This is a genomic window from Pseudomonas taeanensis MS-3, assembly GCF_000498575.2.
Taxonomy (GTDB): Bacteria; Pseudomonadota; Gammaproteobacteria; order Pseudomonadales; family Pseudomonadaceae; genus Aquipseudomonas; species Aquipseudomonas taeanensis.
In genome coordinates this window covers 110,955-842,521 of record NZ_AWSQ01000004.1, presented here as the reverse complement: position 1 = coordinate 842,521, position 731,567 = coordinate 110,955, and the positions used below count along the sequence as shown (strand labels likewise).

Sequence of the window (731,567 nt, the reverse complement as noted above, 5' to 3'; positions counted from 1 at the left end):
GCCTTCGCTCGCTACATTTTTCAACGGCCTGCTATTGCAACGATTACCAGCGGGTGTGGGTTGCACCGAGCCAGCCGACTGCTGCATCCACCGGTACGCGCTCGCCAAGCGGGCCGCGCAGTACACCGTGGAAATGGCCGAACAACTGCCGGGTGTCGGCGTAGAACGGCCCCATACGTCGGCAGGCATGATGCTGCTGGCGCGGGGTGAAGGTCAGGGCGACGCGTTCATCGTCGGTGCTCAGCTGCCAGGGGGCCAGCGGGTTGTCTGGGGTCGGCTGGATATGCACCGGTGTGTTCAGGTGCAGCAGTTCGCCGCCAAACCACAGGGCATTCTCCGAGAGACCACTGTGATCGGTCCAACCCGAACCGAAGTTGCCGGCAATGCCACCCGATGCGGCAAACGCCGCGCGCGTCCAGTGGCTGCGCAACGGCCAGACGCCGCGACCAAAATCCATGGCGGCAAAGCTATGTCCGGGCACGCACTCATAGTGCTGGCTTCCCAGCTGCAGGCTGCCGCTGGTGGGCAGGCCTAGCTGTCGGCAGGTGGCGTGAAAGCTGTGCTTGCCGAGTGGAGCGACCAGATTGACCGAGTCGAGATGGGCGGGACGCTGGATATCCAGCGCCACGTGCAGTGGTTGCCCGCCGATATCCGGCGCGGCCACTGTCACGCGCAGGCGTCCCGGGTATTCGGCAAAACGCAGTTGCAGGCGTGGATGCTCGAATTCGTGGCTGTGCTGCGGTTGATCCGGCAGTTGTTTGCCGAATGCAATCGGTCGTGCCTGGCTATGCGCGACCGATTGGCCACTTTGCAGATCGAGAAAGTAGGCGGAGCCGTAGCTGAGGTAGTCGAAGTCCGCCTGGGTCAGCGACAGCATCCATCGCGGAGTGGTGATGCACCAATGGTTCCAGCGCTTGCGCCTGCCTAAGTGACCGGAAATGGCGCAGCTGACGCGAGGGCGTGGCGACCAACCGATGGCCTGCGGGTTGAGACGACCATGGGCATCACACAGCGCGATCAAGGCGGAGGGGGGCTGCTGATTGAGGCTGTTCATCTGACACGTCCATGTGTGTACTGCTGGCGGCGCAACTGGGCGCCGGCAAAAGAGCATAAAAGCGAATGATGACGCAGAGCATGCACGGGCATTCATTGCCAGGGCAAGTACTGGCATTTTGGCCTGGCTACAGGCCGTGCGCCAGTCAAGGGTTCTGCGGTGATGGTGAGTGTTGCGGGGAATACTTGAGTGGTAGAGGGCCTAGGGCACAAAATGGCGGCCTTCAGGGTCTAACCAGGCTCGTGCCATTCGCTTAGGAGTACCCGATGCCTCGTTTATCTGCCCTCTGTGCCAGCGTACTGTTGGTTTGCAGCAGCGCCCAGGCGTTGGCCGACGCCAGTAGCCATGCGGCCGATGCAGAGCGCTTCCTGCAGTTGGCGCGTGCCGACAAACTGGCCGTGCCAGTGTATGCCCAGGTGCAGCAGATGTTTGCTCAGCGTTTTGCTGAGAGTAACGCGCCTGACAGTCAGAAGGCGCTGTTGGAGACCTATCAGGCCAAGGCCAATGCGGCGCTGGATCAGGCCGTCGGCTGGGACAAACTCAAGCCGGACATGGTCAAGCTCTATACCAGTAATTTCAATGAGCAGGAGCTCAAGGAACTGATCGACTTCTATCAGTCGCCACTGGGCCAGAAAGTGCTGCAGAAAATGCCGACCTTGACTGCGCAAGCCGCGCAACTGACCCAGGGCAAACTGCAAGCGGCCGTGCCTAAAGTGAACAAGATGCTGGCGGACATGACTGCCGAGCTGGAACCGAAAAAGCCGTAAACGGAGCAATGAATGTCGAAACTCGCACAACTCCAGACGGCTTTCGCCGCTCTGGAACCCCAGCACCTCGAGGTGCTGGACGAAAGCCACATGCACAGCCGCGGCCTGGAAACCCACTACAAGGCGGTCATCGTCAGCCCGCAGTTCAGTGGGCTGAATGCCGTTAAGCGGCATCAGAAGGTGTATGCCGCGCTGGGTGAACTGATGAGCCAGTTACATGCCTTGGCTTTGCACACCTACACGCCCGAAGAATGGCTGGCGCAGGGCGCAGCACCGGATTCGCCGACCTGCCGTGGCGGCAGTAAGGACTGAGGTGAGCGCGTCTGCCAACTGACGGATGCGGCAATCCAGCGCTACACCTTGGCCGCCAACAAACGTAAACTGTGCGCCGCGCCGGCCCTCGCCGGCGCCTTGGTTTATGTATCCAGTCCGCCCTTTACGTGGGCGACTACTGAAGGACAATCCCCATGACCGACAAAATCGTCGTAGCGGCGCTGTACAAATTCGTCTCCTTGCCCGACTTCGAAGCGCTGCGTGAGCCCCTGCTCAACGCGATGCTGAAACATGGCATCAAGGGCACGCTGCTGATCGCCGAAGAAGGTATCAATGGTACCGTCTCCGGTAGCCGCGACGGCATCGATGGCCTGCTGGACTGGTTCAGGCTCGACCCGCGCCTGGCCGATGTCGATCACAAGGAGTCCTATTGTGACGAACAGCCGTTCTACCGCACCAAGGTCAAGCTGAAGAAAGAGATCGTCACCCTGGGCGTTCCCGGCGTAGACCCGAATCAGCAGGTGGGCCGCTATGTCGAGGCGAAGGACTGGAACGCGCTGATCAGCGACCCAGAGGTGTTGTTGATCGACACGCGCAACGATTATGAAGTGTCGATCGGCACCTTCGAAGGTGCGCTCGACCCGAAGACCAAGTCGTTTCGCGAATTTCCCGAATACATTCAGGCCAACTTCGACCCGAGCAAGCACAAGAAGGTGGCGATGTTCTGCACTGGTGGTATCCGTTGCGAGAAGGCTTCCAGCTATATGCTCGGCCAGGGCTTCGAAGAGGTGTTCCACCTCAAGGGCGGCATTCTCAAGTACCTGGAAGAAGTCCCGCAGGAGCACAGTAAGTGGCAGGGCGACTGCTTTGTCTTCGACAACCGGGTCACCGTGCGCCATGACCTGTCCGAGGGCGATTACGACCAGTGTCACGCCTGTCGCACGCCGATCTCCGTAGAGGATCGTCAGTCCGAGCATTACGCGCCCGGCATCAGTTGTGCGCATTGCTGGGATTCGCTGCCAGAGAAGACCCGCGCCGGTGCACGTGAACGGCAGAAGCAGATCGAGCTGGCGCTGGCACGCAAACAGCCCCATCCGCTCGGTTATAACCCACGTCAAGCCAACGAGGATTAAGCCATGCAGGCCCGCTTGCTCTATGTGATGGACCCGATGTGTTCCTGGTGCTGGGGCTTCGCTCCGGTCATCGAGTCTCTCGCTGAGCAGGCGGCCACCGCCGGTGTGCCCCTGCAGTTGGTGGTCGGTGGCCTGCGCCGTGATCGCATCGCCATCGACGCGGCCGCGCGAGTGCGTTACCTGGGTTACTGGCAGGCGGTGAATGCCAGTACCGGCCAGTTGTTCAACTTCGCCGATGGCCTGCCCGAAGGCCTGGTCTATGACACCGAGCCGGCCTGTCGCGCACTGGTCACCGCCCGTGAGCTCGCCCCGGATCTCGCCTGGCCATTGACTCGGCTGATCCAGCAGGCGTTCTACACCGAAGGTGTCGATGTGACCCAGGCCGGTGTGTTGCTACGGCTGGCCGAGCAAGCGGGAATTCCTCGTATCGAGTTCGCCGAGGCGTTCGACAGCCCGGCCATGCATGCGGCTACGGCGGCCGATTTCACCTGGGTGCAGGACCTCGGCATCGCCGGCTTCCCAACCCTGCTGGCCGAGCGCGAGGGGCAACTAGCCCTGCTGACCAATGGCTACCAGCCACTAGAGACCCTGGCACCCCTGCTGGGGCGCTGGCTGGAGCGGGCCACGCATGACTGACAGGCTGAGCTGGGCGGAGATTCGCCGCCTGGCCTTGCATCACAAGAAAGCCTTGCTGCTGGCCAACGGCGTGGCGGTACTGGCCACCCTGAGCAGCGTGCCGATTCCGTTGTTGCTGCCGCTGCTGGTCGATGAAGTGTTGCTGGGGGATGGCAACGCGGCGTTGCAGGTGATGGACCGCTTCCTCCCTGCCGGCTGGGAAACGGCCGCCGGGTATATCGGCCTGATGCTGTTGCTGACCTTGTTGCTGCGCGGCTCGGCGTTGATCTTCAACGTGCTGCAGGCACGTCAGTTTGCGCGCCTGTCCAAGGACATCGTCTACCGCATCCGCATCCGCCTGATCGAACGCCTCAAGCGCATTTCCCTCGGCGAGTATGAAAGCCTCGGGGGCGGCGCAGTGACCACGCATTTGGTCACCGACCTGGACACCTTGGACAAGTTTGTCGGTGAGACCCTCAGTCGCTTTCTGGTGGCGGTGCTGACTCTGGCCGGTACGTCGGCGATCCTGCTGTGGATGCATTGGCAGCTGGCCCTGTTGATTCTGTTATTCAACCCCTTGGTGATCTACGCCTCGGTGCAATTGGGCAAGCGGGTCAAGCACCTGAAGAAGCTGGAGAACGACAGTACCTCGCGTTTCACCCAGACCTTGACCGAAACCCTGGAGGCCATCCAGGAGATCCGCGCCAGTAATCGCCAGGGTTATTTCCTCGGCCGCCTCGGCGGGCGGGCCCGGGAAGTGCGCGACAACGCGGTGGCCTCGCAGTGGAAGAGCGATGCTGCGAACCGCGCCAGTGGCCTGTTGTTTCAGTTCGGTATCGACGTGTTTCGCGCCGCGGCCATGCTCACCGTGCTGTTCTCCGACCTGTCGATCGGCCAGATGCTCGCGGTGTTCAGCTACCTGTGGTTCATGATCGGCCCGGTGGAACAGTTGCTCAGCCTGCAATACGCCTTCTATGCGGCTGGTGGGGCGCTGCAGCGGATCAACGAACTGTTGGCGCGCGCCGACGAACCGCAGTACCCGGGCCGTGCCGATCCCTTCAGTGGGCGTGAGACCGTCGGCATCGAGGTGCAGGGGCTGACCTTCGCCTATAACGACGAACCGGTGCTGGACCAGCTCAACCTGAGCATTGGACCGGGGGAGAAGGTGGCCATCGTCGGCGCCAGTGGCGGCGGCAAGAGCACGCTGGTGCAACTGCTGCTCGGTCTTTATACGCCGCAGGCAGGCAGTATCCGTTTCGGTGGTTACAGCCAGCAGGAGATTGGTCTGGAGACAGTGCGCGAGCAGGTTGCGGTGGTGCTGCAACATCCGGCGCTGTTCAACGATACGGTGCGCGCCAATCTGTGCATGGGCCGTGAGCGGAGCGATGAGGCCTGTTGGCGCGCCCTGGAAATCGCCCAGCTGGTCGAGACCATCCGCCTGCTGCCGCAAGGGTTGGACAGTGTCGTCGGGCGTTCCGGCGTGCGCTTGTCCGGCGGTCAGCGCCAGCGTCTGGCCATCGCGCGCATGGTTCTGGCCGAACCGAAAGTGGTGATCCTCGACGAGGCCACCTCGGCCCTGGATGCCGCCACCGAATATGCCCTGCACCAGGCCCTGGCCCGTTTCCTCAATGGTCGTACTACCCTGATCATTGCCCATCGCTTGAGTGCGGTGAAGCAAGCCGACCGGGTGCTGGTATTCGACGGCGGCAGCATCGCCGAGGACGGCGATCACCAGCAGCTGATCGCAGTTGGCGGGCTATATGCCAAGCTGTATGGGCATTTACAGCATTGAATCGTGGGCACAGGAATAACGCTGATTTAGCGCTATTCCTGTGTCACTCCATAACGTTTTCAGGCACCTGCGGTGTTACTCGCTAGGTGCCAGATTGCCCTGCTGCCAGCGTGTTTCACTGTCGGCAAATGCCTGGGTGATGACATTCAACTCGGTCGATGGCAATTCGCGTGGCAGCGGGTCCAGACCTGCGCTGGAGTACAACTGGCCATAAGCATTGCGCATTTCGGCGTAGGAGAGGTCGCGACGCAGGTCGGCTTGCAGGGCATTTAGCTCGCCCTGTATCAGCTCCAGCTCACCAATTCCCTGCGCCTGGTAGCGGTTGCGCAACTGCTCGACGATCTGCGTGTCCAGGCCCGCCAGTTCCTGGCTGGTCTGGAACTGGCGTTGCGCCTCGTTGAAGTTGGCATTGGCCACGTAGAGCTGGGCGAGCACCGCGATGGACAACGCCTGACGCCGTGCCGTCGCTACATCCTGCCCCGCCTTGGCGGCATCAATGGCTGCTGGGGCAGAGAGCACGTTGAACAGATTCCAGGTCACTTTCACGCCATAGTCGGCCCAGCTCTGGTTGACCAGAAAAGAGTTGCTGTCGTAGTGGCCGCCCGCGGAGAACTCGAGGCCTGGCAACAAGCGCAACATCGCCTTACGCGTTTCCGCCGCGCTGATGCGTGTCTGGTAATCCTGTTCGCGCAATTCCGGGCGGTTGGCCAGCGCTTGCTGCTCGAGGCTGGCGAGTTCTACCTTGAGTTCCGGTATCTGATAATCGTCCGGAGAGACGAGAGTGAACGGGGTGCCCAGCGGCAAGTTGATCAGGGTTGCCAGTTCGGTCTTGGCCAGCGAAAGCGCGCGGCGCTGCTGTTCCAGTTGGCGGGTCGCCTCGATCAGGGCGCGCTGATAGCTGAGCGCCTGGATCGGGTCGCCGATACGCTGCTCGCTCATGCTTCGGCTGTTGTCACGGGCTTGGCCGACTCGGGTCATTAGGGTGTCGATTTTACCCAGCAGCCGGTCGGCAGCCACTGCACGCCAGTAAGCGGAGCGCACATCCTGAGTGATAGTGTGGATTACCTTGCGTCGGCGCTCTTGCACGATCAGGCGCTGGTCGGCCTGCTGTTTGGCGCTGACGTAACTGACCCCGAAGTCGAGGACGTTCCACACCATGGTCAGGTCCGCCACGCCGCGGTCGCGGTCCTGGGAAGTAGAGGGTTCTAACGACTGAGTACCGGTGTCGACGCTCTGGCTGCTGGAGGCACTGACGTTATTACGCCCGGCGTAGCCGGCCGAAGCTGCCATGCGCGGCAGCATGTCGAAGCTGGCCAGGTCGACCTGGCGCTCGGCCAGGGCCTCTTCCATGACCTTGAGACGCGCCTCAAGGTTGTATTTGACTGCGCGTGCCATGGTTTCGTGCAGTGTCAGTGCGCCGCTGAGAGGCTCCTGGTCCTTGAACATATTTATCAGGTCACTCTGGGCGCGTTGCTCGCTCACGCTTCGATCAATCGGCTGACTGGTCACAGCACAGCCGCTGACGGCCAGTGCTAACAGACTGACGCCAAACAGTTTATGGCTCTTTTTCATCCTTGGGCCGCCCCCTTGTCGCGGCACAATCCTTCTTTAATTTATTAGTAGTGTGTTGATCAGGTGTGCGGCCCAGCGGTCTCGAACTGGCCCAGTGCTAATGCCAGCTCCCGCAAATGGCGTTGTTCGGTATTGCGCAATTCATCGAGTTGCTGGCCCAGTGTGGGTGCCCCAAGCACACCATGCGGCGTTTGGCGGCCGTCCTTGTCCCATTGCTGGTCATTGAAAATATTCCGCGATGTCGATTCGGGTAATGAGTCGCTGCCGAAAATATTCGCCAGAGTGCTGGCGCCGAACACGCCACCATCACCACCGCCGAAACCAAGGAAGCCGCCTGAGGCATTGCCAGCGACATCATTGGAGCTGCTGGCAAAAACCTGAGCGATGAAGCTCGACGCCAGCGTTCCGTTGTTGATGAAGATGTTGCCCAGCGTAGGAATACCACTGCCCAGGGTTGGTTGTTCGAACAGCGGCGTAGGCAGCAAAGGCGAACTTGTCGGGGCAGGTGGCAGGGGCGGCGGCGTTGGGGGGAGCGCTGGGCTCGGCGGCAGCACGTTAATTACGGGGGGGCTGGACTTGAATTCTGGATCGCCACTAGTAGCGGCAATCACATAATCTTCCCCGACAATGCTAGCGGCCAAAGCGTTTCCGGCAGTATCGGCGATACCGCTACCGGCGGCATTCAAACTGATGCCCAGAGAACCATTGCCGGCAACATTGCTGACAGTGATCCGGTAAGTTCGGCTATCGATTTGCATCACGGATTGTATCGTCCCGACAGCGCCACCCGTGCTGATCACCGAGAAGTCGCTGGCGTCCACGCCGGAAACGGCTTCGCTCAAGGTCAAGGTGAACTGCACGGAACTCGCCGTGGTGGGGGATGTGTCCACGCGGACAAGGCCCTGTGCAAGCGGCGCCAGTGCATCTACCCGCACGCCGCCAGTAGCCCCGACACCGTTCAAAGTGGTGGTGGCGTTGTTGCCCACGGCATCACGCAAGGTGGCACCGTGGAGATTGATGCTGTTGCCGACGCTGATGCCGTTGCTGTCCAGTTGGCCATTGGCGACGGTCAGGCGGAATACCAGGGCAGATGTGCCTGAGCCGGACACGTAGTTGGCGAAGGCAGTACCACCGGTGTCGAGGGTGATGGCGATGCGCGGGATGCCGCCTACGGTATCGACCACCACGGCTTCGCTGAGGTTGACGGTGAAGTCGAGGTTCTGTCCGGCGACATAGGTGCCGTTGGCTGGCACGGTGACCGAGGTGATGGTAGGGGTCTGGGTGTCGATGATGATATTGGCAGAGTATGTAGTTGCCGTGCCCGCATTGCCTGCGGCGTCGACATACCCTGTGTTGTTTATTGCGATTACATTGGCTGCGCTTTCAATATCGGTATCGGGAGTGAAAATCGCTGTCCAAGTGGTTCCTCCATCGGTGGAACTCACCGCACTCAGGGTGCCATTGGTAATAGTCAGGTCGGCGTTGCTGAAACCACTGACCTGCTCCGAGAAAGTAAAGATAACGGTGGTGGTTTCGCCAGCGGTAAGGGTCTCATCCGAGAGTGTAATAACGACCGTTGGACGTTTGGTGTCGATAGCGTAGTTGTTGGAGTCCGTCGTGCCGCTGCCAGTGTTGTCAGCGGCATCCTGCACGCCAGTGTTGTCCAGCGTAATGAGGTTGCTTGTGTCAGTGATACCTGTTGTGGGCGTGAGCCTCGCCGTCCAGGTGATACCGCCGTCAGCCGAGCTCACGCTGCTTAGCGTGCCGTTGGCAACCGTAAGGTCGGCATTAGTGAAGCCGCTCACGGCTTCGCTGAAGGTGATGGTGACCAACGAGGTCTCACCAATTGCCAATGTAGTGTCTGCCACCACAATACTGACCGTCGGACGAGCGGTGTCGATGGCGTAGTTATTGGAGTCGGTGTTGCTGGTGCCGGTGTTGCCCGCCGCATCCATTACGCCAGTGTTATCCAGGCTGATGAGGTTGGTCGTGTCTTCGGTATCAATACTGGGCGTCAGTGTGGCGGTCCAGGTGATGCCGCCATCCGCCGAACTCAGGCTGGAGAGGGCGCCGTTGGCGACGGTGAAGTCGGCGGTGGTCAGCCCGCTGACGGCTTCGTTGAAGGTGATGGTGACGCTGCTGGTTTCACCAACGGCCAAGGCGGTATCGGCCNNCGGTATCGGCCACCACGATGCCAGCCGTGGGGCGCACACCATCAATCACGATGGCTTTGTTGGCGCCGAGCGAACCGGCTGCACCCGGCGTCGCTAGGCTGAGGTTCGCATTGATGAAGGAGCCACTCTGAATGGTATCGCCATTAGCAACTAATCCAGCGCTGCTGATGTAGTCGAGATCCGATGAAATGTCGCCTTCCTGCACCGTGTAGGTGAAATACAGGGTCGAGCTGCCGCTGCCGGAGACGTAGCTGAGCGCGCGGTCAGTCGTGCCGGTTTCCAGTACCAGTTGAATAGTGCCGGTACTCAGGAATACGGCTTCACTGAAGTTCACCGCCATGGTAAGCGTGCTACCTATGCCATAAGTACCATTGGTCGAGATGGAGGACACTGAGGTAACCGTCGGGTTGAGCGGCGTGGTCAGGGTGAAGTCGTTGCCCGAAGTCCCGATGTAGCTGGCGGTGAGTTGGGTTGAATTGCCGCCTGCAAGGAAGCTGCTGCCTTGCGCTATACCAGCGAAGTTGCCGATGACAGCATCGGCCGCATCGTTGACGATGATGGTGTAGCTGTCGCCACTGCCCGGCGTGTAGCCATGGGTGGCCGACAGGGTGGCGCCGCTGACATCGACCGTGCCGTTGACGACCACCTGATCGTACTGGGTACCGGCGGCGGTGCCATTGATCTCCACAGCCAGAGTACTGCCTGAGGTCATCGTGAGGTTGCCGTTGACGGTCATGGTGCCCGGGCTGTTGCCGGGCGACAGGGTACCGCCGCTCTGCACGGTCAGCGTGTTGGTGGAACTGGCGGCGAAAATGCTGCCGCTGCCGCCCAGGGTGGCACCAGACGCCACAGTCGCACTCGAGGTGGCGGACAAGGCGCCATTGATGAGCAAGCTACCGGCATTGACGCTGGTGGCGCCGCTATAACTGTCGGTACCACTGAGGGTCAGCGTGGCAGCGCCGGTCTTGGTCAGCCCACCTGCGCCGGTGAGGTTGCCGGACAGGGTGGCATTGGCTGTGGTATTGACGCTGGCGCTGCCGCCACTGAGGGTGACGGCGTTGTCGATGGTGGTGGCACCGGTCACGGCCAGCGTGCTGCCGCTGGCCAGTGTCAGCGCGCCGCTGCCGAGGTTGCTGTCGCTGGCGACACTCAGGGTGCCCGCGCTAACTGTGGTGGTGCCCGAGTAGGTGTTACTGGCGGACAGGGTGAGCGTCGATGCGCCCGCCTTGCTCAGATTATTGGCGCCGCTGATGACACCGGACAGGGTGGCGTTGGCCGAGTTACTGACGGTGGCATTGCCAGCCAGAGTGATGGCGTTGTCGATATTGGTGGCACCGGTCACGGCCAGCGTGCTGCCACTGGCCAGTGTGATCCCACCGCTGCTCAGGTTGTTATCGCTGGCCACCGACAGGGTACCGTCGGAGATGGAGATGCCGCCGGACAGGGTGCCGGAGTTGCCTGTATTGGAGAGCGTCAGAGTGCCCGCATCGGTTTTATTCAGATTGAATGCACCATCCAGCGCACCGCTGAGAGTGAAGGTACTGCCAGTGGCGGCGCTGACGTTGGCATCGCCAGCCAAGGTAATAGCACCATTCAAGCTGCTGGTACCGCTGATCAGGTGCAGCGCACCGTAATCCACACTGACATTCTTGCCGGTGCCGCTGATGGTAAAGGCTTCGCCGATGGTCAGCCCGCCTGCCACGCGCACGGTGGCACCGGAGTTCACCGTAGTGGCGCCCGCCGTGGTTCCCAAGGCGTTGTTGTGATTGGCAATCAGGGTGCCGGCCGACACATTGGTGGCGCCGGTATAAGTGTTGTTGCCATTGAGCTGCAGAATGGACGCCGTCGTTTTAGTCAGGCTGCCGCTGCCCGAAATGATGCCGGACAATGTGAGGGTGGCAGCGCCACCGCCCCCAGCGACACTGAAGGTGCCGCCGCTGGCGCCAAGCGTGATAGCGTTGTCGATGGTGAAGCTGGTCAAGCTGTTGTTCAGGGTGCCGCCATCGAGCGTCACCGTGCCGGACGAAAGGTGGTCGTCGTTACTGACACTCAGCGTGCCCCCTGTAACGGCGATGCCGCCAGACATACCGCTTTCATTGCTAGTGTTGCTCAGCGCCAAGGTCCCCGCGCCCGCCTTGGACAGCGAACCGGTGCCCGCCAGCGCACTGGCGATGGTAACCGTGCCGCTGGCATTGGTGAAGTTCAGGGTGGTACCGCCACCCAAGGTGATGGTGCTGCCCGAAAAGGTCAGACCGCTGGCGGAATCGCCGTTGATGGTCAGACTCTCGTTGATCGCCAGCGCACCGGCCAGGGTCATCGAACTGTTGAAACTGCTGCTGAAGATCAGCGTCTGGCTACCGGTGGTATCGGCGGCAGCAATCGCCACCGCCTCGCTGAAGCTCACCCCGTTGCTTACGTTGATGGTGGCAGTGTCGGTGGTATTGGTGATGTAGATAGTGTCGCTGGACACCGTCACATCGGCAGTCGTGCTGGCCGTGCCGTCGCTCAGCGTAAATCGCAGCGTGGCATCACCTGCGGGAGTGTCACTGCGGTAGGTAATGCGCTGTGCAATATCATTGACCAGGGCTGTCGTCGCCGTGGTGGCGCCGCTGGTGAAGCTGATGGTCAGCACGCCGCCGGTATTGGTGAAGGTGGCAAAGGTTTGTCCGCCGGATTGCAGGTTGCCGCCACTGACGGTAAAGAGCGCGCCCGAGATATTAAAGCCGAGGGTGTCTATGCTCACTGCCGTGCCGGGGCGTTGCACCGTCAGGGTTGCGCCGCTCCAATCGCCAGCCCCGCCGTTCAATGCTTCAAGTTCGGTATCACCCAGGTCGGCATTGCCGCCGGAGTCCAGGATTACGGTACTGCCAACGCCTGCCCAGGCTACGCTGTCGCCATTGAGGCTGCCTATGGTGGGGGCTGCGTTGGGGTTGTAGTTGGTGTTAGTAGTACCGCCACCTGTTGTGCTTATCTGCGAGGTAGCTGTGCCTGCAGCACCACTTGAGCTGCCGGGTTTAGTCGCAGTTCCTCCTATTCCTCCGGCGCCAACATTGCCGGTAGCTAGGGTGGAGTTAGTGGAGGAATCAACCAACACAGTCCCACCAGCGTTCCAGATGCCTCCGGTACCAGATCCCCCCGCGCCACCATTACCAACAATCGAACTACCTGGGGCACTACCACCGCCGCCGCCGCCGCCAGCACTTATATTGTTCGTAATTGAACTCGTCAGTATGGTAAGTGTGCCTGTGTTGTAAATACCGCCCACCGCATTACCACCACGGCCACCGCCGTAGCTATATCCAACGCCGCCGCCGCCGCCGCCGATGCCAATACTGCCATTGTTGGCCGTGCTTCCGGCACCTCCGGACATGTAGGAAGAATAGCTGCCACCAGCGCCACCACTAGTAGTGCCACCCGCCCCCCCCATTGTGCCGCCTCCCGCGGAAAACCCGGCACCAGTACCCCCTGTGCCTGCTGAAGTGGAACCAGCTGATGCTGGAAGATTGGTACCGCCCGCACCACCGTGCGTTGTGCCAAAGCCGCCGCCGCCGCCGCCGGCACCACCCCCCCCGCCGGCACCACCCCCCGCGCCACCACCACCAGCCGCCTTGCCTCCAGTGATTGTGCTACCTGTAATAGTTAGGGTTCCGGCGTTGCGAATATTAGCGCCCAGTGCATCGCCGCCGGCGAGTCCCACGCTGTTGCCTGGTGTATTGCCGCCTGCACCACTCAAGAAACCATTGCTAATTGTCAGGTTGCTGATGGCTACCTCAGAGCCCGCACCAGAGGTGGACACATCAAGCACGCGCGCAAGATTGTTGCCACTCAGGGTGAAACCACCGCCGACGATACTCATGGTCTGGCCGTCGGTGACGTTGATTGAAATGGCATCAGCCGTTGAGGCGAAGGTGATATTGCCGGTCAGGGTGATCACGTCGGCGACGCCATCGGTGTTGCCCGTAGCAATCGCGGTCTTGAGTCCGGCGAGGCTGTTGACGCTGGTGGTTACCAGGACGTGATCGTAACTGCTGAGTTGGGAGAGGTTCAGTGCGTAGCTAGCTGCTACGTCGCCGGTGGTGATTTCCAGATCCCAATCTCCGCCCTTGGCGCTGCCGCCAGTGTCATCGCTGGATGCTGCGATATCGGCACCGGTGATGCTCGCCAGCTGCGACAGGAAGGCCTGCCCCTCGCTACCAGCCCCCACTTCACAGCCGTAGAGCAGAATGTCGCCGTCCGTGGTCAGGGCCTCGCCGATGCTCTGCAGTTGGCTGCTGTAATCGCTGAGATTGCCTTCGAACAGTGGTGCATTGCCCAGCAGCAGCAGCCCGGCATCGCCGTGGGAAATGATATGGATGGCATCGATACCGCTGCGAGCTTTCAAGGCATCGGCGATCTGCTGTACGCCATTCTGATCCGTGCTCAGCAATACCACTTCGGCATCCGGCGAGACGGACTCCAGCAGAGCTTGGTAGTCCGGCACGCGCGTATCGACGAAGACGATTTCCTTGCGGCCGCCATTCTGGGCGTCCGCCACCGGGCTGGCCTGGGAGCTGTCGCTGACGGCCTGGTTCGATTCTGCGGTGGCGGCGTCGCCGTGAAGGTTGCCGGCGGCCTCATCAGCGGTCGGAACATCGCTGGCCACGGTGGCGGCCACCGCGCCGTCGAACATCATGCGGGGTTCGAGCGCACTGATCAGCGGCTGCGGGCGCGGCAGCTGACTGGCGTGCGCCGACTCGGGCAACTGAGCGTTCTTGCTTGCATCCGCCTGCTTGGATTTTCCCCACCACATGACTCTATCCCTCGAAATTATGGTGCCGTGACCGCGACCCTTAGCTGGTCAAGCGTTCTCGCTATTAATGCTTTGGGCTTCCTGGGAAGTCCTGATCACGTGAGCCTCGCTGCTGCGCGATTCCCTCCAGAAGCTGAGCCCGGCGTATTGTTCAAACAGGTCGGGCGGCAGGATGGTGCGACGCGTCTCGACTTCCACCTTGGGCCGCACCTTGTGCAGGCCTTTCAAACCGAGCGCCTGGTCGAATTCGGGCGCGTCATACTCGATATGCTCGAAATCATGCTCGAACCAGGGTTCTCCAAGGAAATCGTAGATCAGACGCAGCACCTTCTCGGGCGTCGCCGCCAGCAGGTCGTACTCCACCAGCAGCAGCGACTTAGCGTGTTCGCCGTAATAGGCGTCCTTCAGCGCCGCCCAGGCGAACCCGACCAGCCGGTTGCGCTGGGCCAGGGTATCGACCCGGCTGTAGACGGTGTTGCGTTCGACATCGTCGCCGAACAGCTTGGTGTTCTCGTAGGGGTTGGCGCGATAAAGCCGCTCAAGACTGTCCATCACCCAGGCAACATTTCGCACACAGGCGATCACCTTGGCCTGCGGGAACAGATCCATGAGCGCAGGCAGGTTGGCGCACCATTGCCGGTTGGTGTCGAAGACGATGTCTTTACCGGCCTGTTCGGCGTAGTAGTTGGTGAACAATCCAGTCAGCAGCCGCTTGCGCTGCTCCTGGGTGATCACAGGGCCGAACTCGCTGCCGGCACTAAACTGACCAAGCATCGCGCTGAACAGGCCCCCCACGGGGCTAGTCATGCCGGCGTGAAAGCGCGGGTTTTGCAGCAGTAGTGCAGAGAGCAGCGTGGAACCTGAGCGGGGTAAACCCGAGATGAAATGAAACGTCGGCACTACCTGCCCTCTTTTTAGATTCCATTAATCGGCCAATCCTAACCGCGGTGTTTGATTCTTACCAGCGCACAGAGATAAGTTCCGTCTCTGGATCAGTCCACGACCTGCGAGTTACCCTCTCCCCGGTTGCAGTCAGCCAATTGCCCCTCCCTGCACGAGACCTTTTGCTATGCCATTGGATGGATCGCTTACGCCTCCCGACCGTCAACAACGCGAAGCACGCCATGGTCATCGCGGGGTTGCCATCCTGTTGACCGGGTTGCCCGCCGCCGGCAAGTCGACGCTGGCCCGCTCCTTGGAAGCGCGGCTTTTCGCCCTCGGCGGACAGTGCCTGGTACTCGATGGCGACCGGCTGCGCGCAGGGCTCAATCGCGACCTGGGCTTCGCCGAGAACGAACGCGAAGAGAACCTGCGCCGCGCTGCAGAATTAGCCGCTCTACTGGTGGACGCCGGAGTCGTTGTAGCAATGGCAATGATCGCCCCCCTTGACCCGACATCGACATCTGCTGGCCGAACGATTGGGTGCCGATTACCGCGAGGTCTGGTGTCGAGCCGCGCTGCATAACTGCGAGCGCCGTGATCCCAAGGGCCACTATGCGCTGGCCCGGGCCGGAAAACTCGTCAATTTCACCGGTGTTTCCGCCCCTTACGAGCCGCCGCAGGCCCCGGCACTGATACTCGATTGCGACACCTGCAGCGTGGCGGATAACGTCGAGAGGCTGCTGCAGTGGATGAGCACCGAAGGGCTGCTTGGCTCGCTTGTGCAGAACACCCGATAGCGTCCCCCGACGCGCTTTCTCAGGTACCGAGCGTCTGCATAGGGCGGGCTGAAGAGGGCAGCTGCGAAGCCCGACGATGATCTTGCACTGGCCAGTCTGCGGCACCAGCGGTTTTGCCTGGCAACAAACAGTTTAGATATAACTGAGCATTTACTTCCGGGACTTTTCGACTACAACTTTCCGGGCAGCTCTTCAGTGTGTTTATAAAACCTTCTGCTGAAGAAGCCGCATCCCTGATGCGGGTCGATTATCCAAGAACCAGGAGTAGCATGCATGGAAGTATTTATCGGCACTATCCAACCCTTCGCCTTCAGCTTCGCCCCACGTAACTGGGCGCTGTGCAACGGCCAAATCATGTCCATCGCCCAGAACACTGCAATGTTCTCGCTGCTGGGCACTACCTATGGCGGCAACGGTCAAAGTACCTTTGGCTTGCCCGACCTGCAGGGGCGGATGCCAATCGGCATGGGCCAAGGTCCGGGCCTACCGGACTACACCATCGGCGAGGCATCAGGCTCCCCGTCGACGGTACTTACCAGCAATCAGATGCCTTCGCACACCCACGCAGTGCAGGTACAAGTGGGCGGTGCGTCATCCAATCCCGCCGTGGCACCCAGCGCAACCAATCAATTTCTCGGCGCCTCCAACTCAAGCGGTCCGCTCGCAGCAGCGATCTGGTCGGATGAATTGTCCTCCCCCATCAACATGGGTGGCGCACAGGCTGGACTGGCTGGTGGTGGTCAGCCCATGGATATCATGAACCCCTATCTGGCACTGAATTTCAGCATCGCCATTCTTGGCCTGTTCCCTTCGCGCAACTAAATCGACTCGCCTCCATGTTATACGGGCGGCTCTTTGCGTCGCCCACTACCATGCATGAAGGAACACAAAAGATGCTGAATCTCATCAACGCGGACCATTTTCGCCAACTGCAAGGCCAGGTCTGTGAGTTCGCCATGGATACGGGTGAAAAATTATTGCTACGGGTGGACTCGGTCAACCTGAAACCCAGCGCCCGCATGCCCAGCGCCGCAGCGCAAATGCGCATGCCGTTCTCGGTCGGGCTGACTGCCGTGCAACCGACCGGCTTCATGGACGGCAGCTGTACGGTGGAACTACCGCAACTCGGCCAAGTCTCGCACTTGATGGTGTTGCGTGAAGCAGCGCTGGATCGCGACCCCAAGCAGCACTACTTCCAGATCCTGTTCAACTGAACGCAACCGAGGGGTACCACACCAGGCGGTCGGCTACCGGTTGGGCTTCCTCGACGCGGAAGCCCAACTCCATGTACAGCCGCCTGGCCTGCAAATTATTGCGCCAAACCACTACCGCAACCGGGCTGGCGACTTGTTGCGCTGCGCGCTGCACACCCTGCAGAACGACCTTGCTGTAACCCCGCCCGCGTGCGGCGGGAATCAGTGCGAGGTAGATCAGACGCACCTCGTTATGGCCGAAATCGACCGTCACGGCGCCAATCGCTGAGCTGGTTTTCTCAACAATCAAATGCATGGCATTGGGGTATTGGTTACCCATTCCCGCTTGTTGTACCTGGTATTGGTTGGCGACCACCGTGTCGATCAGTTCTGTTTCGCCATCGATCCATTGCAGATCCCTTCGGCTCGATTGATACAACCCCTGCAGAAAAGGCTCGTCGCTCGGTTTGGCCGGACGTAGGGTGATACCGTCCGCCAGGGATGAAAAATCGCTCATGCAACACTCCTTATTATGAGTAGGTCCGGTTAACCCTGCTGCTGCAAACGCAGCGCCTCCAGATCCCGATAGGGCGCCTCTGCCCAGCGGCTGACCGCCTCGCGCAGCAGTGTAGAAGCCCCGTCACGTTTACGCTGGGTATCCGCGGCAAAGGCCTGCTCCGGGCGCTTGGCGTTTAGCCCACTGCCTTCCAGGGCCGCTGCAATCTGCCCGGCTTCGAGCCCGAACATCGTGCGCAACCTGCCACCTAGAGCCATGGGCAGCTCGCTGTAGTTGAGCAATAGGCCACCGTGTTGCCGGTGCAGGTCGGCAGCGGCCTGCAGCAGCCGGCCGAGGCGGCGGGCGATGAATTCCTCGCGCGGTGTCGGCGCCTCGTCCGCCTGGTGCAGTGGCGACTCGCCAATCAAGCCCGGCACCATATGCATGCCGGGCTGCTGCAGATGCGAGGCGGCTATTTCCAGGGGATCGCGGTAGAGGGACAACCAAGGTGTATCGGGAAAGCAACGGTGCAACAACGGCAACTCATAGAGATTCCAGGCATCCAGCTTGACCACCAGACGGGACGCCTGGCTGTCCCGGCGCTGGCCCAGCGCCGACAGCATGGCGCCAATGGCGGCGTTCTGCTCGGCACCACCCAGCCGGCTGGCATAATGCGCGCGCAACAACTGGTCCAGCGGCGGTGGTTCGGACAGCACGATATGACTGTCGAGCCGCGCCAGCATCTGCGCCAGCAACGTCGAGCCGCAGCGCGAGGCGTGAAAGATAAACACGGTGGGGGGCAGGCCAGGGCTGGCGGCCGTCCAGCCGAGCAGCGCCGCCAGCGGCGTATCACGGCGAAACGCCTGGTTGAACGGCAGCCTGAGCGCCAGATCCACCTCGTCGCGATAGAACGGCTGGATCAAACGCTGCTCGCCGAACCAGCACCAGTCGACGCGCCACTCGCCGTCATTTAACCAGGCCCTAATTGGCAGCCAGCCGTGCATATCTTCCTGCGCCATCTTTTCATGGACCATCAGGCTCGCCATTGTGCACTCCAGTCGTTCTTGCCCTGGCGCATGGCCGCGCGAACTTCCGCCGCGGAAAATTCCAGCCCCAGCTCCTCGCCCATACGCAGCGTCGCCTCGATAAATTTCCCGCTGTCGGTCAGTGTACGCAAGCGTTGCGCCAGGTCGGCATCCTCCGCGACGCAATGGCGCAAACGCGCGAAAGCCTGCACCGCGGCACTGGGCTGCAGCGCCGGCGTCGTCGCCCGGCCCTGTGCAATAGCCTGCAGCAGCCACGCCTGGGGTAGACAGTCGAGCACCAGATGAATACGTGGCAGGCTGCTGGAGTTGCTCACCCGATGCGGCCAGGAAAGATCGAGAAACCAGCATTCACCCGGCTGCATCGGCACCTGCAGGCCGTTCAGCAGAAACGCCACGCCCGGCGGACTGAGCAGTGGGATATGCAGGCGTAGGTCGCTGCCGGGCTGGCCCAGATCGTGATCGCAATGCTCATGGATAGTCGATCCCGGCCCCAGACGCAGCAGGCGCACGCTGCGCAGGGAGGTCTGGAAGCCGGCGAGCAGCTCGTGCCAAGCGGGCTCGTCCTGCCACCAGGCACTGCGGCGAGGGGCGCCAAGTCCTGGGGCAAGCGGCAGCGGGGCATCTTCTGCCGAAATCAACGCCAACCCGCTCCAGTCCCCTTGGTAGTAAGCGCTGTTGAAATGCCCCTGCCAGGCGTCAGTCGGTATCCGCTGCAGCGCTTCGAGCAGCAGCGGCAGATTGCAGCACAGGGGCAAGCGCGAACAGACAGGTAGTGGGCTGGTTTGCATGTAAGCGTCCTCTGCTCCGAGTTGTGCAGCGGCAGCAGCGCGGCCAATATCTTAAAAACCGCTTTCCCTCACCCCCAGCGCCGCCACCCGACGCCAGATGGCGCCCAGGATGGACTCGCCCTTGCCCTGTAGTACCACCACGCCCGCCTGCGGCTGCCGCGGCGCCTGCAGTTCATGTTGCGGCACCAGGCGTACGCCGTACTGCCCCTGCTCTGGCTCGGGCCTCTGCTGCGCATCGCGGCGCACGGCGATGGGGCCGCCCTGATCCGAGGCCAGCGCCGGTTGCTCGAGATAGGTGGCCCCGGTTACATCCACCTCGGTCAGCTGCACCGGTACGTTGGGAAGCCGGGGGTCGGCACTGGCGATAAACAGTCCCTGCGCGCCGACCTCGGTGCGCCATAGCGACTCTTCGGCCAGGTAACCGCGCAAGCGCGCTTGCTGTGCGATCACCCGTAGCAGCGGCTGTTGCGGAGCCAACCAACGGCCCGCGGCCAGATCTGCCGACAGGTCACGCACCACGCCGTCATGGGGTGCGCGCAGCTGCAGGCGCTCACGTTGCGCGGCCAGGCCGCGATACTCGGCCACGGCTTCGGCCAGGTTCTGTTCGAGGATGCTGCTGTCCGCTACCGTCTCGCTGCGCCCAGCCTGACGCCGCAGCTGCAACTGGAGGATTTCGATCTCGTTACGCACGATAAGCTGGCGTGAATCCAGGTCAGGCGACTCCAGTTCCAGTAGCAGGTCGCCGCTGCGCACCGTCTGGCCATTGCTCGCGTGCAACTGTTTAAGCCGCGCCGCCAGTGGCGCATGCAGCGCGCTGACCCGGCTTGCCTCCAGCATCGCCGGCACTTCCACGGCGCTACGCCAGGGCACCAGCAGCACGGCCAGCAAGCCCAGCAGTGCGCCGCCAACCAGCAAGGCGCGCGTCGGTTGTGCCTGCTCGCGCCGCTGCCACCATTCCTTCATCTCGCGCCAGATCGGCAGGCCGATAAACCAGGCCAGCTCCACCAGCATCAGGAAGATTCCCAGCAGCTTGAAGAACAGGTGATAGACCATCAGAGCGATGGCGAAGAACAGTGCCGCCCGCCATAGCCAGGCGCTATAGCCCCAGGTCAGCAGGCGCCGGTAGAGGGCTGGCGACCAGGGTTCGGGCATCGGTTCGCCGTAGCCGAACAAGGCCTCGCGCAGGCGCCAGCGGCACAGGGCGAAAGCGCGCTGCTGGAGGTTTTCCACTCGCCACAGGTCGCTGAGCAGGTAGTAGCCGTCGAAACGCAGGAAGGGGTTGAGGTTGATAACCAGGGTGGTCAGCCAGGTGGCGCTGGCGAGCATAAAGGCCGCCGTGCGCCAAGGGCCGTCCGGTAGTAGCGACCAGGCGAGTAGCGCAATGGCCGCCAGCAGCAGTTCGGCGAGCATGCCTCCGGCGCCGATCAGCAGGCGCGAGCGGCGGTCATTGACCCGCCAGGCGTCGCTGACGTCGGTATAGAACAGCGGGAACAGCACCATAAAGGCCAGGCCCATGCTTTGCACCCGGCAGCCGGCGCGCTTAGCCATATAGGCATGGCCGAACTCATGACAGAGCTTGGCGAACACCAGGGCGACGCCGAAGGCCAGCGCACCGCCGAGGCTGAACAGGTGCGGGAAGGTGGCAAGGAAGCGCTGCCAGTCGCGGGCCACCAGAAACAGGCCGAGGCCCAGCACCAGCGGCAGGCCGATGCGTAGAAGGCGCGGGCCGTGGCGCTCGAGCCAGGGCCAGGTGCGTTCGAGAAAGGCATCCGGTCGCCACAGCGGAATGCGGAAGAACAGGTATTGATGCAGCGCACGCTTCCACAGGCTCTGGCGCTGGGCAGCGGCCTTGGTCGCATAGCTGGCACGTTGCTCGGCATCCGCTGCGGCGATCAGGTCGTGGCCACGCAGGAAACGCAGTAGTTCCTGCAGTTGCGCCTCGTCCAGCAGCGTGCCGGGTTCCGCATTGGCGGCGGCCAGCACCCGCTGTGCATCGCCCAGTGCCCAGTGCCGCAGCAGGCGCAGTGCCGCGCTGCCGAGCTTGAAATAGCGCCCACGGAGCGGGTCGGCCAGGGTCCATTGTGGCGAGCCATCCAACGCCGCTGCTGCGGGTGATAGCTGCAAGTCGCAGCGTAGTGCCGGTAGGCGCATCTACAAGCCCACACTCTGGCGAAACGCGGCCAGTGGCCGGCGTAGCAGGTACAAGACCAGTGGCACGCGCTGGCCGAACAGCTTGGCGGTGCCGCGCAGGCCGATGCGCGGCGGCGCCTCGGCGAATCTGGCGTCCACGCGATAGGCCAGTTGCCCTGCAGCACCGGTTTGTGCCTCGTAGGCGAGACGTTCGAGGCTGGCTGCATGGCGGTTGAGTGGATCGCTGTCGAGAAAAAGCGCCACCTCGGCGCCCGTTTCCAGTTCGATGGCATCACCCACTGCCAGTTCGACACGCAACTCGGCCTGGTTTGGGTCAGCGATCTCCATCAGCCGCTCGCCAGTCTGTACCGGCTTGCCGGTCCAGCGCTCGGCATCGGCAAATACCGCGATTCCATCGCGTTCGGCGTGCACCTCGCTGCGCGCCAGCAGGTTTAGCGCGTAATCGCGTTCGGCACGCTTCTGCTCGACCCGTGCCGCTAACAGATCCAGTCGTGCCTTAGCTTCTGCATCGGCAAAGGCGCGCTGAGAATTACTCCTCAGTTCAGCCTCGGCTACATCCAGGCTGCGCCCGGCGACATCCGCCTGGGCCTTGAGCGAGGTGGCGTCGAAGCGCAGCAGCAGGTCGCCGTTACTGACCGCCTGATTGGGCTTGACCAGGAACTCGACGATCACCCCATCCAGCGGCGCCGCTACCACCTGGCCGTTTAGCGGCACCACTTCGGCCGGTGCCAATACCGATTGGCGCACCGGCAGTATCAGCAGCAGCGAGGCGGCAAGCGCAACAGCGAGGATTTTCTTGCGTGGCCAGCGCAGGCGCCAGGGTTTGCGTGGCTGCAGTGCCAGCCAGGCATGGCTGTAGCAGTCACCGAGTTGGCTCAGCAGAGCCTGTTCAGCTCCGCTCCAGGGTTGCTCGCGGGCGATCCACAAACCGCCGAAGAGTTCTTGTCGGCGATCGAGCAAAGGTATCCAGAAAACCGATCCGGTGGACAGGCTTTGCCAGTCGGCGCGAGTCTGCTCGGTCAATGCGCTGGCATCCACTACATGGGGTTTGACCGAAGCGCCCTGGTTCAGCAACTGGTTGGCCGAGCGCTCGACAAAGGCGACGAAGGGCGCGTGTGGCTCGACCTGGCTGATACCGGTCACCGCCTGCACACGGCCGGCGATCAGCAGGGCGGCGTGGCGATAGCCAAACAGCGGTTGCGCGTCGTTGACCAGCACGTAGGCCAGGTTGTCGATATCCGCCGCGGCCCGCGCCTGGTGCTGCAGTGCGAGAAACTGGGCGAACACACGTTCGGCAGGGCCTGGCACCTGAGCCGTCATGGCGCCTCCAGGAAGCGCGCGCTGCCGCTCATGCCGGCCAATAGACCGGGAGCGTCCTGGGGCAGGGCGCCGATCAGCAGCAGGGTCTGGCTGCCTTCATCGATGCGCGCCCCCAAACGTTTGATTTCCACTTGCAAGGGTTGGCCGGTTTCGTCCGGGATGAACTCGAAACGATCGCCTTGCTTCAGCGAGCCCAACCAGCTCGAAGGCACCAGCAAGTGAACTTCCAGTGTGCGGTTATCGACTATTTCCAGCAGTGCAGTGCCGCCGGCAACGCTCTCGAATGGTTGCACACGGCGTGCGACCACGCGGCCATCGAAGGGTGCAGTCACCATGCAGCGTTTGACCTGTACCTGATAGACCTGGGCTTGGGCCTGGGCTTCGGCCTGGCGGGCCTGGGCCAGGGCGACCTGAAAGCGTCCGACGGAATTTAGCGAGGCCAGTTGCTTGTTGTGTGCGAGTTCTTCGCGTGCGGCTCGCACGGCTGCCTGCGCCGCGTTCAACTGGGCCTGGTAGGCACTGCAGTCGAAGCGTACCAGCACCGCGTCCTTCTTGAAGTCTTGCCCATCGGCATAGGGCATCTCAGTGATACGGCCGGCCAGTTCGCTGGACAGCGTGGCCTGGTTGCGGGCTCGCAGAACGCCGCGTGCCTTGCGTTCAGCGGAAGGCGCTGCGCCAGGACTGTCGAGTAGAGGGTCGTTTCCCAGCGAACTCGCCTGGGTGGCGCTCATCCAAAACAGCCCCAGGGCAAGGCCTGTCCAACGGATCGTTCGCCGCATGGTTGCTCTCCCTGCAAAGTTGAATCGGGCGAGTGTACGGGAGAACCTCTACAGCGCAAAACGCTGCGCGGGGATTGGGTAGATTGACCTGTATCGGTAAGCCACTTGCGGGTGGTGCCCAGTGCGCTGCGGCTGCGCCGGCTTCTAACAAGGCTCGACGAGCTGGCAAAGTTTAAGTGTCAGGGCGCAGTTTTAACCGGCTTGTCGATCTTGGGTGTGTCTGCTGCGCTTTCGCCGGCTTACCACTGCTGCAACTCCTTGACCCGAGCGTTGCTGCCGGCCAGGGGCTGGTCCAGCGCCTCCTGGTAGAAACTCAGCCAACTGCGCGAGCCAGCGATCATCCCGGCCAGGTCACGCATACCTGTCTTGAGGGCGACCAGGCTCTGCTGAAAACCCTGCTCCTGGCCGATCAGGGTCTTGGCCAGCTGTCGTCGCAACTGACGGTCGTCGTAGCGCTGGACAGTGGGCGTTGTGGCGCCGGGGGGGCTGGCTGGCAATGTACTGAGCTTTGCGTTTTGCGTGTCCACTTGTTGCTGCAGGGTGGCCAGTTTTTTCTCCAGCAGGGTTAACTGTTCCTGCAGCGCGATAACGCTGTCGGCGCTGTCGTTGGGCTCTTTTTCATGCAGCAGGTTGAACACGCTAGCCGTCAGCCAGCTGGCGAGAATCATGGTGAGTACGGCGGTAAGCGTAAAAAACAGAATGCGATCGAGCTTGCGTCCCTTTTCCAATTGCAAGAGCCGTTGCTCATCGCTCGGCGCCTCGGTGCTATCGACTTCGCTCTCGCTACTCATACCGGCTCGCTTCTTATCGTTATTGTTGAGTGGGTTGATGCTTCCTATATCGGCCCATATCCGCACCTCTGAACAGCTCTGTCGGGCATTTTCTGTGGCCTCGATTCAGCCGCAACCCTAACACCAAAGATATTCGGCGCGGAACCGCTGGGTGCGGCCACGGCCCTGGGCGCCGCTCGGTTGGTGTTGGTGCTGCTCGACTCTTATATCGGCCTTAGATGTCGACACTTATAACCGCTTGTATGAGGACTAAATCGGTTGCGTGGGCAAATTACAGGAGTCGTCATTCTTTATGATTTTCAGTGAAGCGGAGGGGTGGGCTTGAAGTTCGGCTTTGGACTTATTTACGAGCACTAGCTGAGTTCGCTCAAGAGTCTCGACTGCCTGACTGGGTTGTCATTGAAGTCTCCTCGCCACTTCGGACAAAAGGCTATGTATTTCATTCAAATAGATGATGGCCGGGGATTAGCCGCAAACTAAAGTCAAAATACCATCGACGCCAGAGACCGTTCTTGTGACCGGATTCATGGCTCTTGGATTAGGCCGATCTGGCGATTTGAATGGTTGAAGTTTTCGATCTTGAGGGTGAGTAGAGGCGGGATATCTCATGGATACGGATCTTACCTGTAGCGCGTTAACAGCTCAGCTCAAAGCAGTAACGCTACTGACCAAAAACGAGTTGCTGGGCCGGCTCTTCCATCACTTTCTTGGGCACGGCGCAGAGGTGCGGCTGCAGTTGTGCCGTCCGGATGAAATCGACAAGGCTGAAACCGAGTTATGGATACTGGATGTCGGCAGCGTCGAACTGCAACAGCTCTCGCCGTTGCTCGAGCGGCTGTTGACGCAGGCTCCGCTGGCCTTGGTCAATGTCTCCGAGACTCAGGCGCAGCAGCTGGTGGAGAAGCACCCCTGGATCGGCGGCATCTTCTCCAGCCATGCCACCCGTGAGCAGTTGCTGGCCGGTATTGGCGTACTCCTCAAGGGCGGCACCTGGATGCCGCGAGCCTTAATGGAGCATTTGCTCTGTCAGTTGCGTCGGCTGCGCGAATCGGCCGACGCCCTCAGCGAGTTGACCCAGCGCGAGCAGCAGATTCTCAGTCTGGTTGGCAAGGGTTTTTCCAACGCGCAAATCGCCGAACAGCTGTATGTCAGCCCGCACACCGTCAAGAGCCATATCCACAACCTGCTCGGCAAACTGGGGGCGACCAATCGTGCCGAGGCGGTGTTTCGACTGCGCGCGGCCCTGGCTTAGGGGGACGTGGCCATGCGCCCCATGCTTGGGTTGTCGTTGTGCCTGTTGCTGGCGTCGACGTTCGCGGCTGAAGAGGATATTCAGGGTTTTATCGTCGATAGCACCATTTCGCGGATCGGCCATGAATTTTATCGGCACTTCAGCGAGCGGCTGATCGACACCAGTCGACTGGACTTCAACCTGGTGGTTCGCGAGCGGCCTTCAGTGGGCTGGGGCAGTCTGGTGTGGGTCGAGTACCAGCGGCGCACGCTGTACCGCAGTTTTCTTCAGCCGAACACCGCACAACTGAAAGACATTGCCTATCAGGCGGCCGATCAGGTGCTTGAGCAAATCGCCCAGCAGAAGCTGGAAAGCCTCATGTACGACTCCTTCGACATGGAGAGGGATGAGCTATGAACAGACACATTGCATTGTTACCCGCCTGTATCTGGCTGGCGAGTGCCAACCTCGGCGGCGTCCAGGCGACCGAACTGGTCTATGCCCCGGTCAATCCATCCTTCGGTGGTAATCCGCTGAATGGCACCTGGCTGCTGAACAATGCCCAGGCGCAGAACGACAAGAAGGACCCGGACGCGCTGTCGCGTTCGTCCTTCCCCAGACCTTCGGCGCTGGACCGTTTCAGCGACCAGCTGCAGTCGCGTCTGTTGTCACAGTTCCTCAGCGAGGTCGGCAATGGCAATACCGGCAGCCTGACCACCGACGACTTTATCGTCGAAATTGTCGACGACTCTGGCAGTCTGAGCATCCAGATCACCGACCGCCTGACCGGCGAGATCTCGGAAATTCAGGTCAACGGTCTGAATCTCAACAACTGATAACGGTTGTCAGCGCAGGAAACCTCAAGCATGAACAGAATGAAGATGAGTGCTGCAGTGCTGCTGGCCTTTCTGTTGCCTGGCTGTGCGGTGCGCGAGCCGATGCCAGCAGAGCTGGAAAGTGGCACGCCGACCCTGACCCCGCGCGCCTCGACCTACTACGAGCTGCTGGCCCTACCCAGGCCCAAGGGGCGATTGGTGGCTGCCGTGTACGGCTTTCGTGATCAGACCGGGCAGTACAAGCCGGTGCCCGCCAGTTCGTTTTCCACCGCTGTCACCCAGGGCGCGGCGAGCATGCTGGTCGACGCGTTGCAGGCCAGCGGCTGGTTTATGGTGCTGGAACGCGAGGGGCTGCAGAACGTGCTGACCGAGCGCAAGATCATCCGTGCCTCGCAGAACAAGCCAGATATTCCCAGCAATATCCAAGAGCAATTGCCTTCGTTGCAGGCCGCCAACATGCTGCTGGAGGGTGGGGTGGTGGCCTACGACACCAATATACGCAGCGGCGGTGATGGTGCGCGCTATCTAGGCATAGGTGTGTCGCAGGAGTACCGGGTCGATCAGGTGACGGTCAACCTGCGCGCCGTGGATGTGCGCAGCGGCGTGGTGCTGGCCAATGTGATGACCTCCAAGACCATCTACTCGGTGGCGCGCAGTGCCGGGGTGTTCAAGTTCATCGAGTTCAAGGAGCTGCTCGAGCTGGAGGCTGGCTACACCAGCAACGAACCGGCACAACTCTGTGTACTCTCGGCGATCGAGGCGGCAGTGGCCCATATGATCAACCAGGGAGTCGAACGCCGGTTGTGGTTCGTCGCCGACCAGCGCGCGACGCAGCAGGATTCGCTGATCCAATAACGCCTATGCCAGGCGCCACGCGCTGGAGCGCGCGGCGGCTTAATCACTCCGGCGCGCCGTGCGCCTGTCTTCGCTCGCCGGCCAGAGGCCTTAGCACCCTGGCGGGCGGCATCCTCAGCGGGGATACCGCAGCGCCCTGCGGCATTCGCTGTGCCTGTTAGTAACCCTTCTATTTCCTGAGATTTTCCCCGCCGTCGAGGCGCGCGGGGCGGTCGCGGGCTGGGTTCTCGGCGTTTGTCGCAGACGCCCGGAAAATGCCCGACTGCTGCGTGCGACACGGCACCCAGGCTTAATCCTTTGGCCTAGTAAAAGCCACGAATTTTCCATCCAACGGCCGATACCGGCCGCGCTCGCCCGCTACTAAAAGTAAAGCCAGGAAACCACCAGCAGGAATTCGCCATGAGGCTCTCGCATTGCATTCGCACCGGCATCGCCACGGCACTGTTGGCCCTTTGCGAGTTGGCCGCGCCGCTGTCGGCGGCAGACCTCGCCGATAACTTCGACCTGGCCGTGGGCGGTGGATGGAGCGCGCTGGCGCAGGCCTGGCAGGGTGGTCAGCGCGCTTATGTGATCCAGCACGGCAGCGCCCAGCAGGCGCAACTGAGCCAGCAGGGCCGGGGCTCGTTGGCTCTGATCGTCCAGGCTGGCGCCGAGCAGGAGGCCGCGATCCTGCAGCAGGGCGAACAGCAGATGGCCGCGATCAGTCAGTTTGGCTATGGCAACGCGGCCAGCATCTCGCAGGTCGGCGCCGACAATCGGGCGCTGATCGTGCAGTCGGGCACCGCCAACGGCGCCCGTATCGAACAGGCCGGCGACGGTCTGAGCAGTGGCATCCGCCAATTCGGCAATGGTCAGAACGTGCTGGTGCGCCAGTACCGCTGAGGTCGACCGAGCCGCTGTACACCCAAGCAAAGAAGGAGAAACACCATGTTCAAACTCAACCCCCTAGTTGTAGCAGTAGTCGCCGTCGCCAGTGCCCAGGCCTGGGCGGATGGCAACAGCTCACAGCAGTACCAATCGGTCGGCAGCAGCAACACAGCCACCGTGCAGCAGCTGGCCACGGCCAGTGGCAACAGCGCTTATCAGAATCAAGTGGGCGGCTACAACATGGCCACTATCTATCAGAAAGAGGCCACTGCAAACTCGGCAGTGCAAACTCAGCTCGGTGACGGTAACGGCGCGAGCACTAGCCAGACCTATGCGAATGACAACCTCGCTCATCAGTACCAAGAGGGTGACGACCTCAAGGCCTACGCCACGCAAAACAACGGGCAACTCAACCAGTCTTATCAGACTCAGTATGGTAGCGGCAGCAAGGCCACCACCAACCAGTTCGATGGCGACTCCAACACATCATATCTGCTGCAAAGCGGCGACGACCACGACGCGACAGTCAACCAGTTCGATGGGAACTCCAACTATACGCAGCTGAGCCAATACGGCGCTGACCACATGGCGACGGTTAACCAGAGCGGTGGCAACGGCAACGAGCTGTACTTCAGTCAATATGACAGCGGCAACACGTTAACCGCCGATCAGGTCGGTGACAGCCACTATATCGGTGGTTATAGCGCGGGTACCGGCAACGAAGTCGATATCGATCAGACGGGTTCCGACCACAACGCCTATGTGTATCAATACGCCGGTAGCGTCGACAACCTGGCCAGTATCGGCCAGCTCGGCATCGGCAATGACGCTTGGGTCCATCAAAGCGGCTCGCTGAACCAGGCCTTCGTCAATCAAAGCAATTCGGGCAACGACGCAACTATTGTGCAATCGGGCACCTCCAGCACTGCGACTGTTACTCAGAACTAAGCTTGCCCTCGCTGTCGGCTTCTTGGCCGGCAGCTTTTTTTCGGGTTCCCCAATGTTGACGTTATTGCTCTATGCCGCGCTGTTGACCGGCACGCCGACTGCCGAGGCGCTGCTCAGTCTGCAGCCGCGTGCGGCCAACCAGCTGGCGCTGAGTCTGTGCTTTAGCGGTGCCGGCCAGCCCATCCGGTTCGAGCTGACGCTCGACAGCGTCGGCGCGGCCGGGCGCAGTCGCGCGCGGCAAAGCGGCGAGGTGCGGGCCAGTGAGCCGGCCAGTTGCCCGCTGCACAATAGCCTGGGCTTGGCCCCCGACACGCGAGTGCGGGCGCAGCTGCGTTGGTGGCTGGACGGCGCGGAGCAGCCGGCCATTCAGCGTTGCTATAGACCAGCCGTCGGCGAGCAATGTGGCGCGCTTAGCGGCAGCCGCCGCTTAGACATGCAGGCGACCGAGCAGACCGAGCAGTTCGCTCTGGCGGCTGGTATCGGTCTTGCGGAACAGGGCGCGCAACTGGCTGCGCACGGTGTTGATCGACACATTCAGGCGTGCGGCGCAGGCTTCCGGACTGAGCCGCTGAGCCAGCAGTTCGGCCAGGCGCTGCTCGGCCGGGCTGAACTGGAAGAGCTCGGTCAGCAGGCCCAGTTGCGGCTGGTTCTCCAGCAGCGCCAGGAGCACCAGCGGTTTCTGTAGGCTCTGATTGAAGCGGGCCTCGGCCGGCACCGGGGTGACCAACAGCTCCTGTTGTTGCGGGGCGTTGAGTCGCAGCCAGCCGGCGCGGCGCTTGCCGTCCTTGCCAGACGCGTGGCGGATCAGCGTCTGCAGGCAGGCGTCCTGGTTACTGCTGTGCAGTCGGGCGAAGCGCTCATACAGGGCGAAACCCGGCTGGCGCAAGCGCCGCGCCGCGGCCTGATTGCTATGCAGCACGCGGCCATCGGCGTCGAGCAACCACAGCGGGGTCGGCTGGTTATCCAGAATCAGGTCGCGATTGGCCAGCTCAAGCTCCAGGCGGTTGATCTTGTTGGACAGCTTGGCGACTTTCAGCAGGTGCGGGCTAACTCGCTTCAGCAGGGCATCCTGGCGGGCGTCGGGTGGAGGCGCGCCGGTTTCGTTGAGCACCGTCAAGTAGATGCCTGAATCATCCTGCTCGTCCAATTTGAGACAGGAGAGATTGTGCATGCCGTGGGGGATATGGAACTCCTGATAGTAGGGATCGCGGCGGATGCGCTCGGCGCCCAGATCGGTGAGGTCGTGGTACCAATGGCCTACGGCGCGGGAGAGGACCACGTTAAAGCCCGGATCCAGTTGGCAGTAGTGCTTGTTGTAGGTGTCGATGGTGGCAGGGTCGCACAGGTGCAAGGCAGTGGACGCGCGAATGCCTCCCTTGCGCTGATTGGCGAACAGTAACAAGCCTTGCTGACGCCCACTGGCGACTATCAGTCGATCCAGCATCGGCAGCCAAGCGCTTTCGTCCAGCACGCATTCGTAAGAGAGACCGACCAGCTCGTCGTAGACCTTCTGTTCATCCATGCGGGGCATGGCAAATCACTCCCTGGGTGCTCGGCGCAAGATGGCGCTATGCCTTCGTATAGTCCATGGCCACGTCTTTTGATCTGCCGGTGGTCGGGCACAGGGGCACCGTATTGGTTCCTCCTCGATCGGAAGCGGCCGCGGCGGGACTTACGTCATCCCCCGGCCTTTACCGTTCATCGGCTATAAGGCGTGACGTCGCTATATGGCGAGCCTGCTGGAGCCTCGTTGGCTCTTACTCCGCTCGATACCTCGGCGTTCAAGGGGAGTCGTCTGGCAGCTGTTTGATCCGCTTTGTAAATATATCGTTACACCCTGGTGGCGGCGGCTTGGAGGCTTTCGACGCTTTTAGGGGGTGTAAGGAAAAATTGCCGAATGCTCAGCTAGGCTCATGCTTGATGCTCGGCCAAGGCGCTTGTTCAGGCGTCCTGCGCGGGTTGTTATGAGGTTATCCGAGTCGCCGCAAAAGAGCGTCGCGGCGAGGCCCACAACAACAACGAGGAGGCTGAATGAACGCCGTGACTAAAATCGAACAGCACAACCCTATTGGTACCGACGGCTTCGAGTTCGTCGAATACACCGCGCCGACGCCCGAGGGCATTCAGCAGCTGCGTGAACTGTTCACCGCCATGGGCTTCACCGAAACGGCCAAGCACCGTTCCAAGGAAGTCTTCCTGTTCCAGCAGAACGACATCAACTTTGTGCTCAATGGCAGCCCCACCGGTCACGTGCGCGAGTTCGGTCTGAAGCACGGCCCGAGCGCCTGCGCCATGGCCTTTCGGGTGAAGAATGCGGCCCAGGCCGCCGCTTACGTCGAAGCCCAGGGTGCCAAGCTGGTCGGCAGTCACGCCAACTTCGGCGAACTGAACATCCCCTGCGTCGAGGGCATCGGCGGCTCCTTGCTGTATCTGGTCGACCGCTACGGCGACAAGAGCATCTACGATGTCGACTTCGAGTACTACCCAGGGCGTACGCCGCAGGACAATGCGGTCGGCCTGATGGAGCTTGATCACCTGACCCACAACGTCAAGCGTGGGCAGATGGATGTCTGGTCGGGCTTCTACGAGCGCATCGCCAACTTCCGCGAAATCCGCTACTTCGACATCGAAGGCAAGCTCACCGGCCTCTTGTCTCGTGCCATGACCGCGCCGTGCGGCAAGATCCGCATCCCGATCAACGAGTCGTCCGACGACAAGTCGCAGATCGAGGAATTCATTCGCGAGTACCACGGCGAAGGCATCCAGCACATCGCCCTGAGCAGCGAAGACATCTACGACACGGTGCGCAAGCTGCGCGCCAACGGCGTGGACTTCATGAAAACCCCGGACACCTACTATGCCAAGGTCGACACCCGCGTCGCCGGTCACGGCGAGCCGACCGATGTGCTGCGCGAGCTGAACATCCTGATCGATGGTGCGCCAGGTGACGACGGCATCCTGTTGCAGATATTCACCAATACGGTGATCGGCCCGATCTTCTTCGAGATCATCCAGCGCAAGGGCAATGAGGGTTTCGGCGAGGGCAACTTCAAGGCGCTGTTCGAGTCCATCGAGGAAGACCAGATCAAGCGCGGTGTTATCAAGGCCGAATGAGCCGAAACCGTAGGGTGGTTAGCGGCGCAATATACGCAGCTTATGGCCGGCACGGTGCACGGGCGGCGCTTAACCCACCCAGCCGAATCCCGGCCTACATCGTGGTGGGTTACGGCGCGTAAGAGTCAGTCGTGTGATTGCGCACGGTGGAGGCGCCTAACCCACCCTACGGAATATCGTCGTATCGAGGAGACACCGGCATGAGCCGCAAATGGATCAGCTTCCCCCTGCGTGAAGGCGAGTGCTCGCGGCAGGCGCACTGCGACTTTCCCCAGGACACCTATGAGCGCGAGATGGGCCGCGAAGGCTTCTTCGGGCCCACCGCGCACCTGCATCACAAGCATCCACCCACCGGCTGGATCGACTGGCAGGGGCCGTTGCGCCCGCACGCCTTCAACTTCAACGATATTTCCAGCGAGCGCGATTGTCCGCTGGAGGCGCCGCTGACGTTGCACAACAGTGATATGCAGCTGCGCGTGTGGCGTACCCATGGCGCCATGCGCCACCTGGTGCGCAACGCCGATGGCGACGACCTGCTGTTTATCCATGAGGGGGCGGGGCACTTCTATTGTGACTTCGGTCATCTGGAGTATCGCGACGGCGATTATCTGGTGATCCCGCGTGGTACGGCCTGGCGCATCGAAACCCGCGAACCGACCTTCATGCTGCTGATCGAGAGCAGCGATGGCGCCTATCAGCTACCCGACAAAGGCTTGCTGGGCCCGCAGGCGATCTTCGACCCGGCGGTGCTCGATCATCCGAAACTGGACGATGCCTTCAAGGCGCAGCAGGACGAGAACACCTGGCAGCTACGGATCAAGCGGCGCAACCAGGTCAGCACCGTGACTTACCCCTACAACCCGCTGGACGTGGTCGGCTGGCATGGCGACAACACCGTGGTGCGCCTCAACTGGCGCGACATCCGCCCACTGATGAGCCATCGCTACCACCTGCCGCCGTCGGCGCACACCACCTTTGTCGCCAATGGCTTCGTGGTCTGCACCTTCACTCCACGGCCGGTGGAGAGTGACCCGGGTGCGCTGAAGGTGCCGTTCTACCACAACAACGACGACTACGACGAAGTGCTGTTCTATCACCGTGGCAACTTCTTCAGCCGCGACAATATCGAGGCCGGAATGGTCACGCTGCACCCCTGCGGCTTCCCCCATGGCCCGCACCCCAAGGCGCTAAAGAAGAGCCAGGAAAGCCCGGCGACCTTCGTCGAGGAAGTGGCAGTGATGATCGACAGCCGACGCGCCCTGGAGATCGATCCCTCCGCCGCGCAAGTCGATGTCCCCGAATACGTGAACTCCTGGCGCGCGCCGGGTAAACCAGGCTGAACACCTCCGTGTAGCAGGCGGCTGACTGGCGATTGCGGGATGTAACTGCACGCGCATCGCCAGCAAGCTGGCTCCTACACCCTGTGCTGACTTACGGAACTCTGTCTATGAAACTCGCATCGTTGAATCAAGGCCGTGATGGCGTGCTGGTCGTGGTCTCCCGCGACTTGAGCCACGCGGTGAAAGTCCCGCAGATCGCCGCCACCCTGCAGATCGCCCTAGACGACTGGGCGGTCAAACGTCCCCATCTGGAGGCCACCTACCAGCGTCTGAATGACGGGCTCTGTGAAGACTCCTTCCTCTTCGATCAGGCCGATTGCCACAGCCCGTTGCCGCGCGCCTTCCACTGGGCCGATGGCAGCGCCTACGTCAACCACGTCGAACTGGTGCGCAAGGCGCGTGGCGCCGAGATGCCGGAAAGCTTCTGGCACGACCCGCTGATGTACCAGGGCGGCTCCGACTGCTTTATTCCGCCGCACAGCCCGATCCGCATGGCCGACGAGGCCTGGGGCATCGACCTGGAAGCCGAGCTGGCGGTGATCACCGATGATGTGCCGATGGGCGCCACCCCGGCCGAGGCGGCGCAGCACATCCAGTTGCTGATGCTGGTCAACGACGTGTCGCTGCGCAACCTGATCCCCGGTGAGCTGGCCAAGGGCTTCGGTTTCTACCAGAGCAAGCCGTCGTCGAGCTTCTCGCCGGTGGCGGTCACCCCGGACGAGCTGGGCGACTGCTGGACAGGCGGCAAGGTGCACCGGCCGCTGGTGTCGCACATCAATGGCCAGTTGTTCGGCCAGCCGGATGCCGGCACCGACATGACCTTCAACTTCCCCACGCTGGTGGCCCATGCCGCCAAAAGCCGACCTCTGGGCAGCGGCACCATCATCGGTTCGGGCACAGTGTCCAACTACGACCGCAGTGCCGGGTCTTCCTGCCTGGCCGAGAAACGCATGCTGGAGATGGTCGAGCACGGCGAGGCGCAGACGCCGTTCCTCAAGTTTGGCGACCGGGTGCGTATCGAGATGTTCGATGCGCACGACAAGAGCATCTTCGGCGCCATCGATCAGGTCGTGGAAAAGTATGAGCCGTAGGCTGGATTGAGGCGCATTGAGCGCAGTGATGGGTATCGCTGCGCTCAACCCATCCTATCGCCAGCCACAGGAGGTCATGTGCTGACTCTTTATTCTTATTGGCGCTCCAGCGCCGCCTATCGGGTGCGCATTGCGCTGAACCTCAAGGCGCTGGCTTACCGGCAGGTGCCGGTGCACTTGGTCAAGGATGGCGGCCAGCAGCACGCGCCTGAATACCAGGCACTGAATCCTCAGCAGCTGGTGCCGCTGTTGGTCGACGGTGAGGCGAACATCGCCCAGTCGCTGGCGATTCTCGAATACCTCGAAGAAGTCTTCCCGGTACCGACCTTGTTGCCGGCCGAACCGGCGCTGCGCGCTCAGGTGCGTTCGCTGGCGCTGCATATTGCCTGCGAGGTGCACCCGCTGAACAACCTGCGCGTGCTGCAGTATTTGTCCGGCGAGTTGGGCGTGGACGACGAGGCGAAGAACGCCTGGTATCAGCATTGGCTGCACTGTGGCTTGGCGGCGGTGGAGCAGGGGCTGGCGATGTTCGCCGGGCGTCTGTCGCTCGGCGAGCAGCCCGGTTATCTGGAGGCCTGTTTGGTTCCCCAGGTGTACAATGCGCGCCGTTTTAACTGTGACCTCTCTGCGTATCCACGCATTCTCGCTATGACGGCGCGTTGTGAAGCCCTGGAAGCCTTTAAACAGGCGGCTCCTGAAGTGCAACTCGACGCCCAATAAGGTTTATCCGCCTTGCTCACTCCGCTGCACCACAAGTGCGGCGGGTTCGATCCCGTCACAGATAAAAACAAACAGGTGACGCATGACCCGTGAAAAACCCAAGAACCTCTGGCTCTCGCGCTGGGGCTTCATTCTTGCTGCAACCGGCTCCGCAGTGGGGCTGGGTAATATCTGGAAATTTCCCTACATCACCGGTGAGTACGGCGGCGGCGCCTTCGTGCTGATGTACCTGGCCTGCATCCTGGCCATCGGCATTCCGGTGATGATGACCGAGATCGCCCTCGGGCGCCGTGGCCGTGGCAGTCCAATTGATGCGATTGGCCGGGTGGTCAAGGAGAACAACGGCAACCCGCTGTGGAAGGCGGTTGGCGGTATGGCAATGCTCGCCGGCTTCATGATCCTGTGCTTCTACGTGGTAGTGGCGGGTTGGGCCTTTGCTTATACCTGGAAAATGCTCGACGGCTCCCTGGCTGCGACCAGCGTCGATGCGCTGGGCCAGGTGTTCGGCGAGCACAATGCCAACCCTTGGCAGCTCGGCGGTTGGAGCGTGCTGGTGGCGCTGCTGACCCTGTGGATCGTGGCCAAGGGCGTGCAGCAGGGTATCGAGCGCGCAGTGCGCTGGATGATGCCGGGCCTGGCGCTGATGCTGTTGGTGCTGGTCGGCTACGCCTTCACCAGTGGCAGCTTCGGCGCCGGTTTCGATTTCCTGTTCAGCTTCGACGCCTCGAAGATCACCGGTGAGGCGCTGCTGGCGGCCCTGGGCCATGCCTTCTTCACCCTCAGTCTGGCCTCTGGGGCGATTCTGACTTACGGCTCCTATATTCCCGATGGTCAGTCGATTACCCGCACCACCTTCATGGTCGCCTTCGCCGACACCGCCGTGGCGCTGCTCGCCGGCCTGGCGATCTTCCCGATCATCTTCGCCAACGGCATGAGTCCAAGCGCAGGGCCGGGGTTGATCTTCATGAGCCTGCCGCTGGCCTTCCAGCAGATGCCGTTCGGCACCCTGTTCGGCGTGCTGTTCTTCGCCATGGTGTCGATTGCCGCATTGACCTCGGCGATCTCGATGATCGAGGCGACTGTCGCCTACCTCAACGAGAAGCACGGCATCAGTCGGCTCAAGGCGGCGATGGGCGCGGGCGCGGTGCTGCTGATTATCAGCCTGTTGGCGATGCTCTCGTTCAACCTGTTGGCGGGCTGGACGCCGGGTGGGCAGAACTTCTTCGACTGGTTGGATTACCTGACCTCGCGCTGGATGATGCCGCTCGGCGGGATATTCCTGGTGCTGCTGGCCGGTTACGCCTTGCGCGGCGAGATCATGCGCGACGAGTTGAACCTGCCGCCGCTGGGCTATGCCCTGTGGTTGTTCATGGTGCGTTACGTCTGCCCGGTGCTGATCACCATGGTGTTCCTGCATGCCCTCGGCTGGTTGGGCTTTGATCCCATCGCCAAGTGGTACTGGATCGCTGGCGCCATCGGTGCGCTCGCCGTTCTCGGTGAGGTGCTGCGGCCACGGGTGGTGTCGGCGCTGGTCGACCGCTGACCTGGCGGGGAACGAGCGACTCCCATACCGAGGCGCACGTCCGCAAGGACGTGCGCCTTTTTTGTTTTGGTCGAATAGTTGGCGGCACATTAACGGCGAAAACCCGCCGTGCGGATGAAGGTTTTAGGCGGAAATATGCCGACTGGCGGGCTTCGTCGCCCCTTGTTGTGGCGCAGGACACAAGGCAGGGCGTTACCCGCCAAAGGCTCTGGGAGTGATCTGCATAGCTGGCACGGGGTTTGCCAATGTCTGTGGTTCAGATCTCGATGCCGTTCCCGGCATGCCAGCCGATCCGTCTGCCACAGAGCAGCGGCGGCATATAACAACAATGGAGTCGTCTTTATGTTGCAGTCTGCTGCCCGCCTGTTTAGCGATCTGGCCGTGGCCAAGAAACTGTCTCTTGGTTTTGCCCTGGTGCTGTTGCTCACCGCCGCCATGACCGGCGCTGGCGCGATCGCGGTCCAGGGCGTATTGGGCGGCCATGAGCGGGTTGGTCAGCTGGTGGCGGTGAACATGGAGATTCTCCAAGCGCGTCGATTGGAGCGTAGTTTCGCCATCGAGCCCACCGCAGAGAGTGCCGCGCGGGTACGTGACAGCCTGGCAAAGGTGCAGGCGCTGCAAGACTTGCTGGGGCAGAGCGCCACGCAGACTGAGCTTAAGCGGTTGCAGACCATGAACCAGGCAGTGGCTGACTACCTGAGTCAGTTCGACAGCTATGTCGATCTGCAGGACAAGGCCCGCGAGGCCCGCACGGACATGGGCAATGCCGCCAGCGAGGCGCGGGATCAGTTCGAAGTGATCGAGTTGGACATGTACGACGCGGTTCGCGAGCTGCGTTTGCAGGGTGACCGCCTGAGCGGTAGCGACCCGCTGACCCTTGCGGAGACCGCGTCTGGCTTGAGCAAGCGCATGCTTGATCTGCGTAGCCAGGAGAGCCTGTACATTATCGACGGTTCGAGCAAGGCCCTGGAGGAGTGGAATTACGTCGCCGAGGACCTGCAGGGTGTGGCGCGCAGCCTGACTGTGTGGCTCAACGAGCAGCAGAAGGGCTCGATCGAGAAGGCCTTGCAGTCGCTGGATCTGTACCAGCGCTCTTTCGTCTATTACCAGCAGATCAGCGCGCAGAAGCGCACCACGGAGGGTGCGATGATCGAGCGTGCGCAGGCTGTGTTCGACCTGGCCGAGACGGCGCAGCGCAGTGCTGAGCAGAGCATGCAGGAGACCAGTGATCGCGGCTTGGTCACCCTCGCTGTCATGGGCGGGGCGGCGGTGGTGTTGGGGCTGCTGGCGGCGTTGCTGATTTCCCGCTCGATCGTCACCCCCTTGCGCCAGGCCGTGGCCTTCGCCCAACGCATCGCCGAGGGCGATCTGAGTCAGGACCTGCCGCAGGATCGCCGCGATGAGCCGGGTCAGTTGATGGCCGCCATGCAGCGCATGACCCTGAGCCTGCGCTCTTTGATCGGACGCATCGGCGTTGGTGTCAGCCAGATAGCTGCGGCTGCCGAGCAGCTGTCGGCGATCACCGCGCAAACCAGCGCCGGGGTACAGACGCAGAAGCTGGAGACCGAGCAGACGGCCACCGCTATGCATCAGATGGCCGTTACGGTGCAGGAGGTGGCACAAAGCGCCGAGCAAGCCTCCCTAGCGGCACGTAACGCTGATCAGCAAGCCCAGCAGGGCAACCAGTTGGTGCAGCAGGCGGTCAGCCAGATCGGTGACTTGGCCGTGGAGGTGGAGCAGTCGGCAGCCGCGATCCAGACCCTGAACCAGGAGAGTACGCGCATTGGCAGTGTGCTGGAGGTGATTCGTAGCGTCGCCGAACAGACCAATCTATTAGCACTCAACGCCGCCATTGAAGCGGCCAGGGCCGGCGAGCAAGGGCGGGGTTTTGCCGTAGTCGCCGATGAAGTCCGCGCCCTGGCGCGGCGTGCGCATGATTCGACCGAAGAAATTGAAAGCCTGATCGCCAGCTTGCAGTGCATGGCGCAGGGGGCGGTGAAGCAGATGGACAGCAGCCGCGAGTTGACCCGGCGCACCGTCGCCCTGGCCGATCAGGCGGGCGATGCCTTGGGGCGTATCACCCAGGCGGTGAGTACCATCGAGCAGATGAATCAACAGATCGCCGCTGCCGCCGAAGAGCAGAGCTTGGTGGCGGACGGCATCAGCGAAAGCGTCACGCGGGTGCGTGACATCGGCGAGCAGAGCGCCAGTGCCAGTGAACAGACTGCAAGTTCCAGCGCCGAACTGGCGCGTTTGGGTGTCGAGCTGCAAGGTTTGGTGGCGGAATTCAGGACCTGAGCTCGTCACGTTGGGGTAAGGGCGGACACCGTCCCATAAACTGGTTTCAGCCCGCCCAGCTGCGTTTGAACGGCGTCGCTCGATCAGTGGGCTTTCCCCAGTACGGGTTTGCTCAGCTCGCCGGCCCAAGCCACCAATGGAACGTCCAGTTCGGGGTGCCAAATGCGCTGCCACAGCAGCCATAAGCGAGCTAAATCACCGCGCTCCACCGGCCAGCGTTCAACTTCCTGCTGCACCTGCCACTCGCCGTTTTCCCAGTGAGCAAAGTCGAAGCGGAACGGATGAAAGCCGGTCATGCCCAGGCGCAGGTCGGTGGCCACCAGGTGATCCCCGATCTGGTCGTAGCGCAGCACTCCATCGGTAAACCAGACTAGGCGATGATGCGCTGGCGAATGGTCGAGTGCCTGCGCCAGCCGGGTGCCGCGCGGGATGCGGCCGAGTTGCGGAGGTTGCCGGTCGAACCAGCCAACCAGCGCCTCATGATAGGACTCGCCATCTAGCACTATCACCCGCCAAAGCAAACTATTGAGCGGTGTCGGCGTGCTGAACAGCGTCTCGGCCTGGATGCCCTGGCGGGATAGTTCGGCCTCCACGCGCTGCTCGGCCATGTATTTGCCCGCCAGGGTAGAGGCCAGGTACAGGGTCGAAAGTGCCAGGGCGATAGCGGGCGCTTTCGAGGTTTTATCCGCCAGGCCAAACAGCAGTCCGAATAGCACTGCGGTGAGCAAGGGCAGGGTATAGAGCGGGTCGATGATGAAGATGCTCGACCAGGCGGTCGGTGTTGGCGTCAGCGGCCAGAACAGTTGGGTGCCGTAGCTGGTGAAGCTGTCCAGCAGCGGGTGGGTCAGCAGCACCAGGGCGATGGTGGCCAGCAATCGACGCGCCGAATAAGCGGGATGAGGATACAGTCGTCGGACCAGCCAGGTCAGGAGCAGGGCGACTGCACTGAGCACCAGCAACGAATGGCTGAACCCGCGGTGATAGGTCATATCCGCTACCGCATCACCGTAATCGATTACTACATCCATGTCGGGCAGGGTGCCGAGCAGGGCGCCGTACAGCAGTGCCTTGCGCCCTTGCCAGCGGCCGAGCAGGGCGCCCTGAATAGTGGCGCCAAGCACCGCCTGGGTTATCGAGTCCATGAACAAACCTATCGAGCTAATAGACGTTCAAGTTACGCCAGCTGTTGAGCGAATACAGCTACGAAATTTCGAGTAGAAATTTCAATATCCAAGCCAGGCAAGTGCGTCGGGTCCTGAGTGCTCAGGTGTCGGGTAGGGCTGCCGGTTTCTGTGGTCAAGCTCCATTCGAGCAGTGGACCTGTCGGTAAGCATGTAGCAGACCATGTTCGCTCCTTGCTCATGCCCGGATCTATCGGCTGGCCTAGATGTGAGCAGGAGGCTAAGGTCAACAGGTGTTAAACCTTGGGCTGCCGACACATTGCTCGAATGTTTCGATGAAATACATGCCCACTTGTGCCACGTTTTCCGGGGTGCCTTGTTCAGTGTCTGTAAGTAATTGGAAGCGTATATGGCGAAAGGCATGACTGCGCGAGTGCTACTGTTTGTAGGCATGCTCGCACTTTGTGAGCCAGCAAGTGCCGCTCAGGCATTGGTTTTTTCAACCAGTAAGGATGGAATGATCCAGGAAGTCTCCGAGCGAGTATTAGCTGAGGCGTATGCGCACATCGGATATGACATCAAAGTGCTGGGGATGCCCGTCGCACGGGCGTTGATGACGTCCAATAGTGGCAAGGTGGATGGCGAATTATCTCGGGTTAAGGCAGTCGCCAAGACGTATAAAAATCTACTGCGAGTACCAGTGGCTATTAACTCTTTGCAAGGCTTCGCCTTTGCCAAGCGGACTGATTTGCTCGTCACGGATTGGCTGAGTCTGAGACCGTATCGCCTGGTTTGTGTGAGGGGGGTGAAGTTTATTGAGATGAACCTGGCTAAGTTCAAGGTGGATTGCCAGTACGTTTCAACATTCATCCAAGCCATAAATGTTGTGCAGTCCGGACGGGCTGATATTGCAGTGCTTCCGAAAATTACCGGCATGCATGCAATAAGAGAACTCAAGGGCACGCAAGTCAGGGCCATTGGTGAGCCGCTCGCGACTCTGGATTTGTATCATTATTTGCACTTCAAGAATGCTGCTATTGCCCCCAGGTTGCTACTGGTCTTAACGGAAATGCAAAAGACTGGAAGGATCGCAAGGATTCGAGACGAGTTCATTCACCAGAGTGATTTTTAGCCTGGTACCAGGGCTGTTGGGTTGTCCTGTGGTCTGACCTCTACTTTTGGTGAGTACTAAAACGGGGGATTACCAAGTGGCTCGGGTTATCCTGAGCATCCGTTTTTGCCGAAGACTTTTGCCATGCTGGTGATTTCCAACAGCGTCCATCTGCCGGACGCTGAAATTGAGCTGACCGCCATCCGCGCCCAGGGCGCCGGTGGGCAGAACGTCAACAAGGTCTCCAGTGCGGTGCATCTACGCTTCGACAGTCAAGCTTCGTCCTTGCCGCCGTTCTACAAGGAGCGCCTGCTGGCGCTGCGCGACAGCCGCATCACCGCCGATGGCGTGGTGATTATCAAGGCCCAGCAGTACCGCACCCAGGAGCAGAACCGCGCCGACGCCCTGGAGCGGTTGGCTGAGCTGATCCGCAATGCCGGCAAGACTGAAAAAGCCCGGCGCCCGACCAAACCGACCCTGGGCTCGAAGAAGCGTCGCCTGGAGGGCAAGAGCAAGCGCGGGACGATCAAGGCAGGTAGGGGCAAGGTGGACTTTTGAGGGGCAGCCCGATAACGCGTGTGGCGCTATCGGGTGCGGCCGGCTAGGACGGCGGCTTTCAATCCCAATGCGGGGCGAAGTCCGGGTTTGCCAACCGTTCGTTGCGTTCCAGTTCGCCGATGGCAGCCATCTCTGCAATCGTCAATCGCAGCTCGCGAGCCGCCAGATTACTCTCCAGGTGGGCGCGCTTGGTCGAGGACGGAATCACTGCAAAGCCCTGTTGCAGCAGCCAGGCCAGGGTCACTTGAGCGGCGCTGGCCTGGTGGGCGGTAGCAATGCGCTGGATCACCGGGTCGTCCATTACCTTGCCGTAGGCCAGTGGCATATAAGCCGTGAGGTGAATGCCTTGCTGCCGAGTGAACTGCACCAGCTTGCGGTTCTGCAGGTAGGGGTGGATTTCCACTTGGTTGGTGGCGATCTGGTCGGCACTCACTACTTCCAGGGCCTGTTGCAAATGACCGATGGTGAAGTTAGAGGCGCCGAGGTGTCGAGTCAGGCCCAGGGCTTTGGCTTCGAGCAGGGCGGCCATGTACTCGGCAACGGTGATGGCATCGTCAGGTGAGGGCCAGTGAATCAGAGTCAGGTCGACCTGCTGCATGCCCAGCTTGGCGAGGCTGTCGCCAAGGCTGGGGATCAGCTTGTGGGCCGCCAGGTTCTCGGTCCAGATCTTGGTAGTGATGAACAGTTCGTCACGCGGCACGCCGCTGTCGGCGATGGCCTGACCGACTTCGGCTTCGTTGCCGTAGATTTGCGCGGTGTCGATATGCCGGTAGCCGAGCTCGAGGGCGCTGCGAACCGAATCGATGACCTGCTGACCCTTGAGGCGGAAGGTGCCGAGACCGAGTGCGGGGACATGGCTCATTGAAATGCTCCTTGCTTGATAAGTGATCAATTAGCGCTAGCCAGTGGCGCGCTCCCCTCAGCAGACACTGCCATGGCCGGATTGTTGCGATCCAGTCGGCCGCTCCAGTAAGTCAGGGCCAGGGCTACCAGTACCACCAGCGCGCCGATCCAGGCGGTATGGATCAAGCCCAGGTGCTCGACGATCAGGCCACCGCCCCAGGCGCCACCGGCGATGCCGAGGTTGAAGGCGGCGATGTTCAGACCCGAGGCCACATCCACTGCCTGAGGCGTGTAATGTTCGGCCTGACGCACCACGTATACCTGCAGGCCGGGCACGTTGCCGAAAGCCACGGCGCCCCACAGCAGCACGGTCAGCAGGGCCAGCCAGGTGTTGCTGGCGGTGACGCTGAGCAGCAACAGCACGGCGGCCAGTAGGGCAAAGATGAGCTTCAGTGCGCCGATCGGCCCTCGCTGGTCGGCCAGCTTGCCACCCCAGATATTACCGACTGCAACCGACACGCCATAGACCAGTAGAACCAGGCTAACCGCACCGGCGCTGAAGCCGCTGATGTCCTGCAGGATCGGCGCGAGGAAGGTAAAGGCGATGAACGAGCCGCCGTAACCAACTGCCGTCATCGCATACACCAGTAGCAGGCGCGGCTGCTTGAGCACCGCCAGTTGCTGCAACAGAGAGGCCGGCTTGCTGTGGGCGATGTTGCGCGGCACGAAGATCAGGCTGCCGATGAAGGCAATCACGCCCAGTACGGAGACGGCGAGGAAGGTCTCGCGCCAGCCGAAATGTTGGCCGATAAAGGTGCCCAACGGCACGCCGGTGACCAGTGCAACGGTCAGGCCGGTGAACATGATGGCGATGGCGCTGGCGGCTTTTTCCTTCGATACCAGGCTGGTGGCGATGGTCGAGCCGATGGAGAAAAACACCCCGTGGGCCAGGCCGGTGACGATGCGTGCTGCGATCAGCGACTCGTAGCCGGGCGCCTGCCAGGCCAGCAGGTTGCCGGCGGTAAACAGCACCATCAATGACAACAGCAGGATTTTGCGCGGCAGCTTGCCCGTCAGTGCGGTGAGTAAGGGCGCGCCAATGGCTACCCCGAGGGCGTAGAGGCTGACCAGCAGGCCGGCGGAGGGCAGGCTGACGCCGAGGTCGCTGGCGATGGTGGGGATCAGGCCAACGATGACGAACTCAGTCGTGCCGATGGCGAAGGCGCTGAGGGTCAGCGCCAGGAGAGCAAGAGGCATGGGGGAAACTCCGGTTGTCAGGCCGCGTGAAAGCGACTGCGCTGGTCTGCGCTAGTCAGGTTCACAAAGGGTCTGTGTGGATGAGAGGCGTGTAGTCTCCACTGCTGACTCATGCGGAAAAACCGGGTTTCAGGCACAAGATATTTGATTAATATTCAATAATGAAAACGACCCTAGATGAATTGCTGGCCTTTATCCGTGTGGTGGACAGCGGCTCAATCACCGCCGCCGCCGAGCATCTGGCGCAGACCACCTCCGCTATCAGTCGCAGTCTCAGTCGGCTCGAGGCGAAGCTGGAGGTCACCCTGTTGCGCAGAACCACGCGGCGACTGGAATTGACCGAAGAAGGCCGGGCCTTTCTCACTCAGGCACGCAAGATTGTCGATGCCGTCGATGAGGCCGAAGAGCAGATGGCGCTGCGCCGGCAAAAGCCCGCCGGCCGCTTGCGGGTGAATGCCGCCGCGCCCTTCATGCTGCATGTGGTGGCGCCACTGATCAGCGGCTTCCGCGAGCGTTACCCGGATATCCAGTTGGAGCTGCACAGCAGCGACCAGATTATCGACTTGCTGGAGCAGCGCACCGATGTGGCCATTCGCATCGGCGCGTTACGCGACTCGACCCTGCATGCCCGACCGCTGGGCAGCAATCGCCTGCGTATCCTCGCCAGCCCGGCTTACCTCAAGGCCCATGGCACGCCGAGAACGGTCGATGAACTAAGCCATCACAGCCTGCTCGGCTTCACCCAGCCGACCAGCCTCAATCAGTGGCCGTTGCGCCATCCGCTGGGCGATTCGTGGGCGATCAGTGCCGATCTTTCGGCCTCCAGTGGGGAAACCTTGCGCCACCTGGCATTGGCCGGTGTCGGTATTGTTTGCCTGGCCGACTTCATGACCCAGGGCGACCGTGCCAGGGGTGATCTGGTGCAGCTGCTGATGCGCGACACGGTCGAGGTGCGTCAACCGATTCATGCGGTGTACTACCGCAATACCGCCCTGGCGTCGCGGATCACCTGTTTCCTGGACTACCTGAGTAGCCAGCTTGGCCAGCTCGAATAGTCCAGGCAGACCCAGGGCACTCGCGCCTTAGCGGCGGCCGTCGAGGTAGGCGGTGTAATCGGGAATGCGGTAGTCGTGGGCCTGGTCCAATAGGGCGCTGCTGAGCATGTAGTCGGCGCTGCTTTCGTTGCAGGCCACCGGAATATTCCATACGGCTGCGACTCGCAGCAGCGCCTTGATGTCCGGATCGTGGGGTTGCGGCTCAAAGGGGTCCCAGAAGAACACCAACATGTCGACCCGGCGCTCGGCGATCCGTGCGCCGATTTGCTGGTCGCCGCCAAGCGGGCCGCTGATCATGCTTTCCACCGGCAGTTCGAGACGCCGGCTCAGCAGCAGGCCGGTTGTGCCGGTGGCGAGCAGGTGGTGCCTGGCCAGCTTGTCACGCTGACGCTCGCTCCAGTCCAGGAGAAACTCCTTGCAGTGATCATGGGCAACCAGAGCAATGCGCTTGCGCGCCTGCAGGGTGGCGCGGGTAAAGCTGATACGGCTCATGTGGGTTTCCTGGTCTGTTCGCGGGGTATCGCGTCGCTCGATGCCCGTCTACGAATGATCAAATGGCTCCGTAGCCCGGATGAAATCCGCGGGGGGTGGTCGTACGGATTACATTCGGGTTACGTCCCCGGCCTGTTTGCTGGGTATCGCTTCGCTCTACGCCAGCCTACGGCTGATCTGTCAGGCTTCAGGGGCATTGCACAGGGCCAGGCAGCTATCAAGCATGCGGTTGGAGAAGCCCCATTCGTTGTCGTACCAGGCCATGACCTTGACCAGCTTGCCGCTGACCTTGGTGTGATTGGCATCGAAGATCGACGACAACGGGTTGTGGTTGAAGTCGCAGGACACCAGCGGCAGGGTGTTGTAACCCAGCACCGGCGAAGTCTGGCTGGCTGCCTTGAGTAAGGCGTTGACCTGTTCGGCGCTGGTCTCGCGGCTCACCTGCAGGGTCAGGTCGACCAGCGAGACATTGATCACTGGCACCCGCACGGCCATGCCGGTGAGCTTGCCGGCCAGCTCTGGCAGCACCAGGCCGACCGCCTCGGCGGCGCCGGTCTTGGTGGGAATCATCGACTGGGTGGCCGAGCGCGCCCGATAGGGGTCGCTGTGGTAGACGTCGGACAGGTTCTGGTCGTTGGTATAGGCGTGAATGGTGGTCATCAGGCCGTGTTCGATGCCCAGTTCGCGCTGCAGCACCTGGGCCACCGGGGCCAGGCAGTTGGTGGTGCAGGAGGCGTTGGAGATAATCTCGTGGGACTGGCGCAGAATAGAGTGGTTGACGCCGTAGACCACGGTGGCGTCGGCGCCCTTGGCCGGCGCCGAGATGATCACCTTGCGCGCGCCGGCGCTCAGGTGGGCCGCGGCTTTGTCGCGCTCGGTGAACAGTCCGGTGCATTCGAAGACCACATCGACCTGGTGGGCTTTCCAGGGCAGTTCGGCGGGGTTGCGGATGGCGCTGACGGCGATGCGGTCACCGTTGACCGTCAGGCTTTCGCGGTCGGCTTCGACCGTGCCGTCGAAGGCGCCGTGCACGCTGTCGTACTGGAGGAGGTGGGCGTTCATCGCGCTATCGCCGAGGTCATTGATCGCCACGACCTGCAAATGCTGGCGATAGTCGAGGGTGTAGAGTGCACGAAGCACGTTGCGGCCTATCCGGCCGAAGCCGTTGATTGCAATTCGCAGAGTCATAGGTGAGATCCGATCTAGTTTTGTTGTTGGAATTACAAGATTATTACCATAAATGTAGAAATCAAGCCTTTTTGGTGGCAATATTTTGTTAAAAGCACAAACTGCTGCTGCCCGCTAGCCTGGAGTCGACAACATGCATCCCCGCGTTCTTGAGGTAACCGACCGTCTGATCGCCCGTAGCCGCGCTACGCGTGAGCGCTACCTGACTATGATTCACGCAGCCGCCAGCGACGGCCCGCAGCGCGGCAAGCTGCAATGTGCCAATTTCGCCCACGGTGTGGCGGGCTGTGGCAGCGAAGACAAGCAAACGCTGCGGCTGATGAATGCGGCCAATGTGGCGATAGTTTCTGCTTATAACGACATGCTCTCGGCCCACCAGCCCTATCAGGATTACCCCGAGCAGATCAAACAGGCGCTGCGTGAGATCGGCTCGGTCGGCCAGTTTGCCGGTGGTGTGCCGGCCATGTGCGATGGCGTGACCCAAGGCGAGCCGGGCATGGAGCTGGGCATCGCCAGTCGCGAGGTGATTGCCATGTCCACGGCGGTGGCGCTGTCGCACAACATGTTCGATGCCGCGCTGTTCCTGGGCATCTGCGACAAGATCGTCCCCGGTCTGTTGATGGGCGCCTTGCGCTTCGGTCACTTGCCGACGCTGTTCGTGCCAGCTGGGCCGATGCCGTCCGGGCTGTCGAACAAGGAGAAGGCCGACGTACGCCAGCGCTATGCCGAAGGCAAGGCGACCCGCGACGAGCTGCTCGAGGCAGAGATGAGTGCCTACCACAGCCCCGGCACTTGCACCTTCTATGGCACGGCCAACACCAACCAGTTGTTGATGGAGGTAATGGGCCTGCACTTGCCCGGCGCCTCATTCATCAACCCCAACACGCCATTGCGCGACGCCCTGACCCGCGAAGCGGCGCAGCAGGTCACCCGGTTGACCAAGCAGAGTGGCCAGTTCATGCCGCTTGGGTTGATCGTTGACGAGCGTTGCCTGGTCAACGCCGTCGTCGCCTTGAGTGCGACCGGCGGCTCGACCAATCACACCTTGCACATGCCTGCCATCGCTCAGGCGGCGGGGATTCAGCTGACCTGGCAGGACATGGCCGACCTCTCCGAGGTGGTGCCGACCCTGGCCCACGTCTATCCCAACGGCAGCGCCGACATCAACCATTTCCAGGCTGCAGGCGGTATGTCGTTGTTGATCCGCGAGCTGCTCAAGGCCGGGCTGTTGCACGAGGACGTCAACACCGTGGCCGGCCATGGTCTGAGCCGTTACACCCGCGAGCCTTTCCTCGAAGAGGGCAAGTTGGTGTGGCGCGACGGGCCGACCAAGAGTCATGACGAAAGCGTGTTGCGCCCGGTGGCGCGCCCCTATTCCCCTGAGGGTGGCTTACGCCTGATGCAGGGCAATCTCGGGCGCGGGGTGATGAAGGTCTCGGCGGTGGCGCTCGAACATCAGGTGGTCGAGGCGCCGGCGCGGGTGTTCGAGGATCAGCAGGAGTTGGCTGACGCCTTCAAGGCTGGTGAGCTGGAGTGTGACTTCGTTGCGGTAATGCGCTTCCAGGGCCCGCGCAGCAACGGCATGCCGGAGCTGCACAAGATGACCCCGTTCCTCGGCGTACTGCAGGATCGCGGCTTCAAGGTGGCGCTGGTCACCGATGGGCGCATGTCCGGTGCCTCGGGCAAGATCCCGGCGGCCATCCATGTCTGCCCCGAAGCCTTCGACGGCGGCCCGCTGGCGCGGGTGCGCGATGGCGACGTGATCCGGGTCGACGGCCAGACCGGCGAGCTGCGGGTGCTGGTCGAGGATGCCGAGCTGGCGGCGCGTGAGCCGGCGGTCGACACCCTGAACAATGCAGTGGGCTGCGGTCGTGAGCTGTTTTCCTTCATGCGCCTGGCCTTCAGCTCTGCCGAGCAGGGCGCCAGTGCCTTTACCGGCAGCCTGGAGTCGCTGAAGTGAAACTGGCACTGGTCGGTGATATCGGCGGCACCAATGCGCGCTTCGCCCTGTGGCGTGACGAGCAGCTGGAGTCGGTGCGGGTCCTGGCCACCGCCGACTATCCGGGGCCGGAGGCGGCGATTCGCGCCTATCTGGCCGAGCTGGGGTTGCCGCTCGGCGCGGTGGATTCAGTGTGCCTGGCCTGCGCCGGACCGGTCAGTGGGGATGAGTTCCGCTTTACCAATAACCACTGGCGCCTCAGTCGCGCGGGGTTCTGCCGCGAACTGCAGGTTCGCGAACTGCTGCTGATCAATGATTTTTCCGCCATGGCCCTGGGCATGACCCGTCTGCGTGAGGATGAACGCGTGCTGGTCTGTCCGGGCGAGCCTGAGGCCAATCGGCCCTGTGTGGTGATCGGCCCCGGCACCGGCCTGGGTGTCGGTACCTTGCTGGCGCTGGATGACGGCAGCTGGTTGGCCTTGCCGGGCGAGGGTGGGCATGTCGACCTGCCGATAGGCAGCCCGCGTGAGGCCGAACTGTGGCAGCAGTTGTACCTTATGCTCGGTCATGTGCGCGCCGAGGACGTGCTCAGTGGTAACGGTCTGCTGCTGCTCTATCGGGCGATATGCGCGCTGGATGGGCATGAAGCGCGGCTGAGCTCGCCCGCCGAGGTCACGGCGGCGGCGCTGAACGGCGATGAGGTTGCGCTGGGTGTGCTGGAGCAGTTCTGCTGCTGGCTGGGTCGCGCCGCCGGTAACAATGTGCTGAGCCTGGGTGGGCGTGGTGGGGTGTACATCGTCGGCGGTGTGGTGCCGCGCTTTGCCGAACTGTTCCTGGCCAGCGGTTTTGCCCGCAGTTTTCGCGACAAGGGCGTGATGAGTGCGTATTTCGAGGGTATTCCGGTGTGGCTGGTGACCGCCGAATATCCGGGCTTGATGGGCGCGGGCGTGGCGCTGCAGCAGGCGCTTGGGTCGCGCTGAGCGAGGTGCGATGATGTCGCGGATATTTCGCGACTGAGGCCGCTCCCACAAGGCGTGTGCCTACCTGTAGGAGCGGCCTTGGCGGCGATAGGCTGTGGTAAGACACGCGACAGGCGTGAACACATAACAATAAGGACGGCGGATCATGAGCCAGCCCGGAAAATCGATTCTGCTGGTCGATGACGATCAGGAGATCCGCGAACTGCTACACACTTACCTCAGTCGCGCCGGCTTTCAGGTGCGCACCGTCGGCGACGGTGCGGGGTTTCGCCAGGGCATGTGCACCGAACCGGCCGACCTGGTGATTCTCGATGTGATGCTGCCCGACGAGGATGGCTTCAGCCTGTGTCGCTGGGTGCGCGAGCATCAGCGTCTGGCCCAGGTGCCGATCATCATGCTCACCGCCAGCTCCGACGAGACCGACCGGGTGATCGGCCTGGAACTGGGCGCCGACGACTACCTGGGCAAGCCCTTCAGTCCGCGCGAGTTGCTGGCGCGGATCAAGGCCTTGCTGCGCCGCGCGCAGTTCAGCCAGGAGCGCGGCAGTGAGGTAGTGGCCTTCGATGAGTGGCGCCTGGATATGGTCAGCCACCGGCTGTTCCACCTGGATGGAGAGGAGGTGATCCTGTCTGGTGCCGACTTCATCCTGCTCAAGCTGTTTCTCGATCATCCGCAGCAGATCCTCGATCGCGACACCATCGGCAATGCCACCCGCGGCCGTGAGGTCATGCCGCTGGAGCGCATCGTCGACATGGCGGTCAGCCGGCTGCGCCAGCGCCTGCGCGACACCGACAAACCGCCGCGCTTGATCCGTACGGTGCGCGGTAGCGGTTATCTGCTGGCGGCCAATGTCGTGCCGTACAGCCATGGTTAGCACTGCAGCTCTGGGTGTGAGCCAGCTTGCTGGCGATGCTTTTCCTTGCGATGGATCGCCAGCAAGCTGGCTCCTACAGGGGCGGCATGGGCATGTTTAGCTGGCGCCGACTGCTGCCAGTGCCGCGCTCGCTGCTCGGGCGCATGCTGCTGCTGACGTTGCTGGTGGTGCTGCTGGCGCAGGCCTTGTCCAGCGTGATCTGGGTGTCGCAGTTGCGCGCCAGCCAGATGGAGGGGCTGCTGATCAGCGCTCGCAGCCTGGGCCAGTCGATGGCCGCCAGTGTCAGCTATTTCCGCTCGTTGCCCCTCGGTTATCGGCCGCTGGTACTCGACCAGTTGCGCAACATGGGGGGCACGCGCTTTTTCGTCTCGCTCAACGACAAGCCCCTGAGCATGCAGGTGTTGCCGGAAACGCCGCGCAAGCGCGCGGTGCTGAATGCGGTCGATGCGACCCTGCGAGAACGGCTGGGCGGCAAGCTGGATCTCTCCGTGCAGTTCGTCAGCCCGGATGATCTGCGCATCTTCAATAGCGCCTTGAAACTCGATGAGTTGCCCCGTTCCTGGGCCCATTACGCCCTGAGCCTGGAGCCGCTCAACCCGCCGGTGCTGGTCACTCAGATCCAGATCGCGCCGAACGAATGGCTGTACCTCGCCTCCCTGATGCCCGAACCCTATGTCGGCCTGGAGCAGCAGGGGCTGCCGGCCCAACAGCTGTGGTTCATCATTCTCACCAGCAGTTTTCTGCTGCTGTTCATCGGCATCCTGGTGCATTGGCAGAGCCGGCCTCTCAAGCGTCTGGCGGTGGCGGCGCGGGAAATGTCGTTGGGCAGCGAGGTCGAACCGCTGGCGGAGGCGGGCGGCAGCGAAGTGGTCGAGGTCAGTCGCGCCTTCAACAGCATGCGCGAGCGCATCAGTCGATATTTGAATGAGCGCAGTCAGTTGTTCAGTGCCATTTCCCATGATCTGCGCACGCCGATCACTCGCTTGCGCCTGCGTGTCGAGTTGCTCGAAGACGAAGTGGTGCAGGCCAAGTTCAGTCGCGACCTGGATGAGCTCGAATTGCTGGTCAAAGGCGCCTTGCAGTGCGTCAAGGACACCGATATTCACGAGAATATCGAGCCGGTCGATCTCAACCTGTTGCTCCACGGCGTGGTCGAGCCCTACCTGGCGCCTGCCGGCAATGGTCGGGTGACGCTCGACGGTCAGGCACTCGCCGCCTATCCGGGCAAGTCGCTGGCACTCAAGCGCTGCATCGGCAACCTGGTCGACAACGCCCTGAAATATGGGCAGAAGGCCCATCTGCATATCGAGGACGATGAGCGCGCCTTTATCCTGCACGTGGATGACGAGGGGCCTGGAGTGCCCGAGCAACGCCTGGAGCAGGTGTTCGAGCCGCATGTACGGCTGGCCGGGCAGCAGCAGGGCTACGGCCTGGGCTTGGGCATCGCACGCAATATCGCCCACAGCCATGGCGGCGAGGTGAGTCTGCGTAACCTGCGCGAGGGTGGTTTGCGGGTCACCCTGTGGCTGCCGCGTTATATCGACTCGGGGCAGGAACTGTAGGGCGGCTGCAGTCCTCAGTCATGCCCGGCCTCGCTCGCTCTGGATTTCCCCTTCTGTTATTTCCTGCTGAAGTAATCCGCCAGTCCGTAGCCCGGATGCAATCCGGGGTTTTCTGTTGGCGGCCGGGAAATCTCCCGGATTGCATCCGGGCTACCGCTATACGGATGAGCAGAGCGTTATGTAACCAGCCTGTGACCTTTATGCATCCCTTCGTTACCCGCCGCGTGACTGGCCGTGGTTAGAATTCGATGCAGCGCAAGCACCAGACTTGCTCACGTATAACAACAAGAAGGTACCCGTCTAATGAATGCTATGACTCGCCTGGCCACTGCCGTTTCTCTTGTCTCCCTGATGCCGCTGGCGGCCCTCGCCGGTGAGGTCGAAGTGCTGCACTGGTGGACCTCCGGTGGTGAGAAGCGCGCCGCCGACACCCTGCAGAAACTGGTCGAAGACAAAGGCCATACCTGGAAAGACTTCGCCGTGGCAGGCGGTGGTGGCGAGGCAGCCATGACTGTGCTGAAGACCCGCGCCGTGTCCGGCAACCCGCCGGCTGCCGCACAGATCAAGGGGCCGGATATTCAGGAGTGGGGCGCGCTGGGTTTGCTCGCCAACCTGGATTCGGTGGCCGAGCAGAATCAGTGGGACACCCTGCTGCCCAAGCAGGTGGCCGAAATCATGACGTATGAGGGTCACTATGTGGCGGTGCCGGTCAACGTGCACCGGGTCAACTGGCTGTGGATCAACCCAGAGGTCTTCGCCAAGGCCGGCGCCACGCCACCGACCACCCTCGATGAGTTCTTCGCCGCCGCCGATAAGCTTAAAGCTGCTGGCTTTATCCCTCTGGCCCACGGTGGCCAGCCTTGGCAAGACGGCACCGTGTTCGAGGACCTGGCGTTGAGCATCCTCGGCGCCGATGCCTTCCGCAAAGCCTTCGTCGATCTGGACGAAGCGACGCTGACCGGCGACCAGATGGTCGAGGTGTTCGCTGCGCTGAATAAGCTGCGCGGTTACGTGGATGCCGACGCCGCCGGGCGCGACTGGAACATCGCCACCGGCCTGGTGATCAATGGCAAGGCCGGCATGCAGTTGATGGGCGACTGGGCCAAGAGCGAGTGGACTGCGGCTGGCAAGGTCGCCGGCAAGGATTATCAGTGCCTGGCATTCCCCGGTACCCAGGGCAGCTTCGCCTTCAATATCGATTCGCTGGCCATGTTCAAGCTGGGCGATGCGGAAAACCGCAAGGCCCAGGAAGACCTGGCGCGCACCGTGCTCGAGCCTGAGTTCCAGCAGTTCTTCAATCAGAACAAGGGTTCCATTCCGGTACGCCTGGATCAGGACATGAGCAGCTTCGACGCCTGTGCGCAGAAGTCCATGGCCGACTTCAAGGAAGCCGCCGGCAATGGTGGTCTGCAGCCGAGCATGGCCCACGGCATGGCCGCTTCCAGCTATGTGCAGGGCGCGGTGTTCGATGTGGTGACCAACTTCTTCAACGACCCGCAAGCCGACCCGAAACGCGCCGCGCAGCAACTGGCTGCGGCCATTCAGGCGGTGCAGTAACACCCCAGGGTCGCCGGTCCGCCGGCGGCTGTCATAGGGTGGGTGCGGCCCACCAACTTTAAGCCTCTGATCCCAGGCGCATGCCCTCAGGCACGCGCCACGGGATCGGCCGTTCCGGATTTCTGTAGGAGCCAGCGTGCTGGCGGTCATTCCGGGGCGGCAAACGGATCGCCAGCACGAACTTGGCGTCTCCCTGGTTCCTACGAGTGGCGTTTCAAGAAACGGAGTTACTCATGAGCTCAATCGCAGTTGTTACCAAGGCCTCGCCACTGGATGCATTGCAACGCTGGCTGCCCAAGCTGGTGTTGGCGCCGAGCATGCTGATCGTGCTGGTCGGCTTCTACGGCTACATCCTCTGGACCTTCCTGCTGTCGTTCACCAACTCGCGCTTCATGCCCAGCTACAAGTGGGTGGGCCTGCAGCAATACCAGCGTCTGCTGGACAACGACCGCTGGTGGGTGGCGAGCAAGAACCTGATGGTCTTCGGTGGCCTGTTCATCACCATCAGCCTGGTGGTCGGTGTGCTGCTGGCGGTGCTGCTGGATCAGCGCATCCGCCGCGAAGGCGTTATCCGCACCATCTTTCTCTACCCCATGGCCTTGTCGATGATCGTCACCGGCACCGCCTGGAAATGGCTGCTCAATCCCGGCCTGGGCCTGGACAAGCTGCTGCGCGACTGGGGCTGGGAGGGCTTTCGTTTCGACTGGCTGGTCGATCCGCAGTACGTCGTCTACTGCCTGGTGATCGCCGCGGTGTGGCAGGCCTCGGGCTTCGTCATGGCGCTGTTTCTCGCCGGCCTGCGCAGTGTCGATCAGTCGATCATTCGCGCCGCCCAGGTGGATGGCGCCAGCCTGCCGAATATCTACCTGCGCATCGTCCTGCCGAGCCTCGGGCCGGTGTTCTTCAGTGCGCTGATGATCCTCGCGCACATCGCGATCAAGAGTTTCGACCTGGTCGCCTCGATGACCGCAGGCGGCCCCGGTTACTCCTCCGACCTGCCAGCGATGTTCATGTATGCCCACACCTTCACCCGCGGCCAGATGGGCCTCGGCGCCGCCAGCGCGATCCTGATGCTCGGCGCCGTGCTGGCGATCCTGGTGCCGTACCTGTACTCCGAACTGAGGGCCAAGCGCCATGACTAGCCTGTCTGCAAAATCCCCCTTCAGCCTCAGCCGCCTGGCGATCTACGCAACCCTGTTGACGGCCTGTGCGGTCTATCTGATTCCGCTGATCGTGATGCTGCTGACCAGCTTCAAGACTCCGGAAGATGTGCTCACTGGCAACCTGCTGTCCTGGCCTGAACTGTTCACCGGTATCGGTTGGTCGAAGGCCTGGGACAGTGTCGGTGGCTTCTTCTGGAACTCGGTGAAGATCACCATTCCGGCGGTGACCATCTCCACCCTGCTCGGCGCCTTGAACGGCTATGTGCTGGCCATGTGGCGCTTTCGCGGCTCGCAGCTGTTCTTCGGCCTGCTGCTGTTCGGCTGCTTCCTGCCGTTCCAGGTGGTGCTGTTGCCGGCTTCGTTCACTCTCGGCCAGCTAGGTCTGGCCAACACCACCAGCGGCCTGGTGCTGATCCATGTGGTTTACGGCCTGGCCTTCACCACGCTGTTCTTCCGTAACTACTACGTGAGCATTCCGGATGCCCTGGTGCGGGCGGCACGGCTGGATGGCGCAGGCTTCTTCACCATCTTCGGGCGAATCATGCTGCCGATGTCGGTGCCGATCATCATGGTCTGCCTGATCTGGCAGTTCACCCAGATCTGGAACGACTTCCTGTTCGGCGTGGTGTTCGCCAGCGGCGATACCCAGCCGATCACCGTGGCCCTGAACAACCTGGTCAACACCAGCACTGGGGCCAAGGAATACAACGTCGACATGGCCGCGGCGATGATCGCCGGGCTGCCCACGCTGGTCGTCTACATCCTGGCTGGCAAGTACTTCCTGCGTGGGCTGACAGCCGGCGCCGTCAAAGGTTGAGGAAAGAAAAATGGCAACGCTGGAACTGCGCAACGTCAACAAGTCCTACGGCAGCGGCCTGCCGGACACCCTGAAAAACATCGAAATCCAGATCGATTCCGGCGAGTTCCTGATCCTGGTCGGACCGTCCGGTTGCGGCAAGTCGACCCTGATGAACTGCATCGCCGGCCTGGAAGACATCAGTGGTGGCGCGATCCTGGTGGATGACGCCGACATCAGCGGCATGAGTCCCAAGGATCGTGACATCGCCATGGTCTTTCAGTCCTACGCGCTGTACCCGACCATGACGGTGCGCGGCAACATCGCCTTCGGTCTGAAGATGCGCAAGCTGGCGCCAGCGGCGATCGAGGAGGAGGTGGCGCGGGTCGCCAAGCTGCTGCAGATCGAGCATCTGCTCGAGCGCAAGCCTGGCCAGCTCTCTGGCGGTCAGCAGCAGCGCGTGGCCATGGGCCGGGCGCTGGCGCGGCGGCCGAAGATCTACCTATTCGACGAGCCGCTGTCCAACCTCGACGCCAAGTTGCGGGTGGAGATGCGCACCGAGATCAAGCTGATGCACCAGCGCCTGAAGACCACCACGGTGTACGTCACCCACGACCAGATCGAGGCCATGACCCTCGGCGACAAGGTGGCGGTGATGAAGGACGGCATCATCCAGCAGTTCGGCAGCCCGCGTGAGATCTACAACGACCCGGCCAACCTGTTCGTCGCCAGCTTCATCGGTTCGCCGCCAATGAATTTCATTCCCCTGCGCCTGCAGCGTCGCGCCGGTCAGTTGCTCGCCGTGCTGGAAAGTGCGGCCGGCGCTTCGGGTCAGGCGCGTTGCGAGCTGCCGCTGGATGCGCTGCAGGGCGATCTGGAAGGGCGCGAGGTGATTCTCGGGATTCGCCCGGAGCAGATTCTCCTGGCGCAGGCCGATGCCAATGGCCAGTCGTCGATTCGCGCCGAGGTGGACGTCATCGAGCCGACCGGTCCGGACACCCTGGTGTTCGTCACGCTGAACCAGACCAAGGTCTGCTGCCGTATGGCGCCGGATGCGGCGCCGCGGGTGGGTGAGACCCTGGAGCTGCAGTTCGACCCGGCCAAGGTGCTGCTGTTCGATGCGCAGAGCGGCGAGCGCCTGGGTGTGCTGGGGCAGGCTCAGAGCCAAGTCCAGGCGACCGAGCCAGCGCGCAAGGTGGCGCAACTCAAGGGGCGCTGAGCGGGCCTCGACCAGTATCGATGGCTCATGGCTGCGCCTGCCTGATGCGCTGCCATGAGCCAGTGCGGTGAGCGGTAAAACAATAAAAACAAGAGGAGTGGATATGCGAGCAGCAACGAGCTTGAGTCTGGCATTGGCCGTGGGTTATTTAGCGTTACCCGCGGCGGCGCATGCCTTGGAGTTCACCGGTTACCTGCGCAGTGGCGCCGGCACTTCCGATGGTAAGCGGCAGTCGTGTTTTCAGTTGCCGGGGGCGCAATCGAAGTTCCGCCTGGGTAATGAGTGTGAGCAATATGCCGAGCTGGATCTGCGTCAGGATCTGTTGACCCTGGACGATGGCTCGGTGGTCAGTGTCGAGGGCATGGCGCAACTGTTCAACGAGTACGGCCACACCCCGGAGTTCACCGGCGAGCACGGCTTCTCACGGATGTCGCAGCTGTATGCCGAATGGAGCAAGCTGCCGGCCCTCAATGGCGGTTCGCTGTGGGCGGGGCGGCGTTACTACAAGCGAAACGACATCCACATTTCCGACTTCTACTACTGGAACCAGAGCGCTACCGGCGCGGGCATCGAGGACTACGAGCTGGGCGGGCTTAAGTACAGCTATGCCTTCTCGCGCAAGGACAGTGTATTCCAGAAGGAATACATCAACCGTCACGACTTCAACGTCGCCGGCTTCGATACCAACCCCAATGGCGAGCTGGAATTCGGCCTGAGCTTCATCGACAAGCCGCGGCATATCGAGGGTGCGCACAGCGGCTGGTCGATCACCGCGCAGCATAAGCAGCAGGATTTCCTCGGCATCGGCGGCAAGAACACCTTCGCCCTGCAGTACGGTCCGGGGCCCGGCACCGCGCTGGGCTCGACCGGGGATGTGATGCTGGATGACAGTGCCAAGCGCTACCGCATGGTGGAGTTCTTCGACTGGCAGATCACCCCGCGTCTGGGTGGTCAGTTCCAGGTGGTCTATCAGAAGGACAAGCGCGCCAATCGGGACGACGAAAACTGGCTGTCGGTCGGCGGTCGTACCAGCTATGCCTTCACCGAGCAGTTCAAGCTGGTCGGCGAAATAGGCCACGATCAGGTCGATGCCGAGGGCGGCACGCGCAAGCTGACCAAGTTCACCGTGGCGCCGACCTGGTCGCCGGCCGGACCCGGTTTCTGGGCGCGTCCCGAGTTCCGCCTGTATTACACCTATGCCAGCTGGAACCAGGCGGCGCAGAACGCTGCCAGCCAGATGGCGGCGGGCTCGGCGTTGTCCGACAGCGGCGCTTTCGGCAGTGCGCGGCACGGCTCCAACTTCGGCGCGCAGGTCGAATACTGGTGGTGACGGCGAAGCGCGAGCGGCTGTCGTGACGAGGCGCGGCAATGCCGTTAGCTAAGCCACGGCGCTTGGCCGATTGCTTCGCGGGGCAACCGGCAACCCAGCCAGGGCGTGCGCTTGAGCACCCCCTGGCTGAGTTGTTTCTGCAGCCTGCGCGGGAGCCCTTGTGCTGGGTGACGCATCAGGGGCGCGAGTTGCTGTTGGTCGAGCATCCGCGTTGCCAGGCGGTGTTCAGCCGCCAGGGTGGCCAGCTGCTGCATTTCCAGCCGCGCGGTGAACGGCCCTGGCTGTGGTGCGCCAGTCACTGGCAACCGCACGGACCGATTCGCGGGGGTGTGCCGATCTGCTGGCCCTGGTTCGGTCGCCATCCCAGTGAGAGTGGCTGGCCCTCCCATGGCTGGGCGCGACTCAGCGACTGGCAGTTGCTGCACAGCGAGGTGCACGAGCAGGGCATCTCCCTGCGCTGGCAGCTGGAGCTGTGCGACTGGCAAGTGACCCTGGAGGCTGAGTTGGGCGCCGGGATGAGTTTGACTCTGAGTACGCGCCATCAGGACAGTCAGCCCTGTCAGCTCAGCCATGCCTTGCACGCCTATTGGCGGGTCAGCGAGGTGTCGGATGTGGCGTTGCGGGGGCTGGAGGGTGCGCAGGGCTATGACCTGTTGACCCGCAGCGACTGCCAGCAGCATGGCGAGCTGCGTATCGAGGATGGCTGTCACCGCGTCTTTCGCCGCGGCGGTCTGCTGCACTTGCAGGATCCGGGCTGGCAGCGACGCTTGTCGATCGACACCACTGGTGGTGCTAACAGCGTGATCTGGCATCCCGGTAGCCGACCATTGACCGATGTCGGCTGGAATGAGGCGCTGGGCTTCCTGTGTGTCGAGGCGGCCAGCTGTGGCGCCGACAGCCTGAGCCTGCAGTCGGGCGAGGTGGGCGTCCTGCAGCTGCAGGCGCGTCTGGCCTGACACGGTCGCCCAGGCACGCCGATCGCTGAGGTCGGGGTGCTCATTTTTCTGCGGTTGGTCTGGCCTGCGCATGGCAGTGCCGCGGCATTTCTAATCTGCTGAGTTGGCGGTTCTGTGCGGCGGACGCTGTGCTGTGCGCGGTTATTTCTATGTCCTTTATCGTAATGTTGTTTTATTACAACAAATACTCTTGATTGATTGGGTTTGCCGGGGTATTTATATGTTGTTTTGGCAAAGCAACCATTTATCGCCATTCAATCCAGTCTTCAGCGGTTCGTCTCGGCAGTCATTCGCTGTGCCTCGTGCGCGGCTGTCGGGAAGCTCTGGTTCTGGCGATTGAAAGTCGCGTTCCTGCTTTGTCGGCGAGCCCATGGCTTGCCTTATCCGCAACACTAGCCATTGAGGGAATTCAGCTATGCAGCGCAGAACAAAAATTGTCGCCACCCTGGGGCCGGCCACAGAAAGCCCCGAGGCCATCGAGGGGCTGGTCATGGCTGGAGTGGATGTGGTGCGCCTGAATTTTTCCCATGGCAGCGCGCAAGAGCACATGGCTCGCGCCGATCTGGTGCGCGAGATGGCCCGCAAGCACGGGCGCTTCGTCGCGGTGCTGGCTGACCTGCAGGGGCCGAAGATCCGCATCGCCCGCTTCGCCGCAGGCAAGGTGCAACTGGACAAGGGTCAGGGGTTCATCCTCGATGCCACGCTGGACAAGCAGGCCGGCGACGCGCAGGCCGTTGGCATCGATTACGAGGCGCTGATCAACGACAGCCGCCCGGACGACATCCTGCTGCTGGATGACGGGCGCATCGAACTCAAGGTGCTGCGGGTCGAGAGCAGCAAGCTGCATTGCGAGGTGCTGGTCGGCGGCCCGCTGTCCAATAACAAGGGCATCAATCGCAAAGGCGGTGGTCTGTCCGCTGCCGCGCTGACAGAGAAGGATTGCATCGACATCAAGACCGCCGCTGCCATGCAGGTCGATTACCTGGCGGTGTCCTTTCCCCGTGATGCCGCCGACATCCAGCTGGCGCGCAGGCTGCTGCATGAGGCAGGCGGCGAGGCCGGGCTGATCGCCAAGATCGAGCGCGCCGAAACGGTGAATGACCTCGACGTGCTGGATGCCATCATCGAGACCTCCGACGGGGTGATGGTGGCGCGCGGCGATCTGGGGGTGGAGATCGGCGACGCCGAGCTGGTCGCGGTGCAGAAGTTGATTATTGATCGCGCGCGCACCCTCAATCGCGTGGTAATCACCGCGACGCAGATGATGGAATCGATGATCACGCAGTCGATGCCGACCCGCGCCGAAGTGTTCGACGTGGCCAATGCGGTACTCGATGGCACCGATGCGGTGATGCTCTCGGCCGAAACCGCGGCTGGCGCTTATCCGATCGAAACCGTGCAGGCCATGCGTCGGGTGATCATCGGCGCGGAAAAGCATCCCCTGGCGCATCGCTCCAAGCACCGCATGGATGAGGTGTTCCACCGGATCGATGAGTCGGTTGCCATGTCGGCCATGTATGCGGCCAATCACCTGCATGGCGTCAAGGCGATCATCTGCATGACCGAGAGCGGCGACACGCCGCGGTTGATGTCGCGGATCCGCTCGCACCTGCCGATCTACGCCTTCTCGCGCAACGCGCGCACGCAGAATCGCGTCGCACTGTTTCGCGGCGTGCAGACCATCCCCTTCGACAGTGATGCCGTGCCCTTGGCTGAGGTCAACAGCCGCGCCGTCGACGAGCTGGTGCGCCGTGGCGTGGTGGTGGAGGGCGATCACGTGTTGATCACCCGCGGCGATCACGCCAGCGCGCAGGGCGGCACCAACTGCCTGCGGGTAATCCGGGTGGGCGACAGTATTTGCTAATGCGAGAGGACGATATGAACAAGCCAAGCATGCAGGACAACTGCTCAGCAGTGGTCGCGGAGACCGGGCAGCAGTGGCCGCGCGATTTCGATTTTCGCGAAGCCTATGCCGAGCAGCGCGAACTGCTCGATGCGCAGACTGATCGCACAGTGACTCCAATGACTTCAAAGGGTGCCGAGTGCCATGAATAAAAAAACGCTTATCCAGCAGGTCGCGGCGCGGGAAATTCTCGACTCGCGTGGTAATCCGACCGTAGAGGCGGTAGTGACCTTGAGCGGTGGTGCCGAGGGTGTCGCCAGCGTGCCCTCCGGGGCTTCCACCGGTACACGTGAGGCGCTGGAGTTGCGCGACGGATCGCGGCGCTACAAGGGCAAGGGGGTGATGCGCGCCGTGGCCAACGTCAATGGCGCCATCCGCGACTGCGTCCTGGGCCTGGATGCGCTGGACCAAGGTGCTATCGATGCGGCGATGATTGCCCTGGACGGCACCGAGAGCAAGGCTGAGCTGGGCGCCAATGCAATTCTCGCGGTGTCCCTGGCGACTGCCCGGGCGGCAGCCGCGGCGCAGGGCGTGCCGCTGTACGAACACCTGGCGGCACTCTACGGTCAGCCGGGGCAATTCAGCATGCCGGTGCCGATGATGAACATCATCAACGGCGGCGAGCATGCCGACAACAACGTCGACATCCAGGAGTTCATGATTCAGCCGGTCGGCGCCAGCTCGTTCAAAGAGGCGTTGCGCATGGGTGCCGAGGTATTCCACACGCTCAAGCAAGTGCTGAGCGAGCGCGGCCTGAGCACCGCCGTCGGCGACGAAGGCGGTTTCGCTCCTTCGCTGGCTTCCAACGAGGAGGCGCTGGTGGTGATCCAGCAGGCGGTCGAGCGTGCAGGTTACGTGCTGGGCAAGGACATCACCCTGGCCCTGGATTGCGCGGCCTCGGAGTTCTACCGCGATGGTCACTACGTGCTCGCAGGTGAGGGCAAGGCCTATGACGCCAAGGGCTTTGCCGATTACCTGGCCGGGTTGTGCGAGCGCTACCCGATCGTCTCGATCGAAGACGGCATGGACGAAAGCGACTGGGATGGCTGGGCCTACCTGACCGAGAAACTTGGCCGGCGCGTGCAGCTGGTGGGCGATGACCTGTTCGTCACCAATACCCGGATCCTCAAGGAAGGCATTGTGCGCAGCATCGGCAACTCGATCCTGATCAAGTACAACCAGATCGGCAGCCTCAGCGAGACCTTCGCGGCCATTCGCATGGCCCAGGAGGCTGGCTATGCGGCGGTGATCTCGCACCGCTCCGGCGAGACTGAGGACACCACCATTGCCGACCTGGCGGTGGCCACTTGCGCCGGGCAGATCAAGACCGGTTCGCTGTGCCGCTCCGATCGGGTCGGCAAGTACAACCAGTTGTTGCGCATCGAAGAGGCGCTGCAGGGGCGCGCGGCCTACAGCGCCGAGGCGTTGCTGGCGCGGCGCCAGGCCGGCTAGCACTGAGTTGCGGGACGGGCGTCGGCGGCTGGCCGCTGCCGTGAATGTTGTTCACACCGGGCATGGGTCGTCTGTCTGCTGACGGCCCGGGCCACTTGTTATCAGATGAGGTAATGCCATGACCACCGCTAGCCGTCTCGACACGCTATTCCCGACCCTGGCCGAGATCCCCGAGCAGTACCGCCTGGGCGAGCCCATCGAGCAGCGCGACTACCTGGTCGATGGCCGACTACTGACCTGGAACGGCCCCCTGGCAACCGTGCGCAGCCCAGTGTTCCTCGCCACCGAGGAGGGCGATCAACAGGTGATTCTCGGCAGCACGCCGCAGCTGGATGCCGAGGCGGCGCTGGTTGCCCTGGATGCTGCAGTGCGCGCCTATGACAATGGTCAGGGCGCCTGGCCGACCATGCGCGTGGTCGAGCGCATCCAGCATGTGGAGGCGTTCCTGGCGCGTATGCGCGAGCAGCGTGAGGTGGTGGTCAAGCTGCTGATGTGGGAGATAGGCAAGAACCTCAAGGACTCGGAGAAGGAGTTCGATCGCACCTGCGACTACATCGTCGACACCATCGATGCGTTGAAGGAGCTGGATCGTCGCTCCAGTCGCTTCGAACTGGAGCAGGACACCCTCGGCCAGATTCGCCGCGTGCCGCTGGGCGTGACCCTGTGCATGGGGCCCTACAACTACCCGTTGAACGAGACCTTCACCACGCTGATCCCGGCGCTGATCATGGGCAATACCGTGGTGTTCAAGCCGGCCAAGTTCGGTGTGCTGCTGATTCGTCCGCTGCTCGAAGCGTTTCGCGACAGCTTCCCGGCCGGGGTGATCAACGTGATCTATGGCGGCGGGCGCGAGACCGTCAGCGCGCTGATGGCCAGCGGCAAGATCGACGTGTTCGCCTTTATCGGGACGCACAAGGGCGCCAGTGCGTTGAAGAAGCTGCATCCGCGCCCGCACCGTCTGCGCGCCGCCCTGGGTCTGGATGCGAAGAATCCGGGCATAGTGCTGCCCGAGGTCGACCTGGACAATGCGGTGAATGAGGCCGTCACCGGTGCGCTGTCGTTCAACGGCCAGCGTTGCACCGCGCTGAAGATCCTCTTCGTGCATGAGGATGTGGTCGACAGCTTCCTCGACAAATTCAACAGCAAACTGGCTGCACTCAAGCCGGGCATGCCCTGGGAGTCCGGCGTCGCCCTGACTCCGCTGCCCGAGGAGGGTAAGACCGATTACCTCAAGGACCTGGTAGCCGATGCCGTGGCCAAGGGGGCGCGGGTGGTCAATCCGGGTGGCGGCCAGAGCCGTGGTTCGTTCTTCTACCCGGCCGTGCTGTATCCGGTGAGCGCGGACATGCGCGTGTATCAGGAGGAGCAATTCGGCCCGGTGGTGCCGGTGGTGGCATACCGCGATCTGCAGAAGGTGATCGACTACGTGCTGGATTCCGACTTCGGTCAGCAGCTGAGCATCTTCGGCAGCAATTCGGCCCAGGTCGGCCGGCTGGTCGATGCCTTCGCCAATCAGGTGGGGCGGATCAACATCAATGCCCAGTGCCAGCGCGGCCCGGACAGCTACCCGTTCAACGGTCGCAAGAACTCGGCCGAAGGCACCCTGTCGGTGCATGACGCGCTACGGGTGTTCTCCATCCGTACCCTGGTGGCGACCAAGTTCCAGGAGAGCAACAAGGCACTGGTCAGCGAGATCATCCGCAACCGCGAGTCGACTTTCCTGACCACCGATTACATTTTCTGAAGGCGGCCGCATGAGCACTCGTACCCTGATCATTCTGGATGGCATCGGCTTGCGTCAGGAGGCTGACTCCAACGCCTTTGCTGCGGCGCGCACGCCGACCCTGGATAGCTTGTTTGAGCAGTATCCGCACAGTCGCATCGCCACCTCGGGGTTGGCCGTCGGTCTGCCCGAAGGGCAGATGGGCAACTCGGAAGTCGGTCACATGAACCTCGGTGCCGGCCGCGTGGTGTACCAGAACTTCACCCGCATCAACAAGGCGATCGCCGATGGCGAGTTCGCCGCCAACCCGGCGCTGGTGACGCTGGTGGATGGCGCGCGCCGCCGCGGTGGTGCGGTGCACCTGCTCGGCCTGCTGTCGCCGGGCGGGGTGCACAGCCACAGTCAGCAGATCATCGCGGCCTGCCGGGTACTGGCCGAGCGCGGCATCGAGCGCTTCTACGTGCATGCCTTTCTCGATGGGCGTGACACGCCGCCGAAAAGTGCGCAGGCCGATATTGCCGATCTGGAGGCCGAGCTGACGCGCCTGGGCAAGGGCCGCATCGCCTCGCTGATCGGACGCTACTACGCGATGGACCGCGACAATCGCTGGGAGCGGATCGAGGCGGCTCATGGTCTGATCGTCGATGGCCACGCCGAGTTCCATGCCGGCAGCGCCGAGCAAGGGCTGGCGGCTGCCTATGCGCGCGGCGAGTCGGACGAGTTCGTCAAGGCCACGGCGGTGGGGCAGCCGGTCAGGGTGGCGGCGGAGGATGCGCTGATCTTCATGAACTTCCGCCCCGATCGCGCCCGTGAGTTGTGCCAGGCCCTGGTCGAGCCCGGGTTCGACGCCTTCGAGCGCTCGCAGCTGATTGCCAAGGAGCGCCTGCTGACCCTGACTCGCTATTCGGACAGGCTGGATGGACCCTGTGCCTTTGCGCCGGAGTCGCTGACCAACAGCCTCGGCGAGTATCTGGCGGCGCTGGGCAAGACCCAATTGCGCATCGCCGAGACGGAGAAGTATGCCCATGTCACCTTCTTCTTCAATGGCGGTCGCGAGCAGCCGTTTGCCGGCGAGGAGCGAATTCTGATTGCCTCACCCAATGTGGCGTCCTACGACCTGCAGCCTGAGATGAGTGCGCCCGAGCTGACCGAGTGCCTGGTCGAGGCGATCCAGAGCCGGGCCTTCGACCTGATCGTGTGCAACTACGCCAATGGCGACATGGTCGGGCACAGCGGCTCATTCGCTGCCGCCGTCAAGGCGGTCGAAGTGCTGGATCAGTGTCTGGCTCAGGTGGTCGAGGCGAGCCTGGCGACCGGTGGCGAGTGCCTGATCACTGCCGATCACGGCAACGTCGAGCAGATGCGCGATGCCGAATCGGGGCAGGCGCACACCGCGCATACTCTCAATCCGGTGCCGTTGATTCTGGTCAGCGAACGAGCGGGGCAGTTCAAGCTCGCGGACGGGCGGCTGTGCGACATCGCCCCGACGCTGCTGCAGCTGATGGGCCTGCCGCTGCCGCAGGAGATGGATGGCAGGTCGCTGTTGCGCGATTGATGGAGTCAAAGACTGCCGCTGCCTCGCTGGGTTAGGCGCGCGCACGGTACACCGCTCAAGTAACCAAATTTGGCGCGACGTAACCCAGCATTGATGGCGCCAATGGCGCCGCCGTGCTGGGTTACGCGTCGCTCGGAGAGGTGTGTCGCCTGTGCCTAGAAGGCATGCGCCGCTAATCCAGCCTACGAAACTGTTGGATATTTCTGATGCATCACGCTAGGTCGGTTGGTGGGGGCGGCAGTGCGTCAGATCGGCTCTTCGTCAGTCGGGTAGCGGCTGGCGTTGAGGCTTTCCTTGATCTTGCGCAGGTGCGGCTGAAAGTCCACGCCGCGGCGCAGGGTCACCCCGGTGGCGAGCACGTCGAGCACGGTGAGCTGGATGATCCGCGAGGTCATCGGCATGTAGATGTCGGTGTCTTCCGGTAGCGGGATGTCCAGGCTCAGGGTGCTGGCCTGGGCCAGGGGTGAGCCGGCGGCGGTCAGGCCGAGCACCGAGGCGCCATTTTCCCGCGCCAGGTGCGCTACCTCCACCAGCTCGCGGGTGCGTCCAGTGTAGGAGATGATCACGAACAGATCACCGGTGTGTGCCACCGAAGCCAGCATGCGTTGCATCAGCACGTCGGCGTGGGCGGTCACCGCCAGGTTGAAGCGAAAGAACTTGTGCTGCGCATCCAGGGCGACCGGCGCCGAGGCGCCGAGGCCGAAGAAGTGGATCTGCCGGGCCTGGATCAGCAGGTCGACGGCGCGGCTGATGATCTGCGGGTCGAGCGACTGGCAGGCGCTATCCAGCGAGGTAATGGCGCTACCGAAGATCTTGCGGGTGTAGGCCTCTGGGCCGTCGTCGGCTTCCACCGCGCGGCTGACATAGGCGGCGCCGCTGGCCAGGCTCTGTGCCAGCTGCATCTTCAGCTCGGGGTAGCCGTTAACGCCAAACGAACGGCAGAAGCGGTTGACCGTCGGCTCGCTGACCAGCGCGGCTTGCGCCAGGGCGGCAATACTCAGGCGGGTGGCTTGCTGCGGGTTCTGCAGAATGACCTCGGCGACTTTGCGTTCGGCCTTGTTCAGGCTGTCGAGGCGGCTCTGGATCTGTTCCAGAAGGTTGCGCACGCGATCCATCTTTGTTCCTTATGAGGGCGGTGAAACTGCTGGCCTATCGTACTGATGGCTCCAGGTGGCGACCACTGGAATGTGGATTTTGTAAGAATGTTGTTTTTATTACTACATTTAGCCTTGATAAATTCCCTGTGACAGGGTATTTCTAGTTTAACTTGATAAAAGAACACATATCATGCCTTCGATAACCGTTGAATCTTGTACGTTAGCTCTGTTCGGCGCGCTGGGCGATCTGGCCCTGCGCAAACTCTATCCGGCGCTGTATCAGCTCGATCGAGCGGGTTTGTTGCACGCCGATACGCAGATTCTTGCCCTGGCGCGCGAAACCGGCGAAGCGCAGCAGCACTTGGCCAGCATTGATGAGCACCTGCGCCGCTACGTGCCGGGTAGCGAGGTCGATGAGGCGGTGATGCAGCGTTTTCAGGCGCGCTTGCATTACCTGACCATGGATTTTACTCAGGCGGATGACTACGCCGCGCTGGTCGAGCAGGTTGGCAATAGTGAGCGGCTGATCGCCTACTTCGCCACACCGGCTTCGGTCTATGGGTCGATTTGCGCCAACCTGGCGTGGGTAGGTCTGGCCGAGCGTGCGCGGGTGGTGCTGGAAAAGCCCATCGGCCACGACCTGGAATCCTCGCGAGCGGTAAACGATGCAGTCGCCGAGTTCTTCCCAGAAACCCGTATCTACCGGATCGACCACTACCTGGGCAAAGAGACGGTGCAGAACCTGATTGCCCTGCGTTTTGCCAACAGCCTGTTCGAGACCCAGTGGAACCAGAATTACATCTCTCACGTCGAGATCACCGTGGCGGAGAAGGTCGGTATTGAGGGTCGTTGGGGCTATTTCGATCAAGCTGGGCAACTGCGCGACATGATTCAGAATCACCTGCTGCAGCTGCTCTGCCTGATCGCCATGGACCCGCCCAGCGACCTGTCCGCCGACAGCATCCGCGACGAGAAGGTCAAGGTGCTCAAGGCGCTGTCGCCGATTACCGCCTCGCAGCTCTCCAATCAGGTGGTGCGTGGCCAATATGTGGCCGGCAGCAGTGGCGGCCAGTCGGTGCCCGGTTATCTGCAGGAAGAAAACTCCAACAACCAGAGCGACACCGAGACCTTCGTCGCCCTGCGTGCGGACATCTGCAACTGGCGCTGGTCTGGCGTGCCCTTCTATCTGCGCACCGGCAAACGCATGCCGGAGAAGCTGTCGCAGATCGTCATTCACTTCAAGGCGCCGCCGCACTACATCTTCGCCCCCGAGCAGCGCCAGTTGATCGGCAACAAACTGATCATCCGTCTGCAGCCGGACGAGGGCATCGCCTTGCAGGTGATGACCAAAGAGCAAGGCCTGGATAAAGGCATGCAGCTGCGCAGCGGGCCGTTGCAGCTGAGCTTCTCCGACACCTACAAAAGCGCACGTATTCCCGATGCCTACGAACGCCTGTTGCTGGAGGTGATGCGTGGCAACCAGAACCTGTTCGTGCGCAAGGACGAGATCGAGTGCGCCTGGCAGTGGTGCGATCAGTTGATTGCCGGCTGGAAAAAACTTGGTGACTCGCCGAAGCCTTATGCCGCGGGTACCTGGGGGCCGATGGGCTCGATTGCCCTGATTACCCGCGATGGGAGGTCCTGGTATGGCGATCTCTGATCTCGATTTACCGGTTGGCGTGGTCGCGCGCAGCCTGAGTGATCCGGCGCATCTGGCCGATGCCCTGGCCACTGCGGTGGCCGAGGCGCTGCGCATGGCGATTGCTACTCAGGGTACGGCCACCTTGGTGGTATCCGGCGGGCGCAGTCCGGTGGCGTTTTTTCAGCGCCTGGCGCAGCAGCAACTGCCCTGGTCGCAGGTGGTAATCAGCCTGGCGGACGAACGCTGTGTCGGGGTCGAGCATGCCGACAGCAATGAGGCGCTGGTGCGTCGGCACTTGCTTCAGGGGCCGGCGGCGGCCGCGCGTCTGCTTGGCCTGTATCGGCCAGCCGCCAGCATGGAAGAGGCGGCGCTGGCTGCCGACCAGGCGCTAGCCGAGTTGCCGCCCATCGATGTTCTGGTGCTGGGCATGGGCGATGACGGGCATACCGCGTCGCTGTTCCCGAATAGCCCGAACCTGGCCCAGGCACTGCGGCCGGCCGGCACGCGCCGCTGCCTGCCGATGCTGGCCCCCAGCGAGCCGCGGCAGCGCCTGAGTATGACCCTGGCGTTGTTGGCGTCAGCGCGTTTACCGCTGCTGGCCATCCAGGGTCCGAGCAAGCTGACGACCCTCAGTTCAGCCCTAGGCGCAGGCGAAGTGGCACAGATGCCGATTCGCGCCTTGTTACGTTCCCCTCTTGAGATTTACTGGTGCCCATAGGCCCGAAGGACCTGATGCTATGACGACACTCGACAACAACCAGCAACAGCGCATGGCCGATAAAATCGCCCAGATTGACCGCCTCTGTGCCCGTGCCCGGATCATGCCGGTGATCACCATCATGCGCGAAGAGGACATCCTGCCGCTGGCCGACGCCCTGGCCGCCGGTGGCCTGACGGTGTTGGAAATCACCTTGCGCTCGGTGCACGGCTTGACCGCCATTCGCCGCCTGCGTGAAGAGCGTCCGGAGCTGTGCGTGGGCGCCGGTACCGTGCTGGATCGGCAGATGCTGGCGGCGGCCGAGGAGGCCGGTGCGCAGTTCATCGTCACCCCTGGCTCCACGGCCGAACTGCTGCAAGCCGGCCTGGAGAGTGATGTGCCGATGCTGCCAGGCACCAGCAGCGCCTCGGACATCATGCTCGGTTATGCCCTGGGCTACCGGCGCTTCAAGCTGTTTCCCGCGGAAGTCTGCGGCGGCACTGCAGCGCTCAAGGCTCTCGGCGGGCCATTCAATGGTGTGCGTTTCTGCCCGACTGGTGGCGTCAATCCCGACAACCTGCAGCGTTACATGGCTCAGCCCAATGTGATGTGCGTGGGCGGTACCTGGATGTTCGACAGTGAGTGGGTCAAGAACGGCGACTGGGCGCGGATCCAGCAGTGCAGCGCCAAAGCCCTGGAACTACTGGCCTGAGGGGCAGCGCCTGACGCCAGCCGGTGTCAGGCAGTCATCCTGCAGCTGGATGCGCCGACCTGGTTCTATCTGGCCGAAGCGGCGCGCGGGGTCAAAGCCCCCTGAGCGGCAGGCGTTTGCTGCGCCCTGCAAGGCCTGTCGACGCGCCCGGGTTCAGGGGCTGCGACGCCGGTGCCGCAGCAGGCCGAATAGCAGCGCCGTGGCGATGATAAGCAACAGTGCGGCCTCCTCATAACGTTTGATATCGGCAAACAGCCATTGCAGTGTCTGCCCGAACAGATAGCCGGCTCCGGCGATCAGCGGCGCCCAGAGCGCGGCACCGATCACGTTGAACAGGATGAAGCGCCAGGCGGGTACTTCGCTCATGCCAATCGCCAGCGGGCCGACGATGCGCAGGCCGTACATGAAGCGCACGCCGACTATCACGCTCACTTGATGCTGCAGCAGCATGCGATTGACTCGCTGAGCGCCGGGTTGCCAGCGAGGAAAGCGCCTGATCAGTTGCTCGCCATACCGGCGGCCGAGAAAGAAGAAAAACTGATCACCCAGCACGCCGCCGCATAAGGCGATCAGCACCACCAGCGGGAATGACAGATAGCCCTGATGTCCGGCAAAGCCCGCGAGCACCAGCATGCTTTCACCCTCAAGCAGCGAGCCGGCGAATACCGCGAGGTAGCCATAATCGGCGAGCAACTGAGTCAGGGTCATTGATCATCCTTTGCGCGAGTTGGCGAAGAGTTGAGCGGATTTATTCCCGCACCCAGCCTTTGGCTATCGGTAGAGCAAACAGCAGCCGGTAGAGCGACTCGAGCGCGGTCAATAGACGTGAGCCGAGCACCGAATTGTTCTGCAGGGGGACTGCAACCCTGCATGCAGCGTATGCCACCAACAGTGCCCCGAGGATATCGAAGGGAAAGTGCACACCCAGGTAGACGCGCGCCCAGCCTACGACTATCCCCGACAGCAGAAGCGCAGCAGCGGTCTTGCGCAGTGCGCTGACGAGCAAGGCAAAGCCCAGGCTGAACAGTACGGTGGCGTGATCGCTGGGAAAGGAGGCCTCCGGCGCATGCGCCAGAAAGGTCTGTCCCAATCCGAGCATAAAGGGCCGCGGATGTGGCCAGAGCGTGCTGATCAACTGGCTACAGATCAATGCCAGGGCAACGCTCAATACGCCAGTCAATGCTGCCGTTCGCTGTTCGCGACGGCCCCATAACCACAGCCCCGCCAGTAGCAGCGGCACTGCATAGATCAGCCACTCGGCTAGAAGCGTCGCAAGCGTGATCATCGCAGTCGAGGGGGTGTTGGCATTAAGCAGCAGGAACAGCGACTGGTTCAGTTCTTCCATCGGGCACTCTCATGTAAGGACGAGGTAATAGTTGGGCTTTGTTCGCGAGCACAGGCTACCGACTGCTAGCTGAAATTTTAGTGAAGGTGGGGCTTTACTCACTCACCAACCGTTCGACGAATGCGGGCGGCCGTTAGTGCTTAAGCGATTTGCCCAGGTGCTGCCGGCATATCGTCTAGATCGGGGATGTCACCGTCGAGCGTTTGCGGCGCGACTCAGCGCTCGAGGATGGCTCGTTGGCGCGAGTTTCCAGTACCAGGTAAGAGGGCCGAATGCGGGTTTCGCCTGGTATCGCTGGTGGTTTCGGCCTAACGTTTTTTTGACACGGGCTCGGCTATGGTCGGCGCTCACTCGAACTGAGGTACTCACCTGATGAACCGTTTGGCCAGCTTGATGCTCCCGCTGCTGCTGATCTTCGCCGCGCCTGTGACCTTCGCTGCAGCAGCGTCCACGAAAGCACCACAAGTGTTCGGCTGGATCGAGGAAGGTTTGGTCCAGCCGGAAAACATCGCGGTCAAAATCAAGCTCGACACTGGCGCGCTGACCTCGTCCATGGATGCCAAGGACCTGCAGCCATTTCATAAGAACGGGGAAAAGTGGGTGCGCTTCAATGTCGAACTCAAAGACAGCAACACCGGCAAAGTGGTCAGTGCCCCGTTCGAGCGTCGGGTCGAGCGCACCGTGAAGGTTCGCGGTGCGGGCGGGGCAGAGCGGCGTCCAGTGGTGCTGATGAACATCTGCATCGGTAAGCAGATCTACTCCGAACAGTTTTCCCTGAAGAACCGCGGCAAGATGAATTACCCGGTGTTGATTGGCCGCCGAACGCTTGAGCACCTGGGTATGGTGGATGTTTCCAAGACCTTCACCCTCGAGCCGCACTGCGCTAAAAGTCTGGCGGCGCGATAAAGTCCAAGCAGTCCCTGCTGACCGGCGGCAGCCGCAGCCATCCAGTGAGCCCGAGCGGAAAAACAGGGGCGCCTCTATCCGTCTGAGCGCATACAGGTTCTACCCTTGAACTCAGGCGCATACGCAATAAAGCCGCCGTAACCACGTCGAGGCAATTGATATGCAAGAGCTCGCGGCCACCTCGGTCCGCGCCATCCCGCGTACGGTTTGGGCGCTGGGCTTGGTCAGTTTGTTCATGGACCTGTCCTCGGAACTGGTGCACAGCCTGCTGCCGGTATTTCTGGTGGGCACCCTGGGCGTTAGCGTGCTGACCGTCGGCCTGATCGAGGGCGTGGCCGAGGCGACCGCGTTGATCGTCAAGGTGTTCTCCGGGGCGCTCAGCGATTTCATTGGCAGGCGCAAAGGTTTGCTGCTGCTTGGTTATGGCTTGGCCGCCTTGACCAAGCCGCTGTTTCCCCTGGCGGCCTCAGCAGACACGGTGTTTACCGCGCGTATCCTCGACCGGGTCGGCAAGGGGATTCGCGGTGCTCCGCGCGATGCGCTGGTCGCTGATGTGGCCACGGCGGAAATTCGCGGCGCCTGCTTCGGGTTGCGCCAGTCACTGGACACGGTGGGGGCCTTTCTCGGGCCGATCCTGGCGATTCTGCTGATGCTGTGGTTTGCCGGGGAGATCACCTGGGTGTTGTGGTTCGCGGTGATACCCGCAGCCGTGGCGGTCGGTCTGCTGCTGTTCGGGGTCAGTGAGCCTAGCCAGGAAGGCTCCGGTCAGCAGTTTCGCTCGCCGATTAACCCCCGCTCTTTGCGCCAGTTTTCCCGGGCCTACTGGTGGGTAGTCGGGATCGGTGCGGTGTTCACTCTGGCGCGGTTCAGTGAGGCGTTTCTGGTGTTGCGGGCACTGCAGTCAGGATTTTCCGCCACCTGGGTGCCGCTGGTCATGGTGGTGATGGCAGCGTTCTACATGCTCTCGGCCTACCCTGTGGGGAAGTGGTCGGATCGCGTCAGCCGTACGGCCTTACTGGGCGCCGGCTTGCTGTTGTTGATTGTGGCCGACCTGGTTCTGGCCTACGCCGATTCGAGCGCGATGGCGCTGCTCGGCGTTGCCTTGTGGGGGCTGCACATGGGCTTTAGTCAGGGCATTTTGGCGTCACTGGTGGCGGACACCACGCCAGCTGACCTCAAGGGCACCGCCTTTGGCCTCTTCAACCTGGCCAGCGGGCTTGCGTTGCTGTTGGCCAGCGTCATTGCAGGGTGGCTCTGGCAGGAGTTCGGTGCTGCAGTGACCTTCTATGCTGGGGCCGGCTTTTCAGTCGTGGCGCTGCTTCTGCTGTTGACACGTCGGCGCCTGATTGAGACCTGAAAGGCCGGTGATTACCCCGGTAATCGTCTGTGTTCATGTCTCGCCAGCCATTGAAGGCGCGGTAGTCGGCTGCGGCAGGTTGGCTGGGCAGGGACGTCGGGCTCAGCAAAAACGCTGTACTGCCTCGGCCAGGTCTTTGGCCAACAAGGCCCCCGGCGCTTTGCCTTCGTCGCCCGAGCGGTACTTGCCCGTTTGCACCAGGCAGCCCAGCAATCCGGCTTGCTGGGCCCCAAACACATCGCTCTCGACATCGTCGCCGATCATCAAGGCATCGCTTGCGGCCACCCCGAGTTCCTCAAGGGCGCCGGCGAAGAACTCCTTCGAGGGCTTGCCAAGGATCAGTGCCTGAACCCCGGCGGCATACTCCAGCGCCCGTACGAAAGGGCCGGCGTCCAGGCGCAGGGCGCCGCGGCTGTGGAAGTAGCGGTTGTCGCCCATGGCCAGCAGGGGCGCGCCAGCGAGCAGCAGGTGGAAGGCGCGCTCCAGGTGGGCGTAATCGAAACGCTCCTCGGCATCGCCGAGCACCACCGCATTGGGCTCGGCTTGCTCGAGCAGGTCGGCGAACTCCTCCTGCAGATTCCGGTGGATCAGCCAATAGGGGCGCAAGCCCTGGGCCTGCACATAGCTGCGCATGGCTTTCGGCGCACTGTAGATCTGCTCGGGTGTGATGGCGTAGCCCATGCCCGTGAGTTGCCGGTGAATCTCGACGGCGGTAAGGCGCGAGGTGTTGGTTACCAGGCGCAGGGGATGGCCCTTGCTTTGCAGCGCCTCGACCGCCGCAACCGAGCCTGGCAAGGGCAAGGCGTCTTGATACAACACACCACTGATATCGAGTAATACCGCCTGGGGCATGGCCTGATCCTCCACTCTGCGCTCACTGTACAGCGCGTCTGCGCTGCCAACAGCCATAGCATAGGCTGACCGCTTCGGTGCAAGACCGTCGTGAGTAACTGGCGCTTCCACTGCGACCACGAGAAAACTGCTTGCCGAGTACTTTTCCTCCGACCGGCACGACTTGGCCGTAGCCGACAGTGAGGAAAGCGATTGGGGATCAGCCGATCGGGTTTGCAGATGACGAAACCCCGCCGTCCAGCAACGACAGGGCAACTATGTTTTGGCGGGGCAACTATGTTTTCGGCCTTGATCAGGGGCGGGCTAACAGGTGTCTGCTTTTCCTGCGCCTATCCTGCCAGTACCGCGCGTTGGTCATACCAGGGGCGTTGCAGGCTCTGCACCAGGCGATCGATCTGCGGTACCAGCAGGTTGGCGGCCAGTACAGCGAAGCAGAGACCATCGGCGTACAGCCCGAACTCGCGGATCAATTCGGTCAACGCGCCGATGGTAGCGCCGAACAGGATGCGGCCGGCACGCGTATCGGGACTGGTGACCGGATCGGTGGCGATGAAGAAGGCGGTGAACAAAAGGCCGCCGAGGCTGAGGCTGTACAGGCTTTCCTGTGGGGTGTGGCCGGCTGCCAGGCACAGCAATGCCGTGCTGCCGAGCATCGCCAGCGGAATCTCGATGCGAATCACCCGCAAGACAGCCAGTATTAAGCCGCCGGCTATGTAGCCGTATCCCGAAAGATTGGGGGTGGTCGGGGTGAATTCCCCCAGGGCCAGCTGTGTGGCGCCGGCGAACGCATCGAGGCTGAGGCGCGGTGCCAGTTGCAACTGCTGCAGAAGAACCTCTTTAGCGTCCAGGGTAAGGGTCCAGGGAGCCAGGTTCGATGGCGCTGGGTACAACTGTTGGTAGAAGCAGATGGCGATGATCCCCAGGCCAACCATGGCAGGGTTTAGGCGGTTGCGGCCAAGGCCGCCACTGCCGTGTTTACACAGTGCGAGGGCGGCAAAGCTGGCCAGCGCGATCATCCATAGCGGCACCAGCAGCGGCAGTGCCCGAGCCAGAATCAGGCCAAGCACCAACCAGCTCAGGTCGCTCAAACCCTCGCGTACATTACGTCTGCGCAGGCGCAGCAGGCCGGCTTCGAAGCCCAGGGCCAGCAGTACGCACCAGAAGGTCTGCAACCAGACCACGCTGCCAAATTGCCAGGCATACAGGGCGGTGCCCGGCAGCAGGCACAGGCTGACCAGCAGCATCAGTGTTTGGAGTCGGTGCGGGGCAGGGCGGTGGACCAGGCTCATTGACGCATCTCCATCTTGCTCTGGCGAAAGCTGTCGCGCAGCGGCAGATTGCTGGGGCAGCTACTGGTGCAGCTGCCACATTCGATACAGGCATCCAGCTGCAGCGCCTGCAAGCTGGCCTGGTCCTGGCTTTGGGCGGCGGAGTAGAGGTCCAGCGGCCGCAGCGACATCGGGCAGACGTCCACGCAGCGGTTGCAGCGGATGCAACTGCCCGCGGGTTCTGCTGCCGGCAGGTAGCGCTCGGCGCCGAAAATCAGGCAACTACTGGTCTTGCTGATGACAGCGCTGGGGTCTGGCAGGGGCTGTCCCATCATCGGACCGCCGACCTGGGTCAGCTGGCTCTCGGCAAAGGCACCAGCAACCGCGCGCAGTGCAATGACCGGATAGCCAATCGGCACTTCGACGTTGCCGGGGCGCTCACAGCCCCCGGTCAGCGTCAGCACGCGCGTGATCAGTGGCTCGGCGTGGAACACGGCGCGGCCCAGTGCATGAAGCGTCGCGACATTCAGCGCCAGCACGCCGATCTCGGCGGGCCGGGCACCTGGCGCCAGGTTGCGACCGCTCAGGCTCTTGATCATCAGCGGTTGGCCACCTGCCGGGTAGCGCGTCGGCAGCGGACAAATCTCGACCGAGGTACGCGCCTGGCGGGAGGCGGTACGCAACGCCGCCATCGCCTCGGGTTTGTTGGTTTCGACGCCGAAACGGGTCTGCTCGATACCCAGCAGGGTGGCCAGGTAGTCGGCGGTCTCGATCAGCGTCTCGGCGCGCTCGCGCATCAGGCGGTCGTCGCAGGTCAGGAAGGGTTCACACTCGGCGCCGTTGATCAGCAGCAGGTCGGGTTGCTGGGCACCTGCCAGCTTCAGGCCCGTGGGGAAGCCCGCCCCACCCAGGCCAACGATGCCCATCTGCAGCGCTCGCTCGACCAGCGCTTCGGGCGTTTGCGGTGGTACCAGCACGGGGCGCGTGAGCCACTGATCCAGACCGTCGGCGCGCAGAGTAACCGCCAAAACCGGTTCGGCTGAGTCGGCCGCGAAGGTGGGGCCAATCTGTTGCACGGTGCCGGAGGTGCTGGCGTGCACCCAGGGGGTGTTGCCATCGCCCATACCGATCACCTCGCCCTTGCGCACGTACTGCCCCGGCTGCACGCAGGGCTCGGCGCATCGGCGCCCCCGCTCGAGCGGGATCGCTAGCAACATGTGTCCGGCCGGCAGCGGAGCAATCGGCGTGCTGTTGGATAAATGCTTGTAGCCCTTGAGCTTGAGCCCACCGCGCCAGTGGTGCGGTGCCGGCGTGGCGATGGAGATCAGCCTGCGCCAGAAGGGGGTCGCTGGCGATTGGCGTTGGCCGAGGAGCGCTGGCTGCATGCGCTCGGCGATCGGAAAGGAATGACTGGACATTTTCCATCCTTCAATTTTTGGACACAAAAAATCCCTGTGCGGTTATGCACATAGGAGAGTTTTGCTCCGGGGGTTGAGGGAAAAACGAGGCGGGACACTCGATCACTCACTAGGAGAGTCAGAGCGCTAAATGGGAAAGTTGTTCATTTATTGATCAGTTCTGCCGACAAGTGGTAGGTCAGCAGTCATCCAGTGTGACGATCTGCATGAGTACTTCTAGGCGCTGTGGACGATGTCGGCGGGGTGTCCAGGCTGTGCTCGGGTTAGTCGCTGTTGGTGTTTCGGCAGCCTGCCTCGAGCTGCAGGCGGTACGACTCGACTGTCTATAGCGCGCGATCACAAACAGATCGCGATACCCATTGCCATTGCAGGGGGTGGGCAGAAAAAAGGCTGTTTTATAGTTGTTCTAGATACATCCCTGGAGACTCTCCAAATTCAGTCATAGGCGGGACTCGTGCCCCAGGCACATACCACCCATACCGAGCAGAAATGCTAGCCTGCTACGGTGTGGTTAACGGCAGCCTTTCAGGTGCTGCCGAGGGCCATCAGTTCAGAGGGGGTAAGGGATGCAGGCAGTAATCGAGGGCGGGTGTTTGTGCGGGACAGTCAGATTCTCGCTGAACAACGAGTTTGCGAAGTTTTATCTGTGTCACTGCAGTCAGTGCCGGAAGATCACCGGCAGCTCGAATGCCGCCAACCTGTTCACCGCACCGCAGAACATCGAGTGGCTGTCGGGCCAGGCGAGCATGAAGCGATTTGACTATCCGGGTAGGGGGTTCACGAGCGTGTTCTGTACCGAGTGTGGTTCGGGCTTGCCCTACCTCAGCAAGAGCGGCAAGGCCTTGATTGTGCCGGCCGGCTGCTTGAACGATGAGCCGAATATCGCCCCGCAAGCCAACATATTTTGGCTGGAAAGAGCAGGGTGGTTTGAGTCTGGGGTCAGTGCCGAGCATTTCGATGGCTTTCCAACCTGAAAACTTAACCGGACGTTTATGGGGCCTCCTCGCAAACGTTCGAATCTGCAAGGAGCTCCCCATGAAGCTAGTACGCTCGCTCGTCGCCCTGACGATTTTCACCTTTGCATCGATCGTCGTGGCCGCCGATGGTTTGATTGTGGTCAATAGTCCGCACAGCGCTGACGGCACCATGAGCCGCCTTGAGGATGTCGTGAAGCAGCGGGGCCTCAAGGTATTTGCACGCATCGACCATGCTGCCGGCGCCGCCAAGATCGGCAAGACCTTGCGACCCACCGAAGTGCTGATCTTTGGTAATCCTCAAGGTGGCACGCCACTGATGCAGTGCGCGCAGTCCATGGGCATCGACCTGCCGCTCAAGGCGCTGGTCTGGGAAGACGATACCGGCCAGGTCTGGCTGGGTTACAACGATCCGGCCTATTTGGCTCAGCGACACGGCGTCGCCCAGTGTCCGGCCATCGATAACCTGCAAAAGGCGCTGGCCAGCATTGCCAAGGCCGCGGTCGCGCGCTAGCGGCCTGGCTCAGGCCGTGGGCGAATGTCAGGCGGTATATCTGCTGTCAGTCTTGTAGCTACAGACCCGCCGGGTAGGGCCGCAGGCGCTTGCCGCTCTGTGGACGGGCACAACGCAGATTTGCACTGGCTATTCGCTAACCAGGCCATCGCGCTTTCTTACTCCGCAGCATGCCTCTGCTGCCCTGAACTGTCATACGTTGCGGGACACAGCCTGACTGTTTTGTGGTGATCGGTTGTGAGTGCTCTGCGTAGAAGAGGCGTTTGTCGGCCGTAAACAAAAAAGAAAAAATCCACGTCCTGTCTATTTTGCTGTTGTCGGTTCGACTAGTAAGCAGAGTCAGTGGGCAACGGCCCTGGCTCGCTATCCATTACGAGGAGGTAAGACGATGCGATTTATGGTGATGATCAAGGCCAGCCAGGAGTCTGAAGCAGGGATGATGCCCAGTGAGGAGTTGCTCACGGCGATGGGGCGGTACAACGAGGAGCTGGTGCAGGCCGGAGTACTGCAGGCCGGCGAGGGTTTGCAGCCGAGTGCCAAGGGCGCGCGGGTGAAGTTCTCAGGCAGCCAGCGCACGGTGATTGACGGCCCCTTTAGTGAAACCAAGGAGCTGATCGCCGGCTTCTGGATATTCCAGGTGAAGTCACTGCAAGAGGCAATCGAATGGGTGAAGCGTTGTCCAAATCCTATGCCGGGCGAGTCCGAGATCGAGATACGCCAGGTATTCGAGGCCGAAGACTTCGGCGCCGAGTTCACCCCCGAGTTGCGCCAGCAGGAAGAGTCAGTTCGCGCACAACTCAGCAACAAGGCGTGAACCGCTGACAGCCAAGGGAGTACGACATGAAAATCAATGCTTATCTGACGTTCGACGGCCAATGCGAGGCCGCTTTCAAGTTCTACGCACAATGCCTGGGTGGCACCCTCGAGGCGATGTTCACCTTCGGCGATACCCCTGCCGCTGGCGATGTGCCTGAGGGCTTGCGCGACAAGATCATGCATGCCCGCCTGGTGGTGGGCGATCAGGTGCTGATGGCCTCCGACAACCACCCGGAACGTCCTTATGAGGGCATCAAGGGCTGTTCTGTCTCACTCAACGTCGACAGCATTGCAGAGGCCGAGCGCATCTTCAGTGCTCTGGGGGAGCAGGGACGGGTTGAGATGCCGCTGCAGCAAACCTTCTGGGCTGCGCGCTTCGGCATGCTGGTCGATCGCTTCGGCGTGCCCTGGATGATCAACTGCGAAACGGATCAGTGAATAAAGGCACATACGACGCTGACGCACGCATTGCCCTCAGCAACGCCTGGCCCCAAGCGAATCGTACTTGAGGCCAGGCCGTTCGGCTTGGTTCAGGATGCCAGGATAAGCGGCTCTTCCACCTCGGGCTCCGCCACGCCGGCGAGGAACTCATCGCCCCAGCGGCGGATGTCGTTGTAGCTGACGATGTCGAACAGCTCACGCAAGCGGGCTTCGGCTTCGACTTTGGGCAGGTTCAAGGCCATGTAGCAGGTTTGCACCATGTCCATCGGGTCGTGGGGGTTGGTCAGCAGGGCGCCTTTGAGTTCGGCGGCGGCGCCGGCAAACTCGGAGAGCACCAATACGCCACGGCCACCGAGCAAACCCTGGGCGGCGACGAATTCCTTGGCCACCAGATTGAGTCCGTCACGCAGCGGGGTGATCCACATCACGTCGGCCATGGCGTACCAGGCGCTGACTTCCTCGAACGGCAAGCTGCGGAAGAAGAATTGCAGCGGCGTCCAGCCGATCCGCGCGAAGCGTCCGTTGATCCGTCCGACCGCTTGCTCGATTTGCGCCTGCAGTTCGTCATAAATAGTCATTTCCTTGGCCGCCGGCACGCAGACGGTGACCAGGGTGACCTTGCCCAGCAGTTCCGGGTTTTCCGCCAGCAGGCGTTCGTAAGCGTTGAGCTTTTCCAGGATGCCTTTGGTGTAGTCGAGGCGCTCGACCGAGAGGATCAGCTTAACCCCGGCCAGCTCTTCGCGCAGGCGAGTCATCATCTCGCGGATCTTCGGGGCGGCCAGGGCGTTGCGCACCCGATCGATATCCAGGCCAACCGGATGAGCGCCGAGCTTGACCACCCGGCTGCCGGTATCGACCGCAGTGGTCATGCGCTCCAGGCCCACCGCACAGCCATAGGTTATAAAGCGCGGCGCGCAGTTCTGCCGGCTGACGGTTTGCAGCGGGGTGACGCCACGGGCAGCATCGACGAAGTTTTCAACCTGACGCGGGATATGGAAACCGATGTAATCACACTGCATCAGGCTGCCGATAATCTGTCGACGCCACGGCAGTACGTTGAACACGTCTGCCGAAGGGAAGTAGGTGTGGTGGAAGAAGGCGATGCGCACGTCGGGGCGCAGTTCGCGCAGGTAGCCGGGAACCATCCACAGGTTGTAGTCATGCAGCCACACGGTCGCACCCTCGGCAGCTTCCAGGGCAGTGCGCTCGGCGAAGGCGCGGTTGACCTTGAGGAACACCTGCCAGTCCTCTTCGCGAAACTGTGCACGCTCCCAGAAGGTGTGCAGCGTCGGCCAGAAGGCTTCCTTGGAGAAACGCTTGTAGAAGATATCGACCTCTTCCTTGGTCAACGCCACGCGCGCCGCGGTGAGCAGCGGGTAACGTTCGGCATCCACAGTGGTGTGGGTGTCGAAGGGCTCATCGGCGTCTTCGTGCACGGCCCAGGCGACCCAGGAGCCCTTGCGGCCATCGCCGAAGAAGCTCAGCAGGGTGGGGATAATACCGTTCGGCGAAGTCGGCCGGCGGCGTTGCAATTTGCCATCGACGCGATGCTCTTCATAAGGCAGGCGGTGGTAAACCATGACCAGATCGGCTTTGCCCGGTTGCGCAGCCTGGCGCGTCTCGGCGGCGATTCCGCGTTCTCCGAGGAAACCGAAATGGGCAATGGCCTGGAGGATGCCACCACAACCCGAGCGGCTGGCGTGCAACACCTGTGGGCACTGGCGGGTCTGCTCCAGCAGTTCCGCCTCGGAGTCACCCACGCAGACGCCCATCAGGCCGCTGGTGAGCATGCTCAGGTCATTCAGGGTATCGCCGGCGACCAGCACCTGATCGCGCTCGAGGCCGAGCAAGTCGACCAGCGCTAGCAGGCTGCTGCCTTTGTTCACGCCGCGCGGCAGAAAGTCCAGATAACGCTCGGCGGAGTACAGCAGGTCGCAGTCGAGCTGCTCGGCGATGGCCTTGAGGGCTGGGTCGGCGCTGCGCTCGGGGCTGCAGAAGTACGAGCAGCGGCGAGTCTGCGGCACGTCTTGGCGCTGCATGTCGGGATAGTCGATCAGGGCAGAAGCCACCTGAGACTCACCCGGCCAGCGTGCGTCAATGTCGTTTTGCAACGGCTGGATCGGCTGCAGGGTGTCGCCGTGATAGAGGCTGGCGCCGACGTCGGCGATGATGTAGTCCGGCTGCGGCAAAGTCGGGTCGTCAAGCAGCGGCAACACCGTCTCCAGGCTGCGCCCGGTGACGTAGGCCAGTTGGATGTCCGGGTGCGAAGTGATGGCTTGATAGAGGCTGAGGCGATCCTTGGAGTCGCCGGTGAGAAAAGTTCCATCGAGATCGGTGGCAAGTAGCATGCGCTGTCTCCCTGTCCAAAAGTGGTTAAGTTGACGCGCCGACCTGGGCCGACGTGCTCAGTAGTGGGCTGGCTCACTGCAGGGCGGCCGCCGCTGTGCTCATGTAGCTGCACGTACTGTGCTTGTACTGCTGCAGCTACAGTGAAGAGGGTGGTGCTTGCTCGTGGTTGTCGCTGTGCTCAATGGGCGGCGCATCGGGCATCAACTCCAGCACGGTATGGCTGGTGCGCAGCATCGGCATGAAGTGCCCGTGAGGCTCGCTGACCAGGTCGCTGACGTGGCGCAGACGATAGAAGGTATAAGCCGCGAGCAACCCCAGAACGGCGGCGAAATACAGTGGTAGCGCCTGAGCGCCGAGCTGTTGCATCAATATGCCTGCAAGCATCGGGCCGCATACCGAGCCGATCCCGTTGACCATCAACAAGCCGCTGGAGCCGGCGAGAATCTCATCGCTGTGCAGCTGGTCGATCAGCTGCGCGACGGCAATCGGGTAGATGGCGAAGGCCAGACCGCCCCAGACGAAGATCAGCCCGAGTAGCAGGTTACCCGCGGGCAGCAGGCTCATCAGCGCGGCGACCAGTACCGCCAGCATCACCACCCAAAGCAGTACCAGGCGTCGATCGTGACTGTCTGAGTAATGACCGATTGGCCACTGCAGCAAGGCGCCGCCAAGAATCGTGCTACTCATCAGCAGACCGACGCCCGAGGCATCGAAACCAAGCAGGTTGGCATACACCGGCGCCATGCCCCAGAAGGCCCCGAGGGCCAGGCCGGACAGACCTGCGGCGACCAGCGCCAGGGGCGCCACGCCGGCCAGCTGGCGCAGATTGGTGTGCAGCGTCTCCGGTAAGCTGGGCTGCGCCTGTCGGGTCAAGGTGATGGGCATCAGCGCGGCGCTGATCAGCATCGCCGCGAGTACGAACAATATAAAATCCGTCGGTTGCGCCAGGCCAAGCAACTGCTGCGCAGCCGCCAGGGCACCGAGGTTGACCGCCATGTAGACGGCGAAAATCTGACCGCGCTTGTCGTTGGGCGCCTGCGCGTTGAGCCAGCTCTCGATCACCATATACAGGCTGACCAGCGCCAGACCGTAGAGCACCCGCAGTCCCAGCCATACCCAGGGATTGACGATCAGCACGTGGAGCAGGGCGGTGATGGCAGCCAGCGCGGCACAGAAGGCGAAGGCGCGGATGTGCCCAACGCGACGCACCAGCGGAATCGCCAGCCAGGTGCCGAGGAGAAAGCCGACAAAATACCCGGACATAATCAGTCCGAGCATCCCGGTGGAATAGCCTTCGGCTACGCCACGCAGAGTCAGTAAGGTATTGAGAAGGCCATTGCCGAGCAGGAGTAAAGCAACCCCGCCCAGCAGTGAGCTGATCGGGACAATATGAGACCACATGGCGAGCTACCCTAGGGGAGTATTGCCTCAATGGCAAGCAGGAAACGCGCCAGGGTGATGCGGGTGTATGGCATAAGTATTTGTTTTTAAAAGAATATTTTATGGTATTTGAAATGTTTGGATTATTCCGAGCTGAATAGTGCACTTATTTGGTGCGCAGTGACTTAGTCCTGCGGGATATTGATCGGTTTTAATGCAGGCGCATGCTTGCCAGATACCCGGTTAATCCGTGTGACCAGCGCATTGATTTCTTCTCGATCGCGGCGAATGGCCAACTGCTGGTCGGCACTGTCCAGCACGCTCTGTGCGTGCCTGATCAGGTCGCTTCGCTGGTTTTCTCGAGTGGTTTGATACAACAAGTTTTTGAACGCTTGCAGTAGGCAGACCAACACGCTGACGTCGTTGCTGCCATAGGAGCGGATCGGCCCGAGTATCTGCAGCAGCATCTGATCCAGTGTCAGTTCGCGGTAGAACAAGCGCGGCGACTCTTTAGTCAGCGGCGCAATATCCAGGTCGGGAAGCGTCAGGCGCTGACTAAACAGCACGCTGAGCATGTCGATGGCTTTTATCGCCGTGCCTGGGTCATTGATCCCTGGACTTAGTGCCTTTACTGCGATTTCCGAAATTTGCTTGCAGCCGAAGTAGTAGTGCGAACTGGCGTACTCCTCGATGAAAAAGCCAAAGCAGTCGAGCAGTTGCTCGCACACTTCCTCCTCGACTTCACGATCAAGCTTGAACAGGGGGTAGCCCTTGGTGACAAAGAAGCCTCGGTGAGCCAGCACGGTCATACGCAGCTTGTGCTGGCACAACAGGGCGTTGACTGCTGAGACATTCACCGCCTTGAAGTAGCCGTTGCATGTCGAGTGGACTAGCGGCCAGTCTTGGGTGTCGGGCCAGCAGGGCGGCTCTTCGCACTCCGAGAGTTTACGTTCGCGCCCCGCGAGTTTCTCCAGGGTAGTGCGATAGAGGCTGCTGAGAATGTATTCGACCTGAATCGACTGGGAAATGGAGCGAATGAAATGCACGAATAAGCCCAGGCAGGCGATACCCAGACCTAAGGTAATCAGCACGCCCAGGCTGGGGACTTTATCGATGCCAGCCTGTTCTATGGTGGTGATCAGCAGCAGTGCATAGAGGATGGTGCCGAGGTAGAAGCCCAGGGTTTTCTGGTGGCTTTTACTGCTGATAAGGCCTGGGATCACTCGAGGCGACAGTGCCGCGGAGGCGTTGTTGAGTACCACCATGACCATCGAAAAGCTGAACACCATCAGTGTCAGGATGCCACCGACCAGAGTGCCGAGGATGAGTCGGGCATTTTCGGCATTACGTACCAGGCCCACGTCGACGCGTTCCTTGATGGCCAGCAGCCAGGGTTGATATTCGATGGAGATATTCAGCAGACACAGCAAAAAGAAACCCAAGGCGATCAGCGTCGGGTAGAACGCCAGGCTGTGGATGACGTGCTGGTAACCGCGGAATACGATATTGGAAAGCTTGCCCACTGGAGGTTCTACTTCGGCGAATGACGGTGCTAAGACTATAGCGATAGCGCAGCCCGTGTCGCGAGCAGAACACAGCCGGCGCAAGGCCGGCTATGGGAGGAGAGCTGCAATGCTCAGGGCTGACACACTTGCGCGATGACCCCCGCCAGCTGGTCGAGACGGCTGGCATCCAGGCCGGCGACGTTGGCGCGGCCGGAGCCGACCAGGTACACGCTGTGTTCATCGCGCAGTCGTTGCACCTGCTGCGGCGACAGGCCGGTGTAGGAGAACATTCCGCGCTGCACGCCGATATGCGCGAAGCGCTCTGCCAGGCCATGTGGCTGCAAGGCCTCGACCAGGCCTAGGCGCAGGCCTGCCACGCGCTGGCGCATGCTCTCCAACTCGCTCATCCACAGCGCTTTGAGTTCGCTGTCATTAAGGATGCTGGCGACTATGGCGGCGCCATGGGCCGGCGGTGTCGACCACAGGTTGCGGGCTATCGAAGCCAGCTGGCTGCGGATATTCAGCAGTTGTTCGCTGTTGCTGGCGCACACCAACAAGGCGCCGATGCGTTCGCGGTAGAGGCCGAAGTTTTTTGAGCATGAGCTGGTAATCAGCAGCTCGGGCAGTTGCTTGGCGAACAGACGCACGGCCCAGGCATCCTGTTCCAGGCCATCGCCGAAGCCCTGATAGGCGAAGTCGATCAATGGCAGCAACTCGCGCGCCTTGACCACTTCGAGCACGCGATACCAGTCATCCTGGCTCAGGTCGAAACCGGTCGGGTTATGGCAACAGGCGTGCAGCAGCACCACGTCGCCCCGAGGCAGCTGGGCCAAGGCTGTCAGCATCGCCTCGACGTCGAGCCTGTTGTCTGCATTGACATAGGGGTAATGACCGACCTTGAGGCCGGCTGCGGCAAACAGGGTCTCGTGGATCGGCCAGGTCGGGTCGCTCAGCCAGATGCCGCGCCCCGGTAGGCTGTGGGCGATAAAGTCGGCAGCCAGGCGCAGTGCGCCGGTGCCGCCAGGGGTCTGAGTGGCTGCTGCACGTTGTTCGCCGAGCGCAGGAGAGTCCTCGCCCAGCACCAGTTCGGCCAGGCGTGCGGTAAACAACGGATCGCCATGGCCGCCGACATAGCTCTTCGTTGTCTGCTGGTCGACCAGGCGCTGTTCGGCCAGTTTGACCGCCTGGGGGATAGGTGTCAGGCCCTGGGCGTCCTTGTAAACCCCCACGCCCAGATCGAGCTTGTCCGGGTTAGTGTCGGCACGATAGGCCTCCATCAGGCCGAGAATCGGATCGCCGGGCACCCGTACGATCTGGGCGAAATGGCTCACTTGCGACCCTCTGCGTTGCTCGCGACCACGTCAGTGCGCGCGGCCATGATGAAGTCGTTACGGTGCAGGCCCTTCATCTCATGGCTCCACCAGGTGACGGTGACCTTGCCCCACTCGGTGAGCAGCGCAGGGTGGTGGCCGACTTCCTCGGCGATGGCGCCGACGGCGTTGCTGAAGGCCAGGGCGTGCTTGAAGGTGCGGAACAGGAAGACTCTTTCCAGTTCCATGTGCCCGTCACGGACTTCGATGTTCCAGTCGGGGATTTCCTTGATCAGTTCGGCCAGTTCTTCATCCGAGACTTTCGGGGCATCGGCGCGGCAGGCTTCGCATTGGGCTTGGCTAAGGGCGGTCATTTAGGGGCTCCAGAATAGGTCGTTAAACACAAGTTAGGTTAGGCACCTGCACAGCCTTTTCCACCTTGCACATACTGGATGGAAAGGCCTGTCGTGGTTCCAGCTTACGCCGCTTTCGGTGGGAATTTCGGTGCGCGTAGGCCCAGCTGCATGGCCTGATGCGCCAGCGTCATGATGTCTTCATGGGCCAGGTCGAACAGGCGCTTGAGTTCCGGCAGGACGAAATACAGCGGTTGCAGGATGTCGATACGATACGGCGTACGCATGGTTTCCAGGGCATCGAAGGGTTGATGCTCGGGCTCGCCAGACAGGCAGTAAACGGTTTCTTTCGGCGAAGAGAGGATGCCGCCGCCGTAGATCTTGCGACCCTGCGGGGTGTCGACCAGACCAAACTCGATGGTCATCCAGTACAGCCGAGCGAGGTAGACGCGCTCCTCTTTGCTGGCCTTGAGACCGAGCTTGCCATAGGTGTGGGTGAACTCTGCGAACCAGGGGTTGGTCAGCAGCGGGCAGTGGCCGAAGATTTCGTGGAAGATGTCCGGTTCCTGCAGGTAGTCCAGTTCTTCCGGGGTGCGGATAAAGGTCGCCACGGGGAATTGCTGGCTGGCCAGCAGCTCGAAAAAGGTCTGGAACGGAATCAGTGCGGGCACGCGAGCCACACGCCAGCCCGTACTGGCCTGCAGCACCTTGTTCACCTCTGCGAGTTGCGGGATGCGCTCATGCGGCAGGCCCAACTGCTCGATGCCGTCCAGGTACTCCTGGCAGGCACGGCCTTCAATCACCTTCAGTTGGCGGGTGATCAAGGTGTTCCACACCTGATCCTCGGCTTCGGAATAGCGGATAAAGCCATTGTCGTCCGGTTGCCGAGCCACGTACTGCGTGCTCTTCATCATTGCCTCCTGCGGGGGCTTTTGTTGTTGTGTTGGACTATGGATACCGCAGGTGGTGCTGCTTTTCAGCCAGGGATGCAGCTGGATGGGGTCGCAGATGGGCATTATTTCGTAAAGAAATAGTTACGTTGTCGCCGCCGCAGCCAAGCATCGCCTTGCCGTCCGGCTAGGCTGTCACATATTCTTGACGGAAAATACGGCTCAGCGAGCGATAGATTGCTCCGTAGCCCATTAAAACCCCGTGTTCAGGGCCCGCCATGCGTATCAAAGTTCATTGTCAAAACCGGATTGGCATTCTGCGTGACATCCTCAATCTGCTGGTCGAGTACGGCATCAACGTCGCGCGCGGTGAGGTCGGGGGCGAGCAGGGCAATGCCATCTATCTGCACTGTCCCAATCTGATCAATCTGCAATTCCAGTCATTGCGCGCCAAGTTCGAGGCGATACCCGGGGTGTTCGGGGTCAAGCGCGTCGGCCTGATGCCCAGCGAGCGGCGTCACCTGGAGCTGAATGCCTTGCTTGGCGCGCTGGACTTTCCGGTGCTGTCGATCGACATGGGCGGCAGCATAGTCGCCGCCAACCGCGCCGCCGCGCAGCTACTGGGGGTGCGCGTGGATGAGGTGCCGGGCATTCCACTGGCGCGCTATGCCGAGGATTTCGACCTGCCGGAACTGGTGCGCGCCAACAAATCGCGGATCAATGGCCTGCGGGTCAAGGTCAAGGGCGATGTGTTCCTCGCCGACATCGCACCGTTGCAAACCGAGCATGACGAGAGTGATGCGTTGGCCGGCGCGGTGCTCACCTTGCACCGTGCCGACCGGGTCGGCGAGCGGATTTACCACGTGCGCAAGCAGGAGCTGCGCGGCTTCGACAGCATCTTCCAGAGCTCCAAGGTGATGGCCGCAGTGGTGCGTGAGGCGCGGCGCATGGCGCCGCTGGACGCCCCGCTGCTGATCGAAGGCGAGACCGGCACCGGCAAGGAGCTGCTGGCGCGTGCCTGCCACCTGGCCAGCCCACGTGGGCAGTCGCCGTTTATGGCGCTGAACTGCGCCGGCCTGCCGGAATCCATGGCCGAGACCGAGCTGTTCGGCTACGGCCCGGGCGCCTTCGAAGGGGCTCGGCCGGAAGGCAAGCTGGGTCTGCTGGAACTGACCGCTGGCGGCACGCTGTTCCTCGATGGCGTCGGCGAGATGAGCCCGCGCCTGCAGGCCAAACTGTTGCGCTTTCTGCAGGATGGTTGTTTCCGCCGGGTCGGCAGCGACGAGGAGGTCTACCTGGATGTGCGGGTGATCTGCGCGACTCAGGTGGATCTCTCCGAACTGTGCGCCAAGGGGGAGTTCAGGCAGGACCTCTATCACCGCCTCAATGTACTCAGCCTGCACATTCCGCCGCTGCGCGAATGTCTGGATGGCCTGGCGCCTTTGGTCGAACACTTCCTCGACCAGGCCAGCCGGCAGATCGGATGTCCGTTGCCCAAGTTGGCGCCCCAGGCGCTGGAGCGACTCGGTCACTATCACTGGCCCGGCAACGTGCGCCAGCTGGAAAACACACTGTTCCAGGCCGTGTCGCTGTGCGAGGGCGGTACGGTCAAGGCCGAGCATATCCGCCTGCCGGACTATGGCGCGCCGCAACCCTTGGGTGAGTTCTCGGTGGAAGGGGGCTTGGACGCTATCCTCGGGCGCTTTGAAAAGGCAGTGCTGGAGCGTCTGTACAGCGACTACCCGAGTAGCCGGCAATTGGGCAAGCGCCTCGGCGTATCGCACACCACCATTGCCAATAAACTGCGACAGCATGGGTTAGGCAAGGAGTAGGACGAGGCAGTTAAGTTACTTGTTGATACAAATGATAAGCCGTATCATTCGTCTTCAATGATGGCCGCAGGGAGTGCACGCCTGGATAACAATGAAGGTGAACCCCATGCTCAAACTTCTCCTGGTCTATGGCCACTTGCTCGCTGCCTGCATCGCCCTCGGCACCCTGCTGCAGGCGGATCACAAGCTCTGGCGCTGGCGCAAGGAGTTGTTGGACCCTGCGCAGCGTGAGCAGCTGACCGAGATTCAGACGATCGTTAGCCTGGCGCTGCTGTGTCTGTGGGGCTCAGGTTTGTTGCTGGTGATGCTGGGGTACCGCGAAGAGGGGGTGGACTATCTGCTCAATCAGAAGCTCTGGGCCAAGGCCAGTGTAGTGACGCTGCTGACTCTGAACGGCATGCTGCTGCACAAAATAGGTTTTCCTTTGTTGCATCGGGCGCCTTTCGTCTCCCTGTCCAGTTCTGCCCGGACTCGGCTTGGGCTCTTGGGTGCCCTGTCGATGAGCAGCTGGCTGTTTGCCGCTTTTCTCGGTGTGGCGCGGCCGTGGAACCATGCCATGCCTTACCTGCATATGATGGGTGCCTTTGCCGCGCTGCTGCTGGTGGCCTGCGCCGTAGCGATTGTAGTGGTACGGGCGGCGGGTACCGAGCAGGGCGATGCGACTGCGGAGGCGTGTTAGACCGCGCAGCACCCACGTGACAGGGGCTGGCGGGTGAGGTCCTAGTTCCCTGCGTTCGGCAGCAAAGGTTCTTCATCCGCTTCGGTTAAGCCACAACAGGTGCTCTCTCTCGGATGCCTGTTGCGCGCGTAAGGTTCAGTGGCTGACGTGCTGCGAATCGCCCAGTTGGTGCTCTTCGCCGGCATAGTAAGCGCGTACCCGTGGGTCCATCACCGCGCGCCAGAGTGGCGGAATCAAGGCCAGCACGATCATGCCGGCATAGCCATTCGGCAGTTGCGGGCTGTCGTCGAAGTGGCGCAATACCTGGTAGCGTCGCTTGGCGAAGGCGTGGTGGTCGGAGTGACGCTGCAGGTGGAACAGAAATAGGTTGGTCAGCAGGTAGTTGCTGTTCCAGGAGTGCTTTGGGTTGGTGCGCTCGTAGCGGCCGTCATCCAGTTTGCGCCGGTGCAGGCCATAGTGTTCGACGTAGTTGACGATCTCCAGCAGGGTCAAGGCAACGAAGGATTGACCGAGGAAGAACAGCACGCCGAGCCAGCCAAAGGCCAGGCTGAAGCCGAGCAGAAATGCCGCGCTGATCGCATACCAGCCGATCAACTCGTTGCGCCAATGCAGGGCCGGCAAGCCTTTGCGCTTGAGACGTTGGGCCTCAAGCGCCCAGGCATTGAGGAAATTGTGCTTGTAGGCGCGAGGTAGGAAGGCATACAGACTCTGACCATAGCGCGCAGAGGAGGCATCTTCCGGGGTGCAGACATGTACATGGTGGCCACGCAGGTGTTCGATCTTGAACCCCGCATAACACACCGCCGCCAGCAGCAGACCGCCGGCGTTTTGCTCAAGCGGCGGGTCCTTATGAATCAGTTCGTGCGCCACTGTGATGCCAATAGCGCCGGTTACCGTGCCCACTGAAAGCAGCCAGCCAAGTTGGCCAATCCAGTTCCAGGCGTCATATGAGGCAAACACCCAGCCGGCCCAGATCAGCATGCCAAGCAGCAAAGGCACGGTGCTTAGGCTCAGCAAGCGGTAATAGCCTTGGCGCTCCATGGCAGGCACTTCGGTATCCTCGCTGGGGTTCGCCGGATCGCGGCCGATCAGTCCATCGAACAGCGGAATCACCCCGAACACCGTGCCGACCACCAGCCAGGCCCAGGCATTGGCGTATGCGCTGTCCAGTGACTCGCGATAACTGAGCGGAATGCCGAGGACCGGGATCAGCCAGATCCAGTAGCCGACTTTTTTAACGGAAAGTATCCAGTGTGATGGCAGACGCTCAAACATGGGGACACCATTGCGACTTGGCACGCGATTGTATTGTAGGATTGTAGGACAATTGTTGGTGATTGCCTTCCTGTAAAACCCCACCTTTCGGGCAGTTAGCCCGCGCTCCGCCATCTTGGTCAGGTAACACCCTGTGTTACACTCGCCGCCCTCCGCGGTCTCTACGATTTCAAGGAACACCATGACGTTCAAGGCACCGGACAGCCTCGCTGAGCAGATTGCTCATTACCTTGCTGAACGCATCATCCGCGGTGAATTGAAGGAACGTGAGCGCATTCAGGAACAGAAAGTCACCCAGGCGCTTAACGTCAGTCGCGGCTCGGTACGCGAGGCGCTGCTGATCCTCGAGCGCCGCCACTTGATCGTCATCCTGCCGCGCCGCGGTGCCCAGGTCGCTGAACTGACACCCGACAATGTGAAGAGCCTCTACGCCCTGGTTATGGAGCTGTACATCCTGCTCGCCCGGGCGGTAGCCGATGGCTGGCGCGAGGAGGCTGACCTGGCGCCGTTTCTGGCGATCCAGCAACGCTTGCAGGAGAGTTCTCAGCGCGAGGACATCAACACCTTCGTGCAAGGCAGCTTCGATATCATGCGGGCGGCATTTCCGTTCTCGAACAACCCCTATTTGCAGGAAACCGTCGAGAACCTGTTGCCGGCGATCAGCCGTACTTACCATTTGGCATTGGAGCGGCGTAAAGGCGAGATGGGCCAGTTCCTCGAGACCTTCGCGACCTTGCTGCAGGCGATCATTGCCCGCGATCATGGGCAAGCGCGCGACGTGCTGCTCGGCTACGGTGAACACAATTGCCAGCTGGTGCTGGCTGCACTGGCCGAGCGCTAAGGACTTTCATCCATGCGCCTCAAGTGCATCAAGCTGGCGGGCTTCAAATCCTTCGTCGACCCGACCACCGTGACCTTCCCCAGCAACATGGCGGCGGTGGTAGGACCTAACGGCTGCGGCAAGTCCAACATCATCGACGCCGTGCGCTGGGTGATGGGCGAGAGTTCGGCGAAGAACCTCCGTGGCGAGTCGATGACCGACGTCATCTTCAACGGCTCCAATACCCGCAAGCCGGTGACCCAGGCCAGCATCGAGCTGATTTTCGATAACTCCGACGGCACCCTGGTCGGCGAGTACGCCAGCTATAACGAGATATCCATTCGTCGCCGCGTGACGCGCGATGCGCAGAACACCTATTTCCTCAACGGTACCAAGTGCCGCCGCCGCGACATCACCGACATCTTCCTCGGTACCGGTCTGGGCCCGCGCAGCTACTCGATCATCGAGCAGGGCATGATCTCCAAGCTGATCGAGGCCAAGCCGGAGGAGTTGCGCAATTTCATCGAGGAAGCCGCCGGCATCTCCAAGTACAAGGAGCGCCGCCGCGAAACCGAGAATCGCATTCGTCGCACCCACGAGAACCTGGCGCGTCTGAGCGACCTGCGTGAAGAGTTGGAGCGTCAGCTGGAACGCCTGCACCGTCAGGCCCAGGCGGCGGAGAAGTATCAGGAATACAAGGCCGAAGAGCGGCAGCTTAAGGCTCAGCTCACCGCTCTGCGCTGGCAGGCGTTGAATGAACAGGTCGGCCAACGCGAGGCGGTGATCGGCAACCAGGAAGTTGGCTTCGAGGCACTGGTCGCCGAGCAACGCAATGCGGACGCGAGCATCGAGCGCCTGCGTGATGGTCACCACGAACTGTCCGAGCGCTTCAATCTGGTGCAGGGGCGTTTCTATTCGGTCGGCGGCGATATCGCCCGGGTCGAGCAGAGCATCCAGCATGGTCAGCAGCGTCTGCGTCAGTTGCAGGATGACTTGCAGGAAGCCGAGCGAACCCGCCTGGAGACCGAATCGCACCTGGGCCACGACAGCACCTTGCTGGCCACCCTTGGCGAAGAACTGGCCATGCTCGAGCCCGAGCAGCAACTGACCGCCGCTGCGGCGGAAGAGGCGGCGGCCGCGCTGGAAGAGTCCGAGAGCGCGATGCATGGCTGGCAGGAGCAGTGGGACGGCTTCAATCTGCGTTCGGCCGAGCCACGTCGCCAGGCCGAAGTGCAGCAGGCGCGCAGCCAGCAACTGGAACAGAGCCTGGAGCGCTTGGCCGAACGTCAGCGTCGGCTCAACGACGAATTGCAGCAACTGGCAGCCGACCCGGAAGACGCGGCGATTGTCGAGCTGAGCGAACAGATTGCCGCCAGCGAGCTGAGCCAGGAAGACCTGCAGATCGCGGAAGAGCAGCAAGCCGAACGCTTGCAGCAGTTGCGCACGGAGTTGCAGCAAGCTGGCCAGGCGCAGCAGCAGGCCCAGGGCGAGTTGCAGCGGCTGAACGGTCGACTGGCCTCGCTGGAGGCGTTGCAACAGGCGGCGCTCGATCCGGGCAAAGGTGCTGGCGAGTGGCTGCGCGAGCATCAGCTGAATCAGCGCCCGCGTCTTGCCGAGGGGCTGCGGGTCGAGTCGGGCTGGGAGCTGGCGGTGGAAACCGTACTCGGCGCCGATCTGCAAGCGGTGCTCCTGGATGACAGTGCCGGCGCGGCGCTCGACGGACTGGACTTCAGCGGCTTTGAGCAGGGCGATCTGCGCCTGGTCTGTCCGAGTAAAGGCAGCGTGCGGGTGGTTGGCAGTCTGCTGGACAAGGTTGAGGCCAGCGTCGATCTGGCACCCTGGTTGGCCGAGGTCAAGCCGGTGGAATCCCTCGATCAGGCGCTGGCGGCGCGGGCTTCGCTGGCTGAGGATGAGAGCCTGATCAGTCGTGATGGCTACTGGGTCGGTCGGCACTTCTTGCGTATTCGCCGCGCCAGCGAAGCGGAAAGTGGTGTGCTGGCGCGGGGCCAGGAGTTGGAGCGCCTGAGCCTGGAGCGCGACGAACGTGATGCCGCGCTGGCAGTATTGGACGAGCGCCTGGTGCTGCTGCGCGACACGCAACGCCAGCAGGAGGAACTGCGTGAGCAGCAACGTCGCCAGCTGCAGGACCAGGCCCGTCGTCTGGGTGAGCTGAAGGCGCAGCTGTCGGCCGGTCAGGCCAAGGCCGAACAGTTGACCTTGCGCCGTCGTCGCCTCGACAGCGAATTGAGCGAGCTGGCCGAGCAGCGCGAACTTGAAATCGAACAATTAGGTGAGGGGCGTCTGCAACTGCAGGATGCCCTGGATGCCATGGCCGAGGATAACCAGCAACGCGAAAGCCTGCTGGCCCGACGCGATGAGCTGCGTGAACGGCTCGATCGGATGCGTCAGGAGGCCCGCCAACACAAGGATCATGCGCATCAGTTGGCCGTGCGCCTGGGCTCGCTGAAAGCCCAGCATGACTCCACGCGTCAGGCTCTGGAGCGCCTGCAGCTGCAGGCCGAGCGTCTGCACGAGAAGCGTGAACAGCTCAGCCTCAACCTTGAAGAAGGTGAGGCGCCGATGGATGAGTTGCGCATGAAGCTGGAAGAGTTGCTCGACCGGCGTATGGGCGTGGAAGAGGAGCTCAAGCTGGCCCGCCTGGCCTTGGAGGACGCCGATCGCGAATTGCGCGACGCGGAAAAACGTCGCAGTCAGGCCGAGCAGCAATCGCAACTGTTGCGTGGACAGCTGGAGCAGCAACGCATGGAGTGGCAGTCGCTGAGCGTGCGACGCAAGGCGTTGCAGGACCAGTTGCTGGAAGACAACTACGACCTGCATGGCGTGCTCGCGACCTTGCCCGCCGAGGCCAGCGAGAACGACTGGGCCGAGCAGTTGGAGCGGCTCGCTGCGCGGATTCAACGGCTGGGGCCGATCAACCTGGCGGCCATCGACGAATATCAACAGCAGTCCGAGCGTAAGCGCTACCTCGATGCGCAGGATGCTGACCTGGTGGAGGCACTGGATACCCTGGAAAACGTCATCCGCAAGATCGACAAGGAAACCCGCAATCGCTTCAAAGAAACCTTCGATCAGATCAACGGCGGCCTACAGGCGTTGTTCCCCAAGGTGTTCGGTGGTGGTAATGCCTATCTGGAACTCACCGGCGAAGATCTACTCGATACCGGGGTGACTATCATGGCGCGGCCGCCGGGCAAGAAGAACAGCACCATCCACCTGCTCTCGGGCGGCGAGAAGGCGCTGACTGCTCTGGCCCTGGTGTTCGCCATCTTTCAGCTCAATCCGGCGCCGTTTTGCATGCTCGATGAGGTGGATGCGCCGCTGGATGATGCCAACGTCGGTCGCTATGCGCGCCTGGTCAAGGAAATGTCGGAAAAGGTGCAGTTCATCTATATCACCCACAACAAGATCGCCATGGAAATGGCCGATCAGTTGATGGGCGTAACCATGCACGAGCCGGGCTGCTCGCGTTTGGTGGCGGTGGATGTGGAGGAAGCACTGGCAATGGTGGATGCATGATGTGTCTGGCGGTGTAAAGTTGCCTTTCGTCGTGCTAGCTTAATGGCCACTTTTGTTGCCCGTGGAAAACGCCTGTCAGAACATGGAGTTGGCGCCACGTTTTAGAGTTACCGAGGCATGGGCTGGATGCTCTTTTTTATATCAATTTTCATTTAGGGGTCAGGGTATTTCATGGAATTCGGTCTACGCGAGTGGCTGATCGTCATCGGCATCATTGTGATTGCTGGCATCTTGTTCGATGGCTGGCGACGTATGCGTGGTGGCAAGGGTAAGTTGAAGTTCAAACTCGACCGCAGTGTGGCCGACTTACCGGATGATGACAGCGATCCCAACCTGTTGAGTCCGGCGCGCGTGGTCGGTCGGCATAAGGAACCCTCGCTGGACGATGAAAATCTGCCCTCCATGAGCGCCCGCGAGCTGAATCGTAGTCGCGTTGGTGAGCCAGAACAGGGTGATTTGAACCTGGATCTGGATGAGCCGGTACCGACCTTGCTCAACCCGGTCGATGACGAGGCGTCAGGCACGCACAGCAGCGCTGCCAAAGACGCTGGCAAAGAGTTGCCACCGGTTGAGGAAGTCCTGGTGATCAACGTGATCGCCCGCGAAGGAGACGGTTTCAAGGGGCCGGCGTTGTTGCAGAACATCCTCGAGAGCGGTCTGCGTTTCGGCGAGATGGACATCTTCCATCGCCACGAAAGCATGGCTGGCAACGGTGAAGTGCTGTTCTCCATGGCTAACGCGTTGAAGCCGGGCACCTTCGACCTGGACGACATCGATGGTTTCAGCACCCGTGCGGTGAGTTTCTTCCTTGGTTTGCCAGGGCCGCGTCATCCCAAGCAGGCGTTCGACGTGATGGTCGCCGCCGCGCGCAAGTTGGCCCATGAGCTGAATGGTGAGCTCAAGGATGATCAGCGCAGCGTGATGACCGCGCAAACCATCGAGCACTATCGCCAGCGTATTGTCGAGTTTGAGCGCCGGCAGTTGACCAACAAGCGTTAAGCGCCGCCGTTTTAATAGAAAGAGCAGCTCAGGCTGCTCTTTCTCGTTTGAGAGATAAGCAAGATGACCGACGCCGCTACAACCCCGCAGATTGCCGCCGAGCGCGTTGCACAGCTACGCGCCGAGCTGGATGAGCACAATTATCGCTATCACGTGCTGGATGAGCCGAGCATTCCGGATGCGGAATATGATCGTCTGTTCCACCAGTTGAAAGCTCTGGAGGCCGAGTATCCGCAGTTGATCACGCCAGACTCGCCGACTCAGCGGGTCGGAAGCCTGGCACTGTCGGCCTTCGGCGAGGTCAAGCACGAAGTGCCGATGCTCAGCCTCGGCAACGCCTTCGAAGAAGACGATCTGCGGGATTTCGATCGTCGGGTACGCGAAGGCCTGGATCTGCCGGTCGGCGACCTGTTCGGAGGCGGCGCCGAAGTCGAATACAGCTGTGAGCCTAAACTCGACGGCCTGGCGGTCAGCCTGCTGTACGAGAATGGTCTGCTGGTGCGCGGCGCCACCCGTGGCGATGGCAGCACAGGCGAAGACATCAGCGTCAACGTGCGCACCATCCGCAATATTCCTCTCAAACTGCACGGTAGCGGCTGGCCAAGCGTGCTGGAAGTGCGTGGCGAGGTATTTATGTCCAGGGCCGGTTTCGCCGCGTTGAACGCCCGCCAGCTGGAAAGCGGCGGCAAGACCTTCGCCAACCCGCGCAACGCCGCGGCCGGCAGCTTGCGGCAGCTGGACTCGCGGATCACCGCCAGCCGCCCGCTGGAATTGTGTGCCTATGGCATCGGCCAGGTGCAGGGTGAGCTGCCGGATAACCATATCGGCATCCTGACGGCCCTGAAAGGCTGGGGGCTACCGATCAGTCGTGAGCTGCAGCTGGCCAAGGGCGCCGAAGAATGCCTGGCCTACTACCGGGCCATCGGCGCGAAGCGCGACGCCCTGCCTTATGAAATCGACGGTGTGGTGTTCAAGGTCAATAACCTGGCCTACCAGCGCGAGCTGGGCTTTCGCGCGCGCGAGCCGCGCTGGGCGATTGCCCATAAGTTCCCGGCGATGGAGGAGCTGACCGAGCTGCTGGACGTCGAGTTCCAGGTCGGGCGTACCGGCGCAGTGACGCCGGTGGCGCGTTTGCAGCCGGTGAGAGTGGCCGGGGTCACGGTGTCCAACGCAACTCTGCACAACATGGACGAAGTCATGCGTCTGGGCGTGATGATCGGCGATACGGTGATCATCCGCCGTGCCGGCGATGTAATTCCGCAAGTGGTGCAAGTGGTGGCCGAGCGCCGTCCGGCGGATGCGCGTCCGGTGCATATCCCGGAAAGCTGCCCGGTGTGTGGCTCGCGGGTCGAGCGCACCCAGTTGATCAAGCGCAGCAAGGGCAAGGAGTCGGTCAGTGAAGGTTCGATCTACCGTTGTGTCGGCCGCCTGGCCTGCGCGGCCCAGCTCAAGCAGGCGATCATCCACTATGTGTCGCGCCGCGCCATGGACATTGAGGGCCTAGGCGAAAAGAGCGTCGAGCAACTGGTCGACGAAGGCCTGGTACGTTCACCTGCGGACCTGTACACCCTCAAGTTCGAGCAGCTTGTCGGTCTGGAAGGCTTTGCCGAGCTGTCGGCCAACAACCTGCTGGCGGCTATCGCCGATAGCCGCCAGCCGAGCCTGGCTCGCTTCATCTACGCGCTGGGTATTCCCGATGTCGGCGAGGAGACCGCCAAGCTGCTGGCCCGTGCCCTCGGTTCGTTGCAGCGCATCCAGCAGGCACTGCCCGACGTATTGACCTACCTGCCGGATGTCGGTCTTGAAGTGGCCTACGAGATCCGCAACTTCTTCGATGATGCGCATAACCAACAAGTGATTCATGACCTGCTGGCCCGTGGCCTGGAACTGCAGGAGGAGGGGGAGCTCAGCCCCGAATTCGCAGCCTGCGCCACCCTGGCGGGTTTCATCGACAAGTTGAACATCTCCGGTATCGCTGCCACCGGTGCGAAGAACCTGGCCGAGAAGGCCGCTAGCCTGGATGGGGTAATTGCTCTCAGCCAGGACTGGCTGGAGCTGAGCGTCACCAAGGGCCTGAGCGAGAAGGCCAAGCAGTCGCTGCGCGAGTTCTTTGCTGTAGAGGCGAATATCCAGCGTGCCCGGGCCATCGAAGCCCAACTGCGCGAGTTCGGTATGCATTGGCAAAGCGAGAAGAGGGTCGTTGCCGGCTTGCCGTTGGCCGGCCAGACCTGGGTGCTGACCGGCGCGCTGGAAGTGATGAGTCGCGACCTGGCCAAGGACAAGCTGGAAAGCTTGGGCGCCAAGGTGGCCGGCTCGGTATCGGCCAAGACCACCTGCGTGGTGGCGGGACCAGGCGCGGGCTCGAAACTGGCCAAGGCCAGCGAGCTGGGGCTCAAGGTGCTGGACGAGGAGGCCTTCCTGGCCGAGTTGGCTGCTTATGGCGTGGTGGCCTGATTCAGTAGGTAATCACCCTGGGTGGGAGGGATCTTAGTCGCGATGCGTTTGCACGACTCTCGGCCGCCATCGCGGCCAAGGCCCCTCCTACGGGCCGCTGATGTAGTCAAGCTCATCACTAGCGAGTCAGCCGATCAACCTGCCGCCAAGCTCTCGACGACCTCGACCAGTGCATCATCCATTGTTGGCTCGACAGTATCAGATGCCGCTGTGGGGCCAGATGTCTGGCGGTATTCACTGGGGGTGCAGCCGACGCACTGTTTGAAGGCGCGGGCGAAATAGGAGGGGTCCTTGAAGCCGACCTCGTAGCCGATGCTGGTGATGGGCATCTGACTGTTGTCGAGCATGTCCTTGGCGCATTCCATGCGTTTGCTGAGAATGTAGTCCATAAAGCCAGTACCGTTCACCTCCTTGAACAGGCGACTGAAGCGGAACGGCGTCATGCCGCAGCGCTGTGCCAGAGCCTTCTGGTCGATGCTTTCGCGAAAATGCTGGTCGATGTACAGCAGAGCCTTTTCCAGCGCCTGGTGTTTTTGATGGTCTGCAGTATGTCGAATGCTGTCCGGCAGAGCCGGGAAGTGTTCGATTAGTGGCTTCTGGCTCTGTCCGTTGGCGGTGCGGCGCAGTTGGCAGAGTTGCTCCAGAGATTTCATATAACGGCTCTGCTCGGCCCCCGAGAGAGGCAGCACCATATATTCCCAGACTCGCGAGCGCATGGCCCAGACCGCCAGCTCTTCGGAGTGTTGCACTGTGAACATGGTAAGAGGAATCGAGGGGAAGCTGCGCTTGACCTCCAGCAGCCAGTTAAGGCCCAGCAGGTCGGGCCTATCGAAGTGCATGCAGATCATGTCCGGCTGCTGGCCCCAGTCGCCGTTGGTAAGTTCCGAGTCCTGAACCAGCCGGCAGTTGCAGGATGAGCGAAACTGCGCGATCAACTCCTCGGTTGATCGGTCATGGGTCAAATCGAGCCACAACAGCAATGGCTTGCTGGCCGATATAGACGTCATCGCTGAACTTTGCGCCCCTCTGTTTTTATGCCCCGCCCCTAGCTGACAAGTAAAGTCACAATGCCACCTCTGTAAAGGTCAAATCCTGCTGAAGGTGGCCTGCTGGCCGGACGTGAATCGCTATAAGCAGCCGCAAGCCCAGCCTCGGAGGGGTTCATGTCGATTAGTAGCGACGAGCCGCTGGTCGTCTGCTGTTGGCTCGCTATTCGTACTGCTGCTCTCTGTCTCGCTTGCCACAGGCCTCACCGATGGTGCACTGGCCGCGCGGATAGAGTCCGGCAAAAAAGTCCTAACGATCCGCAAAAAACTCCTAACGCCTATTTTTATCGCTAACTAGGGTGCAAGTAGGCAGGCAACAAGCGCTGCCGGGCTCTTGGAATAATCATTCGAGTGAGGTGGGCGAAATGACTTTTGCAGATATCAAAACTTCGGTGATGAAGTTTGTCGAGGACGAGGATGGCCTGACTATCGTGGAGTATGCGGTGGCGGGTGGGCTCATCAGCCTTGCAGTTGTTGGTGCGTTCACTACGTTGGGCACTGCTGTTAAAGATGCACTCCTCAGGCTTTCTGCTTGTATTGGCGGTGGTGGTGGTGGTACCTGCACATAATTTGGTTTTTCCTTGCAGGGGGATGCAGCGATGTCCGGGGAGCAAATGTTTAACGCTGTTGTGCTGCTAGGGCTGCTGGGCATAGTGGTGGTGAGCGATCTTCGCCGCCACCGCATCCCCAACCTGCTGGTTCTGATTGGGTTAGCGTTGGGGTTGACCAGCCATATGCAAGCTACCGGTCTTCCCGGGCTAAGCGATGGCACGCTGGGGCTGTTGATCGGTTTCGGTCTATTCCTGCCGATGTATGCACTGGGCGGCATGGCGGCCGGCGATGTCAAGTTAATGGCCATGGTCGGCGCCTTTCTGACCCCACAAGGTGCGCTCTGGGCTGCTCTCTTCAGCCTGATTGCCGGTGGGCTGTGCGGTTTCCTGATCGTGCTGGTTCGCGGCCAGTTGTCGATGACCTTTTCTCGGTATTGGCTGATGTTAAGGGCACGCGCCTACTTTGCCCCAGCGACGGATGAAGTCGCGGGCAAGCCTTTCCCCTATTCGGTCGCGATTCTGCTTGGCACTCTGGCCAGTGGCTACTGGTTGCACTTCATCCAATAGCCGGGAGGTTCGTTATGTATGCAATAAGCGACAGCGATGCCTTCCCCAGCGAAAGAGAAGCGGTGCAACGCCTGGCGCCGCAGCCGCGCAGCATTCGCGATACCGGTTTGGCCGATAACTTCCTCGGCGATCTGCTATGCAAACATCTGCATGACGCCGGGGTGCTGGATTTGCCGCGGCTGGTCGAGCGCCTGGCGCTGGCCGGCACGGTGGTCGAAGAGATTCTCGTATTTCTGCGTAAGGATGGTCGCGTAGAGGTGCTTGGTCAGGGCGGTGGCCAGGCGCTGCGCTACGGCCTGACCGAACGCGGCCGCAGCGCCGCTCGCGATGCCCTGGCGCGTAGCGGCTATATCGGCGCCGCGCCCTATCCGGTGAGTGCCTACCGCTCGCTGCTCAAGGTGCAGACCATTCACCACGGGCGTATCACCGCTCGCGACATGGGGGCGGCCTTCAGTGGCGTGGTGCTGACCAAGGGCATGCTCGATCAGTTGGGCGTGGCCCTGAACTCAGGGCGCGCCATGATGATTTACGGCCCGGCGGGCACCGGCAAGACTTATATCAGCAGCCGACTGATCCGTCTGTTCGCCGAGGCCATCTGGGTGCCGCATGCCATCGCCATCAATGAGGCGGTGATCGAGATCTATGACCCGCAGACCCACCAACGCCTCGACCAGGACGGGCAGGAGAACAAGCTGCTACTCAACGAGGGTATCGATCGGCGATTACTCTGCTGTAAGCGGCCGATAGTCATCACCGGCGGTGAGTTGAGCATGGAGCAGCTGGACATCCGCTACGACCCCTTCACCCGCCTGTACCAGGCGCCGTTGCAGCTCAAGGCCAGCAATGGCCTGTTTATCATCGACGACATGGGCCGCCAGCGCATGGCGCCGGCCGAGCTGCTCAATCGCTGGATAGTGCCGATGGAGGAGAAACGTGACTTCCTCAACCTCGGCGGTGGTCGCCATTGCGAGCTGCCATTCGACCTGATCCTGGTGTTCTCCACCAACCTCAACCCGCTGGAGTTGGCCGATGAGGCCTTTCTGCGGCGCATCGGCTACAAGCTGCACTTCGATTACCTCAAGCCCGATGAGTACGGGTGCATCTGGCGCCAGGAGTGCGAGCGCTTGGGCATCGTCTATGACCCGGTGCTACTGCGCTACGTACTGCAAGGCTTGTATGAAACCGAGGGTATGCCGCTGGTGCCTTGCCATCCACGGGACTTGCTTGGCATGGCGCTTGATCGCCAGCGCTACCTGGATGGCTCCGGGCCACTGTCGCCCAGCGAGCTGGAGTGGGCCTGGCACAACTACTTCGTCCAGCTCGACTTTCTTGGCTAAGGAGATACCGACATGAGCGCTCGTACTCTTACCCTGATTGCCCTTTCCCTGACCCTGGGTCTGGGCGCCGCCTGGATGGCCAACAACTGGCTCAGCGCGCGATTGAATGCCAGCCCGGATGACAATTTGCAGAATGTGGTGGTCGCCACGCTGGAAATTCCGTTCGGGCAGATGGTCGAGGCTCAGCAGGTTACCGTGGTGCGTATGCCCAAGGACACGGTGCCGGACGACTCGTTCGAGGCTGCTGACCAGGTGGTGGGCAAGATTGCCACCTTCTCCATGCTGCGTGGCGACATCGTTCGCGGTGCACGTTTGGCCGAGCACCTTGGCGGCAGCACTCTGGCTTCACTGATCGCGGCGGACAAGCGCGCGATCACGGTACGGGTGGACGATGTGGTCGGCGTCGGTGGCTTCCTGTTGCCGGGCAACCGGGTCGATGTACTGGCCACCAAGCGGGTGGGTAATAACAACGAATCCGAGTCGAAGACCATCCTCGAAGATCTGCGGGTACTGGCCGTCGACCAGACCGCCAGCACCGACAAGACCCAGCCGGTGGTGGTGCGCGCGGTGACCCTGGAAATGACCCCCGAAGAAGCTGAAGTGCTGGTCAACGCCATGAGCGAAGGCAAGCTGCAACTGGCCCTGCGCAACCCCTTGGATAACCAGAAAAAGCCGGCCGAGCAACTGGCCGTGGTCGAGCAACCAGCACCAGTCGCTGAGCCAGTGAAGCAGGTGGTTCGCCGCCGCATCGGTAGCGGTGGCGGCGGCGTCACCATCATTAGGGGCACCGAGGTGAAGGTGGCCAAGGTACAGATCTAGGTTCGACCAGCCGTTAGCTGGATTCCCAGGTGACGGCTGGTCAGGCAAACGCCCTGTCGCACAAGGAGAAGAGTATGCAAAGCATTCGGAAAGTTGCCGCTGTGGCAGTGCTGTTGCTGGGCAGTTGGTCGATGCTGCCAGCTGTGCTGCAGGCGGCCGAAACGCAATCTGGGGTCGCTGCGATGCCGGCAGCCAATGTCAGTACTGTCCAGGTGCCAATCTACAAGTCGCGGGTGCTCAGCACCCGCGCGCCGGTGAAGAAGGTCTCCGTGGGCAACCCGGAGATCGCCGACATCCTGGTCACCAGCCCGACCCAGCTGTACCTGCTCGGCCGCTCCCTGGGCAGCACCAATGTGCTGCTCTGGGATAGCCGCAATCGCCTGATCGACAGCCTCGATCTCGAGGTGGTGCATGACCTCGGCGGGCTGAAGAGCAAGCTGCACCAACTGTTGCCCAATGAGCCGATCGAGGTGTTCAGCGCCCAAGGGGCCTTGGTGCTACGCGGCCAGGTCAGCAGCGCCGCGGCCATGGACACCGCGGTCAAGCTGGCCAAGACCTACACCGCACAGACTGCCAGCGTGGTGCAGGGTGAGGGCGAGGCGGCCGCTGCGGCGCCGACCCAGTCGCTGGAGGTGATCAACCTGCTCAGCGTCGGCGGCAGTCAGCAGGTGATGCTTGAGGTCAAAGTAGCGGAGATGCAGCGCAGCCTGGTCAAGCGCCTCGGGGTGCGTTTTCTTGCGATTGGTGATTCTGGGAACTGGAGCCTGGGCGGCTTCAATAACAGCGCCTCACTGGTTGATGGCTTGCTGAGTGCGGACAAGGGCTTTCTGGCTCAGTTCACCTCTGCGAGCTTCCTCTTGGATGCGGTGCTGGAGGCAGCCAAGGAGAACGGCTCGGCCAAGGTGCTGGCCGAGCCGACTCTGACCACCCTGACCGGGCAGCAGGCCGAGTTCATTTCCGGTGGTGAGTTCCCTATTCCGGTATCTGACGACGATGGCATCACCATCGAGTTCAAGGAATTTGGTGTGGGCGTGAAGTTTCTCCCGGTGGTACTCGACTCCGGGCGCATCAACCTTAACTTGAATGTATCGGTCAGCGAGTTGGTGGCAGCCAATAGCTTGGTGGTGGATACGCAGGCCGCCGCAGGAGCTTCTTTACTGGTGCCCGCGCTGACCAAGCGCAGCGCTCAGTCCACGGTCGAGTTGGGTAACGGCCAGACCATCGCCATTGCCGGTTTGATCAGTGAAAACACTCGTGATTTCGTCAGCCGCTTCCCAGGTTTGGGCGACGTACCGGTGATCGGTCATCTGTTTCGCAGTCAGGAGTTCATTAACGGTGAAACAGAACTGGTGATTCTGGTCACTCCGCACCTGGCCAAGCCAGTGGACGCCAGGAGCGTACGCCTGCCCACCGATAACTTTGTCGAACCCAGTGACATGGACTTCTACCTGCTCGGTAAGACCAAAGGTCGTCAACTTGGCCGGCAGGTTCCCGTCAGCCTCGGCGTGAGTGAAGGTAGTTTTGGCCATGATCTCAACTAGTCGCAACAAGGTGGAGGCAACGACCATGAAAACCATGATTTCCCTTTGTCTGCTGGTGTCCGCATTGCCCGGCTGCATGACCTATGAGGAAGGTCGGGTCGGCAGCCTGGGTTATAGCGTTTATGACACCCACTACCAGCAAATAGCCGACAAGTCGCTGGCGGCCAATCCTGGCACTGAGCTTTCTCCCGCCGGCACAGATGGCCCTTTGACCGAGAAGGTCATGGATGGTTACCGCGGTGTGACCGGCGATGCACGGCAGGTGGGGCAACCGATCCAGATCAATATCAACAACTGAGGACTCGATGATGAAGCCCCGTATGCAGAGGCCGTTCACCGCACAGCCGAAACGCCAGCGGGGGGCGGTGATCGTGCTGGTAGTGGTGGCCTTGCTGGCTATTCTGGCCATGGCTGCCCTGGCCCTGGATGGTGGGCATATGCTGGTGAACAAGACGCGGTTGCAGAATGCGGTGGATGCGGCGGCGTTGAGTGGCGCCAAGACCCTCAACCAGGTGCAGGGCACCGGCAATGCCTCAAGCCTGGCGCGAGATGCCGCATTGAATACGCTGACGCAAAATGCCAACGCCAATGGCAACAGTGAGCTGGCGGTGGCTATCGGAGGTAATGCTGGCGGCTTCGCGGTGGTGGAATTGGCCAATAGCGTCTATGGACCTTTTTCCTTTCCCGGGCCGGCCGATGCCAGCTATGTACGCGTATCTGTGCCCGATTACCCCTTGGCCGGTTTTTTCTGGGGAATCTTGCAGGCAATAGGCGGCGGCAACCCCGCCAAGGCCGTAGCCGCCATAGCCACAGCGGGGCCCAGCCCGACAGCTCCCTGTAATGTCGCGCCCTTGCTGGTCTGTGGCAATTCCACCCAGTACGACCCGGCGAACGGCATGTTCTGGGGTTACCAATTCGGCGATTTGGAGGTGCTGAAAATCGCCGCCGGCAATACCTCGGCCATAGGTCCCGGCAACTTCCAGTTGATCCGCCTGCCGGGCAACAACGGGGCTGCGGATATTCGCAACGCCCTGGCCGGTGGTATCGAACAATGCAATAGCCCGGGTAGCACCGTGGAGACCGAGCCGGGTAATACAGTGGGGCCGGTGGTCCAGGGGCTCAATACGCGCTTCGGTCAGTACTCCGGGCCGGTCAACTCCGGGGACTATCCGCCGGATCTGGTGATCAGTTTCAGCACACCGAAAATGACCTATAACGCCAACACCTCGCCGCCGCGGGTTGAATACCAGGGCCAGCCGGTGACTTCCAATATGGGCAATCTTTCCACTGCCACCGCGGCGCTGCTCGACTACAACGACTGGAAGCAGAGCGTCGCCAATTGCCCAGGTGGTTGTGAGCCCAATGGGGTCTTCGAGCGGCGCATGCTGAAGATTGTAGTGGGCCAGTGTGATGGCCATACCAATGGCAATAACACTTTACCGGTGCTGGGCTTCGGTTGTTTCTTCATCCTGCAGACGGCTGCGCAGCAGGGTCAGCAAGCGCAGATCTTCGGTCAGTTCGTCAAAGAGTGTGAAGGGGACAATGTGCCCGGCCCCAACCCTGCGGCGGATGCGGGGCCGCAGATCATCCAACTGTACAAGACCTATATCGGCAGCGGTGTCGGAGTACCGAGCAGCGACTCGTAGGAGGGTTGTCATGCAGCGTCGCGCATTAAAACAGCCCAGGTTCGAGCGGGGCGTGGCCATGGTGGAGTTCGCTATCGCCTTGCCGTTGTTGCTCCTGCTGCTGTTCGCCATCGGCGAGTTCGGCCGCATGCTGTTCCAGTACAACAGCCTGCTGCAGGCCAATCGTGACGCAGTTCGCTATGTGGCTGGCAAGGCCTGGAATCGTACCCTTGGCCGAGTCGAGCTGAGCGCCGCTTTGCAGACGGAAACCAAGAACCTGGCCGTGTACGGCGTGCCAACTGCGCAGCCGGGTAGCCAGCCGCTGGTATCGGGCCTGACGACTGCAGATGTACAGGTCTCCGCAGTCGGCGTGGATCATGTTCAGGTCAACATCAGTTACAGGTTCAGGCCATTGTTTGGCAGCGGCATTCCAGCCTTTATCGGTGGTCAGACCGCGCTGGACTTCCCGCTGGTCGCCACCACTGTCATGAGGGCGCTGTAATGAACCGCAAGCGCATGCAGGGAGTGTATGTCGTGGAGTTCGCCGTCATCGGCCTGTTGCTGTTCACCCTGCTGTTCGGCGTGCTGGAGATGGGGCGTCTGTACTTCACGGCCAACGCACTGAATGAAGTCGTGCGTCGTGGCGCACGACTGGCGGCGGTGTGTGACATAAACCAGCCACGAATATTGCAGCGGGCAATCTTCAATGCGGCCGATAACAGTGGCGCGAGCAGCTTGATCGCGAATTTGGATCCTGCTGACCTGAGCCTGACTTATCTGGACCAGAACGGTGCAGTGGTGAGCAACCCTGGAGACCTGACCGGCGCCAATGGTTTCCGCGCCATACGCTACGTTCAACTGCAGGTGCGCAACTTTGCCTTTGATCTACTTATCCCAGGGCTCGGCCAAGCAATCACCTTACCGGTATTTACATCGATCATGCCCCGCGAAAGCCTGGGGCGGAGTGTCGAAGGAGATACGGAATGTTAAATCTCAGGGAAACTCCCACAGTATCCAGGACACCTGGGATGCAGGCTTTTCGCTTGTTGATCAGCAGTCGCGACCCAGAGGCACTGCACCGTCTGCAAGCCAGCAGTCAGCGCCTGCCCGGACTGCAGGTGACTACCCGTCTGGTGAGCAATGGGCACACCGATCCGTTGTACGGGCTGGAGCAGATGCCCGACTTTTTGTTGCTGCGCGTCAGCCACCTGTGGCGCGAGGAACTGGCGGCCCTGTTACTGCGTCCAGCGCATGAGCGCCCGCCACTGTTGGTGTGTGGCCCGCTGGATGAGCGCGAAGGCATGCGCTTGGCGATGCAGGCTGGAGCCCGTGATTTTCTGCCCGAGCCGGTGGTGGCGGAGGAGCTGCTGGCGGCGCTGGGACGAATGCTGATGGACGTCCGTGGCAGTAGCGGTAGTAGTGGCAAACTGATCGCCGTGATGAACGCCAAGGGCGGCTCCGGTGCTACCTTGCTGGCCTGTAATCTGGCTCAGCAACTCAGTAGCCAGGGCGGCAGTACCCTGTTGCTCGACCTGGATCTGCAGTTCGGCAGTGTGGCTCACTACCTCGATGTGCATCCGTCGCACAGTCATCTGGACGTGCTGCAGCAAATCGACGAGTTGGACAGTGTGGCATTGCGAGGTTTTTGCAGCCACTTCAGTCCGACCCTGCATGTGCTGGGTGGACGCTCCAATGAGCTGTGCCTGTCGCAGGACGTGCGCCTGGAGCAGTTAGAGGCTCTGTTGCGCTTGGCGCGCAGTACCTATGACTTTGTGGTGGTGGATTTGCCGCGGCAGATCGACCATCTCACCGGTACTACCTTGGAGCAGGCCGACCGGGTTTACATTCTGTTGCAGCAGAGCCTCAGCCATCTGAAAGACGCCACCCGTCTGGTGCGCATCCTGCGCGATGACCTGGGGGTGCAGGGCAACCGCCTGCAAGTGGTGGTCAATCGTTACAACAAGTCCGCACCGGTCAGCCTCCGGGATATTACCGAGGCGTTGCGCGGTGCGGGATTGCAGAAACTGCCCAACGACTATGCGGTGGTCAGTGAAAGCCAGAACACCGGGGTGCCGCTGGAATTACATGCGCCACGGGCCCCGGTAACCCTTGCCATGCGTGAGCTGTGTCAGGAGTTGCTCGGCACCGAGGCTGCCACGAAGGGTTTGTTGAAACGTACCTTTGGCCGATTGTTCGGGGGATAGATCATGCTCAGCGAATTTCGTAATCGTCTGCGTCAGCAACCCGTTAAGACTAAGCCTGCAGACCTGCTGGACGCTCAAGCCAAGGGCGAGGATTCTGCCAGTGTGCCCATGGCCTGGGAGGCCAGTGCGGCGGACATACTCTACGAGACCCGAACCCATCTCAATCCGGTGGAGACCGAGTGGCGGGAGAAGATCTACCAGCAACTGCTCAAGGTCATGGATCTGTCGCTACTGGACTCTCTGGAGCCTGCCGAGGCGGGGCGGCAGATCCGCGAGATCTGCCAGCGCCTGCTGGACGAACATTCGGCACCGGTGAGTGCCAGCAGCCGGCAACTGATCATCAAGCAGATCACCGACGAAGTGCTCGGCCTCGGGCCGCTGGAGCCGCTGCTGGCCGATCACAGCGTATCGGACATCCTGGTCAATGGGCACGCCTCGGTGTATGTCGAGCGGCACGGCAAATTACAGCGAACCGATGTGCGTTTTCGCGACGATCAGCATCTGCTGAACATCATCGATCGCATCGTCTCCAGCCTGGGGCGGCGTATCGATGAGTCCTCGCCTCTGGTGGATGCGCGATTGAAGGACGGTTCGCGGGTCAATGCGATCATTCCGCCCCTGGCCATCGATGGGCCCAGCATGTCGATCCGGCGATTCGCGGTGGATCTGTTGAATACCGAAAGCCTGGTGCAGATGGGCACCCTGACGCCAGCCATCGCCCTGGTGCTCAAGGCTATCGTCCGTGGGCGTTTGAATGTGTTGATCTCCGGTGGTACCGGCAGCGGCAAGACCACCATGCTCAACGTGCTGTCCAGTTTCATTCCGCATAACGAACGCATCGTCACCATCGAGGACTCGGCCGAGCTGCAGCTGCAGCAACCGCATGTGGTACGCCTGGAAACCCGACCGCCAAACATTGAGGGTCGCGGCGAGGTGAGCCAGCGCGAGCTGGTGCGCAACAGCCTGCGCATGCGCCCGGACCGTATCGTCATCGGCGAGGTGCGTGGCGCCGAGGCGCTGGACATGCTGACAGCGATGAATACCGGCCACGACGGTTCGCTGACCACCATTCATGCCAATACGGCGCGCGATGCCCTGGGGCGAATCGAGAACATGGTGTCGATGACCGGGGCGACCTTCCCGATCAAAGCCATGCGTCAGCAGATCGCATCGGCTATCGATGTGGTGATCCAGCTGGAGCGGCAGGAGGATGGCAAGCGGCGCCTGATCAGCGTGCAGGAAATCAACGGCATGGAGGGTGAGATCATCACCATGACCGAGATCTTCTCTTTCGTCCGTCAGGGCATGGGCGAGCATGGCGAGGTGCTCGGCGAGTTCCGTCCGACGGGTATGGTGCCGGCCTTCCGCGACGTGATAGCCAAGCGCGGCATCGAGTTGCCACTCAACCTGTTCCGCCCGGAATGGATGGAGGGCCAGTCATGAATCAGATTCCCTCAGAGTTCATCCTGGCCTTTCTTGGCATGGTCTTCGTTGCGGTGTTTCTTCTCAGCCAGGGACTGGTAGTGCCGGTATTCGGCGAGGCAGGCAAGGTGCGCAAGCGCATCCGCAGCCGCCTGCATGTGCTGGAGCGGGCCAGTAATCTGCCGAATATGCAGACCGTGTTGCGCCAGAAGTACCTCAGGCGCTTGTCGCCGCTGGAGGCGAGGTTGGAGCAGTTACCGGCCATGGAGACTATGGCGCAGATGATCGAGCAGGCGGGGCATGACTACCGCGCCTACCGGGTGCTGCTGCTGGGGCTGATTTTGGCGGTAGCTGCCGGTATTGCGCTTTGGCTGTTCACGCAACTCTGGTGGCTGGCGCTGCCTGTGGCCTTAGCCGTGTTCTGGTTGCCACTGTTGAAGATTGCCAGCGACCGCGGCAAGCGCTTCGCTCAGTTCGAGGAGGGACTGCCGGATGCCCTGGATGCCATGTGCCGCGCGCTACGTGCCGGACACCCGTTCAACGAGACCTTGCAGCTGGTGGCAGAGGAGCATAAGGGCCCGGTGGCCCATGAGTTCGGCCTGACCTTCGCCGATATCAACTACGGCAACGATGTGCGCCGGGCCATGCTCGGCCTCCTGGAGCGCATGCCGAGCATGACCGTGATGATGCTGGTTACCTCGGTGCTGATTCACCGCGAGTCTGGTGGCAATCTGACCGAAGTGTTGGAGCGCTTGAGCAGCCTGATTCGTGGGCGTTTCCGCTTTCAGCGCAAGGTCAAGACGCTCTCGGCCGAAGGACGCATGTCGGGCTGGATACTGGTGTCGGTGCCTTTTGTGTTGGCGGCGGCGATCGTGCTCTCTACTCCAGCCTATTTGCCCATGCTGATCAATGAGCCCTTGGGGCAAAAACTGGTTATGGGGGCTTTTGTGGCCATGCTGATCGGCATTCTCTGGATACGTAAAATCATCCGGATTCAGGTGTGACAAGCTGCTGAGAAAGGTAGCGAGCGTCGGCCAGCCTGGTGAGTGCATTTCACCGGTTGTTAAGCGCCGGCAGTCCTAGAGGAGGTACTAGTCATGGACTATCTGCTAAGTCTGCTCAATCGTGCAGTAGGCAACGAAGAATTGGCCCGCCTGTTGTTCGTTGGGGCAATCGGTCTGAGTGTGGTGCTGGCCGTGGTGACCCTGGCATTGCTGGTGTTGGGAGTACGAGACCCGGTGCAGCGCAGGCTTAGTCTGATCAAGCGTGGCCATGCTGGCGGCAACTATGGGCAGGATGCGCCAAGCAACCTGCAACTGATGTTGGAGCAGGTGGGCCAGCGCTTTACCTCCGCTGAGCAGGAGAAGGCTTCGACCACTCGTATCCTGCTGACGCACGCCGGTTATCGTTCGTCCGGGGCGGTGCAGACTTACTGGGCGGTACGCTTGCTGGCGCCGCTGATACTGCTGGGTCTCACTCTGCTGGCACTGCCGTTTATCCCGAAGTTGTCCCTGAGCATGGGTATCGCGCTGGTGGCTGCGGCAGTTGGCGTGGGTTGGCTGGCGCCGGCAATCTATGTCGACAAGCGTAAGCAGGCCCGGATGACGCGGTTGCTGGTTGCCTTTCCCGATGCCCTGGACCTGATGGTGGTTTGCGTAGAGTCGGGCCTGGCTTTGCCCCAGGCTATCGAGCGGGTGGCCGATGAGATGGCGGTCAGCCAGCCGGAATTGGCCCTGGAGCTGGCTCTGGTCAATGCGGAAGTCCGCGCAGGCATTCCCAGTACCGAGGCCCTCAAACATTTGGCTGAGCGTACTGGGTTGGAGGATATACGCGGCTTGGTCAGCCTGCTGGCGCAGAGTATCCGCTTCGGTACCAGCGTTGCCGATACCCTGCGTATCTATGCCGAGGAGTTTCGTGATCGGCGTACCCAGCTTGCCGAGGAGACAGCGGCGAAAATCGGCACCAAGCTGATATTCCCACTAGTCTTGTGCCTGTGGCCGAGCTTTTTCCTGGTGGCCATCGGTCCCGCAATTATTGGGGTACTCAAAGCGTTCGGGAAGCTATGACATGAACAGGATCAGTCTGCTGTTGGCCATGATGGCCGTGTTGTCAGGATGTCAGACCATGGGGCCGGAGCAGGCGAGTACGGGGCGCTCGATTTACTCTGGCAATAACTCGTTGCTCTACCAGGTGCAAAAGCAGGCCAGCTCTCCTGATCAAGCTATGCAAATAGCCGCGATGGCTTACCAGGCTGGCGATCTGGATCAGTCTTTGTTCCAGTACCTGCGTGCCATCGAGTTGGATCCGAAACGCTATGCCGCACTGGTTTGGGTGGGTCGCATCCATCGCGAGAGGGGTAATATCCCGCTGGCCGAGATGGCCTTTAGCGATGTACTGAAGAATGAACCGGAAAATATTGAGGCCTTGGCAGAGATGGGGCTGTTGCACTTGGCCAAGCGCAACCATGAGGGCGCGCAGGAGCTGCTGGTCAAAGCACTATCACTGGATCAGCGGCGTCTTGGTAATGGCAAATCTGAGAGCTTGCCTGGGGTTTCTGAACTCAAAGTAGACAGCCAGTCACCATTGAAGGTTTATAACGGACTCGGCGTGCTTGCGGATTTACGCAATGACTTTCCTCTGTCCGAGGCCTATTACCGTTTGGCCATGCTGATTGAGCCACGCTCGGGCCTGGTGCAGAACAGCTTGGGTTATTCCTACTACCTGGCAGGGCAATGGTCTGAAGCCGAGCGCACCTACCAGCGCGGTATAGGCTATGACGCTTCCTATCAGCCGTTGTGGCGCAACTATGGGTTGCTGCTAACGCGGATGGAGCGCTACGAAGAGGCGCTTTCCGCCTTCGAACAGATCGAGAATCGCGCGCATGCCAGCAACGATGTTGGCTACATATGCCTGGTAGAGGGCAAGCTGGATGTGGCAGAGCAGTTCTTTCGCAGCGCGATTGAACAGTCGCCAGCACACTACGCCGTGGCCTGGGAGAACTTGAATCGTATTCAGCAAATCAGGCGGATTCGTCAGCTAGGCGCCAGCCAGGCTGCTGTTGATGCCGTTGCCTCAGTCCCAGAAGTAGAAGTGACTGCGGTCGCTGCTCCCTGACGGCTGCGAGTATCCAGACGATAAGCAACAGCGCAGGCTGAGGGGGCCTGCGCGAAATCTGGTCTCAGTTGATCGCGTCGGTCAGGGCTTTGGCTGGAACGTACTTGACCACTTTCTTTGCTGCGATCTGGATTGCCTGGCCGGTTTGCGGGTTGCGGCCGGTACGGGCAGGGCGCTCACTGATCTTCAGCTTGCCGATGCCCGGCAGGGTGATTTCCTCGGCATTTTCCAGGGCGTCGCTGACAATCTCGCTGAGTTGTTCGAGCGCTGCGCGGACAGTGGCCTTCGGGGTGTCGATGGCTTCTGCGATGTCGCTGATCAGCTGGTCTTTGGTCATGGCCATATTTGTTGCTCCTTGCTTGAGTGAGGGGAAGGCGCTAGTAGTAGCCCCGCGCAGGGTACTGCGATTTTGCGGCGAAGGCATTGCTCGAGGTGAATGTCGAGCTGTTGAGACCTGTATGTGACTCGCCTTGCCTCGGTAAATTCCGTTTAAGTAGCAGTGTTGATTACTCAGATGCACTGGCCCTAGGTGGGAAACATATGCCGCGTGCGGTTGGCGATCGCGCAGAGCGAGAGCATTACCGGTACCTCCACCAGAACGCCGACCACGGTAGCCAGCGCCGCCCCGGAGTGTAGGCCGAACAGGGCAATCGCTACAGCTACCGCCAGTTCGAAGAAGTTCGATGTGCCAATCAGACAGGCCGGTGCGGCAATGCGGTGCGGCAGTTTCCAATACAGCGCCCAGATAAAGGCGATGGCGAAGATGCCGTAGGTTTGCAGGGTGAGTGGAATGGCGATCAGCAGGATGATCAAAGGCTGAGCGAGGATGGTCTGAGCCTGGAAGGCGAACAGGATCACCACGGTAGCAAGCAGCCCAAGAATCGAGAATGGCTTGATTCTGTGCAGGAAGCCGTCGTAGCTGTTCTGGCTTTTACTCAGCAGAATATGGCGCACCAGTACCCCTGCGAGCAGTGGCATCACCACATACAGCAGGGTGGAAAGCAACAGGGTTTCCCAGGGAACGCTGATGTCGGTGACACCAAGCAGGAAGGCGGCGATGGGCGCGAAGGCGAATACCATCACCAGGTCGTTCACCGACACTTGGACCAAGGTGTAGGCTGCATCGCCCTTGGTCAGCTGGCTCCAGACAAACACCATGGCAGTGCAGGGCGCGACGCCCAGCAGAATCATCCCGGCGATATATTCCTGGGCGCTGTGTGGATCGACGAAAGGCGCGAACAGGTACTCGAAGAACAATACGCCGAGCGCGGCCATGCTGAACGGCTTGATCAGCCAGTTGATCACCAGGGTCATCACCAGCCCTCTCGGCTCGCGGCTGACCGCTTTGATCGAGGCGAAGTCGATCTGCACCATCATCGGAAAGATCATCACCCAGATCAGCAGGGCGACCGGCAAGTTGACGCTGGCCAGTTGCAGGGCCGCCAGGGCTTCGAATAGGCCTGGCAGTGCACTGCCGAGTGCCACGCCGGTGACGATACACAGCCCGACCCAGAGACTCAGATAACGCTCGAACGAGCCCAGTGGACTGCTGTGAGTTAGGGTGGCGGCGGTCATGGGGTGTTGGCTCCGATCTGATTGAGGGCGGCTCGCAAACTGTCGTCGTCCATGTCGTCCAGAGGCAGGTTCAGCAGCTGCTGAATCCGCGCCTCCAGTTGCGTGTACGCCTTGGCGAAAGCGGCATGGATGTCCGCTTCGCTACCTGTCACATGGGCCGGGTCGGGAATGCCCCAGTGGGCTTTCAATGCCTTGCCGCTGAATAGTGGACAGGCTTCACCGGCGGCGTTATCACACACGGTGATCACCATATCGAAAGTCACGTCGCCGAGGCTGTCCCAGGACTTGCTGCTATAGCCCTCGCTGGCCACTCCGTGTTCGCGGAGTATTGCCAGGGCGCCGGGATTGACCTGGCCGGTCGGTTGGCTGCCTGCGCTCCAGGCATGCAGGCGGTCGGCACCCAGGTGGTTGATCAGCGCTTCGCCGATGATCGAGCGGCAGGAGTTGCCGGTACAGAGAACAAGGATATTGAGCATGTCTAGTCCCATTGACTTAGGTGCGGATGATGGGCAGTGGTTTAGCAGCAGTCGGAGCCAGGTGTGCAACTGGTTTGCTTACGACTCGCGGTCACCCGTGGTTTTTCTACCTTGGGTGCGCAACAGGCGTTATCGGAAGCGCTGGCTTCGCTGTGGTTGAAGGTAGGGATGGCGTTCAGTGAGTGGAACTGCTCCCAGGGAATGCCGGCCGGGTCGACGGTCCAATATTTGTCCGATTCCATGTAGCAGCACGCGCCGCTTTCCTCGATCACCGGTGCGCCGGCAGCCTTGGCCCGGCTTTCCAGGTCCGCCAGTTCAAGGGCGTCTTCCGCCTGGATACCGAGGTGATCCAGACCTACCTTGCCCGATCGGGTGGAGATGGCGAAGTTGACGCGTGGATCGTCCAGCATCCACTTGGCATAGTCAGCGTGTAACACGCTTGGCTCAGCGCTGAACAGGCTGGAATAGAAGGTCACCGATTGTTCGAGGTGGGTAACGCCGAGATGGATATGCATGCGTTTCATGGGCTCTCCTTATACGTTTATACGGATAGGCAGATATATTGGTTCCGAAAAATATGTCAGGCACAGCAGGGCGCATCTTCCTGGGCGTCGCTTGATACGGGATCAATGTTAAAGCGCGGATCGCGCGCGCAGGCAGTCAGGGTTTCGCGCAGGATGGTGCCGGCCCATTCAGGCAGGTAAGGATTGATCTGGTAATACACCCACTGGCCCTGGCGACGATCCAGCAAAATGCCAGCGCTGCGCAGTTGCGCCAAGTGACGTGAAATCTTCGGTTGCGACAGCTGCAGGGCGCTGGTGAGTTCGCAGACGCAGCGTTCGCCTTGTTGGTCAATGAGCGCCAGGCAACGCAGTCGAGTTTCATCGGAAAGCGCTTTGAACAGGCGAACGGGCGTGAGCATGGCGGTGTCTCGATTAAATATATGGATAAGCGTATGTGTTGATGTCGCGTAAGGCAAGCGATGCCGAGCGCGAAATTATGCGAGGGCTTGGTCGTGTCACAGAATTTAACGTTTTCGGGACAGGCAAGGCGGTTGGGGAGTCGCAGTGACTATAGCGCTGCGCGATGATCAGGTACTGCGACGGCGGGCAAAGCCCTTCAGGCCAGAAAGCGTGACCGGCTGGGTCACGGGAAGGAGAGTTGCCGTGAGAGTGTGGGAGAGATTGGCCGGTGTGTTGGAGCGCGTGGCGCTCGCTATTTGATCAGGACAGGAGCGTTTTACGCTGCTAAGTGCTTGAGGCTGTTGTAAGTTCAAAGCAAGCCGGTACAATGGCGCGGCTCGCCACTGGCGGGCAGCGTTATGGTGGTCCTGCCGGTCCCCTCGCAACGATCAGCCGTGAACCCGGTCAGGCCTGGAAGGGAGCAGCCGCAGCGGTGACATTGTGTGCCGGGGTGTGGCTGGCAGGGCCGCCTCCATCTCTCAAGCCTATTCGGGCTTGGCTCGCGTAACCCCTACTTGAGTTTCTCGAAGCGCTCAATGCCGAGCTTTGCTGTGTCTTATCAATTTGGACGCAGAAAAAAGCCCCGCTGTTTGGCGAGGCTTTGATCCGTCACTATCAGGCGTTGTGATAGCTGAGCACGCTGGCGTGTTCCTTCAGCGCTTTGCGCATCTCCGTGGGAATGTTGCCGGAGCGTACGGCGAGTTCCTGGCGAATCTCTTCGAGGCACTGTGCAAAGGCTAGCGAATCCTGCAATTGGACGTTGCTGAGTACGCGGCTGTAAGCGGCCGCATCGGCTTCGTCAAGCAAGGATAGAACGGTGCTGCCATCTGGGCGGGGGGCACCGAAAGAAACGCGTAAGGGGGCGAATAATTGCTCGGCTAGCTGGCGGTTAGTGCTGTCCATGACCGTACTCCATCCTGAGGTTGACAGAGGTAGACCATGAACTTGTTTTTGAGTTCAGTCTACCTGTCCGAGCTTTGGGTGATCAGGCTAGCAGTAATTGGCGAGTACGCTCGATTACCAGCGGCAATGATTCGCGGCTGTACTGGTCGGGGTACAGGCGCTGGGTATGCTGGGCTATGCCGGCATGATTGACGATGGTGAAACTGAAGTTGCCTTTACGGGCAGCCAGAATGCGGCAATCGAGTGGCGCAAATGCGCTGGATAGGGTGCGAATGGCATCCTGAATTTGGTGTTGAGTATTCATTTTTTGGGTGTTTCCTAAAACAGCTTGCGCGTCATTGCGCTGAATAAAGCTCCAAACGGTCGACTTTGTTGTCGACGGTAAGTGTCTGATCGGAGCGGGACTGCACGAGAAAGTTCCGTTTTGACGGTGCTTTAACGGGGTCGGTACTTCGGAGGCAGGCTTGAGTCAGCGCTTGAGCGAGACGGCCTGATCAGTCAGCGGGGTGGGTCAGGGAGAGTGCTGTGCGACATCGCTTGGCGGGGTCGGAGCGCTCATTACCAAGAAACCATCGAGGAGGCGGGAACGCCTGATTGACTTACAGCGTGGTACGAACGGGGCGGATAGTAACCTGTTGATTAAATTTTAGCCAGTGCAATTTTTGTCGTGTGATGCATCATAATGGCCGGCGCTGCGCATCGGATGCAATTTGGCCGATGCTCCGCTAGGATTAGCCCACTTTTGCTTCCTCTCGCGACGGTTTTCGATGAGTTATCAGGTTCTTGCACGTAAATGGCGTCCGCGCTCGTTCCGCGAAATGGTCGGCCAGACCCATGTGCTCAAGGCCCTGATCAACGCGCTGGACAGTCAGCGCCTGCACCACGCCTACTTGTTTACCGGTACTCGGGGGGTGGGCAAAACCACCATCGCGCGGATTATCGCCAAGTGCCTGAACTGCGAAGCCGGGATCAGCTCGACCCCCTGTGGCGTATGTTCGATCTGCAAGGAGATCGATGAAGGGCGTTTCGTCGACCTGATCGAGGTCGATGCCGCCAGTCGCACCAAGGTGGAAGACACCCGTGAGCTGCTGGATAACGTGCAGTACTCGCCCAGCCGCGGCCGCTTCAAGGTCTACTTGATCGACGAAGTGCACATGCTGTCTTCGCACTCGTTCAACGCGCTACTCAAGACCCTGGAAGAGCCGCCACCACACGTTAAATTTTTGCTGGCCACCACCGACCCGCAAAAACTACCGGTGACCGTGCTCTCGCGCTGCTTGCAGTTTTCCCTGAAGAATATGCCGCCTGAACGCGTGGTCGAGCACCTGATCCATGTGCTGGGCGCAGAGAACATTCCTTTCGAGGAAGACGCCCTGTGGCTGCTTGGTCGTGCGGCCGATGGTTCGATGCGTGATGCCATGAGCCTGGCCGACCAGGCGATTGCCTTTGGTGAAGGCAAGGTGCTGGCTGCCGATGTGCGCGCGATGCTCGGCACCCTGGACCATGGACAAGTGTATGGCGTGCTGCATGCTCTGCTGGAGGGCGATGCGCGCGGCCTGATCGATGCGGTTCGGCATCTGGCCGAGCAGGGGCCGGATTGGAACGGGGTGCTGGCGGAAATTCTCAATGTACTGCACCGCGTGGCCATCGCCCAGGCGCTGCCGGATGCGGTGGATAATGGGCAGGGCGATCGCGAACGGGTGCTGGCCTTGGCTCAGGTCTTACCGGCCGAAGATGTGCAGTTTTATTACCAGATGGGCCTGATCGGGCGACGCGATTTGCCGCTGGCACCGGATCCGCGCAGCGGTTTCGAAATGGTGCTGTTGCGCATGCTGGCGTTCAGGCCCGCCGATACGGACGATGCGCCGAGGGTGGCATTAAAGCCGCTAGGGATTAGCCAGGCCACTGCTGATCCCCGTACCAACCCAGTGGCCGGCACTACTATGGCGGTGCCGGTCACTGATGCTCCAGCGTCTGAGCGTGCACCTGTTTCTGTCGCACCTGCACCTGTACCTGCGGTTGAGGCAGTGGTGGAGTCCGCCCCTGCGCTGACGTCTGCAGTCCCCGAAACGGTCGCTGCGCCAGCTCCAGCAGAGTTAGAGCGTAGCGAAACTCCTGCCGCACAGGCTGCTGCACCTGGGGCCGCTGAAACGACTGCTGCGATCCCCGCGCCCCCAGTCGCTGTGGTTGATTTGCCTTGGGAAGAACAGCGCACTCAGGACGAGCTAAATACACCTGCGGCCGAGAGTCCTGGCGAAACACCCGTTCAGCCAGTGCCCGTGTCTGAGCCTGTGCAATCGCAGACCGAGGCTACAGCTACGGAGACTATCGACAAGGCGTTGCTGGTTGATGCCGATAGCGATGATGAGCCGCCTTTAGGTGATTACGATTATGTGGAGATGGATGCCGAGTCGTTTGACTACGATTTCGCGGGAGTAGAGCCGACTCTCCCGGCTGAACCGGAGCCGCTGCCCGCCGCGCAAGCGGCCACCGGTCTGGCTGCCGACTGGTTGGAGCTGTTTCCCAAACTCGGCCTGTCCGGCATGACCGGCAGCATCGGCGCCAACTGCAGCTTGATTGCGGTCGAAGGTGATAGCTGGTTGTTGCATCTGGATCCAGGACACAGTGCACTGTTCAATGCGACCCAGCAACGCCGGTTGAATGACGCGTTAAACCAGTACCATGGACGTGAGTTGAGCCTGCAGGTCGAGTTGTGCAAGCCTGAACAGGAAACGCCGGCGCAGGCGGCCGCGCGCAAACGCGCCAATCGTCAGCGCGAGGCCGAAGCGTCGATTCATAACGATCCGTTGGTGCAGCAGATGATTCAGCAGTTTGCCGCCGTCGTGCGTGCGGACAGCATCGAACCCATTGAAACCGCAGTTAACCCCTGATTACCGAGGACTAGCACCATGATGAAAGGTGGCATGGCCGGCCTGATGAAGCAGGCTCAGCAGATGCAAGAAAAAATGCAGAAAATGCAGGAAGAACTGGCGAACGCCGAGGTCACCGGTCAGTCCGGTGCCGGTCTGGTCAGCGTGGTGATGACCGGTCGTCACGACGTCAAGCGCGTCAGCCTGGATGACAGCCTGATGCAGGAGGACAAGGACATCCTCGAAGACCTGATCGCGGCCGCGGTGAATGACGCAGTGCGCAAGATCGAGCAGAACAGCCAGGACAAGATGTCGGGTATGACTGCGGGTATGCAGCTCCCCCCAGGCTTCAAAATGCCTTTCTGATCGGTCTCGTGCGCCCAGTCGGCGCACATGGCTGCGTTGCCGCCGGGCTCGGAATCCTCATGTGCACCAGCACACTGCGGTTCCTCGCCCGACGGCGCCTTGCCCTGCACGCCGCCTGAACACACTGCTCTGCTGGTCAGCCAGTAGGGCGGAAGGGTAACGCAGGCGTTTCCATCACTCTGCTGTCATCGAGTATCCCCCATGAGTTTCAGCCCACTGATCCGTCAACTGATCGATTCTTTGCGTATCCTGCCGGGTGTCGGGCAGAAGACGGCCCAGCGCATGGCGTTGCAGATGCTTGAACGTGATCGCAGTGGCGCTTTGCGTTTGGCCCAGGCCTTGACCCAGGCGATGGAGGGGGTTGGCCACTGCAAACAATGTCGCAGTCTGAGTGAAGACGAGGTCTGTCAGTTGTGCCTCGACCCACGCCGGGATGACAGCCTGATGTGTGTGGTAGAGGGGCCTATGGATGTATATGCGGTGGAGCAGACGGGCTATCGCGGCCGTTATTTTGTACTCAAGGGCCACCTCTCGCCCCTCGATGGTCTGGGCCCGGAAGCGATCGGTATTCCCGAACTGTTGGCGCGCATCAAGCAGGGCGGCTTCAGTGAAGTGATACTCGCGACCAATCCGACGGTAGAGGGCGAGGCAACCGCGCACTACATCGCCCAGTTATTGGCCAACAAGGGGCTGATCGCCTCGCGTATCGCCCACGGCATGCCGCTCGGTGGCGAACTGGAGTTGGTCGACGGCGGCACCTTGGCACATGCGTTGGCCGGGCGTCGGCCAATCGGTCTCTGACTCTGGCGAAGACCTGTTAGCGAAACTTCATTGTTAGTGATGTTTCAGGTGCTCAGTGGGGTGCTTCCTCTCTTTGGCTGGAAACGAGTGGGTGTCGTTCACTGCCTGTGAGTGCACAGGGTTATCAGCATCACTTCAGGGTGGAATATCCGCCAATCCTGGGCGGTAGAACCAGGTAGTGGCTGATATGTTGCGTATCGTCCGCTGTTATGGCCGATGTATCGTCTTGAAAACCAAGCAAGCGCTCGGTAAGTTCGTCTGACTTGCTCAGGAGTCTTGCCATGTCCGCCTTCCAGGAATACTTCGACGAATCCCATCAATTGGTGCGCGATTCGGTGCGGCGCTTTGTTGAGCGGGAGATCCTCCCGCAGATCAACGAGTGGGAGGAGGCCGAGGAATTCCCTCGCGATCTGTACCTCAAGGCCGGTGCCGCCGGGATACTCGGCATTGGTTACCCGGAGCGTTTTGGCGGCAGTCATGAGGGCGATTTGTTCGCCAAGGTCGCTGCTAGTGAGGAATTGATGCGCTCCGGCTCAGGAGGCCTGGTGGCAGGGCTGGGCTCTCTGGATATCGGCTTGCCGCCGGTGCTCAAGTGGGGCAAGCCGGCGTTGCGTGATCGCATCGTGCCGCAAGTACTGGCTGGTGAGAAGATCATGGCCCTGGCGGTGACCGAACCGTCCGGCGGCTCTGATGTGGCCCATTTGCAGACTCGCGCGGTGCGCGACGGCAACTGTTATCGGGTGACCGGTAGCAAGACCTTTATCACCAGCGGCGTACGCGCCGACTACTTTACCGTTGCAGTGCGTACTGGCGGCGATGGCTTTGGCGGTATAAGTCTGCTGCTGATCGAGAAGGGCACGCCTGGCTTCAGCGTCGGGCGCAAGTTGAAGAAGATGGGCTGGTGGGCCTCGGACACTGCCGAGTTGTTCTTTGATGACTGCAGCGTACCGCTGGAAAACCTGATCGGTATGGAGAACGCTGGCTTCGCCTGCATCATGGCCAACTTCCAGAGCGAGCGGCTGTCGCTGGCCATCATGGCCAACATGACCGCCCAGTTGGCGCTGGAAGAGTCGCTGAACTGGGCCAAGGAGCGCGAGGCGTTCGGCAAACCCATCGGCAAGTTTCAGGTGCTCAAGCACCGGCTGGCAGAAATGGCCACGCAACTGGAAGTCTCTCGCGAGTTCACCTATCGCCAGGCCGCGAAAATGGCTGCAGGCAAGAGCGTGATCAAGGAAATCTCCATGGCCAAGAATTTCGCCACCGATATAGCCGATCGCCTGACCTATGACGCGGTGCAGATCATGGGTGGCATGGGGTATATGCGTGAAAGCCTGGTCGAACGGCTGTACCGCGACAATCGCATCCTGTCGATCGGCGGCGGCTCGCGCGAGATCATGAACGAGATCATCNNAGGCGCTCCAGCGCGCTCCGGCATTTGGGCCCTTATGGCGCGAAAGCCTTGTCGAACGGCTCTATCGCGACAACCGCATCCTGTCGATCGGCGGCGGCTCGCGGGAGATCATGAACGAGATCATCAGCAAGCAGATGGGCTTATAGGCGCAGAGCGAATGGTTTCGCGGCTACACATTGGGGCGTACTCGCAGGCCTGAATCCTGATGGTAGGTGCTCGTGCGGACTGTCTGCTGAAATCGGACTTGCGCGCATGAACATAATCATATAATTTTTCATGAAATTATTAATAAATAAGTTCATGTATCTATGTTCCAGCAATCAACTGAGCATCTCCGTACGTATTATTCCGCTAGCTGCCGAGAACTGCTGTGCGAACGCCAACCGTTGCGGGGCGCACAGAACACCGAAGTGCTGGTTATTGGTGCCGGCTTTAGCGGCCTGCACACCGCGTTACGTCTGGCGTTGGCTGGCAAACGGGTAATCCTGCTCGAGGCCAGTCGAGTTGCCTGGGCGGCCTCCGGGCGGAATGGCGGACAGGCGATTCTCGGCTGGTCGTGCGATATGCCACCTCTCGAGAAAGCACTGGGTCTGGAGCGCGCGCGCAGGCTATGGGACAGCATGCGCTGGGCCGCCGATGAGATACGCGCTCTGCCTGAGCGGCATGGCTTCGATTGCGATTATCGACCGGGTCATTTATGGACCTCGGTGATGCCGCGCCGGGTGGCACTTCTACATGAATGGCAGAAGGAGGCCGGTCATAAGTGGGGGCATGACCAGTTGCGTTTCGTGCCCCGCCAGGAGCTACCCGAGTGGGTGGCCAGCGAGCGTTATCAGGCTGGACTTTTCGATCCTTTGGGTGGCCACCTCAACCCGTTGAAACTGGCCCTGGGTCTAGCCGAGGCCATTGAGCGCGCGGGCGGGTCTATCCATGAGCAGAGCCGGGCGCTGCGTTATGAACAGAATGACGCTGGCTACCGGGTAGAAACCGGCAGCGGTAGCGTACAGGCAGAGGTATTGGTGCTGGCCTGTAACGCTTATATCGACCGACTGGACCGAGACCTGGCGCGGCGTATCTTGCCGGTGGGCAACTATCAGGTCGCCACTGCGCCTTTGGGGGTTCAGCAGGCCGAGGCGCTGCTGCCGCGCAATGTCTGCGTGACCGATAACCAGTTCGTGCTCGACTACTTTCGCCGGACTCCGGACAACCGCCTGTTGTTTGGCGGCGGTTGCAGCTATCTGGGCGGTTTACCCAAGGATATGGCTGCCGCTACCCGGCCCTTCCTCGAACGGGTGTTCCCGCAGTTGTCCGGGGTCGAGTTGGAGTTCGCCTGGGGCGGGCACCTCGACATCAGTCTGCAGCGTACCCCGGATATCGGCTGCGACGCCGATCGCTACTGGCTACAGGGTTACTCCGGGCACGGCGTGCTGCCGACCTTGGCCGGCGCACGGGCGGTGGCCGATGCGATTCTGGGGAACGACGACGACCTCAAGCTTTATCAAAGTCTGCGCAATCCAGTGTTCCCGGGGGGCGAGCGCTTGGCCGCTCCACTGGAAGCGCTGGGCAAGGCCTGGTACCGGCTGCGTGACTTCATCTGACAAGGGCAATGACCATGGATAAGCAAGAAGAAATAGCGGCGCTGGCGATCCTCATTCATGACCTGCGCAAGCATAAGAAAATGACCCTCCGCGATCTGGCCGAACGTATCGGGCGCTCGGTGGGCTTCTTGTCACAGGTCGAGCGTGGCTTGTCGTGGCCCACCGTGGCCGACCTCACCGCCATCAGTGAGGCGCTGGATGTACCCACCACCTATTTTTACAGCCTGCCAAAACCCAAGGCGCTGCCCTGGGTCACTCGCCCCGAGGAGCGGCGCACCCTGTACTTCGCCAACGGCATTACCGACATTCTCGCCTCGCCGAAAATGTCGGCCGCCTTTTCCATGCTCGAAAGCCTGCTCGAACCAGGTGCCAGCAGTGGCGAGCGGCAGATGAGTGACCGTTCGCAGCAGGGCGGCTATGTCCTGGAGGGGGAGTTGACCCTCTGGGTCGGCGCGGATGAGGAGTGCGCGACCTTGCGCGTGGGCGATGCCTTCCAGGTGCCCAGCTATGCCCAATGTCGCTACGCCAATCAGAGCGACAAACCTACCCGCGTGCTCTGGGTTTACACCTGATCAACCTATCCATTCCTGCAAGGAAACTATTCATGAACGCCGTCTTTCCCGACGTGCTGGCTGAGGTTCGCGCCTTTCGCAAGAACCATCCCGAGGTACGTTTCGTTGACTTGATCTGTCTGGACATTCCGGGGCACTTCTACGGCAAGCGCTACCCGGTGGAGATGCTGGAAAAGGTCGCCGCCGGCAGCGCTCTTAAACTGCCGCAAAACTGTGTGCTGCTCGGCGCCCAGGGTGGCCTCTACGAAATCGGCGAGTACTGTTTTCACGATGGCGACCCGGATGCGCCACGTCGACTGATTCCCGGCACCTTGAAGCCGGTGACCTGGGAAGCGCAGCCGCTGGGACAGATGCTGATCAGTTCCGACGGTACCGAGGCGCCAATCGAATTCGATCCGCGCGAAGTGCTGGCACGGGTGGTCAAGCGCCTGCGCGAAAAGGGTATTTGTCCGGTGGTGGCCTTCGAGCTGGAGTTCTATTTGTTCGATAAGGCGCTGGAAAAAGGACTGCCGCAGTTTCCGCGTGATGAGCTGAGTGGCGATCTCGACGACCAGCCCAATATGCATATTGAGCGCCTGTCGCGCTTCGCCCCGATGCTGGACGATATGGTTGAAACGGCTCGGCTGCAGGGCATAGACGCCACGGTGATCACCGCCGAGTTAGGCCCCGGACAGTTCGAGATCAACTTCGGTCACTGTGAAGACCCGATGCAGGCCGCCGATTGGTCGGCACTGTTCTGTCGCAGCACGCGCGGCGTAGCGCTCAAGCATGGCCAACGTGCCAGCTTCATGGCCAAACCTTATCTGCAATATCCTGGCAGCGGCATGCACGTACACATCAGCCTGTACGATCCAGCAGGACGCAACTTGCTGGCGCAGGATGAGCAGCGCCCCCTACGGCATGCCGTGGCCGGCTGCCTGGAGCTGTTACCGCACCTGATGCCCATCTATGCGCCGAATCACAACGCCTATCGTCGCTTCGGTGCCATGGTCAACTCGGCCAGCCGCGCCAGTTGGGGCTATGAAGACCGTGACGCCAGCGTGCGCATCCCGGAGTCGGACGTGGACAACCTGCGCATCGAGTTTCGTCTACCAGGTGCCGACGCCAACCCCTATCTGGTGCTGGCAGCCTTGTTGTGCAGTCTTGAGTACGGTCTGCAAGCGGGGGGCGAGCCGATTGCGCCGTTAAATGAGGACCGCAACAGCGGTATCGACTTTCCCAAGGATATGCTGGAGGCTGTGCGCCAGATGGCCGACCACCCGGTGGTCAGCCAGGGTCTGGGGGCGGAGTTCGTCATGGTCTATTGTGAGAACAAACGACAAGATCACCAGGCCTTCATGCACGCCATCAGCCCGCGCGAATACCGCTGGTATCTCTGAGCTAGCTGTCCATCGATTTTCCTCACAAGGAGGCGAGATGAGTAATGCCGTACTTAACAACAAGACCCGTGAATGGCAGGCCATGAGTCGCGAGCATCATCTCGCCCCCTTTAGTGACTACAAACAGCTGGCGGAGAACGGGCCGCGAATTATCACCAAAGCCGAAGGTGTGTACCTGTGGGACAGCGAAGGGCACAAGATACTCGACGGCATGGCCGGTCTGTGGTGCGTGGCCGTCGGCTACGGTCGCGAAGAGCTGGTCGAGGCGGCCAGCCGGCAGATGCGCGAGCTGGCGTTCTCCAGCACCTTCTTCCAGACCGCCACACCAGCGGCTCTGGAACTGGCCAAGGCGATTGCCGAGATCGCCCCGCCGGGCATGAACCATGTGTTCTTCACCGGCTCCGGCTCGGAAGGCAATGACACCGTGTTGCGCATGGTTCGCCACTACTGGACAACCAAGGGCCAGCCGCACAAGAAAGTCGTCATCAGCCGCCACAACGCGTATCACGGCTCCACCATGGGCAGCGCCAGCCTGGGCGGCATGAAGGAGATGCACGAGCAGGGCGACCTGCCGATTCCGGGCATCGTACACATCCCCCAGCCGTACTGGTTCGGCGAGGGCGGCGACATGAGCCCCGAGGCGTTCGGTATCTGGGCTGCCGACCAGCTGGAAAAGAAAATTCTCGAAGTGGGCGAGGACAACGTCGCGGCCTTTATCGCCGAGCCGATCCAGGGCGCCGGCGGGGTGATCATTCCGCCGGACAGCTACTGGCCGCGTATCCGCGAGATCCTCTCCAGGTACGACATCCTGTTCATCGCCGATGAAGTGATCTGCGGCTTCGGTCGCACCGGCGAGTGGTTCGGCAGTGACTACTACGGCATTGCGCCTGATCTGATGACCATCGCCAAGGGGCTGACCTCCGGTTACGTGCCCATGGGTGGTTTGATCGTTAGCGATAAACTGTTCGAGGTGATCAGCCAGGGCGGTGACTTCAATCACGGCTTCACCTATTCCGGTCATCCGGTGGCCGCCGCCGTGGGGCTGGCGAACCTGCGCATTCTCAAAGAGGAGGGCATCATCGAGCGGGTGCGTGATCAGACTGGGCCTTATCTGCAGAGACGCCTGCGCGAGCTGGCCGACCATCCGTTGGTGGGTGAGGTGCGCGGCCTGGGCATGCTCGGCGCCATCGAACTGGTCAAGGACAAACGCAGTCGTACGCGTTACCCGAGTGCGTTGGGTGCCGGCAAACTCTGTCATGACCATAGCTTCAACAATGGCCTGATTATGCGCGCCGCAGACGACACCATGATCATCGCCCCACCGCTGGTGATCACTGAGGCGCAGATCGACGAACTGCTGAGCAAGGCGCGTCTGAGTCTGGATCTGACTCTTGAGGATCTGCCGCGCTAACCGCGGTGAGGTAAACCGCGCGGTAGCCGATGGCCGTTCGGCAGAGCTGAATAGGGCGGTGCGATATTGTCTTTGCCAGACCCTCACCGGCAGGCCCCTAAGTCTGTTCTTCATCCGCGGGCCGGGCGTTGCCGTCTTTCTCCATAGCCAGGCTGTGATGCTGGAAGGCTTGAGCGATGCTGGTGCGCAGGTGTTCGTCGTCCCAGGGCTTGGTGAGGAACTTGTAGATCGCGCCCTGGTTGATTGCGTCGGTCACCGATTTAAGGTCGGTGTAGCCGGACAGTACGATGCGGATGGTCTCGGGGTGGAGGCTCTTCACCCGGCTGAAGAACTCGGTGCCGTTCATCTCAGGCATCCGCTGATCCGAGAGAATGACCTGCACATCGTGTTTGGCCAGCAGAGCGAAGGCATCTTGAGCGCGGCTGGCAGTGATGATTTGGTAGCCATCGCGCCGCAGCACGCGGGTCAAGGCCCGCAGAATGTTTTCTTCGTCATCGAGTAACAGCAGGGTTTGCGCGTGGCTGTCCGGCGTGCGGCTCTGCTGTTGCGCGTTGAGCTCCTCATGCTGCTGGTGCAGGAAACCCTCCAGCTGGGGCAGCGGCATGGGTTTGGCAAAGTAGTAGCCCTGGAACTCGTCACAGCGGCTTTTTTTCAGGAAGGCGAGTTGTGGCTCGGTCTCCACGCCTTCGGCCAGTACCTTGAGCTTCAGGTGGTGGGCCATGGAGATGATGCCCTGGGTGATTGCGGAGTCGTGGCGGTCGCTGATGACCTCCTGGACAAAGGAGCGATCGATCTTGACCTTATCGATCGGCAGGCGCTTGAGGTAATTCAGACTGGAGAAACCAGTGCCGAAGTCATCAATGGAAATACGTACGCCGAGCTCCTTCAGCGCATGCAGAGTGCAGATGGCTTTTTCTGCGTTATCCAGCAGTACGGTTTCGGTGATTTCCAGCTCCAGCAACTCGGCTGGCAACAGCGTCTGCTCCAGTGTGCTGCGCACCTGTTCAACGAAGTTGGCCCGCTGGAACTGTACGGGCGAGACATTCACCGCCATCACTGCGCCGTTGAATCCCTGATCGGCGAGCGAACGGGCTGCGCGGCAGGCGGTGTTCAGTACCCACTCGCTGAGCGGAATGATCTGCCCGGTATCTTCGGCCACCGGAATAAATTGCGCCGGTGGAATGAAGCCGCGTTCGGCATGGTGCCAGCGCAGTAGGGCCTCGTAACCCACGACGCGGCCACTACGTCCGTCGATCTGCGGTTGGTAATACAGCTGAAAGGCCTCGGTTTCGATTGCCTTCTGCAACTCATTGCGCAAGGTAACGCGCTCGCTGACCTTCTGGTTGAGATCTTCGGTGTACCACTGATAGTTGTTACGGCCTTGCTGCTTGGCCTTGTACATCGCCAGGTCGGCCTGTTGAATCAGTTGCATCGGCTGCTCGATGTTGCCATCGCTCAGGGTGATGCCGATGCTCGCGGTGATGTGCTGCTCGACGTGCGTGAGCTGGTACGGGCGGGCGAGGCTCTCGACTATCCGGTCGGCCACCAGCAAGACATCTTCTTCGCGGGCCAGGTCCGGCAGGATGACAATGAACTCGTCGCCGCCCAGCCGCGCAACCGTGTCACCGGGACGGATCTGCAGGTTCAGGCGTCGCGCCACTTCGACCAGTATCTGGTCGCCGACGATGTGACCCAGGGTGTCATTGATCGGTTTGAAACCATCCAGGTCGATGAACATCACCGCCAGGTTACGTTTGTAGCGATTGCTGATCCGACAGCCTTGGCTCAGGCGGTCTTCCAGCAGTGAGCGGTTGGGTAGACCGGTGAGTACATCATGGCTAGCGTTGTAGGCCAGTTCGGACTCGAAGCGTTTCTGCTCGGAAATATCGTTCTGCACACCAATAAAGTGGGTAACTTCGCCGAGTTCATTAGGTACCGGAGCGATGTACAGAGCATTCCAGAATGGCGTGCCGTCCTTGCGGAAATTGCGCAGCACCACATGCACGTCTTGTTGCAGGGCGAGGCCACGATGGATTTCTCCGATCCCCGGCTGCTCGCGTGCTTCGCCCTGCAGGAAGCGGCAGTTACGTCCCAGTGCCTCTGCGGCGCTGTAGCCGGTGATGCGCTCGAATGCCGGATTTACGTAGATGATCGGCATGTCATCGGCCTGTGCATCGCAGATCAAGGCACCGTTGAAGCTGGCCTCCAGGCTACGCTGGAGCAGGCGTAGCTGCTTGTCCGCCTCCTTGTGTGCGGTGATGTCGCGAAACGCTACCACCCAACCTTGTGGCCCATCGTCGTCGAGCAGGGGCGCGCTGTCATAGGCAATATAGCGCTCGCTTTGTGCGCCTTGTGGCAGTCTCAGCTCGCCGTGATGGCTGCCTCTGCCCTGTGTCTGTTCGAGCGGAAGTGGCAAGTGCTGGACCAGTGGCTGGCCGAGCAGCGTACTGACAGGTTGGCCGAGCAGTGCGGCGGCGGCTGGGTTGATGAAGTTCAGGTGACCCTCGCCGTCAATTGCCAGCAACCCCTCGGCGATGCTGTTGGTGATCGCCGAGGTGAAGTCCAGCTGTGTCTTCAAGCGCTGTTCGCCCGTTATCACCGTGCGCATCAGCCGGTTATTTTCGAGCACCGCCACGGCCATCTGGGCAAACTGCTGGGTGATGGCCAGGTCATCCTGATCAAACTCGCCGGTGTTTTTTTCAGACAGTTGCAGCAGCCCCAGGTTGTTACCGGCATAGTCCTTCATAGGTACGGCCAGCCAGCCGCGCATAGGCGGGAGGTTGACGTTTAGCTCGGCCTGTTCGCGCCAATGAGAGTGACTTTCCAGCTCTGCCTGGCCGAGTAGTACCGGCTGCTCGGTGTTGCGCACCAGGGCACGAATAGTGCTGTCGTCAATTGGCCTATTGCACTCCTGCCAGCCGGCATATTTTTCCGAGAGCGATAGCGCATGGATGATCTGGCTGTCAGTGCCCCAGAGCAGGCTGACGCTGGCCTGGTGACTGCCAATCAGCAGGCGCAGTCGCTCGCTCAGATAGTCCAGTAACGGCTGGCTGTCCACGAGGCTGTTGATGTTCACCGCCGTATCAGTCATGCCACGCAGCAATTCGGCCTGGCGTTCGGAGTGTTGCAGCGCCTCGCGTAGTGCGCGGGTCATTCGATTACGTTCGCTGATGTCTTTGGCGATGCTGAACACCCCGACAATCTGCTCGTTGGTGATGATCGGCAGGGTCGTAAGGTCCAGCTCCAGCAAGTGTCCGTCGCGGTGCTTGCAACGGATGGCGTATCGCTGGGTGCCACCCTCGCGGGCCGCTTTGAGGTGGTTGCGGAACTCCTCCAGCTCATCGTTGTGCAGCAGCAACGACATGGGTTGTCCGAGCAGTTCCTGCTCGCTGTAACCGCAGAGCTGACAGCCGGCCTGGTTCAGGCTCTCGATCTGGCCATCCAGATCGAAGGAGAACACAGGGTCGGGGTTGAAGGTGAACAGCGAACGGTAGCGTTGCTCGCTCACCTGCAAGCGCAGACGGTCATGCTGGCGCTCGATCGCGATGGCCGCCAGCTGGCCGGCTGTACCGATCAGCTGCAGCTGCTCGTCGTCCGGTTGTTTGGGTTCGTGATGGTAGATGGCAAAGGTGCCCAGTACATCGCCTTGATGGGAGATCAGTGGAATCGACCAGCAGGCCTGCAAGCCATGACCGAGGGCTAGGGCACGGTAATCCTGCCAGAGCGGGTCGCCGTCGATGTCGTTACTTATCACCAGCTGGCGGCGTTGAACCGCGGTGCTGCAAGCGCTGGCAGCGGCACCGACTTTCATCCCGTGCAGAGCCTGTGAGTAGCTGTGCGGCAGGTTCGGCGCGGCACCGAGCAACAGGTGTTGCTGCTCCTTGTCCATCAGTAGCACCGAGCAGTAGGTGCCGGGTAACTGGACCTCGGTCACCTGGCAGATGACCTTGAGGGTATCCGCCAGCGGCTGGTCGGTGGAAATCATGCCGAGGATATCGCGCTGGTCCTCGGCGTAGGCCTCGTTCTGCACCAGGCGAGTGATGTCATGTGCTACGGCAAACAGGGTGCGATCATTCTCGGACCAGCCGCCGGACCAGAGCAGCTGCACGATGCTGCCGTCTTTGCGTTGGTAGCTGTTACGAAAGTCTTGGTGCTCCTCGCCTGCCATCATCGCCTGGACGGTCGCTTGAGTAGTCTGCCGGTCTTCAGGCACTACAAAGCTCAGGTAAGGGCGGCCGATCAGCTCGTCTGGCGGGTAGCCGAGTACGCTGACGGACGAGGGGCTGACCTGGGTGAAATGGCCGTTTTCGTCGATGGAGCAGAGTAGGTCCATGGAAAAATCCATGATCCGCTGGTTCAGTGCCTGCAGGTTATCTTGATGATGCAGGCTGGCTTCCAGTGCCCGGTTGACCAGGTGCAGGTGGCGCGAGTGTTCGATGGCCAGCCGTCCGAGACGTTGGCTGAGCATGATGAAAAAACTGAAAGTCAGGCCGAACAGCATCACCAGACTGGGGAGAAGACTTGAGGCCTGTGTGGCGGCATCGAGGTTCTGGTAACTGACCAGGCGCCAAGTTTTGCTGCCCGGAGTATGCAGCAGTTGCTGGCCTACCTGGTTGAGCGAGGCCATGGGTTGTTGAGGGGCCGAGTCGAACAGCAACTGCTGATTTTCGTAGAGCCGCATGCTGAAACCCTGCGGTTGCGCGCCCAGCACGTCCTTCAGTATGCGAGTCAGGTTGAGGCTGGCGACCAGGGTCCAGCCAGGGTTGGCGGGCAAGTTCAGGGGGATGGCAATCAGGCTGTTGTGTCGGGCGTCCAGGTTGAGTGCTGGACTCAGGCGTGATTGCCACGCCGGGGCAGCGCGTCGTAGCCAGTCGCGCTGACGGGGTTGGCTGAGTAGATGCTGCAGCCAGTCTGTTTCGGCAAGATTGCGGCTGAACAACCTCTGGGGGCGGAGTTGCTCGTCCAGTAGGGCGGTCAGGGTGATGTCGGGAAAGTCGCGCAAATAGCCACTGGATTCCTGCTGCCATTTAGCTGGGCTGGGTAGACGGCCGTCCATCCGCCAGCGCTCGGCCATGCGTTGGATGGAGAGCAGATGGGCAGAGAATGTACGCTCGATGGCGCCACTCAGCTCAGACAGCAACAGCGTGCTGTGTCGCTGACTCGCTTCGATGTTTTGCAGGCCCAGCAGGTACCAGCTGCTACAGGTGAGTAGGGTACCCAGGGCTCCCGCGAGCAGGGTCCGGCGATCCAGCAGGTGTTCACGTTCAGCGGGCAGTCCGTTGAGGCAGAACAGGGCAAGCCCCATGCTCAGGCTGAAGAGATTGGCCAGGTTATTCACGTCATGGTTGAACCCCAGGCGCCAAGCGCTGAGGGCCGTTACCGTGGGAGCCAGTTGCGAGAGGCCGGCGAGGCCGATCACCATCAGCCCCAACCCAACGCTCAGGCGCTTACCCCAAGTACCCAATTGGCTGCTGAGCAGGCCAAGAGCCAGTAGGCAGAACAGCAGCGCCGTAGGGCTGCGGATGCGCAGGAAGCCACTGATCAATGAGCGGCCCTGCTGGCTGTCCGTGAGCAGGAGGTTATGGCTCAGGCTGTACAGTCCAATGCCCAGTACCAGACCTGCAAACAGCTGGCAAAGTTGGTTGCGGCGATTGGCGCAGCCCAACAGACCAAGACCCAACAACAGGACTGCTAAAGCGCTGTCGGGCAGCAGCACCAGACTAAAAGCGTTAGGAGTTTCGGCGAGTAGATAACCGCACAGGCTGATACTACCCATGCCCAGCATGGCGAAACCCTGCACGTGCAAGAAGGCTTGATAGCTCAGGTGGCGAGTCTTGATGTCCATCCAATTGTCCTTGTCAGCGCCAGATCAGGGTGAGAAGGAGCGTTGAGCTCAGAACGAGTCGTCAATCTCGTCGATCAGCACCGAGCCGTCGTTGTCGCGATGTACGCGTGTAATGCCCGGATACTCGGCCTCCAGGCGCAGCAGCTCCTGTTCCTGGCGCTCCAGGTCGCTCTGTTGCTGGCGCAGTTGCAGCAATAAGCGCTGGTTCTCATCGCGCAGCAGAAACAGGTCGATGGCAGTACGCAAGGCGGTTTCGACTTCGAAGTCGGCCCAGGGCTTGGAGATGAAGCGGTAGATCTCTGCCTGGTTAATCGCTTGCAACATCGACTGGCGGTCGCCGTGGGCACTGAGCAGTATGCGCAGGGCGTTGGGTTGCCGCTGTCGGGCGAATTGCAAGTAGGTGATGCCATCCACTTCAGGCATTTTCAGGTCCGAGACGATTACCGCGTACTCATGTTCGGTCAGCGCTTGGAGGGCCAACTGGGCATCGCTGAATACATGAACTTCCCAGTCGTAGGGGTGTAATAGCCGTCGTAGGGCACTGAGAACGTGCTGCTCGTCATCCAATAGTTGAATTTTCATCATCCGACGTGCTCCTGTTGGCTGGTGGTGGCGACTTCGGGCTTGTGGATGAAGAGGGTGTAGTGCGAGTCCTCGGCGGCTTCGAAAGCGATCAGTTTGTCGATCAGCAGGCGGGTCAATTGCTTGCCTTCGTTGAGCAGCAGCATGCCGTTGGCTGCATGAAGGTTGCGCGCCAGGATCATTCCGGGTGTCAGGCGGCGGGTATCGAGGGGCACAATACTGGTGTCAGCCATGGCCAGATCTGGTGCCATGTGAGTGCACAGATTGATGAAACGTTCACACAGCTGAGGATCGTAAAGCGTGCCGGCGTATTTCTTGATCAGCAGCAGCGCTTCATCTCGGTTCAGGTGGCGCTCAAGGAACAGGCCGCACTGCAGTTCGATAAAGTCCACGGCCAGTTTGATCAGGCGCGAGCCGAAGGGGATTTCCCGCTCCTTCAGGTGGTCAGGGAAGCCACGACCGTCCCAGCGTTCCTGATGATGGCGAATCAGCAAGGCCGCATCCTGCAATGGTTCGAGGGTCATCAGCAGGTTCTCGCCAACAACCGGGTACAGCTGGTAGCGCTGGCGTTCCTCGCGGTACAGCGCATCTGCCGGGCGGTTGAGCAAACGGTCATCCCAGCTCAACTTGCCGAGGTTGTACAGCGCGGCGGCCATACTCAGATCTCGGCTCAGCCCTTCATCCAGCTTGTGGTAATCGGCATAGGCACGCACCAGCGCGATGACCTGGGCATTGGTCTGCTTGTCTTTGGGCAGGCGTTGGTTGAGTAGCAGCGAAAACACCTCGGTGGCTGTCATATAACTGTGTTTTAGCTCGGCGAAGGCAAGGTCGAGCATGTCGGCCGTCTGTTGCAGTTCACTGGTGCGATCGCGCACCCGTTGTTCGAGGGTCGCGTTGAGTTCCTGCAGGTTCTGGTTCTGCTCATGGGTGAGGCGTTCAAGGCGCTCGCGTTCGCGCTCGGAGTGCTGAAACGCCAGAGCTTGGCGGATCACCAGACGCAACTCATCGTCATCCCAGGGCTTGCCGATATAGCGGTAGATCTGCCCTTGGTTGATCGCCTTGATGGTGGCGCCGATATCGGTGTGGCCGGTTAGCAGGATGCGCAGGCAATCGGGCCAGCGCTGATGAATTCTGGCCAGCAGAGTGGCACCGTCCATGCCCGGCATGCGTGCATCGGAAATCACCAGGTCGATAGGCTGCTGGCTGAGTTGCTGTAACGCCTGATCGCCGTCACTGGCGGTGAGTATCTGGTAGGGCTCATGGCGCAGGATGCGGCGCAGGCTGTTGAGGATGTTTTCCTCATCGTCAACCAGCAGCAAGGTAGCACTGTGTTGTTCGCTCATGAGGCAACACCGCCTAGTTGGACCGCAAGCGGCTGACAGACCGGCAGCCAGATGCGAAAGCGCGTGCCTTTGCCGAGCACGCTGCTCACCTCGATGCGACCATGGTGTTTCTGCACGATGTTGTAGGACAGCGATAAGCCCAGGCCGGTCCCTTTGCCCACCGGTTTGGTGGTGTAGAAGGGCTCGTAGATACGGTTGAGCAGGTGTGGCTCGATGCCTTTGCCGGTGTCTTCCACCTCCAGCCAGACCCAGTCCACCTCGTGTCCACTGCGCAGGGTGATGCGGCCGAATTTGTCCATGGCGTGGGCGGCGTTGACCAGGAGGTTCATCATCACCTGGTTGATCTGCGAAGGGATGCACTCCAGTTCGGGTATCTCGCCATACTCCTTGACGACTTCGGCTTTGTACTTGAGTTCGTTGTTGACCACGTTGAGTGTGGTGTCCAGGCCGCGATGCAGATCGGCGAGGCGAAACTCCTCTTCCTCTATGTGCGAGAAATCCTTGAGGGCGGTGATGATTTTCTTGACCCGGTCAATGCCATCCTCGGACTCGTTGATCAACGCCTCGACATCGCTGCGGATGTAGTCGTATTCCAGGCTGCGTTTTAGTTGGCGCAATTCGTCGAGGCTGGCAGCGGTGTCCACCGTATCGATGATGCGCAACAGGTCTTGGACGTAGCTGGCGAGGGTCTTCAAGTTAGAGAATACATAGCCAATCGGGTTGTTGATCTCATGCGCTACACCTGCGGCGAGTTGGCCGATGGCGGCGAGTTTTTCCGATTGCATGAGTTGAGTATTGGCAGTTTCGAGCTTCTTGATCAGTTGTGCTTGATCGATCTGCTTGCTGCTCAAGGCTTTGAGTGCTGCATCCAACTGCTCGTTGGAACGGGCGAATTCACTGGTGTCGTACAGCAGTAGAGCAAAACATTGCTGACCATTCAGGTCGTTGAAAGGAAACAGAAGACTGCTCTGCAGTACGGAAGGTGCCGGTTGACCTGAGGGCATGTAGGGCAAGTGGATGAGGTGCGAGGATTCCCGCCACTGGGTGATAACGTGCAGGCCATGGTCGCGCGCCTGCGCCAATATTTTGCTCAGGTGAGGCGTATCTGCTTCGGGAAAAATCTGGATCAGCGGCTGTTGTCTGGCATGCTCGAGCGCCTTGCCGGCACACTGGCTGATGAATTCGTTCCAATACTGAATGCGCAGCTCCGCATCCAGAATGATTACGCCGATGTCCAGGTGTTCGATAAGAGCACTGGCCAAATTACTTTGGCTGTCGTCCATGGCTGGCTCCCGAGTAAGGGCGGAGAGGCAACTGGTTGTGTGATGCCTGCCTCATATAGTAGGCGAGATTTAGGCTGTCAGTTAAATGACGCTTAAATTGTGGCGACTCCTGCCGGCTGCAACCATACTCCTTTCCTGCGCTCTCGGAAGTCAGGTTGGACCATGGTTCCAGACACTGTAGATGACTCGTTCATTCGCTACCGATTTCAATTTTCGGGCGGCCGCAGCTGGCAGCATTGTGTGGATATGGAGCCTGACACCGCAGGGGCTACGGATCTGCCAACCTGGACTCGCCTAGCTTTCCATCAATGCGCCCATTGTCCGTTACAGGTCGAGCACTCGGTGCATTGCCCCTTTGCCGTAGCTTTGGTGGCGCCGATTGAGTTACTGGCGCAATCACCGTCCTACGAGCGGGTTGGGGTCGAAGTACATTGGCGCGGGCGTGAGATTCGCCAGCGCACCACCCTGCAGCGCGCCATGGGTTCTTTGCTCGGCGTTGTGAGCGCGACATCCGGCTGCCCGTATACGCGATTATTCAAGGCAATGGCCTGGTTTCATTTGCCCTTCAGCGGTACGGACGAGACCCTCTATCGGGCATTTGGCACTTACTTGCTGGGTCAGTACTTGCGCGAGCAGCGCGGCTTGAGTACGGACTGGTCGATGAGTGAACTGCGCGAGGCCTATCGCAACTTGCGGCTGGTCAATCTGGGCATGACCAATCGTTTGCGGGCTGGGGTCGGTCAGGACTCCGGGCCGAATGGGATGGTCCTGCTCGACTTGTTAGCCGCCGATACGCTGTACTCACTGGACCAGTACGAGGGTGAGCTGGACCGTTACTTTGCGGAGTTTTTTGAGTAAGCGCCGGCCGTGAAGGCCGCGGGCCAGATCATTGAGATTGTTGCAGCGGCTAAATGCGAGGAGCTGCGTTTAACGCTCGTTAAGGCCGAAGGCGGTCAGGGTAAAGGTCGCAATGCCAATGTCTTGCAGCTTCTGCGAGCCGCCCAGTTCCGGCAGGTCGATAATTGCCGCTGCCTCATAAATGCTCGCGCCCATCCGCCGCACCAGTTGTGCGGCGGCCAACAGGGTGCCGCCGGTAGCGATCAGGTCATCGAAGATCAGCACCTGATCGCCTTCGCAGAGGCTATCGGCATGTACTTCAAGGAAGGCTTCACCGTACTCGGTCTGGTAGCCGGCGCTGAGCACCTCTGCTGGCAGCTTGCCCTGCTTGCGGAAAAGGATCAGCGGTTTGTTCAGCTCGTAAGCGATGATCGAGCCGATCAGGAAGCCGCGGGCGTCCATCGCGGCGATATGGCTGAACTCGGCTTCCACGTAGCGCTGGATAAAGCTGTCGGCGACCATGCGCAAGGCGCGTGGCGACTGAAACAGCGGGGTGATATCGCGGAACACCACGCCGGGTTTGGGGAAGTCGATGACCGGGCGGATCAGGGATTTGATGCTGAATTCGTCGAAAATCATAGCAACACTCCTGTGCCTGTCGGGCGAAGGGACAACGGGCCTATTTCAGATTAGTCGGCAGCGGCACTTCAGCCATCGAAGTTGCCGCCAGCGAGGGCGCACAGATCGATGGGATTGAGGATAGTGACTTCCTTACCTTCGGCTTCGAGCAATTTATTCTGTTGAAAACGGGTGAATACCCGCGAGACGGTTTCCACCGCCAGGCCTAGATAGTTACCGATTTCATTGCGCGACATGGCCAAGCGGAACTGATTGGCCGAGAAGCCGCGGGCACGGAAGCGTGCCGACAGATTGACCAGGAAGGTAGCGATGCGCTCATCTGCAGTTTTTTTCGACAGCAGCAACATCATTTGCTGATCGTCGCGTATTTCCCGACTCATCACGCGCATTAACTGGCGGCGCAGTTGTGGCAGCTGTACCGAGAGTTCATCGAGTCGCTCGAAGGGGATCTCACAGACCGAGGTGGTTTCCAGGGCCTGTGCAGAAACCGGGTAGGTTTCGGTGTCCATGCCGGACAGGCCGACCAGTTCGCTTGGCAGGTGGAAACCGGTGATCTGTTCTTCACCGGAGTCGCTCAGGCTGAAGGTTTTCAGTGCGCCTGAGCGCACAGCGAAAACCGAGCCGAAGGCATCGCCCTGGCGAAACAGGAATTCGCCTTTCTTTATCGGCCGGCCGCGTTTGACGATGTCATCCAGTGCGTCCATGTCTTCCATGTTCAGCGAAAGCGGCAGGCACAGGCTGGCCAGGCTGCAATCCTTGCAATGGGCTTGGTGTGGCGTACGCAGCTTGATGCTCTCGGACATCGACCTTGATTCCTGGGTTAAACACACAATAGTCGTAAGGGTACAGCACAGCAGTGGACGCAGCCAGTCGACGAACGTTAGATTGCAAAGCCACTTAGGCCAACCGCTGGCCTAAGTGGCTGCTGCCGAACGGGCTGGTGTGGGGCAGGGCAGTCTGAGTTGGCCCGTCGGTAGCGTCGGGCATAACGGCGATATGACTGCATGCATGACCGCGAGCGTTGAGCAGACCCGCAAGGCGTCCGCTACAGGAGTGCAGGCATCCTTGAGGGTGCCCCAGCCGTGAGTCGTTGCAGTCGACGCCAAGCCTGGCACCAGGGGACACTGCCCGATGATGAAGTAGTGCTAAATCACTCGGGAGAAGCCTTGGCGGCTGCGATCATCCAGATAATGGTCGAACAGCATGCACAGTGAGCGCACCAACAGGCGACCGCTGGGACGCACATCGATACCCCGGTCGCTCAGTACCAGCAGCCCGTCCTCGGCCATTTGTCGTAACTGCGGCCAAATATCGGAAAAATAGTCGCGGAAATTGATCCCGAACGCCTGCTCGATCGGGGCGAAATCCAGCTGGAAGTGGCAGATCAATTGCTGGATCACTGCGCGGCGGATCCGGTCGTCGGCATTGCACTGTAGGCCGCGCTGAATGGTTAGTTGGCCGCTGCTCAGGTTCTGTTGGTAGTCGCTCAGTTCACTGCTGTTCTGGCAGTAGAGATCGCCGACCTGACTGATGGCCGACACGCCCAAGCCGATCAGGTCGCAGTGGCCATGGGTGGTGTAGCCCTGGAAATTGCGCTGCAGGCTGCCATCCTCCTGAGCGCTGGCCAGTTCATCATCGGGCAGGGCGAAGTGATCCAAACCAATGTAGCGATAACCTGCTGAGCTCAGTTGTTCGATGCTGTTGTGCAGCATGGCCAATTTGTTCGCGGCGCTTGGCAGTTCGCTGCTGTCGATACGCCGCTGAGGCATGAAACGCTCGGGCAGATGGGCGTAGTTGAACAGCGACAGGCGATCCGGTTGCAGATCGATGACCGCGTCGACTGTGCGGGCAAAGCGTTCCGGGGTTTGCAGGGGCAGGCCGTAGATCAGGTCGATATTCACCGAGCGAAATTGCAAGGTGCGTGCGGCTTCAACGATGGAGCAGGTTTCTTCCAGACTTTGCAGGCGGTTGATCGCGCGTTGGACTGCCGGATCGAGATCCTGGACGCCAATGCTCACCCGATTGAAACCCAGTTCGCGAAGCAAACCCATGGTCGACCAGTCGGCCTCGCGCGGGTCGATCTCGATGCTGTAGTCACCCGAGTCGTCATCCAGCAGGTTGAAATGCTGATGCAGCTGGCTCATCAGCTGACGTAGTTCATCGTGGCTGAGAAAAGTTGGTGTGCCACCGCCCAGGTGCAACTGTTCAACCGTTTGACGTTCATCGAGATGCCGGCCAATGAGCGTCATTTCCTGTTCTAGCGCCTGTAGATAGGCGTGGGCGCGACCGCGGTCCTTGGTGATCACCTTGTTGCAGGCGCAGTAGTAGCAAATGTTGGCGCAGAACGGCACATGCACATACAGCGACAGGGGGCGCTGGGCTTTGCGACTGTCACGCAGGGCGTGCAGTAGATCGAACGAGCCGACCCCCGCATGCAATTGCATGGCAGTTGGGTAGGAGGTGTAGCGTGGTCCGGTCTGATCATAGCGGCGGATCATCTCGCTATCCCAGTGGATGGCATCGAGCATGCGGGCATTCCCTGGATGGGCTAACAGTCTCAGGGAGTCTAGGGATGCCGGCCTCAGACCATCTTGATCTGTATCAAGAGGGAATGAGCTTGCTGGGCCACGCAGAAGCTGGTGTGTGCTTAATGACCCATCAACCAGTGCTGATGCGGGCCGGGCAGGGTCCACAGGCCGAATAGGATGACCAGTAGGCCACCGGCCATACGAACTCCGCGCTTGCGCAGCAAGGCCGTCAGGCGTTCGGCGGCCATGCCTGTGGCCAGCAGCACCGGCAGGGTGCCGAGACCGAAGGCCAGCATCAGCGCGGCGCTGTCGAGTGCGTCGCCCTGGCTCGCCGCCCAGAGCAGGGTGCTGTATACCAGGCCGCAGGGTAGCCAGCCCCACAAGCCACCCAGCAACAAGGCACGTGGCAGGCTGGTGACCGGCATGAAGCGCCGGGTCAGCGGCTGGATATGCCGCCACACTCCGCGGCCGAGCGCTTCGATGCGAGTCAGGCCACTCCACCAGCCGGCCAGGTACAGGCCCATTGCGATCAGCAGGAGTGCGGCGACCACCCGCAGCAGCATGGCCGCCGGACTGCTGGCCACGGCCCAGCCCGCCAGACCGAGCAGCAGGCCGGCGATGGTGTAACTGAAAATGCGTCCGAGGTTATAGCTCAGCAACAGCTGAAAGCGTTGAGCCCGATGCTCGGTGGGAATGGCCAAGGTCAAGGCGCCCATCAGACCACCGCACATACCCAGGCAATGCCCGCCACCGAGTAGGCCGAGAATCAATGCGGACAACAGCAGAGGTGCCAGCTCAGGCATGTGGTGGATCCTTGGGTTCGTCCTGCTTTTGCGCCTGGTCGACACCGGCCTTGTGCATCGGATCGTCGTCGTCGAACAGAATGCTATGGGCGGGACCGTCCAGGTCATCGTACTGGCCGCTGTCGACCGCCCAGAGGAACAGCCAGATGGCGAAAGCGACCAGCACCAGGGCGACGGGGATCAGAATGTACAGCGCGGGCATGGTGTCTCCGGGCGACTGGTGATAGTCGGGCTAGGCTGGCCTAGAGCACAGCGAAACCCTGCGATTGAGAAGACTGGGTTTCACCCAAAATGGCTCTGCCCAGCCTACTGCTTGGGTACTCGGGTCAAGCGTAAGGCATTGAGCACCACCAGCAACGAACTGAGCGACATACCGAGCGCGGCCCAGATCGGGGTGATCCAGCCAAGGGCGGCGAACGGCAGGACCAGGCCATTGTACAGGCTGGCCCAAGTCAGGTTCTCGATGATGATCCGGCGCGTGCGGCGCGCCAGGTTGAAGGCCTGTATCAGGGAGGTCAATCTGTTGCTCAGCAGCACGGCGTCGGCGCTGGTCTTCGCCAGGTCGGTGGCGCCGCCCATGGCCACGCTGATGTCAGCGCCGGCCAGCACCGGCACGTCATTGACCCCGTCGCCGAGCATCAGCACGCGGCGTCCTTGCTCGTGCAGCTTTTTCAGCTCGGCCAGTTTGGCATCGGGCGTCAGGCCGCCGCGTGCCTGCTCGATGCCCAGTTGACGCGCTACTTCGGCGACCATCGGCGAGCTGTCGCCGGACAACAGCAGCACCTGCCAGCCACGCTCGCGGCAGGCGGCGAGCAGCGCGGGGGCATCGTCGCGCAGGCGGTCGTCGAGGACGAACCAGGCGAGCGGGCCCTGGCAGTCACCGAGCAACAGCCATTGGCCCCGATCGGCGGGAATCTCAGGTGGAGCCTGGCCACTGAGCTCGCTGACAAAGGCGGCCTGACCGATGCGCAGCTGGCGATCCGCAACCCAACCCTGCAGGCCCAGACCGGGGATGTTGTCGACCCGTTCGGCGGCTTGTGTTGCACGGCCGAAGGCGCGGGCGATAGGGTGTTCGGAGCGGATCTCCAAGGCGGCCGCCAGGGCCAGGCAGGCGTCACTGTCCAGCTCGCCGAGGGGATGAATGGCGCTCAGGGTCAGGCGGCCTTCGGTGAGCGTGCCGGTCTTGTCGAAGATCACCGTGTCGATCTGGTTCAGGCCTTCGAGCACATGACCGCGGGTCAGCAGCATGCCGAGTTTGTGCAGGCTGCCGGTCGCGGCGGTCAGTGCGGTCGGGGTCGCCAGCGCCAGTGCGCAGGGGCAGGTTGCGACCAACAGGGCCAACACCACCCAGAAGGCGCGGGACGAGTCGATCTGCCACCACACCAGGCCGACGATGGCCGCAACAAGCAGGACGATCAACAGGAACCATTGCGCGGTCTGTTCGGCTATTTCGGCCAGGCGCGGCTTATCGCTCTGCGCGCGCTCAAGCAGGCGCACGATGGCCGACAGTCGGGTGGCATCGCCAAGCGCTTCGACCTCGACAGTGAGCGGTCCCTCGACGTTCAGGGTGCCGGCGGTGACGCTATCGTCGACGCCGCGTGGCTGCGGCAGGTATTCGCCGGTCAGCAGGGATTCATCGACGCTGGATTGCCCGCTGAGGATGCGTCCGTCGGCAGGCAGCAGGGCGCCGGGCGGTACCAGGACCTGTTCGCCCTTCCGCAACTCGCTTAACAGCACGCGCTGGGTATGGCCGTCGGCGTCGAGGCGTAAGCAGGATGCCGGCAATAGTTGCACAAGCTGCGCGGTGGCGGCCGCCGTGCGCTCGCGGGCGCGGCGTTCCAGGTAACGGCCGGCCAGGAGGAACAAGGCGAACATCCCCACCGCATCGAAGTACAGCTCGCCATCTCCGGTGACCGTCGACCAGATGCCCGCGGCATAGGCGCCGCCAATCGCCAGCGAGACCGACAGGTCCATGCTCAGGTGGCGGGTGCGTAAATCACGCATGGCGCCGCGGAAGAATTGCCCGCAACAGTAGAAGACGATCGGCGTGGTGAGGAACAGGCTGACCCAGCGCAGAATTTTGTCCAGCTCGGGGCTGAGGTCGATGTTGAACTCAGGCCAGGTGGCCATGGTGGCCATCATCACCTGAATCCACAGCAATCCGGCTACCCCCAGTTGGCGCATGGCCCGGCGGTTTTCCCGGGTGAGCTGCTCGGTCGCGGCATCGGCCTGCCAGGGGTGGCCGGCATAACCGATCTTGCGCAGCTCCTTGAACAGTTGGCTGAGCGGCAGCTGGCTGTCTACCCAGCGCACCTGCAGGCGATGGTTGGACAGGTTGAGGTTGGCTTCGGCCACTCCGGGCAGGCCACGCAGGTGCTTTTCGATCAGCCAGGCGCAGGCGGCGCAACTGATGCCTTCAATCAATAGGTTGGTTTCGCTGAGCTCGCCCTGGTGCTCGACGAAAGGCGCCTGCACATCGGCACGGTCAAGCAAAGCCAGCTCGTCAGGCAGCGCTTGAGGTAGCTCCTGCGGGTTGCCGGCGCGCTCGCTGCGGTGCTTGTAGTAGTGCTCGAGGCCGCCGGCGACTATGGCTTCGGCCACCGCCTGGCAGCCGGGGCAGCACAGCAACCGTTTCTCGCCCAGCACCTGGGCGTGAAACTGGCTGCCGGCTGGAACCGGCAAGCCGCAGTGGTAGCAGGGGATAGGGCTCGCCATGGAGGGGCAGTCTTGAGTCTGACGTTGGGATGTAGTGCGTCCGGTAGCGGGCATGATCGCTAGACCGATTGCTTAGGGTGCAACGCCGAGGCGGATGGTCTTGCCGGTTTCCAGGGTTCGCTCCTCGAACAGGCGCCAATCCTTGCCGCCTTCCTGGCCAATCAGTTCGACGAAGCGACGACCGCGTACCACGTCCTGCATCTGTCCGCGGTAGAGGCCCTGACCCTGCTGTTGCAGGACAATGCGCCGATCACGCTCGGGCTGGGTCGGCGACAGCAGGTTCAATACCAGCTGCTGCGGGCCGCTGTAGCCTTGCAGTTGCAGTTCGGCGACGCCGGCCTCTTCATCGAGCTTGAGGCTGGCATGCAGTTTCAGCTGCTCGGCGAGCTTCTCGCGTTCCAGCGACTGGTTGATGCCCTTGCCGACATCGTAATAGTCATCGGAGATCAGCCCCGGGGGATTGCGGGTGGCGATGGTCAGCAAGGTCAGGCCCTGGGCTACGGAATACCCCAGAAGCGCCAGGATGAACCAGGGCCAGAATTGCTTGTACCAAGGCTTGACCGGTGTTTCGTTAGGCATGCGGTGGTTACTCGTCAGCGGACGCTGGGGCCGATAAAGCGGCTGTCGGCGTCGGTGTGGATGCTTGCATCGTCAGCGGAGCGAATGCGGAAGATGATTTCGTTGGCGCTTGAGGGCAGCTTTTCCGGTTCGATCGACAGTTCGACCGGCAGTGACAGCACTTCGCCAGCCAGGGCCTTGATCTCGCGCTTGCCTTCATAGACCAGGCCATCGAGGCCATCGGCTTCGATCAGGAAGGTCACGTCCTGCTGGGCCTTGTTCATGATTTTCAAGGTGTAGACGTTCTCGATACGGCCCTGTTCATTTTCGCGGTAGAGCACGCGATCCTTGAGCACGTCGAGTTCAACCAGTGAGCGGTCGGCCACGGCCCAGGCAAACAGGCCCATCATCGCCAGCAGGGCGAGGGCGTAACCGATCAGGCGCGGGCGCAGCAGTTGAGTGCTGTGTCCGGAGAGGTTGTGCTCGGTGGTATAGCTGATCAGCCCTTTCGGGTAGTTCATCTTGTCCATGATGTTGTCACAGGCGTCGATACAGGCGGCGCAGCCGATGCATTCGACCTGCAGGCCGTCGCGGATGTCGATGCCGGTTGGGCAGACCTGCACGCACATCTTGCAGTCGATGCAGTCGCCGAGGCCTTCGGCCTTGTAATCGGCGTCCTTCTTGCGCGGGCCGCGGTGTTCGCCGCGCCGCGGATCATAGGAGACGATCAGGGTGTCCTGATCGAACATCACGCTCTGAAAACGCGCGTAGGGGCACATATAGATGCACACCTGTTCGCGTAGCCAGCCGGCGTTGCCGTAGGTGGCGAGGGTGAAGAAGCCCACCCAGAATACCGCCCAGCCACTGGCGTCGAAAGTGAACAGCTCGGGGATCAGCTGGCGGATCGGCGCGAAGTAGCCGACGAAAGTCAGCGCGGTGGCCAGGGATACGCCGACCCATATGCCGTGCTTGGCCAGTTTGCGCAGGAACTTCTGCCCGCTCATGGGTTTTTTATCGAGCTTCATGCGCTGGTTGCGGTCGCCTTCGGTCACTTTTTCCGCCCACATGAACACCCAGGTGAACACGCTCTGCGGGCAGGTGTAGCCGCACCAGACGCGTCCGGCGAACACAGTAATGAAGAACAGGCCGAAGGCGGCGATGATCAGCAGGGCAGACAGCAGGACGAAGTCCTGTGGCCAGTAAGTGGCGCCAAAGATATGAAACTTACGCTCGGGTAGATTCCACCAGACCGCCTGGCGGCCATTCCAGGTGAGCCAGACCGTGCCGAAATACAGCAGAAACAGGAAGGCACCACCGAGCATGCGCAAATTGCGGAAGATGCCGGTGAAGGCGCGGGTATAGATTTTTTCGCGGTTGGCGTAGAGGTCGACGGTTTCGACCTTGGCCGGGGCGGGGGTGACGTCTTTAACGGGGATCTGTGCGCTCATCAGTTGCTACCACAGCGGTTGGTTGGCTGCCCCGGCCGATACATGCCAGCCGGGGTCATTTCACTCATACGCTATGGTACGCCTGACAAGGCCCTGTTTGGGTGCGACGGGGGGTCGCGCTTGATGCAGGGCTTGTCTGAAGGGCCTTACTGCTGCGCAGGCTTCTGCGACAGGCTGTACACATAAGCGGCCAGCAGATGCACTTTATCGTTACCGAGAAAGGCTTCCTGTGACGGCATGCGTCCGTTGCGGCCGTAACGCAAGGTCTGCTGAACCTGAGCGAAGCTGGAGCCGTAGAGCCAGGTCTTGTCGGTCAGGTTCGGCGCGCCCATGGCCTGCTGGCCCTTGGCGTCGGGACCGTGACATACCGCGCAGTTGGCGGCGAAAGTCTGCTGGCCAGCGGCCAAATCGACTTCCACGCTTTCCGGGGTCTTCAGGCCGGACAGGCTGCGCACGTAGCCGGCAACGTTCTTGATGCCTTCTTCGCCGAGGCTGTCCTTCCAGGCCGGCATGGCAGCCTGACGGCCACCCATGATGGTGGTCTTGATGGTTTCCGCCGCGCCGCCGTACAACCAGTCGTTGTCGGTCAGGTTAGGGAAGCCGTACGCGCCCTTGGCGTCGGAGCCATGGCACACCGAGCAGTTGGACGCGAACAGGCGGCCACCCATTTTCAGCGCTTGCTCGTCTTGTGCGACCTGCTCGATTGGCATCGCGGCGTATTTGGCGAAGATCGGCCCGTACTGAGCGTCGGCCTTGGCCATTTCCTTTTCCCACTGGTGCACACCGGTCCAGCCGGCGTTGCGCTGTTCACCGTCGGCGATTTGCACGTTGGCGGCGAATGGCGTCTTGGCCTCGTTGTCGAGGTAATCGTACCCCGGCAGCAGACCTTTCCAGTTACCCAGGCCCGGGTAGAGCACCAGGTAGCCAAGGGCGAAGATGATGGTGCCGATGAACAGCATGAACCACCACTTGGGCAGTGGGTTGTCATACTCCTCGATACCGTCGAACACGTGGCCGACGGTTTCCTCAGTGCTTTCCTGACGCTGACCCTTGCGGGTGCCGAAGATCAGCCACGTCAGGGCGAAGATGGTACCTAGGGAGAGGATGGTTACATACCAATTCCAGAATGTGGTCATTGGTTATTGCTCCTGGAAGATTGCTCGTCACGCGCTTTGGGTTTGGGATCATCGGCGAATGGCAGGTTGGCGGCTTCGTCGAAGTTCGATTTGCGCTTGCTGCTATAGGCCCAGAGCACCACGCCAACGAAGGCGATGAACACCACTGCCGTGCCTATGCCGCGAATAGTCCCGATATCCATGTCGCGTTACCGTTTGTTCTTGATGGAGGTGCCGAGAACCTGCAGGTACGCGACCAGCGCGTCCATTTCGGTCTTGCCCTTCACGGCGTCTTTGGCCCCGGCGATGTCTTCATCGGTGTAGGGGATGCCAAAGCCACGCATGACTTCCAGCTTTTTCGCGGTTTCCTTGCCGTCGAGCTTGTGCTCGACCAGCCAGGGATACGCCGGCATCTTCGACTCAGGCACTACGTTGCGCGGGTTGTACAGGTGCGCGCGGTGCCATTCGTCCGAGTAGCGGGCGCCGACTCGGGCCAGGTCCGGACCGGTACGCTTGGAGCCCCACAGGAAGGGGTGGTCGTAGACGCTCTCACCGGCTACCGAGTAGTGGCCGTAGCGTTCGGTCTCGGCGCGGAACGGACGGATCATCTGTGAGTGGCAACCCACGCAACCATTGGCGATGTAAACATCGCGGCCTTCCAGCTGCAGCGCGGTGTAAGGCTTGAGGCCCTCCACCGGCTCGTTGGTGACATCCTGGAAAAACAGCGGAACGATCTGGGTCAGGCCACCGATGCTGACGGCGAGAACCATCAGCAGCGCCATCAGACCGATATTCTTCTCGATGATTTCGTGTTTCATCAGTGAGCCACTCCGACGGGGATCTGCGCAGCCGCATCGTATTCAGCCGGCTTGGCGGCACGCACGGTGCGGAAGGTGTTGTAAGCCATGAACAGCATGCCGGTGGCGAAGAACGCACCGCCGATCATGCGCACCACATAACCCGGGTGGCTGGCTTCCAGCGCTTCGACGAAGGAGTAGGTGAGGGTGCCGTCTTCGTTGACTGCACGCCACATCAGGCCCTGGGTGATGCCGTTGACCCACATCGAGGCGATGTACAGCACGGTGCCGATAGTCGCCAGCCAGAAATGCACGTTGATCAGGGCGATGCTGTGCATCTGCTCGCGGCCATAGACCTTGGGCAGCATGTGATACAGCGCACCGATGGAGATCATCGCGACCCAGCCGAGGGCACCGGCGTGTACGTGGCCGATGGTCCAGTCGGTGTAATGCGACAAGGCGTTGACCGTCTTGATCGCCATCATCGGGCCTTCGAAGGTGGACATGCCGTAGAAGGCCAGCGATACCACCAGAAAGCGCAGGATCGGGTCGGTGCGCAGCTTATGCCAGGCGCCGGACAGGCTCATCATGCCGTTGATCATGCCGCCCCAGCTCGGGGCCAGGAGGATGATCGACATGGCCATGCCGAGGCTCTGCGCCCAGTCCGGCAGAGCGGTGTAATGCAGGTGGTGCGGACCGGCCCAGATGTACAGGGTGATCAGCGCCCAAAAGTGCACGATGGACAGGCGATAGGAGTAGATCGGGCGCTCGGCCTGCTTCGGTACGAAGTAATACATCATGCCGAGGAAGCCGGTGGTCAGGAAGAAGCCCACGGCGTTATGGCCGTACCACCACTGGATCATCGCGTCGGTAGCGCCCGAGTAAGCCGAATAGGACTTGAACAGGCTGACTGGAACCGCGGCGCTGTTGACGATGTGCAGCAGCGCGGTCACCAGGATGAAGGCACCGAAGAACCAGTTGCCGACATAGATGTGCTTGGTCTTGCGCTTGACGATAGTGCCGAAGAACACCACTGCATAAGCGACCCAGACGATACCCAGGAGGATGTCGATCGGCCACTCGAGCTCAGCGTATTCCTTTGTGCTGGTGTAACCCAGGGGCAGGGTAATCACCGCCAGCACGATCACAGCTTGCCAACCCCAGAAGACGAACGCCGCCAAGGAATCGGAAATCAGGCGGACCTGACTGGTGCGCTGCACCACATAGAATGAAGTTGCCATCAGCGCACAACCGCCAAAGGCGAAGATCACCGCGTTGGTGTGCAGCGGACGCAGACGGCCGAAGCTCGTCCACTCCAGGCCAAAGTTGAGTTCTGGCCACACGAGTTGTGAGGCGATGAACACGCCTAGACCCATGCCAATGACTCCCCAGATCACCGTCATAACGGCGAACTGGCGAACCACCTTGTAGTTATAAGCAGTCTGACTGATTGCTGTGCTCATGCTGGGGTTCCACGGTTAATGGAGTTTTAGAGGGGCAAAAAACGGCGGCAAGTATGTAGAAAGCAGGTAGTCATTGCAACGACACACGCCGATACATGCGGGCTTTCAAAGGCTTCAGGCGCGCGTTTTTGCGCAGTTTGGCAACGCTGTGTCGCTTCCCGAAGGTCCCCTGCCGGCACCATGCGAAGAGGGCAATCGCCTTAGGGTTAGGGAGGGCGGTGATTACAGGGCCGCTTAGTCCAAGTCACCCTGGGGCAGGGCTTGGATGTTGAGGTGCGACACTCAGTCGCATCAGTGCGCAAGGCACTTTATTGGCGAGCAGGGTTCTTGCCAGGAGGGGAAAGGAGGCTGGCGGTACTGGTGATACCGCCAGGTTTGGCTTATCGCTCGGTCAGTTGCTCGGTGGGCGGTACTTGTTCTCGCCCGAGGCTCAATATGTATGCCGCCAACAGGTGAACCTTGTCGTTACCCAGGTATTGTTCCTGGGCGGGCATCTGGCCGTTACGCCCGTAGCGGATGGTTTGTTGCAGTTGAGCCAGGCCGGAACCGTAGATCCAGCCACTGGGCTGGGTCAGGTCCGGCGCGCCGAGCATGGCCATGCCCGTTCCCGCGGCTCCATGGCAGGCCGTGCAGTTGCTAGTGAACAGCTGCGCGCCTTGTTCCAGGTCGATTGACTGGTCTTTCGGCAAGGGCAGGCCAGCCAGCTTATGGCGGACATAGCCCGCGACCTGTTTGACGCCTTCTTCGCCGAGTACCTGCCCCCAGGCCGGCATCATGCCGGTGCGACCCTGCAGGATGCTGGTCTTGATGGTTTCGGGCTCGCCGCCCCAGCGCCAATGGCGGTCGGTCAGGTTGGGAAAGCCCACTGTGCCTTTGGCGTCAGAGCCATGGCAGATCGAGCAATAAGTGGCGAACAGGCGGCCACCCATTTTCAACGCCTGTGGGTCGTTGGCCACCTGATCCAGAGGCATCGCCGCATACTTGGCGAAGATCGGTCCATATAGCTGCTCGGCCTGATCCACTTCGCGTTGCCACTGGGCGACCTGGGTCCAGCCGTTGTGATAGCCGGGCAGCAGGCCTTTCCAATTGCCCAGACCCGGGTAGAGCACCAGGTAACCGGCGGCGAACAACAGGGTGCCGAGAAACAGCATGAACCACCACCTGGGTAGCGGGTTGTCGTATTCCTCGATGCCGTCGAAGGAATGTCCCATGGTTTGCTCGGTCTCGCCAGGCTGCTCGCCCTTGCGCGTGGCGAAGATCAACCAGAACAGCGCGAGCAGAGTGCTGATGGTCAACAGCGCGATATACCAGCTCCAGAAAGTGCTCATGGGGTGGTGCTCCTTGATGCGGCAGGCGTGGGTTCGTCGGCAAAGGGTAGGTGTGCGGCTTCGGCAAAAGCCGCTTGGCGTTTACTGGAGTAGGCCCACAGAGTCACGCTGCTGAAAGCCAGCAGAACCAAGGCGGTGCCCAGGCCGCGGAGGGTGCCGATATCCATAAAGTCGAGAGACATGGGCTTACCTCTTGCTCTTCACTGCGATGCCGAGTACTTGCAGGTAGGCAACCAGTGCGTCCATTTCACTCTTGCCCTTGACTGCCGCAGCGGCGCCGGTGATGTCGGTATCGCTGTAGGGCACGCCGAGAGTACGCATGGCCTTGAGCTTGGTATCGGTACCCTTGCCATCGAAAGTGTTCTCGACCAGCCAGGGATAGGCCGGCATCTTCGATTCCGGTACCACGTTGCGCGGGTTGAACAGGTGCGCGCGGTGCCATTCGTCCGAGTAGCGGCCGCCGACTCGGGCCAGATCCGGGCCGGTGCGTTTGGAGCCCCAGAGGAAGGGGTGATCCCAGACGCTCTCGCCGGCCACCGAGTAGTGACCGTAGCGCTCGGTTTCGGCGCGGAACGGACGGATCATCTGCGAGTGACAGCCCACGCAGCCCTCGCGGATATAGACGTCACGCCCTTCCAGTTGCAACGCGGTATAGGGCTTGAGGCCCGCTACCGGCTCGTTGGTGACATCCTGGAAAAACAGCGGAACGATCTGGGTCAGGCCGCCGATGCTGACGGCCAGCACCATCAACAGTGCCATCAGGCCGATATTCTTCTCGATGACTTCGTGTTTCATCAGTGGGCTCCCTCAAGCGAAAACTGTTCGGCAGCTGCTAGCTCGGCAGGTTTCGTGGCGCGTACGGTCTGCCAGGTGTTGTAAGCCATCAACAGCATGCCGAAGAAGAAGATCGCGCCACCGATGACCCGCACCACGAAGCCAGGATGACTGGCCTCCAGGGCTTCGACGAAGGAGTAGGTGAGGGTGCCGTCCTCGTTGACTGCGCGCCACATCAGGCCTTGGGCGATGCCGTTGACCCACATCGAAGCGATGTACAGCACGGTGCCGATGGTGGCTAGCCAGAAGTGCAGGTTGATCAGGGCGATGCTGTGCATCTGCGCGCGACCGTAGAGCTTGGGGATCATGTGATACAGCGAACCGATGGACACCATGGCGACCCAGCCGAGGGCACCGGCGTGTACGTGGCCGATGGTCCAGTCGGTGTAATGCGACAAGGCGTTGACCGTCTTGATCGCCATCATCGGGCCTTCGAAGGTGGACATGCCGTAGAAGGCCAGGGAGACCACCAGAAAACGCAGGATCGGGTCGGTGCGCAACTTATGCCAGGCGCCCGAGAGGGTCATCATGCCGTTGATCATGCCGCCCCAGCTGGGTGCCAGCAGCACCAGGGACATCACCATGCCCAGGCTCTGCGCCCAATCCGGCAGCGCGGTGTAGTGCAGGTGGTGCGGGCCGGCCCAGATATACAGGGTGATCAGGGCCCAGAAATGCACGATCGACAGGCGATAGGAGTAGACCGGGCGCTCGGCCTGTTTGGGCACGAAGTAATACATCATCCCGAGGAAGCCGGCGGTGAGGAAGAAACCCACGGCGTTATGCCCGTACCACCATTGCACCATCGCATCGGTGGCGCCGGAATAGATCGAATAGGATTTGGTCAGCGAGACCGGGATTGCCAGGTTATTGACCAGGTGCAGCAGGGCCACGGTGAGGATGAAGCCGCCGAAGAACCAGTTGCCGACATAGATGTGGCTGACTTTTCGGCGCATCACCGTGCCGAAGAATACGATGGCGTAGCTGACCCAGACGATAGTGATGAGGATGTCGATCGGCCATTCCAGCTCGGCATACTCCTTGGAGCTGGTGTAACCCAGCGGCAAGGTGATGGCGGCCAGCACAATCACCAGTTGCCAGCCCCAAAAGGTGAAGGCGGCCAGCCTGGGCGCGAACAGGGGCGCTTGCGAGGTACGTTGCACCGCGTAATAGCTGGTGGCGAACAAGGCACAGCCGCCGAAGGCGAAGATCACCGCATTGGTGTGCAGCGGGCGCAGGCGACCGAAGCTGGTCCAGGGCAGGTCGAAGTTCAATTCTGGCCAAGCCAGCTGAGAGGCGATCAGTACGCCGAGCCCCATGCCGACGATGCCCCACACCACCGTCATAATGGTGAACTGGCGAACCACCTTGTAGTTATAGGCGGCACTGGTTGTTGTGTTCATGTCTGGGCTTCCATCCTGGGTTGTGGCAGAACGTTCGAAAAGCTCGGAGTCGCGCTGGCAAAGGAGCTGGCGCGGACCGACGGATTTCCAAAGCGAGGCAAGCATGAGCAAAGGACAGGGCGCGGGTATTGACGGGGATCAATACGGGCAAGGGCAGGAACACGATGGCTGGCTGTGGAATCGGCCCACTGGGGAGCGCGGGGCGACCCTGATACTCGCCCACGGCGCCGGCGCTCCGATGGACAGCGGCTTCATGACACAAATGGCTGAACTGCTGGCCGCGCGTGGCGTCGCGGTGCTGCGTTTCGAGTTCGCCTACATGGCGGCGCGGCGACAGGATGGCAAGAAACGCCCCCCCAATCCGCAGGCCAAACTGCTGGAACAGTGGCGTGAGGTCTATGGCCAGGTGCGGCAACAGGTCGCTGGGCCGCTGGCCATCGGCGGTAAGTCAATGGGTGGGCGCATGGCCAGTCTACTGGTCGATGAGCTGGACGCCGATGCGTTGGTCTGCCTGGGTTATCCGTTCTATGCCGTGGGTAAGCCGGACAAACCGCGGGTCGCGCACCTGGCGGAGCTGCACGCGCCGGCTCTGATCGTCCAGGGCGAGCGCGACGCCCTGGGCAATCGACCGGCAGTGGCTGACTACCAATTGTCGGCGTCGATCCATGTGCATTGGCTGGAAGCCGGAGATCACGACCTCAAACCGCTGAAAAGCTCGGGATTCAGCCATGAGCAGCACTTGCAGCGTACGGCCGACGAGGTGGCGGAGTTTTTGCTGCGCAGCTGCAGCTGACGGGGGTGATGGGACGATCTCGGGGAAACTAAAACGCCCGGCTGTGAATATTATTCATTCACAGCCGGGCGTTGGTCACTGCTGCATTTAACTAGCGGTTGAAGCGTTCCACCAGGGAGTACTGGCCTTGCGCGGTGGCAGTCAGTTCGCCGCTGAGTTTGGCACTGCTCTGCGCTTCGACGGCGGTTTGATCAGCCAGTTGGGCGATGTTGGTGATGTTGCGGTTGATCTCGTCGGCCACGGCGCTTTGCTCTTCAGCCGCTGCGGCGATCTGGTCGGCCATGTCGGCGATGTTGGCCACCGAGTCGCTGATCCCAGCCAGAGCATTGTCAGCTTGCAGTACGCGCTCGACGCCATCGTCAGCTTGCTTGCGACCAATCTCCATGGTCATCACCGCTTCTTCGGCGGTGCGCTGCAGTTTGGCAATCAGCTGGTGGATCTGCCCGGTGGATTCGGCGGTGCGCTGCGCCAGTGATCGCACTTCATCGGCGACTACCGCGAAGCCCCGACCCATTTCGCCGGCACGCGCCGCTTCGATGGCAGCGTTTAGCGCGAGCAGGTTGGTCTGGTCGGCGATGCCTTTGATCACATCAACCACGCCACCAATCTCGTTGCTGTCCTTGGCCAGTCGCGTGACGGTTTCGCCGGTTTCGCCGACCGACAACGACAGGCGCTGGATCGCTTCGCGGGTTTCCGCGGCGATGGTGCGGCCTTGGCTGGTCAGGCGGTTGGCTTCCTGCGTGGCGATGGCGGTGCGCGCCACGTTGCTGGCTACTTCGAGCGTGGTGGCGGCCATTTCATTGACTGCGGTGGCGACTTGTTCGGTCTCCTGGCGTTGGCGATCCAGGCCAGCCGAGCTGTTGTGCGCCAGGGTGTCGGCTTGCTTGGCTTGCTGGGACAGGTTCTCGGCGCTGTCCTGCAGGCGGGTCAGGCAGGTTTTCAGTCGTGCTTCCTGGCTGAGCATGGACATTTCCAGGCGACCTTGGGCGCCGCGGCTGTCGGTATACATTTGCGCGATCAGCGGATCGGAAGTGGATTGCTCGGCCAGCTGCAGCAGGCGCTTGAGGCCTCGTTGTTGCCAGTTCAGAGCGGCCAGGCCGAGCGGCACCGAGAGCATCGCGGCGATGGCAAAGCCCCAGTGGGAGTCGAACCAGGCGCCGATCAGGAAGCCGATCTGGCTGATGAGGATAAAGGGCAGCCAGTTTTGCAGGGTGGGTAACCACTGGTCACGGCTGGGCACCGCCGACTTGCCAGCATTGATTCGTCGATACAGTGCTTCGGCGCGGCTCACTTGCTCGGTGGTCGGTTTGACCCGCACCGATTCATAGCCCACCAGCTTGCCGTTCTCCAGCACCGGGGTGGCGTAAGCATTGACCCAGTAGTAATCGCCGTTCTTGCAGCGATTCTTGACGATGCCCATCCAGGGGCGTCCCTGCTTCAGGGTGCTCCACATATGGGCAAAAACAGCGGGGGGAACATCCGGGTGGCGTACCAGATTGTGTGCCGAGCCGAGCAGCTCATCTTGGGTAAAGCCGCTGATCTTGATGAAGGCATCGTTGCAATAGGTAATCACACCCTTGCTGTCGGTGGTCGAGATCAGTCGCTGCTCGGAAGGATAAGTACGTTCGCGCTGAGTGATGGGCTGGTTGTTTTTCATGCTGTTCTTCCGTAAGGCGTACGACGGCTATCGGCGTCAATCCGGCAAAGTTGAGCCGTTTGTTTGCGGCGCAGTGTAACCAGTTTTATCGGGCTGGCGAACCGGCAGGTAGCCATTGCTGCTGTGCTTGCTGAACGATCCGGAACGATCAGGTATGCCGTTGTTAAGCCGATATAGTTACTCGGCTATTTGCAGGCTCGCCGTAGAGTTAATCCACTTGGGCTTCTAGGGGTGAGGGCAGGCAGGCTGGCCCAGTTATAAACGACGCAGTGCACTGCCTAGATCCCGATGAAGAGTCAGGCTTGCGAATGGGGCTGATGAAATGATCCATGCGGTGGGTTGGCTGAATATCCATCCAGATCAATGTCTGATGGGTCGCTCGAGGGCCCACGCCGAAACCTTCTGATGAGCTTATAAGCATGAATGCATTGGCGAAATGTCCTTGCTTGTAAATGTTTAAACCTGGTTTTTTTGCCGCTCTGATGAGGTGGGTTTAAGTACTGATGTTCCACCTTTATGCGATTTAAAGTTATCGGTGGTCGTTGCTGATGCTTGCTGAAGTTGCTTGTGTTGATTATTTGTCGCCTATTATTTGACGAATTTAAATACTTGCGTCATTGAAAATCATGTCCTTAGATTCGTACTGTTGCTCATTATTCAGAGCATTAAAAAAGGACTGATATTTCGGTATTTGGCTTGTCCGTATGTTTGCTGTTGGTCAGCGAATAATGCTGTTCGGCCCAGGTTTCATAAGCCTTTGCGCTGATGTTATGACGCCAAATATTTAGCTGTTTGTTTATTGACGTCAACTGTATTGCTTGTTTGGTGCCTCTTGCTGTGAGCACTTGGTTAGCATATTGGTTGGCACTCAATTTGCTTTCTGTGGTGAGGGGCGATGATAGGACAGTTGTTTTGTTGTCTGGGAACAAAGTGGCATGCCTGCTCTGGGTCGTCATCGTTCTGAATAGATATCCGCTGTTAGCTTGCTGTCCGATTTTATTGGTCTGCTAAAGGAGTCTAGCAATGCGCATCAGTATCTTTGGACTTGGGTATGTGGGGGCTGTTTGTGCGGGATGTTTGTCTGCTCGGGGCCATCAGATTGTCGGGGTTGATGTCACGCCGCTCAAAATAGAGCTGATTAACAAGGGGCAGTCGCCGATTGTCGAGCTAGGACTGGAGGCGCTCCTGCTAAAGGGCGTCAGTAGCGGCAATCTGCGCGGTACTCTCGATGTGCGTGATGCTGTGATGAATTCAGAAGTGTCGTTTGTCGCGACACCTACGCCAAGCAAGCGCAATGGTGACCTGGACGTTTCCTATATTGCTCAGGTGTGTGAACAGATTGGCAGGGTGCTGCCAGAGAAGGCAGGCCGTCACACCATCGTGGTGCGCAGTACGGTACTGCCGGGGACTGTGAAAAGCGTGGTCATTCCGATGTTGGAAAAACATTCGGGAATGAAGGCGGGTACCGACTTCGGTGTCGCGGTAAATCCGGAGTTCCTCCGCGAAAGCACGGCCATTCAAGATTACGATTTCCCTGCTATGACAGTGATTGGCGAGTTGGACAAGGCATCTGGCGATCTACTCGAAGCCATTTATAGTGAGCTGGACGCGCCTATCATCCGCAAGAGCATCGAAGTCGCGGAGATGATCAAGTACACCTGTAATGTCTGGCATGCCACCAAGGTCACCTTTGCCAACGAGATCGGCAACATCGCCAAGGGCGTGGGCGTCGATGGGCGCGAGGTGATGGAAGTCATTTGTCAGGACCACAAACTCAATCTCTCCAAATACTACATGCGCCCAGGCTTTGCTTTTGGAGGGTCCTGCCTGCCGAAGGATGTGCGCGCGCTGACTTATCGCGCCAGTCAACTCGATATTGAGCACCCACTGTTGCACTCGATCATGCGCAGCAATCGGGTGCAGGTGGAAAGAGCCTTCGACATCATCGCCAGCTGCGACAAGCGGCGCATTGCTCTGCTTGGCCTCTCCTTCAAATCCGGGACCGATGATCTGCGCGAAAGCCCGTTGGTCGAGCTTGCCGAGATGTTGATTGGCAAGGGTTATGACCTGCGCATCTACGACAGCAACGTCGAGTACGCCCGGGTTCACGGTGCTAATAAGGAGTACATCGAATCGAAGATTCCGCATGTTTCATTCCTATTGCACGCCGACCTCAGTGAGGTCCTGGAGCAGGCAGATGTAATCGTGCTTGGCAACAACGATCCGCAGTTCGCCAGCGTGGTCAGCAACTTACCTGAGGGAAAGAAAATCGTCGACCTGGTGGGCTTCATGACGGAGACCAGCAGTGCCTCGATGGAAGGCATTTGCTGGTAGGGGCAGCACGCTGTTCGCGGGGATAGGGGAAATCACCCATTACCCTTGCCGCAGCGGTTAGGTACACATGGGAGGGACGCTAGGGTATGGACGGGTTCGGACGATTTTTGCGTGAATGCGCAGGCTGGCTTTTCTATTGCCTGGCGCTGATGCTGCTGGCGCTGGCGCTGCCACAAACGGTGTTCGACGCAGAGTCGAAAGACTTCATCCTACTGCTCGGTGCCGTTGGGATTTGGCGCTACTCCATGGGTGCCATCCATTATGTGCGCGGGCTGATCTTCCTATATCTGGTCTTCCCCCACTACCGTAGGCAAGCGCGCAAGCTCGGTGAGGCAGCGCAGCCCTCCCATGTCTTCTTGCTGGTGACCAGCTTTCGCATCGATGCCTTGACCACCGCGCAGGTATACCGTTCGGTTCTTGAGGAAGCTATCGACTGTGGCTACCCAACCACGGTGGTCTGCTCACTGGTGGAAATGTCCGATGAGCTGTTGATCAAGAGCCTGTGGAGCAAGCTCAACCCTCCGGCACGGGTGAAGCTGGACTTCGTGCGTATCGCCGGTACCGGCAAACGGGATGGACTGGCCTACGGTTTCCGAGCTATTTCCCGGCACCTGCCGGATGACGATGCCGTGGTGGCCGTGGTCGACGGCGATACCGTACTGACGCCAGGGGTGATCAAGGCCACGACGCCATACTTCAAGTTGTTCCCAAAAGTTGGCGGACTGACCACCAACGAGTTCTGTGAGGTGCGCGGCAGTTACGCCATGAGTGAGTGGCACAAGCTGCGCTTCGCTCAGCGTCACATCAGCATGTGCTCCATGGCGCTATCCAAGCGGGTGTTAACGCTTACCGGGCGCATGTCGGTGTTTCGTGCGCGGGTGGTGACCGATCCGGGGTTCATTGCCGATGTGGAAAATGACTCGCTGAATCACTGGCGATTGGGGCGTTTCAAGTTTCTCACCGGTGACGATAAGTCCAGCTGGTACAGCCTGATGCGCCTCGGTTACGACACCTTCTACGTGCCGGACGCGGCGATTCACACCGTGGAACATCCACCGGAGAAAAGCTTCCTCAAGGCCAGCCGCAAACTGATGTTCCGTTGGTACGGCAATAACCTGCGGCAGAACTCCCGTGCCTTGCACCTGGGGCCATGGCGTCTGGGCTGGTTCACCTGTGTAGTGCTGTTCGACCAGCGGGTATCGATGTGGACCAGTCTGCTCGGGCCGGTGGTGGCGATACTGGCCAGCATCAAATACAGCATCGTGTTCATGCTGATCTACCTGCTGTGGATCGGTCTCACCCGGTTGCTGCTGACACTTCTGTTGCTGACGTCCGGGCACCGGGTAGGGCCCGCATTCCCACTGATTCTTTATTACAACCAGATAGTCGGCGCGCTGGTGAAGGTGTACGTCTTCTTTCGCCTCGACCGGCAATCCTGGACACGCCAGGACACCAAGCTGGATCGAGGGCTGCAGAGCTATCAGCGCTGGTTCAACACCTGGTCTTCGCGGGCCATGACGTTTTCCGCAGCCAGCGTTTTTCTGGCCGTGTTGATGAGTGTCGTCTGAGGGTAGGGAACGGGAGAGGTATCGAGACCAGTTCCGCTGGGTTTTTATTGGAGTTCGGGAGGGATTTTCATGAGCGTAGCGACCGTTGTATCCGGTAATACGAACGTCGTCCATGAGTCGGAAGCGCAGCGTCAGTATGCGCGGCTGAAGATGCCGGCGAGGATTCGTTTCCTGGGCCCCGATCGAGAAACGTTTGAGAGCGAGCTACTGGACTTGTCCGCAGGTGGCTTCAGCTTCGTTCAGAGCAACCAGGCAATGAGACTTGGCGGGCATCACAAGGGGGCGCTGGTGTTTCAGATCGATGGGTTGAGCATGACCATCGATGTGGAGTTTCAGGTGCGCTCCATTTATGCCGAAGACCAGCGTGTCGGCTGCGAGTTTCACAAGCTACGGCCGCGTGAAATCGCCGCGTTGCGCTATCTGATTACCTCCTATACCAGCGGTGAAATGGTCACCATGGGCGATATGCTCAGTACCCTGCAGCGCGACAACTTTGCCAAGGCGCGCAAGGGTCAAGAGGGTGGTGGCGGCATGGGCTTCTTCTCACGGCTACGCGCACTCAGCTTCAGTTTGCTGATCTTCCTGGTCGGTGTTGGCGCCTGCGCTTACATCATCAACCAACTCTACAGCCTGTATTTCGTCACCCATGCGGATTCCGCCATGGTCAGCCTGCCAGGCCAGCAGGTCAGCATGCCGCGTGAAGGCGTGCTGCAGGTGGGCCTGGTCAAGGTTGGCAGCGAGGTGGCCAAGGGCGCGCCATTGGCGACGTTCACCGCAACCATGCTGGATGTGCTGAAGAGCAGTCTGCCAGCCGAGCAGATGACCCCGGAAAACATCGAGCGGCTGTTCAGCAAGACCTTGCAGGGTACCCTGACCAGTCCATGCGATTGCCGGGTGGTGGCGCAGTACGTCGGTGACGGCCAGTCGGCGAGCAAGGGGGTTCCGGTATTTGAGCTGGTGCCGCTGAAGGGTGTGGCGACCATCGAAGCACGCTTCCCTTACAAAGCCTTCAGCAAAGTGCAGCCGGGTACTCGCGTGCAGGTGCAGGTCTCTGGCGAGAGCACTCCGCGTAACGGCAAGATCGACTCGGTCTCCTTGCAGCAGGGTGGCCTGGCTTCAGACATCCGCGTCTCGATCGTCACCGATGAACCCTTGAGCCCGCAGGTGGCTGGGCGTCCGGTTGAGGTGACGATTGACGGTCTGCCGGGCAATGTGTTGATTGAAAAAGTCATGGCAGCAGGAAAATGAAGCGCCCCCTGTTCTACGTGACGCTGCTCGCCCTGCTGCAAGGCTGCGCCGGCTTACCGGACCAGCAACTGGCCAAGGAAGCCTTGCAGCGCGGCGATAACGCCAGTGCTCGACAGCAGTATGAAGAGCTGGCGCGGATGGGTTATGTGGATGCGCAGATTGCGCTCGGCGACCTGCAGCTCGACAGTCAGGATCCGCAACAGGCCGAGCAGGCTGAACACCTTTATCGACAGGCCGCACTGCATTCGCCGAGGGCGCAGTCGAGGCTCGGACGGCTGCTATTGCGCCAGGGTGGGGCGAGCGATAGCCAGCTGAAGGAAGCCGAACAGCTGCTGAGCAAGGCCATCGAGCAGGGTGAGTACAGTGCCGTGGAGCCATTGACGCTGCTGTATCTGAGTTACCCGCAGCTATCACCCTCAGTCGATCCGCAGCAGCAGGTCAACGCCTGGCGAGAGCAGGACATCGTCGAGTCCGAACTGGCGCAGATACTCATCTATCGCAGCAACGGCAGCTATGTCGCTCACCTCGATGAGATCGAACAGAAATGTCGGTTGCTCCTGCATCAGCAGAGTGTTTGCTACAACGAGTTGGCTACGGTCAACCGCCTGCGTGATCAGCCCGCGGCGCAAGCCGCTTTGCTCAAGGAGTTGCGTGCGGCGTATGCCAATCGCTGGGTGGCTCCAAGTCGGGTCGAGTCCGTAGCGCGGACTCTGGTTGACTCGAGAATTCCCGCGCCGGTGGACCTGAGTAATGCTCAGGCGCTGCTGCAGGAGGTCGCCCCTGCTTATCCCCCAGCCTGGGCCTCGCTCGCCAAGTTGCTGTTCGACTACCCGGCTCTGGGTGACTCCGAGCAGATGCTTGGCTATCTGCAGCGTGGCCGTGAGGCCGGTGACAGCCGTGCCGAGCTGCTCACCGGACGGTTGTACTACGGTGGTCAGGTGCTGGAGCAGAATCCACAGCTAGCGGAGCAGCATCTGCTGCGGGCGGCTGAAGAACAAGCAACGGCGCACTATTACCTCGGACAGATCTACCGTCGTGGCTACTTTGGCGAAGTGTATCCACAGAAAGCCGTCGATCATCTGCTGCTGGCTGCACGTGGCGGGCACCGGAGCGCCGACTTGGCTCTGGCGCAGTTGTTCAGCGAGTCGCGCGGGGTCAAGGTCAACCCGATCAACGCCTATGTTTTCGCGCAAATGGCGCGGCTTCAGGGGGGCGTTGAAGCCAGCGAATTGATCAGCAGCCTGGAGCAAAGCATGCGCCCGAATGAGCGCCAAAAAGCCATGCAGATTCTTCAAGAAGAACAGCTGACGCGACAAGTCAATCCTGCGAGACTCGGTACTTTTCAATCGCTGGAAAAAGGAATGGACGTGCTATGAAAAAACTGATAGTTCGCTGTGTAGGCGCAGGGGTAGTGCTGAGTACTTCGTTACTTTGGGGCGAAACAGCATTGGCCGCACTCAGTCCGGACAAGAACTTCGGTCTGGACATCAAGTTTACCGGCCAGTCCGAGGATGACCGCGACCTGGGCACTCGTCGGGGTGGCGATGTACTGGGCTTAGGTCTGGACGTACGGCCCTGGTTCTATGGCCAGCGCGGTAACTGGAGCGCTTTCGCCCTAGGGCAGGCAGTGACGGCGACCGATATCATCGAAACCGACACCCTGCAGTCCACCGACCTCGGTACCGAGTCCGGCAGCAGTGGCAACAACGATCGTCAGCCGGACAAGAGCTACCTGGCCTTGCGTGAATTCTGGATCGGCTATTCCGGTTTCACCGCCTACCCGGGCGAAGAGTTGCGCCTCGGTCGCCAGCGCCTGCGCACTGACGATGGGATGTGGCGTGACACTAATATCGAAGCGTTGAACTGGACCTTCGACACCACCTTGCTGCGTGCCCACCTGGGTGCGGCCGAGCGCTTCAGCGAATACCGCACCGACCTCGACGAGCTGGATCCAGAGGATGAGGACCGCCTGCATCTGTATGGCGATATCTCGACCCAGTGGCAACCGGGCCAATGGGTTGGCATCCGCGCGCACCACAGTCGCGATGACGGCAATCTGCCGAGTCCAGGCGAGCGCGTCGACGAACTCGACAAGACCAGCACTGGTGATCTCACCTGGTTGGGTCTGGAAGCCAACAGCGATGCCTACAACTACCGCAACCAGAACCCGCTCAACTACTGGGTCAGCGCCACCTGGCTGACCGGTGACCGAGACACGCTGAATACCAGCACGGTCGGCGGCCAGACAATCGCTACCGGCAAGCAAGGCGGCAACGTCAGTGCCTGGGCCACCGATCTGGGTATTCGGTTGCGCCTGGACCCCAGCTGGCAAGTTGGTGCGGCCTACGCTCGCGGTAGCGGCGGTGGCGGTGACGACGGCTCGGGCAACTATCAACAAACTGGCTTGGAGAGCAATCGCTCCAACTACACCGGGACCCGCTCGCGAGCGCATCGTTTCGGTGAGGCCTTCCGCGGCGAGTTGAGCAACCTCCAGGTAGCGACGCTGTTTGGCTCCTGGCAGCTGCGTGAGGACTACGACGCCAGCCTGATCTACCACAAATTCTGGCGGGTCGATGACAAGCAGCCACTCGGCAGCAGCGGAGTCAATGCGCGGGTCAACGACAACGGTGTCACTCGCTCGCTGCAAAATGGCGAAAAAGATGTGGGCCAGGAAGTCGACTTGATCCTGACCAAGTACTTCAAGGAGGGCCTGTTGCCGGCCTCTATGAGTCAGGCAATCGATGAGCCTTCGGCATTGGTGCGTTTACGCGGTGGTCTGTTCAAACCGGGCGATGCCTACGGCTCAGATGTTGATTCGTACATGCACCGCGTCTTTGTCGACGCTATCTGGCGGTTCTGAACCAGGCGCCTGGAAGGAGGTTTTATGCACGCATTAATCAAGCTGGCGTTACCCCTTGCAGGCGTTTTTGCCTGTGTCCTGGCCCAGGCGGATACTCTCGAGTCGCTGCCTGGAGGCTATAGGGTCAGCGCCGCGTCGGGCATCTCGCTACAACTGGAGCCCCCGGTGCTGCCTGACCTGTCGGGTTACACCGCAGCTGCGGTGCAGGCAAAAATACAGCGTAAACCCGAAGGCAGGGCGGTCATCAAGGGTATGTTGCACGAGAACTCACTGGATGAGTTCATCGGGGGGGAAGAGCGCTTACGCGAGTGGGTGGTGCGACAGAAACGCATGCCCCAGGCGATCTTTATCGAGAAGGGCTATATGAATAGCGCGGCGCTGGCCCGGCAGTTACCGAAATCCGCTTTTGCCGAGACTGCACCGGGTATTTACCTCGCACGTCTGCCGATTATCGTGCGCCAGGGCGCCACTCTGCACATCGACAAGGACACCAAAGAACTTCGCTTGTCCCAGGAGGCGGGCGCTTTCCTGGTCAACGATGGTCGAATGTTCATCACCGACACCAAGGTCACCGCCTGGCGTGAGAAGGAAAATACGCCGGCCTATTGGCGCGACGGCAAGGAGTTTCGTCCTTATTTTCTGGCCTGGGGCGGTACCGAGACCTATGTGGTCGACAGCGTCATCAGCAGTTTCGGTTACGACGCGAGTAAGGCCTACGGTTTCAGCATCTCGCAGTACAGCCCGGGCATGGCGCCGAAGATGAAGCGAGCACGGCCTACCGGCTGGCTGCTTAATTCACGCTTTATCGACATGTGGTATGGCTTCTACTGCTATGAAGCCGATGACGTGGTGATCCGCGGCAATAGCTATGAAAACAACATCGTCTACGGCATTGACCCGCATGACCGTTCGCGGCGGTTGATCATCGCCGAGAACGAAGCGTTCGGCACCCGCAAGAAGCACGGCATCATCGTTTCCCGTGAGGTCAATGACAGCTGGATCTTCAATAACAAGTCCTATGACAACCAGCTCTCCGGCATCGTCCTCGACCGCAGCAGCGTGAACAATCTGGTCGCTTACAACGAGACTTACAAGAATTACTCCGACGGCATCACCCTGTACGAAAGCTCGAACAATCTGCTTTGGCAGAACCGCAGCATGAGCAACCGTCGGCATGGTATCCGGGTGCGCAATAGCCTCGGAGTCAGCCTTTACGAGAACATCCTGGTGGCCAACCACCTGACCGGTATCTATGGCCATATCAAGGACTTGAGTGGCAGTGAGCGCAATTTCGAAGAAGATCCCTACGAGACCAGCGTGTCCATGCGCATAGTCGGCGGACAAATGATTGGTAACGGCTCCAGTCCGATCTCCGTGCATTCGCCGAGCAAGCTCGAACTCTACAAACTGACCATCCTCGCTCCGCAAAAGGCCTCGGGCATATCCTTCTCGGGTTTGCTGGGCGAGCGTCAGGGCGAAATCATGGACATTCTGCTGCGCCAACAACAGGCGGTGCTGATCGAGCCCGTTGGCAGCCTGGCAAGCAAGGAGTGATGAGATGAACAGGGCAAGTATGCTACTCGGCGTCGGTCTGCTTGTCGGCGCCAGCCATCTTCCTGCAGCACCAATCTACCAGGCCGAGGCCTGCTGTCAGCTGTGCCCGGCAGCTGCCGATACCCGTGCTTACCAAGCAGCCGGGCTGCGCGGTTACGGCCGCCTGATCGAAGCACAGGACGGCTGGCTGTTCAGTAGTGCCCAGGATCTGCGCACCGAGTTCGGCCTCAGTCAACAGAGTTACAAGCAACTCAAGCGTCTGCGCAATGCACTCAAGCACAGAGGCGTTGAATTGATGCTGGTGTATCCGCCCAGCCGCGGCCTGTTGCATGCGGACAAACTGACCTCCGCCGAGCGAACGGGCTTCGACCAGGCTCGGGCTCAGGCAAGCTATCGAGCCACTCTGGGACGCATGCGCGATCTGGGTATCTGGGTGCCTGATCTTGCCAGCCTGATGCAGGCCGAAGCAGAAAGTCGCGACTATTTCTTCAAGGCTGACCAGCATTGGACGCCACAAGGTGCGGAGCGTACCGCGCTTCTGGTGGCGCAAACGGCGAAAAAAATTCCGCTGTTTGATCAACTCCCTGTGGGGAAATACCAGAGCAGCCCGGCGGGCTTGATGGCGCGCAGCGGTTCACTGCACAAGGTCGCCCAACGGCTTTGCGGTAACGGATACCCTCGTCAGTATGTGCAAAGCTTTATCACCCAGCCCATCTCGTCCAGTCCGTCACAGCAGGCACAGGTGGTGTTGGTAGGCAGCAGCAATAGTTCGGCCTCTTACAACTTCGCCGGTTTTCTCGAGCAGCATCTGGGAACCCCGGTGCACAACGCCTCACTGCATGGCAGCAGCCACGAAGGTGCTTTGTTGCAGTACCTGTTGAGCGAAGCGTTCCAAAAGCAGCCACCGAAACTACTGATCTGGGAGCTGGGGGATGCCGCGAGCCTTGGTCGGCGCAATCTCTACCGTCAGGTTGTGCCTGCCGTGAGCAATGGTTGCAGCGGACGCCCGGCTTTACTGCAAAGCTCCGGCACACTGCGCGCCGGTGCCAATCAGGTGCTGTTCAATGGTGCCAATGGCGTACTGCCGATTCGTAGCAGCGATTACCGCATTGATCTGCAATTTGACGATCCCGCTGTGCAGCAGCTGAGCGCCACCCTGACCTTTATGAATGGCCGTCAGGAAACTCTGACGTTCAACCGTGCGCCTGGTGATCGGCAGCAGGGGCGTATTCTGCTGGAGTTGCGTGAGGATGGTGACTGGGATGAGTTGACGTTCCTGTCTCTGAACGTGCAGCCGTTGGCGGGCGTGTCGGGTAATAGCCGTTTGACCACCAAATTGTGCCAAGTGCGCAGTGACGAAGACGGTCCAGGCCTGCGCACCGCGCAGACCAGCGTCGAGCGATGAACGCCAGCCGTTGGTGCTTGCTGCTTTTTATCGGGCTGCTGCCGACTGCCGGTATGGCCGCGCAGTTGCTGCCCCCGGCCGGTTATTACCTGGCAGCGACGCTGAAAAAGGGTGAGGCGGCCAAGTGTCCGGCAGTGGCCAAGCCTTATGTTGGTGACCTGAACGTGCCCAGCAAGTATGAGGGCTCTGGCTCGGCGCGCGATCAGCTCAATCCGGAGGCCAACGCTCGCTATCAGAAGCAGGCCGACGAAATCAAAGTGCTGGAGAAAACCGTCAACAAGCAAGTGGCGGCTTATCTGCGTCTTGGCCGTCCGGGGCATGTCGACTGTGCCCTGGAGTGGCTGGGGCAATGGGCCAACGCCCAAGCGCTGCTGAGCCAGCAGTACAGCCACACCGGCAAGTCGCTGCGCAAATGGGCTCTGGGCAGTATCGCCTCGGCCTATCTGCGCCTTAAATACTCGCGTTCACAACCACTGAGTGGGCGCGAGGCTGAGACCCGGCCTATCGAAGAGTGGCTGGCCCGTCTTGGCGACCAGGTGGTGCGTGACTGGCGCGATCAGCCGCTGGAGCGTTTGAACAATCATCAGTATTGGGCCGCCTGGGCGGTGATGGCCAGCGCGGTAGTGGTCGACCGTCGCGACTTTTTTGATTGGGCGGTGTCCCAATTGCGTATTGGTATTTCCCAGGTAAATGACCAGGGTTACCTGCCCAATGAACTGCGTCGGGAAACCCGCGCCTTGGCTTATCACAACTACAGCATGGGGCCGTTGTTGATGCTGATGGCCTTTGCGCAGGCCAATGGCATCGATCTGCGCGAGGAGAACCGTAAGGCCATTCAGCGCTTGGCCATGCGTGTGGAGCAGGGCATACAGGATCCCCAGCTGTTTGAAGACAAGACGGGCTTCGCCCAGGAGCTGGAGGATCTGCAGGAGGACGGTAAGTTCGCCTGGCTGGAGCCTTACTGTGCCCTCTATCGTTGCGCGGCCAGTACCGACAAATGGCGGCGTTCGATCGAACCGCTGAAAACCTATCGTCTGGGAGGTGATATCACTCAGCTATTCGCCGATCAGCAGGGGTCGCGGTCAACGCCTGACTGAGCCTACTCCCTTTGCTGGCACTTGGAGGTGCCTCCTTGCTATCCGGGAAATCCCCGGCAACCGGCCACGCGGTCAGGAAGACGGCTTGGCTCCATCGGCAGGAATGTTCAGCGGTAGTCGGAGCTTGGTCGTCATACGGGCAGCTAAGCGCCAGCGATGAGCGTTCGTATCTGGCAGCGATGTAGCGTTCATAGGAGAGACAAGCATGATTCCGGTGATTTTGTCTGGCGGCAGCGGGTCCCGGCTCTGGCCGTTGTCCCGCAAGCTCTATCCCAAGCAGTTTCTGGCTTTGGCCGGGAAACACACGCTGTTTCAACAGACCTTGCAACGTCTGGGATTCGAGGGAGTAGAGCGGCCGATCATTGTCTGCAATCAGGAACATCGTTTCATCATCAACGAACAGCTCAACGCCATCGGGGTGAGTGCACAGGGCATGTTGATAGAGCCGTTCGGTCGTAATACCGCGCCGGCTGTGGCACTGGCTGCGCTGAAGGTGCTAGCCGAAGACCGCGATGAATTGTTGCTGGTGTTGCCGGCTGATCACCTTATCAGCGATCAAGCTGCTTTACGTCAGGCGCTGGAAGTCGCCCGGGCGGCAGCAGACGAGGGCGAAATGGTGCTGTTCGGCATACCCGCTGAACGTCCGGAAACAGGTTTTGGTTATATCAAGGCTGCGCGTTGCGAGGACCATGATGCGTTGATTCCAGGTGCGTATCGGGTCGAGCAATTCGTCGAGAAGCCCGATATTTCTCGCGCCAGCGAGTTCGTTCGCTCTGGCGGCTATTACTGGAACAGTGGCATGTTTTTGTTCCGCGCCAGCCGTTATCTGGATGAGCTGCGCAACTACGCCCCGGATATCTACGACACCTGTGTGTTGGCCTTGGAGCGTAGCCATGTCGAACATGAGGCGATGGAAATCGATGCCAAGACCTTTGAGTGTTGTCCGGACAACTCCATCGACTATGCCGTGATGGAGCATACTTCGCGGGCCTGCGTGGTTCCGCTCTCCGCCGGTTGGAGTGACGTTGGCTGTTGGTCGTCGCTATGGGATGTCGATGCCAAGGACAGTAACGGCAACGTACTCAAGGGCGATGTGCTGGTGGAGAACAGCCACAATTGCTACGTCCATGGCAACTCGAAACTGGTGACCCTGCTCGGCATGGAAGATGTGGTGGTGGTGGAAACCAAGGACGCGGTGATGATCGCCCGCAAGGATTGCGTGCAGGATGTAAAGAAACTGGTCGCGGCCCTGGACAGCGCAGGTCGCCAGGAAACCCACAGCCATTGTCAGGTGTACCGCCCCTGGGGTGGGTATGACTCGATCGATGCGGGCAGCCGTCATCAGGTCAAGCACCTCACGGTTAAACCGGGCGCGCAGCTATCCTTACAGATGCATCGCCATCGTGCGGAACACTGGGTCGTGGTTTCCGGCACGGCAATGGTGACCTGCGACGATAAAACTTTCCTGCTCACCGAGAATCAGTCCACCTATATCCCCATCGCCTCGGTACACCGGCTGGCCAATCCCGGAAAGATTCCACTGGAGGTCATTGAGGTGCAATCCGGCAGCTATCTGGGTGAGGACGATATCGAGCGATTTGAGGATGTGTACGGGCGCAGCATCCACGCTGAGCCATGAGCACCCATTTGTAACGATAGTCGGAGCAGGGAGGCTCCGCAGAGGCCTGGGAGGGTTGATAAGCAATGGACGCCGATGTAGGTCGGCGCCCATTCAGGCTTATTTGAGCAGCAGTTGCCGCAGCACATAATGCAGGATGCCGCCGGCCTTGAAGTATTCGATCTCGTTGAGGGTATCGATACGACACAACACTTCGAAGCTTGCTCGCGTGCCGTCCTCACGACTGACCTCCACCATCAGCGACATCTGCGGGTGCAGCTCTACGCCATCAAGACCGGCGATGCTGAGCTTTTCCTTGCCGTTTAGCTGCAAGGTTTTGCGGTCCATTCCCGACTTGAATTGCAGCGGCAACACACCCATGCCCACCAGGTTGGAGCGGTGGATACGCTCAAAGCTCTCGGCGATCACCGCTTTTACCCCGAGCAGATTGGTGCCCTTGGCTGCCCAGTCTCGGGATGAGCCGGTGCCATACTCCTTGCCGGCGACCACCACCAGGGGGGTGCCTTGCTCCTGGTAGCGCATGGCTGTGTCATAGATCGACAGCTTCTCGCCACTCGGCACATGCAAGGTATTGCCCCCTTCCTCGCCGCCAAGCATTTCATTGCGGATGCGGATATTGGCGAAGGTGCCGCGCATCATCACTTCATGGTTGCCGCGGCGTGAGCCGTAGGAGTTGAAGTCCACCTGCGCCACCCCTAGTTCGCTCAGATAGCGCCCGGCGGGGCTGTCGGCTTTGATATTGCCGGCCGGGGAGATGTGATCGGTGGTCACCGAGTCGCCGAGCAGAGCGAGAATCCGGGCCTGGTGGATGTCGCCGATATGTGGCGGCGCGTCGGCGATGTTCTCGAAGAACGGTGGGTGCTGGATGTAAGTCGAATCGGCCTGCCAGGCATAGGTGTCTGCCTGTGGCACCTGGATCGCCTGCCATTGGGCATCGCCGGCGAAGACCTCGGCGTATTCCTTGTGGAACATGGCCGTGTCGACCTTCTGGATGGCTTCGGCAATTTCCCGCTGACTCGGCCAGATGTCCTTGAGGTACACCGGCTTGCCGTCCTTGCCGTGGCCTAGCGGTTCTTCGCCGATATGCATGCGCACGCTGCCGGCCAGGGCATAGGCCACCACCAGGGGCGGCGAGGCCAGCCAGTTGGTTTTCACCAGCGGATGCACCCGGCCTTCGAAGTTGCGGTTGCCGGAGAGCACCGAGGCCACACTCAAGTCATTGTCCTGAATGGCCCGCTCGATCGGTTCAAGCAACGGTCCGGAGTTGCCGATGCAGGTGGTGCAGCCGTAGCCGACCAGGTCGAAACCCAGTTCATCCAGGTACTGAGTCAGCCCCGCGGCCTTGAAGTAATCGGTCACCACCTTGGAGCCGGGTGCCAGCGAACTCTTCACCCAGGGCTTGCGCTTCAGGCCTTTTTCCACGGCTTTCTTGGCCAGCAGCCCGGCGGCCATCATCACGCTGGGGTTGGAGGTGTTGGTGCAGGAGGTAATGGCAGCGATCACCACGGCGCCATCCTTGAGGCGATGGGTCTGGCCTTCGTGCTCATAATCGACCTCACTGTGCAGTTCAGCGCTGCCCACTGCGGCGCCGCCGCCACCTTCGTTAAGTAGGCGGTTTTCTTCCTTGGGACTGGGTTTGACCTGCAGGCCCATGAATTCATCGAAGGCCTTACTCACCTGGGACAGCACTACCCGATCCTGCGGGCGCTTGGGGCCGGCCAGGCAGGCTTCGACGTTGCCCATGTCCAGCTCCAGGCTGTCGCTAAACTGCGGCGCGTGGCCGGGTTCGCGCCAAAGGCCCTGCGCTTTGCAATAGGCCTCGACCAGTTTGACGCTCGGTTCGGGGCGACCGGACAGGCGCAGGTAGCCCAGGGTGATCTCGTCAACCGGGAAGAAACCACAGGTGGCGCCGTATTCCGGGGCCATGTTGGCGATGGTCGCACGGTCGGCCAAGGGCAGCTCGGCCAGCCCGTCGCCGTAGAACTCGACGAACTTGCCGACCACGCCTTTGCTGCGCAACATCTGGGTGACGGTCAGCACCAGGTCGGTGGCGGTGATGCCTTCCTTGAGCTTGCCGATGAGTTTGAAGCCGATCACCTCGGGAATCAGCATCGACACCGGCTGGCCAAGCATTGCCGCTTCCGCCTCGATACCGCCGACGCCCCAGCCGAGAATGCCCAGACCATTGATCATGGTGGTGTGCGAGTCGGTGCCGACCAGGGTGTCGGGAAAGGCAAAGGTCTCGCCGTCTTCTTCCTTGGTCCAGACCGTGCGGCCGAGGTATTCCAGGTTGACCTGGTGGCAGATGCCGGTGCCCGGCGGTACCACGCTGAAATTATCGAAGGCGTGCTGACCCCAGCGCAGGAAGGCATAGCGTTCGCCGTTGCGCTGCATCTCGATCTTGACGTTTTGCTCGAAGGCCGCGGCCGTGGCGAACTTGTCGACCATCACCGAGTGGTCGATGACCAGGTCCACGGGGGAGAGTGGGTTGATCTTCTGCGGGTCGCCGCCGGCCTTGGCCATGGCGTCACGCATGGCGGCCAGGTCGACGATCGCCGGCACACCGGTGAAGTCCTGCATCAAGACTCGTGCCGGGCGGTATTGAATCTCACGTTCCGAGCTGCGTGTGTTCAACCAGTCAGCCATGGCCTGCAGGTCGGCGCCGGTGACGGTCTGGCCATCTTCCCAGCGCAGCAGGTTCTCCAGCAGCACCTTAAGTGACATCGGCAGGGCGTCGAGGTTGCCGAGCGTCTTGGCCGCCTCCGGCAGACTGAAATATTGGTAGGTCTGGCCGTCGATCTCGAGGCTGCGACGGCTGTTCAGGCTATCTTGGGACGGCATTGCGTTTCTCCTTGTGGCTCGCACGGTACAAACCAGATGTAGTGCAACAGAGTCTTAAAGTTAGCTCTGTTTGGCATGAGCTGCCCTTTAACTGGACAGAGTGCAGGCACTTGGGGTTCCCAAGTCCGTTATGATGCGCGCCCTGTGGAGAGCCCTGATGAATACGCCCCTATGAATACTTTGTTACTGCACTGCCGCCCCGGTTTCGAGAATGAGGTGTGTGCGGAAATCGCCGAGCATGCCGCTCGCCTGCAGGTGGCTGGTTACGCCAAGGCCAAACCGAGCACGGCCTGCGCCGAATTTATCTGCACCGAGCCAGAGGGTGCCGAACGCCTGATGCGCGGCGTGCGCTTCAGTCAGCTGATTTTTCCACGGCAGTGGGCGCGCGGCGTATTTATCGACCTGCCGGAGTTGGACCGCATCAGCGTGCTGCTGGCCCACCTGGCCGACGCCCCAACCTTTGGCAGCCTGTGGCTGGAAGTACTCGATACCAATGACGGTAAGGAACTGTCGAACTTCTGCAAGAAGTTCGAGGCGCCGCTGCGCAACGCCCTGAGCAAAGCCGGCAAGTTGGTCGAAGACCCGCACAAGCCGCGTCTGCTGCTGACCTTCAAGAGTGGCCGCGCGGTGTTCGTCGGCATGGCCGAGACGAATAACTCGGCGCAGTGGCCGATGGGTATCCCGCGTCTGAAGTTTCCCCGTGAAGCGCCGAGCCGCTCGACCCTCAAGCTGGAAGAGGCCTGGCACACTTTTATTCCGCGTGAGCAATGGGACGAGCGGCTGTCGGACGAAATGACCGGTGTCGACCTTGGCGCCGCGCCGGGTGGCTGGACCTACCAACTGGTCAGGCGCGGCATGCTGGTGACTGCCATCGACAACGGTCCCATGGCCGAAAGCCTGATGGATACAGGGTTGGTTCAGCACCTGATGGTCGATGGCTTCACCTGGAAGCCCAGGCAGCCGGTGGACTGGATGGTCTGCGATATCGTCGAAAAGCCCGCGCGCAGCGCCGCGCTATTGGAAACCTGGATCGGTGAAGGCCTGTGCCGCGAGGCGGTGGTTAACCTCAAACTGCCGATGAAGCAGCGCTATGCCGAGGTGCGCCGGCTACTGCAACGCCTGGAAGAGGGTTTTGCCGAGCGCAAGATAAAGGTGTCGATCGCTTGCAAGCAGCTGTATCACGACCGCGAAGAAGTCACCTGTCACCTGCGCCGCCTGGGCAAGTAACAGCGCCGCCTTGGCAGTGGATCACTTCGCGTCCTGGCTGGTGGCCGGTTGCGGCCTGAGCCAGTAACTCTGCTTGTGCCCGCGCGCCTCGAACTCGCGCTGCAGGGCTTCGGCTGCGGCGCGGGTCAGGTTGTCGCGCACGACGAACTCGTTGCCGTTGTCGTCCAGACGCAGCAGGCACCAGCGCAGCGGGGGTGGCGAGCGGTCCGACATACGATGACCTATGGCGAGTGTAGGTGGGCGCTGCAAGGCGCAATCCCAGAGTAGCAAGCTCATGCTCAGGGGAGTATCCGACCGGCATAGGTGACCTGAGGGGGGCTTTGCGCGAGAATAGCCGTCTGTTTCTGGAGGCTGCCGATGTCTTTGCAACCCGACACCACTCACGACGCCATTCTCGATGCGACCGGGCTGAACTGCCCGGAGCCGGTGATGATGCTGCACAACAAGGTGCGCGACCTGCCGGCCGGTGGCCTGCTCAAGGTGATCGCCACCGACCCCTCGACCCGCCGCGATATCCCCAAGTTCTGCGTGTTCCTCGGCCATGAGCTGCTGGAGCAAGCCGAAGAGGCCGGCACTTACCTGTATTGGATTCGCAAGAAGGCCGATTGATGTGGTATTTCGCTTACGGCTCGAATATGAACCCGGCCCGCATGCAGGCGCGCGGACTGAAGGTCACTGAGGCGCTGTCGGGACGCTTGCCGGGTTATGAGCTGTGTTTCAACAAGCGCGCGGTCGATCGTCCGGGTTGTGCCTACGCCAATATTCGCCATCAGCGTGACGGGGTAGTGGAAGGCGTGCTCTATCGCCTGGCCGGGCTGAATGAAATCGCCAAACTCGACCCGTTCGAGGGTACGCCGATCTATTACAGCCGTGAGCGCCTGCCGATCCTCACTGCACAGGGTGTGCAGCCGGCCTGGGTGTATATCGCCAATCCGCTGTTTCGCCAGGACGGTCTGCTGCCGGCGCGCGACTATCTGGAGCATTTGCTGGCCGGGCGCGAGTTCCTCTCCGAGGCCTATTGGTCGGCGTTGGCGGCCTTGCCATTCCAGCCGGACTGACCCGGCGCCAGGCCGCAGCTTTTCAGGGTCTGCTGCCAGGCACGCACATGAGCTGCATTCGCCGCTACAAAGTCGGCCCATAACGACTGCTCCGGCCCGACCAGACTGAGCAGGTACGCCTGTGTCACCGGTGGAATCTGCGCGACCGTGCTGAGCTGGCGCAGGCTGTCGCTCCAGGCCTGGCCGCGTTGATGTACCTGAGCCAGATAAGGCTGCAAACCGCCCGCGTAATACTTGACGAAGATGTTCTGCAGAATGCGCCCGCGCGCTGTTGGCTGACCCAGTGGGCAGACCGGCCGGCGTTGCTGACGGCTTTCCAGTACTTGGCTGGCCTGCTTCAGCGTATGACTGAGGCTCGCCAGGCTGGTGATCAACTGGCCGCCTTGGGGGCTGGCGTGCAGGGCGAAAAACAGCGGGTCGAGTTGCGCCGCTGGAGGCGGCAAGGCATCGGGTAGTGAATGCCCCAATGTACTCAGTTGCGCCAAGGCATCCAGTGCCGCCTGGTCTTCGGCGGGGGCAGTGGGTAATGCCTGCTCGGCAAAGCGCAGGTAACGCTCCACCTCCGGGCTGGCGTTCAAGGCATTCCAGAACACCGGCAACAGCTGCGCGCGCTTGGCCGTCGCCAGGTTGCTGAGTGTGGCCTGCAGCGCGTGCTCTTCGGCGTTTTGCAGATGGGCCAGACAGGCGTCGATGGCGCGTAGCAGGTCGCCCTCATAGGCCAGGCGGCTACTCGGTACCAGCTGTTTGCCGAGGCTGCTGTTACGCAGGCTGATCTGTTGTTGCAGGTCAGGGCAGCGGCGTACGTCGATCAGCAGATCGAGCAGGCCAATGCGTATCTCGGGAATTTCGCCAACGCGCTCGCGCCTTGGCGGCAGGCGGTAGCGCAGCAGTCGCTTGCGGTCGAAGTCAGCGGCTGCGCTGCTTTCGGCGGCGTTGCTTAGACGCTGCAGGTAATCCGCCTGCAAGGCCAGGCCGTCGTCGGTCGGGCGACACGCGGCGAGCCCTATAACTAATAGTAGGGTGAGAGGCTTGACGCTCATGGCGTCAGTTTAGCCGCCCGAATACGCCGCCGGGCACTACTGGCCAAGCGCATCGCCAACATGATCGCCGCGCAGGTCAGACCCACCACCAAACCTTGCCAGAGCCCGCGCGGGCCGCTGGGTTCGCCGAGCCAGTCGGACAGGCCGAGGCTATAGCCGACCGGCAACCCAATGCCCCAGTAAGCGAACAGGGTCAAGAGCATGGTCACCCGCGTATCCTGATAACCGCGCAGCGCGCCAGCGGCGGTGACCTGGACGGCGTCGGAAAGCTGGAACAGCGCCGAATACACGATCAGCGAGGCGGCCATGGCGATCACCGCTGGATCGGGGCTGTAAATCTGCGCGATCTGTTCGCGCAGCAACAGGATCAGGCTGGCGGATAGGCAGGCGTAACCCAGTGCGGTGACCATGCTCACCGCCGCAGCGAAGCGCGCGCCGCGTGGGTCGCCGCGGCCCAAGGCCTGGCCGACCCGCACGGTAGCCGCCATGCCCAGGGAATAGGGGATCATGAACACCATCGAGCTGAAGTTCAGGGCGATCTGGTGGCCGGCCACCACGGTGGCGCCGAGGCCACCGATCAACAGCGCGATCACCGCAAAGATGCTCGACTCGGCGAACACCGCGATGCCCATCGGCAGGCCGATATTCAGCAAGCGCTTGATCACCGGCCACTGTGGTCGCTCGAAGCGGCTGAATAACTGACTTGGCCGGTAATAGGGCGCCCACTTCACCCACCAGAGCATACCCAGCATCATGAAGCCCATCACCAGCGCAGTGGCCCAGCCACAGCCGACACCGCCCATGGCTGGCAGGCCGAACTTGCCGTAGATGAAGATGTAGTTGGCCGGAATGTTCAGTAGCAAGCCCAGCAGGCCCAGCACCATGCTCGGCCGGGTATGGCCGAGGCCGTCGCTGTAACAGCGCAGTACGTGATACAGCGCCACCGCCGGAAAGCCGCAGGCCACGGCGCGCAGGTAACCCATGGAGGGGGTGATCAGGCTCGGTTCGACATCCATTAGCTGCAGGATGAATTCGGCGTTCCACAGCATGACCGCCGCGCAACCTCCGACCGCCAGCGCCAGCCACAGCGCCTGGCGTACCAGGGGGCCGATGGCCGCTTGCTCGCCGGCGCCGAAGCGCTGCGCGACTTTCGGCGTGGTGGCCAGGAGGATGCCGGTCATCAACAGAAATACCGGCACCCAGATCGAGTTGCCCAGCGCCACTGCCGCCAGGTCGCGCGGGCTGACCTGGCCGGCCATCACCGTGTCGACAAAGCCCATGGCGGTATGCGCCAGTTGGGCGATGATGATTGGCGTGGCGAGGATCAGCAGGCTACGCAGCTCGGTGCGCACACGCCGCAGGCGGGATTCGGCAGGCATTGAAGACGTCCAGTCATGCTCGGGGAAAACCGCGCAGTCTACGCTTTGACGCCTTGGTCAGGAAAGCCTGTTGTCACTGCCTAGACGGTAGCGTGTGCAAGGGCGACTGCGCTTGCAAGCTGGCTTAGAATAGCCGTCTGACTTGCGGAGCCTTGCCATGCGAATTGTCGCGGACGAAAACATCCCCTTGCTCGATGAGTTTTTTGCCGGTTTCGGCGAGATTCAGCGCTTGCCCGGCCGTGCCATCGACCGCGCGGCAGTGGCCGATGCGCAGATACTGCTGGTGCGCTCGGTAACCCGAGTCGACAAGACTCTGCTCGAAGGCAGTGCGGTACGTTTCGTCGGTACCTGCACCATTGGCACTGACCATCTCGAGCTGGATTACTTGCAGCAGGCAGGTATCGGCTGGGCCAACGCACCTGGTTGCAATGCCCGTGGGGTGGTCGACTATGTGCTCGGCAGCCTGCTGGTGCTGGCGGAGCTGCAGGGCGTCTCGTTGTCGACGCGTACTTATGGGGTGATTGGCGCCGGTCAAGTCGGCGCTCGGTTGGTAGAGGTGCTGCGGGGGTTAGGCTGGCGCGTGCTGGTCTGTGATCCACCGCGTCAGGCCGAGGAGGGGGGCGACTTCGTCAGCCTGGAACAGGTGATGACCGAGTGTGATGTGCTCAGCCTGCACGCGCCCCTCGAACGGGAAGGTGAGCACGCAACCCATCATTTGTTCGATGCCGCCCGGCTGGCGCAACTCAAGCCCGGCTGCTGGCTGATCAATGCCAGCCGCGGCGCGGTGTTGGATAACGCTGCATTGCGAGACTTGCTCACGCGGCGCGCCGATTTGCAGGTGGTGCTGGACGTCTGGGAAGGTGAACCACAGGTGGATATAGAGCTGGCCAAGCTGTGCCGCATCGCCACGCCGCATATCGCCGGCTACAGCCTGGACGGCAAACTGCGTGGCACTGCGCAGGTCTATCAGGCGGCCTGCCAGCGCTTGAGCGTGACGCCGACGCTCAGCCTTGATGAGTTGATGCCTGCGCCTTGGTTGAGCGAATTGAGCCTGGATGCCAGTGCCGATCCCGCTTGGGCCTTGGCTATGGTGTGCCGTGCGGTGTACGACCCGCGCCGCGATGATGCGGATTTTCGCCGCAGCCTGCTCGGCTCTGTGGTCGAGCGGCGCGCCCACTTCGACCTGTTGCGCAAACATTACCCCGCGCGACGGGAAATCGACGGCCTCAGCGTGCGCCTGAGTGGCGAGGCGCCGGAGCTGGCGCACATGGTTCGGGCACTTGGGGCGACGCTGGTCTAGCGCCGCCTGTTGGCGCTCCAGTCGCGGTCGATCCAGGTGTCGGCTTGGCTCGCCGCGAATTTACGCCAGGACGGCTCGCGCGGCGCCGGAGCGGATACCGCAATCCATCCATGCGACAGGCTTGCTGGCAGGTCGCAACGGGTAGCACCCGTTGCAAGACTCATGAAGCCCGGCGCGTGCGGATGCAACGGGCGAGGCTTCAGCTCGGCGGGTTTTCCGCTTTCACCTTCTCGTCCAGCTCACGGCAGGCACGTTGGATCATCTGCTCGGTGATTGGAATCTCGCGGCCCTGGGCGTCGATGATCGCGCCAGCAGTCGCTTGTTGCAGGGGGGTATCATGCTGTTTGTGAGTCTGTTGGTTCTGGTTCATTAACTGTCTCCTCATCAGGGGGGCTGCACTCTAGAAGAGCCGGATGACTGCACGGTGACAATCATTGGTGGCAGCCTGACGCCACCCATCCGTTCGGGCGGTGACGGCGCAGTTACTGTGCCAAAAAAAGTAACGAGTTGAAAAGGTCCTCCAACTGATGAGGGTCCCATGAGGTGGTTATGTCGATGTTTCACCTGGGTTTGATCATCAACCCGCTGGCTGGCTTGGGCGGTCCTGCTGGACTCAAGGGTAGCGATGGAGTTGCCGAACAGGCGCTGGCGCTGGGCAGCGAGCCGCGTGCGGCGTTGCGTACACGCACCGCCCTGGAGTGCTTGCGACCGGTGCAGCAGCGCCTGGAGTTTCTGACCTTTCCCGGACCGATGGGCGCGGACTTGCTGAGCGAGATGGGTTTTGCCTACCGCTTGCTGGGTGAGCTGGACGATGGCCCGACCAGCGCCGCCGACACCCGCGGCGCCGTGGCGGCATTGCAGGAGGCCGGGGTGGCGCTGATTCTGTTCGCCGGCGGTGACGGCACCGCGCGGGATGTCTGTGCGGTAGTGCGTGAGGATCAGCCGGTACTGGGCATCCCGGCCGGGGTGAAAATCCACTCCGGGGTTTATGCGATCAGCCCGCGCGCAGCCGGCGAGTTGACCCGACGTTTGGTCGAAGGCGGCCTGGTGCGCCTGGCCAGTGGTGAGGTGCGCGACCTGGACGAAGCCGCGTTGCGCGAGGGCAAGGTTGCCGCGCGCTGGTATGGCGAGCTGTGCGTGCCGGAAGAGGGCGGTTATGTGCAGCAGGTGAAGCAAGCCGGGGTCGAATCCGAAGAGCTGGTGCTGAGCGACCTGGCGGCCTGGCTGGAAGACAGCTGGGAGGCGGATGTGCGCTATATCTTCGGCCCGGGTTCGACGCTGCATGGCCTGGCGCAGAACCTGGGGCTGCAGACCACCCTGCTCGGGGTCGATGTGATCGAGAATGGCCAGGTGATCGCCCATGACGTCAACGAGGCGCAGCTCTACGAACTGGTGGCCGATTACCCCGCACGGCTGCTGGTCACCGCAATAGGCGGTCAGGGCCATATTCTCGGCCGTGGCAATCAACAGATCAGCCCACGGGTGCTGCGCGCCGTGGGTCTCGATCATCTCCGGGTGGTGGCGACCAAGCGCAAACTCGGCACCCTGCAGGGACGTCCCCTGCTGGTCGACAGTGGCGACGTAGAGCTGGATGATACCTTTCCCGACGTGGTGCGGGTGTGGGCCGGTTACAAGGAAGAGCTGTTGTATCCGCTGAGCCGCTAGGACTACTACCTGGCAGTGGTTCGTGCAGGAGCATGGGCAGCGAAGATCGAGATGGTTGGAGGGCTGTGTAGCATGACCAATGACGATCGCCCCGCATTTCTCCGTCCCGGCGAGCGGCTGGTGCTGTTCGATGGGGTGTGCAAGTTGTGCAACGGTTGGGCGAAGTTCCTCATTCGTCATGATCGACAGCAGCTGTTCAAATTGGCCTCGGTGCAGTCGCCCGAGGGCCAGGCGGTGCTGCGCTGGCTGGGTTTGCCCACCGAACAGTTCGACACCATGGCCTATGTTGAGGACGCCGAGCTGTTCGTCCGTTCCGGCGCGGTATTGCGCATCCTCGCTCAGTTGCCGTGGCCGTGGCGCGCGTTCGCGGCTCTGCGCGTCTGTCCCCGGTCGCTACGCGACTGGCTGTATGACCGCATCGCCCTGAATCGCTACTGCTTGTTCGGCCGTTATGCCAGCTGTGTGCTGCCGACGCCTGACCACGCGCGACGTTTCCTGCATGACGACGCCTGAGCACAATCGGCTGCAGCAGATCGGCTGGTTGGCTCGTGTCGCCCTGGCCCTGGTGTTTTTCTGGCACGGTCTGGTGCCGAAGCTGCTCTGGCTGAGCGCCGATGAGGTCGCGATGATTCAGGCCCACGGCATCGTCGAGGTCGAGTGGCTGGCCGCATTGGCCGGTTCCGCCGAAATAGCCCTGGCGGTGCTGATTCTGAGTATCCGCAGGCACTGGCCGTTGCTGTTGGCCGCGCTGTTATTGCTGCTGTTGCTGGTTGATGTGGCGCTGTTTAGTCCCCATCTGTTGCTACAGGCCTTCAATCCGGTTTCGACCAATCTGGCCGCATTGGCGTTATGCCTGGTGGCCTGGTTGGCTGAATCAACTCCGGTCGGCAGGACGAGCCCCGAATAACCTGGGTCTGACGGCCCATCTGTGAGTGCCGCATGCTTTCGATTCTGTCCTCCCGCCAGCGTAATGCCTTACGCATGGCGGCGCGCTTCGTCGCGCCCTACCGCTGGCGGGTGATCGGCGCCTTGCTGGCGCTGATGTTCACTGCCGCGATCACCCTGTCGATGGGCCAAGGCATCAAACTGCTGGTGGACCAGGGCCTGGCGACCCAGTCGCAGCAGGCGTTGAACCACTCGATCCTGTTGTTCTTCGTGTTGGTGCTGGCCCTGGCGCTGGGCACGTTCACCCGCTTCTATCTGGTGTCGTGGATCGGCGAGCGCTTCGTCGCGGATATCCGTAAACGGGTGTTCAATCACCTGATCGCTCTGCATCCGGGCTTCTACGAAAGCAACCGCAGTTCGGAGATCCAGTCGCGCCTGACCGCCGATACCACCTTGTTGCAGTCGGTGATCGGCTCGTCGCTGTCGATGGCGCTGCGCAACGTGATCATGCTGGTCGGCGGCATCGTGCTGCTGATCGTCACCAACCCGAAACTCAGTGGCATTGTGCTGTTGGCGTTGCCCCTGGTGGTCGCGCCGATCCTGATCTTCGGCCGCCGGGTGCGGCAACTGTCGCGCCTGAGTCAGGACCGGGTGGCCGATGTTGGCAGCTATGTCGGCGAGGTGCTCGGACAGATCAAGACGGTGCAGGCCTATAACCACCAGGCCGAGGACAAGCGTCGGTTTGGCGAGTCGGCCGAGGCAGCGTTCGATACCGCACGCAAGCGTATCGCTCAGCGTGCCTGGTTGATCACCGTGGTGATCGTGCTGGTGCTCGGTGCGGTGGGGGTGATGCTCTGGGTCGGCGGCATGGATGTTATCGCCGGCACTATCTCCGGTGGCGAGTTGGCGGCCTTCGTGTTCTACAGCCTGATCGTCGGCGCCTCCTTCGGTACCCTCAGTGAGGTGATCGGTGAATTACAGCGCGCGGCCGGCGCCGCCGAGCGGATCGCCGAGTTGCTGCAGGCGCGCAATGAAATCACGCCGCCAACGAGCGATCCGCTGGTGTTGGCGCAACCGCCACAGGGGCGGCTCGAGCTGCAAGAGGTGCGATTCGCCTATCCATCGCGACCCGAAAGCTATGCCGTCGATGGCATCAGCCTGAGTGTCGAGCCCGGTGAAACCCTGGCCCTGGTCGGCCCGTCCGGTGCGGGCAAGTCGACCCTGTTCGATTTGCTGCTGCGCTTTTTCGATCCGCAGCAGGGGCGGATCCTGATCGATGGCCAGGCGATCGAGCGGCTCGACCCCCTGGAGTTGCGCCGCTGCTTCGCCCTGGTGTCGCAGAACCCGGCGGTGTTTTTCGGTACGGTCGAGGACAACATTCGCTACGGCAAGCTCGGCGCTACACATGCCGAGGTCGAGGCGGCCGCGCGGGCCGCGCATGCCCATGAGTTCATCATGCGGTTGCCGCAGGGCTACCAGACCCACCTGGGTGACGCCGGTTTGGGGCTGTCTGGCGGTCAGCGCCAGCGCTTGGCGATTGCCCGTGCGTTGCTGGTGGATGCGCCGATCCTGTTGCTCGATGAGGCCACCAGCGCCCTGGATGCGGAAAGCGAACACCTGATTCAGCAGGCCTTGCCGCGCCTGATGCAGGGGCGCACCACGCTGGTGATTGCCCACCGCCTGGCCACGGTGAAGAGTGCCGACCGTATCGCGGTGATTGAGCGCGGCCAGTTGGTGGCGGTTGGGCGGCACGCCGAGCTGGTGGCGACTAATCCCTTGTATGCGCGGCTGGCGGCCTTGCAGTTCAATGAGGACAGCATCGAGTCGGCATGAAGCCTCACCGCGTGCTGTCAGCTTGTCGGCCGAGGATCTTTCAAGGCCATGTTCTCGATAGGTTTGGCGTGTGGCTTGATGGTGGCTGCCGCACCTGCCGAAGCAAGAATGATGGCGCCGACGGCCAGCCACTGGGTTACGGTCAGTTGCTCGTTGAGGATCAGCAGTGCGGAAAAGGCGGCGATGGCCGGCTCCATGCTCATCAGCGTGCTGAAAGTACGCACGGGTAGCCGGGTCAGGGCGATCATCTCCAGGCTATAGGGCAGGGCGGATGACAGCACTGCCACGGCAAGGGCCAACGGCAACAGTTGCACAGAGAACAGGCTGCTGCCGGCATGCCACAGCCCTACCGGCATGACCAGCACGGCGGCGATCAGCGTGCCGAGGACCACGGTGTGCGAGCCATGCTCGACGCCGGCTTGCTTGCCGAAGATGATGTACAGCGCCCAGCACAGCCCTGCTGCCAGTGCCAGAGCCATCCCCAATGGGTCTAAGTGCGACTCGCTGTGATGACTGGGCAGGAGTAACCAGAGGCCGAATATCGCCAGGGCGACCCAGACGAAGTCGAGCAGACGCCGCGATGACAGCAGGGCCAGAGCCAGTGGGCCGGTGAACTCCAGCGCCACTGCGACGCCCAGGGGGATGCTGCTTAATGACTTGTAGAACAGCAGGTTCATACAGCCCAGTGATAGCCCGTAGGCCAGCAATGAGCGGCAGGAGCGCAGGGTCAAGCGCGCCCGCCAGGGGCGCATGAACAGACAGAGGATCAGCGCGGCCAGGCCGAGGCGAAGCGCCGTGGTGCCTTCGGCGCCGACCAGGGGAAACAGACTCTTGGCCAGGGATGCGCCGCTCTGAATCGAAGTCATGGCCACCAGCAGCAGAGCGATGGGCAAAAGTACCAACGAGGTGTGAGAGGAGCGGGGCATGAGGGGGCATCCTGCCGGAAACAGTTTGGCAATAAAAAAACCGGCCACCTGGGCCGGTTTTTCATGAGCCGCAGAGCTTAGCGATATTCGCAGAGGTAGGCCGTCTCAATAGCGACCTGCAACTGGAACTTGCTGTCGCCCGGCACGGTGAACTGGCTGCCGGCGGCAAAGGTTTCCCAGTTGTCGCTACCCGGCAGCTTGACTGTCAAGGCGCCGCTGATCACGTGCATGACTTCCAGTTGGTTGGTACCGAATTCGTACTCGCCCGGGGCCATTACGCCAATCGAGGCAGGGCCTTCAGCCATGCCGAAGGCGATGGATTTGACGTTACCGTCGAAGTATTCATTGACCTTGAACATCTGTAACTCCTCGCAAGGGGCGGAAAAAGGTCGCCAGTATGCCCAAGCCTTTTTGGCGCGTCATCCGCTTTGCAGCGAGTTATGTCGTCAGTACCAGTGGCAGCAGCCGAGCGGTATTACGCGCATCGACCAGCGCGCGATGTTGCTGGCCACTGAACTGTAAGCCCGCCAGTTGCAGGGCCGTATTAAGGCCGACAGGGCGTGCCAATTGGCGCACTTCGGCGAAGCGGCGTTTGAGGTTGAGGTGTGGCACCCGGCTCAGGCAGCTGACCAGTTTGTGGCGCTGCCAGTCTTGCTCGAACTGGCGCCGATCGTATTCGCCCCAGCTCGCCCAGCCAATCAGGCGTGGCTTGTGGGTCAGCAGCCAGCGTTCGAACTGTGGCCAGACGCGGGTCAACGGCGCCGCCTTGTCTACATCAGGCTGGCTTATATGCGTGAGTTCGCGGCAGAAACTGGTCAGATAGGGGCGGCGCTGCGGGCGTACGAAACGCTGAAAGTGATCCACTTCATGGCCGTCTGAGTGAACCAGGCTGGCGCCGATCTCGATGATTTCCATCTCTTCCAGTGGCCAGCCACCTTCTTCAGTGGTGGCCTCCAGGTCGATTACTAACCAGTGTCCCATGAGGCTCTCCATTGCGCTGGGGCAGTATGCAAGGGCTTATCTGGCTCGGTAAAGCCCATGTTAGGCTGTGAGGCCATGATTACGGAGGTGTGCTATGGCGAAGGTTGCCTTTATCGGGCTTGGCGTGATGGGTTACCCGATGGCGGGGCATTTGGCCCGCGCCGGACATCAGGTGTGTGTCTTCAACCGCACGGCGGCCAAAGCCGAACAATGGGTCGCGGAGTTTTCCGGAACCAGTGCAGCGACCCCGCGCGAGGCTGCAGATGGCGCCGAGCTGGTGATGGTCTGCGTAGGCAATGACGAGGATCTGCGCAGCGTGGTGCTGGGCGCCGATGGCGCTTTGGCTGGAATGGCGACGGGTGCACTGCTGGTCGATCACACCACCGCCTCGGCGAATGTGGCGCGGGAGCTTGCGGGCCATGCGGCCGAGCGCCAGCTGGGCTTTCTCGATGCCCCGGTGTCCGGTGGCCAGGCCGGCGCGCAGAATGGCGTGCTGACTGTGATGGTCGGTGGTGAGCCTGCGCACTACGCGCGCGCGGAGCCGGTGATCCAGGCCTACGCGCGGATGATCAAGTTGATGGGGCCGGTAGGCAGTGGCCAACTGACCAAAATGGTCAATCAGATCTGTATTGGCGGTTTGGTGCAGGGCCTGTCCGAAGCGCTGCATTTCGCCCAGTGCGCCGGACTCGACGGCGAGGCGGCGATGGAGGTAATCAGCAAGGGCGCGGCACAGTCCTGGCAGTTGGAGAACCGCCACAAGAGCATGCTGGCCGGCGAGTTCGATTTCGGTTTTGCCGTCGATTGGATGCGCAAGGATCTGTCGATTCTGCTCGATGAGGCGCGCCACAATGGCGCGCAATTGCCGGTCACAGCTTTGGTCGATCAATTCTATGCCGAGGTGCAGACCCTGGGAGGCGGCCGTTGGGATACGTCCAGCCTGATCGCCCGTCTGAAGGCACCGAACAAGCCCTGAGCCTTTCGGCGCGCTAGTTGGCGTGAGGGCCATCTGGCTTAAACCGCAGCTGCACTTGGCCAGGCTGGGTATTTAGTGCAGTGGTGACCTCGTGTGCGCCATGCCAGCACGTCTTGAATATAACCAGTGATTTTTAGCCCCAGTGCAGGCGTGTGGGTCGACTGGGCGCGCATTCAAATAGAGCCATGGTGGGCCGTTGGCGGGCTCGCAGAACTGGTCATGGGGGAAGCCAGCTCGTCTATCTGGAGGATTTAGCCGAAGATGTCCCTCTCTGCGGCTGGCTTTGTTACCTCCACTGCACGGCCTTTCGCCCCCAGCCGCTAAGGCAAAACCATTTGTACCGAGTCTCGTGCGGCGCAATATTCCTGCCTATACTTCGCCTGCAACCACCACGGATTGGTTGTGTTCCATTCATCTGGTGATGAAACAGGCGGACGCACTTCATGGACGATCAGCTGGTTTTCCTCGACGAGGCCCCATCTTCTACCTCGGACCGGCTTATTTGGCGGGTGTTGGCGGTCGATGACGATGCCGACTTTCAGCGTGCCACTGCATTTGCTCTGAGCGGTTTGGATGTGCTCGGCGGATGCATCGAACTGCATCAGGCCTTCAGTTATCGCGAGGCCTCCATGCTGCTGGCCAAGCAGCAGGACTTCGCACTGGTTCTGCTCGACGTGGTGATGGAAACCGATGATGCCGGTCTGCGCCTGGTTAAGGCTCTGCGTGAGGTCATCGGCAATGCCGAGACTCGAGTGGTGTTGTTGACTGGCGAGCCAGGCATGGCGCCGGTGCAGGAGGTCATGCGCGACTATGACATCAACGATTATTGGACCAAGAGCGAGCTGACCGCCGAACGCTTGCTCACGGTGCTGACGGTGGGCGTGCGTGGTTATGCCCAGCTGAAGGCCGTTGCGAGGGCGCGGCGGGGCTTGCAGATGATCGTGGAGTCGAGCAATGCGCTGTTCAGCTCAAAGAATACCCGTGAGCTGTCGGCAAAAATTCTCTCGGAAATCGCCTCGCTGCTGGATCTGCAAGCCGAAGGCATCGTCTGTGTACGGGCCGATGGCGGTAATGCAGGGCTGAGCTCCGCGGCACGGATAGTCAGTGCCAGCGGTCGCTTTTTTCATGCCATCGACGGCAGTCTCGATTGCTTGGATGATATTGGCGTTTCGTTCGCGCTGCAGCGTTGTCTGCAAGAGCAGCGAACCTTGATGCTGGACAGCTGCACAGTATTGTTCTTCCCCAGTTTTCAAGCGGGGGCCGATTACGCTTGCTACGTCGCGACCCAGCGGCGGCTGGACGACACTGAACTGGAGCTGCTCAAGGTATTCAGCGCCAGTATCAGTCGAGGTCTGTACAACGTTTCGCTGTTCAGCCGCCTGGAAGAGATGGCCTATCAGGATGATCTGCTAAAAATCCCCAATCACAATGCCTTGAGCCGCATGCTCGACCTGCTCTTGAAAAGTGAAAGCAAGGCGCAGCAGGTGCTGGTGCTGATCGATATAGATGATTTCTCCGGCGCCAACACGGCGTTCGGCACCGGATATGGTGATTTCATCCTCGGCCTGGTGGCTAAGCGATTACGCGAAGCGTTTGATGCCAACGTGCTGGTCGCCCGGATAAAAGATGACCTGTTTGCAGTCATCGGCCCTGTAGCGCAGGTGTGTGCCGAGGACATCGTGGCGCTGTTTCGCCACAGCAACCGCCCCTATGAGCTGGGACAGGTGCATAGCCTGAGTAGTGCGACGCTACGCCTGGCTGACTTTACCGGGAACGCTAATCAGGCGTTAGGCGCCGCCCGCCTGACCCTTAAAGAGGCCAAGCAGAGCGGGCATAACCAGCATGCGCTCTATGCTCCGCAATTGCAGAATGCCCATGCCGATTCTTACCGTACCCTGCTAGCGTTGCGTGATGCGGCCGATGTCGGGCGCATCAGCATTGAGTTGCAGCCACAGATCGACCTGCGTCACCGACAGGTTATCGGTGTCGAAGCCTTGGCTCGCTGGCGTCGGAAGGATGGAACAATGGTGCCGCCGGCCCAGTTCATTCCCCTGGCCGAGGCGACTGGTTATATCTTGCCGTTGGGTGATCTGCTGTTACGCCTGTCGATGGCTGCGGCCAGCCAGCTGGCCGCAGCCGGTTACCCGCAGCTGCGTGTTGCGGTGAATGTCTCCGCTCTGCAACTGTTGCAGCCAGATTTCGTCAAGCGCTTCAGTTGCCTGCTGGCTGCGGCAGGGGTGGTACCGGCGCAGATGGAGGTAGAAATTACCGAGTCGGTGGCGATGCGCTCGTTCGAGACTGTGTGTGAGCAGCTGACCGCGCTACGTGCAATGGGTGTCACCATTGCTATCGACGACTTCGGCACCGGATTCTCGTCGCTTAGCTATCTGCGATGCCTGCCAGCTGATCGCTTGAAGATCGACCGCAGCTTCATCATGGAGATTGGTGAGGTGCCGAGCCAGCAATTGATCGCCGACGCGGTTATCAAAATCGCCTCACGGGTCGGCATGCAGGTCATTGCGGAGGGCGTGGAAACCCAGGAGCAGGTCGGCTGGATACTCGATCAGGGCTGCCACGAGGCGCAGGGCTTTCTGTTTGCCAGGCCTATGCCGATTACAGCCTTGCTCGACTGGCTAGGCAGTTGGTCAGAAAGCCAGGTGTGAGCGCGCTATCGGCTGTGCATCGGTCGCGAGTGCTGTTGCGCAACTTGGCGATGTTGTTCATGCCCTGGGCTTTGCTGATCCTGCTGCTCAGTATTTTGCTCTACGAGCGCTTGCTGGACTCCAGGTTGGCGCCATTGTTACGGGATCAGCAGGCCAGCATTACCGAAGGCCTCGGCGTGCTCAATCGTCGGTTATCCAGCGTGCGTGGGAATTTATTGTTTCTGACCCAGCAGCCATTACTGGCACAGATGCTCGAGCGCGGCGGTGAGGCGCAGCGCCGGCAGTTGGTTGAGTTGTTCACCGAGTTCTCGGCCAGTACCCGCGACTACGATCAGATCCGCTGGCTGGACGAGCTGGGGCAGGAGCGGGTGCGAGTGGACTTGCGAGATCAGACGATTTACCAGGTACCCGCTGGCGAATTACAGAATAAGGCCGACCGTTATTACTTCACGGAAAGCATGCAATTGCCTGCCGGAGGCTTCTACCTGTCGCGATTCGATCTCAATCAGGAGGGGGGAATAATTGAACAGCCCTTCAAGCCCATGTTGCGTGCGGCGATGCCGGTTTTCGACAGCGCGGGACAAGGTCGTGGCGTGGTGGTGCTCAATTATCTGGGGAGCATATTACTGGATCGTCTGAAGCAGGTGGCTAGTGCTTACGGCGATACCCTCAGCCTGGTGGACCATGAGGGGTTCTGGATGCTCACGGATGACTCAGCGGATGCCTGGGGCTTTATGCTGGGTAAGCCCGGTGCCACCTTGTCCAGCCGCTATCCGCAGAGCTGGACGCGAATGAGCGAGGTGTCTTCCGGACATTTTAGTGATGGCGCGGGTATCTGGTCGTTCGCGCATTTCGATCCGGCTCTCAGTGCCGATAATGAAGAGGGCGCCAAGGGCATTGTTGGTGGTTGGTTGCTGGTCTCCCTGTTGCCGCAGGATAGTGTGAGAGGGATGGAGCGCAGGACCCTGTGGCTAGTGCTGCTGTTCGTTGGACTTATGCTGGTGGCGGGCCTCGCAGTGGTGCTACGACTGTCGCAAGCCGAGGGCGCGCGCGATCGTGCGCGGCGCGGGCTGGAGCGACGTGGCGAAGAGTTGGCGTTAAGCAACGGCGAATTACAGAATACTCTGGAGCAATTGCAGCGTACCCAGGGTGCACTGATCCAGGCGGAGAAGCTGTCATCCTTGGGCGTGCTGGTGGCTGGTGTCGCGCATGAGTTGAACACTCCGATAGGTGCCGCCAGTGTCGCGGCCTCGACCTTGCAAAAGAGTGATGAGCAGTTACGTCAGGCTCTTCAGGGCGGGTTGCAGCGTTCGCTCCTGGAGCGCTTCATGCAGCGTAACGCGGAAGGTCTGGAGATCGTTCTCGATAACTTAGCGCGTATGGCGCAGTTGACCCGGGCGTTCAAGCAGTTGGCCAGCGACCGGGCGAGTACCGAGCGGCGGCAGTTCGATCTGGTTGAACTGATGCATGAGGTGATGTTGGTCTTTGCGCCAAGGCTGAAGCAGGTGCCCCATCGCGTCAGTCTGGAACTGCCCGAGAGCCTGATGCTGGACAGCTACCCGGGGCCGGTCGGGCAGATCCTGCAGAATTTGATAGAGAATGCCTTGCTGCATGCTTTCCAGGTCGGCATGCATGGCGTTATCACCGTCCGTGCCGACTTCGATTCGCTGCAGCGCTGGTGTCGTGTCGAGGTGGAGGACAATGGCTGCGGCATGAGCGAAGACGTGCTGGCGAGGATCTTCGATCCGTTTTTTACCACGCGCCGCGGGCAGGGCGGTACAGGGCTTGGATTGCACATCACTCATCAGCTGGCGGTAGACATTCTGGGGGCGAAACTGCAGGTGAATAGCCAGCCGGGGCAGGGTACGCAGTTTCTTCTATGGCTGCCGCTGGCCTGAGTCCGAGTAGCTGCTAATAAGCACCGCTATTGGGTAAACTCGCCGAGTTAATCCGTTACTGCGATTGCTGTGGGGTCATTATCGTCATGAACTGCCGGCCTGGTTGTGGTGCCTGTTGCATCGCGCCTTCGATCAGCTCCCCAATCCCCGGTATGCCGTTGGGTAAGTTGGCGGGCGAACGTTGCGTGCAATTATCCGTTGAGAATCATTGTGCTTTGTTCGGCAAGCCAGAGCGCCCAGCTGTTTGTTCGGCGTTTTCGGCCGAACCGGATACGTGCGGTACCAGTCGCGAGGAGGCGATTCAATTGCTGGGTTGGTTGGAGCAAAGTACCGCGCTGGCATGCTGAGATTCTGCGATGCCGAGCTTGCGTCTCGACTCTAAAAAGGGAGGTGAGGGTATTGGTTGCGAAGTGGCGTTGAAGTTTTATATATGTAAAAAAGGCTGCCATTTGGCAGCCTTTTTTATTGCATTGACGAATCTGGACGTCGCTGGGGGTTTATTTTTCCAGATCGCGTTGCGGGTAGCCGGTATACAGCTGGCGTGGGCGGCCAATCTTGTAAGGGCTGGAGAGCATTTCTTTCCAGTGTGAGATCCAGCCGACGGTCCGTGCCAGGGCAAAGATTACGGTGAACATGCTGGTAGGAATACCGATCGCCTTGAGAATGATACCCGAGTAGAAGTCAACATTCGGATACAGCGAGCGTTCGATGAAGTAAGGGTCGGTCAGGGCGATCTCTTCGAGACGCATGGCCAATTCGAGCTGCGGATCGTTGGTGATACCGAGCTCTTTCAGGACTTCATCGCAAGTCTGCTTCATCACGGTGGCGCGTGGGTCGCGGTTCTTGTAAACGCGATGACCGAAGCCCATCAGCTTGAACGGATCGTCCTTGTCCTTGGCCTTGGCGATAAAGGCGTCGATGTTCGATACATCGCCAATCTCGTCGAGCATGCTTAATACGGCTTCGTTGGCGCCGCCGTGTGCCGGCCCCCAAAGGGCGGCGATGCCGGCAGCAATACAGGCGAACGGGTTGGCACCTGAAGAGCCTGCCAGGCGAACGGTGGAAGTCGAGGCATTCTGCTCATGGTCGGCGTGCAGGATGAAGATCTTGTCCATCGCGTTAGCCAGCACCGGGCTGATCGGTTTGATCTCGCACGGAGTGTTGAACATCATATGCAGGAAGTTTTCCGCGTAATTCAAATCGTTGCGCGGGTACATCATCGGCTGGCCCATGGAGTACTTGTACGTCATGGCCGCGAGGGTCGGCATCTTGGCGATCAGGCGCATGGCCGAGACTTCGCGGTGATGCGGGTTATTGATGTCGAGAGAGTCGTGGTAGAAGGCAGAAAGCGCGCCGACTACGCCGCACATGATCGCCATTGGGTGGGCGTCACGGCGGAAACCGTTGAAGAAGGTCTTCAGCTGCTCATGCACCATGGTGTGGTTCTTGATGGTGCTGACGAACTGAGCCTTCTGCTCTGCATTGGGCATTTCGCCGTTGAGCAGTAAATAACAGGTTTCAAGGTAGTCCGATTTGTCGGCCAGCTGCTCGATGGGGTAGCCGCGGTGCAGAAGAATGCCCTGCTCACCGTCGATATAGGTGATTTTCGACTCGCACGAAGCGGTGGACATAAAGCCAGGATCAAAAGTGAAACGGCCCGTGGCGGTTAGGCCCCGTACGTCAATTACATCGGGACCAACGGTGCCGGTTAAAACGGGCAGCTCGACGGGGGCTGCGCCCTCGATGATCAACTGCGCTTTTTTGTCAGCCATGTGTGGCCTCCTAGTTATGCTTGAAATCATCTGACAGCCCCCCACGCAGGGCCCGCATCACTATAGTGAGATAAATTCGAAAGTCAATTTGCGAAAACCCAGGCAACAGAAGGGTTTAAGTGCGTTTTTAACGGAAGAAGGGCGCTGTTTACGTCATTTATACAGGGTGCGCAATCCGCCATTAGGTCGAGGCCTTCGCATTGTCATTAGTAACCTAACTGTCTATACTCTGCGCCCGACCGCTAAGGGCTTTGAGCCTGTATCTGGCGGTTGTCACTTCTTGGGTGATGGGTACCTGACCAGTGCACTTCCCGACAACTTTGCCCTGATAGTTAGGGGCTCTCAGTGTGATAAAAAGCCGTGAATAGCCAACGACCTGTAAACCTAGACCTTAGGACTATCAAACTCCCAGTCACCGCTTACACGTCCATTCTTCACCGTATCTCCGGTGTCATTCTCTTTGTTGGCATTGCCGTGCTGCTGTTCGGGCTCGACAAATCGCTGGCGTCCGAGGAAGGCTTCGCTCAGGTGAAAGAATGTTTGACCAGCCCTCTGGCCAAATTCGTGATTTGGGGATTGCTGTCCGCTCTGCTGTACCACCTAGTGGCCGGTGTGCGCCACTTGATCATGGACATGGGCATCGGTGAGACGCTGGAAGGCGGCAAGCTGGGCTCGCAAATCGTTCTCGTCGTCGCGGCGATCGTGATCCTGCTACTGGGGGTGTGGATATGGTAACTAATGTCACGAACTTCTCGCGTTCGGGCCTCTATGACTGGATGGCACAGCGGGTTTCTGCAGTCGTTCTCGCGGCTTATGTCCTGTTTCTACTCGGTTTCGTAGTAATTAACCCAGGTATGGGTTACGCCGAGTGGCATGGTCTGTTCTCCAATAGTGCAATGCGTATCTTCAGTCTGCTGACACTGGTGGCACTTAGCGTGCACGCCTGGGTTGGCATGTGGACGATTTCCACCGACTACCTGACGCCGATGGCGCTGGGTAAGTGGGCCACTGTCGTGCGTTTTCTCTTTCAGGCTGCGTGTGGCATTGCCATGTTCGCGTTTTTTGCCTGGGGTGTGCAGATTCTTTGGGGTATCTGATTCATGACTAACATTCGTACTCTTTCTTATGACGCCATCATCATAGGTGGCGGCGGTGCAGGCATGCGTGCCGCGCTGCAACTGGCTCAAGGCGGCCACAAGACCGCAGTAGTCACCAAGGTGTTCCCGACTCGTTCGCACACCGTTTCTGCACAAGGTGGCATCACTTGCGCCATCGCCTCGGCCGATCCGAACGATGATTGGCGCTGGCACATGTACGACACCGTCAAGGGTTCCGATTACATCGGTGACCAGGACGCGATCGAGTACATGTGTTCGGTTGGCCCGGAAGCGGTATTCGAACTGGAGCACATGGGCCTACCGTTCTCCCGCACCGAGCAGGGCCGCATCTATCAGCGTCCGTTCGGTGGTCAGTCCAAGGACTTCGGTCGTGGCGGTCAGGCTGCCCGCACCTGCGCAGCGGCCGACCGCACCGGTCACGCGTTGCTGCACACCCTGTATCAAGCCAACCTCAAAGCCAATACCTCGTTCCTTAACGAGTGGTATGCGGTCGATCTGGTGAAGAATCAGGATGGCGCTATCGTTGGTGTCATCGCTATCTGTCTCGAAAGTGGTGAAACCGTCTACATCCGTGCCAAGGCCACAGTGCTGGCGACCGGCGGTGCGGGTCGTATCTACTCCTCCACAACCAACGCCCTGATTAATACGGGTGATGGTGTGGGCATGGCCCTGCGTGCCGGTGTACCGGTACAAGACATCGAAATGTGGCAATTCCACCCGACTGGTATTGCCGGCGCCGGTGTGCTGGTCACCGAAGGTTGCCGCGGTGAAGGTGGCTACCTGATCAACAAGCATGGCGAACGTTTCATGGAACGTTATGCGCCGAACGCCAAAGACCTGGCTGGGCGCGACGTTGTAGCGCGCTCCATGGTCAAAGAGATCATCGCCGGTAACGGTTGTGGTCCTGACGGCGACCACGTGATGCTCAAACTCGATCACCTCGGTGAGGAAGTTCTGCACAGCCGTCTGCCAGGCATCTGTGAGTTGTCCAAGACATTTGCTCACGTCGATCCGGTAGTCGCACCGGTTCCGGTCGTGCCGACCTGTCATTACATGATGGGCGGCGTTGCCACCAACATCCATGGTCAGGCGATGACTCAGGATGCAAATGGTAACGACAAGATCATTGACGGTCTGTTTGCTGTGGGCGAAGTGGCTTGCGTATCGGTGCACGGTGCTAACCGCCTGGGCGGCAACTCGCTGCTCGATCTGGTGGTGTTCGGTCGTGCGGCAGGCTTGCACCTGGAGAAAGCGCTGAAGGAAGGTGTTGACTACCGTGGTGCCTCCGAGACCGACATCGAGCAATCACTCAAGCGTTTGTCTGGTATCAACGAACGTAGCACCGGCGAAGATGTAGCGCCGTTGCGTAAAGAGCTGCAGAGCTGCATGCAGAATTACTTCGGCGTATTCCGTACCGGCGAGTACATGCAGAAAGGTATCAAGCAGCTGGCTGACCTGCGTGAGCGTATTGCGACTGTCAAGATTTCGGACAAGAGCCAGGCGTTCAACACCGCACGTATCGAAGCGCTTGAGCTGCAAAATCTGCTCGAAGTGGCCGAGGCGACTGCGATTGCAGCAGAAACCCGTACCGAGTCCCGCGGTGCGCATGCCCGTGAAGACTTCGAAGATCGTGATGACGAAAACTGGCTGTGCCACTCCTTGTACTTCCCGGGCGAGAAGCGCGTGACCAAGCGTGCCGTCAACTTCGCACCGAAGACAGTACCAGTGTTTGAACCCAAGATTCGGACTTACTAAGGGTGACGGATATGTTGCAAGTCAGTGTTTATCGTTACAACCCTGACCAGGACGCGGCGCCGTTCATGCAGGAGTTTCAGGTCAATACCGACGGCAAGGACATCATGGTCCTTGACGTACTGGCCTTGATCAAGGAGCAGGACGAGGGTTTCTCTTACCGTCGCTCCTGTCGTGAGGGCGTCTGCGGTTCCGACGGCATGAACATCAATGGCAAGAATGCTCTGGCCTGTGTCACTCCGCTGTCGGCGGTGGTGAAAAACAACAAGCTGATTATTCGTCCTTTGCCAGGTCTGCCTGTTATTCGTGACCTCGTCGTCGATATGAGCATCTTCTACAAGCAGTACGAGAAGGTGCAGCCATTCCTGCAAAACGATACCCCGGCGCCGGCTATTGAACGCCTGCAATCGCCGGAAGAGCGCGAGAAACTGGATGGGTTGTACGAGTGCATTCTGTGCGCCTGTTGCTCGACCAGTTGCCCGTCGTTCTGGTGGAACCCGGACAAGTTCCTCGGTCCAGCGGCACTGCTGCAAGCCTATCGTTTTCTGGCTGACAGTCGTGACACCAAGACCGATGAGCGTCTGGCCGCATTGGACGATCCGTTCAGCGTGTTCCGTTGCCGCGGCATCATGAACTGCGTGAACGTCTGCCCCAAGGGTCTCAACCCGACCAAGGCAATCGGTCACGTACGTAACATGTTGCTGCAGAGCGGTACCTGATTCATTTGCTCTACCCGTGACACCTGCGGCGCTGGAATCGCTTTTGGCGCCGTAGTTTTAGCTCGAACCGCAGCTCACAAAGCCGTGGTTCTTATTTGAAATATATGACGACCAGCAGGGGCATCCGGGCTGGTGCCCGGACTATCTGCGGGATCCGTGGTGGCTTTACCGAAGTCGCTAGACTTCGGAAGCCCGCGCGGTTTCTACGCCGGTGGTGTCCCCTTACCGAGGGTGACCAAGCATGCAAGAAAGCGTGATGCAGCGCATGTGGGACAGTGCCCACCTATCCGGTGGTAACGCTGCCTATGTGGAAGAGCTCTATGAGCTTTACCTGCACGATCCCAACGCTGTGCCAGAAGAGTGGCGCACCTACTTTCAGAAGTTGCCGACTGACGGCAGCGCCGCTACTGATGTATCGCACTCTACGGTTCGCGATCATTTCGTGTTGCTGGCCAAAAACCAGCGTCGTGCCCAGCCGGTCTCTGCCGGCAGCGTGAGCAGTGAGCACGAAAAGAAGCAGGTCGAAGTCTTGCGCATGATCCAGGCCTATCGCATGCGCGGCCACCAGGCTGCCCGGCTTGACCCGCTTGGCCTATGGCAACGTCCGGTTCCTGCTGATCTGTCGATCAACCACTACGGTTTGACCGACGCCGATCTGGATACCACTTTCCGCACTGGTGGCTTGTACATCGGCAAGGAAGAGGCGAGCCTGCGCGAAATTCATCAAGCACTGCAGCATACCTATTGCCACACCATCGGTGCTGAATTCACCCATATCGTCGATTCCGAGCAGCGCAGCTGGTTCCAGCAGCGTTTGGAAAGCGTTCGTGGTCGCCCGCAGTTCTCTGCCGAAGTACAGAGTCATCTGCTCGAGCGTCTGACCGCAGCCGAAGGTCTGGAAAAATACCTGGGTACCAAGTACCCCGGTACCAAGCGCTTCGGTCTGGAAGGTGGCGAGAGTCTGATTCCGTTGCTCGATGAAGTTATCCAGCGTTCTGGCGCCTATGGCACCAAGGAAATCGTCATCGGCATGGCTCACCGCGGCCGCCTCAACGTACTGGTCAACACCTTCGGCAAGAACCCGCGCGACCTGTTCGACGAGTTCGAAGGCAAGAAGACCGAAGGTCTGTCTTCCGGTGACGTGAAGTATCACCAGGGTTTCTCTTCCAACGTGATGACCGCTGGCGGCGAAGTGCACCTGGCGCTGGCGTTCAACCCCTCGCACCTGGAAATCGTCTCTCCGGTGGTCGAGGGCTCTGTACGCGCTCGTCAGGATCGGCGTAGCGATGTCGCGGGCGAAAAAGTCCTGCCGATCTCCATCCACGGTGATGCGGCCTTCGCCGGTCAGGGCGTGGTCATGGAAACCTTCCAGATGTCGCAGACCCGTGGTTACAAGACGGGCGGCACCATCCATATCGTGATCAACAACCAGGTTGGTTTCACCACCAGTCGTGCCGAGGACTCGCGTTCCACCGAGTACTGCACCGACGTGGCGAAAATGATCCAGGCGCCGATCTTCCATGTGAATGGCGATGATCCGGAAGCCGTCTTGTTCGTGACTCAGTTGGCCGTCGATTACCGCATGCAGTACAAGCGTGATGTGGTCATTGATCTGGTTTGCTATCGCCGCCGCGGTCACAACGAAGCCGATGAGCCGAATGGTACTCAGCCGTTGATGTACCAGCAGATCAGCAAACAGCGCACCACCCGAGAGCTGTATGCCGAAGCTTTGACTACGGCCGTTAGTCACTCTACGGACGATGTGCAGTTCAAGATCGACGAATACCGCACCGCGCTGGACAACGGTCAGCACGTGGTCAAGAGTCTGGTCAAGGAGCCGAACAAGGAACTGTTCGTCGACTGGCGTCCGTATCTGGGCCACGCCTGGACCGCGCGTCATGACACACGCTTCGACCTCAAGACTCTGCAGGACCTGTCCAACAAACTGATGGAAGTGCCTGAAGGCTTCGTGGTTCAGCGTCAGGTCGCGAAGATTCTCGAAGATCGCCACAAAATGGCCGCCGGCGCCTTGCCGATCAACTGGGGCTATGCCGAGACTATGGCCTACGCCACCCTGTTGTTCGAGGGCCATCCGATCCGCATGACCGGGCAGGACATTGGCCGTGGCACCTTTTCGCACCGCCATGCCGCGCTGCACAACCAGAAAGATGGCAGCACCTACCTGCCGTTGCAGAACCTGTATGAAGGCCAACCGCGCTTCGACCTGTACGACTCCTTCCTCTCGGAAGAAGCCGTGCTGGCTTTCGAATATGGCTACGCCACCACCAAACCCAATTCCCTGGTGATCTGGGAGGCTCAGTTCGGCGACTTTGCCAACGGTGCGCAGGTGGTGTTCGATCAGTTTATTTCCAGTGGTGAGCACAAGTGGGGCCGGCTCTGTGGCCTGACCATGCTGTTGCCGCATGGTTATGAAGGGCAGGGGCCTGAGCACTCCTCGGCCCGTCTGGAGCGTTACCTGCAACTGTGTGCCGAGCACAACATGCAGGTCTGCGTGCCGACCACGCCGGCGCAGATCTACCACTTGTTGCGTCGCCAGGTGATTCGTCCGCTGCGTAAACCCCTGGTGGTGTTGACGCCCAAGTCGCTGCTGCGCCACAAGCTGGCTATTTCGACCCTGGAAGACCTCGCTGAAGGCTCGTTCCAGACCGTGATTCCTGAAGTCGATGCGATCGACGCGAAGAAGGTTGATCGGCTGATTCTGTGCAGTGGCAAGGTTTACTACGACTTGCTGGAGAAGCGTCGCAACGAAGGCCGTGAAGACATCGCGATCGTGCGTATCGAACAGCTCTATCCGTTCCCGGAAGATGATCTGACCGAAGTCCTGGCGACCTACAAGAGCCTCAAGCACATCGTCTGGTGCCAGGAAGAGCCAATGAACCAGGGCGCCTGGTACTGCAGCCAGCACCATATGCGTCGCGTCGCGACTGCGCACAAGAAGACACTGTTCCTCGAGTACGCCGGTCGTGAAGCATCCGCAGCCCCCGCTTGTGGTTATGCATCGTTGCACGCCGAACAGCAGGCAAAACTGCTGCAAGACGCCTTTACTGTTTAACGCCTTCGCGCAAGAGGCGGCCTGAGCCGCCTCGTAGAAGAAACCGAATTTAAGGAACCTCACACAATGGCTATCGAGATCAAAGCCCCTACTTTCCCGGAATCGGTTGCCGACGGCACCGTTGCAACTTGGCACAAGAAGCCCGGGGATGCGGTTAAACGTGACGAGCTGATCGTCGACATCGAAACCGACAAGGTGGTGATGGAAGTCTTGGCCACCACTGACGGCGTCTTGGGCGCTATCGTCAAGAACGAAGGCGACACTGTTCTGTCCGACGAAGTTCTGGGCTCTATTGAAGAAGGTGGCACCGCAGCCGCTGCTCCAGCTGCTGCTGCACCGGCTGCAGCTCAAGCTGCTGCTCCGGCAGTGGCTGGCGATGACGACCCAGTTGCTGCTCCGGCTGCTCGCAAGCTGGCTGAAGAAAGCGGTATCAGCCTCGCTTCCGTTGCCGGCACCGGCAAAGGCGGTCGCGTGACCAAGGAAGACGTGGTTGCAGCTGTTGCTGCCAAGAAGGCCGCTCCGGCTGCTGCTCCTGCTGCCAAGCCGGCTGCAAGCACCACCGCCGCACCGATGCTCGCCGCTGGCGATCGCGTCGAGAAGCGCGTACCGATGACCCGTCTGCGTGCCAAGGTTGCCGAGCGCCTGGTTGAAGCTCAATCGAACATGGCGATGCTGACCACCTTCAACGAAGTCGACATGACCGAAGTCATGGCACTACGTTCGAAGTACAAGGACCTGTTCGAGAAGTCCAACAACGGCGTGCGCCTGGGCTTCATGTCGTTCTTCGTCAAGGCCACTACCGAAGCGCTGAAGCGTTTTCCCGCAGTCAACGCTTCGATTGACGGCACCGACATCGTTTATCACGGCTATGCCGACATCGGTGTTGCCGTGTCCAGTGATCGTGGCCTGGTAGTTCCTGTTCTGCGTAACGCCGAACTGATGAGCCTGGCTGAAATCGAAGGCGGCATCGCCACCTTCGGCAAGAAAGCCCGCGACGGCAAGTTGTCGATGGACGACATGACTGGCGGTACGTTCACCATCACCAACGGTGGTACATTCGGTTCGATGATGTCGACCCCGATCGTCAACCCGCCACAGGCGGCCATTCTGGGCATGCACAACATTCTGCAGCGTCCAATGGCGATCAACGGTCAGGTGGTTATCCGTCCGATGATGTACCTCGCACTGTCCTACGATCACCGTTTGATCGATGGCAAAGAAGCTGTGACCTTCCTGGTTACCATCAAGAACCTGCTGGAAGACCCGGCTCGTCTGCTGCTGGATATCTGATTTCGTAGGTGAGGCCGATCGCTGATGATCGGCCATTCGCCGAAACCAACAGCTTCGTCCCACGACAGTCTCCACAGGAGGCTGTTCGGTTTGATTCGAGAAGGAATGACACATGACCCAGAAATTCGACGTGGTAGTGATTGGCGCGGGCCCTGGTGGCTACGTAGCTGCCATTAAAGCGGCGCAGCTTGGTCTCAAGACCGCGTGCATCGAGAAATACCAGGACAAGCAGGGCAAGATTGCCCTTGGTGGTACTTGCCTGAACGTCGGTTGCATTCCGTCCAAAGCGTTGCTGGATAGCTCCTGGAAATACCACGAAGCCCAGGAAGGTTTTGCAATCCACGGTATTACCGCCAAAGGCGTGACCATGGATGTGCCGGCAATGGTCGGTCGCAAGGACACTATCGTAAAGAACCTGACCGGCGGCGTAAGCACGCTGTTCAAGGCCAATGGCGTCACACTGCTGGAAGGTCATGGCAAGCTGCTGGCGGGTAAGCAGGTAGAAGTGACTGCCCAGGACGGCACCACTCAGATTGTTGAAGCAGAGAACGTGATCATCGCGTCCGGCTCCAAGCCAATCGATATTCCGCCGGCTCCGGTTGATCAGGATGTGATCGTCGATTCGACTGGCGCCCTGGATTTCCAGAGCGTACCCAAGACCCTCGGCGTAATCGGTGCCGGCGTAATCGGTCTGGAGCTGGGTTCGGTATGGTCGCGTCTGGGCGCTGAAGTCACCGTGATCGAAGCCCAGGACAAGTTCCTTCCGGCTGCCGACGATCAAATCGCCAAAGAAGCCCTGAAAACCCTCACCAAGCAAGGCTTGAAGATCCGTCTGGGTGCACGCCTGACTGGTTCCGAAGTGAAGAAGAAGCAGGTTGTCGTCAGCTTCACCGACGCCGAAGGCGAGCAGAAGATGACCTTCGACAAGCTGATCGTTGCGGTTGGCCGTCGTCCGGTGACCACCGACCTGCTGGCTTCCGACAGCGGCGTGGACATGGATGAGCGCGGTTTCATCTTCGTTAACGACCAGTGCGCTACCAGCGTGCCGGGCGTATACGCCATCGGTGATGTGGTGCGCGGCGCGATGCTCGCCCACAAGGCCTCGGAAGAGGGCGTGATGGTTGCCGAGCGTATCGCCGGTCACAAAGCGCAGATGAACTATGACCTGATCCCATCAGTGATCTACACCCACCCGGAAATCGCGTGGGTCGGTAAGACCGAGCAGCAGCTCAAGGGCGAAGGCGTCGAAGTCAAGGTTGGCACCTTCCCATTCGCTGCCAGCGGTCGTGCCATGGCGGCCAACGACACCGGTGGTATGGTCAAGGTCATCGCCGATGCCAAGACCGACCGCGTACTGGGTGTCCACGTGATTGGCCCAAGCGCGGCAGAGTTGGTGCAGCAAGGTGCAATCGGCATGGAATTCGGCACCAGCGCAGAAGACCTGGGGATGATGGTGTTCTCCCATCCGACCCTGTCCGAAGCACTGCATGAAGCGGCCTTGGCAGTCAATGGCGGCGCCATTCACATCGCCAACCGCAAGAAGCGCTGAGTAACCGGCGGTAGCTCACTGTGTCAGCGGTTTCACTCCGCGGAATGAGACGCTGACTCAGGTGATTTAGGACAACAAGAACCACGGCGATCTGCCCGTGTCGAGCTTCGGCTTAAGCGCGGAACGTACGTCGGACTGCTCTCGAGAGCGGTCACAGGTGGTGCGGCACCATAAGTGCAGCATCGAATGCGCAATACCTAACGAAGACGGTAGACAAGCATGAATCTCCATGAGTATCAGGGTAAGCAGCTGTTCGCTGAATACGGCCTGCCCGTATCCAAGGGCTTCGCGGTAAACACCCCGGAAGAAGCCGCAGAAGCCTGCGACAAGATTGGCGGCACTGAGTGGGTTGTTAAGGCCCAAGTGCACGCCGGTGGCCGCGGTAAAGCGGGTGGCGTAAAGCTGGTCAAGAGCAAAGAAGACGCCAAGGCCTTCGCTGCCAACTGGCTGGGCAAGCGTCTGGTGACTTACCAGACTGATGCCAACGGTCAGCCGGTTAACCAGATCCTGGTTGAGTCCTGCACCGACATCGCCAAGGAACTGTACCTGGGCGCTGTAGTCGATCGTTCGAGCCGCCGCATCGTGTTCATGGCGTCCACCGAAGGTGGCGTGGACATCGAGAAGATCGCTCACGATACCCCTGAGAAAATCCTCAAAGCCACTATCGATCCGCTGGTCGGCGCTCAACCGTTCCAGGGCCGCGAACTGGCGTTCCAGTTGGGCCTGCAAGGCGATCAAATCAAGCAGTTCACCCACATCTTCGTTGGCTTGGCCAAGCTGTTCCAGGACTACGACCTGGCCCTGCTGGAAGTGAACCCACTGGTCATCAAGGCAGACGGCAACCTGCATTGCCTGGATGCCAAGATCAACATCGACAGCAACGCCATGTACCGTCAGCCGAAGCTGCGCGCCATGCACGATCCGTCCCAGGACGATCCGCGCGAAGCTCATGCTGCCAAGTTCGAACTGAACTACGTGGCACTGGAAGGCAACATCGGCTGCATGGTCAACGGTGCTGGCTTGGCCATGGGCACCATGGACATCGTCAACTTGCACGGCGGCAAGCCAGCCAACTTCCTTGATGTAGGTGGCGGCGCGACCAAAGAGCGCGTGACCGAAGCCTTCAAGATCATCCTGTCTGACAGCAACGTCGCTGCCGTACTGGTGAACATCTTCGGTGGCATCGTTCGTTGCGACATGATTGCCGAAGGCATCATCGGTGCAGTGAAAGAAGTCGGCGTGAAGATTCCGGTAGTCGTACGTCTGGAAGGCAACAACGCCGAACTGGGCGCCAAAGTACTGGCTGAAAGTGGCTTGAACATCATCGCGGCAACCAGCCTGACCGACGCTGCTCAGCAAGTCGTCAAAGCTGCGGAGGGCAAGTAATGAGCGTCCTGATCAATAAAGACACCAAAGTAATCTGCCAGGGCTTCACCGGTTCGCAGGGTACTTTCCACTCCGAACAAGCCATCGCTTACGGCACCAAGATGGTTGGCGGCGTGACTCCGGGCAAGGGTGGCACCACCCACCTGAACCTGCCGGTATTCAACACCGTGCGTGAAGCGGTCGAGCAAACTGGCGCTACCGCCAGCGTGATCTACGTGCCGGCTCCGTTCTGCAAGGATTCGATCCTTGAAGCGGCCATGGGCGGCATCAAGCTGATCGTCTGCATCACCGAAGGCATCGCGACCATCGACATGCTCGAAGCCAAGGTCAAGTGCGACGAGCTGGGCGTGGTCCTGATCGGCCCGAACTGCCCAGGCGTGATCACGCCAGGCGAGTGCAAGATCGGCATCATGCCAGGTCACATCCACCTGCCAGGCAAAGTAGGCATCGTGTCGCGTTCCGGCACCCTGACCTATGAAGCCGTGAAGCAGACCACCGACGCCGGTTTCGGCCAGTCCACTTGCGTGGGCATCGGTGGCGACCCGATTCCGGGCTCCAACTTCATCGACATCCTCAAGCTGTTCCAGGAAGACCCGAAGACCGAAGCGATTGTGATGATCGGTGAGATCGGTGGTTCTGCTGAAGAAGAAGCTGCTGCTTACATCAAAGCTAACGTGACCAAGCCAGTGGTGTCCTACATCGCCGGTGTGACTGCCCCTCCAGGCAAGCGCATGGGCCATGCCGGCGCCATCATCTCCGGTGGTAAGGGTACTGCGGACGAGAAGTTCGCTGCTCTGCAGGACGCCGGTGTGAAAACTGTGCGTTCTCTGGCTGACATCGGCAAGGCCCTGGCCGAGCTGACCGGCTGGGAAGTCAAGAACGCCTAAGCGTTGCTGACTATGAAAAGGCCACCTTCGGGTGGCCTTTTTTGTGGGTGAAAATTCCAGCAGCGAAGCGCGGCGTTGCCGCTTTTCCATCACAGCGTCTCGGCAATGACTTAGATACCTGCGAAGTGCAGCACCAGCTTGACCACCGCGAAAAGAATCAACACGAACACCAGGGTAAACAGCAGGCCGAGGATAATGAAATGGCTGGGCTTGCCGCGGCTGAAGTCGCGGCTGCGGTTCTTGCCGCTCTGCACACCCAAGGCGGCGGCCAGCACGCTCTGCAGCATTTCCCAGAGTGTCAGTGGTTTGTTGTCGTTTTTCCGTTCGTCCATAGGCACCTCCTGTGCATCAGCTTAGTGGCTTTGGCTGGTTTTGCCTTTGCCTGCATAGGCAATCTGCCGGAGTTGCCGTGCCAGCAGCGTAGCTTGGTGCGCACTGCGCCACTGACTCGGTGTCGTAGTCGAGAATCTGCCCGCTGTCCTACAACTCGACTGTGGAGCAGTGGCTGACCCATGCGTGCAACCGATGGCGTCCGCCAATGCCCTGGTTCAACTTGCCTGACTGGAGCGATGCCGACCTCACCGCAATCTATCGCTATCTCCGCCATCTGGGCCCACAAGGGGCGCCGGCGCCTGCCTATGTAGCCCCGAATCAGGAGCCGCGCGGGCCCTATGTGCAACTTCCGTTTGCGCTGGAGTAAAAGCCGTATGCCCGGAGTGCATGCTTGCTCTCGACCCACCCGCCGCGTATGGTTGCGCCCGACTCGGCCGGCAGGCCGGGTCGATGGAGACTGAGGTGCCCGAAGCATTCGGGGTAAATGGGAAGTTCAGTGCAAGCTGACGCTGCCCCCGCAACGGTAGGGTCGATAAGCCATCGACCGAGCCCGACACCAGCCCAATCTCCTCAAGGCAAGTCGCGGTGGGCGATTTCCCGGTCGGAAGCTTTGCTGTCCTGATACCCCCAGCCCCGATGCTGCGGCATCGGGACTCCGTCCGTATTACATGCCCACTGGTTTTCTATCCATTGGAGTGGGCATGACACCTCTTATTCGCCGTCTCGGCCTGGCCCTGTTGCTGGGGTGCGTTGTTCCCTGGGCGGGCGCCGGGCAGATCAACGCCGCCAAGCAGATCAACGCCATAGTCTCGCAATACAGCGCGGCCGAGTTCGCCAGCGCCGTGGCGCAGTTCAAGCAACTGAATCCACAGTGGCGGGTCAGTGCGCGCACTCCGCAGCAACTCAGCAACCTCGGCGATCCCGAGTTGCGCCAGTGGCTGGATGAAAGCCAGCTGCTGCTCGGCGTAGGCCTGTTCGGTGCCGAGGCCGAACGCCTGACGCCGCTGCTGGCTCAGTCCAGTCCGGCGGAACTGCTGCTGATGCACAGCGAACATGGCCTGGTGCAGCTCAGTCGCAGCCAGGGTCGTCGGTTGTTCAGCTCGCGCGAGCAGGCCGAGCAGCTGGGCCGCGCCAAACCGGAAGGTGAGCTGGCCGTCTGGGTCGCTCAGCAGCAGGCGAATTACCCGCAGCAGGCGCCGTGGATCGCCGCGCGCAGTTACTGGCAGGCCGGCGGTATCGACAATATCAGCGGCCTGCTCGGCTGGCTGGCGGCGCGTCAGGACGCTTCGGTCGAGGTCCCGTCAGTGCAGCCGCGTCCGGCCTTGCGCTTCTATCAGGATGGCGCGGTGCGTCCGCTCGAGGCTCTGCAACTGGCCGGCGCTGGCCTGGTGGCGCTGATCGACCATGGTCGCGCGGATCGTGCCGGCGACCGTGAGTTGAACGATCAGCTGTGCCAGCGTGTGCAAAGCCGCGGTTTGGCCTGTGTCAGCCTGTTCGCCGACTGGGGCCCGGGCTCGGTTGCGGCGGTGCGCTGGCTGAAAGAGGCGCAGCATCCACCGCTGGTGGCCATAGTCGCGCTGCAGGATTTCGTCATCGGCGGAGGCGAAGGGCGTGAGCAGGTCACCGCACACCTCGAACAACTGAATGTGCCGGTGCTCAAGGGGCTGCGCCTGGATGATCGCGACGATACCGGCTGGCAGCTGTCCAGCGATGGTCTGGCGCGCGACAAGGTGCATTACCAACTGGCCATGCCCGAGCTGCAGGGCAGCAGCCAGGCGACGGTGCTGGCCGCCTGGCAGGATCAGCAGATCGACCCCTTGTCCGGTATTCGCTTCGGCCTGAGCACGCCTCTGGCTGGCCAGCTTGATAGGTTCACCGCGCGTATCGACAAGTGGCACGCCTTGCAGCGCAAGGCCAATGCCGACAAGCGCCTGGCCGTCATCTATTACAACCACCCGCCGGGCCGGCACAACATCGGCGCGGACAACCTGGATGTGCCGCAGTCGTTGTTCGAGATACTCCAGCGGCTCAAGGCCGAGGGCTACGACACTGGCGAGTTGCCCGAGTCGCCGGCGGCGCTGCTCGACCTGCTACAGGCGCGCGGGGTCAACCTGCCGGAGCAGGGCGATGCCTTGGCGGCCATGGCGCAGAAGGTGCAGACCTTGAGCGCCGAGGCCTACCGTCAGTGGTTCAAGACCCTGCCGCAGGCGTTGCAGGCGGAGATGGTCCAGGGCCCGCTGGGCTACTGGCATGCGCAGTTGCGTCGCGCGCTTGAGGGCGACCGGCTGCAGATCGCCGCAGGTATTCTCAAGAATGGCTCCAGCGAATTGCACCATGTGCTGGATGGCGTGGTGCACCCGGCGCGGCAGCGCGCGCTGGACCTGCTGGCCCAGCTCGAAAGCCTGTACCGCGCCGCGCTCGAGGCACCGGCGCAAGCCGACTGGGCGCAGGCCGAACAACTGATTCAGGCACTGGCCGCCACCGGCATCGAGGGCCTGCGCGGCTGGGGCGAGGCGCCGGGTTATGTGATGGTGCAGAACGACCGGTTACTGCTGCCGGGCATCCAGTTCGGCAAGGTGTTCGTCGGCCCGCAACCGCCGCGCGGCTGGGAAATCGATCAGGAACTGCTGCACGCCAACCTGGTATTCCCGCCGCCGCATCAGTACCTGGCGCTCTACCACTGGCTGCGCGACGAGTTCAAGGCCGATGCGCTGATCCACCTCGGCCGTCATTCCACCTACGAGTTCCTGCCGCGCCGACGCGCCGGCTTGAGCGACGAGGATTACTCGATGCAGATAGTCGGTGACCTGCCGAGTATCTACCCCTACATAGTCGACGGTGTGGGCGAGGGCATCCAGGCCAAGCGGCGCGGCCTGGCGGTGATGATTGACCACCTGACCCCGCCGCTGGTGGCCACCCCGCTGTACGATGACCTGCTCAAGCTGCGCCAGCTGGTGGAGAGTTTCGAGGCCGGTGCCGGTCAGGGCGAAGGTCCGGCGCGGCGCGCCACCATTGCCGAGATCAAGCGCCTGGTCAGCAGTTCCGGGCTGGAGGCGGAACTGCGCGAGTCCATGGCCGAGCCGCTGCAGGCGCGTGGCATCGACTTCGAGCAGGCCGACGACGACCTGCTGGTGCACGAGGTCGGCCATTACCTGACCAACATCCAGGAGCGCTTCATGCCCATGGGCCTGCACGTGTTCGGCAAGCCCTGGACGAGCGAGGCGGTGGACACCCTGCTGCAGTCCATGGGCAGTGACAAGGCGGCGTTTCGTCAGGCCCTGGTGGATTCGCCCGCCGCCGAGATGAGTGCGCTGCTCAATGCCCTCAACGGTGGTTTCGTCGCGCCGGGCAAGGGTAACGATCCGATTCGCACCCCCGAGGCGCTGCCCACCGGGCGCAACTTCCATGCGCTGGACAGCAGCCTGCTGCCCAGCCGCATCGGCTATGGCATCGGCCGGCAGATGGCCGAGCAGGCGCGCGCCCGTGAGATGCCCGCCGATGGCCGCGAGGCGCTGATTCTCTGGGCCTCGGACACGGTGCGCGACGAGGGCGCGATGATCGCCTTCGGCCTCGACCTGCTCGGCGTTGAGCCGCAGTGGAACAGTCGCGGCATAGTCGAGGGCATCCAGCTGCGCGCGCTGGCCGAGGGCGAGCAGCGCCGCGATTTGGTCTTCACCACCTCGGGGCTGTTTCGTGATCTGTATGCCGATCAACTGGCGTTACTGGAGCGGGCGGTGCTGCTGACCCTGAATGCCTCCAGCGCGCGCATTCGCCGCGACTACCCGGCTCTGCGTCCGGCCCTGGCGGCGGCCCTGGCGCCGCTGCAGGACCAGGCCGCGGCGGGTGATGAAACGCTGGCGCGCAATCGGGTCGCCGCGCATTGGGTGGAAGATGCCGCGCGGCAACTGAAGGCTGGCCTGAGCGCCAGCGAGGCCGGGCAACTGGCCTCGCTGAGGCTGTTCGGCGTGGCACCGGGGGCCTACGGTGCCGGAATCAACAGCCTGGTCGAGCGCTCCGGTAGCTGGCAGCAGCGCGGGGAACTGGCCGACGCCTACGTGCGGCGTATGGGCCATGCCTATGGCCTTCAACATCAGGGTGAGGCGGCCCAGGCGGTGTTCGCCGACAACCTCAAACAGGTGACGCGGACCTACCTGGGGCGCTCAAGCAACCTCTACGGCTTGCTGGATAACAACGACGCCTTCGACTATTTGGGCGGCCTCAGCCTGGCGGTGGAACAACTGTCCGGCAAGACCCCGGAGAACTTCGTCAGCTGGCACAACGATCCAACCAAGGTACGCCTGGAACCTTTGCAGCAGGCGCTGCTGGCCGAGCTGCGCGGGCGCTTTCTCAACCCTGCGTGGATCAAGGCGTTGATGCAGCACGACTATGCCGGCGCACGCACCATGGGCAGCGAGTTCCTCGAATACCTCTGGGGCTGGCAGGTGACCAATCCGGAAATCATCACCGAGCAAGCCTGGGAAGACGTCAAGGCGGTGTACATCGACGACCGCTATGAGCTGGAGCTGGATCAGTTCCTCGAGCAGGGGCACAACGTGCATGTGAAGAGCAACATGCTCGCGGTGATGCTGGTGGCGATCCACAAAGACTTCTGGCAGGCGGACGCGGCCACCGTGCAGCAACTGGGTGAGCAGTTCGCTCGGCTGGTGATCGAACACGGCTTGCCAGGCAGCGGGCACACCCGTCCCGATCACCCGATGCTGCAGTGGTTGCTGCCCCAGTTACCGGCCGAGTTGCGCGCGGGGCTGGCGCAACGCATGCAGGCCGCGCAGCTGCCGCCGCAGCGCGCCGCCGTGCCGAGTAGCGTCAGCGAGATTCAGACTGCCGAGCAGCCCGCAGCCGCTGAGCAAGACGCCGGGCAGACGGACGAACACAGCGCGCAGGGCGGACAACCAGTGGCCGAACACCTGTGGCTGGGCTTGCTCGCACTGGCCCTGTTGCTCGGTTTGGGGATGTGGCGCGGGCGCGGAGCGCAATTGGCGAAAGGAGCCTGATGATGTTGGATAGCGAGATATTTACCTGGGTCCACCAACTGGTCGGCTGGCTGTTGCAGCCGGTGACTCTGGCCTTGTTGCTGCTGGTGGCCGTGGCCGTGTGGGACATCGGCGTGGCCTGTGGCGAGCGCCTGGGCGGGTTGCGCCGCTGGCGGGCCCTGCCACAGGAGCAGGTCGAACGACGGGCACGCAAGCGCCTGGAACGCTGCGACCTGATCGCCCGGCTGGGGCCGATCCTCGGCCTGATGGGCACCTTGATCCCGCTCGGGCCGGGCTTGGCGGCGCTGGGCGACGGCGACATCCAGGTGCTCAGCGTGGCCATGCGCGTGGCCTTCGATGCCACGGTGCTGGGGCTGCTCGGCGGCATGGGCGGCTTCGTCCTCGGGCGCCTGCGTCGGCGTTGGTACGACGAGCTGCTGGATGGCATGCAGCGCGAGCAGGAGGTCGGCGATGAGTCGTTGGCGGTCTAGTCGTTTCGACGAGGTGGACAGCGATCCCCTCAGCTCGCTGGCCAATCTGGTCGACCTGATGCTGGTGTTCGCCTGCGGCCTGCTGGTGGCGCTGGCGGCGCAGACCGATGTGCTGCAGCAGTTGCAGACGCCAAAACAGCCACAGAGTGTCGAGCGCGGCCGCGAGTTGCCGCGCCTGCCGGACAGCCTGCAAGGGCAGGGCGGTGAGGGCCTGGAGAGCGTCGGCCAGGTTTACCGTGACCCGCAGACCGGCAAGTTGATCCTGATCGGTGATTGATTGGCGATTGAGCGGCGGCCGTCAGGTCAAGTGGTCGAGCACCGCTGTTGGGTTACGCCGCTGCGTGGCTAACGCCAGCCTAAAGCAGGCATCCGTAGCCCGGATGCAATCCGGGGCTGGCTGCCAACTGTCCGACTTCGTCCCTGGATTTCATCCAGGCTACGCTCTGAGCGCTTCGGTTACCTGGTTACAGCTGAATCCGCGTCCAGTCTCTGCGTTGCCACATCACGGCAAAGATGGTCGAGGCCAGGCCGCGCTGGAGTATCTGCAGGCTCCAGATTGCCAGCAGGCCATGACCCAGCACCGGACCGAGCAGGTAGGCCAGGGGCAGGAAGAACAGCCACTGGTTGCCCAGGCTGACGGTCATCACCGTGCGGTTGGCGCCTGCGCCGAGCAGTGCCTGGGTCAGTACCAGCGCGGTGGCGTCGATGACCATGCCCAGGCCGGTCAGGCGCAGCGGCCAGCTGCCCAACTCGATCAGCGCCGGGTCGCTGACGAACAGCCGCAGGATCAGCTCGGGAACCAACCAGAACGGCGCACCCAGCAGCGCCAGGCCGATGGCCGCGACCTTGACTACCTCCCAGCCCCAGCGGTGGGCGCTGTCGAAGTCCTCGGCGCCCAGGCTCTGGCTGACCAGCGTGGTGGCGGCCATACCCAGGCCGATGGCCGGCAGAATCAGGAACAACGCCAGGTTGATCAGCACGTGGGCCACCGCCAGCTCGGCGGTGCCGACCTGGCCGATGATCCAGAACAGCGCGGTGATCCCGGTGGCGAAGAAGAACTGTTGCACCGAGTTGGGCAGCGACAGGCGCAGCATGCGGCTGACTTCGCCACGGCTCGGCCAGCGGCTGAGGAAGCCTTGATGGTTGGCGCTGCGCCAGGTTTGTACGGCATAGATCAGCGAGCCGAGGTACAGCGCCAGGGTGGTGCCCAGTCCCGAGCCGGGCGCGCCCATGCGTGGCAGGCCGAACAGGCCATGGATCAGCGAGTAGCTGATCAGCACGTTAGTCACATGCATGATCACCAGGGTGCGCATATACACCCCTGAGCGATGGCTGCCGTTCCAGTAGCCACGAAAGGCGAAGTTCATCCCCACCGCGAATACCGCCAACACCCGCCACTCGAAATACTCGCCGCCGATCTGCTGCACCGCCGCGTCCGTGGTGAGCAGGGCAATGATCGGTCGAGCGAAGCTCCAGCACAGCAGCATCAGCGGCAGGGCCAGGCAGAGGGCGATCAACAGTCCGGCATTCAGCGGCGCGGCGATTTCATCCGCACGGCCCTCGCCGCGTCGGCGCGCGACCAGCGCCTGGACCCCGGCACCAAGGCCCATGACCAGGGCGATGGCCATGAAATTGGCATAGCTGCCGATGCCCACACCGGCCAGGGAGGTTTCGCCGAGATGACCGACCATGGCGGCGTCGACCAGGTTGAGCAGGCTCTGACTGAGCATGCCACCGATGATCGGCAGGCCGAGACTGAGGATCTGTTTGAGGCGTTGGCGCTCGATCATGCGGGTCCGCTGTGGGTCGAGGAATCCGGGATGCACAGGTCATCCGCAAAGCAGCCGGCATCTTACCCCAGTAGGGCATTTACGCGGGAGGAGGGCATCGGCTGGCCCCATAGATATCGGGCGCTGTGCCACTGGGAAAATGGGCAGAATAACCTCTGCCCAGCAGCTCTATATCAGCGATCGCTGTCGGGGAGAGCGGACTGGCGCACCTTCAGTCCAGCACCGGCTCGCAACGCACCTCGGTCTTCACCGAGTTGGCGATAAAGCACGCCTCATGGGCCTGGTGATGCAGTTCATCTAGCTGCTCGGCGTTGGGTTGCAGCGCGCCGCCGAAGCTTACCCGTGGACGCAGCAGCACTTAGGTCATGGCCACGCGCCCTTCGGCATTTTTGCCCATCACGCCCTGTGCCTGATCCTGATAACGATCAACCTGGAAGCCGTGCTTGGCCGCCACCGAGAGGAACCACAGCATATGGCAGCTGGACAGTGAGGCGACGAAGGCTTCCTCTGGATCGACAGCCTGCTCATCGGACCAAGGCAGTGGCACTACCTGGGGCGAAGAGGAGGCCGGTACTGTCACGCCGCCATCGAAGCTCCAGCGGTGGCCGCGGCTGTAGCGGTTATCCAGAAAGTTCTGATCGCCACGTTGCCAGAGGATTTCAGCGTTGTACTGGGCCATTGCAATGCTCCATGCGAGAGGGGGCTCAGGTTGAGTCGGGCATGACAGTAAACGTAGTATCGCGTCGATTTAACCCGGTTGTGCAGTGTTTGGCGCGTCAGCGCTTCGCGCATTACTGCCGGGCCCTATCGACCTGATAGAGGCGCCGGTCTTGTTCGAGGCGCTGGCTGAGGGGATAGTCGGGCTCACCGTTAACTGTGAAGTGCCAGCATGGATACCACCTACAACCCGCACGCCTCCTTTCGCGCGGCCTGGATTGCCCAAGCTCAGGCCTACCCCTGGGTCACCTTGGGGCTGGGCGTTGCGCTGCTGGTGATTCTTGGTCTGTTGCTCAGCAGCGGAATCAACGCCTTCGATGAACAAAACCCAGAATCGGTTCGCTATGCCCTATTTGGCGGCAGTGCAGGCTTCGCCGCCACGGCCTTCGGTGCAGTACTGGCTATCGGGCTACGCAGCATCTCCACGCGCACCCAGGACAGCATGCTCGGTTTCGCGGCCGGGATGATGCTCGCCGCCAGTTCCTTCTCGCTGATTTTGCCGGGGTTGGAAGCTGCCCAGTCGATAACCGGCAGCAGCCTGCTGGGAGCCGGCACCGTGGTGGTCGGGCTGGGGCTGGGTGTGTTGCTGATGCTTGGCCTGGATCGCTTTACCCCACATGAGCACGCAAGCACCGGTCCCTGTGGGCCTGACTGCGAGCGAATCAATCGCGTCTGGTTGTTCGTCTTCGCCATCACCTTGCACAACCTGCCGGAAGGCATGGCCATTGGCGTAGGCTTTGCTGCTGGTGACCTCAGTGTCGGCATCCCCTTGGCCAGCGCCATTGCCATTCAGGACATTCCCGAAGGTCTGGCTGTGGCGTTGGCGCTGCGCACCACCGGACTGTCAGCCCTGAGTGCGGGCCTGATTGCAGTCGCCACTGGCCTGATGGAACCTGTCGGTGCTCTGGTTGGCGTCGGTATTTCCAGTGGCTTCGCCATTGCCTATCCGGTGAGTCTGGGGCTGGCGGCCGGGGCGATGCTGTTTGTGGTCTCGCACGAAATCATTCCGGAAACCCACCGCAACGGCCATCAAACCCCTGCGACCCTGGGTTTGATGGGCGGTTTTGCGGTGATGATGTTCCTCGATACGGCCCTGGGATGATTCGAACACCTCTAGCCTTCGGCTGATTTCCCATCGTGAAGGCTAAAACGCTCAAATGAACGTATTGTGAATCGAGCCGGTTGGTTATCATCTGCTTAACTACTTTATGCAGGGGCGATCCAGGTTATGAAACCGAACTATCAGTTTGAAAAGCGCCAGAGAGAGCTGGAAAAAAAGAAAAAGAAAGCTGAAAAAGCGGATAAAAAGACCGTGGCTGTTGATGTGCCAGTGGCTGATGAGTCCACCGCGGTGCCTGAGGACAAGTGAGCGTCGAACGCCCTTGTCCGGCCTGAACTGTAGGCTGTCACATCGCACATTGCGCACCCAGAGGGGCTAGGTGATTTTTTAATCATTGAGCCCCTTTTGTTTTCTGCCTTGAGCAGAACTCGAGGCACAACGCTGTCGGGAATCTGCCTGCTGACCTAGACTGATTGCACAGGATGGGAGCAGGCTGGGCGTTGGCTGGCTCAACCGGTTGCTCGACGTGGATGCGGCACTATGGTGAGGAGAGTGCCAATGCAGTCAAGCAAGTGTTTAAGTTTAGGACTGATTCTGAGCGCACTCGCAGGGTGCGATATGGACATGAACGGGATGCATGGTCCCAGTTATGTCGGCAAGCAGTTTTCCAGTAACGGCGAGCGGATCTACTTCACTGGCCGCAGCCAATCCGGGGCAGCGATCTCCTTTAGCGGTGGCAACATGCATGCTCAGGGTCACCAGGGCGGCTGCGTGAGCTGTCATGGCGAGAACCGGCAAGGCGGGCGACGTATGTACCCGATGTTCTGGCTCAAGACACCGCCGCTAACTGTGGATGCGCTGTTCGATGGTCATGATCAAGGGCATGGAGACCACGCCGCCTACACGCTCGAAGCGCTGAAAGTGGCCATCACCCAAGGCAAGGACCCCGCCGGTGAGACGCTGGATACATCGATGCCGCGCTGGTCCATGGCCGATGAGGACTTGGATGATCTTGTAGCGTACCTAGCGCAGGGCTCTGCGAACCTCCTGCAAGCGCCCCACGATGAATAACGGTCATTCCGGCCAACCTGTTGTTCACCGCTCACAGCCTTGTCAAACGCGCTGCAGACATCACTGGGGGCCGTTGCCCGTTGCCTTTAAAATTGGCTGAAACATACGGCGGTATTGGCTGGGAGTAAGGCCAGTGCAGCGCTTGAACCGTCTGCGGAAACTGACGGCCGCGCTGATCTCATCCACGGGCAGCGTGGAGGATTCGAGCAGGCGCTTCGCCTCTTCAATCCACAGATTCTGTAAGTGCTCGATTAATGAAGTGTTGGTAGCGACCTGAAAGCGTCGCTTGAGCGTGCGCTCAGGGACTTTTGCGCGCTCGACCACTGTGCCGATCGGTTATGTGCAAATTCGCATCAAAATGAATATTGCAGACGATTGCAGTGCATGCCCGCCAACCACTGCCTTGTTTAACGCCATGCGTGAATAACCTTTATGTTGCGACAGCCCACTGGTGAGGAGTGCAAGCGAGCATGTCGAGCGACTCAGCAGAGCGTGGCCTTCCCATCGCGCGTGCTGACGATCTGCGCACTCTGAGTGGGCGTCATGGCTCGTGTTCGGCGCTATAAAGGTGCGCGCGTGATGCATCTTGGTGCGAATAAGCTCTGGCGATACACCGGCTGTGCACTGTTGCAGGCCAAGCGTACTGTTCGCGGGGCAGGGTTACGCTGAACTGCTGTAACGCTGAGAGTGGAGATTGGTCAAATTCCACAGGTCATGGTTGGTTGGTTACTGAGCCGGGCGCCCGACTGTTTTCTGTTTTGATTCAGGTCGACTCAGCCTGCAGAAGGTTTGGCGCTGAACAGCGCTGGGTGGCGGTTGTGACGAACGAGAGGGAGCGCGAAGGGTGATCGGGGTGATGAGTGTGCTGCTGGCGCTGCTGCTAGGGTTCGCCATCCAACGCGGTGGTACTTGCACGGTGGCGGCCTTGGAAGAGGTGGTGCAGCACCATCGCTGGACGCGCCTGCGCGCATTATTGGAAGCCTCGATGTGGGTGTTGGCCGGTGTGATACTGCTGCGTGCCTTTGACCGCTTGCCGCAGCTTCCTCTGGGCTACCCACTGCACTGGCAGGCGGCGCTCGGCGGTGTGTTCTTGGGGCTGGGCGCCTTGATCAACGGCGGCTGTGCTTTCGGTGTGGTGGCGCGGATCGGTTCCGGGCAGTGGGCCTGGTTGGCCACGCCACCGGGATTCCTGCTGGGGTATGCGGCGATGCTTCACTGGTTTGCCGCTGTACCCGTTATGCCGTTGGCGGTGCCGGCCTGGTTGCAGGACTTGCCCCTGGGATTGGTGCTGTTGGTCATCACGCTGACGTTGGCGCGCTTGGCCTGGCTGGCGTGGCGCCGGCGTGGTCGACCGTGGGGGCTGAGCACGCGAGTCTGGTCGCCGCATCTGGCGACCATTGTCATTGGTCTGGTATTCCTGCTGCTGTTCGTCTGCGTTGGAGCCTGGGCTTATACCGACGTGCTGGCGGAATGGGCTGCGGGGCGCTTCATGCAGTTGGGATTACGCGGCTGGCTGTTGCCGGCGATGTTCGCCGGCGCGCTGCTGGGCGGGTGGTCGGCGGGCCTCTGGCAGCACCGCTGGCCCAACATGAAAACGCTGGCACGCTGTTTTTTCGGGGGCCTGTTGATGGGGGCGGGCTCCGCGTTAGTGCCTGGCGGCAATGATGGCTTGATCTTGTTTGGCCTGCCGTTGATGTGGCCAAACGCCTGGTTGGCATTTGCAACCATGTGCGCGGTCGTGACTCTGATTCTCTGGGGGGCGGGCCGTCTGATCCTGGCTTTTAACCTGCAGCCTATACATACCAGGCGAGACGGCCGCTGAGTGAGTCCGAGTGACATGGTCGGACTCGCTCAGCTTGCGCTGAACTGCGTTCGCTGAGTTCGACCTACTTGGTCAATGGCAGTGCTGCGCCCATCAGCGCAAACAACCCGCCGCAGCAGCGATTGAAGCCCTTGCCGCTGCGTTGCAGCCAGGGCCGGATGCGGTGGGCGAGACGCGCTAGCAAGTATTCCACCAGGCCTTCGATGATCGCGAAGGTCAGTGCCATCACCATGAATTGCTGCCAGAGGTCGCGCTGCGGGTCGATGAACTGTGGCAGAAAGGCGCCGTAGAACAGGATCACCTTAGGATTGGAAACCGCCGCGAACAGGCCTTGGCGGAAGAGGGTAGGTGCGCTCTTGGCTGGCGCCTGTTCAGGTGTGGTCAGATGCAGAGCAGGGGCACGCCAGAGTTGAATGCCGAGCCAGATCAAATAAGCGCCGCCTAGCCATTTGAGGATGATCAGGGCATGGGCCGAGGCCTGCAGCAGGGCACCGATGCCGAACATCGACAGGGCAATCAGCACGACAAAGCCGATGACGCCGCCAAATACCGTATAGAGGGTCTTGCGGTGCCCATACAGCGCGCCATGGCTAAGTGCCAATAGGCCATTGGGCCCTGGAGTCAGGGACAGGCCGATTACGGCAGTAAGGTAAATCAGCCAGGTGTGCAGGGCCATCATCGAACATCCATTCAAGTGGGTAACAGCGAGACTTGCGAGCCGAATACAGGTAAGCGCGAGGCGCCATGTTTTTCATAGCTGAGCTGGAGGGTCAAGTCTGGCGAGTGTTTTTAGTCGCAAAGGTTAAATTATTGGATAGTTAGCCTGTATGTGCACCCCCACTTTATTCTGACCCGATGCGGCAACGACGTGTTGTATCTGCAGTGCGGGTAATTCGTGACCATAAAAAAACGGGGCTGTATCAACTACAGCCCCGGCAAGGGGAATCAATGAGCATTGCCCAGCATTGAGCGAGGCTTAGAGAACGCTCAAAGGGTATTCGAGGATGACGCGAACCTCGTTGACATCGCCATCGATCTGGTTGGATGAGCCGCGGTGTACCGCGTGGCGGACGCGCAGCGATAGGTCCTTGGCATAACCGTTCTGAACTACGTACTTGGCCTCCAGGTCACGCTCCCAATGCTTCTCGTTATTGGCGGCTGGATCGAAGAAGCCGCTGAGCGGATCGGCTTTAGTGCCGTCAATATTGTCACCCCTGATATAGCGCGCCATCAGCGATAGCCCCGGTACGCCATAGTTGGCCAGATCCAGGTCATAGCGTAACTGCCAAGACTCTTCGCGGGGGGCGTTGAAGTCCGAATACTGAACCGAGTTGGCCAGATAGATGGCGTTGAACCCGATGTAGTCGAAGCCAGTGTCGCTGTTCACTTTCTGGAAAGCCAGGGTCAGCGCGTGTGCGCCGAATGCATACTTAGAGGCTAACGACCAGGTGGTGTTGTTGATGTCGCCGACCAACGCCTTGCCGTCATCCAGGGTGCGGTAGATGTTGAAGTCGAAGTTCAGTGCACGCATATCCCCAAGGGGGATGTTGTAATTGGCGTTGCCGTAATAACGGTGCCAGGTGTCTTCTACTTCTGAGGCAAACAGGCTGAAACTCAAAGCATCCGTGGCGGTATAACTACCCCCGACCCAGTCGACGGTATTGCCCACGTCTCCAGCGTATTGAATCTGCAGTTCGCCGTCGGAGTTGGTACTGCCGAACTCGTTCATCGAGGTGATGTGGCCAGCGTCGATGTTGAGGTTTTCAATTTCGTCACTGTTGAGGAAGATGCCCGTTGCGGTCTGCGGCAAAAGACGCGCATCGCCGGTCGCCACCACCGGGTTCTCGACTTGTTTCTCACCGAACTTGAGGGTGGTGTTGGAGACTCTCAGTTTGAGCACGCCGCCTGACTCGCCGTAGGCATCGCCGGGTTCGCCGTCGTCTTCGACCGGTAGCAGGAAGGTGCCTGTGCGACCGCCGCCACTGTCCAGTTTCAGGCCAAGAAAGCCATAGGCGTCGACCCCGAAGCCTACCGTGCCTTGGGTGAAGCCGGACTCGTAGAAAGTCATGATCCCGTGAGCCAGTTCTTCGCGATAACCTTTGCGCTGACTGGCGGGTTTGAACTGGTTGGTACCCGCGCCATTAGAGCCGCCGTTGCGGAAGTCTCGATTGAAGTAGAAAGTTCGATTGAGAATGTTGAAAGTACTGTCCTCAATAAAACCTTTCGAGTCGGCTTGCTGGCTGGCAGACGCCATCTGCAGGGTTGCTGCCGATACCGCCAGAGCGACGATGCTCCACTTTATAACTTGCATTGGTACGTCTCCTGCACGGATCTAAATCTACTGTTGTTGTGCCAATGCCAGCGTTCTGAGCTGACTTTTTCAGCGTAGCCATGGGTCTCGCTGTTACAAACTTTATTTGTTTATTAGTGGCTTATAAGCGCTATTTGATGTTGATTTCAGATGAGCGGTTGTATTGAATCAGGTTTTTAAATTATTTAAGAATATTTATGTTGGCTTATATAACTATTCATGTACTCGCACTACATTTTCAAGGCGCGAACCCAATCGTCAACCGATATAGGCAGGAAACCGGTTATTTCCAGTTTCCGATCCTCCAGTACGTCTTCGCCGGGATGGCTTTGCTGCCAGGCGCTAATGACCTGGTCACGGTGGTTCAATAACGCTTCAATCTGCGGGCGAAACAACTTGAGCATGGCACTTAGCCAGAGGTTTACCGGCCAGGAGGGGTAGGCATGGTCGATAGAGAATGAGTCGAGCATCTGTATCACCGCCGAAGCCGGGTACCAGGTCTCTCCCGTGACCCAGCGATTGCAGGCAAACAGACCGATTGGGTAGCCCCAGGCGTCCATGGAGACGGCAATCAGATGGGCGATGGCCCGATCGCCGCTTGGCCACTGCTCAGTGGCGAGCGGGTCGGACACAGGTTGCAGGTGAGCGGGAATGCTCGGTGCCCGCAGGAAGGTATGGAAGTGCCCGTGCTCGACGCCGCTCTCTCTGTGCGCGTGGTAGTAATACTGGGAGTGGGTCTCCTGGTCGAAAACATCACCTTCGGGGTAATGGTTCATCTCGAAGAAACCTTCCTGACCCTTGAGTACCTCACCCACGATATTCAAGCCCGCCTTGGACAAGGCCCGATAACTGTTGGCAATTACCGCTGCGGCGTCCAGCATTTCGGCGCGAGCGGTCTGCGCAACGCTTGTGGCCTCTGGGCTTTTGAGGGGCAGCTCAGCGATGGCTGAAGTCAATAGCGGCTGTCGAGCTTCCATCGAATGGTCCTGAAAAGGCGGGATAGCCGGAGGCCATCCCGCGTGCACTGCCATTTCAGTTAGCGGCGCATGGTGCGCCTTTCGCTGCGCATGGATTTTTCCCGGCGCAGGGGTTCTTGGCTGCACAAGGGTTCTTGGCCGCGCAAGGATTGGCCTTGAACTGTGGCTGCAATGTTTCGGTGTAGGCCACCAGTGCAGCCAGTTCCTTGGATTGCCAGCCCAAAGCCTTGGCTGCCATCGGCGCGACCATGCAGATCTGCACCATTTCATCGAGGAAAACTTGTGACATGCCGAACTGATTTTTTGCCATGGCCACTTCATGAGGGTAGGCCTGAGTGAATGTCTGCTGGAACAGCTGCATGCTCTGGTGGCATGACTCACAGGATAATCCATTGCTGCTCAACATCTGGTCCTTGAACAACTTCTCACCCAGGGTAACCAGTTCACTGCGCTCGCCTTGATAGGGTTGGTAGTTGCTCGGCCGCTGGACTGACTTGGCCGCACAGGGGTTGATTTTCGCCGCACAGGGGTTGGCTGCACAGGGATTGCCTGCGCACGGATATTTCGCTGCGCAGGGGTTCTTCGCCGCACATGGATTCTTGGCCGCGCCGGGATTCAGGCTCGCAGGTGCGCACATTGCCGCGCAAGGCGAACAGGGTGTTGCGGCAAGAGAAGGGCCTGCCAAAGCCATGGCCAGCACTGTGGCTGATACCATCGCGCATATCGGCCGGTGCAGTACTCTGGGCGGACTATCCGGACAGGAGTAGCTCATGGCTGCGTTCCTCAATTAGCCGCACAAGGCGCCTTGGCTGCACAAGGGTTTTTCGCTGCGCAGGGATTTTTTGCCGCACAGGGGTTCTTGCTGGCGCATGGGTTTTTCGCTGCGCAGGGGTTCTTGCTGGCGCATGGGTTTTTCGCTGCGCAGGGGTTGGCTGCACAGGGATTTTTCGCGGCGCAAGGGTTGGCCGCACAAGGGTTGGCCGTAGCCGCCGCTGGGGTCTTGGCCGCGCAGGGGCTGCACGGGGTTGCAGCCATTGCCGGACCGGCCAGAGCGACTGCGAGTACTGCGGCAGACACCATGGCAGTCAGAGGTTTCGCTTCTTTTGCAGAGAGTTTGGCGGTAGTAAAGGTTTTCATCTCAAGTCCTCCCGAAGGGTTGATGCTCAGTCGACTTCAATGTGAAACCGCCGCAGCGGGAGCGGGTGCTCTCGATTGAGACCATGTAGCAAAGGGCAAGGCGCACTGCCGACGCAATAGGGGGGCTCACGCATGCCCTCATGGGCTCTGATGAAACGAAGCTATTTTTGTTACAGGGGCGAACTGAGTTCATAGGGCTTCGTTTAGCGCTAATACGGCTAGTGTCCGTCTGCAGGCATAACGGATACCCGCTCTCGCAATACGGGCGGCCGGATGGTTCTTTGGTCGTGTTGCCTCTCCCAATGGTCATTGCGTAATTTGGTGCTTGAAACTTTAAGTTGAGGGCTCTGCTGTCGATTGAGTTGGTACATTAGTTGCTTTTTATCTTGGATATATTCCTTCCCCTGTCTCTGAAACAACAAAGGATGAGCCCATGTCCGTGACCTTGCTTTTCGATCGTCTGCTCCGCACGGTGGGGTTGCGCACACTCAACCAGCAGTTTCTGTTTTCCTATGCGCTGATGTTCCTGTTGGCGGTTAGCGCATCGGTGGCGCTCTACTTGAGCATGTCGGTCTCACCCGAGACCATCAATGTGGCCGGCGCTCAACGCATGCTCAGCCAGAAAATGACCAAGGAGGCGCTGCTGCTGCGTGAGGGTGTGATCCCCAAGACGACCCTGGATGCCACTATCGCGCAGTTCGAGCAGGCGCATCGGGACCTGATTAATGGCAACCCCGGGCGAAATGTCACGGCGATTGAGGCCGACGGAGCAATAGCGGGTCAGGTACGTCTGGTCGGGCAGCTTTGGCAGGCCTTTCGTGGCCAACTGGAGAGGTTGGCACAGGGCGGACAGCAGGTTGACTCGCAAGAACTGGAGAACGCTTCGCTCAATCTGCTGCGCGAGATGAACAAGGCAGTGGGACTGATGGCCACGGATGCGGAGCGCTCTCAGCGCACGCTCATGTGGTTGGCATTCGCTTGCGTGATGGGGATCCTGATCCTGGTGGTCCTGGGTCGGCAGTTTGGTTTGCGCCCGTTGATGAGCAGTCTGCGCGAGGTCGAAGGGGCCCTGACTCAGGTGGGTGATGGCGACTTCACCCACCCCCTGCATTACCACACCCAGGACAATGAAATCGGTCGGATTGTGGCGGGCTACAACCGGATGCAAGAACAGGTGCGCAGCTTGCTCGGTCAGGTGAAGGCAACCGGTCGGAATACCCGTGAGCATGCCGATACGGTCGTTGCGACCGCCCAGGCCGCCGGTGACGGAGTGCGCCAGCAGCACGAGAACCTGGACCAGGTGGCCACGGCGATGAACGAGATGAGCGCGACAGTAGCGGAGGTCGCCCGTCATGCCGCCCAGGCGGCGGAGTCTGCACGTAACGCCGACAGTTGTACCAAGGCCGGTCAGCGTGCGGTACAGCGTAACGCCGAGTTGATTTCCAACCTGTCCTCGCAGATGGAGCGCAGTTCCTCACAGATGACCGTACTGCGTAATGAAACCGAAGGTGTGGGCAAGGTGCTGGAGGTGATCACCGGAATCGCCGAACAGACCAATCTGCTCGCCCTCAACGCGGCCATCGAGGCTGCCCGCGCGGGCGAGGCCGGTCGCGGCTTCGCCGTGGTGGCGGACGAGGTACGCACCCTGGCGAGCCGCACACAGCAGTCCACCGGCGAAATCCAGATGATCATTCAGCGCCTGCGCGATGGCGCCCAGCAGGCGGTGGTGGCGCTGCAGGACAGTGCCAAGCTGGTGAATGACAATCTCAGCCACATCAAGGAGACGACCGAGGTGCTGGACAGCATCGTCGGTGCCGTGGACAGCATCAACGGCCTGAATGCACAGATAGCCACTGCTGCCGAGGAGCAGAGCCAGGTGGCGCATGACATCGACCAACGCGTTACTGAGATATCCGGCCTGGCTGAGCGCAGCCGTGACGATTCACAGAGTGTGATGCACGCCAGTGGGCTGATTCAGGGGGAGGTGCAACAGCTGAACAGCTACTTGGACCGTTTCCGCACCTGAGCATGCCGCGCGTAATCTCAGGCTCTTGCGGCCCTCAGTTCAATCGCTAGCTAAGGGTACGCGCCGCCAGTTCGGGTTCTACCTCATCGGCCCAGGCCAGCCAGGCCTGTTCGCCGATGATGCCGCGGCGCAGGGTCAGGTAGGGCAGACGCTGCTGGACCTGTTCAGTGGGGGGGAGGGCCAGATAGCGCCGCTCTATCTCCAGCAGGCTATCAAGCGTGGCTATATGGGTGGCGCGATGGCGGGCCATTTCCTCGCACAGGTTGTCCGGTTCCGCCAGCGCGCCGGCGTACAGCTTAACCAGCAGGGCATCGTTGAGCTTGTTCGGTGGCACCGGTTCGGCCAGCCAGCGCTTGAGTTCGGCGCGTCCGCCCGGACTGATGCTGTAGATCTTCTTGTCCGGTTTGTCGGCCTGCGCCTGCTCGGCATATTCCAACCAGCCTTCATCGCTCAGGCGGCGCAGTTCCTGATAGACCTGCTGGTGCTTGGCGTTCCAGAAGTAGCCGAGCGACTGCTTGAAGTGACGGACGATGTCGTAACCGCTAGCCGGTTCGGTTGCCAGCAGGGTGAGTATGGCGTGGCGTAGAGACATGCTGAGTCCGTGGTAGAGGGAGGGCGGTCATTCTAAATGGATATGCAAAAAGTTGCATTTCTCGCGCGACTGGCTTATTTATGCAAATACTTGCATAACAAAAATACGCCGGAGACCCCGTATGAAACGCACAGGCAGCCGTTTTCGTCCGCACAAAGCCCTTACCCATTACGACGTAATTGTCGTCGGCTCAGGCATAGGCGGTCTGTGCAACGCTGCGCTGCTGGCCAAGGCCGGTAAAAAGGTCTGCGTGCTGGAACAGCACTACACCGCCGGCGGCTATACCCACGTCTACGAGCGAGGAGGCTATGAGTGGGACGTGGGCGTGCATTACATCGGCGAGGTGCATAAGCCCTGGTCGATGATCCGTCGGGTGTTCGATGTGATCAGCGATGGCCAGCTGCAATGGGCGCCGATGGATGAGCACTACGACCATATCGTCATCGGGGATCAGCCGTTCCGGTATCTGGCCGGACGTGATGCCTTCAAGGCCGAGGTGAAGAAGCATTTTCCCGAGGAGGGCGCGGCCATCGATCGCTATGTCGAGCTGATCTCCGAGGTCAGTCAGAAGATTCCGCGCTACTTTGCCGGTCAGGCGCTGCCGCGCAGCTTGGGCGTGCTGTACAACAAGCTGCGCCAGCGCTTGTTCCCAGCGTATTTCTTCAAGAGCACCCGCGAGGTGCTTGAGGGCCTGACCAGCAACCAGCAGCTGATCGGCGTGCTCACCGCGCAGTGGGGCGACTATGGCCTGCCGCCGGCGCAAGCCGCCTTCATGATGCACGCCATGGTGGCCAAGCATTACATCACCGGCGGCAACTACCCGGTCGGCGGCTCGGTACGCATTGCCGAAACCATTATTCCGGTGATCGAGGCGGCCGGCGGCCATGTCTTCACCTACGCCGGTGTCGAGCAAGTATTGGTCAAGGACAACCGCGCCTATGGCGTACGCCTGGTCAAGGATGGCCATGAGATCAGCGCCGACGCGGTGGTCAGTTGCGCCGGTTTGCTGCCGACCTACCAGCGCCTGCTACCCAAGGAGGTGGTCGAGCAGCATGGTCTGCTCGAGCACCTCAAGCAGGTCGAACCCTCGGCCTCGCATGTGTGCCTGTACGCAGGCTTCAAGGGCGATGCCGCCAGCCTGGGGCTGCCGAAAACCAACTTCTGGTTGTACCCGGAGTTCGATCACGATCTCAGCGTGAAGCGCTTTATGGATTCACCGGGGCTGGAGTTCCCGATGATCTACATCTCCTTCCCCTCGGCCAAGGACCCGGACTGGAACCGTCGCTATCCGGGTAAATCCACGGTAGAGATCGTCGCGCCGAGTTTCCCGCAGTGGTTCGAACAGTGGAAGGGCAGCACCTGGAACAAGCGCGGCGAAGATTACGAGGCCTTCAAGCAAGAGATCACCACGGTGCTGCTGGAAGCGCTGTACACGCATCAGCCGCAGTTGCGCGAGGCGCTGGATTACTGTGAGCTGTCTACGCCGTTGTCCACCGAGTGGTTCCAGTGGAACCAGGTTGGCGAGATTTATGGCATCGAGCACAGCGTTGAGCGCTTCCAGCAACACTGGATTCACCCGCAGACGCCGATCAAGAACTTCTACCTGACCGGCTCCGATGTGGTCACCGCCGGGGTTGGCGGGGCGCTGATGGGCGGGGTACTGACCACTGCGCGCATGCTCGGCTGGCGCGCCTACAAGGTCAAGCAGATGATCGCGGACGTTTACTCGGAGAAACCGGACGACGGCGCCGTCGCCAGCCCCGTCAGCTGATTCAGTTCTACCGGCTGCACCTGGGCAGAGCGTCGTGAGCATTCAAGGCGGCTGTCCGTTCACACGGGGGGCCAGGCGGATGCTCAATAGCCGGTCATTTCCAGGTAGCCACGGCCTTGGTGGCTGCCGCTCAGGCGCACCGGTCCCTCCCAGTAGGGGAAGCGTGTGGTCATCCAGGCTTGCGTTTCGATGGCCTGCACCTCCACGGACAGCTGGTACGTCGGTACTTCCACACGCCACTGGGTGGGTACCTTGCGCCCCGTTTGCTGGTTACTCCAGTGCAATGGAGTCAGGTGGATCTGCTCAGCGGACAGCGCCCGAGTCTGGCCGTCTGCGGCGATCCAGGTGCCGGCCCGGTAAGGCTCACCATCGGCCTGTCTGACCTGGAACAGCATCAGCTTGGCGCCGCCCTGCAGGTGCAGAGAGAACCAGTCCCAGCCCTGTTGCTGCGCTGCCAGCGGCTGGCTGCTCCATTCGCGATCGAGCCAGGCTTGACCGCTGACCCGATAGCGCTGGCCATCGCGTTCGATTTCGCCGCTGACCCGGTAGAACGGCTGGCTGTAGTAATACGAGGCCTGGCCCTGGCCGGATTTCTCGCTGTAGCCCTGTTTCCCATGCAGCACCAACGGCCCCTCGCTGTCGAGTTGCAGGTGGTAGGCGAAGCCTTCGCCGCGGGCCTGCATCTGTAGATGATCGAGGCCTGAGCCGTGGGTGCTGCGCAGCGACCAGTCATCGATCCAGGCGTGAAACGGCTGTGCTTCAACCCCGGCCTGGCCGACGCCGCCGCGCGCCAGGGTTTCCGCGACCTGATGACCGAAGGGACCGCTCAGCCCGGCGTGGCCCATCCACAGGTTGGGACTGTACCAGCCGGCTTGGTCGGCCCCGGGGCGCAGGGCCGAGCGGAACAGGGTCCACTGTGCGCCCCAGTCGCGGCCCTGTTCATCGGTCAGGTTGGCGGTGACGTACCACCACTCGATGCGATAGCCGGAATGGGCGCCATGGTCGGCGGGGAATTGCAGCGTGCGCTGGGGCGTTACGGCCAGGAAGGCGTCGCTGGCCTGGCCCAGGCCGGCAAAGCCCTGAGGTGTTGGTGTGGTCTCCTCGCAGGCGCCGAGCAGTAGCGTCAGGCTTAGCAGCCAGCAGGCTTTAGCGTTCATCGGCAAATTGCCTCAGCAGGTCGGCAGGTGACTGGCGTGCCAGTTGCCAGAGTGGCCCGGCTGCGGCGAGCAGGCTGGTGAGCAGGCCGAGCAGGGCCAGTTGCAACAGTTGTACGGGAAATACATGCAGCGGTAGGCGCCAGCCGAAGGCCTGCACATTGACCACCGCCACCAGACACCAGGCCAGCAACAGGCCCAGTGGCATGGCCAATAGCACCGTCAGGCTGGAGAGCATAAGTGTCTGCGCCAGGCTCAGCCAGGCCAGACGTGGGCGACTCAGGCCGAGGGCCCAGAGTGGCGCCAGCTGACTCAGGCGACTCTGGCCGAGGGTCAGCAGGCTGATGAACAGGGCCACGCCCGCTACACCGAGGGTCAGGCTGTTGAGCGCCGCAGTGGCGGCGAAGGTGCGTTCGAATATCTGCGTCGACCAGCTCTTCAGGCCTTGCTGGTCGATCAGTCGCGCGCCCTCCAGGACGAAGCGTTGTTCCAGGGCACTCTTCAGGCTTGCAACTTGTTCAGGAGCCACACGCAGACTGATGTTGCTGATGGGGGCTTGCGACCAGTGCTGGCGCAGCCAGTCGACGTTGACCAGCATATGGCCCTTGGGATTGCCGTAGTCGGCGTACAGCGCCACCACCGGCAGCTGCTGTACGCCTGTCTCGCTCGGCAGCTGCAGGGTGGCGTCCAAGGTTATCCGCAGATGGCGGGCCAGCTGCTCGCTGAGCATCACACCCTGGCCCGCCGCCAGCTTGTCCCAGGCATTCGCTTGGGCTTCCAGCAAGGGCCAGTGTTGTCGGTAGGTGGGGTGATCGACGATGCCCTGCAACTGCGCCGGCCGTCCCTGCAGCCGCAGCTCGACGCGACGTTGCGGAAGGATTGCCTCGACCCCCGGCTGATCCTCGAGCCAGCCGATCACGGCGTTGGCTTGGTCGCCGTCGCGAGGCGCCAGGTACAACTCCGCGGCCAGGCGCTGATCAAGCCAGCCGCTGAAGGTCTGGCGAAAACCTTCGGTCATGCTGCCGACCCCGACGCTGGCGGCCAGAGCCAGCAGCAGGGCCATCAAGGCCAGCGACAGGGCTGGCAACTGCTGACGACTGTCGGCCACGAACCACTCGCTCAACGGCCCTCGGCACAGGCGCGCGAGCAGTGCCAAGCTGCCGTCGAGCAGGGCGGGCAGGAGTAACGCAGCTGCCAGCAGCAGGCTCGCGAGTAAGGCGAAGCCGGCCAGCAGGCTGTCGCCATAGCGCCAGACGGCCACGGCCACTAGCAACAAGGCGCAGGCGACCAGGGCCTGGCGCTTGAGCCAGATCCCCTGGGCCACACGCCAGGCTTGCGGCTGCGCCAGCGCCAACAAGGGCAGGCGGGCCGCGCGTAGCAGGCTGCTGGCGCCGGCCAGTAAGGCGCCGAGCAGGCTAATGGCCAGGCCGGTCAGCCACCACAGGGGAGACAGGCTGAGCTGTCCGGCTACTTCAGCGCCGTACAGCCCACGCAGGCTGGCGGCGACATCCGGCAACAGCAGGCTGGCCAGCAGATAGCCGCTGGCGACCCCGGCCAAGCCACCGAGCAGGGCCAGCAAGCCGAGCTCTAGGCCCAGCGTGCCAAGCAGCGTAGCCAGGCTGACGCCGCAGGCGCGCAGGGTGCGCAGCAGTCCGCGGCGCTGCTCCAGGGCCAGGCCGATGGCGGCATGGACGATGAACAGACCGACGATGAAGGCCAGCAGGCCCAGCGCAGTGAGGTTGAGGTGGAAGCTGTCGGTCAGGCGCTGCAGATCGTCGCCGTCCGCCGCTGGCTGGAGCTGCAGGCTGTCGAGCAGCGTGGGTGGCAGCGCCGGCGCGCTGAAGTCGCCAGGCAGTAGCAGGCGTGACAGCTGATCGGGTGCGTGCAGTAGTGCTTGCGCGCGGCCGATGTCCACCACTATTACTCCGGGCGCCAGCTGTGCCTGCAGCTGCAAGGGCGGCAGGCGCTGGCCATCCAGCGTGAGCGCCACGTCGCCGGCCTGCAGACCCAGGCGTTGCAGCGTATCCGGGGCAATCCAGGCTTGTCCTGGCTCACCGAGAAAGCTCGCCAGGTCGAGTCGCTCGCTGGATTGCCCGGCTACCTGCAATCCGGCGGGCAGGGTCAAGGGTTCGATACCCAGTAACTGCACACTGATCGGCGGCTCGCCGGCGAAGCGCAGGCGACCCTCGAGCAGCGGCGACACCGGCCAACCGGCGCGGCGCAGACCGATGTAGGCCGACTGGGGGATACGCTCGCCGCGTCGCGGAATGAGTTGGACCTGCGCCGGGCCGGCGAGCACCGCGCTGGCCCGCGCGTAATCACTGCGCGCCTGACTGTTGAGCGCCTGCACGCCGGTCCACAAGGTGGTAGCCAGCCACAGGCCGACCAGGATGCTGAAGAACTGCAGGGGATGGCGGCGCCAATGGCTGAGCAGCGCCAGCAGACAAACGCGCAGGTTGTCCATCAGTCTTCCAGGGCCTGCACCCGTCCCTGGTGCAGGTACAAGCGATGGGCCAGGCGGGCCGCCAGCCGGGCGCTGTGGGTGACCATCAACAGACTGCTGCCAGCCTCGCGCACCAGCTCCAGAAACAGCTCAAGCACCGCTTCGCTGCTGGTCTCATCCAGGCTGCCAGTGGGTTCGTCGGCGAGCACCAATTGCGGTCGGGCGGCCAGGGCACGGCCAATGGCCAGGCGTTGTTGCTGGCCGCCGGAGAGCTGCTCGGGATAGCGCTGGAGCAAGGGGGCAAGTCCCAAACGTTCACTCAGGTGGCTCTGCCACTGGGCATCCTGGCGCCCGGCCAGGCGTGCCTGAAAGGCCAGGTTGGCGGCGACGTTGAGACTGCTGATCAGGTTGTACTGCTGAAACACCAGGCCGATGCCTTCGCGACGCCAGCGCGCCAGCTCGGCTTCGTTGTGTCCATTGAGCGGCTGGCCATGGATCAGGATACGCCCGCTATCGACCCGCTCCAGACCGGCGATCAGGTGCAGCAGGGTGCTCTTGCCGCTGCCGGACTCGCCCATCAGGGCCAGGCTGGTGCCAGCGGCCAACTGCAGCTGCACCCCGCGCAAGACAGGCAGACGGCCCTGAGCGGTGGCGAATGACTTATGCAGGTCTTCGACGATCAACATGCGCAGGCTTAACTCCTTGCTGCCAGTGTGACGTATCAGAAGTATCCATCGGAGTCGCAGGTCGGGTCAGACGTGTGCGCGATGGCCCGCGCCAGTAGGCGAATCTGGCGCTACGGAACCCAGCATGGTTAGCGTGAGAGCCGACGCCGTGCTGGGTTACGCGGCGCTCGGCAGCCTGTTTCGTCTGCGCTCCGACGGCATGCGCCGCTAGGCCAGCCTACAAGGCTGCTGCGCTACCCGGCTATTCAGGCTATCCGTGAAGCGCCTTTATTCAGCGCGCTGTACCGCTTCAGGGTCGGCAAGGCCTTTCGCGGCTCATCAGGCTTGCGCCGCATCGAAGCTGTCCGTGCGCGCCATCTGCCACATGCGCTGATAGAACTCGCCGGTAACCTGTTGGTCGTCCAGCAACTCACCTGGCTTGAGGAACACGTGTTGCTGGGAGAACAGCTTGATCTCGCTGGCCGACATGCGCCGCACCAGATGCTTGGCGTCGAGTTGCGCCGGATGCTCGAGGCCAGCAGCGGCGAGCATCTCCGCCAGTCCTCTGAGGGTGTTGCGGTGGAAGTTGAATACCCGTTGTGCCTTGTCCTCGGGCACCAGGGCGCGCTGGCGCAGCGGGTCCTGGGTGGCGACGCCGGTCGGGCATTTGTTGGTGTGACAGCTGCGACTCTGGATGCAGCCGATGGCGAACATGAACCCGCGCGCCGAGTTGGCCCAGTCGGCGCCGATGGCCAGCACGCAGGCAATGTCGAAGGCGCTGACGATCTTGCCGCTGGCCCCGAGCTTGATCTGTTCGCGCAGGCCGCAACCGACCAGGGTGTTGTGCACGAACAGCAGGCCTTCGCGCATAGGCACGCCAATATGGTCGGTGAATTCCAGTGGCGCGGCGCCGGTGCCGCCTTCCTTTCCGTCGACGACGATGAAGTCCGGCATGATGCCGGTCTCCAACATGGCCTTGGCGATGCCCATGAATTCCCAGGGGTGACCGAGGCATAGCTTGAAACCAACCGGTTTGCCGCCCGACAGTTCGCGTAACTGGGCGATGAACTGCAACAGTTCGGTCGGTGTGGAGAAGGCGCTGTGCCGCGACGGCGAGATACAGTCTTCGCCCAACGGCACACCACGGGTCGCGGAGATCTCCGTGGTGACCTTGTGCTTTGGCAGAATGCCGCCGTGGCCGGGCTTGGCGCCCTGGCTCAGTTTGATTTCGATCATGCGTACTTGTGGCTGTTGCGCCTGAACGGCGAAACGCTGCGGGTCGAATCGTCCATCGCTGGTGCGGCAACCGAAGTAACCACTGCCCAACTCCCAGATCAAGTCACCGCCATGCTCGCGGTGGTAGGCGCTGATGCTGCCCTCGCCGGTGTCATGGGCGAAGTTGCCGAGCTTCGCCCCCTTGTTCAGGGCACGAATGGCGTTGGCACTCAGCGAACCGAAACTCATTGCCGAGATATTCAACAACGAGGCGGAGTAGGGCTGGCTGCACTGCGGCCCGCCGATGAGGACGCGGAAACTTTCAGGGTCGCTCAGGGGGGCGGGACGCATGGAGTGGCTGATGAACTCGAAGCCGTTCTGGTAAACATCCAGCAGCGTGCCGAAGGGTTTGTCGGCGCCCTCATTCTTGGCTCGGGCATAGACCAGGGTGCGTTGCGCGCGGGAGAACGGCAGTCGGTCGCCGTCCGCCTCCAGCAGATACTGGCGAATCTCCGGGCGGATACCTTCGACCAGGTAGCGGATGTTGCCAAGGATCGGGTAGTTGCGCCGCACCGCCTGACGCGTCTGCAGCAGATCGCCGATGCCGATAAGGCTAAGTACGGCGCTGATTAGGGTGAAGGGCCACAGCCACTCATGCTGCAGGAACGCCAGGCTAACCAGGGTGAAAAGCACGCAAAAAACGAAGAAGGCGTATCGGCTGAGCAGCGACAAGGTCATGCGGGCTCCAATGGCAAAGCTGGGTGAGAGGTCAATGTAGACGGCCGGGGGGCGGTCGTCGATCTCTGCGCGCTCGACTGCGTCATCGTCTGATTGCTTCTATTGCTGGGCCGGAAAGCGGGCGTACTCTGACCAGACCGTAAGCCGAAAGAGGCAGGTTCAGGTTTCGGTCAATGGCAGGGTGAAATAGAAGGTGCTGCCTTCACCCAGCACACTGCTATAGCCAATTTGACCGTTCATCCGTTCCACCAGGTTTTTACAGATACTCAGACCGAGCCCGGTGCCGCCTTTACGGCGACTGTCCGAGCCATCGGCCTGGGCGAATTTATGGAAGATACGTTCGCGAAACTCCTCGGCGATGCCAGGGCCGTGGTCCTGTACCTGTATCCTGACGGCTCGCTCGATGATTTCGGCGGATATCTGCACCTGGTTCCGTGGCTCGGAGAATTTCACCGCATTGGATATCAGGTTGCTCAATACCTGCTGCAGACGCTGGCTGTCGATTTCAACTGGTACCTGCTCCGGCAGTGCCCGGTCATCCAGACTGAGATGCACATCGAAACTGTCGGCGTAACCCTGGTTATGCGCCAGCGCTTCATGCAACAGAGGCCGAAGGTCGGTGCGGCTGAGCTGGATGCGGGTTTGGCCGAATTCGAGTTTCTCGATATCCAGAATGTCGTTGACCAGGTTGACCAGACGCTCCGAGTTGCTTTGCGCGATGCAGACCAGCTCTCGCACCTTTTCCGGCAGCTCTCCCACGGCACCCGCCGACAACAAGCCTAACGAACCCTTGATCGAGGTGAGCGGGGTGCGTAACTCGTGGCTGACGGTGGAAATGAATTCACTCTTCAGACGTTCGACCTGCTTGCGCGCACTGATGTCACGGGCCATGCAGATATAGCGCTGACGCCCTGGCAGTTCATAACGGCTCAGATTGACTTCAAGTTCCAGCTGCTGGGCAGTGGCATTAGTTGCTGTGACTTCCAGCGGCTTGCCAAGCATGTCCTCCAAGGTGTCTTCTGCGCGTCGGTGCAGCGCTGGGATCAGGCTGCCGATCTCTCGCCCGAGCAACGCGGTGGAGGCATAGCCGAACAGACGGCTGCTGGCTGGGTTGGTGCGTTCGATCAGTCCTTGCTCATCGAATATGAGAATGCCTTCGGCTGCGTTTTCCAGGATGGCACTCAGTTCCAGAGTGCGTTGCGTGACCTGATGGCGGATCTGATCGGCGCGACCGGTGACAGTCAGCAAATAGCCACCGAGCAGGCTGCATAACAACAGGCCGCCTGCCAGTACCGCCCAAGGCTGCAGGCCATGGTTGCGTTGCAGAAAGGCTTCGGTTGGCGAGATCGACAGCTGCAGCATGCGTCCGGCCACTTGAAACGATTCCTGCCAGAGCAACCCGGCCGCATAGGGCGGCAGCGCAGCGCTGCTTTGGCCATACAGGGGCTGCGGCGTGGCGTCAGTGATATCGAGCAACTGCAACTGGAAGCTGTCTGCCGGGTAGGCCTTGAGTGCATTTTCAATCAGGTCGGCAATCCGGATAACCGCCACCGCATAGCCGCGTAACTCGCGCTTACGCTCGCCTACGCTGAGGGGCAGGTCGCTCCTGTAGACCGGGTACAGCAAGAGCACGCCGGGTTGCGGCGCTTCGTTGTCCTGTATGAGGGTGATCGGTGCAGTCATCACCGCCCTGGCGCTATCGCGAGCCTTTTTCAAGGCCTGACGTCTGTGCCGCTTGGATAGCACGTCGAAACCCAGTGCCTTGGCGTTTGCCGCGAAGGGCTCGACAAAGGTTACCGGTGCATAGACCTCTCGCTGTGCGGCGGAAACCAGCTCGCCAGCGTCGTTGTACTCGCTAATGCGGAACCCGGCAAAGCCTTCGGCAACCATCTGCGCTTCATAACCCGCACGCTGGTCCGCGCTGATCAAAGGGTCCCAGCTCACAGCGGTGATGCCCGGATAGGTGCTCGGCAGATTAGCCACGAAACGGGCGAAGTCTTCCCGAGACACCTGATCCGACGCTGAAAATAAGCGTTCTATGGACTGTGCCGCCTTGCCGTACAGCTCGAAGCGGAACTTCAGGGTAGTGGTCATCATCTTGGTCTGTTCGTGAAAGCGCAGGCGCAGATTGTGCTGCTCGGCTTCACTGGCACGGATGAAGATCAGCACCATAATGCTACAGCTGATCAGCAGCGGCAGGCCCACGCTGCCAGCGCGGCTGCGCCAGAGGGCGCGGGGTTGGGCGAAGAGGATGAACATCAGCGGGGTGGCGATCAACACGCCGATGCTGTCGCCGACCCACCAGGTCCACCAGCTGAAGGGTAATTGCGCGGCCGTGATGACTTGACTCAGATACAGCACGCCAGCGCCGCCACTGGCGCTGATCAGGCAGGCCAGCGGCCCACCAATAAAGAGCAGGAGGAAAATGCTTCGCTCATCGGTAAGCGAGGAGGGGAAGCCGACGAACTGACGAATCAGCCAGCTGCCGATCAGGCTCTGCAGAGAGGTGCCGAGCGCGATGCCCATGGCGATCAATAGGCCCTTGAGGCTCAGTTGCTCGAGGCTGATAAAGCCGATGCTGAGGTTCAGCAAGGTCGAACCGAGAAACACCCCAGCGAGCATGGGGTAGCCCCAAATCAGCACGGCAGCCAGGGCGATCCCTACTGGTGGAAAGATGGCACTGGCGAACCCGGGTGGAATCGCCAGCATCAGCGCCAGGTGGCCTGCCCCGGCATAGGCCAGAGCGAGCAGCAGGATTTTTGCAGGCAGTGGCACTGCGGCAAAGGGTGCAGTCTGCATAGACTGAAGGGCTCCGTTGAACGGGTTGTCCAACTCTTGTGGCGTTTATCGCAGAGTCAGACTCCGCTCTTATTCAAGCAAGGCAGCATTAATCGGAGACAGCGAGCGGGTTTTATCGGGTGAAATATACTTGCATGCTGACAATGAAAAACTAGCGAGGGAGGGGGTCGGCTTCTTGTCCGTGGATGCGTCACTGCATGGCTCGAAAGCTAGCGGAAGATAACCCACACCACAAGTCAGCCGAGTGCAGAGCGGGCGTTTTAGAGGCGGATATGCGGTTTATCCAGGCTCTCCACTCGCGGGATATTCCGTTCCGACACTTCGGCGTATCGCACGTGCGCAGCTAATATTGTGGAACTGCAATGCTGAATCAGGGCTGTAGGCGGCGAAACGGACTAACTGAACTAGTCCCGGCGAGCGCTTGGCGGACGTGCGGACGAACCCTGGCAGGTTGTGGCACACTCTGCGCTTTGGAACGAGTGTGCTACTGCTCGGCGATGATGCCTTGTTAACACTCAACGATATCAGTCTGTGGCCCGCCAGCCAGGGACTTAGGCTTAGATGGCCGCGATGCGCGGCACATAACGAGAGGAATGACCGTGCACAACGTCGTGATCAGTGGTACCGGCCTGTACACGCCGGCGAATAGCATTTCCAACGACGAGCTGGTGGAGTCCTTCAACGCTTACGTACAGCAGTTCAATGCGGACAATGCAGCGGCGATCGCCAGTGGCGAGGTCGAGGCGCTGACCGAGTCGAGCAGCGCCTTTATCGAAAAAGCCTCGGGTATCAAGAGCCGCTTTGTCATCGACAAGGACGGCATCCTCGACCCTAAACGCATGACCCCGCGCATTCCCGAGCGTAGCAATGAGCAGTGGGGCATTCTCTGTGAAATGGCCATCGGCGCTGCGGAGGAAGCCCTGGCCCGTGCAGGTAAGACTGCGGCGGATATCGACGGGGTGATAGTCGCCTGCTCCAACCTGCAACGTGCCTATCCGGCGGTCGCCATCGAAGTGCAGGCGGCCCTGGGTATTCAAGGTTTCGGCTACGACATGAACGTGGCCTGTTCTTCCGCCACATTCGGCATTCAGGCGGCGAGCAACAGTGTGCAGCTCGGTCAGGCGCGGGCGATCCTGATGGTCAACCCGGAAATTTGCACCGGCCACCTGAACTTCCGCGACCGCGACAGCCACTTCATCTTCGGCGATGCCTGCACGGCGGTGATCATCGAGCGTGCCGATTTGGCCACCTCCAAACATCAGTTCGACATTGTTGGCACCAAGCTGCTGACCCAGTTTTCCAATAACATTCGCAATAATTTCGGCTTCCTCAACCGTGCGGCAGAAGAGGGTATCGGCGCGCGCGACAAGCTGTTCGTTCAGGAAGGCCGCAAGGTATTCAAGGAAGTTTGCCCCATGGTTGCCGAGTTGATTGCCGTGCATCTTCAGGAAAACGACCTCAACGTCAGCGACGTAAAGCGCTTCTGGCTGCACCAGGCCAACCTCAACATGAACCTGCTGATCGCCCGTAAGTTGCTCGGTCGCGATGCCGAGCCGAATGAGGCGCCGGTGATCCTCGACAGCTATGCCAACACCAGTTCGGCCGGTTCGGTGATTGCCCTGCACAAGTATCAGGACGATTTGCCCAGCGGCGCTCTGGGCGTGCTCAGCTCCTTCGGGGCGGGCTATTCGATCGGCAGCGTGATCCTGCGCAAGCACTGATGGACTATCCAGACGACAGCGCACTGCTTACCCGCCTACTGGCGGGCGAGCAGAAGGCCTTCCGCGAGCTGGTCGGCACTTACCAGAGCGCGATGCGCGCGGTGGCATTTGCCATCGTCGGCAGCCGCAACGCCGATGAAGTAGTGCAGGATGCCTGGTTGGCCGTGGTGCGGAACCTGGACAGTTTTCAGGGCCGCTCCAGCCTGAAAACCTGGCTGTTGACCATCACCGCCAACACCGCCAAGACTCGCTTGAAACATAACCGACGTGAAGTGCTACTGGACGACCTGCCGGGGCCGCACGGCTCGGTGGGTGATGAGCGTTTCGCGGCAGATGGGCACTGGTTACTGGCACCTCATGCCTGGCATCAGGACACGCCCGAAGCCTTGCTCACCGAGGGTGAGCTGCGTGAGTGCCTGGAGAAAACCTTGGCCAGTTTGTCCGAACTGCAAGGCAGTGTGCTGTTGTTGCGCGAGCGTCAAGGATTGGAATTAGATGAAATTTGTAATCTTTTGCAGGTCTCGCTCTCCAATGTTCGGGTGTTGTTACACCGCGCGCGCCTGAAGGTGTTCGCTACCTTGGAGCACTTTGAGGAGACTGGCCAATGTTGAGTTGTAAGGAACTGGTAGCGCACTCCAGCGATTATCTGGATAGCCAGTTGAACCTGCGTATGCGCTTGGCCGTACGGACCCATCTGGCCATGTGTCGTAATTGCCGACGCTTTATCCGTCAGATGCGCCTGAGCCAATTGGTTTTGCGCAGGCTGCCGCAAGGGCAGAATGCCGAGCTTGATGCCTTGGCCCAACGCTTGGCCGAACTACGGCGTCAATCCTCCTGAGGCGTTCTTGTGCGTGATTTTTCGCGCACCGTTACCCCCCCATGCTCCCTGAAAATGCCACTGCTGAGCGACAGTCTTTTTATAGCTAATCGAAGTAAAAAGTTCCTTTGTAATCAAACTTTTATATACCGGCAACCGTGCTGAAATATCCCCCCGCCAAGCTTCCCCCAGCACAAACGAGCGCAAAAGCTCGGGTGTTTTCAACACTAAAGACCGATAGGGGAATTCTCGATGATCCGTAAGCACTTCGCCGGTTTCGCAGCCAGCGCCCTGGCTCTGGCTGTTACCGCCCAGGCTTTCGCCGGCACCGTCACCACCGACGGCGCTGATATCGTGGTCAAAACCAAGGGCGGCCTCGAGGTTGCCACCGCCGACAAAGAATTCAGCTTCAAGCTGGGCGGTCGTCTGCAGGCCGACTACGGTCGCTTCGACGGCTTTCATACCAAGAACGGCAACACCGGTGACGGCGCCTATTTTCGCCGCGCCTTCCTCGAACTGAGCGGCGTCGCTTACAAAGACTGGAAATATGCGATCAGCTACGACTTCGCCCACAATGCCGGCAACGCCGACGACGGCTACTTCGATGAAGCCTCGATCGCCTACACCGGTTTCGCCCCAGTGACCCTGAAATTCGGTCGCTTCGACCCGGATTTCGGTTTGGAAAAAGCCACCAGCTCCAAGTGGATCACCGCCATTGAGCGTAACGCTTCCTATGAAATCGCCGACTGGGTCAACGGCCATGAGAACGGCCTGGGCGCACAAGCTAGCGCCGTGGTCGGTGGCATGGCCTGGGTCTCCGCCGGCCTGTCAGCCAAGGACTACAACGATGTCGACGGCGACAGCGTCAAGCAGTTCAACGCCCGCGGTGTATTCGCCCCGATGAGCGAGCCGGGCAACGTGCTGCACCTGGGTCTGAACTACGCCAACCGCGACCTAAGCGATGCCGCCGCCGACGGCCGTATCCGCCCACGTCTGACTGTACGTGGCGTGTCCACCGGCGGCGGTAACGACGCCGGCACCAACGGCAACCGCGCCACCTTCGGCGGCTTCCAGGGTATTGCCGGTGACTTCGAAGACGACACCGCCTGGGGTGCCGAACTGGCCTGGGCCGCCGGTCCGTTCTCGGTTCAGGGCGAGTACCTGAACCGCACGCTGAAGGCCGACCGCGCCAGTATCGAAGACGTCGAAGCCAGCGGCTACTACGGCCAGGTGGCCTACACCCTGACCGGCGAATCGCGCGGCTACAAGCTGGACGGCGCCAAGTTCGACAGTATCAAACCGGCCAACAAGCAGATCGGCGCCTGGGAAGTGTTCTACCGCTACGACCACATCAGTGTCGAAGACGACAACATCGTCACCGCCACCGCCACCCGTGAAGTGGGCGACGCCGAGGCCAAGCTGCACACCGTCGGCGTCAACTGGTACGCCAACGAGGCGGTCAAGGTCGCTGCCAACTACGTGATGAGCGAAACCGACAACATCACCAACAGCGTTGGCGATGATGAAGGCGATGCCGTGGTGATGCGCCTGCAGTACGTGTTCTAAGCAATAGGCTATACCACATTGCTCTCTTAAAGCCCTGCCGTGTGCGGGGCTTTTTCGTGCAGCAGTACAAGGCTGCTAACAGGCCTCCCGCTGAGGGCGAGCGCGAACTACTATGAGTCTATTCCTCGGCCGTCCTGTTCAATACAGGTGGTTCAGGTCGCGCCTGGCCACCGTGTTGATCAGTGGAGTGGTGGCTTTGCCCTGCAAGCCCCTGCCGTTCATATGCTCGGCCAGCACCTTGGCGAACGAGGGGGCTGTCGATTCGTCGATATTGTGGTTTCTATCCCTTAACCTCACCAAGTTCGACACTCGCGAGCAGTTGATAGTTGGTCACTTCAAGCGAGACGCCGGCCTGGCGCAGGGTGCGCCTTCCGTCGGCAGTATCGCCAGGTAGCTCTACATGAGCTTCCAGACCCTGCACCGATCGAGGCCTGTGCGTCTTGCAGCAGGTTACGCGCGGCCTCCAGGCGGATACGCTCGATATAGCGCCCCGGCCCCATGCCCAGCTCCTGCACGAACACTCGTGACAGTGTACGGGCTGACATTCGCGCCTGTGCGGCCAGTGCCTCCAGCGACAAGTTGTCGCCCAGATGGGCGGGGATCCATTCGAGCAATTCAGCCAGGCGCGGTACGCGGCTGGTCTCGGGTGCGAGCAAGGGGCTGAACTGTGCTTGTCCGCCTGGCCGGCGCAAGAACATCACCAGTCGGCGCGCAACCGCCAGGGCAATGGCCCGACCGAGATCGGCCTCCACCAGCGCCAGGGCCAGGTCGATGCCGGCGGTCACTCCGGCCGAGGTGAACACATGTGCGTGCCGTTCAGGTTCTGCGCGTCATAGGTGTGCAGCCGATCGCCGAGCACTTCGACGTCTGGGTAACCTTGGCGCAGGGTTTCTACATCGGCCCAATGGGTGGTGGCGAGGTGGCCATCGAGCAAACCGGCCGCGGCCAAGATCAGGGCGCCGGAGCAGATCGAGCCCAAGCGGCACACCTGTGGCTCGACGGTGCGCAGCCAGGCTAACAACTCGGGATTTTGGCACTGGGCCTGCTCCCCCAAACCACCGGGGATCAACAGGGTGTCAATCTGTGCGACGTCGATATCGGCCCACGCCCGCTCGGCTACTAGTTGAAACCCGGCCGAAGTGGGAATGGCAGCCAGGCTGCTGGCCAACTATCAGCAGGCGATAGGCGGGCGGCAAGCCCTGGCGCTGACGTTCGACATTGGTCGAGGCGAACACCCGCAATGGGCCCGTCACATCCAGGCTCATGACATCAGGATAAAGTAGGCACGCAATGGTTTTCGGCGCATCCATGGGGCGGTCTCACTGAGCGATGGATGCAGTCTGCGCTCAGTGAATGTGTGGCAACAAGGACAATAAGCCCACAAATATTGCCACTTCTCCCTCTCAGGGGCAGAGAAGGAGCGGGGATAAAAAAGGGCACTACAGGCTATGCATATAGCAGCGATTAGTGATGCCCTTCAGGCGGAATGCATTATTCCGGCATGCTCCAGGGGGCCAGGTCGAAACCCTGCTGGCTCAGTTCATCGCGAGATTTCTTCAGCACGCAGGCCAGTTGCACCGGATCGCTGTAGGTACTGCTGGATAGTTGAGTACGGCCGAGCAGGCGAGTACTGGTGCGGTCGATGACTGTGAGGCTGAGCTCGCCAGTGCCGTCTTGCGGGGCCCAGGCGACGCATTGGAAAGGTTGGAAGGCACGATCGGCAATCAGCAGTGCTTCGTTGAAACGCAGTGGCGCGTTCATGGGGTCGGTTACTCCGCATTGATCCCAGTTGTCAAAGGGCCAGCAGCGTATAGCGCATCGCCGGCCAGTTATTAGTGTTGATGATTGCAATTGACCAACAAGTCACATGTATGTTCAAAAAATGCGAAAGGCATCGAAAAACAGTGCTGATCGAATCTCGGCGTGTCTGATGCACTGACGCATATCGAGCCTGTGGCCCTGTCTGATGTGTTGCAAAGGCCTATAACTGCTGAGCTGGATGGATAGCGAAGGCTAATGGCCATCAATCGCTGGTGCTGACATGGCCCTACCGTTTGTCGGGCTTTCTGCTCAAAAAATGAACGGATGGAGATTTTGCTGTTCATAAAATAGCGCAAAAGACGGCGAGCACTTCAGCCTCGCTTTCACCCAAACCAGGAGCTGTTCTTCAAACGTGGCTAGGCCATGTGGGGGCAAGCTTTTACTTTGAAAAGAGGTAAACGAATGATTAAACGTTCATTCGCTAGGCTGGATATGCACAAAATTAGTTTCACCTGAGACCATTAGGTGCACTGAAGAATCCATCTTTGGTGCAGGCATAAAAACAAACGAGCATTTAGTGTCCGCTATTTGATTCGTCCATGATTAGAAAATGAGGCACCCATGGAATTGACAGTTATTACTTCGCTTTTTGAACAGAAGGCGGCCATGGAGTTTTTGCGTTTAGGGACAGTTTATGCGCACTTGATCGCCTGTTGCGTGGCAATTGGTATGGTATTAACCAGTGACTTCGCAATGATCAAAGAGTTGATCAAGGGTGACAAGACCCACTTGCAAGATGCCCACCATATGGAAAGCTTACAGAAGACTGTTTCTGGAGCATTGGCGGTACTTTGGATTACTGGCCTTGCAATCATTTGGATCGACATTGCCGATAAAGGTTTGTCTTATCTGCTCAATCCGAAGCTGCAAGCGAAAATTGCAATCGTTACGTTGCTTACGTTCAACGGAGTGCTCCTGCATCAGCTGGTACTGCCAGCGCTGGAGAAGGCAGGCTCGCTGTTGAAACTGCAATTTAGCATGCGCATGTTCGCGCTCTTTGCAGGCGCGCTCTCTGGTGTGTCCTGGTTCTATGCGGCGATGCTGGGGGTTGGTCGTCCGTTGTCCTGGAAATATTCGTTGACTGAGATTTTGGCTGCTTATCCGGTATTGATTGTCGGTGGCTTCGTCATGATGGCAGCGTTGACGTATTGGGCGAAAAAGCGCGAAGAGAATGATGGCGCTGACGCAGCATTCACTTTCATGGCGCGTAATCCAGCTCTGGCTACACAGTGATTTAACGTTATACCAAGCGGTATTGGTACCGCTACTGAGCACTAAACCATAGTGTTGCACTAACTTGGCGCTCTTGGACTCTGACAGCATGTGCATTGTTGTTGGCAGCCAAGGGCGCCAAGTCTTTTATGGGCATTATGCATGCCCTGAATCACTAAGGTCGCAGGCCGTTAACAGTTGCCGTAAATAATCGGCGACGTAAGTCTGGAAGTGTTTGTCCTCCCAGTATTCCAAGTGACTCAACGGCGTGTGGCGCTTGTACCAGGGGCCGACTGGCATCGCACGGTCTTCGGCCACTACCGGGGCATAGCTTGGCAACGGCCGTAACGGGTAGCCCAACAGGTCCGCAGGTGCATAAAGGTTGAGCCAGCGAGCTTGTTCGAGCAGCGGATCGCTCAAGCAATGACCCGGAAAGCGAATCGGCACCACCGGATCGAAGGCGAAGGTGAACAGTGGAATGTTGCAGCCGAAGGTGACCAGCCCGGCCAGGGTTTCTAGGGCGAGAAACGGATCGTGCGGGCAGCTCGGAGTCTGGTTGATGCTCTGTTGGTCCCAGACGAAGTTAGAAAAGATATGCCCGCCTAACGAATGCGCCAGCACCACCAAAGGGGTGTCAGGGCCAACTTTGGCGCGTAGAGCATTGAGGCCGTTGCGCAGGCTTTGATGCACTTGCTCGTAGGTAGTGTCGTAGGCTTGGCTGACCTTGCGGTAGCCACTGGCGTCGCCCAGAAACAAGGTGACCAGACGGCGAAACCAACGCCAGCGGATCGGCTCATCGCGCAGTTGGTCAAGATAGGCGTACTGACGTTTATCCAGCACGTTGGCCCAGTACAGACTCTGGAAGGCTACGTGCTCGGCCTCGACGCCCAGGCGCCGACGCAAACCGGCGATCAGGCCGTGGGCGAATTCATGCTGGCCTTCGTCGTTGCAGGTGTCTGGTTGCGTGCCAATGCCGTGGATGATGGCAATTGCGAGCTTCATGAATATCCTTCCCTGGTTGCGCGCCGCGCAGCCTAACGGCTGACTAGTGCCGCTGCAATCACGGATATGTCAAAGTGCTAGCATTCGCTCGGCCAAGCGCCCGCTCTCCGCCAGTTCCAGGAATTCATCGCCGAGCCTCCGACTTGCGTCCATGGCTGTGCGCCAATATCGCTCACGACCGCTGTCATCTCCGGCAAAACGGGTGAAGTCCTTGCGGTCGGGTAGTTTGCCGTGCGGCAGGCGGCTGAGGTAATCGCGGGAGGGGGCGAGTAGCAGTACGTCCTGCAAACGGCCCGCATCGCTACGGCGCCAGGGCATGCCCTTGTCGAACCAGCCGGGAATGACTCGGTCGGTGAAGTGTGGATAAAGAACGATGTCGCTGCCGCTATAAGGTAGATCGAGGTGGTAGTCGAGCAGTCCGCCATCGCGGTAGGTGCCGGGGCCGGCACCTGGAATATCGCGTACACCTTGCATGATCATCGGGATCGAACCGGAGGCGAGCAGGGCGTGGCGCAAATTGCTGGCGTCCAGCGGCAGGTAGCGTGAGGGAAAGTCGTTCAGTTCGCGTAGTGGCGGCGCCTGTCGCGCGTCGTGCAGGATTATCCGCTCGAAGTGCCTGGCCAGGCGTGGTCGGCCGATCAGGTTGCTGCCAATCACCGAAGACAAGCCCAGGCCGAGGGCTCCACGGTGATCGTGCTGGAGCAGACCATGGCTTTTCACCACCACGATATTCAAGCGGTAATGCGGGTTGTTCAGCACGCGGGCGTCCTGATCTGCTAACAGTTGTTCGAGCATCACTCTGCAGCTGCGTGAGACCTCGGCCATGCTCACGCCTTTGGTGAACCGTTGGGTGGTATACAGCTCACCAAGGCGGCGAATGCCTTCGGCGGCATCCGGTAAGCAGGCGCTGGCGAAACGCCAGGAGCCGATCGAGGCGCCAATCAACGAGCGCTCACGCGGCGCACGTGGCAACCAGTCGCCGAACAGGGCCAGGTCCAAGCCCTGGATGCCCAGTGCCTTTGGACCGCCGGCGGCGCCGGGCAGAATGCCGACGTCCGCCGGCTGCAAACCACGCTCGCGGATACGTGCCAAGGCTCTAGGTCCGGCCTTGATCGTCAGGGCAGGGGACTTGATTTGAATTGCACTCATGTTCGCCTCCGTCACGCAGCTCGCAATTATAGGGGGCTGGCCGAGTGGGCCAAGCGACTTCAGCGCATGAATGATGCGGCTGTGCCCTAAATGAACGAACACCTAGGGCGCAGCTAGCCCTCAGTCAATCCAATGGAAACAGACTGCCACTTGCGAGAAGAGGTGCTTCTCCGCGAACGGCAGGGCTGGATTGGTCTTGTACGAGGGTGTTTTCACATGCCGTTGGCAAACGCCGGGTTGCTCATGTCAATGCTTTCGCGCACCGGCTTCAGGGCCTTGGCGTACTTGACCAGAATATCCAGCTCGTAATCGATACGCGAGTGCAGGCGTTGTTCGTCTTCGCTGACTGCTTGCGGGGTGTTGAGAACCTTTTCGACCTGGCGCACGATCAGGTGCTCAGGCACATAACAGAGGCGGCAGTTCTTATAGCTGGAGGCGCGTAGTTCGCTGATCGGGTAAGCGCCGCCCACCCCGGCAGAGACACCGACCAGCAGGCCCGGCTTATGCGCCAGTTCGACCTTGCTGGCGTAGATAAAGAAGTTCTTGATCGCCGGGCAGGCCATGCCGTTCCACTCCGGGGCGATGATTACTACGGCATCGGCGGCTTTCAGTTGTTGACTGTAGATGCTCCAGGGACCGCCGTCATCGGCTGGCCATAGTGGCAATGGCGCCAGGCCGAGGTCGATCACATTGCTCAGCTCTGCTGTGGTCTGTTCCAGCTGGATCAGGCGTTGGCGCAAAAAACGCGCGACTTTTCCCGATTGGCTATTGTTGCGGCTGGAGCCTGCAACCAAGGCGATATTCAGCATGCGAGTGTTCCCCAATAGAAAACGCGCAGGCTAGCGGTGGCTGGCCTGCGCGGCAAGGAAGCAAGCGCCAGAGCGGTGCTCGAATGGCGCCAGGCTAGTGAGGCATGAATGCTGTCATCAAGCCGAACACTGGGCTTTCGCAGCGAGTCAGACGCGGAACTGATCCATCAAACTCTGCTGGTGGTTGGCCAGGCGGTTGAGGTTCTGGCTGACTTGAGCCGATTCATCGGCTTGGCTGGCGATGGATTCGGTGACGTCACGAATGGACGCGACGTTGCGATTGATCTCCTCGGCCACCGAACTTTGCTCCTCGGCAGCGCTGGCAATCTGCAGGTTCATGTCGCTGATGACGCTGACCGACTGACTGATCCGTTGCAGCGCGGCTACGGCCTGCTCGACTTGCTCGACGCTACCCTGGGCCTGGCGATGGCTGCTGCTCATGGTGCTGACCACCTCGCGGGTGCCACTTTGCAGGCCCTCGATGACCTGGCGGATTTCTTCCACCGAGTCCTGGGTGCGCTTGGCCAGGTTGCGCACTTCATCGGCGACTACCGCGAAACCACGACCGGCTTCACCAGCGCGTGCGGCTTCGATCGCAGCGTTCAGTGCCAGAAGATTGGTTTGCTCGGCAATCGAACGGATCACTTCCAGCACTGAGCCAATCTGCTCGCTGCTGGAGGACAGCCCCTCGACTTCCTGCATGGCCACGTTCATTTCGTTAGCCAGTAACTCGATGGTCGAGGTGGTTTTACCTATCACTTCCAGGCCTTCGCGACTGGCCAGGTCGGCACTGCGCGCGGCATCGGCAGCCTGCGCCGCGTTGTGCGCGACGTCATGGGCGGTGGCGCTCATCTCCTGGAAGGCGGTGGCGACCTGATCCACCTCGCGGAACTGCTGTTGCATGCCGGCGCTGGTCTGGCTGGCGATTGCCGAGGACTGGTCGGCAGTGCTACGAGCATCCTGCACGCTGTGCTTCACGTCGGCGATGATCGGTTGCAACTTGTCGAGAAAACGGTTGAACCAGCTGGCCAGTTCACCCAGCTCATCTTGTTTGGCGTACTCCAGGCGACGGGTCAGGTCGCCTTCGCCACTGGCGATGTCTTTGAGCATGGCCGCTACTCCGAGGATCGGCCTGGTCACGCCCCGGGCGGTCAGCCACATCAACAGCAAGCCGCCTATGATGGCTACCAGGCCGATCAACAGGGCCACAGTGCTGTCGCTGGTACGTTGCTGGTCGAGCTGTTTGCCGAGTCGCAGGGCCGGGCCGAGCATGACGGGCTCGGGTACTTCGAGCAGTACGCTCCAGGGTTTGGCGTCGGGAATCGGTTTGAAGGGCTGCAGCACACGAAGCATGTTGTCGTGATTGAGCACAGCAGCCTGGCCATTACTGATTAACGGACGCAACTCGTCGGCGTGGTTACTGAAGACCTTGTCGACCGAAGCGCTGAGTGAACTGGCGTCGCGGCTGTGACCGGCCAGCAGCGACGCCGGGCTGAAGATACTGACATGGCCCTGGCCGTCATACAGCTCCTGGTTGGCTGCCTGGCTTAGCTGTTGCAGGCTTTCCAGGCTGATATCCACACCCATTACGCCAATTACTTTGCCATCGAGCTCCAGGGGAAAGGCGATGCTGGTCATGAGCACTTGCTTGCCGCCGACCTCGTCGAAGTAGGGCTCCAGCACACAGGCTTTGCGGCTGTCTCGCGGGCAGGTGTACCAGGCGTTATAGGGATCGCCGCTGGGACCGCTCTTGGTGTCGTTGAGCATGTCTTCAGGCAGGGCCTCGGACTCGAGCTTGCCGGGTGTGGGCTGCGACCAGTAAAGCGCAAAGCGGCCCAGGGCATTACTGCCGAGATCGGTCTGGTCGGCGAACAACTCGTCCTTGCCGTCCAGTGCATTGGGTTCGAACACCAGATATAGGCCGAGCAACGACGGGTTGGCCTCCAGGCTGTCGCGCACTTGTCGGGTCAGGTCTTCGCGCAGGTCGAAGGCGTCGAGAAAGCGTTTTTGCGCCTGGTCACGGAGAAACAGAATCTGCCGGGAGAAGCCCTTGCCGTATTGGTAGGCATCCATGAAGTAACGCTGGATGCGGATCGCCTGTAATTCGCCACGTGCTTGCAGACGCAGTTTGGCGCTGTCTTCCAGCATGCTGCTGCTGGAGCCGCGCACCAACTCGGCGCTGCGCGTGGACTGATAGAGCGAGGCCCCGACCAATAGGGTGACGATGGCAAATAGACATAATCCAGCCAGCAGGGTGATTTTCCACTGGATAGACAGGCGACTGGGCGACATTCGGCGTTCCTTTCTTCGTGGGACTACAGGTGCGCTATCGGCACATGAACGACTTTCTTGACCACTCCACGCGCAGTTGGTCGACAGCTGGTAGGGCAGCTTAGTCAGGTTGTGAAGTGATGGTGAGAAATTATGCACACAGTGATCGATATTTAACACGATGCATTTTTGACAGTCCGTGACGCTTGCGGCAGAGTACGCGGCTTTTTTCGGGGCAAGCCGGCCTGCGCTGGTGAATCCCTGGGGTTACTTAACCACGCTTCTTGGGAGCGCCTGATGAATGCAGTAATCGCAGCGGTCGGCATTATGCTGATCCTCAGCCTGTGCCGTGTGCATGTGGTGGTCGCCCTGATCGTCGGCGCCTTGGCCGGTGGTCTGCTTGGCGGCTTGGGTGTCGAGGGCTCGCTGGCCGCCTTCAATAAAGGCCTGGGCGGCGGCGCCACCGTGGCCTTGTCCTATGCCTTGCTCGGCGCCTTCGCGGTGGCCATCGCCAAGTCGGGGCTGGCCCACGCGCTGGCCGACAAGGCGCTGGCCATGGTCGGTAAGCAGCAGGTGCAGGGCGGCGGATTGCTCAAGTGGGTGCTGCTCACGCTGCTATTGGCGGTGGCGATTGCCTCGCAGAACGTGCTGCCGATTCACATCGCCTTTATTCCGCTGCTGGTACCGCCGCTGCTCTATGTACTGAGCACGTTGCAACTGGATCGCCGCTTGATCGCCTGTGTGCTGACCTTCGGCCTGGTCACACCCTATATGTTCCTGCCAGTTGGGTTTGGCGGGATCTTCCTGAATGAGATTCTCATGGCCAGCGTAGCCAATGCCGGTGTGGATATCCGTGGTTTGAGCGTGACCGAAGCCATGTCGATTCCGGCCCTGGGCATGCTGTTCGGTTTATTGGTGGCGGTGCTGTTCAGCTACCGCAAGAGGCGCGTCTACGACTTGGCGAAGATCGAGCAGGTCGAGCGCGTCGATGTGGCCTATAACCCGCTGAGCCTGCTGGTGGCCGGTGTGGCGATTGCTGCCGCCTTCGTCGTGCAACTGTGGTTGGACTCGATGATCATCGGTGCGCTGAGCGGCTTCGTGATTTTCTCGGTGTCCGGCGTGGTGCGCTGGAAAGAGGCAGATGGCCTGTTCACCGAGGGCATGAAGATGATGGCGATGATCGGCTTTATCATGATCGCCGCCGCTGGTTTCGCCGAAGTAATGAAAGCCACCGGCGAGGTCAAGACCCTGGTCGACGGCGCCGCCGAACTGGTCGGACAGGATAAGGCAGTGGGCGCCTTGCTGATGCTGTTGGTCGGCCTGCTGGTGACCATGGGCATCGGCTCCTCGTTCTCCACCATCCCGATCATTGCGGCGATTTTCGTGCCGCTGGGGGTGCAGTTGGGCTTCAGCCCCTTGTCGATTGTCAGCATCGTCGGTACGGCCGGGGCGTTGGGCGATGCCGGCTCGCCCGCTTCGGATTCGACCCTCGGGCCAACCTCGGGGCTGAACGTGGACGGTCAGCACAACCACATCTGGGACAGCGTGGTGCCGACCTTCCTGCACTACAACCTGCCGCTGCTGGTGTTCGGCTGGGTCGCGGCCATGGTGCTGTAAGCCATAGGCTGGGGCGCTGACGGCGAGCGCGACATGTGCGACCGACTACCGGGCGGCCATTAGCATGGCCGCCCGGTTTTTATTCAGCCCAAGGTGATGGTGCTGAGCATCGCCAGCAGCGGCTGTGGGTAAACGCCGAGGACGAACGCCAGCACCGCGACCAGCAGCAACATCATCCCACCGGCTCGTTGGCCCCAGTTGAACGGCGCATCGTGGCGGCGCAGGTTGGGCTCCATGAGGAACAGGGTGACCATCACCCGCAGGTAATAGAACACGCCGATCGCACTGCCGATCACCAGTGCGCCGAGCAGCCACCACAGTTGGGCCTGGACCCCGACGGCGATGATGTAGAACTTGCCGATAAAGCCCGCCGTCAAGGGAATACCCGCCAGCGACAGCATCATCACCGCGAGCACTGCGGTCAGGTAGGGGCGCCGCCAGAACAGGCCACGGTATTCATACAGCGCGTCGCAGTCACGGCCGTTATATGGCGTCGACATCAGGGTGATCACGCCGAAGGCGCCGAGCGTGGTCAGCACATAGGTGGCCAGATAAACGCCTACGGCCTCGACCGCCAGCCCCTGACTGGCGACGAGGGCAACCAGCAGGTAGCCGAAGTGGGCGATCGAGGAGTAGCCGAGCAGGCGTTTGAGATTACTTTGCAGCAGGGCCAGCAGGTTGCCGAATAGGATCGAGGCAACGGCGATGATCGTCAGCAGGTCATGCAGGGCCGGAGTCGCGGCGGCCGGTGAAATCTGAAACAGGCGCAGCAGTACGGCGAATGCCGCGACCTTGCTGGCGGTGGCGAGGAACGCCGCCACTGGTGCGGGCGCGCCTTCGTAGACGTCCGGCGTCCACAAGTGGAAGGGCACCAGCGACAGCTTGAACGCCAGCCCGACCAACATCATGCCCATGCCCAGTTGCACCAGCGGGCCAGGCAGCGCGGCAGGCGCCAGCACCGCGCCGATGCCGGCAAAACTCAAGGTGCCGGCATCGGCATACAGCAGGGCCATGCCGAACAGCAAGAAGGCCGATCCGGCGGCGGACAGCACCATGTACTTGATGCCACCCTCCAGTGAGCGTTTGTCGAAGAAGGCATAGGCGACCAGCCCATAGGTCGGCACCGAGAGCAATTCCAGGCCGATAAACAGCCCGGCCAGATGTTGCGCGCTGACCAGCACCAGCCCACCGGCGGCGGCCAGGAGCATCAGCAGGTACAGCTCTTCACGGTTGCCCGGGTAGCCTTTACCTTGTTTCTCACCGAGGTAGGCATGCGCCAGGGTGACGCAGGCGAGGGTGGCAACCAGAATCAGCGCCATGAAGAAGCAGGCGAAGCGATCCACCGTCAGCAGTGCGGTGACATGCAGCGGGGCGACTTGCAGCGCCGGGATCAATGAGAGCAGTGCCAGGTTGAGACCGACCACCGAGAGCAGGAAACTCTGGGTATGGTTGCGCCGCCAGGCGATCCCAAGCATCACCACCAGGATCGTGGCGCTGGTGATCAGCAATGGCAGTAGGGCGATGAAGTGCTGCTGTGTCAGGTCCATGGGCGCTACCTGGCCGTAATCAGTTGGGAGAAGGCAGCTTCAAGCCACTGCTGCACGCCGTGCATGCTGGCATAGGACGTATCCAGCGCCGGCTGGGGATAGACGCCTAACCAGAGCAGCAGGCCGATCAGGCTGAGGAGCATGGCCAGTTCGCGACCATCCAGCCCCCTGAGCTGTCCCTCTGCCTTGGCCGGCCCATAGAACGCGCGCTGGATCATGATCAGCGAATACACCGAGGCCAGCACCAGGCCGCCGGTGGCGATCACGGTAATCAGCGGCGCGACCTTGAAGGTGCCCAGCAGAATCAGGAACTCGCCGACGAAATTACCGGTGCCGGGCAGGCCCAGCGAGGCGGCCGCGAAGAACAGCATCACCCCTGGCAGGTAATTCAGGCGGCACCACAGGCCACCCATTTCACGCAGGTCGCGGGTGTGCAGGCGCTCGTACAGCTGGCCGCAGAGGATGAACAGCGCGGCGGCGGACAGGCCGTGGGCGAGCATCTGGATCACCACGCCCTGCAACGCCAGTTGGCTGCCGGAATAGATACCGATCAGCACGAAGCCCATGTGCGACACGCTGGTGTAGGCAACCAGGCGCTTGATGTCGGTCTGGGCGAAGGCCAGCAGCGCGCCGTAGATAATCCCGAGCACGCCGAGGCCCATGGCGATAGGCGCGAATTCGGCCGAGGCATTGGGGAACAGCGGCACGCCGAAGCGCAGCAGGCCATAGGCCGCGGTTTTCAGCAGGATACCGGCCAGGTCCACCGAGCCGGCGGTCGGCGCCTGGGCGTGGGCGTCCGGTAGCCAGGAGTGCAGCGGCACCACCGGCAGTTTGACCGCGAAGGCGATAAAGAAGCCGAGCATCAGGATGTATTCGACCCCAGGCGCCAGCTCGGCCTTGAGCAGCAGGGCATAGTCGAAGGTCAGCACGCCGCTGCTGTGGAAGTTGGCCAGCACCAGGCCGAGAATCGCCACCAGCATGATCAGCCCGCTGGCCTGGGTGTAAATGAAAAATTTGGTCGCCGCATTGATCCGCGAGGTTTTGCCGTCGGCCGCGCTATGGCCCCACAGTGCGATGAGGAAATACATCGGCACCAGCATCATTTCCCAGAAGAAGAAGAACAGGAACAGATCCAGAGCCAGGAACACGCCAACCACGCCGCCGAGAATCCACATCAGGTTGAGGTGAAAGAAGCCGACGTGATTCTGGATTTCCCGCCAGGAGCAGAGCACCGAGAGCACCCCGAGCAACCCGGTGAGCAGGATCATCAACAGCGACAGGCCATCGAGTGCCAGGTGGATGCTGATGCCGAACCGCTCGATCCAGCCGTACTTGAACTCCAGCTCCCAGCTCGGCTCGCGACCACCGCCGGGGGCCAGCTGGAAGTCGCCCTGGTGCCACAGCCACAGGCCGAGCAGCAGTTCCAGGCCCATGGTCGCCAGGGCCAGCCAACGCGGCAGGGTGAGGCTACGGCGCTCGGCCAGCCAACAGAGCAGGCCGCCGATAAAGGGGATCAGAATGAGCCAGGGCAGAATCACAGGGTCGCGCTCCTTGAATCCATGATCAGACCACCTGCAACACGCCGAGCAACAGCACGGCGCCGCCGACCAGTGACAGGGCATACCAACGTAACTGACCGGTTTGGCTGCGACTTAGCAGCTGGTGCAGGCCACGGGCAATGCGCGGCAACACGCCGATACTGCGGTCGAACGGATCGCGGCCGAGCAGGCGGCAGAGCAACAGATAGGGTTTGACGAACAGCTTGTCGTAGAGCCAGTCGAAGCCCCAGGCGGCGAACCACCAGGCGACGAAGAAACTGCCTGAGGGGCTGAGGGCGAGACGCCGGACGGCGTCGCGGCGGCCGAGGAACAGCAGGCTGGCGATGCCGATGCCGAGTATGGCGATCACCCCGGACAGCAGTTCCAGGCTGTGTTTGGCTTCGCCGCCGGCATGCCCGACGCCGTCTGGCAGCACCCCTGCCAGGGGCGGGCTGATCAGCGCGCCGACGAAGGTCGAGAGCACCAGCAGCACCGACAGCGGCAGCCAGTGCGCGATGCCATGGCCCGCGTGGGCTTGGCTTTTTGCTTCGCCGTGGAAGACGATGAAAATCAGCCGGAAGGTGTACAGCGAGGTCAGCAGAGCGCCGATCAGCCCGGCCAGTAACAGCACCTGATGACCACTGGCGAATGCCTCCCAGAGGATTTCGTCCTTGGAGTAGAAGCCTGCGGTGATCAGGGGCAAAGCGGCCAAGGCCGAGCCGCCGACCAGAAAGCAGGCGTAGGCCAGTGGCAAGGGTTTGCGCAGGCCGCCCATCTTGAAGATGTTCTGTTCGTGGTGACAGGCGACGATGACCGACCCTGCGGTGAGAAACAGCAAAGCCTTGAAGAAGGCATGGATCATCAGGTGGAAGATCGCCGCCTGCCAGGCGCCGACGCCCAGGGCAAGAAACATGTAGCCGATCTGGCTCATGGTCGAGTAGGCGAGGATGCGCTTGATATCGGTCTGCACCAAGGCGGCGAAGCCGGCTAGCAACAGGGTCACGCCGCCGACGATGCCGACCAGTTCCATGGTCAGGGGCGTCAGGCTGAACAAGCCGTGGCAGCGGGCGATCAGGTAGACGCCGGCGGTGACCATGGTCGCCGCGTGGATCAGCGCCGAGACCGGGGTCGGACCGGCCATGGCGTCGGCCAGCCAGGTTTGCAGCGGCAGTTGCGCCGACTTGCCCACCGCGCCGCCCAGCAGCAGCAGGGTGGCGACGGTCAGTAGCGGGTCGCCGCTGGCGAACTGCTGCGGCGCCAGTACTAACAACTCCTGAATATTCAGGGTACCGAACGCGTGAAACAGCACGAACAGGCCCAAGGCCAGGAACACATCGCCGATGCGGGTGACTATAAACGCCTTGAGCGCGGCGCCGCCATTGGCCGGGTTGCGGTAGTAGAAACCGATCAGCAGGTAGCTGCACAAACCGACGCCTTCCCAACCGAAATACAGCAGCAGCAGGTTATCGCCGAACACCAGCAACAGCATGCTGGCGACGAACAGGTTCATGTAGGCGAAGAACCGCGAATAACCCTCTTCGCCGCGCATGTACCAGGAGGCAAACAGATGGATAAAGAAACCCACGCCACTGACCACCCCAAGCATGGTCAGCGATAGGCCATCCAGGCGCAAGGAGACGCTGGGGGTGAAACCGTCCACCGCCAGCCACTGCCAGAGGGTCTGCACGTAGGCGCCGTCAACAGGCGCTGTCGTGAAGAACTGCCAACCGACCAGCAGCCCAGTCAACGCCGCGAGGCCGACCGAGCCGACCCCAATCAGCGCCGTGAGGTTCTCCGACAAGCGCCCGCGGGAGAAGGCCAGCACACAGAAGCCGAGCAGGGGAAACAATACAGTCAGGTAGAGAAGGTTCATCCGCGCATCTCACTGGCAGCATCGATGTCGAGGGTGTGAAAACGTCGGTACAGCTGCAGCAGAATCGCCAGGCCGATGCTTGCTTCGGCGGCCGCCAGGCTGATCACCAGAATGAACATCACCTGGCCATCGGCCTGACCCCAGCGGCTGCCCGCAACAATAAAGGCCAGACCGGCGGCGTTCATCATGATTTCCAGGCTCATCAGCACGAACAGGATGTTGCGCCGCACCATCAGCCCGACCAGGCCGAGGCAGAACAGTACGCTGGCCAGTGCCAGGCCGTGTTCGAGGGGAATTGAACCGATCATCTGTTCGCCTCCTGTCGGCCAAGGTGAAAGGCCGCGACCAGCGCCGCCAGTAGCAGCATCGAAGCCAACTCGACGACCAGCAGGTAAGGACCGAACAGGCTGATACCGACCGCCTTGGCATCCACGGTTTCAAGCCCCAAAGCAGCGCCACTGCTGGTGCCGAACAGCACATAAAGCAACTCGCCGAGCAGCAACAGCGACAACAGCGCCGGGCCGATCCAGATGCCTGGCGTTAGCCAGTGACGTTCCTGTTCGCTGGCCACTGGGCCGAGGTTGAGCATCATCACCACGAAGACGAACAGCACCATGATCGCGCCCGCATAGACGATGATCTCCAGGGCACCGGCGAAAGGGGCCCCGAGGGCGAAAAAGCACATGGCCACCGCCAGCAAGGAGATGATCAGGTAGAGCAGGGCATGCACCGGGTTGGTGTGGGTGATCACCCGCAAGGTGGCAACCACGGCGACGCCAGCGGCGAAATAGAAGGCGAATTCCATCAGTGGCTCCTTGGGCTCATGGCAGCAATCCCTTGACATTGACGGGCTCGGCCTCGTTCTGCGCGGCGCCTTTCGGTTTGCCGGCGATGGCCAGGCCGGCCACCCGGTAGAAGTTGTAGTCGGGGTACTTGCCGGGGCCGGCGATCAGCAGGTCCTCCTTCTCGTAGACCAGTTCCTGGCGGTTGAACTCGGCCATCTCGAAGTCCGGGGTCAGCTGGATTGCCGTGGTCGGGCAGGCCTCCTCGCACAGGCCGCAGAAAATGCAGCGCGAGAAGTTGATCCGGAAGAACTCCGGGTACCAGCGTCCATCGCTGGTTTCGGCTTTCTGCAGGGAAATGCAGGCCACCGGACAGGCCACGGCGCAGAGGTTGCAGGCCACGCAACGCTCCTCGCCGTCCGGGTCGCGGGTCAGCACGATACGGCCGCGGTAGCGCGGCGGCAGGTACACCTGCTCCTCCGGGTACTGCAGGGTGTCACGCTTGCGAAAGGCATGACTGAAGATCATCAGCAGGCTGCGCAGCTGGGTGTAGGTGCCATGGAGGATGTGGAGAATGTGCTTGAACATGCCGGTTCTCCTCAGTTGGCGGCGACCAGCACCAGGGCGCCGGTCACCAGCAGGTTGATCAGGGTCAATGGCAGGCAGAAGGTCCAGCCGAACGCCATCACCTGGTCATAGCGCGGCCGCGGAATAGACGCGCGCAGCAGGATGAACAGCATGATGAAGAAGCCGGTCTTCAACGCGAACCAGGCGAACGGGGGCAGCAGCGGCCCATGCCAGCCGCCGAAGAACAGGGTGACCAGCAGCGCCGAGATCAGCACGATGCCGATGTATTCGCCGACGAAGAACATGCCCCATTTCATCCCGGCGTATTCGATGTGATAACCGTCGGCCAGTTCCTGTTCGGCTTCGGGCTGGTCGAAGGGGTGGCGGTGGGTCACCGCCACCCCGGCAATGAAGAAGGTACAGAAACCAAGGAACTGCGGAAGGATGAACCACAGGTGCTGGTGCTGGTATTCGACGATCTCGCGCAGGTTGAACGAGCCGGCCTGGGCCACTACGCCCATCAGCGCCAGGCCCATGAAGACTTCGTAGGACACCGTCTGCGCCGAGGCGCGCAGGCTGCCGAGCAGGGCGAACTTGTTGTTGCTCGACCAGCCGGCGAACAGCACCGCGTACACCGTCAGACCGGCCATGCCGAAGAAGAACAGCAGGCCGATATTCAGGTCGGCGACGCCCCAGGTCGGGGTGATTGGCACCACGACGAAGGCGATCAGCAGGGAGCTCATGGCCAGCACCGGGGCCAGGGTGAAGATGAATTTATCGGCAAATGGCGGCGTCCAGTCCTCCTTGAAGAACATCTTGATCATGTCCGCGGCGATCTGAAAGGCGCCAAATGGGCCGACCCGGTTGGGCCCGTAGCGGTCCTGCCAGAGCCCCAGCAGACGCCGTTCGACCCAGCTGAGCAGCGCGCCACACACCACCACCACCAGCAGAATCACGATGGCCTTGAGCACCGCGACTAGGATCTCCACCAGTTCGGGGGTTAGCCAACTCATGCCTTGACCTCCGCTAACGCGTCCACCGTCAGGCCGCTCAACAGCGGCGGCATACCCGGTAGGCCGAGCGGCAGACCGAGCAGGCCTTCGCGCAGTTGTGTACTGATGCGCAGCGCCACCTGCAGCGGCTGACCGGCGACGAGCAGGTTGAGCAGGCAACCTTCGCTGAGGCCCAGATGGCTGGCGTCCGCTTCGCTCAACAGCGCATAGGGCTCGGGCATGCGCGCCTGGATCGGTGCGGCCAGTGCGCTGCTTTCATCGCTGCCGAACAGGTGATGGCAGGGCACCACCTGCCAACGATTGGCGGCCGGGGTGAATGCGCCGGGGATCTGCTCGCACCAGGCGAGGCGATCGCCTTGCGGCTCGATCAAACGCACGCCCGCGTCGCCGGCACGCAGATGGCCGCCGACTTCATCCTGAAACTTGTTCCAGGCCTGCGGTGAGTTCCAGCCCGGCGACCAGGCGAAGGCTACTTGCTGGCGCGCCTCGGCCGAGCCGGAGTAGCCCTCCATGGAGAAGGCGAAGGCGCTGTCCTGATCCTGTGGGGTACGCGGCTCGTGCACGCTGATATTGGCGCGCATGGCGGTGCGGCCGCTGTAACGGTGCGGTTCACGGGCCAGCTTGAGCCCCTTGATGCGAAACCCGGCATTCGGCGCCGCCTCGACAATGGCGGCCAATGCTGCTGTGCTGGCGGCGCAGGCGGCCGTGACCTGATCGAGCTGGGTCCAATCCACGGCCTTGCCTTGCAGGGTGCTGTGCAGGGCATGTAGCCAGCGCCAACTTTCACGCACGCAATTGGTGGCATCCTGGTAACTGGGCTCGAATACCTGGAAGAAACGCTGGGCGCGGCCTTCCTGGCTGACCAGGGTGCCGTCGCCCTCGGCGAAGCTGGCCGCCGAAAGCAGCACGTCGGCACGCTCGGCTGTGGCAGTACGCTGGTGATCGGTGACGATCAGCGTCGCTATGGCGTTCAGCGCGCGGTCGACCGTTGCGCTGCTGGCGCGGCGATACAGGTCGTTCTCCAGCACTATCACGGCATCGGCCTGATCCTCACACATGGCTTGCAGCGCGGCATCGACCGAGTCGCCGCCGAGCAGCGCCAGCCCCAGGCTGTTGGCCTCGGCGACCACCAGGCTCAGCGAGCCTTGTTTGTCGCGTGCATGCAGGGCTTTAGCGATATTCGCCGCCGCCTCGAGCAAGGCCCGGTTACCCAGCGAGGTGCCGCTGATGATCAGCGGACGTTGCGCCTGGAGCAGGCTGGCGGCGATGCGTTCGGCCAGAGCTGCCGCCTGGTCATCCAGTCCATCCACCGCCGGTGCACTGGGATCCAGGGCGTGGGCCACGGCGAAACCCAGGCGGGCCAGGTCGTCCGGGGCGGCGTGCACGCACTCTTCGGCGACATCGTCGAGCCGGGTGGCCTCGACGCTGGCGATAAACAGCGGATACAGGTTGTGCTGGCCGATGTTCTGCACCGCGGCATTCAACCAAGGCTGGATTTTCATCGCTGCGGCCATCGCCACGGCCTTGCCTTTTGCCGTCTGCCGTAGCGCCAGGGCGATGCGTGCCGCGGTCTGGGTCAGGTCCTCGCCGAGCACCAGTACCGCGTCGTGGCTTTCCATCTCGCGTAGCGAGGCAATCGGCAGCGGGCTGCGCTGCAGGATCTCCAGGGCCAGGCGCAAGTGTTGCAGTTCGTCGGCGGCAATGCCGCTGTAGAAATTCTCGGCGCCGACCAGTTCACGCAGGGCAAAGTTGCTTTCCAGGCTGGCGCGCGGTGAGCCGATGCCGAGGATGCGCTTGCCCTTGAGCAAGGCGGCGGCCTGATCCAGCGCGTCATCCAGGCTCAGCGGCTGGCCATCCAGCAGCGGCTGGCGCGGACGATCGGCGCGGTTCACATAGCCGTAGCCGAAGCGCCCGCGGTCGCAGAGGAAGTAGTGGTTGATGGCGCCGTGGTAACGATTTTCGATGCGCCGAATCTCGCCATAGCGTTCGCCGGGGCTGATGTTGCAGCCGACCGAGCAGCCGTGGCAAATGCTCGGGGCGAACTGCATGTCCCACTTGCGATTGTAGCGTTCGGAGTGGGTTTTGTCGGTGAACACCCCGGTCGGGCAGACTTCGGTCAGGTTGCCGGAGAACTCGCTCTCCAGTACGCCGTCTTCCACGCGGCCAAAATAGACGTTCTCGTGGGCACCATAGACGCCCAGGTCGCTGCCGCCCGCGTAGTCCTTGTAGTAGCGCACGCAGCGGTAACAGGCGATGCAGCGGTTCATTTCATGACCGATGAACGGCCCCAGGTCCTGGTTCTGGTGGGTGCGTTTGCTGAAACGATAGCGGCGCTGGTTGTGACCGCTCATCACCGTCATGTCTTGCAGGTGGCAATGTCCCCCTTCCTCGCATACCGGGCAGTCATGCGGGTGGTTGGTCATCAGCCATTCGACCACGCTGGCGCGAAATTGCTTGGCTTCCTCGTCGTCGATGGCGATCCAGCTGTTATCGGTCGCCGGGGTCATGCACGCCATCACCAGGCGTCCGCGGCTGTCGTTGGCGTCGCTGAACTGCTTGACCGCGCACTGCCGGCAGGCGCCCACGCTGCCGAGCGCGGGGTGCCAGCAGAAGTAGGGAATATCCAGGCCCAGCGACAGGCAGGCCTGCAGCAGGTTGTCTGCACCGTCGACCTCGAACGCGTTGCCGTCTACATGGATAGTGGCCATGGCTCAGTTATCTTCCGATCCGCGATGGCGGGAGTGGCTTATGGAGTGCGTGCGCTGTTCTGCCATGTTCATTCACACCTCCAGTGCTGTGGGCTGGTTGTGCTCGGCATGCGCCGGGTGCACGATGCCGGCCTCGAATTCGTTACGGAAATACTTGAGGGCGCTGGCCAGCGGCTCGACGGCCCCAGGGGCATGGGCGCAGAAGGTTCTGCCGGGGCCGAGGAAGTCGCACAGTTGTTCCAGGGTTTCGATATCGCCGGGCTGGCCTTGACCCAGTTCCAAGGCACGCAGCAGCTTGACGCTCCAGGGCAGACCGTCGCGGCAGGGGGTGCAGAAGCCGCAGGACTCGCGGGAGAAGAATTCCTCCATGTTGCGCAGCAGGCCGACCATGTTGACGCTGTCGTCCAGGGCCATGGCCAGGCCGGTGCCCATACGCGTGCCGACCTTGGCGATGGCGGCGGCGTACATCGGTGCATCCAGGTGCTCCGGCAGCAGGAAGCCGGTGCCTGCGCCGCCCGGTTGCCAGGCTTTCAGGCGGCTGCCGGCGCGCATGCCACCGGCATAGTCCTCGAGCAGCTCGCGCGCCGGGATACCGAATGGCAATTCCCACAGCCCAGGTTGCTTCACCTTGCCGGAAAAACCCATCAGCTTGCTGCCGTGGTCCTCGCTGCCGGGGCGGGCCAGGGCTTGGTACCAGGCCACGCCGTTGCCGATGATCGCCGGCACGTTGCACAGCGTCTCGACGTTGTTCACGCAGGTCGGTTTGCCCCACACGCCGACGGCCGCGGGAAAGGGCGGCTTGGAGCGAGGATTGGCGCGGCGCCCTTCGAGGGAGCTGATCAGCGCCGTCTCCTCGCCGCAGATATAGCGTCCGGCGCCGGTGTGCACGAACAGCTCGAAGTCGAAACCGCTGCCGAGGATGTTGCGTCCCAGCAGGCCGGCGGCCTTGGCTTCCTCGACCGCGCGATTGAGGTGACGGGCGCAGTCGACGTATTCGCCACGCAGGAAGATGTAGCCACGGTAGGCCTTGAGCGCGCGGGCGCTGATCAGCATGCCCTCGATCAACAGGTGCGGCAGCTGCTCCATCAGCAGGCGGTCTTTGTAGGTGTTGGGCTCCATCTCGTCGGCGTTGCACAGCAGGTAGCGCTTATCCAGCGACTCGTCCTTGGGCATCAGCCCCCACTTCACCCCGGTGGGAAAGCCGGCACCGCCGCGGCCCTTGAGGCCGCTGTCCTTGACCTGTTGGGTGATCTCCTCCGGGCTGAGTTGGCTCAAGGCATGGCGCGCGGCGCTGTAGCCGTTTTGCCGCTGGTATTCGTCCAGCCACACGGGCTCGCCGTCGTCGCGCAGGCGCCAGGTCAGCGGATGGGTGTCAGCCGGGCGCGGCACCCGGTTGGCGGTGCTCAGGGACACGCAACTCATGGGTAGCGCTCCAGCAGTTGAGTGACGGTGGCGGTGTCCAGGCGGCTGTGGGTGTCGTCGTCGATCATCAGGGTCGGCGCCTTGTCGCAGTTGCCAAGGCAGCACACCGGCAGCAGGGTGAAGCGGCCGTCGCGGCTGGTCCCGCCCAGGCCGATGCCCAGTTCCTGATGCAAGGCCTGCTGGATCGCTTCATGGCCATTGATATAGCAGACCATGCTGTCGCACAGGCGGATGATGTGCCGCCCCACCGGTTGGCGGAAAATCTGGCTGTAGAAGGTCGCTACGCCCTCTACGTCGCTGGCGGGGATGCCGAGCAGCGCGCCTATGGCCTCGGCGGCGCCGTCGGGCACCCAGCCACGGGCCTTCTGCACAATCTTCAGCGCTTCGATGGACGCCGCCCGTGGATCTTCGTAGTGCTGCATCTCATGCTCGATGGCCGCACGTTCGTCGTCGCTGAGGGAAAATCGGTCGGTTTGAATCAGCTTGCTAGTCATATCAGCGGTCCACGTCGGCCATGACGAAATCGATGCTGCCCAGGTAGGCGATCAGGTCGGCGACCATGCTGCCGTTGATCACCGCCGGGATCTGCTGCAGGTGCGGGAAGCTCGGGGTGCGAATCCGCGTGCGGTAGCTCATGGTGCTGCCGTCGCTGGTCAGGTAGTAACTGTTGATGCCCTTGGTCGCCTCGATCATTTGAAACGCTTCGTTGGCCGGCATCACCGGGCCCCAGGACACCTGCAGGAAATGGGTGATTAGGGTTTCGATGTGCTGCAGGGTGCGTTCTTTCGGCGGCGGGGTGGTCAGCGGGTGATCGGCCTTGTAGGGGCCCGCCGGCATATTGTTCAGGCATTGCTCGATGATGCGCAGGCTCTGGCGCATTTCCTCGACGCGGATGATGCAGCGGTCGTAGGCATCGCCATTCACCGCTAGAGGAATCTCGAAATCGAAGTGCTGGTAACCGGAATAGGGACGCGCCTTGCGCAGGTCGAAGTCCAGTCCGGTGGCGCGCAGGCCGGAGCCGGTGACGCCCCACTCCAGCGCCTGTTGGGTGTTGTAGGCGGCGACGCCGATGGTGCGGCCCCGCAGGATGCTGTTCTGCAACGCGGCTTTTTCGTACTCGTCGAGGCGCTTGGGCAGCCAGGCGACGAAGTCCCGCACCAGCTTGTCCCAGCCGCGCGGCAGGTCATGGGCCACACCGCCGATGCGGTACCAGGCCGGGTGCATGCGAAAACCGGTGATCGCCTCGATAACCTGGTAGGCGCGCTGGCGATCGGTGAAGGTGAAGAACACCGGGGTCATGGCGCCGACGTCCTGGATATAGGTACCGAGGAACAGCAGGTGGCTGTTGATGCGGAAGAACTCGGCGAGCATCACCCGGATGAAATCGACCCGGTCCGGCACGGTAATGCCGGCGAGTTTCTCCACCGCCAGCACGTAGGGCAGGTTGTTCATCACCCCGCCGAGGTAATCGATGCGGTCGGTGTAGGGGATGAAACTGTGCCAGGACTGGCGCTCGGCCATCTTCTCGGCGCCACGATGGTGGTAGCCGACTTCGGGTACGCAGTCGACGATTTCCTCGCCGTCCAGTTGCAGGATGATGCGAAAAGCGCCGTGGGCAGAAGGGTGGTTGGGGCCGAGGTTGAGGAACATATAGTCCTCGTTCTCGCTGTGACGTTGCATACCCCAGTCCTCCGGTTGGAAGCGCAGCGCTTCCTGTTCCAGATCCTGCTTGGCGGCGGACAGGCTGTAGGGGTCGAATTCGGTGGCGCGGGCCGGGTAATCCTTGCGCAGCGGATGACCTTGCCAGGTTGGCGGCATCATGATCCGCGTCAGATGCGGATGGCCATCGAAGTGGATGCCGAACATGTCCCAGACTTCCCGCTCGTACCAGTTGGCGTTGGGCCAGATGCGCGTGGCGCTGGGCAGCTTGAGGTCGTTTTCCTGTAGGGCGACCTTGATCATCACGTCGCTGTTCCGCTCGATCGACAGCAGGTGATAGAACACGCTGAAGTCCGCTGCCGGCAGCCCACGGCGCTGGGTGCGCAAGCGCTCGTCCATGCCATGCAAGTCATAGAGCATGACGTAGGACTTGGGCAGGTGACGCAGGTAGCCCAGTACCTCCAGCAGCAACTCACGAGCGACCCAGAGCACCGGCATGCCGGTACGCGTGACTTGCACGGTGAAGGTCTCGGCGCTAAATCGCGCGTGCAATTCGGCGACCACATCGTCAGTGGCGGTGGGTGGCGGCGTTGTGTGTAGGGCACTGGGTGCAGTCATGGTGTCATGGCTATCCGTTAGCGGCAGGCGTTAATCGGAACTCGAGTCAAACTTCATCAGGGCTGCGCAGGTTGGTGACTTGAATCCGCTCGGCACGGCGTTGTTCGCGCTGCGAAGGCATCTCGGCGCGGTACACCCCCTGCTCACCGACCACCCAGGACAAAGGCCTGCGCTCCTGGCCGATGGACTCCTGCAGCAGCATCAAACCTTGCAGGAACGCCTCGGGCCGGGGCGGGCAGCCGGGTACGTAGACATCCACCGGAAGAAACTTGTCGACGCCCTGCACCACGGAATAGATGTCGTACATGCCGCCGGAGTTGGCGCAGGAGCCCATGGAAATCACCCACTTAGGCTCGAGCATTTGTTCGTAGAGGCGTTGGATGATCGGCGCCATCTTGATGAAGCAGGTGCCGGCGATGACCATGAAGTCCGCCTGGCGCGGCGAGGCGCGGATGACTTCGGCGCCGAAACGGGCAATGTCATGCGGCGCGGTGAAGGCCGTGGTCATCTCCACGTAGCAGCAGGAGAGGCCGAAGTTGTACGGCCAGAGTGAATTCTTGCGACCCCAGTTGACCGCGCCGTTGAGCACCTCTTCCAGCTTGCCCATGTAGATATTGCGGTGCACCTGGCCTTCGAGCGGATCGCCGACGGTCTCGCGCTCGCCAATCGGGTATTGCTGATTGGGCGCGTTGGGGTCGATTCGGGTGAGTTTGTATTGCACGCCTGCACCTCAAGATTTGGGTTTGCTGGCGAGGCGCTTGCGGCGCGCCTCCGGAGCCCAGTCGAGGGCGCCGATCCGGGCCAGATAAACCAACCCGGCCAGGAGAATCGCGATGAATATCAAGGCCTCGATAAACCCAGCCCAGCCGCTTTCACGCAGCGAGACGGCCCAGGCGAAGAGAAACAAGGCCTCCACATCGAAGATCACGAACAGCATCGCGACCAGGTAGAACTTGGCGGAAAAGCGCAGGCGGGCCCCCCCAGTGGAGACGATGCCGGACTCGAACGGCTCGTTCTTGCTGCGCCCCCAGGCTTTGCTGCCCAGCAGGCTGGAGACCCCGAGCATAAAGGCGCACAAACCCGCAACGCCTAGAAGAAAAACCGCTAACCCCCAGTTATGGGACAAGCTCACTACCGCATCAGGCATGCCGTACTCCTCGCTAAGGAAGGGTATTGCTCATGCATCGCTCCCTGCGCCTGCGTCTCGGCGCTTAGTTCAATACTAGGCGGGCTTCTGCAAGTCAGTGAATTTATGCCGAAAAAAAATTGCCACGGCTGCCCGTCACCCTGCAGCCAAGCATTGACTGCAGGACACCGGCAGAGGCTGTGGCGAAAAGGGCGGGTGATCGAGGCAGGGAAGTAACTAACCGGCCAGTACGACCGGTTAATTCGGGTGGAGCATTGACCCGGAGGGCTACAGCAGGCGGCGACCGTCATCGCGGGTGATCACCACTGTTGAGGAGCGTGGTCGTTTGCCGGGGCCGTCTGGCCAGGTGCTGAGCAAGTTGCTGGCGGTCGAGCCTTCGCCTGGATGCTGGATATTCACGAACAGCGTGCGGAAGTCTGGGGTGGCAGTGATACCGGTAATTTCCGCACCGAGCGGTCCGACCAGAAAGCGCTTCAACTCGCCACTTTTCGGGTCGGCAACCAGCATCTGGTTGTTGCCGAAGGGGCCGCTGCCGAGTTGACTGCCGCTCATGTCGGTTTGAATCCACAGGCGGCCTTCATCATCGAACCACAGGCCGTCTGGACTGGCCAGGCGGTTGTCGGCGCTCAGCGGCTGGCCGTTGGGCCCGACACTGTCGGTCTCCGGTCCGGCGAGCAGGAACAGATTCCAGCTGAAGTGGCGGCCCGCGGAGTGTTTACTGCCTTCACGCCAGCGGATGATGTGGCCATAGGCGTTGGCTGGCCGTGGGTTGGCGGCGTCGGTCTCGCTGCGTGAGCTGTTGTTGGTAAGCGTGAAGTAGACCTCGCCGTTGTCGGGATTCACCGCGCCCCATTCGGGGCGATCCATCTTGGTCGCGCCGACGACATCGGCGGCCAGGCGAGTATTGATCAGCACCTCACCCTGGTCGGCGAAGCTCACTCCAGCCGTTTGGCAGGCTTGTTGAAAGCTCGCATCCTGAAGGTCCAGGGCCAGCCACTCACCGCTACCGTCGGCATTGAAACGGGCGACGTACAGGGTGCCGTGATCCAGAAGCTGGCCATTGCTGCGCCCGGGGCGGTATTTGTCACGGCTGACATATTTGTAGATGTACTCGTTCTGCGAGTCGTCGCCGGAGTAGCAGACCAGCGGCCGCCCCGGCTTAACCGGGGCGAACACCAGGCCTTCGTGGGCGAAGCGGCCGAGTGCGGTGCGTTTGATCGGCTGAGACTCGGGGGCGAAAGGATCTATTTCGACGATCCAGCCGAAGTGGTTGGGTTCGTTGCGGTAGTCGTCACTGGCGCTTGCGCCCGTGCGGGTGGCATCGAAGCGTTCGAACTCATCGCCGGCCACGCTTTCCCAGCCGTAGCGGCTGCTGCTGCGCAGGCCATAACGGCTAAGTTCGCGGGGCAGGCTGGGGTCGTCGCTGGCGAAATACCCGGCCCAGTTTTCCTCGCAGGTCAGGTAGGTGCCCCAGGGCGTGAAACCGTTGGAGCAGTTGTTCAGCGTGCCGCGGGTGGCCGTGCCGGTCGGGCTGTAGCGGGTTTGCAGGAGTACGTGGCCGCGCGCCGGGCCGCTGATCTGCATGGGTGTTGCACCAGTGACGCGGCGGTTGCGAGCACTGGGCAACACTGTCCACTCGCCGCGCGGCCCACGGCAAACTTCCACCACGGACACCCCGTGGGCATTGATTTCCTTGCGCACTTGTTCGGCACTGGTGCGCTTGCCATCCACAACTGTGGGTCCATTGGCGTGGAGCAACCCGGCATCGATGTATTCATGGTTGAGCACCAGCAGGCCGTGATGGCTGTTGCGGCCGTGACCCTGCTGGGCATCGATAGGGAAGAAGTGCATACCATCGTGGTGCATGCCGAGTTGCTCGGCCTGGTCCTGGGCGCTGTTGCTGCCGTCGTCGAGGTAGGCCGGGTAGCGACCGCTAAGCGGGGTGCCCCAGGGTATGAACGGGCTAGCCCGGTAGCCAGCAGGCACGCTGATGGTATCGGCGCGCGTCACGGCCACTGGGACGAACGGTAACTTGCTGCGGCGCTTGAAAGAGAACCCCGCCGGGCCCTGGCTGGCCGGTTCAGCGGCATTGACCGCAGAGGGCAGGACCGCGCCCAGGAATGCCAAGGTACCCAGCGCGGCGCCACCGGCCAACACCTGTCGGCGGGCGAGGCCGCCGCTGATCACCTGGTTGATGTGAGTGTTTGCGCAGTGGTTGCTGAGTAACTCATCACCACTACCGAACAACACCTCGTTGTCACTCTCATGTTGCATGGTCGGCTCCTTGGGCTGATCGACGGAGCCTCGACGCTAAACAAACAACACGACGGAACGATTACAGGACATGTGCCGCAGTGCACAAATCGGGCAGGCACGCAGGTGCTCTAAGTCGCGTGAAGCGTTTGGCGTGAGCAGTATCAGGCTAGGTCACGGCGAGTGATTTTGGCGGGTTCGATCAGCTGCCGAGGTGTGCGGAGCTGGTCATGCGCGGGAAGGGTTTTGGGGAGAACGAGGAGGTCGTTGGTGGAAACAGTAGGTCGCACACATAAAAAAACCCAGCATCGCTGCTGGGTTTTTTTGTACCGGCGCTCAGCCAGAAGACTCGATCCTGGCTGAGTGAGTCAGTTGCGTTTAACCGAACTGATTCATGGTGTTGTCTTTACCACCGGCCTTCAGCGCGGCTTCACCAGCGAAGTACTCTTTATGGTTGTCACCGATGTCGGAGCCAGCCATGTTCTGGTGTTTCACGCAAGCGATGCCCTGGCGCAGCTCTTCACGCTGAACGCCTTTGACGTAGGCCAGCATGCCCTGGTCTGCGAAGTACCCTTTGGCCAGGTTGTCGGTGGACAGCGCGGCGGTGTGGTAGGTAGGCAGGGTGATCAGGTGGTGGAAGATACCGGCCTGAGCCGAACCATCACGCTGGAAGGTCCGGATCTTCTCGTCTGCAACCTGAGCCAGTTCGGTCTGGTCGTACTCGACGCTCATCAGCTGGGCGCGGTCGTAGGCGGAAACGTCTTTGCCTTCAGCGACGAATGCATCGAACACTTGCTGACGGAAGTTCAGGGTCCAGTTGAAGGACGGGCTGTTGTTGTAAACCAGCTTGGCATTCGGAATCACTTCGCGGATGCGGTTAACCATGGCCGCGATCTGGCCAACGTGTGGCTTCTCGGTTTCGATCCACAGCAGGTCGGCACCGTTCTGCAGCGAGGTGATGCAGTCCAGCACGCAGCGGTCTTCGCCGGTGCCTTTGCGGAACTGGAACAGGTTGCTAGGCAGACGCTTAGGACGCAGCAGCTTGCCGCCACGGTTGATGACCACGTCACCGTTACCCAGTTCGGCAGCGGACACTTCTTCGCAATCGAGGAAGGCGTTGTACTGGTCGCCCAGGTCGCCCGGCTGCTTGGTCACGGCGATTTGCTTGGTCAGGCCAGCACCCAGGGAGTCGGTACGTGCAACGATCACGCCGTCATCGACACCCAGCTCGAGGAACGCGTAGCGAACTGCGTTGATCTTGGCGAGGAAGTCTTCGTGGGGAACGGTTACTTTGCCGTCCTGGTGACCGCACTGCTTCTCGTCGGACACCTGGTTTTCGATCTGGATGCAGCACGCGCCTGCTTCGATCATGCGCTTGGCCAGCAGGTAGGTGGCTTCCGGGTTACCGAAACCGGCGTCGATGTCGGCGATGATCGGTACTACGTGAGTTTCGTAGTTATCGATCTTGCCCTGAATTTCAGCGGCCTTGGCAGCGTCGCCAGCAGCGCGGGCAGCATCCAGGTCGACGAACAGCAGGTCCAGCTCGCGGGCATCAGCCTGGCGCAGGAAGGTGTACAGCTCTTCGATCAGGCCGGATACGGCAGTCTTTTCGTGCATCGACTGATCCGGCAGCGGGCCGAAGTCAGAACGCAGTGCAGCGACCATCCAGCCGGACAGGTAGAGGTAGCGCTTGTTGGTGGTCTTCAGATGTTTCTTGATGGAAATCATCTTCTGCTGACCGATAAAACCATGCCAGCAACCCAGCGACTGGGTGTAGACGGAGCTGTCAGCGTCGTACTCGGCCATGTCGTTACGCATGATGGCGGCAGTGTACTTGGCGATATCAAGACCGGTTTTGAAGCGGTTCTGAGCGCGCATGCGGGCGACGGACTCAGGGTTGATAGCGCTCCAGCTGTTACCGGCTGTCTCTTTAAGAGCCGCTACGGCTTTGATGTCGTTTTGATAAGCTGACATGGTCAATCCTTCAAAGTATGTGTTTGGTTGAGCACCGGCTTTCCCACTCAAAACCTGAGTGAACAAGGCTTTGGTTGCGGGGGCTCACCGCAGAACATCGAGAGAGTGACCAGGACGCATTGAAACTGGGAGGAGGGGGTGACGAGACGAACAGTTCGCTGACTACAGCTGCTGCAAATGACCAGGTCATTTGGCGTTTACCGGCTCGTGGATGCCGTTGGACGACTCAGTAGACTGCGATTGCCATGCTGGCTATACGTTAAAACGCTTCCCCGTCCCTCAGGACAACTTCGTTCCAGTCGCAATCTCGTCGAACTGCCTTGTGGGCTTTACAACACGAGCCGTCCCAACGGTAAGTCGGAGAGCGACCCGGGAGGCCCTTTCCAGGGCCCCTGATTAGCGGGAGCGAGGCCATAATGCCTCCGCAGAAAGGGTTCGTCAAACGTTTTGTAGTGGTTTTTTAGCACTACTACATAAGTTCTAAAGCGACTGATGAGTCATGCCGGCCAAGTATTTATTCAACGATTTCGACCTTCACCCGCAAGCTCATGTCTTCGCGGCCCTGGGTTGAGCGTTGCTGTCCAAAGCCCTGTTGATCGACATGGCTTTGCTCGTTGACGCCGCCGATGCTGATCCATTCGCCAAGCCGGCCGCTGACCCGGGTATCGGTGCTTTGCACGTCAATTACCCCTGGCTGTGATGGATTCAGGCGGTCGCGGTTACTGCTGATGCTGATATGCACGATGTCCCCGGTGAGGCTGGCGGTCACGTAGAAACCACGGGTGACGTCGCGGTACTGGGTGTTGTTGTACACCTGGCCGTAGCCGTCGTGGCTGCTGGTGGTAATGGGCACGCTCTGGCCGATCTGAATCAAGGCGGGATAGCCTTCGTTGGTTTGCACCTGTTGCGTGCCACCACCGCGACTGTCGGTGTTGCGACGGATGATGCGTACCTGGTCACGACCGTTGATCTCGCCCTGGCCGATTATCACTTCGGCATTGCCAGCGCCGATCGACCCATCGGTGCGGTAACCGCGATCGGTCTGGTAGGCCGAGTCGGAGCTGTCGACGCTGATCAACAGGCGGCGAGGCTGGGTGTCCAGCTGGCTCAGTAAGGCGCGGATTTCCTCGATCTTCGCCGGCGTGGCATTGACCACCAACTGGTTGCCATAAGCGTTGATGCGGCCCTCATTGCCCAGCACCGATTGCAGCAGCGGGAGCATTTCGTCGGCGGTGTGGTAATTCAGGGGGATGACTTCGGTGGCGGCACTCAATGCCTGGCTGACACAGAACAGCAGGGCGGCGATTAGGGTGCGAGCATTCATAGCAGGAAACTCCGCAAGTCAGGGTCAAGGATGCTGGTATCCCAAGCCAGGTCGAAGGCTCTTTGTTGCAGGCGAACTCGGCCTGGATTCTGGTACAAGGCATAGCCGGCGAACTGGCCGTGTTCGGGGCGCACGAGCATACCGCTGCTATCGGCGAGCAGGAAGCTGGCGTCTTCAGCGGGATAGTCAGGATGCAGCTTGCGAATAAGCAAGTTGCTGGTCAGGCGGCGTGACAGGCTGAGCAGGCGGTGGCCGTCTTTCACGCTGCGGTTGAGATCTTTGACCAGAATGCGCAGGCGATTCTTCGGATTGGCGAGGAGAAACCGCCTGCAGGCCTCCTCGATGCTGCTGTGATGATAGAGCCAGGGCTCCAGGTCATCAGTGTAGATACACAGGCTGCGACGGGCTTGCTGGAGCAGGGCGAGGGCGTGGGCTCGGGCCTCATCGGTCTGACTGAAACGCTCCAGCGGCTGGTGCTCGCCGAGAACGAAGGGGGCGGGTTCACAGCGCGCGCTATCGGTGACCACAGGCTCTGGGTTGTGGACGGCGAAACGCCCCGAAGACTCGAATTCGATAGCAGGAAGCGGTTCTGCCGCGTTGCTGTCGGTTGCGTCTGGCGGGGCGTTCTTGTCGTTCATCCTGACCTCTTGGAGCCTGTGCTTGATTGCCCGAACCAAGGCAAGGAGCGGCAGCACCCATAGGCCCAAGGCAGTAGGTGCAATGTAGCATCAAGCCCTGCGCGGGTAGCGGATCAGTTCTTCTAGTCGCTGTCGCGCACCATGTCCACGTGGGGGATGCCGGCGTCGAGGTATTCACCGCTGACGATGGCAAAGCCTAGCCGTTCATAGAAAGCCGTGGCATGCACCTGGGCACTGAGCATTTGGCGCTGCAGACCACGTTTTTCAGCTTCGGCGATGACCGCGCGCATCAGCGCATCACCGACTTTCAGCCCGCGCCAGTCCTTGAGTACCGACATCCGGCCGATATGCCCGTCGGGCAGCAGGCGCGCCGTACCAATCGGGTAGTCGCCTTCATAGGCTAGAAAATGCGCGGCATCGGCATCCTCTGCGTCCCATTCGAGCTCCGGTGGCACGGATTGTTCGGCGATAAATACCGCTTCGCGAATGCGTCGAAGCTCGGCATTGTCCTTCTGCCAGTCGGCCAGGCGGACGTGAATGCTATTCATTGGCAAACTCCAGGCTGCCTTGCTTGACCAGTTCCCAGAGCAAATTACGCGCGGTTTCGTCGCCCAGCCACTGACCAAGGTTTTCGCTATGTAACGCTTCCGCCGCGCAGACAAGCTTGAGCAGCTCACGCAGACTGGCCGGCAGCAGGCGACTCTGACCGCTGGCGAACAGCACCAGATCTTCGCCGACTTCGGACCAGGCCAGGCGGGCACTGGGGTTGCGGATTAAGACGGCGCCGTCTTGCAGATTGCCGAGGAAGGCTTCCTCATCCATTTCGATGCCGCCGATCAATTCCGGGTAGCGTGGTTCGGTCATGAATTGGCCGAACCAGGTCATCAGCAGCCGCTCGTCGCCCATGTGTTCGTTGAGCAGGTTCTTCAGGCGATCCAGCGAGTCGCGCTGGATCTGGTGGGGATCGCTGGTCGGCTGCGCATCGGCGTCGCTGTAGCGCTCCTCATCGGGCAGGAACTGGCCCAGGAAGTCGGTGAAATGGGTGAGTACTTCGGCGGCGCTTGGCGCGCGGAAGCCTACGGAATAGGTCATGCAATCATCCTCAGCGGTACCACAGTGGGCCAGGAGTGGCGGCAGATACAGCATGTCGCCGGGTTCCAGTACCCATTCTTCAGTTTTATCGAATTCGGCCAGAATTTTCAGATCCGCATGCTCGAGTAATGGGCTCTCGGAGTTGCAGGTCTGGCCTATTTGCCAGCGGCGCTTGCCGTGGCCTTGCAGCAGGAATACGTCGTAATTATCGAAGTGCGGGCCGACGCCGCCACCCGGTGTGGCGAAGCTGACCATGACATCGTCGATGCGCCACTTGGGCAGGAAGTTGAATGACTCCAGCAGTTCGCCGACTTCCGGGACGAACTGATCGACCGCTTGCACCAGTAGGGTCCAGTCACGTTCGGGCAGATCGGCGAAGGCATCCTCGGCGAATGGACCGCGGCGTAGTTCCCAGGGCCGCTCGCCGTGCTCGAGTACCAGGCGCGATTCAACTTCTTCCTCCAGCGCCAGGCCGGCCAGTTCGTCGGGCGAGATCGGGCTCTCGAAGTCGGGCATCGCCTGGCGCACCAGTAGCGGTTTCTTCTGCCAGTAATCACGCAAGAACTCGCGCGCGGTCAGGCCACCCAGAAGTTGCAGTGGAATATCAGGATTCATCGGTAAGCCTTTGAAATGAGTAATTACCCATAAATAAAAACGCCCGGCACAGCCGGGCGTAGGGAGGGCTGTTGCCGCTTAGATGCGCTTGGCCTGAGCCACGGCGTTGCCGATGTAGTTGGCTGGGGTCAGTTGCTTGAGCTCGGCCTTGGCTTCGGCGGGCATGTCCAGCCCGTCGATAAAGCTCAGGAGTGCCTCTGGACTGATGCCCTTGCCCCGAGTCAGCTCTTTCAGCTTTTCGTAGGGGTTTTCGATGGCGTAGCGGCGCATCACGGTCTGAATAGGCTCTGCCAGTACTTCCCAGCAGGCGTCCAGATCTTGAGCAATGCGTTGAGTATTCAGCTCTAACTTGCTGATCCCTTTCAAGCTGGCTTCGTAAGCAATAACGCTGTGGGCGAAACCGACGCCGAGATTGCGCAGCACCGTGGAATCGGTCAGGTCACGCTGCCAGCGCGAGATCGGCAGCTTGCTGGCCAGGTGCTGGAATAGTGCATTGGCGATGCCGAGGTTGCCTTCGGAGTTTTCGAAATCGATCGGGTTGACCTTGTGCGGCATGGTCGAGGAGCCGATTTCTCCAGCAATGGTGCGCTGTTTGAAATAGCCCAGGGAGATATAGCCCCAGATGTCACGGTCGAAGTCGATCAGGATGGTATTGAAGCGGGCAATCGCATCGAACAGCTCGGCAATGTAGTCGTGCGGTTCGATTTGCGTGGTGTAGGGGTTGAACTGCAGGCCCAGGTCGCCCTCGATGAAGGTGCGAGCGTTGGCTTCCCAGTCAATCTGCGGATAAGCCGACAGGTGCGCGTTGTAGTTACCTACTGCGCCGTTGATCTTGCCCAGCAAAGGCACGGCTGCGACTTGGCCGATCTGCCGCTCCAGGCGATAGACCACGTTGGCCAGCTCTTTGCCGAGGGTGGTCGGCGAGGCCGGTTGACCGTGGGTACGCGAGAGCATAGGTACGTCGGCGAACTTCACTGCCAGTTCACGAATCGCTTCGGCGGTCTGACGCATCAACGGCAGCAGCACGTTGTCGCGACCTTCGCGCAGCATCAGTGCGTGGGACAGGTTGTTGATGTCCTCGGAGGTGCAGGCGAAGTGGATGAATTCGCTGACCTTGTCCAGCTCAGGCAGCTTGGCGGCCTGTTCCTTGAGCAAATACTCCACGGCTTTGACGTCGTGGTTGGTGGTGCGCTCGATTTCTTTCACGCGTTCAGCGTGCTCGATGGCGAAGTTTTCCGCCAGTTCGTTGAGCACGGCCTGGGCTTCGGCCGAGAAGGGCGCGACCTCGGCAATGCCGTCGTGGGCGGCGAGGCGCTGCAGCCAGCGCACTTCAACCAGAACGCGGAAACGGATCAGGCCGTATTCGCTGAAAATGGGGCGCAGTGCGCTGGTTTTGCCGGCGTAGCGGCCATCGACGGGGGAAACCGCAGTGAGCGAAGAAAGCTGCATAGAAGGCGTTCTCGGGCAGTCGGGCAACGAAAAGGGCGCATATCATACATGAAAACAGTGCTCGGGCCGCGTTTGGCCGACGGCCGTTCAGCGAGCGTGACGACGAATCGACAGCAGGCTAGAGGCGAAAATCAAGGCAGCGCCGAACAACGATGTCAGGTCCGGGGTTTCGCCCCAGCGCAGCCAGGCGATCAGGCCGGCAAACACGATGGCCAGGTAGGCGACGGGACCGATCAAACCAGGTGGTGCCAGACTATAGGCTTTGGACATGATGATCTGACTGGCGGTGGCGAGCAGGCCGATGAACAGCAGCAAACTCAACTCATGCTGACTCACCGGTTGCCAGGCCCAGGCGAGCGGGAGCGCCGAGATCAATGCACTGAACAGGGAAAAGTAGAAGACCATGCGAAAGGCGGGCTCGGTGTCACTCATCTCGCGAATCGAGACAAAGGCAAAGGCCGCCAGAATGCTGGCTGCCATGCCGATCAGTGCCTGGCTGTCGAGCAGGGCGGCGGAAGGCTTGGCAACCAGCAGCACGCCGAGCAGGCCGATGATGGTGGTGGCAAGGATGCGCTTGCTCAGCGGTTCTTTCAGCCAACACCAGGCGATCAGTGGGGTGAAGACTGGGGCCGAATAGGTGAACAGCATGGCATCGGCCAGTGGCAAATGGGCGATGGCATAAAAGAAGCAGTACATCGCCGCCAGGCCGAAGAAGGTGCGCCACAGATGCGACTTGAGGCGGCCCGTTCTCAATGGACGCGTGCCTTTGAGCAGAATCAGCGGTAGAAACAACAGCACACCGACAAGGTTGCGAAAGAACACCACCGATTCATTGTTGACGCTGATGGAGACTTCGCGCACGCCAACGCCCATCAGCGCGAATAACAGTGCGGAGAGCGCCAGCAGCGCGGCGCCTCGCATGGGGTTGACCATGCGCGCTGCCATGGGTCAGCTACGCAGCAGCGGGTAGAGTTCTTTGAGTAATTTGCCGCGACTTAACACCAGCTGCCAGCGATGGCCACCGAGCTGACGCCACAAGCGTGCCGCGCGAATACCGGCAAGTAACAGGGCGCGGATTTTCGAGGCATTGCTGGGTTGTTGCAGGTGGCGCATGTCACCTTGCACCTGAATGCGCTGACGGAAGGTGCTGATGGTGTCCTGGTACAGGCTGCCGCAGGAGGCGACCACGTTCTCGTGAATCGGCCCGAAGTGCTCGACCTGTTGTTGAATCTGATCGAGGCGTTTGCCCATGACCTGCAGCATGTCGTCGCGCTTGGACAGTTGTCGCTCCAGCGCGAGTAGGGCCAGGGCATAGCGCAGCGGTTCGCGCTGCAGGCTGGCGGGGTCGCGCTCCAGTGAACTGACCAGGGCGCGATAGCCATCGCGCAGGTTGAGATCATCGCCGCCGTAAACATCCAGGGTGTTCTGCGGGTCGCGGATCAATAGGCTACCGAGCATGCAGGCCAGATCGGCTTCGCTGATCTGGCCGGTGCGCGCGAGCTTATCGACCAGTACGGCCGACTCGAAAACCGCGGCCAGTGCCACCAGCTGCTCCTGTGTCGGGGTCATGAGCGTGGGCCCTTGCTGCTCCAGGGTTCGGCTGTTTCGATCACGCCGCCGCCGAGGCAAACCTCGCCGTCATAGAACACTACGGACTGGCCCGGTGTAACGGCTCGTTGTGGCATGGCAAACGAGGCGCGGTAGCCATTGGCGGTCTGTTCCAATGTGCAGGCCTGGTCACTCTGGCGGTAGCGCACCTTGGCGGTCAGTTGGCGTGGGCTGCTGAGGTCGACTGGGTTGACCCAGTAAATCTGCGAGGCAAGCAGGGCGCTGGAGAATAGCCAAGGGTGTTCGTTACCTTGACCAACCACCAATACATTTCTCACTAAGTCTTTCTCCAGGACGTACCAGGGTTCGTCGCTGGCATCTTTCAAACCGCCAATACCCAGACCTTGGCGCTGGCCGATGGTGTGGTACATCAAGCCATGGTGGCGACCGATGACCTCGCCTTCGGTGGTTTCGATATCACCAGGCTGAGCGGGCAGATACTGCTTGAGGAAGTCGCTGAAGCGGCGCTCGCCGATGAAGCAGATGCCGGTGGAGTCTTTTTTCTTCGCCGTGGCCAGCTGATATTTCTCGGCGATGGCGCGCACCTGGGGCTTCTCCAGTTCGCCGACCGGGAACAGGGTCTTGGCGATCTGCTCGCCGCCGACCGCATGCAGGAAGTAGCTCTGATCCTTGTTCGGGTCCAGGCCCTTGAGCAGTTCGGTACGGCCGTGGCTATCGCGGCGGCGCACATAGTGGCCGGTGGCGATGAGATCGGCACCGAGCATCAGCGCATAGTCGAGAAAGGCTTTGAACTTGATCTCGCGGTTGCACAGGATGTCCGGGTTGGGGGTGCGCCCAGCCTTGTACTCGGCGAGGAAGTGCTCGAACACATTGTCCCAGTACTCCGCCGCGAAATTGGCGGTGTGCAGCTTGATGCCGATCTTGTCGCACACGGCCTGGGCGTCGGCCAGGTCATCCATGGCGGTGCAATATTCGGTGCCGTCGTCCTCGTCCCAGTTCTTCATGAACAGGCCTTCGACCTGATAACCCTGCTCCAGCAGCAGCAGGGCAGAAACAGACGAGTCGACGCCGCCGGACATGCCGACGATTACGCGGGTTGCAGTTGGATCGGGCATGGGTTGAGTGTGCAGAGGCTCAAAAGGACGCGATTCTAACAGGGCCGGCTCGTTGCGGCGACTAGCCAGGCGTTAAGCTGGGTCGCGGATCAGGGTTAACGGGAAGCACGCGCCATCCAGGTAGTCGTCGATGCAGCGCAGTACCAGCTCGCTGCGCCAGCGCTCTGGCTGGGCGGCCAATTCGTCGCGAGTCAGCCAGCGTGGACCGATGATGCCTTCATCCAGTGCGAGTTCAGGATGTCGCTGCAGCGCTTTGGCAGCGAAGCAGACGCGCTGATAGGTCACCCCATTGCTGGGGGCTGTATAGAGATAAATGCCGGTGACGCCGGTCAGCTCGACATCCCAGCCGGTTTCTTCGAGGGTTTCGCGTATGGCGGCCTGCAGGAGGCTTTCGTCTGCCTCCAGGTGGCCGGCAGGCTGGTTGAATACTGCACGGCCCTCGGCCAGTTCTTCGACCAAGAGGAAGCGGCCCTGGTCTTCGATGACCGTGGCCACGGTGATATGAGGCAGCCAATTCATAAAACACTACCTGAGCAGATAAATGGTGAGCATAACAGTCGCGCCTGTGCGCTTCTGTCAGGCCGAAAGCAGAAACCCCGGCGCAGGGGCCGGGGTTTCCATGGTGTGACGCCCGTGGGCGCCGGGTATTAGCGCTTAAGCCAGTGCGGCGAGGGCGGCGTTGAAGGTCGCGCTCGGGCGCATGACCTGGCTGGCCAGTTGCGGGTTGGCGCGGTAGTAGCCGCCGATCTCGACAGGCTTGCCCTGGACAGCGTTCAACTCGGCCACGATGGCGGCCTCGTTGTCGCTCAGGGCCTTCGCCAGCGGGCTGAACTGCGCTTGCAGCTCGAGGTCTTCGGTCTGTGCGGCCAGTTCCTGAGCCCAGTACAGGGTCAGGTAGAAATGGCTGCCGCGATTGTCCAGCTCGCCGGTCTTGCGCGAAGGCGACTTGTTGTTGTCCAGCAGCTTGCCGGTGGCCGCGTCCAGGGTTGTGCCGAGCAACTTGGCTTTCGCGTTGTTGCTCTTGATCCCGGTCTCTTCCAGAGACACCGCCAGGGCCAGGAACTCGCCGAGCGAGTCCCAGCGCAGGTGGTTCTCTTCGATCAGCTGCTGCACGTGCTTGGGCGCCGAACCGCCGGCACCGGTTTCGTACATGCCGCCACCGGCCATAAGCGGCACGATGGAGAGCATCTTGGCCGAGGTGCCCAGCTCCATGATCGGGAACAGGTCGGTCAGGTAGTCGCGCAACACGTTGCCGGTCACCGAGATGGTGTCCTGGCCGCGGATCAGGCGTTCCATGCTCACGCGGATGGCTTCGTTGTAGCCCATCATGCGGATGTCCAGACCGTTCAGATCGTGTTCCTGCAGGTAGGCTTCGACTTTCTTCTGCAGTTGGCGGTCGTGGGCGCGTTCCGGGTCCAGCCAGAAGATGGCCGGGGTGTTGGACTGGCGGGCACGGGTCACGGCCAGCTTGACCCAGTCGCGGATCGGCGCGTCCTTGGTCTGGCAGGCGCGCCAGATGTCGCCAGCTTCGACTTCGTGCTGCATCAGCACGGTGCCGTCGGCCAGGACCACGCGCATGCTGCCGTCGGCGGTCATTTCGAAGGTCTTGTCGTGGGAGCCGTATTCCTCGGCCTTCTGTGCCATCAGGCCGACGTTCGGTACGCTGCCCATGGTGGTCGGGTCGAACGCGCCGTTGGTCTTGCAGAAGTTGATCATCTCCTGATAGATGCGGGCGTAGGTGCTTTCCGGCATGACGGCCTTGGCGTCCTTCAGCTTGCCGTCCTTGCCCCACATCTGCCCGGAGCTGCGGATCATGGCCGGCATCGAGGCGTCGACGATCACGTCGCTCGGGATGTGCAGGTTGGTGATGCCCTTGACCGAGTCGACCATGGCCATTTCCGGGCGGCCGCTGTAGCAGGCGTGGATATCGTGGAGGATCTCTTCCTGCTGCGAGGCAGGCAGGTTCTTGATCTTGTCGTAGACGCTGCTCAGGCCGTTATTTGGGTTGACGCCCAGTTCGTCGAACAGCTCGGCGTACTTATCGAACACCTCTTTGTAGTACACGCTGACGGCGTGGCCGAAGACGATCGGGTGGGACACCTTCATCATCGTCGCCTTGACGTGCAGCGACCACATGACGCCGGTCTCCTTGCAGTCCTGCAGGGTCGCCTCGAAGAATTCACGCAGCTTACGACAGCTCATGAACATGCTGTCGAACACTTCGCCTTCTTGCAGGGCGAGCTGCTTCTTGACTTCGACCTGGCCGTCCTTGCCAATAAATTCGATGCGCACGTCACCGGCCTGGGCCATGGTGATCGATTGTTCGCTGGAGAAGAAGTCGCCGCCGCGCATGTAGTCGGCGTGGGATTGCGACGCCATGCTCCACTTGCCCATGGAGTGTGGGTGCTTGCGGACGAAGGCTTTGACTGCCGCAGGTGCGCGACGATCAGAGTTGCCTTCGCGCAGAACCGGGTTGACCGCGCTGCCGAGTACCTTGCTGTAACGGGCCTGGGCGTCTTTCTCGGCGTCGGTCTGCGGGTCTTCAGGGAAGTCGGGAATGTTGTAGCCCTGAGCCTGCAGTTCGGCGATGGCACCCTTGAGTTGTGGTACCGAGGCGCTGATGTTCGGCAGCTTGATGATATTGGCGTCTGGCGTAGTGGCCAGGACAGCCAGCTTGGCGAGATCGTCCTCGGCTTGCTTGTCGGCATCCAGTCGGTCGGCAAAGCTTGCAAGGATGCGCCCTGCAAGAGAGATGTCGCGTGTTTCGACGGCGATGCCAGCAGAGGCTGCGAAGGCTTCTACAATAGGTAGAAGCGAGTAAGTGGCGAGGGCTGGGGCTTCGTCGGTGAAGGTATAGATGATCTTCGAACGGGTGGACATTTAGGGTTAACTCTCTTCTTCGCTGAGCGTACACAAGCCCTCGACATGCGCAGGTAGGCGCCGTGGTTCGCTGTGTGAGCGAGCCGGAAGTCGAGGACTTGCCGCGGTGATGTTGGATGCACCAGTAGAGTGTCGAGCACTTCGAGCCGTCGAGTCGCGGTAGCAATTCGGCAGATTCAAGAGGCGGACGTCTCGTTCAAGACAGTCAGCCCCTTATGACTCGTTAGTCACCTAAGCAGTATACCACTGCGACTGTGCGTCGCAGAATGCCCTTGTGCATAAGACCAACGAACATATGGTTTCGCTCGATTCAACTGAGTTACTCTCGGGCGATGCGCACTGTTTAACCACAAGACGGAGTCCAGCATGGGATACCAAAAGATCCAGGTGCCAGCAACCGGTGACAAAATCACCGTCAATGCCGATATGTCCCTCAATGTACCGAACAATCCGATCATCCCTTACATCGAGGGTGATGGCATCGGCGTCGACATCAGCCCGGTGATGATCAAGGTCGTTGATGCGGCTGTCGAAAAAGCCTACGGCGGCAAGCGCAAGATTTCCTGGATGGAAGTTTACGCTGGCGAGAAGGCCACCCAGGTTTACGATCAGGACACCTGGTTGCCGCAGGAAACTCTGGACGCTGTCAAAGACTACGTCGTTTCCATCAAAGGCCCGCTGACTACGCCCGTCGGTGGTGGTATCCGCTCCCTAAACGTAGCGCTGCGTCAGCAGTTAGACCTGTACGTCTGCCTGCGCCCCGTGCGCTGGTTCGAAGGCGTGCCTAGCCCGGTGAAAAAACCCGGCGATGTCGACATGACCATCTTCCGCGAAAACTCCGAAGATATTTATGCCGGTATTGAGTGGAAAGCCGGTTCACCGGAAGCAGACAAGGTCATCAAGTTCCTCAAGGAAGAAATGGGGGTAACCAAGATCCGTTTCGATGAAAACTGCGGCATTGGCGTCAAGCCGGTTTCCAAGGAAGGCACCAAGCGTCTGGCGCGCAAGGCGCTGCAGTACGTGGTTGATAACGACCGCGACTCGCTGACCATCGTGCATAAAGGCAACATCATGAAGTTCACCGAAGGTGCCTTCAAAGAGTGGGCCTACGAAATTGCGGCCGAGGAGTTCGGCGCAACCCTGCTCGATGGCGGTCCTTGGATGCAGTTCAAGAACCCGAAAACCGGTAAGAATGTCATCGTTAAAGATGCTATCGCCGACGCCATGCTGCAGCAGATCCTGTTGCGTCCGGCCGAATACGATGTGATTGCCACTCTGAACCTCAACGGTGACTACCTGTCCGACGCTCTGGCGGCCGAGGTGGGTGGCATTGGCATCGCTCCGGGCGCCAACCTGTCCGACACCATCGCCATGTTCGAGGCGACCCACGGTACGGCGCCGAAGTACGCGGGCCAGGACAAGGTCAACCCGGGTTCGCTGATCCTCTCTGCCGAAATGATGTTGCGCCATATGGGCTGGGTAGAAGCTGCCGACCTGATCATCAAAGGTACCAATGGCGCTATCTCGGCCAAGACCGTGACCTACGACTTCGAGCGCCTGATGGAAGGTGCCAAGCTGATGTCGTGCTCGCAGTTCGGCGACGCCATGATCACTCACATGTGAGTGATCAGCGGTGTCTAGTCCTGAAATAGGTTTACACCTGTTTCACTCTCAAAACGCCCGGTGCACCGCATCGGGCGTTTTGTATTTCAAGGCCAGATGTGGCCGCTCTTCGTTATAAATAGCCACCGATTCGCCCACCATCTTCCGAGCCTCTGCCAGGTCTTTTGGCCGACGCAGCAGGAATTCCATCTTCAAAATACCGTTCACTCGCTCGGCCATCGCGTTTTGGTAACAGTCGTACCCGTCGGTCATTGAACAGGTAATGCCATGCTTGATGTGCAACTGCTGATAAAGGTCTGAGCAGTACTGGGCGCCGCGGTCAGAATGATGGATCAGAGGTTGGTCTGTTTCTCTCTCGCTGACAGCGCTCTTCAGAGCCTTGAGCACCGACTCCGTGTGCAACGTCTCATGCACGTGATGCCCTACGATTTTGCGTGAGAAGGCATCGGTCACCAGGCTTAGGTACGCTACATTTTCCTGGGTCGGCAGGTAGGTTATGTCGGCGACCCAAACTTGTTCAGGGCCCGTAGCAACAACCTGTGCTGGGCCGTCTTTTAGCAGATTGGGATGGCGTCGGAAGCGATGATGGCTGTGGGTGGTTTTGTGATAAGCACGTTTGCGTGGCACCAGTTCACGCGCCTCTCGCAGGATTGTGAACAACCGATCTCGCCCGACTTGCAGCGATGTTCTAGCTTCAATATGCAGTAAATGGTGCAGCTTGCGCGTTCCTAGCCGGGGCTGGCGGCGACGCTTTTCCAAGACAAAATCCAGCACGCCTTGATCGTGTTGGGCGCGGGCCTCGTATGCCCGGATTCGCTTGTAATAAGCCTGGCGCGAAATTTCCATAAACAGGCAAGCCCTAGTGATGCTCAGGCCTTCGATTTGCCCTTGCGAGAGGACTTGCCGGGTCGCTTTTTTACGATAGAAACGCCGTAGTCGTTTTTCAGAACGTTCACGACAGCTTCAAAAAATTGAGCCTTCTGGTTGCTCATCGTGAGCTGTTCTTCAAGCTCCTTGATCCGCTGTTCAGGCGTCAGTGGTGTGGATGGCTTGTGCACGGCGCGGGTTCTCTGAACTCGAATGGATGCGCCTTGGCTCCAGTCCTGTCGACCATGTTTGCGTAACCAAACCAGCACTGTCGAGCTACCCTGGATGCCATAGCGGGTTTGAGCGTCTTTATAACTCAACTCGCCTTTTTCAACTTGATCTACAACCGCCAATTTAAAAGCCAAGGTGTAATCGCGCTGACTGCGCCTTTTCCCCGAATCCATTGCGCCCTCCTGAAAATAGGTCAGAAGGTGTAAACCTTATTCAGGGCGGGACACGGTAAGAAAAAAGGCCGGTCATTGACCGGCCTTTTTCATGAGAAGGTGATGCCCTGGTGGTTAGACTTCAACCGTATTTCCGTGAGGTAGGTTGGCCGTAGCCGATGCTTCGGCAGGGATAGAAATCGCACTGATATTCACGGCGTGGAGCCCTTTAGGGCCCTGAATTATATCGAAACTCACCGACTGACCCGCTTTGAGCGTTTTATAGCCCTCCATCTGGATCGCCGAGTAGTGGGCGAACAGGTCCTCATCTCGGCCGTCGGCCAGGATAAATCCATAGCCCTTGGCGTTGTTGAACCACTTGACCTTACCGCTAAGCATGCTCATATCCCTCTGCAAAGGACCCCATCACTGGAGTATCATCCACTTCGATTCCGCGCATTAATCAACCGGGTTGGGCGAGGGCGCGGAATCTCTCATACCCTGAATGGGTATTTATTGTTTGTAACACCGTTTTGCCGATAGTCAAGGCGATGCTGCAACTGGCTGAGAAGCCGTTCAAACTCCTTCTAGTCCCTGTCTTCGTCCAACCACGAACCTTTTCCCCACATGCATGCAAGTAGCCAGATTCGACTAACATTCAATCAGGATCGCCCAGCAACGCATGAGGACGATTCTTTCGGTCTTGCCGTTCAGGAATCTAAACCGGCGTTACAGGCACCACCGCTGTACAAGGTGGTCATATTCAATGACGACTACACACCTATGGATTTCGTAGTCGAGGTGCTCGAGGTGTTTTTCAACCTAAATCGGGAGCTGGCGACCAAGATGATGCTGACCGTCCACACAGAGGGGCGGGCAGTTTGCGGAGTGTTTACCCGCGACATTGCCGAAACAAAGGCGATGCAGGTCAACCAATACGCGAGAGAATGCCAGCATCCATTACTCTGTGAGATCGAGAAGGACGGTTAGCGCCGGCCGCTTGGGCATGAGGTGAAGCTATGTTAAATCGAGAGCTCGAAGTCACCCTCAATCTGGCCTTCAAAGAGGCTCGCACCAAGCGTCATGAGTTCATGACGGTTGAGCACCTCCTGCTGGCTCTACTGGATAACGAAGCCGCCGCCAGCGTATTGCGCGCATGCGGCGCCAGCCTCGACAAGTTGCGGCATGATTTACAGGAGTTCATCGACTCCACTACGCCACTGATTCCTCTGCATGACGAAGAGCGCGAAACTCAGCCGACCCTGGGCTTCCAGCGTGTTTTGCAGCGCGCGGTATTCCATGTGCAAAGCTCTGGCAAGCGCGAGGTTACGGGCGCCAACGTATTGGTGGCGATTTTCAGTGAGCAGGAAAGCCAGGCCGTGTTTTTGCTCAAGCAACAGAGTGTCGCGCGGATCGACGTGGTCAACTTCATCGCTCATGGCATTTCCAAGGTGCCGGGGCATGGCGGCCACTCTGACGCCGATCAGGAGATGCAGGACGAAGAAGGCGGGGAGTCCTCGACCTCGGGTAACCCGCTGGATGCTTACGCCAGCAACCTCAACGAGCTGGCGCGTCAGGGGCGGATTGATCCTCTGGTCGGTCGTGAGCTTGAGGTGGAGCGCGTGGCGCAGATCCTCGCGCGGCGGCGCAAGAACAACCCGCTGCTGGTTGGTGAGGCTGGGGTCGGCAAGACCGCCATTGCCGAGGGCCTGGCCAAGCGTATTGTCGACCAGCAGGTCCCGGATTTGCTGGCGGATAGCGTGGTCTATTCGCTGGACCTGGGGGCCTTGTTGGCTGGCACTAAATACCGTGGCGATTTCGAGAAGCGCTTCAAGGCGCTGCTCAATGAGCTGCGCAGGCGTCCGCATGCGATTCTGTTTATCGACGAAATCCACACCATCATCGGTGCGGGTGCGGCTTCGGGTGGAGTAATGGATGCGTCCAATCTGCTCAAGCCGATGCTTTCTTCGGGTGAGATTCGCTGCATCGGCTCGACTACCTTCCAGGAGTTTCGTGGCATTTTCGAGAAGGATCGTGCCCTGGCGCGGCGCTTCCAGAAAGTCGATGTGGTCGAACCCTCCGTTGAGGACACCGTTGGTATTCTGCGTGGCCTGAAGGCGCGTTTCGAGCAACACCACAGTATCGAGTACAGTGATGAGGCTTTGCGTGCAGCCGCGGAGCTGGCCTCGCGTTACATCAATGATCGTCATATGCCTGACAAGGCCATCGATGTGATTGATGAGGCAGGTGCCTATCAGCGTCTGCAGCCGGTGGATAAGCGCGTCAAGCGCATTGAGGTGGCGCAGGTCGAGGATATCGTGGCTAAGATTGCGCGAATTCCGCCTAAGCATGTCAGTAGTTCGGACAAGGAGTTGCTGCGTAACCTTGAGCGCGACCTCAAGCTCACGGTGTTTGGTCAGGATGCGGCCATTGACTCACTCTCGACGGCGATTAAATTGTCGCGCGCCGGTCTCAAGGCGCCTGATAAGCCTGTCGGTTCTTTCCTGTTTGCCGGTCCTACCGGGGTCGGTAAAACCGAGGCGGCGCGTCAGTTGGCCAAGGCCTTGGGGATTGAGTTGGTGCGCTTCGATATGTCCGAGTACATGGAGCGGCATACTGTTTCTCGCCTTATCGGCGCTCCGCCGGGTTATGTCGGCTTCGATCAGGGTGGTTTGCTGACCGAGGCGATCACCAAGATGCCCCATTGCGTATTGCTACTCGATGAAATCGAGAAGGCTCATCCAGAAGTCTTCAATCTGCTGCTGCAGGTTATGGATCACGGCACGCTGACCGACAACAACGGGCGCAAGGCAGATTTCCGCAACGTCATCCTGATTATGACCACTAACGCGGGCGCGGAGACCGCGTCGCGGGCCTCTATTGGCTTCACTCATCAAGATCACTCGTCCGATGCCATGGAAGTGATCAAGAAGAGCTTTACGCCAGAGTTCCGTAACCGTCTGGATACCACTATCCAGTTCAGCCGCCTGAGCCATGAGGTGATCAAGAGCATCGTCGACAAGTTTCTCACCGAGTTGCAGGCGCAGCTTGAGGACAAGCGCGTCATGCTCGAGGTCAGCGATGCGGCGCGCAACTGGTTGGCGGAAACAGGCTACGACGTGCAGATGGGCGCTCGGCCGATGGCGCGCTTGATTCAAGACAAGATCAAGCGCCCGCTCGCGGAAGAAATTCTGTTCGGTGAGTTGGCCGAGCATGGTGGCGTGGTGCATATCGATATCAGCAATGGCGAACTGACTTTCGACTTTGAAACCACTGCCGAAATGGCTTGAGGGCTATTTTCCACAAACAAAAACGCCCGGCTATGCCGGGCGTTTTTACTGGTGCTTAAACTTAGCGAGCGCGGTAGGTGATACGACCTTTGCTCAAGTCATAAGGTGTCAGCTCAACGCGAACCTTATCGCCAGTCAGAATGCGGATGTAGTTCTTGCGCATTTTTCCGGAGATGTGCGCGGTAACGACGTGCCCGTTTTCCAACTCCACACGAAACATGGTGTTGGGCAGGGTGTCGACGACAGTGCCTTCCATTTCGAAGCTGTCTTCTTTCGACATGCAGTAAAGCCCTCGGTATCCAATGAATGGCCCGGTGCAACTGGCCCCAGGCAAAAGCGGCGTGCATTGTGCCCGAAAATAGAGGTTTCCGCCAAGGAAATCAGGTAAGCGTGACCCAGCGTTGATTGACGAACAGTTCAATCGGGCGGTATTGCGTCTTGTAATTCATTTTTCGGCAGTTTTTGATCCAGTAACCGAGATAGACAGCATGTAGGCCTCGGCGTGCGGTTTCGGAAATTTGCCAAAGTATGGCAAAGCGGCCCAGGCTGCGACGTTCTTCGTTAGGATCATAGAATGTATAAACCGCAGAAAGCCCGTTGGGCAGGGCGTCGGTTACTGCGATTGCCATTAGCCGGCTGTTCTTGCGGAACTCGAAGAAGCGGGAAAATGGCAAATCACGCACTAGAAAGGTAGAGAACTGCTCGCGGCTGGGAGGGTACATATCGCCATCGGCATGTCGCTGCTCGATGTAGCGGGCATACAGGTCGTAGTACTCCTCGGTGAATGCCGGGCGTACAGCGCGCACCTGCACGTCGAGGTTACGTTTGATGATCCGTCGTTGTTGGCGGTTAGGGTTGAACTGGGCGGCGGGGATGCGGGCCGGTACGCAAGCTGTGCAGTGTTGGCAGTGGGGGCGATAAAGGTGATCGCCGCTGCGGCGAAAACCCATTTCCGAGAGCTCGGCGTAAACGTCTGCATCCATCGGCTGGCTGGGGTCCAGGAACAGTGTCGTGGCCTGTTCTTCTGGCAGGTAGCTGCACGGATGAGGCTGGGTGGCGTAAAACTTCAAGCGGGCCAGCTCGGTCATGGTCGAGTCTCGGAGGAAGCCTAAAGTAAGTGTATGCCAGGCCGTCGTGCGCGACTAGAAAAGCCAGTTCGCATTACTGGGCTGGTCGAGATGGCATTTCAGATAGCCACTGAAGTCCGCGCGGGTGATGGCGCGGGCGCCGAAACTATGCAGATGCTCGGTTGGCATCTGGCAGTCGATAAGCACAAAGTTCCAGGTTTTCAGGTGCTCGACCAAGGTGGCAAAGCCGACCTTGGAGGCATTGTCGGCACGACTGAACATCGATTCACCAAAAAACAGTTGGCCCATTGCCAGTCCGTACAGCCCTCCGACCAGCTCGCCGTTGCGCCAGACTTCGACCGAGTGGGCGATGCCTCGCTTGTGCAGCTCAAGATAGGCCTGCTGCATATCCGTGGTAATCCAGGTGCCGTCGGTATATTCGCGCGGCGCGGCACAGGCCTGGATGACGGCAGCAAAGGCTTGGTCGAACGTCACCTGATAGCGTGCTTGGCGCAACACCTTGAGCAGGCTGCGCGAGATATGTAACTCATGTGGGAAAAGCACGGTGCGCGGGTCGGGCGACCACCAGAGGACGGGCTGGCCTTCTTGGTACCAGGGGAAGCAGCCGTGGCGATAGGCCTGAATCAAGCGATCGGCACTCAGATCGCCGCCCGCGGCGAGCAAACCATTGGGTTCGCGCAGGGCCTTGCTCAGGGGTGGGAAACTCAGTGAGTCGCGTTGTAGCCAGGTCAGCATTTAGCGCAGCCGGAAGAGGGTAGGGCGGATGTCAGGAGTCTGTCGAATTTAATCCTGCCCTGCTGCGGGCGCTCAAATCCGACAGGCTCCTAGGCACCCGCCCAGGGGCTATCAGTTGTCGTCGAGGAACTTCTCGACATCCAGTGCTGCCATGCAGCCCGCACCCGCTGAGGTGACCGCTTGACGGTATACGTGGTCGGCGACGTCGCCGGCGGCAAAAACGCCCTCGATACTGGTTGCGGTAGCATTGCCTTCGCTGCCGCCCTTGATCAGCAGGTAGCCGTCGCGCATTTCCAGCTGGCCCTGGAACAGGTCAGTATTGGGCTTGTGACCGATGGCGATGAATACGCCGGTCAGTGGCAATTCTTTGGCTATCCCGCTGGTCGTATCTTTCAGGCGCACTCCGGTCACGCCGCTTGCATCCCCCAGCACTTCATCCAGGGTATGGTTCCAGTGCAGGTGAATGTTGCCGTTGGCAGCTTTGTCGAACAGCTTGTCCTGCAGGATTTTTTCCGAGCGCAGTTTGTCGCGACGGTGGACCAGGTGCACTTCCTTGGCGATATTGGCCAGGTACAGTGCTTCCTCCACGGCAGTGTTGCCGCCACCGATGACGGCAACCACTTGGTTGCGGTAGAAAAAACCGTCACAGGTGGCGCAGGCTGAAACACCCTTGCCGGCAAAGGCTTCTTCCGAGGGCAGTCCTAGGTACTGAGCCGAGGCACCGGTGGCAATGATCAAGGCATCGCAGGTGTAGGTGCCGCTGTCACCAGTAAGGGTGAAAGGGCGAGTCTGCAACTCGGCCGTATGGATGTGGTCATAGATGATCTCGGTATCGAAACGCTCGGCGTGCTTCTGCATGCGTTCCATCAGTACCGGGCCGGTCAAGCCTTCAACGTCACCTGGCCAGTTATCCACTTCGGTGGTTGTGGTGAGTTGGCCGCCAGGCTCGATACCAGTAATGACTACAGGTTTGAGGTTGGCGCGAGCGGCGTACACGGCAGCGCTATAACCGGCAGGGCCGGAGCCTAGGATGATCAGGCGTGAATGCTTGACTTCGCTCATAAAAACACCTCATAAGCCTTTGTCACAAAAGAGAATGCATGCTCCAATTGAGCCGCACGGAAGATGATGCTGGCTATGCTACACCGAAGCAGGGGGCGAACGGGAGTCAGCGACACCAGGCTTCGACCCTGCAGTGATTACCACAGTTGGGCTGCGTGGCAGCAAACGGGCAAACCCGTACAATAGGCCTCATTTTCGCCGTTAACCGATGATTCGGCGCGCCCGCCGGCGCAGGAATAGATGCGTTTTGAAGAATTCTAGCTCTACAGCTCAGGCACCGATCTGGCGCCAGCAACTGCCCTACCGACTGAAAGAGGGTGCCCTGATTGCCCTTGGCGCACTCTGCCTTTATCTGTGGATGGCGTTGCTGACTTACGATGCAGCCGATCCAGGCTGGACCCACACCAGCAATGTTGAGCAGGTGCACAATGCCGCCGGTCGCGCGGGTGCATGGTTCGCCGATATCCTATTCATGGCCCTGGGCTATTTTGCCTATCTGTTCCCGCTATTGCTCGGGCTCAAGACTCTGCAAGTGTTCCGAGATCGCCACAAGCCCTGGCACTGGAGTGGCTGGTTGTTTTCCTGGCGATTGATCGGCTTGGTATTCCTGGTGCTGTCGGGGGCGGCGTTGGCCGATATCCATTTTGACGCCGGTTCGAGCATGCCGGCCTCTGCAGGCGGCGCCTTGGGGGAAAGTATTGGTCAGTTGGCTGAAGATGCTCTGAATGTGCAAGGCAGTACCCTGCTGTTCATTGCGCTATTTCTCTTTGGTTTGACGGTCTTTACCGATTTGTCTTGGTTTAAGGTGATGGACCTGACCGGCAAGATCACCCTGGATTTGTTCGAGCTGATTCATAGTCTAGTCAACCGCTGGTGGAGTGCGCGTGTCGAGCGCAAACAGCTGGCCCTGCAGTTACGAGAAGTCGATGAGCGGGTTAACGACGTAGCGGCCCCGATGGTGCATGACCGTCGTGAACAGGCCAAAGTCAAAGAGCGCATGCTTGCTCGTGAGGAAACCCTGAGTAAGCACATGAGCGAGCGTGAGAACCGTTCCGCGCCAATCATTACCCCACCTGCTGCAGCGAAAACAGCGGAGCCGAGCAAGCGTGTACTGAAAGAAAAGCAAGCGCCATTGTTCGTCGATAGCGCAGTAGAGGGCACGCTTCCGCCAATTGCTATCCTTGATGTGGCGGAAAAGGTACAGAAGAAGTACTCGCCGGAATCTCTCGAGGCCATGTCGCGCCTGCTGGAGATCAAGCTCAAGGAGTTTGGTGTCGAGGTGCTGGTCGAGTCGGTTCATCCAGGTCCGGTGATTACGCGCTTTGAAATACAGCCAGCCGCTGGGGTAAAAGTCAGCCGTATTTCCAACCTGGCTAAAGACTTGGCCCGTTCGCTGGCGGTGATCAGTGTGCGGGTGGTGGAAGTCATTCCGGGTAAAACCACAGTTGGTATCGAAATCCCCAACGAAGACCGGCAGATCGTGCGCTTCTCTGAGGTGCTGTCCTCGACCGAATATGATGAAGCCAAGTCGCCGGTGACTCTGGCCCTCGGGCATGACATCGGCGGCAAGCCGGTGATTACCGACTTGGCGCGCATGCCGCATCTGCTGGTAGCGGGCACCACCGGCTCGGGCAAGTCGGTGGGGGTCAACGCGATGATTCTGTCGATCCTGTTCAAATCCACGCCGGAGGAGGCGCGGATGATCATGATCGACCCGAAAATGCTCGAATTGTCGATCTACGAAGGTATCCCGCACTTACTCTGTCCGGTCGTGACTGACATGAAGGAGGCGGCCAATGCTCTGCGTTGGAGCGTGGCCGAGATGGAACGGCGCTACAAGCTGATGTCGAAGATGGGCGTGCGTAACCTGGCAGGCTTCAATCGCAAGGTCAAAGACGCCATTGATGCCGGCCAGCCGCTAGAAGATCCGCTGTACAAGCGCGAAAGCATGGAGGACGAAGCGCCGCTGCTGAAGCCTCTGCCAACTATCGTGGTGGTGGTCGACGAATTCGCTGACATGATGATGATCGTCGGCAAGAAGGTCGAAGAATTGATCGCGCGCATCGCGCAAAAGGCGCGTGCTGCAGGAATCCACCTGATTCTCGCCACCCAGCGGCCGTCGGTGGATGTGATCACCGGCCTGATCAAGGCCAACATTCCGACTCGTATGGCCTTCCAGGTGTCGAGCAAGATCGATTCGCGTACCATTCTCGATCAGGGTGGCGCCGAACAGCTGCTGGGTCATGGTGACATGCTCTACCTGCCGCCCGGTACCGGCTTGCCGATCCGGGTCCATGGTGCCTTCGTTTCCGACGAAGAGGTGCATCGTGTCGTCGAAGCCTGGAAGCAGCGCGGTTCGCCGGACTATATCGAAGACATACTCGCGGGTGTCGAAGAGGCCGGTAGCGGCTTCGACGGCAGTAGCGAAGGTAGCGGCGAGGGCAGTGAGTCGGACCCGCTATATGACGAGGCCGTACGCTTTGTTACCGAGAGCCGTAGGGCCTCGATTTCCGCGGTACAGCGCAAGCTGAAGATTGGCTACAACCGTGCCGCGCGGATGATCGAAGCCATGGAAATGGCTGGCGTGGTGACGTCAATGAATACCAACGGCTCGCGCGAAGTGATCGCGCCGAGCCCCGTTCGCGACTAACGCCTACACATCGACTTTAAGAGGACTTTCATGCGCCTGATTCGCATGCTGTTGTTGGTTGTTTTAAGCGTTTCCAGCATGTCTGCCCTGGCGGCCGACGAGGCGGCGGTGCAGCGCCTGACTCAATTGCTCAGCCAGGCTCAAACCATCAGTGCGCGCTTCTCACAACTGACCCTGGACGGTAGCGGTACCCAGCTGCAGGAAACCGCGGGCCAGTTGGTATTGAAGCGTCCTGGGCTGTTCCGCTGGCACACCGATGAGCCGATGGAGCAGTTGCTGGTATCCAATGGCAAGAAGGTCTGGCTGTACGATCCCGATTTGCAACAGGTCACGATTCAGACCCTCGACCAGCGCCTGACTCATACGCCTGCATTGCTGCTGTCCGGTGATGTGTCGAAGATTAGCGAGAATTTCGACATCAGCTACAAGGAAGGTGGGAACGTGGTCGATTTCATTCTCAAGCCCAAAGCCAAGGACACCCTGTTCGACAGCTTGCGCCTGTCGTTCCGTAGCGGCGTGTTGAATGACATGCAGTTGATTGACAGCATCGGTCAGCGCACCAACATCCTGTTCCTCAGTGTGAAGATGAACGAGAAGCTGGATGACGGGCAGTTCAGCTTCGACATTCCGGACGGCGTGGACGTCATTCAAGAGTAAGAGGTCTTAGCCCGGTTCCATGGATCTATTCAGCAAGGCTCCTGTCGCGCAACCATTGGCCGCCCGCTTGCGCGCGGCCAATCTGGACGAGTATGTCGGCCAGGAGCACTTGCTCGCCCGTGGTAAGCCGTTGCGTGAGGCGCTGGAGCAGGGCGCGCTGCACTCAATGATCTTCTGGGGGCCGCCGGGCGTCGGCAAGACGACGCTGGCGCGCCTCTTGGCTCAGGTAACCGATGCGCATTTCGAGACGATTTCCGCGGTGCTCTCAGGGGTCAAGGAAATCCGTCAGGCGGTCGAGATCGCCCAACAGCACGCCGCACAGTACGGTCGGCGCACCATTCTGTTCGTCGATGAAGTGCACCGCTTCAACAAGTCGCAACAGGATGCCTTTCTGCCTTACGTCGAGGACGGCACGCTGATCTTTATCGGCGCCACTACCGAAAATCCCTCGTTCGAATTGAATAACGCCTTGCTCTCGCGCGCACGGGTCTATGTGCTGAAAAGCCTCGACGAAGCGGCGTTGCGCAAATTAGTGGCCCGCGCGCTGAGCGATCCCAAAGGTCTGGCTGGGCGCCAACTGAGTCTGCCGGAGGAAAGCTTCAAGATTCTCCTCGCCGCTGCGGACGGCGACGGCCGGCGGCTGCTGAATTTTCTGGAAAACGCTGCGGACTTGGCCGAAGACGGTGGCGAAATCAGCCACGAGCTGTTGCTCGACCTGCTAGGTGACAGCCGCCGGCGCTTCGACAAGGGCGGCGAGGCGTTCTACGACCAGATTTCCGCGCTGCATAAGTCGGTGCGGGGCTCCAGCCCCGATGGCGCCTTGTATTGGTTTGCACGCATGCTCGATGGTGGCTGCGATCCGCTATATATCGCCCGCCGAGTGGTGCGTATGGCCAGCGAAGACATCGGCAATGCCGATCCGCGAGCGCTGACACTGTGCCTGAATGCTTGGGATGTACAGGAACGTCTGGGCAGTCCCGAGGGCGAGTTGGCGGTGGCGCAGGCCATTGTCTACCTGGCCTGCGCGCCGAAGAGCAACGCGGTGTACAACGCCTTCAAGGCGGCCATGCGCGATGCTGCGGAACATGGTTCGCAGGAAGTACCGCTGCACTTGCGCAATGCACCGACCAAATTGATGAAAGAGCTGGGTTATGGCGACGAATATCGCTATGCCCATGATGAGCCAGAGGCTTATGCGGCGGGTGAGGATTATTTCCCCGAGCAGTTGCCGCCGCGTCAGTACTACCAGCCGGTGGCTCGTGGTTTGGAATTGAAGATCCGTGACAAACTGAATCATCTCGCTGCACAGGACTGCGCTAGTCCGCGGCAGCGGAGAAAGCCATGATTGGCGTGTTTGTTGCGGTCGCTGCAGGCGGTACAGCCGGCTGCCTGTTGCGCTTCACCACTGCCAACTGGATCAACAGCCATTGGCCACAGCACTTCAATATCGCCACCTTGCTGGTCAATATTGTCGGCTGTTTACTGATTGGCTACTTCTATGGCCTGTTTCTGCTACGCCCGGATATCCCCCTGGAGTTACGCGCAGGTTTGCTGGTCGGCTTTCTCGGTGGCCTGACGACGTTTTCTTCCTTTTCCCTCGACACGCTGCGCTTGCTGGAAAGCGGGCAATTGCTATTGGCCTTTGGCTATGTGGCACTCAGCGTGTTCGGCGGCCTGCTCGCCACTTGGGCGGGCTTGTCCCTGACCAAACTCTGATGATGAGAGACGAACATGCTTGATGCAAAATTGGTGCGCAGCCAACTCCACGAAATTGCCCAACGCCTGGCTACACGCGGCTTTGTACTGGATGTAGCGCGTTTCGAAGCGCTGGAGGCCCAGCGCAAGACCGTGCAAACCCGCACCGAACAACTGCAAGCCGAGCGCAACAGTCGCTCCAAGGCCATTGGCCAGGCTAAGCAGCGCGGCGAGGACATCGTTCCAATGCTGGCCGACGTCGATCGCATGGGTAGCGAGTTGGAGGCAGGCAAGCGTGAGCTGGACGCCATTCAGCTTGAACTCGATCAGCTGCTGTTGAACATCCCCAACCTGCCACACGAGTCGGTGCCAGTCGGCGAGGATGAAGAGGCCAACGTCGAGGTGCGTCGCTGGGGTACGCCAAAAACCTTCGACTTCGAGATCCAGGATCACGTCAGTCTGGGCGAGCAGCATGGTTGGCTGGACTTCGAAACCGCGGCGAAGCTCTCCGGTGCCCGTTTCGCCCTACTGCGCGGACCTATCGCTCGACTGCACCGTGCCCTCGCACAGTTCATGATCAATCTGCACACCGGTGAACATGGCTACGAAGAGGCCTACACCCCGTATCTGGTTCAAGCGCCTGCCTTGCAAGGCACTGGTCAGTTGCCGAAATTCGAGGAGGATCTGTTCAAGATCAGCCGCGAAAACGAGGCTGACCTGTACCTGATCCCAACTGCCGAAGTGTCGCTGACCAACATCGTCGCCGGCGAGATTGTCGATGCCAAACAACTGCCGTTGAAGTTCGTCGCCCATACGCCGTGCTTCCGTAGCGAAGCTGGTGCTTCCGGGCGCGACACTCGCGGGATGATTCGCCAGCATCAGTTCGACAAGGTCGAGATGGTACAGATCGTCGAACCGAGTACCTCCGAAGCGGCCCTGGAGGAGCTCACCGGCAATGCCGAGAAGGTTCTGCAGCTGCTTGAGTTGCCGTACCGCGTGCTGGCGTTGTGCACCGGCGACATGGGCTTCGGCGCGACCAAGACCTACGACCTGGAAGTCTGGGTGCCGAGCCAGGACAAGTACCGGGAAATCTCCTCCTGCTCCAACTGTGGCGACTTCCAGGCGCGGCGCATGCAAGCACGCTACCGCAATCCGGAAACCGGCAAGCCTGAGTTGCTGCACACCTTGAACGGTTCCGGGTTGGCCGTAGGCCGCACCCTTGTGGCGGTACTGGAGAACTACCAGCAGGCCGATGGCTCGATCCGTGTACCGGACGTGCTCAAGCCCTATATGGCTGGTATCGAGGTGATCGGCTAACACCGCGGAGCTTGGCCATGCGGGCTCAACCACGCCCGTATGGCCACTCTGGCTAGGTTCTCTCGCGACCGCCGTAGGATCGCAGGCTATTTTTCTCTAAGCCGTCCGCCAGGATGGCGCATCGTGGGTATTCGCCATGGACTTCCTTCCCCTGTTCCACAAACTGCAGGATCGCCTGGTGCTGGTGGTCGGTGGTGGTGAAGTGGCGCTGCGTAAAGCCCGCTTGCTGGCGGACGCCGGGGCCACCCTGAGAGTCGTCGCCCCTGAAGTGCGGGGCGATCTGCGCGAGCTCGCTGGACAGGGCGCCAATCAGTTGTTACTGCGTGGCTATCAGGCAGGCGACATGGAGGGTGTGGCGCTGATCATTGCCGCCACCGATGACGAACCCCTGAATGCGCGGATATCAGAACAGGCACAGGCGCTCGGTATCCCGGTCAATGTGGTGGACGCGCCGAAGCTGTGTAGCGTGATTTTTCCGGCCATAGTCGATCGCTCGCCGTTGATCGTCGCCGTCAGTAGCGGTGGCGATGCACCGGTGTTGGCGCGGCTGATCCGCGCCAAGATCGAAACCTGGATTCCGGCGACTTACGGCCAGCTGGCCGGGTTGGCGAAACACTTCCGCGCTCAGGTCAAAGGTCTGCTGCCTGATGTGCAGCAACGACGGGTGTTCTGGGAGGATGTGTTTCAAGGGCAGATCGCCGAGAGCGTGTTTGCCGGCAAGTTGCATGAAGCTGAGCGTTTGCTCACTCAGAAAGTGGCCGGCGCCATACCGCAGGCCTTGGGTGAGGTGTATCTGGTCGGTGCCGGTCCGGGCGATCCCGATCTGTTGACCTTCCGTGCGCTGCGTTTGATGCAGCAGGCCGATGTGGTGCTCTACGACCGGCTGGTCGCGCCGGCAATTATCGAATTGTGTCGCCGCGATGCCGAGCGCATCTATGTCGGCAAGCAACGATCCGCCCATTCGGTGCCGCAGGATCAGATCAATCAGCGCTTGGTCACCTTGGCCAAAGAAGGCAAGCGGGTGCTGCGCTTGAAGGGCGGCGATCCCTTTATCTTCGGCAGGGGGGGCGAAGAGATCGAGGAACTGGCGGCTCAGGGTATTCCCTTCCAGGTCGTACCCGGCATCACCGCGGCCAGCGGCTGCGCGGCTTATGCGGGGATTCCACTGACTCATCGTGATTATGCGCAATCGGTACGCTTCGTCACCGGCCACCTCAAGGACGGTAGCTGTGACCTGCCGTGGGCAGAGTTCACGGCGTCAAGCCAGACCCTGGTGTTCTACATGGGGCTGGTTGGCTTGCCGGTGATTTGCCAGCAACTGATTGCCCACGGACGCGCCGCCAGCACGCCGGCAGCGCTGATCCAGCAGGGCACCACCAGCAATCAGCGAGTGTTTACCGGCACCTTGGCCAATCTTCCGGAGTTGGTCGCGCAGCACAACGTGCACGCACCGACCCTGGTGATAGTCGGTGAAGTGGTGCAATTGCGCGAGAAACTGGCCTGGTTCGAAGGCGCTCAGGCTGAGGTTTAGCCTGGCGGTTACACAGGCACTATGGCTTTTGCCAGATGCCCTTGCCGGTTAAGCGTTGGCGATCGTGACTGCGACCAAGATCCAATGCCGGCCCTTGTGGCACGATGCCGGTTGGATTGATGGTGCGGTGGCTGGCGTAGTAGTGGCTCTTGATATGCTCAAAGTCGACCGTTTCGGCCACCCCGGGCCATTGGTACAGCTCGCGCAGCCAATTGGACAGATTCGGATAATCCTCGATACGGCGCAGGTTGCACTTGAAATGGCCGTAATACACGGCATCGAAACGGATCAGCGTGGTAAACAGTCGCCAGTCCGCTTCGGTGAGGTATTCACCGGCCAGATAGCGGCGCTCGCCCAGCTGTTTTTCCAGCGTGTCCAGCTCGTCGAACAGTTCCGCGAAGGCTTCCTCGTAGGCGGCTTGTGACGTAGCAAAACCAGCGCGATAGACCCCGTTATTGACCGCCGGATAGATGCGCTGATTGAGAGCGTCTACCTCACCTCGCAGCAGCTCGGGATAGAAATCCAGGGGGTTTCCGGTCAAACCATCGAAGGCCGAATTGAACATGCGGATGATTTCCGCCGACTCATTACTGACTATGCACTGGCGCTGCTTGTCCCACAGCAGTGGCACGGTCACCCGTCCGCTGTAGTTGGGGTCATCGGCGGTATAGCGTTGATGCATGTAGCTGAACTGATCCAGTTGGTCGCCACTGGAGCCGTAGTTGCTGTCGAAGGTCCAGCCATCCTCGCCCATCAGCCAGCTGACCACTGAGACATCGATCAGCCCCTGTAAGCCCTTGAGCTGACGCAGTACCAAGGTGCGGTGGGCCCAGGGGCAGGCGAGGGATACGTACAGGTGGTAGCGGTCTGCCTGGGCGGGGAAGCCGCCTACACCGCTCGGGCCCGCGGCACCGTCGGCGGTGATCCAGTTGCGGCGCTGCGCGCTCTCGCGCTTGAAGCGACCGTCCTTGGCAGTGTCATACCACTGATCCTGCCACTGTCCTTCGACCAACAAACCCATTTCCCGACTCCTTTAGCTGTACGGCTTAGGGGTTCAGTCTAACGAGAATAAGTCGATTGAAACCCGCAAAAAACTGCCCGTTAATCGTGATTATTTCGATATGTCACGCGCATCCCAGCATTGCTGCGCTCGGCTGAAGGCCTCGTCTCGCGGTGTACCAAGACCGCGTAACGCCAGTGCCATGCTGCTCAGCACGGCGAGCTGGCCGTAAGCGTCCGCGACTTCGCCGCGCCAGAATGCCTGCAGGTGCTCAGGGTTCAGCGACTCGGGTTTGACGTGGCGTTGCGGCGACAGTGGCGGCCAGTCTTCATCCCAGTTTTCTCCATTCGCCGTGCCATACAAGTGACTGGTGGCATCTGGATTGATTTCGATCTCGCCGCCTTCACCCTTGATCACAATGGCCGTATCGCCTAGCAATTGACTGGCCTCGCGGTGTACCGCCTGGTAGCCCGGGTGAAAAATACTTTGCAGGCCGCAGCGCGCCGCCAAGGGGTTGAGAATCCGGGTTAGCGAGTGGATCGGCGAGCGCAAACCGAGGGTGTTGCGCAGGTCGATCATCCGTTGCAGCTGCGGCATCCAGTCGCCTAGCGGGATAAAGGCCAATTGCTGTTGCTGCAGCGCCTGTTCGACTTCGCTCCAGCTGCGGCACAGCGGAATAGCCAGTTGCCCGAGCACCTGTTCGCTGTACAGACGCCCAGCGGTATGTGCGCCGCCGCCGTGTAGCAAAATACGCACGCCGCTCTGCGCCAGGGCTTTGGCGGCCAAGAGGAACCACGGCAGATGGCGCTTCTTGCCGGCATAGCTGGGCCAGTCGAGATCGACGGCTATCGGCGGCGCCTGCAGGCGCTCGCGCACCGCTTCGGCAAAACCAGCCATCTCCTCGGCGCTTTCCTCCTTGTGCCGCAGCAGCATCAGGAAGGCGCCGAGCTGGGTGTCCTCGACCTTGTCGTCGAGCAACAGGCCCATGGCTTCACGGGCTTCTGCGCGCGTGAGGTTACGCGCGCCGCGCTTGCCTTTGCCGAGGATGCGCACGAACTGAGCGAAAGGGTGTTCCGGGGGCGTGACAAGGTTCATAGGCAATTCGTCGGTTTGGGCAGACCCGCCAGCTTGGCGGCGAGCTTGGCGGGAGTGCCATTGAACAAGCGATTGAGGTGCAGGCTATTGCCTTTTGCCGGGCCGAGCTTGAGGGCCGCGTACTTGATGAGGGGCCGATTGGCCGGTGACAACTGGAACTCGCTGTAGAACGCCCGTAGCAGCCGTAAAATTTCCCAGTGCTCGGCGCTCAGATTCAGGGTTTCCTGCTGCGCCAGGGCGGCGGCTACGGCCTCGTCCCAATCATCGAGATTCACCAGGTAGCCGTCTTTATCCAGCGCAATGCTGCGGTCGTCGACGATCAACTGAGTCATAGCCAGCTGTTGACCTTGTCAAAGCGGCAGCTGAGCTCGACGAATCCTGGGTAGTCGACCACCTGTGCCCGCTGCGCAGCACTGATGCCGCGTGCGGTCAGGTCTTCGTCAAGGGCGAACAGACCAATGCTGTCTGGCATCATTTCCAGGGCCCGGAGCTGCGCGCTACCGGGTTGCAGGGCGTAGACCGCGTCGCCGCTAAGCAGTAGGCCATCGTTGGCGCCCAGCAGGCGCAGGCAACTGCTCAAGCGACTGTCGCTAAAGGGGGAGTGAGAAAGCACATGCAACGTGGCCATCAGAGAGTGATCACCTGATCATATCGGTCGATAAGGGCAGCGAGCGCAGCATCATCCAGGGGCTCTGCGGCAAGCGTCAGGGGGTTCTCAGCCAAACCGCGCTCTTGCAGGCTGCGAGCGGAGGCATACAGCGACTCCACGCCGAACATTGGCAGCGCTTGCAAGTTAGCGCTCAAGTCTTTCTGCTGCAGGGTTTTTGGCTGCTGCGCAGCAGTCAGCTGAAACACCCCATCGTCGAGAAACAGCATGCCGATGGGCAAATCAAAGGCGCCGCCAGCAAGAGCAATGTCTAGCGCTTCGCGTGCGCCAGGGCCTGACCAGGGGGCTTGGCGACTGATGATCAACAATGATTTTCTCATTTCAAGGCCCTCCAAAGCACACCAGGCGATCCGCCACTTGTGCCGCCTCATGCAGTTGGCCTAGGCCTGATAGCGCCCAGGGATCGTCCAGGTTGGCGGCGGGACGGTCGTAACGCTGAGACTCTTCGGCATTCAGCACGCCACGGCGCAGTGCGGCGGCAATGCACACCACGCCGTCCAGTCGCTGCTCACGGACGAAGTCACGCCACTCGCCGGATATATCCAGCTCGTCTTGCGGGGTGACGACATTACTCGAGGCGCTGTGTACACCCTCCTGATAGAAAAACAGCCGCACTATCTCATGGCCGCCAGCCAAAGCTGCCTGGGCGAAGCGCAGGGCGCGACGCGAGGAGGGCGCATGCGGTGCGGAAAAGAGGGCAATGGCAAATTTCATGGAAGGTCCAGCGAAGATATCTGGCGGAATGATAATGCCTCAGCGCGCAAGATGCTCCCCGCAGGCATGAAAAAGCCCGCCGAAGCGGGCTTTCATGCATCGCTGAGGGATCAGTCGTCGCCGCTCATGATGCCGAAAATTTGCAGCAGGCTGACGAACAGGTTGTAGATCGATACATACAGGCTGATGGTGGCCATGATGTAGTTACGTTCGCCGCCGTGGATGATCGCGCTGGTCTGATAGAGGATGCAGGCCGAGGAAAACAGCACGAAACCAGCGCTAATCGCCAATTGCAGGCCGCTGATCTCGAAGAAGAAGCCAGCCAGCATGGCCCCGATCAGAACGAAGAAGCCCGCCGTGATGAAGCCGCTGAGGAAGCTCATGTCCTTACGGGTAGTCAGCACATAGGCGGACAGGCCACAGAATACCAGCGCCGTCATGGTAAAGGCCGAACTCACCACTTCCGCGCCGTTGGACATGCCCATGTAACGGTTGAGGATCGGCCCGAGGGTGTAGCCCATGAAGCCGGTCAGGGCGAGGGTGGAGAGCAGGCCCCATGGCGAGTTGCGCAGCTTCGCGGTGAGGAAGAACAAACCGTAGAAGCCGACCAATACCACGATAAAATTCGGGTAAGGTACGTTGGCGCGTTGCGCCAGATAAGCCACCAGGCCGCTGAAGGCGAGGGTGATGGCTAGCAGGCCGTAGGTATTGCGCAAGACGCGGCTGACTTCCAGCTGCTCAACCTGCGTGTGATTGAGTGCGATATCTTGTTCGCGCATGGCGACACTCCTGTAAAGATTAGTAGATCCGTGATCAGGGTTGTGGGGATCATAACAGAGCAATACGCACTGCCAACCTTTAGAGTTTGACAGTGTGTTGCGTTCCGGTAAGATTGCCGCCCTCAGTCAAGCCAAGGCGTGATTGAATGATGTAAAGCGGCCATGAACGTTGCCGTAAAAATTTTGGAAGCGTGGCCGAGTGGTTTAAGGCAGCGGTCTTGAAAACCGCCGACGGGAAACTGTCCTAGAGTTCGAATCTCTACGCTTCCGCCATATTGATGCATCAAGGCCCCGTATTCGGGGCCTTGTCGTTTCTGTGGTTCGCTGCTCCCCCCAGTTGCTCCCCCACGTTGACGGCGCGTAGAAGGTTGTCCTCGACGGATTTACCTACTGCCTTTAAGTGGCGCACCTCACCGTTTTGGCCCGCCAGTGTCTGCCCATCAAGCCCTGCGTGGTATCAGCCATTTTTTTGATTCATCGATACAACTGGATTCGCCCCCATCAATTCAACGGTCGGTTGGCCCCAGCGCAGGCCGAGAAAAAACTTAACGTCGTGTCCGGGATTAGTTGACCACTAGGCACAGCTACCCATCTGATCTATTGGCGAAAGTCTCCCGGTTTAATGTTCTGCGCACATGGTGGGCTGTTCGGCTTGGAGCACTCAACTGAGTTTTAATCCACTCACAAAAGGCCCGAACAACCGGACGCTCGGCTTTCTGTGGGTCGGCAACCAGGTAGTAGCCCCGGTTGGATTCAATTTCCGTTGCGAAAGGTTTCACCAACAAACCACGCGACAGGGCTTCGCCACTAATCAGGTTGTCGCCTATGGCGATGCCTTGGCCGGCGATGCAGGCTGACTGCACAAAGTGCGCATCAGAAAACACTATGCCGGGGCGTACTTCTACATGTGGTGCATTGGCTGCGGCCAGCCAAACTCGCCAATCTGAGTGGTCGAGCATGTGTAAAAGCGGACAACCACTCAACTCTTGGGGGCTCTTTAGTCCACCCAGGGCATTGGCCAGGCGTGGGCTGCATACCGGAAAAAAACGCAGCGTAACGATTTGCTGGACATGTTGGTTAGGCCAGTCGCCCATGCCATAGGCAATAAACAGATCGGTGTTGCTATCGCTGGTATCGCCTGGTGTGCGAGGCGAAATTAGATGCAGCTCTACCTGCGGATAGAGGTCTTGAAACGCTGCAATATGCAGGCACAACCAATAGGTGGAGAAGCCGGCGGGACTGCTGATACAGAGCCTGCCACTTACTAGTTGGCCATCGAAGCGTTGGCCGGCCTCCAAAATATTGGCCAACAGATGATGGATGTCTCTGGCATAACGCTCCCCTTGAAAGGTGAGGCGGATGCCTCGGCCAATACGCTCGGTTAAGGCGAATCCGAGGGTTTGCTCGAGACTCTTGAGCTGGTGACTAATGGCGCTGGGCGTCAGATTCAGTTCGCTGGCTGCATCGGACACACTGCCTGAGCGGGCAACAGCATCTAGCGCGCGTAAGGCGGTCATTGAAGGCAGGCGCATAGGGATGAAGTTCCTCCCCGACTGGGTCGAAGTAAGAGTGCTTAGTTGGGCGCTGTATGAGGAGGGGGACCAGCCAGCCTAAGTAAAGCGTCCAATGCCGCTCTACCGCAGTCCTTCTGCCGTGGCTTTAAGAGAGCCGGAATCCTCTGGAGGCAACAGCCTGACGTACCATCGGTTGCCGGGCTAATTATTGAATTAAATTTCACTATTTGGCAAAAATAACTCGATTGACCCTGTGTTTTATTTGGCTATTCTCCGAAGCCAATCCAGGTTGTTTATGCACGTCGACATGGCTTCGTCTGCTGGATAGAGCGGTTGATCTCAATGCCTGAAACGATCTGAACACAGCGCGTGACTGTCTCGGCGCGGCGGGACCTAGTGGTCTCCGGGTTAAGTCGGGTGCGGCAATTGAACTGCAGTACGCCGGAAGTTGGTGTGTTCATGTTGCTAGGCGTGCGCCGCACCGGCCTGTCGAATATGGGTTTTGCCTGGCAGCTGTTACGCCAGGCCGGTGTCCCAGTCTCGATGCGCAGGCCTTCTGCGCGAGCACGTAGAGCTGAGCACGGTTGTCCTTTACGGTTGCCGATTGGGTGCTGAAAGATACCTGCCAGCGCATCGCTACAGTTGTCGAGACCCTGTGTGCGGGGCACTAGGCGCCATTTAAACATCCGAGTAGGTGGCCGGTGTCGATGGGTTCATTCCGTGATCCGCCGCTAACCAGACTCGACTATTCACAACATCTACGAGGAGCGCGCTGCGACACCTCGATGTCAGAGCGGCACTCAAGCCTATTCACTGTCTTATAGGAGTATTACCCTCAATGTTGACCTGCGGAGAACTGCTGGTAGAGCTTCTGGAGGCATACGGGGTCGATACCGTATTTGGTATACCTGGCGTACATACGGTCGAGTTGTATCGTGGTTTGCCAGCTACTCAGATCAAGCACATCACTCCACGCCATGAACAGGGTGCGGGCTTCATGGCGGATGGTTATGCGCGCGTTAGTGGCAAGCCGGGTGTGTGTTTCATCATCACCGGGCCTGGCATGACCAATATCGCCACCGCGATGGGTCAGGCTTACGGCGACTCAGTGCCCATGCTGGTGGTTTCCAGCGTCAACAATACCGAGCAACTGGCGATGGGCGGCGGACGTCTGCATGAACTGCCTTCGCAAAGTAATCTGGTTTCGGGTGTCGCTGCGTTCAGCCATACACTGATGCGCCCGGATGAGCTGCCGGTTGTGCTTTCACGTGCTTTCGCGGTGTTCAACAGTGCCCGCCCGCGTCCGGTGCACATCGAGATTCCGATCAATGTGATTACTGCGCCTGCGGATCACGTCAAGCGCAAGCTGGGTGCATTGCCCAGCCGGCCGGCGCCGTGCCCCGAGGCAATTCTGCAGGCGGTGCAAATGCTCAAGGCGGCGCAACGACCCTTGGTATTGCTCGGTGGTGGCACGGCAAACGCCAGCGCCGAGGCGATACGCCTTGTTGAGGCACTGGATGCGCCAACCGCGTACACGATCAATGCCAAGGGTGTGCTGCCAAAGGGGCATCCATTGGCATTGGGTTCGAATCAGTCGCTGGTACCGGTTCGTGAGTTAGTACTGCAGTCTGATGTGGTGCTGGCTATCGGTACTGAGTTGGGTGAGACCGATTACGACGGGGTGTTCGACGGCAACTTCAGGATCGAAAGCCAGTTGATCAGGATCGATATCGACGCAGAGCAGCTAAACCGTAACTTCCCAGCCGATGTCGCGATTCTCAGCGACGCGCGCATGGCCATGCAGGCATTGCTGGTAGCACTGGGTGCCAGGGGTGGTTTCAATCCAGGCAGCCCAGGTGCACAGCGTGCCGGGCAGGTGCGAAGCCAGCTAGAAGAACTGATACCGGATGCCTGGCGTGGCCAGCAGCGGGTGTTGCAGGTCCTTCAACAAACCTTGCCGGAACTGATTATCGCGGGGGACTCCACCCAGCCAGTGTACTCAGGCAATTTCCTATACGAAGCGACCCAGCCGCGCACGTGGTTCAACTCATCTACTGGCTACGGCACCCTGGGTTACGGCCTGCCGGCTGCCATTGGCGCCAAGCTGGCCGCACCGGAGCGACCGGTGGTAGCGCTGATCGGCGATGGCGGTATCCAGTTCACCTTGCCAGAACTGGCGTCAGCCGTTGAAGCCCAGGCGCCAATCATCGTGTTGTTGTGGAACAACAGCGGCTATGGCGAAATCAAGCGTTATATGGAAGACCGCGATATTCCCACCATCGGTGTCGATATCTACACACCAGATTTCCTCGCGCTGGCTAAGGGCTTTGGCTGCCATGCCGCGCGCGCAGAGAGTTTTGTGCATTTACGAGAGTTGTTGCTGAGCGCCGTGCAGGCCGACCGACCTACCCTGATTGAAGTGCAGGAGAGCGCGACGTTCTTGTCAGGCAAGTAAGTCGCGGGTGCTGCTGACGCCGTTGCAGGTCACGCTCGCGTGCCATCTGGATGTGGTGAAATACGAGCTATCGAGCGGGATGAAAGGGAGGGATACAGATTGTCGACATCCCGAGTCGATGTACCTGCGACCAGCAAGACGCTAGAGGAGCAGTGTTGAAGGTGTTCGGCCCGGATATCAGCATGGCGACCAAAGGTCGGTGGCCGGGGGGACTACATGTGCCAGCCGTTGCGGCGTGGCCGTGTTACTTGTAGAGCGGTGCAGCGGATGAATTTTCCTGCCCATCACGCCATTGCAACAGCCAGTCGGCAAAGCGATTGATCTTCGGATCGCGGCTGTGTCTGGGCATCACTACGTAGTACCCACCGCAGATCAGTGGCTCCTGGCAGGCGACCACCAGGCGTCCCTCGGCCACATCCTTGGCCACGAAAAAGTGCGGTAGCACGGTCACGCCCAGGCCGTGGAGGGCGGCATCCAGGACGAACTGGAAGTGTTCCAGGCGTTGACCGGGCAATGCCTCGATTTCCTTTGGCGAAAGCCCAGCCTTATCCAGCCACAGTTGGGTGGATGACCTCATTAGCGACGAGTGGGCGGCATGGTGCAGCAGGGGGTAGCGCAGGATGTCGCGCCGCTTGACGATTGGGCCGTGACGTTCCAGTAACTCTGGCGTGCACACTGCCAGCATTTCGCTGTGCATCAGGAAACGGGACTCAAACTCTGGCCAGTTGCCGTCCCCGTAGAGAATCCCAACGTCGTAGCCTTCATGGCTGTCATACAGGCGTCGCAGGTCATTCATGATCTCGAGGTCGATATCGGGATGTAGTCGCACGTACTCCCTGAGTTTCGGTAGCAGCCAGCGGGTAGTGAAGGACGGCTCCGCCCCCACCCGCAGGTGACCCGTATGGCTGCTGCGCACTCGATGGGTGGCGGCTTCCATCTGGTCCAGCAGCAGGCTGATCTCCTGCACATATTCACGGCCGGTGTCGGTCAGCAGCAGCCGTTGTTTGACCCGCTCGACCAATGCGCAGCCGAGCATGTCCTCCAGATTCTTGATTTGCCGACTCACGGCGCTCTGCGTCAGGTTCAGCTCCTCTGCAGCCTTGGTGACGCTCATATGTCGAGCGAAGGCGGCGAAGCAACTCAGGGAGATCATGCTAGGGAGCTGGCGGCGCATCAGAGTTCATGACGTTTTGGAATGAGTGCCTGAAGAATAAGTCGATATTCGCTCCACAACAAGCGTCTTAATCTCTTGGCAAAGGGAAGGTCGGTGGATAGCCGCACAGAGTTGAGCTTCTTGGCACAAGGCTGTTCTCACTCCTATCCATGGTTGTCGACACCAGTTTGCGAGGACACTCAATGAATAACTCTGCCACCGAGCAGTCGCTACGCACCGATCTAGCGGCGGCCTACCGCCTGCTGGAACGCAACGGCTGGAGCGATCAGGTCTTCACCCATATATCGGTACGCCTGCCTATGGATGAACCGGCTTTTCTGATCAATCAGTATGGCTTGCTGCCCGAGGAAATCAGCGCGTCCAACCTAGTGGCCATCGATGTGAATGGCAACAAACTGGACGACAGCGCCCCCGAGGTAAATCCCGCGGGCTTCACCATCCACAGCGCCATCCATACGCATCGCCACGACGCGGTCTGCGTGATGCACACGCACACCCTGGCTGGCATGGCAGTGGCGGCTCTGGAAGAAGGCTTGCTGCCGCTGAATCAGACCAACATGGCCTTTTATGAGCGGGTGGCCTATTACGACTACGAAGGCATTCCCCTGGATCTGGAAGTGCGCGCACGTATTGTCGCCGCATTGGGCGACAGGCAGTGCGCGATCCTGCGCAACCACGGCCTGCTAACGGTCGGTCGCAGCGTCGCTGAGGCGTACTTCTTCATGTACTACCTGAACCAGGCTTGCGAGATTCAGCTGGAAGCAATGAAAACCGGGCGCCCGCTGGTCATCCCGTCGTCACAGGATTGCGAGTTCACCGCCCGCCAGTTCGAACACGAGCATTACCACAACGAGAGCGTGGAACTGGTCTGGAACGCCGAGTTGCGCAAGCTGGACCGCCTCGATCCTTCCTTCCGCAACTGACCTGCAGCGGCAACTGCGAGAACAAACCTTGCACAGCCCTGACGAGCCTGCGGGTGCTTCTGCTGGCTGACCAATCACAAATACAATAAAAGGTGTGAAAATGCTCGAACAACCCAATACCAAAGCCTCTGTACCCGAAGCAGGTAGCGTGCTCGGTCAATACACCACGCAGCAATTGCTGCGCTTCATCATTCCCACGCTGCTCGGCGTACTGCTCTTCTTAACGCCGATAAGCATCGATGGCCGTATGACGATCATGATCGCGTTCGTTATCGATTATGTGAACGATGTCGTCAAACCCATGATGGTGACCGCCACGGCCGCTGTCGCCATCATTCCTAGCCTGATAACCCTGCTGGTCAGCTTCAGTCCGCTGAAGAATATCCAAAACCGCTTCGTCCAGATGTTCAACCCGGGGCTCGGTTGGACCCTGGTGCGGATCATCGGTGCGGTGCTGATGGCAATGGTCTACTTCGAGGTGGGTCCTGAGTGGGTCTGGCACCGCAATACCGGTGGGGTGATGCTCTACGACGTCGGTCCGGTGGTGCTGGCAATCTATTTCCTCTCCGCCATCCTGCTACCACTGCTGACCGATTATGGCCTGATGGAGTTTATCGGCAGCCTGGTGAGCCGGGTGTTCGAGAAGCTCTTTGGCCTCCCCGGACGCGCAGCAGTGGACTGCCTGGCTTCTTGGTTGTCGGCGTCCAGCGTGGGTATCATTCTGACCACCCAGCAGTATCGTCAGGGCTTCTACAGCAGCCGTGAAGCCTGCACCATCGCTACCAATTTCTCCATCGTATCGATTGCCTACTCCTACCTGCTGCTCAAACTGATCGGCATGGAGCATGTGTTCATCCAGTGGTACATCGCTGTCGCTATCACCGGGGTTATCTGCGCGTTGATTGTCCCCAAGCTGCCGCCGCTGCGTGGTAAGGCCCAGACTTACAACCCGGCCGTAGGCAAGCAGTTGAAGACCGATCGTCGTGAAGGCGAGGGGCTGTTTGCCTTAGGCTTGCGTCGCGCCGTCGAGCGTGCCGATAACGCCAGTTCACCTCTGGAGCAACTCAAGCACGGACTGCATGTCAGCGCCGACATTGCTATCTCCATCTACCCGGCGATGATGCTGGTCGGTTGTGTCGGCCTGGCCCTGATCGAGTTCACCAGCCTGTTCCAGACACTGTCGCTGCCTCTGGTGCCCTATCTTGAACTGCTGCAATTGCCGGAAGCAGACAAGGCGGCCCCCGCGCTGCTGGCCGGCATAGTCGACAGCATCATGCCGTCGATTCTCGGCGCCAGTATCGAGAGCGAAGTAACGCGCTTCGTGATGGCGGGCGTTGCGGTCACCCAGATCATCTTCTTCACCGAGGCGGCGATCATCCTGATCAAGGCCGATATCGGCCTGCGACTTCGCGATCTGGTACTGATCTATTTCTTGCGCGTGTTTATCTCGCTGCCGGTCCTGTCCGTGCTAGGGCATCTAATGCTCGGCTGAGCAATAGCCTCTGCCAAGGCGGGCAGGCTGCCCGCCTTTTCCTTAAGACTTCTGCTTCAGGTTTTCTGCCATGGGTAATCCCGCTGACTTCAGCTCCTCTAACATTCCGGGCAATACCGGCGCCGCCGACTTGGTATTGACCAATGGCCGCATCTACACCGTGGATGCGAGCAATCCATGGGCCGACGCTGTAGCCATTCGTGGCGGGCGTTTCATTGCCGTCGGCAGGGCCGCTGAGGTTGCCTCCTGTATTGGTGCACACACGCGAGTTGTCGATCTCAATGGACGCTTCGCCATGCCGGGGCTCTACGATATGCACACCCACCCAGACCTTGCCTTGGCTCCCGGTTATTCCGGTGACTTGGCCATCGGTTTGGATGATCCTACGCCAGAGCAGGTCAAGCAGGCCGTGCTCGACTATGCCGAAAGTCATCCCGGGGATGGCTGGATATATGGGCAGTACTTCGTGCGCTACACCTTCAAACAGGCCGGCCTGGTAGCAGATCGCGAGTGGTTGGACAGCTTTATGCCGGACCGCCCCGTGGCAATTCTCGACCGCTCATGGGGTTGCATGCTGGTCAACTCCAAAGCGCTGGAGCTGGCGGGTATCAATACGGACACCACAGACCCGCGCCACGGCTATATTGAGCGCGACAGTGTGACTGCAGAACCCACGGGCATATTGGTGGATGGTGCCTATGCGATGATCCACGCGACCATGCCGCCGACCCCGCAGCATGCGCTCAAGCGTGCCTACCGCGAAGGTGTGCAATTCCAGAGCGGCCATGGTGTGGTGGGCACCAAGTACGTGCATGTCTGCGAACACCGGCTTAACGCGCTTAAATCCATCGATCAGGCCGGCGAATTGTCCGTGCGGGTGGAGGCAGCAATCAGCTGGCAGGATGACATCTTCCCGGTCAAGCGCCGCTGGGAGTTGCTGGCTGGCGAACGCCACTTCTACCGCAGTGCCCGACTCAACGCCAACGCGGTTAAGTTCCATTTCGACGGCACCCACGAATCCCGCTCCTCCTACCTGTCTAGCGCTTGGCCGGGCGAAAGCAGCTGGCGCGGCCACCTCAATCTGACCCCCGAGCACATCACCGATATGGTGGTGGACATGGACCGTAAGGGCGTCCGCGTAATTGCCCATTGCACCGGCGACGGCGCTTCCGATCTGTTCCTCGATGCAGTGGCTGAGGCACGGCGGCGCAACGGCGACAGCGGCGTGCGTCACCAATGCGCGCACAGCACGACTCTGCTGGACGCCAACTTGCCGCGCTTCGCTGAGCTGCAGGTTACCGCCGAGTTCTCTCCGGTAGGCTGGTTCCCTTCCTCCTTTGCCAATGCGCGCGCCGTGTTTGGCGAGGAACGCATGCAGCGCGCCTACAACTTCAAGGGCGTGCTCGAAGCCGGTGGTGTCGCGGTAATGGGCACCGATTGGCCGGTGTCCAGCCTCAATCCCTGGATTGGCTTCGAAGCCATGATCACCCGCCAGAACCCGTTTGCTGAGGAAGAAGGCAGCTTCTACGGCAAGCCGATCTCTCTGGAGCAGGCCATCAGCGTGATGACCATCAACGGCGCTTGGTGCATGGGTATTGAGGGGCAAGCTGGCTCCATCACAGTCGGCAAGTCAGCGGACCTGATCGTGCTCGACCGCAACCTGTTCGACATCGCGGCCAAGGGCAATATCCACAACACCCAGGTGCAACTGACCTTGCTCGAAGGCGAAGTGACCTGGGACCGTCTGGGCGAGTTCGATGGCACCGATTACGCCGCGATCTGGCAGGGCGAGTTGCCGAACTTCTGATTCAACCGGTGGGGGGCTAGGCCCCTGCCCATTGCCAAGTAGTAGGAGATTCTATGAACAGACGCAATAGCATCCCGGTGACGATAGTTTCTGGCTTTTTGGGCGCGGGCAAGACCACCCTGCTGAACCGCATTCTCAGCAGCGATCATGGCCTGCGCATGGCGGTGATGGTCAACGATTTCGGCGCTATCAACATCGACAGCCAGCTGATCGTCAGCCAAACCCAGACCACCATCAGTCTGGCCAACGGCTGCATTTGCTGCACTGTCGAAAGTGACTTGATCGAGCAGCTCGGCCGCATGCTCGACAATCGGGAAAACCGCCCCGAATACATCGTCATCGAGGCCAGTGGTGTCTCCAATCCGGTAAAAATCGCCAATACCCTGCGTTACCCGCAGTTCCGCGACGTCTTGAGCATCGACAGCATCCTCACGGTGGTCGACGCGGCACAATTTGAAAATCTTGAAGGCGTGATGGCGCAACTGGCAATGGAGCAGTTGGATGCAGCTGACATCATCGTCCTGAATAAGATTGATCAAGTTCGCCGCGAGCAGGTCGACGCCCTGCGGGCACGCTGGCTTTACCCTAAGGCACGGCTGCTGGAAGCCCGGCACTGCGAAGTGCCGCTGGAGCTGGTGCTCGGGGTGGGACGCTTCAATTCGGACGGCAAACTAAAGCCGGCTGAATCTCGAGTCCCCTCACACTCGCTCGGCATAACGCCCGCCCGCGACCATGGTGCGATCTTCGACACCTGGTGCTGGAGCAGCGATCAGCCTCTCTCACTCAAAGCCCTACGTCAGACATTGGCAGCGCTACCCACCGATATCTACCGCGCCAAAGGGGTTTGCAACATCGCCGAGGTGCCGGGGCAGCGCTGCATCATGCATCTGGTGGGTAATAGATGTGAGATCAACCCAGCCGAGAAATGGCAGGGTACTGCGCCATTTAGCCAAGTGATTGTCATCGGCAAACGCGGAGCTATCGATGCGGCGGCTTTCCAGACAGCATTTGAGCAGTGCATCGCATAGGTAGATGTCTCCGGCGCTAAGTCATTGGAACGGTCGATATGTGCTGCTTGAGTTTGGGCGGGTGCTCACGCTTTAGCGCCGGTGGGGTGACGCAGTATTAAGTGCCCATGGTGAGTGGATGCACTATGGCCATGAACCACTTCTTCCAGCGCATCACAGGGCCGTTGGCCGTGAAGGAGCGCTCCGACCTACTGCTCGCGGTAAACCGATTATCAAATAGGGCCGATTGAAGAATTCCAATTCGAAATGTTTGGAGACTCCTGATTCGCGGCGGTCGAGTACCTGAACATTACAGCCAGATTGGTCGGCACCTGTTGCATCTCGGCCTAACGTTGAGCTGCCGGGGACGAAGGTATTCACACGAGTTTAATATCACTTCGAATGATGCTCTCTGCAGAGCAGGGGTTGTGTATTGCGCCCAGTCGCGGGACGTGCGGAGGAGTTCGTGCATGGCCAGATATTCGCGCCCCATTCGACGTAAGCCCATCAACATGACCACGCTGGAAAAGTGTTTGCCCTGGCGTGGCCTAGGGAAGAGTTAGGGGCTATCCACGATGCGCTGTAGGCTGGTCAGCTCGTCATGCCTGGTCAGCTCAATCATGAAGGCAGGCAGCTCAAACCAGGGAAGGCCGCTATGGTGCCCGATGGCACCTCCACGGCGGCGACTTCGGCCATCCCGATCGGGGCTTACACCATCAAGCAGATTGACGCTCAACTGCAGGGGCTGCCCAGTTTTGCTAAAGCCAAGCTGGCATGAGCCGCACAGCACGGCAGGGCGCTACGCATGGGAGAAAAAGGGAGGGTGTCGACGATCGGAACAGGGGTGATGTCGAGGTGTTGGCTGGGTTGTGGAGTACCGCCCCAGGCCTCCTCAAGCAGCGCATATCAAGGCTGCCGAGCAGTAACTGCTCTTGGGCCAAGCTGAACGCCATAAAGCAGCAGGGAAGGGCTGAACATACCTGCTGCCTTTATGGCGTTTGCTGTGCCTCAGGCGAGTTCGTCGAAGCACTCGGCGATGATCGCCAGGCCCTTGTCCAACAATGCTTCTTCGGCGGTGATCGGTACCAGTACGCGCAACACGTTGCCGTAGGTGCCGCAGGACAGCAGGATCAGACCCTTGTCGCGCGCCTTGGCGACGACCTGGCCGACCAGTGCCGCGTTGGGCTTGTGCAGGTCGCCGCCTTCGAACAACTCGACCGCGATCATCGCGCCCAGGGCGCGCACGTCGCCGATGGCCTTGTGTTTGGCCTGGATGGCCTTGAGGCCAGTGACCAGACGCTCGCCAACCGCCTTGCAGTGCTCCAGCAGCTGTTCTTCCTCGAACACCTCCATCACCGCCAGCGCCGCGGCGCAGGCAATCGGGCTGCCGGCATAGGTGCCGCCCAGGCCACCCGGAGCGATCGCATCCATGTACTCGGCCTTGCCGCACACCCCGGCTAGCGGGAAGCCGCCGGCGATGGACTTGGCGAAGGTGGTCAGGTCGGCGGCCACGCCCATCTGCTCCATGGCGAAGAAGGTGCCGNNCGCGGCGATGTCTTTCGGTTCAGCGTCGTTCTTGAAGATCCGCTCGATGCTGGCCATCGCGTCATCCGTGCTGACGCCGTGTAGGGCACAGGGGTACTGGGCGCGGAAGATACCGCCGGGCATCAGGCCCATGCCGGCCGAATAAGGCACGACCTTGCCGGTCAAGCCCAGGGTCATCATGGTGCGGCCNNGGTGTTGAGCACCGCGATGCCACCGGCGAAGTCGATGAACTCACGGCCTTCGACGTCGGTGACCGTGGCGTTTTCCGCCCGGTCGGCGAAGATCGGATGGATCTGGCCCACACCGCGCGCAACGGCGGCGTTGCGGCGTTGCATCAGGGATTCGTTGGTCTTGCTCATGGTGCTCCTCGTTCGCCGCGCAATAGGCGGGTCGGTGAATCTGACGGGGGTAGGAGCCAGCTTGCTGGCGATAGTGTCCAATGTGTCGCTGGATCGCCAGCAAGCTGGCTCCTACCGGTTATGCGCTGTGCTCTACAGGCCCAGGCAGAGGTACTTGATCTCCAGATACTCATCCAGCCCGTACTTGGAGCCTTCGCGGCCCAGGCCCGAGGCCTTCATGCCGCCGAACGGCGCCACCTCGGTGGAAATCACCCCGGTGTTGATGCCGACCATGCCGTACTCCAGGGCTTCGGCCACGCGGAATACCCGGCCCAGGTCGCGGGCATAGAAGTAGGCGGCCAGGCCGAATTCGGTGTCGTTGGCCTGACGGATCACGTCCGCCTCATCGCTGAAACGGAACAGCGGCGCCAGCGGGCCGAAGGTCTCTTCTTTGGCCACCGCCGCGTGCTTGGGCACATCTAGCAGGATGGTCGGTTCGAAGAAAGTGCCGCCCAGGGCATGCGGTTTACCGCCAGCAATCAGCTTGGCGCCCTTGCTCAGTGCGTCGTCCAGGTGGCGCTGGACCTTGGCCACAGCGTTGCTGTCGATCAGCGGCCCGGTGGTCACGCCTGCGTCCATGCCGTTGCCGACCTGAAGTTTGGCCACTGCGACGGCCAGCTTCTCGGCGAAGGCGTCGTACACGCTGTCCTGCACATACAGGCGATTGGCGCAGACGCAGGTCTGGCCGTTATTGCGGTACTTGGAGATCATCGCGCCCTCGACCGCCGCATCCAGGTCGGCGTCGTCAAAGACGATGAAGGGCGCGTTGCCGCCCAGCTCCAGGGATAGCTTCTTCAGGGTCGGTGCGCACTGTTCCATCAGCTTGATGCCCACGCCAGTCGAGCCGGTGAACGACAGCTTGCGCACGATGGGGTTCTCGCACAATTCGGCGCCGACTTCGCGCGAAGCAACCACGTCGGCGGTGACTACGCTGAGCAGGCCGGCGGGCAGGCCGGCACGCTCGGCCAAGGCGACCAGCGCCAGGGCTGAGAAGGGAGTCTGCGGTGCCGGCTTGAGCACCATGGCGCAGCCCGCCGCCAGCGCCGGACCGGCCTTGCGGGTGATCATCGCGCTGGGGAAATTCCACGGGGTGATGGCTGCCGTGACGCCCACCGGCTCCTTCTGCACCAGGATGCGTTTGTCGCCGGCGTGAGCCGGTATCACGTCGCCGTAGGCACGCTTGCCTTCTTCGGCAAACCACTCGATGAACGATGCGGCATAGGCAATCTCACCGCGGGCTTCAGCTAGCGGCTTGCCCTGTTCGGCGGTCATGATGCGGGCCAGATCCTCCTGGTTCGCCAGGATCAGCTCGAACCAGTTACGCAGGCGGTTGGCCCGTTCCTTGGCGGTCAGTGCGCGCCAGGCCGGTTGCGCGGTTTGGGCTGCCTCAATGGCGCGGCGGGTCTCGGCCCGGCCCATGTTTGGCACGCTGCCCAGCGGCTCCCCTGTCGCTGGATTGAGAATCACAGTGCGCTCACCGCTGTCGGCCTCGCACCACTCACCGTTTACATAGGCCTGTTGCCGCAGCAGGCCGGAGTCTTGCAATTGCAGGGTCATGACAGTCTCTTGTTCTGGGTGGTTCAAGCAGGTTGCTGGGTACGCAGTTTTTCACTGCGGCCACGCAGCCATTCCAGGGTCAACAGCAGCAGGATGGAGAAGCCGATCAGCAAGGTGGCTGCCGCGGCAATGGTCGGGCTGAGGTTTTCGCGGATACCGGCGAACATCTGCCGTGGCAGGGTGACTTGTTCCGGGCCGGCGAGGAACAGGGCCACCACCACTTCGTCGAACGAGGTGGCGAAGGCGAACAGCGCGCCGGAAATCATCCCCGGGGCGATCAGCGGCAGGGTTACCCGGCGGAATGCGGTGAGCGGTGACGCACCGAGACTGGCGGCGGCGCGCACCAGGTTGTAGTTGAAGCCCTGCAGGGTCGCCGACACGGTGATGATCACGAAGGGCACACCGAGTACCGCATGCACCAGGATCAACGACACATAGCTGTTGCCCATGCCCAGCGGCGCCAGGAACAGGTAGCTGGCCACGCCGACAATCACCACGGGCACTACCATGGGCGAAATCAACAGGCTCATCACCAGGGCTTTGCCGCGGAAGTCGCCACGAGTCAAGCCAATCGCTGCCAGGGTGCCCAGCACCATGGCAATCACCGTGGCCGCCGGGGCGATGATCAGGCTGTTTTTCAGCGCGCGCATCCATCCCGCAGAACCGAAGAAGTCCTCATACCATTGCAGGGAAAAGCCTTGCAGTGGGTAGACCAGGAAGCTGCTGGTATTGAACGACAGCGGAATGATCACCAGCACCGGCAGGATCAGAAACAGCAGCACCAGGCCGCAGAGGATGCGCAGTGCGTAATACCAGACGCGTTCGATGGGCGACATATAGGGGCTTAGCATCTCACTCTCTCCTCAACTCAAGCGCAGGCGACTTGCGCCTACCAGCCAGCTGTACACCACATAGAGCAGCAGGGTAGCGAGCAGCAGTAGACCGCCGAGTGCCGTGGCCATGCCCCAGTTGATGCTGACGTTGGTGTAGAAGGCCACGAAGTAGCTGACCATCTGGTCGCTCGGGCTGCCGAGTAACGCCGGGGTGATGTAGTAACCGATGGACAGGATGAACACCAGCAAGCATCCCGCGCTGACGCCGGCCAGGGTCTGTGGGAAATACACCCGCCAGAAGCTGGCGAACGGATGACAACCGAGCGAGATCGCGGCGCGCATATAGGTCGGCGAGATACCTTTCATCACGCTGTAGATCGGCAGGATCATGAACGGCAACATGATATGCACCATGGAGATGTAGACCCCGGCGCGGTTGAACACCAACTGCAGGGGCTTATCGATGATGCCCATGCTGAGCAACGCGCCATTGATCAAGCCGGAGGATTGCAGCAGCACGATCCAGGCGGCCACACGCACCAGAATGGAGGTCCAGAACGGCAACAGCACCAGAATCATCAGCAGGTTGCTCTGCCGGGTTGGCAGGTTGGCCAAAAGATAGGCCAAGGGATAGGCCAGCAGCAGGCAAATAGCCGTGATCACCAAGCCCATCCAGAAGGTGCGGGCAAAGATTTCCAGGTAGATCGCCTGGTCAGGCGAGGCGGGGGCCAGTTCACCGAGATCGTCGATGCGATGATCCAGGGCCGCCAACAGATAATAGGGGCTGATGCTACTGGTATTACGCCGGACCACCTGCCAATAGGCCGGATCGCCCCAGCGTTCATCCAGGTTCTCCAGCGCGTCTTTATAGGACGCGGGCTCGCTCTTGAATGGCAAGGCGCGCGCGGTTTTCATCATCAGGCTGCGATAGCCGGCCTGCTCCATGTTCATGCGTTTGGACAGGTCACCAATGGTCTTGTTCTTGCGTGCCTCGGCCAGGTCAAGGCTGATCGCCCGGTATACCGGCTCAGCGGGCAGCGCCTTGCCATCCCAGTCGGCGATAGCCTCGACGGTGCGCGGCATGCTTTCTACCACCTCGGGGTTGTTCACGCTCTTGTAGAGCAGTGCGGCAATCGGCACCAGAAACACCAGCACCAGAAACAGCAGCAGCGGCGCAATCAGCGCCTGAGCTTTAAGGCGGTTGAACCGTTCGGCACGCGCCAGACGGCTCTTCAGGGAGGGGCCGGCGACCTCGGTCAGGGGCACTGCAATGGCCATAGCGAACTCCGAAATTCAGGGGGAACGCCCCTCTGCGCCACGGGCAGAGGGGCTCAACCGGGACCTTGCTTAGTTGCGCGCGGCCCAGGAGTTGAAGCGCTGCTCCAGCTGCTCGCCGTAATCAGCCCAGAAGGTCACATCGATGGCCACCTGATTGGCGATGTTTTCCGGCGTGGTCGGCATGTCTTTCAGCAGTTTGGGGTCGAGCAGCTTGATCGCCTGCTTGTTGGCCGGGCCGTAGGCGATGTTCGACGAGTAGACTTTCTGCTGCTCGGGCTGCACGCTGAAGGCGGCAAATTTTTGGGCGGCGTCCAGGTCCTTGGCACCCTTTGGGATGGCCCAGCTATCGAAGTCATAGATGCCGCCGTTCCACACCACCTTCAGGTTGCTTTCGTCCTGTACCGCGGCGATACGGCCGTTGTAGGCCGAACTCATCACCACGTCGCCGGAGGCGAGGAACTGCGGTGGCTGGGCGCCGGCTTCCCACCATTGAATGCTCGGCTTGATCTGGTCGAGCTTGGCGAACGCGCGGTCCTGGCCTTCCTTGGTGGCCAGCACGCCATAGACATCCTTCGGCGCAACGCCATCGGCCATCAGGGCGAATTCCAGGGTGTATTTGGCGCCCTTGCGCAGGCCGCGCTTACCCGGGAATTTCTGCGTATCCCAGAAGTCGGCCCAGCCGTTCGGCGCGGAGCTGAGTTTGTCGGCGTTGTAGGCCAGTACCGTGGACCAGACGAAGAAACCGATGCCGCAGGGCTGAATCGCGCCGGGGATAAAGTCTTCGGCATTGCCGAATTGGGCCGGATCGAGCTCCTCGAACATGCCTTCGTCACAGCCGCGCGACAGCTCCGGCGACTCCACCTCCACCAGGTTCCACGACACGCTGTTGGTGTCGACCATGGCTTTCACCTTGGCCATCTCGCCGTTGTAATCGCCTGAGATGATTTTGTCGCCCGAGCTCTTTTCCCAGGGCTGATAGAAGGCCTTGATCTGCGCCTGCTTGTTGGCGCCACCGAAGGCAATCACCGTCAAGTCGGCGGCCATCGCCGGCGCCGTGCAGGCCACGGCCAACGCGAGGGCGGTGAAAGAGAGAATCTTGGTCATTGTTGTTTTCTCCACTGTGCTGGGTTGGTAAAGCGCGTAAGGATCAGTGCCCCTCTAACAACGGATCGAGCGCGCGAACGTGCTCGATCTGCCAACCGATGGGTACGACATCGCCCACTGCCAGGGCAGAGTCGAGTTCGGCAATCGGTTGTTTAACGAAAAAGTCGCTCTTGCCACAGACTTCCAGGCGCACCCGGACGTGGTCGCCGAGGTAAATGAACTCCGCTACGCGTCCAGAAAAGCGGTTGCGACAGGTTTCGCTGGAACCGTTCAAGCGCACGCGCTCAGGGCGAATCGACAGGGTGACCGGCGCACCTTGCTGGCCGACATTGACCGCCAGCGCCTCGACCTGTTCGCCGCGCTCCAGGCTGACTACGCAGCGATCGCCATCCTGGCTGACCAGTCGACCGTTGAGGCGGTTGTTCTCGCCGATGAAGTTGGCGACGAAGGTGTTATGCGGTTCTTCATAGAGGCTACGCGGGTCGGCGATCTGCTGGATCTGGCCCTCATGGAACACCGCGACGCGGTCGGACATGGTCAGCGCCTCGCCCTGGTCGTGGGTCACGTAGACCACGGTCACGCCCAGGCGCTGGTGCAGGTGCTTGATCTCCATCTGCATGTGTTCACGCAGCTGCTTGTCCAGGGCGCCCAAGGGTTCATCCATCAGTACCAACTGCGGCTCGAACACCAGCGCTCGGGCCAAGGCCACGCGCTGTTGCTGGCCACCGGATAGCTGGCCGGGATAGCGATTGCGGAAGTCGTCCAGTTGCACCATGGACAGCGCGCGCTTGACCCGCTCCTTGCTGTCGGTGCGGGACATGCCGCGCACCGACAAGGGGAAGGCCAGGTTCTCGGCCACTGTCATGTGCGGGAACAGGGCATAGTTCTGAAACACCATGCCGATGTCGCGCTTGTGCGGTGGTAGCCGGTTGAGCGAGCGGCCGCCGAGCAGGATGTCACCGGCGGTCGGCGTTTCGAAACCGGCCAGCATCATCAGGCTGGTGGTCTTGCCCGACCCCGAAGGGCCGAGCAGGGTGAGGAACTCACCTTTGCGGATATCCAGATTGAGATCTTTGACGATCAGGTTTTCGCCATCGTAGCTCTTCTGTACGCCACGAAAGCTCACCAGCACATCGTTTGCCTGAGACTCGGTCATCGCCGCACCCTTGTTGTTGTCTGCACGCTGTTGGGCACAGACTAGGGCCGATGCAAGGCGGCGGAAATCGGGCGGGATGACAAGTCGTTATCAGGCCATCGGAGAACTTGCTGTAGGGATTGCCCTACAATCGGCAAGGCGGCTGCCGGCTCAGACCAGTTTGTGCTCCATTGCGTAACGCACCAGGTCGGCCACCGAATGCAAGCCCAGTTTCTGCATCAGGCGGGCCTTGTGGGTGCTGATGGTCTTGTTACTGACGGCCAGGTGCGTGGCGATATCGTTGACGCCCTCGCCACGCACCAGGCGCTCGAATACCGAAAATTCGCGCTCGGACAACTGCGCGTGCGGTGGGCGCGAGTCGGTCAGGCCGACTTCGAAGACCATGCGGTCTGCCAGCGCTGGATCGATGTAGCGTCCGCCGCCAGCCACCTTGCGAATGGCGGTAATCAACAAGGCGGGTTCACTGTCTTTGGTGGCATACCCGGCGGCGCCCACCTTGAGCGCACGGGCAGCCATCTGCGCCTCATCATGCATGGACAGCACCAGGATGGCCGGCGCATTGGCCAGGGCGCGAATCCGCGGAATGGCCTCCAGCCCGCTGACGCCGGGCATGGAGATGTCCAGCAACACCACATCACAGGGGGTCCGCCGCAGGCACTCGAGCAGCTGCTCGCCATTGCTCGCTTCACCCACCACCTCAAGGTCCTGGGCCATACCGATCAGCTGTTTGATGCCTTCACGTACTATGGTGTGGTCTTCTGCCACCAATACTCGGATCACGCCATTTCCTCTTCGCTCAGGGCCACTCGCACGCACAGCGTAGTCCCTTCGCCGGGCAGGCTGTCAATCTGCAAACTGCCGCCGAGCATCAGTACCCGTTCCTGCATGCCGACCAGGCCGAAGGATTGCCCAATCTTACGGGGCCCGGTTATGAAGCCCTTGCCATCATCGCTGACGTGCAGGCACAGCTCGTCGTCTTCCAGGCTCAGATGCACCTGCACGCTGTGCGCATCAGCGTGGCGCATGACGTTGGTCAAGGCCTCCTGAAGAATGCGAAACAGGCCGATGGCCTTGGCATCGGACATTTTAGGCAGGTTATCGGGCACCTCGACCAGGCAGGGGATCTGCGTGCGCGCTTCGAAGCGGCGTACTTGCCACTCGATCGCCGAGGCAATACCGGCATCGAGGATCGGTGGACGCAGGGCGGTGGCCACATCGCGTACCAGCTGGAACAGTTGGGCGATCAGGCGCTTCATGCTTTCCAGGCGCTCGTCCAGTCCCGCCACCTGGTTGGCGAAGGCCAGCTCGCACATGGCTGTCTCCAGTTTGAGCACGGTGAGTACCTGGCCCAGTTCGTCGTGCACCTCACGGGCGATGCGCGCCTTCTCTTCCTCGCGCACGCTCTCCAGATGCGCGGACAACTCACGCAGGCGCCCGCGCGACTCGGCCAGCTCCAGCTCTACCTGCTTGTTTTCGGTGATGTCCCAGACGATGCCGTCCCACAGCATGCGACCCTCGCCCAGGCTGCGCGCGGTTGCTTTGATGTCGGCCCAGCGCACCCGGCCGTCTCGGGTGATGATGCGACCTTGCCAGGACCAGTCGCTGTTGCCGGCAAGTGCGGTGTCCTGACTGAATCGGTAGCTGAGCTGATCGTCCGGGTGAACCAGGCTACGAATGCCTCTGTCGGCCCGCTGCAACTCCTCCGCCGGATAGCCGACAAGCTCTACACTGGCTTCGCTAATGTAGGCGAATACCACCGGTTGCTCGGCGACCGTTCGTTCCAGGCGGAACACCAACCCGGGCACGCTGCCGGCGATGCCCTTGAAGCGCGCCTCGCTCTCTTGCAGCGCGGCACTGGCGCGACGGCGCTCGGTGACGTCGGTGAGAAATACCACCAGGTATTCGGCATCGCGAAAGCGCAGAAAGCTCAGCGAAACATCCACCGGTAGGCGACTGCCATCGGCACACAGACAGTCGATCTCGAAACTCTGCGGGCCTTCATCATGGCTGCGCACCTTGCGCCACAGGTTCAACCAGCTATCCATGTCCAGACTCGGTTCCAGCTCGCGCAACGGCCGGCCCACCAGCGTCCCGGGCGCATAACCGAGCATGGTTTCGGTGGCATGGTTGGCGTAGCGCACATGGCTGTCCCAGTTGACCCAGAGAATACCGACCGTGCTGTGGTCGATGGAGAACTGGCTCAGGTGCAGCGCCTGCTCTGCCACCTCACGCTGGCTCAGTTCATAGCGGCTGTTGAGCAGCTGGCTCTCCAGTTCGCGACGTTGCTGACGCAGGTGCAGAGTAGTCGCGGTAGCGCCAAGCCCGGCTATCAGCAGCAATAGGCTCAGTCCTCGCCAGAAGGCCAGAGAGTCGCTGACCTGCGGGTATTTGAGCGGCATCCAGCGCTCGCGCAACTGCTCCACTTCGCGAGCGGGTAAGGCTTGCAGGGTCAGTTCGACAATCTCCGCCAGCAGTGGCTCGTCACGACGGCTGGCTATGCGTAGCAGTTGCGGTAAGCCAATATCGCCAACGATGCTCAGCCCAGCAAACTGCGGCTCACGTAACAGCAGGCTGAGACGGGCTTCATCCACTACCGCGTAGCGGGTCTGCTGACGCAGCAAACGCTGCAAGGCAGAGCGCTCCGAACCGACCGCCTGCAGTTGCAGATTGGGATAAGTGCTGCTCAGGTAGTCGGCCGCCGGGCTGGGAGTGCGTAGCGCGATTGATTCCGTGCGATCAAGGCGGTCGAGGTCGACTGCGCTGTTGCCGCGCTGCTCACCCACGATCAGGTGCGGCACGCGCATGTAGGGATCGGAGTACAACCATTGGCGTAAGCCCTTGGGGGTCTGTTGCAACCCCGGCGCCAGATCCAGCTCGCCGCGGCGCGCCGCAGCTTCAAGCTTGGCCTGGCTGGGGAAGCGTAGCCAAACCGGCTTTACACCCATTCCCTGGAGCAGGCGAGTCATCAGCTCGATATTGGCGCCGGAGAGTCGCTGCTGACGCAGATCGTACTGAGCCCAGGGCGCGCGCATGAGCAGGCCGACGCGCAGTTCGCGATGCTGTTCGAGCCAAGCCTGTTGCTGCGGATTGAACGCAGGATGCACCAGCAGCGGCGCGCCTTCGGCCCAGGCCAGACCTAGGCACGCCAATAGCGCAAGCGCGATGCGCGGTAACAGACGATGCATTCTGCAGACGGTCCTGAGTAAGCCTGGAGAGAAATCCCCAGTGTTATTCACATAGGGTATGTAGTTCAGCCTGAGGGTTGCTCACCTTCAGCAGCTTTTATCATCACGCATAACGCCGGCTATGGCGATCTGTAGGGCATGGGCTTGTCTGGCAGGGCGTTCGCTTGTCCGTGCTCTGGCCTGTGGCGGCAGAGGTTTTTTTTTGAGTCGTTACAGTGCCCGTCGGTGGCAGCGAGCGTCGTGGGCTTCAGACCGCCAGCAGCGTTCATGCCTGGGAATTGCACTGGCTTCAGGTTTTAGGAGTGACGGCCAAATGCCATTCTATAAAAATAAAACTATAAAAAACAAAGTGATAAATATCATGGTGTCGACTTGATATTGGTCCTGACAATTCCTTGACAATGTAAGGGGTCGATCCTTTAGTTAACCGTGGGAGAGGGACGAATTTGGATGTTTTTACGCAGGGCGGGCAGGGCAGTAAGTGCCCGCACCAACACAACGGGAGTGCGTCATGGATAGGGCCAGACTCATTCGAGTCGTAATGGAGTCTTTGTTCGATATAGTGTTTTCGGCCCACCTGCGTGGGCCGCCTTCCTCTGAGTGGTAGCCCCGGCATAATGCCGCAGTGTTGCCACTAGCTTGACCCCCTCTCCCAGCAGACAACAGAGCACTGACGAGCAGAAGCGATTCAGCGCAGACGCGCATGCCCGTTATTTATTGGCATGAGCGCCACCCGGTTTTATTTCGCCACGTGCGGAACAGATTTTTCCTTGGCCATACCTGAGGCATGGTCGCGTGAGAAAAGCGTTGGGAGGGTAGGGTCATGAAGTCAAAATTTTTGACAGGCGTGGACAAGCTTGAGCCAGGCACCTGGCAAGTCACCATCGGGGCGGGGGGGTGGGAGCCTCGACCAAGCGATACTGAGTCGCTGAGTGGGAGTGAGGGACGGCGCTCCTTCCTCAAGTTCACCGCCGCTGCTATGGCAGCACCGTTGCTTTTCGCTTCACCGGACAGCAGTGCCAGGCGCCGGCGTCGCCCGGATCCAGAGCCGGAACCGGAGCCAGAGCCTGGCCCGGCAGTTTTGCCCCCCAGCCCGCCGACCACGCCTTGGGTGCAGTTTCTGCCTGAGGCCATCACACCGTTGCAACCGGTGACTCTCAATCCTGCGCCCACCGGCGTGCCGAACCCTGCTGGAGGCGAGTGTGGGCGCGATCTGCACCAGCGCTGGGATGAACTGTACGCTACGCCACGGCAATATCCGCCGGAGCACTACGAGCTGAGCGCCAAGGAAAATCCTGCCTGGGTGTTCAATCCGGCCTATCCGCCGCAGCGTATCTGGGGTTTTGCCATAGGTGCAGGCGCGGCGACAACACCGGGGCCGACCATAATGACCCGGTATGGCAAGCCGGTGATCGTACGCTTCAGAAATCTCCTGCCGCAGAATCATGTCGGCTTCGGCTCGCCGGAAATCTCGATGCATTTACACAATGCGCACACCGGCTCGGAAAGTGATGGCTTCCCCGGCGACTATTACAGCCCGCTCAAGGCCGGACCAACGTTGGCTGGGCCGGGACTGTGGAAGGATCACTTCTACCCGAATATCTATGCCGGCTATGACCAGATGCAGAACGGCATTGGTGACCACCGTGAAGCTCTGGCCACCCTCTGGTACCACGACCACACCTTCGATTTCACCTCGCCTAATCTGTACCTCGGCATGGCCGGTTTTTACCTGCTGTATGACCATATCGACTCGGGCGATGAGCGCGACCCTAGCCCTAGCGCCTTGCGCCTACCGAGCCACCCCTACGATTACCCGCTGAGCTTCGGCGACCGGCGCTTCGATGCCAATGGCCGTCTGATCTACGATCAGGTCGAACCGGATGGCACCCTCGGTGACAAGATCGCGGTCAACGGCAAGATCGAACCGGTGCTCAAGGTGGCGGCGCGCAAGTACCGCTTCCGTTTGCTCGACATTGGCCCCAGTCGGTTCTACGAGTTCTCTCTGCAGAAGGCCAACGGGGTTACGCAAACCTTCACCTACATCGGCAATGACGGCAACCTGTTGCCTGCACCGCTGAGGAACCAGGTTAGCGTGCGCATCGCCGTGGCCGAGCGCGCCGACATCGTCATCGACTTTTCCCAATATCCAATCGGTACCGAACTGTATCTGGTCAATCGTCTGATACAGACCAAGAGTCGCATGCCCGATGACTTAGGAGGGGCTACTCGGGTCATGAAGTTCATTGTCGACCGCTATCCACCTGAGCAGGACATGAGCCAGGTACCGGATGTGTTGCGCGAACAGCCGCCGCTTGATCTTGCGGAGATCGCCGCCGCGCCTGTGCGCCGTTGGGTGTTCGAACGCAAGAACGGCATGTGGGCGATCAACAACCAGTTCTTCAACCCCAACAGTGCGCGGGCGGTGATCCCCAAGGGTGGCGCTGAGGTCTGGGAACTGGTGAATATCGATAACGGTTGGAGTCACCCGATTCATATTCACTTCGAGGAGGGACACATCCTCAGCATGACCAAGGATGGCGTTGCTGTGCCGGTGCCATTACATGAGCGTGGCCGCAAGGACGTTTATGTGCTTCGAGGGATGTCAACCATCCGCGTATTCATACGCTTCCGCGATTACGTCGGCAAGTACGTGATGCACTGCCATAACCTGATCCATGAAGACCACGCAATGATGCTGCGCTGGGACATCAAAGACGATGACTAGTCGCTGAGACTGGAGGTATTTCTATGAACACTCGAAGAAAGCTCCTGGCCGGAATAGGCACAGCGGCGCTGGGCGGATTGTTGTGGGGTCGTACCTCGCTGCAGGCGCATGAGGCATTCGAATCGGCCGCTATCGATATGGCCGATGCCAGCGTGGATGGCGCACAGAACAGTTACTTCCCCAATGTTTGGCTCGACAGTCACGAGGGCAAGCGAGTTCGCTTCTACGACGACCTGGTGCGCGGCAAGATAGCCGTCATCAACTTCATGTTCGTGCAGTGTGGTGACATCTGCCCGACCATGACCGCCAACCTGATCAAGGTGCAAAAACTGCTGGGTGAGCGCATGGGACGTGACATTTTCATGTACTCGATCAGCCTGCAACCGTTGATGGATACGCCTGAAGTCCTCAAGGCCTACGCCGAAATGCATCGTGTCCAGCCTGGCTGGCAGTTCCTCACCGGCACGGAGGCCGATATCAAGCGCCTGCGCTATGGCCTGGGTTTCTACGATCCCGAACCTGAAGTCGATAGAAACCTCGGTACTCATACCGGCATGTTGCGCATTGGTAACGACCGCAGCGAGCGCTGGACCATGGCGCCGGCGCTGGCCGAGCCTGAGCGGATATTAGCCACCATCAACCATGTCGATTCCACCATGGTGCACACCGCGTATCGGCCTGTGGCCGCTGCTAGCGGTCTCGGTTAGTGGTAGACCATGAGCTGGCTCAGGGCGCTGTCTATACCCTGAGCCAGCCTGGAAAACAGGAGCGAATTGCTCAGCGGTCGCAAGGTCGCTGGTGCATGACAACAGGAAGTTCGGCTGAACGAATGTCATAGGGCCCACGGTCGGTCAAGCTACTAGCAGGGAGGATTAACAGTTTTAAGGTGGGAGAGTCAGCCCCATGAAATCCCGAACCTTGATAGACACACGGAAAGAACTGCCAGCCAGCAAGCAGGGGGTAGCGTCTATATCAGCCGCTGAGCCTACCCAGACCTGCGATAAGAGTATTCAGGCCATCAGTGCGGGCGACCCGATCCAGGGCGCAGCTCGGCGTAGCTTCCTCAAACTGACCGGTGCGGCGTTGGCTGCCCCCCTGTTATTGAGTGCATTCGACAGTAGCGCCAAGAGTCGTCGGCGCAGAGGTGACGACGAAGATGACGAGGACGATGACGCACCTAATGCTCAGTCATCCAGCCCGCCGACTATTCCCTGGCAGATTGAACTGCCCGTAGCGGTCGGTCAGCTGCAACCCGTGGTGCTCGACCCGCCCCCCATGGAGGTCGCCAATACTGCCGCCGGTGAGGCCGGACGTGACCTGCATCAACGCTGGAACGAGCTGTACGTGAGGCCGCGGCAGTACTCTCCGGCTCATTACGAGTTGAGCGCCAAGGAAAATCCCGCCTGGGTTTTCAATCCCGCTTATCCGCCGCAGCGCGTATGGGGTTTTGCAGGTAACGGGCCAGTGGCGACCATCCCGGGACCGGTCATCTTCGCCTACTATGGCCAGCCGACCATCGTGCGCATGCATAACCGCCTGCCGCCGGACCATGTGGGCTTCGGCACGCCGGAGATATCGATCCACCTGCACAATGCGCACTCCGCCTCGGAGAGTGACGGCTTTCCGGGTGACTATTACAGTGCCAACAAAGCCGGGCCGACGCTGGCTTCGCCAGGCGAGTTCAAGGACAATTTTTACGCCAATATATACGCCGGTTACGACGAGCTGCAGAACGGTATCGGCGACCCGCGTGAGGCCATGGGCACGCTGTTCTACCACGACCACACCCTGGACTTCACCGCGCCGAATCTGGTTCGCGGCCTGTCGGGCTTCTATCTGCTCTTCGATCACATCGACTCGGACAACGAGCGCGACCCGAGTCCTAGCGCACTGCGTTTGCCCAGTTATCCCTATGACTATCCGCTGGAATTCGCCGACCGCCTGTTCGACCGCAACGGCTTGCTGATTTGGGATCAGATCGACCCCGACGGGGTGCTCGGCGACAAGGTAGTGGTCAACGGCTATATCGAGCCGGTCTTGCGCGTGGCAGCTCGCAAGTACCGCTTGCGTCTGCTCAATGGCGGGCCGAGCCGTTTCTACGCCTTCTATCTGATCACTGGCGATAACAAGGAGCAGTCGTTCAGCTATATCGCCAACGACGGCAACCTGCTGCCTGCGCCGTTATATGAGCAATTTTCGGTCCGGTTGGCGGTGGCCGAGCGCGCCGACATCGTTGTGGACTTTTCCCGCTATCCGATTGGCACGGAACTTTATCTGGTCAATCGACTGACTCAGGACAAGACCCGCCTGCCCGACAAGGTAGAAAAACCCGGCGTACGGCTATTGAAGATCATCGTCGATCGTTACCCGCCAGAGCAGGATCTCAGCCAAGTGCCCAGCCTGTTGCGCGAGCTGCGCCCGCTCGATCCACAAGAGATTAAAGATGCCAAGGAACGGCGCTGGGAGTTCGATCGACGCAACGGCATGTGGGCGGTGAATGGCAAGTTCTTCGACCCGCTACGCCCGGTGGAGAAGATCGAGCGTGATGCAGTCGAGGTCTGGGAACTGATCAACGATTCCGGTGGCTGGGCGCACCCGATCCATATCCACTTCGAGGAGGGGCGGATCATCGAGAAGCGCATCGATGATCGGATTGTGCCGATACCGCTGCATGAGCAAGGGCGCAAGGATGTCTTCAATCTTGGGCCGAACACCAGCATGAAGGTACTGCTGCGCTTTCGCGACTTTACCGGCAAATACATCATTCACTGTCACAACCTGATCCACGAGGACCACGCGATGATGGTGCGCTGGGACATCGAAGATGACAGCAGCGACAGCGGCAGCTGAGGCGCGCGGCCCGAATCAATCGCTTCATTCATAAGCTGTCTTGCGTACTAAATTGTGCGCTAGCCCATGCCGAGGCTAGCGGCTTGGTCGCGGGCAGATCTTGGCAGTTCACTCAACTTGTTGATTCTGCCGAAGCACCTGCGCCATGAGGCAAAATCCTTGTGTATACTCGGGCAGCTCGACAACCATGGCGTTAGAAAAATAGAAACTACCGGCTATGGCTGATATTTATAAACAATTGATAACTAACAATTTATTTTAAAATCCTGTTCGGGAAGTGTGTCTCCCGGCTCGTAAGAATTTGTTGTCGAATCAATGTTTTATAGTATTTTTGACGCTTAATTTTTGGCGATGATGCGCCAATTCAGAGCCGGCTGGAGGCTTATTGCTATGACAGCGGCAACCCATCTAGAGCGCTGCATTGAGCGGCTGACGCAGAACGAGGTGTCCGCTTGATTAGGGTGCTGGTGGTTGATGACCACGATCTGGTTCGTACGGGTATCACGCGGATGTTGGCTGATATCGAGGGCCTGCAAGTCGTTGGCCAGGCGCAGTCGGGCGAAGAGTCGTTGCTCAAGACCCGTGAACTCAAGCCGGATGTGGTCCTGATGGACGTCAGGATGCCAGGCATTGGCGGTCTTGAAGCCACCCGCAAACTGATTCGCAGTCATCCTGATTTGAAAGTCGTCGCGGTCACCGCTTGCGAAGAGGATCCGTTCCCTACGCGTTTATTGCAGGCTGGTGCGGCGGGTTATCTGACCAAGGGCGCAGGCCTCGAGGAAATGGTCCAGGCGATTCGTCTGGTATTCGGCGGGCAGCGCTATATCAGCCCGCAAATAGCCCAGCAGCTAGCCTTGAAGTCCTTTCAGCCGCAAACTAATGGCAGCCCCTTCGACCTGTTATCCGAGCGCGAGATTCAGATCGCCTTGATGATCGCCAGCTGTGAGAAGGTGCAGAGCATCTCCGATAAGCTTTGCCTTTCGCCGAAAACGGTGAACACTTACCGCTATCGGATCTTCGAGAAGCTATCGATCTCCAGTGACGTGGAGCTGGCTCTGCTAGCTGTGCGTCATGGCATGGTCGACGCCACCACTTAGCATGAGCGTCCAGTTCGACCCCAGCGCCTTCCTCGCTACCTGTAGTAGCCGCCCAGGTGTGTACCGCATGTTCGATGCGGACGCCAAATTGCTCTATGTCGGCAAGGCCAAGAATCTTAAGAAGCGTCTGTCCAGCTACTTTCGCAAGACGGGTTTGGCGCCGAAAACCGCTGCGTTGGTCGGCAAGATCGCCCAGATCGAAACCACGATTACCGCCAATGAAACCGAGGCACTGCTGCTCGAGCAGACACTGATCAAGGAATCGCGACCGCCCTACAACATCCTGCTGCGTGACGATAAGTCCTACCCCTACGTGTTTCTCTCCGACGGTGAATTTCCACGCCTGGGCATCCACCGCGGGGCGAAGAAACTCAAGGGTCGCTATTTCGGTCCCTACCCGAGCGCTGGGGCGATCCGCGAGAGTCTAGGCCTGCTGCAGAAGGCCTTCCTGGTGCGTCAGTGCGAGGACAGCTACTTCAAGAATCGCACCCGTCCGTGCCTGCAGTACCAGATCAAACGCTGTAAAGGGCCCTGCGTCGGGCTGGTCGACCCGACGGAGTACGCCGAGGACGTGCGTCATTCGGTGATGTTCCTCGAAGGGCGCAGCAATGCCTTGAGTGATGAACTCTCCTCCGGCATGCAAAAAGCCGCCATGGATCTGGACTTCGAGCGCGCTGCCGAACTGCGCGATCAAATCTCTCTACTGCGTCGCGTGCAGGACCAGCAGAGCATGGAGGGTGGCAGCGGTGATGTGGACGTGGTTGCCGCCATGGTCAATCCGGGCGGCGCCTGTGTACACCTGATCAGCGTGCGTGGCGGTCGCGTGCTCGGCAGTAAGAATTTCTTTCCGCAAGTGGCGATCGAGGAGGAGGGTAGTGAAGTCCTGCTTGCCTTCCTGGCCCAGTACTACCTGAGCAATTTGGAGCGCGAACTGCCAAGCGAGCTGATCGTCAATGCCCAGCACGAGGACTACCCCACACTGATAGCAGCCATCCACGAACTGCGTGGGCGTGAGCTGAGTATCAGCCATCGCGTACGTGGGACACGCGCGCGCTGGCAACAGCTGGCGGTGACCAATGCCGAGCAGGCGCTCGGTGCGCGGCTGGCCAATCGGCAGCATGTGGCAGCGCGTTTCGAGGCCTTGGCCGAGGCGCTGGACTTGGATGAAATACCGCAACGCCTGGAGTGTTTCGATATCAGCCACTCCAGCGGCGAGGCCACCGTGGCGTCCTGCGTGGTGTTTGGTCCTGAAGGCCCATTGAAGTCCGACTACCGGCGCTACAACATCGAAGGCGTTACCGGCGGCGATGATTACGCGGCCATGCACCAGGCGCTGACTCGACGCTTCAGCAAGATCAAGGAAGGCGAGGGCAAGCTTCCGGATATTCTGCTGGTCGATGGCGGCAAAGGTCAGCTGGCCATGGCGCGTGAGGTGTTGGAAGAGTTGGCGGTGCCCGAGCTGATCCTGCTTGGCGTGGCCAAGGGCGTGACGCGCAAGCCGGGGTTGGAGACGCTCTATCTCAATGATGCCGCCCACGAGTTCACCCTGCCAGGCCACTCGCCGGCGTTGCACCTGATTCAGCAGATTCGCGATGAATCACACCGATTTGCGATTACCGGTCACCGCGCACGACGCGGCAAGGCCCGCCGTACATCAAGCCTGGAAGAAGTGGCCGGGGTAGGGCCGAAGCGCCGGCGCGAGCTGCTCAACCACTTTGGCGGCCTCCAGGAACTGTCCCGCGCCAGCGTAGAAGAAATCGCCAAAGCACCCACTATCAGTAAAAAGCTTGCCGAGCTGATTTATGCCGCACTGCACAGCGAGTAGAATGCCGGCTCACCTCGCAGCCCAGTTGTGCCGATGAATATCCCCAACCTGCTTACCGTACTCCGTGTACTGCTGATCCCGATCTTCATCTTGCTATTTTATCTACCGTTTTCATGGAGCTATTGGGCCGCCAGCGCGGTTTTTGCCATCGCTGCCGTGACTGACTGGCTGGATGGTTACCTGGCGCGACGTTGGGAGCAGAGCACGCCCTTTGGCGCCTTTCTTGATCCGGTCGCCGATAAGCTGATGGTGGCGGTCGCGCTGGTGTTGCTCGTCGCTGAGCACGCCAACCTGTGGTTGACCTTGCCCGCAGCGATCATTATTGGCCGCGAGATTGTCGTCTCGGCACTCCGAGAGTGGATGGCAGAGTTGGGCGCCCGGGCCCATGTGGCTGTGTCCAACCTGGCCAAATGGAAAACCGCTGCGCAAATGGTTGCGCTGGTCATTCTGCTGGGTAATCCGCCCTTGTTTACCTTTTGGGTTGTATTGGGCTATGTGCTACTGATCGTCGCTGCGGTGCTCACTCTGTGGTCCATGCTGCAGTATCTGGCAGCGGCCTGGCCGCACCTCAGTACTTCAGCCGAAAAGAAATAAACTATTTTGAATCAAGGGCTTGACTGGGCGTTATGAATCTATAGAATGGCGCCCGTCATCACGACAAGCGGGAATAGCTCAGTTGGTAGAGCACGACCTTGCCAAGGTCGGGGTCGCGAGTTCGAGTCTCGTTTCCCGCTCCAGTTTCAATGGGCCGTCTAGCACGGCCCATTTAGTTTAAAGGCTGAGTAGCAGAGTGGTTATGCACCGGATTGCAAATCCGTGAACGCCGGTTCGATTCCGACCTCAGCCTCCAATTTGAAAGCCCCAAGTAGTTGATCTGCTTGGGGTTTTTTATTTGCGTCCGCTTTTTGTTGGGCCATATGCCTAAGCCGCTCTCTCGACACCCATGCAGTTTGGTCGAGCAGTGGTGAAGCAATGGTCGAGCAGCCATCGAGCAGTGGTCGAGCAAAAATCCGTTCCCAGCAGCGCCTGTATCTGAGCGACAGCGCCATCGCGCGCCTTGGGTATCGTCGCGGCCCTCGCATGGTCTGCCATGACAACCAGCTGACTGGCTTTCAGGTCGTCGTCGGGGCGCGCTCAAGGGTCTTCCGCGTCTGCCTGCGGGGAAGCTATCGGACGTTGGGGCATTGGCCCGTAATAAGTGCGGACGAGGCTAGGGCGAAGGCTCTGGAGGTGCTTCGGGCGAGGCTAGGGGTAGGGGAAGTGGCAGCTCCTAAGGTCGAGGTCATCGCGACTGCTGCGCCCAAGAAGACCAAGGCTCGAGTGGTGGCCGCGCCTACCTTGCAGGCGGTCTTCAATGAGTATCGCAAGACCCGCAAGCTTAAACCCAGCACGGCGGACGACTATCAAGCCGTCTTCAATCGCTACGCCTCTGATTGGCTTGAGCGAAGCTGGCAACTCATCACGCCAGATGCCTTTGAAGGGCGCTTTGCCAGCGTCAGTATCAAGTCCAAGGCCCAGGCGAATTATCTGTCGCGCATCCTCTCGGCTGTTTGGTCTTTTGCTTCTGCGAAGTACGGGGTCACGACCACAAATCCCACTCAGCGGCTCAAGGCCATGGGTGGGCTGCACCAGATCAAGCCAAAGGATGGCGTAGTCCCTGACTCGCTGCAGCCGAAGTGGTGGGCTACCGTAGAGGCGATGGACGACAAGGAAGCATCGGCTGCCCTAGTCTTTATTGCGCTAACAGGCTGTAGGCGAGGGGAGGCGCTGCGTCTCCAGGCTACCGACATTGATTGGCAAGCGAAGACCGTTACTTTTCCCGACACCAAGAACGGTACCACTCACCGACTACCGCTATGCAGACGTCTCTATGCGCTCTTGGTTGCTCATTGCGGCCTGCGCCCTGGATTGGTCTTTCGGGTTACCAAGCGAAGTATCGACGCCGCTGCAGAGCGCGTCTCGAATGAGATCAAGTTCAAATGGACGCTACATGACCTGCGGCGGACGTTCGTCACCGTTGCTCAGAGAGTACTGAGGGACCTAGCCACGGTGAAACGACTGGTTAACCACAGTACTGGCGGGGACGTGACCATGAAGCACTACCTCCGCCTGAGTGTGGAGGATTTAAGGGCTCCGCTGCAGCAGGTTGAGGAGGCGATCTACAGCCTTCGATAAGCAATTCGTCGTCAGTTAGCACATGAAGTTATTCGGGCCATCCTGGCGAACCAGGCACAGCCAAGTCCCAGTCGCGCACGCTCTGGGGTTTACCCGTAACCTTTTCACAAAACTGTATAGCTTCAGGGCACTCAACAAATAGCGTGTCTGTCACTACATTATCAAGGCTCCAAATAATCCGGTATTCGCACTGATGTGCAAACTGTCTTCGCTTGCTAAAGTAGGCTTCTGCACCAGCTAAGCCCATTACAATTTCCCCTATTTTTTCCAAGTCGGGGCCCTCATCTGAGCTCACATTGAGGAGTCCAGAAATTGCTGGTGCTAGTTTCTTTTCGATTACATGATGGTCTTTGTATGTGCAAAATCCTTCTAGGCCTTCAATGCAGCCTTGTAACTTACTGGCAATGACTCTTCCGAACCAAGCAGTGTCACGAATTACGAAAGTAACCATCGCAGTCAAACTGGCGCATCAGGTCTTCACTTTCCAGCACGCTTGTACAGAGCACAATGGACTTATTTCCATGGCCAGTTTGTGCGGTAATACTTATATCTCCAGCTGTACCGATGACTAAATTTTCCCCCTCTAGATTATCGCTGCGCTGTTCATCTTGATGCTGTGAGAATCTCGTAAATGAGCTTAGCATCAATTTGCCAGTGGAAAAAAACTCGTCAATGAAGATCTGGTTCATATAGCGATATGTGACTGGGGGGAGCAAAATCCATCTGCTTTCGGGTATGTTCATAAAATCCATTCAGTCCGTTTCGTGCAGAGCGTTGAGCGAATTATTTTGTGCACTTAAACTGTGATTCTGGCCTCCGTTCCCGTGTGCTCTCGCAGAAGGAATAGCAGCCCGCCCCCGTCAATCAGTTCGATGGGCTTATCCTTCGAGAAGTTGTAGGCGTCTGGACCATATCTACTGGTGCAGACGAGGATTCCCTTATTTGCGCCCTCATTCAGCATTGTTCCGTAAAGGTCGCGGACTGCGCTCACGCCGACGGTGTCGCGGTAGCGTTTGGCTTGGATGACCACTTTCCCACCCAGAACGGGCCGCGTGTCGAACGCAATAGCATCGACTCCACCATCTCGGGAGCTACGAGTCAGCTTCGTATCAAGGCCCATTTTCGAGAAGAGGTTGGCAACCAAGACCTCAAATTCGTTTGGCGTTAGCTCTATTAAGTTCGGACGGGACTCAAGGCCGGAAAGAGCATCTCCTTGATCAATGAAGCGCCTGTCGATCATATCGAATTCGACGATGGGCTTAATAGCCTGCAGCTCATCTGGGCGGCTCGATACCTGTGCGCCAAGATTTCGCAAGCACAGTACTTTATCTACTCGTTCCAAGTTCAGAGTAAGGAACTCGTCTTTAGTGGCTCGAACGGATACAACCGGGATTCGGACTTCACGGCCACTCGCTGGATCATGGGTATCCAGCATCCCATTGAATGTCACCAAGCGCAGAGCATTTGCTTGGTCAGCTTCGAACAGTTCGTGCAATGTGCGTAGTGCAATGGAGGCGATTATGTCTTGATAGCGCTGCTTAATTTCGGCAGGTTTTCTGGCCTTCGAATCTATTTCATCTCGAGTTTTAATGTATCGATACTCGGAAACCACAGGGACTACTGAAACATCCGGCATATCGTACTCAACAACAAGTTCCGATGAGTCCGGGGCATAAGCTAGTCGAAAAAGTTGCTGGAAACCTTCCGCAGGGTATTCCGAGCGGGTCAAGACCATCTCGTTGTACGCGATAATCGCGTCTGTGTCCTTGGCGAAGTAGCTCGCCTCGAAGGCATCTATTTCAGAGTTATGGCGTGCAGTTTTATCGTCAAACGCGAGCTTTTCGGCGTCATAATCAGCTCTGACTTTCTGAAACTCCGCACGCTTCTTGGCTTCTTGCGCATTGAACTTCAGGATGGTTGCTTCGTTTTCGCGCTCTGCGTCCTCTATACGGAGAGCATGCCGCTTAGCCGCTCCTGGAATTAATTTTTGGATTCCTTTCGGGGGAGGGACGAGGCGCTTCTGCGGTGTGAGGCCTGGAGCCAGATTCGGCGGGGGTTGGAACGATGGGAAAGGTGTCGTATGACGGAGAGAGTCGAAGCTGATTCGGTCGTCATGACAGAGCGTGTGCGGCAAGATGTCTTGTAGCTCGGAGACTCTGTTGCTGAGCTCTGTATTCAAGTCCGCAACTTCGCTATGCCTGTCCTCAAGATACATAGTCTTTTCCAGTTTATGCGCTTCTTTCTCCTGCGCAGCGGATATTCGCTGCTGGCGCACTGCTTGGCGTTCCAGTTGCCGCATTTGGGTCTGATTCGCTCGAATACTCCGCTGACTCTCCCGTTCAGCAGCAGCTGCTGACCGAGCCGCAGCTCTGACAAACCCTTCGAATCCACTTCGACGTCCCATACCTTCATCCCGAAAGTGAAAACATTGGCCGCCATCATATTGCGACTACTAAGTCATTATCCAGCCCACATCAGCCCCAGTGGGGAAAATGTTTCTGGCGGAAAAATCTGAGCTCTTTTTAATGGGTAAGGAGTCGACAGTTTACCCCCGTAGGGGGGGGCTCTAGGGGCTGAGATGATTTCAATCCTGATTGAATCAGTACCAGAGACCGCGATTGGTTTTTCTGCTGGGTCTAGCGTCAAGTTGTCGTCGTCCTTCATTCAGTCTCCTCGGTCATAAGGATGGCTAACCGGAAATCAACGCTATAAGTGGTGGCTCAGTGAGTACACCTTGTGAGCCAGCCGAGGACGCCTGAAGGGGGTGCGGTAGAATGCAGGCCGCAACTAGCTCCAATCTGTTGAAATTCACGGAGCCACCCTGTAGATTACTGATCCAACTCAGTGAGCCATGCCTACAGGGAGCCGCAGACCATGACCACCACTATCGCCTACACTCGTGTCAGCACCGATGGACAGACCATCGAGGCACAACGCCACGCCATCTGTCAGCGTTACAACGTCAGCGAGGACGGATGGTTTACTGACGCAGCCACCAGCGGCGCCACCAAGGCATTGAAGCGTGACGGCTTCGCTGCCCTGTTCAGCTATGCCCGCAAGGGCGACACCGTCGTTGTTGCTGCCATCGACCGCCTGGGCAGGGACACCGTCGACGTACTGGAGACCGTCGAGGCATTGAAAGCCAAGGGGGTGTCTGTCGTATCCCTGCGAGAAGGCTTCGACCTCTCCAGCCCTGTCGGAAAGATGATGCTGACCATGCTTGCCGCCGTTGCTGAACTGGAGCGCTCCAACATCAAGGCTCGGCAGATGGCAGGCATTGAACGGGTCAAGGCTCAAGGCAAGAGGCTGGGTGCGCCCAAGGTCATTGATGATGAGGCGGTCGCAGCCTGGAGGCAGGAGAACAGCGCCAGCATCGCCGACACGGCCAAGCACTGGAGGATTTCCCCGGCTGCGGTTAAGAGGGCATGCGCAGCAGTGAAAGCCCAAACACACAATAGCTAAGGCCACGTCCTCGGTTTCCATCCTGGCTGCTACGCATCAAGGCCTTCCTCTTTCAGGCGCTGAGGGGGAGGGCGTTCTCGATTTGCAGCCAGTCCTTGGCTAATGCCAACCCGGTAGTTCCGCTCACGGGACTCATCGAGCATCTCTCTTATATTGCGACCGTAATTGGTCATCCTCCCGCTTCACTCCATCCCCTCAGCTTCGCCGCTGTTCTACCTCTCCAGCCCGTTTAGTCCTGCCGTCCTTGTCCGTCCTTGCTTGCCCATGTGGTGGGCGCTGGAGTGCGTTGACGGTGGCGACCATCGACGGCAGCACTAAAAGGAAAACCACGTATGCCCCACCGCAACACCAGCAAACTCGGATCTGAATTGCCATTACCGCCCGATCTTGCTGCGCTGAATGAGAAACTGGAAACCCGCACACGCCAGCTTGAGGAGCGATTCGTCAGGTTGAGCGCTGCAAGCAACAAGACTGCAAAGCGAGGCCGCAAGCCCAGGGCGCTGGACAACCCGATTGTCGGAGTCTTCAGCCACGTTGCCGCAACCACTGACCAGCGTCACGGCTACCCGGCCTGGGCTGATGACGTCTTCCAAGGTGTTGCTCGCCTTGACTGGTATCGAGCCAACGCGAGAAGCATTCCTCTATCAGTGAAGAGGCTTGTCCGCATTATCGACCACCTTCCGGTCATCAGCACAGCCAACATCAGCACTCTCTTACTCCTTGAGGAGCGTCAGGCCAGACGTTACATGACGGCAATCGAGCTAGCCTTGCCGTACCTCCTCAAAGGCATCCCTTCGGCACTCATGCAAGAGTTGCAAGTTGGGGCCGATTGGCTGGACGACGACTTCGACACCCACTTCGGTGACGAACTTCAGCTAGCAGCCTAACCCCACGGTTCCGGCATCCACGTCGCTTGCTAACCCTCTCGCGTACTGCATTCAGCAACGCCGATAACACCCCAGCACCAGCCTTCTCGCTCACTCGACGCAATGTCAGAGCGGTCTCCGGGCGTGTGTTGGTTTCCCCATTCCCGCACATCCTCCTCTACCAACCATGACTTCCATCGCAACAAACTCCCCCCGCAATACTGCCAGCCCAATCGTCTACCGTTTTCCGCTAGATAACACCGAAGCCGTCTTTGAGTTCGACTTTCAGGGCTCCACAGCGCGCACCTTGGCTGACTTCCCAGGCTATGCCTTCACAGCAGACGGTCACGTCCTCAGCTTCAAAGGGAAGGCACCAGCACAGCTCAAGCCAGGGTCTTCTGCCAGCGGCTGTTACTGCTACGTCAACATTGGTAGGCCACCATTCAAAAAATCGCAGCTACTGCACATCCTGGTTGCCCGCGCTTTCGTAACTAACCCTGAAGGAAAGCCGCAGGTGAACCACAAGGATGGCAACCCCGGAAACAATGCAGCCGGCAACCTTGAGTGGGTCACGCCGTCAGAGAACGTCCTCCATGCTAATCAGCTACGCAAAGAACAAGGCCGCAGTCTCTTCAAGACCACTGCTGAACAGCGCTCCCTAGCAAAGGCCTTGCACGCCTCAGGTCTTTCTATTGCTGAGGTAGGACGCCAGCTCAATTTGCCGTATGAAATCGCACGTTATGCCGTTCGTTATGCCAAACCAGCACCAGTATTGGCCATTTAAGCGCGACAGCAACCCACCCCTCCCTTTGACCTACCGATGATGCCCCCATGGGCGTCTGGCCGCTGCCCCTGAGCGAGTCTCGGAGGGGCTTAGGGAGGCCATGGCTCAGTCGTAAGTAGTTTATCTATCAACATCAAGACTGCTTACGGCTGCACCTAGTCGGTCATACGGCTGTTGATGTGTATTGAAGTAGCGGTCCTGCCTTTTGATTTTCTTATCGGGTATCGAGGCGGGCCTACTTTCGTGACCGGCAGCGCCCAATAAGTCACGGACTTGCTTACTCCTGTCGTTTTAATCCTGAGCGGCTTCAACGCCACCATCAAACAGTTGGAAGAGCTGGCCGGCCGCAACCACGCCAAGGTCGCTGAGAACACCGAGAAGGCCCGTCAGTTGGCCGCTGAGAGTGACGCCCTGGAAGGGGAAGCCACCCAGGCAGAACGCACCGCCGACCGCATCAAAGACCTGCTGGGCTGAGGAGGGGATGACCATGACCACCGCCATCATCACCCGCGACTACAACGGCCAGACCTTCAGCTTCCGCGAAGACGGCTACTTCAACATGACCAAGGCCGCGAAGGCTTTCGGGAAGCGGATGGACAACTTCTTCGCCAACGACGGGACCGCTGAGTACGTCAACGAGCTGGAGAAATTAGTCCCTGGGATTCCAGTGATTAACACCAAGACCGGCAACGGTAAGTCTCCTATGGTCGGCACCTGGGGTCACCCCAAGCTGGCCGTCTTCTTCGCCCGCTGGCTCGACGTCAAGTTCGCCGTGTTCTGCGACACGGTCATCGACGACATCCTGAGCAAGAAGGCCAAGGTCGAGTTCGCCCCTGAGGCAGCCGCACCGAAGCTCGCCCCGACCCACCTCGACACCGCCCGTGAGCTGGTAGCCGCCCTGGAGCAAGCCGAGAAGCTGGCCCAGGAGAACCAGAAGCTCACCGCCGAGAACAAGGAGATGGCCCAGGAGCTGAACTTCCTGACCGTCGATGAGTATCGCGCCCTGTCGCACCTGTACCTGAGCCACAGCGACCGCATCAAGCTGTCCAAGTACGCCAAGGGCTACTCCCTGAGCCAAGGCGTCGAGGTCACCAAGCAGTCCCGCTTCCTGCCTGCCATCGGGCGCGAGGTCCAGGTCAACGTCTACACCCGCGAAGCGCTCGACCACGCGGCACTGCTGATGGGGTTGATCTGATGCGTAGCTCCAACGACTACGCCCTCCGAGGCGCCTGCTACGAAATCCAGAAGACCCTCGACGCGATGTGGGGGCCGTGTGAGGTGGGCGTTAGCGTGCAGGTGCTGCGCAGGGAGTGGGTCTTCGAGGGGAGGGTGCCGCCGCGCTTGCCACAGTCCATTGTGGTTGGCACAATGCGCCCCCTGACTGTCGAGCAGCGGTCGAGCAGAAATTAGTTGGAGGCTGGAAGGCCCGAGTTAGACGAGTTGAGCCCTGTGGCGGATCGATTGCAAATCCGTGAACGCCGGTTCGATTCCGACCTCAGCCTCCAATTTAAAAGCCTCGTAGATCAATGATTTACGAGGCTTTTTTATTACAAGCTGGAAGCCTTGCGAGGCACGCAAGGGCTGTATATAGTCCAGGCCTCGCAGTATCGCTCTACCGCCCGAATGGCGAAATCGGTAGACGCAAGGGACTTAAAATCCCTCGAGGGTAACCTCGTGCCGGTTCGATTCCGGCTTCGGGCACCATGTACATGATTTCAGATGTTCCCCAGTGAACCTGAAACCCACTAAAACCGGCCCCTGAAGCCGGTTTTTTTGTGCCCGTATGTTTTCGAATGATCCTGTACTGCTCCTGACTATAAGGATGCGTCTTGGGGTGCGCATGGGCCGACGTAAATCGTATGCATATAGTTCGCATTGTAACGCCACTCGCAGACCCGAAATGCAAGGCTGCAAAGCCTAGAGACAAGGACTGCACGCTGTTTGACGGGCAAGGGTTTTGAGATGCTGCGAGCGGGCTGAGTAGCTCAAGGCTGGACGAAGCTTAACGCCCTATCGGGGGGGCAGAGTGATTGAGCCACAACAATGAGCACCCGGAGCGTAGAGCCGAGCAAGCCTAGGTTCAGAGATGGCCAGGGATGATCAGCCCCTTAATCCGATAGGCCTCGATATCGATATCGAAGGCGCCTGCTTGGTGGACTTCATGGACTCGATAGGGGAGACCGGTTTCGTCGCAAGGGTTTTTCTGCAAATCGATGACCCTGGGAGTGCACGGCTGCTTATTGCAATCGAGTACAAGCAGCAGTCGGGGCTTGAGTTTGTGCTCAGGTGAGCAGGCGGTGATGATCGCCACTTCACCATTGGTCAACTCGACGATCTCCCCAGGTGGAAATATGCCGATCATACGGATGAAGGCGAGAACGATTTCCTCATCGAATTGGCTATTGCTCGCCTCGAAGAGGATACGCAACGACTCCATGGTGGATCGCCCCTTGCTGTAGACACGGTCGCTATTGATCGCATCGTACGCGTCAACCACTGCGATGATCTTGGCAAAATAGGGTATCTGATTCGCCTTCAATCCTCGGGGATAGCCGCCACCATCCATGCGTTCATGATGGCTATAAGCGACATCGACCGCAGCAGGGGGCGTCTGTCCGTTGGCCAGGAGCAGTTTGCGGCCTTCGATCGCGTGCCGCCGCATGATGGTGAATTCGTCCTCGGTCAGCTTGCCAGGCTTGTTGAGGATTTCATCGGGTATCTTGAGCTTTCCGACATCGTGGAGCATGCCACAAATACCCACCTGCTCAAGCTCAAGCGGCATCAGGCCCAGCTCACGCCCCAATGCGATCGCGAGAATCCCCACGCGCAAGCAGTGTTCTGCGGTGTATTCATCGCTGTCCTTGATTCGCGCGAGCCAAAGCATGGCCGAAGGATTTTCCAGGATGTGTTCGACACACTCCTTGACCACCGCCTTGACGGTCGCAACATCGAGTTCATGACCCAGTTTGACGGCATTAAGGATGCGCAGAGATGACTCTTGTGCCGCCTGCCAGATAGGTTGTGCCTGCCGCATCGCAGAGTCGAATTTGACCTTGGCGACTACTGCCTCAAGTTTTGCTGGCGAACGCAGCTGACTCAGTTGTTGTGCACTGTTACTGGTCGACTGCCTGGCGTCGACCCAAACGGACTGGCAATGCTCTTGAAGAAGGCTGAGCTCTTGCTGTTCACGAATGAGGAATCCCTGGAAGAGGAAGGGGGTCTCTGTCCAGGGGCGATCCAGTTCGGCGACGTACATGCCAATGGTCAAATCACCAACCGCAATTTTGATGGTGTTTGGCAGCGAACTTATTTCCATGGTGCTCCCTTCCGAAGCCTGCTCGATGCTGGCTGTTTGCCGTAAGCAATCATAGAGTGTGCTTCTGGAATATGACTATAGTTGGCGCAGAATTTCCTGCAGCCTTGGTCGGCCGTTTAGGCTAGGCAGTGCCTGCGTGCCCGTCGTGCAGAGCGGTAAGCTTGATCCGCCCCTACATTTTGCTTTATGCAATCCACCGTTTCCCAAGCGGACATTGCCTGAATAGGCCGTTCGATGTGCATGCCTTGGTGCTGCGGAAAGTCCCAAATTTCTAGGCCGGCAAACACTCCACCGAACTGGGTTTCCTCTAGGGCTGTATCGGCAGAGCGAGGCCGTAAAGTTGTAAGGTGTGTGACGCCTGATAGACTGCACGGGCATTTTTCCCTGTTAAGGAGTCCCATGATTAAGAAATGCTTGTTCCCCGCTGCCGGTTACGGCACACGTTTTTTGCCAGCAACCAAGGCCATGCCCAAGGAAATGCTGCCGGTGGTGAACAAGCCGTTGATCCAGTACGGCGTCGAAGAAGCGCTGGATGCTGGGCTGACGGAAATCTCCATGGTTACAGGCCGTGGCAAACGCTCGCTGGAAGATCACTTCGATATCAGCTATGAGCTGGAGCACCAGATTCGCGATACCGACAAGGAAAAGTACCTGGTTGGTATCCGTCGTCTGATCGATGAGTGCAGTTTTTCTTACACCCGTCAGGTCGAAATGAAAGGTCTCGGCCATGCGATTCTTTGCGCTCGCCCGCTGATCGGTGACGAAGCTTTTGCCGTAGTGCTGGCTGATGACTTGTGCCTGAATCTGGAGGGTGACGGCGTACTGACCCAGATGGTCAAGCTGTACAAGCAGTTCCGCTGTTCGATCGTCGCCATTCAGGAAGTCCCACCGGAAGAGACACACAAATACGGTGTCATTTCTGGCGAGATGATTCGGGATGACATCTACCGGGTCAACAGCATGGTCGAGAAGCCCAAGCCGGAAGATGCACCGTCCAACCTGGCGATTATCGGTCGCTACATACTGACGCCGGATATCTTCGAGCTGATCGAGCAAACCCCGCCGGGCAAAGGCGGTGAGATCCAGATCACCGATGCCCTGATGAAGCAAGCGCAGGATGGCTGCGTACTGGCCTATAAGTTCAAGGGTCAGCGCTTCGACTGCGGTGGCGCAGAGGGTTATATTGAAGCCACCAACTTCTGCTTCGAGCACCTCTATAAGCCCGGTAAGGCTTACTGAGTCAGGCCGCGACACAGTAAAAGCCACCTTCGGGTGGCTTTTCACATTCAGGGTATTGGCATCGCCTGTGAGCCCGGACCCAGCGGTTGGCCGTAGCTGAATTCGACGTAGTTGCCGGCCGGGTCGCGTAGCCCGCAGTAGTAGCCGACTGGGTAAGGTTCATCGCGAGGTGACCAGACCAAACACCCGTCTAATTGGGCCTTGGCGGCAACTTCATCGACCTGCTCGCGACTGGCCACGGCAAAACCGAAGTGGCTGTAATCGTCCTCGGCCAGGCAGCGATCCTGGCCTCCCGGCATGATCACGAAGATGAACTCATGCTCCTTGCCGGGCTCGGCCATCCAGACGATTCGTGCGCCTTTGCCGGCGCGCTGATGAATCACCTGCATGCCACAAAATTCAGTGTAAAAGGCCACGCAGGCGTCCAGGTCCGGGACATGCAATGCCAAATGGGTGAGGGTAGGGCGCATGGTCACTCTCCTGTTATGCATGGCTCAAGCTTAGGCCCAAAGGCTGAATTTCGGTGTTTCTAGGTTATGCTGACGACCTGCTTAGGAGGCTACCCATGACCTATGATTTCGACCTGTTTGTGATCGGTGCCGGTTCCGGCGGTGTGCGCGCCGCGCGTTTTGCCGCAGGTTACGGTGCCCGCGTGGCCGTGGCCGAGAGCCGCTACCTCGGCGGTACCTGCGTGAATGTCGGCTGCGTGCCGAAAAAACTGCTGGTGTATGGCGCGCACTTCGCCGAAGACTTCGAACAGGCGCAGGGCTTTGGCTGGTCGCTGGGTGAGGCGGGATTCGATTGGCCGACCCTGATCGCCAACAAGAATCGTGAGATCGAGCGGCTCAACGGCGTCTACCGCAATCTGCTGGTCAACAGTGGAGTGACCTTACTTGAGGGGCATGCACGCCTGCTGGACGAGCACAGCGTCGAGCTCGATGGTCAGCGTTACAGCGCCAAGCACATCCTGATAGCCACCGGCGGTTGGCCGTTCATCCCTGATTTCCCAGGCAGCGAGCATGCGATCACCTCGAACGAGGCATTCTTCCTCAAGCAGTTGCCCAAGCGCGTGCTGGTGGTTGGCGGTGGCTACATCGCCGTCGAGTTCGCCTCTATTTTCCATGGCCTGGGTGCCGAAACCTCACTGTTATACCGCAGAGAGTTGTTCCTGCGGGGCTTCGATGGTGCCGTGCGCCAACATCTGCGCGAGGAACTGACTAAGCGCGGGGTGGACTTGCAGTTCAACAGCGATATCGAGCGCATCGACAAACAGGCCGACGGCAGCCTGCAGGCTACCTTGCAGGACGGCCGTGTGATGCATGCCGATTGTATCTTCTACGCCACCGGCCGGCGGCCGATGCTGGATAACCTGGGGCTGGAGAATACCTCCGTCGAGTTGGATGACGACGGCTCTATCCGGGTCGATGAGCATTACCGGACTACGTCGCCATCGATTCTGGCGATTGGCGATGTCATCGGCCGCGTGCAGCTAACCCCGGTTGCGCTGGCCGAGGGCATGGCGGTGGCGCGGCAGTTGTTCAAGCCGGAAGAGTACCGTGCGGTCGACTATCAGACGATCCCGACTGCGGTATTCAGTCTGCCCAATATCGGCACCGTCGGCCTTAGCGAGGAGCAGGCGAAGTCCGCTGGGCACTCGGTCGAGGTGTATGAGAGCCGTTTCCGACCGATGAAGCTGACGCTCACCGAGTGCCAGGAGCGCACTCTGATGAAACTGGTGGTGGATGCCGACAGCGACCGGGTATTGGGTTGCCACCTGGTCGGCCCAGACGCCGGTGAAATCATTCAGGGGCTGGCCGTGGCGCTGAAAGCCGGGGCGACTAAGCAAACCTTCGACGACACCATTGGTGTGCATCCAACCGCCGCAGAGGAGTTTGTTACCATGCGCACCCCTGTCGCATCCTGAAGGCCGCATGGTTCAGCTCTTCTACTTCGCCGACCTGTTCGGCGTTGCGGTCTTCGCCATCACCGGTGCGCTGATGGCCGGGCGCAAATCCATGGACCTGTTCGGGGTTCTGGTGATTGCCGTGATCACCGCGCTGGGTGGTGGCACCCTGCGCGATGTGATCCTCAACAACCATCCGGTCAGCTGGATTCGCGACGATACCTATATTGTCGTGGCATCCTTGGCGGCCGTCGGGACGGTGCTATGGGTGCAATTGACCCAACCCATTCATGAAAAAGGCTTGTTGATTGCCGATGCCTTTGGCCTCGCGGTGTTTACGGTGATCGGCACTGAGGTGGCTTTGCAGCACAACGTGCCCCTCAGCACGGCGGTGATCATGGGGGTAATGACTGGCGTGGCCGGCGGGGTGATGCGCGATGTCATCTGCAACGAAATCCCGCTGATTTTCCGCAAGGAAATCTATGCCACCGCCTGTATTGCCGGCGCCCTGGCGTTTATCGGCCTGCGTGCGTTGGACACGCCGCCCTGGCTGGATACGGGGATCGCCATGCTGGTGGTGTTGTTTATCCGTCTGGCGGCGATTCGCTGGCACTTTTCGCTGCCGCGCTTCCATTTGCTGGATCGCGACTGAAGATGATCGAGCAGTTGAGCCTGTTCGCGTGACGTCTGACTACGCCGTCTCGGAGTCAACCCGGTACTGATAGCTACCCGTAAGGTTTAGCTACCCCTGCGGTGTTGCCCATCCATGAAACGCAGTATCCACTCTTCGGCATCACCCACCTATACCGCGTTCCCCACATCGCTAAACGGCTTCAATCTAGCCCGGCTATGCGCTGACAGTCGGTAGCGCCGCTCGGCCTCCCTCACCAAATCCTCTGTAACAAAGCCTTTGGCTGTTCGTCTTATTTTGGCGAACAGGTGATTTTGGAGGATGACGCTATGAAATCCACATTCTATATGACGGCCTTCAGCGGCCTCTTGGTGATGTTTGCTGCCGCTACACCTGGACTGGCAGCCAACACCTCGGTTCCATCACTGACTCAAGAGCCAGTTTTAATGCTGGCGGAAGGAGGTAGTAATCGTTTACTGCAGTACCAGGTGCAGCGGCTTGAAGCCATGCGAGACAGTCGGGATGCAAGCCAAGGCTTTGCTCAACTAATCGAAGAGCAACCTACTGCGGCAGGTATGCAAACTGAGCGTGAGGAGCGCGATACAGTTAAGCAGCCAGAACGCCAGTACAAGTCTCCGATCCATAGGGATAGAGTTGAGTTCGGACTGCATTAATCGTAACGGCGAGCCCGCAGGCACTCAGTAAATATGATGAGTGCCCGCGGGCTTTGCTTTGTTCGATACGAGATGACAGTGGTGGTCTTAAACGTATTTAGTCGAGCGTTATAACCCGGAATACCTCGCCTGCGACAAGCGCCATCAGCCCGAGAGGATGTATGGGCTGTGAGCCAGTATCGGTACTGGCTGGGCATTAGGCGCGCGAATTTTCCTGAAACTTCCTGAGCAGAGGGCAGTCCACTTAGCCGGTGGCTGAGATTTGATCTCGGTTATTCAAATGGATCAGGAAAAGGGAAACGAAATGGACAATAAAGAGGCAATTTCGGTACTAAACGATCTGATCGAAACCAGTAAGGACGGAGAAAAAGGTTTCCGCGAGTGTGCTGAAGACGTCAAGAGTGCTCAGCTGAAGACATTTTTCAATCAACGTGCGCAGGAGTGTGGTGAGGCAGCCCGTGAGCTTCAGCGGCAAGTAAGTAGCATGGGTGGTGATCCGGAAACCAGTTCCAGCCTCTCCGGCACGGTGCACCGCCGCTGGGTTGACTTGAAGAGCATGATTACCGGCAAGGATGACGAAGCCATTCTCAATGAATGTGAGCGCGGCGAAGACGTGGCGCTGAAAAACTACAAGGCTGCACTGCAGAAGGATCTGCCGCCAGCTGCGCGCAGTCTCGTCGAGAAGCAGTTTCACGGTGTGCAGCGTAACCATGACCAGGTTAAGTCTCTGCGTAATACGGCTCGCGTTAACTGATCAGCAAAGGCTATTGCCTGGCCGCGTAAACAAAAAGAGGGCACGAGCGCGCCCTCTTTTTGTTTCGGCTGACGTCTTAGAGGTAGCTCAGGCCTGCTGCGTGTCGAGTGTCTGGTAGTACAAGCGAAAAGGGGGGCGCTGAAGTGATCCCCTTTTATTTGGCTCTGTTCCAGTTACCTGTTGAGTCGCCGCAAAGCCGTGATTTCACGGGGCTTCATATTATGCGTTGGAGACAGTCATTACGCGGGTATGCGGTTGGCGCCGAGAACCTGCAATACGTTACAGGTACGTAGCCTTTTGTGTGCCCGCTGCCGTCTACCCGACAGCGGTCCAGTTTGTTGTCCTCAGAAGTGATACTTGACCAACGCTTGCACCGCGATCTGATCGAAACCGTCGGTGGAGCCATCGATGGGTTTTATGCCGTACTTGTTGTGCCACATATTCAGTTCGGTGCCGACATAGAGCTTACGCTCTTCGCCGAACAGGGCCTTGCCGGCGTCCCACTTGACCTGGATCGAGGAGCCGACCGAGGTTTGGGTGCCAGCATCCTTGGAAGGTGAGCGCCAGTCGACGTAACCGTCTACCACGAAGCTCTGGTCACCGATGGCAAAAGGGTAAGCGCCGGCCACGGTCAGCTGGGTGGCGTAGCCGTTGCCGACATCGCTGGCCCTGAAGTCATGATCGAAGAGAATGTGGTTATTGATCTTCACTCGGTACAGGTTGGTCTGCAGGAAGGCGAAGCCGGGGACGTCCCAGTCGAAGCCAAGGCCATACAGGTAATTCTCGGTGCCGGGGCCGCCGTTGCCTTTTTCATATGTGAAGGCCGCTTTTACGTCCTTCAATGGGCCGGCGGACAGCTCCTGGCCGCTCAGCCAGCTGAGGCTGACACGTGGCGAAAACTCCATGTAATAGAAGTGGCTCTTTTCCTTGACGGTGAGGTTGCCGAAGTTGCTGCCGCGGAACTGTAGGTTGTCGGCATCGATGTAGTCGTAGAAGGCAAAGATGTCGCCCCACTTCCAGCCGCTAGCGTGCTCGAAGGTGTAGGTGGTTTGCGAGCGCTGTTCTTCACCATTGAAGTTGAGGCGCTGGAAGTTGCTGCCGTTGAGGTAGGTCAGGCTATTGTCTTGCCAGAACAGCATGTCGTCGGCGATGGCCTGCTGGCCTGCGAGCAGGCCGGCGGACAGCACGAAGCAATGAGACAGGTATTTAAGCTTCATCGGATCTTCCTTATTTTTTTGGACTTACTAGGGGCATAACCCTGCAGCGAGCTGCCGGGATACATAGGGGAAATGGCTATGGTCTCTATGGTGCCTGGCTCGGCTTGAGGGCTGGCTTGAGGGTGATCGGCACTGCAGTGTGCACGGCTTCGCGCTGAAGATTTTCTAGCGCGTCCTGCTGGACGGTCGCCGCGCCGAGGCAGAACGAAATGGCCAGGGTCAACAGGCTGAGGTGCTGTAGAACGGTTGCACTGAAGGGCTGGATGCCGACGAAGCAGGCCAATACATCAAGCAAGGTGACGCAAGTGGCGGAGGCCAGGGCCGGCCCATCACCCAGCGGATAGATGCGGTCGCTGCTGCCAGTGAGCGGAGCTGCGTTGTCGGCTGTACTAGTCGTGGTCATGTCAGAGCCTGCCGGTTGTTCTTATACGGTCATGGGCTGGTGTGAGGCGTGCTGTGTTTCTAGCTGATCCGGCTAAAAAGCTGACTCAATGGTCAGGGTTGGCCGACTATACAATGTGTGGACACGATTAAAAACAATTTTTTTGTAGGTTGTGCACAATGATCTGGTCATGCTGCTGCGCGAGTTATTTGACGGCGAGGAGGGGCGTCAGGGTGCGCTCTGCGTGGGGCAGGGCGCGTGCGGTCTGTAGGCGGGAGTACTGCGACAAGAGCCGGCACGTCGCTGCCAGTCGGGGTCGAGCGCGGCGAATGCGGCGAATTAAGCTGCGCATTTGTCTGTCTCGGCGCTACAGCACAGCATCGATACGCTCTGACCGGGCGTTTTCCACAAAAAAGGGACCACGCTAAGCGTGATCCCCTTTTTTGTCGGATGCCGTCTACCCGGCGGCGTCCAGGTTCGCTTGGTTACCGAGCCCTAGAAGTGGTACTTCACCAGGGCTTGGAAGGCGGCTTGGTCGAAGCCGTGGCCCGACCCGTCGATAGGTTTTGCACCGTAGCGGTTATTCCACATGTTCACTTCGGTGCCCACGTAGAGTTTGCGGCCCTCGCTATATAAGGCTTTTCCGGCATCCCATTTGACCTGGATCGAGGAGCCGACCGACGTCCGGGTATTGGAGGTGGAGGTTCCTGCGCGCCAGTCGACGAAGCCGTCGACGACGAAGTCCTGCTCGCCGATAGCGAAGGGGTAGGCGCCGGACACGGTCAGTTGATAAGTGTGGGCGTTGTTTTTGCCGTGTGCACGGTCGAAGTAAACGTTGTTGTTGACCTTCACGCGGTACAGGTTGGCGTTCAGGTAGGCGAAGCCCGGTACGTTCCAGGCCGTGCCAATGCCGTACAGGTAGTTCTCGGTGCCTGCACCGCCATCGCCCTTTTCATAGGTAAAGGCTGCAAACACATCTTTTAGCGGACCGGCGGAGAGTTTGTGTCCGCTCAGCCAGCTGAGACTGACGCGTGGTGAGAGCTCCATGTAGTAGAAGTTCTCCTTCTCATGGCCAAAGTCGCCGCGACGGGATTGCTTGTTGTCGGCGAGGACGTAGTCGGCAAAGCCAAACATGTCGCCCCAGGCCCAGCCGCTGGCGTGCTCGAAGGTGAAGGTGGTTTGGGTCTTATCTTGTTCTGTGTTGAATTGGCCTCTATTGAAGTTTTCGCCGTATAGGTAGGACAGGCTGTTGTTCTGCCACAGCAGCATGTCGCCGGCTATGGCTTGCTGGCAGCCAAACAGAGCGACCGAGAGGGCGAGGCAATGAGACGCGTACTTCAGGTTCATTGGATATCCTTATTTCCAGGAGCAACAAAGCTGCTCCGTCCGCGGCGAACCGCAGGAGAAGATTATCGGCTTTAGTTGAGCTTGGCTGCAGCTTCGAGGTTCGGCGCAAGCGCTTGAGCCTCATCGTCCTGCGGGTTTTGCAGCACGGTGTGCAGGTGTGACTCGGGCTCGTAGTCGTCTTCTTCCTGTTCCAGATCCTCTTCCGGCAGAAACATGTTGAGCAGGATGGCACTCAGGGCTCCGATAGTGATCGGCGAGCCGAAGATGTTTTTCAGGAAGTCGGGCATCTGCGACAGGGCGCCCGGGACTGCGGCCACACCGAGGCCGAGGCCGAGGGAGATGGCTACGATCAGCACGTTGCGGCGATGCAAGCCGGCTTCGGCGAGAATCCGGATACCGGCCACGGCGACGGTGCCAAACATGATCAGGGTTGCGCCGCCTAGTACCGGTTTGGGCATCAACTGCAGCACCGCGCCGAGAGTCGGGAACAGACCGAGAATGATGAAGATCGCGGCAATGTAGTAGCCGACGTGGCGGCTGGCAACACCGGTGAGCTGGATCACCCCGTTGTTCTGGCTGAAGGTGGTCATCGGCAGGCTGTTGAACACCGCCGCCATCGCCGAGTTGCAGCCGTCGGCGAGTACCCCGGACTTGATCCGGCGTAGATACAACGGGCCTTTGACTGGCTGTTTGGAGATGATCGAATTGGCGGTCAGATCGCCAGCGGTCTCCAGCGGAGTGATCAGGAAGATCACCGCGATCGGTACGAAGGCCAGCCAGTCGAAGCTGAAACCGAACTTGAAGGGCACTGGCACGCTGACCAGTGGCACCTCGGCCATGGTGGCGAAGTCTACGCGGCCGGTGAACCAGGCTACGGCGAAGCCCAGGGCCAGGCCAACGATCACCGCCGACAGACGCACCACCTGCGATTGAAAGCGGTTGAGTACGATGATGGTGGTCAATACCAGTGCCGCCAGTCCCAGGTGATGCAGGGCGCCGAGATCCGCTGCGCCGAAGCCGCCAGCGATGTCGGTCATCGCCACTTTGATCAGGGATAAGCCGATCAGGCAGATGATAGTGCCGGTGACTACAGGGGTGACTATCTTGCGCAGCTTGGTCATCACCTGGCTGAAGGCAATCTCGACGAATGCCGCGCAGAAGCACACGCCAAACAGAGTCGAGAGAATCTCCTCGGGACTACCGCCACGGGATTTGACGATCATCCCAGCACTGAGAATTGCGCTCAAGAAGGCGAAGCTGGTGCCTTGCAGGCACAGCAGTCCAGAGCCGATCGGGCCAATGCGTTTGGCCTGGACGAAGGTGCCGAGACCAGAGACGAACAGCGCCATGCTTACCAAGTAAGGCACATAGGCGCCGAGGCCCAGTACGTTACCGACGATCAAGGTGGGAGTGATGATGCCAACGAAGCTTGCCAGTACATGCTGCAGGGCGGCGAAGATGGCTGGGGCGAACGCGGGGCGGTCATCTAGCTGGTAGATCAGGTCGTTGTTGCCCGCGGACGGAACCGCGGTATTCGGGTTGCTAGTCGTGGTCATGTCATAGCCTGCCAGTTTTAATTATTCGGTCGTGGGCTTGAGCGAGGCTTCACGGCGCCTCTATCTGATCGATGCAAGATCTGTCTGATCGGTCAGGTTACCTCGACTATAGCAAGTTGCTTTTGGCTTTGTGAACAACTGATTTTAATATTGTGTACAAAAAACTAATACCCGGTCTGATGCTCCAGCACCTGCCGCTGTTGCCGCGACAATAGCCGTTCAGCACCAGGCTTTATGGCCAGGTGCGTGAGGGCGCAGGGATAGGACGCAGCGTCAGGTTTTCGGTTGCAGATCGCGAGCCACGTGCTCGGCCAAACCTGCACCGGCTTCGCTCATGGTCAGGTAGGTGCGGTCAGCGCCTGCATCCTGAATGCGTTGGGCGATGTCCTCATACAAGGCATGGGAGACGATCAAGCCACGGAAGCCACGTTCACGCAGTTTCTGGGTGGAGATAATTTGCGTTTCGGCGTCATTGAGAGCCAGGATGACTGCCTCTACGGCAGGCATTTCGAGCATCTGCCAAAGCATCTGATCCTCGCCATCGGCAAACAACACCCGGCGGCCGACTTTGGCACTGAACTCGATGACGACTGGATCTGAGTCCAGGCCCACTACCTCAAACCCTTTCTCCTGCAAGTGGTCATAAGCGGCGCGACCGGTACGGCCCATGCCCATTATCAGAATCTGCGAATTGCCCAATGATACGGGTTGCTCATCGGGGTGACGGGTATCCCGCTCTAGCGGTATCAGGCGCTTGGCCAGTTTTTCATAGAGTGGGTGAGCGTGACGGTTAAGGGGGGCTGAAATGACGAAAGACACGGCCAGAGTAATGGCCAGGGGGATTGTCCATTGCGGCAGAACCACACTGGTGACGATCAGGCCGAACTCGCTGTAGTTGGTCAGGCTCACGCTGCTGAGGAATGCACTACGAGCGCGTAGGCGGAACCTGAGGAAGAGGGCAAAAAACAACAGGCCTTTGAGGGGTAGGACGAGCGCCATTACAGCGGCAAAAATCAGCGCGTCGGCGCCCGGTAGGCCGCCGATACCAATTTGCAGGAAAAACCCCACCAGGAAGATTTCCTTGATGCTCCACAGGGAGTTGGACAGTTCGACGGCCCGTTTGTGTTTGGCCAGCATGGCTCCGAAGGCCAGGGCGCCTAGCTCTGAACTGAGACCGATATATTCGAAACCATAACCACCAACCGCCAGGGCCATTAGCAAGCCCAGTAGTACCATCAGTTCTTCGTGGCCGCTGGCATCGAGTAAACGAAACAGCAGTGGACGCAACAGGGGCAAGGCGAACACCAGCAGAGCCCAGGGGGAAGGCACTTCACCGCTGGCCAGGCTCATCACCACCAGGGCGATCAGGTCCTGGATGATCAGCACGCCTATAGCAACTCGACCGTGGAACGCGCGTAGTTCGCGTTTGCTTTCGAGCACCTTGGCCGCCAATACGGTGCTCGAAAAAGATAAGGCGATGGCCAGCAGTGCACCCTGTTGCCAGGGTAAATCCAGAATCAGCAGGATTGCCGGGAGGAGCAGCAGGCTGGAAATGGCAAAGTGCAGCAGGCCGCCGCCAATGACCTCGCGGCGAATCAGGTTACCCAGCTTGAGCTTCAGGCCTACGGTGAACATCAGCAGGAGGACGCCGAGGTGAGCGATATGCTCCAGCACCAGACTGTCGAGCGGACCAATGTCCAAATGGGCGCCAAGTCCCGCTAGCGTGAAGCCTGCGCCCAGGTAGCCGACTAACGGGGGTAACCCTATAGAGCGTGCAGCCAGGCCCATGACGAACGCGACAGCAATCCAGGAGGCTTCGATCATTGGCAGTCCCTGTTGGCTTAAGGCTAGCAACTGTCAAGTGTAGCGGGCGGGCTGGGTGATGGTCTGCGCAATGCCACGATCTGCCTCAAGGCGTCGCGTCTCGACGCCATGAGTCCGTTGCCTGAGCGCAGCCAGCGCCCCATTAAAAGCCAAAGCCCGCCTAATGGCGGGCTGGTAACGCAGCAGGGTTGCCGGGGAGTTAGTCGAGTTTGGCGCCTTGGGCAATCCAGACGCCGATCAGGTTGCGCTCTTCCTGGGTCATCTGGGTGATATTGCCCAGCGGCATGACTTGCGAAGCCACTGCCTGGGCCTGGATCTTCGCGGCTTGCTGCTGGATCTGTTGCGGGGTGTCGAGCATCAGACCTGCTGGCGCAGCACTAAACATCGGGCTGCTGGGCGTGGCCGAGTGGCACACGGAGCAGCGTTCCTGAATCACACTGTTGACCTTGGTGAAGTCCGGGTTGCCTGCGGCAGTTGGCGTTTCGGTCTGCGCTGGCGCTTGAGTCGCTTCACTGGCCTGTTCGACCATTGCCACCGTTGCAGCCGGCTGGCTGGCCTGAGAGGCGACCGGAGTAGCGTTCGTAGTGGGACGCATCGGGGAAGTGACATAAGCCAGACAGATCATGCCCAAAGCCGCAGCCGGCAAGGTCCAGGCAAACTTGTTGCTGTCGTGGCGAGTGTTGAAGTAATGGCGCACCAACACTGCGAAGATCGCGATGCCCGCCAGAATCAGCCAGCTGTACTGGCTACCATAGGTGCTCGGAAAGTGGTTGCTGATCATGATGAACAGCACGGGCAGGGTGAAGTAGTTGTTGTGACGCGAACGCAACAGGCCTTTGGCTGGCAGGCTTGGGTCAGGGATAGTGTTGTCTTCGATGGCCTTAACCAGCGCGCGTTGTGCCGGCATGATGGTGAAGAATACGTTGCCGACCATGATGGTGCCTATGATCGCACCGACATGCAGGTAGGCAGCGCGGCCGCTGAAAATGAGGCTGAAACCATAGGCCGCCGCGATCAGCAGGACGAACAGCACCGCACCGAGAAGCGCCGGACGCTTGCCCAGAACCGAGTCGCAGAGGAAGTGATACGCCACGTAGCCGGCAACCAGCGAGCCGAGGCCAATGGCGATGGCCACGGCGGGTGCCATGTCACTACCGGGGGCGATCAGGTACAGGCTCGGGTTGAGGTAGTACACCACCATCAGCAGGGCGACGCCGGACATCCAGGTCCAATAGGCTTCCCATTTGAACCAATGCAGGTTGTCCGGCATTTTTGGTGGGGCCAGTTTGTATTTCTCCAGATGGTAGATACCGCCACCGTGAATCGCCCACAGGTCGCCGGCCAAGCCGTCACGTGGGTTCTTCCGGTTTAGGTTGTTCTCCAGCCAGACAAAATAGAAGGATGCACCGATCCAGGCGATACCGGTGATCATATGAACCCAGCGAATGCTCAGGTTCAGCCATTCAGTCAAATGTGCTTCCACAGTGTTTACCTCTTTCCAGTGCCGGCACGCCGGCCTCCTGGCCTTCTCTTATTGGTGGGGGTCGAGGAGCAGTTGCTCATCCTCGGTAAAGAAATGCTCATCGCAGTTGTTACCAGAACCACTGCGATCAACCACCAGGAAGTCATCCCGCTTTTCGATCGTCAGCACCGGGTGGTGCCAGACGCCGCGATGGTAATTGATGCCCTGCCGACCGTTGCTGCGGAAGGCTCGGACAAGTCCTGATACAGGTGCATCGCCAACTGGCGCGACCACGATCAGAAAGGGGTTGCCGAGCAGCGGTATGAACGCTTGGCTGCCCAGCGGATGGCGTTCCAACATGCACACGGTCAGTGGCAGCTCCAGGGCTTCGGCACTGAAGATGCTGATGATCGCCTTATCCTCCGGCTGCGCGGTCTCGACCGTGGCCAGTTTGTGATAGCGGCGCGTGGAGCCGTTATTGATCATGAAGAACTCGCTGCCCTCGGTTTCGATGACATCGCCGAAAGGGGCGAAGGCTTCTTTGCTCAAAGGCTCGATGATCAGTTTGCGCATGATGACTCGCTAATATCGTGAGTTTGTAGGAGCCAGCTTGCTGGCGATGCCTTTCGGGCATTGATCGCCTGCAAGCTGGCTCCTACGAGGGTTAGGTTTACTTGCTTACTTTGCCGAACAGGCGCAGGCGGCTGATACCTCCGTCCGGGAACACGTTGACACGTACGTGAGTGATCGGGCCGAGCGCCTGGATCTGCTCGGCAAACTCGTGCTCGGCGTGCATCTGCAGTTTCTGGCTCGGCAGCAGTTCGCGCCAGAACAGGCTTTGGGTCTCGATCTGGCTGTCGGTACCGCCTTTGACGAAAGCGCCCTGGATCGAGCAGCTGTCCGGGTAGTTGCCCTTGAAGTGTAGGGTGTCGACGACGATGCGCTCGATCTCGCCCGGGTGGCCAAGGGCGACGATCACCCAGTCATTGCCCGGCGTACGACGGCGGGCGGTTTCCCAGCCATCGCCCATGTTGATGCCGCGACCCGGGTTGAGGATGTTGCTCATGCGGCCGAAGTGTTCGTCAGAGCAGGCCAGAGCGCGGCCGCCATTCAGAGCGGCTGCCAGGTCTACCTGTTCGTTGTCGGCAACCGACGACCAGTCGCGGAACGGGATGCCGTAAACGCGCAGACGGGCGACGCCGCCGTCAGGGTAGATGTTGAAGCGCAGGTGGGTGAAGGCCTGAGCGTTGTTGATTTCATGGTAATGGTGGTTGTTGCCCTGCAGTTCTACGGCACCCAGCACTTCGCTCCACTCGGTGGCATCCGTTGGATCGCCTTCGGCGACGAAACAGCCTTCCAGGGAAGCCGACGGCGGAAAGTTGCCGGTGAAAAAGCTGGTATCGATGTCCACGCCCTTGATCGAACCCGGCACACCGAGACGGATCACGGCGCTGTCGAAGCCCTCGAAGCGCTTACGGCGCGATTCCCAGCCGTCCATCCACTTGCCGTTATCATCGAACACGCCCTCCTTCCAGACGGCCGGGGTTGGCTGGAACAGACGGTTGACGTCTGCGAACCAATCGTCGGTAACCGAGATGGCCTTGGTGCCAAGGCGCGCGTCGGCGAGGTTGACGTATTTCTCGAAGGGTACGGCGTAAGCTTTCATGGATGTCTGCCTTTAATGAGGGCGTAGAGGACGGATGGCGTTGGTGTTTGCAGAGTGCTCCGGTCGGAGCTAGAGCTGCTGCAAACGGAACAGCGCAATCTTGTTGATTTCGGCCAGGGCGCAGGCGAATTCCTGCTCCGGGGAGTTATGGATGCGCTCCTCGAAGGCCGCCAGGATCTGGTGCCGATTGCTGCCCTTCACCGCCATGATGAAGGGAAAGCCGAACTTGGCTTTGTAGGCGTCGTTCAGTTCGGTGAAACGGGCGAACTCCTCGGCGGTACAGGCGTGGATACCCGCGCCAGCTTGCTCAGACGTGGAGGAGGCCGTCAGCTCGCCGCGTACCGCTGCTTTGCCAGCCAGGTCCGGGTGAGCGTTGATCAGCGCCAGCTGTGCCGTGTGGCTGGCGCTGAGCAACAGGTCGGCCATGCGCTGATGCAGGCCGTCGATGTCGTCGAGGCTGTCGTCCAGGCCCAGGTCGTACGCTTGCTCGGCAACCCAGGGTGAGTGCTCGTAGATATCGGCGAACGTGGCGACGAAAACATCGCGGCTCAGTTGGGACGGGGTCAGGGTCTGAAAGCGGCTCATTTGAAGCTCTCCTGCTGCGAGTTCAGGGAGAAGGGATGGGTGGCGTACCAGTGCTGGGCAATGTCGACACGCCGCGCGCACCAGACCTTGTCGTGCCCTTTGACGTATTCGAGGAAGCGCGCCAGGGCGGCCAGACGCGCCGGGCGTCCGAGCAGGCGGCAATGCATGCCGATGGACAGCATCTTCGGCGCGCCTTCTAAGCCTTCTGCGTAGAGCACGTCGAAGGCGTCTTTGAGGTACTGGTAGAAGTCATCACCGGTGTTGAAGCCCTGCACCTGGGTAAAGCGCATGTCGTTGGTGTCGAGGGTGTAGGGAATCACCAGGTGCGGTTGGTCCGCGCTGCTGGCCGGATCCCAGTAAGGCAGGTCATCGTCGTAGGTATCGGAGTCGTAGAGGAAGCCACCTTCCTCCCTGACAAGACGCCGGGTATTTGGCCCGGTGCGCCCGGTGTACCAGCCCAGCGGGCGTTCGCCAGTAAGTTCGGTGAGGATGCGGATCGCTTCGAGCATATGCTCGCGCTCCTGGGCCTCGTCCATGTACTGATAGTCGATCCAGCGCAGGCCGTGGCTGCAAATTTCGTGACCGGCCGCGACCATGGTCTTAATTACCTCGGGGTGGCGCTGGGCAGCCATGGCCACGGCAAATACCGTCAGGGGTATTTCATGTTTCTGGAACAACTTGAGCAGACGCCACACGCCGGCCCGACTGCCGTACTCGTAGAGCGACTCCATGCTCATGTTGCGGGCGCCTTGCAACGGCTGGGCAGAGACCATCTCGGAAAGAAAGGCCTCGGACTCCTGATCGCCATGCAACAGGTTGCGCTCGCCGCCTTCCTCGTAGTTGAGGACAAACGACAGGGCGATACGTGCATCGCCCGGCCAGTGCGGGTGCGGTGGTGTGTTGGCGTAACCGATCAGGTCGCGAGGGTAATCAGCGCTCACTGCAGTCTTCCTTCTTTAGCGTTGTTGCGGCCATTAGGTAACCCCTGGATTTCAGGGTTGCGACCGTGATGAGTAATTGTATACAAAATGACTTGTGATTTGTAAATCGAAAAATCGTATTTTTTGCTGAGTTGACCTGCGACGAGCAATTGCCATGGTGCTCGGACATCCTCGCAGGTGCGTGTGCTTGACCAAGACAGTGTTTCTGATTGGGCGAAGGAATGGCATGCGCACTAAATAGTGGAGATTGGTATTTTGTGTACAATAATATAAAAAATTGTCTTGCAGTTGCTGCGCCATGTTATTCTGCGGCGACGTCGAGGCTAGCAAAGCCTGCACGACCTGCTGATATCAATAAAAGTAGAGGAGGCGAGGCGTCCGCATAGCCCTTGGCGGTGTGGGTGTCCAGAACCAATGGGACGATTAACGACACATATTCTAGATGCTGCGCACGGTTGCCCTGGCAGCGCGATCAAGGTTGAGTTATTCCGCGTCGAAGGCGGGCAGCATGAGCTGATTGCCACGGTTGTGACCAATGATGATGGCCGATGCGATGCACCCGTTTTACAGGGTGATGACTACCGCAGCGGTGTCTACCAGTTGCATTTCCATGCCGGCGACTACTACCGAGCCCGCGGTGTGGCGCTGCCTGAACCGGCCTTTCTCGATGTAGTGGTGCTGCGTTTCGGTATCGATGCCGGGCAGGATCATTACCATGTGCCGCTGCTGATTTCTCCGTACAGCTATTCCACGTATCGCGGTAGCTGAACCGACTGCTTGTAACCCGCTGACTCATTTATAGAGTCTTTAGCCCGCTCACACTGCGGGCTTTTTTTATTCCGTTGTAACGGGTTCCTGTCAGGTCGTCAGAGAGCTTATGTGCTGTGGGTGTGTGGCGCGGGAAATAAAAGAGAAGTTGGCAGGCAAGCGCAGCAGCCCTGTAGCTTGGCTTAGCGGCGCATACCGCTAAGAGCGCAGACGACGCAGGCTGCCGAATGCCGCGTAACCCAGCGCGACGTCGGCATTCGCGCCAACAATACTGGGTTACGCTGCAGCAAATGGGATACTTGAGCGGACTACCGCACACGAGTCTCTCCCAGCCTCGGATGGATAGTTCTGATCGCCGCGCTCAAGCACAGTCCTGTTGTCAGCGGCTGCCTCTACTTATGTGCGAAAACGATTCACCAGGCCGTTGAGTTCCTCGGACAGGTTGGAGAGGCTGTGCGAATCGCTGCGCGCCGACTCCGCCAGCCCCGCCACCAGTTGTGCATCGCCATGGATCTGACTGATGTGCCGATTGATGTCTTCGGCAACCTGATGCTGTTCCTCGGCTGCAGTGGCGATCTGAGCGTTCATGTCGCGGATCACATCGACTGACTCGCGGATCAGATCGAAGCTCGAACTCGCATGATTGATGCTGGTGACGGTGTGTTGCGAGACCTCCAGGCTGGCATGCATCTGTTTGGCCATCTGTCGGGTGCGTTGTGCAAGGTTACTCAGCAAACCATCGATTTCCGCCGTGGAGTCAGCAGTGCGCTTGGCCAGGGCCCGCACTTCGTCGGCAACCACGGCGAAACCGCGGCCCTGTTCACCAGCACGAGCGGCCTCAATGGCTGCGTTCAAGGCCAGCAGGTTGGTCTGCTCGGCGATGGAGCGAATAGTGCCGAGAATCGATTGGATATTGTTGTTGTCCTGCTCCAGTTGTTGCATGGCAGCGGCAGACTGGGAGATTTCGCGGCTCAACTGTTCGACGCTGCTCACGGCAGTATCGATTTGCTGCTGCCCTTCGCGTGCCTGGCGCTGCCCCTGGTCGGCGGATTCGGCAGCTTGATTGCAGGAGCGTGCCACTTCGTTGGCGGTAGCCACCATCTCGTGAAACGCGGTGGATACCATGTCGACCGATTCACGCTGGCGCCCGGCGACTTCTGCCATATCCCCGGACACTTTGGCTGAGGTGCCTGATGTCTGGTGGATCTGCTGGGCGGCCTGGCCGATATTCAGAATCAGTTGACGAATGCTCGCGAGGAACTGATTGAACCAGCCGGCCAGTTGCGCCGTTTCGTCCTGTCCGCGGATCGTCAGGGAATGGGTCAGATCACCTTCTCCCTGGGCAATCCCTTCCAGGCCGGAGGCCACTGCGCGAATCGGACTGACGATCAAACCGGCAAAGCTTGCGCCGACGAAGGCGAAGAACAAGGCCAGCAGCGCAGCCATGCCAACAATGATCCAGGTCAATTGGGTCACGCGACTCATCACATCGTCCTGGCGGATCAGGCCGATGAAGCGCCAGCCCAGACGCTCCGAAGACCAGACGTTGGCCATATAGCGCACGCCGTCGAGTTCGACTTCGACCAAGCCCTGGTCAACCTTTGCCAGTGCGGCATAACCATCGCCCAGGTCGCCGAGCTTCTTGAAGTTGTTAGCGGGCTGGCTGGGGTCGACCAGTACGGTGCCGTTGTTCTCCATCAGCATCAAGTAACCACTTTCGCCCAGTTTGATGCCCTTAACGATATCGGTCAGCTGATTGAGCGACACATCGATACTAAGTACGCCTCCCGGACTGCCCAGGCCGTTGGCTACGCTGCGCACGCTGGCCACCAGCGTCGCGTTGTCATTCGCCCAGTAATAGGCATCGGTGCGTACGGTCTTGCCCTGACCGTTGACTCCAGCCTGATACCAGGGGCGCGGGCGCGGGTCGTAATTACTCAGGGTGGCGTCATTGGGCCAGCTAACGTAGCCGCCATCGACAGTTGCGGTGGTGATATAAGCATAGGCCGGGTGGCTGGCCGCGACATCGGCGAACAGCGCCAGCAACTTCTCTCCGTAGTCACCCAGAGGTGCCTGAGTGGCATTGGCGTCCATATACTTCTTGAGATTTCCATCGACGCCGGTGACCAGTGGGTGTTTGGCCAGGTAATCGACATTCTGGCTGATGCCGTCGAAGAACAGCTGCATGGCGTTCTCCACCTGGCGAATCTCGCGGGAGCTGCTGTCGATGAACTCGTCGCGGGTATCGCTGCGCAGATTAAGGATGACCAGGCTTGCGACCAGCATGATCGGCACACAGGCGATGATTGCAAATGCCCAAGTCAGTTTTTGTTTTATGTTCACGGAGGTTCCCTGCTCGATAAGCAATGCGGTCGGTTGGAAGCGGCTCCTATTCTGTCGGCTGTGCAAGACGGAGCTTTACCGAATGCGACCGCTGATGTCGCAAGCGCGCGCCGACCGTCGCGTTTAGGCATCTGCGTAGGGGGGCGAGGGGACGGGGGCGGACGGGATCTAATCCGCGATCGCGACTTTAGAGTGTCTGGGCAGGTACGCCGGGCTGCCTGCCCGGCGCAATCAGCGACTCAGCAGGGATGCGCTACCGGCGCTGGCGAACAGGCCAGCGCTGACCCGGTTGAACCAGACCTGCCCCTTGCCGGAGCGCAGGTAGCGGGCGGCTCCGTGCGCGCTGAGGCCATAGAACAGCTTGCAGGCTAGATCGAGAACGGCCCAGGTGAGAATCAGCACCAGTAGCTGCGTCAGCATCGGCTGCTCGGCACTGATGAACTGCGGTAGGAAGGCGGCGAAGAACAGAATGTCTTTGGGGTTGCTGGCGCCCAGGCCGAAGGCTTTCCAGAACATGCTGAGAAAGTTCGGGTTGACTGGTTGCTCCTCACTACTCAGCGGTTTGGCGGCTTGACGCGAGGCTTGCCAGCTCTGCCAGGCCAGGCAGAACAGATACAGCGCACCGATGATTTTCAGCACCCCAAACAACTGTTCCGAGGCCAACAGCAGGGCGCCGAGGCCAAGTGCGGAGGCACTCAGCAGGCAGATCGAGGCGCTGACACCGCCGAGGAACGCGGGCAAGGAGCGGCGCAAACCATAGTTCAAGCTGTTGCTGACCATCAGCAGCGATAGGGGGCCGGGGATCAGAATCACGATCAGCGCGGCGCTGCTGAACAGCAACCAGGTTTCCAGGCTCATTGCAGGTCTCTCCAGATGTGGAAAAGCCCCAGCGCGATACGCTGGGGCCGGATACAGCTATGCCAACCTTACAGGAAGGCGAACTTGGCGATAAAGATGATGCACAGCACGTACAGGCTGACGGAGACCTTGTCGCGTTGGCCGGTAAGCAGCTTCAGCGTGGCATAGGTCAAGAAGCCCAGGGCAATGCCGTTGGCGATGGAGAAGGTCAGCGGCATCATGACCACGGTGACGATGGCCGGGATGGTATCCGTGAGGTCATCCCAGTCGATGTGTGCCATACCGCTCATCATCAGCATCGCCACATAGATCAGCGCTCCAGCGGTAGCGTAGACCGGAATCATCCCGGCCAGTGGGGCGAAGAACATCGCCGCGAGAAACAGCACGCCGACGGTCACTGCGGTCAGTCCGGTACGACCACCGGCGGCTACACCCGAAGCGCTTTCGACATAACTGGTGACCGGCGGGCAACCGACCATGGAGCCAATCACGCTGGAGGTGCTGTCGGCTTTCAGAGCTTTGGACAGGTTCTGGATCTGGCCGTCTTCATCGACCAGTTTGGCGCGGTGGGCAACGCCCATCAGAGTGCCGGCGGTATCGAACATGTTGACGAACAGGAACGACAGGATGACGCTGATCATGGTCACATTGAAGGCACCCGCAATGTCCATGGCCAGAAAGGTCGGCGCCAGGCTCGGTGGCATCGACACCAGGCCAGTGTACTCGACCAGGCCCAGCGACCAGCCGATGGCGGTGACGCCGAGCATGCTGAACAGGATGGCGCCGAATACGTTGCGGTGGCTGAGTACCGCGATCAGCAAGAAGCAGACCGCGGCTAGCAGTGCCGAAGGTTCGCCGAAGGAGCCCATGGTCAACAGGGTCGCAGGGCTGTCCACGACGATACCAGCCGACTTCAGGCCGATCAGGCCGAGGAATAACCCGACCCCCGCACCCATGGCGAAACGCAAGCTCATCGGGATACTGTTGAGCAGCCATTCGCGGATGCGCGACAAGCTCATGATCATAAACAGGATGCCGGAGATGAACACCGCCCCCAGAGCAATCTGCCAGCTATAGCCCATCTCGCCGACCACGGTGTAGGTGAAGAAGGCGTTCAAGCCCATGCCCGGCGCCAGGCCGACTGGCCAGTTGGCGTACAAGCCCATGAGGAAGCAACCGAGTGCGGCACCAATACAGGTGGCGACGAAGGCTGCGCCATGATCGACACCGGCGTTGGCCATGATGCTGGGGTTGACGAAAATGATGTAAGCCATGGTGACGAATGTCGTCAGGCCTGCCAGCATTTCAGTTTTGATGCTGGTGCGGTGTTCGGTCAGTTTGAAGAAGCGGTCGAGTAGACCACGCTTCTCCAGACCTTGGGTGTACGTCGCATCTTGTTCTTGTTTAGCGCTTTCCACGGGGTACTCCTCATATCTCTTGTTGTGTACCACCCAAAGTCAATGCAAGGCGCGTTTGACTCTCTGAGGGAGGTGGTGCGTTTGGGTGTGCTTGCTGGCTAGTTCCTGACTATTGGGTCAGAAAATCTTGCTGGCGCCGATTATGCGTTTGTATACAAAAAAAGCAAATAATGTTTTTACTGTTGCAAATATTGCGCTAATCGAACCGTCGAGCGTGAATGTAGGTGAATACTTGCGATGATTCAGGTCGGCCTATCTAGATAAAAGCTAATAAAAACAATGTAGTACATTCTTTTTCTGCCAAATTGGCAGTGCTGCTTGAGACATTTCTCCCACCGATTCCATCAGGGCTTCTGGGTGCTTTAAGCTGATTTATGAGGAAAAAAATGGATTTATATAAGAAATCAATTTACCTAGCCGACGTTTGAGTGGATGTTTGGGTCTATGTTGGAGGGGCAGTGGATGAAGTGGGCAACGGTCCTGGAGCGCTGAGGCAGGCATAGTGGGTAGTGTGTGAGCTGGTCATATTGTGTACAATGATCGAGAATTTTTCCTGTGGCTTTAGCCTCTGACTGTTGACCCGTTAGGGGGCCGCACGCAGCAGCGTCATAGGCTCAGGCTACGACTCGTGGAACCAGTCTCGGAAGGGAGTTTGTGGTTAACCCACTCTGGTGCGGCCCTAAGGGCGAGCCAATCGTGCTCAGGTGTCGCTGAACACTCCCTTCTATAGTTTGGTTTGGCTGTTTCTAGCCTTTGTCTGCTACCTTTTCTGCGGCTTGAATCCGCCGGATCTTTAACGTGAGCCAGAATGAACGAACAATTGCAGCCTCTGAAAAAGCAGTCGAATACCGGTAAGAGCAGCCGTACTGGCACTCAAGATGATGTCGTTTACGCGCACATCTTCGATGCCATTCTTGAACAACGCTTGGCTCCTGGAACCAAACTGAGCGAAGAGGCACTCGGCGAAATATTCGGCGTCAGCCGCACTATCATTCGTCGTGCATTGTCGCGTTTGGCCCATGAGGGCGTAGTGTTGTTACGACCCAATCGTGGCGCAGTGGTCTCCTGTCCGAGCGTGGACGAAGCACGACAGATTTTCTATGCGCGGCGTATGGTCGAGCGCGCCATTACCGAATTGGCGGTAGAGCACGCTACAGCCGAGCAGTTGAGCGAGTTACGGCAGATGGTCGAGGATGAGCAAGCCAGCTTTTCGCGTGGCGATAGGGGGACTGGTATTCGTTTGTCCGGCGAGTTCCACCTGAAGCTGGCTGAGGCGGCGAAGAATGCACCGCTGATCAGCTTCCAGCGCAGTCTGGTGTCGCAGACCTCGTTGATCATCGCTCAGTATGAAAGTGGTAGTCGCGCGCACTGCTCCTATGACGAGCACAACCAGTTGATCGATGCCATCGAGGCGCGTGATGCGGCCAAGGCCGTGAGCCTGATGATGCATCACATGGATCATATCGACAGTAAGCTCAACCTCGACGAAGAAAGCGCATCGGACGATCTTCACGCGGTGTTCTCGCACGTGCTGCAAACCAAGAAAAAAACCGGGCGCAACGCAGCCAATCGGTAATTTTTACGGTCGAATCCGCTGTCTAGTCCTGAAATAGGTTTACACCTGTTTCACTCTCAAACGCCCGGTGCACCGCATCGGGCGTTTTGTATTTCAAGGCCAGATGTGGCCGCTCTTCGTTATAAATAGCCACCGATTCGCCCACCATCTTCCGAGCCTCTGCCAGGTCTTTTGGCCGACGCAGCAGGAATTCCATCTTCAAAATACCGTTCACTCGCTCGGCCATCGCGTTTTGGTAACAGTCGTACCCGTCGGTCATTGAACAGGTAATGCCATGCTTGATGTGCAACTGCTGATAAAGGTCTGAGCAGTACTGGGCGCCGCGGTCAGAATGATGGATCAGAGGTTGGTCTGTTTCTCTCTCGCTGACAGCGCTCTTCAGAGCCTTGAGCACCGACTCCGTGTGCAACGTCTCATGCACGTGATGCCCTACGATTTTGCGTGAGAAGGCATCGGTCACCAGGCTTAGGTACGCTACATTTTCCTGGGTCGGCAGGTAGGTTATGTCGGCGACCCAAACTTGTTCAGGGCCCGTAGCAACAACCTGTGCTGGGCCGTCTTTTAGCAGATTGGGATGGCGTCGGAAGCGATGATGGCTGTGGGTGGTTTTGTGATAAGCACGTTTGCGTGGCACCAGTTCACGCGCCTCTCGCAGGATTGTGAACAACCGATCTCGCCCGACTTGCAGCGATGTTCTAGCTTCAATATGCAGTAAATGGTGCAGCTTGCGCGTTCCTAGCCGGGGCTGGCGGCGACGCTTTTCCAAGACAAAATCCAGCACGCCTTGATCGTGTTGGGCGAGGGCCTCGTATGCCCGGATTCGCTTGTAATAAGCCTGGCGCGAAATTTCCATAAACAGGCAAGCCCTAGTGATGCTCAGGCCTTCGATTTGCCCTTGCGAGAGGACTTGCTGGGTCGCTTTTTTACGATAGAAACGCCGTAGTCGTTTTTCAGAACGTTCACGACAGCTTCAAAAAATTGAGCCTTCTGGTTGCTCATCGTGAGCTGTTCTTCAAGCTCCTTGATCCGCTGTTCAGGCGTCAGTGGTGTGGATGGCTTGTGCACGGCGCGGGTTCTCTGAACTCGAATGGATGCGCCTTGGCTCCAGTCCTGTCGACCATGTTTGCGTAACCAAACCAGCACTGTCGACCTACCCTGGATGCCATAGCGGGTTTGAGCGTCTTTATAACTCAACTCGCCTTTTTCAACTTGATCTACAACCGCCAATTTAAAAGCCAAGGTGTAATCGCGCTGACTGCGCCTTTTCCCCGAATCCATTGCGCCCTCCTGAAAATAGGTCAGAAGGTGTAAACCTTATTCAGGACGGGACACGCTCAATAAAAAGGCCCTGCAATGCAGGGCCTTTTTAGTTGTGCTCACTTAACGCCGATGTACCGATTGGCCAGCGGCGAAGGTCTCCTTCACTGAGCGGTCATCGCCGAGGATGGTCAGGGCGAATAGCTTCTCCTCCAGAGTCTTGGCCTGCTGCATGCGGTAGGTGATCAATGGCGTAGCCCGGTAATCGAGCACCACGAAGTCGGCGTCTTTGCCACTTTCGAAGTTGCCGATCTTGTCGTCCAGGTACAGCGCGTGAGCGCTACCGAGGGTGGCCAGGTACAGCGACTTGAACGGATCGAGCTTTTTGCCCTGCAATTGCATCACCTTGTAGGCTTCGTTCAGCGACTGCAGTTGGGAGAAGCTGGTACCGGCACCGACGTCGGTACCCAGGCCGACGCGAACGCCATGCTGTTCCAGCTTCTGCAGATCGAACAGGCCGCTACCGAGGAACAGGTTGGAGGTCGGGCAGAAGGCTACCGCCGAACCGGTCTCGGCCAGGCGCTTGCACTCGTCGTCGCACAGGTGCACGCCATGGGCAAACACCGAGCGCGCGCCGATAAGCTGGTAGTGGTCGTAGACATCCAGATAGCCCTTGCGCTCGGGGAACAGCTCCTGCACCCACTCGATCTCCTTGCGGTTCTCGGACAGGTGGGTGTGCATGTACAGGCCCGGGTACTCCTGATACAGCTTGCCGGCCAAGGCCAGCTGTTCCGGCGTGCTGGTCGGGGCGAAGCGCGGGGTAACGGCATAGTGCAGGCGGCCCTTGCCGTGCCAGCGCTCGATCAGCTCCTTGCTGTCGGCATAGCCGGATTCCGCTGTGTCGGTCAGGTAGTCCGGTGCGTTGCGATCCATCAGCACCTTGCCGGCGATCATCCGCAGGTTCAATGCTTCGGCCGCCTCGAAGAAGGCATCGACCGACTGTTTGTGCACGCTGCCGAACACCAGCGCGGTGGTGGTGCCATTGCGCAGCAGTTCCTTGAGGAAGATGCCCGCCACGTCTGCGGCATGGGCCTTGTCGGCGAACTGCTGTTCGGTGGGAAAGGTGTAGGTGTTCAGCCAATCGAGCAGTTGTTCGCCATAGGAGGCGATCATGCCGGTCTGTGGGTAGTGAATATGGGTGTCGATAAAACCGGGCGTGATCAGCGCGTCGTGGTACTCGGTGATGGCAACGCCGTTGAGGTTGGGCAGCAAATCGGCGGCGTGGCCAACTTGGACAACCTGGCCATTTTCGACCAGCAGCAGACCATCCTCGAAGTACTCGTAGGACTGTTCGACGCCGACCACTGCCGGGTCGGCGATGCTGTGCAGGATGGCGGCGCGGTAGGCGTGTGTCGTGGTACTCATGGTTGTCTCTATCAATCGTTGAATGGGGCTATGAAGGAGCGACCTTGGCTGCGATTGAGCCTAATCGCGGCCAAGGCCGCTCCTACAGGAATCTGTGTAAGCGCAGCGCCCTAGGGTCAGGCTTGGGTTCGGCGCGAAGCTGGTAGCAGCTTGGCGACGCTGGTTTCGCCTTTTTTCACGTCCTGGCCAAAGGCGGCGTTGTAGGTGGCGATCACTTCGCCGGCTATGGACACGGCGATCTCGACCGGCAGCTTGCCTTTGACCTCGGCCAAGCCCATCGGACAGCGCATGCGTTGCACCACTTCAGGCGCGAAGCCACGATCGCGTAGACGGTGTTCGAACTTGACGCGCTTGGTCTTCGAGCCGATCAAACCGTAGTAAGCGAAATCGTTACGCTTGAGGATGGCGGCAGTCAGTTCCAGGTCGAGCTGATGGTTGTGGGTCATGACGATGTAGTAGCTGCCGGCCGGCATGGCCTCGACTTCATCGACCACCTCGTCGTTGACCACCTTTTCTACCCCTGCAGGCATCAGCTCGGGAAACTCGCTGTCGCGTGAGTCGATCCAGCGCACCTTGCACGGCAGGCTGGCGAGCAGGGGCACCAGGGCGCGGCCAACGTGACCGGCGCCGAACACGGCGATCTGCGCCTGCGGCTGGCCCATCGGCTCGAACAGCAGCACGGTGGCGCCGCCGCAGCACTGGCCGAGGCTGGCGCCGAGGCTGAAGCGCTCCAGGCGCGTGTCCTGGCTGCGACTTTCGAGCATCTCGCGGGCCAGTTGCATCGCCTTGTATTCCAGGTGGCCACCGCCGATGGTTTCGAAGATGCGTTCGGCCGTCACGACCATTTTCGAACCGGCATTGCGTGGCGTCGAGCCGCGCTCTTCGATGATGGTCACCAACACGCAGGGTTGCCCCTGTTGTTGCAATTCGGCGAGGGCGCTGATCCAGCTCATTTACTCAGCCTCCAGGTACGTAGGGGCTTGGCGGAGCGCGACAGGCGCCAGTCCTCGTCCTTCTTCGGGCGGTCGGGCGTGCGGTTCAGCGGCTCCAGCAACAGCAGCGGCGACAGGCTATCGAAGCCCTGTGGTGCCGCTACCTCCTGTGTATGTTCGGTGTGTGTTGTCATTGTTGTGCACCGTGTTCGTGGTAGGAGCCAGCTTGCTGGCGATTGCCATTAGGCAAGCGGATCGCCAGCAAGCTGGCTCCTACAGGTTCAGGCCGGTTCGACAGTTGCTACAGCAACGGGCTTGGCCGACGCCTGCAGTTTCTTCATCTGCTCCACGCCCCAGAGTACGCGCTCTGGAGTGGCTGGCGCGTCGATTGCGGGCTGTACCCGGTAATCGGCGAGACTGGCGACGGCGTCCTTGATCGCGCACCATACGGCAATGCCGAGCATGAACGGCGGCTCACCAACGGCCTTGGAATGGAACACCGTGTCTTCCGGGTTCTTGCGGTTCTCCACCAGCTTAACGCGCAGATCCATGGGCATGTCGGTGATGGCCGGGATCTTGTAGCTGGCTGGACCGTTGGTCATCAGCTTGCCTTTGTCGTTCCACACCAGCTCTTCCATGGTCAGCCAACCCAAACCTTGGACGAACGCGCCTTCCACCTGACCAATGTCGATGGCCGGGTTTAGCGAGGCGCCGACGTCATGCAGGATGTCGGTACGCAGCATCTTGTACTCGCCGGTCAGCGTATCGACTATTACTTCCGCACAGGCGGCGCCGTAGGCGAAGTAATAGAAGGGACGGCCGCGTGCTTTGTCGCGATCGTAGAAGATCTTCGGTGTGCGGTAGAAACCGGTGCTGGAGAGCGAAACCTGATTGAAGTAGGCCTGCTGAATCAGCGCATCGAAGGAGAGAAACTGCTCGCGAACGCGTACCTGGCCATTGCGGAACTCGACATCTTCCGGGGTCACCTTGTGCTCGCGCACCAGGAAGTCGACCAGGCGTTGCTTGATGATCTGCGCGGCGTTCTGCGCAGCCTTGCCATTGAGGTCGGTGCCGCTGGAGGCTGCGGTCGGCGAGGTGTTGGGCACCTTGTCGGTATTGGTCGCGGTGATCTGGATGCGCGAGATGTCGACCTGGAACACTTCGGCGACGATCTGCGCGACCTTGGTGTTGAGCCCTTGGCCCATCTCGGTACCACCGTGGTTCAGGTGGATGCTGCCGTCGGTATAAATGTGGATCAACGCCCCCGCCTGGTTGAGGAAGGTGGCGGTGAAACTGATGCCGAATTTGACCGGTGTCAGTGCCAGGCCTTTCTTCAGCACCGGGCTTTTATTGTTGAATTCAAGAATTTCACGGCGGCGCTTGGCGTACTCGCTGCTGGCCTCCAGATCGGCGGTCATCTCGGCGAGCATGTTGTGCTCGACCGGCTGATGGTAATGGGTGACGTTGCGCTCTTCCTTGCCGTAGTAGTTGAGCTTGCGCACCTCCAGTGGGTCTTTGCCCAAGCTGCGGGCGACGGCATCCATGACCTCCTCGATGGCAACCATTCCCTGGGGGCCGCCGAAACCGCGGTACGCCGTGTTGGAGGCGATGTTGGTTTTGCAGCGGTGACCGTTGATGGTGGCGTTGCCGAGGAAATAGGCGTTGTCCGCGTGGAACATCGCGCGGTCGACGATGGAGCCGGACAGGTCGGGCGAGTAGCCGCAGTTGCCGGCCAGTTCCAGCTGGATGCCATGCAGCAGGCCGTTGTCGTCGAAGCCGACGTCATACTCGACATAGAAGGGGTGACGCTTGCCGGTAATCAGCATGTCCTCGACGCGCGGCAGGCGCATCTTGGTCGGACGGCCGGTTAGGTGGGCAATCACCGCACACAGGCAGGCGGGGCCGGCTGCTTGGGTTTCCTTACCGCCAAAGCCGCCACCCATGCGGCGCATGTCGATGACTATCTTGTGCATTGGTACGCCGAGGACCTCGGCGACCAGCTTCTGTACCTCGGTGGCGTTTTGCGTCGAGGTATAGACGATCATGCCGCCATCTTCGCTTGGCATCACCGACGACACCTGGGTTTCCAGGTAGAAATGCTCCTGGCCGCCGATATGCAGTTTGCCTTGCAGGCGGTGTGGCGCAGTACTCAGGGCCGCGGCGGAGTCGCCAATCTTGTGCTGGTGGCTGTCGAGCACGAAATGCTTCTTGCGCAGCGCCTCTTCGACGTCCAGTACCGGCGGCAGGTCTTCGTATTCAATCACCGCCGCCATGGCGCCTTTACGGGCGTTTTCCAGGCTATCGGCCGCGACCGCGATGACCACTTGGCCGATATATTCGACCTTGCCGTCGGCCAGCAACGGATCACCGGCGACTACTGGGCCGATGTCCAGTTGCCCGGGAACATCCTTGCTGGTGATGGCGATGGCCACGCCGGGAACTGCATAGCAGGGCGCAGTATCGATCTTGACGATACGCGCATGCGCGCGGTCGCTCATGCGCGCATAGACGTGCAGCTGGTTGGGGAACTCCAGGCGGTCATCGACGTAGACGGCTTCACCGGACACGTGCTTATCAGCGCTCTCGTGCTTGACGCTGCGGCCGACACCGCTGGTGATGCCGGCGCGGAACAGCTCAGCCAGCTCTGCCTGGGTTTTCGGAGTTTCGTGATGGTTAGACATAGGCGGTCACCCGGGTTTCGACTTCGGGAGCTTGCAGCTCGAGGAAGAATTTACGCAGCAGGTTCTGCGCGGTGAGCAGGCGATATTCCTTGCTGGCACGGAAGTCGCTGAGCGGGGTGAAGTCTTCGGCCAGGGCTGCGCAAGCGCGCTCTATCACCCCTGGGTACCAAGCAGCCCCGTTGAGCGCTGCCTCGCAGGCGGCGGCGCGCTTGGGGATCGCTGCCATGCCACCGAAGGCGATGCGTGCGTTCTGTACCACGCCGTCCTTAACCTCGAGGTTGAAGGCGGCGCAGACGGCGGAGATGTCATCGTCCAGGCGCTTGGACACTTTATAGGCGCGGAACGCCTGGTTGCTTTTCGCGCGGGGTACGATGATCTTCTCGATGAATTCGGCTTCCTGGCGGGCGGTGACCTTGTAATCGAGGAAGTACTCTTCGATCGGCAGGGTGCGGGTCTCGCTGCCTTTGCGTAGGACGATCTGCGCGCCAAGGGCGATCAGCAGCGGCGGGGCATCGCCGATGGGCGAGGCGTTGCCAATGTTGCCGCCGAGAGTGCCCTGGTTACGGATCTGCAGCGAGGCGAAGCGGTGCAGCAACTCGCCGAAGTCCGGGTAGTCCTTGGCCAGCGCGGTGTAGCAATCGGACAGTGAAGTGGCGGCGCCGATCTCGATGCTGTCGGCGCTGACCTCGACGCGCTTCATGGCTTCGATATGACCGACGTAGATCATTACCGGCAGTTCACGGTGGAACTGGGTGACTTCCAGAGCCAGGTCGGTACCACCGGCCAGCAGGCGGGCCTGTGGGTTAGCCGCGTAGATGTCGGCCAGGTCGGCGACGGTGAGCGGCAGCAGGCAACGTTTGTCGCCGCTGTTCAATTCGGCTGTTTCGCGCGGGGTGATGGCTTTCAGTTGCGCGACGGTCTCGGCTTCGGCGGCGTCGAACTGGTCGGGCTGCTTCTGGCAGCAGGCCTGCTCGGCGGCGTCGATGATAGGGCGATAGCCGGTGCAACGACACAGATTGCCGGCCAGGGCTTCCAGGGTGTCGGCCTTGTCAAACCCTTCGGTGTTCTTCTGCAGGGCGAACAGCGACATGACGAAGCCCGGTGTGCAGAAGCCGCACTGCGACCCGTGGCAGTCGACCATGGCCTGTTGCACGCTGTGCAGCTTGCCTTGGTGCTTGAGGTCTTCGACGGTGATCAATTGCTTGCCGTGCAGGGACGAAACGAAGGTCAGGCAGGAGTTGAGGGTGCGGTAACGCACACGCTCTCCCTCCAGTTCGCCGACTACAACGGTGCAGGCACCGCAGTCACCCGAGGCACAGCCTTCTTTGGTCCCAGGTTTACCCACGTGTTCACGCAAATAATTGAGTACGGTGACGTTAGGGTCGAGTTGCTGCTCGGTACGCAGCTCTCGGTTGAGTAAAAACTGGATCAAGGAAGACCTCCAGGCACTTTATTGTTTTGAACGGGCGGCTCGTATGGTGCAAATCTAGAGTTTTCTGACTTTTGGGTCAACAAATATTTGACCTTATAGTCAGGTAGTTGTCATGCGATTCGGTTATGAACTCGCTCAGCGCTGAAGGCTAGCTAACAAGGCATTCGCTCGTGCCAAGGGCAGCCCGGCGGGCCGGTCTTAGCAAAGGTTAGCTGGCGACCGGCTGGGTAAGACGCGACACGCGTTAACCGATTGCTGTTCGGGTTTGCTCGATTGCAGGGGGCTCAATGGATTTACGATGCCGGAGCACTGCATCTTCCCGCTAGATGAACAGGCCGTTGAAAATGTAGCGAGCGATGGCTTGTGAGGCGGATTTCAACGCCGCATAGCCGAGTGCAGTAGTTTTTCAACAGCCTGCTAAGGCTTGTGGCTGTCAGTCCGTGTGAGAGGAGGGTAGTTGCTGGGATCGGTTGGTGGCTTCAAGCCTGCAAGGTGGATGCCTGAATAAGGCAGGCTTGACGGGTTTGGCTGCGCGGACGAATGGGTGAATTGTTGATCGATGATCGCCTCTTGCCGGGAGGCGATAAAGCCTCCTCCCGCTTGTACCTTAACGCTGATAACTATCGTGGATGCGACGGTAAATTATGCCTGTTCGACAGCCTGATCTGCGTCTATCCCGCTAAAAGGGTAAATTCGATAGGCTTGCAACTAATCCGTCCACACCTTCACAAGAGGTGAGCGGCTCAACTCTGGCTCCGCTTAACCGGCAGGGCGACGTTTCCCTAATCCTCTAGGAAACCTTCGATTTTTTGACCTCTGCCTGTGGTACTCCCCTCTATGACTCGTTTGCAAGGCTCGGATCTCCTGGCCCTCGGTTTTATGACGTTTGCGCTGTTCCTGGGCGCCGGCAACATCATTTTCCCGCCAAGTGCCGGCATGGCCGCGGGTGAACACATTGGCTTGGCTGCACTGGGCTTTCTGCTCACTGGCGTCGGCCTGCCACTCCTCACCATCGTGGCTCTGGCTCGGGTTGGCGGCGGCATGCCGCTGCTCACCGCGCCACTCGGCAAGCGTGCGGGCATCCTCTTCGCCGTGGCGGTATACCTGGCCATTGGCCCCTTGTTCGCCACGCCACGCACTGCGGTGGTGTCGTTCGAGATGGGCGTGGCCCCCTTTACCGGGAATAGCGGCACGCCGCTATTGATCTACAGCCTGGCGTATTTCGCTGCGGTGATGTTTCTGTCGCTCAATCCGGGACAACTGGTCGACCGTATCGGCAAGTTCATTACCCCGGTCTTGCTCGCGGCGCTACTGGTGCTCGGCGGCGCGGCACTGCTTGTTCCGGCGGGCGAGATCGGCCAGGTGTCAGCCGATTATCAGGCCACACCGTTCGTGCAGGGCTTCCTGCAGGGCTATCTGACCATGGATACCCTGGGTGCGCTGGTGTTTGGCATTGTGATCGCCAGTGCAATCCGTGATCGCGGCGTGACTGACGCTGGACTGATCACCCGCTACTCGGTGATCGCTGGCCTGATTGCGGCTGTCGGGCTGTCATTGGTCTATCTGGCTCTGTTCTACCTCGGCGCCACCAGCCAGGGTATTGCCGGTGAGGCGCAGAATGGCGTGCAGATACTCACCACCTATGTGCAACACACCTTCGGCATCGCAGGTAGTTTGCTGCTGGCAATCGTCATCACGCTGGCCTGTTTGACCACTGCAGTGGGTCTGCTAACGGCGTGTGGCGAGTTCTTCAGCAGTTTGCTGCCGATCTCTTATCGCGTGGTTGTCGTAATATTTGGCTGTTTCAGTTTGTTGGTCGCCAACCAGGGGCTGACGCAGCTGATCAGTGTCTCGGTGCCGGTGTTGGTCGGTCTCTATCCGCTGGCGATCGTGCTGGTGGCGCTTAATTTGCTGGGCGGTCTGTGGTTGTCGCCGCGCCGGGTGTTTGTACCGGTGATGACGGTGACGCTGATATTTGGACTTGTAGATGGTTTCGCCGCCGCGGGGTTCAAGCAACTGGTGCCTAGGCTGTTCAGCGAAATGCCGTTGGCTGCACAAAGCCTGGGCTGGTTGGTGCCCGTACTGGTGACGCTGCTGTTGGCTGCAGCACTCGACCGGGTGTTGGGTCGCCCGAGTCCGCAACTGGCTTAAGCACTGTCTATCAACAAACAAGGCCGCCTCATCAGGCGGCCTTTTTGTGGCCAGTTACAAGCCATGGCTGGCTATAATCGGCGCGGGCTAACAAGGAGTTTCCATGCCGATCAGTGACATTTACCTGCCGCATCTGCTTGCCGTCCTTTGGTTCGTAGTCTGTTGGGCCGGCTATAGCCGGTATGCTCATTACAAGGGCCGCACTACACCTTGCTTGGCCAGTGTGCTGCACCTCTATCGGGAAGACTGGATGCGCCGCATGTTGCTGCGCGACAACCGCATCGCCGATGCCAGCGTGATCGGTAACCTGGAGCGCAACGCCTCGTTCTTCGCTTCCAGCACTCTGATCATTCTCGCGGGTATCCTCACGGTTCTAGGAGCTTCGGATCGCGCGCTGTCATTGTTGGCGGACTTGCCCTTTGTCCAGGCTGCCAGTCGCGAGATGTCCGAGGTCAAGTTACTGGCCCTGGGAGTGGTGTTTGTCTACGCCTTCTTTACCTTCAGCTGGTGTATGCGGCAGTACAACTTTGCTGCAGTGCTGGTCGGCTCTGCGCCAATGATCGGTGAGCGGCATGTGACCGCGCAGGAGCGCAAGGCTTACGCTGAGCGAACTGCGCGGGTGATATCGATGGCCGCCAACGAATTCAACTATGGTTTGCGTGCCTATTATTTCGGCATGTCAACTCTGGCATGGTTTATCAATCCCTGGTTCTTCATGCTGGTGACCGCAGGAGTGGTACTGGTGCTGTACCGCCGTGAGTTTCACTCCGACGTGCTGGAGGTGATGGTCTACACCCAGACCCCGATGCTCGAACCGCTCAAGGAGAAAAGCGAATGAGTCTGCCATTTTGGTGTGTGTTCATCAGTGCACTGCTGATATTCCTGGCCAAGGCGCCGGTTGCCAGAGCCATGCAGCAGGAGAGTGGCACATACGACAACCATCACCCGCGCAGCCAGCAAGCCCGGCTCAGCGGTTTCGGTGCCCGAGCTTTGGCTGCGCACCTGAATAGCTTCGAGGCGTTCCCGTTATTTGCCGTAGGCGTGCTGATGGCTCACGTAACCGGAACCCAAGGGTTGCTGGTGGATGTTCTGGCGGTGAGTTTCGTTGTGTCGCGCGTACTTTATCTGCTGTTCTACTGGGCCGATCTGCACTGGCAGCGCAGCCTGGTTTGGGCGCTGGGGTTGCTCTGCAGCCTGCTGCTGATGCTCAGCCCGGCGCTGTAGTGGTTGCAGAAACAACAAGGCCCGCAGTATGCGGGCCTTGTTGTTCAGCTTGGTCTATTACTGACCGTCGACTGCGTCTTTCACTTCGTCAGCAGCGTCATTCGCGGCGTCTTCAATTTTTTCGCCTGTGGTCGGTTCAGTGCCCATCACTTGATCGGCTTTCTGCTCGATAGCATCGCCCATGGACTCTGTGGCTTCCGAAAGAGACTCCTTAGCAGACTCCATCTTGTCTTCCGGGGTGTCATCGCATGCAGCCAAGGCCAAAGTAGCGGCGAGAAGCAGGGCATAAGTAAATGGTTTTTGCACGGTCAGTACTCCTTGTAAGTGTTCATTATCGCTGGGGGGTCCCAGTCATGGCCTTTTGAACATCGTTAATTCTATGAAGTTCCCTGCGATTTGCAGTGAAGTGCTCACTACTCTAGTTGCTCTGAAGTGCTGCGGTCGTTTCGAGGCGTTATTATGCGCGCCCTTTATGCTGGTGTTATGGGACTGGATCAATGAGCGAAACCCTCATTCTTGAGCGAGCGCAACGTTTTTTGTCGGCGTTGCGCCATTGTCAGGTGTTGGGCATCCAGGTTCATGGTGCCGATCCGCAGGGCCTGACCCTGCGCTTGCCTTACAGCCCACACATAGTCGGTAATCCGCAAACCGGGGTTATCCATGGCGGGGCGATCACCACCCTGATGGACACCACCTGCGGTATCTCCATCGTCTGCGCGTTGCCGGAATTCGAGATGTGCCCGACACTCGATCTGCGCATTGATTACATGCACCCAGCCGAGCCGGATAAGGATGTGTACGGTTTCGCCGAGTGTTACCGGGTTACACCCAACATCATCTTCACCCGCGGTTATGCCTACCAGAGTGATCCCCAGCAACCAATCGCCCACGTGGTCGGCACCTTTATGCGCATGGGTAAGAGTCTTCAGGGCAATAGAGAACTGCAGCGCACTATTCAAGGCGGTGGCGCATGAGCGACCTGAACCTCGATCAACTGCTGAGCCAGGCTCATGCACAGAATGATTACGACCCGCTAATCAACCTGATCCCTTATGCCAAGCTGCTCGGTATCGAGTGTCTGCGCCTGGGGGACGACATGGTCTTTCGCCTGCCGGCGAACAAAGACAACATCGGCAATCCGATCCTACCAGCCATTCATGGTGGAGTGATCGCCGGTCTTATGGAACAGGCTGCCATGTTGCATCTGCTGATGTTCATGGGCACACCACATTTGCCGAAAATCATCGACTTCTCGATAGATTACCTGCGCGCCGGTCATTATCGTGACACCTATGCCCAGTGCCAGGTGTGGCGTCAGGGGCGTCGTGTCGCCAACGTCGCAATTACAGCCTGGCAAGCCAAGCAAACTGAGCCCATCGCCACGGCTCGTGCGCATTTCAAGGTCGATGAACCTTAAATTCGAATGAGCGTGGAACGGGTGCCGTATAGATAAGGAATACTGAATGGCTGCGTTGTTGATCCTGGGCGGCTTGCTGCTAATCCTTTCCGGGCTGGTCTGGTTGGTGATGCGTGCGTTTGCTACCAGCCTATTGTGGGGGTGGACCAGCCTGTTGCCGCCGCTGGCCCTGTTGTATGTATTGCAGCACTGGCGCTCGGCTCGCCAGGCCGTGGGGCTCAGCGCCTTGGGCCTGATTCCTTTGATTGTCGGCCTGACCCTGCTCGCCAGTCAGGACTCGCAACGACTGGAGGCCATCCTTAGTCTGCAATGGCTGAAGACCGAGGCGCAGTCTCCTGCTGATCTGGCCATCGAGTTGCGTGGTGAGCTGCATGGTCAGCCCTTCACGCCGCAGCAGGGCGAGCTGATCGGTGGCGTACTCAGCCTGCGCGAGGGAGGGGATTTCTTTGCTCGACGAGAGATCGTCATCCGTCTTGTCGAGCCGGTAGACGGCGTTGTGCGTCTGGATGTTTTACCTGACGATGTAGGACCCCTGCCGGAAGTCGAGGTCAGCTGGCTGTTGCCGGAGCAGGATCTGCCCGAGGCGCGTCGACTGGCCCGAGGTTATACCCTGCACCTGAACCTCACACCGTTGCCGCCGAACAAACTGGCCGGTGACTTCCATCTGGTACTCCCCGCAAAGTTCAAAACCACGCTGAGCGGCAAGGTTGAGCTGTTTAGCGATGGCCTGCGCTATCACGAGGGCAAGGTCGATCGGCATGTCGACTCTGCCGATACCTTGGCCTTCATCATCAAAGACTATTTGCAACGACGTTTTGTCAGCCGCAGGGTGCAGTTGAATGAGTTGCCGCCGTTCACGCTGCCGGCCAATAGCATTGAACTGCAGATCGAAGCCATGATCGGGGGGCAGCTGCAGAAACTGCCCGTGCTGTTGAACAAGAGCGAGGCCGATGGTTGGATCGTGCAGGGTGATCGGTTCGCCGCACTGCCGGACATTACCGACACGCCCGCGCCGGATCTCAGTCAGGCGCCCAATTCCACGGCCGAAGAGCAAAGTCGCGAGCGGGTCCGCCGTCCATTGGATCGTCGATTACGCTTCAGTCTCGAGGCCTTGTTGCGCAACCCCAGTCGCTACCAGAACCTGGCGATGCGGGTATCGACGGTGCGTGGCAGTAATGCCGAAGGACGTTTTCAGGGCGTCGATCAAGACGGGCGTATTGTCATTCGCCAACGTTTGAGCGGCCAGGGCGCGGCCAGCTACAACCTGATTCCAGAGGAGGTCAGCCGCATCGAGTTGCTCGAGCCCTGATCCGTGAATTGGCTAAGCACTTGAAATCCCAGTCGAAGCCCCCATCTGCATGACATCCGCCGCGCTGCGGCTTACGTCAACCATGTGGAGTTAAACGACCATGAGTGTGGAAACTCAAAAAGAAACCCTGGGCTTCCAGACCGAGGTGAAGCAAATGCTTCATCTGATGATCCATTCGATGTATTCGAATAAGGAAATCTTCCTCCGGGAACTGATTTCCAACGCCTCGGATGCGACGGATAAGCTGCGTTTCGAAGCGCTGGCCAAGCCTGAACTGCTGGAAGGCGGCGCCGAGCTGAAAATCCGCATCAGCTTCGATAAGGAAGCCAAGACCCTCACCCTCGAAGACAACGGCATTGGCATGAGCCGCGAGGAAGCGATTACCCATCTGGGCACCATCGCTAAATCGGGTACTTCCGACTTCCTGAAGAACCTCTCGGGCGATCAGAAGAAGGATTCGCATCTGATCGGCCAGTTTGGCGTGGGCTTCTATTCCGCGTTCATCGTCGCCGACAAGGTCGATGTCTTTACCCGCCGCGCCGGCTTGTCGGCAGGTGAGGGTGTGCATTGGTCGTCGAAAGGCGAGGGTGATTTCGAGGTTGCGACCATCGAAAAGGCCGAACGCGGTAGCCGCATCGTGCTGCACCTGAAGAGCGGCGAAGAGGAGTTCGCCGACGGCTGGCGTCTGCGCAATATCATCAAGAAGTACTCCGACCACATCGCCCTGCCGATCGAGTTGCCAAAAGAACACCACGGTGAGGAGAAGGACAAGCCGGCCGAAGTTGAGTGGGAAACCGTCAATCGCGCCAGCGCGCTGTGGACCCGCTCGCGTAGTGAGGTCAAGGACGAGGAGTATCAGGAGTTCTACAAGCACGTCGCTCACGACTTCGAGAACCCGCTGAGCTGGAGCCACAACAAGGTTGAAGGCAAGCTGGAATACACCTCTCTGCTCTACGTGCCGGGCCGTGCGCCGTTCGACCTGTACCAGCGTGATGCCTCCAAGGGCCTCAAGCTGTACGTGCAGCGTGTGTTCATCATGGATCAGGCCGACGAGTTCCTGCCGTTGTACCTGCGCTTCATCAAGGGTGTGGTGGACTCCAATGACCTGTCGCTGAACATCTCCCGCGAGATTCTGCAGAAAGATCCGATCATCGACTCGATGAAGTCGGCGCTGACCAAGCGCGTGCTGGACATGCTGGAGAAGCTGGCGAAGAACGATGCGGAGCAGTACAAGGCGTTCTGGAAGAACTTCGGTCAGGTGCTCAAGGAAGGTCCGGCGGAAGACTTCGCCAACAAGGAGAAGATTGCCGGTTTGCTGCGCTTCGCCTCCACTCAGGATGCCAATGGCGAGCAGGTCGTCTCGCTAGCCGAGTACCTCGGCCGAATGAAAGAAGGTCAGGACAAGGTCTATTATCTGACCGGTGAATCCTACGCCCAGGTCAAGAACAGCCCGCACCTGGAGGTCTTCCGCAAGAAAGGCATCGAAGTGTTGCTGCTCACCGACCGTATCGATGAGTGGCTGATGAGCTACCTCACCGAGTTCGATGGCAAGCACTTCGTGGATGTCGCCCGTGGTGACCTGGACCTGGGCAAGCTGGACTCGGAAGAGGACAAGCAGGCTCAGGAAGAAGTGGCCAAGAGCAAGGAAGGGTTGGTCGAACGTCTGAAAACGGCTTTGGGCGAGCAGGTTGCCGAGGTGCGCGTGTCGCACCGCCTCACCGATTCGCCGGCGATTTTGGCGATTGGCGAACAGGACCTCGGTTTGCAGATGCGCCAGATTCTCGAAGCCAGCGGGCAGAAAGTGCCGGACTCCAAGCCTATCTTCGAGTTCAACCCAGCTCATCCGCTGATCGAACGTCTGGATGCCGAACCGGACGAGGATCGTTTTGGCGACCTCTCGCACATCCTCTTCGACCAGGCAGCCCTGGCCGCGGGCGATAGCCTGAAAGACCCGGCGGCCTATGTGCAGCGGCTGAACAAGTTGCTGGTCGAACTCTCGGCCTGATAGACCCGATTGTCTAGTCCTGAAATAGGTTTACACCTGTTTCACTCTCAAACGCCCGGTGCACCGCATCGGGCGTTTTGTATTTCAAGGCCAGATGTGGCCGCTCTTCGTTATAAATAGCCACCGATTCGCCCACCATCTTCCGAGCCTCTGCCAGGTCTTTTGGCCGACGCAGCAGGAATTCCATCTTCAAAATACCGTTCACTCGCTCGGCCATCGCGTTTTGGTAACAGTCGTACCCGTCGGTCATTGAACAGGTAATGCCATGCTTGATGTGCAACTGCTGATAAAGGTCTGAGCAGTACTGGGCGCCGCGGTCAGAATGATGGATCAGAGGTTGGTCTGTTTCTCTCTCGCTGACAGCGCTCTTCAGAGCCTTGAGCACCGACTCCGTGTGCAACGTCTCATGCACGTGATGCCCTACGATTTTGCGTGAGAAGGCATCGGTCACCAGGCTTAGGTACGCTACATTTTCCTGGGTCGGCAGGTAGGTTATGTCGGCGACCCAAACTTGTTCAGGGCCCGTAGCAACAACCTGTGCTGGGCCGTCTTTTAGCAGATTGGGATGGCGTCGGAAGCGATGATGGCTGTGGGTGGTTTTGTGATAAGCACGTTTGCGTGGCACCAGTTCACGCGCCTCTCGCAGGATTGTGAACAACCGATCTCGCCCGACTTGCAGCGATGTTCTAGCTTCAATATGCAGTAAATGGTGCAGCTTGCGCGTTCCTAGCCGGGGCTGGCGGCGACGCTTTTCCAAGACAAAATCCAGCACGCCTTGATCGTGTTGGGCGCGGGCCTCGTATGCCCGGATTCGCTTGTAATAAGCCTGGCGCGAAATTTCCATAAACAGGCAAGCCCTAGTGATGCTCAGGCCTTCGATTTGCCCTTGCGAGAGGACTTGCTGGGTCGCTTTTTTACGATAGAAACGCCGTAGTCGTTTTTCAGAACGTTCACGACAGCTTCAAAAAATTGAGCCTTCTGGTTGCTCATCGTGAGCTGTTCTTCAAGCTCCTTGATCCGCTGTTCAGGCGTCAGTGGTGTGGATGGCTTGTGCACGGCGCGGGTTCTCTGAACTCGAATGGATGCGCCTTGGCTCCAGTCCTGTCGACCATGTTTGCGTAACCAAACCAGCACTGTCGACCTACCCTGGATGCCATAGCGGGTTTGAGCGTCTTTATAACTCAACTCGCCTTTTTCAACTTGATCTACAACCGCCAATTTAAAAGCCAAGGTGTAATCGCGCTGACTGCGCCTTTTCCCCGAATCCATTGCGCCCTCCTGAAAATAGGTCAGAAGGTGTAAACCTTATTCAGGACGGGACAGATGCAAGAAAAAAGCCCACTGTGCGGGCTTTTTTCTTGGCTATTGAATAACAAGCGCTACCGTTAAGGGTTAACCCTTAACGGGAGTGCGCTCGATGAACAGATCACTTATACCCCTGGTTCTAGTTGGCCTGACTGGCTTGGCTGAGGCTGCCGTAGTGGTCAAGCCGGTGCCTTACGAGATAGACGGCCAGGCCTTCGAGGGCCGTCTGATCTATGACGACGCCCTGAGCAGCCCGCGGCCAGGATTACTGATGGTGCCGGACTGGCTCGGCGTTACCGATAACTCGGTGAAGCAGGCGGCGCTGGTCGCGGGCGAGAAGTACGTGGTGTTTATGGCCGACATGTACGGTAAGGCGATACGTCCTGCCAACGCGGAGGAGGCCAGTGCGGCAGCCGGTGCCGTGCGCGCCGATAGAGCCTTGATGCGCAAGCGTGCTCAGGCTGCGGTCGAGGTGCTCAAAGAGCAGGCTGATCAAGTTGCCCTGGATACCGACAAGCTAGGGGCTATAGGCTTCTGCTTCGGCGGCGGTGCAGTATTAGAGTTGGCCCGTTCGGGGGCACCGCTGAAAGGCTTCGTGTCCTTCCATGGCAACCTGGATACACCGAACCCGGCTGATGCCCAGAATATCAAGGCACCGGTGCTGGTGCTGCATGGCGCGGATGATCCGTCTGTGCCGCCAGCGCAGGTCGATGGCTTTATCGCCGAAATGAAAGCCGCAAAAACTGACTGGCAGCTGGTCAGCTATGGCGGTGCGGTGCACTCCTTTACCAATCCATTGGCGAATGTGCCGGGCCGCAACGCATACCATCCGCTAGTGGCGGGTCGCGCCTATCAGGCAATGGACGATCTGTTCGATGAGGTGTTTGCCGCTCAATAACCGTACGCAGGAAGGGTGGTTGAGTGAACCCGCATCGACTTATCTGGGTCTATCCTGCTCGGACTGTCAGGAGGACACCCCTTTGCGCTTTCTTTATTTGAGTATTGCCCTATTCATTGGGCTACCGGTCAGCACTGTCGATGCACGCGAATACCGCTACAGCGATGCTCACCTGCATTACGTGGATTTCTTCCAGGAAAGCGCCGGCATGCCTGATTTGCTCAAGCAGATGTCTGCGGCGAATGTCGACCACGTGATGTTCTCTGGTATTCCTGTGGCGAAGAAATGGCATGAAAACGAGCCGAAGCGGCCGCGCTATTACGCCGGTGATGATGCGGACGCCTACTGGTACAGCGCCACCGATGTGCTGATCGCCCATGCCTACAAACAGCTACCGGCGCAACAGCAACAGCGCTTTCATCCGTTTCTTTCTGGTTTCAACCCCAATGACAAAAATGCCGATGCTCATATCCAGCGCATGCTCGAGCTCGACCCGGGTTTATGGCAGGGCATCGGTGAAGTGTTCACTCGGCATGACGATCTCACCGCATTGATTTCAGGCGATGTTCCCCGGGCGAATAATGAGGCTTTGACGCGGGTCTATCATCTGGCTGCCGAGCACGATTTACCAGTGATGCTACATTCCAATATCACGTCAAAACGTGAGCGTAACCCTCTGTATTTACAGGAAATTGAAGAGTCGCTGCGCAACCATCCGAACGTCCGATTTATCTGGGCACATGCTGGTACCAGCATGGAAATTCACCGCCATCAGAAGAAGCTGGATTTTCTCTTGCCGACCTTGCAACGCATGCTTGAGGACTACCCGAATCTGTATATCGATCTGTCCTGGAGCGTGCTCAAGCCATACCTGCTGGATAAGCAGGAAAACCCCGACCCTGAGTGGGTGAAGTTGGTCAGCCGTTACCCAACGCGCTTCATGTTGGGCTCCGATGTGGTCGGGCGTTTCGACAGCTTGGGTGAGTATCTTAGTGGTTTTGCGCCATTCCTTGATGCTTTGCCAGAAAAGGTGGCGCATCAGGTTGCCCGGGACAATTTCCTCGCAGTGTTGCCGCGTAAGGTGCACGGCGGCTTGGCCAAGTAAGGCTGTCATTCGGCTGTCACAAGGGTGTCATAGCCTCGCGCCATCCCAAACAAGGAGCGAGAAATGCATTACACCCGTTTCAGTGCGCTGTTCGCACTCGTGTTCATGACCAGCTTGGTGCATGCCCAGGTGCGAGTCGAGGGGCCTGTGGAGTACGGCATCTTTGCCAGCCCACAGCATGACTTCAAACCGGGCGAGCGAGTCTTGGCCCGCAGCAGCCAGCAGATCGAACGCACCACGGTAATCCCGGCCAAACTCGGCAGCAAGTTTGGTCTGCGCTACACCTTGCTCGGCAAGCGCGCGGACGACACTCCTCTAACATTGCTCTACTTCACCCCTGGCGTGATCAGCCCCGATGGGGTCCGGCATGACAAGTTCGAGGTGATGCAGAAACTGACGCCGGGAGCGGCTCAGGAAGTCATGGCGTTCGAGTTCACCGAGCCCCATGAGGTGGTGTCAGGGGAGTGGCGACTGATGGTGTTTCAAGGGGACCGTAAGCTGCTGGAGCAGCGCTTCAGCGTACGTTGAAGTTTTTTCCCGATGAAAATATCAAGCCACTCAATGGCTTGGGATTTTCTCTTGAGCGCCCCTCAAGAAGGGGCTGCTAAGTGCCGATACTCAAGCTAGAGTGCAGGCCAGTGCTGTACTCACAACGGTACTTGGGCGCACGACTGCTGGCAGTTCCGGTCCACAGCGGCAGCCTTCGAAGGAGCTTCCAGATGACGCTACGAAATCTTAATATCGCCCCCAGGGCGGCGCTTAGTTTTGCTGTGGTTGCTTTGTTGGTGCTCGTTCTGGGCGGCTTTTCCTTGCTGCAGATGTCGGAGATGCGCAAACAGTCAGCCGAGATCGATGAAAACTGGTTGCCCAGTATTGTGGCGCTGGACCATGTTCGGCAGAACTTTCTGCGTCTGCGCACCGTGTCGGTACGTCTGTTGCTGGAGCGTGATACCGCACTGAACCAGAAGGACTACAGCCGGGCGGAAGAGTTGCGAGGCAATCTCAGCAAGGCATTGTCGACCTTCGAACTCACGGCTGATAGTCCCGAAGAAAAGTCACTTCTTGGCAAGTTCAAGCAGGCTAAAGATGCTTACCTGAAAGATCAGGACAAGGTCATCGAACTGAATCGGCGCAATGAATTGGCTGAAGCCCAGGTATTGGTTTCTGGCCCTATGCAGGCCCAAGGCGATGAGATGGCCAGCGCCCTGGATGAGTTGATGGCATTCAATGACAAGGGCGCTGAGGTCGCCGCCGTGCACACTAATGAGGCATTCGAGACGGCTCGTACTGGGGTTATCGTGGCCATAGGTTTGGCGGTGCTGGCGACCGTGGTGCTGGCGCTGCTGTTCACGCGCAGCATTGTCACCCCCTTGAACGAAGCCGTGCGGGTCGCTGAAGTAGTGGCCTCCGGTAATCTGACCCAGGATATCAAGATTGAGGGGCAGGATGAGCCGGCACGTTTGCTCACCGCGCTGAAGAACATGCAGCAGAGCCTGCGCACGACCATTCAGGGCATCTCCGACTCATCCAGCCAATTGGCTTCCGCTTCGGAGGAGCTCAGCGCGGTGACCGAAGACGCCACTCGTGGTCTGCATCAGCAGAGTAATGAAATCGAACAAGCCGCCACGGCGGTGAACGAGATGACTGCCGCAGTGGATGAGGTCGCGCGTAACGCGGTGACCACCTCCGAAGCCTCGCGCGAGTCCGACCTGACGGCGCGCCACGGCCGTGAGCAGGTGATCAAGACCGTCGACTCCATCGGCCACCTGGCGCAGGACGTGACCACAACCGCCGCCGAGGTGGAAGAGCTGGCCAACAAGGTCCGTGACATCAGCAAGGTGCTGGATGTGATCCGCTCGATCGCCGAGCAGACCAACCTGCTGGCGTTGAATGCCGCGATTGAGGCCGCGCGAGCCGGCGATGCCGGACGGGGTTTCGCCGTGGTGGCGGACGAAGTACGGGCGTTGGCCCATCGTACCCAGCAGTCGACCCAGGAAATCGAACAGATGGTCAGCGGTATTCAGCAAGGTACGGACAAGGCGGTCGCGGCCATGCAGAGTAGTAATGGGCGCGCGCGCGATACCCTTGAGGTGGCCCGTGCGGCCGGTAAGGCGCTGGATGAGATCGCGGTAGCTATCGGCCAGATCAGCGAACGTAACCTGGTGATTGCCAGCGCCTCCGAGGAGCAGGCCCAGGTCGCCCGCGAAGTGGATCGCAATCTGGTGAACATTCGTGATCTGTCCCTGCAGACCTCCGCCGGGGCCAACCAGACCAGCGCTTCCAGTCAGGAGTTGTCGCGCCTGGCGGTAGACCTGAATACGCTGGTGGCGCGCTTCTCCGTCTAAGCCTCAACGCTTGAACACTCCCAGTTGCAACGACTAGGGCCACTCGGCGCCCTAGTCGTGTGTGGGCTGTGGTCGCAAGCTATAGTCCCTGAACGTGGATGAAACGGGGAGCTGTGCAATGGCCGAGCCGATCCGGGTTCTGGTGGTGGACGATGACGCCGAGGTGCGTCAGTTGCTACTGGACTATCTCGGCGGCCACGGTTATCAGGTGGACGTTGTAGTGGACAGCGTGCAGCTGCGTGCGGAGCTGGAGCGCCAACTGCCTGATGTGCTGCTGTTGGATGTCGGCCTGCCGGGGGAAGATGGCTTGAGTCTGGCGCGCTTTGTGCGTGAACGTCACGATCTACCGGTCATCATGATTTCGGGTGCGGGTAGCGCCCTGGACCGTATCGTCGGCCTGGAGGTAGGAGCTGACGACTACCTGGCCAAACCCTTCGATCCGCGCGAATTGCTGGCACGCTTGAAAACAGTGCTACGGCGCTATCGCCGCGTCTCTGAGGTGGCCGAAGTTGAACAGGCGTCGTCCGGCATGCAACTGGGGAACTGCCGACTCGACCTCGAACGTCGCCAGTTGTTCGATGGTCAGGGCGCCGAGATCTCCCTGACCGCCATGGAATTTGATCTGTTGAAGGCCTTTGCTCAGCGGCCCAATCGTCCTCTTTCGCGCGATCAGTTGCTCAACCTCACTCAGCACCGTGACTGGAACCCTTTCGATCGATCCATCGATATTCGCATCGCACGCTTGCGTCGCAAGCTGGAGCCGGACTCGGGCAAACCACAGATCATCCGCACGGTACGAGGCGTCGGCTATATGTTCGTGCCAGGTAACTGAGCGGGGCATTGTTTCAATTGTTTCAGCACTGTTGTCGGCTCACCGGAAGCTGTTTAGCCGCCTCTATACTGAGAATTGAGCGCCGTTCCCGGAGGGTACCCACGTGAGCCAGCCAATGCCGATCCTTGCCGCGCCGCAAAGCGCTGCCGAGCATCAACTGCGTCAGATCGTCGATAACAGCAGTGCGGTGATCTACGTAAAGGATCTGGACGGCAGACTGCGCCTGGTCAATCGAACCTTCGAGCAGCTATTCCAGTTGCGTTCTGAGCGGGTGCTTGGACGTACCGATCATGAGCTCTTCCCGCAGGAAATGGCCGATGTGCTGCGGGCCAACGACCAGCGAGTCGCACGCAGTGGCGAAGCCATGGAGTTCGAAGAGTGTGTGCTGCTGGGCAAGGAGTCGCGCACCTACCTGTCGAGCAAGTTTCCGCTATTCGACGACGCGGGCCGAGTTACCGCAGTGTGCGGTATTTCCACGGATATCAGCTCACGAAAGAATCTAGAGGATGCCTTGCGGCATGTCGCATTGGGCGTCTCAGCAGCCACCAGTGGCGAGGTGTTCGAGGCTATCGCGCGCTATATGACGCGCTCGCTGGGGGCTGATTTCGCGTTCGTCAGCCGGATCAATGCCGATGGCCGGAGCCTGACCACACTGGCCTTGTACTACGGCGGCAAACTGCACAGTAATGCGACCTATCAAATAATGGGCACGGCCTGCGAGGAGGTTTTAGGTAAAGCGTTTCACTTTGTTCCCAGTGGCTTGGGTCGGCGCTATCCGAGTGACCAAACCCTGATGGCCTTCGGGGTGGACAGCTATGCGGGCTATCCGTTGTTCTCCAGCGATGGTCGGCCGCTGGGCCTGATCGCCGCCGGTCGTTGTGGGCCGCTGGAGGAGCCCGATCGAATCGAGTCGGTGCTGCGAATCTTCTCGGTACGCGCGGCGGCGGAGATCGAGCGACTGGAGGCCGAGGCCAGTTATCGGGCGATCTTTGACAGTTCCGAAGACGCGATCTTCGTCCACGATCTGGACAGCAGGGCCCTGGTCGACGTCAACCCCAAGGCTTGCCAGTCTTATGGCTACAGCCATGCGGAAATGCTCAAGCTCAACCTCGATGATTTCAGCGCCGGCTATACGCCCTACACCGGCAAGGAGGCCGCGGGCTATCTGGCCCGCGCCAAGGCGGGTGAAACTCAGCGGTTCGAGTGGCACAGGCGTAACCGCGATGGCAGCCTGCATTGGGATGAAGTGCTGCTCAAGCGCGCCACCATCGGCGGGGTAGACCGGATTCTCGCCTTTGCCCGCGAGATCACCCAGCGCAAAGAGGCGGAGCAAGCCTTACGCAATAGTGAGATGCAATATCGGGCGATCACCAATACCGCGCTGGACTGCTTCATCGGCATGGATGAGCGGGGACGGGTGCTGGCCTTCAACCCGGCGGCCGAACAGTGTTTCGGTATGACCCGAGAGGAGGTGTTGGGACGTCTGTTTCTTGAGTTGTTCATCCCCGAGCGCTTTCGCGTGAGCTATGAACGAGGCATCGAGCATTACCTGGAGACCGGGCAAGGTTCATTTCTCGGTAAGCGCATGGAGGTGGTCGCGCAGCGTGCTACTGGCGAGGAGTTCCCAGCCGAGCTGGCCTTGACGGTGGTGCAGGGCGACGAGGGGCCCCGATTCATTTGCTACCTGCGTGACATTACCGAGCGTAAGCAGGCCGAGACCGAGCGCGTTCGTCTGGAGCAGCAACTGCGCCAGGCCCAGCGAATGGAGGCGATAGGCCACCTGACTGGTGGTATCGCCCACGACTTCAACAACCTGCTGACCAGCATGCTCGGATACACGGTAATGGCCCAGGAGCTGGCTGAGCAACTGCACGATGAACGGCTCGACAAGTACCTGGCGCGGGTGCAGCGCTCGGCTGAAAAAGCCCGTGATCTGATCCAGCAGATGCTCACCTTCAGCCGTGGCAGCCGTGGTAAGCCGCAGGCGGTAGCGCTTGATCTGCTGCTGGGTGATTTCATCAAACTGGTTGAGTCGACCCTACCGGCCAGCGTTGAGCTCGAAACCGAGTTGACTCACGGTCTGCCTCAGGTGCTGGTGGACCCTGTGCAGCTGGAACAGGTGCTGATGAACCTCTGCATCAATGCACGCGACGCCATGGGCAGTGCCGGCAGGCTGCGCGTCAGTTTGGGGCTTGAGGATCGCCAGGTGGATGCCTGTGCTTCCTGCCAGCAGCCTGTTCAGGGAAGCTTCGTAGCGCTTACCGTGAGCGATAGTGGGCCAGGAATCGCCGCAGGAGTCCGTGCTCATATGTTTGAACCATTCTTTTCCACAAAACCCAGTGGCCAGGGCAGTGGCATGGGGCTGTCGATGGTGCATGGCATCGTCCATGAGTACGGTGGGCATATTCAGTTGGAAACAGCGCCGGGGTTGGGCACCACTTTCCGTATTTTAATTCCGGCGTTGAGTGGCCTGAGTAGTGGCGAGGCAAAACTACCTGTCAGCAAGCTACAGCCGTTGCCGCGCAGTGCGCTACAAGGGCGAGTAGTGGTGGTCGATGACGATCAGCAGGTCGCCGAGTTCATGGTCGAGCTGCTTGAAGGTTGGGGCTTGTCGGTACAGGCTTTTTGCGATGCCGAGCAGGCCAGCGCGCTACTGGTGGCTGATCCTTATGCCTGGGACTTCGTTATTCTCGACCAGAGCATGCCGCGGCTCAGTGGGCTGCAACTGGCCCGGCGTGTATTGGCTGCCCGCGCTGACTTGCCTATCGTGCTCTATACCGGTTTCAGTGATGCGCTTGTGGAAGCCGAGGTGATGGCGCAGGGGCTCAAGGCGTTACTGAGCAAACCGCTGGATCAGTCTCGCTTGCATGCTTTGCTGTGCAGCCATCTCCTGACAAGCCTAACAGGCTGATACAGCACCGATACAAACTGATCGGCACTTGCCATCGTTCAGATACAGACCAAGTGCAACCTGTCCATGACTGCAGTGTTCTGCAGTACCCCTTCAGTCTCCTTGGGCAGGATAGATCATGAACAGTTATCTCAAACGCATCGGGATCTTTTTCTACGGTCTTCTCAGCTACGCGGTTTTCCTCGCCACCTTCGTTTATGCGATCGGTTTCGTCGGCAACCTGCCGTACGCGATCAATACTCTCGATGGTCCACTACAGATGCCGCTCTGGCATGCCGTGCTCATTGATGTGCTGTTGTTGGGAGTGTTCGCCGTGCAGCACAGCGTGATGGCACGCCCGGCTTTCAAGCGTTGGTGGACGCGCTATATCGCAGTCGAAGCGGAGCGTAGTACTTACGTGCTGTTCTCCAGTCTGGCGTTGATCCTGCTGTTCGTTTTGTGGCAGCCGTTGGGTGGGCAGGTCTGGCAGATCGAAAACCCGTCTGGACGCTTGCTGATGTCGGCAATCTTTGGCTTCGGTTGGGCGCTGGTACTCTATAGCACTTTCCTGATCAATCACTTCGACCTGTTCGGCCTGCGCCAGGTCAGCTTGCAGCTGCTTGGTAAGCCCTACACCGGCCTGGAGTTCAAGATGCCAGCGGTCTACAAGTTGGTTCGTCACCCGTTGTACGCCGGCTGGTTCCTGTGCTTCTGGGCCACGCCGAGCATGACCTGGGCGCACTTTGTGTTCGCTGTATTGACCAGTCTGTATATTCTGATCGCGATTCGGCTGGAGGAGCGCGACTTGATCGAGATGCATCCAGAGTATCGTGACTATCGTCGTCAGGTACCCATGCTGGTGCCGCGTATTTCACGGCGAGAGAAGGCAGGGGCCGACGGAGCAGAAGTGGCTTGATCGCTTCGATAGGTCACTGGAGCAGAAACGACAAGGGCGCCAATCGGCGCCCTTGTCGTGTACGGAGGGAAGCTTACTTACCGCTCCAGCGCTTCAGCACCAGGGTGGCGTTGGTGCCACCGAAGCCGAAGCTGTTGCTCATCACGGTATCGATCTTGGCGTTCTCGAGAGTCTGGCTCTGGATCGGCAGGTCAGCGACTTCAGGGTCGAGTTCTTCGATGTTGGCCGAGCCAGCAATGAAGTTACCTTCCATCATCAGCATGCAGTAGATCGCCTCTTGCACGCCAGCTGCGCCGAGCGAGTGCCCGGACAGGCTCTTGGTCGAGCTGATAGCAGGTGCCTGGTCGGCGAATACTGCGCGTATACCCCGAACTTCCGCGACATCGCCGACTGGCGTGGAGGTGCCGTGGGTATTCAGGTAGTCGATCGGCGTGTCGACCGTGGCAAGCGCCTGCTGCATGCAGCGGATTGCACCTTCACCGCTTGGGGCGACCATGTCGTAGCCGTCGGAAGTGGCGCCGTAACCGACGATTTCCGCATAGATCTTGGCGCCACGCTTGAGTGCGTGCTCCAGTTCCTCGACCACCACCATGCCGCCGCCGCCGGCGATGACGAAACCGTCACGCTTGGCGTCGTAGGCGCGCGAAGCCTTGTCCGGGGTGTCGTTGTATTGGGTGGAGAGGGCGCCCATGGCGTCGAACAGGCAGCTCTGGCTCCAGTGCTCCTCTTCACCACCACCAGCGAAGACGACGTCCTGCTTGCCCAGCTGAATCTGCTCCATGGCTTGGCCGATGCAGTGAGCACTGGTGGCACAGGCGGAGGAAATGGAGAAGTTCACGCCTTTGATTTTGAACGGCGTCGCCAGGCATGCGGATACCGTGCTGCCCATGGTGCGGGTGACGCGGTATGGGCCGATGCGCTTGACACCTTTGTCACGCAGGGTATCGATGGCTTCCATCTGGTTCAGCGTGGAAGCGCCACCGGAGCCGGCGATCAGTCCGGTGCGCGGATTGGAAACTTGCTCATCGCTGAGGCCGGAGTCCTTGATAGCCTGTTCCATGGACAGGTAAGCGAACGCTGCGGCGTCGCCCATGAAGCGGTAGACCTTGCGGTCGATCAGTTCTTCCAGATTCAGGTCGACCGAACCGGATACCTGGCTGCGCAGGCCCTTCTCGGCGTATTCCGGGTTAAAACGGATACCCGACTTGCCTGCGCGAAGGCTGGCGGAGACGGCTTCTTTGTCAGTGCCTAGGCAGGAAACAATGCCCAGACCGGTAATCACGACGCGACGCATGGAGAAAATCCTTTAGAAACTGTCGGTAGAGGTAAACAGGCCGACGCGCAAGCCTTCGGCGCTGTAGATCTCGCGGCCATCGACGCTGACGGTGCCATCGGCGATGGCCAGGATCAGCGAGCGGGTGATGGTGCGTTTGATCTGAATGTTATAGGTGACTTTCTTGGCAGTCGGCAGTATCTGACCGAAGAATTTTACTTCTCCCGAGCCGAGGGCACGGCCGCGGCCGGGGTTGCCCTGCCAGCCGAGGAAGAAACCGACCAACTGCCACATGGCGTCGAGACCGAGGCAGCCCGGCATTACCGGATCACCCTCGAAATGACAGCCAAAGAACCACAGGTCTGGGTTGATATCGAGTTCAGCGACGATCTCGCCCTTACCGTACTTGCCGCCAGTGTCGCTGATGTGGGTGATGCGATCGATCATCAGCATGTTCGGGGCGGGCAGTTGCGCATTACCTGGGCCGAACAGTTCGCCGCGGCTGCAGCGCAACAGGTCTTCCTGGGTGAAGGCGTTTTGTTTGGTCATGCGAGCTCCTAATTAATCCCCATGCGCCAAGGCTGGGCAAATCGTCCTGGCCGGCCGCGCACCTTGTGCGCCTGCCAACAGCTTAGTCATAGACTGTTGCGTTGTGGTGAAAGTCACAGCGCGATAGGACAGTTGTACTCCGCTCGCACCAGCTTGTCATAAATGCCCTGTTTGCGCGCTGCAATCAAGGGTGCAGTACTTTAACCCGTCTGACCAGTCGTCGATGGTCGGGGGGGCAGCCAGCGCTGCAGTATTCGTTGCAGTTCGGCACGTTTGAAGGGTTTCGCCAGGTAATCGTTCATCCCCGCGTCCAGGCAAGCCTCGCGATCACCCTGCAGGGCGTTGGCGGTGAGGGCGATAATCGGTACATCGGCATGCCCTGCGAGCCGGCGAATCTGCCGGGTGGCTTCATAGCCGTCCATGATTGGCAGGCGGCAATCCATCAAAATTGCGGAAAAGTCCTGACGTTCGGCGCTATGCACGGCCTGGGCGCCGTCGCCGACCAAACTCACCCGATAGCCGAGGCTGCGCAACATGGCCTCGATCACCGTCTGATTTACCGGGTTGTCCTCGACCAGCAGTACCTCTTGGCCCTGACCCTGACCACCTTCTGTTGGGATTCCCGGCGCCGTCTGTCTGGGTTGGCGGGAGAAGGGTAGTGGCACTTCCAGGGTGAAAATCGAGCCGCGGCCCTCTTGGCTTTCCGCGCGCAAGGTGCCGCCCATGCGTTCGGCCAGGGTGCGGGCAATCGGCAGGCCAAGGCCGGTGCCACCGTAACGGCGTGATATCGAATTGTCGGCCTGGCGAAAGGCGTCGAACATATGCTCCAGGCGCTCGGGGGAGATGCCGATGCCACTGTCGTGTACCGCACAACTGAACCAGAGAACCTGGTCGTCCAGCTCTTGCCAGTGGGTTTCCACACGCAGGCCGCCTTCTTCAGTGAATTTCAGGGCGTTGCCGACAAGGTTGACCAGAATCTGTCGGATACGCGTCGGATCGCCTTGAGCCTCAAGCTGTTCCAGACCACTTTGCACCTCCAGTTCCAGGGTCAGACCACGCTGCTGGGCACTGTGTTGGAACACCTGAACCGAACCTTGAAGCAATTCCAACAGGTTGAAGGGGATGCTTTCCAACTCCAAGGCGCCGCGCTCGATACGCGAGAAATCGAGAATGTCGTTGATCACCTTCAACAGGTGTTCGGTTGATTCGGTGGCCAGGGCGGCATATTCGTCCTGCTCCTGGGTCATTTCAGTGGTGTCCAGCAGTTGCAACATGCCGAGTACGCCATTCATCGGGGTACGCAGTTCATGGCTCATCATGGCGAGAAAGTCGGATTTGGCACGGTTAGCCTGCTCAGACTCCTCGCGGGCCTTGACCATCAGGGACATCGCTTGCTGTTGCTCATGGCTGGCTCGATCGAGGTTATTGGCCAGGGCGTTGATGTGTCGAGCCAATGCGCCCAGTTCCCCCTCGCCCAGCTCAGGCAGGGCGGTGCGGTAATTGCCAGCCTGAATTGCCGCAACCGCATTGGCCATGGCGCTCAGCGGCTGCGATAAGCGTCGAGCCAAACGGCGAGCGAGCATGAACGTCAGGAATAGGGCAAGCAACGCCAGCACAGTGGCTTTGAGGAGGATTTCCTGTTGGCGGGTGTTGAAGGCGTCGGCGGACATGCCCACCACGACCCGACCAAGGTCGGCATTTGCGGGAGCTTGTTGCAGGACGCCGGGCGCTAGGAAGAAGTCATTGCTCAGTTCGATCTGTTGCAACCGTATAGGCGCCTGGAAGACCTCGACCTGGGCGCTACTTTGCTCTTGACTGCTGGGCTGCTCGACGTAGACCAGAATGTTGTCCGCATGATCGCGCACCTCGAGAAAGCGCACGTGCGAGGTCTTGAGAGTGGCCTGCAATAGATTGTCGAGCACATCCAGGTTGCCGGAAATTACCCCGTACTCGGTTGCCGGTGCCAGCTGGTTCGCAATCAGTTGACCGGTGTGGTTGACCTCCTGGCGCAGGTCCTGCAACCGAGTGAAGGTGAAGAAACCGCTCAGCAACAGGGTTATCAGCAGTGCAGGCCCCAGGCTGATTAGCTGCGTGCGGGTATGGATGTCCCCGCTAAGGCGCAGGTTCATGGCGTCTCTCCTTGAGCAATTTGTCGCGCCAAAATGGTGTCATCGGCCAGGTCGATCGCCAAGGTGCACGTTGGCTTGTACTCGGGTAATGGGTAAACCATGGTTGCCGGGCTTGCATGGCGGGTCAGGCGCCATTCGAGCGCTTTCGCACCGAACCGGATCAAACGTGCTGGGGGCGGGAGCTTGTTCGCTCGCTGCAGTTGCGCTAACGGCTGAAAACGCACCGGGTCTTGCGCGCGACGCTCCGTCAGGGCGACCGAGAGTGCGCGTAAAGCCGGGTCGTTGTCGGCACTGCTAAGAATGCTCTCGGCAGCACGCAGGGGGGCTGCGCAGAGTAAACAGCAGAATAAGAGCCAGTGGCACATCCATGGGCCTCGTGAAGGACTCTTCCGTGAGTGGTGACAACGCATCCTAGAACACTAGCTCCGTACTGAGATACAGCCGTGTCGTTCATCGTAGTTATTTCCAGCCGGGCCAACGGCTCGTCGTCCAGCTCCTTGTGGGCAGCTAACCCAGCTAGCACTACAAGAAAAATGGCGGGTGGCAGGTGTCAGGCAACAGGCTTGTTCGCGCTAAAACGGTGCGCATGTTAACCGAGCTGTGTGGCTTTACCAGTCAACTGCGCACACTGTGGGTTATTTGTCTTGGCCCGCATGGATATGGGCTTGGAACGGGCTAAAGGCTGGCCGCGTTGCTTACGCTCCGTATAATGAGTGCATAACGCCATTGTGAATGGCCCAATTCGGACTCGTTATGACTGAGCAGCAACCCATCGCCGTCCTGGGCGGCGGCAGCTTCGGCACCGCAATTGCAAATCTACTGGCAGAGAACAATCAGCGCGTGATGCTGTGGATGCGTGACCAGCAGCAGGCTGAGGCCATTCGCCTCACCGGTGAGAACCCGCGCTACCTTAAAGGCATCAAAATTCATCCTGGCGTCGAGCCCGTCACTGACCTGCAAGCCACCTTGAGTGCCTGCCAACTGGTGTTTGTTGCCTTGCCTTCCAGTGCCCTGCGTCAGGTATTGCAACCACTGGCCGAGCAACTTAGCGGCAAGCTGTTGATCAGCACCACCAAAGGCATTGAGGCGAAGAGCTTCAAACTGATGAGCCAGATACTCGAGGAAGTCGCCCCGCAGGCGCGGGTCGGGGTTCTGTCCGGACCTAATCTGGCACGGGAAGTCGCCGAACACGCGCTGACTGCCTCGGTGATTGCCAGTGAAGATGAGGAGCTGTGCCTGCGCGTACAAGAGGTGCTGCACGGCCGCACCTTCCGCGTGTATGCCAGCGGCGACCGCTTCGGCGTGGAGCTGGGCGGGGCGCTGAAGAACGTCTATGCAATCATCGCCGGCATGGCCGCGGCGTTGGGTATGGGGGAAAACACCCGCAGTATGCTGATCACCCGTGCGTTGGCGGAGATGACGCGCTTTGCCGTACAGCTGGGCGCCAACCCGATGACCTTTCTGGGGTTGGCCGGGGTTGGCGATTTGATCGTCACCTGTTCGTCAGCCAAGAGTCGCAACTACCAGGTCGGCTATGCCCTGGGCGAAGGCTTGAGTCTGGACGATGCAGTGGAGCGCCTGGGCGAGGTGGCGGAAGGGGTCAACACCATCAAGGTGCTGAAGGCCAAGGCTGAGGAAATAGATGTCTATATGCCATTGGTTGCCGGGCTGCATGCCATTGTGTTTGAAGGCCGCACCCTGGACCAGGTTATCGAAGCGCTGATGCGTGCCGAGCCCAAGACCGATGTCGACTTTATTCCAACTACGGGTTTTTAACCCCGTGCCAACGCGTTATCAGGGAGAGTGTCATGAGCGAACAGAATAAAGAGTTGGAGCGCGAGTCCATCCTGCTGCGGATTCTCTGGATGGTGCTGTTCACCATTGTCTGGCAACTGGCTGAGGTTGTGCTGGGGGCCGTGGTACTGCTGCAACTGGGCTATCGGCTGTTCTACGGTGCGCCGAATGCCGGTTTGCTCGGCTTTGGCGACAGCCTGAGCCAATACTTGGCGCAGATTGGCCGTTTCGGCACGTTCAACAGCGATGAGAAACCGTGGCCGCTTGCCGACTGGCCAACCCCTCAGCCGCCACAAGGCGAGGCGGCGCATGCGGTGCCGCCGGCCGCGCACCCTGTGCGTGACGAAGAACCTAAGTTGTGAGTGCCGTACAGTGAAACTCTGGCTGTTGCGTCACGGCGAAGCACAGGCTCAGGCGCGCAGCGATGCCGAGCGTGAACTGACCGCACATGGCCAGGCGCAGGCTCGCCAGGCGGCGAGCCTGCTGCAAGGTCGCGCGCTCGGCGCGATCATTGCCAGCCCCTATGTGCGAGCCCAGCAAACCGCCACGCTGGTGCGCGAGGTGCTGGGTTTCAGCGGTGCTATACAGACGGCACCCTGGTTGACGCCTGATAGTGATCCGCGTGAGGTGTTGGCCCAGTTGGCTCGTTTCGATAGCGGCGAGCTGCTGCTGGTGAGTCATCAGCCTCTGGTCGGGGCCTTGGCGGGGCTGTTGATCAACGGCCACCGACAACAACCGGTAGCCATGAGCACCGCCAGCCTGGCTGAGCTGGAGGGTGATGATCTGATCGCCGGCCTGATGGATCTGCGCAGTCTGGTCCACCCCCATCACTGAACGAAATAGCGCTACACAGCGAAACATTTCTTAACTTGCGGCTCACCTTTGTGCGTGGAATAGTCAACCAAGCAATTGCTTGGTTGACCCCCATAAGAACTACAAAGGAGGAAGCCCTGTGGCTAATGCGATTCGTTTGCCGCTGGAAGTGTTTTACGAGCGCGAGACCCGTCATCCGAATAAACGCTACATGGTGCAACCTCTGCCGGATGGACGCCTGCAGGAGTTGAGTTGGGCCGAAGTCGGCGAGCAAGCACGCCGCGCCGCCAACTGGTTGCGCAGTCGAGAGCTACCGCAAGGCAGTCGCATCGCGATCATTTCGAAGAACTGTGCCCACTGGATAGTCGCCGATCTGGCGATCTGGATGGCTGGGCACGTATCGGTGCCACTGTATCCGAACCTCACCGCCGAGTCGGTGCGCCAAGTGCTTGAACACTCCGAAGCAGTGCTGGTCTTTGTCGGCAAGCTGGATGACTGGCCAAGCATGGCACCAGGCGTTCCCGACACGCTTCCCAGCGTTGGACTGCCGTTACGCCCGCACGCTGAATTCAGCTACCTGTGGGATGACCTACAGGCCTGCACGCCGATTCAGGATGACCCGAAACCCGCGGGCAATCAGCTCGCCACCCTCATCTATACCTCTGGCACCACCGGCACGCCAAAGGGTGTGATGCATCACTTCAGCAATCTGGGTTTCGCCGCCAGCCACGCCATTGAGTTGTTTGGGGTCAGAGAAGAAGACCGGGTGCTGTCCTATCTGCCGTTGTGTCATGTGGCCGAGCGCATGTTTGTCGAGCTGGCGTCCATCTATGGCGGGCAGACGGTGTTCTTCGCCGACAATCTGGATACATTCCTCGAGGATCTCAAGCGCGCGCGCCCGACGGTGATATTCGGCGTGCCGCGTATCTGGACCAAGTTTCAAATGGGTGTGTACAGCAAAATGCCGGCGGAAAAGCTCGATTTCCTGCTCAAGCTGCCGTTGCTCGGTCGTCGGGTGGGTAAGAAAGTCTTAGCCGGGTTAGGCCTGGATGCCGTGCGCTATGCGTTATCCGGTGCCGCCCCAGTGCCCGAGGCTTTGCTCAACTGGTACAAGCGCCTGGGCTTGAGTGTGCTCGAGGTGTATGGGATGACCGAAAACTGCGGTTATTCGCATGTCTGTCGGCCGGGCAAATACAGGCAAGGCTGGATCGGTCAGAACAGCCCCGGCGTGGAGGTGCGGATCGCCGCAGATGGCGAGGTACAGGTCCGCAGCGGCGCTACCATGCAGGGTTATTACAAGGAACCGGAGAAGACTGCGGAAGCCATCACCGAAGACGGTTTTTTACGCACCGGCGATAAGGGTGAGCAGGACGCCGAGGGTAACCTGCGCCTGACCGGGCGGATCAAGGAAATCTTCAAGACCAGCAAGGGTAAGTATGTGGCTCCGGCACCGATCGAGAACCGTCTGGCGGTGCACCCACGGATTGAGCAGGTCTGTGTGGTCGGCGATGGTCTGGTAAAGCCGATGGCTCTATGTGTGCTCTCGGACATCGGTCGCCAAGAGGCTGCCAACGGCACGCGTGGCGAGTTGGAAAAGAGCCTCAAGGCGCTACTCGCCGAGGTCAATGCGAGCCTCGACAAGCATGAGCAGTTGCATGGGCTGGTGCTGGTCAAGGACGCGTGGTCGGTAGACAACGGCTTCCTGACGCCAACCCTGAAGATCAAGCGTAACGTGGTCGAGGGTGCTTACGGTCCGCGCTTCGCCGAATGGCAAGCGCATCATGACGCGGTGCTTTGGCACTAATGACTTGAGCTTAGGCCCTGAAACGCCGTAAGCGGAAACTCAGCCTGCGGCGGTCTTGTGCTGGCTGCCCCTATTGATCTATTCCAGAAAGGACTTCCCATGAGCCTGTGGCGGCAAATTCCGAATATCGAACAGCTCAATGCAACTTTGAGAAACACCATCGGCGAGCAGCTGGATATTCGCTTCGAGTCCTTCGATGCAGAGTCCATCAGCGCGAGCATGGTGATCGACCCGCGAACTCATCAGCCGTACGGCTTGCTGCACGGCGGCGCCTCTGTGGTGCTGGCGGAAACCCTCGGCTCGACCGCCAGTTTCCTGTGTATCGATACCAGCAAATTCTATTGCGTCGGCCTGGAGGTGAACGCCAATCACCTGCGCGGTCTGCGTAGCGGGCGAGTCACGGCAGTGGCGCGGCCGGTCCACCTGGGCCGCACCACCCATGTCTGGGACATTCGCCTGAGCGGCGACGATGGTAAACCCAGCTGCATCTCGCGCCTGACCATGGCCATTGTGCCACTGGGCGATAAGCCCTTGCCGGCGCATTGAGTCTTCCCCTCGGAGCACATGCCAGCCTGAGGGGAGGGCAGGCTGGCGTGCTACCCATAACCTTTGGCCATAGTGCCTTCATTCACTGGCCGCTCTGTCATTGCCGCATGGGCACCGCTGCCGGACAATCCCCAGGTCTTCTTCTAAAAGTTCGCCTCCATGCCTCAGTCTGTGTTTTTCGCCCACGCCAATGGTTTTCCTTCGGCCACCTACGGCAAATTGTTTTCGGCTTTGGCGCCCGAGTATGGGGTGCAACATTTGCCGCAGCATGGCCACGATCCGCGCTTTCCGGTGAATGATAATTGGGCCAATTTGGTAGATGAGTTGCTGCATCACCTCGAGCAGTGCGACGGCCCGGTATGGGGCGTCGGCCACTCCCTCGGCGGAGTGCTGCATTACCACGCGGCCCTGCTCCGACCCGAGTTGTATCGTGGTGTGGTGATGCTCGATTCGCCGGTGTTGACCCTGGCTGACCGGATCGTCATTCGGGCCGCCAAACGCTTTGGTTTTATCGACCGTATCACCCCGGCCGGCCGCACGCTCGGCCGGCGTGAGGAGTTCAGCGACCTGGTCGAGGCGCGGCGCTATTTCGCCGGCAAGACCCTGTTCAGCCGCTTCGATCCCGAATGCCTCGACGCCTACGTGCAACATGGTCTGCAAGACAGTGGCGAAAACCTGCGCCTGCGTTTCGATGCCGCCACGGAAATCAGCATCTATCGCAACGTGCCGCATACCAGCCCGGGTCGACCGCAACATCTACAAGTGCCGCTGGCCATGGTGCGCGGTCGGCACAGTCGAGTGGTGCTGCCGCACCACAGTCGATTGATTCGGCGCATGCCCAGAGGCGAGTACCTGACCCTGCCGGGCGGGCATATGTTCCCGCTTGAACGCCCACAGGACACCGCCGAGTTACTCAAGTCGCTGTTCAAACGCTGGGCTGGCCAGCAGCCTGCCGAGGAGTCCGCATGAAAATGGCGTTTGAAGAAGTGCGCCTTAGTCTGCCGCATATTGAGCTGGCCGCGCACCTGTATGGCCCAGAGGATGGCCAGCCGGTCATTGCTTTACACGGTTGGCTGGATAACGCCGCCAGCTTTGCCCGCCTTGCGCCCAAGTTGCCGGGGCTGCGCATTGTCGCCCTGGATTTTGCCGGACATGGTCATTCCGATCACCGTCCCGCCGGCGCCAGCTACGCGATCTGGGATTATGTCCACGATGTCCTGCAGGTGGCCGAGCAGTTCGGCTGGCAGCGCTTCTCTTTGTTAGGGCATTCCATGGGGGCCATTGTCTCGGTGCTGTTAGCTGCCGCGCTCCCCGAGCGGGTCGAGCGTCTGGCGCTGATCGACGGGTTGATTCCTTACACCGGTGAGGCGGACAGTGCGCCACAGCGGCTGGCTGAAGCACTCAAGGCGCAAATGGCGTTGGCCGGAAAGCGGAAGCCGGTGTACGCCGAGTTCGAGCGGGCGGTCGAGGCGCGCATGCGCGGCGTTGGCGCGGTCAGTCGCGAGGCGGCCGAGTTGCTCGCGCAGCGCGGTTTGATGCCGACGCGTGGTGGCTACACCTGGCGCACCGACAGCCGTTTAACGCTGCCCTCGCCTATGCGACTGACCTATGCTCATGCCATGGCGTTCGTCGAGCAACTGCAGTGCCCGGTCAACCTGGTGATGGCGGAGCAGGGCATGCTCTTGGCGCAGCCCAGGTTTGATGAGTTGCTGGCTAACCGACCGATCATCCAGAGTCGTTTACCGGGGGGGCACCACCTGCATCTGGACGATGAGGATGGTGCGCAGTTGGTAGCAGACTGTTTCAATAGTTTCTTGCGCCCGTCTTGACTTGCCGGAGGCAACTGCGGAAGGTTGGGCTCAATGGAATGGAGAGCCCTATGATTGATCTTTACACTGCTGCGACCCCCAATGGCCACAAGGTGTCGATCGCCCTGGAAGAGCTCCAGTTTCCGTACAGCGTGCAAGCACTGAGCTTTGACAAACGTGAGCAGAAAGCTGCAGATTTTCTGAGAATCAATCCCAACGGGCGTATTCCCGCCATCGTCGACCGTGACAATGGCGACTTCGCCGTGTTCGAGTCGGGCGCGATCCTCATCTATTTGGCTGAATTGAGTGGGCAACTGATGCCGCACGATAGCAAAGGCCGCTCATTGGTCATGCAGTGGCTGATGTTCCAAATGGGCGGCGTCGGCCCGATGCAAGGGCAGGCCAACGTGTTCTTCCGTTACTTCCCGGAAAAACTGCAAGGTGCCATCGACCGCTACCAGCATGAAACCCGACGGCTTTACGAGGTACTGAATTCACGTCTGGGCGAAGCCGAGTACTTGGCCGGCGACTACAGTATTGCTGATATAGCCACGTTTCCCTGGGTACGCATCCATGACTGGGCGGGCGTTTCCCTCGAGGGCCTCGAGCATGTGCAACGCTGGGTCGCGGCGCTGGAGCAGCGTCCGGCGGTACAGCGCGGCTTGCTGGTGCCGCGTCGGGAAGAGGATGAAGAGCAGCTGGTCAAGGCCGCTCAAACGATGTTGATTCGATGAGGCCGTGCATGCGTTGGTTCAGTCTGTTTAGTGGGGTTTTGCTGAGTGGCGTGGTGCAGGCGGCAGAGCCAGCCGGCAGCCGCGATCTTGAGGTACTGCCGCGGTTTCCCGGAAGCAAGATAGTTGCCTTCAGCGAAGAAGCTGAGCAGGAGAGGCTCTATCCGCAGGGGACTATCCGTCGTATCAGTGGCCGCTTGCGCTACGAGTACGAACTGCCGCTACAGGGGCAGTTCACCTCGGTGACCTATGAGTTACCGAAAACCCACTCGGCCGATGAGGTATTCACCGTCGCCCGCGAGGCCCTGCAAGCGCAGGGTGCCGAGTTACTGTACTGGTGCCAGGGCCGTGAGTGCGGCGCGAGTAGCCTGTGGGCTAACGCGGTATTTGGCAAATCGATCCTCTATGGTTCCGATGATCAACAAGCCTATGTTCTCATGCGCCTGCCTGAGCCTCGGCAGGACAGCGTGCTGGCGCTCTACAGCATCACCCGGGGTAATCGTCGCGCTTACCTGCATGCCGAGTTGTTGGCTGCCAGCGCCCCGCTGCCCGAAGTGTTGCCAACCCCGGCCACCTTGCTGCGTCAGTTAAAGAGCAGTGGCGAATTGCGCTTGCCCAAACAGGTCGAACCGACCCCCCCCTGGGCCACCTTGCTGGCGCGTAGTCTCAACCTCGATAGCACCTTGCGCGTCAGTCTGGCCGGCGTGCAGGCCGAAGCCTGGCGTGAGGCCTTGGTCGAGCAGAGAGTGCGGGCTGCGCGACTTGAATTGGGTGATACAGAGTCTGCGGGCCTGCGCATCAGCGTGCTGCGTTAACCTGGCAGCCTGACTGATAATGTCGATGTAATCCCCAAAGTGCCGGCTTGCCGATAGGTGCGCCGGCCGGTTCGCTTACCGCGTTCTGCCCGTTAGGGCTGTCTGTCTCTTTATCTGCTGGAGCCGTATGAATGTTCAATAACGACCGCTTGCTGGTGCAGATTCTGCTCCTCGGGCTACTCGGCGCTAGCCTGTGGGTGCTCGCGCCGTTCTGGTCGGCATTGTTTTGGGCGGCGGTGCTGTCTTTCGCCAGTTGGCCGCTGATGCGCACCCTGACGCGCTGGCTGAAAGGCCGCCAAGCCGCTGCTGCGGCCTTGTTGACCGCCGGCTGGACCGTGTTGGTCGCGGTGCCTTTGGTGATGCTTGGCTTCAACCTGGCCGATCATGTTCGCGAAGCCACCGCCTTGATCAAGAATTTGCAGGTCGCCGGTTTGCCGCCACCGCCGAGCTGGCTTGAGGGTGTGCCATTCGTGGGTGAGCGTCTGCTGGGGTTGTGGCAGACCATCGATCAGCAGGGCGCTGCGTTCTTCGATACCGTGCGCCCTTATCTCGGCCAGGTCGGCAACTGGCTGTTGGCGCGTAGCGCTCAGGTCGGCGGCGGCATGCTGGAGCTGGCCTTGAGCCTGATTCTGGTGTTTTTCTTCTACCGTGACGGTCCGCGGTTGGCCGCATTTGTGCACAGCCTGCTGGAGCGTTTGATTGGCGGTCGCGCCGAACATTACCTGGAACTGATCGCCGGCACCGTGCAACGAGTGGTCAATGGGGTGATCGGTACGGCTGCGGCCCAGGCTCTGTTGGCCTATATCGGCTTCATGATCGCCGGCGTGCCGGGTGCTCTATTACTGGGGTTGATGACCTTTGCCTGCAGTCTGATCATGGTCCCGCCACTGATCTGGGGCCCCGCTGTGCTGTGGCTGTTCTGGCAGGGTGAAGTGGGCATGGCGGTATTCCTTGCCGTATGGGGCTTCCTGGTGATCAGCGGGGTCGACAATATCCTCAAACCTTATCTGATCAGTCGCGGCGGCAACTTGCCGCTGGTGGTGGTCTTGCTCGGGGTGTTTGGTGGGATTCTGGCTTTCGGCTTCATGGGTTTGTTCCTCGGCCCCACCGTGCTTGCCGTCGCCTACAGCCTGCTGAGTGACTGGGTGGCGGGTAAAGCGCCGCCAGCTGAGCCTGCATCGGAGGAGCAAGTGCGCTGATGCGAAGGACAGTGCCGGGTTCAAACGCGGCTGCTAAACGGTTTATTGTCGCGTCGCTGGGATGTTGAAACTTCCTATATGCGCCGTGATTACCAAACTGACGAGTGCGGCCCCGTCCATTATCACGCTCGTCATGCTTGCGGCGAAACGAGGGCGGGTGGGCACGATCGAGGCCAGCAACTTGGCGATCCTGCAGGGTGAGGGCATCAGTTCCAGCCTGCATTACGCCAGCGGCCAAGTGACAGTCCCAGGCAAATCAATGGCGGTCGAACAGTTCGTTCCCACGCTCATGGCAAGCGGAGATGGCTGGGATGAAAGGTGATGTCGAGGAAATGGCGGGCTAATGGTATTGAGCGAAGAGTGCTCGACTCCTGCTCGGCGTTTATCTGGATATGACGGCCAATCGAACTTTCTAACGCATCGATTGGCCGCTTTGTTTCATGCCGATAGATTGAGCCGGCTGCCAATGCTGGTTTGGTAGCCGGCATTGCTCTGGTATTGCTTGAGCAGTTTGGCTATCAGCCCTGAGTCGTTCTCTTCCTGGTTTGTGCGCCTGCTTGGGGACTGTGCAACGCTATCAAGCAGGCTGCTCAGTTCATCCGTGCTGACACTACTGCTGCTGTCAGTATCCAGTTGGTTGAACAATTCTTCACTGTTGCTGCGGTTTTGTGGAGGCGGTGGCGGCGGAGCTAGAGTGGCCATTTCATCGATATTCAGACCGCCATCACCATCGGCATCCAACGCGCTGAATAGACTGGATATGTCACTATTAGCCTGTCCGGCAAGAGCCGTTAGCTCATCCAGCTCGATGCTACCGTCACTATTAGTGTCCAGCTGAGCGAACATCTCTTCTGGATTTTGGCTGCCAGGGCCACCTGGCGGCGGCGGAGGTGGAGCCATGGCGGCCGTTTCTTTGCTATCCAGGCTACCATCGCCATTGGCATCGAGTTGGCTGAATAGCTCGTCGATATCAATGGTCAGACTGGTGTCGCTTTCCTTGGCCGCTGTGAGAGCGCTGTTGAGTTCATCTTTGGCCACGCTACCGTCGCCATTACCATCGAGAATGCTAAACAGTTTTTCCTGGATTTTCGCCGGGCCTCCAGCATCGCCACCGCCACTGCTGACGGAATTGCTGCGCTGGGTGCTGGCGAGTGTCGAGTTGTAGCTATAGCTCGAGTAACTGCTGACACCACTTATCATTGGAGCCACTCCTACAATTGGAATGCCGGAGAGGGTTCTCCGGTCATGCCAGCTTCAGGTCGCTGTGTGTCAGGAGGATGTGGTCTTTGTATCGAAGTTTATACACGCCTTAGTAGCGGCACTGGTGTCGACATTAGTCGGGGGCTGATTAGTCAGCGTGGTAGGCGGAGAATGGCGGTCAGGCCGCTGCCGGGTGTCGTCTCCAGCGTTATGTCGCCGCCCTGGCGTCGGGCTGCTTCACGGGCGATGGTTAATCCCAAACCGACCCCTCCAGAGCTGCGGTTGCGCGAGCCCTCGATACGAAAAAATGCCTCGAATACCGCTTCGCGCTGTTCCGGAGCAATCCCCTGGCCATGATCGCGCAGCCATATTTCGACGTGCTGGCGATTGTCATGAAGTTCGATTTCGGCATGGCCGGCATAGCGCAGGGCATTTTCCAGCAGATTGCTGACACATGAGCGCACGGCCATTGGTTGTGCATGAAAGGGCAAACAGTTGCCGCTGACTGTCACGTCAGCGCCGCGATCCTGGGCATCCTCTGCCATGGATTCCACCAATGCTTGCAGGTCAAGCCACTGCAGAGCTTCGCTATTACGCTGCTCGTGCAGGTAGCTGAGCGTGGCATCGAGCATGCGGATCATCTCGTCCAGATCCTGGCCCATGCGGGTGCACAGGTGAGGGTCGGAAATTTGTTCAATTCGCAGTTTGAGGCGCGCCAGTGGCGTACGCAGGTCATGGGAAACTGCTGCGAGCATGCGCCCGCGCTGTTGCATCTGCTGGCGTATGCGTTGCTGCATCAGGTTAAAGGCGTAGGCCGCTTGTCGCGTTTCACGCGGTCCGGTTTCCGGTAGAGGGGGGCTGTCCAGATCGTTGCTGAGGCGCTCTGCAGCGTCAGATAGCTGCTGGATCGGGCGGCAGAGTAGTCGCGCGGCAAACCAGGCTGCCACGATCAACGTCAGCAACTGAAAAGCCAGCGGTATCAGGGGGCCGCCAAAGCTCGGAGGTGGTGGCCGCATATGTTCTCGGTGTTCCATGTTGGGTGGCGGCGGTGGAGGACGTGGGTGGCCGTATTGGTTGAACCAGATGAATGCCAGTGCATGTGCCAGCAGGATAGCCAGTAGAAAAACACCAAACAGACGAGCAAATACGCTGTCGGCCCGGCGCATCAAGCAATCTCGCGGGCGTCGAATAAGTAGCCTTCTCCGCGTATTGTTTTGATCAGCTGTGGTGCCTTGTGGTCTTCTCCGAGTTTTTGCCGCAGGCGTGAGACCAGCAGATCAATACTCCTGTCGAAAGCCTCGATGGAGCGCCCCCGGGCTGTGTCTAGCAGTTGTTCACGGCTGAGTACCCGCCTGGGTCGCTCGAGGAAGACCCAAAGCAGGCGAAACTCGGCGTTGGACAGTGGAACCACCAAGCCGTCTGGAGATTGCAGTTGGCGCAACACCCTGTGTAGCTGCCAGTTATCGAAGTGGATGGTGTCCCGTGGCTCCTGGCGAACCGGGTCGCGGTCATCACGCACGCGGCGGAGGATGGTTTGGATACGTGCAACCAGCTCACGCGGTTCGAATGGCTTGGCCATATAGTCATCCGCGCCCAGTTCCAGGCCAATGATACGGTCAGCCGGTTCGCAGCGGGCGGTGAGCATTAGAATCGGGATGTTCGATGCGCTGCGTAGCTCGCGGCACAGGATCAAACCATCTTCGCCGGGGAGCATGAGGTCGAGGATGATGACGTCGAAATGACTCTGTGCCATGGACCGGCGCATGGACTGGCCATCACCGACCGCCTCACTGTCGATATTAAAGCGGGTCAGGTAGTCACCCAGGAGTTCGCGCAGCTCCAAGTTGTCGTCGACGATCAAGGCTCGGGTCGAACGGGGGCGCAGCTCATGCGCATTTAGGGTTTCCAACGAAATAGGGCTCCAAAGGCGTCAGAGTGATGGGCGAGAGGTATGGCGCGCTAGCAGACTGCCCTAGAGCAGGACCAGTCGATGCCATGCTCAAGGCTTAGCGTATCAACAAGGTGTCAGCAGTGTATCCAGACTGATACACACGCTATTGAACCCGTTAATCGACAGTAATTTTCGCGAGTATAAGGCCCCATAAGAGGCCTTTAAACATGACTGGCTGCTTGGCGGGTGGGTACTAAGTTACCTTGCTTAGCGATGCGGGTGCCCTCGTCAGTGATCACCGCGCTCGTACTTGTCCAATGTATCGCGGGCGATCTGGCGGCCGAGCATGATCAGCTCTGGCGCGCGGTAGAACTCGAAGAACCGGCAGGCGCGTTTGGGCACGTTGATCAAGATGTCTGGCGGGTAGCCGGCAATCTTGTACTGAGCCAGCGAGGTCTGCATGACCTCGAAACTCTGGTTGATCAGCTCCAGCAAGGACGCCGGGCCGCTCATGTCTGCGACTCGCGAGCCGCTGGCGGACTTGGTCGCAGCAGCACTTTCCGTTGAGTCGGCAGACTGCCGAGACTCCGCTGCAGCGGCATGCTGTTGCTGGCTATGAGCCTCCACGACCGGGCTGGCGATCTCTGCCTCCTCCATCAGCAACAGCTCATCGTCTTCGCCCTGCTTGCGCCGGAACGAGGGCAGGCGTGAGCCAAGAGAGGTCATCAACAGGTCGAAGCGGCCTTTCAGTGCCGGTGGTCGTTCGATGACCGGCAACTGGTAATGCCGCTGGTTGTTCGAGTTGAGGTTGACCGCGATAATCAGGTCGCAGTGGCTTGATACCACCGGTACGATCGGCAAGGGATTGAGCAGGCTGCCGTCGACCAGCATGCGCTTGCCCTGGATTACCGGGGTGAACAGGCTGGGAATCGCCGCCGAGGCGCGCATGGCCTGGTGCAGGCAACCTTCCTGGAACCAGATCTCCTGTTGGTTGGTCAGGTCGGTGGCCACCGCCGTAAAGGGAATCCGCAGGTCTTCGATATTGATCTCGCCGAGGATCTCGCGAATGTGACCGAAGACTTTCTCGCCGCGAATGGCACCGAGGCGAAAACTCACATCGAGCAGGCGCAGCACATCGAGATAATCCAGGCTTTCGATCCATTCGCGGTATTGTCTGAGCTTGCCGGCCGCGTAGATACCACCGACCACCGCCCCCATGGAACAACCCGCGATGCAGGCGATGTCATAGCCACGCGCTTCCAGCTCTTCAATTACGCCTATGTGCGCATAACCCCGCGCGCCCCCCGAACCCAGGACCAGTGCTACCCGTTGAGCCATTTATTAATCCCCCGTAACGCATTGTTTTATCAACATACGCGCGCCAGTCGCTGGCGCCAAGACGGCATTTGCTAGAATGCCGCCGCCTGTCGACCAGTTAAGTGAGATTTCATGAGCGAGCCCATCCGTTTGACCCAGTACAGCCACGGCGCTGGCTGCGGTTGCAAGATTTCCCCCAAGGTGCTGGATGTGATTCTGGCCGGCAGCGGTGCGCAGAATCTCGACCCCAAGCTGTGGGTCGGCAATGCCTCGCGTGACGATGCGGCGGTGTATGCCATTGATGGCGAACGCGGCGTGGTCTCGACCACCGACTTCTTCATGCCGATTGTCGACGACCCTTATGACTTCGGGCGGATCGCCGCGACCAACGCGATCAGCGATATCTATGCAATGGGCGGCGATCCGCTGATGGCCATCGCCATTCTCGGCTGGCCAGTCAACCTGTTACCCCCGGAAGTAGCCCGGGAAGTGATTCGTGGCGGCCGCGCCGTGTGTGACGAAGCGGGCATCCCGCTGGCCGGCGGGCACTCCATCGATGCCCCTGAGCCGATCTTCGGCCTGGCCGTCACTGGCCTGGTGGAGAAACGCCACATGAAACGCAACGATACCGCGCAAGCGGGCAACAAGCTGTACCTGAGCAAGCCGCTGGGGATCGGCATCCTCACTACCGCCGAGAAAAAGGCCAAGCTGCGCGCCGAAGACGTCGGTCTGGCACGCGACTGGATGTGCACCCTGAACAAACCCGGTAGCCGCTTCGGCAAACTCGCCGGGGTGACCGCGATGACGGATGTGACCGGCTTCGGCCTGCTCGGCCATCTGGTCGAGATGGCCGATGGCAGCGGCCTGACCGCGCAGATCGAATTCGCCAAGGTGCCGCGTCTGGGCGGTGTCGACTATTACCTGGAGCAGGGCTGCGTACCCGGTGGCACTCAGCGTAATTTCGACAGCTACGGCGAAAAGATTGCGCCCCTGTGCGAAGCGCACAAACTCTTGCTCTGCGATCCGCAAACCAGTGGTGGCCTGCTGATCGCGGTGACGGACGACGGCGAGGCGGAGTTTCTCGCGGTCGCCAGCGAACTGGGGCTGGCCTTGCAACCCATCGGCCAGATGCGCCAGCGACAGGGTTTTGCGGTCGAGGTGCTGTGATGCGCGACAACAGCAACGATTACCGCAGCATCTTCCTCCACGACACGCCGATGATGGACGCGCGCGCCCCGGTTGAATTCGCCAAGGGCGCTTTTCCTCACGTGATCAATTTACCGTTGATGGACGACATCGAGCGGCAAAAGGTCGGCACCTGCTACAAGCAGCAGGGCCAGCAGGCAGCCATTGCGCTTGGCCACCAGTTGGTCAGTGGTGAAACCAAGGCCGCGCGCATCGAGGCTTGGGCGACCTTTGCCCAGGCTAATCCTGACGGCTACCTGTACTGCTTTCGCGGCGGCCTGCGCTCGCAGACTGTCCAGCAATGGCTGAAAACCGAGGCGGGTATCGACTATCCGCTGGTACTGGGTGGCTACAAGGCAATGCGCAGCTTCCTCTTGGAGACCACTGAGCAGGCAGTCGCACAATGTGATTTCGTGCTGGTAGGTGGCATGACCGGTACCGGCAAGACCGAGGTGATCGCTCAGCTCGATAACAGCCTGGATCTGGAAGGGCATGCCAACCATCGAGGCTCCAGCTTTGGCAAGCGCGCCACCGCGCAGCCGCAGCAGATCGACTTCGAGAACGCCCTGGCCATCGACTTTCTGAGAAAGCGAGCAACGGGTATCCAGCAATTTGTGCTCGAAGATGAAGGGCGCATTATCGGCAAGTCCTCGTTGCCCTTGGAGCTGTATCAGGGCATGCAGCACTTCCCCATGGTCTGGTTGGAAGACAGCGTGGAAGGGCGTGTCGAGCGGATTCTCAAGGATTACGTGATCGATCTGTGTGCCGAGTTCATCGCCTTGCACGGCGAAGAGTCAGGTTTCAAGGCGTTCGCCGAGCGCCTGCAACAGAGCCTGAAAAATATCCTCAAGCGTCTGGGCGGCGAGCGTTATCAGCGCTTGGCGGCGATCATGGATCAGGCCTTGCTGGAGCAAGAGCGTTGCGGGGAGGTTGACCTGCACCGCGGTTGGATCGAGGCACTGCTGATCGAATACTACGATCCGATGTATGCCTACCAGCGTGAGAGCAAAGCGGGGCGTATCGAGTTTGTTGGCGAACAGGGCGCGGTGGTGGAATTTCTGCGTCAGCGAGCCCTGTTATAACGGGCTGGCACTTTTCCACCTTATACGCGTCATACTGAGTCACAGTACGTGGTCATTTATCCATTCGAAGGGTATGAAATATGAAAGCCTGGATCTGCTTGCCGCTAATCGCTTTGTTGCTGGCCGGCTGTGCCGGTAAAACCGTCTATCGTGACAGCTGTGCCAATCAGCTGGATGCCGCCTGGCAAGAACTGGATCTGGCCAAGGCGGAAGGCTTTGCCGGCACTGTGAGTTACTCGAAGGCCTTGTCGCTGCTCACCGCGGCAAAGACCCAGCAACAGTTCGAAGCCTATAAGGGCTGCACCAGCAAGGCTGAGCGGGCGCGCTTTTATATTCGTGAATCGCGCGCGGGGCGTTGATGCAACTCGATTTCAGTACCCTGACACCACTGGATGCTTACCGTTGGCTCGCGTCCACTGTGACCCCCAGGCCCATCGCCTGGGTGTCCAGCGTGTCTGCAGACGGTATTAGCAATCTCGCGCCCTTCAGCTTCTTTCAGGTGATCAGTGATGAGCCGCCGACGCTGATGGTCAACGTTAATACACGCGCTGACGGTGGCCTCAAGGACACCCTGCGCAATGTGCAAGCGACCGGGGAACTGGTGATCCAACTGGTGTCCTACGCTCAAGCCGAGATGATGAACGCCAGTGCCGCGGCGTTACCGCATGGCGTTAGCGAGTTCGAGCGTTGCGGGATTGCCAGCCTGGCTGGCGAGCGGGTTGCGGTACCGCGTGTGACCGGAGCCGCAGTGGCGTTCGAGTGTCGCTTGGCTGAAGTCCAGCCCTATCCACGTCATGCGCCCAACAGTCACCTGATCTTCGCCGAAGTACTGCTCGCCCATCTGGACGATGCAGTACTCAACGAGAAAGGCCGGATCGACCCATACAGCCTCGATCTGGTCGGGCGTCTGGGCGGAACGTCCTACACCCGCACCCGCGATACCTTCGAGATGAGCCGCCCAGGCTGAATCTACCCTGAATTCCTCATGTGCCTGTTGGCCAGCTCGATTAGACCAAGGTGGAAGAACTGGGCGGCTGCAAGCGTGGTCCCCACCTGCTACTGACCATTGCCTGATTGTCTCCTCGGTTATTCCGTTACAGCAGTAAATATTTCACTTTGCCTGCATTAACTTTTCAGTAACCGAGTCGATAACCCAAAACAGTGAGCTAAAAGCGACGTTCGATTAGTTGAAAACACCATTTCTCTAGTCGGCGAGCTTGTTCTCGGTACAGCTGTGCTCATATGTTGCTGACTGAGATTCGGGCGACATGAGGCCGCTTGGTAGTTATCTTGGCAAAGGGGTGGAAAGTATGTGGAAAGTTCTGCAACGACGCGTCGCCAGTCTGAGCACGGCAAAGAAACTGGCCTGGGGTTTCGGGGTCGTGCTAGCGCTCACGGCGGTGGTTGCTGCCACTGGCTTTTCCGCACTGCGTGATGTAGGTCAGCGTTCGGCACTGCTGGAACGGATGAGTTCGATCAATAGCCAAGTGCTACAGATCCGCCGTAGCGAACAGGACTTTGCCCTGACCGGCGACATGAAACACGCCAAGCTGTTGCACGAACAGGCTCAGGCCATTCTCGAACGCAGTACGGCCTTGCAGGCCGAAATGCCCGCAGACGAGCGCCCGTTACTGGATGAGGTGGCGGCTGCGGTTGCCGAGTATCAGGCGGCGTTCGACCGTTATGTAGAGCAGACCGACAGCATGAGCTTGTCCCTGGATGCGGCCAACTGGTTGGTGGTCAGCTCATCCAACAGTCTGGACTTGCTTAAGGACGGCTTGTCGGAAGACGGTGTCGACCTGCTTAAAAGCAGCCTGGGCGAAGAAGGTGCCGAGTCGGTAGCTCAGGCGGGTCAGATCAGCACCATTCATCAATTACTGCTGGAGGCGCTCGATCAGGCGCGGGTGCTTCTGGAGCAGAGTCGCCGGTCAAGTGAAGCCGCGCAGACTGAGATCAAACAAGCCCGCGATGCGCAGAAGCTGGCCAGTGAACTGCGTGATGCCATGAGTGATCCAGGTTATTCCTCGGTGCTGGGGGACGTCATCATCGGCATCGACTCTTTTAACGAACGTCTGGCCGAGTACACGCGTCATCTGCAACAGCAGAAGCAGGAACATGCCCAGCTGGTTGTGCAAGCCGAGAGGATTGTGGCGCTGGTGGGTGAGGGTTACGCCAAGCAGAGGGCCGGCATGGAGGCCCAGTTACAGACCAGTACCTGGCTGATTCTCCTGGCAGCGGCACTGGCATTGGTGATTGGTCTATTGGCCACCTTGACCATTACGCTGTTGATCGTGCGTCCGCTGAAGCAGGTGATTCAACATGCCCGCAATATCGCCGATGGCGACCTCAGCGTGGATATCGAGGTGCAACGCACCGATGAAGTGGGGCAGCTGCTGGCAGCCATGCAAGCAATGTCGCTCAGCCTGCGTGAAATGGTCGGTCGTCTGCAGGGCGGAGTGACGCAGATTTCCGCCTCGGCGCAGTCGCTGTCAGCAGTGACTGAACAGACCCGTCAGGGAGTCAATGGACAGAAGGCGGAAACCGATCAGGTGGCCACCGCGATGAGCGAGATGACGGCCACCGTGCATGATGTGGCGCGCAACGCCGAGGCTGCCGCCGGCTCTGCTGCAGAGGCAGACAAGCGGGTCATCAGTGGTACCGAGGTGGTGCGGCAGACGTTGGCGCGGATTAACCAGTTAGCCGCCGCGATGGCCACTACAACTCAGAGTATTGAACAGCTTAGCGAAGACGCTCAGCGCATCGACTCGGTGTTGGATGTGATCAAGAGCGTGGCCGAACAGACCAACCTGCTGGCTCTCAACGCTGCGATCGAGGCGGCTCGTGCCGGTGAGCAGGGTCGTGGTTTTGCCGTCGTTGCCGATGAGGTGCGCGCCCTGGCCAAACGCACGCAACAGTCCACCGAGGAAATCGAGGGGCTGATCGCTACCCTGCGTGAAGGTGTGCGCCGCTCGGTCGAGGATATGAGCAAGAGCGGTACGCTGGTAGAGCAGACGGTGCAGGATGCCAATCAAACCGAGGGCGCGTTGACAGGTATTGCCGGTTCGGTGACGCAGATATTCGAGATGAACCAGCAGATTGCGGCGGCTGCTGAACAGCAGAGTGCAGTGGCGGAAGAGATCAGTCGCAGTGTCACCTTGATCCGCGATATCGCCGATCAGTCTTCCACAGCCATGGATGAGTCTGCCGGTTCGAGCATCAGGCTGGCGGAGCTGGGCGTTGAGTTGCAGGGTATGGCAGGGCATTTCCGCCTCTGAGGCGGGTTTTCCTCACAGTTTCATGAGTAAAGGTTACAGGGCGCTTTGCCCGCTTCGCGCTGGCCAGTAGCATCGACCCACTTGCATAAGGAGTGGGCGATGCGTACGAAACTGGAAGCCTGTCAGAGTGCGGTGAACCAGGTGCTGCTGGGTAAGGAGTCACAGGTACGGTTGGCGTTGACCTGTTTGCTGGCACGCGGCCACCTGTTGATTGAAGACCTGCCTGGGATGGGCAAAACCACCCTCAGTCACGCTCTGGCCAAGGTGCTTGGCCTGAGTTTCCAACGTATCCAGTTCACCTCCGACCTGTTGCCAGGGGACATCCTCGGCACCTCGGTGTTCGATAAGGACAGCGGGCAGTTCGTATTTCATCCGGGGCCGATTTTTGCCGAGTTGGTGCTGGCCGACGAGATCAACCGGGCCACGCCGAAGAGCCAGAGCGCCTTGCTCGAAGCCATGGAGGAGGGCCAGGTGACCATCGAGGGCGCGACCCGGCCGCTGCCCGAGCCGTTCTTTGTGATCGCCACGCAGAATCCGGTCAGCCAGGGTGGTACCTTCACCCTGCCAGAGTCCCAGCTCGACCGTTTCCTGATGCGTCTGTCGCTCGGCTATCCAGCCAAAGCCGCAGAGAAGGCCTTGTTACTCGGCGACTCGCGGCGCTCGCTGTTGCCACGGCTGGAACCGATCTTCAATCACAGTGAACTGGCCTCGATCCAGGCCGAAGTGCCGAAAATTCGTGCCAGTGATGCTTTGATCGATTACGTGCTGCGCTTAGTCGAGGCCACGCGCAGTCAGCCGCAATTTGCCTGGGGCCTGTCGCCACGTGCCAGCCTGGCCTTGCTGGCAGCCGCCCGGGCCTGGGCCTTGTTGGCCGAGCGTGACTATGTGATTCCCGAGGATGTGCAGGCGGTATTGCCCTCGGTGGTCGGCCACCGCCTGCGCGAACGGGCTGATCCGAGCGGGCACGGCGGCGGTGCGTTGGTGCAGTGGTTGCTGCGCGAGGTGCCGGCACTTTGACCCGGCTGTTCAGGTCGCGCTGGAATCGCTGGCTGGCGCGGCGCATTCCCGCTGCCGCCAGTGTGCGCCTCACACAACGGCAAATTTTCATCATTCCCAGCCAAGTCGGGGCGGCGTTCGCTCTGGCACTGGCTCTGATGCTGCTGGCAGCGATCAACTACCAGAACAGCCTGGCCTACGGCCTGACCTTTCTGCTCGGCTCGGTGTTCATCGTTGCCATCCTGCACACCTACCGCAATCTGGCGGGACTGGAACTTAAGGCCGGTGGCGCGAGTGCGGTGTTTGTCGGTGAGCAGGGGCGCTTTCGCCTGCGTCTGGAAAGCACACAGCGGGCGCATCAGGCGATAGCCCTGGGTTGGCCGCCGGGTGCCTTGCAGGTGCACGACGTGCCCGCCGAAGGCGTCAGCGAATGCGAGCTGAGCATTGCCACGCAGCGACGTGGCTGGTTGCGCCCCGGGCGGCTGCGCGTCGAGAGCCGCTTCCCCCTGGGGATTCTGCTGGCCTGGAGTTGGATTGACCTGGATCAGGCGCTGCTGGTTTACCCACGGCCGCTGGCCGGCGAGTTGCCGTTGACTGCCGGTTCGGATGACGATCAGCAAGAGCAGGGCGCACATGCACAGGGCCAGGGTACGGACGACTTCCAGGGATTGCGCAGCTACCAGCCCGGAGACTCTAAACGGCGTATGCACTGGAAGGCTTACTCGCGGGGGCAGGGGTTGCTGGTCAAGGACTTCGCCGCGCTCAGCGGGCGTGATCTGTGTCTGGACTTTGACTCACTCTCGGGCGATGTAGAGCGGCGTCTGTCGCTGCTCTGTCATTGGGTGCTGCACCTGAGCGAGCGCCAGCAGCCGTTTGCCTTGCGCTTGCCCGGGTGCCAGCTGGCGCAGGACAGTGGTGAGCAACATCGCGAGGCTTGCCTGCGTGCGCTGGCGTTGTTTGGCAGTCCGCCATGAGTGCTCCAATCAGTATTCCGCGCGTCAGCCTGAGTTGGCTGCTGGTCGCCCAGGTCTTGGTAATCATCCCTCATCTCGCCCATCTGCCGGTGTGGATCATCGCCCTGTGGCTCGGCTGTGCGGGTTGGCGTATTCAGATTTTCCGCATGCGCGCGCGCTATCCGAATGCGTGGGCCAAAGCGGGGCTGATGTTGGGGGCAGCCGTCGGCGTGTTCGTTTCCAGGGGCAGTCTGGTCGGTTTGGACGCCGGCGTGGTGTTATTGATCGCCGCGTTCATCCTGAAAATGCTGGAAATGCACACCCGGCGCGATGCTCTGGTGCTGATCTTTCTCGGCTTTTTCGCGGTGGTCACCGCTTACCTGTTCGACGACAGTATTCAGCTCGCCTTATTCAGCCTGCTGCCGGTGACCACGTTGTTGGCGGCTCTGATCGGCTTGCAGCAAAGTGGTCTGGCCATGCGTCCCTGGCCGACGGCCCGGTTGGCCGCAGGGCTGCTTGTTCAAGCGCTGCCACTGATGTTGCTGCTGTTCGTATTCTTTCCGCGGTTGGGACCCTTGTGGTCGTTACCGGCGCCGCACAGCAAAGGTGTCACAGGCTTATCCGACAGCATGGCGCCGGCGGACATTGCCGAGCTGAGCCGCTCGACGGCCTTGGCCTTTCGTGCCAGTTTCGAGGGCGCGGTGCCACCGCGTGATCAGCTGTATTGGCGTGCCCTGACGCTCGAGCGTTTCGATGGGCGGCGCTGGTCGCAGGCCAGCGCCGCCCAATTACCCCTGGCCCCTGCTTGGGAAAAACGCGGGGAGCCGCTGCGCTACAGCATCGTCATGCAGCCGAGCTCGCAGCGCTGGCTGTTTGGCCTGGACGTGGCCGAAACCACGCTCGATCAAGCGCGGCAGATGAACGACTTCCGCCTGCAACGGCAACAGCCGGTCGAGCGCTCCTTGCTCTATCAGGTGACATCCTGGCCCCAGGCACTACGTGAGCCTGCGGGTACCGCTACGGGTTTGCGCCGTGCACTGCAGCTGCCGGCTACGGGGGATCCGCGCAGCCGGGTCTGGGCCGCTGAACTCAAACGGCGCTATCCGCAGCCCGAAGAGTTGGTGCAGGCGTTGCTCGGTCACTTCAATCGTGAGCCTTATGGCTACACCTTGCGCCCGCCACAGGTCGGGGTGAACAGCATCGATGATTTCCTCTTCGAAACCCGCAATGGTTTCTGCGCGCATTACGCTGGCGCCATGACCTTCGTACTGCGCGCGGCGGGCATTCCGGCACGGGTGGTGGCGGGATATCAGGGCGGGGAATACAACCCGAGCGGCAATTACCTGCAGGTGCGCCAGTTCGATGCCCATGCCTGGGTCGAGTACTGGCAAGCCGGCAGGGGCTGGGTGAGTGTCGATCCAACCTTCCAGGTCGCTCCGGAGCGTATCGAGCAAGGGCTGGAAGAGGCGCTGGCCGATGAGCAGAGCTTTCTTGAGAGTTCGCCCTTTTCGCCACTGCGCTACCGCCAGTTAGGCTGGTTGAATCAGCTGCGCCTGAGCTGGGACAGCCTCAATTACGGCTGGCAGCGCTGGGTGCTGGGCTATCAGGGCGCGCAGCAGCTGGAAACCTTGCAACGCTGGTTTGGGCGTATCGATGCACGCTGGATAGCGCTCAGTTTGGTCGGTGGTGGTGGGCTGCTGTTGAGCCTGCTGGCGCTTTGGCTGTTCAAGCCCTGGCAGCGTGAACGCGACCTGCAACGTCGCCTGTTTCAACGTTTCGAGCAGCTACTGGCCCGTCATGCGGTGCGCCGCGCACCGGGCGAGGGCGCGCGTGCCTATGCCGAACGCGCGATGCAGGCATTACCAGAACAGGCGCAGGCGATCCGTGCGTTCGCTGCGGCCTATGAGGCGCAGCAATATGCCGGTGGCGACGCCTCGGTGGTGGACTTGCGCATGCATCTTCGAGCATTGCGCCGCGCCTTGCCGTGGCGCTTTACGACTGGCAGACGGGAGTAGCTATTCAGCCTGCAAGCCGCTGCTCGAGATGGGTCTTCGGTTAATCCAGCGAAGCACGTTATCGCGGCAGGTTTTCCGTGTGCAGCGCTGCGACTAGCGGGCAGAACACATTGCCTTTGCGCGTGTGACAAGCGCACACAAGCGCTGACAGCGCAGCCTCTATGCGCAGCAGGTCCGCCAGTTTCTCCCGCACGTCCTTGAGTTTGTGCTCAGCCAGGCGGCTGGCTTCTTCGCAGTGGGTACCGTCCTCCAGCCGCAGTAGTTCGGCGATCTCGTCCAGGCTGAAGCCGAGCCGCTGCGCCGACTTGATAAAGCGCACCCGCGTTACATCCGCCTCGTCATAGCGGCGAATGCTGCCATAGGGTTTGTCCGGCTCGGGCAACAAGCCCTTGCGCTGATAGAAGCGAATCGTTTCCACGTTGACTGCTGCGGCCTTGGCGAAGGTGCCAATGGTCAAGCTTTCAGGTTTGCTGGGCATGGCGCTTGATTCCGTACATGACTACGGACTTAACCTTAAGCCATCGATCACACACGCGAAAGGATGAACCTATGGCTGAATCGAAAAGCGGACGGGGCGCGCTCCTCGGCGGAGGTCTGGCGGCGATTCTCGCGTCGACCTGCTGTCTCGGACCGCTGGTACTGCTCGCGTTGGGCTTCAGTGGTGCCTGGATCGGCAATCTCAGCGTGCTGGAACCCTACCGGCCGCTGTTCATCGGCGCGGCTCTGGTTGCGTTGTTTTTTGCCTATCGGCGCATTTTTCGCCCGCTGCCCGCCTGCAAACCGGGTGAGGCCTGCGCGATACCGCAGGTGCGAACAACCTACAGGTTGCTCTTCTGGGGGGTGGTCATGTTGGTCGTGGTCGCGCTCGGCTTTCCTTATGTCCTGCCTTGGTTCTATTGATTGGAGCTCATCATGAAAAAATTCTTTGGAACAAATTTTCGCGGCAACCCCGAAGGGGTAAGGCGCAGGGAGACGCCTTACAGAAAACTGTGGGTTTGCCTGCTACTCGCCGCCTTCGTCTCACCGGTATGGGCGGCCAGTCAGACAGTTACCCTTTCCGTACCTGGGATGACCTGCGCCGCCTGCCCGATCACGGTCAAACACGCACTCTCCAGGGTCGAGGGGGTGAGCGCGATCAAGGTGAATTTCGATGAGCGCGAAGCCATCGTCACCTTCGATGACGTCACAACCAATGTTCAGGCGCTAACCCAGGCAACCGAAAACGCCGGCTATCCGTCTTCGGCGAAGAAGTAGCCATGCGAAATCCGAAGACGCTGATGAAGGTTGGCGTGGTGGGCACTGTGCTGGTGGCGCTGTGCTGCTTCACGCCGATTCTGGTCATTCTGCTGGGGCTGATCGGCTTGTCTGCGCTCACCGGGTATCTCGACTACATGCTATTTCCCGCGCTCGCAGGGTTCATCGGCTTGACCCTCTATGCCACCTGGCGCAAAGGCAAAACCGAAGCGTGTCGTGCACCGACTGCAACAGGAAAAAACCATGATTGAAATCAATGTAGAGGGGATGACCTGTACGGGTTGTGCCGCGCAGATCGAAGCGGCACTGCAGCAGGTTGCCGGAGTACTGCAGGCCTCGGTTTCATATACCGAGCGCAAAGCGAGAGTAGTGGCGCAGGCGGGCGCCGATCCTGAGCGGATGCTTGCTGCCATCGCCGCATTAGGTTATCGAGCCACTGTCAATGAGGTCGCCATAGTAGCCAGTGCAGAGCCAATCGCTAGCCATGATGAGGACGACAGCCGCTTGCACATCGCCGTGATCGGTAGCGGTGGCGCCGCCATGGCGGCTGCCCTCAAGGCGGCAGAGGGTGGAGCCAGGGTCACCCTGATCGAGCGCGGCATCATTGGCGGCACCTGCGTCAATGTCGGCTGCGTGCCGTCGAAGATCATGATTCGCGCCGCGCATGTGGCCCATCTGCGCCGTGAGAGTCCGTTCGACGCAGGATTGTCCGTCACGCCACCGATTGTCCTGCGTGATCGGCTGCTGGCGCAGCAACAGGCGCGTGTGGACGAACTGCGTCAGGCCAAGTACGAAGGCATTCTGCAGAGCACCCCGGCTATCACTGTGCTGCGAGGAGAGGCTCGTTTCCAGGACGAGCAACAGCTCGTGGTAGCGCTGAGTGACGGCGGCGAACGCGTGCTGGGGTTCGACCGCTGTCTGGTTGCCAGCGGGGCGAGTCCGGCCGTTCCGGCGATTCCCGGGCTCAAGGACACGCCGTACTGGACCTCCACCGAGGCCCTGGTCAGCGATGCGATTCCCAACCGCTTGGCCGTTATCGGTTCTTCAGTGGTGGCGTTGGAGCTGGCGCAGGCCTTTGCCCGCCTGGGTAGCCAGGTGACGATCCTGGCGCGCCACACGCTGTTCTACCGCGACGATCCGGCCATCGGCGAAGCGCTGACGGCGGCCTTGCGCATGGAGGGCATCGAGGTGCTGGAGCACACGCAAGCCAGCCAAGTGTCCCACGACAATGGCGAATTCATCCTGAGCACTCACCAAGGCGAGCTGCGCGCCGAGCAGCTGCTCGTCGCGACCGGGCGCACGGCCAATACCCGCGGCATGAACCTGGAAGCTGCCGGGGTGAAGCTGAATCAGCACGGTGCTATCCAGATCGACCAGGGCATGCGCACCAGCGCAGTCAATATTTATGCGGCCGGCGACTGCACCGACCAGCCGCAGTTCGTTTATGTGGCGGCCGCGGCCGGCACCCGTGCGGCGATCAATATGAGCGGCGGTGAGGCGAGTCTCAATCTCGACGCCATGCCCGCCGTGGTCTTCACCGACCCACAGGTGGCCACCGTCGGCTACAGCGAAGTGCAGGCGTACCTGGCCGGGTTTGAAACCGACAGCCGCACCCTGATCCTTGACCATGTGCCGCGCGCGTTGGTCAACTTCGACACCCGCGGATTCATCAAGCTCGTCGCCGAAGCGGGCAGTGGTCGACTGCTGGGCGTGCAGGTGGTGTCTGCCGAGGCGGGAGAGCTGATCCAGACTGCCGCCATTGCCATTCGGGCGCGCATGACGGTGCAGGATCTGGCCGACCAGCTGTTTCCCTACCTGACCATGGTCGAGGGGCTGAAGCTCGCGGCGCAGACCTTCTTCAAGGACGTCAAACAGTTGTCCTGCTGTGCGAGTTAAGCGGTAAAACGCTCGCAGGATGCCGAGCCAGGGACGTTTCCGGTTAGCCAAGGCCGTCCAGCTCGGCATGCACAGGACTGCGCCTGTTAGCGCTTGGCCTGGGAGCATGGTCCAAGGGTTAGGGTAAGGCTGTGTTGAGGCGATGACCTGTATCAGCTCGTCAGTTTCTACACGTACTCAGGCTATTTCTCTTGACGATCACCTCATGAATGCCAAACGCACAGTAGAAGTCTTCAACGCCGGGTGTCCTGCTTGCCAGGCTGCCATTTTCCCCTGTCAATTGACCGAAGCAGCGCCGCGCTGGGCTACCTCCGGGCTGCGTCTATCCCCTAAGATCAGCCTCGCATTCCAGTATTGAGGTAGGTATGACCTTTTCCGAGTTACGCCAGGCCGTTCGCGCCAACCCACAGTCGGTGTCGATTCCCGCTGCCTGGGCTCAGGGGCGGGCCAGTTTCGGTGGTTTGATGGCGGCGCTGGTCTATGAAGCCATGCGCGGCGAGGTGCCGGCAGGACGCCCGGCGCGCTCGCTGGCCATCACCTTTGTCGGCCCGGCCGAACCCGATGTGCCGGTGAGTTTCCAGGTCGAGGTGCTGCGCTCGGGTAAAGCAGTCAGCCAGGTGCTCGGCCGTGCGCTGCAGAACGGCCAGGTCGTTACTTTGGTGCAAGGCAGTTTCGGTGCTGCGCGTGAGTCGAGCATCAATGTGGCGCCCTTGCCGGCGCCGGCGATCAAGGTGGCAGAGGACTGCCAGGAACTGCCATATCTGCCCAATGTGACCCCGGAATTTACCCGGTTTCTAGCCATGCGCTGGGGCATTGGCGGCATGCCATTTACCAACAACCCTTCGCGGGAAATGGGTGGCTGGGTGCGTCTGCGTGATGAAAGCGAAGCACAATCGGTCAACGAAGCGCACCTGCTGGCTCTGGTCGATGCTTGGCCACCTGCGGTGTTGTCGCACTTGCGCACACCAGCTCCGGGCAGCTCGTTGACCTGGACCATCGAGTTCATTCAGCCGCTGGCCGAGTTGAGTACCCTCGATTGGTGTCACTATCACGCGCAGATCGAACATGCTCGCGACGGCTACGGACATATCGCCGCGGCCCTGTGGACAGCGCAAGGGGAGCTGTTGGCAATCAGCCGGCAAACCGTGACGGTATTCGGCTGATCCTTGGCTTGACTATTCACGGCACCCGCTCGGCCTGCGCTTTAAGGGCTGAGTTAGAAGAGAAGGTTAGAGCCAGCTAAAGCTTGAGCTGGCGAATGGCTTGAGTCAGTTGGCCGGCCAGTGCCGCCAGTTCGATGCTGGTAGTGGCGGAGTCGACCGTCTGCTGCACCGTCCGCTCGGTGACATCGCGGATGCTGACCACGGCACGGTTCATTTCTTCGGCCGCCTGACTCTGCTGCTCGGCGGCCACGGCGATCTGCGTATTGCTCTCGCGCATCTGGCTGACGGAGGTCGTGATGGCTGCCAGCGCCTCACCGGCCTCATGAGCTTGTTGCACACAGCCATCGGCCTTGAGCGAACTCTCCTGCATGAATTCCACCGCATCGCGGGTGCCGCCCTGCAACCGGGTGATCATCTGAGTGATTTCGTCGGTCGACTGCTGCACGCGCTTGGCCAAATTGCGCACCTCATCGGCCACCACCGCAAAACCCCGGCCCATTTCTCCGGCACGCGCCGCTTCGATGGCGGCGTTGAGGGCGAGCAGGTTGGTTTGTTCGGCGATGCCATGAATTTCCTGCACCGCACCGCTGATTTTCTGGCTGTCGGCCGCCAGCTGCTGGATCATCTGGGCCGTCTGCTGCACGCCGTTGGACAATCCGGCAATAGACTCACCAACACGACTTACCACTAGCTGACCGGCGCCGGTCAACTGTTCGGCGGATTTTGACTGGTCGCGGGTCGTGGCGGTGTACTGGGCGATATGCTGCACCGTGGCGGACATCTGATTGATGGCCGTGGCGGCCTGCTCGGTCTCGCTCTGCTGTTCAAGCATGCCTTGGCGCACCTCGCGCATGCTGCTTGCTAGTCGGTCGGCGCGGTCGTCCAGGCGAGTCGCCGCTTGCGCCACGCTGCCCACCACCGATTGATAGCTTGCCTGCATGGCATTGAACGCCGTGGCCATTTGCCCGACTTCGTCGCGGCAATCGAGCGGCACCCGCACGGCCAGATCACCGCTTTTCTCTACCTTGAGCAGCACGTCCTTGAGGGTGTTGAGGTGGGTCAGCAGAAAGCGAATCAACAGTTGTGAGGCCGCCAGCAGGGCCAGCATCAGCAATGCGACAACCAGTGCGTAGTGTGGTGCACGTTCACTGAAGACCTTGAGCAGGCTGGGCGCCTGCGCCAGCACGGCAAGGCGTTGGCCCTGGCCGAGGTCGATAACCTCGGCGCCGATCAAGCCATCGTGGGTCGCCAGGGGGGCATGATCCAGTGCGACCCAGCCACGGCCACGGCTCAGGGCGCCGCCCTGGTTATTCGGCAACGCGGGAGTCTCGCCCTCGGCAAAGCGCAGCAGTGTCGGGTCGCTCGGCAGCGCCTGACCTTCAGGCCAGGCGCTGAGCAGTTTAGCTTGGTGCTGGGCCACGCTCTGGGCGGCGTCGACCCGTACTTGCCACTCCAGCTGAAGGGCATACAGCACCAGCAGTATGGTGGTCACGAAGGCCACAGCGTTGACGGCCCAGAACTTGTATTTGAGGGAAAGATTACGAATCCATGTGCCCATTTTGTCTTCTTCTGATCGTGGCAATAACCGCAGTGGCAAGGTGCCGGCATTGTCTTGCGGATCACGCACCGGTGGCTTGATCTATATCAAGGTCGCGAGCCGAGGGCAGAAGACGAGGGGGGGTGAGGCTTTAGACTTGATCGCTGTCAGCCACCACCTCGACGATGGTCGGCAAGTCGAAGAGCTGTCGGGCACAGGCGGTGCTGTGCTCGGCCAGGCTTGCTTCGCTCTCATTACGGTGCAGCGCCACCTCGCGCAGGACTTCACGTAAGAAGGCCGGTTCATTGCGACCACTCTTCGGTTTCGGCCGCAGGCTGCGCGGTAGTAGGAAGGGCGAGTCACTCTCCAGCATCAGCCGCCCAGCGGGGATCTCCCGTACCAATGGATGCAGGTGAGTGCCGCGGCGTTCGTCGCAAATCCAGCCGGTGATGCCGATATGCAGGTCGAGGTCGAGGTAGTTGAACAGCGCGCGTTTCTCCCCGGTAAAACAATGCACCACCGCCGCCGGCAAACGGTCGCGGTAGTCGCGCAGTATCTCCAGCAAGCGCTGATCGGCATCGCGTTCGTGGAGAAACACCGGCATCTGCAGCTCCACCGCCAGGGCCAGTTGTTCTTCCAGCACCTTTTCCTGTTGCGGGCGCGGCGAGAAATCGCGGTTGAAATCGAGGCCGCATTCACCGACAGCACGCACGCTCGGCTCGGCCAGCAACGCCTTGAGATGACCCGCGCTGTCGCTGTTCCAGCTGCTGGCATCGTGTGGGTGGATGCCAGCAGTGCTGAACAGACGTTGGCCGTCTTCGTCCAGTTGGCGGCAAAGCTCCAGCGCCTGTTCACTCTCCGCCAGGCTGGTGCCCGTCAGCAGCAATTGGCAGACACCGGCGGCGAACGCGCGGGTGAGCAGTGCTTCACGCTGTTCTGCAAAGCTGGGGTGAGTCAGATTGACGCCGATGTCGATGAGTTGCATGGTGTCACCTCTGGTCTGGGATAGGTAGCTTAACAGAGCTTTTGTAATACAAATAAAATCAATAAATACAACAAGATGGAGCCTATTGTTAAAGCCTTGTAATAGCCTGGACTGGCATCCAGAGCCCGGCTGTGCGAACCTCCGCGCCCCGCGCTCCTGGAACTTGTTGAGCGTAGCCATACTCTCAGTCGATCAGCTTCGCCCAAGGCGAGCCGACCCTGCCTTGGAGACTCGATGTCGCGATCGCTGCTTGCGCTTTGCCTGCTGCTAGTGGGACTGCTGCCATTGCCGGCCGCTGCCCGCCTGGCCGGGCCGCCGGAAGTCGGGCCACCGGTAACGGTGCGCGACTTGGCGAGCATACGCAGCAGCGGCGAATTACGCGTACTGGTCAACCAGAGCCGTAACAGTTCGGGCGAAGTCAAAGGCCAGAGCATCGGCGTGGAGTACCACCGTCTGCGTGCTTTCGAACAATACCTCAACCGTAAAGCCGGCGATGGTCGTGGGCTGAAACTGAAACTTATTCCCAAAGCCAAGGATCAATTGCTCGGCGCGCTGCAGCGTGGCGAGGGCGACTTGGTTGCACCGGGCGAGCTGCTCACCGTGCGCGCTGGCAGTAAGGTCAGTGCCAGCGCGGCCATTCGCAGCAAGGTGCCGTTGATTATCGTGGCGCGCCAGGGCGACCGCCGCTACCAGAGTCTGGAGCAACTGGCCGGACGAAGCGTGGCGTTACCCGCGGGGAGCGCGGCTGGCGAGGCGCTGCGCCTGGTCAACCAGAAGCTGATCCAACGCAAACTGCAGCCCATCATCGTCGAGTGGGTCGATCCGAGCCTGGCCATCGAGGATGTGCTGGAGATGGTCCAGGCCGGTATCTATAGTGTCACGGCGGTTGAGCAGCCGATTGCCGAGCGCTGGGCTAAGGTGATGCCAAAGCTCCGTCTGGAGCACCACCTGATGCTGGCCAATGACGGCGGTATGCGTTGGTATGTGCGGCGGGATATGCCGATGTTGCGTGCCAGTATCGACCGATTCTTCAGCACGTATCACAGCCCGGCCGATCAGGATGCGGCCTTTCAGCGGGTCTACCGACGTCTGTACAAGGTGCACTATCCACTGGGTCGGGGTGAGCGTCAGCGCCTGGAAAAACTGCGTCCGGTTTTGCAGCGTCATGCCGAGCAGAACAACTTCGATTGGCTGACCCTGGCAGCGCTGGCGTTCAAGGAATCGACCCTTAATCCCGCTGCGCGCGGAGCCGGTGGCGCTACCGGGTTGATGCAAATCACCCCGGCGGCTGCAAACAGTGTCGGGATCGGCAATATCGCGGTGCTGGAGAACAACGTCCAAGCCAGCGCCAAGTACCTGGCGAAGATCCGTCGTGGCTATTTCAACAGTCCTCAGCTCAATGAGCGAGAGCGTATGGCGTTCGTGTTGGCGGGCTACAACATGGGTCCACAGCGCGTGCAAAGCATGCGCGCAGAGGCTCGCCGGCGCGGCCTGAACCCTAACCAGTGGTTTTTTCAGGTTGAACGGATTGCCATGGAGCAAGTCGGCATGGGTGTGGTCAGCTACGTCAACAGCGTCAACAAGTACTATGTGGCGTTTAACCGTGAGCGCTATTTGCTTGAGCCGCAGGAAGCCAAGGCAGGCAAGTGAAATAAATCTAATTTATCGATTATTTACAGCGATATTTTGTGATTTTAATATCAATTAATTGATTTATGCTGTGCGCCATTCTCCTCACATAAACAAGGAACGCCGCATATGAGCACACTGACTAAATCTGTTATGGCTACGCAGGCAGGCTACGGCCTGACCATTTTGCGGATTATCGCGGGCGTAACCTTTGTCGCACACGGCTCGCAGAAACTCTTTGGCTGGTTTGGCGGCTACGGCCTGGCCGGTGTTGGCGAGTGGATGGAAAGCATCGGCTTGGCGCCTGGTTATCTGATGGCGTTGATGGCCGGTAGCGCCGAGTTCTTCGGCGGCTTGGCGTTGATCCTTGGCCTACTGGCACGACCTGCTGCAGCGGTGCTGGCGGTGACCATGCTGGTGGCGATCGCCTCCGTGCACCTGGCCAATGGTTTCTTCATGAGTAATAACGGTTATGAGTTTGCCCTGGCATTGCTGGCCATGAGCCTGGCCGTGCTCAGCGAGGGGGCTGGCAAGTTGTCGTTGGATCAGCGTATCGCCAGCTAACTGCTTGCTCGGCTAAGTGCTGCAGAGAAAGGCCCGCCTCGCGCGGGCCTTGTTCGTTTCAGGAGGCGGGTTGCTTGCGCGAAGCTGCGAGTTGTTCGGCGGCATTCAGACGCATGCGCTCGTGTTCGTCGAAGCGTTGCTCGGCCAGCTGCTCGATGGCCTTGGCTCTGTCGCCGGCACTCAGGCCCTGATTGGCCGCGATTCGGCTTTTCTCCCTGAGGTAGCTGTCCAGACGTTTGGCCCAGAGTTGGCGTTTGTGATCGAGCGCTTCTAGGCGCTGGGTGGCTTCGCCGCCGACCAGCTGCTGACGTAATTGGCGGATTTTCTCCGGACTGGCACCGACTGCCTGTAACTGGGCGGTCTGCTGGCGCAGTTCGTTTTGCAGTTGCGGCAGCAGCAAGTCCTGCATCTCCGAGGGCAGGCTGGCGCGCAGGCGATCAACCGCGGCCGCTTTGCCGTCAGCATCCAGTGCGGCATCTTGCTGAATCGCCAGGCGTTGCAGGGTGAACTGGTTATAGGCCTGCTCTCGGGCGAAGAAAGCCTGCTGAGCCTCTGCGTTGAACAGGCGCGCGCGCAATGCTTGTACCGCGGCCTCGCGTTGGCGTAAGGCGGCTAAATCAGCCACTTGTGGCAGATCTCGTTCCAGCAGCACCAGCTCGCGTTTGTAATCGAGATACTGCGCGAGCAAGGCCTGTGCCTGGTCACGTGCAGGGGCCTGCAACTGGTTGGCGATATAGGCCTGCAGACGCTCGACACTGGCGCTCACGGGTTCTTCGCCGATGCTGGCGAGGAAGTAATCGAAAATCCGTCGGATATCTTCACTGATCAGCAAGTTGCCTGCGGCGTCGATATGAAACGCGCCATCTACCTGGGTGCCGCTAAAGGAGGTGGGCAGCGCCTTGAGCGGCTTGACCGGTGTTTTTACAACAGACGTCAGAGCCACTTCCGTGGCGGTTTCACTGTGCTGTGGGGTGATTCGGGTTGTGGATGAAGCCTGTTTGAGCGGGACGGTAGTGCTTACAGGGTCGAGATAGAGCAGCACCGCAACGCCGCCAACGAAGAAAATGGGTGCCAGCAACAGGAGTTTTTTCACGGTATTTTTCACTGATTGAACGGTTGGCATCTGTTGTACTGCACATGGGCTGAATGGGGCCCAGCCGGGCCCCTGTACCCGGCGTTACAGCCCGTCGTTTTTCAAGCGATTGGCGTGTTGGCGGTAGACGCTCACCGGGTCGGTCTCGAACCAGCTGGTCAGACCGAAGCTTTGATTGACCTCGTCGAGGTGGTTCATCCGGTAGTCGTCGCGGATTACCTTGCCCATGTGTGAGCTGCAACGACTCACCAGGCCATCATTGGCTTCGCCGTTGAAGGTCAGGGCCGTGGCGCCGAGCAGGAGGTCACTCGGGTCGAGGATATTGGTCACCGGGCTGGTGCCACTCCAGGAGTAATAGCGCACGCCGTTGACGCTATAGGCGCCTTCGCCGCAAGCGCTGGTTGGCAGACCTTGTGGGTACTTGGCATTGAACTGCGCAGCGCCAACGCTGTTGAGGGACTCCAGTGCGCCCAAGGCGTTCTGCGGGGTGGTGCTGGAACTACCGGAGAGGAAGTTGATCAGGCTACCGAGACCGTTGACGATGCCCGAGAGCAGGGCTTCGCCGGCAGAGCCAGGCGGTACCTGACGGATAAAATCGGCTGCTGCCGAGCCTTTATGCGGTGCGCCCACGCTGGTGGCCGACGCGACCAGTTGCGGGCTGACTGCGGCGACGTACCGAATGGTCGGGCCGCCATGGCTATGACCGATCAGGTTGACCTTGGGCTTGCCACTGATCGCGACAATTTCTTCGACCTGTTCCAGCAGTTCCTCGCCACGCGCTTCCGAGGTGTTCAGCTGGCTGACCTCGGTGGTGTAGACGCTGGCACCGTCACGGCGCAGGGCCGACGAAATGCCGTACCAGTAGTCAATGCCGAGGATGCTGTCGAACCCCAGCATGCCGTGGGACAGCACAATCGGGTATTTGGTCTGGGTGTAGCTGGAGGAACCGAACCAGCCGGCTTGAGTCTGAGCGGAGGCTAGGAGTCCGGCTCCCAGGCAGAGGGCGAGCAGAGTTTTATTGTTGTTCATTGGCGCTCTCGTAGTGAATTGTGTCGGGCAGTCAGTGCAATCCTTGCGGCCACCACACCCGTCGTGGGGCGCGTGCATCAGCCAGTTGTGGTGCGCAGGAACCGTGCCATTGTTCCTGCTGCCAGCGGGAAACGCTCTGGAATAGGTACTTGAGTACCAAGTGCGCGGAGTGCCAAGCAATCAGAGTCGGGCGTCTTTGTTACGCGGCGAAACGTCAGGGCGCCTCGTTAGGCCGCAATGGCCAGTGCTGCAGTTGCCGATAGTGGCTGCCATGGGCGCTTTGCTCGGAGGCGAACAGGCCAAAATGGCTGACTGGCCAATCGAAAGATGGGGTGGCATCGTCTGGCAATCGCGGGCAGCGACGTAGCAGGCTCAGATGGGCGCGGAAGGGGCGGTCATCCAGTCTGATGCCGGCCTCCTGCAACGCGTCGCGCAAACCCTGAGCCAAGCCCTTCAATGCCTCGGGTGGCCGGCTCGGCGCCAGATAGAGCAGGCCATTGTTGAACCGCCCGAGATGATCCAGGTGTAGATCGAACACGGGCACCTGCACGGATGCCGCAAGACTCAGCAGTGTGGGCAGCTGCGTGAGCGGCTGCTGCCCTAGAAATACCAGGGTGAGGTGCAGGTTAGCCGTCGCGACCGGGCGACCGGGCAAGTGCAGGTCGTCGCGCCAGGTGGTGATTGCCTCGGCCAGTCGAGGGGGGCAGCGCAAGGCAAAGAATAAGCGCAAGGAATCATCTTTCATGACTATCGACTCGGCAATGGACTGCCGTCTTGACAGTATCGCGCAGGCTTCTCTAGGATGCTGCCCCATGCGCCGATTTAAACAGCTACTTGCGGGGCGCCGAGCCATTTGTTCGATACAGGGCTCTGAGAAGACTTCCACGGAGGCTTCGAAATACCGCTAAAGCGCTGGTTCGGTGTCGCCTCTCACCGCTGCCCAGCGGGATTCCTGAGGCGGAGACACGATATGACTTGTCCCCAACCGCTGATTCGCCTGACCCCGATAACCTCCGGGCGAATTCATCGCAACCCGAAAATTCTTCTCGGCGGCAGCCATCAACCGACTCTGCTGCGCTATCTGGACGGCTGGCCCATGCTCCGGGGCGGCCAGCGTGCCTTTCTGATCCAGTTCGTGCGTGACGGCGAGTCGCTGGCACGCTTTGCCAGCGACAGTTTCGATTTCGCCGTGCTGCAAGCCCCTTGCACCGAATGTTTGCACGACAGCGTGCGAGATCTGATCCGGGTGGCCAAGCAGGGGCTGATTACTCGACGCTGAGTTCGACGGTTTCCGCTCAGAGGTACTCGATCGCCACCACATACCAGGCTTTCTCGCCGGTTGGGGTTTGTACGCGCACCTCGGCATCCAGGGCTTTGCCGACCAGGGCGCGGGCCAGTGGCGAGTCGATGCTGATCAGATTCTGTTTCAGGTCCAGCTCGTCGGGGCCGACGATACGGTAGCGTGACTCGCTGCCATCGTCGTCTTCGAGGGTGACCCAGGCGCCGAAATAGACCTTGTTCGCATCGGTCGGGCGCGCGCTGACCACCTTGAGACTCTCCAGACGCTTGGTCAGAAAACGCACGCGACTGTCGATCTCGCGCAGCATCTTCTTGCCATAGGTGTATTCGGCATTTTCCGAACGGTCGCCTTGCGCCGCCGCTTCGCTGACCGACTGCGTGACCTGTGGGCGGCGCACATGCCACAGCTCGTGCAGCTCGGCGCGCAGGCGCGCCTCGCCTTCGGGGGTGATCAGGGGGGTGCCGGCGGTACGGGGAGGGCGATAGCGGCTCATGGGACTGCTGAGTAACCGGGAAAGCGCGAGTCTAGCAAGATCAGCCCTCGCGCAGCACGGTCAACGGACTGCTATTCAAGGCGCGCCGAGTGCCCAGTATGCCGGCGCCGCAGATAAGCAGTGCTCCGATCAATGGCAACAGCAGCAGCCAGGGGTGTGGCTGCCAAGTCAGGTCGAAGGCAAAGCGGTAGAGCAGAAAGCTGATCAGCTCGCAGCCGATTGCGGCCAATACGCCGCTGGCAGCGCCGAGCAAGCCAAATTCAGCCTGCCTGGCCTTGATCAGCAACCTGCGCTCGGCGCCTAGCGCGCGGAGCAGGGCACCCTGTCGAATGCGCTCATCCAGGGTGGCCTGCAGCCCGGCGAACAACACGGCCAGGCCGGCGGCGAGAACGAACAGCAGCACGTATTCGATGGCCAGGGTGACTTGGGCGAGAATGCTGCGCAGCTGGGCCAACACGGCCTCGACTTGCAGCAAGGTGACCGTTGGAAAGGTGCGGGACAGCTCGACCAGTTGCCGTTCCTGCTGTTTAGGCAGGTAAAAGCTGGTGAGGTAGGTCACCGGCAGATCCTGCAGGGTGCCCGGCTCGAAGATCATGTAGAAGTTGGGTTGAAAATTGTTCCAGTCGACTTCGCGCAGGCTGGTGACCCGGGCATCGCGGTTGATCCCGCCGACACTGAAACTCAAGCGGTCGCCCAGCTTGAGTTGCAGGCTCGCGGCCAATCCGGACTCTACCGAGACTCCCGGCATTTCGCTGGCCTGAACACTGTTCCACCAACTGCCGGCGCTCAGTGGGTTGTCGCGCGGCAGTTCGGCGGCCCAGGTCAGGCTGAGGTCGCGTTGGACCGCGCGTTCGCCCTGGGAATCCTTGCTGACGATTTGTCGTACCGGCTCGCCGTTGATCATCACCAGGCGACCCGGCACCACCGGGTAGAGTGGCGCAGGCACCGGCGAAAGCTGCGCGAGGCGGTCGGCGAAAGCGTCTTTATCGGCCGGCAGTATGTTCAGGGCGAAATGATTGGGCGCTTGCTCTGGTAGTTGCGCTTGCCAGCTGTCGAGCAACTCGCCGCGTAGCAGGGCGATCATCGCCATGGCCAGCAGAATCAGGCCAAAGGCCAGGGATTGCCCGGCTGCCGCCAGCGGATGACGCAACAGTTGGCCCAGCCCCAGGCGCCAAGGCAGCGCTGCGCGTGCCAGCAGGCGACGCAAGCCCTGAAGGCTGAACAGCAGCAATGCGCCCAGCAACACAGCAGCCAGAAGGCCACCGCCGAGCAGGGTGATGGTCAGCTGTAGGTCTAGGCTCAGGCGCCACATGATCAGCCCCAGCGCCAGCAGCGCCGTGCCATACACCAGCCATGAGCTAGGCGGCACCGGCAGCAAATCCCGCCGTAGTACGCGCAGCGGCGGCACGCGGCCAAGGGCGGCCAGTGGCGGCAGGGCGAATCCCGCGAGGGCGACCAGGCCGGTGGCGATACCGGCCAGCGCTGGGGTCAAGCTGCCAGGCGGCAGTTCGGCGGGCAGCAAACCCTGTAACAAGTAGAACAACAGGCTTTGCCCGAACCAGCCCAGCAGGGCGCCTGCCAGGCTGGCACTCAGGCCCAGCAACGCCAGTTGCAGGCTGAACAGACTCAGCGCCTGCCGGCGCGACAGACCCAGGCAACGCAACAGGGCGCTGGCATCGAAGCGCTTGGCGGCGAAGCGCGCGGCGCAGAGCGCGACGGCGACACCGGCGAGGAGCACGGCCGCGAGACTGGCGAGGTTCAAGTAGCGTTCGGCGCGGCCCAGGGCGTTGCCGACTTGCCGGTTGCCGTCATGGGCATCCTCGAGGCGCTGATGGGCTTCGAGGCCTGGGCTGACATCCTCTCGATAAGCCGCCAGCGCTTCGGGTGTACCGCGCCAGAGTTCGCGGTACTTGACGCGGCTACCGGGCTGCACCACGCCAGTTGCGGGCAAGTCTTCCAGGCGCATCAGCACTCGCGGGGTAAAGCTGTAGAAGTCCCCAGCACGATCCGGCTCGTAGGTCAGCACGCGGGTCAGCCGCAAGTTCTTTGCACCCACCTCAATGCTGTCGCCCACCTTGAGGTTAAGTGCGGCAAACACCCGCGCCTCGGCCCAGACCTCACCGGGTTGCGGGCCTGGTCCCGGTTGCTCGGCTGCATAAGGCGCCGCGGCACTTTTCAGTTGCCCGCGCAATGGGTAGGCACTGTCGGTCGCTTTGACACTGGCCAATTGGATGCCAGCATCGCTGGCGATCACACTGGAAAATTCGACGGTCTGGGCGTGCTCCAGGCCCAGGCGTTGACCGCTGCCGATCTGCTGTTCGGCGGCGGGCGAGCTGCCACTGAGCAGCAGGTCGGCGGCGAGAAACTCGGAAGCCCGCATCAGCATGCCGTCGCTCAAACGCGCACTGAAGTAACCGATCGAGGTACTGGCCGCGACGGCGATCAGCAGCGCAAAGAACAGCACCCGCAGCTCGCCGGCACGGGCCTCGCGCCACAGTTGCCGGGTCGCCAGCGAGAGCAGGCGAGTGAAGGGCAGGTGGCTCATCAGGGCTCGACCCGGTCGACCAGGCGGCCGCCTTCGAGGCGGATCAGGCGTTGGCAACGATGTGCCAGGCGCTCGTCATGGCTGACCAGCACCAGCGTCGCCCCGCGCTCCTGGTTCAGTTCGAACAACAGGTCGCTGATGCGCTCGCCGGTGTGGCTGTCGAGGTTGCCGGTGGGCTCGTCGGCAAACAGCACATCCGGTTCGGCGGCGAAGGCGCGGGCGATGGCCACGCGCTGCTGTTCGCCACCCGATAGTTGACGCGGGTAATGGGTCAGGCGCTGGCCGAGTCCGACCCGCTCCAGCAGGGTGCGAGCGCGTTCGCGGGCATCGGCATGACCTTCTAGCTCCAGCGGTAACATGACGTTTTCCAAGGCATTGAGGCTGTCGAGCAATTGGAAGGACTGAAAGACGAAGCCCACATGCTCGGCGCGCACCCGGGCACGCTGGTCCTCATCCAGTGTGCACAGGTCGTGCCCGGCCAGTGTAACGTTGCCATCACTCGGCAAGTCGAGGCCGGCGAGCAGGCCGAGCAGGGTGGATTTGCCGGAGCCCGAACTGCCGACGATGGCCAGACTGCCGCCAGGGTTCAGGTCTAGCGAGAGGTCATGCAGTATTGTCAACTCGCCTTCCGCGCTGGGAACCACTTTGCTAAGGTTCCGCGCAGTGAGAATGCTTGATTTCATGGAGAGTCCAATGCGTGCAGGGTTAATCAGCGTCGCCCTCGGCCTGCTGCTATGGGCGCAGGGCGCACTGGCGGGTACCGTGCTGGTAGTCGGCGATAGTATCAGCGCGGCTTTTGGCCTGGATAGCCGCCAGGGTTGGGTCGCTTTGCTGGAAAAACGCCTGGCTGAGCAGGATTTCGAGCACCGCGTGGTGAACGCCTCAATCAGTGGCGATACCAGCGCAGGCGGCGCCGCACGGCTGCCTGGGCTACTTGCCGAGTACCGTCCAGACCTGGTGATTCTCGAGTTGGGCGGTAATGACGGGCTACGTGGACAGCCACCTGTGCAATTGCAACATAATCTTGCCGCGATGATCGACGAGTCGCGTGCCAGCGGTGCTCAGGTGTTGCTATTAGGTATGCGCCTGCCTCCGAATTACGGCGTGCGCTATACAACGGCATTTGCTCAGGTGTTCGCGACCCTGGCCGAAGAAAAACAAGTGCCGCTGGTTCCATTCTTTCTCGAAGGGGTCGGTGGCGTCCCCAGGTTGATGCAGCGTGACGGCATTCACCCCGCCCTGGAGGCTCAGCCGATTCTCCTGGATAACCTTTGGCCGGTGCTACAACCGTTGCTCTGAGGCTTTTCCACGTGCAGTCTTTCGGCTAATGTGGCGCCCCCCCGCCCAGGAGCCCTCGATGCCGCGTCCCGTTTGGTCTTTATATGCCTATCAACTGATCGAACCGGACGAGCAGTTGGATCTGTTTGCCTGCCGTGAGGTGCGCCTGCATTTGGTTGCGCGTCAGCTTGAGCTGGGAGATTGTGCCGATCGGACAATCTGTGGTGGTTTATTGCCTGCAAGACCGCGCTGGCGGGAGCTGAGCAAACCAATGTTGCGTGATAAGCGCTTGTGCTCCAGTTGCCGCACAGCCTTCGACGCCCAACGTCGCGGCGAGCGGCCATTTTGGCCAGGTTGTTGATGCCTCCCGCAGTATCGAACTCGGGTGTACAATTGCATTCTTATTGATTAGCCATTCTCGCCAAGGATTTCCGGATGTTGTCGCGTGTTCCTGCCGTCGCTCGCTGCCTGTCCCTCACCACGCTTGTTTCCATGGGCACCGCCGTTGCCATGGAGCTACCTTTGCCGCCTCCCGGTGAAGACATCGTTGGCCAGGTTCAGGTAATCAAAGCCAAATACGAAGACACCTTTGCCGACCTTGGCGCAGCCAATGATCTGGGTTACCTCGAAATGGTCGCGGCTAATCCGGGGGTCGACCCTTGGTTGCCTGGCGAGGGTACGGAGATCATCCTGCCGACGCGCTTTATCCTGCCGCCAGGGCCGCGTGAAGGGGTGGTGATCAACCTCGCCGAATACCGTCTGTACTACTTCCCGAAAGGGCAAAATGTCGTACACACCTATCCTCTGGGAATTGGTCGCGAGGGTTGGAGTTCGCCAGTTGCCAATGCACAGATTACCGCGAAAACCCCGAATCCTGGCTGGACTCCTCCGCAGTCAATTCGCGATGAGCATGCGGCCGATGGTGATCCATTGCCGGCCTATGTGCCACCTGGGCCGGATAACCCACTGGGGCCTTACAAGCTGACGCTGTCGGTACCGGGATACCTGATCCATGGCTCCAACAAGAAGTTCGGCATCGGCATGCGCGTTAGCCATGGCTGTTTCCGCATGCTTAACAATAATGTCTTGCAACTGGCTGGTATGACGTCTGTGGGCACCTCGGTAAGGATCATGAACGAGCCTTACAAGTTTGGTCTGAGCAATAACAAGGTCTACCTAGAGGCTCATCAACCGCTTGATGACACGGGCGAATCATCGATTGTCGATAAGCACACCGCAGTGATCAATGCCCTGCTTAAACGTGAGGATCTGGGCAATCAAGGTCTGGATTGGGACATGGTGCGCGAAGTGGTCGCCGCCGAAGATGGTTTGCCAGTGGCAATTGCCGAGTCGAATGCAGCACTGGCCAGTCGTGAGGCCGACAGTTTCTGATTTCGCAACAGCCTAGTAAAACCCGCTGCGCGTCAACGCCAGCGGGTTTTTTATTGCTGGTTTATTGCGGAGCAATCATCCAGGCAATAAAAAAGCCGCCCCCTTATGAGGGGCGGCTTTAGTTAGCCTTGAGGGGCTATTACTTGCGGCTGGCTTTTTCCAGCATACGCATAGCACGCTCATTGGCTTCGTCAGCAGTTTGCTGAGCCTTCTGAGCAGCAGCCATAGCTTCATCAGCCTTGCGGTAGGCTTCATCGGCACGGGCTTGAGCGCGAGCAGCAGCGTCTTCGGTAGCAGTCAGACGTGCTTCAGTTTCTTTGGACATGCTGCTGCAACCGGTAGCCAGAACTGCGGCCAAAGCCAGAGCAGAGAATTTCAGAACGTTGTTCATCGTGTTCCCCTAAAAGGTGTAATTTTCCATTAAAGCAGTTCCCAAACGATAGGAAATCAGCCGGCGTACATACTACCCATAAGTTTTAGTAAGTAAACGCAGACGATGCAAGCGCAGCATGTTTTTTTCACTATACGGCAGCGCGTACCAGCTAATAACGATGGGTTGTATAAAAAACATACAGTTTAACTGCTCTGGCGTCTCGGTACTGTCGGTCGCGATGTCCGTTCAATGACAATAACAACGGATCACGTCCGCGCCGCAAAGGCACAATCTGTATCGACCGAATACCGAATTTACTTCTGCTGTGCTTGGCAAGCATGCTCGCCAACACATAGATTTCTGGCCTCTGTCAGAAGCGAAGCTGCAAACCGAGGGGGTGAAATGCGTATTGCCGTGTTGACGTTCGAGGGTTTCAACGAACTGGACTCTTTTGTTGCTACAGGCTTGCTCAACCGTATGCGCAGCCAGGGTTGGCAGGCGCAAATAACCTGCCCGAGCGAGTACGTCACTTCAATGAATGGGGTGCGGGTACAGGCCCAGCAACTATTGGAGTTCGCCAATGAAGCCGATGTAGTGCTGTTCGGCAGTGGAATGCAAACCCGCGCGATTGCCGAGGACCGTGGCATTCTTGAGCGTTTGCAGCTCGATCCGCAGCGTCAATTGATTGGTTCTCAGTGTTCGGGCACCTTGCTGATGGCCAAGCTTGGGTTGTTGGGCGAGCTGCCAGCTTGCACCGACTTGACGACCAAGCCTTGGGTCATCGAGGCCGGCACCCGCGTGCTAGACCAGCCGTTCTATGCCAAGGGTAACCTGGCAACTGCCGGCGGATGCCTGTCGGCTCCCTATCTGGCGGCTTGGGTGATCGCCAAGTTGGCGGGCGAGGGTGCCTGTGCCGAGGTGCTGCATTACGTGGCGCCAGTGGGTGAGAAACAGGCATTCATCGAAAGAGCGATGGCCGTGGTCCGCCCCTACCTGTGAGGAAAGTGCGAGCTATGAACCAATGGATGATGGTGTTAGCCCGGGTTTGTGCCGGGCGTTAGCCCTGAACTCTAATACCCACACCCACGTCTTAGAACTGACCCAGTGTCGCCATCATCCCGAGCAGGCCGATAGCCAAACCAACGCATGAGACGTAAACCGACTCACGCGACTCCTGGTTGCTTGGCTGTCGCGGGTATCTACCCAGGCTTATCAACTTAACTACTGGCCAACCCAGCCAATAGAGCAGCGTGCCGAACACGACATCCAGCAAGACATAGCCGATGCAGCGCACGGTGAGTTCGAGGATGGCATCCATTGTGCGGTGGCTGTACTCAGGGTAGGCGCGCGTGGAAATCCTCGACTTTAATATGTAGCTGTCGAGCTGGGGTCAGGTGCTGGGGTTAAACCAGAATTCAATTTCGTCAGTTTCTTCGTTAAATTCGGCGGCATGCTCGACCCCGGCTGGCACGTGATACCAGTCGCCAACGCGGTAGATGGTGGTGGCACCGTCAATGCTCAGGATCAACGCACCGCGGGTAATAACCCCGTAATTGTCGGTTTCATGAGTGTGAGGGGGAATGGAGGTGCCGGCGGGGTACGAGGCAAACAGAACATCGCTGTCTTTGGCTGCAAGTTTGTACGCGTCAAAGCGACCATCGTACAAAGGCAGCGATCTGATTTTTTCAGGGTACTGTCCGGGCACTGTGTTGCTCCTTTTTTGTGGCATTGTTTGGTTCTTGCGGCAAATCGAACTGAACCAGCGATCAAGGCTTGTTAGCCGTGTTGCTCAAGGCCGCATGCTCGGCCAATTCAGCCTGGATAAAAGCGCTGATCATCGCTCGATATACCTGTTCGGTTACGTTGGGGTTGGCACCTAGCTCACGGGACAGCGCGGTAACTTTAGCGATGACCTGTTCGACCCGCTGGGGTGCCTGGACATCATCAGTCGTTTTTTTGAAGCGTGCGGCCGCAGCAACATAGGTGCCTCGCTCTGAAAGCAGCGTTACTAGCTGGCGGTCGATGCGGTCAATATTCGCGCGCACTTGCTCGAGTGAACTGCAGTCAACTTCCATATTGCGTCTGGCTCCTTAATAAGTCGCCTCAACGGGTGGCCAGTTGAGGGCAAAAGTCTCATTACGCCGTGTTCTACTACCTGTGGGCTGGCCAATTGTCAGGCCAGTTCCCCGTGTGCAGCGCTGCGCTCTTCGGGGGCGGGAAAGGGCTTGGCAAAGGTAAAGGCCTCGGCGCAAGAACCTTGCGTGGTCAATGTTGCCAGTGCGCGCTTCGCCTCTTCAATCGTTGGTAGATGACCCGCCGCTATCCACCATAAAGCCAGTGTCGGTGCGCTGGCTTGCTCGAACCAGTGCTTCTTGTCCTTCAAGACGCTCAGGTGATTGCCTGTATAAACGTAGTTTTTCAGCGATTCAAACGAATCCCATACGGAGACATTGACGATGATCAGTTCGTCATCGAACACCTTAAGCGCCGTGGCATCGCCTTCTTCTGTTTGCAAGCGCCAGACAAACCCATGGCTGGCTTCTGCCAGTCGATTTATATGATCGAGCTGATCGACAAAGCCTTGCATGATTGGTGAGTCGAGCGGGGCTTTGGCTCTGGCGATGTTGACTTGAGCCAAGTGATGGTTACGGGACATCTGCTCATCCTTGAAAGGGTGTGTTCGAGGCTCAAGTTCGCCAAAAGCAATATAGAGGGCCGGGCGATTCAGCTTTCGGCAGGCTTGTAAGTTCGGCTCAGCCAAGCTCAAAGGTGGTTACACCGAACAGCCGATCCAAGGGTAATGTTGGCGGTTGTCCTCGGTACATGCGGGCTGTTTCAAACGAGACGATCATGTTGTGGCGCTGAGCCATCTCTATTGCAGCTGAGTTTACTTGCGGCGTATCCAGGAAAACTGGTGCGCCGACTGACGCCTTTGCCTTTAGGGCTAAAAATAACTGTTCAGCCAGTTCGGGAGTGTCGGCGAACAGCGGACTTATTTTGTAGCCAGAGCGGCATTTGCGCAGGACGCCATAGCCGGCCAGCTGTCGATCTCGCAGGATGCCAAGTGCGGTACTTTCAGGCTGCTTAATCCAGCGCTGGAGAAACTCCCTGCGTGGTTCAGGGAACAGCGCCCGGTCGTAAGCGCATACCTCGTCGAAGGGCAGAGAGGCTAACGGCACGACCTCTGAATCAGCCTGGCAGTAACCGCCTCCAATGCCCTGGTAGCGGACATTGGCATGCGCCCAGACAAATCCGGATTTCATGTAATTGTTCTGTTGGGCGACGACACCATCTAGACCGATAGTGCGACCGGCGAGGTACTCAAGACCGGCAGTCCATATCTGCATGCCGTAGCCCTTGCCGCGATACTCCGGTTTGACGATGTAGAAACCCAGGAAGCCAAAGGCCTCGCCATACTTCACCACTGAAATGACCGAGACCGGCTCATCTCCCACTAGTCCGATCAGAAAGCCACCGGGATCGGCTGCATAAAAGCAATCGGCGTCATACAGTCCAGGATTCCAGCCCTCGATCGCTGCCCAGTCGATGGCGATGTCCAGTTCTTGCCGGGTCATTGTTCGGATTAGGTAGTCAGGCGTCTGCACGATTCATTTCCGATGGCTATGGCTGATTGGCAGCTAAAACAACCAGCAAAGATATTTCAGTCGAAATCTGAAGTTCGACGCTATGCGATCTTTCTTGTGTTGTCTATCTGGACTAAAGGTAAGCAGGCTTGCCCGGGGAGCGGCTCGTTCTGCCTCCTGGAAAGGTCCTGACTTGTTTTCAGCTCCGCAGTTCTGGCAAGTCCCGATACAACTCCAGCGCCTGTGGGTTGGCCAGCGCATCGGTGTTCTTAACCGCTTTGCCGTGCACTACACTGCGCACTGCCAATTCGACGACTTTGCCGCTGATGGTCCGCGGAATATCGGCCACGGCGATGATCTTCGCTGGTACATGGCGTGGCGTGGTGTTGGCGCGAATCACTTGGCGGATGCGGCTTTGCAGTTCGTCGGTGAGCGGCACACCGTCGCGCAGGCGGACGAACAGCACCACGCGTACATCGCCGCACCAGTCCTGGCCGATGGCGATCGACTCCAGCACCTCGTCGACCTTCTCCACCTGGCGGTAGATCTCCGCCGTGCCGATGCGTACCCCGCCGGGATTGAGCACCGCGTCGGAGCGGCCGTGGATCACCAGGCCACCGTGCTCGGTTTCCTCGGCGTAGTCGCCATGGGCCCAGACGCCGGGGAAGGTGTCGAAGTAGGCGGCCTGGAATTTCTCGCTGTTCGGGTCGTTCCAGAAACCTATCGGCATCGAGGGGAAGTGACTGGCGCAGACCAGTTCGCCTTTCTCACCCTTGATCGGTTTGCCGGCCTCGTCCCACACCTGCACGTCCATGCCCAGACCCTTGCACTGCAACTCGCCGCGCCACACCGGCAGCACGGGATTGCCCAGGGCGAAGCAGGAGACGATGTCGGTGCCGCCGGAAATCGACGACAGACACAGGTCGGCTTTGATCTCACGGTAGACGTACTCGAAGCTTTCGTGGGACAGCGGCGAGCCGGTGGAGAGAATGCCTTTGAGGCGCTGCAATGCATGCGTACGGCCCGGTTTGGCGCCGGCTTTTTCCAGTGCTGCGAGGTACTTGGCGCTGCTGCCGAAGATACTGATGTTCTCCGCGTCGATCAGGTCAATCAAACGCTCGCCGCCAGGGTGGAAGGGGGAGCCGTCGAACAGCACCACGGTAGCGCCCAGTGCCAGACCAGAGACCAGCCAGTTCCACATCATCCAGCCGCAGGTGGAGTAGTAGAACAGGCAGTCGTCGGCACTCAGGTCTGTGTGCAGGCCGAGCTCCTTGAGGTGTTGCAGCAGCACGCCGCCGGTGCCGTGGACGATGCACTTGGGTACGCCGGTGGTGCCGCTGGAATAAAGGATGTACAGCGGATGGTCGAAGGGCACCGGGGTGAACACTGGGTCGCCGCCGGCCTGGTAGAAATCCTGCCAGAGCGCGACCTGGGCGCCGGTGATGAAGTCGTCGACCTTGGCTTCTGCTCGGGAGTAGGGCACGACAATCAGCTGTTGCAGCGACGGAAGGCGTTCGAGGATTTCGTTGAGTTTGCCGGTCAGGTCGAGATTCTTGCCCGCGTAGCGGTAGCCGGCGCAGGCGATCAGCACCTTGGGCTCAATCTGGCCGAAGCGGTCGATCACCCCTTGAGTGCCGAAGTCCGGTGAGCAGGACGACCAGGTGGCGCCTAGGCTGGTAGCCGCGAGCATGCCAACCAGGGTTTGCCAGGTGTTGGGCATAAAAGCCACGACCCGGTCACCCAAGCCAACCCCGGCGCTTTTCAGGCTACGCTGCAGGCCGGCGACCTGGGCAGTCAGTTCGGCATAGCTCAGCTGTTCACGGCTACCGTCTTCGCCGATGGCGACCAGCGCAGGGTGAGCGTCACGGCGACGCAGCAGGTGTTCTGCGAAGTTCAGCGTGGCGCCAGGAAACCAGTGAGCACTGGGCATGGCCGGGCCTTCTTGCAGCACGGACCTGGGCTGATCGCTGAAACGGACCTCGAAGAACTCGACGATGGCCTGCCAGAACGCCTCACGCTGCGCCACGCTCCAGGCATGCAGCGCCGGGTAGTCGGGAAGCTGCAGACTGTGACGGCGATTGACGAAGTGGCGGAAGGCGTCCATCCGGGTGGCGGACACGCGTTCCTCTGAGGGGCTCCAAAGTGGTGAGGTCATCTGTCCTCCCATCGCTGCTGAATGATCGGCATCGCACCTTGTGCGCGACTGGAAGCGCATGCTTTACATAATGGCACGCAGTCGCGGGTGTTGCCCGGCTGGCGCCGTCAGCTGCTGCGGGGTGGTGCGCCAGTCTGTGCAAGATCCAGACTGTTCCAGTCTCCGACGTGCAGCAGTACATCGCTCAGGGCTTGGGCCGCGGTTGACAACTCGTGTTCGGCGAGGCGCAGCAGGCCGACCCGGCGCTCAACCCGCGGCGTGTGCAGCGCGACGCAACGGGCGCCGAGTTCCTCCATCTGCTGGATGCACAGACTCGGCACGGCACTGACCCCAAGGCCCTGCGCAACCATGCGGCCGACGGTCACCAGTTGATGGCTCTCGAAGGCCACCGGCAGTCGGCCGTGTTCAGCGGCGACGCTGTCCTCCAGCAGCAGACGGACCGCCGAAGGACGTTGCAGGGTGATAAAGCTTTCCTGTAGCAGTTGTGCCCAGCTCAGCTCGCAGCGTTCGGCCAGTGGCGAGTCGGCGGGTACAACCGCGACGAAGCGGTCGGTATAGAAGGGGGTGAAATCCAGCCCCCCAAGTGAGTCCGGTTCGAAGGCGATACCCAGTTCCACGCGGCGGTTGCGCACCATCTCCAGCACCTGTTCGTTGATCACGTCATGCACCGCCACATTGACCCGTGGGTGACGGCTGCGAAATGCCTTGAGCGCCACCGGCAACAGGTTGCCGGCGAAGGAGGGCATGGCCGCGATGGAAATCTTGCCCAGCTGCAGGGTGAAGTGCTGGCGCAGCAGTTCCTCGGTGTTGTCCCAGTCGGCCAGTAAGCGCCGGGCGATGGGCAGCAGCAGTTCACCTTCCGGGGTGAGACCGACGCTACGGGTGGTGCGCACCAGCAGCGGGCCGCCGAGGGATGTTTCGAGGTTCTTGATTGCCAGACTTAACGCCGGCTGCGACAGGTGCAGGCGTTCGCAGGCCTGGACGAAGCTCAGGCTCTGCGCCACGGCGAGGAAGGCACGCAGTTGTTTGACGGTCATTTATTTGTTTTCACGATTAATTGCTTATAAAAACAAACTTAACAAATCAGTCGCCAGCGGTGAAGCTCTCAAGCGCTTTAGAACCTGTTTCGGAGCTCGCGATCTAGAGCCCGACAAGGCGAAATTGAGCGAGGGCGCGGAGTTTACGAACTGTAAATCAGCAGTTTGAGCTCGATTTCAACGCTGTATGGCCGACGCGCAGCAGATCTGAGGCAGGTTCTCACGGCAGCACGGCTGCCATACCAACAACTACAAGAGGCGCAGCAGCATGAGTGGACTCGACAAGCGTGTAGGCAGTTACGAGGAGGCCCTGGCCGGGCTGACCGACAACATGACCATTCTGGCCGGCGGCTTCGGCCTGTGTGGGATTCCGGAAAATCTGATCGCCGAGATCCGCCGCCTTGGTGTTCGCGGACTGACCGTGGTCTCGAACAACTGTGGGGTCGATGGTTTCGGCCTGGGCGTGCTGCTGGAGGACCGGCAGATCCGCAAGATGATTGCCTCCTACGTGGGCGAGAATGCGCTGTTCGAGCAGCAGTTGCTCAACGGCGAGCTGGAAGTCGAGCTGACCCCGCAAGGCAGCCTGGCCGAGAAAATCCGCGCCGGTGGCGCTGGCATCCCGGCGTTTTTCACCGCCACCGGTTACGGCACCCCGGTCGCCGAGGGCAAGGAAGCACGCGAATTCAATGGCCGCCATTACATCCTTGAACCGGCCATCACCGGCGACTTCGCCATCGTCAAAGGCTGGAAGGCCGACCACTTCGGCAACGTGATCTATCGCCACACCGCGCAGAACTTCAACCCGCTGGTAGCCACCGCGGGACGCATTACCGTGGTTGAGGTGGAGGAAATCGTCGAACCGGGCGAGCTCGATCCGACCCAGATCCACACCCCGGGTATCTACGTCGACCGCATCATCCAGGGGCGCTTCGAGAAGCGCATCGAAAAGCGCACCCTGCGCGCCTGACCACGACGACAAGAAGAATAGGAGGACGCACTCATGGCACTTACTCGTGAACAGATGGCTCAGCGCGTGGCGCGCGAGTTGCAGGATGGTTATTACGTCAACCTGGGCATCGGCATCCCGACCCTGGTGGCCAATTACGTACCCGAAGGCATCGACGTGATGCTGCAGTCGGAAAATGGCCTGCTCGGTATGGGCGCCTTCCCCAGTGAAGCGGAAGTGGACGCCGACATGATCAACGCCGGCAAGCAGACGGTCACCGCCCGCAAGGGCGCCGCGATCTTCTCCTCGGCCGAGTCCTTCGCGATGATCCGTGGCGGTCACGTCGACCTTACCGTGCTCGGTGCATTCGAGGTGGACGCCAGCGGCAACATCGCCTCCTGGATGATCCCCGGCAAGCTGATCAAGGGTATGGGTGGCGCCATGGACCTGGTGGCCGGTGCCGACAACATCATCGTCACCATGACTCACGCCTCCAAGGATGGCGAGTCCAAGTTGCTCAAGCACTGTAGCCTGCCGCTGACCGGCTGCGGTTGTATCCGCAAGGTGCTGACCGACCTGGCCTACCTGGAGATCGAAAATGGTACGTTCATTCTGCGCGAGCGCGCGCCTGGGGTGAGCGTCGAGGAAATCGTGGCCAAGACCGCAGGCCCGTTGATCGTGCCGAACGATGTCATCGAAATGACCTTCTGAGTACCTCCCCGCTGCGCAGGCTGCCACCACGCATGGCTTCCTGCGCAGCGTTTTTTCCACGTTGTAGGATGGGGCTGGCGGCGTTCCGCGAGCGAAGTGACACCCATCGTCATCCGTCCCCGGTTTGTTGGTATCGCTTCGCTCAACGCCAACCTAGGGCCCAGGCGCTACCTCGCTAGGAGTATCAAACATGCAAGAAGTCGTTATCGTCGCCGCCACCCGCACCGCCATCGGCAGCTTCCAGGGCGCGCTGGCGGGCATTCCTGCCACCGAACTGGGCGCTGCGGTGATCCGCCAGCTGCTTGCGCAAACCGATCTGAATGGAGCCGAGGTCGACGAAGTGATCCTCGGCCACGTACTGACCGCTGGCGCAGGGCAGAACACCGCACGTCAGGCTGCGATCAAGGCCGGCCTGCCCCATGCTGTGCCAGCCCTGACCCTCAACAAGGTCTGCGGCTCGGGTCTGAAAGCCCTGCATCTGGGCGCCCAGGCGATCCGCTGCGGCGATGCCGAGGTGATCATCGCCGGCGGCATGGAGAACATGAGCCTGGCTCCCTATGTCATGCCCAAGGCTCGCACCGGTTTGCGCATGGGCCATTCCCAACTGATCGACAGCATGATCACTGATGGACTGTGGGACGCCTTCAACGACTACCACATGGGCATCACCGCCGAGAACCTGGTGGACAAGTACGCCATCACCCGTGAGGCGCAAGACGCCTTCGCCGCGGCCTCGCAACAGAAAGCCTGCGCCGCCATCGAAGCCGGGCGTTTCGTCGAAGAGATCACCCCGCTCCTGATTGCCCAGCGCAAGGGCGAGCCCCTGGCCTTCGCCACCGACGAGCAGCCGCGCGCCGGCACCAGCGCCGAATCCCTGGGCAAACTCAAGCCGGCGTTCAAGAAAGACGGCAGCGTCACCGCCGGCAACGCTTCCAGCCTCAACGACGGCGCCGCCGCGGTGCTGCTGATGAGCGCGAGCAAGGCTCAGGCGCTCGGCCTGCCGGTACTGGCGCGCATCGCCGGTTACGCCAATGCCGGCGTCGACCCGGCGATCATGGGCATCGGCCCTGTGTCCGCAACTCGCCGCTGCCTGGAGAAGGCCGAGTGGAGTCTGGAGCAGCTGGACCTGATCGAAGCCAATGAAGCCTTTGCCGCCCAGGCCCTGGCGGTCGGCCAGGAACTGGGTTGGGATGCCAGCAAGGTCAACGTCAACGGCGGTGCCATCGCCCTCGGCCACCCGATCGGCGCCTCCGGCTGCCGGGTACTGGTGACCCTGCTGCACGAGATGATCAAGCGTGATGCCAAGAAAGGCCTGGCCACCCTGTGCATCGGTGGCGGTCAGGGCGTGGCCATGGCGATCGAACGAGCATAAGGACGTAGCCCGGATGAAATCCGGGAAATTGCCTATCCCGGATTTCATCCGGGCTACCGCCGAACGCCGGCCCTTCAACAACAGAAGGAGCCGGCGTTTTTAGTGGCGGGCGGGGGAGTCGGTCATCAGCCTTGCCTGTGTTCTGCAGGAGAGGCGGGGTGGCGAGGAAAAAGAGCCGCAGTGCAGGCTGACCACTGCTAGGCGGGTGCTTGACTGATGTCAGGCGGATGCCTGAGCCAGGCGGGCGCGGGCGACTCGCGAGCCATTCTGCTTGCCGAGCACCGTGCAGATGCGCTGACCGGCGGCGATCAACTGCTCCATGTCGATGCCGGTTTCGATTCCCAAGCCATTGAGCAAATACAGCACGTCCTCGGTCGCGATATTACCGGTTGCGCCCTTGGCATAGGGACACCCGCCTAGGCCGGCGACCGAGCTGTCGAATACGGCGATACCTTCCAGCAGGCTGGCATAGACATTCGCCAGGGCCTGACCGTAAGTGTCGTGAAAGTGTCCGGCCAGCTTGTCACGTGGGATGTCGCGGCCGACCACTTCGATCAATCTACGCGTAGCGCCGGCGGTGCCGGTGCCGATGGTGTCGCCGAGGGATACCTCGTAACAGCCCATGGCGAACAGCTCCCGGGCCACACTGGCGACTTGTTCAGGCGCAACAGCGCCTTCATAGGGGCAGCCGAGCACGCAGGAGACGTAGCCGCGCACGCGGATGTCGTGCAGCTTGGCGGCGTCCATCAGCGGCACGAAACGCTGCAGGCTCTCGTCGATCGAACAGTTGATATTCTTCTGCGAGAAGGCTTCGCTTGCGGCGGCGAATACCGCGACTTCCCTGACCCCGGCCTGCAGTGCGGCTTCGAAACCTTTCAGGTTGGGGGTCAGCCCGGCGTAGGTGACGCCAGGGCGTTGCTTGATCTGTGCGAACACCAGTTCGCTGCCGGCCATCTGCGGCACCCATTTGGGCGAGACGAAGCTGCCGACTTCGATATAGGAGAGGCCGGCGGCGGACAGGTCATCGACCAGGCGTACCTTGTCGGCCACGCTGATCGGTTGTTGCTCGTTTTGCAGGCCGTCGCGCGGGCCGACTTCGACCAGACGCACCTGTTTGGGGAGGTTCATATGCACTTCTCTGTAGGGGTGGCCCGAATGCAATCCGGGAGCAAACATACCTGGTCAATCCCGGATTGCATCCGGGCGACGTGAGGACTGCTGTAGCGATAGACGGTAGGATGGATTGGGCCCCGCGACACCCATCGCGCGGTTGATCGGTGTCGCTTCGCTCAACCCATCCTACGCAGTCAACTCAGCATTCGACAGCGCCGAGCCGTCAGGCTTCGTCCAGCTCCACCAGCACGCTGCCTTCGCCGACCATCTCGCCTTCGCTGCAATACAGCGCCTTGACGGTGCCGGCATGCGGGGCGCGGATGCTGTGTTCCATCTTCATCGCCTCCAGCACCACCAGGGCGGTGCCGGCTTCGACCTGTTGGCCGGCCTCGACCAGCACGCGCACTATACTGCCGTTCATCGGTGCGGTCAGACCACCGTGCTGCTGATGGCTAGCCTCGACGGCGGCGATCGGGTCGACGCGGCTGACCGCGTGCAGCTCGCCATCCCACTCGAAGTACAGGGTAGTGCCTTGGCGAATAGCAATGTGGCGACGCAGTACCTCTGTAGGAGCCAGCTTGCTGGCGATCAAGCTCACAGTCACACCATCGCCAGCAGGCTGGCTCCTACACAACAGCGTTTCGCCTTGCAGGCGGGCGTCGCCATTGAGTTTCACCGTCTGCTCGCTGCCATTGCACAGCAGGCTGATCGAGCGCTCGTTGGGCAGGCCGGCGCGCCAGCCACTGCTGGTTGCCCAGGGTGAATGGGGGTCTTCGTGTGTATGCCGGGCCGGTTCACTCTGCACGAACGCCTCGCCAGCCAGTTGCCAGAATTGGTCGGGCAGGGGGCTAGCTTCGGGCAGCAGTTGCGCCTGATAGCGCGGGATAAAGCCGGTATCCAGCTCGGCCTCGGCGAAGGCCGGGTGGGCCAGCACACGACGCAGAAACGCCAGGTTGGTCTTCACCCCGCCGACGCAGGTCTCGTCGAGCATGGCCAGCAGGCGCAGGCGTGCCTCTTCGCGATTGTCGCCCCAGGCGATCAGCTTGCCGAGCATCGGGTCGTAGAAGGGCGACACCTCGTCGCCTTCGGCCACGCCCGTGTCCACCCGGCGGCCTGGGCCAGCGCTGGCCTCGCGGTACAAGGCCAGGGTGCCGGTGGACGGCAGGAAGTCGTTGTCCGGGTCCTCGGCATACAAACGTACCTCGATGGCATGGCCGATCAGCGGCACCTGCTGCTGAGTGATCGGCAGTTCCTCGCCACGGGCGACGCGGATCTGCCATGCGACCAGATCCAGGCCGGTGATGGCCTCGGTGACCGGGTGCTCGACCTGCAGGCGGGTGTTCATCTCCATGAAGAAGAAGTCGCCGCGTTCATCCAGCAGAAATTCCACGGTGCCGGCGCCGACATAGCCGATGGCTTGCGCGGCCTTGACCGCCGCCTCACCCATGGCGCGGCGCAGCTCGGGGGTGAGGCCCGGTGCCGGCGCTTCCTCGACCACCTTCTGGTGGCGGCGCTGGATCGAGCAGTCGCGCTCGTTCAGGTACAGGCAGTGGCCGTGCTGGTCGGCGAACACCTGGATCTCCACGTGGCGCGGCTTGAGTACGTATTTCTCCACCAGCATGCGCGAGTCGCCGAACGACGACTTTGCCTCGCGCTGGGCGCTGGCCAGGGCTTCGGCCAGTTCGCTCTCGCGCTCGACCACCTTCATGCCCTTGCCGCCGCCACCGGCGGTGGCCTTGAGCAATACCGGGTAGCCGATGACTTCAGACGCGGCGCGGAAAGTCTCCAGATCCTGCGCCTCGCCGTGGTAGCCGGGCACCAGCGGCACGCCGGCGGCGTCCATCAGTGCTTTGGCCGCGGATTTGCTGCCCATGGCGTCGATGGCGCTGGCGGGCGGGCCGAGAAAGATCAGCCCGGCGGATTCAATGGCGCGGGCAAAACCGGCGTTCTCCGAGAGAAAGCCGTAGCCGGGATGGATGGCCTGGGCGCCGCTGGCCCGGGCCGCTTCGATCAGCGCGTCGATGCGCAGGTAACTGTCCGCTGGCTTGGCGCCGCCCAGGTCGATGGCGATATCGGCCTCGCGCACATGGCGGGCGTTACGGTCGATGGCGCTGTGTACCGCCACGGTCTTGATGCCCATGGCCTTGGCGCTGTGCATCACCCGGCAGGCGATTTCACCGCGGTTTGCCACCAGCAGAGTATCGATGTGCTTGCTCATGCTTATTGCTCCTGCCGGAGGGATTGGCGTTTAGCGAGCCAGCTGCCGCGCTGAACGGTATGGAGCACTAGATCGCAAGGAATAGTCATTGTTGCTCCTGCCAGCTGGGTTTGCGTTTGTCGAGGAAAGCGCGCAGGCCTTCCTGGCCCTCCGGGCTGACGCGGATACGGGCGATGGCGTTCTCGGTGTAACGGCGCAAGGCTGGGGTGAGCACGCCACTGCCAACTTCTCTGAGCAGGTTTTTGCTGGCCTGCATGGCCTGCGGGCTATTGAGCAGCAGGTTGTCGGTCCAGGCAGCGGTCGCCTGGTCGAGTTCCTCGGCCGGGTAGCATTCGGCCAGCAGGCCTAATTGTTGGGCACGCTCGCCGCTGAAACGCTCGGCAGTCAAGGCATAACGCCGCGCCGCGCGTTCGCCGATGGCCTGCACGACGAATGGGCTGATCACCGCCGGGGCCAGACCGATGCGCACCTCGGACAGGCACAGTTGCGCATCGCTGGCGCCGATGGCCATGTCGCAGCAGGCGATCAGGCCCAGCGCGCCGCCGAAGGCCGCACCCTGCACCACAGCCAGGCTGGGAATCTTCAGCTGATACAGGTTGTGCATCAACTCGGCCAGTTCGCGCGAGTCGGCCAGGTTGGCGTTGTAATCCAGCGCGGCGGACTGCTGCATCCAGGCCAAATCGGCGCCAGCCGAGAAATGCTTGCCGCGCCCACGCAGCAGGAGGAAGCGCAGATCCTTGTCGGCCTGTACCTGATCCAGGGCGAGGATCAGCTCACGGATCATCTCGGCGTTGAAGGCGTTGTTCTTGTCCGGGCGGTTTAGCCAGAGGGTGGCGACGCCGCGCGGGTCTTTATCGAGTTGGATGGTCTGGAAAGTGCTCATCGAGATACCTGAAATGTTATCGAGCCTGGGGCCGCTCTTTTGTAGGAGCCAGCTTGCTGGCGATCAGCTGCAGGGAAAGCATCGCCAGCAAGCTGGCTCCTACAGGCTGTATCTGCATCAACGAAGGCCTTACATGCGGAACACACCAAAGCTGGTCGGCTCGATCGGTGCGTTGAGGCTGGCGGACAACGCCAGGCCGAGCACGTCGCGGGTCTGCGCCGGGTCGATGACGCCGTCGTCCCACAGCCGGGCGCTGGAGTAGTAGGGGTGGCCCTGACGCTCGTACTGTTCGAGGATCGGCTGCTTGAGCTTGGCTTCTTCCTCGGCGGAGAAGTCGTGGCCGGCGCGTGCCGCCTGCTCGTGCTTGACCTGCACCAGGACGCCGGCGGCCTGCTCGGCGCCCATCACGCCGATCCGCGCGTTCGGCCACATCCATAGAAAACGCGGGTCGTAGGCGCGGCCGCACATGCCGTAGTTGCCAGCGCCGAAGCTGCCGCCAATGATCACAGTGAACTTCGGCACCTTGGCGCAGGCCACTGCGTTGACCAGTTTGGCGCCGTGCTTGGCAATACCGCCTGCTTCGTACTTCTGTCCGACCATGAAACCAGTGATGTTCTGCAGAAACAGCAGGGGGATGCCGCGCTGGCAGGCTAGTTCGATGAAATGCGCGCCTTTCTGCGCGGATTCGGCGAACAAGATCCCGTTATTGGCAAGGATCGCAACCGGGTAGCCCTGGATATGGGCGAAGCCGCAAACCAGGGTGGCACCGAACAGCGCCTTGAACTCATCGAACACCGAGCCGTCGACGATGCGGGCGATCACCTCGCGCACATCGAAGGGCTGCTTGGCATCGGCCGGAATCACTCCGTACAGCTCCTCGCTGTCATACAGCGGGGCGATCGGCTCGCGGTTGTTGAGCACGCCGAGCTTGCGCCAGTTGAGGTTGGCGATGCTGCGGCGGGCCAGGGCCAGGGCGTGATCGTCGTTCTCAGCGTAGTGGTCGGCCACCCCTGAGGTCTTGCAGTGCACGTCGGCGCCGCCAAGGTCCTCGGCACTGACCACCTCACCGGTGGCGGCCTTCACCAGCGGCGGGCCGGCGAGGAAGATGGTCGCCTGCTGGCGCACCATGATCGCCTCGTCGGCCATGGCCGGCACATAGGCCCCACCGGCGGTGCAGGAACCCATGACCACGGCGATCTGCGGGATGCCCATGGCGCTCATGTTGGCCTGATTGAAGAAGATCCGTCCGAAGTGTTCGCGGTCCGGAAACACCTCGTCCTGGCGCGGCAGGTTGGCGCCGCCGGAATCGACCAGGTAGATGCACGGCAGACGGTTCTGCTGGGCGATGGCCTGGGCGCGCAGGTGCTTCTTCACGGTCAGTGGGTAGTAGCTACCGCCTTTCACCGTGGCGTCGTTGGCCACGATCATGCACTCGACGCCTTCGACCCGACCGATGCCGGCGACCACCCCGGCAGCCGGCACTTCTTCGCCATACACCTCATGGGCGGCCAACTGGCCGATCTCGAGGAACGGCGAGCCGAGGTCGAGCAGGCGGTTGATCCGCTCGCGTGGTAGCAACTTACCGCGTGAAGTATGCCGGTGCTGGGCCTTCTCGCCACCGCCTTCGCGGACGCGGGCGAGGAGGGCGCGCAGGTGATTGACCTGGCTGAGCATGGCCGCGCTGCTAGCGGCGAACTCCGGCGAACGGGTGTTTATCTGGGTATGCAGGATGGCCATCTGGCTCGCTCCGTCTCGTAGCCCGGATGCAATCCGGGGGTGACCTCTATGTCCCGGATTACATCCGGGCTACGGCTTAACGTGTCTCGTTGAACAGCTCGCGGCCGATCAGCATGCGGCGGATCTCACTGGTGCCGGCGCCGATCTCGTAGAGCTTGGCGTCGCGCAACAGGCGGCCGGTGGGGAATTCATTGATGTAGCCATTGCCGCCGAGAATCTGGATCGCGTCCAGGGCCATCTGCGTCGCGAGCTCGGCGCTGTAGAGGATCACCCCGGCAGCGTCCTTGCGCGTGGTCTCGCCGCGGTCGCAGGCCTGGGCCACGGCATACAGATAGGCGCGGCTGGCGTTGAGCTGGGTGTACATGTCGGCGACCTTGCCCTGGATCAACTGGAACTCGCCGATGCTTTGGCCGAACTGCTTACGGTCGTGGATGTAAGGCACGATCACGTCCATGCAGGCCTGCATGATGCCGATCGGACCGCCCGACAGCACCACACGCTCGTAATCCAGGCCGCTCATCAGCACTTTCACGCCGCCGTTAAGCACGCCAAGAATGTTCTCGGCCGGTACTTCGACGTCATCGAAGAACAGCTCGCAGGTGTTCGAGCCGCGCATGCCCAGCTTGTCGAACTTGCTGCCGCGCGAGAAACCCTTCCAGTCGCGCTCGACGATAAATGCGGTGATACCGTGCGCGCCTTTCTCCAGGTCGGTCTTGGCGTAGATCACGTAGGTGTTGGCATCCGGACCGTTGGTGATCCAGGTCTTGCTGCCGTTGAGCACGAAGTGGTCGCCGCGTTGTTCGGCGCGCAGCTTCATCGACACCACGTCGGAGCCGGCATTTGGCTCGCTCATCGCCAGCGCGCCGATGTGCTCGCCGCTGACCAGTTTGGGCAGGTACTTGGCCTTCTGTTCGGCCGTGCCGTTGCGGTTGATCTGGTTGACGCACAGGTTGGAGTGGGCGCCGTAGGACAAGCCGACCGAGGCCGATGCCCGGCTGATTTCTTCGATGGCCACCACATGGGCCAGATAGCCAAGGCCCGAGCCGCCGTACTCCTCGCTGACGGTGATGCCGAGCAGACCCATGTCGCCGAACTTCTTCCACATGTCGACCGGGAACAGATTGTCACTGTCGATGGCGGCGGCGCGCGGCGCCAGTTCGGCGGCGACGAAGGCCTGGACCTGGTCACGCAGCATGTCGATGGTTTCGCCGAGGGCAAAGTTGAGGGACGGATAGCTCATGGTTCCACCTGTCATAATAATTATGAGGTTTAGGCTGTAATGCCTTGTTTTTTATCGGTTTCAGCTAGTGCGCTGAGGCAGCGTTCTTCGGCCGTATCCAGTTCCAGCTGCATCTGTTCGATGTCCAGCAGCTGTTGCTGCAGCTGGCTGCGACGTTCGGCAATCTTGTGCATGAAGGTTTCCAGTTGCTTGCGATTGCCATGCACCGGGTCGTACAGCTCGATCAGCTCCTTGCACTCGGCCAGGGAGAAGCCGATGCGCTTGCCGCGCAAAATCAGCTTCAGGGTGACCTTGTCCTTGCCGCTGTAGATACGCTCCTGACCACGTCGCTCGGGGCTGAGCATGCCTTGCTCCTCATAGAAGCGAATGGCGCGGGTGGTGATGTCCAGCTCGCGGGCCAGGTCGGAGATGCTGTAGGGAGCAGCCATGGAAATCGTCTCGCTCATTTACCTTTACGTTAACGTAAAGCTGGGCGTGCATTAAGTCAACAGGGAGTAAGGTGGTGACTTGGTTGACCAGCTCATTGCTTTTTGAATAGATCTGTATATATAACAATAACCTATGAGATAAACTTAAAGCACAATGTAGTCGCTCACAGTTCAACTCATACATAAAAGGTAAGGCCCGCTTTCGCGGGCCTTACCTTTTATGTAGCGGCTGAGAGCTAAATCAGCTTCTTGGCAGGCCAGCTCCCCGGCCATTCTGCAGGCAGGGGCTTAGCCGTTGCGACGCAGTCCCAACCAAGGAAGTGGAGCCCAGCGCAGCTTAGTGACGCGCCACCAGGCTGGCTCCGGAATAGCTGGAGTAGCCGCGGATCATCACATGGTAGGTACCGGCCTGTGGGGCAGGGAAAGTACAGGTCTCGTTATTGCCGTTGAGGTAGGGACGGCAATCGAAGCTCCCGGTAGTCGGCGCAGAGCCAAAACGCACATAGAGGTCGGCATCGCCGGAACCGCCGGACAGAGTGAACGACAGGCTGCTGACTCCTGACGGTACGGTGATGCTGTAGCGCGTCTCTGAACTCCTGCTGCCTGCCAGGCCGGTAAGTGGCTGCCCATTGAACAAGGTGTCGTCATTGCTTGGTGGGCTACCGGCCTGGACATTGATCGCCGCCCGAGCATCGACGATACCCGTCCCGCATCCTCCGGCACAGCTGCCGGGCAGAGGGCGGGTGGTGCTTTTCAGATTGCTCTCCACCTGTGCCGGGGTCTTCACCGCCGCTGCCTGCATCAGCGCGACCACCCCGGCGATGTGCGGGGCGGCCATGGAGGTGCCGTTGTACGCGGCGTAGCTGGCAGTGCCCGGCGTGGTGGTGCCGCTGTTGAGCGTGGAGAGGATGCCCGAGCCCGGTGCGGCCAGGTCCACTATCGAGCCGTAGTTGGAGAAGCTTGAACGCGACCCGCTGCGCGTGGTGGCGGCCACCACGATGACGTTGTTGCAACTGGCCGGGTTGAAGTTGGCGGCATTGGCGTTTTCGTTGCCAGCTGCCACCACCACGGTGCTGCCACGCCCCACTGCGCTGTTGATCGCGTTCTGCGTGGTGATGCTGCAGGCGCCGCTGCCGCCGAGGCTCATGTTGATCACCTGGGCCGGGGTCTTCGTTAGCGGAACGCCGCTGACGCTGCCACCCGATGCCCAAACGATGCCGTCGGCGATGTCCGAGGTGTAGCCGCCGCACGTGCCGAGCACCCGTACCGGCATGATCTTGGCGCTGTACGCCACACCTGCCACGCCATCGCCGTTGTTGGTGACTGCCGCCACGGTGCCAGCGACATGGGTGCCGTGCCAGCTGGAATCGCTGGGTGCGTCGCACTGGCCGGTGGTCCAGTCACCCGGGTCGGATGGGTCGGCATCGCGGCCGTCACCGTCGTTGGACACCGCCGTGTCGGAGATCAAGTCGTATCCGGCGATCACGTTAGCGTTCAGGTCGGGGTGGTTGGTGATGCCGGTATCCAGTACCGCGACCACCACGCCGCTGCCGGTGGACAGGTCCCAGGCGGCGGGCGCGTTGATCCCGGCGGTGGGCTCGTAGTAATGCCACTGTTCGTTGTAACGCGAGTCGTTCGGAGTAAATACCGGTTTGAGCAGTGCGTCGACTTCGATGTACTCGACATTGGGATTCGCCGCGATCTGTTGCATCAAGGCCTCGGCGCCTGCGCGATCAAGTTTGCGCTCGGACCTAATCACATCGGCGCCGACGGCCATACGCCGTAGATGGCCAACGGCCAAGCCCTGCAGCAGCCCGGCATTGTTCAATGCCTGGGCACGCATACTGCTACTGGCCAACTCGTTGCTGCCTGCGCGGTATTTGACGATGAAACGGTCATAGGTTTGGCCTGCCTTGAGCATGCTGGTGTTGATGCGATCGGTGCCAATGTCTGGTACCGCGAAGGCCGTGGGTACTACCATCGCCAATGTGCAAGCGGTAGCAAGCGCATGGGTACGCAGTGCACGGGTAGTGCTAGTGCGGATAGAAGTCACGTTTGAATATCCCCTGTGTATAGGTGGGTAACGAGGCCACGGGTTGTGGTCTCGTCGATTCCTGACAGTTTTGGGACGTTCTGCCGAGTTGTTCAGGCTCCAGCAGAGGGCTCTGATTCGGCATCTGCCAAACCAGCCTCTCGCGAATGCAAAGACCTAGGTCCTTGTCTGCGGACTGCACATCCCTGTGTTTAGAGAAACGCCTAACGCTGCGAGTCTCTTTGCCATACAGCCCCGCGAAGTGGTGCTGTATGCCTCTAGCGCTTATCCCTCAGGCCTGCGCCGCAGCTGGTCCGCTCAGCGAAACAAGCGAGCCAGCGGATACCAATGAACAGGCCTGACAGCACTATGGTTCCATTTGCGTTGGTCAGCATAGACCCGTTTAACAAGAGTGCTAATGGGTTCACAACCCCAAGGAGCTTGCCCGGCTAAGGGACGGGTATATGCCGAGCGTTATTCGACCTTGGCGGTACTGGGCAGCTAAACAGGAACAGGCATAGGAATTGCCTTGTTTGTTAACCTTTACGTTAACGTAAGCATGTGTCAGCCTGACTGCTATACGAGTGCGGGATCACTGGCTGTACGGATGTCCGCCATCCGACGGGCATAGAAGCCTTTACCCGCATGGGCTAGGGGTGTAGACATTCAAAATAAGTAACTCCACCACCGCATGGTTAGCCTGGAATCGAGCGGGTTGGCGCTGCGGATGCAGGCGCTGGAGCGAGAGATGGCACAAGAGATTCGAACAACAATGGCCACCGACCCTTTGCAAGAATCACGGCTCGCGCGATTGAAACTGATCAACGAGGGCGAGTTGCCTCATGGCGTGTTGCGCGAGGAGATCGACGCCTCCTGGCGGCGCAGCCTCGATTATGGCTTGAGCTGCCTGGAGAACGAGGCGGCGGGACTAGAGCAGGACAACGACCTGCACCTGCTACTGGCGAGCAATCGCCTGCTGATCGATGCCGCCACTCCTGAGCTGGAGTACTTGATCAACCAGCAGGGCAAGGCAGGGCTGGTGATCCTCGGCGATGCCCAGGCCAATATCCTTGCCCTCGACGGACAGACCCACTACCTGAGAGAGTTCGGTCTGCGTGATCTCAAGCCCGGCAGTTGCTGGAGCGAATCGCTAAGGGGTACCAACGCCCTGGGCACCGCGGTTGCGGAAGGGCGACCGACCTTGATCAACTGTGGCGAACACTACCTCGATCGCCTCAGCCGGTTCTCCTGTACCTCGGTGCCGATCAAAGACGCCCAGGGTGCGGTGATCGGTGTGCTCGACCTGACCCGTGACGGTCACATGAGTCACCCCCAGGATAACCTCGCCACCCTGATGCTGGCCGCCAGCAATATCGAGAGTCGTCTGTTTGCCAGCGGCTATCCCGAGCACTTGGTACTGGCCTTTCACAGTCGGCCGCAATACCTGGGTTCTGCCTGGCATGGGTTGTTGGCGTTGAGCCTCGACGGTGAAGTGTTGGCGGCCAACGAACAGGCCTGTGGCCTGCTACAGATGAGCCGCGCGACGCTGGTCGGTCGGCGCAGTAGCGACTTGCTCGGCACTCGCTCCCCGCAACTCATCGGTCGTCTACTGCAGGGTGCAGTCAGCAGCGTGCAGACCGTCAAGGGTGAGTTCTATTTCAAGGCCCTGCAGCTGCCCCGGCATTCCAGCCTGGCTACAGTCCCGGCGCATCCGCCGCGCGGCGCGCAGACCAAGGCCCTGGGCCTGGACGAACTGGCTGCTGGTGACAGCCGCTTAACCCGTGCCTTGCGCCATGCCCGCCAGGGCCTGGCGGGTGACCTGCCGGTGTTGTTGCTGGGCGAGACCGGTACCGGTAAGGAAGTGGTCGCACGGGCGCTGCACCAAGCCAGCGCGCGAGCCGACAAACCCTTTGTCGCAGTCAACTGTGCGGCGATTCCCGAAGGCCTGATCGAGTCCGAGTTGTTCGGCTACCGTGAAGGCGCCTTCACGGGCTCACGTAAGGGCGGCATGGTTGGCCGCTTGATGCAGGCTCATGGCGGCACCTTGTTCCTCGATGAGATCGGCGATATGCCGCTGAGCCTGCAGGCGCGTCTGCTGCGCGTGTTGCAGGAGCGCAAGGTGGCTCCGTTGGGCGCAGGCGAGGAGCAGAGCATAGACATAGCGGTAATTTGCGCCACCCACCGTGATCTCAAACGCCTGGTCCAGGACAAGAGTTTTCGCGAGGATCTCTACTACCGGCTCAACGGTGTAAGCCTACGTCTGCCGGCGCTGCGCGAGCGTGAGGACCTGGCCGGGATGATCGTCAGAGTGCTGCATAAACTCGGCGCCGAGCAGATCAGCCTGGACTCAGATTTGAGCGAAATGCTCGGTGGTTATGACTGGCCGGGCAATATCCGTCAGCTGGAGATGGTCCTGCGCTCGGCCCTGGCCATGCGCGAAGAGGGTGAAACCGTGCTGGGACTCGAGCACCTGACCGACAGCCTGCTGGATGAGCTGACCGCCAGTTGTCGGCAGCCGGGTAGTATTCGCGAGAGTGAGCTGGAGCTGATCCGCAGCTCCCTGGAGCGCCATCAGGGCAATGTATCGGCCGCTGCCGACTCGCTGGGCATCAGCCGCGCTACGTTGTACCGCAAGCTCAAACAGTTGCGGGCCTGAGCCAATGCCACTGTGCCCATCCATTACAGGCGCGCTTAAGATTGCGCTGCCCATCGAGTCACGATGATTGCCTTACTGACCCGCTTGATCGAGACCCGTGATCCAGTGCTGTTCGGCCAGGCCATGACCTGGCTGTACGGCTTCGTGCGCCCCCATCAGCGTGCCATCCTGGCACTGCTCGGGCTGTCATTCTGCGCTTCCATGCTGGTGCTGGCACAGCCCTGGCTGACCAAGACGCTGATCGATGACGGCCTGTTGGCCAAGGATTTCGACAAACTGGTGCAGGTGGCCGTGGCCATGATCGTGGTCGGTATCTTCAGTACCCTGCTTGGTGGGCTGAACCGCTACCTGCACACGCGCCTCTCCGGGCGCATTCTGTTTGCTCTGCGTGACGCGCTATACCGCCATCTGCAAGGCCTGTCGCCGGCCTTCTTCGGCCGACGGCGGATCGGTGACCTGCTATCCCGGCTGGATGGTGATGTGGCCGAGATACAACGCTTTGCCGTTGATGCATTGTTCTCCGCGGTTTCCAGTGTGATCGGTCTGATTGGCGCCATCGCCCTGATGCTGGCGCTGTCCTGGCAACTGTCGCTGCTGGTGGCCGTGCTGATTCCCCTCGAGGTGGTCTGGTTGCGTTGGATGCGCCGAAAGGTCGAGCGCGACGTGCGCAGCCTGCGCGAGCGCTCGGCCGACGTGTCTTCCTTTCTGGTGGAAACTCTGCCGGCGATGAAATTCATCCAGGCTGCCGGCCAGCAACGGCGCGAATCGCAGCGCCTGGAACACCTCGGGCAAGGCTACATGAGCCAGTTGTTGAAGCTGCAGGTCACCGAGTTCTTCACCCACGCGGTGCCCGGCACCCTGACCTCGTTGTCGCGTGCCTGCGCCTTCATCATCGGTGGCTACTGGGTAGTGCAGGGCACCTGGCAACTCGGCGCGCTGATTGCCTTTTCCACCTACCTGGGCATGGCCGTGGGTCCGGTACAGAGTCTGCTCGGCCTGTATGTGGCTCTGCAGCGCATGACTGTCAGCCTCGGCCGGGTGATGGAGCTGCAGCGCGAGCCGGCCCAGGTGAGCCAGCCCGAGCAGCCGGTTGAGCTTCCTGCAGGCAATGGTGAATTGCGTTTTGAAGGCGTCTGGTTCGCCCACGAGCATGGTAGCAATGCCGTGCTGCGGGGGGGCGATACCTTCATTCCGGGTGGGCTCAAAGTCGCCATCAGCGGCGCCTCCGGTGTTGGTAAATCCACACTGATCGACCTGTTGCAGCGCTTCTACGATCCCGATCGCGGCTGTATCCGTCTGCACGGCTGCGACCTGCGCGAGTTGGACCTGTTCGAACTGCGTAAGCGTATCGTCGTGGTCAGCCAGGATATCGTGCTCTTTCGCGGCACCCTGGCCGAAAATATTGCCTACAGCACCCCTGGGGCCAGCCGCGCGGCCATCGCCGCAGTGGCAAGCCAGGCCCGCCTCGATAGTTTGATCGAGGGGCTACCGCTGGGGCTCGACAGCCCGATCGGCGAGCGTGGTCAGCAGCTATCCGGCGGCCAGAAACAGCGCATCGCGATTGCCCGCGCGCTGCTCCAGGATCCGCTGATTCTGGTGCTGGATGAAGCCACCTCGGCGGTCGATGAGAGCACCGAACGTGAAGTGATCGCCGCCATCGACCAGCTATTCGCCGCACGCACACGCATCGTGATCAGCCATCGTGCGTCCACCCTGGCTCAGTCCGATTTGCACCTGCATATGGCGGCCGGGCAGTTGTCGCGGCTGGACAGCGCACCGGTGAGCCATGTCGACTGAACCGCGCGTTGGTGTGATCGACAGTGGTCATGGGCCGCAGCAGGCAGCGCTGGTCTGCGTCGCGCAGCGTTTCTGGCTGGATGCCGAGCAGCTGCGGCAGGGGGCCGTCGAGCCGGACCTGCTCGGCCACGGCACGGCAGTTATTGCCACCCTGAAGGAGCAGGCGGGCTCGCTGCAACTTTGCGTGGCCCAGGTATTCGCCGGGCGCGGGTCCACCACTCCGTTGCAGATCGCCGCTGCCATCCATTGGTTGATCGAGCAGCGGGTGGTCTTGATCAACCTCAGCCTCGGCCTGCGTCAGGATCGCCCGCTGCTGCGCGAGGCCTGCGCCGCCGCAAGCGAGGCCGGCATCCTGATCTGCGCCTCCAGTCCGGCTCAGGGAGCACAGGTATTTCCCGCCGGCTATCCCGGCGTGTTGCGCATTACCGGCGATGCGCGCTGCGCCGCCGGACAATGGTCCTGGCTCGACAGTGCCCAAGCCGACTTTGGCGCGCCGGTCCGCGCCGACAACGGCCTGGCTGGCGCCAGTGTCGCTTGTGCGGCCCTCAGTGGGCAGATCGCCGCTTTTCTGCGGCGTGAGCCCGGAGCAGGGCGTCAGGCCGTCATCGACTACCTGCGTCAGGGGGCTAGCTATATCGGTCCGGAACGCCGCGGGGTGGCAACATGAGTGCGCCGCGCATCCTCGTGCTCGGTGCCGGGCCGGCCGGCGCCGCAGTGGCGCTGGGCCTCAAGCGCCTGGGCTATGGCGTACGGGTAGTCAGCGAATGGCGGCGCTTCGCTGCGGTGGAAGGGGTGTCGCAGCGGGTCCTCGACGGCCTGCGGCAGGCCGGCTTGATAAAGGCTGGGGCTTGCGTCAATGCCGCCTCAGCACGCCGGGTGAACTGGAATGGCATCACACAGGGGTTCAATCAGGAGTTTCTCGTCGATCGGCCAACCTTCGATGCGGCGATCCGCGAGGATCTGCATGCCGCCGGTATCGGGCTGGTCGAGGCACGGGTACGTTCAACGGAGTCCAGTGCCTGCGGGCATCAGCTGCAGATCGAGCCGGGTACGCGGCTGCACGCCGACTTTCTGGTTGAAGCCCGCGGCCGCCAGGCCCCGCTGGGCGGTAGGCGTCAGCGCGGACCGGAAACCCTTAGCCTGCTCAACCAGTGGCAGGCTGAAGAGGGCAGTCCGGCCTCGGCAGTGGAAAGCTTGAGCGACGGCTGGGCCTGGATGGCGCGCCTGAGCGATGGCCGTTGTTATTGGCAGATCACCCTGGATGCAGGGGCCAACGACTTGCCGAGCAAGGAGCAGCTCGCCGACTGGTGTGCGGTGCGCCGTGGCCAGTCGTCCCTGGTGCGTGAACTGTTTGGCGCTCAGGCGCTACACCCGGCCACTGTGCATGCGCGCAGCAGCACCGCCACTCTGTTCCATGAAGTCGCGGGGACTAATTGGTTGCGCGTGGGGGACGCCGCCATGGCCGTGGACCCGCTTTCCGGCAACGGCATCTTCCAGTCGTTATCCTCGGCCCTGCAGGCCCCAGCAGTGATCAACACCCTACTGCAACGACCCGAGCGCGCCGAATTAGCCCGGCGCTTCCACCAACAGCGGGTGGAACAGTTGTTTCTGCGCTTTGCCCGCACCGGGCGGGATTTCTATGCCATGGAACAGAACTGGCCTGAGCAGGCCTTTTGGCAGTCCCGGTGCCGTTGGCCGGACGCCGAGCCGATGCATGCTGCGGCCGACTTCAGCCAGGTGCGGGTGCAACGTGCTCCGGTGATACGTGGCGACTTGATCGAAGAGGTCGAGGTGGTGATCACTCCTGATCAGCCCCTGGGCATCTGGCATATGCAGGGGATCGAGCTAGCGCCGCTGCTGCGCGCCCTGCGGGCCGGGGCGGGAGTGGATGAGGTGCTCGACAGGGTGGCGCCGGAGCGCCGAGCCATGCTCCGCGCCTGGCTGGGCGCCCAGGGCTGTGCCATTTAGCCTCGCTCGCTGCGCGGGGAGCGCGTAAGCAGCGGCCCGGCGCTGCCTAGGGTTGAGCAAATTCAGCAGGTAAAGGTGTTTGCGCACCTCGTTGTCGAGGCTGAGCCGGAACGCAGCAGCACCGCAGGCTAGTGGTCATGCCTAGCCTGCGCTACACGCTCTTGTTTCCTGTAGTGGCGTGGCGGGATCCTCTATTGACTAGACGCGGAACTGCTCGGCCAGTTGCTGCTGCTGACTCGCCTGATGATTCAGGCTCTGGCTGACCTGCTGGGCCTCCCTGGCCTGCTCCGAAAGCGATTCGGTGACGTCGCGGATGACCATTACGTTGTGGCTGATCTCAGCGGCCACCGTGCTTTGCTGTTCGGCGGCGCTGGCGATCTGCAGGTTCATGTCGCCGATAACTGTGACCGCAGCGCCGATCCGGGCCAGGCTGACGGCGGCTTGGCCGACTTGCTGTACGCCTTCTCTGGCCTGGACAGTGCCGCTCTGCATGGCGTCCACCACCTCGCGGGTGCTGTCCTGCAGCTGCTCAATGACCTGGCGGATCTCCTCGATCGAGTCGCGGGTGTTGCGGGCCAGGTTGCGCACCTCGTCGGCGACTACCGCGAAACCGCGCCCGGCGTCCCCGGCCCGGGCGGCCTCGATTGCCGCATTCAAGGCCAGCAGGTTGGTCTGTTCGGCGATCGAGCGGATCACCTCCAGTACCGAACCGATCCTCTCGCTGCTGGCGGCGAGGCCCTCGACCTGGGTCATGGCGGCTGCGTTCGCGCGTGCCAGGCCATCGATGGTACGGGTGGTATGGTCGATCACGGCAAGTCCTTCTCGGGCGGCCTGATCGGCGCCCTGGGTAGCTTCGGCGGCCTGGGCGGCACTGCGGGCGACGTCCTGGGCTGTCGCGCTCATCTGGTGCGAAGCGGTCGCGACCTGATCTATCTCCCGGTATTGCTGCTGCATGGCCGTGCTGATCCGCTCGGCGATAACCGCCGAATGATCGGCACTGCCATGGGCGTCCCGAACCAGGCGCTGGAGATCCGCGATCAGTGGCTGCAGGCGGTCGAGGAAGCGATTGAACCAGCCGCTCAACTCGCCCAGTTCATCGCGGTGGAGGTATTTCAGACGCCCAGTCAGGTCGCCCCCGCCGTCGGCGATGTCCTTGAGCTTGGCCGCAACGTCGAGTATCGGCCGACTGACGCCACGAGCCGTCAGCCAGGCGATCAGCAGGCCAGCCAGCGCCGCCAGCAGGGCGTACTGCAGCGAATATCCGGTATCACGAGCATTGCGGGCGTCCAGTTCACCTTGCAACTGCAGGGCAGGCTGCAAAACCGTCGCCATGGGGACGCTGAGCACCACACCCCAGGGGGCGGCATCGGGTATGGGCTGTAATGGGGTGAGCATGCGCAGGTGTTTGTCGCTTGCCTCGACATGGGCCTTGCCTTGGCGTAGCCATTCAAGCAGTTCGCCATCGTTATCCAGCGGCTGGCCGAGCAAGGCTGCGTCGACGCTGTGCCCGGCGAGCAGGCCGGATGGACTGACAATACTGATCCCACCCGCACCGTCGTAAAGCTTTCGGCTGCCTTGCTGTACCAGTTGCTGCAGGTTCTGCAGGCTGATGTCCATGCCGGCGACGCCGATGACCTTGCCGTCTTCGAGCAGGGGAAACGACAGCGTGGTGATGAGGATGCGCTGTCCGGATGTATCGTCGAAATAGGGCGACAGCAGACAGGGCCTGAGCGTCGTCTTCGGACAGTCGAACCAGGTGCTGAAGGGGCTGCCATCTAACCCTGGGGTGTTGTCTGCGATCAAGGCTTCGCTGACGGCCATGTTGCTTGATTGACCATCGCGCTGCGACCAGTAAGTGGCGAAGCGGCCTGTTTCGTTGCTGCCCAGGACATGCTGTCCGGCAAAGCCGGAATCGTCGCCATCCAGCGCGTCGGGCTCGAAGACCAGATAAAGGCTGAGCAGTTGCGGATTAGTCTGGAGGCCTTCCTTGACCTGCTCGTTCAGGCTGCGCCGCAGTTGCGCCGGCTGCCATTGCTGCTGGCGCGCCAGGCGGAGCAGTTGCTGAGTATGGCGGGAGAAACTCAGGCCTTCCTGGTAGCTGGCAAGCAGGTAGTTCTGGAAGGTCAGGCCCTGCATCTGGCCCTCAGCCAGAAGGCGCAGGTGCGCTGCATCCTTGAGCATCTGTGTATTGCGCTGTTTGACCTGCATGCTGTTGTCGCTCATGCGCTGCAGGGACAGGCCGACCAGTACGGCAACAATGACCAGCAGGCAGATACCAACCAGCCACGTGATCCGCCACTGGATCGAAAGGCGATTGACGGGCATAGCTAAGCTTCCTTGTGCAGATGTGATTGCGAAGGGGGGCTCCGACCCGCCTTGAGCGGGGGAGTGGTGGCCGCGCCAGCTCAGGGGGCCGGTGTGCCTGCGGCCTAGAAGAAGGTTCCAAGCACCAGTTGCAGATAGGTGTTGGTGCTGTTCCCGCCAAGTTGCAGACCACCTTGCTCGCTGCTGCGATCAGGTTTGTAGAATCCGAGCAGCGGGCTGATCAGCAGGTGGTCGTTGACCAGCCACTCCGCGTACAGGTCGAGCTCTCGGCCACCGAGGTTGCCGAGATTCTCCTCCAGGGAGTTGAAGTCGAAGTACAGCGCGCCCAGCGTCAGGTTCTCCCGCGGTGCAGCCTTGAGGCTGACGTGGTGGACCTGAGTGTTGCTATTGAAGGGGCCGGCGTAGTTGGCCGCCACTTCACCCTGGAACCAGGTGCCATAGCCACGACTGAGGCCATAGAAAAGCGGGTCGAAGACCTCCGAGAAACGGCTGTAGCGGTAACTGGCTGTGGGCGACCAGGCCAGGTCGGCGAAGGTCCAGGCACTCTCCAGGAACCAGGCATTCTCGCGGCCGCTGTGCTTGTTCTGGGTGACGTACTCGCCGGCCAGTTCGAGGTTCTCCACCCCCAGGCCGCCGCGGCCACGCAGACTGACGGTATCCATGCCGTCGCGCTCCTGCAGTCCGATGATTTCGGCGAAGCGCTGGTTGACATCTAGGCCGCGGATCCAACTTATGCCCAGGGTGCCGAGTTCGCCGACCTGTTCGAGGTTGGCGACGGCCAGTTCGGTTTCTGCCTGGAAGCGGTTGTCGGATTTCAGCCACATCAGGTCCCCTCGCCAGCCTTGGCTGCCGCCCAGGCGCAGCACGGCGGTCTGGTCGAAGGCCTTGCGCCCGGCCAGGTAGTAGGCGCCGCCACGGTCGAAGTCGGCGCCCAGATCCACATCGCCAACGCTCACCGGATCACCCTGGATGAGGAAGCCGTCACCCAGGGTGACGATTTGGCGGCCACCGGAGATGTCCACCCCGTCTTCGCCTAGCCAAGGTACTAGATTCCCCGACTGCCAGCCGAGGTAGGCGTCCTCCACGGCGGTACGCCGTTCGCTGCCCTCGGTCAGGCCTGCGGCGTCGCCGTCACCCCAGGTGCCTGAGCTGAGTAGGTTGAAGGCGCCGTACAGGGTCCCATTGCCGGCCAGGCCCTGGCCGCCGCTGAGGCCGTACTTGATATAGCCTTCGCGCCAACTGGAACTGCCCTTGCTGCGGTTACCCACCAGGTCATAGTTCTCGCTGCTGCGAATCGCTGTGAAGATGGCTTCAAGGTCGGCGTTGAGGACGCTGTCGCCCTGGTTGGATAACTCGAGGGCCGAGGCTGAGGTGCCGTCCAGGGCGCAACCGATGGCCACGGCAAAGGCGAGGGGCAGGCGGAGTCGATCACGGGTTAAGTGGTTCATACCGTTTCCTATTTTGTTGTTGTTTTTTTAGGGGGAGGGCGGACGGCGGCTACCGTCGCCCGGATGCACGGATTCAGAGTTTGATCAGCACCGACTTCAGCTCGGTGTAGTGCTCGATGGCCGCTGCGCCCATCTCGCGGCCGACGCCGGACATCTTGTAGCCGCCGAACGGCAGGGCCGGGTCGAGGGCGCTGTGGCAGTTGACCCACACCGAGCCGGACTTGATCCGCGGGATCATGCGGTGCACCGCAGCCAGGTCGTTGGACCAGATGCTGGCGCCGAGGCCATAGGGATTGTCGTTGGCCATGCGTACCACTTCGTCGAGGTCATCGAAGGGCATGGCCACCAGCACCGGGCCGAAGATTTCTTCTTGGACCAAGCGGTGTTTTTGGTCGACATCGACCAGCACTGTGGGTTTGACGAAGTAGCCGGGACCAAAAGCCTCGCCGCCGCAGGCCAGGGTGGCGCCCAGCTCACGTCCCAGATCGATGTAGCCAGTCACGCGTTGCTGCTGTTTGGCGGAGATCAGTGGACCCATGGCCACGCTCGGGTCCAGACCGTTGCCCAGTTTCATGCCGTTGGCGATACCGGCGATATCGGCCACCACATTGTCGAAGTGCTTGCGCTGCACATACAGGCGCGAACCGGCGCAGCAAACCTGGCCCTGGTTGAAGAAAATGGCACTGGCGGCGCCGGCGGCGGCGTCCTGCAGGTTGGCGTCGGCCATGACGATGGTTGGCGACTTGCCGCCCAGTTCCAGAGTTACCCGGGTCATGTTCTCCATGGCCGCCTTGCCGATCTGCTTGCCGACTTCGGTTGAGCCGGTGAAGGTCAGCTTGTCCACGTCCGGGTGCTGGGTCAGGGCAACGCCCGCATTGAGGCCGGTGCCGGTGACCACGTTGAACACGCCGGCCGGGTAGCCAGCTTCCAACACCAACTCGGCCAGCTTGAGCGCAGTCAGCGGGGTCTCGTCGGCGGGTTTTAGCACCATTGTGCAACCAGTGGCCAGGGCTGGGCCGAGCTTCCAGCAGGCCAGCAACAGGGGGAAGTTCCAGGCGACTATGGCGCCCACCACGCCCACCGCTTCGCGGCGGACGAAGCCATGGAACTGCTCATTGGGCATCAGCGGCAGGGACGGCTCGACAGTGACGCCCTCGATCTTGGTGGCCCAGCCGGCCATGTAGCGCAGGAAGTCGATGGCTAGCTGAACGTCCATTACCTGGGCCACTGCGGCGCTCTTGCCGTTGTTCAGGCACTCCAGTTCGGCCAGTTCTTGGGCGTCGCGTTGCATAAGCTCGGCCAGACGCCACAGCAGGTTCTGCCGCTCACGTGGGCGCATGCGACTCCAGGGCGAGTCGTCGAAGGCCTGGCGGGCGGCGCGCACCGCCAGATCGACGTCCTGCTTGTCGGCAGACGGCACCTGGCCCAGCACCTCGCCGGTGGCGGGGTTGCGGTAATCCATGGTGGCGCCATTGGCGGCATCCAGCCTGTGCTCGCCGATCAGCATTTGCTGCTTGCGGCCGATGAAGGCAAGGGTTTGCGGGAGGATGGGTAAGTCAGCGGACATGGAGTAGAGCCTCTATTGTTAGATTTGGCAGGGCGCATGCGACACGCCGGTCAAAGGCACAATCGCAACCCCCGTGCCAAGCCCGCTAAACACGGCTAAGTGACTGAACATAAATGGATTTGTCTGATTGATCAGACATCGTGGCGGGGTCTCTCTGTAGCAGTTTGAGACGCCATGAGACAGCGCCTGGGACAGCGCTGGGGTGTGCTTTCCAGGCTGCTTCGCGGAGTTGTCTCAGGCTGCAACAGCCTGTCGCGAAATTAGACGGCAAAACCTGATCTAGGCTCCCCTTTGGCGCCTGCTGTTTATCGATAACTAGCTGTAATAAAAGGACTTTCATACTCATGGCACGCAATGTGTATTTGCCATACCAGATGCCCCGTGGAACGGTGGCACAGCATAAGAACAATTACCGTGGAGGTCCGACCCCGATGACGACTCGACTCCGGCAGCGCGTAAGCACGCTGGCTCTGAGCATGGCGATCTGCGCCGTGCTGCAATCGCAGGCCCAGGCCGCCGAGGATGGCGAGGCCATCCTCAAGGCGAAATGCGTGGGCTGCCATATTCCCGAAGAAGGTCAGGCCCTGAGCCGCATCAGCCACCAGCGCAAGACGCCGGAAGGTTGGTTGATGAGCATCGCGCGTATGCAGGTCATGCATGGTCTGAAGATCGAAGACGATGATCGCCGCACGTTGGTCAAGTACCTGGCGGACAAACAGGGCCTGGCGCCAAACGAAGCCGATGGGGCGCGTTACGCTTTGGAGCGGCGGCTGAATAATGTTGAAGATTTCGACGAGAAATTCACCCAGATGTGCGCGCGCTGCCACTCCGGTGCTCGAGTAGCCTTGCAACGCCGCCCTGCCAAAGAGTGGGAACACCTGGTCAACTTCCATTTGGGGCAGTGGCCGTCGTTGGAGTATCAAGCGCAATCACGCGACCGCGACTGGCTGGATATTGCGCTGAAAGAGATGGTGCCTGAGCTGGCCAACCGATATCCGCTGGATAGCAAGGCCTGGACCGACTGGCAGCAACAGCGCCCAGATGCTGCGAAGTTGGCCGGCGAGTGGAGCTTCAGTGGCCATGTGCCAAGCAAAGGTGATGTCCGCGGCGTAATGACAGCTACGGTCAGCGATAAGGATGCGTTCGACGTTAGCCTCAAAGGCGAGTATGCCGACGGCACACCCTTCAACGGCAGCGGTTCGGCGATCCTGTTCAATGGCTACGAATGGCGCGGCAATCTGGAGGTTGAAGGGGTTGCCATGCGCCAAGTGCTTGCCGCTACTGCCGGAGAAATTCGCGGGCGGATGTTTGAAACCGAGCACGATGAACGCGGCCTGGACTTCGTCGCGGCCAAACAAGGCACTGTGCGCTTGCTTGCAGTCCAGCCGGAGTACCTCAAGGCCGGTAGCGAAGCCGAGTTGACGCTGGTCGGCAGCGGCCTGAGTGGCAAGCCATCGTTCGGTGAGGGGGTCGAAGTACTCACGGTTCTGGAGCAGACCTCCGAGCGCGTGCGCGTCAAGGTCAAAACTGCCAGCGATGCGCCGGTCGGTATTCGGATGGTCAATCTGGGCGCGCTTAAGGGCCCGAACCTGGCGGTCTATCAGCAGATCAGCGAGGTCAAGGTCGTGCCGGAATATTCGGTGGCGCGGGTCGGTGGTAACGGCGGCTCGACGCCCAAGGTGCAGGGCCGGTTCGAGGCCGAAGCGTGGGGCAAGGATCTCGCTGGCAAGGCTTACCGGATAGGTTTGGTGCCGGCGAAATGGTCAGTGGAACCATTCGATGAGCGCGCTGCAGAAGATCAGGACGTGAAGTTCGCTGGCGTGATGAGCGCTGAAGATGGCGTCTTCACACCGGGTGCCGCCGGGCCAAACCCAGAACGCAAAATGTCCACCAATAACGCTGGCAACCTCAAGGTCATCGCCGCCGTGCAGCAGGACGGGCAGACCCTCAAGGGTGAAGGCCAGATGATCGTAACCGTTCAACGCTGGAACAACCCTCCAATCCCTTGATTTCGCTGCACCTGGGTGAGCGCCGCTGACTCGGGCTTGAACGACTGGATTGAGAAGATTTTCGGAGGTTGTAATGGGCGCAATATTGAGTTTGGTTGAACGCAACTTGCACGAAGTGAACGTCGATGCAGAGCGTATGTTGTTCCATATACCCAGCAGCTCATTGTTTCAGACGGATGAGCTGACAGGCGGCATCATCGATGCCTTACGTGAGCACGCTTGTTCTTCGGTTGACCTGGTCCAACGGCTGGCTGGGCGGTTTGCCGATGACGAGGTAAACGAAACGCTGCGTGACCTAATGGCGCTCGAGGTGATCAGCGACGGCTCTCCGTTGACGCCGGATATCACCGCCAAACGTGTCGAACGGATTGCTTTGAATACCGTGGTGCTCAACGTCAACACCGGCTGCAATCTGAGCTGCAGCTACTGCTACAAGGAAGACCTGGACAAGCCTTCTGAAGGCAAGAAAATGCAGTTGGATACCGCCATCGCCTCAGTGGAGATGCTACTCAAGGAATCGCCAGACGAAGAGCGATATACCGTGGTGTTCTTCGGTGGCGAACCGCTGAGCAACCGCAAGCTGATCGAAAGCATGGTCGATTACTGCGAGAAGCGCTTTGCCGAACTGGGCAAGTTTGTCGAGTTCGTCATGACCACCAACGCCACCCTGCTCACCGAAGAGATCGCTGATTACCTGAACCGTCACCGGTTTGGTCTGTCCATCAGCATCGACGGTCCGAAGACCGTGCATGACCGCAACCGCATCACCGTAGGCGGACAGGGCACCTATGACGTGGTCAGGAAAAAAGCCGAGATGCTCCTGTCGCGCTACAACAGTCGGCCGGTAGGTGCGCGGGTGACCCTGACGCGGGGAGTCACCGACGTTGAGCACATCTGGGATCACCTGTTCAATGAGTTGGGTTTTGCCGAAGTTGGCTTCGCCCCCGTGACATCTGGGGACTTGAGCGACTTCAACCTCACCTCCGAAGAGTTGGTCGAAGTCTTCGCCAACATGAAGGCGCTCGGGCGACGCTATCTAGACGCAGCGCTGGAACACCGCAATATCGGTTTTTCCAATCTGCATCAACTGATCACCGACATCCACGAAGGTCACAAGAAGGCGCTGCCGTGCGGTGCCGGGTTGAAGATGCTGGCCGTAGACCATAAAGGCGAGCTGAACCTGTGCCACCGCTTTACCGGCTCGGATTTGCCGACCTTTGGCAACGTGAATGAAGGGGTCAAGCAGGTGGAGCTAGGCGACTTCCTCTCGAAGCGTCTCGACCGCACCGAGACTGGTTGCGAAAGCTGTCGCATCCGTAATCTGTGTTCCGGTGGTTGCTATCACGAGAGTTACGCGCGCTACGGCGACCCTACGCATCCTACCTATCACTACTGCGATCTGTTGCGCGACTGGGTGGACTTCGGTATCGAAGTTTACAGCCGCATCATGGCCGGCAATCCGGCCTTCATCAGCAGCTATATCACTCCGCGGAAGGCGAAATGAGATGAAGCACCTGAAGCCGATCAATAACAAAGCACAAATACTGCAACAGGCCGCCCAGGAAGATCGTATCGAGGAAGTGCTGGCGATGAGCTCAGTGGTCGGATGTACATCGACCACCGATCCGGGCTGGGAAGTCGATGCTTTCGGTGGCGTCACTTCTCTGTGCCAGCCGATGGAGTCTGATCTTTATGGTTGCTCCGACCCTTGCTGGTGGCCAGCCCAGGTGCCGGACATGATGAGCACCTATCCGGACTGGAACAAGGATGCGCTCAGCTCGGATGAGGGCTGGCGCAACCTCAATACCGTATTCCCGAAAGACAAGTAGTCGGCCAACAACAATAAGAGGAATTCAGCATGTTATTTAAGCGTTCCGTTGCGCTGCTGGCCGTGCTTGCAAGCGTCCATTCAATGGCTGCATTGGCGGCCAGCGACAAGCTATTGGACAAAGACCACGAGTACATGGCGGTCACCAACTACCCAAACAACTTGCACATCATTGACACTAGCACCGATACGCTGTTCAAGACCTGCGCCATGCCGGACGACTTTGGCCCAGGAATGTTGCTAATCAGTCCGGACAAGAGCCGTGCCTATGTGCTGAACAATCACTACGCGGATATCTATGGTGTCGAGCTGGATAGTTGCAATGTGGTGTTCCATGCCAAGCTGGCGCAACGTAGCAATGAAAGTGCCCGGGCCATGTTCTCGATGGCCGTCAGCCCCGACGGCAAAGAGCTATACAGCGTGGTGAATCCAACCGAGAAGAATCAGGATCACTATGTCGTCGGCTCACCGCGCTTGCAGGTGTATTCCACCGCTGCCGGGCTGGATGCCAAGCCGCTGCGTAGCTACCCGGCACCACGGCAGACCTACCTTATGCAGATGGCAGATGACGGTACGTTGTTTATAGCCGGCGCGGATATTTACAAGTTCGATGTAAATACGGGCAAATACGACGTGGCGTTGCCGGTGCGTAACTGGAAGCTGCCGAACTACAGTGCTCCGGACGTCTTGTATTTTTGGCCGCACCAGACCAAGAACCGTGACTTCAGCATTCTCTACACCACGGCCAAGTTTCAGGATGAAAAGCAGGATATGGCCACTGCCGAGTACAAGTACGGCTATTTCAATATCAACCTGAAGACCAACAAGATTGAACAGGCGGACTTCGCCTCGCTGACTGAACTGTACTTCACGGGACTGCGCTCACCCAAGGACCCAAACCTGATGTTCGGCGTACTCAATCGCCTGGCCAAATACGACATTCGCGAGCAGAAGTTGTTGCAAGCGGCCGAACTTGACCACACGTATTACTGTGTGGCGTTCAATACGGAAGGCAGCAAGCTGTACCTGGCCGGCACCTTCAATGAAATCGCGATATTCGACCCGGATTCGCTGAAACAAATTGGCAAGATCAAACTGCCAGGGGGCGATATGGCCATCTCTACCACACAGGTATTCATCCGTTGATGGCTGGAGTCCATTCGCTGAGTTGGGCGTGCTGGAGTCGTCTACGATCACAATTTGATCAATGATGGGCTCTAGCGTGTCGGCCTCTGGATGATCTTCTACGCCAATACGGTCCTTCGCCCTCGCAGGGATCACCCGCCATTCGACTAAATGCGAACTGGACAGTTTGAAATAGACTATTTACGTTTACGTAAAGGTAAGTATGCCGGCAACCTGCTGGGAGTCACGCCAGCGGCCTGCTGTCCTTGCCCATCCCATTACAAGTACAACAATGGATAGCCCCATGAGCCATCTCAGCTATACCCGCGGCCCACAAGACAAACCTTTGCTGGCCATGACCATAGGCGCAGCGTTCGACGCCACGGTCGCGCGTTTTGCCGAGCGCGAAGCCCTGGTGGTGCGTCACCAGCAGCTGCGTTACAGCTGGGCGCAGTTGGCCGAGCAGGTCGACAGCTGCGCCCGTGGCTTGCTGGCATTGGGCGTGCAAGTCGGTGACCGGGTCGGCATCTGGGCGCCGAACTGCGCCGAGTGGTGCGTCACTCAGTTTGCCAGCGCCAAGATCGGCGCGATCCTGGTCAACATCAATCCGGCCTATCGCGGCACCGAGCTGGACTACGCGCTGAAGCATTCAGGCTGCCGTTGGCTGGTCAGCGCCGACGCCTTCAAGACCTCCGATTACCACGCCATGCTGGTGCAGCTATTGCCGGAGCTGGCCGCCAGCCAGCCGGGCGAACTGCACAGCGAACGTCTGCCGGAGTTGCGCGGAGTCATCAGCCTGGCCGCGCAGGCGCCGGCCGGGTTCCTCTGCTGGCAGCAATTGCCGGGGCTCGCAGCGGGTGTCAGTCCGGCGCAGCTGGTCGAGCGTCAGGCGCTATTGCAGTTCGATGAGCCGATCAATATCCAGTACACCTCCGGCACCACCGGCTCGCCCAAGGGCGCGACCCTCAGCCATTACAACATCCTCAACAACGGTTACATGGTCGGCGAGAGCCTGGGGCTGACCGAGTACGACCGCTTGGTGATTCCGGTGCCGCTGTATCACTGTTTCGGCATGGTGATGGGCAACCTCGGCTGCCTGACCCACGGCAGCACCATGATCTACCCGGCGCCGAGCTTCGAGCCGGAAGCGACCTTGCTGACCGTGGCCGAGGAGAAGGGCACGGTACTGTATGGCGTGCCGACCATGTTCATCGCCGAACTGGATCATCCACGCCGCGCCGAGTTCGACCTGTCCAGCCTGCGCAGCGGGATAATGGCCGGCGCCACCTGTCCGATCGAGGTGATGAAGCGCGTGATCGACGAGATGCACATGAGCGAGGTGCAGATCGCCTACGGCATGACCGAGACCAGCCCGGTGTCGCTGCAGACGGCCGCCGACGATCCGCTGGAACTGCGGGTAACCAGTGTCGGCCGCACCCAGCCGCAACTGGAGAGCAAGATAGTCGACGCCGAGGGACGCATCCTGCCGCGCGGTGAAACCGGCGAGCTGTGCACCCGGGGTTACAGTGTGATGCTCGGTTACTGGAACAACCCGCAGGCTACGGCGCAAACCATCGATGCGGGGCGCTGGATGCACAGTGGCGACCTGGCGGTAATGGATGAGCAAGGCTATGTATGCATAGTCGGGCGCAGCAAGGACATGATCATTCGCGGCGGCGAGAACATTTATCCGCGGGAGATCGAGGAGTTCCTCTTCAGCCACCCGGCGGTGGCCGACGTGCAGGTGATCGGCGTGCCAGACGCCAAGTACGGCGAAGAGATCGCCGTGTGGGTGATCCTGCACGCCGGCCAGGCCTGTGGCGCCGAGGAACTGCGGGCTTACTGCAAGGCCAACATCGCCCACTTCAAGGTGCCGCGCTACTTCAAGTTCGTCGACCAGTTCCCCATGACCGTGACCGGCAAGGTGCAGAAGTTTCGCATGCGTGAGCTGATGCTGGCGGAGTTGGAACAGGCCGCGTCCTGATGGCCATGAGGACGGCATGACCCGCACTGTGGTCGAGAAAGGCACCATCTCGCTCAGGCTGGTGGATGAGGCCCTGCGCGAATGGCGGGCACGGGGCCTGGACGAAAGCGAGTTGCTGGCTCAGGCGGGCATCGCCGCCGAGCTGTTCGGCAAGGCCCAGGCGCGGGTGCCCGCGCAGGCCTACGCGCGGCTCTGGCGGCTGCTGGCGCAGGCGATGGACGACGAATTCTTCGGTATCAACCCACGGCGAATGAAGGTCGGCAGCTTCGCCTTTATGGCCCGGGTGGCACTGCAGGAACCGACCCTGGGTGCGGCGCTCGACAGTGCCTTGAGGTTTCTCGACCTGGTGTTCGACGGTCTGGCTCCACGCCTGGAGCGCCAGGGCGGCCTGGCGGCCATTGCGCTGGACCAGCCGGCGGGGCAGGTCTGTCGCGCCTTCGGCTGCTTCACCCTGTGGATGATCGTGCACGGCCTGGCCTGCTGGTTGCTGGGCCGACGCATTCCCATCCTCTCGGCTGAGCTGCGTTGCCAGGCGCCGGACTATGTCGAGGATTATCGGGTGATGTTCACCAGCAATCTGCGCTTCGCCCGCGCACAGAGTCGCTTGCTGTTCAATGCCGACTGCCTGGAGCTGCCGATACGCCGCAGCGAGCGCGAGCTCAAGCGCTTTCTCGCCGGTGCACCGGCCAACATCCTGGTCAGGTACCGCGACCCGCAAAGCCATACGGCGCGGATCAAGGCCTACTTGCGCAACCTCAACGCCGAGCGCTGGCCGGACCTGGAGGCACTCTCCAGTCACTACTTCATGGCCTCCTCGACCCTGCGCCGCAAGCTAGCGCTGGAGGGGCAGTCCTACCGGGGGCTCAAGGACCAGGTGCGCCGCGACCTGGCCATTGCCCACCTGGATCGTACCGAGGGGCATTTCGCCGAGCTGGCCCTGGAGCTGGGTTTTGCCGACACCAGTGCTTTCTACAAGGCGTTCAAGAAGTGGACCGGCACCACACCGGGGCAGTACCGCGCGCTGATCCACCCCGAGCTGCCGCCCCCGGAATAAGCCCGGTTGTCCAAAACGCTCAGCGCGATTGACGCCTGTCGACATTGCCGCCAGTGGCTCGTGCCACGACTATTCGGGTTACTCCAGACAACAATAACCGGGAGTCACCCCGATGCGCGATTACCTGACCGCTGCCCGCAAGTTCGATTATTCGAATGTCGCCGCCACCACCCTGACGGGTTCCCTCGAGGCCCTCAATGCCTGCGTCGAATGCTGCGACCGGCATGCCTTGCCGGGGCGCATCGCGTTGTTCTGGGAAGGTCGCGACGGCAGCAGTGCCAGCTACACCTTCTGTGAGCTGCAGGCGCAGGCAGCGCGCTTCGCCAACTTCCTCCACGCTCAGGGCGTACGCCCCGGCGACTGCGTGGCGGGGCTGCTGCCGCGCAACGTCGAGCTGCTGATCACCATTCTCGGCACCTGGCGCCTCGGTGCCGTGTACCAGCCGCTGTTCACCGCCTTCGGCCCCAAGGCCATAGAGCATCGGCTAAGCAGCTCAGGTGCCAAGCTGGTGGTGAGCGACGCGACGAACCGCGCCAAGCTCGATGTGGTCGCTGGCGCACCGCTGGTCGTCACTGTCGCTGGCACCAAGGGCCAGGGCATCCAGCGCGGCGATTTTAGCTTCTGGGCCGAGCTGGAGCGTTACGAGGCCGAGTTCGAGCCGGTCATGCGCGGGATCGATGATCCCTTCCTGATGATGTTCACCTCCGGCACTACTGGCCTGGCCAAGCCTGTGCCGGTGCCGCTCAAGGCGATCCTGGCCTTCGTCGGCTATATGCGCGAGGCGGTGGACCTGCGCCCCGAAGACGCCTTCTGGAACCTGGCCGACCCCGGTTGGGCCTATGGCCTCTATTACGCGGTGACCGGGCCGTTGGCCATGGGCCACCCGACCACCTTCTATGAAGGGCCGTTCACGGTGGAAAGCACCTGTCGGATCATCCGCAAGTACGGCATCAGCAACCTGGCCGGTTCGCCTACGGCCTACCGCCTGCTGCTGGCCGCCAAGAAGCAGGTCGAACCCATGCTCAAGGGCCGTCTGCGCGCAGTCAGCAGCGCCGGCGAGCCGCTGAGCCCGGAGGTGATCCGCTGGTTCGACGACGGCCTGGCCACCACGATCCATGACCACTACGGCCAGACCGAACTGGGCATGGTGCTGTGTAACCACCATGCACTGGCGCACCCGGTACGTATCGGCGCCGCCGGCTTCGCCATACCCGGCCATCGAGTGGTGGTGCTGGACGAGCAGAACCGCGAGTTGCCGCCAGGGCAGCCGGGCATCCTCGCACTGGACCGGCCGCGTTCGCCGCTGTTCTGGTTTCCCGGCTACCAGGACATGCCGACCAAGGCCTTCGTCGGCGACTATTATCTGAGCGGTGACACCGTAGAGCTGAACGAGGACGGCAGCATCAGCTTTGTCGGCCGCAGCGACGACGTGATCACCACCTCCGGCTACCGGGTCGGCCCGTTCGACGTGGAAAGCGCGCTGATCGAGCACCCAGCGGTGATCGAGGCGGCGGTGATCGGCAAGCCGGATCCTGAACGCACCGAGCTGGTCAAGGCCTTCGTGGTCCTGCAGCCGCAATTTCGCGCCGACGCCGCATTGGCCGAGGAGCTCAAGCAGCATGTGCGCAAGCGCTTGTCGGCGCATGCCTACCCGCGCGAGGTCGAGTTCGTCAGTGAGCTGCCGAAGACTCCGAGCGGCAAGATCCAGCGCTTTCTTCTGCGCAATCAGGAAATCGCCAAGGCCCAGGTGGCCGCTAACTGAACAAGGAGCCGCAAACATGCGTATTGAAGATCGGGTATTTCTCGTTACGGGTGGTAGTTCCGGCCTCGGCCTGGCCACTGCCCGCGCGCTGATCGAGCAGGGCGGCAAGGTGCTGCTGGCCGACATCAACTCCGAGGCCGGCGAGGCGCGTGCCGCGCAGTTGGGCGCCCAAGCGCGCTTCGTGCAAACCGACATCACCCGTGAGGAGGACGGTCGCCGTGCGGTGGCCACGGCGCTGCAGGTCTTTGGCGGCCTGCACGGCCTGATCAACTGTGCGGGCATCGCACCGGCGGAGAAAATTCTCGGGCGTAACGGCGCCCATGGCCTGGACAGCTTCAGTCGGGTGATCCAGATCAACCTGGTCGGCAGTTTCAACATGCTGCGTTTGGCCGCCGAGGCCATGGCCCAGGGCGAGGCGAACGAGCAGGGCGAACGCGGGGTGATCGTCAACACCGCCTCGGTTGCCGCCTTCGACGGGCAGATGGGCCAGGCTGCCTATGCCGCCTCCAAGGGCGGCGTGGCTGCCCTGACCCTGCCGGCGGCCCGCGACCTGGCGCGCTCGGGCATCCGCGTGATGTGCATCGCCCCGGGTATCTTCGAGACGCCGATGATGGCCGGCATGCCGCAGGAGGTGCGCGATTCACTGGCGGCCAACGTACCGTTCCCGCCGCGCCTGGGCCGCCCGGACGAGTACGCCGCGCTGGTCCGGCACATCATCGCAAACCCCATGCTCAACGGCGAGGTCATCCGCCTGGACGGCGCCTTGCGCATGGCGGCGAAATAACGCGGTCGAATGTGTAGCCCGGATGAAATCCGGGAGAACAGGGCACCGCACTTACCCGGATTGCATCCGGGCTACAGTGGAATTGGCTATGAGGGTAGTGAAATGAGCATGAATTCCGATCCGGTGGTCATCGTCAGCGCCTTACGCACGCCGATGGGCGGTTTCCTCGGCGACTTCAACAATGTCAGCGCAGCGCAGCTTGGCGCTGCGGCGATCCGTGCCACCCTCGAGCGTGCAGGCCTGGCGCCCGACGCGGTGGACGAGGTGATCATGGGCTGCGTGTTACAGGCCGGTCAGGGCCAGGCACCGGCGCGCCAGGCAGCTCTCGGTGCGGGACTCTCCCAGGGTACGCCGTGCTCGACGCTGAACAAGATGTGCGGCTCGGGCATGAAGGCGGCGATGCTCGGCCACGACTTGCTACTGGCCGGCAGCGCCGAGGTGGTGGTCGCCGGCGGCATGGAGAGCATGTCCAACGCGCCCTATCTGTTGGAGCGGGCGCGCGGCGGTTACCGCATGGGCCACGGCCGGGTGCTCGACCATATGTTCCTCGATGGCCTGGAAGACGCCTACGACAAGGGCCGCCTGATGGGTACCTTCGCCGAGGACTGCGCCGAGACCTACGGCTTCAGCCGTGAGCAGCAGGACGCTTTCGCTATCGCCTCGCTGACCCGTGCGCAGCAGGCCATGAATGAGGGCCGCTTCGGCGCCGAGATCGTCGCGGTCGAGGCCACGCTGGGCCGCGAGCTGCGTCTGATCGACAGCGACGAGCAGCCGCCCAAGGCGCGACCGGACAAGATTGCCACGCTCAAGCCAGCGTTCCGCGAGGGCGGTACGGTGACCGCGGCCAACGCCAGCTCGATCTCCGACGGCGCCGCCGCGCTGCTGCTGATGCGCTTGTCCGAAGCCGAGAAGCGCGGCCTCACGCCCTTGGCGGCGATTCGTGGGCACGCCAGCTTCGCCCATGCGCCGAATCTGTTCGCCACCGCACCGGTCGGCGCCGTGCAGCGCTTGATGAGCCGTACCGGCTGGGCGCTGGCCGAGGTCGACCTGTTCGAGATCAACGAGGCCTTCGCCGTGGTGCCGATGGCGGCCATGCGCGACCTGGATATTCCTCACGACAAAGTCAATGTATATGGCGGCGCCTGCGCCCTCGGTCACCCGATCGGTGCCTCGGGAGCGCGGGTACTGGTGACCCTGCTCAATGCCCTGCGTCAGCGTGACCTCAAGCGCGGCGTCGCCTCGCTGTGCATCGGCGGCGGTGAAGCCACGGCCATGGCCATTGAACTGCTGTAGGTGCCACTTGCCTCTGTAGGAGCCAGCTTGCTGGCGATCGAGGCGCCCAGGTATCGCCAGCAAGCTGGCTCCTACAGGAATGCGACTAGGGCGAAATCATATTGTTTGCTGGGAGATCGACAATGATTCCTTCTGAAGAAGAGCTGCAGATCCGCGACATGGCCCGTCAGTTCGCCCAGGAACGGCTGAAGCCGTTCGCCGCCGAGTGGGATCGCGAGCATCGTTTTCCCGCCGAGGCCTTGGCCGAGATGGCCGAGTTGGGCTTCATGGGTATGCTGGTGCCGGAACAGTGGGGCGGCGCGCAGACCGGCCACCTGGCCTACGCCATGGCCCTGGAGGAGATCGCGGCCGGCGATGGCGCCTGCTCGACCATCATGAGCGTGCACAATTCGGTGGGCTGCATGCCGATCCTCAAGTTCGGCAGCGACGAACAGAAGCAGCGCTTCCTGCGTCCCCTGGCCGAGGGCAAGATGCTCGGCGCCTTCGCCCTCACCGAACCCCAGGCCGGCTCGGACGCCAGCGATCTGCGCACCCGCGCGCGCCGCGACGGCGACCACTATGTGCTGAACGGCAGCAAGCAGTTCATCACCTCCGGTAGTCATGCCGGCATGGTCATCGTCTTCGCCGTGACCGATCCGCAGGCCGGCAAGAAGGGCATCAGCGCCTTTATCGTGCCCACCGACAGCCCCGGTTATTCGGTGGTGCGGGTCGAGGAGAAACTCGGCCAGCACGCCTCGGACACCTGCCAGATCCAGTTCGACGACTTGCGCCTTCCTGCCAGCCTGCGCCTGGGCGAGGAGGGACAGGGCTATCGCATCGCCCTGGGTAACCTGGAAGGCGGACGCATCGGCATCGCCGCGCAGTCCGTCGGCATGGCCCGCGCGGCTTTCGAGGCGGCGCGCGACTACGCCCATGAGCGGCAGACCTTCGGCAAGCCGATCATCGAACACCAGGCGGTGGCCTTTCGCCTGGCCGACATGGCCACCGAGATAGCCGTGGCGCGGCAGATGGTGCATCACGCCGCCAGCCTGCGCGAAGCCGGCTTGCCGTGCCTGACCGAGGCCTCGATGGCCAAGCTGTTCGCCTCGGAGATGGCCGAGCGAGTCTGTTCGGCGGCCATCCAGACCCTCGGCGGCTATGGCTACCTCAAGGACTTCCCGGTCGAGCGCATCTACCGCGACGTGCGTGTGTGCCAGATATACGAGGGCACCAGCGATGTGCAGCGGATGGTGATCGCCCGCAGCCTGTGAGTCGGCAAGGCTGATCGCGGTGTAGTGGCAGCGGCCTTGGCCGCGATCAATCGCAGGTTTGCAAGGGCCTATCGCGGACAAGTCCGCTCCCACGGGGTCGACCGGCGCCTGGTTATCGGTGGTTTACCAAGGGCCAATGAACGGCGCGGCCCTGCAGTGTTCGCACGCGCCGCGACTCCATGCTCGCCGGCAGATACGCGATGTGCCCACCCCCCCCCCTTCGTCGGTTCCTGCAAACAGTCGTAATTGCAGGGTTGTCGGACAGCTTTGTTAGCGCTACCATCCGGCAAAACAAAAATGGCGCAGACCTGATAGCGCCTTGGAGAATCGATGAGTACTCGCCTTTCTGCCCACGCCGTTGTGCCCGCTGACCGTGCCTTGGTGGTGATGGGTGTCAGTGGCTCCGGCAAGAGCGATATCAGCCAGGCCGTGGCCGGCAAACTCGGCTGGCGGCATATCGAGGCCGACCAATTCCATCCCCGCGAGAACGTCGAACGTATGCGCGCCGGCATCCCGCTTAGCGACGACGACCGCGTGCATTGGCTGGATGCACTGATCACCGAGATGCAGGCCGCTCATCTGGCCGGCGAGGGCTTCGTGCTGGCCTGCTCGGCGCTCAAACGCAGCTACCGCGAACAGTTACGCCATGCCGTGCCGGGCCTGCAGTTCGCCCACCTGCATATCGATCACGCCACCGCCTTGCAGCGCGTCGGCGCGCGTCCCGGACATTTCATGCCGACCTCGTTGGTCGACAGCCAGTTCGCCACCCTCGAAGCCCCGGCTGGTGAGTGCGGCGTACTGACCGTAGACGCCGCACAGAGCCGCGCCGCAGTGGTCGAGCAAGTCTGCGTCTGGGTACTTGGCAATGCTGCGGAGGTTGAGATCGCCGAGCAGGTGGATCTTTCTGCGCAGGCATTTGATAGCGCTAACAATGCGGGCGGTGCACATCTCACTGGCGAGCCGATTTACGGCGGCAGTCTGGCGCGCGGGTTCGACCGCCTGACCGACAACCTGATGGCGCTGTTGATGGGTTTCATGGTGCTGGTGGTGTTCGGCAACGTGGTGCTGCGCTACGCCTTCGACTCCGGCTGGGCCGGCGCCGAGGAGTTGTCGCGCTTGGCTTTCGTCTGGCTGGTGTTCGTCGGCGTGGCCTCGAGCATGCGCCGTGGAGAACTGATGCAGTTTTCGCTGATCCGCGACCGCTTTCCGCAGGCCGTGCGATTGCTGGTCGACTCCGCCAGTTGGTTGCTGGTGGCGGCTGCCAGCGGACTGTCTACCTGGGGCGCCTGGCAGCAGGTGCAATTCGGCTGGCACAACTCCAGCCCGGTGGTCGGCTACCCGCTGGCCCTGGCGATGGTGCCGGTGCTGGCCTGCATGGCGGTGCTGGTGCTGCTGGCATTGCTGCAGCTGGTCAAGGTCTGGCGCCGGCCACAGGCGCAGGCTACTGCGCTGGCCAATGTCACCGTCGATTGAGCCGCCGCATGCGTTGCGCACCTTCCAAAAACAATACCGGGCACCGCCCACCGAGGACCCGCTGATGACTGTCGCCGTATTCCTTTCTTCCCTGCTGGGTTTCATGGCCTTCGGCATGCCGATCGCCTTCGCCCTGATCCTCACTGGCGCGGCGCTGATGTGGTACCTAGAGTTCTGGGACGTACAGCTGCTGGCGCAGAACCTGCTGGCCGGTGCCGACAGCTTTCCGCTGTTGGCCGTGCCGTTCTTCATCCTCGCTGGCGAGCTGATGAACGCCGGCGGTATCTCCAAACGCATCATCACCATGGCCCAGGCCTTTGTCGGGCATAAACGCGGTGGCCTTGGCTTCGTCGCCATTGCCGCGGCGGTGCTGCTGGCCAGTATGTCCGGCTCGGCCCTGGCTGACACTGCGGCCTTGGCCACCCTGTTGTTGCCGATGATGCGTCAGCGCGGTTATCCGCTGCATTCCTCGGCCGGCCTGGTGGCGGCCGGCGGCATCATCGCGCCGATCATTCCGCCGTCGATGCCTTTTGTGATCTATGGCGTGGTGACCAACACCTCGATCAGTCAGTTGTTCATGGCCGGGCTGGTGCCGGGGTTGATCATGGGCGGCGGGTTGATCTTCGCCTGGATCCTGATCGCCCGGGGCTTCACCGAGCCGACGCCGCCCAAGGCGAGCAAGGCCGAGCGGCGCGCCGCCTTGGTCGACGGCGCTTCGGCGTTGATGTTGCCGGTGATCATCGTCGGCGGTTTGCGCTTCGGCATCTTTACCCCGACCGAAGCTGCGGTCGTGGCCGCGGTCTACGCCCTGGTGGTGTCGACCCTGCTGTACCGCGAGCTGAACTGGAGCACGCTGGTCGAGTCGATGACCCGCGCCAGCCGCACCACCGCCTCGGTGATGTTCCTCTGCGCCGCGGCCACGGTGTCGGCCTACATGGTCACCCTGGCCCAGTTGCCGGACGAGATCGGCGCCATGCTCGGCCCGCTGGCCAACCACCCGCAACTGTTGGTAGCGGCGATCATGCTGCTGATGATCGCGGTGGGCATGGTCCTCGACCTGACCCCGACCATTCTTATCCTGGCCCCGGTGCTGGCGCCGATTGCGGTCAAGGCCGGGGTCGATCCGGTGTATTTCGGCGTGATGTTCGTGCTGATCGGCTCCATCGGCCTGATCACCCCTCCCGTGGGTACCGTGCTCAATGTGGTCGCCGGCATCGGCCGGCTGCGCATGGAGGTACTGGTGCGTGGGGTGATGCCGTTTTTCCTGATCTACCTGGGCATCGTGCTGCTGTTGATCGCCTTCCCGCAGATCGTCACGCTGCCGCTGGCATGGCTGCGCTGAACCATCTGCCCGAGCATATCGCCCGGCGCGCAGGCGTCGGGGTAAGCCCGCTTTTGCCTGATGGCAAAGTTCGTCCCAACCCCTCATCCAACAACAACAAAGGTACCGCCCCATGAGACGTTTTCTGCTTACCGGCCTGACCGCCGCCATGCTGCTCAGCCCCCTCGCCAGCCTCGGCGCCCACGCCGATGAGGTCCGCTCGCGGATGATTCGCTTCGGTTACGGCCTCAACGAGGACAGCAACCAGGGTCGCGCCGCCAAGCTGTTCGCCGAGGAAGTCGCCAAGGCCTCCGACGGCAAGCTGAAAATGCGCACCTTCGGTGCCGCCAGCCTGGGTGCCGACAACCAGATGCAGAACGCCCTGATCGGTGGCGCCCAGGAAATGATGGTCGGCTCGACCGCCACCCTGGTTGGCATCACCAAGGAAATGGCAGTGTGGGATACGCCGTTCCTGTTCACCAGCGAGCAGCAGGCCGATGCCGTGCTGGACGGCCCTGTCGGTCGTCAGGTCATGGACAAGCTGGAGGAGAAGGGCCTGGTTGGCCTGGTGTACTGGGAAAACGGTTTCCGCAACATGACCAACAACGTGCGGCCGATCACCAAGCTGGAAGAGTTTTCCGGGATCAAGCTGCGCGTGATGCCCAACCCGGTGTTCCTCGAGACCTTCAAGCTGATGGGCGCCAACGCCGTGCCGCTGCCGTTCTCCGAGCTGTTCACCGCGCTGGAAACCAAGGCGGTGGACGGCCAGGAGAACCCTTTCAATACCATCCTCTCGTCGAAATTCTACGAGGTGCAGAAGTACCTCACCGTGACCAATCACGTATACAGCCCCTGGATAGTCACCGCCTCCAAGCGCTGGTGGGACGGCCTGTCGCAGACCGAGCAGGGCATTCTCATGGACGCAGCGATCAAGGCGCGTGACTTCGAGCGTCAGGATACCCGCGCCGAGGCCTCCAAGGCGCTGGCCCAGCTGCAAGCCAACGGCATGCAGGTCAATCAGATCAGCGCCGAGGAGATCCAGCGCATGCGCGACAAGGCGCAACCGGCGCTGCAGCAGGTGGTCGACACGGTTGGCCCCGAGCTGTTCGAGCAGGTGCAGGTCGAAGTGCAAAAAGCCGCGCGGTGACACGTTGGGTACGCTGGCGCCGGGTAACCGGCCAGTGTGCCCTGTTAGAATCGTCAGCCGCCTTTCAGGGAAGTTCTCATGAGCCAACGTCGTCGCCGTTCCGCGGAACGGGTCACCCTGTCCGATGTGGCACGTGCCGCCGGCTGCTCGCTGATGTCCGCCTCGCGCGCGTTGTCGCAGCCGGAGGTGGTCTCCGATGCGCTGCGCGAGCAGGTGATGCAGGCAGTCAAGCAGCTCGGCTATGTGCCGCATTCGGCCGCCCGGGCGTTGGCCAGTTCGCGCTCCAACCTGGTCGCGATAATCATCCCGTCGCTGTCCAACTCGGTGTTCGTCGACACCGCCGAGGCCATCCAGCGGGTGCTGATGCCGGCCGGCTTCGAGACCATGATCGGCGTCAGTCACTATCGGCCAGAGGAGGACGAACGGTTGCTGCGCGCTTATCTCGCGCATCAGCCGGCCGGCCTGCTGCTCACCGGTTTCGAGCGCAGCGATGCGGCGCGGGAAATTCTCGGTGGCTACCGTGGCCCGATCGTCACCATGATGGAGTTGAGCGACGCGGTGGATGACTACTGCGTCGGCTTTTCCCAGCAGGAGGCGGGCGCGGCCATGACCCGTGCACTGATCGAGCGCGGCTACCGGCACATTGCCTTCGCCGCAGCTCAGCTCGACCCGCGCACCCTGCAGCGCGCCGAAGGCTATCGGCAGGTGATGCGCGCGGCGGGGCGTCACAACCCGGCGCTGGAACTGTTGACGCCACAGCTGTCCTCCATCGGCTTGGGCGCCAACCTGCTCGATCGTCTGCTCGAGCAGCACCCGCAGACCGATGCGGTGTTCTTCAACAACGACGACCTGGCATTGGGCGCCTTGTTCCGTGCGCGCCAGCTCGATCTGGCGGTGCCCGAACGCCTGGCCATCGCCGGCTTCAACGACCTGCCGGCCGCCGCCTGGGTGCACCCGGCGCTGACCACGGTGCGCACCACGCGCGGCAAGGTCGGCGAACTGGCGGCCGAAATGCTGATGAGCCTGATGCGTGGCGAGCAACCGCCCAGCCATCGCGTCGATGTCGGTTTCGAAGTGGTGCTACGGGACAGCGCCTGATAGTCGGCTGTATCAATAAAAAACCCCGCAGTGCGGGGTTTTTTATTCGATCCGAATCCTTCAAGCCGAGGCTTTCTCCAGTTTCTTTTCCTGCGTGGTCACCTGCTGGCAGATCTCGATGATCTGCTCGCGCATCCAACGGTTCGCTGGATCCTGATCGGTGCTTTCGTGCCAGTACAGGTGAGTTTCCTGTACGGGTATGTCATTCACCGGCAGCTCTGCGTAGTGCAGTTCGTTACGCCGGGCGAAGCGTTCGGGCACGGTCATCGACATGTCGGTGTTCTGCATTACGGTGGTAGCCATCAGGTAATGCTGCGAACGCAGGGCAATCTTGCGTTGAATGCCCATCTTGCCGAGACCGAGGTCGACATAACCGAGACCACTGCGGCGGCTGGAGATGTGAATATGGGTCAGCGACAGGTATTCCTCCAGGCTGATCTTGTCTTTCGCCAGCGGATGGCCCTGGCGCATGGCGCACACGTAGCGGTCTTCCATCAGCTTGACGTGGCGCACTTGCGGATCGGTGTTGAGCGGCGCATCGACGGCAAAATCCAGGCGCCCTGCGGCCAGCTCCTTGGTGGTCTCGCGGCGGCGGGCGAGCATGCTTTCGATGATCACGTTCGGCGCCAGACGCCGCAGACGCTGGAACAGCGGCGGAAGGATCACCGCCTCGGTGAGATCGGTCATGCTGATGCGGTAGGTCTTGTTTGCCTGGGCCGGGTTGAAGGTGCGGCTTTCCTGCACGGAGATGCGCAATTGCTGCAAGGCACTACGTACCGGGCCGATAATGTTCTGCGACATCGGCGTGGGCACCATGCCCTGGGCGGTGCGTACGAACAATGGGTCGTTGAAGGTTTCGCGCAGACGGGCGAGGGCGTTGGAGACCGCGGGCTGAGTAATGCCCACGATCTGCCCGGCGCGGGTCAGGTTGGCCTCGGTATAGATGGCATCGAAGACGATAAAGAGGTTGAGATCGACCTTGTTCAGATTCATTCCACGCGCACTCCCGGGGTTGTCCGTATCAGTGGATCATATATCGGTGATGAATGTTTATACACGGTGAAAATAGGTTAGATAAATCTTAATCGCTGTTCTAGCATCATTTCCACATTGTCAAAACCTCATCAAACACCCGACAGAAGGTAGCTCCCCATGGATTTCGCCTACTCCCCAAAGGTTCAGGAACTGCGCGAACGTGTCACCGCGTTCATGGAGACCCATGTCTATCCGGCCGAGGCCGTATTCGAACAACAGGTCAACGAGGGCGATCGCTGGCAGCCGACCGCGATCATGGAAGAACTGAAGACCAAGGCTAAGGCCGAGGGGTTGTGGAATCTGTTCCTGCCTGAATCCGAACTTGGCGCCGGCTTGACCAACACCGAGTACGCCCCGCTGGCGGAAATCATGGGCAGCTCGCTGATTGGTCCCGAGCCGTTCAACTGCGCCGCACCGGACACCGGCAATATGGAAGTATTGGTGCGCTACGCCAACGAGGCGCAGAAAGAGCAATGGCTCAAGCCGCTCCTGAGTGGCGAAATTCGCTCCGCCTTTGCCATGACCGAGCCGGGGGTGGCCTCATCCGACGCTACCAATATGGAAGCGAGCGCCGTGCGTGAGGGCGACGAGTGGGTGATCAACGGCCGCAAGTGGTGGACCTCCGGCGCCTGTGACCCACGCTGCAAGATCATGATCTTCATGGGCCTGACCAACCCGGATGCGCCGCGCCACCAGCAGCACTCGATGATCCTGGTGCCAATGGATGCAGCCGGGGTGAAGGTCGTTCGTCCTTTGCCGGTGTTCGGCTACGATGATGCGCCCCATGGTCATGCCGAAGTACTGTTCGAGAACGTACGAGTGCCTTACGAGAACGTGCTGCTAGGTGAGGGCCGTGGTTTCGAGATCGCTCAGGGTCGCCTTGGCCCCGGCCGTATCCACCACTGCATGCGTTCGATCGGCATGGCCGAGCGCGCACTGAAACTGATGTGCGAGCGCTCGATCAACCGCACCGCGTTCGGCAAGCCGTTGGCCCGCCTGGGCGGTAACATCGATCACATCGCCGACTCGCGCATGGAGATCAACATGGCGCGCCTGCTGACCCTGAATGCGGCCTACATGATGGACACTGTCGGCAACAAGATCGCCGCCAGTGAAATCGCCCAGATCAAGGTAGTGGCACCCAACGTCGCGCTCAAGGTGATCGACCGTGCCATCCAGATCCATGGTGGCGCCGGGGTTTCCAACGATTTCCCGCTGGCCTACTGGTACGCCATGCAACGCACCCTGCGCCTGGCCGATGGCCCGGACGAAGTGCATCGCGCGGCGATCGGCAAGTTCGAGATCGGCAAATACATGTCGCGTGAGGCGATGAAAGCCAGCCGCTAAACCGACAGAGCCTTTGGCATAAGGTAGCCTGTGTAGGCGTCAGCTTGCTGGCGATGCATGCGAGCCATCGCAGCGCTAGCGGTTGATTCCTACAGGTTTAACTACAAACGACAAGGCCCGCATTGCGCGGGCCTTGTCGTTTGCACGGCAAACTCAGGACGGCCGGCTGTCCGCATCATCCTGCTGGTTCTGTTGCCGGAGCCAGGTCATGCGCATGTGCAATTGGGCGGCGAATGCGCGCGCCGCCAGCTCCTCCTGGAAGATCAGGGCGCGGCGGCCCATGCGTACCTGCCACAGCTGACGGCCGCCTTGCAGCAGAGGTTCGACCTGTACATTGGCGAGGTTCACTTGCTTGACCGTTCCTTATGCGGGTGATTGCGGGTTTTCAGCAGCGACAACAGCACGCCACCTGCCAGTAGGCCGAAGGTTACGCCAAGCGATAGCAAAGCCGGAATCTTGCCGATAAAACCGTGCAGGAAGATCTTCCCGCCGATAAACACCAACACCAAAGCCAAGGCGTATTTCAGGTAAATAAACCGGTGCATCAGCGCTGCCAGGGCGAAGTACAGCGAGCGTAAACCTAGAATCGCAAAGATGTTCGAGGTGTAGACGATAAACGGATCCTGAGTGATGGCAAAGACCGCTGGCACGCTGTCCACGGCGAACAGCAAATCGGCCAGTTCGATCAGCACCAGGGCCAGCAGCAGGGGCGTCGCATAAAGTAGCGTTTTGCCGCTGACGGGGTCGCGCAGACGCACTAGGAAGCGCCCGTCGTGCAGGTCATCGGTGACGCGAATATGCCGACGGATAAATTTCAATATGAAATTTTGCGCCAGGTCGGGGTGTTGCTCCTCGCGGCTGAAGAGCATTTTAATCCCGGTCAGCAGCAGGAAAGCCCCGAACAGGTAGAGCATCCAGTCGAACCGTTGCACCAGCGCGGTGCCCAGGCCGATCATCAGCGCGCGCAGTACGATCACCCCGAGAATGCCCCAGAACAGCACACGATGCTGGTAACGCCGGGGAATGCCGAAGTAGCCCAGGATCAACGCCATGACGAACACGTTGTCCATCGACAGTGATTGCTCGACCAGAAAACCGGTGTAGAACTCCAGCGCCGCTGTCGCCCCCAGTTGCCACCAGACCCAGCCACCGAAGCCCATGCCCACGCTGAAGTAGCCGCTGTAGAGCAGCAGACTCTCGCGGATTTCGATTTCATGTTGCTCGCGGTGCAGCACGCCGAGGTCGAACACCAGCAGCGCCAGTACGATGCCGATGAACGCCAGCCAGAACCAGCTGGGGGTGCCGAGAAATGGGCTGCTGAGGAACTCCGTTAAAGCGGTCATAGACCCTCTCTGTTGTCCGCCTAAGTTGAGAATCAACTTGGTGACGCCGACATCACGGTGAGCATTCACCGCCAGAGGGGCCCGGTGTCACATAGTGTTAAGGCTAGAGGCGAAAGGCGAGGGCGGCAAATGTCTAGCCGGTACTCTTAGGTACCCGCCACCCTGATTCGGCGCTGTGGGGGACTGCGTACCCTATGCGGCTCACCGGCGACAGCCTATGTGCCGCGCATGGGCTCCTTCCTAGCGAAGGCGAAACCAAGACGATGGCTCAGTACACCCAGACTTCGACGCGACGGTTCTTGATGCGTCCCTCATCGCCATCGTTTGCCGCCACTGGCAGTTCATCGCCCAGCCCGGTGATTTCGCGAAACAGAACCCCCTGTTTGGCCAGCTCACGACGCACCGCCATGGCCCGCAGTTTGGACAACAACTGGGCGCGGGCCGGATCTGACTTGGGGTCGCCGAAGCCCACCAGCACCACTTTGTGCTGCAGCTTGTCCTGGCTTTTCAGGTAATCGAGCAGCCGCTCGAGGTCGCGCTGGGCCTTGTTGTCCAGGCTGGCACTGCCCTGCTGAAAGCGGAAGTTCACCGACAGGCGCTGTGCTTCAGCGGCCAGCACCTGATAGGCCGCGGGCATGGCGCTGCTGGGCGTGACCCTGACCGCCTGCACGGTCTGCGCGATGAAACCGTTCTGCGCGACTATGGCTTGGCCCCGCGGGCTATGGGCAAAGCGCACCAGGGCCTTGGCCCAAGGGTTTTGCAAAGACTCCTGGTTGTACAGATACAGGCGGCGAGACAGCGGGTAGTCCTCGGTGGCAATCAGGGTCACACTCGGCGGCATCGGTTGCGACTCGCCGGCGGCGATGGACACGGCTTTGGCCTGGCGAATAGACGGCAAGCCGATAAATCCGATGCCTTGCGGGTCCTGGCTGACCCGGTCGGAGAGCAGGTCGCTGGACTCGAAGCGCTGGGCGGTCATCGACAAGGTCTTGCCATTCGCGCTCAGCACCAGCTCCTTGAAGGTGTCGTAGGTGCCGGAGTTGTCATCGCGGGCATACAGGTTGATCGTCCCGCTATGACCGCCCAGTTGCGCCCAGTCGGTCACTTCGCCGGCGAAGACCTGGGCCAGTTGCTCGGTGTGCAAGGCGCTGATCGGGTTACTCGGATGGAGGATGATCGCCAGGCCATCGATGGCGATGATCTGTTCCGCGCTGCGACTGCGCAGATTGCCCAAGGCTTGCAGGGCGTTGAGTTCGCTGTCCTTGATCGGGCGCGACGCGGCGGCCAGTTCGGCGCTGCCATCTTTCAGGGCGGCAAACCCGGTACTGGAGCCATGGGCGGCTAGATCGACCGTCACGCTGCGGCCGTCCGCGGTTTTACCGATGATCTTCTGCTCATTCTCTGCCGCGCCGGCTTCTACCCGGATCGCGCTCAGACCTTGTTCCTCAAACAGTCCCTTGACCAGCGCCGGGCCGAGCTTGGCGCCTATGGTGTTGGAACCCTGGATGCGCAGCGCGCTGCTGTCATTGGCGGGAAGCGGCAGGGCAGCGAAGGTCGACCAGGGCAGGGCGCAGCAGAGTAAACCGAGCAGCAGCGAGGCTGCGGAGCGGTTCCAGGCGGTATCACGGGCAGTCATTGTGGCGCGCGGCATGCGGCATACACCTTCTATGGGTGAATGAGGGTGCCGCGACGATAAGACAAAAAAATGACAACGATGTGACAGTGACCGGTGGGCTTGGATCGCTCTGCGGCGGGTGCTGGGTGCTGGGTGCGATGAAAGAACGACTCGAGAGATTGGCGGACACGCACAGTGCCATGCCCGTCGACTCGCGGCGCTTTAGCTGAGCTCCAACCAGATCGGTGCATGGTCCGAGGGTTTCTCCATGCCGCGCAGCTCGTAGTCGATCCCGGTGTGCTTCAGCCGCTCCTGCAGGGCCTGGGAGGCGAGGATCACGTCAATGCGCAGGCCGCGTTTGGGCTCGTCCTCGAAGCCGCGGCTGCGGTAGTCGAACCAGCTGAAACGGTCGTTTACCTCAGGGTTGAGCCGGCGGAAACTATCGACCAGGCCCCAGTTCTTGAGGGTCGCCAGCCACTCACGTTCTTCCGGCAGGAAACTGCACTTGCCGGTTTTCAGCCAGCGCTTGCGGTTCACCTCACCGATACCGATGTCGCAATCCTCCGGCGAGATATTGATATCGCCCATCACCACCAACGGCTGCTCGGGCTGAAACTGGCTGACCAACAACTGCTGCAGGTCGGCATAGAAACGCTGCTTGGCCGGAAACTTGATCGGGTGGTCGCGACTTTCACCTTGCGGGAAGTAACCGTTCATGACCGTCACCGGATTGCCCAGGGCATCGGCAAAGGTGCCATAGATGAAGCGCCGCTGCGCGTCCTCTGTATCGCCCGGAAAGCCCTTGTGCAGCGACAAAGGGGCCTGGCGCGAGAGCAGGGCGACGCCGTAATGCCCCTTCTGGCCGTGATAATGCACGTGGTAACCAAGGGCCCGGATGTCCGCTTCGGGAAATTGCTCGTCGGCAACCTTGGTTTCCTGCAGGCCGATCACATCCGGCTGGTGCTTATCGATCAACGCCGCCAATTGATGTGGGCGCGCACGCAGGCCGTTGATATTGAAGGAGACAATCTTCATGGGCGGCAGGTCCTGTGCTTTCTATCTGGAGAGCCTGCGATGCTAGCCGATCCAGCGGGCAGGGGGCCAGTTATCTGGCAGCTGTGGGAATGCGGTGCTAACGTGGCGGTGGGCCCGATAAATAGAGAACAAGAGGTCACTGCGTATGCCGAACAGTCCTGCTGAAGTTCGTTTGCTCGATGGGGGGTACGCCCGCGAGGCGCGCTCGCTGCTGTACCACGCCTACCGCCATGCGCCGACTTTCTCCTATTTGTTCGAAGCCGAACGACCGGGTTATGACCAGCGCGTGCGCGCCACGGTGCGCGAGTTGGTGCAGCAGCACTTCAGCGAAAACCTGCCGGCGCTCGGTCTGCTGATAGATGATCGACTGATCGGCACGGCACTGATTGCTCCGCCACAGCGGCGCCTGGACATCACCGAAAGCTGGGGCTGGCGCATGCGCATGCTGCTGACCGCCGGTTTCCGCTGTACCAAGCGCTACCTGGCCTACCATGACGCGGTGCTCGCCTGCCTGCCACCCGGTCCTTATCACGTGCTGCCGCTACTGGGTATTCACCCGGAGTTTCAGGGCCAACACCTCGGTGAACAACTGCTCGAAGCGTTACACAACTGGTGCGCCGAAGAGGCCAACTCGCAGGGTGTGGTGCTGGATACCGGCGATGCGCACTACCTGGATTTCTACAAGCGTCAGGGCTACGAGGAGGTCGGCGTCGTGGCGATCGGCCCGGTCATCGAACACGTGTTTTTTCACCCCAATCCGCAGCCCGCAGTTAAAGCCAGCGCTTAATCCAGACGCTACTGTCCGCTTGCCAGATTCAGGCTTGGCAGCTGTCGATGAGTGCCATGAGGCGTACTACAGATTCTTGCTGGCACAAGCGCTATCCGCTCTAGGATGGCGCATGCCGCGTGTTAGCATTCCATCCCATGACCCTGCTCACCAAGTTCTGCGCCGCTTTCGCGCTGTTGCTGCTTAGCTCGTCCATCCTGGCCGAGGCGCGGTTGCTCGTCCGCGTCGAGCCGGCCAACAAGGCCCTGAAAGAGAACGTGGAGGGTTACGTCGGCAGTCTGGGCGAGCGTGATGTCGAGTCATTGCAGCGCCTGCAGCGGGTGGCGGAGGGGCAGGCAGAAAAAGCCGCTCAAGCCTTGGGCTACTACCAGGCGCAGATCAGCACTGAAGTGGATGAGGCCGATCCGCCCGGCTTGATCATCCGCATCATCCCCGGCGAGCCGGTACGGCTGCGCGATGTGACCCTGCGAGTCGAGGGCCCGGCCGGCGAGTTGCAGGCGTTTCGTCTGCCCAAGCGCGTCCGCCTGACATCTGGCGAAGTGCTCAACCACGGTCGATACGAAGACGCCAAACGGCATATCCTCAATCAGGCCGCACGCTACGGTTTCTTCCAGGGGCGCTTCACCCGGCAACGTCTGGACATCGACCCGCGTGCCGGAGTGGCGGATGTCGAGTTGATCTATGCCAGCGGCCCACGCTATCGCCTGGGGACGATCGATTTTGCCGGCGACGTGCCCTTCGATGAGCAACTGCTGCAACGTATGGTGCCGTTTGCCACGGACAGCCCCTACGACTCCGAACTGATCGCCGAGCTGTACCAGGCGCTGCGCTCCAGCGGTTACTTCGAGTCGGTACGGGTCGATGCCAACCCCGCCGAGGCTGAGCAGCAGCGGATTCCAGTGAGGGTGCAACTGCACACGCGCTTGCCGCGCACCATGGGGCTGGGCCTGGGCTTTTCCACCGACGTGGGACCCCGTGGCAAGGCCAACTGGACGCGGCACTGGGCCAACCCGCAAGGGCACAGCTATGGCGCGGAAGCGGAGCTGTCGGCGCCAAGGCAAAACGTCGGCCTGTGGTACGACGTGCCACTGGACCCACCGCTGACCGACAAACTGCGCTATGCCGGCGGCTACCAATATGAAGAACTGGCCGATACCGACAGCCTCAGTCGCCTGCTGACCCTTGGCCCGGAGTGGCACAGCAAGCTGGAGAGTGGCTGGCAACGGGTGATTTCATTGAAGTGGCAACACGAGGAATACCGGCTCGGCGATGACGCGGGCTTGAGTACCCTGTTGATGCCCGGCATCAGTTACGCCTACCTGAAGAGCGACAATCCACTCGACCCGAGCCAGGGCTATCGCCTGCAGTTCGACCTGGCAGCGGCCAAGGAGGGACTGCTCTCGGATGCCAACGTGCTGCACGGCAATGTCGTGCTCAAGGGCCTGACCACGCTGGCGCAGAAACACCGCTTTCTCGGTCGGGTGCAATTTGGGGCCACCGAGTCCAATGGGTTTAGTGGGGTGCCGCCGTCCCTGCGCTTCTTCGCCGGCGGCGATCAGACCGTACGCGGTTATGACTACCAGAGCCTGTCACCGGAAAACTCGGACGGCGACAAGATCGGTGGACACTACCTGTTTGCCGCCAGCGCCGAGTACCAATACAGCGTGGCCGAGCGCTGGCGGGTCGCTAGCTTCATCGACCAGGGCAACGCGTTCAATTCGCTGGACTTCACCGGCTTGAAAAGCGCGGTCGGCTTTGGTTTGCGCTGGGTCTCACCGGTTGGCCCGCTGCGCCTGGACCTGGCTCACCCACTGGATGACCAGGGCGGCGTACGCCTGCACTTTTCCATGGGGCCGGAGCTATGAAACGGGTGCTGAAAAACAGCCTGTTGGGCCTGCTCGGCGGCGTGTTGCTGCTTGTGCTCGGCCTGACGCTGTTACTCGGCACTACTGCTGGCAGCCGCTGGGCTCTGGCGCGCGTGCCAGGCTTGCAGGTGGAGAATTTCGGCGGCCGACTGGCCGGGCAGTGGTCCGCTGAGCGGCTGACCTGGCAGCAGAGCGACAACCGGGTGGAGGTCAGCGCGGCCGAATTTGCCTGGTCGCCGCACTGCTTACTGCGCCTGACCCTGTGCATCGAGCGTCTGCACGTCGGGCAAATCAGCCTCACCCTGGCCCCCGGCAGAGAAGACAACGACGAGCCACTGAGCCTGCCGGAGTTGCAACTGCCGTTGGCCTTGCGCCTGGGCGAAGTGCGTATCGGCAGCTTGCTGCTGGATGGCGACGAGCAGCTGCGCGGCTTGCAATTGGCCGCACAATGGCGTGCGGGTGGCTTGCAAATCGACAGCCTGAGCCTGCAGCGTGGCGATTTGGCGCTGGATCTGCACGGCAGATTAGACCCTCGCGGCGACTGGCCGCTGAGTGCCGAAGGCAGCCTGCACCTGCCCGCGCCCGGCCAGCAACCCTGGCAGCTGGCCGTTCAGGTCAGTGGTGACCTGCTCAAGGGCCTGCAGCTGATTGCCGATAGTACGGGCTACCTGAACGGTCGGCTGACCGCCGAGGTGCAGCCGTTGGCCGACCACCTGCCAGCCCGTGCGCGGTTGTTGGCCGACGGTTTCAAGGGCGGCAGCGAACTGCCGGATACCCTGCGCCTGGATAAGCTCGAACTCAATGCCCAGGGCGACCTGGCCCAGGGTTATCGGGTCAACGGCAGTGCCGAGCTGCCAGGGCAGGGCGGACCGTTGGCCCTGACGCTACAGGGCCTGGTTGACGCAGGCGGCGCCGAGGTCGCGGCGCTGGAGCTGAGCGCCAGTGCCGAGCAACGTGTGCACCTCAGCGCCCAGCTGGACTGGCGCGAGGACTTTAGCGTCGACAGCCGTTTCGACTGGCAGGATTTCCCCTGGCGCCGGCTCTACCCCACGGCTGAAGAGCCGCCGGTGCTGCTGCGCCGACTCAAGGGAGAATTGGCGTACCAGAATGGTAACTACCTGGGCCACTTCAACGCCGACCTGGAGGGCCCGGCTGGCGCCTTCAGCCTGCAGAGCCCGTTGAGTGGTGATCTGCAGCAGGTGCACCTGCCCGAACTGCAACTACGCGCCGGTCAGGGGCAGGCCGATGGTCAGCTGAGCCTGGGCTTCGCCGACGCCTTGGATTGGGATGCACAACTGCAGCTGAGCAACTTCGATCCGGCCTACTGGCTGGCTGAGTTGCCCGGTCACCTGGGTGGCCCGCTGCGCAGTCAGGGCCAGTTCAAGGACCAGCAACTGAGCCTGAGTGCCGATATCGACCTCAAGGGGCGTTTGCGTGGCCAGCCGGCGCAGTTTCAGGCCCAGGGAGCGGGTGCCGGCCAGCAATGGACGTTGAGTCGGCTGGACCTGCGCCTGGGGGATAACCGTATCCAGGGCAGTGCGGCACTGGCACAGCACCTCAGCGGGCAGTTGCGCCTGGCTTTACCGCGTCTGGGGCAGCTCTGGCCGCAGCTGCAGGGGCAACTCGACGGCCAACTCGACCTGGCGGGAACCCTGCAAGCACCGCAAGGCCAGTTGCGCATGCAAGGTCAGCGCTTGGCGTTTGCCGAGCAACGACTGAGGCGTTTGCGTCTAGAGGCCAGTCTCGACAGCAACCAGCGGGCTCGGATCGAGCTGAATGGTGAGGGGATCGCCCTAGGCGAGACCCAACTCGGCCAACTCACGCTCGAGGGGCAAGGTGATCAACGGCAGCAGCAGCTTGACCTCAAGTTGCAAGGCCCCTTGTTGCGCAGCAGCTTGGCCCTGGATGGCAGCCTGAATAAAGGCACCTGGCGTGGCCGCCTGAGTCGCGGCGCGGTGCAGAGCGGCGGACAGGATTGGCGCCTGCAACAGCCGGCCAAGCTGGAACGCCTGGCCAACGGCCAGATCAACCTGGGCGCGCACTGCTGGCGTTCGGGGCCGGCCAGCTTGTGCGGTGGGGAACAACGCCTGCAGCCAGAGCCGAAACTGCGCTATCGGTTGACAGACTTTCCGCTCGACAGCCTGGCGCAGTGGCTGCCGAAAGACTTCGCCTGGCAGGGTCAGCTCAACGCCGAGGTACAGCTGGACCTGCCGGCCAGCGGACCCTCTGGGCGAATCCTGCTGGATGCCGGCCGGGGTGTCTGGCGGATTCGTGAGCAGGGACAATGGCTGGACTTCCCTTACGACAGCCTGCGCCTGAGCAGTCAGTTGCGTCCGCAGCGCATCGACACACAGTTGAACCTGCGCGGGGCGAAAATGGGTGAACTGACGCTACTGGCTCAGCTCGACCCGCGCCCGGCAGATAAGCCGCTGTCCGGCGAGTTCCGCCTGAGCGGTCTGGATCTGGCGTTGGCAAGGCCCTTCGTGCCGAGGGTCGAGCAGCTCAGTGGACAGCTCAACGGTAACGGCACCTTGTCCGGCAGCCTGCTGACGCCGCAGGTCAACGGCCGTGTGCAACTGAGCAACGGTGTGATATCCGGCGGCGATCTGCCAACCCAGATCGAGGACCTGCAACTGCAAGCCCTGATAGCCGGCGAGCGTCTGCAACTCAGCGGCGATTGGCGCAGTGGTGAAAAAGGCCAGGGTAGCCTGAGCGGCGAGCTGGCCTGGAGTAGCGGACTAGCCGGCGAATTGCGCGTTCGTGGCAGCAGCTTGCCGGTTACGGTCGAGCCCTATGCCGACCTTGAGGTCGAGCCGGATCTGCGCCTGCGCATCGCCGATGAGCAGTTGTCGGTGGCCGGCAAGCTGCTGATCCCCAGTGGCAAGATAGTCATCCGCGAACTGCCGCCGTCGACGGTCAAGGTCTCCGAGGATGCGCGGATCATTGGTCGCGAAAGCGCCGAGCGGCAACCCACGGCAATTGCTATGGACATCGACGTCGAGGTCGGCCAGGAGCGTCTGAGCTTCACCGGCTTCGGTCTGAAAGCCGACCTGGCCGGACGCGTGCATATCGGCGATGACCTCGACACGCGCGGTGAACTGAACCTCAATAACGGACGTTTCCGCGCCTATGGCCAGCGCTTGACCATTCGCCGTGCGCGGTTGCTGTTCGCCGGCCCGATCGATCAACCCTATCTGGATGTCGAGGCGATTCGCCGGGTCGATGGAGTCACCGCCGGCTTGCGCCTGAGCGGCAATGCCGAACAGCCGAAATCCGAGGTGTTCTCCGAGCCGGCGATGAGCCAGGAACAGGCCTTGTCATACCTGGTGCTCGGCCGGCCGTTGGGGCAAAGCAGTGGCGAGAGCAATCTGCTGGCCCAGGCCGCGTTGTCCATGGGCTTGGCCGGCAGTTCCTCACTGACAGGGAATGTCGCGACCCGACTCGGCATCCAGGACTTTCAACTGGACACCGAGGGCAGTGGTACAAGTACCAGCGTGGTCGCCAGCGGTAACCTGTCGGAGCGGCTGAGTCTGCGTTATGGCGTGGGCGTGTTCGAACCGGCCAACACCGTCGCGTTGCGTTATGAGCTGAGCAAGCGCCTCTACCTTGAGGCTGCCAGCGGTTTGGCCAGTTCACTCGACATCTTCTATAAGCGTGATTTTTAATCGATCATGAAGCGATGTTATCGGCGGTGCCGGCTGGCGGACAAAGTGGCGTGTTGGTATCACCGCAACCGTGCCTGACGCGCCACTGTATGTCAGGTCAATCGAGGATCGGCACGGATAAACGCCGGAGTCGATTGTCGGTCGCGACGTGACCCATCGTTGCGTCTCGATGTCAGCATAAATAGCGCTGTCATTCCGCGGCGCATCTGATCGAGCCGGGTAAAACGCCCGTGCTTAACAAGAAGAAAAAGGAGCCTCAGATGGAATTCCTCAACAACCTGGTCAATCAGATCAATGGTCTCGTCTGGGGGCCGCCGATGCTGGTGATGATCCTCGGCACCGGCCTGTTCCTCATGCTGCGCCTCAAGTTCATGCCGCTGGCGAAGATCGTCCCGGGCTTTCGCTTGATGTGGCAAGGTCGCAAGAAAGACGATGAGGAAAGTGGTGAAATCAGCCCGTTCCAGGCGCTGATGACCTGTCTGGCGGCCACAGTGGGTACCGGTAATATCGCCGGTGTGGCCACGGCTATTTTCCTCGGTGGTCCCGGCGCGCTGTTCTGGATGTGGTGTACCGCCCTGGTCGGTATGGCCACCAAGTACTGTGAAGTGGTGTTAGCGGTGCATTACCGCGAGAAGGACGAGCGCGGCGAGCACGTCGGCGGGCCTATGTACGCGATCAAGAACGGGCTGGGCAAGAAGTGGGTTTGGCTGGGCACCGCGTTCGCCATCTTCGGCGGTTTTGCCGGCTTCGGTATCGGCAACATGGTCCAGGTCAACAGTATGGCCCATGCCCTGGAAGCGACTTTCGCGATTCCGACCTGGGTCACCGGCGTGGTCACCATGGTCGTGGTTGGCCTGGTAATTCTTGGCGGTATCCGGCGTATCGGTAAGGTCGCCGCCTCGCTGGTGCCTTTCATGTGTGTGGCCTATATCGTGGCTGCCATCGTGGTACTGGTGGTAAATGCCGCCGCCATTCCGGCATCGTTCGAGCTGATCTTCACCCATGCCTTCACCCCCATTGCTGCTACCGGTGGCTTCGCCGGCGCCGCGGTAATGGCAGCCATTCGCTTCGGTGTAGCCCGTGGCATCTTCTCCAACGAGGCCGGCCTCGGCACCGCCGGTATCGCTCAGGCCGCGGGCACCACCACCAGCCCGGTGCGCTCGGGAATGATCGGCATGCTCGGCACCTTTATCGACACCCTGATCATCTGCACCTTGACTGGTCTGGCTATCATTTCCTCCGGCGTATGGAGCACCGGCGTCAGCGGGGCGGCACTTTCGGCTGCGGCCTTCGAGTCGGCCATGCCGGGTATCGGCGGCTCCATCTTGACCATAGCCCTGGTGGTATTCGCCTTTACCACCATCCTCGGTTGGAGTTATTTCAGCGAGAAGTGCTGGGAATTCATGGTCGGCGCCAAGGTGATTCAGCCGTTCCGTATTCTCTGGGTGCTGGTCGTTCCCTTGGGCGCCGTCGCTCAACTGGATTTCGTCTGGCTGGTCGCAGACACCTTGAACGGCCTGATGGCGTTGCCCAACCTGCTGTCCTTGTTGCTGCTCAGCCCGATTGTGGTGAAACTGACCCAGGCCCACTTTGCGAAACAATGATGTATCTTAGGCGCGCCTTGATCTGACCCGTCGGTCAGCTTTATGGCGCGCGCTGTGTTCTACTCTTCAATCCTCCACGTTGCAGAAAGGATCAATCTCATGTCGCAAGTCACCCTCAAAGGCAGCCCGGTACAAGTCGCTGGCCAACTGCCGCAAGCCGGTCAGCAAGCGCCTGCGTTCACCCTGGTCGGCGCCGGCCTGGCCGACGTCAGCCTGAGCAGCTTCTCTGGCAAGCGCAAAGTGCTGAATATTTTCCCCAGCGTCGACACCCCGACCTGCGCGACTTCGGTACGTACCTTCAATGCCGGTGCCAGCAAGCTGGATAACACCGTGGTGCTGTGTATTTCCGCCGACCTGCCATTCGCTCAAGCGCGTTTCTGCGGCGCCGAAGGGCTGGACAACGTGGTCAACCTGTCGACCATGCGCGGCGCCGAGTTCCTCAAGAACTACGGAGTAGCCATTGCCGACGGCCCGTTGGTCGGCGTCGCGGCGCGGGCCGTGGTGGTGCTGGATGAGAACGGCAAGGTATTGCACAGCGAGCTGGTCGCCGAAATCGGCAACGAGCCGAACTACGATGCGGTCATGGCCGTACTCAAGTAAGCGCCACCAGTAACGCAGAACGGCCTACCTCGGTAGGCCGTTCGCATGTCAGGGCCTGGTTAATCTCCAGGTAACCAAACAGTCGTCAGGCACGCGTCAACGTGTCAGTTGGGCCATGGAGGAGGGCGCGTAACGCTCGCCCGCCGCTACTTGTGGTGGAAAGATGGCGCTTAACGCGGCCAGATCCGCCGTCGTCAGCTGAACATCCAGCGCCGCGATATTCTCCTCCAGATAGTGACGGCGCTTGGTGCCGGGGATCGGGATCAGATCGTCGCCCTGGGCAAGCACCCAGGCCAGGGCCAGTTGCGAGGCCTTGATGCCTTTCTCCACCGCCAGCCGCTCGACCTGGGCGACCAATTGCAGGTTCTTGGCGAAGTTCGCTCCCTGAAAGCGCGGACTGCTGCGTCGGTAATCGTCCTCGGCGAAATCCTCGGGGCTTTTCAGGGCGCCGGTGAGAAAGCCCCGACCCAGCGGACTGTAGGGAACGAAGGCGATGCCCAGCTTGCGGCAGGTGGCCAATACGCCATTCTCCTCCGGGTCTCGGGTCCACAACGAGTACTCGGTCTGCACGGCACTGATCGGGTGCACGCGGTGGGCGCGTTCCAGCGTCTCGGGAGCGACTTCGCAGAGCCCCAGGTAGCGCACCTTGCCTTGTTGCACCAGTTCGGCCATGGCGCCGATGGTGTCCTCGATCGGTACATTCGGATCGATACGGTGCTGGTAGTAAAGGTCCAGATAATCGGTATTGAGGCGCTGCAAGCTGCCTTCGACGGCTTGGCGCAGGTAGTCCGGGCTGCCATTCAGACCGCGGCCCTGCGGGTCGTTGGGGTCGCGCACTATGCCGAACTTACTGGCGATCACCGCCTGTTGGCGCTTGCCGGCCAAGGCGCGACCGAGCAGCTGTTCGTTGCTGTGCGGCCCATACATATCGGCGGTATCGAGGAAGTTGAGCCCCAGTTCCAGGGCGCAGTGCAGGGTGGCGATGGACTCCTGGTCATCGCGCCCGCCGCTATAGAAATCGCTCATGCCCATACAGCCAAGACCGATTGCCGAGATTGCCGGGCCCTGGGCCCCTAGACGACGCGTTTTCATGATTGACTCCTGTGCAGAACAGCTTATGACCTGGCCGAGTCTGATCATTGATGCTCAATGTATAAACAGCTCTAATACGTATTAACTATTCGTAAAATCACAACAATAAGGTGAGCCATGGACCGTTTACTTGCCATGCAGGTGTTCACCCGTATTGTCGAATTGGGCGCTTTCGGCAAGGCTGCGGACAGCCTGGGCCTGCCACGGGCTTCGGTGACGCTGCTGATCAAACAGCTGGAGCGGCACCTGGGCGTGCAGTTGCTGCACCGCACCACTCGCCAGGTAAGCCCGACCCTGGATGGTCATGCTTACTACGATCGTTGCCTGCGCTTGCTGAGTGACCTGGAGGAGACCGAGTCGTTCTTCTCGCAGACCCGCAACAACCCACAAGGCCGGTTACGGGTGGACCTGCCGACCTCACTGGCGGCGCGGGTGGTGATTCCCGCATTACCGGAGTTCTGCGCCCGCTACCCGCGCATCCAGCTGGAAGTGGGCGCCAGCGATCGACCGGTGGACCTGATTCGCGAGGGCGTGGATTGCGTCCTGCGCGCAGGCGAGGTGCATGACACCAGTCTGATGGCCCGGCCGCTGGCACAACTGCCGCAAATCACCTGCGCCAGTTCCGCTTATCTGCAGCGGCATGGCACACCACAGAGCATTGCCGAACTGCAGGACCACCTCGCGGTTAACTACCTGTCAGCGCTGACCGGTCGCTGTTTCCCATTGGACTTCATCAACGATGGCGAGCGCATCGAGTTGCAACTGCCCGGTAGTCTCTCGGTCAACAGTGCGGAAAGTTATGTGGCGGCATGCGAGGCCGGCATGGGGATCATTCAGGCGCCGTATTACCACCTCTGTGAGCAACTGGCGGCTGGTACGCTGTGCGAGATACTCGCGCAGTATCGACCCGCGCCCATGCCGCTGACGGCGCTGTACCCCCAGCAGCGCCAACTCTCCCGGCGGGTGCGGGTATTCGTCGACTGGTTGGTTGAGCTGTTTGCCCGCGAGGATCTGGTCAGTTGCCCGCAGCCCTTGGATTGAGCGGCGTCGAAGCCCTTTAACAGGCCGTTCAAAAACTACTGCGCTCGGCGATGCGGCGTTGACATCAGCCCGGGACGCGGCGTCTCAAAATGCTCATGTACAACTCGTACACTGCGCTTTTTCGACTGATCTCGCCTTGCTTAGCCTTCGCTCGCTACATTCTTCAACGGTCTGTTAGCCATAACGGAACATCCTGAAACGGCCTGCATGTGGGTGCTTTTCTGTTGCCGCTCAACCACTTGGTTACTCCGCTAAGGGTAAATGGCCGGTAAAGATTCTATGCAGCGGGGCTGACACTGCTTATCGTTCAGGCTCTCAAGAACAGTGACTGCAGACCATGCCCGATACCCGCTCGACTCCGCGCCTTTCCCGTACCTGGCTGATCATCCCGATCCTGCTCGTCAGCGCGCTGCTGCTGTGGTTGCTGTGGCCGGTCAAACCGGCCGAAGAAGGTGGACGTGCTGGCTTCCGGGGCCGAGATGGCGGCCCGGTGCCGGTCAGGGTCACGACAGTCGGCCAGGGCGATTTCAATATCGAGCTGAAGGCGCTGGGCACGGTGACCGCGCTGAATACCGTGAGTGTGCGCAGCCGGGTCGAGGGTGAACTGCTCAAGCTGCTGTTCGAGGAGGGGCAGCAGGTCAAGGCCGGCGATTCACTGGCGCAGATAGACCCGCGTGCCTATCAGATTGCCCTGCAGCAGGCGCAAGGCGCACTGCAGGAGAACCAGGCCCAATTGAAAAACGCCGAGATAGACCTGGCCCGCTATCGCGGTCTGTTCGACGAGGACTCCATCGCCAAACAGACCCTGGATACCCAGCAGGCGCTGGTCAACCAGTACCGTGGCACGCTGAAGACTAACCAGGCTGCGGTGGCCAACGCGCGCCTGAACCTGGAGTTCACTCGGATAGTCGCACCGATCGACGGCCGCCTCGGCTTGCGCCAGGTGGACGCCGGCAACCTGATCAGCAGCGGCGACACCACGCCCATCGTGGTCATCACCCAGGTCAAACCGATCACAGTCAACTTCACCCTACCGGAAAATGAGCTACCGCCGGTGCTGGCCCGCGTGCGCCAGGGCGAGCAGCTACGCGTGCAGGCCTGGGATCGTAGCGAACAACAGCTGTTGGCCGAAGGCACGCTGCACAGCCTGGATAACCAGATTGATACCGCCACCGGCACCGTCAAGCTCAAGGCGCGCTTCGAGAATGCCGACGAGTTGCTGTTCCCAAACCAGTTCGTCAACGTGCGCCTGCGCGTGGAAACCCGCAAGGCGGCCACCCTGATCCCCTCGGCAGCGCTGCAATACGGCTCGAAAGGCACCTTCGTGTTCCTCCTGGATGGGCAGGACAAGGTACAGATCCGCCCGGTCAGCGTCGGCGCCAGCGATGCCGGCAGTGTGTTGATCAACGACGGACTGGCCGTAGGCGAGCGCCTGGTTCTGGAAGGGACCGACAAGCTGAAACAGGGCAGTGCGGTGCAGGTCATCGCCAAACCAGGCGACAAAGCGCAGGCCAGCAAGCCGCTACGCGCGAAGAAAGACGCATGAACGCCTCGCGCCTGTTCATCCTGCGGCCGGTCGCCACCACGCTGCTGATGCTGGCGATTTTCCTGGTCGGCCTGATCGCCTATCGGTTGCTACCGGTGTCGGCCTTGCCCCAGGTGGATTACCCGACCATTCGCGTGCTGACCCTGTATCCCGGTGCCAGCCCCGATGTGATGACCAGCGCGGTGACCGCGCCGCTGGAGCGTCAGTTCGGGCAGATGCCGGGGCTGCAGCAAATGTCCTCGGCCAGTTCCGGTGGCGCCTCGGTGATCACCCTGCGGTTCGCCCTGGAGGTCGATCTGGATGTGGCCGAGCAACAGGTGCAGGCGGCGATCAATGGTGCCACCAACCTGCTGCCCAACGACCTGCCGGCGCCGCCGGTGTACAACAAGGTCAACCCGGCGGACACCCCGGTGCTGAGCCTGGCGATCAGCTCGGCAACCCTGCCGTTGACCGAGGTGCATGACCTGGTCGACACGCGCATGGCGCAGAAGATCGCGCAGATCAGTGGCGTCGGCCTGGTCAGCCTGGCCGGGGGGCAGCGCCCGGCGGTGCGCATCCGCGTCGACCCACAGGCCCTGGCCAGCCACGGCCTCAACCTGAGTGATGTGCGCAGCCTGATCACTGCGTCCAACGTCAACCAGCCCAAGGGCAACTTCGACGGCCCGACCCGGGTCTCGCAGCTCGATGCCAATGACCAGCTCAAGTCCGCCGACGAGTACCGCGGCCTGATCCTCAAGTATGAAAACGCCGCCGCCCTGCGCCTGCAGGATGTCGCCAGCGTGGTCGACGGCGCCGAGAACCTGCGCCTGGCCGCCTGGGCCGACCGCAACGAGACGGTGTTGCTGAGTATTCAACGCCAGCCGGGCGCCAACGTGATCGAGGTGGTCGACCGCATCCACAGGCTATTGCCGAGCATCACCGCCGGTTTGCCCGCCAGCATCGAGGTCAAGGTGCTCACCGACCGCACCCAGACCATCCGCGCGGCCATCAGCGACGTACAGTTCGAGTTGCTGTTGGCCATCGCCCTGGTGGTGCTGGTGACCTTCCTGTTTCTGCGCAAACTGTCCGCCACCCTGATCCCCTCGATAGTCGTGCCGCTGTCGCTGATCGGCACCTTCGCGGTGATGTACCTGGCCGGTTTCTCGATCAACAACCTGACACTGATGGCGCTGACCATCGCCACCGGTTTCGTGGTGGACGACGCCATCGTCATGCTGGAAAACATCAGCCGTCATCTGGAGGCGGGCGAGACGCCGCTGAATGCCGCGCTCAAGGGCGCCAAGCAGATCGGTTTCACCCTGATCTCGCTGACCCTGTCGCTGATCGCGGTGCTGATTCCGCTGTTGTTCATGGCCGACGTGGTCGGGCGCCTGTTCCGCGAATTCGCCATCACCCTGGCGGTGGCGATCCTGATTTCCCTGCTGGTATCGCTGACCCTGACGCCGATGATGTGTGCACGTCTGCTCAAGCAGGAAAAGGAAGATGAGCAGGGTCGTTTCTACCGCGCCAGCGGCGCTTTTATCGACGGCCTGATCGAGCGCTACGGAGTGGGCCTGCAGTGGGTACTCAAGCGCCAGACCCTGACCCTGCTGGTCGCCCTGGGCACCTTGGGCTTGACCGTGCTGTTGTATCTGGCCGTGCCCAAGGGCTTTTTCCCGGTGCAGGACACCGGGGCGATCCAGGGCATTTCCGAGGCACCGCAGAGCATTTCCTTCGGCGCCATGAGCGAGCGCCAGCAACGCCTGGCCGAGGTGATACTGACGGACCCGGCGGTGGCCAGCCTGTCGTCCTATATCGGCGTGGACGGCGATAACCCGACGCTGAACAGCGGCCGCTTGCTGATCAATCTCAAACCCCATAGTGAGCGCGAGGTCACCGCTAGTCAGGTGATCGAACGCCTGCGGCCCGAGCTGGCCCAGGTACCGGGCATCCAGTTGTACCTGCAACCGGTGCAGGACCTGAGCATCGAGGACCGGGTCAGCCGCACCCAGTTCCAGTTCAGCCTGGAGTCGCCGGATATGGCCCTGCTGGAGAGCTGGACGCCCAAGCTGGTCGAGGCCCTGAGTCAGCAGGCGGCGCTAAGCGACGTGGCCAGTGACCTGCAGAACCGTGGCCTGCAGGTGTATCTGCAGATCGACCGCGACGCCGCCGCGCGGCTGGGTGTGAGTGTCAGTGCCATCGATGACGCGCTGTATGACGCCTTCGGCCAGCGGCAGATCTCGACCATCTTCACCCAGGCCAGCCAGTATCGGGTGGTGCTGGAGAGCCAGGGCGCCGGCAGCCTCGGCCCGGCGGCGCTGGAGCAGATCCATGTGCGCAGCGCCAGTGGCGAACAGGTGCGCTTGTCCGCCCTGGCGAAGATCGAGCAGCGCTCGGCTGCACTGCTGGTCAACCATATCGGCCAGTTTCCGGCCGTTACCGTGTCGTTCAACCTGGGCGAGAATACCTCGCTGGGCGAGGCGGTGGCGGTGATCGAGCAGGTCGAGCAGGCCATCGGCTTGCCGGCCGGCATCCAGAGCCGCTTCCAGGGCGCCGCCGAGGCCTTTCGCAGCTCGCTGTCGAGCACCCTGTTACTGATCCTGGCGGCGGTGGTAACCATGTACATCGTCCTCGGCGTGCTCTACGAGAGCTATATCCACCCGATCACCATTCTCTCCACGCTGCCCTCGGCCGGGGTCGGCGCCTTGCTGGCCTTGCTGTTGAGCGGTAACGACCTGGGCCTGATCGCCATCATCGGCATCATCCTGCTGATCGGCATCGTCAAGAAGAACGCGATCATGATGATCGACTTCGCCCTGGAGGCCGAACGCCAGCAGGGCCTGGCCCCCGAGGCGGCGATCTACCAGGCGGCCTTGCTGCGTTTCCGGCCGATTCTGATGACCACCCTGGCGGCGCTGTTCGGCGCCATTCCATTGATGCTGGCCAGCGGCTCAGGGGCCGAACTGCGCCAGCCCCTGGGCATCGTCATGGTCGGCGGCCTGCTGCTCAGCCAGGTGTTGACGCTGTTCACCACGCCGGTGATCTACCTGTGGTTCGACCGCCTTTCGCGGCGCTTCGGTGGGCGTAGCACGGCGGGTGTCGTGATCCAGCCATGAACCTCTCGGCCCCCTTTATCCGTCGTCCGGTGGCGACCCTGCTGCTGAGCCTGGCGATTCTCCTGCTCGGCGGCCTGACCTTCGGCCTGTTGCCGGTGGCGCCGCTGCCGAAAATGGACTTCCCGGCCATTGTCGTCGATGCCAGCCTGCCGGGGGCCAGCCCGCAGATCATGGCCTCCAGCGTGGCCACGCCGCTGGAGCGCTCGCTCGGCACCATCGCCGGCATCAGCGAGATGACCAGCCGCAGCAGCCAGGGCAGCACGCGGATCATCCTGCTGTTCGATATCGACCGCGATGTCGATGCCGCCGCACGCGAGGTGCAGGCGGCGATCAATGCCGCGCGCAACCTTCTGCCCAGCGGTATGCGCAACATGCCCAGCTACCGCAAGGTCAATCCCTCGCAGGCGCCGATCATGGTGCTGTCGATGACCTCGCCGGTGCTGCAGAAGGGCGAACTGTACGACCTGGCGTCCAGCGTACTGGCGCAGAAGCTGGCCCAGGTGCAGGGCGTCGGTGAGGTGCAGATCGGCGGCAGCTCGCTGCCGGCGGTACGCGTGGCCCTGGAGCCGCGCCTGCTTGATCACTACGGCATAGCCCTGGACGAGGTGCGTGAGGCGATCAGTCAGGCCAACGTCGACCGGCCCAAGGGATCGGTGGAAGACGGCACGCGGCACTGGCAGATACAGGCCAACGACCAGTTGGCGAAGGCCGCGGACTACCGCCCGCTGATCATCCGCTACCAGAACGATGCGGCGGTACGCCTGGGTGATGTCGCCGAGGTCAGCGACGGCGTGCAGGACCGCTACAACAGCGGCTTCTACAACGACAATCCGGCGGTACTGCTGGTGATCAATCGCCAGGCTGGCGCCAACATCATCGAAACCATCGCCGACATTCGCGCCCAACTGCCGGCCTTGCAGGCGGTGATGCCGGCCAACGTCACCCTGGAAGTGGCGATGGACCGCTCGCCGGTGATCCGCGCCACCCTGCATGAAGCCGAACGCACGCTGTTGATCGCCGTAGCCCTGGTGATTCTGGTGGTGTTCGCCTTCCTTGGCCGCTGGCGCGCCGCGCTGATCCCGGCGCTGGCGGTGCCGGTGTCGCTGGTAGGCACCTTCGCGGTCATGTACCTGCTGGATTTCTCGCTGAACAACCTGTCTCTGATGGCGCTGATCATCGCCACCGGCCTGGTGGTGGACGACGCCATCGTGGTGCTGGAGAACATCTCGCGGCATATCGAGGCCGGTGAAACGCCCATGGCGGCGGCGTTCAAGGGCTCGCGGGAGGTCGGCTTCACCCTGTTGTCGATGAACCTGTCGCTGGTCGTGGTGTTTCTCTCGATCCTGTTCATGGGCGGCATCGTCAGCAACCTGTTCCGCGAGTTTTCCATCACCCTGGCGGTGGCCATCCTGATCTCCATGCTGGTGTCGCTGACCCTGACGCCGATGCTCTGTGCCCGCTGGCTCAAACCCGAGCGGGCAGAAGGCGAGCAGGCCGGCTTGCAGCGCTTCGGCGCACGGCTGCAGACGCGCGTGCTGGCGGCCTATGCGCGCAGTCTGGATTGGGCCTTGCGCCATCACCGCCTGACCCTGGTTAGCTTGCTGGCGACCGTGGCCTTCAATGTATTTCTGTTCGTCGAAGTGCCGAAGACCTTCATGCCGCAGCAGGACACCGGCCAACTGATCGGCTTCGTCCGTGGTGACGATGGCCTGTCCTTCCAGGTCATGCAGCCGAAGATGGAAATCTACCGCCGTGCCTTGCTCGCCGACCCGGCAGTGCAGAGCGTGGCCGGCTTTATCGGTGGCTCCGGCGGGATCAACAACGCCTTCCTGGTGATTCGCCTGAAAGCCATGGCCGAACGCGATCTGTCCGCCCAGCAGGTGATCGACCGGCTGCGCGACAGCGTGCCGAAGGTAGCGGGTGGGCGCCTGTTCCTGATGCCGGACCAGGACCTGCAATTCGGCGGTCGCCAGGGGCGCAGCTCGGAAAACGAGTATGTGCTGCTGGCCAGCGAGCTGGATGACCTCAACGCCTGGCTGCCGAAGGTGCGCGACGCCCTGGCGGCCTTACCCGAGCTGACCGACATAGACGCCAACGAAGGCGAGGGCGCGCAGCAGATTCGCCTGGTCGTCGACCGCGACGCCGCACGGCGCCTGGGCGTGGACATGAGCATGGTCACCGCGGTGCTGAACAACGCCTTCAGCCAGCGGCAGATTTCCACCATCTACGACAGTCTCAACCAGTACAGCGTGGTGATGGAAATCAACCCCAAGTACGCCGAATACCCGGAGGCGCTCGAGCAGATCCAGGTGATCGGCGCCGAGGGCCAGCGCGTGCCGCTGGCCAGTTTTGCCCACTGGGAGCGCAGCCTGGAGGAGGACAGGGTCAACCATCAGGGGCAGTTCGCCGCGGACAGCATCGGCTACTCCCTGGCCCCGGAGGTGACGCAGGAGCAGGCCAATGCCGCCATCGCCCGGGCGGTGGCCGAGGTCAACCTGCCGACCGAGGTGCAGGGCAGCCTGGGCGGTACCGGCGGCGCCTTCGCCAGCGCCGCCAAGGGCCAGCCGCTGATGATCCTCGGCGCCTTGCTGGTGGTCTACATCGTGCTGGGCATCCTCTACGAGAGCTACATCCACCCGCTGACTATCCTCTCGACGCTGCCCTCGGCCGGGGTCGGCGCCTTGCTGGCGATCATCCTCACTGGCGGCGAGTTCAGCCTGATCTCTTTGCTCGGCCTGTTTTTGCTGATCGGCGTGGTGAAGAAGAACGCCATCCTGATGATCGACCTGGCCCTGCAGCTGGAACGCCAGGACCGACTCAGCCCCGAGGAGTCGATCCGCCGTGCCTGCCTGCTGCGTTTCCGGCCGATCATCATGACCACCCTGGCCGCCATGCTCGGCGCCTTGCCGTTGCTGCTGGGCATGGCCGAAGGCGCGGAGATGCGCCAGCCGCTGGGCCTGACCATCGTCGGTGGGCTTATCCTCAGTCAGTTGCTGACCCTCTACACCACTCCGGTGGTTTACCTCTATCTCGACCGTCTGCGCCACCGGGTCAACCGCTGGCGCGGCGTGCGCACCGATGCCGCCCTGGATACCCCCGTATGAAGCCTGTAATCCTGCGTTCGCTGTGCCTGAGCCTGGCCGCCTTGGCCCTCAGTGCCTGTGCCATTGGTCCTGACTACCGGCGCCCGGACTCGGCCAGCGCCCTGCACTTCAAGCAGGCCGCCGGCTGGAAAGCCGCCGCTCCGGCCGATGAGGCGCTGCGCGGTGACTGGTGGCGGCTGTATGGCGACAGCGAGCTGAACCAGCTGGTCGAACGTCTGAATGCAAACAACCAGAGCCTGGCCAGCGCCGAAGCCCAATACCGCCAGGCCGTCGCCCTGGCGCGCGGTGCGCGGGCGGCGTTCTTTCCCAGTGTCGGTTTCAACAGCGGCGTGACCCGTGCCGGGCAGGGCGGTGGCGACAGCACCATCAGTACCGGCGGCGGCATCAGCGTCAGCGGTTCCAACGCCTCGCAGGTCTCGAAAACCTATGACGCCAACCTCGGCGTCAGCTGGGAGCTGGACATCTGGGGCAAGCTGCGCCGGCAGCTGCAGGCGGACAACGCCAGCATGCAGGCCAGCGCCGCCGATCTGGCGGCCGTGCGCCTGAGCCAGCAGTCGGAGCTGGTGCAAAGCTACCTGCAACTGCGCGTGCTGGATGAGCAGAAGCGCCTGCTGGATGCCACGGTGGCGGCCTATCAGCGCGCGTTCATGATCGCCGACAATCAGTACCGGGCGGGCATAGTGCCGAAGTCCGACGTGACCCAGGCGCTGACCCAGCTGAAGAGCACCGAGGCCGAGGCGATCGACCTTGAGTTTCAGCGCGCCCAGCTCGAACACGCCCTGGCGGTGCTGGTCGGCGTGGCGCCGGCCGAGTTCGAGCTGGCCAGCCGCGAGCATATCCCCGGACTGCCGGCGGTGCCGCTGAGCCTGCCTTCGGTGCTGCTCGAACGCCGCCCGGACATCGCCGCCGCCGAACGCCGGGTGATCTCGGCCAACGCCGCCATCGGCGTGGCCAAGGCCGCCTACTACCCCGACCTGACGTTGTCCGCCAGCGGGGGCTACCGCAGCGGCAGCCTGAGCGACTGGATCAGCATGCCCAACCGCTTCTGGTCGATCGGCCCGGCGTTCGCCGTCAACCTGTTCGACGGCGGCCTGATCCGCTCCCAGGTCGAGCAAAGCGAGGCGCGCTACGACCAGACCGTGGCCGATTACCGGCAAACCGTGCTGGAGAGCTTCCGTGAAGTGGAAGACTTCCTGGTGCAGTTGGCGGTGTTCGAGCGTGAGGCCGTGGTGCAGCAGCAGGCGCTGGAGGCTGCGCGCGAATCGTTGCGGCTGATCCTCAACCAGTACAAGGCTGGCACCGTGGGCTTCAGCGACGTGGTCAGCGTGCAAACCAGTGCCCTGAGCAACGAGCGCACCCGTCTGACCCTGCAAGGCAACCGCCTGAGCGCCAGCGTACAGCTGATCGCCGCCCTGGGCGGCGGTTGGCAGGCGCAGCAGCAGGAGTAGGTAGGACGACGCTGCAATATTCGAGTTGGCCGGCTCGATAGAGGAAAGCGATATAAACCAGCGGTTGATGTAGGGGGAGGGGCGCCGGACTATTAACCCTGATAGGCCGCGTACATGCTGGCGCCTCTCGCGCCAGCGCGCGAGCGAGGGTGGAGCTATGACCCCAGACGCTTCCCTGCACATTCCCATTCGCGACCGGGTGGCCGCGGGTGAAAGCTTGGCGCAACTGTTGCTGGCCTATCGGCAACGTCCCGATGTGATCGTACTGGCCCTGCCACGCGGCGGGGTTCCTGTGGCTTATGAGGTCGCCAGCGCCTTGGACGTGCGCCTGGACCTGATGCTGGTACGCAAACTCGGCGTGCCTGGGCATGCGGAGCTGGCCATGGGCGCCATCGCCAGTGGCGGGGTGCGAGTGATCAACCACGACGTGCTGCATTACGCACGCATCGACCAGGCCAGCATCGACGCGGTGGCCGCGCGGGAAGCCGAGGAGCTGCAGCGCCGTGACCGGGCCTATCGCGGCGAACGGCCGGTGCCGAAGCTGCGCGACCAGCAGGTGATCCTGGTCGACGATGGCGTCGCCACCGGCGCCACCATGCAGGCGGCGATCCGCGCGGCACGCCAGCAGGGGCCAGCACGCATAGTGGTCGCCGTGCCGGTGGCGGCACCTGAAAGCGTGCAACTGCTGCGCAGCCAGGTCGACGAACTTGTCTGCCCGTTGATGCCCGAGATGCTGATGGCGATCGGTCGCTGGTACCTGGATTTCGACCAGACCTCGGACCGCGAGGTGCTCGATCTGTTGCAGCGTGCCTGGCAGCGCCCCTGTGAGCGAGCGACGTAATTCCCGCAGGAGGCCACGCCATGCAACCCCCCGTTCGACGCTTATTGAACCTGACCCTAAGCGATGTGCAGCTGGCTGCCGACTTGCTGCTGCCCGAAGCCGCGACGGGGTTGGTGGTGTTCGTGCATGGCAGCGGCAGCAGCCGGCTCAGCCCACGCAATCAGCAGGTGGCGCTGTATTTTAACGGGCGCGGACTGGCCACCTTGCTGTTCGACCTGCTGACCGAGTCGGAACAGCGCCTGGATCAGGTCAGCCGGGCGCTACGCTTCGACATCCCCATGCTGACCAGGCGCCTGCTCGGGGTGATTGACTGGCTCGCCGCCGACAGCGAACTGCGCCATTTGCACCTCGGTTTGTTCGGTGCCAGCACCGGAGCGGCTGCCGCGTTACTGGTTGCGGCGCAGCGCACGCAGCGGGTGCAGGCGGTGGTCAGTCGCGGCGGCCGCAGTGACCTCGCCGGTGCCGCGCTGGCCGAGGTTCTGGCGCCAACGCTGCTGATTGTCGGCGGCGAAGATTCCCTGGTGTTGCAACTCAATCGCCAGAGCAGCGAGCAACTGCGCTGTACCCAGCGGCTGGTCGTGATACCCGGGGCCAGCCATCTGTTCGAGGAGACCGGCGCCCTGGAAACCGTGGCTCGGGAGGCCGGCGACTGGTTTGAGGGTTACCTGGGCATTCAGGCGTAACCGTCGCTGTTCGCACCGCGCGTCGAGTGCGTGTCGCTAGGGTCTGTTGCCGTTTCATTGCGAGCCACGTTGCCGCGAGAAATGGCCCNNCTCGTGCCTTGCCTCGCGCAAGAACAGGCTACGGCGCGGCCGCGAATGAAACGGCAACAGACCCTAGGTGGCGTTCTATTCACTCGGCCAAACCAGGCTGAAGCCCTGACCGCTACCAGGCCGCACGCTGCAACCAAAGCCAGCGCACTCGCGTAGCAGGCTGTCGAGCAGCCACTGGCGGTCTACGCCTTCGGCATGCTGAATGCTCAACCGCTGCTGCCGAGTGGGCAGCAATTCCAGGGCCAGCAGGCGGCCATCGGCGGCCAGCTCGGCGAAAAACAAAAGCCCCAGATCCGCGCGGTAGCCTGCGTGGCTTTCGATGCCTTCGTAGTCGTCGAGCAGATCGCCGCAGCCGTAGAGAATCAGGCGTTGGCGGTACACCTCGAGCGCCTTGATGTGGTGCGAGGAGTGGCCGTAGAGCACATCCACCCCTGCCTGATCGATCAAGCCGTGGGCGAAGCGCACCTGTTCCGGCGCAATGACGAAGCCCCAGTTGCCACCCCAGTGCAGTGAAACGACGATCACATCGCCCGGGCGTTTCGTCGCAGCGATGCAGGCTGATACCCGCTGCAGGCTGTGCGCCGAGAGGTCGTCCAGGCGCGCGACGCCCGGCTGGTGCGCGCCGGCCGCCCAGTCTGGCGGCACCCCGCAGTCCGGGGTGGCCCAGGCGAACAGCAGCAGTCGTCGGTGATCGGACAGGGCGAGAGTCGCCGGGGTTTCGGCAGCAGCCAGGTGTAACCCGGCGCCGGCATGTTGCAGGCCATGGCTGTCCAGGCTGTGCAGGGTATCGATCAGGCCCTGTTCGCCCCAGTCCAGCACATGATTGTTGGCCAGCACGCAGCAATCGATGCTGGCTGCTTCGAGCAGGGGCAGGTTGGCCGGGTTCATCCGGTAGTTGATGCCCTTCGCCTGCGGTTGGCCGCGGCGGGCCACGGCGGTCTCCAGATTGACCAGGCGCAGCGCTACGTGGCGGCGCTGCAGTGCCGGTAGTGCCACGCCCCAGCTATAGGCGAAATCCACCGGCCGCGCGATCGGCCCGTTGCGTTGTTCAGCCAGCCGCACATAGTCGCCGGCATCCTTGACCCAGGCTTCATAGAGGCGCGGGTCGCCCGGAAACGGCAGGATCTGATCGACGCCGCGGGCCGTCATCAGGTCGCCGCCGAGAAACACTGTGTAGCTATCGCTATGCATGCTGGCCTCGCGCTCGCACCGGCCGCTACTCGAGCCGGGCGCTGGTCATGGCTGCGGCTCGATGCGCGGCAAGCCATACTCCTCGGCGAGCAGCGTCGCCACCAGGGCGGTGGTATCGAGTATGTGCAGGCGTTGCGCCGCCAGTGCGGGATCGAGACGAAACGGCGGCACGCTGTCGCAGATCGCCAGGCGCTCGAACAGCGGGCTGTCGAGCAGTTCGCTGCCAGCGGTGAACAACCCATGCGCCGCTGCGGCGAACAGGCGCGTGGCACCGGCGGCCTGGCAGGCGTGACCGGCACGCAGCAGCGTGGCGCCGGTGCTGATCAGGTCATCGAAGAGGATCGCGGTCTTCCCCTGCACCTCGCCGCTCAGCCGCGTGCCGCTGAGCGCCTCATTATTGCGGTACTTCTCCATGATGGCGCCGCTCACGGGCCGCTCCAGGCGTCGTTCCAGGGCCTGGCGAAACTGCTCGGCGCGCTTGGCCCCGCCCGTGTCGGGAGAGACTGCCACCACCTCGTCGGTGCCGATCAAGCTGGCGAAATGCTCGGCGAACAACTCGGCGCTATTCAGGTGCTGGGTGGGAATACGGAAGGCATTGTCGAAGGCGGCCAGGTTATGTACCTCCAGGGTCAGCAACCGATCGACGCCACTGGCTTCGAGCAGGGTGGCGACGTAGCGACTGATGACCGGGTCCTGGGGCTCGGTGCGGCGTTCCTTGCGCGCATAGCACAGGTAGGGCGCGATCACCTGCACACGGCGGGCTCCGGCGTCCTTCAGTGCGGCGCAGAAAAACATCAGGCGACAGAGCTTGTCGTGGACGCTGTACTCGGCATCGCCATAAAGCCCAAGGAAGACAACCGCCTGGCGGCCGTTGAGCGGGTCCAGCGCGCGGCACTTGTGCTCGCCATCCTCGAACAAGCGTTCTTCATGTGCGGCCAGACGACAGCCCAGTCGCTGCGCCACGCGGGCGCCGTAGTCCTGATTGCCGCGTAAGGCAAACAGCAGGGGATGCTCTTGGGTCATGGCAGGACTCCTTCGAGGTCGTACTCGGCAGGCCGTCCTACCTGCGGAAAGCTGCACGCTCGGCCTGGGTTTCAATCAGGCGAGAGGCAACGCTGTCGGGCCATCAGGGCTGGTGGCCATAAGCGCAAAAGAAATGCGCCGACCCGAGTGACCACGCAGTTCAACAGGGGGTCATATTCAGCTTAGCCCACGCCATTGATCAGCTGCAGGGCAGCCCCTAGTGACAAGACCTAACGCGAAGCGTCATGGCTCAGCGCAGAGGAGGGGGCATTCGCATGGACGGTGGCTCAGCGAACCTCAATGCCGGTAGCGAGTGATGCAATGACCGCGCGTAGCACAAAGCGTGGCGGGCCAGCGCTGCGGCGTGGCGATGGCGGTGACTAGCCGCTAGAATGCTGGGCTGCCTGTAAAGGGCGTTCATCAGCTCATCAGAGCACTTTAGAGACTTGCAATGCTGACCGGTAGCTACGACCTCGTCCTGGTACTGATTTCCCTGGCTGTGGCTATTCTGGCCTCCTATACGGCGCTTGACCTGGCGGGGCGCGTCACCACCGCCAAAGGCTCGGCGGTGCCACTGTGGATCTGCGGTGGCGCCGTGTCGATGGGCATCGGTATCTGGTCGATGCACTTTATCGGCATGCTGGCGTTCAGCCTGCCCATTCCCTTGGGCTATGACCTGAGCATTACCCTGCTGTCCCTGGCGATTGCCATACTCGCCTCGGGTTTTGCCCTCTGGCTGGTCAGCCAGGCGCAGATGCCGCAGTGGCACTGGCTGCTCGGTGCGCTGGCCATGGGCGCAGGCATCAGTTCGATGCATTACCTCGGCATGCACGCTTTGCTGCTACAGCCAGGTATCGAGTACGACCCGCTACTGTTTGGCCTGTCGTTGTTGATCGCCGTGGCCGCTTCGGCGGCGGCCCTGTGGATCGCCTTCCGCCTGCGCCAGCACTCGCCCTATGTCCGCGTTCTACGGGCAGGCGCGGCCGTGATCATGGGCCTGGCCATTGTCGGCATGCACTACACCGGCATGGCGGCGGCAAACTTCCCCCTCGACAGTTTTTGTGGTGCTGCCAATAGCGGTCTGGACAACACCTGGCTGGCCAGTTTGATCATTATCGTGTCCTTGGCCGTACTGACGATTGCCTTGCTGACCTCGGTGCTGGACGCTCGGCTGGAGACGCGTATGGCCGTACTGAACAGCACACTGGCCGAGGTCAACCTGGAGCTGACCGAGCTGGCGTTGCATGACAACCTGACCAAACTGCCTAATCGCCTGTTGCTGGAAGATCGGATCCAGCAAAGCATTCATAAAGTGTCACGCAATGGTGGCCATTTTGCGTTGATGTTCATGGATCTGGATGGCTTCAAGCCGGTTAATGATGCCTATGGTCACCACGTCGGTGATTTGCTGCTGCATGAAGTCGGACTGCGCCTGCGTGAGCGCCTGCGCGCCCAGGACACCCTGGCACGGGTTGGCGGTGATGAGTTCGTGCTGCTCGCCGAATTGCGTGAGCCAAGCGATGCGGTGAATGTCGCCGAACAGATCGTCAGCCTGGTCAGCCAGTCGTTTCAGGTTGGCGAACATGAGCTGCGCGTGTCGACCAGCGTGGGTATTGCGTTGTACCCAGGCGATGGGGCGAATCAGCAGGAACTGCTGATGAATGCCGATGCTGCGATGTACCACGCCAAAGGCGCTGGCAAAAACGGTTACAGCTTCTTCGAAGCGTCGATGAATACCAATGCGCGCAATCAATTGCAGTTACTCAACGACCTGCGCTCGGGCCTGGAGCGCGAAGAGTTCTGCCTGCATTACCAACCCAAGTTCGACGCGGTTAACGGTCGCCCGGTCGGCGCCGAAGCTCTGCTGCGCTGGCAACACCCAGAGCGCGGACTCGTGCCGCCGAGCGAGTTTATCGGTTTGGCCGAGAAGACCGGACTGATCATTCCTATCGGCGACTGGGTCCTGCAACAAGCCTGCCGGCAGATGCGCCAGTGGTATGAACAGGGGCATCACGACTGGCGGGTGGCGGTCAACCTCTCGGCCTTGCAGTTCTGTCATGCAGGATTGGTCGATAGCGTCGCCCACGCTTTAGCGAAGTATGAGTTACCGGCCAACTGCCTGACCCTGGAAATAACCGAAACCACGGCGATGAGCGACGCCGACGCCAGCCTGCAGGTGCTTAAACAATTGGCGGAGATGGGCGTCGACTTGTCCATCGACGACTTCGGCACCGGCTATTCGAGTCTGCTCTATCTCAAGCGCTTACCAGCCAATGAGTTGAAAATAGACCGTGGTTTCGTACGCGACCTGGTCCACGATGGCGATGACGCCGCGATCGTCTCCGCGATCGTGGCCCTGGGTCAGGCGTTGAACCTGCGCATCGTCGCCGAGGGCGTGGAAACCCGTCAGCAACAGGACTTCCTGACTAAGCTGGGCTGCAACTCATTGCAGGGTTTCCTGCTGGGTCATCCGCTACCGGCAGATCAATTCATGCAGGCCATCATTAGCGCCGCATCGACAGACGTCGTTGTGGGGTGAAATAGCATACCGCCGCGAGGACTGTGCAGTACCCCAGGCGCTAAAACTGATGTCAGCGTAGGCTGGCGTAGAGCGCAGCGAAACCCAGCACGACAGATCAGCAGGCAGCCACGAGAACTTCTTCGAGCCAATACTGCCCTGCACCACTAAGACCGGGTAGCCCGGTTCTTCGCCGCGATCCACTGCGACATGTACTGCGTGCTCTTGTGCTGATGGTGACGCAGCATGGCCCCGACGAAATTCTGCTGGCGATGCACCTCGCGCTCGGCATCGAGCTGCTGCAAACGGGCGATCAGGGCCTCGCCCAGTGCGCCGCGCTGGAAACGTCGCGCCAATATCGCCGAGCCGCGTTGCTGCGCTAGTAGCCAGCGTTCGCGGTCCTGATACAGCCGTACCGACGCGTCGGCAAAAGTCTGCGGGTCTTCGACTACCGCGCCGCCCCAGGGCAGCTCGCCACACATGCCCTCGCTGCCGATCGCCGTCGTCACGCTCGGGGTGCCGCAGGCCATGGCATCGGCCAGCTTGCCTTTGATCCCTGCGCCAAAGCGCAGCGGCGCCAGGCACACCCGCGCCTGACTCATCACCCGATGGGCATCGTCGACCCAGCCGAGCACATGAAAGCCCTGCCTGGTGTTGTGCAGCGCAGTGGCCTTGGGCGGCGGGTAGGCGCCGTAGACATGCAGCTGGGCCTGCGGCAGGCGCTGGCGAATCAGCGGCCATAGCGCATGTTTCAACCACAGCACCGCATCCCAGTTAGGCGCGTGGCGGAAGTTGCCGATGCTGATGAAGTGCGCGCGCTGCTCGAACTCCAGGCACGCCGTGGCCGGTGGAATCAGCATCAGGGCGCAGTGGTGCAACAGCGCGGCGGGTACGCCGAATTGTCCCTGTAACAGCTGCATCTCGAACTCGGAAATCATCAGCGTCAGGTCGCTGCGGTAGATCGCGGCGATCTCGCGCTGGGCGCTGTCGCTGGTCGCCATGGCCGCGAACAGCTGCTCTGGACTGGCTTGCACCGCGGTTAACTGGTGTTTTTCTGCTTCGCTGGCGCACGCCTGCTGCGCGCTCTTCAATAACTGCTGGCGGGCCTCGCGAAGGCTGTGCTGGTCGCTGGTGTCGAGTACGCGCAGCGCCGTCGGGCAGGCGCGCTCGACCCGCCAGGCGAATTGCTCCTCGGTGAAGAAGCGGTCGAACAGCACCAGATCCGGCTGCAGCTCGGCGACGTAGGCATCGAAGCTGTCGCAGTTCAGTGCAATGGATACTTCCGGCACGCCCAACTCGCGCAGGTCGGCACGGTGCTCCGACAGCGCCGCGGCGCAGGCGAAGCTGACCTGCCAGCCCTGGGCGCAGAACAGCTCGAGTAGTTCGATCATGCGGCTGCCGGCAGCCGAAGAGCGGGGCTCGGGCCAGACGTAACCAATAACCAATACTTTCTGCATGGAGGTGTGGGATCGCGGAAGAGGGCGGCGCGCGAGTATAACGCCCTGCGTTCGAATCGGCAGGCTGAGCGCTCAAACACATAGGCGATTGAGCAATCCTGTGCGCAAAAAAGCCCCACGCTCAGGAGCACAGAGCGTGGGGCACAAAGAGGTCGGCAGCGCCGACCCAGGAGCTCGGTATCAGGCGCGCGGCTGCCAACCGCCGCCCAGCGCCTTGTAGATGGCGACTATGCCGCGGTACAGCGCAACTTCGGCCAGGGCCTGGGCATCTTCGGCAGCCAGCCGCTCGCGTTCGGCATCCAGCAGCACCAGAAAGTCCACCGTGCCTTCGCGATAACGCACACCGGCCTGTTGTGCGGCGGCGCGGCTGGCTTCCGATTGACGGACCAGGGCGAGCAGGCGCTGTTGGTATTGGGCGTAGTCGCTGAAAGCGTTTGCCGATTCCTCCAGCGCCAGTAGCACCTGCTGCTCGTAGTTAGCCAGGGCACCCTCGGATTCGGCTTCGGCGCCACGCAGGCGAGCCCGCACGCTGCCCAGATCGAAGGCGGCCCAACTGATGGTCGGCGCTACCGCCCAGGCACGCGCGGCCGAAGAACCCAGCTGCGAGCCGCGCCCGGCGGTAAAACCGAGAAAACCACTGAGGCTGACCCGCGGGAACAGGTCGGCGGTGGCGACCCCGACATTGGCGGTGGCCGCCGCCAGTTGACGCTCGGCGGCGAGGATGTCCGGGCGGCGGCGCAACAGTTCGGCGGGCTCGCCGATAGGCAGGCGTTTGCCGATCACCGGCAGCGGGCGGGCGGATAGATCCACGCTCAGCTGTTCGGGACGCTGGCCGAGGAGGGTGGCGATACGGTGACGCGCCCGCGCTTCTTCGGCCTGCAGTTGCGGCAGGCTGGCTTCGGTGGCCGCCAGGCGTGCGTCGGCGCGCAACACGTCCAGTTCGCTGCCGACCCCGGCCTCGCGCAGCCGCTCGGTGAGATCGCGCGAGGCGTGCTGGTTCTTCAGGTTGTCGCGGGCGATACCCTCGCGCAGCTGAGCGCCACGCAGGCTACCGTAGGCATCGACCAACTCGGCAATCAGGCTGACCTGCAACTGGTACAGCTCGGCTTCGGCCACTTGCGCCTCGGCATCGCTGGCTTCCAGCTGGCGCTGAATACGGCCGAACAGATCCAGTTCCCAGGCCATGTCCAGACCCAGGTCATAGCGCTCGGCATTCACCCGCTGTTCAGTCACCCCAGGCTGCTGGGCCTTGCCGATTTCACTGCTGGCGCGGCTGGTGATGGTCGGCAGGCGATCATTGGCCGCGTCGTCGCGGATGGCGCGAGCCGCACGCAGGCGGGCAAAGGCCACCCGCAGTTCGCGGTTATCGGTAAGAGACTGCTGCACCAGTTGGTCCAGGGTCGGGTCGTCGAACTGCTGCCACCAGACCGACTCGAAACGTGAACGGTCGTAGTCGCCGCTTGTAGCGCTGGCCAGCACGGCAGGTTCAGTCAGCGGTACTCGATAGTCCGGGCCGACGGTGCAGGCCGCCAGGGTGAATGAAGCGGCCAGGCCGAGCAGGCTGGTTCTCAGGGGATTGGTTGCGAAGCTGCTCATGCCTGCACCTCCTGCAGCCGCATGGCTTTTTTCGCTTCACGCCGCTCGACGAAACCGCGGATCAGCACATAGAACAGCGGGGTCAACAGCAGGCCGAAGAAGGTCACCCCAAGCATCCCGCTGAACACCGCGACGCCCATGGCGTGGCGCATTTCGGCACCGGCACCGGAGGAAATCACCAGCGGCACCACACCCATGATGAAGGCGAAGCTGGTCATCAGGATCGGCCGCAGGCGCAGGCGGCAGGCTTGCAGCACCGCGCTGACGCGATCCAGGCCTTCATCCTGTTTCTCTTTGGCAAACTCGACGATCAGGATGGCGTTCTTACAGGCCAAACCGACCAATACGATCAAACCGATCTGGGTGAAGATGTTGTTGTCACCCCCGGTCAGGATCACCCCGGTAATGGCTGACAACAGGGTCATCGGCACGATCAGGATCACCGCCAGCGGCAGGCTCCAGCTTTCGTACTGGGCGGCCAGCACCAGGAAGGCCAGCAGCACGCACAGCGGGAAGACGAAGATCGCGCTGTTGCCGGCGAGGATCTGCTGAAAGGTCAGTTCGGTCCACTCGAAACTCATGCCGTTGGGCAGCTCTGCCTTGAGCAGGCGTTCCATGGCAGCCTCGGCCTGACCGGAACTGTAGCCGGGCGCAGCCGCACCATTGATCTCGGCGGTGAGGAAGCCGTTGTAGTGCATTACTCGGTCGGGGCCGGCACTGTCACTGACCTTGACGAAAGTCGACAGCGGCACCATCTCGCCACGGTTGTTACGCACCTTGAGTTGGCCGATCTGCTCGGGGGCCAGACGGAACTGTTGCTCGGCCTGGACGTTGACCTGGTAGGTTCGGCCGAAGCGGTTGAAGTCGTTGGCATACAATGAACCGAGATAGACCTGCATGGTGTCGAAGATGTCGCTGATCGCCACGCCGTGGGTCTTGGCCTTCTCGCGGTCGATATCGGCATCGACCTGCGGCACGTTGACCTGATAGCTGCTGAACAGGCCAGCCAGCTCCGGTACGTTCTGGCTTTTGGCGATGATGTTCTGCGTCTGCTTGTACAGTTCGTCGTAGCCCAGATTGCCGCGGTCCTGCAGCTGTACGCGGAAGCCGCCAATGGTGCCGAGCCCTTGCACCGGTGGTGGCGGGAAGATGGCGATGTAGGCGTCCTGAATGGCACCGAACTGCTGATTCAGCTCGGCGGCAATGGCGCCGGCGCTCAGCGACGGATCTGTACGCTGATCGAAGGGCTTCAGCGGGGTGAAGACGATGCCGCTGTTCGGGCTGTTGGTGAAGCCGTTGATCGACAGACCAGGGAAGGCCACGGTGTTCTCCACGCCCGGGTGCTGCGCGGCGATCGCCGACATGCGTTTGATCACCTCCTCGGTGCGGTCCAGGGAGGCAGCATCCGGCAGTTGGGCGAAGGCCACCAGGTACTGTTTGTCCTGCGGCGGTACGAACCCGGTCGGCGTGCTGGCAAAACCCAGGTAGGTCAGCCCCATCAGTCCCGCATAAACCACCAGGGCGATACCGCTGCCACGCAGCACCCGCTTGACGGTGCCGACATAGCCATGACTGGCGCGGTCGAACAGGCGGTTGAAGGGTTTGAACAGCCAACCAGCGAACAACTTGTCGAGCCCCTTGGAGAAGCGGTCCTTGGGCGCATCATGGCTGCGCAGCAGCACGGCGGCCAAGGCCGGCGACAGGGTCAGCGAGTTGAACGCGGAGATCACCGTGGAAATCGCGATGGTCAGGGCAAACTGCTGATAAAACTGTCCGGTAAGGCCGGAGATAAAGGCGGTCGGCACGAATACCGCACAGAGCACCAGGGCGGTGGCGACAATCGGCCCGGTGACTTCCTTCATCGCCTGCTTGGTGGCTTCGACCGGAGTTTTGCCCAGGCCGATATTGCGTTCGACGTTCTCCACCACCACGATGGCATCGTCCACCACGATGCCGATGGCCAGTACCAGGCCGAACAAGGACAGTGCGTTGAGCGAGAAGCCGAACATGTGCATCACGGCGAAGGTGCCGATCAGGGACACCGGTACGGCGGCCAGCGGAATGATCGAGGCGCGCCAGGTCTGCAGGAACAGGATCACCACCAGCACCACCAGCACGATGGCTTCGAGCAGGGTGTGCACCACCGCTTCGATGGAGCCGCGAACGAAGATGGTCGGGTCATAGACGATTTCGTAGTCCACACCCTGGGGGAAGCTCTGCTTCAGTTCGGCCATGCGCCCGCGCACCGCGTCGGAAATCTCGATGGCGTTGGAGCCCGGACGCTGGAACACCGGGATGGCCACCGCCGGCTTGTTGTTCAGCAACGAACGCAGGGCGTACTGGCTGGAGCCCAGCTCGATCCGGGCGATATCTTTCAGGCGGGTGATCTCGCCGTCTTCACCGGCCCGCACGATGATGTTCTCGAACTCTTCCTCGTTGACCAGGCGGCCCTGGGTGTTGATCGACAGCTGGAAGCTGTTGTCGCTCGCCGCAGGCGGCGCGCCGAGGGAACCGGCAGCAACCTGACGGTTCTGCTCGCGGATGGCATTGACCACGTCGGTGGCGGTGAGGTTACGCGAGGCCACCTTGTGCGGGTCCAGCCAGACGCGCAGGGAATAGTTACCCAGGCCGAACAGCTGCACATCGCCGACACCATCCAGGCGCGCCAGCTCGTCCTTGACGTTGAGCGCCGCGTAGTTGGACAGATAGAGCATGTCGTAGCGGTCGTCAGGCGAAGTCAGATGCACCACCATGGTCAGGTCGGGCGAGGCCTTGTCGACGGTGACGCCGAGCCGCTGCACTTCGGTGGGCAGGGTCGGCATGGTGCGGGTCACGCGGTTCTGCACCTGTACCTGGGCGGTATCCAGATCGGTGCCCAGGGCGAAGGTGATGGTCAGGGTCAACTTGCCGTCGGCGGTGCCCTGGGACGACATATAAAGCATGCCCTCGACCCCGGTGATCGCCTGTTCCAGCGGCGATGCCACGGTTTCGCCAATCACCTTGGGGTTGGCGCCGGGAAAGCTGGCACGCACCACCACGGTCGGTGGCACCACTTCCGGGTATTCACTGATCGGCAACTGGAACAGCGAGATAGCCCCGCCGATCAGGATCAACAGTGACAACACGGCGGCGAAAATCGGCCGCTGAATGAAAAATTGCGAGAAGTTCATGGTTATCTACCTTTAGCCGCGCGGCGTGCTGATCGGCTTGCGGTTCTGCTCGGCGACGCGTGGTGCGTCGCTGGCGTCCACGGCCCGGCGCTCACGCGCCAGGGCCGCGAGGGTTTCGGCATCGGCCATGGGCACGCTTTGCGGATCGACAGTCGAGCCGGGCAGGGCGCGTTGCAGGCCATTGACCACGATCTGCTCGCCCTTGGCCAAGCCGCTGCGAACGACGCGCAAGCCTTGCAATTTGGGCCCCAGCTCGATGGCCCGGTAGCCCACGCTGTTGCCGTCGCCGAGCACCAGCACGTACTTCTTGCCCAAGTCGGTGCCGACGGCCTCGTCCTTGATCAGGGTGGCGTCGTAGGTGCTGCTGCCGACCAGTTTGAGGCGTGCATAGAGTCCGGGGGTGAACTGGCCGTCGCGGTTGTCGAATACCGCACGACCACGAATCGTCCCGGTCTTCGGGTTGGCCTGGTTATCGAGAAAATCCAGTTGGCCCAGATGGGGATATCCGTCCTCGTTGGACAGGCCTAGATAGACCGGGCTGGCGTCACGGGCATCACCACCGTCCTGGCGCGCAAGCTCGATGTACTTGAGAAACACCCGCTCATCGGCGTCGAAGTAGGCATATACCTTGTCGGTGCTGACTACCGTAGTGAGCAGGCTCTGCCCGGCACCCACCAGGTTACCGGCGGTGACTTCTGCACGACTGATACGACCGTCGATGGGTGCAGTCACTCGGGTGAAACTGAGGTTGAGGCGTGCATTGTCCAGCTCGGCCTGAATACCGCTCACCGCTGCCTTGGCCTCTTGAGCCGCACTGGCGCGGGCATCGGCCAGTTCTGCGGAGATCGCATTGCTCTGGCGCAGGCGTTCGCCACGGCGGGCCTCGCTGATGGCTCGGGTCTGGCCGGCGCGGGCTTGCTGCAACTGGGCTTCGAGGCGCTTGACCTCGGCCTGGAACGGCCGCGGATCGATCTGGAACAGCAGACCACCTTTGCTCACCAGACTGCCTTCGGCGAACGCGACAGCGTCGATAAAGCCCGATACGCGTGGGCGGATTTCCACCGACTCCGGTGCTTCAAGGCGACCGCTGAGCTCATCCCATTCATTGATTGGTTGCTGAATGACTTCCGCGACGCTGACCAGGGCGACCGGGGGTTGCTGGCTGGTTTCTGCTGCCTTGCCGCAAGCGCTCAACACCAGTACTGCCGCTAGGGCCAGTGAAAAACGCCAGGAGAAATGTGTGAACCGTTCCATGTGTGACTCCGCCAGTCGAATATGTGGACGGGCGGAGTTTGGGTCGCAGGCAGCAAGTGCACGAATCGAACGCTACGAAGGTTAATATCAGCCGGAATGATGATAACGCCGCTTCAATCGATCATGACCAATAATGCGGCTTAATCCAGGCTGTCCGGGTCGCCGCAGAACATCTGGATCCGCGAACGCAGCCAGCGCTCGGCCGGGTCGTTGTCCTGCGCGCCGCGCCAGGTCATGTGCAGCTCGAAAGTCTGGGTTTCCAGCGGCAGCTCTTCGGCCCGCAGACCACCGGCTGCGGTCAGCGCTGCAGCAGTGTAGTCGGGCACGGTGGCGAGAATATCGGTACCGCTGAGCAGGGTGCCGAGGCCACTGAACTGTGGCACGGCCAACACCACGCGGCGCTTACGGCCAATTTTTTCCAATGCGGCATCGATGAAGCCACTGAGGTCGCCGGCAAACGACACCAGCGCATGGGGACGGGAACAATAGTCATCCAGGCTCAGCGCGCCTAGAGCGCTATCGGCGCGTAGCAGCTTGGCCCTACTGCGGCGCAGTACCTTGCGCTTGGCATTCGCCGGCAATTCCTCGGTGTAACTCACCCCGACGGAAATTTCGCCCGAGGCCAACAGGCCTGGCATTAACAGGTAGTTGGTTCGCCTGATGACCAACACCACACCCGGTGCCTCGGCACGCAAACGTTTGATCAGCGGTGGCAATAGACCGAACTCGACGTCATCGGACAAGCCAATGCGAAACACCGCATTGCTGGTCGCCGGATTGAAGTCGGCGGCCCGGCTGACGGCCGTGGAGATAGAGTCCAGCGCCGGCGTGAGCAGGGCGAAGATTTCCTGAGCCCTGGCCGTAGGCTCCATGCTGCGGCCAGTGCGTACAAACAGCGGGTCGTCGAACAGACTGCGTAAGCGGGAGAGGGCAGCACTGATGGCTGGTTGGCCAAGAAACAACTTTTCCGCCGCGCGCGTCACACTGCGCTCATGCATCAGCGTTTCAAAAACGATCAATAGGTTGAGATCGACTCTGCGGAGATCGTTGCGGTTCATCCGGTGTCCATTCTGGGTGTGGGGCGCAGGATTCTGCTGGTCTCAGGCTAATGCGGATCACCGCGGATAGGCAATACACAAGTCGAGGTGAGTGATATTTAGCGGCTGTATCATCAGCGACAGACATGGTGATTATCAGTTTCGGCAGGTGGTATTGCTGGTAAAGCCCAGATAAAGTCCACGGCATTGGGGTTAACCGGCGAGGTTTGCAATGTCCCGCATCATTCGTTTCCATCAGTTTGGCGAAGCCGACGTTCTCAAGATTGAAGAGCGTCAAACTCCGAAGCCAGGCGCAGGCGAGGTTCTGTTGCGCGTTGGCGCCATTGGCGTCAGTTGGTATGACGTGCTCTGGCGGCAGAACCTGGCAACCACACCGGCCCATCTGCCGGCAGGACTCGGCCATGAAATGGCCGGTGAAGTACTGGCCGTGGGCGAGGGTATCGATGACCTTGCGGTCGGCGACACAGTCGCCAGTTTCCCCGGTCATAGCATCAACCGTTACCCCAGCTATGCCGAAGAAGTGGTGCTGCCGCGCAGTTCCCTGACCCGTTACCCGGATGGGCTGACCCCGCAGCAAGCCAGCGTGCACTATCTGCCATCGCTAGTCGGCTGGTTCGGCTTCACCGAACTGGCTCGATTGCAGGCGAACGAAACCGTACTGGTTACCCAAGCCAGCCGCTGCTGGGGGCCTTATATCGTACAAATGGCCAAGGCCCTGGGTGCGCGCGTCATCGCTGCCAGCGAAGCGCCTGAAGACAGCGAGTTTCTGCGTGAACTGGGAGCCGATCATGTGATCCTCACCGAGGAGCAGGATCTGGTTAGCCGAGTGAATAAGCTCACCGATGGCCGTGGTGTCGATGTGGTGATGGATGCCCTCGGCGGCCCGCAGATGTGCCTGCTCGGTGACGCCCTGGCGCCACGCGGACGCTTGATACTCTATGGCCTGCAGGGCGGTAACGAGACGCCGTTCCCAGCTTGCGCCGCCTTTCAGAAGAATATTCAGTTCTTCGTCCACTGCATCGGTAACTTCATCGGCAAGGAAGAACTGGACATCCCGCAGGACAAGGACGCCGTGGCCAAGGCGCTCAAAGGCATCAATCAACTCACCGCCGACGGTTTGCTGCGACCACTGATTGACTCGGTGTTCGACTTTGACAAGGTCGTCGAAGCGCATCGCCATATGGAAACCTGCCCAAGCCGGGGCCGAGTGGTGCTGCAGGTTTAAACCAAATCGCTACTACGAGTAGCCACAAAGCACGTGTTCGAGCCTGAAAGACTCGAACACGTGCTGAAATCTAAATGCTCGGCCCTATGTTGTACGTGGCCTCAGGACAATCCAAGTGCACCTGACGCCGCGTAGCATAGGCGTGGCTTTGCGTAACTCCCTAGATGCGCCTTCTTGCCCCGATCGAAATGAATCATGGCTTGAGCCGTCGCTTTGCGTCGCCAGACCGCCAGCAGTCATGTGTGGTTGACTAAGTCTTGATCGACTACTTGGGCTGAGAAACGCTCGAACACAACGGCCAGGTAAGGCCCATCCTCGTACCAGCCCTTGAAGCCGCAAGACTGGAAGATGACCAGGTCATCCGTTGAAAGACGCGGACCAATTGCGATTATCGACCTTGCGTTCGATAATCGCTCGAAAGTCCACCCAACTCTTCATCGGAGGCTGTATGAGCGAAACGCGACCGCCCCTTTCTTCCTTGGCGCCACCGCCCTATGTGTCGCCGGCCAAGCGCATCGCCGAATTCGGCGGCGATGCGAACTTCATGAGTTCCCTGGCGCGCGGCCTGGCGGTTATCAATGCCTTTCAGGAGCGCAAGCGCCACCTGACCATCGCCCAGATCAGCCACCGTACCGAGATCCCTCGCGCTGCGGTACGTCGTTGCCTGTATACCCTGATGCAATTGGGCTACGCGACCACTGACGGGCGTACCTATTCGTTGCTGCCCAAGGTGCTGACCCTCGGCCATGCCTATCTGTCGTCCACTCCCTTGGCGGTGTCGGCGCAGCCTTACCTGGACCGGATCAGTGAGCAGCTGCACGAGGCCTGCAACCTGGCCACCCTGGAGGGCGAGCAGGTGCTCTACATCGCCCGCTCGGCGATTCCCCAGCGGCTGATCTCGGTAGATTTGAGTGTCGGCAGCCGCCTGCCGGCCTATTGCACCTCCATGGGCCGCATCCTGCTGGCCGCGCTGGACGACGACAGCCTGCACGACTATCTGAATAACGCCGAGTTGCAGGCCAAGACCAGCCGTACCCTGTGCACGCCGCAAGCCTTGTGGGAGTGCCTGCAGCAGGTGCGCCAGCAGGGCTGGTGCGTGGTCGATCAGGAGCTGGAGCAGGGCCTGCGCTCGCTGGCGGTGCCGGTGTACGACTCGGCCGGGCATGTACTGGCGGCGATGAATGTCAGTACCCACGCCGGCCGTGTGCCGGCCAGCGAACTGCAGAAGCGCTTCCTGCCGATCATGCTCAACGCCAGTCGGGAGCTGAGTAGCCAGCTGTTTGCACCTCTGTAAGAGCAGGGCGCGCGAGCGATAATCGAACGCTTTTGGCGGCTAGCAATTGACGGGGTTCAAGGCTGTTTCCTATGGTGGAGGTCTGCCAATAATTCGACGAGGCCGCTCGTCCGTTTGCTCAGACGTTTCCCTGCTGTTGGGTAGACTCAGAGAGACACTAGCCGGTGCAACGCACGCAATAGCGGGCGTCAATATAAAAATAAATGGGTACTTCGCGGATGCTGTTACTGAGTGACAAGAGCATGGTGTTCGACCATGCCGACCCCTATGCCGTGTCGGGTTATGTCGACCAGCACGTAGGGCATCATTGCATCCAGTTGCCGAGCAAGGGCAGCGTCTCGGCCAGCCTCAGTCACCGCAAGTTTGCCAGTATGGACCTGTGCCGAATCAGCTATGGCGGCAGTGCACGGGTTACCTCGGAGGCGCTGGAAACCATCTACCACCTGCAGATCCTGCTCAAGGGCCACTGCCTGTGGCGCAGCCGCCACAACGAGCATTACCTGGCTCCCGGCGAACTGCTGCTGATCAACCCGGACGACCCGGTCGACCTGACCTATTCCGAGGACTGCGAGAAGTTCATCCTCAAGCTGCCGGTCAGCCTGTTGCAGGCCACCTGCGACGAGCAGCGCTGGAAAGTGCCGGATAAGGGCATCCACTTCACCCGTAACCTGTATGCCTTGCCGGAGCTGGAGAGCCTGACCCGTCTGCTCGGTCTGGTATGCCTGGAGGCCGAGGCCGACGACAACGCCCTGCAGACCCAGGAACACTACAGCCGCATCGTCGCCAGCAAGCTGTTGACCCAACTCGGCAGCAATGTCTGTCGCGAGCAGCCACTGCCCCAGGCTGCACCCTTCGAGCACCTGATCGAGTACATCGAGGCCAACCTCAAGCAGGACATCAGCGCCGAGCACCTGGCCGCCTGTGCGCAGATCAGTCTGCGTTCTCTCTACGCCCTGTTCGAGCGCCACTCCGGCAGCACCCCCAAGCAGTATGTCCGTGAGCGCAAATTGGCGCGCATCCACAGTTGCCTGAGCGACCCGAACTGCCATGTGCGCAGCGTCACCGAGATCGCTCTGGACTATGGCTTCCTGCACCTCGGGCGCTTCTCCGAGAGCTACAAGAACAGCTTCGGCGAGTTGCCGTCCGATACCCTGCGTCGGCGCGGCTGATTCCTCCTGCGCATGGCGCGCCCGCGACCTGACTGCGCAACCCCACAGTAGCCCTTGGCGGCCCGCGCAAGCGCGGTCGGCGAGGGCGTGCGTCCGCGCGCCGGCGCCGTTATCCGTTTTCTGTCCCTGTGCAGAAAACGGATAACGGTCATGCACAAAGCGGATATTGTCCGACAAGTTTGCCCCGTAGCCTTAATACCGTTGAAACAATAACAACGGAGCCATGGCCATGACCCTGGGACTCGAATACCTCAATAGCCTGCTTGAAGAAGACAAGGACAAGGGCATCTACCGCTGCAAGCGCGAGATGTTCACCGATCCTCGGTTGTTCGACCTGGAGATGAAGCACATCTTCGAGGGCAACTGGTTGTACCTGGCCCACGAGAACCAGCTTCCCGAGATCAACGACTACCTCACCACCACCATGGGCCGCCAGTCGATCTTCATCGCGCGCAACAAGGACGGTGAGCTCAACGCCTTTCTCAACGCCTGCAGCCACCGTGGCGCCATGCTCTGTCGGCACAAGACCGGCAACAAGAGCTCCTATACCTGCCCGTTTCATGGCTGGACCTTCAACAACTCCGGCAAGCTGCTCAAGGTCAAGGATCCCAAGGAGGCCGGCTATCCGTCGAGTTTCAACTGCGATGGCTCCCACGACCTGACCAAGGTCGCGCGCTTCGAGTCCTATCGTGGCTTCCTGTTTGGCAGCCTCAATCCCGACGTGCCGCCGCTGGTCGAGCACCTCGGCGAGTCGGCGAAGATCATCGACATGATCGTCGACCAGTCGGCCGATGGCCTGGAAGTGCTGCGCGGTTCGAGCAGCTATATCTATGAAGGCAACTGGAAGCTGACCGCCGAGAACGGCGCCGACGGTTACCACGTCAGCGCGGTGCACTGGAACTACGCCGCCACCCAGCAGCAGCGCAAGCAGCGCGAGGCCGGCGAAGAGATCAAGACCATGAGCGCCGGCAGCTGGGCCAAGAACGGCGGCGGTTTCTACTCCTTCGACAAAGGCCACCTGCTGCTCTGGACCCGCTGGGCCAATCCCGAGGATCGCCCGCTGTACGAGCGCCGCGACGAGCTGGCCAGCGATTTCGGCCAGGCCCGCGCCGACTGGATGATCGAGAACTCGCGCAACCTGTGCCTGTACCCGAACGTCTATCTGATGGACCAGTTCAGCTCGCAGATCCGCATCGCCCGACCGATCTCCGTGGACAAGACCGAGATCACCATCTACTGCATCGCGCCCAAGGGCGAGAGCGCCGAGGCCCGCACCCGGCGCATCCGCCAATACGAAGACTTCTTCAACGTCAGCGGCATGGCCACCCCGGACGATCTGGAGGAATTCCGTTCCTGCCAGCTCGGCTATCAGGGCAGCCGTGGCTGGAACGACATGTCGCGCGGCGCCGAGCACTGGATCGAGGGCGCCGACCAGGCCGCCGAGGAAATCCAGTTGAAACCGCTGCTCTCCGGCGTGCGCACCGAAGATGAAGGCCTGTTCGTGCTGCAACACCAGTACTGGCAGAAGACCATGATCGAGGCGTTGCACAAGGAACAGGCGCAACTGATTCCCGTGGAGGGCCTGTGATGAGCATTTCCTATGACGCCGTGCGCGACTTCCTCTACCGCGAAGCGCGCTACCTGGACGACAAGGACTGGGACAGCTGGCTGGAGCTCTACGCCGCCGACGCCAGCTTCTGGATGCCGTCCTGGGATGACAACGACGAGCTGACCGAAGACCCGCAGAGCGAAATTTCGCTGATCTGGTACGGCAATCGGGGTGGCCTGGAAGACCGGGTGTTTCGCATCAAGACCGAGCGTTCCAGCGCGAGCATCCCGGACACCCGGACCTCGCACAACATCAGCAACATCGAGATCCTCGAGCAGGCGGACGGGCTGTGCAAGGTGCGCTTCAACTGGCACACCCTGAGCTTCCGCTACAAGACCGTGGACAGTTATTTCGGCAGCAGCTTCTACACCCTCGATGTGCGCGGCGACAGCCCGCTGATCAAGGCCAAGAAGGTGGTGCTGAAGAACGATTACGTGCGTCAGGTCATCGACGTCTACCACATCTAATTACCCGTTCGGAGCCGGCGCAGGCTCGTACTCAAGGCTGGGAGGCCTGCTGGCCTCCCGTCGGGGGCGAGCTCGCGCCAAAAACGCCCGAAACCGTGTGTAACCACTGCCAAGCGAGGTGTGCCATGAGCCATAAAATCGCCCTGAATTTCGAAGACGGGGTCACCCGCTTCATCGATGCCGACGCCAGCGAAACCGTGGCCGATGCCTCCTATCGCCAAGGCATCAATATTCCCCTGGACTGCCGCGACGGCGCCTGCGGCACCTGCAAATGCTTTGCCGAAGCCGGCAGCTACGACCTGGGCGACGAGTACGTTGATGACGCCTTGGGTGCGGAAGAAGCCGAACAGGGCTATGTGCTCACCTGCCAGATGCGCGCACAGAGTGACTGCGTTATCCGCGTACCCGCGTCGTCAGAACTGTGCAAGACCCAGCAGGCCAGCTTCGAGGCGGCGATCAGTGCCGTGCGTCAGCTCTCCGACAGCACCATCGCGCTGTCGATCAAGGGTGAAGCGCTGAGCAAGCTGGCGTTCCTGCCGGGCCAGTACGTCAACCTGCAGGTGCCGGGCAGCGAGCAGACCCGCGCCTACTCCTTCAGCACCCTGCAAAAGGACGGCGAGGTCAGCTTCCTGATCCGCAACGTGCCGGGCGGGCTGATGAGCAGCTTCCTCACTGGCCTGGCCAAGGCCGGCGACAGCATGACCCTGGCCGGCCCCCTGGGCAGCTTCTACCTGCGCGAGATCAAGCGCCCGCTGCTGTTGCTGGCCGGCGGCACCGGCCTGGCGCCGTTCACCGCGATGCTGGAGAAGATCGCCGAGCAGGGCAGCGAGCATCCGCTGCACCTGATCTACGGGGTGACCAACGATTTCGACCTGGTCGAGATGGACAAGCTCGAGGCCCTGGCCGCGCGCATCCCCAACTTCAGCTTCAGCGCCTGCGTGGCCAATCCGGACAGCAGCCACCCGCTCAAGGGTTACGTGACCCAGCACATCGAGCCCAAGCACCTCAACGACGGCGAGGTCGACGTGTACCTGTGCGGCCCGCCGCCGATGGTCGAGGCGGTCAGCCATTACATCCGAGAGCAGGGCATCGCGCCGGCGAACTTCTACTACGAGAAGTTCGCTGCCAGCGCCTAAGAGCTCCTTTGGTTCGCTTACCCGGTAAGCGGGCCTGTTTTATTCGGCTAGGCAGTAGCCCGGAGGTACTCCGGGGAATCCGCTAGAGCAATCCCGGATTACATCCGGGCTACGGGACTTGAAGCATAGCGGGCCAGCCCGCTGCCACAGCTGCTTCGTTGATTGAGGTCGGGACTATGAACAAGCGTTTTCAAGACAAGGTCGCAGTGATCACCGGCGCCGCCCAGGGCATCGGCCGGCGCGTGGCCGAGCGCATGGCCGAGGAGGGCGCGCGCCTGGTGCTGGTCGACCGCTCCGAGCTGGTGCATGAACTGGCCCATGAGCTGGTAGACGTCAGCCCGGTGCTGACTCTGACCGCCGACCTCGAGCAGTTCGCCGATTGCCAGCGGGTGATGAAGGCGGCGGTCGAGCATTTCGGTCGCCTGGACATCCTGGTCAACAACGTCGGCGGCACCATCTGGGCCAAGCCGTTCGAGCACTACCAGGCCGAGGAGATCGAGGCCGAAGTGCGCCGCTCGCTGTTCCCCACCCTGTGGTGCTGCCATGCCGCACTGCCGCAGATGCTCGAGCAGGGCAGTGGCGCCATCGTCAACCTGTCCTCCGTCGCCACCCGCGGGGTCAATCGGGTGCCCTACGGCGCGGCGAAGGGCGGGGTCAACGCACTGACCGCCTGCCTGGCGTTCGAGACCGCCGAGCGCGGTATTCGCGTCAATGCCACCGCACCCGGTGGCACCGAGGCACCGCCGCGGCGCATTCCGCGTAACGCCGCCGAGCAGAGCGAGCAGGACAAGCGCTGGTACCAGCAGATCGTCGACCAGACCGTCAGCAGCAGCCTGATGAAACGCTACGGCAGCATCGACGAGCAGGCCGGGGCGATCCTCTTCCTGGCCTCGGACGATGCCGCCTACATCACCGGCGTGACCCTGCCGGTGGGCGGCGGTGATTTGGGCTAGCGGCACCTGTAGGAGCGAGCTTGCTCGCGATCAGCCCAAGCATCGCCAGCAAGCTGGCTCCTACAAGACGCATCCACGAACGATTCAACAGCGCTTCCACAACAACAAAAGAGTCCCATGCCATGCGCAAGATCGACGTCCACGACATCATCGACAACGCACGCTTCAACGGCTTCCACTGGATGGTGCTGTTCTGGTGTGCCCTGATCATCATCTTCGACGGTTACGACCTGGTCATCTACGGCGTGGTGCTGCCGTTGTTAATGAAGGAATGGGGCCTGAGTCCCCTGGAAGCCGGTGCCCTGGGCAGCTATGCGCTGTTCGGCATGATGTTCGGCGCGCTGTTCTTCGGCCCGCTGGCCGACCGTATCGGGCGCAAGAAGGCCATCACCATTTGCGTCGTGTTGTTCAGCGGTTTCACCGTACTCAACGGCTTCGCGCGCAACCCCATGGAATTCGGCGCCTGCCGCTTCATTGCCGGCCTCGGCATTGGCGGGGTGATGCCCAACGTGGTGGCGCTGATGAACGAATACGCGCCGAAGAAGATCCGCAGCACCCTGGTGGCCATCATGTTCAGCGGCTACTCGGTGGGCGGCATGCTCTCGGCCGGTCTGGGCATGTGGCTGATCCCGCAGTTCGGCTGGCAGGTGATGTTCTTGATTGCCGGTATCCCGCTGTTGCTGCTGCCGCTGGTGGTCTACCTGCTGCCCGAGTCGGTCGGTTTCATGCTGCGCACCGGGCGCCAGGATGAGGCGCGCCAGGTGCTCAAGCGGGTCGATCCGCAGTATCCACTGAGCGCTGGCGACGAGCTGTTGATGGCCGCGCCCAAGAGTGCCGGCACGCCGGTGCTGCAGTTGTTCAGTGAGGGCCGTGCGCTGCGCACCCTGATGCTCTGGCTGGCGTTTTTCTGCTGCCTGCTGATGGTTTACGCGCTGAGTTCCTGGCTGCCCAAGTTGATGGCCAATGCCGGTTACAGCCTGGGTTCGAGCCTGTCCTTCCTGCTGGTGTTGAATGTCGGCGCGATCTTCGGCGCCATTGGTGGTGGGGTGCTGGGCGACCGCCTCAATCTGCCGCGAGTGCTGGCGGTGTTCTTCGTCATCGCCGCGGTGTCGATCAGCCTGCTCGGTTTCAACAGCCCAACCCCGGTGCTCTACGGCCTGATCGCCATCGCCGGCGCCACCACCATCGGTTCGCAGATCCTGCTGTACGCCTGCGCCGCGCAGTTCTACTCGATGAACATCCGCTCCACCGGCCTCGGCTGGGCCTCGGGCATCGGCCGCAATGGCGCCATAGTCGGCCCGCTGCTCGGTGGTGCGCTGCTCGGCATCAACCTGCCGCTGCAACTCAACTTCATGGCCTTCGCCCTGCCGGGCGCGGTGGCTGCCATTGCCATGATCCTGTTCGCCCTCAGCAGCCAGCGCCGCAGCCGTGCCGCGCAGGGCGCTGCGCTGGCGGCTTCCTGATGACAACCCTGCGGAACCTACCGGAACCTGAAATGAGCCCTGTCCTGAATGAAAGCATCCTGATCGAAAGCATCGAGGCGATCATCGTCGATCTGCCGACCATCCGCCCGCACAAGCTGGCGATGCACACCATGCAAAAGCAGACCCTGGTGGTGATCCGCCTGCGCTGCTCGGACGGCATCGAAGGCCTGGGCGAGTCGACCACCATCGGTGGCCTGGCCTACGGCAACGAGAGCCCGGAGAGCATCAAGCAGAACATCGACAGCCACCTGGCCCCGCTGCTGGTCGGCCAGGACGCGGGCAACATCAACGCCGCCATGCAGCGTCTGGACAAGGCGGCCAAGGGCAACACCTTCGCCAAGTCCGGTCTGGAAAGCGCGCTGCTCGATGCCCAGGGCAAGCGCCTCGGTCTGCCGGTCAGCGAACTGCTCGGCGGCCGCGTACGCGACAGCCTGGAAGTGGCCTGGACCCTGGCCTCGGGCGACACCGTCAAGGACATCGCCGAGGCCGAACAGATGCTTGAGGCGCGGCGCCACCGCATCTTCAAGCTGAAGATCGGTGCCAACGAAGTCAGCCACGACCTCAAGCACGTGATTGCCATCAAGCGGGCGCTGGGTGACTCCGCCAGCGTACGGGTCGACGTCAACCAGGCCTGGGACGAGTCGGTGGCCCTGCGTGCCTGCCGCATTCTCGGCGACAACGGTATCGACCTGATCGAGCAGCCCATTTCGCGGATCAATCGCGGCGGGCAGATCCGCCTGAACCAGCGCAGCCCGGCGCCGATCATGGCCGATGAGTCGATCGAGAGCGTCGAGGACGCCTTCAGCCTGGCGGCCGACGGTGCGGCGAGCATCTTCGCCCTGAAGATCGCCAAGAACGGCGGCCCGCGCGCGGTGCTGCGTACCGCACAGATCGCCGAGGCGGCCGGCATCGCCCTGTACGGCGGGACCATGCTCGAAGGCGCGATCGGTACCCTGGCCGCGGCCCATGCCTTCCTCACGCTCAAGCAGCTGACCTGGCACACCGAGCTGTTCGGCCCGCTGCTGCTGACCGAGGAAATCGTCAGCGAAGCGCCGCTGTACCGCGACTTTCACCTGCACGTACCGGCGACTCCCGGCCTCGGCCTGAGCCTGGACGAAGAGCGCCTGGCGTTCTTCCGCCGCCCCTAACGCCCCAACCATTGGCCCACCGGCCGAGGAGAGAAACCCATGCTGTTCCACGTAAAGATGACCGTAAAACTGCCGGTGGATATGGACCCGGCCCGCGCCAGCCAGCTCAAGGCCGACGAGAAGGAGCTGGCCCAGCGCCTGCAGCGCGAGGGCAAGTGGCGCCACCTGTGGCGCATCGCCGGGCACTACGCCAACTACAGCGTGTTCGACCTGGAGAGTGTCGAGGCGCTGCACGACACCCTGATGCAGCTGCCGCTGTTCCCCTACATGGATATCGAGATCGACGGCTTGTGCCGCCATCCCTCGTCGATCCATAGCGACGACCGCTAAGGCGCCAGGCCCTAAGCAGACGCCATAACAACAACGCGAGGTTAACCGTCATGACTGTAAAAATTTCCCAGACTGCCGAGATTCAGAAGTTCTTCGAAGAAGCCGCTGGCTTCGGCAACGACCAGGGCAGCCCGCGGGTCAAGCAGCTGGTGCTGCGCATCGTCCAGGACGCGGCGAAGATCATCGAAGACCTGCAAGTGAGCGACGACGAATTCTGGACCGCCGTGGACTACCTCAACCGCCTGGGCGCGCGCAGCGAGTTCGGCCTGCTGGTACCTGGTCTGGGCCTGGAGCACTTCCTCGACCTGCTGCAGGACGCCAAGGACGCCCAGGCCGGCCTCAGCGGCGGCACGCCGCGGACCATCGAAGGCCCGCTGTACGTAGCCGGCGCGCCGATCAGCGAAGGTCAGGCGCGGATGGACGACGGCAGCGAGCTGACCGAGGCCACCGTGATGTTCCTCGAGGGCGTGGTGCGCGACACCGATGGCCAACCAGTGGCCGGCGCGGTGGTCGACCTGTGGCACGCCAATACCAAGGGCAACTACTCCTTCTTCGACCAGAGCCAGAGCGAATACAACCTGCGTCGGCGCATCGTCACCGACGCCGAGGGCCGCTACCGCGCGCGCAGCATAGTGCCGAGCGGCTACGGCTGCGCCCCGGACGGCCCGACCCAGGAGTGCCTGGACCTGCTCGGCCGCCATGGCCAGCGTCCGGCGCATATCCACTTCTTCGTCGCGGCGCCGGGCCACCGCCATCTGACTACCCAGATCAACCTGGATGGTGACCAGTACCTGTGGGACGACTTCGCATACGCCACCCGCGAAGGCCTGGTCGGTGCGCTGCGCTTCGTCGAGGACGCGGCGGCGGCCGAGGCGCGTGGGGTGCAAGGGCGCTTCGCCGAGCTGGCGTTCGACTTCCAGTTGCAGAAGGCGCCGGCACCGGCCGCCGAGCAGCGCAGCCAACGCCCACGGGCCCTGCAGGACGCCTGACGGCACGGGTGGATGACGCGGCTTTCATCCACCCACACCCTGTGCCAGAGCCCAACGGTGGCTGGATAAAGCGCCAGCCACCCGAGGTCTCCCTGCTGCATCCATAACAACAGCGATCCGGGTTTCTGACCACGGATGGCGAGCTGCGCCTTGCGGCGAGGTCTTATGAAAGCCCTGTTCCACGATTTGTCCCTGTCCGCCCTGGTGGCAGGCTGCATCGCCACGCTGATTTCCTACGCCGGGCCCTTGGTGATCATCTTCCAGGTGGCCGACAGCGCCGGCCTGTCCCATACCGTGTTGTCGTCCTGGGTCTGGGCGATTTCCATCGGCAGCGCCGTGCTCGGCATCGGCCTAAGCCTGCGTTACCGGGTGCCGCTGGTCATCGCCTGGTCGGCGCCGGGCTCGGCGCTGCTGGTTTCGCTGCTGCCGCAGATCAGCCTGAACGAGGCGGTCGGCGCCTACCTGGTGGCCAACCTGATCATCCTGCTGGTCGGCCTGTCCGGCGCCTTCGACCGCATCATCGGTCGCCTGCCGCCGGCGATCTCCGCGGCCATGCTGGCCGGCATCCTGTTCAATTTCGGCACCGGCCTGTTCGTCTCGCTGCAGAGCCAGCCCTTGCTGGTGCTGGCAATGTTCGCCACCTACCTGATTGTCAAACGTCTGTTGCCGCGTTACGCGGTGATGGCGGTGCTGCTGGTCGGCTGCCTGATTGCCCTGGTCAGCGGCGAACTGCACGGCGAGGCGCTGGTGATCGGCCTGGCCATACCGCTGTGGATCACCCCGGAGTTCAGCCTGGCCGCGACTCTGAATATCGCCTTGCCGCTGGTGATGGTCGCGCTGACCGGGCAGTTCGTGCCCGGTATGGCAGTGCTGCGCAACGCCGGCTACCAGACCCCGGCCAGCCCCCTCATCAGTGCCAGTGCCACAGCCAGTCTGCTGCTGGCGCCATTCGGCTGCCACGGCCTCAATCTGGCAGCGATCACCGCGGCCATCTGCACCGGTCGCGAGGCCCATGAGGATCCGCGTAAACGCTATGTGGCCGGCGTCGCCGGCGGCCTCTGCTACCTGTTGCTGGGGCTGTTCGGCGCCACCCTGGTGTCGCTGTTCAGCGCCTTGCCCAAAGAGCTGATCGCGGCACTGGCCGGGCTAGCGTTGTTCGGCGCCATCGGCGGTGCGCTGGCCAGTGCCATGGCGACGCCGGACGACCGCGAGGCGGCGCTGATCACTTTCCTGGTCACGGCCTCGGGCATGTCCTTTCTCGGCCTGTCGGCGGCGTTCTGGGGCCTGATCTTCGGCATCGCCGCCCACCTGCTGCTGAGCGCACGCCGGACTGAGCGCCGCCAGGTCGAGCCACTCGGCGAACGGGAGGTGGCGCGCTAAGCAACCCGTTTTTATCGGTTATTGCCGCTCTGCCTGGGGGAGACCGGGGCAGGGCGGGGGTAAGGCCACCCGCTTGCGTTGCCGCGCCTCGCTGCCGGCAAGGGTGGAAGTCAACACCACTACAACAACTACAAAGAGTGAAACGATGAAGCAATCAAACCCTGTACCTCGTGCAATGCGTGCCCACTTGGCCCTGGCTGTTGCCCTGGCGGTGCCCTCGAGCCTGATGGCGGCCGAAGGTGGTTTTCTCGCAGACAGCAGCGCGACCCTCACCGCGCGCAACTACTACTTCAGCCGCGACTACTCAGGCATTGTCGGGCCGAACCAACAGTCCAAGGCCGAGGAGTGGGCCCAGGGCTTTATCCTCAACTTCAAGTCCGGCTACACCCCGGGCACCCTGGGCTTCGGCGTGGATGCCGTGGGCCTGCTCGGCCTTAAGCTCGACAGCAGCCGTGATCGGGTCAACACCGGCCTGCTGCCAGTAACCGACGCGGGCAAGGCGGCCGATGGCTACAGCCGTCTGGGCGCGGCGCTGAAGGTCAAACTGTCGAAGACCGAGCTGAAGATCGGCGAGCTGCAACCCATGCTGCCGGTGCTGTATTTCGGCGATATACGCCTGCTGCCGCCGACCTACCAGGGCGCCAGCATCGTTTCCAACGAGATCGCCGGGCTGACCCTGCAAGGCGGTCAGTTGCGCTCCACCAGCCTGCGCAACGAGGCTGGCGACGGCGAACTCGGCGCCATGGTCGGCTTCGTCCCGCGGCGCCAGGCCGGCCAGTTGGTCACCACTGACCGTTTCAACTACGCCGGTGCCGACTATGCCTTCAACGACAACCGCACCGCGGTCGGTGCCTGGTACTCCCAGCTGGAAGATATCTACAACCAGCGCTATTTCAGCCTCAAGCACAGCGAACCGGTCGGCGACTGGGTGCTCGGTGCCAGCCTCGGCTACTTCGACTCGGCCGAGGACGGTGAGCAGCTGATCGGCAAGCTGGACAACCAGGCGGCGTTCTCCCTGCTGTCGGCCAAGTACGGCGGCCACACTGTCTACCTCGGCTACCAGGCAATGTTCGGCGACGACGGCCTGCCGCGGGTGTTCGCCAACGTCAGCCCGCTGGGCAACGAGGTGCCGACCTACGCGTTCGACGCAGCCGACGAGCGCTCCTGGCAGGCGCGCTACGACTACGACTTCGCCGCCCTGGGCGCGCCAGGCCTGGTAGCCGGAGTGCGCTACATCAAGGGCGACAACGTCGACACCGGCCGTGGCTTCGAGGGCAAGGAGTGGGAGCGCGACCTGGACATCGGCTACGTGGTGCAGAGCGGCTCGCTCAAGGGCCTGGGCGTGAAAGTGCGCAACGTCACCGCGCGCTCCAACTACCGCACCGACGTCGACGAGAACCGGCTGATTTTCAATTACACCTGGAACCTGCTCTGACCTCCTGCGCCGCTCCGGCCAGCTCGTCGGCGCGGCGCAACGGAGATCCGTTACATCCCGATAACCTTGCGAACCTGGATAACCACGATGAACAACTATAAGAAAATCGCTTCCACCCTCGGCTCCGCCGCCCTCACGCTGGCCCTGTTCGGCAATGTGCAGGCCGCCGACCCAGTCAAGGTCGGCCTGCTCCTGCCCTACACCGGCACCTATGCGGCCCTCGGCGAGGCCATCACCAACGGCATGAAGATGGCCATCGAGCAGCAGGGCGGCCAACTCGGCGGGCGTGCGGTGGAGTACGTCAGCGTCGACAGCGAGGCCAACCCGGGCAAGGCGGTGCCGAACATGCAGAAACTGGTCGACGGCGCCAAGGTCGACGTGGTGGTCGGCCCGGTGCATTCCGGGGTCGGCATGGGCGCGGTCAAGGTCGCCCGGGACAGCGGGGTGCCGCTGATCATCCCGAATGCCGGCTTTAACGCCGCCACCGGCCCGCTGTGTGCACCGAACATCTTCCGCACCTCGTTTACCTCCTGGCAGACCGCCTACCCGATGGGCCAGGTGGCCGCCGACAAGGGCTACAAGAACATCGTCACCGTGGCCTGGCGCTATGGTTTCGGCACCGAATCGGTAGAGGGCTTCAAGGAAGGCTTCGAGAAGGCCGGCGGCACCGTCAGCAAGGAAATCTACGTGCCGTTTCCAGACGTTGAGTTCCAGTCGCAGCTGACCGAGATTGCCGCGCTGAAGCCGGACGCAGTGTTCGTCTTCTTCGCCGGTGGCGGCGCCGCCAAGTTCGTCCAGGACTACGCCGCAGCGGGTCTGCAGGGCAAGATCCCGCTGCTCGGTTCGGGCTTCCTCACCGAGGGCACCCTGGCCGCGCAAGGCCAGGCCGCCGAAGGGGTGCTGACCACACTGCACTACGCCGACAGCCTGGACACCGAGCAGAACCGTAGTTTCCGTGACGCCTATCGCCAGCAGTTCGGCAAGGAGGCGGACATCTACGCGGTGCAGGGCTTCGACACGGGCCTGCTGCTGGCCCAGTCGCTGCAACAGGTAGCCGGCAACACCGAGGACCGCAACGCCTGGATTGCCGCCATGAGCCAGGCACACATCGCCAGCCCACGCGGCGACTGGAGCTTCTCCAAGGCGCATAACCCGGTGCAAAACGTCTACCTGCGCGAGGTGCGTGACGGCGCCAACCAGGTGGCCAGCATCGCGGCCACCGCGCTGGCCGATCCGGCGCCAGGCTGCAAGCTGCAGTAAGCGTTCCGGCCTCCGCCCGCGCCGCGCCATGAGCGCGTGCGCGGGCGGTTCACTCGTCTACGCCAGGTACTCCCGATGGATTTCTCCACTGTTCTCATCCAGACCATGAACGGTCTGCAGTACGGCCTGCTGCTGTTCCTCATCGCCAGCGGCCTGACCCTGATCTTCGGCATCATGCAGATCATCAACCTGGCCCACGGCGCCCTCTACATGGTCGGCGCCTACCTGGCCTTCTGGTTGACCGCGCTGACCGGCAACCTGTTTCTCGCCATTCTCCTTGGCCTGCCGCTGGCAGCGCTGCTCGGGGTGCTGATCGAACGCTTCCTGATGCAGGCGCTGTACCGCCGCGACCACCTCGACCAGGTGCTGATGACCTTCGGCATGATCCTTGTGATCGACTCGCTGCGCAGCATCGCCTGGGGCAACGACGTCCACAGCGTGGCGATTCCGGCGTTGCTGGAGGGCTCGATCCAGCTCACCGAGACCCTCGAATACCCGGTCTACCGGCTGTTCATTTCCGCGGTCTGCGGGCTGATTGCCCTGGCCATGTACGGGGTGCTGCAGCGCACCCGGCTGGGCATCGTCATTCGCGGCGGCGCCAGCAACCGCGAGATGGTCCAGGGTCTGGGCATCAATATCCGGGTCATCTACAGCCTGGTGTTCGCCGCCGGCACGGCGCTCACCGCGTTCGCCGGGATGATCGCTGCGCCGGTGTCCTCGGTGTATCCGGGCATGGGCAACCAGATCCTCATCATCGCCTTCGTAGTGGTGGTGATCGGCGGCCTCGGCTCGATTCGCGGCGCCTTCCTTGCCGCACTGCTGGTGGGCCTGACTGCCACCTGGGGCGCGGTGCTGGTGCCCGAGTACGCGGGCATGGCGATCTACCTGCTGATGGCCGTCGTGCTGCTGTTCAAACCGCGCGGGCTGTTCGCCTGACACCTGCCCTTCGGAGGATATGCACCATGCGTCCCTTACCTCGCACCATCCGCTATCTGTTGCTGGCACTGACCCTGCTGCTGGCCGCTTTTCCGCTGTTCGGCGAGAGCCTCAGCGGCGAGCAGCACAGCTACCACCTGCAGCAACTGACCCACATCATGATCCTCGCCATCGTCGCCCTCAGCCTCGACCTGCTGGTCGGCGTGACCGGCATGGTCAGCCTGGCCCAGGCGGCGTTCTTCGGTATCGCCGGCTACAGCCTGGTGCTGTTCGCCCCGGAGTTCGAGGCGGTGAATTTCTGGCTGGCCCTGGCGCTGTGCCTGGCGGTCAGCGCCGCCGCTGCGCTGCTGATGGGCCTGTTGATCATCCGCACCTCGGGGATCTTCTTCATCATGGCGACCATCGCCTTCTCGCAGATGCTCTATTACCTGTTCCACGACTCGGCCTTCGCCGGCGGCTCGGATGGCATCTACCTGTTCCTTAAACCCGAGGTGGCCATCGCCGGGGTGCAGCTGCTCGACCTGGAAAACCCGCGCAGCCTGTTCTACCTGGTACTCGGCTCGTTGGTGCTGCTCTACCTGCTGCTGCGTACTTGCCTGCGCGCGCCGTTCGGCCGGGTGCTGCTGGGTATCAAGCACAACGAGGAGCGGGTCCGTTCCATGGGCTACAACCCGCTGTTCTACAAACTGGCGGCCTTCGTCATCGCCGGCACCATTGCCGGTTACGCCGGCATGCTCTCGGCCACCCAGTACGGCTTCGTCAGCCCCGGCCAGGTCAGTTGGCAGCTCTCGGCCCACGCCCTGGTGATGGTCATCCTCGGCGGCATGGGCAGCCTGTTCGGCCCCATTCTCGGCGCCTTCGCCTTCGAAGGCCTGCACCAGCTGTTCGCCGGGCTGACCCCGCATTGGGAGCTGCCGATGGGCCTGGTGGTGATTGCCATGGTCCTGCTGTTGCCGCGCGGCATCGCCGGGCTGCTGTTGCAGCTGTGCAGTGCGCGCAAAGCCAAGCCCGCCGACGACGCGGCGCTGTCCACTGCCGTCGCGGTGAACAAGGAGACCAGTGTATGACTGCCTACGTTCTACAAACCCAGGGGCTGAGCAAGGCGTTCGGCGGTCTGCGCGCGGTCAGCGATATCTCATTGTCCGTCGCGCCCTGCGAGGTGCACGCGATCATCGGCCCCAACGGCGCCGGCAAGACCACGCTGATCAGCATCATCTGCGGCATCGTCAATCCCGGTACGGGCAGGGTGCTGGTCGATGGCCAGGACATCATCAAGGACTACCGCGCGGCGCGCTCGAAGATCGGCCTGGTTCCTCAGGAACTGGTCAGCGAGGGTTTCGAGACGGTCTGGGCGACGGTCAAGTTCAGCCGCGGGCTGTTCGGCAAGAAGCCCGACCCGGCCTACCTGGAGCGGGTGCTGCGCGACCTGTCGCTGTGGGACAAGCGCGACGCCAAGATCATCGAACTGTCCGGCGGCATGAAGCGCCGGGTGATGATCGCCAAGGCGCTGTCGCATGAGCCGCAGATACTGTTCCTCGACGAACCCACCGCCGGGGTCGACGTCGAGTTGCGCCGCGACATGTGGAACATGGTCCGTGGTCTGCGCGCACGTGGCGTGACCATCATCCTCACCACCCACTACATCGAGGAGGCCGAGGAAATGGCCGACCGCGTCGGCGTCATCAGCCAGGGTGAGATCATCCTGGTGGAAGACAAGCAGGCGCTGATGCACAAACTCGGCAAGAAGCAGCTGACCCTGCAATTGCAGCAGCCGCTGGCGAGCATTCCTGCCGAACTGGCCGGGCACCCACTGGAACTGGCGGACGATGGCCATGCGCTGGTGTTCACCTTCGACGCCCAGCGCGAGCACACCGGCATCGCCGAGCTGCTCAAGGACTTGGCCCAACGCGGCATAGACTTCAAGGACCTGCAGTCCAGTCAGAGTTCTCTGGAAGAAATCTTCGTCAGCCTGGTGTCAGGTCGATGAGAAGCTACTGCACTCGATTATGCCGCGTTGAAATCGGGCTCGGCCTGCTCATGTACAACTCGTACACTCCGCGGCCTCGCCCGATTTCGCCTTGCCTAGCCTTCGCTCGCGATGCTTCTCAACGACCTGAATCGGAGTCACGGTCATGAATTTCTATGCGATCCGCGCAATCTACCTGTTCGAGCTGGCGCGCACCTGGCGCACCCTGCTGCAGAGCATCGCCACCCCGGTGATTTCCACCTCGCTGTATTTCGTGGTGTTCGGCTCGGCCATCGGTTCGAGCATGACCGAGGTGCATGGCGTCAGTTACGGCGCCTTTATCGTGCCGGGGCTGATTATGCTGGCGCTGCTCACCGAGAGCATCTCCAACGCCTCGTTTGGCATCTATATGCCCAAGTACTCCGGGACCATCTACGAGGTGCTGTCGGCGCCGGTGTCCTACCTGGAAATCCTTATCGGCTACGTCGGCGCGGCGGCGACCAAGTCGATCATCCTCGGATTGGTGATCCTGGTCACCGCGCGCCTGTTCGTCGATTTCGAGATTCTCCATCCGCTGTGGATGCTGGCCTTGCTGGTGCTGACGGCGGTGACCTTCAGCCTGTTCGGCTTCATCATCGGCGTCTGGGCCGACGGTTGGGAGAAGCTGCAGGTGGTGCCGGCGCTGATCGTCACGCCGCTGACCTTCCTCGGCGGCAGCTTCTACTCGATCAGTATGCTACCGCCGCTGTGGCAGACCGTGACCCTGTTCAACCCGGTGGTGTACCTGATCAGCGCCTTTCGCTGGAGCTTCTATGGCGTCTCGGACGTCAACGTAGTGCTCAGCCTGGGGATGATTTTCGGCTTTCTGCTGCTGTGCATCCTCACGGTCGGCTGGATCTTCAAGACTGGCTACCGCCTGAAGAGCTGAGCGATTGCTGTGCCAGGGGGGCAGCAGGGTGCGGCACTGGAAATCGATCCGAGCTAACACGTGCCGCTTCCACTTTGTCTTTTAAAGCAGGCACACTTCTCCCGGCAGCAATCGCTCTATTGAACCAGGGCGAGGAATTAGCGAGCCGTAATGGCCATGCAGTGCTTGGAAGTACTGAACAAAGGAGTTGGGAATGGACGCCAGGGAAAAACAAATGGCTGAGTTGTTGAGCTTGACGGCGCGCAGCCTTACCCATCTGACCGCCTCGATAACGGCGATGTCGTTCGAGCTGATCGCTAGCGAAGACAAGGTCGTGCGGGCAGCCGGCAAACGCATGATTACGCGTATGGCAGCGGTCAACACCGAACTCGATCAGCAGTGGCAGATCATCAGCCAGTTATCAGGCGTGATGGTAGCCCCACCGCACGCCATGGAAGAGGTGCTCTTGCAGCCGCTGGTGCTTGCCGATATTCAGGCAGTCGAGGTTGCGGCGGCCCTCGACAAGTAGCGCTTCAGTCACAACCTACAAGGTTTTCGACGAGGCTCAAATACCAGTTGCCTTGTGATCACGCGTCAGCGCCGGTCACTCGGCTCGCCCAGCAAAGCCTGCGGGAGCCCAAACTCCGCAATGCCAGCCACCAGTCGATGGCGCGGCGTTCTTCCCGCTACCTCGCTGAAGTCATCGCTGTCCAGCCTGAGCCTCGGAATGAGGCTATTCGATTAGGGTCGTTGACTGATTTCCACAGTGTTCACATTGGCAAAAGCCGGAAACGAAAAAGCCCTGTCGGAAAACAGGGCTTTAACTTGAACAATCTGGAGCGGGCGAAGGGAATCGAACCCTCGTTATCAGCTTGGGAAGCTGGAGTAATGCCATTATACGACGCCCGCTTTTGCGGATGCCTTTGTACCAGAAGTCGCGCGCTAAAAGAAGCCCGCACCGAGCGCAATCTTGTTGCGACTCGGTGCTAGAGCAGCAGAATGGCATGTTTCATACGGCCATCGCGTGCTGCAGTTCGACTTGCGGGCGGAAGGTTGTGCTGCGTTGCGGCGTGCTTTGCAGAAAGCCCAGCAATACATCCCGGCTTTGCAGCCAAGCGGCCTTGTGTTCCATGTCGAGGAAGTGTCCGGCATTGTCGATGGTGGCGAAGTGGCAATCACTGAGGTGTTGGGTGAGCACGCGCACGTCCTCGGGCGCGGCGTATTCATCGTGCTCGCCATTGACGAACAGCAGCGGAATCTTGATGCCGGCCAGGCACTCCATCTGGCAGTGATTTTCCATGTGCACCACCTGATCTACGTGGGAGAACATCTGCCGGTATTCGTGTGCGTCCAGGCTGGCGATGTGGCGATGGTTGAAGCGCTTGAACAGCGACGGCAGGTGTTTGCCGATGGTGTTGTTGACCAAGTGGCCGAGATTGCTGCCGTCCGCTGCGTGCAGGTAGCTCAGGCCTTTTTCCAGGTAGTCGAGCATCGGCTCGTTGAGCAGCGGCGAGAAGGAGGTGATCACCGCTTTTTCGATGCGTGCCGGGCGTTGGGCCAGGGCCAGCAGGGCGGCGACACCACCCCAGGAGAAGGACTGCAGGTAGTCGACGCGAAAGTGCTCGATCAGGTCGAGGAGGATGAAGGCCTCGTCTTCCTTGCTGATCGAGTGAGCGTTGCTGTTGTGCGGCTTGGACTGGCCGGCGTAGGGCTGATCGTAGAGCACCACGTTGAATTGCGTCTGCAGGTACTTGACCGTTTGCGCGAAGGCGGCGGTGGTGGACAGCGAGCCATTGACCAGGATGATGGTCTTGCGCGCTGCAGGGCTTGCGTAAAACTCCGTGTGAACCTTGTAAGTCCCGTGAACATCGACGACAGCGATAGCTGGCTTCATGTTGTTTCCTCCTGGCGCAAGTTAGGCTTGGCGAACGGGGCAGCCGTTCGCCGGGCAAGCAAGGTAGGACAGTAGGAAAGCGCCTGGACATGACAAACGAATGTCAGGCTGGGGATTTTTATAAGTTATTTATTTTCAATCGGTTAGGGCCGAAATAGAGCATCCTCTCCAACCTTTTTCAAGGTGTTGGAGGGCGTCTTGTAACCAGGCAGGAACCCATTTCGCGCAGCGCGCAAGCAACCGAAAGAACGCTTAGATGGCTTCTGTGACTCGACGGTCACATCAAGACCTTATGGCTCGATTTAAGCAGTGGGCCCCAGTCGTGGCAAGCGCTAATTTCATTAGTGGCCTACCGTTTATCGGGTAGTGAGCTAATGATTGTGACTTGGGCCGAACTGGTCGTCAGTTGCCTCAGAAACAGGCGATCTCGGCCGCTGTCAGCGCGCGGTACTGACTGGGGGCGAGTCGTTCGTCGAGGACGATTGCGCCCATGCTGATGCGATGTAGGCCGACGACCTTGTTCTGGAAGTGGCCGAACATGCGCTTGACCTGATGGTAGCGGCCTTCGCACAGGGTCAACCGGGCACGGCGCGGCGCTAGAATTTCAAGTTCGGCGGGCTGGGTGATCAGGTCCTCAAAGCGAAAGTAAAGGCCTTGGGCGAAAGTGGCGATACAGGCGGGGTCAATCGGCTCTTCGGTCTCGACCAGGTATACCTTGGGCTGCTTGTGTTGCGGCGAGGTCGCCCGGCGTGACCACTGGCCGTCGTTGGTGATCAGCAGCAGACCGCTGGTGTTGAGGTCGAGACGACCGGCCAGGTGCAGCTCGTGTTTGTCCGGCTCGGCGAGCAGGTCGAGCACGGTGCGGTGTTCGGGATGCTCGGTGGCGCTGACCACGCCGATTGGCTTATGCAGCATGAAGTAGCGCGCGGCTTTGCCGGTTTGCAGCAGCTCATCATCCAGCTCGACCCGGCTGAACACGCTGACCTCGCTGTGCCTGTCGCAGCAGGTCTGGCCGTCCAGGCGGATGCGTCCGCTGGCCAACAGTTGGCGTACTTCCTGACGGTTGAAGCGGGGCAGGTTGCTGAGGAAACGGTCGAGGCGCATGGGCTATCGGGCTGTGGGTTCAGTCTCAGCCGGCGGTAGTGCTTGCGCGCAATTCGGGCACAGGCAGGCGCGATTGCGCAGCTCGGGCGGCAGGCTGTCGAGCACACCGGGCTCGATGCGGGCAGCGAAACACCAGCAGTGCGCCACGGGCGTTTGCGCGTTGGCCTGGGCGCATTGGTTGGGTTGGCCACAGCGTGGGCAGGTGAGGGCCTGAGCACTCATGTGGCGTCCTCGCAGAGGCGGTTGCGCCCGGCTTGCTTGGCTCGATAGAGCGCCTGGTCGGCACGGGCGAGCAAGTGGTCGAGCGCATCGCCCGAGCGCAGCTCGCTCAGACCGATGCTAACGGTGACCTGCAGGGCGGTGCCGTTGAAGAGGAAGGGAGTCTGCTCGGTTTGCTGGCGAATCTTCTCACCCAGCTGGTGCGCTTGTTGCGGGGTAGTGTTCTTGAGCAGCAGGATAAATTCCTCGCCGCCCCAGCGACAGATGATGTCGGACTGGCGCAGGTTGTTCTGTAGCTGCTGGGCGAAGCCACGCAGCACTTCGTCTCCAGCGAGGTGACCCTGACTGTCGTTGAGCTGTTTGAAGTTATCCAGGTCGAGCAGTAGCGCGCACAGTGGACTCTGCTCACGGCGCGACTCCTGAATGGCCTGATTGACCAGCAGATCGAAGCCGCGGCGATTGGGCAAACCGGTGAGCGAGTCGGTGGTGGCCAGGGTGGCGATACGCGCTTGATAGCGGCGCAGGGCGATGCTCACCAGGCCGAGCACCACGCCGATGACCAGCAGGCAGATCAGCAGGTTCACATAGAGTGAGTGACGGATGCCGGCCAGGACGCCGTTTTCCTGTTTGTCGACGAACAAATACCAGTTCAATTCGGGAATGAAACGCACGTTGAGGAAGTGTGCGCGGCCCTGTGCCTGGTACTCGAAATTGCCGCTCTGCGGTTGTGGCAGTTTCGTCTGCAATTCTGCCAGGCCCGGCACTTCGCTGAGCATCTGGCCGGTTTTCGCGCCCTCTGGGCCGCCATTGGCCCCCGTGAGGGCGATACGTCCGCTGGCGTCGACGAAATACACGCTGCGACCGTAGCGCTGCTGGTAGGCGTCGATCAGTTGCACCACCGCATCCACGGTGAGGCCCACGCCGGTGGCGCCGATAAAGCGCTGCTGGTAGTCGAACACCCGGTGATTGATAAAGAACGTCAGGCGATCCTGGTTGGCCAGGTCGACGTCGACATTGATCTCGTAGGGCGCCTGCATATCGCGTACGCGAAAGTACCAGTCGTCCCGTGGCTCGTTGAGTTTGACCTGTTTCAGCACACCTTTGGCCTGGTAGTAGGTGTGGGTGTTTTCCGAGACGAAGAAGCTGGTGACTGCGCCGTAATGTTCCTGCACCTCGCTGAGGTAGCGGGTCATTTGCGCGGTGTCCTGCTCGCCGGCCATCACCCAGTCACGGACGAAGGTGTCGCGCGCCATCATCGAGCCAATCAGCACGGGACGGACCAGATCCTTCTGGATTTCCGAGTAGACGTTATCCGAGGTCAGCGGCAGTTCGGTGTTGACGATGTTGTCGCGCACCGTCTCGAGCGCGGCGTAGTAACTGGCCAATGAAGTGGCGAGAAAACCGCTGCCGAGCAGCAGCAGGAGGAACAGCAGCAGGTAGCGCTGGCGATGGATGGGCGGGGTCTGCTGCATGGGTAAAGCCTGGGAATAGTGGCTGCTATCCTAGCCCGGCCAGGTCTGGGATGCCAGAACGGCTATCCAGAGCTAGGCCGGCTGCGCGATGCGGCGTGGATGGTTGCCGGACCAACCGCCCGGAATCGTCGCCGATCTGCTGCGGCTGCAAGTCGAGCGACAATCTCGAACCGGTGTGGCACCGAGTGGCTTCTAGCGGTTGAGTCGCGCGGGCCGGTGTCAGCCAGGCCCGCGCGGCAATCAGCTGAGGCTGCTGAGGAAGGCGCGCCATCCGCCAAAGTGGCTGATGTTTACCGCGCCTTCGATGCCGCAGGGCTCGCAGATGAAACCGGTTTCCCAGCGGCCGTCGGCCAGTTGCACTTTACCCAGACCGAGGGGTGCGGGGATGCCGGTGAGGAATGAACCGAGCTCGCTACTGGGCAGTTCCCAGACTTCGACCGCGATAGCCCGACCGCCTTGGGTGACCCGCAGCATACCCGGGCGCAATGGTGGGCCGCCGGCCAAGGCATAGAGCTGATAATCGGGCGAGCTGTGGGTGGCTTCGATCAGTCGACCACCGCGTTGCTTCAGTTGCCAGTTCAGCACCAGGCCGTCGAGGTGTGCGCCACAGACCACCAGGCGGGCGCGGTCGTTGCCCGCCAGGTTGGCTGGGGCCGGCAGCTGCAAGGCGCGCTCGCCGGCCAGCGGCAGGTCGCTGTGGCGCTGCAGGGCGTCGGCCAGGCTGAGCAGGTACTGGTCGGTGAAGGCACGGCCGAACAGGGTCACGCCCCAGGGCAGGCCGCCCGCCATGAATCCGGCCGGCACTGCGACGGCGGCGTAGTCGAGCATGTTCATGAAATTGGTGTAGTAGCCCAGGTCGGAGTTGCGGGCGACCGGTTCGGCCTGCAGTTCGGCCAGGGTCACCGGGCGCGGGTAGGCCGGAGTCAGCACGCAGCCGAGCTCGGTCATGATCCGCTCGCACTCGGCCTTGAGCGCCTGCAGGCGGTACTGCGCACGGAAGGCGTCCACTGCGCTGGTACCCGGCGCCTGTTCCAGCACGGCGCGGATCACCGGCAGTACCGCGTCGGGCTGGGCCTCGATCAGCTCGCCGGCGACGCTGTAGCGTTCGGCCACCCAGGGACCTGCATAGAGCAAGCGGGCGGCTTCCAGGAAGGGCGTGAAGTCGATTTCGATGGCTTCGCCGCCGAGTGCCTTGAGGTGCTCGATGGTGCTGGCGAATAGCGCGGGGCTTTCCGGGCAGCCGAGGAACTCCAGTTGCTTGGGCACGCCGAAGCGCCAGCCTGGGCGCGGAACACCGAAGGCGCTGGTGTCATTCCACAGCGGGTTGCCCCGACTGTAGGCATCGCGCGCATCCAGCGTGGCGGTCAGCGCCAGCAACTGGCTGGCCTCGCGGGCGCTGGCACTGAAGTAGCTGACGCAGTCCAGGGTGCGGCAGGCCGGTACCACGCCGGCGGTGGAGAGCAGGCCCTTGGTCGGCTTGAGGCCGACCAGGTTGTTCAGCGCCGCCGGTACTCGGCCGCTGCCTGCGGTGTCGGTGCCGAGGGCGAAGCTGGCCACGCCGAGGGCCACGGCCAGCGCCGATCCAGCGCTGGAACCGCCGGATGGATAATCCGGGTGCAGGCTGTTGCGGCATGCGCCGTAGGGCGAGCGGGTGCCGTTGAGGCCGGTGGCGAACTGGTCGAGGTTGGTCTTGCCCAGGGGCACCGCGCCGAGGGCGATCAGTTGTGCGACCAGGGTGGCACTCTGTTCGGGCAGATAGGCGAAGGCCGGGCAGGCAGCGGTGGTGGGCACGCCGGCCAGGTCGATGTTGTCCTTGATGGCGAAGGGCACGCCGTACAGCGGCAGCTCGGCCGCGGTCCTGCCGTCCAGCGCGGCCAGGTAGGGCTCCAGCTCGGCTTCGCTGAGCAGGTGGATGAATAGGTTGAACTCGGGGTTGAGCGCCATGGCCTTCTCGCGCAGGGCGAGGATCAGCTGGCGCGGGGTCAGGCTGCCATCGCTGTAGGCGGCTTGCAAGGCGCTCAGGCGCAGGTCGAATTCGTGCTGCATAGGTCGCGTCCTCTGTAGGGTGGATGGCGTTGTATCCATCCACCAGCGATGCTGAGGCATCGTCAATGGGCCGGCCGTGCGGCCGGTAGGGCTTCTCTGTCAGGCTTCTTCGAGCACCACCACGCACTGGCCGGCGCGCACCGGCGAGCCTGGCTGCACGCGGACTTCCCGAACCAGGCCGTCACGCGGCGCGGTGAGCGGGATCTCCATCTTCATCGACTCGAGAATCACCAGCGTCTCGCCGGCTTTGACTCGGTCGCCGACCGCCACTTGCACCTGCCAGAGGTTGCCGGCGATATGGCTGTCGATGCCGTGCTGGCCGGTACCGAGGGCAACGTCCTGGCCAATCTCGACTGCCACCTCCTCGCTGTCGAAGTGCGCCTGGCCAGAGTCGATCCAGCGCTGCCGTTCGGCGGCGAAGGCGCCGCGTTGCTGGTGGCGGAAGGCGGCGATGCCCTCGGCCTCTGCAGCGAGGAAGTCCTGGTAGTCGGCCAGGTGCAGTTCGCTGTGCTCGATGCGCAAGTCGTAGCGACCGAGGGGGAAATCGCGGCGGATGCGCAGCAGTTCCTCGGCGCTCACCGGGTAGAAGCGGATCTGATCGAAGAAGCGCAGCAGCCAGGGTTTGCCGTCGAAGGCGGCCACTTCGCGGTAGCGGTTCCACATCTGCAGGGTGCGGCCGACGAACTGGTAGCCGCCCGGGCCTTCCATGCCGTACACGCACATGTAGGCGCCGCCGATGCCCACCGAGTTCTCCGCGGTCCAGGTGCGGGCCGGGTTGTACTTGGTGGTGACCAGGCGATGACGCGGGTCCAGCGGAGTGGCCACCGGCGCGCCGAGGTAGACGTCGCCCAGGCCCATCACCAGGTAGCTGGCCTCGAATACGGTGCGGTAGACCTCGTCGAGATTCGGCAGGTCGTTGATCCGGCGAATGAACTCCAGATTGCTCGGGCACCAGGGGGCGTCCTTGCGCACCGTGGTCATGTACTTGTCGATGGCCAACTGGCAGGCCGGATCGTCCCAGGACAGCGGCAGGTGAACGATACGCGACGGCACCTTGAGATCCTGGGCGGCGCACACCGCGTCCCATTCACCGGCGACTATGCCGAGCAGGTCATTGAGTGCCAGGGTTTCCGGCAGGTAGTGCAGCTGCAGCGAGCGGATGCCCGGAGTGAGATCAATGACACCGTCGAGGCTCTTCGCCTCCAGCGCCTGCATCAGTGCGTGGCCACGAAAGCGCAGCACCAGGTCCAGTTCCGGCTCGCCGATTTCCAGCAGCAGGTGAGTGTCGCCGGACAGGCGGGCGACCAGGCGGCAGTCGCCTTGGCCGATGTCGAGGACGATGGGCGAGGGGAGGCCATTTGCTTGTGTAGGCGCGAGCTTGCTCGCGATCAGGGATACCGCAGGATCGCCAGCAAGCTGGCTCCTACATAGGTTTGCACATTCAAGGTTTTTGGCTTTGGCCAAGGTCCTTGCCGTGGCGATATCCACCGGGGCAAACCTGACCTTATCGCCGGCTTTGAGCTGGCCGAGCTGCCACAGGTCGGCCTCGATGATGCTCACCGGGCAAACGAAGCCGCCCAGACTGGGGCCGTCCGGGCCGAGGATCACCGGCATGTCGCCGGTAAAGTCCACCGCGCCGATGGCGTAGGGGTTGTCGTGAATATTCGAGGGGTGCAGGCCGGCCTCACCGCCGCTGTCGCGTACCCATTCCGGCTTGGGCCCGATCAGGCGCACGCCGGTGCGGCTGGAGTTGAAGTGCACTTCCCAGGCGGTGGCGAAGAAGGTGTCGATGTAGCCCTCGGTGAAATATTCCGGGGCGCCGTGGGGGCCGTAGATCACGCGGATCTCGCGCACGGCCGGTAACGGCTCGCACAGTTCTGTGGGCAGTTGTGCGCCGGCATGCGCCTCGGCGAGAGGTAAAAGGTGCAACACATCGCCGGCGCGCAGGGCGCGGCCGCCGTGGCCGCCGAACTGGCCGAGGGTGAAGGTGCTCTTGCTGCCCAGGTAATCCGGCACCTGCAGGCCGCCGCGCAGGCACAGGTAGCTGCGCGCGCCGCTGCCGGCGATGCTGCCCAGGCTGAGGCTGCTGCCGGCCTTGATCAGCAGCGCGGTGTTCATGGGGCGTGGTTCACCGTCGAGCAGTAGCGGAATCACCGCGCCGGTCACCGCCACCAGTGCATCGGTGTTGAAGCGCAGGTTCGGTCCGCTCATGGTGATTTCCAGGGCGGCGGCGCCTTGTTCATTACCCAGCAGGCGGTTGCCCAGGCGCAGGGCGCGGTCGTCCATCGGCCCCGACGGCGGTACGCCGACGGCCCAGTAGCCAAGGCGGCCGGGGTAGTCCTGCACCGTGGTCTGGGTGCCGGCGGCCAGCACTTCGAAGGTGTTGGCACGGTACACCAGTCCTTCCAGGCAGCGGGTCCAGGGGCTGCCGCTGGCGAAGGGCGCGTCGAGCAGGATCTGCCGCAGGTAGTCGCGGTTGCTTTCCACGCCATACAGCAGGGTATCGGCCAGGGCCTGATCCAGCGCCAGGCTGGCCTGATCGCGGCTCGGCGCCCAGGCGATCAGCTTGGCGAGCATCGGGTCGAAGTAGGGCGGGATCTCGCAGCCGGCCTCGACCCAAGTGTCGATGCGCAGCGCCTGGCCATCGGCTTGGGGGAACTCGACGGCGGTGAGCAGGCCGGGGCTGGGCTGGAAGTCGCGGCCCGGGTCTTCGGCATACAGGCGTGCCTGGATCGCGTGGCCGTTGGGCGTGAGGCCTTTGCCCAGCTCGCTCAGCGGGGCCAGGTCGCCGGCCGCCAGTTCGATCATCCAGCGCACCAGGTCGACGCCCCACACCTGCTCGGTGACGCCGTGCTCGACCTGCAGGCGGGTGTTCACTTCTAAGAAATAGAAGCGCTCGGCCGCGCTGTCGTAGACGAATTCGACGGTGCCGGCGCTGCGGTAGTCGACCGCCTTGGCCAGCGTGATCGCCGCGGCGCACAGTTGTTCGGCCATGCCGGCGGGCAGGTTCGGCGCCGGGGTTTCCTCCAGCACCTTCTGGTTGCGCCGCTGCACCGAGCAGTCGCGTACGCCGAGGGCCAGCACCTCGCCGCGCCCGTCGCCGAATACCTGCACCTCCAGGTGCCGGGCACGCTGGATGTACTTCTCGATAAACACGCCGGCGTCACTGAAGTTGTTCTGTCCCAAGCGTTTGACCGCGTCGAAGGCCTCACTCAGCTCCTCGGCCGAGTGGCACACGCGCATGCCGATGCCGCCGCCGCCGGCGGTACTCTTCAGCATCACTGGGTAGCCGATAGTTTCACCTGCGCTCAGCGCGGCCTCGAGGCTTTCCAGCAGCTCGGTGCCCTCCAGCATCGGCACCCCGTGCTGCTTGGCCAGGGCGCGGGCGGTGTGCTTGAGCCCGAACACCCGCAACTGCTCGGGCGTCGGGCCGACGAAGGCGATGCCGGCCGCTTCGCAAGCTTCGGCGAAGGCAGCGTTCTCCGAGAGGAAGCCGTAGCCGGGGTGGATGGCGGTGGCGCCACTGGCCTTGGCGATGGCGAGAATCTTCTCCACGACCAGGTAGGTGTTGGCGGCCGGGCCTTCGCCGAGGCTGTGGGCCTGGTCGGCCTGCTGGATATGCAGGCTGGCGGCGTCGGCCTCGGCGTACACGGCCACGCTGCCTACGCGCAGTTCATGGAGAGTACGCAGGATGCGGCAGGCGATGGCGCCGCGGTTGGCGATCAGCAGTGTGTCGAACATGGTTGTTTCCCTCGAAAGGGCAGGCGGGCCGTCCCGCGGTATTCGGTCTGCACCCCGGTCGTCCGGGGCTGGAATGCGGTTTTCTTGTAGGAGCCAGCTTGCTGGCGATCAGCGGCGACGCAAAAGCATCGCCAGCAAGCTGGCTCCTACGGGTTCGCGGTGTTATCGGGCTTTTGCTGCAAACACTGCCCGGAGCGGCTCTGGCACAGGCGCAGTAGCCAGCTGCGTAGCCCGGATGCAATCCGGGGCATGGCGGCGCTGGTTTCCCGGATGACATCCGGGCTACGGGGACAACGTCGCTTCAGTCCCATACCAGTACCTCGGCCGGGGTCGGGTTGTAGCCGTTGCACGGGTTGTTCAGCTGCGGGCAGTTGGAGATCAGCACGATCACGTCCATGTGCGCCTGCAGCTCGACGTATTTGCCGGCGGCGGAGATGCCGTCCTCGAAGGTCAGGCCACCCTCGGGGGTCACTGGCACGTTCATGAAGAAGTTGATGTTGGCGCCGATGTCGCGCTTCTCCAGGCGCCCGTCGTGCAGACTGGCACGCAGGAAGTTGTCGCGGCAGCTGTGCATATGGCGCTTGTCCAGCGCGTACCTGACCGTGTTGCTCTCCTGGGCGCAGGCGCCGCCGAGGGTGTCGTGGCGGCCGCAGGTGTCGGCCGTGATAGTGAGCAGCGGGTTGCCCAGGTTGGAATAGAGCACGCTGCCGGTGGTCAGGTAGACGCGCTTTTGCTTGCGCAGGGTGCGCTGCGGGTCATAGCGCTCGCGCGGGTTGCGCGCGCTGTAGAACAGGGTGTCGACCGCCTGGTTGCCTTCCAGGTCGAGCAAGCGCAGGGTCTGCCCGGCCTTGACCTCGCAGAGGAAGGGTTCACCGGCGCCGATGGTGGCGCGGTACACAGCGGCTTCCGGGTGCTTGTCGCTTCGGATAAGAGTCATGGGGCAGCCCTCAGAGATACAGACGTTCGGTGTTGTGGAAGCCGCGCTGGTTTTCCGGGCGCGAGGTGCGACAGAGCACGCTGATACCGTCGCTCTCGATCTGGTGCCAGCTCAGTTGCACCGGCTTGGGCGCATAGGCAGGGTTGGGGTCAAGCGGGTGTTGCAGGGCGCTGAGCACGACCAGTGTGTCCATCGGTGCGTACAGTTCGAGGTAGTCGCCGGCCTGGGAGTTGCCCGGCTGAAAGTGCAGGCCGCCGTCACCATCGACGCTGACCTTGCTGAACAGATTCAGGCACATCAGCAGGTCCTGCAGGTTCAGGTTCCACTTGCCCAGTTCCACCAGCAGGTTGTCCACGCCGTTGCGGAAGAAACCGTTGCGCAGTTCCTGATAACGGCCAGCGCCGTATTTCTCCCGTACTTCCTCGGCATTCAGCACGCCGCCCAAGCTGTCGTGCCAGCCGCAGGTGTCGGCGGTGATGGCGGCGAGCACCCGGCCCATGTCCGAATACAGGCAGTGGCCGGCGGTGAGTTTGGCTGTGTGCTGGCACTTGAGGCTGTCCGGCAGGTTCAGCCGTTCGCTCTTCTCATGGGCGTTGAGCAGCAGCAGGCTGACGTTGGCGCCGCCTTCGAGATCGGTCAGGCGCAGCAATTGGCCGCGTTTGAGCACGAACGAGCTGTGGCCGCCGCCGGGCAGGGTTTCTTGGTAGAGGGTGGGGCGCAGGGTGAGTGAGGCAGTCATGGAGAGAGTCCTTACAGGGCCGGGTGCAGGTTGCCGCTGATGTGCGACGGCAACGCCTCGACGGCGGCGCGGGTGGCGCGGCGGTCGCTGTTCAATGGAATGTCGTAGGTGATGCGCGCGCCGAAGGCGTTCGGTGCATGGGGATCGAGGCGCACCTTGTCGAACACCAGCAAGCGGGTGCCGAGGCTGAAGCCCTCGCTCAGGTCGTGGGTGACCATGAACACGGTCAGCTTGGTCTCGTGCCACAGCTCCAGCAGCAGCGCGTGCATGTCCTTGCGGATGCCCGGGTCGAGCGCGCCGAAGGGCTCGTCGAGCAGCAGTACACGCGGCTGCATGATCAGCGCCTGGGCAATTGCCAGGCGTTGCTGCATGCCGCCGGACAGCGCGCTGGGGTATTTGTCCAGGGCATGGCCGAGGCCGACCTTGGTCAGCATCTGCGCCGCTTCGTCCCGCGCCAGGCGTTTGTCCGCGCCGAACAGCCGGCCGCACAGCGGCGCGCGCGGCAGCTCCAGGCCGAGGGCGACATTATCCAGCACGCTCAGGTGGGGGAACACCGAGTAACGCTGGAACACCACGCCGCGACTGGCATCGGGCTCGTCCGTCAGCGGCTGGCCTTGGATGTGGATCTCGCCGCGGCTGGCGCGTTCCTGGCCGAGCAGCAGGCGCAGGAAGGTCGACTTGCCACAGCCGGACGCGCCGACCAGGGTGCAGAACTCGCCTTCGTTGATCCTCAGGTTCAAGCGTTCGAGCACGACCTGGTCGCCGTACTCCTGCCAGACATTTTTAACCGTGATGAACGCGCTCATGCCTTGGCTCCTGCATACCAGGGGAAGGCCAGGCGGGTGAGCTGGCGCAGGCCGAGGTCCATCAGCCAGGCAAGCAGGGTGATCCAGGCCACGTAGGGCAGAATCACGTCCATTGCCATGTAGCGGCGCACCAGAAAGATCCGGTAGCCGAGGCCGTCGGTACTGGCGATGGCCTCGGCGGCGATCAGGAACAGCCAGGCCGAGCCGAGCACCAGACGCAGGGCAATCAATAGGCGCGGCAGGATCTGCGGCAACACCACGCGCAGGATCAGGGTCCAGGTGCTGGCGCCAAGGGTCTGCGCCTTGATCAGCAGTTCCGGTGGAATCTCGCGGGCACGCTGCTCCAGGTCGCGGGCCAGAACCGGGGTGATGCCGATGACAATCAGCATGACCTTGGCCAGTTCGCCGAGGCCGAAGGTGATGAACAGGATCGGCAGAATCGCCAGCGGTGGCACCATCGATAGCACGGTGAGCAGCGGCGACAGCGGCGCGCTGAACAGCGGCAGAGTTCCGGCGGCGATGCCCAGGCACAGGCCAAGCAACGCAGCGATGCCCAGGCCCATGCCGAGGCGCTTGAGGCTGGCGGCGCTGTCCTGCCAGAACAGGTAGTTGCCGCTGCGCTTGTCTGCCGTGAAGGCCAGGCGATCGACCGCCGCGGCCATCTGTGTAGCGCTGGGCAGCAGCTTGTCGTTGGGATTGTTCGCCAGGCGCTGCGCCGAACCGGTGAAGTAGGCGAACAGCAGCAGGGCGAAGGGCAGCAGTATCAGCAACAGACGGCCGCTGCGGTCGGGATGGCGGTTGATCAGGCGCATGTGACGTATCCTAGGGCGCTCATGGGATAGCAGGTGTGGGAGCGGATTAATCCGCGATGGCGGAGTGCGCAATCGCAAATAAATCCGCTCCGGCGACTCCCGTCAGAGCGCGCCGTCGGCGGCCATCTGCATATAACTCGGGTCGAAGCGCAGCTTGAGGTTGCCCTTATCGCCGGTGACCACGTTCCTGGCGAAGCCCATGCCGATGGCATCGCTGCTCTGCGCACCCTCGCCGAGCAGGCCGTGGTCGAAGGAGAAACTCGCGACCTTGCTCATGGTCGCCGGCAGTTTCGGGCTGTTGGCGAAGGCCACGGCATCCTTGGCCGCATAGAACATCTTGGTCGCCGCCAGTTGTGCCTCGTAGCCGGCCAGATCGGTGCCGGAGGCCTTGGCCATGTGCGCGCGGGCGGCTTTGCCCTCAGCGGTATCGGCGCTCATGATCGCCATGATCTCGTACCAGGCACCGGTCAGGGCCTTGCCGAAGGCCGGGTTGTCCTTGAGGGTGTCGCTGTTGACCACCATCAGGTCGATGATCTCGCCGGGGATCCGGCTGGAGTCGAACACCTGGGTCACCTTCGGGGTGGCGGCGACCTCGGCCAGCAGTGGGTTCCAGGTGGCGACGGCCTGTACATCGGCGGTGCTGAAGGCGGCCACCAGGTCGGCGTCCGAGGTGTTGACCACGCTGAGGTCTTGTTCGGAGAGGCCGACCTTTTCCAGGCCGCGGGCCAGCAGGTAGTGGGACACGGAGAGTTCGACCAGGTTGACCGGCTGACCCTTGAGGTCGCCGAGGGTCTTGTTCTCACCCTTGATGACGATGCCGTCGTTACCGTTGGAAAAGTCGCCGATCAGCAACGCGGTGGAATCGACGCCGCTGGCCGCCGGTATGGTCAGGGCGTCCATGTTGGTCATGGTGCAGCCGTCGAATTGGCCGGCGCTGTATTGGTTGATCGACTCGACGTAGTCGTTGATCTGCACCACATCGATGTTGATGTCGTACTTCTTCGCCCACTTGTCGACGATGCCTTCGGCGGCGCCATATTCCCAGGGCATCCAGCCGGCATAGATGGTCCAGCAGACACTGAAGTTGTCTTTGGCGGCGGCATGGCCGTTGAAGCTGATGGCGGCAGCGAGGCCGGCGGCGAGTACTGCGATCAGGCGGGGCGTACGCATAAGGAACCTCCAGTTCGAGTAGGGACGGCAGGAGTGCGCGGCGGTCTCCCCATGAATGGGGCGCGTTCTCCCGGGCTTTTATCCCGCCGTGTAACCTCGAAGGAGGTCGCCAACTCTCGGACCAGTCACCCGTCGATTCTCTGATCGGCGGGTCGGAACCCTAGTCGGCTATTGCAAATTGTGGTGCCGCGATCCCGGCTAGCCGGGTTATTCCTGCACACTCAGGGGTAAGCGAACATCGTGCCAGTTACGCCGGGCGTTCTAGCTTGAGGTCTGTGGCGGCGATGCCGGTAGAGTGGCTGGGTCGCCTGCGCCGTGATGGTGCGCAATGACCGCCTTGTGCTACTTCGCGGGGCGTCTTCCAGGCTCGCCACCGTCGGCGGCCCGAGGTCGTCCCTTGCTGCTCAGTTGCCGGCAGTGGCTGTCGAGACGCCGCGAGACTCGCCGTCGCGCGCACCTTGAAACAATTGGTCATCGAATAGACCGTGTGGGACTGCACTGCAAGCCGAAACAGAGGGTCTGATTTTGTGAGAGACGATCCCAGGTGCCGACAGCGGTCTGCACCGTTTCAGTGATCGCAGGAGGCCACTATGCCCTACAAAGTCTTACTTGCTGCGCTGCTGGGCCTGAGCCTAACCGGTTGTGCGGTGTACGGCGGCGGTTACGATCATGCTTATCGCGGCCATGACCGCTATTACGCCGGCAGCTCCTATCAGGTGCAGCGCTATCCGGTCTATGTTGCGCCGCGGCATTACGGTTATGACAACCGGCGTTATGACAGGCGCCATTTCGATAATCGACGACATGACCCGCGCCATTTCAACCAACAACGGCATGACCAGCGCCGCTATCTGCCGGCACCACCGGCGCGCTTTTCCAACCATGAGCGGCGCTCGGGCCATCGCATCGACGGGCACCGCGATCAGCGTCGCCACGACTATCGTGATACGCAACAGCGGCGGGGCTGGAACGGCCAGCGCTTCGATCCGCAAGAGCGTACACCGAGGTACCAACGGCACGACCAACGTGGTGACCACCGATCGCGCGGGGATCGGCGGCGCGGTATGGATATACGACACAACTAACAGGTCGTTGAAAAATGTAGCGAGCGACGGTTAGGGCCGTAGCCGTTCCCTACGGGTAACGGCATTTCCCACATCCCTGTGGGTCACAAGGCGAATCGGCCGCAACGCAGCGAGGCGGAGTAACAGCCGGAGGCTGGCCCGCAGGGTGAGCGTAGCGAATCAAAAGCGCACGACGGCATGGATGCAGGAGGTAGGGCGAAGCAGGATGCCCGAGCCGAGTGTACGCGTTGTCATTGAGCATTTTGAGACGCTGCGTCCCGGGCCGATTTCAACGCTGCATAACCTAGCGCAGTAGTTTACAACGGCCTGCTAATGGCCAACGCGTGGTCGGCGTAACCTCCGCACAAGCCCCTGGGGGCGACGGGGTCGGCTGGCGATCTTCCGGCTGGATCTGTTCAGATCAGTGCTGTCGGGCCAGATTGTGTGCGGCGCGGCTGACCCGGTCAGAGGCTAACTGTCTGCCCATCCTCACGCGGTAAGTGGCAGCAAGACCTGATGTCCGCCGCGCACCGCCTTGGCCACTGGATGCCAGGCGGTAAACCTGGATTGTCCTCGATAAATCCTACCTAGACACCCAGATGAGCGGCGGAAGTGTCTGCTCAGAGGAGCGCTGCTGGGCGTCGTCGAGGTCGATGGCAACCTGCTGGATATCATGACCTTCCTTTGGTTGCTTTGACTTCAGCGAGGTGCCGATTGAGCTGACCGGGCGTTGAGTGGCTTGTCTCATGGCTCAGGCGCCATGAGGTTGCCAGCCGGCGCGCATTCGGGCGCTCTCTCAAGTTGTGTCAGTATTCTGGCGATTGTTTTTTTTACATCGCCCCCGCACCATGGCCATCATCCTGATATATGGAAATCTCGGCTTGCTGACGGGTCGTCTCAACGCTTTGCGTGCGTGTCGTCGCTGGCCTGCAGCGTCAGTCTTGCTGCTGTCCGCATTGCTGGGCGTCGGTGCGCTGCAAGCCGACTGGGATTTCACCCTCATCAGTAAAAGAGCCGAGCAGTTATACGGGCCGCTCGGGGCGGGGCGAGGGCGGATCGACGACTGGCAGCGCCTGTTGCAGGAGCAGGTCGGGGCCGATGAAATGGCGCAGCTCAAGGCGGTCAATCTGTTCTTCAACCTGCGCCTGCGGTTTCGCGATGATATCGAACTGTGGCGGGTCAAGGATTACTGGGCCACCCCGGTCGAGGCATTGCTGCTGGGCGGGGGAGACTGTGAGGACTTCGCTATCGCCAAGTACTTCAGCCTGCGCCAACTCGGCGTGCCGAGCGAGAAGCTGCGCATCACTTACGTCAAGGCGCTGCGCCTGAACCAGGCGCACATGGTGGTCACCTACTACGCCCAGCCGAACGCCATGCCGTTGGTGTTGGACAACTTGATCGACGCCATCCAGCCCTCCAGTCAGCGCAGCGATTTGCTGCCGGTTTATGCGTTCAATGCCGAAGGTTTATGGCTCCCTGGCAGTCGCGGCGACAAGTCTGTCGGGGACAGTAAGCGGTTGTCGCGCTGGCAAGATCTATTGAGGAAAATGCGCGCCGAGGGCTTTCCCTGAGGCCGGCCCATAGAAGCCGCTTACGTCACTGTTCAAGTAGTTGTTCATCGCCATCTGTGTACTGATGCTGGTGAACTTTACTGGCAGTTTTCTGGTGAGCGTGGAGAGCTCACGCGAGCAGCAAGTCACCAGTTGCGCGCCTATGCCCAATTGCCGAGCGGGTCGAGAGCGAGGGAGAGTGGCAGGTGTTGCGTTCAATGGGGATCGAAGGTGTGCAGGGCCGTCTGTTCGGCGAACCGGCCCCCTGGCAGTAAGAGCTGGGGTCGATCAGATCAACTCGGACTCATCGTCATTGATCAGCCGGTTCAGCCCGCCTAAGGCATCACGGGCCTTGCTGCGCCCTACCAGCTTGGCCTGGGCCTCTTCGGGCAAATCGGTGATACGCACAACACCCTTGCGGATCAGCACGCTAATCAGGTCTTCCAGCACCCGGATCATGTCCAGGTCGCTCTGCTGCAACTTCAGCAGGCTGTTTTCCACGGCCTGATTGGCAAACCAGTCCTGGGCTTCCTGGCTGTCCGCGGCCAGTTCGCCGTTCATCTCGTCGAACGGCGCCGCCTCGACGCGTTGCAGCTTGCCCCAGGTATCGCGCTTTACATACAACATCGACCTCTCCTTACTCTTGCCGGCTCATGCTCAGCATAACCCCGCCACCCGAGAGTGGTGGGGTTATGGCTGTCAGCCATGGTCGATTTTAATCAGTGGGTCACTGTCAGCGATCATCGCTGCTGTCCGCGGCGATGGTTATTGCGTGCATTACTCGACGAACAACTGCTGCACCACGGAAAAATCCTTCTGGCCTTTGCCCTGCTTGAGTAGCAGGCGATACAGCTGCAAGGCCAGGGCGCCCATCGGTGTGCTGCTGGCGGTGACTTGAGCCGCCTCCTGGGCCAGGCCGAGGTCCTTGGCCATCAACTCGGCCATGAAACCGCCGCTGTAGCCCTTGGAGGCCGGGGCGTTCTCCATCACCCCGGGCCAGGGGTTGTATTTCTCCAGGGTCCAGTTGCCGCCCGAACTCTGGCGCATGATCTCGGCCAGCACGGCCGGATCCAGACCGTTGGCCACGCCCAGGGCCATGGCTTCTGCGGTGGCGATCATCTGCACCGCCAGCACCTGGTTGTTGCAGACCTTGGCCACCTGGCCGGCACCATCGGGGCCGGCATGGAAGATGTTCTTGCCCATGGCCTCGAAGACCGGCCGGGCCTTATCAAGAACTGCTGCTTCGCCACCAATCATGAAAGTCAGGGTGCCGGCAGCTGCGCCCGCGGTGCCGCCGGAAACCGGTGCGTCGAGCAGTTCGATGCCGCGCTCGGCGGCGGCCTTGTGCACCTTGCGTGCGGATTCCGGGGCGATGGTCGAGCACTCCAGCACCAGGGTGCCTGGTTTGAGCGCGGAGAGCAGACCGCTATCGCCGAGATACAGGCCTTCGACGTGGCGGCTGGCCGGCAGCATGGTCACCACGCTGTCGGCGCCGAGTGCCGCATCGGCGGCGCTGCTGGCGGCTTGCGCGCCTTCCTTGGCCAGCTCGTCTACCGAGGCCTGCACCAGGTCGAAGACCTTCAGGTTGAAGCCCGCTTTGAGCAGGTTGCGGGCCATGGGCAGGCCCATGTGGCCAAGGCCGATAAAGGCGATTGTCTGCATTGTTGTGCTCCTTGTCTGGATGACCGGGTTTGCTGGGGCCAGCATGGGTTCTGCGTGGTTGCCGCTATCGCGCTGGGCGGTGCTGCTACTTGCAGGCGCCGCTAACCCAGCCTACTGGTGGTGTGTGGATAAATCCGTAAGCGGATGGGCGCCCTCCCAGACCGCGCTGAAGTGGGATTCGATCACCTCGTCGGGAATGCTCGCGACATCTGGCCAGTGCCAGCGGGGGGCTTGATCTTTGTCGATCAGGCGGGCGCGCACACCTTCGGGAAACTCTGGATGGCGGCAGCAGTTCAGGCTCATGGCGTATTCCATCTGGAATACCTGGGCCAGGGACAGCTGCTTGGCGCGGGCGATCTGCTGCCAGACCAGGTGGGCGGTCAGCGGGCTGCCGCCGGCCAGGGTCTTGGCGGCGCGTGCCATAAGCAGGTCGCTGTCGCTGTGCAGGGCGGTCAGGGCGTGCCAGGCGGCAGGCAGGTCGGCCTGGTCGAGCAACTCGTCGATCCGCGCGCGGCGTGGCAGCCATTGGGCCTCCGGAAGTTCATCGTGGGCTTCGTGCTCCAGTGCCTTGAGCAGGCTGTGCAGTTGTAGTTGGGGTTGTTCCTGCCAGTTCAGCTGCACCAGGCCGTCGATCAATTCATCCTGCTGGCTGTCGAGCAGGAAACGGTCGGCAAGATTCAGGTCCAGGGCATCGCGGGCGTTGATGGCGCTGGCGGTGAGGCCGAGGAACAGGCCGAGCTTGCCGGGCAGACGGGCGAGGAACCAGCTGCCGCCGACATCCGGGTACAGGCCGATGTTGATCTCCGGCATGCCCAGGCGGCTGGACGGGGTGACGATGCGGATGCCGGCACCCTGCATCAGGCCCATGCCGCCACCCAGCACATGGCCGTGGGCCCAGCAGATCAAGGGTTTCGGGTAGCAATGGATGCGGTAGTCGAGGCGGTACTCGTCGGCGAAGAAACGCCGGGCCAGGTCGGGGATTTCCCCTGGGTGCTCGCGGCAGGCGTCGACCAGCTTGCGCACGTCGCCGCCGGCGCAGAAGGCTTTGGCGCCGTTGCCGCGTAGCAGTACGCAGGCAATGCCCGGATCATCCGCCCAGGCCGCGAGTTTGGCGTCCAGCGCCTCGATCATCGGCAGGGATAGCGCATTGAGGCTCTGTGCGGCGTCCAGGCTGGCGATGCCGATGCGAAAGCCGTGCAGGCTGGCGAGTTCTTCAAACTGAATATTCATGCTCGATCTCGTCGGTAGGCAGGATGTGCGTATGCAACATCCCGCACGAACAGGGCGGATGAAAACAGGCTCATCCCTCCCTCGGTCATTTGTTGTGCCACTGTGGGTCGCGTTTTTCCAGGAAGGCATTCACGCCCTCGCGGGTGTCGTCGGCGTCGAACAGGTCGACGAAGCGCTCACGCTCCTCGCTCAGCCAGGCATTCGGGCTGCGCTCGCGGGCACCCTGGATCAGCGGTTTGATGGTGCGCACCGCCACCGGGCTCTGCCGTGCGACTCGCGCCGCCAGCAACAGGGCGTGGCCGCGCGCTTCGCCGCTGTCGACCACTTGCTCGACCAGGCCGATGCGCTGGGCGGTCTCGGCATCGATGCGTTCGCCACACAGAATCATCCGTTTAGCCCAGCCTTCACCGACCAGCCAGGCCAGGTTTTGCGTGCCGCCGGCACAGGGCAACAGGCCTACCGAGGCTTCCGGCAGGGCCATCTGCGCCTGGCGCTCGGCGATACGAATGTCGCAAGCCAGGGCGCACTCCAGGCCGCCGCCCATGGCGTAGCCATTGATCGCGGCGATCGACACGCCGCGAAAATCGCGCAGCGCCTCGAAGGCCTCGCCGAAGCGTCGGGCCATCTCGCGGGCGCGGGCCTTGTCGCCGTCGGCGAACAGCTTGAGGTCGGCGCCGGCGGAGAAGAACTTGCCGCCCTGGCCGGTGATGACCAGGGCGTAGATGTCATCGTCGTGGTTGAGGTGTTCGACCAGTTGCTTGAGGCCGATCAGCGACTCGCGGTCCCAGGTATTGGCCGGCGGGTGGTTGATGGTCAGCAGGGCGGTGTGACCGTGTTTTTCCACGGTGAGCTTGTGGGTCAGGTCGAATACCCCGGGCTTGTAGGGTTCCATGGCGTTGCTCATAAGCGTCCTCGTATGTGCTGGTGTAGGACCAGTGTGCTGGCGATGTCTGGAGGCCTCGATCGCTGGCACCCTGGCTCCTACAGCTTCGGTTGGTTACAGCAGGCGGTCGAGCATGCCGTCTTGTTCCAGTAGGCGGCGGGCGATGATCACCCGCATGATTTCGTTGGTGCCTTCGAGAATCTGATGCACGCGACTGTCGCGTACCCAGCGCTCCAGTGGATAGTCGTTCAGGTAACCGTAGCCGCCATGCAGCTGCAGCGCCTCGTTGCACAGGTTGAAGCAGTGATCGGTGGCGAAGCGTTTGGCCATGGCGCAGTACAGGCTGGCTTCGCTGTGCCGGTGATCCAGCTTGTGCGCGGCCAGACGCACCATCTGCCGGCTGGCGGTGAGGTCGGTGAGCATGTCGGCCAGCTTGAACTGCAGGGCCTGGAACTCGCTCAGCGGCTTGCCGAACTGCTTGCGTTCCTCGACGTAGCGCAGCGACTGTTCCAGCGCCGCCTGGGCCGCGCCGAGTGAACAACTGGCGATGTTGATGCGGCCGCCGTCCAGGCCTTTCATCGCGTAGACGAAGCCCTGGCCCTCGGGGCCGATGCGGTTGCCAGTGGGAATGCGTACGCCCTCGAAGGTGATGGTGCGCGTCGGTTGCGCGCGCCAGCCCATCTTCAGCTCGTTGCGTCCGTATTTGACGCCCTCGGCATCGCCCGGCACCAGGAAGCAGGAGATGCCCTTGGCGCCTTCTTGGCCGGTGCGCGCCATGACGATCAACACTTCGGTGCTGCCTGCGCCGGAGATGAAGCACTTGCTGCCGTCGATCACATAGTGATCGTCCTCGCGTCGGGCGCGGGTGCGCAGGTGGGCAGCGTCGGACCCGGCGTCCGGTTCGGTCAGGCAGTAGGAGGCGAGCAGCTCGCCACCGATCAGGCGCGGCAGCCACTGCTCCTTGAGGGCCGGGTCGGCGAAGCTGGCGAGCATCCAGCAGGCCATGTTGTGAATGGTGATAAAGGCCGTGGTGGCCACGCAACCGGCCGCCAGCTGTTCGAAGATCAGCGCCGCCGACAGCCGTGACAGGCCCAGACCGCCGTCTTCCTCGTTGATGTACAGGGCCAGATAGCCTTGCTCGGCGGCCTGTTTGATTACCTTCACTGGAAAGTGGTGGTCGCGGTCCCAGTCGGCGGCATGCGGCGCCAATTCACGGGTGGCGAAGGCGCGGGCGCTGTCGACCAGCAGGCGTTGCTCTTCGGTGAGGTCAAAATCCATGACAAGTCCTTGCGAGATCGATAATCCCAGGTAAAGGGACCAGGCCGACTCGTGATCGGCCCGGCGACGGCTTATTTCAACTGAATGGTCATGTTCGGTCCAGTCACTGGACTGTCGTCGAACCAGCGGCTGGTGACCGTCTTGGTCTCGGTGTAGAAGCGTACGCCCTGTTTGCCGTAGGCGTGCAGGTCACCGTAGAACGAGCCCTTCCAGCCGGTGAAGGAGAAGAACGGCAGCGGTACCGGCACCGGCACGTTGATGCCCACTTGACCGACTTCCACCGCATGCTGGTAATGCCGGGCGGCGCCGCCGGAGCGGGTGAAGATACTGGTGCCGTTGCCGTAGGGGCTGGCGTTGACCAGCTCGATGGCCTCATCCAGGGTGTCGACCTCCATGCACACCAGCACCGGGCCGAAGATTTCCTCGCGGTACAGGCCCATCTTGGTGGTCACGCCGCGGAACAGGGTCGGGCCGAGCCAGTTGCCGTTGGGATAACCCTCGACCTTGCACTGCGAACCGTCCAGCAGGCACTCGGCGCCTTCGGCCTTGCCCTCGGCGATCAGGCGCAGCACCCGTTGTTTGGCCTGCTGGCTGATCAGCGGGCCGAAGGCCGCATGTTGGTCGGTCCACGGGCCGGGGCGCAGCTCGGCCATCTGCGCGCGCAACTCGTCGATCCACTGTTTCGATTCGCCGACGAACACCGCCACGCTGATCGCCATGCAGCGCTGGCCGGCCGCACCGCAGCTGGCGCCAACCAGATTGCTGAGCACCTGGTCCTTGTTCGCGTCGGGCAGGATCACCATGTGGTTCTTCGCCCCGGCGAAGGCCTGCACGCGCTTCAGGTGGGCGGTGCCGGTGCGGTAGATGTGCTGGCCGACAGGCACCGAACCGACGAAGGAGATCGCGCGGATATCAGGGTGGGTGAGCAGGCTGTCGACTACCTCGCGGCCGCCGTGCAGCACCTGCAACACGCCTGGAGGTGCGCCGGCTTCGATAAACAGCTCGGCCAGGCGATTCGGCGTCATCGGGTCCTGTTCGGAGGGTTTGAGGATGAAGCTGTTGCCGGCGGCGATGGCCAAGGGAAACATCCACAAGGGAATCATCGCCGGGAAGTTGAACGGGGTGATTCCGGTACAGACGCCGAGCGGCTGAATCCAGCTGGCGGTGTCGATATCGCGGGCGACGTTCTCGGTCGTCTCGCCCATCATCAGGCTGGCAATATTCGCCGCCTGCTCGACCACCTCGATGCCGCGCCAGACATCGCCCTTGGCGTCGGCGAAGGTCTTGCCGGTTTCCTTGGCGAGCAATTGCGCCAGCTCGTCGTGGTGCTCCTTGAGCAGGTGCTGGTAGCGCAGCATCAGCCGCGCACGTTCCGGCACCGGCACTTCGCGCCAGCTGAGAAAGGCGGCTTTGGCACTGGCGATGGCCGCTTCGATTTCCTCGGCAGTGGCCTTCGGTGCCAGGGCCAGCACCTCCTGGGTCGCCGGGTCGGTGACTTCGATGAACTCGCGGGCGCGGCTTTCGCGCCATTCACCATTGATCAACTGCGGGATTGCCTTGCTCATCGCGTTCTCCAGTGGGCTCGGGGTGGGCCGGATGTTGTTGTCTTAGTGTTATAGCCGCGGGCAGGGCGCTTGTGGATTGACGATCTTGGTCAGTGGATGGACTATCTTGGGATTGGATAGCTATCCAGGACGCTATTTTTGGCCACTTTCCCGGATTGCATCCGGGCTACCGAGGAGATCAATGAGTACGCGGGTCGAAACTTCCAACTGGCCATTGCCGGCCAACGGTCTGCGCTTCATCACCCCGCCGCGCCTGCGTCGCACGCTGGTCCGCCATCCGCTGACTGCCGGCTGTTACCCGCTGGCCCTGGGTTTTTACCCGGATGCATTGGGCCATCGCATGAGCCGTCCGGCACCGGACGATTACCTGTTGATCTATTGTCGAGCGGGGCAGGGTTGGCTGGAGACCGAGGATGGACGATTAGCTATCGGTGGCGGTGACTTGCTGCTGCTGCCCAAAGGGCGGGCGCATGCCTACGGCGCGGACCCCGAAAAACCCTGGACCCTGTATTGGGTGCACTTCGATGGCGAGCTGGTGGCGGATTTTCTGCGCCCGTTGGGCAAGGGCCCGCTGTGGCGCATCGGCGTGCAGCCGCGTTTGCTGGCCGAGTTCGATGCGCTGCTGAATTTGCGCAAGCAGGGCCTGAGCCTGCCGCACTTCATCTACGCCGCCCATCAGCTGCAGGCTTTGCTGGCTTCACTGGCGGTGCTGCCGGCACGGGCCAAACTGAAGTCCGGGCGAGTGCTCGACGTCGATGCGGTGCAGGCGGTGATGCGCAGCCACCTGCACGATTCGCTCAATCTCGACGCGCTGGCCGCGCAGTTCAAACTGTCGCGCTTTCACTTCGCCAAGACCTACCGCGCCCTCACCGGTCACGCGCCGATCCAGGATTTCATTCAACTGAAGATGGCCCATGCCTGCCGCCTGCTCGACGAGGGCGAGCAGGGTATTCGCGAGGTGGCCGAGCAACTGGGCTATGAGGACGTGTATTACTTCTCGCGCTTGTTTCGCAAGGTAGTGGGCATGGCGCCCAGCCATTATCGGGCGCTGCACCAGGGCTAGGGTCTGGTGGCAGTGGCAATAATTGTGGGGATATTGTCCTTTCCCGCGTTGTCAGGTAGCTCGATCATGGCAGGCAACATTGAATCAGGGGGTCGCCATGCTTGAATCCTGTCACTCGGGACTTGCCGCTCTATCGCGGCAGCGCCCTTTACGCGTCGACATACTGCTGTTTCCCGAGGTCGAAATTCTCGACTTTGCCGGGCCCTATGAGGTGTTTTCGGTGGCGTCCCGTGTCACTAGGCGGGATCGGCTGTTGCCCCACGCAGCCTTTGAAGTCCGTACGGTGGCGGCAAGCGCGTCTCCGCTAACTGCGCGGCACGGGCTGCGGCTGATACCCGATGCGAGCTTTGCCGATGAGTTGCCCTGCGATGTGCTGATCGTGCCGGGGGGCGTGGTCACCCAACCGCTGCAAGACAGGGCCACTCTGAACTGGATCGGCGCGACCGCCGTCCGGGCTCAGCTGATCGCATCGGTGTGTACCGGTGCCTTTGTCCTGGCCGAAGCCGGGCTGCTCGAGGGGCAGATGGTGACCACGCACTGGGAGGATATCGCCGACCTGCAAAGACAGTACCCACACCTCAAGGTGGTCGAGGGCGTGCCCTATGTCGATCTGGGTACGCGGATTACCAGCGCGGGTATCTCGGCCGGAATCGGCATGAGCCTGCACCTGGTCGCGCGGATACTGGGTGATGAGGTCGCGCGAGCCACGGCCCGGCAGATGCAGTACGACTGGGTAGATCACCCCGGGCTGCCTTGACTTGCGCGGGGCGCTTCACTAGCGTGCCGTCTTCGTTCGCCCGCGCAGGAGTCAGGCATGACCGCCGCAGACAAGATCAAGCTCGAAGCCGGCTGGAAACACGCCCTGCGCGAGGAGTTCGACAAGCCCTATATGCAGGAATTGAGCGAGTTCCTGCGTCAGGAGAAAGCTGCCGGCAAGGAGATCTACCCGCCGGGGGCGCTGATCTTCAATGCCCTGGATTCCACTCCGCTGGACCGGGTAAAGGTGGTGATCATCGGCCAGGACCCCTACCACGGTCCGGGCCAGGCCCATGGACTGTGTTTCTCGGTGCAGCCCGGGGAGGCCACGCCGCCGTCCTTGTTGAACATCTACAAGGAACTCAAGCGCGACCTGAATATCGACATCGCCGCGCACGGTTGCCTGCAGCATTGGGCCGAGCAGGGCGTGCTGCTGCTCAACACCTCGCTGACGGTCGAGCGCGGCAATGCCGGGGCACATGCCGGCAAAGGCTGGCAGCACTTCACCGACCGGGTGATCGAAGTGGTCAGCGAGCAGCGTCCGCATCTGGTGTTCCTGCTGTGGGGCAAGCATGCGCAGAGCAAGGAGCGCCTGATCGATCCGACCAAACACCTGATCCTGCGTTCGCCGCACCCTTCGCCGTTGTCGGCCCATCGTGGTTTTATCGGCAACGGTCACTTCAGTCGCAGCAATAAATTCCTCGCCCAGCACGGCCTGACGCCGATCGATTGGGCTCTGCCCCCGTTGTAAGGCGCCGCTCGAGTTAACTCGGTGTGAGTGCGGGCGGGCTTGGCCGGGCGCAGAGCTGTTCGGCGAGGTCTCGACTGAGCGTTCGCAAGCGCTGATTGAGCTGTGCGCGTTGCTGGCTGTCGGCACTGCCGAGCAGGTCGCTGAGCAGCTCGGCCAGGCCCTGGCGCATATCCGCCTGGTGCTTCCGGTAGTCGGCGTCGGCGAAGTGTTCGCGCTGCTGCAGCAGGCGCGTCAGGCGCCTGGGGAAGTCTGCCTGGTGACGCGTGGCCAGGGCGTCGCGCAACGCCTGCTGCCAGCGCAGGCGGTTGCCCAGCCACAGACGATTCTGCTCGCCCGTGCGGTTCGACCAGTGCGCGATCTGCCGTCGTTGCGTTGGGTTCAGTGGGCCGAACCAGGGACGCAGGCGCTCCTGCATGCGCTCGCTGCGCTGGCCTATCTGCTCGGCCAGCGGCGGCTCGAGGAAATCCTCGCGCGCTTCGCGGTTGTCTTCATCCAGGGTGGTAAACAGTCTAGCCACCTGTTCCGCGCTGAGCGTCTGCAGCAAGGCTATGGCCGTGGGGGTGATCTGCACGGCGATGCGCTGCAGCGCGTCGTCGATTTCGGCGAACTGGCTGCGCAGCTGCGCGGGGCTGGGGGCAGGCTGCTCGAGCAGGTGGCGGGTGCGTTGCAGCCAGTCCAGATAACGCGGCAGCTCGACGCTGCAGTGCCAGTCCAGGTGTGCCTGCAGGCGCGGCCTGAGCCAGGCTTGTTGCTGGCGGTCGAGGTCCAGGTAGTGGTCCAGGCGCCAGGGCAGCAACCAGTCGAGGTTGCGGTAGAGCAGTTCTAGGCGGCTGCAGCCGACGAGCAGCAGGCCGAGGCAGAGCAGTACCAGCAGGCTCTTCAGGTGGCTTTGCAGGCGCAGCATCATTCGATCTGCCTCGTGGATGTCGGTCGCTCACTGCAGAATACGCCAGGCATTTGCCTGTTGCCCGGGTGGCTGCTATCGGCAAAAAAGAACCCGCACAAGGCGGGCTAAACGTGGGCGTGCTGTGTGGGTCGTCCCCGCGCTAAGAGCGTTGCCAGAGGCGAAACAGCGGCTCGGCGAGGAACATCACCAGAAACAGCCGCAGCACCTGCAGGGCGGTGACCAGGGCCACCGACAGTTGCAGTGCTTCGGCGGTCAGGCACAGTTCGGTGATGCCGCCGGGCATCATGCCGAGCATCAGCGAGGTTCCATCCTGACTGGCCAGCCAGCTGAGCCCTTGTGCCAGTAACGCGGCGCCGAGCATGGCGAGCAGGCTGAACAGCAGGATTCGCGCGAGAAAGCCCGGTGCGCTGCGAAAGAACGCGCGGTCGAAGTGGCAGCCCAGGGCGCAGCCGATCAACCATTGACCGACCTGGCCAAGGCCTGGCGGCAGACCCAGTTGCAGGTCGAACGTCACGCTGGCGGCGGCGCAGACGGTCAAGGGGCCGAGCATCCAGGGGTTGGGCTGGCGCAGTTTTTTCCACAGCAGGGCCAACAATGCGCCGCCCGGCAGCAGGAGGGCCAGCCAATACCAGTCGACCGGGGCGGGGGCGGGCGCCTGGATCGGCGCCAGGCTCCAGGTGAACAGCGCCGGTATCAATAACACCACCAACAACAGGCGCAGGCTGTGCGCGGCGGCGACCCGGGCTATCTGCGCGTCGTGGCGTTGTGCCAGGTTGACCATCTCGCTGGCCCCGCCGGGCATGCTGGCGAAAAACGCCGTGGCGCGGTCGACCCCGGCCCGCCGCAGCAGGGCAATGCCGATCAGGCTGAGCAGCAGGGTGCCGAGCGCGCCGGCGAGGATCAGCGGGAAATGGCTGAGCACTTGCGCCATCACCGCGCCGGTGAAGTGCAGGCCGATGCCGCTGGCCACCAGCCATTGACCGGTCTGCCGGCCGCCGGGCAGCTCAGTGACCCGCCAACCACTGCAACGGGCGGCGATCACCGCCAGCAGCGAGCCGATGATCCACGGCAGTGGCCAGCCAATCAGGCTGGCCAGGTAGCCCCCGACCAGACCAATCAGGGGCGTGAGCCACCAGCTGCGCCAGTGCTGCAGCGCCGTGGGCAGTTTAGGCATGGGCCAGGCGGGCCTTGTTGCGCGCCCGCCACCAGCGCAGGCCGGGCAGGGCCAGCATCAGCGCCGCCAGCGCCCACAGGCACAGGCTGATCGGGCTTTGCCAGAGGATGCCCAGCTCGCCAGCGGAGATCGACAGGGCGCGGCGCAGGTTGTCTTCCATCAGCTCACCGAGAACGAAACCGAGGATCACCGCCGACAGCGGGAAATCCAGCTTGCGCAGGATATAGCCGAACACCCCGAGGCCGATCATCAGCACCAGGTCGAAGGTGGTGCTGTGTACCGCGTAGACGCCAACCATACTGATCACGCTGATCGCCGGCACCAGTACCCAGTTGGGCACGCTGAGCATGCGCGAGAACAGGCCGACCAGCGGGATGTTCATCACCAGCAGGATCACGTTGCCGATGAACAGCGAGGCGATCAGGCCCCAGACCACATCCGGCTGCTGTTCGAACAGCAGCGGGCCGGGGGTGATGTTGTACAGCGACAGGGCGCCGATCATCACCGCGGTGGTGCCCGAGCCGGGTACGCCCAGGGTCAGCATGGGAATCAGCGAGCCGCAGGCCGAGGCATTGTTGGCCGCTTCTGGGGCGGCCAGGCCGCGCAGGTCGCCTTCGCCGAACTTGCCCCCGCTTCCGGCCAGGCGCTTCTCGGTCATGTAGGTCATGGCGCTGGCGATGGTCGCGCCGGCGCCGGGCAGCGTGCCGATGACGAAGCCGGCCAGCGAGCTGCGGATCATGGTCCAGAAGGTGGCGCAGAATTCCTTGAAGTTGAACAGCAGGCGGCCGCTGGCTTTCACCGCCTTCTGCCCGCTGTGGGTGTTTTCCAGCATGACCAGGATTTCACTGACGCTGAAGAAGCCGATCACCACGATGATGAACTGGATGCCGTCGGACAGGCTGACGCTGCCGAAGGTAAAGCGGTAGACGCCGGTGGTGGAGTCGACGCCGACAGTCGCCAGGGCCAGGCCGATCAGTGCGGCCATCAGGGTTTTCACCGGTTTGTCGCCGACCATGCCGCCGAGGCAGGCGATGGCGAAAATCATCAGTACGAAGTATTCCGCCGGGCCGAAGGCCACCGCCCATTTCGCCAGCAACGGGGCGAACAACACCACGCCGCAGGTGGCGATGATGCTGCCGGTAAAGGAGCTGACTGCCGACAGCGACAGGGCGATACCGGCCTTGCCCTGACGCGCCAGCGGGTAGCCGTCGAGGGTGGTCATCACCGCCGCGGCGTCGCCCGGTACGTTGAGCAGGATGGCGGAGATGCGACCGCCGTACTCGCAACCCAGGTACACCGCGGCCAACAGGATCAGTGCGGTTTCCGGGGGTAAACCGAAGGCGAAGGCCAGCGGTAGCAGCAGGGCCACGCCGTTGATCGGGCCAAGGCCCGGCAGCAGGCCGACGATGGTGCCGACGAAGGCGCCGAACAGCGCCACCAGCAGGTTGTTCGGGCGGGTGGCGACATCGAAGCCTTGTAACAAGAAATGTAAGGTTTCCATCTCAACTCTCCACAAACGCTTCGAACAGGCCGAGCGGCAGCGGCACGTCCAGGACTAAATCAAACAGGCCATAGAGCAGCACGCCCATCAGTACGCCACTGATGGCGCAGGGCAGCAGGCGGCCGGTGAACAACAGACCCATGGCGAAGGTGGCCAGGGCGGTGCTGAGGACAAAACCCAGCGCTTCGAACGTCAGGACATAGGCCAGCAGCGTCAGCACGCACAGCACCGCACGTTTAGCGCTGGGCAGATGCAGTTGTTGCTGCAGCACGCCCGGCTTGAACAGTAGCCACAGCGAGCCTGCACTCATCAGTGCCAGCAACAGCAAGGGGTAGGCGCGAGGGCCGACCGGGTCGTAGGCGAAGGGCGCCTGGAAACCCCAGGCGATAATGGCGAGTCCGGCGCAAAGCAGCAGCCAGACCGCGGAAAACAGGCGGACGTACATAAATGGGATACCTCGACGAGGTCAGGAGATTCGAGGAAGCGTAGCGAGCGACGGGAAGGCAAGGCGGCAAGCGGCGAGAAAGCGCAGTTTACGTCTGTAAATGAGCATTTCGAGCCGCTTGCCAACGCAGCATTATCGAGCGCAGTAGCTTCCTTACTGGACCAGGCCGAACTCGCCGGCCAGCGTCTTGTACTCTTCCACTTGCTTGAGGACGAAGGCATTGAGCTCGTCGCCGGTCATCGACAGCGGCAGCAAGTCACGCTGCTCGCGCAGCTTGGCGAAGTCTTCGCTGGCCAGCAGGCTGTCGAACTGCTGCTTCCACCAGCCGTACTGCTCGTCGCTGACCTCTGGGCCGACATAGAAGCCGCGGATCACCGGCCAGCTGATCGGGTAGCCCTGTTCCTTGGCGGTGGGGATATCGGCCAGTTTGCCCGGCAGGCGATCATCGGCGAGCACTGCGAGGATGCGTACTTTCTTCGCCTCCAGTTGCGGGGTGACCTCGCCCAGGCCGCTGCTGGTCACCTGTACGTGGCCGCCGAGCATCGCGGTGAGGGTCTCGCCGCCGCCTTCGAAGGCCACGTAGCGCAGGTTTTTCGGGTCGATGCCAGCGGCGCGGGCGATCAGTGCGGTCTGCATCCAGTCCTGGCCGCCGATGGTCGCGCCGGCGCCGAAGACGATGCTCGACGGGTCTTTCTTCAGCGCCTCGACCAGATCATTCAGCGTCTGATATGGCGAGTCGGCACGTACGGTGATGGCGCCATAGTCGGTGCCGACCGCGGCCAGCCAGCGCACCGCCGATTCGTCGTAACGACCGAACTTGCCCTGGGCCAGGTTGAGCAGCGAACCACTGGAGAAGGCGATGATGGTGCCAGGATCGTCTGCGCGCTGAGCAACCACCGCGTTGTAGGCCACTGCGCCAACACCGCCGGGCATGTAGGTGACGCGCATCGGCGCCTTGAGCAGGCCGCCGTCTTTCAGGCCGTTCTGGGCTAGCTTGCAGGTCAGGTCGAAGCCGCCGCCGGGCTTGGCCGGGGCGATGCATTCCGGGCGCTTCGGTTCGCCGGCCAGCAGTTGGCCGGCGAAGGCCAGGCAGGCGGTGGTCAGGGCAATACGGGTAAAGGCAGTTTTCATGGTGGATTCCTCTCAATTGTTATTGTGGGTTACCAAATCGGCAGTGTGTAGCCGACGATCACGCGGTTCTCGTCCGCATTGCGGGCGAAGTCGGAGCGGAAGCTGGCGTTGCGCAGGCGCACATAGAGGTTCTTCGCCGGGCCGCTCTGCACCACGTACTTGAACTCGATGTCGCGCTCCCACTCGCTGCCGCGGGCGCTGCTGCCGGTGATGCGTGCGTCATCGCCGCTGACGTAGCGGGTGAGGAAGCTCAGGCCAGGCACCCCGAGGGCGGCGAAGTTGTAGTCGTAGCGGGCCTGCCAGGAGCGTTCGTCGGGGTTGGCGAAGTCGTTGATCTGCACGAAGTTGACCAGGTAGGGGTCGCCGCCGTCGATGTAGGCGTAGCCGGTGTCGCCGCTCATGTCCTGGTAAGCCAGGGTCAGCTTGTGGCCGCCGAGGGCGTAGGCGAGGCTGCCATTCAGCGCGCGGTTGTCGACCTTGCCGGCCTTGGCCGCGCCGCTGTCGTTACTGAGCATCAGGCGCAGGTCGGCGGACAGGGTGCCGGGGCCGATCTTGTGGCTGGAGAGCAGGTTGAAGAAGTGCTGGCGGTAGATGTCGTCCAGCTCGCCGTAGAAGTAGCGGCCACTGAAACCAGCGCCGAACTGGTAGTCGAGACCAGCCAGGTCCAGGTGGTCGGCAGTCACACCGCCCGGGAAGCGCTTGTTCTTGCTGTTGAGCACCAGCTCCTCGGAGTTGGTCGAGGCGCGGTCGATGACCTTGTCCAGACGTCCGCCGGTGAAGGTCAGGCCGTCCAGCTCGCTGGAGGTCAGCAGGCCGCCCTCGAATACCTGAGGCAGCAGGCGGCTGTCGCTGGCCTTGACCACCGGCAGCTCGGGCACGTGCGAGCCGTAGCGAAACTCGCTGGCGGACAGCTTGACCTTGGCGGTCAGGCCCAGGCGGCTGAACTCATCCGGGGTGCCGCCGTCGTCCTGTACGGGTAGCAGGTCGGTGCCGGTGCGGCCGCCGCCGGAGTCGAGCTTGACGCCGAGCAGGCCCAGGGCGTCGAGGCCGAAGCCCACTGTGCCTTCGGTGTAGCCAGACTGGATGTCGAGCAGGAAGCCCTGACCCCATTCTTCACGCTTGCTCTGACCTGTGCCTTCGCGGAAATCACGGTTCAGGTAGATGTTGGTGGTGGTCAGGCTGGCTGTGCTGTCGTCGAGAAACGCGGCCTGGGCGACAGGCGCGAACAGCGCTGCGGTTACGGCTAGGCTAAGCAGGCGGACAGGCGGCATTGCTTGAGGCGATGCGATGGGCATCTGTGGTCTCCACTATTATTTTTGTCGCGGCTGCACACCACTGTGCAAACCGTTCTGGTAGGTGGTTCGAGCCACCTGAAACCGATGCTAGGGGGTCAAGCTTTCGCCAGGCTTTCAGCGCTGAAAGTTTTCTGGCGACTGCTGTGTGCCTGCATTAAGGCCAGTCACGGCGCGCGCAGTGGCGGTAAACTCCTGCTTTCGAATAGTGCGGGCGGCGCGCTCGGTAACGGCTATTGGCGAGTCTTCAGTTGGAGGTGGCGATGCGAATTCTGCTGGTCGAAGACCATCCGCAACTGGCGGCAAGCGTGACCCAGGCCTTGAGAAGTGCCGGTTGGACGGTGGACGTGCTGCACGACGGAGTGGCCGCCGATCTGGCGCTGAGCAGCGAGGACTATGCCCTGGCGATTCTCGATGTCGGCCTGCCGCGGATGGATGGTTTCGAGGTGTTGGCGCGCTTGCGGGGGCGCGGCAAAACCCTGCCGGTGCTGATGTTGACCGCGCGTGGCGAGGTCAAGGACCGCGTACACGGACTCAATTTAGGAGCCGACGATTACCTGGCCAAACCCTTCGAGCTGACTGAGCTGGAGGCTCGGGTCAAGGCGCTGCTGCGGCGCAGCGTGCTCGGCGGTGAACAACAACAGCGCTGCGGCAATCTGCTCTACGACCTGAACACCCGGCGCTTCAGTCTGCTGGAGGCTACCCTCAGCTTGACATCGCGAGAGCACGCGGTGCTGGAAGCGATGATCGCCCGGCCAGGACGGGTGATGAGCAAGGAGCAACTGGCGGCCCAGGTCTTTGGTCTGGACGACGATGCCAACGCCGACTCCATCGAAATCTACGTCCATCGTCTGCGCAAGAAGCTCGACGGTGGTGGTGTGCGCATCGTCACCTTCCGCGGCCTCGGTTATTTGTTGGAGGCTGTCGGTGACTGAGCGCTGGAGGCGGTCGATGGCTGAAACCGGGAGCCTGCGCGGGCGACTGTTAAGGCGCTTGGCCGTGCTGTTGGCGCTGATCCTGTTGCTCAGCAGCCTGAGCGCCTACTGGAGTGCCCGGCGCGCCGCCGACACCGCCTATGACCGCACCCTGCTGGCGTCGGCGCGGGCGATTGCCGACGGGCTGTACAGCGATGCCGGTACGCTCAAGGCCAACGTGCCCTACGTCGCCCTAGACACCTTCGCCTACGACAGTGCCGGGCGCATCTACTACCAGGTGCTGGATCTGCATGGTGCGTTGGTTTCGGGTTACGAGGATTTGCCGGCGACTCCGCGTGGCACTCCGCGCACCGACGACTATCCGGCGCTGGCGCATTTCTACGATGCGGATTACCGCAATCAGGGGGTGCGGGTGGTCAGCCTGTTGCAGCCGGTCAGCGAGCCGCAGCTCAATGGCATCGCCGAAATCCGCGTGGCCGAGACCCTTGGCGCGCGCGAGCGCATGGCTCGCGAGCTGCTGTTCGGGACCCTGTGGCGCATGGGGCTGCTGTCGCTCAGCGCGCTGCTGCTGGTATGGTTGGCGGTGAGCGCCACCCTGCGCCCGCTGGAGCGTTTACGCCGTACGGTGGTCGAGCGCACCAGCGATGACTTGCGGCCCTTGCCCGAGGCCGACTTGCCGCGTGAGTTGCGGCCGTTGGTTAATGCCCTGAACCAGTTCAACGACCGCCTGCGCAGCCTGTTCGAGCGCCAGTCGCAGTTTATCGCCGATGCCGCCCACGAGCTGCGCACGCCCTTGGCGGCGCTCAAGGCGCGAGTCGAGCTGGGCTTGCGCGGCGAACAGCCGGAAGTGTGGCGCGACACGCTGGAGGAGGCCGCAGTCAACACCGATCGACTCACCCAGTTGGCCAATCAGCTGCTCTCGCTGGCCCGCATCGAAAGCGGCGCGCGGGCCATTGCCGAAGGCGGGGCGCAACGGCTCGATCTCAGTCAGTTGGCCCGCGAACAGGGCCTGGCGCTGGCGCCCTTGGCCCATGCGCGCGGCATTGCCCTGGCACTGGAGGCCGAGCGGCCGGTGTGGTTGCGCGGCGAGCCGACCTTACTCAATGAGTTGCTCTGCAACCTGCTGGACAATGCCTTCGCCCACACGCCTGCCGGCGGCAATGTGTTGGTGCGCGTGCTGGAGCCGGGCGTGCTGGAAGTGCAGGACGATGGACCGGGGATCCCCGAGGAAGACCGCGAAAAGGTCTTCGCGCGGTTCTACCGGCGCAGTGCGCACAGTTCGGGTGCTGGCCTGGGGCTGGCCATCGTCGGCGAGATCTGTCGTGCGCACCAGGCGCGTATCAGTCTGCATCAAGGATTGCCGCACGGCCTGTTGGTGCGGGTGGAGTTTGCACTGCAGGGCGCCTGATCAGGGCGTCACGCTCAGCGGTTGCTGGGCTTCCAGCAGGTATTGCGCGATCTTGCCGCTGTCACGCAGCCGCGCCAGGCCCCGGTTGAAGCGCTCGATCAGTGCGGCGTTGCCCGCCACCTGGCGTGACAGCAATAGATGCTGGTTGTGCTGGCTCAGCGCTCTGGGGTGAAAGCTCAGCTGCGCCCGCTCGACTGCAGTGAAGTGATGAGCCAGTAAATCGGCAGCGACAGTTTTGGCGATCGGGAACAGGTCGATGCGTCCCGCCAGCAGTTGGCGGAGCGCCACTTCGTCGCTATTGATCCGCTGGATATTTAAGTGTCCCGCCAACTCGGCTCGATTGAATGCCTTGCCATAGTAGTAGCCGCGGGTGGCGCCAAGACGCATACCGCGCAGGTCATCCACGGTCTGCCAGTCAAAGTCGAATGCTTTGCGGTGAAACAGGTAGTTTTGCGTTTTAAGCACGGGGTCGCTGATAAAAAACTGTCGCTCGCGCTTGGCGTTGCGCCGCCACACCGCGGTGCCGGCACGTTGCCCCTGTTCGGCCAGCTGCAGTGAGCGGGCCCATGGCAGAAGTTCCCAGTGCACCTCGACGCCTTCGAAGGCAAAGGCTTCCGTCACTATGCGCGAGGCAACGCCATAGTGCGGCAGTGCTACGCCATGAAACGGCGGCCACAGCGAGCAACAAGGCATACAACAGGATCACAAAGCGCATGCGGTTCTTCCCTTAACCGAGCCGACGCGGAGTCGGCTGCAATTGACCTGTGCCGCTGTCAACTCACTGCAGCATGCTCATGGCAGCATCCATCGCCGCGGACAGGTCTTCGTCGGCCTGCATGTCGACGTTCGGGTCGAGGCCAAGCTTGCTGAATGCCTGTACCTTGCTCCAGTCCAGCTGGGTGTAGGGATGCTCGCTGCCCAGATAGCTTTGCAGGGTGGCGACTTGAACGATATCGACGTAGTCAACCTTGGCGCTGTCGCGGGTGAAGTCCAGGTATTGACTCGGTACCTGGGTGATCAGCTCGGGGAACTGCCAGGTGTGCAGGATTTTGTCGCCAATGATCGGGTGAATCTGCTCGATCACATGGTTGAGGCTGATCGAGTCGGATAGCAGTTCGTTGTGGTCTTCGGCGTAGGTGAGGATCGGCAATATGCCGATCTGGTGCACCAGGCCGGCGAGGGTCGCCTGATCCGGTAGCAAACGTGTGTAGTGACGGCACAGCACATGGCAGATGCCGGCGATCTCGGTGCTTTTGTTCCACACCTCACGCATCTTGCGGTCGACCACGTCGGACGTGGCCTGAAACATCTGCTCCATCGCCAGGCCAGTGGCCAGGTTGCAGGTGTAATTGATGCCCAGACGACTGACCGCCATCTGCAGGTCGGTAATCTCCCGGTTGGTGCGTAGCAGTGGGCTGTTCACCACCTTGATGATGCGCGCGGTCAGTGCTGCGTCGTTGCCGATGACTTTGCTCAGCTGCGGAATGCCAATGTCCGGGTCCTCCGCTGCTTCGCGCACCCTGAGGGCGACTTCCGGCAGGGTGGGCAGTACCAGGTCATCGTTATCAATGGCCTGGAGCAGTTCCTGTTGGACTTTCTCGGCAAGCTTGCTCATGCACGGTTCTCTTCGTCAGTCGGGCAACGTGTGGAAAGGATTAGCGTTGAATTTCGCGGTCGGTATCCAGGGTGTAGGGCAGATCGAGCACGTCCAGTGGCAGGCCTTCGGGGGCGCCGAGGCGAATGCGTCCGTCGTTGACCGCATCCTGCTGTAACACTGCCAGCAGCTCAACACCTTTGTCGCTCTGCGCGGCCAGCACGACTTCGCCAATCCCGGAGTTGTGAACCGGAGAGAACAGTTCGGTGGCCGGCTCTGGCAGCTGATCGGCGGTCAGGCTCAAGCGATACAGGCGGCGCTTGAGTTTGCCCAGGTACTGCATGCGCGCGACGATTTCCTGACCGGTGTAGCAGCCTTTCTTGAAACTGACGCCGCCCAGCGCCTGCAGGTTGAGCATCTGCGGGATGAACAATTCGCGGGTGCTGCCCACGACTTGGCCGACGCCTGCGCGCACTTGGGCCAGCAGCCAGCGATTCAGTGCGGCCTCCGGCAACTGAGCGGTCAGGCGGCTATGCAGGGTGTCGGCTTCGCTCGCTGGAGCCCAGAGTTCGGCGCGGCCGTCGCTCAGGCGCACCGCCAGCAAATTATTGGCGCGCGCGATGCCGTCGCTGGTTTGGGGCAGGTCCAGGCCAAGGCCGACCAGTGCGCCATCGCCATCACTCAGGCCAAAGCGCACCCAGGCGGCGCTTTCATCGCTGAGCTTGGATTTGGAGAATGCCGCATACTTCTGCAGATCAGCCAGTTGCGGCTCAATCAGCTCTCGGGCCATGGCCAGTAAGTAGCCACCCTCCACACTGACAATGCGGAAGCTCGACAACATGCGGCCCTTCGGTGTGCAGCGCGCGCCGAGGCTGGAGCTGTGGTCGTTGAGGTAACTGAGGTTGCAGGTCAGTTGGCCCTGGAGGAATTTGCTGGCATCAGGGCCGCGAACGGCGAGTACGCCTTCGTGGCTGAGGGGGCTGAAAAACGCGGTATCGGCCATGGGGAATAGGGGGTCGCTGGATAAAGGTTAGGGGCGTCATCATAGAGGGCGCACCTGGGCTTGTCAGCGACTGCCGTCGTAACCCGGCATTACCTCGGCTAACCGGTCGCCCGAACAGGTCAACAGCGCTGGCTTTCGTCGTTATACTGCCGGGCTAATTCAATGCCGGGCTAATTCAAGGACCCCTTTCATGGTCGATTCGACTGAACTCAATCGTCTGTTCTGGCACAGCCGCCGCGGCATGCTGGAACTGGACGTGCTGTTGGTGCCGTTCGTCAAAGAGGTTTACTCGAGCCTCGATGCCGAGGATCAGGCGCGTTACCGAAAACTGCTCGAATGCGAAGACCAGGACATGTTCGGCTGGTTTATGCAGCGCGGTGAACCGGAAGATGCCGACCTGAAACGCATGGTGCGGATGATTCTGGATCGTGTCCAACCCAAGTGACAGCTTCGAGTGCCAGTGGCGGCCATCGCGGCAGCTGCTGGTGTTCTATGCGCTGGCTCAGGGCTTGGCGCTGATCAGCCTGATGCTCGTCGATATTCCACTGTGGGCACTGTTACTTGGCTTTGCGTTCTGCCTGTTGCATGCCATCTGGGTGCTGCCTCGGCACATTCTGCTGAGCTCGCCGCAGGCCTTCAACGCCCTGCGTTGCAATGGCGAAGGGTGGCAGCTGAGGAGTTCTGCGGCTGGTTGGCAGTCGATCCAGCTACGCCAAGACAGCCTGGCGCTGCCACTGGCCGTGGTGCTGCGTTTTCGCCTGGCGGGCGAGTGGCGAGTGCGGGCCCTGTGCATCCCGCGCGACGCCATGGTGCGCGATGCCCATCGACGCCTGCGCGTGCGGCTGAAGTTCAGTCGTCGTAGGTGGGCGGCTGCAGAATAGTGTCCTTCGCTTCGGGCAGCATTTGCGGATAATCCAGGGTGTAATGCAGGCCGCGGCTTTCGTGGCGCAGCATGGCTGAGCGGATCATCAGTTCGGCGACCTGGGCCAGGTTGCGCAGTTCGATCAGGTCGCGGCTGACCTTATAGTTGCTGTAGAACTCGTCGATCTCATTGAGTAGCAAGCGCACCCGGTGTTCGGCGCGTTGCAGGCGCTTGTTGGTGCGTACGATACCGACGTAGTCCCACATGAAACGCCGTAGCTCGTCCCAGTTGTGGGCGATGATCACGTCTTCGTCTGAGTCGGTTACCTGGCTGGCGTCCCAGCCTGGCAGGTTGGCTGGCATCGCGACCTGATCCAGTTGCTGCAGGATGTCGGCGGCCGCCGCCTGGGCATAGACGAAGCATTCCAGCAGCGAGTTGCTGGCCATGCGGTTGGCGCCATGCAGGCCGGTGAAACTGGTTTCGCCAATGGCGTACAAACCGGGCACGTCGGTGTGCCCGTTCTGGTCTACGACCACGCCGCCGCAGGTGTAGTGCGCCGCTGGCACCACCGGGATCGGAGCCTGTGTTATGTCGATGCCGAAGTCCAGGCAGCGCTCATAGACGGTCGGAAAGTGCGATTTGATGAATTCCGCCGGCTTATGGCTGATGTCCAGGTAGACGCAATCCACACCGAGGCGCTTCATCTCATGGTCGATAGCGCGGGCGACGATGTCGCGAGGGGCCAGTTCGGCGCGCGAATCGAAGCGCTGCATGAAGCGTTGGCCGTTGGGCAGTTTGAGCAGGGCGCCTTCGCCGCGCAGTGCTTCGGTGATCAGGAAGCTTTTCGCCTGAGGGTGGTAAAGGCAGGTTGGGTGGAACTGGTTGAACTCCAGATTGCCAACCCGGCAGCCTGCACGCCAGGCCATGGCGATGCCGTCGCCGCAGGCCCCATCCGGGTTGCTGGTATAGAGGTACACCTTGGCCGCTCCGCCTGTGGCGAGGATGACGAAGCGTGCGTGATAGGTGTCGACCTGGCCACTGGCGCGATTGAGTACATAAGCGCCCAGGCAGCGCTGGCCCTTGAGACCGAGTTTTTGCTCGGTGATCAGGTCGACCGCCACGCGTTGTTCCAATAGCTCGATATTGGCCCGCTGTTTAGCGCGCTCAAATAGGGTGTTGAAAATGGCTGCGCCAGTCGCGTCGGCTGCATGAATGATGCGTCGGTGACTGTGGCCGCCTTCACGAGTCAGGTGAAACTCGAAGCCGCCGTCTTCGCGAGCGGTTTCATCGTCGCGGGTAAAGGGTACACCCTGATCGATCAGCCACTGGATCGCTTCACGGCTGTGCTCCACGGTGAAGCGCACGCTGTCCTCTCGGCACAGGCCGCCGCCGGCATTCAGCGTATCTGCGACATGCGATTCGACGGTGTCCAGGTCATCCAGTACCGCCGCCACGCCGCCCTGGGCCCAGTACGTCGAACCATTGGCCAGGTTGCCCTTGCTCAGCACGGCAATGCTCAGGTGCTCCGGCAGGCTCAGTGCCAGGGTCAGGCCGGCTGCGCCGCTGCCTATGACCAGGATGTCGTGTTGATAATGTTGGCTCATGTCTAGATTCCGCAAGTAAGCGGCTCCTAGTATATAGAGGGGGGGCACGGCACAATAGCGGGCTTATGACCGTCTGTGCCTGTGGGGAACTTTCTTAGTCTGTCAGGTTCCATAAACGGTCACCCGTAGAGGGGCACTGTCTGTATGTCGATCTGCTCGAAAGTAATGTGTGAACTTTCCTTCAGCGGCCGATAGACGATCTAAGATTATTGCGCAGCAGGGTCAGGGGCTTGGCTGCGTTATTCCGTGCAGGGCTGAAAGTATTCTGCAGGAAGCTTGTTTTGAAAGGGGGAGAACTTTTGCGCAAAGCCCAGGTCTATCTTGGCAAGCTGATTCGTTGGCAGGTGCTGCACTCCTTTGGTTTCAATGAGGAATGCCCATGCTAAGCCAGGATGAGGATCAGCAGTTGGTCGAGCGCGTACAGCGCGGTGACAAACGAGCATTTGATCTATTGGTGCTGAAATATCAGCACAAGATTCTCGGGTTGATCGTACGTTTCGTACACGATAGCCATGAGGCGCAGGATGTGGCGCAGGAGGCCTTTATCAAGGCGTACCGGGCGCTGGCAAATTTTCGCGGTGATAGTGCTTTTTATACCTGGCTGTACCGCATCGCCATCAACACGGCGAAGAACCATCTGGTGTCGCGGGGACGGCGACCGCCAGACAGTGATGTAAGTGCTGAGAATGCGGAGTTCTATGAAGGTGATCACGCCCTCAAGGACATCGAGTCGCCAGAGCGAGCGTTGCTGCGGGATGAGATCGAAGCCACCGTGCATCGCAGCATCCAGCAATTGCCAGAAGATTTGCGTACGGCCCTAACCTTGCGTGAATTCGATGGTCTCAGTTACGAGGACATTGCGAGTGTTATGCAGTGTCCGGTGGGCACCGTGCGTTCACGTATATTTCGGGCGCGCGAGGCTATTGATAAGTCTCTGCAGCCTTTGCTACAGGAAACCTAAGACAGCGGCGACAGCCAAGAGAGGAACCGCAATGAGTCGTGAAACCCTACAGGAATCGCTGTCCGCGGTGATGGATAACGAAGCGGACGAGTTGGAATTACGGCGTGTACTCGGTGCGAGTGACGATGCCGAGGTGCTCGCCAAATGGTCGCGCTACCAGATCGCTCGTGCGGTGATGCATAAAGAGTTACTGGAGCCGCGCCTGGATATTGCCTCGGCCGTATCCGCTGCGTTGGCCGATGAGGCGATGCCTGTGGCGAGCAAGGCGGTTCGTGGTCCATGGCGTGCCGTCAGTCGTCTGGCTGTGGCAGCCTCAGTAACGGTTGCCGTGTTGGCAGGCGTGCGTTTGTACAATCAGGATGAGGTCACGGGTGCAGAGTTGGCGCAGCAAGCTGCTCAGCCAGCACTGACCACTCCGCAAGTACAGGGGCCGGCGATGCTGGCGGGCTTCAGCATCGATGGCGCGCAGCAGGCAGCTGGTGAAGTTGCTGCTGAGGCCTCGTCGGGCTGGCATGAGCAGCGGTTGCCAGCGTATCTGCGTCAACACGCTCAGCAAGCCGCGATGAACGGCAACGAAAGTGCGCTGCCGTATGCGCGCGCGGCAAGCTTGGAAAGCCGTTAAGGAGACGCATGCGCTTTATCCCGGTTACCTTCCTTCTTCTCGGCAGTTGCCTGGCGTTTCCCGCCTTCGCTGCCGACGCGCAAGATTGGTTGCAGCGTTTGGCTGAGGCTGAGCGCAGTCAGAACTATCAGGGCACTTTCGTATATGAGCGCAATGGCAGCTTTTCTACCCACAGCGTATGGCATCGGGTAGAAGAGGGCGGCGCCGTGCGCGAGCGCCTTTTGCAGTTGGACGGTCCTGCGCAGGAGGCATTGCGCGTCGATGGGCGTGCCGAGTGTGTCAGTGGCACCTTGTCCGACCAGATTATCGATAGTCAGAACTGGCCGGCGCGTGAACTGGACGCCAAGCAGTTGGCGGAATGGTATGACCTGCGGGTCATCGGCGAGTCCCGGGTGGCTGGGCGTGCGGCCGTAGTGCTGGGGTTGCTGCCGCGCGATCAACATCGTTATGGTGTTGAACTGCATTTGGATCGGGAGAGTGGTTTGCCGCTTAAGTCCATGTTGTTGAACGACAAGGGACAATTGCTCGAGCGCTTTCAGTTCACTCGTTTGGACGTTGCCATGGTTCCGTCGGACGAAGAACTGCAACCGAGTGCGAAGTGCCGTCCCGTGCGTGTGACTGAGACGAAAGCGACTGCCGAAGAGACCTGGCGCTCCGATTGGCTGCCGCCAGGTTTTGTTTTAAGCAGGGCAACTCAACGACGCAGTCCGGCCTCGGATGATCAGGTGGTGTACCTGTTGTATGACGATGGCTTGGCGCGTTTTTCGGTGTTCATGGAGCCGTTGCGCGGCGCCTCAGTGGAGGATACGCGTAGCCAGCTTGGGCCGACCGTTGCGGTTTCTCGACGCCTGTCGACCGGGGATGGAGATGTGATGGTGACGGTGGTTGGTGAAATTCCATTGGGTACGGCTGAACGGGTCGCCTTGTCTATGCGTGCGACCGAGGCGCAAGCCGCGCCATGATCGAGGAGCAGGGGCGGGTAGTGGCTGTCGAATCCGGTGCCGTCTGGGTCGAGACCCTGCGCAAGAGTACCTGCTCCAGCTGTTCGGCAAATGCCGGCTGTGGTCAGGGCTTGCTGGACAAGCTGGGTGTAAGTGGCCGGCGTGGGTACGTACGCGCACTGTCTGATTTGCAGTTGGCGGTAGGCGATGCAGTGGTGCTCGGTGTGCGTGAGGATTTGCTGGTGCGAGGTTCGCTGCTGGTTTACCTGTTTCCCCTGTTGGGCTTGTTTGCCTCTGCGTTGCTCGCGGAGCAACTGGGTTTGGCTGAGCCATTGGTTATTCTGGCAAGCTTTCTAGGATTTGCTGCGTCCTGGTTTGGGGTGCGTTGGCGCAGCATTCGCACAGCGAGCGATCCGGCCTTGCAGCCGGTGGTAGTGCGCGCTTTGCTGGTAGGTGCTGCGGGCTTAATTTAAGTCTTTTGCTGGTTCTGTATGGGGAGCTGTATGTCGATGCTTAGCCTGAAACAAGCGTTTTCCGCGTTGCTTGCCGTTCTGCTGTTGGGGCAGGTGGTGACTGCGCAGGCGGATTTGCCGGAGTTCACCGAGCTGGTCGAGCAAGCCTCGCCTGCGGTAGTGAATATCAGTACCAGGCAGAAAATTCCCGAGCGTGTGGCGACTGCCGACGGGCAGATGACCATTCCCGATCTGGAAGGCCTGCCGCCGATGTTTCGCGAGTTCTTCGAGCGCAATATGCCGCAGGTGCCACGTGCGCCTGGTGGTGGGCGTCAGCGAGAGGCTCAGTCGTTGGGCTCGGGCTTCATCATTTCGGCCGATGGCTATGTGCTGACCAATAACCATGTGATCGCCGATGCCGATGAGATCATTGTGCGCTTGTCTGATCGCAGCGAGCTGGAAGCCAAGCTGGTCGGCACCGATCCGCGCAGCGATGTGGCTTTGCTGAAAATCGAAGGCAAAGACTTGCCGACCGTCAAACTGGGCAAGTCCGAAGATCTGAAGGTTGGAGAGTGGGTCTTGGCGATTGGTTCGCCGTTCGGTTTCGATCATTCAGTGACTGCCGGTATCGTCAGTGCCAAGGGGCGCAGCCTGCCAAGTGAAAGTTATGTGCCGTTCATTCAGACCGATGTGGCGATCAACCCGGGTAACTCTGGCGGCCCGTTGTTCAATCTGGCGGGTGAAGTAGTAGGGATCAACTCACAAATTTTTACCCGCTCCGGTGGCTTTATGGGGCTCTCCTTCGCGATTCCGATGAGCGTCGCCATGGATGTGGCTGATCAGCTCAAGGCTAACGGCAAGGTCAGTCGCGGTTGGCTGGGTGTGGTCATCCAGGAAGTGAACAAGGATCTGGCCGAGTCTTTTGGTCTGGATAAGCCCGCTGGCGCATTGGTTGCCCAGGTTTTGGAAGGCGGTCCGGCGGCCAAGGGTGGCCTGCAGGTGGGCGATGTGATTCTCAGCCTGAATGGCAAGCCGATCATTATGTCGGCGGACCTGCCGCACTTGGTCGGACGACTGGCGCCGGGTAGCAAGGCTGAGCTGGACGTAGTGCGCGAGGGGGCTCGGAAGAAATTGCAGGTGGCCATCGGCGCTCTACCCGAGGAAGGTGAGGAGTTGGCGAGCATCGATGGTCCAGGAGTAGAGCGCAGCAGTAACCGTCTGGGGGTCAAGGTCGTTGAGCTGACCGCTGAGCAGAAGAAAGGCCTCGACCTGAAAGGCGGTGTGGTGATCAAGGAAGTGCTGGATGGTCCTGCTGCAATGATTGGTCTGCGTCCGGGTGATGTGATCACCCATCTGAACAATCAGGCGATCGATACGGCGAAAACATTCACCCAGGTAGCGCAGGAATTACCCAGAAATCGTTCGGTTTCGATGCGTGTACTGCGTCAAGGGCGCGCCAGTTTCATTACCTTCAAACTGGCGGAGTAACCCGTTCGGGCACCTACAAGGGCGATATTGGTCGCCCTTTTTCATGCTTGCCAATTGGCGCCTGGGCGTGACGCATGTGGCGCCAATCGGGTACACTTCCCGGCTATTTTCGGCGGGCAGTTGCCTGCGGCCTTTTCGAGTGCTGTCCTGTGAGTGACCTGAGTCATATCCGCAATTTCTCCATCATCGCCCACATCGATCATGGCAAGTCCACCCTGGCTGATCGCTTCATCCAGATGTGTGGTGGCCTGTCCGAGCGTGAAATGGAAGCCCAGGTGCTGGACTCCATGGACTTGGAACGTGAGCGCGGTATCACCATCAAGGCGCATAGCGTCACCTTGTATTACAAGGCGCTGGACGGCAAAACCTACCAGTTGAACTTCATTGACACGCCCGGTCATGTCGACTTCACCTATGAAGTCAGCCGTTCGCTGGCCGCCTGCGAAGGCGCGTTGCTGGTGGTCGATGCCGGTCAGGGGGTCGAGGCGCAGTCGGTCGCCAACTGCTACACCGCCATCGAGCAGGGTCTCGAGGTCATGCCGGTGTTGAACAAGATCGATTTGCCTCAGGCCGAACCGGAACGCGTCAAGGAAGAAATCGAAAAAATCATCGGCATTGACGCCACTGACGCCGTGGCCTGTAGTGCCAAGACTGGCTTGGGCGTTAATGAAGTGCTTGAGCGTCTGGTTCACACCATTCCAGCACCGACCGGAAATATCGAAGATCCGCTGCAGGCGTTGATCATCGACTCCTGGTTCGACAACTACCTGGGGGTTGTCTCCCTGGTTCGCGTGCGTCATGGACGGATCAAGAAGGGCGATAAAGTGCTGGTGAAGTCCACCGGCAAGATCCACCTGGTGGACAGTGTTGGCGTATTCAATCCTAAGCACACTGCCACGGTTGACCTGAAAGCCGGTGAAGTAGGCTTCATTATTGCCGGCATCAAGGATATTCACGGTGCGCCAGTAGGGGACACCCTGACCCTGAGCTCGACGCCGAATGTCGAGGTGCTGCCAGGATTCAAGCGCATCCAGCCGCAGGTATATGCGGGCCTGTTCCCAGTCAGTTCCGACGACTTCGAAGACTTCCGTGAGGCGCTGCAGAAGCTCACGCTGAACGATTCTTCGCTGCAATACACTCCGGAAAGCTCCGACGCACTGGGCTTTGGCTTCCGCTGTGGTTTTCTCGGCATGCTGCACATGGAGATCATCCAGGAGCGGCTGGAGCGCGAGTACGACCTCGACCTGATCACCACTGCGCCGACAGTGATTTTCGAGCTGGTGCTCAAGACCGGCGAAACGATTTATGTCGATAACCCGTCCAAGCTGCCCGATCTGTCGGGCATCGAAGATATGCGTGAGCCTATTGTCCGGGCCAGCATTCTGGTACCGCAGGAACACTTGGGTAACGTCATCACCCTGTGCATCGAAAAGCGTGGCGTCCAGCACGACATGCTGTTTCTGGGTTCCCAGGTGCAGGTGACTTATGACTTGCCGATGAACGAAGTGGTCCTCGATTTCTTCGACCGGTTGAAATCGACCAGTCGTGGATATGCCTCGCTGGACTACCACTTCGATCGCTACCAGTCAGCTAACCTGGTCAAACTGGATGTGCTGATCAACGGCGAAAAAGTCGATGCTCTGGCGCTGATCGTGCACCGCGATAACGCCAGCTATAAAGGGCGAGCGTTGACGGAGAAGATGAAAGAATTGATTCCTCGGCAGATGTTCGATGTGGCAATCCAGGCTGCCATTGGCGGGCAGATTGTTGCGCGAACGACCGTCAAGGCGCTGAGGAAGAACGTATTGGCCAAATGCTACGGTGGTGACGTCAGCCGTAAACGCAAATTGCTGGAAAAGCAGAAAGCCGGTAAAAAACGGATGAAGCAAGTCGGTAATGTGGAAATTCCACAAGAAGCCTTCCTTGCGGTACTCAGGTTGGATAGTTAGGTCCTATGTCACTAAATTTCCCGCTGTTGCTGGTCATCGCTGTCGCCGTGTGTGGTGCGTTAGCGTTGTTCGATCTGATCTTCCTGGCCCCGCGCCGCCGCGCCGCTATTGCCAATTACCACGGTCAGGTCAGCGAGCCTGACGAGGCCGTGGTCGATCAGTTGAACAAAGAACCACTGTTGGTCGAGTACGGTAAGTCGTTCTTCCCGGTGCTGGCGATTGTTCTGGTGCTGCGCTCCTTTCTGGTCGAGCCGTTTCAGATTCCATCCGGCTCGATGAAACCGACTCTGGAGGTGGGCGACTTCATTTTGGTCAACAAGTTTGCCTACGGTATTCGTTTGCCGGTGTTGGACACCAAGGTGATCGAGGTCGACGACCCACAGCGCGGCGATGTCATGGTGTTTCGCTACCCGAGCGACCCGAACATCAACTACATCAAGCGCGTGGTTGGCTTGGCGGGCGATCATCTTCGCTATACCAGCGACAAGCGTCTGTTCATCAACGATCAGCCGGTTGCCCAGCAATTGCTTGGTGAAGAGCCGGGCAGCCTCGGTAGTGCGGTGCTCTATAACGAGCAGCTAGGCGAAGCCGAGCACCTGATTCGCAAGGAAATGAACCGTTACCGTATCGAACCTGGGCGTGAGTGGGTGGTACCGCAGGGTCATTACTTCATGATGGGCGACAATCGCGACAACTCCAACGATAGCCGCTATTGGGATGATCGAAATATTCCCAAGCCTCTGCTGGGCATGGTGCCGGACAAGAATATCGTCGGTAAAGCCTTCGCCATCTGGATGAGCTGGCCGGAGCCGAAATTGCGTAACCTGCCCAACCTCTCGCGCGTCGGCCTGATCCACTGACGCTTCTGGTATTTTGCGGCGCTGTTCAATACAGCGCCGCAGTCTATATATAGTCTTGTCCTGAGTCCTATGGCTCGCACATAACAACGAAACTGGGGTCAACTTATGACACTTGCACGCTCGCAAAAAGGCTTGTCGATACTTGGCTGGTTAATGGCATTGGCGGTCGTAGCGTTCATTGCCAGCGCAGTATTCAAGATGCTGCCGCATTACCTTGATTACATGTCGATGGAAAAGATCATTACCTCGGTCGAGACCGACCAGGCCGCGGATATAAAAAGCGTCGGCGAGTTCTACAGCCATGTCGGCAAGGGCATGCAGGTCAACAGCATTCGCGACTTGAACCTGCAGGAAGTGCTCAAGGTGAAGCTCGAGAACAACGAATTTCGTGCCCATCTGAAGTACGAAGTGCGTGAGCCGCTGATCCAGAATCTCGATCTGGTGGCGCGCTTCGACAAAGAATATCGCGTGCGCATGCCGTGACTGCTTCGTTAGGCCGCCTCGAGCGTCAGCTCGGTTATAGTTTCAAAGATCAGGACCTGATGGTCCTGGCGTTGACCCATCGCAGTTTCGCCGGTCGCAATAATGAGCGTCTGGAGTTCCTCGGTGATGCCATTCTCAACTTCGTTGCCGGTGAAGCGCTGTTCGAGCGCTTTCCGCAGGCGCGCGAAGGCCAGTTGTCGCGTTTGCGCGCCCGCCTGGTCAAAGGCGAAACCCTGGCCATATTGGCGCGCGGTTTCGACTTGGGCGAATACCTGCGGCTGGGTTCTGGCGAGCTGAAAAGCGGTGGGTTTCGCCGCGAGTCGATTCTAGCCGACGCGCTGGAAGCACTGATCGGTGCCATCTATCTGGATGCCGGCATGGAAGTGGCCCGTGATCGGGTGCTGGCCTGGCTGACCAATGAGTTCGACAGCTTGACCCTGGTCGATACCAACAAGGATCCGAAAACCCGCCTGCAGGAGTTTCTGCAATCGCGGGCCAGTGACCTGCCGCGTTATGAAGTGGTGGATATCCAGGGCGAACCGCATTGCAGGACCTTCGTCGTCGAATGCCAAATCGCCCTATTGAATGACAAGACCCTGGGACAGGGCGCCAGCCGTCGGATTGCCGAACAGGTTGCCGCGGCCGCTGCCTTGATTGCCCTGGGTGTGGAGAATAGCCATGACTGATTCACCTGTAACACGCTGTGGCTATGTCGCCATCGTTGGCCGGCCCAACGTGGGCAAGTCGACGCTGCTCAACCACATCCTCGGGCAAAAACTGGCGATCACCTCGCGCAAGCCGCAGACCACTCGGCACAACATGCTCGGCATCAAGACCGAGGCTGAAGTGCAGGCGATCTATGTCGACACCCCCGGCTTGCACAAGAACAACGAGAAAGCCCTCAATCGCTATATGAACAAGAACGCCTCGTCGGCCTTGAAAGATGTCGACGTGGTGATCTTCGTGGTTGATCGCACCCGTTGGACCGACGAAGACCAGATGGTTCTGGAGCGCGTGCAGTACGTGCAGGGGCCGGTGATCCTGGCGATCAACAAGACCGACCGTCTCGAAGACAAAGCCGACCTGATGCCGCATCTGGAATGGCTGGCCGAGCAACTGCCGAAAGCGGAGATCGTACCGATCTCGGCCCAGCATGGGCACAACCTCGATACCCTGGAAAAATTGGTGGGTGAGCGCTTGCCGGAAGGCGTGCACTTCTTCCCGGAAGACCAAGTCACCGACCGCTCCAGCCGCTTCTTTGCCGCCGAACTGGTGCGCGAGAAGGTCATGCGTCAGTTGGGGGCCGAGCTGCCCTACCAGATCACCGTAGAGATCGAAGAATTCAAGCGCGACGGGCGCATCCTGCACATTCATGCGCTGATCCTGGTCGAGCGTGATGGGCAGAAGAAAATCATCATCGGCGACAAGGGCGAGCGGATCAAACGCATCGGTCAAGAGGCGCGCAAGGACATGGAAGTGATGTTCGACTCCAAAGTCATGCTCAATCTCTGGGTCAAGGTCAAAAGCGGTTGGTCGGATGACGAGCGCGCCCTGCGTTCGCTGGGTTACGACAACATTTAAGCTGCGCTCGGGCGCAGTCCATGCGCCCGCCACCCAGGAAACCCGCTCGCCATGCTTGCGCTAAGCCAGCCAGCCTATGTCCTGCACAGTCGTGCCTACCGGGAAAGCAGCGCCTTGGTGGACTTCCTTACCCCGCAAGGTCGCCTGCGTGCGGTGCTGCGCGGCGCGCGCGGTAAAGCCGGCACCTTGGCGCGTCCCTTCGTGCCGCTGGACGTGGAGTTTCGCGGTCGTGGTGAGCTTAAAACCGTAGGCCGCCTCGAGGCTGCGGGCATTCCCAACCTGCTCAGCGGCGACGCGCTGTTCAGTGGCATCTACCTGAACGAATTGCTGATCCGTTTGTTGCCGGCGGAAGACCCGCACCCGGCGATTTTCGAACACTACGCCATGAGCGTGCTGGCGCTGGCCCAGGGGCGTGCACTGGAACCCTTGTTGCGCGCTTTCGAGTGGCGTTTGCTGGATGAGCTGGGCTATGGTTTCGCCCTGGATCTGGACTTCAACGGCCAGCCCGTGGTTGCAGGTGGTTTATACCGACTGCAGACCGATAGCGGCCTGGTGCCGGTCGGGCAGTTGCAGCCTGGGGTATTTCAGGGTGCCGAACTGCTGGCAATGGCCGAAGCCGACTGGAGCGTGCCTGGCGCGCTGGCGGCGGCCAAGCGTTTAATGCGCCAGGCCATGGCCCCGCATTTAGGCGGTCGACCACTGGTCAGCCGTGAACTGTTTATGACCTTTAAGGAACCGACCCATGACTGATGCCAATCGTATTCTGCTGGGTGTGAACATCGACCATGTGGCTACCCTGCGCCAGGCCCGAGGGACTCGCTATCCTGACCCGGTCAAGGCTGCATTGGACGCCGAAGAAGCCGGGGCCGACGGGATTACCGTGCACCTGCGTGAGGACCGCCGGCACATTCAGGAGCGCGACGTGCGCGTGCTGAAAGACGTGCTGCAAACGCGGATGAACTTCGAAATGGGTGTCACCGAGGAGATGCTCGCCTTCGCCGAGAGCATCCGCCCGGAACACATCTGCCTGGTGCCGGAAACCCGTCAGGAACTGACTACCGAAGGCGGTCTGGATGTGGCCGGGCAAGAGGCGCGAATTCGCGCGGCGGTGCAGCGCTTGAGCGCGATCGGCTGCGAAGTCTCGTTGTTTATCGATCCCGACGAGGAGCAGATCGCTGCCTCGAAGCGGGTCGGTGCGCCGGCCATCGAGTTGCATACCGGACGTTATGCCGATGCCCAGACGCCGGCAGAAACCGCCCGCGAGTTAGCGCGGATTCGCGACGGTGTGGCGTGCGGTTTGGCCCATGGCCTGATCGTCAATGCCGGGCACGGCCTGCATTACCACAACGTCGAGCCAGTGGCCGCGATCGCCGGAATCAACGAGCTGAACATCGGCCACGCGCTGGTGGCTCATGCACTGTTCGTCGGCTTCAAACAGGCTGTAGTTGAGATGAAGGCGCTGATAGTTGCAGCGGCCAATCGCGGTTGAAACCCAGAATGGCTTAGTCGCGTAGCAGCGATACCCATCAACGCGCCGATGGGTATCGTTGTGCTCAAGCCATTCTACGGCTTGCGCGCGATCAGTACGGCGCGAGTCGGCGCGGGTAGGCCTTCCAGCGTGCGGCTGTGGTCGGCCGGGTCGAGGAACTCCGGCAACGACTGAAAGCGCATCCAGTCGGTGGCGCGTTGTTCGTCTACCGAGGTCATGCTGACGTCGACGCAGCGCACATCGACGAAGCCGGCACGGCGTAGCCACAGCTCCAGTGCCGGCACCGAGGGCAGGAACCAGACATTGCGCATCTGCGCATAACGGTCTTCCGGCACCAGCACCTGCTGGGCATCGCCTTCCACTACCAAGGTTTCCAGCACCAGTTCACCGCCTTTGACCAGGCAGTCCTTCAGGTCCAGCAGGTGGTCGATCGGTGAGCGCCGGTGGTACAGCACACCCATGGAAAATACCGTGTCGAAGCCCTGCAGCTTGCCGGGTAGTTCTTCGAACGCCAGCGGCAGATGCCACACGGGTTGCTCGGGCAGGTAGTTCTTGATTGCCAGGAACTGGCAGAGGAACAGCCAGTTGGGGTCGATGCCCACCACGCTGTCGGCGCCGGCACCGAGCATGCGCCACATGTAGTAGCCGTTGCCGCAGCCGACATCCAGTACGCGTTTGCCCTTGAGTTCGAGGAAGGGAGCGACGCGTTGCCACTTCCAGTCCGAGCGCCACTCCGTGTCGACATGCACACCGAACAGCTCGAATGGTCCTTTGCGCCAGGGAATCAGCCCTTGCAGTGCAGTCTTCAGCGCGGCGCGAGTCGGCTCATCACAGGGGCCATCGAAGCTGAAGTGTTGCAGCAGTTCCTGCTGCGTGACACTCAGAGACGGCAGGGCTTGCACTGCGCCATACCAGCGCTGCAGGTCGCCGTGACCGACCGCCAGCTTGGCATCGATTTGTCCGGGCAAGTCGGCTGACCAGTCTTGCAGGGGGGTGCCTGCCAGTTGTTGTTGCAGGGCGTCGAGATCGAGACGGTAGATCATGGCAGGGCGATCAACGAGGCGAAATTAAGGCATTGAAACCAGGGCACGACCTTACTGAAGCCGGCGGCCAACAAGCGCTCGCGATGTTGCTCCAGGCTGTCGGGGATCATCACTTTCTCGATGGCGCTGCGCTTCTGGGCGATTTCCAGCTCGCTGTAGCCATTGGCACGCTTGAAGGCGATATGCAGGTCGCTGAGCAGATTGTGTTGCTCGCTATCCTCGAAGCGCAGTTTCTCCGAGAGGATAAGGGCGCCGCCTGGAAGCAGGGCCTGATGGATGCGACTCAGCAGGATCAGGCGTTGTGGCGGCTCGATGAACTGCAGGGTGAAGTTCAGCGCCACCAGGGAGGTTGGCTGGAACTCCAGGTTGAGGATGTCGGCCTCGATCACCTCGACCGGCAGCAGTTCCTGGAACATCGAATCTTGCGCATGCAGGTATTCGCGGCAGCGTTCGACCATGGCACTGGAGTTGTCCACCGCGATCACCCGGCAATCCTCGATCTGCACATGCCGGCGTAGCGCCTGGGTGACCGCCCCGAGGGAGCTGCCGAGGTCATACAGCACGCTGTGCGGCTGGGCGAACTGGCTGGCGAGCACACCGATGTTCTCGACAATGGTCGGGTAACCGGGCACCGAGCGTTTGATCATGTCCGGGAACACCCGCACCACGTCCTCATTGAAGGCGAAGTCCGGGACTTGGGACAGGGGCTGGGCAAAAAGTCGGTCGGGGGGCTGGCGCACGGAAATTCCAAGGCGGGGGCAGGGCGGGCTGCATTTTACCCAAGACTCGGTCTTGACCAAAGCCTAAGGCGGTTACGTGCAGCGAGCAGGGAGACGATGCGGCGGGCTTGCTGTTGGATTGAGTTGAAAATAAGACTTTGGTCTTAATCTTTTTCAGACGAAAGGCCAAGGTTGGAGCGACTAATTTGGAAACGATTAAACCTCTTTGGTAGTCGAATCCCTTGTGCAACATCCCACCAAGGAATTGGCGCATTTAACCCGTAGGCCATCAGCTGATGGTAGGGCATCGTCTGCGCCAAGGTTCACCGTAGTTCAAGCAGATCAACTCTTAGGAGGGTCAGACGGTGAAACACTTAGCCACTCCACTCATAGCCTTTACCCTGCTCGCGGCGGGCAGTGCACCTGCATGGGCCGCCGAACATACCGATCCATCGGCCGAGCCTCCGGCCGGACGCCTGCTGGCGACGCAATGTTTCCAGTGCCACGGTACCAACGGCCAGTCACAAAGCGAAATCGACAGCATCGATGATGAAAGCGCGGAGGATCTGCTCGAGGAGCTGTTGGAGATGAAAGCCTCGCGCAAGGTCACGGTGATGAATCAGCAAGCCAAAGCCTACAGCGACGCCGAGCTGCGCCTGATCGCCGATTACCTCGGTCGAACGGGAGGTAATGACGATGATCATGACGATCGTGATGATGACTGATCCGCAACCAGCGACTGGAGGATAAATCATGAATAGCTTGAATCGTCGTAAGTTTATCCAGGTCTGCGGAGGCGGCCTGGCGCTCGCGACCTTACCCTTAACCTTCTCATTACATGCTGCCAGCGGTGCGCGCGTGGTGGTGATCGGCGGCGGCTTCGCCGGTGCCACTGCGGCCAAGTACCTGCGTCTGTTCGGTCCTGACCTGCAGGTGACCCTGGTCGACCCGGCGACTGCGCATGTTTCCTGTGTCGGCAGCAACCTGGTGCTCACCGGCGAGACACCCATTGGCGAGCTGACCAAACCATTTGCCGCGCTACGTGACAAGTATGGAGTGGAGCTGGTGGCCGAGCCGGCCGTTTCAATCGACGCGGACAACAAACGGGTCAATCTGGCCAGCGGCGCGACGCTGGATTACGAGCATGTGATTCTTGCGCCGGGCATCGACTTCGATCCGGTACCTGGTCACGATTTCAACGTGATGCCGCATGCCTGGATCGCCGGAGCGCAGACCACCCTGCTGCAAGAGCAGTTGATGGCCATGGCAAACGACGGCACTTTCGTCATCGCCATTCCGAAGACCCCGTTTCGTGCGCATACCGCCCCTTATGAGCGGGCTACCGTGGTCGCCGACTATTTCCGGCGCAATAAGCCCGGCGCGAAGATCCTGATCCTCGATGCCAATGCCGCCATTGCGGGTATGAACCGTACCTTCACCGCAGCTTTCACCGGTGTCTACCGCGACATAGTCGAGTATGTGCCGAATGTCACGGTGAACGCGGCGGATGCCCTGAACCGGCGGCTCGATATCACTCGCGACGGGACTGCCAGCTCGGTGACGGCGGAGGTGATCAACCTGATTCCGTCGCAGAAGGCCGGCAAGTTGCTGTTCGACAGCGGTCTGGTGCCAGACGGCAGCAAGTTTGCTCCGGTCAATCCGCTGAACTACGAGAGTACGCTGGCCGGGTTCTCGAAGGTGCACATCATCGGTGACTCGCAATCGACGGGCCAGGCCAAGTCCGGGCACATGGCCAACTCACAGGCCAAGGTCTGCGTGGACGCCATTTTGCGTGATCTCGCCGGCCTGGAGCCGGACCCCGCGCCGAAAACCACCGCGGCAGCGTTCCCGCCGATAACCCGAAGGACGGCAAGTTGGACCACCGTCACCTATTCGTTCGACGCCGCCACCATGAGCATGGTCGCGAGTTCATCGGCCGAAGCACCCGAGCCGACCAAGGATGTTCGTGAGGAGGAAGGACCGGGTTGGCTGATCAACTTGCTCAGCGACAGCTTCGCTTAGCCTGTTGCTTGCTTGTGCAACGGGCCCGAGGTATCTGGGCCCGTTCGCCTGCTGCGGTTTACAGCGTTGCAGGAGCGCCTCGACGCTTATGGCGCTGGTCGGGCACATTTAGCGTCAAGTGCTTCCTGCGAGGCCGCGTCAAGCCTCACTTCAGTTGATCGGAAAAGAACTCGCCGGCGCCCTGCAATGGCCCCAGTGGATTACGTTTGACCTCGAAGTGGCGGATGTTAGGCTCGCCGTTGCTGACCTTGTGCACCAGAGTGTTGTCGACCAGGACGAACACCGCACGAAAAGCCCAGCCCTGCAGTTCACGTTGTTTGCGGAAGTTGAACACGTCGGCCCAGAAATTGCCGACTCGCTGGGTATCGGTCTTGGTGAATTCGAAGGCGTAGCCGACGCAGCGATCCTTGGCTTCCAGGCATTGCACCAGGCCGTCCGGTAGATAGGCGATGGGGATGTTCGGCTGCACGAACATCAGTCGTACGTCGATGAACGAGAGCATCTTGCCGTTGCCCTCGGCCAATGGATCGAAGCCCAGGGAGAACAGTTCTGAGCGGCTGGTTATGCCATTAACCGCCTGGGAGTAACGCATTTCAGCATCCAGGTAATCGCTGAAGGGCGATTGCACTTCGTTTCGTTCGCTGGGTAACAGGCTGCTGCACCCACTCAGCCAGACCAGCGTCATGATCACTACGGCTTCACTCCAGCGTACTGTCATGTTGTCCCCCTAAGAAGTCAGATCCTGTCTATCTCCTATAGTCGATTTGGCCGGGGTCTGCCGTTTCCCGTGTAAACAACTTCCGCCGACAGCCGAGCGCTGAGGCGACGCATGAGCAACTCCTCAGTGACCTTGGCGGTGCTTGAGAGTGATGGCGAAAGCCCCGCTCTAGAGGCGCCCAGCAGGGCTGATGCATGGCACTGTGCGGTGTCAGTTCGGGCTGGTTCGTGCAGGGGATAGCGAGACGAGATTATTTACGCCGATTCACTTCACCTGCAGGTGGCAGTCGAAGGTCTGCGCTGGAGCAACCTCGGGTTCCCAGGGGCGCTGATAGGTCAGTAACAGGTGGCCTTCGCCGGCCCGGATGGTCTGGAAACGCCAGGTCGATTGACCGGCGCTGCCGACCAGACCGGCATCCTCCGGATTGCTGTAGACCTCGGGGCCGAGGCTATGCAACACATCTTTCGCGCTGTCTTGCAGTGTCCAGCGATAACCCGTGGTGGGGTTGCTCGGCAATGTCAGCACCACTTGCTGGCCACTGTACAGACGTAACGGGCACTGACTTTGCTGTTGCACTATCAGACTGCTGGATTGGCGCGCGCAGGCCGTCAACAAGGCGAGGCCGAGCGGCAGCAACAGGCGAGAGGCAGTGATCATGGAGGGCTCCTGTCATCGGCAAACGGCTGCCAGCATAGCGTTTGTGTGTGACAGCGATAACCCGTTGACGGCTGATTTCGCAGTCGACGGGTTTTCGCTGCCATGGGTTTGGCGGGATTTACGCTGTCAGCGTCCTCAGGTGAACAACACCTTGGCCACATCGTTGTAGCGCTTGGCGAAGTGTACGGTCATGCCTTCCTTCAGGTAGTCCGGCAGCTCCGTGTAGTCACCACGGTTGGCATCCGGCAGGATCAGCTCGAAGATCTTCTGCCGCCGTGCGGCGATGACCTTCTCGCGCACGCCACCAATCGGCAGTACCCGGCCGGTGAGGGTCAACTCACCGGTCATGGCCACGCCTTTTTTCGGTGGCTGATTGCGCGCCAGCGACAGCAGCGCACTGGCCATGGTGACGCCGGCGCTGGGGCCGTCCTTCGGCGTGGCGCCCTCGGGTACATGCAGGTGGATCGAGGCCTGGTCGAAGAAGCCCGGTTCGCCGCCGAACTGTTTCAGGTGTGAACTGATGAAGCTGTGGGCGATTTCCGCCGACTCCTTCATCACCTCGCCGAGCTGACCGGTGAGCTTGAAGCCACGGTTCAGCGTGTGGGTGCGTGTTGCCTCTATCGGCAGGGTCGCGCCGCCCATGCTGGTCCAGGCCAGGCCGGTGATCACGCCGACACCCGAGAGCACCTGCTCGCTGCGAAACAGCGGCATGCCCAGGTAGTCTTCCAGATTCTTCGGACCGATCTTGACGGTGATTTCGGGATCATCGAGCAGCTGCACCACGGCCTTGCGCACCAGCTTGCCGAGCTGCTTCTCCAGCTGACGCACGCCGGCTTCGCGGGCATAGCCTTCGATCAGGGCCTTGAGGGCGGCATCGCTGATACTCAGCTTGTGTTTGGGTACCCCGGCCTTTTTCAGTTGCTTGGGCCACAGGTGACGCTTGGCGATCGCCAGTTTCTCCTCGGTGATGTAGCCGGACAGGCGAATCACTTCCATGCGGTCGAGCAGTGGACCAGGGATGGAGTCCAGGGTGTTGGCTGTGCAGACGAACAACACCTTGGACAGATCCAGGCGCAGATCCAGGTAATGATCGAGGAATTCGACGTTCTGTTCCGGGTCGAGGGTTTCCAGTAGCGCCGAGGCCGGGTCGCCCTGATAACTGCTGCTCAGCTTGTCGATTTCGTCGAGCATGATCACTGGATTCATCACCTCGACCTCTTTCAGCGCCTGTACCAGCTTGCCGGGCAGGGCGCCGATATAGGTGCGGCGATGCCCCTTGATCTCTGCTTCGTCGCGCATGCCGCCGACGCTGAAGCGATAGAAGGGCCGCCCCAGGCTTTCTGCGATCGACTTGCCGATGCTGGTCTTGCCGACGCCGGGCGGGCCGACCAGCAGCACTATGCTGCCGGCGATCTCGCCCTTGAAGGCACCCACGGCGAGGAATTCGGTGATCCGCGCCTTGATGTCGTCCATCCCGGCGTGGTGTTGGTCAAGCACCCGGCGCGCGTGCTTGAGGTCGAGTTTGTCTTTGCCAACGATGCCCCAGGGCAGGACGGTGGCCCAATCCAGGTAGTTACGGGTGACCGCGTATTCCGGTGAGCCAGTCTCCAGAATCGACAGTTTGTTGAGTTCTTCATCGATGCGTTTGCGGGCCTGCTCCGGCAGCGTTTTGCCTTCCAGGCGCTGCTGGAACTGCTCGACGTCGGCACTGCGGTCGTCCTTGCTCAGGCCCAGTTCCTGCTGAATGATCTTCAGCTGCTCCTTGAGGAAAAATTCGCGCTGGTGCTTGCCGATCTTGCTGTTGACCTCCGCCGACAACTCCTTCTGCAAGCGGCCTACCTCGACCTCCTTGCGCAGCAGCGGCAGCACCTTTTCCATGCGCTTGAGCATCGGCACGCAGTCCAGCACTTCCTGCAGTTCGATACCTGGGGCGCTGGTCAGGGCGGCGGCGAAGTCGGTCAACGGCGAGGGGTCGTTGGGACTGAAACGATTCAGGTAGTTTTTCAGTTCCTCGCTGTACAGCGGGTTGAGCGGCAGCAGTTCCTTGATCGCATTGATCAGTGCCATGCCATATGCCTTGACCTCGTCGCGCGGCTCGAGGTTGCTCTGCGGGTACTCGACTTCCGCCAGGTACGGCGGTTTGCGGCTCAACCAGCCACGGATGCGCACGCGCTGCAGACCTTGCGCGACGAACTGCAGCTTGCCGCCCTCTTCGGCGATATGGTGCACGCGCACCAGGGTGCCGTGCTTGGGTAGCTCGTCCGGGTCGAAACTGCTGCCATCGGCGGGCGGTCTGTCGATGAAAAACAGCGCCAGGCTTTTGTGCGGGGTGTTGCTGACGCGCTCCAGGGTCTTGGCCCAGGGCTGCTGATTGACGATGACCGGCAGCACTTGTGCGGGGAGGAACGGACGGTTGTGAATGGGGATCACATAGAGCTTGTCCGGCAATTGCTGGTCAGGCAGGACAAGGCTGTTGCCGGTTTGTTCTGCGACGATATCGATATCCTGAGGATTGTTCATGCGGCACCTGTGGTTGCACGTTGAGTGCTACATGGGGCGGCGCACGAGGTTTTTCAATCAGTTCTCCGCGGCACTGGTCAGTGACAGGCGCAAATTCTGCATCCGCGCGTCGATTAACGGGGTGAGCAGGGCGAAGCAGTCGCTCGGTGTCAAAGCCGCTTGTGGCGCGTCGATCAACTCCATTTGCAGGCGTTGTAGCAGGGGCTGTAGTGGCTCTGTGGTCAGCGGGCCAGTGCAACGCCGGTAGAGTTCGCGCATCTGCATCTGCAGGCCGGCCGGGCAGCGCGTGTAGTTAGCGGCGCGTACCGCCAGACCACGCAGCCGCGCCAGGTCTTCGAGGCTGCGACAGGCCTGGCCAAGGCCGCGCAGTGCGGGTTGGTCGGACAGGCACAGGCGGTCTTCGAGCTGTTCGATGACCGTCAGCAGGCCTTCGATCATGCCGCAGTGCGCGGCGAAGTCGGCGGGATTGCGCCGCAGTTGCGGCCAGTCCTGTTGCAAGGGTGCCAATTGCAGGCTTGCACCTGGCCAGTTCAGCCAGAGCTGATCGAGCTCGCGGGCCAGGCCGTTGCGCTGACTGACATTGGCGAGGTCCTGTTGTGCGCCCAGGCCGCGATGCTTCTGCAGGGTTTGCAGCAGTGCCACGGCGCGTTGCAGCGTGCTGTGTTGCAGCTGGCTGAGTGCCTGCCGATGGCGTCGCGTGGCGCGGCGCGTCAACCACTGGCCAAGCAGTAATAGCGCCAAGGCCAACGCCAGGGCGATAGCGAGCTCCATAGGGTGACTCCTCGAGGCAGTGGGATGGGCAGAGTCTGTGAGTTGCAACTCTCCTGCCAGCAGGCTGGAAGCCCGCTGTGGCGTTGCGGATGGCGAGGCTGACGATGATCGACGCCCTGTTGTTGGGCGGGTGCTGCCAGGCTTGGCCGTTATGGTGCAGGGCAGCTGGCGCGTAGCCCACTTGTCGTACAGGGTGCTGTTTTGTACGGCAACCGGTTAAAGTGCCAGCATTTAACCCTTGGGTTGCCGAAGCAATGTTCAAAGCCCGCCTGATTCGCCTGGATGACCAGGCTCACGAACACACTCATGATCATCACCAGTTGGTGCTGTCGCTGGCGGGGCGTGCGGAGTTCGAGGTCAATGGGCGTGGCGGTGAGGTGTGTCGGATGCGCGCCTGTCTGGTACCGGGCGATGCCGATCACCAGTTCGCCGGCATGGGCGACAATCGCATGCTGATTGTCGATCTGGACGAGCAGGGCACCTCGCGCGAAGACCTGGACCTGCTCACTCACCTGTTCGAGACGCCGCGTTACCCGCAACTGGATGCCGATTTCCAGAATCTGCTGAATTATGCCGGCGCCGAGCTGGAGCGTTACGGCAGTGATCCAATGCTCGCGCGCTCGCTCGGTGGCGTCTTGTTGCGCGCGCTGCATTTGCGCCTGTTTGGTGAGCAGTCCAGTCGCAATCACGGCCCGCTCGATCTGGAGCGGCTGGATGCCTATATCTGCGAACACCTGGTGCGCCGTATCAGCGTCGCCGAACTGGCCCAGGTGGCCTGCCTCAGCCCCAGTCATTTCCATGTGCAGTTCAAGGACAGCGTCGGCCTGACGCCACACCAGTATTTGTTGAAAACCCGTCTCGATCGCGCCGCGCGGTTGCTGCGCGAGAGTGACCTGGCGCTGATCCGGATCGCCGAGGAGTGCGGTTTCTCCAGCCAGAGCGCGCTGACCACGGCCATGCGCCGCTACCTGGGGCTGACCCCAAAACGTCTGCGTATCGCGCAATAGCGTATCGCGCGCCACCTTCTGCAAGGCCATGCCACGCTCGCGCCCAATCGGTTGAGCGGCGGGCTATCGCGGGCAAAGGCGTGATCTTCCCCGTATAGCCAGCTAAGCTGATGCCCACTGCAGTACCAGGTTGCCAGGCAGGCATGTATTCCGTCCAAGTGTCGCGCTCTGCGCCGAGCACAAGAGAGCCGCATGACAAAGCATTTCCTCTACCCGCTACGGACCTTGCTGTTCGGCTGTATGTGCGCAGCCAGTCCGACGCTGTGGGCGGCCAACCTGCAAGCTGAGCTGGTCGACACCCAAGGTCAGCCGTTGGCCAACGCGGTAGTGACCTTGCGCGGCCCTTTGGGGGCCGAAGCCGAACGGTCGAATGCGCTGATGGACCAACAGGCTAAGCAGTTCGTGCCCAATGTGCTGGTGGTGCGCACGGGCACCTTGGTGCCCTTCCCGAATAGCGACAACATCCGCCACCACGTCTACTCATTTTCCCCGGCCAAGCGCTTCGAGCTGCGTCTGTATCAGGGCACGCCGAGCGAGCCGGTGCTGTTCGACAAGCCAGGGGTGGTGGTGCTCGGCTGCAATATCCACGACTGGATGATCGGCTACGTCTATGTCACCGATGACCCCTGGTTCGCGGTGAGTGACGAGGCGGGCAAGATCAGCCTCGATCAGCTACCGGCAGGGCGCTATGCGGTGAGTCTGTGGCATCCGCAGATTCCCGAGATGTTGCCGCAGACCGGCGCCGAACTGGTGCTGGGTGAGCCCGGCGCGCAGCAGCGTTTCACCCTGGCCATGCAGGCGCCGAGTAATGTTGCGCCTGCCACCGCGCCACCGAGCGCGTTCGCCGATGCCTTCAGGAAAGCCACGCGTGACTCTGCGCAGTAGTTTTCAGGCGCGGATCGCCAGTGTTCTGATCCTGCTGCTGGCAGTCGTGGTCGGGGCGCTGTATTTCTCCGTGCAGACCGCCACCAATGCCGCCGTCCGCAGCCAGGCCGGTGAGCAGCTGGAAATTGGTACCCGGGTATTCGAGCAGCTGCTGGACGTGCGTGGGCGGCAATTGCACGATGCCGTGCAGGTGCTGGCCGCCGACTTTGGCTTCAAGGCCGCGGTGGCCAGTGGCGATACCGCGACCATCGGTTCGGCTCTGGCCAACCATGGGGCGCGGATCAATGCCGGTGTGGTGATGCTGCTGGGGCTCGATGACCGTCTCCAGGTGAGTACCGACAGCCGCATCACCGAGCAGACCGTCGCGCGTTTGAGTGCGCAGGTCAGGCAACGTCAGCGCGAGGGCGTGCAGGTATTCCTGATGCCGATCGCCGACAAGCTCTACCTACTGGTGGAAGCGACGGTCAGCGCGCCTTTGCCGATTGCCCGGGTGATGATGGGCTTTCAGGTCGACCAGACCTTTGCCCACGAGTTGCGCGAGCTGACCCATCTGGAGTTGACCCTGGTGGCCAGCCAGAACAACTTGCCGGCGATCTGGGTCAGCACCTTGCCCGCCCCGAACCAGCAGCAGTTGCAGCAAGACATGAGCGCCGGTCCACCCACGCGCAGCGGCATGCTGAGGTTGGGCGAGCAGAGTTATCTCGGTCGGCAGTTGGTGCTGGCCAGCGGTGAGGGCTTTCAGGTCCAGGCGCTGCTGCACAAGTCACTGACGCAAGCGCAGCAGGCTTTTGCGCCACTCTACGAAGATATTCTGTTGATCGCCCTGGCCGCGCTGCTGGCTTCACTGGGCGGTGCGCTGCTGTTGGCGCGCAACGTGTCTCAGCCCGTGCGACTGCTGGCCAGGGTCGCCGAGCGGGTCGGTCAGGGCGATTATCAGGTGCCGCTGGAACTCAAGCGCAGCGACGAACTGGGCCGCCTGGCCACAGCGTTCAACGCCATGCAGCAGGGCATCGCCGAACGTGAGCGGCAGCTGGCCCACAATGCCCTGCATGACCCGCTGACCGGGCTGCCCAATCGCACCCTGGCGCTGGAGCGGCTGGGCAGTGCAATTACCGCCGAGCGGCCGATGGCGGTGCTATATCTGGGCGTCGGCAACCTGCGCGCGGTGAATGAAAATTGTGGTCCCGGCGGCGGCGATCTGGCCTTGCAGCAACTCAGCCGACGCTTGCAGGCGACCTTGCGACCCGGTGACAGCCTGGCGCGTCTGGTGGCCGACGAATTCCTCCTGCTGCTGGAAAATACCAACAGTGACAGTGCCGTTGCGACCGCCGACAAACTCCATCAACTGCTGATCAAACCGTTGCGTATCGGTACCGTGGATGTCGCTCTGGATTGTCGCATCGGCATTGTGGCCTATCCGGCCGATGGCTTGACTCCGGACGATCTGCTGCGACGCGCGAGCATCGTCATGCAGGACGCGGCGAAGTTGCCTGGCCGTGTGCAGGTCTATCAGCAGGGCCGTGACGCAGCCCAGCAGCGGCAAATCAGCTTGATTCGCGATCTGCCCCGGGCGCCGGCGCAGGGCGAGTTGCTCCTGCATTACCAACCGAAGCTGGATATTCGCGGCGGCACCGTTCGCCAGGCTGAAGCCCTGTTGCGCTGGCAGCACCCGCAGTTGGGCATGGTCTCACCGGGTGAATTCATTCCCTTGGCCGAGCGCACCGGCAGCATCCAACTGCTGACCAGTTGGGTGATCGAAGAGGTCTTGCGTCAATTGCGCGAGTGGAACGGCCGAGGCCTGAAGGTCCAGGTCTCGCTGAACATTTCCACGGAAGATTTGCTCGACTCCGAGTTGCCGGCTCGAGTCGAGCACTTGTTGAACCAGTACCAGGTGCCGGCGGCGCAACTGATCTTCGAGATCACCGAAAGCGGGGTGATGCTCAATCCGCAAGTCGCCTTGCAAGTGCTGCACAGCCTGCGTGACTGTGGCATCAGTCTGTCGGTCGACGATTTCGGCACCGGCTACTCCTCACTGGCCCAGCTCAAGCGTATGCCGGTGCAGGAACTGAAGATCGACCAGTCCTTTATTCGTGACCTGGACGACGCCAGCGAAGATGCGGTGATCGTCCGCTCGACCATAGAAATGAGCCACAGTCTCGGCCTCAAGGTGGTCGCCGAGGGCGTCGAGTACGAGCGCAGCCTGCGTCTGCTCGAGCGCTGGCAGTGCGACACCGCCCAGGGCTACCTGATCAGTCGACCGCTGGCGGCCAAGGCATTCGAGGCCTGGCTCGCACAGCCATTAACTTCTGCCGTTTCATTGGTGCATTGAGTCTATGCGTTATCCGCAACTGATCGCTGTCGCTCTATTCAGTCTGTTGGCTGGTCTGGCCTCTGCCGGTCAGGGCCGTTTGCTGGCAACGGGTGGGGCGAGCAGTCTAGAGGGCGCAGCCGGTGGCGGTATCACGCCCTGGGCGGTATTGGCCGGTTATGGCGAGCGTGGCGAGTGGGGCGCCGACGTGTTCGCAACCCGTGTCGAAACCGCCGATTACCGCCTGGATGTCGCCGGGCTCGCGGCCTCCTTCGATAACCGCGTGGAGTTTTCCTATGCCCGCCAGCGCTTCGACCTGGGCAATCTGGCGCGCAATCTGAGCCTGCCGGAAAACAGCCTGAGTCAGGATGTGTTCGGGGTGAAAGTCCGCCTGTTCGGCGACCTGATCTACGACCAGTTGCCGCAGGTGTCACTCGGCATTCAGCACAAGAGACAGAAGGATTTCCTCATCCCCAGTCTGGTCGGCGCCAAGCGCAGTGAAGACACCGAGGGTTACCTCAGCGCCAGTCGGCTGATTCTCGGCGGCGCCTTCGGCTACAACTTGTTGCTCAATGGCGGCGTGCGTTACAGTCGGGCCAATGAGCTGGGTCTGCTCGGCTTCGGCGGGGATCGGCGTGACACGCGCTCGGTGCTCAAGGAGGGTTCGGTTGCCGTGCTGTTCGATCGTGACTGGGTGGTGGGTGTGGAATACCGCGAGAAACCGGACAATCTCAGCTTCGCCGGGGAAAGCGACTGGGCCGATCTGTTCGTCGGCTATTTTCCCAACAAGCACCTGGCCGTGGTGCTGGCCTATGCCCGCCTCGGCGAAATCGCCACGCTGGATAAGCAAAACGGCGCCTATCTGTCCGTACAGGGGAGTTTCTAAGCATGCGCTTTCTGCCTCTCGCGCTGGCTCAAGCAGCGCTGTTGAGCTTGATTGCCTGCGCCCAGCAGCCGGCGCAAGACGCTAGTCTGTACCAGGACTTGGGCGAGCAGCCGGGCATCACCCGTATCGTCGAAGGCATGTTGCTGAATATCGCCGGAGACCGGCGCGTCGTCCGCCATTTCGAGGACATCGATATCGTCCGTCTGCGCGACAAACTGGTCGAGCAGATCTGTGTCGAAGCCGGTGGCCCTTGCATCTACACCGGCGACAGCATGGAAGAGAGCCACAAGGGTCAGCAGCTGACCCCGAGCGACTTCAATGCCCTGGTGGAGAACCTGCAGGACGCCATGGACCAGCAGGGCATTGCGGTGACAGCGCAAAACCGCCTGCTGGCGCGACTGGCACCGATGCGTGAGCAGGTGATCGATCGTTAGGGCAGGATCTGTGCTGAGCAGGGGGTGGTAGTCGCTTGCTCCCATGCGCCCCGACCGGTGCGGCGTGCCATTCGCCGCTCAGGCGCTAGACTGAATCAGTGAAAACGGCATTTCCCCCGTGCGCCTGATGGAGGTGCGGCATGGACATCCGTGAAGGTTTTATCGGCAGCATTGGCAACACCCCGTTGATCCGCCTCGAGCGGCTCAGCCGCGAGACCGGTTGCGAGATTCTCGGCAAGGCCGAGTTTCTCAACCCCGGCGGTTCGGTGAAGGACCGCGCCGCCCTGTCCATCGTGCTCGACGCCGAGAAGCGTGGCGTACTCCGTCCCGGCGGCATCGTGGTCGAGGGGACTGCCGGCAATACCGGCATCGGCCTCGCGCACATCTGCGCCACACGCGGTTACCGCTGCATCATCGTGATTCCCGACAACCAATCGCTGGAGAAGCTGGAACTGCTGCGCGTGCTCGGCGCCGAAGTGCGCCCGGTACCGCCGAAACCCTACCGGGACCCGGACAACTATCAGAAGATCGCCGGCCGCCTGGCCCACGAACTGCCTGGGGCGATCTGGGCCAACCAGTTCGACAACCTGGCCAACCGCCAGGCTCACTACGCCAGCACCGGGCCGGAGATCTGGCACGACACCCTGGGTCAGGTGGACGCCTTCGTCTGCGCCACGGGCACCGGTGGCACGCTGGCCGGCGTCGCGCGCTACCTCAAGGAACGTAACCCCAAGGTGCGTATCGTCCTCGCCGACCCCATGGGTAGCGCGCTTTATCACTGGGTGCTGAGCGGTGAGCTGCAGGCTGAGGGCAGCTCCATCACCGAAGGCATAGGCACCACCCGGATAACCGCCAATCTGGAGGGCACGCCGATCGACAGTGCGGTGCAGGTCGATGACCAGAGCTGCGTGAACATGGTCTATCGCCTGTTACGCGAGGAGGGTCTATTCCTCGGCGGCTCCTCCGGCATCAACCTGGTCGCCGCCGTGCGGGTCGCGCGCGAACTGGGCCCCGGACATAGGGTGGTGACCCTGCTGTGCGACCGTGGCGGGCTCTACATGCGCCGTTTGTTCAACCCGGCGTGGCTGAGTGAGCATGGCCTGTCGCCCGGCTAGGCTCATTGCGGCAGTTGTTCGGCTCAAAAACTCAACCGGGTATTAAGCGTCAAGCCCTCTTGGGTGGGCAGTAAAGAGAAGCTGTATGACTCGGGCGCGGGTTGTTCGAGGAACAGGTTATAGCTGAAGTTAGCCAGGAAGTTTCCCAGCGCCATGCCCACCAGTATGTCGGTCGGGTAGTGCTTATCCGCTTCGATGCGCGCAATGCCGGTCAGGCCATCGATGCCATAGAGACCGACCTTGGCCAGTTGGCGCATCCCGGGATTCATGTCGATGTAGTCCAGGTTGCGCCGGGTCAGGGTGGTTTGAGTGGCGGTAGTCGCACTGTGCTTGGAGGGAAATGAATCATCTGCCACGCCGTCCGGTCGGTCACGCCCGGAGCGGGTTTTCCATTCGCCGACTAGGCCATCCACCAGGGCCTTATCGGCCAGCAGGACGCCGACGTTGCTGGCCTTCCACTCCAGGGCCTCGCCCAGGTCCTGGTCGGGCGGAGCGGCCATCAGCATGCTGACGCCATAGAGCAGGGTGCTGGCGCCCAGCAGTGAGTTGCTCATGTCCTCGGCGTCCTGCCCGAAAACGTATTGATGCTTGCCCGCCGAGCGCTGCCACTGCTTATCCCAATGACCACCGGCAATCACCGTGGCGGCCGCCAGGGGCGCCCAGGTACTCGGCTCGCGGGCGGCGCGTACGCTTGCATCGCTGAGGCGTTCCCAGGAAAACAGGGGGGCGGCTTGGGTTTGCCAGGTCAGGCTGCTGCCGCAGAGAAGCGTCAACACGCCGAAGAACTGCCGTTTGTTCATCGTTCAGTTACCTTGGTCGCTCAGGACGAGCGTAGATAGAACCAGAGAGTTAGGCCGCTGCGCGGGTCCCCATTCGTTGTCAGTGGGGACTGTCTGCGGCGCGCACTACCTTGCACGCGTCTGTGTGAAAACTTCGTCAAGGTGATCGGTAGGCGACTGACTCGCTTGGCGAGTGAGGGCTTTGCAGAAACTGCTGGGGTGTGGCGCGTCTGTCATGTGGCGACCTGCGCTAATGACCAAGGGCGAAAGCGGCCAGGAACAGTCATCCGCAACTAGCAGAGGAACCGTTAACGTACCGTTGGCAAGTGCCAAAAACAGCTCTTGTGCCTAATAAACTGCAGCCGGACTCTTTAGTCATTGCCGCCCTTTGACGCAAATCATGTTGGTCGGCGGCGTACGCGATGGTGCAGACCCATTTGGCGATAGCCAGGGTTCCGCCTAGGAGCCTCAGGCCGGAATCACAAGGGTAGGGCTGAACCACAGTTGTGCTACCCAAGACATCATGTCTCTAGGACGAACTGATACGACAGACTCGTCCTATATTGGCCATTTCCTCAGCGGAGCTCAGCACCTTTAATCATGTTAGGTGCTATCGGGTGCGTGTCATGAGACGGGCTTGCAATCGTTTGTTAATAAATGATTGTCAACCATTAACCATGATGGTAGTTTTTGCCCATGCCGCCGAACGCGTGCGGAACCCATGAGCAGTGACAACCAGCGGAGGATGTAACGATGGCAGAGTTTGAAGGGGCCACTTCGGCCAAGCCGCGCTTTACCCAAGACGAGTGGAATGTTCGTGTCGACCTGGCGGCAATGCATCGCCTGGCGAATGTGTACGGTTACGACGATATCGTCTGGAACCATATCACCGCGCGGGTGCCGGGCACCGACCACCACTTCCTGATGAACCATTTCGGTCTGCACAACACCGAGATCACTGCGTCCAATCTGATCAAGATCGACGAGCACGGCAACGTGCTGGACGGCCCGCCCGAGGTGAACACCGCCGGTTTCGTCATTCACCGCGGCATCCACCTGAACATCCCGAATGCCAAATTCGTGTTCCACTCCCATGCCCCGGCCGGCCTGGCCGCCACCGCGATTCGCGACGTGGTGCACCTGGTGCAGGACTCCTCGATGCTCTACGGCAAGATCGGCTACCACGAGTGGGAAGGGCTGTCGGTAGACACCGACGAGAGCCTGCGCATCGCCGAGAACATGGGTAACAACAAGTGCCTGATCATGCGCAATCACGGCTTCCTGACCGTGGGCGAGACCGCCGGCGAAGCCTTCATGAACATGCATTACCTGGTGCGCGCCTGCGCCAACATGTTGCAGGTCTGCGCTACCGGCCTGCCGCTGGCCGAAACCAAGCCGGAGATGTGGGAGAAAGCTGCGCAGCAGTACGCCGCCTTCGTGCCGGGCAAATACGAATGGCCGGCCCTGCTGCGCCAGATCGACCGGATCGATCCGTCCTACAAGTACTGATCAGCCTTGAGTCGACAACAATAAATAGGAGTCTCTAATGCAGGTTTCGTTGAAAGGTAAGCGCGCCTTCATTACCGCTGGTGGCGCTGGCATGGGTCGTGCCACTGCCTTGGCCATGCACAAGCTCGGCGCCCAGGTGTTCACCTGCGACGTCGATGCCGAAGCGCTGTCGACCTTGCCCGATGGCATCACGACTTTCGTTTCCGACGTGTCTAACCCGGATGCGGTGGACGCCATGTTCGATGAGTTCCTGCCTGGCGGTCTCGACATTCTGGTCAACAACGCCGGTATTGGCGGACCGACCAAGCCGGTTGAGGATGTCACCAATGAGGAGTGGCGCGCCTGCATGAGCGTGTGCATCGACTCGCAGTTCTATTGCGCGCGTCGTGCGGTACCGACCTTCCGCAAGCAACAGCACGGGGTGATCATCAACCTGGTGTCGGCGGCGGGTATCCTCGGCTTCCCCAACCGCAGCCCCTATGTAGCGGCGAAATGGGCGGTCACCGGTTTCACCAAGACCCTGGCCATGGAGCTGGGTCAGGACAATATCCGGGTCAACGGCATAGTCCCAGGCAACGTCAACGGCGAGCGCATGGAGCGGGTGATCAAGGCCCATGCCGAAGCCGAAGGCATCGACCCCGAAGAAGTCCGCCGCTTGTATGGCATTGGTGTGTCCATGCAGTGCTACGTCGATCCGGAAGAGATCGCCGACATGATCTGCTTCCTCTGCTCCGACTACGGCCGACATGTCTCGGGACAGATCGTCGGTGTGGACGGTCATACGGAAACCCTCTACCCGCGTCAGTGAAGGACGGGCCGCCCCGGCTCGGCTTCAGGGACGCCTACCGATAGGCGGCCGGTAAACTGCAGGCCGCAAGTCGAGCGCAGCAATCGCGGGAGGGCTCATAGGTGAACGAAGCAGCAGCAAAAGCCCCGCCTGCCGGAGCGGAGGCGACCGTGCGGCGCGGCATCGGCCTGTGCCTGCTGGCGATGCTGGTGTTCGCCAGTCAGGACGCCATCACCAAGGTGCTGGTGCAGGAGTTCGCCGTGGCCCAGTTCCTCATGCTGCGCTACTGGCTGTTCCTGGCCTTTGCCTTGGGCTATGCCCACTGGCGCGGCGGGATCGTAGCGGCGGCCAGAACCCGCCACCCCTGGTTGCAGTTGCTGCGTTCGCTGCTGTCGGTCGGCGAGATCGCCATCTTCGCTCTGGGTCTGCGCTACCTGGGGCTGGCCGAAAGCCACGCGCTGTTCGCGGTGTTTCCGCTGCTGGCCATGGCGTTGGCTGGGGTGGTGCTGGGCGAGTTTATCGGGCTGCGACGCTGGCTGGCGGCGGCGGTGGGCTTTCTCGGCACCTTGATTATCTTGCGCCCGGGCCTGGACTTGTTCGAGTCGGCGGCGCTGATTCCGCTATCGGCGGCATTGGCGTTCGCAGTCTACAACCTGGTTACCCGTCTGGTCAGTCGTGAGGACGGCTTCACCACCAACATGCTGTATATGGCGGCTGTCGGTGCTGTGGCGTCCACAATTTTCGGCCTGCCGGTGTGGCAGGCACCCAGTCCCGGCGAGTGGGGATTGATGGGAGTTCTGTCGGTGAGCGGAGTGTTTGCTCACCTGCTGTTGGTCAAGGCGTTGGAGTATGCCCCGGCAGGGGTTCTGCAGCCCTTTAATTACAGCTTGCTGGTGTTCGCGATGTTCATCGGCTTGCTGGTGTTCGGGGAGTTCCCCGATGCATGGACCCTGGTCGGCGCCGCGTTGGTGGTGACCGGCGGCTTCTATGCCATAGGCGCAAGCACATTTCGCAAACAATCGACTGTCTGATACGGGAGAGAGCACCTGATGAAAATCGCGTTTATTGGTCTGGGTAACATGGGTGCGCCGATGGCCGCCAATCTCGTCAAGGGCGGCTTCGACCTGACCGTTCATGACGTCGACCGCAACAAATCCCTGGCTCTGGTGGAGGCTGGCGCGCACTGGGCCGATAGCATCGAGGCGGCCATTAGCGAGGCCGACGTGGTGATGACCTCGCTGCCTTCGCCGGCCATCATCAAGCAGGTCGCCGGCGCGGCGGACGGGTTGATCGCGCATATGCGTCAGGGCGCGATCTGGATTGAGCTGAGCACCAACAACCTCGAGGTCTGGCGCGAAGTGCGTGCCCTGGCCGCGGAAAAACAGATACGCACCCTCGATGCGCCCATCTCCGGCGGCGCCGAAGGTGCAGCGGCGGGCACCCTGACCGTGCTGGTGGGTGGCGATCAGGCGACCTTCGAACTCTGCCAGCCGATCTTCGCCGCGATCGGCAAACGTATCGACTACCTGGGTGAAGCGGGCGCTGGTTATGTCGCCAAGATCGCCCAGGTGGTGCTCTGCTACCTGCACTCGGTGGCACTGTCGGAGGCCCTGATGCTCGGCGTCAAAGGCGGTGTGCCGGCGGACAAGATGCTGGCAATTATCCAGAACAGCACCGGCCGCAGCTACGTTGCCGACCGCTACGGCCCGAGCATCCTCAACGGTGACTACGACCCGACTTTCGAGTTAGGCCTGGCCCTTAAGGACATGCGCCTGACTCTGGAGTTGGCGGGACAGGTCTCGGCCGAGCTGCCGATGTGCGAGCAGGTCGAGAAGATCTACGAGCAGGCCGTCGACCAGTTCGGCGGCAAGGCGCCGCACCTGATGGCGGTCAAACTGCTGGAGCAGGCTAATGACAAATCGCTGCGGGGCTAGTCCCGCGGCGCTGGCGGGACGGCAGCGGCCCGCGAACTGATGACATAGTGGCACCTCGGTGCTTTTAGCCCTGGATAGACTCCAGGGCTTTTTTTATCCCATGCGGCGGCGAGTCCGGCGAACAGGAGGGGCGATGAATTCAATGTTCAGGACTACGGGCGCACTGCTGCTGAGCATGGGCCTGCTGATGCTGGGGAACGGCCTGCAGGGCTCGTTGATTGGCTTGCGCGCCTCCTTGGAAGGCTTTTCCACGCAGTTCACCGGGATCCTGATGACCGGCTACTTCATCGGCTTCCTCGCAGGTTCGACGTTGACCCCAAGGATAGTGGCGCAGGTCGGGCATATTCGCGTGTTTGCGGCGCTGGCCTCGCTGGCGTCGAGCATGGTGTTGATCCATTCGGTGTTCATCGATCCCTGGCTGTGGTTCGGTATGCGCCTGGTCACTGGCTTCTGTATCGCCGGTTTGTTCATCGTCGCCGAGAGCTGGCTCAATGACAGCGCCAGCAACGCCAACCGCGGGCAACTGTTGTCGCTCTATATGGTCATCACCACCGGAGCCATGGCCTGTGGACAGCTGCTGCTGAACCTGGCCGATCCTGGCAGTTTTGAGCTGTTCATTCTGATTTCAGTGCTGGTCTCCCTGGCGCTGCTGCCGCTACTGCTGAGCGCGACGCCGGCACCGAGCTTTGCCGCGCCCGAGCACATGAGCCTGCTTCAGCTCTATCGCAGTTCGCCCCTGGGCATCCTCGGCTGCATGGGCACCGGCATGTCGATTGGCGCGATGCTGGGTATGGGGGTCATCTATGCCCAGCAGATGGGACTGTCGCTGAGCCGAATCTCCTTATTCATGGGCCTGGTGTTTATCGGTGGGGTGGTGCTGCAGTGGCCAATTGGCAAACTGTCCGACAGACTCGACAGGCGCAAGGTCATCTTCGTCGTAACGGGCCTGGCAGCGCTGACTGCGTTGGTGGGTGTGGCGATCGCAGAGGTTTCGGCAGCGGGCCAGCTGGCCGTGGCGTTTCTCTTCGGAGGTCTGGCGTTTCCCATGTATTCCTTGTGCATCGCTCATACCAACGATGCGCTTGAGCCTCGACAGATGGTCGCGGCCAGCAGCAATCTGGTGCTGGCGTTTGGCATAGGCGCGGCCTTAGGCCCGAGCCTGGCGGCTGCTGTCATGGGTGGCGTGGGGCCCGATGGTTTCTTCTGGTATTTGGCTATGGTACATGCCGCCATCGGCGTCTTCGCCCTGTACCGCATGACTCGGCGCAGCGCCGTGCCGTTGGATGAGCAGGGGCTCTGTGTGCCTATTGGCTCTGGCGCCTCCCAGGTCGTGATGACTATGGTTCAGGAGACCACGGTTGGTCAGGCGAGTGAGGTGCCTGAGCAGCCTACGCTAGCGGAGAGCCTCAGCGAAGCAAACTGCAGTGGCACTCAGCCATAAATTCGCAATAGGCAGACCAGTGTCGGGTCCATCGCAAGTGGCCTGTACGATTAGTTGGTGAACGCCAGTTCGGATGATTGTGGTTCCGAGACCAGGCGCTGCGACGAGTCATAGCGGACAGCAGGCGCTTATTCGGAGAGCAGCTCGGCATCGAGAACTATCAGGTATCAGATCACAGCCACGAGAGTATGGGGAGGGTTGGATTGGCATCGATAGCGGAGGCTGGCCGAGTTGCGAGCAGCTTTGCGGCGCGAATTTGCCCTTGCCCGGCAGTGGAGCAGGAAGGCGCGACCGTGGTCGCGCCTATTGTTCGGTGTTATTCGAGGCGGGAAATGACCTTGTCGGCAACGTCCTGCGGAACCCAGGTCGTCCAGATGTCCTGGTGATTTTTCAAGAAGTGCTCGGCGACTTCCTTGGGCTCGGCCTTGTTGTCCTCGCCCCAGGCCAGCAGCTTGTTCACGGTGTCATTCTCGAAGCTGACCTTGCTGAGGAACTGGTAAAGTTCAGGCGCGCCGTCCTTGATTTTGCTAACGACCAGGGTGTTGACGTCCACCACCGGATAGCCGCCGGCGATCGGCGTCTTGCAGTCGGCTTGGGTGTTGCAGCTGTCGTTGGCCGGGTCATAAGCGTTCATGTCCAGCTTGACCATGTCGTACTTGCCGAGAATGGCCGAGGGCGCCCAGTAGTAGAAGAACACCGGCTTCTTACGCTTGTAGTTGGAGGCGATCGCCGAATCCAGCGCGGCCCCAGAGCCCGCCGAGTAGAGTTCGTACTGCTTGTCCAGGCCATAACCATGGAACAGGTTTGTGCTTCTGGTTTCATTGGACCAGCCGGGCAGGCTGTTGTAGAAACGTCCCTTGTCCGAACCTGTGCTCTTGAACAGATGGCTGTAGCGGGCCATGTCCTGGACGGATTTGATATCGGGGTACTGCTCGACCACGTACTTGGGCACCCACCAGGCGTCCATGCCGCCGCCAGCGAAGACCTTGCCGGCAATGCTCACGGTGCCACTCTGCACGCCTTCGTCCAGCAGCGTGGCGATGTTGCTGCTCCATACTTCAGGGGCGATGTGCGGGCGACCTTTCTTGACCATGGTGGTGGCGGTGGTGACGGTTTCGCCGGGGATCAGCTCGGTCTTGCAGTCGTAGCCTAGCTGGAGAATCTTCGACTCGATCTGGGCGATTGCTGACGCCGATGCCCAGCTCATGTCGGCAATCTGGATAGCACCATCGACCGGGCATTTGGCCTGCGCAGTAACGGAGGCAGCCGAGAGTAGGCCGGCTAGCAGGACTGGGAATTTTGTTGCGAATGTACTCATGTTCACCTCTTGTTGTTGTTGTTTGCAGTTTCATGGGTGGTGTTGCGGGGTTAGCTAGAAAGGGGCGGGCGAATCCTCTGTGGTTAAAGCCAGGCATTGCGATAGGCATGTCCGTGCGCTTCCGGCGAGAGGTCGGGCGCGCACGGCGTTTGTGAGTTGCAGTCGGCGTGGGCTTTCAGTGATAGAGCGCCTTCATGACCTCGGCCTTGTCCAGATGGCCAACCAGCACACCTTCATCGTTGTGCACTGCCAGGCTGCTGTCGGTGCCCATGAGCAGCGGCATCACCTCTTCCAGGGGCTGGTTCACGCGCACCGTACCGGTGGGGGCCGGGCGCGCGTCGGCAAAGGTTTCGCCGCCTTTGACCATGGCCAGTGGCACCTTGCGCAGCAGGTGGCTGACGCGGATCGCCTTGTAGCGATTGACCCCACCGATGAAGTCCTTGACGTAATCGTCGGCCGGGCGCATCAGGATGTCGGACGCAGTGCCCTGCTGGACCAGCTCGCCGTCTTTGAGGATGGCGATGCGGTCGCCGATCTTCAGCGCCTCGTCGAGGTCGTGGGTGATGAACACGATGGTCTTGTTGAGCTTCTTTTGCAGCTGCAGCAGCTGATCCTGCATCTCACTCTTGATCAGCGGATCGAGGGCGCTGAAGGCTTCATCCATCAGCAGGATGTCGGGATCGTTGACCAGCGCTCGGGCCAGGCCGACGCGCTGCTGCATACCGCCGGAGAGCTGGCGCGGGTAGTGCTTTTCGACCCCGGCCAGGCCGACTTGCTCCAGCCAGTAACGGGCCTTTTCCTCACGCTCGGCGCGGGGCACACCCTGTACCTTGAGGCCGAAGGCGGCATTCGCCAGCACGGTTTCATGAGGGCACAGGCCGAAACGTTGGAACACCATGCTGACCTTGTTGCGGCGATAGTGCTCGAGCTCCTTCTTGCTGAACTTAAGCACGTCCTGGCCGTCGACTATGACCTGGCCGCTGGTTGGTTCAATCAGACGGTTGAAGTGGCGGATCAGGGTCGACTTCCCCGAGCCGGACAGGCCCATGATCACATGGATATGCCCGGCCTCGATGGCCATCGAGACGTCATTGAGACCGACCACGTTGCCGGTCTGCTTGAGGATCTCACTCTTGCTGGCGCCGCCCTTGATCTTGGCAATGGCGGCGCTCGGGTCCGCGCCGAACACCTTGTAGATGTTCTTGATTTCGATCTTGTAGTTGCTGCTCATAGTCGTACCCAATCAGCTGTTGGTGTGCAGGTGGGCCTGGGCGCGTTTGCCAAAGGCCTGGGTGATACGGTCGAAGACCACAGCCAGGAGAACGATGGCGAGACCTGCCATCAGGCCGCGTCCGACTTCCAGGCGCGTGATGCCCTGCAAGACTTGGAATCCGAGGCCCTGGGCACCGATCATCGAGGCGATCACCACCATCGACAGTGCCATCATCGTGGCCTGGTTGATGCCGGCCATGATGCTCGGCAGCGCGAGCGGGATTTGCACCCAGAACAACTTCTGCATGCGGTTGGCGCCGAAGGATTGGGCCGCTTCTATGATCTCGTCGTCGACCTGGCGAATGCCCAGATCGGTCAAACGAATCAGCGGCGGCACGGCGTAGACCACGGTGGCCAGCACCGCGGGGATCTTGCCCGGGCCGAACAGCATGATCGCCGGGATCAGATAAACGAAGCTGGGCATGGTCTGCATGATGTCCAGCACCGGCAGCATCACTGCGCGGAAGCGATTGGACCAGGACATCAGGATGCCCAGCGGTACGCCGACGGCGGTGGCTACCAGAGTGCAGACGAGCATCAGTGCCAGGGTGCGCATGCCGTCTTCCCAGAGCCCGAGAAAACCGATGGCGAGCATGGCCACGGCGATCAAGGCCGCCAGCGAGAGTTTGCGGGCGCTGGCGTAGGCGGCGGCGGACACCACGCCCACCACCAGCCACCATGGGCTATTCAGTAACACCGACTCGAAGAAGTTCAGCAGCTGTAGAAAGGGATAGAAGAACTCCTCGAGGGAGGTCGCCCACTGGATGACGAACTGCTCGATGGAATCATCGACGACGCCCCTGAAAACGCGGGGGTCTATCATTTCTGGAAACATGGGGTAAGGACCTCTTTTCAGCCGGGCGCGACTGCGGTCGCGCCTGACATTCGGTGGTTAGTTGAGCTTGGCGATGACTTTGTCGGCGACGTCCTTCGGCACCCAGGTGGTCCAGACGGCCTGATGGTTCTTGAGGAAGTACTCGGCGGTTTGCTCCGGATCGGCGCTGTTGTCCTCACCCCAGGCGAGCAGCTTGTTCACCGTGTCGTTCTCGAACTGCACCTTGCTGAGGAACTGATAGATGGAGGGGGCCTTGTCTTTGATTTTGCTCGCCACCAGGGTATTCACTGCGACTACCGGGAAGCCGCTGGTCACCGGCGTTTTGCAGTTGGGCTCGGCGTTGCAGGAGTCATTGGCCGCGTCATAAGGCTTCATGTCCAGCTTGACCATGTCGTACTTGCCGAGAATGGCCGAGGGGGCCCAGTAGAAGAAGAAAATCGGCTTCTTGCGCTTGTAGTTCGACACGATGGCCGCATCCAGGGCCGCGCCGGAACCGGCCGAGAACACATCGAAATTCTTATCCAGGCCATAAGCGTGCATCAGGTTGGTGCTGCGTGCCTCGCTGGACCAGCCGGGAATGCTGTTGTAGAAGCGCCCCTTGTCCGAGCCTGAGGCCTGGAACAGCTCGCTGTAGCGGGCCAGGTCTTCCACCGATTTGATGTCGGGGTGCTGCTCGATCACGTACTTGGGTACCCACCAGGCATCGATGCCGCCCCCAGTGAACACGCTGCCGGCAACGTAGGCAGTGCCTTTTTCCTCGCCTTCCTCGAGCAGTTTCTTGGCGTTGCTGCTCCACAGCTCCGGCGCGATATGCGGGCGGCCCTTCTTGACCATGGTGGTAGCGGTGGTGACGGTCTCGCCCGGGATGAGTTCGGTCTTGCAGCCGAAACCGTGTTCGAGAATCTTCGACTCCACATGGGCAATCGTCGATGCCGAGGCCCAGCTCATGTCGGCGATCTGGATGGTCTCGCCGAACTCACAGTTGGCGTGAGCCGATAGCGTAGTGGCAGCCAGAATGCAGGCTGCTAGCGTGGTGAGGGTTTTGACGGGCTTGCTCATGGTTCACCTCTTGTACTTATTTAAGGTTTGCAATTAACGATCGATGGGCCGATTTCGTGGGTGCGAAATGAACCCATGGATACTTATGAATAACGTTTATGTGTGAGCGGCGGATCTGCAGCTGATGGGCCAGTGTCTCGTTCGTCGTCGTGTTCTGCGCCACCCTTGCAGTAGCCTGCGAACGGACAATGGCGTGTTAGTGGTCATGCTTGTTGTCCGTACACGGCGACTGGAGCGCCGAGTGAGTCGAGGTCAGCCTCCACGCCCAGGCCTGGGGTGTCGCTGGCATAGAGTTTGCCGTCCGCTACGCGGGGCGCCGGGTAACCGGTGCGCTCATTGTTGTAGCTGTGCAGGTCGGTGGTGTTGAGGAGGAATTCAGCTGGTGTCGAGGCAGCGAAGTGTGCCACTGCTGCGGTGGCGATCTCGCCGCCCCAGGTGTCTTCGCTGACCACCTTGATACGGTGGTCGATCAAGTAGTCGCGCATGCGCCTGGCCTTGGACAGGCCGCCCTGCTTGGACAGTTTCAGACAGACGTATTCGAAGGCGCGGTCGGCCACTACCCGTTCGGCCATGCGCAGGTCGGTGATGCACTCGTCCAACTTCATCGGCTGGTCAAAGTAGCGCCGTACCTGCAGACACTCCTCGTAGCTGTGGCAAGGCTGCTCGATGATGTAGTCCAGACCGCGGGTCGCGCGGGCCACTTGAATGGCTTCGTCCATGAACCAGCCTTGGTTGGCATCGGCGATGGCCTTTTCACTGCCCTGCAGCAGTGGTACTACCGCACGAATGCGCTCTACGTCGGCCTTCCAGTCGTTACCCACCTTGATCTGAAACTGACGGTAACCGCTACCGCGTAGGCGTTCGAGATCGCTTGCCATCTGTTGCGCCTGACCCTGAGGCGCGGAGCGATACATGGGTGCGCCATCGGTCAACTTGCCGCCGAGCAGCATCCACACCGGCTGTCCGGTGGCTTTGCCCAGGAGGTCCCAGCAGGCGCTATCGAAGGCGGCCTTGGCATAACCGTGGCCCAGGATGCAGTGGTCCATCAGGCGTTCGATGCGTGCTACTTGGCGTGGGTCCTCGCCCAACAAACGCGGCGCCAGCAGGCGCGCTGCGGCTTCAGTTCCCTCACTGTGCGCCACCATATAGTTCTCGCCGCAGGGGCAGAACTCACCGACGCCGCTTAGGCCGGCATCGGTGTCGATCACCACCACAGTAGAAGAGCTCGACTCAATCACGTTGCCACGCCCCCAGGCGAAGGCACCGCTCCCATAGCTGAGGTTCTTCCGATAGATCGAGATACGCGTGATCTTCATTGCCCGCTCCGAAGTTAGGAGGTTGTCGGCGCTACACCCGGTGCAGACCAATTAGTGTTGCAGCTGGTTATCTTTGTAAATCGATAATTGATGATTGTCAACCATCATCAAGAGACATATGCTGATCACCGCAAGCAGTGGCCCATGTCGATGAGCGGCGTATTAATCAAGTCCGTTCCCGCTGCGTGGCCTGTGTCGAGCCTCAGCGAGGCGCTCAAATTAAGTGAATCGGGAACAGTGCAAATGAAGATTACGAATCTGCGAACCGTGCAAGTCGAGGTGCCTCTGGAGAAGCCGTTGATCACGGCCATCCATGAGACACGCTCGGTTGGCTGCGTATTGGTCTATCTGGAAACCGATACCGGGCTTACTGGTGAGAACTACATCTTCACCCTGAACACCTCACGCCTGAGTGTCTTCGACGACATGATCAAGAGCCTGGCCCACCACGTGGTAGGCCAGGACCCGCATTACGTGGAGCGGATGTGGGACGGCATGTGGCGCGAGATCAATCCCATCGGCCACGAGGGCATCACCATCGGCGCGATGTCGGCGCTGGACACGGCCTGCTGGGACCTGATCGGCAAGGCGGCGGGGCAGCCGGTGTACAAGCTGTTCGGTGCCTATCGCGACTCGGTCAAGGCCTACGCCAGCAGTGGCCTGTGGTTGTCGCAGACAATCGATGAGTTGGTCGAGGAGGCCAGGGGCTTCATGGCCCAGGGCTTCCGCTCGATGAAGATTCGCCTGGGTAAGCCGCGCATGGAGGAGGACGTGGCGCGTGTGGCCGCGGTGCGCGAAGCCATTGGCCCGGACATCGAGTTGCTGGCCGACGGCAACCAGGCCTTCGCCCCCCATCAGGCGATTCGTCTGGGGCGGATGTTGGAGCCCTTCAATCTGGGCTGGTTCGAGGAGCCGGTGGCCTCCTACGATCATGCGGGTCATGCCGCCGTGGCGGCGGCGCTGGACGTGCCGATCGCTTCGGGCGAAACCGAATACACCCGCCATGGTATACGCGCGATGATTGACGCCAAGGCTGCGGATATCCTCATGCCGGACCTGCAGCGCATCGGCGGGCTTACCGAGTTTCGCCGCACGGCCAGCCTGGCCGCGGCCCACAATATGCCGATCTCCACCCATATCTTCACCGAGCAGAGCCTGAGCATCGCCGGCTCGGCGCCCAACTGCATCTCGGTCGAGCACGTGTCCTGGTTCTCGCCGCTGTACCGGGAAAAAATGGAAATCAAGGACGGTCTGATTGCCATCCCCCAGCGTCCAGGACTGGGCTTCAGCTTCGATGTCGATGCCGTGGATCGTTTCCGCGTGCGCTGACCCACCCCATATTCTTTAGTGGAGGCCACCATGGCATTGCTGTTCAGTTACGCAGGCGCCGACCCCGAGTCCTGGCGCCGCGAATTCGCCAAGCATCTTCCTGACCTGGACTTCCGGGTCTTTCCCGACGTCGGCGATCCGGCCGAGATCGAGTTTGTCGCCCTGTGGATGCACCCCGTAGGTGATTTGCGTCATTACCCGAACCTCAAGGCGATCCTGTCCTTCGGTGCCGGCGTCGAGCACATCATTCGCGATCCTGAGCTGCCTGCCGGAGTGCCTATCGTGCGCTTGGTGGACGACCTGGTGGTCCGGGACATGGCCATGCACGCCGTGCACTGGGTGATTCATTTTCATCGCAACTACCATCTCTACCAGCAGGACCAGCCGAAGAAACTCTGGCGCCGCCATCCCCATCGCGATCCCGCGCAGCGGCGCGTGGGTTTTCTCGGTATGGGGGCTATGGGTGCGGTAGCGGCGAAGTTCGTGCGTGATCTGGGTTTCTCGGTCTCCGGCTGGGGGCGCGATCCGGTCAATGTCGAGGGTGTCGAGTTTTACCAGGGCGACGAGAGCTTGGCTGCATTTCTGCAACAGACCGACATCCTGATCAACGTACTGCCGCTGACCCCGGCCACCGAGAACCTGCTGAATGCCGAGCGTTTCGCCCAGCTGCCGGCGGGCGCCTGCGTGATCAACATCAGCCGCGGGCCTATTCTGGTCGAAAACGATCTGATCGAGGCGCTGGACAGCGGCCACCTCGAAGCTGCTGCCCTAGATGTGTTTCGCAGCGAGCCGCTGGCGGCGGAAAGTCCGCTGTGGGGGCATCCCAAGGTCTTCGTCACCCCGCATATCGCCGGCATCAACTATGCCCACTCGGCGGCAAGGCTGATGGCTGACAACATCAAGCGCGTAGAGGCAGGGGAGCCGCCGTTCCCCATCTACGATCCGGTTCGCGGCTATTGAGCCCGGGAGGCTGAGATGAACGGCAGGCTGGCTGGCAAGGTGGCGATCGTCACAGGCGGTACCCGCGGCATCGGCCGGGCCATCGCCGAACGTTTCCTGGCCGAGGGCGCGCAGGTGGTGGTGGCCGGACGCAGCGAAGCCGATTTGCCGTGGGTCGGCGGCAACCCGCTGTTCTGCCGTACCGATGTGGCCAAGGCCGAGGACGTGCAGGCGCTGGTGGACTTCACTCTCGAGCGTTGCGGGCGCCTGGATGTGCTGGTCAACAGCGCCGGCGTGCAGCTGGAGAAGCCCATCGGCGAGACCAGCGAGGCCGAGTGGGACTGGTTGATGGGCATCAACCTCAAGGGCGTGTTTCTCTGCGCCAAGGCCGCGCTGGCGCCCATGACCCAGGCCGGCGGCGGGGTCATTCTCAATATCGGCTCCTATGACGGCTTCGCCGCCGATCCGGACCTGGCCGCCTACTGCGCCTCCAAGGGCGGCGTGCATGCCCTGAGCAAGGCCATCGCCGTGGACTACGGCGCCGTGGGCATTCGCTGCAACGCCATCTGCCCGGGCTGGATTCGCACCGAAATGATGGATGCCTACCTGAAGAGCCAGGCGGACCCGGCCGCGGCTGAACAGGCGGTGATCGCCCAGCATCCGGTCGGTCGCCTCGGCCAGCCGCAGGACATCGCCAACCTGGCGACCTGGCTGGCCTCGGACGAGGCCTCTTTCGCCAGCGGCCAGCTGTTCGTGCTGGACGGTGGCCTGACCGCCCATGCGCCGTACGTGCAGGGGCGTACACAGTGATTTCAATCAACCCAACAGGAGTAAGCTGAATGCCGACCATTCGAATCCAGGCCATCGCCCCCGCGAGCTGCAATATTGGCCAGTTGTTGACCCGCTGCACCGCGGCGGCGGCCGATGCGCTGGGAATTCCCCAGGATTATTGCTGGGCGATCTTCCAGCCGGTTGCGCCCGGAACCTACGCCGAGGGCGAGTGCATCTGGAGCGCGTCGGAAGCCGGGCGGGCCGCGCCGCTGATCTCGATCACCGCCCTGGAAGGGCGCACGGGTGAACTCAAGGCGGCGGTGCTGCGTGCTACATCCAGCGTGGTCGCGGAGGCCCTGGCGGTGCCGCTCGAACAGGTCTTCGCCGAGTACCGCGACATTCCCAAGGGCCAGGCCTTCAGCGGTGGGCGTATTTGCTGACAGGCTCCAACCGCTAAATCCATAACGTGCGAAGGAGGCTAACCATGAATAACCAGCGAGCCGTTGCCGTGGTCGCCGGGGTCGGTCCCGGCCTGAGTGCTGCCGTCTGCCGCAAACTTGCCGCGCAAGGCTATGCGGTGGCCGGCCTGGCCCGCAGTCGGGAGGTCGGCGAACACCTCGCTCAAGAGATTGGCAATACTGGTGGCGTGATGCAGCTGTTCACCTGCGACCTGAGCGACGAGGTCGCGTTGAGTCAAGCCTACGATGCCATCGAGGCTGATCTCGGCGTGCCCGAGGTGCTGGTCTACACGGCGGGTGCCTTCCTTTGCCAATCCCTAGTGGACACCAAGGCCGCCGACTTCGAGACTCTGTGGCGGGTCAATTGCCTGGGCGCCTTTCTCTGCGCCCAGCAGGCTGTGCCCCGCATGCAACAGCGCGGCGGCGGCACGGTGATCTTCACCGGCGCCACCTCGGCGGTGAAGCCAGGCGCTCGTTTTGCCGCCTTCGGCTCCAGCAAATTTGCCCAGCGCGGCCTGGCTCAGGCCATGGCCCGCGAACTGGGGCCCCAGGGCATTCATGTGGCGCACGTGATTCTCGACGGCGTGATAGGTGTGGCAGGCGAGGATGAGAGTAGTTGTCTAAAGGCCGAGGCCATCGCTGCCAGCTATCTGCATCTGATCCAGCAAGACCGCTCGGCCTGGACATTCGAGTTGGATTTGCGCCCGGATGTGGAGCGTTTTTAATGGCTAAATAGTGAGGCAGCTGGCTGGTCGAACGGTGAGTCAGGGTAGATTCACCGCTCGCTGAGCAATCCTCAGACTAGCAAGTCTTCCTCGAACGGGTAACGCGACAGTACCTCGCAACCGTTGCGGGTGACCAATACCTGCTGCTCCAGTTTGACCCCCTCGTAGCCACCCTCTGCGCCCATGTAGCTCTCCACGCACAGGGTCATGTTCTCCTCGATCACCCCGTCGTAGCCGTACTTCTCGAAATCCTGGGGATAGAAGATGCTCGGGTGCTCGTCGCACATGCCGATGCCGTGGGCGATGCAGGGGTAACGGTTGGCGACGAACTCGGCCGGCGGCCTAAAGGCCTTCTCCGATAGCTCGCGGTAGCTGACGCCGGGGCGGATCAGCTCGAGATTGTGATGGATCTCGTCGTGCGCTAGTTGATAGAGCTTGCGTTGTGACGGGGTAGGTCTGCCCGGACCGCAATGGAAGGTGCGCGACACGTCGGCGCAGTAGCCCAGGGGGCCGATCATGTCGGTGTCGAAGGCCACCAGTTCGCCGGGACGGATGATCCGGTCGCTGGCTTCCTGCAGCCAGGGGTTGGCCCGATCGCCGGAGGACAGCAGGCGGCAATCTATCCACTCACCGCCCATGGAAATATTGGTCTGGTGCAGGATCGACCACAGCTGTACCTCGGTCATGCCGGGCGTCAGCGCCTCGCGCATGCGTGAAATGCCGACCTCGGCCACGGTGATCGCATGGTTCATGCAGAGCACCTCTTCCGGCGACTTGATCAGTCGCGCGGCCTCTACCAGCTCCTGGGCATCGAAGATGTCATGGCCGCAATTGGCCAGTGCCAGGGGAATGCGCGCATCGGTGCGGCCAATCGCCAGACGCCGGTTGCCGCCGCCGTGCTCGTGCATCAAGGAGGCGACCTCATCGACCCACTGGTTGACCCACTCCTGCTCCCGGCTGCCACCGAAGAAATAGTTGAGCTGCAGCGCCGGACGGTATTCGTCGATGGTCTCCAGGCCACGGGCTATGTGGTAGGAAGACTCCGATTCATAGAGGATCACCGGACCCTGGGCCGGTACGAACAGGTAGCTGCAGGGGATATGCATCTGGAACAGGGCATAGTTTCGAAACCCCGTGGCATAGCGGATGCTGATCGGGTCGAAGAGGATGCAGGCGGCGTAGTCGCGCTTGATCAGTTGCTCGCGGATGCGGCCAAGGCGGTAGGCACGCAGGCGACGCATGTCGATCTGCGCTTCGGTATCGGTCAGGCGCATCACCGGCGAGGTGTGGGCCAGGCGGACCATGTCAATGTTGCTCATGCAATAGCACCGGATATGATTTTTTGGAGGACCGTTGTGGCGGTGGCGGGCTCAAAAAAGCGCCGTCGATTGCTCGGACGGCGCTGTAAGGGCGCGCGGGGCTCAGTCGAGCAGGCGGTCCGGGCGCTGCGCTTCACGCTCATAGTGAATCGGCTCGGCGCGACCATAGAACTGCTTGGCCCGCTCGGGACGGTTGACGCTGTGCGGATCGAGCACATAGGTCGGTAGGGCGATGTAGCGCGTGCGGCTGCCTTCGATCTGGGTCACCCGGTGCATGGAGAAGCGGCCCTTGAAGATCTGCAGATCGCCGGGCTGCAGATCCAGTTCGTGAACCGGGCCGCGGTCGCCGCGCAGGACCTTGGTGACAGCCTCGAGGTTCTCGTTCTCCGGGCTGCGCAGGTCCGGGCAGTACTCGAACATGCCACCTTTCTCGGCTCCCTGAACCAGGATGCTGACGGTGAATTCGTTGCCGTCGAAGTGCCAGGCGAACTCGTGGCCAGGCTCCATCACGCTGTAGGGGTTGCGCCCCAGAGGGTCGGCCCATTGGTAGATCGGCGCCACGCCCAGGCAGTCGGAGACGAAACGCAGCATCTCGTCGGAGTCGTAGGCCGCGCGCAGGTCGGAGTCGCCCTCAAGGAGGTCGGAGTTGATGAAGCCGTTGGTGCGTTTGTTGAAGATGCGCTTGGGGTGGTCTTCCGGCAGCGAGGGGTCGTCCTTGGTCATATAGGGGTTGTTGGAGCTCTCGGACCAGTAGGTTTGCGGCTTGAGCCGCTCGGCCTCGGCCAGCATGCGCGCGACCGATTCGGGGCGGATGAAACCGCGCACACAGCAGCAACCGACAGCATCGAGTTCGGCGCGGCATTGCTCGACCAATGCCTGGGTGACCGGGTCGGCAGGGTCATGGATAGGATAGCGATCGAGGTCGATGATCTGCTCCAGCGCGGGGCTCATAACAGGTTCGGCGAGGGCTTGTGAGGCTTGAGGCATTGCAGTGTCTCCGGGCGAGAATCATTTGGGTTGCGGCGCGCTTGGCGCATGGCCGGATCATCTGCAAAATGCTTACATTAGAAAAACGATTTTATTCACTGACAAGTATTTAAAAAGTCGATTCGAATAGGAAAAATCATTGAATATCAATCATATGAAAGCTTTTCTAGAGGTCGCCAAGAGTGGCGGTTTCCAGCTGGCGGCCGATCGCCTGCATATCACCCAGTCGACGGTGAGCGCGCGTATCAAGGTGCTGGAGACGCAGCTGGGTCGTCAGCTGTTCGTGCGCAAGCGCGAGGGCTGCGAGTTGACTGTGGCCGGGCGGCACTTCCATCGCTTCGCCTACGCGGCGGTGCGCGCCTGGGAACAGGCGCGCCAGGAGGTGGCTCTACCTGAGGAACTCAATGCGGTGGTGACCCTGGGCGTGCAAATGAACCACTGGGAGCGAATCGCCCCTGCCTGGGTCGAGACCATGCAAGAGCGCGCAGCGGACGTCGGCACGCGGGTGGTGGCCGACTATTCGGAGAACCTGCTGGCCGACCTCAGTGACGGTCTGATCGACCTGGCGATGACTTATATCCCGCGCCAGCAGGCCGGGCTGGCTTGCGAACTACTAATGGAGGACACCTTGGTGCTGGTCTCGACCACCGCACGCAAGGTGACCAAGCACTGGCAGCCGGACTACGTGTTCGTCGACTGGGGCGCCGAGTTCCGCGCTGCGCACAGCCTTGCCTACCCGGAAACCCGGGCGCCACGCTTGTCAGTGGGGCTGAGCATGATAGGCCTCGACTACATCCTGAAGCATGGCGGGTCGGGCTACTTCTCCGAGCGCACTGTCGAGCCGCTTCTCGAAGCGGGCCGGCTGCACCTGATCGAGAAGGCGCCGACCTTCCAGCGGCCTGTCTATTTACTGCATCCCAAGGAACCCATCGATGCCGAGTTGCTGGATCTGGCCAAAGGTGCGCTGAAGGATGTGGTGGCCATCGATATGCGCCAGGAGCGTAAGCAGACCCAGTGAGGCAGCTCTGTGTGGTTAGCCCGATGGGCGCTGCGTTGTACTTGCAGGAGCATTGCTCGCAGCCGGATTCGAGTTAAATTTGAATATTCGATGGATGGCCTGAATTATATTCGTTTGATTGGTGGATGAGGGGTCGTGATCATGCGGGCCGATGTGTAACCCATTGGCTTATTGGAGGCCCCATGACTTCAGCACCTGTGTCCACTACCGAGCAATCCATCCGGTCGCTTGCCTGCATCATTGACCTGGAACGCTACCCGATTCATCAACCTGACAACCCTAGGACCCAGGCTCTGGTCGCCCAGTGCCGGGCGCAACTGGATGAGACCGGTTGCAGCGTGGTGCCCGACTTCATCCGCCCCGAGGCCGTGGCGCGGATGCGGGCGGAGGCCTACCGCCTGCGGGAGCGGACTTTCTGGTCGAAGCAGAGCCATAATCCCTACATGACCGCAGAAGACCTCTCGCTGCCCGAGACCCATCCGAAGCGTTTTTTCGAGCGGCGAACCAGTGGCTTCATCAACTCGGACATCCTCGAGACTGACTCGGACCTGCGCGCCCTCTATGACTGGGATGCCATGACTCGCTTCGTCGGCGCCTGCGTCGGGGTCTGGCCTATCTACCAATGGGCCGATCCGCTGGCCCGTTGTCCCTACGCGATCATGGAGGATGGGCATTACTTTCCCTGGCACTTCGACGGCAACGAATTCACCATCAGCGTGTCGGTCGAGCAGCCGGAGCAGGGCGGAGAGTTCGAGTACGTGCCGAACATGCGCTCGGTAGAGGATGAGAGTTTCGAGGGGGTCAGACGTGTGCTCGACGGCGACCGCAGTCGGGTGCATCGGCTGATCTGGGAACCGGGTGCCCTGCAGCTGTTCAAGGGGCGCTATTCGCTGCACCGCGTGACCCGGGTAGAAGGTAAGGGCGCGTGGATCACCGCATTGCCGACCTATGTCCTGGACCCCGAAACCGTCAATCGGCCCGAGCGGGCGAAGCAGTTCTATGGATACGCGATGCCCATTCACTATGAGCGCGAGACCACGCGCCCTGACCGCTTAACTGACTGATCTGAGGCGGATTGTCACTCGCCATTGGCTATCGCGTTGGCGAGTGATACGAAAGAGCATACGACTGGATTATTTTGGGGTTTCCGTCTGCCGCAGGCTACTGATTAGCGCATCGCCTTGGGTGGCATTGTGCTCTTTGGCCAGGCGTTCGGCGGCATCAGCGTCACCTGCCAGTATTGCCTGAACCAAGGGCGCATGGCGTTGGCCGATGTTCTTATAGTCCGAGAACTCGGAGTCACAGGAGGCGATAAACACCCGAATCTGTTGCTCGGTCAGTTTGTAGTGTTCTTGCAACCGTCGATGGCCGGACAGCAGCACGATCAGCTTGTGTAGCTCGAAGTCTGCGTTGGCTATGTCTTTGGGGTCGCCGTCTTCGCAGGTTTTGCACAGATGCTGATAAGCCACTTCTAGTCGCTTGGCACCTTCAGGTTCAATGCGTTCTGCTGTCAGACGAGCGGCTAAGCCATCGAGGACGCGACGCAAATTATGTAGCTCCCAGGCGTCCTGGGCGTCAATAGCGATGACATGCCAACCGGTGTAGGGCACCTGAGAAACCAAACCCTCGTTGTGCAGCTTCTGCAAGGCGGCACGGATGGTGCCGCGGGATACATGGAACTGTTCGGTTAACTTTGCTTCCGTCAAACGTGAGCCTGCCTCCAGACTGCCCGTGACGATCATCTCGCGAAGGATGTTGGCTGTTTGCACGTCAAAGCTTTGCTTTGAAATCGTACTAGTTGCAGGCATGTTGTAGCTCCAATCACTAAATACGTTGTTAAGTGGAATCATCCACGAAGACTTATGCTGAATGGCCGGGCAGGCGCTAGGCGGTTGAATAGCACCAAGCAAAAAGGCCTCGCTATCAATGACATCCAAAGCGTCACCGCGGTTGGAGAATGCTCAATAGCATCCATCTCAGAGTATCTGGGGAATTTAGCATATCAATTGACAATTGTTAACAATTGTCAGGTGTGGGTTGGCGCCCTCCGCGTCGGGTTTCCGAGTGCCATCACTCGTGGTGTGCGTTGCCCTTGGCGAGTGTGGTGCTCTCAGGGCAACCTGAGCGTGCTGAATGAACGTGATCGGCTAGCTCAATGACTGGCCGTTAGGGCGTAGTCAGTATCAGTCGTGATAGTCCGCTTTGAGTCGAAAGTGCCAGTCATGGCCGGTTCAATTTGGCCGGCAATGGATGTTTCGATGTATTTGTCCGGACAGGGGGGGCGGGTAAACAGTAGGGCTGAGGGCAACGAATAGCCGTCGCAGCTGTCCAACCGGCGGTTGGACGGCGAGGCCGCAATGCTCAACCTGTCGTCTGCCTGTCACCATCGCCTTTGGGAGATTCAATTGTCAGCGGTTTTTTTGCGTCAGCTTTGCCGTTCAACGGTGCTGTTGGTTGCCTTGGGCGCTTCATCCGCTGTTTTCGCCTGCCCGGTCGGGCAGCATGAAGTCTGCGTGATCACCTGCTTTTGTGCGCCAGGCTCGAAAGAGGACATGGGCTCGATATTCGACAGCGTCAGCCAGGTGGCCGCCTCTGGATTGCAGCGGTGGATAGTGCAATCGCGCAACACCGCGGCAGCCGGCGATGTTCGGCAAATCCCGCTGAATATCCGTGCCCAGCTCGAGCCCTACTATGACCTTCAGGTGCTCGAGTTGGCCCGCTACAAGGTGGGCGATGATGTGGAGCTGAACGCGGCGCATACCATGCTGCAGAACCCCGATGTGAATGCCGTCACCCTGGTGGACATCATCGTCTTCCGCTCTGCCGATGACGCCCTCAACAACGTCGCGCTCTGGGCGCATGAGTTGAAGCATGTGCAGCAGTATCAGCAATGGGGGGTTGGCGAATTTGCCTCGCGCTATACCCGGGATTATCAGGCTGTCGAGGCGCCGGCCTATGCGATTCAGGTGCAGGTGGCCAGAGCGCTGCGAGCCAGCTTGGCCCAGGCCGAGCGGCCTCGTTAACCGCTGCAGGCAAAGGGCGGGCAAGGGCGAGAATGGGGGCTGGTTAGGTTGGCGCTGCGACTGTCGACAGCGGGGCGCTGGAGATCGCGCGGCTGCGCTCGGGTATGTTAGTCCTCTCGTCCAGTGAACACCGCTGATGCTTCTGCCCGGACACACCTATTGAGCCGTTAACCACCACGCTCGCCGCAGCCCCGCAGCCCCGCAGCCCCGCAGCCTCGGGGCCGCGGCGAGCGTTGGCTGATCAGTCGCCGTAGATGTCGAAGTCGAAGTACTTCTTGCGGATCTGCTCGTAGGTACCGTTGGCGCGGATGGCGGCCAGGGCCTTGTTCAGCTCGGCGGCCAGTGGGTCGTTCTTGCGCACCGCGATGCCGGCACCGGTGCCGAAATACTGCTCTTCGCTGAAGTTCGGCCCAACGAACTGAAAGGGGCTGCCTTCCGGCTTCTTCAGCAGGCCTTCTTCGATGGCGATGGAGCCAGCCAGGCTGGCATCCAGACGGCCGGCCAGCAGGTCGAGGAACACCTCGTTCTGGGTGCCATAGCGAACGATCTCGGCACCGGCGGGCTCAAAATACTCGCTGGCGTAACGGTCGAAGTTGGTGGCGCGCTGCACGCCGATGCGCTTGCCCTTGAGGTCGGCCGGGATGCTGTCGATGCCGTTGCCCGTGCGGGCGACCAGCTTGGCCGGGACGCGGTAGTAGCTGTGGCTGAAGTCCACCGACTTCAGGCGTTCCTCGGTGATCGATACCGACGACAGAGCCGCGTCGATCTTGCGCACCTTGAGCGAGGGGATCAGGCCGTCGAACTCGACCTCCTTCCATTCGCAGGTGACCTTCATCTCGGCGCACAGGGCCTGGCCGATGTCGTAATCGAAGCCCTGGATCTGGTTATCCGGGGTCTTGTAGGCGAACGGCGGGTAGGCCGCCTCGATGCCCAGGCGCAGGTGCTTGTCGGCGGCCTGGGCGGTGCAGGCAAAGGCGACCAGGGTCGCCAGGCCGAGGGTCTTGAGAGTGCTGTAGCGATTCATAGGTGGCTCCAATTACGTTGTTGTTGTAATCCGGATGCTCCAGGAAATGAAGTCACCCGTTATCGGCAGCAGCACGTCGAATGACTGCTGTGCATGGCGCTTGGCTGGCCATTCTGGCCATACCTCCGGGCGGGCCCGGTGGGTTCAGGGTGAATGCCGTGCTCAGACCGCAGCGGTGACGATCAGCTCAAGGCGAATGGCCGGATCGTCGAAGGTCACTTGGGCGGTGGCGCGGGCTGGCGTTTCGCCGGGGGCGAACCAGGCGCTCCACTGCTCGTTCATCGCCGTGAAGTCGCCGAGCATGTCCTTCATCCAGATCTGTGCACTGAGCAGGCGGCTCTTGTCGCTGCCGACCTCTGCCAGTAATTCCTCAAGGCGTTGCAGCACCTGGCGGGTTTGCCCGCGCACGTCCTGACTGCAGTCGGCGGCGACTATGCCGCTGAGCCAGGCCACGCCGTTGTGCACCACCACGCGACTGAGGCGGGGATTGCTGTCGATGCGTCGGATGCTGTTCATAAGGACTCCTGGAGGGCGCTGGCTGTGGGCTCACTGGCCAACTGGGCGAGGGTGATGGGTTTCAAGGGCGAGCGGATGCGGTAGTAGCCGACCTGCTCGGGGCAGACGCCACGGCGCTCAGCAATCACTTCAGTCACGCTCAGGCCGCACAGGCGGCCCTGGCAGGGGCCCATGCCGCAGCGGCCGAAGGCCTTGGTCTGGTTGGGGCCGAGGCAGCCAAGGTCGACGTGCTGGCGAACGTCGCCGGCGCTGACTTCTTCGCAGCGGCAGACGATGACCGAATCCGCCGGCACGCGACTTTCCAGTGGCGGGCGGTACAGGGCGTCGAGCAATGGTCGCGCGGCGAGCTGTCGGGCCAAGGCGTGGCGGTAGGGCTTGGCGAGTGCCTCGATGGCAGGCGCAGCGAGGCGTTGCAACTGTCCGACGATGGCCAGGGCAGCGAGTCGGCCCTGTTGTTGTGCCACCAGCGCGCCGCCAATGGCGCCGCTGTCACCGGCGATGAAGATGCCTGCCAGGCTGGTCTCGCCCCAGGCGTCGCGCTCGACGCTCCAGCACAGTTGTTCGCTGCTCCAGTGGTGCTGCAGGCGCAGCGACCAGCTGATCTGGGTGTTCGGCACCACGCCCTGATGCAGCAGGATCAAGCTCGCCGGAATGCGGCGCTCGACGCCGCCACTGCTGAAACGCAGGGCCTGAGCCTGCTCTTCGCCCTCAATCGCCAGATCGCGCGCACCGCGATAATGCTTCACCCCGGCGCGGCGCAAGCTGGCCAGCAGTGACACGCCCTTGAGCAGGTCGCGCCAGCCGCGCAGGGCTTTCGGCAACTGACGCCAGGCGCGCAGGGCATCGGCATGACTGCTGGTGTCGACCAGCGCCGCCAGGGCAATGCCGGCGCGCAGGTACTGCACGGCCAACAGATACAGCAGTGGGCCACAGCCGGCCAGGATCACCGGAGCGGCTGGCAGCAGCGCGGCACTTTTCAGCAGGATCTGCCCGGCACCGGCGGTCATCACCCCGGGCAGGGTCCAGCCGGGAATCGGCATGGGCCGCTCATAGGCGCCGGTGGCGATCAGCAAGCGGCGCGCCTGCAGCACATAGGCGCGGCCGTCGAGCAGGTAGTGCACCTGTTTCTGCGGGGTGACTTGCCATACCGCTGCACCGGCGATGTAGCGCGCGCCGCAGGCCATAAAGGCCTGGCTCAGACGCAAACCGGCCTGGTAATCCGCACCCAGTATCGCCAGGCGCTGCGGGTCGCTGTGGTCGATGTTGCGGTAGATCTGTCCGCCGGGGGAGCGCTGCTCGTCCAGCAGCGCCACGCTCAGGCCATGGCGGCGCGCCTCGAGCGCTGCGCTCAAGCCGGCCGGGCCGGCGCCGATGATCAGCAGGTCGAAGGTTTCAAGCGTCATCGTGGTGCTCCTCCAGCGCGGACGCCGGGCTCAGGCTGCGGGCCCCGTGCTGGCTGCGCACGCGCAGGCCGGGCGCAACCGGCAATAGGCAGGCCTGGCAGTTAGGCACGCCATCCACCTCAACCAGGCATTCGAAGCACACCCCCATCATGCAGTAGGGCGCGCGCGGGCTGCCGTTCACCGGGGTGCTGCGGCTGCGGCGCACGCCGCTGGCGAGCAAGGCGGCCGCCAGCGAGACGCCGGCCGGCACCTGCAAGGTCTGGCCATCGAACTCGATGCTGAGCAGCCCAGCGTCCGTGGGCAATTGACGGAACAGACTGTCAGCTGGCATGACGCACCTCGGCAGGGGTGGTGAAACGTTGCAGGTCGAAGGGGCTGATCTCCGGCAGTGCCTGTTCCCCGGCGATCCAGGGCGCCAGGCGCAGTGCATGGGCGGCGGCCAGGGTCACGCCGCTGTGGCAGGACAGCAGGCTGGCGCCCGGCGCACCGGGCAGGGCCTGATAGATCGGCGCGCCATCTGGGCTCAATACCCGCAACGCGCCCCAGGCACGCACCAGACGCACATTCGCCAGGCGTGGAAAACACCGCACCGCGCGCCCGGCGATATCGGCCATCACCGCGCTGCTGGTGCCGTCGTCGAAGCCCACCGACTCCGCCGAATCGCCCAGCTGCACGGTGCCTTCGTCGGTCTGGCGGACGGTGCTGGTGGGGTAGTGCAGGAAGGGTTCGAGGCGTTCGGTCACCAGAATCTGCCCGCGACTGGGTTGTACTGGTACCGGCTGGCCCAGCAAGGCGCCGAGCTCCCGGTTGCCCAACCCGGCCGCCAGCACCAGGCGCTCGCTGTGCCAGCGCTGGTCGCCGCTGGCAATCTCGAAGCCCTCGCCGCGTTGCGCGATGCCACTGACGCGGCGGCCATTGAGCAACGTCACCCCGCGTGTTTGACAGGCGGCATGCAGAGCGCGCAGCAATTTGAGCGGATTGACGTGGCCATCCAGCGGCGAATAGCAGGCGCCGACTACCTGCGGGCCGACACCGGGCAGGCGTTTGCGCAGTGCGGCCGGGTCGAGCAGTTCGAAGGGATAGTCGCCATCCAGAGCATCTTTGAGCCAGCACAGACGACGGCTTTCTTCGGCCATCTCCGCATCGGACAGGCACAGCTGAAAGCCGCCGGGTTGGCGCAAGTGCACCTCGATGCCGGTGTCGTCCAGCAGCAAGCGCGCCAGCTGCGGCCACAGCGCCACGGACTGCAGAGTCCATCGCGCATAAGCCGGCATGCCGTAGCCCTTGCCCTGTACCCAGAGCAGGCCGAAGTTGCTGCGCGCCGCACGTAAGGCCGTATCGCCCTCGTCCAGCACGCTGACCTGGCGCCCCAGCCGAGCCAGGCCATAGGCGACGGCCATGCCGGCCAAGCCGCCGCCAATGACCATGATCTCAGTTTTTTGCATAGGGTGTGCCTCAGTCAGGATTGCTCCAGCTCTTGTGCTGGAGCTCAGGCAGGCTGCCTTGTCTGTGCAGGTGTGATTGATCCTAGGGGGCTTATTCAACGATGAAAAATGCTTTATTTTGGCAAGGCCATGTCTTTTTGTTATGGGGTTGTGACGAATGAACCTGCGTCAATTGGAAGCCTTTCGCGCGGTCATTCTCGGGCAGACCGTCACCCGTGCCGCGGAGATGCTGCACATCTCCCAGCCGGCGGCGACCCGTCTGATCGGTGCGCTGGAGGAGGACATCGGCTTCGCCCTGTTCGAGCGGAGCAAAGGTCGTCTGCAGCCCACCCCGGAGGCGCTGGTGCTGTACGAAGAAGTGCAGCGCTCGCTGCTCGGCGTGGAACGCATCGCCCGTACCGCGCGGGAGATCGGCAGCCTCACCCGCGGTTCGCTGCATATCGCCTGCGCACCGGCACTGGGGCTGTCCTTTCTGCCGCGGGCGATCAGCGCCTTTCTCAAACAGCACGAGCAGGCGCAGATCACCCTGGTGGTGCAATCCTCGCGCGAAGTGGTGGACCAGGTGGTGGGGCAGCGCTGCGACCTGGGGTTTATCGTGCAGCCCAACACCTACCCCAGTCCGCGCAGCGAGAAGCTGCTGAAGTCGCGGCTGCTCTGTGCGCTACCGGTCGGCCATCGTCTACAGGACAAGGCGCTGATAGTGCCCGAGGACCTGCAGGGTGAGGCCTTCATCTCCTACCCGCAGGCGATCGCCTCGCGCCAGCATATCGACGCGATTTTCGCCGCCCACGACGTCGAGCGAGAACTGCGCCTGGAGACCCAACTGTCGATCCCCATGTGCATGTTCGTCGAGCAGGGCGCCGGGGTCGCCCTGGTGGATGCCATCAGCGCGCTGGAATACCGCGGCACGGGCGTGCTGTTTCGCGCTTTCGAGCCGGCGATCGAGATGGATTTCAGCATGCTGATGCCCACCCAGGCCCGGCTTTCGAAGTTTCACCAGCGGTTCCTCGAGCATATGCGGGCCTTCGTAGCCCATGAGGTGCCGGACAGTTACAGAAGCTGAGCGGCTACCTCACTGCTACCTTGTGGCTTGGTGCTGAGCGGGACACCCCCCAAAGGCTTTGTCCGTGGGGGCTTCTGTACAAAAAACACACAGCGCGCGCCACGCCCCGCAGGTGCTGGCCTGTGTCCAGCAGGGCACAGCTTATCCACAGCTCGGCGCACAGATATTGTGTTTAAGTGGCGGGCTATCTTGTTGATAACGCTTAAAAAATTTTGAGGACGGCGTAGCGCGACGAGCAGGCGCAGGGAGTTGCCAGGAGCTTAGCGAGTTTCCCTGCGCGGTTCTGCCTGGGATATTGCCGCTGTACAAAAAACATACAGTGAGCGCCACGCCCCGCAGGCTGTGGTCTGTGTCCAGCAGGGCACAGCTTATCCACAACTCGGCGCACAGATATTGTGTTTAAGTGGCGGGCTATCTTGTTGATAACGCTTAAAAAATTTTGAGGACGGCGTAGCGCTGCGAGCAGGCGCAGGGAGTTGCCAGGTGCTTAGCGAGTTTTCCTGCGCGGTTCTGTCTGGGATATTGCCGCTGTACAAAAAACATACAGTGAGCGCCAAGCCCCGCAGGCTGTGGTCTGTGTCCAGCAGGGCACAGCTTATCCACAACTAGGCGCACAGATATTGTGTTTAAGTGGAAGCCTATCTTGTTGATAACGCTTAAAAAACTGGGGGGACAGCGCGGCGCGAAGATGAGCTGCGAATTTTGCCAGGTGCTGAGCGAGTTGCCCTGCGCGGTTCTGCCTGGGACATTCACGCTGTACGAAAAACACTCAGCGAGCGCTACGCCCCGCAGGCTGTGGCCTGTGCCCAGCAGGGCACAGCTTATCCACAGCGCGGCGCACAGATATTGTGACTAAATGGCAGGCTAGCTTGTTGATAACGCTTAAAAAATTGGAGGACGGCGCGGCGCGAAGATGGGCTGCGAGTTTTGCCAGGTGCTGAGCGAGTTGGCCTACGTGGATCAGTCTGAGATATTGTCGCTGTACGAAAAACACTCAGCGAGCGCTACGCCCCGCAGGCTGTGGCCTGTGTCCAGCAGGGCACAGCTTATCCACAACTCGGCGCACAGATATTGTGTCTAAGTGGTTAGCTATCTTATTGATATAGCTCAAAAAATAATCAGATCTCTGCAGTCGCTGCGGGACTAGGGCTGTGTGCCAGTCCGTACAGCTTATCCACAGCGCTATCCACGGGCGCTGTGGGTAAGCCGCTAGCCGGCACTAAAACGTCAGGGTGCGGCTGACATGGTTGATGGTCGCCAGGATTTGCCTGGGTTCAGCCAGTGCGGGTGCCATGGTCCAGCGTTGGAAGGCGTCGTTGCCGACGCGGAGCATGCCAGTGTGGGTGGTCTGGTCACTGTCGACCAGCGGATCGGGATCAGAGAACCCGAGGCTGTAGCGCAGTTCCTCGATGTCAGCGGATGCGCCAGTGAGGAACAGCCAGCCTGGATCGACGCGGTGCAGCTCGGCATAGGCCTTGAGCAGCTCAGGCGTATCCAGCTCCGGCTGTAGGGTTAGCGAGTACATGAACACGTCCCGGCCCGCGCGTGCGCCCAGTAGTTGTTGTACCCGGCGCAGGTTCGCCGTTGCGGTCGAGCAAATATCGGCGCAGGCGACGTACATCATATTGATGGCGACCACCTTGCCGCGCACCAGATCGTCGTAAAACCTGACCTCTTTGCCTTCGTGGGTAACCAGTGGCGTATTGGGGATGCGCTGGTTAGTTGACAAGGCGAGCTGGGATTGCGCTTGAGCACCTCGCCAGGCCTGCAGACCGAGTGCGGCGACGCCGAGACTGCCCATGCCCAGCAATAACTCTCTGCGTGTGTTCATTTGATGTTCACCTCATTGGTTCGGGTCGTTGCCGTCTGCGCTTCAGTCATCCTCTCCCTCGATATCAAAGCGCACCATCATCGCGTGGTCCTCGTGGATCACGTTGTGACAGTGCATCACGTACTTGCCGTGGAAGTCGCGAAAGCGCATGAGCACGCGCATGGTCATGGTCTGCTCGAGCACGAACACGTCTTTGCGTCCGCGCTCGTGTAGGGGCACGGGGACTTCGATGCCATCCACACTCTTGCTGAGGATGCGACCTTCCTCCAGATGGATGTGGATGGGGTGGGACCAGCCGCCGGACTTACCGACCAGCTCCCAGACCTCGGCGCTACCTTGCTTGATCTTGGCGCGTGGGTTGTGGGTGTCGAATAGCCTGCCGTTGATCGTCCATAAACCATTCTTGCGATCAAACTCCCAGCGCCGCTTCGGTAGTTTGTCTATTTCTTCTGGCGTGGGCAGGTCCGGCAAGGGGCGCAGTTGGTTGGGTACCTGGCTCAGGTCCTGCTCCGGCGGATTACGGTCGACGATGAACTTCAGTACACGGGTACCTGGCGCCTTGACGTCTTTGGGCTTGCGCGTGCTGTCCTGGCGCAGACGGTTGACCAGGTACAGCTCGGTGCCGATCGGGTACTGAGAGAAATCGACCACGATGTCGGCGCGCTCGGCCACCGCGAGACGCACTTTGCTCTGGTTGAATAGTGGCTGCGGTAGCAGGTTGCCGTCGTTGGCGATATAGGTGAAGCGCTGCACCTTGTCTTTCGCCGTGACCAGATAGAACTCGTAGAAGCGGCTGGGGCCACTGTTGAGCAGGCGGAGGCGGTACTTGCGCGCATCGACGCGCAGAACCGGTTCGATCTTGCCGTTGACCACTATCTTGTCACCGAGCACGCCCTCGACATGCAGGTCGTCGTAGAACAGCTGGCCGTCCGGTAGCGGGGCGAAGCGTCTGTCGCCGAAGGCCAGCGGGTAGTCGTAGGGATGGCTTGGCAGGCGCAGTGCGCCCGGTTTATCGTCGTCCTCTTTGCCCGTGTCGATGTGGTCGAACAACAGGTAAAAGCCTACCAGGCCGCGGTAGACGTTGGTCGCGGTGAAGTCCTCGGTGTGATCGTGATACCAGAGCGTGCCCTGGGCCTCTTTCGGATCGCCGATACCGTCGCCGTAGAGGGCTCGCCATTCGTCGTAACCGGCGTAGATATTGGGATAGAAGTGGTCTTTGAACTCCCCTGCGCCTTGCTTCGTTCCCGATGTGTCCAGGGTTGGGCCCGCCATGCTCTTACTATAGAAATCGCCGGGGTAGCCGTCGCTCTCGGAAGGGGTATGCAGGTTGTGCAGGTGGGTGGAGATCTCCGGGCTACCGAAGCCCACGTGGTTCTCCGGGAGTTTGTTATAGATGCGGCAGAGAGTTGGAGAGCCGTAATGGGCGAAGATGGTAGCGGGCACGGTCGCATCGGGATTGGTGCCGCGATAGGCCCAGACGCGCTGCGTGGGTAGGTCCGGGTGAACCAAATACTCGGCATTCTCCACTACGCTCAACTCATAAAACTCCGGTGTACCCAGCACGCCAGTCAGCTCGGCGTAACGCTGGTGCGGTGCCCGTCCAGCTTCGCCACCGGCGGTATTGGGGGATACGCTGGGCGGCGGGTCCAGGGTGCTGACGCTTTCAATCGGGACTATCTGCCTGGGCAGCTCCTCCAGCCATGGCCGGGTAGGTGGGCTGGGCGGGAAGACCGGCTGTGGGGTCGTCACCCACTCCGCTGCATCGCTGTTGCGCGCGCTTAGCAGTAGCGGAGCGGTCAGGGCGGTAGCGGAGAGTTTGAGGAAGGTGCGTCTGGCGGGGCCGTCGGGTGGGTCGTTCGGAGCGGCCGACGGATTTTTTTTTCCGTTGTTGTTCATGGACTGCCTCCACATTCTTGCCTGCGATTAGCCAAGGAATGTTGATTGCGTGGGTGTGGTTCTCCTCGGAAGACGGCGCGCAATGCGCACTCCAGCACCACGCGTTTCGTCTGCCGCCATACCTGACTAAAGATGTCTTCGCAGGTAGTGTCAAATTGGTGGCGGTTTGTATTTTATAAATATTTGTGTCTTTAATTTATTGATTTATAAGTAAAAATACAAAATATAAAGATCGAGATAATGTGTTTTGTGATGGGCATATAGCGAAATATATGCAGCTCAAGGCAGGTAAGACGAGCTAGGGGCTGAAGGGCTTGTACGGTGCCTGAAGTCAGGCATGACACTTGAGTGTGTGGCGAGGCTGGCCTAACGATCGCGCAACAAGGGTTGCAGTAGTGCGTGCATGGAGCGCCAGTGCGAGCCTTGCCAGAACACGCGGTGGCAGCGCGGGCAGGTGTGGAAGTGCTGCTGATGCGCGCGCACTTTCGGCGGCAGTCGCTCGGCGATCAGCGCCTTGTCGATCGGCTGCAGTGGCGCATTGCAGTGCAGGCACAGACTGAAGGGGCGTGCGCTGCGCGCCAGGTCGAGGCGTTCGAACAATTCGCGCAATTGCTGCGCGGGCTTCAGTGCATGCACATAGCAGCCATGGCTGATGATCCGCCGCTTGAGCAGTTCGCGGTCGCGGGTCAGCACAATACGGCCCTCTTTGGCGGCCAGCTCGGCGATTTGCTCGTCATGAAAATGGTTGTCATACAGGGTGTCGAACCCGGCTATGCGCAGCAGGTGGGCCAGCCCTCCGAGATGGGCGTCGGCGATGAAGCGGGTATTGCGTAGCGGTTGGTCACGCACCTTGAGCAGCGGGCTGATATCCAGGCGCTCGAACCTGGGATAGACCGCCACCCGGTCGCCTTCTGCCAGCAAGCGTTCGAAGCCCACCGACTGGCCATTGACCAGCACCAGCTCGACCTCGGTATGCGGCACGCCGAGAGCCTCGATCATGTGTTTGCAGGTCGCGGCCTGCGCGCAGCCGCAGGTAAACGCCGTGCGACGACGCTCGGCGGGGAGAAAATCATTGAGCTCCTCATAGAAGCGAAAGGTAGCGCTGACCATGATCTCAGTATGGCAGGCGTGGTTACCGCGCTGGCTGCGGCGTTGGGTGCAACGGCTTGCTGTGCGCCGCACGGCCGTGGCGTGACTCGTTTTCTGCCTAGGCGGGGGTGTTACGCGAAACCTGGGGGCATTGAGCAATTGCAGTCGATGGAGGTTGTCCGTGACACTGACGCCCCAGGCGCTGGCGCACCGACTTGGCATGTATGTCGAGCGTTGCAAGGGCAACCCCAATTCATCACCGTGGAGAACCCCCGTGTCCCAACTCGATCAAGAAAAGCGCCTTGCGGCCCGACTGGCGCTGCTGAGCAATCAGGATGCGCAAGACTGCAACCTCTACCGGCCGGACGAAGATGATCCAGAGGCTGAGGAAAAGGACCTGGGCGATGCCAAGATTCTGTTTACCGGCGCCTTCCAGGCTCCCGCAGATTGGGATGCAGCCGAGCGCGAGGACTACTTTGGCGATTCCGCGCCCGAACTGTTCGTTACGGCCCGCATCGAGTGCGAGGCCAAGCCGGCATCGGCCGGCTTCTTTGAACCCGAGATCGGTGATTACGTGGCGACCATGCCGGGGCTGGGCGAGGTGCTGATGTTCTATGTGCACGACTTCCTCGATGAAGAGGACGGCGCAACCTACATTCTGGTTCGCGACGAAGAGCTGCTGGACTAAGTGGCTTTGGATTAAGTGCTTCTGGACTGGCTGAGGTCGCTGAGAGACAGGCCCTAGATAACCGCTGGCGGCGCACGGCGTCGCCAGCGTGTCCCGGTGCAGCGCCACAGTTGCAACCTGACTGGCGCTGAAGGACTGCAGGGATTACCTGGGTGTCAGCATATTAGTAACGCTGCAGGGAGCCATTCTCGATCCGTACGCGGTCACCGACTCTCAGGCCTCCGGTTGTTGGCTGCGTCAGGGTCTGAAATCCCCCATTGTTCATGCGGATGGTGATTGCATAGGCATCCGCCGGCTGGTTGCGTTTCTCCAACTGGTGGCCAATGTAGGCACCGCCTGCAGCTCCGGCGATAGTCGCAGCCGTGTTACCGCTTCCAGAACCCACCTGATGGCCCGCCACGCCGCCGATCACGGCACCGGCCACGGTGCCCAGGCCGTAGCCGGTACCGGCTACGCCCTTGTAGTCTTGTTTCGCAGTGTCGATGGACTCCACCACGCCATATCCAGAGTAGATGGCCCTTGGTTCAGCGCTGCCCTGGTAAGGCTCATCCGGGTAGGAGGTAGGGGCAGACGGACTGGGTGTCGAGCATGCGCTGAGCGTAAAAGCACTGAGCAAAGCGAGCATGGGTCCAAATCTGAGCATCATCGTCATAGCTAGTGTCCTCTTGAACTGCCTGCTGCACAGAGCCGGTTTTATATTGACCGCGGCTGGAGAGAAAAGTCCGGCTGCGCGTCGATTACTCACCCGCGGTCTTGGTGCCTCAACCGAGCATGGATGCGATGCCACACTCACTCAGTCGGTGCGCTAGCGCCCATCTAGCGTTCCAGTCACTCAGCTGCCGTAACACTTGACCCTGCTCCGCGTTGGGAAAGTCAGCGTGGCGGCTGATCTTCGCGCAGCAGGAGTTGCAGCTCATCGCTTATGGGCATCGGGGCGAAGGCACTGACCCGTGCCCGCCCGCTGTTGCCGCTGGGCACCCAGATCCTGGAAAACAGTAGCGCGGCGATGATCCGCGGCACCTGACCCGCCACCTCACGCAGATCGCCGCTGCGCCAGCCTAACCGCAGCATCTGCCAGTGCGTGTGGGCATGTCGAAGCGGCTGGCGCTGGCTGAGGATGTGCGCGCGTTCCAGCCAGCGGAAAGCGTCGGCGTAATCTGCCTGCCGGCTGGCCGTGTCGGCCTGCAGCAAGGCTTCTTCGATAGCGTGGTGCAGTGCTGTTTTCATCACGGTTCTCCTGGGTTCTATTTGCGCAGCAGGCGCAGGCCGTTGAACACCACCAGCAGGCTGACGCCCATGTCGGCGAACACCGCCATCCACATAGTGGCCTGGCCAGTCAGAGTAATGCCGAGGAACAGCAGCTTGATCCCCAATGCCAGGGCGATGTTCTGCTTGAGCAGCGTCGCGGTCTGCCGCGACAGGCGAATGAACGCCGGGATCTTGCGCAGGTCGTCATCCATCAGCGCCACATCGGCGGTCTCGATGGCGGTATCGGTGCCGGCCGCCGCCATGGCGAAACCGATCTGCGACTGAGCTAGGGCAGGCGCATCGTTGATCCCATCACCGACCATGCCGACCACCGCGCCGCGTGCCTGCAGCGCCTCGATGGCTTGTAACTTGTCGCCGGGCAACAGGCTGCCGCGTGCCTCGTCGATGCCGACCTGCGCGGCGATGGCCTCGGCCGTGTGCGGGTTGTCGCCGCTCAGCATCAGGGTTTTCACCCCCAGCTGATGCAGTTCGGCGATGGCCTCGCGGCTGGAGTCCTTGAGCGTATCCGCCACGGCGAACAGGGCCAGCGCGCGGGATCGGTTGCACAGCACCACCACGCTTTTACCCTGGCGTTCCAGGCGATCGAGTTGCGCCTCCAGTTCGGGTGAGCAGAGGCCGAGTTCTTCCACTAGGCGATGGTTGCCCAGGTGATAGTCGATGCCCTCGATCGTTCCGCGCACCCCGAGTCCGAGCAGCGCTGTGAAGTTGTCCACCGCTTGCAGGGGCAGGCCGTTGTCTATGGCGTGCAGAGCGATGGCCAGAGATACCGGGTGGTCGGAATGGCTCGCCAGGCTGGCGGCGAGCAGGCGACTGGCGTCGAGATCAGCCTGGCCCAGCGCCAGGTAGTCGGTTTGCAGTGGTTTGCCGTGGGTCAGGGTGCCAGTTTTGTCCAGCGCCAGGACGCTTAGCTTATGGCCGAGCTCCAGGTAGGCGCCGCCCTTGATCAGGATGCCTTTGCGCGCCGCAGCGGCCAGGCCGCTGACGATGGTCACCGGGGTCGAGATCACCAACGCACAGGGGCACGCCACCACCAGCAGCACCAGGGCGCGGTAGATCCAGTCGAACCAGAGGCCGCCGAGCAGCAGCGGTGGTAATACGGCGATGGCCAGGGCCAGGGCGAAGACCACGGGGGTGTAGACCTTGGCGAACTGGTCGACGAAGCGCTGGGTCGGCGCCCGCGAGCCCTGGGCTTGTTCCACTGCGTGAATGATGCGCGCCAGGGTGCTGTCGTTCGCCGCCGCAGTGACGCGGTATTGCAACGAACCCGCCTGGTTGATGGTGCCGGCGAACAGCGGATCGCCGGGGTTCTTTTCCACCGGCAGGCTTTCCCCGGTAATCGGAGCCTGATCGACGCTGGAGCTGCCAGCGACCACCTCACCATCCAGGCCGATACGCTCGCCCGGCCGCACACGTACCCGCGCACCGAGCGCGACCTGTTTGACTTCGACCTCCAGCCAGCTGCCATCGGCCTGTTGCACGGTCGCTCGTTCCGGTGTCAGCTCCATCAGGCCGCGAATGGCATGGCGTGCGCGGTCCAGCGACTTCGCCTCGATCAGCTCGGCCACTGTGAACAGAAACATCACCATCGCCGCTTCCGGCCACTGGCCGATCAGCACCGCGCCCGTCACCGCAATGCTCATCAGCGCGTTGATGTTGAGGTTGCGGTGCTTCAGGGCGATCCAGCCTTTCTTGTAGGTGCCCAGCCCGCACAGCAGGATCGACGCCAGGGCCACGCCCGCCACCAGCCACTCGGGCGCCAGCGCGGCGAAGTGCATGACTTCTGCCGCCATGGCGGTCAGCCCAGCCAACGCCAGGGGCCACCAGGCCTGCTTGCGTGGCGTCACGCTGGCTTCAGTGTCGGACTGCCCGGCATGTTCGGTCACGGGGCTGAAGCCCAGCTCGCGGATGGCGGCGAGGGCTGGCGCCAGGGCGTGTGGCTCATGGCTCAGGATCAGCACGCGTTGCATCAGGTTGAATTCGATCGCGCTGATGCCCTGCATGCCGGACAGCTTGTCGCGGATCAGTTTTTCTTCAGTCGGGCAATCCATCTGCTCGATGCGCACGCGGGTTTGTCCCTTGCCCGGCGCCGCGTCTGCCGACAGATTCGGCGCGCTGTGCGCCTCCGTAGAGGCGCAGCAAGCAGTCATTGACCGGTCCTCGGGTGTGCTTCCTGCAGCGTGGTAGTGGCTCATGCTGTTGTCCTCGGGTTTTGATGTTGCCGAGTACACACCCTGAAGTCACTATAGGGTCAAGCATTTGCTGGAGACGCTAGATGAAGATCGGAGAACTGGCCAAACTGACTGACTGCCAGGTCGAGACCATTCGCTACTACGAGCGTGAGGGACTGCTATCAGCGCCGGCGCGCAGCGAAGGTAACTACCGGCTGTATGGCAACGAGCATGTCGAGCGGCTGACCTTCATTCGCAACTGCCGCACCCTGGACATGACCCTGGATGAGGTCAGGAGCCTGCTGAGTCTCAAGGACAGACCCGAGGAAAAGTGCGAAGGCGTCAATGCCCTGATTGACGCGCACATCGAGCATGTCCAGGTTCGCCTGGCGAGCTTGCAGGCCTTGCAGGATCAGCTGGTTGAGTTGAGGAAACGCTGCTCGGTAGCGCGGGGCGTCGAGCAATGCAGGATTATTCATCAGCTGACCGAGACTGGTGGAGTCAGTCCGCCAGAAGAGGGCAGCCACTCCCATGTCGGCAAGAGCCATGGGCGCTGAGACCGCCAACGCGCCGTCCACGCCGCAATCATTCGATAAGTGAAAACCCGTAATGAATCCAGATGCAATCGCCACCCTGCACCACCAGTTAATCGCCGCGTTAAGCGCTGTACCCGACGAGACACGCCGCCTGTTTCACGGCAGAGGACAGCGCTGGCCGGGACTGGAGCACGTCACCGCCGACTGGCTGCAAGGCGTGCTGCTGGTGTGCCTGTTCAGGCAGCCGAGTGACGCTGAGTTGGTCGAACTGAAAGCCATGCTCATGGCCCTGAGCGAGACGCCTGCCTGGCGCGACAGCAAGGCGCAAACCCTGCTGCTGCAACATCGTTACTTACCGGACAGCACAACCGAATGCCTGCTGGGGGAGGCCGTTGATCAATGGCTGATCAGCGAGCACGGCCTGCGTTATCAGTTGGACTTGGGCACCAAACAGAATAACGGCTTGTTTCTCGACATGCGCTACGGCCGCCGCTGGGTGCAGGCGCAGGCCCAAGGCAAGCGAGTGCTCAATCTATTTGCCTACACCTGCGGCTTCTCGGTGGCCGCGATTGCCGGTGGCGCCGAACATGTGGTCAATCTGGACATGGCCAAGGCGGCCTTGAGTCGTGGTCGCGACAACCATCGGCTCAATCAGCATGACCTGAGCCGGGTGAGCTTCTTGGGCCACGAGCTGTTCAAGTCCTGGAGCAAGGTCAAGAAATACGGCCCTTATGACCTGATCATCATCGACCCGCCTTCCTTCCAGAAGGGCAGCTTTGCCCTGACCAAGGACTACCAGAAAATACTCCGCCGCCTGCCCGAATTGTTGACTGCGCAAGGCGTCGTGCTGGCCTGCGTCAATGACCCAGGCATCGGCCCGGACTTTCTAATTGAGGGCATGGCCAACGAGGCGCCCAGCCTGCGCTATGTGCAGCGCCTGGAAAACCCGCCGGAGTTTGCCGACATCAGCCCTGACAGTGGGTTGAAGGCGTTGGTGTTTAGCCAAGCCGACGAAAGTGGCGCGCACCAAACGGCCTAGTCTGGCAGCGGCATGCATTACGCCGCTGGCCAGGATGTTGGGGCTATTCGAGTGTCCCTGTGGTCATCCATAGGGAGCATCTCGGCCTGTCACGAGCGGCGGAAGACGAGCCGAAGAGGGTGTTAGCGAGTCATGAGTCTGTCGCCGTTTCTTTGCTGCGCGGCCTGGCGCAGGCAGCGGGCGAGTTTCTCTCGTACCGCTTGGTCTACCTGTTGGGAGGCGATCATATTGATCTTCAGAATCGCATTGCTGCGCAACTGCTCACTCGGCAGTGGCCGCACCTGGTTGGGCTGAATCAGCGATTCCGGTAGCAGTGAGATGGCAAAGCCTGCATGTACGGCGGCGGCTACGTTATCCAGCATGGTGCTGCCAAATACCTGCTGATAGGCCAGGCCAGACTTTTTCAGCTCTTCCAGGCAGATATCGCGCACGATGCAGTTGTCCTTATGCAGTGCCACCGGCAGTTTTTTACCTTTCTCCCTATGGGCACCGATTGATGCTGCCCAGATCAGCCGTTCGCTCCACAGCAGTTCTTCGCCCTCGGAGTCGGGTTCGCCGGCGACTATGGCAATATCCAGCTCACCCTGTTGCAACATCTGGCGCAGGTTGCGGCTGCGGGCACAGGTGATACGGGCATCCAGGCGCGGTAATTCCTGACTGAGCAGCGGCATAAAGTGGTTAAGGAAGTCCTGGGCATAATCGGTGGGAATGCCAAAGCGTAATTTACCGGAGAGCTGGCCTTCGCTGAGGGCGGAGAGGGCGGCGCTGTTCAGCTTTAGAAACTGTTCGCTGTAGCTGAGCAGGGTTTCACCGGCTTCCGTCAGTTTGATACCCCGGTTGTTACGTTCCATCAGCCGGGTGCCGAGCTGATCTTCCAGTCGTTTCAGCTGCATACTCACTGCCGCATGAGAGCGAAACACCGAGGCGGCCGCCTTCTTCAGCTCGCCTTCTTTGACCACCGCGGAAAAGGTTCGCAGCAGTTCCAGATCCAGTAACGGGTCCATCAGGAAATCCTCAGCCTGGTTCCGGCCAGATTATTCAGTTATTCAGGAAAGCTGAATAACAAGTTAACTGATATTCGTTTGCCTGAATCATGTCGCGTTTTTAAGGTGGATAGCAACGGGGCGCTGAGCTCATCAGTGGCTGATCCGTATCCACCGCCAAAAATGATGACCGGAGAAGTGACGATGAGAAGTGCCGATGAACAGTCCTAGCGTTCCGCAAACCATGTCCGGTGTGTTGCTCACCGGGCATGGCGGTCTGGAAAAACTGCAGTACCGTGAGGACCTGAAAGTACCGCAGCCCGCGACAGGCGAGGTGCTGATCCGGGTCGCCGCCGCGGCGGTGAACAATACCGATATCAACACCCGCATCGGCTGGTATTCAAAACAGGTGACCGGGCAGACTAACGCCGGTGCCGCCGATGGCTTTGCCAACATTTCCGATGACGATGCCAGCTGGTCCGGCGAAGCGCTGAGCTTTCCGCGGATTCAGGGCTGCGACTGCTGTGGTTACATAGTGGCAGTGGGCGAAGGCGTCGATGCCGCGCGAATCGGCGAGCGGGTGCTGGTGCGCAACCTGCAGCAGAAGCCGGGCAATAACCGCGAGTTTGACTGTATTACCTACGGCTCCGAGTGCGATGGTAGCTTTGCGCAATACACCAAGTCGCTGGCGAATGAAGCCTATGCGATTGACAGTACTCTGACCGATGCCGAGCTGGCCTCATTTCCCTGTGCCTATTCCACCGCCGAAAATATGTTGCACCGGGCAAACCTGCAGCACGGCGAACGGGTGCTGATTACCGGGGCCTCCGGTGGTGTTGGTTCGGCCGCGGTGCAGCTGGCGAAACGTCGTGGTGCGTATGTGATTGCGGTCTGTGGGGCCGATAAGCATGCGCAGGTTCTGGCGCTGGGGGCCGATCAGGTGATCAGTCGCGGGCAAAACCTGGCGGATGCGCTGACGCCGGAAAGTGTCGATCTGGTGGTCGATCTGGTAGCCGGCCCGCAGTGGCCACAACTGCTGAATACGTTGCGCCGAGGCGGACGTTATACGGTGGCCGGCGCTATTGCCGGGCCGATTGTCGAGTTGGATGTGCGGACCCTGTACCTGCGGGATCTGAGTTTCTTTGGCTGTACCTATCAGCCGCGGGTGGTATTCGAGAACCTGGTTCGCTATATCGAGCAGGGTGAGCTGCAGCCGCTGGTGGCGCAAACCTATCCGCTGCAGGCGATTGCCGAAGCGCAGCAGGACTTCATGGCCAAAGGCTTCATCGGCAAGCTGGTGCTGCTACCGGAAGGCGAATAATCATGAAAATCGTTGAAATCGCGGTCTTTCACCGAGCCTTGCCGATTAACGGCGAGCCCTACCGGATGGCCTTACAGACGCTGACCGAGCTGGATGCAACCCTGGTGCGGATCACCACCGACACTGGTGTGGTGGGTTTTGGCGAAAGCTGTCCGCTGGGGCCGGCCTATCAGCCGGAACATATGCTTGGCGCGCGGGCGGCGCTGCAGGAGATAGCGCCACACCTGATTGGTCTCAATCCGCTGCATATAAACCAACTGTACGGGGTGATGAATCAGGCGCTGTGCGGCAGCCTCTATGCCAAAGCGGCGATCGATATGGCGCTGTGGGATATCGCCGGCAAGACCTACGGTGTGCGGGTGTGCGATCTGCTTGGTGGCGCGTTACGCGAACGGGTGCCCTCCTATTACGCCATCAGCCTGCTGCCCGCCGATGAGGCGGCGCTGGTGGCACAGCAGAAGCAGGCCGCCGGCTTCAAACGGCTGCAGCTGAAAGTGGGTGGGCGGGATATCTCCGAGGATATAGCGGCGGTGCACAAGGTCTCGGAAGTTCTGGCAGCGGACACAGTCCTGGCGGTGGACGCTAACCGTGGCCTCAGTGCCCGTGATGCGATTCAGCTGTCACTGGCCTGCGGCGATCGGCGCTTCGTACTGGAGCAGCCCTGCATGACCTATGAGCAATGCCTCAGCGTGCGCCAGCGCATAGCCCATCCGCTCTACCTGGATGAGGTGATCACCGATCTGAACATGCTGCTGCGGGCGATCGGGGACAATGCCGCCGATGGCTTCGGCATGAAACAGAGTCGGGTCGGCGGCATCAGTCAGATGCGCACCATCCGGGATGTCTGCGCCAGCGTCGGGTTGCCGATGACCTCGGACGATACCTGGGGTGGTGATCTGATCGCCGCTAGCTGTCTGCATGTAGCTGCCACCATGCAGCCGTCACTCTGTGACGGAGTGTGGATCGCCGCGCCTTACATAGACGGTCATTATGATGCCGACAACGGCATAGAGATCGATGGCGGTCAGTTGCAGCTGCCAACGGGACCTGGATTAGGTGTGGTGCCGCATATAGCAGCGCAGGAGCAACCGCTGATGCGGTTTGCCTGAAAAACCGGAGCGGCCTCGGCGGCGGCGTGACGTATTACTAATCACTCTGGCCGCTTTGACCTTGGGCTGTCCCTTGCCCGTCACGCAAGGCAGGGGACAACCCAGGGCAGACCTTTAGGGACAAATACCCCTTTTCTTGACTGCACCTGAATGGTTTTTTACGGCCCGCCGATGTCCGGAGTTCTCTCTTGCCTCCAGTCTAGCCGGACTATCCGTGGCACGTAATCCTGGCCCCTCGCGGGCTTTCGAATTCACCGACAGAAATGTTCCTGATAGATCAATACGCGAAGTTATCCGGTCGATTCGCACGACAGATTTACGCGAAGCGTCGATCTGCGCAGGACATTTCAACACATCCCCTTCGATCTGAAGCAGCGTGTCTCGCGGGGCGTCTTGCCAACCCCGCTCGCCGCTGCCGGCCGGTCAGGCCGTAAATCTTGCCTATAGTTAAGAACATCTGCTCGCCGTCGAGGCGCTGTTTTCGTCCAGGTTAGATGTCTGAGATGAAGCTCAAGGGGCGTCCAATCCGTCATCTGCATGGGCCGGGGCACGTTGAAGTGCCAGCCAGTCCGCAGGGTTCCGGAGCAGATCCGGACTCGTCCGGTTCGCCCGCGCGATCGCGATGCGCAACAACACAAACATGAGGATGCCCCATGGAACATGCACTCAGTTTCGCAACCTGGTTCTGGCTGGTCGTGCCGATGTGCGCCGTCGTGTTGCTGTCGTTGATTACCTACCTGATGGGCAAGTGAGGAGCGACAGCCATGAACATGAGTACCCCCACCCTGGTGACCTTCGTCGTCTACCTGGTCGGTATGCTGATCATCGGCTTCGCGGCCTATCGGCTCACCGATGACCTGTCCGACTACGTGCTCGGCGGACGCCGCCTCGGCCCCGGCGTTGCTGCGCTGAGCGCCGGCGCGTCGGACATGAGCGGCTGGCTGCTGCTCGGGCTGCCCGGCGCCTTCTATGTCTCGGGCATGAACCAGGCGTGGATCGCCGTGGGCCTGACGATAGGCGCCTACCTGAATTGGCAGTTCGTTGCCCGCCGGTTACGCGTTTACACCGAGGTTGCCCGCGACGCGATCACCGTGCCCGACTACCTCGAGAACCGTTTCCATGACAGCAGCAAGGTGCTGAGGATCATTTCGGCGGTAGTGATTCTGGTGTTCTTCACCTTCTACACCTCCTCGGGCATGGTCGCCGGCGCGACCCTGTTCGAGAAGAGCTTCGGCATGGAGTACAGCGTCGCGCTCTGGGTGGGCGCCATCGTGATCATCTCCTACACCTTTCTCGGTGGCTTCCTGGCGGTGTGCTGGACCGACTTCGTGCAGGGCCTGCTGATGTTTGTCGCCCTGCTCATGGTCCCGATCGCGGTAATCAGTGCCGACGGTGGCTGGAGCAACACGGTCGCCAAGGTGGCGGCCATCGATCCTGCGCGCCTCGACATCTTCCACGAGATGACGCTGTTCGGCATCGTCTCGCTGATGGCCTGGGGACTGGGCTATTTCGGCCAGCCGCATATCGTCGTGCGCTTCATGGGTTTGCGCCGCTCGAGCGACATGCCCATGGCCAAACTGATTGGCATGACCTGGATGGTGCTGGCCGTTTACGGCGCGATGTTCACCGGTTTCGCCGGCATCGCCTATTTCGCCGACAATCCGCTGGCGAATGCGGAGACGGTGTTTATTACCCTGTCGCAAGTGCTGTTCAACCCCTGGGTGGCGGGTGTGCTGTTGGCGGCGATCCTGTCGGCGATCATGAGCACCATCGACTCGCAGTTGCTGGTCTCCTCGAGCGCACTCACCGAGGACTTCTACAAGGCCTTGATCCGGCCGAACGCCGGCCAGAAGGAGCTGGTGTGGATCGGCCGCGGCACGGTGATTCTGATCGCATTGATCGCCGTGCTCATGGCGCGCGACCCCGACAGCACGGTACTCGGCCTGGTCTCCTATGCCTGGGGCGGATTCGGCGCAGCGTTCGGGCCGGTGATCATCCTGTCGCTGTTCTGGAAACGCATGACCCGCAATGGTGCCATCGCCGGCATGATCGTCGGCGCGGTCACGGTGATCGTGTGGAAGCAGATCGAAGGCGGCATGTTCGACATGTACGAGATCCTTCCCGGCTTCATCCTCTGTGCGCTCACCGTCGTCGGGGTAAGCCTGATGAGCGAGCCGCCAGCCACGGCGATCCAGGACGAGTTCGACACCTTCGAGAAGACCCTTCACGACTGAGTGCGGTTATACGACTGCCGACGCATCGGTACCCGCGTCGGTATCCGCGCCGGCCTTAGCGAGGCTGGTGCGGAGCATCCGCACCAGGCTTCAGGCGAGGACGAAACCATGAGTTCCGCGACACCCCCACTGCAACCCGATGCGCTGCGGCGCGAGATCGACGCCCACTACCGTGCCGACGAAGCTCAGTGCGTGACAGCGCTGCTTGGCCAACTCGATGTCAAGGCCGAGGCCCAGGCGCGCATCCAGGCCACTGCCAGGCGCCTGGTCGAGGGTGTGCGCGCCAGGTCCAAGGGCGGCATCGACGCCTTTCTGCACCAGTACGGCCTGTCCACCCAGGAGGGGGTGATGTTGATGTGCATCGCCGAAGCGCTGCTGCGCATCCCCGACGACGCCACCCAGGAAGCGCTGATCCGCGACAAGATGTCGGCCGCCAACTGGGACGCACACCTCGGGCGCAGCGACTCGGTGTTCGTCAATGCCTCGACCTGGGCGCTGATGCTCACCGGTCGGGTCGTCGGCCTGCGCGGAGTCAAGGGCCAGACAGCCGGTGCGGTGCTGCGTCGGCTGGTCGCCCGGGTCGGCGAGCCGATGATCCGCGAGGCGGTGAATCAGGCGATGCGCATCATGGGCAAGCAGTTCGTCATGGGCCGCACGATCGACGAGGCGCTCGAGCGGGCCAAGGCATTCGAGCGCAAGGGCTACAGCTATTCCTATGACATGCTGGGGGAGGCCGCACGGACGATGGCCGACGCCGATCGTTTCTTCGAGTCCTACCGCAGTGCGATCGCCGCCATCGGCCGCGTCTCGGGCGGGAAGGGCATCTACGCGGGGCCGGGCATCTCGGTCAAGCTGTCGGCGCTGCACCCGCGCTACGAACTGTGGCAGGAGCAGCGGGTCATGGACGAGCTGGTGCCGCGCATGCACGCGCTCGCAGTCGAGGCCGCCAAGCTCAACATCGGCCTCAACATCGACGCCGAAGAGGCGGCGCGGCTGGACATCTCGCTCGACGTCATCGAGGCGGTTTCCGGCTCCGAGGATCTCAAGGGCTGGGACGGTTTCGGCGTCGTCGTGCAGGCCTATCAAAAGCGCGCGCCCTTCGTTATCGACTGGCTCGCCGACATGGCCCGTCGCCACGGCCGCCGGCTGATGGTGCGCCTGGTCAAGGGCGCCTATTGGGATGCGGAAATCAAGCTGTCGCAGGAGCTGGCGCTGCCCGACTACCCGGTCTACACGCGCAAGATGAACACCGACGTCGCCTACCTCGCCTGCGCGCGCAAACTGCTGGCGAATCGCGACGTGTTCTATCCGCAGTTCGCGACCCACAACGCCCACTCCATTGCTTCCGTGCTCGAGTACGCCGGCGACAAGGGCGGTTTCGAATTCCAGCGCCTGCACGGCATGGGCGAAGAACTGTACGAGGGTGTGGTCGAGGACAAGCGCATCGGCATGCCGTGCCGCATCTATGCGCCGGTCGGGGGGCACGAGGACCTGCTCGCCTACCTGGTGCGTCGGCTGCTGGAAAATGGCGCCAACAGTTCCTTCGTCAACCGCATTCAGGATGAGTCGCAGCCGGTCGATGCGATCATCGCCGATCCGGTCGCCCAGGTGCAGGCCCTGTCCTATATCCCGCATCCGCAGATCCCGCAGCCGCAAGACCTCTATGGCCAAGGGCGGACCAACTTCGCCGGGCGCGATCTGTTCGATCGCTCGACCCTGCGCGAGCTCGCCGAGGCGATGGCGGCGGCCGAGCAGGGCAGCTGGCGCGCCGGGCCGATCATCGAAGGTAAAGAGCCCCAGCGCGACGCGCGCGAGGTGCTGAACCCGGCTGACCGCAGCAGCGTCGTCGGCCATGCGAGCGAGGCCACGGACGAGGACGTCGAGCAGGCGCTGGCCAGCGCCCAGCGCAATGCTGCCGACTGGGCCGCCACCCCGGTCGCCGAGCGCGCCGCGGCCCTGCGTCGGCTCGCCGACCTGATGGAACAAGAGGCGCCGCAGCTGATGGCCATCACGGTACGCGAGGCAGGCAAGACGCTCGCGGATGCCCTTGCCGAGGTGCGCGAGGCAGTCGATTTCTGCCGCTACTACGCGCAGCGCGCCGAGCACGACTTCGGCCCGCCGGTGCGCCTGCGCGTGCCGGCTGCTGCGGGCCACGAGGCGCGCCTGCACGGTGGCGGAGTGTTCTGCTGCATCAGCCCATGGAACTTCCCGCTGGCGATCTTCGCCGGTCAGGTCACCGCGGCGCTGGCTGCGGGCAACGCGGTGGTGGCCAAACCTGCCGAACAGACGCCGCTGATTGCCGCCGCCGCCGTGCGGCTGATGCACCGCGCCGGCATCCCGGCCGGCGTGCTGCACCTGCTGCCCGGTGATGGCGCCCGTGTCGGTGGCGCGCTGGTCGCCGATTCCCGCGTGACCGGGGTGTGCTTCACCGGCTCGACCGAGGTGGCGCAGTTGATCAACCGCACACTGGCGCGACGTGACGGCGTGCTCTGCCCGCTGATTGCCGAGACCGGCGGCCTGAATGCGATGATCGTCGACTCCAGCGCACTGCCCGAGCAGGTCGCCCGCGACGTCGTCATGTCGGCCTTCCAGAGTGCCGGCCAGCGCTGTTCGGCGCTGCGCGTACTGTTCGTGCAAGAGGATGTCGCCGACAAGATGCTGAAGATGATCTGTGGCGCGATGGAGGAGCTCAATGTCGGCGACCCGTCACTGCTGTCGAGCGACATCGGCCCGGTCATCGACGACGAGGCCAAGGGCCTGCTCGACAAGCACATCAAGCGCATGCGCGGCGAGGCGAAGCTGCTCAAGCAGATCAAACCAGGCCCGAGCAGCGGCCGGGGCAGCTTCGTCGGACCGGTTGCCTTCGAACTTGACAGTCTGGCGCGCCTCAAGCGTGAGGTGTTCGGCCCGGTGCTGCACGTCATTCGCTTCCCCGGCGAGCAGATCGGCAAGGTGGTCGATAGCATCAACGCGACGGGCTACGGACTGACCCACGGTATCCACACCCGTGTCGATGAGACGCGCGACCTGATTCTCGAGCGGATGCGTGCGGGCAATGCCTATGTCAATCGCAACCAGATCGGCGCGGTGGTCGGCGTCCAGCCTTTCGGCGGTGAAGGCCTCTCGGGCACTGGGCCGAAGGCCGGCGGTCCGCACTACCTGCTGCGCTTCGCCAGCGAGGTCGTCGATGGCGAAGCGCAGCCGCAGGCCGCCGCTGCCGGTGGCGAGGCGCCCACACTGGCGGGCGTGTCGCGTGAGCAGCTGTTGCGTGCGCTGGAAGAGGCGAGGGCTGCAGCGCCCGCCTGGTCGGCGCGACCGGTCGCTGAACGTAGCGCGATGCTGGAGAAGGCCGCGGCGGCGCTGGAGGCCTCGGCACAAACGCTCGGCGGACTCGACCCGGACGGCGAGCAGGGCATCGGCCGAGCCGCCGAGGCCCTGCGTTTCTACGCCGCGCAGGCGGAGGCCGAACTGGCCGAACCCACTGTGCTGCCCGGGCCCACCGGTGAGCGTAACGAACTGAGGTGTCCGCCGCGTGGTCTCGTAGCTTGCCTCGCGGCCACCGGCAGTGGCTTCGCCGCGCTCGCCGCCGAGAGTGGCGCGGCGCTCGCCGCCGGCAACAGCGTGGTGCTGTGGCACGAGGATGGCCGCGTGGCCAGCGAGCTGCAGCGCCTGCTGCACACCGCCGGGGTGCCGAAGGACGCGCTCGGTGCGCTGGCCTCCGGTGCGGACGCGACCCTGAAGGACGTGATCGAGGACGAACGCGTCGATGCCGTGGCCCTGGCCGGGCCGCACGCGCTGGCGAAGGCGCTCAATCGCGTGCTTGCTGAATGCGACGGGGCGATCCGGCCGCTGATCCCCTTTGCGCTAAAAGCCCATGCGGGCGGCGCGCCGGGTTGTCCGCTCGCCGGCAGCCCGGCCTACCTGCACCGCTTCGTGCTGGAGCGCGCGCTGAGCATTGACACCACCGCGTCGGGCGGCAACGCCTCGCTATTCACGATGGAGTAGCCGCCACGCCGGGGGCTGGCATGTAGCAACGCAGGCAGCGTTTTAAGTCTGCGTTGCTAGGTGAAACCTGTCTGAGCTTTGCTGCATGAGCAGAGCAGGAAGTTGCATGGCCGTGCGCTTTCGTGCCGGCTCAGGTCGCTAAAACTGCCTGAAAACGTTTTTCCACAGCCTCCACCCATAGCTGGCTAGCAAGTTGGAAGTCGGATCGACCGGCTGTTTCCGCCTCATGGCGGACACCGACGGGCAACCTTCGCAGATTGATGGACGCACTCGTCAAACGGCGACACGTGATGCAATGCTGTCCTAGCAAAAAGCGATTTCTTCGAACAGCCAACGTTCAAACTTCACCTGCGCTTGAGGGAGTTCGACGCCTAGCAGGTATCACCACACACAACGGGTCTGGGGATGGCCATGGGGCCGCTATTCGACCTTTCTACCAAGCCCTCCACAACGCAAGGATAAGCAGCTTGTGTCGTAATCGAACCGTGTAAAATCCCGCGCCCGAAAATGTAGGAGACAACACGTTGGCAATTCACTACTCCGCGTCCCCGGATAATGTCGTATGTGGACGCACAGGCTCGAATCTGAACAGTACCCAGGATGTTACTCAGGTTTCATGCAAGCTCTGCCTTCGCAGCGTTGATAAAGGAACTGCTGAGCCTGTCCGTAAGACACCAAGTCTTGCGGAACTTAGAGCCGCAGCAAGAGCTGCGAAGGTTGCTATCGTAACGGCTGAAAAGGTGAAGCCGACCTCTACCCTGACACCCCGAGCCGAATGGCAGCAACGTCTGGAGAAACTGCCGGGTAGAAACCGCATCCCGCGCGGCATAGCTCGACAGGTATTTGTCTAAGCACTGCTGGCCGTATGCAGACGCTTTAAAACGTCTGCTACGCCCCGAAACTGCCTGTGACGACCGGCAGAAATTGGCCATAAGCAGCCATAGAGCACCTACAAAACCAGGAGCACTTAGTCTTGACTAGACTCAAACTCCTCAAGCAGGAACAGGGCAGCTGCTCCGGCAAGATTCACACAGAAACCCGCCTCTCTAGCTGTTGGGGGCATGCTGTTTGAGGTTGCGCCATGCGCGTCACCAAGTCTATTTCTCATTTCGCCTATACCCCAGATGATTGAATTAAGCCCTTCGATCGTTTTCTCAACGGGCTGTCCTTTGACAACAATTCCAAGGGCGTCAATCGCTTTACCAAATAGCTCTCTGTTATTTTCAGTGGGCTTTCCTCCACGCTCCTCAATAATCCATTTGAGCGTTGTTTCAAGAAGGCTTCTTGCCGCCGTAATCGCTCCGCTTGGGTCTGTCACGCGGCGATGAAGAGCTTTTTCCCACTTATCACGTATGTTGTGACTGGGAATTCGAGTTAATAGGTCGCTCAACGCCTCGTCAGCGGGTGTTGGCTGACCGGAAAGCTCATTTAAATGATATTCGCCTTCAAATGTCAGCCCACCATTAACCAGAATAAGGTTGTAAGACAGCTTACCGAGCATAGAGTCCATTTGTGGGATTACTTTGGATATATACCCTTGCTTATGAGCATAAATAATTGTTTTTGCTATGGCTTGGAATTTGTTTAGATCGCCACTTGCATCTTTTTCGGGGTCGAACGATGTCACGCCAGATTTCACCTTTCGCAAAACTTCATGTAGCAGCAAATTTATCGCCATCACCTCTGTGTCTCCCTATTATTTTTCGCGGCCATACCCAAGTGGCATTATCAATCTTCGCGGAAAACTTTTTGCTGCATCCAGCCCTTACGATGATTATCGACTTGAGCAGGGAGAGCAGCGCTTTGCTTTTTATACTTACGCTGACTGCTTTCGGTCGGCTTGTACCAATCGCGATCAGTTGAGAATGGTCGACAACTGATGCCCGCAGATATCTGATTTCGATCATACTAACCCCTCGCATAGAGCTTATAAACTGTCACCCTATGGTTTCTTGTAAACCTGATTAGACGATTATGGCTACGCAGAAAGTAAACTTACTTCGTTAACTACGACTTTAATTTGCAAGCGAAACCCCATAAATCGACCTAACTTTATTCTCATATTGTTGACAGCCCGATAGAGCCAACAATCTTTGGACATGGGGATCATAGAGCCCGCCATCAGGGCTTAGTATTGTTAATGCGCTGGTCGACTTGGGATCTATAGCTGGCCCAACGTGACTAACAAAGCGCTTTACTTGATCAGTTAGGCGACCCAACTTAGCAGCATCTCGATCATTACCCAAAACCATGCGATCTGCCGATTTTATGATCTCCCTAAAGGCGGCAAATTGACCCTGAGATATCTGGTGTGTTTCCAGGAATTTATAATCCATAGGCATGGAAGTTATTTGCTCTAAAGCATCACCCCATGGATAGTTGACAATCCCTTGAGTTCGATGCTGTGCTGGAATCAATTCTCGCCATCTACAACCACTATCGGTAACCAGTGCCGAACCTGTGACTTGTGCCAAGAAAAGTGCCATCTCATAATTTGGCCCCATCTTGAATTGGAAAAACTGACCACCCTCACCAAGGGGCATGTTTTGCAGCATAGTTAGTGGAGACACCTCGGCATGACGTTCTAATTCAGAGAGTACCTCTGCTGCCTTTTCCTCAATCAACCCAAACTGATGTATTAATGCTTGCTTTTTTGCGGCACTAGGCATCATTGCCATAGCGTTCAGCAAGTCCTCAGTGGCCAACCTGTAGTGCAATTCTAGGTCTTTCTTGCAGAACATTTCTTTAGTGCGATGCTGGGATCGATCTCTAGCCATTTCCATCATACCCTTCATTAGGGCGAGGTCGAACTCAGTTGGATCTGGGATAAGGTTTACTAGGCCGCGCCCAATGAATGGCTCTATCTCAAGCATAAAGAGAAAATCCTTTAATGCCTGATATTTGTACTTTCCCGGCGATTTAATTGGGCTAAATTCTGGCTTAACATTATTTGGGTTGACTATTGGCGTCTCTATTAGGAATTCGTCAAATACAGACGCCATGGGCAAGGCGTTCTCACTAATAATCCGAACATCTAATACCCCTGTGTAAAGCCCTCGAAACTTTCCATCAGGCTTAGGCAGCAATGAATAAATATCGGTGTCACGAGGCCACAAAACAGAATAAAAACCATAAATCCTTGATATCTGGCTTTCGGATAGTTCGCGCCTAACATCCACCCAGGTTTTACCGCTATCAAGACCAAGAACATCGCGGATGCAGTTGCAGAACGCTAGATTTCGCTCTCGAATACTTGCCACCTTCCAAGTGGTTCTAAATCCATTTGGAATATCTCGACAGCAATTTTTATACTTTTTGCCACTGCCACAACCGCAAAAATCGTTGCGACCAATTTTGGCTTCATCTATGTTCTTGTTTAGATATTCGTTCTGAGGTGTTGTTCGACCAAACGCATCTTGATAGTGAACAGAGCCGTCATCAAACTTTGCAAACATTTCCCCGCCAAACCTGTAAAGCCCATCGATTGGAGGCAGGAGAACTTTTCGTATATCGGCCCAGTCACAATTTAAGTCGATTTCAGGGTAAAGCCACTCTTCTTTACCAGCAGCTACTGATGATTGGGCTCTGCTTTTGATGATGTGGTTGACTTTGGCAACCTCTCCTGCCGTCAGCTTGCGAGAATTAATAAACTCAATGGTATTAACCATGCTGTTACGAACACGGACGGCATTGGTTCTTTGCTCAAGTGGATTTACATTGTCAGGGTCTCGGGCATATTCAAGATTAGTTAGAATTAAGCAACGATTTTTGTCTAGCGGAAATATTGTCTGCGAACCCTTTAGTGAAATATCGGGGTCATTAGGGAACTCGCATAGCTCTGTTCCAGGAGGGCACGCGTAATTGTAAATCGTGACAGGATGGTCGGAAATTATAAATTTTACTTCGGAGTTTTCAGCGGAGACTAATTCTCTTACGCCCTCAGCCCACAAAACGCAATGCATTGTGCGCAGCGTTTGCATCTCCATCATCAACTGCGGCTGGCTTAGTTTTGGGTACTTACTCTCAATCCAATCTAAGCCTTTGGGGGTTCTTAGTTTTTGGGCGTCGATATATACGAATAAGTTCTGAAAATTGTGATGCCATTGCGATTGGTCATCAGTTAGGAATGCTCGCACAGCTCTTGAACCGTTATCGTCTATCGGCCCAAAAAGCTTTTGTTCAATATCATCATTAATTTCTTCACCTAAGAATGTCGAGTATAAATCGATCTTATAGAGCTGTTGAGCCGGTGTATGCCATTTCTTGGAGTAAATAGTCTTGATTTCACCGTTCTTTAGGTCTATATCTCGGCGAGTTAGATAGCAGAGCTGGCGGTCCCGCTCATGCATGAAACCTTTCTGATACCACTGAGCTACAAAATGATTATCCCTAGTCCTGCTCATTTCTTTGGCCGCCAATAGTTATATGGCTTTATTGATTTGGTTAGAGCACCTAAGAGCTCTAGGTTAGAAGTCTTGAGGTTAGCTACTGGTCGAAAATAACCCTATGGTGCGGACTTACCCGTCAAAAGAGCCCATCGCGCGAGCCTATTTCCGGACACTACCACTGACTTCCATGCCGCGCGAGTCAAATGCACTGGCAGCCGCCTATTAACTACATCGTTAGAGTCCGTTTGGGGTCGGTTGCAGCCAGTCAACAAGGGAAACAACCGACCCAAAGCAGGCACTGCCAGATATCATGTATAGCTAGCATTCAGCGACTTATCTGTCGTTTTGTGGCTAATGCTAGAAATAGTTCTAATTTTTCGGAAGTGTACATTCCAGCGGGTGCAAGTTCTTCCATGCCTACCGTTTCGAAACAAAGCCCTTCTGTTGCATTTCTCACAGTCAGCGTTGAAGCGTGCGCCGAATCATCTTCGCTCCCTAATGAGGCCCTGAAATATGCTGGTACTGACGCTGTTGCAGGATAAAATCTTGTAATCAAGGCTCGACGCCTAAATCGGACATTAACTATCGGCGCATCCGATTCAAGCTCTGCCACCTGCTGTACTAGAGCTTCTGTCGTTTGTGGAGTGCGCTGTGCTTCATCAAACCACTCGCGCCACATTTTTAGTTCCGGATTGCTGTTATGCAGGTTTCTAATTGCATTGAGGAGATCCGAGTGCATCGCCCTAACAAAGGTTGCCGTTGATGCCCGACGTTGCTGGTATTCCACCTCAATTAACGCTTCTGCGCGCAATAATTCGATCGACATATCACTATCCCCCACAATGCTTCCATCATCTATTATCGCGCGCAGTCCTTCAGCAAATTGAGCCATAGATGGGCGATTATTGGGATTGATCGCAGCAGCCCGAGATATAAGTAACATTGCATGATGAATTTGCGGCAGCTCTGGAAACACCTCTCCAAGATCGTATTCCCTTTCGAACCACACCGGCCCAGGAAAAACCACTCCACGCTCGCCGTAGATCATTGCCCAGAGGACTTTCCCGAGGCTAAATACATCGCCTTTTTCATTGACCTCTGCCACGCGTCCGTTTGAGTATTCAGGAGAGCGATAGGCCCAAGCGCCCATTGCACGTCGTTGCGGAGTCAAACGCTCATCCCCAGCAAGATAAGCACATCCGAAATCGGCCAGATAAAGGATGTCCTCGCTTTCTCGGTAGAGCAGATTCGACGGTTTGATATCTCGATGATGGATCGGGCGTTCGCGCTGAGATAGCGCGGCAAGGGTGTTTGCTATTGGGATAAGTGCGCGTGCGGCCTTCTTGGGTTGCCCCGTGAATAGGTGGATGACCTCTTCGAGGTTCCCATCCATCACCTCCATGACGATCTCAACATCGCCGGCTCGTTCTCGAACTTCCTGAACGGCGACTAGGCTAAGCCCTTGGACGTCTTGGAGCGAAGAGACTATTTCTGCCTCGCGCCTGAATCTAGCAATAGCCTCTGTCCCCGCATTGGGCTTTAAACGCTTAATCGCATGAGAGCCATCAGTCCATACGTATGCATTTCCACCAGCCCCTAGCTGCTTCCAACTATCAGGGACTCCTGGGTGTTTTGTCTTCCAGGCGGGAATCTCTTCCGTAACAGTCATCACATGCTTCCCTAGGGTCGATCGCTCAAGCCTATCAGGCTTCTTTGGCTTGGCCGCCCCTATCATTCGTTACTGGCCGCTATTGGCCGACTCCAGCCCTATCTACTTCCTCCCACCTCAGTAGGCGCCTCAGGTGTCGCGAAAGAGGTCGTGGGCATCCAGCAGTCTGTAGGCAATCTCCGGGTGCTTTTCCAGGCCTCGGCGAATCGCCGCCGGAATCGACTGGCGGGTTTTACGGCACAATCCGGGCAGTTCATCGAGGTGAATGGCGATGCCGCGCATGCTGCGCACTTCGTTGAAGCCTGGGGCGATTTTCAGGCGGATACCTAACTGCTCGTACAGCCGACTCTGCATACGTTCGAGGTCGGTCAGGCTCTCAATGTTTTCCAGTCGTTCGAGCAGGCGCTTTTCTTCCGGGCGGGTCAGACGCAGGATGCGCAGGTCAGCTTCGGGTGTGTCCAACAGCCGATCACGTCCGCAGTCGCAGGCACCGGGCGGGCAGGGTTGGCGGATCGGGATAGAGGACGTCATGGGTTGCAATCATAGCGAGCCGCGCTTGTCCTTGCCCACTGAGTTTGTCGAGGGCGCAATCTGCAGTCTGTCTGCCTGAGAAGCCGCTGTGCCCGTCGTGACGTGGCCACCGTGCAGTCGGCTACAGACTACGGCTCAGCAGCGCTGCAGTGCCTTGATTGTTCTTGCCAGTCCAGATCACAGCAGAAGACATGCAGCATGCCGCCGGCATGGACAGTCTGCGACAGGGTGATGCACATGCGTGAATCCGCCACCGATAGATAAGGTCGACTGATCTGAATGACGCCCGGTTGTTTCAAGGCTCGGTAGTGGTAGTGCTTGTGTGACCAGTTGGCATGGTCGCCACACTGCAGCGGCGCAAATCGCCGGTTCAGCTGCTGCTGGTAATGCAGTGGATAGACATTGGGCGATACCTGGTAACCCGCCTCATTGAGTAGATAGCAACGTACCGTGCGTGGATCGCTGAACAGCCGTGTGCTGCTTTGGACAAACTGCTGGTGGGCGGCGAACTCGACCAAGGCCTGCTGGAACAGACCTTCAATGCCGCGCGAGTAGTGTTGCAGGTCGGCATGGCGTTTGACGCTGTGCCACTGCTGGCCACGTCGCAGGCTGGCGAAGATCTCGGCTACGCCCTGAGGGTCGCTGAGGCGCGGCTGCGGTTTGGCAAAATAGAAGCCCTGTACCATGTCGGCATTGGCCGCGATGGCCAGCAGGGCCTCGTGTTCGCTCTCCACGCCTTCGATTACCACCAGGCTGCCTGCCTCATGGAGCAGGCTGACGATGCCGTTGAGAATCCGCCCGACGCGTGGGGAGTTGCTCGCATCCTGAATCAGGCGGCGGTCGATCTTGACGATGTCGGGTTCCAGATCCCAGATCCGGTCGAAATTGGAGTGGCCAGCGCCGAAGTCATCGATGGCGATCAGGCAACCAAGCTCCCGGAAGTAGCGGATGAACTGCTTCAATTGGGCCTGATCACGGACTTCGCTTTCGATGATTTCGATGACCAGCCGATGGGCGGGGATGCCGGTAGCCTGCAGCAGATTCCGGGTAAAGCCGATGTCCGGTCGTTCAGTGACCAGGTACTGTGAGTTCAGATTGAGGAACAGCCAGGCTTGGCCGCTGGCCTGGCGGGCAAAGTTATGCATGTGCAGGGTTCGGCAGGTGCGATCCAGCTCCAGGCATTGCTGGCCGTCGTTCGGCAGGGCCAGCAACGTCGCGGGCGTCTCCGGGCGTCCATCGTCATGTCGTGCTCGAACCAGCCCTTCGTAACCCACCGCGCGACCGTGGGCGATGCTGAAAATAGGCTGGAAGTGACTGGTCAATGTCAGGCCGCGATAGCGGGTGCACTGCATCGGCTCGGCGAGTGGATCGTGCAGGGCCATGCAGGCGTCTGCATTGTCGAGCATTGGCAAGGGCAGGGCGGTATTCAGCATGGGGTATCCACTAGCGCTGCGGCTGCAGTTGTTGCAACGCGGTATCCATCAGGGCGAATAGCTCATCAATGGCCTGGGTGGCGCGTTGAAAGTAGGTCTTGGCGGCGATTGCCGGTTGTTCACTTCCGAGTAATTCCTGCTCGATGCAGAGCAGGAACTCCTCGATTATCCGTTCGCGATGGGGCAGGCGGAACAGCTCGCTCTGCGGCTGCAGAGTGTTAAAGGCGGTGCCGGCCAGCAACTGAATTTTCTGGTAGAGGAAGCGCATCCGTACGCGTTGCTCGGCACTGCTCTTGCCGGCCGCGGCGATCCCGGTGCCTAGGGCGCGAGCCTGGCCGGCCCATTCGGCTGCCTGCACCACCTCGCGCCAGATGCAGGGCAGGTAGCCCAGGGTGGCGCGGCCCTCGCTCAGGTCGACTTCGCTGGCCACATCCTCCATCAGGAAGATGCTGTTACGGATGATCAGGTGATGCTGCACCAGGTTGTTCGCCGGGTCGTTGATGCGGCCTTCGCGCAGGCGTGACCAGTGATCGATCAGGCTGATCCAGGCGTCCTGGTGGGTGCCGCCGAGTAGCTGCGCGTCGCGGATATGCTGGTCCAGCTTCTGCCGGGTCCCGGCAAGCTCCTGGCTCATGCTGGTATCGCCGCAGAGCAAGCCATTGCTCAAGCCACGGTGGCGCTGAAAGCTGGTGATCAGTGCGCGCAGCAAGACCAGTTGGTGAATGTTCGACTGAATATGCAGTCGCTTCTGCCGCTGCAGCCGACGGTGCAGGCCGTAGAAGGCCAGGGCCAGTGCTGCCGCGACGGCTGCTCCGGTAACTAGGTACAGCGCGAGTCCGTGCCATCCATCCATTTCGATTACCCCGTCAGGTGAGCCAGATGATGGGCGATGGTGCGGGCCTGGTCGGCCGCCCTCAGGTTGTCGGCATTGCCCTGGCGGACGAGGTCGGCCAGTTCGGCGATTTCCGCCACGGCTTTGCCTTGCTGTTCGGTACTGACCGCCACCTGATCGACCTGCTCGGTCAATTGCCGGGTGCACTGCTGGACCTGATCGAGCAGCGTGCGCACCGCCTCCGAGCTATGGGCGCTGCGCTGGGCCAGCTCGCTCAAGCCTGCTACTTGCACCGTTGCACCCTTGATGTGCTGTTGCACCGACTCGATGTTGCGGCTGATTTCTGCCGCAGATTCCTGACTGTGCAAAGCCAGACGGCGGACCTCATCGGCGACAACCGCAAAGCCACGCCCGCTCTCGCCCGCACGGGCGGCCTCGATCGCTGCGTTCAGCGCCAGCAGATTGGTTTGGGCGGCAATGCCGCGGATGGTGCCGGACATTTCATTGATGGTGTGCGAGTTGCTGTGCAGTTGTTGAATCAGTTCGTTGGTGGTGTGGGCCTGCTGGGTCATTTCCGCGACCTGTTGCACCAGTTTGGTGAGCAGGTCGATCCCATCGGTCAGTTGCTCGCTGGCCACCACGCTGGTCCTCCGCGACTCATCGGCCAAGGCCGCCACCTGGACAATGCTTACATTCAATTGTTCGACGGCAGCAGCTGCCATGCTGGCCGAGCTGCTTTGGCCTTCGGCGTTGCGGGTCACCAGTACGGCGCTTTGTTCGAGCTCTTGTGACGAGTGGGATATCTCATCCAGGCGCTGTTGCAACAGCTGTTGCTGGCGTTGCTCGCGATGCAGGCACTGCTGCAAACTCCGGCCAATCGGCTGGAGCAACTGCCACTCGCAAGCGCTGGGCGGTTCCTGGCCGGCCTGCTGGGCGGAGTCGTCGCAATAGCGTTGCAGTTGCCTGATGTCCTGCCACAGCAACCATAGGCTGGACATCGCCAGGTAGGCCAGTAAAGCCCAGGCCAGTGTTGCTGGCAGGGACGGAAACAACAGCGCGACGCCGACGCCGACCAGAGTGATACCGAGCAGGGTGCGGAGCATGCCGGCAATGCCCAGTTCGCGCAGTAACAGCAGTGCAGGGTAGGTAAGCCACTTCATGAGTTCGCTTTCTCCATCAGTAGCCAAAAAAAAACGCCTGAAGCCCTGCAGTAAAACCGCAGTGGGTTCAGGCGCCATTGCCTAGCAGGAGCGAATCCTGCGGATGTAGTCTGTTGCTACTGGTTTCACAGCAGAAAGCATGCCATCGCTTGCCGACGTGGCTGTCGCTGCGCCGATAAGGTGCTAGCGGCCTGTGTGGCTAGTTCAATGAGCCAATTTTTCGCGTCTGAGCCCCCCGGTCCACCTCCGCAGGCGGCGCTTACAGTCGCACAGCAGCCCTACCAAAATGGTGCGTTGACTGGTCAGGCAGCGCGAAATTCGCGCACTCGTTCGGGGGGTGTCCATAAGCGTTTGCTCCAGTCTAAGTGGATTGTCCAGGCCAGCGCGGGCCCGGTTGTAGAGCGCTCAGGGCCGGTGTTTACAGCGGTCGGTGGCTGGGTTGTGGGGGGGCGCGTAATTAGGGCTGGCGCTGGGTCAGGCCGATAGCGGACCCAGCGCAGTTCAGCGCGGCGCTGCATCGCCGACGACCGTATTGCCAGGGTAGGTGCAGGGCCTCGCGTTGTTGGCCGGGTGCAATACGCCAGCCGCCACGGGCACTCTGCCGGCCAAGTGGTGCCGGCCCGCCTGCTGGCGTTCGAGGGCATACGCCGCTTCTTGCAGGTGTAGCGCCCTGTAATGGCCACTGCGCTGCTGTTGAACGCTCTAGGTCGGGCATGTCCGTCATGCTCACGCTATCGGCGCTGATGCCGCGGGTTGCTCGGAAGTTCCCTTGCGCGGAGCTTTCTGCAAAAACTCCGTAGGTTTTCGCAAGAAGCTGTCATCACTCTGCCACTAAATTCCCCATCCACTCGCACAGTCCGCCAGGTTCAGTTCCCGATGTTGTTGGGCATGCCGGCGTTACTGGGTTAGCCCCATATAACAGTATCCACAAGAGGATGGGCGTGATGTTCAAAGCCAGTCACGTCTTGCAGGACGAGTTCCTTACCCGGATCTCTGCCGCCAAGGCCGCCGATTTTTTCCCTGTCATCAGCGCCAATTACAGCGTTGACGAGGCAGCCTATCTCACTGAGCTGTTACAGCTCGCCGACTCCGGTGACGCCGGCATCGAGGCTATCCGCCGCAATGCCCGCACTCTGATTGAACAGGTGCGTAGCCGGGACAATGCCGTCGATACCCTCGACGCTCTTCTTCGTCAGTACAGCCTCGACACGCACGAAGGGCTGATGCTCATGTGCCTGGCCGAGGCTTTGCTGCGCGTGCCGGATGCCGCCACCGCCGACGCGCTGATTCGCGACAAGCTGAACTCCGCCGAGTGGGAACGCCACCTCGGCCAGAGCGACAACGTGCTGGTCAATTTCGCGGCCTGGGGCTTGGTGATGACCGGCAAGGTGGTCGATCCGTCCACCGCCGATGGCCGGCCGAAGAACGTGATCGGGCGTCTGGTCAAGCGTTCCGGCGAGCCGGTGATTCGCGCGGCGATGAACCAGGCGATGAAACTGATGGGCAAGCAGTTCGTACTCGGCCGCAACATCGCCGAGGCCCTGAAGAACGGTCGTCCTGAGCGCGAAAAAGGCTACACCTACTCCTTCGACATGCTTGGCGAGGCGGCGTTGACTGCCGACGACGCCGAGAAGTACATGGCCGACTACCGCAAGGCCATCGATACGGTCGGTGCCGAGCCGCAGGTCGGCCCGGGGCCCAAGCCGTCGGTATCGATCAAGTTGTCCGCCCTGCACCCGCGTTACGAAGTGGCGCAGCGCGAGCGCGTGCTGACCGAGCTGTTCGCCAATGTGCGTGAGCTGGCCATCCGTGCGCGCAAGCTCAACGTCGGCATTTCGGTGGACGCCGAAGAAGCCGACCGCCTGGAGCTGTCGCTGGAACTGTATGAAAAGCTGATGCGCGACCCGGCCATCGCCGGTTGGGGCGAGTTCGGCCTGGTCGTGCAGGCGTACTCCAAGCGCTGCCTGCCGGTACTGGTCTGGCTGACCCTGCTGGGCAAGGAGCTCGGTGCGAAAATGCCGCTGCGCCTGGTCAAGGGCGCCTACTGGGACACCGAGATCAAGCAGTGTCAGGTGCAAGGTCTGGACGGCTACCCGGTGTTCACCCGCAAGGAAGGCACCGATACCTCTTATCTGGCCTGTGCACGCTTCCTGCTGTCGGACTTCGCCCGCGACGTGATCTACCCGCAGTTCGCTAGCCACAACGCGCATACCGTCAGCTGCATTCTGTCGATGGCGGCCGAGTACAAAGAACCGCGCGAGTTCGAGTTCCAGCGTCTGCACGGCATGGGTGATGCGCTGTACGACACCGTGCTGGAACAGCACAAGACCACCGTGCGCATCTATGCGCCGGTCGGTGCACACAAGGACCTGCTGCCCTACCTGGTGCGGCGTCTGCTGGAAAACGGCGCGAACTCCTCGTTCGTGCACCAGTTGGTTGACCCGAACACCCCAATCGAGTCACTTCTTGATCATCCGGTGACGCAACTGCGCAAGTTCAAGTCGCTTGGTAATGACAAAATCCCCCTCCCGTCGGCGTTGTTTGGCCGCGCGCGGAAAAACTCCCAAGGCCTCAACATGAACATCCAGCAGTCCTGGGCTGAGCTTGAGCTCGCCTATCAGCCGCACCTCAACCGTCAATGGCAAGCCGCACCGGTGATCAACGGGCAGAAACTGTCCGGCACCGAGCAAGCAGTGCAATGCCCGTATGACCTGAGCAAGAAGGTCGGCAGCGCCCAGTTCGCCACGGCGGCCCACGCTGCCCAGGCGCTGGACGCCCTGCATGCGGCCTGGCCGCGTTGGAACGCCACCGCGATCGACGTCCGCGCCACTGTGCTCGAGCGTTTGGCTGATCTGCTGGAAAGCAACCGCGGCGAGCTGATGGCGCTATGCACCCTGGAAGCCGGCAAGAGCTTGCAGGACGGCATCGACGAAGTGCGCGAAGCCGTGGATTTCTGCCGTTACTACGCGCAGCAGGCGCGCCTGCGTCTCGGTCGTGAAGAGCTGCAAGGCCCGACGGGTGAGCGCAACGAACTGTTCCATGAAGGCCGTGGCATCTTTGTCTGCGTCAGCCCGTGGAACTTCCCGCTGGCCATTTATCTGGGCCAGGTCGTCGCTGCCCTGGTCGCCGGTAATTGCGTGCTGGCCAAGCCGGCCGAGCAGACCAGCCTGGTCGCTGCCCGTGCCCTGGAGCTGATGTTCGAAGCTGGCCTGCCGACGGATGTGATCGCCTTCCTGCCGGGCGACGGCGCTACCCTCGGTGGCGTGTTCTGCAGCGATGCCCGCGTCGCGGGTGTGTGCTTCACCGGCTCGACCGGCACCGCGCGGATCATCAACCGTCAACTGGCCGAGAAAGACGGCCCGATTGCCGCGCTGATCGCCGAGACCGGCGGCCAGAACGCGATGATCGTCGACTCCACCGCGCTGCCTGAGCAGGTGGTCAAGGATGCCGTGCTGTCGGCCTTCACCAGCGCCGGCCAGCGTTGCTCGGCGCTGCGCGTGATGTATGTGCAGGCCGATATCGCCGAGCGCGTACTGGAGCTGCTCAAGGGCGCCATGGCCGAGTTGAAGGTTGGCCCGACCCATCTGCGCGAGAGCGATGTCGGTCCGGTGATCGACGCCGAAGCCAAGGCTGGCCTCGACGCCCATGTCGCTCAGCTCAAAGGCGAGGGCAAGCTGATTGCCGAAACCCTGCTGCCGGAAGGCCTCGAGGGTCACTTCGTGGCACCGGTGGCGTTCGAGATCGGCGGCATTCATGAGCTGAAGAAAGAGAACTTCGGCCCGATCCTGCACATCGTCCGCTATCAGGCAGCCGATCTGGAGAAGGTGGTCGGCGCGATCAACGCAACCGGCTATGGCCTGACCCTCGGCGTGCACAGCCGCAACGAGGAAACTGCCGAGCGCATCGAAGCGCTGGCGCGGGTGGGCAACCTGTACGTCAACCGCAACCAGATCGGTGCCGTGGTCGGTGTGCAGCCGTTCGGCGGCTGCGGCCTGTCCGGCACCGGGCCCAAGGCCGGTGGTCCGAGCTACCTGCTGCGCTTCGTCAATGAGCGCACGGTCTCGGTGAACACCACCGCCGTGGGGGGTAACGCATCCTTGCTGTCGTTGGGCGGCGAGGAGTAACACGCACGTCCGGGAGGGCCCACAAGGTCATTCCCAGCTCCGCGCAGAGCACTTACCGGTGCTCTGTTCGGATGATTTACGCAGTGGCTGCATACCGCGGCCGCTTAAAACTAGAGCCACGGCCCGAGCCGTGCCAACACGAGAACAACAAGATGAACGAGCAGAACCTTTTTGTTGTAGGGGTGACCTTTGTGGTCTACCTGGTGCTGATGCTGGGGTTGGGCATCGTTGCCTACCGCCGCACCCAGAACCTGTCCGACTATATCCTCGGCGGTCGTTCCATTGGTCCAGGCACCGCGGCGTTGTCCGCTGGCGCTTCTGACATGAGCGGCTGGCTGTTGCTGGGTCTGCCGGGCTACGCCCTGGTGGCCGGCTTCGAAGCGACCTGGATCGCCGCCGGCCTGCTGGCCGGTACCTGGCTGAACTGGCTGTTCGTCGCACGTCGCCTGCGCGTCTATTCGCACGTCGCGAAGGACTCGGTGACCATGCCGGCTTACTTCGAGAACCGCTTCAACGATACCTCCCGCGCCTTGCGCGTGGTTTCGGCGTTGATCATCCTGCTGTTCTTCCTCTTCTACACCAGCTCTGGCCTGGTCGCTGCGGGCAAGCTGTTCGAAACCGTGTTCGGCTTCGATTACCAGATCGCGGTCGTGGTCGGTACTCTGGCCGTGGTGTCCTACACCCTGTTCGGTGGCTTCCTCGCAGTGGCCTGGACCGACGTGGTGCAAGGCCTGCTGATGGCTGCCGCGCTGGTGATGGTGCCGGTGTTCGCCCTGAACGCCGTGGGCGGCGTTGACGTCGCACACGCCGCGATCATGGCCAAAAACCCGGAAATGCTGACCTTCTTCAATGATGTGAAGGGTGAGGCCCTGGGCTGGATCGCAATTCTCTCGCTGCTCGGCTGGGGCTTGGGCTACTTCGGTCAGCCGCACATCCTGGCGCGCTTCAAGGCCATCTCCGACGACAAGGACATGCCGACCGCGCGTCGCATCGCCGTCAGCTGGACTGCCGTGACCCTGTTCTCCGCCTTGGCCATCGGCTGGGTGGCCGTGGGTTACCTGGAGACCGATCTGGCCGACGCCGAGACCGTGTTCATGGTGCTGGTCAACAGCCTGTTCAATCCGGTCGTGGCCGGCATCCTGATGGCTGCCGTACTGGCCGCGGTGATGTCCACCGCCGACTCCCAGCTGCTGGTGAGCTCCTCGGCCCTGGCCGAAGACTTCTACAAGGCCATCCTCAAGAAGCACGCCAGCGATGTCGAACTGGTCTGGGTCGGCCGTGGCGCCGTGGTGCTGATCGCAATCATCGCGCTGATCCTGGCGCTGAACCCGGATACCACCGTACTGGGTCTGGTGTCCTACGCCTGGGCCGGCTTCGGTGCCGCCTTCGGTCCGGCCATCCTGCTGTCGTTGTACTGGAAGCGCATGAACCGCAACGGCGCGCTGGCCGGCATCATCCTCGGCGGCGTGACCGTGGTGATCTGGAAGCAACTGTCCGGCGGGATCTTCGACCTGTACGAGATCATCCCCGGCTTTATCCTGGCGACTCTGGCCATCATCGTTGTCAGCCTGCTGACCGAGGAGCCTGAGCAGGCTCTGCAGGCACAGTTCGACGAGGTCGAGCGCAAGCTGGCCTAAGCTGTTTCATCCCCATCTGCAGCCGGTCGTCTGTAGGTGGGGCACCCGAGGTCGGATGCCCATGCTGGTATCGAGTTCGGGTCCCACGACGACCCGATAGTGCTTCGCCGGCCGTCACCCTCGGGTGTCGGTCGGCTTTTTTTTTGCCTGGTTTTTTGCCCAACGCGTGCGTCGGTCGCACCATCGCCAGGCTCTCCAGGCGCGCCTGATTTCCCCAGCTATGCTTGTTAACGACCCCCTTGGCATAACCCTTGGGCGGCTTTGTACTGCCTGCATGGAGGCTGAATATCATGCGCACTGCATTCATAGGTTTGGGTGAGCCTGCCCCCTGGTTCACCTGCCGTACCGAGACCCGCGATCGCTTCGTCTTCGATACCGTCGCCGGCCGCTACCTGGTATTGAGTTTTCTCGGTTCCGCCGCTGACCCGGTCAGTGAGCAACTGCTTACCCAGCTGGCCGCGATCCGCCAGCGTTTCGATGATCAGAGCCTGTCGTTCTTCGGGGTCACGGTCGACCCCGAGGATGAGCGTCAGCAGCGGCTGTGCACCTCGCTGCCGGGGGTGCGTTACTTCTGGGATTTCGAGCGCACGGTGAGTCGGCTGTACGGCGCGCAACAGGAGGACGGCAGTTACCGTGCAGTCACCTACGTGCTCGATCCGATGCTGCGGGTGATCGCGGTGCTGCCCTTGCAGTCCTCGGCCGAGGCGCACATGCCGGCCTTGTTGTCCGTGCTGGATCGCTTGCCGGTGATTGGCCCGGCCTATCGGGCGAACCTGCAGGCGCCGGTGCTGGTCTTGCCGCGGGTGTTCGAGCCGACGCTGTGCCAGGCGCTGATGGACTATTACCGCAGGCAGGGTGGCGAGGCCTCTGGGTTCATGCAGGACATCAATGGCAAGACGGTCATGGTGCTGGGTCGCGATCACAAGGTCCGGCGTGACTGCGTGCTGGAGGACGAGGAACTGCGTCGCGCCTGCATGCGGCGTATTCAGCAGCGGGTGGTGCCGCAACTGGAGCGGGCCTTCCAGTTTCGCGCCACGCGCATGGAGCGCTATCTGGTGGGCTGCTACGACGCCAGTGAGGGCGGGCATTTCCGCGCACACCGCGATAACACCACCAAGGGCACGGCGCATCGACGCTTTGCCATCTCGTTGTTTCTCAACAGCGGCGACTATGAGGGTGGTTTCCTGCGTTTTCCCGAGTTCGGTCCGGGCCTGTATACGGCCCCGCCGGGTGGCGCGGTGGTGTTCTCCTGCGGGCTGCTGCATGAGGCAACAGCGGTCACTCAGGGGCAGCGCTTTATGTTTCTGCCGTTTCTCTACGACGAGGAGGCCCGACGAATCAGGCAGGAGAACCTGCATTTTCTGGATGTCGACACGGCGGGCACTGGCACCGCCGAGCCCGAAGCCCAACCCCGTGCCGAGAGCGAGGCGGGTTAGCCAGCGCTCGCGACACTTTTCAACGGCCGGCTAATCGCTTCTGTCCGCGCTTGGAGTCAGGCACTAAACTGCGGGGATAAAATCAAAATACAGATGTGACCTTGCCTGCATGAAAATCCATCCTCTGCCTCCGCTCAATAGCCTGGTGGCTTTTGAAGCGGCCGCGCGCCACCTGAGTTTTACCTTGGCGGCGCACGAACTGAACGTCACCCAGGGCGCCATCAGTCGTCAGGTGCGCCTGCTCGAGGACTACCTGGGCAAGACCCTGTTCGAGCGCACCACCCGGGCGATAAATCTGAGCCCGACCGGCAGCCAGTACTACGAGACGGTGCGAACCGCGTTGATGCAGCTGGCCCATGCCACCGGCGAAATTCGCCACTGGCAGGGCGCCCAGCAGGTGACCGTGGTCACCAGCACGGCGATGGCCTCGTTGTGGCTGCTGCCCAAGGTGGCCGAGTTTCAGCGCGATAACGAAGAGATCGACCTGCGCATCATCGCCTATGACCAGGTCAAGGATTTCTCCCGCCTGGATTGCGACCTGGCGTTGTACTACTGCCGCACTCCGCCAAAGGACATGCAGGTGACCCCGCTGTTTGCCGAGGAAGTGTTCCCGGTGTGCAGCCCGGGCTATCTGGCCAAGAACCCGACGCTGAGCACCCCGCAGCAGCTGGCTGATTGCACCTGGCTATGGCTGGAAGATCCGCAGCGCGACTGGATCGGCTGGTCCGAATGGTTCCAGCGCCTGGGCCTGAAAAGCCTTGAGCCACGGCGGCGGATCAACATCAACAGCTACTCGATGCTGATTCAGTCGGCGCTCAGTGGTCAGGGCATCGCCCTGGCCTGGTCGAACCTGGTCGATAACCACCTGCAGACCGGCGCCCTGGTTAGGCCGATCGACACCGTGCTGCAGTCGGATGCGCAGTTCTGCCTGCTCGAGCCGCTCGGCCGGGGCGTGATGCGTCAAAGCGTTAAGTGCTTCCGCGCCTGGTTGCTCGAGCAGTTGCCGCCTGCGTTGGACGCCGCCACGCTCGGCAGCGGCGCATAAATACCGGGCCGAAACGAACGCTGCCGCAGGCTTGTGGCCTGCGGCAGCGTTGCATGGAGCAGTCGCGGCGCTAGTTGTCGGACTATGCGCGGCTATTCCTCAGCAGGCCTTGCGCGCGGGTAGCGCGAGGGGAATGGCCCCGCCCAGCGCGACCGTAGGCGCATTGCCTGGCTCGTCCTGGGAGTGTTCCTGCGTTAGCGACTGGCATCCCGGTGGTGGCGTGGGAGGGCCAGCGGAGCTGCCTGACGCAAGCGACGCGTCGTGACAGGACTCAGGTGCAGGATGAATAAGTTGATTAATGGGTGTTGGATGCTTTCCAGCCTGTTGGCATCACCTGCAACACCCAATAAATCCGCTTAAAAACGCTCGAGTTTCGCCTGGGCAGGTAACCCCCCCGGTGGGCGTTTGTCGCGCGCTGCTGGATACCGCAGTCCGGTCGCCTGCCGGTGCCGAATGGCTGGTTTGATGGTGGCTAAAGTGACGTTTTCCCAACCCCTGGAACAAGCCATTTATTGTCATGGATTGATGATCTTTACGCATATGCAAGCCCCCGCTGTGGGGCTGGCAGCGGCCAAGCAAGGCGTTGCGCGTGGCTTTTTGGATTAATGATTAAAAGTCATAAATTCGGCTGTAAAAATCGTTTGTCGAACAATCCCCAGATTCTCGAAACTCGCTGCCAACGGAGCCTGGCCAGTGAGCCTGCCGATCATTACCCACCGTGCCCAGCAGGGGAGAACAACAATGACTTCGACCACTTCTCAACAAATTCCTGTGCATCATCTGGAAACCGTCCTCAACCCGATTCACCAAGCCACCGGGCTGAGTAACGAGTTCTACACCGAGCAGCGTCATTTCGAGCTGGAGCGCGATCAGGTGATGGGCAAGACCTGGGCCTGCGTCGGTTTCGCCAGCGACCTGACCCAGAATGGTTCGGTCAAACCGGTCGACTTCATGGGCCTGCCGCTGCTGCTGATGCGCAATCGCGAAGGCCTGGTGCAGGTGTTCCACAACGTCTGCAGCCACCGCGGCATGAAGCTGGTGCAGGAAGAGGGCACCGTGCAAGGCGTGATCCGTTGCCCCTACCACTCCTGGACCTACGACCTGAATGGCGGCCTGCGCGGCACGCCGCACGTCGGCGGTATCGATGTGCACAAGGACGAGCGCTTCGCCTGCGAAAAGCACGGCTTGAAGGCCATCCGCAGCGCCATCTGGATGGACATGGTGTTCGTCAACCTGTCCGGCGATGCCCAGCCGTTGGAAGACATGCTCGCGCCGTTGACCGCGCGCTGGAGCCAGTTCCTCGGGGATGACGGCATGAGCCTGCTGCGCCGCCGTCCGGGCTTTGATGCCACCACACTGGACATCAACTGCAACTGGAAGCTGGCGGTAGAGAACTACTGCGAGGCCTACCACCTGCCGTGGGTGCACCCGAGCCTGAACACCTATTCGCGCCTGGAAGACCACTACAACATCCTCTTCGACGAGCATTTCGCCGGTCAGGGCAGCTACGCCTACAACCTCTCCGATGTCGCCGGTACGCACCTGCCGAAGTTCCCCAGCTGGCCGCAGGATCGTCTGCGCAACGCCGAATACGTCGCCTTCTTCCCCAACGTGCTGCTCGGTATTCAGGCCGACCACGCCTTCGCCATGCAGCTGGAGCCGGTCGCGCCGGGCCGTACCATCGAGCACCTGCGCCTGTTCTACGTCGGCGACGAGGCCCTGGGTGACGAGTACGCCGCTTGCCGCAACGCCATTCTGGAGTCCTGGAAGGTGGTATTCGCCGAGGACATCGCCTCGGTCGAAGGTATGCAGAAGGGCCGTCACTCGCCCGGCTATGGCGGCGGCGCCTTCTCCCCGGAGATGGACATCCCCACGCATTACTTCCATCAGTGGGCTGCGCGTCAGCTGCTGGCCACCGTACCGTCCGCCTGAGGAGGCCGCCATGTATCCGATTGCATCCCACTGGCTTAACTACATCGACGGCGAATGGCTCGACAGCGAGTCGCGCCTGACGGTGAACAACCCCGGTACTGCCGAGCCAGTGGCGACCATCGCCCAGGCCAGCATCGCCGATGCCGAACGTGCCGTGCAGGCCGCCCGGCGTTGCGCTGACAGTGGCGCGCTGAGCAGCGTGCGCCCGGCGCAGCGGGTCACCTGGCTGCTGCGTATCGCCGCAGAGATCCGTGCGGTGGCCGACGAAGGCGCCTGGGTGCTGTGCCAGGAAAACGGCAAGAGCCTGAACGATGCCCGTGACGAGTTCACCGAGGCGGCGCGCTACTTCGAGTATTACGCCGGCATGGCCGACAAGATCGAGGGCACCTCGATCCCGCTGGGCAACGGTTACATGGATTTCACCCTGTACGATCCGATGGGCGTCTCGGCGCAAATCGTGCCCTGGAACTTCCCGGTATCGATCTGCGCCCGCTCGCTGGCTCCGGCCCTGGCCGCCGGTAATGCGGTGGTGATCAAGTCGCCGGAGCTGTCGCCGCTGGGCATGTGCGTGCTGCTGCGCGCCATTGCCAATGCCGGCTTGCCAAATGGCGCGGTCAACCTGATCTGCGGCCGTGGCCGTGAGGTCGGCAGTCACCTGGTCGGCCATCGCAGCGTCGATCAGATCGTCTTCACCGGCTCGGTACCGACCGGCCAGACCATTCTCCGCGATGCTGCCGAGCACGCCATCCCCAGCGTCATGGAGTTGGGTGGCAAGTCGGCGGCGATTGCCTTCGCCGACGCCGATCGCCAGCAGCTGCTGGCCAGCGTCAAGGGCGGCATCTTCTTCAATGCCGGCCAGGTCTGTTCGGCCATGTCGCGCCTGCTGGTGCAGCGCGAGATCTATGAAGAAATCGTCGAGTCCGTCGTCGAGCTGGCCGAAGGCCTCAGCGTCGGCCTCGGTCAGGACAACCCGGACCTCACTCCGGTGGTCAGCGCCGGGCAACTGGCCAGCATCGAAACCTTGTGTCGGCGCGCAATCGATGAGGGCGCGGTGGCTGCCACCGGTGGTGAGGCTTTCAGCGACAGGGCCGGGCATTTCATGCGCCCGACTGTGTTCCGCGACGTTAGCCCCGAGATGTGCATTGCCCAGGAAGAGGTGTTCGGCCCGGTCCTGGCGATCATCCCCTTCGATACCGAGGAGGAGGCCATCGCCATCGCCAACGGCACCGAATTCGGCCTGGTCGCCGGCGTGTTCACCCAGGACATCAGCCGCGCCATGCGCTGCTCGCGCCGCCTCAAGGCCGGCCAGGTGTTCGTCAACGAGTGGTATGCCGGTGGCATCGAGACGCCGTTCGGCGGTGTCGGTTTGTCCGGTTTCGGCCGGGAAAAGGGCCAGGAAGCCTTGTACAGCTACGTGCGCACCAAGAACGTAGCGATCCGCGTAGCGGGGGAGTAAACGAGATGTTCAAGACCTGGCTCTGTGTAGTGTGCGGTTTGATCTACGACGAAGCGCTCGGCTGGCCGGATGACGGCATCATCGCCGGCACCCGTTGGGACGATGTGCCGGAAGATTGGAAATGCCCCGAGTGTGGCGTCGGCAAGGACGATTTCGAGATGCTCGATATCAGCCCTGTGGTGGCCGCCGCCGCGGTCAGTGCGCCGGTTGCAGCGTCTGTTGCAGCAGCAGTATCGGCGCAGGCGCTGACAGCAACGGCAAAACCGGCCGCCGCCCAGGCGCAGCCGCGCCAGCCAATCGTGATCATCGGCAGCGGCTACGCCGGCTATGGCTTGGCCCAGGCCTTGCGCCGGGCCGATCCGCTGGTCGAGATCCGCGTACTGACCCAGGAGTCGGGTCATCTGTATTCCAAGCCGGCGCTGTCCATCGGCCTGGCCCAGGGCAAGAGCGCCGCAGCGTTGTCCGGTGAGTCGGCCCTGGCCATCGAGAAGCGCCTGAAGATCCGTGTTTATCCGTATTGCACGGTCGAGCGTATTGACGCCGTGGCGCGGCGCCTGCACACCAACATCGGCGAGATGGAGTACGGCCAGTTGGTGCTGGCCAGTGGTGCGGCGCCAATCCGTCTGCCGATCGAAGGCGACAGCGCGGCGCTGCTCAGCGTCAACAATTTGCATGACTACCGCAGCTTCCGTGAGCGCCTGGTCGGCGTGCAGCGGGTGGCCATCCTCGGTGACGGCCTGATCGGTTGCGAGTTCGCCAACGATCTGGCCAGCAGCGGCTTCCAGGTCAGCGTCATCGGCCTCGGTCAGTGGCCGATGGAGCGCCTGCTGCCGGTCGAGGCCGGACAGCAATTGCAGGCCGCCCTGGGCGAGCTGGGCGTGAGCTGGCATTTGCAGAACACCGTGCAGCGCATTGACTCGGCCGAGCAGGGCTATCGCCTGACGCTCGCCGATGGTCAGCGTCTGGAAGCCGATCTGGTGCTGTCCGCCGTCGGTCTGCGGCCCAACCTGGGGCTGGCCGAGACGGCCGGCGCCGCCGTGGGCCGGGGCATCCAGGTGGACGCTCAGTTGCAGACCTCGCAGCCGGGGATATTCGCCCTCGGTGACTGCATCGAGATCGACGGTCAGCTGCTGCCCTACCTGGCGCCGATCAACCAGGGCATCCAGGCGTTGAGCAAGACCCTGCTCGGCCAGCCGACGGCGGTCAGCTACCCGCTGATGCCGGTGACGGTGAAGACCCCGGCTGCGCCGCTGTGCCTGTTGCCGCCTGCTGTTGGCGTAACCGGCGAATGGCGCTGCACCAACACCGACGATGGCCTGAGCGCCGGTTATTACGATGCCGAGGGGGCGCTGCACGGCTTCGTCCTGCTCGGTCGCCAAGCACAATTGCAGCGCAACAGTTGGCTGCAGTCCTGTCAGAACGCTCAACGGGCCGTGGCCTGAGGGCAGTCGCATGAAAAAACCCATCAAGTTGCCCTACGACGACGCCAGCTGCGGCTGGTATGCGGCTCTGCCCGAACAACCGGCCTGCACCCGCCTGCAGGGCGAGCAGCGCGCCGACTACACGGTGATCGGCGCCGGCTTCGCCGGCTTGGCCGCCGCGCGGCGCCTGGCCGAGCACCACCCCGAGGCGCGCATCCTGCTGGTCGACGCCCAGCGCGTGGCCTATGGCGCCTCCGGGCGCAACTCCGGCTTCGTCATCGACCTGCCGCACAAGTTCGCCCTGGAGCATCCGGACCCGGCGCACAAGCAGCGCCTGCTGGCGCTCAATCGCGCCGCTATCGCCCAGTTGCAGGGACTGATCCAGAGTCACAAGATCGACTGCCAGTGGTCCCATGCCGGCAAGTACCAGGGCGCGGTGGGCCCGCGTGGCCTGGCCTACCTCGATCACTTCGAGAAGCTGATGAGCGACCTCGGCGAGCCGTTCCAGCGGGTCGAGCGTGCCGAACTGGCCAAGGTAGTTGGCAGCGATCATTACAGCGGGGCGATCTACACCCCGGGTTGCTACCTGATGCAGCCGGCGGCTCTGGTCACCGGCCTCGGGCGTTCGCTGCCGGGCAACGTCGAGCTGCTGGAAGAGTCGCCGATCCAGCGCCTGGAGCGTGACGGTCAGGGCGGCTGGATTCTGCACGGCAATAACGGCCGTATCCGCACCCCGCAGCTGTTGCTCGGCACCAGCATCTTCACCCAGGAATTCGGTTATCTGCGCAACCGCCTGCTGCCGGTGATGACCTTCGCCAGCTGGACCCGGCCACTGACCGACAGCGAACTGCAGGTGTATGGCGGTCAGCTCGACTGGGGCCTGACCCCGGCCGACCACGCCGGCACCACGGTGCGCATGACTCAGGATCGCCGCCTGATCATTCGCAACACCTACAAGCACGTGCCCAAGTACGGTCAGAGCACCAGCGATGCCATGCGCGCCAGTGTCCGTGAGGATCACCGCAAGGCCTTCCTGGCGCGCTTCCCGCAACTGGCCAACGTGCCATTCAGCCACACCTGGGGCGGCGTTTATGCCATCTCGCGCAACTTCACCAACTTCTTCGGCGAGCTGGAGCAGGGCGTGTACGCCTCGGCCTGCGACAACGGCGTCGGCGCGGCCTGGGGCACCATTTCCGGCACCCTGCTGGCGGATCTGGCGGTGGGCGCGGATTCGGCGCAGCTGCGCGACATCCAGGCGGTTACCGGCATGCCGTCGTTGAACCCGCCGGAACCCTTCCTCGGCCTCGGCGTGCGTTCGCGCATTCGCCTGGCGGCCTGGAACAGTCGGAGCGAGCTATGAGTCAGGTCGTTTCTGGCAAAGGCCCGGTGCTGCTGGTCGATCACCATGACCTGGAATTTATTCCGCGTGGGGGGCCGCCTGGCGCCGCCTTTGTCGCCCGCGCCATCAGCAACGAAGTGTCGCCGAATATCGGTATCGGCTTCGCCCGCTGGGAGGGCGCCGAGGTCAACTGGACCCTGCTGTATGACGAAGTGATCTTCGTCATCGAAGGCTGTTTCGAGCTGCAGGCCAACGGTGAGCTGTACCGGGTCAAACCGGGCCAGCTGCTGTGGATTCCGGAAGGCACCGAGCTGGTCTACGGCGGCCATGCGTTGTTTGGTTACGTGGTGCATCCGGGCGACTGGAAGCAACGTCACGGTTTGGCCTGAGCCTTTGCCCTAGTCATTCTGCCGCCGCATTCCCCTAACCGGAAGCGGCGGTTTTCTTCGTTCTGGCCAAGGAGCCACGCATGCTCGGACTGACACGGACCTTCGGCGCCCTGTACCTGGCCAGCCTGTTGATGCAGCTGGGCTCGACCCTGCTGATGACCTACCTGGCGCTACGCCTGAGTGCCGACGGGGTGGCCGAGTTCTGGGGTGGCGCGCTGATGGCCGCCAACGCCCTGGGCATGGTGGCCGGCGGCAAGGTCGGGCGGGTGCTGATTCAGCGGGTCGGGCATATCCGCACCTATGTTGCCTGTGGCGGGGTGATTTCCGCCGCCGTATTGGCCCACGAATTCAGCAGTGCCTTGCCGCTTTGGCTATTTCTGCGTGCACTGGTCGGCCTGGCGATGATGTGCCAGTTGATGGTGCTGGAAAGCTGGCTCAACGACCGCGCCCGCAGCGACCAGCGCGGCAAGGTGTTGGGCATCTACATGGTGGCGATCTACGTCGGCATGGTGCTCGGCCAACTGGCCCTGAGCTGGAAGGGCGATCTGGGCATCCACGCGCTGCTCGGTGTGGCCATGGCCTTTGCCCTGTGCCTGGTTCCGGTGGCCCTGACTCGCAGCATGCACCCGGCGGCGCTGCAGCCGGCACCCGTGAATATCAAGCTGTTTATCCAGCGGGTGCCGCAGTCGCTGGTCACCGTTCTGATGGCCGGTATTATCTACAGCGCCTTCTTTGGCCTGGCGGCCATCTATGCCAGTCGCCAGGGCCTGGATACCACCGAGGTCGGCCAGTTCATGGCGATGATCATCGGTGCTGGCCTGCTCGCCCAGCTGCCCCTCGGTTGGTTGTCCGACCGCTTGCCGCGGGCCAGCCTGATCCGTGGTGTGGCGGTGCTGCTGGTCCTCGCTTGCCTGCCGCTGGGTTTCTCTCAGCAACCGTCCTTCGGCGTCCTGCTGCTGGTTGGCGCCTGCATCGGTTTTCTGCAGTTCTGCCTGTATCCGCTGGGCGTGGCCCTGGCCAACGACAATATCGAAGCCGAACTGCGTGTGTCCCTGGCTGGCCTGTTGCTGGTGACTTACGGCGTCGGCGCCGCTATCGGCCCGTTGCTGGCCGGCGCGCTGATGGAGCGCTTCGGCGCATCCAGCCTGTATCTGTTCTCTGCCGCCTGCGCCGCACTGCTGGCCCTGGCGGTCGGTCAAGGCAAGGTCAGCGGCGCGCACTTGCAGGAGGATGCGCCGCTGCATCACCAGGCCACCCCCATCGGCCTGGCCAGTGCCACCCTGGCTGCGGCGGTCGAACCGGCCAGCCCAAGCGACAGCGAGGGCGAAACCGAGTCAGCAACGGAAGTGGCTGCGGTAACGTTGGCCGAGCGGCCGGCAAGCTGAGTATTGAATGAGAACCCCTCCTTTAACCTGAGTCAGTTAACTGGAATCCAGCTGATGTTCGACAACAAGAATAAGTACCCGAGCGACGAGTCCGCCAACCAGCCGTTGCGTAACCCGGTCAGCACCCAGACCCTGGAGGCGGCGCGCGCCTACCGCCTGCAGCGGGTGCGCGAGCAACTGCTGGCTGCCGATTGCGCGGCCATTCTGCTGTACGACCCGGTGAATATCCGCTACGCCACCGACACCTCGAACATGCAGGTGTGGACGCTGCATAACTTCGCCCGTTACGCCCTGGTGTTCGCCACGGGCCCGGTGATCCTCTTCGAGTTCCACAACTGCGAGCACCTGCACGAGGGCAACGGCCTGATCGACGAGATTCGTCATGCGGTGAGCTGGAGCTACTTCGGCGCCGGTTCGCGGATCAGTGAGAAGGCCAAGGTCTGGGCCGCGGAAATCGTCGAGCTGCTGCGTCAGCACGCCGGTGAGGGTGCGCGGCTGGCGGTGGACAAGGCCGACTTCGAGGGCCTCGAGTTGCTGCAGGCGCAGGGCCTGACCCTGGTCGAGGGCCACAGCCTGATGGAGGAGGCACGCCGGATTAAATCCGCCGCCGAACTGGAACTGATGCGCTGGACCATCGCCGTGTGCGAGAAAGGCATCCAGCGCATGCACGACGAGCAGCGCCCGGGCATGAGCGAGAACCAGCTGTGGGCCTGGCTGCACTACGAGAACATCCGCCACGGCGGCGAGTGGATCGAGACCCGTCTGCTGGCCTCCGGGCCGCGCACCAACCCGTGGATGCAGGAATCCAGCGAGCGGGTGATGCAGCAAGGCGAGATCGTCTCCTTCGACACCGACCTGATCGGCCCCTACGGCTACTGCGCCGACATTTCCCGGGCCTGGACCGTCGGCCACGTCGCGCCCACGGCCGAGCAGCGCAAGCTGTATGCCCTGGCCTTCGAGCAGGTGCATCACAACATGGACCTGCTGCGCCCCGGCATCAGTCACCGCGAGTTCGTCCAGCGCGCCTGGGACATTCCCCAGCCCTACCAGCACAACCGCTATTGCTGCGTGGTGCACGGCGTCGGCCTGGCCGACGAGTACCCGGCCCTGGCACACAAGGGTGCGGACTGGGACAGCAGCGGTTACGACGGGGTCATCGAGGAAAACATGGTGCTCTGCGTCGAGAGTTATATCGGTGAGCGCGGTGGCAAGGAGGGCATCAAGCTTGAGCAGCAGGTGCTGATCACCCGCGATGGTTGCCAGCCATTGTCGCAATACCCCTGGCAGGATGACTGGTTATAAACAGTCGTGGGTGTAATGACTCTGAGGTAGTGGATATAACGCAATAAAAATAACTCGGTGGTCGGTTCAGTGTGCGGATTAACGGGCGTTAATTGCGGCAGGCATGGTTGTGCCCTTGATTAACAATAAGGTCGTTGTTGTCAGCTTTTATTAATGATCAAAAGTCATTAATAGCGCACATAAAATGATTTGTGGCGAGCGCTTGGCTACCCGACCATCACTTATCTGTTCAATTCGCGGGTCTGTTTTTATTGGCGGTTAACGCCATTGGAATCCTGCCCGGTATTGGCATGACTACAAAAACAATACAGTGAGGACCCTTGCGTGAAAGACATTGCTGCCGATGCTTCAGTGCCCCGGAGTTTCAATATCCAGATATTGGGTTTGAACTTCCATCGGGTTATTTTTCCTGCTTCATTCTCGATTGTGCTGGCCCTGGTGTTGCTGGCCCTGAATGACCCCGCGGCCTTCGGTCAGGCCCTAGAGGGAACCAAGGGCTGGATCCTGAAGAACTGCGACTGGTTCATCATGATCATGGGCAATCTGGCCGTGCTGTTCTGCGCCGGCCTGGCGTTGTCGCCCTTCGGCAAGATCCGCCTGGGCGGTAAAGAGGCCAAGCCCGAGTTCGGTACTCTGTCCTGGTTTTCCATGCTGTTCGCCGCCGGGATGGGCGTCGGCCTGTTGTATTGGGGCGTGGCGGAGCCGGTGGCGCAGTACACCGAATGGTGGAAAACCCCGCTCAACGTGCCCAAGCAGACGCCTGAAGCGCTGCATGCGGCCATGGGTTCGACCATTTTTCACTGGGGTTTTCATCCCTGGGCGATCTACCTGACCAGCGCCCTGGTGGTGGGGTTCTTTGCCTACAACAAGGGCCTGCCGTTTTCCCTCAGTTCCGGCCTGCAGCCGCTGATTGGCAAGGCGCACAAGGGCCTGCCGGGACAGCTGGTGGATACCTTCACCGTGGTGCTGACGGTGTTCGGCCTGGCCACCTCCCTGGGTCTTGGTGCCATGCAGGCGACCGCCGGGATCTCGCATGTTCTGGGCATCCCCAACTCCTTTGGCTTGCAGTTGCTGTTCATCGTGGTGGTGACTGGCGTGGCGGGGTTCTCCCTGTGGCGCGGTATGGATGCCGGGGTCAAGCTACTCAGTAATATCAACATGCTGCTGGCGCTGGGCCTGTTCCTGCTGGTGGTCGCGGGCATTGGTGTGCTGAGCTTCTTCTCGGGGGTGCTGGACACTACTGTCGATTTCGTCGAGTTCTTCCTGCCGCTGGCCAATTGGGTCAACCGCCCGGATCAGGACTGGTTCCAGGGTTGGACGGTGTTCTACTGGGCCTGGTGGTGCACCTGGGGACCGCTGGTCGGGGTGTTCGTCGCCCGTGTTTCCCGGGGCCGCACGCTGCGGCAGATGGTCGGCGTGGTGATGGTGGTGCCGACCATCGTGGCGATTTTCTGGTTCAGCGCCTTCGGCGGTGGCGCCATTGCTCAGGTCATTGATGGCACGGGTGCCCTGGCAGCCGGTCTGGCGGACGTCAACATGGCGATCTTCCAGTTCCTCGAAGTGTTGCCGCTGGCGGCTATCAGCTCGGTGCTGGTGGTGGTCCTGCTGATTATCTTCATGGTCACCTCCATGGACTCCGGCGCCCTGGTGGTCGACAACCTGGCGGCAGGTGGCGATCCGGGGACTTCGCCGGTGCAGCGCGTGCTGTGGCTGGTGATGATTGCCCTGGTCACCATCACGCTGTTCGTGATTGGCGGTGATACCGCGCTCAAAGGCATTCAGGCCGGGGCCGTGGCCATGGGCTTGCCGTTCATGGCGCTGATGCTGTTCTTGATGATCGGCTTTCTCAAGGCGCTGAGCCAGGAACCGCGCGGCTAAGCGGACTCGCCTCGACGCTGGCCGGTGCGCTTGCCGGTCACGCCCGTAGAAATTGTTGCCTGACCTATGCCGGCTCACACCTCAGGGAGTGGGCCGGTTTTTTTTGCGTTACGCCCAACTGGCTACTTGGGCTGCGCCACTGTGCGCAGGTAGGGTTTCAGCGTCTTGAAGCCTTCGGGGTATTTGCGCTGGGCTTCCTCGTCGGACACCGATGTGGGGATGATCACATCCTCGCCTGGCTTCCAGTTCACCGGGGTCGCCACCGTGTGCTTGGCGTTCAACTGCAGGGAGTCCAGCAGGCGCAGCACCTCGTCGAAGTTGCGCCCGGCACTCATTGGATAGACCAGCATGGCCTTGACCTTCTTGTCCGGGCCGATGATGAACACCGAGCGCACCGTGGCGTTGTCCACGGCGGTGCGCGGGCCGCCGCTGGCATTCGGGTGAATCATGTCGTAGAGCTTGGCCACCTTGAGGTCTTCATCGCCGATCATCGGGTAGTTGACCGCATGACCCTGGGTCTCCTGGATGTCGGCGGCCCAGGCCTGGTGGTTGCTGACCGGATCGACGCTGAGTCCGAGGATCTTGGTGTTGCGCTTGTCGAACTCCGGCTTGAGTTTGGCCATGTAGCCGAGCTCGGTGGTGCACACCGGGGTGAAGTCTTTCGGGTGGGAGAACAGAATGGCCCAGCTGTCGCCGATCCAGTCATGAAAGTGCAGGGTGCCTTCGGTGCTTGCGGCGCTGAAGTCCGGTGCTTCGTCGCCAATACGAATGGTCATGTGCAACCTCCTTGCAGGTGATGCCTCGCGGTGTAGGGAATGGCTGTCCGCTGTTGTGGCAATCATTCAGTATAGGCGCTGGAATAGAGGCCACGAGTGGGGCAGGGGACGCCTGGTCGGGAACCTCGGTCAGGTTGCTTCACGCTTCCCCCGTGCGCTGCACTCGGCTAAGGTGCCGGCCATCGACTCCCGCGTTGCGGCAACAGTTAAGGCGCCTATGACTCAACACCCGAACAACCCCCTGCATGGCGTGACCCTGCAAACCATCCTCACCGAACTGGTCGCCCACTACGGTTGGGACGGCCTGGCTCGCTTGATTGATATCCGCTGCTTCAAGAGCGACCCGAGCATCAAGTCGAGCCTGACCTTTCTGCGCAAGACCCCCTGGGCGCGGGAGAAGGTCGAGGCGCTGTACCTGCATATGCTCAAGGGCTAAGCCCTCGTCGCTAGCTAGCAGGGTGTCGGCACATTCGCGGCCAAGGCGGCTTACCTCGCGCTGAACCCTCTGCCTGGATCGACCATCGCGTACGCCTCTCGCCCTGCCTGCACTGCGGAGGTTTTTTACCGATACGGCCCACCCATAAAGTCCGCGGTCATGACGCAGATGGGCTCGTGCATGACGCCCAGAGAACGGTGTGGGGGTGTTTCGCGACCCTATAGTCAGCCGCGCAGAAATAACCTGTTCTGTCCTGGAATGGATTTCCCTTAGTTTGCCTCGCGGTACTTTCGGTTCGACGTTTACGTCGATGCTGGTGACCTCGGCTTATCTAAATAAAAGTGCAAATACATGGGCTGTTAGTGCAGAGCGGAGATTGCCGAGGTAATTGGTGGATTGATGACAATATCTCACTAATCCTGCTCGGATAAATCATTTGTCAAAGGCCCCTCGTTAGAGAATTCTTGGGCCGGAAATATAACCTGGAGATTAATACAAAGTTGCCGGTGACTCGCCGTTGGCTGAGCGTGCAGTAATACATATCGACTATAACAATGGAGAAAAAGGTATGAGCAATTCCAGTGGGTTATGGCGTGGCGTCGACGCCCGGATAACCTTGGTTTCGATGGTGATAATCGTGGCTTTTGTCGCCTTCTGTGGCGTCATGGGCGACAAAGCCGGTGCAATATTCGGCGAACTCTCCACGAGCATTCTGCTGAACTTCAAGTGGTTCTACCTGGCGATGGCTTCGGGCGTCCTGGTGTACTTGCTGTATTTGATGATGAGTCGCTTCGGCAATATCACCCTGGGCCGCGACGGTGAAAAACCGGAGTTCAGCACCACCTCCTGGCTGTCGATGTTGTTCAGTGCCGGCATGGGCATTGGCCTGCTGTTCTGGTCGGTGGCCGAACCGATGTGGCATTACGCCGGCAACCCCTTCAGCGCCACGGCGCTGACCGACGAAGCGGCCGAGTCGGCGATGCGCGTCACCTTCTTCCATTGGGGCATGCACGCCTGGGCCCTGTACCTGATGCCGGCCCTGTGCCTGGCCTATTTCTCCTTCCGTAAAGGCAAGCCGCTGTCCATTCGCTCGACCCTGGTCCCGCTGTTTGGCGAGGCGCGGATGAACGGTTGGTTGGGCGCCATCTTCGACATCCTGATCGTGGTGGTGACGGCTTTCGGTATCGCCACCTCCTTCGGCCTCGGCGTCGAGCAGATGACCACCGGGATCAAGACCTTGACCGGTTATGAGGCCGGCATCGGCGTGAAGATGCTGCTGATCCTGAGCATTTCCCTGGTGGCCATCATGTCGGTGGTGTCCGGTGTGGATCGCGGTATCAAGCTGCTGTCGCTGTGGAACATGGCGCTGTCCCTGTTGATCCTGGCCGCCGTCATGGCGTTCGGTCCGACCCGTTACATCCTCAACACCATCCTCGAGGGCACCTCCGGCTACGCGCAGAGCGTGATCGGCATGAGCCTGTGGAGCGATGCGCAGAAAGACGCGGGCTGGCAGAACTGGTGGACCGCCTTCTACTGGGCCTGGTGGCTGACCTGGGCGCCCTTTGTCGGCACCTTTATCGCGCGCATCTCGCGTGGTCGCACCATCCGCCAACTGGTGATGGGCTCGCTGATCATTCCGGTGCTGTTCAGCTTCGTCTGGATCGGTACCTTCGGTGGCGCCGCGCTGAATTACGAGAAGGCCGATCGGGTCGCCCATCAGGCGCAGGTGGAGAGCCAGGCGTTGCAAGGCGAAGCGGCCGAGTTCAAGGGCGGCGAGGTGCTGCTGGCAACCAAGGCGGACGCGACCAACTCGCTGTTCACCCTGTTCGACAAGATCGAGCAGTCGGCCGGCGTTAGTATCGGCGGGCTGCTCAGTGCACTGGCTTCGCTGCTGATCGTCACCTACTTCGTCACTTCGGCGGACTCCGGCACCCTGGTGGTCAGTACCCTGGCGGCTCGTGGCAGCCTTCATCCGCCGGTGGCTAGTCGGGTCATCTGGGGCCTGATGGTCGGCGCCATCGCTGCGGGATTACTCTGGTCGGGCGGCCTGAAGAGCGTGCAGACCGCAGCTATCTGTGCTGCCCTGCCGATCGCGGTGATCCTGATTCTGATGGCCATGGCCCTGCACCGGACACTGCTGGCCGAGCCAGCGAAGAGTCTGACCTTGACCGATGACTATGAGCCGACGCTTGGCTGATTCCTGCTGAAACACCCGAAAAGCCCGCCACTGATCCTGAAGTGGCGGGCTTTTTTTGCGTGAGTGGCCCCAACCCGCTGCGCGAGTGCAGGCACCTGCACAGGGGTTCAGCCGGTCTCCCGATTCAACCAGTCGAAGAACGCTTTGACCGACGGGTGACGTTCGCGTCCTGGCACGCACAGCACGCTGTAGCCGGCGCCGGGTACGCTGACCTGCGGCCGATAAGGCTGCAGCAGACCGTTGGCCAGGCTTTCTGAAACCAGGATCGAGCTGGCCAGCACCAGGCCCTGACCGGCAATCGCCGCCTGCAACGCATAGTGCTCGTCGTCGTACTCGCGGATGGTTGCCGCGTTCTGCAGCCAGTCTTCGCCGGCCTGCTCACACCACGCCTGCCAACCCAGAGCGTAGAGCTCGGAGTTGTGCCAGTGCACGCTGATCAGTGTCGGCTTCTGTTGTGTGGCTCGCGCCACTTGGGCCGGCGAGCCATAGACCCCGAAGTGTTCCTCGAACAGGCGGATGCCGAAGAGGCTGCCGGCGGGCTCGAAGCCGTAGCGGATGGCCAGATCAACGCTGGCATCCTGGTGCAGGTCGATGACTGCGCAGTTGGTGTCCAGGCGCAGCTTGATGTTTGGTTGCGCGGCATAGAAACGTCCGAGCCGAGGCACCAGCCAGAGCGCCGCGAAGGCCGGCGTGGTGGAGATCGTCAGGTGGCCGGCGCTGCGTTGTGGGCGCAGGGTGTCGACGCTCTGTGCCACTTCCAGCAGGGCGCCATGCAGGCTGCTGAACAGGCGCTCGCCGCCATCAGTCAGGCGCACTCGGCGCGGTAGACGCTCGAACAGGGGAGCACCGAGCCAGGTTTCCAGTGAGCGGATTTGATGCGAGATCGCCGTTGGCGTCACCGCCAGCTCCGCCGCCGCGGCCTTGAAGCTCAGGTGGCGGGCGGCCGACTCGAAGGCGCGCAGGGCGTTGAGGGGCAGGGATGCGAACATGTTGCTCCTATGGATGAATTCAGATCATCTCGAATAACTACTCATCATTTGTTCGGGCGCCTCTGTATGCATAACTTTGCTCCGCAGCAGTAAGCCAGTGAGGCTACCTGATTCCATCTCGGGAAATGACTAACAGATGAACAGAATTCTTGCAGTGCACAGCAGTCCTCGCGGGGAGCGCTCGCATTCGCGGCGCCTGGCAGAGGTGTTTCTCGATGCGTGTCTTGCCGCCCACCCTGGAGCCGAACTGACTCGGCGCGAGGTGGGCCGCGGGTTCATTCCGCATGTCAACGAGGCATTCGTGGCGGCCGCCTTCTACCCTCAGCCAGCGTCACGACCGCTGTCCATGCAGGCCGATCTGGCCTTGAGCGATGTGCTGGTGGATGAGGTGTTGGGTCACGAGCTGCTGGTTATTTCCGCACCGATGTACAACTTCAGCGTGCCCAGCGGGCTCAAGGCCTGGATCGACCAGATAGTACGCATGGGGCGTACCTTCGACATCATTGAGGACAATGGCATCGCGCAGTACCAGCCGCTGGTGTGGGGTAAGCGCGCGGTGATCATCACCAGTCGCGGTGGCCACGGCTTCGGCCCCGAGGGTCCCAACGCCGCGTTCAACCATGCCGATACCCTGTTGCGCACGGCACTCGGTTTCATTGGTATCGAAGATATCAGCGTGGTAGCGGCAGAAGGCGAGGAGTCCGATAACCAGGCTTTTCAGGCGTCCTGTGTGGCCGCCGAGCGGCAACTACGAGTCCTGGCCGAACAGCTGAGGTGAGGCGACGTTGGCTTGAAGCAATTGCCTATAGTCGCCTGCTGGGTTGCCTTGAGAGGGCGCTCGGGATCGCTGTTGCAGATCGAGTTGACGAGTCCGAATGAGCGCGCAGGGCAGTGCCCAGCCGATTACTTCCAGCTGGCCTGTACCGGCGCCAGCGGTGCCTGGCACTGGCTGTTACTGCCCGGCTCCAGGTAAGGCGCGAGGGTCGGGGCCATGCCTTTGAGTACTTGCACCGGCAGCGCCGAGGTGAAGGTGAAGCCTTCCGCCGCCTGGCCGGGAACGAAGGCGGTAAGGGTGCCGTAATGCCGTGGGCCGAGGTAGAAGACGAAGGTGGCGGTGCGGTTGATCGCCCGCGAGCTGAGCACCTGGCCGCCGCGACCGACGGTTTCGACGCGATTGTCGCCGGTACCGGTCTTGCCACCGAGGGTCAGTTGGCGGCCGTCGAGCAGGCTGAAACTGCCTTGCAGGCGCCGCGCGGTGCCGCCTTCGACCACTTGCGAGAGGGCGCCGCGCAGGGCTGCGGCGACTTCCGAGGCCATCACCCGTTTGCCGACGAGGGCCTTGCGCCCAACCAGGGTGTCGTAGGGCGTGTCGGCGGCGAAGTGCAGGCTGTCGATGCGCAGGGTCGGTTGGCGCACGCCGTCATTGAGGATGATGCCCATCAGTTCCGCCAGCGCGGCCGGGCGGTCGCCGGAACTGCCGATGGCGGTGGCCAGCGACGGCACCAGATACTCGAAGGGATAACCGAGGCGCTGCCAGCGACTGTGGATGTCGAGGAAGGCTTCGACCTCCAGCATGATGCGCAACCGACTGTCGCGGGCGCTCTTGTGCCGACTCCTGAACAGCCAGCCGTAGACTTCCTGGCGCTGGTCGCGGCTGGCGGTGACGGCATCGGCGAAGGTGGCCTGCGGATTTTCCAGCAGGTAGCCGAGCAGCCACAGTTCCAGTGGGTGAACGCGGGCGATGTAGCCCTGATCGGGCAGGCTATAGGCGCCAGGCCCGTAGTCCAGGTAGAGCTGGGTGATGCGTTTGTCGGTGAGTTTCGCCTTGGGCAGCTGAGTACGCAGGAAGGCGGCCAGGGTTGCTTCATCGGCTTCCGGCATCAGGTAGCGGTGCACCGCGGCGAGGCGCACCGGGGTGGCGCGCAGGCCGCCGAGAAAGGTCTCGAGGCGCTGCGCTGCCGCCTGGCCACGGTATTTGCGCCAGAAGCGCAGGAGGAAGGTCTTGCCTTCACGGTCGGCAAAACGGCTGAGGTAGACCTGGCGCCGCGGGTCTTTGTCGTCCTTCAGCAGTTCGGCGCTGTTGCCCGGTGCCTGGTAGGTGCTGTAGCGCACCAGATCGCGCATCAGGCGAATGAACGGCAGGTTGATCGACTCGCGCAGCGCTTCGCGCAGGGTCGGGATGCGGCCGTTGTCTTCTTTGCGGAAGTTGGCAAAGCTGTGCAGCCCGCCGCCGGTAAAGAAGCGCTCGAAGGGGCTGGCGGAGTATTTGCGCTCCAGTGCGGCCTCGAGCATGTCGGGCAGGCTGCTCTCGGGGTTGGCGATTAAAAAGGCGATGGCCCAGCGCGTCAGATAGTCCTGGTCGGCGACCTCCACGTTGCGCAGTTCGGCGGCAGGTTGCCTGGCATGGCGCTGATGCAGTTCGGCGATGATTTCCAGGTAGGTGGACAGCACCCGCAATTTGGCGGTGGAGCCGAGCTCCAGTTTGCTGCCTTCGTTGATGTCGAATGGCTGATCGGTGCTGTCGGTCTGCACGCGCACCCGGCTGCCATTCGGCGTGCGCTCGATCAGGGTGAAACTGTAGCGCACGTCGGCGGTCTTCTCCGCAGACAGCAGGCGTTCTCCAAACAGGCCGATCTGTTCGGCAAAAGCGGGGTCGGCGAGTCGTTGCAGATAGTCGGTGACGGTCTGTTGCAGCTGGTTATTCAGGGTGGTGCTGGCACTCAGGTCGAGGCGGTCGAGGTCATACAGCGGCATGTTCAGTAGCCCGGAGAGGCGCGAGCGGGCCACGCTGATGCCTTTGTTGCCATCGACCGTTTGCAGGTTCGGTTGCAGCTGCCAGTTGCGATAACGCAGTTGGCGGGCCAGGGCCGCGTCGCGCAGTGACGTATCGATCAAACCACCGCCCGCCAGCAGGCGGATATGGCTGTCGATCAAGTCGTCCAGTTCATGCCGGCCCTGAGACAGGTAATAGGAGGGTCGCCGCTGGGCGATCATAAATGACAGCACTTGACGCAGAGCCAGGCCACGTTCGGCATTACTGGCCTCGGGCGAGCGGCTGGGGTCGAGCAGGCGGTTGACCTCGGCGAAGTCGGCGCCGTACCAGATGCGCAACCCATCGGCCAGGCCATTCACCTCGCCATGCCCCGGTGCGGCGGAGAGCGGCACACTGTTGAGGTAGTCGCGCACGATGTTTTCCCGCGCCGTCTGCGTGAGGGGGCCGCCCTGATAGGCGCGCACGCTGGCGGAAACCATCTGCCGCAGTTTTTCCGAGGCGGAAGAGGTTAAGCCACCAGGCGAATGACGGTATTTCTCCAGTTGGGTGGCCAGGGTGCTGCCGCCGGCGGACTGATCCTGGACATCCAGTACCTTGCCGATCTGCGACCAGGCGGCCAGGGCGAAGCGCGGCCAGTCCACCGCCGGATTGGCCTGTGCCGGTTCGGGGTCGAGCAGGTGGCGGTTCTCGATGAACAACAAGCTGCCGACGACCAGAGGCGGGATGGCACTGAAGCTTGGGTAGTATTGCTGGGGGTAGCGGAACTGGTAGAAGGGCGTGCCACGGCAGTCGCTGATGCTAAGGCCCGTCTGGATTTTTTCCGGGTAGGGGGGGAAGAAACCGCGCAGGCTGTAGTCGATCAGCGCCGGGGAGAAGCGTGCTTGTTGCAGGATGTTGAAGTCGCGCTGCATCAGGCGGTCGAGCATCGAGGGCAGATAGGCGTAGCCCTGGCGCTTATCGAAGGGGCCGCTTTGGGGGTAGATGATTGCCGGGCTGGGTCCAGGCTCGACGCTGTAGCTCAGGCGACTGGCATAGCGGCTGATTTCCTGAGCCTGAAAATGGGCGCTGCGCATCTCATAGGCGAGTAGCAGGGCGCCTGCCACCAGGATAAACGCCAACAATAGCCAGAATAGCGTCCACAGTTTGCTGCGCGACTTGCCGGATTTCAGGATAACCACTGGCCGGCTGCTCGGTGGGGCGGCAGTTTCATCTGCATCGGTTTGGTGTAATGCACCCATGGTTGCGTTGCCTGGCTAGGTCGTTCCAGCGTTTACACAAGCGTAGTCGTTGGCCAGCTAAATAGACGCAAAGGCTATTAAGCACGGTACAAAAATATCCGTAGAGCCAGTGCCATCCGTCTACCCAGCATGCAGCCGCAGGAGAGTTTCAGTAGACCTTGGCGATGTGATGAATGTCGTTGCCAAACGTCGTACGTGAGACGCCCGTTTTCGCCTCAGGGCACTACAATCGACCCCATCGTTGAACGGCAGCGAGTGGTTTATGCAGCGCGATCACCGGGAACAACTCAATCTCAGCTGGCAGGCCAATGCCGATGCCTGGACTGCCGCGGTGCGCGAGCAGCGTATCGAAAGCCGCCGGCTAGTCACCGATGCGGCGATTATGCAGGCGATCCTGGCCCTGGCGCCCAGGCGGGTACTGGATGTCGGCTGCGGCGAAGGCTGGTTGTGTCGCGGCCTGGCCGAACGCGGTATCGAGTCGGTCGGGGTGGATGCCTCGGTGCCGTTGATCGATAGCGCGCGCGCGGCCGCCGGCACTGGCGGCACCTACCGCGTGTGTGGTTATACCGAGCTACACGGCCAGGCGGCGCAACTCGGTCAGTTCGACCTGCTGGTGTGCAATTTCGCTCTGCTCGAGGAACCATTGGCGCCGACCCTGCAAGCCTTGCAGGGGGTCTTGGCGCCGGGCGGCAGACTGTTGGTCCAGACCCTGCACCCCTGGCGCGCCGGTAACGATGTGGCGTATCGCGATGGTTGGCGAGTGGAAAGCTTCGCCGGATTTGGTGGGGGATTTCAGGAACCGATGCCCTGGTTCTTTCGTACCCTGGAATCCTGGTTGAGCCTGTTCGGTGAAACCGGCTGGCGCTTGCAGTGGTTGCAGGAGCCTTTGCACCCGGAGAGCGAACAGCCGGTGTCGCTGCTGCTGTTGTTGAGTTCGGATGTGTCGCGTTAGTTCAGTTTGCAGGAGATTGCCGAGTGTTTGTTGCGCTGCGGATAGGCTGGCTGCGCGGACGATACGGATAGGCTAGGTACAACGAGGTGGGATGATGCGTACGCTTGAATTGGCTGGCGTGCAGGTGCCGGTGATCGGTCAGGGTACCTGGCGCATGGGTGAGAACTCGAGTGAGCGGCGTCGGGAAGTAGCGGCTCTGCAGCAGGGCATCGAGCTGGGCCTGCGGCTGATCGATACCGCCGAGATGTATGGCGAGGGTGGTGCGGAGGTGGTAGTGGGGCAGGCTATCGCCGGCCGGCGTGAGCAGGTGTTTCTGGTCAGCAAGGTGTATCCGCACAACGCCAGCCGGCAGGGCATGAAGGCGGCCTGCGAGCGCAGCCTGCAACGTCTGAAAACCGAGCAGATCGATCTTTACCTGTTGCATTGGCGAGGTCAGTACCCCTTGGCGGAGAGCGTCGAGGCCTTCGAGCGCTTGCGCGAGCAGGGTAAGATCGGCCGCTGGGGTGTGTCCAATTGCGACCTGGATGACTTGCTGGAGCTGGGTGAGGCCAGCTGCGCGGCAAATCAGGTGCTGTACAACCCCGAGGCGCGCGGGATCGAGTTCGACCTGTTGCCCTGGCAGCTACGCCACGGTATACCGCTGATGGCCTACTGTCCGCTTGGCCAAGCCGGTGATTTGCTGCAGCATCCGGCGTTGCATGAAGTGGCCGAACGGCAGGCATGCACTCCGGCACAGGTCGCCCTGGCTTGGGTGCTGCGTCAGGACGGCTTGATCGCCATCCCCAAGGCGGTCGAGCCGGCGCATGTACACCTGAATGCCGTAGCAGCGACCTTGCATCTGTCGGCCGAGGATTTGGCGCAGATCGACACGGCCTATCCGCCGCCGAGGCGCAAGGCGAATTTACAGCTGGTCTGATGGTCGCCCGCGAGGCGGAGGTCAAAAGATGAAAAAATACTGGATGGTCCTGTGTCTTCTACTGACCGGCTGTGCCGGCTATCGCTACGGCGAGGTCAGTCGTGCCTATGTGGGGCAGGCGCCGAACGCTGCGACCATTGTGCGCGGCACGCAGAGCTGGCTGGAGCTTCCGGGGGCGCGTATTCGCGTCGAGCTGAGCAACGAAGTCCAGCACAGTGAGCATCAGGTGATGCTGTTCATTGTGCCGGTGATGTACGACCCCATGGACAAACCGCTGTACCCGGCCGAGCAGAGCGCCCGACTGCTGCTGGAAATCAGCCCGCAGGTGGGCGCCGCGAGCTTTCGCCCGGAGCAGGTGGTGCTGTCGATAGACGGGCGTGAGCATCGTCCGACCGGGGTGCAGCAGCTGGTAGTTTTCGATTCCGGCCAGTACCCGCTGGCGGGGATGCGCGATGCCGAGGAGCGCAAGCCAGCCGGCGTCGACTATGGCTTGGATCGTCCAGACCGGCATTATCAGTTCTGGCTGCGTTTTGACGCGCCCATGCCGGCACCGACCCAGGACATTCATCTGGATCTTTCCCGTGCCTTGCGCGTGCCAGGTCAGCCAGCGGTGCCGCCGATCCGCTTCCACGCGGTGCCCTGGAAGCAGGGCTACACCTGAGCTTCGAGGGACCCACAGGACAGATCCCAGGGCCCGCACGCCGGACTTCTCAGATATACGGTGATGGTGCAGAATTTCTATCTCTTCCAGTTCGGGCCGGACCTCATGGGCAGCACCACACTGAGCGACGAACAGGTGCGTTTCATCGAAAGCGGCGTGTCGATCAGCGCCGCCTCGCGCGACGTGCGCCGGGTGCCCTCGGTGAGCAAGGTGGTCGCCTGCCGGGTGGCGGCTGACCGGCGCCAGGTGACTATTCTGGTCGACGCGGCGCAGGCTGGCCAGTTGCTGCAGGACGTCGCCGGCAGTGGCAGCATGGCGGTGGTGTTCTGCCTGCCCAGCAGTCACCGCACCTTGCAGCTCAAAGGGCATGATGCCCGCCAAGTACCGCTGGCCGACGGTGATGCCGAACTAGCCGAGCGCCACCGCACGGCTTTTGCCGACGATCTGTTGCCGCTGGGTTATGCACTGCCCTTCGCCCTCGCCACCCATGGTTTTCAGGCCGAACGGCTGCGAGCGCTGAGCTTCACCCTGAGCGACCTGTTCGAGCAGACCCCTGGCCCCAATGCCGGCATGCGGCTGGAGCCCGAGGCATGAGCGGCGGGCCGAGTCTGGATGCCATTCGCCCCTGCCTGGAGGGGGCGGTGCCGGCGGCAATTGCCACCTGCGACGCGGCGGGCACGCCGAACGTTACCCTGGTGTCTCAGGTGCACTATGTCGATCCCAGTCATGTCGCGCTGTCCTTCCAGTTCTTCAACAAGACCCGTGAGAACATCCTGGCCAATCCCCAGGCCACGGTGTTTCTCCTGCACCCGCAGACCAGTGCGCGCTACCGCCTGGCGCTGCTCTATCGGCGCACCGAGACCGAGGGGCCGTTGTTCGAGAGCATGAAGGCCAAGCTCGCCGGGATTGCCTCGCATACCGGCATGAGCGGGGTGTTCCGCCTGCTCGGCGCGGATGTCTACCAGGTGCTGGATATCGAGCATGTAGTTGGCGAGGAGGTGCCGCCGGCGCAGGAAGCACCCTGCCATATCGCCGGCCTGAGCCGCCTGAGCCAGCGCCTTGCCGGCTGCACCGAACTTGCCAGTCTGTTCGAGCAATGCCTGGATGGTCTCGCCGGGTTCTTTGCGATGCCTCAGGCCATGATTCTGCTGCTCGATCCGACCGGGCAGAAACTCTATACAGTGGCCAGCCATGGCTACGCACAGTCCGGTGTGGGCTCGGAGTTTCCCGTAGGGCGAGGGATTATCGGGGTGGCGGCGCAGTTCCGCACGCCGATCCGCATCGCCCACATGGCCTCGGAATACGCCTACAGTCGGGCCATTCACGAGCACCTGGCCGAGACCGGGGTGGGCGACCGCCTGGAGACCGAGATTGCCTTTCCCGGCCTGGCCGAGCCCCATAGCCAGCTGTCGGTCCCGATCCTGGCGGCCGGACGGCTGCTCGGCGTGCTGCACGTGGAACATGCCGAGCCCCATCGCTTCGGCTATGACGAGGAAGACTGCCTGATGGGCCTGGCCAGTCTGCTCGGCGCCTCGATCCTCGCTCTGCAGCAGGCGGCGGATATCCCGCTGGAGGAGGGCGAGGGTGCCCCCGCACCGACGCCGCTGCTGGGCGTACCGCTGGCGGTGCGCTACTACCCGGCCAACAGCAGCGTGTTTCTCGGCGAGGACTACCTGATCAAGGGGGTGGCCGGCGCGATCTTCTGGCGCTTGCTGAGCCTGCATGTCGAGGAACAGCGCAGCGAGTTCAGTAACCGTGAGTTGCGCGTCGATCCGGCGCTGAAATTGCCGGAACTCGACGACAACCTCGAGGCCCGGCTGATCCTGTTGCAGCGCCGGCTGGCCGAGCGCAGCCGCGACATCATTCTGGAGAAGAGCGGTCGCGGGCGCCTACGTTTGCTACTCAAACGCCCGGTGCTGCTGCAGGAAGTCGCCGCTCGCTAGGCGCGCCGCCAGAGCACGTTGCCGGCAAACAACAGTACCGCCAGGAGCATCACCACCGCCGTGCTGCCGAGGATCGGGCCGGCCTGGGGCGTGCCCGTGAGCACCAGGGCCAGAGAGATCATCATCACCGGCAGGAACAGGTTGTGCAGCCAGAATTGCACGCTGGCCAGGCGACTGGCGGCCGCCTTGGGAAAGTAGTGGTAGATCACCCCGACCAGGGTCAGGGTGACCCAGCCGAGCAGGTTCATATGCGCATGCACGGCCATCAGGCGGTGGTCGCCGCTCAGGCCCATGAACACGCCCAGGCCGACGGCCAGGCAGAAATAGACGATGGCGACATAGATCCAGCGACGGGAAAGGGGACTCATCACATAACTCCTCATTAGGCTTGGTTTTGGGCGGCATGCCGGCTCAGGCCGGCAGATCCGCCGGCTCGACCGTGCGGGCAAGGCCCAGCGCGGCATCGAGACGGGCATGGTGCCGCGGCGACAGCTGCGGACCCAGGGTGTCGAGGGTTGCGGTGAACAGCTCGGCGGGAACCTTGGCGCGCAGCTCGAGCAGGAAGCCGGCACGTTCCTCGGGGTTCAGCGCCGGCAGCATCCAGTAGAGGACGTGCTGCATCTCGTCAGGGCTGAGCGAGGCGACTATGCGCTGCTCCAGGGCGATCAGCTCGGCATCGCTGTGGGTTTCCCAGAGCAGGCGATTGTTGTCGCGCTCCTCCTGCTCCATATGCTCGAAGTTTTCCGCGACGAAGCGGGCCACGCGCCGATAGAGGCGGTGGGTGAGGTCGCCGCGGCGCAGCATCGGCAGGTGGATGACCTGTTCGGCCAGGCTGTCCAGCTCGTCCATGGCTTGCCGATGCAGTCGGTGCGCCGCCGAGCTGTAGCGGGTCGCGCCGGGGCGACGCTGTTCCAGGGCAGGATGGACCAGCTCGTCTTCACGGGCGATGTGCGAGCGGCAGAAGACCAGCAGGCCCTGCAGCTCGGCGAGCGCGGCACGGGCCTCGGCGCAGTCCTGCCAGTCGCAACGGCCGAGAGTGCTGAGCGTATGCATCAGGTGGGCGCGCAGACCCTTGTGAATAAACGCATAGATGTCGAAGCGGGGGGCGGGGGAGAGCATCGACTCAATCCTTGGTAGTGGTTCGAGGTGGTCAATGCTAGGGCCGGGCGATTGAGCGGATTGCGAAATAACCCCTANNCGGATGTTTAAGCTTTCCAACGGCGATGCCCGCCGCAGCGGCAAGCTTCGGGACCCAGCGGGTGGGGGGAGGGGAACAGGGGCGGCAGGCTGGCGGAACTCAAGTCGCGGGCTATGGCCATGGCGTTGGCACGTCAGGTTCAACACTGGGCAGAAGGCGTGCCTGGGAACGGCTCGGCACCAGTGCTCTTCCGCCGTTCATCTCTAGGGTTGATGGGGCTGCTGACGCGGGTCGTTTTCAGCCCGGAACAAGGACCGCTATTGCAGTCTGGTCATGGCAAGCCCGCAGAGTTGTGGGTGCAGGACCTTCAACTCTGCGGGCGTGACTCCGTTCATCAATACACAATCTGAACGTCTACAGCCCCTGGCCCATCCCCGGCGGCCATTCGCCGTGTTGGGGCAGCTCGTCGGTGATGGCATGCCAGGCGGCCTTGGAGTTCACGAATATGTGCTCTATGGGCCGAGCGCCTGGATCGCCGTCGACGCTACCGAGCACGACTTCCGAGATTCGGCCGGCATGCCTGCTGGCCAGCGACGAACCGCATTTTCTGCAGAAGCAGCGATAGCGCTCGGCTGAGGATTGGTAGTGTTCGATGCACTCCTGTCCCGCCGTCCAGCGGAACTGCTCGGGGTCGATGATGCCCCAGGTGACATAGGCGGCGCCGTTGGACTTGCGGCAGATGGAGCAATGGCAGTTGCCGATGAAGGCAAAACTCCCGGCAATCTCGTATCGAACGCTGCCGCACTGGCAGCTGCCACGTATGGGCATGGCGTATTCCTCGGTTAGCGCTGCAGAAGCAGCTGGTTAATAGAAGATCGAAGGCAGGTACGCAGCGGCCGGCTCGTTGTACAGGCCGATACTCATCAGCGTCATCGGCTGAACCACGCGCAGGCCGTTATCCAGGCACCAGCGAAACAGCTCCGCATTGCGCGTCGGCACATGGAAGCCCGGTCCCGGATACACTTCGGCCGCGGCAATCAGGGCCTTCACTGCGTCGTTGGTTTCGCCCACGCTGTGGCCGAAGAAGGCAATGATGGTGGTGTAACCGACGATCCGCCCCTCGTGCTCGACGACCCTGGCGGTGCCCTGGCTGATCGCATCGCTCAGCTCGCCGCCGCGATCGTGCCCGTGCACCCGGACGCAGAGCCGGTTGCAGTGGGACAGATCCTCGAGGGTGGCCGGCCTGACCCGATGGCCGGGCGGGCTGACTTTCGGGGGCGTGCCCTGCAGGGTGGACAGCGGTTCGCGCACGACGAAACCGAGCTTGCTGTACAGCGCAAGGGAGCGACCGTGGTACGCCGCCTGCAGCAACCGGGCGCCTGGCAGACGCTTGTCGGCAACCCGCTCGAGGACGTCTTCCATCAGGCGCCGGCCTATGGTCTGGTTCTGAATGTGCGGGTCGACGGTGATCGGCCCTATGCCGGCGATGCTGTTGCGCTCATCGAGGAAGTTGCTGCCGGCGATGCGTCCCGCGGATTCGGCAATCACCGAGTAGAAACCGGGATGGCTGAGGAACCCGGAGAGCAACTCGCTGGCCACCTCTGCTGAGGGGAAGTCAGCTGGAAAGTTGTGCTTGCCGGCGATGGCGCTGAATGCGTCGTAGCAGATCTGACCGCATGCTGCGGCATCCTCTGCAGTGCCGGGCCGGAGCCTGACATCCATCTCGAAGAACTGTGGATTTGCCGCCATGTTCGACCTTCCTCTGTGGGCGTTGAGGAGGTCCATGCTAGGGCGCAGTGAGCCGGCGGATTGCGAAATAACCCCTAGGCAATCCCTAAAACTTTCCTAAATACGGATGCGCGGTGCGGTGCCGTAACCGTTCGGGGGCATGGCAGTCGGATGCGCTTCATTCCAGGCTACGTTGCAGTTGCGCTCGCCTGTGGTCGCTGGGCAGCACGTGTTCCGGTAGATCGAGCAGGTCAGCGTCATAAGTATCCAGCGGCGGAGGGCGGCGTTCGAAGCGCGAACCGAGCACCAGCAGGCAGGGCGTCAGCAGCAGGGTCAGCACGGTGGCGAAGCTCAGGCCGCCGGCGATGGCGCTGGACAGCTGGGTCCACCACTGGGTCGAGGGGGCACCGACGCCCAGGCTCGGGGTCAGCAGGTCGACATTGACCCCGAGCACCATGGGCATCAACCCGAGCACCGTGGTCACCGCGGTGAGCAGCACCGGGCGCAGGCGCAGGCTGCCGGTTTCCAGCGCCGCTTCGCGCGGTGCCAGGCCCTGGTGGCGCAACTGGTTGTAGGTGTCGATGAGGATGATGTTGTTGTTCACCACGATGCCGGCCAGGGCGATCAGGCCCATGCCGACCATGACGATGCCGAACGACTGGCCGTTGACCAGCAAGCCGATCAGCACACCGGCGGTGGACAGCACGATGGCCGAGAGCACCAGCAGGGCCTGGTAGAGGCTGTTGAATTGAGTCACCAGGATGATGGTCATCAGGAAGATCGCTACCAGGAAGGCGGTGGCGAGGAAGTTGGCGGCCTCGCGCTGGTCGGCATCCTCGCCGGCGAATTTCAGCTGCACCCCGGCGGGGACTTCGCCCATGGCCTCGCGCAAGGCCTGCAGGCGTTCGTCCAGGCGTGCGCCGTCGGCCAGCTCGGCTTGCAGGGTGATGGTGCGGGTGCCGTCGACCCGGCGCAGGGTGCCGACCTTGGGAGCGGGCTGCAGGCTGACGAAGTTCGCCAGCGGCACCTGGCCGCTCGGCGTATTCAGGGTCAGGCGGCCGAGCTGGTCGAGGGAGCGCCAGTTACCTGGCAAGCGCACGCGAATATCCACTTCGTCTGTGGCGTCTTCGGGCCTGTAGGTCGCCACCTTGAGGCCGTTGGTCACCAACTGCACGGCATTGCCGACGCTCAGCACGTCGGCGCCGAAGCGCGCCGCTGCCTCGCGGTCGACTTGCAGGCGCCACTCGATGCCGGGCAGGGCGCGATCATCTTCGATGTCCTTGAAACCGCCGAGGCGCTGCATGGTCGCGCGCAACTGCTCGACCCAAAGGTCGGCCTGGTCGCGATCCAGCGAGCTGATTTGCAGCTTGACCGGCTTGCCGGAACTGGGGCCTTCCTCCTGCGCGCGGAACTCCAGCACGACGCCGGGAATATCGGCGCTGCGGCGGCTCATGTCGGCGAGAATCTGCTTGGCCGGGCGCCTCTGGTGCCAGTCGACGAACTGGAACTGTAAGGTGCCGATCACGTCGGCGCCGAGCTGACCGTCCGGCTGCGCCAGGGAGCGGGCGTACAGGGCCTTGACCTCGGGCATGCCGAGCATGCGTTTTTCCACTTGCTGGAGCACGGCGTCCTTTTCCTGTACCGACAGGTCGCCGCGGGCACGCAGCCAGATCTGTGCGCTTTCTGGCTCGACCTCGGGGAAGAACTCCACGCCATGATTGAAACGGCTGTAGCCCGCGTAGATCAGGGCGATCAATGCCAGCATGCCGAGCAGGGTCAGGCCGGGACGTCTGAGTAGCTTGCCGAGCAGCTGGCGATAAGCCTGGCCGCCGCGACTGGCCTGGCTGGGCAACGGTTGTGGTTGGCCGCCGGTCACCGCGCCCAGCACCGGCAGGAATACCAGGGCCATGGCCAGGGAGGCCAGCAGACAGAGGATCACCGTGGCCGGCAGGTATTTCATGAACTGACCGACCACCCCGGGCCAGAACAGCAACGGCAGGAACACCACCAGGGTGGTGGCGGTGGAGGCGATCACCGGCCAGGCCATCCGCGTCGCCGCATTGGCCCAGGCCTGACGTGGGCTCTGGCCTTGATGCAGGTAGCGGTCGGCCAGCTCGGAGACCACGATGGCGCCGTCCACCAGCATGCCGGCGACCAGGATCAGGCTGAACAACACCACGATGTTGAGGGTGAAACCGAGCGACCAGATCAGCAGGATGCCGCTGAGGAACGCTCCGGGAATGGTCAACCCCACCAGCAGCGCCGAGCGCAAGCCCATGCTGGCCACTACCAGGATCAGCACCAGCACGATGGCGGTCATCACATTGTTCAGCAGATCGCTGAGCATGTCTTTGACCTGCTGCGACTGGTCCATGATGTAGCTGACCTGCAGGCCTTCGGGCAGCAGGGGTTGAGCCTGCTGCATCAAGACCTTGACCTGTTCGATGGTGGCAATGATGTTGGCGCCGCTGCGCTTGGACACTTCCAGGACGATGGCCGGCTGGCCGTTGATCCGGGCGAAGCCGGTGGGGTCCTTGAAGGTGCGCTGGATGCTGGCCACATCGCCGAAGGTCACCACACTGTCGCCGACCACCTTGATCGGCAGCGATAACACGTCCTGCAGGTCTTCGATGACCCCGGGCACCTTCATGCTCATGCGCCCGGCGCCGGTGTCCAGGCTGCCGGCGGCGACCAGGCGGTTGTTGCGGGTGACCAGATTGAACAGCTCGTTGTAGTCGATGCCGTAGCTGTCCAGCACCTGCGGATCGACGACAATTTCCAGCAGGTCCTCGCGGTCGCCGCCGATCTCCACCGACAGAACCTCGGCGATACCCTCGATGTTGTCTTTCAGCTGGCGGGCGACGTACACCAGTTCCGGCTCTGAAATCGGCCCGGACAGGCCAATCGACAGCACCGGGAACAGTGCCACGTTGACCTCGTTGACCCTTGGTTCTTCTGCTTCTTCCGGCAGCTTGCTACGTGCGCTGTCGACTTTCTCGCGCACGTCGGCCAGGGCCTGTTTGGCGTTGAAACCGGCATCGAACTCCAGAGTCACCGAGGCGCTGCCCTCGCTGGCCACCGAGCGCATTTCCTTGACTCCTTCGAGGCTGCGCAGCTCCTGCTCCAAGGGCCTGACCAGCAGCCGCTCGGCGTCTTCCGGGCTGATCCCTTCCAGGGTGACCACGACGTAGATGATCGGGATGCTGACATCCGGATTGGATTCCTTGGGAATCGCCACGTAGGCGGCCAGCCCGCCTACGATCAGAAATAGCAGGAGCAGTAGGCTGGTGCGGCTACGATCCAGCGCCGCGGCAATCAGGCTACGCATCTCAGCTGCCCTCTTTGGCCGTCTGGGTGAGGACCTGTTGTCCTGGTTCGACTAAGCCTTGCCCGAGGGTGATCAATGCCACTCGCGATGGTAGGCCGCTGACCCAGGCCCCCTGGTCGTCGACGCTGATCAGTTGCACGGGGCTGAACTCGACCTGTTGCTGCTGGTTGACCCACTTGACCCCGTGTCGGCCGGCTTGATCGAGGCTGAGCAATGCCGGCGACAGGCGGTGGGCCAGGGCTTCGCCGGTCTGGATGTGCAGGGTGGCGCTGGCCCCCGCCAAGCGCAGGCGTTCGGGGTTGGCCACGCGTACCTCGATGCGGAAGCTGCGCGAGCCGGGATCCGCCGCAGCGGCAATGAAGTGCAGCTCACCCTGCAGTTCGCGGCCGTCGAGCACTTGCACCCGCACCGCCTGGCCGAGGCGTAACTGGGCGACCTGCTGCTGGGCGATCTGTGCACTGACCTTGAGCTGACTGATATCGACCAGGGTCAGCAGGCCCTGGCCGGGCTGGACCACGTCGCCCAGCTCGACCTGACGTTGGTCATAGACCCCGGCGAAGGGCGCGAGAATTCGGGTATGGCGTAGCTGCAGGCGGGCGCTGTCGAGTTCGGCGCGAGCCTTGGCCAGCTCGCTTTGCAGGCGCATCAGTTCGTTGGCGGAGATCAGCTTGCGCTCGCGCAGACGCGTGGCCGCCGTCACCTCGCTGTCGCGCTGGCGCACATCGGCCACGCCACGGGCGACCTGCGCCGTGCGGTCATCCGGCGCCAGGCTGAGTAGCAACTGACCCTGTTCCACACGGCTGCCCTTGTCCTGATCCAGACGCATCACGCTGCCGCTGATCTGGGCGCGCAACTCGACCCGGCGCCAGGGTTCGACCTGACCCTGGACCACCAGTTGGCGTTGCATCGGGCTGGCCTCCAGCCACTGGATCTCCACGCGCGCCAGGCTCTGTTCGGCCATCGGCTGGTCGGCATCGGCGGTTTCGCGGGCCTGGAACAGCGAACCGCTGAATAACCACAGCAGCAGCAACAGGCTGATGACGATGGCGATCAACCAGGGACGTTTGCTCAGTTGGCTGAACATGGACAGTTACTCCTGACTGACAGCCAGGCCGCACAGGGCCTCGGCCTGGCCACGCAGGCCGGCGATGATGAAGTCGGTGACGCGGTCGAAGTAGTCGTTCAGGGCGATGGGTTCGGCCCAGTGTTCGAAGCCGCCCGAGGCGATGCGTGCCATCACCCCATTGAAGCAGGCTTCCACCCCCCACAGCAGATGTTGGCAGTCGGCGCTGGAGAGCGTGTGTTCGCCGAGGGTGGCGTTGAGTAACTGACTGAAGAACACGATGTAATCGTGCTCCAGTTGTAGAAACTGCTCGCGATAGGGGGCGTCCAGACGTTCCTGAAAGGCTGGCCGGTCGCAGTGTTGGCAGAGTTGCACCAGCACCGGGTCGGCGAGCATCTGCTCGAAGGCCTGGCGAATCACCAGGCGCATGGACTCTTGCGGCGGGTGGCAGGCGTGCAGGGCCTGCAGCTCGGCGAGGTTATTACGGGACAGGTTCAGCGCCAGCTTGGCGTAGAGCGCCTCCTTGCTGGGGAAGTGCTTGTACACAGTGCCCTTGCCGATCGCCGCCTGGATCGCCACCTCGGCGATGGTCACGCGATCCCAGGAGCGTTCGCGGAACAGCTGGTGGGTGGCGGCGAGGATAGCGCCTTCGCGTTGCTGGAAGAGCTGATCTTGGTAGCGCATGGCGGGAGGACTGAATGACTGTGACCAGTGGTCATACTATGACTGTTGGTCATAATGGGCAACCCGGTAGATGTAACGGGCTTTGCACCGAGCGATGAGGAATATGGCTGGGGGCCTTGAGGCCGATGCGAGCCTGATCCGAGGCAGGCAGGCCTCGTCACTCAGTCAGAATTGGAGATGCTTATGCATCACTGGACTGTGGTCGGGGTGACTGGGTTCAGGGTTGTGGTTCGTAGGTTGAGCCGCGCCACACAGGCCACTAGCCAGGATTTGCGGCGCGCGGGTTGATGATCAGCCTGTCACTGGCCATCCTGCCCCGATTGGTTCTGCAGCATCTGATCCATCATCTGCATCATGTTCTGCATGTTCTCGTGCATATCTCGGATGCATTGCTGCTGCATGGGCGCATCTTTGGCCATAGGGCACTGGCTCTGCTGCATGCGGTTGCGCATCATGCCCAGCTGCGACTGCATGGTCTGGCGATGTTCGGTGCGGATCTTCTGGCGTTCCATGGGGTTACTGGTGTTGTGCATTCTGTCCATCATCTTCTGCATCTGGGACATGTCCATCATGCCCATGCCCATGCCTTGTCCCATGCCCTGGCTCATGCCTTGTCCCATGGGAGCACTTTGGTGGTTCTGGGCCAGTTGTTCGGGGTGGTGCTCCTCGGCGGCGAACGCTGGTGTGGTCAGTAGCGCGCCGGTGAGGGCGAGGATGGTCAGCGACGGGTGCTTGAAAGTACGCATGGTGGTTCTCCTGCTTCGCTTTCGGTAAGTACTGCGGATCACGCTCAGAGCGGAGCCTTGAGTAGTAGGGACTTGAGGGTCACCGATGGCGATGACGCGGACAATCGAGTGCAGCAGGCCGAGGACGCTACGGGCACTGAATGCGGCGATGTCCGGCAGGCGCCTAAGCGGCTGGTTGATCAGGCCGGCGCTTTGCTGCCCGGCAATAGGGGTGGTTGCGATCCCGCTTACGACCTTGCGAGGAGCATGGATCGAGTTCTACATGGACATGCGCGTGCTGCAATAGGCTCGATTAAAGCGCGGGGAGGGGATGGGGCTATTGATCTAGATCATGTCCTTATTCTATAGGGTGAACTGGCATTGAAAGGGCCATGCATGAGTTGTACGCCCGGTGCAACACCAGTGCACTGCGCTTAGTGGTTCTTGGGGGCGACGCTGACGCCTTCCAGGGTGGCGAAGGAAGTGTCCTTGGCGGTCAGCAGGAAGTCGCGCATATAGGGTGCGTCGAGCATATCGGTGCGGATGGCGGCATACAGGGTGGCGAACAGGCCCTTGCTGCCCAGGCGTTTGGCGGTGACATAACCCCGCGAGCTGTATTCGTGCAGGGCCCAGTTGGGCAGACCGCAGACACCACGGCCGCTGGCCACCAGTTGCATCATCATCACCGTCAGCTCGGAGGTGCGCAGCTGCGCCGGCTCGACGTCGGCCGGCTCGAGGAAGCGGGTGAAAATGTCCAGGCGTTCGCGCTCCACCGGGTAGGTGATCAGGGTTTCGCTGGCTAGATCCTCGGGGACTACGTAGGGCTTGCCGGCCAGGGCGTGCTGATTGGCCACGGCGAGCATGGCCTCGTAGGTAAACAGCGGCACATAGGTGATGCCGGCCAGTTCCAGCGGGTCGCTGGTCACCACCAGATCCAGATCGCCACGGGCCAGGGCCGGTAGCGGTGCGAAGGAGAAGCCCGAGGCCAGATCCAGCTCTACCTCCGGCCAGGCGTCGCGGAACTGGTCGATGGTTGGCATCAACCACTGAAAGCAGCTGTGGCATTCGATGGCCATGTGCAACCGGCCTGCGGTGCCGCCGGCCAGGCGTGCCAGGTCGCGCTCGGCACCGCGCAGCAGCGGCAGTACCGCATCGGTCAGTTGCAGTAGGCGCAGCCCGGCGCTGGTGAAGCGCACCGGCTTGGTCTTGCGCACGAACAACTGCATGCCCAGCCGTTCCTCAAGCTCCTTGAACTGGTGTGAGAGGGCCGACTGGGTCAGGTGCAGACGTTCGGCGGCGTCCACCAGGCTGTCGCTCTCGCGCAGGGCATGAAGGGTTTTCAGGTGGCGCAGTTCGAGCATGGCGGGCCTCAAGGTCACATTGTTGTGCTTGCAGTAGGAGCGTGCGTGCTCGCGATGCGTTATAGCGCATCGCGGCGTATCGCGAGCACGCACGCTCCGGCGAACGGGTTGGCAAGCTGAACATGAGGAAAATTATAGTTCAAGACAAATATGTTGAGTTTGTTTCACTGTGAAGGGCTGGCGACAATAGCGCCATCATTTGTATGGAGCGTTTCACATGGCCCTGTCCCATTCCCTCGGTTTCCCCCGCATCGGTCGCGATCGGGAGTTGAAGAAAGCCCTGGAAGCCTACTGGCAAGGTGAGCTGGACGAGAGCGGCCTGCGTGCCGTCGGCCGCGAGTTGCGCGCCGCCCACTGGCAATTGCAGAAAGACGCCGGTCTCGACCTGCTGCCGGTGGGTGACTTTGCCTGGTATGACCAGGTGCTGGGTCACTCGCTGACCTTCGGTGTGATTCCCCAGCGTTTTCGCCCCGACACGGGCACGCCGACCCTGCAGACGCTGTTCGCCATGGCCCGCGGCGGCGCCGACGCCCAGACTCATGAGCAGTGCTGCGGCGCCGCCCATGCGCAGCCGCAAGTGGCCGAGGAACTGACCAAGTGGTTCGACACCAACTACCACTACCTGGTCCCGGAGTTCACCGCCGATCAGCGTTTTCAGTTGAGTTGGGAGCAATTGTTCGAGGAGGTCGACGAGGCCCATGCTTTGGGTCACAAGGTCAAGCCGGTGCTGATCGGCCCGCTGACCTTCCTCTGGCTGGGCAAGGCCAAGGGCGAGGCTTTCGACAAGCTGGAGCTACTCGAGCGCCTGCTGCCGATCTACGGTGAAATCCTCGGGCGTTTGGCCGCTCAAGGGGTGGAGTGGGTGCAGATCGATGAGCCGATTCTCGGTCTGGACCTGCCGCAGGATTGGAAGAACGCCTTCGAACGGGCTTACCACCTGTTGCAGCACGCGCCGCTGAAGAAGCTGGTCGCCAGCTATTTCAGCGGCCTGGAAGACAACCTCGGCCTGGCGGTGTGCCTGCCGGTGGATGGCCTGCATGTCGACCTGGTGCGCGCCCCGGAACAACTGCCGTTGCTGCTCGACCGTCTGCCGAGCTACAAGGTACTGTCGCTCGGCGTGGTCAATGGGCGCAACGTCTGGCGCTGCGATCTGGATCAGGCCCTGGGGCAATTGCAGCAGGCGCAGGTACGCTTCGGCGACAACCTGTGGGTCGCCGGTTCCTGCTCGCTGCTGCACAGCCCGGTCGACCTGGCGCGCGAAGAGCAACTCGACAATGAGTTGAAAGGCTGGCTGGCCTTCGCCGTGCAGAAATGCGCTGAAATCGCCACCCTCAGCATGGCGCTGAACGATCCGCAGTCTGCCCCCGTACAAGCCGCCCTGGCCGAGAGCCGGGCCGTGCAGGCCAGCCGGGCAAGCTCGCCGCGGATTCATAAGGCCGCGGTGCAGGCACGCCTGAATGCGATTATTCCGGCCGACAGCCAGCGCCTCTCGCCGTTCGCCGAGCGCATCGAAAAACAGCGTGCGCGTCTGCAGTTGCCGGCGTTCCCGACCACCACCATCGGCTCCTTCCCGCAGACCCCGGCGATCCGCCAGGCGCGCCAGGCGTTCAGGCAGGGCAGGCTGTCCCAGGCCCAGTACACCGAGGCCATGCAGGCGGAAATCCGCCATGCCGTGACGCTGCAGGAGCAGCTGGGCCTGGACGTGCTGGTGCACGGTGAGGCCGAGCGCAACGACATGGTCGAATACTTCGCCGAACAGCTCGACGGCTATGCCTTCACCCGTTTCGGTTGGGTGCAGAGCTACGGCTCGCGTTGCGTCAAACCGGCGATCATCTATGGTGACCTGAGCCGCCCGCAGCCGATGACGGTGGCCTGGACCCGTTACGCGCAAGGCCTGACCCAGACGGTGATGAAGGGCATGTTGACCGGCCCGGTGACCATGCTGATGTGGTCGTTCCCGCGTGAAGACCTCAGCCGTGAGCTGCAGGCGCGCCAATTGGCGTTGGCCATTCGTGACGAGGTGCAGGACCTGGAGGCGGCCGGCATCCAGATCGTGCAGATCGACGAGGCGGCGTTCCGCGAGGGCTTGCCGCTGCGCCAGGCGCAGTGGGCCGCTTACCTGGACTGGGCCACCGAGGCCTTCCGCCTGTGCGCCTCGGGGGTGCGCGACGAGACGCAGATTCACACCCACATGTGCTACAGCGAGTTCAACGACGTGATCGAATCCATCGCCGCCATGGACGCCGATGTGATCACCATCGAAACCTCGCGGTCGGACATGCAGTTGCTGCAAGCCTTCGAGGCTTTCGACTACCCCAGCGATATCGGCCCGGGCGTCTATGACATCCATTCGCCGCGGGTGCCGGAGACTCAGGAGATGGTCGCGCTGATGCGCAAGGCGGCCCGGCGCATTCCCGCCGAGCGCCTGTGGGTCAACCCGGACTGCGGCCTGAAAACCCGCGCCTGGCGGGAGACCGAAGCGGCGCTGGTCAACATGGTCGCCGCAGCCCGCCAGCTGCGCCGCGAACTGGCCTGAGGAGTCGCGGTCCTGTAGGAGCCAGCTTGCTGGCGATGCGTCCTCTCAGGGACTGATCGCCAGCAAGCTGGCTCCTACGCATTTATCCGATCGTTCCCACGCTCCGCGTGGTAATGCAGCCCGGGACGCTCCGCGTCCTTGTCGCATCACCCGGCGCGACGACCACTCGGCAATATTCATCAAATTGTCATGCTTGTGTGGCAGCGCGCTCGACTGAATGTCAGCAAACTCAGGTCTCAATGGGGTTCTGCGTTCTGGTGTTTTCATGCGTGTTGTAATTCTTCTCGTCGTACTGCTCAGTGGCTGGCCGGCGTTTGCGGCCGAGCGCTGTGCTGTCCGGGTGCCGACCGAGACAATCGTCTTGGGCGATGTGCGACTGGCCTATCAAAGCATCGGTCGCCACAGCGATCCGCTGTTGCTGCTGGTCATGGGCCTCGGCGGGCAGCTGGTCCACTGGCCGGACGAGGTGGTCGCGCGCCTGTGCGGGCAGGGTTTTCGGGTGATCCGCTTCGATAATCGCGACGTCGGGCTGAGCAGTTGGACGCATGCCGCGCCGCCGGTCAATCTCGGCTACGAGGCGCTGCGCCATCGCCTGGGGTTGTCGGTGTCGGCGCCTTATTCACTGCGCGATATGGCCAGCGATGCCCTGGGCTTGATGGATGCTTTAGGGGTTCAGCAGTTCCACGTGCTCGGTGCCAGCATGGGCGGAATGATCGCTCAGCACCTGGCCGACCTGGCGCCGACCCGCGTGCAAAGCCTGACCCTGATCATGACCAGTTCGGGCGCCGCGGGTCTGCCCGCACCGAGTCCGGCACTGCTGCAGCTGCTGGCTCGACGTGAGGCTCCTAGCCGCGATATTGCCCTGGCGCAGCAGGCCGACCTGCTTGCCGCCTTGGGCAGCCCGAGCGTCAGCGACGATCGTGAGCAGCTCCTGCAGCAGGCCGAGGCCGCCTACGACCGCGCCTTCAACCCCGAAGGCGTGCAACGCCAACTGTTGGCGATCCTGGCTGAGCCGAGCCGGGTCGAGTTGCTCAACCGTTTACGGGTGCCAACCCTGGTGGTGCATGGCACGGCCGATCCATTACTGCCGGTGATGCATGGCGTGCACGTGGCGGCTCATATCAAGGGCGCGCAGCTGAAATTGATCCCCGGCTTGGCCCATCGCTTCCAGGAGGCATTCAAGGAGCCGCTGCTGGCGGCGGTGTTGCCCTATCTGCAGGCCCATCGTCAGGAAGGGCGCTGGGCCAGGCTTTGACGCCTGAGGGGGCAGCATTGCCCCTGCCCAAAAAACAGCGACAGACCGGTCGGTGCGCTGAAGGGATTGCTAGTTACTGTTCAGGCGATATGCGCATCGTTCGGGCAGCGGGGTGATTCGACCTGCAGGTAGCGGCTAAGGCCTGCCTGCTGCGCGGGTGTCATGAACAACCCCAGCTTGCTCCGGCGCCAGAGGATATCGGCGGCCTCGATTGCCCACTCCTCCTGGCACAGGTAATCGATCTCCCGCGCATAGAGTCCGGCGCCGAGGTGTTCGCCGAGGTCATCGAGGTTGTTGGCGCCGTCCAGCAGCACCCAGCTGCGGCTGCCGTAGCAGCTGGCCCAGCGGCGGGCCAGTGTGCGGGGGAGCCACTCGAAGCGGCTGCACAAGGCCTCGACCAGCGCGTGTCGACTTTCCATCTGCTCGGCGCCGGGCAGCGGGCTGGCTGCGGTCCAGGTCGGGCCCATCTTCGGGAACGTCGGAGCCAGTTGCGCCAGTGCCGACTCCGCCAGCTTGCGGTAGGTGGTCAGCTTGCCGCCGAATACCGAGAGTAGGGGCGCCTCGCCCGGATGCCCGGAGAGCGACAGGGTGTAGTCGCGGGTGACGGCGGAGGGTTCGTCCGACTCGTCGTCGCACAGTGGGCGTACGCCGGCGTAGGTGTGCAGGATCTCGTCTCGGCTCAGTTGCTGTTTGAAGTGTGCATTGACCACCTTGAGCAAATAGTCGGTTTCTTCTTCGCTGATGCTCACCTTGGCCGGATCGCCCAGGTACTCGCGGTCGGTGGTGCCGATCAGGGTGAACTGCTCCAGGTAGGGGATGGCGAAGACGATGCGGCGGTCTTCGTTTTGCAGGATGTAGGCCTGCTCGCCGTCGAACAGTTTCGGCACGATGATATGGCTGCCCTGGATCAGGCGGATGCCATAAGGCGATTCCTGTTTGAGGTCGTCGCGGATGAAGCGTGCCACCCAGGGACCGGCGGCATTGACCAGGGCGCGGGCGCGAATCGAGTAGAGGCTGCCATCGGCGCGCTCCAGGTGGATATGCCACAGGCCCTTGTTGCGCCGTGCACTCACGCAGCGGGTGCGCGTGTGGATATGCGCGCCTTGCTCGCGGGCGGCCATGGCATTGAGCACGACCAGACGAGCATCATCGACCCAGCAATCGGAGTACTCGAAACCGCGTTGGATTTCGGCGTTGAGTGGGCTGTCGGCAGTGAAGCGCAGGCTGCGCGAGGCGGGCAGTTTTTCGCGCTTGCCGAGGTGGTCGTAGAGAAACAAACCGGCTCGAATCATCCAGGCTGGGCGCAAATGTGGTCTGTGCGGCAGGATGAAACGCATGGGTTTGACGATATGCGGTGCCTTGGCCAGGAGGACTTCGCGCTCGGCCAGCGCTTCGCGTACCAGACGGAACTCATAATGTTCCAGGTAACGCAGGCCGCCATGGATCAGTTTACTGCTGGCCGATGAGGTGTGTTCGGCCAGGTCGTCCTTTTCACAAAGGAACACGGATAGGCCACGACCGGCCGCGTCTGCAGCGATCCCGACACCGTTGATGCCACCGCCTACGACCGCCAGGTCATAAACTTCGGCGAGAGGGATATTGTGCTTGGGGCGAGTAGGCATGGCGGCACCGATATTGTCGAAATCGAACGTAATTATGTTCACTTGCGAACATATGCTAGTCGAATACCCACGGCCTCGCCACCCCGGTGCCTAATTTCGCGCCGAGTGGTGGTACGGATTCGGAGGGGCCGGGGGGGTTAGACCACGTCCAGGTGGACTTTATTCTCGGTGAGCAGGCGGGTGATGGTTGCGGCGGGTGTGGCATCGGTAAATACGCGGTCGACCAGGGTTATCGAGCCCAGGCGTACCACGGCATTGCGACCGAACTTGCTCGAGTCGGCCGCCAGAAAGGCTTGCCGGGCGTTGCCGATGATCGCTTGCGAGACGCGGACTTCCTGGTAGTCGAAGTCGAGCAGGCTGCCGTCATCGTCAATCCCGCTGATACCGACCAGGGCGTAATCGACTTTGAACTGTTGGATAAAATCCACCGCCGCCTGGCCGACGATGCCACCGTCGCCGCGCACCGTGCCGCCAGCCACCAGGACCTCGAAGTCCGCCTTGGCGCTGAGCTGGGCGGCAACGTGCAGGTTGTTGGTGATGATCTTCAGGCCCTTGTGGTTCAGTAGTTCGCGGGCAATGGCTTCGGTGGTGGTGCCAATGCTGATGAACAGCGAGGCGTGATCGGGTATGTGTGCGGCGATGGCCTGGGCGATGCGTTGTTTCTCGTCACGCATCTGTCCGGCACGCATGGCGTAGGCGGTATTCTGGGTACTTGAGGCTTCGCTCGCCGCGCCACCGTGGGTGCGCCGCAACAGACCCTGTTCGGCCAGCTGGTTGATGTCGCGGCGGATGGTTTGCGGTGTGACGCCGAAGGCCTGGACCAGTTCGTCGATGCTGACGTAGCCGCGCTCGCGGGCGAGATCGAGTATGTCGTGTTGACGTGGCGCGAGGGTCATGGGCGGGGTCCTTGTTTTGCGCGGTAGTATACAGGCTGGATGAAATCTACCAGGCACGGTTGGACAGTGTGAGCAGCAGGCCGGACAAGTCTCTTGTGCTCAGTGCACTTTAGCGCAGCACTCGAAGCTCATTTAACTATCCCGCCAGTCAGAGGGGTTCTCGTTGGGTCTGCCTGAACTGTATGCATTACGTTTTCATCCAACCGTTACGGCTGGGTACTGTCTATCACGCCGATTTCGGCTAAGGTACGCGGACTTAAGTCCGAGTATTTTCACAATCGAACATGACGCCTGCCATCGATTTGCTGAAAAAAGCCAAGGCTGTGCATCAGGTGCACAGTTACAGCCATGATCCGAAGGCGGCTTCCTATGGTCTGGAAGCCGCAGAAAAACTCAAGTTGGAGCCTGCGCTGGTGTTCAAGACCTTGCTGGCGAGCAGCGACAAAGGCGAGTTGTTAGTGGCCGTGGTGCCGGTCGTCGGCAGCCTCGACCTGAAAGCGCTGGCCCATGTCGCCGCAGTGAAGAAGGCCGACATGGCCGATCCGCAGGTGGCGCAGCGTGCCACCGGTTACCTACTGGGTGGGATCAGTCCGTTAGGACAGAAGAAGCGCTTACGTACCTTCATTGACGACTCCGCTCTGCGCTATCCGAGTATTTTCGTCAGTGCCGGGCGACGCGGGTTGGAGGTTGAGCTGGCGGCCGAGGTATTGGCGCTGCACACCCAGGCCCGGTTCGCGGCGATCGCTCGGGTTTGACTTTATCGGGGGAAGGCGCCGCCCGGTGACCCACGGCAATGCGCTAAGGCTCCGTACTCTCGCTCTGGTGCGGGCCTGCTGTTCTCTTTAGACCCATAACAACAAGGAAATCTGCATGTCTCACTATCTGCTTGCCATTGATCAAGGTACCACCAGCAGTCGTGCCATCGTCTTCAGTGCTCAGGGCTTGCCGGTGGCGCGTGCGCAGCAGGAGTTCAAGCAGTACTTCCCCCAGGATGGCTGGGTCGAACACGATGGCGAGGAGCTCTGGCTGAGTACCCTCAAGGTCTGCCGTGAAGCGCTCAAGCAGAGTGGTCTGAGCGCCAGTGACGTAGCAGCCATCGGCATCACCAATCAGCGTGAAACCACTCTAGTGTGGGATGCCACTACCGGCGCGCCGATCCATCCGGCTATCGTCTGGCAGGATCGACGTACCGCGGATTACTGCGCAGAACTTAAAAGCGCCGGCCATGAGCAGGCGGTGGCGGCCAAGACGGGACTGTTGATCGACCCGTATTTCTCGGCCACCAAGTTGCGCTGGATTCTCAATCAGGTGCCGGGCGCTCGCGAGCGTGCAGAGCGTGGCGAATTGCGCTTCGGCACAGTGGACAGCTTTTTGCTGTGGCGCCTCACCGGTGGTAAGTCGCACAAGACCGACGCCACCAACGCCTCGCGTACCCTGTTGTTCAACATCCATACCCAACAGTGGGACGAGGAGCTGCTCAAGCTGTTCGAAATCCCTGCTAGCCTGCTCCCAGAGGTGCTGGATTGCGCCGCCGAGTTCGGTATCGCCGAGGCCAGTCTGCTTGGTGCGGCAATTCCGGTATTGGGCATGGCTGGCGACCAGCAGGCCGCCTTGATCGGTCAGGCCTGCTTCCAGCCGGGCATGGTGAAGAGTACCTACGGCACTGGCTGTTTCATGATTCAGAACACCGGCGAGGTGCCGGTGAGTTCGCAAAACCGCCTGCTCACCACCGTCGGTTATCGCCTGAATGGTAAAGTCACCTACGCTGTTGAAGGCAGTATCTTTGTCGCAGGTGCGGCGGTGCAGTGGCTGCGCGATGGGATCAAGTTGATCAGTCATGCTCGGGATACCGAGGCCATGGCCGAGCAAACCGGTGATGCCTGCGGCGTCTATCTGGTGCCGGCGTTTACCGGACTCGGTGCGCCCTATTGGGATCCGAAGGCGCGTGGCGCAATTTTCGGTCTGACCCGTGACACCGGCATCAAGGAAATCGTCACAGCTGGTCTGCAGTCGGTATGTTACCAAACCCGTGATTTGCTTGAAGCTATGCGCCAGGACGGTGCCGCGGCACCGAGTGCCCTGCGTGTCGATGGTGGCATGGTGGAGAATAACTGGGTGATGCAGTTTCTCGCCGACATCCTCGGGGTGACGGTTGAGCGTCCCAAGGTTACCGAGACTACAGCACTCGGCGTTGCCTACCTGGCGGGGTTGCAGGCAGGTCTATATCAAGACCTGGAGACCATCGCCAGCCACTGGCATCGGCAGCAGCGCTTTACCCCGCGGATGGCCGACAGCCATCGAACCAAGTTGTACGAGGGCTGGCTGGATGTGGTGCAACGAGTGCGCAGCGAAGGCTAGAGTAAGTGAATGAACCGTCATCTAGGGTGACGACATATTAGGAGTAGGAACCTTGCAATTCCACTCTCGGCCCTGGTCAGCTGTGTTTGGTCTGGTGTTCTGGGCCTTGTTGGGCGCGACGCCCGCTCGCGCAGAAACCTTGGTGATAGCCGGAGATATCTGGTGCCCAGTGAATTGCGCGGCAGATGCCGCCCAGCGCGGTATTTTTGTCGAATTGGCCGAGCAGATTTTCGCCGAGGCGGGTATTGAGGTCGAATACCGGGTACTCAACTGGGCGCGGGCGGTGCACGACACCCGTCTGGGCAAGCTCAATGCGCTGGTGGGGGCAGGTGTTCAAGATGCCCCGGACTTTCTCTTCAGTGACACGGCGCCCGGTATTTCACGCATGTGTTTTTATGCGCAGCCGTCCCGCTTGTGGCGTTATGAAGGGTTGTCCTCCCTGGCGAACGTTAGCCTGGGCGCGATTAATGGCTACAGCTACGGCAAGGATATCGACAGCTATATTCGCACTCATCGGCGCGATTCGCAGCGTGTGCAGATGGCCTCGGGTGATAATGCGCTGGCGATCAATGTCGAGAAGGTAGAGCTAGGGCGAATTGATGTTGTGTTGGCCAATACCTGGGTGATGGCATTGTTTCTGTCTCGCAACAGAATGCCGGATGCGCTTGAGCAGGTTGGTTGTCGTGTACCTGATGTGCCCATCTATCTGGCTTTTTCGCCGGCTCTGGAGTCCAGCAAACGTTATGTCGAGTTGTTCGAACAGGGCCTGCAGCGCTACCGGACCAATGGTCGGTTGCAGGCCTTGCTGAGAGCCTATGGCGTGTATGAGGCGTTCTGAAGCTCTGACTCAAGCGTCTTGCTGCATGATTTTTTCGTAAGCACTGGTCAGGCCATCCATCTGCCACAACAGGGTTTCGCTGGTGGTAGTGATGATCGTTGGTACATAGCGTGAGTCGCTCGACAGGCGAAAGCCGGCGCGGGCGAAGCGCCACTGGGCCTCGACCTTGTGCAGTGCCTCGCGGGTCTGTGGGGTGTTCTGTCGGGCGGCGAGTAACACCTGCAGCGCCACCTCGAACTCCTCGGTGACTTTCAATAATTCTTCTTCCAGCCCGCTAATCGGCAAGCGCCAGCTTACCGCGAGGTAGAGTTTGGCGATGCGCTGGCTGAGCATGCGCTGGCGGCCACTGAGGTTGACCAGGTGCGCACTGCGACTGCCGGTGTGGCGTTCGATCAGTTGTACAACCTGCTCGCTCTGCGCCAGCAGTTGATCGCTGAGTTGCAGCAGGCGTACAGACTGTTCACGGTTCGGACGGGTCAAGGCCAGTTCGCGGTAGACCTGCCAGGTATCACTGGCGGTCATCAGTGCGGCGCTGATCTGCGGGGTGGGGGCGTATTCGCTGAGGGCGATGAAGTTGCTCTCGAAACGCGCGACACTCTGGTCGAGTTGCTTGATCGCCACTTCACTGCGTACTTCGGCGCCGATCATCAGGTAACTTTTGGCGATACGTTGGCTGAGCATGCGTTGCATGCCGGACAGGTTCATCGCCTCGGCGTCGCTGATGCCTGCCCAGGCGGTAGGGCAGAGCAAGGCGAGGCCGAATAATAGGGTGGGGACAAGACGGCTGAGCATATGAATCTCCATAGGCGCACAGCAACTGAGTACCGCGCACCATCGGCAAAGGCCCCGTTGCGGGGCTAGGAGAATGCCGGACTCGACGGTCCACAGTAGGGCAGCGTTAAGTCCGGCAGGCTTCTCGGGTTGTCAGTAGCTGTATTGCAGTTGCAGCCACAGCTTGTCGGTGTCGACGGCGAACTCATCGGCATCGTAGCTGGCGTATTTGAGCAAACCGACCAGACCTTTCACCCCCGGAATCGGATGGCCATAGGCGACATCGATTTCCTCACCGTACTGGCTGCTGCCCTGTTCGGCGCGGAAGTCGTGGTACCACGCCTGCAGACTGCCGCCGAACAGCGCTAGCGTGGCGCCGACGTAGGCATCTTTGACCCCGTCTGCCGGGGTGGCGAGGAAGATGTCGGCCCAGCCTTGGAACGCGTGCTTGGTGGCCAGCGGCGTCTGGAAGGCGCGGTTGCCGGGCCCCTTGTCGCCACCCAGCACTTCATAGCCACCTTTGAGTGTCACACCCTTGAGGGTGTAACCCAGTTCGGCCAGGTAATAGTCACTGTCCAATTGCAGCGGGTTATCGGCGTAGTCCTGTTGCTGGGCGTATTCCAGGGCATAGCTGACCCCGGCTACGGCGCCGTTCAGGCGCAGGCCAGTGGTCTTGCTCGACTGGCTTCCGCCGGCCAGGTTGTCCAGCCCCAGCAGGTATTGGTAGGCGGTGGCGGTCAGTTCCGGCATGACCTGATACTGGGCGTTCAGCAGATGGCTGTGGCCCTCGATATTGGCCGGGTTGCCGGGCGTGTCGAAGCGGCCATTGCCGGGACCGAAGATGCTGTTGATGTTGTCGATATAGGCATAGCTCAGGGTCAGGCCTTCGAGCGGCTTGAGCTGGCCCAGTGCGCCGTCGTAGGTCTGCTCGTTCTGCCGCCAGGCGACGCCACCGACGAAGCGCTGGTTGTCCAGGTTGATGCGCTGGCGACCGACGACGGCGTTGCCGTAAGCGTGGTCGTAACGCAGTAGGGCCTGGTTGACTTCGCTGCCGTCCGGGTCGGCGACCACCGAGTAGTCGCTCTGACCGTTGCGCGTGCTGTTGTAGGCGGCATCGCCGATACGGCTGACGTTGTCGGCCTCGATCAGGGCGGACAGGCCGTACCACTTACCACTCTGGAAGCCGGCACGGCTGCGCAGGGTCTGAGCGTTGGCATGCTTGAGGGCATTGTCCTGGTCGACATGCTCATAACGGTAGCGTGCATCAAAGATGGCTTTGCCCTGGGTGAACAGATTGCTGAAGTCTTCTGCGGCGAAGGCGGCGTGGCTGAAGGTGACGGTGGCAACGGCCAGCGACATCAGTGTCGGTTTAATCATGCTCATAGCGCTCTTTCCTGTAGGCCAAATAACGCAAAAAAAAACGTCACAGTGCCCGCGACTCCAAGAGGAGCAGGGTTCCGTGACGTCGTTGTCGGTTGAGTGGCAGACACGCCGTTGTGCTGACCGGGACGGGTCCTAGCAGGCGGCGTGCCAGAGTCTGCAAGTTATTGATTTATTATGGATAATTTGTTTTTAAGAGCGTTTTGCTATTGACTCGTGCACCAGGCTCGCTCGTTGCGCATTGAGACAGTGCAGCTGTACCGCGCACTCGCAGGCTGGCTGTATCACCCCACGGCATGCGGCAGGCTGGCAGCCACCAGCATTCATGAGCGCGGCCATGCACCTCGATTTTCATCAGATCGATGCTTTCACTCATCGTCCTTTCAGCGGCAACCCGGCGGTGGTCTATCGTCTCGATGCCTGGCTGCTCGATAGCCTGATGCCCTATTGGGCCGAGCGTCTGGTAGGCGCGAGCTGCGGGCCTACCAGTGTTCGACGCGTGGTGGTGAGCTGTACTGTCGACTGGAGGACGAGCGAGTGAAAATAGCCGGCCAGGCCGTGCTGGTCGCCAGCGGTCGTTTATGGCTGGGGGAGAGCTGAAGCTGAGTTACTGCCGAGAGCAGGTTGCACACCAGTGCATCAGCTCTCTTTGCAGGCACTCACTCAGTTGGCGCTGCTGTAACGCCGCACGCCTGAGTCCTTCAGGTTGACGTGAGCGGCGATGCTGCCGGGCACTGGAAACACCACCAGATGATCGGCGGCAACGCGAATTCCGACTTCTTCGCCCGGCTGGTGATCGGCGTGGCTGGGGAAGATCGACTCGAGCTGGCTACCGGTTGCCAGTTGCAGGCGATACAGGGTGGCGGCTCCGAGGAAGGTCTTGCCGACGATCAGAGCCTTCTGCTCGCTGTCCGGTGCGTAGACGATGTCATCCGGGCGCAGCAGCACGTCCACCGCGCTACCGGTTGGCCAGGTGTAGGCGCGGTTGCCACGAATCAAGCCCAGCTCGGTCTGCACCGAGTCGGGGCTGAGCAGCAGGCCGCGAATGAAGTAGCCCTGGCCGATAAAACTGGCGACGAAAGGCGTCAGGGGCTCGTGATAGAGATTGTAGGGCGTGTCCCATTGCTCGAGTCGGCCCTCATTGAACACGCCGACATGATCGCTGACGGCGAAGGCCTCTTCCTGGTCATGGGTGACCAGGATGGCACTGGTGCCGCGGGCCTTGAGAATGTCGCGCACCTCGTGACTCAAGCGCCTGCGCAACTCGCCATCGAGGTTGGAAAACGGTTCGTCAAGCAGCAGCAAGCGAGGTTCCGGTGCAAGGGCGCGAGCCAGAGCTACGCGCTGTTGTTGCCCGCCGGACAGCTCGTGCGGGTAGCGTTTGCCCAAGTGGCTGAGCTTGACCAGCTCAAGCAGTTCGTCAGTGATGCGCTCGCAATTAGCTTGCTTGCGGATGCCGAAGGCGATGTTCTCGGCCACGCTCAGGTGCGGAAACAGCGCGTAATCCTGGAACACCATGCCGATTCGACGCTTCTCCGGAGCCAGGGTGAAGCCGGCGCGGGAGATGACTGTGTCGGCCAGCTGAATCTCGCCTTCAAGCACCGGCTCGAAGCCGGCGATGGCGCGCAGGGTGGTGGTCTTGCCGCAGCCCGAGGGGCCGAGCAGGCAGCCGATGTCACCGGCATTCAAGTGCAGATTGAGGTTCTGCACGACTCTGTGCTCATGGTAGCCACAGCTCAGGCCATGCAGATTCAGCAGCAGTGGATGGCTCATGCGTGGTGGTACGCCGGCTCGACGAGGAATTCCAGTAGGGCCTTTTGCGCATGCAGGCGGTTTTCCGCTTGATCCCAGGCGGCCGAGCGTGGGTCATCGAGCAGGTCGACACTGATTTCCTCGCCCCGGTGCGCTGGCAGGCAGTGCAGGAAAAGTACGTCCTCGGCTGCGGTATCGAGCAGTGCACGGTTGACCTGATAGGGCTTGAACAGCTTCATGCGCTCGGCACTTTCTTCTTCCTGGCCCATCGAGGCCCAGACGTCGGTGCTGACCAAGTGGGCGCCGGCCACCGCTTCGCGCGGGTCCCGGAAGATCTGCACGCGGTCGCCGGCCTGGGCGAGCAGCGCGGCATTTGGTTCGTAGCCTTCTGGACAGGCCACGCGCAGCTGGAAGTCGAATTGCAGTGCGGCTTCTATATAGGAGTTGCACATGTTGTTGCCGTCGCCGACCCAGACTGCGGTCTTGCCCGCGATGTTGCCACGGTGCTCGAGGTAGGTCTGCATGTCGGCCAGCAGTTGGCAGGGGTGCAGGTCATCGGACAGGCCGTTGATTACCGGCACTCGCGAATGGGCGGCGAATTCGGTCAGGGTGCTGTGGGCGAAGGTGCGGATCATCACCGCGTCGAGCATGCGCGACATGACGATGGCGGAGTCGGCAATCGGCTCGCCGCGGCCCAGTTGCGTGTCACGCGGCGAGAGGAAGATCGCCTGGCCACCCAGCTGGATCATCCCTGCTTCGAAGGACAGGCGGGTGCGAGTCGAGGCCTTCTCGAAGATCATTCCCAGCACGCGGTTTTTCAGCGGTTCGAACAGCACCCCGCGGTTGCGCAAGTCCTTCAGCTCCATGCCGCGTCGGATCAGGCTCACCAGTTCATCAGGTGTGCAGTCCATCAGCGAGAGAAAGTGTCTTGCGCTCATCGTTAACTACCTTTTTCACAACAAAGCGCAGGTTCAACGGCCAGGTTAACAGGGGAATAGGCGGAACCTGCGGCTAGGGGCCGCAAACAGCGACGAAACGGGGAAGGCGCGATCTTATAAGGAAATGACGAGCAGGCGCAAATTGTCCGGTCGGTAATTGCTAACGGCAGGTCGTGTCAGTCTTTTGCTCTTTCCGTGTGCGAGCTGTCACAAAACTGGTAGCGCTGCTTGAACCCTCTAGATTGGGCTTCTAGGATGCCCGCGCCTTATCGAGGCAATGCATTACCCCGCAATGGGGTTTCCATGGAATGTTATGCAAAGGAGTCTTGCATGAAACACGTAGCCTACGCCGCCGCTTTTTCCGCCCTCGCCCTGTTGACTGGCTGTGCCAGCCAGAACGTCAGTCAACCAACCGCGCCGTTGAACGGTGCCGTTGAGACCAACCTCAAGGCCGATGTGAAAGTAGGCGAGACCATCTCCGGGCAATCCTCGGTGAACATCCTGTTCAACGTGATCAAGTTGGGTGGTGACACTCAGTTCGCCGATGGCGTGACTTACGGTGGTGGTGAGGGTGGTTTTGCATTGGGCATTGACCCGGTTGCTTCCGCCAAATCCGCAGCGGCATACAAGGCCGTCATGTCTTCGGGTGCCGATCTGATCGTTGCACCGCGTTACGAAGTGAGCGTTGAAGACTACTTCGTCTACAAAACCGTCAACGTCAAAGTGACCGGTAAAAAAGGCACCGTGACTGCTATCCGCTAAGGATTAGTTGTCTGCACGCCTGAATCGGCTGGCATGATGCCGGCCGATTCATGAAACGAACGCTGCTAGCGCACGTCCTCTCCAGCCTCCATAGTCTTGTCTGCATCGACCCGAGCGGTCGTCTCGAATAAGAATATGAGGCTAGGCCATGACCAAGACCCTCCATCACCGCGCGTGCCATCTCTGCGAAGCTATTTGCGGCTTGACCATCGAAACCGAAACCCAAGCTGATGGCTCGACCCAGATTAACTCGATCAAGGGCGATGCTCAGGACAGCTTCAGTCGTGGTCATATCTGCCCCAAGGCCGTGGCACTGCAGGATATCCAGAATGATCCCGACCGTTTGCGCCAGCCGATGCGCCGAGTCGGCAACGAGTGGCAGGCGATCGACTGGGAGGATGCCTTTTCCCTGGTTGCCGAGCGCCTGAGCGAGATTCAGTCCCGTCATGGGCAAAATGCAGTGGCGGTCTATCAAGGCAACCCGAGCGTGCATAACTATGGGTTGATGACTCACAGCAACTACTTTCTCGGACAGCTGAAAACCCGCAACCGTTACTCCGCCACTTCGGTCGATCAGCTGCCACATCATCTGACCAGTCACCTGATGTACGGCCACGGTTTGCTGATTCCGATTCCAGATATCGACCACACCGACTTCATGTTGATCCTTGGCGGCAATCCGCTGGCCTCCAACGGCAGCATCATGACCGTGCCGGATGTGGAAAAGCGTCTGAAAGCGATTCAGGCGCGTGGCGGTCAGTTGGTGGTGGTCGACCCACGCCGCAGTGAAACGGCGGCGATTGCCGATCAGCATGTATTCGTTCGTCCGGGGCAGGACGCTGCGTTGTTGTTCGGCCTGCTGAATACCCTGTTTGAAGAGAACCTGACCCGTGCCAGTCACTTGCCGGTCGAGGGGCTGGATGAGGTGCGTCAGGCCATCGCCGGTTTCGGCGCCGAAGCCATGAGCGGTCGCTGCGGCGTACCGGCGGAGGTGATCCGCCAGTTGGCGCGGGATTTCGCCGCTGCCGATAAGGCCGTGTGCTACGGCCGCATGGGGGTATCCACCCAGGCGTTCGGCACCCTCTGTCAATGGCTGGTGCAGCTGATCAACCTGGTTACCGGCAACCTCGACCGCCAGGGTGGTGTGCTCTGTACCCAGCCTGCGGTGGATCTGGTTGCATCAACTTCCGGCGGCCACTTCAATCGCTGGCAGAGCCGGGTGTCTGGGCTGCCGGAGTATGGCGGTGAGCTGCCGGTCTCGGCCTTGGCCGAGGAAATGTTGACGGAAGGTGAGGGGCAGATTCGCGCCTTGGTCACCGTGGCCGGTAATCCGGTGCTGTCGACACCCAACGGGCGCCAGTTGGAGCAGGCGCTGGAAGGGCTGGAGTTCATGCTTAGCGTCGATTTTTATATCAACGAAACCACTCGTTACGCCGATCTGATCCTGCCGCCGACCGCGCCGTTGGAGCACGATCACTACGACACTACCTTCAATATGTTCGCCGTGCGTAACGTCACTCGCTTCAACCAGGCAGTATTGGCCAAGCCGGCCGGCGCCTTGCACGATTGGGAGATATTCGTCGGCTTGGCCAAGGCCTTTGCGACAAAGGTTGGCGGTGAGCTTAAACCCATCCTGGCGCCGGATCAGATGATCGACATGGGCCTGCGTGCTGGTGCGTACGGCGACCGTTCTGCGCACAAACTGTCCGTGGCCGCTTTGCGTGAGCATCCCCACGGCCTGGATCTGGGTGAACTTAAGTCGAACCTCGCCGGCCGGTTGAAAACGTCGACGCAGCAGGTGCAGGCCGCGCCGAGCATTCTCATGGCAGATCTGCAACGATTTGCCGAACAGTCGGCGCCTGATGCGGGTGAGCTGCTGTTGATTGGGCGTCGGCATGTGCGCAGCAATAATTCCTGGATGCACAACTACCACCGCCTGGTGAAAGGCAAGCCGCGCCATCAGTTGTTGATGAATCCTGCGGATCTGGCGCTGCGTGGCCTCATCGATGGACAGCGGGTGCGAGTTCGCTCGCGGGTTGGGGTGATCGAGGTGGAAGTGGTCGGCAGCGAGGAGATGATGGCCGGCGTGGTCAGTCTTCCCCACGGCTGGGGGCACACGCGCCGTGGAGTGAAGCTGGAAATTGCCAGCGCGCAACCCGGCGCCAGTGCCAATGACCTGACTGACGAGCGTCAGCTCGATAGCTTGTCCGGTAACGCCGTACTCAACGGGGTACCGGTTCAGGTCGACGCAGCCTGAGGGGTAAGGCCGAGCATTACGCTCGGCTTTTCGCTACAATGCCGCCACCATGCCGATCCGTGAGTCGGCAAGTTGAGTCGGATAGTTAAGCCCTGAGGTGCCCCATGGATATCATTGAAACCATCAAAGAGCAGATCGCCAACAACACCGTTCTGCTGTACATGAAAGGCTCGCCGAATGCCCCGCAGTGTGGCTTCTCGTCGAAAGCCGCGCAGGTGGTTATGGCCTGCGGTGAGAAGTTCGCCTACGTCGACATCCTGCAAAACCCGGAAATTCGTGCCAACCTGCCGAAGTACGCCAATTGGCCGACCTTTCCGCAGCTGTGGGTCGGTGGGGAGTTGCTTGGTGGCAGCGATATCATGGCCGAGATGTTCGAGAAGGGCGAGTTGCAAACCCTGATCAAGAGCGCGGTCGAGAAAGCCGGCGCTTAAGTCGTTCTTTCGTGAAAAACCCGCCTCAGCGCGGGTTTTTTTATGCCCGGATATAGCTGTTCGGTCAGCCTTTGGAGCAGTAGTGATCCTGGCCTAGATCGGGGGCGTAATTAAAACGGGAGCCACTGGCTCCCGTTGAATAGACGATTTGCTCAGGTGAGCTTAGTCATCCATCTGCGATTGCAGGTAGTTCTGCAGGCCGACAGCTTCGATCAGGCTGAGTTGAGTTTCCAGCCAGTCGATGTGGTCTTCTTCCGAGCAGAGGATCTCTTCCAATAGCTCACGGCTGGCGTAGTCGCCGATGCTTTCGCAGTAAGCAATGGCTGCTTTCAAGTCGACGTGGGCTTTGTGCTCGATCTTCAGGTCGCACTCGAGCATTTCCTTGGTGTTTTCACCGATCAGGATCTTGCCGAGGTCTTGCAGGTTGGGCAGGCCTTCGAGGAAGAGGATGCGCTTGATCAGCTTGTCGGCATGCTTCATCTCGTCGATGGACTCGTGGTATTCGTGCTCGCCAAGCTTTTTCAGGCCCCAATCTTCGTACATCCGTGCGTGCAGGAAGTATTGATTGATTGCGACCAGCTCGTTACCGAGGATCTTGTTCAGATGCTGGATTACTTTCTTGTCGCCTTTCATTTCTGGGCCTGCCTTGCGAGGAAGAGGTAACTGCAAATTCTGGCCCGATGTGGTCGAGCTGTCAAACCTAAGTATTTGAAATTAAAGTAAAAATAAATATGAATACGAATGTTTAAGTTCTGCATTTTGAACTTAAGTTATTGAATTTTAGGCATAAAAAAACCGGACTCTAAGTCCGGTTCTTTTTTGCGCTGAAGTCAGGCGGCAACAAAGCTGGCCGTGTGGGTCAAGGCGGCTTGGCTGCTGTGCACCTCACTCAAGGTTTCGCGTACCACTTGCTTGGCCAGGCATGCACATTTACCGCACTGGCTGGCGACACCCAAGGTCGCGCGCACATCACGATAGCTGCAGCAACCTTCATAGATCGCATCGCGGATCTGGTGATCAGTAACACCTTCGCAAAGACAGACGTACATAGGGTAAGGCTCGTCGCAAGGGGTGAGGAGGTTGGATAAGATACTAATGTTAATGAGAATGCGTGTCAAAGATCGATTGAGAATGCTCCACTTAAAACCGCAGGGAGCGGATGAGCGGTCACAAGGGGTGAAGAGGGGGGCGCTGAGGTTCAAAAAAGCGGTGGGCGATGCTCAAAACCGAGGTGTATCATGATTGGCCCTGACGGTGTGGGCCGTGTCGTCGTGTTGTCGTTCGGCAGCTTTAAGGTTAAGTCGGTTCGCACCTCACCCAATACTCAAGGAGATATCGAATGAGTGTACTCGTAGGTAAGCAAGCCCCTGATTTCAACGTCGCAGCCGTGCTGGGCAACGGCGAAATCGTCGACAGCTTCAGCCTGTCCTCGGCGATCAAAGGCAAGTATGGCCTGGTGTTCTTCTACCCGCTGGACTTCACCTTCGTCTGCCCGTCCGAGCTGATTGCACTGGATCACCGCATTCCTGAGTTCCAGGCACGCAACGTCGAAGTGATCGGCGTTTCCATCGATTCCCATTTCACCCACAACGCCTGGCGTAACACCCCGGTAGATAAGGGTGGCATCGGCCAGGTCAAATACACTCTGGCTGCCGACGTGAAACACGAAATCTGCAAGGCCTATGACGTTGAAGCCGAAGACGGCGTGGCCTACCGTGGCGCGTTCCTGATCGACACCAACGGTGTCGTGCGTTCGCAGATCGTTAACGACCTGCCGCTAGGCCGTAACATGGACGAGCTGCTGCGTCTGGTTGACGCCCTGCAGTTCACCGAAGAGCACGGTGAAGTGTGCCCGGCCAACTGGAAGAAAGGCGACAAGGGTATGACTGCTTCGCCGGAAGGCGTGGCCAAGTACCTGGCTGAGAATGCCGCCAGCCTGTAAGGC

General features: G+C 61.1%; 619 protein-coding genes, 5 tRNA genes, 1 other RNA gene, 18 pseudogenes and 2 riboswitches. Of the genes and pseudogenes, 347 read left to right on the top strand and 296 right to left on the bottom strand.

Translation table 11 applies throughout. The features are described from left to right. Positions 1–43: 43 nt before the first annotated feature. A complete protein-coding gene (locus tag TMS3_RS17380) occupies positions 44–1,054 on the bottom strand; it encodes a DUF2804 domain-containing protein (protein WP_025166561.1) in 1,011 nt (336 codons plus the stop codon). A 266-nt stretch (positions 1,055–1,320) separates the two neighbouring features. Between TMS3_RS17380 and TMS3_RS17375 the strand changes: the two genes are divergently transcribed. The 5 genes from TMS3_RS17375 (at position 1,321) to TMS3_RS17355 (ending at position 5,634) form a co-directional block, all read left to right on the top strand. Beyond that, positions 1,321–1,821 carry a DUF2059 domain-containing protein gene (locus TMS3_RS17375; RefSeq protein ID WP_025166560.1) on the top strand — a complete coding sequence of 167 codons (501 nt, stop codon included), beginning with the start codon at positions 1,321–1,323 and terminating at the stop codon, positions 1,819–1,821. Positions 1,822–1,833: 12 nt separating this feature from the next. Then, positions 1,834–2,133, top strand: coding sequence for a BolA family protein (locus tag TMS3_RS17370; protein WP_025166559.1), 300 nt, complete (start codon positions 1,834–1,836; stop codon positions 2,131–2,133). Between the two features lie 155 nt (positions 2,134–2,288). Further along, positions 2,289–3,227 (top strand): oxygen-dependent tRNA uridine(34) hydroxylase TrhO, encoded by a 939-nt coding sequence (trhO, locus tag TMS3_RS17365; protein WP_025166558.1) that lies wholly within the window; start codon positions 2,289–2,291, stop codon positions 3,225–3,227. Positions 3,228–3,230: 3 nt separating this feature from the next. Further along, complete coding sequence (locus TMS3_RS17360; RefSeq protein WP_025166557.1) at positions 3,231–3,863, top strand: DsbA family protein; 633 nt, start codon at positions 3,231–3,233, stop codon at positions 3,861–3,863. Continuing rightward, complete coding sequence (locus TMS3_RS17355) at positions 3,856–5,634, top strand: ABC transporter ATP-binding protein (RefSeq protein WP_025166556.1); 1,779 nt, start codon at positions 3,856–3,858, stop codon at positions 5,632–5,634. Before TMS3_RS17360 ends, TMS3_RS17355 begins: the two co-directional genes overlap by 8 nt. A 75-nt stretch (positions 5,635–5,709) precedes the next feature. Here the strand turns inward: TMS3_RS17355 and TMS3_RS17350 are convergent, their stop codons facing one another. From TMS3_RS17350 to TMS3_RS17335, 4 genes are all read right to left on the bottom strand, one after another. Further along, positions 5,710–7,206, bottom strand: a complete 1,497-nt coding sequence (locus tag TMS3_RS17350; protein ID WP_025166555.1) for a TolC family protein — start codon at positions 7,204–7,206, stop codon at positions 5,710–5,712. A 59-nt stretch (positions 7,207–7,265) separates the two neighbouring features. Then, positions 7,266–9,365, bottom strand: coding sequence for an Ig-like domain-containing protein (locus tag TMS3_RS25650; RefSeq protein ID WP_235576653.1), 2,100 nt, complete (start codon positions 9,363–9,365; stop codon positions 7,266–7,268). Then, positions 9,352–14,049 (bottom strand): DUF4347 domain-containing protein, encoded by a 4,698-nt coding sequence (locus TMS3_RS25765; RefSeq protein WP_456153990.1) that lies wholly within the window; start codon positions 14,047–14,049, stop codon positions 9,352–9,354. The genes TMS3_RS25650 and TMS3_RS25765 overlap by 14 nt, the downstream gene beginning before the upstream one ends. Positions 14,050–14,217: 168 nt before the next feature. Next, a complete protein-coding gene (locus tag TMS3_RS17335; RefSeq protein WP_025166552.1) occupies positions 14,218–15,069 on the bottom strand; it encodes a sulfotransferase family protein in 852 nt (283 codons plus the stop codon). Positions 15,070–15,238: 169 nt separating this feature from the next. Here TMS3_RS17335 and cysC point away from each other — a divergent pair. From cysC to TMS3_RS17320, 3 genes and pseudogenes are all read left to right on the top strand, one after another. Then, positions 15,239–15,848 (top strand): annotated as a pseudogene (gene cysC, locus TMS3_RS17330) (adenylyl-sulfate kinase). A gap of 273 nt (positions 15,849–16,121) precedes the next feature. Further along, complete coding sequence (locus tag TMS3_RS17325) at positions 16,122–16,670, top strand: phage tail protein (RefSeq protein ID WP_025166551.1); 549 nt, start codon at positions 16,122–16,124, stop codon at positions 16,668–16,670. Between the two features lie 71 nt (positions 16,671–16,741). After that, on the top strand, positions 16,742–17,062 hold the full coding sequence (locus TMS3_RS17320; protein ID WP_025166550.1) for a DUF6916 family protein: 321 nt from the start codon (positions 16,742–16,744) through the stop codon (positions 17,060–17,062). Here TMS3_RS17320 and TMS3_RS17315 read toward each other — a convergent pair. The 7 genes from TMS3_RS17315 to TMS3_RS17285 form a co-directional block, all read right to left on the bottom strand. Beyond that, positions 17,055–17,558 carry a GNAT family N-acetyltransferase gene (locus TMS3_RS17315; RefSeq protein WP_025166549.1) on the bottom strand — a complete coding sequence of 168 codons (504 nt, stop codon included), beginning with the start codon at positions 17,556–17,558 and terminating at the stop codon, positions 17,055–17,057. The two genes, TMS3_RS17320 and TMS3_RS17315, sit on opposite strands and share 8 nt — an antisense overlap. 29 nt (positions 17,559–17,587) lie before the next feature. Beyond that, complete coding sequence (locus TMS3_RS17310; RefSeq protein WP_025166548.1) at positions 17,588–18,556, bottom strand: sulfotransferase family protein; 969 nt, start codon at positions 18,554–18,556, stop codon at positions 17,588–17,590. Between the two features lie 14 nt (positions 18,557–18,570). Continuing rightward, the gene (locus tag TMS3_RS17305) at positions 18,571–19,371 is read right to left on the bottom strand and encodes an aspartyl/asparaginyl beta-hydroxylase domain-containing protein (RefSeq protein ID WP_025166547.1); all 801 of its coding nucleotides are present in this window, start codon (positions 19,369–19,371) and stop codon (positions 18,571–18,573) included. 51 nt (positions 19,372–19,422) lie between these two features. After that, entirely contained in the window at positions 19,423–21,522 is a 2,100-nt protein-coding gene (locus TMS3_RS17300; RefSeq protein ID WP_025166546.1) for a site-2 protease family protein, read from the bottom strand. Further along, positions 21,523–22,842, bottom strand: a complete 1,320-nt coding sequence (locus TMS3_RS17295; RefSeq protein WP_025166545.1) for an efflux RND transporter periplasmic adaptor subunit — start codon at positions 22,840–22,842, stop codon at positions 21,523–21,525. After that, positions 22,839–23,621 (bottom strand): efflux RND transporter periplasmic adaptor subunit, encoded by a 783-nt coding sequence (locus TMS3_RS17290; protein WP_025166544.1) that lies wholly within the window; start codon positions 23,619–23,621, stop codon positions 22,839–22,841. The genes TMS3_RS17295 and TMS3_RS17290 overlap by 4 nt, the downstream gene beginning before the upstream one ends. 239 nt (positions 23,622–23,860) lie before the next feature. Next, positions 23,861–24,412, bottom strand: a complete 552-nt coding sequence (locus TMS3_RS17285; protein WP_025166543.1) for a hypothetical protein — start codon at positions 24,410–24,412, stop codon at positions 23,861–23,863. 607 nt (positions 24,413–25,019) lie between these two features. On the opposite strand from TMS3_RS17285, the gene TMS3_RS17280 reads away from it, so the two are divergent. From TMS3_RS17280 to TMS3_RS17255, 6 genes are all read left to right on the top strand, one after another. Beyond that, entirely contained in the window at positions 25,020–25,664 is a 645-nt protein-coding gene (locus TMS3_RS17280; protein ID WP_025166542.1) for a response regulator transcription factor, read from the top strand. Positions 25,665–25,676: 12 nt separating this feature from the next. Continuing rightward, positions 25,677–26,060: a curli production assembly/transport protein CsgE gene (gene csgE, locus TMS3_RS17275; protein WP_025166541.1), complete on the top strand. Its 384-nt coding sequence runs from the start codon at positions 25,677–25,679 to the stop codon at positions 26,058–26,060. Then, positions 26,057–26,479, top strand: coding sequence for a curli assembly protein CsgF (locus TMS3_RS17270; protein WP_025166540.1), 423 nt, complete (start codon positions 26,057–26,059; stop codon positions 26,477–26,479). Before csgE ends, TMS3_RS17270 begins: the two co-directional genes overlap by 4 nt. A 30-nt stretch (positions 26,480–26,509) precedes the next feature. Next, positions 26,510–27,334 (top strand): CsgG/HfaB family protein, encoded by an 825-nt coding sequence (locus TMS3_RS17265; RefSeq protein ID WP_025166539.1) that lies wholly within the window; start codon positions 26,510–26,512, stop codon positions 27,332–27,334. A gap of 399 nt (positions 27,335–27,733) precedes the next feature. Continuing rightward, a complete protein-coding gene (locus TMS3_RS17260) occupies positions 27,734–28,216 on the top strand; it encodes a hypothetical protein (protein ID WP_051394250.1) in 483 nt (160 codons plus the stop codon). A 45-nt stretch (positions 28,217–28,261) separates the two neighbouring features. Continuing rightward, positions 28,262–29,149 (top strand): hypothetical protein, encoded by an 888-nt coding sequence (locus TMS3_RS17255; protein WP_025166537.1) that lies wholly within the window; start codon positions 28,262–28,264, stop codon positions 29,147–29,149. A 427-nt stretch (positions 29,150–29,576) separates the two neighbouring features. On the opposite strand, the gene TMS3_RS17245 is transcribed toward TMS3_RS17255, so the two are convergent. Then, positions 29,577–30,680 carry a helix-turn-helix transcriptional regulator gene (locus TMS3_RS17245; protein WP_025166535.1) on the bottom strand — a complete coding sequence of 368 codons (1,104 nt, stop codon included), beginning with the start codon at positions 30,678–30,680 and terminating at the stop codon, positions 29,577–29,579. A 500-nt stretch (positions 30,681–31,180) separates the two neighbouring features. Here TMS3_RS17245 and hppD point away from each other — a divergent pair, with 500 nt between their 5' ends. The 7 genes and pseudogenes from hppD to TMS3_RS26035 all read left to right on the top strand — a co-directional run bounded on the left by hppD (position 31,181) and on the right by TMS3_RS26035 (position 39,255). Beyond that, on the top strand, positions 31,181–32,263 hold the full coding sequence (hppD, locus tag TMS3_RS17240; RefSeq protein WP_025166534.1) for a 4-hydroxyphenylpyruvate dioxygenase: 1,083 nt from the start codon (positions 31,181–31,183) through the stop codon (positions 32,261–32,263). Positions 32,264–32,463: 200 nt separating this feature from the next. Continuing rightward, entirely contained in the window at positions 32,464–33,603 is a 1,140-nt protein-coding gene (locus TMS3_RS17235) for a homogentisate 1,2-dioxygenase (protein WP_025166533.1), read from the top strand. 107 nt (positions 33,604–33,710) lie between these two features. Next, positions 33,711–34,694: a fumarylacetoacetate hydrolase family protein gene (locus tag TMS3_RS17230; protein ID WP_025166532.1), complete on the top strand. Its 984-nt coding sequence runs from the start codon at positions 33,711–33,713 to the stop codon at positions 34,692–34,694. Between the two features lie 78 nt (positions 34,695–34,772). Next, the gene (gene maiA / locus TMS3_RS17225; protein ID WP_025166531.1) at positions 34,773–35,414 is read left to right on the top strand and encodes a maleylacetoacetate isomerase; all 642 of its coding nucleotides are present in this window, start codon (positions 34,773–34,775) and stop codon (positions 35,412–35,414) included. Positions 35,415–35,496: 82 nt separating this feature from the next. Continuing rightward, entirely contained in the window at positions 35,497–36,957 is a 1,461-nt protein-coding gene (locus tag TMS3_RS17220) for a sodium-dependent transporter (RefSeq protein ID WP_025166530.1), read from the top strand. 114 nt (positions 36,958–37,071) lie between these two features. After that, positions 37,072–38,397: pseudogene (locus TMS3_RS26045) on the top strand (HAMP domain-containing protein); the annotation flags it as partial. Continuing rightward, the gene (locus tag TMS3_RS26035; protein WP_456153989.1) at positions 38,374–39,255 is read left to right on the top strand and encodes a methyl-accepting chemotaxis protein; all 882 of its coding nucleotides are present in this window, start codon (positions 38,374–38,376) and stop codon (positions 39,253–39,255) included. The pseudogene TMS3_RS26045 and the gene TMS3_RS26035, both read left to right, overlap by 24 nt. A gap of 83 nt (positions 39,256–39,338) precedes the next feature. Here TMS3_RS26035 and TMS3_RS17210 read toward each other — a convergent pair whose 3' ends face one another. Then, positions 39,339–40,397, bottom strand: a complete 1,059-nt coding sequence (locus TMS3_RS17210) for a metal-dependent hydrolase (protein ID WP_025166528.1) — start codon at positions 40,395–40,397, stop codon at positions 39,339–39,341. A 388-nt stretch (positions 40,398–40,785) separates the two neighbouring features. Here TMS3_RS17210 and TMS3_RS17205 point away from each other — a divergent pair, with 388 nt between their 5' ends. Continuing rightward, positions 40,786–41,508 (top strand): substrate-binding periplasmic protein, encoded by a 723-nt coding sequence (locus TMS3_RS17205; RefSeq protein ID WP_025166527.1) that lies wholly within the window; start codon positions 40,786–40,788, stop codon positions 41,506–41,508. 123 nt (positions 41,509–41,631) lie between these two features. Then, positions 41,632–42,045 (top strand): alternative ribosome rescue aminoacyl-tRNA hydrolase ArfB, encoded by a 414-nt coding sequence (arfB, locus tag TMS3_RS17200; RefSeq protein ID WP_025166526.1) that lies wholly within the window; start codon positions 41,632–41,634, stop codon positions 42,043–42,045. A 58-nt stretch (positions 42,046–42,103) separates the two neighbouring features. On the opposite strand, the gene dkgB is transcribed toward arfB, so the two are convergent. Both dkgB and TMS3_RS17190 read right to left on the bottom strand, forming a co-directional pair. Beyond that, positions 42,104–42,907: a 2,5-didehydrogluconate reductase DkgB gene (gene dkgB, locus TMS3_RS17195; RefSeq protein WP_025166525.1), complete on the bottom strand. Its 804-nt coding sequence runs from the start codon at positions 42,905–42,907 to the stop codon at positions 42,104–42,106. Positions 42,908–42,933: 26 nt separating this feature from the next. Then, positions 42,934–44,145, bottom strand: coding sequence for an MFS transporter (locus TMS3_RS17190; protein ID WP_025166524.1), 1,212 nt, complete (start codon positions 44,143–44,145; stop codon positions 42,934–42,936). A 161-nt stretch (positions 44,146–44,306) separates the two neighbouring features. Between TMS3_RS17190 and TMS3_RS17185 the strand changes: the two genes are divergently transcribed. Continuing rightward, positions 44,307–45,200, top strand: coding sequence for a LysR substrate-binding domain-containing protein (locus TMS3_RS17185; RefSeq protein WP_025166523.1), 894 nt, complete (start codon positions 44,307–44,309; stop codon positions 45,198–45,200). A 27-nt stretch (positions 45,201–45,227) separates the two neighbouring features. On the opposite strand, the gene TMS3_RS17180 is transcribed toward TMS3_RS17185, so the two are convergent. Together TMS3_RS17180 and gap are read right to left on the bottom strand one after the other, a co-directional pair. Then, complete coding sequence (locus TMS3_RS17180) at positions 45,228–45,692, bottom strand: methylglyoxal synthase (RefSeq protein WP_025166522.1); 465 nt, start codon at positions 45,690–45,692, stop codon at positions 45,228–45,230. Between the two features lie 180 nt (positions 45,693–45,872). Then, positions 45,873–46,880 carry a type I glyceraldehyde-3-phosphate dehydrogenase gene (gap, locus tag TMS3_RS17175; RefSeq protein WP_025166521.1) on the bottom strand — a complete coding sequence of 336 codons (1,008 nt, stop codon included), beginning with the start codon at positions 46,878–46,880 and terminating at the stop codon, positions 45,873–45,875. Positions 46,881–47,013: 133 nt separating this feature from the next. On the opposite strand from gap, the gene edd reads away from it, so the two are divergent. The 15 genes from edd to gpmI all read left to right on the top strand — a co-directional run bounded on the left by edd (position 47,014) and on the right by gpmI (position 65,889). Then, positions 47,014–48,840 carry a phosphogluconate dehydratase gene (gene edd / locus TMS3_RS17170; RefSeq protein ID WP_025166520.1) on the top strand — a complete coding sequence of 609 codons (1,827 nt, stop codon included), beginning with the start codon at positions 47,014–47,016 and terminating at the stop codon, positions 48,838–48,840. Continuing rightward, on the top strand, positions 48,837–49,799 hold the full coding sequence (locus tag TMS3_RS17165; protein ID WP_025166519.1) for a glucokinase: 963 nt from the start codon (positions 48,837–48,839) through the stop codon (positions 49,797–49,799). Before edd ends, TMS3_RS17165 begins: the two co-directional genes overlap by 4 nt. A 145-nt stretch (positions 49,800–49,944) precedes the next feature. After that, complete coding sequence (locus TMS3_RS17160) at positions 49,945–50,673, top strand: response regulator (protein WP_025166518.1); 729 nt, start codon at positions 49,945–49,947, stop codon at positions 50,671–50,673. 92 nt (positions 50,674–50,765) lie between these two features. Then, the gene (locus TMS3_RS17155; protein WP_321163854.1) at positions 50,766–52,235 is read left to right on the top strand and encodes an ATP-binding protein; all 1,470 of its coding nucleotides are present in this window, start codon (positions 50,766–50,768) and stop codon (positions 52,233–52,235) included. Between the two features lie 303 nt (positions 52,236–52,538). Beyond that, on the top strand, positions 52,539–53,792 hold the full coding sequence (locus TMS3_RS17150) for an ABC transporter substrate-binding protein (protein WP_025166516.1): 1,254 nt from the start codon (positions 52,539–52,541) through the stop codon (positions 53,790–53,792). 233 nt (positions 53,793–54,025) lie between these two features. Then, the gene (locus tag TMS3_RS17145; protein WP_025166515.1) at positions 54,026–54,934 is read left to right on the top strand and encodes a carbohydrate ABC transporter permease; all 909 of its coding nucleotides are present in this window, start codon (positions 54,026–54,028) and stop codon (positions 54,932–54,934) included. Further along, a complete protein-coding gene (locus TMS3_RS17140) occupies positions 54,927–55,772 on the top strand; it encodes a carbohydrate ABC transporter permease (protein WP_025166514.1) in 846 nt (281 codons plus the stop codon). The genes TMS3_RS17145 and TMS3_RS17140 overlap by 8 nt, the downstream gene beginning before the upstream one ends. 10 nt (positions 55,773–55,782) lie before the next feature. After that, on the top strand, positions 55,783–56,970 hold the full coding sequence (locus TMS3_RS17135) for an ABC transporter ATP-binding protein (RefSeq protein WP_025166513.1): 1,188 nt from the start codon (positions 55,783–55,785) through the stop codon (positions 56,968–56,970). Positions 56,971–57,073: 103 nt separating this feature from the next. Beyond that, positions 57,074–58,300 (top strand): maltoporin, encoded by a 1,227-nt coding sequence (locus tag TMS3_RS17130; RefSeq protein ID WP_025166512.1) that lies wholly within the window; start codon positions 57,074–57,076, stop codon positions 58,298–58,300. Between the two features lie 38 nt (positions 58,301–58,338). Next, on the top strand, positions 58,339–59,256 hold the full coding sequence (locus tag TMS3_RS17125; RefSeq protein ID WP_025166511.1) for a D-hexose-6-phosphate mutarotase: 918 nt from the start codon (positions 58,339–58,341) through the stop codon (positions 59,254–59,256). A 415-nt stretch (positions 59,257–59,671) separates the two neighbouring features. Further along, on the top strand, positions 59,672–61,120 hold the full coding sequence (gene pyk, locus TMS3_RS17120) for a pyruvate kinase (protein ID WP_025166510.1): 1,449 nt from the start codon (positions 59,672–59,674) through the stop codon (positions 61,118–61,120). A 14-nt stretch (positions 61,121–61,134) separates the two neighbouring features. Then, positions 61,135–61,311: a hypothetical protein gene (locus tag TMS3_RS25355; RefSeq protein WP_160321039.1), complete on the top strand. Its 177-nt coding sequence runs from the start codon at positions 61,135–61,137 to the stop codon at positions 61,309–61,311. Further along, on the top strand, positions 61,304–62,611 hold the full coding sequence (eno, locus tag TMS3_RS17115; RefSeq protein WP_025166509.1) for a phosphopyruvate hydratase: 1,308 nt from the start codon (positions 61,304–61,306) through the stop codon (positions 62,609–62,611). The genes TMS3_RS25355 and eno overlap by 8 nt, the downstream gene beginning before the upstream one ends. 118 nt (positions 62,612–62,729) lie before the next feature. Continuing rightward, a complete protein-coding gene (locus tag TMS3_RS17110; RefSeq protein WP_025166508.1) occupies positions 62,730–64,355 on the top strand; it encodes an NADP-dependent glyceraldehyde-3-phosphate dehydrogenase in 1,626 nt (541 codons plus the stop codon). Between the two features lie 10 nt (positions 64,356–64,365). Further along, on the top strand, positions 64,366–65,889 hold the full coding sequence (gene gpmI, locus TMS3_RS17105; RefSeq protein WP_025166507.1) for a 2,3-bisphosphoglycerate-independent phosphoglycerate mutase: 1,524 nt from the start codon (positions 64,366–64,368) through the stop codon (positions 65,887–65,889). Between the two features lie 245 nt (positions 65,890–66,134). On the opposite strand, the gene TMS3_RS17100 is transcribed toward gpmI, so the two are convergent. Then, positions 66,135–66,995 (bottom strand): MurR/RpiR family transcriptional regulator, encoded by an 861-nt coding sequence (locus TMS3_RS17100; RefSeq protein ID WP_200929701.1) that lies wholly within the window; start codon positions 66,993–66,995, stop codon positions 66,135–66,137. A gap of 181 nt (positions 66,996–67,176) precedes the next feature. On the opposite strand from TMS3_RS17100, the gene zwf reads away from it, so the two are divergent. From zwf to TMS3_RS17085, 3 genes are read left to right on the top strand one after another with little or no spacing between them, the layout of a single operon-like run. Continuing rightward, entirely contained in the window at positions 67,177–68,646 is a 1,470-nt protein-coding gene (gene zwf / locus TMS3_RS17095) for a glucose-6-phosphate dehydrogenase (RefSeq protein WP_025166505.1), read from the top strand. Further along, on the top strand, positions 68,633–69,346 hold the full coding sequence (pgl, locus tag TMS3_RS17090; protein WP_025166504.1) for a 6-phosphogluconolactonase: 714 nt from the start codon (positions 68,633–68,635) through the stop codon (positions 69,344–69,346). The genes zwf and pgl overlap by 14 nt, the downstream gene beginning before the upstream one ends. Positions 69,347–69,365: 19 nt before the next feature. After that, positions 69,366–70,037 (top strand): bifunctional 4-hydroxy-2-oxoglutarate aldolase/2-dehydro-3-deoxy-phosphogluconate aldolase, encoded by a 672-nt coding sequence (locus tag TMS3_RS17085; protein ID WP_025166503.1) that lies wholly within the window; start codon positions 69,366–69,368, stop codon positions 70,035–70,037. A 153-nt stretch (positions 70,038–70,190) separates the two neighbouring features. On the opposite strand, the gene TMS3_RS17080 is transcribed toward TMS3_RS17085, so the two are convergent. Both TMS3_RS17080 and TMS3_RS17075 read right to left on the bottom strand, forming a co-directional pair. Next, positions 70,191–70,745 carry a DedA family protein gene (locus TMS3_RS17080; RefSeq protein ID WP_025166502.1) on the bottom strand — a complete coding sequence of 185 codons (555 nt, stop codon included), beginning with the start codon at positions 70,743–70,745 and terminating at the stop codon, positions 70,191–70,193. Positions 70,746–70,785: 40 nt separating this feature from the next. After that, a complete protein-coding gene (locus tag TMS3_RS17075; protein ID WP_025166501.1) occupies positions 70,786–71,382 on the bottom strand; it encodes a phosphatase PAP2 family protein in 597 nt (198 codons plus the stop codon). Between the two features lie 372 nt (positions 71,383–71,754). On the opposite strand from TMS3_RS17075, the gene rloA3 reads away from it, so the two are divergent. Together rloA3 and TMS3_RS17065 are read left to right on the top strand one after the other, a co-directional pair. Further along, positions 71,755–72,288, top strand: coding sequence for a retropepsin-like aspartic peptidase RloA3 (rloA3, locus tag TMS3_RS17070; RefSeq protein ID WP_025166500.1), 534 nt, complete (start codon positions 71,755–71,757; stop codon positions 72,286–72,288). A 160-nt stretch (positions 72,289–72,448) separates the two neighbouring features. Then, positions 72,449–73,645: an MFS transporter gene (locus TMS3_RS17065; protein ID WP_025166499.1), complete on the top strand. Its 1,197-nt coding sequence runs from the start codon at positions 72,449–72,451 to the stop codon at positions 73,643–73,645. A gap of 102 nt (positions 73,646–73,747) precedes the next feature. On the opposite strand, the gene TMS3_RS17060 is transcribed toward TMS3_RS17065, so the two are convergent. The 3 genes from TMS3_RS17060 to rsxC form a co-directional block, all read right to left on the bottom strand. Continuing rightward, positions 73,748–74,497 carry a TIGR01458 family HAD-type hydrolase gene (locus TMS3_RS17060; RefSeq protein WP_025166498.1) on the bottom strand — a complete coding sequence of 250 codons (750 nt, stop codon included), beginning with the start codon at positions 74,495–74,497 and terminating at the stop codon, positions 73,748–73,750. A 329-nt stretch (positions 74,498–74,826) separates the two neighbouring features. Next, positions 74,827–75,786 (bottom strand): RnfABCDGE type electron transport complex subunit D, encoded by a 960-nt coding sequence (locus TMS3_RS17055; RefSeq protein ID WP_025166497.1) that lies wholly within the window; start codon positions 75,784–75,786, stop codon positions 74,827–74,829. Continuing rightward, positions 75,783–77,183 carry an electron transport complex subunit RsxC gene (rsxC, locus tag TMS3_RS17050; protein WP_025166496.1) on the bottom strand — a complete coding sequence of 467 codons (1,401 nt, stop codon included), beginning with the start codon at positions 77,181–77,183 and terminating at the stop codon, positions 75,783–75,785. The genes TMS3_RS17055 and rsxC overlap by 4 nt, the downstream gene beginning before the upstream one ends. Positions 77,184–77,749: 566 nt before the next feature. Between rsxC and TMS3_RS17045 the strand changes: the two genes are divergently transcribed. The 4 genes from TMS3_RS17045 (at position 77,750) to TMS3_RS17030 (ending at position 79,925) form a co-directional block, all read left to right on the top strand. After that, positions 77,750–78,157: a GFA family protein gene (locus TMS3_RS17045; RefSeq protein ID WP_025166495.1), complete on the top strand. Its 408-nt coding sequence runs from the start codon at positions 77,750–77,752 to the stop codon at positions 78,155–78,157. Positions 78,158–78,218: 61 nt separating this feature from the next. Continuing rightward, positions 78,219–78,671, top strand: a complete 453-nt coding sequence (locus TMS3_RS17040) for a DUF302 domain-containing protein (RefSeq protein WP_025166494.1) — start codon at positions 78,219–78,221, stop codon at positions 78,669–78,671. A gap of 388 nt (positions 78,672–79,059) precedes the next feature. After that, on the top strand, positions 79,060–79,485 hold the full coding sequence (locus TMS3_RS17035; RefSeq protein WP_025166493.1) for a YciI family protein: 426 nt from the start codon (positions 79,060–79,062) through the stop codon (positions 79,483–79,485). 26 nt (positions 79,486–79,511) lie between these two features. Further along, positions 79,512–79,925 (top strand): VOC family protein, encoded by a 414-nt coding sequence (locus TMS3_RS17030; RefSeq protein ID WP_025166492.1) that lies wholly within the window; start codon positions 79,512–79,514, stop codon positions 79,923–79,925. Positions 79,926–80,017: 92 nt separating this feature from the next. Here the strand turns inward: TMS3_RS17030 and ggpS are convergent, their stop codons facing one another. The 6 genes from ggpS to phhA all read right to left on the bottom strand — a co-directional run bounded on the left by ggpS (position 80,018) and on the right by phhA (position 87,736). Next, on the bottom strand, positions 80,018–82,276 hold the full coding sequence (ggpS, locus tag TMS3_RS17025; RefSeq protein ID WP_025166491.1) for a glucosylglycerol-phosphate synthase: 2,259 nt from the start codon (positions 82,274–82,276) through the stop codon (positions 80,018–80,020). Between the two features lie 136 nt (positions 82,277–82,412). Next, entirely contained in the window at positions 82,413–83,678 is a 1,266-nt protein-coding gene (locus tag TMS3_RS17020) for an MFS transporter (RefSeq protein ID WP_025166490.1), read from the bottom strand. Between the two features lie 164 nt (positions 83,679–83,842). After that, entirely contained in the window at positions 83,843–85,180 is a 1,338-nt protein-coding gene (locus TMS3_RS17015; RefSeq protein ID WP_025166489.1) for a DUF2254 domain-containing protein, read from the bottom strand. A gap of 113 nt (positions 85,181–85,293) precedes the next feature. After that, on the bottom strand, positions 85,294–86,493 hold the full coding sequence (locus TMS3_RS17010) for an amino acid aminotransferase (RefSeq protein WP_025166488.1): 1,200 nt from the start codon (positions 86,491–86,493) through the stop codon (positions 85,294–85,296). After that, on the bottom strand, positions 86,490–86,846 hold the full coding sequence (locus TMS3_RS17005) for a 4a-hydroxytetrahydrobiopterin dehydratase (RefSeq protein ID WP_025166487.1): 357 nt from the start codon (positions 86,844–86,846) through the stop codon (positions 86,490–86,492). The genes TMS3_RS17010 and TMS3_RS17005 overlap by 4 nt, the downstream gene beginning before the upstream one ends. 104 nt (positions 86,847–86,950) lie before the next feature. After that, positions 86,951–87,736, bottom strand: coding sequence for a phenylalanine 4-monooxygenase (phhA, locus tag TMS3_RS17000; protein ID WP_025166486.1), 786 nt, complete (start codon positions 87,734–87,736; stop codon positions 86,951–86,953). A gap of 257 nt (positions 87,737–87,993) precedes the next feature. On the opposite strand from phhA, the gene TMS3_RS16995 reads away from it, so the two are divergent. Further along, entirely contained in the window at positions 87,994–89,547 is a 1,554-nt protein-coding gene (locus TMS3_RS16995; RefSeq protein ID WP_025166485.1) for a sigma-54-dependent phenylalanine hydroxylase transcriptional regulator PhhR, read from the top strand. Between the two features lie 106 nt (positions 89,548–89,653). Beyond that, positions 89,654–90,226 carry a hypothetical protein gene (locus TMS3_RS16990; protein WP_025166484.1) on the top strand — a complete coding sequence of 191 codons (573 nt, stop codon included), beginning with the start codon at positions 89,654–89,656 and terminating at the stop codon, positions 90,224–90,226. 135 nt (positions 90,227–90,361) lie between these two features. Here the strand turns inward: TMS3_RS16990 and TMS3_RS16985 are convergent, their stop codons facing one another. After that, a complete protein-coding gene (locus TMS3_RS16985; RefSeq protein WP_025166483.1) occupies positions 90,362–91,501 on the bottom strand; it encodes an alkane 1-monooxygenase in 1,140 nt (379 codons plus the stop codon). A 181-nt stretch (positions 91,502–91,682) separates the two neighbouring features. On the opposite strand from TMS3_RS16985, the gene TMS3_RS16980 reads away from it, so the two are divergent. The 4 genes from TMS3_RS16980 to ligA all read left to right on the top strand — a co-directional run bounded on the left by TMS3_RS16980 (position 91,683) and on the right by ligA (position 99,311). Beyond that, a complete protein-coding gene (locus tag TMS3_RS16980) occupies positions 91,683–92,342 on the top strand; it encodes a GntR family transcriptional regulator (RefSeq protein WP_025166482.1) in 660 nt (219 codons plus the stop codon). A 12-nt stretch (positions 92,343–92,354) separates the two neighbouring features. Then, positions 92,355–95,858, top strand: coding sequence for a chromosome segregation protein SMC (gene smc, locus TMS3_RS16975; RefSeq protein ID WP_025166481.1), 3,504 nt, complete (start codon positions 92,355–92,357; stop codon positions 95,856–95,858). A 171-nt stretch (positions 95,859–96,029) separates the two neighbouring features. After that, positions 96,030–96,857: a cell division protein ZipA gene (gene zipA / locus TMS3_RS16970; protein WP_025166480.1), complete on the top strand. Its 828-nt coding sequence runs from the start codon at positions 96,030–96,032 to the stop codon at positions 96,855–96,857. A gap of 63 nt (positions 96,858–96,920) precedes the next feature. Continuing rightward, positions 96,921–99,311: an NAD-dependent DNA ligase LigA gene (ligA, locus tag TMS3_RS16965; RefSeq protein ID WP_025166479.1), complete on the top strand. Its 2,391-nt coding sequence runs from the start codon at positions 96,921–96,923 to the stop codon at positions 99,309–99,311. Between the two features lie 134 nt (positions 99,312–99,445). On the opposite strand, the gene TMS3_RS16960 is transcribed toward ligA, so the two are convergent. Then, positions 99,446–100,318, bottom strand: a complete 873-nt coding sequence (locus tag TMS3_RS16960; RefSeq protein ID WP_025166478.1) for an AraC family transcriptional regulator — start codon at positions 100,316–100,318, stop codon at positions 99,446–99,448. Between the two features lie 404 nt (positions 100,319–100,722). On the opposite strand from TMS3_RS16960, the gene TMS3_RS16955 reads away from it, so the two are divergent. From TMS3_RS16955 to TMS3_RS16890, 14 genes are all read left to right on the top strand, one after another. After that, positions 100,723–100,926 (top strand): Flp family type IVb pilin, encoded by a 204-nt coding sequence (locus TMS3_RS16955; RefSeq protein WP_025166477.1) that lies wholly within the window; start codon positions 100,723–100,725, stop codon positions 100,924–100,926. Between the two features lie 30 nt (positions 100,927–100,956). Continuing rightward, on the top strand, positions 100,957–101,475 hold the full coding sequence (locus TMS3_RS16950) for an A24 family peptidase (protein WP_025166476.1): 519 nt from the start codon (positions 100,957–100,959) through the stop codon (positions 101,473–101,475). A gap of 14 nt (positions 101,476–101,489) precedes the next feature. Further along, positions 101,490–102,812 carry a hypothetical protein gene (locus TMS3_RS16945; RefSeq protein WP_025166475.1) on the top strand — a complete coding sequence of 441 codons (1,323 nt, stop codon included), beginning with the start codon at positions 101,490–101,492 and terminating at the stop codon, positions 102,810–102,812. A gap of 12 nt (positions 102,813–102,824) precedes the next feature. After that, the gene (cpaB, locus tag TMS3_RS16940) at positions 102,825–103,631 is read left to right on the top strand and encodes a Flp pilus assembly protein CpaB (protein WP_025166474.1); all 807 of its coding nucleotides are present in this window, start codon (positions 102,825–102,827) and stop codon (positions 103,629–103,631) included. Positions 103,632–103,705: 74 nt separating this feature from the next. Further along, positions 103,706–105,172 carry a type II and III secretion system protein family protein gene (locus TMS3_RS16935; protein WP_043301907.1) on the top strand — a complete coding sequence of 489 codons (1,467 nt, stop codon included), beginning with the start codon at positions 103,706–103,708 and terminating at the stop codon, positions 105,170–105,172. Positions 105,173–105,197: 25 nt separating this feature from the next. Continuing rightward, the gene (locus TMS3_RS16930) at positions 105,198–105,470 is read left to right on the top strand and encodes a hypothetical protein (protein WP_025166472.1); all 273 of its coding nucleotides are present in this window, start codon (positions 105,198–105,200) and stop codon (positions 105,468–105,470) included. Between the two features lie 7 nt (positions 105,471–105,477). Further along, positions 105,478–106,818 (top strand): pilus assembly protein TadG-related protein, encoded by a 1,341-nt coding sequence (locus TMS3_RS16925; RefSeq protein ID WP_025166471.1) that lies wholly within the window; start codon positions 105,478–105,480, stop codon positions 106,816–106,818. Positions 106,819–106,828: 10 nt separating this feature from the next. Next, positions 106,829–107,299, top strand: a complete 471-nt coding sequence (locus TMS3_RS16920) for a TadE/TadG family type IV pilus assembly protein (RefSeq protein WP_025166470.1) — start codon at positions 106,829–106,831, stop codon at positions 107,297–107,299. Further along, complete coding sequence (locus tag TMS3_RS16915; RefSeq protein WP_025166469.1) at positions 107,299–107,787, top strand: TadE/TadG family type IV pilus assembly protein; 489 nt, start codon at positions 107,299–107,301, stop codon at positions 107,785–107,787. Before TMS3_RS16920 ends, TMS3_RS16915 begins: the two co-directional genes overlap by 1 nt. Further along, entirely contained in the window at positions 107,781–109,001 is a 1,221-nt protein-coding gene (locus tag TMS3_RS16910; RefSeq protein WP_025166468.1) for an AAA family ATPase, read from the top strand. The genes TMS3_RS16915 and TMS3_RS16910 overlap by 7 nt, the downstream gene beginning before the upstream one ends. Before the next feature lie 3 nt (positions 109,002–109,004). After that, positions 109,005–110,444, top strand: coding sequence for a CpaF family protein (locus TMS3_RS16905; protein ID WP_025166467.1), 1,440 nt, complete (start codon positions 109,005–109,007; stop codon positions 110,442–110,444). Next, positions 110,441–111,427 (top strand): type II secretion system F family protein, encoded by a 987-nt coding sequence (locus TMS3_RS16900; RefSeq protein ID WP_025166466.1) that lies wholly within the window; start codon positions 110,441–110,443, stop codon positions 111,425–111,427. The genes TMS3_RS16905 and TMS3_RS16900 overlap by 4 nt, the downstream gene beginning before the upstream one ends. A gap of 93 nt (positions 111,428–111,520) precedes the next feature. Beyond that, positions 111,521–112,489, top strand: a complete 969-nt coding sequence (locus TMS3_RS16895) for a type II secretion system F family protein (protein WP_025166465.1) — start codon at positions 111,521–111,523, stop codon at positions 112,487–112,489. A 58-nt stretch (positions 112,490–112,547) separates the two neighbouring features. Next, on the top strand, positions 112,548–113,537 hold the full coding sequence (locus TMS3_RS16890; protein WP_235576652.1) for a tetratricopeptide repeat protein: 990 nt from the start codon (positions 112,548–112,550) through the stop codon (positions 113,535–113,537). Between the two features lie 64 nt (positions 113,538–113,601). Here TMS3_RS16890 and TMS3_RS16885 read toward each other — a convergent pair whose 3' ends face one another. The 5 genes from TMS3_RS16885 to TMS3_RS16865 all read right to left on the bottom strand — a co-directional run bounded on the left by TMS3_RS16885 (position 113,602) and on the right by TMS3_RS16865 (position 116,510). Beyond that, a complete protein-coding gene (locus tag TMS3_RS16885; protein WP_025166463.1) occupies positions 113,602–113,880 on the bottom strand; it encodes an HU family DNA-binding protein in 279 nt (92 codons plus the stop codon). Positions 113,881–114,062: 182 nt separating this feature from the next. Next, complete coding sequence (gene arsB, locus TMS3_RS16880) at positions 114,063–115,112, bottom strand: ACR3 family arsenite efflux transporter (RefSeq protein WP_200929691.1); 1,050 nt, start codon at positions 115,110–115,112, stop codon at positions 114,063–114,065. Beyond that, positions 115,109–115,588 (bottom strand): arsenate reductase ArsC, encoded by a 480-nt coding sequence (locus TMS3_RS16875; protein ID WP_025166461.1) that lies wholly within the window; start codon positions 115,586–115,588, stop codon positions 115,109–115,111. The genes arsB and TMS3_RS16875 overlap by 4 nt, the downstream gene beginning before the upstream one ends. 41 nt (positions 115,589–115,629) lie before the next feature. Beyond that, positions 115,630–116,112 (bottom strand): VOC family protein, encoded by a 483-nt coding sequence (locus TMS3_RS16870; RefSeq protein WP_025166460.1) that lies wholly within the window; start codon positions 116,110–116,112, stop codon positions 115,630–115,632. Between the two features lie 56 nt (positions 116,113–116,168). Further along, positions 116,169–116,510: a metalloregulator ArsR/SmtB family transcription factor gene (locus TMS3_RS16865; protein WP_025166459.1), complete on the bottom strand. Its 342-nt coding sequence runs from the start codon at positions 116,508–116,510 to the stop codon at positions 116,169–116,171. A 409-nt stretch (positions 116,511–116,919) separates the two neighbouring features. Between TMS3_RS16865 and ffs the strand changes: the two genes are divergently transcribed. Then, positions 116,920–117,016: signal recognition particle sRNA small type (ffs, locus tag TMS3_RS24710), an RNA gene on the top strand. A 149-nt stretch (positions 117,017–117,165) separates the two neighbouring features. Here the strand turns inward: ffs and TMS3_RS16860 are convergent. Then, positions 117,166–117,453, bottom strand: coding sequence for a DUF3509 domain-containing protein (locus TMS3_RS16860; protein WP_025166458.1), 288 nt, complete (start codon positions 117,451–117,453; stop codon positions 117,166–117,168). An 82-nt stretch (positions 117,454–117,535) separates the two neighbouring features. Continuing rightward, a complete protein-coding gene (locus tag TMS3_RS16855; RefSeq protein ID WP_025166457.1) occupies positions 117,536–117,757 on the bottom strand; it encodes a hypothetical protein in 222 nt (73 codons plus the stop codon). Between the two features lie 463 nt (positions 117,758–118,220). Here TMS3_RS16855 and dnaX point away from each other — a divergent pair, with 463 nt between their 5' ends. The 8 genes and pseudogenes from dnaX (at position 118,221) to TMS3_RS16815 (ending at position 127,861) form a co-directional block, all read left to right on the top strand. Beyond that, the gene (gene dnaX, locus TMS3_RS16850; protein WP_025166456.1) at positions 118,221–120,344 is read left to right on the top strand and encodes a DNA polymerase III subunit gamma/tau; all 2,124 of its coding nucleotides are present in this window, start codon (positions 118,221–118,223) and stop codon (positions 120,342–120,344) included. Between the two features lie 18 nt (positions 120,345–120,362). Next, positions 120,363–120,689, top strand: coding sequence for a YbaB/EbfC family nucleoid-associated protein (locus TMS3_RS16845; protein ID WP_025166455.1), 327 nt, complete (start codon positions 120,363–120,365; stop codon positions 120,687–120,689). Positions 120,690–120,890: 201 nt separating this feature from the next. Next, positions 120,891–121,490 carry a recombination mediator RecR gene (gene recR, locus TMS3_RS16840; RefSeq protein ID WP_025166454.1) on the top strand — a complete coding sequence of 200 codons (600 nt, stop codon included), beginning with the start codon at positions 120,891–120,893 and terminating at the stop codon, positions 121,488–121,490. A 281-nt stretch (positions 121,491–121,771) separates the two neighbouring features. Continuing rightward, positions 121,772–122,899 (top strand): annotated as a pseudogene (locus tag TMS3_RS16835) (acyl-CoA dehydrogenase family protein); the annotation flags it as partial. Between the two features lie 310 nt (positions 122,900–123,209). Then, a complete protein-coding gene (locus TMS3_RS16830) occupies positions 123,210–124,499 on the top strand; it encodes an NAD(P)/FAD-dependent oxidoreductase (protein ID WP_025166452.1) in 1,290 nt (429 codons plus the stop codon). Positions 124,500–124,513: 14 nt separating this feature from the next. Continuing rightward, positions 124,514–125,071, top strand: coding sequence for a helix-turn-helix domain-containing protein (locus TMS3_RS16825; protein ID WP_025166451.1), 558 nt, complete (start codon positions 124,514–124,516; stop codon positions 125,069–125,071). A gap of 32 nt (positions 125,072–125,103) precedes the next feature. Next, positions 125,104–126,450 carry a glutamine synthetase family protein gene (locus TMS3_RS16820; RefSeq protein WP_025166450.1) on the top strand — a complete coding sequence of 449 codons (1,347 nt, stop codon included), beginning with the start codon at positions 125,104–125,106 and terminating at the stop codon, positions 126,448–126,450. A 37-nt stretch (positions 126,451–126,487) separates the two neighbouring features. Further along, complete coding sequence (locus TMS3_RS16815) at positions 126,488–127,861, top strand: aspartate aminotransferase family protein (RefSeq protein ID WP_025166449.1); 1,374 nt, start codon at positions 126,488–126,490, stop codon at positions 127,859–127,861. Positions 127,862–127,958: 97 nt separating this feature from the next. Here TMS3_RS16815 and TMS3_RS16810 read toward each other — a convergent pair whose 3' ends face one another. From TMS3_RS16810 to TMS3_RS16795, 4 genes are read right to left on the bottom strand one after another with little or no spacing between them, the layout of a single operon-like run. Beyond that, the gene (locus TMS3_RS16810; protein ID WP_025166448.1) at positions 127,959–133,706 is read right to left on the bottom strand and encodes an EAL domain-containing protein; all 5,748 of its coding nucleotides are present in this window, start codon (positions 133,704–133,706) and stop codon (positions 127,959–127,961) included. A gap of 48 nt (positions 133,707–133,754) precedes the next feature. Continuing rightward, complete coding sequence (locus tag TMS3_RS16805) at positions 133,755–134,291, bottom strand: response regulator (RefSeq protein WP_025166447.1); 537 nt, start codon at positions 134,289–134,291, stop codon at positions 133,755–133,757. Next, positions 134,288–135,631, bottom strand: coding sequence for an HD domain-containing phosphohydrolase (locus TMS3_RS16800; protein WP_025166446.1), 1,344 nt, complete (start codon positions 135,629–135,631; stop codon positions 134,288–134,290). The genes TMS3_RS16805 and TMS3_RS16800 overlap by 4 nt, the downstream gene beginning before the upstream one ends. Next, entirely contained in the window at positions 135,628–136,914 is a 1,287-nt protein-coding gene (locus tag TMS3_RS16795) for an ATP-binding protein (RefSeq protein WP_025166445.1), read from the bottom strand. Before TMS3_RS16795 ends, TMS3_RS16800 begins: the two co-directional genes overlap by 4 nt. Positions 136,915–137,076: 162 nt before the next feature. Here TMS3_RS16795 and TMS3_RS24700 point away from each other — a divergent pair, with 162 nt between their 5' ends. Next, positions 137,077–137,772: a DUF6901 family protein gene (locus TMS3_RS24700; protein WP_025166444.1), complete on the top strand. Its 696-nt coding sequence runs from the start codon at positions 137,077–137,079 to the stop codon at positions 137,770–137,772. A gap of 69 nt (positions 137,773–137,841) precedes the next feature. Here TMS3_RS24700 and TMS3_RS16785 read toward each other — a convergent pair whose 3' ends face one another. The 16 genes from TMS3_RS16785 to ccoN (TMS3_RS16710) all read right to left on the bottom strand — a co-directional run bounded on the left by TMS3_RS16785 (position 137,842) and on the right by ccoN (TMS3_RS16710) (position 153,379). Next, positions 137,842–138,390, bottom strand: coding sequence for an adenine phosphoribosyltransferase (locus TMS3_RS16785; protein ID WP_025166443.1), 549 nt, complete (start codon positions 138,388–138,390; stop codon positions 137,842–137,844). Positions 138,391–138,458: 68 nt separating this feature from the next. Further along, positions 138,459–139,193 (bottom strand): fumarate/nitrate reduction transcriptional regulator Fnr, encoded by a 735-nt coding sequence (gene fnr, locus TMS3_RS16780; protein WP_025166442.1) that lies wholly within the window; start codon positions 139,191–139,193, stop codon positions 138,459–138,461. Positions 139,194–139,535: 342 nt separating this feature from the next. Continuing rightward, the gene (gene hemN, locus TMS3_RS16775) at positions 139,536–140,918 is read right to left on the bottom strand and encodes an oxygen-independent coproporphyrinogen III oxidase (protein WP_025166441.1); all 1,383 of its coding nucleotides are present in this window, start codon (positions 140,916–140,918) and stop codon (positions 139,536–139,538) included. A gap of 119 nt (positions 140,919–141,037) precedes the next feature. Continuing rightward, positions 141,038–141,721 (bottom strand): sulfite exporter TauE/SafE family protein, encoded by a 684-nt coding sequence (locus TMS3_RS16770; protein WP_025166440.1) that lies wholly within the window; start codon positions 141,719–141,721, stop codon positions 141,038–141,040. Next, positions 141,714–141,923 carry a cbb3-type cytochrome oxidase assembly protein CcoS gene (ccoS, locus tag TMS3_RS16765; RefSeq protein WP_025166439.1) on the bottom strand — a complete coding sequence of 70 codons (210 nt, stop codon included), beginning with the start codon at positions 141,921–141,923 and terminating at the stop codon, positions 141,714–141,716. Before ccoS ends, TMS3_RS16770 begins: the two co-directional genes overlap by 8 nt. Positions 141,924–142,027: 104 nt before the next feature. After that, on the bottom strand, positions 142,028–144,436 hold the full coding sequence (locus tag TMS3_RS16760) for a heavy metal translocating P-type ATPase (RefSeq protein WP_025166438.1): 2,409 nt from the start codon (positions 144,434–144,436) through the stop codon (positions 142,028–142,030). Positions 144,437–144,508: 72 nt separating this feature from the next. After that, complete coding sequence (locus TMS3_RS16755; protein WP_025166437.1) at positions 144,509–145,015, bottom strand: FixH family protein; 507 nt, start codon at positions 145,013–145,015, stop codon at positions 144,509–144,511. Between the two features lie 14 nt (positions 145,016–145,029). Beyond that, the gene (gene ccoG, locus TMS3_RS16750; protein WP_025166436.1) at positions 145,030–146,442 is read right to left on the bottom strand and encodes a cytochrome c oxidase accessory protein CcoG; all 1,413 of its coding nucleotides are present in this window, start codon (positions 146,440–146,442) and stop codon (positions 145,030–145,032) included. Between the two features lie 146 nt (positions 146,443–146,588). Continuing rightward, positions 146,589–147,578: a cytochrome-c oxidase, cbb3-type subunit III gene (gene ccoP / locus TMS3_RS16745; RefSeq protein ID WP_025166435.1), complete on the bottom strand. Its 990-nt coding sequence runs from the start codon at positions 147,576–147,578 to the stop codon at positions 146,589–146,591. Further along, positions 147,575–147,760: a CcoQ/FixQ family Cbb3-type cytochrome c oxidase assembly chaperone gene (locus TMS3_RS16740; protein ID WP_025166434.1), complete on the bottom strand. Its 186-nt coding sequence runs from the start codon at positions 147,758–147,760 to the stop codon at positions 147,575–147,577. Before TMS3_RS16740 ends, ccoP (TMS3_RS16745) begins: the two co-directional genes overlap by 4 nt. Before the next feature lie 6 nt (positions 147,761–147,766). Then, positions 147,767–148,375 (bottom strand): cytochrome-c oxidase, cbb3-type subunit II, encoded by a 609-nt coding sequence (ccoO, locus tag TMS3_RS16735; RefSeq protein WP_025166433.1) that lies wholly within the window; start codon positions 148,373–148,375, stop codon positions 147,767–147,769. Beyond that, positions 148,375–149,817, bottom strand: a complete 1,443-nt coding sequence (gene ccoN / locus TMS3_RS16730) for a cytochrome-c oxidase, cbb3-type subunit I (protein ID WP_025166432.1) — start codon at positions 149,815–149,817, stop codon at positions 148,375–148,377. The genes ccoO (TMS3_RS16735) and ccoN (TMS3_RS16730) overlap by 1 nt, the downstream gene beginning before the upstream one ends. 380 nt (positions 149,818–150,197) lie before the next feature. Then, complete coding sequence (ccoP, locus tag TMS3_RS16725) at positions 150,198–151,145, bottom strand: cytochrome-c oxidase, cbb3-type subunit III (RefSeq protein ID WP_025166431.1); 948 nt, start codon at positions 151,143–151,145, stop codon at positions 150,198–150,200. Next, positions 151,142–151,312, bottom strand: coding sequence for a CcoQ/FixQ family Cbb3-type cytochrome c oxidase assembly chaperone (locus tag TMS3_RS16720; RefSeq protein ID WP_025166430.1), 171 nt, complete (start codon positions 151,310–151,312; stop codon positions 151,142–151,144). Before TMS3_RS16720 ends, ccoP (TMS3_RS16725) begins: the two co-directional genes overlap by 4 nt. 19 nt (positions 151,313–151,331) lie before the next feature. After that, positions 151,332–151,940: a cytochrome-c oxidase, cbb3-type subunit II gene (gene ccoO / locus TMS3_RS16715; protein WP_025166429.1), complete on the bottom strand. Its 609-nt coding sequence runs from the start codon at positions 151,938–151,940 to the stop codon at positions 151,332–151,334. After that, positions 151,940–153,379, bottom strand: a complete 1,440-nt coding sequence (gene ccoN / locus TMS3_RS16710) for a cytochrome-c oxidase, cbb3-type subunit I (RefSeq protein WP_025166428.1) — start codon at positions 153,377–153,379, stop codon at positions 151,940–151,942. Before ccoN (TMS3_RS16710) ends, ccoO (TMS3_RS16715) begins: the two co-directional genes overlap by 1 nt. 103 nt (positions 153,380–153,482) lie before the next feature. Here ccoN (TMS3_RS16710) and TMS3_RS16705 point away from each other — a divergent pair, with 103 nt between their 5' ends. Further along, entirely contained in the window at positions 153,483–154,172 is a 690-nt protein-coding gene (locus tag TMS3_RS16705) for an alpha/beta family hydrolase (RefSeq protein ID WP_025166427.1), read from the top strand. Positions 154,173–154,263: 91 nt separating this feature from the next. Here TMS3_RS16705 and TMS3_RS16700 read toward each other — a convergent pair whose 3' ends face one another. Next, positions 154,264–155,829, bottom strand: a complete 1,566-nt coding sequence (locus tag TMS3_RS16700) for a methyl-accepting chemotaxis protein (protein ID WP_025166426.1) — start codon at positions 155,827–155,829, stop codon at positions 154,264–154,266. Between the two features lie 1,023 nt (positions 155,830–156,852). Here TMS3_RS16700 and TMS3_RS16695 point away from each other — a divergent pair. The 9 genes from TMS3_RS16695 to TMS3_RS16655 all read left to right on the top strand — a co-directional run bounded on the left by TMS3_RS16695 (position 156,853) and on the right by TMS3_RS16655 (position 169,534). Then, a complete protein-coding gene (locus tag TMS3_RS16695; RefSeq protein ID WP_025166425.1) occupies positions 156,853–158,163 on the top strand; it encodes a nucleotide sugar dehydrogenase in 1,311 nt (436 codons plus the stop codon). 86 nt (positions 158,164–158,249) lie between these two features. Then, a complete protein-coding gene (gene alg8, locus TMS3_RS16690) occupies positions 158,250–159,731 on the top strand; it encodes a mannuronan synthase (RefSeq protein ID WP_025166424.1) in 1,482 nt (493 codons plus the stop codon). A 69-nt stretch (positions 159,732–159,800) separates the two neighbouring features. Then, positions 159,801–160,979: an alginate biosynthesis protein Alg44 gene (locus TMS3_RS16685; RefSeq protein WP_025166423.1), complete on the top strand. Its 1,179-nt coding sequence runs from the start codon at positions 159,801–159,803 to the stop codon at positions 160,977–160,979. Continuing rightward, positions 160,976–162,355 carry an SEL1-like repeat protein gene (locus tag TMS3_RS16680; RefSeq protein WP_025166422.1) on the top strand — a complete coding sequence of 460 codons (1,380 nt, stop codon included), beginning with the start codon at positions 160,976–160,978 and terminating at the stop codon, positions 162,353–162,355. The genes TMS3_RS16685 and TMS3_RS16680 overlap by 4 nt, the downstream gene beginning before the upstream one ends. After that, positions 162,352–163,839 carry an alginate export family protein gene (locus TMS3_RS16675; RefSeq protein WP_029866431.1) on the top strand — a complete coding sequence of 496 codons (1,488 nt, stop codon included), beginning with the start codon at positions 162,352–162,354 and terminating at the stop codon, positions 163,837–163,839. Before TMS3_RS16680 ends, TMS3_RS16675 begins: the two co-directional genes overlap by 4 nt. 24 nt (positions 163,840–163,863) lie before the next feature. Then, a complete protein-coding gene (gene algG, locus TMS3_RS16670; RefSeq protein ID WP_025166420.1) occupies positions 163,864–165,393 on the top strand; it encodes a mannuronan 5-epimerase AlgG in 1,530 nt (509 codons plus the stop codon). 4 nt (positions 165,394–165,397) lie between these two features. After that, positions 165,398–166,798, top strand: coding sequence for an alginate O-acetyltransferase AlgX-related protein (locus TMS3_RS16665; protein WP_025166419.1), 1,401 nt, complete (start codon positions 165,398–165,400; stop codon positions 166,796–166,798). Next, on the top strand, positions 166,795–167,895 hold the full coding sequence (locus TMS3_RS16660) for a mannuronate-specific alginate lyase (RefSeq protein ID WP_025166418.1): 1,101 nt from the start codon (positions 166,795–166,797) through the stop codon (positions 167,893–167,895). Before TMS3_RS16665 ends, TMS3_RS16660 begins: the two co-directional genes overlap by 4 nt. 205 nt (positions 167,896–168,100) lie before the next feature. Beyond that, positions 168,101–169,534 carry a mannose-1-phosphate guanylyltransferase/mannose-6-phosphate isomerase gene (locus tag TMS3_RS16655; protein ID WP_025166417.1) on the top strand — a complete coding sequence of 478 codons (1,434 nt, stop codon included), beginning with the start codon at positions 168,101–168,103 and terminating at the stop codon, positions 169,532–169,534. A 99-nt stretch (positions 169,535–169,633) separates the two neighbouring features. Here the strand turns inward: TMS3_RS16655 and acnA are convergent, their stop codons facing one another. Further along, positions 169,634–172,375 carry an aconitate hydratase AcnA gene (acnA, locus tag TMS3_RS16650; protein ID WP_025166416.1) on the bottom strand — a complete coding sequence of 914 codons (2,742 nt, stop codon included), beginning with the start codon at positions 172,373–172,375 and terminating at the stop codon, positions 169,634–169,636. A gap of 171 nt (positions 172,376–172,546) precedes the next feature. Between acnA and rlmM the strand changes: the two genes are divergently transcribed. Continuing rightward, positions 172,547–173,602: a 23S rRNA (cytidine(2498)-2'-O)-methyltransferase RlmM gene (gene rlmM, locus TMS3_RS16645; RefSeq protein ID WP_025166415.1), complete on the top strand. Its 1,056-nt coding sequence runs from the start codon at positions 172,547–172,549 to the stop codon at positions 173,600–173,602. A 21-nt stretch (positions 173,603–173,623) separates the two neighbouring features. Here the strand turns inward: rlmM and TMS3_RS16640 are convergent, their stop codons facing one another. Continuing rightward, the gene (locus TMS3_RS16640; protein WP_407691619.1) at positions 173,624–173,878 is read right to left on the bottom strand and encodes a hypothetical protein; all 255 of its coding nucleotides are present in this window, start codon (positions 173,876–173,878) and stop codon (positions 173,624–173,626) included. A gap of 81 nt (positions 173,879–173,959) precedes the next feature. On the opposite strand from TMS3_RS16640, the gene tusA reads away from it, so the two are divergent. Both tusA and TMS3_RS16630 read left to right on the top strand, forming a co-directional pair. Next, positions 173,960–174,211: a sulfurtransferase TusA gene (gene tusA, locus TMS3_RS16635; RefSeq protein ID WP_025166413.1), complete on the top strand. Its 252-nt coding sequence runs from the start codon at positions 173,960–173,962 to the stop codon at positions 174,209–174,211. After that, positions 174,211–174,660, top strand: a complete 450-nt coding sequence (locus TMS3_RS16630; protein ID WP_043301906.1) for a gamma-glutamylcyclotransferase family protein — start codon at positions 174,211–174,213, stop codon at positions 174,658–174,660. Before tusA ends, TMS3_RS16630 begins: the two co-directional genes overlap by 1 nt. Here TMS3_RS16630 and TMS3_RS16625 read toward each other — a convergent pair. Beyond that, positions 174,618–175,700 (bottom strand): DUF3080 family protein, encoded by a 1,083-nt coding sequence (locus tag TMS3_RS16625; protein WP_025166411.1) that lies wholly within the window; start codon positions 175,698–175,700, stop codon positions 174,618–174,620. The genes TMS3_RS16630 and TMS3_RS16625 overlap by 43 nt on opposite strands. After that, positions 175,697–177,079, bottom strand: coding sequence for an MATE family efflux transporter (locus TMS3_RS16620; protein ID WP_025166410.1), 1,383 nt, complete (start codon positions 177,077–177,079; stop codon positions 175,697–175,699). Before TMS3_RS16620 ends, TMS3_RS16625 begins: the two co-directional genes overlap by 4 nt. Before the next feature lie 157 nt (positions 177,080–177,236). Between TMS3_RS16620 and pdxB the strand changes: the two genes are divergently transcribed. Then, positions 177,237–178,379, top strand: a complete 1,143-nt coding sequence (gene pdxB, locus TMS3_RS16615) for a 4-phosphoerythronate dehydrogenase PdxB (RefSeq protein WP_025166409.1) — start codon at positions 177,237–177,239, stop codon at positions 178,377–178,379. Between the two features lie 199 nt (positions 178,380–178,578). Here the strand turns inward: pdxB and TMS3_RS25485 are convergent, their stop codons facing one another. Next, the gene (locus TMS3_RS25485) at positions 178,579–178,749 is read right to left on the bottom strand and encodes a PA1571 family protein (protein ID WP_200929690.1); all 171 of its coding nucleotides are present in this window, start codon (positions 178,747–178,749) and stop codon (positions 178,579–178,581) included. Between the two features lie 179 nt (positions 178,750–178,928). Between TMS3_RS25485 and TMS3_RS16610 the strand changes: the two genes are divergently transcribed. From TMS3_RS16610 to TMS3_RS16595, 4 genes are all read left to right on the top strand, one after another. Continuing rightward, complete coding sequence (locus TMS3_RS16610) at positions 178,929–180,044, top strand: ATP-NAD kinase family protein (RefSeq protein WP_025166408.1); 1,116 nt, start codon at positions 178,929–178,931, stop codon at positions 180,042–180,044. A 72-nt stretch (positions 180,045–180,116) separates the two neighbouring features. Further along, the gene (locus TMS3_RS16605; RefSeq protein ID WP_025166407.1) at positions 180,117–180,557 is read left to right on the top strand and encodes a thiol-disulfide oxidoreductase DCC family protein; all 441 of its coding nucleotides are present in this window, start codon (positions 180,117–180,119) and stop codon (positions 180,555–180,557) included. Continuing rightward, positions 180,544–180,951 (top strand): DoxX-like family protein, encoded by a 408-nt coding sequence (locus tag TMS3_RS16600; protein WP_025166406.1) that lies wholly within the window; start codon positions 180,544–180,546, stop codon positions 180,949–180,951. The genes TMS3_RS16605 and TMS3_RS16600 overlap by 14 nt, the downstream gene beginning before the upstream one ends. Before the next feature lie 32 nt (positions 180,952–180,983). Beyond that, the gene (locus TMS3_RS16595) at positions 180,984–182,762 is read left to right on the top strand and encodes an ABC transporter transmembrane domain-containing protein (RefSeq protein ID WP_025166405.1); all 1,779 of its coding nucleotides are present in this window, start codon (positions 180,984–180,986) and stop codon (positions 182,760–182,762) included. Positions 182,763–182,779: 17 nt separating this feature from the next. On the opposite strand, the gene rhtA is transcribed toward TMS3_RS16595, so the two are convergent. The 3 genes from rhtA to TMS3_RS16580 all read right to left on the bottom strand — a co-directional run bounded on the left by rhtA (position 182,780) and on the right by TMS3_RS16580 (position 184,669). Then, on the bottom strand, positions 182,780–183,688 hold the full coding sequence (gene rhtA / locus TMS3_RS16590; RefSeq protein WP_025166404.1) for a threonine/homoserine exporter RhtA: 909 nt from the start codon (positions 183,686–183,688) through the stop codon (positions 182,780–182,782). A 77-nt stretch (positions 183,689–183,765) separates the two neighbouring features. After that, positions 183,766–184,047, bottom strand: coding sequence for a pyrimidine/purine nucleoside phosphorylase (ppnP, locus tag TMS3_RS16585; RefSeq protein ID WP_025166403.1), 282 nt, complete (start codon positions 184,045–184,047; stop codon positions 183,766–183,768). 79 nt (positions 184,048–184,126) lie between these two features. Further along, positions 184,127–184,669 carry an exonuclease domain-containing protein gene (locus TMS3_RS16580; RefSeq protein WP_025166402.1) on the bottom strand — a complete coding sequence of 181 codons (543 nt, stop codon included), beginning with the start codon at positions 184,667–184,669 and terminating at the stop codon, positions 184,127–184,129. A 94-nt stretch (positions 184,670–184,763) separates the two neighbouring features. On the opposite strand from TMS3_RS16580, the gene TMS3_RS16575 reads away from it, so the two are divergent. The 4 genes from TMS3_RS16575 to TMS3_RS24695 all read left to right on the top strand — a co-directional run bounded on the left by TMS3_RS16575 (position 184,764) and on the right by TMS3_RS24695 (position 190,550). Beyond that, on the top strand, positions 184,764–185,642 hold the full coding sequence (locus TMS3_RS16575) for an NAD(P)-dependent oxidoreductase (RefSeq protein ID WP_025166401.1): 879 nt from the start codon (positions 184,764–184,766) through the stop codon (positions 185,640–185,642). 443 nt (positions 185,643–186,085) lie between these two features. Then, positions 186,086–188,305, top strand: a complete 2,220-nt coding sequence (locus tag TMS3_RS16570) for a putative bifunctional diguanylate cyclase/phosphodiesterase (protein WP_025166400.1) — start codon at positions 186,086–186,088, stop codon at positions 188,303–188,305. Positions 188,306–188,364: 59 nt separating this feature from the next. Beyond that, positions 188,365–190,203 (top strand): sensor histidine kinase, encoded by a 1,839-nt coding sequence (locus TMS3_RS16565; RefSeq protein ID WP_160321038.1) that lies wholly within the window; start codon positions 188,365–188,367, stop codon positions 190,201–190,203. A gap of 86 nt (positions 190,204–190,289) precedes the next feature. Continuing rightward, entirely contained in the window at positions 190,290–190,550 is a 261-nt protein-coding gene (locus tag TMS3_RS24695) for a YkgJ family cysteine cluster protein (RefSeq protein WP_083491781.1), read from the top strand. A gap of 150 nt (positions 190,551–190,700) precedes the next feature. Here TMS3_RS24695 and gltA read toward each other — a convergent pair whose 3' ends face one another. Further along, complete coding sequence (gene gltA, locus TMS3_RS16560; RefSeq protein ID WP_025166398.1) at positions 190,701–191,975, bottom strand: citrate synthase; 1,275 nt, start codon at positions 191,973–191,975, stop codon at positions 190,701–190,703. Between the two features lie 360 nt (positions 191,976–192,335). On the opposite strand from gltA, the gene sdhC reads away from it, so the two are divergent. From sdhC to sucD, 9 genes are all read left to right on the top strand, one after another. Next, the gene (sdhC, locus tag TMS3_RS16555) at positions 192,336–192,710 is read left to right on the top strand and encodes a succinate dehydrogenase, cytochrome b556 subunit (protein WP_025166397.1); all 375 of its coding nucleotides are present in this window, start codon (positions 192,336–192,338) and stop codon (positions 192,708–192,710) included. Further along, complete coding sequence (sdhD, locus tag TMS3_RS16550) at positions 192,704–193,072, top strand: succinate dehydrogenase, hydrophobic membrane anchor protein (RefSeq protein ID WP_025166396.1); 369 nt, start codon at positions 192,704–192,706, stop codon at positions 193,070–193,072. Before sdhC ends, sdhD begins: the two co-directional genes overlap by 7 nt. A gap of 3 nt (positions 193,073–193,075) precedes the next feature. Beyond that, positions 193,076–194,848: a succinate dehydrogenase flavoprotein subunit gene (gene sdhA / locus TMS3_RS16545; RefSeq protein WP_025166395.1), complete on the top strand. Its 1,773-nt coding sequence runs from the start codon at positions 193,076–193,078 to the stop codon at positions 194,846–194,848. A gap of 11 nt (positions 194,849–194,859) precedes the next feature. Further along, positions 194,860–195,564, top strand: coding sequence for a succinate dehydrogenase iron-sulfur subunit (locus TMS3_RS16540; protein ID WP_025166394.1), 705 nt, complete (start codon positions 194,860–194,862; stop codon positions 195,562–195,564). Positions 195,565–195,805: 241 nt separating this feature from the next. Beyond that, the gene (locus TMS3_RS16535; RefSeq protein WP_025166393.1) at positions 195,806–198,637 is read left to right on the top strand and encodes a 2-oxoglutarate dehydrogenase E1 component; all 2,832 of its coding nucleotides are present in this window, start codon (positions 195,806–195,808) and stop codon (positions 198,635–198,637) included. A 66-nt stretch (positions 198,638–198,703) separates the two neighbouring features. After that, positions 198,704–199,927: a 2-oxoglutarate dehydrogenase complex dihydrolipoyllysine-residue succinyltransferase gene (gene odhB / locus TMS3_RS16530; protein WP_025166392.1), complete on the top strand. Its 1,224-nt coding sequence runs from the start codon at positions 198,704–198,706 to the stop codon at positions 199,925–199,927. A 112-nt stretch (positions 199,928–200,039) separates the two neighbouring features. Further along, positions 200,040–201,476, top strand: a complete 1,437-nt coding sequence (gene lpdA / locus TMS3_RS16525; protein WP_025166391.1) for a dihydrolipoyl dehydrogenase — start codon at positions 200,040–200,042, stop codon at positions 201,474–201,476. A gap of 219 nt (positions 201,477–201,695) precedes the next feature. Continuing rightward, entirely contained in the window at positions 201,696–202,862 is a 1,167-nt protein-coding gene (gene sucC, locus TMS3_RS16520) for an ADP-forming succinate--CoA ligase subunit beta (RefSeq protein ID WP_025166390.1), read from the top strand. Beyond that, positions 202,862–203,749, top strand: coding sequence for a succinate--CoA ligase subunit alpha (gene sucD / locus TMS3_RS16515; RefSeq protein ID WP_025166389.1), 888 nt, complete (start codon positions 202,862–202,864; stop codon positions 203,747–203,749). The genes sucC and sucD overlap by 1 nt, the downstream gene beginning before the upstream one ends. 110 nt (positions 203,750–203,859) lie before the next feature. Here sucD and TMS3_RS16510 read toward each other — a convergent pair whose 3' ends face one another. After that, entirely contained in the window at positions 203,860–204,081 is a 222-nt protein-coding gene (locus tag TMS3_RS16510) for a DUF2970 domain-containing protein (protein WP_025166388.1), read from the bottom strand. 443 nt (positions 204,082–204,524) lie between these two features. After that, positions 204,525–204,661: riboswitch (cobalamin riboswitch) on the top strand. A 122-nt stretch (positions 204,662–204,783) separates the two neighbouring features. Here TMS3_RS16510 and TMS3_RS16505 point away from each other — a divergent pair. From TMS3_RS16505 to TMS3_RS16495, 3 genes are read left to right on the top strand one after another with little or no spacing between them, the layout of a single operon-like run. After that, positions 204,784–209,094 carry a cobaltochelatase subunit CobN gene (locus TMS3_RS16505; RefSeq protein ID WP_083491777.1) on the top strand — a complete coding sequence of 1,437 codons (4,311 nt, stop codon included), beginning with the start codon at positions 204,784–204,786 and terminating at the stop codon, positions 209,092–209,094. After that, positions 209,094–209,564 carry a MotA/TolQ/ExbB proton channel family protein gene (locus TMS3_RS16500; protein WP_235576650.1) on the top strand — a complete coding sequence of 157 codons (471 nt, stop codon included), beginning with the start codon at positions 209,094–209,096 and terminating at the stop codon, positions 209,562–209,564. Before TMS3_RS16505 ends, TMS3_RS16500 begins: the two co-directional genes overlap by 1 nt. Next, positions 209,545–209,841, top strand: a complete 297-nt coding sequence (locus tag TMS3_RS16495) for a DUF2149 domain-containing protein (protein ID WP_025166386.1) — start codon at positions 209,545–209,547, stop codon at positions 209,839–209,841. Before TMS3_RS16500 ends, TMS3_RS16495 begins: the two co-directional genes overlap by 20 nt. A 187-nt stretch (positions 209,842–210,028) precedes the next feature. On the opposite strand, the gene TMS3_RS16490 is transcribed toward TMS3_RS16495, so the two are convergent. The 3 genes from TMS3_RS16490 to TMS3_RS16485 all read right to left on the bottom strand — a co-directional run bounded on the left by TMS3_RS16490 (position 210,029) and on the right by TMS3_RS16485 (position 212,033). Further along, positions 210,029–211,390, bottom strand: coding sequence for an MATE family efflux transporter (locus tag TMS3_RS16490; protein ID WP_235576649.1), 1,362 nt, complete (start codon positions 211,388–211,390; stop codon positions 210,029–210,031). Between the two features lie 175 nt (positions 211,391–211,565). Next, positions 211,566–211,712, bottom strand: a complete 147-nt coding sequence (locus TMS3_RS25480; RefSeq protein WP_200929688.1) for an OsmC family protein — start codon at positions 211,710–211,712, stop codon at positions 211,566–211,568. Continuing rightward, positions 211,713–212,033: an OsmC family protein gene (locus TMS3_RS16485; RefSeq protein WP_200929686.1), complete on the bottom strand. Its 321-nt coding sequence runs from the start codon at positions 212,031–212,033 to the stop codon at positions 211,713–211,715. 210 nt (positions 212,034–212,243) lie between these two features. On the opposite strand from TMS3_RS16485, the gene TMS3_RS16480 reads away from it, so the two are divergent. From TMS3_RS16480 to TMS3_RS16475, 3 genes are all read left to right on the top strand, one after another. Continuing rightward, positions 212,244–213,173: a ZIP family metal transporter gene (locus TMS3_RS16480; RefSeq protein WP_025166384.1), complete on the top strand. Its 930-nt coding sequence runs from the start codon at positions 212,244–212,246 to the stop codon at positions 213,171–213,173. 126 nt (positions 213,174–213,299) lie between these two features. Then, positions 213,300–213,440, top strand: a complete 141-nt coding sequence (locus TMS3_RS25475; RefSeq protein WP_200929684.1) for a hypothetical protein — start codon at positions 213,300–213,302, stop codon at positions 213,438–213,440. Between the two features lie 249 nt (positions 213,441–213,689). Continuing rightward, positions 213,690–214,202, top strand: a complete 513-nt coding sequence (locus tag TMS3_RS16475; protein ID WP_025166383.1) for a c-type cytochrome — start codon at positions 213,690–213,692, stop codon at positions 214,200–214,202. A gap of 60 nt (positions 214,203–214,262) precedes the next feature. Here TMS3_RS16475 and TMS3_RS16470 read toward each other — a convergent pair whose 3' ends face one another. Then, a complete protein-coding gene (locus TMS3_RS16470; protein WP_025166382.1) occupies positions 214,263–214,526 on the bottom strand; it encodes a helix-turn-helix domain-containing protein in 264 nt (87 codons plus the stop codon). A 532-nt stretch (positions 214,527–215,058) separates the two neighbouring features. Here TMS3_RS16470 and TMS3_RS16465 point away from each other — a divergent pair. Further along, positions 215,059–216,024 (top strand): YeeE/YedE thiosulfate transporter family protein, encoded by a 966-nt coding sequence (locus TMS3_RS16465; protein WP_235576648.1) that lies wholly within the window; start codon positions 215,059–215,061, stop codon positions 216,022–216,024. Positions 216,025–216,088: 64 nt separating this feature from the next. Here TMS3_RS16465 and TMS3_RS16460 read toward each other — a convergent pair whose 3' ends face one another. The 5 genes from TMS3_RS16460 to TMS3_RS16440 all read right to left on the bottom strand — a co-directional run bounded on the left by TMS3_RS16460 (position 216,089) and on the right by TMS3_RS16440 (position 220,333). Beyond that, entirely contained in the window at positions 216,089–216,700 is a 612-nt protein-coding gene (locus TMS3_RS16460; protein WP_025166380.1) for a LysE family translocator, read from the bottom strand. A 300-nt stretch (positions 216,701–217,000) separates the two neighbouring features. Further along, on the bottom strand, positions 217,001–218,335 hold the full coding sequence (locus TMS3_RS16455; protein WP_025166379.1) for an OprD family porin: 1,335 nt from the start codon (positions 218,333–218,335) through the stop codon (positions 217,001–217,003). A 230-nt stretch (positions 218,336–218,565) separates the two neighbouring features. Beyond that, positions 218,566–219,312 (bottom strand): DUF6969 family protein, encoded by a 747-nt coding sequence (locus tag TMS3_RS16450; protein WP_025166378.1) that lies wholly within the window; start codon positions 219,310–219,312, stop codon positions 218,566–218,568. Between the two features lie 55 nt (positions 219,313–219,367). Beyond that, complete coding sequence (locus tag TMS3_RS16445; protein ID WP_051394247.1) at positions 219,368–220,084, bottom strand: cytochrome c peroxidase; 717 nt, start codon at positions 220,082–220,084, stop codon at positions 219,368–219,370. 15 nt (positions 220,085–220,099) lie between these two features. Then, on the bottom strand, positions 220,100–220,333 hold the full coding sequence (locus TMS3_RS16440; protein ID WP_029866421.1) for a hypothetical protein: 234 nt from the start codon (positions 220,331–220,333) through the stop codon (positions 220,100–220,102). Positions 220,334–220,882: 549 nt separating this feature from the next. Between TMS3_RS16440 and TMS3_RS26025 the strand changes: the two are divergent. Both TMS3_RS26025 and TMS3_RS26020 read left to right on the top strand, forming a co-directional pair. Next, positions 220,883–221,617: pseudogene (locus TMS3_RS26025) on the top strand (type IV pili methyl-accepting chemotaxis transducer N-terminal domain-containing protein); the annotation flags it as partial. Between the two features lie 342 nt (positions 221,618–221,959). Continuing rightward, positions 221,960–222,475 (top strand): annotated as a pseudogene (locus TMS3_RS26020) (methyl-accepting chemotaxis protein); the annotation flags it as partial. 46 nt (positions 222,476–222,521) lie between these two features. On the opposite strand, the gene TMS3_RS16430 reads toward TMS3_RS26020, so the two are convergent. Beyond that, positions 222,522–223,067, bottom strand: a complete 546-nt coding sequence (locus TMS3_RS16430; RefSeq protein ID WP_025166374.1) for a PadR family transcriptional regulator — start codon at positions 223,065–223,067, stop codon at positions 222,522–222,524. 121 nt (positions 223,068–223,188) lie between these two features. On the opposite strand from TMS3_RS16430, the gene TMS3_RS16425 reads away from it, so the two are divergent. Further along, positions 223,189–224,838, top strand: a complete 1,650-nt coding sequence (locus tag TMS3_RS16425; RefSeq protein ID WP_051394246.1) for a phytoene desaturase family protein — start codon at positions 223,189–223,191, stop codon at positions 224,836–224,838. 83 nt (positions 224,839–224,921) lie between these two features. On the opposite strand, the gene TMS3_RS16420 is transcribed toward TMS3_RS16425, so the two are convergent. The 5 genes from TMS3_RS16420 to TMS3_RS16400 form a co-directional block, all read right to left on the bottom strand. Continuing rightward, positions 224,922–225,995 carry a lipocalin-like domain-containing protein gene (locus tag TMS3_RS16420; protein WP_025166372.1) on the bottom strand — a complete coding sequence of 358 codons (1,074 nt, stop codon included), beginning with the start codon at positions 225,993–225,995 and terminating at the stop codon, positions 224,922–224,924. After that, positions 225,985–228,456 carry an ABC transporter permease gene (locus TMS3_RS16415; protein ID WP_025166371.1) on the bottom strand — a complete coding sequence of 824 codons (2,472 nt, stop codon included), beginning with the start codon at positions 228,454–228,456 and terminating at the stop codon, positions 225,985–225,987. The genes TMS3_RS16420 and TMS3_RS16415 overlap by 11 nt, the downstream gene beginning before the upstream one ends. Then, the gene (locus TMS3_RS16410) at positions 228,456–229,121 is read right to left on the bottom strand and encodes an ABC transporter ATP-binding protein (protein ID WP_025166370.1); all 666 of its coding nucleotides are present in this window, start codon (positions 229,119–229,121) and stop codon (positions 228,456–228,458) included. The genes TMS3_RS16415 and TMS3_RS16410 overlap by 1 nt, the downstream gene beginning before the upstream one ends. A 318-nt stretch (positions 229,122–229,439) precedes the next feature. Then, entirely contained in the window at positions 229,440–231,053 is a 1,614-nt protein-coding gene (locus TMS3_RS16405; protein WP_025166369.1) for an FMN-binding glutamate synthase family protein, read from the bottom strand. A gap of 159 nt (positions 231,054–231,212) precedes the next feature. Next, on the bottom strand, positions 231,213–233,852 hold the full coding sequence (locus TMS3_RS16400; RefSeq protein ID WP_025166368.1) for a CHASE domain-containing protein: 2,640 nt from the start codon (positions 233,850–233,852) through the stop codon (positions 231,213–231,215). Between the two features lie 599 nt (positions 233,853–234,451). Between TMS3_RS16400 and TMS3_RS16395 the strand changes: the two genes are divergently transcribed. The 4 genes from TMS3_RS16395 (at position 234,452) to TMS3_RS16380 (ending at position 237,956) form a co-directional block, all read left to right on the top strand. Beyond that, positions 234,452–235,573 carry a beta-ketoacyl-ACP synthase III gene (locus TMS3_RS16395; RefSeq protein WP_025166367.1) on the top strand — a complete coding sequence of 374 codons (1,122 nt, stop codon included), beginning with the start codon at positions 234,452–234,454 and terminating at the stop codon, positions 235,571–235,573. Then, positions 235,573–236,184, top strand: a complete 612-nt coding sequence (locus TMS3_RS16390) for an RNA polymerase sigma factor (RefSeq protein WP_025166366.1) — start codon at positions 235,573–235,575, stop codon at positions 236,182–236,184. The genes TMS3_RS16395 and TMS3_RS16390 overlap by 1 nt, the downstream gene beginning before the upstream one ends. Further along, positions 236,178–236,411 carry a zf-HC2 domain-containing protein gene (locus TMS3_RS16385; protein ID WP_025166365.1) on the top strand — a complete coding sequence of 78 codons (234 nt, stop codon included), beginning with the start codon at positions 236,178–236,180 and terminating at the stop codon, positions 236,409–236,411. The genes TMS3_RS16390 and TMS3_RS16385 overlap by 7 nt, the downstream gene beginning before the upstream one ends. 231 nt (positions 236,412–236,642) lie before the next feature. Continuing rightward, the gene (locus TMS3_RS16380) at positions 236,643–237,956 is read left to right on the top strand and encodes an OprO/OprP family phosphate-selective porin (RefSeq protein WP_025166364.1); all 1,314 of its coding nucleotides are present in this window, start codon (positions 236,643–236,645) and stop codon (positions 237,954–237,956) included. 410 nt (positions 237,957–238,366) lie between these two features. Here the strand turns inward: TMS3_RS16380 and TMS3_RS16375 are convergent. Together TMS3_RS16375 and TMS3_RS16370 are read right to left on the bottom strand one after the other, a co-directional pair. Next, positions 238,367–239,266, bottom strand: a pseudogene (locus TMS3_RS16375) (GlxA family transcriptional regulator); the annotation flags it as partial. Positions 239,267–239,447: 181 nt separating this feature from the next. Further along, positions 239,448–239,717 carry a hypothetical protein gene (locus TMS3_RS16370; protein WP_025166363.1) on the bottom strand — a complete coding sequence of 90 codons (270 nt, stop codon included), beginning with the start codon at positions 239,715–239,717 and terminating at the stop codon, positions 239,448–239,450. 621 nt (positions 239,718–240,338) lie between these two features. Here TMS3_RS16370 and TMS3_RS16365 point away from each other — a divergent pair. Further along, positions 240,339–241,010 (top strand): hypothetical protein, encoded by a 672-nt coding sequence (locus TMS3_RS16365; RefSeq protein ID WP_025166362.1) that lies wholly within the window; start codon positions 240,339–240,341, stop codon positions 241,008–241,010. A 135-nt stretch (positions 241,011–241,145) separates the two neighbouring features. Here the strand turns inward: TMS3_RS16365 and TMS3_RS16360 are convergent, their stop codons facing one another. The 5 genes and pseudogenes from TMS3_RS16360 to TMS3_RS26010 form a co-directional block, all read right to left on the bottom strand. Continuing rightward, complete coding sequence (locus tag TMS3_RS16360; RefSeq protein ID WP_025166361.1) at positions 241,146–241,991, bottom strand: P-loop NTPase family protein; 846 nt, start codon at positions 241,989–241,991, stop codon at positions 241,146–241,148. A gap of 69 nt (positions 241,992–242,060) precedes the next feature. Then, the gene (locus TMS3_RS16355; protein ID WP_025166360.1) at positions 242,061–243,140 is read right to left on the bottom strand and encodes a hypothetical protein; all 1,080 of its coding nucleotides are present in this window, start codon (positions 243,138–243,140) and stop codon (positions 242,061–242,063) included. Between the two features lie 212 nt (positions 243,141–243,352). Next, positions 243,353–243,949: an NADPH-dependent FMN reductase gene (locus TMS3_RS16350; protein ID WP_025166359.1), complete on the bottom strand. Its 597-nt coding sequence runs from the start codon at positions 243,947–243,949 to the stop codon at positions 243,353–243,355. Positions 243,950–244,096: 147 nt separating this feature from the next. Beyond that, a pseudogene (locus tag TMS3_RS26015) lies at positions 244,097–244,609 on the bottom strand (methyl-accepting chemotaxis protein); the annotation flags it as partial. Positions 244,610–244,954: 345 nt separating this feature from the next. After that, a pseudogene (locus TMS3_RS26010) lies at positions 244,955–246,022 on the bottom strand (PDC sensor domain-containing protein); the annotation flags it as partial. A 495-nt stretch (positions 246,023–246,517) separates the two neighbouring features. Here TMS3_RS26010 and TMS3_RS16340 point away from each other — a divergent pair. After that, positions 246,518–247,837, top strand: coding sequence for a Na+/H+ antiporter family protein (locus TMS3_RS16340; protein ID WP_025166357.1), 1,320 nt, complete (start codon positions 246,518–246,520; stop codon positions 247,835–247,837). A gap of 83 nt (positions 247,838–247,920) precedes the next feature. On the opposite strand, the gene nuoN is transcribed toward TMS3_RS16340, so the two are convergent. From nuoN to TMS3_RS16215, 25 genes are all read right to left on the bottom strand, one after another. Continuing rightward, positions 247,921–249,384: an NADH-quinone oxidoreductase subunit NuoN gene (nuoN, locus tag TMS3_RS16335; RefSeq protein WP_025166356.1), complete on the bottom strand. Its 1,464-nt coding sequence runs from the start codon at positions 249,382–249,384 to the stop codon at positions 247,921–247,923. Between the two features lie 5 nt (positions 249,385–249,389). Further along, on the bottom strand, positions 249,390–250,922 hold the full coding sequence (nuoM, locus tag TMS3_RS16330; RefSeq protein ID WP_025166355.1) for an NADH-quinone oxidoreductase subunit M: 1,533 nt from the start codon (positions 250,920–250,922) through the stop codon (positions 249,390–249,392). Positions 250,923–250,947: 25 nt separating this feature from the next. Beyond that, a complete protein-coding gene (nuoL, locus tag TMS3_RS16325) occupies positions 250,948–252,795 on the bottom strand; it encodes an NADH-quinone oxidoreductase subunit L (RefSeq protein WP_025166354.1) in 1,848 nt (615 codons plus the stop codon). Then, entirely contained in the window at positions 252,792–253,100 is a 309-nt protein-coding gene (gene nuoK, locus TMS3_RS16320) for an NADH-quinone oxidoreductase subunit NuoK (RefSeq protein ID WP_025166353.1), read from the bottom strand. Before nuoK ends, nuoL begins: the two co-directional genes overlap by 4 nt. Next, on the bottom strand, positions 253,100–253,600 hold the full coding sequence (gene nuoJ, locus TMS3_RS16315; RefSeq protein ID WP_025166352.1) for an NADH-quinone oxidoreductase subunit J: 501 nt from the start codon (positions 253,598–253,600) through the stop codon (positions 253,100–253,102). Before nuoJ ends, nuoK begins: the two co-directional genes overlap by 1 nt. A gap of 16 nt (positions 253,601–253,616) precedes the next feature. Further along, a complete protein-coding gene (gene nuoI / locus TMS3_RS16310; protein WP_025166351.1) occupies positions 253,617–254,165 on the bottom strand; it encodes an NADH-quinone oxidoreductase subunit NuoI in 549 nt (182 codons plus the stop codon). Positions 254,166–254,176: 11 nt separating this feature from the next. Then, a complete protein-coding gene (nuoH, locus tag TMS3_RS16305) occupies positions 254,177–255,157 on the bottom strand; it encodes an NADH-quinone oxidoreductase subunit NuoH (RefSeq protein ID WP_025166350.1) in 981 nt (326 codons plus the stop codon). Continuing rightward, positions 255,154–257,865 carry an NADH-quinone oxidoreductase subunit NuoG gene (gene nuoG, locus TMS3_RS16300; RefSeq protein WP_025166349.1) on the bottom strand — a complete coding sequence of 904 codons (2,712 nt, stop codon included), beginning with the start codon at positions 257,863–257,865 and terminating at the stop codon, positions 255,154–255,156. Before nuoG ends, nuoH begins: the two co-directional genes overlap by 4 nt. A gap of 72 nt (positions 257,866–257,937) precedes the next feature. Next, positions 257,938–259,287, bottom strand: a complete 1,350-nt coding sequence (nuoF, locus tag TMS3_RS16295; RefSeq protein ID WP_025166348.1) for an NADH-quinone oxidoreductase subunit NuoF — start codon at positions 259,285–259,287, stop codon at positions 257,938–257,940. Next, entirely contained in the window at positions 259,284–259,781 is a 498-nt protein-coding gene (gene nuoE / locus TMS3_RS16290; RefSeq protein ID WP_025166347.1) for an NADH-quinone oxidoreductase subunit NuoE, read from the bottom strand. The genes nuoF and nuoE overlap by 4 nt, the downstream gene beginning before the upstream one ends. A gap of 1 nt (position 259,782) precedes the next feature. Next, positions 259,783–261,564, bottom strand: a complete 1,782-nt coding sequence (nuoC, locus tag TMS3_RS16285) for an NADH-quinone oxidoreductase subunit C/D (protein WP_025166346.1) — start codon at positions 261,562–261,564, stop codon at positions 259,783–259,785. 46 nt (positions 261,565–261,610) lie between these two features. Beyond that, positions 261,611–262,285, bottom strand: coding sequence for an NADH-quinone oxidoreductase subunit B (locus tag TMS3_RS16280; RefSeq protein ID WP_025166345.1), 675 nt, complete (start codon positions 262,283–262,285; stop codon positions 261,611–261,613). A gap of 9 nt (positions 262,286–262,294) precedes the next feature. Next, a complete protein-coding gene (locus TMS3_RS16275) occupies positions 262,295–262,711 on the bottom strand; it encodes an NADH-quinone oxidoreductase subunit A (RefSeq protein WP_025166344.1) in 417 nt (138 codons plus the stop codon). 267 nt (positions 262,712–262,978) lie between these two features. Continuing rightward, the gene (locus TMS3_RS16270; RefSeq protein WP_025166343.1) at positions 262,979–264,985 is read right to left on the bottom strand and encodes a PhoX family protein; all 2,007 of its coding nucleotides are present in this window, start codon (positions 264,983–264,985) and stop codon (positions 262,979–262,981) included. A gap of 357 nt (positions 264,986–265,342) precedes the next feature. Continuing rightward, positions 265,343–266,938, bottom strand: coding sequence for an isocitrate lyase (locus TMS3_RS16265; protein WP_025166342.1), 1,596 nt, complete (start codon positions 266,936–266,938; stop codon positions 265,343–265,345). Between the two features lie 514 nt (positions 266,939–267,452). After that, positions 267,453–268,262, bottom strand: a complete 810-nt coding sequence (locus TMS3_RS16260; protein WP_025166341.1) for a secretin N-terminal domain-containing protein — start codon at positions 268,260–268,262, stop codon at positions 267,453–267,455. Next, positions 268,259–268,900, bottom strand: coding sequence for a DUF7931 domain-containing protein (locus tag TMS3_RS16255; RefSeq protein ID WP_025166340.1), 642 nt, complete (start codon positions 268,898–268,900; stop codon positions 268,259–268,261). The genes TMS3_RS16260 and TMS3_RS16255 overlap by 4 nt, the downstream gene beginning before the upstream one ends. A gap of 122 nt (positions 268,901–269,022) precedes the next feature. After that, the gene (locus tag TMS3_RS16250) at positions 269,023–269,448 is read right to left on the bottom strand and encodes a GNAT family N-acetyltransferase (RefSeq protein ID WP_025166339.1); all 426 of its coding nucleotides are present in this window, start codon (positions 269,446–269,448) and stop codon (positions 269,023–269,025) included. After that, the gene (locus TMS3_RS16245) at positions 269,441–270,607 is read right to left on the bottom strand and encodes a ribosomal protein uL16 3-hydroxylase (RefSeq protein ID WP_025166338.1); all 1,167 of its coding nucleotides are present in this window, start codon (positions 270,605–270,607) and stop codon (positions 269,441–269,443) included. Before TMS3_RS16245 ends, TMS3_RS16250 begins: the two co-directional genes overlap by 8 nt. 78 nt (positions 270,608–270,685) lie before the next feature. Beyond that, positions 270,686–272,056 carry an adenylosuccinate lyase gene (gene purB / locus TMS3_RS16240; protein WP_025166337.1) on the bottom strand — a complete coding sequence of 457 codons (1,371 nt, stop codon included), beginning with the start codon at positions 272,054–272,056 and terminating at the stop codon, positions 270,686–270,688. A gap of 87 nt (positions 272,057–272,143) precedes the next feature. Further along, entirely contained in the window at positions 272,144–272,989 is an 846-nt protein-coding gene (locus tag TMS3_RS16235; protein WP_235576647.1) for a DMT family transporter, read from the bottom strand. A gap of 15 nt (positions 272,990–273,004) precedes the next feature. Further along, positions 273,005–273,625, bottom strand: a complete 621-nt coding sequence (hflD, locus tag TMS3_RS16230; RefSeq protein WP_025166335.1) for a high frequency lysogenization protein HflD — start codon at positions 273,623–273,625, stop codon at positions 273,005–273,007. Next, positions 273,622–274,740, bottom strand: coding sequence for a tRNA 2-thiouridine(34) synthase MnmA (gene mnmA, locus TMS3_RS16225; RefSeq protein WP_029866419.1), 1,119 nt, complete (start codon positions 274,738–274,740; stop codon positions 273,622–273,624). Before mnmA ends, hflD begins: the two co-directional genes overlap by 4 nt. 72 nt (positions 274,741–274,812) lie before the next feature. After that, on the bottom strand, positions 274,813–275,259 hold the full coding sequence (locus TMS3_RS16220; protein ID WP_025166333.1) for an NUDIX hydrolase: 447 nt from the start codon (positions 275,257–275,259) through the stop codon (positions 274,813–274,815). 135 nt (positions 275,260–275,394) lie between these two features. After that, entirely contained in the window at positions 275,395–277,620 is a 2,226-nt protein-coding gene (locus TMS3_RS16215) for an NADP-dependent isocitrate dehydrogenase (protein WP_025166332.1), read from the bottom strand. Between the two features lie 366 nt (positions 277,621–277,986). On the opposite strand from TMS3_RS16215, the gene icd reads away from it, so the two are divergent. Further along, positions 277,987–279,243, top strand: coding sequence for an NADP-dependent isocitrate dehydrogenase (icd, locus tag TMS3_RS16210; protein WP_025166331.1), 1,257 nt, complete (start codon positions 277,987–277,989; stop codon positions 279,241–279,243). A 48-nt stretch (positions 279,244–279,291) separates the two neighbouring features. Here icd and TMS3_RS16205 read toward each other — a convergent pair. Then, a protein-coding gene (locus tag TMS3_RS16205; protein ID WP_200929682.1) for an IS3 family transposase occupies positions 279,292–280,514 on the bottom strand; the annotation gives its coding sequence in 2 pieces (ribosomal slippage) (positions 279,292–280,163 and positions 280,163–280,514; 1,224 coding nt in all). Positions 280,515–280,628: 114 nt separating this feature from the next. Continuing rightward, positions 280,629–280,892 (bottom strand): cold shock domain-containing protein CspD, encoded by a 264-nt coding sequence (gene cspD / locus TMS3_RS16195; protein ID WP_025166329.1) that lies wholly within the window; start codon positions 280,890–280,892, stop codon positions 280,629–280,631. Between the two features lie 228 nt (positions 280,893–281,120). Between cspD and clpS the strand changes: the two genes are divergently transcribed. Together clpS and clpA are read left to right on the top strand one after the other, a co-directional pair. Next, positions 281,121–281,483 (top strand): ATP-dependent Clp protease adapter ClpS, encoded by a 363-nt coding sequence (clpS, locus tag TMS3_RS16190; RefSeq protein ID WP_025166328.1) that lies wholly within the window; start codon positions 281,121–281,123, stop codon positions 281,481–281,483. A gap of 29 nt (positions 281,484–281,512) precedes the next feature. Beyond that, entirely contained in the window at positions 281,513–283,783 is a 2,271-nt protein-coding gene (gene clpA, locus TMS3_RS16185; protein ID WP_025166327.1) for an ATP-dependent Clp protease ATP-binding subunit ClpA, read from the top strand. A 61-nt stretch (positions 283,784–283,844) separates the two neighbouring features. Here the strand turns inward: clpA and infA are convergent, their stop codons facing one another. The 4 genes from infA to trxB all read right to left on the bottom strand — a co-directional run bounded on the left by infA (position 283,845) and on the right by trxB (position 286,668). Next, a complete protein-coding gene (gene infA, locus TMS3_RS16180; protein ID WP_002553999.1) occupies positions 283,845–284,063 on the bottom strand; it encodes a translation initiation factor IF-1 in 219 nt (72 codons plus the stop codon). Positions 284,064–284,163: 100 nt separating this feature from the next. Further along, positions 284,164–284,871 carry an arginyltransferase gene (locus TMS3_RS16175; RefSeq protein ID WP_025166326.1) on the bottom strand — a complete coding sequence of 236 codons (708 nt, stop codon included), beginning with the start codon at positions 284,869–284,871 and terminating at the stop codon, positions 284,164–284,166. Positions 284,872–284,925: 54 nt separating this feature from the next. Then, positions 284,926–285,606, bottom strand: a complete 681-nt coding sequence (aat, locus tag TMS3_RS16170; RefSeq protein WP_025166325.1) for a leucyl/phenylalanyl-tRNA--protein transferase — start codon at positions 285,604–285,606, stop codon at positions 284,926–284,928. Between the two features lie 111 nt (positions 285,607–285,717). Further along, on the bottom strand, positions 285,718–286,668 hold the full coding sequence (trxB, locus tag TMS3_RS16165; RefSeq protein ID WP_025166324.1) for a thioredoxin-disulfide reductase: 951 nt from the start codon (positions 286,666–286,668) through the stop codon (positions 285,718–285,720). Positions 286,669–286,915: 247 nt separating this feature from the next. Here trxB and ftsK point away from each other — a divergent pair, with 247 nt between their 5' ends. From ftsK to cysG, 6 genes are all read left to right on the top strand, one after another. Continuing rightward, positions 286,916–289,318: a DNA translocase FtsK gene (gene ftsK, locus TMS3_RS16160; protein WP_025166323.1), complete on the top strand. Its 2,403-nt coding sequence runs from the start codon at positions 286,916–286,918 to the stop codon at positions 289,316–289,318. Positions 289,319–289,348: 30 nt separating this feature from the next. After that, positions 289,349–289,975, top strand: coding sequence for an outer membrane lipoprotein chaperone LolA (gene lolA, locus TMS3_RS16155; protein WP_025166322.1), 627 nt, complete (start codon positions 289,349–289,351; stop codon positions 289,973–289,975). A gap of 19 nt (positions 289,976–289,994) precedes the next feature. Continuing rightward, on the top strand, positions 289,995–291,320 hold the full coding sequence (locus TMS3_RS16150) for a replication-associated recombination protein A (protein ID WP_025166321.1): 1,326 nt from the start codon (positions 289,995–289,997) through the stop codon (positions 291,318–291,320). Then, entirely contained in the window at positions 291,317–291,691 is a 375-nt protein-coding gene (gene crcB, locus TMS3_RS16145; protein ID WP_025166320.1) for a fluoride efflux transporter CrcB, read from the top strand. Before TMS3_RS16150 ends, crcB begins: the two co-directional genes overlap by 4 nt. Before the next feature lie 15 nt (positions 291,692–291,706). Next, positions 291,707–292,987, top strand: a complete 1,281-nt coding sequence (serS, locus tag TMS3_RS16140) for a serine--tRNA ligase (RefSeq protein ID WP_025166319.1) — start codon at positions 291,707–291,709, stop codon at positions 292,985–292,987. Between the two features lie 136 nt (positions 292,988–293,123). Further along, positions 293,124–294,518, top strand: a complete 1,395-nt coding sequence (gene cysG / locus TMS3_RS16135) for a siroheme synthase CysG (RefSeq protein ID WP_025166318.1) — start codon at positions 293,124–293,126, stop codon at positions 294,516–294,518. Between the two features lie 19 nt (positions 294,519–294,537). Here cysG and TMS3_RS16130 read toward each other — a convergent pair whose 3' ends face one another. The 7 genes from TMS3_RS16130 to TMS3_RS16100 all read right to left on the bottom strand — a co-directional run bounded on the left by TMS3_RS16130 (position 294,538) and on the right by TMS3_RS16100 (position 298,773). Further along, complete coding sequence (locus tag TMS3_RS16130) at positions 294,538–295,539, bottom strand: glutathione S-transferase family protein (protein ID WP_025166317.1); 1,002 nt, start codon at positions 295,537–295,539, stop codon at positions 294,538–294,540. Positions 295,540–295,629: 90 nt separating this feature from the next. Further along, on the bottom strand, positions 295,630–296,613 hold the full coding sequence (locus tag TMS3_RS16125; protein ID WP_025166316.1) for a glycosyl transferase family protein: 984 nt from the start codon (positions 296,611–296,613) through the stop codon (positions 295,630–295,632). Continuing rightward, positions 296,610–296,945, bottom strand: a complete 336-nt coding sequence (locus tag TMS3_RS16120) for a TusE/DsrC/DsvC family sulfur relay protein (RefSeq protein ID WP_025166315.1) — start codon at positions 296,943–296,945, stop codon at positions 296,610–296,612. The genes TMS3_RS16125 and TMS3_RS16120 overlap by 4 nt, the downstream gene beginning before the upstream one ends. After that, complete coding sequence (gene tusB, locus TMS3_RS16115; RefSeq protein WP_025166314.1) at positions 296,942–297,241, bottom strand: sulfurtransferase complex subunit TusB; 300 nt, start codon at positions 297,239–297,241, stop codon at positions 296,942–296,944. Before tusB ends, TMS3_RS16120 begins: the two co-directional genes overlap by 4 nt. Further along, complete coding sequence (gene tusC / locus TMS3_RS16110) at positions 297,241–297,600, bottom strand: sulfurtransferase complex subunit TusC (protein WP_025166313.1); 360 nt, start codon at positions 297,598–297,600, stop codon at positions 297,241–297,243. The genes tusB and tusC overlap by 1 nt, the downstream gene beginning before the upstream one ends. Before the next feature lies 1 nt (position 297,601). Further along, positions 297,602–297,994, bottom strand: a complete 393-nt coding sequence (gene tusD, locus TMS3_RS16105) for a sulfurtransferase complex subunit TusD (RefSeq protein ID WP_025166312.1) — start codon at positions 297,992–297,994, stop codon at positions 297,602–297,604. Between the two features lie 110 nt (positions 297,995–298,104). Beyond that, a complete protein-coding gene (locus tag TMS3_RS16100; protein WP_025166311.1) occupies positions 298,105–298,773 on the bottom strand; it encodes a Bax inhibitor-1/YccA family protein in 669 nt (222 codons plus the stop codon). Between the two features lie 185 nt (positions 298,774–298,958). Here TMS3_RS16100 and TMS3_RS16095 point away from each other — a divergent pair. Both TMS3_RS16095 and TMS3_RS25080 read left to right on the top strand, forming a co-directional pair. After that, a tRNA-Ser gene (locus tag TMS3_RS16095) sits at positions 298,959–299,046 on the top strand. Between the two features lie 168 nt (positions 299,047–299,214). After that, positions 299,215–299,344, top strand: a pseudogene (locus TMS3_RS25080) (IS3 family transposase); the annotation flags it as partial. Positions 299,345–299,357: 13 nt separating this feature from the next. On the opposite strand, the gene TMS3_RS16090 reads toward TMS3_RS25080, so the two are convergent. Beyond that, the gene (locus tag TMS3_RS16090; protein ID WP_025166310.1) at positions 299,358–300,305 is read right to left on the bottom strand and encodes a LysR substrate-binding domain-containing protein; all 948 of its coding nucleotides are present in this window, start codon (positions 300,303–300,305) and stop codon (positions 299,358–299,360) included. A gap of 820 nt (positions 300,306–301,125) precedes the next feature. On the opposite strand from TMS3_RS16090, the gene TMS3_RS16085 reads away from it, so the two are divergent. Further along, on the top strand, positions 301,126–302,742 hold the full coding sequence (locus tag TMS3_RS16085) for a 5-guanidino-2-oxopentanoate decarboxylase (RefSeq protein ID WP_025166309.1): 1,617 nt from the start codon (positions 301,126–301,128) through the stop codon (positions 302,740–302,742). 244 nt (positions 302,743–302,986) lie between these two features. Here TMS3_RS16085 and TMS3_RS16080 read toward each other — a convergent pair whose 3' ends face one another. Continuing rightward, a complete protein-coding gene (locus tag TMS3_RS16080) occupies positions 302,987–303,916 on the bottom strand; it encodes a LysR substrate-binding domain-containing protein (protein WP_025166308.1) in 930 nt (309 codons plus the stop codon). Positions 303,917–304,098: 182 nt separating this feature from the next. On the opposite strand from TMS3_RS16080, the gene TMS3_RS16075 reads away from it, so the two are divergent. The 5 genes from TMS3_RS16075 (at position 304,099) to TMS3_RS25350 (ending at position 309,923) form a co-directional block, all read left to right on the top strand. Next, positions 304,099–304,839, top strand: coding sequence for a class II aldolase/adducin family protein (locus TMS3_RS16075; protein WP_029866417.1), 741 nt, complete (start codon positions 304,099–304,101; stop codon positions 304,837–304,839). A 100-nt stretch (positions 304,840–304,939) separates the two neighbouring features. After that, positions 304,940–306,331, top strand: coding sequence for a YjiH family protein (locus TMS3_RS16070; protein ID WP_025166306.1), 1,392 nt, complete (start codon positions 304,940–304,942; stop codon positions 306,329–306,331). 70 nt (positions 306,332–306,401) lie between these two features. Further along, positions 306,402–308,138 (top strand): amidohydrolase, encoded by a 1,737-nt coding sequence (locus TMS3_RS16065; RefSeq protein ID WP_025166305.1) that lies wholly within the window; start codon positions 306,402–306,404, stop codon positions 308,136–308,138. Positions 308,139–308,236: 98 nt separating this feature from the next. Further along, positions 308,237–309,166 carry a CobW family GTP-binding protein gene (locus tag TMS3_RS16060; RefSeq protein ID WP_235576646.1) on the top strand — a complete coding sequence of 310 codons (930 nt, stop codon included), beginning with the start codon at positions 308,237–308,239 and terminating at the stop codon, positions 309,164–309,166. Positions 309,167–309,746: 580 nt separating this feature from the next. After that, entirely contained in the window at positions 309,747–309,923 is a 177-nt protein-coding gene (locus TMS3_RS25350) for a hypothetical protein (RefSeq protein ID WP_160321037.1), read from the top strand. Between the two features lie 230 nt (positions 309,924–310,153). Here the strand turns inward: TMS3_RS25350 and TMS3_RS16055 are convergent. The 8 genes and pseudogenes from TMS3_RS16055 to TMS3_RS16020 form a co-directional block, all read right to left on the bottom strand. After that, positions 310,154–311,049 (bottom strand): annotated as a pseudogene (locus TMS3_RS16055) (aminotransferase class III-fold pyridoxal phosphate-dependent enzyme). A gap of 132 nt (positions 311,050–311,181) precedes the next feature. Next, a complete protein-coding gene (gene gabD / locus TMS3_RS16050) occupies positions 311,182–312,639 on the bottom strand; it encodes an NADP-dependent succinate-semialdehyde dehydrogenase (RefSeq protein WP_025166303.1) in 1,458 nt (485 codons plus the stop codon). A 29-nt stretch (positions 312,640–312,668) separates the two neighbouring features. Beyond that, the gene (locus TMS3_RS16045) at positions 312,669–313,496 is read right to left on the bottom strand and encodes an ABC transporter permease (RefSeq protein ID WP_025166302.1); all 828 of its coding nucleotides are present in this window, start codon (positions 313,494–313,496) and stop codon (positions 312,669–312,671) included. A 12-nt stretch (positions 313,497–313,508) separates the two neighbouring features. Continuing rightward, a complete protein-coding gene (locus TMS3_RS16040; protein ID WP_025166301.1) occupies positions 313,509–314,756 on the bottom strand; it encodes an ABC transporter permease in 1,248 nt (415 codons plus the stop codon). 69 nt (positions 314,757–314,825) lie between these two features. Beyond that, a complete protein-coding gene (locus TMS3_RS16035) occupies positions 314,826–315,860 on the bottom strand; it encodes an ABC transporter substrate-binding protein (protein WP_025166300.1) in 1,035 nt (344 codons plus the stop codon). A 43-nt stretch (positions 315,861–315,903) separates the two neighbouring features. Next, complete coding sequence (locus TMS3_RS16030; protein WP_025166299.1) at positions 315,904–317,016, bottom strand: ABC transporter ATP-binding protein; 1,113 nt, start codon at positions 317,014–317,016, stop codon at positions 315,904–315,906. A gap of 150 nt (positions 317,017–317,166) precedes the next feature. Then, on the bottom strand, positions 317,167–317,796 hold the full coding sequence (locus TMS3_RS16025) for a response regulator (RefSeq protein WP_025166298.1): 630 nt from the start codon (positions 317,794–317,796) through the stop codon (positions 317,167–317,169). Next, positions 317,793–320,201 (bottom strand): PAS domain-containing sensor histidine kinase, encoded by a 2,409-nt coding sequence (locus TMS3_RS16020; RefSeq protein ID WP_025166297.1) that lies wholly within the window; start codon positions 320,199–320,201, stop codon positions 317,793–317,795. Before TMS3_RS16020 ends, TMS3_RS16025 begins: the two co-directional genes overlap by 4 nt. 1,081 nt (positions 320,202–321,282) lie before the next feature. Between TMS3_RS16020 and TMS3_RS16015 the strand changes: the two genes are divergently transcribed. From TMS3_RS16015 to TMS3_RS15975, 9 genes are all read left to right on the top strand, one after another. After that, the gene (locus TMS3_RS16015) at positions 321,283–322,929 is read left to right on the top strand and encodes a multicopper oxidase family protein (protein WP_025166296.1); all 1,647 of its coding nucleotides are present in this window, start codon (positions 321,283–321,285) and stop codon (positions 322,927–322,929) included. Between the two features lie 23 nt (positions 322,930–322,952). Next, positions 322,953–323,636, top strand: coding sequence for an SCO family protein (locus TMS3_RS16010; protein ID WP_025166295.1), 684 nt, complete (start codon positions 322,953–322,955; stop codon positions 323,634–323,636). Positions 323,637–323,832: 196 nt separating this feature from the next. Continuing rightward, entirely contained in the window at positions 323,833–325,779 is a 1,947-nt protein-coding gene (locus TMS3_RS16005; RefSeq protein ID WP_025166294.1) for a multicopper oxidase family protein, read from the top strand. Positions 325,780–326,231: 452 nt separating this feature from the next. Further along, the gene (gene gacA / locus TMS3_RS16000) at positions 326,232–326,876 is read left to right on the top strand and encodes a response regulator transcription factor GacA (RefSeq protein WP_025166293.1); all 645 of its coding nucleotides are present in this window, start codon (positions 326,232–326,234) and stop codon (positions 326,874–326,876) included. 1 nt (position 326,877) lies between these two features. Next, a complete protein-coding gene (uvrC, locus tag TMS3_RS15995) occupies positions 326,878–328,701 on the top strand; it encodes an excinuclease ABC subunit UvrC (protein WP_025166292.1) in 1,824 nt (607 codons plus the stop codon). A gap of 33 nt (positions 328,702–328,734) precedes the next feature. Then, positions 328,735–329,295, top strand: a complete 561-nt coding sequence (gene pgsA, locus TMS3_RS15990; RefSeq protein ID WP_025166291.1) for a CDP-diacylglycerol--glycerol-3-phosphate 3-phosphatidyltransferase — start codon at positions 328,735–328,737, stop codon at positions 329,293–329,295. A gap of 67 nt (positions 329,296–329,362) precedes the next feature. After that, positions 329,363–329,438 (top strand) — tRNA-Gly (locus TMS3_RS15985). Positions 329,439–329,477: 39 nt separating this feature from the next. Next, positions 329,478–329,551, top strand: a tRNA-Cys gene (locus TMS3_RS15980). Between the two features lie 122 nt (positions 329,552–329,673). Continuing rightward, entirely contained in the window at positions 329,674–330,876 is a 1,203-nt protein-coding gene (locus tag TMS3_RS15975) for a tyrosine-type recombinase/integrase (RefSeq protein WP_025166290.1), read from the top strand. A 428-nt stretch (positions 330,877–331,304) separates the two neighbouring features. Here TMS3_RS15975 and TMS3_RS15970 read toward each other — a convergent pair whose 3' ends face one another. Then, the gene (locus tag TMS3_RS15970; RefSeq protein ID WP_025166289.1) at positions 331,305–331,628 is read right to left on the bottom strand and encodes a hypothetical protein; all 324 of its coding nucleotides are present in this window, start codon (positions 331,626–331,628) and stop codon (positions 331,305–331,307) included. Positions 331,629–331,672: 44 nt separating this feature from the next. Beyond that, positions 331,673–333,175 carry a restriction endonuclease gene (locus tag TMS3_RS15965; protein ID WP_200929681.1) on the bottom strand — a complete coding sequence of 501 codons (1,503 nt, stop codon included), beginning with the start codon at positions 333,173–333,175 and terminating at the stop codon, positions 331,673–331,675. A gap of 575 nt (positions 333,176–333,750) precedes the next feature. Here TMS3_RS15965 and TMS3_RS15960 point away from each other — a divergent pair. The 6 genes from TMS3_RS15960 (at position 333,751) to TMS3_RS15935 (ending at position 337,692) form a co-directional block, all read left to right on the top strand. Continuing rightward, positions 333,751–334,338, top strand: a complete 588-nt coding sequence (locus TMS3_RS15960; RefSeq protein ID WP_025166287.1) for a recombinase family protein — start codon at positions 333,751–333,753, stop codon at positions 334,336–334,338. Positions 334,339–334,670: 332 nt separating this feature from the next. After that, positions 334,671–335,225, top strand: a complete 555-nt coding sequence (locus tag TMS3_RS25470; protein WP_025166286.1) for a hypothetical protein — start codon at positions 334,671–334,673, stop codon at positions 335,223–335,225. A 166-nt stretch (positions 335,226–335,391) separates the two neighbouring features. Continuing rightward, entirely contained in the window at positions 335,392–335,988 is a 597-nt protein-coding gene (locus TMS3_RS24685; protein ID WP_025166285.1) for an HNH endonuclease, read from the top strand. A 273-nt stretch (positions 335,989–336,261) separates the two neighbouring features. After that, positions 336,262–336,462 carry a hypothetical protein gene (locus TMS3_RS15950; RefSeq protein ID WP_025166284.1) on the top strand — a complete coding sequence of 67 codons (201 nt, stop codon included), beginning with the start codon at positions 336,262–336,264 and terminating at the stop codon, positions 336,460–336,462. Between the two features lie 13 nt (positions 336,463–336,475). Continuing rightward, positions 336,476–337,183 carry a KilA-N domain-containing protein gene (locus TMS3_RS15945; protein WP_051394245.1) on the top strand — a complete coding sequence of 236 codons (708 nt, stop codon included), beginning with the start codon at positions 336,476–336,478 and terminating at the stop codon, positions 337,181–337,183. Positions 337,184–337,605: 422 nt separating this feature from the next. Then, positions 337,606–337,692: transfer RNA gene (locus tag TMS3_RS15935), tRNA-Leu, on the top strand. A 376-nt stretch (positions 337,693–338,068) separates the two neighbouring features. Here TMS3_RS15935 and TMS3_RS15930 read toward each other — a convergent pair. After that, positions 338,069–339,304, bottom strand: coding sequence for an HD-GYP domain-containing protein (locus TMS3_RS15930; RefSeq protein WP_025166281.1), 1,236 nt, complete (start codon positions 339,302–339,304; stop codon positions 338,069–338,071). Positions 339,305–339,703: 399 nt separating this feature from the next. Between TMS3_RS15930 and galU the strand changes: the two genes are divergently transcribed. Beyond that, positions 339,704–340,543 (top strand): UTP--glucose-1-phosphate uridylyltransferase GalU, encoded by an 840-nt coding sequence (galU, locus tag TMS3_RS15925; protein ID WP_025166280.1) that lies wholly within the window; start codon positions 339,704–339,706, stop codon positions 340,541–340,543. A 47-nt stretch (positions 340,544–340,590) separates the two neighbouring features. Here galU and TMS3_RS15920 read toward each other — a convergent pair whose 3' ends face one another. Then, positions 340,591–341,013: a VOC family protein gene (locus TMS3_RS15920; RefSeq protein ID WP_025166279.1), complete on the bottom strand. Its 423-nt coding sequence runs from the start codon at positions 341,011–341,013 to the stop codon at positions 340,591–340,593. Positions 341,014–341,108: 95 nt separating this feature from the next. On the opposite strand from TMS3_RS15920, the gene gorA reads away from it, so the two are divergent. The 4 genes from gorA (at position 341,109) to TMS3_RS15900 (ending at position 344,505) form a co-directional block, all read left to right on the top strand. Continuing rightward, positions 341,109–342,467: a glutathione-disulfide reductase gene (gorA, locus tag TMS3_RS15915; protein WP_025166278.1), complete on the top strand. Its 1,359-nt coding sequence runs from the start codon at positions 341,109–341,111 to the stop codon at positions 342,465–342,467. A gap of 7 nt (positions 342,468–342,474) precedes the next feature. Beyond that, a complete protein-coding gene (locus TMS3_RS15910) occupies positions 342,475–343,098 on the top strand; it encodes a trimeric intracellular cation channel family protein (protein ID WP_025166277.1) in 624 nt (207 codons plus the stop codon). 308 nt (positions 343,099–343,406) lie between these two features. After that, positions 343,407–343,751, top strand: coding sequence for a hypothetical protein (locus TMS3_RS15905; RefSeq protein ID WP_025166276.1), 345 nt, complete (start codon positions 343,407–343,409; stop codon positions 343,749–343,751). A gap of 304 nt (positions 343,752–344,055) precedes the next feature. Then, on the top strand, positions 344,056–344,505 hold the full coding sequence (locus tag TMS3_RS15900) for a ferritin-like domain-containing protein (RefSeq protein ID WP_025166275.1): 450 nt from the start codon (positions 344,056–344,058) through the stop codon (positions 344,503–344,505). A gap of 344 nt (positions 344,506–344,849) precedes the next feature. Here the strand turns inward: TMS3_RS15900 and TMS3_RS15895 are convergent, their stop codons facing one another. The 10 genes from TMS3_RS15895 to puuE all read right to left on the bottom strand — a co-directional run bounded on the left by TMS3_RS15895 (position 344,850) and on the right by puuE (position 355,485). After that, entirely contained in the window at positions 344,850–345,722 is an 873-nt protein-coding gene (locus TMS3_RS15895; protein WP_025166274.1) for an outer membrane protein OmpK, read from the bottom strand. An 85-nt stretch (positions 345,723–345,807) separates the two neighbouring features. Then, positions 345,808–346,125 (bottom strand): hypothetical protein, encoded by a 318-nt coding sequence (locus TMS3_RS15890; RefSeq protein WP_025166273.1) that lies wholly within the window; start codon positions 346,123–346,125, stop codon positions 345,808–345,810. 474 nt (positions 346,126–346,599) lie between these two features. After that, on the bottom strand, positions 346,600–347,451 hold the full coding sequence (locus tag TMS3_RS15885) for an outer membrane protein OmpK (protein WP_025166272.1): 852 nt from the start codon (positions 347,449–347,451) through the stop codon (positions 346,600–346,602). Positions 347,452–347,522: 71 nt separating this feature from the next. Continuing rightward, complete coding sequence (locus TMS3_RS15880; protein WP_029866410.1) at positions 347,523–349,007, bottom strand: nucleobase:cation symporter-2 family protein; 1,485 nt, start codon at positions 349,005–349,007, stop codon at positions 347,523–347,525. Positions 349,008–349,280: 273 nt separating this feature from the next. Continuing rightward, positions 349,281–350,831, bottom strand: a complete 1,551-nt coding sequence (locus tag TMS3_RS15875; protein ID WP_025166270.1) for a cation:proton antiporter family protein — start codon at positions 350,829–350,831, stop codon at positions 349,281–349,283. Between the two features lie 199 nt (positions 350,832–351,030). Beyond that, entirely contained in the window at positions 351,031–352,314 is a 1,284-nt protein-coding gene (locus tag TMS3_RS15870) for a urate hydroxylase PuuD (protein ID WP_025166269.1), read from the bottom strand. A 48-nt stretch (positions 352,315–352,362) separates the two neighbouring features. Continuing rightward, a complete protein-coding gene (locus tag TMS3_RS15865) occupies positions 352,363–352,866 on the bottom strand; it encodes an ureidoglycolate lyase (protein ID WP_025166268.1) in 504 nt (167 codons plus the stop codon). Between the two features lie 97 nt (positions 352,867–352,963). Continuing rightward, entirely contained in the window at positions 352,964–353,959 is a 996-nt protein-coding gene (alc, locus tag TMS3_RS15860; protein WP_025166267.1) for an allantoicase, read from the bottom strand. Between the two features lie 69 nt (positions 353,960–354,028). Continuing rightward, positions 354,029–354,544 (bottom strand): 2-oxo-4-hydroxy-4-carboxy-5-ureidoimidazoline decarboxylase, encoded by a 516-nt coding sequence (gene uraD / locus TMS3_RS15855; RefSeq protein WP_025166266.1) that lies wholly within the window; start codon positions 354,542–354,544, stop codon positions 354,029–354,031. Next, complete coding sequence (puuE, locus tag TMS3_RS15850; protein ID WP_025166265.1) at positions 354,541–355,485, bottom strand: allantoinase PuuE; 945 nt, start codon at positions 355,483–355,485, stop codon at positions 354,541–354,543. Before puuE ends, uraD begins: the two co-directional genes overlap by 4 nt. A 414-nt stretch (positions 355,486–355,899) precedes the next feature. Between puuE and uraH the strand changes: the two genes are divergently transcribed. Beyond that, positions 355,900–356,253 (top strand): hydroxyisourate hydrolase, encoded by a 354-nt coding sequence (uraH, locus tag TMS3_RS24680; protein WP_025166264.1) that lies wholly within the window; start codon positions 355,900–355,902, stop codon positions 356,251–356,253. Positions 356,254–356,649: 396 nt separating this feature from the next. On the opposite strand, the gene TMS3_RS26005 is transcribed toward uraH, so the two are convergent. From TMS3_RS26005 to TMS3_RS15835, 4 genes and pseudogenes are all read right to left on the bottom strand, one after another. Then, the gene (locus TMS3_RS26005) at positions 356,650–357,378 is read right to left on the bottom strand and encodes a methyl-accepting chemotaxis protein (RefSeq protein ID WP_407691623.1); all 729 of its coding nucleotides are present in this window, start codon (positions 357,376–357,378) and stop codon (positions 356,650–356,652) included. A gap of 126 nt (positions 357,379–357,504) precedes the next feature. Beyond that, positions 357,505–358,539: pseudogene (locus TMS3_RS26000) on the bottom strand (HAMP domain-containing protein); the annotation flags it as partial. A gap of 288 nt (positions 358,540–358,827) precedes the next feature. Then, positions 358,828–359,454 (bottom strand): LysE family translocator, encoded by a 627-nt coding sequence (locus tag TMS3_RS15840; RefSeq protein WP_025166262.1) that lies wholly within the window; start codon positions 359,452–359,454, stop codon positions 358,828–358,830. A gap of 68 nt (positions 359,455–359,522) precedes the next feature. Continuing rightward, the gene (locus TMS3_RS15835; RefSeq protein WP_025166261.1) at positions 359,523–360,872 is read right to left on the bottom strand and encodes an NCS2 family permease; all 1,350 of its coding nucleotides are present in this window, start codon (positions 360,870–360,872) and stop codon (positions 359,523–359,525) included. Between the two features lie 808 nt (positions 360,873–361,680). Here TMS3_RS15835 and TMS3_RS15830 point away from each other — a divergent pair. Beyond that, entirely contained in the window at positions 361,681–362,448 is a 768-nt protein-coding gene (locus TMS3_RS15830; protein ID WP_025166260.1) for a GntR family transcriptional regulator, read from the top strand. Between the two features lie 22 nt (positions 362,449–362,470). Here the strand turns inward: TMS3_RS15830 and TMS3_RS15825 are convergent. From TMS3_RS15825 to xdhA, 6 genes are all read right to left on the bottom strand, one after another. Then, positions 362,471–363,726 (bottom strand): IS3 family transposase gene (locus TMS3_RS15825; protein WP_200929678.1). Its coding sequence is split into 2 segments (ribosomal slippage): positions 362,471–363,375 and positions 363,375–363,726, totalling 1,257 coding nucleotides; the frame shifts between segments, so codons are not numbered across the junction. Positions 363,727–363,828: 102 nt separating this feature from the next. Beyond that, on the bottom strand, positions 363,829–365,130 hold the full coding sequence (gene guaD, locus TMS3_RS15815; RefSeq protein WP_025166258.1) for a guanine deaminase: 1,302 nt from the start codon (positions 365,128–365,130) through the stop codon (positions 363,829–363,831). Positions 365,131–365,246: 116 nt separating this feature from the next. After that, a complete protein-coding gene (gene xdhC, locus TMS3_RS15810; RefSeq protein WP_025166257.1) occupies positions 365,247–366,083 on the bottom strand; it encodes a xanthine dehydrogenase accessory protein XdhC in 837 nt (278 codons plus the stop codon). Next, positions 366,080–366,256, bottom strand: coding sequence for a hypothetical protein (locus TMS3_RS25345; protein ID WP_160321036.1), 177 nt, complete (start codon positions 366,254–366,256; stop codon positions 366,080–366,082). The genes xdhC and TMS3_RS25345 overlap by 4 nt, the downstream gene beginning before the upstream one ends. An 87-nt stretch (positions 366,257–366,343) precedes the next feature. Then, the gene (gene xdhB, locus TMS3_RS15805) at positions 366,344–368,743 is read right to left on the bottom strand and encodes a xanthine dehydrogenase molybdopterin binding subunit (protein ID WP_025166256.1); all 2,400 of its coding nucleotides are present in this window, start codon (positions 368,741–368,743) and stop codon (positions 366,344–366,346) included. Continuing rightward, positions 368,736–370,175: a xanthine dehydrogenase small subunit gene (gene xdhA, locus TMS3_RS15800; RefSeq protein WP_025166255.1), complete on the bottom strand. Its 1,440-nt coding sequence runs from the start codon at positions 370,173–370,175 to the stop codon at positions 368,736–368,738. Before xdhA ends, xdhB begins: the two co-directional genes overlap by 8 nt. 837 nt (positions 370,176–371,012) lie before the next feature. On the opposite strand from xdhA, the gene brnQ reads away from it, so the two are divergent. The 3 genes from brnQ (at position 371,013) to TMS3_RS15785 (ending at position 373,550) form a co-directional block, all read left to right on the top strand. Continuing rightward, positions 371,013–372,326, top strand: a complete 1,314-nt coding sequence (gene brnQ, locus TMS3_RS15795; protein ID WP_025166254.1) for a branched-chain amino acid transport system II carrier protein — start codon at positions 371,013–371,015, stop codon at positions 372,324–372,326. 103 nt (positions 372,327–372,429) lie between these two features. Further along, complete coding sequence (locus tag TMS3_RS15790) at positions 372,430–373,164, top strand: DUF599 domain-containing protein (protein WP_025166253.1); 735 nt, start codon at positions 372,430–372,432, stop codon at positions 373,162–373,164. Next, positions 373,161–373,550 carry an MAPEG family protein gene (locus TMS3_RS15785; RefSeq protein WP_025166252.1) on the top strand — a complete coding sequence of 130 codons (390 nt, stop codon included), beginning with the start codon at positions 373,161–373,163 and terminating at the stop codon, positions 373,548–373,550. The genes TMS3_RS15790 and TMS3_RS15785 overlap by 4 nt, the downstream gene beginning before the upstream one ends. Before the next feature lie 57 nt (positions 373,551–373,607). Here the strand turns inward: TMS3_RS15785 and TMS3_RS15780 are convergent, their stop codons facing one another. Further along, entirely contained in the window at positions 373,608–373,856 is a 249-nt protein-coding gene (locus tag TMS3_RS15780; RefSeq protein WP_025166251.1) for a hypothetical protein, read from the bottom strand. 191 nt (positions 373,857–374,047) lie between these two features. On the opposite strand from TMS3_RS15780, the gene TMS3_RS15775 reads away from it, so the two are divergent. The 4 genes from TMS3_RS15775 to htpG all read left to right on the top strand — a co-directional run bounded on the left by TMS3_RS15775 (position 374,048) and on the right by htpG (position 378,281). Beyond that, positions 374,048–374,524: a PaaI family thioesterase gene (locus TMS3_RS15775; RefSeq protein ID WP_025166250.1), complete on the top strand. Its 477-nt coding sequence runs from the start codon at positions 374,048–374,050 to the stop codon at positions 374,522–374,524. Further along, on the top strand, positions 374,521–374,967 hold the full coding sequence (locus TMS3_RS15770; protein WP_025166249.1) for a PaaI family thioesterase: 447 nt from the start codon (positions 374,521–374,523) through the stop codon (positions 374,965–374,967). The genes TMS3_RS15775 and TMS3_RS15770 overlap by 4 nt, the downstream gene beginning before the upstream one ends. 46 nt (positions 374,968–375,013) lie before the next feature. Then, a complete protein-coding gene (locus TMS3_RS15765) occupies positions 375,014–376,276 on the top strand; it encodes a hypothetical protein (protein WP_025166248.1) in 1,263 nt (420 codons plus the stop codon). Between the two features lie 100 nt (positions 376,277–376,376). Beyond that, a complete protein-coding gene (htpG, locus tag TMS3_RS15760) occupies positions 376,377–378,281 on the top strand; it encodes a molecular chaperone HtpG (RefSeq protein WP_025166247.1) in 1,905 nt (634 codons plus the stop codon). A 13-nt stretch (positions 378,282–378,294) separates the two neighbouring features. Here the strand turns inward: htpG and TMS3_RS15755 are convergent. Further along, positions 378,295–379,550 (bottom strand): IS3 family transposase gene (locus TMS3_RS15755; RefSeq protein WP_200929676.1). Its coding sequence is split into 2 segments (ribosomal slippage): positions 378,295–379,199 and positions 379,199–379,550, totalling 1,257 coding nucleotides; the frame shifts between segments, so codons are not numbered across the junction. A 148-nt stretch (positions 379,551–379,698) separates the two neighbouring features. Between TMS3_RS15755 and TMS3_RS15745 the strand changes: the two genes are divergently transcribed. From TMS3_RS15745 to mddA, 7 genes are all read left to right on the top strand, one after another. Next, the gene (locus TMS3_RS15745; RefSeq protein WP_025166244.1) at positions 379,699–380,484 is read left to right on the top strand and encodes a dienelactone hydrolase family protein; all 786 of its coding nucleotides are present in this window, start codon (positions 379,699–379,701) and stop codon (positions 380,482–380,484) included. 82 nt (positions 380,485–380,566) lie between these two features. Then, entirely contained in the window at positions 380,567–381,589 is a 1,023-nt protein-coding gene (locus TMS3_RS15740) for an amidohydrolase family protein (RefSeq protein ID WP_025166243.1), read from the top strand. 63 nt (positions 381,590–381,652) lie between these two features. After that, entirely contained in the window at positions 381,653–382,117 is a 465-nt protein-coding gene (locus TMS3_RS15735) for a DUF3859 domain-containing protein (protein WP_025166242.1), read from the top strand. Between the two features lie 191 nt (positions 382,118–382,308). After that, the gene (locus TMS3_RS15730; RefSeq protein ID WP_025166241.1) at positions 382,309–383,934 is read left to right on the top strand and encodes a methyl-accepting chemotaxis protein; all 1,626 of its coding nucleotides are present in this window, start codon (positions 382,309–382,311) and stop codon (positions 383,932–383,934) included. Between the two features lie 118 nt (positions 383,935–384,052). Continuing rightward, positions 384,053–384,766, top strand: coding sequence for a response regulator (locus TMS3_RS15725; protein WP_025166240.1), 714 nt, complete (start codon positions 384,053–384,055; stop codon positions 384,764–384,766). Positions 384,767–384,869: 103 nt separating this feature from the next. After that, complete coding sequence (locus tag TMS3_RS15720) at positions 384,870–387,677, top strand: PAS domain S-box protein (protein WP_029866407.1); 2,808 nt, start codon at positions 384,870–384,872, stop codon at positions 387,675–387,677. A gap of 118 nt (positions 387,678–387,795) precedes the next feature. Further along, positions 387,796–388,572: a methanethiol S-methyltransferase gene (gene mddA, locus TMS3_RS15715; RefSeq protein WP_025166239.1), complete on the top strand. Its 777-nt coding sequence runs from the start codon at positions 387,796–387,798 to the stop codon at positions 388,570–388,572. Between the two features lie 73 nt (positions 388,573–388,645). Here mddA and fabB read toward each other — a convergent pair whose 3' ends face one another. The 3 genes from fabB to TMS3_RS15700 all read right to left on the bottom strand — a co-directional run bounded on the left by fabB (position 388,646) and on the right by TMS3_RS15700 (position 392,523). Continuing rightward, complete coding sequence (fabB, locus tag TMS3_RS15710) at positions 388,646–389,866, bottom strand: beta-ketoacyl-ACP synthase I (protein WP_025166238.1); 1,221 nt, start codon at positions 389,864–389,866, stop codon at positions 388,646–388,648. A 12-nt stretch (positions 389,867–389,878) separates the two neighbouring features. After that, positions 389,879–390,394 (bottom strand): 3-hydroxyacyl-[acyl-carrier-protein] dehydratase FabA, encoded by a 516-nt coding sequence (gene fabA / locus TMS3_RS15705; RefSeq protein WP_025166237.1) that lies wholly within the window; start codon positions 390,392–390,394, stop codon positions 389,879–389,881. A 200-nt stretch (positions 390,395–390,594) separates the two neighbouring features. Then, a complete protein-coding gene (locus TMS3_RS15700; RefSeq protein ID WP_025166236.1) occupies positions 390,595–392,523 on the bottom strand; it encodes an ATP-binding protein in 1,929 nt (642 codons plus the stop codon). Positions 392,524–393,276: 753 nt separating this feature from the next. Here TMS3_RS15700 and TMS3_RS15690 point away from each other — a divergent pair. The 11 genes from TMS3_RS15690 (at position 393,277) to TMS3_RS15640 (ending at position 402,355) form a co-directional block, all read left to right on the top strand. Next, positions 393,277–394,299, top strand: coding sequence for an NAD(P)H-dependent glycerol-3-phosphate dehydrogenase (locus TMS3_RS15690; RefSeq protein ID WP_025166234.1), 1,023 nt, complete (start codon positions 393,277–393,279; stop codon positions 394,297–394,299). A gap of 32 nt (positions 394,300–394,331) precedes the next feature. Then, a complete protein-coding gene (locus TMS3_RS15685) occupies positions 394,332–394,679 on the top strand; it encodes a DUF4389 domain-containing protein (RefSeq protein WP_025166233.1) in 348 nt (115 codons plus the stop codon). Positions 394,680–394,689: 10 nt separating this feature from the next. Continuing rightward, positions 394,690–395,151 carry a phosphohistidine phosphatase SixA gene (gene sixA / locus TMS3_RS15680; RefSeq protein ID WP_025166232.1) on the top strand — a complete coding sequence of 154 codons (462 nt, stop codon included), beginning with the start codon at positions 394,690–394,692 and terminating at the stop codon, positions 395,149–395,151. A gap of 118 nt (positions 395,152–395,269) precedes the next feature. Then, positions 395,270–396,934, top strand: a complete 1,665-nt coding sequence (locus TMS3_RS15675) for an AMP-binding protein (protein WP_025166231.1) — start codon at positions 395,270–395,272, stop codon at positions 396,932–396,934. Positions 396,935–397,033: 99 nt separating this feature from the next. Further along, positions 397,034–397,480 (top strand): hotdog fold thioesterase, encoded by a 447-nt coding sequence (locus TMS3_RS15670; protein ID WP_025166230.1) that lies wholly within the window; start codon positions 397,034–397,036, stop codon positions 397,478–397,480. Between the two features lie 159 nt (positions 397,481–397,639). Continuing rightward, positions 397,640–398,449, top strand: a complete 810-nt coding sequence (locus TMS3_RS15665; RefSeq protein WP_025166229.1) for an alpha/beta fold hydrolase — start codon at positions 397,640–397,642, stop codon at positions 398,447–398,449. Beyond that, positions 398,446–399,309: an alpha/beta hydrolase gene (locus tag TMS3_RS15660; RefSeq protein WP_025166228.1), complete on the top strand. Its 864-nt coding sequence runs from the start codon at positions 398,446–398,448 to the stop codon at positions 399,307–399,309. The genes TMS3_RS15665 and TMS3_RS15660 overlap by 4 nt, the downstream gene beginning before the upstream one ends. A 50-nt stretch (positions 399,310–399,359) precedes the next feature. Then, a complete protein-coding gene (locus TMS3_RS15655) occupies positions 399,360–400,022 on the top strand; it encodes a glutathione S-transferase family protein (protein WP_025166227.1) in 663 nt (220 codons plus the stop codon). Between the two features lie 8 nt (positions 400,023–400,030). Beyond that, positions 400,031–400,834: a DUF4892 domain-containing protein gene (locus TMS3_RS15650; RefSeq protein WP_025166226.1), complete on the top strand. Its 804-nt coding sequence runs from the start codon at positions 400,031–400,033 to the stop codon at positions 400,832–400,834. Between the two features lie 131 nt (positions 400,835–400,965). Beyond that, the gene (locus tag TMS3_RS15645) at positions 400,966–402,033 is read left to right on the top strand and encodes an AI-2E family transporter (protein ID WP_025166225.1); all 1,068 of its coding nucleotides are present in this window, start codon (positions 400,966–400,968) and stop codon (positions 402,031–402,033) included. Between the two features lie 61 nt (positions 402,034–402,094). Next, on the top strand, positions 402,095–402,355 hold the full coding sequence (locus TMS3_RS15640; RefSeq protein WP_025166224.1) for a hypothetical protein: 261 nt from the start codon (positions 402,095–402,097) through the stop codon (positions 402,353–402,355). A 116-nt stretch (positions 402,356–402,471) separates the two neighbouring features. On the opposite strand, the gene xopAW is transcribed toward TMS3_RS15640, so the two are convergent. The 4 genes from xopAW to TMS3_RS15620 all read right to left on the bottom strand — a co-directional run bounded on the left by xopAW (position 402,472) and on the right by TMS3_RS15620 (position 406,462). Then, on the bottom strand, positions 402,472–403,233 hold the full coding sequence (gene xopAW, locus TMS3_RS15635; RefSeq protein ID WP_025166223.1) for an EF-hand domain-containing protein: 762 nt from the start codon (positions 403,231–403,233) through the stop codon (positions 402,472–402,474). 152 nt (positions 403,234–403,385) lie between these two features. Then, entirely contained in the window at positions 403,386–404,402 is a 1,017-nt protein-coding gene (locus TMS3_RS15630; protein ID WP_152985512.1) for a sensor histidine kinase, read from the bottom strand. Then, complete coding sequence (locus TMS3_RS15625) at positions 404,399–405,142, bottom strand: response regulator (RefSeq protein WP_025166221.1); 744 nt, start codon at positions 405,140–405,142, stop codon at positions 404,399–404,401. Before TMS3_RS15625 ends, TMS3_RS15630 begins: the two co-directional genes overlap by 4 nt. A 270-nt stretch (positions 405,143–405,412) precedes the next feature. After that, positions 405,413–406,462, bottom strand: coding sequence for a patatin-like phospholipase family protein (locus TMS3_RS15620; RefSeq protein ID WP_025166220.1), 1,050 nt, complete (start codon positions 406,460–406,462; stop codon positions 405,413–405,415). 111 nt (positions 406,463–406,573) lie between these two features. Between TMS3_RS15620 and selD the strand changes: the two genes are divergently transcribed. The 9 genes and pseudogenes from selD to TMS3_RS15580 all read left to right on the top strand — a co-directional run bounded on the left by selD (position 406,574) and on the right by TMS3_RS15580 (position 415,947). Continuing rightward, positions 406,574–407,608 carry a selenide, water dikinase SelD gene (gene selD / locus TMS3_RS15615; RefSeq protein WP_025166219.1) on the top strand — a complete coding sequence of 345 codons (1,035 nt, stop codon included), beginning with the start codon at positions 406,574–406,576 and terminating at the stop codon, positions 407,606–407,608. After that, positions 407,608–408,708, top strand: coding sequence for a tRNA 2-selenouridine(34) synthase MnmH (gene mnmH / locus TMS3_RS15610; RefSeq protein ID WP_025166218.1), 1,101 nt, complete (start codon positions 407,608–407,610; stop codon positions 408,706–408,708). Before selD ends, mnmH begins: the two co-directional genes overlap by 1 nt. 80 nt (positions 408,709–408,788) lie before the next feature. Then, positions 408,789–409,067, top strand: a complete 279-nt coding sequence (locus tag TMS3_RS15605) for a hypothetical protein (protein ID WP_025166217.1) — start codon at positions 408,789–408,791, stop codon at positions 409,065–409,067. Further along, positions 409,067–409,675, top strand: a complete 609-nt coding sequence (locus TMS3_RS15600; RefSeq protein WP_025166216.1) for a flavin reductase family protein — start codon at positions 409,067–409,069, stop codon at positions 409,673–409,675. Before TMS3_RS15605 ends, TMS3_RS15600 begins: the two co-directional genes overlap by 1 nt. Positions 409,676–409,976: 301 nt before the next feature. Continuing rightward, positions 409,977–411,128, top strand: a pseudogene (locus TMS3_RS25995) (HAMP domain-containing protein); the annotation flags it as partial. Next, the gene (locus TMS3_RS25990) at positions 411,111–411,983 is read left to right on the top strand and encodes a methyl-accepting chemotaxis protein (RefSeq protein WP_407691622.1); all 873 of its coding nucleotides are present in this window, start codon (positions 411,111–411,113) and stop codon (positions 411,981–411,983) included. The pseudogene TMS3_RS25995 and the gene TMS3_RS25990, both read left to right, overlap by 18 nt. A gap of 99 nt (positions 411,984–412,082) precedes the next feature. Continuing rightward, positions 412,083–413,000, top strand: a complete 918-nt coding sequence (locus TMS3_RS15590; RefSeq protein WP_025166214.1) for an AAA family ATPase — start codon at positions 412,083–412,085, stop codon at positions 412,998–413,000. Next, a complete protein-coding gene (locus TMS3_RS15585; RefSeq protein WP_025166213.1) occupies positions 412,997–413,953 on the top strand; it encodes a DUF58 domain-containing protein in 957 nt (318 codons plus the stop codon). Before TMS3_RS15590 ends, TMS3_RS15585 begins: the two co-directional genes overlap by 4 nt. After that, positions 413,950–415,947, top strand: coding sequence for a transglutaminase TgpA family protein (locus TMS3_RS15580; protein WP_025166212.1), 1,998 nt, complete (start codon positions 413,950–413,952; stop codon positions 415,945–415,947). Before TMS3_RS15585 ends, TMS3_RS15580 begins: the two co-directional genes overlap by 4 nt. Positions 415,948–416,005: 58 nt before the next feature. Here TMS3_RS15580 and merR read toward each other — a convergent pair whose 3' ends face one another. Beyond that, positions 416,006–416,425: an Hg(II)-responsive transcriptional regulator gene (gene merR / locus TMS3_RS15575; protein WP_029866405.1), complete on the bottom strand. Its 420-nt coding sequence runs from the start codon at positions 416,423–416,425 to the stop codon at positions 416,006–416,008. A 71-nt stretch (positions 416,426–416,496) separates the two neighbouring features. On the opposite strand from merR, the gene merT reads away from it, so the two are divergent. The 5 genes from merT (at position 416,497) to TMS3_RS15550 (ending at position 420,260) form a co-directional block, all read left to right on the top strand. Further along, entirely contained in the window at positions 416,497–416,847 is a 351-nt protein-coding gene (gene merT, locus TMS3_RS15570; RefSeq protein WP_025166211.1) for a mercuric ion transporter MerT, read from the top strand. A gap of 12 nt (positions 416,848–416,859) precedes the next feature. Beyond that, on the top strand, positions 416,860–417,201 hold the full coding sequence (merP, locus tag TMS3_RS15565) for a mercury resistance system periplasmic binding protein MerP (RefSeq protein WP_025166210.1): 342 nt from the start codon (positions 416,860–416,862) through the stop codon (positions 417,199–417,201). Between the two features lie 2 nt (positions 417,202–417,203). Then, on the top strand, positions 417,204–417,452 hold the full coding sequence (gene merF, locus TMS3_RS15560) for a mercury resistance system transport protein MerF (protein WP_025166209.1): 249 nt from the start codon (positions 417,204–417,206) through the stop codon (positions 417,450–417,452). Then, positions 417,445–419,097, top strand: a complete 1,653-nt coding sequence (merA, locus tag TMS3_RS15555) for a mercury(II) reductase (RefSeq protein ID WP_025166208.1) — start codon at positions 417,445–417,447, stop codon at positions 419,095–419,097. Before merF ends, merA begins: the two co-directional genes overlap by 8 nt. Positions 419,098–419,462: 365 nt before the next feature. Next, positions 419,463–420,260, top strand: coding sequence for an acyl-CoA thioesterase (locus tag TMS3_RS15550; RefSeq protein WP_025166207.1), 798 nt, complete (start codon positions 419,463–419,465; stop codon positions 420,258–420,260). 76 nt (positions 420,261–420,336) lie between these two features. On the opposite strand, the gene TMS3_RS15545 is transcribed toward TMS3_RS15550, so the two are convergent. Both TMS3_RS15545 and TMS3_RS15540 read right to left on the bottom strand, forming a co-directional pair. Next, complete coding sequence (locus TMS3_RS15545) at positions 420,337–421,818, bottom strand: methyl-accepting chemotaxis protein (protein WP_025166206.1); 1,482 nt, start codon at positions 421,816–421,818, stop codon at positions 420,337–420,339. 130 nt (positions 421,819–421,948) lie between these two features. Further along, on the bottom strand, positions 421,949–422,782 hold the full coding sequence (locus TMS3_RS15540; RefSeq protein ID WP_025166205.1) for a TatD family hydrolase: 834 nt from the start codon (positions 422,780–422,782) through the stop codon (positions 421,949–421,951). Between the two features lie 234 nt (positions 422,783–423,016). Between TMS3_RS15540 and TMS3_RS15535 the strand changes: the two genes are divergently transcribed. Together TMS3_RS15535 and TMS3_RS15530 are read left to right on the top strand one after the other, a co-directional pair. Next, positions 423,017–424,432 (top strand): MltF family protein, encoded by a 1,416-nt coding sequence (locus tag TMS3_RS15535; protein WP_025166204.1) that lies wholly within the window; start codon positions 423,017–423,019, stop codon positions 424,430–424,432. Positions 424,433–424,540: 108 nt separating this feature from the next. Further along, positions 424,541–424,975 carry a DoxX family protein gene (locus TMS3_RS15530; protein WP_025166203.1) on the top strand — a complete coding sequence of 145 codons (435 nt, stop codon included), beginning with the start codon at positions 424,541–424,543 and terminating at the stop codon, positions 424,973–424,975. A 58-nt stretch (positions 424,976–425,033) separates the two neighbouring features. Here TMS3_RS15530 and TMS3_RS15525 read toward each other — a convergent pair whose 3' ends face one another. The 3 genes from TMS3_RS15525 to thpR all read right to left on the bottom strand — a co-directional run bounded on the left by TMS3_RS15525 (position 425,034) and on the right by thpR (position 427,842). Further along, positions 425,034–426,068: a lipase secretion chaperone gene (locus tag TMS3_RS15525; protein WP_025166202.1), complete on the bottom strand. Its 1,035-nt coding sequence runs from the start codon at positions 426,066–426,068 to the stop codon at positions 425,034–425,036. Positions 426,069–426,152: 84 nt separating this feature from the next. Beyond that, positions 426,153–427,097: a triacylglycerol lipase gene (locus tag TMS3_RS15520; RefSeq protein ID WP_025166201.1), complete on the bottom strand. Its 945-nt coding sequence runs from the start codon at positions 427,095–427,097 to the stop codon at positions 426,153–426,155. A gap of 214 nt (positions 427,098–427,311) precedes the next feature. Continuing rightward, on the bottom strand, positions 427,312–427,842 hold the full coding sequence (thpR, locus tag TMS3_RS15515; RefSeq protein ID WP_025166200.1) for an RNA 2',3'-cyclic phosphodiesterase: 531 nt from the start codon (positions 427,840–427,842) through the stop codon (positions 427,312–427,314). Positions 427,843–428,067: 225 nt separating this feature from the next. Between thpR and TMS3_RS15510 the strand changes: the two genes are divergently transcribed. Beyond that, positions 428,068–428,376: a hypothetical protein gene (locus TMS3_RS15510; RefSeq protein WP_025166199.1), complete on the top strand. Its 309-nt coding sequence runs from the start codon at positions 428,068–428,070 to the stop codon at positions 428,374–428,376. A gap of 16 nt (positions 428,377–428,392) precedes the next feature. Here the strand turns inward: TMS3_RS15510 and greB are convergent, their stop codons facing one another. The 3 genes from greB to TMS3_RS15495 are packed head-to-tail and all read right to left on the bottom strand — an operon-like array spanning position 428,393 to position 432,118. Then, positions 428,393–428,890 carry a transcription elongation factor GreB gene (gene greB, locus TMS3_RS15505; RefSeq protein WP_025166198.1) on the bottom strand — a complete coding sequence of 166 codons (498 nt, stop codon included), beginning with the start codon at positions 428,888–428,890 and terminating at the stop codon, positions 428,393–428,395. Between the two features lie 40 nt (positions 428,891–428,930). Beyond that, complete coding sequence (locus TMS3_RS15500) at positions 428,931–431,435, bottom strand: ABC transporter permease (protein WP_025166197.1); 2,505 nt, start codon at positions 431,433–431,435, stop codon at positions 428,931–428,933. Next, the gene (locus TMS3_RS15495; RefSeq protein WP_025166196.1) at positions 431,435–432,118 is read right to left on the bottom strand and encodes an ABC transporter ATP-binding protein; all 684 of its coding nucleotides are present in this window, start codon (positions 432,116–432,118) and stop codon (positions 431,435–431,437) included. Before TMS3_RS15495 ends, TMS3_RS15500 begins: the two co-directional genes overlap by 1 nt. A 10-nt stretch (positions 432,119–432,128) precedes the next feature. Between TMS3_RS15495 and TMS3_RS15490 the strand changes: the two genes are divergently transcribed. The 3 genes from TMS3_RS15490 to TMS3_RS15480 all read left to right on the top strand — a co-directional run bounded on the left by TMS3_RS15490 (position 432,129) and on the right by TMS3_RS15480 (position 434,105). Then, entirely contained in the window at positions 432,129–432,734 is a 606-nt protein-coding gene (locus tag TMS3_RS15490) for an arylesterase (protein WP_025166195.1), read from the top strand. A gap of 58 nt (positions 432,735–432,792) precedes the next feature. Beyond that, on the top strand, positions 432,793–433,074 hold the full coding sequence (locus TMS3_RS15485; protein ID WP_025166194.1) for a hypothetical protein: 282 nt from the start codon (positions 432,793–432,795) through the stop codon (positions 433,072–433,074). A gap of 74 nt (positions 433,075–433,148) precedes the next feature. Further along, positions 433,149–434,105 carry a L,D-transpeptidase family protein gene (locus tag TMS3_RS15480; protein ID WP_025166193.1) on the top strand — a complete coding sequence of 319 codons (957 nt, stop codon included), beginning with the start codon at positions 433,149–433,151 and terminating at the stop codon, positions 434,103–434,105. Between the two features lie 139 nt (positions 434,106–434,244). On the opposite strand, the gene oprI is transcribed toward TMS3_RS15480, so the two are convergent. Further along, complete coding sequence (gene oprI / locus TMS3_RS15475) at positions 434,245–434,496, bottom strand: outer membrane lipoprotei OprI (RefSeq protein ID WP_025166192.1); 252 nt, start codon at positions 434,494–434,496, stop codon at positions 434,245–434,247. 384 nt (positions 434,497–434,880) lie between these two features. Here oprI and TMS3_RS15470 point away from each other — a divergent pair, with 384 nt between their 5' ends. After that, positions 434,881–435,477: a DJ-1/PfpI family protein gene (locus TMS3_RS15470; protein WP_025166191.1), complete on the top strand. Its 597-nt coding sequence runs from the start codon at positions 434,881–434,883 to the stop codon at positions 435,475–435,477. A 91-nt stretch (positions 435,478–435,568) separates the two neighbouring features. Here the strand turns inward: TMS3_RS15470 and TMS3_RS15465 are convergent, their stop codons facing one another. From TMS3_RS15465 to TMS3_RS15435, 7 genes are all read right to left on the bottom strand, one after another. Then, the gene (locus tag TMS3_RS15465) at positions 435,569–435,796 is read right to left on the bottom strand and encodes a hypothetical protein (RefSeq protein ID WP_029866403.1); all 228 of its coding nucleotides are present in this window, start codon (positions 435,794–435,796) and stop codon (positions 435,569–435,571) included. A 72-nt stretch (positions 435,797–435,868) separates the two neighbouring features. Next, on the bottom strand, positions 435,869–436,183 hold the full coding sequence (locus tag TMS3_RS15460; protein ID WP_025166190.1) for a cupin domain-containing protein: 315 nt from the start codon (positions 436,181–436,183) through the stop codon (positions 435,869–435,871). 61 nt (positions 436,184–436,244) lie between these two features. Continuing rightward, positions 436,245–436,553: a chorismate mutase gene (locus TMS3_RS15455; RefSeq protein ID WP_025166189.1), complete on the bottom strand. Its 309-nt coding sequence runs from the start codon at positions 436,551–436,553 to the stop codon at positions 436,245–436,247. Positions 436,554–436,651: 98 nt separating this feature from the next. Then, complete coding sequence (locus tag TMS3_RS15450) at positions 436,652–437,134, bottom strand: DUF3291 domain-containing protein (RefSeq protein WP_025166188.1); 483 nt, start codon at positions 437,132–437,134, stop codon at positions 436,652–436,654. 97 nt (positions 437,135–437,231) lie between these two features. Continuing rightward, the gene (locus tag TMS3_RS15445; protein WP_025166187.1) at positions 437,232–438,083 is read right to left on the bottom strand and encodes a GNAT family N-acetyltransferase; all 852 of its coding nucleotides are present in this window, start codon (positions 438,081–438,083) and stop codon (positions 437,232–437,234) included. 178 nt (positions 438,084–438,261) lie between these two features. Beyond that, a complete protein-coding gene (locus TMS3_RS15440) occupies positions 438,262–440,217 on the bottom strand; it encodes an acetoacetate--CoA ligase (RefSeq protein ID WP_025166186.1) in 1,956 nt (651 codons plus the stop codon). A gap of 107 nt (positions 440,218–440,324) precedes the next feature. Further along, the gene (locus TMS3_RS15435) at positions 440,325–441,254 is read right to left on the bottom strand and encodes a LysR family transcriptional regulator (RefSeq protein ID WP_025166185.1); all 930 of its coding nucleotides are present in this window, start codon (positions 441,252–441,254) and stop codon (positions 440,325–440,327) included. A gap of 268 nt (positions 441,255–441,522) precedes the next feature. On the opposite strand from TMS3_RS15435, the gene TMS3_RS15430 reads away from it, so the two are divergent. The 3 genes from TMS3_RS15430 to TMS3_RS15420 all read left to right on the top strand — a co-directional run bounded on the left by TMS3_RS15430 (position 441,523) and on the right by TMS3_RS15420 (position 444,283). Then, positions 441,523–442,221, top strand: coding sequence for a CoA transferase subunit A (locus TMS3_RS15430; protein ID WP_025166184.1), 699 nt, complete (start codon positions 441,523–441,525; stop codon positions 442,219–442,221). 33 nt (positions 442,222–442,254) lie between these two features. After that, entirely contained in the window at positions 442,255–442,911 is a 657-nt protein-coding gene (locus TMS3_RS15425) for a CoA transferase subunit B (protein ID WP_025166183.1), read from the top strand. Between the two features lie 190 nt (positions 442,912–443,101). Then, entirely contained in the window at positions 443,102–444,283 is a 1,182-nt protein-coding gene (locus tag TMS3_RS15420) for an acetyl-CoA C-acetyltransferase (protein WP_025166182.1), read from the top strand. A gap of 219 nt (positions 444,284–444,502) precedes the next feature. Here the strand turns inward: TMS3_RS15420 and TMS3_RS15415 are convergent, their stop codons facing one another. The 7 genes from TMS3_RS15415 to TMS3_RS15385 form a co-directional block, all read right to left on the bottom strand. Further along, positions 444,503–445,411 carry a hydroxymethylglutaryl-CoA lyase gene (locus TMS3_RS15415; RefSeq protein ID WP_025166181.1) on the bottom strand — a complete coding sequence of 303 codons (909 nt, stop codon included), beginning with the start codon at positions 445,409–445,411 and terminating at the stop codon, positions 444,503–444,505. 208 nt (positions 445,412–445,619) lie between these two features. After that, the gene (locus tag TMS3_RS15410; protein ID WP_029866400.1) at positions 445,620–447,614 is read right to left on the bottom strand and encodes an acetyl/propionyl/methylcrotonyl-CoA carboxylase subunit alpha; all 1,995 of its coding nucleotides are present in this window, start codon (positions 447,612–447,614) and stop codon (positions 445,620–445,622) included. Positions 447,615–447,699: 85 nt separating this feature from the next. Further along, positions 447,700–448,497: a gamma-carboxygeranoyl-CoA hydratase gene (locus TMS3_RS15405; RefSeq protein WP_025166179.1), complete on the bottom strand. Its 798-nt coding sequence runs from the start codon at positions 448,495–448,497 to the stop codon at positions 447,700–447,702. A gap of 129 nt (positions 448,498–448,626) precedes the next feature. Next, positions 448,627–450,234 carry a carboxyl transferase domain-containing protein gene (locus TMS3_RS15400; protein WP_025166178.1) on the bottom strand — a complete coding sequence of 536 codons (1,608 nt, stop codon included), beginning with the start codon at positions 450,232–450,234 and terminating at the stop codon, positions 448,627–448,629. A 76-nt stretch (positions 450,235–450,310) separates the two neighbouring features. Then, positions 450,311–451,474 (bottom strand): isovaleryl-CoA dehydrogenase, encoded by a 1,164-nt coding sequence (locus TMS3_RS15395; RefSeq protein ID WP_025166177.1) that lies wholly within the window; start codon positions 451,472–451,474, stop codon positions 450,311–450,313. Positions 451,475–451,503: 29 nt separating this feature from the next. Then, positions 451,504–451,902, bottom strand: coding sequence for a MerR family transcriptional regulator (locus TMS3_RS15390; RefSeq protein ID WP_025166176.1), 399 nt, complete (start codon positions 451,900–451,902; stop codon positions 451,504–451,506). A 337-nt stretch (positions 451,903–452,239) separates the two neighbouring features. Then, a complete protein-coding gene (locus tag TMS3_RS15385) occupies positions 452,240–453,955 on the bottom strand; it encodes a S8 family peptidase (protein WP_200929674.1) in 1,716 nt (571 codons plus the stop codon). A gap of 727 nt (positions 453,956–454,682) precedes the next feature. Here TMS3_RS15385 and TMS3_RS15380 point away from each other — a divergent pair. The 4 genes from TMS3_RS15380 to qhpG all read left to right on the top strand — a co-directional run bounded on the left by TMS3_RS15380 (position 454,683) and on the right by qhpG (position 460,355). Next, positions 454,683–456,590, top strand: coding sequence for a sigma-54-dependent Fis family transcriptional regulator (locus TMS3_RS15380; protein ID WP_025166174.1), 1,908 nt, complete (start codon positions 454,683–454,685; stop codon positions 456,588–456,590). Between the two features lie 63 nt (positions 456,591–456,653). After that, a complete protein-coding gene (locus TMS3_RS15375) occupies positions 456,654–458,387 on the top strand; it encodes an ABC transporter ATP-binding protein (RefSeq protein ID WP_025166173.1) in 1,734 nt (577 codons plus the stop codon). Further along, positions 458,377–459,054 carry a subtilisin-like serine protease QhpE gene (gene qhpE, locus TMS3_RS15370; RefSeq protein ID WP_025166172.1) on the top strand — a complete coding sequence of 226 codons (678 nt, stop codon included), beginning with the start codon at positions 458,377–458,379 and terminating at the stop codon, positions 459,052–459,054. The genes TMS3_RS15375 and qhpE overlap by 11 nt, the downstream gene beginning before the upstream one ends. Beyond that, positions 459,051–460,355 (top strand): flavin-dependent monooxygenase QhpG, encoded by a 1,305-nt coding sequence (qhpG, locus tag TMS3_RS15365; protein ID WP_025166171.1) that lies wholly within the window; start codon positions 459,051–459,053, stop codon positions 460,353–460,355. Before qhpE ends, qhpG begins: the two co-directional genes overlap by 4 nt. A 198-nt stretch (positions 460,356–460,553) precedes the next feature. Here the strand turns inward: qhpG and TMS3_RS25985 are convergent. From TMS3_RS25985 to TMS3_RS15350, 4 genes and pseudogenes are all read right to left on the bottom strand, one after another. After that, positions 460,554–461,099 (bottom strand): annotated as a pseudogene (locus tag TMS3_RS25985) (methyl-accepting chemotaxis protein); the annotation flags it as partial. 312 nt (positions 461,100–461,411) lie between these two features. Further along, positions 461,412–462,491 (bottom strand): annotated as a pseudogene (locus tag TMS3_RS25980) (PDC sensor domain-containing protein); the annotation flags it as partial. 293 nt (positions 462,492–462,784) lie between these two features. Then, on the bottom strand, positions 462,785–464,128 hold the full coding sequence (locus TMS3_RS15355) for an alginate export family protein (protein WP_025166169.1): 1,344 nt from the start codon (positions 464,126–464,128) through the stop codon (positions 462,785–462,787). A 73-nt stretch (positions 464,129–464,201) separates the two neighbouring features. Then, a complete protein-coding gene (locus TMS3_RS15350; protein ID WP_025166168.1) occupies positions 464,202–465,695 on the bottom strand; it encodes an aldehyde dehydrogenase family protein in 1,494 nt (497 codons plus the stop codon). 431 nt (positions 465,696–466,126) lie between these two features. Between TMS3_RS15350 and peaA the strand changes: the two genes are divergently transcribed. From peaA to gntR, 14 genes are all read left to right on the top strand, one after another. Continuing rightward, positions 466,127–467,704, top strand: a complete 1,578-nt coding sequence (peaA, locus tag TMS3_RS15345) for a quinohemoprotein amine dehydrogenase subunit alpha (RefSeq protein ID WP_025166167.1) — start codon at positions 466,127–466,129, stop codon at positions 467,702–467,704. A gap of 73 nt (positions 467,705–467,777) precedes the next feature. Then, positions 467,778–469,208 carry a quinohemoprotein amine dehydrogenase maturation protein gene (gene peaB / locus TMS3_RS15340; RefSeq protein WP_025166166.1) on the top strand — a complete coding sequence of 477 codons (1,431 nt, stop codon included), beginning with the start codon at positions 467,778–467,780 and terminating at the stop codon, positions 469,206–469,208. 1 nt (position 469,209) lies between these two features. Then, positions 469,210–469,533: a quinohemoprotein amine dehydrogenase subunit gamma gene (gene qhpC / locus TMS3_RS15335; protein WP_025166165.1), complete on the top strand. Its 324-nt coding sequence runs from the start codon at positions 469,210–469,212 to the stop codon at positions 469,531–469,533. Between the two features lie 29 nt (positions 469,534–469,562). Then, positions 469,563–470,678 (top strand): quinohemoprotein amine dehydrogenase subunit beta, encoded by a 1,116-nt coding sequence (gene peaD / locus TMS3_RS15330; protein ID WP_025166164.1) that lies wholly within the window; start codon positions 469,563–469,565, stop codon positions 470,676–470,678. A 283-nt stretch (positions 470,679–470,961) separates the two neighbouring features. Continuing rightward, positions 470,962–472,641, top strand: coding sequence for an AMP-binding protein (locus TMS3_RS15325; protein ID WP_025166163.1), 1,680 nt, complete (start codon positions 470,962–470,964; stop codon positions 472,639–472,641). A gap of 16 nt (positions 472,642–472,657) precedes the next feature. Next, positions 472,658–473,695: an AraC family transcriptional regulator gene (locus TMS3_RS15320; RefSeq protein WP_025166162.1), complete on the top strand. Its 1,038-nt coding sequence runs from the start codon at positions 472,658–472,660 to the stop codon at positions 473,693–473,695. 112 nt (positions 473,696–473,807) lie between these two features. After that, on the top strand, positions 473,808–475,457 hold the full coding sequence (locus TMS3_RS15315) for an acyl-CoA synthetase (RefSeq protein WP_025166161.1): 1,650 nt from the start codon (positions 473,808–473,810) through the stop codon (positions 475,455–475,457). Positions 475,458–475,473: 16 nt separating this feature from the next. Next, on the top strand, positions 475,474–476,241 hold the full coding sequence (locus TMS3_RS15310) for a 3-hydroxyacyl-CoA dehydrogenase (RefSeq protein ID WP_025166160.1): 768 nt from the start codon (positions 475,474–475,476) through the stop codon (positions 476,239–476,241). 108 nt (positions 476,242–476,349) lie between these two features. After that, positions 476,350–477,534 (top strand): acetyl-CoA C-acyltransferase, encoded by a 1,185-nt coding sequence (locus tag TMS3_RS15305; RefSeq protein WP_025166159.1) that lies wholly within the window; start codon positions 476,350–476,352, stop codon positions 477,532–477,534. 122 nt (positions 477,535–477,656) lie between these two features. After that, positions 477,657–478,784 (top strand): acyl-CoA dehydrogenase family protein, encoded by a 1,128-nt coding sequence (locus TMS3_RS15300; RefSeq protein WP_025166158.1) that lies wholly within the window; start codon positions 477,657–477,659, stop codon positions 478,782–478,784. A gap of 330 nt (positions 478,785–479,114) precedes the next feature. Then, positions 479,115–480,257, top strand: a complete 1,143-nt coding sequence (locus tag TMS3_RS15295) for a gluconokinase, GntK/IdnK-type (protein WP_025166157.1) — start codon at positions 479,115–479,117, stop codon at positions 480,255–480,257. Between the two features lie 64 nt (positions 480,258–480,321). Then, a complete protein-coding gene (locus TMS3_RS15290; RefSeq protein ID WP_025166156.1) occupies positions 480,322–481,599 on the top strand; it encodes a TRAP transporter large permease in 1,278 nt (425 codons plus the stop codon). Positions 481,600–481,711: 112 nt separating this feature from the next. Next, entirely contained in the window at positions 481,712–482,725 is a 1,014-nt protein-coding gene (locus TMS3_RS15285; protein WP_025166155.1) for a TRAP transporter substrate-binding protein, read from the top strand. Between the two features lie 78 nt (positions 482,726–482,803). Beyond that, the gene (gene gntR / locus TMS3_RS15280) at positions 482,804–483,823 is read left to right on the top strand and encodes an HTH-type transcriptional regulator GntR (protein WP_025166154.1); all 1,020 of its coding nucleotides are present in this window, start codon (positions 482,804–482,806) and stop codon (positions 483,821–483,823) included. Between the two features lie 60 nt (positions 483,824–483,883). On the opposite strand, the gene TMS3_RS15275 is transcribed toward gntR, so the two are convergent. Then, entirely contained in the window at positions 483,884–484,816 is a 933-nt protein-coding gene (locus TMS3_RS15275; protein ID WP_025166153.1) for a LysR family transcriptional regulator, read from the bottom strand. 159 nt (positions 484,817–484,975) lie between these two features. Here TMS3_RS15275 and TMS3_RS15270 point away from each other — a divergent pair, with 159 nt between their 5' ends. Beyond that, positions 484,976–486,205, top strand: coding sequence for an acyl-CoA dehydrogenase (locus tag TMS3_RS15270; protein WP_025166152.1), 1,230 nt, complete (start codon positions 484,976–484,978; stop codon positions 486,203–486,205). 153 nt (positions 486,206–486,358) lie between these two features. Here the strand turns inward: TMS3_RS15270 and TMS3_RS15265 are convergent, their stop codons facing one another. From TMS3_RS15265 to xthA, 4 genes are all read right to left on the bottom strand, one after another. Next, on the bottom strand, positions 486,359–486,553 hold the full coding sequence (locus TMS3_RS15265) for a hypothetical protein (protein WP_025166151.1): 195 nt from the start codon (positions 486,551–486,553) through the stop codon (positions 486,359–486,361). Continuing rightward, positions 486,550–487,548 (bottom strand): TerC family protein, encoded by a 999-nt coding sequence (locus tag TMS3_RS15260; RefSeq protein ID WP_025166150.1) that lies wholly within the window; start codon positions 487,546–487,548, stop codon positions 486,550–486,552. The genes TMS3_RS15265 and TMS3_RS15260 overlap by 4 nt, the downstream gene beginning before the upstream one ends. A gap of 268 nt (positions 487,549–487,816) precedes the next feature. Continuing rightward, positions 487,817–489,199 carry a substrate-binding domain-containing protein gene (locus TMS3_RS15255; RefSeq protein WP_025166149.1) on the bottom strand — a complete coding sequence of 461 codons (1,383 nt, stop codon included), beginning with the start codon at positions 489,197–489,199 and terminating at the stop codon, positions 487,817–487,819. A 186-nt stretch (positions 489,200–489,385) separates the two neighbouring features. Then, positions 489,386–490,198, bottom strand: coding sequence for an exodeoxyribonuclease III (gene xthA, locus TMS3_RS15250; RefSeq protein ID WP_025166148.1), 813 nt, complete (start codon positions 490,196–490,198; stop codon positions 489,386–489,388). Positions 490,199–490,343: 145 nt separating this feature from the next. Here xthA and TMS3_RS15245 point away from each other — a divergent pair, with 145 nt between their 5' ends. From TMS3_RS15245 to tpx, 5 genes are all read left to right on the top strand, one after another. Next, complete coding sequence (locus TMS3_RS15245; protein ID WP_025166147.1) at positions 490,344–490,985, top strand: GNAT family N-acetyltransferase; 642 nt, start codon at positions 490,344–490,346, stop codon at positions 490,983–490,985. Between the two features lie 137 nt (positions 490,986–491,122). Beyond that, complete coding sequence (locus TMS3_RS15240; RefSeq protein ID WP_025166146.1) at positions 491,123–492,850, top strand: autotransporter assembly complex protein TamA; 1,728 nt, start codon at positions 491,123–491,125, stop codon at positions 492,848–492,850. Further along, the gene (locus TMS3_RS15235) at positions 492,847–496,515 is read left to right on the top strand and encodes a translocation/assembly module TamB domain-containing protein (protein ID WP_025166145.1); all 3,669 of its coding nucleotides are present in this window, start codon (positions 492,847–492,849) and stop codon (positions 496,513–496,515) included. The genes TMS3_RS15240 and TMS3_RS15235 overlap by 4 nt, the downstream gene beginning before the upstream one ends. 260 nt (positions 496,516–496,775) lie before the next feature. Next, on the top strand, positions 496,776–498,119 hold the full coding sequence (locus TMS3_RS15230) for an alanine/glycine:cation symporter family protein (RefSeq protein WP_025166144.1): 1,344 nt from the start codon (positions 496,776–496,778) through the stop codon (positions 498,117–498,119). A gap of 99 nt (positions 498,120–498,218) precedes the next feature. After that, positions 498,219–498,719: a thiol peroxidase gene (gene tpx, locus TMS3_RS15225; RefSeq protein WP_025166143.1), complete on the top strand. Its 501-nt coding sequence runs from the start codon at positions 498,219–498,221 to the stop codon at positions 498,717–498,719. A gap of 96 nt (positions 498,720–498,815) precedes the next feature. Here tpx and TMS3_RS15220 read toward each other — a convergent pair whose 3' ends face one another. Further along, complete coding sequence (locus tag TMS3_RS15220; protein ID WP_025166142.1) at positions 498,816–499,811, bottom strand: aldo/keto reductase; 996 nt, start codon at positions 499,809–499,811, stop codon at positions 498,816–498,818. Between the two features lie 117 nt (positions 499,812–499,928). Here TMS3_RS15220 and TMS3_RS15215 point away from each other — a divergent pair, with 117 nt between their 5' ends. The 7 genes from TMS3_RS15215 to TMS3_RS15185 all read left to right on the top strand — a co-directional run bounded on the left by TMS3_RS15215 (position 499,929) and on the right by TMS3_RS15185 (position 511,569). Then, complete coding sequence (locus tag TMS3_RS15215; RefSeq protein WP_025166141.1) at positions 499,929–500,852, top strand: LysR family transcriptional regulator; 924 nt, start codon at positions 499,929–499,931, stop codon at positions 500,850–500,852. 337 nt (positions 500,853–501,189) lie between these two features. Next, positions 501,190–502,398, top strand: a complete 1,209-nt coding sequence (locus TMS3_RS15210) for an MdtA/MuxA family multidrug efflux RND transporter periplasmic adaptor subunit (protein ID WP_025166140.1) — start codon at positions 501,190–501,192, stop codon at positions 502,396–502,398. Next, the gene (locus TMS3_RS15205) at positions 502,395–505,493 is read left to right on the top strand and encodes an MdtB/MuxB family multidrug efflux RND transporter permease subunit (RefSeq protein WP_025166139.1); all 3,099 of its coding nucleotides are present in this window, start codon (positions 502,395–502,397) and stop codon (positions 505,491–505,493) included. Before TMS3_RS15210 ends, TMS3_RS15205 begins: the two co-directional genes overlap by 4 nt. After that, complete coding sequence (locus TMS3_RS15200; protein ID WP_025166138.1) at positions 505,490–508,597, top strand: efflux RND transporter permease subunit; 3,108 nt, start codon at positions 505,490–505,492, stop codon at positions 508,595–508,597. Before TMS3_RS15205 ends, TMS3_RS15200 begins: the two co-directional genes overlap by 4 nt. After that, complete coding sequence (locus TMS3_RS15195) at positions 508,594–510,045, top strand: efflux transporter outer membrane subunit (protein WP_029866396.1); 1,452 nt, start codon at positions 508,594–508,596, stop codon at positions 510,043–510,045. Before TMS3_RS15200 ends, TMS3_RS15195 begins: the two co-directional genes overlap by 4 nt. 157 nt (positions 510,046–510,202) lie before the next feature. After that, positions 510,203–510,886 carry a phosphoribosyltransferase gene (locus tag TMS3_RS15190; protein ID WP_025166137.1) on the top strand — a complete coding sequence of 228 codons (684 nt, stop codon included), beginning with the start codon at positions 510,203–510,205 and terminating at the stop codon, positions 510,884–510,886. 20 nt (positions 510,887–510,906) lie between these two features. Beyond that, entirely contained in the window at positions 510,907–511,569 is a 663-nt protein-coding gene (locus TMS3_RS15185) for a dienelactone hydrolase family protein (RefSeq protein ID WP_025166136.1), read from the top strand. A gap of 165 nt (positions 511,570–511,734) precedes the next feature. Here TMS3_RS15185 and TMS3_RS15180 read toward each other — a convergent pair whose 3' ends face one another. Together TMS3_RS15180 and TMS3_RS15175 are read right to left on the bottom strand one after the other, a co-directional pair. Next, positions 511,735–512,850: a CapA family protein gene (locus TMS3_RS15180; protein WP_025166135.1), complete on the bottom strand. Its 1,116-nt coding sequence runs from the start codon at positions 512,848–512,850 to the stop codon at positions 511,735–511,737. Positions 512,851–512,895: 45 nt separating this feature from the next. Then, positions 512,896–513,873, bottom strand: a complete 978-nt coding sequence (locus TMS3_RS15175) for a ribose-phosphate diphosphokinase (protein WP_025166134.1) — start codon at positions 513,871–513,873, stop codon at positions 512,896–512,898. Between the two features lie 451 nt (positions 513,874–514,324). Between TMS3_RS15175 and TMS3_RS15170 the strand changes: the two genes are divergently transcribed. Beyond that, positions 514,325–516,412, top strand: coding sequence for a putative bifunctional diguanylate cyclase/phosphodiesterase (locus TMS3_RS15170; RefSeq protein WP_025166133.1), 2,088 nt, complete (start codon positions 514,325–514,327; stop codon positions 516,410–516,412). Between the two features lie 146 nt (positions 516,413–516,558). Here the strand turns inward: TMS3_RS15170 and TMS3_RS15165 are convergent, their stop codons facing one another. From TMS3_RS15165 to TMS3_RS15145, 5 genes are all read right to left on the bottom strand, one after another. Beyond that, positions 516,559–517,848 carry a glycosyltransferase gene (locus TMS3_RS15165; RefSeq protein WP_025166132.1) on the bottom strand — a complete coding sequence of 430 codons (1,290 nt, stop codon included), beginning with the start codon at positions 517,846–517,848 and terminating at the stop codon, positions 516,559–516,561. A 180-nt stretch (positions 517,849–518,028) separates the two neighbouring features. After that, a complete protein-coding gene (locus TMS3_RS15160) occupies positions 518,029–519,444 on the bottom strand; it encodes an efflux transporter outer membrane subunit (protein WP_025166131.1) in 1,416 nt (471 codons plus the stop codon). Beyond that, positions 519,441–522,614: an efflux RND transporter permease subunit gene (locus tag TMS3_RS15155; protein ID WP_025166130.1), complete on the bottom strand. Its 3,174-nt coding sequence runs from the start codon at positions 522,612–522,614 to the stop codon at positions 519,441–519,443. Before TMS3_RS15155 ends, TMS3_RS15160 begins: the two co-directional genes overlap by 4 nt. Before the next feature lie 12 nt (positions 522,615–522,626). After that, a complete protein-coding gene (mexE, locus tag TMS3_RS15150; RefSeq protein ID WP_025166129.1) occupies positions 522,627–523,868 on the bottom strand; it encodes a multidrug efflux RND transporter periplasmic adaptor subunit MexE in 1,242 nt (413 codons plus the stop codon). Between the two features lie 140 nt (positions 523,869–524,008). Continuing rightward, positions 524,009–524,926 carry a LysR family transcriptional regulator gene (locus tag TMS3_RS15145; protein ID WP_025166128.1) on the bottom strand — a complete coding sequence of 306 codons (918 nt, stop codon included), beginning with the start codon at positions 524,924–524,926 and terminating at the stop codon, positions 524,009–524,011. 211 nt (positions 524,927–525,137) lie between these two features. Between TMS3_RS15145 and TMS3_RS15140 the strand changes: the two genes are divergently transcribed. The 19 genes from TMS3_RS15140 to TMS3_RS15050 all read left to right on the top strand — a co-directional run bounded on the left by TMS3_RS15140 (position 525,138) and on the right by TMS3_RS15050 (position 545,143). Then, positions 525,138–526,151: a zinc-dependent alcohol dehydrogenase family protein gene (locus TMS3_RS15140; protein WP_025166127.1), complete on the top strand. Its 1,014-nt coding sequence runs from the start codon at positions 525,138–525,140 to the stop codon at positions 526,149–526,151. A gap of 448 nt (positions 526,152–526,599) precedes the next feature. After that, positions 526,600–527,445, top strand: a complete 846-nt coding sequence (locus TMS3_RS15135) for an IclR family transcriptional regulator (RefSeq protein WP_025166126.1) — start codon at positions 526,600–526,602, stop codon at positions 527,443–527,445. A 218-nt stretch (positions 527,446–527,663) separates the two neighbouring features. Next, positions 527,664–528,614 (top strand): AraC family transcriptional regulator, encoded by a 951-nt coding sequence (locus tag TMS3_RS15130; protein ID WP_025166125.1) that lies wholly within the window; start codon positions 527,664–527,666, stop codon positions 528,612–528,614. A gap of 229 nt (positions 528,615–528,843) precedes the next feature. Beyond that, entirely contained in the window at positions 528,844–530,202 is a 1,359-nt protein-coding gene (gene benA, locus TMS3_RS15125; RefSeq protein ID WP_025166124.1) for a benzoate 1,2-dioxygenase large subunit, read from the top strand. Then, positions 530,202–530,690, top strand: coding sequence for a benzoate 1,2-dioxygenase small subunit (benB, locus tag TMS3_RS15120; RefSeq protein WP_025166123.1), 489 nt, complete (start codon positions 530,202–530,204; stop codon positions 530,688–530,690). Before benA ends, benB begins: the two co-directional genes overlap by 1 nt. A gap of 125 nt (positions 530,691–530,815) precedes the next feature. Next, positions 530,816–531,826 carry a benzoate 1,2-dioxygenase electron transfer component BenC gene (benC, locus tag TMS3_RS15115; RefSeq protein WP_025166122.1) on the top strand — a complete coding sequence of 337 codons (1,011 nt, stop codon included), beginning with the start codon at positions 530,816–530,818 and terminating at the stop codon, positions 531,824–531,826. Positions 531,827–532,002: 176 nt separating this feature from the next. After that, positions 532,003–532,779: a 1,6-dihydroxycyclohexa-2,4-diene-1-carboxylate dehydrogenase gene (locus TMS3_RS15110; protein ID WP_025166121.1), complete on the top strand. Its 777-nt coding sequence runs from the start codon at positions 532,003–532,005 to the stop codon at positions 532,777–532,779. A 122-nt stretch (positions 532,780–532,901) separates the two neighbouring features. After that, entirely contained in the window at positions 532,902–534,242 is a 1,341-nt protein-coding gene (locus TMS3_RS15105; protein WP_025166120.1) for an aromatic acid/H+ symport family MFS transporter, read from the top strand. A gap of 32 nt (positions 534,243–534,274) precedes the next feature. Further along, complete coding sequence (locus TMS3_RS15100; RefSeq protein WP_025166119.1) at positions 534,275–535,411, top strand: muconate cycloisomerase family protein; 1,137 nt, start codon at positions 534,275–534,277, stop codon at positions 535,409–535,411. A gap of 39 nt (positions 535,412–535,450) precedes the next feature. Then, on the top strand, positions 535,451–535,741 hold the full coding sequence (gene catC / locus TMS3_RS15095; RefSeq protein WP_025166118.1) for a muconolactone Delta-isomerase: 291 nt from the start codon (positions 535,451–535,453) through the stop codon (positions 535,739–535,741). Positions 535,742–535,791: 50 nt separating this feature from the next. Next, the gene (gene catA / locus TMS3_RS15090) at positions 535,792–536,730 is read left to right on the top strand and encodes a catechol 1,2-dioxygenase (protein ID WP_025166117.1); all 939 of its coding nucleotides are present in this window, start codon (positions 535,792–535,794) and stop codon (positions 536,728–536,730) included. A gap of 165 nt (positions 536,731–536,895) precedes the next feature. Beyond that, on the top strand, positions 536,896–538,110 hold the full coding sequence (locus TMS3_RS15085; RefSeq protein WP_025166116.1) for a benzoate/H(+) symporter BenE family transporter: 1,215 nt from the start codon (positions 536,896–536,898) through the stop codon (positions 538,108–538,110). A gap of 145 nt (positions 538,111–538,255) precedes the next feature. After that, on the top strand, positions 538,256–539,545 hold the full coding sequence (locus TMS3_RS15080; protein WP_025166115.1) for an OprD family porin: 1,290 nt from the start codon (positions 538,256–538,258) through the stop codon (positions 539,543–539,545). A gap of 87 nt (positions 539,546–539,632) precedes the next feature. Beyond that, a complete protein-coding gene (locus TMS3_RS15075; RefSeq protein ID WP_025166114.1) occupies positions 539,633–540,805 on the top strand; it encodes an ABC transporter substrate-binding protein in 1,173 nt (390 codons plus the stop codon). Positions 540,806–540,880: 75 nt separating this feature from the next. Next, entirely contained in the window at positions 540,881–541,741 is an 861-nt protein-coding gene (locus tag TMS3_RS15070; protein ID WP_025166113.1) for a branched-chain amino acid ABC transporter permease, read from the top strand. A gap of 26 nt (positions 541,742–541,767) precedes the next feature. Then, positions 541,768–542,808, top strand: a complete 1,041-nt coding sequence (locus TMS3_RS15065; protein ID WP_025166112.1) for a branched-chain amino acid ABC transporter permease — start codon at positions 541,768–541,770, stop codon at positions 542,806–542,808. Continuing rightward, positions 542,805–543,728, top strand: coding sequence for an ABC transporter ATP-binding protein (locus TMS3_RS15060; RefSeq protein ID WP_025166111.1), 924 nt, complete (start codon positions 542,805–542,807; stop codon positions 543,726–543,728). The genes TMS3_RS15065 and TMS3_RS15060 overlap by 4 nt, the downstream gene beginning before the upstream one ends. 145 nt (positions 543,729–543,873) lie before the next feature. Next, positions 543,874–544,635 (top strand): ABC transporter permease, encoded by a 762-nt coding sequence (locus tag TMS3_RS15055; protein WP_025166110.1) that lies wholly within the window; start codon positions 543,874–543,876, stop codon positions 544,633–544,635. A 193-nt stretch (positions 544,636–544,828) separates the two neighbouring features. After that, entirely contained in the window at positions 544,829–545,143 is a 315-nt protein-coding gene (locus TMS3_RS15050) for a hypothetical protein (RefSeq protein WP_025166109.1), read from the top strand. 306 nt (positions 545,144–545,449) lie between these two features. Here the strand turns inward: TMS3_RS15050 and TMS3_RS15045 are convergent. The 12 genes from TMS3_RS15045 to TMS3_RS14995 form a co-directional block, all read right to left on the bottom strand. Beyond that, positions 545,450–545,523: transfer RNA gene (locus TMS3_RS15045), tRNA-Gly, on the bottom strand. 100 nt (positions 545,524–545,623) lie between these two features. Further along, positions 545,624–546,508: an alpha/beta fold hydrolase gene (locus tag TMS3_RS15040; protein ID WP_025166108.1), complete on the bottom strand. Its 885-nt coding sequence runs from the start codon at positions 546,506–546,508 to the stop codon at positions 545,624–545,626. Between the two features lie 411 nt (positions 546,509–546,919). Continuing rightward, positions 546,920–547,612, bottom strand: coding sequence for a 16S rRNA pseudouridine(516) synthase (locus TMS3_RS15035; protein WP_025166107.1), 693 nt, complete (start codon positions 547,610–547,612; stop codon positions 546,920–546,922). A gap of 3 nt (positions 547,613–547,615) precedes the next feature. Continuing rightward, positions 547,616–547,834, bottom strand: coding sequence for a cysteine-rich CWC family protein (locus TMS3_RS24675; RefSeq protein WP_025166106.1), 219 nt, complete (start codon positions 547,832–547,834; stop codon positions 547,616–547,618). Continuing rightward, a complete protein-coding gene (locus TMS3_RS15030; protein ID WP_025166105.1) occupies positions 547,831–549,303 on the bottom strand; it encodes a sensor domain-containing diguanylate cyclase in 1,473 nt (490 codons plus the stop codon). Before TMS3_RS15030 ends, TMS3_RS24675 begins: the two co-directional genes overlap by 4 nt. A gap of 240 nt (positions 549,304–549,543) precedes the next feature. Next, complete coding sequence (gene atzF / locus TMS3_RS15025; protein WP_025166104.1) at positions 549,544–551,349, bottom strand: allophanate hydrolase; 1,806 nt, start codon at positions 551,347–551,349, stop codon at positions 549,544–549,546. A 99-nt stretch (positions 551,350–551,448) separates the two neighbouring features. After that, the gene (uca, locus tag TMS3_RS15020) at positions 551,449–555,090 is read right to left on the bottom strand and encodes an urea carboxylase (protein WP_025166103.1); all 3,642 of its coding nucleotides are present in this window, start codon (positions 555,088–555,090) and stop codon (positions 551,449–551,451) included. A gap of 301 nt (positions 555,091–555,391) precedes the next feature. Beyond that, positions 555,392–556,027, bottom strand: coding sequence for an urea amidolyase associated protein UAAP2 (locus tag TMS3_RS15015; protein ID WP_025166102.1), 636 nt, complete (start codon positions 556,025–556,027; stop codon positions 555,392–555,394). Positions 556,028–556,037: 10 nt separating this feature from the next. Continuing rightward, positions 556,038–556,766, bottom strand: coding sequence for an urea amidolyase associated protein UAAP1 (locus tag TMS3_RS15010; protein WP_025166101.1), 729 nt, complete (start codon positions 556,764–556,766; stop codon positions 556,038–556,040). Between the two features lie 11 nt (positions 556,767–556,777). After that, complete coding sequence (locus tag TMS3_RS15005; protein WP_025166100.1) at positions 556,778–557,572, bottom strand: ABC transporter ATP-binding protein; 795 nt, start codon at positions 557,570–557,572, stop codon at positions 556,778–556,780. Next, on the bottom strand, positions 557,569–558,384 hold the full coding sequence (locus TMS3_RS15000; protein WP_025166099.1) for an ABC transporter permease: 816 nt from the start codon (positions 558,382–558,384) through the stop codon (positions 557,569–557,571). The genes TMS3_RS15005 and TMS3_RS15000 overlap by 4 nt, the downstream gene beginning before the upstream one ends. Before the next feature lie 102 nt (positions 558,385–558,486). Continuing rightward, entirely contained in the window at positions 558,487–559,554 is a 1,068-nt protein-coding gene (locus TMS3_RS14995; protein WP_025166098.1) for a putative urea ABC transporter substrate-binding protein, read from the bottom strand. Between the two features lie 65 nt (positions 559,555–559,619). Beyond that, a riboswitch (guanidine-I (ykkC/yxkD leader) is annotated at positions 559,620–559,729 on the bottom strand. A 415-nt stretch (positions 559,730–560,144) separates the two neighbouring features. Between TMS3_RS14995 and TMS3_RS14990 the strand changes: the two genes are divergently transcribed. Further along, positions 560,145–560,639: a hypothetical protein gene (locus tag TMS3_RS14990; RefSeq protein ID WP_025166097.1), complete on the top strand. Its 495-nt coding sequence runs from the start codon at positions 560,145–560,147 to the stop codon at positions 560,637–560,639. A gap of 920 nt (positions 560,640–561,559) precedes the next feature. Beyond that, complete coding sequence (gene lapG / locus TMS3_RS14985) at positions 561,560–562,189, top strand: cysteine protease LapG (RefSeq protein ID WP_235576645.1); 630 nt, start codon at positions 561,560–561,562, stop codon at positions 562,187–562,189. A 267-nt stretch (positions 562,190–562,456) separates the two neighbouring features. On the opposite strand, the gene TMS3_RS14980 is transcribed toward lapG, so the two are convergent. The 6 genes from TMS3_RS14980 to TMS3_RS14955 form a co-directional block, all read right to left on the bottom strand. Beyond that, the gene (locus TMS3_RS14980) at positions 562,457–562,795 is read right to left on the bottom strand and encodes a hypothetical protein (protein ID WP_025166095.1); all 339 of its coding nucleotides are present in this window, start codon (positions 562,793–562,795) and stop codon (positions 562,457–562,459) included. A gap of 150 nt (positions 562,796–562,945) precedes the next feature. After that, entirely contained in the window at positions 562,946–563,830 is an 885-nt protein-coding gene (gene mmsB, locus TMS3_RS14975; protein ID WP_025166094.1) for a 3-hydroxyisobutyrate dehydrogenase, read from the bottom strand. A 111-nt stretch (positions 563,831–563,941) separates the two neighbouring features. After that, positions 563,942–565,060 carry an enoyl-CoA hydratase/isomerase family protein gene (locus TMS3_RS14970; protein WP_025166093.1) on the bottom strand — a complete coding sequence of 373 codons (1,119 nt, stop codon included), beginning with the start codon at positions 565,058–565,060 and terminating at the stop codon, positions 563,942–563,944. An 85-nt stretch (positions 565,061–565,145) separates the two neighbouring features. Beyond that, on the bottom strand, positions 565,146–565,964 hold the full coding sequence (locus TMS3_RS14965) for an enoyl-CoA hydratase (protein ID WP_025166092.1): 819 nt from the start codon (positions 565,962–565,964) through the stop codon (positions 565,146–565,148). Positions 565,965–566,057: 93 nt separating this feature from the next. Next, the gene (locus TMS3_RS14960; RefSeq protein WP_025166091.1) at positions 566,058–567,221 is read right to left on the bottom strand and encodes an isobutyryl-CoA dehydrogenase; all 1,164 of its coding nucleotides are present in this window, start codon (positions 567,219–567,221) and stop codon (positions 566,058–566,060) included. Between the two features lie 71 nt (positions 567,222–567,292). Then, positions 567,293–568,786, bottom strand: a complete 1,494-nt coding sequence (locus TMS3_RS14955; RefSeq protein WP_025166090.1) for a CoA-acylating methylmalonate-semialdehyde dehydrogenase — start codon at positions 568,784–568,786, stop codon at positions 567,293–567,295. A 181-nt stretch (positions 568,787–568,967) separates the two neighbouring features. On the opposite strand from TMS3_RS14955, the gene TMS3_RS14950 reads away from it, so the two are divergent. The 3 genes from TMS3_RS14950 (at position 568,968) to ung (ending at position 571,356) form a co-directional block, all read left to right on the top strand. Further along, the gene (locus TMS3_RS14950) at positions 568,968–569,849 is read left to right on the top strand and encodes an AraC family transcriptional regulator (protein ID WP_025166089.1); all 882 of its coding nucleotides are present in this window, start codon (positions 568,968–568,970) and stop codon (positions 569,847–569,849) included. A gap of 97 nt (positions 569,850–569,946) precedes the next feature. After that, positions 569,947–570,606, top strand: coding sequence for a DJ-1/PfpI family protein (locus tag TMS3_RS14945; RefSeq protein ID WP_025166088.1), 660 nt, complete (start codon positions 569,947–569,949; stop codon positions 570,604–570,606). Between the two features lie 57 nt (positions 570,607–570,663). After that, positions 570,664–571,356, top strand: a complete 693-nt coding sequence (gene ung / locus TMS3_RS14940; RefSeq protein WP_025166087.1) for a uracil-DNA glycosylase — start codon at positions 570,664–570,666, stop codon at positions 571,354–571,356. Positions 571,357–571,369: 13 nt separating this feature from the next. On the opposite strand, the gene TMS3_RS14935 is transcribed toward ung, so the two are convergent. The 6 genes from TMS3_RS14935 to TMS3_RS14910 form a co-directional block, all read right to left on the bottom strand. Then, positions 571,370–572,263 (bottom strand): DUF6279 family lipoprotein, encoded by an 894-nt coding sequence (locus TMS3_RS14935; RefSeq protein ID WP_043301903.1) that lies wholly within the window; start codon positions 572,261–572,263, stop codon positions 571,370–571,372. 139 nt (positions 572,264–572,402) lie between these two features. Beyond that, a complete protein-coding gene (locus TMS3_RS14930) occupies positions 572,403–573,437 on the bottom strand; it encodes an AbrB family transcriptional regulator (protein WP_025166085.1) in 1,035 nt (344 codons plus the stop codon). Next, positions 573,430–574,938, bottom strand: coding sequence for a tripartite tricarboxylate transporter permease (locus TMS3_RS14925; RefSeq protein ID WP_025166084.1), 1,509 nt, complete (start codon positions 574,936–574,938; stop codon positions 573,430–573,432). Before TMS3_RS14925 ends, TMS3_RS14930 begins: the two co-directional genes overlap by 8 nt. 1 nt (position 574,939) lies before the next feature. Next, entirely contained in the window at positions 574,940–575,383 is a 444-nt protein-coding gene (locus TMS3_RS14920) for a tripartite tricarboxylate transporter TctB family protein (protein WP_025166083.1), read from the bottom strand. A gap of 153 nt (positions 575,384–575,536) precedes the next feature. Next, a complete protein-coding gene (locus TMS3_RS14915) occupies positions 575,537–576,514 on the bottom strand; it encodes a Bug family tripartite tricarboxylate transporter substrate binding protein (RefSeq protein ID WP_025166082.1) in 978 nt (325 codons plus the stop codon). Between the two features lie 29 nt (positions 576,515–576,543). Beyond that, a complete protein-coding gene (locus TMS3_RS14910; protein WP_025166081.1) occupies positions 576,544–577,809 on the bottom strand; it encodes an OprD family porin in 1,266 nt (421 codons plus the stop codon). A 260-nt stretch (positions 577,810–578,069) separates the two neighbouring features. On the opposite strand from TMS3_RS14910, the gene TMS3_RS14905 reads away from it, so the two are divergent. Together TMS3_RS14905 and TMS3_RS14900 are read left to right on the top strand one after the other, a co-directional pair. Further along, positions 578,070–578,741, top strand: coding sequence for a response regulator (locus tag TMS3_RS14905; RefSeq protein WP_025166080.1), 672 nt, complete (start codon positions 578,070–578,072; stop codon positions 578,739–578,741). Positions 578,742–578,757: 16 nt separating this feature from the next. Further along, a complete protein-coding gene (locus TMS3_RS14900; RefSeq protein WP_025166079.1) occupies positions 578,758–580,149 on the top strand; it encodes a sensor histidine kinase in 1,392 nt (463 codons plus the stop codon). On the opposite strand, the gene TMS3_RS14895 is transcribed toward TMS3_RS14900, so the two are convergent. The 3 genes from TMS3_RS14895 to ygfZ all read right to left on the bottom strand — a co-directional run bounded on the left by TMS3_RS14895 (position 580,150) and on the right by ygfZ (position 582,746). Then, on the bottom strand, positions 580,150–580,842 hold the full coding sequence (locus TMS3_RS14895) for a substrate-binding periplasmic protein (RefSeq protein WP_025166078.1): 693 nt from the start codon (positions 580,840–580,842) through the stop codon (positions 580,150–580,152). A gap of 85 nt (positions 580,843–580,927) precedes the next feature. Next, entirely contained in the window at positions 580,928–581,764 is an 837-nt protein-coding gene (locus TMS3_RS14890) for an HDOD domain-containing protein (RefSeq protein ID WP_025166077.1), read from the bottom strand. A gap of 40 nt (positions 581,765–581,804) precedes the next feature. After that, complete coding sequence (gene ygfZ / locus TMS3_RS14885; protein WP_025166076.1) at positions 581,805–582,746, bottom strand: CAF17-like 4Fe-4S cluster assembly/insertion protein YgfZ; 942 nt, start codon at positions 582,744–582,746, stop codon at positions 581,805–581,807. A 190-nt stretch (positions 582,747–582,936) separates the two neighbouring features. Between ygfZ and TMS3_RS14880 the strand changes: the two genes are divergently transcribed. Both TMS3_RS14880 and TMS3_RS14875 read left to right on the top strand, forming a co-directional pair. Then, entirely contained in the window at positions 582,937–583,191 is a 255-nt protein-coding gene (locus TMS3_RS14880) for an FAD assembly factor SdhE (RefSeq protein ID WP_025166075.1), read from the top strand. Beyond that, positions 583,175–583,627, top strand: coding sequence for a protein YgfX (locus tag TMS3_RS14875; RefSeq protein ID WP_025166074.1), 453 nt, complete (start codon positions 583,175–583,177; stop codon positions 583,625–583,627). Before TMS3_RS14880 ends, TMS3_RS14875 begins: the two co-directional genes overlap by 17 nt. Here TMS3_RS14875 and nadB read toward each other — a convergent pair. Next, positions 583,596–585,212 carry an L-aspartate oxidase gene (gene nadB, locus TMS3_RS14870; RefSeq protein WP_025166073.1) on the bottom strand — a complete coding sequence of 539 codons (1,617 nt, stop codon included), beginning with the start codon at positions 585,210–585,212 and terminating at the stop codon, positions 583,596–583,598. The genes TMS3_RS14875 and nadB overlap by 32 nt on opposite strands. 379 nt (positions 585,213–585,591) lie before the next feature. Between nadB and rpoE the strand changes: the two genes are divergently transcribed. The 12 genes from rpoE (at position 585,592) to pdxJ (ending at position 596,038) form a co-directional block, all read left to right on the top strand. Further along, positions 585,592–586,173, top strand: coding sequence for an RNA polymerase sigma factor RpoE (gene rpoE / locus TMS3_RS14865; protein ID WP_025166072.1), 582 nt, complete (start codon positions 585,592–585,594; stop codon positions 586,171–586,173). A 31-nt stretch (positions 586,174–586,204) separates the two neighbouring features. Then, positions 586,205–586,795: a sigma-E factor negative regulatory protein gene (locus tag TMS3_RS14860; protein WP_025166071.1), complete on the top strand. Its 591-nt coding sequence runs from the start codon at positions 586,205–586,207 to the stop codon at positions 586,793–586,795. Positions 586,796–586,803: 8 nt separating this feature from the next. After that, positions 586,804–587,757: a MucB/RseB C-terminal domain-containing protein gene (locus TMS3_RS14855; RefSeq protein ID WP_025166070.1), complete on the top strand. Its 954-nt coding sequence runs from the start codon at positions 586,804–586,806 to the stop codon at positions 587,755–587,757. Then, positions 587,754–588,209: a SoxR reducing system RseC family protein gene (locus TMS3_RS14850; RefSeq protein WP_025166069.1), complete on the top strand. Its 456-nt coding sequence runs from the start codon at positions 587,754–587,756 to the stop codon at positions 588,207–588,209. Before TMS3_RS14855 ends, TMS3_RS14850 begins: the two co-directional genes overlap by 4 nt. Before the next feature lie 30 nt (positions 588,210–588,239). Continuing rightward, positions 588,240–589,676 carry a DegQ family serine endoprotease gene (locus tag TMS3_RS14845; RefSeq protein ID WP_407691618.1) on the top strand — a complete coding sequence of 479 codons (1,437 nt, stop codon included), beginning with the start codon at positions 588,240–588,242 and terminating at the stop codon, positions 589,674–589,676. A gap of 149 nt (positions 589,677–589,825) precedes the next feature. Further along, positions 589,826–591,625 (top strand): translation elongation factor 4, encoded by a 1,800-nt coding sequence (gene lepA / locus TMS3_RS14840; RefSeq protein WP_025166067.1) that lies wholly within the window; start codon positions 589,826–589,828, stop codon positions 591,623–591,625. 5 nt (positions 591,626–591,630) lie between these two features. Further along, entirely contained in the window at positions 591,631–592,485 is an 855-nt protein-coding gene (gene lepB / locus TMS3_RS14835) for a signal peptidase I (RefSeq protein ID WP_025166066.1), read from the top strand. Between the two features lie 105 nt (positions 592,486–592,590). After that, complete coding sequence (locus tag TMS3_RS14830) at positions 592,591–592,968, top strand: DUF4845 domain-containing protein (RefSeq protein ID WP_025166065.1); 378 nt, start codon at positions 592,591–592,593, stop codon at positions 592,966–592,968. After that, positions 592,965–593,654: a ribonuclease III gene (gene rnc / locus TMS3_RS14825; protein WP_025166064.1), complete on the top strand. Its 690-nt coding sequence runs from the start codon at positions 592,965–592,967 to the stop codon at positions 593,652–593,654. The genes TMS3_RS14830 and rnc overlap by 4 nt, the downstream gene beginning before the upstream one ends. Continuing rightward, positions 593,647–594,549, top strand: coding sequence for a GTPase Era (gene era, locus TMS3_RS14820; protein WP_025166063.1), 903 nt, complete (start codon positions 593,647–593,649; stop codon positions 594,547–594,549). The genes rnc and era overlap by 8 nt, the downstream gene beginning before the upstream one ends. 51 nt (positions 594,550–594,600) lie before the next feature. Beyond that, complete coding sequence (recO, locus tag TMS3_RS14815; RefSeq protein WP_025166062.1) at positions 594,601–595,299, top strand: DNA repair protein RecO; 699 nt, start codon at positions 594,601–594,603, stop codon at positions 595,297–595,299. Next, positions 595,292–596,038 (top strand): pyridoxine 5'-phosphate synthase, encoded by a 747-nt coding sequence (gene pdxJ, locus TMS3_RS14810; RefSeq protein WP_025166061.1) that lies wholly within the window; start codon positions 595,292–595,294, stop codon positions 596,036–596,038. The genes recO and pdxJ overlap by 8 nt, the downstream gene beginning before the upstream one ends. A gap of 74 nt (positions 596,039–596,112) precedes the next feature. On the opposite strand, the gene cmoB is transcribed toward pdxJ, so the two are convergent. Further along, on the bottom strand, positions 596,113–597,081 hold the full coding sequence (cmoB, locus tag TMS3_RS14805; RefSeq protein ID WP_025166060.1) for a tRNA 5-methoxyuridine(34)/uridine 5-oxyacetic acid(34) synthase CmoB: 969 nt from the start codon (positions 597,079–597,081) through the stop codon (positions 596,113–596,115). Continuing rightward, positions 597,078–597,821, bottom strand: a complete 744-nt coding sequence (cmoA, locus tag TMS3_RS14800) for a carboxy-S-adenosyl-L-methionine synthase CmoA (RefSeq protein WP_025166059.1) — start codon at positions 597,819–597,821, stop codon at positions 597,078–597,080. The genes cmoB and cmoA overlap by 4 nt, the downstream gene beginning before the upstream one ends. A gap of 344 nt (positions 597,822–598,165) precedes the next feature. On the opposite strand from cmoA, the gene TMS3_RS14795 reads away from it, so the two are divergent. After that, positions 598,166–598,525, top strand: coding sequence for a c-type cytochrome (locus tag TMS3_RS14795; protein ID WP_025166058.1), 360 nt, complete (start codon positions 598,166–598,168; stop codon positions 598,523–598,525). A gap of 28 nt (positions 598,526–598,553) precedes the next feature. Continuing rightward, positions 598,554–599,822 (top strand): FAD-dependent oxidoreductase, encoded by a 1,269-nt coding sequence (locus tag TMS3_RS14790; RefSeq protein WP_025166057.1) that lies wholly within the window; start codon positions 598,554–598,556, stop codon positions 599,820–599,822. A 145-nt stretch (positions 599,823–599,967) separates the two neighbouring features. Here TMS3_RS14790 and TMS3_RS14785 read toward each other — a convergent pair whose 3' ends face one another. The 4 genes from TMS3_RS14785 to TMS3_RS14770 form a co-directional block, all read right to left on the bottom strand. Continuing rightward, a complete protein-coding gene (locus tag TMS3_RS14785) occupies positions 599,968–600,540 on the bottom strand; it encodes a hypothetical protein (RefSeq protein WP_025166056.1) in 573 nt (190 codons plus the stop codon). Between the two features lie 264 nt (positions 600,541–600,804). Next, positions 600,805–601,197 carry a protease inhibitor I42 family protein gene (locus TMS3_RS14780; protein ID WP_029866385.1) on the bottom strand — a complete coding sequence of 131 codons (393 nt, stop codon included), beginning with the start codon at positions 601,195–601,197 and terminating at the stop codon, positions 600,805–600,807. A gap of 135 nt (positions 601,198–601,332) precedes the next feature. Then, on the bottom strand, positions 601,333–603,717 hold the full coding sequence (gene lon / locus TMS3_RS14775) for an endopeptidase La (RefSeq protein WP_025166054.1): 2,385 nt from the start codon (positions 603,715–603,717) through the stop codon (positions 601,333–601,335). 57 nt (positions 603,718–603,774) lie between these two features. Further along, positions 603,775–604,488 (bottom strand): hypothetical protein, encoded by a 714-nt coding sequence (locus TMS3_RS14770; protein WP_025166053.1) that lies wholly within the window; start codon positions 604,486–604,488, stop codon positions 603,775–603,777. Between the two features lie 254 nt (positions 604,489–604,742). Between TMS3_RS14770 and TMS3_RS14765 the strand changes: the two genes are divergently transcribed. From TMS3_RS14765 to TMS3_RS14740, 6 genes are all read left to right on the top strand, one after another. After that, a complete protein-coding gene (locus TMS3_RS14765; RefSeq protein ID WP_025166052.1) occupies positions 604,743–605,495 on the top strand; it encodes a helix-turn-helix transcriptional regulator in 753 nt (250 codons plus the stop codon). A gap of 192 nt (positions 605,496–605,687) precedes the next feature. Then, positions 605,688–606,380, top strand: a complete 693-nt coding sequence (locus TMS3_RS14760) for a methylamine utilization protein (protein ID WP_025166051.1) — start codon at positions 605,688–605,690, stop codon at positions 606,378–606,380. Beyond that, positions 606,364–608,709 carry a putative bifunctional diguanylate cyclase/phosphodiesterase gene (locus tag TMS3_RS14755; protein WP_025166050.1) on the top strand — a complete coding sequence of 782 codons (2,346 nt, stop codon included), beginning with the start codon at positions 606,364–606,366 and terminating at the stop codon, positions 608,707–608,709. The genes TMS3_RS14760 and TMS3_RS14755 overlap by 17 nt, the downstream gene beginning before the upstream one ends. Before the next feature lie 4 nt (positions 608,710–608,713). After that, positions 608,714–609,574 (top strand): DUF3034 family protein, encoded by an 861-nt coding sequence (locus TMS3_RS14750; RefSeq protein ID WP_025166049.1) that lies wholly within the window; start codon positions 608,714–608,716, stop codon positions 609,572–609,574. A gap of 2 nt (positions 609,575–609,576) precedes the next feature. Then, on the top strand, positions 609,577–610,008 hold the full coding sequence (locus TMS3_RS14745) for a group I truncated hemoglobin (protein ID WP_025166048.1): 432 nt from the start codon (positions 609,577–609,579) through the stop codon (positions 610,006–610,008). A gap of 140 nt (positions 610,009–610,148) precedes the next feature. Beyond that, positions 610,149–611,123, top strand: a complete 975-nt coding sequence (locus TMS3_RS14740) for a cysteine synthase A (RefSeq protein ID WP_025166047.1) — start codon at positions 610,149–610,151, stop codon at positions 611,121–611,123. 23 nt (positions 611,124–611,146) lie between these two features. Here the strand turns inward: TMS3_RS14740 and TMS3_RS14735 are convergent, their stop codons facing one another. After that, positions 611,147–611,923 (bottom strand): phosphatase PAP2 family protein, encoded by a 777-nt coding sequence (locus TMS3_RS14735; protein WP_025166046.1) that lies wholly within the window; start codon positions 611,921–611,923, stop codon positions 611,147–611,149. A 732-nt stretch (positions 611,924–612,655) separates the two neighbouring features. On the opposite strand from TMS3_RS14735, the gene TMS3_RS14730 reads away from it, so the two are divergent. The 5 genes from TMS3_RS14730 (at position 612,656) to TMS3_RS14710 (ending at position 617,573) form a co-directional block, all read left to right on the top strand. After that, on the top strand, positions 612,656–613,411 hold the full coding sequence (locus TMS3_RS14730; protein ID WP_025166045.1) for a class II aldolase/adducin family protein: 756 nt from the start codon (positions 612,656–612,658) through the stop codon (positions 613,409–613,411). Between the two features lie 37 nt (positions 613,412–613,448). Then, complete coding sequence (locus TMS3_RS14725; RefSeq protein ID WP_025166044.1) at positions 613,449–614,219, top strand: SDR family oxidoreductase; 771 nt, start codon at positions 613,449–613,451, stop codon at positions 614,217–614,219. A gap of 101 nt (positions 614,220–614,320) precedes the next feature. Beyond that, positions 614,321–615,229: a DMT family transporter gene (locus TMS3_RS14720; RefSeq protein WP_235576644.1), complete on the top strand. Its 909-nt coding sequence runs from the start codon at positions 614,321–614,323 to the stop codon at positions 615,227–615,229. Between the two features lie 18 nt (positions 615,230–615,247). After that, positions 615,248–616,132 carry an NAD(P)-dependent oxidoreductase gene (locus TMS3_RS14715; RefSeq protein ID WP_025166042.1) on the top strand — a complete coding sequence of 295 codons (885 nt, stop codon included), beginning with the start codon at positions 615,248–615,250 and terminating at the stop codon, positions 616,130–616,132. Between the two features lie 133 nt (positions 616,133–616,265). Beyond that, positions 616,266–617,573, top strand: coding sequence for an MFS transporter (locus TMS3_RS14710; RefSeq protein WP_025166041.1), 1,308 nt, complete (start codon positions 616,266–616,268; stop codon positions 617,571–617,573). A 316-nt stretch (positions 617,574–617,889) separates the two neighbouring features. Here the strand turns inward: TMS3_RS14710 and TMS3_RS14705 are convergent, their stop codons facing one another. From TMS3_RS14705 to TMS3_RS14685, 5 genes and pseudogenes are all read right to left on the bottom strand, one after another. After that, entirely contained in the window at positions 617,890–618,891 is a 1,002-nt protein-coding gene (locus TMS3_RS14705) for an ABC transporter substrate-binding protein (protein WP_025166040.1), read from the bottom strand. A 175-nt stretch (positions 618,892–619,066) separates the two neighbouring features. Then, the gene (locus TMS3_RS14700) at positions 619,067–620,122 is read right to left on the bottom strand and encodes a quaternary amine ABC transporter ATP-binding protein (RefSeq protein ID WP_025166039.1); all 1,056 of its coding nucleotides are present in this window, start codon (positions 620,120–620,122) and stop codon (positions 619,067–619,069) included. Positions 620,123–620,134: 12 nt separating this feature from the next. After that, a pseudogene (locus TMS3_RS14695) lies at positions 620,135–620,746 on the bottom strand (ABC transporter permease); the annotation flags it as partial. Positions 620,747–621,055: 309 nt separating this feature from the next. Further along, positions 621,056–622,057, bottom strand: a complete 1,002-nt coding sequence (locus TMS3_RS14690) for an ABC transporter substrate-binding protein (RefSeq protein WP_025166037.1) — start codon at positions 622,055–622,057, stop codon at positions 621,056–621,058. 203 nt (positions 622,058–622,260) lie between these two features. Further along, on the bottom strand, positions 622,261–623,373 hold the full coding sequence (locus TMS3_RS14685) for a mandelate racemase/muconate lactonizing enzyme family protein (protein ID WP_025166036.1): 1,113 nt from the start codon (positions 623,371–623,373) through the stop codon (positions 622,261–622,263). Positions 623,374–623,616: 243 nt separating this feature from the next. Between TMS3_RS14685 and TMS3_RS14680 the strand changes: the two genes are divergently transcribed. Genes TMS3_RS14680 through TMS3_RS14660 form a run of 5 tightly spaced genes read left to right on the top strand, consistent with a single transcriptional unit; the run spans position 623,617 to position 627,595 of the window. Further along, a complete protein-coding gene (locus TMS3_RS14680) occupies positions 623,617–624,702 on the top strand; it encodes a mandelate racemase/muconate lactonizing enzyme family protein (protein WP_025166035.1) in 1,086 nt (361 codons plus the stop codon). A 30-nt stretch (positions 624,703–624,732) separates the two neighbouring features. After that, entirely contained in the window at positions 624,733–625,662 is a 930-nt protein-coding gene (locus TMS3_RS14675) for a 2-hydroxyacid dehydrogenase (RefSeq protein WP_025166034.1), read from the top strand. Positions 625,663–625,677: 15 nt separating this feature from the next. After that, positions 625,678–626,451 carry an SDR family NAD(P)-dependent oxidoreductase gene (locus tag TMS3_RS14670; protein WP_029866383.1) on the top strand — a complete coding sequence of 258 codons (774 nt, stop codon included), beginning with the start codon at positions 625,678–625,680 and terminating at the stop codon, positions 626,449–626,451. 29 nt (positions 626,452–626,480) lie between these two features. Beyond that, the gene (locus TMS3_RS14665) at positions 626,481–626,852 is read left to right on the top strand and encodes a tautomerase family protein (RefSeq protein ID WP_025166032.1); all 372 of its coding nucleotides are present in this window, start codon (positions 626,481–626,483) and stop codon (positions 626,850–626,852) included. Between the two features lie 44 nt (positions 626,853–626,896). Then, positions 626,897–627,595: an SDR family NAD(P)-dependent oxidoreductase gene (locus tag TMS3_RS14660; RefSeq protein ID WP_025166031.1), complete on the top strand. Its 699-nt coding sequence runs from the start codon at positions 626,897–626,899 to the stop codon at positions 627,593–627,595. Between the two features lie 71 nt (positions 627,596–627,666). Here the strand turns inward: TMS3_RS14660 and TMS3_RS14655 are convergent, their stop codons facing one another. After that, positions 627,667–628,914 carry a M24 family metallopeptidase gene (locus TMS3_RS14655; RefSeq protein ID WP_083491767.1) on the bottom strand — a complete coding sequence of 416 codons (1,248 nt, stop codon included), beginning with the start codon at positions 628,912–628,914 and terminating at the stop codon, positions 627,667–627,669. A 102-nt stretch (positions 628,915–629,016) separates the two neighbouring features. Then, positions 629,017–629,901: a HalD/BesD family halogenase gene (locus TMS3_RS14650; RefSeq protein ID WP_200929672.1), complete on the bottom strand. Its 885-nt coding sequence runs from the start codon at positions 629,899–629,901 to the stop codon at positions 629,017–629,019. Positions 629,902–630,040: 139 nt separating this feature from the next. Between TMS3_RS14650 and TMS3_RS14645 the strand changes: the two genes are divergently transcribed. Further along, positions 630,041–630,919 carry a LysR family transcriptional regulator gene (locus TMS3_RS14645; RefSeq protein ID WP_025166028.1) on the top strand — a complete coding sequence of 293 codons (879 nt, stop codon included), beginning with the start codon at positions 630,041–630,043 and terminating at the stop codon, positions 630,917–630,919. Positions 630,920–631,101: 182 nt separating this feature from the next. Continuing rightward, a complete protein-coding gene (locus tag TMS3_RS14640; RefSeq protein ID WP_025166027.1) occupies positions 631,102–631,983 on the top strand; it encodes a HalD/BesD family halogenase in 882 nt (293 codons plus the stop codon). Between the two features lie 69 nt (positions 631,984–632,052). Here the strand turns inward: TMS3_RS14640 and TMS3_RS14635 are convergent, their stop codons facing one another. After that, positions 632,053–632,856, bottom strand: a complete 804-nt coding sequence (locus TMS3_RS14635) for a GntR family transcriptional regulator (RefSeq protein ID WP_083491766.1) — start codon at positions 632,854–632,856, stop codon at positions 632,053–632,055. A gap of 576 nt (positions 632,857–633,432) precedes the next feature. On the opposite strand from TMS3_RS14635, the gene TMS3_RS14630 reads away from it, so the two are divergent. Beyond that, positions 633,433–633,942: an eCIS core domain-containing protein gene (locus TMS3_RS14630; protein ID WP_321163852.1), complete on the top strand. Its 510-nt coding sequence runs from the start codon at positions 633,433–633,435 to the stop codon at positions 633,940–633,942. Between the two features lie 241 nt (positions 633,943–634,183). Here TMS3_RS14630 and TMS3_RS14625 read toward each other — a convergent pair whose 3' ends face one another. From TMS3_RS14625 to TMS3_RS14605, 5 genes are all read right to left on the bottom strand, one after another. After that, positions 634,184–634,966 carry an ABC transporter substrate-binding protein gene (locus TMS3_RS14625; RefSeq protein ID WP_025166024.1) on the bottom strand — a complete coding sequence of 261 codons (783 nt, stop codon included), beginning with the start codon at positions 634,964–634,966 and terminating at the stop codon, positions 634,184–634,186. 162 nt (positions 634,967–635,128) lie between these two features. Beyond that, complete coding sequence (locus TMS3_RS14620; RefSeq protein WP_025166023.1) at positions 635,129–635,482, bottom strand: RidA family protein; 354 nt, start codon at positions 635,480–635,482, stop codon at positions 635,129–635,131. After that, the gene (locus TMS3_RS14615; RefSeq protein WP_025166022.1) at positions 635,479–636,885 is read right to left on the bottom strand and encodes an NAD(P)/FAD-dependent oxidoreductase; all 1,407 of its coding nucleotides are present in this window, start codon (positions 636,883–636,885) and stop codon (positions 635,479–635,481) included. The genes TMS3_RS14620 and TMS3_RS14615 overlap by 4 nt, the downstream gene beginning before the upstream one ends. Then, entirely contained in the window at positions 636,875–637,216 is a 342-nt protein-coding gene (locus TMS3_RS14610; RefSeq protein ID WP_025166021.1) for a (2Fe-2S)-binding protein, read from the bottom strand. The genes TMS3_RS14615 and TMS3_RS14610 overlap by 11 nt, the downstream gene beginning before the upstream one ends. Continuing rightward, the gene (locus TMS3_RS14605; RefSeq protein WP_407691621.1) at positions 637,206–638,351 is read right to left on the bottom strand and encodes an NAD(P)/FAD-dependent oxidoreductase; all 1,146 of its coding nucleotides are present in this window, start codon (positions 638,349–638,351) and stop codon (positions 637,206–637,208) included. The genes TMS3_RS14610 and TMS3_RS14605 overlap by 11 nt, the downstream gene beginning before the upstream one ends. A gap of 136 nt (positions 638,352–638,487) precedes the next feature. Between TMS3_RS14605 and TMS3_RS14600 the strand changes: the two genes are divergently transcribed. After that, positions 638,488–639,393, top strand: coding sequence for a LysR substrate-binding domain-containing protein (locus TMS3_RS14600; RefSeq protein WP_025166019.1), 906 nt, complete (start codon positions 638,488–638,490; stop codon positions 639,391–639,393). A 1,219-nt stretch (positions 639,394–640,612) separates the two neighbouring features. Here TMS3_RS14600 and TMS3_RS14595 read toward each other — a convergent pair. The 3 genes from TMS3_RS14595 to TMS3_RS14585 form a co-directional block, all read right to left on the bottom strand. Further along, positions 640,613–641,224, bottom strand: a complete 612-nt coding sequence (locus TMS3_RS14595; protein ID WP_025166018.1) for an SCO family protein — start codon at positions 641,222–641,224, stop codon at positions 640,613–640,615. 42 nt (positions 641,225–641,266) lie between these two features. Continuing rightward, positions 641,267–643,120, bottom strand: coding sequence for a multicopper oxidase family protein (locus tag TMS3_RS14590; RefSeq protein ID WP_025166017.1), 1,854 nt, complete (start codon positions 643,118–643,120; stop codon positions 641,267–641,269). Positions 643,121–643,486: 366 nt separating this feature from the next. Beyond that, positions 643,487–644,230 (bottom strand): Mut7-C RNAse domain-containing protein, encoded by a 744-nt coding sequence (locus TMS3_RS14585; protein WP_025166016.1) that lies wholly within the window; start codon positions 644,228–644,230, stop codon positions 643,487–643,489. 253 nt (positions 644,231–644,483) lie between these two features. Here TMS3_RS14585 and TMS3_RS14580 point away from each other — a divergent pair, with 253 nt between their 5' ends. Continuing rightward, positions 644,484–644,897 carry a hypothetical protein gene (locus TMS3_RS14580; RefSeq protein WP_025166015.1) on the top strand — a complete coding sequence of 138 codons (414 nt, stop codon included), beginning with the start codon at positions 644,484–644,486 and terminating at the stop codon, positions 644,895–644,897. 163 nt (positions 644,898–645,060) lie between these two features. Here the strand turns inward: TMS3_RS14580 and TMS3_RS14575 are convergent, their stop codons facing one another. From TMS3_RS14575 to TMS3_RS14565, 3 genes are all read right to left on the bottom strand, one after another. Further along, positions 645,061–645,522: an outer membrane lipoprotein gene (locus TMS3_RS14575; RefSeq protein ID WP_160321035.1), complete on the bottom strand. Its 462-nt coding sequence runs from the start codon at positions 645,520–645,522 to the stop codon at positions 645,061–645,063. A 248-nt stretch (positions 645,523–645,770) separates the two neighbouring features. Next, entirely contained in the window at positions 645,771–646,124 is a 354-nt protein-coding gene (locus TMS3_RS14570) for a DUF3703 domain-containing protein (RefSeq protein ID WP_025166013.1), read from the bottom strand. A gap of 17 nt (positions 646,125–646,141) precedes the next feature. Then, on the bottom strand, positions 646,142–648,313 hold the full coding sequence (locus tag TMS3_RS14565) for a heavy metal translocating P-type ATPase (RefSeq protein WP_025166012.1): 2,172 nt from the start codon (positions 648,311–648,313) through the stop codon (positions 646,142–646,144). 125 nt (positions 648,314–648,438) lie between these two features. On the opposite strand from TMS3_RS14565, the gene cadR reads away from it, so the two are divergent. Continuing rightward, positions 648,439–648,891, top strand: coding sequence for a Cd(II)/Pb(II)-responsive transcriptional regulator (gene cadR / locus TMS3_RS14560; protein WP_025166011.1), 453 nt, complete (start codon positions 648,439–648,441; stop codon positions 648,889–648,891). A 52-nt stretch (positions 648,892–648,943) separates the two neighbouring features. Next, entirely contained in the window at positions 648,944–649,909 is a 966-nt protein-coding gene (locus TMS3_RS14555) for a class I SAM-dependent methyltransferase (RefSeq protein ID WP_025166010.1), read from the top strand. A gap of 122 nt (positions 649,910–650,031) precedes the next feature. Here the strand turns inward: TMS3_RS14555 and TMS3_RS14550 are convergent, their stop codons facing one another. Further along, on the bottom strand, positions 650,032–650,913 hold the full coding sequence (locus TMS3_RS14550; protein WP_025166009.1) for a LysR family transcriptional regulator: 882 nt from the start codon (positions 650,911–650,913) through the stop codon (positions 650,032–650,034). Positions 650,914–651,109: 196 nt separating this feature from the next. On the opposite strand from TMS3_RS14550, the gene TMS3_RS14545 reads away from it, so the two are divergent. From TMS3_RS14545 to TMS3_RS25635, 5 genes are all read left to right on the top strand, one after another. Beyond that, positions 651,110–652,213 carry an alcohol dehydrogenase family protein gene (locus TMS3_RS14545; RefSeq protein WP_025166008.1) on the top strand — a complete coding sequence of 368 codons (1,104 nt, stop codon included), beginning with the start codon at positions 651,110–651,112 and terminating at the stop codon, positions 652,211–652,213. Positions 652,214–652,215: 2 nt separating this feature from the next. After that, positions 652,216–653,322 (top strand): mandelate racemase/muconate lactonizing enzyme family protein, encoded by a 1,107-nt coding sequence (locus tag TMS3_RS14540; RefSeq protein WP_025166007.1) that lies wholly within the window; start codon positions 652,216–652,218, stop codon positions 653,320–653,322. Positions 653,323–654,086: 764 nt separating this feature from the next. Next, a complete protein-coding gene (gene putP / locus TMS3_RS14535; RefSeq protein WP_025166562.1) occupies positions 654,087–655,556 on the top strand; it encodes a sodium/proline symporter PutP in 1,470 nt (489 codons plus the stop codon). Positions 655,557–655,664: 108 nt separating this feature from the next. After that, entirely contained in the window at positions 655,665–659,561 is a 3,897-nt protein-coding gene (gene putA, locus TMS3_RS14530) for a bifunctional proline dehydrogenase/L-glutamate gamma-semialdehyde dehydrogenase PutA (protein WP_025166006.1), read from the top strand. Between the two features lie 524 nt (positions 659,562–660,085). Then, positions 660,086–660,412 carry a hypothetical protein gene (locus tag TMS3_RS25635; protein ID WP_083491764.1) on the top strand — a complete coding sequence of 109 codons (327 nt, stop codon included), beginning with the start codon at positions 660,086–660,088 and terminating at the stop codon, positions 660,410–660,412. 116 nt (positions 660,413–660,528) lie between these two features. Here TMS3_RS25635 and TMS3_RS14525 read toward each other — a convergent pair whose 3' ends face one another. The 7 genes from TMS3_RS14525 to TMS3_RS25975 form a co-directional block, all read right to left on the bottom strand. Then, positions 660,529–661,239, bottom strand: a complete 711-nt coding sequence (locus TMS3_RS14525) for an abortive infection family protein (RefSeq protein WP_025166005.1) — start codon at positions 661,237–661,239, stop codon at positions 660,529–660,531. 337 nt (positions 661,240–661,576) lie between these two features. Continuing rightward, on the bottom strand, positions 661,577–663,910 hold the full coding sequence (locus tag TMS3_RS14520; protein WP_160321034.1) for a DUF4238 domain-containing protein: 2,334 nt from the start codon (positions 663,908–663,910) through the stop codon (positions 661,577–661,579). 364 nt (positions 663,911–664,274) lie between these two features. Then, a complete protein-coding gene (locus TMS3_RS14515; protein ID WP_160321033.1) occupies positions 664,275–665,618 on the bottom strand; it encodes a protein kinase domain-containing protein in 1,344 nt (447 codons plus the stop codon). Between the two features lie 129 nt (positions 665,619–665,747). Next, entirely contained in the window at positions 665,748–666,149 is a 402-nt protein-coding gene (locus tag TMS3_RS14510) for a hypothetical protein (RefSeq protein ID WP_025166002.1), read from the bottom strand. Between the two features lie 128 nt (positions 666,150–666,277). Next, on the bottom strand, positions 666,278–667,582 hold the full coding sequence (locus TMS3_RS14505) for an EAL domain-containing protein (protein ID WP_025166001.1): 1,305 nt from the start codon (positions 667,580–667,582) through the stop codon (positions 666,278–666,280). 10 nt (positions 667,583–667,592) lie between these two features. Beyond that, positions 667,593–668,435 (bottom strand): nitrate- and nitrite sensing domain-containing protein, encoded by an 843-nt coding sequence (locus tag TMS3_RS14500; RefSeq protein ID WP_025166000.1) that lies wholly within the window; start codon positions 668,433–668,435, stop codon positions 667,593–667,595. Between the two features lie 5 nt (positions 668,436–668,440). Beyond that, positions 668,441–668,986, bottom strand: a complete 546-nt coding sequence (locus TMS3_RS25975) for a methyl-accepting chemotaxis protein (RefSeq protein ID WP_407691620.1) — start codon at positions 668,984–668,986, stop codon at positions 668,441–668,443. A 1,532-nt stretch (positions 668,987–670,518) separates the two neighbouring features. Here TMS3_RS25975 and putA (TMS3_RS14490) point away from each other — a divergent pair. The 13 genes and pseudogenes from putA (TMS3_RS14490) to TMS3_RS14435 all read left to right on the top strand — a co-directional run bounded on the left by putA (TMS3_RS14490) (position 670,519) and on the right by TMS3_RS14435 (position 688,918). Then, positions 670,519–673,698, top strand: a complete 3,180-nt coding sequence (gene putA / locus TMS3_RS14490) for a bifunctional proline dehydrogenase/L-glutamate gamma-semialdehyde dehydrogenase PutA (RefSeq protein WP_025165998.1) — start codon at positions 670,519–670,521, stop codon at positions 673,696–673,698. 152 nt (positions 673,699–673,850) lie between these two features. Beyond that, positions 673,851–675,335: a sodium/proline symporter PutP gene (gene putP / locus TMS3_RS14485; RefSeq protein ID WP_025165997.1), complete on the top strand. Its 1,485-nt coding sequence runs from the start codon at positions 673,851–673,853 to the stop codon at positions 675,333–675,335. A gap of 290 nt (positions 675,336–675,625) precedes the next feature. Next, entirely contained in the window at positions 675,626–676,771 is a 1,146-nt protein-coding gene (locus tag TMS3_RS14480; RefSeq protein WP_025165996.1) for a redoxin domain-containing protein, read from the top strand. 109 nt (positions 676,772–676,880) lie between these two features. Continuing rightward, positions 676,881–677,816: a LysR substrate-binding domain-containing protein gene (locus tag TMS3_RS14475; protein WP_025165995.1), complete on the top strand. Its 936-nt coding sequence runs from the start codon at positions 676,881–676,883 to the stop codon at positions 677,814–677,816. A 741-nt stretch (positions 677,817–678,557) separates the two neighbouring features. Further along, complete coding sequence (locus TMS3_RS14470) at positions 678,558–679,748, top strand: aromatic ring-hydroxylating oxygenase subunit alpha (RefSeq protein WP_025165994.1); 1,191 nt, start codon at positions 678,558–678,560, stop codon at positions 679,746–679,748. Between the two features lie 10 nt (positions 679,749–679,758). After that, on the top strand, positions 679,759–681,204 hold the full coding sequence (locus tag TMS3_RS14465; protein ID WP_025165993.1) for an aldehyde dehydrogenase family protein: 1,446 nt from the start codon (positions 679,759–679,761) through the stop codon (positions 681,202–681,204). A 5-nt stretch (positions 681,205–681,209) separates the two neighbouring features. Continuing rightward, positions 681,210–681,374 (top strand): annotated as a pseudogene (locus TMS3_RS25630) (rubredoxin); the annotation flags it as partial. Beyond that, positions 681,363–682,646 (top strand): FAD-dependent oxidoreductase, encoded by a 1,284-nt coding sequence (locus TMS3_RS14460; protein ID WP_235576656.1) that lies wholly within the window; start codon positions 681,363–681,365, stop codon positions 682,644–682,646. The pseudogene TMS3_RS25630 and the gene TMS3_RS14460, both read left to right, overlap by 12 nt. A gap of 10 nt (positions 682,647–682,656) precedes the next feature. Next, on the top strand, positions 682,657–683,985 hold the full coding sequence (locus TMS3_RS14455) for an NAD(P)/FAD-dependent oxidoreductase (RefSeq protein ID WP_029866367.1): 1,329 nt from the start codon (positions 682,657–682,659) through the stop codon (positions 683,983–683,985). Then, on the top strand, positions 683,982–684,353 hold the full coding sequence (locus TMS3_RS14450) for an ethanolamine utilization protein EutQ (protein WP_025165990.1): 372 nt from the start codon (positions 683,982–683,984) through the stop codon (positions 684,351–684,353). Before TMS3_RS14455 ends, TMS3_RS14450 begins: the two co-directional genes overlap by 4 nt. An 80-nt stretch (positions 684,354–684,433) precedes the next feature. Further along, positions 684,434–685,738 (top strand): MFS transporter, encoded by a 1,305-nt coding sequence (locus TMS3_RS14445; protein ID WP_025165989.1) that lies wholly within the window; start codon positions 684,434–684,436, stop codon positions 685,736–685,738. A 54-nt stretch (positions 685,739–685,792) separates the two neighbouring features. After that, on the top strand, positions 685,793–687,040 hold the full coding sequence (locus TMS3_RS14440) for a M24 family metallopeptidase (protein WP_025165988.1): 1,248 nt from the start codon (positions 685,793–685,795) through the stop codon (positions 687,038–687,040). A gap of 324 nt (positions 687,041–687,364) precedes the next feature. Continuing rightward, positions 687,365–688,918, top strand: coding sequence for a BCCT family transporter (locus TMS3_RS14435; RefSeq protein WP_025165987.1), 1,554 nt, complete (start codon positions 687,365–687,367; stop codon positions 688,916–688,918). A gap of 122 nt (positions 688,919–689,040) precedes the next feature. On the opposite strand, the gene TMS3_RS14430 is transcribed toward TMS3_RS14435, so the two are convergent. After that, a complete protein-coding gene (locus TMS3_RS14430; RefSeq protein WP_025165986.1) occupies positions 689,041–689,694 on the bottom strand; it encodes a peroxiredoxin in 654 nt (217 codons plus the stop codon). 217 nt (positions 689,695–689,911) lie between these two features. Between TMS3_RS14430 and TMS3_RS14425 the strand changes: the two genes are divergently transcribed. Continuing rightward, positions 689,912–690,130, top strand: coding sequence for a VF530 family protein (locus TMS3_RS14425; RefSeq protein WP_025165985.1), 219 nt, complete (start codon positions 689,912–689,914; stop codon positions 690,128–690,130). A gap of 568 nt (positions 690,131–690,698) precedes the next feature. Further along, positions 690,699–692,327, top strand: coding sequence for a BCCT family transporter (locus tag TMS3_RS14420; RefSeq protein WP_025165984.1), 1,629 nt, complete (start codon positions 690,699–690,701; stop codon positions 692,325–692,327). A 107-nt stretch (positions 692,328–692,434) separates the two neighbouring features. On the opposite strand, the gene TMS3_RS14415 is transcribed toward TMS3_RS14420, so the two are convergent. Further along, entirely contained in the window at positions 692,435–693,316 is an 882-nt protein-coding gene (locus TMS3_RS14415) for a LysR substrate-binding domain-containing protein (protein WP_029866365.1), read from the bottom strand. Positions 693,317–693,452: 136 nt separating this feature from the next. On the opposite strand from TMS3_RS14415, the gene TMS3_RS14410 reads away from it, so the two are divergent. After that, complete coding sequence (locus TMS3_RS14410) at positions 693,453–694,094, top strand: FMN-dependent NADH-azoreductase (protein WP_025165983.1); 642 nt, start codon at positions 693,453–693,455, stop codon at positions 694,092–694,094. Positions 694,095–694,219: 125 nt separating this feature from the next. Here the strand turns inward: TMS3_RS14410 and TMS3_RS14405 are convergent, their stop codons facing one another. Beyond that, a complete protein-coding gene (locus TMS3_RS14405) occupies positions 694,220–697,327 on the bottom strand; it encodes a transglycosylase domain-containing protein (protein WP_025165982.1) in 3,108 nt (1,035 codons plus the stop codon). Between the two features lie 262 nt (positions 697,328–697,589). Between TMS3_RS14405 and TMS3_RS14400 the strand changes: the two genes are divergently transcribed. From TMS3_RS14400 to TMS3_RS14380, 5 genes are all read left to right on the top strand, one after another. Then, complete coding sequence (locus TMS3_RS14400) at positions 697,590–698,279, top strand: class I SAM-dependent methyltransferase (protein WP_025165981.1); 690 nt, start codon at positions 697,590–697,592, stop codon at positions 698,277–698,279. Between the two features lie 94 nt (positions 698,280–698,373). Then, a complete protein-coding gene (locus tag TMS3_RS14395) occupies positions 698,374–699,195 on the top strand; it encodes an aldo/keto reductase (protein ID WP_025165980.1) in 822 nt (273 codons plus the stop codon). Positions 699,196–699,223: 28 nt separating this feature from the next. Continuing rightward, positions 699,224–699,856, top strand: a complete 633-nt coding sequence (locus TMS3_RS14390) for a hypothetical protein (RefSeq protein WP_025165979.1) — start codon at positions 699,224–699,226, stop codon at positions 699,854–699,856. Positions 699,857–699,919: 63 nt separating this feature from the next. Further along, the gene (locus tag TMS3_RS14385; protein WP_025165978.1) at positions 699,920–700,450 is read left to right on the top strand and encodes a hypothetical protein; all 531 of its coding nucleotides are present in this window, start codon (positions 699,920–699,922) and stop codon (positions 700,448–700,450) included. Then, positions 700,447–701,799: a GAF domain-containing protein gene (locus TMS3_RS14380; protein WP_025165977.1), complete on the top strand. Its 1,353-nt coding sequence runs from the start codon at positions 700,447–700,449 to the stop codon at positions 701,797–701,799. Before TMS3_RS14385 ends, TMS3_RS14380 begins: the two co-directional genes overlap by 4 nt. Here the strand turns inward: TMS3_RS14380 and TMS3_RS14375 are convergent. The 9 genes from TMS3_RS14375 to metR all read right to left on the bottom strand — a co-directional run bounded on the left by TMS3_RS14375 (position 701,796) and on the right by metR (position 711,826). Continuing rightward, positions 701,796–702,167: a hypothetical protein gene (locus tag TMS3_RS14375; protein WP_025165976.1), complete on the bottom strand. Its 372-nt coding sequence runs from the start codon at positions 702,165–702,167 to the stop codon at positions 701,796–701,798. The genes TMS3_RS14380 and TMS3_RS14375 overlap by 4 nt on opposite strands. 43 nt (positions 702,168–702,210) lie before the next feature. Next, positions 702,211–702,918: a hemerythrin domain-containing protein gene (locus TMS3_RS14370; RefSeq protein ID WP_025165975.1), complete on the bottom strand. Its 708-nt coding sequence runs from the start codon at positions 702,916–702,918 to the stop codon at positions 702,211–702,213. Positions 702,919–703,351: 433 nt separating this feature from the next. Next, a complete protein-coding gene (locus TMS3_RS14365) occupies positions 703,352–703,765 on the bottom strand; it encodes a GFA family protein (RefSeq protein ID WP_025165974.1) in 414 nt (137 codons plus the stop codon). A gap of 36 nt (positions 703,766–703,801) precedes the next feature. Continuing rightward, a complete protein-coding gene (locus TMS3_RS14360; RefSeq protein ID WP_200929671.1) occupies positions 703,802–704,686 on the bottom strand; it encodes a GNAT family N-acetyltransferase in 885 nt (294 codons plus the stop codon). 157 nt (positions 704,687–704,843) lie between these two features. Continuing rightward, complete coding sequence (locus tag TMS3_RS14355) at positions 704,844–707,993, bottom strand: efflux RND transporter permease subunit (RefSeq protein ID WP_025165972.1); 3,150 nt, start codon at positions 707,991–707,993, stop codon at positions 704,844–704,846. 1 nt (position 707,994) lies between these two features. Further along, positions 707,995–709,077 (bottom strand): efflux RND transporter periplasmic adaptor subunit, encoded by a 1,083-nt coding sequence (locus tag TMS3_RS14350; RefSeq protein ID WP_025165971.1) that lies wholly within the window; start codon positions 709,075–709,077, stop codon positions 707,995–707,997. A gap of 6 nt (positions 709,078–709,083) precedes the next feature. After that, on the bottom strand, positions 709,084–709,740 hold the full coding sequence (locus tag TMS3_RS14345; protein ID WP_025165970.1) for a TetR/AcrR family transcriptional regulator: 657 nt from the start codon (positions 709,738–709,740) through the stop codon (positions 709,084–709,086). A gap of 299 nt (positions 709,741–710,039) precedes the next feature. Further along, positions 710,040–710,486 (bottom strand): hypothetical protein, encoded by a 447-nt coding sequence (locus TMS3_RS14340; protein ID WP_025165969.1) that lies wholly within the window; start codon positions 710,484–710,486, stop codon positions 710,040–710,042. A gap of 413 nt (positions 710,487–710,899) precedes the next feature. Further along, positions 710,900–711,826, bottom strand: coding sequence for a transcriptional regulator MetR (gene metR / locus TMS3_RS14330; protein ID WP_025165967.1), 927 nt, complete (start codon positions 711,824–711,826; stop codon positions 710,900–710,902). Between the two features lie 217 nt (positions 711,827–712,043). Here metR and metE point away from each other — a divergent pair, with 217 nt between their 5' ends. Both metE and TMS3_RS14320 read left to right on the top strand, forming a co-directional pair. Beyond that, positions 712,044–714,362, top strand: a complete 2,319-nt coding sequence (gene metE, locus TMS3_RS14325; RefSeq protein ID WP_025165966.1) for a 5-methyltetrahydropteroyltriglutamate--homocysteine S-methyltransferase — start codon at positions 712,044–712,046, stop codon at positions 714,360–714,362. A 265-nt stretch (positions 714,363–714,627) separates the two neighbouring features. Next, positions 714,628–715,617 carry an alpha/beta fold hydrolase gene (locus TMS3_RS14320; RefSeq protein WP_025165965.1) on the top strand — a complete coding sequence of 330 codons (990 nt, stop codon included), beginning with the start codon at positions 714,628–714,630 and terminating at the stop codon, positions 715,615–715,617. 80 nt (positions 715,618–715,697) lie between these two features. Here TMS3_RS14320 and glpD read toward each other — a convergent pair whose 3' ends face one another. Together glpD and TMS3_RS14310 are read right to left on the bottom strand one after the other, a co-directional pair. Beyond that, complete coding sequence (gene glpD, locus TMS3_RS14315; protein WP_025165964.1) at positions 715,698–717,239, bottom strand: glycerol-3-phosphate dehydrogenase; 1,542 nt, start codon at positions 717,237–717,239, stop codon at positions 715,698–715,700. Between the two features lie 137 nt (positions 717,240–717,376). Further along, positions 717,377–718,135 (bottom strand): DeoR/GlpR family DNA-binding transcription regulator, encoded by a 759-nt coding sequence (locus tag TMS3_RS14310; RefSeq protein WP_025165963.1) that lies wholly within the window; start codon positions 718,133–718,135, stop codon positions 717,377–717,379. 284 nt (positions 718,136–718,419) lie between these two features. On the opposite strand from TMS3_RS14310, the gene ybaK reads away from it, so the two are divergent. The 3 genes from ybaK to TMS3_RS14295 all read left to right on the top strand — a co-directional run bounded on the left by ybaK (position 718,420) and on the right by TMS3_RS14295 (position 721,331). Then, entirely contained in the window at positions 718,420–718,890 is a 471-nt protein-coding gene (gene ybaK / locus TMS3_RS14305; protein WP_025165962.1) for a Cys-tRNA(Pro) deacylase, read from the top strand. A 115-nt stretch (positions 718,891–719,005) separates the two neighbouring features. Continuing rightward, the gene (gene glpK, locus TMS3_RS14300) at positions 719,006–720,493 is read left to right on the top strand and encodes a glycerol kinase GlpK (RefSeq protein WP_025165961.1); all 1,488 of its coding nucleotides are present in this window, start codon (positions 719,006–719,008) and stop codon (positions 720,491–720,493) included. 52 nt (positions 720,494–720,545) lie between these two features. Then, positions 720,546–721,331 carry a substrate-binding periplasmic protein gene (locus tag TMS3_RS14295; protein WP_051394241.1) on the top strand — a complete coding sequence of 262 codons (786 nt, stop codon included), beginning with the start codon at positions 720,546–720,548 and terminating at the stop codon, positions 721,329–721,331. Positions 721,332–721,340: 9 nt separating this feature from the next. On the opposite strand, the gene TMS3_RS14290 is transcribed toward TMS3_RS14295, so the two are convergent. Together TMS3_RS14290 and TMS3_RS14285 are read right to left on the bottom strand one after the other, a co-directional pair. Continuing rightward, the gene (locus TMS3_RS14290; protein WP_025165959.1) at positions 721,341–722,123 is read right to left on the bottom strand and encodes a type IV pili methyl-accepting chemotaxis transducer N-terminal domain-containing protein; all 783 of its coding nucleotides are present in this window, start codon (positions 722,121–722,123) and stop codon (positions 721,341–721,343) included. Between the two features lie 132 nt (positions 722,124–722,255). Beyond that, on the bottom strand, positions 722,256–723,485 hold the full coding sequence (locus tag TMS3_RS14285; RefSeq protein WP_025165958.1) for a hypothetical protein: 1,230 nt from the start codon (positions 723,483–723,485) through the stop codon (positions 722,256–722,258). A 334-nt stretch (positions 723,486–723,819) separates the two neighbouring features. Here TMS3_RS14285 and TMS3_RS25970 point away from each other — a divergent pair. Together TMS3_RS25970 and TMS3_RS24665 are read left to right on the top strand one after the other, a co-directional pair. Next, positions 723,820–723,924 (top strand): annotated as a pseudogene (locus TMS3_RS25970) (isomerase); the annotation flags it as partial. Further along, a pseudogene (locus tag TMS3_RS24665) lies at positions 723,916–724,082 on the top strand (isomerase); the annotation flags it as partial. The pseudogenes TMS3_RS25970 and TMS3_RS24665, both read left to right, overlap by 9 nt. A 63-nt stretch (positions 724,083–724,145) precedes the next feature. Here the strand turns inward: TMS3_RS24665 and TMS3_RS14275 are convergent. Together TMS3_RS14275 and argF are read right to left on the bottom strand one after the other, a co-directional pair. Then, positions 724,146–725,255 (bottom strand): ABC transporter ATP-binding protein, encoded by a 1,110-nt coding sequence (locus TMS3_RS14275; RefSeq protein WP_025165956.1) that lies wholly within the window; start codon positions 725,253–725,255, stop codon positions 724,146–724,148. Beyond that, positions 725,252–726,172, bottom strand: a complete 921-nt coding sequence (gene argF / locus TMS3_RS14270) for an ornithine carbamoyltransferase (RefSeq protein ID WP_025165955.1) — start codon at positions 726,170–726,172, stop codon at positions 725,252–725,254. Before argF ends, TMS3_RS14275 begins: the two co-directional genes overlap by 4 nt. A 330-nt stretch (positions 726,173–726,502) precedes the next feature. Between argF and TMS3_RS14265 the strand changes: the two genes are divergently transcribed. The 3 genes from TMS3_RS14265 (at position 726,503) to grxD (ending at position 729,622) form a co-directional block, all read left to right on the top strand. Next, positions 726,503–726,934 carry a hypothetical protein gene (locus tag TMS3_RS14265; RefSeq protein ID WP_025165954.1) on the top strand — a complete coding sequence of 144 codons (432 nt, stop codon included), beginning with the start codon at positions 726,503–726,505 and terminating at the stop codon, positions 726,932–726,934. Between the two features lie 148 nt (positions 726,935–727,082). Then, positions 727,083–729,191: a molybdopterin-dependent oxidoreductase gene (locus TMS3_RS14260; RefSeq protein WP_025165953.1), complete on the top strand. Its 2,109-nt coding sequence runs from the start codon at positions 727,083–727,085 to the stop codon at positions 729,189–729,191. A 104-nt stretch (positions 729,192–729,295) separates the two neighbouring features. Then, positions 729,296–729,622 carry a Grx4 family monothiol glutaredoxin gene (grxD, locus tag TMS3_RS14255; RefSeq protein WP_025165952.1) on the top strand — a complete coding sequence of 109 codons (327 nt, stop codon included), beginning with the start codon at positions 729,296–729,298 and terminating at the stop codon, positions 729,620–729,622. Positions 729,623–729,784: 162 nt separating this feature from the next. On the opposite strand, the gene bfr is transcribed toward grxD, so the two are convergent. Next, on the bottom strand, positions 729,785–730,255 hold the full coding sequence (gene bfr, locus TMS3_RS14250; protein ID WP_025165951.1) for a bacterioferritin: 471 nt from the start codon (positions 730,253–730,255) through the stop codon (positions 729,785–729,787). A 197-nt stretch (positions 730,256–730,452) separates the two neighbouring features. After that, a complete protein-coding gene (locus TMS3_RS14245) occupies positions 730,453–730,671 on the bottom strand; it encodes a bacterioferritin-associated ferredoxin (protein WP_025165950.1) in 219 nt (72 codons plus the stop codon). Between the two features lie 290 nt (positions 730,672–730,961). Here TMS3_RS14245 and TMS3_RS14240 point away from each other — a divergent pair, with 290 nt between their 5' ends. Continuing rightward, positions 730,962–731,564, top strand: coding sequence for a peroxiredoxin (locus tag TMS3_RS14240; protein WP_025165949.1), 603 nt, complete (start codon positions 730,962–730,964; stop codon positions 731,562–731,564). The last annotated feature ends 3 nt before the right edge of the window (positions 731,565–731,567 follow it).

Excerpts from the sequence above, each read along its gene's own strand:
- TMS3_RS15900 (WP_025166275.1), top strand. The coding sequence starts at position 344,056 with ATGGACAATAAAGAGGCAATTTCGGTACTAAACGATCTGATCGAAACC.
- TMS3_RS14615 (WP_025166022.1), bottom strand. The coding sequence starts at position 636,885 with ATGACGCTTGAAACCTTCGACCTGCTGATCATCGGCGCCGGCCCGGCC.
- TMS3_RS15430 (WP_025166184.1), top strand. The coding sequence starts at position 441,523 with ATGAGTGGACTCGACAAGCGTGTAGGCAGTTACGAGGAGGCCCTGGCC.
- gntR (WP_025166154.1), top strand. The coding sequence starts at position 482,804 with ATGAGCCAACGTCGTCGCCGTTCCGCGGAACGGGTCACCCTGTCCGAT.
- nuoH (WP_025166350.1), bottom strand. The coding sequence starts at position 255,157 with ATGAGTTGGCTAACCCCCGAACTGGTGGAGATCCTAGTCGCGGTGCTC.
- TMS3_RS17235 (WP_025166533.1), top strand. The coding sequence starts at position 32,464 with ATGAGCCGCAAATGGATCAGCTTCCCCCTGCGTGAAGGCGAGTGCTCG.
- TMS3_RS14745 (WP_025166048.1), top strand. The coding sequence starts at position 609,577 with ATGCGCTTTCTGCCTCTCGCGCTGGCTCAAGCAGCGCTGTTGAGCTTG.
- TMS3_RS15770 (WP_025166249.1), top strand. The coding sequence starts at position 374,521 with ATGAGCGACCTGAACCTCGATCAACTGCTGAGCCAGGCTCATGCACAG.
- TMS3_RS14680 (WP_025166035.1), top strand. The coding sequence starts at position 623,617 with ATGAAGATTACGAATCTGCGAACCGTGCAAGTCGAGGTGCCTCTGGAG.
- peaB (WP_025166166.1), top strand. The coding sequence starts at position 467,778 with ATGGGCGCAATATTGAGTTTGGTTGAACGCAACTTGCACGAAGTGAAC.
- TMS3_RS14845 (WP_407691618.1), top strand. The coding sequence starts at position 588,240 with ATGTCGATGCTTAGCCTGAAACAAGCGTTTTCCGCGTTGCTTGCCGTT.
- TMS3_RS15540 (WP_025166205.1), bottom strand. The coding sequence starts at position 422,782 with ATGCAACTCATCGACATCGGCGTCAATCTGACTCACCCCAGCTTTGCA.
- TMS3_RS15500 (WP_025166197.1), bottom strand. The coding sequence starts at position 431,435 with ATGAGCCACCTGCCCTTCACTCGCCTGCTCTCGCTGGCGACCCGGCAA.
- TMS3_RS17020 (WP_025166490.1), bottom strand. The coding sequence starts at position 83,678 with ATGTGGTCTCATATTGTCCCGATCAGCTCACTGCTGGGCGGGGTTGCT.
- TMS3_RS14750 (WP_025166049.1), top strand. The coding sequence starts at position 608,714 with ATGCGTTATCCGCAACTGATCGCTGTCGCTCTATTCAGTCTGTTGGCT.
- TMS3_RS16900 (WP_025166466.1), top strand. The coding sequence starts at position 110,441 with ATGAATCAGATTCCCTCAGAGTTCATCCTGGCCTTTCTTGGCATGGTC.
- TMS3_RS14620 (WP_025166023.1), bottom strand. The coding sequence starts at position 635,482 with ATGAACAGCATCCGACGCATCGACAGCAATCCCCGCCTCAGTCGCGTG.
- TMS3_RS15100 (WP_025166119.1), top strand. The coding sequence starts at position 534,275 with ATGAGCCCTGTCCTGAATGAAAGCATCCTGATCGAAAGCATCGAGGCG.
- TMS3_RS15735 (WP_025166242.1), top strand. The coding sequence starts at position 381,653 with ATGCATTACACCCGTTTCAGTGCGCTGTTCGCACTCGTGTTCATGACC.
- galU (WP_025166280.1), top strand. The coding sequence starts at position 339,704 with ATGATTAAGAAATGCTTGTTCCCCGCTGCCGGTTACGGCACACGTTTT.
- rloA3 (WP_025166500.1), top strand. The coding sequence starts at position 71,755 with ATGAACCGTTTGGCCAGCTTGATGCTCCCGCTGCTGCTGATCTTCGCC.
- TMS3_RS16410 (WP_025166370.1), bottom strand. The coding sequence starts at position 229,121 with ATGTTGATCGTCGAAGACCTGCATAAGTCATTCGCCACCGCTCAGGGC.
- TMS3_RS15650 (WP_025166226.1), top strand. The coding sequence starts at position 400,031 with ATGCGTTGGTTCAGTCTGTTTAGTGGGGTTTTGCTGAGTGGCGTGGTG.
- nuoI (WP_025166351.1), bottom strand. The coding sequence starts at position 254,165 with ATGTTCAAGCACATTCTCCACATCCTCCATGGCACCTACACCCAGCTG.
- TMS3_RS14995 (WP_025166098.1), bottom strand. The coding sequence starts at position 559,554 with ATGCGTACGCCCCGCCTGATCGCAGTACTCGCCGCCGGCCTCGCTGCC.
- qhpG (WP_025166171.1), top strand. The coding sequence starts at position 459,051 with ATGAGTGCGCCGCGCATCCTCGTGCTCGGTGCCGGGCCGGCCGGCGCC.
- metE (WP_025165966.1), top strand. The coding sequence starts at position 712,044 with ATGGCCCTGTCCCATTCCCTCGGTTTCCCCCGCATCGGTCGCGATCGG.
- TMS3_RS17130 (WP_025166512.1), top strand. The coding sequence starts at position 57,074 with ATGCGAGCAGCAACGAGCTTGAGTCTGGCATTGGCCGTGGGTTATTTA.
- TMS3_RS16065 (WP_025166305.1), top strand. The coding sequence starts at position 306,402 with ATGGGTAATCCCGCTGACTTCAGCTCCTCTAACATTCCGGGCAATACC.
- TMS3_RS16275 (WP_025166344.1), bottom strand. The coding sequence starts at position 262,711 with ATGCCTGATGCGGTAGTGAGCTTGTCCCATAACTGGGGGTTAGCGGTT.
- TMS3_RS15730 (WP_025166241.1), top strand. The coding sequence starts at position 382,309 with ATGACGCTACGAAATCTTAATATCGCCCCCAGGGCGGCGCTTAGTTTT.
- TMS3_RS15310 (WP_025166160.1), top strand. The coding sequence starts at position 475,474 with ATGCGTATTGAAGATCGGGTATTTCTCGTTACGGGTGGTAGTTCCGGC.
- uvrC (WP_025166292.1), top strand. The coding sequence starts at position 326,878 with ATGAGCGTCCAGTTCGACCCCAGCGCCTTCCTCGCTACCTGTAGTAGC.
- TMS3_RS15185 (WP_025166136.1), top strand. The coding sequence starts at position 510,907 with ATGCAACCCCCCGTTCGACGCTTATTGAACCTGACCCTAAGCGATGTG.
- TMS3_RS15670 (WP_025166230.1), top strand. The coding sequence starts at position 397,034 with ATGAGCCTGTGGCGGCAAATTCCGAATATCGAACAGCTCAATGCAACT.
- TMS3_RS15005 (WP_025166100.1), bottom strand. The coding sequence starts at position 557,572 with ATGAGCGCGTTCATCACGGTTAAAAATGTCTGGCAGGAGTACGGCGAC.
- TMS3_RS15790 (WP_025166253.1), top strand. The coding sequence starts at position 372,430 with ATGCCGATCAGTGACATTTACCTGCCGCATCTGCTTGCCGTCCTTTGG.
- TMS3_RS26005 (WP_407691623.1), bottom strand. The coding sequence starts at position 357,378 with ATGGTATCCACCGCGTTTCACGAGATGGTGGCTACCGCCAACGAAGTG.
- TMS3_RS15010 (WP_025166101.1), bottom strand. The coding sequence starts at position 556,766 with ATGACTGCCTCACTCACCCTGCGCCCCACCCTCTACCAAGAAACCCTG.
- uraH (WP_025166264.1), top strand. The coding sequence starts at position 355,900 with ATGGGACGATTAACGACACATATTCTAGATGCTGCGCACGGTTGCCCT.
- merF (WP_025166209.1), top strand. The coding sequence starts at position 417,204 with ATGCGAAATCCGAAGACGCTGATGAAGGTTGGCGTGGTGGGCACTGTG.
- tpx (WP_025166143.1), top strand. The coding sequence starts at position 498,219 with ATGTCGCAAGTCACCCTCAAAGGCAGCCCGGTACAAGTCGCTGGCCAA.
- TMS3_RS15200 (WP_025166138.1), top strand. The coding sequence starts at position 505,490 with ATGAACCTCTCGGCCCCCTTTATCCGTCGTCCGGTGGCGACCCTGCTG.
- cadR (WP_025166011.1), top strand. The coding sequence starts at position 648,439 with ATGAAGATCGGAGAACTGGCCAAACTGACTGACTGCCAGGTCGAGACC.
- TMS3_RS15000 (WP_025166099.1), bottom strand. The coding sequence starts at position 558,384 with ATGCGCCTGATCAACCGCCATCCCGACCGCAGCGGCCGTCTGTTGCTG.
- TMS3_RS15640 (WP_025166224.1), top strand. The coding sequence starts at position 402,095 with ATGTTGAAACTTCCTATATGCGCCGTGATTACCAAACTGACGAGTGCG.
- TMS3_RS14900 (WP_025166079.1), top strand. The coding sequence starts at position 578,758 with ATGGCTGAAACCGGGAGCCTGCGCGGGCGACTGTTAAGGCGCTTGGCC.
- tusD (WP_025166312.1), bottom strand. The coding sequence starts at position 297,994 with ATGAAATTTGCCATTGCCCTCTTTTCCGCACCGCATGCGCCCTCCTCG.
- TMS3_RS15895 (WP_025166274.1), bottom strand. The coding sequence starts at position 345,722 with ATGAAGCTTAAATACCTGTCTCATTGCTTCGTGCTGTCCGCCGGCCTG.
- merP (WP_025166210.1), top strand. The coding sequence starts at position 416,860 with ATGAAAAAATTCTTTGGAACAAATTTTCGCGGCAACCCCGAAGGGGTA.
- trhO (WP_025166558.1), top strand. The coding sequence starts at position 2,289 with ATGACCGACAAAATCGTCGTAGCGGCGCTGTACAAATTCGTCTCCTTG.
- TMS3_RS16945 (WP_025166475.1), top strand. The coding sequence starts at position 101,490 with ATGTATGCAATAAGCGACAGCGATGCCTTCCCCAGCGAAAGAGAAGCG.
- qhpC (WP_025166165.1), top strand. The coding sequence starts at position 469,210 with ATGAAGCACCTGAAGCCGATCAATAACAAAGCACAAATACTGCAACAG.
- TMS3_RS14525 (WP_025166005.1), bottom strand. The coding sequence starts at position 661,239 with ATGGCGATAAATTTGCTGCTACATGAAGTTTTGCGAAAGGTGAAATCT.
- TMS3_RS15425 (WP_025166183.1), top strand. The coding sequence starts at position 442,255 with ATGGCACTTACTCGTGAACAGATGGCTCAGCGCGTGGCGCGCGAGTTG.
- TMS3_RS16480 (WP_025166384.1), top strand. The coding sequence starts at position 212,244 with ATGGATACCACCTACAACCCGCACGCCTCCTTTCGCGCGGCCTGGATT.
- greB (WP_025166198.1), bottom strand. The coding sequence starts at position 428,890 with ATGAGCCGCTATCGCCCTCCCCGTACCGCCGGCACCCCCCTGATCACC.
- TMS3_RS14600 (WP_025166019.1), top strand. The coding sequence starts at position 638,488 with ATGAACCTGCGTCAATTGGAAGCCTTTCGCGCGGTCATTCTCGGGCAG.
- grxD (WP_025165952.1), top strand. The coding sequence starts at position 729,296 with ATGGATATCATTGAAACCATCAAAGAGCAGATCGCCAACAACACCGTT.
- TMS3_RS16865 (WP_025166459.1), bottom strand. The coding sequence starts at position 116,510 with ATGCTCACGCCCGTTCGCCTGTTCAAAGCGCTTTCCGATGAAACTCGA.
- TMS3_RS16430 (WP_025166374.1), bottom strand. The coding sequence starts at position 223,067 with ATGTCTCTACGCCACGCCATACTCACCCTGCTGGCAACCGAACCGGCT.
- TMS3_RS16495 (WP_025166386.1), top strand. The coding sequence starts at position 209,545 with ATGAGTCGTTGGCGGTCTAGTCGTTTCGACGAGGTGGACAGCGATCCC.
- TMS3_RS16995 (WP_025166485.1), top strand. The coding sequence starts at position 87,994 with ATGCGTATCAAAGTTCATTGTCAAAACCGGATTGGCATTCTGCGTGAC.
- TMS3_RS14460 (WP_235576656.1), top strand. The coding sequence starts at position 681,363 with ATGCTCGATATCAGCCCTGTGGTGGCCGCCGCCGCGGTCAGTGCGCCG.
- TMS3_RS15160 (WP_025166131.1), bottom strand. The coding sequence starts at position 519,444 with ATGAGCAGCTTCGCAACCAATCCCCTGAGAACCAGCCTGCTCGGCCTG.
- TMS3_RS16985 (WP_025166483.1), bottom strand. The coding sequence starts at position 91,501 with ATGTTTGAGCGTCTGCCATCACACTGGATACTTTCCGTTAAAAAAGTC.
- nuoJ (WP_025166352.1), bottom strand. The coding sequence starts at position 253,600 with ATGGAATTCGCCTTCTATTTCGCCGCTGGCGTCGCCGTGGTTGCCACC.
- TMS3_RS15785 (WP_025166252.1), top strand. The coding sequence starts at position 373,161 with ATGAGTCTGCCATTTTGGTGTGTGTTCATCAGTGCACTGCTGATATTC.
- TMS3_RS25355 (WP_160321039.1), top strand. The coding sequence starts at position 61,135 with ATGAACAAGCCAAGCATGCAGGACAACTGCTCAGCAGTGGTCGCGGAG.
- TMS3_RS16040 (WP_025166301.1), bottom strand. The coding sequence starts at position 314,756 with ATGGCCATTGCAGTGCCCCTGACCGAGGTCGCCGGCCCCTCCCTGAAG.
- putA (WP_025165998.1), top strand. The coding sequence starts at position 670,519 with ATGTTCAAAGCCAGTCACGTCTTGCAGGACGAGTTCCTTACCCGGATC.
- TMS3_RS16360 (WP_025166361.1), bottom strand. The coding sequence starts at position 241,991 with ATGAAGCTCGCAATTGCCATCATCCACGGCATTGGCACGCAACCAGAC.
- TMS3_RS15015 (WP_025166102.1), bottom strand. The coding sequence starts at position 556,027 with ATGACTCTTATCCGAAGCGACAAGCACCCGGAAGCCGCTGTGTACCGC.
- TMS3_RS15110 (WP_025166121.1), top strand. The coding sequence starts at position 532,003 with ATGAACAAGCGTTTTCAAGACAAGGTCGCAGTGATCACCGGCGCCGCC.
- TMS3_RS15315 (WP_025166161.1), top strand. The coding sequence starts at position 473,808 with ATGCGCGATTACCTGACCGCTGCCCGCAAGTTCGATTATTCGAATGTC.
- TMS3_RS16930 (WP_025166472.1), top strand. The coding sequence starts at position 105,198 with ATGAAAACCATGATTTCCCTTTGTCTGCTGGTGTCCGCATTGCCCGGC.
- eno (WP_025166509.1), top strand. The coding sequence starts at position 61,304 with ATGAATAAAAAAACGCTTATCCAGCAGGTCGCGGCGCGGGAAATTCTC.
- TMS3_RS26035 (WP_456153989.1), top strand. The coding sequence starts at position 38,374 with ATGGCCGCCATGCAGCGCATGACCCTGAGCCTGCGCTCTTTGATCGGA.
- TMS3_RS16010 (WP_025166295.1), top strand. The coding sequence starts at position 322,953 with ATGAACACTCGAAGAAAGCTCCTGGCCGGAATAGGCACAGCGGCGCTG.
- TMS3_RS16090 (WP_025166310.1), bottom strand. The coding sequence starts at position 300,305 with ATGCGCCTGCCTTCAATGACCGCCTTACGCGCGCTAGATGCTGTTGCC.
- TMS3_RS16575 (WP_025166401.1), top strand. The coding sequence starts at position 184,764 with ATGGCGAAGGTTGCCTTTATCGGGCTTGGCGTGATGGGTTACCCGATG.
- TMS3_RS17325 (WP_025166551.1), top strand. The coding sequence starts at position 16,122 with ATGGAAGTATTTATCGGCACTATCCAACCCTTCGCCTTCAGCTTCGCC.
- TMS3_RS17140 (WP_025166514.1), top strand. The coding sequence starts at position 54,927 with ATGACTAGCCTGTCTGCAAAATCCCCCTTCAGCCTCAGCCGCCTGGCG.
- putP (WP_025166562.1), top strand. The coding sequence starts at position 654,087 with ATGAACATGAGTACCCCCACCCTGGTGACCTTCGTCGTCTACCTGGTC.
- TMS3_RS16720 (WP_025166430.1), bottom strand. The coding sequence starts at position 151,312 with ATGGATATCGGCACCCTCCGCGGCCTGGGCACCGCCTTGGTTCTGCTG.
- TMS3_RS14595 (WP_025166018.1), bottom strand. The coding sequence starts at position 641,224 with ATGAACACACGCAGAGAGTTATTGCTGGGCATGGGCAGTCTCGGCGTC.
- TMS3_RS14410 (WP_025165983.1), top strand. The coding sequence starts at position 693,453 with ATGAACAGAATTCTTGCAGTGCACAGCAGTCCTCGCGGGGAGCGCTCG.
- TMS3_RS17185 (WP_025166523.1), top strand. The coding sequence starts at position 44,307 with ATGAAAACGACCCTAGATGAATTGCTGGCCTTTATCCGTGTGGTGGAC.
- TMS3_RS17125 (WP_025166511.1), top strand. The coding sequence starts at position 58,339 with ATGCCGTTAGCTAAGCCACGGCGCTTGGCCGATTGCTTCGCGGGGCAA.
- TMS3_RS16580 (WP_025166402.1), bottom strand. The coding sequence starts at position 184,669 with ATGGGACACTGGTTAGTAATCGACCTGGAGGCCACCACTGAAGAAGGT.
- TMS3_RS16535 (WP_025166393.1), top strand. The coding sequence starts at position 195,806 with ATGCAAGAAAGCGTGATGCAGCGCATGTGGGACAGTGCCCACCTATCC.
- TMS3_RS14540 (WP_025166007.1), top strand. The coding sequence starts at position 652,216 with ATGAAAATCGTTGAAATCGCGGTCTTTCACCGAGCCTTGCCGATTAAC.
- TMS3_RS14785 (WP_025166056.1), bottom strand. The coding sequence starts at position 600,540 with ATGACAGTACGCTGGAGTGAAGCCGTAGTGATCATGACGCTGGTCTGG.
- TMS3_RS16680 (WP_025166422.1), top strand. The coding sequence starts at position 160,976 with ATGAAGCGCCCCCTGTTCTACGTGACGCTGCTCGCCCTGCTGCAAGGC.
- TMS3_RS15255 (WP_025166149.1), bottom strand. The coding sequence starts at position 489,199 with ATGCCGCGCGCCACAATGACTGCCCGTGATACCGCCTGGAACCGCTCC.
- TMS3_RS15245 (WP_025166147.1), top strand. The coding sequence starts at position 490,344 with ATGCCGAACAGTCCTGCTGAAGTTCGTTTGCTCGATGGGGGGTACGCC.
- TMS3_RS15450 (WP_025166188.1), bottom strand. The coding sequence starts at position 437,134 with ATGTCCCGTAACCATCACTTGGCTCAAGTCAACATCGCCAGAGCCAAA.
- peaA (WP_025166167.1), top strand. The coding sequence starts at position 466,127 with ATGACGACTCGACTCCGGCAGCGCGTAAGCACGCTGGCTCTGAGCATG.
- TMS3_RS17110 (WP_025166508.1), top strand. The coding sequence starts at position 62,730 with ATGACCACCGCTAGCCGTCTCGACACGCTATTCCCGACCCTGGCCGAG.
- TMS3_RS16925 (WP_025166471.1), top strand. The coding sequence starts at position 105,478 with ATGATGAAGCCCCGTATGCAGAGGCCGTTCACCGCACAGCCGAAACGC.
- TMS3_RS16385 (WP_025166365.1), top strand. The coding sequence starts at position 236,178 with ATGTTGAGTTGTAAGGAACTGGTAGCGCACTCCAGCGATTATCTGGAT.
- TMS3_RS16540 (WP_025166394.1), top strand. The coding sequence starts at position 194,860 with ATGTTGCAAGTCAGTGTTTATCGTTACAACCCTGACCAGGACGCGGCG.
- TMS3_RS15840 (WP_025166262.1), bottom strand. The coding sequence starts at position 359,454 with ATGAGCCTGGAAACCTGGTTGCTGTTCAGCAGCGCCGCGCTGATCGTG.
- TMS3_RS14370 (WP_025165975.1), bottom strand. The coding sequence starts at position 702,918 with ATGCTCTCCCCCGCCCCCCGCTTCGACATCTATGCGTTTATTCACAAG.
- TMS3_RS17270 (WP_025166540.1), top strand. The coding sequence starts at position 26,057 with ATGAACAGACACATTGCATTGTTACCCGCCTGTATCTGGCTGGCGAGT.
- TMS3_RS14480 (WP_025165996.1), top strand. The coding sequence starts at position 675,626 with ATGCGCACTGCATTCATAGGTTTGGGTGAGCCTGCCCCCTGGTTCACC.
- TMS3_RS15960 (WP_025166287.1), top strand. The coding sequence starts at position 333,751 with ATGACCACCACTATCGCCTACACTCGTGTCAGCACCGATGGACAGACC.
- TMS3_RS14590 (WP_025166017.1), bottom strand. The coding sequence starts at position 643,120 with ATGAACAACAACGGAAAAAAAAATCCGTCGGCCGCTCCGAACGACCCA.
- TMS3_RS14710 (WP_025166041.1), top strand. The coding sequence starts at position 616,266 with ATGAATTCAATGTTCAGGACTACGGGCGCACTGCTGCTGAGCATGGGC.
- TMS3_RS16620 (WP_025166410.1), bottom strand. The coding sequence starts at position 177,079 with ATGCCTGCCGAATCCCGCCTGCGGCGTGTGCGCACCGAGCTGCGTAGC.
- TMS3_RS16935 (WP_043301907.1), top strand. The coding sequence starts at position 103,706 with ATGCAAAGCATTCGGAAAGTTGCCGCTGTGGCAGTGCTGTTGCTGGGC.
- mnmA (WP_029866419.1), bottom strand. The coding sequence starts at position 274,740 with ATGCCCGATCCAACTGCAACCCGCGTAATCGTCGGCATGTCCGGCGGC.
- TMS3_RS16845 (WP_025166455.1), top strand. The coding sequence starts at position 120,363 with ATGATGAAAGGTGGCATGGCCGGCCTGATGAAGCAGGCTCAGCAGATG.
- oprI (WP_025166192.1), bottom strand. The coding sequence starts at position 434,496 with ATGAACAACGTTCTGAAATTCTCTGCTCTGGCTTTGGCCGCAGTTCTG.
- TMS3_RS16665 (WP_025166419.1), top strand. The coding sequence starts at position 165,398 with ATGAACAGGGCAAGTATGCTACTCGGCGTCGGTCTGCTTGTCGGCGCC.
- TMS3_RS17180 (WP_025166522.1), bottom strand. The coding sequence starts at position 45,692 with ATGAGCCGTATCAGCTTTACCCGCGCCACCCTGCAGGCGCGCAAGCGC.
- selD (WP_025166219.1), top strand. The coding sequence starts at position 406,574 with ATGAGCGAGCCCATCCGTTTGACCCAGTACAGCCACGGCGCTGGCTGC.
- TMS3_RS16600 (WP_025166406.1), top strand. The coding sequence starts at position 180,544 with ATGACGACGCCTGAGCACAATCGGCTGCAGCAGATCGGCTGGTTGGCT.
- TMS3_RS15530 (WP_025166203.1), top strand. The coding sequence starts at position 424,541 with ATGAGCACACTGACTAAATCTGTTATGGCTACGCAGGCAGGCTACGGC.
- catA (WP_025166117.1), top strand. The coding sequence starts at position 535,792 with ATGACTGTAAAAATTTCCCAGACTGCCGAGATTCAGAAGTTCTTCGAA.
- TMS3_RS17245 (WP_025166535.1), bottom strand. The coding sequence starts at position 30,680 with ATGCCCCGCATGGATGAACAGAAGGTCTACGACGAGCTGGTCGGTCTC.
- TMS3_RS14950 (WP_025166089.1), top strand. The coding sequence starts at position 568,968 with ATGAGTACGCGGGTCGAAACTTCCAACTGGCCATTGCCGGCCAACGGT.
- clpA (WP_025166327.1), top strand. The coding sequence starts at position 281,513 with ATGTTAAATCGAGAGCTCGAAGTCACCCTCAATCTGGCCTTCAAAGAG.
- TMS3_RS15035 (WP_025166107.1), bottom strand. The coding sequence starts at position 547,612 with ATGCGCCTCGACCGTTTCCTCAGCAACCTGCCCCGCTTCAACCGTCAG.
- nuoN (WP_025166356.1), bottom strand. The coding sequence starts at position 249,384 with ATGGACCTGACACAGCAGCACTTCATCGCCCTACTGCCATTGCTGATC.
- TMS3_RS16270 (WP_025166343.1), bottom strand. The coding sequence starts at position 264,985 with ATGCAACATGAGAGTGACAACGAGGTGTTGTTCGGTAGTGGTGATGAG.
- TMS3_RS14610 (WP_025166021.1), bottom strand. The coding sequence starts at position 637,216 with ATGCCAGCTGACAGTCTGTTCCGTCAATTGCCCACGGACGCTGGGCTG.
- TMS3_RS16445 (WP_051394247.1), bottom strand. The coding sequence starts at position 220,084 with ATGAGCTACTCCTGTCCGGATAGTCCGCCCAGAGTACTGCACCGGCCG.
- TMS3_RS16595 (WP_025166405.1), top strand. The coding sequence starts at position 180,984 with ATGCTTTCGATTCTGTCCTCCCGCCAGCGTAATGCCTTACGCATGGCG.
- TMS3_RS16425 (WP_051394246.1), top strand. The coding sequence starts at position 223,189 with ATGAAACGCACAGGCAGCCGTTTTCGTCCGCACAAAGCCCTTACCCAT.
- TMS3_RS15410 (WP_029866400.1), bottom strand. The coding sequence starts at position 447,614 with ATGAGCAAGCACATCGATACTCTGCTGGTGGCAAACCGCGGTGAAATC.
- TMS3_RS15290 (WP_025166156.1), top strand. The coding sequence starts at position 480,322 with ATGACTGTCGCCGTATTCCTTTCTTCCCTGCTGGGTTTCATGGCCTTC.
- ppnP (WP_025166403.1), bottom strand. The coding sequence starts at position 184,047 with ATGTTCAAGGTCAATGAATACTTCGACGGTAACGTCAAATCCATCGCC.
- TMS3_RS16910 (WP_025166468.1), top strand. The coding sequence starts at position 107,781 with ATGTTAAATCTCAGGGAAACTCCCACAGTATCCAGGACACCTGGGATG.
- TMS3_RS17300 (WP_025166546.1), bottom strand. The coding sequence starts at position 21,522 with ATGCGCCTACCGGCACTACGCTGCGACTTGCAGCTATCACCCGCAGCA.
- hppD (WP_025166534.1), top strand. The coding sequence starts at position 31,181 with ATGAACGCCGTGACTAAAATCGAACAGCACAACCCTATTGGTACCGAC.
- TMS3_RS16265 (WP_025166342.1), bottom strand. The coding sequence starts at position 266,938 with ATGTCAGCTTATCAAAACGACATCAAAGCCGTAGCGGCTCTTAAAGAG.
- TMS3_RS16815 (WP_025166449.1), top strand. The coding sequence starts at position 126,488 with ATGAGTAATGCCGTACTTAACAACAAGACCCGTGAATGGCAGGCCATG.
- TMS3_RS15300 (WP_025166158.1), top strand. The coding sequence starts at position 477,657 with ATGATTCCTTCTGAAGAAGAGCTGCAGATCCGCGACATGGCCCGTCAG.
- TMS3_RS16755 (WP_025166437.1), bottom strand. The coding sequence starts at position 145,015 with ATGCCTAACGAAACACCGGTCAAGCCTTGGTACAAGCAATTCTGGCCC.
- TMS3_RS16380 (WP_025166364.1), top strand. The coding sequence starts at position 236,643 with ATGATCCGTAAGCACTTCGCCGGTTTCGCAGCCAGCGCCCTGGCTCTG.
- TMS3_RS16245 (WP_025166338.1), bottom strand. The coding sequence starts at position 270,607 with ATGAATCCTGATATTCCACTGCAACTTCTGGGTGGCCTGACCGCGCGC.
- TMS3_RS14925 (WP_025166084.1), bottom strand. The coding sequence starts at position 574,938 with ATGGAAACCTTACATTTCTTGTTACAAGGCTTCGATGTCGCCACCCGC.
- TMS3_RS15600 (WP_025166216.1), top strand. The coding sequence starts at position 409,067 with ATGCAACTCGATTTCAGTACCCTGACACCACTGGATGCTTACCGTTGG.
- odhB (WP_025166392.1), top strand. The coding sequence starts at position 198,704 with ATGGCTATCGAGATCAAAGCCCCTACTTTCCCGGAATCGGTTGCCGAC.
- trxB (WP_025166324.1), bottom strand. The coding sequence starts at position 286,668 with ATGAGCGAAGTCAAGCATTCACGCCTGATCATCCTAGGCTCCGGCCCT.
- TMS3_RS15830 (WP_025166260.1), top strand. The coding sequence starts at position 361,681 with ATGAACGAACAATTGCAGCCTCTGAAAAAGCAGTCGAATACCGGTAAG.
- TMS3_RS16920 (WP_025166470.1), top strand. The coding sequence starts at position 106,829 with ATGCAGCGTCGCGCATTAAAACAGCCCAGGTTCGAGCGGGGCGTGGCC.
- TMS3_RS15975 (WP_025166290.1), top strand. The coding sequence starts at position 329,674 with ATGGTCGAGCAGCCATCGAGCAGTGGTCGAGCAAAAATCCGTTCCCAG.
- clpS (WP_025166328.1), top strand. The coding sequence starts at position 281,121 with ATGCATGCAAGTAGCCAGATTCGACTAACATTCAATCAGGATCGCCCA.
- TMS3_RS17265 (WP_025166539.1), top strand. The coding sequence starts at position 26,510 with ATGAACAGAATGAAGATGAGTGCTGCAGTGCTGCTGGCCTTTCTGTTG.
- TMS3_RS14365 (WP_025165974.1), bottom strand. The coding sequence starts at position 703,765 with ATGCCCATACGTGGCAGCTGCCAGTGCGGCAGCGTTCGATACGAGATT.
- TMS3_RS15655 (WP_025166227.1), top strand. The coding sequence starts at position 399,360 with ATGATTGATCTTTACACTGCTGCGACCCCCAATGGCCACAAGGTGTCG.
- TMS3_RS15945 (WP_051394245.1), top strand. The coding sequence starts at position 336,476 with ATGACCACCGCCATCATCACCCGCGACTACAACGGCCAGACCTTCAGC.
- hemN (WP_025166441.1), bottom strand. The coding sequence starts at position 140,918 with ATGCTCGATGCCATCCACTGGGATAGCGAGATGATCCGCCGCTATGAT.
- TMS3_RS15105 (WP_025166120.1), top strand. The coding sequence starts at position 532,902 with ATGCGCAAGATCGACGTCCACGACATCATCGACAACGCACGCTTCAAC.
- TMS3_RS17315 (WP_025166549.1), bottom strand. The coding sequence starts at position 17,558 with ATGAGCGATTTTTCATCCCTGGCGGACGGTATCACCCTACGTCCGGCC.
- TMS3_RS15965 (WP_200929681.1), bottom strand. The coding sequence starts at position 333,175 with ATGCGGCAACTGGAACGCCAAGCAGTGCGCCAGCAGCGAATATCCGCT.
- pyk (WP_025166510.1), top strand. The coding sequence starts at position 59,672 with ATGCAGCGCAGAACAAAAATTGTCGCCACCCTGGGGCCGGCCACAGAA.
- TMS3_RS16610 (WP_025166408.1), top strand. The coding sequence starts at position 178,929 with ATGTCGATGTTTCACCTGGGTTTGATCATCAACCCGCTGGCTGGCTTG.
- TMS3_RS14585 (WP_025166016.1), bottom strand. The coding sequence starts at position 644,230 with ATGGTCAGCGCTACCTTTCGCTTCTATGAGGAGCTCAATGATTTTCTC.
- TMS3_RS16175 (WP_025166326.1), bottom strand. The coding sequence starts at position 284,871 with ATGACCGAGCTGGCCCGCTTGAAGTTTTACGCCACCCAGCCTCATCCG.
- rlmM (WP_025166415.1), top strand. The coding sequence starts at position 172,547 with ATGAATACTTTGTTACTGCACTGCCGCCCCGGTTTCGAGAATGAGGTG.
- TMS3_RS14935 (WP_043301903.1), bottom strand. The coding sequence starts at position 572,263 with ATGATGCTGCGCCTGCAAAGCCACCTGAAGAGCCTGCTGGTACTGCTC.
- recR (WP_025166454.1), top strand. The coding sequence starts at position 120,891 with ATGAGTTTCAGCCCACTGATCCGTCAACTGATCGATTCTTTGCGTATC.
- ligA (WP_025166479.1), top strand. The coding sequence starts at position 96,921 with ATGACCGACGCCGCTACAACCCCGCAGATTGCCGCCGAGCGCGTTGCA.
- TMS3_RS14770 (WP_025166053.1), bottom strand. The coding sequence starts at position 604,488 with ATGGAGCTCGCTATCGCCCTGGCGTTGGCCTTGGCGCTATTACTGCTT.
- TMS3_RS14395 (WP_025165980.1), top strand. The coding sequence starts at position 698,374 with ATGCGTACGCTTGAATTGGCTGGCGTGCAGGTGCCGGTGATCGGTCAG.
- TMS3_RS17155 (WP_321163854.1), top strand. The coding sequence starts at position 50,766 with ATGTTTAGCTGGCGCCGACTGCTGCCAGTGCCGCGCTCGCTGCTCGGG.
- TMS3_RS16465 (WP_235576648.1), top strand. The coding sequence starts at position 215,059 with ATGAGTGTGCTGCTGGCGCTGCTGCTAGGGTTCGCCATCCAACGCGGT.
- TMS3_RS14415 (WP_029866365.1), bottom strand. The coding sequence starts at position 693,316 with ATGTTCGCATCCCTGCCCCTCAACGCCCTGCGCGCCTTCGAGTCGGCC.
- TMS3_RS14665 (WP_025166032.1), top strand. The coding sequence starts at position 626,481 with ATGCCGACCATTCGAATCCAGGCCATCGCCCCCGCGAGCTGCAATATT.
- putP (WP_025165997.1), top strand. The coding sequence starts at position 673,851 with ATGAACGAGCAGAACCTTTTTGTTGTAGGGGTGACCTTTGTGGTCTAC.
- TMS3_RS14855 (WP_025166070.1), top strand. The coding sequence starts at position 586,804 with ATGCGCTTTATCCCGGTTACCTTCCTTCTTCTCGGCAGTTGCCTGGCG.
- TMS3_RS17285 (WP_025166543.1), bottom strand. The coding sequence starts at position 24,412 with ATGAGTAGCGAGAGCGAAGTCGATAGCACCGAGGCGCCGAGCGATGAG.
- TMS3_RS16260 (WP_025166341.1), bottom strand. The coding sequence starts at position 268,262 with ATGAATGCTCGCACCCTAATCGCCGCCCTGCTGTTCTGTGTCAGCCAG.
- TMS3_RS17035 (WP_025166493.1), top strand. The coding sequence starts at position 79,060 with ATGCGATTTATGGTGATGATCAAGGCCAGCCAGGAGTCTGAAGCAGGG.
- TMS3_RS16130 (WP_025166317.1), bottom strand. The coding sequence starts at position 295,539 with ATGGGTTTGTTGGTCGAAGGACAGTGGCAGGATCAGTGGTATGACACT.
- TMS3_RS16250 (WP_025166339.1), bottom strand. The coding sequence starts at position 269,448 with ATGAATAGCATTCACGTCCGCCTGGCCGACTGGCAGAAGGACAATGCC.
- TMS3_RS15885 (WP_025166272.1), bottom strand. The coding sequence starts at position 347,451 with ATGAACCTGAAGTACGCGTCTCATTGCCTCGCCCTCTCGGTCGCTCTG.
- icd (WP_025166331.1), top strand. The coding sequence starts at position 277,987 with ATGGGATACCAAAAGATCCAGGTGCCAGCAACCGGTGACAAAATCACC.
- TMS3_RS16500 (WP_235576650.1), top strand. The coding sequence starts at position 209,094 with ATGATGTTGGATAGCGAGATATTTACCTGGGTCCACCAACTGGTCGGC.
- TMS3_RS14545 (WP_025166008.1), top strand. The coding sequence starts at position 651,110 with ATGAACAGTCCTAGCGTTCCGCAAACCATGTCCGGTGTGTTGCTCACC.
- ung (WP_025166087.1), top strand. The coding sequence starts at position 570,664 with ATGACCGCCGCAGACAAGATCAAGCTCGAAGCCGGCTGGAAACACGCC.
- peaD (WP_025166164.1), top strand. The coding sequence starts at position 469,563 with ATGTTATTTAAGCGTTCCGTTGCGCTGCTGGCCGTGCTTGCAAGCGTC.
- TMS3_RS15745 (WP_025166244.1), top strand. The coding sequence starts at position 379,699 with ATGAACAGATCACTTATACCCCTGGTTCTAGTTGGCCTGACTGGCTTG.
- TMS3_RS17280 (WP_025166542.1), top strand. The coding sequence starts at position 25,020 with ATGGATACGGATCTTACCTGTAGCGCGTTAACAGCTCAGCTCAAAGCA.
- benC (WP_025166122.1), top strand. The coding sequence starts at position 530,816 with ATGAGCCATAAAATCGCCCTGAATTTCGAAGACGGGGTCACCCGCTTC.
- TMS3_RS16950 (WP_025166476.1), top strand. The coding sequence starts at position 100,957 with ATGTCCGGGGAGCAAATGTTTAACGCTGTTGTGCTGCTAGGGCTGCTG.
- uraD (WP_025166266.1), bottom strand. The coding sequence starts at position 354,544 with ATGAGCCGCTTTCAGACCCTGACCCCGTCCCAACTGAGCCGCGATGTT.
- TMS3_RS15865 (WP_025166268.1), bottom strand. The coding sequence starts at position 352,866 with ATGCGCAAACTGATCATCGAGCCTTTGAGCAAAGAAGCCTTCGCCCCT.
- arsB (WP_200929691.1), bottom strand. The coding sequence starts at position 115,112 with ATGACCGCCGCCACCCTAACTCACAGCAGTCCACTGGGCTCGTTCGAG.
- TMS3_RS14915 (WP_025166082.1), bottom strand. The coding sequence starts at position 576,514 with ATGAAAACTGCCTTTACCCGTATTGCCCTGACCACCGCCTGCCTGGCC.
- acnA (WP_025166416.1), bottom strand. The coding sequence starts at position 172,375 with ATGCCGTCCCAAGATAGCCTGAACAGCCGTCGCAGCCTCGAGATCGAC.
- TMS3_RS17310 (WP_025166548.1), bottom strand. The coding sequence starts at position 18,556 with ATGGCGCAGGAAGATATGCACGGCTGGCTGCCAATTAGGGCCTGGTTA.
- TMS3_RS16340 (WP_025166357.1), top strand. The coding sequence starts at position 246,518 with ATGAATGCAGTAATCGCAGCGGTCGGCATTATGCTGATCCTCAGCCTG.
- nuoC (WP_025166346.1), bottom strand. The coding sequence starts at position 261,564 with ATGACTGCACCCAGTGCCCTACACACAACGCCGCCACCCACCGCCACT.
- TMS3_RS14360 (WP_200929671.1), bottom strand. The coding sequence starts at position 704,686 with ATGGCGGCAAATCCACAGTTCTTCGAGATGGATGTCAGGCTCCGGCCC.
- TMS3_RS16890 (WP_235576652.1), top strand. The coding sequence starts at position 112,548 with ATGGGGCCGGAGCAGGCGAGTACGGGGCGCTCGATTTACTCTGGCAAT.
- TMS3_RS16675 (WP_029866431.1), top strand. The coding sequence starts at position 162,352 with ATGAAAAAACTGATAGTTCGCTGTGTAGGCGCAGGGGTAGTGCTGAGT.
- TMS3_RS17075 (WP_025166501.1), bottom strand. The coding sequence starts at position 71,382 with ATGGAAGAACTGAACCAGTCGCTGTTCCTGCTGCTTAATGCCAACACC.
- TMS3_RS14890 (WP_025166077.1), bottom strand. The coding sequence starts at position 581,764 with ATGAGCAAGCTTGCCGAGAAAGTCCAACAGGAACTGCTCCAGGCCATT.
- TMS3_RS15415 (WP_025166181.1), bottom strand. The coding sequence starts at position 445,411 with ATGAACCTCCCCAAACAGGTGCGTCTGGTCGAAGTCGGCCCGCGCGAC.
- TMS3_RS25475 (WP_200929684.1), top strand. The coding sequence starts at position 213,300 with ATGAAACCGAACTATCAGTTTGAAAAGCGCCAGAGAGAGCTGGAAAAA.
- aat (WP_025166325.1), bottom strand. The coding sequence starts at position 285,606 with ATGCTGACCTGGCTACAACGCGACTCACTGAGTTTCCCACCCCTGAGC.
- TMS3_RS14350 (WP_025165971.1), bottom strand. The coding sequence starts at position 709,077 with ATGTTCAGCCAACTGAGCAAACGTCCCTGGTTGATCGCCATCGTCATC.
- TMS3_RS16070 (WP_025166306.1), top strand. The coding sequence starts at position 304,940 with ATGCTCGAACAACCCAATACCAAAGCCTCTGTACCCGAAGCAGGTAGC.
- thpR (WP_025166200.1), bottom strand. The coding sequence starts at position 427,842 with ATGAAAGATGATTCCTTGCGCTTATTCTTTGCCTTGCGCTGCCCCCCT.
- TMS3_RS14960 (WP_025166091.1), bottom strand. The coding sequence starts at position 567,221 with ATGGATTTTGACCTCACCGAAGAGCAACGCCTGCTGGTCGACAGCGCC.
- pdxB (WP_025166409.1), top strand. The coding sequence starts at position 177,237 with ATGCGAATTGTCGCGGACGAAAACATCCCCTTGCTCGATGAGTTTTTT.
- TMS3_RS24675 (WP_025166106.1), bottom strand. The coding sequence starts at position 547,834 with ATGAGTGCTCAGGCCCTCACCTGCCCACGCTGTGGCCAACCCAACCAA.
- TMS3_RS14425 (WP_025165985.1), top strand. The coding sequence starts at position 689,912 with ATGACTCAACACCCGAACAACCCCCTGCATGGCGTGACCCTGCAAACC.
- TMS3_RS15580 (WP_025166212.1), top strand. The coding sequence starts at position 413,950 with ATGAGTGCTCCAATCAGTATTCCGCGCGTCAGCCTGAGTTGGCTGCTG.
- TMS3_RS14690 (WP_025166037.1), bottom strand. The coding sequence starts at position 622,057 with ATGAGCAAGCCCGTCAAAACCCTCACCACGCTAGCAGCCTGCATTCTG.
- TMS3_RS15620 (WP_025166220.1), bottom strand. The coding sequence starts at position 406,462 with ATGGCTCAACGGGTAGCACTGGTCCTGGGTTCGGGGGGCGCGCGGGGT.
- TMS3_RS16740 (WP_025166434.1), bottom strand. The coding sequence starts at position 147,760 with ATGGATATCGGGACTATTCGCGGCATAGGCACGGCAGTGGTGTTCATC.
- TMS3_RS15375 (WP_025166173.1), top strand. The coding sequence starts at position 456,654 with ATGATTGCCTTACTGACCCGCTTGATCGAGACCCGTGATCCAGTGCTG.
- TMS3_RS17045 (WP_025166495.1), top strand. The coding sequence starts at position 77,750 with ATGCAGGCAGTAATCGAGGGCGGGTGTTTGTGCGGGACAGTCAGATTC.
- TMS3_RS24700 (WP_025166444.1), top strand. The coding sequence starts at position 137,077 with ATGGTTCCAGACACTGTAGATGACTCGTTCATTCGCTACCGATTTCAA.
- edd (WP_025166520.1), top strand. The coding sequence starts at position 47,014 with ATGCATCCCCGCGTTCTTGAGGTAACCGACCGTCTGATCGCCCGTAGC.
- TMS3_RS14570 (WP_025166013.1), bottom strand. The coding sequence starts at position 646,124 with ATGAAAACAGCACTGCACCACGCTATCGAAGAAGCCTTGCTGCAGGCC.
- TMS3_RS14765 (WP_025166052.1), top strand. The coding sequence starts at position 604,743 with ATGTTCAAAGCCCGCCTGATTCGCCTGGATGACCAGGCTCACGAACAC.
- TMS3_RS15775 (WP_025166250.1), top strand. The coding sequence starts at position 374,048 with ATGAGCGAAACCCTCATTCTTGAGCGAGCGCAACGTTTTTTGTCGGCG.
- gltA (WP_025166398.1), bottom strand. The coding sequence starts at position 191,975 with ATGGCTGACAAAAAAGCGCAGTTGATCATCGAGGGCGCAGCCCCCGTC.
- TMS3_RS15420 (WP_025166182.1), top strand. The coding sequence starts at position 443,102 with ATGCAAGAAGTCGTTATCGTCGCCGCCACCCGCACCGCCATCGGCAGC.
- TMS3_RS15175 (WP_025166134.1), bottom strand. The coding sequence starts at position 513,873 with ATGACCCAAGAGCATCCCCTGCTGTTTGCCTTACGCGGCAATCAGGAC.
- TMS3_RS17375 (WP_025166560.1), top strand. The coding sequence starts at position 1,321 with ATGCCTCGTTTATCTGCCCTCTGTGCCAGCGTACTGTTGGTTTGCAGC.
- TMS3_RS16825 (WP_025166451.1), top strand. The coding sequence starts at position 124,514 with ATGGATAAGCAAGAAGAAATAGCGGCGCTGGCGATCCTCATTCATGAC.
- TMS3_RS15725 (WP_025166240.1), top strand. The coding sequence starts at position 384,053 with ATGGCCGAGCCGATCCGGGTTCTGGTGGTGGACGATGACGCCGAGGTG.
- TMS3_RS16955 (WP_025166477.1), top strand. The coding sequence starts at position 100,723 with ATGACTTTTGCAGATATCAAAACTTCGGTGATGAAGTTTGTCGAGGAC.
- ccoS (WP_025166439.1), bottom strand. The coding sequence starts at position 141,923 with ATGCCCGCGCTGTACATTCTGATCCCCGTCGCCCTGGTGCTGGTCGCT.
- TMS3_RS14575 (WP_160321035.1), bottom strand. The coding sequence starts at position 645,522 with ATGCTCGCTTTGCTCAGTGCTTTTACGCTCAGCGCATGCTCGACACCC.
- ybaK (WP_025165962.1), top strand. The coding sequence starts at position 718,420 with ATGACGCCTGCCATCGATTTGCTGAAAAAAGCCAAGGCTGTGCATCAG.
- TMS3_RS16075 (WP_029866417.1), top strand. The coding sequence starts at position 304,099 with ATGAATAACTCTGCCACCGAGCAGTCGCTACGCACCGATCTAGCGGCG.
- TMS3_RS15665 (WP_025166229.1), top strand. The coding sequence starts at position 397,640 with ATGCCTCAGTCTGTGTTTTTCGCCCACGCCAATGGTTTTCCTTCGGCC.
- dnaX (WP_025166456.1), top strand. The coding sequence starts at position 118,221 with ATGAGTTATCAGGTTCTTGCACGTAAATGGCGTCCGCGCTCGTTCCGC.
- cmoB (WP_025166060.1), bottom strand. The coding sequence starts at position 597,081 with ATGATCTACCGTCTCGATCTCGACGCCCTGCAACAACAACTGGCAGGC.
- tusA (WP_025166413.1), top strand. The coding sequence starts at position 173,960 with ATGTCTTTGCAACCCGACACCACTCACGACGCCATTCTCGATGCGACC.
- mddA (WP_025166239.1), top strand. The coding sequence starts at position 387,796 with ATGAACAGTTATCTCAAACGCATCGGGATCTTTTTCTACGGTCTTCTC.
- TMS3_RS16350 (WP_025166359.1), bottom strand. The coding sequence starts at position 243,949 with ATGCTGAATATCGCCTTGGTTGCAGGCTCCAGCCGCAACAATAGCCAA.
- TMS3_RS15060 (WP_025166111.1), top strand. The coding sequence starts at position 542,805 with ATGACTGCCTACGTTCTACAAACCCAGGGGCTGAGCAAGGCGTTCGGC.
- TMS3_RS14385 (WP_025165978.1), top strand. The coding sequence starts at position 699,920 with ATGGTGCAGAATTTCTATCTCTTCCAGTTCGGGCCGGACCTCATGGGC.
- cspD (WP_025166329.1), bottom strand. The coding sequence starts at position 280,892 with ATGCTTAGCGGTAAGGTCAAGTGGTTCAACAACGCCAAGGGCTATGGA.
- TMS3_RS16685 (WP_025166423.1), top strand. The coding sequence starts at position 159,801 with ATGAGCGTAGCGACCGTTGTATCCGGTAATACGAACGTCGTCCATGAG.
- TMS3_RS15355 (WP_025166169.1), bottom strand. The coding sequence starts at position 464,128 with ATGAACCACTTAACCCGTGATCGACTCCGCCTGCCCCTCGCCTTTGCC.
- TMS3_RS15320 (WP_025166162.1), top strand. The coding sequence starts at position 472,658 with ATGACCCGCACTGTGGTCGAGAAAGGCACCATCTCGCTCAGGCTGGTG.
- TMS3_RS16625 (WP_025166411.1), bottom strand. The coding sequence starts at position 175,700 with ATGAGCGTCAAGCCTCTCACCCTACTATTAGTTATAGGGCTCGCCGCG.
- TMS3_RS14475 (WP_025165995.1), top strand. The coding sequence starts at position 676,881 with ATGAAAATCCATCCTCTGCCTCCGCTCAATAGCCTGGTGGCTTTTGAA.
- qhpE (WP_025166172.1), top strand. The coding sequence starts at position 458,377 with ATGTCGACTGAACCGCGCGTTGGTGTGATCGACAGTGGTCATGGGCCG.
- TMS3_RS16915 (WP_025166469.1), top strand. The coding sequence starts at position 107,299 with ATGAACCGCAAGCGCATGCAGGGAGTGTATGTCGTGGAGTTCGCCGTC.
- TMS3_RS15395 (WP_025166177.1), bottom strand. The coding sequence starts at position 451,474 with ATGAGCTATCCGTCCCTCAACTTTGCCCTCGGCGAAACCATCGACATG.
- tusC (WP_025166313.1), bottom strand. The coding sequence starts at position 297,600 with ATGAGAAAATCATTGTTGATCATCAGTCGCCAAGCCCCCTGGTCAGGC.
- TMS3_RS15660 (WP_025166228.1), top strand. The coding sequence starts at position 398,446 with ATGAAAATGGCGTTTGAAGAAGTGCGCCTTAGTCTGCCGCATATTGAG.
- TMS3_RS14705 (WP_025166040.1), bottom strand. The coding sequence starts at position 618,891 with ATGAGTACATTCGCAACAAAATTCCCAGTCCTGCTAGCCGGCCTACTC.
- TMS3_RS15520 (WP_025166201.1), bottom strand. The coding sequence starts at position 427,097 with ATGAACAACAATAAAACTCTGCTCGCCCTCTGCCTGGGAGCCGGACTC.
- rpoE (WP_025166072.1), top strand. The coding sequence starts at position 585,592 with ATGCTAAGCCAGGATGAGGATCAGCAGTTGGTCGAGCGCGTACAGCGC.
- TMS3_RS14715 (WP_025166042.1), top strand. The coding sequence starts at position 615,248 with ATGAAAATCGCGTTTATTGGTCTGGGTAACATGGGTGCGCCGATGGCC.
- TMS3_RS16370 (WP_025166363.1), bottom strand. The coding sequence starts at position 239,717 with ATGAACGCGCCACTGCGTTTCAACGAAGCACTGCTGATTGCCGATCGT.
- TMS3_RS15350 (WP_025166168.1), bottom strand. The coding sequence starts at position 465,695 with ATGTCCGCTGACTTACCCATCCTCCCGCAAACCCTTGCCTTCATCGGC.
- TMS3_RS17080 (WP_025166502.1), bottom strand. The coding sequence starts at position 70,745 with ATGACCCTGACTCAGTTGCTCGCCGATTATGGCTACCTCGCGGTATTC.
- TMS3_RS14290 (WP_025165959.1), bottom strand. The coding sequence starts at position 722,123 with ATGCTCAGCCGTCTTGTCCCCACCCTATTATTCGGCCTCGCCTTGCTC.
- TMS3_RS15605 (WP_025166217.1), top strand. The coding sequence starts at position 408,789 with ATGAAAGCCTGGATCTGCTTGCCGCTAATCGCTTTGTTGCTGGCCGGC.
- TMS3_RS15235 (WP_025166145.1), top strand. The coding sequence starts at position 492,847 with ATGAAACGGGTGCTGAAAAACAGCCTGTTGGGCCTGCTCGGCGGCGTG.
- TMS3_RS16860 (WP_025166458.1), bottom strand. The coding sequence starts at position 117,453 with ATGGACAGCACTAACCGCCAGCTAGCCGAGCAATTATTCGCCCCCTTA.
- TMS3_RS16785 (WP_025166443.1), bottom strand. The coding sequence starts at position 138,390 with ATGATTTTCGACGAATTCAGCATCAAATCCCTGATCCGCCCGGTCATC.
- TMS3_RS14830 (WP_025166065.1), top strand. The coding sequence starts at position 592,591 with ATGACACTTGCACGCTCGCAAAAAGGCTTGTCGATACTTGGCTGGTTA.
- mmsB (WP_025166094.1), bottom strand. The coding sequence starts at position 563,830 with ATGCAGACAATCGCCTTTATCGGCCTTGGCCACATGGGCCTGCCCATG.
- TMS3_RS14640 (WP_025166027.1), top strand. The coding sequence starts at position 631,102 with ATGACTTCAGCACCTGTGTCCACTACCGAGCAATCCATCCGGTCGCTT.
- TMS3_RS15145 (WP_025166128.1), bottom strand. The coding sequence starts at position 524,926 with ATGAACCGCAACGATCTCCGCAGAGTCGATCTCAACCTATTGATCGTT.
- TMS3_RS14735 (WP_025166046.1), bottom strand. The coding sequence starts at position 611,923 with ATGAACAAACGGCAGTTCTTCGGCGTGTTGACGCTTCTCTGCGGCAGC.
- TMS3_RS17135 (WP_025166513.1), top strand. The coding sequence starts at position 55,783 with ATGGCAACGCTGGAACTGCGCAACGTCAACAAGTCCTACGGCAGCGGC.
- TMS3_RS24695 (WP_083491781.1), top strand. The coding sequence starts at position 190,290 with ATGAACTGCCGGCCTGGTTGTGGTGCCTGTTGCATCGCGCCTTCGATC.
- TMS3_RS15910 (WP_025166277.1), top strand. The coding sequence starts at position 342,475 with ATGGTTCAGCTCTTCTACTTCGCCGACCTGTTCGGCGTTGCGGTCTTC.
- TMS3_RS16485 (WP_200929686.1), bottom strand. The coding sequence starts at position 212,033 with ATGGCCCAGTACAACGCTGAAATCCTCTGGCAACGTGGCGATCAGAAC.
- TMS3_RS15030 (WP_025166105.1), bottom strand. The coding sequence starts at position 549,303 with ATGCAGCAGACCCCGCCCATCCATCGCCAGCGCTACCTGCTGCTGTTC.
- TMS3_RS15535 (WP_025166204.1), top strand. The coding sequence starts at position 423,017 with ATGTCGCGATCGCTGCTTGCGCTTTGCCTGCTGCTAGTGGGACTGCTG.
- TMS3_RS15440 (WP_025166186.1), bottom strand. The coding sequence starts at position 440,217 with ATGACCTCACCACTTTGGAGCCCCTCAGAGGAACGCGTGTCCGCCACC.
- alg8 (WP_025166424.1), top strand. The coding sequence starts at position 158,250 with ATGGACGGGTTCGGACGATTTTTGCGTGAATGCGCAGGCTGGCTTTTC.
- cysG (WP_025166318.1), top strand. The coding sequence starts at position 293,124 with ATGGACTTCCTTCCCCTGTTCCACAAACTGCAGGATCGCCTGGTGCTG.
- TMS3_RS17065 (WP_025166499.1), top strand. The coding sequence starts at position 72,449 with ATGCAAGAGCTCGCGGCCACCTCGGTCCGCGCCATCCCGCGTACGGTT.
- ccoO (WP_025166433.1), bottom strand. The coding sequence starts at position 148,375 with ATGAAACACGAAATCATCGAGAAGAATATCGGTCTGATGGCGCTGCTG.
- TMS3_RS17190 (WP_025166524.1), bottom strand. The coding sequence starts at position 44,145 with ATGCCTCTTGCTCTCCTGGCGCTGACCCTCAGCGCCTTCGCCATCGGC.
- TMS3_RS14910 (WP_025166081.1), bottom strand. The coding sequence starts at position 577,809 with ATGCCCATCGCATCGCCTCAAGCAATGCCGCCTGTCCGCCTGCTTAGC.
- TMS3_RS16005 (WP_025166294.1), top strand. The coding sequence starts at position 323,833 with ATGAAATCCCGAACCTTGATAGACACACGGAAAGAACTGCCAGCCAGC.
- TMS3_RS14675 (WP_025166034.1), top strand. The coding sequence starts at position 624,733 with ATGGCATTGCTGTTCAGTTACGCAGGCGCCGACCCCGAGTCCTGGCGC.
- TMS3_RS14440 (WP_025165988.1), top strand. The coding sequence starts at position 685,793 with ATGTTCGACAACAAGAATAAGTACCCGAGCGACGAGTCCGCCAACCAG.
- TMS3_RS15210 (WP_025166140.1), top strand. The coding sequence starts at position 501,190 with ATGCCCGATACCCGCTCGACTCCGCGCCTTTCCCGTACCTGGCTGATC.
- TMS3_RS15685 (WP_025166233.1), top strand. The coding sequence starts at position 394,332 with ATGAGCGAACAGAATAAAGAGTTGGAGCGCGAGTCCATCCTGCTGCGG.
- merT (WP_025166211.1), top strand. The coding sequence starts at position 416,497 with ATGGCTGAATCGAAAAGCGGACGGGGCGCGCTCCTCGGCGGAGGTCTG.
- TMS3_RS15905 (WP_025166276.1), top strand. The coding sequence starts at position 343,407 with ATGAAATCCACATTCTATATGACGGCCTTCAGCGGCCTCTTGGTGATG.
- TMS3_RS16700 (WP_025166426.1), bottom strand. The coding sequence starts at position 155,829 with ATGAAAAACAACCAGCCCATCACTCAGCGCGAACGTACTTATCCTTCC.
- TMS3_RS16355 (WP_025166360.1), bottom strand. The coding sequence starts at position 243,140 with ATGAGTGCAATTCAAATCAAGTCCCCTGCCCTGACGATCAAGGCCGGA.
- glpD (WP_025165964.1), bottom strand. The coding sequence starts at position 717,239 with ATGCCTACTCGCCCCAAGCACAATATCCCTCTCGCCGAAGTTTATGAC.
- TMS3_RS17145 (WP_025166515.1), top strand. The coding sequence starts at position 54,026 with ATGAGCTCAATCGCAGTTGTTACCAAGGCCTCGCCACTGGATGCATTG.
- ggpS (WP_025166491.1), bottom strand. The coding sequence starts at position 82,276 with ATGCTACTTGCCACCGATCTCGATGGAACTTTTCTCACCGGCGACTCC.
- serS (WP_025166319.1), top strand. The coding sequence starts at position 291,707 with ATGCTTGATGCAAAATTGGTGCGCAGCCAACTCCACGAAATTGCCCAA.
- TMS3_RS14725 (WP_025166044.1), top strand. The coding sequence starts at position 613,449 with ATGCAGGTTTCGTTGAAAGGTAAGCGCGCCTTCATTACCGCTGGTGGC.
- TMS3_RS16030 (WP_025166299.1), bottom strand. The coding sequence starts at position 317,016 with ATGACCGAGTCTCAGGCAAACGATGTGCTGGTGAGCTTTCGTGGCGTA.
- TMS3_RS16565 (WP_160321038.1), top strand. The coding sequence starts at position 188,365 with ATGCCCTGGGCTTTGCTGATCCTGCTGCTCAGTATTTTGCTCTACGAG.
- TMS3_RS16885 (WP_025166463.1), bottom strand. The coding sequence starts at position 113,880 with ATGGCCATGACCAAAGACCAGCTGATCAGCGACATCGCAGAAGCCATC.
- TMS3_RS15470 (WP_025166191.1), top strand. The coding sequence starts at position 434,881 with ATGCGTATTGCCGTGTTGACGTTCGAGGGTTTCAACGAACTGGACTCT.
- dkgB (WP_025166525.1), bottom strand. The coding sequence starts at position 42,907 with ATGAGCCATGTCCCCGCACTCGGTCTCGGCACCTTCCGCCTCAAGGGT.
- TMS3_RS14990 (WP_025166097.1), top strand. The coding sequence starts at position 560,145 with ATGCCCTACAAAGTCTTACTTGCTGCGCTGCTGGGCCTGAGCCTAACC.
- sucC (WP_025166390.1), top strand. The coding sequence starts at position 201,696 with ATGAATCTCCATGAGTATCAGGGTAAGCAGCTGTTCGCTGAATACGGC.
- nuoF (WP_025166348.1), bottom strand. The coding sequence starts at position 259,287 with ATGAGTTGCGTGTCCCTGAGCACCGCCAACCGGGTGCCGCGCCCGGCT.
- TMS3_RS15890 (WP_025166273.1), bottom strand. The coding sequence starts at position 346,125 with ATGACCACGACTAGTACAGCCGACAACGCAGCTCCGCTCACTGGCAGC.
- TMS3_RS16960 (WP_025166478.1), bottom strand. The coding sequence starts at position 100,318 with ATGACGTCTATATCGGCCAGCAAGCCATTGCTGTTGTGGCTCGATTTG.
- TMS3_RS14685 (WP_025166036.1), bottom strand. The coding sequence starts at position 623,373 with ATGAAGATCACGCGTATCTCGATCTATCGGAAGAACCTCAGCTATGGG.
- TMS3_RS17380 (WP_025166561.1), bottom strand. The coding sequence starts at position 1,054 with ATGAACAGCCTCAATCAGCAGCCCCCCTCCGCCTTGATCGCGCTGTGT.
- TMS3_RS16120 (WP_025166315.1), bottom strand. The coding sequence starts at position 296,945 with ATGACTCAGTTGATCGTCGACGACCGCAGCATTGCGCTGGATAAAGAC.
- TMS3_RS14655 (WP_083491767.1), bottom strand. The coding sequence starts at position 628,914 with ATGAGCAACATTGACATGGTCCGCCTGGCCCACACCTCGCCGGTGATG.
- TMS3_RS25975 (WP_407691620.1), bottom strand. The coding sequence starts at position 668,986 with ATGACCCAGCAGGCCCACACCACCAACGAACTGATTCAACAACTGCAC.
- catC (WP_025166118.1), top strand. The coding sequence starts at position 535,451 with ATGCTGTTCCACGTAAAGATGACCGTAAAACTGCCGGTGGATATGGAC.
- TMS3_RS15405 (WP_025166179.1), bottom strand. The coding sequence starts at position 448,497 with ATGAGCACTTTCCAGACCATCCAACTCGATAAAGACCCGCGCGGCGTC.
- lepB (WP_025166066.1), top strand. The coding sequence starts at position 591,631 with ATGTCACTAAATTTCCCGCTGTTGCTGGTCATCGCTGTCGCCGTGTGT.
- TMS3_RS14945 (WP_025166088.1), top strand. The coding sequence starts at position 569,947 with ATGCTTGAATCCTGTCACTCGGGACTTGCCGCTCTATCGCGGCAGCGC.
- fabB (WP_025166238.1), bottom strand. The coding sequence starts at position 389,866 with ATGCGTCGCGTCGTGATTACCGGTCTGGGCATTGTTTCCTGCCTAGGC.
- TMS3_RS14380 (WP_025165977.1), top strand. The coding sequence starts at position 700,447 with ATGAGCGGCGGGCCGAGTCTGGATGCCATTCGCCCCTGCCTGGAGGGG.
- TMS3_RS15230 (WP_025166144.1), top strand. The coding sequence starts at position 496,776 with ATGGAATTCCTCAACAACCTGGTCAATCAGATCAATGGTCTCGTCTGG.
- TMS3_RS15485 (WP_025166194.1), top strand. The coding sequence starts at position 432,793 with ATGCCGCGTCCCGTTTGGTCTTTATATGCCTATCAACTGATCGAACCG.
- xthA (WP_025166148.1), bottom strand. The coding sequence starts at position 490,198 with ATGAAGATTGTCTCCTTCAATATCAACGGCCTGCGTGCGCGCCCACAT.
- TMS3_RS14245 (WP_025165950.1), bottom strand. The coding sequence starts at position 730,671 with ATGTACGTCTGTCTTTGCGAAGGTGTTACTGATCACCAGATCCGCGAT.
- ygfZ (WP_025166076.1), bottom strand. The coding sequence starts at position 582,746 with ATGGCCGATACCGCGTTTTTCAGCCCCCTCAGCCACGAAGGCGTACTC.
- TMS3_RS14860 (WP_025166071.1), top strand. The coding sequence starts at position 586,205 with ATGAGTCGTGAAACCCTACAGGAATCGCTGTCCGCGGTGATGGATAAC.
- gpmI (WP_025166507.1), top strand. The coding sequence starts at position 64,366 with ATGAGCACTCGTACCCTGATCATTCTGGATGGCATCGGCTTGCGTCAG.
- TMS3_RS14625 (WP_025166024.1), bottom strand. The coding sequence starts at position 634,966 with ATGAATCGCTACAGCACTCTCAAGACCCTCGGCCTGGCGACCCTGGTC.
- TMS3_RS15645 (WP_025166225.1), top strand. The coding sequence starts at position 400,966 with ATGTTCAATAACGACCGCTTGCTGGTGCAGATTCTGCTCCTCGGGCTA.
- TMS3_RS15700 (WP_025166236.1), bottom strand. The coding sequence starts at position 392,523 with ATGAACCTGCGCCTTAGCGGGGACATCCATACCCGCACGCAGCTAATC.
- pdxJ (WP_025166061.1), top strand. The coding sequence starts at position 595,292 with ATGACTGATGCCAATCGTATTCTGCTGGGTGTGAACATCGACCATGTG.
- TMS3_RS14520 (WP_160321034.1), bottom strand. The coding sequence starts at position 663,910 with ATGCATGAGCGGGACCGCCAGCTCTGCTATCTAACTCGCCGAGATATA.
- TMS3_RS16125 (WP_025166316.1), bottom strand. The coding sequence starts at position 296,613 with ATGAACCTTGTCACGCCCCCGGAACACCCTTTCGCTCAGTTCGTGCGC.
- TMS3_RS14660 (WP_025166031.1), top strand. The coding sequence starts at position 626,897 with ATGAATAACCAGCGAGCCGTTGCCGTGGTCGCCGGGGTCGGTCCCGGC.
- algG (WP_025166420.1), top strand. The coding sequence starts at position 163,864 with ATGCACGCATTAATCAAGCTGGCGTTACCCCTTGCAGGCGTTTTTGCC.
- TMS3_RS14500 (WP_025166000.1), bottom strand. The coding sequence starts at position 668,435 with ATGGATGGATGGCACGGACTCGCGCTGTACCTAGTTACCGGAGCAGCC.
- TMS3_RS15285 (WP_025166155.1), top strand. The coding sequence starts at position 481,712 with ATGAGACGTTTTCTGCTTACCGGCCTGACCGCCGCCATGCTGCTCAGC.
- TMS3_RS14760 (WP_025166051.1), top strand. The coding sequence starts at position 605,688 with ATGACAAAGCATTTCCTCTACCCGCTACGGACCTTGCTGTTCGGCTGT.
- TMS3_RS16875 (WP_025166461.1), bottom strand. The coding sequence starts at position 115,588 with ATGCTCAATATCCTTGTTCTCTGTACCGGCAACTCCTGCCGCTCGATC.
- TMS3_RS25345 (WP_160321036.1), bottom strand. The coding sequence starts at position 366,256 with ATGACAACACACACCGAACATACACAGGAGGTAGCGGCACCACAGGGC.
- purB (WP_025166337.1), bottom strand. The coding sequence starts at position 272,056 with ATGCAGCTTTCTTCGCTCACTGCGGTTTCCCCCGTCGATGGCCGCTAC.
- TMS3_RS16365 (WP_025166362.1), top strand. The coding sequence starts at position 240,339 with ATGGAATTGACAGTTATTACTTCGCTTTTTGAACAGAAGGCGGCCATG.
- TMS3_RS15135 (WP_025166126.1), top strand. The coding sequence starts at position 526,600 with ATGAGCGAAACGCGACCGCCCCTTTCTTCCTTGGCGCCACCGCCCTAT.
- TMS3_RS15550 (WP_025166207.1), top strand. The coding sequence starts at position 419,463 with ATGACCTTTTCCGAGTTACGCCAGGCCGTTCGCGCCAACCCACAGTCG.
- TMS3_RS15130 (WP_025166125.1), top strand. The coding sequence starts at position 527,664 with ATGCTGTTACTGAGTGACAAGAGCATGGTGTTCGACCATGCCGACCCC.
- phhA (WP_025166486.1), bottom strand. The coding sequence starts at position 87,736 with ATGAAGAGCACGCAGTACGTGGCTCGGCAACCGGACGACAATGGCTTT.
- TMS3_RS15270 (WP_025166152.1), top strand. The coding sequence starts at position 484,976 with ATGGATTTCGCCTACTCCCCAAAGGTTCAGGAACTGCGCGAACGTGTC.
- TMS3_RS24685 (WP_025166285.1), top strand. The coding sequence starts at position 335,392 with ATGACTTCCATCGCAACAAACTCCCCCCGCAATACTGCCAGCCCAATC.
- rhtA (WP_025166404.1), bottom strand. The coding sequence starts at position 183,688 with ATGCCCCGCTCCTCTCACACCTCGTTGGTACTTTTGCCCATCGCTCTG.
- TMS3_RS17060 (WP_025166498.1), bottom strand. The coding sequence starts at position 74,497 with ATGCCCCAGGCGGTATTACTCGATATCAGTGGTGTGTTGTATCAAGAC.
- TMS3_RS15690 (WP_025166234.1), top strand. The coding sequence starts at position 393,277 with ATGACTGAGCAGCAACCCATCGCCGTCCTGGGCGGCGGCAGCTTCGGC.
- TMS3_RS16870 (WP_025166460.1), bottom strand. The coding sequence starts at position 116,112 with ATGAAACGCATGCATATCCATCTCGGCGTTACCCACCTCGAACAATCG.
- TMS3_RS14955 (WP_025166090.1), bottom strand. The coding sequence starts at position 568,786 with ATGAGCAAGGCAATCCCGCAGTTGATCAATGGTGAATGGCGCGAAAGC.
- TMS3_RS15215 (WP_025166141.1), top strand. The coding sequence starts at position 499,929 with ATGGACCGTTTACTTGCCATGCAGGTGTTCACCCGTATTGTCGAATTG.
- infA (WP_002553999.1), bottom strand. The coding sequence starts at position 284,063 with ATGTCGAAAGAAGACAGCTTCGAAATGGAAGGCACTGTCGTCGACACC.
- atzF (WP_025166104.1), bottom strand. The coding sequence starts at position 551,349 with ATGCAGCACGAATTCGACCTGCGCCTGAGCGCCTTGCAAGCCGCCTAC.
- TMS3_RS15880 (WP_029866410.1), bottom strand. The coding sequence starts at position 349,007 with ATGACCACGACTAGCAACCCGAATACCGCGGTTCCGTCCGCGGGCAAC.
- benB (WP_025166123.1), top strand. The coding sequence starts at position 530,202 with ATGAGCATTTCCTATGACGCCGTGCGCGACTTCCTCTACCGCGAAGCG.
- brnQ (WP_025166254.1), top strand. The coding sequence starts at position 371,013 with ATGACTCGTTTGCAAGGCTCGGATCTCCTGGCCCTCGGTTTTATGACG.
- TMS3_RS16605 (WP_025166407.1), top strand. The coding sequence starts at position 180,117 with ATGACCAATGACGATCGCCCCGCATTTCTCCGTCCCGGCGAGCGGCTG.
- TMS3_RS15590 (WP_025166214.1), top strand. The coding sequence starts at position 412,083 with ATGCGTACGAAACTGGAAGCCTGTCAGAGTGCGGTGAACCAGGTGCTG.
- TMS3_RS14355 (WP_025165972.1), bottom strand. The coding sequence starts at position 707,993 with ATGCGTAGCCTGATTGCCGCGGCGCTGGATCGTAGCCGCACCAGCCTA.
- TMS3_RS16805 (WP_025166447.1), bottom strand. The coding sequence starts at position 134,291 with ATGATGAAAATTCAACTATTGGATGACGAGCAGCACGTTCTCAGTGCC.
- gorA (WP_025166278.1), top strand. The coding sequence starts at position 341,109 with ATGACCTATGATTTCGACCTGTTTGTGATCGGTGCCGGTTCCGGCGGT.
- TMS3_RS14510 (WP_025166002.1), bottom strand. The coding sequence starts at position 666,149 with ATGACGTCCTCTATCCCGATCCGCCAACCCTGCCCGCCCGGTGCCTGC.
- htpG (WP_025166247.1), top strand. The coding sequence starts at position 376,377 with ATGAGTGTGGAAACTCAAAAAGAAACCCTGGGCTTCCAGACCGAGGTG.
- TMS3_RS15205 (WP_025166139.1), top strand. The coding sequence starts at position 502,395 with ATGAACGCCTCGCGCCTGTTCATCCTGCGGCCGGTCGCCACCACGCTG.
- TMS3_RS15295 (WP_025166157.1), top strand. The coding sequence starts at position 479,115 with ATGAGTACTCGCCTTTCTGCCCACGCCGTTGTGCCCGCTGACCGTGCC.
- TMS3_RS15400 (WP_025166178.1), bottom strand. The coding sequence starts at position 450,234 with ATGGCCATCCTGCATACCCAGATAAACACCCGTTCGCCGGAGTTCGCC.
- TMS3_RS16415 (WP_025166371.1), bottom strand. The coding sequence starts at position 228,456 with ATGGACAACCTGCGCGTTTGTCTGCTGGCGCTGCTCAGCCATTGGCGC.
- ccoO (WP_025166429.1), bottom strand. The coding sequence starts at position 151,940 with ATGAAACACGAAGTCATCGAGAAGAATATCGGCCTGATGGCACTGTTG.
- lon (WP_025166054.1), bottom strand. The coding sequence starts at position 603,717 with ATGAACAATCCTCAGGATATCGATATCGTCGCAGAACAAACCGGCAAC.
- TMS3_RS14700 (WP_025166039.1), bottom strand. The coding sequence starts at position 620,122 with ATGAGCAGCAACTACAAGATCGAAATCAAGAACATCTACAAGGTGTTC.
- sucD (WP_025166389.1), top strand. The coding sequence starts at position 202,862 with ATGAGCGTCCTGATCAATAAAGACACCAAAGTAATCTGCCAGGGCTTC.
- metR (WP_025165967.1), bottom strand. The coding sequence starts at position 711,826 with ATGCTCGAACTGCGCCACCTGAAAACCCTTCATGCCCTGCGCGAGAGC.
- zipA (WP_025166480.1), top strand. The coding sequence starts at position 96,030 with ATGGAATTCGGTCTACGCGAGTGGCTGATCGTCATCGGCATCATTGTG.
- TMS3_RS15190 (WP_025166137.1), top strand. The coding sequence starts at position 510,203 with ATGACCCCAGACGCTTCCCTGCACATTCCCATTCGCGACCGGGTGGCC.
- TMS3_RS15140 (WP_025166127.1), top strand. The coding sequence starts at position 525,138 with ATGTCCCGCATCATTCGTTTCCATCAGTTTGGCGAAGCCGACGTTCTC.
- TMS3_RS16640 (WP_407691619.1), bottom strand. The coding sequence starts at position 173,878 with ATGAGCTTGCTACTCTGGGATTGCGCCTTGCAGCGCCCACCTACACTC.
- TMS3_RS14895 (WP_025166078.1), bottom strand. The coding sequence starts at position 580,842 with ATGCCTTGTTGCTCGCTGTGGCCGCCGTTTCATGGCGTAGCACTGCCG.
- TMS3_RS15765 (WP_025166248.1), top strand. The coding sequence starts at position 375,014 with ATGGCTGCGTTGTTGATCCTGGGCGGCTTGCTGCTAATCCTTTCCGGG.
- TMS3_RS14920 (WP_025166083.1), bottom strand. The coding sequence starts at position 575,383 with ATGTACGTCCGCCTGTTTTCCGCGGTCTGGCTGCTGCTTTGCGCCGGA.
- smc (WP_025166481.1), top strand. The coding sequence starts at position 92,355 with ATGCGCCTCAAGTGCATCAAGCTGGCGGGCTTCAAATCCTTCGTCGAC.
- TMS3_RS15920 (WP_025166279.1), bottom strand. The coding sequence starts at position 341,013 with ATGCGCCCTACCCTCACCCATTTGGCATTGCATGTCCCGGACCTGGAC.
- TMS3_RS17205 (WP_025166527.1), top strand. The coding sequence starts at position 40,786 with ATGGCGAAAGGCATGACTGCGCGAGTGCTACTGTTTGTAGGCATGCTC.
- ccoP (WP_025166431.1), bottom strand. The coding sequence starts at position 151,145 with ATGAGCACTTTCTGGAGCTGGTATATCGCGCTGTTGACCATCAGCACT.
- TMS3_RS15050 (WP_025166109.1), top strand. The coding sequence starts at position 544,829 with ATGGACGCCAGGGAAAAACAAATGGCTGAGTTGTTGAGCTTGACGGCG.
- TMS3_RS14905 (WP_025166080.1), top strand. The coding sequence starts at position 578,070 with ATGCGAATTCTGCTGGTCGAAGACCATCCGCAACTGGCGGCAAGCGTG.
- TMS3_RS17210 (WP_025166528.1), bottom strand. The coding sequence starts at position 40,397 with ATGGACTCGATAACCCAGGCGGTGCTTGGCGCCACTATTCAGGGCGCC.
- TMS3_RS17160 (WP_025166518.1), top strand. The coding sequence starts at position 49,945 with ATGAGCCAGCCCGGAAAATCGATTCTGCTGGTCGATGACGATCAGGAG.
- xdhC (WP_025166257.1), bottom strand. The coding sequence starts at position 366,083 with ATGAGCTGGATCAGCGCCCTCGCCGAATTGCAACAACAGGGGCAACCC.
- TMS3_RS14320 (WP_025165965.1), top strand. The coding sequence starts at position 714,628 with ATGCGTGTTGTAATTCTTCTCGTCGTACTGCTCAGTGGCTGGCCGGCG.
- sdhA (WP_025166395.1), top strand. The coding sequence starts at position 193,076 with ATGACTAACATTCGTACTCTTTCTTATGACGCCATCATCATAGGTGGC.
- TMS3_RS14450 (WP_025165990.1), top strand. The coding sequence starts at position 683,982 with ATGAGTCAGGTCGTTTCTGGCAAAGGCCCGGTGCTGCTGGTCGATCAC.
- TMS3_RS17370 (WP_025166559.1), top strand. The coding sequence starts at position 1,834 with ATGTCGAAACTCGCACAACTCCAGACGGCTTTCGCCGCTCTGGAACCC.
- csgE (WP_025166541.1), top strand. The coding sequence starts at position 25,677 with ATGCGCCCCATGCTTGGGTTGTCGTTGTGCCTGTTGCTGGCGTCGACG.
- TMS3_RS14970 (WP_025166093.1), bottom strand. The coding sequence starts at position 565,060 with ATGAATATTCAGTTTGAAGAACTCGCCAGCCTGCACGGCTTTCGCATC.
- sdhD (WP_025166396.1), top strand. The coding sequence starts at position 192,704 with ATGGTAACTAATGTCACGAACTTCTCGCGTTCGGGCCTCTATGACTGG.
- TMS3_RS16510 (WP_025166388.1), bottom strand. The coding sequence starts at position 204,081 with ATGGACGAACGGAAAAACGACAACAAACCACTGACACTCTGGGAAATG.
- gap (WP_025166521.1), bottom strand. The coding sequence starts at position 46,880 with ATGACTCTGCGAATTGCAATCAACGGCTTCGGCCGGATAGGCCGCAAC.
- TMS3_RS14265 (WP_025165954.1), top strand. The coding sequence starts at position 726,503 with ATGAAACACGTAGCCTACGCCGCCGCTTTTTCCGCCCTCGCCCTGTTG.
- TMS3_RS14390 (WP_025165979.1), top strand. The coding sequence starts at position 699,224 with ATGAAAAAATACTGGATGGTCCTGTGTCTTCTACTGACCGGCTGTGCC.
- TMS3_RS16045 (WP_025166302.1), bottom strand. The coding sequence starts at position 313,496 with ATGCTAAGCCCCTATATGTCGCCCATCGAACGCGTCTGGTATTACGCA.
- TMS3_RS17150 (WP_025166516.1), top strand. The coding sequence starts at position 52,539 with ATGAATGCTATGACTCGCCTGGCCACTGCCGTTTCTCTTGTCTCCCTG.
- TMS3_RS16150 (WP_025166321.1), top strand. The coding sequence starts at position 289,995 with ATGGATCTATTCAGCAAGGCTCCTGTCGCGCAACCATTGGCCGCCCGC.
- TMS3_RS15070 (WP_025166113.1), top strand. The coding sequence starts at position 540,881 with ATGGATTTCTCCACTGTTCTCATCCAGACCATGAACGGTCTGCAGTAC.
- TMS3_RS14780 (WP_029866385.1), bottom strand. The coding sequence starts at position 601,197 with ATGATCACTGCCTCTCGCCTGTTGCTGCCGCTCGGCCTCGCCTTGTTG.
- hflD (WP_025166335.1), bottom strand. The coding sequence starts at position 273,625 with ATGACCCCGACACAGGAGCAGCTGGTGGCACTGGCCGCGGTTTTCGAG.
- TMS3_RS14375 (WP_025165976.1), bottom strand. The coding sequence starts at position 702,167 with ATGAGTCCCCTTTCCCGTCGCTGGATCTATGTCGCCATCGTCTATTTC.
- TMS3_RS17355 (WP_025166556.1), top strand. The coding sequence starts at position 3,856 with ATGACTGACAGGCTGAGCTGGGCGGAGATTCGCCGCCTGGCCTTGCAT.
- TMS3_RS15435 (WP_025166185.1), bottom strand. The coding sequence starts at position 441,254 with ATGACCGTCAAACAACTGCGTGCCTTCCTCGCCGTGGCGCAGAGCCTG.
- merR (WP_029866405.1), bottom strand. The coding sequence starts at position 416,425 with ATGCCCAGCAAACCTGAAAGCTTGACCATTGGCACCTTCGCCAAGGCC.
- TMS3_RS16255 (WP_025166340.1), bottom strand. The coding sequence starts at position 268,900 with ATGAACGACAAGAACGCCCCGCCAGACGCAACCGACAGCAACGCGGCA.
- TMS3_RS15065 (WP_025166112.1), top strand. The coding sequence starts at position 541,768 with ATGCGTCCCTTACCTCGCACCATCCGCTATCTGTTGCTGGCACTGACC.
- TMS3_RS17220 (WP_025166530.1), top strand. The coding sequence starts at position 35,497 with ATGACCCGTGAAAAACCCAAGAACCTCTGGCTCTCGCGCTGGGGCTTC.
- TMS3_RS15480 (WP_025166193.1), top strand. The coding sequence starts at position 433,149 with ATGTTGTCGCGTGTTCCTGCCGTCGCTCGCTGCCTGTCCCTCACCACG.
- TMS3_RS14445 (WP_025165989.1), top strand. The coding sequence starts at position 684,434 with ATGCTCGGACTGACACGGACCTTCGGCGCCCTGTACCTGGCCAGCCTG.
- TMS3_RS25990 (WP_407691622.1), top strand. The coding sequence starts at position 411,111 with ATGCAAGCAATGTCGCTCAGCCTGCGTGAAATGGTCGGTCGTCTGCAG.
- crcB (WP_025166320.1), top strand. The coding sequence starts at position 291,317 with ATGATTGGCGTGTTTGTTGCGGTCGCTGCAGGCGGTACAGCCGGCTGC.
- TMS3_RS15510 (WP_025166199.1), top strand. The coding sequence starts at position 428,068 with ATGACTTGTCCCCAACCGCTGATTCGCCTGACCCCGATAACCTCCGGG.
- TMS3_RS15490 (WP_025166195.1), top strand. The coding sequence starts at position 432,129 with ATGCGTGCAGGGTTAATCAGCGTCGCCCTCGGCCTGCTGCTATGGGCG.
- TMS3_RS25485 (WP_200929690.1), bottom strand. The coding sequence starts at position 178,749 with ATGAACCAGAACCAACAGACTCACAAACAGCATGATACCCCCCTGCAA.
- TMS3_RS14345 (WP_025165970.1), bottom strand. The coding sequence starts at position 709,740 with ATGCGCTACCAAGATCAGCTCTTCCAGCAACGCGAAGGCGCTATCCTC.
- TMS3_RS16390 (WP_025166366.1), top strand. The coding sequence starts at position 235,573 with ATGGACTATCCAGACGACAGCGCACTGCTTACCCGCCTACTGGCGGGC.
- TMS3_RS14790 (WP_025166057.1), top strand. The coding sequence starts at position 598,554 with ATGAATAGCTTGAATCGTCGTAAGTTTATCCAGGTCTGCGGAGGCGGC.
- TMS3_RS14465 (WP_025165993.1), top strand. The coding sequence starts at position 679,759 with ATGTATCCGATTGCATCCCACTGGCTTAACTACATCGACGGCGAATGG.
- ccoN (WP_025166428.1), bottom strand. The coding sequence starts at position 153,379 with ATGAACACAACAACCAGTGCCGCCTATAACTACAAGGTGGTTCGCCAG.
- lpdA (WP_025166391.1), top strand. The coding sequence starts at position 200,040 with ATGACCCAGAAATTCGACGTGGTAGTGATTGGCGCGGGCCCTGGTGGC.
- TMS3_RS16455 (WP_025166379.1), bottom strand. The coding sequence starts at position 218,335 with ATGCAAGTTATAAAGTGGAGCATCGTCGCTCTGGCGGTATCGGCAGCA.
- TMS3_RS16080 (WP_025166308.1), bottom strand. The coding sequence starts at position 303,916 with ATGCGCCGCCAGCTCCCTAGCATGATCTCCCTGAGTTGCTTCGCCGCC.
- TMS3_RS16820 (WP_025166450.1), top strand. The coding sequence starts at position 125,104 with ATGAACGCCGTCTTTCCCGACGTGCTGGCTGAGGTTCGCGCCTTTCGC.
- glpK (WP_025165961.1), top strand. The coding sequence starts at position 719,006 with ATGTCTCACTATCTGCTTGCCATTGATCAAGGTACCACCAGCAGTCGT.
- fnr (WP_025166442.1), bottom strand. The coding sequence starts at position 139,193 with ATGTCCGAGAGCATCAAGCTGCGTACGCCACACCAAGCCCATTGCAAG.
- bfr (WP_025165951.1), bottom strand. The coding sequence starts at position 730,255 with ATGAAAGGCGACAAGAAAGTAATCCAGCATCTGAACAAGATCCTCGGT.
- TMS3_RS16085 (WP_025166309.1), top strand. The coding sequence starts at position 301,126 with ATGTTGACCTGCGGAGAACTGCTGGTAGAGCTTCTGGAGGCATACGGG.
- TMS3_RS15195 (WP_029866396.1), top strand. The coding sequence starts at position 508,594 with ATGAAGCCTGTAATCCTGCGTTCGCTGTGCCTGAGCCTGGCCGCCTTG.
- mexE (WP_025166129.1), bottom strand. The coding sequence starts at position 523,868 with ATGGAACGGTTCACACATTTCTCCTGGCGTTTTTCACTGGCCCTAGCG.
- TMS3_RS17030 (WP_025166492.1), top strand. The coding sequence starts at position 79,512 with ATGAAAATCAATGCTTATCTGACGTTCGACGGCCAATGCGAGGCCGCT.
- TMS3_RS17255 (WP_025166537.1), top strand. The coding sequence starts at position 28,262 with ATGTTCAAACTCAACCCCCTAGTTGTAGCAGTAGTCGCCGTCGCCAGT.
- TMS3_RS14670 (WP_029866383.1), top strand. The coding sequence starts at position 625,678 with ATGAACGGCAGGCTGGCTGGCAAGGTGGCGATCGTCACAGGCGGTACC.
- TMS3_RS15080 (WP_025166115.1), top strand. The coding sequence starts at position 538,256 with ATGAAGCAATCAAACCCTGTACCTCGTGCAATGCGTGCCCACTTGGCC.
- nuoL (WP_025166354.1), bottom strand. The coding sequence starts at position 252,795 with ATGAACCTTCTCTACCTGACTGTATTGTTTCCCCTGCTCGGCTTCTGT.
- nuoE (WP_025166347.1), bottom strand. The coding sequence starts at position 259,781 with ATGACTAGCAAGCTGATTCAAACCGACCGATTTTCCCTCAGCGACGAC.
- TMS3_RS14850 (WP_025166069.1), top strand. The coding sequence starts at position 587,754 with ATGATCGAGGAGCAGGGGCGGGTAGTGGCTGTCGAATCCGGTGCCGTC.
- TMS3_RS14730 (WP_025166045.1), top strand. The coding sequence starts at position 612,656 with ATGGCAGAGTTTGAAGGGGCCACTTCGGCCAAGCCGCGCTTTACCCAA.
- arfB (WP_025166526.1), top strand. The coding sequence starts at position 41,632 with ATGCTGGTGATTTCCAACAGCGTCCATCTGCCGGACGCTGAAATTGAG.
- TMS3_RS17305 (WP_025166547.1), bottom strand. The coding sequence starts at position 19,371 with ATGCAAACCAGCCCACTACCTGTCTGTTCGCGCTTGCCCCTGTGCTGC.
- TMS3_RS16220 (WP_025166333.1), bottom strand. The coding sequence starts at position 275,259 with ATGAATTGGCTGCCTCATATCACCGTGGCCACGGTCATCGAAGACCAG.
- TMS3_RS15930 (WP_025166281.1), bottom strand. The coding sequence starts at position 339,304 with ATGGAAATAAGTTCGCTGCCAAACACCATCAAAATTGCGGTTGGTGAT.
- TMS3_RS14340 (WP_025165969.1), bottom strand. The coding sequence starts at position 710,486 with ATGCGTACTTTCAAGCACCCGTCGCTGACCATCCTCGCCCTCACCGGC.
- TMS3_RS17295 (WP_025166545.1), bottom strand. The coding sequence starts at position 22,842 with ATGACGGCTCAGGTGCCAGGCCCTGCCGAACGTGTGTTCGCCCAGTTT.
- TMS3_RS15220 (WP_025166142.1), bottom strand. The coding sequence starts at position 499,811 with ATGAAAACGCGTCGTCTAGGGGCCCAGGGCCCGGCAATCTCGGCAATC.
- TMS3_RS14880 (WP_025166075.1), top strand. The coding sequence starts at position 582,937 with ATGGTCGATTCGACTGAACTCAATCGTCTGTTCTGGCACAGCCGCCGC.
- TMS3_RS16855 (WP_025166457.1), bottom strand. The coding sequence starts at position 117,757 with ATGAATACTCAACACCAAATTCAGGATGCCATTCGCACCCTATCCAGC.
- TMS3_RS15455 (WP_025166189.1), bottom strand. The coding sequence starts at position 436,553 with ATGGAAGTTGACTGCAGTTCACTCGAGCAAGTGCGCGCGAATATTGAC.
- TMS3_RS16460 (WP_025166380.1), bottom strand. The coding sequence starts at position 216,700 with ATGGCCCTGCACACCTGGCTGATTTACCTTACTGCCGTAATCGGCCTG.
- TMS3_RS14550 (WP_025166009.1), bottom strand. The coding sequence starts at position 650,913 with ATGGACCCGTTACTGGATCTGGAACTGCTGCGAACCTTTTCCGCGGTG.
- TMS3_RS14515 (WP_160321033.1), bottom strand. The coding sequence starts at position 665,618 with ATGACTGTTACGGAAGAGATTCCCGCCTGGAAGACAAAACACCCAGGA.
- TMS3_RS15155 (WP_025166130.1), bottom strand. The coding sequence starts at position 522,614 with ATGAACTTCTCGCAATTTTTCATTCAGCGGCCGATTTTCGCCGCCGTG.
- ccoG (WP_025166436.1), bottom strand. The coding sequence starts at position 146,442 with ATGAGCGCACAGATCCCCGTTAAAGACGTCACCCCCGCCCCGGCCAAG.
- TMS3_RS15325 (WP_025166163.1), top strand. The coding sequence starts at position 470,962 with ATGAGCCATCTCAGCTATACCCGCGGCCCACAAGACAAACCTTTGCTG.
- TMS3_RS14275 (WP_025165956.1), bottom strand. The coding sequence starts at position 725,255 with ATGAGCCATCCACTGCTGCTGAATCTGCATGGCCTGAGCTGTGGCTAC.
- TMS3_RS17360 (WP_025166557.1), top strand. The coding sequence starts at position 3,231 with ATGCAGGCCCGCTTGCTCTATGTGATGGACCCGATGTGTTCCTGGTGC.
- rsxC (WP_025166496.1), bottom strand. The coding sequence starts at position 77,183 with ATGTCCAGTCATTCCTTTCCGATCGCCGAGCGCATGCAGCCAGCGCTC.
- TMS3_RS16905 (WP_025166467.1), top strand. The coding sequence starts at position 109,005 with ATGCTCAGCGAATTTCGTAATCGTCTGCGTCAGCAACCCGTTAAGACT.
- TMS3_RS16800 (WP_025166446.1), bottom strand. The coding sequence starts at position 135,631 with ATGAGCGAACAACACAGTGCTACCTTGCTGCTGGTTGACGATGAGGAA.
- TMS3_RS17290 (WP_025166544.1), bottom strand. The coding sequence starts at position 23,621 with ATGCGGCGAACGATCCGTTGGACAGGCCTTGCCCTGGGGCTGTTTTGG.
- TMS3_RS17055 (WP_025166497.1), bottom strand. The coding sequence starts at position 75,786 with ATGAGCCTGGTCCACCGCCCTGCCCCGCACCGACTCCAAACACTGATG.
- benA (WP_025166124.1), top strand. The coding sequence starts at position 528,844 with ATGACCCTGGGACTCGAATACCTCAATAGCCTGCTTGAAGAAGACAAG.
- TMS3_RS16660 (WP_025166418.1), top strand. The coding sequence starts at position 166,795 with ATGAACGCCAGCCGTTGGTGCTTGCTGCTTTTTATCGGGCTGCTGCCG.
- TMS3_RS15275 (WP_025166153.1), bottom strand. The coding sequence starts at position 484,816 with ATGAATCTGAACAAGGTCGATCTCAACCTCTTTATCGTCTTCGATGCC.
- tusB (WP_025166314.1), bottom strand. The coding sequence starts at position 297,241 with ATGGCCACGTTGCATGTGCTTTCTCACTCCCCCTTTAGCGACAGTCGC.
- TMS3_RS14980 (WP_025166095.1), bottom strand. The coding sequence starts at position 562,795 with ATGTTGTATGTAAAGCGCGATACCTGGGGCAAGCTGCAACGCGTCGAG.
- TMS3_RS16990 (WP_025166484.1), top strand. The coding sequence starts at position 89,654 with ATGCTCAAACTTCTCCTGGTCTATGGCCACTTGCTCGCTGCCTGCATC.
- TMS3_RS17005 (WP_025166487.1), bottom strand. The coding sequence starts at position 86,846 with ATGACCGCCCTTAGCCAAGCCCAATGCGAAGCCTGCCGCGCCGATGCC.
- TMS3_RS14285 (WP_025165958.1), bottom strand. The coding sequence starts at position 723,485 with ATGAGCATGATTAAACCGACACTGATGTCGCTGGCCGTTGCCACCGTC.
- TMS3_RS15040 (WP_025166108.1), bottom strand. The coding sequence starts at position 546,508 with ATGAAGCCAGCTATCGCTGTCGTCGATGTTCACGGGACTTACAAGGTT.
- ccoN (WP_025166432.1), bottom strand. The coding sequence starts at position 149,817 with ATGAGCACAGCAATCAGTCAGACTGCTTATAACTACAAGGTGGTTCGC.
- TMS3_RS16475 (WP_025166383.1), top strand. The coding sequence starts at position 213,690 with ATGCAGTCAAGCAAGTGTTTAAGTTTAGGACTGATTCTGAGCGCACTC.
- TMS3_RS16980 (WP_025166482.1), top strand. The coding sequence starts at position 91,683 with ATGACGTTCAAGGCACCGGACAGCCTCGCTGAGCAGATTGCTCATTAC.
- TMS3_RS16420 (WP_025166372.1), bottom strand. The coding sequence starts at position 225,995 with ATGAACGCTAAAGCCTGCTGGCTGCTAAGCCTGACGCTACTGCTCGGC.
- TMS3_RS15875 (WP_025166270.1), bottom strand. The coding sequence starts at position 350,831 with ATGATCGAAGCCTCCTGGATTGCTGTCGCGTTCGTCATGGGCCTGGCT.
- xopAW (WP_025166223.1), bottom strand. The coding sequence starts at position 403,233 with ATGATAAGTGGTGTCAGCAGTTACTCGAGCTATAGCTACAACTCGACA.
- uca (WP_025166103.1), bottom strand. The coding sequence starts at position 555,090 with ATGTTCGACACACTGCTGATCGCCAACCGCGGCGCCATCGCCTGCCGC.
- TMS3_RS14565 (WP_025166012.1), bottom strand. The coding sequence starts at position 648,313 with ATGACTGCTTGCTGCGCCTCTACGGAGGCGCACAGCGCGCCGAATCTG.
- TMS3_RS15970 (WP_025166289.1), bottom strand. The coding sequence starts at position 331,628 with ATGGATTTTATGAACATACCCGAAAGCAGATGGATTTTGCTCCCCCCA.
- TMS3_RS17260 (WP_051394250.1), top strand. The coding sequence starts at position 27,734 with ATGAGGCTCTCGCATTGCATTCGCACCGGCATCGCCACGGCACTGTTG.
- TMS3_RS15390 (WP_025166176.1), bottom strand. The coding sequence starts at position 451,902 with ATGGCTGCTCCCTACAGCATCTCCGACCTGGCCCGCGAGCTGGACATC.
- TMS3_RS14405 (WP_025165982.1), bottom strand. The coding sequence starts at position 697,327 with ATGGGTGCATTACACCAAACCGATGCAGATGAAACTGCCGCCCCACCG.
- cpaB (WP_025166474.1), top strand. The coding sequence starts at position 102,825 with ATGAGCGCTCGTACTCTTACCCTGATTGCCCTTTCCCTGACCCTGGGT.
- TMS3_RS16035 (WP_025166300.1), bottom strand. The coding sequence starts at position 315,860 with ATGACCAAGATTCTCTCTTTCACCGCCCTCGCGTTGGCCGTGGCCTGC.
- TMS3_RS17040 (WP_025166494.1), top strand. The coding sequence starts at position 78,219 with ATGAAGCTAGTACGCTCGCTCGTCGCCCTGACGATTTTCACCTTTGCA.
- TMS3_RS16760 (WP_025166438.1), bottom strand. The coding sequence starts at position 144,436 with ATGGCGAGCCCTATCCCCTGCTACCACTGCGGCTTGCCGGTTCCAGCC.
- TMS3_RS15055 (WP_025166110.1), top strand. The coding sequence starts at position 543,874 with ATGAATTTCTATGCGATCCGCGCAATCTACCTGTTCGAGCTGGCGCGC.
- TMS3_RS16235 (WP_235576647.1), bottom strand. The coding sequence starts at position 272,989 with ATGGTCAACCCCATGCGAGGCGCCGCGCTGCTGGCGCTCTCCGCACTG.
- guaD (WP_025166258.1), bottom strand. The coding sequence starts at position 365,130 with ATGAGTACCACGACACACGCCTACCGCGCCGCCATCCTGCACAGCATC.
- TMS3_RS15495 (WP_025166196.1), bottom strand. The coding sequence starts at position 432,118 with ATGAAATCAAGCATTCTCACTGCGCGGAACCTTAGCAAAGTGGTTCCC.
- TMS3_RS14400 (WP_025165981.1), top strand. The coding sequence starts at position 697,590 with ATGCAGCGCGATCACCGGGAACAACTCAATCTCAGCTGGCAGGCCAAT.
- TMS3_RS14430 (WP_025165986.1), bottom strand. The coding sequence starts at position 689,694 with ATGACCATTCGTATTGGCGACGAAGCACCGGACTTCAGCGCCGCAAGC.
- TMS3_RS14455 (WP_029866367.1), top strand. The coding sequence starts at position 682,657 with ATGAAAAAACCCATCAAGTTGCCCTACGACGACGCCAGCTGCGGCTGG.
- putA (WP_025166006.1), top strand. The coding sequence starts at position 655,665 with ATGAGTTCCGCGACACCCCCACTGCAACCCGATGCGCTGCGGCGCGAG.
- TMS3_RS17320 (WP_025166550.1), top strand. The coding sequence starts at position 16,742 with ATGCTGAATCTCATCAACGCGGACCATTTTCGCCAACTGCAAGGCCAG.
- TMS3_RS15170 (WP_025166133.1), top strand. The coding sequence starts at position 514,325 with ATGCTGACCGGTAGCTACGACCTCGTCCTGGTACTGATTTCCCTGGCT.
- fabA (WP_025166237.1), bottom strand. The coding sequence starts at position 390,394 with ATGACCAAACAAAACGCCTTCACCCAGGAAGACCTGTTGCGCTGCAGC.
- TMS3_RS16450 (WP_025166378.1), bottom strand. The coding sequence starts at position 219,312 with ATGGAAGCTCGACAGCCGCTATTGACTTCAGCCATCGCTGAGCTGCCC.
- merA (WP_025166208.1), top strand. The coding sequence starts at position 417,445 with ATGATTGAAATCAATGTAGAGGGGATGACCTGTACGGGTTGTGCCGCG.
- TMS3_RS16630 (WP_043301906.1), top strand. The coding sequence starts at position 174,211 with ATGTGGTATTTCGCTTACGGCTCGAATATGAACCCGGCCCGCATGCAG.
- TMS3_RS16770 (WP_025166440.1), bottom strand. The coding sequence starts at position 141,721 with ATGCCTGAGCTGGCACCTCTGCTGTTGTCCGCATTGATTCTCGGCCTA.
- alc (WP_025166267.1), bottom strand. The coding sequence starts at position 353,959 with ATGAAAGCTTACGCCGTACCCTTCGAGAAATACGTCAACCTCGCCGAC.
- TMS3_RS15260 (WP_025166150.1), bottom strand. The coding sequence starts at position 487,548 with ATGACCGCTTTAACGGAGTTCCTCAGCAGCCCATTTCTCGGCACCCCC.
- TMS3_RS16695 (WP_025166425.1), top strand. The coding sequence starts at position 156,853 with ATGCGCATCAGTATCTTTGGACTTGGGTATGTGGGGGCTGTTTGTGCG.
- TMS3_RS14260 (WP_025165953.1), top strand. The coding sequence starts at position 727,083 with ATGACCAAGACCCTCCATCACCGCGCGTGCCATCTCTGCGAAGCTATT.
- argF (WP_025165955.1), bottom strand. The coding sequence starts at position 726,172 with ATGAGCGCAAGACACTTTCTCTCGCTGATGGACTGCACACCTGATGAA.
- TMS3_RS16810 (WP_025166448.1), bottom strand. The coding sequence starts at position 133,706 with ATGGACATCAAGACTCGCCACCTGAGCTATCAAGCCTTCTTGCACGTG.
- TMS3_RS17230 (WP_025166532.1), top strand. The coding sequence starts at position 33,711 with ATGAAACTCGCATCGTTGAATCAAGGCCGTGATGGCGTGCTGGTCGTG.
- nuoG (WP_025166349.1), bottom strand. The coding sequence starts at position 257,865 with ATGGCCACTATCCATGTAGACGGCAACGCGTTCGAGGTCGACGGTGCA.
- TMS3_RS16100 (WP_025166311.1), bottom strand. The coding sequence starts at position 298,773 with ATGCGCGAACAAGATATCGCACTCAATCACACGCAGGTTGAGCAGCTG.
- recO (WP_025166062.1), top strand. The coding sequence starts at position 594,601 with ATGCTTGCGCTAAGCCAGCCAGCCTATGTCCTGCACAGTCGTGCCTAC.
- TMS3_RS15085 (WP_025166116.1), top strand. The coding sequence starts at position 536,896 with ATGAAAGCCCTGTTCCACGATTTGTCCCTGTCCGCCCTGGTGGCAGGC.
- lolA (WP_025166322.1), top strand. The coding sequence starts at position 289,349 with ATGCGCCTGATTCGCATGCTGTTGTTGGTTGTTTTAAGCGTTTCCAGC.
- nadB (WP_025166073.1), bottom strand. The coding sequence starts at position 585,212 with ATGAGCCAACATTATCAACACGACATCCTGGTCATAGGCAGCGGCGCA.
- TMS3_RS14555 (WP_025166010.1), top strand. The coding sequence starts at position 648,944 with ATGAATCCAGATGCAATCGCCACCCTGCACCACCAGTTAATCGCCGCG.
- TMS3_RS16400 (WP_025166368.1), bottom strand. The coding sequence starts at position 233,852 with ATGCAGACTGCACCCTTTGCCGCAGTGCCACTGCCTGCAAAAATCCTG.
- TMS3_RS15380 (WP_025166174.1), top strand. The coding sequence starts at position 454,683 with ATGGCACAAGAGATTCGAACAACAATGGCCACCGACCCTTTGCAAGAA.
- TMS3_RS14505 (WP_025166001.1), bottom strand. The coding sequence starts at position 667,582 with ATGCTGAATACCGCCCTGCCCTTGCCAATGCTCGACAATGCAGACGCC.
- TMS3_RS16570 (WP_025166400.1), top strand. The coding sequence starts at position 186,086 with ATGGACGATCAGCTGGTTTTCCTCGACGAGGCCCCATCTTCTACCTCG.
- TMS3_RS14470 (WP_025165994.1), top strand. The coding sequence starts at position 678,558 with ATGACTTCGACCACTTCTCAACAAATTCCTGTGCATCATCTGGAAACC.
- TMS3_RS15240 (WP_025166146.1), top strand. The coding sequence starts at position 491,123 with ATGACCCTGCTCACCAAGTTCTGCGCCGCTTTCGCGCTGTTGCTGCTT.
- TMS3_RS25470 (WP_025166286.1), top strand. The coding sequence starts at position 334,671 with ATGCCCCACCGCAACACCAGCAAACTCGGATCTGAATTGCCATTACCG.
- TMS3_RS15180 (WP_025166135.1), bottom strand. The coding sequence starts at position 512,850 with ATGCATAGCGATAGCTACACAGTGTTTCTCGGCGGCGACCTGATGACG.
- mnmH (WP_025166218.1), top strand. The coding sequence starts at position 407,608 with ATGCGCGACAACAGCAACGATTACCGCAGCATCTTCCTCCACGACACG.
- TMS3_RS15305 (WP_025166159.1), top strand. The coding sequence starts at position 476,350 with ATGAATTCCGATCCGGTGGTCATCGTCAGCGCCTTACGCACGCCGATG.
- ccoP (WP_025166435.1), bottom strand. The coding sequence starts at position 147,578 with ATGACCACATTCTGGAATTGGTATGTAACCATCCTCTCCCTAGGTACC.
- era (WP_025166063.1), top strand. The coding sequence starts at position 593,647 with ATGACTGATTCACCTGTAACACGCTGTGGCTATGTCGCCATCGTTGGC.
- TMS3_RS16405 (WP_025166369.1), bottom strand. The coding sequence starts at position 231,053 with ATGACCTTGTCGCTGCTCAGCCGATACGCCTTCTTCGTTTTTTGCGTG.
- TMS3_RS14420 (WP_025165984.1), top strand. The coding sequence starts at position 690,699 with ATGAGCAATTCCAGTGGGTTATGGCGTGGCGTCGACGCCCGGATAACC.
- pgsA (WP_025166291.1), top strand. The coding sequence starts at position 328,735 with ATGAATATCCCCAACCTGCTTACCGTACTCCGTGTACTGCTGATCCCG.
- TMS3_RS16505 (WP_083491777.1), top strand. The coding sequence starts at position 204,784 with ATGACACCTCTTATTCGCCGTCTCGGCCTGGCCCTGTTGCTGGGGTGC.
- TMS3_RS15465 (WP_029866403.1), bottom strand. The coding sequence starts at position 435,796 with ATGGATGCCATCCTCGAACTCACCGTGCGCTGCATCGGCTATGTCTTG.
- TMS3_RS16215 (WP_025166332.1), bottom strand. The coding sequence starts at position 277,620 with ATGTCCACCCGTTCGAAGATCATCTATACCTTCACCGACGAAGCCCCA.
- TMS3_RS14650 (WP_200929672.1), bottom strand. The coding sequence starts at position 629,901 with ATGCCTCAAGCCTCACAAGCCCTCGCCGAACCTGTTATGAGCCCCGCG.
- TMS3_RS15545 (WP_025166206.1), bottom strand. The coding sequence starts at position 421,818 with ATGGGCACATGGATTCGTAATCTTTCCCTCAAATACAAGTTCTGGGCC.
- TMS3_RS14310 (WP_025165963.1), bottom strand. The coding sequence starts at position 718,135 with ATGACCCTCGCGCCACGTCAACACGACATACTCGATCTCGCCCGCGAG.
- TMS3_RS16830 (WP_025166452.1), top strand. The coding sequence starts at position 123,210 with ATGTTCCAGCAATCAACTGAGCATCTCCGTACGTATTATTCCGCTAGC.
- TMS3_RS16795 (WP_025166445.1), bottom strand. The coding sequence starts at position 136,914 with ATGGACGACAGCCAAAGTAATTTGGCCAGTGCTCTTATCGAACACCTG.
- zwf (WP_025166505.1), top strand. The coding sequence starts at position 67,177 with ATGCCTTCGATAACCGTTGAATCTTGTACGTTAGCTCTGTTCGGCGCG.
- TMS3_RS16655 (WP_025166417.1), top strand. The coding sequence starts at position 168,101 with ATGATTCCGGTGATTTTGTCTGGCGGCAGCGGGTCCCGGCTCTGGCCG.
- pgl (WP_025166504.1), top strand. The coding sequence starts at position 68,633 with ATGGCGATCTCTGATCTCGATTTACCGGTTGGCGTGGTCGCGCGCAGC.
- TMS3_RS14965 (WP_025166092.1), bottom strand. The coding sequence starts at position 565,964 with ATGAGCAACGCCATGGAACCCTACAAGCCCGGGGTATTCGACCTGACC.
- TMS3_RS17350 (WP_025166555.1), bottom strand. The coding sequence starts at position 7,206 with ATGAAAAAGAGCCATAAACTGTTTGGCGTCAGTCTGTTAGCACTGGCC.
- TMS3_RS14930 (WP_025166085.1), bottom strand. The coding sequence starts at position 573,437 with ATGCCTAAACTGCCCACGGCGCTGCAGCACTGGCGCAGCTGGTGGCTC.
- TMS3_RS16895 (WP_025166465.1), top strand. The coding sequence starts at position 111,521 with ATGGACTATCTGCTAAGTCTGCTCAATCGTGCAGTAGGCAACGAAGAA.
- TMS3_RS17085 (WP_025166503.1), top strand. The coding sequence starts at position 69,366 with ATGACGACACTCGACAACAACCAGCAACAGCGCATGGCCGATAAAATC.
- TMS3_RS15075 (WP_025166114.1), top strand. The coding sequence starts at position 539,633 with ATGAACAACTATAAGAAAATCGCTTCCACCCTCGGCTCCGCCGCCCTC.
- TMS3_RS15165 (WP_025166132.1), bottom strand. The coding sequence starts at position 517,848 with ATGCAGAAAGTATTGGTTATTGGTTACGTCTGGCCCGAGCCCCGCTCT.
- TMS3_RS16705 (WP_025166427.1), top strand. The coding sequence starts at position 153,483 with ATGAGCAAAGGACAGGGCGCGGGTATTGACGGGGATCAATACGGGCAA.
- xdhB (WP_025166256.1), bottom strand. The coding sequence starts at position 368,743 with ATGTCTAACCATCACGAAACTCCGAAAACCCAGGCAGAGCTGGCTGAG.
- TMS3_RS25350 (WP_160321037.1), top strand. The coding sequence starts at position 309,747 with ATGCCTGGTCAGCTCAATCATGAAGGCAGGCAGCTCAAACCAGGGAAG.
- TMS3_RS14240 (WP_025165949.1), top strand. The coding sequence starts at position 730,962 with ATGAGTGTACTCGTAGGTAAGCAAGCCCCTGATTTCAACGTCGCAGCC.
- TMS3_RS16020 (WP_025166297.1), bottom strand. The coding sequence starts at position 320,201 with ATGCATCGTCTGTTACCGCGCATCGCGCTTGCGCTATTGGCGTGCCTA.
- TMS3_RS14740 (WP_025166047.1), top strand. The coding sequence starts at position 610,149 with ATGGACATCCGTGAAGGTTTTATCGGCAGCATTGGCAACACCCCGTTG.